We start from the raw sequence: 914,144 nt of genomic DNA, 5'->3' as shown, positions 1-914,144 counted from the left end.
CACGCCTCGTCGTTGAGATGGCAGGCCGAGAACCGGCCCGGCGCGATCTCCTTGAGCAGCGGCTGCTCCGCCTTGCAGCGCGCATGGGCATGCGGGCAGCGCGGATGGAAGTGGCAGCCCGGCGGCGGGTTCAGCGGCGACGGGATCTCGCCCTTCACCGGCACGAACTTGCGCTTGCGGGTGTCGAGCCGCGGCACCTCGGCCAACAGGGCCTGGGTGTAGGGATGGTTGGCGTCGGCGAAGATGTCTTCGGTCCGCGCCGTCTCCACCACCCGGCCGAGATACATGATCACGACCCGGTCCGACAGGTGCTCCACCACGCCGAGATCGTGGCTGATGAACAGGTAGGTGAGGTGGAACTCCTCGCGCAGGCGCATGAACAGGTTCAGCACCTGGGCCTGGATCGACACGTCGAGCGCGGCGACCGACTCGTCGCAGACCAAGAAGTCCGGGTTCACCGCCAGGGCGCGGGCGATGCCGATGCGCTGACGCTGGCCGCCGGAGAACTGGTGCGGATAGCGCCGGGCGTAGCTCGGGTCGAGACCGACCCGCAGCAGCATCTCGGCGACGTACTCCTCGCTCCCCTTGGCGTCGACCAGGCCATGCACCTTCGGCGCCTCGCCGATGATGTCCTGGACCCGCATGCGCGGGTTCAGCGAGCTCATCGGATCCTGGAAGATCATCTGGACCTTCAGGGCGGTATCGCGGGCCTCAGCCGAGGTCTGGGTCGACAGCTCGCGGCCGCGGAACAGCACGTCGCCCTCGGTCGCGGGATGCACGCCGGCAACCACGCGGCCCAGGGTGGACTTCCCGCACCCGGACTCGCCGACCAGGCCGACCACCTCGCCGTCGGCGATGGTCAGGGAAACATCGTCGACCGCATGGACGATCTCGTCCTTCAGGCCGGCGCCGAACAGGTTGGCGATCTTGGCGGCGGCATCCAGCGACTTTACGAAGCGCTTGGAGACGTGGCGCAGTTCGACGATGGGCTTGTCGGCCGCCGGTACTGCGGCGACGTCGTGTTCGGTTGCGGCGCTCATGCGGTCACCTCGGGCGTCGAAACGGCGGCGGCCTCTCCCGCCGCGACCGGATAATGGCAGCGCACGTCGCGGCCGGGCACCGGATGGGTGATCTCCGGCTCGATGTCGCAGTCCGGGCCCACGCGCGGGCAGCGCGTCTTGAACGGGCAGCCCTTGGGCAGGTTGAGCAGCGACGGCGTCATGCCGGGGATCTGCGCCAGCGGCTGGCCGCGCTTGTTGCGGCTCGGCACCGAGCTGATCAGGCCGTGGGTATAGGGATGCGACGGGTGGTCCAGCACGTCGTTGACGGTGCCGTGCTCGACCACGCGGCCGGCATACATCACGCAGATCTCGTCGGCGAGGCCGGCCACCACGGAGAGGTCGTGGGTGATCCAGATCATCGCCGTGCCGGTCTCCTCGCAGAGCTTCTGCACCTCGTAGAGGATCTGGCCCTGGATGGTGACGTCGAGGGCGGTGGTCGGCTCGTCGGCGACGATCAGGTCCGGCTTGTTCAGCAGGGCGATGGCGATGGCCACGCGCTGGCGCATGCCGCCGGAGAACTGGTGCGGATAGGAGCGCAGCCGCTCCTCCGCCGCCGGGATGCCGACCTGTTCCAGGGCGGCGCGCGAGCGCTCCCAGGCCTCGGCCCGACTCACGTTCTCATGCGCCTGGATCGCCTCGATCATCTGCGTGTCGACACGCAGGACCGGGTTCAGGGTCATCATCGGGTCCTGGAAGATCATCGCGATGTTGTTGCCCCGCAGACGGCGCATGCGCTCGTCGGAGGCGTTCGCGATGTTCTCGCCCTTGTACAGGATCTCGCCGCCCACGATGCGGCCCGGCTCGTCCACCAGGCCCATGATGGAGAAGCCGGTCACGGTCTTGCCCGAGCCGGACTCGCCCACCAGCCCCAGGACCTGACCCGGACGCACGGTGAAGGACACGTCGTTGACCGCCTTCACCTCGCCAGCGCGGGTGAAGAAATGGGTCTGCAGGTTCCGGACCTCGAGCGTCGGAACGTCGGAATTCGCCACCGGATCCCCTCTTACTTCTGCAGTCGCGGATTGAGCACGTCACGCAGCCGGTCGCCGACCAGGTTGATGCTCACGATCATGAACAGCAGCGCCAGCCCCGGAAACACGGTGATCCAGTACTTGCCGCTCATCACATAGTCGAACCCGTTGGAGATCAGCTTGCCCAGGGACGGCTCGGTCTGCGGCAGGCCGAGGCCGAGGAACGACAGCGTCGCCTCCAGGGAGATCGCGTGCGCCGTCTGCATGGTGCCGACCACGATGATCGGCGCGATGCAGTTCGGCAGCAGGTGGCGGAACACCACCCGCGAATTGCTCAGCGCCAGGCAGTTCGCCGCCTCGACATATTCCTTGCGCCGCTCGACCAGGGCCGAGCCGCGGATGGTGCGGGCGTAGTAGGCCCATTGCACCACCACCAGGGCGGCGATGATCTTGAACACCGCGAAATAGCCGGGCTCGTTCGGCCCGCCCTTGACCACGGCGAGCAGGATCAGCGCCACCAGGATCGCCGGGAAGGAGAGCTGCATGTCGACGACGCGCATGATGATCATGTCGGTGCGGCCGCCGAAATACGCGGCGATCATGCCCATGGTGCAGCCGATGATCAGGGCGATCACGCCGGACCCGACGCCGACCCCCAGGCTGATCCGCAACCCGTAGATCATGGCGCTGACCAGATCGCGGCCCGCACCGTCGGTGCCGAGCCAGGCGACCTTGCCGTTGGCCATTGTCTCGCCCGGGGCGAGCAGATTGTCCATGAAGCTGACCGACGCCAGATCGTAAGGATCGGTCGGCGCGATGAACGGCCCGATCACGGCGATGAAGATCACCAGAAGCACCCCGATGGCGCCGATCACGGCGACCGGGCTCTCCATATAGTCGGAGAGGATCCGCTTCCACGGGCTTTCGACGCCCGCGTCCTTCGACTTGCCGACAGTCGCCTCGACCGCGGTTTCTTCTTGGATCGCCGTCATGACTTGATGTCCTGCAAGCGGACCCGCGGATCGAGCAGCGAATAGCAGATGTCGACCGCCAGGTTCAGGAAGACGAAGAGCAGCACGATGATCATCAGGTAGGCGACGATCACCGGCCGGTCGAGAAGACCAATCGAGTCGATCAGCAGCTTGCCGATGCCGGGCCACGCGAAGATCGTCTCGGTCACCACCGAGAAGGCGACCAGGCCGCCGAACTCGAGGCCGAGCACGGTGACGACCGGGATCAGGATGTTCTTGAGCACATGCACGAAGATCACCCGGCGGTCGGTCAGACCCTTGGCGCGGGCGAACTTGACGTAGTCCTGGTGCACCACCTCGCGGGTACCGGCGCGGGCCAGGCGGGTGACCGCCGACAGCTTGAACAGCGCCAGGTTGACCGCCGGCAGCAGCACGTGGCTCCAGCCGTCCAGGGTGAGCAGCGAGGTGGGGAAGCCGAGCACGTAGTGGATCTCGTCGCCGCGTCCGGTGGACGGCAGCCAGCCGAGCTGCACCGAGAACAGCAGGATCATCATGATGCCGACCCAGAATGTCGGCAGGCTGAAGCCCAGGATCGATCCGGTCATGATGACCTTGGAATAAGCCGCCTCCGGCCGCAGTCCAGAGATCACACCCAGCGGAATGCCGAGGACGACGGAGATCAGCAGGGCGGCGACGGCCAGTTCCATGGTCGCCGGCAGCCGGTCCAGGATGAGCTGCAGCGCCGGCTCGTTGAAGACGAAGCTTTCGCCCATATTGCCCTGGGCGGCGTTCTGAAGGAATCGCAGGTACTGGATATGGAACGGCTTATCGAGGCCGAGGCTCTCGATGATGGCCGCCCGCTCCGCCTGATCGGCGTCCTCGGCGACCAGGATCTCGGTCGGATCCCCCACCAGGAAGACGCCCGAAAACACCAGAAATGACATAACCAGAACGACCAGGGCCGCCTGCATCAACCGTCTGATGATGAAAACCGTCATCACCGCCCTCTCATAATGGCTCTCCCGCGGCTGGTCGCACAGGACCCCGCGGGAAGCAAGGCGAAACGGAAAAAAGAAAGGGCACGGCCAGCGTCAACCGGCCGCGCCCCGCGGTTTACTCGGCCTTGACCAGGTCGTAGGCGGTCGTCCGCTCGTCCGTCCGCGGCGTGTACTTCAGGCCGGTACGGGTACCCCAGGTGTTGACCTGGTAGTGCAGCGGGATGATGCCCTGATTCTGACCGATGGCGATGTCGGTCGCCTCGGCCAGGAGCTTGCCGCGCTTCTCGTCGTCGACCGTGGTCAGCGCCTGGCTGATCAGGGCGTCGACCTTCGGGTCGGAGTGACGGCCGCGGTTGGACGCACCCCAGCCCTTGGACTGATCGTAGGTGGCCAGCAGCGACTTCAGCGGCGAGGAGGCCTCACCGGTGCCCGAGCCCCAGCCGACGAGGACGAAGCTGAACTCCGGCTCGCCGTCCGCACCCTTGGAGGCACGCGAGAAGAACACGTTCTTCGGCATGGTCACGACCTTGGTCGGGATGCCGGCCGCCGACAGCAACTGGCCGATCGCTTCGCAGATCTTGGCGTCGTTGATGTAGCGGTCGTTCGGACCGTGGATCGTCAGGCCGAAGCCGTCCGGATAGCCCGCTTCCGCCAGCAGCTTCTTGGCGGCGGCGACGTCGTACTTCTCCGGCTTCAGGTTCGGCGAGCGGCCGAAGAAACCGTCCGGCAGAAGCTGGCCGGCCGGCAGGGCGACGCCCTCCATGACGCGCTCGACGATGGCCGGGCGGTTGATCATCATGGAAATGGCCTTACGCACCCGCGGGTCGAGCAGCGGGTTCTTGTCCAGCGGGTTGCCGTCCTTGTCGGTGACGAAGGGCGACTTCTCGCGCCACTGGTCCAGGTGCAGGTAGATGATGCGGTTCGACACGCCGGCGCTCAGGGAGACGTCCTTGTTCTTCTCGAGCGTCGTGATGTCGGAGGTCGGGACGTTGTCGATCATGTCCACGTCGCCGGCCAGCAGGGCGGCCACGCGCGCCGGCTCGGACGGGATGAACTTGAAGGTCACCTTGTCCCAGGTCTGGTTGAGCGGACCGACATAGCCGTCGAACTTCTCCAGGACGATGCGGTCGCCCTTCTTCCACTCGACGAACTTGTACGGGCCGCTGCCGATGGTGGCGGTGCCGTCGTTAAAGTCGCTGGCATCGATGCCCATGTTGACGTCGGCCGGGGCGGTGCCCTTCGCCTCGGAAGACATGATCATGACGCTGGTCAGGTCGTTCGGCATCAGCGGGTAGGGACCCTCGGTGCTGATGTGCAGCGTGTAGTCGTCCACCTTGGTGACGGTCTTGCCCTTGGTGTAGATCCGGAACGAGGAGTTGCCGCCCGTGTAGCCGTCGGCCCGCGCGAACGAGTAGATCACGTCGTCCGCCGTCAGGTCGGTGCCGTCGTGGAACTTCGCACCGGGGCGGAGCTTGAACTCCCAGGTGGTGTCGTTGATCGCCCGGTACGACTCGGCGGCACTCGGGAACAGCTGCTGATTCGCGTCGAAATCGACGAGACGCACGAAAACATGCCCGATCAGGCTGTTGTTCGGGGTGAGGTTGTGGAAATACGGATCCATGGACGACGGCTCACTTCGGATACCGATCGTAATGTCCTCGGCCATCGCCGGGCCGGCCAAGGCCGCCATGGCGACCGCCGTAATACCCAGCCGACGAATAAAACTCATCCCTGCCTCCATCATTGCAATAGGATTGGTTGGCACGCACCGTCGTGTCGTTGCACGCGCGAAGGCCAGAGCATGGCGGAAACGACACGCGCAGACAATCCCGACCGACCGGAATTAACCAGCCGCCACGGGATCGCCGCGGCGGATCAATCGGTTGTCCTATGGTGTTCGCCTCGGCCTTGGCATAGCCTGAATCCGACGCCGTCCCGCGCTCCGCCCCAGCCTGTCGCCCCCGCCTGTCGCCCCCGCCTGCCGCGCCTGCCTGCCGACCCTGCCAACCACCGATCACAGCCCGACCGCCTCGATGTCCCCTCCCCCCGCTCCCGCACTGCACGGTCCCGGCCCAGCCCGCCCGGTGACGGCGTGACCGCCAGCGGTCCCTCCGGATCCTGGCCGGTCGAACTGCAGGCTCCGGATATCGAGCGCTGGCGGGCCGGCAATACCCGGATCCCGTTCTTCACCACCCTCGACTCGGGCACGGACGGCCCGCATGTGATGGTGACCGCGATCACCCATGGCAACGAGCTGTGCGGCGCCATCGTGCTCGACGCGTTCCTGGCCTCCGGCAAGCGGCCGCGGGCCGGCCGGCTGACCCTCGGCTTCTGCAACGTCGCCGCCTATCGATCCTTCGATCCCGCCTATCCGACCCTGTCGCGCTTCGTCGACGAGGACATGAACCGGGTCTGGGACCGCTCCACCCTGGACGGCCGGCGCTCCTCGGTGGAGCTCGCCCGCGCCCGGGCCATCCGCCCGCTGCTCGACACGGTCGACATGCTGCTGGACATCCACTCCATGGCGAACCCGGTGCCGCCGCTGATGCTGGCCGGGTCCTGCGACAAGGGCGTGGCCCTGGCCCGCAAGGTCGGCACCCCGGCCAGCATCGTCACCGATGCCGGCCACGCCGCCGGGGCGCGGATGCGCGACTACGGCGTCTTCAACGATCCGTCCGACCCGCGCGCCGCCCTGCTGCTGGAGGCCGGCCAACACTGGGCCGCCGGGACCCTGCCGGTGGCGCGAGAGGCGTTCGACCGGTTCCTGGTGGCGACCGGCATGCTGGATCCGCAGGACGTCCCGGCCGCCCACCGCGCCGCGCCGCCGCCCCAGGAGGTCATCCAGGTCACCGAGGCGATCACCGCGCGGGGCCGGAACTTCGCCTTCGTGGCCGACTATCTCGGCGCCGAGAAGATCGAGCGGGCCGGCACCGTGATCGCCCATGACGACGGCGAGCCGGTGGTCACCCCCTATGACAATTGCATTCTGATCATGCCGTCGCGCGCGCCCGCCCCGGGCCAGACGGCAGTCCGCCTGGGACGGATCGTCGATGGTTGAGAGCGACAAGAAACCCGCCGGCCCGCAGAACGGCGGCCCGGACCCGGACGACGACCTGATTCCGGAGGAGACGCCCGGCAAGCCCGGCGGCGACAAGATGACCGCCGGCAAGCGCAGCGGCTCCATGGTTCTGGCGCTGGCGATCGGGACGGCCGGCGGCTTCCTCTTCGCCTGGCTCAAGCTGCCGCTGCCCTGGATGATGGGCGCCATGGTCGCCACCACCATCGCCTCGGTCGCCGGCGCCGATATCCGCATCGACTACCGGCTGCGCACGGCGATGATCGCCGTCTTGGGCGTCATGCTGGGCAGCGCCTTCCGGCCCGAGCTGATCGACCGCGCCGGGGAATGGGCGATCACGATCAGCGGCCTGCTGGTCTACGCGATCACCGCCGGGTCGCTGGTCACCTGGTATTTCCGCAAGGTCGGCGGCTACGACGCGGTGACGTCCTACTTCTCGGCCTCGCCGGGCGGCCTGAACGAGATGGTGCTGGTCGGCCGCGCCATGGGCGGCGACGACCGGATCATCGCCCTCACCCACTCCGCGCGCATTCTGCTCGTCGTCATGACGATCCCGTTCGTGTTCCGGATCTTCGCCGACTACACGCCCTCGGCGACCCTGCTGCCGCCGGGGGGCGGGCTCGACATGGCGGTGGAGGACTGGGCGATCCTCGCCGGCTGCGCAGTAATCGGCGCGGTGGTCGGCAAGCTGCTGCGCATTCCGGCCGCCTTCCTGGTCGGGCCGATGGCGATGTCGGGGATCATCCACCTCGCCGGCGTCACCGAGGCGAGCCCGCCGAGCCTGCTCGTCGCCTGCGCCCAGGTGGTGATGGGCACCGGCATCGGCTGCCGCTTCGCCGGCACACCGCTGAAGACGATCATGCGGGTGGTCACGATTTCCATCGGCTCGACCATAATCCTGATGGTGTCGGGCGTGCTGTTCGGGCTCGCGCTGGAGCGGATCACCGGCGTGCCGTGGTTCATTCTGGTGCTGGCCTATGCCCCGGGCGGGCTGGCGGAGATGAGCCTGATCGCCCTGGCGCTCGGCCGCGACGTCGCCTTCGTGGCCACCCACCACATCTTCCGCATCGGCTTCATCGTGATCCTGGCGCCGATGGCCTTCCGGCTGATGCGGCGGGGCGGGAAGACCTAGGCGCCGGCTCTCATCGTGGGAGGGTCGGTCCGCCCCTCAGCCGCGGGCAGACACGAGGTCCCTGCTGACGGGCGCCGATCGGGCCGCGACACCTGTTGCGCCACCGCGACCGTCGCTCCCCGGAGGTCGGGTCGGGCCAACTCTCCTTGACCTTAGGGCCGTCCGCCGGTTCTAACGGAGTCGCCGTTCCGCTATTCTGTCCGTCAGACACCGGAAACTCCTGGGTATTATCGGTGACATCCTTTCAGTCGGACGCAGTTCAGACCTTCCTGTTTCTCTCGATCGCATTCCTGCTGGTCTGGATCTCGCGCACTCACGCGCCCGGCGTCCGCCCCGGTCTGCGCTGGATGGCCGCCGGCTTCGTCGGGTTCGCCGCGTCCGAGGCGGGCCACGCCCTGATCGCGGACCGCTATGGGCTCGCCGAGCTGCTCCCGGTCGCCGCCGGCATGGCGCTTTTCGCCATCGGTCTGCTGCGGTTCACCCGCACCCTGAACACCAGCACCACGACGTCCGAGATGCTGCGCTCCGCCCTCGACACCTCGTCGGACGGCGTCTGGCTCTATGACTCCAACGAGCGGGTGGTGTTCACCAACAACCGGTACCACGAGCTGAATCCCGAGGTGCCGCCGCAGGACCAGATCACGACCTACACGATGGAGGAGCTGCTCCGGCTCAACCAGCGGACCAAGGACGTGAAGGCCGAGATCGCCCCGGAGTCCCGGATCCAGGAGATCCTGGCCGAACGGCGCAGCGGCCGGGAGATCGTGAAGGAGGTGACCCGCCCCAACGGCACCACCTATCTGATCCGGGCCAAGCCGACCCGCGACGGCGGGCTGCTGGTCCTGCAGACCGACATCACCGCGCTCAAGCACGCCCAGCACGACCTGCTCGAGGCGAAGAGCGCGCTGGAGGCCGCCAACCGCGACTTGGAACGCAATGTCCGCGACCGCACCCAGGAACTTCGCCGCGCGCTGCTTCAAGCCGAGATGGCCAACCGCTCCAAGACCGACTTCCTGGCCAATATGAGCCATGAACTGCGCACGCCCCTGAACTCGATCATCGGCTTTGCCGGGATGATCAGCCAGCGGGTCTACGGCCCCGTCGGCGACGACCGGTATCTGGAATGCGCCCGCTACGTCCACGAGTCCGGCATGCATCTGCTCGAACTGATCAACGAGGTCCTGGACGTGGCGCGGATCGAGGCGGGCCAGCTCACCATCGCCCCGCAATATGTCGGCGTCGGCGACGTGTTCCGGGAATGCGCGGCGATGCTGACGCCGCGGGCCAGCTCGAAGGACATCGCCCTGACCTTCGAGGCCGCACCCGACACCCCGCCCGCCTTCGCGGACAGCCTGCGCATCAAACAGATCGTCCTGAACCTCGCCGAGAACGCGATCAAGTTCACGCCGAACGGCGGCTCGGTCGCCGTCTCCTCCGAGGCGACCAACGAGGGCGGCGTGCGGATCACGATCCGCGACACCGGCATCGGCATGACCGCGCCGGAGGTCGAACGCGCGCTGGAACGGTTCGGCCAGGTCGGCAGCGGACACATGGTCTCGCGCGAAGGTGTCGGGCTGGGGCTGGCCATCTGCAAGTCGCTGATGGAGCTGCACGGCGGCACCCTCGGTATCGACAGCGCGCCGGACGCGGGCACCACGGTCACCATCGTCTTCCCGCCGCGCCCGGCATAGATCGGCCCTCTCGACGCCCCCGTGCCGCCGCTGTAGTGTCCCGCCGCCGCACCGGTGGTGCGGCGCGTTATCGGGGCGGGGTGGAAGTCCCCACCGGCGGTGATGCTCCGGACCGTGTCCGGGGCTCAGCCCGCGAGCGCCCTCGGCGTAACATCCGAGGGGTCAGCAGATCCGGTGCGATCCCGGAGCCGACGGTCACAGTCCGGATGAAAGATAACGAAGGAGAGAGCGCGACCGGGACAGCCGGGCCGCGCCCGCGAGTTCGTACGTCCTGATTCACCGCTTTTGTCCAAGGAGGACAGCCATGAATCAGAGCACCGAAACCACCACCACCCCCTCCCCCCGGACCGGCCGGATCGCCTTCATTCAGGCGCGCTGGCATGCCGAGATCGTCGATGCCTGCCGGGTCTCGTTCCTGGAGAGCCTCGGCCGCGACCGGCCCGGCGGCTTCGCGGTCGACGTCTACGACGTGCCCGGCGCCTTCGAGATCCCGCTGCTGGCCCGGCGGCTGGCGCGGTCGGGGACGTACCAGGCGGTCGTCGCCGCCGCCTTCGTAGTCGACGGCGGCATCTACCGCCACGACTTCGTCGCCCAGAGCGTGATCTCCGGGCTGATGCAGGCGCAGATGGAGGCCGACGTGCCGGTCCTGTCGGCCGTGCTCACCCCGCACCGGTTCCACGAGAGCGCCGAGCACAAGGCCTTCTTCCTCGACCACTTCCGCCTGAAGGGCCGCGAGGTGGCCGCCGCCTGCCTCGCCGTCACTTCAGAGCCGGCGCCGGTGGAGATCGCCGCCTAGTGATACGAACCGCCGCAGCCGCCTTCGGCGCATTCCATGGGCCCGGCGGCTGCGGCATACTCCGGGCAACAGATTTGGGAGGATACCAATGTTCGATCTCGATCGGTTCATCGAGGAGTGTTACGCGGCCCTGGACGAGAAGACGCCGGAGCGCGCGGCCCAGGAGGTCGTCGCCCGCGCGGTGGAAGACCCGAGCGCGCTGATGAAGGCGCTGGGCGAGCCGCAGCAGGCCGGGGTCAACACCCTGCACCGCTCCGACCGGCTGACCGTGCTGAACCTGGTCTGGGGACCGGAGATGCACCTGATGCCGCACAACCACAACATGTGGGCGTCGATCGGCATCTATACCGGGGCTGAGCTGAACACCTTCTGGCGGCGCACGCCGGAGGGGCTGCAGCAGCTCGGCGGCAAGGAGATGGGCGAGAAGGAAGCGGTCTGGCTCGGCGAGACGGCGATCCACTCGGTCACCAATCCGCTGTCGAAGCTGACCGGCGCGCTGCATGTCTATGGCGGCGATTTCTTCGCGCCGGGCCGCAGCGAGTGGGACGACGAGACCCTGAAGGAGGCGCCCTACGACAGCGAGAAGCTGGTGCGCCTGTTCGAGGAGAGCAACACCCGCCTCGACGAGCTGAAGGCGGCCGGCGCACTCTGAGCGCCAGCCGTCGCCCGGCAGCCCGCCCCGGTCAGGGGCGGGTCCGCCGGCCGATCACTGGCCGCGGTCGACCTTGTCGATGCCGCCCTCGACCGAGATCCGGCCGCCGCTCTGTTCGCGCTCGGGGGCTGGAGCGGGCGCCACCTGACCGTCGGCGGTGCTCGGGCCCAGGCCGCCGTCGCGCGGGGTGCAGGTGTTGGAGAAGACCTGGGTGAACAGGCTCTCCTTGCACTCCGCCCAGGGCCGGTCGAGCTTGCCGCTCTCGGCCATATAGATCTGACTGATGGCCAGCACGGCGAGAATCGCCGCCAGTATCCACATGCCTCGGCTCATCGGGTCCTCATTCTCATACGCTGTTCAGGTGGTCGGGATATGGGGATCGCGCGGGCCCGGTGCCAGTCCTGCGACGGTCACCTTCTCCCCCCAACCGACGTCCTGGAAGGGCCGAAGGTCCTATCCAGGACCGTGTCCCCGGCGTCGATCACAGGGTCCTGGATCACTCCTTCGGAGCGTCCAGGAAGTCGGTAAAAGAAAAGTTCCCCCTCACGCCGGCCAGTCGACGATGTGCTCGAGCAGCTCCTCGTCGTCCACCACCGTCTCCGAGATCGCCCGGCCGCGCACGGAGATCCCGGCCTCGTGCACGGTGTTGGCGTCGCCGCTGACCAGCGGGTGCCACCAGTAGAGCGGCCTGCCCTCGTTCAGCAGGCGGTAGGCGCAGGTCGAAGGCATCCACTTGAGCTGGCTCACCAGCTTGACGCTGAGCACCACGCAGTCCGGCACGATCTTCTTGCGGTTGGGATAGTCCGAGCAGCGGCAGCTATCGCAGTCCAGCAGCTTGCAGGCGACGTCCGTATAGGAGATCTCGTCGGTATCGGCGTCCTGCAGCTTGACCAGGCAACACTTGCCGCAGCCGTCGCACAGGCTCTCCCACTCGGCCGGGGTCATCGCCGAGAGCGGTTTGCGCTCCCAGAACCGTTCGTCGGTCTCGTCCGCCTGCATGATTCCCGTCTGTGCCGGTTGCGCCCCCTACCGGCCCCGCCCCGTCCCGGCTCAAGGCCGGGATTGGCCGGGGTCAGTCGCGGAAGCTGGGGTCGATCCTGTCCATCTTGCGCATCAGGGCGGCGAATTCCAGTGCGCCGTATTCGGCGGCGGATTCCGCGAAGCCGTTGACGTCGGCGCCGGACTTCTTGGCGACGTTGTCGGTGATGATGTTCAGGGTCCCGGCCGAGCCGGCATCGATCTGCACCTGGGCCGCGCGCTCCAGCCGGTACAGCCACAGGAAGGCCTCGGCCACGGTGCGGCCGGTGGTCAGCAGCCCGTGGTTCTTCAGCACCATGGCGTGGTTGTCGCCCAGGCTCTCCACGATGCGGTCTCGCTCGTCGAGATACAGGCTGACGCCCTCGTAGTCGTGGTAGCTGATCCGGTCGACGAAGGCGGTGGAGCCCATGGAGATCGGCAGCACGCCCTCCTTGACCGCGGCGATCGCCATGCCCGAGCGCGAATGGGTGTGCATCACCACCTGGTGCAGCTCGCTATGGGCCATGTGGACGGCGGAATGGATGACGAAGCCGGCCTGGTTCACCCCGTATGGGTTGTCCGTGTCGATCTTGTTCCCCTCGACGTCGATCTTCACCAGGTTGGAGGCGGTGACCTCGTCGTAGTTCAGGCCGTAGGGGTTGATGAGGAAATGCAGGTCGGGGCCCGGCACCTTGGCGGTGAGGTGGCCGTAGATCAGCTCGCACCAGCCGAAATAATCGACCATGCGGTAGGCGGCGGCGAGCTCGACCCGGAGCTGCCACTCGGCGTCGCTGATACCGGCGGGGCGGGCGACCTTCACGGGGGTCATGTCGTTCATGGCGGTTTCCTCCGGTGGAATCTGGTGCCGATCCTTGGCGGTCGTGTCAGGAGTGACAGTCCAGCGGGAATCTTGCTGCGGCCGCTTTTGGCGCGGCCTGCCCCTATTTGAGCGCCCCGGGGGGCGGGAATGCAAGGGAGGGAGTTTCCTAAAATCCAATACTGCTGAACATGCTCTAACCAGCACAAACTATCACGCGGCCTCGACTAATCGCTTATACGCAGCAGTAGATGCTTCTCTATCAATGACATTTGCCGACTGCGAAAGCAGTTCGAGATAAGTTCCCATTTCCGACTTGTTACGGACAACTGCAACGCGCTCAGGAGGTGTCTCCAAACGAGCTATGTCGCTGAATTTCATAGAAGCGTGGGCTATCGAATTATGATGGTTCGCCACAAAATCAAAAACAGAGCCACGCCTTGAGGCAGTAACAAGCGTACTCACATGATGCTTAGTATTTGATGCACCAATTACTTCTGCATCCTTTTGCACGTTATCCTTTTTAAAAACGCCCACCAGAGTATTGTATAGCCTCTCAACTTCATCTTTAGTTTTTCTCTCCGCCATGCGAAGCGCAGAGACGTGTACTGCTTCTTGGCTACAATTTGAAACAGCTATGATCGCTCCTGGTAATTGTGCACGTACCACATGCACCACGAAAAACGCATGATGGTCGAAACCGACTCCAGCGGCCTCTGCGATCAATCGAGCATGGCGGGCAAACATATGCGTTCCACCCATCAACTCAGCTTCATTGTATCCAGTACCGAAGTCTGAAATCGTAAATCTCTCCGGCCCCCCATCGACGCGCACGACCACATTGGCGCCACTCGGGTATAGGAGTGGCGTCTGTATGTATGAGCTGTCAGGTCTATGCTGGGTGCTGACGAGCTTGCTTGCCGCATCCTCGACAATTTTCCTGAACTGCTCGATATCCCGTTGAGCAACAACGGTATTCACAGCAGCGTCGCCTCCCACGGCGGTGGAACCACAACATGTATATTGTTGATTCTAAATTTTTCCCCCACCAAAGCAAGCACCTCCTCAAAGGAGGCTGGATCAGGATCTACCGGGATCGAAATTGGCAGTTCCCCCCGGCGAACTCTCTTCGCCTGCGCTCTCCAATTGACATCGAATAGATGGTGGTGAGTGCCCTGCTGCTGAAAATGCTGCAATTCTGGAGGCCCTATCCCTTTGTTATTATGGCCTTTTAAGGGACGCCATTCCAGCCGCTCAAACGCGCCACCTTTGACGTTGCTGCGCGGAGGTAGATACTCCAGCTGGAAGGTCACACACTCCTGAGGCAACCGCACAAACGCTGTAGATCGAAATCTCAGCCCTTCAATTGTAATTCCGTCTATATCTAAAGCACTCACTAACGTAAGACGCTCAGCGTCACGGAACTCCCATTTCGGTGTTCCGGGTATGACTTTGTAAGCTGCTGCGATTTCGGGCAGTTCCACCGGCATGCGGCAATCAAACCACAACCAAGAATTTTAGGCGATCAAATCTCCACTAGATCAAAACGGGAACATCTGCGCTTTACTGATTGAGGGCCGCTCGGCTCATATTCAATAGCTCTTCAAATATCCGCCGACACACAGGTGTAGCCCTCACCCCTCCACAAACCCCTTCAGCCGCTCGATCGCCTCGTCCCATTGCCGCGAGGCGGTGTCCAGGTAGCGGCGGGCGTCGGCCAGGCTTTCCTGGCGCACGGAAAAGCGGCTTTCGCGGCCGACGCGGCTGCGGGCGACCACGCCCGCCTGTTCCAGCACGCCCAGATGCTTGGCCACCCCCTGGCGGGTCAGGCCGGTGCCCTCGGTCAGTTCCACCAGCGACCGGGGGCTGCCCTCGCAGAGGCGGGACAGCAGGGCCAGCCGGGTCCCGTCGCCCAAGGCCGCGAAGACCCGCGCGGCCCGGTCCCGGTCCGGCTGGGACGGGCGCCGCGGTGCCGGATCAGGTGCCGACGGCATCGACATAGGCCTTCAGGTTCTCCGCCTGCATCTCCCAGCCCCTGGTGTTGCCGCGCAGGATCTCCAGTCGGCGCGGGTCGGGGATCGCCTCGAAGCCGCTCTCGGTGATGGTCAGCCGCGTGCCCTCCCCGGCACCACCCGGCAGCGGCTCCAACCGGAATTCGACCAGGGTGGCGGGCTCGTCGGTCAGCGTGCTGCCGTCGTCCCCGTCGGCGTGATGCCAGCGGAAGGAGAACAGGCGCTGCGGCTCCATCCGCTCCACAGTGGCGAACCAGGGCATGTGCTCGTAGCCGGGATAGGTCATCTGCCCGGTGGAGTCCGCCCCCGGCACGAAGGGCTGGTCGAGCCGAACCCGGAACCATTCCCCGAACTTCACGTGATCGGTCAGTGCCTCCCACACTCGGGAGACGGGGGCCTTCAGATCCACCTGCTTGACGATGCGATCGGTCATATCGGCAACCTCCTGGTTGCCTTTAAGATATACATCCGGCGCCAATACGCAACCGTTCAGTTGCGTATTGGCGCTCGTCAGGCGCGCCCTCACCCGGCGGCGCGGATCTTCTCCAGCACCGGCAGGATGTAGTCGCGGAACACGGCCGGGTTCTCGCTCATGGGGAAGTGGCCGCATTCCTTCATGATCACCGCCTCGGCCCCGTCGATGGCGGCGGCCGTGCGCTCGGTATCCTCCGGGGTGCAGGAATAGTCGTACTCGCCGGTCAGCAGGTAGAGCGGACAGCGGCCGGTGTCGATCAAGTGGGTACGGTCGCGGTAGTCGCTGTCCTCGCGGTAGAAGTAGAGGTCGCCTTTGAAGATCCCCGGCCCGCTCTGCATGTAGCCCCACAGGGTCTCCCAGCGGTACTCGTCCGGCGATTGCGGTGCGACCAGGCCGGAGACCATGGCGGCGCAGACCTCGCCGCCATGGACGTCGCCGCGGTGCAGCCAGTTGGTGTCGTACCAGGAGGTCTGGTGGTCGGCGCATTCGACCCCGATCAGGGCGCGGAACTTGTCGGCGTGATGGGCGCCCAGGTTCAGCACGATGCGCCCGCCCATGGAGCAGCCGATGACGGCGGGGCGGTCGAGCTCCATGGCGTCGGCCACGGCGAGGATGGCGTCGGTATAGAGGTCGGAGGTCAGCCGGTACTCCTCCTCGTGGAAGCCGACCGGCGGGTTCGACTTGCCGTGCCACGGCAGGTCGAAGGCGATGACGCGGAATGTCGACGTGATCTCCGGGTCGGTCATCATGTGGCGGTACTGGCGGCCGTCGGACCCGGCGGTGTGCAGGCAGAGCAGCGGGATACCCTGACCGGCCTCCTCGATATAGACGCGGCAGGCGCGGCCGCCGATCTCGATGGTCGCATAGCGGCCGACGATCGGTTCGTACTGAATCGCCATGCTCAGGCCCTCCCGGCCGCCGGTTCGGCGGGTTTTGCGTTACGTCTGGGTAACGCCAATACCTCCTTCACATAACGTAGATGTGCCATGAGCGGCTGCAGGTCGCCCTCCAGACGGGCGACGCCGAGCCGGGTCATGGCGATCACGTCGTGGTATCCGGGGGCCGGCATCGGCTCCCAGTGGCGGGCCCAGGCAGAGGCCTCGGCCTTGATGGCGAAGCGCCAGGCGCGCATGCGGAACGGCCCGGTCTCGACCGCTTCGACCCGGCCCTCGTGCACCCGGATATGCACCGGCACGTCGTCGGCCTGGACCAGGAACTCGCCGCTCAGGGTCCGGCCGCGGCGGATCAGGTTGCTGTTTTCATTGGCCATTTGTGGCAGGCGCTCGAGGATGCGCGCGATCTCTTCGCCGGTCATTTCCGTCCCTTCGCGTTCTTGGTCGTTGTTGGCGGCAGCATAGCCATCCGCCCGTCCGGCCGGAAGCCGCCGAGAGTGTTGGGTGCCGAGCGGTGATGAAAAATTAACCAGACCCGGTATTCAATCGGCTCCCCGCGTCGCACCCGGACGGGATCGTCTTTCCAGCCACCATGGGGCATTCTGGCAGGCCAACCGATGCAGAACGCCTTGATCATGACCGACGATGCGGGACCCGGCCGGACCGACCGAGCGCGACTGCTGCGCTACGCGATCCGTCGGGTGGCGGTGGCCGCCGTGCTGGGACTGGCCTGCGCCCTGCTGGTCGAGTTCGTCCTCGCCGATATGGCCCGCCGCAACGCCGAGAACCGGGCCCGCGAGGACCTGAACCTGCTGCGCGCCTCGCTGCAGCAGATCCTCAGCCGCGACGTCCAGCTCATCCGCGGCATGGTCGGCTATGTCCGCGCCCGACCCAACATGACGCCTGAGGAATTCGACCTGATCGCCCAGGATATCCTGGAGGGCGCGCCGAAGCACATCCGCAACCTGGCGCTGGCCAAGGACCTCGTCGTCTCCCACATGTACCCGTTCGCCGGGAACGAGCAGGCGGTCGGCCTCGACTACCGACGCAACGAGAGCCAGTGGCCGGAAGTGAAAAAGGTGATCGACGAGCAGCGGATCGTCGTGGCCGGCCCGCTCGCCCTCGTCCAGGGCGGCATCGGCCTGATCGCCCGCTTCCCGATCTTCCTGCGGGCGGACGCGAACGGGTCCCGTAAGCTCTGGGGCATCGCCTCCACCGTCATCGACTTCACCGGGCTGCTGGAGCATGCCGGCTACGACCGCTTCGCCGAGACCTATCACCTGGCATTGTCCGGGCGAAACGGCGAGCTGGAGAACGCGGAGATCATCTGGGGCGAACCGGGGATCCGGGCGCTGGAGCCGATCAGCCTGGACGTGGTGATCCCGACCGGATCGTGGCGGATCCTGGCGACCCCGCGGGAAGGCTGGCCGAATTTCACCAGCTACCTCTACATCACCGTGCCGGTCCTGATCCTCCTGATCGCCGCCTACGCGGCGCTGTGCGTAGCCCGGTTCCGGCGCGACGAGGAGCTGAACAAGGCCAGCCAGGACGTCCTGGTGGCCCTGCGGCGGGCCGAGGAAGCCAGTGCTGCGAAGTCCACCTTCCTGGCGGTGATGAGCCACGAATTGCGCACGCCGCTGAACGCCATCATCGGCTTCAGCGAACTGCTGGAAAACAGCCCGCGCAACAGCCGGGTGTGGGACCGGGCGGTCGAGTATGTGGGCGACATCCGGCAGAGCGGCCGGTTCCTGCTGTCGATCATCGACGACATCCTGGACCTGTCGCGGATCGAGAGCGGCAGCCGACCGGCGTCGATCGAGCATGTGGACGTCGTGCCGCTGATGCTGGAGACCGCGAACCGGCTGCGGGTCGAGTTCGAGAATAGCGGCGTGGCCCTGTCGGTGATGGCCGAAAAGGAGGAGATGGTCGCGCTGGCAGACCGTCGCGCGGTGATCCAGATCCTCGCCAACCTGCTGAACAACGCCCTGAAATACGCCGGCACGGCCGCCAACGTGCAGGTCTCGGCGACGCTCACCGGGGACGGCCGGCTGGCCCTCTCGGTGTCCGACGACGGCATGGGGATCCCCTCCGAGAAGCTGGAGGAGATCATGAAACCGTTCGTCCAGCTTTCGTCGTCCTACGCCCGCGCGGCCGGCGGCGTCGGGCTCGGCCTCACCATCTGCCAGTCGCTTGCCCGGACCATGAACGGCACGCTGTCGGTCGAAAGCCGGGTGAACGAGGGGACGACCGTCCGCCTCACCCTGCCGCTCAGCCCCGCCGCCTGACCGGAGCGGTCAGGCCAGGTCCAAGGTCTCGCCGGTTTCCAGGGCGAGCAGTTCTTCCATCGTCTGCCGCCGCCGGGCCAGGCGGACCTGCGCGCCGTCGATCACGATCTCGGGGATCAGCGGCCGGGAATTGTAGTTCGACGACATCGCCGCACCGTAAGCGCCGGCATCGGCGAAGACGCAGAAATCCCCCACCGCCGGCAGGGGCAGGCCGCGGAACTCCACGACCCCGCCATCGCCCTGGGTGAAGACGTCCCCGGACTCGCAGAGCGGGCCGGCGACAGCGACCGGATGGGCCACCCCCGTCACCGGAACCCCTGCGGCATCCACGAAGCCGATGCGGTGATAGCTGCCGTACATCGCCGGCCGGGCCAGATCGTTGAAACCGGCGTCCACGACCACGAAAAAGCGGTCCGCCACCTTCTTGACCGCGCGCACCTCGGCCACGAGACAGCCGGCCGCCGCAACCAGGAAGCGGCCCGGCTCGATCTCCATCTCCACCGGCGAGCCCTGGTGCTGCTGGATCGCCAGCCGGGCGGAGTCCCACTGCCTGACGTAATGCTCGGTGTCGATCTCGCTGCCGCCGTCATGATACGGCACGGAGAGCCCGCCGCCGGCGGAGACCGCCTTCACCGGCATGCCGAGCGCGCGGTAGGCCTCGATCATGGCGTCGCCCACCCGTTCCAGATGGCCGTAATCGACGCCCGAGCCGATATGCATGTGCAGGCCGACCAGGTCGAGCCCGGCCGCCTCGATCCGCGGGCCGAGAGCGGGAAGCTCCTCGTGCCAGATGCCGTGCTTGGAGAACGGGCCGCCGGTATTGGTCTTGTTGCTGTGACCATGGCCGAAGCCGGGATTGATCCGCAGCCAGATCTTGTGGCCGGGGCTGACCGTGGCGATCTGGTCGATCATGTCGGGCGAGCCGCAATTGACCGGGATGCCGAGCTCGGCCACCCGCTCCAGGGTCGGCCGGTCGAAGATGTCGGCGGTGAAGACCAACTCGTCCCCGCCCGCCTGATAGCCCGCCGCCAGCGCCCGGGCGATCTCGCCGTTGGAGACCGCGTCGATCTTCACACCATTGCGGCGCATCACGCGCAGCAGGTCGAGATTGCTGCTGGCCTTCTGGGCGTAACGGATGGTGTCGAAGCCGCGCAGACGGGCGATCTGGCTCTCGATCCGGGCGGCGTCATACAGCCAGAACGGGGTCCCGACCTTCGCGGCCAGCGCGGTGATGAGGGCGCCGTCGCGCTCGCCGGTTCCCAGGCGGGTCGAAATGTCGGAAGCAGCGGCCATGGATCCCCCAAAAAAAACGCCGCCGTCCAGGGTCCGGACGGCGGCGTATCACATGCCGGGAAATCCCTGAAACATCAAGCCCGCCTGGGCTCCTCCGTCTCCTGCGGCGCGTCCGGCGTCGGCGTCCTCCGCACCATGCCGGCACCGGCAACCTGACGGAGCGTCGTCGCGCCCCGCCCCCGCCAGCGCCGCTCGAAATCGGCGATGTAGTCGCGGGTCTGGGGCACGGCATAGAGGTTCTTGGCGAGCTGGATCTGGAAGACCATCAACGAGCCGTGCCGGAACGCGGTCTCGCAGGCGGTCAGATAGAACTCCCACATTCGGTAGAAGCGCTCGTCGTACATCGCGACGATCCGTTCCTTCTCCTCGGCGCAACTCAGCCGCCAGCGGTTCAGCGTTTCCGCATAATGCTGGCGCAGGATCTCCACGTCCGTGGTGTACAGCCGGGTCTGCTCGATGGCGGTGAACTGCTGGCGCAGGGAGGGCGTGTAGGCGCCGGGGAAGATGTATTTCTCCATCCACTGGTTCTGCGGCTCCGGCCGGTTGAAGACGCCGACCGAGTGGACCACGGCGATGCCGTCGGGGCGCAGCAGTCGGTTCACCTGACCGTAGAACTCGTCATAGTGCCGCGGCCCCACATGCTCCAGCATGCCGACCGACACGATGCGGTCGAACTGATCCTCGACCTCGCGGTAGTCCTTCAGATGGAACCGGACCCGGTCCGCCACGCCGGCCTCCTCGGCTCGGCGGTTGGAGACCGCGTGCTGTTCGCGGGACAGGGTGACGCCGTCGACCTGCAGGTCGTCGACGAGACTGGCCAGGAACAGGCCGAGACCGCCCCAGCCCGACCCGATATCGAGCACCCGCTGACCCGACTTGAGGTTCAGCTTGGCGGCCAGGTGCAGCTTCTTGTTCCACTGGGCCGTTTCCAGGTCGTCGTCCGGGTTCAGGAAATAGGCGCAGCTGTACTGGCGATCGCTGTCGAGGAAGAGGTCGAACAGCTCGTCGCTCAGGTCGTAGTGATGGGCAACCTTGCCCTGGGCCAGATGTACCGGGTTCCAGTTCCGGATCGCCGCCCGGATGCCGCGGATCCCGGCCAACAGCTTGCGCATGGTGCCTTCGCGCACGCTGCCGATATTGACCATACAGAGATCGAGAAAATCGTAGAGCGTGCTGTCCTCTTCGAGGACGAGGCCACCATTCATGTAGCCCTCGCCGATCGCCAGCTCGGGATTGAGCATCAACCGGCGGTCGAGACTTCGGTCGAGGATCCTGACCGTGGCCCGCGGGCCATCGGCGGATCCGTAGCATTCGTGACGGTTACCATCGGGATCGATCAACGTAAGATGACCGATGGATATCAACTGGCGGAACGCGAGTGCAGAGAGCATGGTCGCCACCCCCTGTTCGTTTCGTCTGTGACCGCACGAATGCGATCACCCTTAACCATATTAAGGATAATACAGTAAGGATTTCCAGGGAGAGAAGCAGATGAACACGCGTCAGTTGGGTAAAACACACCTCCAGATATCGGAGATGGTATTCGGCGGCGGTTGGGTCGGCGGCATTCTGATCCATCAGGACGACGAGATAAAAAGGGCGGCGATCCGCCGGGCGATCGACGCCGGGATCAACTGGATCGACACCGCCGGCGACTACGGCCAGGGACAATCTGAGATCGCGCTGGGCTGGCTGCTGGCCGAACTTGACCAGGCGGAACGGCCCCACGTGTCGACCAAGGTCCGCCTCGACCTGGAAAGCGGCGAGGACCACAAGAGCCAGATCCGGCGCGGTATCGAGCAGAGCCTCGACCGCCTGCGCCTGGACAAGGTCAGCCTGTTCCAGCTCCACAACCCGGTCGAACCCCAGGCCACCGGCCAGCATGTGGGCGTGGAGGACGTGATCGGCGACGGCGGGATCGCCGACATCCTGGACGACCTGCGCAGCGAGGGGCTCACCGACCACGTCGGTTTCACCGCACTGGGCGACCCGGCCTCCTGCATCAGGGTGGTGGAAAGCGGCAAGGTCGCCACCGCCCAAGTCTATTACAACATGCTGAACCCGACGGCGGCCGCCGCCGAACCGATCGAGGGCCTGGATGCCCAGGACTTCTCGGGCCTGATGGCGGCCTGTCGGCGGCACGAGGTCGGCATCATGAACATCCGCGTCTTCGCCGCCGGCGTGCTGGCGACCGACGTCCGCCACGGCCGCGAGGTGGCGATCACGCCGGAGAACCGGGATCTGGTGGCGGAAGCCAAACGGGCCCGCGCCGCCATGGAGGCCGCGGGGTCGCCGGGCGAGAGCCGGGCCGAGACGGCGATCCGCTTCTCGCTGGCCAACGAGGACCTGTCCTGCGTCGTCGTCGGATTGGCGGAACTCGAGCATCTGGAGCTGGCGATCAAGGCCGCCGAGGCGGGTCCGCTCGCGGCCGGCAAGCTGTCCAACCTGCGCGACGTCTGGAGCCGGAACTTCGACCTGTAGTGCCGTCGGGGCGACTTGCGGTCAGTCGCCCTGCGGCTTCAGGGTGAATTCGCCCTCGCGGATCCGGTGCGGCCATTCGGCCACCATCTCGGCGACGGTTTCCTCGCCGTAGATGTCGATCATGTCGGTGAGGGCGGCGAAAATCGCCGAGGAGGCGACGATCTCCGACGATGCGCCCTGGGCGACCGCGTCGTCCCAGGCTTCGAGCATGACCCGCAGGGCCAGGCGCTTCTGTTCGTCCTCGGGCAGGATCGGCGGTTGTTGTTCGTCGCTCATGGGTGCCTCCGCTGGCATCGAGGTCCGGGTTTCCGGAGGCTTAGCGCGGCTGCCCCGCCCTGTCACCCGGAACGTGGCGGCGGCGCGTCGGCCGTGGCAGTGTCCCGGCCATGACCGACCCCGCTTCCCCCGCCCCGCTGGCCGCCACCGATCCCGGACTGGAACTGCGCGACGGCGTGCCGGTCTCCAGCCGGTTCGACGACGTGTATTTCTCCCGCGAGGACGGGCTGGCGGAAACAGCCCATGTGTTCCTGGACGGCTGCGGCCTGCCCGGCCTGTGGCGCGACGTGCCGGCCGGCGGGCGGCGGCATGTCACCATCGCCGAGACCGGGTTCGGAACCGGCCTGAACTTCCTGGCGGCCTGGAGCCTCTGGCGCGAGTCGCGGCCGGCGGGCGGCGTACTGCACTATGTGGCGGTCGAGGGCTTTCCGCTCTCCCACCCCCAGCTTTCCGAGGCGCTGTCCGCCTTCCCCCGGCTGGCCGACCTGGCCGGCCGCCTGGCCGAACGATACCCCGACCCGGCAACCGTGGGGCATCACCGGATCTGGTTCGAGGAGGATCGCGTCTGCCTGACCCTGGTGATCGGCGAAGCGGCCGAGGCCCTCGCCGGTCTGGAGGCACGGGCCGATGCCTGGTTCCTCGACGGGTTCGCTCCGGCCAAGAATCCCTCCATGTGGCGGCCGGCCGTGCTGGCCCAGGTGGCGCGGCTGTCCCAGCCCGGCACCAGGCTCGCCAGCTTCACCGCCGCCGGCGCCGTCCGGCGCGGTTTGGCGGAGGTGGGATTCGCGGTGCAGAAACGCCGCGGATTCGGCCGCAAGCGGGATTGCATCATCGGGACATTCGAGGCGCCGGCCGCCGGGTTCGCCGGAGAGCCGTGGTATGCACCGCCTCCCCCTTCGCCGATTGCCCGTGTCGCCGTCATCGGCGCCGGGATCGCCGGCGCCTCGACGGTGCGGGCCCTGGCCCGGCGGGGGATCGAAACGCTCTGGCTCGACCGTCACGGCCGGCTCGCGGCCGAAGCTTCGGGCAACCCGGCCGGGCTGGCGATGGCGCGGCCGACGGCCGACGGCGACATACAGGGCGCCCTGAGCGGTGCCGCCTTCCGCTACGCCGTCGCCCAGGCACGGGCGCTCGACGTGCCGATCGGCGGCGCCGGCGTCCTGGAACTTGCCCCGGACGCCGGTACGCTCAAGCGGTTCGAGACTATGGCAGCGGCCGACCTTCTGGCCCCCATATCCACCTCCCTGGTCGACGCGGCCGAGGCGAGCGAGATCGCTGGGGTCGCCCTCGATAGCCCGGCGCTCTGGCACCGGCGCGGCGGCTGGATCGATCCGGCCGTCTGGACCGCCGCCCTCGCCGGGTCATGGACTCCGGGTCTGGGGGCGGTGGCCCGACTGGAGCCTGTGGCCGACGGCTGGGCGCTGCTGGACCGCGACGGCGTGACCTTGGGTCGTGCGGATGCGGTCGTCCTCGCGGCGGCGAACCTGTCGCCAGGGCTCGCTCCCGCCGCTCCGCTGCCTCTGGAGGCGATCCGCGGCCAGATCACCCGCCTTGCCCCCACACCCGCCAGCGGCCGCCTGCAGAGCTGCATCGCCTTCGGGGGCTATCTCTCGCCGGCGATCGCGGGCGGGCATGTCGCAGGGGCCACCTATACACGGGGCGGGTTCGACCCGTCCGGCTGGCCGGTCCCCGAACAGGACGCGGACGACCGGCGCACGCTCGGCCTGTTTCCCGCAGCATTGACCGCCCTGTTCGAGCCTGCGCCGAGTGTACTGGGAGCCCGCGCCGCAATCCGTGCGGTGACGCCGGACCGCCAGCCCATCGCCGGCCCGCTCTGCGACGCGGCGGCCCTGGTGGCGGCCTACGGCCATCTGCGCTTCGACGCCAGGCGCCTGGAGGGCGGCCCGCCGCCCTTCCTGCCGGGCCTGTTCGCCGTGACCGGTCTCGGATCGCGGGGGCTGGTAACCGCTCCGCTGATGGCCGAACTTGCGGTGGCACAGATGCTGGGGGAACCCTGGCCGGTCGCCCGCGACACGGCCGCGGCCGTCCATCCGAACCGTTTCACCATCCGCGACCTCAAGCGCCGGCGGATATAACCGGGCACGCAGCCGCCGCACCAACGACATAGGAGCCCCGAATGTCCCCGTTCATCATCCAGCAGCAGGTCACGTTCCTGTACACCAGCGACCTCGCCTCGGGATCGGCCTTCCTGCGCGACAAGGTCGGCCTGAAACTGGCACTGAACCAGTTCGACCTCTGCCACATCTACGAGGCGGCGCCGAACGCCTTCCTGGGCGTGTGCACGAACCGGCCGCCGGCCGAGAACCCGGCCGTGACCTATTCCTTTGTGGTGAGCGATGCGGACGCGGCCTACGAGACCCTGAAGAGCCGGGGCGTCGAGTTCGAGGCCCCTCCGGAACTCAGCGAGCGGTTCAATGTCTACTCCGCCTTCTTCCGGGGTCTGGAGAGCTACCGCTTCGAGATCCAGGAGTTCCGCGACCCGAGCTGGCCCAAGCCGATCGGCTGACGGGCGCCGTCAGGCGGCAACGCTCTCTTCGGCGCGATCCGCCTCGGTGGCCCGCTTGCGGATCGAGATGCGCGGATAGATCGCGACCATGGCCCCGGCCACACGATCCGTGGCCGGGTCGCAGAACGGCAGCATCAGCCGTTCGAAGATAACCATCCAGCTGTCGCCGGCGACCTCGAACTCGGCATATTGCGGCGCGCGTTCGGCCATCATGGTCCGGTAGGATTCCTCGACATGGCCGCGCAGGGCGAGGGGCATCTGGTCGAGATAGCGGCCGACCATGTCCTCGCCGAAGACCGGCGTCAGCTCCCGACCCATCTGCAGGAAGCGGATCCGATCGGTACGCTCTTCCACCTCGACGATGACGATATGGCCGAGGAACGGCGCCACATCGACCGGGCACAGCCCGCCGACGGCAGGAATATCGCGGCCATGCCGGCCGTTGCGCCAGAGGGTCAGCAACTGCCAGAGCTCGGTCCGGGTCAGTTGGGAGGTGTCGATGGCCATTGTGATCGCATCCATGAGGGCTGTTCCTGCTCGACACGCTAGCACCGAGATTCATAAGGTTTGGTTGACGCCGCGATGAAGCCTTCGAGCCGAGGAAACGTTCCGATGACCAGCACCGATCTTGCCCTTCTCTCCGCCACCGACCTGCTGCACGGCTTTGCCCGAAAGACGATTTCCCCGGTGGAGGCGACGAAGGCCGCGCTCGACCGGATCGACTCGCTGAACGGCAAGCTGAACGCCTACCGCCTCGTCGATCACGAGTCGGCCCTGGCGAGCGCGAAGGAATCGGAGGCGCGCTGGGCAAAGGGCGAGCCGGTCGGCCTGGTCGACGGCGTGCCGACCTCGATCAAGGACCTGTCGCTGACCGAAGGATGGTCGACCCTGCGCGGCTCCAAGACGGTCAAGGAGGACGGGCCCTGGAACGTGGACGCGCCGTTCGTCGCCCGGCTGAAGGAGCATGGCGCCGTCCTGCTCGGCAAGACGACCACCCCGGAATTCGGGTGGAAGGGCGTCACCGACAGCCCGCTGACCGGCATCACCCGCAATCCCTGGGACCCCACCAAGACGCCGGGCGGCAGCTCCGGCGGAGCGGCGGTGGCGGCGGCGACCGGCATGGGCGCCCTGCACCAGGGCTCCGATGGCGGCGGCTCCATCCGCATGCCGGCGGGCTATACCGGCATTTACGGCATCAAGCCGACCTTCGGCCGCGTCCCGGCCTATCCGGCCTCGCCCTTCGGCTCGGTCGCCCATATCGGCCCGATGACCCGCACGGTCGCCGATTCCGCCCTGATGCTGACGGTGATGAGCGAGCCGGACGCCCGCGACTGGTATGCCGTGCCCTATGAAGGGGCGGACTACCGCAACGCCCTGCGTCCGTCGGTGGCCGGCTGGCGGATCGCCTACAGCCCGGACCTCGGCGGCGCCACCGTGCAGCCGGAAGTCGCCGCCCTGGTGGCCAAGGCCGTGGACGTCTTCCGCGAGCTCGGCGCGATCGTGGAGGAAGTGGAGAGCCCGCTTCCCAACAGCCACGAGATCTTCGCCGCCCACTGGTTCACCGGTGCCGCCAACCTGTTCACCGCCTTCAGCGAGGAGCAGAAGGCCCTGATCGACCCGGGCCTGGTGGAAGTGGCGGAAGCCGGGGCGAAATACTCCCTGCTCGACTATTTCGCCGCGGTGAAGCAGCGCGAGGCCATGGGCACGGCCATGAACGAGTTCCACGAGACCTACGACCTGCTGCTGACCCCGACCCTGCCGCAGCCCGCCTTCGAGGCCGGCCACGAGGTGCCGCCGGGCTCCAACATGAAGCGCTGGACCGAGTGGACGCCGTTCTCCTACCCGTTCAACCTCACCCAGCAGCCGGCCGCCACGATCCCCTGCGGCCGGGTCGGCGGCCTGCCGGTCGGCCTGCAGATCGTCGGTCCGAAATGGGGGGAGGACATGGTCCTCACCGCGTCGGCCGCGTTCGAAGGCGTGATGCCGATCGAGCTGCCGAAACTCTAGACGGGGTCACCGGGCCGCCACCGCGGCCCGCACCCGCTGCGTCACCGTGCTGGCACGGCTGAGATCGGTGTCGATGTCGAGGCCGGCCGCGGCGAACGCGTGTGCCACCCAGGTGTTGCAGGTGTTGGACAGGCTAAACGTCCCCAGCGCGTCATAGAACCAGCTCTGCCGGTACAGTCCGTGCCCCAGTGGCGGGAGCCGCTCGCCCTGGGCCCGCGCGAAGCTGGCCGAGATATGGGCGAGCAGCTTCTGAAAGCTGCCGCCGTCGAGGGGCACGGTGACGATTTCCGCTTTCGGAAAATACCGCTGCGGCGGTGCCGGCAGACCCGCCAGGTGCATCACCGCCGGTGTCTCGATGAAAGCGGCGCTGAAATAGGCGGCGACTGCCGGGTCCGGATCTCGATAGAAGGCGGCGTCGCCCCAGCCGAACTCGATCCACTCGGCATCGGGCAGGTCGGCGATTTCCGGGATGAGATCGGGATCGATATCGGCCCGGCGCATCGCGATGCCGGTGTGCCACCCGATGTTGACGAGATGGACCGTGTGCTCGCCGGCAAAGCCCGGCCGTGCAAACGCAAGAAGACCGACCACCGCGATCAGAAGTATCGTCACCCGGACCATTCGCCCGTCCTACCGCCTGAGCTCCAATGGCCAGAGTGGAGGCGCATCATGACCATCCAGAGGCAGGATATGACCGCCACCGTCATCCTCCTGAACGGCGTCGGCAGCGCCGGGAAATCCTCCCTCTCGCGGGCGTTCCAGGCGATCGCCCGCGAGCCGTTCCTGCATGTGCAGATGGACGCGTTCTTCGACATGCTGCCGTCCGGGCTGATCGGCCATCCGGACGGCGTCCAGTTCATCCCGCTCGAGAGCGACGGACCGCCCGAGGTGGCCGTACGCAGCGGACCGGTCGCCGCAAAGCTGTTCGACGCCATCCCGGTCGCCGTGGCGGCGCTGGCGGCGGCGGGCAACAACGTGATCGTCGACGACGTGATCCTGCGCGACGGCATGGCGGAATACCGTCGGGCGCTCGCCCCCTTCCGCTTCCTGACCGTGGGCGTACATGCACCGCTGGAGGTTCTGGAAGCCCGCGAGGCGGCCCGCGGCGACCGGCGCCTCGGCCTCGCCCGCTGGCAATATCCGCGCGTCCATGCGGGCAGGAGCTACGATCTGGAGATCTACACAGGGTCGCTCTCGCCAGAGGCGGCTGCGGCGACCATCCGCGACGCCTTTGACCTCTGACAGCTCTGCCGCCTTTTCCCCTACCATCCCTTGCGGAACACGCTGGACGGTAGCGACTCCCAGAGCCATGATTTCTTTGGGATCAAGGAGGGGAAGAATGAGCCGGACATCTAAACGTGTGGTAGCCGCGGCCCTGTGCCTGTCGCTCGGCCTATCGGCCTGCCAGTCGACACGCGGCAACAGCGAGACCAGCGGTGCGCTTTTGGGCGCCGGAGCGGGCGCGCTGGCCGGTGCGCAGTTCGGCAGCGGCGAGGGCCGGATCGCCGCCATCCTGATCGGTGCCCTGGTGGGAGCGGTCGCCGGTGCCGCCGTCGGCCGGGAACTGGACGAGGCCGATAGGCTGAAGGCTACGCTCGCCGCCCGCGAAGCGGCAAATTCGGATGATGGCGGCCATATCCCGTGGAAAAGCGACAGCAATGTCGGTGTGCGCGGCTATGCGGAACCGATTTCCCCCGCGAGTGTCGAGGATGGCGATCTCTGCAAGCACGTTCAAAGCGTCTACTACCTCGCCGGCGAAGAGAAGACGGAGACTCAGAAATTCTGTCTGAAGGGCGGCCGATGGGTCGAAGCCTGAGGCGGAGCGCGGCGGCTCTCGCCCTTCTGTCGGCCCTTTTCGCAGAACCAGGCCACGCTGCTGATTTTGACATCACCGAGACTGCCCACGGCACTGTCCTCGCGCTCAACGGTAAGATCGAATCTGGCGATTCGGCGCGGCTGGAACGTCTGCTGAGCCGCACCGTGCTGCTTGAGGCGATCTTGGAATCGCCAGGCGGCGTGATGGTCGAAGGGCTTGAAATCGGTCAGATCCTCCGCAAGGCCAAGGTCGCGACGCGGGTGCGGCGCGGCAGGGAATGCGCCAGCGCCTGCTTCTTTGCCTTTCTCGGCGGTCCCTTACGGGTGGTGGAACCTACCGGCCGGCTCGGCGTCCATATGCACAGCGCGGCGATGAGCCCGGATTATATCGGAAAGCTGAAGCGGATCCTGGTCAGCCGCGACCTGTCGGTCGATGACAGGATCCGGCTGATCGTTCTGCTCAACGAACAGCAATCGGCCATAGCCGCGGGCATGATCGCCCACTATGTGGTGCGTATGGGGGTGTCGATCGAGGTCTTCGACCCGCTCTTCACCACCCATTCGCTAACCATGCATTGGCTGAGCGCCGAAGAAATGCGGCGCTTCAACGTCGTCAATATCGTCGAGTAACCCCGCCCCGGATCACGCCCGGCCCTGCCGCAGCGCCCGGCCGGAGCGTTCGCCGGTGGAGCGGCCCTCGGACCAGACCACGCGGCCATTGACAATCACCGTGTCGATGCCGGCGGCGGGCGTCATCGGGTCCTCGAACGTGGCGCTGTCGATGATGTCGCGGGCGTCGAACACGCAGATGTCGGCGAATTTGCCCTTGGTCACCTCGCCCCGGTCGACCAGGCCGAACTCAGCCGCCGAGAGCGACGTCATGCGGCGGACCGCCTCCTCCAGCGGGAACAGACCCAGGTCTCGGGAGTAGTGGCCGAGAATGCGCGGGAAGGTCCCCCATAGGCGGGGGTGCGGGAATTCATCGTGCGGCAGCCCGTCGGAGCCGAACATCGCCTGCGGATAGGACAGGATGCGCTGCACGTCGTCCTCGTCCATGGAGAAGTAGATCGCGCCGGCCGGCTGCAGCCGCTCCGCCGCCTCGTAGACGTCCACGCCCCATTCGTCGGCGATGTCCTTCAGATCGCGGCCCTTGTGCTCGGGATGCGGCACGGACCAGGTGACCAGTACCCGGTTCGAGAAGGCGATGCTGTCCGGTTTCAGGACGGTGGAGGACGCGTGATAGGGATAGACGTCGAGGCCGATCTTCTGGCTGTGGCGATAGCGCTCGAACAGTTCCAGCGTCTCCTTTGAGCGGCCGAAGTTCTTCTTACCGTGCACCTTGTGGTGGGACACGATCACCGGCACCCCGGCCTCGCGGCCGATGAGGAAGGTCTCCCCCAGGCTCTTCAGGACGTCGTCGCCCTCGTTGCGCATATGGGTGACGTAGCGACCGCCATGGGTCTTCAGCGCCCGGGCAATCTCGATCACCTCCTCGGTCGGCGCCTGCTCGGACGGCGCGTAGAACAGGCCGGTAGACAAGCCGCAGGCGCCGGCATCCAACGACTCCTCCAGCTTGGCCCGCATGGTCTTGATCTCGTCGGCCCGGGCGGCGCGGTAGACGTCCTCCATCGCGCCGACGCGCAGGGTCGAATGGCCGACCAGGAAGGCGGCGTTCACGCTGGCCGGGGCATCGTCGACCGCGCCGAGAAACGCCTCGAACGTCGCGTATTTCCACCACTCCTCGGTGCCGAGCAGGTCGAGCGGCGGCGGCGGGCGGCGGTCCATCACCAGCGGCGCCAGCGAGATGCCGCAATTGCCGACGACGACACTGGTGACGCCCTGGCTGACCTTCATGTCCATGGTCGGCTTGGACAGCAAGGCGCGGTCGTCATGGGTGTGCACGTCGACGAATCCGGGTGCCACGATCCGGCCGGTGACGTCGATCTCCTTGCCGGCCTGGACCTGGGACAGGTCGCCCACGGCCACGATCCGGTCGTCCACGATCGCCACGTCGGCGCGCACCCGCGCGGCGCCGGTCCCGTCGATCACCTCTCCACCGCTGAGCTTCAGGTCGCAGCGTTCCAATCCGGCCATCGTCGTCTCCTCAATCTCGCAAGCTCCGATCGCAGCCCGCCGCCGACGGTAAGTCAAGGCAGGTTCACCGGATGGCGTCGGAGATCGGCCACGGAGCTCCGGCCCAGATCGCGTGATAATTGTATCACATGCGGCGTGGCAAACTTCGGCGCCGGTCTGGGGGCCATCAGGTATTCAGTTGGTTCCTGCCCCAGGTCTGGAGGATCGGCACATGGCGAACTTCGAACTCAGCGTGGACCCGGAATCCCCCGATAACCTTTATGGCGTGCGCAACGTCTCCGCCCAGTTCGTGGGCGAGGTCCGCATCTTTCTCGGCGAGGTCCTGAACGAATTTTCCGACCTGCTTGTAGAGACGCTGATCCGCCCGCTTTCCGACCTGTATGAGGCCAGCGGACCGGCCTTCACCTCCTGCCAGAACTGGTGTCACGACATGCCGGTGGCGCATATCGATGGCCACGATCTTCGACCCCGGAGCCTGAACCGGAAGCTGAAGGTCGTGAATTACTGGTACCAACGCTTAATCGGCGCAGTGCGGCAGCCGGCAAACGTGCTCATGCCCTCGCGTCGCACCGTTCTCGGCCCGATCCTTCGGCGGTTGTTTGAGGTCCTGAACTCACTGCTGAAGAGCCTGCTGAGCGCGGTACCCGCCGGCGGGGCGGTTGTGGAACTCAAGGAAATGTTCGAAGGGGCGGTCGATGATCTGACCGACATGAGCTAGCAGGCGTTGACCGGGGGCAGTGGCCCCCCACCTCTCCTTCAGACCCGTTGTCTGGCCGAGAGGACCCATCATGCTCCCGACCCGTTCGCTGTTGCTCGCCCTTCCCCTTCTGGCGGCCCTTCCCGGTCTGGCCGACGCCCAGGAGACCGAACGGGCCCAGGCCTGCGCCCTGACGGCGGAGACCCGGGTGTCCGATCTCGCCCACCCCTGGGGCGTCACCTTCCTGCCGGACGGCATGACGGTCATCACCGAGCGGGACGGCGTCCTGTGGTTGGCCGATCCGTCGACCGGGTCGAAATCGGAAATCGCGGGCGCGCCGCGGGTGAGGGCGGCCGGCCAGGGCGGGCTGCTCGACGTCGTGGCCCATCCCGATTTCGCCCAGAACCGCCGGCTCTATTTCTCCTATTCGGAACCGCGCAGCGACGGGTTGACCGGAACCGCGATCGCCCACGGCACCCTCTCCTCCGACGGCAGCCGGCTATCTGAGGTCACCCAGATCTTCTCCATGGCACCGGCGACGAACACGACCCGGCATTTCGGATCCCGCATCGTGTTCAAGGGCGACGGCACCCTTTGGTTCACCATCGGCGATCGCGGCGACAGGCCGCGGGCGCAGAATCCCGACGACCATGCCGGCTCGGTGCTGCGGATCGCCGAAGACGGCAGCATCCCGACCGACAATCCGTTCGCCGACGGACGGGGTGGCGCCCGCGAGCTCTGGTCCTTCGGCCACCGCAACGCGCAGGGAGCCGCCCGCCATCCCGAGACCGGCGCGCTTTGGATCGTCGAGCACGGCGCGCGGGGCGGCGACGAGATCAACCGGCCGGAAGCGGGAAAGAACTACGGCTGGCCGACGATCTCCTACGGCCGGCACTATCACGGCGGCCAGATCGGGGTCGGCACGTCGGCGGACGGTATGGAGCAGCCTGTCTATTACTGGGATCCGTCGATCGCCCCGTCCGGTCTCGCCTTCGTGCAGGGCGATCTGTTCCCGGCCTGGCGCGGCGACCTGCTGGTCGGCGCGCTGAAGGACCGGATGCTGGTGCGCCTGGACATGGAGAACGGCGACGTGGCCGCAGAGGAGCGGCTGTTCAAGGGCCGCTTCGGGCGGGTGCGCGACGTCCGCATGGGACCGGATGGCGCAATTTGGTTGCTGACCGACGAAAGCGACGGCGCGCTCATCCGCATCGCCCCTGCTGACGGGGTGTGCGGCTGACGCGCCGCGCTTCCTGATCGGCTCCCGCCGCGCAGGTTGTTACTGCGCGGCGATGACGGCGACCTGATTCAGGAACGAGTTGTCCGCCAATCGCGCGGCGTCCAGCGTCTCGCCGATATGGCTGACGGCGATCATGTTCCCGGAGGCGTGCGGGAAGAACGTCAGGACTTCGTAGGCGGCCGTGCCGTTACCGACATCGGAGCAGGAAAGCTCCACATGGGGCAGCACCGTCTGGGTTCCGGGCAACAGCCGCAGATCCGCCTCCGAGGTGAGCTGAGCCTTGCAGCTCGGCGCCTTCAGCTTGACCAGTTCGGCGCGCAGCTCCTCCTCGCTGTGATTCCCGCCGACGGACTGAACCAGCCCCAGGCCACGGTCGATGCGCCACACCAGGGCGGCGTTCCAACGCTTCATCGCCTGGTCGACATCCTTGGGAATCGCGAACTGGTCCTGGGGAAGATCCTTCAGAACCCGCCAGGCGAAGGGCTGGGGCGCCAGCTTGAACAGGTCCTGACCGCGAACCTTGGCCACCTTTTCGCGGGCCTCCGCGACCTTCTTGCCATCCTGCATGCCGGACTTCACCTGCCGGACGCAATCCTCCATGACCGCGAACGCCTTCGAGGTGCCCTTCAGGGGAAACTTGAGGGTCCCGAAGAAGCCGGAGATTGTGGCGACACTGCCGGCCTTGAACGCCTGAACCAACTCAGGACGGTCCTGCAGGACCGTGCCGAGGGTGTCCTTGCTGACCACCTGGAAGGCGCCGCTGACCTCGGGCAGGTTGTCGATCTTGATGGAGACCTTGGCGGCCTGACCCGGCTCCAACGTCCAGGTCTTGTTGATCAGGTAGACTTCGTACGCGCCGTTCGCAGCCAGCCCGAAGCCCAGATCCGTATCGCCTTCATACTCTCCGACGATGGCACATCGTTGGAACTGGCCCTCCTTGGAAATGTAGGCGTCGCCTGTCCAGATCCCGCTCTTGAAAGCGGCCGATGCGTCCTGGACGGCAGAGAAGGTCAGTGCAGCAGCGACAGCAGCAGCCGTCGCAAAGGTACGAATAGCGGTCATTCATCGGCTCCCGGCCGGTGGCGATGCCCCTGCCCTAGCGCGTAACGGGGCCCGGGCTCAAGGGTTGCCCGACAGAACCGCAAAATCGTGACGGATCTAGGGCAGCGCAAGGGGTCGCGGCAACGACGCCCCGCACATGCGGCGAGATCTCGCCGGTTACTGCTGCTGCTGCGCCTCCACGGCGGCAACGGTCTGGACGAGCACGTCCTGCAAGGCGGCGGTCACGTCACCGCCGGCGCGCTGCCGCAATGCCAGTTCCGCTTCCCGCCAGTGCGGCCGCGCCGCCTCCAGCATCTCCCGGCCGCTCGGCGTCAGTTCCACCGAGCGTGTGCGCTTGTCCGGCCCGGGAGCCAGCCGGACCCAGCCGACGTCCCGCAGGAGCGAGAGATTCCGCGTCAGCGTCGTCCGGTCCAGTTCCAGCCGGTCGGACAGGTCCGTCACCGAGGACTGACCGGCCCTGGCAATGCAGGACAGCAGACTGTATTGCGTGACCTTGAGCCCCGTATCCTTCAGGGCGTCGTCGTAATACTGGGTCAGACGCCGCGCCACCCGGCGCACCATGGAACAGGTACAGGCCAAACCGGCATCGTCTCGAGGGTCCATCGATGCACCTGCGTTGACAATTACGTGCAACTACACGAGTGTAACTGCACGGATCATATCACACCCCTCGTTTCCGGCCAACCACCCTCCCGGAGTCAGCCATGTCGTCCCTCGCCTCCCCCTCCTCTTCGAGCTGGCGCACGCCGATCGTGGTGATCGTCGCCGGCTGTCTGATCGCGATGATCGGGTTCGGCATCCGCTCGGCCTTCGGTCTGTTTCTGGAGCCCATGACCCTGGCCAAGGGATGGGACCGCGAGACGTTCGGCCTGGCGATGGCGATCCAGAACCTGCTCTGGGGCATCGGCGTGCCGGTGGCCGGGATGATCGCCGACAAGTTCGGCCCCTCGCGGGTGCTGGCGGTCGGCGCGGTGGTCTACACGGTCGGCGTCTGGGGCATGGCGACGGCCGACAGTTCGTTCGAGCTTTACCTGTTCGGCGGCGTGCTGACCGGCCTGGGTGTCGCCTTCACCGCCTTCTCGCTGGCGATGGCGGCGATGGCCAAGGTGGTCGGCCCGGAGCGGCGCTCGCTGGCGCTGGGCCTGGGAACCGCGGCCGGCTCGTTCGGACAGGTGGTGTTCTCGCCCCTGGGGCAGAGCTTCATCACGGTCTACGGCTGGGAGAGCGCCCTGCTGATGCTGGCGGCCTCGGCGCTGTTCATCATTCCGCTCGCCTTCATCCTGCCGTCGAACACCGCCGCCAAGGGCGAGGTGCCGAGCAACCAGACCTTCCGCCAGGCGATGGCGGAGGCCGGCGCCCATCGCGGCTATATCCTGCTGACGATCGGCTTCTTCGTCTGCGGCTTCCACGTGGCCTTCATCACCGTGCACTTCCCCTCCTACGTGCGCGATCTCGGCCTCGACCCGGCCGTCGGCGCCTATGCGCTCGCCCTGGTCGGGCTGTGCAACATCGTCGGCTCCTTCGCTTCCGGCATCGCCGGCCAGCGCTGGAGCAAGAAGTACGGCCTGTGCACGATCTACTTCGCCCGGGCCCTGGTCATCACCGCGCTGCTACTGGCACCGAAGACCGAGCTGACGATCTACCTGTTCGCCGGCGCGATGGGCGTGCTGTGGCTGTCGACCGTCCCGCTGACCACCGGCATCGTCGCCCAGGTCTTCGGCGTCCGCTACATGGCGACCCTGTTCGGCTTCGTCTTCCTCAGCCACCAGCTCGGCTCCTTCGCCGGCATCTGGCTGGGCGGCTATCTGTACGACACGACCGGGTCCTATGACGGGGTGTGGTGGGCCGGCGTCGCCCTTGGCCTCGCCGCGGCGGTCATCCACCTGCCGATCAACGAGAAGCCGCTCGCCCGTCTCGCGCCGGTCACCGCGTAAGGCCCGATTGGGCTAAGGCTCGTCTGGGCTAAGGCTCATACGGGGCTGGACAAATCCGACATGGACGGTGGATACCACCGTCCATGTCCAACCCGCGCAAGATCCCCCTGACCAAACGCCTGTCCTGGGTCCTGGAGGCGGTCGGCGCGCTCGCCGCATACGGCATCCTGCGCATCCTGCCGATCGACGCGGCGTCGGCCCTCGGTGCTGCGATCCTGTCGCGGATCGGCCCGATGCTGCGGCTCCACAAGGTCGCCCGCACCAACCTGGAACGGGCCTTCCCGGAGAAGAGCGCCGAGGAGATCGCCCGCATCCTGCACGGCATGTGGCGCAATCTCGGCCGCACCGCCGGCGAGTTCGCCCATATCCGCACCTTGCAGCGGGAGATGGACCGGCGGGTCGAGATCGTCGGCGCCGAGCACGCCCTGGCGGCGATGCGGGCCGGCGGGCCGGCGATCTACGTCTCCGGCCATATCGCCAACTGGGAGCTGATGCTGCTGGCCGCCGCCCATGTGGGGCTGGTGATGGACGGCGTCTACCGCGCCCCGGACAATCCGCTGATCGCCTCGCTCTACGACAAGCGGAAGTCGCATCCCGACGCCGCCCTCTTCCCGAAGGGCAGCGCCGGCGCCCGCGGGGTGATGGACGCCCTGAAGCGTGGCCGGCCGCTCGGCCTGCTGATCGATCAGAAGATGAATGACGGGATCGAGGCCCGGTTCTTCGGCCGCCGGGCGATGACCACCCCGGCCTTCGCCCAGCTCGCCCGCCGCTTCGACTGCCCGATCGTCGCGGTGCGGGTCGAGCGGCTAGAGGGCGCGCGCTTCCGGGTGACCGCCTTCGAGGGTGTGAAGGTCCCGCGCGACGGCAAGCCGTCCGACGACGTCGCCGCCACGGTGCAGCGCTTCAACGATCTGCTGGAAAGCTGGATCCGCGAGCGGCCGGAGCAATGGCTCTGGGTGCACAGGCGTTGGCCGAAGGGGGAGTAAAGCCCCGGCCTGCCCTCACGCCGCGCTCTGGGGCTCCCGGAACTGCAGGGCGTGCAGGCGGGCGTAGGTCCCGCCGCGCTCGACCAGCGCGTGGTGGTCACCGCTTTCCACCACCCGCCCGGCCTCGAAGGCATGGATCAGGTCGGCGCCCTGCACCGTCGACAGGCGGTGGGCGATGACCAGGGTCGTGCGTCCCTTCATCAGCCGGGCGAGCGCCGCCTGGATCTGCCGTTCGGACTCGGTGTCCAAAGCGCTGGTCGCCTCGTCCAGCAGCAGGATCGGCGCGTCCTTCAGGATCGCCCGAGCGATGGCGATGCGCTGGCGCTGGCCGCCGGACAGCTTGGTGCCGTGCTCGCCGACCCGGGTCGCGTAGCCGTCCGGCAAGGCGGAGATGAAGTCATGGGCCGCCGCCGCCTCGGCCGCCGCGCGAAGCTCCTCGTCGTTGGCGTCCGGCCGGCCGAAGCGGATGTTCTCCGCCACCGTGTCGTCGAACAGCACGATCTCCTGGCTGACCAGCGCCACGGCATCGCGCAGGCTCGCCAGGGTGAGCCCGCGCACGTCGGTGCCGGCGATGGTCACCGACCCGCTCTCCACGTCGAAGAACCGGGGAATGAGGTTGAGCACCGTGCTCTTGCCCGCCCCGCTGGGACCGACCAGGGCCGTGACCTTGCCGGCGGGCGCCACCAGATCGATCCCGGCCAGCGCCTCGGTGCCGTCGGCATAACGGAACCGCACGTCGTGCAGCGCCACTTCCGCCGGCTCCCGCGGCAGGGCTTTGGCGTCCGGCGCCTCGGCGATCTCGGACTTGCGGTCGAGCAGCACGAACAGCCGTTCGGCCGCCGCCAGCCCTTCCTGCAGCGTGGTGCTCACCTTCCCCAGGCCGCGCAGCGGCTGGTAGGCCATCAGCACGGCGGCGATGAAGGAGAAGAAGGCGCCGGGCGTCGTCGCCCCCTCGATCACCCGATAACCGCCATAGACGATGACCGCCGCCACGGCGATCCCGCCGAACACGTCGACGATGGGCTGCACCGCCGCGCGGACCCGTCCCTGGCGATAGGTGAGCGCGTAGATCTCCTCGACGATCGCGCCGATGCGCTTCGTCTCCGCCCGCTCCATGGCATAGGCCTTGATGACCCGGATGCCCTGGAACGCCTGCCCGAGCAGGGTGGTCAGCTCGCCCATCCGCGCCTGGGCGTCGCCGGAAACCCGGCGCATGCGCTTGCCCAACTTCTGGATCGGCACCACGGTCAGCGGCGCCACCAGCAGCGCGATCAGCGACAGCAGCCAGTCCTGATAGACCATCACGCCGACCAGGAAGATCACCGACAATCCGTCGCGCACCAGGCCGACGATGGCGTTGGAAACCGCCTGGCGCAGCGCCTGGACGTCATAGGTGAAATGGGAAATCAGCCCGCCCGTCGCCCGGCTCTGGAACAGGGCCACGTCCTGGTCGAGCAGATGGCCGAACAGGCGAAGCTGGACGTCGGCGACGATCCGCTGGCCGACCCGGGCCAGGAGGGAGTCCTGGAAATACGCCGCTGCCGATTTCAGGACGAAGGTGACGATCACCGCACCGCCGACCAGCCACAGGGTGGAGCGGTCCTGTTCCACGAAGACCTTGTTTACCACCGGATCCATCAGCCAGGCGGTCGCCGCCGTGGTGGCGGCGACGATGGCCATGGCAATGGAGGCCACGGCAAGCCAGCCGGCATGAGGTCGCACGAACGCATCCCACAGCCGGCGCAACAACGGTCGGGTACGGGCATCGTTGAGCGGAATTCGGGTCTTCTCGGGTTTCGGCTCTGCCATCGGCCTCCTGATACACGATCCGGCGACGGCGTGCATCCACCCAGGGGGACGGCTTTCGGATCAAGCGGACGCCACGCGGGACGTTCCGAGCTCGCGCGCCCATTGGTGCATCAGATCGGCATCGGAAGATCCGGGCGATCCGACCGACGGTCTCGTCGACCCGCCATCGGCCAGACGGCTTCGGGCGGCCTCGCGGACTTCGCTGGGTGACATGCCGAAATACTGGCGGAACAACGCCGTCAGATGACTTGGGTTTTCGAGCGCGAAGTCCAGGGCGACCTCGTAGATCCGACGGTGCATCTGATGCGGCAAACTCAGCGCGCGGAAACAGGCCATCAGCCGGCGGCGCTGGATATAGGCGACCACGCCGCCCTCGCCCTGGAACAGCCGGTAGAGGGTCGGCCGGGAAATCTTAAACGCCTGGCAGAGCTTCGGCGTGCCAAGTGTGGGGTCGCCGAGATGCGCGTCGATGTATCGTCGCAGCACCGCCCGCGTCCCCTCGCGCGCCACCGACGAGCCCATATCGTCGCTGCTCAACAGGCTCTCCAGCAGGCCGAACATGGCGTCTGTCAGTAACGGCGCATCCTTCATGGTGGCGTGGGGCAGCGCTTTGTGTAGCGACGCCAGGAAATCGCCGACGATCCGGTGCGCCGCGCTCGCCGGCGCGAAGATCGGCCCCACAGCCGACAGCAGGGCGGGAAGCCGGTCTGTCAGCACCTCCCGCGGCAGGACCAGGGAAACAACCTCGGCCGCACCGGATACCGCGTCCACCTGGTACCCCAGATTGACCGCCGTGATCGTTCCCGGCCGCTGCTCGAACTGGCGGCCGCCATTGGTGACGTGATTGCGGCCGCTCAGATAGGTCTGCAGCACCACATGGTCAGCATCGTCATGCCGGCGCGCCCAGTCCGCGTCGCGCAGATATCGCTGCTGGGACGCCTTCGTGCTCAGGAGCAGAAAACTGCCGACATGGTGTTGGATCACTTCCGGAAGCACCGGAGGAGAGCGCGGGTCAACCAGGGGAATCGTGTCGAAATACCCCTCGATTCCCCGACGCCAATACTGAAACAGCTCCTCGTTGGGGAGCGAGCCGGCCCGCAGTTGGAGCGAAGGCACCTTGGCGGTCATTTTCCGGACGTTGTATGTGGATTAAGGACTTGGGGGATCCTTTCCATCCGAGCGCAGAGCGTCAACCCGTCATCGCTGATTTGCAGCAGGGCCACCGGAGCCTCATCGTCCGGCCCTTAACCGCGACAGCGGACGCTTCCCGCTTCGGCGTGCCTGTGCTAGCCAGCGGCCATGGTCGACCTGCCGAAGATTGCCGACATGCCGGATGCCCTCGACGCCGCTGCCCGTCGTGCGGCGTGGTGGAACCTCATGCTGGTCGATCACGGCTTCCTGCGCGCCGTCTTTCTGAACAAGCGCAAGGTGGACGACGATCTCTGGCGCGCCGCCCAGCCGAGCCCGGTGCATCTGCGCAAGGCGAAGGCGGACGGGTTCAAAACCATCCTGAACCTGCGGGGCCCGCGCAACGACGGCCCCTATACCCTGGAGCGCGAGGCCTGCGCCGAGCTCGGCCTCACCCTGGTCGACTTCCCGATCCGCTCGCGCTCCGCCCTCGACAAGCCCACCCTGCTCGCCGCCATCGACATCTGGAAGACGCTCGAATATCCGGTGCTGATGCACTGCAAGTCCGGCGCCGACCGCACCGGCTTCATGGCGACCCTGTATCTCTGGCAGCACAAGGGCGTGCCGCTGCGTCAGGCGATGAATCACCTGTCCCTGCGCTACGGCCATATCCGCCAGGCGAAGACCGGGGTCATCGACTTCTTCTACGAGCAGTACCTGAAGGCGGAAGCGGAGACCGGCATCGGTTTCCGCACGTGGGTGGAGACGGTCTACGACCGCGATGTCCTGAACGCCGCGTTCAAGGAGAACTGGGCGGCGAAGATCCTGGTCGACAGGATCCTGCGGCGGGAGTGACACTGGCGTCATGACCCTCACAAAGGCGCCGGACTTCCTGGCCTATGACCGCGACGACGTCCTCGGCGTCGACGTGTTGCAGGCCGCGTTCTCCGGTCCCGCCTTCGAGCGCCACGCCCATGGGACCTACGCCATCGGCCTGACCATGCGCGGGCTGCAGCGGTTCAATCACCGCGGCCGCCGCCATACCAGCACGCCGGGGCGGATCATCGCCTTCAACCCGGGCGACCCCCATGACGGCGAGGCGGCCGACGAGAGCGGCTTCGCCTACTGGATGCTGTACCCCGACGCCGGGGTCTGGGAACGCGTTCTGGAAGACGCCACCGGCCGGGCCGACGCGCCGTTCTTCACCGATACGCTGCTGAACGACCCCACCATCGCCCGGATCTTCGCCGCCACCATGCCGGCATTGCAGGCACGGGCCACCGGCGGCGGCGCGGGGCTGCGGGACAGCCTGTCGGCGCAGAGCCGGCTGGAGATGCTGCTGCTGGCCCTGGCGGTCCGCCATGGACGGGCCCGGCTGCCGCAGCACGCCCATCGCGACGGGGACGGCACGACGGTCGCGCGCATCCGGGAGATCCTGCACGCCGAATTCGACCGCGACATCCGCCTGGACGACCTCGCCCGCGAGACCGGACGCAGCCGCTTCCAGGTCAATCGGGTGTTCCAGGCGGCGACCGGCATGCCGCCGCACCGCTACCTCACCAACATCCGCCTGGAGCAGGCCCGTTCCCTGCTGGCAGCGGGGGAAAGCCCGGCCGAGGTGGCGGTCGCCGTGGGCTTCGCCGACCAGAGCCACCTGTCGCGCCGCTTCAAGGCCGCCTACGGGGTGACGCCCGGCCGGTTCCAGGCGGTCTACCTGCCCTGACGGTCGCGGCCCGGCGACGGCGCGGCGCACAAACGTTCAATCGCCGCCTGTCCGGCTTCGGCAAGCTGCGCAAATCATTCACCGGAGCCGCAGCCGCACCATGCACGACACCAAGATCTCCATCGCCGTCCGCGAGGACCTGGCCACCTGGCAGAAACTGAACGTTGTCGCCTTCCTGGCGAGCGCCATCGCCGCCCGCTACCCGGATGCCATCGGCGAGACCTATCGGGACGCCGACGGCCAGACCTACCTGCCGATCCTGGGGCAACCGGTTCTCATCCTGGCCGGTGCCGCCGATGCCCTCGCCAAGGCCCACCGCCGCGGCCTGGAGCGGGGTCTGGACCTCGCCGTGTATTCGGAAGGGATGTTCAAAACCGGCAACGATACCGACAACCGGGCCGTGGTCGCCGACCTGCCCACCGACGGCCTCGCCCTTGTCGGGGTGGCGACGCGCGGAGACCGCAAAGATGTCGATAAAGCCTTTAAGGGTCTGAAATTACACGAATAACGGAGGTTTCATCCGCGATGTGGGCACAAAAATCGAAAGGTTTTATGCCGAAGGACGGAACCGCTTCCCAGGCGTGACGTTTACCCCACGAGCGGCCGGCCAGCCCCCCGAGTTCCCCCGAACCGGTCGGCCGCGACACTCTCACACGACGCCTCGCTAGAGGTTAACTGGAGGTAAGTTATGAAACGCAACGCCCTAACCCTGAGCCTGATCGCTGGCGCTTCCCTGATGGCGCTCGCCAGCAGCCCGGCGATCGCCGGGTCGACGTCTGTGGAAACCAATGCCAACGGTACCGTCAAGACCGACCACATCAAGGCGGACGGCCAGACCGGCACTGAGATCAAGAAGGACATGAACAAGGCCGGCGAGGTCGTCAAGGACACCGCCACTGCCGTGGGCACCGCCGCGACCACTGCCGCTACGGCCACCGAGACCAAGATCCGCGAGCTTTTCGCCGGCAGCAAGATCGACGAGATCGAAGGCACCGCGGTGCGTGATGCCAACGGCGAGTCCGTTGGTGAGATCGACGAGGTCGTCCGCGGCAAGACCGACGGCGTCCTGTACTTCGTGACCGATGTCGGCGGTTTCCTGGGTCTGGGCGAGCGTGAGGTTGCCATCCCGGCCAGCCAGTTCACCCGCGCCGACGACCACCTGATCCTGAACAACGCCACCAAGGCCGAGCTCGAGTCCCGTGAGCAGTTCAGCGAAGACCGCTACATCGAGGTCGAGGTCAACGCCGACGGCACGATCGTCGCCGACTAACCAAAACCGACCGGCTCAAAAGAGGCGGCCGCCCGAAAGGGCGGCCGTTTTCTTTTGTCCCGACACCTCCGACTCACGCGTCGGCCGGGATCTCCATGCCGCGCTGCACCGCAGGGCGCGCCATCAGCGCGTCGAACCAGCGCTTAACGTTCGGATAGTCGGACAGGTCGACTTTCTGCCACTCGTTGCGGGCGATCCACGGCAGCAGGGCGATATCGGCGATCGAGTACTCGTTGTTGGCGACGTAATCGACGCCCTCCAGCCGGGCGTTCAGCACGCCGTAGAGCCGGCGGCATTCCTTGCCGTAGCGCTCCTTGCCGTAGGGCACGTCGACCTTCGCGGCCCGCTCGAAATGGTGCACCTGGCCGAAGATCGGTCCGACGCCGCCCATCTGCCACATCAGCCACTGGATGACCTCGTACCGCTTGGCGGTGTCCTGGGGCATCAGCTTGCCCGACTTCTCCGCCAGATACATCAGGATCGCCCCGGACTCGATGACCGTGTACGGCTTGCCGTCCGGCCCGTCGGTATCGACGATCGCCGGGATCTTCGAGTTCGGGTTGACGGCGATGTATTCCGGCGTGAACTGGACGTCCTGGCCGATCGGGATCGGATGCACGTTATACGGCATCCCGATCTCCTCGAGCATGATGGACGCCTTGCGCCCGTTCGAGGTCTTCCAGGTGTAGAGTTCGATCATTTCGCTTCCCCCTTTGAGCTCGGTGGTGTTCGGAAACTGTCGAGCTGGACCCTAATCGAGTTGGGGCGGAGTGCAAATCCGCGAAAGCCGCCCCGGTGGCCTGCCCGTCCGCCATTGGCTACAAGGTGTGGGCATCGCCCCGGCCGCTGCGCGTCTCCCTGGAGGTCCCGTGATCAAGATCTACCTGCTGCTGCTGTTGTCCATCGTCGCCGAAGTGATCGGGACGACGGCGCTAGCCCGGTCCGAAGGGTTCACCCGCCTGGTCCCGAGCGTGATAACGGTGGTCGGCTATGCGATCGCCTTCTATTGCCTGTCCTTCCCTCTCAAGGTGATGCCGACCGGCGTGGTCTACGCGATCTGGTCGGGGCTGGGGATCGTGCTGATCAGCCTCGTAGCCTGGCTCTGGTTCAAGCAGTCGCTCGACTTCGCCGCCCTGCTCGGCCTCGGCTTCATCATCGCCGGGGTGATCATCGTCAACGTCTTCTCCAAGACGGTGAGCCACTGACCGCAGTCAAATCTCGAAATTGAAGCCCTGGAGGATCATTGCGACGGTGCCCTCCACTCCGATAAGGGGCATGTCGATCGACTCCGCTGCGACATAGGGCTTATGCGAGTGAGCCATGTGACCGAACATCCGCAGCGGACGCCGGCCGTCAACGACTTGCTGGAAATGCTGACACAGGCGTGCCCAGTAGATCGTGTCGTAGACCTCGTCGAGATAGCGGCCGGTCGCATCGCGTCCAACGGCTTCGGTCACGTGGACGCCCAGCAGCCGGAATCGCAGGCGGAAGGGGGCCGGCTCTACGTCGAGCAGCACCACGCGTCCGCCGAACCCCATGAGCTCCTCGGCCGAGAAGTCGTCCCGCTTCGGCACCCCGAGGGCGCCGCCTCGGCTCTCCCAGAGCTGCAGAAGCCGTTGCAGCTCCGGTGACTGCAACGTGTTGGTGTGGTCGACCTGCCACCAGCCATCGATCGGTGTCGGCATCCCCTGCCCCCCTTTGGCGTATCACACGCCAACGCCCCAGCATGGATCACAAGCCAGGAGGCAAAAAGATACAAGCAGTCTAAAAGTCTACGTGAATTTTCCTGTCCCGGCCGCTGCGCGTTACTGCCGCTCCACCGTGATCGTGTCCGCCGCCGCGTCCCAGCCGACCCGGAGCCGGTCGCAGAGCGCGTCGTCGATCGCCAGGGTGGCCGTGCCCTCGAATTCCAGCGTGGCAGCCGGTTGGCACAGGGCGACCTGGCTGTCGTCGGCCACCGGCAGATCCGACGACCGCAGCGTACCGCCCTGCTCCCGCACCAGGTGATAGCTGGTCCGTTCGGTGTCCCAGTTCCGGCTGTAGCCGCCGATCCACTGCTCTTCCACCCCGTCGGCGTCGAGATCGCCCCGGACGATGGCGTGGCCCATCCAGTCGACCCGCGGCCAGCGAAGCATGGCGGCACTCAGGAGCGCGGCCGCCCTGCCGTCGGTGACGGCCGGAGCATAATCGTCCAGCACCTGCTGAGGGACCAACGGCCAGGCGGCCGGCTCGACCCACTCGCCGTCGCAGGCGAATTTCGCGCGGTATTCCTCGATCCGCACCATGGCGCCGGTGAGATCGTAGGTGACCTGCTCGCCGCAATCGCCGACGCCCCGGCCCTTGTAGAACAGGGAGATCCGGCCGTCGGTGACGTCGCCGGCGACGCCGATGAGCCAGGGCTGGTAGGCGATATAGGCCCAGGGCGTCTCCTCGCCCTCCCGCCACGAGGGAAAGGCCAGCAGAGTGGAGGTCAGCGCCCCGTCCCGCTCCTCGATCCGCAGCGCCACCTCTGTCGACTGGTAGGCGTGATGCTCGCACAGCGCGATGGCGAGCCAGGTTCCCTCCCCCAGCGGCGAGACCCAGACATTCTCGTCGGGGGCGCCTTGCAGCAGATCCTGGCGGGAGACGGTGCAGGGCTCCGGCAGGGTCAGCAGGCCGGCGGCGTGAAGCGACTGGGGCGTCGGGCCGTCGGCATGGGCGGAAGCGGCGGCGGACAGGGCCGCGGCCGCAAAAGCAAGACGGCGGCCCCACAGGGAGGCCGCCGCCACAATGTCAAGCGTGCGCAAGTGCTTACGCCGCTTTCCGCTTCGCCGAGTGGATCAGGTTCCAGATCACCAGCGGCGTCGCCGGCATGTCGATATGGGTGATGCCGGTGGTCTCGTGCAGGGCGTCCACCAGGGCGCTGATCACCGCCGGCGGGGCGCCGATGGCACCCGCCTCACCCGACCCCTTGATGCCGAGGGGGTTGGTGGTGCAGCGGACGTTGTGCAGGTTGAAGTCGAACATCGGCACCAGATCGGCGCGCGGCATGCCGTAATCCATGAACGAGCCGGTCACGAGCTGGCCGGAGCCCTCCTCGTAGACGGTGTGCTCGGTCAGGGCCTGGCCGACGCCCTGGACGATGCCGCCATGGACCTGACCGGCGAGCATCAGCGGATTGATGGTCTCGCCGAAGTCGTCGACGATCGTATAGCGCTCGATCTCGACGGTGCCTGTGTCCGGATCGACCTCAAGCTCGACGATGTGGCAGCCGTTCGGATAGGTGGCCGCCTCCGGGGTGCGCTTGTGGCTGTCGTCCAGGCCGGGGGTCATGCCCTCGTCGAGGTTGGCCGCGTCCTTGGCTGCCTTGGCGACGTCCATGATGGTCATGGACTTGTCGGTGCCGGCCACGGTGAAGACGCCGTCGGAGAACTCGATGTCCGCGGCCGCCGCCTCCATGGCGTTGGCGGCGATCTTCTTGCCCTTCTCGACGATCTGACGGCCCGCCAGCAGCACCGCGGCACCGCCGACCGGCACCGAGCGCGACCCGCCGGTCATGCCCGGCGGCACGGTGTCGGTGTCGCCCTGGATGACCTTGATGGCATCGCCTTCCACACCAATCGTGTCGGACAGGATCTGGGCATAGGCGGTCTCGTGGCCCTGGCCGTTCGACTGGGTGCCGATGCGGATCTCGACCTTGCCCTCGTCGGTGAAGCGGACGTCCGCCGTCTCCGGGCTGCCGCCGCCGCACTTCTCGATGTAGTAGCCCATGCCGATGCCGCGCAGCTTGCCGCGGGAAGCAGCCTCCTTGCGGCGCTCCTCGAACGAGGCCCAGTCGGACTTCGCCATGCACTCTTCCATGAGCGTCTGGAACTCGCCGCTGTCATACACGTTGCCGAGCGGCGTGGTGTAGGGCATCGCCTCGGACGGAATGAAGTTGCGGCGGCGCACCTCGTCGGGGGTGAGGCCCATCTCCTGGCCGACCACGTCGACCACGCGCTCGATCAGATAGGCGGCCTCCGGACGGCCGGCGCCGCGATAGGCGTCGGTCGGCGTCGTGTTGTTCAGCACGCCCAGCACGTTCACGTAGACATGCGGGATCTTGTAGACGCCCGACAGCATGTGGGTGCCGGCGTTAGTCGGGATGAACGCGCCCATGTGGTGCAGGTAGCCGCCCAGCGCCGCGAAGGTCTTCACGCGCAGCGCCTGGATCACACCGTCGGCATCGACCGCCGCCTCGGCATAGGAGATGTTGTCGCGGCCCTGGGCGTCGGTCATGAACGCCTCGGAGCGGTCCGGCAGGTTGCGCACGGCCCGCTTCAGCTTGCGCGAGGCCCAGGTGCAGAGCGCCTGCTCCGGATACAGGAAGATCTTCATGCCGAAGCCGCCGCCGACATCGGTGGTGCGGCAGCGCAGCTTGGTCGGATCCAGGTTCAGGACCTTCTCCGCCAGCAAGGTCTGGAAGACGTGCGGGCCCTGGGAGGAGGACCACAGGGTGGAGCGGTCGGTCTCCGGATCGTACTCGGCGACGACCGGCCGGACCTCCATGGAGTTCACGACGATGCGGTTGTTGACGATCCGCACCTGAACGTTCTTGTGGGCCTTGTCGAAGGCGGAATCGACCGCCGCCTTATCGCCGCTCTCCCAGTCGAAGGCGATGTTGTTCGGGATGTGGTCGAAGAGCTGCGGCGCGCCGTCCGCGGTGGCGCCCTCGGTGTCGACCGTGGCGTCCAGCTCCTCGAAGTCGAACTCGATCAGCTCGGCGGCGTCGCGGGCCTGGATGGCGGTCTCGGCGATGACGAAGGCCACCGGCTCGCCCACATGGCGGACCTTGCCGACCGCCAGGATCGGGCGCGGCGTGTCGGCCCGCGGGGTGCCGTCGCGGTTGGTCACCGGCGGAACGCAGGGCAGATCGCCCAGGCCGTCAGCCTTCACGTCCTCGCCGGTATAGACGGCGACGACGCCGGGCGCGTCCTTGGCGGCCGAAGTATCGATGGACTTGATCACCGCATGGGCAACGGGCGAGCGCAGAACGTAGGACGACAGCACGCCCTCGACCTGGATGTCGTCGGTATACAAGCCGGTGCCCTTGAGCAGCCGGTTGTCCTCCACGCGCTTCACGCCTTGTCCGATTGCGAACTTCACCATGTCGCCTGTCTCCGCTGCACATTGGTTTGAAGGGCCGGCCCGGCGGGGCAACCCAAGTTGTCTGTTGGATCGATGACCCCTGGTGGCCCGTCGATACGTGCGCGCATCCTAGAAACCCTGCCCGCTCGCACTCAAGGCCGAATTCAGCTAGCAATGAGTTAGATACACTTCACCGGATGACCATCCCCGTGTCCAGTTCCTCCCCGAACGAGGCGCCGATCGATCCGGCGCCGCCGAGCCTGTCGGCACCGCAGCCCCCCGCCCCCGGCTCCTCCACGCCGCTGGCCGTGGCGCTGCTGGCCATGCTGGCCGTGCTGTGGGGCTTCAACTGGCCGATCATGAAGGTGGGGCTGGCCGAGGTACCGCCCTGGGTGTTCCGCGGGTCGGCCAGCGTGGTGTCCGGCTTCGGGCTGTTCGCGGTGGCCCTGATCGGCGGCCATTCGCTGAAGATCCCGCGCGACAAATGGCGCCCCCTGTTCCTGTCGGGGATGCTGAACATGGCGCTGTGGAACATCCTGGTCTTGTATGGAATCGACCTGATGGATGCCGGCCGCGCCGGGATCCTCGCCTATACCATGCCGCTCTGGGCGACCCTGGTCGGCGCCTTCGTCCTGAAGGACCGGCTCGGCATCCGGGCGATCTGCGGTCTGGCGCTCGGGCTCGCCGGCATGGCGCTGCTGTTTTCGGTCGACGCCAAGTCCCTGGCCGGCCCGCCGCTCGGCCCGATCCTGGTCGTCGTCGCAGCGTTCTGCTGGGGGGCCGGCACGGTGGTGGTGAAGCATGCCGGCTTCACCCAGCCGGTGACCGTGGTCTGCGGCTGGCAGCACCTGATCGGCGTGGTTCCGGTGCTGGTGATCGCGGTGTTCTGGGATCTCGACAACATGGGCGAGGTCACGCTCTGGCCGGCCATGTCGGTGCTCTACAACATGACGATCACTGGCATCCTCTGCTACTGGGCCTATTTCAAGGTGGTGTCGCTGCTGCCGGTGGTGGCCTCGACGGTGGGTACGCTGATGGTCCCGGTGGTCGGAGTCTTCGCCAACGCGCTGATCTTCGGCGTGCGGCCGCAATGGGTGGACTACGCCGCCCTACTCTGCGTCGCGGCGGCGGTGTTCCTGGTCATGACCCGGCGCACGCGCTAGCCGGTCATCACCGCATTCAGCAGCGTCAACACCGTCATGGTGAAGACGAAGAACACCCCGACGTAGATCAGGTTCGGCCCGAGCGCGAGCGTGATCGGCCGGACGCCGAACAGCCGTCCCGCCGTCACCACGGTCAGTGAGCTGATCGAGCTCATCGCCCCCATGCCCCAGCCGAACAGCATCGCCGTCATCAACGGCAGATGAGCCACCGGCAAGTCGCTGCTGGTCACCGCCACCATCATCACCGTGCCGGTGATCATCGGGTGCACGCCCAGGATGGCGAACAGCACCATCGACCCCGCCACCGCCGAGAACACCGCCCAGGTCGGCAGGTGCGAGCCGATCCACGGCGCCACCACGTCGAGGATCGGCGGTGCGGTCTCCGCCAGCGTGCCCAGCACCAGCGAGGTGGAGACGATCAGCAGATCGTCGCCCATGGTCGACATCGCCCCCTTGGTATCCTCGTAGACCTCGGAGATGCGGTGCGGCTGCTGGATCAGGTGGATGGCGCAGAGCACCGGCATCACCATCAGGACCGCCCCCAGGGTGGTGATCGGGAAGATCTGGGAGCCGGCGATCACCAGCCCGCCGACCACGACCATCAGCAGCCCGATCGGGGCGAGGCAGGCGAGCCCCTGTCGCACCGCGTCGAAGCTCAGCGGCCGGGCGAAGATCAGCAGCGAGATGACCAGCCCGCAGATCGCCATCGATCCGCCGAGCAGGAAGGCCTGCCAGACCGGAACTTCCGGGACATAGGTGTAGACGACGGCGAACCCGACCAGGAATGGCGAGTACAGCGCCACCGTGTTCATCCCCCGCAGGGACGCCAGCGCCGAGAACCAGCGCTGCTTCTCGTCGGCGCCGTCGGGAATGACCGACGCCATGAAGGCGAAGGACCCGGTGTTCAGCACCGCGCCGAAGGCATGGGCGCCGAACAGCAGGCCGATCCCCGACAGCCGCTCCGGCAGCGAGGCGATGCGGTGCTGGGCGGTGCGGACCGCCGGCAGGCCGCGGGCCACGGTCCGGGTCATCGCCAGCGTCGGCAGCATGCCGGCGAAGATCAGCGTGCGGTCGAGACCACGCAGCATCTCGCCCGCATCGGCCCCGGCCCAGATCAGCAGCACGCCGAGGCTCGCGATCAGCGCGAACACGGCAAGCGTCTCCCGGCGCGCGTCCAGCAGGGACAGCACGACGACTGCGCCGAGGCTGCTCGCCGCGACGGTATGGAGCCAGTCGATATCGACCCAGAGCAGGACCAGAGCGGCCAGCCAGATCGCCAGAAGGACGGGCGGGCGCCAGCGCCGGTTCAAAGCGGAGATTGTCATCGCAGAGACGGTCGCTCAAAGTTTTGTGCAATGCAACGGACCAACAAGCCGCAGTCAGGCGGCGGTACCGCACATGGGGAGGACGGCAATGGCCGGTAGGCTGACAGGTAAACGCGCCCTGGTGATGGGGGCCGGATCTTCGGGTCCCGGCTGGGGCAACGGCAAGGCGACGGCGGTCCTGTTCGCCCGCGAGGGGGCGAGGGTGGTCTGCGCCGATGTAAACGGGGACGCGGCCGAGGAAACTGTCGCCATCATCCGCGACGAGGGCGGGGACGCCGTGGCCGAGACCTGCGACGTCACCGTCTCCGATCAGGTCGCAGGAGTCGTCGCCCGGATTATGGAGCGCTGGGGCGGGATCGACATCCTCCACAACAATGTGGGCATCGCCAAGATGGGCGGGCCGGTGGAATTGTCGCAGGAGGACTGGCACCGGGTGATGGACGTGAACCTCACCGGCGTGTTCCTCGCCTGCAAGCACGTGCTGCCGCATATGCTCGCGGCCGGCCGGGGCGCGATCGTCAACGTCTCCTCGATCGCCGGCGTCCGCTATGTGGGCTATCCCTATGCCAGCTATTACGCGTCCAAGGGCGGGCTGAACCAGCTCACGGTCGGGCTGGCCCTGCAATACGCCGCTCAGGGAATCCGCGCGAATGTGATCATGCCGGGCCTGATGGACACGCCGCTGATCCGTACCCAGATCGCCGGGCAGTATGCCGACATCGACGCCATGATCCGCGAGCGGGATGCGAAATCGCCGACGGGCAAGATGGGCGACGCCTGGGACGTGGCCCACGCCGCCCTGTTCCTCGCCAGCGACGAGGCGAAATACATCAACGGGGTCTGCCTGCCCGTGGATGGCGGGCATCACATGAAGCTGGGGTAATCCTCCGCCCCCTTCTTCCCCCGTCATCCTGACGCACGTCAGCGACTGTGATCTTGGTCAAGCGACTTGCCATGGCTTTTGATCTCTGACGATGGCGTTGAGGATGGTAAGCAGCTTTCTGGCGACGGCGATGAGGGCGACCATCTTGGGCTTTCCTGCAGCGATCAGTCTGGCGTGGAAGGCCTTGAGGGTAGGGTTGTAGCGCGCGCCGACCATGGCTGCGACGAACAGGGCGGTGCGTACGCTCGCGCGTCCGCCGCCGATGAAGGCTTTGCCGCGCCAAGTTCCCGATTGGCGCGTCCACGGTGCCAGCCCCGCCAGGGAGGCGATCTGGCGCCGGTCCAGTCGGCCGAGTTCGGGCAGATCGGCGAGCAGGGTGCGGGCGGTGGCCGGACCGATGCCGGGCACGCTGCGCAGCAGATCCTCCTGTGCCTGCCAGACCGGCGAGCCGCGGACCTGGTCGTCGATCTCGCGGTCGACCTCGTTCAGTTCCTTCTCCAGGGCCGTGATCAGACGCAGGATCGAGCGCCGCACCCGCGGTTCCGTGAGGCGGCTCTGACGCTGGCGCTCGGCGGCGATCATCGACACGATCTGCCGTCGCCGGGCCACCAGATCGGCCAGCAGGCGGCCGGACGCATCGGGCAATGCGCGCGGCTCAGGCCGGGTCGCCGCCAGGAACCGGGCGATCATCTCCGCATCGATCGGATCGGTCTTCGCCCGACGTCCCAGCGCCTGGGCGAAGGCCCGGATCTGGCGCGGATTGACCACGACGACCGGCAAGCCCGCCCCGGCCAGACCCGCCGCCACCACCGTCTCGAAGCCGCCCGTCGCCTCGACCCCCACCAGCGTTGCTCCCAGCGCTCCAAGACGCTCGGCCAACGCTGCAATCCCAGCGCCGTCACGCGGCACCGCCTCACATTCGCCCGGCCCTTGCGCGCCGAGCAGGATATGAACATCCAGACGGCTCTTGGAGACGTCGATACCCACGATCACCTGGTCCATCGCTACCCTGCCTTGCCTAAACGGGCTCGCCATATGGCGGCCCCGGCGACTGTTCGGGTTCGAGGGATGAACGGTGGATGGGCAACCTTGCTGACGTTCGGGCTCGCACGCTCCAGGACGACTCGGCGTCCCATCCACCACCGCTTCCGAAACTCTACCAGAAGCGGAAGACGATAAGTTACAAGGATGACGGGGGAAATCGGGATCTTATTTGTATATACATAATAGCCGAACGACCGTATTCTCCCCTCACGACGCACCTGTGAGCGCTGGAGGCAGGCATGACGATCACGCTGGTTCCCGGTGAGGCCACCCTCGATACGCTGGAGCGGATCTGGCGCAGCGACGCGCCCATCGTCCTCGACCCCGCCGCCCGCCCCGGTGTGGAGGCAGCCGCCGCGCTGGTCCGCAAGGCGGCATCGGAGGACGCGGCGGTCTACGGCGTCAATACCGGCTTCGGCAAGCTGGCCACGGTGAAGATCAAGCCGGCCGACACCGCCACCCTGCAGCGCAACCTGATCCTCAGCCATTGCTGCGGCGTCGGCGACACGCTCGATCCCGCCACCACCCGGCTGATGATGGCGCTGAAGTTGCTGTCGCTCGGCCGCGGTGCGTCCGGCGTGCCGTGGAGCACCGTCCGGCTCATCCAGGACATGCTCGGCGCCGGCGTCCTGCCCGTCGTGCCCGACCAGGGCTCCGTCGGCGCGTCCGGCGACCTCGCCCCGCTGGCGCATATGGCCGCCGCGATGATCGGCGAAGGCACTGCCACCTACGACGGCGAGGTCCTGCCCGCCGCCGAGGCGATGAAGCGGGCCGGGCTCGCGCCCATCGTGCTCGGGCCGAAGGAAGGGCTGGCGCTGATCAACGGCACCCAGTTCTCCACGGCCCTCGCCCTCACCGGCCTGTTCCGCGCCTGGCGCAACGCCCGCGCGGCGGTGGTCTCTTCCTCGCTCTCGACGGACGCGATCATGGGCTCCACCGCCCCGCTGGTCGACGCGATCCACACCCTGCGCGGCCATCGCGGCCAGATCGACGTCGCCCGCGCCCAGGCCTTCCTGATGGCCGGCAGCGAGATCCGGGAGAGCCACCGCGAGGGCGACACCCGAGTCCAGGATCCCTACTGCATCCGCTGCCAGGCCCAGGTGACCGGTGCGGCGGTCGACCTGCTGCGCTTCGCCGGGCGCACCCTGGAGATCGAGGCCAATGCCGTCACCGACAACCCGCTGGTGCTGGTCGAGGAAGGGATGATCGTCTCCGGCGGCAACTTCCACGCCGAGCCGGTGGGCTTCGCCGCCGACCAGATCGCACTCGCCGTCGCCGAGATCGGCGCCATCGCCCAGCGCCGGGTGGCCCTGATGGTCGACCCGACCCTCAGCTTCGACCTGCCACCCTTCCTGACCCCCGATCCGGGGCTCAATTCGGGGCTGATGATCGCCGAGGTCACGACCGCGGCGCTGATGAGCGAGAACAAGCACATGGCCAATCCGTGCACCACGGATTCCACGCCGACCTCCGCCAATCAGGAGGACCATGTGAGCATGGCCGCCCATGGCGCGCGGCGGCTGGCCAAGATGAACGCCAACCTGAACGTCATCCTCGGCGTCGAGCTGATGTGCGCCGCCCAGGGCATCGAGTTCCGCGCGCCGCTGACCACCAGTCCGGCGCTGGCCGAGACCATGCGGCGGGTCCGCGCCAGGATTCCGGCGATCGTCGAGGATCGGCTGCTGGCCCCCGATATTGACGCCGCCGCCGCCCTGGTCGCCGACGGCGTCCTCACCGACGCCGTCGACCTTCCCGTCACCTGACCCGCCCTCACCCGACCTCGGAGGTGCTGCCATGACCAACGCCCGCCACAACATCCGCGACGTCTTCCCCGCCACAGGCACCGAGATCACCGCCAAGTCCTGGCTGACCGAGGCGCCGATGCGGATGCTGATGAACAACCTGCATCCCGACGTGGCCGAGAACCCGCACGAGCTGGTGGTCTATGGCGGCATCGGCCGGGCGGCGCGCACCTGGGAGGATTTCGACCGGATCGTCGCCAGCCTGAAGAGCCTGGAAGAGGACGAGACCCTGCTGGTGCAGTCGGGCAAGCCGGTCGGGATCTTCCGCACCCATGCCGACGCGCCGCGCGTGCTGATCGCCAACTCGAACATCGTGCCCCATTGGGCGACCTGGGATCACTTCAACGATCTCGATCGCAAGGGACTGATGATGTACGGCCAGATGACGGCCGGATCCTGGATCTACATCGGCTCCCAGGGGATCGTGCAGGGCACCTACGAGACTTTCGCCGAGGCCGGCCGTCAACACTACGGCGGCGACCTCACCGGCCGCTGGATCCTGACCGCCGGGCTCGGCGGCATGGGCGGCGCGCAGCCGCTGGCCGCCGTCTTCGCCGGGGCCTGCTGTCTGGCGGTCGAATGCGACGAGACCCGCGCCGATTTCCGGCTGCGCACCCGCTACGTGGACGAGAAGACCCACTCGTTGGACGAGGCGCTGGCGATGATCGAGCGCTGGACCAAGGCCGGCGAGGCCAAGTCCGTCGCCCTGATCGGCAACGCCGGCGACGTGTTTCCGGAACTGGTCCGGCGCGGCGTGAAGCCGGACATCGTCACCGACCAGACCAGCGCCCACGATCCGATCAACGGCTACCTGCCCAAAGGATGGTCCGTCGCCGAGTGGCGCTCCAAGCGCGAAACCGCGCCCAAGGAAGTGGAAAAGGCTGCCCGCGCCTCCATGAAGGAGCATGTCGCGGCGATGGTCGACTTCTGGAACGCCGGGGTACCGACCCTCGACTACGGCAACAACATCCGCCAGGTGGCGCTGGAGGAAGGGTTGGAGAACGCCTTCGCCTTCCCCGGCTTCGTGCCGGCCTATATCCGCCCGCTGTTCTGCCGCGGCATCGGCCCGTTCCGCTGGTGCGCCCTGTCCGGCGATCCGGAGGACATCTACAAGACCGACGCCAAGGTGAAGGAGTTGACCGACGATCCGCACCTGCACCAGTGGCTCGACATGGCCCGCGAGCGGATCAGCTTTCAGGGTCTGCCCGCCCGGATCTGCTGGGTCGGGCTGGGCGTGCGCCACAAGCTCGGCCTCGCCTTCAACGAGATGGTGCGCAGCGGCGAGCTGAAGGCACCGGTGGTGATCGGCCGCGATCACCTGGACAGCGGCTCCGTCGCCAGCCCGAACCGGGAGACCGAGTCGATGAAGGACGGCAGCGACGCGGTCTCCGACTGGCCGCTGCTGAACGCCCTGCTGAACACCGCGTCGGGAGCGACCTGGGTCAGCCTGCACCATGGCGGCGGCGTCGGGATCGGCTTCAGCCAGCACGCCGGCATGGTGATCTGCTGCGACGGCACCGAGGCGGCCGACCGGCGGCTGGAGCGCGTGCTCTGGAACGATCCGGCCAGCGGCGTCATGCGCCACGCCGATGCGGGCTACGAGATTGCGGTCGAGTGCGCGCGGGAGCACCAGCTCAAGCTGCCCGGGATTCTTGGCGACTAGCCGGGACAGCGCCGGAACGTGTTCGGGGAAGGTTAGGAGGGCGTTGGAATTTCACCCGACCCCTCCCCGTCATCCTTTTGAGAAAACGACAAATAAATCGATATGCAATTGGTAACCCCAGAAATATTCAGCTAGTTTCCGTCCCGACCGCGCTTCCGGGAGAGGGCGCCAAGGAGACATGAATTGAAATCTGCCGCTGCCCTTCTCGCCGTCATCTGCCTGTTTCAGGCCGGACCCGCCCAGGCCCTGGACATCGTTGTCCAGTACTGCTCGAACAACGAACGAGCCGACCTCAAGGTCAATATCTTCAACGGCTCCGACAGTATTCGCTTCGCGCCTGCCTCTTCGGGTCTGCTGCGGCCGGGCGAAAGCCGAGTTTACTCCTGCAAGGGGGAGAGCTGCGGGTACAGCCTCATCTACCCGATCAGTCTTCCGCGCCCGTCGGCAGGCAACATGTCCAACCTCGCCAACGGTTCCACGTTGGACAAGATGGACGACGGGGGCACCCCGACGGACAGCCCAAGGCTCTGCTTCAGCACCCGCTACAGCGATGACGGCATCCGTTTGCTCAACTCGACCCTCAACCTGAACAAGAACTGCTCCTGCTGACCTGGCGTTCGCCCTAGCGACGCTCCGATTTCAGCGAGAACAGCGCCCCCGGATGAAGCATCGTGGCGTGGGTGATCGGTCGCTCGCCCAGCTTCGACACGCGGTCGATCCGCAACAGCGCCGTGCCCGTCGGAACCTCCAGCGCCTCGGCTGCCCGACCATCGGCGGCCAAGGCGGAGATCTCGTGATCAACGCCGGTATAGGGCACGTTCTCAAGCAGCCAGTGGTTGGCACTGACGGTTGAGAAATCCACGTCCAAGGCCGCCGGCACCTGGTCCAGATTGATCCAGCGGGTGTCGTGCTGGAACACCCGACCGTCGGCCCAGTGACGGCCGACCACATTCAGATGCCGTTCGCCCGCCGCTGCGCCCAGCGCCTCGGCCGCCTCGCTGCCCGGTGCTGCATGGCGGCGGGACAGCAGCTCGTAGCGATAGGCGAAGCCGCGACCTTCGATCTCCTCGCGCACCGAGGGAATGCGGATCAGCACGCCGCCGCTGTCGCGGGCAGCGACCTGGGTCCCGGCCCGGCGCCGGCGGACCACCAGCCCCTCGTCCGCCAGCTCGCGCAGGGCGCGGTGGGCGGTCAGGCGCGAGCAGTTGAAATCGGCGGCGAGCTGCTCCTCGCCGGGGATCATGTCGCCGGCCAGCAGCGCCCCGGACTCGATCTTCGCCCGCAGCGCGTCCTTCACAAGCTGATAGATCGGCGTATCCGCCACGGCATTTGTCTTTACAAATTTATCCCGACACCCGGTATAGGCGCTTCAGCACTACGGGGCCAGCACCAGCTTGATGATCAGCCCGACGGCCCCGACCGCCGCCACGCCGGCCAGCCACAGGCCGACGAACCAGGCGAGACGCTGCAGCTTGCTCCCGTCGCGCGGACCGTACTTGCCGCCGCTCAATGGTAGCCGTCTCCCGCCCGGACCTTCCCGCGGAACACGCTGTAGGCGTAGATCGTGTAGCCGAGGATGATGGGCAGCAGGACAGCGGTGCCGACCAGTAGGAAGCCAAGGCTCTCGTCCGGGGCGGCGGCGTCCCAGATCGAGATCGAGGGCGGCACGATGTTCGGATAGAAGCTGATCCCCAGGCCCACGAAGCACAGCACGAACAGGATCTGGGCGGAGATGAAGGGCTGGTAGTCGTGCCGGCGCAGCAGACCCCAGAACAGGCTCAGAACCGTCAGGCCGGTCAGGATCGGCACCGGCGAGGCCCAGAGCAGCCAGGGCATCGCGAACCACCGCTCCATGTAGACCGGGTCGAGGAACGGCGTCCACAGGCTCACCGCATCGACCATCGCGACCGTTCCGATGGCCGCAGGCCAGGCGAGCCGGTAGCCGTGGTCGCGCACCCCCGCCTCGGTCTTCATCACCAGCCAGGTCGCGCCCAGCAGCCCGTAACCGATCGCCACGGCCACGCCGCAGAGCAGGCTGAACGGCGTCAGCCAGTCCCACCAGCCGCCGGCATAGGCGCGGTTCTCCACATGGATCCCCTGCACCAGGGCGCCGAGGATGATCCCCTGGGACAGGGCGGCGACCAGGGAGCCGAGGGTGAAGGACCAGTCCCACACCCGTTTCCAGCGCACCGTCTTCCAGCGGAACTCGAAGGCCACGCCGCGGAACACCAGGCCGAGCAGCATGGCGGTGACCGGCGCGTACACCGCCGGCATCACCACCGCATAGGCCAGGGGGAAGACGGCGAACAGCCCGCCGCCGCCGAGCACCAGCCAGGTCTCGTTGCCGTCCCAGACCGGGGCGACGGTGTTCATCGCCACGTCGCGCTCCCCCTCGTCGCTGAGGAAGGGGAAGACCAGACCGATGCCCAGGTCGAAGCCGTCGAGTACCACATACAGCAGGACGGCGGTGGCGATCAGCAGAGCCCAGATCAGGGCGAGATCCATCTCCATGACGCTCACTCCTCGCCCGGCGCGCCGGCCTGTGCCATGCCGGCGGCCCGGACCGGTTGATCCTTGTCGAGCCCCGGCTCGTTGTCATGCGGCGCGGCGTTCATCGACCGCAGCACGTAGTAGACGCCGGCACCGAACACCACGAAGTACACCACGATGAAGGCGACCAGCGACGTCGCCACCGCCGGCGCGTCCATCGGCGAGGCGGAGTCGACCGTGCGCAGCAAGCCGTAGACCGTCCAGGGCTGCCGACCCATCTCGGTCGTGATCCAGCCGGCGAGCACGGCGACGAAACCGGACGGACCCATGACGATCGCCAGCCGGTGCAGCAGATCGGGCTCGTACAGCGTTCCCCGCCAGCGCCGCCACAGGGCCCAAAGACCGATGCCGACCATGGCGAAGCCGATCGCCACCATTACCCGGAAGGTCCAGAACAGCACCGTGGCGTTGGGCCTGTCCTCACGCGGCCAGTCGGTCAGCCCCTGCACCGCCCCGTCCAGATCGTGGGTCAGAATCAGGCTGCCCAACTTGGGGATGCCGATGGCGTAGCGCAGTTCCTCGGCCTCCATGTCCGGCCAGCCGAACAGATAGAGCGGCGCGCCGGTCTGGGACTCGAAATGCCCTTCCATGGCGGCGATCTTGGCCGGCTGATGCTCCAGGGTATTCAGCCCATGCAGGTCGCCGGCGACGATCTGGAGCGGCGCCACGACCGCGGCCATCCACATGGCCATGGAGAACATCAGCTTGGCCGGGCGGTTGTCCCGGTTCCGCAGCAGGTGCAACGCCCCCACCGCGCCGACCACGAAGGCCGTCGTCAGATAGGCGGCGAGCACCATGTGGACCAGCCGGTACGGGAAGGACGGGTTGAAGATCACCGCCCACCAGTCCGCCGGCACGAACTGGCCGACCTCGTTGATGGCGTAGCCGGCCGGGGTGTGCATCCAGCTGTTCACGCTGAGGATCCAGAAGGCGGAGATGAAGGTGCCGATCGCCACCATCAGCGTGGCCGCGAAGTGCAGGCCCTTGCCCACCCGTTTCAGCCCGAACAGCATGATCCCGAGGAACCCCGCCTCCAGGAAGAAGGCGGACAGCACCTCGTAGCCCATCAGGGGCCCGAGCACCGGTCCGGTCTTGTCGGAGAACACGCTCCAGTTCGTGCCGAACTGGTAGCTCATGACGATGCCGGAGACGACGCCCATGCCGAACGCCACGGCGAAGATCTTCAGCCAGTAGCGGAAGGTGTCGATATAGACCTGCCGTCCGGTCGCCAGCCACAGCCCTTCCAGAACCGCCAGATAGGAGGCGAGGCCGATGGAGAAGGCCGGGAAGATGATGTGGAAGGACACCGTGAAGGCGAACTGAAACCGGGCCAGGTCGATGGCGAGCGGCAGGTCCATGCCCCGCACTCCTCGATGGTTGTCGCCGGCCCTAGGGCCCGCTGTGATCCCCCTCGTCGCCCCCGTGAACTAGTGCCCACGCCCGGAACGGTCCATGCGGCGTTTCATCACCGCGACAGTTTTGCCACCCTATCACGGCATGCACGGAGGGTGCCTTGCCATCACACGTGCAGATACGTCTCGATCACCGCCCCGTCGGCGCGGAAAGCGGCCGTATCGCCTTCCCAAACCACCTGTCCCTTCTCCACCACCGTGTGGCGGTCGGCCAGGGCCAGTAGGGCGGAAACGTTCTTGTCGATCACCAGGATCGCCTGGCCCTCGCTCTTCAGGGTCGCCAGCACCCGCCAGATCTCCTCGCGGATCAACGGCGCCAAGCCCTCGGTGGCCTCGTCCAGGATCAGCAGGCGCGGGTTGGTCATCAGCGCCCGGCCCACCGCCAGCATCTGCTGCTCGCCGCCGGACAGGCTGCCGCCCATCTGCCGGCGCCGCTCGCCCAGGCGCGGGAACAGGTGCAGCACCTCGGCCAGGCCCCAGCGCGGCGCGCCGCTGCCCAGCCGGTTGGCGGCGGTGGCGATCAGGTTCTCCTCCACCGTCAGTGTCGGGAAGATCTGCCGGCCCTCCGGCACCAGACCGAGGCCGCGGCGGGCGATCTCATGGGCCGGGCGGCCGCGCATGTCCTCGCCGGCGATCAGCACTCGGCCCCCGGTCGGCGGCAGCAGACCCATCACCGCGCGGATGGTGGTGGTCTTGCCCATACCGTTGCGGCCCATCAGCGTGACCACCTCGCCCGCGTGCACGGTCAGCGTCATGCCGAACAGCACAGGGGCGGCCCCATAGCCGGCGGTCAGGTCCGCCACTTCGAGCAGGGGCGCGGTCATAGGATCTCCTCCTCGCCCAGATAGGCGGCGCGGACCTCCGGATCGGCGCGGATCGCGTCGGGCGTGCCCTCGGCGATGACACGGCCGTAGACCAGCACCGAGATCGTGTCGGCCAGCGCGAAGACCGCCGCCATGTCGTGCTCGACCAGCAGGATGGTGAAGCGGCCGCGCAGCCCTTCCAGCGTCTCGGTCAGGCGGGCCGTTTCCTCATGGGTGGTGCCGGCCATCGGCTCGTCCAGCAGCAGGACCTTCGGATCGGTCGCCAGCGCCATGGCGATCTCCAGCGCCCGCTTCTCGCCGTGGCTCAGCGCGCCGGCCCGGATCGGCGCCCGGTCGGCCAGGCCCACGGTCTCCAGACAGGCCATGGCCCGCTCGGTCAGCGCCGTCTCGCGCGCGACGGGCCGGAAGAAGCGGAAGCTGTGGCCGGCATGGGCCTGGGCGGCGACGGCGACGTTGTCCAGGGTGGTGAAGCCTGGCAGCACGTTGGTGATCTGGAACGAGCGCGCCAGACCCAGATGCGAGCGGGCATCGATCGGCAGGTCGGTGATGTTGCGACCGTCAAGTATGACGGTGCCGGCATCGGGGACGACCTGACCGCCGATCTGGTTGATCAGCGTCGTCTTCCCCGCGCCGTTCGGACCTATCACCGCATGAATGGCTCCGGCCTTCACCGCCAGGTTCACGCCATCGGTGACGGTCAGCGCACCGTAACTTTTCCTGAGGCCGGCAAGCTCGAGGATCGGGTCAGCCATCGCGCCCCTCCCGCCGGAAGGCGCGGGCGATGCCGCCGCGGGCATAGAGCACGATCAGGATCAGCATCGGCCCGAAGATCACCCGCCAGTGCTCGGTGAACCCCGCCAGTACGTCTTCCAGGGCCAGATACGCCACCGCGCCCAGCACCGCGCCGTAGAGCGAGCCCATGCCGCCGAGCACGACCATGATGATCAGGTCGCCGGAGCGCTGCCAGGACATGTAGGCGGGGCTGACGAACTCGGCGTGGTTGGCCAGCAGCGCGCCGGCGAGCCCGGCCATCATCCCGGCGATCACATAGGCGACGAGCTGGTGGCGGTACGGATCGAAACCGACGGCAGCCATCCGCGCCCGGTTCTCGCGCACCCCGGCGATGACCCGGCCGAACCGGCTGTCGACCACGCGGCTGGCGAACCACCAGCACAGGGCGAGGCAGGCCAGCACGAAGAAATACAGGGCGGTGTCGTCCTCCAGTACGGGATTGCCGAGGAACTCGCTGCGACCCCAGATGGTCAGCCCGTCGTCGCCGCCATAGGCCGACAGGCTGGACGCCGTGTAGTAGGCCATCTGCCCGAAGGCGAGCGTGATCATGATGAAATAGACGCCGCGGGTGCGCAGGCTGATCGCCCCGGTGACCAGTGCGAACAGACCGGCTGCGAGCATCGCCATCGGGATCGTCAGGGTGCCTTCCCACAGGTTGTGCTCGGCCGAGATGCCGACCGCATAGGCGCCGATGCCGATGAAGGCGGCATGGCCGAAGCTGACCATCGCGCCGTAGCCCAGGATCAGGTCGAGGCTGAGCGCGGCGATGGCGTAGATCATCACCCGGCTGGCGATGTTGGTCAGGTAGCCCTGGCCCGTCGCCTCGGCCACCAGCGGCAGCACCGCGAAGGCGATCAGCAGGATGGCGGAAATCGCCCGCCCGCGCGTGATCCCACCCGGCATCAGGCGCGCCCCGGTGCCGGGAACAGGCCGGTCGGCCGGAAGAACAGCACGCCGGCCATCAGCACGTAGATCAGCATGGAGGCGATGGCCGGGCCGACCTGATTGGCGGCCGAGGGCTCCAGGAACAGCTTGAAGATATCGGTCATGAAGGAGCGGCCGAGGGTATCGACCAAGCCGACGATCAGGGCGGCCAGGAAAGCGCCGCGGATCGAGCCGATTCCGCCGATCACGATGACGACGAAGGCGAGGATCAGCACCCCGTCGCCCATCCCCGGCTCCACCGAGAAGATCGGCCCAGCCATCACCCCGGCGAACCCGGCCAGCATTGCGCCGAAGCCGAAAACCACCATGAAAAGCTGACGCACGTTGACGCCGAGGGCCGAGAGCATCGCCGGATTGGCCGCCCCGGCCCGGATCAGCATGCCGACTTTCGTGCGCGCCACCACAAGCCACAAGCCGACGGCGCAGATCAGCCCGGCGACGATCAGGGCGATGCGGTAGACCGGATACCCGAAGCCGTCCATCACCGGGATCGCGCCCTGCAGAATCTCCGGGGCCGGGTAGCTGAGCGGGGCCGAGCCCCACACGATCCGCACACCCTCATTGAGAAACAGGATCACGCCGAAGGTCGCCAGCACCTGGTCCAGGTGGTCGCGGTCGTAGAAATGCCGGAACACCAGCACCTCCAGCACCAACCCCAGAACCAGGGCGGCGGCCATGGCCAGGATCACCGTGGCGAAGAAGTTCCCGGTCAGCCCGTAGAAGGTGACGGCGAGATAGGCGCCGAGCATGTACTGGACGCCATGGGCCAGGTTGATGAAGTCCATGACCCCGAACACCAGGGTCAGCCCGGCCGCCACCAGGAACAGCAGCACGCCGAGCTGCAGCCCGTTCAGCACCTGCACCGCGAACAGCGTCGCCGTCATCGCACCCCTACCCCGGACGTCTCTCCGGGACCCCTAATAACAGAAACGGGCGGAACCCGAAGGCTCCGCCCGTCCAATCCGGCCGAAGCCGATCACTTCATGCGGCAGTCCTTGGCATGGACGTCGCCGTAATCGTCGAACACCTTCTCCACCACGGTGGTGTGATAGGCGCCGTCATCCCGCTTCACCGCCTTGACCAGGTAGAAGTCCTGGATCGGGAAGTGGTTGTTGTTGAACTTGAAATCGCCACGCACCGAGGCGAAGTCCGCCTTCTTCAGAGCCGCGATCACCGCGTCCTTGTCGCTGAGGTCGCCGCCGACCGCCTTCACCGCGCTGTCGATCAGCTGGGCCGCGTCGTAGCCCTGGCTGGAATACAGCGACGGCACCGAGCCGTACTTCGCCTCATAGGCGGTGACGAACTTCTTGTTGGCCGCGTTGTCCATGTCCGGCGTCCACTGGGAGGACGAGAACAGGCCCAGCGCCGCGTCCTTGGTCGCCGGCAGGGTCGTGCCGTCCACGGTGAAGGCCGACAGGAAGGTCACGCTGTCGGCGAGGCCGGCCTGATTGAACTGGCGCACCAGGTTCACGCCCATGCCGCCCGGCATGAAGGTGAAGAGCGCGTCCGGCTTGGCCGCGGCAATCTTCGCCAGCTCGGCGGAGAAATCGAGGTTGCCGAGCTTGGTGTAGACCTCGTCCACCACTTCGCCGGTGTAGTAGCGCTTGAAGCCGTTGAGGCTGTCCTTGCCGGCCTGGTAGTTCGGGGCCATCAGGAAGACCTTCTTGAACCCCTTGTCCTGGGCGTACTTGCCCATGACCTCGTGGATCTGGTCGTTCTGCCAGGAGGTGGAGAAGAAGTACTCGTTGCAGCCCTTGCCGGCGAAGGTGGACGTGCCGGCATTGGCGCCGATCAGGAAGGTCTCGCTCTCGGTCACCGGGCGGAACACCGCCTGCAGGATGTTCGAGAAGACGATGCCGGCCACGAAGTCGACCTTGTCGCGCTCCAGCAGCTCCTTGACCTTGGTCAGGGCGACATCGGGCTTCAGCTCGTCGTCGACGATGATCATCTCCACGTCGCGGCCGCCGAGCTTGCCGCCGTTCTCGTCGACGAAAAGCTGGAAGCCGTCGCGGATATGATTGCCGAGCACCGCAGGCGGCCCGGACAGCGTCACCATCATGCCGATCTTCAGCGGCTCGGCCGCCTGCGCGGCGCCGAGCGCCCCCGCGACCGTCATGCCGGCGGCCAGCGCCAATGCCTTGAATCCCCTACCCATCATGCCTCTCCCTGGAAGGTCCCTGTTCATGTCCGTCTTGCGCGTCCCATGGTCGCGCCGCCCCGCAGCCGGCCGGCGTCGCGGTGCAGCATGCCCGGCTCTGACGCGGTTTCCAAGTCCGGGGCGCAGCACGCCGCGCCCGGACGATGAAATCGACGGACTCTCAGGGAGGCAATGTCCGGATTAGACCGGGCCGGAGAAGGCCGGGCTGTGGGAGCGAGGGAGTCCGACCGTCACACCGCGACGCTGTGCCGTCCGGCCGACGGGGCCAGTTCCGGGTCGAAGCAGGCCGCGATCGAGCGCCAGTAGCGCCGACCGGCCATCGTGGCGGCGACCTGCCACCCGTCGACCGTCGCAAGCCCGTCCTGCACCAGCGGAACCAGCCGCTCGAACGCATCGATCAGGTCGGCCGGGTCGCGCCCGTGCCGGGCCGCGACGGGACCGAGATCCACCCGGCCGTCGCACAGCACGCGCTCGATCACCGAGCGACGGAGTTTGTCCTCCGCGGTCACCCCAAGGCCGCGCTGGGCGGAGAGCTTGCCTGCTTCCACCGCCTCGCTCCACTGCTTCAGGTGGGGGGCGTTCTGGGCATAGCCGCCCGGAAGCGCCGAGATCGAGGACGGACCGAAGCCGATCAGGGTCTGGGCCGGATCGTCGGTATAGCCCTGGAAGTTCCGGCGCAGGCGCCCCTCCGCGGCAGCCATCGCAAGACTGTCCTGCGGCCGGGCGAAATGGTCGATGCCGATGGCGGTGTAGCCGTCCGCCACGAGCTGCGCCTCCGCCGCCTCGGCCTGCTCGAAGCGCTCCTCCGCTCCGGGGAGCTGGGCGGCGTCGATGGCACCCTGGTTCTTCTTGAACCACGGCACATGGGCGTAGCCGAAGACCGCCACCCGGTCGACGCCGAGCGCGGTCACCGTATCGGACGACCGGCGCACGTGAGCGACAGTCTGGCCGGGAAGACCGTACATCAGATCGGCATTGATGCTGCGGATACCGGCGGCGCGGAGAGCGCCTATCCGGTCGGCGAGGAGCTCGGTGGGCTGAATGCGGTTGATGGCGCACTGCACCTCCGGATCGACGTCCTGCACCCCGAGACTCGCCCGGGTCACGCCGGCAGCGGCCATCGCCTCCACATGGGCGTCGTCGAGGGTCCGGGGATCGATCTCGACCGCGATCTCGGCATCTGGGCGCACCGGGAAAGCGGCGCGCAGGGCCGCCATCACCCGCCCCATCGCCTCCGGCGACATCATGGTCGGGGTGCCGCCGCCGAAGTGAATCGAGCAGACCTCTCCCGGATCCGAGATGCGGCTCGAGACGTGAAGGATTTCCTGGATCAACCGGCCGACGAACCGGTCGACGCGCGAACTGTCGTTCGCGACCGATGTATGGCAACCGCAATACCAGCAGAGCTGCGCGCAGAACGGGACGTGCAGATAGAGCGACAGCGGCTCCGAGGAGGTGAGCTGCTCGAGCCACCAGGGATACAGAGCGCCGCCCGCTCCATCCTCGAAGCGGTTGGCAGGCGGATAGCTGGTATAGCGCGGCAGCGCGGCAGTGGCGTGACGGTGAAGAAACATGGCTCGGTCCCGGTCGCTCGTGTCCGCCAAGAGTGGGCGCCCGCGCGGGCGCAGACATTGATCCAGGTCAATTGGCCGGCGCGGACGACGACGGCGGCACTATTTTGGCTGGTCCCAGGACGCGCCGCTTCGCCTAGGCTGCGGGAAAACCAAAACCGCCCAGGGAGGCCACCTATGCCCGATACCCCCGCCACCGCCGTGATCTCCGGCGCCGGCCAGAACATCGGCCGCGCCATCGCGGTCGCCCTGGCCCGCGACGGCTTCGACATCGTGGTCAACGGACGCGCGAACCGCGACGCCTGCGAGGCTGTCGCAAAGGACGTGGGCGCGCTCGGGCGCAAGGCCCTGGTTGTGATGGCCGATGTCGGCGACTCCGCCGCCGTCGCCAAGCTGAAGGCACAGGTCGAGGCCGAGATGGCGCCGGTAGCGATCGTCGTGAACAATGCCGCCATCCGCCCAGAGAAGCCGTTCCTGGAGATGACGGACGAGGGCTGGCATCGGGTGATGAACACCGACCTGACCAGCGCCTTCTATCTCTGCCGGGCGTTCTGCGGCGCCATGGTCGAGCGCGGCTGGGGCCGGGTGGTGAACCTGACCGGCATGAACGCGATCCACGGCTATGCCGGCCGGGCGCCGGTCTCCGCCGCCAAGCACGGCCTGTGGGGGCTGACCAAGGCGCTGGCAAAGGAATTCGGGCCGAGCGGCGTGACGGTGAACGCGATCTCGCCGGGCCCGATCGACACCCAGCATGCGGATGCCTCCATGACCCATCACATCAAGAGCCAGCTCGACCGGATCCCTGTCGGCCGCCTGGGTCAGCCGGAGGACATCGCCGCCCTCGCCGCCTTCCTGTGTTCCGATAGCGGGGGCTTCATCAACGGCCAGATGATCGCCAGCAACGGCGGCACGCAGACGTAAGAGGGAAGCGGGGCTTCCCTCTTACGTCCCCGCGAAGGCGGGGACCGAGCGCATCGGGTCCCGATCGACCCCCGGATCATGTTCGGGGTCCACCGGGATGACGATCGGAGAAAGCGATCAAAAGGCCCATTCCCGTCATCCCGGCGAGGTCCGTCCCGGATTTAATCCGGGATTGATCCGGCCCTCGGCCGGGACCCAGCCCAAATTGCCGGATTTCCTTGCACCGCCGCGCGCCTCGTGGCATGCGGCCTCATGCCTGATCGTAGCGAAACCATCGACACTTACGATTTCGTCATCGTCGGCGCCGGCTCGGCGGGGTGCGTGCTCGCCAACCGGCTGAGCGAGGATCCGAAGACCAGTGTCCTTCTGCTGGAAGGCGGCGGCAGCGACCGGTCGATCTTCGTCTCCATGCCGTCGGCCCTCTCGATCCCGATGAACATGAAGCGGTTCAACTGGTTCTATGAGAGCGAGGCGGAACCCGGGCTCGACGGGCGCCGCCTGCACTGCCCGCGCGGGAAGGGGCTGGGCGGGTCGTCCTCGATCAACGGCATGGTCTATGTGCGCGGCCATGCCCGCGACTACGACCAGTGGGTCGAACACGGCGCGGCCGGGTGGGGCTATGCCGACGTGCTGCCCTACTTCAAACGGGCCGAGAGCTGGGAAGGCGGGGCCGACGCCTATCGCGGCGGCGACGGGCCGCTGGCGACCTCAAACGGCAACCGCATGAAGAACCCGCTCTACAGGGCCTTCATCGAGGCCGGCGTGCAGGCGGGATACGGCGCCACCGACGACTATAACGGCCGCCGCCAGGAAGGCTTCGGCGCCATGCACATGACGGTGCGCGACGGCCTGCGCTGGTCGACGGCGCGCGGCTATCTGCGTCCTACCAAGGGGCGGGCCAATCTCCGGGTGGTCAAGCACGCGCTGGCCGACCGGGTCATCATCGAGGACGGTCGCGCCACCGGCATCGCCTACTCGTCCCGCGGCATCTCCCGCGAAGCCCGGGCCCGGCGCGAAGTGATCCTCGCTGCGGGCTCCGTCGGCTCGCCGACCATCCTCCAGCGCTCGGGCATCGGTCCGGCGGGTGAACTCAAGCACCACGGCATCCCCATCGTCGCCGACCGGCCGGGGGTGGGCGGCAACCTGCAGGACCATCTGGAGGTCTATTTCCAGTTCCGCTGCACTCAGCCGCTCAGCTTGAACCGGCACCTGTCGCTCTGGCGCAAGGGAATGATCGGTGCCCAGTGGCTGCTGTTCCGCAACGGGCTCGGCGCCACGAACCATTTCGAATCCTGCGCCTTCATCCGCTCGCGCGCCGGGCTGGAATGGCCGGACATCCAGTATCACTTCCTTCCGGGCGCCATGCGCTACGACGGCAATGCCGCCTTCGCCGGCGACGGCTTCCAGGTGCATGTCGGCCCTAACAAGCCGAAGAGCCGCGGCCGGATCGACATTGCCGACAGCGACCCGGAGACCAAGCCTACGATCCTGTTCAACTACCTGCAGGACCCGCAGGACGTGGAGGACTGGCGCCGGGTCGTGCGGCTGACCCGCGAGATCATCGCCCAGCCGGCCATGGATCCCTATCGCGGCGAGGAGATCCAGCCGGGCGCCGAGGTGACCTCCGACGCGGCGATCGACGCCTGGGTGCGATCCAATGTGGAAAGCGCCTATCACCCCTCCTGCACCTGCAAGATGGGCCATCCCGACGATCCCGAGACGGTGCTGCGGCCGGACCTGACGGTCATCGGCGTGGACGGCCTGCGGGTGGCGGACAGTTCCATTTTCCCGACGATCCCGAACGGCAACCTGAACGCGCCGACCATCATGGTGGCCGAGAAGGCCGCCGATCTGATCCTCGGCCGACCGGCTCCGGCGCGCGACAATGCCGAGGTCTGGATCGCCCCGGACTGGCGCACCGCCCAGCGCGAGGCGCAGGCGGGGTAGGATTCTCACCACTCTCTCTTCACTCACTCCCCGGACCTATTCCGGGGAGTGAGAAAGTGAAAGGTGGAAGGAGATTTCCGCACCTTCACCGCCCTCCGCCCGCGCCCTACACTCGCGCGCAAAACGCGTGAGGAAACACCATGACCGCCCCCACCCCGTCCTGGGACTACATCATCGTCGGCGCTGGTTCCGCCGGATGCGTGCTCGCCAACCGGCTGAGCGCCGACCCGGCCAACCGGGTGCTGCTGCTGGAAGCCGGCCCGAAGGACGACAGCCCGTATATCGGCGTGCCCGTCGGCTTCTACAAACTGCTGACCAGCAAGGAGTACAACTGGGGCTTCTGGACCGAGCCGGAGGAAGGAACCGGCAACCGGGCCATCGCCACCCCGCGCGGCAAGACCCTGGGCGGCTCGTCGTCCATCAACGGCCTGCTCTACGTGCGCGGCCAGCCGCTCGACTACGACACCTGGGCGCAGTTCGGCAATCGCGGCTGGAGCTATGAGTCCGTGCTGCCCTATTTCCGCAAGTCGGAGACCTTCGTCGATGGCGGCGACGACAGCCGCGGCACCGACGGTCCGCTGGCGGTGACCACCACCACCGAGAAGCACCCGCTGCTCGACGCCTGGATCGAGGCCGGCGAGCAGTCCGGGTTCCCGCGCAACCCGGACTATAACGACGGAGACCAGGAAGGCTTCGGCTACTACCAGCTCACCATGCGCCGCGGCAAACGGGCCAGCACCGCCCGCGCCTTCCTGCATCCGGTGATGAGCCGGCCCAACCTGACGGTGGAGACCCGCGCCTTCGCCACCGGCCTGATCCTGGAGGGCAGGCGCGCCGTCGGCATCCGCTACACGGTCGACGGCCAGCCGCGCGAGGCCCGGGCCTCCGGCGAGGTCGTCCTGTCGGCCGGCGCGGTCCAGTCGCCCCAGCTTCTGGAGCTCTCCGGCATCGGCCAGGGCGCCCTGCTGACACAGCACGGGATCGACGTGGTCCACGACCTGCCCGGCGTCGGCGAGAACTACCGCGACCATTACGGCACCCGCATGCGCTGGCGGGTCACCCAGCCGATCACCCTGAACCAGCTCACCCGCGGCCTGCCCTTCGTGCGGGAACTGGCGCGATATGCCCTGTTCGGCGAAGGGATCCTGACCTACGGCGCCGGCGCGGTGCATGGCTTCGTGAAGAGCCGTCCGGACATGGACAGTCCTGACGTCCAATTCCACCTGGCCCATGCGAGTTATGCCGACGCGGCCACCCGCAAGCTGGAGAAGGAGCCGGGCATGACGCTCGCGGTCTGCCAGTTGCGCCCGGAAAGCCAGGGCATGATCCACATCAAGTCGCCCGACCCAGCCACCCCGCCGGCTATCACCGGCCGCTTCCTGAGCAATCCGATCGACGTGGACGCGATCGTCGAGGGCATGAAGATCGGCCGCCGGATCGCCGGGGCCGCGGCCCTGGATCCCTATCGCGGCGCGGAAATGACGCCCGGCCCCGACTACACCGAGGATGCGGATTTCGAGCGCTATGCCCGCGAGACCGGCCAGACCCTCTATCACATCGCCGGCACCGCCAAGATGGGACCGGCCAGCGACCGCATGGCGGTGGTGGACGACCGTCTGCGGGTCCATGGAATCGACGGGCTGCGGGTGATCGATGCCTCGATCATGCCGACCCTGGTCTCCGGCAACACCAACGCCGCGACGATCATGATCGCCGAAAAGGGCGCCGAAATGATGTTGCAGGACGCGAAAGCCCACAACGCAGCCTAATCGACGCCATTCTCGGAAGACTCTGAGTCTTTACCAATCGACACCGCTGGTGCCTACTTCCTCCACTACCAAAAATCGACAGCGCTCCGTCCGAAGAGCGCATCGGCAAACAAAATGAAGACAGTGGAGGAAACACGGATGAAGAAGACTCTTTCGGCGCTCGGTGGCGCCTTGATTTCGCTTGGGCTGATGGCGTCGCCGGCCTCGGCGGAACTCGATCAGATGAACCTCAAAGTCGTGGGAACCTGGGGTAACCTCTCCAACTGGAAGGTGAACGAAAGTCCCTTCTGGAACGACACCATGCCGTCGGCCTCCGGCGGCAAGATCACCGCGAACGCCGTGGCCCAGACCGATGTGGGCATCAAGGGCTTCGAGGTGGTCCGCATGCTGAAGATCGGCGTGTTCGACGTGGCCCACGGCGTGGTCGGCTACATCGCCGGCGAGGACCCGATCGTGGAAGGCGTCGACCTGGCGGGCGTGATCCAGAACTGGGCCGACGCCAAGGCCTCGATGGACGCCTACCGGCCGATCATCGCCCGGCAGTTCGAGGAGACCTACGGCGCCAAGCTCATGGCCCTGTATCCGTTTCCCAGCCAGATGCTGTGGTGCAATGCCGACGTGAACAGCGCCGAGGACCTCGCCGGCAAGAAGGTCCGCGTCTACACCACCTCGATGGGCGACCTGATCGAGGGGCTGAACGCCACCTCCGTGACCATCGCGTTCGCCGAGGTCGTTCCGGCCCTGGAGAAGAAGGTGGTGGATTGCGGCATCACCGGCACCATGCCGGCCTATCAGGCCAAGTGGTGGCAGATCGCGACCCATGCTTATCTGATGAAGGTCGGCTACACCGCCACCTTCGCCGCCATCAACCTCACGACCTGGAACCGGATGAACGACGAGACCAAGGCGTTCTTCGAAAAGCAGTTCGCCGAGTTCGAGAAGACCGCCTGGGACAACACGATGGCGGAAGACGAGATGGGGATCATCTGCAACACCGGCGTCGGCGGCAAATGCACCGAGGGCGAGGCCGGCGGCATGAAGAAGGTCGAGCCGAGCGCTGCCGACGATGCCAAGCGCAAGCAGATCCTGGAGACCATCGTGCTGAAGCGCTGGGCCGAGCGTTGCGTGGAGAAGTTCGGCGCCAAATGCATCGACGACTGGAACGCGACCATCGGCAAGGTCGCCGGCGTCCAGGCGCCGAAGCCGTAACCACCTCCCTTACGGGCCCGTCATCCCGCGCGACACGCGGGATGACGGCTTTCCCGGTTACTCCGCCGCCGGCGGCAAGCTTTCCTTGCTGACGCCGCTGGACAGCATGTCGGTCATCGCCCCCTCCTCGACGCCGATCTGAAGCACGTCGTTGAAGCGGTTGAAAAAGCCGCACAGGGCAATCCGCAGGGTGAGCTCGACGATCTGCTCCTCGGTGAAATGCCGGCGCAGCGCATCGAAGGTGGCATCGCGCACCCGGTTGAAGTCGTTGGTCACCTTGACCGCGTAGTCCCGCACCAGATGATCCACCTCGTCGAAGCCGGGGACTTCCTCGTCCAGGATCCGTTCCACGGCTTCCGTCGACACGCCCTGCTCCACAAGGCGGGGAGCGTGGTGGATGACGCAGTACTCGCAGGCGTTCAGCTTGGAGACCACGACCAGCGCGATCTCCAGATAGCGCTTCGGCAGGATGGCCTCGTCGGCGAAGTCCAGCAGCAGCCCCATGATGTGCTTCAGCGCCGGCGGACGGTGGGCGAAAATCTTCACCTGGTTAAGGAACGGCCCATAGTCGCGGGCGAACCGCTCATAGACGGGGCGGACGTCTTCCGGAACCTCATGAACCTCCACGTCGCGAACTCGTGCCATGGCGCTTCTCCCTGTCTGGCAACTGGATGGATCAGTGTGTATACAATATCCCCGGGAGTTGGCCACAGGGCGGTAAGATCATCAATTGCAAGAACAGGTTCGGGTAAAATCCCTCTTAAAATTTGGGGATAATTCCCCCCTTTGACCTGCCTCTGGCGTTGGTGTTGACTGCCGCCCAGTCACGCTGTGGCCAACAATACACAGACGCGCGAACACCACGCGTTCACAAATGGTGAGGAGGCATATGCATGGGTAAAACCCGAATCGCGTTCGGCGCAGCTCTTATCTCGGTCGGTCTGATGGCCGGCCCGGCGGCGGCTGAACTGGACAACCTGAATCTGAAGGTTGTCGGCACCTGGGGCAATCTTTCGAACTGGAAAGTGAACGAAGGTCCGTTCTGGAACGAGACCATGCCCGAGATCTCCGGGGGCAAGATCAAGGCCGATGCGGTGCCGCAGACCGATGTGGGCATCAAAGGCTTCGAGATGATGCGCATGCTCAAGATCGGCGTGTTCGATGTCGCCCACGGCGTCGTCGGCTACATCGCCGGTGAGGACCCGGTGGTCGAGGGCATCGACATCGCCGGTGTCGCGCAGAACTGGGAAGAGATCCGCGGTGCGATGGAGGCCTATCGCCCCATCATGGAGAAGCAGTTCGAAGAGACCTACGGCGCGAAGCTGCTGGCGACCTACCCGTTCCCCAGCCAGATGCTGTGGTGCAACGCCGAGGTCAACAGCGTCGAGGACCTGAAGGGCAAGAAGGTCCGCGTCTACACCACCTCCATGGGTGACCTCGTCGAGGGTCTGGGCGGCACGTCCGTGACCATCGCCTTCGCCGAAGTCGTCCCGGCGCTGGAGAAGAAGGTCGTCGATTGCGGCATCACCGGCACCATGCCCGCCTATCAGGCGAAGTGGTACCAGGTCTCCACCCACGCGTTCCCGCTGAAGGTGGGTTATTCGGCGTCCTTCGCCGCCGTCAACCTCGGCACCTGGAACCGGATGAACGACGAAACCAAGGCCTTCCTGCAGAAGTCGATGGCCGAATGGGAAAACTCGGCCTGGGAAAAGATCATCGCTGAAGACGAGATGGGCGTGATCTGCAACACTGGCGAAGGTGGCACCTGCACCGAGGGCGAGCCCGGCAACATGAAGCTGGTCAAGCTGTCGGACGCCGACACCGCCGCCCGTAAGAAGGCGCTGGAGGACGTCGTCCTGAAGCGCTGGGCCGAGCGTTGCGTTGCCAAGGCCGGCGTGAAGTGCATCGACGACTGGAATGCGACGGTTGGCAAGGTCACCGGTGTGACCGCGCCGAAGCCGTAAGACTTTCCATCCGTGAAGTCGGACCCGGGCGCCGGTCGGTGCCCGGGTCGTCTTCGTATCCCGCAATTGAGCGGAAGGTGCCCACGGTGCTGGACAAACTCCTCGCAGCGAATTTCAAACTCTCCAGCGTCCTCGTCTGGATCGGCGGCGCGGCCCTGATCGGCGCGGCGCTGATGGTGACAGTGGACGTGATCCTGCGCGATCTCTTCCTGGTCACCCTCGGGGGTGCGGACGAGATGTCCGGATATGTCTTCGCCATCTCGACGGCCTTTGCCTTTCCCTATGCCGTCCTGCATCGCGCGAACGTCCGGATCGACGCCCTCTACATCCCCCTGCCCGCCGGGATCCGGTCGATCCTCGACATCGTGGCCCTGCTCGGCATGGCGGTCTTCTTCTTCCCGCTGACCTGGCGCGTCTGGCTGATGCTGCAGGAAAGCTACAAGTTCTGGACCAAGTCGATCACGCCGCTGCAGACGCCGCTGGCGATCCCGCAGACCCTGTGGTTCGCCGGCATGCTGATCTTCTGCGCGACGCTGCTGCTCGTCTTCGTGATCGCCGTGGTCCGACTGATCCGCGGCGACATCACCGGCGTCCACGATATCGCCGGCGTTCCGACCCTCGATGAAGAAATGCAAAGCGGCGACGGCGGCCACGCCGGCTAATCGCCCCACTCCTTGGAGATTGAGACGCCATGCTCGGCACTACGCTGATCATCCTTATCGTGCTGATCGCCCTCAGCATCCCGATCGCGGCGGCGTTGGGGACCTTGGGGCTGGCGCTCGATCAGATCTATTCGGGCGGTTTCCTGTGGCGCGGTCTGGCCCTGAACGCCTGGGAAACCTCGATCGAGTTCCTGCTTGTCGCCATTCCCATGTTCGTGCTGCTGGGCGAGATCCTGCTGCGCGCCGGAATCGCCCAGCGGATGTACGCGGCCCTGGTGCAGTGGATGTCCTGGCTGCCCGGCGGCCTGATGCACTCCAATATCGGCGCCTGCGCCATGTTCGCGGCGACCTCCGGCTCCAGCGTCGCGACCGCCGCGACGGTCGGCACGGTCGCCCTGCCGGAGGTGGAGAAACGCGGCTATAACGAGCGCCTGTTCCTCGGCACCCTGGCCGCCGGCGGTACGCTCGGCATCCTGATCCCGCCGTCGATCAACCTGATCGTCTACGGCCTGCTGACCGACACCTCGGTGCCGGAGCTGTATCTGGCCGGCTTCCTGCCGGGCCTGATCCTGGCGCTGCTGTTCATGGTGGCGGTGGTGATCTTCTGCACCGTCTGGCCGCGTCTCGACGGCGACAAGGTCCAGACCTCCTGGTCGGAGCGGATCCGCGTCCTGCCGGATCTGCTGCCGCCGCTGGCGATCTTCCTGGTGGTGGTCGGCTCGATCTATGCCGGCCTTGCCACGCCGACCGAAGCCGCGTCCCTGGGCGTGGTGGCGGCCCTGATCCTGGCCGCCTGCTACAGGACCCTCTCCCTCTCCATGCTCCGTCAGGCGATCGAGGGAACGATGAAGACCACCGCGATGGTGATGCTGATCATCATGGCGGCGATCTTTCTCAACTTCGTCCTCGGCATGATCGGCCTGACCCAGGCGCTGGCCGGCTTCATCACCTCGCTCGGCCTGACGCCGTTTCAGACGCTGATGGTCGTGATCCTGTTCTACCTGGTGCTCGGGTGCTTCATGGAGACGCTGTCCATGCTGATCACCACGGCGCCGATCATCACCCCGATCATCGTCGGCCTCGGCTACGATCCGGTCTGGTTCGGCATTCTGCTGATGGTGATGCTGGAAACAGCCCTCATCACACCGCCGATCGGCGTGAACCTCTATGTGGTTCAAGGTGTGCGCGGCAGCGGGCCGATGACCGACGTCATGATCGGCGTGGTGCCGTTCCTGCTGGCCATGTTCGCCATGGTCGCCCTGCTGGTCGGCTTCCCCGACCTCGCCCTGTGGCTGCCGTCGCTGTTCTACTGAGCGGCGACCCGGCACGTCCAAACGAAAGCCCCCTTCCTGGCGCCAGGAAGGGGGCTTTTCTATGCCTGGACGGAAACGAAGGAAGTTACTGACCGCCGGCCTCGTAGCCCGGAATGTCGGTGACCAGCATGTGGCCCGGCGTATGGGTGATGACCAGGGGCAGCTTGGCCTCCAGCACCGTGCGCTGCGGGGTGACGCCGCAGGCCCAGAACACCGGGACCTCGCCCTCTTCCATCCGGGTCGGGTCGCCGAAATCCGGCTTCGACAGGTCGGAGATGCCGATCTGAGCCGGGTCGCCGATATGCACCGGCGCGCCGTGGGCGTGGGGGAACCGGGCGGTGATCGCCGCCGCTTTGATGGCGTCGGCCATGGTCATCGGCCGCATGGAGACGACCATCTCGCCGCGGAACGGGCCCGCCGGGGTGGTCTGGATGTTGGTGCGGTACATCGAGACGGTGGTGTCGTCGTCCCAGTGGCGCAGACGGATGCCGTCGGTCACCAGGGCCTGCTCGAAGGTGAAGGAGCAGCCGATGACGAAGGCGACGGAATCCTCTCCCCAGAGCCCGGTGATCTCGGGCACGGACTCGGTCAGCACGCCGTCGCGGAAGACGTTGTAGGACGGCACGTCGGTTCGGATATCCACGTCGGTGCCCAGCGTGAACAGATCCGGGTTGCCGGTATCGGACACGCCGACCAGCGGGCACGGCTTCGGATTGCGCTGGCAGAACCGGAAGAAGTCGAGGGCGTGCGCGGCCGGCAGGATCACCAGATTGCCCTGCAGATAGCCCGGGGCCAGGCCGGCGGTATGGCCGGTATGCGCCCCCTCGCGGATCAGCCGCCGGGCCTCGCGCGGATCGGCGGCGCGGGCCGGGGTGGACAGGGGCGATTGCACATTCATGGAAATCTCCTGGGTTAACAGCCTCCGTGGCCGTCTCAGCGTCCGAGCGCGATGACGATTACGGAGCCCACGACGATAAAGGTCGCGATCACGACCTTACCCGTCAACCTCTCGCGGCGGAACACCAGCGCCGAGAGCAGCATGGTGAAGATCGGCGAGGTCGCGACGATCGGCGCGATGACGACGAGGTCGCCGCGGAGCAGGCCGGTATTCAGGCAGATGATCGCGGCCGAGGTCGTCGCTCCGCCCAGGGCGAACCACTTCACGCCCGGCGCATGCCAGTTCACCACCACCGGCTCGCGTCGCACGCCGCGCACCGACCAGGTGAGGATCGCCGAGACCGTGAAGCCGACAATGCTGGCGAAGTAGGGGTCGGGGATGCCCGCCTCCATGCCGATCTTCGACAGAACATGCCCGAGTGCGCGCAGGAAGGCGGCGCCGATCGGCAGAAACAGGGCCCAGAACGGCCAGTCCACAGAGAGCTTGCCCCGCTTGGAGAGCAGCAGGACCGCCGCCATGATGCCGCCCGTGCCGAACGCCAGGGGCCAGGTGAACATCTCCCCCAGGATCAGCACCCCCATCACCGTGCCGAACAGCGGCGACGTGCAGGCGAGCGTGCTGACCAGGGTGGGGCCCAGATACTTCATGCCCGCAACCGCCAGATTGGCGGACACCGCCGGCCGGAACAGGCCGATGGAGGCAAAGATCAGCACCGCCGGCTCCAGCCAGTAGTGCCACTCCATGAAGAACGGCGCGAACACCCACAAGGTGGCCGCCGCGGCGGTGATCGACACCATTGCCCCGGTGCGCCCGTCGATCGTCGACAGGCCGATATTCTGCCATTGAGCACCAATGGCGAACATCAGCGACGCGGTCGTCGCCAGTATCAGCGGCACATAGTCGAACGGGACGCCCGCCACTTCCGTCATGACCGGCACCACTGGCCGGCGTCACCAGTTCCCACGCACAACTCCCAACCGATGCGGACCGCTCAGACCACGGGGCACATGCCGCCATCGATGTTGATCGCCGTGCCGGTCACGTAGCCGCCCTCCTTGGAGGCCAGCAGCGTGGCGACGGCAGCGAACTCCTCGGCGGTGCCGACGCGGCCCATGGGGATGGTTTCCCCCATCTCGCTATAATAGTCCTCCAGCGAACGATTACCATTCTCGGCTGCGTGGCGCTTCACCCATTGATCGCTTTCGATCCGCCCGACCAGCAACGCGTTCACCAGCACGTTGTAGGGGGCGTATTCGTTCGCCATGGCCTTGGTCAGGGCCATGCCCGCCGCCCGGGTGACCGCGGTCGGCGCGCCTTCCGCCGGCGGCGCCTTCGCACCCGTGTTCAGGATGTTGATCACCCGCCCCCAGCGGCGCTGCTGCATCTCCGGCATCAGTCGGCGGCACAGGCGGATCGCGGCGAACAGTTTCAGATCCAGATCGGCCTGCCACACGGCATCGTCATGGCTGGCGAACGGCCCGCGCTTGGAAGAGCCGGCATTGTTCACCAGGATATCGACCGCGCCGAGCTGGGCCTGGGCGATGTCGCAGGCGATCTCGCAGCCCTGGGCCGTGGAGATGTCGGCGGCGATGGTGACGATGTCGACACCCGTGGCCTCCTTGATCGCTGCCGCCGCCTCGTCCAGCGTCTCCTGGCGCCGGGCCACGATGGCCACGCGCCCACCGCTCTCCGCATACCGCAGGGCGATCGCCCGGCCGATGCCGAGACTGCCTCCGGTGATCAGCGCCGAGCGCCCGTCGAGCCGCACATCCATGTCCTCACCTCCTATGGTCTTGTTCTCGCCGCAGAATGGCACGGCGGCAGACAATTGGGAGAGGCGATTTGCCGACACGCAGAAGTTCCGCAGGCGCACCGCACGCGGCCCGCAGAGACGATCAGGGGAGGGAATCGGATTGGCAGACGTTCGGTGGCGCGAGGCGCTTCAGACGGCGCTGGCGGCCATTGCCGGGGCGCACGGGGAGTCCTGGCTTGTCGTAGACGAGCCGGTGCGCCGGTCAGGCGTCGCGGGTGCCCCGCATATACCGCTTCTCGGGGTGATAGGCGCGCTTGCCCCACCAGGAAAAGAGGTCGTGACGCAGACGCGAGATGAGGGAGCGAACGATCATCGGAAACGATCCGAGGGTTGGGGTTGCGGGACGGGGACCGATTTTCTTAATCCCCTGAAGGATACTCCATGCCCGTTAACAAGCAATAAACGGGCCAAGGTTATTTCGCATCGCACCATTTCCGATACGGAACCGATGCATGCGCGGCAATATTCGTTCAAATTCAACGGGTCGCACCGCTAGCGGTCGCGACTCGGTCGAACCGGTCGGATCCCTGAGGCTCTGGAGCGTTTCCCCTCTTGAGAGTCCCTGCCAAAGTCGGCGAGACTTTTTGTGCGCTGCACCACATCGGCAACGGGAGTCGCCGGAACGGAGCCGCAGGGTAGGGAACGCGGCCCGATGGTGTGCGCTGTTATCGCGGTTCGCCTGGGCAACGTTCGCACCGCCCGACGGTTCCCGCCCGATGTCGCTCGTCAGCCCTCACCTGTCGCCATCGGAGGCCCGAGATGCTTGAGATCAACGCCGACCGCCTGCTCGCAGACCTCTACGACCTGCGCAAGATCGGGGCCTTCAAGACCGGCGTGCACCGCCCGACCCTGTCCGCAGACGACATCACCTCGCGGCACTGGCTGGTCGACAAGCTGAAGGCCATGGGCCACGAGGCGGAGATCGACGGCATCGCCAACGTCATCGGCCGTGCGCCCGGCAAGGGCCCGCACATCCTCTCCGGCTCCCATATCGAGACCCAGAACGAGGCCGGCTGGCTGGACGGCGCGCTGGGTGTGCTCTACGCGCTGGAGGCGGCACGCGCCGTCGCGGAGAGCGGGGCCTACGGGGAAAGCGGCGTCGACGTGATCGCCTTCGCCGACGAGGAAGGCCATTTCAGCGACATGCCGGGCAGCAATTCCTGGGTCGGCCAGCTCACCGAGGAGACCATCGACAACGCAGTGGACCGCACCCACGGTCTGCCCCTGCGCGAGGCCCTGGCCAAGGCGGGTCTGGCCGGCAAACCGCGCCGGCAGATGGAGCGCGACCGCTATCTCTGCTTCCTGGAGGCCCATATCGAGCAGGGCGGCTGGCTGGAGGCCAACGACCTGACCATCGGCGTCGTCACTTCCATCGTCGGTTCCTGGCAGTACAAGATCGTCATCGAGGGCCAGCAGAACCATGCCGGCACCACGATGATGAAGATGCGCCGCGATGCCGGCGTGGCAGCGACCCGCCTGCTCCAGGCGATCGAGACCGAGTTCCAGAAGATCGCCGCCGAGCTGAGCGTGTGGACCGTCGGCCGCATCACCCTCGACCCGGGCGCGCCGGCCATCGTGCCGGGCCGGGCCGAGATCCTGTTCCAGTTCCGCGATGCCGACCAGGCGGTGCTCGACCGGATGCACGCCAAGCTGGAGGAGTTGATCGCGGCGGAGGATGCCAACGGTCCCTGCGACGTCCGCCTGGAGATCGTCAGCATCACCAAGCCGGCGCTGATGGACGAGCAGCTGAAGGCCGCCTTCTCCGCCTCCGCCGAGCGGATCTGCCCCGGCAAGCACACCCTGATGCCGAGCGGCGCGGGCCACGACGCCCGCACACTGGCCCCCTACATCCCGTGCGCCATGCTGTTCGTGCCCAGCATCAACGGCGTGTCGCATCACTGGAGCGAGAACACCTCCGACGCTGATATCGTCGCCGGCGCCCGGGTCTTCGCCGGCGCGGTGGGCGACCTGCTCGACGCCGCCCGAGGATAGCGCGCCGGCCACACGTCCAATCCGTCGCTTGGCCCGTATAAGCCGCATGTGCCGATGGATTGGACTCTTCGTGTTCTCGTTCCTTGCCGCCTGCTCGCCGCTGCAGATCGTCGATCATCTCACGCCGAAGACCGGCTACGAGCGGGTGCAGGGCATTCCCTACGCAGAGGGGCCGCGCCAGACATATGACCTCTACGAGCCGAGCGCTCCCCGGCGCGATGCTCCGGCGATCGTCTATTTCTACGGCGGCGGTTGGAAGAGCGGCGACAAGGACAAGTACCGCTTCGTCGCACAGTCCCTGACCAAGGCGGGCTACACGGTCGCGATTCCGGATTACCGGCTGTATCCCCAGGTGACATTTCCCGACTTCGTGCAGGACGGGGCAGCGGCGGTGGCGGCCGTGGCGGCGCGATTGGACCGGCCGATCGTCCTCATGGGCCATTCCGCCGGCGCGCATATCGCGATGATGCTGACGCTGGATCCGCGCTGGCTGTCCGCCGCCGGCCTCGACGTGGACTCCACGGTGAAGGCGACCGTGGGCCTGTCCGGCCCGTACGACTTCCTACCCCTGTCGGACGACCTGCAGCCGATCCTCGCACCCCAGGGCGATCCCGAGGCCAGCCAACCGATCACCTATGCAAGGGGCGATGCGCCGCCGCTGCTGCTTCTCCACGGCACCGCCGACACCACCGTCCTGCCGAAGAACACGAAGAACCTCGCCGCCGCGATCGCCGGTCTGGGGGGCGACGTCACGGTGAAGACCTATCCGAAGGTCGGCCACGCCCCGATGATTGGCGCCTTCGCCCCCGCCCTCGACTTTCTGGCGCCCAGCCGCGCCGATGTCCTGGCCTGGCTGCGCGACCGGGGCCTTTAGCGCAGAGGCATCCGGCGCATGGGCTGTCCTGGGGGTTGCCATCGCCGCCCGAAGGGCTCAAATCTCCCCCACCGAACAACAGTCCCCGCACGAACGGAGAGCCTCCATGCAATACCTCCACACGATGGTCCGCATCAAAGACGTCGACGAAAGCCTGAACTTCTACTGCGGTCTGCTCGGACTGGAGGAGATCCGGCGCTATGACAGCGAGAAGGGTCGCTTCACCAACATCTTCCTGGCCGCCCCGGAAGACAAGGAAAGCGCCGCCTCCGACAAGAAGGCGCCGATGCTGGAGCTGACCTACAACTGGGATACCGAGGACTACAAGGTCGAGGGCCGCGCCTGGGGCCACCTCGCCTTCCGCGTCGACGACGTCTACGCCACCTGCCAGAAGCTGATGGACAACGGCGTAACCATCAACCGCCCGCCGCGCGACGGCTACATGGCCTTCGTGAAGTCGCCGGACGGCATCTCCATCGAGCTGCTGAACGCCGACGGCCCCAAGGACCCGGCCGAGCCCTGGGCCTCCATGGAGAACACCGGGAGCTGGTAGGCCCCTTCAGGCAGGACCGGCGGAGGACATGCCCAGCTCGCTGAGCACCTCCTCGGTATGCTCCCCGAGACCCGGCGGCGGACGGTCGAATTTCGGCCCGTCCGCCGCACTCCTATAAGGCGCCATTGCCAACCGCACCGGCTGGTCGAATCCCCGTGGCGCCGGCACCTCCGCCAGGCTGCCCCGATGGGCGAGTTGCGGTTCCTCCATCGCCTCCGGAATCGAGTTCACCCGACTGATCGGCACGCCGCGTGCCCCCAAACGCCTCGACCAGTTCGCCGCCGTATCCGCCAGGAACGCCTTGCGTAGCGTGCTGTCCACCAGCTCACGGTGGGCGATGCGCGCCTTGCTGTCGGCGAAACGCGGATCGCTGAGCAGATCGGCGATCCCCAGTTCCTCGAACACCGCCTGCACATGGGTCTGCATGGTCGCCGACATCAGCACCGTGCCATCTGAGCAGTCGAAGCTGTTCGCCGTCGGCAGATGGGTGGCGGAGCTGTTGCCGATCAATCCGCCGGGATTGCCGTCCACCGTCCATTGGGCAATGGACGGCGCCTGGATGTTCAGGGCGGCGTCCAGCATGGCGATGTCGAGATACTGCCCCTCCCCTGTGCGCTCCCGCCGGAAGAGGGCGGCGGCGACCGCATAGGCGGCCGAAGCGCCGGTGAACAGGTCGACCGGGAAATAACCGGTGCGCATCGGCCCGGTCTCGGGCGAGCCATTGGTCGACATCATACCGGAAGCCGCCTGGATGGCGCCGTCATAGGCCCCTTCCTTGCAGCGCGGGCCGGTGGCGCCATAGCCGGTGATCTGGCAGTAGACCACGTCCGGCTTGATCGCCTTCACATCCTCCCAGCCGAGGCCGAGCCGTTCGGCCACCCCCCCGCGGAAATTCTGGGCGACCACGTCCGCGGTCTCGATCAGCCGGTGGGCGATCCGCCGCCCCTCCTCCGATTTCAGGTCGAGGGCGACGCTGCGCTTGCCCGGGTTCAGCGCCAGGAAGGCGGAGCCCATGTCGATATCGGTGTATTTGCTCGGGATCATGCGGTTGCGCATCTGATCGCCGCCGCCCGGCCCGGGCGCCTCGATCTTGATGACGTCCGCCCCTTCCTGGGCCAGCAGGGACGTCATGTACGGCCCCGACAGCACCTGGGTGAAGTCGACGACACGGATTCCCTCGAACGCTCTCGCCACGCGTTTCCTCCCGTTCTTCGCCGGGTCTTGCCGCCCGGACCTGCAACCAGCACGCTACAGCGGAAACCCGTGCCGGGGCACCTCCCATGGCCGCTCCGGGGCAGGGACAACGAGAAAAAGATCACTTCGGGAGACCGCCATGACCGACACCGCCGCCCAATCCGTCGACGCGCCGGCCGCCATCACCGGCGAGACCGTCAAACAGGCCGCCGCCGAGCTGTCCGACCTGCTGAAACTGCGCACCTATCCCTTCGGCATGAAGCTGTTCGAGGATGTGGAGGAGATGAAGGCGGTGCCGGGCGTCCGCACGCCCATGGACGGAATCCCCTTCACCACCTGCCAGCTCGTCACCCAGGTCCGCACCGCGGGCTTCACCCTGGGAATCGTCAAGGACAACCTGCGGCCGAACGCGAGCTGCGGCGCCAATATCGGCCTGGAGGAGGTACCGGAACGCCTCGCCTCGGGCGAGCAGATGACCGGGGTCTGGTTCGACAACCAGGAAGCCGCACGCAAGCACCAGACGGAGATGCCGCGGGTCGCCCCCGGCCGCTATTCCGGCCTCTGCGCCTCGCCGCTGCGCACCGGCCGGCTGGATCCGCCGGACGTGTGCCTGTTCTACGCCTCGCCCGGGCAGATGATCCTGTTCATCAACGGACTGCAGTTCAAGAACTACCGCCGCTACGACTTCACCATCACCGGCGAGAGCGCCTGCGCCGACAGTTGGGGCCGGGCGCTGAGCACGAAACAGACCAGCCTCTCCATCCCCTGCTACGCCGAGCGGCGCTATGGCGGGGTGGCCGACGACGAGCTGCTGATGGCCTGCCCGCCGGACGAGTTCCTGCGCGGGGTGGAGGGTCTGAAAGGCCTGGCGAAGAACGGCCTGCGCTATCCCTACCCCCCGTTCGGCGCCTTCGCCGATCCGGCGATCGGGATGTCGAAGAGCTACGGGTGATCGCTGCCGGCCCTTCGACACGCCCCCTGGCTCAATCCCGGATTAAATCCGGGACAGGGGGCTGCTCAGGGCGAGGTCAAAAATGAACATCCCGACCTCGCCTTGAGCAATCCCAACGGGGCATGTCGAAGGGTCGCGTCACACGCGCCTCCCGTCCTCCCGAAACAAGTTCGGGATGACGGGAACGGCAATTACCTCAGCTCTGCAGCGCCTTCAGCCGCAGCGTGCCGAGCAGCAGGAACGCGGCCACACCCGCCAGGATCCACAGGGACAGATCGAAGCTGTGGGTGGCGTCATAGACCAGCCCAAGCAGGATCGGGCCACCCGCTCCGCCGACTTCGGCGGCGGAGAAGAACAGCCCGCTCGCCGTGCCGGCGCGCTCCTCTCCCACGCCCTTGGTTTCCACCAGGGTCAGGATCGCCACCGTCATCAGGGAGGACCGGGCGATCCCCTGCAGCGCCAGGCCGATGGTCAGCGCCGGCTGGCCCGCGACCCAAAGCAGCAGGCAGGCGAGCACTGCCCCCGCCGCCAGCAGACCGAGCACCAGATGACGGCGCTCCGGCGTGGCGAGCCGCGGGATGGTCAGGGAGGCGAATATCCCGATGAGGGTCGGCACCGTCGCCCAGTACCCCGCCTCCACCGGCGTCATGCCCCCCACCCGCAGGATCTCGGGCAGCCAATTGTTGAGTCCGTGGTTCAGCGCGAAGATCGCCACGCTCATGGCCAGCAGCAGCCGCACCGCCGGCAGGCGCACCAGTTCGCCGATGACTTCCTTCTGCGGCCGCGGCTTGGCGGTGGAGACCGGCGGGTCGTGGCGGCGGGCGGCGGGCAGGCTGGCGATCGCGAACCAGACGCAGGCGCCGAGAGCGGCGACCGCCGACCACAGCAGGAGCACCGAGCGCCAGTCACCCTCGAAATACGGCATCAGCACCGAATTGGTCAGCGACAACGCGACGATGGAGCCGATGGCCGGGCCGGTGATGTAGATGCCCATGGCGAAGCCGCGGTCGCTGCCCTTGAACCAGCGGGCGATCTCCTTCGGCGCGCCGGCGGAGACGATCGGACCGCCGATGCCGAAGATGGCCACGGCGACGAACAGCAGCGCAGCACTGTCGGCGATGCCCCGCAGCAGACCGGACAGGGCCACGATCATCGCCCCGAGGAAAATCGCCCGGCGGGCGCCGACCCGGTCGAGAAAACTGCCGCCGGGAACCGCCGCCACGATATAGGTGAGCTGCCAGATACCCAGGACCCCACCCATGGCGGTGTGGCTGATCTCCAGGTCGCGGGTGATCGGGCCGATGATGGGGGCCAGGCCGGCGATGGTCAGCCCGAAGCAGAAATACACCGTCCACACGCCGAACAGGATCGCCCAGCGGATCGGCGGCGCCGGGGGTTCGGCGCTCACTGCCGCGTCTTCACTCATCTGTCGGTCCCATATGGCCTATGCCGGAAGGCCGAGACCGCCTTACTCCGCGGCCGTCGGCAGGACGTGATCCTTGAACCGCTCGCGCAGCGTCAGCTTCGACAGCTTGCCGGTCGCGGTATGGGGAAGATCGTCAACGAAAACCACGTCGTCCGGCAACCACCACTTTGCGACCTTGTCGGACAGGTAGGCGCGGATATCGTCCGGCGTCGCCGTCCTCCCCTGCTCCAGCCGGGCGACCAGCAGCGGCCGCTCGCCCCATTTCGGGTGGGCTGCGGCAATGACCGCGCATTCGGCGATCGCCGGATGCCCGAGCGCGGCCCCCTCCAGGTCGAGGGAGCTGATCCATTCGCCGCCGGACTTGATGACGTCCTTGGTGCGGTCGACGATGTAGAGGAATCCGTGCTCGTCGATCTTCGCCACGTCGCCGGTCCGCATCCAGCCCTCGTCGTCGAAGGTCCGCGCACTGGTGTCGTCGTCTCCGAAATAGGCGCTCATGACACCGTGGCCGCGCACCAGGAGCTCGCCGAACGCCTCGCCGTCATGGGGCAGCCGGTTGCCCGCCTCGTCGACGATCTTCAGCTCGCAGCCGAACAGCCGGCGGCCCTGGCTGGTCTTGAAGGCCCGCTTCTCCGATTCTGGCAAGGCGTTCAGGGTGGGGCCCATGGTGGTCAGGGTGCCGACCGGGCTCATTTCCGTCATGCCCCAGCCGTGGACGACCCGGACGCCGAAATCGACCTCGAACTCGCAGATCATCGGTGCGGGCGCGGCCGAGCCGCCGATGATCACCACGTCGAACCCGTCCGGCCTGCGGCCCTGCTTGCGCATCTCGCCGAGCAGACCGAGCCACACCGTCGGCACGCCCCAGGCCGAGGTGACCTTCTCCTCGTCCATCAAGGCGAACAGGCTGGCACCGTCCAGCTTCGGGCCCGGCATGACGATGCGGGTGCCGGTCAGCGGCATGGCGTAGGGCAGACCCCAGGCATTGACGTGGAACAGAGGCACGACCGGCAGGATGCTGTCGGTCGGGGTCAGTCCGACCTCAGTGGCGATCGTCATCAGCCCATAGGAATGCAGCAGGGTGGAGCGGTGGGTGTAGAGGACGCCCTTGGGATGGCCGGTGGTTCCCGATGTGTAGCAGATGCCGCTGGCCGCCCGCTCGTCGAAGACCGGCCAGTCGATCTCGGTCGGTTGCTCCGCAAGCAGGTCCTCATAGGCCAGCGCCCCTTCCAGGCCGTGGACTTCCTCGCCCAGGACGACGTAGCGCAGACCTTTCGGCAGCTTGTCGCGCAAGCCCTGCACCAGCGGCACGAAGGTGGCGTCGAGGAACAGGACCTTGTCCTCGGCATGGCCGACGACATAGACGATCTGCTCGGCGAAAAGCCGAGGATTGATGGTGTGGCAGACGGCGCCGATCCCGGAGATCCCGTAATAGAGTTCCAGATGCCGGTAGCCGTTCCAGGCCAGCGTCGCCACCCGATCGCCCGGCCCGATCCCGAGCTTGCGCAGCGTGTGGGCGAGCTGGGCCGCCCGGCCGGCGAGATCCCTGTAGGTGTATCGGTGGCGGTCGCCCTCGACCCGGGCCGACACGATCTCCTGGTCACCGCGGATCTCCGCCGCATAGGTGACGATGTCGGAGATCATCAGCGGCCGGTCCATCATCTGGCCCTGCAGCATCCCCAGTCCTCCCAAAGCTTTTTTATCTCTTATGCTTACTTGCTAATTACGCCAGTGCCCGGCGGCTGTCGAGACACACTCCGCCGGCCGCCGGCGCGCAGGCCAGGGTTGAGGATAGGCGTGGAAATCTGACGGAAAGGAGGCAGGTCGAAGGGGGTATCAGTCCTCGGTGCCGCAGGCCCGGAACGGGAGGACCAGACCGCGCGGCTCATCCGGCTCGGGCGGCGTCAGCGCCCGGGTGATGTCCTCCAGCGCGTCTTCCAGATGCGGCGGCAGACCGATCCCGGCGCCGCGCAGATTGCGGGCCAGCCGCTCGGCCCCTTCGGCCAGGCCGTCGTCGAGTGGAACGCCCGCTTCCTTGGCCAGGGTGGCGAGCTGGGCGATGGTCTGCACGAGCAGGACCGAGCGCCGGTCGGCCGGCACCTCGATGCCCATGGTCAGACGCGTCGGCGCCGGCTCGGCCTCCGGTCGGGAGGTCGCTTCCGCCGCCGATTTCCTGGTCTTGTTCCCGGCCTTACGCGCTGGGTGCAAGAGAACTACGCGGTCATCCGTCACGTCGCGTCCCCTCCCCGCTGGCTGCCGTGTCCGACCCGAATCGGCCCGATTCTACGGAGTCGCGCCCGATCTGTCGACCTGTCGGGAGAGAATATGCTCGGGCCTCCTGCCGGCAGCCCCGATGGTCACCCCTTCATCCGCCCATCACATTGGCGTGAGAGTATGTCCCTGCTCGGGTTTCGACCAACGACGCCCGTCATCCCGGCCCCCGATCCGGGTTACGCTGCCTGCGCCGGCACAACGACCGGGCCGACTAGAGGAGACAAAAGAATGAAGATGTTTTCGACGCTCGCCATGGCCGCCGTTCTCGGTCTGACCATGGTCGCCGGTACGGCATTCGCCGATGTCGCCGACCAGCGCGAGAAGGGTTTCAAGGCGCATGCGGCCAACATGAAGGCGGTAAAGGCCGCCGTCGAATCCGGCACCGCCTCCGCCGCCGTGGAGCCGACCAAGGCGATGGTGGCCTGGGCGAAGCAGATCCCCGAGATGTTCCCCGAAGGCTCCGGCGAGGGAACGGACGCGCTGCCGGCGATCTGGTCCGACTGGGCGGGCTTCGAGAAAGCCGCCGCCAACCATCTCGCCGCCGTCGAGAAGCTGGCCGCGGTGGCCGAGGCCGGCGATGCCGCCGCACTCGGCGATCAGCTGAAGGCCACCGGCGCTACCTGCGGCGCGTGCCACAAGGCCTATCGCAAGGACTGACCGGCGATCCGGCGGACACGATCGGGCCGGCCCTCGGGCCGGCCTCTTCGTTCAAGCGAGCAGGGTGAGCCCATAGGCCCCGGCGGCGCAGACCGCCAGAATGGCGAGCGCCACCCACCAGGGCGTTCGGCGGATCCGGCCGGGCGCATCCTGCGGCGCCATGCGCTTCACGCCGGTGATCATCGGCAGGATGAGATCGTCGCGCAGGAAGACCATGTACACGATCACCGCCGCCACGTGGACAATCACCGCGATCAGCAGGATGTCGAAGGTCCAGTGATGCCAGCCGGTCAGGGTGCCCGACAGGCTCGAACCGACAAGATGGTATAGCGGGCCCTCGTAGAGAATGTCGTCATTGGCGAAGAGCCCGAGCCCCGCCTGGACGCCCACCAGAAGCAGCAGGGCCAGGACGGCGAGCGCCCCCAACGGATTGTGACCGGCATATTCCGGATGCCGTCCGGCGAGGGTCTCCCGCAGATAGGTCACGACTGCGCCCGGGCCGCGCACGAAGCTGGAGAAGCGGGCGAACTCGCCGCCCACCACACCCCAGATCAGCCGGAACACCACCAGCGCCAGGGCGGTCAGGCCGAAGCGCTCGTGCCAGTCCATCATCCCCTGCTCTGCGGTGATCCAGGACCCGGCGAGACAAAGGACCAGCGCCCAGTGAAACAGCCGCAGCGGCCGATCCCAGACCCGGACCGTGACCGCGTCTGCCGGCTTGCCGTCGTATTCGCCCATCTGTCGCTCCCGCTTACGCCTCCGCCATGAAGGAGCGGTAGTCCTCGACCACCCCCGCCGCACTGGCCTCCACCAATCTGGCACCGGCTTCCGGCGTGGCAAGGAAGCTGTCGGCGCCGATCCGGCCGTCGGGATGGATCAGGCGGTAATCCTCGGCGTCGTAGAACGGGCGCGGACGCGGCGGGGCCGGGTCCATGTCCACCTTCTTGATGTGCTCCGGATAGGCGTATTGGGTGACGGAGATCTCCGAGGCGGTGGCATGGCTGCCGTCCCGGTCGCCATAGAGTTCCTGACTGATCTCTTTGACGGCCGGGAAGGCGAACCAGTTGGCCAGCTTGCAGCGGACATGGGGCTGATTGGGGCCGACGGCGAGGCTCTTCTCGGCGTAGATCTCGCTGAACGCGGCCGAAACGGTGGCGATGTTGCCGCCGTGGCCGTTCAGGAAATAGAACCGCTCGAACCCGTTGCGGGCCAGCGACAGCACGCTGTCGCGGATCACCGCCATCAGGGTGGACGGCCGCAGGGCGATAGAGCCCGGGAAGGCCAGATGGTGCTGCGCCATGCCGATCGAGATCGTCGGCCCAACGATGCAGCCGAGCGTCTCCGCCGCCCGGTCGGCGATCACTTCCGGGCAGATGGCGTCCGTGCCGAACAAGCCGTTCGGTCCGTGCTGCTCGGTCGAGCCGATGGGGATGATGATCCCCCGGTTTCCGTTCAGGTAGGCTTCCACCTCCATCCACGTCATCAACTGCAATCGCATTCCACTCTCCTCGTCAAAGCCGCCCGTTACCTGGTCTTGCTTACTGATCCGCCTGCAGCGCGCGCTCGATCCAGTCGGCCACGGCCAATGCCTTCGCGTCTTCGCCATAGCCGGTCACGATCTGCACACCCAACGGCAGACCCTGGTCGCCCGTGCCGGCCGGAATGGTCACGCAGGGCCAGCGCAGCAGCGTCCAGATCTTGTTGAACAGCGGATCGCCGGTGAAGGACAGACCCTCCGGCGCCTCGCCCGAGGCCGGCACGGTCAGGATCGCGTCGATGCCGTCGAGCCGGGCCGCAGCGTCGTTGCGGAAGGCGTCGGCATCCGCCTGAAGCTGGTACAGCTCGGTATCGTCGATCTTGCGGCCGGTCGCGATGGCCTCGCGGTAGAAGTCGCTGAGCTTGTCGGGGTGGGTGTCGTATTCCCACGCCAGCGCGCGCGCCGCCTCGGCGGTCATCAGGCGAAGGTGGATGTCGTCCATCTTCTCGAAGGCCGTCCAGTCCACCAGACCGACCACCGACGCGCCGGCGGTCTGCACCGCGATCCGCACCCGCTCCATCACATCGACCGCATCTTCCTCGATCTTGTCGGCGAAGGGCACGTGGAAGGCGAGACGCGGGGCGGCTCCGTCGAAGCCGTCGAGACGGGGCGCCGGCTCGCCGCGCAGGGCATAGTCGAAATGCGCGATGTCGGCGACCGACCGAGCGAAGGTCCCCACCGTGTCGAGGTAGCGCGACAGTTCCTTCACCCCACGCCGATCGTGGGTGCCGAAGGTCGGCTTGAAGCCGACCACGCCGCAATAGGCGGCCGGGCGGATGACGGAGCCCGCCGTCTGGGTGCCGAAGGCCAGCGGCACCATGAAATCGCCGACCGCCGCGGCCGAACCGCTGGACGAGCCGCCCGGCGTGTGGCTCAGCCCGCGCGGGTTGCGGGTCTTGCCGGGATTGCGCCAGGCGAATTCGGTGGACACCGTCTTGCCCATCACCACGCCGCCGGCCGACCGGGTCCGCGCGACCACGGCCGCGTCCTCGTCGGGCTGGTGTCCGATATAGATCGACGAGCCGTATCCCGTCGGCATGTCGGCGGTCTCGATGATGTCCTTCACCGCCACGGGCAGACCGCCGAGCGGACCGGACGCGCTGGAGGCCCGGGCGGCATCCCGGGCCTGCTCCGGATCGAGATGGATGAAGGCGCCGACCTCGCCCTCGCGCTCCGCGACCCGCTCCAGGCACGACTCCATCAGCGCCTCAGGCGTGAGGCTCCCCCCTTCGATGGCCCGCAGGGCTTCCAGGGCACCGAGGCGGTGCGGCGCTTTCGTCATGGCGGTCAGGCTCCCATCAGGTGGAGAACGATGTGGCGGCGATGCGGATGCTCGCGATGTTCGTACAGATAGATCCCCTGCCAGGTACCGAGCACCGGGCGGCCGCCGGCGACGGGGACCGTCAGGGTCGTCTGGGTCAGGGCGCTGCGGATATGGGCCGGCATGTCGTCCGGCCCTTCCGTGGAATGGCGGTAGAGGGTCGGATCCCAGGGCGCGATCCTGGCGAAGAACCGATCCAGGTCCACCCGGACGTCCGGATCGGCATTCTCCTGAATGAGCAGGGAGGCCGAGGTGTGGCGCACGAAGACGGTCAGCAGCCCGTCCGCCAGACCAGATTCGGCGACGAAGCCACGGACCTGATCGGTGATGTCCATCAGCCCGACCCCTGGCGTGGCGACGGTAATCTCGCTCAGTGCCTGCCGGGTCACCTCCGAGGTGGTGATCGCGCGTTCCCTCAACACCCGTGCCGTTCCTGCTCCAACTATCTCGATGCGGCCCGCCCCTTGCGTCTTGTCGGCGGTCCGGGGCCTCTCTAGCCTCGCGTCACCGTATCCCGCCGGAGTACCGGATGCCACGCCACATCGCATGCATGACTTTCGATTTCGACGCGCTGTCGTTGCCGATCGCCAAGGGAACGCTCACGCCGACGCCGCTGTCGCGCGGCGAGTTCGGGCTGGTCGGGGTCGAGCGCATCCGTCGGCTGCTCAAGGTACACAGGATCGCCGCGACCTTCTTCGTGCCGGGACACACGATCGAGAGTTTCCCCGACGCCGTCCGCGCCCTGGTGGATGACGGCCACGAGATCGCCTGCCACGGCTGGACCCACCGCCGACCCTCCGCCCTGTCGCGGGAGGAGGAACGCGACGAGCTGGTGCGCGCCGGTGCCGCCATCGAACGGATATCCGGCCGCGCGCCCTCGGGCTACCGCTCCCCCTCCTGGGACCTGTCGGAGCATACCCTCGACCTGCTTCTGGAGCTGGGATACGCCTACGATTCCAGCCTGATGGGCCATGACCACCTGCCCTACCGCCCGCGCCGGGGAGACGCGGTGCCGCTGCTGAAGCCGGCGACCTTCGGCGCGCCGGTCGACCTGATCGAGATCCCGGTGAGCTGGAGCCTGGACGACTATCCCCATTTCGAATGGAGCGTGACCTCCGGCGGTGCGCTGAACCAGGGGCTGGCGTCCTGGCGGGCCGTACTCGACAACTGGACCGCCGATTTCGACTACATGGCCGCGACCCACGATTGGGGCGTCATCACCTATACCTTCCATCCCTTCGTCTCCGGGCGGGGCCATCGGATGATGGCGATGGAAGCGCTGATCCGGCATCTGCGCGACGGCGGGGCCGGCTTCGCCACCATGGACGAGGTCGCGGCGGAAGCCGCCGACCGTCTCGGCACGGCGCCCGCATGACCCGCCAGAAGGCGCTGGACGACGGATTGCGGGCCTTGGCCGACCGGGACCCGGATGTCGCCGCGGCGCTGGCCGAGGCGGGGGCTCCGGAACCGCGCGTTCTGGAGCCGGGCTTCGCGGCGCTGATCCGCATCATCGTCGGCCAGCAGGTTTCGACCGCCTCTGCCGCCGCCATCCTGGCCCGGCTGGCCGCCGCCGGCGGTCTCGACGCGGAGACGTTTGCCGCGTTCGACGATGCCCAACTCGGCGCGATCGGCTTTTCCCGGGCGAAGATGCGTTACGGCCGCGCGCTGGCCGAGCGGGTGCTGGACGGCCGGCTTCCCCTCGAGCGCCTGAGCGGCGAGGCCTCGGAGGCCGCCCATGCCGCCCTGGTCGCCGTGCCGGGTATCGGGCGGTGGACGGCGGAGATCTACCGGATGTTCGCGCTGGGCGACCCGGACGTCTTCCCCTCCGGCGACGTCGCCCTGCGCGAGGGCATCCGGATGCTTCGCGGATCGGAGACCCGGCCGGACATCGCCGGCTCCGATGCTGTATCGGCGGATTGGGCGCCTCATCGAAGTGCTGCCGCCCATTTATTGTGGCGGCTGTACCGCGTGCGACGCGGGGTTGCGGTGCTCGGTGCGGATCGGTGAGATGCAGCCGCTGGCTGCTGGTCGCGCGCCGGGGGCTCTGATAGTGTTGAATTTCAAGCAAAGACATTACGAATGCATTTGGAAACCGGTGACGTGGACAAAGCGGGGGATATGCTGATCGGGGCCATCCGCCACCATGTCGGACAGCCAGCCGGTTCCGTCCGCCGCCGGAAGAGCGGTCGCGCATGAGTATGGCCAACAAACCGACCCTGGACCGGACAGGGCTTCCCGTCTGTACGCTGGACGAGATCGAAGACGGTTTCCTGTTGCTCGACCCGCAGGATCGGGTGGTCTGGTTCACGCGTCCCGTCCTGGGCTTCTTTCCCTACCTGACCGATCTCCTGGAACCGGGCGCACGCTTCACCAGCCTGGTCCAGCAGGAGGTCGCCACCAAACTCGGCTCGGTCTTCGCCGACGACGCTCAGGATTGGCTCGAGCGGCGGATGGAGGCCCACACCCGTCCCCACGGCCTGGTCGACGAGCGCCTGCCGGACGGCCGTTGGGTCCGGATCCTCGACCGGGAGACGGCGGACGGCGGACGGCTAATCCAGTACCGCGACGTGACCGACGACCGACGCAACACCGACACGGCGGCCCACTTCACCTTGCTCCTGCAGAGCACGCTGGAGACGATCACCCAGGGCATCTGTGCCTTCGACGCCGACTGGCGGCTGCTGACCTGGAACTCGCGCTTCTTCGATCTGCTGCGCCTGCCGACGGCGTTTGCCAGTGTCGGAACGCCTCTGTCTGACATCGTCCATCATCTGGCGGCGCAGGGAGAATACGGCGAAGGCAATCCGGCCCACCGCGCCGCCGAGGTCCTGGACATGATCCGGACCACCCAAGGCAGGGTCTACGAGCGGCCCAACCGGGACGGCCGCCAGATGGAAATCCGGATCCGGCCGATCCCGAACGGCGGTGCTGTGATCGTCTATGACGACATCTCGGCCCGCCAAGACGCTCAGCGCGCGCTGAGGCAGAGCGAGGAGCGCTACGCCCTGGCGGCGGCCGGCTCCAACGACGGTCTTTGGGACTGGGATCTCGCGTCGAACTCGATCTACCTGTCGACGCGCTGGAAGCAGATGCTCGGCCATACTGAGCAGGACGTCGGCGACGGGGCGGAGGAGTGGTTCAGCAGGATCCACCCCGAGGACGTCCAGCGGGTCACCGCCCAGCTCGACGCGCATCTCAGCGGCGCCGTCGGCAATTTCGAGAGCGAGCACCGGGTTCGCCATCGCGACGGCACCTACCGCTGGATGCTCGTGCGCGGCCTCGCGGTCCGCGACACCTCCGGGCATGCCTACCGCATCGCCGGCTCGATGACCGACATCACCGACCGCAAGCGTGTCGAGGAACAGTCGATCCACGATGCGCTGCACGACAATCTGACGGGTCTGCCGAACCGGACGCTATTCCTGGAGCGGGTGCGCCAGGCCCTGGCGCGGTTCCGCCGAAACGCCTCCGCCAGCTTCGGCGTCGTGTATCTCGACCTCGACCGCTTCAAGGTGGTCAACGAGAGCCTCGGCCACATTCACGGCGACGACCTCATCATCGCCGCCGCGCGCCGGCTGGAACACAATCTGAAATTCGGCGACACCGTCGCCCGGCTGGGCGGCGACGAGTTCGCCATGCTTCTGGAAGACGTGTCGAACAAGGGCGATGCCGTCGCCGTCTGCGACATGCTGCAGAAGGCGCTCGCCTCCCCCTTCACTCTGAGCGGCAAGGAGATCTTCACCACCGCGTCCATGGGGGCGGCCCATGCCAGCGAGGGCTACGGCCGGCCGGAGGACATCCTGCGCGACGCCGAACTCGCCATGTACAAGGCCAAGGAACTGGGCAAGGCGCAGGCCGTCGCCTTCGATCCGAACATGCGGGGCAATACGGTCACGCCGCTGGACATGGAGACCGACTTGCGCCGGGCGATCGAGCGCGGGGAGCTGACCCTGCGGTTCCAACCGATCATCTCGCTCGCGACCGGCCGCATCCAGGGGTTCGAGGCGCTCACCCGCTGGACCCATTCCAAGCGCGGCGAAGTGCAGCCTGCCGACTTCATCCCGCTGGCCGAGGAAACCGGGATGATCGTCGAGATCGGCCAATGGGTGCTGCGGACCGCCTGCGAACAGAGCGTGCGCTGGCATGAGAAATACCCGCGGGCCGACGCGCTGGAGATCAGCGTCAATCTCTCCAGCCGGCAATTCAATCAGTACGACCTGGTGCGCATGGTGACCAACAGCCTCGACGGGACCGGCATGGACCCCAGCACCTTGAAGCTGGAGATCACCGAGAGCGCGCTGATGGAGAACGCGCATCTGTCGGCGCAGATGCTGAACGATCTCAAGTCTCTGAAAATTCAGGTTTGTGTCGACGATTTTGGAACCAGATACAGCTCGCTTAGCTACCTGCACACCTTCCCGATCGACACCCTGAAGATCGACAAATCCTTCGTGCAGGATATGGGGCGGAACCGGCACAACCTGGAGATCGTGCGGACGATCTGCCTGCTCGCGCAGAACCTGAGACTGGACGTGATCGCCGAAGGCGTTGAGACTCCCGAGCAGCTTGCCCAGTTGCGGGCCATCGGTTGCGGCTATGCCCAGGGTTTTCTGTTCTCCCCGCCCCTGGACGTGAACGCAGTCGAGCGGTTACTGGACGAGAACAGAAGCTGGTAGGGGCTCGACGCGATGCGCCGGTTCGATGTGTATTTTCTGCAGAAGCGTGACGCCGCCGGATGGGAAACCGTCGAGCGGGCACAAAGCGCTTCCGTTCTCGTCTCCTCCATGATCCGCGAGTTCGACGGAGAGGAAGACGCGGAACTGCGCGTCGTCGGCGGCGACTGGAACGCCACCGTCGGCGAATGGGAATTCAGCCAGATCTTCTTCGTCGATCGCGGCTCCATCGATCTGTCCCTGGCCGAACCGTCGTCCGGAGAGGAAGAGGAGTCGGGCGACGGCGCGCCGTCCGCCACCGGGGGCTCCTTCGCCGAAGCGATCCATGCGGCGCGGCGCGAAGCCGATGCGCGGGAGGGAAGCGACAGCTATCTGGATCCGGCGCTGACCGCCAGCGAGGCGCCGCCGACCCGGCGCCGGTCCTCCTACGACGACACCGCCGGCGAGAACGAAGACCTCAGATCGCTTCGATTCCGTCACGACCATGCGGAAGAGGATGAACCCGTCGGCCCGCCGCCGGACTTCCGCCCGGAACCCCGGCGCAGCGGCCGCGCCTATTTTATGATCGGCACCGTTGTGATCGCCCTTATCCTGATCCTCGGGGCGGCCGCGGCGCTGATGGTCGCCTTCAAGGTCGACCCGGCCCCGCGCTATATCGAGATGCTGCGGCACTGGAAGGACTCAACAATCGGCGGCGCGCACGACGCACCGGCCGACTCCCAAGGGGTGATGCCGCAGACCGCCGGCGAGACCGAACGTCATGCGGGGGTCGCGCCCGATCTGCAGGGCCGCTGGTCCTCGGGCAACTGCGACGGTGAGTACATCGAATTCGGCCCCGACTCCTTCGTCGTGAAGGCCGACGGCCGGGATCCGTCCGTCGCCGTTCCGGTGGTCGAAACCCTGGAGGACGAGTACACGTGGTACATCCGCCGGTCCGAGACCCTGGTCGAACATTTCCAGAAGCTCGGGGCCGACGACATCCAGATGATCGGCGACACGACCCCCGTCGGTTTCACCCAGCGCACGTCAGAGGTCTACACCCGTTGCCCGTCCTGACGGCCGGACCGAGCGCCCCGCCGGAGGCGCACCCGTGACCGTTCTCGACTGGCATGCCGACCGCGGAACCCATCCGGATCTCGCCCTGCTCGACCGCGCCCCGGAGAGCGACGGCATCGATCTGCGCGCCGTCCGTCTGTACCGCCAGGACCGGGTTCGGGCCGAGATGGCCCGGCGCAGGATCGCCGCCCTAATCCTGAGCGACGCGATCAACATCCGCTACGCCACCGGCACGCGGAACATGCAGGTCTTCACCGGCCGCAACCAGCCCTCGCGCTACCTGCTCCTGACCGCGGACCGCTCGATCCTGTACGAATTCACCGGCGCTATGCATCTCGGCGCGGGCTACGAGACGGTCGACGAGGTGCGCCCGAGCTCGACCGCCAGCTTTGTCGCCGCCGGTGCCGCCATCGTCGACAAGGAGCGGTCCTGGGCCCGGGAGATGGCATCGACGCTGCGCGAGATGTGCGGCCGCGACCCGGTGGTCGGTGTGGAGAGGCTGAACGCCGGGGTCGCCATCGCGCTGGCCGACGAAGGACTGCGCCTGGTCGACGCGCAAGAGCCCGTGGAAATGGCACGCTGCATCAAGTCCGCCGAGGAAATGAAATGCGTGCGCGCCTCGCTGCGGGCGACCGAAGCCGGGGTGGCCGAAATGCGCGCGGCCATCTGGCCCGGGCAGACCGAGGCGGAGCTGTGGTCGGTCCTCCAGCAATCGGTGATCGCCGCCAACGCGGATTATTGCGAGACAAGGCTGCTGAACTCCGGCGCACGGACCAATCCCTGGTTCCAGGAGACCTCCTCCAAGGTCATCGCGCCGAACGAACTGATCGCGCTGGACACCGATGTGGTCGGCTGCCACGGCTATTACAGCGACTTCTCCCGCACCTTCCATGCCGGCCCGGACCGGCCGAGCGAGCATCAGCGCACGCTCTACCGGACCGCCTACGAACAGGTGCAGCACAACATGAGCATCATCGAGCCGGGCCTGACCTTCCGGGAGTATTCCGAGCGCGCCTGGGACATCCCCGAGCAATATGCCGATCACCGGTACTATCTCTCGGCCCATGGCTGCGGCATGTCCGGGGAGTATCCGTATCTCTATCACCGGGCCGATTTCGCGGAGTCCGGCTATGACGGGGTGATCGAGCCGGGCATGACCCTCTGCGTGGAGAGCTTCATCGGCCACAATGACGGCGGCGAAGGGGTGAAGCTGGAACAGCAGATCCTGGTGACCGAGACGGGGATCGAGCTTCTCAGCGACTTCCCGTTCGAGGACGCGTTGCTGCAAGAGTCTTGAGCGTTAACGGCCGACCGGAAAGACCTACATGGCACTCGTGCAGATCCTGGAACTCCTGGCCATCGCCGCGGCACTGCTTGCCGCCTGGTACTGGTATCGAGCCGGCGACAGGCCGCCGCGCCGGATCTCCGGCGACGAGGAATTGGACGCGGCCGACCTCAACCGGATCGTCGTCGCGCTCCATCGCGCCGCCATCCTCAACCGCCGCGCTGCCCTGGCGTCTGCCGCCTCGGCCTCGATGATCGCCCTCAGCATGATCACGTCCTGGGCGCTCTAAGACAGCGGGATCAGAACAACGATCCCTGCACCGGCTTGGGCGCAGCTTGCACCGGCTCCTGAACCGCTGCCGGCTCCACCAGCCCCGCATCGTCGTTGCGCACATTGCCCACGCGCCGATCGACCGGATAGGCTTCCACCAGTCCCGGATCGCAGGGCAACATCAATTGCCCCGCCGCATCCTTGTCCGGCCCCATCCAGGTGGCGAAGGCGGCCTTGTCGAACAGCATCACCGGCATGCGGTGATGGATATGGGCGATGCTCTCCGTCGCCTCGGTGGTCACGATGGTGAAGGTCTCCAGGGCACTCCCCTCGCCCGTCCCCTCCCACAACTCCCACAACCCGGCGAAGCCGAACGGCGCGCGGTCCTTTCGGACGACCCGGTAGGGCTGCTTGACCTTGCCCTCGCTACGCCATTCGTAGAAGCCGTCGGCGGGGATGACGCAGCGGCGATACCGGTAGGCGCCGCGGAAGGCCGGCTTCTCGTCCACCGTTTCGGCCCGCGCGTTGATCATCTTCACCCCGATATCGATGTCCTTGGCCCAGGCCGGCACCAGCCCCCAGCGCATCATCGCCAGCACCCGGTGCCCCTTGGCCGGCCCTTCGGTCATCAGCTTGATCACCGGGGCCGCCTGGGTCGGCGCCATGTTCCAGCGCGGCTCCAGGTTCAGCGCCGTATCCACATCGAACAGCCGGCGCATGGCGTCCGGTGCCGTGGTGATGCTGTAGCGGCCACACATCGATCCAATACCCTTTCTTCCTGCCGCTCGTTGCTTGGCGGCAACGGGGAGCGGCAGTACGATCTTCCCAACCCAACCGCGAACCGGCGAGGCAGGCAATGGCGAAGTTCGGGATCGGACAGACAATGAAGCGGCTGGAGGACCAGCGCTTCCTCACCGGCACCGGTCAGTATACCGACGATGTGCCGATCGACGGCGTGCTGACCGCCTACGTGCTGCGCAGCCCGATCGCCCATGGCGACATCACCGCCCTCGACGTCTCCGCCGCCAGATCCGCGCCGGGGGTGAAGCTCGTGCTGACCGGCGCCGACGTGGCCGGCGACGGGCTGAAGCCGATGCCCTGCGGCGCCCTGCTGAAGGGAATCGGCGGCAAGAAGGCGGTCGGGCCGGACTATCCCCTGCTGGTGACCGACCGGGTCCGGCATGTGGGCGATGCGGTGGCGCTGATCGTGGCCGAAACCATGGACCAGGCCCGCGACGCCGCCGAGCTGATCGAGATCGACTACGCCGAACTGCCGGCGGTGCCGGGCCTCGCCGCCGTCGACAACGGCACCACGATCTGGGACGCGGCTCCGGGCAACCTGTGCCTGGACTGGGAAACCGGCGATGCCGAAGCGGTGGAAAAGGGCTTCGCCAAGGCCGCCAAGGTCGCCGAACTGAAGCTGGTCAACAACCGCATCATCGTGAACTCCATCGAGCCGCGGGGTGCCGCCGCCGTGGTCGACCCTGCGACCGGCGAGAGCACGCTCTACGTCTCCACCCAGGGCCCGCACGGGGTGCGCGACGTGATCGCCGACGTGCTGAACATGGATGCCGCCAAACTCCGCTGCGTCTCGCCCGATGTGGGCGGCGGCTTCGGGATGAAGATCTTCCCCTACCGCGAACACGCCCTGGTGCTCTGGGCAGCGACCAAGCTCGGGCAGCCGGTGAAGTGGATCTCCGACCGCAGCGAGGCCTTCGTCTCCGACACCCAGGGTCGCGATCATGTCTCCCACGCCAGGCTGGCGATGGACGAGAACGGCAAGTTCCTTGCTCTGTCGGTCGATACCAAGGCCGATCTCGGCGCCTATCTGTCGCTCTACGGCCCGGCGATCCCGACGATTGCCGGTTCCGGCATGCTGGCCGGCCTCTACACCACCCCGGCGATCCATGTGCGGGTGCGCAACTATTTCACCAACACCCTTCCGGTGGACGCCTATCGCGGTGCCGGGCGCCCGGAGGCGGCTTACCTGGTGGAGCGCCTGGTGGATGTCGCGGCCAAGGTCGCCGGCCTGCCGCGCGACGAGATCCGCCGGCGCAACTTCATCCCCACCTCCTCCATGCCGTTCACCACGGCGCTGGGCGAGACCTATGACAGCGGCGATTTCGGCGCCCATCTGAACAAGGCGCTGGTTAAGGCCGACTGGGCCGGGATCGACGCCCGCAAGGCGGAGAGTGCCAAGGCCGGCAAGCTGCGCGGCATCGGTATCTCCACCTATGTGGAAGCCTGCGGCGGCGGCGGGCCCGAGTGGTCCGACATGCGGATCGAGCCGGACGGCACCATCGTCGTGCCGATCGGCACCCGCTCCACCGGCCAGGGCCACGAGACCGCCTATACCCAGCTCGTCTCCGAGGCGTTCGGCGTCGACAACGAGATGGTGAAGGTGATCCAGGGCGACACTGCCGCCATCGAGAACGGCTCCGGCACCGACGGCTCGCGCTCCCTGCCGGCGGGCGGCTCGGCCCTGCACATGGCCATCCAGAGCGTCTCCGCGAAGGCGCGGATGCTGGCGAGCTATTTGCTGGAGGCGGCCGATTCGGATCTGGAGCTGGCCGACGGCAAGTTCACCGTGGTCGGCACCGACCGGTCGATCACCCTGGGCGAAGTCGCCGCTGCCGCCAACGATCCGTCCAGACTGCCGGAGGGCATCGAGCCGGGGCTGGAGGCGAAGGAAATGTACAAGCCGACGGCGTCGACCTACCCGAACGGCACCCATGTCTGCGAGGTCGAGGTCGATCCGGATACCGGCAAGGTCAAGCTGATCCAGTTCACCGTGGTCGACGATTTCGGCGAGGTGGTGAACCCGACCCTGCTGGAAGGCCAGGTCCATGGCGGCGTGGCCCAGGGGGTGGGACAGGCGCTGTACGAACGCACCGTCTATGACGATACTGGGCAGCTCGTGACCGGGTCGCTGGTGGACTACTGCATTCCGCGCTCGGTCGATGTCCCGCCGGTGAGTTTCTCGATGAGCCCGACGCGCTGCGCCACCAACCCGCTGGGGGTGAAGGGCTGCGGCGAGGCCGGTGCCATCGGCGCACCGCCGGCGGTGATCAACGCAATCCTCGATGCCCTGGCCCCGGCCGGCGTCACCGATATCGACATGCCGGCCACGCCCGACCGCATCTGGGCGGCGCTTCAGGCGGCACGGCCGGCGGCAGCAGCGGAGTAGACTTTATGCCTTCAGTTACAGCGGTCGATCCGGCCAACCGGATCGCCCTGCTCGACGCCATCGCCGTCCTCGCCCGCGAGGCGGGAAAGATCATCCTGCCCTATTACCGCTCCGACACCGCGGTGATCGACAAGATGGACGGCAGCCCGGTGACCGCCGCCGACCGGGCGGCCGACGCCCATATCGTGCCGGTGCTGAAGGCGCTCACCCCCGGCATCCCAGTTGTGGCCGAGGAGAGCGTGGAGGCCGGCGACATCCCCGACGTCTCCGGCGGCCGGTTCTGGCTGGTGGACCCGCTGGACGGCACCAAGGAGTTCATCAACAAGAGCACCGACTTCACCGTAAATATCGGCCTGATCTGGGACGGCGTGCCGGTCCTGGGCGCCCTGCACACGCCGGTCGACGGCATGGTCTGGGGCGGAATCCTGGGCGAAGGGGCCTGGGAGGAGAGCGCCGACGGCACCCGCACGCCGATCTCGGTGCGCAAGCCCGGGCCCGACGGCCTGACCATCGTCGCCAGCCGCAGCCATCGCAATCCAGAGTTGGAAGCCTATATCGAAACTATGGATGTTAAGGAAAGCGTATCGCGCGGCTCCGCCCTGAAGTTCTGTCTCGTCGCAAGGGGCGATGCCGATCTCTATCCGCGGACCGGTCCGACGATGGAGTGGGACACGGCCGCCGGCCATGCGGTTCTGCTGGCCGCCGGCGGGTCGATGACCAAATTCGACGGCACCCCCTTCGACTACGGCAAACCGGATTTCCGCAACGGGCATTTCATTGCCCGCGGTGGGTGAAGCATGAGGAAGACCCTGCTTTGGGGCGCGGCCCTGCTCGCGTTGGCCGCGTCCGGCGCGCAGGCGGCCGAGGTGAAGCCAGCGCCGCAGGCCCCGCGCCATCCGATCTCCGAGGGCAAGCCGGTGAGCGAGATCGTACCGCCGGCCCCTGCGGCGCAGCAACCTGAGCCCACGCGCCCGATCGCGCCCACCGAGCCGGTTCAGCGGCCGTCCCGGCAGCCGACGCAGCCGCCCAGGATCGAACCCAACCCGACGCCCAGGCCGTCGAAGCCGATCCAGACGGAGCCGCCGAAAATTCGCCAGGTGGAACCCCCGGCGCCGGCCGGAACGATCGACACGCGCCCCGGCACGATCCGAACCTCGCCCGGCACCATCGACGTCAACTAGCTGGATGGGTTAAGACTTTCTGACCCCGCCACTCGGCGACCCACCAGCGATCAGGCCTGTCTCCGTGACCCAGCCCGTTCCACCCCAGCCAGGCCCTGTCGCAACGCCCGCGATGCCGACGGCCTATCTGGAGGGGTACGCCCGGGCGGCCGGCGTCGATCGGGCGCTCGCCGATCGGTACGTGGCCGCGACCCGCATCGGCGACCCGGAAGCCGACGCGTTGATGGCCGAGCTGCAGCGGCACAATCCGGTCGACGCGCAATCCTGGATCGCCCGGGGGATCGAAGGCGACCCATCCGCCCTGGACGATGCGCCGGAGAGCGTGAGGGCGTTCTTCGCCGATATCGACGCCACGCCCCCCTGGGTCGACCGGGCCGGCTTCCTGCCCGGATGCCGCGCCTTTCACCGCAATTCCGAGATGTTCGTCGGCGCCTTCGTCGCCGCCGTGCTGATCGAGGGTTTCTCCACGCTGATCAGCCAGTCGTTCAGCATCACCGGCCGGATCGTCGACCAGGGGGTCCGCCGCCTGAAGCAGAACAACCGGCAGCTCGTGGAGATCTTCCTGCCCGGCGGGCTCGACCGCACCGGCGACGGCTGGAAGCTGTCAGTCCGCGTCCGCCTGGTCCATGCCCGCATCCGACAGCTTCTGGCGCAGGACCCGGAGTGGGACGAGAGCGCCTGGGGCACACCGTTGAGTGCAGCGCATATGGCCTATGCCACCGCCTCGTTCTCCGGTCTGCTGCTGAAGCGCGCGGCGATGCTGGGCGTGACCCTGTCCGACGAGGAGCGGACGTCCTTCATGCAGGTATGGCGCTATTCCGCCCACCTGATGGGCGTGCCCCACGACCTGCTGTTCACCTCGGAGGACGAGGCCCTGTGGCTGCACCGGATCGGGTCGACCTGCGAGCCGCCGCCGACCATGGAATCCATCATCCTGGCCAACGGCCTGATCAACTCCGCCCCGCTCGTAGCCGGCTTCACCGAGCCGAAATCGCGGCGGGCGCTCGCCCGCAAGATCTACCGGATCTCGCGGGCCATGATCGGAGACGATCTTGCCGATCAACTCAATTATCCGCCGATGAACACCCGGGGGACATTGGCACTGCTGCGGCTCAAGAACGGCGCGGAGCAGGTGCTGTATCGCATCGCTCCCAGCCTGGGTGCGCGCCGCCGCGCGAGCCAGTTCCAGACCATGCTGACCGTATCGCTGTATGGGGAGCAGGGCGCGAGCTATCGTCTGCCCCAGCATGCCCATGCGGAGAAGGACGGATTGCTGTGAGCGACACTGCCCCGAGCGGCCTGACGATTCCTCCGGTTCTGATCCTCAGCACGGGCCGATGCGGATCGACCATGGTATCCGACCTGCTGAACCGGCATCCGCAGATCCTCAGCCTCTCGGAATTCTTCGTCACGCTCGGCGCCGACGCCTTCTCCCTGCGCCGGCCGGACGGCGACCGCATGTGGCGGCTGCTGACGACCCAGAGCGCCGGCCTGCACGCCATGCTCAAGGACGGCCACGTGGTCGAGGAGACACTGTATCCCTACGACGACCCTGCGTCGCGCTACGGGGCGGCCGACATGCCGCCGATCATCGCCGTCACCCTGCCGCACCTGACCGATACGCCGGAAGCGCTGCTGGACGCGCTGGAGCCCCGGGTCCGCGCCCGGCCCCGCATGCCGATTGCCGAGCAGTACCGGGCCCTGTTCGGCGATCTGGCCGAGATGCTGGACCGCAGGGTCTGGATCGAGCGCTCCGGCGGCACCCTGATGCACGCCGCCAAGCTGCTTCGGATGTTCCCGGACGCCCGGGTCGTCCATGTCTACCGGGACGGGCGCGACACGGCGATGTCGATGAGCCAGCATCACAATTTCCGGGTGCTGGTCGGCGCCATCCTGCGCTGCCGGCGCTTGGGCATCGATCCGCAACAGGGCTTCAGCGCCGACCGGGGAAGCCGGTTGAATCCGCTGATCGAACGGATCGTGTTCACGGTTCTGGACATCGAGAAGACCGCCGCCCTGCCGACACTCGAGGATTTCGGCCGGTTCTGGAGCGACCTGATCCTGATCGGCCTGGAGTGTTTCGCCGGGTTGCCGTCCGAGCGTCTGCTGAATCTCCGCTTCGAGGATGTTCAATCCGACCCGAGGAGGAAGTTGGACGAGTTGATCCGCTTCATCGACCCGTCGCTGGCGGACGACGCCTGGCTCGACGAGGTCGCGGCGATCCCGCGGCCGGCCCGCTCCAAGTTCCAGACCCTGCCCGAGGAGGTGCAAACCACCCTGACCAGCGCCTGTGCGCCGGGGCTCGAACGGCTCGGATACCCGCTATGAGTAGACCGGTCTCCTGTCCGGTCGACCCGGCACAACGCGACGAGTTGCTGGCGATCTGCGCCCGGACCTTCCAACAACCGGAACCCGACGGACGGCTTCCGCGGCAATTCCACCGCAAGACCCACGCCTGCCTGCGGGCAACCCTGACGGTCGATCCCCCGGAGGATCCGGGGGTCCGCCATGGCCTGTTTGCCCGGCCCGGCCGCTATGACGCTCTGGTGCGGTTCTCAAACTCCTTCTTCGCCGAGGATAATCATCCGGACCTGCGTGGTCTGGCCGTCAAGGTGATGGGCGTCGAGGGCCCGGTTTGCGATGGCGCACCGCCGGGCCAGCAGGACTTCGTGCTGATGAATGCCGAGACCGGTCCAGCCCGGGACGCGAGCGAGGCGCTGGCGCTGTTCCGCGCCCTGGACGGCATCCGCCGCGCCACGCCCTTCGCCGTCGCAGCGCCCCGCTATATGTTTCCCAGCCTTCTGCCCTGGCGCGCACGCTGGCGGTATTTCGCTTTCCTTAGCGCTTCCAGCCTGCGGCATCTGCGCGGTCGCGATCTGGCGCAGCTTTCCTACGGCAGCGTGACACCCTACCGGTTGGGCGACGGGGCCATGAAGTTCGCGCTGGTGCCCGACATCGACGCCAGGAACAGGCGTCCGGCCAAAGGCAAGGATCTCGCCGGCAAGCTACAGGCCACCCTCGACAAGGGTCCGATCCGCTTCGACTTCCGGCTCCAGCCGCGCGTCCTCGAAAGCGACCCGATGGAAGACGTTCGGCGGGCCTGGCACAGCCCGAGCGTGACGGTGGGCCGCCTCGAAATCCCGCCCCAGGACGTGGCGGCGACCGTCGCTCTCGGCGACCGCCTCACCTTCGCCCCCTGGAACTGCCTTTCCGCCCATGAGCCGTTGGGCTCGATCAACGCGTTGCGCCGCGCCGCCTATGCCGCCTCGGCCGCCAACCGCGGCGCAGAGGCAACGGCGCCACCGGGGTGCCCGGGATGATCGGCCGGACGCCGACGCGCACCGCTTCAGGCGAGAACTTCCCGGTCGGCTCCCTGCTGATCGCGGCGCGCCTGCGCCCTTCTGTCCTGCGGTTCTACGACGCCGCCCGGGCGTCCGACGATATCGCCGACGATCCCGCCCTGAGCGGTACCGAAAAACTGAGGCAGCTCGACCGCTTCGAGGCGGTGCTGATCGGCGACATGGAGGCGGCCGATCTGGCGCCGGCACACCACGCCCGCGACACTCTGTCGGAGCCTGCCATCGGTCGGCTGCGGCAGCTCCTTCGGGCGTTTCGCCGCGACGCGATCCAACCGCGCTGCGCCGACTGGGAGGCGCTGATGGCCTATTGCGCCGACTCCGCCAATCCCGTGGGCCGCTTCCTGCTCGATCTGCATGGCGAGGATGCCGCCGGCTATCCGGCCTCCGACGCCCTGTGCACGGCGCTGCAGGTGCTGAACCATCTGCAGGATTGCGGCGAAGACTACCGGCTGCTGGACCGGATCTACCTGCCCGCCGACTGGCTTCAGGCAGAGGGTGTCGCCGAAAGCGCGCTGTCCGGCGCCCAGACGACGCCCGGCCTGCGCGAGGTGCTGGATCGGTGCCTGGACGAGGTCGAGCATCTGCTGGACAGGGCGGCCCCGCTGCCCCTGCAGATGCGCTCCACCCGTCTCGCTCTGGAATCGGCGGCGGTCCTGGCGCTCGCCGTCGCCCTCGCCGCGCGGTTGAAGCGCGAGGACCCTTTGGCCCGTCGGGTCCGACTGTCGCGGCCGGCCATGCTGGCTGTCGGCGCCTGGGCGGCCCTGCGATGCCTGTGGCGGCGCACGCTGTCCGCCGGCAGGCCCGCCCGCCGGTCGCCGGCATGAGCGCCGTCGATTTCGAGGATCCGCAGGCTCAGGCGGAAGCCAGAGCCGTGGTCGAGGCGTCCGGAACCTCGTTCCGCTGGGGCATGCGTATCCTGCCCCCGGACCGGCGGCGCGCCATGTACGCGGTCTACGCCTTCTGCCGGATCATCGACGACATCGCCGACGAGCCGGGGGATCTCGCCGTGCGGCAGGCGCGTCTGGACGGATGGCGCGACGAGATTGCCCGCCTTTATGCTGCGGAGGTGCCGCGCGAACCGATCGGCCGTGCCCTGGCCCCCGCGATCCAGCGCTATCGCCTGCCCAGGGCGGAGTTCGACGCCCTGATCGACGGGATGGAGACCGACCTGCAAGGGCGAAACGTGGCCCCGGGCATGGCGGAACTCCGGCTCTACTGCCGCCGGGTCGCGGGCGCGGTGGGGCTGCTGTCCATGCGCTGCTTCGGCGCCGAGCAGCCGGAGGCCGATGCCGCCGCCGTCGCGCTCGGCGAGGCGATGCAGCTCACCAACATCCTGCGCGACCTGGGCGAGGATGCGGCCGACGGCCGGCTCTATCTGCCCGAGGAGCTGCTGCAGAAGCACGGGATCGCCAGCCGCGCCCCGCAGGCGGTGGTCGACCATCCCAACCTCCCGGCCCTGTGCCGCGAGCTCGCCGCCCAGGCACGCAGCCGCTACGCCGAGGCGAAAGCGCTCATCGCCCGCTGCGACCGCCGGGCCATGCGCTCCGCCGTGATGATGATGGTCGGCTACGAGGCGCTGCTGGACCGAATGGAGGAGGGCGACTGGCGAGAGCCGCGGCGCCGGGTATCGCTCTCCGGCTGGCGCCGGCTGGTGCTGTTGCGCCACCTCTTCCGGTGAGCGCCGGGCGGTGAGCGGCGGAACCGTGCATGTCGTCGGCGCCGGACTGGCCGGACTGGCGGCCGCGCTGTCGCTCAGCGGCAGCGGCCGGTCGGTCGTTCTGCACGAAGCGGCGGGCCATGCCGGCGGACGGTGCCGGTCCTATCTCGACAGCACGATCGGGTGCCGGATCGACAACGGCAACCACCTGCTGCTCTCGGCCAACCACGCCGCTCTGGCCTATCTCTCCGAGATCGGGGCGAGCGGGTCGCTGACCGCCTCCGCGCCAACCTTCCCGTTCCAGGACCTTCCTAGCGGCCTCCAATGGACCGTGCGGCCCGGCGAGGGCGGTCTCTGGCGGCGCCTGACCGCACCGATGCGCCAGGTTCCGGGAGCGCGCGCGCCCGATGCGCTGGGCATGGTCCGGCTGGCGATGGCCGGTCGGGAAACCACCGTGATGCAGGCGCTCGGTCCAGGCGTCCTGATGGAGCGGTTCTGGCGCCCGATGACCGTCGCGATCCTGAATGCCGAACCCGAGATCGCCGCCGCACGGCTGCTGCGCGATGTGATGCGCGAGGTGATCGTAACGGGCGAGGCGACGCCGCTGACGGCCCGCGACGGTCTGAGCGAGAGCTTCGTCGATCCCGCCCTGGCGGTGCTGGCGGTGCGCGGCGTGAGGGTCGGATTCGGCCGCCGCCTCAGGTCGATCGAGCTGGGAGCCGACCGGGCCGTCGCCCTGCATTTTCCCACAGACACGGTCGATCTGTCGTCCGAGGACTGGCTGGTGCTTGCCGTACCGCCTCAGGTGGCGGCCGGACTGCTGCCGGACCTGCCTGTGCCGGAGGCCGCCTCGGCGATCGTGAACGCCCATTTCCGTCTCGACGCCCCCGCCCGTCTGTCCGGCGGCGGCCATCTGATGGGCCTGACCGGCGGTACGGCCCAGTGGATTTTCCTGCGCGGACCCGTCGCCAGCGTGACGGTGAGCGCCGCCGAGACCCTTCTCGACCGGTCCGGCGAGGAGCTCGCCTCGACCCTGTGGTCGGAGATCGCGCCGGTGCTGGGACTGCTGGCGGCACCGCAGCCGCCGGGCCGGATCGTCAAGGAGAAGCGCGCCACCTTCCGCCAGGACCCGCGCTCCCTGTCCCGAAGGCCGCCGGCCCGGACCTCCTGGCGCAACCTCGTCCTGGCGGGCGACTGGACCGATACCGGTCTGCCCGCGACCATCGAAGGCGCCATCCGTTCGGGCAGACAGGCCGCCGACGCCCTGAGCGGTCGCGCCGGCTGAACCCGCGACGCGGGGCATTCTTCAACTCCGCCCGAACGCATTCGAGGACTGCCCTTGACGGCGCTTCACATCTGAAACGATCCGTCACGCCGCCGGCCTTGGCCCGGCACAAGGCCGGGCAGTGTGAAATGGGGGACGAGCGAAACGGATGCGGAAATCCGGCGCAGTGTCCCCACGCCGACCTCCCTCTCCTCTCACACTCCCCGGATTTATTCCGGGGTAATCCCTACCGCCGCGTCATACCTGGAAAGCAATCCACAGCGCCGACGGCCCACTGCCCCGCACTAAACGGACGCTCTCACCCTCAGGCCTCCGCCGCCACGGCGCGGATGGCGGCGATGGCGAATTCGATGTCCGGGTCCTCGATGCCGAGATAGGTCACCGCCCGCAGCACCGTCGGCTGCACCGCGCTGATCTTCACTTCGTGCTCGGTCATCAGCCGGCGGGAGAATTCCGGCGCGTTGATCCCCGTGCCCCCGATGTCGAAGAACACCATGTTGGTCTCCACCGAGGCCGGATCGACGACGATCCCCTCCACATCCTCGATGCCCTCGGCCAGACGCCGGGCGCGGGCGTGGTCGTCGGCCAGCCGCTCCACATGGTGATCAAGCGCGTAGACGCCCGCCGCCGCGACGATGCCCGACTGGCGCAGGGCCCCGCCGAACTGGTGCTTGAAGCGCCAGCACTCCTCGATGAAGTCCCGGCTCCCGGCCAGCACGCCGCCGATCGGACAGCCCAGCCCCTTGGACAGGTCGATCCAGGCGCTGTCGCAGGGATCGGCGAACTGGGCGAAGGAGACGCCCGAGGCGACCACCGCGTTCGGCAGCCGCGCTCCGTCCATATGAACCCGCATGCCATGCTTGCGGGCGGCTCCGGCGACGTCCTTCAAGGTCTCGAGCGGCCAGATCATGCCGCCGGCCATGTTGGCGGTGTTCTCCACTGAGACCAGCTTCTGGCGCGGCATGTGGCGGGATTTCGGGCGGATCAGCGCTTCGACCTGATCGGCGGTAAACCAGCCCTTGGTGCCCTTGATCGTGCGGGTCATCACGCCGGCCAGCGCGCCGGGGCCGCCGACCTCGTAATGCAGGGCGTGGCTGTTCTCCTCCAGGATGATCTCATCGCCGTGGTCGCACCACACCCGGTAGGAGATCTCGTTGCACATGGTCCCGCTCGGCAGGAAAACGGCCGCCTCCTTGCCCAGCAGCTCGGCCACCTTCTCCTGGAGCCGGATGGCGGTGGGATCCTCGCCCGCCTGCTCGTCGCCAACCTCCGCCTCGTAGATCGCCTTGCGCATGCCGTCGGTCGGGCGCGTGGCGGTGTCGCTGTGCAGATTGACGCGGGGCTGGGCGGTCGGGTTGGACGAGACCATGGGGAGACTCCGGATGTTGACGGCTGGACGTTGCGAAACGCCGAGTGCGTCCACACTTTAAAGCGGTGATCGAGCGAGGAGAAAGACCGGATGTCCGACACCCAGACCATGCAGCGCCGCAATCTGCCGTTCAAGCTCTCCGCCCCGGAGAACGACCGGCTGGCGGTGCATGTGATCTACGCGCTCTACGCGGCCAACCTGATCTTCCAGATCCCCATCCTCCTCGCGGTGATCATCGCCTATCTGAAGCGCGGCGACGTCGAAGGAACCTTCCTGGAAACCCATGTGCGCTGGCAGATCCGCACCTTCTGGCTCTGGCTGCTGATGACGGTGGTCGGCGGCCTGACCTGGTGGGTCTTCGGCCTCGGCTTCCTGCTGATCGGCTTCGCCTATCTCTGGCTGATCTACCGGGTGGTTAAGGGTTGGCTGAAACTGTCCAACGACGAGCCGATCGTCGGCGCGGGCGATTTCCTCTGATCGCGGGCGACCGGCACCATCTGCGGGGAGGGAGATCCGAAACCACCGACAGGAGGCATCCATGCCCGTCGAGATCCACCGCGACATGGCCGGCCTGAAGGCCGATTTCACGATCGACCAGCACTGGGACGCCTATACCGACGAGGAGCACGCCACCTGGCGGGTGTTGGCCGAGCGCCAGGTCCCGCTGCTGAAGGACCGGGTGGTGCCGGAATTCCTCGCCCATGTGGACGCGCTCAGCATGGGCGGTGGGGGCGTACCGGACTTCCGACGCCTGAACGAGGTGCTGGAGGCGGAGACCGGCTGGAACGTGGTCGCGGTGCCGGGCCTCGTGCCCGACGCGGTGTTCTTCGACCATCTGGCCAACCGCCGGTTCCCGGCCACCTGCTTCATCCGCTCCATGGACGAGTTGGACTATCTGGAGGAGCCGGACGTCTTCCATGACGTGTTCGGCCATGTGCCGCTGCTGCTCGACCCTGTCTATGCCGACTACATGCAGGAATACGGCAAGGGCGGGCTGAAGGCCGACGGCCAGGGGGCGCTGCGGCGGCTGTCCCGGCTCTACTGGTACACCGTGGAGTTCGGGCTGACCAAGTCGGAGGACGGGCTGCGGATCTTCGGCGCCGGCATCGCCTCGTCCAAGGGCGAGACGGTCTTCGCCCTGGACGACCCCTCGCCCAACCGCATCGGCTTCGACCTGGACCGGGTGATGCGCACCGACTACCGGATCGACGACTTCCAGGAGACCTATTTCGTCATCGACGGTTTCGAGGCCCTGCGCCGCGCCACCGAGGTCGATTTCACCCCGATCTACGCCCGGCTGGACTCAGAGCCGGACCTGGCCCCCGACGACGTTCTCGACACCGACACGGTCCTGCACCGGGGCACCGGCCGCTACCACGCGGGCAAGGGCCGGGCCACCGCCTGAGCCACAGACGTTCGAGCCTCAGACGTTGCTGTCGGGGAAGCTCGCCTTCTTCTTCGCCATGAATTCGATCAGCGCGTCGTCCACCGCCGGATCCAGCGCCGGGGCCTCGTACTCCGCCAGGGTCTTCTTCACCAGCTCGGCGGAGCGCTGATAGGTATCCCGGCTCCCTTCCGCTTCCCATTGCTCGAAGGTTGCATTGTCGGCGATGGAGGAGCGGTAGAACGCCTTCTCGAAATTCGCCTGGGTGTGGGAGCAGCCGAGGAAGTGGGCTCCCGGCCCGACCTCGCGGATCGCGTCCATCGCCTGCCCGTTCTCGGTCAGGTCCACGCCTTCCAGCATGGTGCGCATCATGGCGCACTGGTCGGCGTCCATCATGAACTTCTCGTAGGAGCTGACCAGCCCGCCCTCCAGCCAGCCTGCGGCGTGCAGAACGAAGTTCACCCCGCCCATCACCGTCGGCAGCAGGGTGTTGGCGCTCTCGAACGCCGCCTGGGCGTCCGGCACCTTGGAGCCGCAGAGCGAGCCGCCGGACCGGAACGGCACATTCAGCCGCCGGGCGAGCTGGGCGCAGCCGTACAGCACCAGCGCCGGCTCCGGCGTGCCGAAGGTCGGGGCGCCCGACTGCATGGAAATGGACGACGCGAAGCTGCCGAAGATAACCGGCGCACCGGGGCGGCAGAGCTGGGCGAATGCCATGCCGGCCATCGCCTCGGCCAGGGTCTGGGCCAGCGTGCCGGCCACCGTGACCGGCGACATCGCACCGGCCAGGATGAACGGCGTCGTGATCACCGCCTGATTGGCCCGCGCGTAATTCTTGAGCGCGCCGAGCATGGTGGCGTCCCAGGTCATCGGCGAGTTGGCGTTGATCAGCGAGACCAGCACCGTGTTGGCGTCGAGGAAATCGGCGCCGAAGACGATCTTCGCCATCTCCAGCGTGTCCAGCGCGCGATCCGGGTGAGTGACCGAGCCCATGAAGGGTTTGTCGGAATACTTGATATGGGCATAGACCATATCGAAATGCCGCTTGTTCACCGGCAGGTCGACCGGCTCGCACACGGTGCCGCCCGAATGGTGCATGCCCGGATGGGCATAGGCGAGCTTCACGAAATTGTTGAAGTCCTCGATGGTCGCGTAGCGACGGCCGCCGTCGATGTCGCTGACGAAGGGCGGCCCGTAGACCGGGGCGAAGACGGTGTTGCCGCCGCCGATCTCCACCGAGCGCTCCGGATTGCGGGCGTGCTGGGTGAAGCTGGAGGGCGCGGTCTTGATCAGGTCGCGGGCCATGCCGCGGGGAATGTGCACCCGCTCGCCGTCCACGTCGGCGCCAGCGTCCCGCCACATCTGCAGGGACTCGGCGTCGTCGCGGAACTCGATGCCGATCTCCTCCAGGATGATCTCGGCATTGTTCTCGATGATCTCCAGCCCTTCCTGCGACAGCACGTCGAAGGTCCCGATATTGCGGGTGATGAAGGGGGTATAGAGGGTCGAGGGACGGCCCCGCGCGGCCCGGCGCGCATCGCGCCCGCCGCCGCCCGAGCGGCCCCGCCTCTCGCGGCGACCACCGGCGTCCGAACCAGCGTCCCCTGCCCCGTCCATCCCCAAAGTTTCGGTCAGATCGTCGCTCATGGTCCGTCTCCAACACCGCGCCAGGGTCCGATCATGCGCGCCCGCGACAATCGTTCTTCGCCGCGCGCGACAGAAATCCGTCGCCCTTGGACAACGCGCGTCCCGAAGCTCCGGGTTTCGTGACTTGCCGGGTGTGTCGGCCGGATCCATACTTTTCCCATAACGACAGCCAGGGCGGCAGGCGTCCCGTCGGATCCGCCCGAGGGAGGTCCCATGGGCATGCAACGCCCGATGCTTCTCGCCGCAGCCGCCCTGACGGGCATCGCCGCCGCGTTCTCCGTTCCCGCCTCCGCCCGCGCTTCCGCGGAAATCGCGCAGCCACCCCAGGTCCTGGGCCTCGTCGCCCACGCGACACCCGTGCCGCTGACATGCGAAGGGGGGATCTGCCAGGCGCTGGTCTCCTCATTCTGTCTGCAGGAACACCGACCACCGCCCGGCGACGGACAGGTGTACGAGACGGCGGGGGCCGGCGACGTGACCCTGCTGGTGCGCAAGTCCGACGGCAGCACGCGGGAATTCTCCGGAGCGGGCCTGCTCGGCTATGTCAGCGACGGACATTTCACCCGCACCCGGATCACGATGGACAGCGCCCGTCTCGCCTCGCTCGACGCGACCGAGGTGTCCGTGCGCATCGCGCCGATGGTCTCGCTCGTGCCGGTCACGGATGCCCCGCTGCCGACCGAGATCGCCCAGCGGGACGCCGAGACGGCCTATGGCGAGCCGCGGTTCACCGCATCGGACTTCTTCCATCCGGGCAAGACACGGCCCGATGCGGCAGTGACCCTGACGCGGATGATCAACGCCCTGCCGACCGCCATGTCGGGCGGCGTCGATCCGCGGGCCGTCGATCCGTTCAAGCGCGCGGCGCTATGGAGCAGCGTGGCGGAGTCCGGCGCTCTGGCGGGCCTGTCCTCCGACGGCATCGCCCGCGCCAAGGGAGAGCTCGACCGCTGCGGCCAATACGCCGAGATGGGCTTCAAGCTGACCCTGCGCGGCTGCCTGGAAAGCGCCCACGACCGCACCATGCGCGAGGTGAACGACGAGCTGTGGAAGGCGGAGGTCGGGTATTAAATATTCGTAGAGTCTCCCTGCCCCATCCCTATCCTCCACGCCCTGATCGTCACTGAAGCACGGCTGGAGGAACGATGCGGATCCTGGTGACCGGGAGCAGCGGCCATCTCGGCGAGGCCCTGATGCGGGTGCTGGCGGGCGGCCCGCACGAGGCGGTCGGCATCGACATCAAGCCCGGCCCCTTTACCCAGATCGTGGGTTCCGTCGCCGATCCGGACGTGGTGGCGGGCACCACGCAGAGTGTGGACGCCGTCCTGCACACGGCCACCCTGCACAAGCCACATGTCGGGACGCACCGCCGGCAGGCTTTCGTCGATGCCAACATCACCGGCACCCTCACCCTGCTGGAGGAGGCGGTGCGTTGCGGCGTCTCCGCCTTCGTGTTCACCAGCACCACCAGCGCCTTCGGCGGCGCCCTTACGCCAGAGCCCGGACAGCCGGCGGCTTGGATCGACGAGAGCGTGCGCGGGACGCCGAAGAACATCTACGGCGTGACCAAGACGGCCGCCGAGGACCTGTGCGAGCTGTTCCATCGGCGCCACGGCCTGCCCTGCCTGATCCTGCGCACCTCCCGCTTCTTCCCGGAGGAGGACGACAACCGGAAGCGCCGTACGCTCTATGCCGACGCCAATGCCAAGGCCAACGAGTTCCTGTTCCGACGGGTCGACCTGGCGGACGCGGCCGAGGCGCATCTGTGTGCGTTGGACCGGGCGGCGGAGATCGGGTTCGGGCGATACATCGTCAGCGCCACCACAGCCTTCACCCGCGCCGACCTTCCGGCCCTGCGCCGGGACCCGGGCGCCGTCGTCGGCCGGCTGTTCCCAAATTTCGAGGAGATCTACGGCCGCCTCGGCTACCGGATGTTCGACGAGATCGACCGGGTCTACGACAATGCCAAGGCACGCCGGGAGCTCGGCTGGCGACCCGAATACGATTTCGCCCGGGTGCTCGACCAACTCTCCCGCGGCGAGCCCATCGGCAGTCCACTGGCCCGGGCGGTCGGCAGCAAGGGCTATCACGACACGGTCTTCGCGGACGGCCCCTACCCGGTCGAATAGTTTATTGAACACGCAATGCGCGCATGCATTGACATGTCACGCGACCTATCGTTAAACTTCTCCAACGACTGAGGTCCACCCTGGGCTTCCTCCGTCCCTTGCGGACATGTCGCAAGAGCCGCGGTCCCCCTACCGCGGCTCTTTTTTTCGCCTTGCCCTACGGCTTCTCGAACAGCCCCAGCGTCACGCCCACATGGGCGCCGTCGAAGTTGAACGCCATGTTGCGCATCTTCTCGCCGGCGGTGGCGCCCATCAGGATGTCGCCGGCCTGCAGTGGTGCCGGCGCGCCCGTCTCCGCCCGGCGCTTCGCCTCCTCGCGCCGCTTCACCGAGCCCGCCTTGGCCTCGTCGGTGTAGTCGCGCAGCTCCAGGGTACGGAATCCGGCGGCCTCGCACAGGGCCTGCATCTCCTGCGGCGGGACCAGGTGGCTGAGCGCCGGCCGCTCGGCCCAGGGGGTCGGGTAGCGGGGATCGCCGCCCGGCCCGAGAACGATGTCGTAGAAGCAGAACCGCCCGCCCGGCTTCAGCAGACGGAACGCCTCGCCGTACACCCCGGCCTTGTCCGGAATGTTCATGCAGGCATGCAGGGTGGTCACCACGTCGAACGTCTCCGCCGGCAGGCCGGTCGCGGTGGCATCACCCTGCACCACGGTGATCCGGTCGGACAGGCCAACCATCGCATTGATCGCCTCGGCAGCTGCACAGAAGCTCGGCGTGAGGTCCACCGCCGTCACCCGGGCGCCGACCGTGTCGGCGAAGATCCGGGCAGAGCCGCCCAGGCCGGAGCCCAAATCGGCCACCGCCATCCCGGCCGCCATTCCCGTGGCGGCGATCACGTCCTCGGTGCCGGTCTCGCCGCGCATGTGCATCTGGTCGAGGACGGAGAAGTCGGCCCGCGTCGGTTCGGTGATCCCATGCTCGGCCAGCCGGGCGACCAGCTGCTCGACCAGCCCGCTGCGCTCGTAATGCTCGGCGACGCCGCTCATCGCCTCAGCCCCACAGGGCGGCGTCGGGCGGCATCACCGTGCTGCCGTTGTAGGTCATGCAGGGGTCGCGGTCCTTGGCCAGCAGCAGCGGCGCGTCCAGGTCGACCAGTTCGGCCCCCTGGGACACGATCATGCCGGGCGCCATGGCGAGCGAGGTGCCGATCATGCAGCCGACCATCACCCGGAAGCCGCGCTTCTCCGCCTCGGCCTTCAGCCGCAGCGCCTCTGTCAGGCCACCGGTCTTGTCGAGCTTGATGTTGATCATGTCGTACTTGCCCTCGAGCCCGTCGAGGGTCGCGGTGTCGTGACAGCTCTCATCGGCACAGACCGCCGTCGCCCGCGGCACGCCGATCAGGGCGGCATCGTCGCCGGCCGGCAGCGGCTGCTCGATCATCGACACGCCGAGCTCGGCCAGCTTCGGCGCGATCTCCAGATAGCTGTCGATGGTCCAGGCCTCGTTGGCGTCCACCACCAGGTCCACGCCCGGCGCGTTCTCGCGGATCTTCGTCACCCGCGCCAGATCCTCGCCGTCGCCGGTCATCTTCAGCTTCAGGCGCGGCCGGTGGGCGTTCTCGGCGGCGGCCGCGCCCATGGCGTCCGGCGTGTCGACCGACAGGGTATAGACCGTTGTCACCGGCTCCGGCGCGTTCGCCAGACCGGCCAGTTTCCAGGCGGGCACTCCCTTGCTCTTGGCCTCCAGATCCCACAGGGCGCAGTCGACCGCGTTGCGGGCGGCACCGGCCGGCAGGGCATCCAGCAGCGCCAGCCGATCCATGCCGCCGGCGATTGCCTCGGCCACGCTCTGGATCTGTTCGATCACGCTGTCGATGGATTCACCGTAGCGGGTATAAGGGACGCATTCGCCGCGTCCCACCGTGTCGCCCTCGCTGATGGTCACCGTGACCACCTCCGCCTCGGTGCGCGCACCGCGCGAAATGCGGAACACTCCGCGGATCGGCCAGCTTTCGCGGGCGACGGCGAGCATGCGGGACATCGGATTCTCCTTGGATCGTAAGAGCGTTTGGGGCGGACGCCACCGGGGCGATCTCCCGCGCGGCCGGCTTACTTGACGGTGAGCTTGGCGACCTGAACGTTCACGATCAACGACGGATCGACCTGCTCGCGCAACATCCTCCAGGCATTGTCGCGTACCTTCTGGATGCCGTCATAGCCGTTCAATTGCTGTGGGGTCAGGTTCGACAGGTAGACGATCAGGGCGTCGCGGATCTGCGGCTCGCGCGCGGTGATGGCCGCCACCGCCTGATCGTTCGACAGCTCGATGGTCAGGCTGAGCAGCAGGAAGACCGGATACCCGCTGTTGGACCGCAAATTCACGACGAATTCGTCGAGGGTATGGAACACCGCGCCGACCGGACTGGGCTTGGCGGCGGAGGGGGCGATATTGGCCAGGCGCTCCATCTCCGCCTTCTGCTCTGCGGTGAGTTCCGCCGGCGGCTGGGGGCCGAAGCCGGGAATCAGCCCGGCCACGAAGGCGCCCGCGCCGGCCCCGATGAGCAGCAACAGGGGCAGCAGAACGAACAGTAGAAGCTTCTTCATGGCGACTCGGCTCTCGCCCTCGTCCGGTTCCGCAGGAAATAGCAGTCAAACACTTTCAAATTCTATATAATCACGGATTGCGAGCCGACACGAGGATGATCATTCCCAAGCGCCATGGTGAAGCCGGCTGAAAGTGACTGGACGAAATTCGCGCGCGCGCAGCCCAGCGTGGCGGAGCGCGAGCGCGCGCCCGGCGTGGCGGCGCGGGCGGAGTCCTTCATCATCGAGCTGTCGGGCGAGAACCTGATCCTCAAGATCAAGCGCGAGGACGGCCGGGTGGCGCTGGTGGAACTGACCCCCGACACCGCCTTCTATCTGCGCGAATACCTGTCGAACGCCCTGGCCACGATCGGGATGCCGGAAGAGCCCTAGGCGGGTGCGTCGGTGCCCGTCAGGCACCAGCTTTCCGCCTCCGCACGGGCGGTGAACACCCGCTGGCAGGTGCCGGGATCCTCCGAGAGGTCGAGGAACAGCTTCATCAGCGAGCTCTCGATCTCGCCGGAGGCGATCACCGCCACCCGCTCCTGCACCCGCCGCGGCGTGAAAGCCGCCCGCACCTGGCTGGTCTGCCGCAGGACGTGAAGATCGATCCGCGAGAAATCCAGGGCCGTCACGTCCCAGATCGCATGGGTCGGCCCGACGGTCTGCCGGATGTGGACCACCTCGCCCATCGCCTGCCCGAAATCGTCCACAGAGAACGATCCGGAGAGGGTGACACGGACCACCCCCTCCGTTTCGCTGTACAGAATGCTGTCGATCAACGGCCGACCGCATAACCCTGCATGCCACGCGGATTGGCTCCGGCCTTGAGCATGCGGCCGTCCTTCGCCGCGGCGCTGAGACGGCCTTCCGACCAGTCCTCGCCAACCTGGACGTCATGGCCCCGGCGCTGAAGCTCCTTCACCGTCGCTTCCGGGAACCGCCCCTCCAGCACCAGCTTGCCGGGCTTGCGGCCGCGCGGCCAGAACGAGCTCGGGAAATGCTCGCTGTGGAAGGCCGGGCAGTCGATCGACTCCTGCAGGTTCATGCCCTGGGCGGCATGGTGCAGGAACATCAGGGTCTGCCACTGGTCCTGCTGGTCGCCACCCGGGGTGCCGAACGCCATGTAGGGCTCGCCGTCGCGCAGGGCGAAGCTCGGCGACAGGGTGGTGCGCGGCCGGCGCTTCGGACCGAGCGCGGACGGCGAGCGCTCGTCCAGCCAGAACATCTGCGCCCGGTTGCCCATGCAGAAGCCGAGCTCCGGGATGATCGGGGAGGACTGCAGCCAGCCGCCGCTCGGCGTGGCGGAGAACATGTTGCCGTCCTTGTCGATGATGTCGATATGGACGGTGTCGCCCTTCATCGCCCCGCTCTTCGACACGGTCGGCTCGCCGATGCCCATGCGCTCCATCTCGCGCGGATCGAGTTCCACATCGACACCCATTGCCGCATCGATCGAGCCCAGATAGCCCTCGATGGTGCCCGGACGCAGGTCCATGGAGGCGGTCTCGCCGATCAGCTTGCGCCGTTCGGCATTGTATTCCGGCGACAGCAGGGTCTGCATCGGCACGTCGGTGAAGTCCGGATCGCCGTAGAACGCCTCGCGGTCGGCCATGGCGAGCTTGATCGCCTCGACCACGCTGTGCACGAAGTCCGGGCCGGTCGGATCCATGTCCGCCACCCCCATGCCGTCGAGCAGGGCGAGCTGCTGCAGCATGGACGGGCCCTGGCTCCAGGGTCCGCACTTGGCGACGGTGTAGCGGCCCCATTCGTAGGTGGTCGGCTCCTCGTAATGGGACTCCCAGCCCGCCAGGTCGTCGGCGGTCAGCAGGCCCAGATGGCGGCGGCCGGAGACGTCCATCATCGGTGCCGCGTGGAAATAGGCGTCGATCGCTTCGGCCACCCAGCCGCGGTACCAGATGTCGCGCGCCCGATCGATCACCGCCTCGCGCGAGCCGCCGCCGGCTTCCGCCTCCTTGACGATGCGGATATAGGTCTCGCCCATCGTCGGGTTGGCGAACAGGCTGCCTGGCGCGGGCGGCTGGCCGTTCTTCAGGTAGATAGCCGCCGAGGTCGGCCATTCGGTTTCGAACAGCTCCTTCACGGTGTTGATGGTCGCGGCGATGCGGCCGACCGCCGGGTAGCCGTTGATCGCGTAGTCGATCGCCGGCTCCAGCACCTCGGCCAGGGTCATAGTGCCGTGGTCGCGCAGCAGCCGCAGCCAGCCGTCGAAGGCGCCGGGGACGACGGCGGGCAGGAATCCGCTGCCGGGTACGAGGTCCAGACCGAGGCCGCGGATCGCCTCCATGGTCATCGCCGCCGGGCTCGGTCCCTGGGCGCAGAGCGCTTCGAGCTTGCCGGTCTTCTTGCTGTAGAACAGGGCTGGAAGGTCGCCGCCCGGGCCGTTCAGATGCGGCTCGACCACCTGCAGGGTGAAACCGCTGGCGACCGCGGCGTCGAAGGCGTTGCCGCCCCGCTCCAGGGCCCGCATGCCGACGGCGGACGCAAGCCAGTGGGTGGAAGCAACAACTCCGAATGTGCCGCGGATTTCCGGGCGCGTCGTGAACATGGCGCAGACTCTTGGAACAGTTTTCGCATGGGATCGGTCGACACTATAGAAGCGGGGGCATTCGCCCGGCAAGAACTGCCCGGCGACGGCTCCCACCGCAGACCGCCGAGTGAAGAAAAGTGAATCCCGTTGTGGAAATGCAGCGGGAGCCCTATAGTAGAAGGTGGTCGAGAACCGACCGGTTTGGGGGTGTTTCTCCCAAATCTACGGCAAAAACAGGAGTTTTCCGCCGTGTCGAATTTTGCAGCCGCATCGGCCATTCTGGGAGGCGCCTCCGGAGGAGGTGGCGGACTTCTCGGTGCCGCCTATGGCGGCGGCGGGTCTTCCATGTCGGCAATCGCTGCCTGGCGCAGCTACGAGCGCGATCAGGTTGCCGCCCGTCAGGCCTTCCTCGACAGAAACGACGTCCAGGCCGCAATCTCCGACTTCAAGTCTGGGGCGTCCAAGCTTGAAACCGTCGACGATCTGCTCGACGACCGCGACACGCTGCAATATGTGCTGACCTCCTTCGGTCTCGATGCCGACATCAACAATATCGGCAAGATCCGCAAGGTCATCGAGAGCGACCCGGACGATCTCAACTCCTTCGCCAACCGCCTGGCCGACACCCGCTACGGCGAACTGGCGAAGTTCCTGGATACCGCCGAATTCGGCGTCAAGAACGTCCAGCTCAACTCCAAGCAGTCCGAACTCACCGACAAGTACCTGACGGTCCAGTTCGAGCGCAGCCTCGGCTCGCAGAACTCCGCCGCCCGCGACGCACTGTTCTTCCTGCGCCGGATCAATTCGGTTGAGAATACCTTCCAGATTCTCGGTGACTCGGCCCTGCGCGCGATCGTTACCGACGCGCTCAACCTGCCGGCCCAGATTGCCAACCAGTCGGTGGAGAAGCAGGCCTCCCTCGTGGAGAGAGGCCTCAACCTCGACGCCCTCAAGCTGAATTCCAATTCGGCCTCCGATCTGAGCCGATTGGAAGTCCTCTCCGGCGACCTCACGAAGATCGGCGATGGCTCCAAGGCCATCAGCGCCGCCGTTGCCACGCTGACCAGCATCGTCAGCAAATTGGAGGCCGTGCGGACGAAGTACGAGGATATCGGCGCCATCACCGATCCGGCGGGCGTCAACGCCGCCGAAATTCCGATCCAGGAAGCCGCGATCCCCGACCTTCTGCGCCAACGCGGCCTGGTCGCCGCCGCCGACGAGGCGACCAAGAGTACCCGGAGCGCGCTGAACGACCTGGACTCGCTGGCCGCCAAGCTGCGCAACGCGGAGGATACCGACGAATTCGCCGAGCTGCAGGCCCAGTATCTCGATCTCGCGGACAAGATCCTCGGCGACGACGGGTTCATCAACAGCGCCACGTTCTACGACCCCGCCACCGGGCAGACCCAGAATCTGCTGCGCAACGGCACCGCCGGTGCCCTGCCGCCCGGCACCGACGCGACGGCCGCGCAGATCTCCACCCAGGTCGCCAGCGACGGCACCCGGGCGATCACCCGGTCGACCGATCTGGCCGGGTTCCTGACCGATCTCCAGGCCGCTCGCGATGCCGTGAGCGGGGCGACCTTCGCCACCCGCTCGGCCGATATCGACGCGGTCGACGCCAGCTACGACACCGCCAACGCGGCGTTCAAGACCTCCGAGAGCCAGACCTCGATCAACGTCGTCAGCATCTCGAACGCGCTGAGCAATCTCGATTTCGCGGTGGAACTGGACACCCAGTCGCTGAGCACCGGTCTGCTTTCCATCGACGACAGCCTGGACCGCGCCACGACCATCGAGCGCGTGCTGTCCGACATCCGGCAGCTCGGAAAGGACGCTCAGAAGGACGGCGCGGATCTGACCGAGATCAACGCCTACTACACCGCCCGGCTGGGGGAACTGGATCAGCTCATCAACACGCCCGGCAGCGTCAGCGATGGCACCAATTCCATCGACCTCGACAACCTGCTGGCCGACGGCACCTTCAACTACACCGTGGTGGGCGGAGCCCAGGCCCGCGCCGAAGGCGGCGATCTGGCGGCGTCGATCTACAGCCTGCTGCCGGCGACTATCGGCGACGCGGCCGCCGGAGAGGCCCTGGTCACCCAGCTCGACAGCGACCTGAAGCCGGCGCTGGAAGACCTCACCTCCCAGCTCGAACGGGACCGCACCGTCATCGCCTTTGCCCTGGAGCAGGCCGATCCCCGCGGCCGCCTGGACAGTGAGGTGCGCGCGCTGCGGGTCGAACTCGACGACGTGATCGCCAAGTCCGGCAAGGACGGCCAGAACCTGCTCGGCGAGTTCTCGCGCGACATCAAGGTGGCGCTCGACTCCCTGGGCTCGACGATCACCATCGACGCCCAGACCTCCTTCGAGAGCAACTTCCGCACCGCGCTGGAAGGCTTCGACTACGTGGCGGCGAGCGCCGGCGACGATACCGCCCGGGTGAGCGCGCTGAACGACGCGCTGTTCGTCGCCCAGGGCACGCTGGGGCGTCTGAAGGCGGAAACCTACGCGCTGAACATCCAGAAGCAGATCATCGGCGAAGAGAAAACCGCGATCGAAGGCGAAGGCGGGACCGCCGGCGACTTCCTGAAGCCGATCGAATTCACCGATGCGGCACGGAAGTTCATCGAGCGCTATCTGATCCAGAAAGACCTGGAATCCCAGGGCTTCAGCGTGAACTCGACCTACAATGCCGACGCCGCCCTGGCCAGCCAGATCGGCTCGATCCTGCCCCAGGGCAACGGCCTGCTGAACTTCGTGGTCTAATCCGAGACGTCTTCGGAAAGCCCGGCCCGCCGGGCGCATTCGCGCAGCACCCAGACGCGGATGGCGCTCGACAGGTTGGCCGTGCGCGTCCGGTCGATGTCGGTCACCAGGGCGTTGAGCGAGACGCCCTGGTCCTCGGCGAAAGCGGTCAGCAGATCCCAGAACGCCTGCTCCATGGAGACGCTGGTCGCATGACCGGCGATCATCACCGAGCGTTTGCGCGGCGCCGCCGGATCGGCTGCGCCCTCCGCCGAGGGCATCACCCCTCGGGCCCCAGCATCGCCTCCGGGCGCACCCAGCGATCGAAATCGGCGTCGGAGACCAGGTCCAGTGCGAGGGCGGCCTCCTTCAGGGTGGTGCCGTCCTCATGCGCCTTCTTGGCGATCTTGGCGGCCGCGTCGTAGCCGATATGCGGCGCCAGGGCCGTCACCAGCATCAGGCTCCGGCCCACCAGGTCGGCGATGCGGGCGCGGTCGGCCTCCATGCCCTCTACGCAGCGCTCGGCGAAACTGGCCGACGCGTCGCCCAGCAGGCGGATCGACTGCAGCAGGGCGTCGGCCATCACCGGCTTGAACACGTTGAGCTCGAAATGCCCCGTCGCCCCGGCGACGGTGATGGTCGTGTGGTTGCCCATCACCCGGGCGCAGACCTGGGTCAGCGCCTCGGCCTGGGTCGGGTTCACCTTGCCGGGCATGATCGAGGAGCCGGGCTCATTCGCCGGCAGCATCAGCTCGCCGATGCCGCAGCGCGGCCCGGAGCCGAGCATCCGCACATCGTTCGCCACCTTCATCAGCGAGGCCGCCACGGTGTTCAGAGCGCCGGACATCTCGACCATGGCGTCGTGGGCGGCGAGCGCTTCGAACTTGTTCGGGGCTGAGGTGAAGGGCAGGTCGGTGAGCGCCCGCAGCTCCTCCACGAACGCCTCGGCGAAGCCCGGCTCGGTGTTCACGCCGGTGCCGACCGCCGTGCCCCCCTGGGCCAGGGCCGACAGGCGCGGCATGGCCGCCTCCACCCGGGCGATGCCGGTCTCGACCTGAAAGGCCCAGGCGCCCACCGCGTCGCCCAGGCGCAGCGGCGTGGCGTCCTGCAGATGGGTACGGCCGATCTTGACGATGTCGTGGAACGCCTCGGCCTTGGCGGCCAGGGCCTTGTGCAGCCGGCGCAGGCCGGGAAGCAACCGGCCGTGGATCTCGCGCACCGCCGCGATATGCATGGCGGTCGGGAAGCTGTCGTTCGAGGACTGGCCGCGGTTCACGTGATCGTTCGGATGGACCGGGCTCTTGGTGCCCCGCGCGCTGCCCAAAATCTCGTTCGCCAGGTTCGAGATCACCTCGTTGAGGTTCATGTTGGTCTGGGTGCCCGAGCCGGTCTGCCAGACCACCAGCGGGAACTCGGCGTCATGCTTCCCGGCGGCGATCGCGGCGGCCGCCGTCTCGATCGCCTCGGCCAGATCCGCCTCAAGGGTGCCGAGCCGGCGATTGGCGCGGGCGGATGCCTGCTTCTGCAGGGCGAAGGCGTGAATGAGGGAGACCGGCATCCGATCGCCGCCGATCGGGAAGTTCTCCAGGCTGCGCTGGGTCTGCGCGCCCCAGTACCGCTCGGCCGGGACGGCGATGGCCCCCAGGCTGTCGGTTTCGTCACGGGTGGCGGCCATGGGGTCTCCTTGGATCGGTGAAGTGTCAGCGCCGGAACACGGCGACCAACTCGATGTGGGGAGACCACAGAAACTGGTCAATCGGCACGAGCCGTTCGAGGGCGTATCCGCCCTCGACCAGGGCCGCCGCATCGCGGGCGAAGGTGGCCGGGTTGCAGGACACCGAGACGATGGTCGGGATCTTGCTGGCGGCGAGGGCGGCGGCCTGAGCCTTCGCCCCGGCGCGCGGCGGATCGAACACCGCGAGGTCGAAGCCGTCCAGCTCCGCCCCTTCCAGTGGCAGGTTGAACAGGTCGCGGGTCTCGGTCTTCAGCCGGGCGGTCCCCAGTCCGGCAGCATCGGCCGCCGAGCGCAGCGCCCGGATCGCGGCCGCATCGCCATCGACCGCCAGCACCGGACCGTCGGCGGCCAGCGGCAGCGACAGGGTGCCGATGCCGCTGAACAGGTCGAGCCGGCGCTTGGTCTTGCGCGCCGCGGCCATCATCGCCTCCCGGATCGCGGTCTCGCCGGCGGCTGTGGCCTGCAGGAAGGCCCCCGGCGGCGGCGCGACGTCGACCGAGCCCAGGCGGATCGTCGCCGCGTGACGGGCCGCCAGCGGCTCCGGCATCGGGTCGGGATCGCCGGCGACCCGCATCGACAGCCGGGCCAGCCCCTCGGTATCGGCAAACTCGGCCCAGGCCTCGCGCTGTGCGAGATCGGGGCTGTGCGGCAGCACCACCAGCGCGTCGATGCCGGTGTGCAGGTGGTTGAGGATGACGTCCGCCCCCTCCCCCGGCTCCAGAACACGATGCATCTGGTCGCTGAACGGGTGCAGGAGTGCCTGCAGCGGCGAGGTCAACACCGGGCAGGTGTCGAGCGGGACGATCTTGTTCCCACCACGCTCATGGAAGCCGAGGACGGTGCGGTCGGAGAGCCGGCGCACGGCGAAGTCGGCGCGGCGGCGCGTGCCGGGCTCGGCCGCCACCAGCGGTGCCATGTGGAAGGTTTCCAGCCCGACCCGTGACAGATGCTGGCGGATCTGGGCGACCTTCCAATCCTGATAGGCCTCGTCGCGCCAATGCTGCAGGGCGCAGCCGCCGCAGGTCATGAAATGGGGACAGGCGGCGTCGACCCGGTCTTCGACGGTGGACAGCAGCTCCATGGGCTCGGCCGCCACCCCCTCGCCCCGGTCTGCCACCGGACGGGCGCGCACCCGCTCGCCCGGCAGGGTGAAGGGCACGAAGACCAGCCGTTCGCGCTCGTCATAGCCGATCTTGACGGTGGCCCGGCCCACCCCGTCGCCGCGGCCGCCGACGGACTCGATCTCAATATCGACCGGCCCGGCATTGGCGGGAATGCGGCCTTTCTTGATCGGGGTCGGCGCAGGGCGACGGCGGCGCGGTGGCATGGCAGACCAGACTTTCTCTCAGCCCCGGGAGGCACAATGGCCCAACGGTTTAGCCGAAGAGAGGGCCCGGAGCCAGCCTGTCAGCTCGGATCGGCGATGCGCCCCGGTCGGGTGACGATCCAGCCGGCCACAGCGAGCATGATCGCGATGCCGATGCCGGGGATCCACGCATTCGTCGGGAAGGCGGCGATCAGCATGGCGGCGGCCAGCGTCATCGCGGCGACGGCGGCGATCTTCGCCCGGGTCGGGATCACCCGGTGTCGGTGCCAGGCCCGTAATCCGGCGCCGAACCGCGGATGGCTGTAGAGCCAGAGATGGACCCGGTGGGAGGAGCGCGAGAACGCCCAGAGCGCCACGATCAGGAACACCGTCCCCGGCAGCCCGGGCAGGATCACCCCGGCGATGCCGATGGCCAGACAGACGAACCCAAGCACTTGCAACCCGAGTTTCGCGGCACCGCATAGCTCGGCCGGCAGCTCGATCTCGGTGTCTTCGGGGGGCCTGGGATCCTGGGTCATGGCGATAAAGTGTCGCTGAAACCCCTCAATACAAGGTTAACGGCGACACCGCGGTCAAGGGCCGCCCGCCTACTCCGCCGCACAGCCGATCGACGGCTGCACGTCGATGGCGTCCTCGGTCAGGAAATCGATGAGCAGCCGGGCGCCGTCCAGGTTGCTGGCATAGATCACGTGCCGGCCGCTGCGGGTGGAGGTCACCAGATGGGCATGCTCCAGCAGACTGAGGTGGTGCGACAGGGTCGAGGCCACCACGCCGAGCTCCTTGGCGATCGCGCCTGCGGACATGCCGTCGGGGCCGGCCTTCATCAGCAATCGGAAGATTCCGAGACGGGTTTCCTGCGCCAACGCCGAAAGCACGGCGACAACCTTCGTCGAATCCATGACGCCACTCTCGGGAGCTTGTCTGACGGGTCAGATGAAAATCAGATACATCTTTGTGAAAAAGATTGCATCTAAATCCCCACGACGTCTAGTGGCAATTGACTGCCGTCAGTTACTCACCGGCGTGAGTCGCTCACCGATCCGGCCGGAGCAGCACCTTCCCACCGCGGCCATAGGTGCCGGCGTGGCGCATCGCCTCCTCGATCCGCTCCAGCGGGTAGCGCGCCTCGACCGGCACCGCGAGGGTCCTGTCCTGGATGCGCTCGGCCAGGGCCTGATACATCTCGGCCACCTCCTCGTAACTCATGCCCGAGGCGACCTTGGCGAGCCAGAAGCCGGTCAGGCTCAGCCCCTTGAACACCAGATGGTCGGCGGTGATCTCGCAGGGATCGCCGGACAGCAGGCCGTAGTTGACGATCACCCCGCCCGGCGCCAGGCAGTCGGCCATGCGGCGCACCATGCTGCCGGCCACCGCGTCGATGCCGAGCCGGATCTCCGCCCCGCCGGTGGCGTCGTGCACGTGCTGCACCAGGTCCGGGCCGTCGACCACCACCACATCGGCGCCCTGGTCCATCAGCGGCTCGATCAGCTCGGGACGGCGCACCACGTTGACCGTACGGATGCCGGCCGCCGCCGCCAGCCGGATCAGGTTCACCCCGACCCCGGAATTGGCCGCGTCCTGGATCACCCAGTCGCCGGGGGCGAGGTCCACGTAATCCTTCAGCATCCGATAGGCGGTGGCGCCGTTGACCTTCAGCATGGCGGCCTGCTCGACATCGATATCGGCCGGCAGCTTGACCGCCTGGGTGCCCTTCAGCACCACCTTGTGCGCCCAGTTGGTGCGCCCCAGGCTGAGCACCACGTCGCCCGGCGCCAGGTGGTCGATATCGGCCCCCACCGCCTCGACCGTCCCCACCCCCTCGATCCCGAGGCGCGAGGGCACCGGCGGCAGGCTGGCGTATTTGCCCTCGATCAGCAGCAGGTCGGCCGGGTTGATCGAACAGGCGGACAGGGAGACGACGATCTCGTCGGCGGCGGGGGCGCCGGGCGCTGCCACCTCGATGGCCTTCACCACCTCATGCGCCGGGCCGATGGCCGTGAGTTCCGCTGCCAGCATCGCCGTCTCCTCCGTCAGGTCGTGTCTTGTCGCGTCAGTCCAGCTCGGGCTGGGCATCGCCCTCCAGTGGGACGTTGAACGCGTTCAGGGTCATGGAAATCAGGGTGTAGTAGCCGAGGATACCGACCAGATCGACCACGCCCCGCTCGCCCAGCACCCGCACCGCCTCGGCGTACAACTCGTCGGTCACCTTGCGGTCGCGGTGCAGGGCCTGGGCGAAGTCGTGCACCACCCGCTCGTCCTCCGTCTCGAAGGGCGGGGTCTGGCGGGTGCGGACGGCTTCCACCACCGCCTCCGACAGGCCGGCCTTGAGCGCGATCGGCTTGTGCACGGTCCATTCGAACTGCGCGCCCCAATAGCGGCCGGTCACCAGGATCGCCAGCTCCGACAGCCGCGGCTCCAGCGACGAGCCATAGCGGCAGAAGGCGCCGAGCTGCTGCGCCTTGTCGGCCAGATCCGGCGAGGTCAGCCAGATCGCCAGCGGCCCCTGCACCTTGCCGCGCGGGCCGGCGGCGATCTCGTCGTGGATGCGCCGCTGCTCGGGCGACAGCTTGTCGGGCTCGGGCAGCGTCAGGCGCGGCGGCGGCAGGACGGGGGGCATGCGGTTTCCTCCGGTTATTCTTGTTGGCTGTTCTTGTCGGTTCTTCTTGGGCGCTTCAGGCGGCCGTCGCGGCGATCGGTTCCTCGCGGGCGATGCCGCCATTGCTGTCGAGCACGCGCTCGAACCAAGCATGGATCGGATCGTCGCCCTCCACCAGTTGGAAGGTCGAGGTCAGCCGCGCCCACTGCATGGAGTCGAACAGGATGTAGTCGGCATAGGTCGGGGCCGAGCCGCCGATGAACCGCTGGTCCTTCACCACCATCCGGATCGGCTCCAGGGCGGTGCGGAAGGCGGCCACTTTCTCGTCCCGCTTCGACTGGAACTCCTGCAGCGTCATGCCGAAGCGCTGCTCGCGCGAGCTGCGGAAGTACTCCTTGCAGCTCTCGTCCACGCAGTCCAACACGTCGGCGACGATCAGCGGCGCGATCAGCGGCTGCACCATGCGGTCGACGAAGCCGTTGATCGTCTTGGCCATGCCGCGCCCGGCCTCTCCGCTGAACAGGGACGGCTTGTCCGGGAAGGCGTCCTCCAGGAAGCAGGCGATGGCGAAGCTGTCGTTCACCACGGTCTCGCCGTACTGGATCACCGGCACCAGCTTCTGGCCGGTGAAGGCGAGCTTCTCCTTCTCGGTGAACTTCACCAGCTCCAGCGTGTAGTCCAGCCCCTTATGGGCCAGCGCCATGCGGGTGCGCCAGCCGTAGGGGCTGAACCGCGCTCCATCCTTGCCGCACAGATCGTAGAAGGTAATGGCCATGACGCGCTCCCTGCGAGGACCGTTCTGAAAGGACAGGGACGCTAGCAGACGGCTCGCGCCGACGACAATGCAGGGAAAATACAGGGAATCGATCGGCTGGGTCGCCCGCCGCCGCCCGAGATCGCTGGCGGTCGGCGGGGATCGGCGGCGATCAGCGCTTGCGCACGAACTCGGTGCGCAGGACCAGGCCCTTGATGCTCTCGTGGCGGCAGTCGATCTCCTCGGGATCGGCGGTCAGGCGGATCAACTTGATGACCGTGCCCTGCTTCAGGGTCTGGTTCGCGCCCTTCACCTTGAGGTCCTTGATCAGCGTCACCGAATCTCCGTCCGCCAGGACCGTCCCGGCGGCATCCTTGACCACCACCGCCTCGGCGCCGGATGCGGCCGTGGCCGCCTCGGAGGCCGGCAGCCATTCGCCGGTGGCCTCGTCGTAGACGTATTCTTCATTTTCATCGGGCAAGATCTTGATCTTTCGGCTGGATCGGAAGGCGCGGACGCCGGTCTGCCGATCCAGGACCGGTCGGGGCGGCACGTCGCCGGCGCAGACCTACTCCCCGGGGTCGGGCAGCGCAATCGGCATGCACGCCGCCGGAAGATTTCCGGTCCCCCTGGTCAATCGGCGCCGCCGGTATAGGTTTGGTCGGCAATGAGCGATGATAGAAATTATGCCTCGGAAGTCGCGGCACTGAGCGCCGTGCAGCATCCGGACCACCGGGCGCTGCTGGATTTCTGGCAGGCGGCCCGCCCCGAGGGCGGATTGCCGTCGCGCGATAGCTTCGAGCCGGCGGCGTTCCGCGCCATGCTGCCGCGCATCGCGGTGATCGAGCCCTGCCATGTGCTGAACGGCGAGCGGGTCGACCCGGCAGCCCTCGCCGCCGGGATCCCGGCCGACGCGCCGGTGACCCGGTCTTTCCGCTACCGTCTGGCCGGCACCGAGATCGTCTCCCGCGCCGGCCGCGACCCGACCGGCAAGACCTTCGACGCGCTGTACCAGGGCGCCTATCTGGAGACGGCGAAGCAGACCTACAAGGAGATCCTGGTCTCCCGCGCCCCGCATTTCTCCCAACGCGTCTTCCCCATCGGCGACGGCACCAGCGAGCTGCGCTACGACCGCCTGATCCTGCCGTTTGCCAGGGACGGCCAGACGATCGACAGTTTCGTCCTTTGCATCGTCGTGGTGTCGCAGACCGGGACGGTCAAGGTGGAGGGGAGTTTCAGGCGGTATACGTGAGCAGACAACGACGCAACTTGACACTTTGATTTTCATTCCGCGATAATTCTACCTTATATTGATTCAAAATTCGCAGGACAAGAAAATGAAAATATCTAATATCAGCGTTAGAGGCTACAGAACAATAAAAGAAGAATTAAATTTTGATTTAGATCAGGCAATAACTCTAGTAGGCCCAAATAATTCTGGAAAAACAAACACCCTAAAAGCAATTCATTACTTTTCTACAGGATATGTGCAAAGGAGAAAGATCTTTAAGAACAAATATACAAGTTAAAATAAAAATTGAAGAAGATTTACATGACGAAGAATTACGAGGAATTGTTGACCAAGCAAGAACATCCCTTGGAGCTCCAACACATAGCGAAGATGAAATCACTTTATATTTGACATTTTCCGAAAATTCGAATCCAGTATACCGCATCTTTCCAAATTTAAAGCGTCCAAAAGGCGCTGACGGTGCATCTTACTCTAGATTAGAAAGACGACTATTTGATTACATACTGTCTAAACTTTCTATTCACTATATTCCTTCTGAGAAAAGCATATCGGATCTCTACAATAATCTGGTTATGCCAGTTCTTTTTGAAAGAATGCATAAAGTTATCGCACCTCATTTGGAGGCGCTGAACGCCGCACTTAATGAAGCATCCGATGAAATCAACAGATTCCTAAAATCTTCCAACTTAAACAACCTAGACGCCTCTTTTCGACTCCCAAACAATCCAGAAGATTTTTTCCGAAAAATCGAATTTAATCTAAAGGATAACAATACAACAAGCGTTTTTCAAAAAGGAATGGGAATTCAATCTGCAGTTCTTCTTAGTAGTTTTTGCTGGATCGCTCAGAAAGAAAAAAATGAAGGAAAATTATCGCTTTGGTTATTAGAGGAACCCGAATCTTACCTTCATCCAGAATTAGCCACGCAATGCATAGCATTACTGGACGTCTTATCTCAGTACTCTCAAATAATCGTAACCACTCATTCCTTAGGATTTGTACCTCAAGACCCAACCAAAGCTGTTGGTGTTACCCTGGAAAAAGGGTGGACCAAAACAAACCGATTTAAAACATATTTCGAGGCCACAAGTCATATTAGGCAATCTCTAGGCGTTCGCTTCTCTGACTTTTACAATTTTTCAAAATACAACATTCTTGTGGAGGGATCAACAGATAGAATGTATCTTGATTTAGTGATAAATAGCTTGAAAAAACATGAACGCTTTCGAAAGCAGTACCCTATATTATTTTCTCAAAATACTTATATTCATGATTTTGGCGGAGTAAAAGGGATAGAGGGGTTCCTAAAGGCCACCCATGAATTTATCAGAAAAGAACGAGCGTCAATTTGTATTTTAGATGGGGACGATGCCGGCGACAGTGTAAGAAGATCTCTACAGAACTATTTCTCGAATAAAAATATCCCATTTGCACCAAATGTAGATTTTGTAGTTGTTAGAGACCGTTTTGCGATAGAAGGATTGCTTCCAGACAAATGGGTTAAAGAAGCAGCTCAAGCTCACCCCGGATGGTTCGACAGCTACTCGGAAGACGCCCAGGGCACCATTATGCCCTTCAAAATTAAAGATGGAAGTAAAAATTCTTATCTAAAATTCTTTTCAGAAAAAATTATGAACTCAAAACCTGAAGAATGGACTACATATTGGAAGTCAGTACTCGATATTTGTGAAAAATCACTAAGCAAGCAATCCCGTGAACTGATGTAGTCAATTCAAGTCATATCGTCCTCCCACTCCCGCACCAGGGCGATCATCAGCATGTCCACCCGCTCCCCGCGCACCGAGAGCGGCAGGCCCAGGCGGTGGAAGGTGCCGATCCGTTCGTTGCTGATGTCCTCGTACGGTCCGGTCACGTAGTGCGGTCGGCGGGTCTCCACCGTGGCGAGGTTCCAGGGGCGGGTGGTCTCGCCGATGCTGGTGGGCGCGCCCTCGTACAGATAGCGCCCGGTCAGGTCGCGGCCCCGCAGGTCGGCGACCTCGGTGCCGTAGAGCCGCACCCGGAAGCGCAGCGGGTCGTGGGTCACGTCGAGCAGGATCAGGTGGCTGAGGACCTGGGGGATATCCAGCGGATCGAGATCCGCGCGCGCCGGCATCAGGCGGTCGCCGCGCTTGGCGTCCCAATAGGCGTATAGGCCGCTCAGCAGCGGATGGCCGACCCCATCCCACGCCACGTCCGCCCGGACGGTCGTCCGCGCGCCCGATGTATTCCGTTCCCCCGTCACGACCTCTCCCCGCTACTCCGCCACCCGCCACTCTTCGATCCAGTTGGTGGTGGTGTATTTGTGCCCCGTCGGCCGCACGCCTTCCAGCCATTTGGGCAGAATGTAGCTGTCGGCCCGGAAATACAGCGGCAGGACGGGCAGGTCGGTGGCGTAGAGCCGCTGGAACTCCGCCCAGAGCGCGCCCCGCTTGTCCCGGTCCAGCTCGATCTGGATCGCGTCGATCAGCCGGTCCATCTCCGGGCTGGCATAGCCGGTGTAGTTCTGGCCACCCCAGTTGTTCGCCTCGGTCGGGATCGACTCCGAATGCAGGGTGGTGCGCGGCAGGTGCTCGGGCGCCGACAGCCAGGCGAACATGGCGAGCCCGGTGAAGCGGCGCTTGGAGACGGTCTCGCCGAAGAACACCCGCGGCGGCTCGTTGCGGATCACGGTCTCGACCCCGACCCGCTTCCAGTAATCGGCCAGCACCTGCTGCACCAACTCGCGGGTGCGGTTGCCGGCGGTGGTCATCAGCGAGACGGAGAGCTTCTGGCCCTCGGCATTGACCCGGATGCCGCCCGGCCCCGGTGTCCAGCCGGCCGCCTCCAGCAGCGCCTCGGCCGCCGCCGGATCGTAGGGATACGTCGGCACGCCCTCGGTCGTGTAGGTCCAGTCCAGCGGATTGACCGAGCCGGTCGCCACCGGCTGCTTGCCGGCGAACAGGCGGTTGTTGATCGCCTCCCGGTCGACCGCGTGCAGCAGCGCCTGGCGCACCTTCAGGTCGCCCAGGATCGGGTTGGACAGCATGACGTCCAGGTGCTCGTAGATCAGACCCGGCTGATAGATCACGGTGTAGGCGTCGCCGTGGCGCTTCTCGAAGGCGATGGCCTGGTCGATGGCGAGGCCGCTCTCGCCGGCGATCATGTCGATGGATCCCGAGAGCAGGTTGGCCTCCAGGGCGGAGGTGTTCTCGATGGCGCGGATCACCACCCGGTCGAAGGCCGGCGGCGTGCCCTTCCAGTGCTCGTTGCGGGCCAGGACGATCTGGCTGCCGACCTGCACCTCGGCGACCCGGTACGGCCCATTCCACAGGCCCGGATTGGTCGGGTCGGTCTGGTACAGGGTGCGGTTGCGGTATTCCTTCGGCTCGGCGAAGGCCGGGCGGTCGAGATGGGCCGGCATGACCGCGAAATCGCCCATGGAGCGGTAGCGGTAGTCCAGCTTGCGGCTGACGATGGTGAAGCGCTTGGGTCCGTCCACCTCGATGTCGAGCACGTCCTGATAGGCCTTCAGGGTGTCGACCCCGGTCTCCGGATTGCGGCCCATCTCCCAGGCGAACAGCACGTCGTCGGTGGTGACGGGTGTGCCGTCGGCCCAGAACGCGTCGTCGCGGATCGCGTAGGTCTTGCGCACGCCGGTGACCGGCTCGCCCTCCTCGGTCTTGGACGGGAAGGTCTCGGCATCGCCCTCCTCCAGGCTCGGCAGCTTGACGCAGAGCTGGCAGACCGTCTCCCAGTCATGGCCCTCGATGGTTAGCTGGCGCTGGGTGGCGGCCAGCACGTAGGACTTGGCCAGCATCGCGTCGATCATCGGGTTCAGGGTCGAGGGATACTGGCTCACGCCGATGGTCAGCGTATCCCGCGCGGCGGCGAGCCCCGGCAGCAGGAGAAGGAAGGCGGACAGGGCGAGCAGGAAGCGGCGGCGCATGGTCGGACCTCGTGTTGCCAGAGCTGGAGGATAGGGCTGCGGCCCGGCGGGTCAATTATCGAGGCGCCGCCGGATGCGGGAAAACGCCTCTGGCCCGTCCATGCAAGGGTCGGGGGAGACGGGCACGGGGCAGACCGGGTTCCTCGCGCCGCCGTTTCCCTGCCGGGGTCCGCGCCGGCCCGCGCTCCGACGGCCATCGCCCCCAAGCCGCCGCCGGACGCCGCGACCGCCCGGACCCCGGCGCTCCCGTTTCCGACGCTTCCGGGAAGGAATGCGGCGAGTGCGTTGAGGAGGAGCCGGCAGGTGCAGGCGGCTCGGTAACGGATGAACTCCCCTCCCCCACACAAAAGAACACTCCCCGGATTCATTCCGGGGCGATCCCGTCAGCTTGAGCGGGCGCCGGGGGTCTCCTTCCGACGACCACGCCTGAGCCCACCGATTGCCCCGGAATAAATCCGGGGAGTGCGTTTAGGAGGTTTCGGGAGCAGACGGCACGGAAACGGATAAACCACCCTCACCCCCCAAAAGGACACTCCCCGGATTCATTCCGGGGCCATCCCGTCAGCTTGGGCGGGCGCTACAGATCTCCTCCCGGCGGCCACGCCCGCTCCCACCGATCACCCCGGAATAAATCCGGGGAGTGCGTTGAATTAGGAGCTAGCAGGTGCAGACGACGCGGAAACGGATGAACCAGCCTCACCCCCCAAAGAACACTCCCCGGATTCATTCCGGGGCAATCCCGTCAGCCTGGGCAGCCGCCGCAGATCGCCTCTCCACGGCCACGCCCGCTCCCACCGATCACCCCGGAATAAATCCGGGGAGTGCGTTGAATTAGGAGCTAGCAGGTGCAGACGACGCGGAAACGGATGAACCAGCCTCACCCCCCAAAGAACACTCCCCGGATTCATTCCGGGGCGATCCCGTCAGCTTGGGCGGGCGCCGCAGATCTCCTCCCGACGACCACGCCCGCTCCCACCGATCACCCCGGAATAAATCCGGGGAGTGACCTACAGCGGAAGAGGGTCGTCCGCGCCCCCTACTCCCCCGCCGCCCGGTGTTCCGGGAACAGCGAGAGCAGCCCCGTGGGGGTCGCCTCGCACACGCCGCGCTCGGTGATCAGCCCCGTCACCAGCCGCGCGGGCGTCACGTCGAAGGCCGGATTGCCCGCCGGCGAGCCCTTCGGCGTGATCGTCACCGACGCCAGCGTCCCGTCGTCCAACCGGCCGGGGATTTTCGTGACCTCCTCGCCGGAGCGCTCCTCGATCTCGATCTTCATGCCGTCATCCAGCGTCCAGTCGATCGTCGGACTGGGCAGCGCCACGTAGAACGGCACGCCGTTGTCATAGGCGGCGAGCGCCTTCAAATACGTCCCGATCTTGTTGGCCACGTCGCCATTTGCCGTCACCCGGTCGGTGCCGGTGATGACCATGTCGACCTGGCCGTGCTGCATCAGGTGGCCGCCGGCATTGTCGACGATCACCGTGTGCGGCACCCCGTGATTGTTCAGCTCCCAGGCGGTGAGGAAGGCGCCCTGGTTGCGCGGCCGGGTCTCGTCGACCCAGACATGTACCGGAATCCCCTCGTCATGCGCCTGGTAGATCGGCGAGGTCGCCGTCCCCCAATCCACCGTCGCCAGCCAGCCGGCGTTGCAGTGGGTCAGGATGTTGACGGTCTTGTCCGGCTTCTTCGCCGCGATGGCGCGGATGATCTCCAGCCCGTGACGGCCGATCTCATGGTTCAGCTCGGCATCCTCGTCGCAGACCTGCTCGGCAAAGGCCTTGGCCGCCGCCACCCGCGCGTCGGGGGCCAGCGGTGCCAGCTTTGCCCGGCCGGCATCCAGCGCCCAGCGCAGGTTCACCGCCGTAGGTCGCGTCGCCATCAGCGTGGTGTACGCCTTCTCCAGATTGCCGTCCGACGCATCCTCGCGCATCGCCAGCCACAGGCCCCAGGCGGCCGTCGCGCCGATCAGCGGCGCCCCGCGCACCAGCATCGCCTTGATGGCATGGGCCGCGTCGGCCATGGACGACAGCCGAAGCGTCTCGAAGGCGTGCGGCAGCTTCGTCTGGTCGATGATCTCGACCGCCGTGCCGTCCTTGGCCTGCCAGATCGGGCGGTAGTGGATTCCGTTGACCTTCATCGTCTCATTTCCTCCGCATGCCGGCAGCGGCTGGCGCTTCGTTCGGGTGACTCCGGCGGGGGCGGATGATATGACCCTGTCTTCATATTCGCCACCGGAGTCCTACCCGCATGATCCCGCGTTATTCCCGCGAGAAAATGGCGTCCATCTGGTCGCCGGAATCGAAGTTCCGGATCTGGTTCGAGATCGAGGCGCATGCCTGCGACGCCCAGGCGGAACTCGGCGTGATCCCGAAGGAGGCCGCCAAGGCCGTGTGGGAGCGCGGCGCCTTCGAAGTCGACCGCATCGACGCCATCGAGGCCGAGGTCAAGCACGACGTCATCGCCTTCCTGACCAACCTCGCCGAACATGTGGGGCCGGAAGCGCGCTTCGTCCACCAGGGCATGACCAGCTCCGACGTGCTGGACACCTGCCTCGCCGTTCAGCTCACCCGCGCCGCCGACATCCTGATCGAGGATGTGGACGCCCTGCTGGCCGCCCTCGAGCGCCGCGCCTTCGAGCACAAGAACACGGTCAAGGTCGGCCGCAGCCACGGCATCCATGCCGAGCCGACCACCTTCGGCGTGACGCTCGCCTCCCACCATGTGGAGTTCCAGCGCTGCCGAGAGCGGCTGGTGATCGCCCGCAAGGAGATCGCCACCTGCGCCATCTCCGGCGCGGTCGGCACCTTCGCCAATATCGACCCGTTCGTCGAAGAGCATGTGGCCGAGGCGCTTGGCCTGGTGGCCGAGCCGGTCTCCACCCAGGTCATTCCGCGCGACCGCCACGCCATGTTCTTCGCCGTGCTCGGCGTCGTCGCCTCGTCGGTCGAGCGTCTGGCCACCGAGATCCGTCACCTCCAGCGCACCGAAGTCCGCGAGGCCGAGGAGTTCTTCAGCGAGAAGCAGAAGGGCTCGTCCGCCATGCCGCACAAGCGCAATCCGGTGCTGACCGAGAACCTGACGGGTCTCGCCCGGCTGGTGCGCATGACCGTCGTGCCGGCGATGGAGAACGTGGCCCTGTGGCACGAGCGCGACATCTCCCACTCCTCGGTGGAGCGGATGATCGGGCCGGACGCCACGGTGACCCTGGACTTCGCGCTGGCCCGTCTGACCGGGGTGATCGACAAGCTGATCGTCTATCCGGAGACCATGCAGGCCAATCTCGACAAGCTCGGCGGCCTGATCCACAGCCAGCGGGTGATGCTGGCGCTGACCCAGGCCGGGGTGAGCCGCGAGGACGCCTACCGCCTGGTCCAGCGCAACGCCATGCCGGTCTGGCTGGAGGGCAAGGATTTCCGCACCCTGCTGGGCGCCGACAAGGAAGTGACCGACGCGCTCAGCGCCGAGCAGCTCGACGGGCTGTTCGACCTCGGCTACCACACCAAGCATGTGGACACGATCTTCAAGCGCGTGTTCGGCCGCACCGAGTAAACCGAAAGGGATGCGAGGGCAGGCATGATCGACTACCGGCCCGCCCTCGCCTCCGACGCCCCGGCCATCGCCCGCATCCTGCGCCGCTCCATGCGGACGGCGATGCCCTGGCTGCCCGACCTTCACACCCCCGAAGAAGACCTCTGGTTCGTGGAGAACCGGCTGCTCCCCGACGGCCGGGTGACGGTCGCGACGGACTCCGGCGACAGCGTTGGTTACATGGCGCTCAGTGCGGGCGGGGACTGGATCGAGCACCTGTATCTGCTGCCCACCCACTGGCGCCGCGGCATCGGCACCGAGCTGCTGCGCCGTGCCCAGGGGGAGTCCGCGCAGCTTCAGCTCTGGGCCTTCCAGCGGAACATGCCGGCCCGCCGATTCTACGAACGCCACGGCTTCCGGGCCGTGGAGGTCACCGACGGCGCCGGCAACGAGGAGAAGACGCCGGACGTGCGCTATCTCTGGCGCGCCGACGGCAGCCAGTTCGCCGCGCCGGCGCTGACGTTTCGCGAGATGGAAGTCGCGGATATCGCCCCGGCGCTGGAGATGCGGTTCACCACCAACGAGAATGCGATCACGCCGGAACGGTTGGAGCGAGACTACGGCGTGACGGTCGAGAGCCTGATCCCGCGACTCTCGGCCGAGTTGAAGGGCTGGCTCTGCGAGTCGGATGGCCAGGTGGTGGGGTTCAGCATGGCCGACCGCAGCGACGGCGAGGTGGAGGTGCTGGCGGTGCGTCCGGGCTACGAGGGGTTCGGCATCGGCCGCCGTCTGCTGGAGCTGGCGGTGGCGTGGCTGCGTGAAGAGGGCTGCTCGCCGATCTGGCTCTGCGCCACGCCGGATCCGAACCTGCGGGCCTCGGCCGTCTACCGGCACCTGGGCTGGCACCAGACCGGCCGCCGGGTCGGCGAGGACGAGGTGCTGGAGCTGACGGGGAGCTAGGGCCGGCGGGGGTTCTGCCGCTTCCTGTGTTCGCTCCTACCACCAATCACACTCCCGGGATGTATTCCGGGACCTACCCGTGAGCACGCGTCAACGTTGGAGGTCTCCATCCAGCGGCAGGTCGCTCTGAACCGTGGGCCCCGGAATAAATCCGGGGAGTGGGGGTGTGGGAGTGGTGGAGAATGGTTGCCGAGGAGAACGGTCACCAGGGACCGAACGGACGCTGAACCTCGGACGCTGAACCGACGCGGGCCCAAAGGCGAGAGCCGTTGTCTCGGCGCCCCACCCTCCAGCTCACTGCCGAACCACCATTCACACTCCCCGGATTTATTCCGGGGCCTACCCGTCAGCCCGCGTCAACGTTGGAGGTCTCCATCCAACGGCGGGTCACGCTGAACCGCGGGCCCCGGAATAGATCCGGGGAGTGTGGTTTGGGGGAGGCGGAGTCAGATCCCGGATGGGTCCGGGATGACGGCGCACGGCGCCGTCACTTAGGATCGATCAGGAAGGTCGTCAGCACCCAGCGCTGGCCCTTGGTCACCGGCTTGGCCTCGTGCAGAACCTCGCAGCCGAAGACCGCGCCGGCCCCTTTCGGCGGGGCGTAGAGATGCGGACCGTATTCCGGAAAGGTCAGTTACCCGCCCTCGTAACCCTCGTTCAGGTTAAGCGAGACCGCGAACCGGCGGCGCTGCTCGGAGCGCAGGCTGTCGCGGTGGGGGGCGAAGAAATCCTTGCGGTCCTCGCCATAGCCCAGAACCGTCAGCATCTCGAAGCGGAGGGCCGACCGGAAGTTGAAGACCTTCTGGATCTCGGTCATCACCCGCGGACCGATCTGCTGGGCGATGGTGCGCTGCATCTCCGGGTCGCGGACGACGTGCTCGCGGTTGCGCTTCACCGCGTCGTCGGTGACGTTCTTGAAGCCGTCGTTGACCGTGCCCTCGACGTTGTCCGCTTTCCACGCCTCGATCAGCGCGTCGCAGAGCGGATTCGGCAGCAGCTTGTCCAGGATCATGGCCGGGGCCGAGCGCACCAGCCGCTGGGCGCCGGCGCGGGCCGCCTTGGCCTCGACTTCCAGGACCTTGATCGCGTCGCCGACGGGGTCGCGGCTGTCGGCCGTGGTGAAGAGGGCGATCACCCGTTGGTTGGCGTCCAGCGCCGCGACAGCCGCCGCCGGCCGGTCCGCATCATTGTCGGAGCCCTCCGGCAGCGGCCGGAACAGCCGCATGCCGTCCCCATAGGGATCGATCATCGCGATCGCGCCCGAGTCGATCTCGCCATCGGGTTCCCGACGCATGAGCACGAACCGGTGCGCGCCGATCTTGTCCAACGCTCCCGCCCGCCGGGTCAATGCGGAGAGCACGCTGCGCCCCTCGCCCTCGTTCGGGCTTGGCACGGCCGCGACAAGAATGGGACCGCCGCGAACCTCGAGGTAGAGCTGCCGCGAGCGGCCCTTCAGATCCGGGAAGATCAGGTTGGGCGTCCGGTCGCCCGGACGCAGGGCGGGAATGCTCATGTCAGCCTATCTGTCGGACACGCTTGAAGGCGACGGCCTCGGGACCGGCGTCTCAGGAATCGGCGCTGATCTGCGCGGTGGCCACGACCAGCAGCTCGTTCATCTTGTGGCGCAGACGGGCTTCCGACAGCTCGCCACCGGCGGCGCTGACCTTGGCCTGCACGAACTCCACCACGTCGCTGTCGCCCGGCCGGTCGAAATCGGCGGCGACCACTTCCTTGGCGAACTCGGTGCGCGCGTCGCCGGTCAGCCCCAGAAACTCCTCGGCGACCCACTCGCCCAGCATCCGGTTGCGGCGCGCGGTCGCCTTGAACAGCAGCTCCGCATCATGCGCGGACTTGTTCTCTTGGGCCTTCTCACGATCGTCGAACCCGCTCATCACACGCCTCCCAGGCTAGGCGGAAACTCTCAATATGGTGCGTCGCCCGCAGCACTGTAGGGACGAAACGGGCGGACCATACACAACACCCTCTGCGATGTGAACGCGGGAGTTCGCCGCGCCCCGCCGTGCCGCATTCGGGCTTGCCCAGACCGCGGCGACGGGCCACTTATGGCCTCCCATGTGCAGCGTGATCATTCTGCGCCGGCCGGGCCACACATGGCCCGTGCTCATCGGCGCCAACCGAGACGAGATGGCCGACCGGCCGTGGAAAGCGCCGGGTCGGCACTGGCCGGACCGCCCCGAGGTGGTCGCCGGACTCGACGTCCTGGCCGGCGGGAGCTGGTTCGGCATCAACGATTTCGGCGTCGTCGCCTGTATCCTGAACCGGCACGGCACCCTGGGCCCCGCCAGCGGCAAGCGCTCGCGCGGCGAGCTCGTGCTGGAGGCGCTGGAGCATGCGGACGCGGCCGACGCCGCCCGGGCACTGGCGACCGTCGAGCCGTCGAGCTATCGGGGGTTCAACCTTCTGATCGCCGACAGCCGCGACGCCTATTGGATCGCGAACCGCGAGGATGACGGGGGAGACTCGTCGATCACTTTGGAAAAGGTGCCGGAGGGCGTGTCCATGCTGACCGCCCACGACCTGAACGACCGCAAGGCCTCGGCCCGGGTCGCGCGCTATCTGGATCGGTTCCGGGCGGCTCCCGCCCCCGATCCGGCCGGCGGTGCAGAGGGCGAGGGCGACTGGGACGTCTGGGCCATGCTACTCGGGTCCCGGGACTTCGCCGCCGATGCCGGCCCGGCCGGCGCGATGACGGTGGTCAGCGATACCGGGTTCGGCACCAGCAGCTCCAGCCTGGTGGCCCTCCCCGCCCCCGGCGGAGGCCGGCCGGTCCTCCGCTTCGCCGCCGGACGCCCGGACCGGACGCCCTACGAGACGATCGACGCCTGGCCGGAAACGCCGGACGAACGGACAGCCGGCTGAGCCGCGTGATTGAGTTGCCCGGGTCCTGCTGATATAGGGTCCGAATTCTCGCGCAGAGAGCCTGGCCAAGCTGGCACCTCGCGACGCATGCGAACCGACGTTCGATCCGCCTATTTGGAGATCATCCGATGGCCAGACGCCGCAAGCTCTACGAGGGCAAGGCGAAGATCATGTACGAGGGTCCCGAGCCCGGTACGATCATCCAGTACTTCAAGGACGACGCGACCGCATTCAACAACAAGAAACACGGCCTGATCACCGGCAAGGGCGTGCTGAACAACCGCATCAGCGAATACCTGATGACGAAGCTGACCGAGATCGGCATCCCCAATCACTTCATCCGCCGCGTGAACATGCGCGAGCAGCTGGTCCACGAGGTCGAGATCCTGCCGGTCGAGGTGGTGGTCCGCAACGTGGTCGCCGGCTCTCTGGCGACCCGCTTCGGCATGGAGGAAGGCGCGCAGCTCCCACGCTCGATCATCGAGTACTATTACAAGTCCGACGAGCTGGGCGACCCGATGATCTCGGAGGAGCACATCACCTGCTTCGGCTGGGCGACCACCCAGGACCTGGACGACATGGTCACCCTCTCGCTGCGGGTGAACGACTTCCTGGTCGGCCTTTTCCTCGGCGTCGGCCTGCGGCTCGTCGACTTCAAGCTGGAGTTCGGCCGCTGGTACAACGAGCATGACGAGGTGCAGATCGTGCTCGCGGACGAGATCAGCCCGGACAATTGCCGGCTCTGGGACATCGCCACGAACGAAAAGATGGACAAGGACCGCTTTCGCCGCGATCTGGGCGGCGTGAAGGAAGCCTATCAGGAAGTGGCCCGGCGCCTCGGCGTCCTGCCGGAAGCCGGACCGATGGACCTCAAGGGTCCGATTGCCGTTCAATAACGGGCGCAGAGAAACCGGCGCTGAGACGGGCGCCGAGCATAAGACGGGATTAGACGATGAAAGCCACCGTTCATGTGACGCTGAAGTCCGGCGTCCTCGACCCCCAGGGCAAGGCCATCGGCCACGCGCTGTCCACCCTCGGCTTCCAGGGCGTGGGCGACGTGCGTCAGGGCAAGGTCATCGAGATCAGCCTGGACGAGACCGATGCCGCCAAGGCGGAGGCCGACGTGAAGGCCATGTGCGAGCGTCTGCTGGCCAATACGGTCATCGAGAACTACAGCATCCGGATCGACGGCTGAGCCGCCGCTCCGGCATGCCGACCGGCGGCACACCAATGACGGTAATTTTCGCGCGGCTATTCCAGACGATTCTGCGATAAGATCTGTTCGCCTGGAGCAATTGAGCCGAGCCCGTGCCGACGCCGAATACCAACGCCCCGACTGACGGCCGCCTCGACCATGACGCCACGGTATTGCTGGAGGCAGTCGCCCACGCCAGTGTCGGGGTCGTCGTTCTCGACCCCGACCTGAAGCTCGTCGCCAGCAATTCCAGCTTCGCCCGCCTCGCCGAAGTCGATCCGGCCGAGCTGGTTCCTGGCTGGCCGTACGAGCGGCTGGTGCGCCGGAACGCCGAGCGCGGCGATTACGGCGGCGGCGACGTCGAGGCGCGGACCCGCGAGCGCCTGAACTTTACCAAGAACGCCCTGCCCTATCAGCTCGAGCGGCTGCGCGACAACGGTTCGGTGCTGCTGATTTCCGGATCCCGCCTGCCCTCGGGAAACATCGCCATCACCTACGACATGCGCGGGCCCACCGCCATCGAGGAGATCGGCGATGCCATGCTGAGCTACGGGCTGCTGCGCCGCGGCCTGGAGCATAGCCGGCAGGGCATCGAAATCTGGGACTCCGCCGACCGCCTTCTCTACGTCAATTCCTCGATGCAGGAGATCGCGCGGGAGACAGGGGTGCCGATGCGGATCGGCATGACCTTCGAGGAGCTCATCCGCGAACGCACGCGGGTCAATCCGCCGCCGGACGCGGAAGACGATCTGGAGGCCTATATCCTGCGCCGGGTCGCACAGCATCAGCGCGGCGGCGAGGATCACCTGATACCCTGGTCCGAAGACCGCTGGTATCTGATCCGGGACTCCCGTCTACCGGACGGCGGGACGATCACGACCGTCAGCGACATCACGGAACTGAAGCGGGCCGAACAGGCGCTGCGGGAAAGCGATGTCCGCCTGCGCGACTTCGTGCGGGCGAGCTCGGACCGGTTCTGGGAGCTGGACGCCAAACTGCGCTTCACCCTGCTGATGGACCTGCGGTCGAGCAGCGGGTTCGCGCCGCCGAGCCAGTTCCTCGGACGGACCCGGTGGGAGGCCGCCCGGATCAATCCCGACTTGTCCCCCGTCTGGCGCGAGCACAAGGCAACGCTCGAACGGCACGAGCCGTTTCGCGACTTCCGCTACGCCACCATGGACGAGACCGGCGCGATGCGGCATTGGCGGGTGTCCGGCGTGCCGGTCTACGACGAAACCGGCGCCTTCGCCGGCTATCGGGGGACCTCGGTCGATGAAACCGACTATCGTCAGGAGTTGCAGCAGGCCCAGCAGGCCCTGCAGCGGGCGCTGCACGACGCCGAGACGGCGAACCGAGCCAAATCCATGTTCCTGGCCACGGTCAGCCACGAGTTGCGCACGCCGCTGAACGCCATCATCGGCTTCTCGGACCTTCTCGTCAGCGAAGTGTTCGGCCCCCTCGGCGATCCGCACTACGTGGCCTATGCCCGCGACGTCCAGGCGAGCGGCCACAGCCTGTTGTCGCTGATCGAGGACATGCTCGACCTGACCCGGGCCGAGATCGGCCAGATCATGCTGCGCGAGAGCCGGGTCGACATCGCCACCGAAGTCGCCGCCTCGGTCGGCATGGTGCGCAGTCGGCAGACCGGCGCCATGGCTCCGATCGCCATGGAAATTCCGGCCGACCTGCCGCCGATCTGGGCCGATGGACGGCTGATCCGGCAGATCCTGTTCAACCTGATCTCCAACGCCGCGAAGTTCACCATGGCCGACGGGCGGGTGACGATTGAGGCGGAAATCGACGGCGACGGCCTGCAGATACGGGTCTGCGATACGGGAATCGGAATCCATCCGCGCGACATCGACATCGTGCTGCGCCCCTTCGAGCAGGTGGACAGTGCGCTGAGCCGGAAATACGAGGGAATCGGTCTGGGGCTCCCCCTGTCCAAGTCCTTCGTGGAACTGCACGGCGGAAGTCTTGAGATTCAAAGCGAACTGGGCATCGGCACCACCGCCATCGTGCGCCTGCCGACGGTCCGGATCGGCGCCGACGGGACGCCGCCGAAGGCCCCCTGACGACCGGCCTGCTTGCCGCGCTTGCACACGAACGCGCTCGGCCCTAGTTTCCCGCCAAACAGGTCCTCCCCGCCTCCGAAGCGTCGAGCTGCCGGGGCAACCGCCGTTGGAGCGCCCATGAAATCGGCCATCATCGTCTTCCCCGGATCTAACCGCGACCGCGACATGGTCATGGCCCTGCGCCAGGCCTCCGGCAGCGACCCCGCCATGATCTGGCACAAGGAAACCGAGATCCCCGACGTCGACCTGATCGTCGTGCCCGGCGGGTTCTCCTACGGCGACTATCTGCGCGCCGGCGCGATGGGCGCCCTGTCCCCCGCCATGCGCACGGTCAAGGAACGCTCCGACAAGGGCGTGCCGGTGCTGGGTGTGTGCAACGGCTTCCAGATCCTGACCGAGGCCGGAATGCTGCCCGGAGCCCTGATGCGGAATGCCGGGCTGAAATTCGTGTGCAAGACCGTTCATCTGAAGGTCGAGACCTCGCAGAGCCTGTTCACCAGCGGCTACAGCGACGGCCAGGTGATCTCGGTGCCGGTCGCCCATAACGACGGCAACTACTTCGCCGATCCGGACACCCTCGACCGGCTGGAGGATCGCGGCCAGGTCGCGTTCCGCTACGTCTCGGCCGACGGCGCCGCCGGCGGCAATCCGAACGGCTCCCAGCGCGACATTGCCGGCATCTACAACGACACCAAAACGGTGCTCGGCCTGATGCCGCATCCCGAGAACGCGATCGAAGCCCTCCATGGCGGCACCGACGGGCGCGGCCTGTTCGACGGCCTGGTCAAAGCGCTGCACTGAACACCGGATAGACAATGACCCTTTCCAACGCCGCCATCACCGACGAGGTCGTGGCCGAGCACGGCCTGACCCCAGACGAGTATCAGGTCGTCCTGCGCATCCTCGGCCGCGAGCCGAACCTGACCGAGCTGGGCATCTTCTCGGTTATGTGGTCGGAGCACTGCTCCTACAAGTCGTCCAAGCGCTGGCTGAAGACGCTGCCGACCGAGGCACCGCACGTGATCCAGGGCCCGGGCGAGAATGCCGGCGTCATCGATATCGGCGAGGGTCTGGCCGCGGTCTTCAAGATCGAGAGCCACAACCACCCGTCCTTCATCGAGCCCTATCAGGGGGCGGCGACCGGTGTGGGCGGCATCCTGCGCGACGTGTTCACCATGGGCGCGCGCCCCGTCGCCAACCTGAACGCCCTGCGCTTCGGCGACCCGGACCATCCCAAGACCCGGCACCTGATCTCCGGCGTGGTCGCCGGCATCGGCGGCTACGGCAACTGCATCGGCGTGCCGACCGTCGCCGGCGAGGTGAACTTCCACCCGGCCTATAACGGCAACATCCTGGTCAACGCCATGACCGTGGGTCTGGCCCAGGCCGACCGGATCTTCTATTCGGCCGCCGCCGGTCCGGGCAATTCCGTGGTCTATGTCGGGGCCAAGACCGGCCGCGACGGCATCCATGGCGCCACCATGGCGTCCAAGGAGTTCGACGAGGACAGCGAGGAGAAGCGGCCCACCGTCCAGGTCGGCGACCCGTTCACCGAGAAGCTGCTGCTCGAAGCCTGCCTGGAGCTGATGGAGCGCGACTGCATCGTCGCCATCCAGGACATGGGGGCGGCCGGCCTCACCTCCTCCAGCGTCGAGATGGCCGACAAGGGCGGTCTCGGCATCGAGCTCGATCTCGACCGCGTGCCGGTGCGCGAAGAGGGCATGACCGCCTACGAGATCATGCTGTCGGAGAGCCAGGAGCGCATGCTCATGATCATCCGCCCGGAAAGCGCCGACGAGGCGCGGGCGGTGTTCGAGAAGTGGGACCTGGACTTCGCCGTGATCGGCACGGTCACCGAGACCGGCCATATCGTCCTGAAGAAGGATGGCGTCGTGCAGTGCGACATCCCCGTCGAGCCGCTGGTCGGCGAGGCGCCGGAATACGACCGCCCGCATACGCCGACCGCGCCGCAGCCGGTCATCGCCGCCGCCGACGTCGCCGCACCGAAAGCGTCCCTGGGCGAGGTGCTGGCGACCCTGATGTCCTGTCCGGACATGGCCAGCCGCCGCTGGATCTGGGAGCAGTACGACCACCTGGTCATGGGCGACACGATGATCCGCCCGGGTGCCGACAGCGGCGTGGTCCGGATCCGCGACACCGACCGCGGCCTCGCCGTCACCGTGGACTGCACCCCGCGCTACTGCCTCGCCGATCCGAAGACTGGCGGTGCGCAGGCGGTGGTGGAGACCTGGCGCAACATCACAGCGACCGGGGCGACGCCGCTGGCCGCGACCAACAACCTCAACTTCGGCAACCCGCAGAAGCCGGTCATCATGGGCCAGATCGTGGGCTGCGTGACCGGCATGGGCGATGCCTGCCGGGCGCTGGACTACCCGATCGTGTCGGGCAACGTCTCGCTCTACAACGAGACCGAGGGGACCGCGATCCTGCCGACCCCCGTCATCGGCGGCGTCGGCGTCATCGAAGACGTGAACAAGCTCACCACCCCGGCCCTCAAAGCCGCCGGCGAGACCCTGGTCGTTCTCGGCCAGCCCGCCGACCGCAAGGACGGGTGGATGGGCTGCTCGCTGTACCTGCGCGAGATCGACGGCCGGGAGGAAGGCGCGCCGCCGCCGATCGACCTCGCGGCGGAAAAGCGGACCGGCGATCTGGTGCGCGCGCTGATCAACGAGGGGGCCGTGAGCGCCTGTCACGACGTCTCCGACGGCGGCCTGCTGGTCGCGGTGGCGGAGATGGCGCTGGCCTCCAAGCGCTTCGGCGCCGATGTGGCAGCACCCGAGGGCGCCGTCGCCCACGCCTGGGCCTTCGGCGAGGATCAGGGCCGCTATGTGGTCACCACTAAGGACGCCGCCGGTCTGATCGCCCGCGCCGAGTCGGCGGGCGTTCCGGCCGCTGCGGTCGGCACCGTGACGGATGGCGGTCAATTGACACTCAATGGTATGCCCCTCATATCGGGTGAGGAACTGAGCCGCCGCCACGAGGCCTGGCTGCCGACTTACATGGCCGCCGAGAGCTGAAACGGCGGCAGAGGGAGAGACGACGATGGCCATGGAAGCGAACGAAATCGAGCGCCTGATCAAGGAAGCGCTCCCGGACGCCCATGTGACGATCGAGGATCTGCGCGGCGACGGCGACCACTATGCATGCCATGTCGTGTCGTCTGCCTTCACGGGAAAGAACCGCGTGCAGCAGCATCAGCTGGTGTACAAAGCTCTTCAGGGACGCATGGGGACCGAGTTGCATGCGCTCGCCCTGCAAACCGCCGCCCCGGAATGACCGGCGCGGCCAGAGACTGAAAGGAGCGTGACGATGCTCGACGAGGCTCTCAAGACCCGGATCGACGACGAAGTCGCCAGCAGCGACGTCGTGCTGTTCATGAAGGGCACCCCGGTCTTTCCGCAATGCGGATTCTCCGCCGTCGTGGTCCAGGTGCTCAGCCATCTCGGCACCAAGTTCAAGGGCATCAACGTGCTCGACGATCCGTCCCTGCGCGAAGGGATCAAGGAGTACTCGAGCTGGCCGACGATCCCGCAGCTCTATGTGAAGGGCGAGTTCGTGGGCGGCTGCGACATCGTGCGCGAGATGTTCGAGACGGGCGAGCTGATGGAGCTCCTGAACAGCCGGGGCGTCGAGGTCCGGCCGAGTGAAGGTGTCGCGTGATCCCCGTCCGGAGTCCCCGGATACCCAGCCTGAAGAAACGCCGCCCAGGCGCTTTCGGTCGCCCTTCGCGATCCGGCCGCGCACCCTGGTGATCGTCGGGTTGCTGGCGATTGCCGGCGGCGTCTTCGGTCTGCGCGAGCACATCACCTTCCTGGTCTCCGCCGAACAGGCGGAGGCGCAGGTGGTGTCCGTGGAGACCTTCGATCCGACCGAGGGCTTCACCCTCTACCGGCCGACGGTCCGCTACCTCACCGCCAATGGCGGCATGACCGCCACCGCCGCCGACACCTACCGGCCGACCCAGGCCGGGGAAATGCTGTCGGTGGCCTACGATCCGGCCAATCCCGAAGACGCACGGCTGATGGATCCACGCGACCGCTGGATCCTGCCCCTGTGGATGGTGGTGTTCGGGATGATCACCGTGGTGATCGGCATCCGCCGCGCCCGGCGCGGACCGTCCGCCGACTGACTCGAGCGATGGTGCACGCTGCCCTCATGGCCGCCGGCATTCGCGGCATCGTGTTCGACAAGGACGGCACCCTGATCCGCTTCGAGGAAACCTGGACGCCGGCCTTCTGGGCCAGCGCGGAGCGGTTGGCGGCGGATCTGGGGCGCCCGGCACTGGCCGAGGAGATGATGGTCGCCGGCGGCTGGTGCCCCCAGCGCCGGCGCATCCTGCCCGGCACGGAACTCGCGTCCGGTACCACCGACGTGGTCGCCCGGCTCTGGCGCGCTGTGGCTCCGGATCTGCCGGAGGACGCGCGGCTGATCCCCTGGCTCGACACGATCTGGCACGAACAGGCGATGGCGCATCTGACCCCGATCGACCCGCTGCCGGCGCTGTTCGCCGGCCTGTGCGGCGACGGGATGGCCTGCGGCCTCGCCACCAACGACAGCGAGACCGGCGCGCGGGAGACCGCCGACCGTCTGGGTATCGCCCCGCATCTGAGCTTCACCGTCGGTTATGACAGCGGCCACGGGGCGAAGCCGGCTCCGGGTATGATTCGCGCCGCCCAGGCCGCCTGGGGGCTGGCGCCCGCGCAGACGGCGATGGTGGGCGATTCCCCGGCCGATCTGGCGTCGGGCCGGGCGGCGGGATGCGGATTGGTGATCGGCGTTCTCTCCGGCGCCAGCGGCCGCGACGTGCTGGAACCGCTGGCCGACCTGGTGCTCGAGGACGTCCACGGGCTGCGGGTTTAGCGCGCTCCGCTTTCCCCTCCCCCTTCTGCACATTCCCCGGATTTATTCCGGGGTAAGACCTCAGCCTGCGCGCATGCCGGAAGACTTGCCCCGGAATAAATCCGGGGAGCGCGGAGAGGTTAGAGTTTCAGCGAAAACGCGGCGAGAACCCGTACGCCCCCTACCGGTAGATCAGCGCCGGAATCAGGCAGTTGCGGATCGTCTCCTCGGTGGTCGAGCCCAGGAACAGGTGGCGGAAGCGCGAATGGCTGTAGGCGCCCATGACCAGCAGGTCGATGCCCACATCCTCCACGTATTTCGCGATCACCTGGTCCGGTTGGCCCGGAATCACGTCGAGCGAGACCTGGATGTTGCCGCCCTTGAGCAGCGCCCTGGCATTGTCCAGGTTGCGCTCGATCTCGGCCGAGCGCTCGCCCACCGTCAGCAGGTGGCACTCCAGGCCGGAGAACAGCGCCGTGCGCGCCACGTAGTCCACCGCCTTCAGCGCCGTCCGTCCGCCGTCGAAGGCGATGAGGAACCGCCGGATCGGCTTGAATGCCCGCGAGGTGATCAGTACCGGCACGTGCGACGACCGCACCACCCGCTCCAGGTTGGAGCCGAGATGCATCTTGGCGAAATCGGCCGCCGATCCGCGCTTACCGATCACCACCATGTCGGCGCGGGTCTCCACCGCCGCCAGGGTCTCGATCAGGTCGCCGTGGCGCAGCCGGGGAGCGATGGTGGTGATCCCCTTGGCCTTCAGCGAGGCCTGGGCCTCCTCCAGGATCAGCCGGCCCCGCTTCTGCGCCGCCTTGGCGTTCAGCTCGTCCAGATCTGCCAGTTCCTTCAGCAGTTCCTCGCGCATGCCGGCAGAGAAGCTGCCGCTCAGGTCGGCGGGCGCGCTCGGCCCCTCGCGGCGGCCCAGCACGTGCACCAGCTCGATCTCCGTGGCGCCCAGCCGCTCGGCCGCCCAGGCCGTGTGGTCGCTGACGCTCTGCGAATAGATCGAGCCGTCGATCATCGCGACGATCTTGCTCATCCCGCCCTCCCTTGTTGCCCGTGCCCGGTTCGGCCGCTCAATGCTCGAGCAGCCGGTCCATGGCCCCGGGCTTGTCGTGTACCGCCAGCTTGTCGACGATCGTCTCGCTGGCCTTGTTCAGCCCCACGATCTCGACGTTGGCGCCCTCGCGGCGAAACTTCAAGACGACGGTGTCCAAGGCGGCGACGCTGGAAATGTCCCAGATATGGGCGCGCGAGACGTCGATGGTGACGTTCTCCAGCGCCTCGCGGAAATCGAAGGAGGCCAGGAAGCTGTCGGCCGAGGCGAAGAACACCTGGCCCTCCACCACATAAGTCCGGGCCGATCCGTCCGGAGACAGGGTCGAGGTGACCCGGAAGATCTGAGCGATCTTCCAGGCGAAGAAGATGCCGGACAGCAGCACGCCCACGATCACGCCGATGGCAAGATTATGGGTGGCGACTACCACCACGACCGTGGCCAGCATGACCACCGACGAACTGCGCGGATGGACCCGCAGGTCCTTGATCGACTGCCAGCTGAACGTGCCGATGGAGACCATGATCATGATCGCCACCAGGGCGGCCATCGGGATCTGCTTCACCCAGTCGCCGAGCACCACGCAGGCGATCAGCAGGAAGATGCCGGCCAGGAAACAGGACAGCCGTCCCCGCCCGCCCGACTTCACGTTGATCACCGACTGGCCGATCATCGCGCAGCCGGCCATGCCGCCGATGAAGGCGGTGCCGAAATTGGCGATGCCCTGGCCGACGCATTCGCGGTGTTTGTTGGACGAGGTGTCCGTGAGATCGTCGACGATGGTCGCCGTCATCAGCGATTCCAGCAGGCCGACCACGGCGATGCCGGCGGAATACGGCAGGATGATCTGCAGCGTCTCCAGGGTCAGCGGGACGTCCGGCAGCAGGAAGATCGGCAGGGTGTCCGGCAGCTCGCCCATATCGCCGACCGTGCGCAGATCCAGGCCGAAGCCGAGCGACACCGCCGTCAGGATGACGATGCAGACCAGTGGCGACGGCACGGCGGTCGTCAGGCGCGGCAGCAGGTAGATTACCGCCAGCCCGGCCGCCACCATCACATAGGTCAGGCCCGGCACGTCGATCAGCTCGGGAAGCTGGGCCATGAAGATCAGGATGGCGAGCGCGTTGACGAACCCGGTCATCACACTTTTGGACACGAACCGCATCACGGTCGCCAGCCGCAGGAACCCGCAGGCAATCTGCAGCAGGCCGGCCAAGGCGGTCGCCGCCAGCAGGTACTCCAGCCCGTAGTCCCGCACCAGGGTCACCATCAGCACCGCCGTCGCCGCCGTCGCCGCCGAGATCATGCCCGGGCGGCCGCCGCAGATCGCGGTCAGCACGGCGATGGAGAACGAGGCGTAGAGGCCGACCTTGGGGTCGACGCCGGCGATGATCGAGAAGGCGATCGCTTCGGGGATCAGGGCGAGCGCCACCACCATGGCTGCCAGCACGTCGTTGCGGACATTGCCGAGCCATTCATTCTTGAGCGTATCGAGCGAGGTACCCTCCTGGGTGCCGGGGTGGGCGGACCTGTCAGGCCAGGAAGACAGGGAGTACCCAAAACGCGATCATATTGCAATGCAGCATCGGCTTTTTCGAGGAATGGCAGTGCTTTGGCGGACCCTTCCCACAGCCTTTCGGAGGGTTCCGTCGTTGGAACCTGCCCTCCCGTTCCCACATAGCGGGTTCTTATCCGGCAACCGGGCGCCGCCCGCGCCGTTGTCCCTGCGAAGACTGCCACAAGCAAGGATGCCCCATGGTCGAGCTTATCAATGACTGGATCGCGACCTGGGGGGCGCCCGCCATCGGGTTCCTGATGTTCGTGGAGAATGTCTTCCCGCCCATCCCCTCCGAAGTGGTGATGCCGGTGGCCGGACTGGCCGCGGCGCGGGGCGAGCTGTCCGTCGTCGCGGTGATCATCGCCGGCACGGTCGGCTCGGTCGCCGGGGCAACCCTGTGGTACGTCGCCGGTCTGGCCCTGGGTGCCGACCGCATCCGCCGCTTCTGCGCCCGCCACGGCCATTGGCTGACGATCCAGCCGGACGATGTGGACGGCGCGCAGAAATGGTTCCAGCGCTGGGGCCATCTGGCGGTGCTGTTCGGGCGGATGGTCCCGGGGGTCCGGACCCTGATCTCGGTTCCGGCCGGGGTCGCTGGAATGGGCTGGGTCCCTTTCCTGCTCTACACGACCATCGGCTCTCTGATCTGGGTCAGCGGCCTGACCATGGCGGGACATTGGCTGGGCGAGCGCCGGGACGTCCTGACCAACTCGCTCTCGCTGGTCGGCAACGTCGTCATCGCGGTGCTTGTCGCCTGGTATCTGTGGCGGGTTTTCACCCTGCGCCGACGACGCGACGCAGGGGGGAACTGAGAGGGCTGGAGCAGTCGTCGGCGGTCGGCGCTAGACGACCGCCGCCTTGGCGAAGTGATCGCGCAGGAGCGCCACATTGCGTCGGTTCGCCCGGAATCCGACATCGATCAGGTCGCCGATCAGCGGAACGGCGCCGATGGCGAAATCGATGCCGACATTGATGGCCATGCGCACCAGCAGGCTCTTCGGGACGCCCATACGGTGCGCCCGGGCGAGGATGTAGAAGGCCGGCAGCGTCACCAGCCCGTCGCCGATCCCGGGGAGCAAACCGACGATCGCGTCCAGTCCGAAGCGGATATTCGTTCCCGGTAGGCGGAACCGGCTGTCCATCAGGTCCGCGAGACCGTCGAGACGATCGAGTTCGCGGGCCAGGTCCGACGCAGGCCGCGCCCGCCGGGCACGCGACATCGTCGCCGGAGCTTCAGCTGCGGTCATTCGGGTTTCCAGCCATTCCAGCCGCCCGGAGGATCGCGATGGACTGCTCGGTCGTGATCTTCGAGCGCCAGGCCAGCTTGTCCACGCTGTAGGTGCAAATGAAAGACGATGCGTGCACGTTCAGGCGAACGCCGTTTGCATCGAGGTCGATTGCCGTCCGGTCCGTCTCTTCCATTGTTGTCTCCGCAGGTCGGGATCGGCGCCCATGCGCCCGATAGCACAACGACCCGGAGAAGCCGTCGGTTCCAAGCTATCGCGAATATTGCGCGACGGCCGACCGCCAGTTCTAAGGCACCCTTTTCTGGGCGACGAAGACCGCGCGTCGATGCGCATGATACGGTGTGGCATATGGCAGGGCCGCGAACAGGCTCGGGGCCGGGACGACCTCGGTTACGGCCTCGAAGCCAACCTGGTAGAGGCTGTCGATCAGCCCCCGATAGGTCGGCTGCAATTCGATCGCCATCCGACCGCGCGGGCCTGAGGCGGGTGCCGGAGCGTCCGAGAGGGTCTGGATCCAGCCGGAAAACGGAAAATCGTGGAGCATGGTGTCCAGGACCAGGAGGCGGGCCGTGGCCCCGTAGAGGCGCCGGGTCAGACGGATCGGATCGGCTGTGCCGCGATACGGATCGAGGGCGAGGACGCAGTCCGCGGCGTTCGGCCAGGGCATATCCAGGTCGATCCCGACCTGCGGAGATCGATCCAGGGTTCGGACTCCGCCCCCGATCCGGTCCGAAAGCCTGGCCGAAAGCCGGCTGTCTCCGGCGGCGATCTCCAGCAGGTCGCCCACCGGAGCGAACTCGACGAGCGCTTTGTCGACAAGCGACAGCCGAATGGCGGATTCGGCCGCCGCTGCGCCGCCACCCCCTCCCGGATCCGGATCGAGGCGCTCCGCCGCCGATACCATGATTTCATCGATCAGACTTTCGCGGACCTCGCCGATCCGGTGGCGGATTTCGGCGATCGATCGCTCTGCCGATCGCGCCTCGCGGCTATCCTCAGTAAAACACACGGCCGTCCCTCGCCGACGGGACAGGAACCTGAACTTTTATCGATAACAAAAGTTCATCATACATAATCGCCCGACGACCATTCTTTCGAGAAATACCTTCTGAATACTTCATGATTCCAATCAATTATTTATTTATTCTCTTCATTATATTAAACCCACCACCCCATCACCAATGAGCATCCTACGATAAACCATTATAAACCACCACAAAAATACGCGTAAAGCATTGTCAGGCTCTCCGTCTCCAGAAATCCTTTAATAGAAAATTTTCAATCTGCGGCTTGCGGTTGTTTCAGAAAATCGAAAATTTACTTCTTGTACTTCATGTTTAAATATGACTTCAAATTGTAGAAAGCAATATTATCCGACTGAAACACAAAATACTTAAGCCTATATACAGACAATAATTCTCATATTTTATATTTTTCTTTTGATGCATTATTTGATTTTGAATTTATTTCGACGAATTAATACTTATTTTACTTTTATAAACGTCAAATAATATTGATATATAGGTAGTTCACTCCAACTTTTCCCTTGCCCACCCTCGCCTTCGTCATAGCGCTTCGCCCGGGCCGTCGATCGCGACCAGACAGGCACACAACCGACTCCCAGGCCTTCAATGAACGAACGACGGTTCTCTCAGGTTCTCGACCATGGCTGATGCTCCCGTTGATCTGTCCTCCATCTTCGAACTGGATCTGGATCAGCTGACGATTCCGAGATCCCTGTTCCAGGTGGAACTCGACCTGTTTCGACTGACAGAGATGGCACGGGTCTGGCTCGAAGAGAATCACATAGCGCCGTACAAGCTGGCGCTCCTGGCCGGCGTCTCGACCAGCCAGACCCATCGAACGCTGCATGACGACTGGCGGCCGTCCCACCGGCTGCTGGAGCGCTTGGCTCGGGCCCTACCGGAAGAGTGGGTGGCCGACTTCGAGCGCGACTGCGATCAGGTTCTCCCCGGCGCGATCCATCATCTGCCGGACAGCCGTATGCTCGACCGCCTCACCGATGCCCGGTCCAAGGCCGCCACCTCGGACTCGCCGGAAGCGTTTCAGAGCTATCTGAAGCACAACGGATATTCCTTCACCACCATGGACCGCAGGGACGGCCGGCTGAGATTCCGGACGCTGCATACGGCCGACCCGCGCCTGACCAAGATGGCCGGCGATCGCGGCTACATCACTCCGTTCTTCCGGCCGTTGATCCGACAGTACCAGGCCCCCGAGCTCATCAATCTGGCGATCCTGCGCCATCCCCTGATTCTCGGCGACCAGTGCGTCACCAGCACCTATTGGCAGCTTCAGCTCCAGGCCTTCGGCATGGGCTACTGCATCACCGACCGGATCGCCGTCGTCCCGGTCGCCTCAGCCCGCCAGGCCCGCCTCGTCAGGCGGTTCTATGACATCCTGATCCCGTCGCTGATCGGCAAGGACACCGACTGACCCCGTCACCGCACCGCCGCAGCCGACATCTGGCCGACGGCGGGGACCACGTCCCAGCCGCCGCCCAGCGCCACGAACAGATCCGCCGCCGACAGGAAGGTCGAAAGCTGCGCCTGCACCAGGGTGTCGTCGGCCGACAGCTTGGTGCGCTGGGCGTCCAGGACCGTCAGGAAGTCCGCCGCCCCGGCTTCGTAGCGGATGCGCGACAGCTCATAGGCATAGCCCGCCTGCTCCGCCGCCATGGCCAGATCCTCGACCCGGCGGTTTCCGGTATCCACACCCGCCATGGCGTCCTCGGTCTCGCGAAAGGCGGTCAGAACGGCACCGCGATAGGTCTCCAGGAGTTCAAGCCGCCGTGCATCCGCCGCGTCGAACTGGCCCTGGAGCCGGCCGCCGTCGAAGATCGGCGCTGCCAACCCCGACGCCAGACTGGCCAGGGTGGACACGCCCCCGTCGAAGGCGCCGGAGACCGCGGCCCCGACCGAGATCGTCGCGGTCGGATAGAAGGCCGCCCGTGCCGCCGCCACATCGGCATCGGACGCGCGCAACGTCGCCTCCGCCCGGCGGAGATCCGGCCGCCGCAGCAGCAGGTCCGACGGCTGGCCGGTCGCCACGCGCGGCAGGGTCAGGGATCGCAGGCCTGTTTCGCGGACCTCGACAGCGCCTGGCGGGCGGCCGATCAGGACCGCGAGGCCGTTCATCGCCACCCGCTGCTGCTGCTCCAGCGCCGCGAGCTGCGCCCGGAAACCGGCCACGGCCGAGCGCTGCTGCGCCAGATCGAGTTCGGTGGCGGCACCGGCCCGCACCCGCGCCTCCACCAGGTCCAGCACCTGCACGGCCGCCGCGAGATTGTCCTGGGCAATCGCGGTGCGCTGTCGGGTCGAGAGCACGGTGAAATACAGGGCGGCGAGATCGGATTCCATCACCAGCCGGGTCGCCTCGCGCCCGTACTGCTCGGCCAGAACGGCATATTCCGCGCTGTCCACCTGGGCGTCGATCCCGCCGAACGGATCGACGTCGTAGGACAGGGTCAGGCCGCCGGTCCAGCGGCTGTCCGAACCGCCGCCGTCCAGGTTCTGGTCGCGCGACACGTTTCCGGAGGCATCCAGCGACGGCACCCGGTTCGCCGCGACCGATCGCAGGGCCGCACGGGCCTGCTGGATCCGATAGCGGGCGGTGGCGAGGTCCACATTCTCGTCCATCGCCAGGGCCATCAGGCGATCCAGCTCGGCGCTACCGAAGCGGCGCCACCAGTCGGCGCTGGGAGCCACGGCCTCCACAGCCGGCAGGGCGGCCGGCGCCGCACGGGAGGGTGCCGTTTCCTGCGACCAGGATCCGGGCACCGGGGCCGAGGGCCTGGTCCAGTCCGGCGCGATGGCGCAGCCGGAGGCCAGAAGGCAGAGGCCGAGGGCGGCGACTGTTCGTTGGACGGACATTCCTTCACTCCACAGTCAGGGCGACCGCCGGTTCCAGCCGGGCGGCCTTGCGCGCCGGGAACCAGCCGAAGACGAGGCCCGTGGTCACCGCGCAGACGAAGGCGAGGACGGCCGGACCGGTCGAGAACACGACGGAGATGCCGAAGCTGGAGGCGGCCATCCCGGCAGCGATACCGAGGGCGACCCCGGCCAGCCCGCCGATGCCGCAGACGATCAGCGCCTCGACGTTGAACTGGATCATGATGTCCCGCATGCGCGCGCCGGTGGCCATGCGCACGCCGATCTCGCGGGTTCGCTCGGTGACGCTGACCAGCATGATGTTCATAACCCCGATGCCGCCGACCAGCAGCGAGATCGCCGCCACCGAGCCGAGCAAGATCGTCAGCGTGTCCTGGGTCTGCTCGACGGTCTCGATCAGTGAGGCGGTGTTGCGCACCCGGAAATCCTCGGCACGGTGGCGGGCGAACAGCAGGTCCTTCACCGCCTGCTCCGTCGCGTCCATGGTGTCAAGGTCCGCGACCTTGACGGTGATCGTATCCAGGTGCGGCTGGCCGAAGATCCGCATGGCCCCGGTGGTCAGTGGGACCAGCACCGTGTCGTCCTGGTCGGAGCCGAAGGGTGTCGCGCCCTTCGCCGACAGCACGCCGACCACCTCGAACGGAATGTTGCCGATCAGGATGTAGGTGCCGATCGGCTCGTCGCCGTTGGGAAACAGGTTGTCGACCACCGTGCGGCCGAGAACGGCGACCGGTGCGTAGCTGTCGACATCGGCGGCGGTGATGAAGCCGCCGCTCTCCATGCTCCAGTCTCGGGCTGAGGCGTAGTCGGGCCAGACGCCCTGAACCGACGCGCGGTAGTCGACATTGCCGAAGCGCATGGTCGAGGATCCGCGCTTCTCCGGGCTGACCGCCGCCACACCCGCGACACCCCTCAACGCTTCGGCATCGGCGGTGACCAATGTCGCGGTATCGCCGTCGCCGCGCACGCCAGGCGCACCCGGGCGGATCAGCAGAAGGTTTGTACCCATCGACTGAATCCGGCCCAGCACGTCGGCGCGGCTACCCTCGCCCACCGCCAGCATGGTGACCACGGCGGCGACGCCGATCACCACGCCGAGCAGGGTGAGCGCACTGCGGAACAGGTTGGCCCGCAGGGACCGCAGGGACATCCGCACCGCTTCGGGCAAGGTCGCCAGGCTGGAGCCGGCGGGTCTCCAGCCTGCGGCATCCGCGGCAGCGCCGGGTCGGTCCGGATCGACCCGGCCGGTATCCTCGACGATGCGGCCGTCCAGCAGCCGGATCACCCGGTGGGCGCGGGCCGCCACCGAGGGGTCGTGGGTGATCATCACCACCGTGCGACCTTCGCCGTTCAGCCGCTCCAGCATGTCCAGCACTTCGGCACCCGAACGGCTGTCCAGGGCGCCGGTCGGCTCGTCGGCCAGGATCACCGCGGGGTCGTTCATCAAAGCGCGGGCGATGGACGCCCGCTGCTGCTGGCCGCCGGAAAGCTGGCTCGGCCGGTGATGGCCCCGGTCGCCGAGGCCGAGCCGGCCGAGCAGGTCGTCCGCCCGCTCCTCCCGGTTGTCCCGGGACCGGCCGGCATAGATCGCCGGAAGCTCCACATTCTCCGCCGCACTCAGCGTCGAGATCAGGTTGTAGCGCTGGAAGACGAAACCGAAGACGTCCCGGCGCAGGCTGGCCAGCTCGTCCGCGTCGAGATCGTCCACCTCGATGCCGCGCACGGCGTAGGTACCGCGCGACGGCCGGTCGAGGCAGCCGAGGATGTGCATCAGCGTCGACTTGCCCGAGCCGGACTGGCCGATGATGGCGACGAATTCGCCGTCGTGGATGTCCAGGTCGATGGCGTCGAGGGCGACCACCTCCCCCGCGCCGGAGGGATAGCGCTTGCCGACCCCGCGGAAGCTGAGCAGCGGTACATCGGTCACAGCCGGGCTCCGAACCCGCCCGGCCGTCCGCCGGCTCGCGGTCCCGCGCCGGAGACCGGCAGGACGACCTGCTCGCCGCCCTCCAGGCCGGAAGAGACCGCGGCCGTGGTCCGGTTGCTGAGCCGGACCTCCACGGGACGACGCTCCTGGGTACCGTCGGGCTTCATGACGGTGACCGTCTGCGTCTTGCCTTCCCGGCCTGCGCTCAGCGCGGCCAGCGGCACCAGCGGCAGGTTCTCCGCCCGGTCGAGGACGAAGAACACCTGGGCGGTCATCTCCGACATCAGGGCCCGGTCGGTGTTGTCGATATCGATCAGCGCGTTGTACAGGACCACATCGTTGACCACCTCGGGCGTCGGCAGCACCTGGCGGACGATCCAGTACCACTCGCGGTCGGGCATCCCCAGCGTGGTGAAGTACAGCGCCGTGCCGGGTTTCAGCAGCACCACATCGGCCTCCGCCACCTCGGCCCAGACCGTCATCGTGTCCAGATCGGCGATCTGCAGGATGATCGGGGCGGTCTGGTTGGCGTTCAGGGTCTGGCCCTCCACCGCGTCGAGGGAGACCACCGTGCCGGACATGGGTGCACGGATCTCGGTATAGCCGAGATTGGTCACGTCGGCGTCCAGGGTCGCCTGGGCCTGGTCGATCTGCGCCTTCAGGGATTCGATCGACGCCTCGGCGACGGCAAGGCTGGCAGCGCCGATCTGCAGCTCGTCCTCGCTGATCGCCTTGGCGGAAAAGAGCCGCTGGTTGCGCTGATGCTGCTGGCGGGCGAGCTGACGCTCGGCCTCGCGTTGGCGCAGCTGCGCGCTGAGATCGGCAAGCTTGGCCCGGTTCGCCACCACCTTGGATTCCTGAACCCGGGCGTCGAGTTCCGCCAGCAGGTCGCCCTGTTGCACCTGATCGCCGATCTGGACATAGAGCTTGCTGATCTGGCCGGAGATCTGGGCGCCCACATCGACGTAGTCACGCGGTTTGATGGTGCCCAGCGACGTCACCGTGCGCTCCAGCGTGCCACGCTCTACCGTGGCCGTACGCGGTGCGACGGGGGCCGGGTCGAACAGCAGGTCCCGGCCATAGACGGCCGCGCCGGCCCCGACCAGAACGATGGCCAGCAGAAGAAGGAGCCAGCGTCGGCCGCTGCGCGAGCGCCGCCGGGGCTTCGCCGGCGCCTTGAGAGTGTCACTGTCGGTCACGGAATCCACCGGGTTCGAACGGATCCGAGGCCGAGAACCGGCCGTCGGTCCCGTTACAACGGAGCCTGGTGGGATTTCCGTCGCCGGACGGACGCCGTCAAGACCATAGGAAAATTATTGGTATGTTTCCCATTCAGCGCCACTCCCCGTCATCCTGGACTTGATCCAGGATCAGGCTGCTGACCCGTCCGCGGCATGATCCTGCAACGAGTTCAGGATGACGTGGGGGAGCGGATGGACTGTGTTCCCTCAATCGAAGGTCAGCAGCGAGTCCGCGGTTTCCCGGTCATAGCCGAGCGACGCGTTGAGAAGCTGGCGGGTGTAGTTGTGCTGCGGCTGCGCGCGGCGGAGCTGGTCGACATCCATCTCCTCCACCACCCGGCCGGCATTCATCACCGCCAGCCGGTCGCACATATGGGCGATCACCGCCAGGTCGTGGCTGACCAGGATGTAGGTCAGCCCGTGCTCCTGCTTGAGGCGCTGCAGCAGGTTCAGGATCTCCGCCTGCACCGACACGTCGAGGGCCGACGTCGGTTCGTCCAGCAGCAGGATCCGCGGCTCCAGCATCAGGGCCCGGGCGATCGCCACCCGCTGACGCTGGCCGCCGGAAAGCTGGTGCGGATAGCGGAACCGGAACTCCCGCCCCAGCCCGACATCGCGCAGCAATGCCTCGACCCGCGCGCCGACATTGCCGATGCCGTGGATCTTCGCCGGCTCGCTGAGGGTGCGGTCGACCGTGTGGCGCGGGTGCAGGGATCCGTAGGGGTCCTGGAACACCATCTGGACGGTCTCGTAGAACGTCTTCGACCGCTTCGGGCCGAGATCGGTGCCGTCCACCGCGATCCGCCCGGTCCAGTCCGTCGCCAGCCCGGCGATGGCGCGCAGCACCGTCGACTTGCCGGAGCCGGACTCGCCGACCAGTCCGAAGCTCTCGCCCCGGCGCACGGTCAGCGACACGTCGCGCACCGCATGGACGGCCCCCTCGCCCTTGCCGAAACGGACGTCCAGATGGCTGATCAGCAGCGCCACGTCTGCGCCGGACGTATCAGACAAGTCGGGCATCGACACCGGGCTCCGTCTTCCAGGATTCCTGGCGGACCAGCGTCGACAGACGCTCGACCGGCTGATCGACCCGCGGCAGCGAGGCCAGCAGGCCGCGGGTGTAGGGATGGGTGGCGTTGTGCAGTTCCGACGCCCGGCAGGTCTCCACCACCTGCCCGGCATACATGATCACCACCCGGTCGCAGAACGAGGCGACCAGATTGAGGTCGTGGGAAATGAACATCAGCCCCATGCCGCGCTGGCTGACCAGGTCGTCGACGATGGCCAGCACCTGCATCTGCACCGTCACGTCGAGGGCCGAGGTCGGCTCGTCGGCGATCAGCAGGTCGGGCTCGGCGATCAGCATCATGGCGATCATGATGCGCTGGCCCATGCCGCCCGACACCTCGTGCGGATAGGCCTTGTAGACCCGCTCCGGATCGCGGATCCGCACCGCCTCCAGCATTTCCATCGTGCGGCGGCGGGCGGCACCGGCGGCGGCGCCGGCGGCGACCCGATAGGCCTCGTCGATCTGTCGGCCGATGGTCATCACCGGGTTGAGGGAGAATTTCGGGTCCTGCATCACCATGGCGATGCGGTTGCCGCGGATCCGGCGGTACTCCCGCTCCGACAGCTTCGTGAGGTCGATGCCGTCGAAATCCATCTTGCGGGCGGTGACGATCCCCGGGGGCCGGATCAGGCCGAGCACGGCGCGGCCGGTCATGGTCTTGCCGGAGCCGGACTCGCCGACGATGCCGACCTTCTCGCGGCCGACCGAGAGGCTGATGTCGCGCACCGCATGGACCGTTCGGGTCCGGGTGGGGAAGTCGATGCTGAGCCCCTCCACCTCCAGCAAGGGCCCACTCATCGGCTCGACCTCGGGTCGAGGGCGTCGCGCAGGCCGTCGCCCAGCAGGTTGAAGCCCAGGCTGACGGTGAAGATGGCGAGGCCCGGCATGGTGGCGACCCACCACTGGTCCAGGATGTAGAGCCGGCCGGTGGAGATCATCGCTCCCCATTCCGGCAGCGGCGGCTGGGCGCCGAGGCCGAGGAAGCCGAGACCGGCGGCGGTCAGGATGATGCCGGCCATGTCCAGGGTGACCCGAACGATCACGCTGGACAGGCACAGCGGCACCACATGGCCGGTGACGATCCGCAGCGGCGAGGCGCCCTGCAGGCGGATGGCGGAGATGAAGTCGGAATTGCGGATGGTCAGGGTCTCTGCCCGGGCGATACGGGCGTAGGGCGGCCAGGAGGTCAGCGCGATGGCCAGCACCGCGTTGCCGATGCCGGGGCCGAGGGCCGCGACGAAGGCCAGGGCCAGCACCAGACGCGGAAACGCCAGGAAGATGTCGGTCAGACGCATCAGCACGGTGTCGACCCAGCCGCCGGCATAGCCCGCCACCGTGCCGATCAGCAGGCCGAAGACCGGCGCCGTCACCACGACCAGGGCGACGACATATAGGGTGATCCGGGCGCCGTAGAGCAGACGGCTGAGAATGTCCCGGCCGAGCTCGTCGGTCCCCAGCAGGTTGCCCGGCGTGCCCGGCGGCAGCAGGCGGCGCTGCAGGTCCTGGGCGATCGGGTCGTGAGGGGCGAGCAGCGGCGCGAAGATCGCCGCCAGGACCAGGGCGACGACGATCGCCAGCCCCAGCATGGCCAGGGGATTGCGGGCCAGGCCGAGCCATCCGAGATAGGCCTGGATGCAGCGGGCCTGGAACGGGCTCGACGGCGTCTCGCTGGTCAGCCAGGCGCGCAGGCCGGGGGCGTTGGCGGAGGAGGCGGTCATCGCTCTCCCCTCACCGGGCGCGCGGGTCGAAGACCCGGTACAGAATGTCGGACAGCAGGTTCAACCCCACGAAGACGATGCCCACCATGACCGTGCCGCCGAGCACGGCGTTCATGTCGGCCGACAGCAGGGCATTGGTGATGTAGAAGCCGATCCCGGGCCAGGCGAAGACGATCTCCGTCAGCACCGATCCCTCCAGAAGATTGGCGTAGCTGAGTGCGATCACCGTGATCAGCGGCACCATCACGTTGCCCAGCGCGTGGCCCCAGATCACCCGCGCCTCCGACACGCCCTTCACCCGGGCGGTGGTGATGTATTCCTGGGCCAGCTGTTCCAGCATGAAGCTGCGGGTCATACGGCTGATATAGGCGAGCGAGTAGTAGCCGAGCACCGAGGCCGGCAGGATGATGTGCGACAGGGCGTTGGCGAACACCTCCAGATCCCCGGCCAGCAGGCTGTCGATCAGGATGACGCCGGTGACCTGGGGGACGATGTCCTCGAAGAACACGTCGAGCCGTCCAGGTCCGGCCACCCAGTCGAGCTTGCCGTAGAAGATCAGCAGGCCGACCAGGCCGAGCCAGAAGATCGGCATGGAATAGCCGAACAGGCCGAGCAGGCGGACCACATGGTCCGGCCAGCGGCCCTGATGGACCGCGGCCATGACGCCTGCCGGAATGCCGAAGGCGACGCCGAGCAGGGTGGCGACGGTCGCCAGCTCCAGGGTCGCCGGGAATACCCGGGCGATATCCTCGATCACCGGGCGCGAGGTCAGCAGCGAGGTGCCGAAATCGCCGCGCACCACTTCGCCGATATAGGTGAAGAACTGGATGATGATCGGCTGGTCCAGGCCCATCGCCGTGCGGGTGGCCTCGTAGACCTCGTTCGTCGCCCGCTCGCCGACAACGGCGAGGACAGGATCGATCGGCATCACCCGGCCGATCAGGAAGGTGATGAGAAGCAGGCCGAGCAGGGTGACCGCGAGGGACACCACCACCCGACCGCTCTTCAGCAGCCCGTTACGGGAGGGAAACCAGGGCCCCCTCCCGCCGGGACGCGAACCAGCGAGGCTCATTGCGTCCGCTTACTTCGTGACGGTCCAGTAGTAGACCGCCGAGATCGCGCTACCCGTCACCAGGTTCTCGACGTTCTTGCGCAGACCGGTCTGCTCGATCTTCTGGAACATGACGACGAACGGGCTCGTCTCCTGATGCTCCTTCTGGATCGACCGGTACATCTCGGCGCGCTTCTCGCGGTCGCCTTCCTGCACCGCGGCCTCGGTCTCCTTGGTCATCTCCGGGATGTCCCAGGAGTTGCGCCAGGCCAGCTTGCCGGTCAGCTTCGCCTCGTCCGCATTGTTCGGGTTATGGGCGAAGGTATCGGCGTTGGTGTGCGGATCCGGATAGTCCGGGCCCCAGGCGCCGAGATAGACATCGTGCTCGCGCGCCCGGTACTCGCCCAGCGACTGCTTGCCGGTCATCGGGGTCAGCTCGACCTTGATGCCCGCCTCGGTCAGGGAGCCCTGGATGGCCTGGGCCATCGCCATGTAGGACGGCTCGTTGCGGACGTTGATCTTCACCGCGACGTCGTCGGCATGGCCGGCCTCGGCCAGCAGCGCCTTCGCCTTGGCGATGTCGAGGGTGTAGGGCTGATCCTTCAACTCGCCCAGATAGGTCAGCGGCAGGAAGGCCTGATGCACCCTGTACTGGCCGCGCAGGATGGTTTCGGTCATGCCCTTGTAGTCGACCGCCCACTTGAAGGCCTCGATCACCTTGGGATCGTTCAGCGGCGCCTTCTTCTGGTTCAGCGACATGTACACGATGCGGCCGCGCAGATCCTCGTCCACCTTCAGGTCGCCATTGGCGGCCACGGCGGCGACGTCTTCCGGCGTCAGGTTACGGGCGATGTCGATGTCGCCCTTCTCCAGCAGCAGACGCTGGCTGGCCGACTCGGCGATGTGGCGCACGAAGACCCGCTTCATCGCCGGCGTGGCACGCCAGTAGTCCGGGTTGACGTCGAGCACATAGGACTCGTTCGCCTTCCAGGACCGCAGCGAATAGGCGCCGGAGCCGGCGGTGTTGGTCTTCAGCCACTCATAGCCGAAATCGCCGTCCTTCTCGTTCTCCATCGCGACCTTCTTGTCGATGATCGAGCCGATGGTGGCGGTCAGGCAGTTCAGGACGAAGGACTGGGCGTAGACCTTGTCGGTGGTGATCACCAGGGTCGAGGCGTCGGTCGCCTTGATCGTGTCCTCGATGTTCTCCTTGGTGAAGCCGAACTGGGTCAGGATGAAGGACGGGGTCTTCTCCAGCAGCACCGCGCGGCGCAGGGAGAACTCCGCGTCCTCCGCCGTCACCGGGTTGCCGGACTGGAACTTGATGCCGTCGCGGATCTTGAAGGTGAAGGTCTTGCCGTCCTCGCTGACCGTCCAGGACTCCGCGAGCCCGGGCTGGTAACCGGCGGCAAGGTCGAGCGGGTTGAACTCGACCAGATGATCGTACGTGTTCCGGAGCAGGTCGCCCCCGGAGAACTCGAACGCCTCGGCCGGATCGAGCGACACGATGTCGTCGATGGTTGCGGCGATGACGAGCGTGTCTTTGGGCGTGTCGGCGAAAGACGCCGGCGCTGTCAGGGCGACTGCCGCGAACATGCCGAACGCCCAGGCGGACGTGAATTTGGACATTGGTGAAGCCTCCAATTGATGGCCCGTATCGGCTCTCTGGCCGGCTGCGGCACCGTTGGACGGTCACTTAAGCAGGATTTCGCGTCTGCAAAAACTAGTTTCACATAGGCCGCCGACTCTGCGGATCGACGGCTGGCCGGCGCCGCTCCACCTGTTATGCTGACGCTATGACCAGACCCGCCATCAAGCTCTTCGAGAACCTGCGCACCATCGGCTACGTCCCCTTCTATCTCGCCGTCGACCGGGGCGAATGGGCGCGCGAGGGCGTGGACGTCGCCGTCACCCTGTCGCCCTCGACCGACTATACGGCCCAAGGCCTGCTGGACGGCGCGACCGACGTGTCCTGGGGCGGACCGATGCGGGTGATGATGCACCACGACTCGGCCCGCAAACGCGGCGAGGATTGCCCGCTGGTCTGTTTCGGCCAGGTGGTCGCCCGCGATCCCTTCGCCCTGGTCGGCCGGGAGCCCAACGAGCGTTTCCGCTACACCGACCTGAAGGGCCTGCGCGTCGCCGTGGCGACAGAGGTGCCCACGCCCTGGATGACCTTTCAGGACGATCTCGACCGGGCGGGCGTGGCGCTGTCGGACTGGACCCGCGCGCCCGACCGGACCATGGCCGAGAATGTCGAGGCGCTGGGCCGCGGCGAGGTCGACGTGATTCTGGTCTTCGAGCCCTATGCCGACCGGGCGGTGACCGAGCATGGCGGCCATGTCTGGCACCGGTTCGCCACCCGGGGCGATGTGGGCTTCACCAGCTTCTACACCACCCGCGGCTTCGCCGAGCGCGAGCGCGAGACCTGCCGCGCCCTGGTCCGGGGAATCGGCCGCAGCCTGCGCTATCTGCACGCGGCCGATCCGGCCGAGATGGCGGCGACAGTGCAGCCCTATTTCCCCGAACTGTCGGCGCAAGCGCTGACGCGGATCATCGGCACCCTGCGGGGCGCCGGGCTCTGGGCGCGGACCCCGCAGTTCCCGCCGACCGCCTTCGTGCGGCTGAAATCAGCCCTGCTCACCGGCGGGCTGATCTCCCACGACATTCCCTACGACCTGGCGGTCGATGCCGACCTGTCGGACACGCCGATCCCGACCGACTGACGCAGGTCGGCCTATGCCGCCTTGTGGCTGGCGTCGATCTTGCGGCGGATGTGCTCGCCGGCGGTGATCGTCGGATAGCGCGCGCCCTCGCCGTCCCGCAGGCAGGTCGGCACGCAGCGGATCTCGGCGTCGAAATTCGGGTGCACGAAGTAGCCGATCGACATGCGCCGGCTCTGGGCGTCGCCGGTATCCGGCACCACCACCCGGTGCAGGGTGGAGACCCACCGGTCGTTGGTCCAGCGCTGCATCATGTCGCCCAGATTGACCACGAGCTCGCCCGCTTTCGGCAGCACCGGCACCCAGCGCCCGTCGGCCATCTGCACCTCGAGACCTCCCCGGCCCTCGGTCGTGGCCAGCAGGGTCATCGCGCCGAAATCCGTATGGGCGCCGGCCCGGAGCTGTCCCGGCTCCGGCGGGGTGGCGAGCATCGGATAGTGATGCATGCCGAACACGGAAAAGTGCCGGTCCAGCAGGGCGGCGAATCCGTCCTCGTCCTGATCCAGCGCCCGGGCGGTGATCCGCATCATGTCCCGCGACAGCCGCTCGAACGCCCGGTAGAGGTCGACCAGCGCCGCGTCGAAGCCGGCCGGAACATCGGGAATGGTATTGCCGGCATAGGCGGTCTCGGCATCGGCCAGGGCGGCATAATGGGCGCTGTGGTCGTCCACCGGGCCGAGGAAGATGGATTCCCGCAGGTCCGGCGGGGTCTTCGCCCCCAGGGTGGCGCCGAGGTTGCGCGTCGCCACCCGGTGATAGCCGCGCTGCCGCGCCGCACCGGTGGGATGGAAGCGGTCCTTCTCCGCCTGGGGCAGGTCGAAGAAGTCCATGCCCAGCGAAATCGCCCGGGACAGGGTCTCCTGGGGCAGGCCGTGACCGGAGATCACCAGGAAGCCGACCGTCTTGCACGCCTCGGCCACCGCGCGAGCGACCGCGTCGCGGCCGGCAGGGTCGCCGGACAGGAACGGTCCGATATCGATGGTCGGGATCTCCATGCCACTCGTCTGCGCCACGATGGTGTCTCCTTCATTGCTGGTGCCGGTCGGCCTGTCCCGGAGCTGCGCGCTGCCGCCAAGCCGAGGCAGGATCGCGACAAAGGGGGGGGAGCGGCGGAGGGTCCGCCGGGTCGCGATCACCCATCGACGGTAGCCGAGTACTCTTTCGCCCCGCAAGACGGCTTCTGAGCGCATCATGCGCCTTCCGACGGTCGAAATCCGCGGTCCGGGTCACATATCCGGTACGGGTTCACAGACCGGAGCAGGTATGCCGATGAGGCTCAGCCGACGCCGTTTCACCACCGCCACCTCCCTGCTGCTCGCCGCCCCCTTCGTGGTGCCGGGCCTGGCGGCCGCCCAGACGCAGGCCACGGAAATCGCGGAGGCCGCCCGGGCATTCCCGAGGCTGCATTCGGTGCTCGTGCAGCGCGGCGGCGAGGTCGTCCTTGCCAAATCCTATCGCGGCCCCGGCCTGGATCGGCCGGCGAACATCAAGTCCTGCTCCAAGAGCATCGTCGCCCTGCTGCTCGGCATCGCCATCGATCGGGGCGAGATCCCGGGCGTTCATGCGCCCCTGTCGGAGATCGCCCCCGATCTGGTCCCGCGCGACGCCACCCCCGGCGCGGGATCGATCACGGTGCAGGATCTGGTGACGATGCGGGCGGGCCTCGGCGCCACCTCCGGGCCGGAATACGGCGCCTGGGTCGCGTCGGAGAACTGGGTCGCCTATGCCCTGCGCCGGCCGATGGTCGGCGCGCCCGGCGGCCGGATGATCTACTCCACCGGATCGAGCCACGTGCTCGGCGCCGCATTGGCGAAGGCGGTGGGCGACAGCCTGCTGACCCAGGCGCGCCACCGTCTGGGCGATCCGCTGGGCATCGACATCCCGGCCTGGACCCGCGACCCGCAGGGCTACTATCTCGGCGGCAACCAGATGGCCCTCACGCCCCGGGCGATGCTGCGCCTGGCCCTGCTGATGCGCGACGGGGGACGGGTCGACGGCACCCAGGTGGTGTCGCAGGACTGGGTAGAAGCCTCGGCCCAGCCCCGCACCGTGTCGCCCTGGTCCGGGCTCGGCTACGGCTATGGGTGGTTCCTGTCGGACAGCGGCTACCGGATCGCCCGGGGCTATGGCGGGCAGGTCATCGCCGCCAATCCGGCCCGCGACCTGGCGGTGGCGATCACCTCGGACCCTGGCGAACCGGCCCGCTCCCAGGGCTATTTCGGCGAGTTGATGGAGTTCCTCGACGGCCCGGTCCTCCAGGCCTAGCTGTTTCAGCCGGCCAAGGCGGACCGGCGAACCTCAGGCGCCTGGGTCGCCTCGCCGGCCGTCACTACTTTGTCGGCATGGTGGCAGGCGACGGTGTGGCCGGCGCCGAAGGATCGCAGGGTCGGCACCGTACGGGCGCATTCCGCCGTCGCCATCGGGCAGCGGGTGTGGAAGACGCAGCCGGACGGCGGGTTCAGCGGGCTGGGCGGATCGCCCTCCAGCGGGGCGCCGCGCTTGCGGAGCCGGGGGTCGGGCTGGGGCGCGGCGGCGATCAGCGCGCGGGTATAGGGGTGCCGGGGCGAGGAGAACACCTCGGCGGTCGGCCCGGTCTCGACCATGCGGCCGAGATACATGACCACGACCCGGTCGCAGATATGCCGCACGATGCCGAGATCGTGGGAGATGAACAGGTAGGTGAGGCCGAGCCGCTCCTGCAGGTCGAGCAGCAGGTTGACCACCTGGGCCTGGATCGAGACGTCGAGGGCGGCGACGGCCTCGTCGCAGACGATGAAGCTGGGCGAAACCGCGAGCGCCCGGGCGATCACCGCGCGCTGCAACTGGCCGCCGGACATCTGGTGCGGGTAGCGCTCCAGCATATGGGTCTCCAGCCCCACCGACTGCAGCAGTTCGGCCATCCGCTGGGGACGGTCGGCCGGATCGCCGATCTCATGGGTCGTCAGAATCTCCGCGATCTGGGTTCCGATGGTCAGGCGTGGATTCAAAGCGCCGAACGGGTTCTGGAACACCATCTGCATCTGCCGGCGCATCTGGCGCCATTCGGCACTGCCCCGCCGGGCGGAGACCTCGCTGCCGCGGTACCGCACCGATCCGCCGCTCGGCGGCAGCAGCCCGAGAACGAGCTTGCCGATCGTCGATTTGCCGCAGCCGCTCTCGCCGACCAGGCCCAGGGTCTCGCCCTCGTGGATCTGGAACGACACGTCATGTGCGGCGGTCACCACGCGGCGGGTCCCGACGATCGGCACCGTCCGGCCGACGGTGAAGCGGCGGGTCAGGTTCTGGACATCGACCAGGACTGTCATGAGGCCTCTCCGGTGAGCGGATGATGGCAGGCCACGCCGCCGGCGGCCCCCTCGGTGGCGGCGAGCGGCGGCGAGATGGATCGGCAGCGGTCGCTCGCCCGCGGGCAGCGCGGCGCAAATCGGCAGCCGTTCGGATAGTCTCGGGGTGCCGGCACCGAGCCTTCGATCAGCGGCAACCGGCGGCTGACGCCGGCCCGGCCCGGCAGCGAGCGCAGAAGGCCCCAGGTATAGGGGTGACGGGGCGCTTCGAAGATCTGCTCGACCGGACCGGTCTCCACCACCCGCCCGGCATACATCACCGCCACGTCGTCGGCGGTCTCCGCGACCACGGCCAGGTCATGGGTGACGAGGATCACGGCGGTTCCGGTCTCGCTCGCCAGGCGGCGCACCAGATCCAGGATCTGCGCCTGGATGGTGACGTCCAGGGCGGTGGTCGGCTCGTCTGCGATGAGCAGGCGCGGCTTGCAGGCCAGCGCCATGGCGATCATCACCCGCTGGCACATGCCGCCGGAAAGCTGGTGGGGAAAGCTGCGGGCGCGCGACGCCGGATCGGGAATGGCCACGAGGCGCAGCATTTCGATTGCCCGCTCATGGGCGGCCTGCATGGAGAGGCCCTCATGCAGGTGGAGCGCCTCGGCGATCTGCCAACCGACCCGTTTGACCGGGTTGAGGGACGACATTGGGTCCTGGAAGATCATCGCCACGTCGCCGCCGCGCAGGTCCTGCATCTCGCGCTGGCTGAGATCCGTCAGGTCGCGGCCGTCGAAGCGGATGCGCCCGGACAGGATCCGCCCGCGTTCCGGCAGCAGGCGCAGGATGGACAGGCAGGAGACCGACTTGCCGGACCCGCTCTCCCCGACCAGACCGAGGGTGCGGCCCGCACCCACCTCTAGGTCGACGCCGTCGACGGCCACCGTGGTCTCGCTGCCGTCGGCGGCGGTGAACCCGACACGCAGGCCGGAAACCCGGAGCAGCGGCGGAACCGCCCGGCGCTCGGCATGGATCGTCGGGACGGCGGGGGGGTCCAGGGGGGCGAGGTCGCTCATCTCAGGCTCGGGTCCAGATGGTCGCGCAGCCAGTCGCCGAGAATCGAGACCGACAGGGTGATGAAGAAGATCGTCATGCCCGGGATCACCGCGATCCACGGCGCCTGCAGCAGGTAGTCGCGGCCGTAGCCGAGCATCTGGCCGAGGCTGGTCATCGGCGGCTGGACGCCGAGGCCGAGGAAGCTGAGCGAGGTCTCCAGCAGGATCGTCCCCGGCAGGTTGATGGTGAACTGGATCATCAGCGCCGGCAGGATGTTGGGCAGCAGGTGGCGGGCGTAGAGCTTCCAGGTCGACACGCCGAGCGAACTGACCGCCTCGATATAGGTCGCCTGGCCGCTGGACAGGGCCATGCCGCGGGCGAGGCGCGCGTAGCGCTCCCACCCGTCGATGCCGACGACGATGACGAGCACGGCGAAATTCCCGGAGAAGAACGCCAACACGGCGAGCGCGAAGATGATGAAGGGCAGCGACGACTGGGCGTCCACGAGCATCATGATGATCTCGTCCGCCCAGCCGCGGAAATGGGCGGCGACGATGCCGAGGAAGGAGCCGAGCACCGCGCCGATGCCGGTGCCGATCACCGCGATCGCCACCGAGATCTTGGTGCCGTAGATCACCCGGCTGAGCACGTCGCGACCGAGATCGTCGGTGCCCAGGATGTAGCGCCAGTCGCCGCCCATGAAGACCGGCGGATTGCGGATCTCGAACAGGTCCTGCTGCGCGTGATCGTAGGGCTGCAGCAGCGGGGCGAATATGGCGACCAGCACCACGAATGCCAGATAGGCGCCGGCGACGATGACGATCCAGGGCCTGTCCAACCCCATCCTTCGCCGCCAGCCGGGCGGATGCTGGATCACCGCGCCCCGCTGGGACGCCGCCTGTTGCGGCAATGCCGACATCTCGGATTGAGCCTGCGCCATGGGATCCTTCAGAGCTTTTCGGGAGCGATGCGGACGCGCGGGTCGAGCACCGCGTAGAGGAGATCGACCGCCAGATTGACCAGGATGATGCTCGCGGCGATGAGCAGGATGATGGTCTGCACCACCGCGTAGTCCCGGGCGCCGACCGCCTGGTAGAACAGGCGGCCCATGCCGGGCCAGGCGAAGACGGTCTCGATGACGACCGTGCCGCCGATCATCAGGCCGAACTGGAAGCCGAGCACGGTGACGGTCGGGATCGCCGCGTTGGGCAGCGCGTGCCAGCGGATGCGGCGACCGTAGGAGGCGCCCTTGGCCCGGGCCGTGCGGATATAGGACTGGCGGATCACTTCCAGGATGGAGGATCGGGTGAACCGGGCGATCTGGGCGGCGGCAGCGAGACCGAGGGTCACCGCCGGCATCACCATATGGGCCCAGGTATCCGACCCGGAGGGCGGCAGCCATCTGAGCTGCAGCGACAGGAAGATGATCAGCAGCAGCCCGAAGAAGAAGTTCGGCATCGAATAGCCGAACACGGCCGTCACCATCACCAGCCGGTCGACGATCGTGTTCCGGTTCAGCGCGGCGATCACCCCGAGGGTGACGCCGAAGACGACGGCGCCGGTATAGGCGACCAGTCCGAGCTGCAGCGTCTTGGGCAGGCGCTCGAGCACCAGATCGATCGCCGGCTTGAAGTCGAAGAAGCTGACCCCGAAATCGCCCTGAAGCAGCGAGCCGATATAGGTCACGTACTGTTCGTAGACCGGCCGGTCGATGCCCCAGCGCTCCTTATAGATTTCGACGATGTGTTGCGGGGTGTCGTCCGGCAGCAGGACGTAGGTCGGGTCTCCCGAGGCGCGCAGGATGAAGAACACCGCGGTGACGACGAGCAGAAGCGTCGCGACTGCGCGCAGCGCCTTCGCGGATATCAGCATGAACATTCGGGAACTCCGCTGCAGGACGCGCAGACCGTATCGGCCCATCGGTTGCAGCGGTATTTCCGAAATAAAAACTTACCGAGACGATTGTTTCAAAGACATGAAATTTATATTCACCTTTTAAATTCTGTCGAAACATAAAAACAGAACTTACTGAATCAAATCGAATAATAATTTTGACTTCATTACACCGCACAAACTTCACCGAGGCGTCACGCTACCGGCGCGCAACTGCGGAAGACTTGCGTGTGCGGCCTGTCGGTCGCTGCTTCCGACCGGTCCCGGTCCGGAAGCCTGCACCCATTCGACCCCGTGCCCGAGGCGTGCCGCCGCGCCTCCGCCGGAGGGTCCTGCAGAGAGAAGGTGAGATGAGAAAGCAACTATTCGCAGGATTGCTGGCGGGCGCCGTCGCGCTCACGGCAATGCCCATGGCCACCCGTGCCGACGACCGCCCGGAGCTCGTCATCGCCATGGCGGCGATGCAGCGCGCCCACCCGGCGATCGCGGAATCGAACTTCGACAGCCGGGTCATCAAGTCCGTGATGGACGGCCTGCTGAACCGCGACTGGCTCAACGGCCCGAACGGCAATGACGGCACGGAGATCGTTGCCGGCCTCCTCACTAAGTGGGATCGGATCTCCGACACCGAGTGGGAGTTCAAGGTCCGCCAGGGCGTGAAGTTCCACAATGGCCGTCCGATGACCGCCGAGGACGTGGCCTTCACCATCTCCGAGGAGCGCCTGTGGGGCGAGAAGGCCCTGGAGCCGCACTCCCTGGGTTCCAGCATCGCCGGTGTCGAGATCGTCGATCCCGAGACGATCCGGGTGAAGACCAAATATCCCGACCCGGTCTTCCTGCACCGACTGGCCCATGTGATCGGCCATGTGATCCCGGCCAAGGAATACCGCGAGCTCGGCCCGGAAGGATTCGCCGCCGCGCCGATCGGCACCGGCCCCTACAAGTGGGTCCGCATGGCCGCCGACGAGGAGATCGTCCTGGAGGCGTTCGACGACTACTGGGGCGACAAGCCGCCGCTGAAGCGCATCACCTTCAAGGCGGTGCCGGAGACCTCCGCCCGCATCGCCGGTCTGGTCACCGGCGAGTACGACATCATCACCTCGGTGCCGCCGGACCAGGCCGAGCTGATCGACCGGGAGGCGAATTACGAGACCCGGACGATCGAGGTGGAGAACATGCACCACCTCACCTTCATGACTGGCTGCGGCCAGGAGAACCAGGCCTGTGACCGGAAGTCCGCGGTGCATGATCCGCGCGTGCGCAAGGCGATGATCCTGGCGGTCGACCGGCAGAAGATCGCCGACCGGCTGTGGAACGGCATGGCCAAGGTGCCGGCCGGTCCGAACTGGGAGATGTACGGCAAGCTGTTCGACGCCGGTCGCAAGCCCCTGCCCTACGACCCGGAGCAGGCCAAGGCGCTGCTGAAGGAGGCCGGCTACGACGGCAAGGAGATCGTCGTCGCCGTCACCGCCGGCTACTACGTGAACGGCGACCGCGCCGTGCAGGTCATGATGCAGATGTGGCAGCAGGTCGGCCTGAACGTCCGCCTGCAATTCGTGGAGAACTGGTCCCAGATGCGGCCCTATGGCTGGCAGGATCTGTGGCTGAACTCCTCCAACATCCGCATTCCGGACCCGCTGACCCCGTTCTGGTGGCGCTTCGGCGAGCCGTCGGCCACCTACGCCAGCAACAAGCTGGTCGCCGTCAGCGACGACTACAAGCGGGTCGGCAACACCCTGGAGCACACCCTCGACGAGGACACCCGGATCGCCGCCTTCAAAGAAGGCCTCGACATCTGGCAGCGCGATAACCCGGCCATCATCATGTACCGCCCGCTGGAGATCTACGGCGTGCGCAAGGACATCAAGTGGACGCCCTACAGCTTCTACTGGATGGATTTCCGGGCGAACAACTTCTCGGTCAAAAGCGGTAGCTGATCCGCCGCCATCCCCTGGCTGCGCCCCTCGCGGGCGCAGCCTTTTCTTTTGCCCCTGCGGAGCACCGACCCATGAGATTCCCCAAGATCCGGCTGCCGAAACCGGCGCTGCGCCTGGCCGTAGCCCTGGCGGCCGTACTTGCCCCCGCCCCGCTCGTCGCCGCCTCGGACGCGCTGGCCGACGACCGGCCGTCGCTCACCATCGCCATGCCGAACATCAACCGCGGCAGCTACGGCGCCTATGACGCGTCCAACTACGCCTCGCGGATCGTCCACAACCTCTACGACAACGTGATCAAGCGCGACTGGCTGTCCAAGCCGGACGGCACCGGGACCGACCTGGTCCCCGGGCTGGCGGTGTCCTGGACGCGCACGGCGCCGACCCTGTGGGAGATCAAGATCCGCCACGGGGTGAAGTTCCACGACGGCTCGGAGATGACGGCCGAGGACGTCGCCTTCACCCTGTCGCCGGAACGCCGCAAGATCCGGCCGTTCGGGCTCGGCGAGCCGATCATCCGCGCCGAAGCCGTCGATGCCGACACGGTGGTGGTGGAGACCGACGGCCCAGACGCGGCCTTCGAGCACCGGCTGGCCACCCGTATCGGCAAGGTCGTGCCCAAGGCCGTCTACACCAAGCTGGGCCACCCGGCCTTCGCCGCCGATCCGATCGGCACCGGCCCGTACTACATCGCCGAGAAGTCCGAGGACACCATTGTCCTCAAGGCGTTCGACGCCTACTGGGGCGGCCGTCCGCCGCTGTCGACCATAACCTACAAGGCGGTGCCGGAGATCTCGGCCCGGATCGCCGGACTGATCACCGGGGAGTTCGACATCGTCACCTCGATCCCGCCGCAGCAGGCCGAACTGGTCGACCGCGAAGACGGCTTCCACACCCAGGCCTCGCTGCTGGAGAACGTCCAGCTCATCATGTTCACGACCGACAAGCGCAAGGATCCGGCGACGGCGCAGACCACCAACAAGCTGATCCGTCAGGCGATCGTCCACGCAACCGACCGGGCGCTGATCGCCAAGCGGCTGTGGAACGGACTGACCTACGTGCCCGAGGGCTTCAGCTTCCCGGAATACGGCCAGTACCATGTCCCTCAGAACCCGAGGCCCTACGACGTCGCCAAGGCCCGGGATCTGCTGAAGCAGGCCGGCTACGACGGCAGCCCGATCAAGCTGGCCATGGTAGGCGGCTACTACGTCAACATGGATCAGGCGGTCCAGGTGATGCAGCAGATGTGGACCGAGGCTGGTCTGAACGTCGAGCTGTCGATCCAGGAGAACTGGGCGCAGATGAACCCGCGCACCCAGTGGGACGCCTTCCCGATCTCCGCCAACTTCAACTTCCCGGACCCGGCAGCACCCATGTGGGCCTATTGGGGCGCCGAGCAGGGACCGCACCGCCGCCAGCAGATGTGGGCGCCGCCCCAGCGCTTCCTCGACCTGGGCAAGGTGCTGGAATCCAGCCTCGTGCCCGAGGAACGCAAGGCCGCCTTCGCCGAGATGGTCGAGATCTGGGAGGAGGAAGTGCCCGCCATGCTGCTCTACCGCCCGGTCGAGATCTACGGCGTCCGCGACGACCTCAAGTGGCAGAACTACGGCATGTATTGGATGGATTTCCGCGACTACAACGTGTCCTTCCCCGGCCACTGACCGACCCCTCGACGCGGTCCGGCCCTGCCGCCGGACCGCGCCCCCCTGACATCCCCCTCCCCTTCTCCGATCAAGGTCAAAGCCATGTCGAGCTTTCGTCTCGTGATGCTGTCCGACACCCATGTCAGCCGGACGCACCCGTTCTTCTTTCACAACTGGGAGGTCGCCCTGGAGGCGGCCAACGCGCTCAGCCCGGATATCGCGCTGATCTGCGGCGACGTCACGTTCAACGGCCCCGACGTGGCCGACGACCTGACCTTCGGTGCCGAGCAGATCGCCCGCTTGTCGGCCCCGGTGATCCGCACGGTGCCGGGCAACCACGATGTCGGCTACTCGCCGGCCACCGTGTCCATGCGCCAGCTCATGACCCCCGGTCGGCGCGACGCCTGGATCGACAGCTTCGGCGCCGATTTCTGGTCCTTGGACCATGGCGACTGGCGCTTCGTCGGCCTGAATCCCTTCCTCTTCGAAAGCGGCCAGGACGCCGAGGCGGAGCAGGAGGCGATGCTGACCGACGCCCTGACCGGACACGACCGGCCGGTCGGCGTCTTCCTGCATGTTCCTCCCTTCGCCCACGACCCGGCGGAAACCGACGAGGCCACGACCGGCACCCTGCGCCCGGCCGCCCGCAAGCGTCTGCTCGACATCTGCACCGGGGCGGGCTCGGTGCGGTTCATGGCGAGCGGGCACCTGCACCGCGACAAGCGGATGCGGTTCCACGACATCGAGTTCATCTGGGCGCCGGGCACCGCCTTCATGTCGAGCGGGCCGCGCTCGGCGGCCTGGGGCGGCGAGCCCTGGGTCGGCTTCCTGGATTTCCGCTTCGACGGCGACCGCTACACCGTCGAGAAGGTCGAGCCCCAGGACATGCTGAACATCGACCTGCGCAACTGGGCCCGCGGCGAGGCCCACCGCTATTTCGATATCGCCGGCCAGCCGTTCCGCACCGCCCGGTGACGGTCCCGTCCGCGTCGATTCGGGTTACGAGGCCTGGATCGACGCGGCGCCGGACCCTACCGGCGGCGATGAACTCGGTGCACGGCCTGCCGCATGTCTTCCGGCAGCCGGTCGACGGCGTCGAGCAGCAGCTTGAGCTCGCGCCGGGTGCCATAGAGCTGATCCATCAGGGACAGCACCAAGGGCAGCGCGTCGTCGCTCAACCCGCAATCGTCCTTGAGCTGGCACAGCAGGGTCACCCGGGCCACGTCGAGCGCGTCGAAGACCGGCCCCTCCGATCCCATCGACGGCGCCACCCAGCCCCGGCGCACCCATAGCCGCAGCCGCCGCACGCTGATCCGGCCGACCTGGGCCACGACATCATGTTCGCTCAGGCTCATGCCGCCCTCCCCTTGCCGGACCGCGGGTCATAGGCATGGCGCGTGCGCCAGTCCCGCATGAACGCCTCCAGTTCCGGATCGATCTGCTTCGGCAGCACGACCGTCAGCCGGACGAGCTGGTCGCCGGGCGGCGTCCCCGGCGCCGCCACGCCCTTGCCCTTCAGGCGCAGGATATGCCCGGAACTCGTCCCTTTCGGGACCGTCATGTTGACCCGACCGGTGGGGGTCGGCACCTTGACCTTGCCGCCCAGCACCGCCTCGTCGAGGGTGATCGCCAGGTCCATGTGGATGTCCGCACCGTGGCGCTCGAACACCGGGTGCGGCGCCACCGCGACCTCGACCAGCGCATCGCCGGACGGGCCGCCGCCGAAGCCGGGGCCGCCCTTGCCCCTAAGACGCAGGAGGGCGCCGTCCTTGGTGCCGGCCGGGATCGTCAGGTCGAGGGCGTTGCCGTCCGGCATGGTGATCCGGCGCTTGGCGCCGCGCACGGCGTCGAGAAAATCGACGGTCAGATGGTAGCGGACGTCGTGCCCCCGCCCGTGCCCGCCGCAGCGCCGCCGCTCCTGCTCGAACAGGTCGCGGAACAGGTCGGACATATCGGCGAAATCCTCGTAGCCGGCGGTGTTGTGGTACCGGCCGGAGGGATCGCTGTCGGCGTAGTGGCGATAGGACGGCTGCTCGGGGCGTTCCATGCCCGACGCGTCGATCTCGCCGCGGTCGAACCGTGCCCGCTTCTCCGCATCGCCGAGCAGGCTGTAGGCGGCCGACACCCGCTTGAAGCGCTCCTCGGCGCCGGCATCGCCGGGATTGAGGTCGGGGTGCAGTTCCTTGGCCAGCTTGCGGTAGGCCTTGCGGATCTCCGCGTCGCTCGCCGTCTTCGGCACCCCGAGGACCGCATAGGGATCGTCGCTCATCGCACCTGTTCCCAGATCCGGCGCTCGCGCTCCATCTCATCCTCCTCTTCGGCGAGAAAGTCTCGGCGGGAAACGATGCCGATCACCGCGTCTCCCTCCACGACCGGCAGATGCCGGAAGCCCGACGCGTGCATCAGCCGCAGCGCCTCGATCGCCAGATCTCCCGGCGCCACGGTCTGGGGCGACGGTGTCATCACGGTGCGCAGCATCGTCCTGGCGGGGCTGCGGCCCTTCGCCACCACCCGGCCGATCAGGTCGGTTCCGGTGAAGATGCCGACCAGCGCCGGGCCGTGCATGACGAGGACCGAGCCGACCCGGCGGTCGGCCATGGCGCGGGCCGCGTGGACTACGCGCTCCCGGTCCTGCAGAGCCAGGATCGACTGGGCGCAGACGACATCGGGAACGATACGACGCAGCATGGCAGCCTCCTTCGAACGGGCGCGCGGCACCGGAAACCGGTATCGCAGTGTCCTCCCATTGCGCCGCCGAAGAATTGATTTTCGTCAAAAAACTGCAACTCGGCCTTAATATGCGGCCGCCGGGCTCCCGCGCGCCCTGGTTCCAGACTGCCGACCGCCCCCTCGGCGGGGCCCGAGACACCGCGGCCGCGGCCACGCCGATGGCAAAAATGTGGCAGGGCCGGTTGACACCGCGTCGATGAGCCTAAAGTTTAGACAGTGACGGCGGTCGGGCGTCGTCATGCCTTTGGGGCTCATCCGTGACCCCGCAGGCTGCTCGGGCCTCTGCACATACGGTGCGGCGGCCATCCCCGCGCCACCGGTCCGACAGCGGCCGGGTCCGGCGCCCCGACGATTCCAACGGTCTCTGCTTGGATGCTTGAGATGTCGGCGCGACACGCGCCTCGGACAGCATCGGGCATTTAGGCGGCCGGAACAGAGTGCAGGAGAATTTATATGAGGAAGTTGGCTATCGGTCTCGCAGCAGGCGCATTCATGGTGCCCGCCGCGGCGAACGCCGACTGCGGCGAGGTGTCGATCACCGAGATGAACTGGGCTTCGGCCTCGGTTGTCACCAATGTGGCGAAGTTCATCATGGAGCAGGGCTATGGCTGCGACGTCACCGTCGTGCCGTCCGACACCGTCCCGTCGGTGACCTCGGTCGCCGAGAACGGCGAGCCGGACATCGTCACCGAGCTTTGGCTCAACTCGACCGGCGACGCCTATGCCCGTCTCGAGAACGAGGGCAAGATCGAGCGTGCCGCCAAGGTCCTGAAGCCGGGCGGTGTCGAAGGCTGGTGGATCCCGACCTACCTCGCCGAGAAGCACCCCGAGCTGAAGACCATCGAGGGGATCATGCAGCACCCGGAATGGGTCGGCGGCCAGTTCAACAACTGCCCGGACGGCTGGGGCTGCCGCGTGGTGAGCGACAACCTGGTGCGCGCGCTGGACCTGGAGTCCTCCGGCATCGAGGTGTTCAACCACGGTTCCGGCGAGACGCTGGCGACCTCCATGGCCGCGGCCTACGAGAACGAGGAACCCTGGTTCGGCTACTACTGGGGTCCGACTGTCCCGCTCGGTAAGTACGACATGACCCGTGTCGACCTGGGCGAGTACGACAAGGAAGTGCACGCCGCCAACCAGAACCAGGATACCGCCAATCCGGGCGTGTCCGACTTCCCGGCGGCGCCGGTCCTGACGTCGGTGACCACCAGCTTCAAGGAGAAGGAGCCGGAGATCGCCGAGCTGATGAGCAAGATCAGCTTCAAGACCGACACCATGAGCGCGCTCCTGGCCTGGATGGACGAGAACAACGCCTCCGCCGAAGAGGCTGCCGTCCATTACCTGACGACCAATAAGGACACCTGGTCGTCCTGGCTGAACGACGATGCCCGCGAGAAGCTTGCCTCGGTTCTGAAGGCTGGCTGATCTGCCGATCTTTGCAGCGGGGTCGCGCATGGCGCGGCCCCGCTTTTCTTTTGGTTATCGAGAACGAACGCCGTGTGAGCGGCGGGAAAGGCTTACGTCGTGGCCACCTATGACGGCATATTTGAAGCCCTGGGGCTTGAGGACTGGTGCGGCTCCTCGGCCAGCTCCGCCCCGATGTCCATGTCCGACCTGGTCGCGCAGAGTTCCGGCGGCGACGGGGGCGAACAGCAGGTCTCCCTGTGGGACACGCCCTTCCCCTCCCTGGACGCCCTGAACGATGCCTGCGCCGCGATGCCCCAGTCGCGCGACGTGACCAAGGGCCTGGAACAGGGGTTCCTGAACATCAAGGACAGCCTGCAGGTCGTCCTCGACCCGATCACGCAGCCGTTGAGCTGGATGCTCGACGGCGCGCTCTACGGCATGCTGGCGACCCCGTGGTGGATCGTCATTCCGGCGCTTCTGCTCGTCGTCTGGCTGGTTTCCCGGTCCGCGAGCCTGGTGGTCTTCGTCGGCGTCAGCCTCGCCGGCCTCGCCTTCATCGACCAGTACGATTACGCGATGCAGACCCTGTCGATCATCTTCGTCTGCGCCTTCCTGTGCGTCCTGCTCGGGGTTCCCATCGGCATCCTGATGTCGCGCAGCGACACCATGCGGCGCATGACGACGCCGGTGCTGGACATGCTCCAGACCCTGCCGCCCTTCGTCTACCTGATCCCGCTGATCTTCCTGTTCAGCGTCACCGAATCCAAGCTGTTCGGCATCGCCATCATCCTTTACGCGATCGTGCCGGTGATCCGGCTGACCGATCTCGGCATCCGTCTGGTCGACAAGGACGTGATCGAGGCGGCCGACGCCTTCGGCATGACCAAGCACCAGAAGCTGTTCGGCGTGCAGATCCCGCTCGCCCTGCCGACCATCATGGCCGGTGTGAACCAGACGATCATGATGTCGCTGGCGATGGTGGTGATCGCCTCGCTGGTCTCCGCTCCCGGCCTCGGCGTCCTCGTGCTGCGCGGTATCCGCAATCTCGAACTGGGCGTCGGTCTCGTCGCCGGCCTCGGGATCGTGCTGCTGGCGGTGATCCTCGACCGGGTCACCAAGTCGGCGCTCCAGCGCATCAACTCCGTCCAGCAGCATTGAGGAGATCCGTCATGACCGACACGCAATCCGCCGAAACCCGGGTCTCGCTGCAGCATCTCTACAAGATCTTCGGAGACGATCCCGACGGAGCGATGGAACACGTCACCCAGGGCCTCTCCAAGCCGGACCTGCTGGAACAGCACAACCACGTGCTGGGCCTGAGCGACATCAACATCGACATTCCCGACGGCAAGATCACCGTGATCATGGGTCTGTCGGGCTCGGGCAAGTCGACCCTGATCCGCCACCTCAACCTGCTGATCCGGCCGACCGCCGGGTCGATCGAGGTCGACGGCGAGGACATCCTGAGCTTCGGCGAGGACAGGCTGCGCACCCTGCGCCAGGAAACCATGTCCATGGTGTTTCAGAAATTCGCCCTGCTGCCGCACCGCACCGTGCTGGAGAACGCCGGCATGCCGCTCGCGGTCCGGGGGGTCTCCCAGGAGGACTGGACCGACGAGGCGAACAAGTGGCTGGACCGGGTCGGCCTCCAGGGCCAGGCAAATCAGCACCCGAACCAGCTCTCCGGCGGCATGCAGCAACGTGTCGGCCTGGCCCGGGCGCTGACCTCCAACGCGCCGATCATGCTCATGGACGAGGCATTCTCCGCCCTCGACCCGCTGATCCGCACCGACATGCAGAACCTGCTCCTGGAGCTCCAGGAGGAGCTGCACAAGACGGTGGTGTTCATCACCCATGACCTGGACGAGGCGCTCAAGCTCGCCGACAAGCTGGTGATCCTGAAGGACGGCTTCATCGTCCAGCAGGGCGAGCCACAGAAGATCCTGATGAATCCGGCCGATGCCTACGTCAAAAAGTTCATCACCGACATCAACAGGGCGCGGGTGCTGCGCGTCCGCTCGGTCATGCGCAGCGCCGCCGATCTGGAGGGGGTGAAGGACACGGTCGATGCCGAAGCCACCCTGGAGGACGTGATCGCCCAGGCCCAGGGCGACAGTTCCGCCTGCTTCAAGGTCATCCGGAACGACGAGGTCGTCGGCCGTCTCGACATGACCGACCTCGTCCGGGCCCTGGTACCGGCGATCCCTGTGGGCGAGGAAGACGCCTGTCGATCGGCGGCCTGAACCGCCGCATGCGCTCAGGCGGCCGTCCTCACGGCCCCGCGACGATCCTCCGCGTTCCCGGCGGCGCGGGGGATCTTTGCGTTCGGCGGCGGGTCTCGCGAGCAGAAGCAGATTGAGAATCGTTCGCAATTACACTAGCGTCGGCCCGCTCGAGACCAGCGCGCTGGATCTGCGGCGTCAGGCCCAGATGCTCGCCTTCCTGCAACGGCTCGCACGGGGCAGCGGTCTGCTGATCCTGATCGCGATCCACGACCTCGACCAGGTGCTGCGCTTCGCCGACATGACGATGGTCCTGAGCGACGGCGGCCTGTGGGCCAGCGGGCCGACTGAGGAGGTGATCACAGTGGAGATGCTGGAGCGGGTCTATCGGGTGCATGCCCGTGTCGAACCCTGTTCGAGGGGGTTCCCCCACATCTCGGTGGACGGCGCCGCCTGACAGCCGGGTCGCGTGGGGAACATGGACTGAAGCAGGAGGGCGGCGCTACGCCTTCGTCCGGATTCAGACCATCGCCCCTGTAAAATGCCGGACTTATTTACGGTCTTTTAATCAAGCTGTCGGTATATCGCCCCAAGCTGTTTCTGCTATCCAACCACCCCAAACTGCCCCAAACACCGGCACTCAGCGACTGAGAGAACATGAAGCGTTCGACACTCTGCCTGACCCCAGGCGGAAGATCTGACGATGTGTCGTCGTAAAAGCCATGGGCGTATTCGAGTCCAGAAGAGAGCGAAACCGGAGGGCTGTTACGTGCCAACCGAACTAGCGATTTAGATTTAGGTCCGTCCTTTCAGGATAATGTCATGAACTTCAAGAACCTGCCTCTCACCCAAAAGATGGTGGTTTTCGTGGCCGCCATCACCATTCTGAACGTGAGTTGGGGAGCGTGGACTCTCTACTCGCAGAAGGAGATGCTGACGACCGGCAAGCAACGCCAAATCACCGCCGTTGTCGACGCGGCCTACTCCATCGCGGCCGGATACGAAGCCCGCGCCAAGGCCGGCGCACTGCCGGTGGACGAGGCGAAATCCGCTGCCATGGATGCGATCCGTGAGCTGCGCTACGCCGACGGCGACTACGTGTGGATCAATGATATGAACCACGTGGTCGTGATGCATCCGATCAAACCGGCCCTCGATGGCCAGGATGTCTCCGGTCTGAAGGATCCGGCAGGCACTTTCGTGTTCCGCGAGTTCGTCAACGCCGTAAAGGCCAACGGTTCTGGTTTCGTCAACTACCAGTGGCCGAAGCCCGGCTTCGAGCAGCCCGTTGAGAAGACCTCGTTCGTCAAGCTGCTGCCTGGATGGAACTGGGTGCTCGGCAGCGGCCTGTATCTCGACGATGTCCAGGCCGAATTTCGCTCAGTCGCGCTGCAGGTCGGTCTTTCGGTGCTTGCCGTGACCGCCGCAATGCTGGGCTTCACCTGGCTGTTCGCGCGCAATGTCGCTCGCCCGCTGACGTCCTCCGTGTCGGCAGTTCAGCGCCTCGCCGACGAAGATCTGAGCGTCGAGGATGGCGACGACCAGCGAAAGGACGAGATCGGCGACCTTTCGCGGGCCATTGCCAGCTTCAAGTCGAAGCTTCGCGAGCGTCAGGAGCTCGCCCGTCAGCAGGCGGCGGAGCAGCTCGAAAAGGAGCGTCGCCGCGACGCCAGCGAGCGTCTGATCCGCGACTTTTCCGCCACCATGGCCGGCGTCCTGGAACGCCTCTCCGAAGCCTCCGATGAGATGTCCAGCACCGCCGAAACGGTTCACCGCAGCGCTTCGACGACGACGGATCAGGCGGTTACGGTCAGTGCCGCCGCCGAGCAGGCGAGCGTGAACGTGCAGACCGTCTCGTCTGCCGCCCAGGAGATGGCCGCCTCCATCGCCGAGGTCACCCGTCAGGTCGGTGCCGCGAATTCGGTTACCGGCGAGGCCCAGGTGCAAGCCAAAGATATCGTCAACACGGTCAGCCGGCTTCAGGCCGCGACGGGTCAGATCACGGAGGTGGTTGATCTGATCAGTTCGATCGCCGCCCAAACCAACCTGCTCGCCCTCAACGCAACGATCGAGGCTGCTCGTGCCGGCGATGCCGGCAAGGGTTTCGCCGTGGTCGCCGGCGAAGTGAAAGGCCTGGCCACTCAGACCGCAAGTGCCACCGCGGACATCTCGCGCCAGATTCAGGAGATGCAGGAGGTCTCCGGCGAGGCGACCGGCGCCATCGCGGAAATTGCCGACGTCATCGAGCGGATCGGATCGATCAGCGCGTCCGTGGCGGCCGCGATGGATCAGCAGAACGCCGCGACCCAGGAAATCGTGCGGTCAGTGGAGGAAGTCGCAAGCGGCACCTCAATGGTCGCGGAAAGCATCACCTCGGTTCGGACGGCGGCGTCCGATTCCCGCGGGGCTGCCGAAAGTGTCGCCGGCACGGCCTCCCACCTAGCCGAACAGACCGCCACGCTACGTTCGGAGATCAAGAGCTTCCTGGCGGAGATCACCCGGGCCGGCGAGCGTCGGAACTTCGACCGTAAGACGTGCGATCTTCCTGCAACCGTCGAAACAGCATCCGGCCCGGTGACAGGACGTCTGGTGGATATCGGGCTGGGCGGTGCGCATTTCGGCAGCCGGATCAGCGGCCGCGTCGGCGACGGAGTTTCTCTGATCGTCGAAGGCCAGCGCATTTCGGCGCAGATCGTTGAAATCGGCGACTCCACCCGGTTGAGGTTCTCGCTCGACACCTCGAACCAGCACGCCGTCGAAGCCATCACGGCCCGGATCGCTGCCTGACGGGTGGGTTCGGAACCGTTGGCAATCGATTTATAGCCACGATGGGCATAGCGCCGCAGCGCTATCCCTGAGAATGGAGTGTTCTCGCGGTGGACCCGATCGTCATCGGCTCCTGGGGGCGGGCGTCGGCAAAGGCCTGGCGTTCGCCCCGTCCACCTGCTGCGTATGGCGACGGCGTGAGTGAGGCTGTAGCGCCCGACGGGCCCGGGTCCACACCGCTGTTGCCCTTAACGTTCCTTAAAACAGAACGTTTAATTCCAATCATTGAATTTTCTTCATACCAACGACTCCGATAGATACGCCGGCATCCTTTCTTCGACCGGAGTCGGACATGCTGTCTTTCGCCCTGCTCGCCGCCATGGCGCCCCCCGTGTGCTTCGCCGTCGCTGCCGTGATCGCCGGGCGCGACCCGGGCGCCCGTCCGCGTCTGGCGCTGAGGGCGGCGTCCGTCGGGACGGGGGCGGCCCTTGTGCTCGCCGTGGCGGCGGCCGGCCTGTTCGCAGTCGCCGGTCCCCTATCGGGGCCGACTCCGTTCGGCGACCGGATCGGGGCGCTGGTCCGCCTGGACCTGCTCAGTACGGTGATGCTGCTGCTGGTGACCTTCCTCGGGGCGGTCATCGTGCGGTTCAGCCGCAACTACCTGGACGGGGACCCGCGCCAGGGCGCGTTCGTCTCCGGGCTCTGCCTCACCCTGGCCGCGGTCTGCGCCCTGGTAATCGCGGGCAGTCTCGCCGTGCTGGTCCCGGCCTGGATTGCCACCAGCCTGGCACTGCATCGGCTCCTGACCTTCTATCCGGCCCGGCGGCAGGCGATCGCCGCCGCCCGCAAGAAGTTCATGACGGCCCGGATTGGCGATGTTTGCCTGGCCGCAGCGGCGGGCCTGTTGATCGCCGCCTTCGGCACGGCGGACATCGCCGCCATCCTCGACGCCGCGCGGACCGCCGGCGCTCCCGGTTCCGGGGCGACGGTGACGCTCGCCGGGTATCTCATCGTCCTGGCGGCCGTGCTGAAATCCGCCCAGTTTCCCACCCATGGCTGGCTGCTCGAGGTGATGGAGACGCCGACGCCGGTCTCCGCGCTGCTGCATGCCGGCATCATCAACGCGGGCGGCTTCCTGGTGCTGCGCTTCGCCGATGTGATGGTGCTGGCGGCCGGCGCCCTGCCGGTCCTGGCACTGCTCGGTGCCGCCACGGCGCTGATCGGCACCGCGGTGCTCACCACCCAGTCCAGCGTCAAGGTCTCGCTGGGCTGGTCGACCGTCGCGCAGATGGGGTTCATGCTCCTGCAATGCGGCCTGGGCGCGTTCCCGCTGGCGCTTCTGCATATCGTCGCCCACTCCCTGTACAAGGCGCACGCCTTCCTGTCCTCCGGCAGCGCCGTCGATCTGGCGCGCAGCCGCGGCAGGCAGATGCCACAGCCGGCGGTCCGGCCCGCGGTTTTCGTGCCGTCCCTGCTGCTCGCCCTCGGGCTGACCTACGCCGGCGCTGCGGCCGCCGGCCTCACGACCGGCATCGGATCCGGGGAACTGGCGCTGGCCGCCATTCTGGTCATGGCCGTGGCGACCTTCCTGATCCGGCCGGCGGGCATGGCGATGGCGGGCAAGGCGACGGCGGGCCGCGTCTTCGCCGGCATGCTGCTGATCGCCGCGGCCGGGCTGACGCTCTATCTCGGCCTGCACACGGCCATGATGGCCCTGACCGACTCGGCCTTCCCGGCATCCGCCATCCCCGGTCCCGGCGACTGGGCGCTTGCCGCCGCCGTCGTGCTGAGCTTCGGGGCCGTGACCGTGCTGCAGATCTGCGGCCTGCCGACGGGAGACACGCCGTCCCTGCGCCGGCTGCGGATCCATCTCGCCAACGGGTTCTATGCAAACGCCTGGTTCGACCGGCTGGTCGGCAGCTACCGGCTGCCCGGCGCGGCACGCTGAAGGAGGATCGTCCGATGAACGTTCAAGCCAACCCCGCCGACCTTGCCCATCTGGAGTCCCGGCCGGCGACCGCCGACCCTGACCCGGTCGCCGCGGCACGGGCCGCACTGCGCCGCATCGCCCCGCTCTGGCCGCTCGACAGGTTCGTCGCGGTCAATCCCTTCCTCGGCCTGGACAGCCATCCCTTCGCCCAGGCGGCCGGACGGATGGCCCAGGTAGCGGGCGCGCGGATGTTCATGGACCGGCCGTTCTTCGCCGCAGCGGTGGAGAGCGGGCGGATCACCGACCCGGACCTCGCCGATGCCCTAGCTGCGACCCACGGCACCGGTTTGCCGGCATCGGTCGCCGAGATCAAGAAAGCGCTGGCGGAGGGCCACGGCACTTCCGAGATCCGCCCGATCGCGACGGTGGCGGAGATTGCCGCCGGTGCGACCGGGACCGACTGGCCGCGGATCGTGGTACAGCAACTCTCGACCTGTGCCGCCGCCCATTTCGCTGAGGACGAGCCCAGCGGCAGCTTCTATGCAGTCTGGCGCGAGGTCGCCTCGGCGGACAGGACGGCGGAGATCCATGGTCTGACATCGGCCCGGCGGCACGCGGCCCATCTGCCGCAGGCGCCGGAGGACCTGGTCCGGGAGGCCGTCCTGCTCCTCGGGATCGAGCCGGCCGGCGTCGAGCTCTACTGTCATCGGCTGCTGATGACCGTCTCGGGCTGGGCCGGATACGCCCGGCACCTGCTCTGGGAAGCCGAGCTGAAGGGTCGGCACAGCGATCACCTGTTCGAGCTGCTGGCCGCCCGGCTCGGCTGGGAGGTCATCCTGCGCGGCGCGCTGTTCGCCAATGTCGACGTGACCGCGCAATGGGCCGAGACGCGCAGGAGCTACGCCGACGGCCCGTCCATCGGCGAGCCCGCGGCCCTGGACCTGGTGCTGCTGTCGGCGTACGAGCGCGCCTGGCAGCGGCGGTTCGCCCGCACCCTGGCGGCAGCCCCCAGGACAGAGAGCCCCGCCGCCGGTCGCCGGCCGGCCGTGCAGGCCGCCTTCTGCATCGACGTGCGCTCGGAAGTGTTCCGGCGGGCGCTCGAGACAGTCTCGCCGGATATCGACACTCTGGGCTTCGCCGGTTTCTTCGGCCTCCCGCTCGAACATGTGCCGCTCGGCAGCGACGAGGGCCTGCCGCGTTGCCCGGTGCTGCTGGCGCCGACCACCGTCATCCGCGAGGCCAGCCCGACGCCGGCAGAGAGCGCGGCCGTCGGCCGGGCACGGCAGGTCCGGCGCGGCGTCGCCCAGGCGATCGCCCGGGTCCGGCGGACCGCGGCCGGAAGCTTTCCCTTTGTCGAGCTCTCCGGGCTGGGTTTCGCGGCGAAGCTGGTGACCGACAGCCTCGGTCTGACCCGGCCGGTTGCCGATCCTGTAGGCGCCGGCCTCCTCGGACCGGTGCGCGGCCGGACCCGGCCGGAGATCGATCCGCCGGTCGCGGGCGGGCGGCATACCGGCATCGCCGGGGCGGACCGGGTCGCGATAGCGCAGGCCATCCTGACGGGCATGTCGCTGACCGGGGGCTTCGCCCGCGTCGTTCTCCTGGTCGGCCACGGCGCGTCGACCGTGAACAATCCGCATGCCCGGGGCCTGGACTGCGGGGCGTGCGGCGGCCAGAGCGGCGACGTGAACGCCCGGGTGGCGGCGGCCCTGCTGAACGACGCCGACGTCCGGAAGGGGCTGGCACAGCGCGGCATCCGCGTGCCGCAGGACACGGTCTTCGTCGCCGGCCTGCACGACACGACCACCGACGCGGTCACCCTGTTCGACGCCGACAGGCAGGCGCCGGAACATCTGGACGACCTCGCGCGTCTGAAGGAGCAGCTCGCCTCGGCCGGCCGGATCGCCCGGCTGGAACGCGCGCCCTCGCTCAAGCTGCAGGACGGCGGCGATGTCGATCGCAGCCTTCGGGCCCGCGCCCGGGACTGGAGCCAGGTGCGTCCGGAATGGGGGCTCGCCGGCTGCACCGCGTTCGTGGCGGCCCCGCGCACCCGCACCGCCGGCATGGATCTCAAGGGCCAGGTCTTTCTGCACAGCTACGACTGGCAGTCGGATACGGACTTCCGGATCCTGGAGCTGATCATGACGGCACCGATGATCGTCGCGAGCTGGATCAACCTTCAGTACTACGGCTCCAGCGTCGACAACCGGGTGTTCGGAAGCGGCAACAAGACGCTGCACAACGTGGTCGGCACGATCGGCGTGATGGAGGGCAACGGCGGCGATCTTCGGGTCGGTCTGCCCCTGCAATCGGTCCATGACGGCGACCGACTGGTCCACGACCCGATGCGGCTTTCGGTCTATCTGGAGGCGCCGCAACAGGCCATCGACCGGATCGTCGCCCGGCACGAAACGGTGCGCCGTCTCGTGGACAACGGCTGGATCTTCCTGTTCTCCATCGACCCCGAGGGACGGGTCGCCCGCCGATCGACCGGACAGCCCCGGTGGGAGCCTGTCGCGGTGTAAACCGCTCCTTCCAAACACGTGCCAAGCCGGGCGTCTACACGGCCCGGCATGGTCCCGACACGGGCTCAGACGGCCGGTTCGAGCGCGAAATTGCGACCGGGAGACGCGCAAAATTTTGATAAAGGTCAACGCAATTTAACGGGCCGTTAAGCACATCAATTTAGCATATTCGAACCACCCACAGAGGAATGGTCGCGATGCTAGCGTGGTTACCGCAGTTTGCCGGAGGACTGGGCCTTCTTGTGATGCTGTCGGTCTGCGTGGCGTATATCGATTCGCGCGCGACCGTCGGATCCAAGCGGCACATCCACGACATGATCATCGGAACGCTGTTCGGGATGATCATCATCGTGGTCATGCTCAAGCCGATTGAGTTGCCGGTTGGTGCGACCTTCGACCCGCGCGCCGGACCGGCCATCCTCGCCGCCGTCTTCGGTGGACCGGTGGGAGCGATCGTCGCCGCCGCAATGGGCGCGTTCGGTCGCTACTATCTGATCGGCGGGCCGGTGGCGCTGGGCGGAGCCGTCGGCTTTCTCCTCTATGGCATCTTCGGCCTGCTGGTCCTTGCCGTCGTCCGGCGCAAGAACCTGTCGATGAGCCCGAGCATGCTCGCGATCGTCGGCGCGCTCGGCACTCTTGCCGTCCTGCCGGCCTTCTTCGTCAGCGTCGATGCGCCGACAGCCATGCAGATCATCCGAAAAGCGGGGCTGATCCTGCTCGGCAACAACATTGCCAGCACGGTGATCGTCGGGCTGGCCGTGGATTTTGCCCGAAAGCACGTGCAACTGCGCGCAAGCCTCGTCAAGCAGCAGGAGGAAGACGCGAAACTGTCGCTGGTGGTCCGCCACACGACGAACGCGGTGGTCATCACCGACGGCGACGGCCGGATCGAATGGGTCAACGAAGGCTTCACCCGCACCACCGGCTATACCCTGGAGGAAGCGCTCGGAAGAACGCCCGGGGCTCTGCTGCAGGGCCCTGAGACCGACCCGGCAACCGTCCAGAAGATGCACGACGCCATAGGGCGCGGTGAGGCCTTCGACGTCGAGATCCTCAACTATCACAAGGACGGATCGCCCTATTGGGTGGAGATCAGCTGCCAGGCGATCCAGGACCCCGGCAAGCCGAAGAAGTTCATCGCGATCGAGAACGACATCACCTTGCGGAAAAAGGAAACCGAGCGGGCGGAGCAGGCGGAGAAGATGCTGCGCATGGCGATCGACTCGATCGACGACGGGTTCGTGCTGTTCGACAAGGACGACCGGCTGGTCCTCGCCAACCGGAAGTACAAGGAATTCTTCCCGCGCGGCTTCGAGGTGATCCAGCCCGGCGTGGCGTTCGAGACGATCCTGCGGGCGTCGGCCGAAGGCGGCGCCTACGTAGTGCCCGAGCAGCCCGACGCCGATTTCGAAACCTTCATCCAGTCCCGTCTGAGCACCCATCGGGCGGGTGGGGAAATGAACCAGAAGCTTCGCGACGGCCGCTGGCTGAAGCTGCGGGAGCGCCCGACCCCGGAGGGTGGCGTGGTCGGCCTCAGGATCGACGTCACCGAGCTGAAGACGGCGCAGGAGGCCGCCGAGGCGGCGAATGTCGCGAAGTCGGAATTCCTGGCGGCAATGAGCCATGAGATCCGGACCCCGATGACGGGCATCATGGGCATGGCGGACCTGCTGCTGGACGAGGATCTGCGGCCCGAATGGGCGGAAAAGGTGCGCCGGATCAAGGGCGCTTCGGCCGGGCTGCTGACGATTCTCAACGACATCCTGGATCTATCCAAGCTCGAAGCCGGCAAGATGCTGGTCGAGGACATCGCCTTCGAGGTGCATCCGCTGATCGACGACGTCATTGTCCTGACCAAGCAGATCTGCCCGGTTCAGAAGATCGATCAGATCGCCATTTCGGCCGAGATCGACAAGGATGTGCCCCGATGGGTCAAGGGCGACCCGACACGGCTGCGCCAGATCCTGCTCAATCTTCTCGGCAACGCGGTCAAGTTCACCGAGCAGGGGTCGGTCACCCTTCGCTGCGCCGTCGATCCGGCCGGCGGCGGCCTGACCTTCCAGATCGCCGACACCGGCATCGGCATCAAGCCGGAGGTGCTTCCCCAGCTGTTCAACGCCTTCACCCAGGCCGACGCGTCGATCAGCCGGACCTATCAGGGCACCGGACTGGGTCTCGCCATCTGCCAGAGGCTCGTTCACCTGATGAAGGGATCGATCAGCGCCGAAAGTCGGTTCGGAGAAGGCAGCACCTTCTCCGTCCGATTGCCGGCCAAGGCGGTCGAAGACGCCCAGGCGGACGCCGCCGACCCGGCCGGCACCGCGCCTTGCCCGACCCGCCGCCTCCGGATCCTGGTCGCCGAAGACGTGGAGATCAACCGGATCATCGTCGAGGCGATGCTGAGCAAGAGCGGCCATCGGATCGTCATGGTCAACAACGGCCTCGAAGCCGTCCAGGCGGTCGAAGCCGAAGACTTCGACGTCGTGATCCTGGATATCAGAATGCCCGTCATGTCCGGGATCGAGGCCGCTCGCCGGATCCGGATGCTGCCCGGCGAGAAGGCCCGCACGCCGATCATCGCCCTTACCGCCGATGTCATGGAACAGAACCGCGAAGCCTGCCTGGCCATCGGCATAAACGCGTTCATCGCCAAACCGATCGAAGTCGATGCCATCAACAGTGCGGTCCAGGAGGTCGCCGGCGTCTCCCAGCAGAGATCCGTCGCCTAGAACGCGACCGGTTCAGCTCGAAGCGACCTGAACCGTGAAGTGCCCTCTAAGGCCTCAGCGTTCCTGAGCCCCATACAGATGCGCACCCTGCGCGGAGACTGCCTTCGCAAGCCGCTGCGCGGCCAGCACATAGGCGGCCGTGCGGAAATCCACGTCGAATTCCTGTGCCGCCTCGATCACCGCCTTCGACCGGTCCTCGAGCCGCTTCTTCAAACGGTTGTCGACGTCGTGGTCTGAAAACGGGATCTGCGTCCGCCCCTGAACCCATTCCAGCCAGCTGACAAAGACACCGCCTGCGTTCGCCAGGACATCCGGCGCGATCCGGATGCCGCGCTCGCGCAGGATATCGTCCGCGTCGGCACTGACGGGACCGTTGGCAATCTCCAGGACCGCGCCGGCTTTGATCCTCTCGGCGTTCCCGGCGGTGATCTGTCCGCCGAGCGCCGCGGGGACGAGGAGGTCGCAGTCGGTGAAAAGGACGGCGCCGGACTCGTCGGTCTCCCCGCCATCCAGCTCGGTCACACTGCCTTTCTGGTCCTTGGCCTTTTCGAGCGCATCGAGATCCAGACCCTTTTCGCTGCGGACGCTGCCGCTGCTGTCGGCGACGGCGACGAGGGTCCAGCCGTCTTCGACCGCGCGGCGGGCGAAGCGGCGCCCACCGGACCCGAAGCCTTGCAGCGCGATCCGCCTCTTCGTCCCCGCGAGACCCAGCGCCTCCTCCATGGCCTTGAGCACGATGAAGGCGCCGTCGCCGGTGGCGTTCGCGCGCCCAGCCAGCCCGCCGAGGACGGGCGGCTTGCCCGTCACGACATGGCGGGTGTGTCCGGTGCGGTGCTTTCCGTACGTGTCGGCGATCCAGGCCATCTCTGTCGGACCGGTGCCGACGTCCGGGGCGGGAATATCGCGATCCGGGCCGATCACATGGGCGAAGCCTGCGGCGAACTCCCGCGTGAAGCGTTCGCGTTCCTGCGGGCTCAGCCCCCGGAAATCGATCTGCGCCCCGCCCTTTCCGCCGCCGAACGGAAGGTCGATCAGGGCGCATTTGACCGTCATCCAGAACGCCAGAGACTGCACCTCGTCGGCCGAGACCGACGGGTGGAAGCGGATGCCCCCCTTCGTCGGGCCGAGATGGTCGTCATACCGGCAGCGCCAGGCCTTGATCAGTTCGAGGGAGCCGTCGTCCCGTCGCAGCGGGAGGGAAACCGCGATGGTTTCCTTCGGGTACGACAGCGGCTTCAGGGTCTTCTCGCTAATCCCTGCCGCCTTCGCCGCCTCGAAAAGGCGCACGCGTGCGCTCGACAATAATTCGCCCATCAAGTCTCCCTTGGATCAGAGTTTCCGAGTCCGGCGGACAGGAGCGGGTTCCGTTACCGGATCGCGCTGTCCGTCTGGGCAATCGATGCGGCGTCTATTCTTACGCGCGGCCGGAGATGTTCATGGCGGAAAGCCAATACGGTCGATTTCCCTTCGGACCCGGTGACGTGGACACACAGATGGATCGGTGCGCCCATCGGTCAACCGAGCCGGGGAGTCCGAGACTGGACGCATCCGGCACTCCGCCCATCCGTCCGTCCGGCACTGTCCTCAGGAGGTTGCGGTCGGCTTCTTCCACTCGACGGTGAGGTCCTCCTTCCAGGCGAAGCGCAGGAGGTGGTCGGCGACCACGGTCTCGACCACGGCGAGATCCTCGGAGGTGGCACTCTCGCAGGCGAGAAGCAGCGTGTCGTCGCCCGCCGTCATCCGGCAGGTCCCCGGCTCGAACCGGACCACTCCGTCGGTCTCGCTCCATTCCGCCGGCACCCGGTGGCCGAAATGCTTGCACAGTTGGACCAGATACCGGTCCGCTTTGCCGGTCCGCACCCGGGCGGTCGATGTTTCCAAGGGTCCTGTCTCCTCAGTCTTGAGCCGGCCTGGCAGGGTGGCGGCAAGGGATCCATGCCACAGAGAGAACACTATTGCGACTAACTCGCAATAGCTTTTAGGGTGCGCCGTTCTCCGACGCGCCGGATCCATCGCCATGACGTTGACGTTTCCTTGCCCCCGCATTCCGGTCGAGCCGTGCGCGGTGCCGCGCGGCCGGACGCCCGGGTAGGGACGCGATGGTCAGCCGACATGGATCCTGGCCGTCCGGCGGCGGCGTCGCCGTCCTGTATGCCGATCACCGCGGTGCGTTGGTCGGCTATGCCGGCCGGTTGCTGGGCGACCTCGCCCGGGCCGAGGAGATCGTGCAGGAGGCCTTCATCCGGTTCTCCGCCTCGGCGGAAACCACCGTCATCGACGAGCCGGTCGCCTACCTGTACCGCACCGTCCGCAATCTCTGCCTCGACAGCCGGCGCAGCGGGGTCCGCGACCGGCAACGCGATCAGCTCCTGGCCGAGGCGCTGGGGGATCTGGAGGGTCTGCGCGAGACCGGACCAACGCCCGAATCCGCCGCCGCCTCCCGTCAGGAGTTGCGGGTCCTGCAGGCCGCGATGGCGGAACTGCCCGATCGGATGCGCCGGGCGCTGGAACTGCATCGCTTCGCCGACCTCCCGGTCAAGCAGGTGGCGGCGGAACTCGGCGTCTCGGTCGGAACCGCCCACGGCCTGATCGTCCAGGCCCTCGAGCACTGCCGGCAACGGCTGGACCGCCCATGAACCCGACCGGAAAAGACGGGTCGAATTTGAACGTCGGCCATCGCGGAACGTCTAAGGACAGGGACGGAGCGCTCCGGCTCGACAGGGACCGCGCGGATGACGGCTTTGATCTTGAGGATTTCGTGACGGCCGACCGACATGACCACTGGATCGCCGCCGACTGGCTGGTTGCCCTGCGCGACCGGCCGGACGATCCCGTGCTGCAGGATCGGTTCGCCGACTGGCTCAGTGCCGATCCGGCCCATCGAGATCAGTGGAAGGCGGTCGTGCGCACCTACCGGAGTCTCGGTGCGGTCGAGCGATCCGGGACGGCGACCGTCGTGCCCCTCCCCAATCGGCGCAGGCGCTGGCTTCTCGGCGGGGCGGCAGCGGCGCTGGTGGCCTGCCTGATGCTCATGCTGGCGCCGTCGCTCGTGCGCACCATGCGCGCCGATTTCGTCTCCGGGACGGCCGAGGTGACGCGGATCGTGCTGCCAGACGGCAGTGTGGTGCAGCTCGCGCCCAACTCCGCCCTCTCCGTCGACTACGATACTGCCAGCCGCCGGATCGACCTGCTGGACGGCATCGCCCTGTTCGAGGTGACGCCGGACCCTGCCCGCCCCTTCTCGGTCTCGGCGGGACCGGCGACCGCTACGGCCGTCGGCACCGCCTTCGAGGTCCGGCGGCTCGACGGGCTCGAAGCGGTCGCGGTCCGCGAGGGCGTGGTCAGTGTCGAAGCGGCGCCCGGAGCGGGCGGCAGACGGCTGAAAGCGGGCCAGTCGATCCGGATCTCCGGCTCCGGCACCGCCCAACTCGGCGCGGTCCTGCCCGCGCAGATCGGGATCTGGACCGAAAACCTCGTCACCGCCCGCGAACGGCCGGTCGCCGACCTGGTCGCGGAGATCCGGCGCTATTATCCCGGCCTGATCGTCCTGCGCGGCGAGCGCCTGGCCGCCCAGCCGGTGACCGGCATCTTCGACATGTCCGACCCTGCCCGTGCCCTGGGCCTGATCGCCGCCTCCCAGGGGGCTGACTTGCACCGGTTCTCGCCCTGGCTCCTGATCCTGGACGGCGGCTGAACTTTTCTCCGGGAAAAATTTGAACGTCCGAGCGTCCCGATCGTCATCAGTCAAAATCTGCGAATAAGTCGCAGTTGCAAATGATCTGCTATCGCCGGTCGGACGGCGTGACGGGGGAAGTTATGACGAAGACGGTATCGGCAACGCGCGGGCGGTGGGTCCGCGGTGGGGCGCTCGTACTGGCGACCTGCGCGGTCATGGCGGACGGTCCGGCACGGGCGCAGGATGCGCGGCCGGTGACGGTGGCCCAGGCGGCCGAGGCCCGGCGTTTCGACATTCCGGCACAGAACCTCGCCGACGCCCTGGCCCTGTTCGGCCAGCAGGCGGGCATGCAGATCTCCGCCCATGGCGATACGGTGCGCGGCAAGACATCGACCGCGCTGGCCGGCACCATGGCGCCGGAAGCCGCCCTGCGCACGCTGCTGGCCGGTACCGGTCTGATCTCCGAGGTCGGCGATGGCGGGGCGGTCATCACCGCGCCGGCGGCCAGCTCGTCCGCCGTCACCCTGGATCCGATCGTGGTGGCCGGCCGTGGCGGAGTGGCCGACTATGCGGGTCCGTCCACCGTGTCGCTCGACACCGAAACCCTGGAACGGCTCGATCCCCAGGACCTGCAGGACGTCTTCAAGAGCACCCCGGGCGTCCAGGTGGGCAGTTCCCTGCCGATCTCCCAGAAGGTCTATGTGAACGGCGTGGAGGAGACCAACCTCTCCGTCACGATCGACGGCTCCCGTCAGAAGAACAAGCTGTTCCACCACAACGCCACGACCCTGATCGACCCGGATCTGCTGAAGGCGGTGCGGGTCAATCCGGGCGTCGCCCCTGCCGATGCCGGACCGGGCGCGCTGGGCGGATCCATCGCTTACGAGACCAAGGACGTGGCCGACCTGCTGGCGCCAGGCGATAATTTCGGCGGTATGGCCGGCACCGAGTTCAACACCAACGGCAATACCCTTTCAAACGACCTGACCCTGTTCGGCCGGAACTCCGGCTTCGAGGCTTTGGGCTACTTCAAGCTCGCCCGAGGCGACGAGTTCGAGGACGGCGACGGCAACCGGGTTCTCGGTTCGGAGACCGACTTCGTGAGCGGTCTGGGCAAGCTCGCCTACCAGCACGACACCGGCTACCGGTTCGAACTGTCCTACGAGAACGTGGAGGATGACGGCGACCGGCCCTATCGCGCGAACTTCATCTCGACGGACGCCGGACGCCCCACCGCCGCCACCCGCAACTACCGGCTGGAGCGCGAGAACCTGGTCGTCTCCTTCGAGAACGCCACGCCGACCGGCCTGCTGAACCCCTATGGCCGGTTGGCCCTGGCGACGACCCATCTCGACGCCCTGGAAACCGGCAACGACAATTTCGGGACCTACGAGAGCCTGAACGGGATGCTGGCCAACACGTCGGAGATCGCGCTCGGCACGGTGGATGTCGGCGTCGATTTCTACTCGGACACCAGCGAAGGCTCGTTCCCCGATTACGGCGCGGAATGGATGGGCCTCGAGGAGAAGGCGCAGAACTACGGCCTGTTCGCCCAGGCGCGGCTGGAGCCGACCGACCGGATGCGGATCTCCTTCGGCGGCCGCGGCGACCTGCACCGCTTCGAGGGGCTGGACGGCTCGGACTCCGAGAACGCCGGACTGTCCGGCAACATTTCCGGCGAATACGACCTGCTGCCCTTCCTGACGGCCAGCGCCGGTGCGTCCCACGTCTTCGGCGGGGTCGACCTGGCCGAACCCTTCATCGTCAACCCGGACTGGGCCTATCCGAGCGGCGGCATGGAGCCCTCGACCGCCGACAACGTCTTTGCCGGCCTGGAATTCAGGGGCGAGGGCATCAGCCCCCGCCTCGCCGGCTTCAGCCTTTACGGCAAGGTGTTCAAGACCACCATCGACGACATCCGCGACGAGGAATATCGCGGCGGGCCGAACGTCTACAGCGACCTGGAATCGGTCGGCTTCGAGATCGGCGCCGGGTACGAATGGGCGGACGGTTTCGTGAAGATCGGCTATGCCGATATCGACACCGAGATCAACGGCAACTCCGGCACTTCGGAGTACCAGTATATCGGCACCGCGATCGGACAGGTCGTGACGGCGGAGGCGGCCTACACCGTCCCCGCCACCGGCGTCACCATCGGAGCGGATGCGCAGTTCTTCTTCGAGGAGGACAGCACCGACATCTACACCTCCTCCCCCGGCGTGCCCTTCCCGGCCTATGAGGTCGCGAACGCCTTCGTCTCCTACACACCGGAGACCCATCCCTTCCTGACGGTGCGGGCGACGGTGAAGAACATCTTCGACGAGACCTATGCCGACCGGGCCTCCTACGGCCAGGAATACCCCGGCGTGGAGGTTCTGAACGAGCCGGGACGCTCCTTCCTGCTGAGCGCAAAGGTCCGGTTCTGAGCCCCCATCGACGGAGCGCCCCGTGCGAATGAAACGGCTACGGCTGCTGGCCGCCACCTTCTGCCTGGCGGCCTTCCCCGCCCTGGCGGAGCCGCTAGAGATCACCGATATCGCCGGCCGTCGGGTGACGGTCGAGCGGCCGGTGGAGAGGTTCGTGATCAGCGAGGGGCGGTACATACCGCTCCTCGCGCTTTTGCGTCCGGACCATCCGGTGGAGGGTCTCGTCGGCATGATGACGACCCTGGGCTGGACCCAGCCGGAGCTGGAACAGCAGCTTTATGTCCGCTTCCCCGAAGCCCGCGACATTCCGCTTTTCGGCCACCGCAACGCCGACAGCGTGTCGGTCGAGCGGATCATCGACCTGGATCCGCAGGTGGCGATCTTCGGGCTCGGCGACCACGGACCCGGGGCCGAGAACGCCGAGCTGATCGCCCAACTGGAGGCGGCCGGCATCGCCGTGTTGTTCATCGACTTCCGGCTGGACCCGCTGAACAACACCCTGCCGTCGGTCGAGCTGATCGGCCGCGTCCTCGGCGAGGAGACGCGGGCCGCCGCCTATACCGATTTCTATCGCGCGCGCCGCCAGGCGGTGCTCGACAAGGTGGCCACGGCGCCGAGCCGGCCGTCCGTCTTCCTGCAGGTCCATCCCGGCCGCAGAGAATGCTGCTGGGGCATGGCCGACGGCATGCTCGGCCCCTTCGTGGAGCTGGCCGGCGGTCGCAACATCGCCGACGGCACGGCCCCCGGCCCCACCACCCAGCACACGGCCGAATTCCTGATCGTCGAGGATCCGGATGTCTGGATCGGCACCGCGTCGGGAACACGGGAAGAGTACGAGCGCGGGGATCCGCCGGTCGCGGTCGGGCCCGGCATGACCGCGGAGACCGGTCGGGACAGCCTGCGGCGTTATCTGTCCCAACCGGAATTCGCCAGCCTTGGAGCGGTCCGAAACGGGCGCGCCCATGTCGTCTGGCACAATTTCTACAACTCGCCCTTCAACATCGTCGTGCTGGAAGCGTTCGCCGCGTGGCTGCATCCGGAGCTGATGGCTGACACCGATCCGCAAGCCACGCTGGAGCGGATCTTCGAGGCGTTCCTGCCGTTCGAGGTCGACGGTACTTATTTCGCCACGGCGCACCGGGACTGACCGCATGACCTCGACCCTGGACGCCTATGCCGGGCTGACCCGGAAACGGACCGCCGTTCTCGCCGCTCTCTCCACGGCCCTGATGCTGAGCCTGCTGCTCGACCTTTCCGCCGGACCGGCCGGCCTGGGCCTCTGGGACATCGTGGTCGGGATCCTCGACCCGGACAGTCTCGATCCGCGCCACCGGGTGATTCTGTGGCAGGTGCGGATGCCGGACGCGCTGATCGCGGTCGTCGTCGGCGCCTGTCTCGGCCTCGCCGGGGTCGAATCCCAGACCATCCTGGACAATCCGCTGGCCAGCCCCTTCACCCTGGGGGTATCGGCGGCGGCTGTGCTGGGTGCCAGCGTCGCCATCATCCTGGCGCCGTCCATGCCGCTGATCCCGCAGACCGCCGCCCTCCCCGTGCTGGCGCTGCTTTTCGCGCTGGGAGCCGGCATGGTGATCCTGGCCGTGGTGCGGTTCGGCAATGGCGCGCGGGAGACCGTGGTCCTGTTCGGCATCGCCCTGGTCTTCCTGTGCAACGCCCTGACCTCGGCCCTGCACTACGTCGCCGATGCCGACGCGATCCAGCAGATCGTTTTCTGGACCATCGGCAATCTCACCAAGGCCGGCTGGTGGGAGGTGGCGATCGTGACCGCCTGTTTCCTGACCGTCCTGCCGTTCAGCCTGCGCCATGTGTGGTGGATGACTATGCTGCGCGGCGGTGAGGCTTATGCCCGCAGTGCCGGGCTCGACGTGGCGAAGCTGCGGGTCCAGGTCATCTTTCGCACCTCCGTGCTCGCCGCCTTCGCGGTCTGTTTCGTCGGCTCCATCGGCTTCGTGGGGCTGGTCGGGCCGCATATCGCCCGGCTGCTCCTGGGCGAGGATCACCGCGCCTTGGTGCCGGGGGCGGTTCTGTGCGGCGCGCTGATGCTGTCCGTCGCGTCCTTCCTGTCCAAATCCGTGCTGCCCGGCGCCATCGTGCCGGTCGGCATCCTCACAGCGGTGATCGGCGTGCCGGTCTTTCTCGGCCTGCTCGCTCTGCAGCGGAGGATGCGATGACCCGTCTCAGCCTTTCCGCCGTGTCGGTCGCCTACGGCCGCCAGCGGGTGGTCCACGACATCTCCATCCCGCCGGTCGAAGACGGCCAGCTCCTCGGCCTGCTCGGTCCGAACGCCAGCGGAAAATCGACTTTGCTGCGCGCACTGTCGCGAGAACATCCGGCGGAGGGCCGCATCCTGCTCGACGACCGGCCGATCCAGTCCTTCAGCCATGCCGACTGGTACCGGTCGGTCGCCGCCATGCCCCAGGCGCCGCCGGCGGGCAGCGCGCTGCGGCCGGTGGAACTGGTCTGGAGCACCGCACGGACACTCGACCTGGGCCTGTCCGACCGGGCTCTGGGCGACCGGATCGACGGGCTGTTCCACGCCCTGGGGCTGGAGGCGATCGCCATGGCGCCGCTGTCGACCCTGTCGGGCGGAAAACGACAGCTTGTCGGTTTCGCGCTGGCGATGATCCGCGATCCCGACGTGCTGCTGCTGGACGAGCCGACCTCGGCCCTGGACCTGTACTGGCGCCTCAGCCTGATGGACATCGTGCGCAACCGGCTGGCGACTCGCGGCGGCGTCGGGGTGATCGCGGTCCACGACCTGGATCTGGCCGCCCGCTACTGCGACCGGCTGGCGCTGATCCAGCACGGCCGCCTGGTCGCCGCCGGAACCGCCGCCGACGTCCTCACCGAAGCCAATCTCGCCGCCGTCTACGGGGTGGAGGCCGAGGTGACGCGCGATCCGTCCGGGCGTCCGGACGTCCGCGTCCTGCGGGTTGCCGGAAATCCCGGCTGATCGGCGACATCGGACACGGACACGTCGGCACAGGTCGGGATCGAGTTGCGGTTGCGGGCCGGTGTCGCCAATGCGCAGAATGATCGGGCTTGGCGAAACCCACCGGGACCTCCGCGATGACAACCGTCGATTTCCAGCCTGGGGGCTACAGGTTCGTCCCCGGGGTCTTCCAGTATTCCGCCGGCGTTGCGGCCCTGTCCGGCTTCGGGATGCGGCGCGTCCAGTTTCGGCGGCCGGTCCCGCTGGATGAGGGCTTCGCGCGGATCGAGGGGATCATAAAGGCGGAGGAACGGCCGCTCACGGCGTTCTGCGCCTGCGAGCTGCGGTCTCCCGGCCAGTTCTCCGAGGAGGGTTTCCGGCACTTCAACGAGCGCTATGTGGACACGCTGGCGCGCTGGGGCATCTTCGACGGATCGACCAATCCGGTGGCGCGCAGCAATGTCTGCCCTGAAGTCGGCGGCCCCGCCGAACCATCGTTCCACGCCTTCACCTTCACCGTCGCGCGGGAGGAGCCCCGCCCGTCCTTCGTGGTGGCCGGCAGCGGCGAATGCCCCGAAGGGCTCGGGAACTACCGCGACCACATCGTACGGCGCGGCGACCTCAGCGCGGAGGCGATCGCCGAGAAGGCGCGCTTCGTGCTGGGCGAGATGGAACGGCGGCTCGGCGCCCTCGGCGCCGGCTGGACGGACGTGACGGCCACCCAGGTCTATACGGTACACGATATCCACCCGTTCCTCGCCGGCGAGATCGTCGCCCGCGGCGCCGCCCCTGGGGGCGTCACCTGGCATTTCGACCGGCCGCCCGTCGTCGACCTGGAGTACGAGATGGATTGCCGCGGCGTGCTTGAGGAGTTGGTCGTCTGACCACCCGGCTCAGGATCGCGGTCGGCGCCTACGACCGCACCCTGCCGCTGATGGCGGGGCTGGTCGGGATCGACGGCGTTGCCGCCGACTTCGTCACGGCGCCGCTGGAGGAAATCTTCGCCCGGGCCTTCGACGCGCAGGCCTACGACGTCACCGAACTGTCCTTCAGCAACTACCTGTATCTGACATCGACTGGCGACTGCCCCTATGTCGGCCTGCCGGTCTTCCCGTCGCGGTCGTTCCGGCACTCGGCGATCTATATCCGCACCGATCGCGGGATCCGGGGACCGCGGGACCTTGCCGGCCGCCTGGTCGGGGTCCGCGAGTACTCGATGACGGCGGCGCTGGTGGCGCGCGGCGTGCTGGAGGACGATTTCGGACTACGCGCGTCCGACATCCGCTGGCGATACGGCCCCGCCTATGCCGGGGACGGCGCGCCGATCGTGCGGGTGAGGCCCCGCGGCGTCGAGTTGGAGCCGCTGGCCGGCGCGTCCAACCTGTCGGACGCCTTGCGCGACGGCGTGCTCGACGCGCTGGTGGCCTACAAGCCGCCCCCGGCGTTCCTGGACGGGGCGGCGGGCGTCGACCGCCTGTTCGTGGACTATGCCGGCGTGGAGGCCGACTACGCCCGGCGGACCGGCATCTTTCCGATCATGCACCTGCTCGGCATCCGCCGCGAGATCGCCGAACGCGACCCCGGGCTCTGTCTGCGGGTGTGCGAGGCGTTCGAAGCCTCCCGCCGCTATGCCGTCGAGCGCACCGACGAGAGCCAGGCCCCGTTCACCAGCCTGCCCTGGGCCCCCGACGAGGCCGCGCGGTCCCGACGGGTCCTGGGCGAAAATTTCTGGTCCTACGGGATCCGCGCCAACCGCCCGGCCCTGGAGGCCCTGTGCCGATACTCCCACGTCCAGGGCATTTCCGCCCGGCCGGTCACGGTCGATGAGCTGTTCGTTCCGGCGACGTTGACGTGGGGTGACCCGTCCGCCAGTCCGGCGGCAGACCGGTAACGCCCACGTCGCGCCGGCCACGACGCGCTGACGCCGCGAGTTAACCGGTTCTTATTAATTCGTCCCTAATTGTTGGAAAATACAACAATTCTTCGATGAAGCCCCATGCCCAAACGCGCGAGAAAAACTCTCAGCTGGCGGATAGCCGGTGTTCTGATCACGACACTGGTCGTCTGTGTCGTCATCGGCATATACGGGCAGCGGATCGCCGATCTGCAGGACCGAGAGCACGTGATTCTCGATTCCCTGATCGACCTGAACGATAGTGCCCCCAGCCCGCTGAACGCACTCCACCGCGAACTCGGCTATGGCGGGCTGATCCACAACATGAAGAACTACGTCCTGCGGGGCGACCGTGCCTATGCCGATGCCGCGAAGGCCAACAGCGAGACCGCGCTCGCCCTGCTCACCGATCTCGAGCGCATCCTGGTAGTACCGGACGCCGAGCAGGCTATCGACAAGGTGAGGCGTGGAGTCGCCGAATATCGCGACAAACTCGACCTGGCGATCAGCATGCACGCCGATGGCCACAGCATCGTCGCGATCGACACGGCCATTCGCGTGGACGATCGCACAGTCCTGGAAGGGCTGCGCACCATCGCAACGCTGATCCGAAACCAGAGTCGGGCGTATGGAGCGGAGGCGAAGGACCTGAGCCATCGTCTAGAAGCTCTGATGAACGCCGGCGTCGGGGTGTTCCTGGTCCTGCTGGCCGGCGCCTCCCTGCTTTGCCTGATGCTCATCCGACAGTACCAGCTTGCGGTGAATCTGGCGGAGGCCCATCAGGAGGTGAATGCCCTGATCTCCGCCGTACCGGATGTCCTGATCTACGTGAATTCGGACGGCAGCATCCGGTTCGCCAACGACCGGGTGTCGGATCTCCTCGGCTACGACTCGTCGGAGCTGATCGGCAAGTCGATCGAAATCCTGGTGCCGGTAACCGCCCGCGCGGAGCATGTGGGCCACCGCAAGGATTTCATGCGCTCGCCCCGAAGCGGGCCGATGACGGAAGCGCGCGACCTGATCGCCCGGGCCAAAGACGGCTCGAGCGTGCCCGTCTCCATCGGCCTGAGCACGCACTTCCACAAGGGCGAGCGGATCGTCATCGCGGCGATCCGGGACGTCTCGGTGGAACGGGCCGTGACAGCCGCCCGCGAGACCGAGTTGCAGAGCCAGCTCCACCAGTCGGACAAGCTGCGCACAGTTGGGACCCTGGCCGGCGGAATTGCCCATGACTTCAACAACATCCTGACACCGATCGTCGGATACAGTGACCTGCTGCTGACGACCCTGCCGGCAGGATCGCCTGAGCACGAGGACATCAAGGTCATCAAACGAGCGGCCGGTCGTGCACGCGAGATCGTCGCCCAGCTCTTGGCCTTCTCCCGACCCGGCGACGACCAGCGATCGATCGTGTCGGTGTCCGAGAGCATCGCGGAGGCATCGGCGCTGATCCGGCCGACGATCCCGCCCAATGTGACGCTCACCACCGTGGTGCAGCCCGACGGCCCCATGGTAGAGGCGAATGCGGGCCGGCTTCAGCAGGTTCTTGTCAACCTTATCCACAATGCGGTCGACGCGATCGGCTCCCGCGGCGGGTCGATCTCCGTGCGCTGTTTGGTCAACGAGGATCCAGATCCCGACTGGGTCGGCGGCCCGTCGCAGCAGGTCCGCATCGAGGTGGAGGACGACGGCCCCGGCATGACTGCCGACGTCATGGGCCGGGTCTTCGATCCGTTTTTCACGACCAAGCCGGTCGGCCAGGGCAGCGGCCTCGGCCTGTCGGTGGCCTACGGCATCGTCACCAGCTGGAAGGGCCGCCTGACCGTCCAGAGCCAGCCGGGAGCGGGGACCGTGTTCAGGATCCAGCTGCCCATCTCCATTGCGAAACCCAAGGATGCCGAGCCGGAGACCGCCCTTACCGGCGGAGGCCGGGTGCTCGTGGTCGATGACGATCCGGACGTCTTGTCGGTGACGGGCCGGATGCTCTCGCAGCTCGGCTACGATCCGGTCCTGACGGGACGCATTGACGAGGCGCTGGGATATCTCGAAACCGTCAGCGACGCGCCGATCGCGGTCTTGAGCGACCATACAATGCCGGGTCGGCCGGCATCCGATCTGCAGACCGCCGTTGCCGACCGCTGGCCTCACGTCCCGTTCATCACGATCAGCGGTTTCGACCTGACCGGACTGCAGGGGACGGCGCCGAGCGCCACGGTCCTGCGCAAGCCGATCACCATGGTCGAGCTCTCCTCCGCGATCGCCAAGGCCCGAATGCGTCAGGCTGAAACAAACTGACATATTCTGAAAACCCCCGCACATCGTGGCGTTGCATAGCTCCTTCATTCTCCCAGCATCGACCATGTCGCATTCGATCGTGGGAGTTGCGCGGTGTTGGCGAATGTAAGAACGGGCATACCGTCTGACTCTTCGGACGATCGCGAGCGCGCCGCCGGCAGCGCACTAAAAGAGGCTCGCAGCCTCCACGTCATCCTTGTCGTCGATGACGAGCCGGCCATCCGCCAACTGCTGCGGCGCATTCTCACGGCTGCCGGCTATCGGGCCGAAACCGCAGCCTCCGGCCTCGACTGCCTCACCGCGATCGAAGCGTCCAATGCGGCGATCACCGCAGTCATCACCGATGTCTCCATGCCTGGACTGGATGGCCACGGCCTGATCGCCGCGGCGGCGGCGCGGAATCTCGAGCGCGGCATCCGGTTCTACCTGATGAGCGGCGTCCCCCAGAACCTGTCCACGACCCGGACCGTCGGGCTGCCGATCAGCGCCACCTTCGAGAAGCCCCTAGACATGGGCGCACTGATCGCCCGCCTGGATGCCGATCTCCTCGCCCCGGTCAGGGAGCACGATGAGATCGCGATAGACGGGATCGGCTGGCTGGCCAGGGCGCTCGCGTACCACGACAGGATAACGAGCACCCATTCGGATCTTGTCGCCCGCTATACGGACATTCTGTGCGGCGCCATGGGCCTGCCGGCGGCGCTTGCCCAAGACATCACCAGCACGTCCGTGCTGCACGACATTGGCAAGATCGGCATCTCCGAGACCATCCTGAACAAACCCGGCCCCCTGACCGAGCAGGAATTCGAGGCGATGCGGCGTCATGGAGAGATCGGACACTCGATCCTGACCGCGGAGAACCACCGGCTCTCCGGCATGGCGTCGCAGATCGCGCGCTACCACCACGAGAGATTCGACGGGACCGGCTATAACCGGCTTGCCGGATACGACATCCCGCTTCCGGCGCGGATTGTCGCGCTGACCGACGTCTATGATGCGCTTCGGTCGCCGAGACCCTATAAACCGGGGCTCACCCACCAAGAAGCGTCCGCCTGCATCCTGCAGGGCGACGGGCGCACCCTACCCGATCATTTCGACCCCGCTGTTCTCACGGCCTTCCATGCCGTGAAGGACGCTTTCGCGTGCGTGGATCGGCATCACTGAAACCTGGAAACCGTGCGGATTTGGCAGAAAGGAACATCGCGATGGCCAAGCAGAAGATAACGCCAACGAACCGTGAGGTGTTCTTCGGGGACGACGAGATCATCGTCTCGAAGACGGACACCACCGGCCGGATCACGTACGCCAACGATGTGTTCCTTCGGATCGCCGGGTACACCGTGGAAGAAACTCTCGGCCAGCCGCACAGCTTCATCCGTCATCCGGACATGCCCCGCAACGTCTTCAAGCTGCTGTGGGACGCGATCCAGGCGAAAGGCGAGATCTTCGCCTACGTCATGAACTGACGAAGTCCGGCGACCATTACTGGGTGCTCGCCCATGTGACCGCCAGCCTCGACCGGAACGGGTCGATCCTGGGCTACCACTCGAATCGACGGAAGCCCGACCCGGCGAAAATAAAGATCGTCAGCGAGATGTATCGCGAACTGAAGCGCATCGAAGACACGCCGAGCAACCGCAAGGACGGCATGGCCGAAGCGCACAAGTTCCTGTCCGGAGTTCTTAGCCAGAAGGGGGTATCCTATGATGAATACGTGCTCACTCTCTAAGTCGATTGCGCTGGCCACGACCAGTGCGGCGCTCGGTGCGGTCGCAGCGGCCATGCCCTGGATTCCCCTCCCCGGCCAGTCGATCGTGACCACCCTGGCCGGTGCGGGCGCCGCCGGTGCGGCGGTGCTGGCCGTGATCTGCGCCAGGCGTTCCTTCCGCTCCATCACCGACACGCGGAAGGTCTGCGAGGCGGTCGCCGCCGGCGATTTCGAGCAGCGGCTGTTCCGCATCACCGAAGCCGGCGAATTCGGCCGCATGCTGCATTCGGTCAACCACATGGTCGACGTCACCGACGCCTTCGTCCGCGAGGCCGGGGCGGCGATGGAAGCCGTCTCCAAGGGACGCTACTACCGCACCATCCGTCCCGAAGGTCTGAAGGGTCACTATCTCAACAGCTCGACCCGGATCAACGCCGCTACCGAAGGCATGAAGGCCAAAGTCGAGCACTTCCGGACCATGACCGACGCGTTTGAGGACAAGGTCCGCGGGGCGGTCGAGATCGTCGCTTCGGCCTCGACGGAGCTTCAGGCGACTGCGTCCAGTCTCTCCAGTCTGGCGGACTCGACCCGCAGTCAGACCACAACGGCTGCCGCGGCAACCGAGCAGGCATCGGCCAACGTGCAGACCGTGGCGTCGGCGGCGGAGGAACTCAGTGCCTCGATCGCCGAGATCTCCCGCCAAGTAGCCTCCGCCAGCACAAAGACCACCGAGGCGAGCCAGAAGGCTGAGACGGCCAACGACCTCGTTCGGGCGCTCAGCCAGGCCGCCGACGAGATCGGCAGCGTCGTCACCCTGATCTCCGACATCGCGGAGCAGACCAACCTGCTGGCGCTCAACGCCACCATCGAGGCGGCCCGGGCCGGTGAAGCCGGCAAGGGGTTCGCCGTGGTCGCAGCCGAGGTCAAGGGCTTGGCGACTCAGACCGGTCAGGCCATCGGCCGGATCCAGGACCAGGTTCTCGGCATCCGCAGCGCCACCGACCAGGCCGTGGACGCGATCGGCGTGATCGTCGGCGCGATCAGCGAGGTGTCCAGCATGTCGGCCGGCGTCGCTTCCGCGGTCGAGGAGCAGTCGGCCGCCACCGACGAGATCTCCAAGAACGTCCAAGAGGCTTCTCAGGGCACTGCGGAGGTTGCGCGCAACACCGCCCTCGTCACCCAGTCCGCGAGCGAGACGACGACCGCGGCCGGCAATGTGCATTCGGCATCGGGTGAACTGGCCGCCCAGGCCGAACTGCTCCGCGCGGAAGTCGGCCGCTACCTGGAGAACGCGCGCGCCGCATAAGGCCATCGGGAGGGACCGCCCCCGGTCCCTCCCCCACAGACCGACTCTTGAAAGGAGATGGACGTGCTGATCCCCTTCATTTCCAATATCGGTCTTCTCTGCGCCGCCGCTGCCCTGATCTTCGCGATCTCCTGGCGCCTCAACGCCAGGCTCGGCCGGCCGGCCCGGAGTCTCCTGATCGGTGGCGCGATGGGTCTCATCGCGGTCCTGGTGATCCTCTCCCCGATCTATGTCCTGGACGGATCGACCTTCGACACCCGGGCCGGGCCGATGATGGCCGCCGGACTCTTCGCCGGACCGCTGGGCGCCATCGTCGCAGCCCTGATCGGCGGAGCCGCCAGGATCCATGTCGGCGGGTCGGCCGCGACCGGCGGCCTGATCGGACTGGCCGTGTTCGCCGCCATCGGCTGTGTCGCCCGCGTCTACCTGATCCGAAGCGGCGTGCACGCGCTCGGCCCCGGCCGGTTCACGCTGCTGGGCCTGGCCGCGTCCGCGGCCGTGGTGCCGGCATTCTTCGTCGGCCATTCCCTGCACGAAGGGATCGCGATCCTGGAGGCCACCTGGCCGGTGTTCCTGGGCGGCAATCTCGCGGGGATCCTGGTGGTCGGCCTGGCGACCGAAGAACTGTTCCGGAACAAACACCACGAGATCGAGTTGCAGATCAAGAGCCATGCCCTCGACTGCGCGAGCGTCGGTGTCGCAATTTCCGAGGCGTCAGACGAAGCATCCGCAGTCTATGTGAACCGGAAGTACGAGGAACTGACAGGCCGACGCGCCGAGGATCTGCTTGGCACGCCCCTGGATCCCACCACGGCCCGGCCCTTCACGGACATTCGTGCGGGGAACAGCGTCGAGGTGCTCGAGCCGAACGGCCCGATCCAGACCTTGCACATCCGCCGTACGGGCGATACCGATCTCTGGTGCACGCTGATCCGGTCTCCGGTCCACGACCCGGACGGGCAGCTCACCCATTTTGTCTGGATCCTCGAGGACATCACCGAACGGGTCGCGTTCCAGCACGAGATCGCCACCGCCCGCGACCGGCTCGAGGTCGTCCTGCACTCCGCGCCGGACGCCATCATCACGCTCGATGCGCGGCAACGTATCAGAACCTTCAACGACGCCGCCGAGCGCCTGTTCGGCTGGCCCGCAGCGGAGATCATCGGCAAACCTCTGGCGATGCTGCTGCCGGAGAACCTGCGCCACCGACACGAGAGCCTTGCCGCCGGCTACCTCTCGGAATCCGTCGACCGGCCAGGCCCGATGACCGGCATGCGGATCGTCGACGCGCTGAGACGCGACGGGACAACCTTCCCCGCCCATGTGACCCTGGCCCAGTTCGTCGAGGACGGAAGCCCGTCCGTCGCTGCGATCGCCCGCGACATGTCGGAGTTCGTGGCGGTGAACCGGTCCCTTGAAAAGGTGACCAAGGAACTCGGGGAGCAACTGCGGATCGCTCATGCGGCGAACAACGCCAAGTCCCGGTTCTTGGCGAACATGAGCCATGAACTGCGGACGCCATTGAATGCCGTGATCGGCTTCTCGGACATCATGCGCCGCAAGATGCTCGACGCCGGCGACGTCCAGAAATACATCGATTATGCGGAAGACATTCATACCAGCGGATTGCACCTGCTCGATCTGATCAACGACGTCTTGGACATGGCCAGGATCGAGCACGGCGCCTATCCGATCAGCCCGAGCGCCGTCGAAATCGACACGGTGATCGACTCAGTCCTGGCGTCAGCATCGGTGCTGGCGGCGGCCCGACAGCAGAATCTCGTCCGGCCGGCCCCGTCCCGCGGCATCGCCTGGATCGACGAGCGGGCAATGCGTCAGTGCATTCTCAATCTGCTGTCGAACGCCATCAAATTCTCGCCGGTCGGCGCCTCGATCACGGTTGCCGCCAAGTGCGACGGCGAATCGGTTTCCGTCAGTGTCGCCGACCGGGGGCCCGGCATTCCCTCGGACATGATCTCCCGGATCGGAGAACCGTTCCTCGCCAGCGGGCGGGATCGGGCGGACTGCACCGGCGGGACGGGACTGGGGCTCGCCATTGTCAAAACCCTGGCCGAACAGATGAACGGCAACCTTCGGATCGAATGCCCCCTGTCCGGCGGGACCGTCGCTACCCTCACTTTCCCGTCCGTGGAGATCGCCGCGGAGCGCCCTGCCCAGGTCGTCGCGGTGCCGCAGCCGGCGACCGGAGAGCTTGTAGGGGGAGCCAGGTCGTCGCGATACCGTTGAGCGTGGAGCGACGTCGCTCCAGTCAGTGCCGGCGTACCGGAACCGCCAGCATATAACCGCCGTTGCGGACCGTCTTGATGATCTGCGGTTGTCCCCGGTCGGATTCGATCTTGGTTCGGATCCGGCCGATCTGCACGTCGACGCTGCGGTCGAAGGCTGGAGTCTGGCTGCCATGGGTGAGGTCGAGCAGCTGGTCCCGGCTCAGGACCCGGCCGGCGCGCTCCAGCAGCACTACGAGCATCTGAAATTCGCCGGTGGTCAGCGGCACGTCCGTGCCGCCCTCGTCGCATAGCGTCCTCGAGCCGGTGTCCAGCTTCCATCCCTGAAACTCATAGACCGCCGCGGCCTCGCTCGCGCAAGTCGTCGGAGCGGTCCCGACCGCCTGCTGCTGCGGCGCCATCGTCCGGCGCAGAACGCTGCGGACCCGGGCGACCAGTTCGCGGGGCTCGAACGGTTTGGTGACGTAGTCGTCGGCACCGATCTCCAGGCCGACGATCCGCTCGACAGGTTCCCCCCTACCGCTGACGATGATGATCCCGCAAGCGTGTCGCGCCTTGAAGTCGCGCACGAGGGAGAGGCCATCGGTATCCGGCAGCATCAGATCGACGATGGCGATATCCGGACGGCTCTTTCGCGCATGTTCTTCCGCGCCAGCGCCCGTCGTCGAGACGGTCACGCCGAAGCCGGCCTCGCCCAATATTCTGGCGATCAGCCTGCCGATATCCGGATCATCTTCTACGACTAGAATATTTGAGGGCATCGATTCCGCGCCGTCCTTAAGAACCTTGAGCCACCAGCGATTGCCGCCGTTAGATGGCGTATCGGAATTAAATTAAAATAAATATCCTTAACAATTTGTTGCGGCTCGACCGCCCGGCCCTGGCCCGACGATGGCGGCCTCTGCGCCGAGACCGCAGGTGCCGACATCCGGGGCGTAGGCTATGCTCGCCCCTGCCTAGACCGGCATTCGCCCGGGATGACTGAAACAACGATAAGAAACGCGGTGGAGGAGATCGATTTGGGTCAGTCCGCGGGGGACCGGCGCGGTTGGCTGCTGGCAGTGCCCGACTATCGGCGCCTGTGGCTGGTCGGACTGATGGTGTTCGTCGTCCGCTGGCTGGAACTGCTGGCCGTCGGAGTGTTCGCCTATCAGGCGACCGAATCAGCGTTCCTGGTCGTCATGCTGACCATGCTGCGGCTGCTGCCGATGGGACTGTTCGGTGCCGTCCTTGGCGCCGTCGCCGAGCGGCTCGAACGGCGCAGCGCATTGATCTTCGTGGTCCTGACCATGATGGCGAGTTCCCTTGCCATCGCGGTCCTCGGCTCGCTCGGCATGCTGGAGGTCTGGCACCTGGCCGTCGCCAGTTTCGTGAACGGGCTGGGCTGGGCGACGGACAATCCGGTGCGGCGCATGATGATCGGCGACACGGTCGGCCCCGAGCGGATGGGCCCGGCGATGTCGCTCGACGTCGGCACCAACAATGCCAGCCGCATGCTGGGCCCGACCGTGGGCGGGCTGATCCTGGCGACCGCCGGGATCGCCGGGGTGTTCTGGCTGGGGGCCGCGCTGTACGCGGTTGCGCTGGTGGCCGCCCTGCGCATCCGCATCCGGAGCCGGACCGGCGTCACGGACACCGCACCGGTGCTGCAGCGGGTCCGGGAAGGTTTCGCCTGGGTGCGCGGCGATCGCCGGATGACCGGCGTGCTGATGATGACCGTGATCTACAACGTCTTCGGCTGGCCTGGCCTCAGCATGATCCCGGTGCTCGGCAAGGACCACCTGAACCTGGGGCCGGAGGGCGTCGGACTGTTGGCAGGGATCGACGGTGTCGGTGCCTTCCTCGGTGCCCTGACGATCGCCGCGCTCTCCCGCCCGCATTGGTACAGACGGATCTATGTCGGCGGTATCGCCCTCTTCATGGCCACCCTGATCGCGTTCGCCACGATCCCGTCGGTAGCGCTGGCCGGCGGGGCGCTGCTGCTGGTCGGCATCGGCGGCGCCGGGTTCAGCGTCATGCAGGCCACCCTCGTCTACCTCCACGCCCCGGTGGAGATGCGCGCCCGCCTGCTCGGCCTGCTGTCCGTCTGCATCGGGATCGGACCGGTCGGCTTCTTCTATCTCGGCTTCCTCGCCGAGGTCCTCGGGGCGCAGGCGGCGACCGTGGCGCTCGCCGCGCAGGGCCTTCTGGCGATCCTGCTGACGCGCCGCTGGTGGGGGGCAATCGCGTAAGCCCGGCCCTTCACGCCGGCGCCGCTTCACCCGCCGCGTTCAGAACGTCTGCGTTACCGGCGAAGCGTCGAGGCGCACCGCGATGCCGTCCAGGGCGGGACTGGCAGCCGGATAGCGCGTCATCACCAGAGGATCGTGACCCGGAACGATGTGGTCCGGGGTCGGGGCGACCGATCGCAGCAGCCCGAACCCTTCGAGCATCTCGCCAATATGGAAGGAGGTCACGAAGGGCCGCTCGGTCTCCATGTTTTCGTAGAAATGGGTCACGTCCGAGGCCAGCACGACCCAGCCGCGCCGGGTATTGACGCTGACGAACTGCAGTCCGGCCGAATGCCCGCCCGCGCGGTGCACCCGGATGCCCGGCGCGATGGTGGCGTCGCCGTCGTAGAACGCCACCCGGCGGGCGAAGTTGAGCCGGACGATGCCGCAGACATCCTCGACCTCGAAGGAATGGGCGAGGCGCGGATAGCGCATGTACTTCCCCGTCGCGTAGTGCATCTCCGTTTCCTGAAGATGGAACGAGGCGTTCGGGAACAGATCGAAATTGCCGACATGGTCGTAATGCAGGTGAGTCAGCACGACGTCGGAGACGCGCGCCGGGTCCACGCCGAGCTGTCCCAGCGTTTCCACCGGGCAGCGCAGGAAGGTGCGCTTGCGCTGGCGCGCCACCTCTTCCTTGAAACCGGTATCGATGACGATGGCGGTGCCGTCGGCGATGGCGACCCACATGTAATAGTCGATCGGCATCGGCCCGTCATGGGGATCGCCGCCGATGAAGTGGTCGCGCCGTTGGGCATCCCTTGTGGCATAGCGGATGGCGAAGAGGTCGTATTCCGGGAGGGCGTCGTTGGGCATGGGGTGACCTTTTCGGACTTTGCGTCGGGATGCGCCGCTATCGGGGAGGAGGGAGGGCCGTAACCGTCAGCCGGCCTCGTCCGTGGAGAGGAGTTTCAAGGCCGCCTCGGCAGCCATGCGGACATGATGCTGGCCGAGCTCGCAGGCGCGGGTGCCGTCGCGGGCCATCAGGGCCTCCATCAGGGACGACAGCTCGGCGATGCTCTTCTTGATCCGACCGGGCGCGGTCATCGAGGTCGCGCGCAGCAGACTGACGCGGGAATTCAGGATGTGCAGGCAACTCCCCAGCGCCTCGTTCTGCGCGCCTTCGAGCAGGCAGGCATAGAACTGGTTCTTCGCGCGCAGGCGGTTCTGCGGATCGGAGCGGCGGGCCGCCGCCTGCAGATCCTTGAAGGCGTCCTTGAGCGCCTGGCGCTGGGCCTCGGTGGCGTTCTCGGCGAACAGGCGGCAGGCCAGCCCCTCCAGCTCGATCCGCACCTGATAGACCCCTTCCGCCTGGGTGCGGGAGAGCCGGGCGACGAACGGGCCGCGATGCGGCTCCACCGTGATGACGCCCTCGGACTCGAGCTGCCGCATGGCCTCGCGGACCAGCGTGCGGCTGACGCCGGTCAGTTCGCACAGCTCGCGCTCGGGGAGACGGTCGCCGGCCTTGAATCGCCCGGCGGAGATCGCGCTGCGGATGCTTTCGGTCACGCTGTAGCGCAGGGGGGCCGCAATCTTTTCGACGCGGAACGCGGCATCGGAATCGGTCATTTTGGCATCTGCCGTTCATTGCCTCTTCTAGAAGTCCGCCGACATAAGCCGCTGCGGACCCATCGTGCAGATGTCGCCCGGTTTTGAGCACCGGGCCAATCGTTCGAGATCATACAATACGACGGAAATACGGACCAGCGGGACGCAGCCCGCGGCGCCGATCCGCTGGTCAATCGGCGGCCATCGTTCGACAATACTCTCGTCATACAATATGTTGACCGCTCCAAATGTCCAGTCTAGCTGTTCACCACAACCGGCCGAGACTGGCCGCGATCCCCACCCGACGAGAGGAGCCCCGATGAGCGCGAGGCCGGAATTTCAGACCGAACTGTTCGAGAAGGGCGTAGCGATGCGCCGCGAAGTGCTGGGCGACGCGCATGTGGACCGCTCCCTGGCGGGCGTCACCGACCTGACGGCGACGCTCCAGAAGATGGTGACCGAGTGGGCCTGGGGCGACATCTGGCAACGGCCGGCCCTGTCGAAGCCGGAGCGCAGCATGCTGAACATCGGCATGCTGACGGCCCTGAACCGGTCGCACGAGCTGCGGGCCCATGTCCGCGGCGCGCTGCGCAACGGTGTCAGCGAGGAGAAGGTCGTCGAGGTGATTCTGCAGACCGCCATCTATTGCGGCTTTCCGGCAGCGCTGGACAGCATGCGGACGGTCGCCGAGACCATCGAGGCCTACCGCAAGGAAGTCGCCGACGGCGCCGACTGAAGCCGCCGGCCGGAGGATCGGGGCGCCTGCCGCACGGCTGCAGGTGACGCGGAAGGCGCCCCGCCCGCGATCGCGGAATCGCGGTTTTTCGCCGTTCCCGGCCACTTTCACTTCCTCAGATTGTAGTATTGGCTGATTGACATACCCTATGCGCCTCTTACTATGACGCTGAGCCGGTGCAGCGACCGGGACCAGCCAAAATCAAATCCGCCGCGATAAAAAACAAACAGCGGCGGTCGGGAGGAATACAGAGTCGTGGAGAAGGCTGATCTGGTCGGCGGCGTGATGCTTGCGCTTGTCGGCCTCCTGTTGATTTTCGTGATCATCCCCCTCGACACCGAGGAGGGAATGTATTTCGGCCTGCCGCCGACGTTCTTTCCGACTCTTCTTTCCATCGGCCTGACGCTGCTTGCGGCGGCGCTGGCGCTGAAGGCCTGGAACCGGATTCGGGCCGGCGGCGCGCTGCAGCCGGCGCCGCTGCGGCTGCGCAACCTGGCAATGTTCCTCATCTCTGCGGCGCTGGTGGTGTCCGGGGCGGTGATCATCGATTTCTTCGGCATGATCGCCGGCGGCCCGCTGCTGATCGCCGCCTTCATGCTTTTCCTGGGCGAGCGCAGCGTGATCCGGGTCCTGGCGACCTCCACGCTGCCGGTCGCGGCGGTCTATCTGCTCGCGACCTACGTCCTCCGAGCCCCGCTCCCTTGAGGCGACCATGATCGACTATCTGGCCATCGCTGCGGGAGAGATCCTTACGCCGACCGTGATCGGCTACATCATCTTCGGGGTGCTGATCGGCTATATCGTCGGCGCGCTACCGGGCATGAACCGGACGACGGCGATCGCCCTGGCGATCCCGTTCACCTTCACCATGCCGCCGGCCGCCGCCCTCTCCTTTCTGATCGGAATCAACAAGGGCGGGGCCGCCGGAGCGGCCGTCTCGGCCATCCTGCTCAACGTGCCGGGCGAACCGTCGGCGGTGGTCACCACCTACGACGGCTACCCGATGACCAAGCAGGGCAAGGCACAGAAGGCGCTCGTGGTCGCGCTGGTCGCCTCGGTCGTCGGCGATCTGCTGGCCACCGTCGTGCTGATCCTGCTGGCCCAGCCGGTGGCCCGCTTCGCCATCGGCCTGGGGCCGATCGAGCTGGCCTCGATCCTGATCTTCTCGATCACCTTCATCGCCGCCGTTTCCGGCGACTCGTTCTTCAAGGCGCTGATCGCCGGCATTCTCGGGCTGCTGCTCTCCGCACCCGGCATCGACATCGAGACCGGGCTGCCGCGGATGACCTTCGGGCTGCTCGAGCTCTACGACGGCATTCCGCTGCTGGCGGTGGCGATCGGGACGCTGGCGCTGTCCGAGATCCTGGTGCAGATCGACGAGGGCTGGCGGGGCGACCACCGCTATCCGCAGGTCGCCGAGGAAAAGAGCCCGGATGCGGAGCCCGTCTTCGGGTTGAAGGACGCGGCCCAGATCACGCCGTCGGTCCTGCGCGGCTCGCTGGTCGGCACTCTGGTCGGCATTCTGCCGGGCTTCGGCGCCACCCTAGCCTCGTTCCTCGCCTATACCTGGGTGCGTCAGAGCTCGAAGACGCCGGAAGCGTTCGGCAAGGGCGCTCCGGAAGGGGTCGCCGCCTCGGAATCCGCGGACAACGCCACGGTGCCCGCGGCGCTGATCCCGGTCTTCGCCATCGGCGTGCCCGGCAGCCTGTCCACGGCGCTGCTGATGGGCGCGTTCATGATGCACGGACTGACGCCGGGGCCGTTCCTGTTCAAGGAAAGCGGCTCGGTCGTCTACGGCATCTACCTCGGAATGCTGCTCGCCTCAGCCGCCCTGCTGCTGGTCGGTCTGTTCGGCCAGCGGATCTTCAGCGCGGTCATCCAGATCCGCAAAAGCGTGCTGCTGCCGGTCATCGTGTTTCTGTGCATCGTCGGCGCCTACATGGAAGCCGGCGGCATGTTCGGCGTCTACCTGATGCTGATCTTCGGGTTCGTCGGCTATTTCATGAAGAAGTTCGACTACTCCTTCGTGACCTTCGTCGTGGGCTACGTGCTCGGCCCGATGGCGGAGCTGACGATCCGACAATCCCTGATCATCTCCGACGCCAATCCGGCGGTGCTGATCGACCATCCGATCGCGATCCTGTTCCTGCTGCTGGCCGTGTTCTCGATCTGGCGGTTCGCGATCGCGGGGGCGCGCTCGATGCAGATCGACCGGCCGGGCGGGCCGACGTGAGGGACATACCAATCAAGAAAACGAACCAGATGGAGGAAGACATGAAACACTACTTCGACAAGGCATCCCGGCGGCTGACCCGCCGCGTGGCGATGGCAGCGCTGGCCGGCTCCGCCGTGGTCCTGGCGGCCGGGGCGACCACCACCGCATCGGCGGCGGAATGGCCGACCGACGCCGTCACCATCGTGGTGGCCTATCCCGCCGGCGGCGGCACCGACATCTCGATCCGCGCGCTGACCGATACCCTGAGCGAGAAGCTCGGCCAGCCCGTGCTCGTCCAGAACGTGGCCGGTGCCGGCGGCGGCGTTGCGGCGACCAAGGTCGCCAAGGCGGCTCCGGACGGCTACACGCTGCTGGCCACCAACTCCACCTCGATCACCCTGGCCCCGCTCGTGCAGAAGGCGCTGTACGACATGGACAGCTTCGAGCACGTGGCGATCATCGGCGAGTTCCAGAACGCCTTCTTCACCGGGACCAAGCAGCCCTATGACTCGCTAGACGGGCTGATCGAGACGGTGAAATCCGAAAACCGGGCGATCAAGGGCGCCAGCCAGCTCGCGATCGACCGGCTGGTGATGCAGTACATCGCCAAGGAGCGCGGCGTCGAATTCGTGCCGGTGCCGGTCAGCGGCGGCAGCGGGTCGGTGCAGGCGGTGATGGCAGGCGACGTCGACGTGGCCTTCTCCGGCGGCTCCTGGGCGCCGATCGTCAAGGCGGGCGACGCCAAGGCCCTGTTCGCCGCGTCCTACGAGCGCCTGAAGCTGGCGCCGGACCTGATCTCCATGAAGGATCTCGGTTTCCCGTTCGGCGTGACCTCGCACATCTCCCTGCACGCTCCGGCGGGCACCCCGAAGGAGATCGTCGACAAGATCGCCGCCGCGCTGGAACCGGCGGTGCAGAGCCAGCCGGTCCAGAATATCGGCGAGAAGCGCTTCATGGACATGACCTACCGGGGCGGCGACGCCGCGGCTGCGGTGATGAATAAGGAGCGCGAGACCTACCAGGAACTGGTCAAGACGGTCGGCCCGACCAACTGACCGCCCTTCACGAGATCAGACAGGCGGGGCCGGTCCTTCGGGGCCGGCCCCATTTTTTTGGCCGGACTGGATCCCGATAGGCCGGCACCGCAGCCGAGACCGTCGCGCCTCGATTTAATTCGGAACCGGGCGACGACGATAGAGTTGTCCGCTCAGAGCGTTTGATGCGGAAGCGCCGGACCGTGCGTCTGGCGACGTCGTATCGAGCGCCGAATGCCAGGGCGCGCTTCCAGGAGCGAGCCTGCATTCGCGGACGAAAGGATACCACGCCGGTATCCCGATCTTGCGCGTTTCCCGTCAGAAGACGGGCCGCGCGAGACGTTGAACATCACGAAACATGGGGGCGGTCTCGAGGACGGTACCTGCCGTGAGCACACGGCGGAGCCGGTTCCTCAACTCATGTCCGTGGCCGGATTTTCCGGACGCGGATGTGAGACATGAAGGAGAACGCAATGCTTCGCAGCCCCATCACCGTGGCCGTCACCCTCGCCCTGGCCCTCACGGCAGTGCCTCTAACCGCAAAGGCGGAAACCGGCCGCCATGCGGTCGAGACCGGCACCGCCCTTGACCGCCCCGTCCCCCTGCCGCGTCCGTCTCGGGATATGCCGGCCGAACAGGACCTTGTCGGCGCGAAAGTCATCAGCAACGACAACAAGATCTCCGGCAAGATCGAGAAGATCGTCGTCCGGGATGGCATCCCGCAGGCGGTCATCGCCTATGGCGGATTGCTCGGTCTCGGAAACGCCTGGGTGACCCTGCCGCTGGCCGATCTCGACCTGGTCGGCGACGGCATCGCGCGGGTCCGGATCAGCGACGCCCAGGTCCGACAACTGCCCCGCTACGAGGGCTGATATCCACTGACGTCACTTCTGACGCATACGTCACAAACACAGGTAAAAGTCCCGGCGGCACTCGGAACGACCCCCACCTTCAAAGCGTCTGCCTACCAACAACAAGACAAACGGAGCAGCTGTGCAGCGTTGTGCTGCCACGGATTGCTGCATCCTCATTCAGCCGCCACCGACCCAGCGGAGGACCGCGATGGACAGCCTATTACCGGACATTCTTGTCGCGGGACTCCCCGGGCAGGCCGGACCTCCCGCCGCCGCCGACAGCATCCGCTCCCGGCGCGGCCGTTGGTCGATGATCGGGTGCATCCCGTTCGCCGGCTCCTGCGGCTATCCGTCCGCCGCACCGTAGCGTGTCCAGAACCAGCCAAGGGGTCGATCCCATGACCGACACCAATGCCACCGACTTCGCCGTCGGCGAGACACGATGGCAGCCGACCACCGCCTCCGGCGGCGAGCGGCTGATGATCACGGTGGTCCTGATCGCGGTGCTGACCAGCCTCGCCGTCACCGTTCCGAGTTCCGTCTTCGATCCGCTCAGCGATACCTTCCTGCTCAGCATCGGGATCATTGGCGTGTGGCGGTATTCCTGGTGGATCTTCCACGCCCTGCGGGCCTGCTACTACCTGCGGTTCCGGTTTCCCCGCATCCGACGCCACGCCGAAGCCGCGGGCAACGCGCCCGTCGACCACGTCTACTGCCTGGTCACGTCGTATTCGATCGATCCTCAGGTGAGCTGGCCGGTCTACGAGTCGCTGTTCCATGAGGTGGCGTCCTACGGGCGGCCCGCGACCATCGTCGCCGCCGTCAGCCATCAGAGCGACGTCGACCTTCTGGAGCGGATCGCCGAGACCGTCGGCCTGCCGGACCGGGTGGAACTGGTCACCATGTTCCAGGACGGGACCGGCAAGCGGCCGGCCATGGCCGAGGCGCTGCGCGCGATCTCCCGCCGCATGCCGACCGAGAACGCCATCTGCATCTTCATGGATGGCGATGTGGTGGTCCGGCCGGGCGCACTGTCCAAGGTCGTGCCGGTGCTTCAGGCGAACCCGCAGATCGGTGCGGCGACCGCCGACAACCGCGGCATGACCGAAGGCGGCGGCTGGACCCGCGAATGGTACGACCTGCGCTTCGCCCAGCGGCACCTGCTGATGTCGTCCATGAGCCTGTCCGGCAGGCTCCTGGTGCTCACCGGCCGCTTCAGCGTCATCCGGGCGCATCTGGCGACCGACCCGTCCTTTATCCAGCAGATCGAGAACGACGCCATCGAGCACTGGCGCCTCGGCCGGATCAACTTCCTGAGCGGCGACGACAAGTCGACCTGGTTCTGGCTGCTGAAGCGCGGCTGGGGAATGATCTATCTGCCGGACGTTCGGGCCGACAGTTTCGAGGAGCTGCCCGCCTCCAATCTGGTGGTCGGCGCCGTCTCCCTGCTCAAGCGCTGGTACGGCAACATGCTGCGGACCAGCGACCGGGCGATCGCGCTGGGTCCCCACCGCATGGGCCTGTTCCCCTGGTGGTGCCTGGTCGATCAGCGGCTGTCCATGTGGACGTCCCTCGTGGGCCCGGTGGTCGCGATCATCCTGGCCATCACCTACGACCCGGCCTTCCTGCTGGTCTACGGATTGTGGATCCTCGGCACGCGGACCGTGGTCGGCTCCATCCTGTGCCTGCTGGTGCGCGGCCGATGGGCGCCGCACTGGCCCTGGATGCTGTTCATGAACCAGATCCTCGGCGGCGTGGTGAAGAGCTTCGTGTTCTTCCGCATGGACCGTCAGAAATGGACGCGCCAGGAGATCACGACCTCGGGATCGGGCAGTGCCGGCAGCGGCAGCGCGGTTCTGCATGGCCTCGCCCTCGCCTGTTTCGCCTCCCTGCTGGTGATGTATTCCGGCACCGTCGAGTGGCCCAATGCCGCGACCGTCCGGGTCTCCTTCCCGGAGAGCCGCGGCGGGCCCGGCCAGGAGGACTCGTCCTGGCTGGACATCGCCCTGGAGCGGCTGCCGACCGACCGTGCCCTGCCCCTGACCGACGGGACCTACCGGCTGACCCGCCTGGTGCGCTCCGAGCGTCCCGGCCGCGTGCTGGTCGGGGCCGGGTCCGACACCCGGTTGGAGGTGCATTCGGGCATGCTCGTGACCGGCGGAGGGGTGAGCGACGGCGCCACCTTCTGTCCGCCGGCCGGCACCCTGCCGGTGGCATGTCTGCTCGGCGGGCCGAAGCCCCTGGAACTGAGAAATCTGGTCGTCCGGACCCATGCCGAACCGGCACGGGACGCGACGGCGGCGGCGATCCTGCCATAGCGGCGCGGGAGGCGAGACCTCTCCCATCTTCCGCCAACGTGAGAAGGAACTAACCATGGATCTAGGAAATTCGACGCCGCGGCCGGGCGGCCGCGGCGAGGGGAAAGCCACCTCCGAAACCGGGGTTTCCCAGCGCCGACCCGTCCATCCCTCCGGCACCCGCCGTGAGACGCCGAGCAGTGCGGCGAGCCAGAGCCGGACCGGCGGCATCACCAGCGAACGCCGCGACGAGCGGCGCCATGTGCGGGTCCATCTGCCTTTCGAGGTGAAGACCGAGCACGGCACCTTCGACGGCCGCGACCTGTCGGTGACCGGCTGCGCCGTCGCCGGGCTGATCCCGGACGGTGTGAGTGAGCCGCTCGCCGTGGAAGCGACGGTGCCCTTCAGGGGGTTCCTGCTCCAGCTTCCCTTCACCGCCACGGTCAGCCACCGCTCGACGGTGGACGGTGCGCCGGTCACGGGCCTGGAGATCGTCTCCATGGACGACCAGGAACGCACCCTGCTGAGCCGGCTGATCACCGCCCAGCTCTCCGGTCGGCTGATTTCCTTCGACGGGCTGCTCAGCCCGAGCGACGGCCAGGTCGCCCGGCGCAGCAAGGCCGCCCCGGGCGGTGCCGCCGACGGCAACGGGAAGAGCGGCAGGAGAACCGGCCGGGTGGTCGGCATCGCCGCGTTGATGCTCTGCGCCACGGCCGTCGCGGTCGCCGCGATCTACGACTCGGTCTTCGTGATCGAGTCCCCCTTCGCCGCCACCACCGCGGCCCGGCTCGACGTGAACGCCCCGGGCAAGGGGCGCTTCACCGGTGTCGAGCTGCGGCCGGGCGACGTGGTCGAACGCGATCAGGAGATCGGCCGGGTCAGCAGTGCCGACCTGAAGGCCGAGCTGTCCCTGGCCCAGGCGACCCTGCGCTACAACGAGCAGCTTCTGTCGACCCTGAACGAGGCCGTGGAAGCCGGCCGGGTCGATGCCGGCAGCACCATCGACGCCGCGCTGTCGCGGACCGACGACGACACCGGAATGAGCGTGGTCGACCTGCTCAGCATCGAGAAGCGGCTGGAGCAGCTCGACGCCCAGACCAACCTGCAGCGCGCCAAGGTCTCCGCCCTGGAGACCCGGCAGAGCGAGAACGTGCTCTACAGCCCGTGCGACTGCATCGTGCACTGGGCCCATGGCGGCGCCGGCGAAGCCTGGGTCGAACCGGGCGACAAGGTCTATTCCCTCGTGCCGCGCGGCGCCGACGAGATGCTGGTCGAGGCGCAGATCCCGATGGATGCCGTTCCCCGGCTGACCCGCAGCCAGCGCGCCAACATCTATTCGCCCAATACCGGGCAGAACGTCTGGGGCCGCATCGTCGACCTCAGCGTCGAGGGCAGCCGCCGCCCCCGGGCCGGCTTCCCGCGCTGGGTCCGTCAGGACCTGTCGAAGGCGACCCTGCTGATCGCGCCGGAAGAACCGCTGCGCGGGATCGGCGTGGGCACCCCGGTGGAGGTCTCCTTCTCCGACATCTCGTCGAAGTTCGACACCTGGGAGGCCCAGGCAGCCGACTTCTGGGACGAGAGCGTCGCCACCCTGTCCGACGTCTCCGGCGTCGACATCCACGCCCTGTTGCCCTGGACGGACAAACCGTCCGGCGACCCGACCATCACCCTCGGGACGGGGGAGGACGACGCGCTCTCCCTCGCCCGGCCAACCGAGACACCGGCAGGTTCCTGAGCCAGGGCCTGCACCGCTGGGGGGCGGAATCCAAGGATTTTCAGGAGAACGACCCATGAAAGTAACCGTTATCGGAACCGGCTATGTCGGACTCGTCGCCGGCGCCTGCATCGCGGACTTCGGCTTCGACGTGACCTGCATCGACAAGGACGAGAGCAAGGTGGCGGCGCTGCGGGCCGGCAGCGTGCCGATCTACGAGCCGGGCCTGACGGAGATCGTCACCCGGACACAGGCCAATGGCAGTCTGCGCTTCGCCTCCGCCTATCAGGACGCGATTCCGCAGTCCGACGTGATCTTCATCGCCGTCGGCACCCCGACCAACGATGAGGACGGCAGCGCCGACATCTCTGCGGTGATCGCCGCGGCGGAGGAACTGGCGCCGCTGCTGCGCGGCCGCACGGTGATCGCGACCAAGTCGACCGTGCCGATCGGCACCGGCCAGCGCCTGGAAGCGCTGTTCGCCACCGTGGCACCGGAGGCCGACGTCGCCATCGTCTCCAATCCGGAGTTTCTGCGCGAAGGCAGCGCGGTGCGCGACTTCGTCGAGCCGGACCGGGTGGTCATCGGCGCCGAGACGGACTGGGCGGCCGCCGCCATGCGCGAACTCTACGGTCCGATCGAGGAGCGCGGCATCCCAGTACTCGTGGTCGACCGGTCGACGGCGGAGATCTCGAAATACGCGGCGAACAGCTTCCTCGCCACCAAGATCGCCTTCATCAACGAGGTGGCCGACCTGTGCGAGCAGGCGGGGGGCGACGTGCGCTCCGTGGCCGACGCGATCGGTCTCGACAGCCGCATCGGCAGCCAGTTCCTGAAGGCCGGCCCCGGCTTCGGCGGGTCCTGCTTCCCGAAGGACACCCGGGCCTTCGTGACCTCCTCCGAACGGCTTGGCATCCGCCAGCGCGTGGTGTCCGCCGCCGTTCATGCCAACGAGGCGCGCAAGCTGCATCTGGTGCAGCGGGTTGCCGACGCCTGCGACGGCGACCTGTCGAACGCGCGGGTGGCGGTGCTCGGCCTCGCCTTCAAGGCGGGAACCGACGATCTGCGGGAATCCCCCAGTCTGTTCGTGGTGCCGGAGCTCGTGCGTCGCGCCGCCGAGGTGCGGGCCCACGATCCGGTGGCGATGCCGGCGGCGCGGGAAACCTTCTCCGGCATCACCTACGGCGAGACCGTGGCCGAAACCCTCGATGGCGCCGATGTGGCGGTCATCCTCACCGACTGGCCGGAATACCGCGATCTCGACCCGGAGACGATGGCCCGCGCGATGCGGACCAACATTGTGGTCGACCTGCGCAACACGATGGACGCCGGCAAGTTGGAAGAGCACGGCGTGGCCGTGGTCGGTATCGGACGCCGGGATAGCCTGGACGATCTCGCCCAGGTGCCGCAGCCGAGCTTCGGTCAGGCAGCGGAGTGAGCCCCATGGGACAGCGAAACGAGAGACTGCGCTCGATCCTGAGCCGGAGGGGGCCGAAATCGGCCCTCCCCGTGCTCGCCAGCCTCGGGGTGACCGCCCTCGTGGCCACGATCCTGGTCGCCGGCCCAACCGGCACGGCCAGTTCGGGCGGCCTGCCGAAGATCGACAAGAAGGCGTCCGAGCCCACGGCGCCGATCGCCGCCTGCGCCGGCCGCTACGACCGGGTTTGGTCGCTGGACCTGCCCGCCGACCTGCCCGGTACCGGCGGCGTGGAGGACGCGCTGGCCAAGCGCGCCCTGACGATGGACCGGGTCTGGGGACTCGACGAGAACGTGACGGTCTCCAGCGGGGAGAACGGCGGCCGGCTGACGGTCCGCTACCCGAAGGATTCCATCAATCCGTCGAGCAAGGACAAGCGTCCCCTCGGCGGGGCCGGTTTCGTCGCTCGGCTGCTCCCGGACGACACCGAGCGCGCCTGTCTGCGTTACCGGGTGCGTTTCGAGGACGGGTTCGCGTTCGTGCGCGGCGGCAAGTTGCCGGGCCTCTACGGCGGCGAAGCCCCCTCCGGCGGCGAAAAGGTCGACGGCACCAAGGGCTTCAGCATGCGCCTCATGTGGCGGCGCGACGGCGAAGGCGAGGTCTACGCCTATGTCGCCAACAAGCAAACCGACTACGGCGCGAGCATCGGCCGCGGCAACTGGAGTTTCGAACCCGGCCGGTGGATGGAGATCCAGCAGGAGGTCGTGCTGAACGACCCCGACCGGGCCGACGGCATCGTGCGCGTCTGGATCGACGGCAAGCAGGTCATCGAGCAGACCGACCTCGTCTACCGCACGGTGGCCGATGCCGGCATCGACGGCCTGATGTTCAGCACCTTCTTCGGCGGCAGCAGCCGGAAATGGGCGAGCCCGAAGGATCAGACCGTCGATTTCGACAGCATCGAGCTGTTCGCGGGAGGCGCACCATGACGGAGCTGTTGCCGAGAACCATGCTCGGGATTGCCCGCGCCGCGGTGGCGGCCGTCTGCCTGACGGCCGCTCCGGCGGGGGCGGCGGACGAGTCCGCTCTGAAGGATGCCAACCTGGTGACGCCGGAGGACCGCAAGTCCTTCGACCTGTCCGGCTATACGGTCACCGACCCCTCGGCCGGATACTTCGACGTTGAGGCCCGCCGGCGCTGGCTGAAACAGCAGGATTCCGCCCTCATCAAACAGGAGATCGAGAAGCTCAGGCTTGGCAGCAGCTGCCGGAACCTGAAGGACCTGCCGGTGCTGAACGACCGCTTCGCCCTTCCCGGCTTTTACCCGCAACCGGATTCCTGGCGCCTCGCGGCCGAGCCGTTCTTCAAGTTCGAGGACGCGGTCTCCAAGCTCGCCGGCCGCTATGTGGTCACCGGCGATCCGTACTACGCTGAGTGCGTCGCCGACTTCCTGGGCCGCTGGGCCGACGGCGACGGCTTCCTGCATTTCGAATACAAGCCGACCACGCCCCAGGCTTGGTTCGCGGTGGAGTCCTCGCTGTTCGCCGCCGGCTTCAGCTATTCCATCTTGCGCGACGAGATCCGGGCGACCCGGCCCGAGGCGGCCGACAAGATCGAGGCGTGGCTGAAGGCCGCCTCCAGGCGCCATGCCGGCTTCCACACCATCGCCTTGTCCTGCTGCAACAACCACTTCTACCGACGCGGCCTGCACGCCTCCGTTATCGGCATCGCCACCGACGACGACGACCTGCTGCGGTTCGGCGTCAGCGCGATCTACTCGGCGCTGCGGGAGATGAATGCCGACGGGAGCCTGCCGCGCGAGATGCTGCGCGGCTCCCGCCGCCTCCACTATCAGAACTACGCCACGCTCTACCTGGTCTTCATCGCCGAGATGCTCGAGCGGCAGGGCTACGACATCTACGAGATGGAGGTCGACGGCCGCTCGCTGCACACGCTGGTCAACTACTCGCTCGACGCTCTGGAGGACCCGGACGCCTTCGCCGAACAGGTGGGCGAGCGTCAGGACCTCTGGTTCATGGACGACCCGCAGTATTTCGCCTGGATGGAGGTCTACGGCGCCCGCTTCCCCTCCGACCGGGTCGACCGCATCGTGCGGAGCCGGCGGCCGATCTACAACCGCAGCGCCGGCGGCTTCGTCACCCTCTACTTCTACCGCCCCAGCGAAACGGAACAGGAAACCGAGATCGCCACCCTGGCCGATCGCTCCTTCCGGCTGCGCGACGACTACTGCGCCAAGCACCCGCAATGGCGCGACGCGCGGGACACCGCCTGGCGCGTGGAATGCGAGGAGCGCCTGCACGCGCTGCAGGAAGGCGAGGATGCGGACCTGGGCGTCCCCGATCCCAAACTCATCGACAAGGGAGGCTGACCATGGCCCGAAAGATTCCGATACGCGCGTCCCGCCACGCCCTGATGGCCGCGGCCCTGGTGACGCTTACCGCCTGCGCCGGCGCCACCGGCGGATACTGGAAACTTCCCGGCGGGATGAAGGACGACTACCGCGAAGCCGAGGCGATGGCCGGCCGCGGCCAGTACGAGGCGGCCCTGCCGACTTTCCGGCGGCTGGCCGATGACGGCTATCCCCAGGGCAATTACGAGCTCGGCCGGGCCTATCTCAACGGCTGGGGCGTCGAACGGGACAAGGCGAAGGCCGCCGAATACCTGGAGCTGGCTACACAGAAACTGTCCCGTCGCCGCGGCCACGCGGCCTTCCAGCTCGGCACCCTCTATGCCGAGGGCGACGGAGTGCCGCGCGATCCGGCGCGGGCGGCCGAGCTGTTCCGGCTCGCGCTGGACACGAACAAGACGGTCGTGCCCTACGACCGGGCCGCCTATCCGCTCGCCGAGCTCTACGAGGCCGGAGAGGGCGTGCCCCGGGACATGGAGAAGGCCCGGGAGCTGTACGCGCGGGCCGCCCGGACCGGCGATCCGGACGCCCATCTCCGCCTCGCCCGAATGGACGCCGGCCCGGAGCATGCGTCGGAAGCGATCCGACTGCTGGAGATGCGGGCCGCCCAGGGAGAGACCTGGGCCATGACCAAACTGGCCCGACTCTACGAGGAGGGCGACATCGTCCCGGCCTCGCAATCAGATGCCCTCGCCTGGCGCCAGAAGGCCGCCGAAGCCGGCCATCTGCAGTCGCGCACCGATTACGGCCGCCGGCTGGTCGAGGGCGACGGTCTGGAGACCGATCCAGACCGCGGTCTGGCGATGATCCGCCGGAGCGCCGAGGACGGCCACGCCTACGCCCAGTCCCTGCTCGGCCGCTACTATGCCAAGGGCACGGGGATTCCCCGCGATCCCGTCCAGGCCTTCACCTGGCACGAGCGGGCCGCCGCCCAGGGTCAGGTCGGCTCCACCCTCTACCTCGCCCGCGCCTATCGCGACGGCGAGGGTGTGGCGCGCGATCCGGCAAAGGCCCGTCGGCTGTTCGAGACGGCGCGCGACATGGGGCACGACTCCGCCGATGTCGATCTCGGCAGGATGATGATCGCCCAGCCGACCGGCCCTGCCGATCTGCGCCAGGGCATCGACATCCTTGCCGCCGCCGCCGAGCAGGGCGACGCCAGCAGCGCCGCCACGCTCGGCCGGCTCTACGACAAGGGCGAGGCCCTGCCCCGCGACGACCGCAAGGCGCTGCGCTACTACAAGATCGCCGCCGAGGCCGGCGACGAGAAGGTCTATGGCGAGATCGGCCGGCTCTACATGGACGGGATCGGCGGTCAGCCGCCCCGCCCGGCCGAAGGGATGCGCTGGCTGGACAAGGCGATCGCCGCCGGCGACACCAGCGCCCGCACCGAGGTCGGCCGCGCCTATCTGGAAGGCCGCGGCGTCGACCCGGCGCCGGCGAAGGCCGAGCGCCTGCTGGGCCAGGCCGCCGCGGACGGCGACGCCTATGCCATGGTCCTGCTCGGCGATGCCCACCGCGAGGGTATGTTGCCAACGGCCGATCCCCGCTCGGCGGTCCGCTGGTACCGCAAGGCGGCGGATGCCGGCCGGGCCGATGCGATGCGCCGGCTGGCGGATCTCTACCTGGACGGCGAGGGCGTCAGCCCCGACGCCGACCGGGCGGTCGATCTGCTGGAGCGGGCCTCGGCCCAGGGCGACATGGCCGCCAAGGCGGATCTCGGACGCCTCTACATGGCGGGAGAGCGTGTCGCGGCCCGGCCGGAACGGGGTGCACGCCTGCTCCGCGAGGCGGCCCGTACCGGAAACCCGATCGCTATGCGCGTGCTCGGCCAGGCGCTGCTGAACGGAAGCGGCATCGCCGCCGATCTGCCGGCGGCCGAACGCTGGCTGGAGCAAGCCGTCGACAACGGCGACGTGCCCGCCATGGTCACGCTGGCCAGCGAACGGATCTCCGGCAAGCGGCTGGCGAAGGATGAGGCCGAAGGCGTCGATCTGCTGCGGCGGGCCGCCGATCGCGGCCATATCTACGCGCGCACCGCCCTGGCCAACGCCTATCTCGAAGGCGTCGGCGGCGAGAAGTGGCCGGACCGGGCGCTGGCGCTGCTGCGCGAGAGCGCGGAGCAGAACCACGCCTATGCCAAGGTGGTTCTCGGCCGCCTCTATCTCGACGGTAGGGTGGTCGAGCAGGATTACCAGAAGGGTGCGGAATACCTGCTGGAGGCGGCCCGCAGCGGCCATAGCGGCGCCCTGCTGACCATCGCCAAGGCCTATCTCGAGGTGCAGGGGGTGGCGTCGAACGAGGACGCCGCGATCCTGTGGCTCGACCGGGTCCTGCGCACGGACAACGTCGACACGATCAACAGCCTGGGCAACGCCCTGGCGGAGGCGGTGGAGCAGCGGCGTGTGCGGCGCGACAGCGCGCTCGGTGCGGCGCCCGGATAACCCAAAGTTCGAGAATTCGCCACCCTTTCGGCGGCGAATTCTCGATACATTGCTTCATGTTAAAGACCGGATCGTAAGTCTATGCAATCTATTACCGGTCAATCGGAATGTAAATCAGCGGAATACTCATAGATTATCTTTAATCATGATTATTTTTGGCCATACCTAGACTTCTATTATCGACAAGATGGGAGAGACAAATGAGATACGAACTTCTTACTGCCGCCGCGATCATAGGACTGTCGGGGTGCGTGGACACGTCGTCCACCAACTATCCGGCATTGGACGTCCTGTCCCCGGAGAACGTGCCGGTGACGGATTCGGCGCCCGTGCAGCGCCCGACCCGGCCCGAGCTGTCCTACGCGGTGAAATGGAGTTGCGTGTGGGACACCTTGCCGACGGAATGGGAACTGCCCGGCATCCAGATCGAACAGGGCCAAGCCTACGCGATCAACGAGTGGACGCGTCTGGGCGGTCCCGTTCGGACGACCGCCCAGGAAGGCGACATCGTCAACCTCACCGGCGAACGGCTGAGCAACGACGGCCACTGGTACCCGATGGCGATGGAAGGTCCGATCTACCGTGACCGCGAGTCGACACTGTTCGGCTACTGGAAAGGCGCCTCCTGCGAGGCCGACGTCACGCCGGTCCGCGCCGAAGCGCCCTCGCAAGATGCCACCGAGCCGTCCTAGCGGCGCTCGGGGGCGTCCATCGGCAGGCCGGCCTCCACGCAATCTTGATCGTGATGCATCTCGAAGACGGCGCGGCTCGGGACTATGTTCAGGGTCGCGACCTGTTCGAGAACAAGGAAAGGGCTGAGCCATGGCAGACAAGACCCAACGCGCCGTTCTGGCCGGCGGCTGTTTCTGGGGCATGCAGGATCTGATCCGCAAGCAGCCTGGGATCGTCGCCACACGCGTCGGCTATTCGGGCGGCGATGTGCCCAACGCGACGTACCGCAACCACGGCACCCATGCGGAGGCGATCGAGATCATGTTCGATCCCGCCCAGACCAGCTATCGCCAGATTCTGGAGTTCTTCTTCCAGATTCACGACCCGACCACGCCGAACCGGCAGGGCAACGATGTCGGCCCCAGCTACCGCTCAGCGATCTTCTATGCCGACGCCGCGCAAAAGGCGGAGGCGGAAGACACCATCGCCGATGTGGACGCGTCCGGCCTCTGGCCCGGCAAGGTGGTCACCGAAGTGGCGCCGCTGGGCGATTTCTGGGAGGCCGAGCCCGAGCACCAGGACTATCTGGAGCGGATTCCGAACGGCTATACCTGCCACTTCATCCGGCCGGGCTGGAAGCTTCCGCGCCGCGTCGACGCGGCCTGAGATCCGGATCCGCCGACGGACCCGCCCCGTCACCGGAACATCCGGTGACGGCGGCAATCCGGTGCTGTCGGCCGAGCGGCGTTACCCGCGCAGACAGACTGGCTCAGCGATACCAGCCATCGGCGATCGCCGCGCCGACGACCGCCCCCGTGACGCGTCCCGCATACTGGACAAAGGCGACCATCGCATGGTTCGCCGCCGTCGCGGTGGCCATCGCCGCTCCGGCCGCGCCGGCACCCATCTGCGACCCGGCGGCGCCGGCGAGTTGGGCCCCTCCGACGGCCGCACGCGGGGCCATCGCCGCGACATAGGCCGGGATAATCAGACCGTCCGTCAGAATCCCGGCCGCCACCCATCCGCCGACCGTGCCGGCCCCGACGGCGAGCATCCAATAGGGGTCGAACGAGGAGGAACTTGCCGCCGGCGCCGGCGGCACCTGCTGGGCGAGGGCGTCGGCGGGTGTCTGCATCAGAACAAACAATGCGACGAGCAGTGCGGCGGCCGTCTTCTTCACGGTGGTCATCTCATCCTCCCAGATCGATCAGAATTTCGCCTGTCCGGCGGCCTCCGCCGGCTCCCGTGCTCCGTTCGCGCCGGGATTCTCGGCCTGTCATGGAGACAGAAGAGGCTGGGCCGGGACAGTCGCAGAGTCCTTCGGTGCACAACCATCCCACGTTATCGGCGAAATGGGAATCCGTCCTGGAGGCCCTGTGTGCGGGCGTGGTTATCGGCGCGGCCGGAGAACCCAATGCCGCAGGTCGTAGGCCAGCTTGACCGTGGCCAGGATCGCCAATCCGCACAGCACCGCTTTCGACAGCGTCTCCATGGTGCCTTCGATGAGAAGGGCATGGATGACGCTGGACAGGACTGTGGCGGCCGCCAACCCGGTATGGGCAAGGCGCCACGCCCGGGGCCACCGGGCGACCGCGCCGCGCAGGGCAGCGACCAGGGCGGCGGCGAAGACGGCCCACATGGCGATCGCGCCCCAGAGCGAGAACGGGGTCGGCGAGCGGAACAGCAGGACGTCGATCACATCCGGCGGGCTGGTGACCCAGAGACCCGCGACATGCGCCACCACGGCCATGACCAGAGTGACACCGACCGTGCGGTGGAACCGCCGGGCTACGCGGACCGACAGACCGGGCATATAGCCGCCGATCAGCAGGGGCTGAACCAGCAGGAGGGCCAGGGCGACGATCCCGGCAAAGCCCGCCGCGATATAAACCGGCTGGCGCCAGGCAAGCAGCGGACTGAACGCGGCCGCCACCAGCGGCACGATGACAACGGCCGCCAGAACCGACCACGCAAGGACGGTCCTGGGTTCGGGCCTCCCCCTCAACGCCGTCGCCCTCAGGCCGGCTTCAGCACGAAATGCGCCTCCAGGCTGGTATCGCTCGAGCTGGCCATGACCGGCCGCAGGAACACGGTCTCGAAATCGCCGCTGTCATAGGCCAGATGCCCGTGCGGCTGGCCGAACGCCGGCACGATCTGCGGCATCTCCAGGCGGAAAACCCCGTTCTCGTCGGTGAGGGTCGCGCCGTGGCTGTGCGGGTCGCGTTCGTTCCCCTCGGTCGTGTGGGCCCAGATCTGGATGCGCTGTCCGGCGAGCGGGGCACCGTCGCCCGCGCGGCGGACGGTTCCCGACATCCAGAAGCCGCCGCCGCCGATCCGTTCCACGAGAGGCGCGTTGGGAAGATAGTTGTTAGAGCCGCCCCGCATGGACGGTGTGGCCGCGAGTTCCTGCGCCCGGACCTGGGTAACGAGCCCGGGGACGCCGGACGCCGCGATCGCGCCGACAGCGCCCAGGATCGTGCGGCGGGTTAGCGGATGAACTGCCATGAACGTCTCTCCTGCCATGCATTCTGTATAGCCGTCTCCGGCAGCCGTGACACATAGCTGGGCGCGGAAAACGGATTCCTTCCCGCAAGAGGTGGTGGATCCGGGGACGGCGATAAGCGCTCCTCACAGTCTCGTGACCGTCGCGTGCGCGCCGCCCCTGTCTGCCGGTCCTCTCGACAGCTTCGATCATCGTCAAGAGTCACGGGATCCATGGGTTCGCTGCGTCTTCCCGTTGCCCCTCCGCAACGGGCGACGGTCGTTGCCGGGCGTGTCCGAGCCGGCCGTCCCTGCGCCCCGGATCGCCCCTTCAAACGCGCGCCTGCGGTTGCCGCCGGAGACCTGCCGCGTACATATCTCCAACAAGGCTCCGGCGCAGGCCGCCCGGAATGCTGTTGCCCGAACGCTGTTGCCCCCCGCCGCCCCAGCCCGACCGAGGATCATGGATCTCACCGCCTCCCCTGTCGTCACCCTCTCCCGCGCCCGTCTGTCCTATCCGACCCCCGAAGGCGATCTGGAGGTCCTGAAAGGGATCGACCTTCAAATTGCCCCCGGCGAGATCGTCGCCGTCACCGGCCCCTCCGGATCAGGGAAATCCTCGCTGATCGCGGTGATCGGCGGGCTCGAGCCGGTGTCCGACGGCGAGGTCCGGGTGCTCGGCACCGACATGCTTGTGGAGAGTGAGCGCGGCCGCACCCTGCTGCGGCGCCGCGACATCGGCATCGTCTTCCAGGCCTACCACCTGGTCCCCTCGATGACGGCCCAACAGAACGCCGCCCTGCCGCTGACCCTGGCGGGTGCGGAGAACGCCCAGGCCCGGGCGACGGCCATGCTGGAGCGGGTGGGGCTCGGCCATCGGCTGACCCACCGTCCATCGGCCCTGTCCGGCGGCGAGCAGCAGCGCGTCGCCATCGCCCGCGCCTTCGTCGCCGCACCGCGCCTCGTGCTGGCGGATGAGCCGACGGGCAATCTCGACCAGCGCACCGGCGAGGTGGTGATCGAGACCATGTTCGAGCTGGCCCGTAGCTCCGGCGCCGCCCTGCTCCTGGTCACCCACGATCCTGCCCTGGCGGCCCGCTGCGACCGTACCCTGGTCATCGAAGGCGGCCGGGTGGTGTCCTGAGATGGACGGACGCGCCACCCTGACGGCCCGCGCCTCGGTGCTGCTCGCCCTGCTGCGTGCCGAAATCGGCTTCGGTATCCTCGGCCTGCGGCTGTTCATGGCCTGCGTGGTGATCGCCAGCGCCATGCTCGGCCTGATCTGGCTGCTCAGCGCCGGCCTCGCCGGTGCGATGGACGACAATGCCAAGCGCATTCTCGGCGGCGACGTGGCCGTAACGGTGGTGAACGCCCCCCTGGACGACGGCACGGCCGCCAGCCTGGAACGGATCGGCCGCACGTCCCGCGTGGTCGAACTCCGCTCCACCGCGGCTGCCGCGACTGCCGATGCCGAGGCCGCCCGGCGGATGACGGTTGAACTGAAGGCCGTCGACCGGGCCTACCCCCTGGTCGGGACGGTCGAGCTTTCCGGCGGCCGGGATCTGCAGGCCGCCCTCGACGGCGAGGACGGCCTGCCTGGCGCGGTGGTCGAGCCCGGACTGCTCGCCCGCCTCGGCCTCGCGGTCGGCGACAGCCTGCGCATTGGCGACCTCACCTTTCGGATCCGCGACACGCTGATCCGCGAACCGGACCGGCTGTCGGCCGGCAGCTTCCTGGTCGGCCCCCGGGTGCTGATCGCCCTGGACCGGCTCGAGGCCACGGGGTTGACCGGACGCGGCTCGCTGACCGAGTTCCGCACCAGGATCAGCTTCCCGGCGGACGCAGCGACCCCTGACCGGCTGCAGGCCGTGCAGGCCGCCGAACCGGACCGCGGCTGGGAGTTCCAGACGCCCGACGACGCGGCGGAACGGGTGCGCGAGGTGACGAACCGGACCATGACCTTCCTCGGCATTGCCGGTCTCGCGGCCTTCGCCGTCGGTCTCACCGGCGCCTGGGCGGCCGTCGCCCTGTGGATCGGCCGGCGGCACCGCACCATCGCCCAGTACCGACTGTCCGGCGCCACCGGCACGACGGTCGTCGCCCTGCATGCCGCGCTCGTGGCCATTGCCGCAGCGATCGCCCTGGCGGTCGGCCTGACGGTGGCGGCGATCGGGGCGGTCCTGCTGCTGGAGATGCTGACGGCGCGTCTGCATCTGCTGTGGACGCCGGGCGATCTGGGCGGTCAGATCGGGCTGGTGGCGCTGACCTTGAGCCTGGGGCTCGCCGGTGCGCTGGTGGCCGGGCTTTCGGCCATAACCCGGATCGCACCCTTACGGGCGATGCGCGGCGACACCGCCGCCACCGGCCTGCGCCATCGGGACGGGATCGTCGCCGTGGGCCTGCTGGCGCTCTCCGTCTCCCTCGCGATCGCCGGTCTGCCGAACCCGGCCATGGCGGTCGCGGCGGCGGGCGGTCTGGCCGCCGTCGCCGTCCTCCTCGCCCTGCTCGGCGCGGCGATCGCCGGCGCGGCGGGCCGGATCCCTGCGAACGGTTTCCTCGCCCTGGCGGTCCGGCAAGGCTTCGACTCCCGGCGTGCGGTGATGCTGCGGACCGTGGCTCTGGGCATCGGGATCGCCGGCATCACGGGGGTGGTGGCGGTCCAGCATTCGCTGCAGGCCGCCTTCGAGACCCAAATCCCCGAGAAGGCCCCCGCCCTGGTGCTGCTGGACGTCCAGGCCCCGCAGGTCGAGCTGATAAGCACGCGCGTGGCCGACGATCCGGCCCTCGGCGGGCTCCAGGCCACACCGTTCATGCGCACCCGGCTGCTGAAAGTGAACGGCCGACCGGTCGAGGAGGCCCTGGTCGATCCCGACAAGGACTGGGTGATCGACGGAGACCGCAGCTTCTCCTGGTCGGCGGCGCCCACCGGCGCGGAGCTGCTCGCCGGAGAGTGGTGGCCGGCGGACTACGACGGCCCGCCCCTGATCTCGGCCGAAGAGGACGTCATGCAGGCGTTCGATCTGAAGCCTGGGGACCGGGTGACCTACAGCGTTCTCGGCCGGGTCTTCACCTCGGACGTGGCGAATATCCGCAAGGAATACCACCGCACCATGCGCCCGGAGTTCCTGGTGATCGCCAGCCCCGAGCCGTTCCGGAATGCGCCCCATGGCTGGATCGTCTCGCTCCAGGGCAGCGACTCAGCGGCGTTGAACACCTTCACCTCGGAGCTGGCCCGGGATGCGCCGAACGTGACGGTGATCGACGTCCGGCGCCTGGTCAGCGATGCGACGGAGGTGGTGGAGGGCGCCATTCTGGGAACCCTGATGATCGCCGCGATCCTCCTGCTGGCGGGCGCCCTCTCCCTCGCCGCGACGGTGTCCGCCGATATCGATGCCCGCAGGAGCGAAGCCGTCGCCCTGTCGATCGTCGGCGCGACCCGCCGGGAGATCTCCCTGGCGCGGCTCTGCGAGACCGCCGCCACCGGCCTCGCCGCCGCCCTGGTCGGCGGATCTGCCGGACTGATCGGCAGCTGGTGGATCGCCGACGGCGCCTTGCGGGTGGATTGGATACCCGGCCTCGCCGCGGTCCTGCTTCCGGCGATCCTGGGCGTGCTGACCTCGATCGCCGCCGGTCTTGCCGGCGGTCTCAGCGCGCTTCCCCGCGGCCGCGGTCAGCTCGCCCGCATGTTGTCCGGATGAGAAAATTGCGTCCGGGCAGGTGCGAGGAGCCGCCAGCTTAGGGCGAGTGGTCGCCCGAGCCGGCCCCCAAGACCGAGATATCGATATTGGCCTTCGATTTGCTTTCGGATACCTTCGTTATCCCGGTGGTTGTCTGGCAGATATGATGGTGTTCCTCAGCGAGCGGCAGGCTGAGATTGTCGAACTGGCCAAACTGGACGGCCGGGTGCTCGTCGATGCGCTGTCGGAGCGTTTCGGCGTCACGCCTCAGACCATCCGCAAGGACCTCAACGATCTCTGCGATGCGAAGATCCTGCGGCGGATCCATGGCGGCGCCATCAATCCATCGGGAACGGAGAACGTCGAATACGAGCAGCGCCGCCGGATCGCGGCCGACGAGAAGGCGGCGATCGGCCGCCGCGCCGCAGGCCTCGTGCCCGACGGTGCGTCGCTCTTCATCAACATCGGGACGACGACCGAGGCCGTCTCCGAAGCCCTGGTCAATCATCGAAACCTGATGGTGATCACGAATAATCTCAACGTCGCCAACAGACTACGCCTGTCCCCGACGATCGACGTCGTGATTTCCGGCGGACTCGTCCGGCATGCGGATGGCGGCATCGTCGGCGAGGCCGCCGTGGATTTCATCCGCCAGTTCAAGGTCGACTACGCGATCATCGGGGCCTCGGCCATCGACAATGACGGGGCGCTCTTGGACTACGACTTTCGCGAAGTGAAAGTGGCGCAGGCGATCATTCAGAACGCCCGCAACGTGATCCTGGTCGCCGACTCCACGAAGTTCAAGAATTCGGCGCCGGTCCGGATCGCCCATGTTTCCCAGGTGAACAGCGTGGTCACGGACGCACGGGTGCCGCGGGATTTCCAGCTGCTTTGCCGCGAGAACGACGTGGACGTGATCCAGGTCACTCTGTGAGAGCAGGGCCGAACGCCGCGCGTCGCGTTTTCGGTTGTCGTTCGAATAATTTTCAAATAGCGTAAAACGTGAAAATAGCGAGGGCTCGACACCAGGGCCCCGAGTTCACGGGTGGAGACGCGTTTGGCAGATCGGCCTGTCGATATTGCCATCATCGGTGGCGGCGTTAACGGCTGCGGGATCGCACGCGACGCCGCCGGCCGCGGCCTGAGCGTCTTCCTCTGCGAGATGGGCGATCTCGCGCAGGGCACTTCCTCTGCCTCCACGAAGCTCTATCACGGCGGTCTCCGGTATCTGGAGTATCTCGAGTTCCGTCTCGTGCGCGAGGCCTTGGAGGAACGCGAGGTTCTGCTGAAGGCCATGCCGCACATCGCCTGGCCGATGCGGTTCGTCCTGCCGCACCACCGCGGACTTCGGCCCGCCTGGGTCCTGCGGCTCGGCCTGTTCATCTACGATCATCTCGGCCGACGCCGGAGCCTGCCCGGCACGCGGCGACTGGATCTCCGGACGAGCCCGATCGGTGCCGCCCTCAAGGAGTCCTTCACCGTCGGCTTCGAGTATTCCGACGGCTGGGTGCAGGATTCCCGGCTCGTCGTCCTGAACGCCCGCGCTGCGGCGCTGCAGGGTGCCTCGATCAATGTCCGCACCCGATGCGTTTCCGCAGAGCAGTCCGACGGACTGTGGCACCTGGAGGTCCGGGACTTCGATACCGGCGCAACGCGGACGATCCAGGCGCGAGCGCTGGTGAATGCCGGCGGACCCTGGGTGGGCGAGATCATCGGCACCTGCGTGCGGCTCAACACCAAGGACCGCATCCGCCTCGTCCGCGGCAGCCACATCGTCGTGCGCAAACGGTTCGAGCACGACCGGGCCTACATCTTCCAGAACGCCGACGGCCGCGTGATCTTCGCGATCCCCTACGAGGACGAGTTCACGCTGATCGGAACGACCGACCGGGACCATGAGGGCGCTCCCTCGGACGCGGTCTGCACGCCGGAGGAGACGGAATACCTGTGCTCCGCCGTCTCCGAGTATCTCCGCGACCCGGTGAGCCCGGAGGACGTGGTCTGGACCTATTCAGGCGTGCGGCCGCTCTACGACGACGGGGCCAAGTCGGCGACGGCGGCGACCCGCGACTACGTCCTGAAGGTCGAGCGGCCGTCCGGTGCGGCCCCCCTGCTCAATGTCTTCGGCGGCAAGATCACCACCTACCGGCGTCTGGCCGAGGCCGCAATGGAGAAGCTGCGCCCCTTCTTCCCGGATATGGGCGGCTCCTGGACAGCGTCTGCGGCATTACCGGGCGGCGACTTCCCCCTCGGCGGCGCCGGCGACCTGAGCGCGCGCCTGCGCGACCGATACCCCTTTGTCGACGAGGCCTGGGCGAACCGGCTGGTTCGGACCTACGGCACGGATGTCTTCAGCCTGCTCGGCGATGCATCGAGTGCCGCCGATCTCGGCCGCGACTTCGGCGCGACGCTCCGCGAGGCGGAAGTCCGCTGGCTGATGGAGCAGGAATGGGCGCGCCGTGCCGACGACATCGTGTGGCGGCGCACGAAGCTCGGTCTGCGGATGACGCCGGACCAGGTCCGGGCGTTGGACGACTGGATGCGGGCCTCGCCTGCGGCGGGAAGCCGGCAGGTGCGGGGATCGGGGTGACGAAAAGGACGGGAAGGCCGATCGCATGTCACTGAAGCTGGAAGCGGTCTCGAAATCGGTGGGGCTGGACACCCATATCCATCCGACCACGCTCGACTTCGCGTCCGGGTCGATGAACGTCCTTCTGGGCCCCACACTCTCCGGCAAGACCACCTTGATGCGCCTGATGGCTGGCCTCGATCAGCCGACGGAGGGACGGGTGTTCTGGCAGGGACGCGACGTGACGGGAATGCGCGTCCAGGACCGCCAGGTCGCGATGGTCTATCAGCAGTTCATCAACTATCCGTCCATGACGGTCTACGAGAACATCGCCTCGCCGCTGCGGATTCGGGGCCTGAGCTCGGGCGAAATCGACGCCAAGGTCCGCGCCGCCGCCGAGATGATGAAGCTGAACGCGCAGCTGCTCGACCGGCGGCCGCTGGAACTGTCCGGCGGCCAGCAGCAGCGCTGCGCCCTGGCACGGGCCCTGGTCAAGGATGCGGGCCTGGTCCTGCTGGACGAACCGCTGGCCAATCTCGATTACAAGCTGCGCGAGGAGCTGCGGGCCGAGATCCCCCGGATATTCGAGGAGTCGGGAGCGATCTTCGTCTACGCGACGACCGAGCCCCACGAGGCGCTGCTGCTCGGCGGCAACACCGCCTGCCTGTGGGAAGGCCGGGTCACCCAGTTCGGCCTCACGCCGTCGGTCTATCGCCGGCCGACGGACGCGACCACCGCGCGCGTCTTCTCCGACCCGCCGATGAACTTCGTCTCCGTGTCCAAGAGCGGCGGAGAGCTGATGATCGAGGACCGACGCCTGTCCTCCCAGTTCCCGTCCTTCCAGGGGCTGGCCGACGGTCCGTATCTGGCCGGCTTCCGCGCCAATCACCTCAAGATCGCCAAGACCTCGGACCGGGAACTCGCCTTCGACTGCCGGGTCGCCGGTACCGAGATCGCCGGCTCGGAGAGCTTCGTCCATGTCGATCATGGCGGAGAGCGCTGGGTCGCGCTGGTTCACGGCGTGCACGACCTGGCGCATCACACGGATCGCACGGTCTATGTCGATCCGGCCCATGTCTACGTCTTCGCTCCCGACGGAAGCCTCGCCGCCGCGGCGGCCTATGCAGAGGCGGGGTGACGGCGCGCCATGGCCAGGATCACCCTCTCAAATCTCGCCCATTCCTACGGCGGCAGTCCGAAAAGCCGGGACGAGTATCAGCTCAAGCCGACGATCGACCACGTGTGGCAGGACGGCGAGGCCTATGCCCTGCTGGGGCCGTCCGGCTGCGGCAAGACCACGCTGCTCAACATCATCTCGGGTCTCCTCGTTCCCTCCCAGGGCCGGATCCTGTTCGACGACACGGACGTCACCGGCCTGTCCACCGCGGCGCGCAACGTGGCGCAGGTGTTCCAGTTCCCGGTCGTCTACGACACCATGACGGTCTACGAAAACCTCGCCTTCCCGCTGCGCAACCGCGGCGGAAAACCGGATTACGTCGACCGCCGGGTCAAGACGATCGCCGAGATGATCGGTCTGACCGCGGATCTGGACCGCCGGGCCCAGGGGCTCACCGCAGACGCCAAGCAGAAGATCTCGCTCGGCCGCGGCATGGTCCGCGAAGACGTCTCCGCGATCCTGTTCGACGAGCCGCTCACGGTGATCGACCCGCACATGAAGTGGGAGCTGCGCACCGAGCTGAAGAACCTGCATCGCGAGTTCGGGCACACGATGATCTACGTGACCCACGATCAGACGGAGGCGCTGACCTTCGCCGACAAGGTCGTGGTCATGCTCGACGGCGAAGTGGTGCAGCTGGGAACGCCCGTCGACCTGTTCGAACGGCCCGAACACACCTTCGTCGGCTTCTTCATCGGCTCGCCCGGGATGAACGTCCTGCCGGCCGATGTCGATGGCGACACGGCCTTCGTCGGCGGGCACAGCGTGCCGCTCGGCCGGGATGTCGGCCGCCCCGGCACCAATGGTGTGGAGATCGGAATCCGCCCGGAATTCGTGCGTCTCTCCGACGGCGAGGACGGCCTGCCGGTGCGCGTGACCAGGGTGGAGGATGTGGGCCGGCATCTGGTGGTGCGGACCGACTTCAACGGCACGGAAGTCAACGTGATCGCGCCGGAGGGCACCAGCATCTCGGACCGGCACAACCGGATCCTGTTCGAGCCCGGCGCAGTGCACGTCTATTCGAACGGCTGGATCGTCGGCAGCGGCGAGCAATCCGCGAACCGGGGAGGCCGGGGATGAACAAGACGCTCAACCAGCGTGCCTGGTGGATGGTCCTGCCGGTCCTGATCCTGGTGGCAATGAACGCGGTCATCCCGCTGATGACGGTGGTGAACTTCTCGGTTCAGGAGGAGTTCTACGGCGAGTTCTCCTTCATCGGCGTCCAGTGGTTCGCCGACACGCTGACCGACGAGCGGTTCCAGAACGCCCTGCTGCGCCAGCTCGGCTTCACCTTCACCATCCTGGCGATCGAGATCCCGCTCGGCATCGCCATCGCCCTCACCATCCCGCGGTCGGGCGTCTGGGCCTCCGTCTGCCTCGTGCTGATGGCCCTGCCGCTGCTGATCCCCTGGAACGTTGTCGGCGCCATGTGGAACATCTACGCGCTGCCGGATATCGGGTTCCTCGGTTACATGCTGAACGCCGGCGCCGGGCTGTTCGGCCACGACCCGGCGAGCGGTCCCTGGTTCGACTACACCCAGGAACCGGTGGCCGCCTGGTTCACCGTCATCCTGATGGACGTCTGGCACTGGACGTCGCTGGTGGTGCTGCTGGCCTATGCCGGACTGCAGTCGATCGACAACGCCTACTATCAGGCCGCGCGGATCGACGGCGCCTCGTCCTGGGCGGTGTTCCGCTACATCCAGCTGCCGAAGATGAAGCACACGCTCACGATCGCGGTGCTGCTGCGCTTCATGGACAGCTTCATGATCTACACCGAGCCATCGGTTCTGACCGGCGGCGGTCCGGGCAACTCGACCACCTTCCTGTCCATCGATCTGGTGAAGATCGCCCTCGGCCAGCAGGACCTCGGCAATGCCGCGGCGATGAGCATCATCTACTTCCTGATGATCCTCCTGGTGAGCTGGCTGTTCTACACGCTGACCATGCAGGGAGGAAAACGATGAGCAAACGCTGGATCGTCCCGACGCTCTACATCCTCTTCCTCATGCTGCCGATCTACTGGCTGCTGAACATGTCGTTCAAGACGACGAACGAGATCCTCGGCGGCTTCTCGATGTTTCCGCAGGAGTTCACGGTCGAGAGCTACGTCAAGATATTCACCGATCCGACCTGGTATTCCGGCTACATCAACTCGATCATCTACGTCGTCATCAACATGGTGATCTCGGTCGCCGTGGCGCTGCCGGCGGCCTACGCCTTCTCGCGCTACCGCTTCCTCGGCGACAAGCATCTGTTCTTCTGGCTGCTGACCAACCGCATGGCGCCGCCGGCGGTGTTCGCCCTGCCGTTCCTGCAGCTCTATTCGACCATGGGACTGCTGGACACGACCCTGGCCGTCGCGCTCGCCCACTGCCTGTTCAACATCCCGCTGGCGGTCTGGATCCTCGAAGGGTTCATGTCGGGCGTGCCGAAGGAGATCGACGAGACCGCCTATATCGACGGCTACTCCTTCCCGAAGTTCTTCGTGAAGATCTTCATGCCGCTGATCGCGTCGGGGATCGGCGTGACCGCCTTCTTCTGCTTCATGTTCTCCTGGGTGGAGATGCTGCTGGCGAAGACGCTCACCACCGTCCAGGCCAAGCCCATCGCCGCGGTGATGACCAAGACGGCGTCGACCTCCGGATACGAGCTCGGCCTGCTGGCGGCGGCCGGCGTGCTGACCATCATCCCGGGCGCCATCGTCATCTATTTCGTGCGCAACTACATCGCGAAGGGCTTCGCGATGGGGAGGGTCTGACCATGCGATGGATCCTTCCGACCGTCCTGGCGACGCTGGTTCCGACGCTTGCACTCGCCCAGAACACGGACCCCACGGGCGTCTCGTTTCTCGGCTGGATGGCCTGGACCTGGCAGACGGCCCTGTTCTTCGCCTGCATCGCCGCCGCCCTGCTGACCATGACGATCTGGGAGATCGCGCGGCCGGGCGGCGATCCGCGGGAACCCGGAATCCTGGGCATCAACACGACCCGGGGCGACCGGCTGTTCATCTCGCTTCTGAGCGCCGCCTACATCCATCTGGCCTGGCTCGCCCTGTTCACCGGCCCGCTCTGGTGGGCCTCGATCATCGCCCTGTTCTGGGCGGCGGCGGTGGCGAAATGGGTCTGACGAAATCGGCTTCGCACGGGGGTCTCCGGACGAAGACGTAAAGGCACGCGGAAAGCGTGCGGATCACCCCGGCCCCGGCCGGGACAAGGAACCTCATAGGAGGAAACCAATGAGAAAGTCTCTGATAGCAGGTTTGGCTGCCAGCGGACTTCTTTGGGGAGGCCAGGCATTCGCAGACATGGCCGCCGCGGAGAAGTGGATCGACGACGAATTCCAGCAATCCGTCCTGAGCCGGGCGGATCAGCTGAAGGAAATGGAGTGGTTCATCAAGGCCGCGGAGCCGTTCCGGGGCATGGAGATCAACGTCCTCTCCGAAACGATCCCGACCCATACCTATGAGTCGGAAGTCCTGACCAAGGCGTTCGAGGAGATCACCGGCATCAAGGTGAACCACCAGCTGCTCGGCGAGGGCGAGGTGGTGCAGGCGGTCCAGACCCAGATGCAGACCCGCCGCAATCTCTACGACGGCTACATCAACGACTCCGACCTGATCGGAACGCATTCGCGTCTGCAGCTCGCCTACAATCTTTCCGACCAGATGGCCGGCGACTGGAAGGCGGCCACCAACCCGATGCTCGATCTCGACGATTTCATGGGGATCAGCTTCACCACCGGACCGGACGGCAAGCTCTACCAGCTGCCGGACCAGCAGTTCGCCAACCTCTACTGGTTCCGCAAGGACTGGTTCGACCGCAAGGACCTCCAGGATCAGTTCAAGGAGCGCTACGGCTACGATCTCGGCGTGCCGGTGAACTGGTCGGCCTATGAGGACATCGCCGAGTTCTTCAGCGTGCACGTCAAGGAGATCGACGGCGTCCGGATCTACGGCCACATGGACTACGGCAAGCGCGCGCCGGATCTCGGCTGGCGCATGACCGACGCCTGGCTGTCCATGGCCGGCGCCGGCTCGCCGGGCGAACCGAACGGCGTCCCGATCGACGAGTGGGGTATCCGCATGGAGTCCGGGTCCTGCAACCCGGCGGGTGCCAGCGTCAGCCGCGGCGGCGCCACCAACGGCCCAGCCGCCGTCTACGCGATCCGCAAGTGGGACGAGTGGCTGCGCGCCTACGCCCCTCCGGGTGCGGCCAGCTACGACTTCTACCAGTCGCTCCCGGCCTTGAGCCAGGGCAACGTCGCCCAGCAGATCTTCTGGTACACCGCCTTCACCGCGTCGATGGTGGCCCCGAAATCCGAGGGCAACAACACCGTGGACGACAGCGGCAAGCCGCTCTGGCGGATGGCGCCGTCGCCGCACGGCCCGTACTGGCAGGAAGGGCAGAAGGTCGGATACCAGGACGCCGGGTCCTGGACGTTCCTGAAGTCGACTCCGAGCGACCGTGCCCAGGCCGCCTGGCTCTACGCCCAGTTCGCGGTGTCGAAGACCGTGGATGTCCGAAAGAGCCATGTGGGACTGACCTTCATCCGCGACAGCACGGTGCGGCATGAGAGCTTCACGGAGCGCGCGCCGAATCTGGGCGGTCTGATCGAGTTCTACCGCTCGCCGGACCGGGTCCGCTGGTCGCCGACCGGGATCAACGTGCCGGACTATCCGAAGCTGGCCCAGCTCTGGTGGCAGCAGATCGGTGACGTCAACTCCGGCGCCTTCACCCCGCAGGAGGCCATGGACCGTCTCGCCGGCGAGATGGACACGATCATGGCCCGCATGCAGCGGGCGGACGAGTCGAGCAACGTCTATGGCGGCTGCGGTCCGCGGCTGAACGAGGCGAAGGATCCCTCGGAATGGCTGGGCAAGCCGGACGGCCCGAAGGCCAAGCTCGACAATGAGAAGCCGAAGGGCGAGACGATCCCGTACGAAGAGATCGTCAAGCGCTGGCAGTAAGAGTATCTACAGCAGCAAGACAGGCGCCGGGGCCCTAGGGTTCCGGCGCTTTCTTTTTGAAAGCGGCCTCATCGATTGCGGCGCCGCGCGCGAAAAGTTCCTATCATGACTTTGCGCTAAACTGATCTGCCTGGAGGTGCCGATGCTGCGTAGAACCGTTCTCCGTCTCCTTGGATCGACCGGCCTGTCGGCGCTCTGGCCGGCGTCTGTCGGCTTCGCTGCGAGCGGGGGCGCTGCCCGGGTCCGGCCGAGCGACGTGAACTGGCCCACGGTGCGGGAGTGGCAGGCGTTGGCCGACCGTCTCGACGGCGCGCTGGAGGACTCCCGCTCCGCTTTCGACGCCCTGCTCGAAGAGAACGGCGGCAAGGTCACCGACACGGTCCTGCAGAAGCTGGTGAACCCGTTCTATCTCCAGGACTTCTCCGGCTCCACCCAGTCCCAGGGATGGCTCGACGGCTGGAAGAGCGCGCAGTCGGCAAAGGTCGGCATCCCGAAGAATGCGCAGGACGTCGCCGAACTGGTCAAATTCGCCCGCGAACACAATCTGCGCCTGGTGATCAAGGGCGGCGGGCACTCCTACTACGGTCAGTCCAACGCGCCGGACAGCCTGCTGGTCTGGACCCGGGACCTGACGGGGATCGAGTTGCACGACAGCTTCGTCCCCCAGGGCGGCACCGGTGCCGGCGTGCCGGCGGTGAGCGTCGCGTCGGGCGAGAAGTTCATCTCGCTCTACGGCGAGGTGGTGGTGAAGGGCGGCCGCTACGTTCAGGGCGGCGGGTGCACGTCCGTCGGGGTCGGAGGCCATGCCCAGAGCGGCGGGTTCGGCCATTTCTCGAAATTCGGCGGCATGACGGCGGCGAACCTGCTGGAAGCCGAGATCGTGGTGGCCAGCGGCGAGGTCCTCATCGCCAACGCCTACCAGAACAGCGACCTGTATTGGGCCCTGAAAGGCGGCGGTGCCGGCTGGGGCATCACCACGCGCCTGACCCTGGCGACCCGCGACCTGCCCGACCGCTTCGGCTTCATCGGCTTCGGCGTCCAGGCCCGGGACGAAAAGGCGTTCCGTACTCTGGTCGAGGCGTTCATCGCCGTCGCCCGGGACAATCTGGTGAGCCCGGCATGGGGCGAGCAGGTGCATTTCGCCCCCGACCATCGCATGTTCGTCAAGATGACCTTCATCGACCTGCCGCTGGACGAGGTGAGACGGATCTGGGCGCCGGTGCTCGATCTCGCCGCCTCCGACGGCTACGGCCTCACCGACGACCTCGTCCTTTTCGACGCGCCGGCGCGGCACTGGTGGGACCTCGACTACTGGGTCAAGGAACGGCCCGGGGTGATCGAGATCGATCGGGCATCCAGCAACGCCGGCACCCGCTATTTCTGGAACGGCGACAATGGCGAGACCAACGTGTTCTGGGCCGGCTACGAGTCGGCCTGGCTGTCACAGAGCCTGCTGGACGCCCCGAAATCCACCACACTGGCCGACACCATCATTGATGCGGCCAAGCTGATCCGCTTCGCGCTCCACTTCCAGAAGGGATTGGCCGGCGCCGGCGAGGATCGCCTGGCGGACGCGCGCGACACGCCGGTCCATCCCTCGGTACTGGACGCCTTCGCGCTGCTGCTGGTGGCTGGGGCCGAACAGCACGTCTTTGACGGCGTCGAGGGACACGAGCTGGACGAGGCAGCCATGCGGATCAAGTCCGGCCGGATCAAGGGTGTCTACGACCGGTTCCGCGCCATTGAACCTGAAACCGGGTCCTATTCCGCCGAGATGAACTTCCACGAGACCGACTGGCAGTCGGCGGCCTGGGGCGACAATTATCCCCGGCTGCTGGCGATCAAGAACCGCTACGACCCCGAAGGTCTCTTCACGGGCCACCACCAGGTCGGCAGCGAGTATTGGAGCAAGGACGGTTTCGTGCGTCTGCGGGGAGATGACGGCTGACCTGACGCCCGCCGCGGTTTCAACCGCCCAGGCCGAGCCGATCCGAAACCGGGATCTTCGCCAGATCGACCCAGCCGCCGGTCTCCATGCTGGCGTACAGGGCGTGCATGAGCCGCAGGGACATCATCGCCGAGTCCACGGTCACCGGCGGCGGGCTCCCCGCCTCGATGGCATCGAGCACATCGGCCAGGAGCGGTCCGTGGCCCAGGCCGTAGCTGCTCGGCACTTCCTGGCTGTGGCGCAGTTCCACATCCGTCTCCAAAGGATCCCGATCGACGCAGAACCAGTTCTCCAGCCGATTCAGGGCGGAACCGCCGACCTTCGCCCGGGCCCGTTCGCCGACGAGTTGGACCGACGCCTCGAAATCACGGTCGCGGGCAGCCGTGGTCGCCACGATGGTGCCGACGGCACCCGACTCGAACTCCACCACTGCGGCGGCGGTGTCCTCGGCCTCCAGCCGGTTTACCAGAGCCTTGCCGACGGCGCAGACCCGGGCGATCGGCCCGCCCAGCCATTGCAGCGCGTCGAGATGGTGGATCGCCTGCTGGGCCAGCACGCCGCCATCCATCTTCCAGGTGCCGTGCCACCCGTCCTCGTAATAGTCCTGGTACCGACACCAATGGACCCGGACCTCGGCGGCGATCAGCCGGCCGAAGGCGCCGGAATCGACCTTCCCGCGAACGAAGCGCATGGCGGGATTGTAGCGGTTCTGCTTCACCACGGCCGCCATGAGACCGGCCGCCGCCGCGGTGTCGCGGATCTTCTCCGCCTCGTCGAGCCGTAGTGCCACCGGCTTCTCGATCAGGACGTTGCAGCCGCGCTCCAACAGGGTCAGCGCGTCGCGGGCATGGTTACCCGACTCGGTGAGAATGCAGACCAAGTCGGGCTTCAGCGCGACCAGGGCATCCATGTCGCCGACCGCGGCGCCGCCGGTGACGGCCACGAAACTCTCGGCGCGGTCCCGTTGCCGGTCGCAGGCGCCGACCACCTCGACGCGATCCGCCAGTTCCTCAGCCAGGACATCCCTGTAGCGGCTCGACACGCGGCCACACCCCAGCACCGCCACCTTGAAGCGCCTGCTCATGATCTTGCCCTCTCACCCGCCGGTTCGACTTCCGAGTCGCAGAGGATTCGGTGATTCGGCCGTTCTGTCGACTTTTGCCTGGCAGGAGAGCGAAACCAGCCCGAACCCTTGGCGGCGGTTTTCAAATGATGGGACGGGCCATCACAGCGGAAACGGCGCTGCCGGCCGCCCTGCTTCAGCCGAGGAATTCCACGGCCGCATCGAAGGCGTCCATGATGTTGTCCAGGGTATCCGGCTTCCAGATGAACCGGCGCGCCGGTGTGGCACCGGGAAAGCTCTCATAGGGCGCCACCCCCAGCAGTTCCGCCATCCGGTCCAGACCGCGTCCGTGGAAGGTCACCGCCTCCGGGAGCTTCTCGACCGGCAGGAAGCAGACGGCACTGGAATCCGCCATGAAATAGTTGATGAAGGCCGGCCCGCCGTTGTCCGCCAGGTTGATCAGACAGCGGCTATAGAGTGCTGCGCGAAGTTCCAAGTCGATCGCGCCCAGCGGATAGGACGGAATATCGCCGAAGGCGCCGAGATCCAGGCCGGCGGTGACAAGATCGGTATCCGGCAGGACAATCGGATCGAACCCACGCGCCCGGATCCGGGCGGCAGCTTCCAGCCAGTCCGGCGTATTCGAATTGCGCCGGGTCTCGATGGTCGAGCTCCGCAGCGTCAGGGACACCGGCCGCCCCCGGGGCGCGTAGCGCTCAAGCCAGGCATCCACCTTGCGCGTGGCCGACGGGTGCGGCGCGAAGGTGTCCAGCTCCTCCGCGGTGGGGTTCTGAGCGAACAGGTCCGCCAGCATGAACGGAATCTTCGGATCGCTCTGGGTATAGCCGGGCGGGAAGAGCTGACTGGGATGGATCGCCCGCAGCATCTGCCCGAAATCGTCCCGCCGGTCGTAGAGGGAGACGCCCAGGCATCGCTTGGCGATGTGGGCATGGGTGGCCATGATGTGGCGCAGGCGCCAGATCTTCTCGTCGGTATCCAGGCTCTTGTCCTTGGGGGTCAGGTCGCGGAACTGGCCCCCCGGCCCTGCGGTGAAGATCACATGGTACCCGGCCGCCCCGGCCCGCATCGCCCACAGGTTCGCGAGGACGAAGAAGTTCATCACGTCGAAGGTCACCGGGCTGACCGAGAGATCGTAGATCGCGAACAGCGCCGGGGTGAAGGCGGGCGGGGTGGCGGTATCGCTGCTCATCCGGGAGTCATCCAGTCGCTCTCGCGCACCGCGTTGCTCTCCATGGGTTCTCCAAGCGGTGGGGAGTGTCGTCAATGAAAATTCACGGCGCCCGCGATTGGCCTCGCCTCTCAGTCGTCGGCCGGCATCCTGTTATGCTACGGATTGGAAAAGCATATCGCGAGGCGGTCGAAACCCGCATGCTCGCCGCCAAAGAAGAACGTCAAGCAACGAGGAAAACGCCATGACCGGCTCCAATCAGGGCGTCGATAACAAGTTCCCCGGCAAGGATCTGAGCCGGGACGACATCGAGAACAAGATCCCGCTGGTCGCCAAGAAGAGCCCGGATCACCGAACCAGATTCACCGTCGCCGGGATCGAGTTCGGCGGCGACCTGGTGCCGGTCCTGGCCGGGCCGAACACGGTGGAGAACGAGGAGCTGATCGTGAAGACCGCGATCGGCGTGAAGAAGGCCGGCGCCCACATGCTGCGCGGCGGCGCGTTCAAGCCGCTGACCTTCCCCTACCGCTCGCCGAAATTCTTCGAGCCGCGCGAGGACGGGCTGAAATGGCTGCAGGTCGCCAAGCAGGAGACCGGCCTGCCGATCGTCACCGAGGTGATGGAGATCTCCAAGATCGAGGTGGTCGCCGCCCATTGCGACATGCTGCAGATCGGCACCCGCAACATGCAGAACTATCCGCTGCTGACCGAGGTCGGGAAGACCGGCATGCCGGTGATGCTGAAGCGCGGCTACGGATCCAGCCTGCGCGACTGGCTGATGGCGGCGGAATACATCGCGCTGGAACATGACCGGCTCGGGCAGGACCCGAAGATCGTGCTGTGCGAGCGCGGGGTGGTGTCGAACCACACCCACCGCGACACCTCGCGTTTCCTGCTCGACCTGCAGGTCATCCCGGCCTGCCAGGAGGTCTGCCACCTGCCGATCATGAGCGACCCGTCACACGCGACGTTCTGGCAGCCCTGGGTGAAGTCGATGATGCTGGCCTCCATCGCCGCCGGCGCCGACGGGCTAATGCTGGAGGTGCATCCCGACCCGAAGAACGCCGCCGTCGATCCGTTGCAATGCTCCAGCCTGGAGCAGTTCGACGACATCATGAAGGCCTGCCGCCCGGTGGCCCAGGCGATCGGCCGCACCGTCGACGCGTAGGATCCCGCCATGACCTTCGCCGGCCCGATCGACAACCGGATCGAGATCACCACCGCGCAGTACGCCGCCATCCTCGGCGCCACCCCGTCCAAGGGCGCGCGCTCGCCGCTGCTGTGGAACGCGGCGTTCAAGGTGGCGGGGATCGACGCCATGATGTATCCGATGGACACGACACCGGACCATCTCGGCGCCGTCGTCGCCGCCCTGAAGGCCGACCCGCGCTTCGTCGGCGGGGCGGTCGCCGTGCCGCACAAGCAGGCCGTGGGAGCCTTCCTCGACCGCCTGGAACCGGAAGCGGCGCGGATCGGCGCGGTCAACGCGATCTACCGGGACGGCGATGCCCTGGTCGGCGCCAATACCGACGGGGCCGGTGCCCTGTCGCAGATCGAGATCCTGGTGGGCGGCGCCGACGTGCTGAAGACCAAGCGGGCGACGCTGATCGGCCTCGGTGGGGCAGGTTTGGCGGTGGCCGCCTATCTCGCAGGCCGGACCGCCTCCCTCACCGTCGCCAACCGGACCCGGGCGACGGCGGACGCCGCGTCCCAGAAGCTCGGCGCCGTCGCCGTCGACTATCCGCTGTCGCCGGAAGTGCTGGAGGCGACTGACCTTCTGGTCAATGCCACGACAGTCGGCCATCCCGACGGCCCCGAGGGCTCGCCGGTGCCGGAGAACCTGCTGGCGGCACTGCCGGAAGGTGCGGCCGTCTACGATGTGATCTACCAGCCGAGCCCGACCCCGCTGCTGGCGGCGGCCCAGGCGCTGGGCCACGCCACAGACGACGGGCTGGGCATGAACCTGGACCAGGCGGTGATCGCCTTCGGCAAGGCCCTGCCCGGCGCGCTGCCGGTCGAGCGGATCCGCGAGGCGATGCGGGCAGCGTGATCGGGCGGGCCGAGATGAAGCGCATTCTCCTCAACGCCGACGCGCCGGATCTGTCGCTGGAGACGGTGGACGAGACCACCGGCGACCCGCTGGAGGCCGTCGCCGCGCGCTACGACGCCGTCATCCCGGCTGACCATCTGGGCCCGTTGCCCATGCTGGCCGAGGGACTCCGGGTCGCCTTTCTGACCACCGATTATGCGAGCTTCGAGCGGCTGCGACGGTCCGCGTTGCCCGGCGACCTGCTGTTCAGACCCTCCGCGGTGGCGCGCCTCGACCTGCTGCGCGCGGGCCGGCGCACCCTGGTCACCACCCGCGCCCTTAAGGAAGGTGAGTCACTGGCCGAGAGCGATATCGCCGAAACTGTCGGCGGCTCCGGCGTGGGGGCGGAGATGCGCGACCGGATGATCGGCCGCACCGCCCTCTATGACATGGCCGAGGGAGCGGCCGTCGATTTCGGCACTCTGTCGGAGGACCGGACCGAAACCGGACGCAGGGGGAACGTACTGTGATCAGCGTCGTGTTGCGGGCGAAGAACGAGCGGCATTGGATCGGGCGCTGCCTCACCGCCCTGCGGCATCAACGGCTGCCCGATATCGACGTCGTCCTGGTGGACAACGATTCCACCGACGGGACGGTGGAATGCGCCGAGGCCCATGGCTGCACCCTGCGCAGTATCGCCCGCGAGGAGTTCTCCTATGGCCGGGCGCTGAACATCGGCATCGACGCGGCGAGGCATGAGACCGTGTGCCTGCTCTCCTCCCATTGCGTGCCGGTGGACGAGCTCTGGGCCGATTATGCCTATGCCCATCTGGGGCCTGAAGGAAACGCCAGTACCTGCGGCATCTACGGCCGGCAGGAACCGCTGCCCGAGACCAGTGCCATCGACCGGCGCGATCTGTGGACCACCTTCCGCGACGAACGGGTGACCCAGCGGATCGACTACTTCTTCCACAATGCCAATTCCGCGATCCGCAAGTCGATCTGGCACGACGAACCGTTCGACGAGAAGATCCGCGGCGTCGAGGATCGGGAATGGGGCAAGCGGATGATCGCCGCCGGACACGACATCGTCTATGAGCCGGGCATGCGCGCCTATCACCACCATGGCATCCACCAGGGCCGCGACGAGGGCCGCGCCAAGCGGGTGGCCGAGGTCATCGAGGTGATCCGGACCGGGAGGCCGATCCCGTGACCGCGTCCGCGCAACCTACCCCTCTGGTCGTCATTCCCGTGCTGTCGGCGGCGCCCAGCACGCCGCGCCTGCTCACGCCGATCCGCGGCCGCTCCAGCCTCTGGCGCACCCTGGACAGCGCCGCGGCCGACCTACCCGCCTCCCCCATCGTCGTCACCACCGACGACGACGCCATCCGCAACTCGGTCGGGCAGTATGGTGGCCGGATAACCGCCCATGCCCGAACCGCCCGGGGCTATACCCAGGCGGTGGCGGATGTGGTGGAAGAATATGGGGCGGAGATCGTGGTGATCGTTGAGCCGACCCATCCGTTTCGGCCGCGCGGCCTGATCCGGCGCACCGCGGAAAATCTCTGTGCCCGGGACCATCTCGACAGCGTGGTCTGCGTGCGCCGCTTCACCGCCAACCTCTGGCGACGGACATCCGATGGCGAGATCCTGGCCCTGGACGAGGGGCGCGACGGCCAGGACGCCGAGTATTTCCAGGAGATGGTCGGCCTGGCCCTCGCCGTCCGGGCGAGCCTGATCCGCAAGAATCGGCGGCTCGGCGATGCCGTCGGATTCGAGGTGCTGGAACACGCCTGGGCACTGGCCGATGTGCGCGATGACCAGAGTTTCGCCGCCGCCGAGGCCCTGGCCGACACGCTGATCAGGATGGAGGAGATCGCCCGATGACCACCGACCTGCGCCCGGACACCACCGGCGACAACGACCGGGTCATCGCGCTGATCCCGGCGCGCGGCGGCTCCAAGGGCCTGCCGAGCAAGAACATCAGGCCGCTCGCCGGCAGGCCGCTGATCGCCCATTCGGTCCGCCACGCCATCGAGAGCGGGGTCTGCGACCGGGTGCTGGTGACCACCGACGACGAGGCGATCCGGGCCGCCGCCGAAGAGGCCGGGGCCTGGACGCCGTTCCTGCGTGACGGCGCGCTGGCCCAGGACCTCACGCCGACGGAGCCGGTGCTGACCGACGCCCTGACCCGGGCGGAGGCGTTGGACGGTCCGTTCGGCATCGTGGTGTTCCTGCAGCCGACCGACATTTTCCGCAAGCCGGCGTGGATCGCCCAGGCGGTGGAGACGGTGAAGCGCAACCGCGCCCTGGATTCCTGTTTCGTCGCCAACAAGACCCACAAGAACTTCTGGACCCAGCAGCCCGACGGCTCCTGGAAACGGGTCTACGACTGGATGGGGGTCTACGGCCCGCGCCAGACCCGGACGCCGCTGTACCGGGAGGATACCGGCCTCGCCTCGGCCCTGCGCGCGGCCCTGATCCGTGCCGGGCGACGGACCGGCGACCATGCAGAGATCATTCCGATCGACAGCACCGCCGCCGGGATCGACATCCACGATCCGTTCGACTTCTACCTGGCGGAAAAGGCGCTGGAGTGGTTCGAGACCCACGAGATGGATTAAGACACGCGACGGCGGCCGTCAGGTGTCTTGCCGCCGCCAGCTTTCCAGCTCGCTGGCGACCCGCTGCATGACAGGCGACCAGTCGTCGTCCCTCTCCTGCCGGTAAACCGCGGTGTGCGGATACCAGAGCGAATCAGACCGGGTGAGGCCCCAGCGCCAGTCCGGTCGGGTCGGCAGCAGGGTCCAGCACGGCTTTGCCAGGGCGCCGGCGAAATGCACGGTGTTGTTGGCCGGACAGACCACCAGATCCATCGCGGCAACCAGGGCCGCCAGCCCGTCGAGATCCTGCATCGGGTCGATACCGTGACTGCCGTCGATCGGGGCACCGGCCTCGGCCTCGAACGCCACCATGTCCTCCGGACCGGCGCCGTATTGCAGAGACACCACCGCCACCCCCGGCACGGCCAGGACATCACGCCACAAGGAGGGCGCGATCGTGCGACGGCCGCCGGTCTTCGGCGCGATCGACCGCCAGGTGATCCCAACCAGCCGCTTGCCGGGGTGCCGGGACTGCAGGTGCGACCGCAACGCGGCGGCCCGGTCGGCATCGGGGACGATCCAGGGCTCCGGCGCCGCCTCGCCGCCGCAGAACAGGTTCAGACGCTCCGGCAGATCGCCCATGGCCAGGTGCAGGTCGGCCCCGTGGTGGTCCTCCGTCCGGCCGGTCGGCGGGCCGACATCCGGCACCGCCGCGTCCGGGAAGCTGCGCCGGGCGATCGGGCGCAGCCGCTCTTCGGTCAGGATCGTCAGCCGGGCGCCAAGCCGCTGCAGATGCGGGGCCAGGGTCAGGAACTGAACCTCGTCGCCGATGCCCTGTTCGCCCCACACCAGCAGGTGCCGGCCGGCGATGGCCTCGCCGTTCCATTCCGGAATGCCGAAGAACCGCCGGAGGGCGGCACCTTCCGACGTTTCCAGGCGACGGGTGTGCGCCCGCCACCCTTCCTGGAACCGCTCGAGGGCCAGCAGGGCCAGGGCGGTATTGAGATGGGCTCGAGCATGGGCGTCGCTGACCCGGATCGCGTAGGTGCCGTAGGTGACCGCCCCTGCCGGATCGCCGGCGCGGCTGAGTTCGACGCCAATGTTGTACCAGGCATCCGGATCGTTCGGCCTGGCCACGGCGCCGCGACGCAACCACGTCAGGACGCCGGCACGCCCCTCGTTCTTCGTCGAGAGCAGTGCCATCCGGTTGTACGGCTTGGGCGAGACCGGATCGAGCGCCATGGCGCGCCTGGCCCAGCGCTCGACCTCCAGCAACCCCGCGATCTCGCAATAGGCCGAGAGGTCGGTCGGATCGATCAACAGGCCACGCTTGTAGGGCTGGATCGCATCGGCGTCCCGCTCCAGCTTCTGCAACGCACGCGCCCGGTTGGACCACCCGGCCGCCAATCGGGGATCGCCGCGACTGGCGGACCGGAACCACGCTTCGGCGGCAGCCCAGTCGCCCTGTACATAGGCCAGGAGCCCCAAGTTGTTCTGCACGTTGCCGCTGCCGGGCACGAGACACAGAGTGCGCCGATACAGCCGCTCCGCGTCGACGGTACGCTTCAGGTCACGCAGCGCATTGCCCAGACTGAACCACGTCGCGGCTGCCTCCGGATGTGCCGCGAGGAGCCGGCGGAACCACTCGATCGCCGCGGAGAAATTCTCACGCGCGACCATTTCCTCGCCGATTTCCCGGTTCGCAGTCGCGTCGAGCGGTGACACCGCCAGAGCCCGTCTGAGCAGGACCTGTCGGGTGGAGTCGGACGCAAGTCTGGCCAAGCCGATGACGCTGTCGGTCTGCTCCGGCGACAGGACGATCGACCGACGGTGACAGGCGATGGCGGTCCCGGTTTTTCCTAAACGACCCGCGACGACCCCAAGGTTGCTCCAGGGCGCGGCGGTTTCGGGATTGGCGCGGATCGAGCGTTCAAAGAGATCCTCCGCCTCCTGTGTGCGGCCTTCCTCGAGGCTCAGCGTGCACAACAGGCTGAGTGCCTCGGGGTAGTGCGGATCGTCGGGCGGGATGCGGCGGTAAAGCCGGGCCGCACGGCCGGGAAATCCGGCGCGCTGGCGCGAAATTCCTTCCTGCAGAAGGGATAGCGAGGCCTGACTCAAGACAGATGACCCACGATAAGAATGCCTGAATGAGCCGAGGAGCGTCACGGACGTCTCGACGGCTGAATCCTGAAGGTGACTCGATACACCTTCGTCATTGTCCTGTCGTCTTTCGATGCCTCCGGCATGCCGACGGCGCACGCGAGTATTGAACAAACGGCCGGCATGACGTCGGCGTCAACCTTCGCTGCAGCCCCCTGCAACCTAACGTGTGATTTGGACGCAACGCGAATACCCCTGGAGGTTGGTAGGCCTTTCCGCGCGGGAGATATAAATTAGAGCAGCACCTTAAGGGCATCTTAAGGGTTACCCTGTATAAATATCCGCAAGTTAAGAAAAATTTAACGCTGATTTTGTCCATTCGGCGAGAGACCGTGTTTGGGGTCCCTTGCAGGGCATTAAGGCCGGGTCCGGCCGGGCGCTTTTGAGTAGCCCTCAAGTCGTGAAGAAGGAGTGTATGATGACGACCACGACCCTGAGCAGCCGGTCGAGCGCCACTGCCAGCGAAACGTCGGAAATTCTTTTCGTCGACTACGGCATCGACAGCGTTTCCACGCTAGTCGCCGGGCTGCGCCCGCATGTCGAGGTCGTGCATCTTCCCGAGCAGGGCGACCCGATCGCCACGATCGCCCTGACCCTGGCAGGCCTGCGCAACGTCGCGGCCCTTCACATTCTGTCACACGGAGCTCCTGGCGCCCTGTACCTGTCCGGCGAACGGATCGACGCTGCGGTCCTGGCTGCGCGCCCGGCGCTGACCGACGCGATCCGCGCTTCCTTGTCCGATGACGCCGAGATCGTGCTGTACGGCTGCTCGGTGGCCGAGGGCGCGATCGGCGCGCGTTTTGTCGCCGCCCTGTCGACGGCGCTGGACCGGCCCGTCGCTGCTTCCGACGGCCTTGTGGGCGCGGCGTCCCTGGGCGGCGGCTGGAGCATCCCCGCACGAGGCGCTCTCGCCTTTAGCGCGGATGCTCAAGCCGCCTACCCGGCGGTTCTGGCAATAGCGACATTCGGCATCGTCACGACGATCAACACCGTCAACACGCTGACGACGAACGAGTCCGGAACCACCATCGATGTCGTCAGGAGTGACGGTATCTCGTTGAACGTCAGCTCCGGTTTCCTGACTCCCGGCACCATCGGCAACACGGCCACCTACACGCTCACCTTCGGCAGCGCGGTGAACATCACGCAGTTCCAGATCGGGGAGTTCACTAATCTCTCCGCTGGAGCCAACTATGTCTTCACGCCGAATACCGGAACCGCCTTGGTACTCGCCGACAACAGCGCATCCATCGTCGGTGCGATCGCCACCCTTACTCCCGTCGATTGGACCGGTATCACCAGCTTTACCGTCTCGTATGCCGGCGCCACCGACTGGCGGGTCGGGATCGACAACATCAACTTCACGCCCGCCGTTACAAGTATTTCGGCCAGCACGACCGCCACGGGATTCAACACCACCAACGGCACCAACCTCAACCCGGCCTCCACCTTCGCCGGTGCGGACGATACGCTCACCATCGCCGATGCCAGCCACATCACCAGCACATCCGTGGCGAATGGCGGGGCGGGCACCGACACGATCGTGCTGGCCAACGGCAGCGATCTGACGACGGCCGGTTTCACGCTGACCAGCTTCGAGACCCTGACCCTGGCGGCGAATGCCACCGTCACGATGTCGGAGGCTCAGCACGACGCCTTCACCACGATCAACGGCAACACCGGCACCGAGACCATCACGCTGACGACCGTCGATGGCGACGGTCAGGTTCTCGCCAGCGCCAACATCGAGACCTATGCGCTGAACGGGGCCTATACCCTCACCCTTCAGGCCGCCGGCCAGAACGTCACCGGCAGCGACGGCGCCAACCAGACGGTGAAGTCGGATGCTGCGGTCGACACTCTGTCCGGCATCCTGAACGGCGGTACCGGCGGCTCCGACACGCTGATCCTGGACACCGGCGACAATATCGCCAGCGCCACGGTCTCGAATTTCGAGAACCTGACCCTGGAGAGCGGTGCGGCGGTCACCATGACGGTGGCCCAGCACGATGGGTTCACCGGTACAGTGACGGCGGCCGGTACGGAAAGCATCACCCTCTCGGCAACCGGCGGCGACACCGCCACGACCGGTAACGCGGTTGTGGAGAGCTACACGCTCGGCGCCGGCGGAATCGACTTTACCCTGGGCGCGGCCGCCCAGAACCTCGCCGGCAGCAGCGGGGCGGACACGGTCAATGTCGGGACCTTGACCGCGACGGGAACGCTGAACGGCCAAGGCGATACCGACACCCTGACGATCGGCAATGGCGGCAGCATCGCCGGCGCCACCGTCAGCAATTTCGAGAACCTGACGCTCGCCAGCGGCGCCACCGTGACCATGGCGACGTCGCAGCTGGCGCAATTCTCCGGCACGGTCACCGCCGCCGGATCCGAGACCCTCACCATCACGGGCGACGGCGCCGTCACCACCCTGGCGAATATCGAGAGCTTCTCCGTCGGCGACGACAGCACGAACGCCCGGCTCATCACCATTGGCCAGGCCGGCGCCAGCGTCACCGCAACCTCGACGACCGACGCGATCAATTTCAGCCTCGGCGGCGTGACCTACACCGGCACCCTGACCGGCGAGGCGACCACCGGCGATACGCTGACACTCGCCAACAACGCCAACGTCGCCGGCGGCACGATCGCCGCCATCGGCACGCTGGATGTCGCCAGCGGGGCCACGGTCACCATGACCGAGGCCCAACACGACGCCTTCACGGCCATCACCGGCTCCGGCACCAACAAGATCATCATCACCACGGCGACCGATGGGCTGACCGCAGACGCGGATATCGAGCAGTACCAGCTCGATGCCGCCAACAGCCTGTCACTAAGCGCGGCCGGACAGACGGTGAGCGGATCGACCGGCAACGATACGATCAATGTCGGCAGCCTGACGGCGACCGGGACGATCGACGGACAGGGCGGCACGGATACGCTGACCATCGCGGCGGGCGGCAACATCTCCGGTGCCACGGTCTCGAATTTCGAGAACCTGACCCTGACCGGTACCGGCGACGTCACCATGACGGCGGCCCAGCGGGCGGCCTTTACCGGCACCCTGACGGCACCTGGTACGGCCAATCTGGTGGTCACCGGCTCGGCCGGGAACCAGGTGCTGGTCGGCGGTGCTGGGTCAGACACCCTGAATGGCGGTGCCGGCGCCGACACGATGAGCGGCGGTGCCGGGGCCGACAACCTCACCGGCGGCTCGGAAACCGATGTCTTCACCGGCAGCGCAGCCGAACTGGCCGGCGATACGATCACCGATCTTGCCGTCGGCGAGAGCATCGTCGTGACCGGTGCCGACCTGACGGCGCTGAACGGCCAGTCGGCGGCGGCGACCATCGCAACCGGGGCCGGCACCCTGAATCTGACCGGCATCACCGGTGCCAGCGGCGTCTTCTCGGCGGTTCTCTCGGGCGGCAACACCACCATCACGCTGACCGCGCCGCCGGTCTCCTTCACCCTGACCACCGGCGCCGACAACCCGACGCTGGACACCGGCAACGACGTTCTGACGGCCAACGCGGCCAACGTCCTGAACGCGGGCGATACCATCGACGGTCTTGCCGGAACGGACACCCTGAACATCTCGGCGGCGCAGACCGTCACGCTCGGCGCGACGACGCTGACCAATGTCGAAACCGTCAACATCACCGCCGGCGCGCAGTCGATCACGACCAACGATGGGACGGTGGCGTCGGGACAGACCATGACGGTCAACGGCTCGACCAACACGTCCGCCATCAACTGGGACGGGTCGGCCGAGACCAACGGCACTTTCTCCATGACCGGCGGTAGCGGCGACGACACCCTGAAAGGCGGTAGCGGCGCCGACATGGTCCTGGGCGGTGCCGGTAATGACGAGCTATCCGGTGGCGCCGGCGTGGATACGCTCTCGGGCGGTGCCGGCAACGACACCTTCATCGCCGGCAACGGTGCCGACCATCTCAGTGGCGGAACCGGCGATGACGTTCTGCGGGCCGGGGCCGACAACGACGTTCTGCGTGGCGGCGACGGGAACGACGTGCTTTCCGGCGGGACCGGCTCGGACTCACTTTCCGGCGGTGCCGGCAACGACGTTCTCAACGGCGGGGGCGAGTTCGACACGCTGGCTGGCGGCGCCGGGGCCGACACCTTCACCGGCAGTGCGGCAGACTTCAACGGCGACACGATCTCGGACTTCGCGGTGGGCGACAGCATCGTCGTCACCGGCAAGGACCTGTCGGCCTTGAACGGTACGGCCGCCACCGGCACGATCGACATCAGCGGCAGCGTCGCTACCACGCTCACGGGCATCACCTCGGCGAGCGGGACGTTCAGCGCGACGGTCACGGGGGGCAACACGACACTCACCCTCGTCGCACCGGCGACAGGCGGGGGCGATGGCGGCGGCGGCGGATCCTCCGGCGGAAGCGGAGGAACCGTGGTGGTGACCGACAGCACGCCGGCGGATTTGACCGGTGGCAGCCGAACGATCACCAACAACGGATCCACCTCCGGCAGTGCCGCGATCGTCCAGAACACCGGCAACAACAGCAACGTCGTCACGGCGACCCTGCCGGCGTCGGTTTCCATCACCTCGTCGGGTCCGGCGACGGCGACTGCCGGTTCGACGTCGCAGCAGACCCTGACCGAGGCCATCAGTGCGCGGAACTCCGGGTCCACCACCCAGCTGACGACCGAGGCCAACACCTTCCTCAACAGGCTGTCGACGACAACCACGTTGGACATCCGCACGATCGTTCCGACGACGACGTCAAGCTCGTTGAGCAGTCCGATCGTCATCACCGGCAGCACGGCAACGGACGGCTCCACCCAGTCCGAGGCCTTCGTGATCGACCTGCGCTCCCTGCCTTCCGGCAGCACCCTGCAGCTCGACAACATCGAGTTCGCCTCGATCATGGGGTCGAGCACGGTGACCGGCGGCAATGGCGACAACTTCGTCACCGGCGACGAGAACAGCCAGTTCATCTCGCTCGGTGTCGGCAACGACACTCTGTATGGCGGCGCTGGGGCGGACACGATCGGCTCCGGCAGCGGCAAGGACATCCTCTACGGCAACCAGGACAACGACCGGGTGTTCGGCGGCACCGAGGAAGACACGGTCTATGGCGGCGCCGACCAGGACGTCGTCTACGGCAACCAGGCGGCCGACGTGGTCTACGGCAACATGGGCAACGACACGCTCTATGGCGGCCAGGACAACGACACCGTGTATGGCGGCCAGCATCAGGATATTGTGTACGGCAATGACGGCAACGACGCCCTCTGGGGCGGCAATGGCGCCGACACGCTGAAGGGCGGCGACGGGGACGATACCCTGTATGGCGGGCGCTCCAGCGAGGACGGCGCCAATGACGGGTCGTTCGACGTGCTGGAGGGCGGCGCCGGGAACGACGCGTTCTACGGCGGCGAGGGCATCGACTGGATCTATACCGGTGCCGGAGCCGACCTGATCTATATCGAGGACCTCAACGGCTTCGACGTGGTCGCCGACTTCAATCTGGCCGAGGGCGACCGGCTGATGATCGCGCTCAATGTCAACGGCCAGGCCATCACCAGTGCGGCCGACGTCATCGCCCGGGCCAGCGACAATGCGGATGGGGACGTCGAAATCGACCTGGGCGGCCAATACGTCCGCCTGATCGGTGTCCACACCTCCGACCTGACGGAGAGCCATTTCGGCTTCTTCTGACCCCGACGAAGAGACGAGCGAGGACAGTTTTCAAGGGCGATGGCGGCCTCGTTAAAGCGGAGCCGCCGACCAGGAGTGCGGTGGGGGCGATCGGGTGGGTCAGGACACCGAAGGCGAACGGTGTCTCGACCGCCATCGGTCGTTCTGCCGGCGGCGGCTCTCGTGCAGACCGGATGTCCGCTATTAGGCCCGTGGGACGGCGGTTGATGCAATCGGCCGCTGTAACCCATTCCAACCGGTGGCGCAGACCGTAGCCGATCCAGGCCGGCTGTTCAGAGACCGCGCGCGGATAGCGGCCGAGGTCGCGGTGCGGCCAATTGCATGCCCGGTCCGGCCGGAACGCGATTTTCGGACAGCGCTTATTTGGACCGCAAAGGCGCTTGGGGGTGGTCGGGTAAGGCCGGACGGAGCTCAGTTCCGTCCTCGCTCCGCGCCCGATCCGCATGAAAAACCCAACAAAAGAGCGGCTCTAGATTTGCCGCTCGGAGGGGTTCGTCGCCTTAACAATTTATTGAATGAAAACCTACCACTTAAGTGGTGGGCGCGGCTGGGATTGAACCAGCGACCCCTACGATGTCAACGTAGTGCTCTCCCGCTGAGCTACGCGCCCACTGTGCCGAGTTCGGAGGCCCCCGCAAGGGGCCGGTCGGCGGCGGCACTGACGGGAATTCCGTGTGCGGCTGGTCTGAAACTCTCTGAAAACCATTACTTTCAGCAAGTTAGCAGGACACCCCTCTTTCGCCAATCCCTCATTTCGTGACCGCCCGTCCTCCTCGCGCTGAGCCGACGCGCCGGCCAGCGGCGCTCACCGTGAGCAGCAATTTTCGCGTTTCCCCGCCCCGAAACCACCCAACTGTGACAGTAACTGTGACAGGATTTCCCGGTTGATTGCCCCCTAAAGCCGCCAATCCAGCGGCGTCCCGGTAGCCCCTGGGCGCCCATCAATCAGCGCCATCAAGGCCATCGCGAGCTTCGACAGCTCCACATCCGAGACATCGGCATCTGGGCTTGTGCTGGGGTTGTCTGCGATGGACCCGTCAGCACCGCTGGCCGCCTCGTGACCATCGCCGGGCGCGTTGTCACCACCCGTTGCGCCGGCATCCTTCCCGACTTCGGAACCCATGATGCTGGAGATCGCCCCCATCACATCCGCCGAGATCTCACCGAGGTTCAGGCCCACCTCCCCGACGTCGATGCCGAGATCAGCGGCCAGCCCACTCAGGCTCCCCACATCGACGCCCAGGCCTGCAGCCAGCCCCGAGAAGCCCACGGTCGGCTGTCCCACGGCGGCGTTGACCATGTTGCACACTGCGCTGACCATGCTGACGCCAGGGACCGCCATGCCCATGACGCCCATGGCCGCATTCATGCCCGACACCACGCCGGGGTTCTGCCCGGCAAATCCCTTCTGGGTGGTCCTGTTGAGGTCTCGCTGCTCCTTGGTCGGGTTGTGAGCGTGCCGAGCCTCGGTTGTCATCCCGACGTCAGCGGCGATGCCGGTCATATTCGGGTTGGTCCCCGTCCTGTTCCGGTCCACCAGATCAGCGATGTCCACGCCGTATGACTGGGCGCGAGCCATCAGGCCGGGGTTCTGACTTCTCGCCTTGTCGATGGCCGCACCGAGATCCGCCGCCCCGATGGGGTCGGCGTTCGGGTTATTGGTCTGGGCCGGGTTGTTGTTGATGCCGTTGACCTCCTCGCCATAGAAGTCAGGGTCTTCCGTGACAGCAGCCCCCATGCTGGTGCCGGAGCCTCCGGTATTCTCACCGCCAGGGGTATTCCCGCCCCCGTACGCGCCGCCATCGTCGCCACCGATGCCATCACCTGATGCTGAGGCATCACCAGTGTCCCCGCTCTCCCCGCCGCCGTAGGCACCTCCCGTGTCGCCGCCCATGCCATCGGCAGCCGCTTCGCCACTGTCGGAATAGAACTCACGCAGCCCGGTGGTCGGATTGGTGGTCCCGGCGCCACCCTGTCGCAGCAGGTGGTGGACCATGCCCGGAGTGACGAACGCGAGATCGGTATCCCCGTTGCGGCCGTGCTCCGCAACGGGGTCATCCACATCGAGCACGCCCGACACCGGATTGGTGCTGACCTTGAACCCGGCCGACTGAAGGTCGGCTACCTCCTCTGGCATAATGTGGACGGCCTCCTTCCCCTCGAAGGCTGCAACGGCGTCAAGGACGCGCGCCATTGCAGCGTCCCGGATCTCGCCTTCCGCCTCGTCCTTGGTGACTGTGTGGCGGCCGCTTCGCATGTAGCGGCGGTGCATCGTCAGCTCGCGCCGGTAGGAGGCACCAAGGTCGGCCATGAGCTGCTGAAACTGGTTCATGCTGGAGCACCGCACGCGTCCAGGACGGTCGGCTGAGGCTCGCCCTCTGCCGTCAGGTGGTCCAGCAGGATCGCACCTGCCCAGTTGGCCATCGATCTATGTGCCCGGCTGGCATCTGCCCGGAGCCGTTCGGCGGCGTCATCCGGGATGCCAACTTTAATGTACGTGGTCATGGCGAGATCCTCTGCTGTGTCGCTCAAGTCCCGAACACCTTGGTCGATCCGACCAGAAGTTTCGTCCCTGCCCGACACCAGCGGGGAGCTGATCACGCCCCGCCAAGTCCCTCGCCAGAAGAGATGCCCACCAGTGACTCCCTCAGGCCCGCTGAGTGGCCTGAGGGCGGGTTCGAGTAGGTGGGTGGCGGGAACGTCAAGGAGCTGCTCCACGGACTCCACAGCGCCTCGCAGGACATCGTCGCCAGGGCCGGGGGATTATCGGGCGCGAGCATCAGATCGAATATTGCGGCAGGGACTCCACGCTGAAATCATCCGGCGCGTCAGAACACTTTATCACTGCACCGACAGGGGGATGATTCGCGTGTTTCGATTGGTTGGCATTACGGTAGGAGCCGCCTGCTTGGCGGGTTGCGTCACGGACGGGGGCCTGCCGGAGTATGTTTGCAAGGGTGAGTTCTGCACCTGTGGTCCGATCACATGGTCCGGGGGTGCGCCGAACATCCCGAAGGAGCGCCCCGTGCAGTATCCGGACGGCTCCTGGTACTGCAAATCGGGCGCGAACATCTATGGCCCGGGCTCCTACAGCAACGACTAGCAGGGAGGCCCGCACATGGATTGGCTCCTCCCCCTTCTGAAGCTCCTGGCTGACCTCCTATGACCAGCGTCCAGCTTGTCCCGCTGGTGCCGAACGCCATGGAGCGAGTCGACGCCATGGTCGGATTGTACGAGTCCGGCTCCGTCAGCTTCTCCCTGGTCTGCGAGACCGCCATTGAGGGGTTCGGCACCAACGGTGCGGCAACCGCCCTGACGCTCCGCATGGCGGATGTGCGGGTTTGGCAGGTCGGTGACGGAGACCTGAAGCGTGCGCTGGAGAACGGTGCCGATGACCTGACCCGCATGCCTGGATTTGAAGTTGGGCTGTACCGGGCCATCTGCCGTCGGCTTGGTGCGCCAGACGACCTGGACGTTGACTGACTTCCGGCACCAGCAGAGAGATCAATCGAGACCCCGCTCCCGCCGCCGTCAAGGCGGGCGGGTGCGCCCTGCGCTTGGTGTCGAAGCCGCCATACCCCCATCTCACCCAAACATGTCCTTGATGAGTTCGCGCCGTTCTTCGTCGGAAACCAAGCTGTCCCGAGAGGGGGCGTGTGCTGACGCACGCCCCCTCTCAACTGACTTACTCTGATTAACCCCTTCGTCTATTTCCTGGCCGCTTTCCGACCCTAGACTAAGGCCGGAATCCGGCTCTTGGCTTGACGCTCCAAGGGTCGGTTTCCGGCCCTTGGCTATGTCCTGAAGGACCGAGATCAGCGGTCTCAAGTCGTACTGGTCACTGGTGCGGTTGCCGTTGCTCTTCAGATATCGGCGCTCGCGTCGGACGAGGCCCAGGCTCTCCAGGCGAGCCATCGCCTCCTTCACCGCCGTCTTCCCGGCGCCTATGTCTGCGGCGACGGTCGCCTGACCTGGAAACGGATCTCGACCTTCGTAGAACCAGTACCCGAGCAGATCGGTGAGGATCGCGAAATGGATCGGCTTCAACTTAGCTGCACGGACAAGCTCGCGCAGCAGGGCGATAGGTATTTGCGTGAAGCCCGCCATTGCGACTTGCGGGCCGAACCGATCGACAAACTCACCATCGCGCTCAACGGCTGACGGCCTGCTCCTGCTGGCTGCTAGGCGGATGTCCGAAGTGGCCTCTTTGCCTGCTGGCGCCAATGAAAGGTCGGGCAATTCCCCACCTTGACGGCGGGGAATGCCATTCGGGTCGGGCTCCGTCACGCTGTCCTCTTGTACCCGACTTGTTCGTGAAGGTGCCTCCAGGCCCGTCCATAGCTGACATTGTGGACGGTATTGACTGCAACCTTGAGTCGCTCGGCGAACTCTCTAGCGTCGGCGGCGTTCAATGGGCCACCGTTCCGGACTACGGCTCCCAGGATCTGCAGGGCTCCGGCCTCCGTGAGCTTCGACATTGGATGGCGCGCGCCTTGCATGGAACGCCCATGCGCAATCATGTCTCGACCATTGTCCTTGTGGTCCCCCCAGTACAAGTTCGCGTAGCTGTCATTGGTCGGGTCGCCGTCGATATGGCAGACACTGCGCTTACCGTCTGGCGGTGAGCAAAGAAACGTGGCTGCGACGATCTGGTAGCGGTACAACCATCGCCGCACCCCATCTATCCGCCGAACCACACGAAACCGACCGCTGGCAGCATTCAGAAAGCCCGGCTTTCGGCCGAAGCCATCGCGATGGCGATTGTCACAAACGACCATATCGCCGTCACGGCACACATAAAGTGGAGCGAGAGATACTATCCGCCCCTCGTACTCGACTTGAGCCGGCCGCCACAGTGGCGGCAAGGCACGCCGCTGTGCTCGCTCACGGAGCAGGCGCTCGTCCCGCTGATCATTAGTCTCGCCGAAGTTCGCCGGGATATTCCGGTTCGCTGGCAGGTCAGGATCACGGTAGCCGGGATCGTCCTGTCTCTGGCGCAGTTCCCGAAGAACGTCCAGCTTGAGCCGGCACTCCTCCGGTGTCACGGGACGATGTGCCCGCCCGAACCATGCGATAACATCGAAGTCCGTTGACGACGGATCGAGAACGCTAATGTCCGAAGGGGGCGTCGCAAGCGCCCCCTTCTTCATATCGGTGGTACCAGTCATGATGACGCCACCTCTTCCAGGCGATCCACAGCCAATGCCCGTCGGGCTTCGAAGTGGTCGGTGAGGATCTTTCCGGCCATATTGGCGAGCGACCGGCGCTCCTGGTTTGCAGCGGCCTTGAGTAGCTCCAGGACCCATTGCTCAATTCCGGCGCGAACGTGAAATGTCATGACGTCTCCTTTTTCGTTTGTTCATAGGAGCCGTCATGATGGGCAAGGGTCTGGCGTTTTTCGTCCCTGTTGACCAACAAAATGTGTATCGCGAATGCCGATGATCACCTGAGAGCGCGAGCCGTACTTGGGACACAATAATAGGCGGATTATTCCTACACAACGATCGACCCTTAGCGCCACTTTTCACAATAAATTCAAAGGATTGAGCGCAGAGCTGACGAGGTAGCCGACCGTGCCACCCCTCCGTTTCTAGCCACACCAATGCTTGCTAGCCGAAGATCAACGTATCGATCTCGGCCACTCGCGCTCGGATACCTGGGGCTCTCGTCCCCTGGTACGCCGTGATCTCGGCAATAGCGTCGGCGTCGCCACGAAGTGCATGATCCAGGCGGCTGAGGAGAAGTCGGGCATCGCCGCCAAATGCTGGCCGCATTGCTTCAACCTGATCGGCAAGAGCTAGCAGCACGGCCCTGATATCTGTCTCCATGTCCAGCCCCCCGCATGTGATGGCTTCCGATGAGAGGCTAAGTTGCTGCTTTCATTGAGTCTAGTGACGTAAATAGTTGTCCACGCAACCTCTCCGAAGTTCGCCTGACCCGTCGATGGTTGGGCCGAACACTGCAGATTTTGCGAAAAATATAGCAGGGGCCGGGTAAAGGATTGCGCAGGAGTCCCGGCGGCGAAGGTGAGGGGCTACCCCCTCATGTCTGGGCCGATGCTAACAACGTAAACTACAAAAAGTCCCACTCATGTCGGACCCGGGCTTCGAGTTCCTCGCGCCGCCCTCCGAACGAAAACGGCATCTGTTCATTCAATAGGCCGTATATCTGCTCAACCGTATCGCGCAACTGAAGCGCATTTACGCCATAGTTGATCAGGTTGTACTCACTGATGACACCGAGTACATTTCCGCCAGAAACGTTTTTTTCAAGAGTTTTTTTGACCCCTCTCAGGCGTGCATCGAGTACCTGATACTGAAGAAGGGCTTTTTGAAAATATGCTTTTTCATGAGAATTTACGACAGTTGCAGCTTCTGACAGTGCAGATATATGTCGTTCGTGGATTTGCTCGGGCAGAACCTCTGAGTTCATCGCATCATCGTTATTTGAATTTTCATTCAAGCACTTTGTGTATCTGAGAGAATCTTCGCAGTAATCTAAAAAAGCTGAGAGGGAAAACCTTATATCAGCACGAATCCTATCTTTTCGATCACTGAATTCCCGAAAGTCTTTAAAAACAATAATAATCACGGTCAGAAGTGCGCCGAGGAGCGCCAGAAGGCCAGCTGAAATAGTTTGGTTCTCAGAAATCCATGATCCATCAACCGTTATGTCAAGAAGCGCCATTATGAGTGCCCCGGCAATGAATCCTGCGGAAAATATTGGAATAAAAAACCGGTCCATCTATCTATCCTTCGAATCACAATACGGTTTTATACATATCATCATTCAACTATCCACAGAAACGCAACGATCAAAAAGTTCGCCATTTCCAATCAGCATTGACATGCTCATCTCGGACTCCGTCCACAATACGTAAAACGATTGCGAATTGGCGAAGTGGCTGCGTTCCTGCCGAGCATAGCACGCCCTCCTCGTCTCATTAGCTCCTGCCCGTGTGAGTCGCTGGCATGGTGGGCTCAGCGCGTCTCACAAAAGTCATATTGATTTTTGAGACAATCAATCTCACCATGTTCTAGGGTTCAATGAGACGGCGAGAGCGAGACATGCTGATCGGATACGCACGGACATCCACCATCGACCAGGAGGCGGGCCTGGACGCCCAGGAGCGCGATCTGCGCGCCCTGGGGTGTGAGAAGGTCTTCTCCGAAAAGGTCTCGTCAGTGGCGCCCAGAGCGGCTCTGGCGGCCGCTCTGGACTTCATGCGGGAAGGTGACACGCTGGTGGTCACCAAGCTCGACCGGCTGGCGCGCTCGACCGTCCATCTGGGCGAGATCATCGACACCATCAGGCGCAAGCGGGCCCACCTGCGGATCGAGGGACTCGGCATCGACACCTCCACGGCGACGGGCACGCTTGTCCTGAATGTCCTGGGCAGCATCGCTCAGTTCGAGCGGGAGATGATGCTTGAGCGTCAGCGCGAGGGGATCGCCAAGGCGAAAGCTGAGGGGAAGTACAAAGGACGCAAGCCTACCGCACGGGCAATGGCGAGTGAGGTGTTGGCGCTACGCGACCAAGGAATGGGGGCAACCGAGATAGCCACAAGGCTCGGGATCGGTCGTGCAAGCGTCTATAGAATCATGTCCGATCCGCAGTAGCGGCGTATGGCCTATGCCAAGCCGCTATCGTCCAGGTCACCGTCAACCTGCGTCATAAGCAAGGCCTCGTCACCAATGACTGAATGGTTCTCAAGGTGCTGCCGAGCCTCTTCTGCAATTTGATCAGCGGTTTCCTCGCGTGCTTCACAGCGGTCCGCCCAAGGACGGCCGGGATGCAACACATCCCACCGTGGCCTCATGCCTTTTTCGCGTCCGCTGCCGGGCGCGTTGTTACCAAAGCCTTCAACCACTATGTTCCAGACGGGGCTGAAGGAAGCAATCATTAGGCTTTCTCCAAGTGGAATCCAAATGTCCTCAACAACCAAGTATCTGCACCAAAAGTCCTCTGGCTTCAGGTTCTTGATCGGTGGTCTTTGGTCCTGACTATACTTGAAGACCTTCTTTATACTGTTCCTATGAGCAGTCAAACGGCGATAAAGATATGGGCCGACAGGTTGCACAATACCCGCACCGCCGCCTTTCCTGCCGCCTTCTGGGATTGCCTTGCCTACATAGATAGGTTGCTGGAACTTGCCATCAGCATTCCTGGCGGCCACCGTCTCGTAAGGAGCGAAATCACCAGTGTAATAAAGGGCATAAACCCCCGCCCCGACGAATGTCTTTAACGCAACCAGTGGCACAACCTCCTGGCGGAGGAGTGCCCCCGCCACACTTGCGCCAAGGTTCGTTCGGTCAAGCGGATTATATGGCTTCTGCGGGGGCATGGTCCCTCATCGCTCCAAACTTGCCTGGAATTGCTGCTTCAGGTCGCGCTCCTTCCACTCGATCAACCGTCGTGCCACCGACGCTCCGACCGTGCGCCCCAGGGACACTGGCACCGCATTCCCGAGTTGACGCATCGCTTCTCCCCACGCTCCGTGAAACGCATAGCCGTCAGGGAACGTTTGGAGACGCGCACTCTCTCGCACCGTGAAATATCGCACGCTGCCATCGTCTTTGACGAACATGTTCTCGCCACCAGGAACTCCGTGATCGCCCGCCTTCAATGTCTTTGCTGGCAGGTCCAAGTCACTGCCTGTGTGGCCGGTGTAGGTCCTTGCACCAGGTTGGAACCGATGGTCCCGAAAGATCCCCGCACCAGCCTCCGGGTCAGGCATGCTGCCAATCGCATCACGGACCGTCCGCCACGGCGCATGGTCAAGCAGCAAGTTTGATTGTCTCAGTCGATCAACACGCTGGCCGAAGCGTCCCAGAGGCTGGTTACGTACAGTCCGCTTGATCTGATGACGGTCCCAGTATTCGCCGGTGATGTGCTGCTGGGCGAGCAGCGCGTCCAAGCTGTGGGTCTCTCTTGGAAAGCTCCAGCGAGCGTCGATGTCACTTCGGAAGCCAACAATAAAGACCCGCTCACGGCGCTGCGGGACGCCGAAGTTCGCCGCATTCAGAACTTCGTGCACGACATTATATGTGAGGCCATGACGAGGGCTCGAAGTGTCCAACGTCTGGAGCCGGGCAAGATGATCCGTCCATTCCTCGTCGGGCTTTGGCGCCAGCTCGGGATGCGTCAATTGCAATAATATATAGGTCAGATAACTCGAGAAGCTGGGCCTCGTCAGGCCCTTGACGTTCTCGATAATGAAGGCCTTCGGGCGAACCTTCCTGACGAACTCGACCATGACGGGGAGCATGTCGCGTGTGTCGGAGAACCCTCTGTGTTTACCGCCCTGAGAGAACGGCTGGCAGGGCGGTCCCCCTGCAATTAGGTCGATGCCCTCGGGAACGACCGACATGTCGAATTCTCGCACATCGCACTCGAACAGGGGCCAGTCCCTGACCAGCGGGAAGTCTCGGGCTTGGTTCTCTCGGATGGTGTCGCAAGCCCACCGATCGCGCTCCACCACGGCCACAGGCTTAAACCCCGCCATGGAAAGCCCCAGGGCCAGACCGCCCGCACCAGTGAATAGTTCAAGTGATTGTAACATCGCCTTTTTCACCTTCTTCCAAGAAGTGGCGGACCCGCTCCCGGAGCACGTTCGAATCTCGGGTCTCGCATTCCCAGATCACCAGCGACCTCCAACCCATTTCAACCAACCTTAGCTGATTCGCCCTGTCGCGAAGACGGTTGCCTTCCAACTTTTCGACCCAAAATTCTCGACGCGATTTCGGCAGTCGAGCGAGCCGGCAGTCCTCATGGCGATGCCAGAAGCAGCCATGAACGAAGATCACCTTTCTTCGACCCGGAAAGACCAGATCCGGAGCCCCGGGTAGATCTTTTCGATGGAGCCGAAACCTATAGCCAAGAGCGTGAACGAGCCGCCGCACCAGCATCTCTGGTTTGGTGTCCTTCGCCCGGACGCGAGACATGCGCTCGCTCCGTTGTTCCGGGGTTAGGGTGTCCATGTCGTCAAATGCTCCACTCTGTTCTATCGGTGACCGAGGGCTCTTTCTCAGCCACAGGTGAGATCCTCGCGTGCAAGCAGAAGCTCGGTGCGGTGGTCACTGTGTCAGTAGGCGCCCCCGTCACCAGCTATGAACTCCCGTCGCCAAGCATCGAGGCGATCCGCTCCACGTCGGCATGTGCATACCGCATCAGCATGGCTGGTGTGCGGTGCCCTGACACCAGAGCAACCTCAGGCATGCTGAGGCCCATCTCGAACATCCTGCTGATCGCTTCATGCCGAAGGTCGTGGAAATGCAGGTCTTCGAGGTCTGCGCGCTTCAGGGCGCGCCGCCAAGCGAGCTTGACCGACATTGCCGTCAGCGGGAACACCCGCTCCTCACCGGAGCGGCTGGTGGCGTCCCTGGCGGCCGATAGGGCCGTCTCACTCAACGGCACCAAGCGGCTTCGCCCGTTCTTCGAGTAGCGCACCAGCGCCAGCCGGCGCCCCATATCAATGTCTCGCTTCTGCAATGCCAGGATCTCACCCTGGCGCATCGCCGTCTCCAGGGCGAACCTCACCACCAGCGGGACAAACTCATTCCTACATTTCGCGCAGGCCGCTTCGAGGCGGGCCTGCTCCTCCACTGAGAGGCGACGTGAGCGCCCAGGCGCTGGGCTGGGCCTCCGCACCAGCCGGAAGGGGTTATCGAGCCCCACCAGCCCCCAGGAGCGATGCGCGACATCCCAGACATGCTGCAGCGTGCCGAGATCGCGCCTGACAGTATCGACGGACACCTCAGCCATCCTGCGATCACGATAGTCCGACACCACCGAGGGGGAGAGCTTTGACAGCGCCAGACCTGAGATCGCGTCCCTTCGCATCTTTCCCAGGCGCAGCGCCTCAACCTCCGAACTGCGCTTGGCTGGTGTGATCTCCCGCTGGTACCGGTCGATCAGGTCACCCAGGGTCGTCTGCGCGACACGAATGCCGGTGTCATTCGCGAGCGACCGGCGGACGTTCTTCTCCGTCTCGGCTGCCCAGGCGACGGCGTCCTGGTAACGGTCGAAGGTCTTGGTGATGGGGGCCTTGTTGGCGACACGCACCTGGGCCTGCCAGCGGCGGTTCCGCTTGCGGATGGTGGGCATGGGTGGACCTCACTGTGACACGAAGTGTGACAGCAACGGTCTTCATCGAATTTTGGACCTAGCCTGACCCCGGAAATGTCAATGACATCAACCGGATGCGTGGTGGGCGCGGCTGGGATTGAACCAGCGACCCCTACGATGTCAACGTAGTGCTCTCCCGCTGAGCTACGCGCCCACTGTGCCGGTGCTTGCGACCCCGAGAGGCCCCTTCGGCGGCGGCACTGACGGGAAACTCCGTGCCGCGAACGGCTGGTCTTAATGCCCTCCTCGGAGCTTGGCAACCCTATTTTCGCATCCGTCTTCAACACTCCCGCCCCTCCCCCGCCACGGCCCCGCTTCCGAGCGCCGGACACCGCGGGTTCCGGCCCGCCGACGGGGCCAGCGCCGGCCTGCGTCACGGTGCCGTCGACGCGCTCAGACCGGTGACAGCGGCGCCGTGTTGCTCTATCTGAAGAGACATGGACGAGCGCGCCGACAGCCTGCCCGACTCCGCTGACCTCGGCATGCCGACGGCCGCGGCGTCCTGCGATCCAGCGACCGGACCCGCCCTGCCGGCTCCGGCCCCATCTGTCGCGGCCGCCGCCCTTCCCGCCGCCATGCCTGCCGCCCCCGGCGCCGCCCTCGCCGGCTCCCACCCCGGCGCCGCCGATCCAGCGCCGCCGCCGGTCAAGGTGCTGCGGCCGGTGCGCCAGACCCTGCCGATCGTCGTCTCCTCGCCCCATTCCGGCCGGCATTACCCGGACGACCTGCTGACCCGCACCGGGCTCGACGAGCGCACCCTGCGCTCCAGCGAGGACAGTTTCGTGGACGAGCTGTTCGCCGCCGCCCCGGAGCTCGGCGCGCCGCTGGTCGCCGCCACCTTCCCGCGGGTCTATGTGGACGCCAACCGCGCGCCCTACGAACTCGATCCGGCCATGTTCTCCGACCCGCTGCCGGACTACGTGACCACCCGGAACGCCCGAATCGCCGCCGGGCTGGGGACCATCGCCCGGGTCGTCTCCAACGCGGTGCCGGTCTATGCCGACAAGCTCGCCTTCCGCGACGCGGAGCATCGGATCGAGGGCTACTGGCGGCCCTATCACGCCGCCCTGACCGAGGCGATCGAGGAGACCCGCAACCGCTTCGGCTTCTGCATCCTGGTCGACGCCCATTCCATGCCGTCCAACGTGCAGACCATCGGCGCCGACGGGCGCAGCTATCCGGTCGGCGACATCGTGCTGGGCGACTGCCACGGCACGAGCTGCTCGCCGGTGATGACCAGCCGGGTGGAGCGGCTGCTCGGCCACCAGGGCTACCGGGTGCGCCGCAACAGCCCCTATGCCGGCGGCTACGTCACCCGGCATTACGGACGCCCGGACCTGGGCGTGCACGCGCTGCAGATCGAGGTGAAGCGCGGCCTGTACATGAACGAGAAGCGGCTGGAGCGCACCGCCGGGCTGCAGCGGCTCGCCGCCGACATGCGCCGGGCGATCGCCGGCCTGGCGAGCTTCGATCCGCGGCGCCCGCTGGGCGACGCCGACTGAGGCGCCTCTTCACTAAGATCTGGCACGGCGCTTGCTTTACCTCCGGCACAGGAGGTCCGCCATGCCGTTTGCCCACGCCTTTTCCGTTCTGACGCTGCTCGCAGCCCTGCTCGCCGCGTCCCTTCCCGCCCCCGTCCGGGCCGCCCCGGCGGCCCCGGCAACGCCGGAGGCCCACGGCCTGTGCGTGGCCGCGACCCGGCAGGCGGAGATCGACAATCACCTGCCGCCCTACCTGCTCGCCGCCATCTCGCTGGCCGAGACCGGCCGCTGGAGCAGCGACTACAAGGCAAGCTTTTCCTGGCCCTGGACGGTGATGGCTGAGGGGATCGGGCGATATCTGCCGAGCAAGGAGGCGGCAATTGCCGAGGTGCGGCGGCTGCAGGCCCGGGGCATCACCAACATCGATGTCGGCTGCATGCAGATCAACCTGTACTACCACGGCGACGCGTTCCGGAACCTGGAGCACGCGTTCGACCCGGAAGCGAATGCCGAGTACGCGGCCGCCTTCCTGGCCGACCTGAACGACAGCGCCCGCTCCTGGCCGACGGCGGTGGCGCAGTACCACTCGCGGGACAAGGATCGCGGCGCCGGCTACCAGCAGAAGGTCTACGACCTGTGGTACGGCCAGCGCGAGCACCTGGTGGCCAGCGCCGCCGGCCGGACGGTGGTGCGCACGGAGATCGCCCGCCAGCGCGAGGAAGAGCGCCAGGCGCTCATGAAGGACCGCGAGCGTCAGGCCGAACTGCAGCGGGTGCGCACGGCGGCGCGGGCGGCGAACGTGGCCTTCCTGCAGCGCCAGGCGGCGCTGACCGAGGCGCGGATGATGTCGGAGTTCGAGGCCCGCAAGGAAGCGGCCCTGGCGGCCTTCCGCGAGCGCAAGGCCAAGCGCGAGGCGCAGCGCCAGGGGGGATGAGTCGGCGGCACATAGTGCCGCGGGTAATACCCACACTCCCCTTCACCACACGTCCCTCCCCTTCACTCCCCGGGTTTATTCCGGGGTGATCCCATCGGATCGCATGAGGTGTTGATACCGGAGTGAATCTCCCCAGAACCGCCGTTTGAAAATTCCCCAGTTGGCGTGTCGCCGGTCATCCGGGGCGCGCCCCGGATGACCGGCGGCGGCGAGTTGCCGATGCTCCTCTCGGTCGGCGAGAGGAGTTCGGCGGTGATCAAACTGGGAGAGATGCTCATGATCTTGGAACTGCATCGGCAGGGGCTGTCTATATCGGCGATCGCACGGGAGAGCGGGTTCGACCGCAAGACCGTTCGTCGCTACATCGAGCGCGGCCTGGAGCCACCGAGCTATGGCCCACGCAGGCCACGGTCACGTCTGCTGGATCCGTACACCCCCTATCTGCGCGAACGCGTGATGACGTGGCCTGGCCTGACCGGCGCCCGGCTGCTGCGAGAATTGCGGGACCTCGGCTATAGCGGCGGCTATACGGCGGTGACGGATTATCTGCGTGATATCCGTCCCGCGCCGACACCGGGTTATGAGATCCGCTTCGAGACACCTCCCGGTCAGCAAGGACAGGTCGACTTTGCTCAGTTCCAGGTGGTGTTCACCGATGAGCCGGAACAGCCGCGGATCGTGTGGCTGTTCTCGCTGGTCCTGGGGCATAGCCGCCTGATCTGGGCACGGTTCGTCGCCCATCAGGACCTAGCGACAGTGCTGCGCTGCCACGTCGCCGCCTTCGACGCGATCGGCGGCGTGCCACGCGAGCTTCTCTACGACCGCATGAAGACGGCGGTGATCGGCGAAGCTGCTGACGGGGAGCCGCGCGGCATCGTCTACAACAGGGCCCTTGTGGATCTGGCCCGCCACTATGGCTTCCACCCGCGCGCGTGCCAGCCCTACCGGGCCAAGACCAAGGGCAAGGTCGAGCGGCCGTTCCGATACATCCGCGAGGACTTCTTCTTGGCCCGTTCGTTCCGCAACCTGGACGATCTGAACGAGCAGCTGCGGCGCTGGCTGGACAGTGTCGCCAATCCCAGGGTGCATGCCACAACCCGGCGGGTCGTGAACGAGGCGTTCGCCGAGGAGAAGCCGCACCTGCTGGTTCTGCCTCTGGCGCCGTTCCGCTCCGTACTACGTCTGGAGCGACGGATCTCCCGGGAAGGGATGGTAAGCGTCGGTGGCAACTTCTACAGCGTTCCGGATGCCACCCGGCGGCGCACGGTCGAGGTGCACACGCTCGCCCAGGAGATCAGGATCTTCGAGGACGGCACGTTGATCGCGACCCATCCGGTCCTGGAAGGCCGCCACCAGCGCCGGGTGGCTCCTGGACACCGAAAAGGAGGGGGCTCCACAGGACGAAGACGTGGAGCCGACGGAGATGTGGTCGTCAGCCGAACCGGCGACGTGGTCGCTCAGCGCTCCCTGGAGTTCTACGACGCTGTCGCTCGCCGTCTTGCCCGGGAGTGCCGGTCATGAGCGCTCCAGGTGATCTGACCCCGTCGACCCTGGAGCGGATCCGCCACGATCTGGTCGGTCTGAAAATGCCACGCGCCCTGGAAGCCCTCGATCAGGTCGTGCGCCGCCTCGAGCACGGGGAGATCGGTGCTCTGGAGGCCATCGACATGCTGCTCGCCGAGGAACTGACCCTGCGCGAGAACAGCCGCATCAAGACGGCCCTGCGCATGGGCCGACTGGCGACCATCAAGACGCTCTCAGGGTTCGACTTCTCCTTCCAGCCGTCGCTCGACCGCGATCGTATCCTCACCCTCGCACAACTCGGCTTTATCGGTCGCTGCGAGGTCGTCCACTTCCTCGGCCCGCCCGGCACCGGCAAGAGCCATCTGGCCATCGCCCTCGGCGTCGAGGCGGTGAAGGCAGGGCGCAGTGTCTACTTTTGCACACTCGCCGACCTGCTCGGGCAACTCGCCCGCGCCGAGCGCGAGGGACGGCTGACGGAACGCATACGCTTCTTCTGTCGACCGGCTCTGCTGATCGTTGACGAGATCGGCTACCTGCCCGTCGTTCCTGGGGGTGGCAACCTGTTCTTCCAGCTGGTCAACGCCCGATACGAGCGTGGTGCGATGGTCCTGACCTCCAACCGCGGCTTTGCCGAATGGGGCGAGGTGTTCGGAGACCCGGTCGTCGCCACCGCACTCCTCGACCGCCTGCTGCATCATGCTCTGGTCATCCAGATCGAAGGCTCCAGCTACCGGTTGCGCCAGCACGCCGACCTCATGCCCGAGCACGTCCGCTCCAAGGCTACCATCACACCGCCGACCCCAGCACCGCTACGACGGCCAAGGGGACGGCCGCCCAAAAACGACCACATCACCGCGACAACCTGACCGGCGAAACTGGGGAAATTTACTTCGGCGCTTCTGGGGAAATTACGGGCGGCATTGACATGAGCGTCGGGATTCGGTGTGACCTGGGCGTTGCCCCGGAATAAATCCGGGGAGTGTATTTGGGGGGAGAGAGAGTTGCCCGGCTGGCGGCGGTCACTGGCGACCTCTGGGCGGCCGACAATTGCCTCCTCACTTCCCCCTTCTCTCATTCCCCGGATTTATTCCGGGGCGGTCCCATCGGAGCGCATGAGCGTCGGGGGGTTCGGTGTGACCTAAGCGTTGCCCCGGAATGAATCCGGGGAGTGTATTGGGGAGAGAGAGTTGCCCGGCTGGCGGCGGTCACTGGCGACCTCTGGGCGGCCGACAATTGCCTCCTCACTTCCCCCTTCTCTCATTCCCCGGATTTATTCCGGGGCGGTCCCATCGGAGCGCATGAGCGTCGGGGGGTTCGGTGTGACCTAAGCGTTGCCCCGGAATAAATCCGGGGAGTGCGTTGGGTGAGAGAGAGTTGCCCGGCTGGCGGCGTTTACGGGCGACGTCCGGGCGGCCGACAATTGCCACCTCACCTTCCACCTGCTCCCACTCCCCGGATTTATTCCGGGGCGATCCCATCAGATCGCATGAGCGTTAGGGATTCGGTGTGGCCTGGGCGTTGCCCCGGCATAAATCCGGGGAGTGGGCGAAGAGGGTGGTCCTCAGCGCCGCCACGAGAAAGGGCGGCAGCCAATCCGGCCGCCGCCCCTCGGGTCCGTTCGCGATCTCGTCCCGCGGCTATGCCCGCAGCATCTCGTTGTCCGGGTCGTAGGGGCTCTCCGGGACGATGCGGGCCGGGCGGAGCTCGCCCATGACGCGGACCTGGCATTCGCGGCCGATTTCGGCGAACTCGGTCTTCACATAGCCCAGCATCAGCGACTTCTTCACGTGGTGGCCGTAGCCGCCCGCGGTGCCGCGGCCGACCACCTCGCCGTCCATGAACACCGGCTCGTTGCCGAAGCTGTCGGCATCCTCCGCGTCGATCTCCAGCGTGCAGTAGGTGTTCGGCACCCCGGCCTCCTGCTGCCGGGTGAGCGCGTCGCGGCCGACGAAATCGCCCTTGTTCAGCCGCACGAAACGGTTCAGCCCCGCCTCCAGCGCCGAGTTCTCGGCGTTCAGGTCGGTGCCCCAGAGCCGGTAGCTCTTCTCCAGGCGCATGCTGTCCATGGCGCGCATGCCGACCAGGCCGATATCGAACTCGCGGCCCGCCTCCATGATCGCGTCGTAGAGATGCGCCTGGTACTCGATCGGGTGGTGCAGCTCCCAGCCCAGCGAGCCGACGAAATTGACCCGCAGGGCGCGCACGGTCGGGCACCAGCCGACCGGGATGTCCTGCACCGTCAGCCAGGGGAAGGCCTCGTTCGACACGTCGGCATCGGCCAGCTTCTCCAGCACCTTGCGGGCCATCGGTCCGGCCAGCACCAGCACGCCGTACTGGGTGGTCAGGTCGGAGAGGAAGACCGAGCCGTCGCGCGGCAGCTGCTTGGTGAGGAAGTCCCAGTCGTAGTCGTGGCCCGCACCCGGACCGACCAGGTAGAAGCGCTCGCCGTACAGCCCGTCGGGCAGGCGCGAGATGGTGAATTCCGAGCGGATCGAGCCCGACGGGTTCAGCGCATGGCTGAGGCTCATGCGGCCGATCTTCTTCGGGATGATGTTGGCAACCATGCGGTCGAGCCAGGCCCGCGCGCCCGGTCCCTCGACCATGTACTTGGCGAAGGACGACAGCTCCAGCAGGCCGACCCGCTCGCGCATCGCCGCCACCTCGTTGCCCACATGGGGGAACCAGTTGGAGCGGCGGAACGAGTATTCGTCCTTGCGGGCGACTCCCTCCGGCGCGAACCAGTTCGGCCGCTCCCAGCCGAAGCGCGCGCCCCAGACCGCGCCTGCGGCATCGAGCCGGCCGTGGATCGGCACGGTCTTGGCCGGGCGGCCGGCCTCGCGCTCTTCCATGGGGAAGTGGTTGACGAAGACGTGCTCGTACGCCTCCTCGTTCTTGATCTTGGCGAAGTTCTTGGAGACCACGCCGAAGCGCCGGGGATCGACGCCGATCATGTCGACCGAGGGCTCGCCGTCGACGATCCAGTTGGCGAGCTGCCAGCCGGCACCGCCGGCGGCGGTGACGCCGAAGCTGTGGCCCTCGGACAGCCAGAAATTCGGCAGGCCGAAGGCCGGGCCGACCATCGGGTTGCCGTCCGGCGTGTAGGAGATCGGGCCGTTGACGATGTCCTTGATGCCGGCGGTCTCGAAGGACGGTACCCGGTTCAGGCAGGCCTCCACATGGGGCATCAGCCGCTCCAGGTCGCCCGGGAACAGGTCCTTCTCGAAGGTCGACGGCACGCCGTCGACGAAGCAGGCCGGGGCGAATCGCTCGTAGGGGCCGAGGATCCAGCCCATGCGCTCCTCGCGGAAATAGTACTGGCTGTCGGACTCGCGCAGCACCGGCAGCTCCGGATTCCCGGCCTCGCGATAGGCCTTCAGGGTCGGGTCCACGTCGGTGACGATGTACTGGTGCTCGACGGGAATCGCCGGGATCTGCAGGCCGACCATCAGCGCGGTCTGGCGGGCGTAGTTGCCGGTGGCCGAGACCACATGCTCGCAGCGGATCGAGACCGCCTGCCCGCCCTGCATCGTGTGGACAATCCACTCGTTGTTGTCGCGCTCGATCCCCGTCACCTCGGTGTGCTGGTGGATCGTGCCGCCGTGCATCCGCGCGCCCTTGGCCAGGGCCATGGTCACGTCGACCGGCGCGATATGGCCGTCGGTCGGGTGCCACAGGGCGCCGATCAGCCCCTCGGCGTTGATCAGCGGCCACAGCTTCTTGATCTCGTCGACGCCGACCAGATGGCAGTCGACGCCGATGGTCTCGGCCGTGCACTGGTAATTGCGGTACTCGTCCATGCGGTCGCGGTTGGTGGCGAGCCGCAGGTTGCCCACGCCGTGGAAGCTGACGTCCTGGCCGGTCTCCGCCTCCAGGGTCTTGTACAGCTCGACCGAGTACTGGTGCAGCTGGCCGACCGAATAGCTCATGTTGAACAGCGGCAGCAGGCCGGCGGCGTGCCAGGTGGAGCCGGCGGTCAGCTCGGTGCGCTCCAGCAGCACGCAGTCCGACCAGCCCTTCTTGGCGAGGTGGTACAGCGTGCTCACCCCGACCACGCCCCCGCCGATAACGACGACCCGAGCCGTATCCTTCATATCCGTCTCCCGCAACCGCATCAGGGACTCGCCCCGCCACCGACATCGGACCCCTCGGCCCGCCATGGGCGCAGAGTGACGCCGTTCGCAAACCGCTCTCGACCCGTAGGCGACGGTCGGGTGTCGGATTTGTGGCAATGGCGCAGGTTGCCGCGCTTCAGGGCGAGGTTCGCGTGGGCGTTGCACGCCACGCTTTACAGCCCGCGCGCCGTTGTCTTAGGGTTTCGTCAAACAAAGGGCACGCAATGCCGTGCCGAACAGGGCGTGTCGTTACAGGGAGAGCGGCACGGCTCGAGTCTAGGGTGGCAAGGGGGACATGGCGGAAAAAAAGACGCCGTTCGTCCAATTCGTAGAGGTCCAGAAGACCTATGACGGGGAGATCCTCGTCGTTAAAGACCTCAATCTCGATATTCAGGCTGGCGAGTTCGTGACCATGCTTGGACCTTCCGGGTCCGGCAAAACGACTTGTCTCATGATGCTGGCCGGTTTCGAGACGCCTACGGAAGGGACGATCATGCTCGGCGGCCGTGAGCTTAATCACGTGCCGCCGCACAAGCGCGGGATCGGGATGGTTTTTCAGAACTATGCCCTGTTTCCGCATATGACCGTCGCCGAGAACCTGGCGTTCCCGCTGCAGGTCCGGAAAATGTCCAAGGCGGATACCGAGGCCAAGGTTCAGCGGGCGCTGGACATGGTCGAACTCGGCGCCTTCGGCGGCCGGCGTCCCGGCCAGCTCTCCGGCGGCCAGCAGCAGCGCGTGGCCCTGGCCCGCGCGCTGGTCTTCGAGCCCGATCTGGTGCTGATGGACGAGCCGCTCGGCGCGCTCGACAAGAACCTGCGCGAGCAGATGCAGTACGAGATCAAGCACATCCACGAACAGCTCGGCATGACGGTCGTCTATGTGACCCACGACCAGTCCGAGGCGCTGACCATGTCGGACCGGATCGCCGTGTTCAACGACGGCAAGATCCAGCAGCTCGCCCCGCCGCCCGACCTGTACGAACGGCCGGACAACGCCTTCGTCGCCCAGTTCATCGGCGAGAACAACCGACTGAACGGGACGGTGAAGGAGGTCAGCGGCACGAGCTGCACGGTCGATGTGGACGGCCACATCATCCAGGCCCTGAGCGTCAATCACGACGGCGTCGGCTCGAAGACGACCCTGTCGCTGCGCCCGGAGCGGGTGGCACTCGACCCGGCCCCCGGATCCATGCCCAACGTGTTCGATGCCACCGTCGAGGAGCTCATCTACCTCGGCGACCACATCCGCACGCGCGTCAGCACCTGCGGCGATGACGAGTTCATCGTCAAGGTGCCGAATTCCCATGCCCACGCGTCATTGAGCCGAGGACAGAAGGTTCAGGTCGGCTGGGCCCTGGACGATTGTCGGGCGCTCGACGCCTGACCGTCGCCATCTGGGAGTACGGGCCGGTCGCGACCCCCGTCCGGCCCTCGAACACAAAGACTTCAGGGGCAGTCGCCGGAAACTTCCGGCACAACACAGGGAGACTTGTTCAATGAACCATCTATTGAAGTCGGCGGGAGTCGCGGCGCTGGCGTTTGCCACGCTCGGCTACGCTGGGACGTCCTCCGCCGCGGAGACCCTGACCATCGTGTCCTGGGGCGGCGCCTACACCAAGAGCCAGGTCGAGGCCTACCACAAGCCGTGGATCGAGAAGACCGGCGATACGATCAACTCCGAGGACTACAACGGCGGTCTCGCCGAAATCCGCGCCCAGGTCGAGGCCGGCAACGTGACCTGGAACCTGGTCGACGTTGAGCTGTCCGACGCGGTTCGCGGCTGCGACGAGGGCATCCTCGAAGTGCTGCCGACCGAAGATCTGCCGGCCGGTGACGACGGAACCCCTGCGGCCGAGGACTTCATCGCCGGCACGGTGCATGAGTGCGCGGTCGGAACCATCGTCTGGTCGACGGTCTACGCCTACGACACGACCAAGTTCAAGGACGGCCCGACCACCATCGCCGACTTCTTCGACCTGGAGAAGTTCCCGGGCAAGCGCGGCATGCGCAAGGCTCCGAAGGCCAACCTCGAGTTCGCCCTGATGGCCGACGGCGTGCCGTCCGGCGAGGTCTACGACGTGCTGGCGACCCCGGAGGGTGTGGAGCGCGCCTTCAAGAAGCTCGACACCATCAAGAACGACACGATCTGGTGGGAAGCCGGCGCCCAGCCGCCGCAGCTTCTGGCCGACGGCGAGGTCGTGATGACCACCGCCTATAACGGCCGCCTGTTCAACGCGATCGCGAACGAGAAGAAGCCGTTCGAGATCGTCTGGGACGGCCAAGTGTGGGACATCGACCTCTGGGTCATCCCGAAGGGCGCCCCGAAGATGGAGCAGTCCTGGGAGTTCATCAAGTTCTCCACCGACACCCAGCGCCTCGCCGACCAGGCGAAGTGGATCTCCTACGGCCCGGTCCGTAAGTCGTCCTTCGACAAGGTTCTGCCGGACATGCAGCCGCACATGCCGACCGCGCCGGCCAACTTCAAGAACCCGCTGCAGAACGACTTCGAGTTCTGGGCGGATTACGGCGACGAGCTGAACGAGCGTTTCAACGCCTGGCTCGCCAGCTAAGACCTTATCGGGGGGAGCGGTCCGCCGCTCTCCCCTCCCCATTCATTCGTTTTGACCTTTCTCGCACCGCTCGTCAGAGCGGCCGACAACCTGATCGCGGGAGATCCGGATGGCGCATGCTATTGAAGAGGCAGGCCCGGCACGGCCCTTGACCATGGCCGACGGCACGCCGCTGAAGGTGGCTCTGGCCCGCGCCACCCGACGCAGCAAGATCCGCGCCTTCCTGCTGGTCGCACCGCTGCTGCTGTTCATTCTGATCACCTTCATCTTCCCGATCGTCGACATGCTGATGCGCAGCATCGACAACCCGGAAGTCAACGACGCCATCCCCCTCACCGTTGCCGAACTGGAGAAGTGGGACGGCGAAGGCATGCCGCCGGACGCCGTCTTCGCCGCCTTCATCAAGGAGATGGGCGACCGCGGCGAGGGGCAGCGGCGCAATGTCGGCCGCATGGGCGCCCGCCTGAACTACGAGGACGGCGGCTTCCGCTCGCTGATCAACAAGTCGCAGCGGGCCGCCGCCAAGATCGAAGAAGACCCGATGCAGTTCGCCCTGGTCGGCTTCGACAAGGGCTGGGAGGACAAGAAGACCTGGCCGACCCTGGACGAACTGGCGGAAACCCCGGAATTCGCCGAGGTTCTGCCGGAGACCGCCGCCCTGCTGCGCAAGTGGGAGACCGGCAATTCGCCCTTCGCGGAGAAGACGCCGAAGCCGGAAACCTACCCGACGATCCTGTCGGAGCTGGAGAAGGCGAAGGCCGACGGCTCGCTCGCCCGCCTACTGCCCCTGGTGCAGGCGGAGAACAGGAAGCTGGCCACGACGCTGGAGAAGACCGCCGCCTCGGCCGGCGATATCCGCGACAACCCGCTGCGCTATGCGCTGGTCGGCGTCGACAAGGACTGGGGCGAGCAGAAGACCTGGAAGATCATCAAGCAGGTCTCCTCGCCGGTCACCTTCAGCTACTACCTGAACGCGGTCGACCGGACGTACGACATCGACGGCAACATCGTCATGCAGCCGGAATGGAAGCAGATCTACGTCCAGCTCTTCATGAAGACGATCTACGTCTCCCTCGGCGTGACGCTCGCCTGCCTGATCCTGGCCTATCCGATCTCCTACCTGCTGGCGACGCTGCCGCCGTCCAAGGGAAACCTGCTGCTGATCCTGGTGCTGCTGCCGTTCTGGACCTCGCTGCTGGTGCGCACGACCTCCTGGATCGTGCTGCTGCAGACCCAGGGCGTGATCAACGACACGCTCGTGTTCCTGGGGATCATCTCCGACGATAACCGGATCGAGATGATCTACAACATGACCGGCACGATCATCGCCATGACGCATATCCTGCTGCCGTTCATGGTGCTGCCGATGTACTCGGTGATGAAGACGATCTCGCCGAGCTACATGCGGGCGGCCCGATCGCTGGGCGCCAATCCGCTGATCGCCTTCGTGCGGGTCTACATGCCGCAGACAGTGCCCGGCATCGGCGCCGGCTCGATCCTCGTCTTCATTCTGGCCATCGGCTACTACATCACCCCGGCCCTGGTCGGCGGCCAGGACGGCCAGCTCATCTCCAACTTCATCGCCTATCACATGCAGAAGTCGCTGAACTGGGGCCTTGCGGCCGCGCTCGGCACGATCCTGCTCGGCGGGGTTCTGATCATGTACTGGCTCTACGACCGGCTGGTCGGCATCGACAACATGAAGCTCGGCTGAGCGGAGGGACGGCGACATGGCAATTCCCAGCTACGCGGGTCCCCTGGAGCGGGTCTGGTATTACGTGTACCGGCTCATCTGTGCGGCGATCTTCTTCTTCCTGATCATCCCGATCCTCGTGATCATTCCGCTGTCCTTCAACGCGGAGCCATATTTCACGTTCACGCCGGAAATGCTGCGGTTCGAGGCGGAGGCCTTCTCGCTGCGCTGGTACGCCGACATCGTGAACAACGAGCAGTGGCTGCACTCGATCAAGAACAGCTTCATCATCGGCATCGCCTCGACCCTGGTCGCCACCTCCCTCGGCACCCTGGCCGCTCTCGGCCTGTCGCGGGCGGAGCTGCCGGCCAAGAGCCTGCTGATGGGCATCCTGATCTCGCCGATGATCGTGCCGCTGATCATCACCGCGGCGGCCATGTTCTTCTTCTACTCGGCCCCGTTCGGCTCCGATTTCGCCCTGGCCCAGACCTATACCGGCGTCATCCTCGCCCACGCCGCGCTCGGCACGCCCTTCGTGGTCATCACCGTGACCGCCACCCTGGTCGGGTTCGACAAGAACCTGATCCGGGCGTCCAACAGCATGGGCGCGGACATGCCGACCACCTTCTTCAAGGTGATCATGCCGCTGATCCTGCCGGGGGTGATCTCCGGCGCCCTGTTCGCCTTCGTCACCTCGTTCGACGAGGTGGTCGTGGTGCTGTTCATGGCCGGGTTCGAGCAGCGCACCATCCCACGGCAGATGTGGGCCGGTATCCGCGAACAGATCAGCCCGACGATTCTCGCCGTGGCGACCCTGCTGATCATCATCTCCACCATGCTGCTGGCGACCATCGAGCTGCTGCGCCGGCGCAACGAGAGGATGCGGGGCGTCACCTACTGAAGGCGTTTTCGCGAATCATTCGCAACAAGCCACTGGACTTTTCCACGCGGACGCATCATATCAGTGACGAACCGCCACGCCTGGAGGCAGGGGCATGTACCGCGACAATTCTCTCGTTCCCAAGGAAGCCATCCGTCTCGCCGCGCTCGGCCTGCTGGCGGAGGGCGACAAGGTCTATAGCGACCTGTCCGCCGAGGTTCGCGAGTTCGCGGCCCGCATCGTCGGCCCGTCCCTCGACCTGCTCGGCACCTCGATCGAGCTGCTGAAATTCGAGGGCCTGATCGAGGCGGTGCCCGGCAAGGGATCCGGCGACAGCGCCCTGCTCCGTCTCAGCGACGAGGGCCGCGAGGCGCTGACCGGCTACCTGACGTCACCGCTGCGCCCGGGCGTGTCCGACCTGAACAAGCTGGTCCTCGCCCTCAAGCTGCGGTTCATCGATCAACTCGACACCGAGGGCCGCGACGAGCAGCTCCATTCGCTCGAGGTCATGTACCAGGGCGAGCGGGCGCGTCTGGCCGATCTGGCCGCCCATGAGGAATGGGGCGGCGGCCTGCTGGACGACTGGCTGGGCCACGAGATCGACCAGATCGACCGCCGCATCGAATGGGTGCGCGGGCTGCGCGGCTGACCCGCGCTACCGCCCGCTGAAGAGCAGGCGCAGGCCCAGCAGGCCGAAGGCGCCGGCAAACCCGTATCTCAGCACCTTCATCACCGACGGCTGCGCCAGGACATAGGTCCTGGCCGCCGACGCGCACAGCCCGTAGACGGCGAACACCGCGAAGGTCATCGCCATGAACACCGATCCCAGGGCGAGGATCGACAGCGCCGGCATCGCCGCGTCCGCCGGCAGGAACAGCGGCAGGAACGCCAGGAAGAACAGGGTCAGCTTCGGGTTCAACAGGTTGAGCAGGATGCCGCTCAGGACAATGCGATGGGCCGGCCTCCCCTCCTGCTCCGACGTCACCTCCAGCGCCCCGCCGTCCCGCAGAATCCCCCAGGCCATGTAGAACAGATAGGCCACACCCAGCAGCTTCACCGCCTGGAACGCCAGCGCGCTGGAATGCAGCAGGGCGGCGAGCCCCACCGCGCAGGCGATCAGGTGCGGCACGATCCCCAACGTGCAGCCGAAGGCGGCGATCAGGCTCGCCCGGCTGCCGCGCCCGAGCCCGTGGGCCAGGGTATAGATCACCCCGGTGCCCGGCATCACGCACACCGCCAGAGAGGTCAGCAGATATTCCGGCGCGAGGGCCGGGGCCAAGGCGGCAGTGACTGTCTCGTCGATCACGCGGTCTCTCCTTTCGGCAGTATCGAATGCCGTCAGAAGAGCGGAGCGTGGCCCATGGGGTCTTGAACGAAGTTGCAGGCGCGGCGTTCAGGCCGCCGCGTAGGCGCCCGGCGGATAGCCGAAGCTGCGGGTGAACAGCCGCGTCATGTGGCTCTGGTCGGCGAAGCCGCTCGCCGCCGCCGCCTCGGCCAGCGGCAGGCCGTCGCGGATATGCCGGCGGGCCAGCTCGATCCGCCGCCGCAGGAGATAGGCATGGGGCGTCAACCCGGTTGCCCGCGCGACGCCGCGCACGATCTGGAACCGGCTGAGCCCCGCCACGGCGGCAAGGTCCCCCAGGCAGAGAGGTGCGGCCGGATCGTCGTCCATCAGCTCCAGCACCCGGCGGAGCCCACCATCCGGTGCCGGCTCGCGGACCCGGACACCGAGCAGCGGCGCCAGCACCAGGAGGCTGCGCTCCTCGCTCTCCAGGGTCTCGCCCCGGAACGCCGCCCGGTGGAGCGCGGCGATCATGGCCTTGACCCGAGCGGCGACCCGCGGGTCGGTCACCACCGGTGCAGTGAATTCGCAGACGGTTCCAGCGCCGTCGTCCAGTCCCTCGGCCAGGGCGGCCATGCGGCGCGGGTCGACATACAGCATCGACCAGCGGCGCCCGCCGCCGACCGGCGCCCCGTCATGCACCTCGCCCGGATTCACGGTGATCACGTCGCCCGCCTCGGCCTCCACCTGACCGCGGCCGCTGGCGGAGATCTGCGCGCCGTCGAGGATCACGCCGACGCCGAACTGATCGTGGCAGTGTTTGGGAAAGCTGCGGTCGCTATCGGCCAGGACCGCGTCGACCCCGTCGATCACGCCGCGGCGGATGGTGACGGTGCCGCGTCCCATCGCCTGCCCTACTCCGCCGCCTCGGTCTTGCCGGCCGATGCGTTCAGCGCCTGGCGGATGAACCCGGCGATCCAGGCGCCCATGGCGTCGTGGTCGAGCGGCTTCTCCAGTGATTTCTTGCCGGCGGCGAAGACCTCCGCCCCGACCCGCTGCTCGCGCAAGTCGAGCAGGCGGTTCACGATGGGAACGGTCATCTCCGGGTGGCCCTGGAAGGTCAGGATCCGGTCGCCTATCCGCAGCATGGCGTTCGGGCAGAACTCAGTTCCGGCCAGCACCACCGCGCCCTCCGGCGCCTCGACCACCTGGTCCTGGTGGCTGACCACCACGTTGGGCCGGTCCGGTCCGCCCTCCATCCAGGCTTCGCGCTTCAGCAGCGGATGGGTGTGCACGCCCATGCCCCAGCCCTTCTCCGACTTCACCACCTTGCCGCCCAGCGCCTGGGCGATGAGCTGGTGGCCGAAGCAGCCGCCGATCAGCACCTTGCCGGCGGCCGCGGCCTCGCGCACGAACCGCTCGGCCTGGCGGATCCAGTCGAGATCCTCGTAGACACCATGCGGGCTGCCGGTGAAGAGGTAGACGTCGTGATCCTCCGGCGAGGCGGGAAACGTCCCCTCGATGATCATCGAGCCGGTGATCTCCGCCTCCGGGAGATGCGGGGCGAGAAGGCGGCGGAACATTTCCAGATACGGGTCCAGCACATCGGCCAGGTCCGGCCCGACATGGGCGCATACCATCACGCAGATCCGCATCTCGGCTCTCCTCAGAGGATGTGCTGGCCGCCGGTCACGAAGATCTCGGTGCCGGAGACATACTCGCTGTCGTCGCTGCACAGGTAGTAGATGGCACCGGCCACGTCCTTGGGCTGGCCCAGCCGCTGCAGCGGGATGCGCGGGATCAGCACCTCGGTTTCCGGCGACAGCATGGCGGTCTCGATCTCGCCCGGCGCCACCGCGTTCACCCGCACGCCCAACTCGGCGAACTCGTTCGCCATCTCCCGGGTCAGCGCCGACAGGGCCGCCTTGGAGGTGGAATAGGCCGATCCGGCGAAGGGATGGATCTCGTGGCCGGCGATGGAGGTGATGTTGACGATCGCCCCCTTTCCCTTGTGCAGGGAGCCGGCGAAGCCGCGCGCCAGCTTCAGCGGCGCGAAGAAGTTGACCTCGAACACCCGGTGCCAGGCCTCTAGATCGCCGTTCAGAACCCCGAGACGTTCCTTGAACGAGGATTTCGGCGACCAGCCGGCATTGTTCACCAGCGCGTGCAGCGGCCGGTCGCCCAGCCACTCGTTCGCCTCGTCGATGAAGGCGTCCAGGCTCTTGGGATCGGACAGGTCGGCGGAGATGTGCCAGGCCCGGTCGGGGTCGCGCAGGCACTCGGCCGGCGGCGCGTCGCGCGAGCAGGTGAGAAGCCGCCAACCGCGGCGCACGAAGATCTGGACGGTGGCGTGGCCGATACCCCGGCTCGCCCCGGTGAGCAGCATGAGCTTTGAGTCGTCTGACATGGGCGGGAGCCTAGACCCAACGGTGGAAGGCGTCACGTCCCTAGAGGGGGTGCAAAGCCAATTCGCACGGGTTCAGGAACCGCGACGGGGAGCGGGCCGTTCCCCGACGATGCGCCACCCGCCGCGAAAGGACACCCCTTGCAGGATCTCTTGCCGACCCTAGACCAACTCGCCGGCAGCGACACCGCCATGTACGCCGAACGGCTGGGCCTCGCCCTGCTGCTGGGCATGGTCATCGGGGTGGACCGGGAGCTGCGCCGCAAGCCCGCCGGCCTGCGCTCCCACATGCTGGTCTCGCTCGCGTCGGCGGCGTTCGCGCTGATCGCGCTGGAACTCGTGGATTCCGTCAGTGCCTGGGACGACCATGTGCGGATCGACCCGACCCGTGTGCTGGAGGCCGTGGTGACCGGCATCGCCTTCCTCGGCGCCGGCGCCATCATCCGCAACAAGGGCGAGGTGGAAGGCATCACCACCGGCGCCAGCCTGTGGCTCACCGGCGCTTTGGGCGTGGCCTGCGGCGTCGGCGAACTCTATCTGGCCGGCATGACCGCCATCCTCGGCGTGATCGTGCTGGTCGTCATCGGTTTCATGGAGCGGCGCGCCGAGCGGCGCAGGGAGTCGGCGGACGGCGGCTGAACCTCGCAGCCGCCGCGGCGCCGCGGGGGTCAGCGGACGCTGACCACCCGGAAGGTGTGCTGCTCGCCGTCGTGCTCGGTGATCGAGACGTACTCGCCCTCGACGAAGTGGTGACGGTCGAACTTGAAGATCATGTCGTCCTCCTCGTCCTCCTCATGGGTCACGCCGTCGTAGTGGAACAGCCACCGGTTGCCACGGGCATGGACCAGATGGCCGGTCTCGTCAGCCGCGCCGTCCCAGAACCGCCTGAACGTGCAGTCGCCCCGCACCTTCGACCAGGCCTTCTGATCGAGCGAACCGTCCGCCGTTAGCGGTGCCTTGAACTCGTAGCCACGGGAGGCGCTGCCCTCTGGAAACTCGGGTCCGCGCGCCAATTCCAGGCGAATGGTTCGCACACTCATTCCGGTCGTTCCTCCACAATTTTCGTTGTTATCGGGCCAGCATCATGGGCACCGAACCGTCGGTCAAGGCGTCGTCGGTCACGCCGCCCATCACGAATTCCCGCACCCGGCTGTGGCTGTATGCCCCGATCAGGATCAGGTCGGCCTTCTGTTTGCCGGCCTCGACCTCCAGGGTCGCGGCCACGCCGGCCTTGTCCATCTCGGCCTTCACCGCCTCGGCCTTCACGCCGTTCGCCCGCAGGGTATCGGCCAGGGCCTCGGGATCGGCACTCACATCGCCGTCATCGACGGTGACGACCACGACCTTGTCGGCCCTGGTCAGCAGCGGCATGGACATGGACACCGCCCGCGCCGCCTCGGCCGAGCCGTTCCAGGCCACCAGGATCACGGTGGCGATGCTCTCCAGCTCCGCGTCGGGGACGACGATCACAGGCCGGCCGGCCTCCATCACCGCCACTTCCAGCAGGGCCGAGCGGTCGGGGCTGACGTCCCGCGGCGCTCGGCCGCAGACCACCACGTCGCTCACCCGCTCGGCGGCGACTTCGACGCCCGGCACCGGTCCGACCAGCTCGCCGAAGGCGGCGCTCAGCCCGGTCGCGCCCGGTGCCGCGCCCACATTGGCGCCGGCTGCGGTCGCCCACTCGTCGAAGGTCTTCTTCGCCTTGGCCGCCAGTTCCTTGGAGCCCTTCTCGGCGGCGCTCATGACCTCGTCGATCATCGCCGCACCGAAGCCCTCGCCGACGATCGGCAGCACGTCGCGCGGATCCCGGCGCAGCACGCGCGCATCGACAAATCCGCCGGACGATCCGAGCAGCTTTCCCGCCGCGTCCAGGGCGGCGCGGTCGCCGAGTTCACCAAGCAGCGGAACGAAGATCCGTTTCATATCTTGCCTCCATGGCCGGAAGTCGATCGGGCGGTCGCCCTCTCGTATGTGGAGGCTAGGTCAGGCTATGCAAACGAACCTTGATGCAGATCAACCGACAGCACCGCCGTTTCGGGTGTCACGGGAACAGGCGCTGAAGGCTCCAGGGCTGGCCTTCCGCCTGGCGGGTGAAGACGAACCGGTCGTGCAGCCGGAACGCCCCGTCGTGCCAGAACTCGATGCGCAGCGGCGAGAGACGGTAGCCCGACCAGTACGGCGGACGGGGCACGGACTCGCCCGGATACTCGCCGCTGAAACGCTCCACCGACTGCATCAGGGTCGCGCGGTCGGCGAGCGGGCGCGACTGCTGCGAGGCCCAGGCGCCGATCCGGCTGTTGCGCGGACGGCTGTCGTAATAGGCGTCGGCCTCGGCCGCGGTCACCGGCGTGACGGCCCCTTCGAACCGCACCTGGCGGCGCAGGGACTTCCAGTGGAACAGCAGGGCGGCGAACGGGTTCACCGCGAGCTGCAGGCCCTTCTGGCTCTCGGTGTTGGTGTAGAAGACGACGCCGGACTCGTCGTAGTCCTTCATCAGCACGATCCGGGCGGAGGGACGCCCGTCGGACCCGGCGGTCGCCAGGGTCATCGCGTTGGCGTCGTTGACCTCGCTGGCCTCCGCGTCGGCGAACCACAGCCGGAACTGCTCGAACGGATCGTCCGTCTGCGGTTCGAAAATGGCCTTGTCGTCAGTCATCGTCGGATCCCCTCGGTACCGGTGCCTGGGCTTTCAATATGGCGAGACCGGCGCCATATCCAGCGCCGAATACTCCAAACCGTTTCCATCGCGGTGGAATATTGCCGTTCAAAAATCAGTTGAGGGAACCGACGGATTATCGCGGCCGTTACGTTCGTAGCTGCGAGTTTCGCGATCTCCGCTGCCGGTGGGCCTCCTGCCCCGGCGGCGGATGGGGTATTCAGGGGAATCAAGTCCGCGCCCTCGGGCCGGGCTCATGTGAAAGGTAAGAAGATCATGTTCCGCAAGACCGCTATCGTCTCCGCCGTCGCCCTCAGCCTCGGCCTCGCCGCCTGCGCGGATACCGGCGCCAAGCAGACCGGCGGTGCCGTCCTCGGCGGCCTCGGCGGCGCCGTGGCCGGTTCCCAGTTCGGCCAGGGCAAGGGCCAGCTCGCCGCCGTCGCCGCCGGCACCCTGCTCGGCGCGCTGCTCGGCAGCGAGGTCGGCAAGTCGCTGGATCGCGCCGACAAGGCAGCGCTGGCCTCGACCACCCAGAACACCCTGGAGAACCAGCCGAGCGGCAGCAGCTCGACCTGGAGCAACCCCGATTCGGGCAATTACGGCACGGTCACCCCGACCCGCACCTACCAGACCAACAGCGGTCAGTACTGCCGCGAGTACTCGCAGACGATCAATGTCGGCGGGCGCACGGAAGAAGCCTTCGGCACCGCCTGCCGCCAGCCGGACGGCTCCTGGAAGGTGATGAACTGAGGACGGTCTTCCGACCCTCTTTACAAAGTCTTGATCCGGGACGACCTCTGATCGGACACTCACGCTTCCAGTGTCCCGATGAGGTATCCACTGCAATGGAACGGCGAGCCGCCGCGTTCCCTATCAAGTCGCTCTCTCATCCGCCGGCCGGAGCCGGCGGATGAGCGATCCGTATAAGGTACTGGGCGTCAGCCAGACGGCCACCCAGGACGAGGTGAAGGCCGCCTATCGCAAGCTGGCGAAGAAATACCATCCGGACCTGAACCAGGGCGACGAAGCCGTCGCCCGCAAGTTCCAGGAAGTCAGCTCCGCCTACGACCTCCTGGGCGATCCCACCAAGCGCAAGAAATACGACCGCGGCGAGATCGACCCCGAGGGCCGCGAGCGGCGGGGACGCGGCAGTTTCTGGTCCAAGGGCTGGAAGGCGCGCAGCGGCCATCCCGGCGCCGGGAGTTCAGGGCGCAGCAGCACCTTCGATTTCGACGACACCTTCGACGACGCCAACGGCGACCCGATCGAGGAGATCCTGAAGCAGTGGCGCGCCGGACGCGGCGGTGCGGCGGGCGGCCCGTCGCCCGGCGACACCGGCAGCCGCAGCGCGCCGCGGCGCAACTCCCAGGACCTGCGCTACCGGCTGAAGGTGCCGTTCATCGAGGCCGTGGCCGGTATCAAGAAGCGGGTGACGCTGAGCGACGGTAAGGTGGTGAACCTGACGATCCCGCCGGCGACCGAGGACGGCACCGTGCTGCGGCTGAAGGGCCAGGGCAAGCCGGGCAGCGGGGCCCTGCCCGCCGGCGACGCGTATCTGGAACTCAATGTCGAGCCGCACGCCCATTTCACGCGCGACGGCGACGATATCCTGCTGGACCTGCCGATCACCCTGCAGGAGGCCATCCTGGGCGGCAGCGTGACGGTGCCGACGGTGCACGGTTCGGTGTCGCTGAAGATCCCGAAGGGATCGAACGGCGGCAAGCGGATGCGGCTGCGCGGCAAGGGGGTACCGGCCAAGGGCGACGGCGAACCCGGCGACCAGTACGTCACCCTGCGCATCGTCCTGCCGGACAATCCCGACGGCGACCTGATCCAGTTCATCGAGAAGTGGGGTGCCACCCACGCCTACAACCCGCGCAAGTCGCTGGGCTGAGGTCCGACGGTCACGCCCTGACGGTCACTCCGCCGAGGCGGCTCCCCCATTGCGCGGCGCTTCAGTACCCGGCAGGACGGTGATCACCCCCTTGGCCTTCCATTCGGGCGCCCGCTCGCGGATCGATTGGTCGATGACCTCCGACAACGGCACGCTGAGCAGGCGGTCTTCGGCATCGGCGAGATCGCGCAGCAGCGACGGCACCGGCCCGAGCCGGCCGTCGAGCACCCGGGTCATCATCTTGTTCTGCTCGCGCTCGCGCACCAGGCCGAGGGTGACGCCCAGGTCGCGGGCGAGATCCGCCACCGTCGCGTGGCGGAGATCCCGGGTCAGGCTGTAATTGTCCTCGTCGGTGGCGGCGACATAGCCGGCCGCGCGCAGGGATTCGATCACCGCGTCGCGCGCATCCAGCGGCAGGGCGTCGGCGAGGGTTTCGGAATCCACCGTCCCGCCGGTCCGGGCCTTGGCCGAGATCACCGCGATCAGCGCCACCGCCGCCTCGAGCCGCAGGGCGGGCGACAGGGTCGCCGTCACCCCCGGCACCCGCGAGCGCCACCATTCCGGAAACGAGGCGGCGAAGACCGCGCCGAACAGCACGATGGTCCAGGCCATGTAGAGCCAGATCAGGAAGATCGGCACCACCGCCACCGCGCCGTAGATCGTCTGGTAGGTCGGGAACGAGGTCAGGTACCAGCGGAAGCCCCATTTCAGCAGTTCCAGCGCGATCCCACTCACCGCGCCGCCGATCAGGGCGTCGCGCAGCCGCACATGGCGCGCCGGCACCAGCATGAACATGACCGTGAAGGCGGCGGTCTGGATCAGCGCCGCGAACAGCCGTTTAAAGATGCCGAGATTGCTCGTCAGGTCGATCGGCACGACGTCGGCGCCGTGCCAGGCCAAGCGCTGGATGGCGACGAAGGCGTCCGAGGTCATCGAGAAGCTGGCGGCGAGCAGCAGCGGCCCCAGGGTCAGCATGGTCCAGAAGATCAGCAGCCGGGAGACGAGCGGCCGGTTGCGCTGCACCCGCCAGATCCGGTTGAACGTCGCCTCGATCATCGCCAGCAACAGCACCGCCGACACGCCCAGCGCCACCACGCCGACCGCGGTCAGGTTGGTGGTGTTCTGGGTGAAATCGGCGATGTACCTGCGGACCTCGTAGCCCACTTCCGGCACCAGGTTCTCGAACAGCATCGCCTCGAACCGGTCCTGGATCGTCTCGAAGGCCGGGAAGGCCGAGAAGATGGCGAAGGCGATGGCCAGCAGCGGCACCAGGGCCAGCAGCGACGTGTAGGTCAGCGCCCCGGCGGACTGGGCGCCCTGATCGGCGTAGAACCGGCGCACCGCGTAATACACGTAGTTGCCGATATCGATCGCGATTCGCTTGGCACGGTGGACCTTCCAGTAGTCCATCCGGCTGGAGGAGGTCTTCTTGTCCGGTGATTCCATGGGGTCATCCTAGCACGAGACCGGCCTCGGCGCGCTTGCTTGCGGGTGAGGATCGTTGGTGTAGGATGCGTCACCGCATGCTGATTGGCGATATCGAGGACTTAATGACTAAAGATCCCCGCATTATGGCGGGCAAGCGCGGCCTGATCATGGGCGTGGCCAACGACCGTTCGATCGCCTGGGGCATTGCAAAGGCGGCCGCCGACCAAGGTGCCGAGCTTGCCTTCACCTATATGGGCGAAGCGTTGGAAAAGCGGGTGCGTCCGCTGGCCGATCAGGTCGGCAGCACCCTGGTGGAGGCGTGCGACGTCAACGACGACGCCAGCGTCGACCGGGTGTTCAGCCGCATCTCCGAGACCTGGGGCAGCCTGGACTTTCTCGTGCACGCGATCGCGTATTCCGACAAGGACGAGCTCAAGGGCAAGTACCTGGACACCTCGCGCGACAATTTCCGGCGCACGATGGATATCTCCTGCTACTCGTTCACCTCGGTCGCCAAGCGCGCCGCGCCGCTGATGAAGGCGGGCGGCAGCCTGCTGACCCTGACCTACTACGGCGCCGAGCGGGTGATGCCGCACTACAACGTCATGGGCGTGGCCAAGGCGGCGCTGGAGGCCAGCATCCGCTACCTCGCCGTCGACATGGGCGATCAGGGCGTGCGGGTGAACGGCCTGTCCGCCGGGCCGATGAAGACGCTGGCCGCCTCGGGCATCGGCGATTTCCGCTATATCCTGAAGTGGAACCAGTACAACTCGCCGCTGCGCCGCAACGTGACGCTGGAGGATGTCGGCGGCGCCGGCGTCTACCTGCTGTCCGACCTGTCGACCGGCGTGACCGGCGAGGTGCACCACGTGGATTGCGGCTACAACATCGTCGGCATGAAGGCGGTGGACGCGCCCGACATCTCCGTCGTCTGACCGGGATCGGGGGCATAGACCATGGCCAGCAATAGTTTCGGCCAGATCTTCCGGGTCACCACCTGGGGCGAGAGCCACGGGCCCGCGATCGGCTGCGTGATCGACGGGGTGCCGCCGCGCATCCCGCTGACCGAGGCTGACATCCAACACGACCTGGACCGCCGCAAGCCCGGCCAGTCGCGCCACACCACCCAGCGCCGCGAGCCGGACGAGGTGGAGATCCTGTCCGGCGTGTTCGAGGGCCAGACCACCGGCACGCCGCTGTCGCTGGTGATCCACAACCAGGACCAGCGCTCCAAGGATTACGGCGAGATCAAGGACCGGTATCGGCCAGGCCACGCCGACTACACCTACGACGCCAAGTACGGCATCCGCGACTATCGCGGCGGCGGGCGCTCCTCGGCGCGCGAGACCGCCATGCGGGTGGCCGCCGGTGCGGTCGCCAAGAAGATCCTGGCCCGCCGGCTGGGCAATGCCTTTTCCGTGCGCGGCGCCCTGGTGCAGATCGGCCCGCATGGCATCGACCGGTCGCGCTGGGACTGGGCCGAGGTGAACAACAACCCTCTGTTCTGCCCCGACCCGGTCGCCGCCGGCGAGTGGGAGACGTTCCTCGACGGCGTGCGCAAGGCCGGATCCTCCGCCGGTGCCGTGATCGAGACCGTGGCCACCGGCATTCCGGCCGGCCTGGGCGAACCGGTCTACGGCAAGCTCGACACCGACCTGGCGGCGGCGATGATGAGCATCAACGCGGTCAAGGGCGTGGAAATAGGCGACGGCTTCGCCGCCGCGTCGATCCCGGGACACGAGGCGTCCGACGAAATGCGGATGCAGGACGGCAAGCCGGTCTTCACCTCCAACCATGCCGGCGGCATCCTGGGCGGCATCTCCAGCGGCCAGGACGTGGTGGTGCGCTTCGTGGTGAAGCCGACCTCCTCCATCCTGAGCCCCCGCGCCTCCATCGACCGCTTCGGCAAGGAAGTGGAGGTGGTGACCAAGGGCCGTCACGACCCCTGCGTCGGCATCCGCGCGGTGCCGGTTGGCGAGGCGATGATGGCCTGCGTCCTGCTCGACCACCTGATGCGCCACGAAGCCCAGGTCGGGCCGATCGGGTGAGCCGGCCGCCGCCGCGCGCCGCATTCGACAGGCCCGGCCCACCGACCTAGACTTCCGCCCTTGCTTCCGTCACCGGTCGAGACCCCATGCGTCGTTTCTTCGTCGGATTTTTCGCCACAATCGGCGTCCTCTGCCTTGTCCTGCTGATCGGCGCGGTGGCGGCCGGGTTCTGGGTCGCCGACGGGTTCCGCACGCCGGACCCGCTGCCCAAGCGGATGGTCCTGCAGCTCGATTTCGGCGGGCCGATCGACGAGTCGCCGCTGCTGCCGGAGCTGGCCGGGCTGCTGAACGAGGACGCGCCGCTGTCGATGATCGACTATGTCGACGCGCTCGACCGGGCGGCGGCCGACGATCGGGTGACCGGGCTGTTCGCCGACCTCTCCAACCTTTCCCTCGGGCTCGCCCAGGCGCAGGAGCTGCGGGCCGCCGTGTTCCGCTTCCGCAGCGCCGGCAAGACCGCCATCGCCTTCGCCGACAGTTTCGAGAGCGGGGAGAACGGCCCCTACTACCTCGCCAGCGCTTTCGACCGGATCTGGCTGCAACCGTCGGGCCTGCTGGGGCTGACCGGGCTGCAGCTCGAGTTTCCCTATGCCGCCGGGCTGCTGGACAAGCTCGGCCTGCGCGCAGAGTTCGAGCAGCGCTACGAGTACAAGGGCGCTGCCGGCGCGGTCACCGAGGACCATATGCCCCGCCCGGTGCGCGAGAACATGACCCGGGTGGCGGAATCCCTGTTCGGCCAGGTGATCAGCGGCATCGCCACCGCCCGTCGCCTGGGCGGCGGCTCGGTGCAGGCGGTGATCGACCGCGGCCCGCTGCTGGCGGCGGAGTCCGTGACCAACGGCCTGGTCGACAGCCTCGGCTACCGCGAGCAGGCACGCGCCATGCTGGAGGGTGAGAGCGTCGGCGTCGGCCGCTATCTCGACGGCGCCGGCCGACCCTACGAGAGCGGCACCCGCATCGCGCTGGTGCATCTGGACGGCGCCATCGTGCGCGGCGACAGCCAGGGTCTGCTGGACCGGGACAACGCGGCCTCCGGCCCGATCGTCGCCGCCCTGGACGACGTCCGCACCGACCCAGACGTCAAGGCACTGATCCTGCGGGTCTCCTCCCCCGGCGGCAGCTACGTCGCCTCCGACACCATCCGCCACGCCGTGGAGCGGGTGCGCGAGAGCGGCCGGCCGGTGATCGTCAGCTTCGCCGATGTCGCCGCCTCGGGCGGCTATTTCGCCGCCCTGTCGGCCGACCACATCATCGCACATCCGGGCACCCTGACCGGGTCCATCGGCACCCTCGGCGGCAAGATCAGCGCCGAACAGCTGCTGCGCGAGTGGGACGTGAACATCGGCCGCATCAGCATCGGCGCGAATGCCGGCATGTTCTCGCCGACCGAGCCGTTCACCGACGGTCAGCGCGACCGGCTGCGCCGGCTGCTGGACGCGGTCTATGCCGACTTCACCGCCCGGGTGGCCGCCGCCCGCCGGCTGTCCAGCGACGAGATCGACGCCCTGGCCCGCGGCCGAGTCTGGACCGGCGAGGACGCGAGACGCGTCGGCCTGGTCGACGCGGTCGGCGGCTATGCCGAGGCCATGCAGCTCGCCCGCAACGCCGCCGGCATCGCCCCGGACGCGCCGGTGGAGCGGATCCGGTTCCCGCAGGAGGAGGAGCCCTGGGAGCGGCTGATCGAGCTGGTGCGCGACCGCGACATCATGGCGTCGATCCATCTCATTGCCGGCCTCGCCCGCCATGCCCATATCCTGGGAGAGCGGCTCGATGCCGCCGGCGTGTACCTAAGCGGCGCCGGCGGACGTATCCAGACCCGCGCGCCCGGTCTCGTGATACAATAGCGATCGGGGACGATACGGACCGGCCGATGCCGGTCCATGGAGAGAGACCGACATGACCCGCACTTCCTTCGCTGCAGCCCTGCTCGCGCTTGCGATCGCCGGGGCGCCCGTGCTCTCGGCCCCGGCCTCCGCGGAGACCAGTTCCACCACGGAACGCAAGGAAGAGCAGAAGCAGCGCGACAAGGAACACAAGCAGTTCAACCGCGAGATCCAGTACCGCCGGGTCGTCGGCCCCAACGTGCTGCCGATCGGCCCGTTCTCGATCTCGGTCTTCGTAAAGGGCCAGCCGCTTGAGGCGCGTCTGCGGGTGGCCATCGAGGCCAAGGACGTGCAGGCCAAGACCGCCCTGGATGCCCAGAAATGGGCGGTGAACGGCATCGTCTACCCGCTGGCGGTCAAGCTCTACGAACAGGGCCGGCCGAACCGCGAGCAGATCGAACTGTTCAAGATGGAAGCCCAGACCCAGCTCTCCGAGCGCTATCCCGACGTGATCCAGGGCGTCTATATCGAGTCGCTGTTCTAGAGCGCGATCGGTTCGGCTCGATCAGAACCGTGAATCGCCCGCTAACCTATTCAAGATAGAGCCCATCACCGGCCCAGCGCGACGATGTCGCAGAACGGGGAATGGCGGGAGACGACCTGTTCGTCAGCCCGCTCCAGGATATCCGCCTGGGCGGTCTGGAAGCCCTGGCGTTGGAGCAGACGGACCACTTCGACGATGTAGTCGGTGTCCGAGCGCAGCTCCCCCTCCTCCAGCAGCGCCCGGCACAGGGTGGTGCCGAACTCGGTCAGGCGGATGCAGGACAGCACGAGCTGCTTGCCCGGCTGGGCATGGGTGATGCGCAGCGCCTTGTCGGCATAGAGCAGGTTGGTGGAGAACCGGTCCTCGCGCTGACTCTGGAACACCCGGTTCAGGTCCCGGTTGGTGCGGATCAGCCCATACTCCTCCAGCAGCAGCATGTCGTCGGAGGTCACGTCCTTGCCCTCGAAGAAGGACGGCTCCAGGCGGACCACGAAATTGTTCACCGCGAAGGCGGAAAGCCGGCGGAAGATCGCCAGGATCGTCTTGGACAGCCCGGGAAGGCGGACCAGCACGCCGCAGGGAACGGCACCCGGCCGACGGACTTCCTGAACCAACAGGCGCGCCCACAGGCGGGCGAATTCCGGATCCGCCGTGTCGGCAGCATGGGTGAAGAAGGCAGCGGCCCAGTCCTGGTCGGGGATCCCCTCGGCCACGTCCTCGGGCAGCAGACGCAGGGCGCGCTGCAGGATCGCCTCGATGTTGCGCTGCCGCCGGCACTCCACGTGATCCAGCCGCTCTGAGATCCGGCTGGCGAGACTGCCGTCGCCGGCCGCCTCGCTGCGGTGGAGCTGAAGGCCGCGCACCCAGTCGCGCTGCGCGGCCCCCAGGGCGGCGACCACCATCTCGTTGAGCCGGGCGAGCGCCGGTGCCGTGGACGGACCCGCCGGTTTCGGCAGGCCGAGCGGCCGCGCCGCACCCTCGGGTTCGGGAGCGCTGGGGCCGGCCTGGGTACCGACAAACGGGCCGGCCGGAGGCTGGTCGCCACCGCGTGTGCTCATGGTCACCTCTCCCGCCTTGGGGCCGCCGATCCCCCTATCCGGGAAATGCTATCACAGACGGCGTGCGGAAATCAGGAACTCGATATTGCCTTCCGGCCCGGTGATCGGCGACTGCACGATGCCGTCGATCGACCATCCACCGATCCCGTCGAGCCAGGCCCGGATGTCGTCGCAGACCGCCGCATGCACCTCCGGGTCGCGCACCACGCCCCCCTTGCCGACCTGCCCGCGACCGGCCTCGAACTGCGGCTTGATCAGCGCCACCAGCCGTCCGCCTGTCTTGACCATCGCGATCGCCGCCGGCAGCACCGTCTTCAGCGAGATGAAGCTGGCATCGCAGACCACCATATCCGCCGGCTCGGGCACGTGCTCGCCGCTGAGGTGCCGCGCGTTGGTCTTCTCCAGCACGATCACCCGGTCGTCGTTGCGCAGCCTCCAGGCGAGCTGGCCGTGGCCGACATCGACCGCATAGACCTTGGCCGCCCCGCCCTGGATCAGCACGTCGGTGAAACCGCCGGTGGACGCACCCACGTCGATGGCGACCGCGCCGGCCGGGTCGATGGCGAAATGCTCCAGCGCATGGGCGAGCTTCAGGCCGCCGCGCGAGACCCAGGGGTGATCCTGGCCGCGCACCTCCAGGGCGATATCCTCGGCCACCTGCTGGCCGGCCTTCTCCATCTTGCGCTCGCCGGAGAACACCTTGCCGGCCATCACCAGGGCCTGGGCGCGGGTCCGGGACTCCACCAGGCCCCGGTCCACGAGAAGCTGATCGAGGCGCCGTTTCATCGAAGGCTTACCGCTGTATCTGTCATGCGCCTCACCTTACAGATCCGAGGCGCCGGAGCCAGTCCGTCGATGCTGCAAGGCGCCGCCTGCCCCAAGTCATCCAGAACCGGTCACGGCTCCGCCGCGTTGCCTCCGTAACTGTATCGAGCAACGCGCGCGGGAGGATCTGGGCGATCGCCGATCGGAAGGACACATCCAGGCCCGGCCGGTTCGGCGGGTTCGTAGCCGGAGCGGCGCTGCCGCTGCTCGGCCTTGCTCTGCTGGCGGCGGCGCTCTACGGCATCCTCCAGCGCTTTCCGCTGCCCGGCGAGCACCTGCCGTTCAAACCCCTCGACCTGGAACGCCCGATCGGCCTGGCGACGGGGATGCAGCTCGCCGACCTGAAGAGCGACCCCGACCAGTGCCTGGCGATCCTCAACGCCTCGGCCCTGGAAGTCCGGGCGATCCCGGAGCGCAAGACAGGCGAGTTCTGCGGTTTCAGCAATGCCGTGCAGATCCTGCAATCGACCGTGCCCTATTCCGGCCCGGTGCGGCTGACCTGCCCGATGGCCGCCGGCCTGTATCTCTGGGAACGCGAGGTCGTCGCTCCGGCGGCGGAGAAACACCTGGGCAGCCCGGTGGTGCGGCTCGATCATCTGGGCACCTATTCCTGCCGGCGCATCGGCGGCGGCCCCACCGGCAGGCCGAGCGAGCACGCCACCGCCAATGCTATCGACATCGCCGGATTCCGGCTCGAGGACGGACGGCGGGTGACGGTGCTCGCCGACTGGTCCGGCGGCAGCGCGGCGGAGAAGGCCTTTCTGCGCGACGTGCGCGACGGCGCCTGCGACCTGTTCCGGGTGGTGCTGGGACCGGAGTACAACGCGGCGCACCGGGATCACTTCCATTTCGACATGGGCCGATTCGGGGTCTGCCGCTGACCGGGGCTGGAGCCGCGGGCGGCTTTCGGCGCGGCGTCCAGACCCGACGCCCCGGCATCGGCATTCTTATCTAGACTGCAGACCGAACGCTGGCGCGCGGACCCTCTTTCGAAAAATCCATCGCCCGAAGGGAGCAGGACCATCGACGACCCGACGGAACCGGGCATATCCGCGGCAGTCTCAGGAGCGCTGGCACGCGCCGCGGTCCCGGCCCTGGCGCTCGTCCTGCTGGTCCTCGCCGGCTGCGGGACCGTGGAGCGGCTCCCGTCACCGAGCCCGCAAGCCGCCGTCGGAGCGCTGGACCTGGAGCGGCCCGTCGGCCCGGCCACCGGGCGCCAGCTGCTCGCCCTCAAACGCGATCCCACCCAGTGTCTGGCCACCCTGACCGCCTCCCGGCTTCAGGTGCGCACCCTGCCGGACCGCCGCAACGGCGCGTATTGCGGCTATTCCGACGTGGTGCAGATCCTGCGCTCGACAGTCCCCTATTCCGGCCCCGTGCATCTGACCTGCCCGATGGCGGCCACCCTCTACCTGTGGGAGCGCGAGATCGTCGGCCCCGCGGCGGTGAAATACCTCGGCAGCCGTCTGGTGCGGATCGACCATATGGGGACCTATTCCTGCCGGCGCAGGCGAGGCGGTTCCAGCAACCGTCCCAGCGAACATGCCACCGCGAACGCCATCGACATCGGAGGTTTCCGGCTCGAGGACGGGCGGCGGATCACGGTGCTGGGGGACTGGAGCCAGGGCACGACCGCCGAACGGGCCTTCCTGCGCGATATCCGGGACGCCGCCTGCGGCCTGTTCCAGGTCGTGCTCAGCCCCGACTACAACGCCGCCCATCGCGACCACTTCCATCTCGACATGGGGGATTGGGGTGTCTGCCGATGAGCCAACCGATCCACCGACGCCAGCGACTGTGATCCTCCGTGCGCGTTAACCGTTTGAAGTCCCGCCCCGCAGCGCCGACAATCGGGCAACCGTCACCATAAGGCGAGACCCATGCTGCAGGACCGATACGGCAATAGCCTCTCCACCAGTTCCACCGCCGCGCGCGACGCCTATGTCGACGGCATCGACCGCTTCCTGGCGGCCCAGTCCGGGGCCGAGGACGCGTTCGAGGCCGCCGTCGCGGCCGATCCCGATTTCGCGCTCGGCCAGATCGGCCTCGCCCGCCTGCGCCAGGGCATGGGCCAGGGCCACGACATCGCCGGTCCCGCCGGCCGGGCGAAGGAGCTCGCCGCCGGGCTCAGCAGGCGCGAGGCGTCCCACGTGAACGCGCTCGGCCTGCTGGTCTCCGGCCAGGGACCCGCCGCCTACAAGGCGATCCGCGCCCATCTGCTCGACCACCCGCGCGACGCCCTGGTCGCCCAGACCTGCACCGGCGTGTTCGGGCTGATCGGCTTCAGCGGCCAGCCGGGGCGGGAGGCGGAACAGCTCGCCTTCACCGCCAGCCTGGCGCCGCATTACGGGGACGACTGGTGGTTCCTGTGCCAGCACGCCTTCTCCCAGGTGGAGGCCGGCCAGACCGGCCCGGCGACGGCGACCATCGAGCGCTCCATGAGCCTCAACCCGAATAACGCCCACGGCGCCCATATCCGCTCCCACGTCTATTACGAGGCCGGCGAGACCGAGGCCGGCTACGGCTACATCACCGACTGGGCGAAGGATTACGACAAGTCGGGGCAGCTCCACTGCCACATCTCCTGGCACATCGCGCTCTGGGCGCTGGAGCAGGGCGACGTGGAGACCATGTGGCGGGTCTACGACGCCGACGTCGCGCCGGCGAGCGGCGGGAGCGCGGGGGCCTGGGGCCCGCCGGTCAACGTGCTGACCGACGCCGCCGCCCTGCTCTACCGCGCCGAGCTGGCGGGCGTGGAGGTGCCGGCGGCGCGCTGGCGGGCGGTCAGCGACTATGCCGGCCGCGTGTTCGCCAATCCGGCCATCGCCTTCGCCGACGTGCATGCGGCGCTGGCCCATGCCATGGCCGGCAACGGCGAGGCGGTGGCGAAGATCGCCGCGGAGGCCAAGGGGCCGGCCGCCGACATCGTGCGCGAGCTGGCCGAGGCCTTCGCCGCGATGACCGCCGGAAACTGGGCCGAGGCCGAGGCGCATCTCGCCCGCACCATGTCGAGCCACGAGCGCATCGGCGGCAGCCGCGCCCAGCGCGACCTGCTGGAATACGCGCTGCTGAACGTGCTGCTGAAGCAGGGCAAGGCGGAGGAGGCCCGGCTCCTGCTCTCCACCCGGCGCCCGCTCAAGGTGGCGAGTGCCGCGGTGAAGGGGTTGAACTGAGCGGGCGGCACCCGCTCTCCTTCCCCGTCATCCCGAAACGAGCTCGGGATGACGGGGGGTGGAAATGAAAAAGGGCGCGCTCCGGTGAGAGCGCGCCCTTCGTTCATCTGAACCCGAAGGCTTTAGACCGTCACTCCGCCGCCTCGTCCATCGGCGGCTCGATGACGCCGGTCTGCGAGGTGATGATGCCGTAATGCTCGATCCGGCGGTGCTTGGCGTAGTTGAACACCGTCTCCTTGCCCATCTTCGCCAGGTCGAGGTCGCAGGCATAGGTGATCAGCTCGTCGCCCAGGGACGACGCGAGCGCCACCATCTCGCCCGAGGGCTGCACGATGCAGGAGCCGCCGATCAGCATGCAGCCGTCCTCGATGCCCGCTTTGGCGGTGCCGATGACGAAGCAGGAGTTCTGATAGGCGCTGGCCTGCATGACGATGTGGTTGTGGAACATCCGCAGGTGGTTCGGCTCCGGCGCCGACGTGTTCACGTCCGGGGTGTTGTAGCCGAGCATGATGACCTCGGCCCCCTTCAGGGACATCACCCGGTAGGTCTCCGGCCAGCGGCGGTCGTTGCAGATCGCCATGCCCATGATGCCGCCCATGGTGCGCCAGACCGGGAAGCCGAGATCGCCCGGCTCGAAATAGCGCTTCTCCAGGTGCTGCCAGGGGCGCTTGCCGTCGTATTCGGAATGGCCCGGCAGGTGCACCTTGCGGTACTTGCCGACGATCTTGCCGGTGTCGTCCACCAGGATCGCGGTGTTGAAGCGGTGGCCGTCCTCGGTCAGCTCGGCATAGCCGAGATAGAAGCCGATGCCGAACTCCTTGGCCTTCTCGAACAGCGGCTTGCACTCCGGCGTCGGCATCTCGCCGCGCTCGTAGTGCATGTCCATCTTGGAGATGTCTTCCTCGTAGTAGCGCGGGAAGAAGGTGGTCAGCGCCAGCTCGGGGAAGACCACGAGATTGACGCCCCGGGACTTCGCCTGCTTCAGCAGCTCGATCATCCGGTTCACCGCGCTCACCCGGCTCTCGTCAGGGGCGATCGGGCCCATCTGGGCGGCTCCGATATTAATGATCCGGCTCATTGCGCTTCGGTCCTCGAAAAATGATATGGTCTGCCCCGCATACTACGGCCGCGGTGGGCTGCGGAAAAGGGGCTCAAACCGCTCTTGGCCGGGACAACCGACCGGGATTCCAGGAGCATGGCTGCGTCAAATCTGCTTACGGCCTTCGGCAATGCCGCGGCCAACCCGAACCATCCCGTGGCGTTGGCGGCACTTCTGGGTCTGGCCCGCTCGCGGCATGACGTCCGGCGGTCGCTGCGCATCCTGCGGTGGCTGCGGGTGCTGGGTGTTCCGGCGGACTCGGTCGCCCGACAGTCCAGCATGCTGGCCCGGGTGGATCAGACGTTCCGGCACCGGGACAAGGTCGCCGAGCAGACCGGTCCCTTCGAGACCCGCACCATCCCCGGCCTCGGCCCGCTCAGGTTCAGCACGGCGACAAACGCCGCCCGGGCCTTTCTGGCGCTGCTCGACCGGGAGGGTGACGGGTATGAGCCGGGCGTGCTGCGCTACCTTATCGCCGCCGGCCGGCGGGGCGAGGTGGTGGCCGATATCGGGGCCCATGTGGGCTACTACACGACGATTCTTGGGGCGGCCGGCGCCAAGGTCATCGCCTGCGAGATGCATCCGGACCTCCTGCTGGAGGTCAAACGGAACCTGTGGGCCAACCAGCTGGACAGGGCGCATGTGATCAACGCCGCCGTCGGCAATTACGACGGGCTGATCTTCAATGTGCGCTTCAATCCGACGCCGGGCCTGCGGGTGGAGGATTCCATCGCCGCTCCACCACCGGACGCGCTGGAGAAGGCGGTCTACGACCCGGTGCCCTGCATGCGCCTGGATACCCTCTTCGCCCGCGAGGGAGCGATCCCCAGCCTGATCAAGATCGATATCGAGGGGTATGAATTCGAGGCGCTCAAGGGCGCCTCGGCGATGATCGCCCGCGGCCGGACCCGGTTCCTGATCGAGTTTCATCCCCATGCGGTCGTGAATTTCGGTCACCAGCCCGCAGAGATCCTGACCATGGTGCCGGACACCTGGCGCCGGGAGATCCTGAACGACGACGGCACGCGCCGCCCGATCGATCCGGGGGGCCATGACTTCGTGCACGACCCGGACGTGGAAAACGTCAAACTGCTCTTCTCGCCACCCGGCTACGTGGAGCCGTCTGAATAGCGGCGGTCCAGGAACCAGTCCGGGATCTGCGGCCGGTTGGGCAATAGGGAATGCGCGCGGCTGAAGTTGCCCTCTGGAAAGCCGATCTTCCCGGTCGCGAGATCCAGATGCTCGACCATCATCAGGGTCGCGTCGGCGAGGTCCCGGGGATCGTTATCCTGGAACTTAACGTCATGCAGGACGGCGTCATAGGCTTCCAGAATGTCTCCGTGGTCCCGGCAGAAGCTCTCGAACGGGATCGTGGTTCCGTCCTCGGTCAGCAGCACCTTCGGCAGGGACACCACGGAAGGCGCACACACCAGATGGGAAAGCGTCGGAAAGTTGGTGAACAGCACCGGGTGCCCGAACAGCATCGGAACAAACGACATGCCGGACGATGTTCCGATGTGGAAGGCGCACCGACCCGCCAGGTAGATATCCATCCAGTCCGACTTGGCGTCGGTGAAGGGGTAGTCGATCAGACCCTCCATGGCCGGAGCGGGGGTCATCGTGCGGTCGCCAAGACGGACCACGGTGAAGCCCCGCCGAACCAGCTCCCCGATCGCCTGACCATAGGTTTCGAAGCGGCCGTCTCTCTGGTGCATGAACCGTGAAAGACCGGCATTGTAGCCTTCCTCGCGCACATGAACCGTGACGATCGGCGCATCCGGCGACACCCCGAACCCTGCCAGCACCGCCGCCCCTCTCTCTTCCAGCGCCGAGTCCATCGTCAGGAAGGGACGGCGGTCGTGCCAAAGGCGTGCCGCCCTGGAGACGAGCTCGCTCATCGGCGCGGAGCCACCCTTTGCCAAGGACTGTCGTTTGCGGGCGCTGATCAGTTCGGCATAGAGGACTCCCTCCGGCAGCCGGTCGACCATGTAGCGCTCGAACATCGAGCGCAGATAGGAGTTCTGGGTCTCCCCCCGCAGCATGACGATCGGAGGCCCCTTCAACTCGCCGGCGTCGCGGAGCGTCAGAAACGTCGCGGCGTAGGTGAAATGGCCGATATGACTGCTGAAAGCGGTCGACAGGGCCCAATACTTGCCGTGATCGCGCCAGACCTCGTCGACCATCCGGCGCAGTTCCGACACCCTGAGCGCCTCCTCTTTCGCCCTGAGACTGAGCAGGATCGCCTCCGCACCGTCCAGAACGGTGCCGACGAAGGCCATCCCCGAACTTTCGTTAACAGGGGGAAGCGAGAGGCGCTTATCGACCAGGCACTGCTTCAGCCAGGCCGAGAACGGTCCGTAGAGTGCGGCGACCCGTGGTGAATTCGGGAGGGCTTCCCGGACGCCGTGAAGATCCCCGTTGGTGGCGATCATGAAGACGGCGAGATTCTGGAAGACGGCGACGAAGTTGACACAGCGAAGGCCGAACCGCAGCAGATCGGCAATCTCGTCCGGCCTCACCTCTCCCCGATACAACGCCAAAAGCAGCCGCCGGATGATCAATCTGTCGTCACCGGCATATCGGACGATGAACACTCGGAGCGCATCGTAATTCGTCATCCACTTAAGCCCCTGAGGAGACTGAGTTCGGCGCCAGCCGTGTGATAGAATGCAGATCGGAGTTGATGTTCCTGCCCGGGTCCGACCATGAACGATTTCAAGACAAGAAGCGAGGCGCGGCGGATCTCGGTTGAGAATCCGCACAGTGTGAACGCCTTCGCCGGCGGCTACTGGCCGCCCTATTCCCGTGCCGAAATGATGAAGATCCCCGCTGTTCTGCGCAGGATCGTAGCCCTCGGCTCGAGCGCCAGAACCATGCCTGACTATGTGCTCTCGCCCCGGGTCATGCTGTGGCGGCTGCAAGAACTTGCGAAAGTCATCAGCGAGCGCACCCGTCGTCACGCCAGCCGGACGACCTGGAGTCTGACGCTGTCGAACGGGAAGACGGTGCGCTTTCCCCTGGATGACCCGTCGGCTGTCGCCTTCAAGGACATGGCGGCCGAATTCGAGCCCTATTACGAGAAGGCTCTGGCCGACTTTCTCATTGAGACCCTGAAACCGGGGGACATCTTCGTCGATGGCGGCGCCAATGTCGGTTATGTCAGCGGGGTCGCCGCGACCACGGGTGCCGTGGTCTTCGCCATCGAGATCCAGCGTGAGCTGATCTCACAGATCGAAGCGATGGCGACCCTGAACGAATTCGACCTGATCAGACCCCTCCACCTGGGGCTCTCCTCCGGGGCCGGTCTGACCTCCATGTGGCGGACAGGAATCAATTTCGGCGCCGGGCTGGAGGGCGAAACGAGCCGGGCCCGCCATGACGAGCCGTGCTCTATTGCGGACGATTTCGTGCCCGTCATGCCGCTCGACGACCTGTTCGCCGCCCCAGGCATGACTCCGGCCGTCGTGAAGATCGATGTCGAAGGTCATGAGATCAGTGTCCTTCAGGGGGCCAGACAGCTGATCGAAAAACGGCGGACCATCTTCGTTGTCGAATACCACGCCCATATGCTCCAGCTTTACGGCCACGGCCCGAACGACCTGATGACCATGTTCGCGAACGGCGGGTGGGAAATTCACCAGCTCACGGATGACGGGCTCGTTCCGCTCGCGACACTGGACGACCTGAAGCCGGATCCCCGCGATCCCAATCCGAAAATCATCTTCACGCCGAAACCCTAGAGGACGTCGGCTCGACCTGATCAGTCGAGGCCGCGCAGTCGCTCCGCGATCGCCGACAGAAGGTCGCTGCGGGTTATAGCGGCGCCGGTTTCACGTCCGTAGCCGAAGATGCCCCGGGTCAGCGGGTCCTCCGCATCGAAGATCGGCAGCTTCTGCTCGCCGTTCGATGCGCGCTCGTACAGGGGATGGCCCGGCGGCACGAAAACAAGATTTGCGGTGACCAGCTGCTTGCCCTCCGGCAGGGCCGCCGGGTGTTTCGGGTTCCGGCCGATGTAACGCGCCGCCAGCACCAGCGGCCTGAGACCCACGTCGAGCAGCGCACGGATCGCCGTATCGCCGCTGGTCTTCCCACCCCCCGGACACTGCGCCAGGAACACGCCGGTCGGCTTCAGCACCGTGACGAACAGCGCCGCGTAGTAGCGCAGGGCGGTCTCGTTGAACTCGGTCAGGTTCGCGTTGGAAGTCACCACGTCGTAGCGGCGCGCGGCCACGTCCTCCAGGCGCCACCAGGGGAAATGCTCCGCCCGTGGGCTGCGTTCGACGCCGAGCGACACCGGGGTTTCGTAGTTCGGCAGGATCTCCTTGTGGCGCGTCCGCATCGTATCGAAGTCGATGCCGCCGAGGCCGGCCGACCGGGTGTCGAACTGGGCATGGTCGATGAAGCGGTGGCCGTAGACATGCCGGTTCACCAGGCTCTGCAGCAGGTAGAAGCTCTCAGTCGCCTCCACCTGGTCGTAGCGCTCGATGCCCGGATCCTTGGACAGGAAGAAGGACAGCAGCCCGCTGCCCGGCCCGATCTCCAGCACCGACTTGCGCTCGGGGATACCGCGCAGCTTCAGGCCGATCGCGTATTGCGACAGCATGCCCGACAGCGGGATCGGGATCTCCGCCGACGGGAACTGGGTCAGGAAGAAGCGGGCATACTCGGCGAAGGCGTCCAGCAGCGCCGCCATGTCGGCATCGGTCAGCCCGCCCAGCTCGGCGACGAAATCGTCGAAGCGGTTGTTGTGCATGACGTCGAGGAGGACCACCAGGTCCTCCATCGATTCCACCCGGGTGAGAAACCCGGACGTCTCGAAGTATTCCGGCGCATGGATGCCGGTCTGGCGGAGCGAGCGCATGGCCCGCTTCGCCAGGGTCTCCGACAGCCGATAGGACGCCGCGTCCAAACTCAGCCCTCGATCTTGCCGGTGATCGGGTTGAACGGGGTCGGGAACTTGCCCGACGGCTTGATGTAGTCGTACGGCTCGCGCGCCAGGAACTGGCCCCAGCCGGCCTCGCAGCCGACCTCGCCGTCGTTCCAGACCACCTTGCCGCGCGACAGGGTCACCGCCGGCCAGCCGATCACCTCCATGCCCTCGTAGGGGGTGTAGTCGGTGTCGTGGTGCAGCATGTCCTGGGTGACGGTCTGCTTCTTCTCGGCATCCCAGATGACGATGTCGGCATCGGCGCCGATGCCGATCCGGCCCTTCTTCGGATACAGGCCGAACAGCTTGGCCGAGTTGGTGGAGGTCAGGGCGACGAAGGTCTGCAGGTCGATCCGGCCCTTCACCACGCCTTCGGAGAAGGTGATCGGCATCCGCGTCTCCAGCCCCGGCACGCCGTTGGCGATCTGGCTGAACGGCGCATTGTCGCCGGCCCAGAACTTTCCGTCGGGCGCGTCGATGTTGTACGGCGCATGGTCGGAGGTGACGTTGCCGATCGTGCCCATGCGCACGTGATTCCACAGCGCCTGCTGGTCGGCCACCGAGCGCGGGGCGGGCGAGCACAGGACGCGGGCACCGTGGCGCTGGTCGCCGTCGAGATCGTCGGCGGTCAGCACGAAATACTGCGGGCAGGTCTCGGCGAAGACCTTCACGCCGCGCGCCTGGGCCCGGCGGATCTCTTCGGCCGCCTCCTCGCAGGTGACGTGGAAGATCTGGATCGGCAGGTCCATCAGCTCGGACAGCATGATGATCCGCTGGCAGGCCTCGCGCTCGACCAGCGGCGGCTTGCACCAGGCGTGGTACTTAGTATTGCCGAAGCCGTTCCCGACCAGCTTCTCGGTCATGTACATGATCGCGTCGTGGTTCTCGGCATGGACGCAGACCAGCGCCTGATGCTTCCGCGCGGTCTCGAAGATCTTCAGGATCTGCTTATCGTCCACCCGGTTCTTCGGGTAGGTCATGAACAGCTTGAGCGAGCGGTGGCCGGCCTCGATCAGCTCCGGGATCTCGTTGTCCATCACCGCGTCGGACGGGTCGTTGAGGATGATGTGGAAGCTGTAGTCGATGCAGGCCTGCTTCGCCTTCTCGTGATAGTCCGCCACCATGTGCTTGACGCCCTTGCCCTTCTCCTGAGCGGCGAAGGCGATGACGGTGGTGGTGCCGCCGCAGGCCGCGGAGCGGGTGCCGCTCTCCCAGGTTTCGGCGTTCTGGCCGCCGCCCGACGACGGCTGCTGGATGTGGCAGTGGCTGTCGATGCCGCCCGGCAGGACGTAGCGGCCGGCGGCATCGATGGTGCGCGCGGCGGAGCCGGAGAGTTTCTCGGCAAGGGCAACGATCCGGCCGTCCTTGATGCCGATATCGGCCTTCTGCGTGTCGGCCGCGTTGACCACGGTCCCGCCCGTGATGATGACGTCGTACTCGCTCACCTGTGTGCTCCCGAAATGTCGGTTGATCCTTTCGGCAAGTTAAGCACGGCTGGCCGCGGCGGCCCATAGGGGCATTGGTTCGCCGGCTGCTCAGCCGGCCGCCTTGGCGAGCAAGTCGGACGACTCTTTGAGAAGCTCGGCCTTGGCTTCGGCAAAGCGGCCGCGCTCGGCTTCCGAGGGAATGGAACCGAGATTGGCGTCGACGTTCAGCAGGATCGACCGGCACGACGCCTCCAGCAGGTTGGCGCCGGCGTAGACGTCGCTGAGGATCGTCGGTCGGCAGATCGCCCGGGCTTCCACGGCGATCTTCAGCCCCTCCACGCAGTGGGCTGCGGCGGCCACCGGCACGGCGGTGGAGATGACGGCCGCCCGGCCCATGGCGGCCTTGCGGGCGGCGATCTCCGCCTCGGTGCCCTTCGGCAACTTCAGGGTCGCCATGTAGGTGGAGAAGCAGTCGATATCCGCCACCAGGCTGGTCTTCAGTTCGGCGATGACGCTGCGGCCGCGCTCGATCAGCGCGGTGAAGGGGGCGGCGTCCTCCGCCTTCTTGATGGAGACCTCCAGCGCCATGACGACCAGCGCCATGCCGGCGGCGGCGGTGTAGGAACTGACGGACCCGCCGCCCGGCACCGGGGCGTCGCTGGCGATGGCGTCCAGGAAGGCGCCGATGGACTGCTCGAAGGCGGCGTCGGTCATCGCGGGTGCCCCTGAAGGTCCATGCATTTCAGAAGATTGGCGAAGATGATGGCCGAGGTGACCCGGCCGACCCCGCCCGGCACCGGCGTGTAGGCGGCCACACCCTCGGCCGCATCGGCGTCGAAATCGCCGACCAGCTTGTCGTCCTTATAGGCGATGCCGGCATCCAGGATCACGTGTTCGGCCGTTACGTTGCCGGCGTTCAGCAGGCCGGGCCGGCCGGTGGCGGCGAAGACGAAGCGGCAGGGCGCGATGGTCGCCGCCAGATCCTTCGTGCGGCTATGGGCGACGGTGACGGTGGCGCTGCGGTTGATCAGCATGGCGGCCAGCGGCTTGCCGACGGTGGGGCCGCGACCGACCACGGCGACCCGCTCGCCGGAGAGACCGCCGACCGTCTCGGCCAGACGGATGCAGGCCTGCGGCGTGGCCGGGCAGATCGCCTCGTCCTCGCGGCCCTGCTGGATCAGCCCCTGGTTCAGGGTGGTCAGCCCGTCCACGTCCTTCTTCGGGTCGAGGATCGACAGCACCCGGTCGTGGTCCAGCCCGTCGCGTACCGGCAGCTCGACCATGACCCCATGGATCGACGGATCGTCGTTCGAGGCGCGGATCAGGTCCTCGAACGCCGCCTGATCCTTCTCCGGGCCGAACTCGACCACCTCCATGGCGATGCCGAGTGTGCCGGCCTGCTTCACCTTGGAGCGGACATAGGACAGCACGGCCGCGTCGTCGGTGGCGACGATTACCCGGATCGTCGGCTCAACGCCCCGGGACTTGTGCGCCTCGACCCCGGCCGTCACCTCGGCCTTGATCCCGTCGACGATGTCCTTGGCTTCGATCTTCATCGTTCACCCCATGCCTGCTCCGCGATCACGCCGACCGCATAGCGCGCCTTTTAACGCGGGCATGGTGCGGGCGCGACCCCCGGTGTCGGGGATGGGGTGAACGATGGGGTTTGTCAGCGGCGGCCGGCGACGTGCAGGACCAGCACCAGCACGATGCCGTAGAGCATATGGCCGACCAGGGCGACCCAGGTGATGCCGGTGAAGTTCAGGAAGAACGGCAGGCCGGCGATCGCGGTGATGCCGCCGATGGCGAAGACCCAGAGGCCGAAGCCGTAGACCGCCGCCGGCAGGAACCAGCCGCCGACGCCGCCCAGCACCTTCTCCCAGACCGGCTTGAAGATGAACAGCCAGCCGACCGGGTAGCCGAGCAGGCCGACCAGATAGAAATGCACGAAGTAGCCGGCGAAATCGCCGTTCGGCAGGCCGAAGGTGCCGAGCAGGCTTTTCGCCAGGCCGTGCGGCGACAGGTTGGCGAACCCCAGCGCCGGACTGACGAGCTGGCCCCACAGGTCGAAGGCCATGGTCGCCGCCGCCCCGGCGAGGAACATGAGACCCAGGGTGGCGGCGTTCAGCGGCGGGACGGTCGGGCTGTGATGCATGTCGTTGGCGGCCATGGCGAAGCGGGCTCCTCGGTTGCGGGCGTCGACCGGATCGACGTCCCGCCCCTAATGAGCCCCCCGGACGATCGGTTACAATCGCCTCGCAGGGTCTTCAACCGCTTGTGACGGGCGGTGATCGGCGGGTGTTTCCCTCTACTGCCCCAAAAACCTAGCCGACTTCCTGGAAGCGGCAGCGCCGCTATCCAAGACCGTATCCCGGCGTCGATCGCAGGATCCTGGATCGGTCTCCGGGTCGGGCCCGGAGTCCGTCCAGGAAGTCGGGGATAATATTCTGGGGAAAATTTTCGGGATTAATTTGGGGTTGTGGGTTGGAAGCCTACTTCCGCCTACTCCCACTCAAACCTAACCGACTTCCTGGAAGCGGCAGCGCCGCTATCCAGGACCGTGTCCCGACGTCGATCGCAGGGTCCTGGATCGGTCTCCGGGTCGGGCCCGGAGTCCGTCCAGGAAGTCGGGTTGTTGTGGGTTGGAAGCCTACTCCCGTCTTCTCCCCCCAATCCTGACCGACTTCCTGGAAGCGGCAGCGCCGCTGTCCAGGACCGTGTCCCGGCGTCGATCGCAGGATCCTGGATCGGTCTCCGGGTCGGGCCCGGAGTCCGTCCAGGAAGTCGGGATTAATTTGGGGTGTGTGGGGGCGGCCCTACTCCCGCGTCTCGAAGACCATCGGGGTCATCGTGTCGATGTCGCGGCCCGCCCAGTCGCGCTGGCGCACGCCGGAGATGGTGATTTCCTGGAAGGCGTTCAGCTTCGCCGACACGTCGGCCACGTCGATGCTGTCCACTTCGCCCTTCGACACGACCTTTTTGCCGTGCACCCAGACATCCTCCACCGCGCGGTCGCCGGCGGAGTAGATCAGGCTGCGGATCGGGTCGCGCAGCGGCTGCATGTAGGGATGGCCGCAATCCACCACCGTGAAGTCGGCCTTGCAGCCCACCTCCAGGCGGCCGATGTCGTCGCGGCCGATCAGCCGGGCGGCGCCGGCCGTGGCGGCGTAGAAGATCTGCTCGGTGGTGGCGTTGGTGAAGTCGCCGGCCATCAGACGCCCGGCGATCATCGCCACCTCCATCTCGTGGATGAAGTTGTGCGGGAAGGTGTCGGTGCCGAGGCCGAGCGGAATGCCCGCGTCCATATAGCGGCCCACATGGTTCAGCGCGATGCCGCGCCGCCAGAACACGTTCGGGCAATGCGCCACGCCGGCGCCCGAGGCGACCAGGCGGCCGAAATCGTTGGCCTGGGGCCAGTGCAGCCACGGATGGTCGTTCAGGAAGATGCCGTGGGCGACGATGGTGCCGTCGGTCAGCACGCCGAGATCGTCCAGCCATTCGATCGGCGTCATGCCGTGGCGGCGGGTCATCTCGTTGAACTCGACCACGCTTTGCGCCGCGTGGATGTGCATGGTGATGCCCCGGTCCATCGCCTCCTTGTGAGAGGCCTGGATCAGCTCGGCGGTGCAGGTGTCGATCTGCGACGGGCCCATCATGCCGGACATGCGGCCCGACGGGTGGGCGTCGGCCTCGTCGATGGTGGCGATGGCGCGCTCCATCGCCCGCTCGCCGGCCCCCTCGTCCCAGTCGTAGACGACGGAATGGCCGTCCTTGGTGGTCCAGGCGGCCGAGCGGTACATCGGGCACAGCACGCCGCGGATGCCGGTCGACGCCACGTCCTCGACCCAGCCGTCGCGGGCCATGGACAGGTCGCAATAGGTGGTCACCCCGCTCTTCAGCATCTCGTGGATGGCGAAGCGCATGGCCGGGCTGGCGCCCTCCGGCAGCATGCGGAAGACCGGCATATATTCGTAGAGCGAGGACTGGCCGAGCTTGGGCGAGCCCAGCTCCTCGTTCAGCCCCTTGTTGCCCGGCTCCGAGGCCGGATGGGAATGCACGTCGATGAAGCCCGGCATCACCATCTTGCCGGCGCCGTCGAGGGTGACGTCGGCCTCGCCCTGGAAGCCCTTGCCCACATGGATCAGTTCGTGGTCGCGAAAGGCGATGTCGGCGCCCTTCAGGTAGACATGGCCGCCGGTGCCTTCGGAACCGCCCTCCGGATCCCAGCCGATCACCCAGTCGCAGTTTTTGATCACCGTTGTGCGGCTCATCGTCTTCCTCGTTCTTGATAGCAGAGTCGGTTGGCGGGGCGTCCCGCGGCGGCCTGGAGTTTGCGGGCGGCAGCCGGCGGCGTCAAACCGGAGAAATCACCACAGGTGACGTGGGGTCACCGTTGACAGGCCGCCGCCGTCTTCCGACCGTTCCCGCTTCGACAACCCACCAACGGACATGGGACATGACCGCTTACCCCACCCTTCTCGACACCGCCCTGCCGGTCGACGGCCGCTCGCGCCGGCTGCTGCGCGATGCCGGCCTGGCGCTCGCCGGCTCGGTGCTGCTGACGCTCTCCGCGAAGATGCAGATCCCGTTCTATCCCGTGCCGATGACCATGCAGACCTTCGTCATCATGGTCCTCGGCATGGCGCTCGGCCCGCGTCTGGGAGCCGCCACCGTGATGCTGTACCTGGCGCAGGGCGCGCTGGGACTGCCGGTGTTCGCCGGCACGCCGGAAAAGGGCCTCGGGCTCGCCTATATGGCCGGGCCGACCGGCGGCTATCTGATGGGCTTCGTCGCCGGTGCGTGGCTCTGCGGCGCCCTGGCCGAGCGGGGCTGGGACCGGTCCTGGCTGAAGACGCTGGCGGCGGCCGGCCTCGGCCATGCGGCGGTGTTCGTGTTCGGCTTCGCTTGGCTGGCGGTGCTGATCGGCGCGCAGACGGCGTTTGCGGTCGGCGTGGCGCCGTTCTGGGCGGCGACCCTGCTGAAGACAGCGCTGGCGGTGGCGATCCTGCCGCCGGCCTGGGCGGCGCTGCGCCGGCTGCGGGGGTGACTCACCCGTATCAAATTTAAATCCGACTTCCTGGACGCTCCCGGCAACTGCCGGGAGTGATCCAGGACCCTGCCCCCGGCAGTTCGGTTCAAGGTCCTGGATCAAGTCCAGGAAGTCGGGTTTTAGTTAAGCCGCCTCGCCCTGGCGGTCGTAGGCCAGATCGCCGCCCAGCACCGTCAGGTCGCACTGCGCGTCGATCCAGGCTTCCGGCTCGGTGGCGAAGAGGTCGGTGTCGAACACCGCCACGTCGCCCAGCATGCCGACCTCCAGCGTGCCCTTGATGCCTTCCTCGAACGAGCCGTAGGCGCCGTTCACGGTATAGGCGCCGATCGCGTCCTCCAGCGTGATCCGCTCCTCCGGGCCGATGACCGTGCCCTTGGAGGTCTTGCGGGTGACCATGTTGTACATCCCGCGGAACGGATTGGTCTGGGACACCGGCCCGTCGGAGCTGCCCGAGGGATACAGGCCGGCGTCGATCCAGCTGCGCATCGGATAGCTCGCCGCCGGCCGCTCCGGGCCGAGCGCGTCGAGATACAGGTCGCCGAACTCGTACAGGAAGATCGACTGCGGCGCCGGCAGCACCCCGGCCTTGGCCATGCGGGCGATCTGCTCCTTCGACAGGAAGCCGCAATGCTCGATCCGGTGGCGGCGGTCGGAATGGACCTGGTTGCCGATCGCCTTCTCGTAGCCGCTCAGCACCTGCTCGATCGCCGCATCGCCGATGGCGTGCGTGGCGATCTGGAAGCCGCGGGCGTGGTAGTCGGCGATGTAGCCGTGGATCTCCTCGTCGCCGTAGATGAAGATGCCGAAATTCTCGGAATCATCGGCATAGGGCGAGGACATGGCCGCGGTCTTGCCGCCGGCCGAGCCGTCGGCGAACAGCTTCATCGGGCCGGTGCGCACCCACTCGTCGCCGTCGCCGGTCATGAAGTCCATGTCGAGGATGCGGTCGGGCCAGCCGGTCGCGCCCGCCAGCGGCATCAGGTACATGCGCTGCGGCAGGCGGCCCTGGCGGCGGGCGAAGAGATAGGCCTGCCAGTCGCGGTAGCCCTCGCGCAGGCCGACCCCCGGATCGGTGCAAGAGGTGAAGCCGTAGGACAGGTTGAGCTTCGCGCCGGCCTCGATGCCGTTGACGAAATCGTCCATGCCGGCCTTCGGGAAGGCCCGGGCCACGAGCTTCTGGGCGTTCTCCTGCATCAGGCCGGTCAGCTTGCCGTTCTGCGCCTCGACGTGACCGCCCGCCGGCTGGGCGATGCCCTCGCGGACTTGGGCCAGTTCCAGCGCCTTGGAGTTGGCCACGCCCATATGGCCGCAGGTGCGCTTGATGTAGACCGGATTGTCCGGCGCCACCATGTCCAACTCTTCGCGCAGCGGATGGCGCTTCTCGGCCAGATTGAAGTGGTCGTAGCCGCGGCCCATGACCCACTCGCCCGGCGCCAGCGTGTCGACCCGCGCCTTGATCGCGGACAGGATGTCGCCGATGGAGGTGATCTCCTCGCCCTTGAGGTTGACCTCCAGGGTGCCCATGCCGACGGCCATCATGTGCTGGTGCGCGTCGTTCAGCCCCGGCACGGCCAGGCGGCCAGCGAGGTCGATCTTCTTCGTGTTCGGACCGATCAGATCGGCGATCTCCGACGCCGTGCCGGTGGCGAGGACCCGTCCCCGCCAGATCGCCACCGCCTCGGCGAAACCGAGTCCGGGGCCAAGAAAGACCTTTCCGCCCGTCAGGACGGTATCAGCGGCCACCCGAGCCATACGTGCATCTCCTAGAGTGGGGTGTGTCTGTCAGCCGTGCGCCATGACGGCCTGAAAGGATCGGCCCCGCCGCTGGGACGGGGCCGGTGCCGGAACTGGCGTCTTGGTGTCAGGCATCGTAGCCCGGGCTGTAGCGGTCCATCATGCGGCGCATGGCCGGCCAGGCGCGCTCGCCGAAGGGCTTGCTGCCGTCGCCCCAGAACTGGTCGGCGGTGTGCTGGCAGACCTCTTCGGACGGCATGATCAGCTCCTTACCGGTCTGGGCGGCGAGCTGGGCGACGCAGGCGTGCTCCAGGTTCTGCAGGATCTCGAACGCCTCGCCGATGGTGCGCCCGCAGGCCAGCAGGCCGTGGTTGCGCAGGATCATGGCATAACGGTTACCGAGATCGGCCTGCAGCCGCTCGCGCTCGTCCAGGTCCAGGGCGATGCCCTCGTAGGTGTGGTAGGCGAGATGATCGCCGTAGAACATCATCGCGTTCTGGGTGATCGGCAGCAGCCCTTCCTTCTGGGCCGAGACCGCCATGCCGGCGCGGGTGTGGGTATGGGCGACGCACATCACTTCCGGCCGCGCCATGTGGACGGCGGAGTGGATGGTGAAGCCGGCCTCGTTCACCTCGAACGGCGAATCCATGACGATCTCGCCCTCGGTGTCGATCTTCACGAGCGACGACGCGGTCACCTCCTCGAACATCAGGCCGTAGGGGTTCAGCAGGAAGTGATGATCGTCCCCGGGAAGGCGGGCGGACAGGTGGGTGTAGATCGAATCGGTCCAGCGGTAGAACGCGACGAGCCGGTAGAGGCAGGCCAGATCGACGCGGATCTGCCACTCCTCCTCGCTCACCTGATCGCGCACTGACGGTACTTCTGCCTCGTAAGCAAGGGCCATGGCGGCCTCCTCGACTGAGGGAACGGGAATGTCGGGTTTGATCGGAGAGTGGCGGCAGCCGCCGGGACGGTCAATCCACCAAGTTTTGGCCATGGCGCCAACGATTTGCGGGGTGCCAGTCTTGCGGTTTCCTTGACACGAACCGCAAAATCTTGATGATTCGAGACGAATCCATGCTTCCAAGTGGCGAGAGGCCGATCCGAATGGCGCAGCGTCGCCCGCTCCTTCTCCTGGCCATCGCGACCGTTCTGCTCTCCGGCTGCTCGTCGGTCGGCGGCATCGGCGACAGCCTCACCGGAACCCCGCCCGCGGACCAGCTGCCGCCTGCCCCGGCGCCGATCTACGCCGCCGGCGACACGTTCGTGTACACCGAGAACGGCCAGCCGACCCGCGAACAGGTGGTCTCCGTCGCCCCGGACCGGGTGGTCTGGACCAACGACAGCGGCCTGATCTGGACCAAGGACACCGCCCTGGTCACCCCGCAGCTGCGCTGGTCGTCCCATCCCGAGCTCGGCCGCGGCCAGCAGACCATCATCGGCTCGCCGGAACAGCTCTTCCCGCTGCAGGAAGGCAACGTCATCGCCTACTCCGTGCGCGGCTCGGCCGAGAACGCGCCGGCCGGCTGGCAGGAGGAGCACCGCTGCGTCGTCTCCGGCCAGGAGGACGTCCAGGTCCCCGCCGGCACCTACACGACCTTCCGCATCGACTGCCAGCGCAAGGACTTCCTCGACAGCTACTTCTACTCGCCGGTGGTGCAGAACTACGTCCTGAGGGTGCGCGATTTCGGCACCGGGCAGTCACGCAAGGAACTGCTGTCGGTCACCCTGGCCAACGACCGGACCCGCGACCTGCCGGCCACCATCGCCGGGACTCCGAATCCGGTGGAAGGCCCGACCGTGCAGCAGCCGGTCACCCCGCCGGTCGCCGTCATGGGGCCCACGCCGGTGCCCGTTATGGCGGGCGATTCCGCCGCCAAGGAACCGGTCGGCACCGAGGCCCAGCGGGCGGACGCCCTGATCTCGCGGCTGGAGGACGTGGTTGCCCGGCTGGAGAAGGTCGCCGGCATGGATGCCGCCCAGGGTGCGGCGCCGGCTGCCGTGGCGGCCGGGCGCAGCGCGCCGAGGGCGGCCGCGTCGACCGGCGGCGGATCCTCCGGTCCGTGGGCGGTGCATCTCGCCTCCTACCGCTCCCAGCGCTCGGCGCAGGACGGCTGGAAGGTGCTGCAGCGCAAGTTCCCGGCGCTGAAGGACAAGAAGCTGGTCACCAGCGAGTTCGATCCGGGCAACGGCCGCGGCACCTATGTCCGGCTGATGGCCCAGGGTTTCCCGAACCGGGATGCGGCGGTGCAGTTCTGCGCCCCGCTCAAGGCCAGCGGCCAGTTCTGCGACGCCCGCGGCCCGCTGCCCTGATCGGTCCACCGTTCTCTTGGAAGACCCGGAGGCGACAATGGCTGGCCGAACGATCTTCGACTCGGTGATAGAATACGGATCTTCCGCAATTAGATCGGCAATTCTACTTAACGGTGGAGGCGCAGTCGCTCTCTTAGCGTTTGTGGGGCACCTTTATACCAGCGAGCAGGCTGCACTATTAAATCTCGCCAGTCAGACAAGTCTGCCCGTCATAGCGATGGGAATTGGGGCGTTTCTCGGTGGATGCGCGGCGGCCTGCGCTTACATTGCGCAGCATGAGTATGCAAGAAGTGAGTATGCTAATATCCCCAACGCATTCTCGAACGCATCGAAATCTATCTCAAGCGCCGAACCAGCGGCAGTTGTATTCCATTTGCGAGGAGTATTATTCCATAGAATTGGTGTATTTTTGGTAATATTGAGTCTATTTACCTTTGTATTAGCGATCATTGGGGCGGGCTTCCTTACTTGGAATTTTTCACCCGCCCGCTCTGTAAGTTTTCCAATGCATTGGGGGCCGTCATAATGACGGTCGATGAGATCGATTGATATCAATATGATCCAGAATAATCTGCTCAGACGACCGGCACGTAGTCGTATTCGCCCACGCCCTGCATGATCAGGAAGCTGACCGAGGTGTCCCCCGCGTTGGTCACCAGATGCGGCCGGCCAGCGACCACCTCGTAGCTCTTGCCGGGCGCCAGCTCGACGGATTCCTTCGGGTTCATCAGGTAGATGCGGAGCGTCCCCTTCAGAACATAGAAGGTATCGCCCACGTTGGTGTGGGTGTGCCACGGCACTTTCTGGGTCGGCGAAAGCTGAATTTCCTGGATGCGGAAGCCGGGGCGCTCCAGATGCCGGGCCCGGTGCTCGACCTCGTAGAGGTGGTCGGCGTTCTTGAGCGGTTCCATGGCGGGTCTCCCTTGGGTTTTTCGGGTTTCCCCTACCCTACCGCGCCGCTGGCCCGCATCCAGCCCCGGATCAGCGACACCAGCACGAACCCGGCGGCGATGCAGGCCATATAGAGCATCAGCCCGGTCGGGACCCACGCCTCGATCGCCCAGCCGGAGATCGGCGGGCCGAGCAGGTTCGCCAGCTCGAATGTCATCACGAAGGCGGCGTTGGCCGCCACCAGCTCGCCGCCGCGATAGCGCTCGCCCAGCATGGTCACGCCGACGGTGTAGAGGCCGAAACTGCACCCGCCCCACACGAACAGGATCGGATAGGCGGCCAGCGAATCCGCCCGCAGCAGCCAGCCGGCCAGGCCGGGGCAGACGACGCAGATCGTGCCCAGCACCAGCAGCATGCCGCGCCGGTTGACCCGGTCGGCGATCCAGCCCAGCGGGACCTGCAGCGCCACATTGCCGGCGAAGACCGCCGTCAGCAGGGTGATCGCCGTCTCCGAGGGCATGCCGATGCGCAGCCCGTAGATCGGCAGGAAGGTGAAGAACGCGGCATCGACCAGCCCCACGGTCAGCACCGCGGCGAAGATCGTCGGCGCCTCGCGGGCCAGGCGGACGACGCTGCCCTTGGTCTCCAGTGCCAGCGCCGGTGCGAACCTATGGATCAGGGCCATGGGCAGCGCCGTCAGCGCGGTTATCGCGGCCACGGTGACGAACGGTGTCGCCCCCGCCGTCCCCACAACGGTCAGGATGATCGGCCCCAGCGCGAAACCCGACGCGATGGAGGTGATGTAGATCGACATGACGAGGCCCCGCCGGCGCTCGCTGACGATCGCGTTCATCCAGGTCTCGCTGACCACCCAGTGGATCGAGATGCCGGCGCCGATCAGGAAGCGCAGGACCATCCAGGCCCAGAGATTGTCGATGAAGGCCATGGCCAGGGCCGAGGCGGCGGTCAGCAGCAGCCCGGCGACCATGGCCGGGCTGGCCCCGAACCGGCGCACCAGCACCGTGGCGTAAGGCGCCATCGCCAGCACGCCGAGCGAGGTCATGGCCGAGTTGATCCCGATCATGACCGTGTCGACCTGCCGGGCCTCCAGCGTCACCGCGATCAGCGGCACGAAGCCGCCGACCGCCAGGCCGATCGCCATGGAGGAGAGGTAGTGCGCGAGCAGGCTCCAGAGCACCTGACGGGGGGACAGCGTGCCGGCCGCCCCGGTGGTCGCGGTGCTCATGGCGGGCTCACGGATAGGTGCAGCGCTCGGCCGCCACCTGCGCGAAGCCGCGCGCGCCCGGCTTCACCAGGAAATGATGCTCGACCCCGTCATGCACGACGGATTGCTGCAACGGCAGGGTGCCGGAGACCTCGGTCTTCTGCCCGTCGATGCGGGTGAAGACCAGGGTGACCGGCTTGTGCGGATCGTACCAGGATTGCGGCAGGCCGGCTCCGGTCACCTCGGACTCGCCGCTGCCGGTCACCGCGACCGCGTCGTTGGCGAAGGTGATCGACGTGTTGGCACCGTTGTACAGCGGCGTGCGTACGAGGAACCGCTTGGTCTCCACCTCCTCGCAGTCGCGCTTTTCCTCGGCCGACTGGATCAGGAAGGCGATGCGCTGCGGATCGACCCCGGCCTCCAGCCGCTCGGAGACCAGGTCCAGCAGCTCGCGCCGGGGGCCGGTCGGAACGTCGGCGTTGTAGCGCCGCTCCCATTCGTCGACCGCAAGCTTGGCCCGCTCGACCTCGACCCGCAGGTTCGCCGCTTCCTGCTCGCTGGCGGCGCGGGCCTGCTCGAACTCCATGAGCTGTTCCTGATGCATGCGGCGCTGGCCTTCGATGTCCTCCGCCCCGAATTCATAGGACACCGTCGCGGCCGCCAGAACGACGCCGATATAGATGACGAAGCGGATAACGCCGCCCCACACCCGACGCCGGTAGCGCCGCTCGCTGTCGTAAAGGCTCATATGCTGCTTCCTTGCCGAGGGATTGCCGGTTCTCAAAATCCCCCGCCCGCGCCGGTGTTCTAGCCGGTCAAGCCGCCGGGGTGAAGGGGGCGGGACGAAGGGCCTGCGATCCTGCTTTCCCAATGGGGCAGCCGTATGTCACTTTCCGCCCCATGTCGACCATGCCCCAGCCTCCCACCTCGGCGCCGGACCGCGCGCCCGCCGCCACCACCCGGCCTGCCGACGTGTCGGAGAACGCGGTGCGGGGAATCGGGCTGCTGGTGACGGCCGAACTGCTGTTCGCCACCATGGACACCCTGGCCAAGCATCTGGGCCAGGAGATGCCCGTGCCGATGGTCGCCTGGGGCCGCTACGCCTTTCACCTGGGCTTCATGCTGATGTTCTTCCCGGGCCGCCGGCTGGTGCCGCTGCTCCGGGTTCGGCAGGTGAAGCTGACGCTGCTGCGCGGCGTCCTGCTGCTGACCGCGACCATGAGTTTCTTCACCGCCATCCGCTACATCCCGCTGGCGGACGCGGTGGCGATCGGGTTCGTCGCCCCGCTGTTCGTGGTCGCCCTGTCGATCCCGATCCTGGGCGAGACGGTCGGCCCCCGGCGCTGGGCGGCGGTGGTGGTCGGACTGATCGGGGTGATGGTGATCGTGCGGCCCGGCTTTACGGACGTGCACTGGGCCTACGGGCTGATGGTCTTCATGGCGTTCATCTTCGCCGTCTTCGTCATCGTCACCCGAATGCTGACCCGCACCGAGGAGACCCTCTCGATTCTGTTCTACGCGGCCCTGATGGGGACGGTGGGGACATCGCTCATGCTGCCGTTCTTCTGGCAGACCCCGACCTGGGAGCAGCTCGGCTGGATGGCGGCGATGGGAGCCATCGGCGGGGTGTCCCAATGGCTGATGATCAACGCCTACAAGGTCGCCACCGCCTCGTCCCTGGCGCCGTTCCAGTACGTGCAGATCACCTTCGCGGCGTTCTGGGGCTATGTGGTCTTCGGCGACATCCCGGACATCTGGGTGATCCTGGGCGGCACCATCGTGATCGCGAGCGGCCTCTACGTCATCCACCGCGAGACCGCCCTGGCGAAGAAGGGGTAGGTTTCTTCCTTCCGAACCAGTCTTCGCGGCCTCCGCGCCGGGAAGATCCGAAATCAGGAAGTCGCCGGAAAACCGCCCTCGCCCTTCCATAGCGCTCGGCATGAGAGCCTGGGTCTACATCCTCGCCAGTCGGCGGAACGGGACGCTGTATGTCGGCCAGACCACCGACCTCGCCCGCCGCATCCATCAGCATCGCGCCAAGCTGCTGGACGGTTTCACTGCGACATATGACGTCACCAGGCTGGTCTATCTGGAGGAGCTCGAGACCCTGGATCAGGCCCTGCTGCGCGAGCGTCGGCTGAAGCGCTGGCGGCGGGACTGGAAGCTCGACCTCATCGAGAAGGAGAACCCCGAATGGCGGGACCTCTCCTACGACCTCATCGGGCCGCCGCCGACATAACCGGACGGGAGGCGAGGACACCGCTTCCCACTTCTCCCCCTTTCTCCCCACGTCTTCCCGGCCCTGCGCCGGGACCGAGGATGGGGGCCGCTGGGGCTCTGGAGATTGGCGTTCTGCGCTCCATCGCGCGGAAGTCTAGGTCCCGGCGCAGGGCCGGGAAGATCGGAAAGACGGAAAGACGTGACTAGACGGAGAAGAGTACAGGTGCCTCCCCTCCGATGGCGCCCCTACGCCGCCGCGTCCTTCTTGCCGCCGACGGTGAACACCGTCAGCAGCGACACCACCATGAATCCGGCGATCACGTAGAACACCAGGGCCGGCTCGCCGCGGTCGAGTAGGAAGCCGAACAGCAGCGGCGCCACGATCCCGCCCAGGCTGAACCCGGTGGACACGAAGCCGAACACCTTGCCCATCGACCCCGCCGGCGTGACCGAGCGCACGATCATGTCGCGGCTCGGCATGATGATGCCGTGGGTCAGGCCCTGCAGCGCCATCAGCGTTACCAGCGCCCAGATCGGCAGGGTCACCAGGCCGACGATCAGCACCGCCACCGCCGTCGCCAGGAAGCAGCAGGCCGCCACCTGGTTGTGCTTGGTCGTCCGGTCGGCGATCACCCCGCCCAGAAGAATGCCGAGCGACGAGCCCACCAGATAGAAGGTCAGCCCGAGATTGGCGGAATCCACCGGCGTGCCGTGCACCCGGTTCAGGGCGGAGACCAGAAAGTTGTTGATGCCGCCCGAGCTCAGCGCCAGCAGCAGGAAGAACATCAGGCACATCAGGATGGCCGGGTTCATCATGATCGACGTGCCGCCGGCCGCCGCCTTGCTGTCGTCGCCCTTCTTCTTGCGCTTGTCGGAGCCAGGCGCGTGCTTCAGCGCGCGGCCGAACACCACCAGCGCCAGGGCCGCCACCATGCCGGCGACGCCGCAGGCGGTCACGCCGGTCCGCCAGCCGAATTCCTGGGCCAGCCACACGATGGTCATCGGCACGGCGGCGAAACCGGCGAAGCCGGTGAAGGTGTGCAGCGAGAAGCCGCGCCCCATCCGTTTCTCCGACACCGAGGCCGACAGGATCGCGTAGTCGGCCGGGTGATAGACCCCGTTCGCCGCGCCGGCCAGAACCATGCAGGCCAGCATCGCCCAGTAGGTGCCGGTGATGCCGATCAGCACGAAGGCCAGACCGTGCGCCGCCAGACCGCCGATCAGAATCCATTTCGCCCCGACCTTGTCGACCAGGTAGCCGAACGGGATCTGGCTCACCCCCGTCGCCGCATTGGCCACCGTCAGGATCAGCCCGAGCTGCACATAGCTCACGCCGAACGCGTCCTTCAGGATCGGGAACAGCGGGGCGAGCAGTAGGATGTAGAAGTGGCTGAAGAAATGGGCGGTGCCGATCAGCGAGATGACCTTCATGTCATCGCGGAACGATCCGGCGGTATCCTCGACGGTCTGCGTGGCGGCGGTCATGGAAAGATCGACGAATAGTTGGCTGGGCAACGAAAGTGCGCCCGGATCGCGCGGCCGGTCAAGGGGGCGGGAGCGCAGGGGCGGGCAAGACCCTTGCCCCCTTTCCCCTCCCCCGGTAGGGGAAAGCGATGAACCGGACCGTCGTCGTGTTGGGATTTGCCGTGCTGCTGTCCGCCGCCCTGCTCTGGGCGGGCGGGGTGGCGCTGGTGTCCTGGCGCGACTGGCCGGACACCCGCCAGGCCGTTGAGCGCAGCCGCGACGCCGGAAAGGCCGACTGCGCCGCCACCTACAGCGACCCCGAGGCGAAGGAGCGCTGCACGGCCCTGCACGACGTCAAGTTCGTCGCCGACCTCAACATCGCCAGGGCCACCCGCGGGCTGATCGGCGGCGGCCCGTTGATCGTCCTGCTGCTGGCGGCCCTCGCCGTCCGCCGCTCCGCCCGCTCCATTCCACCTGCACCGAGTCGATCCTGACATGAGCCGAACCCGTGCCGACGAGCCGCCCCGCGCCTGGCAGCGCATGCTGAGCGGCCGCCGCCTCGACCTGCTCGACCCCTCCCCCTTCGACGTGGAGATCGAGGACATCGCCCACGGCCTGTCCCGGGTGGCGCGCTGGAACGGCCAGACCTCCGGTGCCTGGGCCTATTCGGTGGCCCAGCACTCGGTCCTGGTCGAACGCATCGCCACCGGCATCGACGACACCCTGGCGCGCAAGTGGCGCCTCGCCGCCCTGCTGCACGACGGACCGGAATACGTGATCGGCGACATGATCACCCCGTTCAAGGCGATCATCGGCCCCGACTACAAGGCGGTGGACAAGCGGCTGTCGGCCGCCATTCACATCCGCTTCGGCCTGCCGGCGGAGCTTCCCGCGACGGTCGAGAAACTGATCAAGCGGGCGGATCGGATCGCCGCCTATTTCGAGGCGACCCAGATTGCCGGCTTCGATCCGGCCGAGGCGCGCAAGATTTTCGGCACGCCACGGGTTAAGACGTCGATAACCATCGATCCGGTTGGCCCGGAAGATGCAAAGGAACTTTACCTGAAGCGATTTCGCCTGTTGGCGGGGGTTCCGGCCTCCAAGAACGGCGCGATGCATGATACTTAATGCAAGTTCGTTCTTTTTCGGCGACGTTCGGAGGAACCGCAGCCGATCCTAGAACAGGATCAAGGACCCGATGAGCCAATTGCAGCACTCAGCTACGCGCGATGGGGAAGCCGCCGGACACTTGAACACCAAGTACTGGCCGGCCACGTTCGAAGAGCGCGGCGTCGTCGTCCCGTTCACCACGCCGATGCTGGCCTTCGCGCGGGCGCGGTCGGACGGCAACGGGGGCCTGGAGATCATCGTCCCGGGGCTCTCCGGCGGCAGCGGCGTGTACATCATCGGCTGGTCCGGCGTGCGCGAGGTGTTCCGCATGTCGGTCCACGACCGCGCCTTCCACGACATGATCGAGACCCGCAAGGCAGCGACGCCCCGCGACATGCGGCGCTGCGCCCATGAGATCGCGATGACCGGCCTGTCGGGTCCGGACGCCATCGACGCCGCGGAGAAGGCGATCGAGCAGGAAGAGAACGAACGGCTGCTGACCAACTACTATCTGGTCAACTCGGTGGTGAAGACCCTGGCCAAGGCGGATGTGAAGCTGTCCGTGGTCGAGCTGTCCTCCGCCGCCGGCCAGAAGAAGGTCCGCGGCATCATGGCCGGCATCGCCAGCGACCTGCGCGTCTCCTCCGAACAGCTCTACGCCGATATCGAGAAATGGTCGGACCTGATCGCCCCGGTCGGCATCGCCTCCATGCCGCACGAATGCCGGCTGCGCCGGCTGATGAGCCGACTCAAGGCGTTCCGCATGAACGTCACCGCCTGGGGCAAGAACTCCAACGCCGACCCGGACGGCCTCGCCTTTCTCGTCGCCGACGTCGCCCTGCTGACCCTGGATGTGGGCCGGACGCTGATCGGTGAGATCGACGACCACGCCAACGACCTGACGGCGGCCCTGGCCAATTGGGGCACCGTGGGCAAGGAGATCTCCGACGGCATGACCCGGATCTCCTGGCTGCTCGACGGATGGGACCACGTGATCGAATTGTGGGAAGATGTCCTAGATGGGGCGATGCACGAGCAGCGCGATGCGCTGGAAGAGATCGTGCGGATGCTCCCCCTCGTGCCGACCAAAGAACTCGAGACCAACAACGGCAAGGCCTGGGGCGATCTCGAGAATGCCATGCGCAAGTTCGTGAAACCGCTGCAGAACTGGCAGTCCGGCCACACCGATATCGAGCTGCAGCTGCGCATCGAGCGGCGTCGTGCCGAAGCGATGCGCGAACAGGCCTGAAGCCGCCACGAGGCACCGACATCATGAACGACAAACCGCTCGACAACATGGCGAGTAAGGTCTTCGAGATCCCGGAAGCCGAGTTCGAGAAGCTGGTCACCGCCCTGGAGCTGCGGCGCCTGAAACCGGCGCAGCAGGCCGCCTCCGTGGCCATGCTGACGCAGATCCGCCCACGGCTGCGCCTGATCCGGCCGGAGCGCAGGTTCACGCCGATGCGCCTGTTCTGCCGGCCGTTCGAGGACCTGCTCTACAATCCCAACACCCCGCGCAAGGCGCTCGGCCGCATTCCCCGAAGCGCGCTGAAACCGATCTGGAGCGAGACCGAGGCCCTGCTCGGCGCCGACGGCCTCGCTCCGGTTCTGGAAACCCTCAAGACCCTCGACCCGGCCGACGCCGAGGCGGTCGATGCCGCCGGTCGGCCGTTCTGGTCCGCCGCCCATAAGGTCTTGAAAGGCCTGCGGGACGAGAGCGGCAAGATCAAGGGCGGGCCGGCCAAGCTGCAGGAACAGCTGGGCGGGCCGGAGGTGCTGGCCTCCCTCGACGACATCATCACCGCCCTGTCCGTGGCCGCCCCGCTGACCGAGATGCGGCGCAAGCTGCCGCCGCCGCCGATCGCCGACGTGAACAAGGCCGATCTGATGCTGATCGTCGACGGGTTGACCCGCACGGCGGCGCTCAACCGCGACGGCCTGCCGATGCTGGTGCTGTCGCTGATGACCCGGCTGCAGTCCCCGGCGATGCTGCCGTCGCTGATCGAGCGGCTGATCGACGAGGGGGCGGGCGACCTGATCCAGTCCATGGGTGGACAGGTCGGCGAGGCGGTCGCCAGCCAGCAGGAAGACCGGATCATCGACGTGCGCGCCGCGGCGGAGACCAAGAAGGACGACCCGGTCGCGGTCGCCCGGGCGCTCGGCAACGAGCTGAAGACCCTGCAGCGTGAGGCCCAGGCCGCGGGCGGCGGCGGCCGCGGGGTCGCCCGGCAGATCGAGCGGGTGAAGGCCGAGCTCGGCCGGGTGGCGCGCGAGACCATCGTGTCCGGCGCCGCGCCCAAGGCGATGGCGGCGATCGAGTCCCTGGACACACCGCCGGAGAGCGCGACCGGCAACCGCGACCGGTTCCGCGCCATCGAGGACCAGATCGTTTCCCTGCGCCTGTGCAAGCAGTACGCCGGCGATGTCGGGCTGGAGGCGGAGATCGCCACCGCGATGAAACAGATCAGCGCCAAGCTCGACACCCGTTCCGACGACCTGCTGAAGCGGCTTCAGGCCGACGACGTCACGGTCTCCACCGTCGACCTGTTCTGCACGGTGCGTCTGGTGGAACTCACCGAGGGGCCGGAAAAAGCCGACAAGCTGCGCGAGAAGGGGATGGCCGCGCTGCGCGGAGAATAGGCACCGCTGCCTTTTCCAGGTGCAGGACCCGTCTTGCCGCCGGTCCGACACGGGCATAAATTGGCGTTTCCCTTATCGACCCTTTTGCCGGAACCGGGTTTCCCTGGGATCGCCCCATACCTACTCGGCCGCATCCAGCCTCGAAGGACCTCAGATCATGGCGACCCCCAAATACTGCTTCATGGATGACAAGATCGTTCCCTGGGACGAGGGCAAGGTCCATGTGGACAGCGCCGCCTTCAAGTTCGGCTCCGCCGTGTTCGAGGGCGTGCGCGGCTACTGGAACGCCGACGAGCAGGAGATGTACCTGTTCCGCATGGAAGAGCACATGCACCGCCTGGTCTTCTCCCAGCGCTTCATGCGCTATGCCGAGATCATCACGCCGGACTACGTGACCGAGAAGACCATCGAGCTGATCCGCGCCAACGGGATCCAGGGCGAGAACGTCCACATCATGACCACGGCCTATGTCGCCGGCCATGGCGGCCAGAACGTCACCGGCCCGATCAAGCTGTCGATCACCGCACAGGAGCGTCCGCGCACCGCCAAGATCACCGAGGGTATCTCCGCCCAGGTCAGCTCCTGGATGCGGGTGCCTGACAACGCCATGCCGATGCGCGCCAAGGTCAACGCCAACTACCAGAACGGCCGCCTCGCCACCCTGCAGGCGATCGCCGACGACTACGACACCGCCATCCTGCTGAACAGCCGCGGCAAGGTCGCCGAGGGTCCGGGCATGTGCTTCTTCATGGTCCGCGACGGCGTGCCGATCACCCCGCATACCTCCAGCGACATCCTGGAGAGCATCACCCGCACCACCGTGCTGCAGCTCCTGGAGGAGATGGGCACCCCGGCGGTCGAGCGCGACGTGGACCGCTCCGAGCTGGTCGCCGCCGACGAGGCGTTCTTCTGCGGCACCGCCTGGGAAGTCACGCCGATCACCTCGATCGACAAGCTGGCGGTCGGCACCGGCAAGGTCGGCCCGATCACCAAGAAGCTGCAGGACATGTATTTCGACGTCTGCCACGGCAAGTCCGGCGCCCATCCGGAATGGCGCATGCCGGTCTACAGCGCCGCCAAGGCCAACGCGGCCGAGTGATCGCCGCCGACCTCCGGAACAGCAAGAACGCGGCATCCTCGGGTGCCGCGTTTTCGTTTGGACGTTTTGCCGAAACCCCTCCCTCCATAGCCGGCGCGGACCGGGGAGCATCCAGATGAGCCAGCCCCAAGTCACCGTGGAGATGCTGGGACCCGCCCGTCTCCACTCCGCCCTGCCCGCCGAGCCTGACGGACGACCGCCGGTGCTGCTGGTGCATGGCGCCTATCACGGGGCGTGGTGCTGGGAGCACTGGGTCGACCGGCTGACGGCCGACGGGCGCAGCGTCCACGCCCTCGACCTGCGCGGCCATGGGGGGCTGGAGCCGGACGACGCCTTCCGCACATCCGGCGCCGAGGAGATGGTGGAGGATGTGATCGCCGCCATCGACGCCATCGGCACGCCGCCGCTGGTGGCCGGACATTCCATGGGCGGCCTGATCGTGGTGCTGGCCGCGCTGCGCCGCGCGACGGCCGGCCTGTTGCTGCTCTGCCCCTCCCCGCCCGGCAATCTCCCCGGCGCGGCGAAGGTGCCGCTGGTGGACGAGAGCCGGCTCTGCCCGCCGCTCAGCCCCGCCCAGGCCGGCGCGCGCTACGCCCCGCATCTGGCGCCGGACGACCTCGACCGCATGGCCGCCCGCCTGAGCGCGGAGAGCCCGCGCCTGCTGAACCAGCGCTACGACCTGAAGATCCCGGTGGACCCCACCGCCCTGCCCGCCGGCCTGCCGATTCTGGTGGTGGAGGGCGGCCGCGACGACCCGGCCCGACACCCGCCGGGTCAGGATCGGGCCATCGCCGATTTCTACGGCGGCCGCCATCTGCGCCTGGACGACGCCCCCCACAACCTGATGCTCGGCCCGGGTTGGGAGGATTGGTTCACTGCGATCTGGAACAGCGCGGCGGAACTGGGGTAGACAGTCAACCGATCCGACGCGACCACACGGCCCCGTGGCGGAACTGGTAGACGCACGCGACTTAAAATCGCGAGCCTTCGGGCGTGAGGGTTCGAGTCCCTCCGGGGCCACCATTCCTCACCTAACCCTTTGAATGGACGAAACGTCCTGAAAACGCTATGATTTTCTCCTAATTACGCGCCTAGTCCGCGCCTAGTCCGGAGTCAATCCATGCCGAAGCTCAGAGACGTTCGCTACCTCAAGTCCCGCGCTCACGGCTGGTACTATGAGCGCTTCGTCCCGAAGGACCTCCAGCCTGTCGTCGGGAAGAAGCACTGGACGATTCCTCTCAAGGTCGGCTCCAAGGCCGAGGCGACAAAGGCGGTGCGACGCCTCGCCAGCCTTCACGATGAAAAGATCGAACAGCTTCGCGGAGTCGATGCGGATTCGTCGAGCCGAGTCGAGATTCTCCTCGACGACTACGGAAATCCGGTCGAGGCCAGGAAGCGTGTCGCGGATCGACCGGCGGAGGTCACGATTTTCTACGACCGCGCTCGTCAGGCGATGGAGGCGGAAGCGGAGGAGTCCGGTACGCCGTTCAGGGTCGCTCTCGACAGCCTCAAACTATTGGACGCCGTCGGAGGCAAGGCAACCGATGTGGCAACCGCAGAGATGGAGAAGGACCTCGCCGCCCTTGAGGCGGTCGATGGACGCAAGACCACTCCCTCGGCGGGCGACGGGCTCGGATACATTTTCGCTGTCTGGTGCAAGCGCGCCAATCCGACCGATCTCTCAGTAGGTGAAGCTGACCTCGCCATGCGGCGGTTTATTGCGGTCAACGGAGACCTGCCCCTTGGGAAAATCACGAAAGACCACGTCCGGAAATTCCGTGGGGTCCTCGAAAAGCTGCCGAAGCGCATCCCGAACACGCAGCGCGAACTCTCGGTCGACAAGATCGCTGAGAAGACCCCACAGGACGGGACGGTCGCGCTTCTTTCCTCAGCGACGGTCAGGAAACAAATTGGCTTCGTGCGGACGCTCCTCGGGGTCGCTGAGAATGACGGCCTGATTGACAGCAATCCAGCGGGGGGCATTCGGATCGTAGACGACCGGGACGAGAAGGCCCGCTATCCATTCGACGAAGCCCACCTACGGGCAATCTTCGGCGCGCTTCCTACCAACGACCTCACGTTCTACTGGATGACGACGCTGGCCTACATGACAGGAGCCCGTATGTCTGAGATCGCTGGGCTATCGGCAGCGAACGTGAGGACCGAGGACGGCGTAACCTTCCTCGACGTTGTCGACGGAAAGACCGTCAACGCCCGGCGCCGTATCCCGGTCCACCCCGATCTCGTTAACCTTGGCTTCCTCGACTACGTCGCTACGAGACCAGGTGCCTTAACGGATCATAGGCCCGACACAAAGGGGCGGCTGACGGGTTATTTCCAGAAGCGGTTCGGGCGGTTCCTTCGGAAGAAGGCGAAAGTCACCGACCCGAGGGTTACATTCCACTCGTTCCGGCACGGTTTTCGCGATCTTGCCCTGTCTTCCGGGGTCGACGAGGTCTTGATCGAACGGCTTCAGGGCTGGGCGCCTGCGACCGCAGGACGAGGATACGGGCGCGGCGCATCACTTCCCCGCCTTGCGGAAGCGGTCGCGTCGATTAGATTCTCGCTTGTTCCGCCGCCCTGGTCAAAATAGGTCGCCCCCCCCCCCAATCCCGTCAGGAACAGCGTCAAATCAGGTAAGCGATTGGCACTCTATCGGTCGTTTCTTCGCTTGCGAACAGAACCACAATACGCGCTGAAGCATTGAAATAAATCAGAAAAGTTTTGAGCATTAGGGCATTAAATGCAGCTGATGTAAGATTTTACAAATATCGGAACAAATCAAGTGGATGAATAATGATCCTTTTCTAGCTGAACTCCGGCTTCTTCGGCCTTCATGCGAACAAAACCGCGCACTACATTATCTGTAAATTTATACCAACCAGATCCATTTGAAGACAGTATACGATCATGACGATCTTTAACTAGCATAGAAACTCTACTCCTAAAACGATCAAGTGAGAGTTTCTCTTTTTTTCTCGTCTTCATAACATAATCATATGAAGAGCCATATACTTCTTGTATTTGCCTTTCCAAAACCGGTGTATCGGCAAAAGCCCAGAGAACCTCTTGATAGTCGTCCATATACTTCTTTGTTGCCCGATCATATGTCAGACGGGATGACGTTTCAGCATTCCTGACCGAATCATAAATACCCTTTTTAAAATGGTCACTTGTGCAAAAAGATACTGTCTCGCTATCGTCAAACATTGCCCAAAGGATATATTCAGTCGCGAGGTGAATGTAATGAGGATAGCCATCAGAAATGATGCCCAACCTAATTACAAACTCCCGATCTATCTCAAGCCCAGCCGCAGCAAATGCAGTCTGAATAATTTCATGCCTGGCAGAATGATTTATTTTCTCTAGTCGAATTGTTTTGAGATATCTTTCAGCAGATTTATGCGTTCCAATCAAATCATCTAAAGACTGCCCAATACCACAAAAAACAAATTTAACCCCAACGCCTTGAACAGAAGTCTGTTGAATAATATTAGCCATATTTAACTTTACAGCATCATCGGCAATTTGATTAAATTCATCAAATACTATTACCGGCTCTCGAACAATTTGTTTTTCAATAAGATATTTAAACGCCGACAACGCATCATTAACAGAAACAACACCTAATTCTAAATTGTTATCAGAAACTCTCTGAACAGTGTACTTTAAAAAACTTGGTCCAACAGAAAGAGTTTCTTGGTCTCTTTTACTTCCATTAAATACGGTGTGTTGCACGCAGCGCTGTAGAGCAGTGGCCATAAGATCAGAGAACGAGGCTTCCTTATAGCAAGCCACCAATGGAGGTTCGATCTCGCTGGACTGATGTTGAAAAGCTGCGGTTTGTGCGAGGGAAGTTTTCCCAATTCCCCTATCTCCGTAAATGAAAATGTGCCTACCGCCAGCACCAAACGCCCGGTCAATTTCTCTAAGGTTTACTGATCTACCTCGGAGATGCTCGGCATCTTTAATTGTGTCGGATGCACTGAGGTGTGTCTTAATGAGTGCTTTTAAGCGGTCATCATCAAATCCTGGAATGGCCATCCGTTACTCCAAAATGAAAGATCCAACATCAGCGGTGACACGAAATCACGTGCGCCAACCAGGGAGATCTCTCTATATAATGCCATCCATTCCCTATCGACGCACCATATATATGCATTACCGCTGCTAACGCGGTGATGGATCGGCAAATGAACTGCGAAGCAGTCACCACTTGCTGTGTGCGGGTGGGTCTTCGCTCAGCTGGCCATCGCCCGCTCCCCACCGTAGCCTGGGCCGATGGAACTAAAAATGAACATACCCGACGAACTTGTAGCCGCCGCGACAGCAATCGCCGACCGCGACTGCCGGTCAATCGAAAACCTCGCCGTCTTCGCCCTCTGCCGGCTGCTAGACGCTGAACGGACACCGATTGGGCCGAAGGTAGCCGACGCCTTCAACGCCTTCCTTACCGCCCCGGAGAAGGGCGAGCGAGGTCGCCAGACGGTCCTGAACTACCGCAAGGCACTCGCCGCCTCCGGCGTGGATCCAGACCGCCCGCTCTCGTCTATCGACCGGACCGAAGCCCGTGCGCTCCTCGACCGCTTCGCCCATGGACGCAAGGCAAGTACGGCGAACCTCTACGTCGCCGCTTGGTCTACTGTCTTCAGGTTCCAAATCGCGGAGGGCGCGGTCGCCGGGTCCAATCCGTTCGCCGGGCTCCGGATACGGGAAAAGCGCGACCCAATGGACCGGCGCCTTCCCTTCCCGGACGACGTCCTCGCAGACGTTATGCGCCGGTTGAAGGCGACGGACCATCGTCGGTTTGTCGCCGCCGTCGCGCAGCTTCACCTTGGCGCTCGGTCGCAGGAGATCCACGGCCTCGCACCGGAGGACGTCTATCAGGACGAGGCGTCCGACCTTTGGCTTGTCGCGATCCGCCCGAACCGATATCGGCGCCTCAAGAACGCGGCGTCGACGCGGACGCTGCCGATCCCTGAGGCACTCCTAGCGAACGGCTTCGCCGAGATCGACCGGACGACTTGGGACCGCAGGGCCGGGAAGTCGATCAACCGAACGATCAGAGCCGTGACCGACGACGCTCGCCTCGTACAGCACAGCTTCCGGCATTGCGCGGCTGCGCACCATCAGCGGGAGGCGACCCCGATCCCGGTCGTGAACCGGATCTTCGGATGGACCCGGTCGGATCAAGACGCGGCGATGTTCCAGCGGGTATACGGAGCGCCGCTCGGTCCGGGGATCTTGAAGGAGCACCTCGACCGCGTTCGGTTCAGCGCGCTCGACGGGATTATTTAGGCTGCACATCGACGCCGTCGAGGTCAGCTTCTAATCCAAGCACCAACAAAAACACAACCTGTGCGTGTTTTTTTCTGTCGTTACCGAAGGCTCGCCAATAAAAGTGTCTTCAACGACACGCGCCGACCGACCGCAAGACACGGAGACAGAAGATGCCGACGATCAACGACCTAACGACCGGCGAACTCGTCACTGGCTACAACGTCCTGACCGGCTCCGGCGTCAAGCGCTTTACTTCCCGCGCCGTCGGTATCGAGCGAATTATCAAGGCCGCTACCGCGCAAGGGAAGACGGAGGCGAATATCGTCGCCCTCGTCCGCCCGGCTCCGGCGGAAGTCTTCGACCTGACGGAAAATGAACTCCACGCCCTCTACTTCCTGACCCTCGACGCATTGGCGGGATGCGGCGGCGAACGCCCGTCCTTCTTCGAGATGGACGAGTACACCTGGTGCGATACCGGCTCCCTGGTCGACCGGGGATGGTCGAAGGAGAGCGCTAACGGGACGTTCGGCTCGCTGGTCGAGAAGCGTTGCATCGACGAGATCGAAAAGGGCGAGTGGGCGATCAACCGCAAGGCTTGGTGCTGGCTCGACACAAAGTGGGACGCGCTTCACAGCAGCGTCCCGAACTGGACCGAGATCGAAGCCGTCGAGCCGTCGGTCGTTCCCGCGCCGAAAAAGGCGAAGGTGGAAGACGGCCCAGCCTACTCCAAGGTCGCGACGGGCTCCGAGATCAAGCTCCCCCGTGCCAGCTCGAAGAGGGCGAAGCTCCTCGACGCCCTACGCCGGAAAGGCGGGGTTACCCTCGGAGAGTTGAAGGAAATCACCGGCTGGCGGGCGATCCCGCGCGTCACGGCGACCCGGACCGCCGCGCAGGCTGGCTACCGGATCGCGAAGACCGGCGAAGGTCTCGCGCAAGTCTGGCGCGCGGTCTAACCGCACGTCTCCCCTACCCCTAGCAAACCGAAAGGACTCAGATCATGTTCAACCCCATCACCGTCGGCGGCATCCAGGAAGACTACCTCCGTCTCCTCGAAGAGCATCGCTCGGACGTCGGCGCCGAAACCGCTGCCGAAGCCGCCGGGGTTGCCGCGTTCGCCGCGTTCCGCGCCTGCATGGAGACCCGGAACATCGAGGTCGACGACGACGTCGAAGATCGCTTCATCGCTTTGGCGAAGGAGGTCGCGCAGTAACCACTTCCGCTTGGCTCCCAAGACTCGCCCCGGCCCCGCGCCGGGGCTTTCTTTCCTCGCCCGGTCTTCCTTCCGGTCCGGTTTCTACTTTCAATATGGCGCCCGGTATCATCCGGGTCATGCCCCAGGTTCAAGCGTCCCTCTTCCCGGATATCATCCCCGAGAGCGCCATAGTTCCGCTCGACGACGCGCGGATCGGTCGTCGCGTCCACGGGCGCGGTGGCTTCCGGTCCCTTCCCCGGTTCGTTGACGTCATGGCGTGCGCGACCAAACTCGGAGAGGCGTTTACGTCCGACACCGTCGACGGAGCCCTGATTAAGAATTACCGCGCAGCGAGCATCGATTTCGCCGAGACCGAAGCCGACGTCGCCCGGATTCTCTGGGGCAATCGCGACGTCGCCGCCCTTGGTGAAGGTTGCGCGACCGACGCGACAGGCGCTGTCCGGAAAGCCGTGAAGCGAGTCCGCGCGGCGATCAAGCGGGCTCAGGACGCGGGGGAACTCCTCCCGACCGGGGTCAAGGTCACGGAGAGCAGCCAGACCCGGCGAGCGGTCGTCTTGGTCCAGAGTGTCCTCGTCCGCATCCCCGATCAGAAGCGCGCACTGTTGCAGATCGCCGAAGACGCGGTCTGTGGGGTTTGCGATCCGGACGCGATCCGGGTCGTCCTCCCCGCCCTGATCCGCCCGGACGAGTGGGAAGCGGCGGTCCAGATATTCGGCCAGGTGGACGCCCTCCGCTGGGCGATGATCGAGTCCGACAAGAGACTGACCGCCGCGATCAAGCGAGCGACGCGAAAGGTCACGGAGCCGACCCCAGCACAAGACGTCGACGAAACCCCGGTTCCGCATACCGGCAAGCTGGGAAGGAAGGCGCGGTTAAAAGCCCGACGGAAGAACCGGACTTAGAACCCGCGCCAATGACGCAGAAGCAGGCGCTAGGCCAGCAGAATGGGAGCTTCGGCTACCTCGCTACCCGATCAGGCCGTTAGCTGATCAGCGAGGCTTATAGGGCAATCTTTGTTTTCCGTGGCGCAGTGCTACGAGAGAGCTTCGCGTTCGCGAGCCGCACGCGTTTGAGCGAGCCAGGCTATAGGAATTTTTTTCCGCGATAGGAACGTTTTATTTCCAATCGCGATTAATTCTTGTTTTTCAGTTACTTGAAAAAGGTCAAGGTCTTCATAAAGGCTTATAATATATTCTTTTTTAAGCCTTTCATACGAGCTTGACCCTTTTTGATACGGAACTAATACCAGAGCGACCAATTCCAAAGCAGAACAGATGGTCCATTCACGCGAAGATGTCGCCGAACTCATCGTCGATCTCGCGTTTCGCGTCTTGCGCCTTGTCCCATGCCGCCTGCAACCCGGCTATCAAGTCGCGCTTCCTCGCCCGGAGCGTTGCCCGAAGCTGGAACATCGTGCTCGCCGCGCCGGGGCGGATGGTCAGCCGCTCGAATGCCTTGTCTGCGATCTCGAAGGCTGCCTCGATTGAGGTCCGGAAGGCGGTGAAGCTGCCGCTATAGCCGCCGGTCTCCCAGCGGGAGCGTTCGGCGGCGAGACACGCGTCGAGGTCCTGGGCGGCTCGCTGAGCCTCAAGCTGCCAGTGCATCGATGCCTCCGAAGGCTTCGATCTCTTCTTGGCGTGCGCCTGCGCGGTCGACGGTCGTCAGGTGGAGCCTGCCGCCGATGCAGAGGTTCCATCTGCGCTCACGAGCGACCCGCTCGACGACCTGAGCGACCTTGACGAGTTGCTTCTCGGAGATCTGCGCGGGGAGCGGGCGACCAAGATCAGGGAAGCAGTACGCGCCCGGTCCCATCGGGAGGTCGACACCTGCGAGCGAGAAGCGGCGGCAGCGAGGCTTGAAGTCGACGAGCCCAGCGATAGTCAACTCGACTGCAACGTCCTGATCGAACTTCGAGTGCGACCGGACGGCGGCGAACGCCTCGTCGACCGAAGCGACGGCAGACCGGAAGTCAGGCTTCCCGACCAAAAAGTCGATGGCAGTTTCGATAGCGCCGACGTTGCCTCGGGTCGCGATGGCGAAACCGGAGCCGATGAAGGTCTTCGTTGGGACCATGCCGGACGGCGTCCGGTCGCGGTAACGGAGGGTGTCGGTGGCGAACACGACGCGCTCGCTACCGACGACAGCAATCAGGAGGGACATCAGGCGGCCTTGCGTTGGGGATTGACTTCGACCGTGACCCTATCTTCGGCGGCGAGAGCATCCCCAATTGCGTCGGCGAGGACCTGGACGCCCTCCGGATCGTCGTCCGCCGGGACGGATGGGACGGCGTCAATCGAGTTGCCCCAGGCGGCTTCGACGGCGTCCGCCGCCTCCTTGTTCCGCCTCTCAAACTCTTCAAGTTCGACCGCCCTCAGAGCCCGGTCGATGGCCTCGATTTCCTTCGGCGTATCCGCGAACGGGCGCAGCTTTTCGATCTCCGCGAGCTTGGCGCGGTACTTCTCCGCAGGGGTCAGCGTGTCGTCGATCAAGCGGCTCAGTTCAGACTGCGCGTCGGCCTGCTTTTTGATCGCATCGCGGGCGTCGTCATTCGCCCGGTTCTGTTCGTTGATCGCGACCGTCAGGCGGATGATCTCCTTCGCCGCTTCGCTATCAGTATCAATCCCGAGACGCTGGATGGTGTTGAAAGCGTCACGGGCGTCGGTCCAATCCTCGACCGCTCCCTCCCCCTGGCCGATGGCGACTTCTAGCGCCCGGACCTGGGTAAGCTCGGACTCAAGACCGCCGATGGTGTCGTCGATCCTCTCCTGGAGCTTCTTCTGCTCGTCGGTGAGATCCTTGGTCCCGCCGCCCGCCTTGCTGGCCGCACCGCCGAGCTTGCCGAAGCGCTTCTCAGCAGCCGCCATCGCTTCGTCGACCGATGTCATCTCTTCGTCGAGTTCGCGGATCGTTGCGACGACGCCCTTCAGGGCTTGAAGCTCGCGGTTGTTGAATTGGATGCGACCGATCTGCGCCCGACCTCGCTGGTTCACGCGAGCGTTGTCGATCTCTTCGAGGGACGTGCCTGCAGGAAGACCGGCTTCTTCGAGAAGCGACTTCTGCCGCTGTCGAGCCTGTTCGATCTCCGCCTTAATCTGCTCACGGGTCGCGTTCGCCTCTTCGTAACGCGCTGCGGCGTTACTTCGGGTCGCGGCCTCTAGCTGCTCGGTGACCGACTTGCTCGTGCCCTGAAGATCGTTAAGCCGCTTGGTCGCATCGGCGGAGTCGTCGGTAGCGGTCGCCATCCAGGCTAGACCGCCAGCAGCCAGACCGATGGCGGTCGCAAGCAGACCGAGAGGGTTCGCTCGGACGGCAACGTTCAGAGCGGCCATCGCGCCGGTCGCGCCACGGAGAGCGGTCGTCACGGTCCCGATAGCACCTACGACAACCGGGCCGAAGGCGTTCACCGCGATTGCGGTCCCGACGCCAATGGCTGCGGAGGCGAGGAGATCCATGTTCTCGGCGAGAGTCGTAATGACCGACGCGAGCCCGGACGACGCCCCGGTCGATCCGGAGAGGTTCCCGACAAACTTCCCGAACGCGTTGTCGAGTTGGGTCAGTGACTGGCCGACCGTGATCGACATAGAGCCGAACTCGGCGCCGATCTCTTCGGCGGAGTCGGTCAGAGCGGCGAGGAGGATCTGGGAGGTTAGCTGGCCATCGGCAGCCATCTCGCGGATTTCGCCGCGCGTGACACCGATAGACTTCGCGACCGCATCCATGATGCGCGGAGCGGCTTCGTTCACGGAGTTGAACTCGTCCCCGCGAAGGGTGCCGGACGCGAATGCTTGCGAAAGCTGCCGGATCGCGCCGGAAGCCGCCTGGGCGTCGGCGCCGGAGATGACCATCGCCTGGCTAACGGCGTTAGTCACCGTCATCAACTGGCCCTGCATGACACCGAGTTCCTTCGTGCTGCGCGCTAGGCCAGCATAGAGGTCGGCGGTCGCGCCGAACGACGAACGGTTCGCCTGAGCCGACGCGAAAAGCTGTTTCTGAACAGAGTCAAGCTCGCGGCTCGACGAGGTCACCAGACGGAGCTTGCTCTCCGTCTCCGTCCAGGCGTCCGCGTAGCCAACAATGGACCGGATGCCGAGACCGCCGACGAGACCGACGGCAGCGGCCTTCGCTGCGCTCATAGCCGAACCCACACCGCGCGATGCGCGTTCAGCCTGTCCTGCGCCAGCAACGAAACGCCCCAGCTCGTCGCGCGCACGTCCTGTAGCTCCCGCATAGTCGTTCGCAGCTACCTTCGCCTGCTCCATAGCGGATGAACTGCGATTGATCCCGCCAGCAGCATTGCCACTAGCAGCCCGGATCGACTCAAGTGATTTGACGGTTTGCTGCGCGCCGGATTTTGCGCCAGTTGGATCGATGTTGATCCGGATTGTACGGTCGGTCATAGGTGGCCTACGGCTGCTGGATTGGTCTCGATAGCGTCAAAAGCTAATTAGCCAAGTCAGCAGACAACCAATTGCTCGCAGGCAATACAGGCGACCAAGTGTCTAGTCCTTCGAAAATTGGAGCGCCGGCTGACGAGATCAAAGAGAGACGGCGTTACCGAGGTATGCGTGAAAGAACGCATGGCGAACTTATTCGCGAACCAAATACAAGGCGCCAAGAAACACGCAAGATCATGAACTGCAATTCACTGGAGAAAAGTTCTGCTCGCGAGGTAAGGACAGAGGCACGGAGACGGGACGTAATTCCGCTCCGTGCCTTAATCTGGAAAAATCAGTCGAGGCCGAACACCTTACGGAGAGACGTGACGGTCATGTCGGAAAGCCGCCCCCGGTAAGAGCCTTCTTCCGTTAAGTCTGAATCCCACCAAATGAGATTGGCGTCCGGATCGCCGGTGACATTTCGAGTGCGGCGCGTCAGAGCAGCGTACACCCCACGCAGTCCCCCTGCTTCATCCAGACCAACATATGACTCCAGATCGGACGTCAGCACTTCAGTACTTCCCCGCTCGGAGATTAGCCGAAGCGCCTTCCGGGGGCGCTCAGAGCAACCGTTCACCAACTTGCGGGCCTGCGCAACCGTTAGGTCGCTAGGCCCTTCTTCCCCCTCGCCCTCTCCCCCAACCGCATATGTGGATGAAGCCTCTGAGACCTTGCGCTTGGATGAGGACGAACCCTGCACCGCAGATAGCACCTCTTCGAGCGCGACATCAGAGAGCAGCGTCAAGGCTGTGGACGACAGAAATACACCTGATTGCATCGTTCATACTCCTATATGCAACACCGCAGATCGCGGAGACACACAGATACGATTCCTGATGAACCATGTCAATTCATAACTATTCATATAGAACCAATAAACATTTTCTCACGCAAGTTCGTCGCCCTTCGCTCGACACGGCTAGCTTGGGCGGACGAACCGTCGATACTCCGTCCACCAGGAGATTCGACTGCACATATCAGTTAATGCGTACACAACTGCGCTCGGTGAAGCGCGCCCTCAGGCTACTCAAAGGCTTTCCGCCAAGCCTCGGGCTCCCGTTGCCGAAGCTCGTCGAGCGTGAAGTCAGACGTCATCCGAATGTCCCTAAACTTCTCAATCGGCAGACCGCCATCGCGGAAGAGTTTGGCCTTCGTCGGACCGAGAACCTCGTCCTGAAAGCTGGCTGGCTGCTTCCGGAGCCAGTCGCCGTAATTGAGGTCGCCCGGCACGGTCCCACGTAGCGCGTCGCGGTCGGGCTTGGGGACGTCCTTCAGGCGCCGTTTTGACCGGAGGAACGGACGAACCGGACCCGGCGGCTCGTCCCGGTCGAAACCAAGTTCCCGCCACGACTTGATGATCGGGACGACCGTACTACGGCATTTGAAATGGCTCGGGGGTCGTGGGCCATCGTCGATTCCGAACTCCTTCCCGTCGAGGCTCTGGCAGATCGACGACGTCCGGCCATCAAGGGTCGAGACCCATCGAACGCCCTTTATCAGGGGCTCGTTTGCGCGATAGACACGATCCCGCGCCTCAGTCGCCGCAGCCTGGATCGACGTCCGGACCAGGGCCTCGGCCTGGCGCTTGGTCAACGCCCGCTCGCCGTCGCGGAACCGGAGGGTCGAGGTCCCCCGTACCCGGCGGACGATGCTGTCGATCCCCTGCCCTTCAACGAAGCCGAGACGGACCGCCTGCGCGATCCGGTTCGAGTCGCCCGTAACGAGATCGTCGAGCCAAGCCTGGATAGTCTTGCCCCGGACCAGCGTGTTCTTGAACTCGCCGTCGGCTGAAGTGAACAGGACCGCCTCGGACGGAACCGCGAACTGGACCGCGCCGGAAATCGAGTCCGGCAACGCCCGCTGCAACGTCGCCGCCGTCCGCGCGACTTCCTCCTGGGCGAACGCCTCAAGTTCGTCGACGAGCTGCTCTTCGAGGGCGCCCTTCAGGTCAGCATTGAGGGTCCGAAGCTCGCGGAGCATGGTTTCGAGCCGCGTCCGGGACTGCGAGCCTTCAAGCGACCGGCAGATGCGGTCGACGAGATCCTCGGTCGTATCGTCGATCACGGCGATCAGGGAGCGGACAAAGCCGCTCTTGAACCGCTCGATACGCGTCGCGCGTTGAACGGTGGCGTCATAGAGACGCGTCGGGACGTTGTCTGCCATCGGTCAGCTACTCGCCGAAGCCAGCGCCGAGACCGGCACCGTCGGTTTCGATCCGCTCGCGCTCGTCGTCCGCGCTGACGTCCTGATCGACGATCTCTCCCGCCTTCAGGTTCGCGATGAACGTCTCGTAGGAGATCGATCCCGCGATCAGCATGTCGTGGAGGGCCTTGACCTCGTTCGCACCGAGGCGGCTGGAGACGAAATCACGGTTCATCTTGAACGAGACCGAGCCCGGCGCGAGTTCGTAGAACTGCTCGACGATCCGCAGGACTTGCTTGATAACCCGCTCTACGTCCTGAACAGCATCGGTCAGAGACGCGTTCTCCGAAGCCGCGCGGATCGACAAGGCGATACCGCTCTCCGGAGCCAGATCGCTCGCCGGGGCGAGGATGCGGGCGCCAAGGGACGAGAGCTGCTTCTCGATACGGTCGAGGCTCTTGTGGACGACACCGATCCCGGTGCCGTCGCTTTCGAGGAAGCCGACCTTCGCACTTTCGTTTGTGCTCGACCAGCGCGTTCCCGGACCGATCTCGTCAAGCTCTTCAAGCTCGCTCTCCGAGAAGCCGATGGCGTAGGGTGTTGGCAGCATGACGAGGTGTTCGGCGTGATTGATCTCGCACGACTTGCGGAAGTAGTCCCGCGCCTTCCGGGCAAGATCGAGCATCGGCGACTTGGCGACGTCCGGATAGCCACCCTCGGTCGCGAAGTAGATCGGAATATAGTCGAGCGGCTCGCCATTCAGGGTCGGGACGATCTCCGTCTTCAGGGCGTAGCCCGCCGCGCCGCTTATCGAGGTGCCGTTGAATTTCCGATTGTGCTTTCCGCCGAGTTGCGTGTCCCTCTCCGCACCTTCAGCAACCCAGATTTGCTGGATGTAGACGCCCTGAGCGTCGAGCTTCAAGACGCGGATATGCTCCTCGACCTCTTCGTCCATCGTCAGGTGATCGAACCCGGTCACCCGCTCGTGGATCGCGACGTAGACGAGGCGCCCGGACTTCTCCACCCAGTTGACGATGCTCTCGGTCGGAACGACGGACAGGAGCGGCGCGAAGCCCTTCTCCATCGCCTCGGCGACGGACAGGTCGTCGTCTTCGTCGATCTCATCTGCGGTAGGGAAGTCGAGGAAGAGAGCCGACCGGCCCATCAGGAGCCGTTCGGTCAGGAGCTTGCGAGCCAAGTCGACGACAGTCTGCCGATCGCCATCGACGCGCTTCAGCCATTCGGCAATCGCGGAGTCGTCGGGCGCCGAGATAACCGGCTGCTTTCGGAACGCGAGACCGCGCAGGGCCTCGACCGTCTGAGAGACGACCAGGAGGTACTCGCCGCGCTCGACGTAGGCCGCGAAAGCGTTCGCGTCGTTCGTCTGGCTATCCAGGGCGATGATGTAGGAGGAGGCGCGCTCCTTCATAGCACGCTCGCCCTCGAAGGCGTCGCGAAGAAGGATGTAGTCCTCGCGGGCGTAGTCGAGGTCTATGTGTACTTTGGCGACGCCGTCGTTCGGCTGACGCGTAGAGGTGGTCATTTCAAAGGTTCCCGGTTCACTGAACTTGGCGTCGTCGGCACTGCCTCGGACAAGTTCAATTTGCCGGGATTGGTCCGCCGGGAAGTAATCGGCGGGTTGGCCTAAGGTACGTTAGCGATGTGAGACGAGCCGCCCTTTTGAGTGCCGTCTAGAGAGGGAAGCGTCAAATGAGCTTGGCACCATGCGACGAGGAGATCCGCACTGAAGCTGCTGGGATCAGGAAGGGCTTGGAAACCGCAGTTAGTAAGGGTCTTCTCTCCTCACATCTCCGCACAGTGCTCGCAGATTTCCCAAGGGGGTGTTGCGGCAACGTCGCATGCGCACTGGCACAGCATCTAAGCGGTAAATTAGGTGTCGATGCTCAGGTCATAACGGTTTAGACAAACCAAGGTCCGCGAGACTCCCGCTCCCACTCTTGGGTCGTCGCAAATGGCCTGTTTGTCGATATAACCGGCGATCAAAACGGCGGCGCCCCCGTCATCGTCAGCCGTCAACCACTCTGGACGTCTGAATTTCCCAAACAGGACCCGCCCGCACCACCTGCAGATGACATAATGCACTCGAACAGGGCTATTCTGAGTGCGGCGGAAAGTGCATTGGAGCTTGGTACGTGAGCCGAGCCTCCCTACTTTCCGCCGCCCACCAACCTGCCCTACAAGACGCCCGCCGCGCGCTTCAACTGCGCCGCAAGGCTCGGGTTCGACTTCGTGATCTGGCCCTGGCGCGTCAGGTTGCGCGTCTCGCGCTTCCACGGGTTGTCGGCGAACGCCCCACGCTGACTAGAGGTCGAACTTGGCTTCGAAATGCCCCCTCCTCCGGTCGAGAGCTTGGCGCGGACGAAGTGCCGCCCCTCGGACGACTGAGCCCACACGGAGACGTACTCGGCCACCGGCTGGCCCTCGATGGTCGCGTTCAGGTCGTCGTCGACCGAGACCTTCGCGGCCAGGATCGCCTTCGCGGCACCGAACAGGTCGGCCTTTACGCCGACGCCGGAGAGCGCGGACAGAAGGGCATTTTCGGACGCGAGACCGATAAGCCGCTGCGTCGCCCGGTCGTTCCGCTCACGCGCGGCCTGCTCGATAGAGGAGACGGCGGCTTCCTTATCGGCGGTTGCGCGTTCAAGGGCGTCGAGAGCCGCCGCTCGCGCCTTCTCGTCGCCATCAGCCTGGGCCTTGGCAAGATCGGCCTTTGCCTTCGTGATCGCCGCCTCGCGGGCTTCCTTGGCGTCCGCAAGCTGACCGGACAGGGTCGCCTTGTCGGCTTCCAGGGCGTCGATCCGTTGCCGCAGTTCGGCGAGAGCCGTTTCGGCATCCCTTTTGGCGGTCCGCTCTGCCTTCACCTCGGCGAGAAGCTCGTCACGCTTGCCCAGAAGCTTACCGTGGGTTTCCTCGACCGCCGCAGCGATAGCCTCCTGCACGCCCGGATGAGCGAGGAGCTTCGCGAGATCGTCGGACAAGTCATCGCCGCCCGCATCTTCCGCCGGGGCGTTGTCCTGGCCCTGATTGTCGGGGGTATCGTTCGTTTCAGTCGCGGCGGCGCCTCTCACGTCCTCGTTCGCCGCCTCTTCGGCGGTCTTCGGATCGTCGGTCATTGTAGCTCCTGTCACAGACGAGGGAGGGGCCGGCACTGCCGGCGGATGACCGAAATATATCGACCGTATTGTATCGACTGGTAACCAACGACAGGTCTACTAATCTAGCAGGTGTTAGGCGCTCCACTGAGATCGACTAGATTTTTCGGCACGGTCCTTTGGTAGAGCTGATAAATAACATTTTACAGACGGATGCGCCGGTTATGTCCATGAAATTCTATACGGCAGACTATCCAGACGGTATTCGCGCAGAGCACCTTTCTGAGGCTGTCTCAGATACTGATTTGGATTTGCTTAAAGAAATTTTCTTCCAGTTTTATGAAGATCCTCAAAATCAATTACCTTACGACAAAGAAAATGAATGGGGATATTTGTGGATATATGGAGGCCCATACTACACCAGCGAAGCTGTCGATGATTTATTTGGTTCATATCTGCCAGAAGAAACGCTTGATCGGCTCATATCAGAGCTTGAAAGCGTTTGCGCCGTCTGGTCACCAACTCCAGACGATCATCCGGACGGCAGCGAGTCATTTGACGAGGAACCGACTTCGACGGATGACGCACGCGAATTTGTTCGATCTGCCGCGCAACAAGTCCGCGCTAGGGTCGAAGCCTTACGAAACCATCCACCAGGCATTGGACATAACCACCCCCCAGAGGAAACGGAGCAAACTGAAGCGCCTCTTACAAATGCAGACCTCGATGAAGTCAGTGCCGCTGCCGGTGCGTTAGAATACGCTGCAGCCGACGCGCCAGCAGATGCAAGCACAGCAAGCCGAGCTCTGTCAGTGCTTCGAGCCGCCTCAGCAAAAATCCGGGGCTATGCAGACAAATTTATAGTGGCCGCCGTTACAGCTGCGGGCGCGCGGTTTGGGCTCGGGGAGGGTGAATTATGGATTGCCCTAAAAACCAGCATCGACGATTTGGTTTCGGCAACATCCAAATGGATGGAGTTGTTGAATCTCCCATTCTGAGCACACAAGGGTCCTGTTTAGCCCATCTTGATTTTCTTCGACCCGCCCTTCCCTCGCGCTCCGGCGAGGACCCGGTAGCGCAGAGCGTCGTATGCGTGATCGTTCGCCGTCGTATCGACGTCGTCGAGATCCTTCGGGTTGCGCGGCAGGCTTGGAACCGTAGCCAGCACCGCCTCGCAGGTCGAGAAGACGAACAACCCCGGCCCATCCATGTACCCACCCTCGTATCCGCGCAGGCTCTCCTTGAGCCTCTGGCGGACCAGAGAGAGGCCATTCCGGCGCGAGCCGGGCGACTTGTCCGACCGATCCCAATGGACACCGATTTTTGCCATCTGCTTCGCGATTGAGTCGGAGTTCCCGGACCCCGCGTCGAAGATGCTGTTATCCGCCGGGCCGGGCGCGACCCGGTGTCTAAATAGGCGCGGGTTGACGCGCTCATACTCTTTGATGTTTGTCGCGACCTCTTTCGCCGGTAGCCGCAGCCCCTGGTCAAACGTCCCTTGCTTCGCCGTGAAATACTCGACGATCACGAAGAGCGTACCGGCGGGGAAGCTCCGCTTTGTCCCATCGGCCATCGTCGCGTCGTCGCCGTTGCTCTCGGCGATCCAGAGACAGGCACCGGGCGAGGACTCGCCGTGGTCATAAGACCGCGAGACCCGCCACGTCGCCGGGACATCAAACGGAGTCAGGACGTGCGCCTCGCGCTTCCAGAGATCGTCTAGGGCTCCGCCAGCCGTCACGTTCCAGTCGCCATAGAGCCAAGCCCGGCGCCGGTTCGGCTCCTCAATCGCCCGGAGGGTCGGTAGGTAGCTGTTCGCGATGAACACGTTCTCGATGACGTTGGAGAAAACGTGCGACCGGGTCAGCCCGGTCTCAGGATCGGCAAAGACCTCGCCCGGCTCGACCTTGTCGATGAACCGGCGCATCACCCAGTTGTGGCCCGGTCCGCTCGGGTTCGTCGTCGCCCGGATCTTCAACGGGATGCCGGAGACCGGCGACCTGACCGTCGTCTGAAGCTCAAGATACGCCTTCGAGTCCACCCAGGACGTAAGCTCGTCGAACCCGAGGAACGTCACCTCGTGGCCGTGATAGCGAAGGTAATCGGTGGGGCGGTCGAGGTAGCCGAAGACCAACTGTTCGCCGCCAGGGAAGCGCCAGACATGATCGGACGCGTTGTACCGGGCGCCGGGATAGAGGACGGGGAAGAGCTTCGACGACTTGTCGATCAGGTCCTTCAACTCGGGGAACGTCCGCCGGACGATCAATCCCTTCAGGTGCGCGCCCCAGCCTCGCCCTACGTCTTGCGCGAAGTCCATCAATAGGGTGTCAGACTTCCCGGTCCCTCGCGATCCGTGGAAGAGCACCTCCCGGACGGGCGATGCCAGGAACAGCATCTGAGATCCCGAGAACGGCGACCACAGGACCGGGTTGTAGTTGAAGGGGTCGAAGTCTTCGGCGATGGGCTTCCGGACAGAGAGCCGCTCTTCGAGGCTGGCTGCGAGATCGCGCTCGTATGGAACAGCAAGGGCTGACCAGTCGTTATCGTTCGCGACCTTCTCAGGGATCAGGGCGACGGAACGGTGCGGCGCGTCCGGACGACCTTGCAGCGCGAGCTTGCCGCGCAGGCTTGGGGACGAAACATCCCAAAGGGTCGAGAACGGCACTTCGAAGACCGTCGGCTCGGTCGAGACGATCTCCTCGACCCTACGCTTCAGCACGTCGAGTTGCTTCCGCTTGGCTCCGTAACGCCCCATCGTCTTATCCCGCGTTCACCGGACGCAGAGGGACGACGGTCGCCCTTCCGACTCCTTCAACGCCGATAGCTTCGAGCTTAGCGGTCAGGGCTTCGAGTTCGGCTTCAAGCTTCCCGCCGTCGATTGAGTGTTCCAGCGAAGAGAGACCTTCGAGGACCTGACGCTGCTTCTCCGGAGGAATGCCGTCCTCCGCGCCGAGGGCCACGACATACTTCTTCGCTTCGAGGATGCCGCGCAGCGTTCCGAGGTCGAACGCAGAAAGGTCGACAGGCGAGATCGGGGCGGTCGGCAGGATCACCGGGGCGACGAGCTTCAGCGCGTCCCTATCTCCCGCCATCGCGAGGGCGACGGTGTTCTTGATGACCACTTCAAGGTCGGCCTTCGGGATGCGACTGAAATACGTGAGAGTCGACGAGCGTCGGACCGACGTCCTCGTTCCCTTCGGACGCCCGCCCTTCTTTCCGGCTTCGCGCGACTGCGCGGCCTGCTCTTCAGGTGACCTACCTTTTCGGGGCGATGGCACGGCTTGCCTCTCAAACAGGAAGCGAAGCCGGGGATCGAATTATCGTCCCAGGCTCCGTCATCGTCAAAACTGGTGGCGGTTAGCGGTTCTTCGTGAACCAGACGCGCCAGATCGGAGACAGCTTGTCGCCCGCCTTGCCCATCAAGGTCTTCGCGGCCTGCGGGTCCTGCTTGAACGCCGCGCGAGCCTTGGCAGCGTCACCGCCGATAGCGAAGGGGTTGTTCTCGTGGACCTCGTTCCGGATCTGGCCGAACGGGTCTTTCGAGGTGGTTACCTCAACGTTGGTCCGCATCGGGGCGATAGCCGGGTCGGAAAGTAGGGCCTTGAAGGTGTCGTCGAACGTCGCGACCTGACCGGCTTCGTCGTACCCGTGGGTCTTGCCGGTCTTCGGTTCGACAGAGAACCGGGTCCGCATCACATTCAGGGCGGTGTCGGCGAACTTGGCGTCAATATCGGACGCGGCGATGGCGTCGCGCAGGGCCTTGTCCACCGAGCCGGAGTTCAGGGTGGTGGTAGCGGTCTGCAGTTGTGCTTCGAGTTCCCGGACGCGGGCGTTGGCTTCGGCCAAGGCGACGGAACCCTGCTTGTGCTCGGAGAGGATAGCGTCTCGATTGGCGCGGAGGCCGTCGACGTTCGTCTCGATAGCTTTGGAAACAGCGGTGTTGATCAGGGTGTCCAAGTCAGCTTTGGACATAGTGATGGCGTCGGTGGTCATGGTTTCAAGCTCCTGCTTCTTCGCGCCGGACCATCCTGCGCGGGGTAGGAGCCATCATCGGGTGCCGCGATGCCCAAGGGGTAACGGGGCAGGGTCAGCTATCGGGACAAACAGACAGCGCGACCGAAGCCGCTCTTAGAACCATGCGCGTTTTCGAAAGACGTGATCGTGTCCCCGGTCAACATCGATCTTCATTGATGCCAGCACCTGAAAAGACTGCGAGTAGAGGCGAGAAACCGCGTCTTTGAGTTCTAATCGACGTGGAAACCACGACGGCGCATAGCGTTCTTTGTTTCCAAACGGTTCATCTAACCAATTCGCCACCGCGCTGAACAAGACCAGTGAAGACCCAAGTGTCTTGACCTGCGTTTCGCCAATGAAGCCTCCATGGTCGAGCGCAGCCGCCCCCCAATCAAAAGATCTCCCCATCAAAGCAGCATACTGCTCCGCTGACCTTTCAACAGCGGCAAGCGCCAATACGACGCCCTCTGTTTGAATTAGAGCTTCCCGACTGAAATCATGGGACAGTTCTGATTCTTGATCTTCGATTCCCATAAATCTGATGACAGCCTCCCTGGCAGCTTCAGGGTCGCGCTCAAGCTCCTTCACAAGCTCACCAAGAGCCTTAATCAAGCTGTCACTACCTTCTACTATGGCAAACGCGAAGATTTGCTCAGCTGATATCCTCGCCTTCGCCGTAGCGCCTACCTTCTTGAAGAAACCGAACATGTGGCCCCTGCTTGATGGTTGAAATGGCAGGGCCGAAATTAGTGATTCCCATGGTCAGAATCTAGGCCACCGAAGCCGCCCCTCCCCTATCGCAAAATCTCCGGCTGACCGTTCCGCCGAGCCCACTCGTTCGCCCGCGCACGCCGCCGGTCGTCGAGATCCCATCCCTCGGAGATCGCGAAGCAATAGTCAGACGCGGCCTCGCTATCGCGGATCTCCTGCTCCCGACGGGCGACGGCCTCGACCTTACGGCGGAGGCCCTTCGCTGCCCGGAGAAGCGCCGAGGAACGCGCCATTAGACGCGCTGGCCCAGGTCGGTCGCTTTGTCGAAGCGCTTGGTCGTCGCCTCAATCGAGCGGGTGAGCCTCTGGCCTAGAGGTTCAGCGGTCGTCGAGTAGCCCTTCACGGCCTCCAGGAGGTCGAGCCCCTCTTCGAGCGGCAAGCCGTCGTCGGTCGCCGGAAGGGCAGCGGCGAGCTTGTTCAGAGCTTTCAGGTGGGCCTCGACGTACTCCCGGACAGAAGCGGAGAACGGGCGGTCAGCGGCAGTCTTAGCGGCGGCGAATGGGTTGTTCGCGGTCATGGGACACGTTCCTTTTCAAATGGAGGGGTTAGGCGCCTTTGAGGCGGTTCGGCCTCCACACGCGACCTGGCTCGCAGGGAGCTGATAGGTTGCCGGTCGCGATGGCCCGGAGATCGGCGCGAAGGAGGTCGATGGTTCGGTGAGCTTCGGCAAGAGCGGCCTCGGCAGCGCGGCGCGCGTTCTTGGCCTCCTTTGCTTCGGCGAGGAGCTTCCGGCTTTTTGAGACGAGACCGGCGACGTCTTGCGCGTCGGTCATGACGCCCCCGGCGTTGCGCGGCGGGCGAGGAAGGCGATGCTTTCGATCTGGTCGGCGGCGTTTTCGAGGATGGTCCGGTATGCCTCGACAAGTTCGCGATACCGGTCGGTGTCCCCGGCATGAAGAGCGCGGGTAGCGGTGTCGGCGAGGGCGTCGAGACGGTCTACGTCCTGCTGGAGCGTCTTGGTCTGGCGTTCGATGATGTTGATGATCGTCATTGGTATTAATCCTCTAGATTAGGGCCTCTGGCCCTTGGTTTTTTGAATTGGCGATTGCGGCAGCGCGGTGCTCCCGCGACGTCGCTACGGTTGTGCTATTCGCTCTCGCAACCTTCCGTCTTCAAGCGCTCGTGGAGGCGTGCGAGCGACTGCTCGACAAGCTCAACCCGGTGCTCGACCGAGAGGTCTTCGTCCTGGGCGATAGCCCGCCGCAGGGCGTCCGTGATGAACTGCGTAAGGGTGACGCCACGACTCGTCGCAATATCCCTCGCAGCGTCGATGTACTCCGCTGGGAGGCGGACGTTTAGCTGCTGCTTTGCCATTTCGATGTCTTCTCTCGCTCGCGTTGAAGCTCTACCTATACGCAAGCTATACGCTGACCAGTCACGGCTGACCCAATCTCCGTGAGTGCGAGTTGTCGAACCGTCACATGCAAGAAAAAGCCCCGCTTTTGCGGGGCTCTCTACATGACCTATTGGGGATGGTTCTTACGCGGCGCGGCGAACCTCTTCGATCCGTTGGGCGCGGATCTCGTTCGCGCGAGCGAGCGCATCGGCGACGGTCGGGTTGCGACGGCGGGCGGACCGCTCGCGCTGGGCGATGATGAGGTCGGCGATCTCGCGAGCTTTCTCGATGGACACTGGGCGTCTCCTGGGTCGTTCCTAGCTGGGACGGAGAATATACTCGACCACCTGTTCTGATTGAACTTCTACTAGAGTGCGGAAGCGGTTTTTCTGGTCAGCTTGACGCTCAAACAGGCCGGGCGACCCCTCCGCCTGGGGTGGCGGGCGAACGTCGGGACGGGAGCACGGCTCCGTGGCGCTAGGAGGGGTGCTACGGCAGCCAGTCGGGGTGGTGGGCTAGACCCGTAGCCGGGGAGGCTGATGGCGCTATATTGGCCTCAGAGGAGGTTATGTCGGCCGAACCGGTTGTGTGCGGGAGATCGACGCAGGACAGGGGCGGTGTTCCCGTCCGCGCTTGCTCCAATTCAGAAGAGTGATGGTCGTATACGCGCCCGCCGAGTCGCGTCGGTCTTGGGGTCACTGCCATTCTGGCCTATGGCGACACTATCCCGCCGGGCGGGCGGGGCGGGTTAGCGGTTCGGCTAGTTCCGGAACGCTGGGGTGAGGTCGAAGAGCTTGTCGAGTTTGGCCTGAAGGGCGCGGTCTTGACGGACGTCGGCCTCATACTCATCGATGGCGTTTTCTTCCCCCTGCTGCGCCTCGAAACGCTCGGCAGCTTCCATGTCGACGAGGATTGGGGAGTTGCCGAAGTAGCCCTTGGCAAGTGCCGCGCTCTCGTCGTGGGTGGCGCCGGAGAAATCCTGCCCGGCGACGAGGCGACGGGCGATCTCGCTACGCCGCTCTTCGGAGGACTCAAGGATCGCGGTCTCGGTCAGGCAATAGCTTCCCACCCCGTAGATCGCGTCGAGATCGGCCCGGAGCCGAAACTCGCTCACGAAGGAGATCAAGGGGGCGCCTTTTTTGTAGCGTCCTTGCGAGCCCATCTCTTCAAAGGCCCACGTCTTCAAAAATTGCACGGCAATGTCCGGATCTCTCTTAATATACCTAGAGAGAATGGGACAGAGCTGGTAAAAAATTGAAGAATCTGCCTTTGAGATTTTATCAAGGTGTCTGCGTGACTTAGCGATTCCGTTCGGATCGTTCGCCTTGATCCAGGGTTTCGAGAGGATGACGAACGGGGCCTCCCGGTCGATGGCGTCTTTCGCGAAAGTCAGGAGCGGATGCTCGTCGTTGTCGTTCGCGGGGTCAGTTAGCTCTGCACCGTAAGCCGCGACGTAATCGTCCTGGGTAGGGTCTCCCTTGATGGCGAGCCGGATGACCCGTCCGTTCTTCGGGTTGATCTTCTGGACGAGTTGAAAGCCCTCCTTGTCAGCGAACCGCTCGACAGAGCCGACGACTAGGGAGAAGAACGCCGCGCGCCGGGTCACGCCAAGGCGTTTCTCGACGGCTGTCCTGGTCAAGGGGATGACGTTCTCTCCGCTTCTCAGGAGAGATAGCGCGAGTTCGTTCGACTCTAGGCACCTGGCTGCCTTGGAGAAATCGCCGACGTGGTCGATAGTAAGGTCGTAGACGTTGTTCGACAGGAGGAAGACGGTCCGCTCGTTGTGATAGCCGCGAACGCGCCCGATGGCCTGTACGACCTCGTCTTCGACCTTGGCCTGCCGGAACTCTTCAAGGACCGGGTCAGGGAAGACGTTGCAGGTTTGGATAAGCTCCGGCCCTTCTTCGTGCCCCTCGACGGTCCGGATGCGGTAGTCGGCGGCCTGGTATCTTTGAGGGGCGACTTCTCCGTCGTCGGTGGTCGCCCAGGCTCGGAGGTCGCGAACGACCGCTTCCGGCGGGACGTCCGGGTTCGTGACGATAACGGCGGTCTCGCAGTTCTCGAAGGTGTTGAGGCCACGGAGCGCGCGGAAGTGGGCGAGCTGGAAGTCGGTGGGTAGGTGCTTACTGAGTTCAACCTCGACCTTCTCCGGTGCGGCGACGAACGGCTTAGATAGCCGTTTGATGAAAGAGACTACGGCCTCGACCTTGCCCTTGCTGCCTTCTTCCGAGAGAGATCGGGCGGACCAGCCCTGGTCGAGGGTAAGCTGGATGTATGTCGTCAGATCCGGCGCCCTGAACTCCTCGAAGTCGAACGACCCGAGGCGGGCGAATGTCCGCTTGATGACCTCCGGTCGTGCGGTTGCGTCGAGGAGAAGGACGGGGGCGGACTTCGCGACCCGCTCCGGGGCGAGTCCTCGCCGGTACTCGATGCTCTGAACGCCATTGTCCTCGTCGATGATCCGGACGAAGTTCGACTGCGACCGCTTGGCCTCGAACTCGTCGGCAAACGCGATGAGGATCTTCTCGACGTGCGAGAGCGTGTCGAGTTTCGCGGCTTTGACCTGGCGGGTGATCGACGACGGTGCGACCTTCCCAAGGTTGTCCGGTGTCCGCTGCCGGATGACGGCTTTGACGGCGAATGCGGCGCGGCGGAAGTCGCGCGGTTCGATCTTGCGCATCCGACTGTTGAGGTAAATCTCTCGGATGCCCGAGAGGATCTCGTTCGGTCGCTCGGTGAACACCTTCGAGAGTGCGTTCAGGATTTCGTTGATGAGTTCGATCTCGACCGCGTCCTCCTCCTCCTCCGGCTGGACGAAGTCGGAGAAGTCGAAGGTGTAAAAGACGATGTCAGACGCGGGGATCGCGAACTCTTCGACCGGGGAGTAGGTCTCGTCGACGATGACCACGTCGAAGCTCCCGGCGGCGGAATTGAGCGCGAGATATTGGTGCGGGATGACCCGGATCTGAGCCCTGCCCTCTTCCTCGCTCGACTTCTGAATGTCGGCGATCTGGAAGCGGTACTTGCAGACAAAGCGGGCTGGGCAAGTGCCGCAAACGGTCGACGGGCTGATACCCGCCTTCTGAGCAGCCTCGATAGCCTTCGGCTTTTGGCAGAAGCCCTCGGAAACCGGACCAAAAACGGTGTCGACGCTCACGTTTTCGCTCTCGTCTGCGATGTCTTCCCTTGCCTCAGACGCCTTTTTCTTCAAGAGGTGCGCGTAGGCAATCGTGATGCTGACCGACGTCCCGAACTGTTCGTTCAAGCTATCGAGGATCGCCTGGGCTCGCTCCGCAAGGTTGCCGTTGACGGTTTTGGTCTTGCCGAAGCCGACGAGTGCCTTCGCGACCTTGCGCGGGTTGTAATCCGCCGGGACGCCCACGCCTTCAAGCGTGATGTCTTCGCGGTCCTCGGGGCGGTTGTTGACGAACGCGATCCGGACGGCGTGATCGAACCAGTCGTCGATGTAGGCGCCGAACGCGCGGCGGGCCTCCTCTCGGTCGAGTAACTTCGGGGCGGGATAGCGAGGGACCGACGTATCGGTCTCGATAGTCGCGTTTCGGTCACCGATTGGAGTAAAGCCTTCCGCCCACTTTTTCCGTGCGAAGTCGCGTCCGGTCTCGAACGCGCGGTCGATATCGCCTCCCGGACCGGCTCTCTGTAGGAGTTCCGTCTTCCGGTCGGAGTTCGCCCAGCATCGGATGGCATCGATGATCTCCGCCTTTGCCTGGGTATAGTCCGCGTCCGGTTCTACGTGTAGGAGGTATGATGCCGCTGCGCTGCGGTAGAGTTCATGCGCGCCATCTCCGCCGTCGAGGTTGCGAAGGCGATAGACGTAGTTTCGGAAACCGTGGATGCGCTTTCCGTCGACGACCGTACTCCCAGAAACCTTGCTCGCGTTGTGCTGTATTTCCGACGGGATTTGAAGGGTTGCCTCTTCCTTCCCGAGATCGACGATCCCCACGCGGCGGACGACCGACGTAGAGACGCCTTCGAGGCGAGGGTCGGCGGTATAGAGGATGCCGACGGGCTGAAGCGGGTTCGTGTCGATGACCTTGGCCTTCTTATCCTCCTTATCGGCGAACGACTTTGTCCGAGCATTTACCGCTTGTGCCCAGCGCTTGATCTCGGCGCAGGTATAGGCGCGGTTGAGCCAGAACCAGAGGTGGACCTTAACGATATTATGCTTCTTTCCCTCCTGCGCGATCCCGGCACCGGTCGAGAACTGGTAGACGACGGTGACGTCTTCGAGGTCCGGCGAAATCTGCCGGCACATGTGCTCGAAGAACTCCTCCGGCTCGCGGTATGGGTCGAACTCGGCCGTGTCGTATGAGAAGCCGTCAATATCAATGCCCATCCAGCAACGCCCAACGTCTTGGTAGACACCATTCTTCTTATTGGCTCCCCGCCGGTAGTGGGGCTGATTGGTGTCGAAGTCGGTACCCGCTGCGCCCCTTATGACGCACTCGGTCGGGCTATTGCGAAGGGACTCTAGAACATCCTTGAGGCCATAAATGCCGTCGACTTGAACCTCTCTGGACGTCCAATTGAACGACTTCGAGCCGGAGTAGATCAGCTTCTTCAGCTGACCGTCCGGCCCGCGCGAGACGTGCTTACCGACGAGCTTCCCGTCGTAAGTCTTCAGGATCGTTACTGCGTTGGGATTACCCTGTTCCACCGTCTATTCTTTCGCCTTGCGCCGCGTCACGGCTCGTTCGACACCATGTTCAGTTTGGCGTCTCAGGGCGAGATTTGGTAGAACTCGTCTCGCTAGGACGGTTGCTCTATCGCTTGCTCGCGCTGAGAGACCCGAGATGAAGAGCCTCGACGGTTAGCGCCGTCGGGGTTCTCTCTTTTTGCAGTGTGGTTTCGGGTGACCGACCTACTCCGCGATGCCGTATACCAGTTCCGGCTATCCGAGCCCGCCGGGATGAGACCGGCCTCTCGGGGAGCCTCACCGGCTCCGAAAGGAGGTAATCGAACGAGACGCGGGGGTCGGACCCGGAACTCGTCGCTTTACCTCGTCTACCCTCCTTCGTTCCCTGGGTAGTAATATCCGTGAGTGCAGAATTTGGCGTCCGCCTATGGGGTGGTCGCGGCGTCATCTAGACGTTGCGGAGCTGCACGTAGTCATCGAACAAACGACCGCCAGCTATTCTTTAGTGAAGATTTCAATTTTCTGCCCTTTCGGATTGGCCCCTCCACGCCCGTTCCTTTCAGTGGGGTCGGATTGGCTACAATCCCGCCTATGAAGCTCGACCCCAGAACCGCTGAGACTGTCATTCGCGAGGTCTATGGACAGGGCAATACTCGCCGATCTGCGAGCGCAGGTGTCGAGTGGGCAATCCGCGCAGAGCGTTGCGACAACGGTGCCGTCCGGATTGTTGGACGAAACGAAATGCGTCTCCCCGGCGGCGAACTGATCCGGTTGAACGTGCCGCCGTCCTTCCTCCCAGCGACGATGCGGTTCAGTAGAACGCCCGGAGGGGTCGAAGGCTTTGCCATCCCAGAAGGTGGGCGGAACGTCGTTCAGGTCTTGACGATCCGGATGGGCGATCATGTTGAGACAGCGATGACCGACGGGATACAATGGGTGGCGCGTATCGCGGGCCTCCCGAAGACCCGAGTTATCCGGCTCGTCGACTTGATCGAAGCTGCGATTCTTCGCGCGGCAGAGCTTGGTCTCCCGGCTCCTACATTCCAGCTGAACGATACGAAGACGAAGTTCGACGGCTACAGGCCGGACCATCTACTCGCGGGAATCACTGAGTGGGAAGCGTCGGGACGGGAGATCCGGACGTCGCGCAAGATCCCGTCTGGAAAACGATACGCCCACCCCTGGCGCAACCCCGTCGTCAAGGGCGGGCGAAAGCCGGTCGTCGTGCTCGCGGACTAGGCGTCAATGTCATCGCGCCGACGTCGGCACCGCTGTTCGATTTCGAGACGACCTGGTAGACGACGATCCGGATAGAAAACTGCCTAGTCTCTGCCTAGTCCGACCTCTAATATCTTAAATAACCAATTGAATTATTTACGATATTGGATTCTGGTAACGACTCCCTCCGGGGCCACCAAATTATAATTAATTCAATAACTTATTGGATGACGAAAGCCGTCGTCGGCCAGCACTTTTCCCTCGCCGATCGACGATGGGCGCGCGGCGCAGACGCAGGGCCTTGCTCCCGGCATTCGGCGGACGGGCGGGAACCTCCGGCCCGGCAGGCTGTTTCCGTCATAGTAGGGCTTGATGCCCCTCTTTACCGGAGAACCGACGATGACGGGAAATTCACAGGACCAGGAGCAGGCCGCGGCGATGGCCCTCGCCGCAAAGCGGGGCGAGATCGCGAAGGACCAGCTCAACGACGCGGCCCGCGAACTGTACGACACCCTGAGCGAGGCCCAACTCAAGGGCCTTTCCGAGACCGATCCGAAGCTGAAGCCGGAGAACAGGTCCTGATCCTGGGCCGGGAGGTCGAGTTTCGGGATCTAGCCACAAGCGCTCAATGGCCTTCGCAGCCGGCGCCTCCGTTCGCATGGAATGCCGGCAGGCTCCGGCAAACCTCTGCGCGCGACGGGTGCCGGTTCCGATCGGTATTCGACTGAGAAAGAATGCCGATATCGGCAAGCGCCTCAGTCCGCTTCAGGACCGAGAGGGTTCGATGCTTCGTATATCTATGTCGGGCGATCCTAATCTTCCGAAGATTGGAAGCGTCCCCCTCCAAATAGCGACACATACAGGACCATGACTAAATTCTGATTTTCCTACTCTCGAAAATGTGGCCCAATATCCGAAGTCAATTCCTTTTCAAGACCGATCCGCAATGCTTCGCGTATTGCGGCCGCCATCGTCGGAATCCGGTTTCCGAATTGCCAGTCCTTCAGTATCTCAATTTCACTGTCTGACAGCATGATTTGCTGACGATTGAGTCGCTTTTCCTCTCGGTGACCATCCATTTGGCGTCTCCGGTACTATTAGTCGACTAGTCGTTCCCCGCCCAAGTGGCACGCAACTATATCATCAATCTCTGATTTTATGATTTATTAATTCTCGCTTAGATTGATTGTGCGCTTGAATTCCCCTCAAACAAGGCGGTGATGGGCAAGCCTGGCGCCAGGAGCGGAATCCCCTTCAGAAAGCGGATCCCGCCGCTCGGTCGGCGATCCCTCTCGAGGGCAACGTGAGGATCCGCTTTCGGTTGCATCGAAGGATCGCGAGTTTCCGATTCCGCTGGAACCGACCTCCGCCCCCGCCGTTTCCCAGGAACGAAGACCGGGAGACAGGCTCATGCACATGTTGCGCCGATCGTTTCTTGTCGGGGTCTCCGCCCTGGCCCTTGCCGCAGGGGCCCAGGCGCGTGAGTTCCGGGGAGGGATCCCTTGGACATCGGGCAAGGCCCAGCCGCCAAATGACTTCGACGCGTCCAGGCGGTTCCTCACGGACGAGGAACGGACGTTCGTCACCGCCGCCGTCGATCGCCTCATCCCCGCCGACGACACACCGTCGGCCTCCGAACTCGGCGTGGTGGACTACATCGATGCCCAGCTCGCCGGCGCCTATGGCCGCGGCGATATCTACTATCTGCAACCGCCCTTCCAGGCCGGTCTCGCCACCCAGGGATATCAGGCCGAGGCTCCGGCCCTGCTGTACCGCCAGGCGATCGCGGATATCGAGGCGTTCCTCGCCGCCGCGAACAACGGTCCCTTCGCCGATCTCGACGACGACGCCCAGGACGACGTGCTGACCCGCCTGTCGGAGGGGGAGATCGAGCTGGAGCATGTCCACGCCAAGACGTTCTTCGACACGCTCTGGCAGAACACCCTGGAAGGATTCTTCGGCGACCCGGTCTATGGCGGCAACCGGGACATGCAGGGCTGGCGGATGATCGGCTTCCCCGGTGCCCGCTACGACTACCGCCCCTGGATCGATCACGGCGGCAAGCCCGTGATCCTGGATCCCGTGTCCGTCGCCAGAAGGACAACCCCATGACCACCAAACTCCCCCGCAAGGACGTCGTCATCGTCGGGTTCGGCTGGACCGGCGCGATCATGGCCGAACAGCTCACCCTGGAGGGTCTGGACGTCCTGGCCCTGGAGCGCGGGCTCTGGCGCAACACCTCGACCGACTACGCGGTCACCAACGCCCAGGACGAGGTCCGGTACCGCTACCGCGACGAGCTGTTCGAGAGCCTCTCGCGAGAGACCCTGACCTTCCGCAACACGCAAGACCAGACCGCGCTGCCGATGCGCATGCTGGGCTCGTTCCTGCCCGGGACGGGCGTCGGCGGCTCAGGCGTGCACTGGAACGGCCAGACCTGGCGCTTCCTGCCGTCGGACTTCCAGGCGCGCAGCCACAACGAGGAGCGGTACGGCGGGGATGCGATCCCCGAGGATATGACGATCCAGGACTGGGGCGTCACCTATGACGAGCTCGAGCCGCATTACGACACGTTCGAGAAGATCTGCGGCATCGCCGGCAAGGCCGGCAACCTGAACGGCCGGATCCAGGAGGGCGGCAACCCGTTCGAAGGGCCGCGATCCAGCGAGTATCCGACGCCGCCGATGCAGATGGTGAAGGCGCCAATGGTTTTCGCCGATGCCGCGCGCGAGCTCGGCTACGCACCGTTCCCGGGGCCGTCGGCCAATATGAGCCAAGCCTATACCAACCCGCTCGGCGTGCAGCTCGCACCCTGCACCTATTGCGGCTTCTGCGAGAAGTTCGCCTGCGGCAACTACTCGAAGGCGACCGCCTCGACCACGATCCTGCCGGCCCTGGCACGGCGCGACAATTTCAGCCTGCGCACCGGGGCGATGGTGCTGCGGGTGCTGCATGACGGCAAACAGGCCACCGGCGTGGAGTACGTCAACGAGGAAGGCCAGGTCTTCCACCAGCCCGCCGACATGGTGATTCTGGCCGCCTACATCACTCACAACGTCCACCTGATGCTGCATTCCGGCATCGGGCAGCCCTACGACCCGGCAACCGGACAGGGCGTGGTCGGCAAGAACTACGCCTATCAGATCGTCTCGGGCGTCAGCGTCTTCTACGACGACCTGGCGGTGAACCCGTTCATCGGCGCCGGCGCGCTGGGACAGGTCATCGACGAGTTCAACGGCGACAATTTCGACCACAGCGGCCTGGGCTTCATCGGCGGCGGCTACATCGCCCAATGGCAGACCAACGGCCGGCCGATCGAGAGCCACCCGGTGCCGGACGGCACGCCGAAGTTCGGGCTCGGCTGGAAGCAGGCGGTCCGCGACAGCTACAACCACACGATCAAGGTCGGCACCCATGGTGCCGTCATGAGCTACCGCTCGAACTATCTCGACCTCGACCCGACCTACAAGGACGTCTACGGCCGCCCGCTGATGCGGATGACCTTCGACTGCAAGCCCAACGATATCGCCATGTCGCGCTACATCACCGAGCGCGCCACCGAGATCGCCCGGGCAATGGGCGGACGCGAGATCAAGGTGAGCCAGGCCAAGGTCCCGTACGACATCGCGCCCTACCAGACCACCCACAACACCGGCGGCACCATGATGGGCGCCACCCCGCAGGGCAGCGTGATCAACCGCTATCTGCAGAGCTGGGACCTGCCGAACCTGTTCCTGATGGGGGCCGGCGCCTTCCCGCAGAACCCGGGCTACAACCCGACCGGCACCGTCGCCGCGCTCGCCTATCATTCGGCCAAGGCGATCCGCGAGCAGTATCTGCGCAATCCCGGCCCCTTGGTGCAGGCATGACCCGGACAGGCACTCTTGTCATCGCGCTGATCGGCCTGCTGGCCGCGGGACCGGTCGCCGCCCAGGACGCCAACACCTGGTCGACCGTGAAGCGCGGCCTCTATCTCACCCGCGTCGGCGACTGCGAGGCCTGCCACACGGTCGCAGGACAGCCGTCCTATGCGGGCAACCGCGCCCTGCCGACCCCGTTCGGCACGATCTATTCGGCCAACCTGACCCCCGACCCGGACACCGGCATCGGCGACTGGAACGCCGACACCTTCTTCCGCGCCCTGGACGAGGGCGTGGGCGAGGACGGCGAGCGCCTCTATCCGGCCTTCCCCTACACCCATTTCACCTATGTCACGCGGGAGGATTCCGACGCGATCTTCGCCTATCTCCAGAGCCTCGACCCGGTCCGCAACGAGATCCGCAAGCCGGAGCTGCCGCCGCTGATCGGGATGCGGGCCTCCATGCGCGCCTGGAACCTGCTGAACTTCGAGGAGAAGGATTTCGTGCCGGATCCCGAGAAATCGGCCGACTGGAACCGCGGGCGCTATCTGGTCGAAGGGCTGGGCCACTGCTCGGCCTGCCACAGCCCGCGCAATCTCATCGGGGCGGAGAAGCAGGGCAGCGCCCGCTATACCGGCGGGATGGCCGAGGGCTGGTTCGCCCCGTCCCTGCGGGCCGAGGGGCGCGACGGGATCGGCGACTGGCCCGAGACCGAGTTGAAGGCCTTCCTGAAGCACGGCCGCAACGACCGGACGGCCGCGTTCGGGCCGATGGCGGAAGTGATCGACAAGTCGACCCGCTGGATGACCGATGCGGATATCTCCGCGGTGGTCGCCTACCTGCGCGACCTGCCGGTGGACGCCGAAGAGGAAAACGACCGCGACGAGACCGCGCGTCCGGAGGACACGGTCATGACTCTCGGTGCCGAGATCTACGCCACCCAATGCGCCGCCTGTCACGGGCCGAAGGGCGAAGGCGTGAAAGGCATGTTCGCGACCCTGGCCGGATCGTCCCTGGTCCATTCGCGCAATCCGACGACCCTCATCCGGGCGGTCCTGGACGGGGCCAAGGCGGTGCCGACCGATCGCTATCCGACCCCGTTCGCCATGCCGCCCTTCCACTGGAAGCTCAGCGACGCCGAGGTGGCCGCCACTCTTACCTACGTGCGGAACGCCTTCGGCAATTCCGCGAGCGCGGTGACCGAAGAGGCCGTCGCGGACCTCCGCGGCGCCCACTGAGAGACTTTGCCGGATCAAGGACCGGACACTCCGCAGCCAGGTCGCGCAAGCGACCGGTGACCGTCGCCCATGCCGGAGGGCTGCGGATGAAGGTGAGCCGCGCGCGATCGCCGGTTTCGCCACAGACCGCGTCTGTCCGCCGCCGAGGTCCCGAAGTCGGCCGACGCGCCGTCGCCCGCCCTTATCCCTTCAAAAATCAGGGGAACTGATCGACCGACGCGGCGTTCATCGGTAACGGGCCAAGCCCGGCACTCTTCAGCGTCTCCCGTCGACCGCGCTTCCATGCGGCCGCAGCCCGGATCGCAACCGAGATTTGGAGTTGCCAATGTCTGACGTCACTGAGCAGGACTCCACCCCGCGGGCTGACCGCGACAAGCCCAAGTTGAAGCGCGCCATCGGACCGGGTCTGCTGCTGCTCTTCATTGTCGGCGACGTTCTCGGAACCGGCATCTACGCCCTCACCGGCAAGGTGGCCGAGGAGGTCGGCGGCATCGTCTGGCTGCCCTTCCTCGTGGCCTTCGTCGTCGCCGCGCTGACCGCCTGCAGCTATCTCGAACTGGTTACCAAATACCCCAAGGCCGCGGGCGCGGCGCTGTACACCGAGAAGGCGTTCGGCATCCATTTCGTGACCTTCCTCGTCGCCTTCGCGGTCATGTCCTCGGGCCTGACCTCCTCCTCCACCGCCGCGCGGGCCTTCGCCGAGAACTTCTCCAACGGGTTCGGCCTCGAACTCGGCGGCTGGATGATCACCCTGATCGGCCTCGGCTTCGTCGCCGCCATCGCGCTGATCAATATGCGCGGGGTTGGCGAGAGCGTCCTGGTCAACGCCGTCTTCACCTGTATCGAGCTGACCGGGCTGATCATCATCCTGGTCATTGGCATGCTGGTCTTCGGGGCGGGGGACGTCGATATCGGCAAGGCGTTCGACTTCGACACCGGCGAGGACGGCGTCTTCTGGCCGGTGATCGCCGGGACCACCCTGGCCTTCTTCGCCATGGTCGGGTTCGAGGACTCGGTCAACATGGCGGAGGAGACCAAGGATCCGGGCCGGAACTTCCCCAAGATGCTGTTCGCCGGCCTGATCATCGCGGCGATCCTCTATGTCCTGGTCTCAGTGGTCGCGGTCTCCATCGTCCCGCTGGACCAGCTGTCGGAGGGCGACACGCCGCTGCTGAAAGTGGTGGAGGCCGGCGCCCCCGGCTTTCCGCCGTGGATCTTCGGCCTGATCACCATGATCGCGGTCGGCAACTCCGCCCTGATCAACCTGCTGATGGCCAGCCGCCTGATCTACGGGATGAGCGAGGAGGGCGTGCTGCCCGGCGTGCTCGGCAAGGTGAACCGCAAACGCCGGACCCCGGTGACCGCCATCCTGTTCACCACCGTGCTGGCGGCCGGCCTGATCACCTTCGTCGGCGCGGTGCCGCAGCTCGGCGGCACCACGGCCCTGCTGCTGCTCGGCGTGTTCACGGTGGTCAACATCGCCGTGCTGGTCCTGCGCAAGGACAAGGTGGAGCACGACCATTTCCGCACGCCGACCTGGGTCGCGATTGCCGGAGCGGTGACCTGCGCGTTTCTCGTGGGGCCGTGGACCGGCCGGGACCCCGCCCAGTACGGCATCGCCGCGGTCCTCATCGGCATCGGCATCGTTCTGTGGGTCGTCACCCGGCTCTGGATGCGCCGGGAATAGCGGGTCTCCGATCGGGGAGCCGGTCAAGACGGCCGGCGGCGCCACAACGCGAAACCGTCGTCCGGCGCTTGACGGCGGGCGGGCGGCCCCCATCTCCGTCGCCGCATGACACAGCTTTCCTCCTTCCCCGCCTCGGGGACGGCCGTGGTCGTCGGCGCGTCCGGCGGCATCGGCGCCGCCCTTCTGTCCGCGATCGATGCCAGCGGCCGCTTCGAGCGCACGATCGGCCTGTCCCGGCGCGGCGACCCACCGCTCGACCTGCTGGACGAGGCGTCGATCGCCGCCGCCGCCGACCGCCTGCGGGACGCCGACGCCGCGCCCCGGCTGATCGTCGACGCCACCGGGTTCCTGCACGACGACCGGTTCCAGCCGGAGAAATCCTGGCGCCAGCTCGACCCCGAACACCTCGCCCGCGCCTTCGCCCTGAACGCCACCGGCCCGGCCCTGCTGATGAAGCATTTCCTGCCGCTGCTGCCGCGCGCGGGCAAGGCGGTGTTCGCCACCCTGTCGGCCCGGGTCGGCTCGATCTCGGACAACCGGATCGGCGGCTGGTACGCCTACCGCGCGTCGAAGGCGGCGCTGAACCAGCTCGTGCGCTGTGCGGCGATCGAACTGGGGCGGACGCACCGGGAGGCGGTCTGCGTCGCCCTGCATCCCGGCACGGTCGACACCGGCCTGTCGGCCCCCTTCGCCAAGGCCGGGCTGGAGGTCCGCCCGCCGGAAACCGCAGCGGCCGAACTGCTGGCGGTTGTCGACGGGCTCACCCCTGCGCGCAGCGGGGAACTGGTGGACCAGAAGGGCGAGACGGTGGGGTTCTGAAGCTCGCTTTAACCCACACGACTTCCTGGACGGTCCCGCAGGGCCGATCCAGGACCGTGCCCGGGCGTTCATCACAGGATCCTGGATCGCCCCGGCAGAGGGCCGGGACGTCCAGGAAGTCGGGTTTGGGGTGGGGGTTGGGGGAGCGCCCTATCCCACGATCACCGGATCGAGGGTGCCGCTGATCCAGCGTGCCAGGCCAGTCATGCGGGCGTCGTCGCCCTCCTGGCCCATCACCTGGACGCCCACCGGCAACCCGTTCACCGCCAGCATCGGCATGGTCACCGCCGGCGCGCCGGCGAGCGAGCTCGGCGTGTTGAACACCGCATCGCCGGTCGGCTGCTTGGCGAGCGGCTGACCCGGGATGTCGCCCGGCCACAGCGGCGCCGGACCCGGGCAGGAGAAGGTCAGGAACGCGTCGGCGACCGGACCGAGCGCCCGCCAGGCGGCGCGCAGTCCCTCGCGGCGCCACAGGAGCTGGCGGTAGTCGTCCGGGCTCAACGCCTCCACCGCGCCGATGCGCGCCTTGATCCGCTCGCTCACCCCCTCGCCCTTGTTGTCGATCAGGTTGCGCAGGGTCCAGCGGTTCTCCCAGGCGGTGATGGTGTTGGCGAGGTCGCCGGCCCCCACCAGGGACTGCTCCAGGCTCTCGATCAGCGGATGATCGCCGCGCTGCAGGATCTCCACCCCGGCCGCCTGCAGCCGGTCCAGCAGGCCCGCCATCGCCTTGTGGCTGTCCGCATCGGTGCGCGCCCAGCCGTCGGTCTCCAGCAGGATCAGCCGGCTCGGCCTGATCGCCTGCGGAGTGGTCTTCGGCCCCTGGAGGCCGGCGCGGCCCGGATCGCCGCCGCAGCGGCTCGCCACCTCGATGGCGACCTGCCACATGTCCTCGATCGAGCCGGCATGGGGGCCGTGGGTGCTCATGGAGGTGGCCTGGCGCTCGCCGCGATGGATGCCGCCCTGGCTCGGCTTCAGGGCGAAGTTGCCGCAGAACGCCGCCGGCCGGATGATCGAGCCGCCGACCTGGGAGCCGATGGCCGCCGGCATGAAGCCCGCGCCCACCGCCGCCGCCGAGCCGGAGGACGATCCGCCCGGCGTACGCGCCGGATCGAACGGGTTGGTGGTCGGCCCCGGATGGTTGCCGCCCAGCTCCGCCGTCACGGTCTTGCCGAAAATCACCGCGCCGGCCTGGCGCAGCGCCCAGACGGCCGCGTTGTCGTTCTTGGGAAAGTTCCCGGTCATCGCCTCGCAGCCGAGCTGCGTGGGCATGTCCTTGGTTTCCAGCAGGTCCTTGATGCCGACCGGCATGCCGTCGATGGGAGACAGCGGCTTGCCGTCCTTCCAGCGCGCGGTGCTGGCGTCGGCGGCCTCGCGCGCGCTCTCCCGGTTCAGCGCGGCGAAGGCCTTCACCACCGGCTCGCGGGCGTCGACCGTCTCCAGGCAGCGCTCCAGATAGTCGCGCGGCGTGTCGCTGCCCTTGGCGAAGGCGTCGGTCGCGTCGAACCAGGTCAGGGCCTTGAACTGACGGGGGTCATAGCGCGTGGCGCCGGTCATGACGGTCTCCAATGCTGGCGGGGGAGTGGTCGAGAGGTGGGTCCCCGCCAGCTTGGCAAGCCGTCAGCCGAAGATCAATGTACGGAGTGCCGGGCCACGCCCTGGCCCGCCGTCAGAGAACCTTGAACACCCGGTAGACCGGCCCTTCCGGCTTGCGGTCGCCGGTGGACACGAACACCGCCCTGTTCATCCAGGCATAGGGGCCGTCGGCGGCGGTCTCGAAGAACGGCGCGGTGCGGAAATACAGCTCCGAGGGATCCACCGGCTGGCCGGCGGCGATCCGGTCCATGACCTCCTTGGGGCCGTGGCGCAGGCCCTTGTAGGTCATGTAGATCGGCGTGCCGTCCTCGGTGTCGAGGATCAGCCGCACGTCGAGCTGGGTGACCCCGTCGGTCCGGTTGAGGATCCAGTCGCCGCCGCCGTCGCGCACGGTGCCCTTGAGGTTCGGCCCCTCGAAGGTGCCGCCCTTGACCCGCGCGATGCGCCGGTCGCCGTACTGGGTATTGCCGATCGCCGCCAGCGGCAGGTCGACGCTGAGCTTCAGCTCCATCACGAATTCGGTCTGGATCTCGGACATGCGTATATCTCCCTCGGGATCGTTTCTTGTCAGTCCTTCCAGACCAGGAAGTCGAAATCGACGCCCTGATCGGCCTGGGTGACCGTGTTCATGTATAGGTTCCGATAGCCGCGCTTGTGGGTCGGCTGCACCGTCTCCGGCTTGATCTCCTCCAGGCGCTTCGCGATCTCCGCGTCGTCCACCAGCAGGTCGATGGAGCGGTTCTCCACCGAGATCCGGATGCGGTCCCCGGTGCGCACCACGCCGAGCGGGCCGCCATCGGCGGCTTCCGGGGTGACGTGCAGGACGATGGTGCCGAAGGCCGTGCCGCTCATGCGGGCGTCGGAGATGCGGACCATGTCCTTCACCCCGGCGCGGGCCAGCTTCTTCGGGATCGGCAGGTAGCCCGCCTCCGGCATCGCCGCCGGGCTCTTCGGGCCGGCATTCTGCAGCACCAGGAAGTCGTCGGGATTGACGTCCAGGTCGGGATCGTCGATCCGCGCCGCCAGGTCCGCCAGGCTGGAGAACACCACCGCCCGGCCTTCCTTCTCGAACAGGGTCGGATCGGCCGCCGAGCGCTTGAGGATCGCGCCGCGCGGGGCGAGCGAGCCGAACAGGGCGACCAGGCCGCCCTTGTCCTGGAACGGCTCCTCGAAGGTGCGCACGATGTTGTGGTCGATCCAGGTCTTGTCCGCATCCAGCCGGTCGCCCAGGGTCTCGCCGGTGACGCTCACCGTGTCCAGATGCAGCAGCGGCCGCAGGGCGTGGAGCACGCCGACCAGCCCGCCGGCGGCGAACAGGTCCTCCATGTAATGCGCACCCGTCGGCTTCAGGTCGACCAGCACCGGGGTCTCGTCCGACATCACGTTCAGCCGGTTGAGATCGACGGGGATGCCGAGACGGCCGGCGATGGCGGTCAGGTGGACGATGGCGTTGGTCGACCCGCCGATGGCGAGCAGAACGCGCAGGGCATTCTCCACCGACTTCTCGGTGATGATGTCGCGCGGCAGCAGCCGGTCGTCGCCCTTGGCGAGCGCCAGTTCCATGGCGCGCACGCCCGATGCCTCGGCGGCGCGCAGGCGGTCGGCATGGACCCCCGGGATGGAAGCGGTGCCCGGCAGGGTCATGCCCAGGGCCTCGGCGATGCAGGCCATGGTGCTGGCCGTGCCCATGACGGCGCAGGTGCCGGCGGTGGTGGCGAGGCTGCCCTCGATCCGCTTGATGCCCTCGTCCGACACCTCGCCGGCGCGGTACTTGCCCCAGAACCGGCGGCAGTCGGTGCACGCGCCCAGGCGCTCGCCGTCATAGGGCGAGGTCAGCATCGGGCCGACGGCGCAGTAGACCACCGGGACTTCCGCGTTGGCCGCCCCCATGAGCTGGGCCGGCAGGGTCTTGTCGCAGCCGCCGATCACCACGACCGCGTCCATCGGCTGGGCGCGGATCATCTCCTCCACGTCCATGCTCATCAGGTTGCGGTACATCAGGGAGGTCGGGTTCAGGAAGGTCTCGCCCAGGGAGATCGTCGGGAACTCGATCGGCAGGCCGCCGGCGGCGAGCACCCCGCGCTTGGTGGCCTCGACCAGTTCCGGCATCAGCCGGTGGCAGTTGTTGAAGCCGCTCCCCGAGGAGCAGATCCCGACCACGGGCTTGTCCAGCATCTCGCGGCTGTAGCCCATGGACGAGGCCATGGAGCGCCGCAGGTAGAGGCTGAACTCGTTGTCGCCGTAGTTGGTCAGGCCGCGTCCGAGGCCCTTGGGCGTTTCGTCATTGGTCATTATTTGGTTCCTCCCGCGCGCACCATAGTCGCGGGCGGTGCGGATTGGGAAGGCGCGCAAATCGAAGGGACACGCCTCTCCCGGCGATCCTTCAATCTTTTCCCTCACAGCGCCTTCCTGGACGCCTCCGGCCGCAAGGTCGGATGAGATCCAGGATCGTGGCACTGGCAGCGACGTGCCACGATCCTGGATCGCCCCACCCGGACGGAGTCCGGGCAGGACGTCCAGGAAGTCGGGAAAATGCAGGAATGCAGGAGAGCCGACAGCATGCGCCGAGACCGGCGTAGCCGCCTCGCCCCATTTCCCAACGCGACTTCTCCCAACGCGACTGCCTGGACGGACCTTCCGGACCCCGTCCGGGAGGGGAGATCCAGGACCGTGGCACCCGGTAGACGGAGCACGGTCCTTGATCTCCTCCGGCGAAGGGCCGGAGGGGTCCAGGAAGTCGGTTATTGGGCGATCGGAGCTCTCGGGACCGCGGCGTCCGCCCGGTCTCAGCTCGTGCGGCGCAGGACGAAGCGTAGGACCTCGCCCTCCTCCGCCGCGACCAGTTCGTGGCCGGATTGGCGGGCGTAGTGGCGGAAATCCAGCACCGCCGCCGGATCGGTGACCAGCACCTCCAGCAGCGCCCCGATCTCGACCTGTCCGATCGTCTTGCGCGCCTTCAGCACCGGCAGCGGACATTTCAGGCCGCGCACGTCGAGGGATTTGGCAATCGGTTCGTCAGCGCTCATCCGGCGTGTCCTGGGCAAATTGCGTCGCCGCACCCGTCGGCCGGGCGTCGGCGATCTCCCGCACCATCTTCGCCAGCACGGTCTGGGTAAAGCCCCTCTCTTCGGTCGCCACCACGACGAAGGCGCCGAGTCCGCCGATCACGTCCATCTCGTAATGCTCCTCCAGCGGCTCGCCGCTCGGCCCGGTGCGCACATTGCGGTTGGCGACGACCAGCCCGTTGATGGTGATGCCGTCGGCGACGGCCATCGAGCGGATCAGGGCGAGCGGCCGGCCGCCGATCTGCGGGCCGTCGCCGGACAGGTCGATCACCTTGCGGGCACCCTGAATGTCGTTGGTGCGGATCAGGTCGGCGGAATAGGCGATGGCCTCGCTGATCGAGTTGTAGCCATAGGCCGCCCGAGGGGCCGCCAGCAGCTTCGCGCCCCAAGCCAGGGCGTCGTCGCGGCCGGCGATGACGGTCCAGTCGACGATGGTGTGCTGGCTCTCCGGCGCGCCCCATTCCACGAAGGCCACCGCGATCCGGCCGAGCGGACCGGCGGCGATCACGTCCTGCACCCGCTGGTCGGCAAGGGCCGCGGCATAGCCCTGACGCTGGAAACGGAGCTCCTCGTCGTCGATCGATCCCGACCCGTCCGAGGCGAAAACCAGTTCCAGATCGACCTCGATCGGGGACCCGGTCTGGACCTGCACCTGGGCCTGCGCGACGGGGGTTAAGACCAGCGCCGCCAACAGAAAAAACCCGGTCCAGCCTGTGGATATGTGCCGAAGCGCCGAAAGGCCACCAAGGGGAGAAACCCGCCGCTTTTCGCTCAACCGACGATCCGGCGAATTTTTAACTTTAAAATCCAAGTCGGTTTCGGCGGATCGCCTATGATTCCGAAGGCCAAAAATTGTCCACATCACATCCACAGCCCCATCGCTCGAAGGTGTCTGTCACATGTGCGAGTAGCAGCACTTCAGGAATTCAAAGTGGCAGGGTGGCAGCGATCAACTCGCAATGCCGTGAGGAATGCCACGAGCGGCCGGTAATCGCTCCGACCCGGGGTCAGGATCGGGGCGCGGTCCTGCCGGCGATCCGGTCGGCCTCGGCCTGGGCGCGCTCGTGGATGAAGTCCAGCACCGCGCGGATCCGCGCTAGCTTCGACAGGTCGCGGTGGACCAGCAGCCAGAGGTCCACGCCGGGGATCTCGGTGCCGGGCAGCACCCGGACGACATCGCGGGCTTCGTCGCCCACCATGCAGGGCACCAGGGCGATGCCGATCCCCGCCCGGGCGGCGGCGAGGCGGGCGCTGGCCGGATTGGTGGCGAAGGCCGGCGGCCGCCCGCCCATCTGCTGACGCAGCCAGCTCACCGGCGCGTTCTCCGGAAACCCGTCCAGCCAGTCGATCACCGCGTGTCCGGCCAGATCGCCGGGCGCGGCCGGCATTCCATGGGTCTCCAGATAGGCGGACGACGCGTACAGGCCGAAGCCGAGCGTGCCGATGCGGCGGATCACCAGGTCGCCCTGCTCCGGCCGGGCCATGCGGATGGCGACGTCCGCCTCGCGGCGCGACAGGTTGAGGAAGCGGTACTCGTTGACGACCTGCAGCCGGATGCCCGGGTGGCGATCCTGCAGCAGCGGCAGGTTACGGATGAGAAACGGGACGATGAGGGACTCGGTGGAGGTCACGGCCACCGTGCCGGTCAGCCCCCGGTCCTCGGCGTCGAAGGCGCGGGCGAGGCCGAACATCTCGGTCTCGATGGCACGGGCGCGACCCGCCAGCTTCTCGCCCGCCTCGGTGAGGCCGTAGCCGTCCTGGCGCCGGTCGAACAGCCGAACCTCGAACCGGGCCTCCAGCGCGTCGATGTGACGGCTAACCGTGGCCGGGTTGACCCGCAGGGTCCGCGCCGCCGCCGACAGGCTGCCCTCCGCCGCCACCGCCAGGAAGTAGCGCAGGTCGTCCCAGTTCATGCTGCCAGAGCCCATGTGGCCAGACGCGCCGCCGGACATGCCCGTCACCTCGGTCGAAATTTGCAAAGCCGTCGGCCATGATCCGCCCCCGGCTTTGCGGAATCAAGGGATTGGACCGGGCGGCGGCGGGACCGGCGGCGGGGAGTGCGGGTGACCGCGCATGTCCGGCAGATCGCGCAGCACCGCCCGCAGCCCGTCGTCCAGGACCGAGGCCAGCAGGTCCCGGTCGGCGACGAAAAGCCCGGCCTGCCCCAGGGCCAGCGCGAGACCGACAGGCGAGGCCGGCACGCCGCCCGCGCCGCGGCTCGCCCGATGCCGGGACCGCCACAGGGTGACGCCGTGGCGCAGGTCCACGAGTCGCAGCGCCAGATCGACCTGCGCCACGCTCCAGACGACCGCGAAGGTGCGGGTCGCGTGCACCGACAGCTCGGCACCATGGCCGCATCCGACCCGCTCGGCGAAACGTTTTCGTTCCACCGACTGGCGTTCGGTGACACGAAAATCGTCGTATGGAACGCCGGAATCGAGGGATGCGTCTTGCGAAAATTCAGGAAAAGCGGCGGGCGCCAGATCGAGGGCCAGCCGGCGGGTCAGACGGTCGCGCGCCTCGGGCCCGATGACGGTATCGACCCGGCCGGACAGGTGCCGGGTCAAGGCGTGCTCGGCGACCCGGGCCGCGATCTCTCCCGACGCGGCGGCCGGCAGGATCGCCACGCAGGACGGGGGGCGCGCCAGAAGTCCGGAGTCGGCCCCTCCCCGCCCGGATCCGGCGCGGGAACCGCGATGCAGGCCGACACGCCCAGGAGCAGGGCGAGGCCGAGACCCCGCCCTATCGGCGCCGCCCGGATCAGTCGCATTGCCCGAGCCTCCCCAGCGCGACCCGGTCGCCGGACGATGAGCCGGCCGGCCGGCCGTCGATGCGGATATCGGCAAGCACGAGCAGGTCCCCGTCCACCGCATAGGCGGCGGACAGGGCCGTCGCGCCGGGGCCGGCCAGCCGGGCGAGACCGCCGAGCAGACGGGCATCGAAGTCCCGCGCCAGCAAGGCCACCGGCGTGCCGTCCCGCCTCCCGTGATGGGTCCGGATCCGCTGCGCCAGCCGTCCCGAGCCGGCGGCGGCGAGAGCGTCCGCCCGGCGGAGCAGCGGGGAATAGCCGTCGCGACCGGTCCAAGGCCGGCCCGGCGGATCCTCCAGCCGCCAAAGCCGTCCCGCCGCCATCAGCGCCACGACCAGGCCGCCGCAGCGGGCGAGATGGTCGGCGATCCGCCGCCGGTCCGCCGGCGACGGCGGCCAGAGCAGGGTCAGGGTCGGGCCCGTCCCGGACGACAAGGCCCGGAGCAGCGCCGCCCCGGCAGCGGTCCCGGCCTCCCGGCTGGGGCTCTCGGGCGATCCGGAAGCGGCCGGCTCCGCGGGCGGGCGGGCGGGTGCAGGCGCCGACGCGGCCGCGCCCGCCGGGATCGGAGGCGGCGGCAGGCCGATCCCGGTCAAAGCCATCGCCCGCGGCATCGGATGGACCGAGGCGACCGGCGGCGGACTGGATCGAGGGGGCGGCCCGGCCGGGTTCCGGGCGAGAAAGACCAGAGCGCCAAGAACCAGGGCCAGCAGGACCGGGGCCCACAGGCCGGAGGCGTGTTGCAAGACGGCCGGTGCGTCGGGCGCCGTCACTTTCGGCGCCTTCTCCTCGGGCGCCGTATCCTCGGCGGCCGCCATTCACTTCATGCCGGCGAGGAACCGGCTCTCCATGGTCCGGGCGAGGTCGCGCAGGCGGTCCGGCAAATCCCGCGCCGGCAGGTCATGGAGCAATGCCTGCACCGGGTCGGACCTCGGCCCGTCAGGCGGGGGACCTGCCGACGGAGGAGGGTCCGGTCGGGGTTCACCCGGACGTCCCGCCGGCGCGCCCGGCCCCTGCGAGACCGAGTCCGGTGCCGGGGCCGCAGGTTCGCCCGATGGAGACCGATCCGGCTGCGGCGCGGGACCGACCGCAACCGGGAGATCGGCCCCAGAGGACGCCGGAGCCACCGCTTCCGCCACGCGCTGCCGGGGATCCGGCACCCAGTCGGCAGGGGTCTGGCCGCGCTCCGCCAGGATCAGATAGGCCAGGGCCGCGCCCACCACGGCGTTGAACAGGACGAACTTCACGGTGTGTCCCCCCGCTCCTGCGCCCCGGGCCGGCGGGAGGCCAGCACCAGCAGCACGGCGCGCAGCGAGGCGGCCAGGGGCAGCCCGACCACGGTGGTGGCGAAGGCCAGGGCGAACCGGCCGGTCAGGGTGGCGATCACCCCCGCGACCGTGTCCGGCCCGATCGGCGCGCTGGACAGGCTGGAGATGCCGAGACCGATGCCCAGCAGGGTGAAGGTCAGGGCCAGGGTGGCGATCCCCGAGGCGGCCTGCAGTCCCAGCGCGCGCCAGGTCCGGTCGCCGGGATTGCGATGCAGCCGGACGGCCGCCACCAGGGCGATCAGCGTCAGGAGCAGGACACCGGCGATGAACACCGGCCCGGTCACCCGCTCCGCCTGCAGAGCGAGCGCCGAGGGCCGGTCGCCGGTCGTCCAGACCGCAAGGGCGAGACCGATACTCACCGCCGCCAGCAGGATCGCCAGCGCCCGCGACACCTCCCCCGGCCCGGGCCGGGCCGGAACCGCGCCCGGCCGCATCACCGCCGTCCCACCCGGGCGGCCATGATCCGCGCGGTCGACAGGCCGACCCGCTCGAGCCAGAGGTCGAGCACCGCCATGTCCCGCTCGAGCGAGGCGTGGGCGAGGAACGTCAGGTCGTAATCGGCGAAGGCCCGCCGGGCGATCGGCCGGGTGTCGGCCGCCGTCTTCGGGTCGCGCAGGGCGATCCGCTCCAGGTCGATCAACCGGCGCCGGGCGACCTCCACCGCGCTCTGCCGGGCCGCCGCCTCCCGGTCCGGGTCGAGCAGGGTGACGAGCAGCCTGGCCCGCTCCCGCTCCAGGCTTTCCAGCGCATCGGCCGAGGCGGCCCCGCCCGGGATCAGGAACAACAACACGGCGAGAACGAACGGGATCATCGGCACCATGGCTTCCTCCTTATGTCGACAGGACCTCCGGACAGCGAAGACCTGGAGCGGGCCCAACCTGGACCTGAGCAAGTCGGGACCTGGGCAAGCCGAGCTCACTGCGGGGCGGTGAAGAAACCGACCGCCGCGCTCGGGTCGCGCAGATCGGGCGGTCGGCCAGCACCCGTCGCACCGCCCTGGGGCCGGGTCTCCACCTCGTCGGCCAGAGCCATCGCGTCCAGCGCCACCAGCTTCGCCATATAGGCCAGCACCAGATCCTTCTGATCGAGCAGGGCCAGTCCGCTCTCCGCCTCGGCGATGAGGTGCGCCAGATACTCGGCCTTGCCGAGGTCGCGGCCGTCCACGACGGGCGCGGCGTTCATCGGATGGGCGTCGATCGCCGCCAGCAGACCGTCGATGGCGGCCGCCTGGATGCGGTACTCGCGCCCGTATCGGCTCTCCGGTGCCGCGGACGCGGCGAATAGCTTCATGTCGACGGCCTCGGCACTCGCCTCGAGCCGCCGCTGCGCCGCCTGGCGCCGGTCCGCAAGATCCGCCAGCGCCGGATCGCCGGCCGGCGATCCGGCACGGGTCACCCGCTCCAGAAGCCGCCTGTAGAGGCCGAGTTCGGTCTCGATCCGCCGGCGCTCCAGATCCTGACGCGCGCCCATCAGGGCCACGTAATCCTGCTTGGCGACCAGGAAGCGATGGCGCGCCGCGTCACGCTCCGGCCCCGACGTGGCCTCGGCCGCCGCCTGAAGAGCAGCCAGGGACCCGGCGGCGCCGTCCGCGGCCGCCGCCGTGTCGCGCAGGGCATCGGCCAGGGAGGAGTCGCGGAAATCCCGCTCCACCGCCTTTTCCAGAGAGAAAGTCGGCAAGCGCACAAGCGTCTCGCTCGCCACCGGGGCCCAGCTCGGCGGTTCCTGGGCCGATCCCGGCCGCATCCCCGCGGCGGCGCAGACCAGGGCCGCCAGCACAGCAAGCCGCACGCTCCGGAGCGCCCTCATCGGTGCCACCGTTCGATCCGGGCCAGTTCCTCGGCCAGCGGGCGCGGCACGCTGCCCCGCCCGCTTTCCGCCGCGACCACCGCCCGCAGGCTGTCGAGGAAGGACGCCCCGTCCTCGAAGTACAGGTCGCGGGCCGGAAACGCCTCCGCGAACCGATCCAGACCGGCGCGCGCGCCCGCCACGTCGCCGCCTTTCAGTCGGCTCTGCACCGCCACCGCGTAGGCGCGCATGCGCTCTTCCAGATCGAGCTGGGCGGCCGCGGCACCGAGATCCGCCTCGCAGCCCTCCAGCAGTCGGGCGACCGCGAGGTAGCGGACGGCATCGCCGGACGCGCGCGCCTGCCGGTCCAGAGCCAGTCCCTCGTCGCGGCAGGACCGGTAGGCCCGCATGGCCTCCACCTCGGCGAACCGCGCCTCGCGATAGCCGATCCCCTCCGCCGCCGGCGGAGGCGGCACGGCGCAGGCGGCCAAGGCCGCAGCCAGGGTCACGGCCAGGGTGACGGCTGGCGCGACGGCGGAAACGGAACGGAGCCCGGCTTTGCCCATGGCTGCCTCCTGCGGCGAGCGGGGTGATCTCCATCGCCATGGACAGCCCAGGGCCGGTTTTCAGCGTGCCGGCGTCACCCGATGAAAAATTTCTCGCACCTCCACGTCCAGATCGCGCAGTCCGGCGACCAGCGTGTCGACCTCGCCGGCCGACAGCAGGTCGATACCGGCAAGCGCACCGTCGACCTGTGGCCGGTCGCCCTCGGCCAGAACCAGCAAGCCGCGCACCACGATCGGGCGCCGCGCCCAGTCCGGCGGCTGCACCCGGACTGTGCCGCTCGCGCCGGGATCGAGGGTCCCGACCGCCAGTTCGGTGTGGCGCCGGCGCGAGGCGTATTCGCGCACGCCCCCCTGGACGGCCCCATACAGCCACAGCCGCACGGGCCCGCCCCCGGTATTGGTCGCGCGGAACGCCACCGCACAGACCCCGGCAACGGAGACCACCGCCGGATCGACGGGATGCCCGGTGCCGCAACCGTCGCCGGCCATCCGCGCCTCCAGCACCTCGAAGGCCACGGCCCCGGCATCGAAGGCCGGCGGCCCGGCGGGCATCGGCGATGCGGATGCCTCCGCCGACGGGACGGCGTCGGGCGGGCTGCGCGCTGCCTCACCGTCCGGCCGGAGGGCCCAGAAGCCGCCGCCGACAGCCAGGAGCAGCGCCACGGCGGCCCCGGCGCGCCGCCTCGGATCGCCACGCCGGACCTTGGGCGCCGCCAGGCCGAGATGGGCCAGAACCTCCTCCACCCGCGCCGCCGCGAGCGGCTCCGCCAGGTCGGGTAGGGCGTCGGCATGGACCGGGGCGGCGACGGCGAGCACGGGCACCCCCACCGCCATCAAGTCGGCCGAGCGGCGCGCCTTCTCCGCCACCCGCTCCACCGGTCCGATCGCCAGGTCGGCGGAGACGGTGCCGGTGGCCCAGACGATGCCGGCCGCCGGCTCATCGTCCTCGGCGAGCCGGCCCGCGGCCTTCAGACGATGGGCGATGTAGAGGCCGAGCTGCCAGCTCCGCCCGTCGTCGATGGGGCGGTCGACATCGACCCGGAAGACCCGGTGGCCGACGTCCCGCTCGACCACCCCGGTGGGCCGGCGCACGAACGCGTCGTAATCGTCGGAGATCGCCAGGGCGGTCGCAGTGCCCCGGAGGCAGACCACCGAGCGCAGCTCCGGATCCTCCGGCGTGATCCGGCGCACCACGCTGGGCCCGGCCGTGGTGGCGATGGCGACCCGCAGCCGGTCGCCGGCCGCCGCCGGCCGATCGGTGCGCTCGGCCGTCACGCCTTACACGAGGTAGAGACGGGCATCCGCATCCCTCAGGGCCCCCAGGAGCGGATCGGCATCGTCGACGAGAAGCTGGATCGCGCCGGCGCGCGGGGCCGGCAGGGCGACCTCCACCGGTGCCCGCGCATCCAGCACGACGATCAGGCGGGTCACCGGAACCGCGGTTTCCTCCAGGGCGACCGTGACATAGCTCTGCCCCGGCGCGCCGCGGGAGGCGACGACCCGGATCCGCGCCCCTTCCGCCCGGCGGTCGATCGACGCCGGCAGGGACGCCGCCTGGGGGGTCGCCGCCGCGGCCGGACGGGGGAACGCGACGGCGGCGGCATCCGCCAGCAGGGCGTCGAGATCCGCGTCGGCCTCGATGCCGGCCGGCAGGGGACGGCCGGTCGCCAGGGCAGACCAGATGGCGGAGGGCGACGGTCGGGCGGCGGAGGAAACGCTCCGGGCCGCCCCGTCGCTCAGCGCCCGCGCGGCATCCAGGGCAACGAAGACCGTCGCCGCAATCTCCTGGCCGTCGCGGTCCAGCGCGTTCCAGCCCGCCGTCATGCGGCGGCGCCGTACAGAGCCCGGAAGCCGTCGCGGAAGCGGTCCGCGTCCCGAGCGAAACCGCCGTCGCCGATCCGCTTCTCGGCCGTGGCGCGCACGGTCTGAAGCCGCACCAGCAGGCGCCGCACCAACGGCGCGCCCGCCGCCATGCCGTCGACCGCCGCGCCCGACCGCCGGTCCTCCGGGGCGAAGCCGGACCGGGCGAGACCGCGCAGGGCCCGCCGGGCGTCGGCGATCAGTCCGGCGACGTCGGGTCCGACGACGGTCGGATCGGCCAGGGCGGCGACCATGCCGGCGACCCCGCCCGGCCGCAAGGCGACGACATTGGGGCCGTCCTCGGCACTCGGCAGCCGATCCCGCAGGCCGCTCAGATCGGCCGCCGGCACCCAGGCCAGGACCTCCAACGCCGCCTCGGCCCGGTCGGCGTCGACCAGCACCGCGAGCGCCGCCAGGGCCATGCGGTCGAGCCGGCGCTCCAGGCGCCGCCACTGCTCGAGCCGCTGACCGTAGGTTTCGCACGCGCTGAGACCGATCAACGCCGCGACCTCCGCCTCGGGCGCCCGGCGGCGCATGGCCTGGCTCAACCGGGCCTGGACCGCGCCGAAGGTGGAGGCGCGCAGGACGGAAAGCGCGAGGGTGCCGGCATGGGAGCCGAGCCGGGCGATCAGGTCGAGCTCGCCGACCTCCTTGCCGGTGAGGAACTTCACCGCGGCGGCCGGGTCGCCCTGCAACGCCCGCAGCTCGTCGGCCTCCCCGTCATGCGCCTCCACCAGGGCGAGGATCGTGCCGGGATCGACCTCCCCCGCATCCCGGTCGGGGCCGACCGGCGCGGCGGTGTCGACGGCATGGCGCTCGAATGCCGCCTGCAGGGCCGTGCGCAGCATGCCGAAGCGCTCGGTGACGGCCCGGAATCCGCGCAGCTCCGCCGCGTCCTCGTCGCCGGCGGTGACGCCCCGGTGCCAGTAGTCCAGCACGGCGCGGTCGTCGAGATCGTCCAGGGTGAAGCCCCCGCCGCGGTCGGCCTCCAGGAAGCCGACGATCCGGGCGAAGATCCGCAGGCTCTGGGCGGTCGACAGATGCTCCCGCAGGTGGTCGTAGAACAGGCGGGACAGGGCATTGGCATGGGCCGTGGCCCGGCGGCCGTCGAACGGGGCGTCCAGCCAGGCGCGGATCTCCGCATCGACCGCCCGGTAGCCCAGGGCCGTGACCATCAGCTCCAGCAGGGCGGCGAGAAAGCCCATGCGCCCGTAGCTCACGGTGAACGGCCCGTCGGGATAGGCGATCGTCACCCCGTCCGCCTCCAGCCGGAAATCCTGGCCGAAGGCCGGGCAGCGGCGGGCCCCGTCCTGGACATGGGCGCGGAAGGCCGGGCCGCGGGCGACCTGAACCCCGAAGATCAGGGCGGGCCAGCCGTGGCGCCCGCCGACCGCATCGGCGACCCGCAGCAGGTGGCAAAGCTCGAGCATCGGCTTGCCGTAGGCCCGGGCGGCGACGGTGCGGGACAGGGCGCGCATGATCGCCGGCGCATATTTTCGCCCGCCGCCGAGATCCGCATCCGCCACCGTGCGGAATGCCGCCTCCAGCTCCGGACTGATCGCCCCGGAGAGCAGCGCGCGTTCGGTGGAGATGCCGTCCATGGCGGTATCCTGATCGGGTCGCGGGGCGAAGCTCCTGCACGCATTGGAGTTTATGATCGCGTATTTTTCAACCGGAAACGAGAAGCGCGCGGAACCGGGCCTTGCGCCGGGCGATGCGGTCCAGCAGCCCGGCCGAGCCGGACCGGTCGTCGTCCAGGGCCCCGTGCCGGACCGGCGGCCACTCCCGGTGCGGGTCGCCGTGCCGGCTTTCGCGCTCGGCAGCGGCACGGTCGGCTGGGCGGTCGGGCGCGACGTCGGCCAGGGCCAGTACGCGCCCCTGCCGGTCGAGCCCGGCGGCGGCGTCGGCGACGCTGTCGGTCAGGGCGCGGATCGCGGCGTCGCGGGCGTGGCGGCGCTCGCCGGTCAGCACCTTGTCCACATAGGCGCGGGTCGCCGGGATGACGCGCGCGTCGCGTCCGCGCCCGACCGCGGAGCCGCCGTTGTAATGCGACAGGGCCAGATCCCAGCGGCCGTCGTACCGGTCGATCAGGTGCTCGAGGAAGGCGATCCCGAGCTGGATGTTGAGGCGGGGGTTCCAGAGCTCGTCCGCCGCCACGCCGAACTCGCCCCGCGCGGTCGCCGGCATGATCTGCATGACCCCGCGTGCGCCGGCCGGGCTGACCGCGTCGGCGTCGAACCCGGATTCCGCTTCGGCGACCGCAAGGGCCAGGGACGGCGGCACCAGATCGCTGCGCAGCGCCTCCTGCACCACCATGCGCCGCACCTCCTCCCGCGAAGCCCCCTCCTCCCGCGCCCCGGCGGGAGAAGCGAGCAACAGAGCGGCGACCAACGCCAGAACGCCCCCTCTCATGGCACGACGCCCCGGGGCAGCTGGTCGAGCCAGGCCGGGTCGAGGGCGGCGACCAGGACGTCGCCCGCCACCCGGCCCTGGGCCGCCAGCACTTCGGTCAGCGGCAGGGCCGGATCGACGGCCAGCAGCACCCGTCCCGACAAGGCTTGCGGGTCGACCGTCCGCCCTTGCCGATCCCGGAACCCTCCCGCGTGAAACAGCACGACGGTCCGCTCCGCCTCGGCGGCGGGCGGCGCCGCGCTTCCGCCGGCGGTCCGCACCGCCGGCACTCCGTCCTGCGCGGTGGTGGTCGGGGCGCCCATGGACATCAGGGCCAGCACCAGGATGCAGAAGAAGGCCATGGCCAGGGCCAGAGCGATTTCGGTCAGTCCGCCGGCGATCGCGTCGTCTTCCATGAAACCCTCCTCGGCCGCAGCTTTCCGATCGTTCACCTAGCCATGGAAGAGCCAGGGCGAGTTTCGCGCAGCCCCCTCGCCGGCGGTCACTGGGGGGTGGTCGCGGTCGCCGGCAGCACCCGTTCGATCCGGATGTCCCGGTCGCGCACGGCAAGAACGATCTCGCGCTCCGGATCGAGCCCCATATCGAGCAGCAGCAACGTCAGCCAGCGTTCGATCTTCGCCGCGCTGGCGGTGGTCACGTATTCGTAGCGCCGCACCGCGCCGCCGCCGCGCAGCAGGTCATGGCTGCGGTAGCCGGGGAACCCGTCGGTCATGACGTCGATGACCGACAGCGCCTCCTCGGTGGTGAGGTGGCGGAACGTCACCGTATAGACCGCCTCCAGCACCGGCGCGCCTGCCTCCACCGGCGCCGCCGTAGCCGAGTCCCGCGGGGCCAGGGCCGCCAGCTTGCGCGCCAGCACCGTACCGAGCTCGCTCGCCAGATCCCGCGCCCGCGCGGACACGGCGTGGGAGCCGCAGGCGGCGGTCAGGCACCGCCCCGGCACGGTCACCCTCTCCGTCGGCAGATCGACCGCGCCGAGAAACCGGTTGCTGCGCACATCATAGAGGTCGCCGGACAGGTGGAGATCGATCCGGGTGGCGTAGCGCAGGTCGCGATAGGTGCCTTCGATGCGGAACAGCAGCGCCGCCTGCACCCGGGACGCGGCCCGCTCGCTCGCATTCGCCAGCTTGGCCGCCTCCAGAACCTCGGTCTTGTCGCGATAGTCCCGCGCCGGCCAGCCGAGATCGGCGGCCACCGCCTCCTCGTCCACCACCCGGAAGCCCCGGCGATCCATGATCTCCTGCAGTTCGGTGACGACGCGGCGGAAAGCCGGATCGCCGCGCGGGATCAGGGCGTCATGGCCGTCCTCGCCGAGGACCAGCACCTTGAGCGGCCCGGTCCCGGACCCGCCCGCCCCCTCGCCGGCCCGGCCCAGATCCTGGGCGTTCCCGCGGGTCGCCGCCGAAGCGCAGGAAATCAACAATCCGCTGGCGATCGTCAACAGCAAGACCCGGCAGGCCATCTCCCTCACCTTCCTCATTTCCCGCCCTCCGCGCCGCGCCCCGCCCGCAGACCGGTGGGGACCTTCCCGGAGCCATGGACAGGCCAGGGCCATTTCCCGGCGCAGGGCCGGATCGTTCGCTTCCGCGCCGCCCGGTCGCCGTCCTTCTCAGTCGGCGGCGCGGATGCGGTAAGGCAGCACCGCCAGGCTCACCCGGGCCAGATCGAGACCGGCCAGGGCGTCGAGAAACGCGCTCATCTGCGCCGCGCCGGCGAGACTGGCATCGGCGCTTCCGGCCACGGCCGGCGCCAGCGTCTCGGCGGAAAACGGCACCGCGCTGGCGACGACCAGGATCGCCTCCACGCTCTCATCGGAGCCGGCGAGCGGTGCGACGGTGACCTGGGCATCGCCCGGGCCGGGGAGGTCGACCCGCCGGTCGGGCTCCATCGCCCGGGCAGCCGCGTCGGTCGGGGCGATCCGCACCACCGTGTCGTCGGCCTGCCAGGCATAGGCGGCGACATAGGCGCGCCCGCCCCGCAGCAGGATCCGCGCGCTGAGCGGCTCGCCGGGCCGGTACAACATCCGCGCCACCGCCGCCTCCAGGCGGGGCGCATCGGCGCCGCCCAGCCGCGCCAGCCGGGCGGCCAGGGTAGCGGTCCCGTCGCCGGCCGATGCCGCGCCCCAGATCTCCTCATGGGGCAGGACCCGGGCGAGGCTCCGCATGGCCTCGGCGATGTCGCGAGGGTCCCGACCAACCCGATGTCCGCCGCCGCCCTGCCCGTCGGCGACCAGGGCGGCGCGCGCCAGAATCCGGGCGGCGAAACGGATCTCGCGGGGATCGGTGCGGCCTGCAGGCCGGTAGGCTCCCGACGCCCGATACAGCCCCTCCCCGACCCGCCCGCCGGACCGGGTCAGCGGCAGAAATCCGTCGGGGATCGAGGCCAGCGCGATCCGCGCGGTGCCCTGCGTCTCGACCCGCTGCCGTCCCGTCCGCTCGAGAACCGCCCGGGCCTGCACATCCAGCCGCGCGCCCTGGTCCCAAAGGTCGAGGCTCAGGCGCACCACCCCCGAGGGCGCCGGCTTGCCCAGGTCGCGCAGCGGACGGGAGAGATACGGCGGCGGCTCGGCCAGACGGCGGATGAGATGCTCGCCGACCATCCCGGCCAGCCAGTCGGCGGCCGGACTGCGGATGCCGCGCTGATCGACCTGGACGACGATAGCTTCGGCGGGATCCGCCGCCAGCCGCAGCCCCTCGGCCAGCGCCACCCCGAGCCGGCGGGCGCCGGACTCCGCCCGGGCAAGGTCGGACCGTTCCAGGTCGGCCGGCAACGCCGTCGCCGGCAGCACCGCGAGCACCGCGCCGAGCTGCGGCCCGCGCAGGCCGATCAGGACCGCCGACAGGGACACCCCGCCGCGCCGTTCCGCCAGGGCCGGCACCACCACCGCATCGACCGCCGCCTCGGCCAGCTGACCTTTCGCGTCGGTGCCGGTGAAGCTCTCCCGCTCCTCCCAGACGGCGGGCAACTCGCTGCGGGTCAGCACGACGCCGCCGGTCGGCGCGCTCGCCACCAGGGCGGCGACGAGCGACCGCTCCGCCACGCCGAGCAGCGCGGCGGGCAGACCGCTGGCGTCGGGGTCGAGGGGACGCACGGCGATCCGGGCGTCGGGCGGCAGCGGGCTCCACAGACGCGCCGCCGGTTCGCTCAGCGCCGGCGCCCACCCATCCTCGGCACCGACGGCGGCCGGGAGCAGGAGCAAAGCCGCAAGCAGTGGCAGAATCCGGGCGGCGGGGGTCATCGCCACATCTTCTCCACCGACAGGCCTTGCGGCGCCACGGCGATCCGCATCATCGCCTCCGCCGTGTCCGAGACGCCGCCGCCCTGCCAGCGGTAGCGGATCGCCAGATCGAAAGTGTCGCCCGCGACCTGGACCACCCGGCGCTCGCTGATCTCCTTCATATGCTCGGCGAATTCGACCTGTGGCGGGTTGCCCCGCTGGTCCCAGACCGACCCCTGACGGGCGTAGAACTCCTGGATGGTCTGCCGGACGTCCTCCCAATGGGCGAGGACGAAGGCCTGCGCCTCGGCGACGGAGAGGCCCGGCGGCGGGTACTTGCCGTCCTGCATCCCCGGCAAGGGGGCGGGTAGTGGCGGGGCGGGCATCGGCGGGGCGGGTAGCGGCGCGGGGGCCCAGACGGATGGAGCCGGGGACGGCGGGCGGCGGAGATCAGGGACGATCACCGTCCTGGGATCGCCCTGCACGCTCGCCTTCTGCACCCGGCGATAGAGCCGGCGCGCGGCATAGGTCAGCGCATCGTCCAGATAGGCCTCCAGCTCGCCCAGGGTGACGGCCCCGTCGCCATTGCCGCCGGGCCCCGTGTCGGCGGCACCGCCGGCCAGGGCGTCCATCATGTGCCGGGTGAACAGACCGAGACGCCGCTCCTCGTCCCAGCTCGCGACCTGATCGCCCTGGGCGGCCGAGATCACCGCCATGCCCATCGGCTCGGCCGGTGCCTCGGTGCGGATATAGACCGGCGAGGCCGAGCGCAGCAGCCAGCCCGCGGCGGAATTGCCGGAGAAGCAGGCGTCCAGCATGACCAGGGTGGAGCGGATCTCCAGCCGGGACAGGTTGGCCAGGAGCAGGTCCAGGGAATAGCCGTTGATCTCCGGCGTGGCCGGATCGGCGTCGACCGGCAGCAGATAGCCGCGCTTGTCCCGCAGGCCCGGCACGCCGTGGCCGGAATAATAGACGAAGACGTCGGATACGCCGGGCTTCACCCAGGCCCAGAGCTTGCCTTTGTGATCCGTCCCGCTGCCAAAGACCGACAGCATCTCGGCCTGGGACGCGTTGCGCAGGTCGATAACGTTGCCCGGCCGGTACCCCAGCACCCCCACCGCCAGACGCCGAGCGGCCTGGGCATCGTTCTCGGCGTAACGGACCTCGGGCAGGCCATGGGCGTAGCGCCGGTTGCCGACGATGACGGCGATGGCGTCCCGGTTCTCGGCGACGCCGCCCGGCCGGATCTCCCGTATGGACGGGGCTGGGTTCGGAATGGCATGCACAGCCGCTGGATCGACCCGGCGCGCGTCCAAGGCCTGGACCGGAGCGGCCAGAACCACGGCCGCGACCAGGGCGGCGAACCATCCGACAATCGACCTGGGCGGCTGTTTCATGCGAGCTCCGGCGCCGCTGCACAACCATGACGTCAGGTCAGTGTAGCGAAACCAGAGCGGAACGGCACGCCCAGAGTGCGCTATTCCGTTCTTTTCTCAACCATCAGCACTATGCCGCCTTACGCCTGGCGAAAGCCTCGGCCAGCAGGCAGAGCTGCTCGAACAGGATGGTGGCGCCGAGCAGGGCGGTGTTGCCGCTCGGATCGAAGGGCGGGGAGACCTCCACCATGTCGCCGCCGATGAAATCGACGGCGGACAGGCCACGCAGCAGGTGCAGCGCCTCCGCCGCGGTGAAGCCGCCGAACTCGGGCGTGCCGGTGCCGGGGGCGTAGGCCGGGTCGCAGGCGTCGATATCGAAGCTGAGATAGGTCGGCCCGTCGCCCGCCACCTTCAGCGCCTCGGCAATCACCGCGTCGAGTCCCATGCCCGGAATCTCGTGCATGTAGATCACCCGCATGCCGCTCTCGTGGCTGAACGACCACTGGTCGCGGTCGTTGATGCCGCCGCGGATGCCGATCTGGATGGTGCGCTTGGGGTCGAGCACGCCCTCCTCCGCCGCCCGGCGGAAGGGTGCTCCGTGGTGGAAGCGCGAGCCGAAATAGTCGTCGCCGGTATCGGCATGGGCGTCGATATGGATCATGCCGACCGGCCGGTCCTTGCCGATCTGCCGCAGGATCGGCAGCGAGATCGAATGGTCGCCGCCGACCGACAGCGGCACCAAGCCGGCCGCAATGACCTGCTCGTAGAAGCGGTCGATCTCGCCATGCGCCCCTTCCAACTGGAACGGCCGCTCGATCACGCAGTCGCCGATATCCGCGATCCGGGCCAAGTCGTAGGGGCAGCAGCCGGTCGCCTGGTTGATCAGCCGCATCATGCTGGAGGAGTTGCGCACCTCGCGCGGACCGTGGCGCGCGCCCGGACGATTCGTGACCCCGCCGTCATACGGCACGCCGATCATCGCGATATCGACCGCGCTCCAGTCCTCGGCGAAGGGCACGCGCATGAAGGTCGGGATACCGGTATAGCGGGGCTTCTTGATCGGGTTGTCGCTCTGGGCCATCGGGGTTCTCCACACAGAAAATCGGGAAGAGTGTGGCCAGGGTGCGGGCCGGAGGCAATGCCGGCTCGGCGCTGCGCCCTTGCGGGTCTTGCCGCCGCGCCTTACCTGTAGACCCGCATCGGAGGAACCCATGGCCAACGCGTATTTCCACATCTTCGACGACCGCGGCGTCATCCGCATTGCCGGAGAGGATCGGGCGACCTTCCTCCAGGGCCTGGTGTCCAACGATGTCCTCAAGATCACGCCCGAGAAGGCCGGCTACGGGGCTTTCCTGACTGCCCAGGGCAAGTTCCTGTACGACTTCTTCCTGATCGACACCGGCGACGCCCTGCTGCTGGAAACCGCCGCCGACCGCATCCAGGAATTCTTCGGCAAGCTGCGGATGTACAAGCTGCGTTCCAAGGTCGAGCTGTCGGTCGAGTCCGCCGACTGGATCGTCGCAGCCGTCTTCGGCGCCGATAGCTTCGACGCGCTGTCGCTCCCGGCCGAACGCGGTGCGGCGAGCGGCTTCGCCGAGGGTCTGGCCTTCGTCGATCCGCGCCATGCCGATGCCGGCGCGCGGGTCCTGCTGCCGGAGATCACCGGGGGCGCCGCCCTGGAGGCCGCCGGCCTGAAGCCGACCGACCGCGCCGCCTACGACCGCCGTCGGGTCTCGATTGGCCTGCCGGACGGTGCCAAGGACATGGCGGTGGAGAAGACCGTGCTGCTGGAGGCCGGCTTCGAGGAACTGGGCGGCGTCGATTTCGACAAGGGCTGCTACATGGGCCAGGAACTCACCGCCCGCACCAAATACCGCGGCCTGGTGAAGCGCCGGCTGATGCCGATCATCATCAACGGCCCCCTGCCCGCGCCGGGCACCGAGATCACCCTGGACGGCCGCGAGGCCGGCGAAGTGCGCAGCGTCGTCGCCAATAACGGCGGCGGCAGCGAGGGCGGCGGCATGGGACTGGCGATGATCCGCCTCAACCGCCTGGACGAGGCCCTGCGCTCCGGCGACCCGCTGACCGCAGGCGAGGCGACCGTCATCCCGCACAAGCCGGACTGGGCACGGTTCTGAGCGCCGCGGGTATCTTTTCCCGCCGTTTCTAAACCGCCGCGTTCTTGACGCGATGCCACATCCCCCCGAAACCGACGCCGCCCGTCGCACCCGGCAAAACCGTGCTGCACGTGCGATATACTCTGCGCACTGACGCCGGCCCACGCGGCGTGTATGAGAGCGCTTCAATTCGGGGGTTGATCCAATGGACGCCAGCGCCGGTCGGCACGGACCGACCACCAAGCAACGCTATTCCCTCTTCGCCCTGGCGAAGAACGCGCTGAGCTATCACGAGGGATGGCAGCAGGCCTGGCGTTCGCCCGAGCCGAAGAAGGCGTATGACGTCATCATCGTCGGCGGCGGCGGTCACGGCCTGACCACCGCCTATTACCTCGCCAAGCTCCACGGTGTGCGCAACGTGGCGGTGCTGGAGAAGGGCTGGATCGGCGGCGGCAATACCGGCCGCAACACCACGATCATCCGCTCCGGCTATCTCTGGGACGAGTCGATCAAGCTCTACGAGCATGCCCTGAAGCTCTGGGAAGGCATGAGCCAGGAGCTGAACTTCAACGTCATGTTCAGCCAGCGCGGCGTCATCAACCTGGCCCATAGCGAGCACGAGTGGCGCGAGATGCGCCGCCGCTACGAGGCGATCCGGCTGAACGGCGTCGATATCGAGCTGGTGCTGCCGGACGATATCAAGAAGATGGTCCCGATCATCAACATCGATCCGGACATCCGTTATCCGGTGAAGGGCGGCATCCTGCAGAAGCGCGGCGGCACCGCCCGCCACGACGCGGTCGCCTGGGGCTATGCCCGCGCCGCCGACGAACTCGGTGTCGACATCATCCAGAACTGCGAGGTCACCGGCTTCGAGCGCGCGCCGGAGGGCCACATCATCGGCGTGCAGACGACCAAAGGCTTCATCGCCGCCAACAAGGTCGGCTGCGTGCCGGCCGGCCATTCCGGCGTGCTGGCCGAAATGGCGGGCTTCATGCTGCCGATCCAGGCCCGCCCGCTGCAGGCGCTGGTGTCGGAGCCGATCAAGCCGGTGATCGACAAGGTCGTCATGTCGAACGCCGTGCACATGTATATCAGCCAGTCCGACAAGGGAGAGCTGGTGCTCGGCGCCGGTACCGACGCCTACAATTCCTACGCCCAGCGCGGCTCGCCGAACCATCCCGAGCACCTGCTGGCGGCGACCGTCGAGCTGTACCCGATCACCTCGCGGCTGCGCATGCTGCGCCAGTGGGGCGGCATCGTCGACACCTGCCCGGACGCCTCGCCGATCATCTCCAAGACGCCGATCCCGGGCCTGTACTTCAACTGCGGCTGGGGCACCGGCGGGTTCAAGGCGACGCCGGGCTCCGGCCATGTCTTCGCCGACCTGATCGCCCATGACCGCCCCAATGCGCTTGCAGCACCCTTCTCGCTCGACCGGTTCCGCACGGGATACCTGGTCGACGAGCACGGCGCCGCCGGCGTGGCCCACTGAGCGGGAGGACCGAGAGATGCAACTGATCCCCTGCCCCTGGTGCGGCCCGCGCGACGACGCCGAGTTCCATTACGGCGCGGAGGCCCATGTGGCCCGTCCCGCCGACCCGACCGAGTGCAGCGATTCCGAGTGGGAGGCGTATCTCTACCTGCGCCGCAACACCAAGGGTCCGTTCGCCGAGCGCTGGATGCACACCAACGGCTGCCGGCGCTGGTTCAACGTGATCCGCGACACCTACACCCACGAGATCTTCGCCAGCTACAAGCCGGGCGAGCAGATGCCGGACATCGCTCAGCTCACCGCCAAGAAGGACACCTGACGTGAGCCGCCAGCCCAATCGTATTGCCTCCGGCGGCCGCATCGACCGGTCCCGGCCGCTCGGCTTCCGCTTCGACGGCAGGAGCTACACCGGCTATGCCGGCGACACGCTCGCCTCCGCCCTGCTGGCCAACGACGTCCATCTGGTCGGCCGCAGCTTCAAGTATCACCGGCCGCGCGGCATCCTCGGCATCGGTGCCGAGGAGCCCAATGCCCTCATCCAGCTCGCCCGCGGCAATCGCAGCGAGCCGAACCTGCGCGCCACCCAGATCGAACTATTCGACGGGCTCGACGCCGACAGCCAGAACCGCTGGCCGTCGCTGAAATACGACGTCGGCGCGGTGAACTCCGCCCTGCACCGGCTTTTCCCGGCCGGCTTCTACTACAAGACCTTCATGTGGCCGGCCTCCCTGTGGATGACCTACGAGGAGGTGATCCGCAATGCCGCCGGCCTCGGCAAGGCACCGGAAGGCCCGGACCCGGACCGCTACGAGCATATGCACGCCCATCCGGACGTGCTGATCGTCGGCGCCGGCCCGGCCGGTCTCGCCGCCGCTCTGGCGGCCGGACGCACCGGCGCGCGGGTGATCCTGGCCGACGAGCAGGCCGAATTCGGCGGCTCGCTGCTGGCCGAGGACGACGTGTTCATCGACGGCAAGCCGGGTCCCGACTGGGTCGCCGAGGTCGTCGCCGAACTGGCCTCCATGCCCGAGGTGACCTTGCTGCCGCGCACCTGCGTGCATGCCTATTTCGACCACAACTACCTGCTCGCCGCCGAGCGGGTGACCGACCATATCGGCGCGGTCGTCCCCAACACGCCCCGCCAGCGCCTGTGGAAGATCCGCGCCAAGCAGGTGGTGCTCGCCACCGGCACGCTGGAGCGGCCGCTGGTGTTCCGCGACAACGACCGGCCGGGCGTCATGCTGTCGACCGCCGCCCGCGGCTACGCGGTGCGCTACGGCGTGACCGCCGGGCGCAAGCCGCTGATCGTGACCGGCCATGACGACGGCTACCGCACCGCGCTGGCCTATGCGGCCCGCGGCGCACGGGTGGCCGCCATCGTCGATCTGCGCGCTGAACCCAAGGGCCCGCTGGTCGACGCCGCCCGCGAGAAGGGCATCGACATCCTGGCCGGCCATTCCGTCACCGGCACCTACGGCCATCATCGGGTCGAGGGGGTGGACGTCGCCGAGATGACCGCCGACGGCTCCGGTCTCGCCAAGGTCACCCGGCGGATCGGCTGCGACCTCGTCGCTATGTGCGGCGGCTTCAACCCGACGGTCCACCTGTTCAGCCAGAGCCGAGGCAAGCTGCACTGGGACGAGGAGATGGACGCGTTCGTTCCGGCCGCCGTGCACGACCCGAAGATGGCGCCGCAGGCCTCGGTCGGCGGATGTGCCGGCACCCTGACCGTCGCCCAGGCGGTCAAGGACGGCATCAAGGCCGGGCTCGACGCCGCCCGCGCCACCGGCAGCACAACCCGCCAGCCCGCCGCCCCGACGGTCGAGGAGCCCGGCACCACCGACCATCGCACGATCTGGGTCCTGCCCTCGGACCAGCCGGTCGGGCACAAGGGCAAGCATTTCGTCGACTTCCAGAACGACGTCACCGCCGCCGATCTGAACTTGGCGGCGCGCGAGGGCTACCGCTCCATCGAGCATGTGAAGCGCTACACCACCACCGGCATGGGCACCGACCAGGGCAAGACGTCCAACGTCAACGCCCTGGCCATCGTCGCAGCCACGCTCGGCACCGACATCCCAGCGGTCGGCACCACCACCTTCCGCCCGCCCTACACGCCGACGACCATCGGCGCCTATGGCGGCCGCGATATCGGCAAGCTGTTCGACCCGGTGCGCACCACCGCCGTCGATCCCTGGCACAAAGCCCATGGCGCCAAGTTCGAACATGTCGGCCAGTGGATGCGACCCTGGTACTATCCCAAGGCGGGCGAGACCATGCGCCAGGCGGTCGACCGCGAATGCATGGCGGCGCGCAACGCCGTCGGCATCCTGGACGCGTCCACCCTCGGCAAGATCGACGTACGCGGCAAGGATTCGGCCGAGTTCCTGAACCGGGTCTACACCAATGCCTGGCTGAAGCTCGGGGTCGGCAAGTGCCGCTACGGGCTGATGCTGAACGATGCCGGCTTCGTCATCGACGACGGGGTCACCACCCGGCTCGCCGACGACCATTTCCACATGACCACCACCACCGGCGGCGCGCCGCGGGTGCTCGCCCATCTGGAGGAGCATCTGCAGACCGAGTGGCCCGACCTGGAGGTCTATCTCACCTCGGTCACCGAGCAGTGGTCGGTCGCGTCCATCTGCGGTGCGAAGTGCCGCGAGCTGCTGGCCGAGCTGTGCGACGACATCGACCTGTCGAACGACGCCTTCCCGTTCATGGCGATGAAAGAGGGCACGGTGGCCGGCATCCCGGCCCGGGTCTACCGGATCTCCTTCACCGGCGAGCTCTCCTTCGAGATCAACGTGCCCCGGCGCTACGGCATGGCGCTGTGGGAGGCGCTGATGGCGGCGGGCGAGAAGCACAGCATCACGCCCTACGGCACCGAGGCGATGCACGTGCTGCGGGCCGAGCGCGGCTTCATCATCGTCGGCCAGGAGACCGACGGCTCGGTCACCCCGAGCGACCTCGCCATGGATTGGATCGTGTCGAAGACCAAGACCGACTTCATCGGCAAGCGCGGCCTGTTCCGCCCCGACCTGATGCTGCCCGACCGCAAGCAGCTCGTCGGCCTGCTGACCGAAAACCCGAACGAGGTGCTGCCGGAAGGGGCGCAGATCGTGGAGGATGTGAAGCCGCAGCCGCCCATGGTCATGCTCGGCCACGTCACCTCGTCCTACTATTCCGCCAATTGCGGCCGCTCGATCGCCATGGCCCTGGTCAAGGGCGGGCATGGCCGCAAGGGTGAGACCCTGTCGGTGCCGCTGGCCGGCAAGACCGTGAAGGTGACCGTGACCGATCCCGTGTTCTTCGACATCGAGGGGAGCCGCCGAGATGGCTGATACCGCACCCCAGGCTAACAGCCCGCTTTCCGGTCATATCGGCCCCGTCGGCGGCCCGCACCACGCGGGCGTGGTCTTGCGCGAGGTGGTCGGCCTGAGCCTGATCAATCTGCGCGGCGATGCCGACAAGGCCTTCGCCGGCCATGTGGAGACGGTGCTGGGTGCCGCCCTGCCGGTCACGCCCAACACCACGGCGCGCACCGAGGGCGTGTCGCTGATCTGGCTCGGCCCGGACGAGTGGCTGGCGGTCGCCGAGGACGGCGACAGCACCGCCCTGTGCGGCAAACTGGAAGCCGCCATGTCCCGGGTCCACCACGCGGTGGTCGACCTGTCCGACAACTACGCGGTGATCGAGCTCTCCGGGCATGCCGCCCGCTGGGTCTTGTCCAAGGGCTGGCCGCAGGACCTGCATCCCTCGGTCTTCAAGTCCGGCCAGTGCTCCCAGGGGCTGCTGGGCCGCGCCCAGATCGCCCTGGAGCAGACGGAGGAGGACGCCTACCGGCTGTTCGTCCGCCCGTCCTTCGCCGCCTATCTCTGGGACTGGCTGGTCGACGCTGGGGCCGATGTCGGAGTCCGCATCGCCCCCAGCTGACACTCTTCGCCTGAGACGGGGCTACCCGGTTGCGAGAAGCCGGGTCGCCCGCTGCTTGGCGCGTTCCCAGGCGTCGGGATTGCGGATGTTGGCCGGCTGCTCGGCGTTGAACACCGTCAGCATGGTGCGCGCCACCGTCATCGCGCTCTCCTTCATGAAGCCGCGGGTCAGGCCGCCCACATGCGGGGAGAGGATGATGTTGTCGAGCTGGCACAGCGGATTGTCCGCCCCCACCGGCTCGACCTCGAACACGTCCAGCGCCGCCGCCCGGATCCGGCGGGCGCTCAGCGCCTTGTGCAGGGCGTCCTGGCTGACGATCTTGCCGCGCGCGGTGTTGATCAGGCAGGCATGCGGCTGCATCGCCTCGAAGGCCGCGTCGTTGAACATGTGGTGGGTCTCGTCGTTCAACTCGGCATGCACCGACACGTAGTCGGCGCGGGCCAGCAGATCGGTCAGGTCGGACACCATCTCGATGCCGAGATCGTTGGCGGCACCCGCATCGACGTAGGGGTCGTAGGCGATCACGTCCATATCGAAGGCGCCCATGCATTTGCGCGCCATCTCGGTACCGATCTGGCCGAGGCCGACGATGCCCAGCACCGACTGGTCCAGGTCCTTGATCGTGTTGGTCTCGCTCAGCCGGTCGGACCAGCCCTTGCCTGAGCGCACCATGGAATCGTGCTCGAAGCCGTGCCGCGACAGGCTCATCATCATGAACAGCGCGTGCTCGGAGACCGGAATCTTGCCGAAGCCCGGGTTGTTCACGACGATCACCCCGGCCTCGGTCGCGGCCGCGATGTCGATCGCATCGGTGCCGCGGCCGGACGAGCAGACCACCAGCAGGTCTTCCGCCGCCGCAATGACCTCCGCATCCACCTTGTTGGGATAGCGGCCGCAGATGCCATGGGCACCCTTGGCCGCCGCCAGCACCGCGTCCCGGTCGGGGCGGATCAGCAGTTCGACATCCACATGGGCACGCAGATGCTCCTCCCCGCCCGGGTGGTAGAGCGGATCGATCAGTAAGGCCTTGTGACGCACGGAAATTCCCTTCAGTCGAGTGTTCCCTCCAGGGCGTTCCGCAGGACCGTCGCCATGTCCGCCGCACTCATCGGCTTCGGATTGCTGCCCGTTGACGGGTCTTTTTCGGCGGCCGCCGCGATTTCATCGACCCGGTCCGGATCGACGCCCAGTTCCCTTGCAGTATGAGGGATATCGAACTGCTTGCGCAGGTCCAGAATCCACTCCATCACCCCGTCGATCCCGGATTTCTTCAGCCCGAGATAGGCCGACAGCCGCTCGCACTTGTCGGCGATCGCATCGCGGTTGAAGGCGATCACATAGGGGAAGAACACGCCGTTGGTCAGGCCGTGATGGGTGTCGAACCGCGCACCCACGGGATGGCTGAGCGAGTGGATGGCGCCGAGGCCCTTCTGGAACGCGGTGGAGCCCATGGAAGCCGCCGCCAGCATCATGCCGCGCGCCTCCAGGTCGCGTCCGTCCTCGACCGCCCGCGGCAGGTATTCCTTGATCAGCCGCATGCCCTCCACCGCCACGCCGTCGGAGAACGGGTGAAGCTCCGGCGAGCAGAAGCCCTCGAAGCAATGGGCCAGCGCATCGATTCCCGTCCAGGCGGTCAGGTTGGCCGGCAGGCCGACCGTGAGCTGCGGATCCTCGATCACGATGGTCGGCATCATTCGGGCATGCAGGAAGATGCGCTTCTCGTGCACCTCCTCCTCGGTGATCAGCGAGGCACGGCCGGTCTCGGACCCGGTGCCGGCGGTCGTCGGCACGGCGATGATCGGGGCGATCTTCGAACCGTCGATGGCGGCCGGTCCGCCGGCTTTGACATGCAGGTCGAACAGCGGACGGTCCTGATAGGCGGCCATGGCGATGGCCTTGGCGGCATCCAGGGCCGAGCCGCCGCCGAAGCCGATCACACCGTCGAAATCGCCGTCCCGGAACATCTCGCAGCCCTCGGTCACGTTCGCGCCGATCGGGTTGCCACGCACGCGCGAAAAAACCTCCGCCGCCATGCCCGCATCCTGCAGGTCGTCGCGCGCGCCGGTGATCATCGAATTCCGGACCAGGCCGGCATCGGTCACGATCAGCGGGCGTCGGATTCCCGCGTCCGCGCAAGCATCCGCCAGCCGGTCGATCTCGCCCACACCGAAGCGGATCTCAGTCGGATAGCGCCACACGCCGCTCGGGAAATTGGCCATCACGGCTCCTCCGTCCCTCAGTGTTTGAATCCTGTCGTTTGACAGTGACCGTACCGCCCGCCCGCGACGGCCACAAGCAGCTACAAGACAGCCGAATTTTCGACAGATCGATTGCCGAATCCGAGCTATGCGGTTTGCGCTTAACTGCATTGCAGGCGTCAGCCGGATTTCCGCGCAAATCCCGCTTGATGTTCTCTGCGCGTACGTTAAATGGCGTTTCTTGACGATAGGCGCCCAAGCAGGCGTGAGATCGTCCGTTTCATAGGCACCCCATGGGGGGGTTCCGTGATCCTCAAAGGAGGCGACCATGACGAAGGACGAAATGATCCGGGCTTACAATCGAAATGCCGCCTCCTGGCCGGCGCTGGTCTTCGTGTACGGCATTCTGCTCGGCACGATGTTCCTGTCGGCGGCGGCCATTTCCTGAGCTGACGGGTCGGGGCACTGCCGCCGGCCATCTCTCACAGAGCGGAAATTCCAGCCCGCGACCGGCAACGGTCGGGGGCTTTCGCTATTGGTGGTCCGCCTTGCCGCCGACGCCGATCCGGCCGATCCCGGGCAGGCGCAGGGCCGGCTGCGCGACGTCCACGCCGATGCCGAGACCGAGCAGGTTGAGCTCGATCCCCTCGGCCGGCGCCACGATCAGCCCGGCCAGCCCCAGCAGACTCACCTGAAACCCGCGCCCGCTCGGCGCGTGGCCGATGGGATCGCTGAGCGGCCGGAAGTCCTTGCCGATCGCCGTGGGCGGCAGGTCCAGGCCGAGATCCGGCACCCGGCGCGCGACGAAGGCGACGAAGGTGTTGCTGTTGGGACCGGGGAAGGTCCGATAGGTCTCGGGCCAGGGATAGGCGGCGACCGCCTCGCGGATCTGCGGGATCAGCGCCGCCGCCTTGTCGCCCCGGATATCCGCCAGGACCTGCGGCTCGCGGCCGAACCACCGGTGGTCCGGGCCGTCGTAATTGTGCCGAACCACCCGGCCGCTGCCCCAGCCCATGACGTCCCAGCGGTCATAGCGCGCCGCGTCGGCGTCCTTGACCGCGATCCAGGCATGCACGGCGAAGATGCCGCGCCAGCCATAGGTGGGGGCGGCATAGACCTGCACGACCGCTTCCGGGGTGGTGCGCGGATCCGGGGCGAGGCCGGCGGAACTCCGGTCGGCCCGGTGCCAGGGTTCGGTGGCCCAGGAATGGCTGGCGCCCTTCAGCAGAAGCGGGCCGACCATGGCCATGGCCGCGACCGCCAGGGCGAACTTGGCGACCGCGCTCATCCGGTCGCGGAATCCAGTCCCGCCGCCGCGATCCCGGCGACCGCGCAGGCTTCATCCCGATCGGATGTATCGCCGGAAATGCCCACGGCCGCGATCACGTTCCCGGCCTTGTCCTTCACCAGCACGCCGCCGGGGGCCGGTATCAACCGCCCGCCGATCATGCCGTTCACCGCATCGAGAAACACAGCACCCTTGTCCTTCACCCGATTGGCCAGCTCCCGGCTGCCGAACCCCATGGCGAGAGCCCCGTAGGCCTTGCCGATGGCGATTTCCGGCCGGTGCATGCTGGCGCCGTCCTGCCGTTCGATCGCACGGATATGGCCCCCGGCATCGAGCACGGCAACCGCCAGCGGCTTCAATCCCAGCTCGGCGGCCTTGGCGAAGGCCCCGGCGATGATCGCCCGGGCCTCGTCTAGGGAGAGTTCGGAAGTGGGGATGGGCAAAACAGACCTCTCCGGTCAGGGTTCCAGAACGGAAATCAGCTCCTCTACAACGCGCAGGATGCTCAGAACCGTCGCGGTTTCTCTCAAAACCTCAGGGGCGAAGACAACATCGCCGTTCGGCGCTCCGAACCGGCTGCGGCCAGGCGCGCAAGCCAATAGGCGTTCCGCCCAGTGCGCACGGACAGCCGCGTCGGTCAGAGCATCGTTCCGCATCAGGTAGGAAAGGGAAATGGTGATCGAGCCAGTCCATTTCACAAACAGCGGATAGGGCGCGCGGCTGACATTCGGCAGTTTCAATCCAAGGGAGGGGCTCTGCGCCGCCGTCGCGAAGATCTCTCCGCGCTCCCTCATGAAAGAAATGATCGCATCAATCCCGGCAGCGACCTCGGATCCGTGATGTCCCAGAAAATGGTCGCGCCACACTTCGGGAGTGGGACGCTCTCGTCTGACTGAAGCCGGGCTTCGGCGCCGCGAGGCCGTCTCGCCCTTTCGCTGCACCTCCAGGACGTTGCCTGACGAACCACTATGGCGCCTAATCTCGACCGCCATGACGTCGACCGAGATCATTTGCCGGTTGAGGAACTCGACGATGCGCTGGAGGGACGGCGGCACGATGTCCATCACGAACACCAGCCGGAGTCTCCCTTCCCGCAGATTGGTTTCCACCAGATCCCAGAAGGCCTCCGGGTCGGCATCTTCGACCCCGAGGAAGTCCGACAAGGCGGCGCCCGGTTCCTGGCCTTCAGCCACCAGAGGTGCCTCAAACGCCTGACGCAAAAGACCCCCGCTCCAATGCAATGGGGCATTCGCGGCGTAATCGAGGATCTGACCGGCGACCTGGCGGCGCGCCTCTGTATTGGTCGCCCGCTTTACCTCGACAATGGTCGGAACGCCGTCCTGATCGACGAACAGATGATCGATATAGCCAGTGGCGTCGCCGCCGGCGATGTCAGAGCCCTGGATGGGGACCGACATCTCCCGGCGGATCAGCAGCCAACGCTTACCCCCGTCGTCATCCGCCGAGAGAAGGTCTGGGTGCTGGGCAAGCAACGCCTGAAGCTCAGCCTCCGTGCCGTAAGGTTCTACCTGCATGGGCGACAGCCGACCGTCTCCGTCGATCTGCATCAGCGTCGCCATGCCGGAGTCCCCTCAGTTCATCCGGAACAGCTTGCCCGGGTTCATGATGTTGTCCGGGTCGAGGGCCTGCTTGACCGCGCGCATCACCGGGATCGCTTCCGGCAGTTCGGCGGCCAGGAACTCCATCTTGCCGTAGCCGACGCCGTGCTCGCCGGTGCAGGTGCCGTCCATGGACAGGGCGCGCAGGACCATGCGGTCACTATGCGCCTTGGCCAGATCCAGCTCGGCCTGGCTCTCCGGGTCGATGACGTAGACCAGATGGAAGTTGCCGTCGCCCACATGGCCGACCAGCGGGGCCAGCAGGCCGGTCTCGGCCAGGTCCTTCTTGGTCTCCGTGATGCACTCCGCCAGGCGCGAGATCGGCACGCAGACATCGGTCGGCCAGCCCTTGGCGCCCGGCCGCAGGGACAGGGCGGCGTAGAACGCGTTGTGCCTGGCCTCCCACAGCTTGTTGCGGTCTTCCGGCTTGGTCGCCCATTTGAAATCGGTCCCGCCGAAATCGGCGGCGATGGCCTGGACGGTCTCCGCCTGCTCGACCACGCCGTTCTCCGAGCCGTGGAACTCGAAGAACAGCGTCGGGCGGGCGGTGTAGCCCTCCAGCTTGGAGTAGGAGATACAGGCGCCCATCTGGGTGTCGTCCAGCAGTTCCATGCGGGCCACCGGCACGCCGGACTGGATCGTCAGCACGCAGGTGTTCACCGCGCTCTCCAGGTCGTCGAACTGGACGACGGCGGACGAGATCGCCTCGGGAATGCCGTAGACCTTGAGCTGGACCTCGGTGATGACGCCCAGGGTGCCCTCGGAGCCGACGAACAGTCGGGTCAGGTCGTAGCCGGCGGCCGACTTCTTGGCCCGGCGCGCGGTCTTCACGATGCGGCCGTCGGCCATGACGACCGTCAGGCTCATGACGTTGTCGCGCATGGTGCCGTAGCGCACCGCGTTGGTGCCGGACGCCCGGGTGGCGCACATGCCGCCGATGGAGGCGTCGGCGCCGGGATCGATCGGAAACATCAGGCCGGTGTCGCGCAGATGTTCGTTGAGCTGCTTGCGGGTCACGCCGGCCTGCACGCGCACGTCCAGGTCCTCGGCGTTCACCTGCAGGATCTTGTTCATCTCGGAGACGTCGACCGAGAGCCCGCCGCGCATCGCCGCGATGCCGCCCTCGAGCGAGGTGCCGACGCCGAAGGGAATGACCGGCCACTTATGCTTGGCGCAGATCGTCACCACCTGCGACACCTCCTCGGTGCTGCGGGCGAAGAACACCGCGTCCGGCGCCATGGTCGGGTGGTAGCTCTCGTCGGTGCCGTGGCGGTTGCGGATGTCCCGGCCGGTGACGATCCGCTCGGCCCCGAAGGCGGCGATCAGGTCGGCCATGGCGGCATCGCGGGCGGTGGCGTTGGACGGCTGGGCATCGACCTGCATGGTCTTCTACTCCTTCTGCGGACCGGGGCGATCCGACTGACTCTCGGCACGGACCGCAGACGCTAACGACAGCGGCACCGGGGGACAAGGCGGCGGCTCCTTCATACTGCTCCGGCGACCAGCGACCAAGCATCGCATTCAAACCGGCTCGGCCATGGCCTAGTGACCGCGCGCGCCGGTCGATACCGGGACGAAAGCGGCCGGTCACCCTTGTTCTGGTCAATGCACGTTTACCAAATCTTCAAGGGCTATCCCGCAGGATGGCCTGGAAACCGACCGTGGCGAAAGGCTCAGAGGCAGTTGCCCGAGCCCCACGGCTACTTGGGATGAGAGACATGTGGTCCGCCATCAAATCTGCGTTCACCGGCGACAGCGAACGCCGCGTCGCCCCGCGGGTGGCTGCGATCGGCACCGTGACCATCGACAGCACCCAATTCACGCTGGAGAATTGGAGCCTGTCGGGCATCCTCATCTCCGGCCATGACGGCCGGCTGATCAAAGGTCAGAAGTTCAAGATGACCGTCGACGTCCGCGACGAGGGCCGCGCCATCATCTTCACCGCCGAGGCGGTCGTGGTGCGCGTGGCCGGCGACAAGCTGGCGGCGCAATTCTACCATATCGACAAGCTCAAGAAGAAGGCGATCGCCGAGTACTTCGCCCTCAAGACCGGGCACCGCTGACCGCTTCGACCGTGGAACCGACGCCGCACAGCGAGCGTTGACCGGGGGCCCTGCGGACGCCAAACTCCGGCCGCTCTACCGCAGGCAATTTTACGGGTCGGGGACGGCGTGAGCATCTGGGGAAAGATCATCGGGGGTGCCGCGGGTTTCGCCATCGGCGGCCCGATCGGCGCGCTGCTGGGCGTGGTCGGCGGCCATGCCATCGACCGCTATGCCGAAGAGCAGACGATCGACGAGGAGTCGGCGACCAAGAAGATCGCCTTCACCATCGGCGTGATCGCGCTCGGCGCCAAGATGGCCAAGGCGGACGGCGTGGTCACCCGGGACGAGATCTCCGCCTTCCGCGACGTGTTCCGCGTCCCCCCGGAAGAGATGAAGAATGTCGGCCGCGTCTGGGACATGGCGCGCCAGACCAGCGACGGGTTCGAAGCCTACGCCCACCAGATCGCCCGGCTGTTCAATCCCGGCTCCCCCGTCCTGGAGGAGCTGATCGGCAGCCTGTTCCACATCGCCCGGGCCGACGGCGTCATTCACGACAGCGAGGTGGTCTATCTGCGGCGGGTGGCCGAGATCTTCGGCTTCAACGATGTGGATTTCGACCGGCTCCGGGCCATCTATGTGGGCGACAAGGGCGACGACCCCTACTCGGTCCTCGGCATCCGCCACGACGTCTCGGACGAGGAGGCCCGTGCCGCCTATCGCCGGCTGATCCGCGAGCACCACCCGGACCGGCTGATCGCCCAGGGTCTGCCGGACGAGCTGGTCTCGGCGGCCACCGAGCGCATGGCGTCCTTGAACGCGGCGTGGGATAGGATCAAGAAGGCGCGGGACATGTCCTGACCTGACGCCACCTGACCAGAAGAAAGCCCGATTCATGGCTACAGCAACAGACCGAGCGGCCCCTCCGGCCGTGGCCCTGCGTGGGGCGGGCCTCGGTTTCGGCGGCAATCCGCTGTTCTCAGGAATCGACCTCCCGGTGGCGAAGGGCGACCGAATCTGCCTGGTCGGCCGCAACGGGTCGGGCAAGTCGACGCTGATGAAGGCGCTGGCGGCGGAGATCGACGTGGACAGCGGCGACCGGTTCGTGAAGCCGGGCGCCCGCGTCGTCTATCTGCCTCAGGATCCGCGCCCGCCGCGCGACATGACCGTGTTCGCGTACGTCGAGGGCGGCCTGCCGCCGGCGACCGACAACGCCCCGCGCGACCATCTGGTGGATGCCGCCATCGCCGGCCTGTCGCTCGACGGCGGGCGGACCATGGGCGGCCTGTCCGGCGGCGAGGCGCGCCGCGGCGCCCTGGCCCGCGCCCTGGTCTCCGAGCCCGACGTGCTGCTGCTGGACGAGCCGACCAACCACCTGGACCTGCCGACCATCGAGTGGCTCGAGGACATGCTGGAGGGCCTGGACGCCGGGCTGCTGATCATCAGCCACGACCGCGCCTTCCTGCGCCGGCTGGCCAACCGCACCCTGTGGCTGGAGCGCGGCCAGCTCCACCGCCTCAACGACGGCATCGACGCCTTCCCCGACTGGGCGGAGAAGCTGATCGCCGACGAAGAGGTGCAGGCCCACAAACTGAACCGGCAGATCGCGGAAGAGACCCGCTGGCTGCGCGAGGGCCTGACCGCCCGGCGCAAACGGAACATGGGCCGGGTACGCGGTCTGCTCGACCTGCGCCAGGAGCGGGCGGAGCGGATCAAGCGCCCGGAAGGCATGAAGATCGACGCCGGCGAGGCAAGCCGCAGCGGCAGCCTGGTCATGGAGGCGATCAACCTCTCCAAGCGCTACACCGACGAGCGGGGCAAGGAGAAGGTGGTCGCCGACGACATCTCCTTCACCGTGCGGCGCAAGGACCGGATCGGCATCATCGGGCCGAACGGCGCCGGCAAGACCACACTGCTGCGGATGCTGCTGGGTCAGGAGGAGCCGGACAGCGGCCGGGTGAAGATCGGCTTCGGCGTCGATTCGATCTATTTCGACCAGAAGCGCGAACAGCTCAATCCTGTCGATACCCTGTGGTCCACCCTCTGCCCCGGCGGCGGCGACAGCGTGGAAGTGCACGGCAAGAAGAAGCACGTGGTGTCCTACCTGCGCGAGTTCCTGTTCTCCGACCGGCAGGCCACCGCCAAGGTCGCCACCCTGTCGGGCGGTGAGCGCAACCGTCTGCTGCTGGCCAAACTGTTCGCCCAGCCGCACAACCTGATGATCCTGGACGAGCCGACCAACGACCTGGACGTGGAGACCCTCGACCTCCTGCAGGAGGAGGTCTCCGACTACGACGGCACCGTGCTGCTGGTCAGCCACGACCGCGACTTCCTCGACCGCACCGTCACCTCGATCATCGCGGTCGAGGGCGAGGGCCGGATCCGGGAATATGTCGGCGGCTATCAGGACTATCTGGCGGAACGGCGCCGCACCGAGAAGCCGGCCGAGACCGCCGCCGCCAAGAGCGCGAAGGCCAAGCCGGCGGCCGAAAAGCCTCGGACCCGAAGCACCAAGATGTCCTACAAGGACGGCCGCGAACTGGAACTGCTGCCGGAGCGCATCGCCAAGCTGGAGGCGGAGATCGCCAGGCTCGGCGAGGAACTGGCCGATGCCGACCTGTTCAGCCGCGACCCGAAGACCTTCCAGGCCAAGAGCGCCCGCCTCGTCGCTGCCCAGGACGAACTGGCCGCCGCAGAGGACCGCTGGCTGGACCTGGAGGCGTTGAAGGAAGAGCTGGAAGGCGCCCGGTAGCCGACTAACCTAGGCCGGCAGGAGACCCGTCGTTCGGTAGGTGTCGATCAGGTCGTCATAGAGCGCGATATCCGAGCGGCTTCGCGCCATGAGCTGGGCGCCCGCCACGGCGGCGAAGATGGCTCGGGCCCGGTTTTCGCTATCCTCCGGGCTCAGCCTCCGCGTTGCGGATAAGGCTTTCGCCAGCCACGCCACATTGACGTCGGCAAAGGTCCGGACCTCGGCCTTCACGGCCTCCGGCAGGTCGTCGGATTCCGCCGCCATGAAGCTGCACAGGCACATGCGGTTCTCGCTCTCCAGCGCTTTGCGGAATATCGCCGGATAGGCGCGCAGGCAATCGAGCGGCGCCGCATCGCCCGCCGACAGGGCGTCGAGGTGCGCCGCCGTGTCCTCCCAATAGCGCCGCGCGACCGCGGCACCCAGATCCGCCTTGGACGGGAAGTAGTAGTGAATACTTGCCGCCTTGATCCCGACCTCCTCGGCCAGATCGCGGAAGTTCAGGCCGCCATACCCACGCGCCTGCGCCGTCCTCCTGGCCGCTGCCAGGATGGCCTCCCGAGCATTTGACTTCATGTCCCCACCTCGGCGCGCTTCCGTCACCTATCTATCAAGTGACAGATAGACGTTGACCGGAGAAATAGGAAGCCTTAGCTGTTTATCTATCAAGTGACAGGTAGACAGAGGCGGCACCCATGAAGATCCACGACTGGCATACCGGCCCCTACCCGGCCCGAGTCCGCATTGCCGTCGCCGAGAAAGGCCTGCACTCCCAGGTGACGTTCGTGTCGGTCAATCTCCGCAAAGGCGAGCATAAGCGGCCCGAGTTCCTGGCAAAGAACTACTCGGGCACCCTGCCCGTCCTGGAACTCGAGGACGGCACCTTCATCGCCGAGTGCACGGCGATCACCGAATATCTCGACTCGCTGGTGGGCAGTCCGACGCTGACCGGCACCACCCCGCGCGAGAAGGGCGTGATCCACATGATGAGCCGGCGTGCCGAGCTGGAAGTGCTCGACGCCATCAGCGTCTATTTCCACCACGCCACACCGGGTCTCGGCCCCGATGTCGAACTCTACCAGAACCCCGACTGGGGGCTGCGGCAGCGCGACAGGGCGCTTCGGGGCATGCGCTATTTCGACGAGGTTCTGCGGCGGCAGCCGTTCGTTGCGGGTGAAGCATTCTCGATGGCCGATATCAGCCTGATCGGCGGTCTGATCTTCGCCGAGCTGGTCAAACTGCCGGTGCCGGCGGAATGCGACGCTCTTGAGGCCTGGTATGCCCGGATGCAGGAGCGCCCCAGCGTCAGAAACCGGCTGACCCTGTCGGACCCCGCCGAGGCGCCGGTTTGAGAGCGGCCCTCAGTCCGATTTGAAATCCTGGTGGCAGGCCTTGCAGGTCTTTGCGAGCCGGCCGAAGGCGACCCGAGACTCCGTCTCGCCCGTGTCCGCCACCGCTGCCAGCACCGATGCCCGGGTCCCGAGGTCATCGGCCTTGGCCTCGAATTCCGGCCAGTGGCGCCAGATATCCGCCTTCGCCTCGCTCGGATGGTCAGTCGAGCCTTCCGGGAACAGGCGCAGCATATGGCCGCCGGAGTGGGCCTCGATGCGACTCGCCGCGGCCGCGATCTCGGCGGGATCGAAGGGCGTCTCGCCGTTGAACATGGCGGCCAGCTTCTTCATCTCGCCGCCGAGCGCCTTCATGAGGTCCATCCGCTCCTTCACCACCCCGGTGGCCCCGGAATGGGCCTGGACGACGGACACCGGCAGCAGACCGAAAACGAGCAGCGCGCACAGGCCGGCAGAAACGGTGGGGATCAGATATCGGCGCCTGGGGTCGCTCCTCGGCTGAGCTGCACCCGGCCGGCGCCGGTTACCCTCCGGCGGCGCGGGCGTTAAGGGCATTGTGGCGCGCCCGGATCTCCGGCGGCCACGTGCTCTTGATATAGGACAGCACCGCCAGGATGTCGCGATCGCTCAGGACCTCGGCGAAACCCGGCATGTCGGACAGATAGGCGGGGTCGTTCACCAGCGCGGCCGGCCCGTATTTGGTCAGGGCGAACAGGACATCGTCGGGATGATGCCAGGTATGGCCGCTCGGATCGTGCGGCGGCGCCGGCAGGCGGCCGTCGGCGCGGCGCTGCTGCCAGTCGGGCTGGCCTTCCAGGGCGACACCATGGCAGCTCGCGCAGGCATCGCGGTAGATCCGCTCCCCGTCCGCGACCAGCGCGGCGTCGTCCGGATCGAGCCGCAGGCCGTCCGCATCGCTCCCCCGCTCGCCCCCGGCCGTCAGCAGAAGCACGCCGACCGCCACAAGAAGGATTGCCGTCCCCGCCGCCAGCGTCAGAACGCGCCCCGTCATCCACCCCAAACACCCCTCCTCCGCCCGTTGGCCGCCTGTCGTCATCGACCGCCGGATGCTGCGGCTTCCAGCAACGGGAAGGTCAAGCGCCACCCCCAAACGTCCCGCGAATTTCCCGAATTCCACTAAACCGCCACATTTAGCGCGGCATAAACACGGCGCTCCTGGGAAAAACCTGCTGGCCGGCGACGGAATCCGACGCTGCCGCACGTTCTGAGCCGAACCCTCTAACCCAAGGAATCGCCATGCTATCGACTGCAGCCCTGTCGCCTTTCCTGGCCATGTTCCTCATGGCCGCGCAGGGCAACCTCCCCGATCCCGCCCCCGATGCGCGCCGCGAGTTCGCGCCGGCGGTGATCGTCTCCGCACCGATCGAGGCGCCGGCCGCCCGTCGCGCCCCGGTTCCCTCCGAACTGACCGAGAGGCCGGAGCCAAGCAAGCAGATCGAGAACTGATCCGCTTCCATAACCGCGCTGGACGGCGCCGGGTGTTCGCCCTATCACTCGCGCCATGTTCCTTCTCATTGCTGCAGCGCAAACGTCGTGAGGCCGGTCGACATCCTCCTGGCGGTCGCGGTGAACGTCGCCTGGGGCCTCAACTTCGCAGTGACCAAGCTCGGGCTCGGCGAAATGCCCCCCATGCTTCTGGTTGCCCTGCGGTATGGATTGACCGCCCTGCTGCTGAGCCCCTGGCTCAAGTGGCCGCACGGCCAGTTCGGGCAGGTCGCGGCGATCTCCTTCACCCTGGGGTTCCTGCATTTCGCCCTGATGTTCACCGGCTTGAGCGGCATCGACGCGTCCGTCGCGGCCATCGCCGTGCAGATCCAGGTGCCGTTCTCCGCCCTGCTCGCCTTCCTAATCTTCCGCGACAAGCTCGGCTGGCGGAAGGCGCTGGGCGGCGGCCTCGCCATCGGCGGGATCGTGCTGATCGCCGGTGCGCCCAATGAGGCGCCGGATCCGTTCTATCTCTCGCTGACCATCCTGGCGGCCCTGTGCTGGGCCGTGTCGGCGATCCAGGTGAAGCGGCTGGGCCAGATCGACACCATGACCCTGAACGCCTGGATCGCCGTGCTGGCGGTTCCGCAACTCCTGCTCGGCTCGGCCCTGATCGAGGGCGACCGCTGGGGCGAGGCGCTCGATGCCGGGTTCTGGGGCTGGGCCTCCGTCGTCTACATGGCGGTGGCGGTGACGGTGTTCGGCTACGGCCTGTGGTATCGTCTGATCCAGCGCTACCCGGTGACGACGATCATGCCGCTTTCATTGCTCGCCCCGACCTTCGGCGTCGCCGCCGGGATCTTCATCCTCGGCGAGCCGGCGACCCTTGAGAAATTCATCGGCGGCGCCCTGACGCTGGTCGGCGTGGCGATCGTGATCCTGACACCGCCCGAAAAGCCGGCCCCCGTCGTGGCGGAGGACAAGCCGGACTCGGCCCAGGGATGAATGAGGGCTCAGGATGATCGAGCGGCCCTCCCCCAACCACGGCGAGCGGCGCGGTCCCCTGGACATGCTGCTGCTGCACTATACGGACATGGTCCGGGCCGAGGATGCGGTCGACCTGCTCTGCGACCCCGCCGCCCAGGTCAGCGCCCATTACGTGGTCGGCGAGGACGGCCGGGTCTGGCGGTTGGTCGACGAGGAGCGCCGCGCCTGGCACGCTGGCGTGGCGTGGTGGGCCGGGGAAACCGACGTCAATTCCCGCTCCATCGGCATCGAGATCTCCAACCCGGGCCACAGCCACGGCTATCGGCGTTTCCCCGAGGCGCAGATGCTGGCCGTCATGGCCCTGTGCCGGGACATCGTCGCCCGCCACCGGATTCCCGCCCATCGGGTGCTCGGCCACAGCGACGTGGCGCCGGGGCGCAAGATCGATCCCGGACACCTGTTCGACTGGATCGGCCTCGCCCGCGGCGGCATCGGTCTGTACCCGGACACGCTCTCCCCGGCCGAAATGGACGAAGCCGCGGCGGTCGCCGCTCTGGCCTGGATCGGCTATCGCACGGGCGCCGCGTCCTTCGACGATCCGGTGTCGCGGATGGCGCTGGACGGGTTCCGCCGCCACTGGGAGCCGCTGTCCCTGGGCAAGCCATACGATCCACGCGGGGCGGCCATGCTGCAACAGGTGGCAGAAATGTGCCTACCGCCTGAAAAACCGTTTGCATAACAGATCGTTCGTTCATACGTTCCGCTCACCGACGCAAACGCACGTGCCACTGGCCCCATAGCGGTTAAGCAACGACGAGAGGCGTCTCTTTTCACAACCCCGTCCCTTAGGTGGGCGGTTGCGAAGGGGGAACCCCACGATGCTGCAACCCGAAGCGGGCGTGCGCGCCCGTCTCCGTACCTCAACCGATACCCGTCGTCCGATTCCGGCGTCAAAGCCGCTGCTGAGCCTCGTGCCGGCCGCGACCCCGCCGCGCGGCGAAGTCACGGACGCGATCCGCGAGTATTTCGCGGCGACCGCCCATGAACACCCGGTCCTCGCCGTCGACCTGTCGGTCGTCGAGTGGAACTACCGGGCGCTGGCCCGGGCCCTGCCGGAGACCGCGATCTACTACGCGGTGAAGGCGAACCCGGCCAATGGCGTGGTCGACCGGCTGGCCGCGCTCGGCTGCCGCTTCGACGTGGCCAGCCGCGGCGAGATCGAGCTGTGCCTGGCGCGCGGCGTCGATGCCTCGCGGCTGTCCTTCGGCAACACCATCAAGAAAGAGCGCGACATCGCCTTCGCCCATTCGGTCGGCGTGCCGCTGTTCGCCTTCGACGCCGAGGAAGAGCTGGAGAAGCTCGCCCGCAGCGCGCCGGGTGCCGAGGTGTTCTGCCGCATCCTGACCTCCGGCGAAGGGGCCGACTGGCCGCTGTCGCGGAAGTTCGGCTGCACCCCGGCCATGGCCGCGATCCTGCTGCGCAAGGCCGCCGAACTGGGCCTGACCCCGCGCGGCGTGTCCTTCCATGTGGGCTCGCAGCAGAGCGATCTGGCCCAGTGGGACGGCGCACTCGCCGAAACCGCCGCCCTGTTCACCGAGCTGGCGCAGGATGGAATCGAGCTCGACCTGGTCAATATCGGCGGCGGCTTTCCGGCCCGCTACCGTGACGACGTCGCCGAGGCGGAAGCCTATGGCAACGCCATCATGGCCGCGCTGGAGAAGCACTTCGCCGGCATGGGCATCACCACCATCGCCGAGCCGGGCCGCGGCCTTGTCGGCGACGCGGGCGTGATCCGCTCCGAAGTCGTTCTGGTGTCGAAGAAGGACGCCGGCGAGGACGAGCGCTGGATCTATCTCGACATCGGCAAGTTCTCCGGTCTCGCCGAGACCATGGACGAGGCGATCAAGTACCGGCTGACCGCGACCCGCGAGGGTTCGGAGCTGACCGGTGCCACCGGTCCGGTGATCCTGGCCGGCCCGAGCTGCGACAGCGCCGACATCCTGTATGAGAAGGCCGGCTACGCCATGCCGATGTCCCTGCGGGCGGGCGACGAGGTGCTGATCCTGGCGACCGGCGCCTATACCTCGACCTACTCGTCGGTCGGCTTCAACGGCTTCCCGCCGCTGGAGACCGTCTGCGTCTGACGCACCGACCCTGCATCCCGTTCAGGAGACGCCCGCCCTCACCGGCGGGCGTTTTCGTTACTGGGACCGGTCGGGCGCCGCCTTTGCTTGACGGGCCGGGACCGGAGGCTTACCTCTCGCCGCGTTCAGACGGTCGGGCGGCCGCCGGTGCCTGCAAGGGCATGGGAGGAAAGTCCGGGCTCCACGGGAACACGGTGCCGGGTAACACCCGGCGGGGGCGACCCCAGGGACAGTGCCACAGAAAGCAAACCGCCCATGCCCCCGGATCTCGGTCCGGGGCCTTGGGTAAGGGTGAAAGGGTGCGGTAAGAGCGCACCGCGAGACCGGTAACGGGATCGGCACGGTAAACCCCACCGGGAGCAAGACCGAATAGGGATGACCGGCTGACTCGCAAGAGGGCAGCGGACGCGTTCCCGCGTCGTCGTCCGGGTAGGTCGCGCGAGGCGGTCGGCAACGACCGTCCCAGATGAATGGCCGTCGCCCCGGATCTCGGTCCGGGGGACAGAACCCGGCTTACAGACCGTCTGAACCTTCCGCTTTTTCCGGAACCGTCCCATGCCATCCCATGGCCGGGTCCCATGCCATCCCATCTCGGGATCCCACGCGGCCCGTTCCAGGCCGGGCATGCCAAACCGGAACATTTCATGAACAGTATTCGCGAAACGTCCTCTTACCGGGCCGAACGGCTCTGCTTTCTCGCCTAACGGTTTTTCTTCGTTTCACAGAACGAACCCCCGGCCTGGCGCGGAAAACGCCTGTAAAACCCAAGCAATTGAGGTGAGTTCCCATTGACCCCCATAATGTCCCATGATATCCCATCATATCCCATGAAAGACGGTGGGCGCTCCACGCCCGCTGGATTTCACCGGCCCGATCCGTATCGGGGGACACGCTCGAAGCCGGTCACGGGAACAAGGAGGTCGAGGCCGCAAGGTCGTAGGGGAATAACGCCGGGCAACCGGCACGCGAGGGCACGGGTGGCGGTTTTTCTGTCCACATTCGCGAACAGGATCGACAAGAAGGGCCGGGTCTCGGTTCCTGCGACGTTTCGTGCCGCCCTCGAACAGGAGCGCTCCGGAAGCGTCATCCTGTATCCATCTTTCAAGCACCCCTGCCTCGAAGGCTGCGGGGACGAGAGGATCGAGCAGATCGCCGAATCCATCGACGCGCTCGACGCGTTCTCCGAGGAAGCCGAGAATCTTCAGACCATTCTGGCCGACAGCGTGCGCCTGACCATCGACGGCGACGGCCGCATCATGCTGCCCAAGGATCTGGCCGACTTCGCCGGCATGGGCGAGACCGCGATGTTCGTCGGCCTCGGCAAGAGCTTCCAGGTGTGGGAGCCGGCCGCGTTCGAGGCACACCGCAACGCCGCCCGCCAGCGTGCCCGCGACAAGGGTGCCACCCTGCGCATCGTGAAGCCGCAGGACGGAGGCGGGCGATGACCGGCCCCCTCCACATCTCCGTTCTGCTGGCCGAGGTCGTGACCGCCCTCGCTCCCAAGGCCGGCGAATGCCATCTCGACGGCACCTTCGGCGTCGGCGGCTACACCCGCGCCATTCTCGACAGCGCGCCCTGCACCGTTCTCGCCGTGGACCGCGACCCCGACGCGATCGCCCGCGCCCGGATCCTGGCGGGCGAGATCGACGGTACGACCGGCGCCCGGCTGATCCCCCTGCACGGCCGGTTCAGCGAGATGGATCTCCTGGCCAAGGGCGCCGGCTTCCCCACCGTCGACGGCATCGCTCTCGATCTCGGCGTCTCCTCCCCGCAGATCGACGAGGCCGAGCGCGGCTTCTCCTTCCGCTTCGACGGCCCGCTGGACATGCGCATGGAGCGCGACGGTCCGACGGCGGCCGACGTGGTCAACGAGGCGAGCGAGAAGGAACTGGCCGACATCATCTTCCATCTCGGCGAAGAGCGGTATGCCCGCCGCGTCGCCAAAGCGATCGTCACGGCACGGACGACGACGCCCATCCGGCGGACCGGCGAGCTTGCCGAGCTTGTCCGCCGGGTGGTGCCGTCCGCCCCGGATCGCAACATCGACTCCGCCACCCGCACCTTCCAGGCCCTGCGCATCCACGTGAACCGGGAACTGGAAGAGCTCGACCAGGGGCTGGAAGCCGCCGAGCGGTTGCTGGCGCCGGGCGGGCGGCTCGCCATCGTGAGCTTCCATTCGCTGGAGGACCGGCGGGTGAAGACCTTCCTGCGCCAGCGCTCCGGCCGCACCGCGAACCCCTCGCGCCACACCCCCGACGCCATCGCCGGCAAGCGCGCCGAGCGGGAGCCGACCTTCACCCTTACCAGCACCCGCCCGATCGCCCCGACGGACGAGGAGATCGCGCGCAACCCCCGTGCCCGCTCCGCCCGTCTTCGGGTCGGTCACCGCACGGATGCCCCGGCCTGGACCGGGCAGGAGGCAGCGTGATGCGTCGCGTAACGATCCTTTGGTTCCTCGTCTCCACCTGCCTCGGGGTTGCCCTCTTCCTGGTCAAGTACGAGGTGCAGGACCGCGAGGAGCGGCTCGCCGCCCTCCACCGCGAGATCCTGGCCAACCAGGAGGCGGTGCACGTGCTGGAGGCCGAGTGGTCCTATCTGAACCGCCCGGCCAACCTGGAGGCGATGGTCCGCCGCCACCTGGATCTGGTGCCGCTGGACACCAGCCGCCTGGGACAGATCGAGCAGCTTCCGATCCGCCTGCCCGGTCTCGACGGCACCGACACCATGAACGTGGGGATCAGCGACCCGTCCGCCGCCGGCGTGGCGACCGCCGCCCTGCCGGCCTTCGCGCCGCCGGCGCCGCTGCCGCGTCCGATCGCCATCTCCGCGAAGGTGCGGCGATGAGCGAGATGTCGCAGATCCGGGCCGGCAAGTCGGTTCGGCTGGAGGGCGTCGCCAAGCAGGCGCTCGAGATCGGCCGCAACCGGCTGATCCTGGCCGGCTGCCTGCTGACCCTGGCCTTCACCGCGGTCGGCGGCCGGGTGATCGAGCTGTCCGCCCTGCGCGACCACAACGAGCCGACGGTGCCGACCGCCGCCGCCGATGCCGCCCTGCAGACCGGCCGGGCCGACATCGTCGACCGCAACGGCCTGCTGGTGGCAACCTCCCTGCGCACCCCCTCGCTCTACGCCGACCCGACGGAGGTCCTGGACCCGGCCCGCGCCGCGCGCCGGCTGACCACCGTGCTGACCGACCTCGCCGTGCCGGAGGTCGAGGCCAAGCTGCGGGCCAACCGCCGATTCGTCTGGCTGAAGCGCAGCCTGACCCCGCACGAGCAGTACCGGGTCAACGCGCTCGGCATTCCGGGCCTGCATTTCATGGACGAGTGGAAGCGGATCTATCCGCAGAGCTCGCTGATGGCCCATGTGGTCGGCTTCACCGACATCGACGATCGCGGCATTTCCGGCATCGAGCGGTCGTTCGACGAGGTCCTGCGCGGCGGCCGCGAGCCGCTGCACCTGTCCGTCGACCTGCGGATCCAGCACATCGTGCGCCAGGAACTGGCCCACCAGATCACCAGCTTCGAGGCGATCGGCGGCACCGGCATCGTGCTCGACGTGCGCACCGGCGAGACCGTCGCCATGGTGTCGCTGCCCGATTTCGACCCGAACATGGCCGCCGACATGAGCGACGACCAGCGCTTCAACCGCGCGACGCTCGGCGTTTACGAGATGGGCTCAACCTTCAAGATCTTTAACACCGCCATGGCGCTCGACGCCGGCACCGTGACCCTGCGCGACGGCTACGACACCAGCAAGCCGATCAAGATCGCCCGCTTCACCATCAACGACTTCCATGGCGAGAACCGCTGGCTGTCGGTGGCGGAGATCTTCAAGTACTCCTCCAATATCGGCTCGGTGAAGATGGCGATGGATGTCGGCACCGAGCGGCAGCAGGACTTCATGGGCCGCCTGGGCATGCTGCAGCCGATGTCCGTCGAACTGCCGGAGCGCGGCTACCCGCTGGTCCCGTCGCCCTGGCGTCCGATCAACACCATGACGATCTCCTTCGGCCACGGCATGTCGGTCAGCCCGATGCACCTGGCGGCAGGCGTGGCGACGGTCATGAACGGCGGCATCAAGCGGCCGACAACCCTGCTGAAGACCACCGGCCGGGTGATCGGCGAGCAGGTGATGAAGCAGTCCACCTCGGAGGCCATGCGCAAGCTGATGCGTCTGGTGGTGGTCGACGGCACCGGCCGCAACGCCGACGCGCCGGGCTACCTGGTCGGCGGCAAGACGGGCACGGCGGAAAAGGCCGGCGGAGGCCGCGGCTATGCCCGCAAGTCGCTGATCTCCTCCTTCGTCGCCGCCTTCCCGGTGAACGATCCGAAATACGTCGTTCTGATCATGGTGGACGAGCCGAAGGGCCAGAAGTTCAGCCATGGCTACGCCACCGGCGGCTGGGTTGCCGCCCCCGCCGTCAAGCGCATCGTCGAACGGGCCGCCCCCCTCCTCGGTGTGGCGCCGGTGGACATGGATGCGCCCGAGATTCGCCGCGATCTGCTGGTCGATTTACCCGATGCTGGAGGTAAACGACTTGCGTCTTTCTGATCTCATCAACGCCCAGAGCGCAGCCCCGAACACCACCCCTGCGGCCCTGGTCGCCGGCGATCCGGAAATCGTCGGGCTGACCGCCGACAGCCGCGAGGTGCAGCCGGGCTACCTGTTCGCCGCCCTGCCGGGCTCCAGGCTCGACGGCCGCACCTATATCGCCGTTGCCGTGGCCAAGGGTGCCGCCGCCGTGCTGACCACCCCGGACGTCGCCGAGTGCGCGGTCGGGTTGGTGCGCGACGCCGATCCGCGCCGCCGCCTCGCCCGGATGGCCGCCCGATTCTACAGCCCGCAGCCCGAGACCGTGGTTGCGGTGACCGGCACCAACGGCAAGACGTCGGTGGCCGAGTTCACCCGCCAGATCTGGAACGGCGCCGGGTATTCCGCCGCCTCCATCGGCACCCTCGGCCTGACCGTGGACGGCGAGACCACCGGGCCGAGCCTGACCACGCCGGATCCGGTGCGCCTGCATCAGGTACTGCACGAGCTCGCCCATGTGAGCGTCGATCACGCAGCCCTGGAAGCCTCCAGCCACGGGCTGGATCAGGCCCGCCTGGACGGGGTCGAGATCGCCGCCGCCGCCTTCACCAACCTGACCCGCGACCATCTCGACTACCACGGCGACATGGACGCCTACCGCACCGCCAAGCTCGGCCTGTTCGACCGGGTCATGGCGCCGGGCGGGACGGCCGTGCTGAACATGGATTCCCCGGAATTCGACAAGTTCCGCGAGGCGGCCGAACGCCGCCGCCACCGGGTGATGAGCTACGGCATGCGGCCGGGCGCCGAGCTGCGCCTGGTCGAACGGCGCGCCCTGCCGACCGGCCAGGCGCTGGAGATCGCCGTCGGCGGCCGCTCGCATCTGGTGGAACTCGGACTGATCGGCGACTTCCAGGCCTGGAACGTGCTCGCCGCCCTGGGCCTGACCCTCGGCAGCGGAACGCCGATGGAACTAGCCCTGGAGGCGCTGCCGGCCCTGACCGGCGTGCGCGGCCGCATGGAGCGGGTCGCGGTGCTGGACAACGGGGCCGCGGTCTATGTCGATTTCGCCCATACCTCCGACGCGCTGGAAACGGTGCTGAAGGCGGTCCGGCCGCATACGAACGGCGAACTCTGGTGCGTGTTCGGCTGCGGCGGCGACCGCGATCCGGGCAAGCGTCCGATGATGGGGGCGGCGGTCGCGAAATACGCCGACCGACCGATCGTTACCGACGACAACCCGCGCTCCGAGAACCCGGCCCTGATCCGCGCCGCAACGCTCGCCGCCTGCAGGGGCGGCGTGGAGATCGGCGACCGCCGCACCGCGATCCACGAGACCGTCGCCCGGCTCGGATCGGGCGACGTGCTGGTGATCGCCGGCAAGGGCCACGAGCAGGGGCAGGAGATCCAGGGGGTCAAGCACCCCTTCGACGACGCCACCGTGGCGCGCGAGGCGATTGCCCAAATCTCTGGCGCCGCCGGGGCAGGTGCCGCATGACCGTGCTGTGGACCCGCGACGCCGCCGTCGAGGCGACCCAGGGCAAGCCGATCGGCCCGGACTGGTCGGCGACCGGCGTGACCATCGACAGCCGCAAGATCGCGGCCGGCGACCTGTTCGTCGCTCTGCCGGGCGAGCGGGTGGACGGCCATGACTACGTCGCCGCCGCCCTGAAGGCCGGTGCCGCCGCCGCCCTCGTCTCCCGGATCCCGGAAGGTCTGGACGACGCGCCGCTGCTGGTGGTCGAGGACGTGCTGGCTGGGCTGGAGGATCTGGCCCGCGCCGCCCGCGCCCGCTCCCGCGCCCGGATCGTCGCGGTGACCGGCAGCGTCGGCAAGACCGGCACGAAGGAAATGCTGGCCGCCTGCCTGGCGGTGTACGGCAAGACCGTGGCCAGCGTCGGCAACCTGAACAACCACATCGGCGCCCCGCTCTCCCTGGCCCGCCTGCCGCAGGACTGCGACTTCGCGGTCTTCGAGCTGGGCATGAACCACGCCGACGAGATCCGGCCGCTGACCCGGCTCGTGGCCCCCCACGCCACGATCATCACCAATGTCGAGCCGGTGCATATCGAGTTCTTCGACGGCATCGACGGCATCGCCGACGCCAAGGCGGAGATCCTCGAAGGGCTCCAACCCGGCGGCGTCGCGGTGCTGAACGCCGACAACGGCAGTTTCGAGCGCATCCGGGCACGGGCCCGCGTCCTCGGCGTCGACCGCATCGCCACCTTCGGCCAGGGCGCCACCTGCGACGTGCGCGGGATCGCCATCGAACCGGGCTCCGACGGCACCCGGGTGACCGCCGCCGTGGCCGGAACCGACATGACCTGGACCGTCGGCGGCATCGGTGAGCACTGGGGCTTCAACAGTCTCGGCGTGGTGGCCGTGCTGCACGCCCTGAAGCTCGACCTCGCCGCCTGCCTCGACCGGCTGGCGACCGTCTCCGCCATGCGCGGCCGCGGCGGCCAGATCACCCTCGGCACCGCCGATGGCGGCTCCGCCCTGCTGATCGACGAAAGCTACAACGCCAGCCCGCCCGCCGTACGCGCCGCCCTGTCCGTCTTCGCCAACACCCCGGCGAGCCGTCGGATCCTCGTGCTCGGCGACATGCGAGAACTGGGTGCCACCGCCCCCGCCGCCCATGCCGGGCTCAAGGACGCCGTCGAGGCGGCGCGGCCGGACGCGATCTACCTCTGCGGCGATGCCATGGCCCACCTGCGCGACGCGCTGGGCCGGGATCGCGTGACCGAATGGACCGAGACCGCCGACGCGCTGGCCGCAGCGGTCGCGGCCAATGTGAAGGATGGCGACGTGGTGCTCATCAAAGGATCCCTCGCCATGGGCATGAAGGCGATCGTCTCCGCCGTGGAAGCCGCCGGCTCCCCCGCCCCGCGCCTTCAGGCCGGGGGGCGCTGAGCCATGCTGTACAACCTTCTCGCTCCCTTCGCCGACCAGTTCCAGGCCTTCAACCTGTTCCGCTATCTGACATTCCGCACCGGCGGGGCGACGATGACGGCGCTGTTCATCGCCTTCGTGATGGGGCCGGCCGTCATCCGCTGGCTCAAGAGCCGGCAGGCCGACGGGCAGCCGATCCGCGAGGACGGTCCGGAAAGCCACCTGCTGACCAAGAAGGGCACGCCGACCATGGGCGGCCTGCTGATCCTGATCGCGCTGGTGGTGTCCACCCTGCTCTGGGCGAACCTGTCGAACCTGTATGTCTGGGCGACCCTGATGGTGACCCTGGGCTTCGGCGCGATCGGCTTCTGCGACGACTGGCTGAAGCTGACCAAGAAGAACACCAAGGGCCTGCCGGGCAAGCTGAAGCTCGCCTTCCAGATCGCCATCTCCACGGCGGCGGCGCTGGCCATCACCTCGACCTTCGAGGAGCCGCTGACCTTCAGCCTGGCGGTGCCGTTCTTCAAGGACCTGCTGCTGAACCTGAGCTGGTTCTTCATCCCCTTCGCGGTGTTCGTGATGATCGGCGCGTCGAACGCGGTGAACCTGACCGACGGGCTCGACGGGCTGGCGATCGTGCCGGTGATGATCGCCGGCGGGGTGTTCGCGCTGATCTCCTACCTGGTCGGCAACGCGGTCTTCGCCAACTACCTGCAGATCCACCACGTGCCGGGCACCGGCGAGCTGGCCGTCGTCTGCGGCGCGCTGATCGGCGCCGGTCTCGGCTTCCTGTGGTTCAACGCCCCGCCGGCCATGGTGTTCATGGGCGACACCGGCTCCCTGTCCCTGGGCGGCGCGCTCGGCGCCATCAGCGTGATCACCAAGCACGAGCTGGTGCTGGCCATCGTCGGCGGCCTGTTCGTGCTGGAGACGGTCTCGGTGATCGTCCAGGTCGCCTCGTTCAAACTGACCGGCAAGCGCGTCTTCCGCATGGCGCCGCTGCACCACCACTTCGAAAAGAAGGGCTGGCAGGAGCCCACCATCGTCATCCGGTTCTGGATCATCGCCATCATCCTGGCGCTGGTCGGCCTGTCCACGCTGAAGCTGAGGTAGCGCCATGGTGAGCCTCGACTTCGCGAAAGACAGGACCTACGCCGTCATGGGCCTCGGCAAATCCGGGGCGGTGGCGGCGCGTGCGCTGGCGCAGGCCGGCGCCAAGGTGCTCGCCTGGGACGATACCGAGGCCGGCCGCAACCACGTCGCCGGCATGGCGGGCGTGGAACTGGTCGATCTCGCCGCCCGCGGTCTGGGCGAGGTCGATGCCCTGATCCTGTCGCCGGGCATTCCGCACACCTATCCGGAGCCGCATCCGGTCGCCGCCGATGCCAAGGCGCGCGATCTGTCGATCATCGGCGATGTCGAGCTGCTGCTGCGCGCCCTGCCGGACCGCCGGGTCGTCGCCATCACCGGCACCAACGGCAAGTCCACCACCACCGCCCTGATCGGCCATATCCTCGCCGAGGCCGGCCTGAAGGTTGAGGTCGGCGGCAATCTCGGCCGGCCGGCGCTCGAGTTCGAGGATCCGGGCCGCGACGGCGTGCTGGTGCTCGAACTTAGCTCCTACCAGCTCGAACTCACCCCCTCCCTGGCCCCGACGGTCGCGGTCTGGCTGAACATCACGCCCGACCATATCGAGCGGCACGGCACCCTGGCCGGCTATATCGCCGCCAAACGCCGGATCTTCGCCCACCAGCCTCCAGGCTCGGTCACCGTCGTCGGCGTCGACGACGAGCCGTCCCACGAGATGGCCGAGATGCTGCGCCGCGACGGCGCCCGGCTGGTCGAGATCTCCGGCCACGAGCAGGTCGTCGGCGGCGTCTATGCCGATCACGGGGTCCTGATCGACGCCCGCACCGGCCAGCCGCGCCGGATGCTGGAGCTCGACCGCGCCCCGGCCTTGCCCGGCGTGCACAACGCCCAGAACGCCGCCGCCGCCAGCGCCGCCTGCCTGGCGCTCGGCCTCAGCCGCGACGCCGTCGCGACCGCCATCACCACCTTCCCCGGCCTGGCCCACCGACAGGAGCGGGTCGCGGTTTGCGGCGGGGTGACCTATGTGAACGACAGCAAGGCGACCAATGCCGATGCCACCGCCCGGGCGCTGGCCTGCTACGACCCGATCTACTGGATCGCCGGCGGCCGGGCCAAGGAAGGCGGCGTGGAGCCGCTGGCGCCGCTGTTCAGCCGAGTCAAGCGGGCCTACCTGATCGGCGAGAGTGCCGGCACCTTCGTGCGCCAGATCGGCGACGCCTGCCCGACCGTTCTGTGCCGCACCCTCGACAGTGCCGTGCGCCAGGCCCATGCTGACGCCCAGGCGGACGGCATCCGCGGCGCCACGGTCCTGCTCTCCCCGGCCGCCGCCAGCTTCGACCAGTTCCCCAACTTCGAGGTCCGCGGCCAGCAGTTCAGCGATCTGGTCCGCGACCTGACCGGCGACGACGGCGACGGCGCCGCGGCGGAACGGAGGGCCTCATGAGCGCCATCGCCCGCACCGACCGCTCCATTCTCGGCCGCTGGTGGTGGACCGTCGACCGCTGGACCGTGGGCGCCGTCCTGTTCATCGTGCTGATCGGTTCCCTGCTGATCCTGGCCGCCAGCCCGGCCGTCGCCGAGCGCATCGGCGTCGACAGCTTCTATTTCGTGCGCCGCCAGTTCGTGATCCTGCCGGTCGCCGTCGCGGTGATGATCGGCGTGTCCATGCTGTCGCCGCAGCAGGTGCGCCGGCTGGCCACGGTCGGCCTCGCCGGGACCATCGTGCTGCTCTTCCTGGTGCCGTTCGTCGGCACCGAGATCAAGGGAGCCGTGCGCTGGATCAGCATCGGCGGCTTCTCCCTGCAGCCCAGCGAGTTCGCCAAGCCGTTCATGGCTGTGGTGACCGCCTGGATGTTCGCCGAGTGGCGCCGCGATCCGGCGTTCCCCGGCCACCTCATCGCCATCGGCCTGTACGCCCTGCTGGTCGCCCTGCTGCTGTCCCAGCCGGATTTCGGCATGACGGTGATGATCAGCGCCATCTGGTTCGGCCAGTTCTTCCTCGCCGGCCTGCCGATGATCTTCGTCGGTGGCCTCGCCGGCCTGGGCGCTGCCGGTGCGGTCGGCGCCTATCTGGTGTTCCCGCACGTGGCCAGCCGCGTCCACCGCTTCCTCGACCCGGCCTCGGGCGACACCTATCAGGTCGACCGCTCCCTGGAGGCCTTCGTGAACGGCGGCCTGCTCGGCACCGGCCCGGGCGAAGGCACGGTGAAGGCGTACCTGCCGGACGCCCATGCCGACTTTATCTTCTCGGTCGCCGGCGAGGAGTTCGGCGGGCTCGCCTGCCTGCTCATCATCACGCTCTATGCCTTCGTGGTCCTGCGCGGCTACGCCAAGCTGCTGTCGGAGACCAGCCTGTTCGTGCTGATCGCCGCCGCCGGCCTGCTGACCCAGATCGCCCTTCAAGCGCTGATCCACATGGCCTCGGCGGTCAGCCTGATGCCGGCCAAGGGCATGACCCTGCCGTTCATCAGCTACGGCGGCTCGTCGCTGATCGCGCTGGCCTTCGCCATGGGCATGGCGCTGGCCCTGACCCGTCGCCGCGGCACCGACCGGGAGGTGCTGGCATGACCCAGGCCACCCAACAGCGCCCCATCGTCCTCGCCTCCGGCGGCACCGGCGGCCACGTCTTCCCGGCCAAGGCCCTGGCCGAGTTGCTGGCCGCACGCGGCCACCGCGTGGCCCTGGTGACCGACACCCGCGGCGGCGCCTTCGACGATGCGTCCGCAGGCATCGAGGTCCACAAGATCCGCGCCGGCGGCATCGCCGGGCGCGGCTTCGTGCCGAAGCTCAAGGGTGCCGCCCAGCTGCTGCTCGGCTGGTTCGACGCCCGCCGCCTCATGGGCAAGCTGCAGCCCGCCGTCGTCGTCGGCTTCGGCGGCTATGCCAGCGTGCCGACGGTGCTCGCCGCCGGCGGCCGCGGCATCCCGGTCGTCCTGCACGAGCAGAACGCGGTGATCGGCCGGGCCAATCGGCTGCTGGCCACGCAGGCGTCTGCCATCGCCACCTGCTTCGAGACGGTCGAGAAGATCCCGGCCTCCGACCGCCGCAAGGTCGTCCTGGTCGGCAATCCGGTGCGCGAGGCGGTGAAGGCCGTACGCGACATGGATCCGGTGCCGCTGACGGAGAACGGTCCGCGCGAGATCCTGGTGACCGGCGGCAGCCAGGGCGCCAGCGTCTTCGCCGAGTTGATCCCGGCCGCGATCGCCCTGCTGCCCGAGCCGATTCGCGCCCGTCTGCGCATCGCCCAGCAGGCCCGGCCGGCGGAAGTCGATCAGGTCGTCGCCGCCTATGCCGCCATCGGCGTGACCGCCGACGTGCGCCGCTTCTTCGACGACATGCCGGAGCGGCTGCGCGCCGCACACCTGCTGATCTGCCGCTCCGGCGCCTCCACCGTGGCCGAGAACACGGTCGCCGGACGCCCGGCCCTGCTGGTCCCCTACCCCAGCGCCATCGACGATCACCAGACCGCCAACGCCCGTGCCATCGAGGCGGCGGACGGTGCCCTAGTTTTGCCGCAAGCCGACCTTAGGCCCGCGGACATCGCTGAGTTGCTCTCCGACCTGCTCGACGACACCGACCGGCTGTCCGCCATGACCGCTGCCGCCCGTGCCTATGGCCGGCCGAACGCGGTCGAGGATCTGGCGGCCCTGGTGCTGTCGACCGCCGGGCTGGTCGGGACGGCCGCAACCGGCGCTGCCGCCACACAAGCCCCCGCGACCCGGAGTGCCGCCGCATGAGAACGATCCCCCTCTCGATCGGGACCCTGCATTTCGTCGGCATCGGCGGCATCGGCATGAGCGGCATCGCCGAGATCCTGCACAATCTGGGCTATCAGGTGCAGGGCAGCGACATTGCCGAGAACCCGAACGTCAAGCGCCTGAAGCAGCTCGGCATTCCCGTGTTCATCGGCCAGACCGCCGAGAACGTGGCCGAGGCGGCCATCGTCGTCATCTCCACCGCGATCAAGCCGGACAACCCGGAACTGGTCGCAGCGCGCGAGCGGATGATCCCGGTCGTCCACCGGGCCGAGATGCTGGGCGAGCTGATGCGGCTGAAATGGTCGATCGCGGTCGCCGGCACCCACGGCAAGACCACGACCACCTCCCTGGTCGCCGCGGTGCTCGACGGCGGCGGGCTCGATCCGACCGTGATCAACGGCGGCATCATCAACGCCTACGGCACCAACGCCCGCCTCGGCGAGAGCGAGTGGATGGTGGTGGAGAGCGACGAGAGCGATGGCAGCTTCGTGAAGCTGCCGGCGACCATCGCCGTCGTCACCAACATCGACCCGGAACACCTGGACTTCCACGGCTCCTTCGAGAACCTGCAGCGGGCGTTCGAAAGCTTCGTGCAGAACATCCCGTTCTACGGCTTCGCCGCCATGTGCCTCGACCATCCGACGGTGCAGGCGCTGATCCCGCGGGTGTCCGACCGCCGCATCGTGACCTACGGCTTCGGCCCGCAATCGGACGTGCGCGGCGTCGACGTGGACATCACCCCCGCCGGCTCGCGCTTCACCGCGATCATCACCGACCGGGCCCATGGCGAGGACCGGCGGATCGAGAACCTGCTGCTGCCGATGTACGGCCGGCACAACGTGCAGAATGCGCTGGCCGCGATCGCCGTGGCCGCCGAGATGGGCATCCCCGACGCCCAGATGCGCACCGCGCTGGAAGGCTTCTCCGGCGTGAAGCGCCGCTTCACCAAGACCGGCGAGGCCGGCGGCATCACCGTGATCGACGATTACGGCCACCACCCGGTGGAGATCGCGGCCGTGCTGTCCGCCGCCCGGGCCGCCGCCGGCGACGGCCGGGTCGTCGCCGTGGTGCAGCCGCACCGCTACACCCGCCTGCGCGACCTGTTCGAGGATTTCTGCTCCTGCTTCAACGACGCCGACGCGGTGATCGTGGCCGACGTCTATGCCGCCGGCGAGGTGCCGATCGACGGCATCGGCCGCGACGCCCTGGTCGCCGGCCTGCGGTCGCGCGGCCATCGCCGGGTGATGGCGCTGACCGATCCGGTCGAGCTCGCCGCGATGGCGGTCGATCTCTGCGGCAAGGGCGACATGGTCGTGTGCCTGGGTGCGGGCAGCATCACCAACTGGGCCCAGGCGCTGCCGGGTCAGATCGCCCACATCGTCGGCCCCGAAGACGGGGGTGCGGCGTGATCACCCTGGCGAAACCACCGCGGCGAGCCGCCATGAGCAAACTCATCGACCGACTGCCCGAGCTGCGCGGCGAGTACCGCGAGGACGCGCCGCTGGCTCCGCTGACCTGGTTCAAGGTCGGCGGCCCGGCCGAGGTGCTGTACCGGCCGGCGGACGAGGCCGACCTGATGGACTTCCTCGCCGGCAAGCCGGGCGACGTCCCGGTCACGGTGATCGGCGTCGGCTCGAACCTGCTGGTGCGGTCCGGCGGACTCGACGGCGTGGTCGTGCGCCTGGGCAAGCCTTTCGCGCAGATCGCCATCGACGGCGAGCGGGTCACCGCCGGCGCCGCCGCTCTGGACGTGACCGTCGCCGCCACCGCGCAGAAGGCCGGGCTGACCGGTCTGGAGTTCCTGTCGGGCATCCCCGGCTCCATCGGCGGCGCGATCCGCATGAATGCCGGCGCCTATGGCAGCGAGGTCCGCGATGCGCTGATCTCCGCCCGCGCCCTGGACCCGCTCGGCCATGCCCATACCCTCACCGCCGACGACCTGGGCCTTGCCTACCGGCACAGCGAGCTGCCGGAGGACTGGATCGTCACCAGCGCCACGTTCCGGGCCCGCCCGGGCGATCCGGAGACCATCGCCCAGACCATGCGCGACATCCGCGACGCCCGCGAGGACACCCAGCCGCGCCGGGTGCGCACCGGTGGGTCGACCTTCGCCAATCCGGACGGCGGCAAGGCCTGGAAACTGATCGACGAAGCCGGCTGCCGCGGACTGCGGATCGGCGATGCCATGGTGTCGGAGCTGCACTGCAACTTCCTGCTCAACATGGGCGACGCCACCGCCGAGGAGATCGAGACCCTGGGCGAGGAAGTCCGTCGCCGGGTCCAGGAGACCAGCGGCGTCGAGCTGCGTTGGGAGATCCGCCGCATCGGCAAGCCGACCAACACGGGAGAGCAGGCATGAGCCGGGCCGAGACCCATGTGGCCGTCCTGAAGGGCGGCTGGTCGCCGGAGCGCGAAGTGTCGCTCTCCTCCGGCCGGGAATGCGCCAAGGCCCTGCGCCAGGCGGGGTTCAAGGTGACCGAGATCGACGTGGACCGCGCCATCGCCGGCAAGCTGGAGGCGATGCACCCGGACGTGTGCTTCAACGCCCTGCACGGCCCCGTCGGCGAGGACGGCACGATCCAGGGCGTGCTGAACGTGCTCGGCATCCCCTATACCCATTCCGGCGTGCGGGCCTCGGCCGTCGCCATGGACAAGCCGACGGCGAAGGACGTGTTCTCGCGCCTCGGCCTGCGCTGCCCGGGCGGCATGGTGGTCAGTCTCGACGCCTTCGAGAACGGCCATCCGATGGACCCGCCCTACGTCATCAAGCCGATCGACCAGGGTTCCAGCGTCGGCGTCCACATCGTGAAGGACGGCGATAACTACCGACCGACCGGCAGCGACTGGACCTTCGGCGACCGGGTGCTGGTGGAACCGTTCATCGACGGCCGCGAGCTGACCGTCGCCGTGCTCGACGGCGAGCCGCTGGAAGTGACCGAGATCACTTCCGACCGCGGCTTCTACGATTACGAGGCCAAGTACGCCGAGGGCGGCTCGATCCACCTGCTGCCGGCGCCGATCCCCGCCGCGATCCGCGAGGAAGCGCTGGAGACGGCCCGCCGCGCCCATGAGGCGCTGGGCTGCCGCGGGGTGAGCCGCTGCGACTTCCGATACGACGACACCAAGTCCGATCCGGGCACGCTGTACCTGCTGGAGATCAACACGCAGCCGGGTATGACCCCGACCTCGCTCGTGCCGGAGCAGGCCGCCTTCCGCGGCATCTCCTTCCCGGAGCTGGTCGCCCGCATGGTGGAGGGGGCCCGATGCGACTACTGACCCCCTTCTCCGCGGCGAAGAAGCAGCCGGCCAAGGGCAAGCGCGGCAAGGCGACCCCCGCCCGCCGTCATCGTCCGGTCCCGGCCTGGCGCGGCCCGCTGCTGCGCTTCGGCGCGGCCGCCGTGGTGATCGTCGGCGCCGGCACCGCCATCGGCTGGACCGTTCAGTCCGGCAGCTTCGCCCGCGCCTGGGCGAACGTGACCGACGGCGCGCTGCAGCTCACCGCCGACGCCGGCCTCGCCATCGACGACGTGCTGGTCTCCGGCCGCGAGAACACCAAGCCCGGCGCCCTGCTGGAGCAGGTCGGCGTCCAGCGCGGCACGCCGATCCTCAGCGTCGACCTGGAGGCCACCCGCGAGCGGGTCCTGGCCCTGCCCTGGGTCAAGGACGCCCGGGTCGAGCGCCGCCTGCCGGACACCCTGCATGTGACCCTGGTGGAGCGACGGCCGATCGCCCTGTGGCAGCGCGGCCGCGACTTCACCCTGGTGGATCAGGACGGCGTGGCGATCGCGGGACAGGACGTCCGCAAGTTCCACGACCTGCCGATCGTCATCGGCGAGGAGGCCCCGAAGCGGGCCGCCGGCGCGCTGGCCATGCTGTCGAGCGAGCCGGAACTGCTGCAGCGCGTGCGCGCCCTGACCTGGGTCAGCGGCCGGCGCTGGACCGTCCGGCTGAACAACGGGATGGACGTGGAACTGCCGGAGGTCGATCCGGCCGGCGCCTGGACCCACCTGGCCAGCCTGGCGCGCGAGCACGGCGTGCTGGAGCGCGACGTGGTGACCATCGACCTGCGCATTCCCGACCAGCTGATCATGCGGGTGACCCCGGCCGCGCGCGAGCGCGCCGCGTCCCCCGGCGCCAACACCTGACGAACGGAAGAAGGACACACCGGTGAGAAAGCCCCTGGGCAAAACACGAAGCGGATTGGTCGCCGCCCTCGACATCGGGTCGAGCAAGGTGTGCTGTTTCGTTGCCAAGATCGGCGACCCACCGTCGAACCCGCTCCTGGCGGGGGCTGGGCTGCCGTCGGGCTCGATCCGCGTGGCCGGCATCGGCCACCAGGTCAGCCGCGGCGTGAAGGCCGGCCGCATCACCGATGTCGACCAGCTCGAGGCCTCGATCCTGAACGCCGTGCACGCGGCCGAGAAGATGGCCGGCGCCGAACTGCGCTCCGTAATGGTGAACATCTCCGGCGGCTGGCCCGCCTCGCAGACGGTGGGGGTGGAAGTCTCCGTCGCCGGTCACGAGGTCGGCGACAGCGACCTGCGCCGGGTGCTCGACCAGTGGCGCCATCTGGAGAACCTCGACGGCCAGGACCTGATCCACTCGATCCCGGTGGGCTTCACCATCGACGGCACCAACGGCATCCGCGATCCGCGCGGCATGTTCGGCGAGACCCTGGGTGCGCACATGCACGTGGTCACCGCCAACAGCGGCGCCGTGCGGACCCTCTCCACGGTGCTGGAGCGCTGCCACCTGGACATGGACGCGCTGGTCGTCTCGCCCTACGCCTCGGGCCTGTCCTGCCTGGTCGACGACGAGATGGATCTGGGCGTCACCGTGATCGACATGGGCGGCGGCACCACCAGCTTCGCCGTCTTCTTCGACGGCAACGTGGTCTATACCGACTGCATCCCGGTCGGCGGCCACCACGTGACCAACGACATCGCCCGCGGGTTCTCCACCCCGATCCTCGCCGCCGAGCGGATCAAGACGCTGTACGGCAGCGCCCTGCCCTCGCCGCTCGACGATCAGGAGACCATCGACGTCCCGCCGATCGGCGAGGAGGACCACGTCCAACCCAATCACGTCTCCAAGTCGCTGCTGGTCGGGATCATCCGTCCGCGGCTGGAGGAGACCTTCGAACTTGTCCGTTCTCGGCTGGAAGCCAGCGGGTTCGACAAGATCGCCGGCCGGCGCGTCGTGCTGACCGGCGGTGCAAGCCAGCTGCCGGGCGCGCGTGAGCTCGCCCAGCTCATCCTCGACAAGCAGGTTCGCATGGGCCGGCCGATCCGCGTCCAGGGCCTCGCCGAGGCTGCGGGCGGGCCAGCCTTCTCGACCTGCGCCGGGCTGCTGGTCTACGCCGCCAATCCCCACCTCGACGCCCCCCGTCTGGCGCCTGCCCCGCAAACCGAGTCCGCCGGCCTCTTCGGCCGGGTCGGCTCGTGGCTGAAGGAGCATTTCTGATGCGCGAACGATCCTCGCATTCCCCCGCACACCCCCGCTCCATCACCGTCCAGCCCTCGGTCGGTGCTCACGGCTCCTGCTGGCGCCGTCAGGCGAGAAACGTCGTTTCGCGCGACCCGCAACCTTCCTCCGCCGCCGACCCCACCGGCGACGGACACTCGACCATCGACGACTCCCGCGGCGACGGCCGCTCCCCCCACCCCGCCAAGATTTGACGCTACCCCGGAGGCACGCATGACCATCAACATCACTGTCCCCAACGAAGACAACGAGCTGGCCCCGAACATCACCGTCGTCGGTGTCGGCGGCGCCGGTTGCAATGCCGTCAACAACATGATCAGCGCCAATCTCGGCGGTGTGAACTTCATCTCGACCAACACCGACGCCCAGGCGCTGAAGCAGTCCATGGCCGAGCGGCGCATCCAGCTCGGGGCCGAGGTCACCCAGGGTCTCGGCGCTGGCTCCCGTCCGGATGTCGGCCGGGCCGCCGCCGAGGAGTCGATCGAGGAGATCCTCGACGCCCTGAACGGCGCCAACATGTGCTTCATCACCGCCGGCATGGGCGGCGGCACCGGCACCGGTGCGGCCCCGGTCATCGCCCGGGCGGCGCGCGAGCGCGGCATCCTGACCGTCGGCGTGGTCACCAAGCCGTTCCACTTCGAAGGCCATCACCGCATGCGCCTGGCCGAGGGCGGCATCGAGGAGCTGACCAGCTACGTCGACACGCTGATCATTATCCCGAACCAGAACCTGTTCCGGATCGCCAACGAGAAGACGACCTTCGCGGACGCCTTCAACATGGCGGACGACGTGCTGCACTCCGGTGTGCGCGGCGTCACCGACCTGATGGTCATGCCGGGCCTGATCAACCTCGACTTCGCGGATATCCGCACGGTCATGAGCGAGATGGGCAAGGCGATGATGGGCACCGGCGAGGCCAGCGGCGAGAAGCGCGCCATCGACGCCGCCGAGGCCGCGATCAACAACCCGCTCCTGGAAGACGCCTCCATGAAGGGTGCGAAGGGCGTGCTGATCAACATCACCGGCGGCTTCGACATGACCCTGTTCGAGGTCGACGAGGCGGCCAACCGCATCCGCGAGGAAGTGGACAGCGACGCCAACATCATCTTCGGCTCCACCTTCGACGAGAAGATGGAAGGGGTGATGCGGGTCTCCGTGGTCGCCACCGGAATCGCCGCCGAAGGCCAGGTCGCCAAGCCGCGTCCGCAGCTCTCGGTCGTCACCCCGCGCCCGGTCAAGCAGCCGGAGCCGGAGCCCATGCCGGAGACCGCGATCCGCGCCGAGGCCGCCCCGATGGCCCCGGCCCCGAAGCCGGCCGCGTCCATGTCCACCCTGGACATCACCCGTCAGGCCGAGAGCGGCATCGGCGAGCTGTCCTTCCCGGATGCCGACGACTTCGCCGAGGTGGCGTCTCTGGACTCCGCCGAGGACGATCAGGAGGAGACCGGGATCGAGAAGGTCGAGATCGTCGACGCGGCGGCCCCGGCCGTGGCGAAGGTCGCTCCCGACGCCTTCCGGCCGACCGCCTCGACGGTGCCGCAGCGTCGTCCGGACATGACCCCGAAGGCGGCGGACCCGTTCCGCGGCAGCGACATGGTCAACGCCACCCGGGCCGAAGCCGCCGACGCGGCTCCGAAGTCCCGCAGCGCCGGTCTGTTCCGGCAGATCACCGGGCTCGGCCTGAAGAACGACAAGCCGGCGGAGGCCCCGGCCCCGCAGCCGCAGCAGGCCCAGCGTCCGGCGCCGGCTCAGGCCGCCCAGCCGCGTCTCGGCGCGCTCAACCCCGGCGATCGGGTGCGGGCCAGCCAGAACGAAGACGAGATGCTCGACATTCCGGCCTTCCTGCGTCGTCAGGCCAATTGAGCATCGCCCTATAACTCTTTGATACAGCGCTGTAATTTCGGTAACAGTCTGTAACAAAGAGTGACTTCCGCGACCCCGGTCGGATTGCTAAATCTACCGGGGTCGCTTTTTGTCCGCTTGGGATACGGAAGTAGACCTAGAACATGGAATGATTGAGGCTCGACAGTGATCATGGCGACACGATTTCCAGGATACGCCGCAGCGTCCCGTCAGAAGACGCTCAAGCGGGCCATCCCGTGTCGCGGGGTCGGGCTCCACTCGGGCACGCAGATCACCATGCGTCTCTGCCCTGCGCCGATCAATCACGGCATCGTCTTCCACCGCACCGACATCCAGGACCGCAACCCGTTCATCGCGGCACGCTACGACAACGTGGTCGATACCCGCCTGTGCACCGTCATCGCCAATGAGGACGATGTGCGCGTCGGCACGGTCGAGCACCTGATGGCTGCCTTCGCCGGCTGCGAGATCGACAACGCGCTGGTGGAGATCGACGGCTCGGAAGTCGCGATCATGGACGGGTCGTCTGAGCCCTTCGTCTTCCTGATCGACTGCGCCGGCATCGCCGAACAGGACGCGCCGCGCCGCGCCATCGAGATCCGTAAGCCGGTGACGGTGGACATGGACGGCAAGCGGGTCACGCTGAGCCCGGCCGACAGCTACGCTATCGACTTCGAGATCGACTTCGACAGCAAGGCGATCGGCCATGCCTCGCTCGGCGTGGAGATGGTCAACGGCACCTTCCGCCACGAGATCGCCCAGGCCCGCACCTTCGGCTTTCTGCACGAGGTCGAGTATTTGCAGGCCAACGGCCTCGCCCGCGGCGGCAGCCTGGACAACGCGGTCGTCATCGACGGCGACACGGTGCTGAACGAAGGCGGCCTGCGCTTCAAGGACGAGTTCGTGCGCCACAAGGTGCTGGACTGCGTCGGCGACCTGTATCTGGCCGGTGCGCCGCTGATCGGCCATGTGGATGCGGTGAAGGCCGGCCACCAGATCAACAACGCCGCCCTGCGCGCGCTGTTCGCCGATCCGAGCGCCTATGCCATCGTCGACGTGGACGACGTCTACGCGGACGACCTGCTGCCGGCCACGGCGTGAACCAACGCCCCGAGTTGGTTTACGGGAATTAATTAAAACTAAATCTAAATCGCTGTATTCTTCCTACGCCCCCGCAGACCGGGTCGGCCATGGCGAGGAGGATTTGGTGACAGATTTCCGTATGAGGCATGGCGGGCTCGGCGCACTCGCCTCTCTGGTGCTGATTCTGGCAGCCTCCGCCTTCCAGTCAGCCCGAGCTGAATCCACCATCCGTATCGGCGGCACCGGCATGGGGCTGGCACTCGCCCGAGATCTCGGGCGCGCTTACACCGCCCAGACACCGGGCGTGGGGGTGGAGGTCCTGCCCAGCATGGGTTCGACCGGCGGCATGCAGGCCCTGGCCGACGGCGCCATCGATATCGGTCTTGCCGGTCGCCCGCTGACGAGCCGGGAAACTGCCGGAGGCCTGGACGTTACCCTGTGTCTGATCACTGCCCTGGTCTTCGCCACCTCCCACCCTGCCCCCAACAGCATCGCGGTCAGAGATCTGCCGGCAATCTACAGGGATCCCGCACCCACTTGGGCGGATGGAACGCCGTTGAAGGTCATTCTGAGGCCCCATAGCGGATCCGAGCATCCCTATCTCGCCTCCCGGGTGCCTGACCTGCAGCAGGCCTTCGACCGGGCCTTCACGCGCCGGGGGATCGCCATCGGCAAGACGGACCAGGAGAACGCCGCCCTGGCGGCCAGGATTGCCGGCTCGTTCGCGATCACGACCCTGCTGCAGATCCGCAGCGAGCAACTGGATCTCAACGTCGTCCCGATCGACGGCCGGGCGCCGACCGCCGCCGACGCCGCGACGGGCGCGTATCCCTTCCCGCTTCAGGTGTGTTTCGTCAAACTCCGGGGCCCGTCGCCGGCAGCGACCGGCTTCCTGGATTTTCTGCGATCCGGGGATGGGCTGAGGATCATGGCGGATCGAGAAGCCGTGCCGGTGAAGTAACCGGGTTCGGTCCGAAGAAGTCCCTCCGGATGGAAACCACACACTCATACAGGCGGGTTCGCAGGATTGTCCGAATCCTGTCTCTGGCGGTCGGGACGGCGACCGCCGTCGCCTTCCCGACGGTTTTCGGGATCACAGCCTACCTCGGCCAAGACAGGATGCTGGAGCGGCAGGCCCATATCGCTGCCGAGAGCCTCGCAAAGTTCGCCTACATCCAGGGACCGTCGTGGCGCTACAACGGTCATCGCCTCCTCGGTCCCCTGGCCCCGGATTCCGACACCCAGCAGATCGTGCGCGTCGCCGACGGAGAGGAGATCGCGCGCATCGGCGATGGGCAAGGCACGGTTACCCAATCGGCGACGCACCCCATCGTCATGGCCGACCAGGCCCTGGGGACCGTCACGGTGACCAGGAGCTTGTTCCCGTTTCTGAAACTGCTGGCTGTCATGAGCCTGATCGGCGCGGGACTCGGCATGGCCGTGTTCTTCTGCGTCGACATCTTTCCGCTGCGGGCGTTGCGAACGGCGCTGGCGAAGCTGGTCCTCACGGAGCGCAACCTGCGAACCCAGATCGCCAAGACCTCCGAAGCGCTCGAGATGACCCAACGCGAGCGCAACCGAGCCGAGGCGGCCAATCAGATGAAGTCCGAGTTCGTCGCCAATATGAGCCACGAACTGCGGACGCCCCTGAACGCGATCATCGGCTTCTCCGATGTCATCGGCAGCGAGGTGTTCGGACCGGTGAACCCGCGCTACAAATCCTACGCAGCCGACATCAACTCCAGCGGCCGGCACCTGCTGTCGATCGTCAACGAGATCCTCGACGTGGCGAAGCTGGAGAGCGGACATTTCGACCTGTCTATCGAGCCTGTCGATCTGCGCGCCGAGATCGCCGAATGCATCGCCGTCGCCGCGGCCTCGGCCAGCCGCCGCGACGTCAGGATCCGGTCCAGCGTGTCCGCCGACGTTCCCTCGGTCGTGGAGATCGACCCGGTGAAGTTCCGCCAGATCATCCTCAATCTGCTGTCCAATGCCGTGAAATTCTCCGCCCCCAACACAGAGGCCCGCGTCGACGCGGCCATGATCTCGCCTACGACCGTGGAAATCCGGGTGTCGGACAAGGGGATCGGCATGGCGCCGGACGAGATCGAACTGGCCTTGCAGCCGTTCGGGCAGGTGGCGACGGCCTATACGCGCAAACACGAGGGAACCGGCCTGGGCCTGTCCATCACCAAGCTGCTGGTGGAGGCCTTCGGTGGCAATCTGTCGATCCAGAGCACGCCGGGCGAAGGCACCATCGTGGTGATCTGCCTGCCCCTGGCGTCACCGCAATCCGCGCCGGACCTTGCAGACGCGGTCTGACACCGCTGCCGGCCGTCAGGCGGCCCCGACGATACGTTCGATTTCATCCACCGGCAGGGAGGTCAGGTCCTTGTCGATCTCCCCGATGAGCCGGCGCGAGACCTCGCTGTGATACTTCGGACGGATCGTTCCGAGAGTCCTCGGATCGGCACAGACGAGCAGCTCTTTGAACCGGTTCTTCAGGGCCCAGTTCTTCAGCCGATCGGCCACGTCGCCGGCGAAATTGGCCTTTTCCAGCGCGTGCCAGTCGGTCTGCTCGACCGCACTGCGCCCCAGCCCGGCATCGGCCTTGCGGCCCGGCTGCTCGGTTCCCTGATCGTGGGTCGGCGGATTATCGATCTCTTCGTGCTCGACCACGCGCAGGTCGAGAATGTCCGCGTCGCCGCGGTTGCGCAGCAGCAGGTACTTCTCGCCGTCCAGCACCATCACCCAGGTTCCATGTGACAGTTTCATAGCCGTCTCGCTCCCGTTGCAGGTTCGGCCGGGCTGCGGGCCGCCGCCCGACATTTGCAGGGCAACGCATCACCCCCGCCCCCCGTTCCGTCCCGGAACCGGGCCCCTAGAGCTTCACGAGACAAGAGAAACGAAAACGGCCGCCCGAAGGCGGCCGTCTCCTGGTTCGGTCAGCGGGTGCTGCTTACTCGGCGGCGACCGCGGCGGAAGCCGGCCGGCGGACCAGGGCGTCGTAGTCCTCGACCATCTGGCGGGTCAGCGCGCCCGGGGTGAAGGTGTAGTCGGCGACAGAGCCGACCGGGGTCACCTCGGCGGCCGTGCCGGTCAGGAAGCACTCTTCGGCGTCGGCCATCTCTTCCGGCATGATGTGCCGCTCGACCACCTCGACGCCGCGCGCCTTCAGCAGGTCGATCACGGTGCGCCGGGTGATGCCGTTGAGGAAGCAGTCCGGGGTCGGGGTGTGGACCCGGCCGTCCTTCATCACGAAGAACACGTTGGCGCCGGTCGCCTCGGCCACGTAGCCGCGGTAGTCCAGCATCATGGCGTCGTGGAACCCGTCCTTCTCGGCACGGTGCTTGGACAGCGTGCAGATCATGTACAGGCCGGCGGCCTTGGCATGGACCGGAGCGGTCTCAGGGGCCGGGCGGCGCCACTTGGACAGGGCCAGACGGATGCCCTTCATCTTGGCTTCCGGATCGAAGTAGGACGGCCATTCCCAGGCAGCGACCGCCAGATGAATGGTGTTCTGCTGGGCAGACACACCCATCATCTCGCTGCCGCGCCAGGCGACCGGACGGATGTAACCGTCGACGATCCCCATGGAATCGAGGACCGCGCGCTTGGCCGTCTCGATCTCGGCGGCCGAGAACGGGATCTCGAAGTCCAGGGTGTCCGCCGACTTGATCAGACGGGCGGTATGCTCCTGGGATTTGAAGATGTTGCCGGCATAAACGCGTTCGCCCTCGAAGACGGAACTGGCATAATGCAGCCCGTGAGTAAGAACGTGCACAGAGGCTTCGCGCCACGGAACGAGCTGGCCGTCGAACCAGATCGAGCCATCGCGATCATCGAATGGAATCAAGGACATGGTATCGTTTCCTACCTGAAGCCGAAGGGTTTCCGCCGTCACAAACCATCGCGAATCCCAACAGTCGTGTACTATTGTTACCCTTATCAAGCCGAACGACTAACATTCGGAAGAAAGTAAGTCAACATGGTTGACGTAAAAAGCGTCGCGAATCCGTTGTTCCTGCGCGAGGAGGAGCTCCGCCAGGCGATTGAGATGCTGTTCTTCGCCTATCGCGACTTCACCGGCGGACCGGACGAGATGCTGGCGGAGATCGGGCTCGGACGGGCGCACCACCGGGTGATCTATTTCGTCGGCCGCAATCCGGGCATCACCGTCTCGGAGCTGCTGAAGATCCTGCGCATCACCAAGCAGAGCCTGAGCCGTGTGCTCAGCCACCTGGTGGAGGAGGAGTTCATCACCCAGACCCCGGGCGAGCGCGACCGGAGGCAGCGGCTGCTGACCCTGACCCAGAAGGGCGTGGACCTGGAGCGCCGGCTCACCGCCGACCAGCGCGAGCGCATCGCCGACGCCTTCCGCAAGGCGGGGGCCGACGCGGTCCAGGGCTTCAAGCTGGTGCTGCACGGGATCATCGACGCGCCGGATCGCGAACGGTTCGACGTCTCCGGGAGCTCGACCCATGTGCCGGTGGCGCGGGTCGGCAACAAGATGTCCGGGGCCAACGTGGCCGGCGGCAAGCGCTAGGCCGGTGCGCGAGGAAGCCCCTCATATCCTGGCCGTCGACGACGACGCCCGTCTGCGCAACCTGCTGCGCCGCTTCCTCATGGAGAACGGCTTCCGGGTCTCCGTCGCCGCCGATGCGGCGGCCGCCCGCGCCCAGCTCCAGAGCCTGGTCTTCGACCTGATCGTCCTCGACGTCATGATGCCGGGCGAGAATGGCGTCGACCTGACCCGGGCGCTGCGGGAGGAATCCCAGGTGCCGATCCTGCTGCTCACCGCCATGGGGGAGAGCTCGGACCGGATCGCCGGACTGGAAAGCGGCGCCGACGACTATCTGACCAAACCGTTCGAGCCGCGCGAACTGGTGCTGCGGATCCGAACCATCCTGCGCCGGGTCTCGCGGCCCGCTCTCCTGCCTGTACCGGCCGAACCGGTCGGCGAGATCACCTTCGGCGAGTTCCGCTTCGACCCGGTCCGCAACATGCTGTGGCGGGGCGAGGAGCCGGTGCGGCTGACCGAGTCCGAAGGCGCGCTGCTGGCGGTCTTCGCCGCGGCGCCCGGCACGGTGTTCAGCCGGGAGGACCTGGCCGAGGGCGAAGGCGAGGCGCCGGACGGCGGCGGGAACGTGCGCACCGTCGACGTGCAGATCACCCGCCTGCGCCGGAAGATCGAACCGGACCCGAAATTCCCCCGCTTCCTGCAGACCGTGCGCGGCCGCGGCTACGTGCTGCGGCCCGATAGCTGAGCCGTACCTCGCCCCATCATTTAACCGACTTCCTGGACGGCCCTGGCCTGACGCCGGGGCTGATCCAGGAAGTCGGTTGGGGAGAAGGGGATTGGAGAAAGGAGCACTCGGACCGCGCCCCTCGTCCCCCCTCTTCCGTCCGATCCAGCCGCGACCGAAGGTCCCGCGGGACGGAGCGGCCATTGCGGCGGAGGGGCCGGCTTGTCAGACTGAGCGCTCCCACCTCTCTCAGGATCGGTCGGTCCGATGACCGCAGGCACCCACGACGTTCCGAGGCCAGCCGCCCCGAGCACCCTCGAGCTCTTCACCCCCAAACTGCTAACCGTTTTCCGCGAGGGCTACGGCGCCGGCCAGCTCAGGCGCGACGCCATCGCCGGGCTGACGGTCGCCATCGTCGCCCTGCCCCTGTCCATGGCCATCGCCATCGCCTCGGGCGCCTCCCCGGCCCAGGGACTCTACACCGCGATAATCGGCGGCTTTCTGGTCTCCGCCTTCGGCGGCAGCCGGTTCCAGATCGGCGGGCCGGCCGGCGCCTTCATCGTCCTGGTCGCCGCCACCGTCCAGGCCCACGGCATGGACGGCACGATCCTGGCGACCCTGATGGCCGGCGTGATCCTCGCCCTGATCGGCGTGCTGCGGCTCGGCACCTTCATCAAGTTCATCCCCTACCCAGTCACCGTCGGCTTCACCGCCGGGATTGCGGTGATCATCTTCGCCAGCCAGATCCGTCCGCTTCTGGGCCTCAGCCTCGACGGCGGCGAGCCGGGACCGCTGGTGGAGAAGCTGCCCGTTCTCGCCCAGGCGCTCGGCACCGCCGACGCCGCGGCGATCGCCCTGTCGCTGGGCACCATCGCCGTGATCGTCGGCCTGAAGCGGCTGCGGCCGGACTGGCCGGGGATGCTGATCGCCGTGGCCGGATCGGCGGCGGCTACTGCAGTTTTTGGCCTACCGGTGGAAACCATCGGCAGCGTGTTCGGCGGGATTCCGCAGAGCTTCCCGCTGCCCTCCCTGCCGGAGATCTCCCTGGAGAAGATGCAGGCCGTGCTGCCGGCCGCCATCGCCTTCGCCCTGCTCGGTTCCATCGAGTCCCTGCTCTCCGCCGTGGTCGCCGACGGCATGACGGGCCGGCGCCATCGCTCCAACTGCGAGCTGGTGGCCCAGGGCGTGGCCAATGTCGGATCGGCCATGTTCGGCGGGATCTGCGTCACCGGCACCATCGCCCGCACGGCCACCAACGTGCGCGCCGGCGCCCACGGCCCGGTATCGGGCATGCTCCATGCGGTGTTCCTGCTCGCCTTCGTGCTGATCGCCGCGCCGCTGGCCAGCGACATCCCGCTGGCGGCCCTGGCGGGCGTGCTCGCCTTCGTCGCCTGGAACATGGTGGAGAAACACGCGTTCTACACCCTGCTGCGGGCCTCGCGGGGCGACGCGGCGGTGCTGCTGGCGACCTTCGGGCTGACGGTCTTCCGCGACCTGACCGAAGCCATCGTCGTCGGTTTCGCGCTCGGCTCGGTGCTGTTCATCCACCGCATGTCCAAGGTGACGGCGGTGGAGAGTGCCGTGCCCTTCGTCGCCGAGGACGAGCGGGACGACCGGGCCGACTACGATGACGCGGCCGCCGCCGACCGCGACACCGTCGTCTACCGGATCAGCGGCGCCTTTTTCTTCGGGGCCGCCGCCTCCATCGGCTCGGTACTGGACCGGATCGCCGACAGCCACCGCCGGCTGATCGTCGACCTCGCCGCCGTGCCCTTCATCGACAGTACCGCCGCCAACACCATCGAGAGCCTGGTCGCCCGCGCCAAACGCAACGGGGTGGAGATCGTGCTGACCGGCGCCTCGGCCGAGATCCGCCGCTCGCTCGCCGTCCACGGGATCGCCGAGCCGGCGGTGACCATGGCGCCGACCATCGAGGCGGCCCTGGCCCGCCCGCTGACCGCAAAGGACGTCCCATGACCGACGACGACCTGCCGATCATCGACGCCCACCACCACTTCTGGAAGCTGGGCAGCGGCCATCATCCCTGGCTGGAGGGCGCGCACGACATCCCGTTCCGCTACGGCGACTACAGCGCGATCCAGCGCGACTATCTGGTCGACGATTTCCGACGCGACCACGGCCGCCACACCGTCGTGAAGTCGGTGCACATGGAAGCAGAATGGGATCCGGCCGACCCGGTCGGCGAAACCCGCTGGCTGCACGAGCTCCACGACCGCACCGGCTGGCCCCATGCGGTGATCGGCCAGGCCTGGTTCGCCCGCGACGACATCGCCGAGGTGCTGGCCGGCCATGCCGCCTTCCCGCTGGTGCGGTCGATCCGTCAGAAGCCGGCGGCCGCGCCGTCCCCCGCCGCCTTCGTGGCCGGGGCCCCGGGCTCGATGGCGGACCCGGCCTTCCGGCGCGGCTATGCCCTGATGGCGACGCACGGGCTGCACTACGACCTGCAGACCCCCTGGTGGCATCTGGGCGAGGCGGCGGATCTGGCTCGGGACTTCCCGGACACGCTGATCATCCTCAACCACACCGGCCTGCCGTCCGACCGCTCGCCAGAGGGGATCGCAGGCTGGCGCGAGGGGATGGAGCGTTTCGCCGCCGAGCCGAACACGGCGGTCAAGATCTCCGGCATCGGCGTGCCCGGAAAGCCCTGGACGCCGGAACTGCAGGGCGAGGTCGTGCGGGAGACGCTGCGGATCTTCGGGCCCGGCCGTTGCATGGCGGCGAGCAACTTCCCGGTCGATGGGCTCTGCGCCAGCTACGACGAGATCTTTACCGGGTTGAAGGCGATCACCGCCGGAATGGCGGAGGCCGACCGCAGGGCGTTCTTCCACGACAACGCCCTGCGGATCTACCGGCCGGTCTGAGCCGCCCTCAGTTCAGCAGGGTCTGCGGCAGCCAGGTGATCAGCTCCGGCCAGATCATGAACACCGCGACGGTGATGAAATCGGCGACCACGAACGGACCCACGCCCCGGAAGACGCTGGAGATCGGGATGTCCGGCCGGACCGCCGACACCACGAAGCAGTTCAGGCCGATCGGTGGCGTCACTAGGCAAACCTCCGCCATCTTCACCACGATGATGCCAAACCAGATCGAGTCGTAACCCAGGGCCATGACCGCCGGGTAGACCACCGGAAGGGTCAGCAGCAGCATCCCGATGGCGTCCATGAACATGCCCAGGACCGCATAGGCCAGCAGGATGCAGACCATCACCACCCAGGGCTCGAACGGCAGCGAGACGATGAAGTTGGTGAAATGCTCCGGCAGGCCGGCGAAGCCGAGGAACCGCACGAAGATCAGCACGCCCCAGATCAGACTGAAGATCATGACGGTGAGCTTGGCGGTATCGAGCAGCGACTCGCGGAGGGCCGGCCAGCGCATGCCCTTCGCCAGCGCCATCAGGAACACCACGAAGGCGCCGAGCGCCCCGGCCTCGGTCGGGGTCGCCCACCCGAGATACATCGCGCTGAAGATGATGACGACGACGGCGATCACCGGGAAGGTCCCGGGGACCGACTTGATCCGGTCGTTCCAGGTATAGCCCTTGATCGCCGGGCCCACGGTGGGGTCGACCTTGGCCCAGATCAGGATGATGCCGACATAGATCAGCGCCGAGACGATGCCGGGAATGAAACCGGCGAGCAGCAGCTGGCCGACCGATTCCTCGACGATGATCGCATAGATCACCAGGATGGCGCTCGGCGGGATCAGCGTCGCCAGGGTGCCGCCGGCGGCCACGACCCCGGCCGCTAGCCGCTTGGAATAACCGGCGGCCAGCATCTCCGGGATCGCCACCCGGGAGAACACCGCCGCCGTCGCGGTCGAGGCGCCGGACACCGCCGCGAACCCCGCCGTCGCCATCACCGATGCCACCGCCAGGCCGCCCGGCATCCAGCCCAGCCACTTGCGCGACGCATCGAAAAGCGACTGGGTGATGCCCGCATGGAAGGCCAGATAGCCGATCAGGATGAACATCGGCAGCACGGACAGGGTGTAGGTCACCGATTTGGAGTGCGGGATGGTGCCGATCATACCGGCCCCGGCATCCCAGCCGATCATCGCAACCAGCCCGACCAGGCCCACGATCGACGCGGCGATGTAGACCCGTACCCCGATCAGCACCAGGACAAGCAGGGCGGCGACGCCGATGAAACCGATCGTGTCGTTACTGAGTTCGGTCATTCGCCGATCCTCCGGTTGTCGGGGCCTCGGGACGTGTCGGAGGGCGTCGACTCAAGGGCGCCGGCCTCCGACGCCTCCCCTTTTGCGAGTTCGCGCACGTCGGAGATCATCGGCACCGCCACGGGCTCGGCGGTACCGTCGGCGGCAAGCCGGATGTAGCCGACCAGGTTCACCAGCAATCGCACGAAGAGCAGGGCGAAGGCGAAGGGGATCAGCAGTTTCGACGGCCACCAGGGGATCTGCGCGTCGATCGTCGAGTCGCCGTACTCGTAGGCGCGCATCGCGTGATCCCAGCCGTACCAGATCAGCACGGCGATCACGAACAGGCCCACGATCTGTCCTGCGGCCTCGGCGATCCACAGCGGCCGCCCGCGCAGCCGGCCGACGAACAGCTCCATGCGGACATGGCCGTTCATCCGCTCGCAATAGGCGATGGCCAGGAACGCGAAGACCGCGATCGACATCTCGATGGCGTCGATGTAGCCGAAAATCGGCAAGTTGAAGACGGTGCGGCCGACGATCTGCGCGACACCGACCAGCATCAATCCGAAGATGAACAGGCCGGAAGCGATTGCGGTCACCCGCTCGACGGCATGAAGCAGCCGGTCCACGCGACTGATGGCGCGTCCGCCCGACGCTTCCTGTCCGGGCGTCAGAGTCATGGGTTGGGTCATGTCCTGGTACCCCGCGGTTGCGAAGGGAGAGACGCTTCCGGGCCGGAAGACACGGCTGGCGGCTTCGGACCCAAGCGTCGAGGGCCGCGGGTGTGACGCGGCCCTCTCCTGGTTTTTAAGACGGCTGTACCGGCTACTTGGCGGCGGAGGCTTTCTTGGCCTCGGACATGATCATGTCGATCAGGCCCTGGGCGTCGAACTTGTCCTTGTTCTCGGCCACCCACATGTCCCAGACCGGCTTGCCGGCGATCTGACGGAACTCCTCGAGCTGCGCGTCGGTGTAGACGATCTTCTCGAGCTTGGACTCGAACATCGGCAGGTTCTTCTTGTCGATGTCGTGATAGGCCTTGATCTGAACCTCGTACGCCTCGGGCTTCAGGTCCATCAGCAGCTTCTGATACTGCTCAGGCAGCTTGGCGTAGGCGTCCTTGTTGAGAACCGTCGCGCACTCGGACGTCCCCGGGGACATGTTCGAGGTGAACCAGTCGCTGACTTCCTGGATCTGATAGGCGGCGTGGGAATAGGTGTACGGGAACGAGGCGGCATCCATCGTGCCGCGCTCCATGCCGGTATAGACCTCGGTCGCCGGAACCGTGGTCAGCGTCGCGCCGAGCTGCTCCATCGCGGTGCCGACACCGCCACCGGCCCGCACGCGCAGACCCTTCCAGCCCTCCAGCGTCTTCGGTGCCGGACCCTTGCCGAGGAATTCATATTGCGGCAGAAGCGCCGAGAAGTACGGCATGGCGTTCCAGTTCGCCATGTCGGCCATGAACGGTTCGCTGGCCATCATCGCCTCGCGCACATGCATCGAGACCTTGAGGTCGCCGAGCGGCAGGAACGGCATGGTCAGGACCATCCAGGCCGGGTTCTTGCCGGGATGATAGAAGTTGCAGAACTGGGCGGCCTGGAAGGCGCCGAGCTTGATGCCATCGAGGTTCTCGCGCGCCTTCGACAGCGCCTCGCCGTAGTGGATCTTCAGGGTGAAGTTGCCGCCGGTCTTCGCCGCGAGCTGTTCGGCGATGTACTCCGGGCCGACGGTGAACGCGCGGGCCTTGCCCCAGGTCGACAGATTCCACGAGACCTTCGGGCCGTCGACCTCGGCCGCCTGTGCCGAGCCCAGACCGAGCGCCAGGGCTCCGGCCAGGACCGAGACGCGCATGAGCGTATTGACTTTCATCACTTCCTCCACTGTTTAAGCCGCTTTTTCGCCGGTTGACCGGCTTGTTCGCGACGTTCTTGCACACCGTTGCTCGGCGCTTATCGGCTTTTGTGCGGATCGGTCGGTCGGAAAATCCACCGAACCCATCCACATCTGTTGAATACAAAACCCACCCCACTTTGCATACAATTTTCCGACGACCCGGACCGGTCGCGCGATCGTCTAGACCGGCTCCCCCGTGAACAGCTTCAGCACGGCTATGCCGTCCTCCTGCTCGTGACCACGCGCCGCCATCAGGCGGAACAGCTCGGCCGCCTGGGTCGACATGGGGATCGCCGCCTGCAGGTCGTGGGCGAGGTCGTGGACCATGTCGAGATCCTTCAGCACCTGCCGCAGATACCCCGCCGGCGCATAGTCCCGCGCCATCATCCGCGGCCACATGGCAGCCATCAGGTTGGAGCCCGCGTATCCCGTCTCCAGCGCCGCCTGCAACCGGCTGGTGTCGACCCCGCCCCGCTCCGCCAGGTTCAGCGCCTCGGCCAGCACGACGAAATTGGTCAGCACGCAGACCTGGTTCACCATCTTGGTCACCTGCCCGGCGCCGACCGGACCCAGATGCACCAGACTCGCCGCGAGCCCGGACAGGACCGGCTCGGCGCGGGCCGCGTCCGCGTCGTCGCCGCCCATCATGATCGCCAGCTTGCCGGCCTGGGCCGCCGGCGGCCCGCCGGAAACCGGTGCGTCGAGCCATCCGGCCCCGCGCTCCCGCTTCAGCCGCTCGGCCATCGCCTTGGTGCGGGCGACCACCGTGGTGGAGAAGTCCACCAGGATCGCCCCCTCGGACATCGCCCCAGCCGCCCCGTCCTTGGCGAACAGGGCCCGCTCCAGGTCGTCGGTGGTGGTGACACAGGTCATGACCAGCTCGGCGCCCTCGGCCGCCGCGGCCGGAGTCTCGGCCGGCGCCACGCCCCAGGCCGCGGAGGCCAGACGCCGCTCCGCCACCGGGTCGAAGCCGGTCACGTCATGCCCCAATGCCACGAGACGGCGGGTGAAGCCCTCCCCCATCAGACCGAGACCAAGGAAGGCGATGCGCATCGGGCGTTCTCCGTCGAAATCGGGGATGAAGGGGTCGGGTCGTCGGACGGTCAGTGCAGCTGCGGTCCCTTCAGCAGGTTGCCGCGCGACACCGAGGCGATGGTGAGGTCGAGCCGTTCGCCTTCGCGGACCACGGTGATCGGGATATCGGCCCCGGCCGGGCCGACCGCCCAGACCCGGCGGAACATCTCCGCCAGGGTGGACACCGGCTTGCCGTTGATCTTCTCCACGATGTCCCCGACCTGCACGTCGGCGGCCTCGGACGGGCCGTCGTCGGCGAGACCGGCGACCACCAGCCGCTCCTCCACCTCGGTGCAGTACATGCCGAGCCAGGGCCGCGGGATCCGTCCGGCGGCGCCGCTGGTCAGCATGGTCTCGTAGATCGGCTTCAGCAGGTCGATCGGGACGATCATGTTGCCGTCGATCGGCGTGTCGTCCCCATGGCTCTGCTGGATGAACAGCGAGCCGATGCCGACCAGCCTGCCCTGCTGGTCGAACAGGCCCGTGCCGCCCCAGTTCGGGTGGGCCGGCGACGTGAAGATCGCCTCGTCCAGCAGGTATTCCCAGTAGCCCGCGAACTCGCGCACGGCGATGACCCGGGCGTTGATCGCCGAGCGACGGCCGCCATGGCCGACCACGATGACCGAATCGCCCTCGACCACATCGGAGGACACGCCCATCTCCACCGCCGGCAGATCGACACGGCCCAGCGCCTGGACCAGGCCGAGGCCGGTCTCCTGGTCATAGGCCAGGACGGTGCCGGGAAAGGCCCGGCCCTGGTTGTCGGTGATCCAGATCGTCTCCGCCTCGGTGACCAGATAGCCGATGGTCAGGACCAGACCGTCGCCGCGGATCACCACGCCGTTGCCCGACCGCTCGGTCCCCAGGACGGACGCGGTAAAGGCGTCCTCCGGGACGTGGCAGCGAACGCCGACCACGGCGGACAGGATGTGGTTCAGGTCGAATCCCAAGTGTTCCTGGCGGGGATGTTCGGGATTGGGCGCGTCCTCGGCCATGTTCCATCCGTTTTCGGGTGATGCGATTGAAGGTCAATCTAACACGCATTGCTGACATTTCAGCCCGGGCGTGGCGTTGTCTATCTCGACGGCGCCAACCGATTTAGTCTGGCGTCGAGCGCAACCGGCGGGAACCGGAAACCGAGATGGCGATGAACAGCGTTTTGATTACCGGCGGCAGCGGACGGCTGGGACATTTCGTGGTGGAGGCCATGATGTCGGATCACCGGGTCGAGGTGCTGGACGTCCGCGCACCAGCCCAGGACGTGGTCTATCGCGAAGTCGATATCCGCGACATCGCGGCGGTGCGCAGCGCCGTGCGCGGCCACGATCGGATCATCCACCTCGCAGGAATCGACGACGGCGTCGACGTGCCCGACCACACCTATTTCGAGGTCAACGTCCAGGGGACCTGGAACCTGCTGCGCGCCGCCGAGGAAGAGGGCGTGAAGAAGGTCGTGGTCGCCTCCTCGGCCGCCTCCTACGGCTTCAACACAGGTCTCGCCCCGGACTACCTGCCGGTCGACGAGGCCCATGCCCAGAGGCCCCGGCGGACCTACGACCTGACCAAGCAGCTCATGGAGCGAACGGCGGAGAGCTTCGCGCGGCGCCACGCGGCCGGGGGCGACGGGATCGCCTCGATCGTCTGCCTGCGTCCGACCCTGGTCGCCCGGCCGGTGAAGGTGCCGCAGATGCTGGCGGAACTGGCCACCCTGGCGCCGGAGGACGGCAACCCCGGCATGACGGTGGACGCCCCGATCTATGGCGGGCTGCCGGTGCTGCGGACCTATGTGACGTCGCGCGATGCCGCGGCGGCGTTCCGGGCCGCCCTGCTCGCCGACACCGCTCCCTACTCGGTCTATCTGATCGCCGCCCGCGATACCCTGGGCAATGTCGAGACCCTGGAATTCCTCGGCCGCCGGCACGGCATGTATCCGCCGCTCTACGACGAGGGATGGTTCAACCGGGAAGACGCCAGTCCCTTCGACACCCGGGCCGCCGAACGCGATCTCGGCTGGGTGGCGACGGACGATTGGTCGGCGGTGATCCGCTCGGTGACGGGAGACGCTCAGTGACCGGGGATGTCGATCCGGAGCGGTATACCGCCACCATGCGAGAGGCGTTCAGCAATAAGGAGAACCTGGCGAAGCTGTTCGGTCTCATCGCTCCCTATTTCGATCCGACCGACCCGCCGCTGGTCTATATCCTCACCCAGTCGAACCGGATCGGCCATTTCATGCTCGAGCCGCAGGTTCTCAAGACGCTGTACGGCCCGCGCTATTCGAGGATCGTCGTCATTACCCAGCCGATGAGGCTTCCCGGCACGAATACCGCCGTTCGCGACTGTTTCGGCGATCAGTTCGCCTGGATCGAGACCGACGATCAGGTTCTGACATCGCTGGGCTTTGTCGATGGCGGGCTGGCCGATTTCGGCCAACTCCACCTCCTGTTTTCGTCGCCGCGCACGCTATTCCGCGATTTCTGGCGGCATGTGGTGGCCGGCACCCGCCCCACCCTGCTCAGCCTGCCGGACGCGGTCCGCGATCGCGGACACGAGCAGCTTCGCGGCATCGGCATCGACCCCGAGGCTCCGTTCGCGTTCTTCCATGTGCGTACCGACCGGTACAAGGCCGGCAAGGAGAAACACCTCCACCGCACGACCAGTATCGAGCACTACCAATCCTCCATACGACGGCTGCTGGACAGCGGCTATCAGGTCGTCCGCATCGGCGAAGCCGGGCTGGAACCTCCGGACTGGAATTGGGATGGATATGCCAGCCTGCCCGATGCCCTGCCTGGGCTGGCGCCGGACGACCGGGCGGTCGACCTGGCCGTCCTGGCCGACGCGGCCTTCGGGACGGCGCAGAATTCAGGACCGATCTGGGTCGCCGCCGCCTTCGGCGTGTCGACCTTGCGCACCAATACGCCGTACGAGCACCTGAACCTGCCGTATAACCGGGACCTGACCCTGTTCAAGCACTGCGTCGACCGGACGACGGGCAACCGTCTGGGCTATCGGGAGATCCTCGATCGGCGCATTCCGGCGATCATTCGCGATCGGGAATTCGACGTGGCCGGCATCGACATGGTCGCCAACGATCCGGACGAGATCGACGCCGCGACCCAGGACTTCCTGGATCTGCTGAAGGGTGGACCGGCCGGGCTTGCGGCCGAGGACGCGGCCCGGTTCCTGGCGCTCGGCCAGGACTACGAGCGATCGATTTCCGCCGACCCGGCGATCAAGGCGGAAATGCTGGATTTCTACGGCTACGCCCATCCGTTCGGCACGATCGCCCGGGTCACGCCACAGGCGCAACCCGGGTTTCTCGACTGACCGACGCCGCCCGGGTCAGGACGACCGGCGGGCGACGGTCAGGAACTCCTGCACTTCGTCACGCAGGGTCTTCGCCTGGTCGGCCAGATCGGTGGAGGCCGTACTGAGTTCGGCGGCGGCGCCGTCGGTCTCGCGCGCCGACTGGGCCACGGTCTCGGTGCTGCGCGCCACCTCGCGGGTGCCGGCCGAGGCCTCCTGCACGTTGCGGGAGATCTCGTTCGTCGCCGAGGACTGCTGCTCCACCGCCGCGGCGATCGAGCCGGTGACCGTCGACACCTCGGCGATCGAGGAGACGATCGTCTGGATCGCCCGGACCACATTGGCCGTGGCATCGCGGATCGCACCCACCTGCTCCTGAATCCGCTGGGTGGCGCTGGAGGTCTCGTTGGCGAGCGACTTCACCTCCGACGCGACGACCGCGAAGCCCTTGCCGGCCTCGCCGGCCCGGGCCGCCTCGATGGTGGCGTTCAGGGCGAGCAGGTTGGTCTGCTCGGCGATGTCGGTGATCAGGGTGCCGACGGCGCCGATCTCCTCCGCCGCCTGGGACAGGGTGGCGACCAGCTTGTCGGCGGCCTCGGCCTCCTTGCTGGCGGCGATGGTGACCCGGCTGCCTTCCTGGACCTGCCGGGTGATCTCCATGATCGACGCGGAGAGCTCCTCCGCCGCCGACGCCACCGTCTCAACATTGGAGGAGGCTTCCTCGGTGGCGGCCGACACGCCGGCGACCTGCCGCGTGGTCTCGCTCGCCTGGGTCTTCAGCGCGCCGGAGGTGGCCTGAAGCTTCGTGGCGGCGTCGGTCACGCCGTCGACGACGGACCAAACCTTGCCCTCGAACCGTTCGGTCAGCTCGGTGAACGCCTCCAGCCGCGCCCCCATGCTGGAGGTGGCGTCGTTGATCTGGTTGGCGTTGCGAAGATACATCCCGTTCAGTCCCTCCGGCCGGATCGTCCGGAAGAACTTGCCCTGCTCGACCGCCTCCATGGCGGCACCGGCCTCGCGCACGAAGGCGTCGGCCATGTCGATCATGTCGTTCACCGCCCAGAGCATCCGGCCGACCGGACCGGTCTCGTCGATCCGCACCAGACGCTGCTCGAAATCGCCCTTGGCGATGCCCGTGGCCACCACGGCCGTGCGGTCGATCCAGCGCAGAAGGCGCGCCTGGAACACGAAGCACAGAAGCACCGCGACGGCCGCTACGGCGGCGCAGGCGGCTCCGGCGATCTGGGCATAGGGGATCGGCAGGAACGGGAGGACGGCGCCGGCGACGGAAGCGACGGCCGCCACGCCCAGGGCCACCCGGGTCCTAGAGAGAGAGCACGAACCGGTCATAGCCGATCTCCTTTTTCGCAAGGATGCTGAGGACTTCTTCGTAGGCGGCCTGCATGCCGTCCTTGCGGTTGGAGGGAGCGTCCTCGATGGATTTGAGGTGCTTGTAGAGCCCGGCCGCCGCCGTCACCGCCTCGGCGCGGGGTTTGCGCCGGTTGGAATGGTAGCTGACGATCTTGCCGGCGCTGTCGAAACTCGGCGTCACATGGGCGAAGACCCAGTAGTGGTCGCCGTTCTTGGCCATGTTGATCACGTAGGCGAAGATCTCGTTGCCGGCGGAGATGGTGTCCCAGAGCAGCTTGAAGACCGCGCGCGGCATGTCCGGATGCCGGATGATGCTGTGCGGGGCGCCCAGGAGCTCGTTCTCCTCGAAGCCGGCGACGCGCAGGAACACGTCGTTGCAGTAGGTAATCCGCCCTTTCAGATCGGTCTTCGACACGATCAGCTCGCCATCGCGGAACGGTGCCTCCCGTCCGGTGGGTTTCACCATCACTTTGGCCATGGTCAGTTCCTTCCCCCTTATTCCAGCACGACGCGGCCAGACTATCAGCCTTCAGGTAAACAGAAACTGAACAAATCCGGTTTTGATCTGGATCAAAACATTCAATTTCAAATACTTACAATATTATCCTGGGAAGGTTCGCGTTTCTCTCCCAAGTCTGGATGCAGGCGGTGCCACCCGGCATGATGGGCAGCCGGCACCCGACGCGCGGGCCCGAACGGCGGAGGCGGAGCGATGATCGACCACGTGTCCATCCCGGTCAGCGACCTGGCAAGGGCGGCCGAGTTCTGGGAACGGGTTCTCGCCCCGCTCGGGCTGAGCCGGCTGGTGGAGCGGGAGCGGACGGTGGGATTCGGGAAGCGCTATCCGGAGTTCTGGCTGAACCTGCGCGAGGATCTGGTCCCCGCCAGTGCCGATACGGGCGCGCATGTCTGCCTGCGGGCGCCGCACAGGGCGGCCGTGGAGGCCTTTCACGCCGCCGCCATCGTCCAGGGCGGACGCAGCGACGGCGAACCGGGACCGCGGCAGGCGTCGGTGACGACCTACTACGGCGCGTTCGTCCGCGATCCCGACGGCAACAAGGTCGAAGCGGTCACTTTTCCCCGAGACTAGCCGCTGGGCAGACTACCGCGGGACTCAGCCCCCCTGGGCCGCGTCGATGCCCAGGCGCTCGACCCGCCAGGTCGACCGGACCAGCCTGGCGGTCAGCACGGCCATGCCAAGCGCGGCAATGCCCGCCGCACTCTGGATCACGATCACCGGCAGATCGGCCCAGGCGAGCGCGGCCCAGACGATGGCCACCCCGTCGACGCCGATCGTCCCGGCGAACAGCAGCCCCACCAGGGCCGCCGTCGCCGCGGATGTCACGATGGAAGCCAAGGTCACGCCCCCAGCGGATGGGCACCGCCCACGGTCGAGCCGCGGCGGGCGTCCGGACCGAGGACACGCCAGAGAATACGGCCGGCGACCAGCATGCCGATGAAATAGACGGGGATCAGGATCCAGGAGGCCGTCTTGCCGAGATCGGCGATCCAGATGATCGCGCTGATGGCACCGCCACCGAAAGCCGCGGTGATGAGAAGAGCCATGATGGTGGTCGAGAAATACCCGGCGTCGGGGTCTTTCATCCGATGGGTAACCCGGGCGGCGAGCGGCGTGGCGATCAGGGCCACCGCGGACAGGCAGACGCCCACCAGCAGGGTAATCAGGGACATGGTCATGGAGTGCGAACCAGGGCTCAGAGCATGGGCCGGCCACCGAGCACGAGCCGGCCGGCGCTCATAGGTATCGCGCCGTTTCGAGGCCGCGATTAGCGCAGAAATCGCATGACGCGTCCCGCGAATTTCGCATGGCTCGGGGGCTTACAAGGCCAGGGCCGGCGCACCACGGCAGCCGGAATGCGGCTCAGCGCAGCCCGACCAGGGTCATCGGCGCCTGGGCGACATAGCGGTTCACGACCGTCAGGTCGGGCATCGGCACGGTCCAGTCGATCAACTCCCGCCCGGCCGCCAAGTCGGCCTCGGTGATCGTGTAAGCGTAACGCTTGCCCGGCCGCTCCCACTCGCAGCAGGTGCCCGCCGGCAGGTCCGGGTCGGTCAGCATCGCCACGGTCGGCACCGGCGGCGAACCGGTGGCATAGAGGGTCAGTGCGTCGTAATCGTCGTCGACCAGCGCCAGCTTCGCGCCGCGGGCCTTGGCCTGCTCCAGGCGCAGCCGATGGGAGATATGGTCGTCGAAGACGCAGAGGGTGCCGTCCGGCAGCGTCTCCAGATCGGCCGCGTCGCTCCAGTCGCCGAGCCGGTATTCGACCCGCTTGTCGCGCAGCCGTCCGTCCTCGCGCATCACGTCGAAGGTGATGATCCGCGCCTCGGGAGCCGCCTCGGCCATCAGCCAGGAGGAATGGCCCTTGAACGTCCCGCACTCCACGATGGTCGACGGCCGCAGCAGGGCGGCCACGGCGAAGATCCAGGTGGAGGAGTTGCGCATCGTGCCGCCGGCATTGTCGCGCAGCGGGCGCCGAGCATAGCTGGCCTCGAAGGCCGCCACCACGGACGCGGCGTCGGGGGCATCGTCCGGCAGGACGCCCCGGGCCGCCAGGGTCTCGCGCAGCCGCTCGACCCGGCCGGCGACGGCGGCGCTGGTTCGACGGACCAGCGCCTCGGTGATCACGCGGCGGCCGACTTCCCGGGCTGCCTTGCCGCCCTCTCGGGGTTCGGAATCGACGCCTTGGACGGTATAGATCTGACGGGCCTTGGGCATGGCGTTCACGCATCTCCAGATCGTTCGGCGCCGCACAGCCGGTCGGACTCGGCACTGATGGTCTCCACCAGCGCCTCCATGTCCTTGCGGCCGAACCGCTCCACATCGTTGATCGCCGGCATGAACCGGATGGTCACCTCGCCCGGATACCGGAGCAGCGATTTCCGCGGCCAGTAGAGACCGGAATCGAGGGCCACGGGAACCACCGGAAGCTTCAGATTGCGCACCAGGGCGATCAGGCCGGCATGGGCCACGCCGCGCTCGCCGACCGCGACCCGGGTGCCTTCCGGGAAGATCAGCACGCATCGGCCCTTCTCCGCCTCGGCCTTCGCCTGGTCCAGCATGCCGCGTAGGGCGGAGGCGCCGCCGCCCCGCTCGACCGACACCATGCGCGAGCGCCGCAGGAACCAGCCGAACAGCGGGATCGCGTCGAGCTCGCGCTTGTAGATGATGCAGAGGTCCGGGACGACCGCGTTCATCACGAAGGTCTCGAAGGCCGACTGGTGCTTGCAGGCCAGGAAGGACGGACCCTCCGGCAGGTGCTCGCGCCCCTCCACCCGGTAGCTCAACCCGCAGATCGCCGACAGCAGCCAGGCGGTCCCCCGCGACCAGACGCGGCTGACCTTGCGCACGTACCGCCCGTCATCTCCGCGGTGGAAAATGGCGTTCACCGGAATCGTCGCGGCCATCAGCAGCGACCAGACCATCCAGACCACGTTAAACAGGGAGGACCGTATATAGATCACGCAGGCACCGTTCGAATATGCTTGGTTCGTCTTAAGCAGTTCGCGGGGGATTGAAAACACCCCAGCGTCCGAAGGCGCCGGGACGGAACGGGTTTCGGGACAAGGATACTTGGGGTGCCGCCGCACCGCACGCTATAGGTGGTGCCCCACTGACCGGCAGGACCCGCCGCCATGACCCGAACCCTCGCCGCCCTTGCCGCCCTGTCCCTGAGCCTCGCCATCGCCCTCGGCGCGGTCGGCGCCCATGCGATCGGGGGCGACCCGGCCGCCCGGGAGCTGTGGCGCACCGCCTCGTTCTGGCATACCGCCAACAGCCTGGGGCTGCTCGCGCTGGCGGTGCTCTGGCCCCATCTGGGCCGCCGCCTGGGCCTGGCCGGGGTGCTCGCCGTCGGTCTCGGGACGCTGGCGTTCTGCGGCTCGATCTACATCCAGGCACTTCAGGGCAGCGCCCCGGTCCCGATGCTGGCCCCCATCGGCGGATCGCTGCAGATCCTGGGCTGGCTGGCCGTCGCCCTGGCCGCCGTCACCGGCCGTACCCGCTCCGCAGAGGGCTAGGCCGCGGCGATAGCACCTCGCCCTATCGGCCGGTGATTGGGTATGAGTCGTGGTTCACGACAACAAACAAACACGAGGAAACGGCATGGTCGATCGGATGAAGGACAAGGTGGTGGTGGTCGCCGGCGCGGGCTCCATCGCTCCGGGATGGGGCAACGGCAAGGCCTGCGCGGTGCTGTACGCCCGCGAAGGCGCCACGCTCTACCTGATCGACCGGGACAAGGCGGCGGTGGAGGAGACCGCCCGGCTGGTGGCCGAGGAAGGCGCAAAGGTCCATGCCGAGGCGGGCGACCTGACCAACGACGACACGGTCGGCCGGCTGCTGCAGGACTGCGTCGACCGGTTCGGACGGATCGACGTGATGCACAACAACGTCGGCGGTTCCCATCCGGGCACGGTGGAGGAGATGGACGTCACCACCTGGGATGCCCAGATGGATCACAATCTGAAGACCGTCTATCTCGGCTGCCACCACGCCATCCCGCATATGCGCAAGGGCGGCGGCGGGGCGATCATCAACGTCGCCTCGGTCGCCGGCTACCGCCATATCGGCACCCCGATCCATGCCTATGCGGCGGCCAAGGCCGGGGTCGTGCAGCTCTCCCGCGCCATCGGCGTGACCTATGCGAAGGAGAAGATCCGCTGCAACACGGTGGTGCCCGGCCTGATGCACACCCCGCTGGTCGAGGCGCGGCTGGTCAGCCAGCGCGGCAACAACGACGCCGAGGCGCTGATCGCCAAGCGCCACGCCCAGGTCCCGATGGGCCATATGGGCGACGCCTGGGACATCGCCTACGCCGCCCTGTACCTGGCGAGCGACGAGGCGAAATACGTGACGGCGACGGAGATCGTTGTCGATGGTGGCCTGGTGATGAGCGCGCCGGTTTAAACTGAATACGTCACCCTTCCCGCACTCCCCGGACCTGTTCCGGGGCCCACTCACCCATTTCCACGGTCGTGCGGGATGAGGCGTAGGCCCCGGAACCGGTCCGGGGAGTGATTGGAGGTGGAGTGCGGGAGAGCGCCTCACCGCCGATCACGTTCGCCTGAGAGGCGCGCGAGGTCGTTTCCGGCCGATCGGTGCAGGCCTACCTTAAGGTCGTCAGCGTCCTCAGGAGGCCGGAATGGGTGAGATCGTCGCGTTCCAACACCGACCGCGCGCCCGCGCCTGGAGCGCGGCCGATCTTCGCGCCCTGGATCTTCTGGTCGCCCGCCTGCCGGCAGCGACCGGCTGGGAGCTGGAGCCCTGCACCGGTCGCGCCTTCATCACCGGCGCCGAGGACGAGACCCTTCTCATCGTCGGCCGGACCGCTGCCGGCCTCGCCGTCGCCAGCGGCTGGGAGCGAACGCCCCATTGGCACGGCCCGTCGCTGGAACGCTACGGCTGAGCTTGACGCCGGGCCGCCGCCGCGTACGGTGGACACCGGATCCGCACAGGATCGGCCGGCACGCGGGAGGATCCCATGGCGTTCGACATCTTCGGTGGGCAGCGAGACGAGGATAGCGACTCCGCGCCCCGCTATCAGGCGATTTCCCGGCTCGACAAGGTGGCGATCCTGGTCGGCCTGCTCGACGCCACCATCGACCACGAGCGCAACCGAGACACGCCGTTCCAGGCCACGGAATGGCTGGTGAAGCACTATCCTCACGTCCATCCCAACGACCTGGACCACGTGCTCGACGCCGGGCGGCACGCCCTGACGCGGCTGGTCGGCTAACCCGCCGGCGCTCAGGCCGGCGTGAGCTGACCCAGGAACTTGCCGAAGGTCATCAGCCCTTCCGGCCACGGTCCGTGCCCGCTGTCCGGGTCCACGTTGCCGCTTTCCCGCAGATCGACCAGCCGCGATCCCCAGGCGCCGGCCAGATCCTCCGCCACCTCGAAGGCACAGTGCGGGTCGTTCCGGCTGGCCAGGACCAGCGACGGGAACGGCAGCGGCTCGCGCGGCACTGGCCTGTACGCTTCCGCCACCTTGTGGGTCGCGGTCGCCTCCTGGACATCCGGCACCGCCGTCAGAAAGGCGCCGCGCACCTTGCCGTCGGACAGTTTGGGTGCGGCATGAACGACCGCCAGCGATCCATACCCATGGCCGACGAGCACTACCGGCCGCTCCGACTTGGCCACCGCCGCGACAATCGCGGCGACATACGTATCGCGATCCGGGTGGGACCAGTCATCGACATCGACCCGTTCCGCCGTGCGCAGACCGGACGTCCACCGCTCATACCAATGCCCGTCCGTCCCGCCGCCGAGGCCCGGCAGGACCAGGATCGTCGCCTCAGAAGATTTCATGCCATTCCGTCCAGTTTCCTGCGGCCCGGCGGCCGAGGGTCATCCGGCGCCGAGAGCCGATTTCGGGAGCACCACGTGGATGCCCTTCTCCTGGTTCACCAATTGGGTCACCCGGACGTCCGCCGCAAGGCTCATCAGCATGAAGGCCTGGCTGCGCGACAGGTTGGTGGTGTCCACGATCCAGTCGATCATCTGGCGCAGCGCATGGCTGGCCGCGTTGTCCAGATCGGCGTTCATGCCCATGGTGATCCGCGCGTCCGGGGTCTCGGCCCGGGGGTAGTCGAGCGACAGGTCCTTGCGCAGATGCACCTCGATCTCGCCTTCCAGCGCGGTCTCGATGGCAGTAACGCAGACCTCGCCGTCGCCCTGCACGCCGTGCCCGTCGCCGAGCGACAGCTTGCCGCCCTCGGTCCAGACCGGCAGGTACAGGGTGGTACCGGCGATCAGTTCCTTGTTGTCCAGGTTGCCGCCGTTCTTGCGCGGCTGGATCGTGGAGATCGCGCCCCAGCCGGCCGGCGGGGCGACGCCGATCACGCCGAAGAACGGGCGCAGCGGCAGTTCCGTGCCCCAGGGCAGGCGGCCGACATTGCGCTCGGCGTCCAGGTCCACGGTCATCCGGTCCGGCTCGTCGAAATCCTCCGGCAGCGCGCCGGCCAGCGGCCGCACCTTGGTATAGCCCCAGTCCTGGCGCAGCTTGATGTCCAGCAGCCGGATCTCCAGCACGTCGCCCGGCATGGCGCCTTCCACGGCGATCGGCCCGGTCAGCAGGTGGCCCGGCATGCGCCGCTCGGAGCGCTTGTGGATGTCCAGCAGTTCCGGCGGGATGTGATAGCCCTCGCCCGGCAGGTCCTCCGGCGCGCCGGACACGGTCTCCACCGTCACCCGGTCGCCGCTGGCGATGGTCATGGCGGGCTTCATCGCCGCGTCGAACCAGCCCCAGTGACAGGTCTCCGGCGAAGCCTTCAGATGATGATGGGCCATTCAGTCCCCCGTCCCTCGAGATTGCGCATCGTTCCCCGATGATGCGACGGACGATGCTGCACTGCAATGGATGCCGCGCGCACGGGACCGGTGGGAGAATTGAAGGTTGTAAGACCCGTGGCCGGGCGGGGCGTCGGACGGCCTCAGAAGCGGCCGCTGCGCAGGCTCCACGGGGTGGCGGTCGGACGGATCATGCCCTGCACGGCGGCCGCGCTGTCATCCACGCCGATCCGACGGCAGATCTCCGGCCAGACGGTCTGCGGGTCCTGGCGCAGATCCTCCTCGTCGACGGTGTGGATGCGCTCCGCCCCGACGCCGAAACCCGCGATGCGGCGGTCGAAGGAGTCCAGCGCCCGGCGCGCCGCCTCGATCACCCGTCCGATGGCACCGGCGCCGACGGCAACCGCCGCCGACTCCGCCCGGCGCGTCAGGACGAGCAGCTCGACTCCCGGCGGATCCAGGAATGGGAAGAGCGGCCCGCTCGGATCGTGGAGCACGATCGCCTGCTTACCGGTGCAGGCCCGCGCGGTCTCGAAATAGAACGCAAGGGCCGCTCCCCCCTCCTCCCGCGCCAGGGTCAGCAGGGCATCGCCCGAGCGATCGCCGGTCGACGCTGCCGACACGGCTCGACGGGCGACGGCGTGCAGGGAGTTTCCGAGGGTCACCGGCGGAAGCGCCGCGATGTCGGGATGGCCGCCGAGTTCGGACATGAAGCGATGCGGATCGGTGACCGGTCCGGCAATCAAAAGCATGTTGCACATCGGCAAATCCCAAAGAACTCCGCGAAAACAACGGGCTGAAAACCCGGCGCGGACGGCCTCGTCGTTTGTCGCGGGAGAGTTTCAACCGTTTCGCGTCTGACTGCAAGCCTTGGTGGAAAGTCATTTGCGACTCGGCGGTTTGCCTAATTCTTCGGCACTCCGGTCTTGACCGACACTGCATACGGGAGATCATATGGCCGGATGTAAGTCAGGGTTGGGACAATGTTCAGCAACGGCCATGGAACCGGCTTGATCGGCATCACCACGCGTTGGATCGACGACAGTGGGAACGGCGCCGACCTTGCCGCGAAGCTCGGCCGTCTCGGCGAAGACGTCAGCGATTTCGCGATCCATACGATGGGGTGGATCCGCTGCACCGCCATCGGCGCGTTCGAGGAATATTCCTTCGATGCCCGCTCGGTTCACGTGAAGGGACTGACGGCCCTGCTGCACCGGCTGGTCGATGCCCAGGCGGCGGAGGCGACGCGGCTGCGCTGCATCGAGGTCACCACGTCCCGCGGCACCACCAAGATTTCCGACGACCGGCCCGACCGGATGATCAGCCTCGTCCTGAAATGCATGGAGATCGCCAATCCACGCGCGCCGAGGGACTCGATCCGCCGGGGCCGCATGGATAGCGCGGCGCTCCTGTCGCTCCAGGACCCTGTGGTGGCCCGGCTGATCGCCGCCTGGCAGGCCTCCGGCGCCGCCCTGCGGTCGCCGATCCTGGAGCTGATGACCGATGCCGGCATAAACCGGGGCATCAAGGTCATGGTGCCCCAGGGCGAGACCTTCCAGCTCATGCGCTATCACGGCTCCCCGAACGCGCCGTGGGATCCGGCCACCTGGCGGGGCTTCGAGGGGGGAACCCTCGATCAGGTGATCCCCGACCGCGGGATGATCGAGTCCGTACAGGCCTCCACCCGCACGGCGTTGAGCCTGAATGAGCCGCTGGTCGAGTTCTGCGAGGGCGTGATCCTCGCCAGCGACGGGCTCAAGGAATACCAGTGGTATCGGATCTCCCTCCCGGTCGACCTGCCCGCCGAACGGCGCTCCAGGTTCGGCGACGGCGGCCGCGGCGTGCTGGCCCTGCTGTCGCCGATCCCCCGGAGCCGGGAAGCGGCCTAGCGCTGCCGGGCCGGTCAGGCGATCTGCCGGCTCTCCCCCGTGCGATAGACCAAAGGCACGTCGCCGGCACTGTGGATCAGCGTCTGCCGCGCCACGTAGTCCGCGTCCTTCGCCAGCAGCGCCCATTCCCGCTTTTCCGGCCGGGCCGGGTGGGTCCAGATGATGCTGTCGAGCACGTGCTGAATGTCGTAGCTCTTCGCCACCAGCCCCGCCTGCACCATGACCTTCTCGGTCACCGTGACCATGCCGACCCGGCCCCATCGGGCATGGGCCATGGAGCCGGCGGCGATGCCGAGGATCTTCGGGAAGTTGGTCTGGCGGCCGCGCAGATCCGGCCGGACCCACAGCCCGCCCGTCCAATAGACCTTGTCGGTGATGCGCGAGGCATAGGCATCCGCATCGCCCTGGATGCTCAGGCGCTCACCCGGCACCATCTGCTCGGCCGGATTGCTGTAGAACAGGCTCAGGGTCTCGAGCTGGTCGGCCAGGGAGGTGACGGCGAAGCGGTACAGCCGCACGCCGATGACCGCCGCGATGCCGTCGTCGTCGCGCACCGTAAGGCCGATGCAATCGCCCACCCGGGCCGGCTTGAACTGGCTGTCGAAGGCGCTGGGCACGTATTTGCCGACCTCCTTCAACCGTGCCTTGAACGTATCGATGTCGTCGCAGGCCTTCAGGTCGAGGCCGTATCGGTGAAAGTCCCGATCGATCCGGATCAGGGATTCCTGGATTTCGCTTCGTCTGGACTCGCATTCGGCGTGTATCGGGCCGATTCCAGCGAGAAATGGTCTCTCAGTCATCGTGATGTCCCCCACTGATGCTGATACCGGGAGATCAACCCTAAGGAGACAATCGTATGCAGACGATGGGCAGGCCGCGACTCGCGGCACGCGTTGATTTCCCGACGATGGAAAAATCAATACGCGAACCGCGACTCGAACAGGGGCACGGCCCGCAGCGTCACCGTCGGCGGTTTGGGCTATAGTCGCAGGAGACAGGGAGGATCCGATGACAGACGCAGCAGCAGCCGGCCCCGAGGCCATCGAGAGCTGGCACGCCCATGTGTATTTCGACGCCGAGACCGCCGCAACGGCGCGGGCGCTGTACGACCGGGTGAAAGCCGCCTTCCCGGCGGCGGAGATGGGGCGCTTCCACGAGCGCCCGGTAGGGCCGCATCCGATGGGGAGCTATCAGATCGCCTTCACGCCCGACCTGCTGGCGCCGGTGCTGTCCTGGCTCGCCTTGAACCGGGGCGGCCTCGACGTGTTCGTCCACCCCAACACCGGCGACGGCCTGGCCGACCATCGCGACCACGTCGTCTTCCTGGGGAAGTCCTACCCGCTGAACCTGTCGATCTTCGACAGCTAGCCGGCGCCGTGTTCAGGCGGTCTGACGGGTGTCGGCCGGGGCCGCGTGGCGGTTGCGGTGGGTCACCATCCGGCCGTGCAACTCGGTGACGATCTTGCTGCCGGTCTTGGTGAACAGGAACGGCAGCACGCCGTGCACCAGGCAGGCCAAGCCGCCCAGGATCATGCGGATGCCGAAGCCGCTCGCCATCCCGAAATGCTCGCCATAGGTCTCGCCCACGCTGGCGGGGTGGTCGGTGAACATGCGCATATCGGCCTCCATATCGATCAGGTAAAGCAATTGTGGCCCCGTTCGACGCGAAAGAGTTTGCTTTGATTGTGTTTCGAAGCCCGATCTGTAGAATTATTTTCCATGGATCATATAGATCGTAAAATCCTCGACCTTCTACAGCGCGATGCCGGCATGGCCTTGGCCGATATCGCCCAGACGGTCGGTCTGTCGACCACCCCGTGCTGGCGGCGCATCCAGCGCATGGAGAAGGACGGCGTCATCCGCCGCCGGGTCGCCCTGCTGGACCGCGAGAAGATCGCGCTGGGGGTGACCGTGATCGTGCGGGTGCGGACCAACCGGCACGACATGGACTGGCTTGAGCAGTTCGCCCGAACGGTCGACGACATCGACGAGATCGTCGAGGTCTACCGGATGAGCGGCGACATCGACTACATCCTGAAGGTCGTCGTGCCGGACATCGCCACCTACGACCTGATCTACAAGCGGCTGATCACCGCAGTGCCGCTGATGGACGTCAGTTCCAACTTCGCCATGGAGGAGATCAAGTTCTCCACCCGTCTGCCGCTCAGCTACGCGCCGTAACCGGCTCCACCAGGGGCGCCAGCCGGACCACCGTGCCCGGTGTCGGGACGTCCCGCCCGTGCATGTCCGCCAGATCGGAATAGGCGCAGACGGCGTTCCGGCCGGCCTTCTTGGCGGCATAGAGCGCGGTGTCGGCCATGGCGATCAAGGTCGCCTCCTCCTCGTCGGCGCTCTCGCCGACCCGGACCAGCCCGGCGCTCAGCGTATGGCCGATGGCGGCGCCGCCGAACCGGGTCGGGGTATCGGCGAACCGGCGCCGGACGCGATCGGCGACCGAGCGGGCGGCGGCCTCGGTCTCGGCCTCGAACAGCAGCATGAACTCCTCGCCGCCGAACCGAGCCGTCACGTCGGTGGCCCGGAATTCGCGCCGCAGCATGGACGCGAAATGGGTCAGCACCGCATCGCCCGCCGCATGGCTGTAGGTGTCGTTGATGTCCTTGAACCGGTCCAGATCGATGAGCGCCAGCCAGAGAGTGCCGGGCCATTTCCCGTCCTGCTTCAGGTCTGCGACCTTGGCGTCGAACCCGCGACGGTTCAGCAGGCCGGTCAGCGCGTCCCGGCTGGCCGCCGTCTCCGCCGCGATCCGCCTGACCTCCTGACCGCGCAGCCATTGGCCGAGGGAGGCGCTGAGCAGCAGGCTCTCGAGCACGATGCCGATGAAGACCAGCCGCACGAGGATGATGTGCGAGATCGCAAGGAAGGGCACGAAGGACGCGGTCACGCAGGCGGTCAGCAGGGTGGAGACAGAGACCAGCCCCCAGCCGAGCGCCATCCAGGAGGCATATTTGAGCCCGTCCCGCCGCCAGGCGACCCAGCTCAGCCAAGTCATGTGGAACGGCATCGTCATCAGCGCGATGAAGGTCAACGGGGTCTCGATGACCGGGACCTGGGCCGGCAGCGCCAGCAGCGTCGCCGTCCCGTAGAACCCCACCGCCACCCGCAGCACGACGTTGTGCCTCGGATGCAGGTGCGCCAGGTCCAGGTGCCGCCGGGCGAATTCGTAGGCCGCCGCGGTCAGCAGGAAGACGGACCAGTCGAAGCCGATATGCTGAAGCCAGGCATTGGACGGGAACAGAAGCTGCAACCCGACGCCGGAGAAGATCACATAGGTGGACGCGACGGCGGACATGTAGACGGCGTAGACGATCATGCGGGCCTGGCGCATGAAGATGCCGTAGAGCAGCCAGAACGACGCCGCCGTCGCCAGGCAGCCAATCCAGAACACGAAGAACGCGGTGTTGGTCACCGAGTGGTGCTCGAACCCCCGCTCGCTCCACAGCATCAGATCGAGATGGATCGGGATCGGATGGTCGTTGCCGAAGCGCACCGCCACCTCACGCCCTTCGCCCGCCGGAACCGTGATCGCCAGCGCCGGCCCCGCGTAGGCCAGAGGGCGTTCGTCATAGGGCTGCATCTGATCGTAGTCGCCCCGTTGGACCCGACCGTCCGGGGCGATCGCATAGACCGTGAAGGTCGTCAGACGCATGACGTCGTGGGTGACGACGACCTCCTGCTGCCTGCCGGTGTCGTTCACGATCGCGAACCGCATCCAGGTCGTGGCGCTGGTCAGCCCGCGCTTGCGGGTCCGTTCGGTCGCCATCTGCCAGCCGGCGGAGCGCAAGGCCTCCTCGACGGAAAGCGGGCCGTCCGGCTCGATCAGGAACAGCGCCCGGCCAAGGAGGCTTACATCCCCGTCGAGGGACGAAAGCTCGATGGCAGACGGCATCGCGGGCTCGGCCGCGCCGGCCGGGGGTACGACGAGAGCAATCAAGGCGATCAGCGCCAGAACTGCCAGGCGAACAGGCATGCCGTTACCTTCGGGTCCCAAGCGATCCGCGGCCCGATCCGAGCGCCTAGCCGGTGATCGAGCGCATTATCATCAAAACCGAATGATCGGAAAGGCCCGTGGCAAAGCGGACGGTCAGCGTTGGGCCGTCGCCGTCTCGGTCAGGGACGACAGGCCGACCACCTTGCCCGGGTGCGAGCGGTCCGGATCGTGGCCTTCCGCCAGGTCCGAGGCGGCCCGAACGGTGTTCCGGCCGGCCTTCTTGGCGGCATAGAGCGCGGCGTCCGCCAGAGCGATCAGGGTCGCCTCCTGCTGGTCCTCGCCGTCGGCGATCCGCACCAGGCCCGCGCTCAGGGTATGGCCGATCATCGATCCCTCGTAGCGGGTCGGCGTGTCGGCGAAGCGCCGGCGGACCCGGTCCACCACGGCCCGGGCGACCTCCTCGCTCTCGGCCTCGAACAGCAGGATGAACTCCTCGCCGCCGAACCTTGCGGTCAGGTCGTTGGCGCGGAACTCGTGGCGCAGCATGGTCGCGAAATGGGTCAGGACCGCATCGCCCGCCGCATGGCTGAAGGTGTCGTTGATGTCCTTGAACTGGTCGAGATCGATGAGGGCCAGCCAGAGCCGGCCCGGCCACAGGCCCATCTGCTTCAGGTGCAGAACGTTGGCATCGAATCCCCGCCGGTTCAGCAGGCCGGTCAGGGCATCCCGGCTGGCCGCCGTCTCCGCGGCGATCCGCCGGACCTCCTGCCCGCGCAGCCACTGGCCGAGCGAGGCGCTGAGCAACAGGCTCTCCACCACCGTGCTGGCCAGGACAACGCGCAAGAAATCCGCCTGGGAGAACGTCACGAACGACAGGTCGATGACGCTGCCGAACACCCCCATCACGGAGGACACCGTCACGCCGCCCCAACCGACCACCATCCAGCCGGCGTAGGATATCCCGTCCCGGCGCCAGGCGATCCAGCTCCGCCAGGTGACGTAGAGCGGGAAGCCGCTCATCGCGACGAATGTCAGGGGCGCCTCGATCTCCGGATAGCGGCTCGGGAACGCCACCACGGCCATGCAGAGGCTGAACGCCGCGGCCAGGCGCATGAAGCGGTCGTGGCCCGGGTGCAGCCGGGCGACATCGAGGTGGCGGCGGGCGAATTCCAGACAGGCGGCGCCCACACAGAACATGACCCAGTGGAAACCAAGCGCCCGCAGCCACAGGGTCGACGGGAAGAGGATCTGCTCGCCGACGCCGGTGAAGGTCAGGAACAGCGCGACCAGTCCCGTCATGTAAAGCGCATAGACGACCATGCGTCCCTGGCGCATGAACGCCCCGTACAGCAGCCAGAAAGCCGCCGCCGTCCCCAGGCAGCCGACCAGGAAGACGATGAAGGTGGTCGTCAGCAGGGTGTGACGCGCGAAGCCGGCGGCGGTCCACAGGTCCAGATCCGTGTTCATCGGGACCGGGAACGCGTTGCCGAAGGCCACCGTCACGTCCCGCTCCCCGCCCGGCGGCACCAGGATCGACACGGCCGGCAGGGGCGACGCGAGGGCCCGCTGGTCGTACGGCATTGCGGGATCCAGGTCGGTGCGCGTCACGCTGCCGTCCGGCGCCCGCACATAGGCGGTGAAATCCATCAGGTTGGCGATATCGTAACTCGCGACCATCTCGCGGGCGATCCCGGTGTCGTTGCGCAGCCGGAAGCGCACCCAGAACCGGTCGTCGGTAATTCCTGCATTGCGTTTGTCGGCGTCCAGCCACTGCCAGTCCGGCGAGGCCAGGGCCCGGTCGAGGTCGAGCGCCCCGCCGGGATCCCGCAATATCAGGGCATGGTCGATCAGTTCGATCCCGTCGCCGATCGAGGACTGGTCGATGATTGGGACGGTATGCGGCGAGCCGCTCTGGCTCAGGGCCGTCCGCGGCAGGATGCCAAGGGCGCCGCACAGGCAGATCAGCATCAGGAACGCGCGGACGGGCATGCCATTTCCATAAGATCCGGAACCTTCGGCGCCCATCTGCTCTACCGGCCGGCCACCTATTCCTGCGCCATTTTACGAAATCCGCGCCAGAAACCCAACGACCTGAACGCCCGCAGCGGATTAACCCGCATAGGCCGCCGGCTTGAGCGCCCCCTTCACCTGGGTCCGGCGCATGAGGCGGCGGGCGGAGGCATCGAACGGGTCGCGGCGGTGCATGGTCGCCCGGTTGTCCCACATCAGCACGTCGCCGACCCGCCAGTTGTGGCGGTAGGCGTTCTCGTCGCGGGTCGCATGGGCCCACAGCTCGTCCAGCAGCGCCTCGGACTCCGCGAGGTCCAGTCCCTCGATATGGGCCATGCGGCGGCGGCCGAGATAGAGCAGCGGCTGGCCGGTGTTCGGATGGGCGATGACCACCGGGTGGTAGGTGCCCGGGCTCTCCCGCGGGTCCTCCGTCGGGGTCACGCCCTGGCGCACATAGCCGCCGGAATTGTAGGTGCCGTCATGCTTGATCCGCAGCCCCCGTGCCCGGCGCTTCAGGTCGTCCGGCAGGGCGTTGTAGGCCGCGTTCATGCCGCACAGCCAGGTATCACCCCCGGCCGGCGGCACCTCGATCGCGTGCAGCATGGAGATGTCCGGCGGGGCCGGCAGATAGGACATGTCCGTATGCCAGACCGCCTCGCCCGCCCCCAGGCTGCCGATCTCCTTGCCGTCGGCTCCCTTGATGTTGGACACCAGATAGACCTCGGGCAGGCCCGGCACCGCGGTCTGGCCGTTCTCCATGATCGGCGCGTGATCGAGATCGCCGAATCGCCGGCTGAAGGCCACCAGTTGCTCGGGCGACAGATCCTGGCCGCGGAACAGCAGGCCGGCATAGCGGTCGAAGGCGTCCTGGATGAAAGCGAACTGGCTGTCGCTCACCGCGCCGAGATCGACACCGAGGATCTCGGCGCCGACGACGGGGGTCAGCGGGCGGGCGTGCAGGGCACCCTGCGAGGCCTGTGCTGCATCACTCATAAGTTCCTCCCGTATTCCCTGTTTTTTAGGAGGGTACACCCGACCATGCCTCGCCTGCTAGCGTTGCTGGCACAACAAGAAATCGGGAGAGACGCATGGAACAGCGCACCCTCGGGTCCTTCGGCCCGGTCAGCGCCCTGACACTCGGCGGCGGCGGGATCGGCCATCTGTGGGGCAAGACGACGCGCGAGGAATGCGTCGCCACGGTCAAGGCCGCGGTGGACGGCGGCATCACCCTGCTCGACATGGCCCCGCGCTACGGCGACGGCGAGGCGGAGTCGGTGATCGGCGAGGCCTTCGGCGGCAAGCTTCCGGCCGGTGTGCGGGTGACCACCAAGTGCCTGCTCGGCGGCACGCCTCCGGCCGAGATCGAGACCCGGCTGCGCAGCTCCATCGCCACCAGCCTGGAGCTGATGAAGGTGGAGAAGATCGACCTGTTCTTCCTGCACTCCAACGTCGCGCCCGATGACCATCCCATGCGCGGCCATCCGGACGCGGCCCTGCGGGTCACCCCGTACTCGGTGTTCTGCGAGCATGTGCGGCCGCTTTTCGAGAAATTCATGGCCGAGGGGCTGATCGGCGCCTGGGGCCTGACCGGCATCGGCCAGCCGGACGCGATCATCAAGCTGCTGGGCGAGAGCCCGGCCCCCGCCGCCGTGCAGGCCATCAGCAACTCGATCGACAGCCCCGGCGCACTGAAATTCTACGACGGCCCGACCAAACAGCGCGAGGTGATCGCCACCGCCAAGGCCAACGGCGTCGGCGTGCTCGGCATCAAGGCGGTGCAGGCGGGCGCGCTGTCCGCCGAGATCGACCGTCCCCTGCCCGACGATCACCCGGAAATGCTGGACTACAAACGGGCCGCAGGCTGGCGCAAACTGGCGACCGAGATCGGCGAGGATCCGGCCGACCTCGCCCACCGCTACGCGCTGACCATGGACGGCGTCGACACCGTTGTCCTGGGGGTGAAGAACCGCCGGGAACTGGAGATGGCGCTGGTGGCGGAAGCCAGGGGGCCGCTGGATGCCGACCTGGTCCGACGGATCGACGCGAGCTTCGACTGAGGAGAACGAAAAGCATGGCCCGCAATTCCATCGCCATCGACGGCGCGCGGTTCTGGTCCACCATCGAGGCGTCGGCGGAGATCGGCAAGGGACCGCGGGGCGGCCTCGCCCGGCTGACCCTGAGCCCGGCCGACGGCGAGGTGCGCGACCTGTTCGCCGGGTGGTGCACCGATGCGGGTTACGCCCTCAACGTCGACAAGCTCGGCAACATGTTCGCGCGCCGGCGCGGCACCCACGACAACCTTCCGCCGGTGGTGATCGGCAGCCATCTCGACACCCAGGCCGCCGGCGGCCGGTTCGACGGCATCGTCGGCGTGCTGGCGGGGCTGGAAATCCTGCGGGCGCTCGACGACCAGGGGATCGAGACCCGGCGGCCGATCGAGGTGGTGAACTGGACCAACGAGGAAGGCGGCCGCTTCCCGCCGCCGATGCTCTGCTCCGGCGTCTTCGCCGGCCTGTACGAGCTCGACTGGGCCCTGGGCCGCACCGACGAGGACGGCACCACCGTCGCCGACGCGCTGAACGCGATCGGCTACGCCGGGGACGCGCCGGTCGGCGGCCGGGAGTTCGACAGCTATTTCGAGATCCATATCGAGCAGGGTCCGGCGCTGTACGAGGCCGGGATCAAGCTCGGACTGGTCACCGGAACCTATTTTGCCCGCGGCATGCGGATCGAGGTCGAGGGGGTGAACGCCCATAGCGGCCCGACCCCGATGGACCGCCGCCGCAACGCCATCGTCGGCGCCGCTTCCGTCGCCCTGGAGGTGGACCGGATCGGCCTGAAATACGCCGACAGGGAGGCGAAATCGACCGTCGCCCGCCTGGAGGCCTGGCCGAACAAGCCGGGCATCATCTCCGACCGGGCCACCCTCTTCGTCGATTTCCGCTCACCGGAGAAGGACCTCACCGAGACCATGGAGGCGGAAATCCGCCACGCCCTGGTCGACTGCGCCCAGCGCTCGCGCACCGATGTCGCCGTCGGCGATGCCTGGAGCTTCAACACCCCGGTCTTCGACGCCGGACTGCAGGACCTGATCCGCGAGGCCGCCGCCGGCCAGGGCGTGGAACTGATGGAACTGCGCAGCCAGGCCGGCCACGACGCCTACAACATCGCCAAGATCGCGCCCTCGGTGCTAATCTTCACCCCCTGCGACGAGGGCATCAGCCATAACGAGGCGGAGAACACCTCGCTGGAGGACCAGCTTCCCGGCATCCAGGTGCTGGCAGAAGCGGTGGTGGCCCGGGCGAACCGGTAGGCCGCGCCCCCAAAGAAAATCCCCCTCCCGGAGACCGGAAGGGGGATCGATGTCATGGTGTCAGACGGTCAGGTCGAGCTGTCAGGCGGCCTTGCGGTCGTGACGGCCTTCCTGGACCTCCTCGATGATCTTCTCGCAGAACGCCTTGAGGTCGTCCGGCTTGCGCGAGGTGATCAGGCCCTGGTCGACCACGACCTCGGAATCCTCCCAAAGGCCGCCGGCGTTCTTCACGTCGGTCTGGATCGAGCCGTAGGACGTGACGTTCCGGCCCTTGACCACGCCGGCCTCGACCAGCAGCCACGGACCGTGGCAGATCGCGGCCACGGTCTTGCCGGCATCGTAGAACGCTTTCACCAAAGCGACGGCCGTGGGGTTGGCGCGCAGGATGTCCGGGTTGATCTGACCGCCCGGCAGAACCAGCGCGTCGAAATCGCCCGCCTTGGCGTCGGCGAGATCCATGTCGACATCGACCGTCTCGCCCCAGTCCTTCTCGTCCCAGCTCTTGATCGCGCCGGATTCCGGCGACACGACGGTGACCGTCGCACCGGCCTCCTCCAGACGCCGCTTCGGCTCGAACAGTTCCGATTTCTCGAACCCGTGCGTGGCGAGGATCGCGATCTTGGCGTCAGCGATGTTGGGCATCGTTTTCTCCATCATATCTCGGTGGGGTCCGCCCCCGCCGGCAACCGCCGGACGACGCGCCCCGAAAGGCGCGGCCGCGGCTGCGGCATTCACCGGGGGTAACGGTCGAGGCCCCCCGGTCGTTCCGAGAAATCTTATGGAGTGTGGACGCGGTCCGCCGGAGCGGACCGGCGTTAGGCCTCGACGATCGACTTGATCTTCGCCCGACGCCGATTGGAGCGCTGGGCGATCTCGTTGTCCTGATCCTGGATGGCCGTGCGCGCCAGATCCAGCAGGGAGTCGCCGAACGTCTGGTTCAGCAGCTCGTTCTCGACCCGGCGGTTCGAGGTGATCGACCCGTCCTCATAGGTGACGTTGAACATCGTGAACGTCGCCGGCTTGGTCTTGGATTTGTTGCGTGCCATGGGCCGTCCTCTGGGTTCATCGCTGCGGGTCGGGGAAAAGGCGTATCAGGCCACCCGGATGGCGGCGGCGTTGCCGAACGTGCCGGACAGCAGCGTCTCGGCGTGTCGGATCATCTTCTGGCCCGCCGGCGCGCCGATGGTGAAGACACTCTGGCCGCCGACCCGCTTGTGGGTGACGTAGGAGTGCAGGCCATAGGTGATGAGAAAATTGTCTGCGTTCTTCATGGGAAGTCCTTTGGGTTGGCCAGCGTCGTCGACAGGCGCTGCCAGGCAATGCCGAGCGCGTCGTTCGCTGGAAAGTCGGTATAGGGAGCGGGTCGCCGCCTGCGCGGACGCCCGGGTATGCGGCGCCATGGGGGAAGGACGGGCTTATGCCGCCGATCGTCGCCTCCGGTGCGCCGGATCGAATTCTGGTGTCAGGTCGAGGATTGCTCGTCGGTCGACGGCGTTTCGGCCTGGTCGTTGGAGTCTTCGGAGGCGCCCTCGGGCTCGCCTTCCACCGCGCGCTTCTTGTCGGCCAGACGTTTGGCCTTCTTTTCCGCCTTCAGGCGTTCGCGCTCGCGGCGTTCGAAATTGTAGTTCGGCTTTGCGGCCATGATGTCTTCATCCTATGGACCTGCCGAAGCGGTTCCCGGCACACGGCGCGAACGCCGGAGGTGGGATGGACCGTCAAAGGGAACAGGGCCTCAGTTTTCCGACATTCATCGGATCCGCGCGAACGTAGAGCCGTTCGCCAGCGTCTCCAGAGCCGGAGCGTAGCGTGAACCGCCCCGGACAGGTCCGGGACGGTTCGACACTATCGATAGATCGGTGTCAGTCGATCAGCTGCAGGTTCTCGGCGGCGGGCTTGCCGTCGCGACCAGCCTGAAGCTCGAAGGAGACCTTCTGACCTTCATTCAGGGTGTGCAGGCCGGCGCGCTCGACGGCGGAGATGTGAACGAACGCGTCGTTGCCACCATTCTCCGGCTCGATGAAGCCAAAACCCTTGGTCGAATTAAACCACTTAACGGTACCATTAGCCATGAAAGGATCCTCTAACAGGCGTTTCGTTACGCGCTCACGGCAGAGCCGGCGCGGGACTAGATAGCGATAACATTGTCAGGGGATATCTAAGCTTAACGGTGTACCGTCGGTCCAGGCAGCACCAAACGAATGTATCAACTACGGCCTATAGCTAATCCTTCTGAAAAAAAAGTCAATGAACATTACAGACGGTGGCGCCCTTTTTTCTGGCGATCGGCGGTTTCATTTTTTTGTAATCCGCCGTGCGAGCCCGGTTTTTACTAACGAAATCAGCGTCCCCGACCTGTTCGTCCACTGAAATGCGGCCGAATCCAGGGTCCGAGCCGGCCCAGGGTCCATCTATTGAGAACGCTACTAAGAATCGTTTGCAATAAAAATTCCATACCGACATACTCCGCGCGCCTCGGGTGGGAGCGGGGCGAACACGCAACACTGACCGGGGGGTCACCGGAGCATGTCCGCACGTACGCTCGCTGGCGCATTTGGCGCGCTGAGCTTTTCACTGATGTCGACGACCGCAATGGCGGAAGTCTTCGATCTCAAGCCGGTGGTCGTCACCGGTTCCACCGTCCATGAATCCCAGCAGATCCGCTCCAAAGTGGACGGCGCGTATAACAGCAGCCGCTCCGCCTCCGAGGTCGACGGGAGCGTCATCCAGAACCTGAACCCGATCAACAAGGGCGACGCCCTGCGCTACAACGCGACCGGGCTGATCAACCAGCCCGGCGCCGGCGACCGGTTCGGCAGCGGCACCAAGATCCGCACCTTCGGCGACTGGGGTGCTTCTGAATCGATCGACGGTCTGCCCGCCATCAAGTTCCAGGGCGGTGACGGCGGCGGCTACGGCAATACCGCCATCCCGTCCATCGCCGTCGACAGGATGACGGTCCAGAAGGGCGGCCGCGGCGTCAGCTACGGCGACGGCACCGACGGCGGCGTGGTCGAGACCCGGATCAAGTCGGGCCGCGACTACACCGACCACCAGGCGATCAGCCTGGACGCCAGCACCGCCCGGGAAGGCCTGGCCCAGGGCGAGATCGCCGACCATGACGGCAACTGGGACTACTACGCCGCGGCAAACGGCTTCTTCGGCGACTATGACGGCGATCCCGAGAACCTGGACGCGCAGTCGGTGCTCGGCGGCCTCGGCAAGTTCGGCTACAATTTCAGCACGGACACCCGTCTGGAGGTCCTGGCGATCGGCGACCGCAACCAGCCGGACATCATCCGCAACGGGAATGTGGAGCAGATCGAGAACCACACCCTGTTCGGCTCGGCCACCCTCGACCACCGGCTGACCCAGGCGCAGGCGCTGCAGGTCGGCGTGCTGGCCTCCGATGCCCAGACCAAATGGGACGCCCGCTCGCGCGACCGCAGCGTGGCCAACCAGATCGTCTTCGCCAATCACTTCCTGAGCACTTCCCTAGCGGACGGCGTCGACTATGACGGCTCGGTCGGAGCCGAGGTGAAGCGCACCAACATGGAGCGCGACGGCGTGTGGGACAACACCTTCACCGACTATGCGGTGAAGTCGACCAACGCCTTGACCTTCAACGATAATCTGACCCTCACCGGCGGGTTGCGGCACACCTGGTTCAACAACGACGTCGAATATCAGGGTGTGGAACAGGACAACCTGGCCACCGACGGCCTGTTCTCCTACCAGCTCGGCGCCTCCTACAACGTGCTGGAGAAGACCCGGGTGCGGGTGTCCTACGCCTCGGGCTACAATCGCTTCTTCGAGAAGTACGGCAATTTCGGCACCGACGTGCTCGACACCGCCGGCGCCGGCGACGAGGTGGTGGAGTCCACCACCATGGAAGTCGGCGTCAACCAGGGCTGGACCGGCGGCTATATCGACCTCGCCCTGTACAACATCGTGCAGGAGAACGTGCCGCGGCGGAACAACGGCGCGATCGAAAGCGTCGAGGTCGACCAGTCCGGCTTCGAGGCCGAGATCTTCGCCACGATCACCGACCGGCTGACGGCGTCGGCCGGCTATATGCGGGTGATCGATGTGGAGGCGACCCGGGCCGACGGGACCGAGGTCAATTCCAACATCTTCTGGGACGGCCAGGCCGCCTCGGTGCCGGACAACCAGTTCAGCCTGCGCCTCGACTACCGGGCGACCGACACGGTCGGGCTGTGGACGGCCGCCTACCACTCCACCGGCTATGACGCGGTCAATGCTGACGGGGTCACCACCAAGCGGGACGGCTTTACCCGCTGGGACATGGGGGCGAGCTGGTGGGCGACCGACAACTGGGCCCTGCGGGCCCGGGTCGAGAACATCCTGGACGAGCGCGACTTCGGCAGCACCGCGCAGGGCGTCAGCGTCGACGACGACGGCAAGCTCGGCCGGGTATTCTGGATCGGCACGGACATCACCTTCTAAGCGGCACGAAAACCCATGCGGTACCGAACCCTAAGACGACTGCACCTCTGGGTGTCCCTCCTGGTGGCGGTACCGCTGCTTGTTCTGAGCCTGTCCGGCGCGCTGTTGGTGTACGCACCCGAGTTGCAGCGGGCCCTAGACGGCCAGGCTCGGAACACAGGCCCGGTCGGCGCATCGCTGTCTCCCACCGCGATCGTCGATCGGGTCGCCTCACAGCGGCCGGATCTGAACATCTGGTCGATCTCCGTCGCCTCTCGGGACGTCTGGACCGCCTGGCTGGCCGACGGCGCGGGCGTGCTGCGGATCGACCCGGCCACCGGCGACATCATCGAGCATTTCCATCCGAAGGACCGGTTCGAGGGCTGGCTGACCGCCCTGCACCGGCGCTATCTGGTCGACGGCCCGGCGGCACCGTGGGTGCGGCACGGCGTCTCGGCGGTCGCCCTGCTGTTCGTCCTTCAGCTCGTCCTCGGCCTCTGGATCTGGCTCAAGCCGCCCCTGCCCTTCCGCCGGCTCCCGGTGAGTTTCCGCCAGGGCACCCGCTTCGGTATCCTGCGCCTGCATCAGGCGACCGGGATCGCCAGCTTTCTAATTCTGACCGCCGTGGCGCTGACCGGCATGGCGATGTACTGGCACGACCCGATGCAGGTGGCGCTGGAATGGATCACCGCCTCCAAGGTCGAGGAGGCACATCCGCCGAAAGAGGACGGCCATGCGCCGCTGCGAAATATAGACGAGGCGCTGAGAGTGGCCCAGGCCGCGGCGCCGGATGCGACCCTCAGCTATTTCCGTCTGCCGCGCCGGCCGGGGGATTCCCTGGTGGCCGGACTGATGCCCGAGGGCGGTGCCGAAGGACAGGCGACGCGGGTCTGGGTCGCCGGCGATCCGACGCGGGTGCTCTATGTCTACGCACCCAGCGAGGCCAACCTGGCCACCACGATCTGGCACATGCGCTACATCATCCATGTCGGCAAATTCGGCGGACCGATCATCCGCGCGCTCTGGGTGATCGTCGCCCTGGTGCCGGCCGCCTTCATGATTTCCGGTCTCTGGCTCTATCTCGGCCGTCGGCGCCGGGAGAGCCGTGCGCGCAAACCGATACCCGCGTATCTGCTACGACTGAGCAGCACTAAAGACTGAACCGTCATATCGACACAGAAAAAGCATAATTTCTTACCAAGCCCCAGAAATAGGCACGAAATTAAAATGATTTCCTAAGGCTAAATATACTCTATCAACGGCCACTATGACATCGTTGATTTCATTTTTTAGCTTCCTATCGAATAGTGAAATATCCAGCTCGCCAGAATGAACAATAAAATTTCGATTTTCCACGAGATATTCTATTGAGTCGTATAAATTTATTTTCCTCCCTCGAAATGGTTTCCGCAACACCCCGGCTAAATTTAATTTCGGATCGATCATTTTAAAGTTTTCCGATATATTGGAAGGCCTTTGGAAAGAAAAACAATCTGCAATAGCATCTTCCAAAGGTCGCCGTTCTGAAGCAATTTGCTCTAGTTGACTGTGGCTCAATCGTGCCTTTTTTAGCACAATCTCCCGTTTGTCAGCATATCGAAGCACAGCAGAAAATGTAGCCCGGAAATACTCTTCCCAAACACCGATTACAAAAGGTATTATTAAATTATTTGATATTATTCTGGGATTAATTTCATCAAAAAGATAAAATCCAGAAGAGCGATCCAGAGAAATCCCCCCTTTCAAATGCCTGTTCATCAAATAAATATTTGACTTCATTATTGAATTATTAAATCTCCACCGAGCGAGATAACAACCCGACGACATAGGTGACGGTGGAGGCTCATCAGGGCGCCAATACCTATTTTTACCAGCATCTGTTCTAAAATATCCGCCGAATAAGTCTCTAAGGGTTTTTATTGTATTGTTTTGATGCGCCAAATCCCAATAGCTTCGACTGGCACTCGATCTAGTATTAACTATAATTTTTCCATCCACTTGATACACATGAAGCTCAACCCCGACCCATGACTTATAATCATCATTATCAATCCAAACGTATGAACGCCTACGGCCAGATTTTTTCAAATCAAATCGAATTGACTTATAGTTCAGCAATTTAATAACGCTCAAGACATGAATAAGCCTTGCATTTTTATCTAGTATATTTTCTGACTCATAACTCAAGGTCGACTCCCACCTCCAAAGATTGGAAAGCACGAAATCGTATTAAGAACCCAACGCAGAATCAACTTGCGGCAATACCAGCTTGCCGAACTTCACAAAGTTCAAGAAACAGGAGATGCAGAATGCCAGGTGATCCGAGATTTCAGCCAGTGGACGCGGCGGTGGTGCCGCGCTTCGCCGATGTCGCCACCTTCCTGCGCACCAAGCGCCACGAGGTGCATCCGGACGTCGATATCGGCCTGGTCGGCGTGCCTTTCGATCTCGGCGTGAACTACCGCACCGGCGCCCGCCAGGGCCCCTCCGGCGTGCGCGAGGCCTCGCGCCTGATCCGCAAGGTGCACCCGACCCTCGGCACCAAGCCGTTCGAGGTCTGCAACGTGGCCGATCTGGGCGACGCGCCGGTCAATCCGCTCGACAAGGTCGCTTCCATCGACCTGATCCAGAAATTCTTCGAGGAGCTGCGGGAGAACGGCATCACCCCGATCTCCATCGGCGGCGACCACACGATCCCGACACCGATCCTGCGCGGGCTGGTCAAGGACGGGCCGGTCGGCATCCTGCAGATCGACAGCCACCCGGACACCCTGCCCGAGCTGTGCGGCGACACCCTCAACCACGCCACCTTCATGCGGCTCGGCATCGACGAGGGCTGGATCGACCCCAAGCGGGTGGTGCAGCTCGGCCTGCGCGGCAGCCGGTTCGGCGACGATATTCAATACGGCCTGGATCAGGGCTTCACCGTCATCACCATCGACGATTACGAGGAGATCGGCCGGGCGGAGACGATCAATCGCATCCATGCCGCCCTGGGCGACCAGCCGTTCTATCTGACCCTGGATATCGACGGGGTGGACCCGGCCTACTGCCCCGGCACGGCGGTCCCGGAGATCGGCGGCCTGATCCCGCGCGACCTGCAGGTCATCATCCGCAGCCTCGCCGGCAAGCCGATCATCGGCGCCGATATCAGCGAGATCGCCCCGTGCTTCGATCCGACCGGGATCACCTGCGTGACGGCGGCCAACCTGATGTTCGAGATGCTCTGCGCGATCGCGGAGGGGGGGAAGTAGCGAATAAGCCGGCCCTTCGACACGCCCTAGCCTGACGGCCGGCGCTGCTCAGGGCGAGGTCAAGACTTATGAAACTAGAAACCTCACCCTGAGCAGGAGCGCAGCGACGTGTCGAAGGGCGCACTCTGCCGTGCCAGATCGGCGGCCAGGGCGGCGGCGATCTCCTGCAGCGGCGGCACCAGGGCCGCCGCCGCGTCCTCCGCACTCAGCGCCGAGCGCAGATACAGCACGTTGATGCAGGCGAAGATCGTCGCCCCGTCGCGGATCGGCACGCCGACGCTGGAGATCCTGTTGTCGTATCCCCGCGCCATATAGGCCGGGTTCATGGTCGCGTAGCCCGCCGCGCGGATCCCGGCGAACAGGGCTTCGGCCCGCAGCCGGTCGCGGGCGACGTCGTTCCAGGGCGACGGGTCCCGGGCCGCCGCCTCCAGGATTTCCGCCCGCTCCGCAGCGGCGCAGAATGCCGTGTAGGCCAGCCCCAGGCTGGCGGCCAGCATCGGCGCCCGGTAGCCCGGCCCGCGGTTGACGAAGATCGGCCCGGCCTCGCGCGAGGTCTCCACCACGATCATCGCGTCGCCGTCGCGGATCGCCACGTCCGACGGCCAGCCGATCCGTCGGCGGAAATCGCCCAGGCGGCGTGAAACCACCGCGCCGACCGCGTTATGCGCCCGATAGCCGGCGCTGAGCTGCAACGTCTTGCCGGCGGCGTGATACAGCCGGGTGTCGTCGTCGCGCACCACGTAGCCCGCATGGGCCAGCGTCTCCAGCATCCGCAGGATCGTCGCCTTGTCCAGATCCACCACCCGGTGGATCTCCGCCAGACTGGCGCGGCCGGACAGGCTGTTCACCGCGGCCAGGACGTCCAGGCACCGCAGCACCGATGTCACCGGGCGATATGACGCCACCCTCTTCTCCCCGCTGGCTTCAAAGAAATTTCAACTGATGAAATTCTATTTCATTTACAGCCTAACAGCCGGACGCCCAAAGTGCCAACCGACTTCTAGGACCCAAAAAAATAGCGGAGGATTCACCGGTGGATTTCAGACTGACCGAGGAACAGCAGGCCCTGCGCGATACCGCGCGCCAGTTCGCCCAGACCGAGATGCCCGCCGTGGCCAAGGAGCTGGAGGAGAAGGACGAGGCGATCTCCAAGGAATGGCTGAAGCGCTATGCCGAGATGGGCTTCCTCGGCATCAACGTCTCGCCGGAGCTCGGCGGCCTCGGTCTCGGCAACCTGGAGGCGCTGATCGTTCTGGAAGAGTTCGCCAAGGTCTCCCCCGCCGTCGCCTTTCCGATCTTCGAGAGCTCCGTCGGCCCGATCCGGGCCGTCGAGCATTTCGCCGGCTCCGAGCTCGCCAAATCGGTCGTCCCCAAGGTCTGCGCCGGCGAGATCGTCTGTGCCGTCGCCATGTCGGAGCCCGATGCCGGCACCGCGCTGACCGACCTGAAGACCCGCGCCGTGCTCGACGGCGACCACTACATACTCAACGGCCAGAAGCGCTGGTGCTCCGGTGGCGGCCACTCCGACAGCTACGTGGTCTACACCAAGCTCTCCGACGAGCCGGGGGCCAAGGGTATCGGAGCGCTCTATGTGGAGAAGGACCGCGACGGCGTCTCCTTCGGCCCGCGCGAGCGGCTGATGGGCTTCCGCGGCATTCCGTCGGCCGACATCTTCTTCGAGGATGTCCGGGTCCCGAAGGAGAACCTGATCGTCCCCGCCGGCGGCTTCCGCAAGCTGATGGAGGCCTTCGACCTGGAGCGCTGCGGCAACTCCACCATGTGCCTCGGGATCGCCCAGGCGGCGCTCGACCAGGCCTTGGACTACGTCCAGGAGCGCAAGGCGTTCGGCAAGGAACTGGTGGAGTTCCAGGCCGTGCAGCTCAAGCTCGCCGAGATGGCCCTGAAGGTCGAGGCCTCCCGCCTGCTGATCTGGCGCGCCGCCCAGAATGCCGAAGACGGACTGCCCAGCATTCTCGACAGTTCGCTCGCCAAGTGCTTCTCCAACGAGATGGTGCGCGAGGTCACCGGCGCCGCCTTGCAGGTCATGGGCGGATATGGGTACGCCAAGGAATATGGTATGGAACAGCGCATGCGCGACGGCTGGGGTTGGGGTATTGCCGGCGGTGCGATCGATATTCAGAAGATCAACATCGCCAGCGCCCTGGTAGGCAGGCGGTTCAACCAACGCGCATAAGGCGCCGGCGAAAGGGCCGGATCGGATGGACAGACGCGGCCTGCTTCGCCATCACATCGACCTCGCAACGGCGCGGGTGCTGGAGATCGGCGCCCTCGCCTCCCCGCTCGTCGCGCCGGACGAGGGCCGGGTGGAATATGTGGACCACCTGGACACCGAGGGGCTGCGCCAGGAGTACCGCGGCCATGCCGGCGTCGATATCGACAAGCTGGTACCGGTCACCCATGTCTGGAACTCCGGCACCTTCGCCGAGGCCGTCGGCGCCACCGGCACCGTCGATGCCATCGTCTCCAGCCACGTCTTCGAGCATTTCCCGAACCCGATCCAGTGGCTGATGGACGCCTACGGGATCCTCGCCCCCGGCGGCCAGATCTACATGGTCGTCCCCGACAAGCGCTTCACCTTCGACCGCGAGCGGGCGAACACCCGCGCCGCCGAATGGATCGAGTGGTATCTGCAGAAGCCCTCTCGCCCGACCGTCGGTCAGGTCTACGACTACCATTCCAGGGTGGTGCACGTCCCCACGGGCCATGGCTGGAACCCGGCGCCGGGCGGGGGCTTCGCCCGGATCTACGATTCCGGGACCTCGCTGGACCAGGCGCGCAGGGCGGCCGACACGGACGACCATATCGATGCCCATTGCAGCGTCTTCACCCCCTACAGCCTGATCGAGCTGTTCAAGGAGATCGACCGGCTCGGTCTATTCCCGTTCGACGTCGTCGCGCTTTACCCGACGCCGGCGAACGACCTGGAATTCGCCCTGGTCCTGCGCCGCAGCGACGTCCCGCCGGTCACCGCGATCACCCGCGAGGTCGACCGGAAACTCGCCCGGGAGGCCGGCTATACCGGCGAATTCGGCAAGGGCGGCTTCGCCGAGGCCCTGGCGGCGGATCCGGCGCTGCAGCAACGGCATGCCGCGGCGCGGCGGAAGTGGATCGACGAGGCGACCCGCACCCGCAACCGACCGCCGTTCCCCGAGCTGGACCCGGCGCTTCACGACCGTCAGCCGGACCGCGACGATCCAAGGCTCAGGCAGGCCACGACCTGGTTCCAGCGGCTGCTGCGATAGGCCGACCGGCGGCTCACCCTCTATCGGTTGGAGAATTCCATGTCGGCGCCCCCCGGGCGGGAGCCCCCGGCGTCGGCGTCCGAGCCATCCCGGTCGCCGTCGGAGACGGAGTATCCGAGACTCTCCGCCCAGGCCGAGGCCATTTTGGTCTCCACCGCCTGCATGGCGTCGAACTTGGCCAGTTCGCGCTGCCACTGTTCGGCCGACACCAGGCTGGAATCCAGCGGATAGATCGCCAGCAGGATCCGCCTGACGTCGGACCCCTGGAGGCGCATCGGCAGGATCAGCCGGTCGTAGCCGAAGGACTTCTTGATGATCTGAAACTCGCGCCGGTAATACAGCGGCTGCCGGGTGTCCATCGACTTCCGCAGCGCGCCGCAGACCTCCAGGGCCACGTTCTTGGCATAGACCTGGTTGATCAGCCGCCCGGTCGGGTTGACGCCGAGCAGCTTGATCAGCGCCTCGCCCACCAGCAGATAGCGGGCGCGGACCGGAAAGCCCGCGGGCAGGTCCGGTTCGCCGGCCGTGGCCGGCGCGATGTCGATCAGCGCGATATTCCCGAGACAGTCCCCCATCTCCTGGATCGACAGATCCTTCTGTCGGGGCAGGTCGCCGCTGCCGGCCTGGTTGCGCCAGTATCGGTACAGCTCCGCCAAGGCCGGTCGCTCTATTGCGGACAGCGACAGGTATTCGGCGGTATTGGACCAGATCCGGAATCGTGACATGTCATACAGTCCTAGTGACCGGCTGCGCACCCGGCGCAACGAATCTCAGTTTTCATACGCAACACGGCCCGGATCCGACCACTTTCTCCGCAGTCGGCGTGGAAAAGTCGCACTAGGATTTACCCCATTCGTGGATTAAGTGTTCCAGGACAGCCACTATGTTGCGAGACCGCGTGCTTCCTTCGGAGGTTTGCTCCGTCGCGCCCGCAGCCGTGCCAGAGGCCGACGCTACCCGAATTGAACCGCAGGCTCGGCAGGAACCAGATTGTGCCATCGATTGATTTAAGCGACCTGACCCTAACGCTGCTTGATGGAGATTTCCTTAAAATCAACGCGGTGTTTAGGGCCGCCGGCGCCGACGATCCGGACATCCGGCTCGATCCGTCCCCGGAGGATGTGGACAGCATACGGCTGAGATCGCTGTTCCGGTACTGGGACGCCCTGCCCCGCGGCACCCGACTTCCGCTGACACGGGCGATCGACGCGGTCGAGATCGGCCCGGCCCTGGGCATCGTCATGCTCCTGGAGACCGGGCCGGATCCCTACGAGTTCCGCTATCGGCTCTACGGCAGCGAAATCGCGCTCGTCTCCAACCTGGAGATGACCGGCAAAACGACCGGCGAGATCCCCGCCCCGGAAATTCGGCCGTTCTTCCAGGCGACCTATGCTGCCGCGGTCCGATCGGGCGCCCCGATCCTGTGCCACCACCGGCCGCCGCCCGCCTACGGCATGACGTGCTGGTCCCGGCTGATCCTGCCCTGCGAGGACGGGAGCGGGCGGATCGACCGGCTGCTCGTCGGCAACGAGCCCGCCTTCCCGAAGCTGGTCGGCCGGACCCCCTGGCCCTATGCCTGAGCGCGGTCAGGCCGAAGCTTCGGCCTGGGAGGCACTCCGCACGACCAGCCAGGCCCGCCAGTAGTTCAGCAGGCCGCCCGCCAGGAACAGCACGCTGCCGGACAGGAACAGCCAGGCGAGATAACCGTCCAACAGCAGCCGGTCCGCCTCGCTGCGCAGGTCCCACAGGAACGGGATCGAGGCCACGCAGAACAGGGTGGAGCCGACGATGAAGCTGATGGCCGTCAGGTTGAGCAGCTGCAAGGTCTTCATGGTGGCGGCGAAGACGATCTGCAGCACGTTGACCACCGCGCCGAACAGGAACAGCGCCGACCCGACGAGGAACGACCAGGCACCGGGGCCGGCCCAGCCGATCTCGGGAAAGAAGCAGACGCTGCCCCCGACGAACAGCAGCGTACCGACCAGATAGGAGACCGCCGCCCAGAACTCCAGCACGCTCCACACCGAGCGCTTCCAGCCGCGCTGCCGGTGGCAGGCGACGACCTCGACCATGTCGTGGCCGGTGACCAGGAGGTACAGCAGCGAGCCGGCGAGGAACGCCCCCGCACCCAGATCCTGCCAGGCCGACAGGCTGGGAAAGAAGCAGACGCTGCCGGCGATGAAGATCACTCCACCGGCCGTGTAGACCATCGCATTGGCGGTCTCCCAGCGGAAATGCAGCCCCCGGTTCCCGGCGCGCGGCACCAGGGCATGGGATCGCTGGCGGTTGGAGAAGAAATGCGGCATCGCGCACCTCGCGGGTCGCGGAGATCGACGCCGGAAACCACCACCGATGGCCCGTCGCGTCAACCGTCCGGGGCGGCGGGGACGGCTCGGAAAGGGACTGGGCAAAGAAGGGAAGCGAAGGCGCAGGAGGGATTTGAACTCCCGATACGCGGATTATGATTTGAACTTCTCAACCAGTTTTTTCACGTCCGTCCAGAACGAGACCGATCAATCAAATTTAAGTCCGCTTCCCTCTCCGGACCGACAGGTCGTGTCGCGGCCTGCATCCGTGCCCTGGCCAATGCCGATAAGCCTGTCGTTTCGCCACTCACCGGCACAGCGATTGCCATTCGCGAATATATACGTACCCCGGCCGTTGTAATCGCCGTGCCTGAAGTCGCCTTCATACCGATCGCCGTTGGGCGAGGTTAGAACGCCGCGGCCGTTGAAATCGTCATCTCGCCAGTCGCCCTCATAGCGATATCCATTGGCAAAGGTGGCAACGCCCTGGCCCGATTGTTTGCCATCCTTGAAGTCGCCCTCGTAACGGTAGCCTGCGCCATCCGTGAAAACGCCCCGGCCGTTGAAGTCGCTGTCCCGCCAGTCACCCTCATAGCGGCTGCCGTCGGCAAAGCTGAAGACGCCCCGGCCCGTTGCCATGCCATCGCTGAAGCCGCCCTCATAGCGGTCGCCGCTGACCCAGGTATAGACGCCCTGGCCGTGCAACCTGCCAGCCTGGAAGCCTCCCTCGTAGCTGTCCTGCTGCCATGCGCCATTGAGAACATAGCGCCAAGTCAGTTGACCCTGGCCGTCGGCCTTGCCGTTTCGGCAAGCGCCGCTCCAACGGTAGGTTTCTCGCGCTCCGGGTCCGGCATTCCATATCTCGCAGCCAGTCCGATCCGTTTCTGACCACTGCGCCCGTGTCGCAGGATGCTCGCCGGTCAGTCGCAGGACCATGTCAGCGGTCAACTGACCGGTGACCGGCAATTGCCAGTCGCGCTGATAAGCCGACAATGCCGCCTTGCTGTCGTCCTCCCAGACCCCCGCGGGAAGATCGATGGCATAGTCGATCAACCCCTGCTGCGCCGCCTTGATGTCCTCCACCGATTGCGCAGCCGCCACCTGGGGTGCAACCAGCATCAGAGCCAGACCGACCCCCGCCAATGTCCGCATCGTCTGATCTCCCGAGGCCGCTGCCTTTGCCCGGCCGGCCATGGCTCAATGGACGGTATGAATGTGAGGGCACAGGCTGATAGATCGCCAAGCTAGCCGTTTGAACGGCGAGCGCAATCATCACGCATTTAAACCTGAAGGGAAGTGGTAGCGGAGGAGGGACTTGAACCCCCGACACGCGGATTATGATTCCGCTGCTCTAACCAGCTGAGCTACTCCGCCACGGAGACCGGCGATATACGGGGGGTCGGTGCCGGTGTCAAGCGCGGGGACGTTGTCTTTTCCACCACACCACCCGTTCCGCTCCCCGTCCCCAGGATCCAGCCGCCGCCGAGCACGCGGGAGCCCGCCTCGGCCCCCGTCTGCCCCTCCGGCTCGACGCCGTAGAAAACCGCCGCCTGACCGGCCGAAATGCCAAACTGTGGGTCGTCGAGGATCAGCCGCGCGCCCTGCCCGTCGCGGTACAGCGTGCCCACAGCCGGCGCCTGGGCGGAGCGCAGCTTCGCCGCGACCCGGATGCCGGTCTCGGCCGCTCCCGAGTCCAGCGACCCATCTCCCAGCCAGTTGAGCCGCCCGACCCGCACCTCGTCGGCGCCGAGAGCGGCACGCGGGCCGACCACGACACGGCGGGTCTCCGGTTCCAGGCGGACCACATAGAGCGGGTCGGTGTCCGGCAAACCGTCCTCGCCCTTGCGGCCGCCGATGCCGAGGCCGCGGCGCTGGCCGATCGTGTAGTGGAGGATGCCCTCGTGGCGCCCAACGACGGTGCCGTCCAGATGCACGATCTCGCCCGGATCGGCCGCACCGGGACGCAGCTTCTTGACGATCTCGGCGTAGTTGCCGTTCGGCACGAAGCAGATGTCCTGGCTATCCGGCTTGTCCTGCACCTCCAGGCCGAGGCGGCGGGCCTGATCGCGGGTCTGCTCCTTGGTCAGGGCGCCCAGCGGGAAGCGCAGGAAGTCGAGCTGCTCGCGGGTGGTGGCGAACAGGAAATAGCTCTGGTCCTTGCCCGGATCGACGGCCCGGTGCAGTTCGGTGCCGGCCGGCCCGACGACGCGGCGCACATAATGTCCGGTCGCCAACGCGTCGGCGCCCAGGTCGCGGGCGGTGGCCAGCAGGTCGCGGAACTTGACCGTCTGATTGCAGCGCACGCAGGGGATCGGCGTCTCGCCGCGCAGGTAGCTGTCGGCGAAATCGTCGATCACGCTCTCGCGGAAGCGGCTTTCGTAGTCGAGGACGTAATGCGGGATGCCGGCCCGCTCGGCGACCTGGCTGGCGTCGTAGATGTCCTGGCCGGCGCAGCACGCGCCCTTGCGGCCGACGGTCATGCCGTGGTCGTAAAGCTGCAGGGTGATGCCGACCACGTCGTAACCGGCCTCCTTCAGCAGGACGGCCGTGACCGAACTGTCGACGCCGCCGGACATGGCAACGACCACGCGCCGCGCGCTGCGCGGGCCGGGCAGGCCGAGATCCAGATCGGGGAACGGGTCGCTCTTCGGGCTCATGGGGCAGAGATATGCAGGTGCGGGCCCCGGATCGCAAGCCCGGCGGCCCCGCGCCCCCTTCAGACCGCGTTCAGTCCCATCTGCCAGAAATCGACCTCCAGCTCGGTGGCGGCGGTGAAGGTCTTCGACAGGGAGGCGAAGCGGGCATCGCCGCCGCGCTTGTCGGCCAGCCGGTCGAACTGGGCGACGGCACCACGGACGATGTCGAGATAATCGGCGCCGGAATACATGGCGATCCAGGCCTCATACGGATTGCTGTCGCCGCGCACGGTCGCCGGATCGGCGGCGATCCGGGCGCCGATGACGCCGTAGCCGACCACGCAGGGCGCCAGCGCCGCCTGCAGATCCAGCAGATCGCCCGCCATGCCCCGGTCCAGCACGTAGCGGGTATAGGCGACGCAGGCCGGGTCCTCGGGGATCGCGGCCATCTCCGGTTCGGTCAGCCCCCATCCGGCGCAATATTTCACGTGCAGGCTCATCTCGGTGTCGAGCAGGCCGTTCACCGTGGCCGCGGCCGCGCGCATCTCGGCGAGGTCGTCGGCCTTGTAGACCGCCAGCGCGTAGGCCCGGGCGAAATGGATCAGGAAGAGATAGTCCTGGGCCAGATAGTGCCGGAAAGCCGCCTGCGGCAGGGTGCCGTCGGCCAGGCCGCGCACGAAGGCATGATCGGTGTAGCGCGCCCAGGCATCGGGGCAGGCGGCGATCAGACGGCCAAGGAAACTTCCGGCGGGCACGATCTCGGTCATCGGACAGGTCTTTCGTTTCGACGTCAGGGTTGGGATGCGGCGGGGGACAGACGGTCGCGCATCGCGCCCCAGGCGTGCAAGAAGCGATCGGCATCCTCCGTCGTGCTGGCCCAGCCGAGGCTGACGCGGATGGCCTGGCCGGCGATCGGATCCCCCGGATGCATGGCGTCGAGCACGTGGGAGCGCTTCACCTTGCCCGACGAGCAGGCCGAACCGGCGCTGACGGCGATGCCGGCGAGGTCGAGGGCCATCACCTGGGTTTCCGCGGCCACGCCCGGCAGGGCGATGGAGAGCGTGTTGCACAGCCGCTCCGCTCCCGCCCCCATGATCCGGGCTTCCTGAGCGGCGGCGGTCACGCCGGCCGCGATCCGGTCGCGCAGGTCGATGAGCCGGCGGGTTTCCGGCTCCCGCGTCTCGGCCGCCTCGCGGGCGGCGACGGCGAACCCTGCGATGCCCACGTCATTCTCTGTACCGGAACGGCGGCCCCGCTCCTGTCCGCCGCCGCAGATCAGCGCGGTCACGGCGAGCCCGTCGCGCAGCACCAGGGCGCCAATGCCGGGCGGGCCGCCGATCTTATGGGCGGACAGGGCCAGGGAATCGACCTCCCCCACCGCGGCGGGATCGAGCCGTCCGGCACCCTGGACCGCGTCCACGTGCAGCAGCCACCCCGCGGCATGGGCGAGACGGGCGATCTCGGCAATCGGCTGCACCACGCCGGTCTCGTTGTTGGCCCACATCACGCAGACCAGACCGGGGGTCTGCGGCGTCAGCCGGGCCTCGAGCTCGGCCAGGTCGATCACCCCGTCGCCGGTCACCGCGATGCGCGGCGCATCGGGAGCCGCGGCCAGGACCGCGTCGTGCTCGATGGCGGAGACCAGGATGGGGGTGCGGCCCAGGCCGCGCACGGCCAGGGCATCGGCCTCGGTGCCGCCAGAGGTGAAGACGACATCGGCGCCCTCCCGGCCGACCAGGGCGGCCACGGCCCGCCGCGCGGCCTCGATGCGGTGCCGGGCGGCCCGCCCCTGGGCATGGACCGAGGACGGATTGCCGTGGGTCCGCGCCGCCTCCGTCATGGCGTCGATCACCGACGGACGGATCGGCGCGGTCGCATTGTAATCGAGATAGGTCGTCATCCCGCCATCGCCGTTCAGGGCAAGACGAGAGGCTTAGGCGTCCCGGCCCGCGGGGTCAACGCCGGCCGGACTCGCGCTCGGTCGCACCGGTCAGGGATCGGATCAGCCGGCGATCCGATCGACCGGCCGACCGCATCAATCGGCCGCAGCCTGGGCCTTGGGATCCTTCGCGGTGGTCGCACCCGGAACGTTCCCGGTCAGCACCTGCTCGACGGTGACCCGGTTCAGATACCAGAGCATCTGGTTGCCGAGCTGCTCCCACAGGTCGTGGGTCTGGCAGGTGGCGTTCTTCTCGGAACAGCAATGGGGCGCACCGGGCGTGCAACTTCCGCGCGGACTGTCGATATCGACGGCCTGGACGATCTCGGCGATCCGCATGTCGCCCAGCGCCTTGCCCGGCAGATAGCCGCCGCCGGGTCCGCGCACACTGCGGACCAGTCCGGCGCGGCGGAGCCGGGCGAACAGCTGTTCGAGATAAGACAGGGAAATATCCTGCCGTTGGGCGATTTCGGCGAGCGAAATGGGCCGGCCCTGGGCACTGGACGCCAAATCACACATCGCCATGACGGCGTACCGGCTCTTCGTGCTGAGTTTCACGATCAGACCTCTCCACTTGGCAGCAGCGACCAAACGCGGCTGACACCCCAAGATTGTTCTGGCGAGAGGAGGTCCCGTTCCCATCGCCCGACCGAGCCAAGGAAAAAACTAATTCGGTTTGTACGGGTATTCAAGGCGAAATGCAGCATGTCTTACGATTTCACAATGATTTTGTGTGAAATCGCAAATATCCCGCTTCCCGCCGCCGTACTCATGCGGAGCCGTCGGGAATGGGCGGGGTTGACGGGCGGACGGGCCGTTCCGATCTCCGCCATGCGTGCCGCAAATGACCCTGCCGCAAGCGTCGGATTAGACAAGGGGCGCCGGCCGCGCTATGTGGTCTGGTTCAATGCCGATCCGGAGGACTCCACCAGAATGCCCGAGGTCATGATCAACGGCCCCGAAGGCCGCATCGAAGCGCGTTACCTACACGCCCAGGACCCCGGCGCGCCGATCGCCCTGATGCTGCACCCCCATCCGCAGCACGGCGGCACCATGAATAACAAGGTGGTGTACTCGCTGTATCAGACGTTCGTCGCCCGAGGCTTCTCGACACTGCGGTTCAATTTCCGCGGCGTCGGACGCTCCCAGGGCGTCTATTCCGGCGGCGAGGGCGAGCTGTCCGATGCCGCCTCGGCCCTGGACTGGCTGCAAACCTACAACCCGAACGCCCGGTACTGCTGGATCGCCGGCTTCTCCTTCGGCGCCTGGATCGGCATGCAGCTGCTCATGCGCCGCCCGGAGATCAGCGGGTTCGTGTCCATCGCCCCGCCGGCCAACCTGTTCGACTTCACCTTCCTCGCCCCCTGCCCGGCCTCCGGCCTGGTGATCAACGGCGACAAGGACGAGATCGTCCCGGCCGATTCGGTGAAGAAGCTGGTCGATAAGCTGTCCACCCAGAAGGGCATCACGATCACCCACAACGTGATCAAGGGCGCCAACCACTTCTTCGGCCCGCAGATCGACGATCTGAGCCGGATGGTCGGCGGCTATCTCGACGCCAACGTCCCGGCGGCCGAGACCGAAGAGAAGTAGCGCTTTCCACCGGTCCGGGGTGCGGCCACGCCGGTCGTCCCCGGAAAGGTGATATCCAGCTCCAGGATCGAGCGGACCGCCAGATAGGCGAAGGCTTCCGCCTCCAGCGCATCGCCGTCCCATCCCAGATCGTCGGCATCGACGACCTCTCCCTCCACCGCATCGGCGATCGCCGCCATGAGGGCCGGGTTGTGCCGGCCGCCGCCGGTGGCGATCCAGCGGGTCGGGGGTGCCGGGAACCAGCGGGCCGAGCGGGCGATGGTCGTGGCGCTGAACGCCACCAGCGTGGCCGCTCCATCCTCCGGCGACAGCCCCTCCACCGCCTCGGCGACCCGTGCATGGAAGGCGTCCCGGTCCAGCGACTTCGGCGGTTTGCGGTCGAAATACGGATCTTCCAGCATCCGCGCCAGCCGCGCCGGGTCCACCGTCCCGGCCTTGGCCAGCGCACCGTCGGCGTCGTACATCCGACCGACGGTCCGCCAGCACCAGTCGTCGATGGGCGCGTTGCCGGGGCCGGTGTCGAAACCGATCAGGTCGGTCTCCCCGGCACCGAGCCAGGTGACGTTGGCGACGCCGCCCATGTTCAGCACCACCACCGGCCGCGCCTCGGGACCGGCCAGCGCGCGATGATAGACCGGGGCGACCGGCGCCCCCTGTCCGCCGGCGGCCATGTCGGCCAGGCGCAGATCGCCGACCACGTCGATGCCCAGATGATCCGCCAACCGCTGGCTCAGCCCGATCTGCCGGGTGCGCCCCACCTCCGGCTCGTGCAGGACCGTGTGGCCGTGGAAACCGACGATATCGACCGCCTCCGCCGACAACCCCGCCCGCTCCATCAGCGCGCGGACCGCATCGCGGTGCAGGTCGGTGATCTCCACCTCGACGGCGTCCATGTCGCCGGTTCCCTGGATCGCGGCGCGCAGACGGGCGCGGAAGCCGTCGTCATAGGGGATCGTCAGCGCCGGGCCGCGGTCCAGCCGGTCGCGCCCATCGGTAACCACCACGGCGGCGTCGACGCCGTCCATGGAGGTGCCGCTCATCAGGCCGATGGCGGTGTATGTGTCTTTCGTGTCCATGGGGGGCAGTTTTGAGTGAGTCGGGCGCGCTTGTCACCCGGCCCTTCGACACGCGCCCCGTCGGGGCGCTGCTCAGGGCGAGGTCGAATAAAAAGATCCGTCGTCCCGGACGGTTTTGTTCCTTGACCTCGCCCTGAGCAGCTCCGAAAGGAGCGTGTCGAAGGGCCGGCCCCATCCCCACACCCTTCATCCCTCCCCCTGGCTGTGCTACATCGCCTCGCCCGCAACGCAAGCAACCGGCGGATCCAGCCATGTCCACGCCCAAGTCGGATTTCCTCAACGCGCTCATGGGGCGCGGCTTCTTCCACCAGTGCACCGATCTGGAAGCGCTGGACCGCGATCTGACCGAGGGCATGGTCACCGCCTATATCGGCTTCGACTGCACCGCCGACAGCCTGCACGTGGGCTCGCTGCTGCAGATCATGATGCTGCGCTGGCTGCAGAAGACCGGCCACAAGCCGATCGTGCTGATGGGCGGCGGCACCTCGAAGGTCGGCGATCCCTCGTTCAAGGACGAGGCGCGCAAGCTCCTGAGCGAAGAGGACATCGCCCGCAACAAGGCCGGCATCCAGACCATCTTCGACAAGTACCTGAGCTTCGGCGACGGCCCACACGACGCGGTGATGGTCGACAACGCCGACTGGCTCGACAAGCTCGAGTACATCAAGTTCCTGCGCGACTACGGCGCCCATTTCTCCGTCAACCGGATGCTCAGCTTCGACTCGGTCAAGCTGCGCCTGGAGCGCGAGCAGTCGCTGAGCTTCCTCGAGTTCAACTACATGATCCTGCAGGCCTACGACTTCCTGGAGCTGCGCCGGCGCTACGGCTGCGTGCTGCAGATGGGCGGCTCCGACCAGTGGGGCAACATCGTCAACGGCGTGGAGCTCACCCGCCGGGTCGACCAGCAGACGATCTACGGCCTGACCTCGCCGCTGATCACCACGGCGTCCGGCGCCAAGATGGGCAAAACCGCCCAGGGCGCGATATGGCTGAACGCCGACCGCCTGAGCGTCTATGACTTCTGGCAGTACTGGCGCAACACCGAGGACGGCGATGTCGGCCGCTTCCTGAAGCTGTTCACCGAGCTGCCGCTGGACGAGATCGCCCGGCTGGAGGCCCTGGGCGGGGCGGAGATCAACGAGGCCAAGAAGATCCTGGCCACCGAGATTACCAAGCTCTGCCACGGCGCCGAGGCGGCCGAGACGGCAGCGCAGACGGCGCAGCAGACCTTCGAGGCGGGTGCGGCCAGCGAGGGCCTGCCGACGGTGGAACTGGCCCGCGCAGAGATCGAGGCCGGCCTTCCCATGATCGACGCTCTGGTCCAGGCCGGGCTGGCCGCCTCCAAGGGCGAGGCCCGACGGCTGATCCGTGGCGGCGGCGCGCGGGTGAACGACACCGCGGTCTCCGACGAGGCGGCCACGATCGGCGCCGATGCGATCAGCGGCGACGGGGTGATCAAGCTCTCCGCCGGCAAGAAGCGCCACGCCCTGCTGCGGGCGGTCTGACCGGATATCCACGCGATCGGATGACCTCATCTGATCGCGATTTGCTCTAGCGGGTCCGGCTCTCGTCCTGCTCGCTGCCGGGCGGCGGCGTCCAGGTCGCCGGCCCGTCCGAGGGGTGTTCCGCGGAGTCCAGGATGTCGCGCAGGAAGCCTGGCGCCAGAGCGGTCAGCGGATTGACCGTGATCGTCGGCTTGTCGAGGCTACCGGACACGGCGAAGGACGTGGCCAGCAGCCCCTCCCCCTCGCCGCCGGTCAGCAACTCGCCGATCACCGGCACCACGTCGATCAGCCGCGACAGGGAATAGGCCGGCGCGATCAGCCCCTCCACGTCTATGGTTTCCGATTTTCTTCCCAGCGTGCCGTTGATCTTCAGGCCCAGCCCCGGCCCATAGGCCACGCCGTTATCGATGCGGATGGTGTCGCGCGCCAGGCCGATATGCGCGGTCGCCCGGGCAAACCGGATGCCGTCGCCCGACAGGGTGTCGAACAGGCCGGTGAAGGACGCGACCGACAGAAGCTGCGCGAAGACCGGCGCGTCGACGATGTGGAAGTCGTCGATCCGCACCGCCAGGTCCATGGTGTCGTCGAGCCCGTCGCCGATCAGTTCGCCGTCCACCCGCAACCGGCCGCCCTTCAGGGAGTCGGCGATGCCGAAGGCGCGAAGGAAGCTGCCGGCATTGTTGGTGGCGACCGTCACCAGACGGCGGCCGTGGGCCGGCTGGACCATCAGGCGCATGGGATCGCCGTTCAGACTGCCGGTGACGCTGAGGTCCTCGATCCGCGAGCCGATCTGGCGCACCGCCAGGGTGCCGTTGGCCAGGCTGATATCCTCGAGCAGGTGCAGCTCGCGGGCGACGAACCGGGCTTCCACCCTCTGTACGTCAGCCGTAGGCGAATCCGACCCGCCTTCATCGTTGCCATCCAGGATCGGCACCAGATCGATGACCGGTCCCTCCATGGCGATCCGCAGGCTGCCGTCGGCTTCGCTCTCGACCCGGCCGGCGGCCTCCGTGCGGCCCAGCCGGAAGGTGGAGAACGAGGCGATGGTCCCGCCATCCACCGGAAAGTCGACCGCGCCGGCGGCGTAGAGGGTCCCGGCGCGGATCTCGAAGCCCGGTATCGCCAGGACGTCCTCGTCGCTGCGGGTAACCTCCAGGCGCATGATGCCGGTGGTGTCGGCCGGCTTGTCCCAGGCGATCTCCGGCACCGTCAGCGAGGTCGCCTGCAGGTCGCCGTCGATCGTGGCGGTCAGGTTCCCTTCAACGTCCGTGGTGACCGAAGCTTCCAGCGCCACGGGTCCGGCGGCATAGGGGCTGAGGTCGAGGCCGAACTCGTTGAATTTCGACACGTCGGCCGTCGCCGAGAGCTTCGAGCGGGACCGGAACGGACCGTTGGACTGGAACCGCTCCTCATGGGTGATCCGGGCCGGCACCCCGCCGATCTTCGCCGTGCCGGCCAGGGACATGCCGGCGGCGGTCAGGTCGAGGGCCAGATCGCCGTCGGTCAGCGGCTTGCCGCGCAGCACGTCGGGGATCACCGCCTTCTTCAGCTTAGCCGACACGGCGATGCCGATATCCTCCACGTCCAGCGTGCGGATCAGCGGGATCTCCAGCTTGAGCCGGGCGCCGAAGGTACCGGCGGTCTTCTTGGCGTTCAGGCCGATTTCCGTCGGATAACCCAGCGGTTCGCGGTCGATCAGCTCAAGCGCCTCGCGCGCCGGACCCCGCACGACGACCTCCACATAGGCGGTCTCGCCGGTGTCCTGGTCGAGGTTCACCAGGGAAATATCGGACGTCTCGACCGTCAGGTTGCCGAGATGGCCGCCCTGCACGGTGATGGCCATGCTCTTCGCGTCGAAGGTGGCGGAGCCGTGGGTGTTCAGGACCGGCGGCAGCGGGCGAAAGTAGTGGGTCTCCACCCCCTGGAAGTCGATGGTGCCGGTCAGCGTGTCGAGCTCGTGGATGCTCGGGTCGGTGCCGTCGACCCAGCCTTCCGCCCGAAGCGTGGCGCTGGTGACCTGCCCGCTGACCAGGTTCTCGGTCACCCATTCCCGCGCCCCGTCGGACACCTCCGGGGGCCAGAAGTCCTTGATGGAGTCGACTGCGAAGTTCGAGACCGCGGCATCCACGATGACCGCGTAGCCGGCCCGGTCCCGGCTCGCGCGGGCCTTGAGCGCCAGCAGCGCGCCTTCGATATCCAGCGAGCCGTTCAGCGCCATCCACTCCGCGTCCGGCGCGACGGTGACGCTCAGGTTGCCGCCGGCGACCGTCAGCGGCTCGGGATTGATCTCGGGAACCAGCACGGTGCCGCCGCCCAGGGTGAGCTTACCGGCCCCGGTCAGCCCGCTGCCGTCGATGGCGCCATCGACTTCGACGACGCCGGACAGCGGCAGGTCGAGCGCGGCCAGTCGGCCGAGCTTCGGCTCGATCGCCGCCACCGCAGCCGGCTGCAGACCCTCGAACCGCATCTCGGCGTTGATATGGTTGGTCTCGGGCCGATATTCGCCGGCGACGGAGATCGGCGTCGGGTCGGCATCGGGCCATTCGGCCCGCCCGCTCAACCGAAAGCTCATGCCGGTGGAGACCAGTTCGATGCCGCCGGAGACGTTGGTCAGCACCTGGGTGCGGGCCCGGGCGTCGTCGACCAGCCGCACCCGCGCACCCCGGAGTTCCGCCGCCCGCAGATACCGCAATGTGCCGCTGCTCGACCGGTCGTCGACCAGGGCGCGGAGCACCTCGCCCAGATCCAGCGGCGCCCGCTCCTCGCCCGTTTCCGGGTCGTTCGGGGTCAGGGTCCAGTTGCCGTCCGCTCCCTTTACAACGGTCACCACCGGGTTGAGCACGTCGATACGCCTGGGCGCGAGCCGCCCGGCGAGCAGGGCCTCCGGGCTCAGGGCGACGGAAATCGCACCGATCCGGGCCCGCACCGCGCCCTCGCGACCGAGCACGACGACATTCTCGGCGACCACGTCGAACGCCCGGTCCCAGGCGCTCATCTGCAGGCTGGCGCTGCCGATCTGGGTGGTCAGCCCGGAATCCGGGTCGCTCAGCGCGGCGGAGAGATGCGGACGGGCCCAGTCGATCTCGATCGGGCCCTCGGACAGACGCCAGGCGACCGCACCGATACCGATGACCGCCACGACCACGAGGGCGATAAGAACCTCAAGAAAAAGAACCGTCGTACGTCTTATCACCAGCGGATCGTCCGGATCGCTTGAACCAATGGTTTTCCTAACATGATCGCCGAAAGTGTACGACCGGGTGACTTGACCGCAGGCGTCTGATCTCCGCACTCTCACAATCTTTCCATGGTATGACCAGAGTTCGGCGTGTCGTATTCCCTTGTTCCCCGGATCGTTCCGATCGCCCTCGATTCCGACGCCGCTGCAGTCGGCCTGGAACGCTGCCGGGAACGTCTCGCCGACCTGACCGACAGCACCGAGGCGGACCGCGCGGCGGGAATGCTGGACGATGCCAGCTGCCGGTCGCTGATCGAGGGGATCGCCGCCCACTCGCCCTATCTGACCCGGGAGATCGTGCGGGAACTCGCCTTCACCGGCGCGATCTTCGCCGACGGCGTCGATGCCGCCATGCAGCGGATCTGGACCGATCTGGAGGCCGTCGATCCGCGCGGCGACACCGCCCAGACGATGAAGTCGCTGCGGATCGCCAAGCGGCGCGCGGCCCTGACCATCGCGCTCGCCGACATCGCCGGGCTGTGGAACCTGATCGAGGTGACCGGCGCGATCTCGGAGATCGCCGAGCGCACGCTCGCCGTCTCCTGGCGTCACGCCCTGTCGGAGGCGATCCGGCGCAAGAAGCTCCCGCTCGACCCGGAAGGCGACCTGATCGACGGCTCCGGGCTGGTCTGCCTCGCCATGGGCAAGCTCGGCGCCCGGGAACTGAACTACTCCAGCGACATCGACCTGATCGTCCTGTTCGACGACACCCTGCCGGTCTACGCCGACCACTGGGAGCTGCGCCACGCCTTCGTCCAGGCGACCCAGACCATGGTCAAACTGATGGAGGAGCGCACCGCCGACGGCTACGTCTTCCGCACCGACCTGCGCCTGCGCCCCGACCCGTCATCGACCCCGCCGGCGATCTCGCTGACGGCGGCGGAGACCTATTACGAGAGCATGGGCCAGAACTGGGAACGCGCCGCCATGATCAAGGCGCGGGCGGTGGCCTCGGACGGGCCGTCGGCGGCGGCGTTCGCTTCGGCCATGACCCCGTTCATCTGGCGCCGTCATCTGGATTTCGCGGCGATCCAGGACGTGCACTCGATCAAGCGACAGATCGCCGTGCACCGCAAGGCGGCGGTGGTGAAGGCCGAAGGCCAGAACGTGAAGCTCGGCCGCGGCGGCATCCGCGAGATCGAGTTCTTCGCCCAGACCCAGCAGCTCATCTGGGGCGGTCGCGACGCCCGTCTGCGGGTCCGCGGCACCGAGGACGCGCTGAAGGCCCTGGTCGAGGCCGGCCGGGTCCGCGAGGAGGTCGCCAGCGACCTGAAGCTGTCCTACCGCTTCCTGCGCAAGGTCGAGCACCGGCTGCAGATGATCGAGGACAAGCAGACCCAGGAACTGCCGCAGGACCCGGCCGCCCTCGACCGGTTCGCCGCCTTCCTGGGCTACGAGGACCCCAAGGGCTTCCGCGGCGACCTCGCCCACCATCTCCACACCGTGGCCTACCATTACGGCCGCCTGTTCGAGGAGGCCCCGGCCTTGTCCGTTCCGACCCGCGAGGCGGGCAGCCTCGTCTTCACCGGGAGCGAGGACGATCCCGACACCCTGAAGACCCTGAAACAGCTCGGCTTCACCGACCCGTCCGCCGTCGCCGAGACGGTGCGCAACTGGCACCGGGGCCGCACCCGCGCCACCCGCAGCGAGCGCGCCCGCCAGATCCTGACCGAAATCACCCCGGCCCTGCTGGAAGCGGTCGGCCGGATGCCGCAGCCGGACCAGGCGTTCCGCCGGCTCGACCGGTTCCTCGACGCCCTGCCCTCCGGCGTGCAGATCTTCAGCCTGTTCCACGCCAATCCGAATCTGATCCAGGTCGTCGCCGAGATCCTCGGCATGGCGCCATCGCTCGCCGGCCAGCTCGGGCGCGAGCCGGCCCTGTTCGAGGGCATCCTGACCCATGACGTGATGCAGCCGCTGCCGGATGCGGAGACGCTGACCCAGGAGCTGGAACGCCATCTGGACGCGACCGACGATTACGAGCTGGCGCTCGACGTGACCCGGCGCTGGACCGGCGACCGGCGGTTCCAGATCGGCGTGCAGATCATCCGCTCGCACCTGGACGCCGACCGGGCAGGCACGACCTATTCCGACGTGGCCGACGCCACCATCAACGCCCTGCTGCCCTGGGTCGAGCGCGACTTCGCCCGCCGCCACGGGCGCCTGCCGGATGTCGAGCAGCCGGCGCTGGCCGTCATCGCGCTCGGCAAATACGGGGGCCGGGAACTGAGCTACGGCTCGGACCTGGACCTGGTGTTCCTGTACGACGCGCCGCTGGACCTGGAATCCGACGGCGACAAGCCGCTGTACACGTCGGCCTATATGATCCGGCTGGGCCAGCGGCTGATCTCGGCACTGAGCGCCAAGACAGCGGAGGGCGCGCTCTACGAGGTCGACATGCGGCTGCGGCCGACCGGCAACAAGGGTCCGGTCGCCATCAGCATGGAAGCCTTCCAGAAGTACCATGACGAGGATGCCTGGACCTGGGAGCGCATGGCGCTGACCCGCGCCCGGGTCGTCGCGGCGCCGGCCGGCTTCAAAGCGCGGATCGAGGAGAGCATCCGGGGGATCCTGACCCAGGAACGCGACGCCAAGACGCTGGCCGGCGAAGTCGCCGACATGCGCGAGCGAACCGCCAAGGAGCACAAGGCCGACAGCCCGTGGACGGTGAAGCACTGGCGCGGCGGTCTGCTGGACCTGGAGTTCATCGCCCAGTTCCTGCAGCTTCGCCATGGCCACGAGCATCCCGACGTGCTCGACGGCAACACCGCCAACGCCTTTCTGAAACTCGGCGCCGCCGGAATCCTGCCGGAGGACGAGGCCGCCTTCCTGTCCAACTCGGTGCATATCTGGCGCAACATCCAGGGCCTGCTGCGCCTGACGGTGGGCAACGAGTTCGACCCGGAAACGGCACCGGAAGCGCTGAAGGGCCGCCTGGCGAAGACCAGCCGAGCGATCGACTTCAACACGCTGGAACGGGTGATCGAGAAGATGAGCGCGGTGGTGATGCGGACCTACGACCGCTACGTGGTGGGCGCGCGCTGAGGGTCAGGCGTCCGTGTGCGTCCGCTTGGCGTCCAGATTCTTGCGGGTCAGCTTCGTCGCGTAATCCTCGTCGGCGCCGGCCGCCCCACCCGCCCCGTCCTTGGTCGAGCCGCCGGAGAACATGCCGGAGATGCCCCAGGAGAACAGCCCGGCCGCGGCGACGGCCAGAGTTACGATGATGAAGGCGACGGCAATCTGAAGGTCGGACACGGTGGCTCCACGGTTTCGGCGCCCGACCCGTCTCGCGCGGCCGATCGGTGCATACTGGCTGATGTGGCCGGCAGTATCCGTTATGACCATTAAGAAAAGGTCTGCCGATTTAGTGAAGATCTGCTAAGGCTGTTTCGGCGGGTTGAGCGCCAAGATCACCCGATGACCTCTGCGATCGATGGGCCTAGAGTTTCCCGACGATCAAAGGAGGACATCATGCAGGCTGAACCGATCCAGGGTCGCTGCGTCTGGACCGGCGCCGACCTCGAGGCTGCCGGCGACTGGCTGCGCACGTGGCCGCAGGACGCCTTTCCCGCCATCGACGCCGCGCTCGCCCGCGCCAAGGCCAGCGGCAAGCCGCTGACCGAGGTCACGGCCGCCGACTTCCCGCTGCCGGGGCTGACGGAGTTCTTCGCCGACGTGCTCGACGAGTTGGAGGATGGGCGCGGTGCGGTGCGGATCACCGGCTTTCCGGTGGAGCGCTACGAGGCCGACGAACTGCGGCTGATCTTCTGGGGCATCGGCCAGCATCTGGGCACGCCGCTAAACCAGACGGCTTTCGGCGAGATTCTGGGTGAGGTGCGCGACGAATCCCACGAGGACGGGCGCGTCACCCAGCAGCTTGCCGAGCACCGCTGCGGCTCCGACAAAGTGCTGGCCTCCCGTGCCCGTGCCCGCTCCACGGGGCCGCTGCGCTTCCACACCGACCGGTGCGACGTGATCACCCTGTTCTGCGTCGCCAACGGCATCGACGGCGGGGTCAGCAAGCTGGCCAGCATCCCGCACATCCACAACACGATCCTGGCGCGCCGCCCGGACCTGCATGCCCTGCTGATGCAGGACTATTGGCGTTCCCGCCCGGCCGACGAGGACGGCGAGACGACGGACAAGGTCTTCGCCCTGCCGGTCTTCGGCGTGCGCGACGGCAAGATCACCAGCCAATATTCCCGCACCTATGTGGAGCAGGCCCAGGAGACCCCGTCGGTGCCGCGGCTGACCGCCGCCCAGAACGAGGCGCTCGACATGCTCGCCGAGGTGGCGGAGGAGAGCTGCCTGCATTCGGCCTTCGCGCCGGGCGACATCCAGCTGCTGAACAACCACGTGGTCTATCACGGCCGCACTGCCTATGCGGACGACCGGACATCCGGCCAGGTACGCTGCCTGCTGCGGCTGTGGCTCAGCGTGGCCAACAGCCGGGCCCTGCCGGAGGGGTACGAAGTGCTATGGGGCTCGACCCGGCCGGGCGCTTTGCGCGGAGGTGTCGGGCAGGCGGCGGGGTAGCCCCCTGCCCCTCCCCCTTTTCCCCGACTCCCCGGCCTTGTGCCGGGGCCTACGCAGGGGAGCGCCTTAAGGTCTAAGGACTTTACGCAGCGCGCTCGTGCACTCGTCGGCGTGGGTCCCGGCACAAGGCCGGAAAGTGCGGGAGTGGAATGGGAGGAGAAGAGCTCCCTCACACCTCCCGCACCTCGACCTTGTCGCCATAGAACGCCACGTGCTTCGCCAGCGCCGCGCATTCGTCGTAGGGCAAATCGTAAGACCAGGCCGCGTTCTCCGCCTTGGTCCCGCCTGCGGCGATCGACCAGTAGCTCGCCTTGCCCTTGTACGGGCAGTAGCTCGACCGCGCCGTCGGGGTGAAGGCGTCGGCGCGCGTATCCACCATCGGCACGTAGTAGACCGGGTCGTGGCCGGTCTCCTCGCACAGGATGGCGGCGAGGCTGTCGGCGACCGTCTCGCCGCCCAGGTTCACCACGACGCGCTTGGCCGCCGGGGTCAGGTGGACCCGGTGCTCGGGCTTCTTGGCGAAACCCGGGGCGGGGTTGGTTCCGGTATCCGGCATGGGGTCCTCCTCGGCTGATCCCAGCAAGGTTGGACGGCGCGGTCGTTCCCGCAAGAGCCAAGAGCGCCCATTGCCAGCCGCTCACACAGCCGTGCATCCTTTCCGACAAGGCGCCCGGGAAACCGAAGAGCGCCGCCCCGCACGGTTTCAGGAGGACGCTCCCATGGCCGACCCGCAGCCGCAGGGCCCGTTCCGCGGCATCTATCCCATGCTCTACGCCCTGTTCGCCACCGATGGCGCGCTCGACCGGGGCGCCAACGACGCCCAGGTGGAGGCCTGCATCGCCGGCGGCGTCCACGGCCTCGCGGTCGGCGGTCTCGCCAGCGAATGCAACAAGCTGACCGTGGAGGAGCGGCGCGACCACGCCCGCTGGACCCTGGAGGCGGCGGCCGGCCGGGTGCCGGTCAGCATCACGATCTCCGACAACACGGTCGGCGGCCAGATCGACAGCGTGAAGCGCGCCGCCGATGCCGGGGCGGCCTGGGCGGTGCTGCAGCCGCCGCCGGTGAAATCGGCCAGCGAGGAGGAACTGATCCGCTTCTTCGGGGCGGTGGCCGACGCCTCCCCGATCCCCATCGGCATCCAGAACGCGCCGGAGTATATCGGCATCGGCCTGTCCAATGCCGGGCTGATCGCGTTGAACCGGCGTCATCCCACCGTCTCCATCCTGAAGGCCGAGGGCACCGGCCTCTATATCGGCCGGCTGGCGGAGGAGTCCGGCGGCGGCTTCACACTGTTCAACGGCCGCGACGGGATCGAGATGCTGGACAGCCTGCGCCACGGCTGCGCCGGCCTGATCCCCGGCGTGGAGGCCTGCGACGTGGAGAGCCGGATCTACGACCTGCACATGGCCGGCCGCGCCGCCGAGGCCGACCGGGCGTTCCGCCAGATTCTGCCGCTGCTGCATTTCCTGATGCATACGATCGACCATCTGCTGTGCTACGGAAAGCGCCTGGCCGCGCGGCGCATCGGGCTCTCCGAGGTGCATGATCGCGGCCCGGCCCTGGCCCCGCACACGGTGGGGATGGCCATTCTGGATCACTGGTCCCGCGACCTCGGGAGGCTTGGACAATGACCACCTACGTTCTCGTTCACGGCGCATGGCATGGCGGCTGGTGCTGGGTCCGCGTGGCCGAGCAGCTCCGCGCGGCAGGACACACCGTGTTCACCCCGACCCTGACCGGCCTCGCCGACCGCTCCCACCTGATGAGCCCGACGATCAGCCTGATGACCCACATCAAGGACGTGGTCGGCCTGCTGGAATGGGAGGAGCTGAGCGACGTGGTGCTGGTCGGCCATTCCTATGGCGGCGTGGTCATCACCGGCGCCGCCGACCGCGCCGTCGGCCGGGTGAAGTCGCTGATCTATCTCGACGCCCTGGTTCCGGCCCACGGCCAGTCGGCGATGGACGTGCGCCGCCCGGAGCAGGTGGAGGCCGCCTATGCCGCCGCCAAGGCCAAGGGCAACGGCTGGCGCATCCCGCCGACCACGGCGGCGACCTTCATGGTGAACGAGGCCGACCAGGCCTGGGTCGACAGCAAGTGCACCGACCTGCCGCTGGCCTGCTTCACCGAGCCGCTCTACCTGTCCGGCGCGATCGACGCGATCAAGACCCGCGTCTACATCCGCGCCGCCGGCTACCCGGCGCCGCAGTTCGACGCCACCCTGGAGAAGTTCCGCGACGACGACTACGACACCTACGCGGTCGATTGCGGCCACGACGTGATGGTCGACGCGCCGGAAGAACTGACCGAGATCCTGGTCAAATACGCGTAACGTGAGGGTGGAGCGCCCCGCACACCCCTCCCCGTCATCCCGGACGGCCCCGGACCCGGTCCGGGGGCGGGCCGGGACCTAGCGACACCGGCAGGTCTGGGTCCCGGCCGAGCTCCGGGTCGAGCCCGGACCTCGCTGGGATGACGTTCGTTAAAATAACACCGTCATCCCGAACTTGTTTCGGGATGACGGATGTGGGGAGATGGGTGGCTACAGCTGCTTCGCCGCCGCCAGCACCTCGTCCACATGGCCCTTCACCTTGACCTTGCGCCAGACGCCGCGGATCACGCCGTCGCCGTCGATCAGGAAGGTGGCGCGCTCGATACCCATGGATTTCTTGCCGTACATGTTCTTTTCGACCCAGACCCCATAGGCCTCGGTCACCGCGCCGGTCTCGTCGGCGCCCAGGGTGAAGGGCAGGTCGTACTTGGCCTTGAACTTGTCGTGCTTGGCCACCGTGTCGCGGCTGACGCCGATGATCTCGACCCCGCCGGCACCGGAGAAATCCGGCAGCGCGTCGCGGAAGCCGCAGGCCTCGGTCGTGCAGCCCGGCGTGTCGTCGCGCGGATAGAAATACAGCACCACCGGCTTGCCCTTCAGCTTGGCCAGCGACACCTCGCCGCCGCCATCGGTGGGCATTGTGAAGTCCGGGGCCTTGTCGCCGACATCGAGGCTCATGATCGGGGTCTCCTACGGGTTATGTGCGGCCACAGATGTCGGTCGGTGGGGGCATCGTGTCAATTGGCGACGGGGTGACTACGCGCGCTGCGGCGCAACAGAACCGGAGCACATTCAGCCGCCCCTTCCCACACACGACTTCCCGGACGATCCAGCAAGGATCGATCCGGGACCCAGGCGTAAGCGCGGCTCTATCCCTCCTCGTTCGATTTCTCTTCGGCACGAACCTTTGGTTTCCTACTTTGTCGTTTGGCGATGAGGGCAAGCAATGCCGGCACGAAAGTCAATTCCATCGGCAACTTCAGAACGAGATTACTCACCGAGGCCAATCCGAGAAACGTCGCCACATATGTGAGATCCAGTGCGGCCTCCCGACCTTCACTTGTCGCATCCTTCAAGAACTCTGCAGTAGGTGCGGATGCTCCGAAGGTCACGTTGAGGATGCTGTCGACCAAGCTACTCTCGACGATTGGCGGCAACCGGTCTTCACTGTTCGCGACGATGTCCCTTATCGGCATTGCCTGCCGTTCCGCCGCTTCGACGACGTCATCACCAAAGAGTCCCGGAAAATCTTTGAGCGATCCTGCTGTCTCGACTGCAGCCTGCACGACCTCCGGGTCCGGCGGTGGACGATTGCGATCGAGATAGCGCCGCCATCTGGGAAATTGGCGGATGAAGACAGCATGTGCGGTGAACAGAGACGTCAGGTCGGCGGCTGCACCTTCCATCAGTTCGATATCGGCACGCAGGACAAATTGACCAAGACGTTCGCCATGGACCCCCGTTGCGATAACGTTCATCACGTCAAAGGAAGCTCCCAAAGCGTCGGCGTAGTCCGCCAGCGCCAGTTTCAGATCCGGCCAATTCCGTCCGGGGTCACTCCGGGTAAGCGCGTTCAGGATCGCCCGATGCGCCTCGTAGGCATCCCTTAAATCAGCTTCCGCATCAGCATCATCGGCTTCCGGCGGCGAAGGTAATTTGCGGTGAATCCGTCGGTCCCTGCCTACCTCTACCTCTACAACGGCGGGTCGTTGCGCGGGTACTTCAGCAACTTCAAGGGCCTCTTCTGGATCGGCATCGTCGATCTCGTCCCCGAGGTCGAACATCGCTTCAGCGATGTCGCCTTCCTCGTCGTCTTCGGCCTGTCGGTACTGATCCTCCAACCTCTGGATCAGTGCATTGACGTGCTCTGGACCTTTCTTCCAATCCTCGTCGGGGATCAGGATACGGGCGATTTCCAGCTCTTCGATGACCGCGCGGCCACTGCCGCTGCCAAGCCCTCGATCATGGTACCAATCGATCCAAACGTTCCAATGCTGGTGCCTGCTGCTAGGCAGCACGTCTAGGAACTGTTCCCAGCGCTCATGAATCTCGTGCGGGAAAGTTTCTTGCCAGAGAGGCTCCAGGCCTAGGCCATGAGCACCGCCTCCGCGCCTTATAAAATCCACGTCGTGATTTATCTGCCGGAACGTAGCGGCGGCGTTGGCAGCGTATGCGACGGTTCTGGCGGTGTAGCCAGCGGCATTTGCGGCGTAAGCGGCGGCGTCCGCGGCATCGGCAGCAAGAGAATTTGCGTCAGTGGGAGATCTGGTCGCCGCGGAGCAAGCGGAGCCAGAAGCGGCGGAGGCGGCGGCGGACGCGGACGCGTCAGCAACGGCATCGAAGAATCTGACAGCGGCGGCGACGGATCTAAGTCCTGTCGCCCGGGCTGGCCATGTTCCCGCAGCCCAGGCGATAGCCGCAGCTCGGAAACAGGGCAGGAGCATGTCGGCTCCTGGCGCCTCACGGTCTAAGTCGGTGTGTGAAATCGCGAGCGGCAAGACACGCAGGGCGGCGCGTGCCGCGATGATCACGGCAACCTCCCTTGGCTGTTTCTTCAGCCAATTCTCCAAACTCCTGCGAGTACGAAGACGCGCCACACCCTCCCCCTCACCTACCCGGCGCAACTTAGACGATATGCAGGCATAGCATCACTCGCGGCGTGCCGATGTGTGCGGAGCCACAATTCCGGTCGCGCCCTGCTATGATTCCTGTTGAGGTTGGATCGGAGCACCCCGGTGTGGATTGCGAATCAAGTTTAGGATGGCGACGGAGGCGAGAAGCTACGTCTGGGCTCTTATCGTGTCCGACGTCCCCGCCAATTGCCCCCTCGCCACCCCGCCCCACATACTCCCGCCATGAACCACACCCCGCCCCTGCCCGCCCTGCCGCCCGCCTTTCAGGCGTGGTTCGCGGCCAAGGGATGGGCCGCCCATCCGCACCAGCTTGAGATGCTCGCCGCCGCCCGGGCCGGGCGGTCGGCGTTGCTGATCGCGCCGACCGGCGGGGGCAAGACGCTGGCCGGGTTTCTCGCCTCGCTGGTCGAACTGGCCGAAGACCCGAAGGCGGGGCTGCACACGCTGTACATCTCGCCGCTGAAGGCGCTGGCGGTCGATATCCACCGCAACCTCACCGCCCCGATCGAGGAGATTGGCCTCGCCGTCACCGCGGAGACCCGCACCGGCGACACCCCCGCCTCCAAACGCCAGCGCCAACGCCGCAAGCCGCCGCATATCCTGCTGACCACGCCGGAAAGCCTCGCCCTGCTGCTGTCCTATCCGGATGCGGGCGAGATCTTCGCCGGGCTGCGCTGCGTGGTGGTGGACGAGCTGCACGCGCTGGCCGGCACCAAGCGGGGTGAGCTGCTGGCCCTGGCGCTGGCCCGGCTCGGCACCCTGGCGCCCGAGGCCCGGCGGGTCGGGCTGTCGGCCACCGTCGCCCATCCGGCCGCCTTGGAGGCCTATCTGTCGAAGACCGGCCAGGCACCGGCCGAAGACGTCACCGTCGTGCGCGGTGGCGAGGCGGCGCAGGCGGAGGTGAAGATCCTGCTCCCTGGGGGCGAAAAGGACGAAGACCGCCTGCCCTGGGCCGGGCATATGGGGCTCTACGCCATCGACCGGATCTACGCCGCGATCCAGGCGCACCGAACCACTCTGGTCTTCGTGAACACCCGCGCCCAGGCTGAGCTGATCTTCCAGGCCCTGTGGCATGCCAACGAGGACCACCTGCCCATCGCCCTGCACCACGGCTCGCTGGCGGCAGAGCAGCGGCGCAAGGTGGAGGCGGTGATGGCCAAGGGGGGGCTGCGCGCCGTGGTCGCCACCTCCTCCCTCGATCTCGGCATCGACTGGGCCGCCGTCGACCTGGTGCTGCAGGTGGGCGCGCCGAAGGGCACCTCGCGGCTGCTGCAGCGCATCGGCCGGGCCAACCACCGGCTGGACACCCCGTCCCGCGCCCTGCTGGTCCCCGCCAACCGGTTCGAGGTGCTGGAATGCAAGGCCGCGCTCGACGCCATGCGGGCGGGCGAGCTGGACGGCGATCCGCCGCGCCCCGGCGGGCTCGACGTGCTGGCCCAGCACGTGCTCGGCACCGCCTGCGCCGCTCCGTTCGATCCGTCAGAGCTTTATGCCGAGGTGATCACCGCCTCGCCCTATGCCGAGCTCGACCGCGAGACCTTCGACGCGGTGGTGGAGTTCGTGCGCACCGGCGGCTATGCGCTGAAGGTCTACGACCGGTTCCAGCGCATCCGCCCCAATGCCGACGGAAGGCTGGAGGTGGCGGACAAGCGGGTGGCCCAATCCTACCGCATGAATGTCGGCACCATCGTCGAGGCGGTGACCGTGAAGGTGCGGATGGGGCGCGGCCGCATCCTGGGCGAGATCGAGGAGTATTTCGTCCAGTGGCTCCGCCCGGGCGACACCTTCCTGTTCGCCGGCCGGCTGCTGACCTTCCAGGGCATGCGCGAGAATTTCGTCGACTGCACCCCCGGCGGCGAGGGCGAGCCCGCCGTGCCGGCCTATATGGGCGGCAAGCTGCCGCTGACCACCCAGCTCGCCCACCGGGTGCGGGGCATGCTGGAGGACAGCGCGTCCTGGCCCACCCTGCCGGGACCGGTGGAGGAATGGCTGGAGCTGCAGCGCTGGCGCTCGGTCCTGCCCAAGGCCGACAGCCTGCTGGTGGAGACCTTCCCGCGGGCCGACCGGGAATACCTGGTCGCCTATACCTTCGCCGGGCGCAACGCCCACCAGACCCTGGGCATGCTGCTGACCCGGCGGATGGAGCGCATGGGGCTGGGACCGCTCGGATTCGTCGCCACCGACTACGTCATCGCGGTGTGGTCGGTGAAGGCTTGCGCGGACGTGGACACCCTGTTCGATCAGGACATGCTGGGCGACGACCTGGAGGAATGGATGGCGGAATCCTCCCTGCTCAAGCGCACCTTCCGCAACGTCGCCGTCATCGCCGGGCTGATCGAGCGCAAGCTGCCGGGCCATGAGAAGACCGGCCGTCAGGTGACCTTCAACGCCGACCTGATCTACGATGTTCTGCGCAAGCATCAACCCGATCACATCCTGCTGCAGGCGACCCGGGAGGATGCGGCGCGGGGGCTGACCGACATCCGCCGGCTGTCCGACCTGCTGGTCAGCGTGCAGGGCCGGATCGTCCACCGCCGGCTCGACCGGGTGTCGCCGCTGGCGGTGCCGATCCTGCTGGAGGTCGGTAAGGAACAGGTCGCCGGAGGCGCGATCGAAGCGCTGATGGACGACTTCGCCGAAAGCCTCATCGAGGAGGCGATCGGCGGCGACATGCAGGCCAGCCTGCAGCTCTAGTCCGCGACGGCGGGGAACCTGGACGATGGGGAGCGTGGAGTGTCCGTTCTGATGCTGCGGCCGGCCCGCGAAGACGACATACGGACCCTCGCGGTCCTGAACCGCCAGCTTCTCGACGATGAAGGCCACCCGACGGATATCGCCATTCCCGAGCTGATCGAGCGCCATCGGGTGTGGCTGAGCACCAAGGAGTGGCACCAGGACATCCTGGAGATCGAGGGACACGTGGTCGGCTATATCGTCCACGCCCTCAATCCCTACCCGCTGGACCCGGCGATCCCGGAGCGCTTCGTCCGCCAATTCTTCATCGACCGCGCCTACCGCCGCCAGGGGTTGGGGCGCGATGCGTTCGATCTGTTCATGGAGACCCGCGTGGCACCCGGCGGCCGGGTGACCCTGGACGTGCTGGAGAGCAATCCAGGCGGCCAGGCGTTCTGGGCCTCGGTCGGCTGCCGGCCGTTCTTCCACCGCATGGAGCTGACCCGCCCCGCCGACTGAGGGGGCGCCGGAAATTGACCCGGCCGGGCGGCACCCTACCTTTGACCGAGACCGATCCGTTATTCAGGCGATCCAGATGACCCTGCCCGACCGAATGTTCGGCGTCGTCCTCACCGGGCATGGCGGTCCGGAAATGCTGCAATGGCGCGACGACTTGCCCGTGCCCCGACCGGCGCGCGGCGAGGTGGTCGTCGAGGTCGCCGCCGCCGGGGTCAACAACACCGACATCAACACCCGGGTCGGCTGGTACTCCAAGAGTGGGTCGCCTGAAGAGGATGCGGGCTGGAGCGGATCGGCCATCGATTTTCCGTTGATCCAGGGGATCGATGTGTGCGGGCGGATCGCCGCGGTCGGCGAGGGCGTCGACCCGGCGCGGATCGGCGAGCGCGTCCTGATCGAACCCTGCCTGCGGGAGGCCGGCGGCCGTACCCTGGACACGCCGAAGTTTCTCGGCTCCGACTGCCCCGGCGGGTTCGCGCAATATACCTGCGTCGCGGCGCGCCATGCTTCCTCGGTCCGCAGCGCCCTGAGCGATAGCGAGCTGGCGTCCTTCCCCTGCTCCTATTCCACGGCCGAGAACATGCTGACCCGTGCCGGTGTGACCGGCGGCGACACCGTGCTGGTCACCGGCGCCTCGGGCGGGGTGGGGTCGGCCGCCGTGCAGCTTGCCCGGGCGCGGGGGGCCCGTGTCGTGGCGGTCACCAGCGCCGGCAAGGCGGACGCTCTCAGGGAACTCGGCGCGGACCGGACCCTGGGCCGAGAAGACGACTTCGTGGCGGAGCTCGGCCGCGGCGGCGTCGATGCGGTGATCGACCTGGTGGCCGGCCCGACATGGCCGACCCTGCTCGAGGTGCTGCGGCCGGGCGGGCGCTATGCGGTCTCCGGGGCGGTCGCCGGGCCGCTGGTCGAACTCGACGTGCGCACGCTGTATCTGAAGGATCTGAGCTTCTTCGGCTGCACCGCGCTGGAACCCGAGGTGTTCGGCAACCTGGTCGGCCGGATCGAGCGCGGCGAGGTCCGCCCCCTGGTGGCCGAGACCTATCCGCTGGCGGAGATCCGGGCGGCGCAGCAGGCGTTCAGCGACAAGGGCTATATCGGCAAGATCGTGCTGACGGTCGCCTGAAGAGGCGACGCCGTTCTAGCTGGGGCTCGACAGCTTCATCAGCACGAGACCCGAGACGATCAGAAGTGCCGCGACCAGACGCAGCGGGCTGACCGCCTCGCCGAGGAACACGATGCCGACGATGAAGGCCCCGACCGCGCCGATGCCCGTCCACACCATATAGGCGGTGCCCAGCGGCAGCGACCGCATCGCCCAGGCCAGCAGGCCGAAGCTCGCCAGCATGGCGGCCAGGGTAACGATGGACGGGCCGAGCCGGGTGAACCCGACCGACTGCTTCATGGAGTAGGCCCAGACGATTTCGAACAGGCCGGCGACGGTGAGAACGATCCACGGCATGGCAGCCTCCTTTCGGTGGACTGCCGGGCCGTCCCGGACTTCTACCCTTGGCGGGGGAGGACGTGGCCTCGCGGAACCGGATATACCGCCCTCGACGCGGCGTTCAAGAGGATTGGCGGCGGGGAGCGTGGCGAAGGGCGCGCCGTCGGAAGCTCTCCCCTCTCCTCATTTCCTATCGCCACTCCCCGGCCTCGGGCCGGGGCGAGGCACAGGATCGCGCGAACCCGAGAAGCACCACGCCTGCGGACGGGATCGCCCCGGCACAAGGCCGGGGAGTGAGCTTTATTTGGATTGGGGAAGTAACCCTGAGGGGGTGGAAGCTTGCGGCGACTCCTGTTCTTCGCTCGCACGCTACCTCATCCACAATTCCCGGCTTCGGGCCGGGGTCCACGCTGGGGCTCGCGCGTTCCCCTATGCCATCGCGCCAACGGACGAGCACGCCCGGCACGAGGCCGGGGGTGCGGAGAGAGCTTTCGCCTACCCCGCCGCCACCTCCACGCTCACGGAGCCGACACCGGGCACGGTGACGGTCGCCGTCTCGCCCGGCTGCACCGGGATCACGCCGACCCAGGACCCGGTGATGATCACGTCGCCCTTCTTCAGGCCGCGCGCCGCCATCTCGGGCCCCCAGCCGGCCATGTTGTTCGCCAGCCAGGTCGGCAGACGGTTCATGTCCTGCCCCGGATACTTCGTGCCCGGCACCTCCATATGCACCGAGCCCATCTCGAAGATCACCGTCAGGTCCTCGACCTTCGCCCCGGTCGCCGCGCGGCCGACGGCGGAAACCACCGTGCCGCCATTCGCCTGGAAATCCGCCATGGCGGCGAGCTTGGGGACGTCCGGCCAGTCGGCGAGCCGCGTCTCGACGATCTCGATGGCGGCGGCCAGTCCCTCCATCGCGTCCAGCACCTCCGCCTCGGTCAGCCCGTCCCGGCAGGCCAGGTCCCGCCCGACGACCATGGCCACCTCCGCCTCCAGCCAGAGCGGCAGTGCGGCAGTCGGCACGATCCGCGTGTGGTCGCGGAACACGGTGCCGGTGGCCAGCGGCGCCGCAGACGGCTCGCCGGTACGGCCGTCGGCGCCGACCTTGAACCCGGCCACGCCGAGGCCGAGCCCGTCCAGCGTCTCCACCTGAGCGGCGAAGGCGGCGGCACGGTCGGCCGGCAGGGCGTCGGGCAGCGCGGTGCGCGCCCGGGCCTTGCGGGCGTCGATCATCGCGGCGGCGAACGGACTGGTCATTCTGTTATCCTCCCTGTGACGCCAGACGGCGCAATTCAGACCGGCAGGCCTCCGCATCGGCGGCGAAGTCCCCGGCGATCCACCACGCCTCCACCCGGCGCAGCAACTCCCCGACACGCGGCCCGGGCGGAATGCCGAGACCGGTCACGTCGCCGCCCCCCAGCGGGAAGACGGGTCGGGTCCAGGTCCGGGCCGTGTCGAGATCCGCAGTAAGATCCTCGGCCACATCCTCGCCGGTTTCGGCCGCGCGCAGCAATCGGGCATCGGTGAAGGCCTCGGTCCCCAGGCGATAGACCGCCGACCGGCGCCCCGGCGCATCCGACGGCGCATCGCCCGGCGTGGACAGGGCGGCGGTGAGCCGCCGACCTTCCGCATTCGACAATTTCAGGCGGTCCGCCACCGGTTCGGCGGCCTCCGGTCCGGCCACCAGGGCCGCCAGCCGGCGCAGCGGGTCCGGCGTAAGCCCAAGGCGTCCCTCCAGCCCGATCAGCGCCACCGCCCGGCCGGCATCGACCGGCCCGTCCCACAGGTGTCGGGCCACCCCCGCCTCGGCCATGGTGACGAGCACGTCGCAGGCCCCGGGGGCGATCAGCAGGCGGGACAGTTCCTTCCAGATCCGCTCGCCCGACAGCCGCGCCATGCGCGGCGCCAGGGCCGTGCAGGCGGCGAGACCGTCGGCATCCAGCCCGTCGCGGCCATAGGCGGCATGGAAGCGGAAGAAGCGCAGGATCCGCAGCACGTCTTCGCGGATCCGGGTCTCCGGCTCGCCGACGAAGCGGATCCGCCGCGCCCGGGCGTCGGCGATGCCGCAGCCGGTCGGGTCGTACAGCGTGCCGTCGCTGTCCAGATAGAGGGCGTTCAGGGTGAAGTCGCGTCGGGCCGCGTCCTGCGCCCAGTCGTCGGTAAAAGCGACCACCGCCCGACGGCCGTCGGTCTCCACGTCCCGGCGCAGCGTGGTGACCTCCACCGGCTCGCGCTCGACCACCACGGTGACCGTGCCGTGCTCGATGCCCGTGGGGATCCCCTTCAGGCCGGCGTCGGCACAGAGGTCGAGGGTGCGCTGGGGCAGCGCGTCGGTGGCGATGTCGAAATCGGTGACCGGCAGCCCCAGCACGTGGTTGCGCACCGCCCCGCCGACGAAGCGCCCGCGATGCCCCCCGGCCGCGAGCACGGACAGCACGGCGGTGGCCGCCGGATGACGCATCCACTCGGCGACGGCGATGGTCTCGGCCGGTTTCATGGGCCCGGTCTCATAAATTTGCGCTCAGCGCTCCAGGGCGGCGTGCATGACGTCGGAGAGGTTCACCAGCATGCCGGCCGTGGCCCCCCAGATGTAGTAATGCTCATAGGGCAGCACGAAGAAATGCCGGGTGGTCCCCTGCCAGGTCCGGCTGTGCCGCTCCTGGTTGGCGCGGTCGAGCAGGAAGGACAGCGGCACCTCGAAGATCTCCGCCACCTCGACCGGACAGGCGGTCAGCTCCAGCGGCGGCTTCAGGAACCCGATGATCGGGGTCACCGAGTAGCCGGTCCGGGTCACGTAGGTGTCCAGCCGGCCGACGATCTCGACCTGGCGGCGGTCGAGGCCGATCTCCTCCTCGCTTTCGCGCAGGGCGGTATCGATATGGCTCGCATCGCCGTCGTCGACCCGGCCGCCGGGAAAACTGATCTGCCCCTTATGCACGGGCAGGTCGTCGGAGCGGCGGGTGAGCAGGATCGTCAGATGGCCGTCGCGCTGCACCACCGGCACCAGGACCGCCGCCTCGCGCGGATCGGCCGGCACTTCCATGCCGGGATTGAGATCGTGGTCGCCGCGGTAATGGACAACGGGCGACACGGCGTGGGGCAGGCCACCGGTCAGCCGGCCCTTCGTCGCGCCGAGGAACCGCTGTCGGAAATCCTCGTGACTGTCCGGTATCTGCAATTGCGCTGCGTCGCTCACTCGGCCCTGCCCAGAGGAAAGAACGTCCCGCCACTCCATACACCCAGAACACCGGTGCCGTCCGGGCTCTCGACCGCCATCTCCGCCAGCCGGTAGAAGGTCGCCCGGTTGATCAGTGCTTCGAGCCGGTCGCGCACCGTCACGTAGGGGGCGGGCTCGCCGGTTTCCCGGTCGATATCGATGCGAATCGGATGATCGGGTCCGGCGACCACGGTTTCGTCAAGATTGGTGCGGAAAGTCAGGGTCGCGTCGGGTCCGGCGCTGTCGTCCGGGGCTTCCAGGTCGACATCGACGGCGACGAACGGGGCGTCGTCCACATGGATGATCCCGCGTTCGACCGGCGTGACGAGCCAGAACCGGCCCTCGTCGTCCCGGCGCAGGACCGTGGAGAACAGTTTGACGAGAGGCAGGCGGTGAATCGGCGACTCCAGATAGTACCAAGTGCCGTCACGGCCGATGCGCAGCCCGAACTCGCGTGGTGTGTCGGCGACCGTGTCCTCGGCGCTACACGTTTCGTTGTATTGCTCGGTTGGCCCCTTGTGCGCAGCCTCTGTCACGCTACGCTCAATATCATGGATGGACCGAACGCTGTCTTGCCCCATGTCTCTCATGTCCGCTTCTGGCGTGCATCGACCCGGCCGCGTTCGTCGACGATCTTCCTGACGGTGCAACCCGGGTCTGGTCGGACGCGATCGGAAGCCGCGCCCCTGTAAAGGAAATATAGCCGCGATGAGCGATACCACCACCCTTGACCCCCGAACGGCCGGTATTCCGAAGGACGGCGATGCCTTCATCCGGGAGATCGAAACCCTGGCCGAGACGCTCACCACCGTGCGCAGCGGGGTGGCGAAAGTCATCTTCGGCCAGCAGGAGGTGGTCGATCAGACCCTGGTCACCGTGCTGGCCGGCGGCCACGCGCTGCTGATCGGCGTGCCCGGCCTGGCCAAGACCCGCCTGGTGGAAACCCTCGGCACCATTCTCGGCCTCGACGACAAGCGCATTCAGTGTACGCCGGACCTGATGCCTGCCGACATTCTCGGCTCGGAGATCCTGGACGAGGATTCCGACGGCAGGCGCAGCTTCCGCTTTGTCCAGGGCCCGGTCTTCGCCCAGTTGCTCATGGCCGACGAGATCAACCGCGCCAGCCCGCGCACCCAGTCGGCGCTGTTGCAGGCCATGCAGGAGCACAGCATCTCCGTGGCCGGCCACACCCATGCGCTGCCGGCACCGTTCCACGTGCTGGCCACCCAGAACCCGCTGGAGCAGGAAGGCACATACCCCCTGCCGGAAGCCCAACTCGACCGGTTTCTGCTGCAGGTCAGCGTCGGCTACCCCGACGTCGATGCGGAGCGGGCCATGCTGCTGGCGACCACCGGCGCCGACGAGGAGAAGGCGAAGAAAGTGCTGAGCGCGGACGATCTGCTGCGCGCGCAGAAGCTGCTGCGCTACCTCCCGGTCGGCGAGACGCTGGTCGAGGCGATCCTCGGGATCGTGCGCTCCGGCCGGCCGGAAAGCAGCGAGATCGACGCGGTCCGCCGCCACGTCTCTTGGGGTCCCGGCCCCCGCGCCAGCCAGGCGCTGATGCTGGCGATCCGGGCGCGGGCGGTGCTGGACGGCCGGCTCGCTCCGTCGATCGACGACGTGCTGGAGCTCGCCTATCCGGTGCTGCGCCACCGCATGGCGCTGAACTTCGCCGCCCGGGCCGAGGGCGTATCGCTGGACTCGGTGATCGACAGTCTCTGCGCCCCGTACCGGTGATGGAGCCCTGATGCGCCAACAGGCCCAGGACCTCGCCGCGACCCTGCCCCCGCTTCTGGTGGCGGCGCAGCGCGTGGCCCATACCGTGGCACCGGGTGCCCATGGCCGCCGCCGGGCCGGGCTCGGCGACGATTTCTGGCAGTTCAGGCCGTATCAGGCCTTCGACGCGGTGCGCAGCATCGACTGGCGCCGCTCGGCCATGGGGCAGACCACCTTCGTGCGCGAACGCGAGCAGGCCACGGCGCAGACCGTGCATCTGTGGCGCGACGCCTCCCCCTCCATGCGCTGGCGCTCCGGCCGCAACCTGCCGGAGAAGCGCGAGCGGGCGGAACTGCTCACCATGGCGCTGGGCGTCCTGCTGATCGAGGCGGGCGAGCGGGTCGGGCTGCTGGGCGAGCAAGTGCCGCCGCGCACCGGCCGGCCGGCGCTGGAGCCGCTTGCCGCCCTGCTGTCGATGACCTCCGACGCGGCCGGATCCCTGCCGATCTACGAGCCGCTGCCGCGCCACGGCACCGCCGTCCTGATCGGCGACCTGTTCGATCCGCTGAGCGAGGTCGACGCGCTGGTCCGGCGCTGGTCCTCCGAAGGGGTTCGCGGCCATCTGCTGCAGGTCACCGATCCGGCGGAGGAGAGCTTTCCGTTTCGGGGACGGGTCCGCTTCGAGGGCCTGGAACAGGAACTGCCGCTGCTGCTCGGGCGCGCCGAACGGGTGGCCGACGACTATGCCGGCCGCTTCGCCGCCCACCGCGCAGGCCTGGCCGAGATCGCCCGACGGGCCGGCTGGAGCTTCGCCCATCACACGACCGACCGACCGGCGGAGGCGGCGCTGCTCGCCCTCTACGCCGTGATCTCCCAACGGCCGGATTGAGGGGCGCACCGCCATGCTGACCCTCGGCCCCCTCGCCTTCGCCGTTCCCTGGGCGCTCGCCGCCCTGGCGGCGCTGCCCGTGCTGTGGTGGCTGCTGCGGGTCATTCCGCCGGCACCCAAGCGCATCAGCTTTCCGGCGATCCGCCTGCTCGACGGGCTGAAGCCGGAAGAGGACACACCGCATTCAACGCCGTGGTGGCTGCTGCTGCTGCGCCTGCTGATCGCTGCCCTGGTGATCCTGGCGATCGCCCGACCGCTGATCCCGTCCGGGACGGCGGTGCCGGCCGGCGGGCCAATCCTGCTGGTGTTCGACGACGGCTGGTCCTCCGCCCGCGACTTCGAGGCGCGGCGCGACCGGGCCCTGCGCATCCTCGATCAGGCAGAGCGGGAGAACCGCGCCGTCGCTCTAGTGACCACCGCCGACCCGCTGCCGGGCCAGCGGCGCGAGCTGGACCTGTCGCCGCCCGCCGCCCTGCGGTCCAGCCTGGGCGCGCTGCAGCCCAAGCCCTGGGGCCGCAACCTCGCCGCCGTCGGCGAGATCATCGGAGCCGCGCGCCTCGCCGACGATACCACCGTCGTCTGGCTGCGCGAGCCGATCGACACGGCCGGATCCGAGACATTCGGCGACCGGCTGGCCGCGATCGGTCCGGTCGTGGTCATCGACAGCGCCGATAACGGGCCGGTCTGGCTCGACGATCCGGACCCGGCCGCGCTCGACCTCACCGCCGAGCTGCGGCGCGGCACCGGCATCGGCGATCGCGCGGTGGGCGTGCGGGCCATCGCCGAGGACGGCCGCGTGCTGACGCGGCAGGTCGCCACCTTCGAGCCCGACGCGGACCGGCTCACGGTCACCGTGGAACTGCCCACCGAACTGCGCAACGACGTCGCCCGCCTGGAAGTGGAGGACGAGAACACCGCGGCATCCGTCTTCCTGATGGACGAGCGCTACAAGCGCCGCCCGGTCGGGCTCGTCTCGGCCCGGGACTTCGAAGGCTCCCAGCCGCTGCTCGACGATCTGTACTATCTCGACCGCGCTCTCGACCCCTTCACCGAGGTCCGGCGCGGCGACATCAACACGCTGCTGGAACGCGACCTCGCCGTGCTGGTTCTGGCCGATGCCGGCGGGCTGACCTTCGAGCAGCGCCAAAAACTGGAAGGCTTCATCGAGGACGGCGGCGTGGTGCTGCGCTTCGCCGGCGAACGACTGGCGGCGTCCGGCGCCGACGAGGGCGGCGACACGCTGCTGCCGGTGCGGGTACGCCGGGGCGACCGGACCCTCGGCGGCGCGCTGTCCTGGTCGCGGCCGGAGCCCCTCGCCCCGTTCGACGCCGACAGCCCCTTCGCCGGCCTGGACGTGCCGGACGACGTCACGGTTTCGCGCCAGGTGCTGGCCGAGCCGTCGATCGACCTGGGGGAGAAGACCTGGGCGCGGCTGCTGGACGGCACGCCGCTGGTGACGGCGGAGCGCCGGGGCGGCGGCTGGCTGATCCTCATGCACACCACCGCCAACGCGGATTGGAGCAACCTGCCCCTGTCCGGCCTGTTCGTGACCATGCTGCGGCGGATCGTGGCGCTGAGCCAGGGTGTCGGCGGGTCGAGCGAGCGGCCGATGCCGCCCTACGCCCTGCTCGACGGGTTCGGCACCTTGGGCGGCCCGGTCTCCGGGACCGAGCCCCTGCCCGCCACGGCATCGCGCGCGGAACTCGGCATGCCGGCCGTCGGTCCGCGCCATCCGCCGGGCTTCTACGGCGACGACAGCGCCCGCGAGGCCCTGAACCTGGGCCCGTCCCTCGACGGCGCGCTGCTTGCCTCCGGCGTTCCCGACGGCGCGGCGCGCCAGCCGCTGGAAGCCGGTCGCGATACCGAACTCCAGGGCTGGGCCTTCGCGCTGGCCCTGCTGCTGGCGATCCTCGACACGCTGATCGGGCTGGCGCTGCGCGGCCTGCTGACCGGCCGGCTGACCGGCGCCGGCGGACGCGGTGCCGCGGCGCTCCTGCTCGCCGCCCTTCTCCTGACGCCCACCGGCGGCAACGCCCAGCAGGCGCAGCAGCAGCCGGCGGATCCCGAGGCCTTCGCCCTGCAGGCCGCGTCCGAGATGCGGCTCGCCTATGTGCTGACCGGCGACACCTGGATCGACGGCATCAGCTATGACGGGCTGGCCGGCCTCAGCGACGAGCTGACGCGCCGCACGGCGGTGGAGCCGGCCGCCCCCTTCGGCGTCGACGTGGAGCGTGACGAGCTCGCCTTCTTCCCGCTGCTCTATTGGCCGATCTCCAAGGAACAGCCCGAACTCTCCGGCGCGGCGGTGGCGCGGGTGAACGACTACATGCGCAACGGCGGCATCATCATCTTCGACACCCGCGACCAGTACGAGGTGACGCTCCCGGGCGCCGCCGGCGGATCGGGCCTGCGCCGGCTCGCCCAGCTCAGCCAGAGTCTCGACATTCCGCCGCTGGCCCCCTCCTCCCCGGATCACGTGCTGACGCGGGCCTTCTACCTGCTGGAGGAGTTTCCCGGACGCTATACCGGCGGGACGGTCTGGCTGGAGGACGAGCGGGTGCGGTCCTCCGACACCGAGGTCTCCCCGGTGATGGTCGGCAGCCACGACTGGGCCGGCGCCTGGGCCCGCGATCAGCAGGGGCGCCCGCGCTTCCCCGTCGTCCCCGGCGGCGAGCTGCAGCGCGAGATGGCCACCCGCTTCGGCATCAACCTCGTGATGTACGCCCTGACCGGCAACTACAAGGCCGACCAGGTGCACGTGCCGTCCATTCTCGAACGGCTGGGACAGTGAGGCACATGCGATGATCGCCGACTCGCTCTCCGTCAGTTTCGCGCCGCTGGTGCCCTGGGCGCTGGTGATCGCCCTCGGCGTCCTGGCCCTGCTGGTGCTGGCCGTGGGCTGGTTGCGCGCGGCGACCGGGATCGCGTGGCGGACGCTGGCGCTGGCCGCGCTGACCCTGGCCCTGGCGAACCCGACCCTGATCGCCGAACGGCGCGAGCCGCGCGAGGACGTGGTCGTCGTCGCCGTCGACCGCACCACGAGCCAGTCGATCGGCGAGCGAACCGACCGCACCGACGAGGCCGTCCGCGCCCTGGAGGAACGGCTCGCCCGGCTGCCGGGGCTGCGGGTCAAGCAGGTCACCGTGCGCGACGGCGGGATCGGCGAGGCGTCGGAGGGCACCCGCCTCGGCACCGCCGTGCGCGAGGCCCTGAGCGACGTGCCCGACGGACGGGTCGCCGGCGTCATCGCCGTCACCGACGGTCAGGTACACGACGCGGACCGGCTGTCCGGCCTGACCGATGCGCCGCTGCATGTGCTGCTGACGGGCGACCAGGGTGAGCAGGACCGGCGCCTCCGGGTGGTCCAGGCCCCGAGCTTCGGCATGGTCGGCAAGTCGGTCACCCTGACCGTCGAGGTGGTCGACCCGGCCACGCCCCAGGGCGAACCGGTGGCGGTCCAGGTGTCGATCGACGGCGAGCCGGGTCCGGCCGTGCCGATTCCGGCCAATACCCGTCACGAGATCGAGCTGCCGATCGACCATGCCGGCCAGACGGTGGTGGAACTGTCCGTCGAACCCGGCCCGGCCGAGCTCACCCTGGAGAACAACCGAGCCGTGGTCGGCGTCGGCGGCGTGCGCGACCGGCTGCGGGTTCTGCTGGTCTCCGGCGCGCCCCATGCGGGCGAGCGGACCTGGCGCGACATCCTGAAATCCGACCCCTCGGTCGACCTCGTCCACTTCACCATCCTGCGGCCGCCGGAGAAGCAGGACGGCACGCCGATCCGCGAGCTGTCGCTGATCGCCTTCCCGTTCCGCGAGCTGTTCGAGCTGAAGCTGAACGAATTCGACCTGATCATCTTCGACCGGTACCGCCGCCGGGGCGTGCTGCCGCGGCTGTACCTGAAGAACATCGCCGATTATGTGCGCGACGGCGGGGCGCTGCTGGAAGCGTCGGGACCGACCTTCGCCGGCCGCCTGAGCCTGGCCCGCACGCCGCTCGGCGAGGTGCTGCCGGTGAACCCGACCGGCGGGGTGATCGAGCAGGGCTTCAAACCGCGGGTCACCGATATCGGGCAGCGCCACCCGGTCACCAGCGCCCTCGCCGGGGCCAATTCCGGAGCGACGACCGAGCCGCTCTGGGGCCGCTGGTTCCGGCAGATCGACGGCCAGGGGACCAACGGCAACGCCGTCATGAGCGGCGTCGACGGGCGGCCGCTGCTGGTGCTCGACCGGGTCGGAGAGGGCCGGGTGGCCCATCTGCTGTCCGACCAGATCTGGCTGTGGAGCCGCGGCTTCGAGGGCGGCGGCCCCCAGGCGGAGGTCCTGCGCCGCACCGCCCATTGGCTGATGGAAGAGCCCGATCTCGAGGAGGACGACCTGCGGGCGACGGCCCGAGGCCGGGTCATCGAGATCGAGCGCCGCACCCTCAGCGATACGGTGCCCCCGGTCCGGGTGACCGGTCCGGACGGCACCGACATTCAGGTCGAGCTGGAGATGACCCAGCCGGGCCGGGCCCGTGGCACGCTTGAGGTCGAGCGGCCAGGTCTCTACCGGCTGGTCGACGGCGAGCAGGATGCCCTGGTCGCGGTCGGCGCCCTCAATCCCATCGAGTTCGCCGACGTCGCCACCACCGAGACCCGCCTCGGCCCGATGGCCGAAGCCTCGGGCGGGTCGGTGACCTGGATCTCCGAGACCGGCACCCCGTCCCTGCGGCGGATCGGGCCTGACCGCACTGCCGCCGGACGCGGCTGGATCGGGCTGCGCGAGAACGGGGACTACGTCGTGGCCGGCGTCACCCTGCTTCCCGCCCTGCCGGCCGGCCTGGCGCTCGCCCTGGTTCTCGGTACGCTGATCCTGGCCTGGCGCCGCGAGGGAGACTGAGGCCGAGCGCCGGGAAAGCAAATTCACTCAAATTCAAATAAGTTAATACTCAATCACCACAATTCGTACAATTTCGATCAGAATTTGAACGTGACGTCTGCATACCGACGTTGCGATAGTCCCGCATGGTCTCAGGGAGGGAGCATGCAATGGACGAGATCTTTGATCATTGGATCGATCAGTCTGGCAGAACACTGTCGTTGAGCAACATCATACGCGATAAGACTGGGGAACAAGCGGTCTGGTATGCCCTGAAAGACTTGGGCTACGCGGCGGTCGCCTGGGACGAGGGGGGCGTGCGGGTGCGGTTGGCCGCAGACGGCGTGGATCCACGGACGATCGACGGGCTGATGATGACGCTCAAGGCGGTCCGGCGCCCGATCGTGCTGGAAGTCTGGAACGGCACCGTCTGGCAGCGGACCGACTATGCCCACGGAGCGGCGTTCGCGAACGACATCTTCACCGCCATCGACCTGCCGGAGTGAGATCACCCGGCGGACGCTACCCCTTCCCCGAATGCGGTCACAGCCAGGTCGATGAAGGCGCGCACCTTCGCCGCCAGCGGCCGGCCTGCCGGATAGATCGCGTAGATCCCGACATCGGGTTTGCGATGCGCCGACAGGATTTCCTCCAGCCGGCCGTCGCGCACCGGGGCGCCGATGATGAACTCCGGCATCTGCACCACCCCGAGCCCCTGTTCGGCGGCGGCCGCCAGGGCCGTGCCGTTGTTGGACAGCAGGCGCGGCTTGAACTTGTGCCACACCGATCCGGACGACCCGTCGAACCGCCACCGCACACCGCCGTCCAGATAGCTGTATCCCAGACAGTCATGGGTCGAGAGATCGGCCGGCGCTGCCGGGCGGCCGCGTCTGTCCAGATAGGACGGCGCCGCGGCGGTGATGCTGCGGACCGAGCCGAGACGGCGGGCCATCATGCTGGAATCCTCAAGCTCGCCGATCCGCACGGCCACGTCGTATCCCTCTTCGACCAGATCCACCCGGCGGTCGTTGAGCACCAGGTCGATGGACAGGTCCGGGCAGCCCGCCAGGAAACCGGCAAGCCGGGGCGCCAGCTCGCTCTGCCCGAAGGAGACGCCGGCGCTGACCCGCAGCAGCCCTGAGGGCGTGTCCCGATGGGCGCCGACCTCGGCCTCGGCGGCCTCGAATTCGGCGACCGCCCGCCGGCTGTGTTCCAGCACCCGCTCACCGGCTTCGGTCAGGCTGATCCGGCGGGTCGTGCGGTTCAGCAAGCGGGTACCGAAGCGGTCCTCCAGCCGGGAGACCTGCTTCGACACCGCCGATTTCGACATGCCCAGACTCTCCGCCGCCCTGGAGAATCCGCCGGTCTCCGCCACCCGGGCGAAGATCGCCATGGCGGTCAGGTGATCGATCATCGCTCCCTCTCATTGTCCACGTCAGGAAACAATACGTTGCCACATAGCCTATTTTATATTGGCGAGGAGAACACCAACTATAGCGCCAACGGATCATCAACCGCAGACCGCCGGCACCAAGTCGGGCGGCGCGAAGGAGAGAGCGAATGACCAAGGTTCTGGTGCTGTATTATTCGAGCTACGGCCATATCGAGACCATGGCCGGTGCCGTGGCCAAGGGCGCGGGCAGCGTGCCCGGCGTCGAGGTGACCGTGAAGCGCGTGCCGGAACTGATGCCCGAGGACGTGGCGAAGAAGGCCGGCGTCAAGCTCGACCAGGATGCGCCGATCGCCAAGCCGGAAGAGCTGGCCGACTACGACGCCATCATCTTCGGCACGCCGACCCGCTTCGGCAACATGGCCGCACAGATGCGCAACTTCCTCGATCAGACCGGCGGCCTGTGGGCCAACGGCAAGCTGATCGGCAAGGTCGGCAGCGTGTTCGTATCCACCGCCACCGGCGGCGGCAACGAGACCACCGCCACCACCTTCCACACCACCCTGCTGCACCACGGCATGGTGATCGTCGGCCTGCCCTACTCCGCCAAGGAGCTGCTGAACATCGAGGAGTTCCGGGGCGGATCGCCCTACGGCGCCGGCACCATCGCCGGGTCGGACGGCAGCCGCCAGCCCTCGGCCAACGAGTTGGCCTTGGCGGAATTCCAGGGCGCCCATGTCGCGAAGATCGCGAAGGGCGTCAGCGCCGAGCTGAAGAGCGAGGCGTAATCCCGCGCCGTGCTGGTGACAGGCGGCGCATCACCCGCGCCGTGCTGTCTCAGGCGGCGTGACGTCAGGAGGTTACGATGATCGAAGTGCGTCCTTTTGATTCCCTCGGCAAGTTCCGGATCGACTGGCTGAACGCCAGCCATCACTTCAGCTTCGGGCACTACATGAACCCCAAGCGCATGGGCTTCGGCGCCCTGCGGGTCTGGAACGACGACACGATCGAGCCGGGAACCGGGTTCGACCCGCACCCGCACCGCGACATGGAGATCATCACCTATGTCCGAAAAGGGGCGATCACCCACCAGGACCGGCTCGGCAACCAGGGCCGGACCGAGGCCGGGGACGTCCAGGTGATGTCGGCCGGAACCGGCATCGTCCACGCCGAGTACAACCAGGAACCCGATCAGACCCAGATCTTCCAGATCTGGATCGAGCCCTCGGGCCGCGGGTTCGAGCCGCGCTGGGATGCCCGGCAGTTCCCGAAGGGCGACCGCTCGGGCGACCTGGTGGTGCTCGCCTCCGGACGGGCGCAGGACGCCGGTAACGGCGCCCTGAGCATCAACCAGGATGCCGCCGTGCTCGGCGCCACCGTCAAGGCCGGGCAGAGCGTGACCCATATCCTGGGCGCCGGCCGCAAGGCCTACCTGGTGGCCGCGGCGGGTGCGGTCGAAGTGAACGGCGTCGCCGCCAAGGCGCGCGACGGCGTGGCGATCGCCGACGAGGAGACGGTGACCATCACCGCCACCGAGGACGCCGAAATCGTTCTGGTCGACGTACCCTGAGCGATTGGCGGGCGCCATGACATGACGGCAACGGGGCGGCTCGACCGCCCCGTTTCGATTCTTACGTCCCGTCGACGCGCGCGGCGCTCTCGGACTCGCCGGCCATGCGCATCCAGGTCGAGACGATGATCCCCGCATCCTCCGATGCGAAGCGCACCCGCGAGCCGCCGCCCTCGTGTCCCAGCACCTCTCCGTGCAGGCTCATGCCGGTCGCCGGGTCGCGCACGGTCACGACGGTCCCCACCGGCACCTCGACCGTCGGCACCACCCGAACGCCGCCCGCCGACACGTTGTCGACACGACAGGCGGAGGTGCGGCCATCGGCGATCACTTCAAGTCCTGAAGTCACCGGATAACGCTCGCTGCGACGGCGCTCGGCCCCGGAAGAAGTCGGCCCGAGAAGTTTCTCCCGCAGCCACGTGACAAACGACATCTACACCTCCAACACCGCATGGTACCGTCGCCGGAGATTTCGCGCGATGCGTGATCCACCGATTACGTGATGCAGCATTCTTGTTCGCCCACTGACGATTCTGATAAGTGTGCGAATGATAAGCCGGTTTTATATCAATTATCCGGCATTTTAGGGGGCTCGATGTCGGCGGTTGCGATCGACACGGAGGGATACACGGCTGAGGAGAAGGATGCGCTGCACATCCTGCCCCTGGCCATCGTCCCGCTTCAGACCCCCGGCATGCGCCGCATCCGCCTGATAAAGAACGCCCGGGTCGAGACCGTGGTGGAGCTGTTCAAGGACAATCGCGCCGGATCCGGGCAGATCGATATCCGCGCCATCGGCGACTACTTCGACAAATCCGCGCCCACCTTCGAGGAGGACCGGACCATCGTCGAGGCGCTGGCGATGGAGCTCAGCTTCGACGTCTATTCGCTCCGGCTCGCCCTGCGCTCGCACAACATCAAGGTCGACGAGGCCGAGCATCTTCGCCTGTCGCCGCAGATGCAGGAGAAGCTCACGGAGTACATGCGGGTGTTCACCCGGCCGCTGATCCAGAAGGTCTTCGGCAACGAGACCCGCGACGTCTCCAGCGCCTCTGAGATCTTCGAGATGTTCCGCGGGGTCGACCGCGACGTGGCCCTGAAGCGCATCAAATCGATCTCCGACGCGTTGGGGATCGAGATGGACCAGATCCCCGGATTTCTGGAGGATTACGGCGACATCTTCCTGTCGCTCTCCTATTTCAAGCGCGCCCTGGAGGACATCCGCCCGACCTTCGAGCGCTTCAAGGCCTGGACCCACGAGGGCATCCGCAACTCGCACCTGCGCCATAACCGGGACGCGATGCGCTACACCGACATCGTCGACACCCAGCTGGAGGAGGCCATCGCCTTCACCATGCTGCGCTTCAAGGCGTTCGACGAGGCCAGCCAGGACTTCTGGAAGGACCTGTCGGAGTACCGCTACGCCCATCTGCGCCGGCTGGTCACCAGCAACCACCGCACCATCGGCGGCATCCTCTGCGCCCTGTCGGTCAAGATGATCCGCTGGCAGGAGGATTTCCCCGGCGAAAGCGGCAGTCCCAACAAGCGCGCCGACTGGCTGCTGGCCGAAATGGTCCCCGGCCTTGACAAAATCCGCCATATCCAACGCAGTGCGCCCTCTCTGAACTCCCTCTGACCGACCCTCCCTCCGGAGCCCCGACCATGCGCATTCTCGGCGACACCGCCTCGGGCAACTGCCTGAAGGTCAAGTACGCGGCCGACTTCCTCGGCCTGCCCTACGAATGGACCGATATCGACATCCTGAAGGGCGAGAGCCGGACGCCGGAGTTCCTGGCCCTCAACCCCATGGGCCAGGTGCCGGTGATCGTGCTGGACGACGGCCGGGCGCTCGGCCAGTCCAACGCCATCCTGCAGTATCTCGCCGAAGGCACCGCGCTGGTGCCGGCCGATCCGTTCGACCGGGCCAAGGTCGCGGAATGGCTGTTCTGGGAGCAGTACAGCCACGAACCCTATATCGCCGTCTGCCGGTACCACATGGTCTACAAGGGCGAGCCCAAGGAGACCCGAGAGGCCTGGCGGGTCCAGCGCGGCGAGGCGGCACTCGATGCCATGGAGACCGCGCTGGCCGGCCGCGACTTCCTGGTCGGCCCGACCCTGACCATCGCCGACATCGCCCTGCTGGCCTATACGCGGCTGGCCGAGGAAGGCGGTTTCGACTTCGGCACCAGACCGGCGGTTGGAAAGTGGATCGCACGGTGCGAGGCTGTCCTGAAGCTCGACTGATCGGACATGCCCCAATGCCTGCCTCCAGCACCGCCGCCGTCGCCCTTTCCGGCGTCAGCCACAGTTTCGGCCCTCTCGGCGTTCTCGGTCCGCTCGACCTGACGGTCGGCGATGGCGAGTTCGTCGCCCTGGTCGGCCCGTCGGGCTGCGGTAAGTCGACCCTGCTGCGTCTCGTGGCCGGCCTGGTCACCCCGACCGGCGGCCGCATCACGGTCGAGGGGGTGCCCGTCACCGGACCCGACCCGAGGCGCGGCATGGTGTTCCAGCAGCCGGCGCTGTTCCCCTGGCTGAGCGTGGCCGCCAATGTCCGCTTCGGCCTGGACGAGCAGCGGGTGCCGCGCCACGAAGGCGACCGACGGGCGGCCGACTGGCTCGCCGCCGTCGATATCGCCGAGTTCGGCACCGCACTGCCCGCGACCCTGTCCGGCGGCATGGCGCAGCGGGCAGCCCTGGCCCGCGCGCTGGCGCCGGAGCCGGATCTCCTGCTGCTGGACGAGCCGTTCGGCGCCCTCGACAGCCTAACCCGCCGCGACATGCAGGCACTGCTGGAGCGGGTGCGCCAGCGCACCTCGGCCACCGTGATCCTGGTGACCCACGACGTGGAGGAGGCGCTGTTCCTGGCCGACCGGGTCGTCGTACTCTCGCCCCGGCCGGGCCGGGTGGTGGCGGAGGTGCCGGTCCCGTTCGACCACCCCCGCGACGACGCGCTGCGCCTGTCGTCGGAGTTCATGAAAGCCCGCGGCGAGGTCGAGGCGGCGCTGGCAGCCAGCCGTCCGACCTCGGAGCCGGTCAGGCAACCAGCGTCGGAACTCCAGCCCGGATGACGTCGACGCAGGGATTGAACCCGATCCGGTAGGCCAGCTCCGCCGGTTCCTCGATGTCCCAGATCACGAAGTCGGCGGCCTTGCCGACTTCCAGCGTGCCGCGCCGGTCGCCGATCCCCAACGCCCTGGCCGCGTTCCGCGTCACCCCGGCCAGCGCCTCCTGCGGGGTCAGGCCGAACAGCACGCAGCCCATGTTCATCGCCGTCAGCAGAGAGGTCACCGGCGAGGAGCCGGGATTGCTGTCGGTGGCGAGCGCGATCGGAACGCCGGCCTCGCGCAGGCGATCGACCGGCGGGCGGCGGGTCTCGTTCAGGGTGAAGAACGCGCCCGGCAGCAGTACGGCGACCGTTCCCGCCCGCGCCATCGCCCGGACGCCGACCGGCGACAGGTATTCCAGATGGTCGGCCGAGAGCGCACCCGCCTCCGCCGCCAGTTCCGCCCCGCCATAGTCGCTGAGCTGTTCGGCATGCAGCTTGACCGGCAGGTTGAACAGCCTGGCCGCCTCGAACACCCGTGCCACCTGCTCCGGGGAGAAGGCGATGGTCTCGCAGAAGGCGTCGACCTGGTCGACCAGCCCCTGCTCTACAGCCCCCGGCAGCACCTCGTCGCAGACGAAGTCGATATAGTCGTCCGCATCGCCGTCGAATTCGGGCGGCACCGCATGGGCGCCGAGGAAGGTGGTGATGACCTCCACCGGGGCCTCGCGCTCGATCGCCCGCGCGACTCGCAGCATTTTTAGCTCGGTATCCAGGTCGAGACCGTATCCGGACTTGATCTCGATGACGGTGACCCCTTCGGCCACCAGCGGCGCCAGCCGCCGCAAGGCCGACCGCAGCAGGTCCGCCTCGCTCGCCGCCCTGGTCGCCGCCACCGTGGCCCGGATGCCGCCGCCAGCGCGGGAGATCTCGGCGTAGCTGGCACCCGCCAGCCGCTTCTCGAATTCTCCGGCGCGCTGTCCGCCATAGACCAGATGCGTGTGGCAATCGATCAGCGCGGGGGTGACCCAGTTCCGCTCGCCGCTATACCGGACGGCGGCCAGCCCCTCTTCGGGACCCGGCAGGGCCGAGCGCGGTCCGATCCAGGCGATCTGCCCGTCCTTCACGGCGATCGCGCCGTCGTCGATCCGCCCGTAACCGTCCGCCGTGGCACAGGTCGCGATGTCGATATCGGTCCACAATGCGTCCCACATGGCGCAGCTCCCCACAGCCGGTCCCGTGAACCCTAAGGGGACCGGCCCTCGACTGCCAAGACTTGTGATGGCCGCGCGGCGGCGCCAGGATGGGGCCGACCGCGCCCCCAACGAGGAATGCCCCATGGCAACGCCCGAATTCATCGATGCCGACACCCTGGCCGACTGGCTCGCCGACGGATCGGTCGAGCTGATCGACGTACGCGAGGAGCCGGAATTCGCCCAGGCGCGCATCCCCGGCTCCCGGCTGATTCCGCTGTCCGGCTTCGACCCGGCCGCGGTCGAGCTGCCGGCCGACAAGAAGGTCGTCTTCCACTGCAAGAGCGGCGTGCGCTGCGGCCATGCCGCCGACCGCATGATCGCCAGCGGCAGCGACCGCCAGTTCTACCGGCTGCAGGGCGGCATCATGGCCTGGATGCAGTCCGGCCATGCGGTCGAGCCCGGCGAGTGAGGAAAAACGTCTCGACTGAATACAACCGAGCTAAGACCCTCAAATAAATAAACCTTTCAAGATCCGCCGTATGGGTGTAGGGATATTTCGTCGCCCCCCGTTATTCACGGTGGGGCGCGATCCCATTCATGCCGGCGGACAGACCTAACAGACATGGCCCGCCGGCCAGTCGGACTTCGGACCTTCACGGATCGGGCGCCTGATGCATCTTACCCTGCCCCTCGCCGCGCCGTCGGCGACAGAGCTCCCCGATCCGGGGACGGGCAGGTTGGCGGCGTCCAGGACGAACCTGCCCGGCGCGGGCGGAAGATCCTGATGATGGCGGGGCGGTTCCTCCTTCTGCTCGCGATGGCGGTCGGCCTGATCGGCGACATGCCGGCCCGGGCGCAGCAGGACCTCGTCGCCGATCTCAGCGAGCATCTGATCGCCATCACCACCGGGTTCACCGGCGCCGACGTGCTGCTGTTCGGCGCGGTCGAAGGCGAAGGCGAGATCGTGGTGACCGTCACCGGTCCGCGCAGCGACGTCACCGTCCGGCGCAAGGAACGGGTGGCGGGGATCTGGGCCAACGTGGAGTCGGTCACCTTCGACAACGCGCCGTCCTTCTATGCGGTGGCGTCCACTGAACCGCTGGAGAACGTGGCGAGCGCCGACATCCGCCAGCGCCAGGAGATCGGGATCGAGAACCTGTACCTGCGTCCGGACGATTCCGCCGTGGATCCCGGCACCGAAGCGATCTTCCGCGCCGGGCTGATCCGCAATAAGCAAGCCGCCGGCCTGTATTCGGAGTCGGTGCTTCCGATCACGGTGCTGTCGAACCGGCTGTTCCGCACCCGCATCCACCTGCCGGCCAACGTGGCGACCGGCACCTATACGGTCGCCGTCTATTTCCTGCGCGACGGCTCGGCGGTGCATGCCCAGACCACGCCGCTGGTCGTGTCGAAGACCGGCATCGGCGCCGATATTTTCCTGTTCGCACACGGCAACTCCGCCGCCTATGGTGTGCTGGCGATCATCATCGCCATCGCTGCGGGCTGGTTCGCGGCGTGGATCGGTCGTAAGGTCGGATGAGCGATCAGGCTGGCAGGGTCAAGGTCGAGCGGACATGACGGAAGACAGTCAACGCGTATTCCTCGTGGTGGTCGACGACAGCGAGGAACTCAATGTCGCGCTGCGTTTCGCGTGCCAGCGCGCCCGCCATACCGGCGGTCGTGTGGCACTGTTCCGCACCGTGGAGCCGGTCGAATTCCAGCATTGGATGGGCGTCGGCGAACTGATGCGCGAAGAGGCGCGGCAGGAGGCCGAACACCTCCTCGAACGGGTCAGCCAGCAGGTGCTCGACCTCTCGGGATCGATTCCGGTGGTCTATATCCGCGAGGGGACGGCCCGCGACGAGCTGCTGAAGCTGATCGAGGAGGAGCCGACGATCTCCATCCTCGTGCTGGCGGCCGCCCCGAAATCCGACAATCCCGGCCCCCTGGTCAGCCACCTGATGACCAAGGCGGCCGCCCGGCTGCGCATCCCGATCACCATCGTTCCCGGCTCGCTGACCGACGCGGAGATCGACGCGCTGACCTGACCGCGCGTCCGCCGCCTTCCACCGGGCATCGCCCGGCATGGCTCACCCGATCCTGGCGCGGGAGTCTTCCGCATCAACGTCTTGGTAAGGGCCACAGCTTGACCGGTCGTATCGCGGACTGCGATGCTCCGAGAACCATGCTCGTCTTAGCCCGGAAGAGGCAATGATCTCAAATCCCCTGGAGACCGTGCGCGAGGTCGTAGAAACCTCGCCCGTCGTCTCGGATTCCGTCTCCTATACGACCTGCTACATGTGCGCCTGCCGATGCGGCATCAAGGTTCACCTGAAGGACGGGCGGATCCGATACATCGAAGGCAACAAGAACCATCCCGTGAACAAGGGGGTGCTCTGCGCCAAGGGATCCGCCGGGATCATGCAGCACTACTCGCCGGCGCGGCTGTCCAAGCCGCTGAAGCGGGTCGGCCCGCGCGGCTCGGGCGAGTTCAAGGAGATCGAGTGGGAGGAGGCGCTGTCGACCGCGGCCGAATGGCTGGGCGACGTGCGCAAGACAGATCCCCGCAAGCTGGCCTTCTTCACCGGGCGCGACCAGTCGCAGTCGCTGACCGGATGGTGGGCGAGCCAGTTCGGCACCCCGAACCACGCCGCCCACGGCGGATTCTGTTCGGTGAACATGGCGGCGGCCGGCCTATATACGATCGGCGGCTCGTTCTGGGAGTTCGGCGAGCCGGACTGGGAGCATACCGAATACTTCATGATGTTCGGCGTCGCCGAGGATCACGACAGCAACCCGATCAAAGCCGGGCTGGGCAAGATCAAGACCCGGGGTGCGAAGTTCGTCTCGGTCAATCCGGTGAAGACCGGCTATTCCGCGATCGCCGACGAGTGGGTCGGCATCCGCCCGGGCACCGACGGCCTGTTCGTCATGGCGCTGATGCACGAGCTGCTGAAGGCACGCCGCGTCGATCTCGACTACCTGGTGCGCTACACCAACGCGCCCTGGCTGGTGATCCAGGATCCGGGCGCGGCCGACCACGGCCTGTTCGCCCGCGACGCCGACGGCGCGCCGCTGTGCTTCGACAAGAAGGCCACTGCGCTCGCCAACGCCATGCTGGCCGACGTCGCCCCGGCCCTGGTCGGCGAGCACACGCTGGCCGACGGCCGCAAGGCGGTGCCGGCCTTCCAACTGCTCTACGACCGCTACACCGCCGACGAATACGCGCCCGACGCGGTGGCCGAGCGCTGCGGCCTTGATGCCGACCGCATCCGCCGCCTCGCCGCCGAGCTGGCCCATGCCGCCTTCGAGAAGGAGGTGGTGATCGACCAGCCCTGGACCGACTGGGCCGGGCGGCGCCACGAGAAGATGATCGGCCGGCCGGTCGCCATGCATGCCATGCGCGGCATCTCCGCCCATTCCAATGGGTTCCACACCTGCCGGGCGCTGCACCTGCTGCAGCTTCTGCTGGGGTCGATCGACGCGCCCGGCGGCTTCCGTTACAAGCCGCCCTTCCCGCGCCCGGTGCCGCCGCCCCTGAAGCCGGCGGGCAAGGCCGGACAGGTCGAGCCGGGCAAGCCGATGGCCGGCCCGCCGCTGGGCTTCCCGACCTCGCCGGAAGACCTGCTGGTCGAGGCCGACGGCACCCCGCGGCGCATCGACAAGGCCTATTCCTGGGACGCGCCGGTGGCCGCCCACGGCCTGATGCACATGGTGATCCAGAACGCCTGGGCCGGCGATCCGTACCCGATCGACGTGCTGTTCATGTACATGGCGAACATGAGCTGGAACTCGACGATGAACTCGTCGGGCACCATGAAGATGCTGACGGACAAGGATCCGCAGACCGGCGAGTACAAGATCCCGAAGATCATCTACTCCGACGCCTACGCCTCGGAGATGGTGGCCTATGCCGACCTGATCCTGCCCGACACCACGTATCTCGAGCGCTGGGACTGCATCTCCCTCCTCGACCGACCGATCTGCGACGCCGACGGGGCGGCGGACTCGATCCGCCAGCCGGTTGTGAAGCCGGATCGCGACGTGCGCCCGTTCCAGGACGCGCTGATCGAGATCGGCGTTCGCCTCGGCCTGCCCGGCCTGACCAAGGAGGACGGCTCCGCCAAGTTCCCCGGCGGCTATCCCGACTATCTGGCCAATCACGAGCGCGCACCGGGCGTCGGCCCGCTGGCCGGCTTCCGCGGTGTCGACGGCACCAAGGAGGGCAAGGGCGAGCCGAACCCGGACCAGCTCCAGCGCTACGTCGACAACCAGTGCTTCTGGCGTCACGAGTTCGCGCCGTCGGAACGCTACTTCAAGCACGCCAACAAGGAGTATCTGGAGAAGGCGGTCTCGCTCGGCCTGATCGGGGCGGCGAACCCGATCATCCACCAGATCTACTCCGAGCCACTGCAGACCTTCCGCCTCGCCGCCGAGGGCCATGGCAACGTGGTGCCGCCGGAACATCACCGCGAGCGGGTGAAGACCTATTTCGACCCCCTGCCCTTCTGGTACGCGCCGTTCGAAGGCGAGGTCCTGGGCGAGGAGCTGGACCAGTTCCCTATGCACGCCATCACCCAGCGCCCGGCCGCCATGTATCACTCCTGGGGCTCGATGAACGCCTGGCTGCGGCAGATCCACGGGCTCAACAAGCTCTACATGAGCCGCCAGCGCGCCGAACAGCTCGGCATCGGCGAGGACGACTGGGTCCATGTCACCTCCCACCACGGCTGCATCAAGGCCCAGGTCCAACTCATGGAAGGGGTGAACCCGGACACGGTATGGACCTGGAACGCCATCGGCAAGCGCAAGGGGGCCTGGGGCCTCGACCCCAAGGCGCCGGAGGCGACCAAGGGCTTCCTGCTGAACCACCTGATCTCCGAACTGCTGCCGCCGAAGGGCGGCGGCTATCGCTATGCCAATGCCGACCCGGTCACCGGCCAGGCCGCCTGGTACGACCTGCGGGTCCGCATCGAGCGGGCCGAGGCCGACGCGCCCGGCACCGAGGCCGAACCGCGCTTCGCCCCGCTGCCCAAGCCGCCGGGCGGCAAGACCGGCCCCAGGACCCTGCGCTATGGGGCCAAGATCGACGGGGAGGCTGCGGAATGACCTCGCTTCCCACCAAGGCGCCGACCAAGAAGCTCGGCCTCGTCATCGACCTGGACATCTGCGTGGGCTGCCATGCCTGTGCGGTGAACTGCAAGGAATGGAACTCGGGCGGTCACTCCGCGCCGATGACCGACTGGAACGCCTATTCCGGCACCGAGAGCACCGACGGCGACGATGCCGGCGCCTGGGGCGTGTGGTTCAACCGGGTCCACACCTACGAGGTCGGCGACGCGCCGGAGAGCCGCACCGTCCACTTCCCGCGCTCCTGCCTGCATTGCGAGGAGCCGGCCTGCGTCACCGTCTGCCCGACCGGCGCCAGCTACAAGCGCGAGGAGGACGGCATCGTCCTGGTCAATCCGGACACCTGCATCGGCTGCAAGCTGTGCTCCTGGGCCTGTCCGTACGGCGCGCGCGAATACGACTACACCGACGGGGTGATGAAGAAGTGCACCCTGTGCATCGACAAGATCTACAACGAGAATCTGGAAGAGGTGGACCGGGTGCCGGCCTGCGTCTCGACCTGCCCCGCCAGCGCGCGGCATTTCGGCGATCTCGGCGATCCCGGCAGCGCGGTCTCCAAGATGGTGTCGGAGCGCGGCGGCTACGACCTGATGCCGGAGATGGGCTACAAGCCGACCAACAAGTACCTGCCGCCGCGCCCGCGCAAGAACACTGCCGGCGATACCGGCGCGCCGACGAAGCTGGAAGCGCTGGCAGCCGAGGCCGCCGATGCGGTGCCGTCCAACGCCGGAGGCAACGGCTTCCTGGCGTGGGTCGACGCCATGCTGTCGCGCTGAGGGAGGAGACCGAGATGCATCCCGCCTCCTCCGTCATCTTCTTCACCACCGCGTCGGGCGCCGGCTACGGGCTGCTGTTCCTCATGGGGCTGGCCGGGGCCGCCGGGCTGATGCCCGCCGGACTGTGGTCCGGCCTGATCGGCTTCGCCCTGGCGCTGGGACTGATCACGGCCGGCCTGCTCGCCTCCACCTTCCATCTCGGCCATCCCGAGCGGGCCTGGCGGGCGATGTCCCAGTGGCGCTCGTCCTGGCTGTCGCGCGAGGGCATGGCCGCGGTCGTCACCTACCTGCCGGCGCTGATCTTCGCGCTCGGCTGGATCGTGTTCGAGGATGCCCGCGGATTCTGGGGCGTGTTCGGCATCCTGGCCAGCGCCGGGGCCGCCGTGACGGTGGTCTGCACCGGCATGATCTACGCCTCGCTGCGGACCATCCGCCAGTGGCACCACCCGCTGGTGCTCCCCGGCTACCTGCTGTTCGCGCTCTATACCGGGGGCCTGTGGATGGCGGTATTGGTCTGCGGCTTCGGCGGCGATGCAGGGCTCCTGATCTGGGCCACCATCATCGCCGGCTCGGCCGCCGCCGCGGTGAAATGGACCTACTGGTCGCGGATCGACACCGACGCCCCGGTCACCACGGCGGGCACGGCCACCGGGCTCGGCCATCTGGGCAAGGTGCGGATGCTGGACGCGCCGTCCACCTCGAAGAACTTCGTGATGCGCGAGATGGGGTACCGGGTCGCCCGCAAGCACGTGCACAAGCTGCGGATGATCGCCGCCGTGGCCGGTGTGGTGGTGCCCTTCGCCCTGCTGATGGTGGCGGGCATCATGGCGACCGCCGGCGGCTGGATCCCGGCCCTGCTGGCTGCCGTGATCGGCACCCTGGGCGTGGCGGTCGAGCGCTGGCTGTTCTTCGCCCAGGCGACCCATGTGGTCACGACGTATTACGGGGCCGAAGCGGCGTAGCCTCGCCCCGAATACCCCTCCTCCGGATGGCGGAATTGGCAAGGGATTTGCTTCCCTCCCGCCGACCATCTGGAGGAGTTGTTCATGACATCGGTCACTTCCTCGACCGCTTTCACGCCCCCGTGGAAGACGGTTACCGCGTCCGAATACGCCCATATCACCCGCGACCGGTACGCGGATGCCGAACGCCTGACCCTCGACAGCGGCGCCCAGGTCGCCGTCTCGGGGCACGCCTACGACAATACCGGCAACATGATGCGGCTGGACGGCGACGCCGCCCAAAGCCTGATGAGCATGGTCTCCAAGCTGCGCGCCGGCTCGTCCCAGGATTTCGTCGCCAACCAGAGCATGATGCAGAACGCCTCCGCCGAACCGCTGGCGACCATGACCCTGCCAGAAGACGGTTTCTACCGCGTGGAACCCGACGCTTTCGGCGAGCAGCCTATCCATTCCATGGCCCACTGGCGCTTCGTCGATCTGGCCGAAGCGCCGGATCTGGGCGGCGGGCTGAGGTCCCTCACCACCTCCGATCAGACCGCGATGGACCGCATGGAGCAGATGCTCTCCGCCGAGAAAGAGCTGAAGGAGATCTATGGCGACGACATCAAGGTCGCCTATGACAGCGTCGCCGACGAGATGGTCATGCTGACGCCGGACGATCCCGCCTATGACAAGGTCAAGACCGGCAAGCAGGCCCTGGACGACCTACGCCTCGACCTGTTCAACGGCAACTCTCAGCTGGACCGGACCTGGGCGAAGGAATTCCTCAAGCAGTTCTGGTAATTTTTGCCCAGTTAATCAGGCAATAAGTGCCGACCGCCTTACCCCGCAGCCGGATTCGGCTGCGGATTTTCTTCGCCCGTCTCCTCTTCCGGCTCCCAGCGCGGATCGAGTTCGGCGGCGACCGGCGTGGTGCGGGAGACCGACACCCACGGCCCCTGTTCCTCGACCGGCAGGGCCGGACGCTGCTTCATGCGCCACAGGGTGAACAGGGCGATCGACCCGGCGGTCAGCGCGCCGAAGCCGTAATAGCCCCAGTTGCCGACCCACTCCATCGCCGAGGTGGCGGCGATCGGCCCGGCCACGGCGCCGATCCCGAAGGCGAGCAGCAGCCCGGCGCTGGCCGCTACCAGATCGGTCGACTCCACGTAGTCGTTGGTATGGGCGATGGCGAGCGAATACACGGTCATGCAGAGCCCGCCATACAGCCCCGCCATGGTCACGTAGACCCAGAAGCCGGGGAACGGCAGAAAGGCCAGCAGCAGCCCCAGCGCGGTGGCGAGCACCAGCGTGACGGCGATCACCGTGCGCCGGTCCATCAGGTCGGAGAGCTTGCCCACCGGCCACTGCATGACCAGGCCGCCGCCCAGGACGGCGGAGACGAAGATCGCCACCTCCGGCACGGTGAAGCCGATGGCGGTGGCGAAGACCGACGACGCGCCGAACAGCGCGCCGCTCAGGATGCCGCTGCCGAAACTGGCGACCATGCCGAGCGGCGAGACCCGATACAGTTGCCGGAAGCTGAGGGCCGAGCGGGCGACGCTGGAGGCCGGGGCCGACCGGGACAGGGTCAGCGGCACCAGGGCCAGGCTGAACAGGATCGAGACCAGGGCGTAGAGGATGAAACTGGACGGCGGCGCCAGGTTCAGCAGGAACTGGGCGCCGGTCATCGCCAGGTACTGGCAGACCATGTAGACCGAGAGCAGCGAGCCGCGCTGCTCGTTGCTGGTCGCCCCGTTCAGCCAGGATTCCGCCACCATGTAGGCGCCGGCCACGCAGACCCCGTAGATCACCCGCAGGGCGAACCAATAGACCGGATCGACATAGAAGGCGTGGGAGATCGACGCCGCCGACATGATCGACACCAGGGCGGCGAAGGTTCGGACATGGCCGACCTGCTCGATGATCCGCGGCACGGCGAGGCAGCCCAGCACCATCCCGACGAAATAGCCGGACATCACGAAGCCGGCGACCTGGGAGGAGATCTCCGGCTCCATGCCCAGCCGCACGCCCAGCAGCGACGAGAACATGCCGTTCGCCACCTGCAGCAGGATCACGCTCAGCAGCAGGGCGACGACGGCGGGGGACAGGGCGGGCATGGGCGTGGCCTTTCCGGGTGGGCCGCGTCGGTGGGCGGGTCGGGAGCGGGCGGAACGGCCGATCCTCGACCGGAACTGGGCCGCCCGTGTACCAGCAGGCGGTGTCTGTCCTTATGGCGGGTAGCATGGACCGGTGACAGCCGCTCTCTCAGGAGCGACAGATCCGGCGGAATCGGACGGGTTTGCCGGGGCGGCGCTTGCCCTCGCCCGTGCGGCGCGCTATGTGCCCGGGATGCGCTGGAGATCCCCCCTTGCCGGCCTGGTGATCATCGCCGGGCTCGTGCTGTACGTCATCGCCGTGGTGAGCCTCGCCGATTTCGTGCCGGACCATATTCTGGCCGAGACGGTCTATTACTTAGTGGCCGGGATCGTCTGGATCTGGCCGGCGGTTTCCGTCATCGGCTGGGCCCGGCGCGATGAGGGCTCGGACGTCGGCTAAGGGTTTCGGCTTCACTTCCCCTCACCACCCATTCCCCGGATTTATTCCGGGGCAAGCGTCGATGGCGTGCGTGTTTGTCGGGTAATGAAGCGAGTTGCTGTCTCGCCCCGGAATAAATCCGGGGAGTGGCGAAAGGTGGCGAGATTGGTGAAACGCCCCTAAAGCGCCTCCACCATCCCTTCCAGATCGGCCGCGCTCAGCCATTCGTCGTTGCTGTCGCTGGCGTAGCGGAACTCGGGGTCGACCGGTTTCGCCCCGGCCTTGGTCCAGATCGCCCGCGGCCCGTCGGTGAAGGCCGGCAGAATGATGTAGCGGTCGTCGATCTCCACCGTGGTGCGGGCGTCGTCCTCCGGCACCATGACCTCGTGCAGCTTCTCGCCCGGGCGGATGCCGACCACCTTGTGCGGGAGGCCGGGGCCCAGGCACGACGCCACATCGACGATCTTCATGGACGCGATCTTCGGCACGAAGATCTCCCCGCCCTTCATCATCTCCAGGCTGCTGAGCACGAAATTCACGCCCTGCTGCAGGGTGATCCAGAACCGGGTCATCCGGTCGTCGGTGATCGGCAGATGGTCCTTCCTGTCAGCGATGAGCTGCTTGAAGAACGGGATCACGCTGCCGCGCGAGCCGATCACATTGCCGTAGCGCACGACCGAGAAGATGCAGCCGCCGGCCCCCGACAGGTTGTTGGCGGCGATGAAGATCTTGTCCGAGGCAAGCTTGGTCGCGCCGTACAGGTTGATCGGGTTGGCCGCCTTGTCGGTGGACAGCGCGATCACCCGCTTCACCTTGCTGCGGATCGCCGCTTTGACGATGTTCTCCGCACCGTGGATGTTGGTCATCACGCATTCGAACGGGTTGTACTCGGCCGTCGGCACATGCTTGATCGCGGCGGCGTGGATCACGTAGTCCACGTCGCGCATGGCCATTTCCAGCCGGTCCACATCGCGCACATCGCCGAGGAAGTAGCGCATCTCGGGATACTTCTCGACGGGGATCTCCAGCCCCATCTCGTACTGCTTCTGCTCGTCGCGGGAGAAGACGATGCAGCGCTTCGTCTTGAAGTTGGCCAGCACCGTCCGGATGAACTGCTTGCCGAAAGACCCGGTCCCGCCGGTGACCAGCACCGTCTTGCCGTTCAGGTCGATGAAGTTCTGATCGAACTGCCGCATGCGGCCCTCCCGCCTCGATCCCGCGCCTATCCCCTTATCAGGAAGCGCGAATCACCCCGTATTGTCCCGCTCAGCGGCGCCCGCGGCAAGCTGGGCATCACCCGGCAGCACCACCGTTGCCGAGGGACCGGCTCAGGGCTGCCACCACGCGCCCCACATCCTCGTCCGCCATGGCCGGAAACAGCGGCAGCGACAGGCAGCGTTCGTAGTAGCGGTCGGCCCCGGCGAGCGCGGGGGTCGGGGCGGTCTCGCGGAAATAGGGCTGGCGGTGGACCGGGAAGTAGTGGACCTGGGTCCCGATCCCCTCGTCCCGCAGCCGCCGCATCACCGTGCCCCGGTCGGTGTCGAGGGCGGCGAAATCGATCAGCGCCACCGACAGGTGCCAGGCCGGATCGCAGCCGGGGGCGGTCGGCAGGGCCCGCACATGCGGCCCGCAGCGGCCCAGCGCCGTCTCGTACAGCCCGCGCAGGTGGCGGCGGCGGTCGACGAAGCCGGACAGCCGGCCGATCTGCGAGAGGCCCAGTGCGGCGTGGATGTCGGAAAGGCGGTAGTTATACCCCGGCTCCGGCATCTCGTAGTACCAGGGGTTCGGCTCGCCCGCCGCGTCGAAAGCGGCCTCGCGGTCAGTGAAGCGGGCCGGGTCGCGGACCATCCCGTGGTTGCGGTGGCGGCGCATCCGTTCGTCCAGCACCGGATCTCGGGTGCACAGCACCCCGCCCTCGCCGCTCGCCACCGTCTTCACCGGGTGGGTCGAGAACATGGCGATGGCCGAATGGGTGCAGGCGCCGACCGTCTCGCCGCCGTTCGCGGCGCCCAGCGCGTGGCAGGCATCCTCGACGATCGGGATCTCCGGAAAGGCCTGCGCCAGGGCGGCCACGTCCACGCAATGTCCGTTCAGATGGACCGCGACGATGGCCTTGACCCGATCCCGGCCCGCCCGCTCCACGGCTTCCGAGATCGCCGCCAGGGTGGTCAGGCCGGTATCCGGATCGACATCGGCAAAGACCGGCTCCGCCCCCACATAGACCGCGCAGTTGGCGCTGGCGAGGAAGGTCACCGTCGGCACGATCACCACGTCCCCCGGCCCGACCCCCAGCGCCATCATCGCCAGATGCAGCCCCGCCGTCCCGCTGGAACAGGCGACCGCATAGAGCGCGTTCACGGCGGCGGCAAAGGCCGCTTCGAAGGCATCGACCGTCGGACCCGTGGTCAGGAAGTCGCCGCGCAGCACCTCCGCCACCGCCGCGATATCGGCTTCGTCGATGCATTGACGGCCATAGGGCAGGAACGGGGGCGGAACGCTCATCCGGTCATTGCTCGCGCTGGTTATTGTTCCCGCAGGGCGGTCTCCAGGGACCGGGTCAGCGGGGAAATCAGGTAGTCGAGCAGAGTCTGGTCGCCGGTGGAAATGATCACCATCGCCGGCATGCCGGGGACGAGTTCCACATCGTTCTGCCGCATCATCTCCTCGCTCAACCGGACGCGGGCCTCGTAGTAGGGCTGGGTGCCTTCCGCCGACTGCATCACGTCGGGGGAGATGTCGATCACCCGGCCGTCGATCGGCTTGGCGGTGCGCTGGCTGTACGAGGTCAGCCGCACGGTCGCCGGAGCACCGATCTGGACCACGTCGATATCCGTCGGCTGAAGCTGGGCGCGGACGATCAGTTCGTCATCGTCCGGCGCGATGTTCAGCAGCGGCTCGGCCGGACCGATCACCCCGCCCACCGTGTGGAAGCGCAGTCCGTAGACCTTGCCGCCGATCGGCGCGCGCACGGTGTTGCGGGCGATGGAATCGTCGGCGGAGACGAGCTGCTCGCGCAGGTCCCGAAGCTGGGTCTGGGTCTCGCGCAGGTCGGTCTCGATCTCGGCGCGGTTCTGTTCCTGGACGGTGAGGCGCTGGTATTCGGTCTCCGCGATCGTCTGCTCGGCCCGGGCCATCAGCGCCTCGCGGTTGTCGATGGAGCCCTGCAGGGCGGCCTGCTCCCGCTCCAGGGCCAGCAGGCGCGGCTTGCGCTCCAGCCCTTTGTTGAAGAGCTCGCGCACACCCTTGATCTCTTCCTCGATGATCTGGAGCTGGCGCGCGTCGGACCGCTGCTGGGCGCGCAGGGCGACGATCTCCTCTCGGCTCTTCGCGACCCGCTTGTCGAGCAGGCCCTGCTGGCCCTGGTAGGCCGCGCGGCGGCCGTCGAACAGACGGCTTTCGCCGTCCATGATCGACTGCACATAGGGGTCGTCGGCCAGGCGCTTCAGATCGTCGGGATAGCTCACCACGGCCGTCTCGTCGCGCTCGGCGATCAGCCGCGCCTCCTGCCCCTTGAGCGCCAGGACGCGCTGGAAGAGCCGGCCCTGATCGACCGAGGCCCGCGTACCTTCCAGCACCATCAGGACGTCGCCTTCCTTGACGGTGTCGCCTTCCTGGACCCGGATCTCCTTGATGATGCCGCCTTCCAGGTGCTGGACGACCTTCTGGCTGCCCGCGACCTGAACCTGGCCCATCGCGATCGCCCCGGACCCGAGCGGTGCGAAGCCGGCCCAGACGCCGAACACCCCGAAGAACAGGAACAGGATGGCGTAGCCGATCCACAGGACCTTGCGCCAGGCCATCGGATTGCGGTCGGGTTCGTGGGCCAGCGGGTCTTGCCACCGGGTCAGGTCCCTCGATTCCTCGCTACGCACCATCGCCATGACGTCGCTCCTCGCTCAGTCCTTGGTCGGATCGGCCGAAATGGCTCGAACGCTCTGCACCTGCAGGGAGGTCGCCCGCGCCTTGTAGGGCGACGGCGGCCGGACCACCGCCCCACGGCCGCGCGGTCCCTTCGGGGCGTCCGGATCGGCGTCCTCCGGAGTCGGCGGCTCCAGGATCTCGCCCGGCCCCCGGGCATTCTGGCTCGCCGCCCTCGGCGTTTCCTGCGGGCGCTCGATCTCCGGTCCGGCGGAGGCGTCCACCGTCGGCTCCATCGCACGGCGGTCGGGCTCGGCCGGTCGGGCGCGCTGATCCCGGTTGTCGGCGATCTGCGGCGCCGGCCCCTCGATGCCGGGACGCCGGGCCTGCTGCAGGAAGGACAGGGTCTCGTCGCGCGGACCGAAGCGCTGCACCGTGCCGCCGTTGAGCACCAGGATCTTGTCCATCAGCGCCAGGGTGGAGGGCCGGTGGGTGATCAGGATCACCGTGACGTTCGCCGCCTTCAGCGCCTTGAGCGCCTGCACCAGCGCATCGTCGCCCTGGCTGTCCAGGTTGGCGTTGGGCTCGTCCAGCACGACGACCCGGGGATCGCCGTAAAGCGCCCGGGCCAGGGCCACCCGCTGGCGCTGGCCGCCGGACAGGAGCTGTCCGCCCCACCCGATCTCGGTGTCGTAGCCGTCCGGCAGGCGCAGGATCAGATCGTGCAGCCCGGCCATCTTGGCCGCCCGGACCACCGCTTCCGGATCCGGATTCTCCTGCAGCCGGCCGATATTCTGCGCCACGGTGCCGGAGAACAGCTCCACGTCCTGCGGCATGTAGCCCATATGCTGGCCGAGCGCCTCGTTGTCCCAGGAATAGATGTCGGCGCCATCCAGGCGGACCGAACCGACCGTCGGCCGCTGTACCCCGACCAGCAGCCGCGCCAGCGTCGACTTGCCGGCGGCCGACGGGCCGACGATGCCCAGCGTCTCGCCCGGTTCGACCTCGAACTGGATGCGCTGCAGGATCGGCTTGGCCAGCCCCGGGGGCTGGTAGAACAGGTTTTCCGCCGTGATCTGGCCTTCCGGATCCGGCAGCCGCATCCGCTCGGGCTGGGCTTGGGCGTTCAGCAGCGTCTCCTCGATCTGCTTGTAGGCGCCGAACGCCTCGACCATGCCGCGGGCCTGGGCCACGCCCTGCTCGATCGGCTGCAGCGCCCGGCCGAGGATCAGCACGCTGGCGATCATCATGCCGCCGGTCATCGGCGTGTGCGGATCGATGATCTGGGTCGCGGCCACCGTCATGATCAGCATCTGGATCAGCATACGGGCCGATTTGGACACGGCCAGGAACATGGCCGCCCGGTCGCTCGCCTTGCTCTGCAGGGCCAGCACGGTCTCGTTCTCGGTCAGATAGCGGCGGATCACCGACTGACGCATGCCCATGCTCTCCACCACAGAGGCATTGCGCACGGCGGCGTCGGCGGCGGCATAGGCCCGGTTGGAATAGGCCTGCGCCTCGTTCAGGGCGGGACGGGTCAGGTGGTCGTTGGTCAGCCCCAGCGCCAGCATCACCAGCGCGCCCCCCACGGCGGCGAAGCCCATCGGCGCGTTCAGATACAGGATCAGCAGCAGGAAGATCGGAACCCACGGTATGTCGAGCACGGTCAGCATCGCCGGGCCGGTCAGGAAGTTCCGCAGGACCGACAACTGGCGCAGCGCATTGCTGTTCGCCGTCTTCGACCGATCCAGGGCCTCGGCGACCGCAGCCGACAGCAGCAGCGGTGCGATCCGCCGGTCGATCCAGCGCGAGATGCGCACGAAGGCGAAGGACCGGACACTGTCCAGCGCGGCCTGCACGCCCAGCGCGATGGCGGCGATCATCAGCAGCAGGAACAGCGTGGATTCGCTGCGGCTCGCCAGAACGCGGTCGAACACCTGGAACATGAACAGCGGCATCGTCAACATCAGCAGGTTGACGAAGAAACTGAACACGCCGCAGGCCACGAAGGCCGTGTAGCAGGCCTTCAGCAGATTATGGACCGAAACGGGTTCTGGCTTGTTCATCGCGGCACCGATCTATCCGGCCTCAAAGAGGCGGGGGCATAACCGCCCAACAGAGTACCGCCGGTCGCCCCAGGGTAGTAGGGGCACGAATTCACTTAATCTTCGGTAAACTTCGCAAGATCGATGTCGCCGTGGCGGAACGGGATCCAGTACTTCGTCTCGCTATTGTACTGAATGCCGTAGATGTTCGTGCAGAAGACCTTCAGCGGCGGGGTGGTGGCGCCGGCCTCGGTCTCGGTGCGGGACGCATCGACCAGAGCGGAAGCCTTGAACTTCTCCCACGCGGCAGCAACGTCGCTTCGATCCGCCTCGGGAAGGTCGTTGATCTCCATGGCGAGATCCCAGGTCTTCTCCAGGTCGTTCCAAAGATCGTCGAGATACTTACCCATCGTGTCGTCCGCTATCGCTATGGTGCCCGCATCGGCATACGAACCGATTTGACTATTCCGGCTTATAGCCAAACCGGCGCATTCATTAAAAGGGAATTGTCATCCCCACGGGCGTCCCGGAGTGTGTTACGAAACGGGAATTGTTGCAAATCCTCAGTCTCCCGACGGAGACGGGAAGCCTAGTGTCCGGATAGCCGATGCCCACGACGACAGACGCCCCCCTCGATGACAAGGACAGCGGGGCAACCTCCGCACCGGACGCGCGACCGCAGACCGCCCTGCTCGTCCTGGGCATGCACCGCAGCGGCACCTCCGCCCTGACCCGCGTGGTCAACCTGCTGGGCGTCGAGCTCGGCACCGACCTGATGGAAGCGGCCGAGGGCAACAACGACCGTGGATTCTGGGAGCATCAGGGCGTCGTCACCCGTCACGACCGGCTGCTGGCCGATCTGGGCATGCGCTGGGACGATCCGCGCGCCATGCCGGAGGGCTGGCTGGATCATCCGGTAACGCGCGCGGCGCGCAAGGATCTGGAGGCCATCCTCGACGCCGAGTTCTCCGACGCCGCCCTGTGGGGGGTGAAGGACCCCCGCATGTGCCGCCTGCTGCCGCTGTGGCGCCAGATGCTGGCGGACCGGGGCGTCCAGGTGACGGTCCTGCACATGCTCCGCCATCCGCTGGAGATCGCCCGCTCCCTGGAGCGCCGCGACGCCATGCCCCGGGGCCGGGCCCTGATGCTGTGGCTGCGCCATCAGATCGAGGCGCTGACCTGCAGCGAGGGTATCCCGCAATCCTGGGCCAGCTTCGATCGGCTCATGGCCGGTTGGCGGGGGGAGATGGAGCGGGTCGACGGCGACCTGCATCTCGGATTTGCGAACCGCATAGGGGATGCCGCGTCCGAGATCGACGGATTCCTCGATGTCGGTCTGCGCCACCACGCCCTGGACGACGACATCCTGAAGACCGAGCCGGCCCTGGCGGCCTGGGTCGGCCGCATCTACGACGCCGTCCGGATGGCCGATACCGGCGACCGCGATACGGCGCTTGCACTGGTTAGGGAGGTTCAGGTCGAGATCGACCGGGCATCCTACTATTTCGACGACACCTTCGCCGACTGGGCCGGAATCGAACTGCGCCTGCGCGAAGAGATCGACCAGCGCGACAACCGGATCCGCCTCCTGGACGACAGCGTGCGCGAACGCGACGGCCGGGTGGCGGAGCGGGACCTGCGGGTCGCCGAGCGCGAGCGGGTCATCGACGACCGCGACCGCACGATCGGCGCCCTGGAAGAGACCATCGAGTCCCTGCGCGGCACCATCGACGACCTCCGCGACGACGTCTCGGACCTGCAGAGCGAGGTGAAGACCCGGGACGGCCATATCCACAACCTGGCCATGGCCCGCGCCGATCTGCAGAACCATATCGGCGCGCTGGAGGCTTCCACGTCGTGGCGCGTCACCGCGCCGCTGCGCAAGGCGGGCAACCTCGCCCGCCGTGCCCGCCGGGTGACCCACACGCTGAGACCGGGCGAGCTGTTCCGGGCGAAGCATATCGACGGCGACGTCTGGGAAGCCACCGACACCTTCTGCGTCATGGTCCTGCAGTCCGATCGGGTTCGGATGCCGACCGGTTGGGTCGAGCTGACCTATGCCATCAAGGCCGATCGGATGGCGGCGCCGTCGCTGTTCGCCGATACCGGCGCCGGAACGGCGGAGATCGACCGCAAGCGGCTGCCGGTCACCAGCGGCGAGACCGTCACCTGCTTCGTGCGCCTGCCCGACGACGTAAAGGGTCTTCGGCTCGACCCGATCAGCTGGAAGGGCCGGTTCGAGATGGGGCCGATCCGGGCACGGGAGATCACCCGGGCGGAACTGCTTCGGGTCCTGGCGACCAATGCCTATGCCCAGGAAGGCGTGCGCCCCATCGTCGGCAACCTGCGCCGAGGCGGTGTGCAGGGGCTGAAGGAATACCTGATCAAGAAGCTGCCGAAGCCGATCGAGACCTACGACGACTGGCGCGACCTGTTCTATGCGCTGACGGATAGCGACCGGGCCGCCATCCGCGCCCATGTTGCGCGCATGGAGACGAAACCTGTCTTCTCCATCGTCATGCCGACCTACGAGACGCCGCCCGCCCTGCTGGAAAAGGCGGTGGAGAGCGTGAAGGCCCAGCTCTACGACGCGTGGGAACTGTGCATCGCCGATGACGGCTCGAAAAGCCCGGAAACCCGGAAGATGCTGGAGCGCTACGCCGCCGAGGATCCGCGCATCAAGGTCGTCTTCCGCGAGACCAACGGGCACATCTCAGCTGCCAGCAACTCGGCGCTGGAGGTGGCGACCGGCGAGTGGATGGCCCTGCTCGACCATGACGACGAGCTGACGGAGGATGCCCTGTACTGGATGGCGGCCAGCCTGGAGGCCGATCCGGACGCCGACATCCTGTATTCCGACGAGGACAAGATCGACGAGGAGGGGCGGATCTCCGACCCCTACTTCAAGCCGGACTGGTCGCCGGAGCTGTTCCTGTCGCAGAACATGATCAACCACCTGGGCGTCTACCGCCGGTCGCTGGTCGAGAAGGCCGGCCGGTTCCGCGAGGGCTTCGAGGGCAGCCAGGACTACGACATGGCCCTGCGCGTGCTGGAGCAGACCAGCGTCGAGCGGGTCCGCCACATCCCCGCCGTGCTGTACCATTGGCGTATGGTCGCCGGCAGCGTGGCGCTGGGCACCGGCGAGAAGACCTACCCCTACGAGCGGGCGCGCAAGGCGATCGCCGAGCACCTGGAGCGCAGCGGCGTGAAGGCCGAGGTGGTCGCCGGCCGCGACGGACTGAGCCACCGGGTCGTCCCGGCCCTGCCCGCCCGCAAGCCGCATGTCACCATCCTCGTGCCCACCCGCGACCGGGTCGACATGATGCGCATGGTGGTCACCGGGCTGCTGGAGAAGACCGGTTATCCGAACTGGGACCTGATCGTCGTCGACAACGGCTCGCAGAAGGCGGAGACGCTGGAATACTTCGCCGAGATCCAGAAGGACGAGCGGATCGCGGTCCTGCGAGACGACGAGCCGTTCAACTTCTCCCGTCTGAACAACCGGGCCGCCGAGCTGGCCAAGGGTCCGCTGCTGCTCCTGTTGAACAACGACATCGAGCCGATCGATGACGGCTGGCTGGAAGAGATGGTGCGGCAGCTCCAGCGGCCGGGCGTCGGCGCCGTCGGGGCAAAGCTCTACTACCCGAACGACACCGTGCAGCATGTCGGCGTGACTACCGGCATCGGCGGCGTGGCCGGGCATTTCGACAAGCACCTGCCGCGCGAGGCGCCCGGATACTTCAACCGCGCCCAGCTGATTCACAACGTCAGCGCCACCACCGCCGCCTGCCTGCTGACCACTAAGAAGATCTACGAGCAGATCGGCGGCATGAATGAGAAGGAACTCAAAGTGGCGTTCAACGACGTGGATTTCTGCCTGAAGATCCGCGCCGCCGGCCATCGCATCGTGCTGACGCCCTATGCCGAGCTGTATCACCACGAGTCGGTGTCGCGCGGCCATGAGGACACCGACGAGAAGCGCGACCGCTTCCGTGGCGAGATGATGTGGATGCGCGACAAGTGGGGCGATGCGCTGGACGCCGACCCCTATTTCAACCCTAACCTGAGCCTGGATCAGGAAACGCCGACCTATGCCATCCCGCCGCGGGTGCCCAAGCCCTGGGAGTCGACGGAGCAGGACAAAGGAGAGTCCTGACCGCACGACGATCGGGACTTTCCGGGCACGCTGGTCGGTTCCCCCTATGCGTGGCTTCCGATAGACTCCTATCCAACCTATCATTCTGCGGTCGGGGCGGTTCCGGTCGCGCTCGAACGGGAGGATCGCATGGCGAGTCTCATCGAACCCGCCAGCCGGATCCTGGACGTGCACGATCAAGAGCTCGGATCGGGCGTCCGCTCCGTCGGCCTCCTGCTCATCAAGCCCTCCCACTATGACGACGACGGGTTCGTCATCCAGTGGTGGCGCTCGTTCATGATTTCGAACGTCCTGATCGTCGTCGACGGCCTGTTCGCCGAGGCGGCGGATCGATGGGCTCTCGGCCCGGACATTCGGATCGAAACCCGGCGCATCGACGAGATGAGCAACCGGCTGCGGCCCGACGAGCTGATGCGCTGGCTCGACGGTTTCGACCGCTGCGCCGTGATGATGGTGGGCGTGCAGACCAATCAGTTCCCCCGGGCCGTTGATATCGCCCGGCCGTTCCGAGAAGCCGGATATCCGGTGATCATCGGCGGCTTCCATGTCAGTGGCGTGCTGGCCATGGTGCCGGAATGGGAGGGCGCCTTTCCGGGTGTCAAGGAACTGGGCATCAGCCTCTTCGCCGGTGAGCTGGAAGCGGGGGTGGACGCCCTGCTGCGCGACATCCGGGACGGCGCCGTCAAGCCGCTCTACAACAATCTCACCCAGGTAGCGGATCTCAGCAAAGCGCCGGCCCTGATCGCCGCGCCGGATGTGGCGGCCAGAACCCTGGACAATTTCCACGGCATGGAAGTCGGCCGCGGCTGCCCCTTCATCTGCAGCTTCTGCACGATCATCAACGTCCATGGCCATGCGATGCGCTGCCGGTCGCCGGAAGCGATCGAGACGTATCTGCGGGGCGTCGCCGCCGTCGGCGGCCATTCCATCCTGATCAGCGACGACAATTTCGCCCGCAGCCCGATCTGGCGGGAGGTCACCGAGATCCTCATCCGCCTCTCGCGGGAGCTGGACTGGGAGTGGGACGTGCTCGTGCAGGTCGACACTCTGGCGAGCCGAATCCCGGGCTTCGTGGAGGCCTGCCGCGAGGCGGGGGTGAAGCGGATCTTCCTCGGTATGGAGTCCGTGCGCGAGGACAACCTGAAGGCCGCGGCCAAGGGCCAGAACAAGCTCCATCTGATGCGCGACATGGTGCTGACGTGGAAGCGCGCCGGGATCATGATCTACGCTGGCGTGATCATCGGCTTTCCCAACGACACGCCGGAGCGGGTCCGCGAGGACATCCGTTTTCTGCAGGACGAGATCCCCGTCGACATCGTCACCTTCTTCGCCCTCTCTCCCCTGCCGGGATCGAAGGACCATCAGCTCATGCTGCGCGGGGGCGTGCCGATCGACGAGGATCTCAACGCCTTCGACACCATTCACGTCATCACCGATCACCCGCTGATGACGCGCACGGAATGGCAGGCGCTGTTCCAGGAGAGCTGGCGGCAATACTACACGTTAAGGCACATGTGGACGGTGGTCGGACGGGGCCTCTACTACGGGCTGTCCATGAAGAACCTGTGCAGCACCTTCGCCGCGGGCTACGGCTCCGCCGTCATCGAAGGGGTTCACCCGCTCGATTACGGCGCCATCCGCCAATACGACGCCCCGTCACGGCGCCCCGGATATCCGGCATTGCCGAGACCTGTCCACGAGGTGCGCTACACGGCCAAGTCCCTGCTCGGCGCGGCGAGCGCGCTGATGCTGGTCTATATCGCCTTCGCCATGGCCGGCATTCTGTCGCTTGCCCGGCCGTTCGGGCTGCTGAAGCGCTTCTCCCTCGATGACCGGGTGGCCGCACCGGTTCCGGGCGCGGCCGTCGAACCCGCCCAGCAGACCGCGGCGGAATAGCCGCCGCGGACCTGCAACTGCGCGTCAGCGTCGGTCGGCGCTGCGGGTGTAGAGCACACCCATGCTGTCCGACAGGGTGATCGGTCCGCCGATATAGTCGCCGCCGATCGGCGGCGTGCGCAGGGCGACGTTCCAGCCGTCCCCTTCCAGCCCCTTGATCGGCAAGGTCAGCGGATCGAAGTTCTCCATCGCCCCGCCTTCCAGATGGGCGATGGCGTAGACCTGCTCGCCGTCCGGACCGTGGCGCAGGGTGCCGAACAGGACCCGGCCGTCGACCGGCTCGCGATACTCGTAGACGTCCTCCGGTCGCAGGTTGTCCCGCAGCCACGGCCGGGCGTGGCGGAACGCGCGGAGCCCCAGGTTGAATGCGGTCTGGCTCTCGCTCAGCGCCGCCTCGTAGCCCGACACGTTGCAGTAGTCGTGCATGTCGTCCATCCAGGCTCGGGCGATCTGCTTCAGGATCGGCACGGTGAACGGCGCCGGTCCGGCCAGCGGCGGATCGACCTCGTTCAGCAGCTTGGCGATCACGTCCAGGTCGTAGCCGGTGACCTCGACCAGGGCCGGCAGGAACTCCATGAACCGAACCAGGCTGTCCCGGTCCTCGAAGCCCATGGCCTTGAGCCGGCGGAACGCCATCGGCACCGAGTAGGAATAGTTGTCGACCTGCCATTTCAGCGAGATCGCCTCCTCGGCCACCACCTTCACGCCGTACTGGTCGTCCTGGTTGCGGATGAAGCCCCAGCTCGCCCGCGCCGAGGCATTCAGGAAGTCCATCGGCACGCCGGGAAACACGCCGTAGGTGATCAGCGAAACGGCCGGGTTGTCGTAGGCCTTGTCCAGGATCTCCATCCGCGTGTCGCCCAGGCGGGTGTTCACGTTGAGCTTGGGATTGATCTGGGTGCCCCGGCGCAGGGTGTCGTGGTTGGCGCAGCCCGAGATCCAGTGCGCCCCATGTTCCATGATCTCGCGGATCCGCCACCACTTGGACAGCCAGAACGTATAGAGGAACGGCGTGTTGTGGGCGAAGGTGAGCGGACCCCACTGGAACACGTCGTCGTCGCGCTGGGCGTCGATCACCGCGCGGTAGGTGGACGACAGCTCCCAGTCCTCCTGCGGCCAGGGCCGGCCGTCCTCGAACACGAACCACGGCCGGTAGCGGCGCCCCGCCACCTCCTGCACCACGTCGGACATGGACTGCAGGTACTCGTCGTCGTGCTCCACCCGCTCGGTGTTGCTGTCCCAGAAGGTGAAGTCCTGAGCGCCGTCGACGCGGATGCCGTCGGCGCCGAAATCGGCCTTGCGGCGCTGCATCTCCAGCAGCACGGCCCGGACGATGCCGTTCCGGTAGTTTATGTTCTGCCCGTACATGTTCGGGCCGGCGAAGTAGTGGTGGTTCAACGCCCGCAGGCCCTGATTGTCGCTGTGGCCGAAGACCACGTCGAACACCAGCTTCTTCGGCCCGCTCGGAAAGGTGTGGAGCACGGCGGCAAGGTCGACCAGCTCATCCGGGCGGCCGGTCTCCAGGATCGCCGGGTTGACGGCGCCCATGCCGGCGATCACCACGTCGTAGCCCCAGTTCGTGGTATTGGGGCGGTGCAGCTCGACGGTCACGCTCTCGTCGTCGGCATCGTCGTCGGACAGTTCTTCCCAGAAGTCCGGTCCGGTCTCGAACACCGTCGTCGGCTCCACGGGGAGCAGTTGGACGCCGTCATACCCCAGGAAAATGCGGTCGGCCGGCTCGACCGGCAGCTTCATGCGCACCCGCTCGGCCAGATGCTCGTAGCGCCGGGTAAGGCTGGCCAACGTGCCGCCGGCGGTCGCCGTGGCCACGTGGATCTGCAGGATGTTCACCGGCGGGCCCAGCTTGACCGGATCCCCCTCGGGGAGGTTGGCGAAATACTCCTTGTCCCGGCGCTCCGCCTGCATCGCCGCCACGTCGTAGTATTCGGCCGGCGCGAAGGCGCCGAACGGCAGGGAGGCGGCCAGGGGGTCCAGAATGCGGTGCCAGCCCTCGTCGTCGCGCCAGGCGAGCGCATAGAACGAGCCGATCTCGTCGCGGGTCCCGGCGCGCATGCCCTCGACGGCGGCGAAACAGAACGCCTCGCAGCGGCCGATCGGCACGAGCTGGCGGCTCATGCGCAGCGTCTGGCGCGAGACCGTCAGGTCGACCGGCTCTTCCGGCTCCAGCACTTCCAGAAAGATGTCGCCGTCCGGCACACGGCGGTCGAGCAGTTCCGGCGCCCAGAACCCGACTTCGCAGAGACCGTCGCGTTTATGCGCTCCCAGACCGCGGGCAATCTGAAGACCGGCGTCGAAATGGGTGGCCGAGGTGTCGAGCGCATTTCGGCACCAATCCACCAGTTCCTTTGTCCGTTCTTCGTTCTGAGTGACCGCGGTCGTCATCGCGTTTCCTTCCTATTCAAAGTGGTAAGGATGCCCCGCTGGACCCGCATAGTGCTAACCGGGACGGCGGTCCGGGATCAACCCGAGCCGTGCTGCACCGCAACAACTATGGGCCCAATCGGCGGGGTCAACCCTTGATCATTCGGCGCTGCAATGCATTTTAAAGAGGCCCCATTCAATCTTTGGAGTTCCCCCCATAGTCGATATGACAACGCTCTCCCCCGACATAAGTGACGCTCCGGCGATAAAAAAATTCGCCGTTATCGGTGCCGGCGCCTGGGGTACCGCCCTTGCCATCACCGCCGCCCGCGCCGGCGGAGAGGTCACCCTCTGGGCCCGCGACCCGGCCCTGTCCTCCGCGATCAACCGCGAGCGAACCAACGAACAGTTGTTGTCGGGATACGAGATTCCCGACGGCGTGACCGCGACCTCCGACATGGCGCAGGCCGTGGCCGGGGTGGACGCGATCCTGCTCGTGGTGCCGTCGCAGGCCATCCGCGATATCGGCGAGCGGGTGCATGCGGTCGCGGCGCCGGGCGTGCCCGTGGTCCTCGCCAGCAAGGGCGTGGAGCGGGAGAGCGGCAAGCTCATGACCACCGTCGTCGCCGAGGCCATGCCCGGACGGCCGATCGCCGTGCTCTCCGGACCGAGCTTCGCCGCGGAGGTCGCCGGCGGCCATCCGACGGCCGTGACCATCGCCTCGGCCGATGCGGCGGACAACCCGCACGGGTCGCTCGCCACCCGCCTGTCCCTGGCGCTCGCCACCCCGTCCTTCCGGCCCTACATCTCCGACGACCTGATCGGGGTCGAGGTCGGCGGCGCGGTGAAGAACGTGATCGCCATCGCCTGCGGCATCGCCAGCGGCTCCGGCTTCGGCACCAACACCTGGGCCGCCCTGATCACCCGCGGCCTGGACGAGATGAAGACCCTGGCCCAGGCCCTCGGCGGCCGCCGCGAGACGGTCACCGGCCTGTCCGGGATGGGCGACCTGGCGCTGACCTGCTCGAGCGAGCAGTCGCGCAACATGTCCTTCGGCAAGGCGCTCGGCCAGCGCAAACGCCAGGAGGACCTGCTGAGCAACCGCCGTTCGGTGGTGGAGGGCGTGGTCAACGCCGTCTCCGTCACCGATCTCGCCCGCAAGCTCGGCGTCGAGATGCCGATCTGCGAGGCTGTGCGCTCCATCGTCGCCGACGGCGTCGAGATCTCGGAGGCCATCGGCCGGCTGATGGAACGCCCGCTCAAGGCCGAGCCGGCGGCGATGAACATTCGGATCCCGCACGGAAACGAAGACGACGTAGGCGACTATGTATCGGAGATGCTGCCATGACCCGCACCGACCCCAGCAAGGCGGACGTCGTCCTGGCGACCGATCTGGACGGAACCTTCCTCGGCGGAACCGACGAAGAGCGCTCGACGCTCTATTCCGCCATCGACGCCAACCGTGACCGGATATCCCTGGTCTTCGTCACCGGCCGCGACATCCCCTTCATCCGCGAGCTGACCGGCGACGGCTGGGTTCCGAAGCCCGATTTCGTCATCGGCGACGTGGGCACCACCATCGTCCAGGGGGCCGAGTTCGAGACGGTGCCGGAACTGGAGGCCGATATCGCCCGGCGCTGGGGCGATGCGGGCGACCGGGTCCGCGAGATGCTCGCCGATGTCGACTGGCTGGAGCTGCAGCCCACCCCGTTCCGCTACCGGGTCAGCTACTACTACGATCCTGACCGCTACGATGCGGCGGTGGCCGAGCGGATCGAGGCGGCCGGGTTCGACTGTCTCACCTCCGCCAGCACCTATCTGGACGTCCTGCCCAAGGGCGTGAGCAAGGGGCCGACCCTGCTGCGGCTGGTCGATCATCTGAAGATCGATCCCGACCGGGTGCTCGTTGCCGGCGACACGATGAACGACCTGTCCCTGTTCGAGACCGGCCTGCGCGGCGTCGCGGTCGCGAACAGCGAACCGGACCTCGTCTCGCGCGTTAAGAGCCTGGAGAACACCACAATCAGCCGCGGCAACGGCGCCGCCGGTATTCATGAGGTGATTCGAACACTTACGAGCCTTCGGGGGGCAGCGGCATGAAATCGGATCTGGTCATCGTCTACCATCGTCAGCCTTATGAGGAGGTCGAGGTCGATGGGAAGATCGAACTCAGACCGAACAAGAGCCCGAACGGTATCGTCCCCACGCTGAAGAGTTTCTTCGGTCAGGTCTCCCACGGATCCTGGATCGCCTGGAAACTGCGCGAATACGGCGAGATGCCGGACTGGGAGCGGGTCGTCACCATCAGCGACGATTTCGGCGACTACTCCGTCTCCCGCCTGGCGTTGACCGAAGACCAGGTGAACAGCTTCTATGCGGTGACCTCCAAGGAGGCGCTCTGGCCGATCCTCCATTCCTTCGTCGACGCCTACGACTACGGACCGGTCGACTGGCCGACCTTCCAGGAGGTGAACTTCCTGTTCGCCCAGGCCGCCGCCGAACAGGCCGCCGACGACGCCATCATCTGGATCCACGACTACAATCTGTGGCTCGTGCCTGTCTATCTGCGGCAGATGAAGCCGAACGCACGGATCTCCTTCTTCCACCACACGCCGTTCCCGTCGCCCGACGTGTTCAACGTGCTGCCCTGGCGCAACGAGATCATGGACAGCCTGCTCCATTGCGATCAGGTCGGATTCCACATCCCGCGCTACGCCATGAACTTCGCCAACACCGCCCGCACCCTGTTCGATGTCAGCGTCGAGGAGGAGATCGACGTGGAGGACGGGATGTCGCCGCGCGGCATGGCACTGTCCGAGCCGACGATCATCACCCGGCTGAAGTATCACGATCAGATCGTCAACATCGACGCCTTCCCGGTCGGCACCAACGTCAACTACATCGAAGAGCTCGCCCGCTCCGAGGAGACCGAGACCAAGCTCCAGGAGATCAAGGAAGAACTCGGCGGCAAGCGGCTGATCGTCTCCGTGGCCCGCACCGACTACACCAAGGGCACCAAGGAGATGCTGGAGTCCTTCGAACGGCTGCTGGAGCGCCGCCCGGAGTTGCACGGCGAAATCCGCCTGATGTGCGTCTCGGTGCTGGCCAACCAGAACATGGCCGTCTACCGGCGGGTGCAGGAGGAGATCGAGGGGCTGGTCGGCCGCATCAACGGCCGCTTCGGCACCTTCGAATGGACGCCGATCATGCTGTTCACCGGCGCCATCCCGCTGCAGGACCTGATCGCCTATTTCCGCGCCGCCGACGTGTGCTGGCTGACGCCGCTGCGCGACGGCCTGAACCTGGTGTGCAAGGAATACTGCGCCGCCCGGATAGACGAGCTCGGGACCGTGGTGATCTCAGAGTTCATGGGGGCCGCGGTGCAGCTTCCCTATGCGGTGCTGACCAACCCCTATTCCGAACGCTTCATGGATTCGGCCATCGACCAGGCCTTGGACATGAAGCCGGAGGAGCAGCGCGCCCGCATGCAGATGATGCGCAAGAACGTGAGCCACTACGACATCGTCCAGTGGTCGCAGCACACGATGGAGCGCTTCGAGGAACTGGCCGAAAGCCGCGCCGGCCGCCCGGTCAGCCATAAGAAGCCGGTCGCAGCCGAGTAATCGGCGCGACCGGGTCTCCTCTCCCCGTCAGGCTTTAGCGCTCAGGCGCGTTCCTTGACCGTGTGAACGTGGTTGAGCGGCCCGTGGCCCTTCCCGTAGCCGGGGGCGGTCTCGATGGCCGTGATCACGTATTTCCGCGCCCGCTCGACCGCCTTCTCCAGGGCCAGCCCCTGGGCCAGACCGGTGGCAATGGCGGAGGCGAGGGTGCAGCCCGTGCCATGGGTGCTGGTGCTGTCGACACGCCGGCTCCGGAATTCCCGAATGCCGGATTCCGTCGCCAGAAGGTCGACCACGGTGTCGGAGGACAGGTGACCGCCCTTCAGCAGCACCGCCGGCGGACCGAGCGACAGCAGCATCTCGGCGGCGTGGTGCATGTCGTCCACGTCCTTGATCGTCATGCCGGTCAGCAATTCCGCCTCGGGCAGATTGGGCGTCAGCAGATGGGCGCGCAGGATCAGCCGCGCCTTCAGCACCTGCATGGCGTCCGGATTGAGCAACGGATGGCCGCCCTTGGCGATCATCACCGGATCGACCACCAGCGGCACATGCATCGCCTTTTCCTCGATCACATCGACGATGGTATCGATGACCGGGCCGGAATGCAGCATGCCGGTCTTGATCACATCGACGCCGATATCGTCGACCAGCAGGTCGAGCTGCTGGCGCAGGAACGGGATCGGCACTTCGTGGACGCCGAAAACACCCTTGGTGTTCTGCGCGGTCAAGGCCGTGACGGCCGTCATGGCATATCCGCCAAGTGCCGTTACCGCCTTGATATCCGCCTGGATCCCCGCACCGCCGCCGGAATCGGATCCGGCAGCGATCAGAACACGCCCTTCAGTCGACCTTGGCATGACCGCCGTTACTCCGCAGCTTTTGTTCCTACGAGTTCGATTGCGTCCACGACCCTGTCGACCGCGGCCACGACTTGACCTTCATCGTCCCCCTGGGCCATCACCCGGATCAGAGGTTCGGTACCCGACTTGCGAATGACCAGGCGCCCACCGGTGCCCAGCGCATCCTGGCTCGCCGCAATGGCTGCCTTGACCGTGTCGCTGGCCAGGGGATCGCCGCCGGCGAACCGGATATTGCGCAGGATCTGCGGCATCGGCTCGAACACGCGGGCGACCTGGGACAGGGGCTTGTCCGCCCGCTTCATCGCCGCCAGCACCTGCAGCGCGGCCGCAAGGCCGTCGCCGGTGGTGCCGTGGTCCGACAGGATCATGTGGCCCGACTGCTCGCCGCCGACATTGTAGCCGCCCTCGCGCATCGCCTCGAGGACGTAGCGGTCGCCGACCTTGGCGCGCACCAGCTCGAGGCCGATGCCGTTCAGGTAGCGCTCCAACCCGAGATTGGACATCACCGTGGCGACCACGCCGCCGCCGCTCAGCCGGTCGTCCTTCTGCCAGGAACCGCCGATCAGGCCGAGGATCTGGTCGCCGTCCAGCTTGTGGCCGGTCTCGTCCGCCAGGATCAGCCGGTCGGCGTCGCCGTCCAGGGCGATGCCAACATCGGCCTTCTCCTTCTGGACGCGGGCCATCATCGCCTCCGGCGCGGTGGCACCGCAGCCGTCGTTGATGTTGAACCCGTCCGGGGAGACGCCCATGGGAATGACTTCCGCGCCGAGTTCGAACAGTACCCGCGGGGCGGCCCGGTAGGCGGCACCATGGGCGCAGTCGATCACCACCTTGACGCCGTCCAGACGCAGGTCGCGGGGGAAGGTGGACTTCACCACCTCGATATAGCGGCCCTGCTCGTCCTCCAGCCGCCGGGCGCGTCCCAGCGCCTCCGGACCGGCCAGCGGCAGGCTATCCACCCGCGCCACCATCTCCTCGATCTCGGCCTCGACCGCGTCCGAGAGCTTGTAGCCGTCCGGGCCGAACAGCTTGATGCCGTTGTCGTGGTAGGGATTGTGGGAGGCGGAGATCATCACGCCCAGATCCGCGCGCATGGACTGGACCAGCATCGCCACCGCCGGGGTCGGCATCGGGCCGACCAGGACCACGTCCATGCCGATGGAGGTGAAGCCGGCGACCATCGCCGGTTCCAGCATATAGCCGGACAGCCGGGTGTCCTTGCCGATCAGCACCAGGTTGCGCCGGCCATGGTTGGTATGGAACCGCGCCCCGGCGGCCATCGCGACCGCCATGGCGGTCGCCGGGGTCATCGGCTCCGCGTTTGCGAGGCCGCGGATGCCATCTGTTCCGAAAAGGGAGCGGGCCATGGGCGTGTCAAAGTCTCTCAACTGTTTCGACATTTATAGCGTATTGCATCTTTAAAGGTGATTAACGCCGCGGGCTCAAGAAGCCGCCAGAATGGCACGGCGCAGAGCCAAGGCCTGCGCCGTCTCCGACACGTCGTGCACCCGCACCGTCTGCGCCCCCAGATCCATCGCCGCGCCGGCCAGGGCGAGCGAGCCCGGCAGGCGCGCATCGGCGGCCTCGCCGCGGGACAGAACCCCGATGGAGCTCTTGCGCGATGCGCCGAAGAGCACGGGCCTCCCCATCCCGTGGAGCACGGTGAGCCAGGCGGTAACCTGAATGTTGTGGGCGGCGGTCTTGGCGAAGCCGAAGCCCGGATCGACCACCAGACGGTCGCGGGATATGCCAGCGGCCTCCGCCGCCGTCAGCCGGGCCTCCAACTCGTCGTAGACATCCAGCGGCGCACAATCGTAACGCGGATCCGCCTGCATCGTTCCGGGCTCGCCGCGCATATGCATCAGGACCACCGGGCACGCCTGCCCGGCGAGGAAGGCCGGCGCCTCCGGATCGTGGGTCAGGCCGGAGACGTCGTTGACGATCGTCGCCCCCGCCTCCAGCGCCGCCCGCATCACCGGCGCCTTGCGGGTGTCCACGGAGATCCGGTGCCCCTCGCCCGCCAGCGCCTCGATCACCGGGACCACCCGGTCGATCTCCTGGGCGATGGACACATCCGCAGCGCCGGGCCGGGTCGACTCGCCGCCGATGTCGAGGATGTCGGCGCCCTCCTCTGCCAGCCGCCTGCCCTGGGCGATGGCGGCATCGCGGGAGGCGAAGCGCCCGCCGTCGGAGAAGCTGTCCGGGGTGACGTTGACGATGCCCATGATGGCCGGCGCGAGAGCGTCGGCGCCCCACAGGGGGCCTCGCGGCGCGGTCAGCCGGGCGATCGTGCCGGACGGCAGGGCTGCAGGGTCCAAGGCGTCGACAGGGACCGTGAGGACCCGCACGACCCCTGCCTCGCGGCGGATCAGGTCGAGGGAGCGGAAGGCGATGGGACCGCCGGCCAGGGGCAGCGCTTCGCCGGCCGCGACGGCCGCCTGGGCGGCCGCGCCATAGACCAGGCCGACCGGCCGGGCATAGTCGGACTGCGGGAGGGCAGATGCGGAGAGCCCGCGCCTGGGCGCGGGCTCGTAAACGATGGGTAGTGTCATGGGAGAGACCCTCTCCGGTGGGACGTCACCCGAACCGGGCAGGTCAGTCGCCGGGTTGCGGATCGGGCTCCAGACCGCCGCCGGGGGCGGTGCCGCCGGTGGGCACGGAAGCGCGTCGGCCGGGGCCGGTCGGCTTGGTCGGCTCGTCTCGGCCGCCGCGATCCACGGACCCGCTCGCGAGCAGCTCCTTGATCTCCTCGCCCGACAGGCTCTCGTACTCCAGCAGGCCCTTCGCCAGGGTGTGCAGATCGTCCATGTTCTCTTCGAGGATCCGGCGGGCGTCGTCATAAGCCTCGTCGGTGATCCGGCGGATCTCCTCGTCGATCACGTTGGCGGTCGCGTCGGAGACGTTCTTCTGCTGGGTCACCGAGTGGCCCAGGAACACCTCCTGCTGATCGGCGGAATAGGCCAGGAAGCCAAGCTTGTCGCTCATGCCCCATTCCGTGATCATCCGGCGCGACATCTCCGAGACCATACGGATGTCGGAAGAAGCACCGGTGGTGATCCGCTCCGCGCCGAAGATCAGGTCCTCGGCGATCCGGCCACCGCAGGCGACGCGCAGGTCGGCTTCGAGCTTGGCCTTGGAGAGCGAGATCCGGTCGCCTTCCGGCAGGCGCATGACCATACCCAGCGCACGGCCGCGCGGGATGATGGTCGCCTTGTGGATCGGATCGCTGTCCGGGCAGTGCAGGGCGACGATGGCGTGACCGGCCTCGTGATAGGCGGTCAGCCTCTTCTCCTCGTCGGTCATGACCATGGAGCGGCGCTCCGAGCCCATCATGACCTTGTCCTTGGCTTCCTCGAACTCGGTCATGCCGACCACGCGCTTGCCCTTGCGGGCGGCGAGCAGCGCGGCCTCGTTGACCAGGTTGGCGAGGTCGGCGCCGGAAAAGCCCGGGGTGCCGCGGCCGATGGTGCGCGCATCCACGTCGGGACCGAGCGGCACCTTGCGCATATGCACCTTGAGGATCTTCTCGCGGCCCAGGATATCCGGGTTCGGCACCACGATCTGGCGGTCGAAACGGCCCGGACGCAGCAGGGCCGGGTCGAGCACGTCCGGACGGTTGGTCGCGGCGATGAGGATCACGCCCTCGTTGGCCTCGAACCCGTCCATTTCCACCAGGAGCTGGTTCAGGGTCTGCTCGCGCTCGTCGTTGCCGCCGCCGAGGCCGGCGCCGCGATGGCGACCGACCGCGTCGATTTCGTCGATGAAGATGATGCAGGGGGCGTTCTTCTTGCCCTGCTCGAACATGTCGCGGACACGGCTGGCGCCGACGCCGACGAACATCTCCACGAAGTCGGAACCGGAAATGGTGAAGAACGGCACGTTGGCTTCGCCGGCGATGGCGCGGGCCAGCAGCGTCTTACCGGTGCCCGGAGGGCCCACCAGCAGACAGCCCTTGGGGATCTTGCCGCCCAGACGCTGGAAGCGCTGCGGGTCCTTCAGGAACTCGACGATCTCCTCAAGTTCGGACTTCGCCTCGTCGATGCCGGCGACGTCGTCGAAGGTCACCCGCCCGGTCTTCTCGGTCAGCAGCCGGGCGCGGCTCTTGCCGAAGCCCATGGCCTTGCCGCCGCCGCCCTGCATCTGGCGCATGAAGAAGATCCAGACCGCGATGAACAGCAGCATCGGGAACCAGCTGAGCAGGATCTGGAACAGCCCGGACGTGCCCTCTTCCGGCGGCGCGGCGGAGATCCGCACGCCCGACTTGGTGAGCTGCGGGACCAGTTCGGCGTCGCGCGGCGCATAGGTCTGGAACGTGCTGCCGTCGGAGAACCGCCCGGAGATCTGCTGACCCTGGATGGTCACCTGGTTCACGCGCCCGCTATCGACTTCGGACAGGAAGTCCGAGTAGGCGAGGCTGCGCTGGCCGGTACGGGGGGAGGAACCCTGGAACAGGTTGAACAGCGCCACGAGCAGGACGCCGATGATGATCCAGAGGGCGAGATTCTTGCCGAAATTATTCACGTGTCAGCCTTCCATTGGCCATCGGGCCATCGATCCGTCGCTCACGCGTCGCCAGCAGGTGGATTATCACCCCTAAGTCCTCCGGCCCGAAATCATCCGGGTTGGGCGCCCTTCGCTCGCCAAGCACAAGGTGGGGGAGCGCGACGACCCCGTCAAGGTCAGTGACAATCGGCCAGGCGAGCCGCGCGGGGTGCGGCAGCGCGCGGGCACTCTCGGGAAGCGCGGCATCCAGCCCTAAACGCTTGATCCGCCGCCAGCCTTCTGTGCCGCAGGCCTGAATCCCGATCGGACCGCCAGTTGCATTATGCACGAGAAAACGACCGTCCCAGCAGGCTGTGCGCCCGCTCGGTATCGACAGGGGCTGCGCGCAGGCCGCTTCCTCGCGCATCACGGTCACGCTGTCCCCATCGGCCTGCAGCAGGCATCCCCTCAGGGTGCGCCGCCGACCGCCCGCCGCGTCGCCCAGCCAGGCGAGGAGCCCGTCCATCGCCGCCGTCCGGGGCGGATAGCCGGTATCCCCCGCAATGTTCAGGACGCCGCGCAGCACGGCCGCGGCGAAGATCGGCGGTGCGGCCGCCAGCAGCGCCCGGTCGAGCCGGCAGGTGCCGCAGGGATGGATCCGGGCATGGCGGGCGAGCCAGTCCCTCACCTCCGCCTCCATGGCCCGGCGGGCGGCACCCATCGCGTCGGCGAGGCGGGCCATCCGGTCGGCGGTCAGCCCCGCGACGTCGAGCGCCGGGCGCAGCCGCCGCAGCTCGGCGCGGGTGAACCGCGGGTCGGCGTTGGAGGGATCCTCCACATAGTCCCATCCAGCCGCCCGGCAGGACGCCTCCAGCCGCTCCTTCGGGACGCCCAACAGCGGCCGGGCCAGCCGCACGCCGCACCGCCAGGCGACGGGCGCCATACCGGCCAGACCTTCGGGCCCGGTGTCCCGCTCTATGCGGTGCAACACCGTTTCCGCCTGGTCGTCGCGGTGATGCGCCAGCAGAAGGGTCGAAGCGCCGGCGTCGTGGCAGGCATCGGTCAGCAGTGTCAGCCGCGCTTCGCGGGCCGCGGCCTGAATGCCGGAGGTCGGCTTGTGGCCGTGCCAGGGGAGTATTCTGTGGGAATGGCCGAGTGCCGCGGCCCGGCGGGCAACATCGGCCGCTTCGGCCGCCGCCTCGGCGCGCAGGCCGTGATCGACGGTTAGGACCAGGAGCGGTCGGCGCCGGAGGATGGACCAGCGGTCGGCGAAATGCAGAAGGGCTGTGCTGTCGGGTCCGCCCGACACGGCGAGGGCGACCGGTCCGGTGGGATCGCCCTCTTCGGCCAAGACCGCCTCTATCAGGGCGATCCCATCCCGCTCGTCGAGCGGGGTCGGCGTCCGGGCAACGTCCGCGTTGGGGGGCGGGCTCACCCGCCGCAGTTCAGCGCCTTGGTCTCGTTGATCATGCGGCGCTTGATGTTCGTCGGCGCCTTGGGGAAGTCCTCGTTCAGCTTGGCGAAGGTCGTGCACGCCTCCTCCTTACGATCGATCCGCGCCAGGGCCATGCCGAGCTTCAACAGATTGTCGGCCGCCTTGGGGCTTTTGGGATAACTCTGATAGCCCCCCAGAAAGGCGACGGCCGCCTCCTCGTAGCGCTCCCGCGCGTAGTAGGTCTCGCCCAGCCAGTACTGGGCGTTGCCGGCGAGCGGGTCGTCCGGATGCGCCGCCAGAAACGCCTTGAAGGCCGCTTCGGCGGTCGGCAGGTCGTGCTTCACCAGATGATCGAAGGCCGCCTTGTACTGCTCCTCCACCGACCCCTGGGCCGGGAGCAGTGCCGTCTGGCCCTGGGCTGCGCTGGCCGGGGGCGGCGTTGTCGCCTTCAGGGCGGAGAGCTCGCTGCCCGACAGGGAGCCGAGATCCTTCGGCTTCGCGCCGGTGGTCGGCCCGGCATCCGAACCGGAGGCGGACGGCGTGGCGTCGACCGGCGGGGCCAGCTCGGTTCGCGGCTGCGTCCCGCTGTCCTGGAGTGCGGGACCGGCGGCGTCGCCGCTCAGCTCGCGGAAGCGGATGTCGGTATCGGTCTGAAGCTTGTCCATCCGGTCGGACACGTTCTGCACCTTGTAGCCCAACTCCTCTATGCGGCCGGTGATCCGGCGCAGATCGGCCTCGATCTGCTGGAGGCGGACTTCCACCCGGGCCAGCGGCGATCCGCCGACACCGTCGGGCTGGGAAAGCTGGGTGGCCTGGCTGGAGGTGACCGAGGCCGGCGGCTGACCGCCGGCATAAACCGTGCGCTGAAGGTCGGCCAGTTCCCGCTCGAGCCGCGCCATGCGGTTCAGCAGGGCGTTCACGTCCTGCGCCGAAGCGACGGACGGAGCGGCGGCGGACAACAGAAGGATGATCACGAGGAAGCGCATCATGGTCCCAGTCTCCAGGATGCTCGCGGCGGAATTATGGCGCGGAAGGCAGATTGCCGCCGCATCCGGTCCGCCCAAACGAAGCGGTCAAAAAAAGAACGGCGGCGCCCGGTGGGCACCGCCGTCCAATACGCGATCGCGAACCGTTAGTTGAGAACGGTAACGCCGCGACGGTTCTCGGCCCAGGCCTGCTCGGTCGACGCCGGGTTCACCGGGCGCTCCTTGCCGTAGGAGATGGTCGACAGACGGCTCGGATCGATGCCGAGGGAGACGAGATAGTCCTTCACCGCGCTGGCGCGACGCTCGCCGAGCGCCAGGTTGTACTCGCGGGTGCCACGCTCGTCGCAATGGCCCTCGACGGTGACCGAGGTGCTCGGATACTTGCGCAGGAAGAACGCCTGACGCTCGAGCGTCGTGCGGGCCTCGCTGTCAAGCGCGGAGCTGTCGAACGCGAAGAAGACGCGGTCGCCGACATTGACGACGAAGTCTTCCGCGCTGCCCGGGGTCGGGCCGGTGGGGGCCGTCGCCGTGCTGGAAGTGGTCGGCTGAACGTTGCCGCCCGAACCCGCATTCGCCGACTCGTCGGGAGCGGTCTCGCAAGCAGCGAGCAGCGCGACGGCGGCAAATACGCTGAGAAACTTGATGCGCATGGTAGGTGTGTCCCTCTGGAGAATTCTGTGGTGCCGGGCGCCCCGCCCCCCTCGTGGTCCAAAAGACCCGGCCTGCCGGGCCCGGACTCGTCGAGCCGGACTGCACAGTTTCCCGACAGCCGACCACGAGCGTGTTTCCTTATAACTTCTAATCCATTAGCGAAGCAAGGGGCTCCACGCTGGATCCGACGCATCCAGCGGGGTAATGACCTCGCGCTCGTTGTAGCCCGTAAGATCGATCGTGTACAACTTCGACGTTCCGCCGCGTCCGCTCCGGTCGGACGGCGTCTGCTTGAAGTAAACGAGAACGCGACCATTCGGCGACCAGCTCGGCGCTTCCACCAGGAATCCTTGACTGAGGAGACGCTCGCCGGAACCGTCGGGACGCATCACGCCAATGTGAAAGGTGCCGCCGGTGATCTTGGTGAAGGCGACCAGGTCGCCGCGGGGCGACCAGACCGGCGTGGCGTAGCGCCCGTCACCGAAGCTGATCCGCTTCACGTTCGAGCCGTCGGCGCCCATCGTGTAGAGCTGCTGGGTGCCGCCGCGGTCGGAGTTGAAGACCACCTGGCTGCCGTCCGGGGCATAGGTCGGCGAGGTGTCGATCGACCGGGTGTTGGTGAGCTGGGCCACCCGGCGGGTGCGCAGGTCCATGGTGTGGATGTCGGTCACGCCGTCCTTGGCCAGGCTCATGATCACCCGGTTGCCGTCCGGCGAGAAGCGCGGCGCGAAGGTCATGCCCGGGAAGTCGCCCAGGACCTCCTGCTGACCGGAATCCAGGTTGAAGATGTAGACCCGCGGCCGGTTCTGATAGTAGGCGAGGTAAGTGATCTCCTGCACCGTCGGCGAGAAGCGCGGGGTGAGCACCAGGGTGTTGCCGTCGGTCAGGAACTTATGGTTCGCCCCATCCTGATCCATGATGGCGAGCTGCTTCTTGCGCCGGTTCTGCGGGCCGCTCTCCGCGATATAGACGAACCGGGTGTCGAAGTAGCCGTCCTCGCCGGTGATCCGCTTGTAGATCATGTCCGAGACGATATGGGCTGCCCGGCGCAGCGATTCCTCGATGGCGGTCAGCGAGGTACCGGTCATGTACTGCTCGGCGAACACGTCCCACAGACGGAACTCGATGCGGTACTGACCCGGCGACGGGATGGTCACCCGGCCGTGCACCAGCGCCTGGGCGGCGATCTGACGCCAGTCGCCGAACCGCGGCGGCGTGTCGAAATCCAGGTCCGACTGGATGAAGGCCTTCGGGTTGATCGGCTTGAACAGCCCCGACCGCTCCAGGTTGGAGGAGATGATCTCGGTCATCGTTCGGCCGACCCGCGTCGCCTCCACGCCCTCGCCCTTGAAGTCGGCGATGGCAACCGGCAGCGGATCCACCCGGCCCCGGGTGATGTCGATGCGCAACTCGCTGCGCGCCGGGGCGGCGAAACCGCCGACCCCCGCCGCGCCGACCAGACCGGCCAGCGACAGGCGGGCGAGGTCGCGTCGCGACATCGACATGTCGACGGTGGGACGCGGCGGGCGGGGCGCCGTCACCGGGCCGCTCGAAACGGCGCTGTCGGTCATGACAGCATGTCCTTCGGATCGAAGGTGATCGTGAAGTTTTTCCATGTGTCGTACTTCTCCGGCGGAAGTTGCAGCGGGGAACAGTTCGGCGATTTCAGCGCCCGCATGGCGGACTCGGCGGCGGAGCGGAAGAACGGATCGCTTTGCATCCGTGCGGAATCCACCACCTTGTAGGACCGCACCGTGCGGTCGGGATTCATCGTGACCTCGATCTCGACCACGAGATCGGCGGCGTTCTTCGCGCCGGCCGGCACCAGCCAGCAGCTGCTGATCTGCTGGCGGATCGCGTCCATCTCCGACACCGAGAGCTTCTGGCTCGGATCGAAACTGGAGTTGCGCGCCGTGGTGTCGGCGTCGGGCACCGGCGACGGCTTCGATTCGGCCGCCGGCTTGGGCGCGTCCTTCTTCAGCTTCTGAACCGTCTTCAGGACGTTCATGAAGTCGTCCTTCTTCTCCGGCTCCTTCTTCTCGGGCGTCTTCGGCGCCTCCTTCTCGGCGACCTGCTTGGGACGCTCGGGCGGCTTCGGCCGGGCCACGGGCACCGGGGCGGGCGCTTCGTCCTCGACGCGCTCGACCTTGGCCGCCTCGGGCGCCTCCGGCTTCGGCGTCTCCGGCTTCGGAATTTCCGGTTTGACGACGTCCGGCTTCGGCTTCTCCACCGGCACCGGCTCCGGCTTCTCCGGCTCGGGCTTCGGCGGCTCCGGCTTCTTGGCCGGCACGGGCACGGGCTCCGCCTTGACGGGCGGGGCCGGCTCGGGCGGCGGGGACGCCTCGGCGACCTTGGCCGGCGGCGGCGGAGTCGGCTTGGCGGCCTCCTTCTGGGCAGGCGGCGGCGGTGCCGGCCTGGCTGCGGGAGGCGGAGGGGGTGGCGGCGGCGTGCGGTCTGGCTGGGCCGCGGCCGTGGGCGGCGGCGGCGGGGTGTTGTCCGGCTTGGTGGTTTCGGCCGGCGGCGGCGCGTTCGTGACTTCCGCGACGGTGACCACGTCAACGACCACCAGGCGGTTTTCGATCGGCTCGTCGCGGGCAAGCATCGGCAGACCGAAAACGGCCAGCGCCAGCACCCCGGCGTGCATCAGAATCGAAATGACCAGAGCCACGTTCATTGTTCGCTCGTCACGCTCCTCATTGGGCCATCACCACCGCGGCTCTCCGGGTCCCTGCACGGGATCCAGAGGCACCCTCAGTTGGTGCCCGCCGACTCCTCCGGAAGCTCCGCCAGGAGCGCCACCCGGGTGAACCCGGCCGAGCTGATCTGGCCCATGACCTCCATGACCGACCCGTAGGCGATAGACTTGTCGCCCCGGACGAAAATTCTGAGTTCGGGATTGGCACCCGCCACCGCGAGCAGTTTCGGGACCAGTTCGTCCCGCCCGATGGCGCTTTCCTGCAGGAACAGGCTGCCGTCCGCCCGCACGGTAACCACCAGCGGCTCCACCTCGTCGGTGAGCTGGGCCGCCTTGGTCTTCGGCAGGTCGACCGGCACGCCCACGGTCAGCAGCGGTGCGGTGACCATGAAGACGATCAGCAGCACGAGCATCACGTCGACGAACGGCGTGACGTTGATCTCGCTCAGCGGCGGGTTCCGACGACGCCCTCTGCCGTGACCGGTTCCCCGTTTGATGAGTCCGCCGGCCACGTCTCAGCGTCCCTCGTCCAGCTGTCGCGACAGGATCGACCCGAACTCGGTGGCGAACCCTTCCAGCCGGCCGGAGTAGCGGCCGAGGTCGCTGGACAGCTTGTTGTAGGCGACGACCGCCGGAATGGCGGCGACCAGACCCAGCGCGGTGGCGAACAGCGCCTCCGCGATGCCCGGCGCCACGACGGCGAGGCTAGTGTTCTTCGAGGCGGCAATGGCCTGGAAGCTATTCATGATACCCCACACGGTGCCGAACAGACCGACGAAGGGGGCCGTGGAGCCGACCGAGGCCAGGAAGGTCATGCGCTTCTCCAGCGCCTCCATCTCCCGGTTTATGGTCAGGGTCATGATCTGGTCGAGCCGCTCGCGCAGGCTGGCCCGCAGCTCGTTGGAGCGCTGGGTCAGGCCCTTGGCGGCCGAGCGGCGCCATTCCCGCATGGCCGAGGAGAAGATCGACGACATCGGGTCGGCCGGATGGCTGCCCATACGGTCGTACAGATCCTCCAGCGACCCGCCGGACCAGAATGCATCCTCGAATTCGTCCGCCCGGCGCCGCATCCGACGCATCTTCATGATCTTTTCGAAGATGATCGCCCAGCTCCAGACCGAAGCCAGGATGAGGAGCAGCATCACGATCTTGACCACGGTGTCGGCCTGCATGAACAGGCCCCACATGCTGAGCTCGTGGGACATCGCCACGGCGGGCGCCGCCAGTCCCGGCGAAGCCAGACCCGGGGCCGCACTCTGGGTCGTATCGACCACCGCTTGTGCAAGTTGCTGCATCGACTTCCTCTTCCTCGTAGCCGCCCGGGCGCGTTGCCGCCGGCCTGTCGTCCAAACACTCAGGCCGGGGCGGAGCCGCCGACCAGATCCCGTATCTTCTGAGGCAGCCGTACCGGCCGACCCCGCCCATTCACCCCGGCAATCACCAGATCCATCACCACCAGCGGATCGGACTCGCCCTGGCGGACGACCTCCTGCACCGCTTCGAGCGCGGCGCCGCGGACCCCGGTTATGCGGGTGATCACCTCCAGCGCATCGTCGAGAACCGCCGGCGCCCGGTAATCCACCGTGCAGCGCCGGACCACGAAGGCGAAGTCCTCCGCCTCCCGCATCTCCCGCTGTTCGACCCCCCGCGCCCGCAGAAATTCCGTGCGCGCCCGTTCGGCGTACCGCAGGTAATTGGCGTGGTAGACCACCCCGCCCGCATCCGTGTCCTCGTAGTAGACACGCACGGGGAAGCGAAAGGGTTCAGACATCGTCCTCCCCTTGGCCGAGCAGATCGAGCTGGGTGTCGACGGATTTCGGCGGCGTCAGGCCGAGATAGCGCCAGCCCGCCGCCGACAGGATACGACCGCGCGGGGTGCGCTGGATCAGGCCCTGCTGCATCAGATAGGGCTCGATGACCTCTTCGATGACGTCGCGCTGTTCGCCGAGCGCGGCCCCGAGGGTCTCCGCCCCGACAGGCCCGCCGCCGTAGTTCTCGGCGATGCAGCCCATGTAGCGCCGGTCCATGGCGTCCAGCCCGCGCTTGTCGATGTCGAGCCGGGTCAGGGCGGCATCGGCGAGGATCGCGTCCACCACCTGTTTACCGGCAACCGTGGCGAAGTCGCGGACCCGGCGCAGCAGCCGGCCGGCCACGCGCGGGGTCCCGCGGGCGCGCCGCGCGATCTCGCCGGCCCCGTCCTCGGTCAGGCCGAAGGACAGCAGGTCGGCGCCGCGCTTGACGATCCGGGTCAGTTCCTCCGGCTCGTAGAACTGCAGGCGCAGGGGGATTCCGAAGCGCTCGCGCAGCGGCGTGGTGATCAGCCCCGACCGGGTCGTCGCGGCGACAAGCGTGAACGGTGCCAGATCGATCCTGATCGATCGCGCCGCCGGGCCTTCGCCAATAATGAGGTCAAGCTGAAAGTCCTCCATAGCGGGATACAGCACTTCCTCTACGGCAGGATTAAGGCGGTGTATTTCGTCAATAAACAAGACATCGCGCGGCTGAAGGTTGGTCAGCAGCGCCGCCAGATCTCCCGCCCTGGCGATCACCGGGCCGGAGGTCGCGCGGAAGTTCACGCCGAGCTCGCGCGCCACGATCTGCGCCAGCGTGGTCTTGCCCAGGCCCGGGGGACCGAACAGCAGCACATGGTCCAGCGCCTCGCCCCGGCCGCGGGCGGCGTCGATGAAGACCTTCAGGTTCTCGCGGACCTTCTTCTGGCCGGTGAAGTCGTCCAGGGTCTGCGGGCGCAGGGTGGTCTCGCCCATATCCTCGGGCCGGCGCTCACCGTCGATGAGACGGTCACCCTCCGCCGTCTCGTCGTCCCACTCCCCGCTCACCCGGCCAGCTCCTTCAGCCCGCCGGTGATCAGCCGGTCGAGGGCCGCGTCAGGGCCGAGTGCGGACTGGGCGGCCTGCACAGCGCCATAGGCCTCGGCCCGGCCGTAGCCGAGATTGACCAGGGCGGAGACCGCGTCGGCGAGCGTATCGCCCCCGGCCGCCTTGACCGCAGCCGTCCGCGCCGCCGCCGGCGCGTCGGCGGCGATTCCCAGCGCCACGTTGACGGTCTTGTCCTTCAGCTCGTTGACGATCCGGGTCCCCAGCTTCGGGCCGACGCCGTCGGCCCGGGTCAGCAGCGTGCGGTCCTGGGCGGCGATGGCGGTGAACAGCTCGTCAGGCGACAGCACGGTCAGGATCGACAGGGCGTGCTTGGCGCCCACCCCCTGCACCGTCTGCAGCATCCGGAACGCCGCCTTCTCCGAGCCGCTGGAGAAGCCGTACAGGTGTATGTGGTCTTCGCGGACATGGGTCTCGATCTCGACCTTCACGGCGTCGCCGATCGCCCCCAACGCGCTCAGCGTGCGACCGGAGCAGAAGATCAGGTAGCCGACGCCGTTGACGTCGATCACCGCCTGACCGTCGCCGATACCGTCGAGAATGCCCTTCAGGCGCGAGATCATCGTCGTCCTCCTCCGGCGGCCGCTTCCTTGGCGAGCGCGGCGGCGATCGCCTTCTCCAGCCCCGGGGCCATGTCGGTGACGGATCCGGTCTTGCGCGCCGCCACCCCGGCCGTCTGGCCGAATGAGGCGCGGGACTGGACGTAATGGGCGTGGCAGACCGCCACGGCGAGGGCGTCGGCCGCGTCCGGGCTCTTGATGACTGCCCCCGGCAGCAGCGTGGCGATCATCGCCTGCACCTGCTCCTTGGCCGCGTTGCCGGTCCCGACCACCGCCTTCTTGACCCGTTTGGGCGCGTATTCGGCGACCCGCAGCCCCGCCTTGGCCGGCGCCAGCAGAACGACGCCTCGGGCGAGGCCGAGCTTCAGGGTGCTTTCCGGGTTGCGGTTGACGAAGGTCTCCTCCACCGCCGCCTCGTCCGGTTTGAAGCGGTCGATGAGGTCCAGGATTGCGTCGTAGAGCTGCACGAGGCGGGTGGCGATGTCGGCCTGGCCGTCCGAATGGACGGTGCCGTCGGCGACGTGACGCAGGCGCACGCCGTCGGTCTCGATCACCCCCCATCCTGTATTCCTGAGGCCGGGGTCGAGCCCGATCAGCCGCATGCGCGTCTCCGTGATGCCGCCTCCCTCCCCCGACTTCCGGCGCCCGTCCCGGAGGCGATCCGGAACGGGACGCGGACCCGATGGGGGATCAGGCGGACAGTTTCGCCATGACGTCGTCGGCGATGTCGAAATTGGCCGACACCTGCTGCACGTCGTCATTGTCTTCCAGGGTGTCGAACAGCTTGATCAGCGTGCCCGCCTGGTCCTCGTCCACCGCCACGGTATTCAGCGGCTTCCAGGTCAGCCCGGCCGATTGCGGCTCGCCCAGCTTGGCTTCCAGCGCCTCGCGCACGGTGTTGAAGTCCTCCACCGGGCAGGTGATCTCGTGCTCCGCCTCGGTGCTCTCGGCGTTCTCGGCCCCGGCCTCGATCGCCGCCTCCAGCACGTCGTCGGCGCTGCCGACCTGCGCCGGATAGATGATCTGGCCGACCCGGTTGAACATGAAGGACACCGAGTTGGTTTCCCCCAGGTTGCCGCCGAACTTGGAGAAGGCGGCGCGGACTTCGGAAGCCGTGCGGTTGCGGTTGTCGGTCAGCGCGTCGACGATCATGGCCACGCCGCCGGGACCGTAGCCCTCGTAGCGCACCTCTTCCCAGTTGGAGTCGTCGCCGCCGCCGGAGCCCTTCTTGATGGCGCGGTCGATATTGTCCTTGGGCATGTTCTCCTTGCGCGCGGCGGCGATGGCGCTGCGCAGCGCGGGATTCGAGCCCGGATCCTCGCCGCCGGTCTTCGCCGCGACCTGAATCTCGCGGGTCAGGCGGGTGAAGATCTTGGCGCGCTTCTTATCCTGCGCGCCCTTGCGGTACATGATGTTCTTGAACTGGGAATGACCGGCCATTTCCAAACGCTCCCGTCCGCGACCGTTCGTGGCGCGAATCGTCTCTCTATACCAGATGTGGGGTTTCGACGCACGGCTTCAGCCGTACCGCCCCGGCACCGACGCGGCGCCGCGCGGGGGTGTAGCACAGGCGGGGGCCTTCCCTCTACTCCCCGTCATCCCGGCGGACCCCGGACCCGATCCGGGGACCGGCCGGGACCCAGTCGGGCAGCACAGCCCGGTCCCGGTCTTGCCCCGGACCAGGTCCGGGCCAAACCGGGATGACGGTGTTGAGGGGATTGCGGGAGCTCCCGAAGCGAGATCGGGATCACGGGGGCGGAGTGTGAGGGCCCCCTCACCCCACCGGCATCGTCTCAGCCAACAGCCCGCCGACGCGCACCGGTTCGGCGCTGATCGCCAGGCCCGTGCGGTCGTCGGTCACCACGAAGACGCCGCAGACCGTCGCCTCGCCGTCGGCCGCTTCCAGGCGCGGGGTCGGCAGCTTGGTGGTGAAGCGTTTGACCGGGTATTCCTTTTTCATCCCGATCACGCTGTCGTAGTCGCCGCACATGCCGGCATCGCTCTGGTAGGCCGTGCCGTTGGCCAGCACCATGACGTCGGCCGTCGGCACATGGGTGTGGGTGCCGACCACCAGGGACACGCGGCCGTCGAAGGCGTGGCCGAAGGCCATCTTCTCGCTGGTCGCTTCGCCGTGGATGTCGATCAGGATGAAGTCCACGTCGCCGCCGAGCGCGATGCCGTCGATCGCCTTCTCCACCGCGGCGAAGGGGTCGTCCAGCGGGTCCATGAACAGCCGGCACATGGCGTTGATCACCAGCACCCGGCGGCCGTCGCGGGTCTCGTGCACCACCGCACCCTTGCCCGGCGTGCCCGGCGGGAAGTTGATCGGGCGCACCAGACGGCTGTCGTCGGTGATGGCGTCGAGGATCTCGCGCTGGTCCCAGACATGGTTGCCGGTGGTGATCACGTCGACACCGACGTCGTAGAGCTCGCCGCAGATCTTCGCGGTGATGCCGAAGCCATGGGCCGAGTTCTCGCCGTTGACCACCACGAAGTCGGTCTTCAGGTCCCGCATCAGGGCGGGGAGATGATGAATGACCGCCTCGCGGCCGGACCGTCCGACGATGTCGCCGAGAAACAACAGGCGCACGCTCTACTCCGAGATTTCGATGAAGCCGTTTTCCGTGACCACCCCGTTCAGCAGGGCGTCATGCGCACCGGCGGGGACGGCCTCGACCTCCTGGCCGGCATAGGCGACGCCGATGGCCTGGACGGTCTGCCATTCGCGCAGGGCGACGAGGGTGCGGTCGTAATAGCCGCCGCCATAGCCGAGCCGCCGGCCGCGCCGGTCGAAGGCGAGCAGCGGCACCAGCAGCAGGGTTGGGAACACCACCTCCGCCTCCGGCCCGGGCTCCGAGGTGCCGTAGGGGCCGGGGACCAGATCCTCGTCCGGCTCCCATTCGCGGAAGATCAGCGCCTGCTTGTCGTCGGGCACCACCGGCAGGGCGATGCGGCAGCCGGCGGACCACAGGGCGGTCAGGCAGGGACGCGGGTCGATCTCGTCGCGCATCGGCCAGTAGCCCGACACGATGGTGCCGGAGGACGGCGCGATGGCCGCCGACAGGTTCATCGCCAGCCGATGGGCCGCATCCGCCGCGTCCGCCGCCAGCACCTGACGCTGCCGGGCCATGCGCTCGCGCAGGTCGGCCTTGGCCCGGCTCAGCGCCTCCGGATCCAGGATCGGCGTATCGAGGGCGGGGGCATCGGGGGACAGGTCGGTCATCGGCGCTCTAGGGTCAGGTGAACAAGGACTCCGCAGCGTGCCGCGCCTCGCGGAGGCAGAGCGGCCGGCCGGGCACATGCCCTAGGAAAATTCAGCGCGACGGAGCCGCCTCGGCCGTTGGCATATGCATACCCTCTGTGGCCTGCATAGCAGGTGGGCGCCGCGATTCCGAGACCACGGTCCCGGAAGAGGCAGCTCCCTCAGAGAGATTATAGCCCCAGGGGTAAAGTGCGGCCTGACAAACCGCGCCGCCCCGTCGCTGACACCAACGTAACCCCGGGCCGGCTAAATTCAAGCGAAGATGTAGGAGTGAGAGCCGGCGTCGCTGCGCGGGCCCGGCAGGCCGCGGGTCAGGCCCCTTCGATGCGGGCGGCGATCCGCTCGATCCGCTCGGCCAGGCTCTCCATGGCGAGCGACATGTCCTCGATCTCGTTGGGCGAGAATTCCTCGTCGCCCTCGTCGACCTCGTTGGCGGCATCGCGCAGGTCCATGAGCTCGTCGGCCACCAGCAGGCTGGCCATCACCAACAGGCGGGTGTCGCCGACCTGGCCGACCTGCTCCACCATGTCGGCCACATGGGCGTCGACCATCTGGGCCAGCTCGCCCAGCCGCTTCTCCTGCCCGTCCTCGCAGGCGATGCGGTACGACTTGCCGTTGATGCTGATATCGACCTGGGCCACGGATCAGGGCTCCAACACGAGTTTGAGCTGGCCGATCGCCTTGTCGAGCCGCTGCTCGACCTGGTCCGCCGCCTTGGAGAGTTTGGCGTAGTCGCGACGCACCGCGGACAGTTCCCCGGTCACCGCCGACGCATCGCCGCCGCCGGAATCGTCGAGTCCTTCCAGCGCCTTTTCAAGACGGGAGACCGCCTTGTCCAGCCGTTCGCGTGCCGTATTCAGCCGAGACATACCCGCCGTCCTGGTCCGTCAATCCCGCCCATCGCCTACGATTCGGTATCCGAAACCGGCGATGTACCCCCTGAAACGAAGGAGTTAAGCCCCGTCGTTGAGGTGCCGCATGATATCCGTCGGTCGCGCCCACCGTCAATCGAACCGGCATGTGAGGTTCCGCACCGCCCTATATTGCGTGTCGGAACCACCGGGCCGGCTTGACGGAAGGACGCTCCCTGGGCATGTTCCGCGCCACCGAGGCGCCGGCGGTCGCTGGACGCCCGCCAAAAGCCCGCGAACCGTACCATGACCGCTTCCGCACCGATTTCCGGCGCCGCCCTCTCGGACGGTGACCACGCCAGCCTCGCCAGCGCCATCCGCGCGCTTTCCATGGATGCCGTCGAACAGGCGAAATCGGGACACCCGGGCATGCCCATGGGCATGGCCGATGCCGCCGTCGTCCTGTTCTCGCAGTTTCTGCGCTTCGACCCGCGCCACCCGGACTGGGCCGACCGCGACCGGTTCATCCTGTCCGCCGGCCACGGGTCGATGCTGCTGTACTCGCTGCTGCACCTGACCGGCTACCAGGACATGCCGCTGGAGGAGCTGAAGAAGTTCCGCCAGCTCGGCTCCAAGACCGCCGGCCATCCGGAATACGGCGCCGCCGCCGGGATCGAGACGACCACCGGTCCGCTCGGCCAGGGCTTCGCCAACGCCGTCGGCATGGCGGTCGCCGAGCGCCACCTGAACGCCCGCTTCGGCGACGACCTGGTCGACCACCGGGTCTGGGTGATCGCCGGCGACGGCTGCCTGATGGAGGGCGTCAGCCACGAGGCCGCGTCCCTGGCCGGCCATCTCGGTCTCGGCCGGATGAACGTGCTGTGGGACGACAACAAGATCTCCATCGACGGCCCGACCGACCTTACCCTGTCGGACGACGTGCCGGCGCGGTTCGTGTCCTACGGCTGGCACGTGGTGTCCTGCGACGGTCACGACCCCAAGGCGCTCGCCGCCGCCATGGCCGAGGCTGCCGCCGATCCGCGCCCGTCGCTGATCGCCTGCCGCACCACCATCGGCTTCGGCGCGCCGACCAAGGCCGGCAAGTCATCCTCCCACGGCTCGCCGCTGGGGGCCGAGGAGATCGCCGGCACCCGCGCCGCGATCAACTGGCCGCACGGCCCGTTCGTGATCCCCGAGGAGGTCGCCAAACTCGGCCTGTCGCTCGGCGACCGCGGTGCCGAGGCCTATGATTCCTGGACCGCCAACCTGTCCAAGTCGGGCAAGAAGGATGCCTTCGAGCGCGCCCTGTCCGGCGCCCTGCCGAAGGAACTGGCCGACGCCATCGACGCCCACAAGAAGTCGCTGAGCGCCGAGCAGCCGAAGCTCGCGACCCGCGTCTCCTCGCAGAAGGCGCTGGAAGTGATCGCCCCGGTGCTGCCGGAACTGCTGGGCGGCTCGGCCGACCTGTCGGGCTCCAACAACACCAAGGTCGGCGCCCAGGAGATCCTGGACAAGTCGAACTACGGCGGCCGCTACCTGCATTACGGCGTGCGCGAGCATGCCATGGCCGCGGCGATGAACGGCATGGCGCTGCATGGCGGCGTCATCCCCTATGGCGGGACCTTCCTGGTCTTCACCGACTACTGCCGCCCGTCGATCCGGCTGGCCGCCCTGATGGGCATCCGCTGCATCTTCGTCATGACCCATGACAGCATCGGTCTCGGCGAGGACGGCCCGACCCACCAGCCGGTGGAGCATCTGGCCGCCCTGCGCGCGATCCCGAACCTGGCGGTGTTCCGTCCGGCCGACGCGGTGGAGACGACGGAAGCCTGGCAGCTCGCCCTGCAGCGGGTCTCCGGCCCGAGCGTCCTGGCGCTGACCCGCCAGAACGTGCCGACGGTGCGCACCGAGCATTCGCAGGCCAACCTGTCGGCCAAGGGCGGCTACGTCCTGGCCGAGGCCAGCGGCGCACGCAAGGCGACCCTGATCGCCACCGGCAGCGAGATCGAGATCGCCATGGACGCCAAGGCCAAGCTGGAGGCCGACGGCGTGCCGACCGCGGTGGTTTCGATGCCGTCGCTTGAACTTTTTGCCGCCCAGGATCCGTCCTACACCAAGGAGGTGCTCGGCTCCGGCGTGCGCGTGGTCATCGAGGCCGGCGTGCGGCAGTGCTGGGACCGGCTGCTCGGCGAGAACGGCGTCTTCATCGGCATGTCCGGTTTCGGCGAGTCCGGCCCCTATCAGGAGCTGTACGCGCACTTCCGGATCACCGCCGGCGACGTCGCCGGTGCGGTAAAGGCACGGATCTAGTGGTGTTAATGGCGTCGATCTGACCCATATCCCCACCTGACAATCAGTTATGTGACGACACTCGGAGGAGAGAAACGATGGCCACGAAGGTTGCGATCAACGGGTTTGGACGGATCGGCCGCCTCGTGTTGCGCGCACTGTACGAATCGAAGCGCGACGATATCGAGGTTGTTCTGGTGAACGATCTGGGCCCGGTGGAGAGCAACGCCCACCTGTTCCGCTACGACACCGTGCACGGCCGCTTCCCCGGCAAGGTGACCACCGGCGAGGACTGGATGGACATCGGCCTCGGCAAGATCAAGGTCACCGCCGAGCGCGACCCGGCCAACCTGCCGCACAAGGAAATGGGCGTCGACATCGCCCTCGACTGCACCGGCATCTTCACCAAGCGCGAGCAGGCCGCCAAGCACATCGAGGCGGGCGCCAAGAAGGTCATCATCTCCGCGCCGGCGACCGGCGCCGACCTGACCGTCGTTTACGGCGTGAACCACGACCAGCTCACCGCCGAGCACGAGGTCATCTCCAACGCCTCCTGCACGACCAACTGCCTGGCCCCGGTGGCCTTCGTGCTGAACAACGCCATCGGCATCGAGCGTGGCTACATGACCACGATCCACGCCTATACCGGCGACCAGCCGACCCTGGACACGCTGCACAAGGACCTGCACCGCGCCCGCGCCGCGGCCCAGTCGATGATCCCGACCTCCACCGGTGCGGCCAAGGCCGTCGGCCTGGTGCTGCCGGAGCTCGCGGGCAAGCTGGACGGCACCTCGGTGCGTGTCCCGACCGCCAATGTCAGCCTGATCGACTTCAAGTTCGTGCCGAAGCGCGACACCAGCATCGAAGAGGTCAACAAGGCGATCACCGACGCGGCCAACGGTCCGCTGAAGGGCATCCTCGGCATCAATGACGAGCCGCTGGTGTCGACCGACTTCAACCACGACAGCCACTCCTCCACCTTCGATCTGGGCCAGACCCAGGTGATCGAGGGCAAGATGGTCCGCGTGCTGTCCTGGTACGACAACGAGTGGGGCTTCTCCAACCGCATGCTGGACACCACCGCTGCGCTGGCGAAAACCCTCTAAGACACGAGCGATCCGAGGAGAGCACCCATGAAGATCACGCAGAAGGTCAAGAAGATCCTGGATTGCTACGAGAGCGACAATCCCGGGACCAAGACCAACCTCGCCCGCATCCTGATGCAGGGTAAGCTCGGCGGGACCGGCAAGCTCGTCATCCTGCCGGTCGACCAGGGCTTCGAGCACGGCCCGGCGCGCAGCTTCGCGCCGAACCCGGAAGGCTACGACCCGCACTACCACTACAAGCTGGCGATCGACGCGGGCCTGAACGCCTATGCGGCTCCGCTCGGCATGCTGGAGGCCGGTGCCGACAGCTTCGCCGGCGCGATCCCGACCATCCTCAAGGTCAACTCCTCCAACAGCCTCGCCCGCGACAAGGAGGGCCCGTCCCAGGCCATCACCGGCTCGGTCGGCGACGCCCTGCGGCTCGGCTGCTCGGCCATCGGCTTCACGATCTACCCGGGCTCGGACTCCCAGTTCGAGATGATGGGCCAGATCCGCGAGATGGCCGAGGAGGCCAAGGCGTTCGGCCTCGCCGTTGTCATGTGGTCCTATCCGCGCGGCGGCGACCTCTCGAAGGAAGCCGAGACCTCGGTCGATGTCTGCGCCTATGCCGCCCACATGGCGGCGCTGATGGGCGCGCACATCATCAAGGTCAAGCCGCCGAAGGATGGCATCGGCCTGGAGGCCGCCCGCAAGGCCTATGAGAGCAACGGCATCCCGACCTCGACCCTGGCCGAGCGGATCAAGCACGTCATGCAGGCGAGCTTCAACGGCCGTCGCATCGTGGTGTTCTCCGGCGGCGACGCCAAGGGCCTGGACGGCCTGATGGAGGAGATCCGCGGCCTGTACGAAGGCGGCGCCAACGGCTCGATCATCGGCCGCAACACCTTCCAGCGCCCGCGCGACGAGGCCCTGGCGATGCTCGACCAGATCATCGACATCTACAAAGGCAAGTGAGCCAAGCCTCAATGGCATCCGAACTGTACCTGATCACGCCGCCGCGTCTCCCCGACGTGGCGGCGTTTTGCGACGACCTGGCGGCGGCACTCGACGCCGGCCCGGTCGCCTGCCTGCAGCTCCGGCTGAAGGACGTGGACGACGACGCCATCCTGCGCGCCGCCGATGCGATCCTGCCGGTCTGCCACCAGCGCGGCGTGCCGCTGCTGATGAACGACCGCCCGGACCTGGCGGTGACCTCCGGCTGCGACGGCGTCCATGTGGGCCAGAGCGACACGCCCTATGCCCAGGCGCGCAAGCTTATGGGCCCCGGCGCGCAGATCGGCGTGACCTGCAAGAACAGCCGCCACCTGGCGATGGAAGCCGGCGAGGCCGGCGCGGATTACGTCGCCTTCGGCGCCTTCTTCCGCAGTTCCACCAAGGACGAGACCACCATGGCCTCGCTCGAGATCCTGGAGTGGTGGGCGGAAATGATGACCGTGCCCTGCGTCGCCATCGGCGGCATCACCCAGCAGAACTGCGGCCCGCTCGTCGAAGCGGGGGCGGATTTCCTGGCGGTGATCAATGCGGTCTGGGGGTATCCCGACGGCCCAGCCGCCGGCGTGAAGGCGTTCGAGGACGTGCTGAAGGGCTGAGCCCCTACTTGTCCCCGTCCAGACCTTCGGACAGCTTCGGGAAGCTCGTCATCATCTGCTTCGCCCAGTCGAGCTGTTCGGGTTCCTCCGGCGGCGGTGCCGCCGGCTTGGCGTCGTGCCCGTCCAGATGCTCGAGCGCCTGGGACCGGATCCGGACCCGGTCGCCAAGGTCCATGTGGTCGAACTTGTCGCGGGCCGTCTCGTAGTCGTTGCCCTCGCCGTCCTCGGCGACCTTGACGATCGCCTTGTACACGTCGCCCCGGCCGACCACCTCGGCGGTCGCGTCGGCCAGCACGTTGAGACTGCGGCGGGTGGTGTTGTCGAGCTTTTCGGGCTTGCCGCGCGGACGAGCCATGGGCGGACGTCTCCCAGATTTCACAAACCGTTTGAATTAAATAGTACACCTACATTCAATTTCGCGCAGCAACCATCTGGGACTCCACACTTTGTCGGCCTGACACGCATTCGTGATCAACCGCCGGCCGTCGCGTTCGCGTGAGCGCCGGTCGCCCGGCGGCGGCACGGGCAGCGCCGGGCGGGGGCAAAGCGTGGACACCGCGCGCCCCGCCTGATAAAAGCCGCCGCGATTTCCGGCACTTCTTTTCGCGGACGGGACTTCGATGAAGATCAACGGCAACGCGGTGCGTATCGGCAATGTCGTCGAGCACCAGAACCGGCTCTGGGTCGTCACCAAGACGCAGGCGGTCAAGCCCGGCAAGGGCGGCGCCTTCAACCAGGTCGAGATGAAGGACATTCGCAGCGGAACCAAGCTGAACGAGCGCTTCCGCGCCGACGAGCAGGTCGAGCGCGTCCGGCTCGAGCAGCGCAACGCCACCTATCTCTACGAGGACGGCGACCTGCTGTACTTCATGGATGGCGAGACCTACGAACAGGTCGCGGTCAATTCCGAGATGGTCGGCGAGCAGAAGGCCTTCCTGCAGGACGGCATGGCGGTGACCATCGAGTCCTACGAGGAAGAGCCGCTGTCGGTCACCCTGCCGGACACCGTCGTGATGACCATCGTCGAGGCCGATGCCGTGGTGAAGGGGCAGACCGCCTCCTCCTCCTACAAGCCGGCGGTTCTTGAGAACGGCGTGAAGGTTCTGGTCCCGCCGCATATCGAGGCCGGCACCCGCATCGTCGTGAAGCCGGAAGACTGCAGCTACGTCGAGCGCGCCAAGGACTGATCACCGGCGCCCCGCCTGTCGCGGGGCCCCGCATCCAACCATCGAGGAATTTGCCCATGGCCGTCCGATCGGCCCTGTACAACGTCGTCTTCAAGGCCTGCCAGAAGGCGGCCCGCAGCCTGCGCCGCGACTTCGGCGAGGTCGAAAACCTGCAGGTCTCCAAGAAGGGTCCCGCCGACTTCGTGTCGACGGCCGACAAGCAGGCCGAGAAGGTACTGTACGAGGAGCTGAAGCACGCCCGGCCGAAATACGGCTTCCTCATGGAGGAGTCCGGCACGGTCGAGGGCACGGATCCGAACAAACAGCGCTGGATCATCGATCCGCTGGACGGGACCCTCAACTTCCTGCACGGGATCCCGCACTTCGCGATTTCCGTCGCCCTAGAGGAAAAGGGCGAGATCATCGCCGGCGCGGTCTACCAGCCGCTGACCGACGAGTTCTACTGGGCCGAGAAGGGTGCGGGCGCCTATCTGAACGACCGGCGCCTTCGGGTGTCGGGCCGGCGCAACATGCAAGAATCCGTGATGGCCACCGGCATTCCGGTCACCGGTCTCGGCGGCAATCACGACACGTTCCTCGCCCAGCAGCGCGCGGTGATGGAAGCGACGGCCGGCGTGCGGCGTTTCGGCGCGGCCGCCCTGGACCTCGCCTGGGTCGCCTCCGGCCGCTTCGACGGCTACTGGGAGCACAAGCTGAACCCGTGGGACATCGCCGCCGGCATCCTGCTGGTCAAGGAAGCGGGCGGGTATGTCAGCGACTTCGCCGGACGCACCGAGGTGCTCGAATCGGGCGATGTGGTCGCCGCGAACGACGCGCTGCACGTGCCGCTGCTGAAACTTCTGCGCGTCGGCAAGTCCGCCTAAAGCGCGATTCCAAGCCATTCCAAGTGATTTAGCCGCCGGGGAGACTCGGCGGCGCTGTTGTCGGACTCCCCACCTCTGGTATAACCGGCAGGAATTCGCTGGTTCGGGAGGAACGATGCGGGGACATCGCGCGCACGTCGCACTGACGCTTATCGCCGCCGCCATCGCTGCCGCGGGCGGCACCGCTCCGTTGCGGGCGCAGACGGTCACGAGCCCATACATAGAGACCAATCCGAACGTTACGGTCGATCTGAGCGTGCTGAACGGACTTGGCGGCAGCGCCGGCACGATGCCGGGCTACGCGCCGCCGATGCCGTCGCCGGGCGCCTATCCGACACCGGATGTAACGCCCGGCGCGCCGACCGATATTCCCGCTTTCCTGGTCCGGCCCGACGCGCCGCGCTACGCGGCACCCCCGCCGGCCGTGCAGGCGCTGATCCAAGGCCGCAGCGGCGGTGCGCCGTCGACCTCCGGCGCCGCCGTGCCGCGCGCAACCTCGCCCACGCCGGCGCCGACCCTGCGCGCGCCCGCGCCGCAACGGGCGACCCCGCAGCGTGCGGCCCCGCCGCCTGCGTCCACCGGCAGCACGGCCTCCGCGCCGAAACCGATGACGCCGAAGCCGCAGCCGGAGCAGACCGCATCCGCCGCGCCGACCCCGCCTCCGCCGCCGCCGGCCCCGTCGGCCAACACCGCCGCCAGGGCGGCTCCCGCGGCCCCGCCGCCGCCTGCCCCGCCGCAGCCGACCAGGACCGCGTCGGTGGCCCCGCCTCCTCCGCCGCCGCCCGCGCCGACGCAGGAAGCGGCGAAGCCCGTCTCCGCCCCGGCCGCTCCGGCCGCGGCTCCGGCGCCGAAGCCCTCGGCCCAGAGTGCCGGCGGCGACACCACGCGGATCGCCTTCCCTGACGGTCAGTCCCAGCTGCCCGGCGATGCCGCCGCCAAACTCGATCCGGTGATCGCCAAGCTGAAGCAGGATAGCGGGCTGCGCCTGCAGCTCATGGCCTATGCCAACGGCGACCAGGACGGGGCCAACAAGGCGCGCCGCCTCTCGCTGTCCCGGGCCCTGGCCGTCCGCGCCTATCTGATCGACAACGAGATCGCGAGCACCCGCATGGATGTCCGCGCCCTCGGCAACCGGCCGGACGACGGGCCGGCCGACCGGGTCGATCTCGTCGTGATCAACCGCTGACCGCTGGCCCGAGGGCCATCGGCTCCGTCCATGGGGGCCGAGGAAGAAAAGGACGTACCGTCTCGTGACCGATCCGCGTCGCTATCTCGTCCGCATGATCATTTTCCTCGTCGCGGTGCTGGTCGTGGCGGGCGTGCTGTTCAGTGCGCTGATCGACGCCTTCATGGCCAACCCCGCCCTGAACGGCGTCATTCTCGGCGTGGCGGTCATCGGCATCCTGTTCGTCTTCCAGCAGGTCTTCCTGCTCGCCCCGGAAGCGGCCTGGATCGACAGTTTCCGCAACAGCATGTCGATGCAGCGCGACCCGGTGCTGCTGGCGCCGGTGGCGACGCTGCTGAACGAGCGGGCTTCGAGCGGGCGGCAGGGCACCCTGTCGGCCATGTCCCTGCGCTCCCTGCTGGACAGCATCAGCGTGCGGCTGGAGGAATCGCGGGACATCTCGCGCTATCTGATCGGCCTGCTGATCTTCCTCGGCCTGCTGGGCACCTTCTGGGGCCTGCTGCGCACCGTCGGCGCGGTCAGCCAGGTGATCGATGGCCTGTCGATCGAGAGCGGCGACCTGGGCGCCGTCTTCTCCGACATGAAGGCCGGGCTTCAGTCCCCGCTGGCGGGCATGGGCACCGCCTTCGCCTCCTCGCTGTTCGGACTGGCCGGCTCCCTCGTGCTCGGCTTTCTCGACCTGCAGCTCGGCAAGGCGCAGAACCGGTTCTACAACGAGCTTGAGGAATGGCTGTCGAGCTTCACCCGCCTGGGCGGCTCCTCCCTTCTCGGCGACGGCGAGCATTCGGCGACCGCCTATCAGCAGGCGCTGATGGAGCAGACCGCCGAATCCCTCGACAAGCTCCAGCGCATCATGTCCCGCGGCGAGGACGACCGGCGCAGCAATAACGCCATCATGGTCGCGCTGGTGGAACAGCTCCGCGAGCTGACCGACAAGCTCGACACCGACCGGGATCTGCTGCACCGGATGGTGGCCGCCCATGACGACCTGCGGCCGGTGCTGACCCGCCTGGCGGATTCCAGCGGCGGCGGCCGGGACGAGATCGTGCGCAGCCACCTGCGCAACATCGAGGCCTACATGGCGCGGATGCTGGAGGACAGCGGCAACGGCCGGGCCCAGATGACCGAGGAGCTGCGGGGAGAGATCCGGCTCGTGGCGCGCACGATCGCGGCACTGGCCGAGGAAGAACGGCGGGACTGATCCATGTCCGCGCTCGCCCGCCGACGCAATCGCGACACCAACACGTGGCCGGGCTTCGTCGACGCGCTGGCCTCGCTGCTGATGGTGATCATCTTCGTCCTGATGATCTTCATCGTGGCGCAGTTCTACCTGACCCAGATCCTGTCCGGTAAGGACGAGACCCTGGCGCGGTTGAACCAGCAGATCTCCGAACTGTCGGACCTGCTGTCCCTGGAGCGCGAGGCCAACGCGGAACTTCGGGTCACCGTCGCCCAGCTCTCGGCTGAACTTCAGACCTCCCTGTCCACCCGCGACAAGCTCAGCGCCCAGGTCGACCGGCTGACCGCCGCCCAGTCGACCCTGGAGTCCAGGCTGGCGGAACTGACCCGCGAGCGGGCCGTCCTGCAGGGCCGGATCGACAGCCTGGAGGCGGGCCGCACCGGCGTCGACGCCAGACTGCTGGAAGTGCTGAAGGAGCGCGACGCGCTGCTCGGCAAGCTGGCCGAGACCGAGCAGAAGGAGCGCATCGCCACCTCGGAGCGCGATGCGATCTCGGCCGATCTCGACAAGGCGCTGGAGGTGGTCCAGGCCAACCGCGAAACGATAGAACTGCAGCTCAGGGACCTGGAACGTCTGCGCCGGGACCTCGCCGCCCTGCGCACGACCCGCGACGATCTGGAAAGGCAGGTCGCGAGCCTGGCCGCCCTGCGGGAGCGGCTGGAGGCCGACCTGACCGCCGAGCAGAAGAAGGTCGAGGACCTGGAGGTCGACCGCGACGCCTTGGAGGCGGCGCGCGCGGCCTTGCGCAAGGAGCTGGCCGAGGCGGCGGGCAAGATCGCCCAGCTCGACCAGACCCTCGGCGCCGAGCGCGACAAGACCAAGGCCCTGGAGGCGGAGCTCGCCGACCAGACCGAGCGTACCCAGCTCGCCCAGAAGGAGGTCGAGCAGCGCAACATCCGTCTGGAGGAACTGTTCAGCGAACTGAATTCGACCCGGGAGACCCTGACCCAGGCCCGCGAGGCGCTGAGCGAGGAGGAGAGGATCTCCGCCGAGGCCCGGCAGCAGGTCGAACTGCTGAACGCCCAGATCGCCGCGCTGCGCGAGCAGCTCGCCCGGATCGAGAGGGCCCTGGAGATCTCGGAGCAGGAGAACAGGGACAAGCGGGCGCAGATCGTCGATCTGGGCCAGCGTCTGAACGCCGCCCTGGCCACCAAGGTTCAGGAACTGGCGCGGTTCCGCAGTGAGTTCTTCGGCCGTCTGCGCGAGGTGCTGTCCGGCCGTCAGGACATCCGCATCGTCGGCGACCGGTTCGTCTTCCAGTCCGAGGTGCTGTTCGGCTCCGGCTCCGCCGATATCGGCGACAACGGACGCGAATCCCTGGCCCAGCTCGCCACCGCCCTGAAGGATATCGCCGCCCGGATCCCCGACGACATCAACTGGATCCTGCAGATCGAAGGGCACACGGACTCGGTCCCGATCTATAACGAGCAGTTCGCCAATAACTGGGAGCTGTCCGCCGCCCGGGCGATCTCGGTGGTGGAATTCCTGATCGACCAGGGCATCCCGGCAAGCCGCCTGTCGGCCACCGGATACGGCGAATTCCAGCCGATAGAGTCCGGCGATATCAGCCGCAACCGGCGCATCGAACTGAAACTGACCCAGCGCTAGCAGATTTTCCGCCGCTGCCCCTTGCGCTCTGTCCCCCTCTCGGGTAATTACCCGCGTTCTGAAATGCACCGGCGACCGTTGGGGCGCCTCGACGATGTGACGGGAGAGACCCGATGAAGGCCGACATCCATCCGGACTACCACGAGATCAAGATCGTCATGACCGACGGTACCGAGTACATGACCCGCTCCACCTACGGGAAGCCGGGCGATGTGCTGAAGCTGGAAATCGACTCCAAGTCGCATCCGGCCTGGACCGGCCAGCACCGCATCGTCGACAGCGGCGGTCAGGTCGCGCGCTTCAACAAGCGTTTCGCCGGTCTCGGCATCTGATCCTTTCGGATCGACGGAATACAAGCGGCGGCCTTCGGGTCGCCGTTTTCGTTTTCGGGGATGGCGCGCGCCGGCGGTGACCGTCAGGCCCCGCCGATCCGATCGTCCAGCCGGGACACCCGCTCGAACAGCCGGCGGCTGCGGGTCAGCAGGCTGCGCAGCTCGTCGGAGATCTCCGGGTCCTGCTCCGCGTCCGTGACGGTGCACACGTCGTGACCGTCCAGCCGCTTGTCCGGATCCAGCGCCGCTTCCGGCGGCAGCTCGCCGGCGTGGATCGCCTTCTGCACCATCAGCCAGGCCAGACAGTGGGACAGCCGCGTGGTGACCCGCAGCGCCTCGCAGCTCGCCCGCGTGCGGCTGCGCGAGGGCGGCATGCGGCGGGAGTAGCTGGTTCTGCGGGTACGCTCCGCATGGCTGCGGGCCTGCTCCAAAAGGTCCATGACCTCCCGATACGGGCCATCCAGGACCACGACCGCGGGGGGCGCGGTCCTTTGGTTAATTTGTTGCGTCATCAAAACAAGTATGGCGCAGACGATTAGAATGGCAACCCGCGAAGCCCCTCTTGAACCGAAATTAAGCCGTTCCCATCTGGAAGATCACCGGGGCGCCGATGATCGGGCTCCGGTGATGAACCGCCCGGCCACCATGGCGGGCAAGGCAGTAACACCACTTCGCTTCCGAGGAGGATGTGGCATGCGTACGATCGATTTCACCCCTGTTTTCCGGTCCACCGTCGGCTTCGACCGTATGGCGCGGCTGATGGACGACATGATGCGGGCCGGCGACTCCGCCAACGCCCCGGCCTACCCGCCCTACAACATCGAGAAGCTCGGCGAGGACGACTACCGCATCACCATGGCGGTCGCTGGCTTCGGTGAGGGCGACCTCGACATCACCGTCGAGGGCAGCACCCTCGTGATCTCCGGCAAGGTGGAGAAGACCGAGGAGGAGGCCAACCGCAGCTTCCTGCACCGCGGTATCGCCACCCGGGCGTTCGAGCGCCGGTTCCAGCTCGCCGAGACCATCAAGGTGGTCGGCGCCAGCGTGGAGAACGGCCTCCTGCACGTGGATCTCGTCCACGAGGTGCCGGAGGAGAAGAAGCCGCGCAAGATCGAGATCGCCGGCGGCGTGGCGACCAAGCGGCTGGAGGGCACGCAGGCCGCCTGACCGGCGCCCAGCCCTCTCTAACGAACGAGGCCGGCTCCTCACGGAGCCGGCCTTTTTCATGCCTGGATGTGGGATCGGCCTCAGGAGACGTAGGCCGCGAGCTCCCGCTTGATCGCCCGCTCCATGGAGCCCGCGAAGTCCCGCGCGGTCGCTTCCACCAGTTCGTACCAAAGCCGCTCCCGGTCGTTGAGCGAGGCGTTCTCGGCGATCGTCTTGGAACGCTCCGCCTCGGCCAGCGCCTGACCGAGCCGGATGCCGGCGCCGTCGAACAGGTCGAGCTGGCCGGCCATGGACACGATGTAGCGTTCGGACTGATCGGTGGTGAAGGCGCCCTTGATCCCGCCGGTGGTCTTCAGCCGCTCTTCGACGATCTTGCCCTGGCGGACGGCCATCACGGCGCGCCCGGAGGTTCCGGTAGCCTGCAGGACGTCCCGGGCCCAGCGTTCCATGGCGGCGGCGGGCGTCACCGGCGCCAGATGCTCGACATTCGGCGCCGTCATCGGCGGGACGACCTCATCGATGATCTGGAGGGTGCCGACGTTCAGGCGGATCGGTGGCCGGTTCACGAAGGTCAGGTCCGGATAGACCGGCGTAGGGTTCGGCGTGGTGCAGGCGGCAAGCGACCCGACACCGGCGGCGGCAAGGGCCGACAGCATCAGGGTACGGCGGTCGAGGCGCATGGGGACGTGTCCTCTTCTCGGTCGGTGTGACATCAGAAACCCGGCGACTCCGCGGAGTTCCGCAGAGCCTCCAGGGCGGCATCATCATAACGCCATTCGCGCTTGCAGAACTCACAGTTAACCACGAGCGCGCCGTCGACCTTCATGTCTTCGACGTCGGCCGGGTCCAGGGAGAGCAGCACCCGCTCCACCCGCTCCTTGGAACAGCGGCAGGTATCCGTCATCGGCTGGGCTTCGTAGGCCCGCACCCCCGCCTCGTGGAACAGCCGGTACAGCAGCTGGTCGGGCGACAGGTCGGCGGCCAGCAGTTCCTGGGCCCGCGTGCTGCTCATCAGCGTCACGGCGGTCCGCCACAGGTCCTCGTACTCGTCCTCGCTCGGCCGGCCCGGCAGGTCGCGGGAATACGGCAGGCGCTGCACCATGATCCCGCCCGCGCGCCAGCCGTCCTCGCGCCGGCCGGCGGCGATCAGGACGCCGGCGTCGAGCTGCTCCGACTGCTGGAAATAGGCGTGGGTGCATTCCGACAGGGTCCGGCCGGAGAGCTCGACGATGCCCTGGTAGCGGTCGGTATTCGCCCCCTGGTCGACGGTGAAGGCGATGTAGCCGCCGCCCAGCAGCCGCGGCACCGAGCGGGCGGCCGCGTCGGCGGGGTCGATCTGCGCCACCCGGTCGGCGTCGTAGGTCGCATAGGCGCGCACCGCGCCGGCCGTGGTCACGTCGGCCATCAGCACGCCGATAGGACCGTCGCCCTTGGTCTGCAGGGTGAACACGCCCTCGTATTTCAGCGAGCCGGCGAGACAGGCGGCCAGCGCCGCCGTCTCCCCCAGCATCACCGACACCACGTCCGGATAGGCATGACGACTCAGAATGCCGTCGATGACCGACCCCAGCCGCACGACACGGCCGCGCAGTCCGTAGGGGTCGATCTGGAAGGGCAGGATGATGTCGTCGCGACCGGTGTTCTCGAACAGCGTTTCGCGTTCTCTCATCTCGTCTCCGCCAGGCACCAATGCAGGATGGCCATTTGACTGTGCATCCGGTTCTCGGCCTCGTCGAAGACGATCGACTGCGGACCGTCGATGACCTCGGCCGTCACTTCCTCGCCGCGATGGGCCGGCAGGCAGTGCATGAACACCGCATCCGGCTTGGCCTTGGCCATGAGGGCGTTGTCCACACGGTACGGGGCCAGGAGGTTGTGGCGGTTGGAATCCGCATCGCCCATGGACACCCAGGTATCGGTGACCACCGCATCGGCGTCGGTCGCGGCGGCCTGCGGGTCGGCGGTGATCTCGATCCGTCCGCCCTGCGCCTTGGCCCAGTCGATGACGTCCTGCGGCGGCATGAGCTCCGGCGGACAGGCGATGCGCAGCACGAAATCGAACTGCACGGCCGCCTGGATCCAGGAGGCCGCCATGTTGTTGCCGTCGCCGGACCAGGCGATCACCTTGTCCTTGATCGGCCCGCGATGCTCTTCGAAGGCCATCACGTCGGCCATGAGCTGGCACGGGTGGGTGCGGTCGGTCAGACCGTTGATCACCGGCACCGTGGCGTTCTCCGCCAGCTCGGTCAGCGTGGATTCCGCAAAGGTGCGGATCATGATGCAGTCGACGTAGCGCGACAGGACCTTGGCGGTGTCGGACACGGATTCACCGCGTCCGAGCTGCAGATCCGCACTGTTCAGCATGATCACTTCGCCGCCGAGACGCTTCATGCCGGCCTCGAAGGAGACGCGCGTCCGAGTCGAGGGCTTCTCGAAGATCAGCGCCAGGATCTTGCCGTCCAGCGGACGCGCGGCAAGACCCTCGCCGCGCTTGAAGTCCTTCGCCAGCTCGATCATGCCGCGCAGGGTGGCGGGGTCGATCTGGTCCAGATCGAGGAAATGCTTCACGCTCCCAGGCGCCGAATTGCCGGGCATCGGCTCGCCCGCCCGATCAAGCGGCATGACGGGCCAGCCCGGCGCAGGCCGCGTCGATCAGGGAGACCGCCTCCGACACATGGCTCTCGTCGATGGTGAGCGGCGGCAGAACGCGCAGCACGTTCTCGCCGGCACCCACGGTCAGCAGCCCCTTCTCGCGCAGGGCGGTCTGCAGGTCGCCGGCCGGCATCACGCATTTCAGGCCCATCAGGAAGCCCGCACCGCGAACCTCCTCGACCACGCCCGGATGCTTGGCCACGACCTTCTTGAGCTGCTCGCGCAGGGATTCCGACGTCTTCACGACGTGCTCCAGGAATGCCGAGTCCGAGATGATGTCGAGCACCGTCTTCGCCGCGACCATGGCCAGCGGGTTGCCGCCGTAGGTCGAACCGTGCAGCCCCGGCTTCATACCGGAGGCAGCCTTCTCGGACGCCATCACCGCGCCGACCGGGAAGCCACCGCCAAGACCTTTGGCCGAGGCCATGATGTCCGGAACGATGCCCGACCACTCGTGGGCCCACAGCTTGCCGGTCCGGCCCATGCCGCACTGGACCTCGTCGAAGACGAGCATCAGGCCGAACTCGTCGGCGATCTCGCGCAGCGCCTGCAGGTATTCCGGCGGCGCGACGAAGATACCGCCCTCGCCCTGCACCGGCTCCACCAGAATGGCGGCGGCATCGTCGGCCGCGGCGGCGTCGCGCATCTCGTTCAGATTGCCGAAGGCCACATGGGTAAAGCCCTGCACGCGCGGGCCGAAGCCCTCGCGGTAGGCTTCCTTGTCGGTGGCCGACAGGGTGCCCAGCGTCCGGCCATGGAAGGCGTGGTTGCAGCAGATCACCTTGGTCCGGTGCGGCTGACCCACATGGAACTGATAGCGGCGCGCCACCTTGATCGAGCCTTCCAGGGACTCCGCCCCGGAATTGCAGAAGAACACCGTGTCGGCGAAGGACGTGGCGACGAGCTTGTCGGCCAGCGCCTCCTGCTCCGGAATCCGGTACAGGTTCGAGACGTGCATCAGCTTGGCGGCCTGATCGGCAATCGCCTTCACCAGCTTGGGATGGGCATGGCCCAGGGAGTTGGTGGCGATACCGGTCGCGAAATCGAGGAATCGTCGGCCGTCGGTGCTATACAAGTAGGGTCCCTCGCCCCGCTCGAAGGCGATGTCGATCCGGCCATAGGTCGGCATCACGCTAGTCACCACGACATTTACTCCTCGGTTGTTGCCGCCGGGTATACGCGAATCGTCCCCGGACCGGCGAAAACCGCGATACTCAGGATGCCTTCCGCCCTTGTCAACGTGAACTGCGTGATCCTTCGATTAATATTTACAGGGATATTCGCCCCACCCTTCGACAGGCCGCCGACCGTGCTACCCTCAAGGCATGAGTAATCCTTCCCGAACCAAGAAACGCGGCCCGCTGACCAAGACCTATCTGGAACGCGCCGCCCTGCATTACCTGGAACGCTACGCCAGTTCGGTGGAAGGGCTGCGGCGGGTTCTCATGCGCCGGGTCGACAAGGCGGCGCGCGAGGACCGGTGCGATCCGCAGGAGGCCGCCCCCTGGGTCGATGAGGTCGTCGCCCGCTATGCCGCGTCCGGCATCGTCGACGACCGGACCTTCGCCGAGGGCAAGGCCGCCAGCCTGCGGCGCCGGGGCGAGTCCGCCCGCCGCATCGCCCTCAAGCTGCGCGAGAAGGGTGTGGACGGCGACCTGATCGACACCGTGCTGGAGGAACAGGACGGCGACGACTCCGAGGCGGCGGAAATCGCCGCCGCCTGCCGGTTCGCCCGCCGCCGGCGGCTCGGCCCCATGCGGGCGCCCGAAGAACGCGAGGAGCGCCGCGACCGGGACATGGCGGCGCTGGCCCGCGCCGGCTTCTCCCTGGGCATCGCCCGCCGCGTGCTCGACCTGGACGACGCCGACGCCCTGGAAGACGCGATGCGGGGCGAGGTCCTGTAAACCCGGTTGTAAATCTTTTGACTGAACCACTGCCAAGCTCACGCGTTCCTTGACAGAATCCAGCCCGAACCCGGGAAAGTTCGGACCCGCATCTTGTTAACCACGCGCCCGATGCAGATACTGCGGTCTGAAAACCTCCCCGGTCAGGGGTAGAAAAACAGAGGGCAGAGGGAGCGATCGCATGTCCACAGACATCCTTGACGTACCAGCGGAGTTCGCCGCCAACGCCCTGGTCGACGCCGCCAAGTACCAGGAGATGTACAAGCGCTCGATCGAGGACCCGGAAGGCTTCTGGGGCGAGCACGGCCAGCGCATCGACTGGATCAAGCCGTATTCCAAGGTGAAGGACGTCTCCTACGACGCCAAGGACCTGCATATCCGCTGGTACGAGGACGGCACGCTGAACGTCTCTGCGAACTGCATCGACCGTCACCTGGCCGACAAGGCCGATCAGCCCGCGATCATCTGGGAAGGCGACGAGCCCGATGTCAGCAAGGTCATCACCTATCGCGAGCTGCACGATCAGGTCTGCCGCCTCGCCAACGCGATGAAGAGCCTGGGCGTCAAGAAGGGCGACCGGATCACCATCTACATGCCGATGATCCCCGAGGCCACCTACGCGATGCTGGCCTGCGCGCGGATCGGCGCCATCCACTCCGTGGTGTTCGGCGGCTTCTCGCCGGAAAGCCTGCACGGCCGCATCGAGGATTGCGACAGCACCCTGCTGATCACCTCCGATGCCGGCATGCGCGGCGGCCGCCACATCCCGCTGAAGAAGAACGCCGACGAGGCGCTGGAGCACTGCCCGAACTGCAAGACCGTGATCGTCGTCCAGCATACCGGCGACGAGGTCACCATGGTGGACGGGCGCGACCACTGGTACCACGAGGTCACCGAGGCGGCCTCGCCGGACTGCCCGCCGGAGGAGATCGGCGCCGAGGATCCGCTGTTCATCCTCTACACCTCCGGGTCGACCGGGAAGCCCAAGGGCGTGCTGCACACCTCGGGCGGCTACCTGGTCTACGCGTCGATGACCCACGAATACGTCTTCGACTACAAGCCGGGCGAGATCTACTGGTGCACTGCCGATGTCGGCTGGGTGACCGGGCACAGCTATATTGTCTACGGCCCGCTGGCCAACGGGGCCACCACCCTGATGTTCGAGGGCGTGCCGAACTACCCCGACACCAGCCGGTTCTGGCGGGTGGTCGACAAGCACAAGGTGAACATCTTCTACACCGCCCCCACCGCCATCCGCGCCCTGATGCGCGAGGGCGAGGGGCCGGTGAAGAAGACCGACCGGTCGTCCCTGCGCCTGCTCGGCTCGGTGGGCGAGCCGATCAACCCGGAAGCCTGGCTCTGGTATCATCGCGTCGTCGGCGACGAGCGCTGCCCGGTGGTCGACACCTGGTGGCAGACGGAGACCGGCGGCATCCTGATCAGCCCGCTGCCGGGCGCCACAAAGCTCAAGCCCGGCTCCGCCACCCTGCCCTTCTTCGGCATCAAGCCGGTGGTGGTCGACAACGAACACAACGACCTGGAAGGCGCCACCGAGGGCAACCTCTGCATCGAGGACAGCTGGCCGGGCCAGATGCGCACGGTCTATGGCGACCACGAGCGCTTCATCCAGACCTATTTCACCACCTTCCCGGGCCGCTACTTCTCCGGCGACGGCTGCCGGCGCGATGCCGACGGCTATTACTGGATCACCGGACGTGTCGACGACGTGATCAATGTGTCCGGCCACCGGATGGGCACCGCCGAAGTCGAGAGCGCTCTGGTCGCCCATTCCAAGGTCGCGGAATCCGCCGTTGTCGGTTATCCGCACGACCTCAAGGGTCAGGGCATCTATGCCTACGTGACGCTCAATGTCGGCGAGGAGCCGAGCGAGGAGCTGCGCAAGGAACTGGTCCAATGGGTGCGCAAGGAGATCGGGCCGATCGCCTCGCCGGACCTCATCCAATGGGCCCCGGGCTTGCCAAAGACCCGATCGGGCAAGATCATGCGACGGATTCTTCGGAAAATCGCCGCAAACGAGCATGATCAGCTCGGCGACACCTCCACCCTGGCGGATCCCGCCGTGGTCGACGACCTGGTCGAGAATCGGATGAACCGGGGGTAGGCGTCAGGCTCATGATCCGCCCCAAAGCCGGGAGCGGGCATGACGCGAGACGACCTGGTCATGACGGGTTTGGAGAACGCGACGGCATTGTCCGTCGCGTTCGCCCGACACTGGCTCTCCCTGCCGACCGTCGACCTGATCCCGAGCCGGCGGGATTTCGAGCCGGAACGGATCCCCGGCCTGCTTGCCAATCTGGTCATTCACGAACTGATCTCGCCGGAACACTTGAAGCTCCGGTTGGTCGGAACGGCCGTGGTGGACGATTACGGGCGGGAAATAACCGGCCAGAATTACCTCGACTTCGTAGAACCGGCGCGCCGCCAGAAGGCGTCGCGGGCGATCTTCCTCATCTGCGAGCAGCCGGCCGGGATGCTGGTCCACCTCCGGTCGGTGGCGGAGAACGGAACGGTGCTGACCCGGGAGTCGGTCGCCTTCCCCATGCGCGACGACAACGGCGTTGCTCGGCTGGTCTATTACTGCTCGAATCCCGCCACGGAGCGCAAAACCTTCTTCGACGACCGCCACGAGCTGAGGGTGATGAACGTGCTCGACCGGCGCTATATCGATATCGGCGCGGGGCTTCCGGACTTCAGCGATTGAGCGAGGCGCCGGGGCCCGCCGGCCCCTCTCTCACGACCGGCGCCTTCCGATGACAGACCTCGCGTCCAATCCGACGCTGCAGGTGTTCCAGCGTCATTGGATGGAGCTGCCGAAGACTGGCCTGGTTCCGCATCGGCGCGACTTCCGGCCGGAGGCACTCGGCCGGGCCCTCGCCCATATGGTGGTTCACGAACTCGTATCGCCCGACGATATCCGGCTGCGTCTGGTCGGCTCGATGGTCGCGCGGGCTTACGATGAGGAGATCACCGGCCGGAACTACCTCGAGATGGTGCCCGAGGACCGCCGCCAGGAAGCCTCGCGGCCGTTCTTCCTCGCCTGCGCGCAGCCTTGCGGCATGTATACCCGGATGCGCTCTGTCGCCTGGCGCGGGCTGACGATGCAGCGGGTCTCGCTGAGCTACCCCCTGCGCGACGACGCGGGCGTGCGCTGGTTCTACTCGTGCTCGACCACTGAACCGACGGGCGAGCCGGATTTCGACTTCGCCAATGACGGGATCGCCACCGTGACCGAGGTCCTCGACCGCCGGTACCTGGATATCGGGGCCGGCGTGCCGAACTGAGACGAATTCGTCGCATCCGCGCGAAAACGCACGTCAGATTCACGGTGTTCGACGTCGGGTGATTGACAGGGACCACGGGAAAGGGCGCATAAGATGTGATCCGCTTCTCAAACCGGACAGCGCGCCATGCACGTGTACCTGCCGATCGCCGAGGTTTCCGTGAACCTGCTGGTGATCCTTGGGCTGGGTGGCGCGATCGGCGTGCTGTCGGGGCTGTTCGGGGTCGGCGGCGGCTTCCTGATGACCCCGCTGCTGATCTTTATCGGCATCCCGCCTGCGGTCGCCGTGGCGACCAGCGCCAACCAGATCGTCGGCGCGTCGGTTTCCGGCGTGCTTGCCCATTGGCGCCGCGGCAATGTCGACCTGCGCATGGGCACCGTCCTGCTGCTGGGCGGCATCCTGGGCTCGTCCATCGGCGTTGTGCTGTTCAACCTGCTGCGGTCCGTGGGCCAGATCGACCTGGTGATCCGGCTGAGCTACGTGATCCTGCTGGGCAGCATCGGCGGGCTGATGCTGAACGAGAGCATCCGCTCGATCCGCCGGACCCGCTCCGCCACCCCGCGCCGGCGCAAGATTCACCAGCACACCTGGCTGCACGGCCTGCCGTTCAAGATGCGGTTCCGCAAGTCGAAGCTCTATATCAGCGTGCTGCTGCCGCTGGGCGTCGGCGTCGTGATCGGCACCCTGACCGCGATGATGGGCGTGGGCGGCGGCTTCGTGCTGGTGCCGGCGATGATCTATCTCCTCGGCATGCCGACCAGCGTGGTCGTCGGTACGTCGCTGTTCCAGATCATCTTCGTCACCGCCAACGTGACGTTCCTGCAGGCGATAAACACCCAGACCGTCGACGTCGTGCTGGCCATCGTGCTGCTGATCGGCGGCGTGGTCGGGGCGCAGATCGGAACCCGGCTGGGCGCCAACCTGCGCGGCGAACAGCTCCGCGGCCTGCTGGCGCTAATGGTGCTGGCGGTAAGCCTGAAGCTGGCGGTGGACCTCACCGTCACGCCGACCGAGACCTTCAGCGTCGAATTCACGCATCCCGAGGCCGCGGACGGTCACTGACGGCCGCCGACCCGGTGACGGCGCGTCAGACATCCTGAGACTTCCGCCACTTCTCCGCCGGCGGCATCAGGTATTCCACCCCGCCGCTGTCCTTCAGGGTGATCACCACGTCGATGGCGATGGAGATCCGGGTACCCGGCGTGTTGTTGGGCTCGGTGCCGTGATAGGTCTTCGACGGAAACACGACGATGTCGTCCTCCTCCACCGGCAGATCGACCAGCTCCGAATTCAGGATGTTGCTCTCGGTGATCAGCCCCATGTCGCGCGAATGTTGCTCGAACAAACCGGGGGAGAACTCGTTGAGCGGGTCCGGCAGGTGGAACACCAGGTTGCCCGTGCCCGCATCCTTCACCGGATAATACACCACCGAGATATGGCTCTGGTTGTGGCGGTGGCGCCGGATCGACTGTCCCGGCTCGCTCACCGTGCCCCAGGAGCGGGTGTAGTGCAGGTCCAGCTTGGAGGGATCGATCTTCAGCGCCCGCAGATAGTCGACCATCCGGCTGTGAACCGCCTTGAACATCGGCGCCATCGCCGGATCCAGGTGCAGAAACTCCCGGCCGTTACGGTCGCCCGTCCAGGCGCTGGTCTTGCTGACCCCCGCCTTCGGGCCGGTCCGGTAGGCGTCGATCACCGCCTCGCCGATCTGCCGTCGGTAGGCCGGATCGAGGCCCAGGCGGTCCTTGTAAACGGTCAACGGGAAGCAGTTCAGGATGGTCGCCATCACGCCCTCGGCAGCGGGTCACTCGGTGCCACAGCAATGCTATCGCCCCGCCGCCGCGTCAACCGCCCCGTCACCCAACGGCGCGACGATTGCGGCTGCATTCGCCCCGGCGATGGCCTAATTAGGCTGCATGAGCTGGTCGAGAGACGGATCCGGAGGGCCGAGGCGCGGCTACCATCACGGCAACCTGCGGGAAGCCCTGATCGAGGCTGCGCTGAACCTGATCGCGGAGAAGGGCGCCGGCGGCTTCAGCTTTGCCGACGCGGCCCGCTCCGCCGGGGTCAGTGCGGCTGCACCCTACCGGCATTTCCGGGACCGGGACGCCCTGCTGGCCGATGTGGCGGAGCGCGGCTTCACACTTTTCGCCGGCCGGTTGGAGGCGGCCTGGGACGACGGCAAGCCCGATCCCTTCAGCGCCTTCGAGCGCACGGGGCAGGCCTATCTCGCCTTCGCCCGGGATGAACCCTCGCATTATTCCGCCATGTTCGAGGCCGGGATCGACCGCAACGCCACGCCGGAGCTCCGCAAGGCGTCCGACCAGGCCTTCTCGGTCTTGCGCCGTGCCGCCGACACCCTATGTGCTCTGGCTCCGGAAGGCGAAAGACCGCCGGCCCTGATGGTCGCCCTGCATGTCTGGAGCTTGGCCCACGGAGTCGCCGCGCTGTTCACCCGCAATGCGGGGGGCTCGCGGGCGCTGCCGATGACGCCGGAAGAACTGCTGGAGGCCGGGGTCCTGGTCTATCTGCAGGGTCTGGGATTGCCGGTTCACCAGCGCTGACGCCCACCGCAAATCGCTGCGGCATTTACCACACGAATTTTTCCCCATGCCCTTCTTGATACGCGCTCCGCGGCCGCTTATGTAAATGTTATAAACATTAACATTGGAGGTTCTATGGAGCTGGTTCACAAGCTCGACGAATTTGGCAAGCCAGCCTGGATCGGGCTGATGGTCGCCGGCTTCGTCGTTTTCTGGCCGGTTGGCCTCGCGATCCTTGGTTACATGATGTGGAGTGGACGGATGGGTTGTTTCAAGAGCCGCCGCGGTCAGTGGTGGAAGTCGGAATCCCGCGCCAGCGGTTCGAGCGGCAACGCCGCCTTCGACGACTACAAGGCGGAGACCCTGCGTCGCCTCGAGGAGGAGCAGCAGGAGTTCCAGGACTTCCTGGAGCAGCTTCGCCGGGCGAAGGACAAGGCCGAGTTCGACCAGTTCATGTCGCAGCGCCGGTCCCGCCCCGAGGGCCCGACGCCGGACGCGAACCCGGCCTGAAACGCTGCACCGACGGCGCGATAGCCGGCGACGACCGGACACGCGAAGGCCCGCTCAAAGCGGGCCTTTGTCGTTTTCGGATGGCGGTCCCAGCGACAGGAAATGTCGGGGTGCTTGGATGCCTACCGACGACGGTCAAGCCGAACCAATGGCATCACCCTTCCCACCAAACTGCTGTTTCGTCAGAAAAATTCACACACATGATGGGCGAAGTGCGGGTTGTCTTCTCCAACCGCACCTCGCCAAATACCTAAGGCCCGAACGGTTACTCAGCCGCCTGGGCGTTGACCGAGGCCTGCTCCATCAGATCGTAGGTGAACACCTTGGAGATGATCTTCCACTCGCCGTCGATCCGGATGCAGTTCAGGTAGTCCGTGAACAGCTTCTGGCCGATGGCGATCTGCACCTTGGCCAGCGCCAGCTCAGGATTGGCGAGGTCGATCGACAGGATCCGGTCCCGGTTGGTCTCGCCATTGACGGCCGGCGCCGTACGGCCGGCGACACGCTTGTAGACCGCCTCCATGTCGTCATCCGTCAGCGCGCCATCGCGGGCGGACAACAGATGGCAGCTCGGATGAAACACGGTCTTCAGCAGCTCCACGTCCCCATTGTAGAAGCCGTCGAAATAGCGCTGCATCAGATCGGTGATCTCGGCATAGGCCTTGGTCATGGTGTCCTCCTCTGTCGATGGGATGTCCGGGCGTCGGGTTGTCCGGACTCTTGGTTGTCCAGGCGATCACATGGGCCGGTTTTCGTCAGAGTACAGGGGGGTCCGCCCACGCCCAAGCCGCAAAGATCGGCAGCGCATCGCAAATGGGCGATCGCGAATAATCGGCACGCAGTAGACGATCCGTCATCCGGATCGGCTATTGTTCCGACGTCCCGTCCCCTTTTGCGCGATCCGTCCCGTCATGATCGACACCACCACCCTGTTCGACAGCACCGTCGACCACTACGTCCGCTACCGGCTGCCCTACCCGCCGGAAATGATCGCCGACATCGTCGGGCGCTTCGCCCTGGAGGACGGAGTCGGGCGGGTGCTCGATATCGGCTGCGGACCCGGACCGCTCACCTTCGGCCTTCACGCGCTCGGCGTGGCCGTGACCGGGATCGAGCCGAACGAGCCCATGCTCGCCGCCGCGCGGCGGCGGGCCTTGGAGATCGGCGCCGACATTCCCTTCGTGCACAAGATTGCGGAAGCGGTGGCACCGGAGGACGGTCCCGCCCGGGTCGCCCTGTTCGGCCGGTCGTTCCACTGGACAGACCGCGCCCTGGTTCTGCACCGGTTGGACTCGGTGCTGGAACCCGGAGGCGGCGTGGTCGTGGTCCACGAGGACGGCCGCACCCGGTCGGAGACCAAGATCGGACGGACCATCGAGGCGCTGAAGGAGGACTGGTGCCCCGAGGGTGTTCCACATGCCGCCAACCGGGGTCAGCACGAGGATTTCCTGCGCGCGTCCGCCTTCTGCGAGGTTGAGCGAGTGCTGTATCCGGTCACCCGGCGCTGGACCGTCGACGACGCCATCGGCCACATGTTCTCCACGTCCTATTTCAATCCCAAACGTCTCGGAAGCCGGGTCGACAGCTTCGAGATCGATGCCCGCTCGCGGCTGCTGGCGCTCGAACCCACGGGTCTCTTCGAGGAACGGCTCGCCTTCTCCGCCCTCTACGCGCGGCGACCCAGACGTAAGGCCCATTGAGGCGCTGGCTGCTTGCCCTGTTCCGTCTGCGGTGGTTCTCTTTGCCCGTCACCCATGCCCGGCAGGAGCGGCCCCATGTATCTTTCATCCGACGATCAACGCGCCGCCGCGCAAGCCTGGTTCGAGGAGCTGCGCGACAGGATCTGCGCCGCCTTCGAAGCGCTGGAGGACAGCTACGACGGTCCGCTCAAGGACCGCGATCCCAGCCGCTTCGAGCGCAAGGCCTGGGAGCGCGACGGCGGCGGCGGGGGCGTCATGTCGGTGATGAAGGGCCGCGTCTTCGAGAAGGTCGGGGTCAACGTCTCCACGGTCCATGGCGAATTCTCCGAGGAGTTTCGCAAGCAGATCCCCGGCGCCGACGAGGACCCGCGATTCTTCGCCACCGGCATTTCCCTGGTCGCCCATATGCAGTCACCCAAGGTGCCGGCGGTGCACATGAACACCCGGCACATCGCCACCACCAAGAGCTGGTTCGGCGGCGGTGCCGATCTGACGCCCATGGTCCCGGAACAGGTCGATACCGACGCCTTCCACGCGGGCCTGAAGGCGGCCTGCGACAAGCACGATCCGGAGTACTATCCGAAGTTCAAGAAATGGTGTGACGAGTACTTCCACCTGAAACACCGCGACGAGCCGCGCGGCATCGGCGGCATCTTCTACGACTATCTCGACCAGGATTTCGACAGCGCCTTCGCCTTCACCAAGGATGTCGGCCTCGCCTTCCTGGAGACCTATCCCAGAATCGCGGCCCGGCGCATGGACGAGGACTGGACCGCGGCCGAACGCGAGCACCAGCTCGTGCGCCGCGGCCGCTACGTGGAGTTCAACCTGCTCTACGACCGAGGCACGATCTTCGGGCTGAAGACCGGCGGCAATGTGGAGGCGATTCTGATGAGCCTGCCGCCGGAAGTGCGCTGGCCCTGAGCCTGCCGCCTATGGCCGGCCACGGGACGCTTGACCGGGCGCCGCCCACCGGTACCGTCAGCGGATGAACCGACCCGTCCCCCTGATCCTGAACGGTGCCGAGCTGCTCGCCGATGCGGCCGGCGTGCTGATCTGGCCGACCCGCGAGACGCTGATCGTCGCCGACCTGCACCTGGAAAAGGGCTCCAGCCTGGCGCGCAAGGGCACGCTGCTGCCGCCCTACGACACAAGGGCAACGCTTGCGCGGCTGGCGACGGCGATCCGGACCCACGCGCCAAAACGGGTGATCTGCGTCGGCGACAGCTTCCACGACGCGGCGGCCTCATCCCGCCTGGACGAAGCGGACCGCTCCGGCCTCGCAGCCCTGGTAGACGCGGTCGACTGGATCTGGATCACCGGCAACCACGACCCCGGTCCGCCAAGCGGCCTGGGCGGCAGCGTCATCGACGGCCTCGTCGACGGCCCCCTCAGCTTCCGCCACGAGGCGGAGGAAGCCGGCCGGCCGGGCGAGATCTCCGGCCATTACCATCCGGTCGCCCGGCTGCGGGTGAAGGGGCGCACGGTCTCCGGCCGCTGCTTCGTCAATGACGGCACCCGGCTGATCCTGCCGGCCTTCGGCGCCTATACCGGAGGGCTGGACGTCCGCGCGCCGGATCTTCGGCGGCTGTTCGCCCGCCGTTTCGAAGTCGCCCTGATGCAGTCGGGCCGGGTCTGGCGCATCCCTTCCTCCGAGCTGCTCGCCCCGCCGCCGGCCCAGCACGGCCCGGTGGGTGAGCGTCGGGAGAGCATGCGATGAGAACGCGCGAGGCCGACCTGCTTGCCCTGGCCATGAAGGCGGCCGAGGAGCATCCCGATCTGACCGCGCTAGTCGTCGATCTGTCCCAGGTCCCGCATATCGACGACCCGGCCTTCTTCCGTGTGCTGTCCGGACGGTTGCAGGAACGCGCGCGGCAGCTCGACGCCCAGCGCTTCGACCTGGCGGATCATCGGATCTGCTTCGTCGTCCGCTCATCCGCCGCCACCGCCCTGACAAGCGCGGTGAAGTCGCTGTCAGCCCTGCTGGTCGCCCATGGCAAGCCGCCGATCGGCGAGACCCATTTCTCCCTGCAGTCCCGACCCGAGCCGTTCCTGACGGTCTGCCGGGAGATGGCCCGGGCGGTCGAGGCCCGCCCCGATTTCCGCGCCGAGGATGACGAGGACAAGGCGCTGGCCGCCTTCCTGTCGATCGAACGCAATCTTGCCTCGGCCGATATCTCGAACCTGCTGCGCGAACAGGCGATCGTGGATCTGTCAGACCCGGCGGCGCCGTCGGTCCTGGCCATCGAGATCTCCACCTCCATCCAGGCGATCCAGAAGCTCTACGGTATCCCGCTGAGCCGAAACCCGTGGCTGTTCGACCGGATTACCGAAATTCTCGACCGGCGCATGCTGCACCATCTGTCCCGGGACCGGGCTCGGACGGACCGGCGGCTGTCGATCAACATCCACCTCTCCACGATTCTGTCCGACATCTTCGAGACCTTTCTGCTCGACCAGCGCTTCGACTGGCGCCGGCATCTGATCTTCGAGCTGTCCCATATCGAGATGATCGACGCGCCGGACCGTTTCGCCGCGGCGGTGCGACGGCTCGCCGAGCAGGAGGCGACGGTTGCCGTCGACGCGGTGCCATGGACCTCCCTGCAACACTTCGTCGAGGCGTCCCCCGAGATCCGCTTCATCAAGGTCGAATGGACCCCGGCGCTGGCGAACCTGTCGGCTGGGGACCGCGCGATGCTGTCGCAGACCCTCGATAAGATCGGCCGTCACCGGGTGATCGCATATCACTGCCCCGATGAGGCGGCCGTCACTGCCGCCCTCGAGCTCGGCCTCCATCTGGTGCAGGGGTGGGGTGTGGACGCCCGTCTCAGCGCACCGCCGCCAACGGACGCGACGACGCAGCCTTCCGCCGGAAAACGCAGACCCAATCGGCGCCGAGCCTGATCCGGTGCGGGCAAGGACGCGTACCTCTCGTTACCGCCCGTAACCCGCCGAAGCTCTCCATGCCCGATACCGCGCCCACGATCCTCTGGTTCCGCCGCGACCTGCGCCTGGACGACAATCCCGCCCTTGCCGCCGCCGTGGAGCGGGGCGGGCCGGTGGTGCCTGTGTTCATCCTGGACGACGAGGATGCCGGCGACTGGCGGCCGGGCGGGGCGTCGCGCTGGTGGCTGCACGGCTCGCTGGCCCGGCTTGCCGAGACGCTGGACAAAGCCGGTAGCCCCCTCGTACTGCGCCGGGGCAAGGCAGCGGACGTGCTGGACCGGATGGTGGAGGAGACCGGCGCCGGTGCCGTGTTCTGGAACCGGCGCTACGAGCCCTGGGCGACCGAGCGCGACGGGAAGATAAAGGACGCCCTCAAGAAGCGCGACCTGGAAGTGCGCAGCTTCAACGGCAGCCTGCTCTACGAGCCGTGGGAGATCGTCTCCAAGCAGGGCACGCCGCTGAAGGTGTTCTCCCCGTTCTGGCGCGCCGTCCAGGCGAAGGGCGACCCCGCCGAGCCGCTGGCGGCGCCGAAGACACTGGCCGCGCCGAAGACGGCGCCGGACAGCGACGATCTGGACACCTGGGGCCTGCTGCCGACCGAGCCGGACTGGGCCGGCGGGCTACGTGAGACCTGGACGCCCGGCGAAGCCGGCGCCGCCGAGCGGCTGGAACGCTTCCTCGACGAGGCGGTGCCCGACTACAAGGCCAAGCGCGACATCCCCAGCACCAACGGCACCTCCGCCCTCTCGCCGCACCTGCATTTCGGCGATATCTCGCCCCGGCGGATCTGGCACGCCGCCCGCCTGGCAAGCGAGGCCCGCAGCAACGAGGCGATGGATCGCGGCACGGCGAGCTTCCTGTCGGAGATCTGCTGGCGGGAGTTCTCCTACAACCTGCTGTTCAACAATCCCGACCTGCCCGAAATCTCCCTGCGGCGCGAGTTCGAGGACTTTCCCTGGCGCGACGACCCCGACGGCCTCAAGGCCTGGCGCCGCGGCCGCACCGGCTACCCCATCGTGGACGCCGGGATGCGGGAACTGTGGCACACCGGCTGGATGCACAACCGGGTGCGGATGATCGTCGCCTCCTTCCTGATCAAGGACCTGCTGATCCACTGGCGCGAGGGAGAAGCCTGGTTCTGGGACACGCTGGTCGACGCCGACCTCGCCAACAACGCCGCCAGTTGGCAGTGGGTGGCCGGCTGCGGTGCCGACGCCGCCCCGTATTTCCGGATCTTCAACCCGGTGCTGCAGGGCGAGAAATTCGACGGTGACGGTCGCTACGTGCGGCGCTGGATTCCGGAACTGGCCAAACTGCCCGACGCCGTCATTCACAAGCCCTGGGAGGCCAAGCCGATGGAGCTGTCGCAAGCCGGCGTGACCCTGGGCAAGACCTATCCCAAGCCCATCGTCGACCACGCCGGAGCCCGCCAGCGGGCGCTGGAGGCCCTGGCGACGATCAAGAAGGAGTGATCGCGTCCCGTCGCCTGATCCGAGATCGCCCCCTGCTCGTAAGATGAGAGCCATTATGGGAGAGAGACAGCCTATGCGCATCGCCGTCATCGGGTCCGGAATCTCGGGTCTGTCCACCGCCTGGTTGCTCGACCGCGATCACGACGTCACCGTGTTCGAAGCGGCTGACCGGCTCGGCGGGCACAGCAACACCGTGGATGTCGATTACGACGGCGTCACCATCCCGGTCGATACCGGCTTCATCGTTTATAACGAGCGCACGTATCCCAACCTGATCGCGCTGTTCGCCGAACTGGGCGTGGCGACCGAGAAGAGCGACATGTCCTTCGCCGTGTCGGTCGATGGCGGCCGTCTCGAATACGAGGGCTCCTTTGCCGGCTTCACCGCCCAGCCGAGCAATCTGGTCAGCGCCCGGTACTGGCGGATGATCCGGGATCTGGTGCGGTTCTACCGCACGGCGCCGTCGCTGCTGGCCATGCCGGCCAATGACGAGACGATCACCCTCGGCGGCTACCTGACCCGCGAAGGATACGGCCCCGGCTTCATCGAGGATCACCTGCTGCCGATGGCGGCGGCGATCTGGTCCTGCCCCGCGGAAACCATGATGGCCTTCCCGGCGCGGTCGTTCGTCCAGTTCTTCTGTAATCACGGTCTGCTCGACTTCGCCGCGCGGCCGCAGTGGCACACGGTGACCGGCGGCTCGCGCGAATACGTTCAGCGGATCTCAGCCCCCTTCGCCGACCGCATCCGGCTGTCCACGCCAGTCCGCAGCATCCGGCGCGACGCGTTCGGCGTGGACGTGATCACCGACAGCGGAAGCGAGCGGTTCGACGAGGTGGTGATCGCCACCCATGGCGATACCGCCCTGTCGCTGCTCGCCGAGCCGGACGCCATGGAGCGCCGCCTCCTGGGCTGCTTCTCCTACCAGAAGAACGTCGCGATCCTGCACCGCGACCCGGCGCTGATGCCGCGCCGGCGGCGCACCTGGGCGTCCTGGAACTACCTGTCGACCGGCAGCGGGGCCGACCACGACGTGGCGGTCACTTACTGGATGAACCGGCTGCAGAACATCGACCGTCGCTATCCGCTGTTCGTCAGCCTGAACCCGCTCGACGAGCCCGATCCGGCCAAGGTCTTTGCCCGGTTCGAGTACGACCACCCGGTCTTCGACACCGCCGCGATCGCCGCCCAGGGCCTGATGTCCGACATTCAGGGACGTCGGCGCACCTGGTTCTGCGGCAGCTATTGCGGCTGGGGGTTCCACGAGGACGGACTGCGATCGGGTATCGCTGTGGCCAAGGCTCTCGGTACCGTGCCACCCTGGAGCGAGACCGTCGAGCCGGCGGACGGGCAACCCTTCCGAGCCGGCGCCCTGCGCTCCGTGGAAGCGGCTGACTGAGGCCCCCGATGACCGACCGCCGCTCGGCCCTGTATCTCGGCAAGGTGATGCATTGTCGCTTTGCCCCGATGCGCCACCGGTTTCGCTACCGGGTCGCGTCGCTCCTGCTCGACCTGGACGAACTGCCCGCGCTCGACAGCGCCATGCGGCTGTTCTCCGTCGACCGGGGCAACCTGTTCTCCTTCCACCAACGCGACCACGGCCCGGGCGACGGCGCGCCGCTGAAGCCCTGGGTCGAAGCCGTCTTCGCCGAGCAGGGCTGCGCCATTCCGGGCGGCCGGGTGCTGTGCTTCTGCATTCCGCGAACCCTCGGCTACGCGTTCAATCCGCTGACGGTGTACTGGGGCTACCGCGCCGACGGGTCGCTGGCGGGCGTGCTGTACGAGGTCAAGAACACCTTCGGCGACCAGCATTGCTATTTCATTCCCGCGGCGCCGGACCACGTGCCGGGCGAACCGCTGGTGCAGGAAGCGCGGAAGGTCTTCCACGTCTCGCCATTCTTTGATCTGGCCGGGAGCTACCGGTTCCGGACCGACGAGCCGTCGGAGACGCTGCGCCTGCTGATCCGTCTGGTCGGTCCGGATGGTGCCGACCGGATGATCGCGACCCATGCCGCCGAGCGTCGGACACTGACCGACCGCACGCTCACCGCGACCCTGTTCTCCCACCCTCTCAACACCTTCAAGGTGATCGCCGCGATCCTCTGGGAGGCCGGGAGGCTGCGTCTGAAAAAGGCAAAATTCCATCCGCGCCCCGAGCCGCCCCAGGCACCGGTCTCGCGCGGACAAAGCCACGACTCCCCTACCCATCCGGCCAAGGCGGCCTAGTTTCAACGGCGCCAGACAAGAGGGAAGCCCCCGATGTCAGACACCACTCTCTCCTCCCCGCTGTCCCAGTTCGATTTCAGCGGATTGGATGCCTGGACCCGACGCGGCATGTCGCTGCTCACCCGGCTGGCCGTGGGCCAGTTGACGGTACAGTTCCCCGACGGCCGGCAATTGACCTTCGAGGGCCGCGAACCGGGCCCCTCCGCCACCGTGCGGATCAAGGATCCCGGCGTGGTCCGCCGCTTCATGATGGGCGGCGACCTGGGCTTCGCCGAAGCCTTCATCGAGGACGAGGCCGAGAGCCCGGACCTGACCGCCCTGGTCGAGCTGTTCTGCCGCAACAAGGCAGCGCTCGAACACCACACCCGCGCCCACCCGCTGGCCAAGCTGGTGCGCCGGGCGATCCATATTCTGAACCGGAATTCCCGCAGCGGCGCCCGACGGAACATCAGCTACCACTACGACCTGGGCAATGCGTTCTACGAGCGCTGGCTCGACCCGACGATGACCTACTCCGCCGCGCTGTTCGACGGCACCCAGCAGGATCTGGAGGCGGCCCAGCTCGCCAAATACCATCGGCTCGCCCAGGATCTGGAGCTGAAGCCGGGCCAGACGGTGCTTGAGATCGGATGCGGCTGGGGCGGGTTCGCCGAAGTGGCCGCCCGGGACTACGGCGCCTCGGTGCACGGGATCACCCTGTCCACCGAGCAGCTCGCCTATGCCCGTGCGCGCGCTGAAGCGGTCGGCATGGCGGACCGGATGACGTTCGAGCTGTGCGACTACCGCGACGTGGCCGGCCGATACGACGCCGTGGCCTCGATCGAAATGTTCGAAGCGGTGGGCGTGAAGTACTGGCCGGCCTTCTTCAACACCGTGAAAGAACGGCTGAAGGACGGCGGCAAGGCGGCCCTGCAGATCATCACCATCGAGCCCGACTCCTTCGACGACTATCGCCGAAATCCGGACTTCATCCAGCGCTACATCTTCCCCGGCGGCATGCTACCGACCCGGGACCATGTGATCGACCACGCCGCGCAGGTCGGGCTGAAGCCACAGGACGAGCGCGGCTTCGGCGTGGACTATGCCCGCACCCTGGCCGAATGGCGCGACCGGTTCCTGGCCTCCTGGCCGGAGATCGCCGCGCTCGGGTTCGACGACCGGTTCAAGCGGATGTGGCTGTATTATCTCGCCTATTGCGAGGGCGGCTTCCTGTCCGGAAATATCGACGTGCGCCATTTCGCCTTCCAGCGTGGCTGAGCCCAAATCCCCTTCCGCCTCCGGCGGGAGGCTGTCGGTCGCCCGGCTGATCGCCTACGGCCTGCCGGGACTCCCCATCGGCGCACTCGGCGTGCCGCTGTTCATCTTCCTGCCCACCTTCTACTCGCAGGAGGTGGGGCTGCCGCTGGCGACGGTCGGCGCGATCCTGCTGGTGGCCCGGCTATGGGACGTGGTCACCGACCCGGTGATCGGCGCCCTGTCGGACCGCAGCCGCAGCCGGTTCGGGCGGCGGCGTCCCTGGATGCTGGCCGCCGTCCCGCTGCTCATGCTGTCCGTCTGGATGATCTTCCGGCCGCCAGAGGATGCCGGCGCCTGGCATCTGCTGGGCTGGAGCCTGCTGCTCTATCTCGGCTGGACGATGATCCAGCTTCCCCACGGCGCCTGGGGCGCCGAGCTCTCCGACGACTATGATGAACGCAGTCGCATCGCCGGCGCCCGGGAGTCCTGCGTGGTCATCGGCACGCTGCTCGCCGCCGGAACGCCGGTCTTTCTCGGGATCGAGGGAGACGTGCGGCCCGGAGCGGCGCTGGGAGCGCTGGCGCTGGCGCTGATGGTCGTGCTGCCGCTGACCGTCGGCACCGCCGCGGCGGCCGTACGGGACCACCGCACAGCCGCCCCGAACCCGCTGCCCTGGACGGAGTCCCGGCGCCTTCTGCTGCGCAACAAGCCGTTTCTGCGCCTCATCCTCGCCTATCTGATCAACGGTTTGGCCAATGGCCTGCCGGCGACCCTGTTCCTGCTCTTCGTGGAGCATGTTCTGGTCGCCCCGGAGCGGCAGGGGCTGCTGCTGTTCGTCTATTTCCTGTGCGGTATCCTCGGCGTGCCGCTTTGGCTGCTGGTGGCGCGCCGCCTCGGCAAGCACCGGACCTGGTGCACCGCGATGATCCTGAACGCCGCCATCTTCGCCATCGTGCCGCTGCTGGGGGCCGGCGACGCGGACGTCTTCCTCGTGATCTGCATCGCCACGGGCCTGTGCCTCGGTGCCGACCTGACCCTGCCGAGCGCGATCCAGGCGGATGTGGTCGATGTCGACACCGCGCAGGGCGGCGGCCGGCGCACGGGGCTGTATTTCGCGTTCTGGGGGATGGCGACCAAGATGGCGCTGGCCCTGGCGGTCGGCATCGCCTTCGGACTGCTCGACGTCGCCGGGTTCGACGCGGCCGGCACAAACGGCGACGGCGCGTTGCTGGCGCTCGCCCTGCTCTATGCCGGGCTGCCGGTCCTGCTGAAGGCGGTGGCGATCGGCCTGATGTGGCGTTTTCCACTCGATCGCGACGCCCAGGGACATCTGCGGGCGGAAATTCTGCGTAAAGATGGGGAAGTCAACCAGGAGACTGATCCATGCTCTACCGATTCGCGTATGTAGTGACAGTTCTCCTACTTTTGGGGGGTTGCCAGTCCATGCAGATCGACGATTTCAAGGGGACCACGCCCAAGCTCGTGCTCGAGGACTATTTCGAGGGCAAGACCAAGGCCTGGGGCATCTTCGAGGACCGGTTCGGGAACCTGCGGCGGCAGTTCGTCGTCGACATCACCGGCACCTGGGACGGAACCACCCTGACCCTCGACGAGCAGTTCGACTATGCCGACGGGGAGAAGGACCAGCGGATCTGGCGGATCGAGAAGGTTGGCGAGAATTCCTATGTCGGCCGGGCCAGCGACGTGATCGGCACGGCGCAGGGTCAGACCGAGGGCTCCGCCTTCAGTTGGACCTACGAGATGGAGCTGAACATCCAGGGCCACGACGTGAAGGTGCGGTTCGACGACTGGATGTTCCTGCAGTCGGACGGGGTCATGGTCAACCGCGCCTATGTCACCAAGTTCGGCATCGAGCTCGGCACGGTGACCCTGTTCTTCCAGAAGGCCAGCGCGGAGCGGGCCGAGACCGGCGAGGGCCGCGAGGCGGCATAAACCAACTCTCTGTCATCCTGGCCATGGCCCTGCAGGCCAGACCGGGATGACAGCCGATATCCAGTCGGATCCTTACAGCGCGATCCGCCTTCGGACCAATCCGATCGCCGCGCCCAGGACGGGGATCCGGGCATAGACCTGGGACCCGGAATCCCAGTGGTCCACATGGGCGACCACCCGGCCGTCCGGCCCGAAAGCGACCTCCGACATGCCGTCGATCGACATCTCGCGGCCGCGCAGGGCGAAATCGAACTGCCAGCGGATATAGCCCGCCTTCTCCCCGACCGCGCTGTCATGGATGGTGAAACGCGGATTATCGAGGGTGTCGTACATCTCGCGATAGACGTCCTTCAACCGCTCCACCCCGCGCAGGTCGTTGAACGGATCCACGAACCGCACATCGGGATCGCAGACCGTGTCGAACACGTCGAGGTTGTCCGGCCCCATGACCTCGTAGGCCTTCAGATAGGCGTCCAGATTGCGGCGACCGTCGATCATTGCCGTGTCTCCCTCATCCTCTGGTCCCCTTGGCGACCAGCGCAAAGTACAGCCGGTAGGGCAGGCTCGAGACGATCTTCACCAGGGTCGTGAACCGCTTGGGGAAGGTGATCTCGAACCCGCCGCCCTTCATGCCCGACACCATCGCCTTGGCGGCATCCTCCACTTCCATCAGGAACGGCATGGGAAACGGATTCTTGTCGGTCAGCGGCGTCTTCACGAAGCCGGGACAGACGAGCTGGGTCTTCACGCCGAAATCGTCCAGGTCGAACTTCATCGCTTCCGTGAAGTTGATCAGCGCCGCCTTGGTCGCCCCGTAGCCGGCCGCGGTCGGCAGGCCGCCATAGCCGGCGACGCTGGCCACAACGACCAGATGGCCGGACCGGCGCGCCTTGAAGCCGGGCAGGACCGCCGCGGTCGCATGGACCACGCCCATGACGTTGACCTCGACCAGCTTGCGGAAATCCTCCGGCCTGAAGTCCTCGGCCGAGGTCGGGATGTGCGTGCCCGCCGCCAGGACGGCACAGTCGATCGGCCCGATCTCCGCCTCGATCCGGGCGGCGGCGGCCTTGGTCGCCTCCAGGTCGGTCACGTCGACGGCGACTCCGGTGATCCGGCCGGCCGGGCCTTCCGCCGCCAGCTCGTCGAGTTCCTCCTGGCGCCGGGCCGAGCCGACGACCCGCCAGCCGTCCCGCGCCATCTCCAGCGCCACCGCGCGGCCGATGCCGGAACTGGCGCCGGTGATCCAGACAATCCGCTCTGCCATCGTCTCCGCCTCTCAGTCCAAGGTCTCAAGGAATCTGTCGGCCCGCGCCAGGATCGCCGCGCGCCGGTCGTCGTCGAACCGGTCCCAGGTTCGGTAGATCATCGCCATCCGCCGGTTGTCCCGCAGGTGCCCTGCGTTGCGATCGAGGAACCGCCAGTACAACGCGTTAAAGGGACAAGCGGTTTCCCCCGCGGTCTGCTTCACGTCGTAGCGGCACGTCCCGCAATAGTCCGACATCCGGTCGATATACTTGCCCGAGGCCGCGTAGGGCTTGGAGCCGAGCATGCCGCCATCGGCGTGCAGCACCATCCCGTGGGTATTGGGAAGCTGCACCCACTCGAAGGCGTCGGCGTAGACCGCCAGGTACCACGCGTTGACCTCGTCCGGATCGGCGCCGATCAGCAGGGCGAAGCACCCGGTCACCATCAGCCGCTGGATGTGGTGGGCATAGGCCTCGCGCCGGGTCTGGCCGACCACTTCGGCGAGGCAGCGCATGTCGGTCTCGCCGGTCCAGTACAGCGCCGGCAGCGGCCTGTCCGCGCCGAAGGCATTGGTCTCGGCGTACTCCGGCATGGCGTGCCAGTAGATCCCGCGCACGTATTCGCGCCAGCCCAGGATCTGCCGGATGAACCCCTCCGCCGCGTTCAGGGGGGCCACACCGGCGCGATAGGCCGCCTCCACCCGCTCGATCACCTCGCGCGGCCGCAGCAGGCCGATATTCAGCGCCGGCGAAATCAGCGAGTGGAACAGGAACGGCTCGCCCAGCGCCATGGCATCCTGGTAGTCGCCGAAATCCTTCAGCCCGCGCGCGATGAACCGGTCCAGCAGACCGAGGGCCTGATCGCGGGTGACCGGAAAGCGGAAGCCGTCGAGGTCGCCGAAATTGTCAGCAAAACGCTCGGCGACCAGCGCCAGGACCGGTTCGGTGATCTCGTCGGGGGCCACGCCCGCGAAATTCGGCGCCCGGATCCCCTTGGGCAGCGGCTTGCGGTTCTCCTTGTCGAAATTCCACTCCCCGCCCACGGGATCGTCGCCGTCCATGAGGATGCCGGTGCGCTTGCGCATCTCGCGATAGAAATGCTCCATGCGGAACATTTTGCGGCCCTTGGCCCAATCGGCGAATTCGGCGCGGGAGCACAGGAACCGGTCGTCGGCCCGGATCTCCACCGGCAGACCGAAAGCCTGCTCCCAGGCTTTCACGTCCTGCTCGACCCGCCATTCTCCCGGCTCGGTCACGACGATCCGCTTGGGCTTGTGTCGCTTCACCGCCCGATCGACTTCGCCGGTGAAGCTGCCCGTATTCTGCGAGGCATCCAGGCGGACATAGTCCACCGTCGCCCCCTCCGCCTCCAGCGCCGCCGAGAAATGGCGCATGGCGGAGAGGATGAGGGCGATCTTCTTGGGATGATGGGGGACATAGGTCGTCTCGTCCGTCACCTCCATCATCAGGACCACGTCCGCGTCGCGGTCGAGGTCGGTGAGGCTGGAGATCTGCCGATCGAGTTGATCGCCCAGGACGACGCGCAGAACCGTCACGCGGTCCCCGGCGGCGGCAGCGCGGTTCCGGTGGACAGGGGAGAGCCGAACAGCCCCTCGTCCTCGGCGGTCGGGGCGACCCGGTCGTACTCCATGAAGCCGCCCTTGATGGTGAAGGCCATCTTCTGCCAGACCCGATCCGCGTCGTACCAGAAGTCCAGATCCACATCCCCGCGCATCGCGAACCGGTCCGCCTCCACCGGCTGGCCGAGCACGTCGATCCGTTCGGTGCCGATCTTCGCGATGTCGAATTCCAGGATCCGGCCGAGCTGGCTGTCCAGCATGCTGGAGGACTCGGTGAACCGCGGGTGCCAGTAGCTGGACGGCAGAATGTCGGCCGGCGCGGTCAGCGCGCCTTCGGTGCCGGTAACCGCGAACCCGTCCGACCCGGCCCGACCCGTCACCGATTGGGGCTCGCCATTGTCGTTGGTCACCGTATCGAGCCGCACCAGACGGCCCTCGCGCCAGATTTCGCGGGCCCGGTGCTCGTAGCGATAGAGGGGAATGAAGGCCAGGGAGACCACGAAGCCGATAAAGACGTCGACCTGCAGTTCCTGGCCGACCGGCCGGTAGCGTTCCATCACATGGCCGATGAAGCCGCCGTCGCGCTGGACCCGGAATTTCAGGATGCTCGGATAGGCCGAGGCCAATGACGGGGCGGCCTGTGCGGCCGACATTCCCAATGGCGCTCCCAGGATCGACGCCGCCCCGGTCGCGGCCATCGCACCGAGCACGGTGCGCCGGGAGAAAGAGCGTGACTGTATGCCGGTCATGGTCGTTCTCGCTGCCAGACTGTTCCCCCGAACATTACGCCTGTCTACGGGGGAGGGCCTGCATCGGATCACCCGCACCGCGTTCGCCGTCTCGACCGGACCGGGTGGCAGCGGAAGGGTTGGTGGTCTATATCTGAAGCCCAAGCCAACGAACGGATCCGAGGCCCGTGACCAGCTTTCCCACCACCGACCACGATCACGACCGCTGCGTCGCCGATGCCCTGGCGTCGGCCGAGATCGTGTGCACGCAGCGCGGGGCGCGGTTGACCGACCTGCGCCGCCGGGTGCTGGAGCTGATCTGGGACAGCCACGCGCCGATCGGCGCCTACGACCTGATCGACAAGCTGAGCCGCGCCCGCGCCGATGACGGCGACGACTCCCGCGTGGCCCCGCCCACCGTCTACCGTGCCCTGGAGTTTCTGATCGAACAGGGCCTTGTCCACCGGATCGAGAGCCTGAACGCCTTCGTCGGCTGTGCCGAGCCGGAGCGGCCGCATCGCGGCTATTTCCTGATCTGCCAGAGCTGCGGCGCCGCCCATGAGCTGGCCGGCGGCGCGCTCGACCGTGAACTGCGGAACTACGCCGACGGCCTGAATTTCCAGGTCAAGCGCATCACCATCGAAGTGGCCGGGCTCTGCGCGGATTGCCGCGAGCCGGCCCCCATCTGACCAGGCCGGCCCGACCGAGCCGACGCCCGACACCAAAGAAGCCTCTCACGGGAGCCCCCCATGCCCGACGACACAGCCCCTCCCTCCCCGCTGGACCGGATGCCCGTCTCCATCCTCACCGGCTTTCTCGGCAGCGGTAAGACCACCCTGCTGAAGGCGCTGCTCGCGCATCCGGGGATGAACCGGGTGGCGGTGATCATCAACGAGTTCGGCGAGATCGGCCTCGACCACACGCTGATCGAGAGCGTGGACGAGGACGCCATCCTGCTGAATTCCGGCTGCCTGTGCTGCACGGTGCGCGGCGACCTGCTGGACACGATGAAGTCGCTTTACAAGCGCCGGGCCAAGGGCGAGATCGCCGATTTCGACCGGATCGTGATCGAGACCACCGGCCTCGCCGATCCCGCACCGATCCTGCACACCATGATGTCCGACGGTTTCCTGGTCACCCGCTTCACCCTGGACGGGGTGATCACCGTGGTCGACGCGGTCAACGCCATGACCCAGTTCGACCGGCAATTCGAGAGCGTGAAGCAGGCCGCCGTAGCCGACCGGGTGGTGCTGACCAAGACCGACCTGATCTCCGAGGAGGCCGCCAAGGCGGTCGAGCAGCGGATCGCGTCGATCAACCCGGCGGCCCCGATCCTGCGGGTGATCAGCGGCGACATCGACCCGGCCGAGCTGTTCAATGCCGGCCTCTATAACCCGATGACCAAGTCCTCAGACGTCCAGCGCTGGCTGAAGGAGGAGGCCTATCGGGATACCGAAGGCCACGTCTATCACCGTGAGGGTGAGGACGGGCACCACCATCATGGCCACGGGCACGGGGATCATGGTCATAGCCACGATCATGACCACGGCCATCACCACCACGACGTGAACCGGCACGACGACCACATCCGGGCGTTCTGCCTGACCTTCGACGAGCCGTTCCCCTGGAACAAGATCGCCCCGGCCCTGGACATGCTGGTGCAGACCCACGGCGCCAACCTGCTGCGGATGAAGGGCATTCTGAACGTGGTGGAGATCGACCAGCCGGTCGTGGTGCACGCGGTCCAGCACCTGTTCCACCCGCCGGCCAAGCTCGAGGCCTGGCCCGACGACGACCGCCGCTCCAAGCTGGTGATCATCGCCCGCGACATGGAGCAGGATCAGATGACCCGGATCTTCAACAGCTATCTGGCGCTGGAATTCGCCTAAGGCGGGCCCTGGGGCCGCCGGATCACTTCCCCGGCACGAAGCCGGCGGTGCCCATGATGGCGATGCCGCCGCTGTCCGGCACCGGCCGGGCCTGGATGATGATGCGGCGGCGCCAGCCGTCGCCCTGGTCGAGCGAATAGGACGCGCGGAACTCCCCGCTCTGCTTGGTCTCGAAGGCGTCCTGGGTGAAGCCCAGGGCGTCCTTGGAAAACCAGAAAGACACCTGATCGCGCAGGTTCTCGATGTCGGTGTATTTCGACACCACGAAGCAGTGGTCGGGCCGGTCGGAGGCCACGAGCACGTCCTGCTGGGTGTTGTATTTCCACACCCGTCCAGGCTGACCCTGGAGCCACTGCTGCGCCAGCTCGTCCGGCAGCTCGATCATCCCGTCCGGCACGATCGGCGTCTGGTTGTGGGCCGCGGGCATGCAGCGCGTGAGAAACGCCTCCAGGAAGGTCCGGTTATGGTTCATCCCCCGCTCATCGGCGGAGGCGGACGATCCCCAGGCGACGAGGCCGAGGCAGAGAAACAGGGTACGGAGCAGCATATCGATCTCGTCAGGTTCCGGGCATCACGAGGTACAGGACCAGCGGCAGGGACACGAAGCTGAACAGGGTGGACAGCACCACGGCACCGGCCAGGGTCTCCGGCGAACGACCGTAGCGCAGGGCGAACAGGTAGGTGAAGACCGCCACCGGCAGGGACGACTGGATGATCAGCACCCCGGCCATCACCGGCGGCAGCGCGAAGGCCCAGGCGGTCGCCGTGCCGATGCCGAAGCCCAGCACCATCCGGGTCACCGCCACCGCCAGGCTCTCCCCCAGCGAGGAGATGCGGAGCTGGGCGATGGAGACCCCCAGCGCGATCAGCATGACCGGGATGGTGATGCCGGACAGCAGTTGGGTGGTTTTGCTGATCGGCTCCGGCACCTGGATGTCGAAGGTCATCACCAGCAGCGCCAGGACCAGCGCATAGGCGACCGGCGAGGTCAGCAGCAGGCGGAACGACGCCTTGCCGGCGGCGATCGCCACGCCGACGGTGAACTGCAGCACGATCATCACCGCGAAGAACGACACCGCCGAAGCAAGCCCCGCCTCGCCGAACGCGAAGAGGCAGACCGGCAGGCCGATATTGCCGCAATTGGGGAACATCAGCGCCGGCAGGAACGCCGCCTTGGAAAACCCGGCGATCATGAGCCAGAGCAGCCCGACCACGGCGAAGCCGAAGATCGCCGTCAGCGACGCCGCGGCCATCAGCCCGAAATCGCCGAGCGACACGTCCAGCCGGGTCAGCACGTCGAAGACGATGCACGGGGTGCCGATATTGACCGTCAGGCCGGTCACCGTCTCGGCATCGAACGGCCGGTCCATCCGCCGCCATACCCAGCCGATCGCCGCACACGCGAAGACGGGAGAGACGAGGGCGACCAGGTCCAGAAGGATCAAGCGGATGAACTCCGATGGCTGAGGGCTCGGGCTGCCCGGCGAGTGCTGCCGATATGTAACCGAGCTCGGGCTCCCCGTCACGCCACCGCCTTCGCACCTGCAAGAGGACCCGGCGCACGACTGCCGTTCCCCGCGGCCTCTTGTCAAACGACGCCCGCTGCGTCACCAGTTCTGCAACGAAAAGAGAGACCAGGAGAGGCGCATGATCTTCTACGAGCCGGGACAGCATAAAGAGCACGGGTTCAGCCACGATCCGTTCAAGGCCTTCTGCAGCCCGCGCCCCATCGGCTGGATCGGGTCGATCGACGATCAGGGCCGCACCAACCTCGCCCCCTACAGCTTCTTCAACGCCATGGCATCGAACCCGCCCCAGGTGGTGTTCGGTACCGGCAGCCGGCCCGACGGCAGCAAGAAGGACAGCCAGCTCAACATCGAGCAGACCGGCGAGTTCACCCTCAGCATCGTCGCCCATGCGCTGAAGGACGACATGAACCAGAGTTCCGCCGCCCTGCCCCATGGCGAGAGCGAGTTCGAGGCGGCCGGCATCGAGGGTGCGGCCTCGCGCCTGGTCAAGCCGCTGCGGGTCGCCAAGGCGCCGATTTCCTTCGAATGCGTCTACAAGCAGACCATCGAGATGGAATCCTGGGACCCGAAGCATCGGAACTTCATGCTGATCGGCAAGGTCGTCGGAATCCACGTGTCCGAGGACGTCATCGTCGGCGGCAAGGCGGACGTCACCAAGTGGAAGCCGGTCTCGCGGCTGGGGTACTACGACTACGCCACGGTGACCGAAGTCTTCGAGATGTTCCGCCCCGAAGGCGCGCCGGGCCCGACCTGAGGCGGGGGCGCCCGCCCCTCCCCTCATCTCTCACTCCCCGGATTCATTCCGGGGCAATCACATCCGATGCGCGAAGCCTGACGCGCCCGCCCTTGGCCCACCCGCTAACCCCGGAATAAATCCGGGGAGTGTCTGGAGGTAAGAGTGCAGGCGGGAGAGGCGAGGCGACGGCAGAGAATGTCCTATTCCCTCTACTCCGCACTCCCCGGATTCATTCCGGGGCAACCCCGTCCGACGCGCGAAATCTGACGCGCCCGCCCTTGGCCCACCCGCTAACCCCGGAAAAAATCCGGGGAGTGTCTGGAGGTAAGGGTGCAGGCGGGAGAGGCGAGGCGACGGCAGAAGCTGGCCTATTCTCTCTACTCCGCACTCCCCGGATTTATTCCGGGGCAATCCCGTCCGACGCCCGAAATCTGACGCGCCCGCCCCCGGCCCACCCGCTCGCCCCGGAATAAATCCGGGGAGTGAGCAGCGAGTAAGAAGCGGGGCGGGCTCCCTAAACCGTCAGCACCAGCTTGCCCGTCACCGACCGGGCCGAGAGCGCCGCCAGGGCATCGCGCGCCTTTTCCAGCGGGTAGGTCTCGCTCACCAGCGGCTTGATCTTGCCCGACGCGTGTAGGTCGAACAGCGCCTTGAAGTTGACCGCGTCCACCTCCGGCTCGTTGCGGCGGAACTGGCCCCAGAACACGCCGACAACCGAACAGCCCTTCAGCAAGGTCAGGTTCGCCGGCACCTGGGGGATCTCGCCGCTGGCGAAACCCACCACCAGATACCGACCGTTCCAGGCCATCGAGCGCAGGCTCGGCTGCAGCAGATCGCCACCGACCGGGTCGTAGACCACATCGACACCGCGCCCGCCGGTGATCTCCTTCAGTCGGTCGCGGAAGCCCTCCTCGGCATAGTTCACCCCCTCGTCGGCCCCCTGCGCCTTGGCGACGGCGAGCTTCTCCGCCGTGCTGGCCGCGGCGATCACCTTTGCGCCCAGCGCCTTGGCGATCTGGATCGCCGCCACGCCGACGCCGCCCGACGCGCCCAACACCAACAGCGTCTCGCCCGGCTTGATCGCCGCGCGCTGTACCAGGGCGTGATAGGACGTGCCGTAGGTGATGGCGAAACCGGCCGCCGTGACCTCGTCCATCGTGTCGGGACGCCGCATCAGGCGGTCCGGGGTGGTGACGATCTCCTCGGCGAAGCCGCCCCAGGTGGTCGTCGCGATCACCGGGTCGCCCACCGCGAAGCCGGTAACGTCCGGGGCCACCTCGGCCACCGTGCCGGCGACCTCGCCGCCCGGCGAGAATGGCGGCTCCGGCTTGAACTGGTACTTGCCCTGGGTGATCAGCACGTCGGGGAAGTTCACCCCGCAGGCCGCCACCTTGAGGCGGACCTGGCCCGCCTCCAGCGGCGCGGAGGCCACCTCCTCGACCACCAGATCGTCGATAGAGCCGTAGGCCTTGCACAGCACGGCGCGCATGTTTCTCTCCCTGAAAATCGGTCTTTTGGGTTGGAAGGCAGTGTGGCTCAGGCCGCCGTCACCCGATAGGCGCAACGTCGCCCGCCGGCCAACACATGATCGACCCGCTCCACCGTGGCGTCGCTGCCGAGCGCTTCGCGGAAGACGGTCAACTCGGACCGGCACAGGTTCTGGCAGGACGCGGCGGCGGCGCAGATCGGGCAATGGTTCTCGATCAGCAGCAGCGCACCGTCCTCCTCGCGCCACCATTCGGCCATGTAGCCTTCGCGATGGCGCAGGTCGGCCAGACGGGCCACCCGTTCCTCCAGACTGCCGGCTCCGTCGGTGGCCCGAAGATACGCCTGGCGCTGCTCCGCCTCGCGCCGGGCGATCAGCCGGTCGAGCCCGGCCTCGCCGAACTCCGCCCGAACCGCGTCGAGCAAGGAGAGCGACAGATCCGCATGCCGATCCGGGAACCGCGCATGGCCGGTCTCGGTCAGCCGCCACAGCCGCTTCGGGCGCCCCCGTCCGGCGCGTTGGTCCTCGAAGGCGACCAGCCCTTCGGCCTCCAGCTTCACCAGAAGCTGGCGCACCGCCTCGCTGGTCACGCCGAACGCCGCGCTCAGATCGGCGATGCTCTCCGGTCCCCGGGTCTTCAGGCGGAACAGGATGCGATCAACCGTCGTCTCGGACATATCAATCACTCTTTTAGCCAAGTCACGCCTTGTAAATAGTGGATTTATTCGCGGATTTCCAGACGCGGGAAATTATCTGTCCATACAACCAGAAATTAACGTCTTCTTATCCATCTGGTGAGATCCTCCATTAACCTTAGTACGCCCAGCGAGGGGACGGCGATGAACTGGAATTTCGGCAGTTCGGCCAAAGGTCACGCATCGACATCGGACCTCAAGGCCATCTACCAAGCTTTGAACATGTCCCAGGCGGTGATTCAGTTCGCCCCGGATGGGACGATCCTGGACGCCAACGACAAATTCTGCGCGGCGATGGGCTATTCCATCGGCGAGATCCGCGGCAAGCATCATCGCATCTTCATCGATAAGACCGAGGCGGAGAGCCTGGCCTACGGGCAGTTCTGGGATCGTCTCCGCAAGGGCCAGTATCAGCAGGCGGAATTCCGGCGTTTCGGCAAATCCGGCAACGAAGTCTGGATCCAGGCGACCTATAACCCGCTGCTCGATTCCTCGGGCAAGGTCTATCGGGTGGTCAAGTTCGCCACCGACGTCACCGACCGCAAGCTGCGGGATGCCGATGTCGCCGGTCAGCTCGCCGCGATCGGCAAGGCCCAGGCGGTGATCGAATTCGACATGGACGGCACCATCCTGTCCGACAACGACCTTTTCCTCACGGCGATGGGGTACCGGCTGGAGGAGATCGTCGGCAAGCACCATCGCCTGTTCGTCGAGGACAGCTATGCGGCCAGCCCCGCCTACCGGTCGTTCTGGTCGGCCCTGCGGCTGGGCGAGTTCCAGCAGGCCGAGTTCAAGCGCTTCGCCAAGGGCGGCCGGGAGATCTGGATCCAGGCCACCTACAACCCGATCCTCGACATGAACGGCAAGCCGTTCAAGGTTGTGAAGTTCGCGGTGGACATCACCGAGGCCGTGAAGGCCCGCCAGCGCGACGAGCGCCTGGCCGCCCTGGTGGTGGAGAACATGGAGCATATCGGCGACGCGGTTCAGGTCGCCAACGCCAAGTTCGCCGCGACGGCGGAGGCCTCCCACGAGGTCTCGGCGACGGTTCAGCAGGTGGCCGCCGGCGCGGAGGAACTGGACAGCTCGGTGCAGGAGATCGCCCGCAGCACCGCCATGTCCACCGAGCAGGTCGCGCGGGCCATCGCGCAGACCAGTTCGGCCGACACCGCCGTCGCCGACCTCACCAAGTCGGCTGAGGCCATGGGCGGCATCATCGAACTGATCCAGGACATCGCCGCGCAGATCAACCTGCTGGCACTCAACGCCACCATCGAATCCGCCCGGGCCGGGGAAGCCGGCAAGGGCTTCGCCGTGGTCGCCGGCGAGGTGAAGTCGCTCGCCAACCAGGTCGCCAAGGCCACCGACAGGATCTCCACCGAGATCGATACCATGCAGTCGGTGTCGGACGCGGTGGTCTCGGCGCTGTCGGTGATCAAGACCTCCATCACCGAGATCCAGACCAGCGTCACCGGGGTCGGCGGCGCGGTCGAGGAACAGGCGGCGGTGACCCGGGAAATCTCCCAGAACATGCAGGTCACCTCCGAAGCGGTGAGCCAGATCGACAGCGGAATCAACGATATCCGCTCCTCGATCGAGATCGCCGACACCGCCTCCACCACGGTCCGCCAGGAGATCCAGGTGCTCAAGACCAGCAAGGCGGCCTGACCAGTCGGCCGGCCTGCGCCCATAAAAACGCTTTCCGCCGTCCCACCCTCGAATTAGAACAAGAAAAAAGTTGTTATAATTCGAGGGTGGGACGCATGACCGACGACCAGGACGACCGTCTGCTGCGCTGGGGCGAGTTGCTGGGCCCGCACTACCGCGTCGCCACAGTGATGATCGGCCTCGGCATCCTGCTCAATGCGGTCAACTTCTTCGTTTTCTCCTCACTTGCGCCGAGCGTCGTGCGGGATATCGGCGGGCTGGAGTTGCTGCCCTGGGCCACCACGCTGTACGTGGTGAGCTCGATCGTCTCCACCGCCGCCGGCGGGCTGGTGCGCTCGCGCATCGGCGCCCGCAAGGCGCTTACCATCGCGATCTTCGGCTTCGCCGCCGGATCGGCTGCGGTCGGCTTCGCGCCGACCATGCCCTGGCTGCTCGCCGCGCGGGTGCTGCAGGGGCTCGGCTCGGGCCTGCTGATCGCGAATTCCCACGGGCTGATCCGCGATTTCTATCCGCCGAAGAGCTGGGCCCGGCTCTTCGCCGCCGTCTCCGGCGCCTGGGGCATCGCCGCCCTGTCCGGCCCCCTGATCGGCGGCATCTTCGCCGAGCTGGAGGACTGGCGCTGGGGCTTCTTTGCCATGGTGCCGGTGTGCGCCGTCTTTCTGGTCCTTGTCGTGCGGACGGTCAGGGACGGCGAGCACGAGACGAAGGGCGGCCTCACACCGGTCTTCCGCCTAGCCCTGATCGGCCTCGCCGCCCTGCTCGTCGGCGCCACCGGCAAGGGCGCGCATGCCCAGGAGGAAATCGGCCTGACGGTGGCGGCCGTCATCGCCCTGGCCGCAGCGGTGATCTGGGAACGGCGCTCGTCCACCCCGATCTTCCCGCGCGACATGTTCCGGCCGACCACGCCGCTGGGCGCCGGCGCCTGCTTTTTCTTCTTCGTCTCCATGGGGACCGTCGCGACCGGGGTCTACGGCCCCTATTTCCTCCAGCTCCTGCACGACGTGCCGCCGCTCGTTGCGGGCTATACCGTCACCGTGCAGTCCCTGAGCTGGACCGCGGCGGCCATCCTGTTCTCCGGCCTGGCCGCCGGTCGGGCCCGGACCGCCATCTGCATTGGACCGATGCTCACCGCCGCCGGATGCCTCGGCACCGCGCTGTTCCTGCCCCAGGGCCCGCTGCCCCTCGCCATCGCGTCCATCGCCGTGCTCGGCTTCGGCATCGGCACCGCCTGGGGGCATGTGGCCAAGCGGGTGTTCGACGCCGCCGGCGACGCCGACCGCGACCGGGTCGGCTCCACCCTGCCGACCATGCAGTCGCTCGGCCTCGCCTTCGGTGCTGCGGCGGTCGGAGTGGTCGGCGACCGGGTCGGCCTGAGCGGCACGCCGGACACGGCGGTGATCGAGGCGGCGGCCCGCTGGACCTATCTCGCCTTGCTGCCGGCGGTGGGATTGGCCATTCTCGGAGCGCTCGTCAACGCGCTGCGGTCGATCCCGGAGCATCGCTGAGGCGCCTTGGACCAAAAGCCGTCGCGACCCGATGGTCCCACCCGCCCCCTCATTCTTGATACAATGACCACGCCAAAAGCTTGGAGCCTTCCCCGGAGCCCCGCATGATCGCGCTCAGCGTCAATCTCAACAAGGTCGCCACCCTCCGCAACACCCGCCCCCACGACGACCCGTCGGTGGTCCGCGCGGCGCGCACGGTGCTGGATGCCGGGGCGGCCGGCGTGACCGTGCACCCCCGGCCCGACGCCCGCCACATCCGCGAGCAGGACGTGCTGGACCTGGCCGAGGTGATGAAGGAGCCGGCCTATGCCGGCCGCGAGTTCAACATCGAGGGCTATCCGGACGACCGCTTCCTCGAGCTGATCCGCCGGGTCAAGCCGGACCAGGTCACCCTGGTGCCCGACGCGCCCGACCAGGCCACCTCCGACCATGGCTGGGACCTGCCGGCCCAGCACAATTTCCTCGCCCCGCTCGTGGCCGAGCTGAAGGAGATGGGCTGCCGCGTCTCGCTCTTCGCCGATGCCGATCCGAAGATCGCCGACGCGATGGCCAAGACCGGCGCCGACCGGATCGAGATCTATACCGGCCCCTATTTCGAGACCTTCGGCACGTCGGAGAACGCGGCGATCCTGCAGGCGGTGCACGACACCGCCGCCGCCGCCCGGGATCTCGGCCTCGGCGTCAATGCCGGCCACGACCTCACCCTGGAGAACCTGCCGACTTTGGCCAAGGCGGTGCCTTGGATCGACGAGGTCTCCATAGGCCATCACCTGATCGGCGAGGCCCTGTGGATGGGTCTGGACGGGGTGGTGCGGGCCTACAAGGAGTGCCTCGCCGTCGCCGAATAGACCGCGGCCGACCCTGGCTGCCGGGTCCAGGCGGCCTATCTCAGGGCGATGATCGAGGTCGTCTGGTTCAAACGGGATCTGAGGGTGATGGACCACCGTCCGCTGGCCGCCGCGGCGGCGACGGGTCGTCCTGTCCTGCCGCTCTATGTGGTCGAACCCGAATGGTGGCGCCAGCCCGACATGGCACGACGCCATTGGGACTTCATCGCCGAGTCCCTGGAAGAGCTGCGCGGCGCGCTGGCGGACCGCGCAGCGCCGCTCGTCGTCCGCGAAGGCGAGGTCGTGCCGGTGCTGGACGATCTGCACCGGCGCTACGGCATCTCGGGTCTGTGGAGCCATGAGGAGACGGGCGGCGCCTGGACCTTCGCCCGCGACCGGGCGGTGGGCGCCTGGGCGCGCGCCGCCGGTATCCGCTGGACAGAACTGCCCCAGCACGGGGTCCTCCGGCGCCTGCGCGACCGGGACGGCTGGGCCGCCCGCTGGGACCGCTTCATGCAGGAGCCCGTCACCCCGGCGCCCCGGACCCTCCTCCCCGTCGATGGCATCGAGCCCGGGTCGATCAGGCCGCCGACTGGAATCCATTTCCGCGACCCGCCCTGTCCGGACCGGCAGCCGGGCGGGACCCGAGCCGCCACGGCGCTTCTGGACAGTTTCCTGGCCTGCCGGGGCGAGAGCTATCAGCGCGGCATGTCCAGCCCGCTGACGGCCGAGGAGGCCTGTTCCCGGCTCAGCCCCCATCTTGCCTGGGGCACCCTGTCGATGCGCGAGGCGATCCAGGCGACCTGGGGTCGGATGGCCAGTCTGCGCGGTCTTCCCCGGGACGAGGTCGGCCGGTGGCCGGGCGCGCTGCGCTCTTTTGCCGGCCGGCTCCACTGGCACTGCCACTTCATCCAAAAGCTGGAAAGCGAGCCGGAGATCGAGCACCGCGATCTGCATCCGGCCTATACCGGCCTGCGCGGGTTCGACGAGCGGCGCCACGAGGCCTGGGCCCGGGGATACACCGGCCTGCCCTTCGTCGACGCCTGCATGCGGTCCCTGGCGGCGACGGGCTGGATCAACTTCCGCATGCGAGCGATGCTGGTCAGCGTCTCCAGCTATCACCTGTGGAACGACTGGCGGGAGCCGGGGCTGCACCTGGCGCGCCTGTTCACCGATTACGAGCCAGGCATCCACTGGAGCCAGACCCAGATGCAGTCGGGCACGACCGGCATCAACACCGCGCGGATCTACAACCCGGTCAAACAGGGCCTCGACCACGATCCCGCCGGCACGTTCGTGCGACGCTGGGTGCCGGAACTGGCCCAGGTGCCGACGCCGTTCATCCACGCACCCTGGAAGCTCTCACCGCTGGAGCGTCGGGATCTTGCCCTCGCCTATCCCGACCCGGTGGTCGAGCCGGTCACCGCCGCCCGCGAGGCGCGCGCCCGGATCTGGGGCGTGCGGGGGGACACGGCCTTCCGGGAGGCGGCGGACGCGATTCAGGATCGCCATGGCAGCCGAAAAAGCGGCCTGCCCTTCACCGGATCCGGTCGGCGGCGCGCGACGGCGGACGACCGCCAGACGCGCCTCGACCTCTGACCGCCCTGCGCTGGAGACGTCCCGTGGCCCATCGCAAACCAACGCTCCCCACCAAGATCTGCGCCGCGTGCGGCCGGCCGTTCGCTTGGCGCCGGAAATGGGCACGGGACTGGGAGAGCGTGCGCTACTGCTCGGACCGCTGCCGGCAGGCGCGTGGCCGGTTGCCTGCCGTACCGGCCAAGAGCTAGCGTAGACCCATGACCGATCATACCGCCGCCCAGAGCCCCGCCGCCGCGCTGCCGAAGCTGTTCCAGCCGATCACCCTGCGCGGCATCACCGCCCGCAACAGGGTGATGGTGTCGCCGATGTGCCAGTACCACTCGGTGGATGGTGCGCCGACCGACTGGCACATGATGCATCTGGGCCGCCTGGCCGTCGGCGGGGCCGGGATCCTGTTCGGCGAGGAGACGGCGGTGGAGGCGCGCGGGCGCAAGACCCACGAATGCGCCGGTCTCTGGGATAATGCGCAGATCCCGCACTACGCTCGACTGACGGAGTTCATCCGCGAACAGGGCGCGGTGCCGGCGATCCAGATCGGCCATTGCGGCCGCAAAGCCGGCTGCCACGGGGCGGTGAAGGACTGGGCGCCGCTGACCGAGGCTGACGCCGCCGAGGGCCGCCCGCCGTGGCAGGGTCTGGCGCCGAGCCCTATCCCCTACGGACCGGGCTTCATGGCACCGAAGGAGATGGATGCCGACGACATCCGCGCGGTGATCGACGCCTTCGGCGAGGCAGCGCGCCGGGCGGTGGATGCCGGCTACGACATCATCGACGTGCACGGCGCCCACGGCTATCTGCTGCACCAGTTCCTGTCGCCGATCACCAACAAGCGCACCGACGGCTATGGCGGCGACCGCGAGGGGCGGATGCGGCTGCTGCTCGAAGTCACCGAGCAGGTCCGCGCCGTCTGGCCGAAAGACCGACCGGTCTTCGTGCGGTTCTCGGTGGTCGACGGCAAAGGCGGGGTCTGGGGCCTCGAGGACAGCCTGGCGCTGGCCCGGGCGCTGAAGGACCGCGACGTCGATGTGCTCGACATCTCCTCGGGCGGCATCGGCGGCGAGACCGACATGCCGGCCCTGCCCCGCACGCCGGGCTACCACGTGCCCTTCGCCGAGCGCATCCGCGCCGCCACCGGCCTGCCGGTGGTCGCCGTCGGCATGATCACCGATCCGCGCCACGCCGAGGACATCCTGCAGCGGGACCGGGCCGACATCGTCGCCATCGCGCGCGAGTTCATCTGGAATGCCGACTGGGCGGCCCATGCGGCGAAGGCCCTGGGCGTGCCGGGGGCGAACCGGCTGATGCCCGAGGAATACGCCTACCGCCTCGACCTGCGCGACCGGCAACAGGCGATGAGTTTCAACCGGCCCGGAGCCGAGAGCGCGGCGGCCTTCGCCGCCCTGCTCGGCGACACGGAGGCCACGGCGGCGCAATGAGCCGGTTTCTGGCCGGCCGTCTGCTGCAGACGCTTTTCGTCCTGCTTCTGCTGTCGGCCGCCACCTATGCTCTGCTGGGGCTGATGCCGGGCGATCCGGTGGACCTGATGGCCGGCGCCAACCCGGACATCACGCCGGCGGACATCGCCCGGCTGAAGGCCCTGTACGGGCTCGACCGTCCGATCTGGGAACGCTACCTGACCTGGCTGTCGTCGGCGCTGCAGGGCGATTTCGGCTATTCGCGCCTCTATGCCCGGCCGGTGCTGGACATCGTCGCCGACCGGCTGCCGACCACGATCCTGCTGATCGGCCTGTCCCTGGCTCTGGCCCTGGCGGTCGCCCTGCCGGCGGCCATCGTTGCGGCACGCAACCCTGGCGGCCTGGTCGACCGGACGATCAACCTGCTGTGCTTCGCCGGTGTGTCGGTGCCCCCGTTCTGGCTCGCCCTGCTGCTGATCATCCTCTTCGCGGTGACGCTGGGATGGCTGCCGGCGGGCGGCATGTCCTCGGCGTCCGGAGACGGCGGCGTCCTCGACCGCGCCCGGCATCTGGTCCTGCCGGTGCTCACCCTGTCGGCGGCGACGGTGGCCGCCTATACACGGCATCTGCGCTCGGCCCTGATCGAGGTGCTGGGGGAGGATTTCATCCGCACCGCCCGCGCCAAGGGAGTACCGGAGCGCCGGGTGATGACCCGCCACGCCCTGCGCAACGCCCTGCTGCCGGTGGTCACGCTGATCGGTCTCGATCTCGGCTCCCTGGTGTCCGGCGCGCTGATCACCGAGACCATGTTTTCCCAGCTCGGAATGGGGAAGACGATCTACGACGCGGTGATGGGCAACGACTACAACCTCGCCCTGGTCGGGCTGCTGACGGCGGCGGCGGCCACGCTGATCGGCAATCTCGGCGCCGACATCGCCTATGCGAAGCTCGACCCGCGCATCGTCTATCGCGAGGAGCCGGGGGCATGAGGCGGACGGTGCGCGACCCGCTGGCCCTGCTCGCGCTGCTGGTGCTGGCCGCCCTGGCCCTTGCCGCGCTGTTCGCGCCGATGATCGAAGCCGCCATGGGGCTGGATTCCGAGGCGGTCGACCTGTTCAACCGGCTGACCCCGCCCTCGGCGGAACATCCCCTCGGCACCGACGAGCTGGGGCGCGACCTGCTGCTGCGGCTGTTGGAGGGCGGACGGGTGTCGCTCTCCGTCGGCCTTTCGGCGGCCCTGGTCGCCTCGGGGATCGGGACCCTGATCGGCCTGGCGTCGGGCTTTCTCGGCGGACGGCTGGACACGGTGCTCATGCGGATCGCCGACGGGGTGATCGCCCTGCCGCTGCTTCCGCTGCTGATCGTGCTGGCGGCGGTCGATCTGTCCAAGCTCGGCGTGCCGCCGGACATGGCGCAGTCGCAGACCGCCTCTCTGGTCCGGCTGGTGGTGCTGGTCTCCCTGGTCGGCTGGCCGGTGACCGCCCGGCTGGTGCGCGCCTCGACCCTCAGCCTGCGCAAGCGGGAGTTCGTGTCGGCGGCCCGCGCGCTCGGCTATTCGCCCTGGCGGATCGCGCTGCGCCATGTTCTGCCCAACGCGCTGGGCCCGATCCTGGTGGCCGCCACCCTCTCGGTCGGCAATGTGGTGCTGTTCGAGAGCGTGCTGTCGTTTCTCGGCCTCGGGGTGCGCCCGCCGACCCCGAGCTGGGGCAACATGCTGACCGGCGCGCAGGAGCTGATCTGGGAGGCGCCGCGGCTGGCCATCTGGCCAGGCGTGCTGATCTTCGCCACGGTCGTGAGCGTCAATCTGCTCGGCGATGCGCTCCGCGACCGGCTCGATCCCCGGACGGCGCGGAGATGATCGGCGCGGAGAAGAACGGCGCGGCGCTGAAGCCTGCGACGTTCAGTCCCTCCCGCGCCTGTGCGTTGACGCGGGCCGGCCGGCTGACCACTCTGCGGACATGATACGTGCCCTCGCCCTGCTCGCCGTCTTCGTCATGACCCTCGGCCTCGCCGCCTGCGAGGAGGAGCCGGCTGCGCCGCCGCCGCAGAATCAGCGGGCCGGCCTGCCGCCGAACGGCCCGGAATATACCGGCGACCTCTGCGCGGTGATCCGCAACCGCGCGCCCTTCACGGTGACCGGCCGCATCGAACTGAAGGATCACAAGCGCGCCACGTTCCGGCTGGCCCGGAACCAGACGACAAAGCTGTGCCTGACGGGAACGACCTACGGCAACTACACGGTGACGCTGGTGGTCACCAACTTCGTCACGATGCCGATCTTCAGCTGCTACACCACGGTGAACGAGGCGATCGAGATCTTCGCGCGGCCGAACGGCGACGGTTTCACCTACTCGGCGACGTGCCGGTAGCCAATCACCAAGACTGTAATCGTCATCCCGGCGGACCCCGGACCTGATCCGGGGGCCGGCCGGGACCTATCGCGTCCGACGAAACTCGGTCCCGGTCGCCCTCCGGATCAAGTCCGGAGGCCACCGGGATGACGGATCGGGGATTAGCGGGGAGGCTCTTACGCCGCCTTGTCGCCGAGCACGTTTTCGACCAGTTCGGTCCAGTAGCTCGCCCCCCAGGTCAGAACCTCGTCGTTGAAGTCGTAACCCGGATTGTGCAGGCCCTCGCCCGGACCGGCAGGACCGTTGCCGATCCACACATAGGCGCCCGGCTTCTCCTGCAGCATGTAGGCGAAGTCCTCGCCGCCCATGCTGGGCAGAAGGTCGCCGACCACGTTGTCCTTGCCCATCAGGCCGGCCGCGATCTCCGCCGCGACCCCGGCCTCGGCGTCGCTGTTCACGGTCGCCGGATAGCCGTAGCGGAAGTTCAGTTCGCCGCTGCCGCCATTGGCCGCCGGGATGCCTTCGATGATGGCCCGCATCCGCTCCTCGGCCATCTTCATGACCTCCTCGGAATAGGTGCGCACCGTGCCGCGCAGCACGACCGACGGCGGAATGACGTTATAGGCGTCGCCCGCGTGGATCTGCGTCACCGAAACGACGAGGCTGTCGACCGGATGGGTGTTGCGACTGGCGATGGACTGCAGCGCGCCGACCACCTGGGAGGCCACGACGATCGGATCGACCGTCTGGTGCGGCATCGCGGCGTGGCCGCCCTTGCCGTGGATGACCGCGTCGAACACCCCGGTGCCGGCCATCATCGGTCCCGGCATCACGGCGAGCTTGCCGACCTCGAGGCCCGGCCAATTGTGCATGCCCCACACGCTCTCCACCGGGAAGTCCTTGAACAGGCCCTCCTCGATCATCACCCGGCCGCCGCCGCCGCCCTCTTCGGCCGGCTGGAAGATGAAATAGACCGTGCCCTCGAAGTTCCGGGTCTCGGCCAGATACTTCGCCGCGCCCAGCAGCATGGTGGTGTGCCCGTCATGACCGCAGGCGTGCATCTTGCCCTCGGTCTTCGACTTGTAGGGAACGTCGTTGATCTCGTAGACCGGCAGCGCGTCCATGTCGGCGCGCAGGCCGATCGCCCGACCGTTGTCCGTCTTGCCCACCAGCTTGCCGACCACGCCGGTCTTCGCCAGGCCCCGATGCACCTCGACGCCGAACTCCTCGAGCTTCTTGGCGACGAAGTCGGAGGTCAGCACCTCCTCGAAGCAGAGCTCCGGGTTCTCGTGCAGGTACCGGCGCCACTCGGTCATTTCGGCATGGAAATCGGCGATGCGGTTGATGATGGGCATGGAATGGCACTCCCGTTTCGATCGGAGCAGATTAGGGCCGTCCGACGGCGGTGTCACCGTGCTGCAAAGCAACAAAGTGATGCGCGCCGCGAACGGTTGGTCGGGGGCTCTTCAGTCCCCCAGGAACACCCCCGGCGACGGGTATCCGCTGTACCGGTCGCTCTCCAGTCGGCCGAGCGGGCTGCGCCCCTCGGCATAGTCGATGGCCTTCAGTCCCGCCGCGTCGCGGGCGGCCTTGTCCGACCCGGCCGTCAGGAGCTGGACGACCAGCTCTCCGTCCTCCGTGGCCGCCGCCCGCATCAGCGCGGTCTGTCTCTCCCGCGTCCGGTCCGTCGCCGGCAGACCGGCCGACAGGCGGTCGATCTCCGCCGCGTTCAGACGCGGATTGGGCCCGGAGGGTCCCCGACCCTGAAGATAGTCGAGAACGCCGAAACCCTGGGAGTCCAGCACAGCGGGATCGGCGCCGGCGGCCAGGAGCATCTCGATCACCGGCGCCGAGGCCTTGGCCGCCGCATACATCAGCGCCGTGCGATCCGAATGCCAGAGGGAGGAGTGGCTCAGGACCGCGTTCGGGTCCGCCCCGTGCTCCAGAAGCAGGCGGACGGAGTCCGGCCGGTCGAGTTCCGCCGCCGTCATCAGCGGCGTCTTGCCGATCCAGTTGCGGGCGTTCGGATCGACCGTCTGGTCGCCCCGGGCCAGGCCGGCGGTCACGGGCGGCGCCAACGGCCCCTTCTCCAGCAACAGCGTCAGCACGTCGGGCCGGCGCACGGCGACGGAGACGAGGGGGTCCGGCATCCCGCCGACGAAGTCCCAGGCGGCCTCGTCGTCGACCACGCGCAGCATGGTCATCGGCACCGAGGCCCGATCCGGCGCGCCGTCGATCAGCGCCGCGATGTCGGCGAGAGGCGCGCCCTCCAGGATCATGTAGCGCAGGCCGGAGCGATCCGGCGCCGCCCAATATCCCTCGTAGGCCGGGAGCAGCAGGGCGGCATGCGCCGCCTGCACGGCCTGCGCCTCGGCCAACCCGTTCGTGCGCCGATAGCGCTCGGCCAGGACCGGCAGGGCCGCGTCGAACAGCACGGCCACGGGCGCGAAGCGGGTGCGGTTGGAGAGATTGAGCATCGACCAGGTTTCCAGCGGCCGATGCGTCGCCTGGGGTTCGCCCCGCTCCGCGTCGGCCAGCAGGGTCTCCGGAATCACCCGGATTGCCAGATCGTCTGCGGTTCTGCTTCGATAATAGGCATAGCGGATGGTGCCCAGGCTGGGGACGTCCAGCGCCTCCTCGAACCGGCCGGAAAGCGCCTCGAAATAACGCTCGGCCTCCGGCGGCAGCGCCCATTCCGCATCGTCGCACTCGAAGACCGGCAGGAAGTTGTCCCGCGTGCTGCCGAAATACGGCTCCGCCAGCTCCAGATAGGCCGGCCGACGCTTCAGGACCTTGCAGTCGAGGGCGAAGGTGTCGGTCTTCTCGGCGCCGGATTCATGGGCGACGTAGCGCAGCACCTCCAGTACCGCGTCCTGTTCCAGCGGGTCCTTCTCCTGGATGCCCTGCTCGCTCATCCAGTCCGGCCAGTACGGCCAGGCATAGTCGTCCGGCGGGCCCGCCTGGATCTTCGCCACGGCCCGGGCCATGACCGCCCGTTTCTCAGCCTCAGTCGACGGCGTCTGCGGGAGCCAGACATCCAGGGCGACGATCAGGTGAAAGGCGGCCAGCAGATCGGTCGGTGCCGCCGCCCGCAGCATGTCGACCGCACGCGGCGGATCCTGCGGCAGAGCCCGGATCGCGTCCTCGAGCGACCCGGCACGCGCCGCGCCGCCCAGACTTCCCAGAACCAGCGCCAGAACCGCGATCGCGGGCCAGCCCGGTCGAACCATCGACATTCCATCCTCCCGACAGGGTCGTCGGGCGGATGGAACATCGACTTGGGGCAGAAAGTATAGAGTCGTCTGTGACGCGCCCCGTCTTTCGCCCCGCCCGGTGCCGGGCCTTACGGCGTCATGGTCGGGCCGAGGGCCCGGCGCTCGGTGATCGTACCGGTCACCGCCACGCCGTTCTTCACCACCATGCGGTGGTTGGCCCGGCGGGCGACCTTGGTGATGTCGGCCAGCGGGTCGCCGTCGACGACCAGCATGTCGGCGGCCTTGCCCTCGGCGATGGTGCCGCGGTCCTCGAGACGCATGAGATCGCAGCCGTTGCGGGTGGAGAAGGTGATCGCGTCCATCGGGCTGATCCCGGTCTCCTCGACCATGTATTCCAGCTCCAACGCATTCTCGCCGTGCTTGTTGTACGGCGTGCCCGCGTCGGTCCCCATGGCGATCTTGCCGCCGGCCTCGTAGAACTTCTTGATCGAGGCGACGTGGTGGACGACCACCCGCTCGCACTTCTCGACCGCATAGGCGGGGACGCCGTGGTCCTTGTTGGCCAGGATGTTCTTCACCGCCGCCAGGGTCGGGACGAGATAGGTGCCGTGGGACAGCATCTCCTCCACGCACTCGTCGGTCATGAAGATGCCGTGCTCGATAGAGTCCACCCCGCCGCGGACCGCGTTGAGGATGCCTTCGGAGCCCTGGGCATGGCTGGCGCAGGTGCGGTGGAAGCGATGACCCTCGGAGATGCCGGCCTTCATTTCCTCCGCCGTGTAGTGAGCGTCCTCCGGGTTCACGCCCGGGGTCATCACGCCGCCGGTGGCCATGATCTTGATCAGGTCGGAGCCGGCATGGATCTGCTCGCGCACGGCCTTGATCACCTCGTCGACACCATCGGCGATGCGACCGTTGCGGTGGCCGTGCCCGCCGGTCATGCAGACCACCTTGCCCGAGGCGCGGATGGTCGGGCCGAGCTGGCGGCCGGTGTTGCAGGCGTCGCGCACGGCGAACTCAAGATAATCCTTGCCGCCGCAGTCGCGCACCGCGGTGATGCCGCCGCGCAGGGAGGTCTGGGCGTTGTCCAGCGCCTTCATGGTGAGCTGGCTTTCGCGCAGGGCGATCATCGACGCCCAAGGGTTCCCCTCGGCGCCGTAGCACAGATGGACGTGGCAATCGACGAGACCGGGCAGCAGCGTGCCGCCGGAGGTGTCGACCCGCTCGCCCGCAAAGCCGGCGAACTCGGCGAGCGGAGCGACGCGCTGGATGACCGCTCCCTCGACCAGCACGCCATGATCTTCGAGGACATTGCCGGCGCCGTCGATGACGCGGCCGCCGGAGTACAAGGTGGCCATTAAGGGCTCTCCCATTGGTGAGGTTCTACCCCCGCTTATCCGATCGGCCTAAGCCCCTACAAGCCCACACGTTCCACTCAATTGCAGGCTGCAGACAAGCACGTGGCTCTGGCGGTGATATTCCTCTACCGTCTATACACAGTGAGCGGGCGATTTTCCGCCCTCCTCAATCTGCACCCGTGCGGGGAGCCTCACTGTGAGCAATGACACCTCAGCGTCGTCCAGGGTGGGCTTGAAGCCGGTAGACTGGATGGTGGCGGCCGTTGCCGCGATCGCCTGTTTTGTCCTGATGTTGAAGCTGGGGAGTTTCCACGTTACGCCGCCCAGGTCACTCGACGGCGGATGGCAGGCGGCGCTGCAGGTCGCCTGGCTTCACGATCTCCAGTTCGGCCGCGACATCGTCTTTCCCCACGGCCCCTACGGCGCTTTCTACGCCCAACTCTACAGGCCGGACCTTGTCGGCCTCTGGTACCTGGTCAACCTCTCCCTCACCGGTGCGCTGGCGGTCGCCCTGGTCTGGTCGCTACGGATCATCGCCGGTCCGGGATCGGGATGGCAGGTCCTGGGCAGCCTGCTCGCGGTCGTCGCCGCAGCTGCCCTGGCTCCAGGACCGGACGGGGTCTGGATGCTGCCCTCCTTTCTGCTGCTCAGCCTCGCCCTGGACGACCGGAACGCACCGCTGCCGCTGATCATCCTGCTGGTCCTCGTGCTGGCGTTGGCGACCCTGGTGAAGTTCTCCTTCCTGGTCATGGGCGTCACCGCCGTGGTGGCCTGGAGCGTGGCCGCGGCCTATCGGCGCGATGCTCTGGCGCTGGTCGCGCTCCCCTTGTACGCCGCGGCGGTCGTCCTGCTCTGGCTGGCTGCGGGGCAGGAACTGTCCGGGATGCTCGACTGGATGCGCGCCTCCTTCGAGGTCGGGCGGGGCTACGGGGCCGCCATGTCCCTCACCAGCAACCCGTTCGATCTCGCCGTGTTCGGGACGCTCGTAATCCTTCTGCTGCTCGGCGTCTGGTCCGGCTCCCAGGACAATGCCGCACGCTTCGTCAGGGCGGTCGTGGTCCTCGGCTGGCTGGGACTGTTCCTCCTGGTCGCCAAGGCGGGGTTCGTGCGGCACGACGGTCATGCGACCTTCCCCTTCGAGATGGTCGTGGTCACGGCGGTCATCCTGGTCGCCCAGGGGCTGTCGCCCCGACGCAAGATGGGTGGGAACCTGGCGTTTCAGATCCTGTTGCTGGTCGCTGCGGCGGGGTGGCTGGAAGTCGCCCATACCCGTCTCACGCCGAGCGGATACCGCATCGAGGAGCAGATCGCCGACCGGGTACGCCACGCGCCGGCGCTCCTTCTGGAAATCGCCAACGATCTGCTCTCCGACGAGGGCAAGGCGGCCGAGTACCGGGTGGCGGCGGACGAGTCCCGCGCCTTGCTCGGCGGCCCGCATCCGCGGATCGCGTCCGCCGCATCGATCGACGTCTTTCCGTTCCTGAGCGCCCCGCCGATCCTGGCCGGCCTCCCGTACCACCCCCGGCCGGTGGTCCAGTCCTATCAGGCGTATCTCCCCTCCCTTGCCGAGCGCGACGTCGAGCAGGTCCGCCGGGACGGGGCGGAGGTCTATGTGCTGCATCTCCGCAGCATCGACACCCGTCCGGCCATGGCCGATGGCGGCTATCTGTGGCCGGAATTCCTGTCGCTCTACGATCCGGTGGATCAGGTTCCTCTGGGCCTGCTGATCGAGCGGCGCCAGGAGCAGTTGACGCTCGACAGCCGAACCGTGATCGACGCGAAGGCCGTCTACAACACCTGGATCGATCTGCCGGAAACCGCCGCCGGCGCGATCCTGCAGGTGCACGGAGACATCCGGCCGACCCCGCTGGGGCGGCTCTTCGCCCTAGGCTTCAAGCCGCCGCGGATCACGATCACCCTGCGCGACGCGCAGGGACAGGAGAAGACCCGCCGGCTGGTGCCCGGCCAGTTCGGTTCCGGCTTCCCCGTCTCGCCGGTCCTGGGCTCGGCGGAGGACATTCGTGCGCTGTTCGACGGCGAGGCCGCCGGCGCTCCGGTCACCGCTTTCCGGATCAATGCCGCCTGGCTGCAGCAGGCGTTCTGGGGCGAGGGTTTCGCCCTAACCGTGACCGAGATCCGTCGCCCCGGCCAGGGCTGAGAGCGCGCCGTCGATCTCCGCCGCGTCCGGCAGAGCGGCGGCCGCGCCCGGACGCGTGCAGGTAAGTCCGGCCGCCACGGACGCCCGCCGCAGCGCATCCGGGAGGACGCGCCCGGCATCGAGAGCGGCCGCCAGCATGCCGACGAAAGCGTCGCCCGCGCCGACCGTGTCGACCGCCTGCACCGGCAGCGTGGCGACCCTGTAACCGCGGCCGTCCGGCATCGCCGCAATCGCCCCCTCGCCGCCCAGGGTGATGACGCAGGTCAGGCCGTGAGTCGCCGCAAGGCCGCGTGCGGTCTGAGCCGCCGGTGCCGAACCGCCTGCCAGCACCGCCGCCTCGCCCTGGTTCAGAACCAGCAGATCGACGGTGCGCAGCACCTCCGGCGACAGGGGCCGGGCCGGCGCGAGATTGAGGACGGTACGCGCACCCGCCCGCTTTGCCGCCGCCAGGGCTTCCTCGGTCGCCGCTTGCGGGATTTCCATCTGGCAGACGAGCGTGTCGCCCGACCCGAGTCCGATGCCGTCCAGCAGGGCGGCGGTCACCGCCATGTTGGCGCCGCTGCCGACGACGATCTGATTCTCTCCCGAGCGCTCCACCATCACCACGGCCGTGCCGGTGGCCCCGGGAACCGCCCGCACGCCCGAGACGTCGCAGCCGGCGGCCGACAGCGAGTCCAGCACGGGCGCCCCGAGCCCGTCCTCGCCGACGCAGCCGACGAACCGGGTCCGTGCACCCGCCCTGGCGGCGGCGGTCGCCTGGTTCGCCCCCTTGCCGCCGGGAAGCTGCACGATCTCGCGGGTCAGCACGGTCTCGCCGGGTGCCGGCAGCCGGTCGAGATTGAACAGAAGATCGACGTTGAGTGAGCCGAAGACGGTGATCATGACATGCCCTCGATCCGAAACCATCGGGTGGTCAGCGCCGACGACGGTGGCAAACCGTCCGGCCGTCCGCAAAAGAAAACGGCGCCCGAAGGCGCCGTTGTCGTCAGGCCAGGCCCTCCGGCCGCGCCGGCGGCGCCAGGATCGGGCTGTCCGGGATGCGGCCTTCCTCGATGCCGTGGCAGGCCACGATGGCGCCGTCGCCCAGCGCGCGCGGCTTCGGGATCTCCGCCCGGCAGCGGTCGTTGGCGAAGGGGCAGCGCGGATGGAACGTGCAGCCCGACGGCGGATTGATCGGGTTCGGCACTTCGCCGGCCACCGGCATCCGCTCGCGGCCGGTCATGTCCAGATCCGGGATCGTGTCCAGCAGCAGTCGCGTGTAGGGATGGCGCGGCGTCGCGAACAGCGTCTTGGCCGGCGCCACCTCGACCAGCTTGCCCAGGTACATGACACCGACCCGGTCGCTGATGTGATAGACGACCGCCAGGTTGTGGCTGATGAACAGATAGGTCAGCCCGAACTCGCGCTGCAGATCCTTCATCAGGTTCAGGATCTGCGCCTGCACCGACACGTCCAGCGCCGAGGTCGGCTCGTCGCAGACCAGGAACTCCGGCTCCGACGCCAGAGCACGCGCGATCGAGATGCGCTGGCGCTGACCGCCGGAGAACTCGTGCGGGTACTTCTCGCCGTCGCGCGGGTTCAGCTTCACCGTCTCCAGCAGGTGACCGACGCGGGCGTCGATCGCCGCCGGACCCTCGGCCAGGCCGAAGGCACGGATCGGCTCGGCGATGATGTCGCGCACCCGCCAGCGCGGGTTCAGGCTGGCATAGGGATCCTGGAAGATCATCTGCAGCCGGCGGCGCATCGGCGCCATCTGCTGGCGCGACAGGCCGGCAATGTCCCGGCCCTCCAACTCGATCGATCCTTCCGTCGGGCCGTACAGCCCGACGATCAGCCGCGCAACCGTGGACTTGCCGCAGCCGGACTCACCGACCAGTCCGAAGGTCTCGCCCTGGCCGATCTCGAAGTCGATGCCGTCGACCGCCCGCAGGGTCTGCTTGGGCTGGCGCTCGATCATCCGGTTCAGCCAGGGAGCCGACACGTCGAAATGACGCTTCAGCCCCTGGACCTTGAGCATGGCGACCTCATGGCCGCCCGCATCGCGGATCTTCGCCCGGGCCTCGCGCTTCTTCGCCACCGCCTCAGCCATTGTTCTTCTCCAGCACAGCATCGGCCTTGGTGTTCGCCACCAGCGTCTTCGACGCATCCTTGCTCCGCCCGTCCTGGCCATCGTACAGCCAGCAGGCGGTCCAGCTGTCCTCCACGGGCAGCAGGTCCGGGCGCACGGTGCGGCACTTGTCGAAGGCGTGCGGGCAGCGCGGATTGAAGGCGCAGCCGGTCGGGATGTCGGTCAGCCGCGGCATCGAGCCGGGGATCTGCTCCAGCCGCTCGCTGTCATGGCCGATCGACGGGATCGAGCCCATCAGGCCGTGGGTATAGGGATGCTTGGCGTTCTTGATCACCTCGCGCACCGGACCGATCTCGGCGATCCGGCCGGCATACATCACCGCAACCCGGTCGGCGGTCTCGGCGATGACGCCCATGTCGTGGGTCACCAGCATGACAGCGGTGCCGTGCTCGCGGCACAGCCGCTTCAGCAGGGCGATGATCTGCGCCTGGATCGACACGTCGAGTGCGGTGGTCGGCTCGTCGGCGATGATCAGCCGCGGGTTCACGCAGAGCGCGAGCGCGATCACCACGCGCTGGCGCATGCCGCCGGAGAACTGGTGCGGGAACTGGTCGACCCGCCTCTCCGGCGCCGGAATCCCGACTTCGGTCAGCAGCTCGATAGCCCGGGCCCGCGCCTGGGTCGGCGTCATGTCGGTATGGGTCTGGATCGTCTCCACCAGCTGACGGCCGACCGAGTAGAGCGGGTTCAGGCTGGTCAGCGGATCCTGGAAGATCGCGCCGATCCGCTTGCCGCGGATCCGCCGCATCTTCTCGTAGGGCAGATTGTCGATCCGCTCGCCCTCGAGCAGGATCTTGCCGCTGGCGACCCGGCCCGGCGGTTCCAGCAGGCCGATGATGGCGGCCCCGGTCATGGACTTGCCGGCGCCGGACTCGCCGACCACGCCCAGCACCTCGCCCTCATCGATATGCAGCGAGATGTCGTTGACGGCGGTCAGCGTGCCCCGGCGGGTGGGGAACTCTACGACGAGGTTTTCGACTTCAAGCAGGGGCATCGGATCAGCGCAGCTTCGGGTTCAGGGCGTCACGCAGCCAGTCGCCCAGGAGGTTGACGGCGAGCACCAGAATGGCCAGGGCGGCGCCGGGGAAGATCGTGATCCACCATTCGCCGGAGAACAGGTAGTCGTTGCCGACGCGGATCAGCGTGCCGAGCGACGGCTCGGTCGGCGGCAGGCCGACACCGAGGAACGACAGGGTCGCCTCCGCGATGATCGCCAGCGCGAGCTGAATGGTGGCGATGACCAGCACCGGGCCGAGCACGTTCGGCAGGATGTGGCGCCACATGATCAGCGACGGCCGGATGCCGATGACGCGGGCCGCCTGGACGTATTCCTTGTTGCGCTCGACCATGGTGGAGCCGCGCACCGTACGGGCGTACTGCACCCAGTTCGACAGGCCGATGGACAGGATCAGCACCGCATAGGCCAAGTCGGCCTGGTTCTGCAGCTCGATCACGCCGCGCAGCACGCCGTTGATCAGCAGGGCGATCAGGATCGAGGGGAAGGAGAGCTGGATCTCGGCGACGCGCATGATGAAGGCGTCGATCGCGCCACCGACGAAGCCGGAGATCAGGCCGAGGCCGACCCCCAGGATCAGCGACAGGATCACGCTGGCAAAGCCGATCAGCAGCGAGACGCGGCTGCCGTAGATGATCGCCGACAGCACGTCGCGGCCCTGGATGTCGGTGCCCAGCAGGAAGCGCGGATCGCCGTCTTCCATCCAGGCCGGCGGCAGCGAGGCGTCGAGCAGCGAGATCGACGCCAGATCGAACGGATTGTGCGGCGCCACCAGCGGCCCGAAGGCCGCCATGAAGAAGTACAGGAAGGTCACCGCCGCGGCGAGCATGGTCACCGGCGACCGGGTGAAGCTGTACCAGATGTCGCCGTCGAAGAACCGGCGCACGCCGTCGAACATCCCAGACCCCTTGGTCATGTTGGTATCAGCCATGGCCGCTGGCCTTTCCGGTATCCACGCGCAGGCGCGGGTCGACCACGTAGTAGAGCATGTCCACGATCAGGTTGATCACGACGAAGAAGAAGGCGATCAGCATCAGATACGCCGCCATGATCGGGATATCGACGTTGGTCACCGCCTGCAGGAACATCTGCCCCATGCCCGGCCACTGGAACACGGTCTCGGTGATGATCGCGAAGGCGATGATCGAGCCGAGCTGCAGGCCGGTGATGGTGATCACCGGGACCAGCGTGTTCTTCAGCGCGTGGCCGAAATGGACGGCGCGGTTGGACAGCCCCCGGGCCCTGGCGAACTTGATGTAGTCGGTGCGCAGCACTTCGAGCATCTCGGAGCGCACCAGACGCATGATCAGGGTGAGCTGGAACAGACCCAGGGTGATCGACGGCATGATCAGCGACTTCCAGCCGTCCAGGGTCAGGAACCCGGTCTTCCACAGCCCGATATCCACCAGCCCGCCGCGCCCGAACGAGGGCAGCCAGTTGAGCTGAACGGAGAAGAAGAAGATCAGCAGAATACCGATCAGGAAGGTCGGCAGGCTGATGCCCACCAGGGATACGGACAACAATACTTTGGACAGGAAACCGTCGCGGTTCAGGCCTGCATAGACGCCCATGGGCACGCCGACCAGAAGCGAGAACACCGCCGAGACCAGCGCCAGTTCCAGCGTCGCGGGCATCCGCTCCACCAGCATCTCGGCCACCGGGCGCTTGTGCTGATAGGAGACCCCGAACTCGCCGGTGGCGGCCTTGGAGATGTACCGGCCGAACTGGACCAGGAACGGATCGTTAAGGCCGAGACGCTCGCGCAGGGCTTCGCGTTCCGCGATGCTGGTCTCGATGCCGACCATCTGGTTCACCGGGTCGCCGACGAACCGGAACATCGAGAACGATACCAGCGCCACGAAGAACATGACGAATAGCGATTGTATCAACCGTCTTAGAATGAAAGCGACCATAGGGCGCGCAACCTGAAACCGAAAAAGGTCAAAAATCGGTGGTCCTGGCCCACCCTCAGGCGGACCAGGACCGGTTTAGTATCCGAATGCTTCAGTCCACTTTGACGTAGTCAAGCATGAACTGGTTATCGGCGCGCTGCACCAGCGAAATGTTGCTGCGCTTGCCCCAGGCCAGAGCCTGCTGGTGGAGCGGGATGTAGCCGCGCTCGTCGTGCAGGATCGTGTAGGCCTCGCGGATGTAGTCGTTCCGCTTCTCCTCGTCGGTCTCGGAGAGGACCAGGTCGGTCAGCTCGTCGAACCGGGCGTTGGAGTAGCCGCCGTTGTTGAACTTGCCGCGGCCGCTTTCCAGGTCCGGGGTGCCGATGATGTTGAACATCACGTTCCAGCTATCCAGCGAGCTCGGCGTCCAGCCCAGCAGGTAGAAGCTGGTGTCCCGCTTCGGGGCCAGGATCTTGGCGAAATACTGGGCCTTCGGCTGAGCGAGCAGATTCACCTTCACGTCGATGCGGGCCAGCATTGCCACGACCGCCTGACAGATCGCCTCGTCGTTGACGTAGCGGTTGTTCGGGCAGTCCAGGGTGATCTCGAAACCGTCCGGATAGCCGGCTTCGGTCAGCAGCTTCTTGGCCAGCTTGGCATCCGGCTCCAGGCGCTTGAACTCGTCGGAATACTTGTACAGCAGCGGCGAGATCATGAGGGCCGACGGGGTCGACAGGCCGCGCATCACCTTCTTCTGGATCAGCTCGACGTCGATCGCGCGGTAGAACGCCTCACGGACGCGGACGTCCTTGAACGGGTTCTTGCCCTTGACGCTGGAATGCAGCAGCTCGTCGCGCTCCTGATCCATGCCCAGGAAGATCGTGCGCAGCTCCGGGCCGCCCAGGACTTCCGTGTTCGGGTCGCTCTCCAGGCGGTTCATGTCCTGAACCGGCACCGGGTACATCATGTCGATCTCGCCCGACAGCAGCGCGGCCACGCGGGTGGAGTCGGAGCCGATCGGGGTGAAGATCACCTCGGTCAGGTTGTGGTTCTTGTTCGCGTCATCCCACCAATTCGGGTTCGGGACCAGGACCGTCTTCACGTCGGTCTCGCGCGACTTGATCATGAACGGACCCGTGCCGTTCGCGTTCCGGGTGGAGTAGTTCTCCTTGCCGGCGGTCACGTCGGTCGGATCCTCGGCGCCGTTGGCCTCGGACCACTCCTTGTCCATGATGTACCAGGTGCCCCACTCGTTCGCGAGGGTCGGGACCGGCACTTCGGTGACGAAGTCGACCGTGTAGTCGTCGACCTTCACAACGTCGACGACGCCTGCGAGGCGGCCCTTGAGGTCGGAGCCTTCCTTGCGCACGCGCTCGGCGGAGAACAGCACGTCATCGGCATTGAAGTCGTTGCCGTTCTGGAACTTCACGCCCTTGCGGAGGTTGAAGCGCCAGCGGGTCGGCTCGACGATTTCCCAGCTCTCGGCCAGGGCCGGCTCGATCTGCAGGTCCGGACCGCGGCGGATCAGACCCTCGTAGATGTTGCCCTGCAGGCTGAGGGTGAAGGTCTCGCTCAGCGAGTACGGATCGAGCGACTGTGCATCGCCCTGGAAGGCCCACTTGAAGGTCTTGGCATCCGCCGAGGTGGCGCCAAAAGCTCCAAGGACTGCGGCTGCCGTAGCGGCGGCCAGCAAAAGATTTACGCATTACAACTAGCTCCCACGTGTGTGCCAATGGACGACGGTCCAACACGTAGCCGATCCGAGAAAACGCCAGAATCGGAACGGCAGAGGCCGACGTTCGCATTGTTGGCGCCGAGCCCCAGGCCCGGCACGTCGGGGGGACTTAACCGGGGGATACCAACCGCGTCAATGTGCACATGCAGCACAGCCGCGTCAGAGCGGATTTTCTAGCAGCGGTTCACAGGAGCCCCACCACCGCCCCGGTGGACAGGGTGGAGAGCGTCCCCGCAACAAGGGATTTCGGCGCCAGCCCGGCGATTTCTCCGCGCCGATCCGGCATCATCGTGGCCAGCCCGCCGATCATGATCCCCAGGCTGCCGAAATTCGCGAAGCCGCAGAGCGCATAGAGCATGATCAGTTCGGAGCGTTCGCTCAGGGTGCCCTCCGGAAGCCTGGCGAACTCCAGATAAGCCAGCAGCTCGTTCAGCGCCGTCTTGGTTCCCATCAGACGGCCGGCCTCCCCCGCCTCCTCCCAGGGAATGCCGATCATCCAGACCAGGGGGCCGAACAGCCAGCCGAAGAGCATGCCCAGGGTCACCGGCCTGCCCTGGATCTCCGGCAGCAGCCCGAGCACCGTGTCGACCAGGCTGACCAGGGCGACCATGACCAGCAGCATGGCGAGAATCGACAGGAACAGCTTCAGCCCCTGCTCGGTCCCCTGGGTGATCGCGTCCATCAGGTTGGCGGCGGGCGAGACGATCTCCAGATGGCCGGGGGTGGGCGGGCCGTGGCGCGGCACCATGATCGCGGCGATGGCGATGGCCGCCGGCGCGCTGATGATCGAGGCGGTGATCAGATGGCCGATGCCGTTCTCCACCACCGGCGCCACGAAACTGCCGTAGAGCGCCAGCACGGTCCCGGCGATGGTCGCCATGCCGGCGGTCATGACCATGAACAGCTCGCCCCGGTCGAGCCGGTGCAGGTAGTTGCGAGCGAACAGCGGCGCCTCGATCATCCCGAAGAACACGTTGGCGGCACAGCACAGCCCGACCGGACCGCCGATCCCGAAGGCCCGCTCCAGCGCCGCCGCGAAGCCGCGCACGATCCACGGCAGGATCCGCAGATGGATCAGCGCCGCGGTCAGCGCGCTGACGACCAGAACCAGCGGCAGCGCCTGGAACGCCAGCACGAAGGCGGCGCCCGGATAGGTCTCCTGGAACGGCAGCGCTGCCCCGCCGAGATAGCCGAAGACCAGGGAGGTCCCGGCCTTGGTCGCCGCCTGCAGGGCCAGGAAGGCGTCGTTCAGCGCGGCCACCCCGTCGCGCAGGACGGCGACCTTCAGCATCGCCAATGCCAGGACAACCTGCAGGACGATGCCGACCGCCGGCACCCGCCAGCCGACGGCGCGACGATCCTCGCTCAGCGCCCAGGCGATCGCGAAGATCGCCAGGAGTCCGATCCCGGAATGAAGCTGCGCCATGTCACCCCCGCGTTCAGCGCACTGCCGGCCCGCCGCTCTTGATGGGCTGACGGACCTGCTCAGGATTTCTACGTTGCCAGGAGGGGTGCGTCGACTCCAGGGTTGGCGCGTCACAGACCCAGGGAGACGCCCGGATGTCCACGCCCCGCGATATCGACCACACCGTGGTCATGACCCGCGACCTCGCCGCCGCACAGGCTGCCTGGAGCGCCTGCGGCTTCACCTGCACGCCGCGCGCGGTGCATCCGTTCGGCACGGCGAATTCGCTGATCCAGCTCCAGGGCAATTTCGTCGAGCTGCTGGAGATCGACGACGCGAGCCGGATCGAGGAGGCCGAGGGCGACCGGTTCTCCTTCGCCGGCCACAACCGGGACTTCCTGGCCCGGCATGGCGAGGGCATGTCGATGCTGGTCCTGGCCAGCGACGACCGCGACGGCGACCTCGCCGACTGGCGATCCAAGGGCTTGCGGGTCTACGAGCCCTTCGACTTCGAGCGCCAGGCCAAGCAGCCGGACGGGTCGAGCCAGCGGGTCGCGTTTTCCCTGGCCTTCGCCTCGGAACCGTCGCTGCCGGGTCTCGGCTTCTTCACCTGCCAGCAGCACACCCCGGAGGTGTTCTGGAAGCCGGCCTATCAGGTCCATGCCAACGGTGCCCAGCGGATCGCCTCGGTCCAGGTGACCGGCCCCGACCCGGAAGCGGCGGACGCCTTCCTGCGCGGCTTCTCCGGCGGCCGGCGCACCACCCATATCGCGCTCGACCGCGACGCCCTGACCCTGGAAGAGGGCGCGCCGGCCTTCCCGGAAATCACGATCCGCGTGGCCGACCTGGAAGCCGCGGCCGCCCATCTGCCGAACGCCCGGCGCGACGCCGACACCCTGGTGGTCCCGGCAGCGCAGCTCACCGGGGTGCAGGTCCGGTTCATGCGGTAGATCGGCGTCGCCCTCTCTATCCTTTCTCGTCATCCCGGCGGTCCTCGGGCCCGACCCGGGGACCGGCCGGGACCTTCTTCCACCGCGCCGGCCCGCCCGGTCCCGGCCTTGCTCCGGGTCGAGCCCGGGACAAGCCGGGATGACGAACGAAGGGTTCGGGGCGACGGGAGGGGCGTTTGCAGCGCCTCGACACCCCGCAACCGTCCATGGTCTAAGGTGCGGCTAAACAAGAGGCCGCCAATGACCCACACGACCGCCCCCGCCCATCCGACAGTCGCCCGCCTGCTGCTCGTCGTGTTCATGCCCTTCGCCGGCGGGTATTTCCTGTCCTACCTGTTCCGCTCGACCAATGCGGTGATCGCGCCGCAGCTGATCGCCGAGATCGGGCTCGACGCCGGCGATCTGGGACTGCTCACCAGCACCTATTTCCTCGCCTTCGCCGGTTTCCAGCTTCCGCTCGGGCTGCTGCTCGACCGCTACGGGCCGCGCCGGGTGCAGTCGGTGCTGCTGCTGTCGGCCGCCCTCGGCGCAACCCTGTTCGCGCTCGGCGACTCCCTGGTGGCGCTGGCCGTGGCGCGCGGCTTCATCGGCCTCGGCGTGGCCGGCGGGCTGATGGCGTCGTTCAAGGCGATCACCCTGTGGTTCCCCAAGCAGCGCTGGCCGCTGATCAACGGCTGTTTCATGGCGATCGGCGGGCTGGGCGCGGTCGCCGCCACACGGCCGCTGGAGATGGCGCTGCACGTTACCGACTGGCGCGGTGTGTTCCTCGGTCTGGCAGCGGTCACCGTATTGGTCGCGCTGACCATCCGCCTCGCCGTGCCGGAGCGCGAGATCCACGGCGCCGGCGACACCCTGGGCGAGCAGCTCGCCGGGCTGAAGCGGGTCTTCGCCGACCGGCTGTTCTGGCGGGTCGCGCCGCTGACCGTCACCACCATGGCCGCCAATCTGGCGATCCAGGGCCTATGGGCCGGACCGTGGCTGCGCGACGTCGGCGGCATGGATATCCAGGGCGCGGCCGACACCCTGCTCTGGCTGGCTGCCGCCATGACGGTCGGCTTCGTGGTGACCGGCATGATCGCCGACCGCTGCACCCGGCGCGGCATCCCGCTGTCGCGGGTGATCCTGGTGCTGACCACCCTGTTTATGGCGAGCCAGGCGGTCATCGTCTTCGAACTCGCCCCGGCCAGCATCCTGCCCTGGATGGCGTTCGGCCTGCTGGCGAACGGTGCGGCCCTGGTCTACCCGCTGCTGAACGGCCATTTCCCGCTGGCCCTGTCCGGCCGGGCGTCGACCGGCCTCAACACCCTGGCGTTCTTCGGCGCCTTCGCCGGCCAGTACCTCATGGGCGCGGCCATCGACCTGTGGGAGCCGCTCGCCACGGGCGGCTACCAGCCCGAAGCCTATCAGGCGGTGTTCGGCGGCATCCTGGCGCTGCAGGTCCTAAGCCTTCTGTGGTACGGCTTGGCCGGGGCCGGTCGGCCGGGCGACCATCGGGAGGAAACGGGCGTTTGATCAAGCGCAACATCAAGACGGAGGCCTTCGCCATGGCCTCCTTCATCCTGCAGGTGAACACCATGCGCGCCCTGGTCTCCAAGGGCGTGCTGCACCGGGACGAGGCGGTGGAACTGGTCGACGAGGCCCGCCGCCAGCTCGACCATCTGATCGCCGGCAACGCGAGCGACCGCGAGGCGATGCTCGACCGCGAACTGCTGGATTACGAGGCGATCTTCCGCGACATCGACGACCGCGCCGCCGAGGACTTGCTGCGCACCCTGCGCGACGCCTTGAACCGGATCCTGGACGAGGACGAGTCGGTGGCGGCGCTGGCGGAGGAGATCCTGGAGGCCGAAGAGCCGGACGCCTTCGACCTGGACGGCCGCTGAAGACCGATGGTCAGCGGGGGATTCGCCCCCTTTCGCCATCGGATTAGCGTGGTATGCTGCCGCCAAGTCATTTCCGACGATATCCCAGATCCTTTTGGAGGACGCCATGAGCTTCCAGCCGAACTCGCCGGCCGCGCGAGACGTCGCGTACGTCTTGCACCCCTACACCAACGCCCGGGCCCATGAAGAAAACGGTCCGATGATCATCACCAAGGGTGACGGCGTCTACGTGTACGACGACGGCGGCAAGCAGTACCTGGAAGCGATGGCCGGCCTGTGGTGCGCGTCCCTCGGCTTCAATGAGGACCGTCTGGTCAAGGCCGCTACCAAGCAGATGGAGACGCTGCCGTACTACCACACCTTCGCCCACAAGGCGCACCTGCCCGGCATCGATCTGGCCGAGAAGCTGATCAACCTCGCTCCGGTGCCGATGTCCAAGGTGTTCTTCGCCGGCTCCGGCTCCGAGGCGAACGACACCGCGATGAAGCTGGTGTGGTACTACAACAACGCCCGCGGCCGTCATGCCAAGAAGAAGATGATCAGCCGCGTTAAGGGCTATCACGGCGTGACCATCGCCTCGGCCTCGCTGACCGGCACCCCGGTGAACCACCCGGGCTTCGACCTGCCGATCGCCGGCGTGAAGCACACCTCCAACCCGCATTACTACCGTTTCGGCCAGTCCGGTGAGAGCGAAGAGGATTTCGCCACCCGGATGGCGCAGGATCTGGAGAACATGATCCTGGAGGAGGGTCCGGAGACAGTCGCCGCCTTCATCGCCGAGCCGATCATGGGCGCCGGCGGCGTGATCGTGCCGCCGAAGACCTATTTCGCGAAGATCCAGGCCGTGCTGAAGAAGTACGACGTCCTGCTGATCGCCGACGAAGTCATCTGCGGCTTCGGCCGGACCGGTGAGTTCTGGGGCAGCCAGACCATGGGCATGAAGCCGGACATCCTGACCTGCGCCAAGGCGCTGTCGTCGGCCTACCTGCCGATCTCGGCCGTCATGATCAGCGAGGACGTGTATCAGCCGATCGCCGACCAGAGCAAAGACCTGGGCGTGCTCGGCCACGGCTACACCTACACCGCCCATCCGGTCTGCGCCGCCGTCGCGCTGGAGACCCTGCGGATCTACGAGGAAGACAACATCGTCGACCACGTGAAGTCGGTCGCTCCGCTGTTCGAGGAGCGTCTGGCGGCGATGGCCGACCACGAGCTCGTCGGCGAGGCCCGCGGTCGCGGCCTGATGGGTGCGGTCGAACTCGTGGCCGACAAGGAGACCCGCGAGTCCTTCGATCCGAAGATCGGTGCCGGCGCGAAGACGAACGCCGCCGCCAATGCCCATGGCCTGATCATCCGGGCCATCGGCGACAGCATCGCGATGACCCCGCCGCTGATCATCACCGAGTCTCAGATCAACGAGATGTTCGACAAGCTGACCCTGGCGCTGAACGACGCCGCGGCCGAGATCCACAAGGCGAAGGCGGCCTGAGCCGTCCGCGCCCGATACGGAAGACGGGAGGGGCCCTGCGGGGCCCCTTTCTTTTTGAGTGGTAGGCCCAATCGCATTGTGGAATTATGCGGCCGCTCGGCGTTGAACCCCGCCGAACCCGACGGAGATACAGATGAACCGCTCGATGCGACTTTCCGCACCCCTCTTCGGCTGACGCCCGGCGCGTCATCGATCGAGCCTTAGGACCCGGTTCTCCCGTCCCTCCCCTCGCTCTCCCCCGCGCCCGGCGTTGTCGCCCGTTCCGACAACCCTCCCGCCCGTGGAGAGCTTCATGTTCCGCCGTTTCAACTCCCTGATCGATCCGTTCGCCTCGGACCGGCTGGACCAGCCGCCGACCGGGCTGTTCGCGTTCTATTGGCACTACGTGCGCCAGGTCTGGCCCTGGTTCGCCGCCCTCACCGTCACCTGCGGCCTGCTGTCGATGATCGGGGCGTCGCTGTTCGCCTATGTGGGCGAGATCATCGACCTGATCGGTCGGGCGGAGACGCCGGCCTCGTTCCTGCAGGACAATCTGGGCCTGCTGATCTGGGTCGGCTTCCTGGTGCTGATCGCCGAGCCGCTGCTCGCGATCGTCCATATGGCGATCGGCAACCAGGCCCTGGCCCCGCCGTTTTCCGGCCTGATCCGCTGGCAGACCCACCGCTACCTGCTGCGGCAGAGCGTGGCGTTCTTCCATAACGACTTCGCCGGGCGGATCGCCCAGAAGGTCATGCAGACCTCGCTGGCGCTGCGGCGCTCGGTCGGCGAGCTGATCGACGCGATCTGGTACGTCGCCATGTTCTGGATCTCCGCCCTGGTGATCCTGCTGACCTTCGACCCGCTCACCGCCATCCCGCTGGCGCTGTGGCTGGCGGTCTATGTCGGCGCGCTGGTCTATTTCGTGCCGCGGGTGCAGCGCCGGGCGACCGTGTCCTCGGAATCCTCGTCGCGGCTGACCGGCCGCCTGGTCGACAGCTACACAAACATCCAGACGGTGAAGCTGTTCGGCCATGCGCGGCGGGAAGACGAGTACGCCCGCGTCGGCATCGCCGATCAGCGCGACAAGTTCGCCGAGCTGATGATCGAGATCTCCTGGTTCCGCACCTCGATCAGCGTGCTCAACGGCGTGCTGCTGGTCGGTCACGGCGCCCTGGTGCTGTGGCTGTGGAGCCGGGGCGACCTAAGCGTCGGCTCGGTCGCCGGGTCGCTCGGCCTGATCATGCGGGTCACCACCATGTCGCACTGGATCATGTTTGTGGCGGCCGAGATCGCCGAGAACGTGGGGGTAGTCCGCGAAGGGGCCGACACCATCGCCCGACCGCGCACGGTCACCGATCCGGCCGGCGCCCCGCCGCTGCGGGTGAGCGAAGCGGAGATCCGCTTCGAGACCGTGTCCTTCGGCTACGGTTCGGCCCTGCCGGTCCTGCACGACCTGACGCTGACCGTGCGGCCCGGCGAGAAGGTCGGGCTGGTCGGCCGCTCAGGGGCCGGCAAGTCGACGATGATGCATCTGCTGCTGCGGTTCTACGACCTGCAGGGCGGGCGCATCCTGATCGACGGCCAGGACATCACGCAGGTCGAGCAGGAAAGCCTGCGCGCGGCCATCGGCGTGGTCAGTCAGGACACTTCCCTGCTGCACCGGTCGATCCGCGACAACATCCGCTACGGCCGACCGGAGGCGGGCGAGGCCGAGGTGGTGGAAGCGGCCCGGCGCGCCCATGCCCACGACTTCATCCAGGAGCTTGAGGACAATGCCGGACGCCGGGCCTACGACGCCCAGGTCGGCGAGCGGGGGGTGAAACTCTCCGGCGGCCAGCGCCAGCGCATCGCCATCGCCCGCGCCCTGCTGAAACGCGCGCCGATTCTGGTCCTGGACGAAGCGACCTCGGCCCTGGACAGCGAAGTGGAAGCGGCGATCCAGGAGCAGCTCTTCGACCTGATGGCCGGCCGCACGGTGATCGCCATCGCCCACCGCCTGTCGACCATCGCGGCCATGGATCGGCTGGTGATCATGGACGGAGGCCGGATCGTCGAGCAGGGCACCCACCGGGAACTGCTGGAGAAGGGCGGGCTCTATGCCGATCTCTGGGCGCGCCAATCCTCGGGCTTCATCGCCGATTGATCGCAGCCGGCTCCGGGTATGCCATACTCTGCGATAACAATCGAAGCGTAGGAGGACCCGCCCATGCCCCATCCCGCGATCGCCCGAGACAAGGCCGCCGTCATCACGGGAGCCGCCAGCGGCATCGGCAAGGCAACGGCGGTCCGGCTCGCCGGGTTCGGCATGCGGGTCTACATGGTGGATCTTCCGGGCCCGGCGCTCCAGTCGGCGCTAGCGGAGGTGGCCGGTCAGGCGGCGGAGCCGGATCACGTGGTCGCCCTGCCCTGCGACGTCTCCGACGAGGCGGAGATGCGGCGCGCGGCCCAGCGGGTGATCTCGGTCTGCACCGCGCCGTCGATCCTGATGAACAACGCGGTCACCCGCACCGGCGGCGGCGTGTGGAACCCGTGGGCCGACTGGAAGAAGGCGGTGGACGTGAACCTGTGGGGCGTGATCAACGGCGTGCGCTGCTTCGTGCCCGCCATGATCTCCGCCGGCGCCCGCGCCCATGTGATCAATGTCGGCTCCAAGCAGGGCATCACCAACCCACCGGGCAACACCGCCTACAACGTTACCAAGGCGGCGGTGAAAGCCTATAGCGAAGGGCTGCAGCACGATTTGCGCAACACGCCGGGCTGTCGGGTCAGCGCCCATCTGCTGATCCCGGGCTGGACCACCACCGGCGACCGCGAGCACAAGCCCGGCGCCTGGCTGCCGGATCAGGTGGTCGACCACATGCTGACAGGGCTGGAGGCGGACGATTTCTACATCCTCTGCCCGGACGACGAGACCACGCCGGAGATGGACCGCAAGCGCATCCTGTGGGCGGCCGGCGACATCACCGAAAACAGGTCGCCCCTGTCCCGCTGGGATCCGGCCTACAAGGCGGCGTTCGAGGCGTTCGAGCCCTGAATTCCTACTGGAACAGCCCCAGGGCGATCTGCGGGGCGTTGTTGGCGATGCCGAGGGTCTGGACGGAGAGCTGCTGACGGACCTGGGCGGCAGTGAATTCCGCGGAGGCGCGCGCCATGTCGGCATCGACGATGTTGCCGAGCCCCTCCTCGGTCGCGTCCAGGGTTGCCTGGAGCTGGTTCACCTGCAGCTCGAGGGCACGCAGGTTGGCGCCGAGACTGCCCAGAGCGGTGGCGACCCGCTCCTCCTCCTGCTCGAAAGCCGTCAGCGCGGCCAGGGCGTTGGCCGGCGTGGAAATATCCTCATTGATCAGCACGGCGTAGGAGAGATCCAGCCGCTGTCCGTCGAGCCGCAGCGTCCCTCCCTCCAGGTTGGAGAGCACATCCACATCGCGCACCGTGCCGACCGCCAGGTTGAAGGGCACCGCCACCTCGATAAGGATGTTCACGTCGTTGAACGTGCTGTTCTCCAAAATCTGCCGCATCTGGCCCAGCATCTCGACATAGTCGTTCTGCAGGATCTGCTGCTGTTGGGCGGTGTTGCCCTCGTTCGCGCCCTCTGTGATCTTCTTGCGGATATCCGTCATCAGATCGGACACCGCCGTCGCGCCGGCGAGAGCGACCTTGTTGATCCCCTTGGCGTTGTTCAGTCCCTGGATCACCGAGTTGATTGCACGCACGTCCAAGCGCAGCCCCTGGGCGATCGCGAAGTTGGAGGCGTCGTCCTTGGCACCGCGCACCTTCAGGCCGGTGGAGACCTCTGCCCCGATCTGAGCCACACGGGCGCCGGCGGCGTTCAGATTCCTGAGCGCGGCAAGAGCTTCCGGGTTCGTGCGAATCGACAGGGTCATACGGCTCTGCTAGCAAGATGCGTGCCGATAACCCCTTTTCATAAACGGTTATGCCCAAATCACCGCTGATCCTACCCTCCGATCCGTCCTTCTACGAGCTGCCGCCGCCGCCCGGCAGCGCCCCGTCGCCGAGCCTTGAGGAGCGGCTGTCCTCCCTGCGCGACGAGGACGAGGAGGAGGAAGACCGGCAGGAGGAGGAGGCCGCCCCGCCCCGTGCGGGAACCTGCGACAGCCACGTCCAGATCTTCCCCGATCCCGAGCGGTTCCCCCTGGCCAAGGACGCGGCCTTCACGCCAGGCGAGCACCCGGTGCGGGACTACGCGCGGCTGCGCGACCGGCTGCGGCTCGACCGGGCGGTCGTGGTGCAGTCCTGCGTGCACGGCACCAACCATCACGCCCTGCTCGATGCGCTGGAGCATCTCGGCGCCGAGCGCAGCCGGGGCGTGGCGGCGGTCGGACCGGATGTCAGCGACGCCGAGCTGCGCGACCTGAATGCCGGCGGCTGCGTGGCCACCCACTTCCAGATGCGCGAACCCTGGCGCCGGATCGACTGGAACGACACCGGCCGCATCGCCTCGCGGGTCCACGACCTGCTGAACTGGCATATCGGGCTGCAGATGGACGGCCGCTTCCTGATGGAGGTGGAGGAGCGGATCCTCGCCTGGCCCGGTCGGGTGGTGCTCGACCATATCGGCTGCTTCCTCGGGCCGGTCAGCGACCGCGATCCCGGCTTCCGCGCCCTGCTGCGCCTGATCGACGCCGACAAGGTCTGGGTCAGCCTGTCCGGGCCGGAGGTCAGCGACCCGCAGCATCCGCGCTATCCCCATGCCGAGCGGCTGGCCCGCATGCTGATCCGCTTCGCGCCGGAGCGCGTTGTCTGGGGCAGCAACTGGCCGCGCCTGGAGGCCGCCGATCCGGTGAGGGACCGGCTGCGCCCGGACGAGCGTCACCTCCTGCGGCTGCTGGACGAATGGTGCGAGGACGAGACATTGCGCGACCGCATCCTGATCACCAACGCGGCCGAGCTGTGGCGTTTCCCCGCGCTGTCGGGGGAGACGCCGGCGGGCGAGACGTCAGTCGCCGGCTGAGTCCGGCACCACCCACTGTCGCGTCCGCACGTCCGGCAAGGCGGAAAGCGCCGTCGCCACGATGGCCGAGGCATCCAGCCCCGCCTGGGCGTATTGCAGTTCCGGCTTGTCGTGATCGATGAACCGATCGGGCAGGGTCATCGGCCGCACCGCCAGCCCCTTGTCGAGCAGGCCGCTCAGGGCGAGTTCGTGCAGGACCTGACTGGCGAAGCCGCCGGACGATCCCTCCTCCACCGTGATCAGCACCGCATGCTCCCGGGCCAGGCGGCGCACCAGATCGCTGTCGATCGGCTTGGCGAACCGGGCGTCGGCCACGGTGGTGGACAGGCCGCGCGCCGCCAGCGCGTCGGCCGCCTTCAGGCAGTCCTGCATCCGGCCGCCGAGGGACAGCAAGGCGATCGTCGTTCCCTCCCGCACGATCCGGCCACGGCCGATCTCCAGCGGCTCGCCGTGGGCCGGCAGTTCGATGCCCACGCCGTCGCCGCGCGGGAAGCGCACGGCCGAGGGCCCGTCGTCGATCGCCGCCGCCGTCGCCACCATGTGCCGCAGCTCCGCCTCGTCGGACGGCGCCATGATCACCATGCCCGGCAGGCAGCCGAGATAGGCGAGGTCGAAGGATCCGGCATGGGTGGCGCCGTCGGCCCCGACCAGCCCGGCGCGATCCAGGGCGAAGCGCACCGGTAGGCTCTGCAGGGCGACATCGTGCACCACCTGGTCGTAGGCGCGCTGCAGGAAGGTCGAGTAGATGGCGACGAACGGCTTCAGCCCCTCCGTCGCCATGCCGGCGGCAAAGGTGACCGCGTGCTGCTCGGCGATGCCCACATCGAAGCAGCGCTCCGGGAAGCGCTTGGCGAAGATGTCGAGGCCGGTGCCCGACGGCATCGCCGCGGTGACCGCCACGATGCTGTCATCCGCCTCCGCCTCGGCGACTAAGCTGTCGGCGAAGACGCGGGTATAGGTCGGCGCGTTGGACGGGGGCTTCGACTGCTGGCCGGTGACCACGTCGAACTTGGCGACGGCGTGGTACTTCTCCGCATGGGCCTGCGGGAAGGGGTGGCCCCTTCCCTTCTCGGTGATGACATGGAGCAGGACCGGCCCGTGGCGCCGGCCGCGCAGCTTGCGCAGGATCGGCAGCAGGTGGTCGAGATTGTGCCCGTCCACCGGCCCCACATAGAAGAAGCCCAACTCCTCGAACAGCGTGCCGCCGGTCACCAGGCCGCGGGCGAATTCCTCGGCCCGGGCGGCCGTCTTCTCCAGCGCCCGGGGGAAGCGCTTGGCCATCTGCTTGGCCAGTTCCCGCAGGGTGCAGTAGGAGCGCGAGGCGACGATCTGGGAGAGATAGGCGCTCATCGCCCCCACCGGCGGGGCGATGGACATCTCGTTGTCGTTCAGGATCACCAGCATACGGCTGTCGGACGCCCCGGCGTTGTTCATCGCCTCGTAGGCCATGCCGGCGCTCATGGAGCCGTCGCCGATCACCGCCACCACATCGAAATCGTCCCCCTTCAGGTCCCGTGCCGTCGCCATCCCAAGGCCGGCGGAGATCGAGGTCGAGCAGTGGGCGGCGCCGAACGGGTCGTAAGCACTCTCCGAGCGCTTGGTGAAACCGGAGAGCCCTCCCCCCTGGCGCAGGGTGCGGATGCGGTCGCGCCGGCCGGTGAGGATCTTGTGCGGATAGGCCTGGTGGCCGACATCCCAGATGATCTTGTCGTTGGGCGTGTCGAACACGTGGTGCAGGGCGACGGTCAGCTCGACCACGCCGAGTCCGGCGCCCAGGTGCCCCCCGGTGACGGAGACGGCGTCCACGGTCTCCTGCCGGAGCTCGTCGGCGAGCTGCTTCAGGTCCGATGGGCTGAAGGTCCGCAGATCCTCAGGAAAGGTGACCCGGTCCAGAAGCGGTGTTCGCGTATCGGCCATGTCACTCTCCTTGGTTGGGCGGCGTCAGACTAGGTCTGCACCCGCAGGCGGTCTCGAAGTTCCATCGCATGGGCGGCAAAGGCGCAGGCGAGAAAGGCGGCGATCCAGGGCCAGGGCGCGTCCAGAGAGCCGGCCCGGAAGGCCGCCACCAATGCGGCGCCCGACAGCAGGAAGGGCAGCAGCCGCGACGGCGGCGGACCGTGTCCGGTCAGCCGCCAGCGGCCCCAGAGAAATCCGCCTTCCAGCGCCAGGACGACCAGGATCACGTCGTAGATCCGCCCCTCGGTGAACAGCGCTTCGACCATCGCTCACCGCACCCGGGCCAGACCCAGAAGATGGGCCGAGTCCTTCAGGAAGATCCGCAGATGGGCCAGCGGGTCGGAGCGGACGAGCTCCTTGTTCATGTAGGACTGCCAGGTCAGGCGCTGGACGTCCGGGTCGGCGCAGATGCTGACGAAGCGTTCGCGCCGGCGGTCGGTCGTGTACCAGAAGGCCTGCAGGATCCCGAGGATCCAGAACACCCGGCCATGCGCCTTCATGAAGGTCTTGCGCGCGCCGGCCAGGGCCCGGGCATCGCCGGTCTCCAGGTAGGCCAGCGCCGCTTCGGCCGCGATCTGGCCGCCGACCATGGCGTAGTAGATCCCCTCGCCAGAGGCCGGTGCCACGGTCCCGGCGGCATCGCCCGCCAGCACCACGTCGCGGCCGTTGTCCCAGCGCTTCAGCGGCTTCAGCGGGATCGGCGCGCCCTCGCAGCGGATCGTCGTCGCCCCGGCGAGGCCGGCGCGGTCGCGCAGCACCGCCGTCGCCTGGCGCAGCGGGAAACCCTTCTGCATGCTGCCGGTACCGACGCTGGCGGTGCGGCCATGGGGGAAGATCCAGGCATAGAAATCCGGCGACAGGTCGCGCTGGTAGTAGACGTCGCAGCGGTCCTCGTCGATGCCGTCCGGCGTGTCGATGATCTCGTGATAGGCGAAGACGCATTTCACCATCCCGCCGCCCGGCACTTCCTGGCGGGCGACCTGGGAGCGCGCGCCGTCGGCGCCGACGACCACCCTTGTATCGATCGCATGAAGCGTGCCGCCCACCTTATCCCGGTAATGGACGGTGACGGTGCCGTCGCCGCGGCGGGTGATGTGGTCGAAGGTGCCGGTGACCCGCTCGGCCCCATTGCGGGCCGCGCGGACGCGCAGGGCCTCGTCGAAATGCTCCCGGTCGACCATGCCCACATAGCCGCCGTCGATCGGCATATCGACCGTGCGGGCCGACGGTGCCACGATCCGGGCCCCGCGGGCGCGGGCGACGATCAGGGCCTCGGGAATGTCGAAGTCTCGGACCAGACGCGGCGGGATGGCGCCGCCGCAGGGCTTGATCCGGCCATCCCGATCCAGCAGCACGACCGTGCGACCCTCGCGGGCCAGGGTCTGCGCCGCCGTCGCCCCGGACGGCCCGCCGCCGACCACCACCGCATCGTAAACCGGTCCTGCTTCGGCCATGGCAGCTCTCCTATCGGACCACGCCGGCGATCACGCCGCGTCCCAGGGTTAGACGGTCGATCGTTCGGGCCGGCGCCTCGCCGCCGCGTCCCAGCCGCAGCGCCAGAAGCCCGGACAGCACGAACAGCCCCGCCTCCACGGCGAAGACGGTGCCGTAGGCCGCCGGAATCGAGTCGAGGGCGAGCCGGGCCAGGTCCACCGAGACCGCGCCCAGAAAGCCGCCGAGCCCGAAGGCGACGGCCTGGGCCGCGCCGAACACGCCCATGCGCGTCCCTTCCCGACGGGACTGACCGCCGGCGGCGATGGACATCATCATGGCAATGGCCGCCACGGCGAAGGCGCCGTTGGACACGCCCAGCACGAAGACGTTGAGACGCAGCGGCCAGACCGTCGGCGCAGTCCCGGCCAGGGCGAGGCCCAGCATCGCGACTCCGGAGCACAGGCATCCGCCGACGACCCAGGCGCCGAGCGTGCCGATCCGCCGTCGCCCCAGAAAGGTGCAGACCGCACCGACCGCGATCATGCCCAACAGAACGCCGCCATGATGGACGCCGGACAGGGCGGTGGATTGGCCCGGGGTGAAGCCGAAGACCAGCCCGGCATAGGGCTCGAGGATCAGGTCCTGGGCGCTGTAGGCGAGCATGGAGAGGAACACGAAGACGGAGAACCGCCGCACGGTCGCGTCGCGCCAGGCTTCGGCCAGGGCGGCGCGGAACGGCGGCGGCGCTTCGGCGCTCGGTGTCTGGCGCCGGCCGCGCTCGACGCCCCAGACCGCCAGGGTGGCGACGGCGAAGGCGATGGCGGTCGCCACGGCGACGATCGCCACGAGCCGCTGCGGCGAATACGGATCGATCACCGCGCCCAGCGTGCCGGCGGTGACGGCGAAACCGGCGATCATCATCAGCCACACCACGGTCGCGGCCGCCGGGCGGCGCTCGGGCGCGACTTCGGTCGCGAGCAGGACAAGCAGCGAGGTTCCGGCCGCCCCGACGCCGATCCCGATCATCAGGAAGGCGACGGCGGCGGCCACCAGCCCGAGGACCGGATCGACCGACATCCAGGCCGTGGCAGCGGCGGCACCGGCGCCGCCCAGGCTGAGCAGCGCCATGCCGCCGACGATCCAGGGGGTCCGCCGGCCGCCCGCATCGGAGCCGTAGCCCCAGCGCGGCCGCAGAACCTGCACGGCGTAATGGGCGGCGACCAGGAGACCGGGAACCATCGCCGGCAGGGCAAGCTCGACCACCATCACCCGGTTCAGGGTCGACGTGGATATCACCACGACCGCGCCGAGGGCGGTCTGGACCAGCCCCAGCCGCAGAATGCCGAGCCATCCGAGGGTCGGGCCGGGGACGGGGACCATGGCCGCGCTCCCCTAGAGCCCGCGCAGCGCGATTGCGCTGGCCAGCATGCCGAGGACGTAGAGCGTCGTGCCGGTGGCGTTGTACCAGGCGGCATAGGCCCGCGGATTCTCCAGCAGGCGCACCATCAGCACCACCTGGACGGCCAGCAAAGCGGCGACCATCGCGCCGGCCAGGGCCGCTCCCCAGGAGAACAGCAGCGCGCTCACCGCGACCTGCGGCACGGCCATGACGACGCAGGCGAGCCAGGCGGCCCCGCGCACGCCGAGTTGGACCGGCAGCGAGCGCAGGCCGAGCGCCTGATCGCCTTCGACCGCCTTGAAATCGTTGAGCGTCATGATCCCGAAGGCGCCCAGGCTGTAGAGCCCGGCCATCCACAGGACCGGTGTGTCCGGCAGGCCGCCGACCATGGCGGCCGTGCCGGTGAACCAGGGCAGGCCCTCATAACAGAGACCGACCGCCAGGCAGCCGTACCAGCCGTTGCCCTTCAGGCGGACCGGCGGCGCGCTGTACAGCCAGGCGAGGACGAGGCCGACGCAGACCGCGGCGACCACCCAGATGCCGAGAAACGCCGCGACGGCGAGCGATACGGCCGACCAGACGATCCCGACATAGAGGCCCCAGCGCCCGGGCACGCGGCCCGAGGGGATCGGCCGGTTCGGCTCGTTGATGGCGTCCACATGGCGGTCGAACCAGTCGTTGACCGCCTGGCTGGTGCCGCAGACCAGCGGACCGGCGAGCAAGGCGCCGAGCACCAGCATCGGCCAGGCTTCCAGGATCGGTACCCCGGAGGACACCACGCCGCACATGAAGGCCCACATCGGGGCGAACCAGGTGATCGGCTTGAGCAGTTCCACCAGCGCACCCGGCGCCGGATGGCGGGACTGCGTAGCCCGAACTGAAAGGGTATCGACCATGGGGAAACGGTAAAATTGACACAGCAGTATGTCAATTTAACTTTACACTTCCGGCACGAGAAAGTTCGCCCGTCGCGTGTCGGCGAAATCGGAGGGATCAGTCTTCGGGAGAATCGAGGTCCGAGAACCCGTAGCGCCGCAGCTTGGAATACAGACTCTGACGGCTCATCCCCAGCATTTCGGCGGCCGAGGCCCGGTTGTCGCCGGTCAGCTTCAGGGCCGTCTCGATGCACAGCCGTTCGATCACGTCGGTCGTCTCGCGCACGAGATCCTTCAGGGTGACCCGGCCAACCAGGGCCGTAAGCTGGGAGGCGTCGCGCGGCAACGCGGCGGGATCGCCGCCGATCACGTCGATCCGACGCCGCACCGGACGCATCGCGAAGCCGAGACAGGCATCGTCGGCCCCCGATACGGAGACCGCCGACAGCTCGATCGGCTCGCGGGCGCCGAACTCGCCGTTGATGACGGTGGCGAACTGGCGCAGGGAACCCTGCTTGCGCAGATTGGCCGAGATCACGTTGACGTCGACCGAACGGCCGAGCCAGCGGCTCAGCGGCTCGCCGATAGCCTGCTCCTCGGTCGCAAGCTGGGCCAGGTCGAGGAAGGCGGAGTTGGCCGCCATGATCCGCTGGTCCAGGTCGGTCACGACGAAACCGTCCGGGATCTCCGAGATCGCCCGCAGCATCGAACTGCGCACCGGATCGCCGGACTCCGCCGACGCGAGAGAGTCGGGACGGCCGAGACGCAGCAGGAAATGGGCGTCGTTGCCCTGGCGGAAGATCGAGGCGCCCATGTCCAGGGCCACATCCTTGCCGTCCACCTTGACCGAGGTCTCTGCCGCCCGGCCGGTCGCCGCGACGGAGACCAGCAAGGCATTCATCTCTTCATGACTCTCCGGCGCGATCACGTCCTTCAGCGCCCGGCCGCCCAGAGTCTTGGCATCCTGGTCGAGCAGGCGGGCGGCGGCCGGATTCACCTCGACGATCTTGCGGCTGGCCACATGGACGATGACCACCGCCTCGGAGGCGACCTGGAACAACAGGCGATAGCGAGTCTCGGCATGGCGGAGCTTGGCGTATTCGCGCTCCATGGTGTTCTGCGCATCGATCAGCCGCTGCTGCAGATCGGCCATGGCGCTGAGATCGCGGCCGAGGACCAGAATGCGCTCGTCATTCATGCGCAGGGCGATGTAGCGGACCGGCATGTCGATGCCGGTGGGTGAGGGATGGTTCACCTGGCGCCAGCGCGAGGCGGTCCCGTCGGCCGCCTCCGACAGCAGGTCGGTAACCTTGTCGCGGCTTTCCTTGGTGACCGTATCGACCCAGGGACGGCCGATCCACTGATCGAACTTGCGACCTTCCAAGTCGGAATTGCTGAAGGCGATGTCGCAGATCACCCCGTCGTAGTCGACGATCAACGCAATATCCGCCGCCATTCCGATCGCCATGGCAGCAATATCGGCGTCGAGGTCGCCGATAGATTTTCGCGGCGATTTGAAAGGGTTCAACACGTCGGCTAGCGTTGGCAGGTTGATGACCACTCGCGACTCGCTCAATTTTCACAATGACAAGCCGCGGGCCGGCGGCCTGAACCCTAAAACTCTGAATCCAGAGGCTTCCAACCTCTGCGCTAGACAACACCTACGCCGGCATCACGCCTTCAGCAGCTGCGACAGGCTTTGCGATTGGACAACGGCCTCAAGGCCGTCGTTCGCAGACGCATCCGCTCCAACAAGGCTTACCCATTCGGGATGCTCCTGGAAAGCGGCGCCCCCGACAATGACCCCAACATTCTTATTACGCGAAAACTTTCTTACGCTTTTGATAACCGAGGCCAATCTGTCTCGCAATAACTCACCGCTGAGCGAGAATCCGACCACCGTGAAGGATTGCTGACGCACCCGTCGGACGACGTCTTCCTCGGTTTCGGCCAATTCGTCCACGACCGACCATCCGGCGCGCCGGAAAAACTCGCTCACCAGGGACAGACCGAAGGTGTGCTGTTCCCCGGGGGTGACCGACAGCAGCACGGCCGGACCCGACGGCATCCATTCCTCGGTCGACTCGAAGCGCGCGGTCATCTTCCGCAGCACCCGCTGCAGCCGGGCCAGGGCGATCGTCACATCGGTGAAATCGCACAAGTCCTGTTCCCACATGACCCCGAGCAGCCGGGCGCTCGGCGCCAGCAGATCCAGCAACAGGGTTTCCAGGTCGATCCCGCGCGCCTCGATATCGATCACGAACTCATCGACGAAATCGTCGGACCGGGCCAGCAGGTGGGAGGCGAGAAGTTCCACATCGGCGTCGGTGACCCCGGAGCGCGCCCGCGGCGCGGTGGGACTGACGCCATGGATGAGGAGCAGGCGTGGAATGACCTCGCTCTCGATCGTTCGCATCAACCGGCTGGCCGAGGGCGGCGCCCGCGGGTCTCGCCGGGGCAGCTCCCGGTTAGCTGTCAGCAGAGCATGGTCTATTGCACGGTACAGGCCATCTACAGCTGCTCGAATCTCCGGCATGGCACGCAACCCCCCGTAGTTTTTATCGAGCTCTTTTTTTAAACGCTACACCCCTTTGACATGGCTGTAAGTCCAAATTTTCGGACACCTGCCGGTCCGCGCTCTCATCCGCCTCCCGCGTGAGGTGGGTCAACACAGCTCAGCGTCAAGCTTACGCCAGATCCGGGATCGAATGTACAAATTATTTGACGTCAAGTTTGTTTGACACTTCTCGTAAATCGCTCTTACAGTGTTTTGACAAGGAGACCGGAAACCAATTCCGGCAGGCCTAGAAGGGAGATGGACGATGCCTGAACCCAGGACGCCAAACCGGCCCGTCCCACCGATCTACACCGCGGAACAGCGGCGTCGGAGGGACGAGACCCGATGGACCCTCGTCCAGGGCGTCCTAGCCCCCGCGCAGTTCTTGGTCTTTCTGGTGAGCCTCGCCCTGGTCCTGCGGTTTCTCGCGACGGGCGAAGGCGCGGATCTGGCCGCCGCCTCCATCGTCGTTAAGACCCTTTTCCTCTACGCGATCATGGTCACCGGCTCCTTCTGGGAGAAAGCGGTGTTCGGGCATTACCTCTTCGTGCCGGCCTTCTTCTGGGAGGATGCGGTGAGCATGGTGGTGATCGCCCTGCACACCGCCTATGTGGTCGCGCTGCTGGCGGGCTGGGGTTCCACGACCACGCAGATGACGATCGCCCTGGCCGCCTATGCAACCTACGTGATCAATGCCGGCCAGTTCCTGCTGAAGCTCCGCGCCGCCCGGCGCCAGGCGCCGGCCCGTCCGGCCGCCGCCCTCGACGCCCCCGCTGCGACGATGGAGATGGCGCGATGAATGTCGTCCTGAAGCCCGATCCCGCCGCCTCCACCGGCTGTCTCGACGCTCCCGTACTGCGGGAACGGGGCCAGCGCGAGGTGTTCTGCGGCCTGACCGGAATCATCTGGCTGCACCGCAAGATCCAGGACGCCTTTTTCCTGATCGTCGGCTCGCGCACCTGCGCCCACCTGATGCAGTCGGCCGCCGGCGTGATGATCTTCGCCGAGCCGCGTTTCGCCACCGCGATCATCGAGGATCGCGACCTGGCGGGCCTGTCCGACGCCAATGACGAGCTGGACCGGGTGGTCGAGCGCCTCCTGGCCCGCCGGCCCGACATCAAGCTGCTGTTCCTGGTCGGCTCCTGCCCGTCGGAGGTGATCAAGCTCGACCTGTCGCGCGCCGCCGGGCGGCTGTCGCAGCGCTACACGCCGGACGTCCGGATCCTGAACTACTCCGGCAGCGGCATCGAGACGACCTTTACCCAGGGCGAGGACAACTGCCTGGCCTCCCTGGTCCCAGAGCTTCCGGCGGTCGCGGATGGCTCCGACTCGCTTCTGGTCGTCGGCACCCTCGCCGACGTGGTCGAAGACCAGTTCTGCCGTCTGTTCGAAGAGATGGGCATGCCGGCTCCCGCGTTCCTCCCGGCGCGGCGGGCCGGCTGCCAGCCGGCGGTGGGACCCGGTACCCGATTCCTTCTGGCTCAGCCCTACCTGCCGGAAACCGCCCGCCTGCTCGAGGCCCGGGGCGCCACCCGTCTGGCCGCACCCTTCCCACTCGGCGCCGACGGCACCACCCGCTGGCTACAGGCCGCGGCCGAGTCCTTCGGCGTGCCGCAGGACCGCTTCCGCGCCGTGACCGAACGCCCCAGGGCGCGGGCCCTGGAAGCGATCGCCGCCCACCGGTCGCGACTCGAGGGACGCCGGATCTCCTTCTTCCCGGACAGCCAGCTCGAGATCCCGCTGGCCCGGTTCCTGGCCCGAGAACTCGGCATGGAGCCGGTGGAAGTCGGTACGCCCTACCTGCATCGCGGCATCATGGATCCCGAGCTGGCCCTGCTGCCCGCCGGCACCCGGCTGTCCGAAGGCCAGGACGTCGACCGCCAGCTCGACCGCTGCCGTGCCGATGCGCCCGACCTGGTGGTCTGCGGCCTCGGCCTCGCCAATCCGCTGGAGGCCGAGGGCATGGCCACCAAGTGGTCGATCGAACTCGTCTTCACCCCGGTCCAGGGCTACGAGCAGGCGGGCGATCTCGCCGGCCTGTTCTCGCGCCCCTTCGACCGGCGCACCCGGCTGGAGGTCTGACCATGAAGCTCGCGGTCTGGACCTACGAGGGACCGCCCCATGTGGGCGCCATGCGGGTCGCGACGGCGATGCGCGACATCCACTACGTGCTGCATGCGCCCCAGGGCGACACCTATGCCGACCTGCTGTTCACGATGATCGAACGGCTGCCGACGCGACCGCCGGTCACCTACACCACCTTCCAGGCCCGCGACCTCGGCACCGACACCGCCGAGCTGTTCAAACGCACCCTGGGCGAGGCCTATGAGCGGTTCAAGCCGCAGGCCGTCATGGTCGGCGCCTCCTGCACCGCCGAGCTGATCCAGGACGACCCGGGCGGCCTGGGCCGCACCCTGGGCCTGCCGGTCCCGGTCGTGCCGCTGGAGCTGCCGTCCTATCAGCGCAAGGAGAACTGGGGCGCGTCGGAGACCCTGTACCAGCTCGTTCGCGCCTTCGCCGGCCCGAACGCGCCGGAGGCCGGCACCGAGCGCGCGCCCCGCGATCCCGCCGCGCGCGCGTCCTGCAACATCCTCGGCCCGACCGCCCTCGGCTTCCGCCACCGCGACGACGTGGACGAGATCGTCGGTCTGCTGGGCCGTCTCGGCGTCGAGGTCCGGGTCATCGCCCCGCAGGGCGCGACGCCGGCCGACCTTGCCCGGCTGGGCGAGGCCGATTTCAACGTGGTGCTGTATCCGGAGACCGGCGAGGCCGCGGCGCGGTGGCTGGAGAAGACCTTCGGACAACCGCGCACCCGCACCGTCCCGATCGGAATCGGCGCCACCCGCGCCTTCATCCAGGAGGTCGCCGATCTCGCCGGGATCGACGCCTCGGCCGTCCTGGACCGCGAGCAGTCGCGCCTGCCCTGGTACTCGCGCTCGATCGACAGCACCTACCTGACCGGCAAGCGGGTCTTCATTTTCGCCGACGCGACCCACGCGGTCGCCGCCGCCCGGGTCGCCGCCCACGAGTTCGGCTTCGAGGTGGTGGGCGTCGGGACCTACGACCGGACCTTCGCCCGCGACGTCCGCGCGGTCGCCGAGGAGCTGGGGACCGAGGCGCTGATCACCGACGACTATCTGGAAGTGGAAGACAGGATCACCGAGCTGCGGCCGGAGCTGGTCCTCGGCACCCAAATGGAGCGGCACATCGCCAAGCGGCTCGGCATCGGCTGCGCCGTCATCTCCGCGCCGGTGCATGTGCAGGACTTCCCGGCCCGCCGGTCCCCGCAGATGGGGTTCGAGGGCGCGAACGTGCTCTGGGACACCTGGGTCCATCCGCTGATGATGGGCCTGGAGGAACACCTGCTCGGCATGTTCCGCGGCGATTTCGAGTTCCACGACGACGCCGGCGCCTCCCATCACGGTGCGGCCCCCACGCCGCGCGCCGAGGAGCCGGATCCCGATCCGACTTCGCCGGCCGAGCCGGCCAACGACACCGACGGCCCGCACTGGAGCCAGGACGCCGACCGCGAGCTGCGCAAGGTGCCCTTCTTCGTGCGCGGCAAGGCGCGCCGGAACACCGAAACCTTCGCCCGCGACCGCGGGCTCGACACCATCACCATCGAGACGCTGTACGATGCGAAAGCCCATTACGCGCGATAGGGCCACCCCGCCCGTGCGGGTGGTGGTGGTCACGATGGACAGCCATCTGGCCAATGTCGTCCTGCGGGCCGGCAGCGAGCTGCGGCGCGAGATCCCGGGGCTGCGCATCGACTATCACGCCGCGTCCGACTGGAGCGACAATCCGGGGGCGCTGGAGCGCTGCAAGGCCGATATCGCCCAGGGCGACATCGTCATCGTGACGATGCTGTTCATCGAGGAACACATCCGGCCGGTCCTGGAAGACCTGCGTGCCCGCCGCGACCACTGCGATGCGCTGGTCTGCTGCCTGTCCGAGGGGGCGGTGGTCCGGCTCACCAAGCTCGGCGGCTTCAAGATGGACGGCAGCCAGAAGGGACCGCTGTCCCTGCTGAAGAAGCTGCGCGGCTCGAAGAACGGCAAGTCGAGCAGCGGCGCCGGCCAGATGGCCATGCTGCGCCGCCTGCCGCGGATCCTGCGCTTCATCCCGGGCACCGCCCAGGACATGCGGGCTTATTTCCTCAGTCTGCAGTTCTGGCTTGCCGGCTCCGACGTCAACGTCGCCAACATGATCCGCCTGCTGATCGACCGTTACGCCGACGGCGAGCGGCGGGTCCTGCGCGGCAGCCTCACGGTCGGCGACCCGGTCGAGTACCCCGATGTCGGCCTCTACCACCCGCGCCTTGAGCCGCGGATCACCGATCGGCTGGACCGTCTGCCCCGGCGCAAAGGCGCCAAGGGCCGGGTCGGCGTGCTGATCCTGCGCTCCTACGCCCTGGCCGGCGATACCGGCCATTACGACGCCATGCTGCAGACCCTGGAGGCACGCGGCCTGGAGGTGGTGCCGGCCTTCGCCAGCGGCCTGGACTGCCGTCCGGCGGTGCAAGCCTTCTTCATGAAGGACGGCAAGGCCACGGTCGACGCCGTCCTGTCGCTCACCAGTTTCTCCCTGGTCGGCGGGCCGGCCTACAACGATGCCGCCGCCGCCGAGGACATGCTGGCCCAGCTCGACGTGCCCTACCTGATCGCCCAGGCGGTGGAATTCCAGACCCTGGAACAGTGGCGGGCCGATGCGCGCGGGCTGCTGCCGGTGGAGAGCACCATCATGGTGGCGATCCCCGAACTGGACGGGGCGATCGCGCCGACCGTGTTCGGCGGCCGCACCGGCGAGGCCACGCGCTGCGCCGACTGCGATCCGAGCTTCTGCGCCAACCGCGACGGCGCCCGGGCCATGTGCCCGGACATGGAGCGGGTGAACGCCCTGGCCGCCCGCGTGGAGAAGCTGGTGGCCCTGCGTCACACGCCGGTCGAAGACCGCAAGGTGGCGGTCGTCCTGTTCAACTTCCCGCCCAACAGCGGCGCGACGGGCACGGCGGCCTACCTCTCGGTCTTCGAATCCCTGTTCCGGGTCCTCAAGGGCATGGCGGCGGCCGGATATCGGGTGGACGTGCCGGCGGATGTCGACGACCTGCGCGGCCGCATCCTCGCCGGCAACGCCGCCCGCTTCGGCGCCGACGCCAACGTGCTGACCCGCATCACCGCCGACGACCACGTGCGCAGCGAGCGCCACCTGACGGAGATCGAGGCGGTCTGGGGCCGCGCGCCGGGACGTCATCAGAGCGACGGTCGGTCGATCTTCGTGCTGGGCGCGGAGTTCGGCAACGTCATCGTCGGCATCCAGCCGGCCTTCGGCTACGAGGGCGACCCGATGCGGATGCTGTTCGAGAAGGGCCTGGCCCCGACCCACGCCTTCTCCGCCTTCTACCGCTGGCTGCGCGAGGACTTCGCCGCCGACGCGGTGCTGCATTTCGGAACCCACGGCGCGCTGGAATTCATGCCCGGCAAGCAGACCGGCGTGTCCGGCGCCTGCTGGCCCGAGCGGCTGATCGGCTCCCTGCCGAACATCTATCTCTACGCTGCCAACAACCCGTCGGAAGGCACCATCGCCAAGCGCCGGGCCGGCGCCACCCTGGTCAGCTACCTGACCCCGCCGGTGACCAATGCCGGCCTGTACAAGGGCCTGATCGACCTGAAGGAAGCGCTGACCACCTGGCGGCAACTGGCGCCGGACGCGGAGACCGAACGCGCCCGCCTCGCCCCGGTGATCCAGGCCCAGGCCGCTGCCTTCGACATGACCGACGCCGAGCCCGCCTGGCCGGCGAGCGATGCCGATGCCCATGCCCGCCGCCTGACCGACCAGGTGGCCGAACTGGAACAGACGCTGATCCCCCACGGGCTCCACGTGGTCGGCCAGCCGACCGGATCGGCCGAGCGGTTCGACCTGCTGATGGCGGTCAGTGAGGCCCGCACCGGCACCGCGCCGGCGGCCGACGCGATCCGCGCCCTGGTGGCGGGAGCGCCCCCCCGATCCGCCGCAGGACCCTCGGCGTCCGCCGACCTGGTGGCCGAACTGACCCTGCTGGCCGACATGGATGCGAAGCTGCAGAAATGCGTCGAGATCGACGCCCTGCTGCACGCGCTGGACGGCCGCTACATCCGGCCGGTGGCCGGCGGCGACCTGCTGCGCACCCCGGCGATCCTGCCGACCGGCCGCAACATCCACGGCTTCGACCCCTACCGCCTGCCCAGCGCCTTCGCGGTAGCCGACGGGGCGGCCCAGGCCGACCGGCTGATCGAGCGCCACCGCGCCGACGGCAATGGCCTGCCGGAAACCGTCGCCATCGTGCTGTGGGGCACCGACAACCTGAAATCCGCCGGCGGTCCGATCGGTCAGGCGCTCGCGCTGATGGGCACGACACCCCGCTTCGACAGCTACGGCCGGCTCTGTGGCGCCGAACTGATCCCGCTGGAGGTTTTGGGCCGGCCGCGCATCGACGTGATGATGACCCTGTCCGGCATCTTCCGCGACCTCCTGCCGCTGCAGACCAAGCTGCTGGCCGAGGCCGCCTATATCGCCGCGGCGGCCGAGGACGAGCCGGAAGAGATGAACTTCGTGCGCAAGCACGCGCTGGCCTATCAGGCGGCCCAGGGCTGCGACTTCGAGACGGCCTCCCTGCGGGTCTTCAGCAATGCCGACGGCGCCTACGGCTCCAACGTCAACCTGATGGTGGACAACGGCGCCTGGCAGGACGGGGACGAGTTGGCGGAGACCTATACCAACCGCAAGTGCTACGCCTACGGTCGCTCCGGCCGGCAGCAGCGCCAGCACGATCTGCTGCAACGGGTGCTGGGCGACGTCCAGCTGGCCTACCAGAACCTGGAATCGGTCGAGCTCGGCGTCACCACCGTCGACCACTATTTCGACACGCTGGGCGGGATCGGCCGGGCGGTGCGCCGGGCGCGTGGCGCCGAGGTGCCGGTCTATATCGGCGATCAGACCCGGGGCGCCGGCCTGGTGCGCAGCCTGGGCGAGCAGGTCGCCCTGGAGAGCCGCACCCGCGTCCTGAACCCGAAATGGTACGAGGGCATGCTCGAGCACGGCTACGAGGGTGTCCGCAACATCGAGGCCCAGGTCACCAACACCATGGGCTGGTCCGCCACCACCGGACAGGTCGCCCCCTGGGTCTACGAGCAGATCACCGAGACCTTCGTCCTCGACCCCGCGATGCGCGAACGGCTGGCCGCGCTGAACCCGAAGGCCTCGGCCCGGGTCGCCAACCGCCTGCTCGAAGCCCACGAACGTCACTACTGGTCGCCGGATCCCGAAACCCTGTCCGCCTTGCGCGAGGCAGGAGACGAGCTGGAAGACCGGCTCGAGGGAATCACCACCGGGACGGCCGCAGCATGAAGCTGGGAAAGGACATCACTATGGCACCCCCCGACGGCATCACCGGCACCCGCCAGGACGGCGAGGGCAGCGTTCAGGTCCAAATGGACCCGTCGCTGTCCATCGGGAAGGCCAAGGTCTTCGCGGTCTACGGCAAGGGCGGGATCGGCAAGAGCACGACCTCTTCCAACCTCTCCGTCGCCTTCTCCAAACTCGGCAAGCGGGTCCTGCAGATCGGCTGCGATCCAAAACACGACAGCACCTTCACCCTGACCAAGCGGCTGGTGCCGACGGTCATCGACGTGCTGGAGAGCGTGGACTTCCACCCGGAGGAACTGCGGGTCGAGGACTTCGTCTACGAGGGCTACAACGGCGTCATGTGCGTCGAGGCGGGCGGCCCACCGGCCGGCACCGACTGCGGCGGCTACGTGGTCGGCCAGACGGTGAAGCTGCTCAAGGAGCATCACCTGCTCGACGACACCGACGTGGTGATCTTCGACGTGCTGGGCGACGTGGTCTGCGGCGGGTTCGCCGCGCCGCTCCAGCACGCGGACCGGGCGCTGATCGTCACCGCCAACGACTTCGACTCGATCTACGCCATGAACCGCATCGTGGCGGCGATCAGCGCCAAGGCGCGGAACTACGACGTGCGCCTGGGCGGGGTGATCTGCAACCGCAGCAACGCCACCGATCAGGTCGACAAGTTCAACGCCGTCGCCGGCCTGCAGACCATGGCCCACTTCCCCGACCTGGACGCCATCCGGCGCAGCCGCCTGAAGAAGGCGACGATCTTCGAGATGGAGGACGTCCCGGAACTGGACGCGGTGCGGGCCGAGTACCTGAAGCTCGCCGCCGCCCTGTGGGCCGGGGTCGAGCCGATGGTCGGCACACCGATGCGCGACCGCGACCTCTTCGAGCTGCTGGGGTTCGACTGATGCTAAGCGCGACCTACACCGACCGCCGCCAACAGGTGGAAGCCTATTTCGACCGGACCGCCGTGGACGCCTGGGCGCGGCTGACCTCCGACGCGCCGGTCAGCGGCATCCGGGCCACGGTGCGCGCCGGACGGGACCGGATGCGCCGCCTCCTGCTGGGGTGGCTCCCTGAGGATCTCGCGGGCCGGCGAGTCCTCGATGCCGGCTGCGGCACGGGTTCCCTGGCGGTCGAGGCGGCGCGCCGCGGTGCCCATGTGGTGGCGGTCGACGTCTCGCCGACCCTGATCTCCCTGGCCCGCGACCGCATGCCCAGCGACCTCGGCAGCGGCCGGATCGACTTCCTGGTCGGCGACATGCTGGACCCGGAGCTCGGCGCCTTCGACCACGTGGTGGCGATGGACAGCCTGATCCACTACCGCACCGACGACGCGGTCCGCGCCCTCGCCAGACTGGCGCCGCGGACCAGCAGTTCCATCGTCTTCACCTTCGCCCCGCGCACCGCACTGCTGACGGTCATGCACACCGCCGGTCGCCTGTTCCCGCGCGGCGACCGCGCCCCCTCGATCCAGCCGACCGCCCATGCCCGCCTGCGGGCCTCCCTGGACCGCGAGGGCTGGGTCTCCGGCATGCGCCCCAGCCGCAGCGAGCGGGTGGATAGCGGCTTCTACATTTCCCAGGGGATGGAGCTGGTCCGGTCATGACCATGCAGCGTCGCAAGCTCTCGGCCTTATGGATGGAGGTGGGTCCCCGCTTCCTGCCCTTCGCCGATGCCGCGACGCCCGACCTGCCGCTCGGCCGGCTGCTCCGCCTGTCCCTGTTCCAGGTCTCCGTCGGCATGGCCGTCGTGCTGCTGAACGGCACCTTGAACCGGGTGATGATCGTCGAGATGGGCGTGCCCACGTGGCTGGTGGCGCTGATGGTCTCGCTGCCGCTGCTGTTCGCGCCGTTCCGTGTGCTCGTCGGTCATCGCAGCGACACCTACCGCTCCCTGCTCGGCTGGCGCCGGGTTCCGTTCCTGTGGATGGGATCGCTGCTGCAGTTCGGCGGGCTGGCGATCATGCCCTTCGCCCTGATCATTCTATCGGGCGACATCACCACCGGCCCGCAATGGGTCGGCTATGTCGCCTCGGCCCTTGCCTTCCTGCTGGTCGGCATCGGCCTGCACACAACGCAGACCGCCGGGCTCGCGCTCGCCTCCGATCTGGCGACCGAGGAGTCCCGGCCGCGGGTGGTGGCGATGCTCTACGTCATGCTGCTGGTCGGCATGGGGGTATCGGCCCTGGTGGTCGGCGAGCTGCTCCAGGACTTCAGCCAGCTGCGGTTGATCAAGGTCATCCAGGGCACCGCGGTCGCCACCATCGTTCTGAACCTGATCGCCCTGTGGAAGCAGGAGGCGCGGGATCCCTCGCGCACCCGCCCGGACCGGGAACGGCCGAGCTTCGGGGAATCCTGGACCGACTTCATCCGCGGCGGGCGCGCCGGGCGGCTCCTACTCACCGTGTTCCTCGGCACCGCCGCGTTCAGCATGCAGGACATCCTGCTGGAACCGTATGGCGGCGAGATTCTGGCCATGACGGTCGGCGAGACCACCCGGCTGACCGCCCTGTTCGCGGCGGGCACGCTGGTCGGCTTCACCCTGGCCGCCCGCGACCTGTCCCAGGGCGGCGACCCGTGCAAGCTGGCCGCCTTCGGCTGCGTCATCGGCGTCTTCGCCTTCTCCGCGCTGGTCTTCGCCTCACCGTTGCAATCGGCCGCCGTGTTCCAGTGCGGCACGGTGCTGATCGGTCTCGGCGGCGGCATGTTCGCCATCGGCACGCTGATCGCCGCGATGGCGCTGGCGGAAACCGGCGGCGGCGGCCTGGCGCTCGGCGCCTGGGGCGCAGTCCAGGCGACCGCCGCGGGCGGCGGGATCATGCTCGGCGGCGCGATCCGCGATCTCGTTTCGCAGGTCGCCACGCGCGGCCTCCTGGGCGAGGCCCTGAACCACCCCGCCACCGGATACGGCGCGGTCTACCACCTCGAAATCGTTCTGTTGTTCGCGACGCTCGCCGTCGTCGGTCCCCTCGTCCGCTACACCGGCGGACGGCGCGGCCCGGCACCGGAGAAATTCGGGCTCGCGGAATTTCCCGGATAAGGGAGGGAGGAAGCCATGGAAATCGGCTCTGTGATTGGAAATATCGATGTGGCGCAGATCGTTCTCTACGCCTTTTGGATCTTTTTCGCGGGGCTGATCTACTACCTGCGCCGCGAGGATCGCCGTGAGGGGTATCCGCTGGAGGATGCGGTCACCGGCAAGCTCTGGCCCGTGGGCGCCCTGACGATGGCTCCGGTCAAGCGCTTCGCCCTGCCGGAAGGCGGATACGCCGAGGCGCCGAACATGCTGCGCGAGACCCGCCCCCTGAACGCCGAGCCGGTGGCCCGGTTCCCCGGCGCGCCGATCCGGCCGGTCGGCGATGCGATGCTGGCCGGCGTCGGCCCCGGCGCCTGGGCCGAGCGCAAGAACATCCCCGACCTGACCGCCGAGGGCGCCCCCCGTATCGTGCCGATGCGCACGGCGGAGGATTACGGCGTGGTCGAGGGCGATCCCGATCCGCGCGGCATGCCGGTGGTGGCCGGTGACGGCAAGGTCGCCGGCACCGTCACCGAGCTCTGGGTCGATACCGCCGAGGTCCTGATCCGCTTCCTGGAGGTCCAGGTCGGCATCGGCGAAGGTGCCACGAAAGTGCTGGTGCCCGCCGGCTTCGCCGAGGTCAGCCGCGGACGGGTCGCCGTCCCGTCGATCCTGTCCACCCAGTTCGCCGCCGTTCCCGGCATCGCCGGTCCGGACCGCATCACCCGGCTGGAGGAAGAGCGGATCATGGCCTATTTCGGCGCCGGCCTGCTCTACGCCGACGTCCGCCGGCAGGAGCCGCTGCTATGAGCGGTGCGACGGTGATGTTCGGGGAGTTCGACGACTCCCGCCCCGTGACCGATGCCCCGGCCGCCATGGCCGGGGACGAGCGGATCGTCTGGCAAGGCACGCCCAACTGGCAGCGCTTCGCGGTGTCGGCGATGAAGATCCGCACGATCGCCCTGTACTTCGCGGTCATCATGGCCGCCCGCTTCGCCGCCGAACTGGTGGCGGGCGGGGGAGTGGCCGACGGCCTGGTCTCCGCCGCCTGGACCCTGTGCCTGGCCGTGCCGGTGCTGGCCTTCCTGGCGGTCTACGCCAAGCTGGTCGCCCGCAGCACCCGCTACACGGTGACGACCAAGCGCATCGTCCTGCGGATCGGCGTCGCCATGCCGATGACCGTCACCATCCCGGTCGGGCTGGTCGAGTCGATCGACCTGCGCCGCAATGCCGACGGCAGCGGCGACATCCTGATCGGCGTGCTGCCGCAACAGCGGCTGTCCTACACCGTTCTCTGGCCGCACGCCCGGCCCTGGTGCTTCAGCCGGCCCCAGGCCGCCCTGCGCGCCGTGCCCGACGCCGAAGCCGTGGCGGAGACCATCGGCCGGATGCTCGCCCGCCAGACCGCACCCGCCGCCGGTCCCGCAACCGCCGTTCCCGCCGCCACCGGCCCGATCGCCGCGGCCGCCGCCGGCTGACCACAGAGGAGGATGACGATGGCCACCAACACCCAGCCCGCCGACACCGTCGTCCCCCACAACGACGTGCCGCACAACCAGCTCCCCAGGGGCGCGCTGATCGCCGCCGGCATTCTGGTGGCGGTGTCCATCGCCCTCGCCGGCGCGACCCGGCTCGAGGGCGGCTACATCATCGCCCCGCCCGCCGCCGAACAGGCCGAGAGCCGGGCGCTGATCTTCCGTGACCTCCCCGACCGGGGCATCGCCGTCATCGACGGCACCACGGGCGCACCGATTGCCGACCTCGCCCCCGGCACCCACGGTTTCATCCGCGGCATGCTGCGCGGCCTGTCCCGGGACCGTTTCGTCCACGGGATCGGCGCCGACGTACCCTTCACCCTCACCCGCTGGTCCGACGGCCGCTATTCGCTCAGCGACCCGGCGACCGGCAGCATTTTGCACCTGGCGGCCTATGGCTTCGCGAACGTCCACGAGTTCGCCGCCTTTCTGCCCGGCCCGGCAGAAAAGGCCGTCCAACAGAAGGAGGCACGCCCATGATCGGGATGTTCCTGGTCGACCGACAGGTATTCGACGTCGACTGTACGATCGACGTGGAATGCTCCATCGAGAGCTTCCACGCCCATGTCGAGTTCGAGGGCGATACGTCGCTCAAGCCCGGCGATCAGGTGCTCGTCCATGGCGAGCCGATCACCGTGCCCTATGGCGAGAAGCGGCAGATCACCCGCCGGGCCACCGTGACCCGCGCGGGCTGGCTACAGCAGCAATGGACCCGGCTGGCCGCCCATCTGGAATTCACCGAGCTCTACGACCTCAGCTTTACCGATCGGAGGGACCTATGAACGCCGCCGTTGCCGACGCGCTGGACGCGCGCTACGACACCACGGACATGGCGCGGCAGGACACCGTGCTGAGCCCGCATTTCTACACCACCGATTTCGACGCCCTGGACCGCATCGACGTGGAGCCGGTGCGCGCCGACTGGGACCGCCTGATGCAGGAGTTCCAGGACGACGCCAACCGCGGGCACTTCAAGCGGACGTCGGAATGGGAGGATGTCGATCTGGCGTCTTATCCGCCGGAGCTGCAGCGCGAGCTGGTCGATTTCTTCGTCAGCTCGGTGACCTCTGAATTCTCCGGCTGCGTGCTCTATGCCGAGACCAAGAAGCGGGTCGCCAACCCGGAGATCAAGCGGCTGTTCCGCTTCATGGCCCGGGACGAGTCCCGCCATGCCGGGTTCATCAACGACACGCTGAAGGATTTCGGCATCGGCGTGAACCTGGGCTTCCTCACGAAGTCCAAGAAATACAAATACTTCAGCCCGAAGTTCATCTTCTACGCGGTCTATCTGTCGGAGAAGATCGGCTACGCCCGCTACATCACCATCTACCGCCAGCTCGAGCGCCATCCGGAGATGCGGATCCATCCGATCTTCAAGTGGTTCAAGGAGTGGTGCAACGACGAGTTCCGCCACGGCGAGGCTTTCGCCCTGCTGATGCGGGCCAACCCGCACCTGCTGACCGGCCGCAACAAGCTGTGGATCCGCTTCTTCCTGCTGGCGGTCTACGCCACGATGTATGTGCGCGACCACAACCGCCCGCATTTCCACGCCGCCCTCGGCCTGGATCCGACCGAATACGACCTGCAGGTGTTCCGGGTGACCTCGGAGATCTCCAAGCAGGTCTTCCCGTTCACGCTGCAGACCGACGCCCCGGCGTTCCGCGAGGGGCTGGAGCGGCTGCGCGGCATCGCCGCCCGCATCGCCGACGCCAAGGCCCAGGGCGGGCTGATCGGCGGCCTGCGCCGGCTAGGCCTGACCGCGGCGGCGGGGGCGACCCTGCTGCGGCTTTACCTGCATCCGGTGCGCAATCACGAGGTCCCGGCCTCGATCCGTCTGGCTCCGAGCTGGTAAGCGGCCGGTGCCGGACCTCGCCACATACGCCCTGCCCCTGCTCTTCGCGCTGGGGCTGTGGTGGTTCAGCACCGGGCTGATCCTGTGGCTGGTCCGGCTGCCGCGAACCCATCGGCCTGTGGTTTTGACCGGGGCGACCCTGCTGCTGGCGATCGCGCTCATCGCGATCATCCGCACCGCCGATGACGTCGCCATGGCCGCGGGATACCACGCCTTCGCCGCGGCCCTGGCGATCTGGGGCTGGCATGAGCTGACCTTCCTGCTCGGCCTGGTGACCGGCCCACGCAAGGCGCCCCTCGCGCCCGGCGCGTCGGCCGGCCAGCGGTTCCGCCAGGCGACGGCCGCCATCGCCTATCACGAGGCGGCACTGGCGGCGACCGCCGCCTTGCTGGTCCTGCTGACCTGGGGAGCGGAGAACCAGGTGGCCGCCTGGACCTTCGGCGCCCTGTGGATCACCCGGCTGAGCGCCAAGCTGAACCTGTTCCTCGGCGTGCCGCATTTCGGCGACGAGCTGATGCCCGACCAGCTCCGCCACCTGCGCAGCTATTTCGCCGTGCGCGCCATCAACCCGCTGTTTCCCCTGTCGGTGACGGCCATCACCGCGGCCGCGGCCCTGTTCCTGGCGCAGGCCTGGGCTCCCGGCACCACCCCGGCGGAGGTCGCCGGCCTGATCTGCCTCGCCGGCATGCTGCTGCTGGGCGCGGTCGAGCACTGGTTCATGGTGCTGCCGATCCGCGACGCCGCCCTGTGGCGCTGGGCCGCCGGCAGGGCCGGCGCGGATATGTCCGTGCCGCTGGATACCGACACGACCCGTTTCGAACCACGCCCGACCCCGGCGGCCGGCTCTGGATGAGCCCGGCACCGCGACGACACAGGAGGTGAGCATGAACTACGAATCCTTCTTCCAAGGCCAGCTGGAGGCCTTGCGGGACGAGGGCCGGTACCGGGTCTTCACCGATATCGAGCGTCATCGCGGGGCCTTTCCCAAGGCACGGCGCCATTCCCAGGACGGATCGCAGACCAGCGACGTGACGGTCTGGTGCTCCAACGACTATCTGGGCATGGGTCAGTTCCCGCCGGTGCTGGAGGCCATGCACGCCGCCCTCGACCAGTGCGGCGCGGGGGCCGGCGGCACCCGGAACATCTCCGGCACCAACCATCACCACGTGCTGTTGGAGCGCGAGCTGGCCGATCTCCACGGCAAGGAGGCGGCCCTGCTGTTCACCTCGGGCTATGTGTCCAACTGGGCCGCGCTCAGCACGCTTGCCGCCCGCATTCCGAACTGCGCCGTGCTGTCCGACGCCTCCAACCACGCTTCCATGATCGAGGGCATCCGCCACAGCCGGGCGGAGAAGATCCTCTTCGCCCACAACGATCCGGAAGACCTGAACCGCAAGCTCGCCGCCCTGCCGGCGGACCGGCCCAAGCTGGTGGCGTTCGAGTCCGTCTATTCCATGGACGGCGACATCGCCCCGATCGCCGAATTCTGCGACGTGGCCGAGGCCCATGGTGCGATGACCTATCTGGACGAGGTCCATGCGGTCGGCCTGTACGGGCCGCGCGGCGGCGGCATCTCCGAACGCGAGGGCCTGGCCGACCGGCTCACCGTGATCGAGGGGACGCTGGGCAAGGCCTTCGGCGTCATGGGCGGCTACATCGCCGCCTCGACCGCACTGTGCGACTTCGTGCGCAGCTTCGCCTCGGGCTTCATCTTCACCACCGCCCTGCCGCCGGCAGTGGCCGCCGGTGCGGCGACCAGCATCCGCCACCTGAAGACGAGCCAGATCGAGCGGGAACGCCAGCGCGACCGGGTGGCGAAGGTGCGCGCCGGCCTCGACGCCGCCGGCATCCCCCATCTCGCCAACCCGAGCCATATCGTGCCGGTGATGGTGGGCGATCCGGTGCACTGCAAGCAGATCAGCGACACCCTGCTCGACGAGTTCGGCATCTACGTGCAGCCGATCAACTATCCGACCGTGCCCCGAGGCACCGAGCGGCTGCGGATCACGCCGTCGCCGATCCACTCCGACGCCGACATCGCCCATCTGCTCAAGTCCCTGGGCAAGGTCTGGGCACGCTGCGGCCGGAGCCGGATGGTGGCCTGACCGCCATGGCCCTTGGAGAGCCGCGCATCCCGGCGATCGCAGCCGACGGGAGTCTCTATCCCGTCGGTAAGATGGAGGCACACCGGAACGGCCTGCTGCATGTGGCCGTGTCGGTGTTCCTGGTCTCCAACGGCCGGCTGCTGATCCAGCGGCGGGCCGATGCCAAGTACCATTGCGGCGGGCTCTGGGCGAACACCTGCTGCAGCCACCCCCATTGGGACGAGCCCGCGGCCGAGGCCGCCGCGCGCCGGCTGACCGAGGAGCTCGGTACCGGCCGCGTCCCCCTGACGGCGGTGGGTGATCTGACCTATCGCGCCGATGTCGGTGGCGGTCTGGTCGAGCACGAGCATGTTCACCTGTTCTACGGCAAAGTGCCGGTGGAGCTGGCCCTCGCGCCCGATCCGGACGAGGTCGCCGCCACCCGCTGGATCGGCATTGGCGAGCTCCGCCGCGAGATGGCGGCCGATGCCGGTCGCTTCGCGCCGTGGTTCCGGATCTACGCCGACCGGCGCCCCGACCTGATGGGCTGACGGCCCACCTTCCCTCCCTCCCTCCCTAATTCATGCACTCCCCGGAGTCATTCCGGGGTCCACGCCTGCTTGCCGCAGCGACCGAACAGAACCACTGCCGGTGCTTGAAGCGGGAAAGTGGACCCCGGAATGACTCCGGGGAGTGAGCGAAGGGTGAGGAATGGCGGAGGAGCGGTAAAAAAATGGGCCGGTCAGCCATGCGCTGTTCCGGCCCAAGGAGAGGGATGAGAAGGGCGCCGGCTTGGGTCGGCGCTCTTCCCGGACGCCGTCACTTCATAGGGGCGAGTGACGGGTACTTGTCGAGCATCGTCGCACCGTAGAACGGCTTGAAGACACCCTGGTGGCAGGTCGCGCAGTTCGCCTTGGCCACGTCGCCGGTCGGCCCCAGGCGGTTCTCGGGGAACGTACCCTGCAGCGGGGCCAGATAGTCGGCGTTGATGCCCCGGACCATCTGGATGCCGTGCCAGGCGGTCGTCCGGGTCGGCGGGCTCATGTCCCAGCTCCCGATCGCCTGGGTGTTGTGACAGTAGGTACACCCGACCCCAAGGCTGCTGGACATGTGCATCATCAGCCCGTAGGTCTCCTCGGTCTGCTTGATCGAGGCGCCGCCGGCATCGGTCGGCAGGGCCGCGGTGGCCTGGACCCGGATATTGCCGTCACCCGCCAGATAGCTGGCCAGCGACGTCGCCGGCAGCGAGGTGTAGCCGTTCTGCGCCGAGGGCCGGTTCTGATCGTGGTTCCAGCCGAGCATACCCTTGCCGGCATACCGCTGCGGCTTCTCGTCGAACCAGATATTCTCCGGCACCGGATTGCCGCGGTGGCAGGTGTAGCAGGTCACGCCGGTCTCCTTGACGTGGTCCTGCCAGTTCGCGTTCACGTCCCGGGTCATCTGGATCATGCGGCGGGCGACGACCTTGGTGTAGACCGAGTCATCCGCCAGATTGTCCGGATTGTGGCAGTAGTTGCATCCCTGTTCCGGCGACACCCACTCGGTCATCGCCGTCATCAGCCGGATGAACTGCGGTTCCGGCAGATCGCCCAGAACCTGGACGTTCTCGTAGACCTCTCCCGCCTTCTGCGCCTGGGCCAGGTCGGCCGGGCTGTCGAGCGGGTAGATCTCCTCGGGAATGACGTTCAGGGCGGCCAGCTTGGTCTGCTCGCGGGGATTGTTCGGTTCCTGCATGCCGGTTCCGCGATACCCGGTCTGCTCGTAGGCGATCGGCGGCCGTTCCCAGCCCACGGTGAAGACGGAGGCGATCACCAGGAGTCCGACGAACGGAAGGATGGCCGCTAAGATGCCGAAGTTTTTCATGACACAGGCCCTCCTTTACTGGGTCGGATCCGGGGTGGGCGCCCACATTTCAGGATAGGCCGGCGCGAAGTCGTGCTTCACCGCCCACAGGTACCAGTTATCGACCACCGTCCCGGTGAGCAGGATGCCGATGCCGCCGGTCAGCGGACACAGGACCGCGAACCACCAGGCCCAGCGGTGGATGGATTCCATCGAGGCGTTGAAGCCCATGGTCCAGCGCCAGAACAGGGCGGCGCGCTCCGATGCCGTGCCGCGGTCGACGATCTGCTCGATCTCCCGCTCGCCGCCGTACTTGCCGACCGCCAGGATGGTCGCGCCGTGCATGGCGAACAGCAGGGCCGAGCCGTAGAGGAAGACGATCGAGAGGGCGTGGAACGGGTTGTAGAAGAGGTTGCCGTAGCGGATCGAGAAGGCAGCCGTCCAATCCAGGTGCGGGAAGATCCCGAAGGGTACGGCCTCCGACCAGCTCCCCATCAGCAGCGGCCGGATGAAGCCGAGCACCAGGTACAGCCAGATCGCCGCGGCGAAGGCCCAGGCCACATGGGTGCCCATGCCGAGCGCCCTGGCCCGGGAGTACATGCGCAGCCACCACAGCAGAACCGAGGTTGTGAGCATGAAGCCGGTGAACAGCCACCATCCGCCCTCGTTCATCGGCGGGATCTTGAGCCCGTATTCCGGCGACGGCGGCTCCAACGCCAGCCAGGGAAGCTGGCGCACGAACTCGATCGGATTCCAGTCCACCGACGCCCACATGTTGAGGCCGATGGTGACGAAGGCGGTCAGTCCGAAAGCCAGCGAGGCGAGGCCGAGCCACCCGAGATAGATCGGGCCGATCTGGGCGTTGCCGATCCAGCCTAAGGCCTGGACGGTCGTCGGCGTGCCGATCCTCGGCTCGTCGCCGGCGGGCAGCGGGACACCGTAGTGCGGATGACCCTCAACCCGGACGCGTGTGAAGATATTCTGATAGTGAGCCATTTTTCCCTCCTCACCCGGCTAGCCCCAGACCGGCAGGTCGAGCCACCAGTTCCACCATTCGGGCCAGCCGCGGGTCCAGAAGGGCCCGCTGATTACGATGCACACGGCACTCCAGAACCCGGCGTTCAACGCCACGAAGAGGCCGAGCCGATGAATTCCCAGCGTGCCGACCGAGTAGCCGATCGTGTCGCGGATATAGGTGTCCTCGTGCTCCGGCGTCTTGATGGTCTCGCCCGGTTGCGGGTTGACCGACGACAGGACCACGGCCCCGTGCAGCGACAGCAGCAGGCAGGTGGTGAAGAAGAACGTCACCGCCAGCATGTGCGCCGGGTTGTAGTGGAAGTGCAGGAACTGGTAGCCGACGTTCGACACCCAATCGAGGTGGCTGAAGATGCCGTAGGGGAACCCGTGTCCCCAGGCACCCAGCAGGAACGGCCGGATCACCACCAGCGTCACATAGGCGAAGATCGCGACCCCGAAGGCGATCGGCACGTGGTAGCCGATGCCGAGCTTGCGACAGATCTCGACCTCGCGCAGGGCCCAGGACACGAAGGCCCCGATGGCGCACATGGTGATGATCTGCCAGAGCCCGCCCTCGGCGAGAGGCGCCAGCGCCAGGCCGTAACTGATGTCCGGCGGCGCAATCGAGATAAGCCAGGGGTTCCAGGTCGGTCCCAGCGCCGCACCCCAGAAGATCAGGGCGGTGCCGAGCACCGAGAAGAAGATCGTCAGGACGCCGAAGAAGCCGACATAGAACGGGCCGAACCAGAAATCGAAAAGGTCTCCGCCGATCAGCGTACCGCCTCGGACCCGGTATTTGCGTTCGAAACTGAGCAAAGCCATTGTCGCGCTCCTCCGATGGCCGCTTTGTTGTCCATCCGCCGGGAAATGTGTCGGTCAGCGGCCGAAAAGGTCCCGCGGTTTTGGGGACGGACGGGGTTTAGGAAACACACCGTCCGTTCCCGAAGTGGGTGCCGGGCGTCCGGATCGGCAGGGTCATTGTCTGAGCCTCCGATCACGGTCGTCCCGGCATGGCCGTCGTCAGCCACCCAGCCAGTTGAAGCGCTCTGTGCTCAACAGGATGAAATGGATCAGGAAGGCCAGGATCCCCAGAAAGACGAACTGCCCAACGAGCACCCGTCTCGGATCCATGATTAGCCAAAGTCTCCACATTGCTCGTCCCTCCCTAGACCAGGTTGACCAAAGAGGTCGCGGCGACCTTGACGCCGTCGATCATCGACTGCGCGTAGCCGTCAGGACCCGGGATCCAGGGACGCCACATCCAGACCAGGATGTGAGCGACCACCGCGATCGCCGTGAAGATCAGGAATCCCTGCATGTAGAAGCGGTGGAACTCCTGCGCCTCACCTTCGGTGAGTCCCGAAAGAGAGTCGGCCCGATTGGAATCTACCATTTTGTTTCCCTTCGGATTCTTCCTCGTATGCGTTACCGCGCTTCTCCCGCGCGGCAGAGAATCCGTCGATGCCGGGCTAGGCCCGAACATTCTCGGCGGATGCCCGCCCGGCCGAGGCCGGACGAACCTCGGAACCCGCTAACCCATCATCGCGTAGGGCAAATACGCGCCGGCGGCGGCCCGCGCGTCTGCGAAGATGGAGCGGGTGGACTGGTCTGACGGGGGCCATGGGCGCCAGCGCGCCGGCAGAACCCGGGCGACGATGGCGGCCGACAGAAACAGTGGCAGCGTCACAATGAAGAGCAGCCGGTAGTCCCGGTGGTCCGTGCCGTGGCCGTGGCGCCGCGGAGGCGTGTGCGTTTGCATCTGTAGTCCTCCCGTCTGGTCTTCCGTGGTCAGGCCGCCCGTCCCCCCTTCATTGCGAACAGCGCCTGAGTGACTCTTTGCAGCGTGATCCGCTCCTCGCCGGCTGCCTGCGCGTCGCGTTCGACGCGGTCGCGCAGTTGCTTGGCGGCGGAGATCCGGACCAGGAAGGGAACGGCATCGACATGCCGGTCGAGCAGCCCCTGGGCGTCGGCGTCCCAGGGACGCGCCGTGGCGGCGACGGCCTTGACCGGCGTGGCCTCGACCCGGTCCATGTCGACCGACAGGGGCAGGATGTTGAACAGGGCGTCGAACAGCGCGTTGCAGTATTCCTGCACCACGTAGGTCGCTCCGGCGTAGCCCATGAACGGCGTGCCGGTGGAGCGGCGGATGATCGCGCCCGGGAACGAAGCCGGGATGTACTGCGCCCGGCAACCCAACTCGGCGGCGTAGAGCCGTTCGTTGTAGGAGCCGAACAGCACCAGCGGCGGGGTCTTGGCCAGCGCGTCCTTCACCGCGGCGTTGTCCGACTTCGTGCCGGCCGTGCGCGATACCGAGAAGGCGCAGGGGATGCCGAGCTCCTCGGTGAGGAACTGGGTCAGTCCGCGGGTATAGGTGTCGGTGGCCACCACCGCGTAGGACGCGGTCGGGAAGAAGTCCTGGGTGACGCTGCGCCACAGGTCCCAGATCGGCTTCAGGGTGGTCTGCTTCTCCCGGGCGATGAACGGCTCCGGATCGAGGCCGGTCAGTTCGCCGAGCTTGCGCAGGAAGTTGGTGGTGGCGTGCATCCCGATGGGCGCCTGCAGGTAGGGCCGGTCCATCTCCTCGCAGAGATTGCGGCCGAACTCCCGGTACAGGCAGATGTTCACATCCGCGTCGGGCAGCTTCTTGATGTCCTTCAGGTGGCTGCCCAGCGGGAAGGTCATGTTGATTTCGCAGCCGATGCCTTCCACCAGCCGGCTGATCTCGGCCAGATCGGAGGGCATGTTGAAGGTGCCGTAGATCGCGCCGATGATGTTCACCCGCGGCTTCGCACCTTCCCTCTTCTTCATCTCCGCACGGGCCGGCACCTTCTTCGGGCCGAACTCGGTCCACAGCCAGTACAGGGCGCGGTCGGCGCTCTGCCACTGGTCCTCGTCGATGGTGCGCGGCAGGAACCGGCGGATGTTGGAGCCCTCCGGCGTCACCCCGCCGCCGATCATCTCGGCGATGCTGCCGGTGACCACCACGGCCGGGATGCTCTCGTCCTGGGTGGCACTGGCCCGGCGCAGGGCCTGCTCGGTGCCGTTCATCGACAGCTCGTCCTCGGACAGGCCGGTGACGGTGACCGGAAGCTCATGCGGCGGCAGGCCGTCGGTGTAGTGCAGGACGGCGGTGACCGGGAGGTTCTCGCAGCCGACCGGACCGTCGATGACGCAGCGCAGCCCCTTGATGGCGGTGAAGGCATAGACCGCCCCCCAGTAGCCGCCGGCGCGATCGTGATCGAGGACCAGCATGGCTCAGTCCCCCGCCGACATCGGATGGGCGGCCGCGCGCGGCGGCACCGTGTAGCCGGCCGTCTCGCCGGAGCCGACGCCATCGAAGAAATCGACCATGTCGGCGAAGCGGGCCCGTCCCCGGGTCTGCGCGGCGACGATGCCGGCCATGGAGGCCGCACCGGCGGGGCCGAACAGGGGACGGGCGGAGACCATGTTCGTGAAGTAGACCGCCGGCGTTCCTTGCTCCTTGGCAGCCTGCACCAGTGGCGTGGTCCCCAATGCCAGGTCGGGTTTGACGTCCTTCATGGCCGCCAGATCCTGCTCCAGCGAGGCGCGGTACTGCACGTGGCAGCCTTTGGCCTCCAGCCACTCGCGGTCGTCTTTGCTCCATTCGGTCTTCGGGCAGGCGGTGCCGACATAGGGCACCCGCGCGCCCGCCTCGATCAGCAGCCGGGCCACCAGCAGTTCGGAGCCCTCGTAGCCGGAGACCGTGACCGTCGCCTTGATCGGATTGTCGGCCAGCGCGCCGCGGATCGCCGGCAGGGCGGCCGATTTGGCGGCGTCGATCTGCTTCTCGGAGATGCCGGCGGCGGCGCCGATCTTCTCCAGCCAGGCGGCCGTGCCGTCGAGACCGACCGGGCCGGAGCCGACCACCGGGCGACCGGCGGTCGCGAACTCGCGCACGCTGGCGGTATAGAAGGGATGCACGGCAGCCGCCACGCGGCTGTCCAGGCAGGCATACAGGTCGCGCCACTCGCGCGAGGGAAGCTGCGGCGCCACCGACAGGCCCATGGGATCGAGCAGGGCGCCGATGCCGACCGGATCGGCCGGGAACAGCTCGCCGATCAGCGTGACCGTCGGACGGTCGTCCTTCAGCGAGCGGGGACGCGCCACCGGACCGGCTTCGGCCTCCAGGCGGGCATAGCGCAGCATGGCGCCGGCCAGCACGTCCTTGGCCTCGGCATGGGTCGGGACGCCGAAGCCGGGCACGTCGATGCCGATCACCCGAACGCCGTCGATCTCGCGCGGCAGGCGGTCGAGCGGCACGCCGGAGGCGGTCGGCACACACAGGTTGATGACCACGACGGCGTCGTATTTCTCCGGGTCCGCCATCTCTTTGGTGGCGTCGCGGATATCCTCGTAGAGCTGACCGGTGACCAGGGTCTCCGAGTTGAACGGCACGTAGCCGACCGTGCGGCGGGCGCCGTAGAAATGCGAGGTGAAGGTCAGGCCGTACACGCAGCAGGCCGAGCCCGACAGGATCGTCGCGGTGCGGCGCATCCGCAGGCCGACGCGCAGGGCGCCGAAGGCAGGGCACATGGATTGCGGCTGGTCGTGCGGTCCCTTCGGATAGTCGGCGGCGAGCTGGTCGAGGGTCTCGCTCTTGCCGGCCGAACGGGCCGCCTCTTCCATCACGCCGGGACCGGCGTGGCAGCCGAGCAGGGCCGCCTCCGCCTTCTTCTTCGCGGGCGACGGCGCGGCGGCTTTTCTGGGATCGGGGCCGATGTCCTGCATGATGCCGCCCTCACACGCCTTCGTAGACGACTTCGAGGGACGGCCGCGGCGCGTAGGCGGCACCGCACATGTCGGCCAGGGAGGCCGGCTGCAGGGTCACGCCACGACCGACCGCGTCGCCCTTGAACAGGCCGAGCAGATCGTCATGGCTGAGCGGGGTCGGGCGCACCGGCGGTGCTTCGGCGGCACGGGCGGCCAAGCCCTCGAACAGGGAGGCCCATTCGGTACCGGGGCGGCCGATGATCTCGTAATTCGCGCTCTTGCGGCGGATGTCCTCGTGCGCCGGGATCTCGGCCAGGACCGGGATGCCGACCGCTTTGGCGAAGGCCTGGGCCTCGCCGGTGCCGTCGTCCTTGTTGATCATCAGGCCGGCGACACCGACATTGCCGCCGAGATTGCGGAAGTAGTCGACCGCCGAGCAGACGTTGTTCGCCACATAGAGCGACTGCAGGTCGTTCGAGCCGACGACGATGACCTTCTGGCACATGTCGCGGGCGATCGGCAGGCCGAAGCCGCCGCAGACCACGTCGCCCAGGAAGTCGAGCAGGACGTAGTCGAAGTCCCAGTCGTGGAAGCCGAGCTTCTCGAGCAGTTCGAAGCCGTGGATGATGCCGCGTCCGCCGCAGCCGCGCCCGACCTCCGGGCCGCCGAGCTCCATGGCGAAGACGCCGTCGCGCATGAAGCAGACGTCGCCGATCTCGACACTCTCGCCGGCCGCCTTCTTCTTGGACGAGGTTTCGATGATCGTCGGGCAGCTTCGGCCGCCGAACAGGAGGGACGTGGTGTCGCTCTTGGGGTCGCAGCCGATCAGCAGCACCCGCTTGCCCTGCTGCGCCATCATGTAGGACAGGTTGGCGAGCGTGAAGCTCTTGCCGATCCCGCCCTTGCCGTAGATCGCGATGACCTCGGTCTTTTTGGCCGGGGCGCGCTCGGTCGCGGGATCGACGGCGAGCGTGGCTTGGGCGGTCAGGGTCGGCGTCATGAGAACGCTCTCCAATCCATGATCATCTTGAGGCAGTCGGCATCCTCGAAGGCGGTGCGGTAGGCAACCTCCGCCTGAGAGGCGTCGGCACGGTGGGTGATCAGGCCCTCCAGGGAGAGCCGGCCATCGGCGATGAGGGCCGCCGCAGCGGTGAGGTCGGCCGGCTTCCATTCCGCGGCGATGCGGATGCGCGCTTCGCGCATGAAGGCCGGCGGGAAGGCGAAGCCGAGCGGCTTGCGGTAGAAGCCCGCCAGCACGATCTCCCCGCCCGGGGCGAGACAGGCGATGACGGTGTCCAGGATCTCGGAGTCGCCGCTGACGTCGCAGATCACGCGATAGTCGCGGCGGTCGTCGTCGACCGGATGGAGAACCTCGTAGCCGTCCGCGCCGGAGCGGCGGGCGGCGTTGGTCTCCCACACCACCGGGGCGGCAGTGCCGCGCTCCTTGGCGAGGGCGGTCGCGATGCGGGCGATCAACCGTCCGAGCACCCCGTGGCCGACGATCAGGTCCGGCAGCGCGCCGGTCCCCGAGGCAATGGCATGGTAGGCGGTGGCGGCCAGGGCCATCAGCGCGCCGCGCTCGCCCAGGTCGTCGTCGATCCGCACCGCGCGGGAGGACGGCACCACCAGGCGCGATGCCGAGCCGCCGAACAGGCCGCGGATCTCACCGAAACACTGGGCGCCGGGGACGAACACCCGTTCGCCCGCCCGCGCCCCGCCGGAGATCCGGCCGACCGTCTCGTAACCCGGAACGAGCGGATATCCCATCCCGGGAAAAGCCGGCATCTGACCGGTGAACAGCAGTCGTTCCGTCCCGGTGCTGACGCCCGTCCACTCGATGTCGACGACCACATCGTCCGGACGGGGCTCGGTCAGCGTGATCGCACGAAGCGACAGACGTTCCGGCTGGTCGAGGACGATGGCGTTGGCGGAGAGCATCAGGCGTTTCCTCCGGGTCGGCGGGTTGGGTCCGCTCTATCTAGGATTGTCAGTCTAACTTTACATTTTAGAGTGTCAAATCTTTTTGACATCTTTTCTTAACCAGTCGCTTTACACCTCGGCGACCAGCAGCCGGGCCAGCATGGGCCGGCGCGTCGCCACCTCACGGACGCTGCGGAAGCCGGCCGTGCGCAGCATGCCGCTCAGCGTCTCGACGCTGCGGCAACGCCCGCGGCCCATGGCCAGGAGGTAGAATCCGAAATAGGCGTCGCCGATCGGCTCGGGCCGGTCCGCGTCGGTCATCGCCTCGGCGAGCAGGAGCTTGCCGCCCGGCGCCATCCCGTCGCGAATGCGTCTGAGCAGGCGGGCGACCCGCGCGTTGTCATGGTCGAAGCATACCCGGATCAGGGTCGCCAGATCGGCGCCGACCGGCAGCGGATCGCTGTGGAAGTTCAGTCCCGCGACCTCCGCCCGTCCGGACAGGCCGTCTTCGGCGAGTCGGCGCCCGGCCATCTCGGTAACCGCCGGCAGGTCGACGACCAGGCCGCGCAGATCCGGCGTGCGCTGGAGCGACGCGGCCACGAACCGCCCGGTCCCGCCGCCCACGTCCATGAGCAGCCGGTGTCCGTCCATCGGATAGGCGTCGAGTACGTCCTCGGCGATCATCGGCACCGAGGCGGCCATCAGCTCGCTATAGGCAGCGACCCGCTCGCTTCCCAGCGCCTGCGCCTTCGGTGCCGTGGCATAGCCCCAATACCGTTCCAGCGACGCCTCCCCCGTCCGACCGCGCAACAGGGCGGCTGGATCGGCGAGGTCGGCGTAGAGGGCGGCGTGATGCTCGACCATCTCCGCCACGCCCGCATTCCCGAGCAGCGCGGCGCCGAGATCGTCGAGCCCGTAGGCGCCCTCCCCGCGAAGCCGGGTCAGGCCGAGGGCCGAACTTGCCCGCAACAGCCGCTCGACCGCGTCGGGGTCGAGCGCGAGGTCGCCGGCCAGGTCGGCCACGGTGCGGGGACCGTCGGCCAGCCGCTCGGCAATGCGGAAGCGCACGAAGACGACGAGGATCTGGGAATAGACGAAGCCGGCGCAGAGGTCGAAGAGGGCCTGGCCCTTGCGCCGGGCGATCCACCGTGTCGGCGGAAAGCCGTTGGCGAACCGCTGGAACCTCGGATCGGCAATCAGCCGGACCCGCAGGTCGAGCCAGCGGTCCCACCAGGACCGGGCGGGCGGTGGGACCCGATTGGCGACGTGATCGGCCATGACGGCACCCGCCCTCAGGCGGCGTGCCGCACGGCTCCCTTGGGCAGGATCTTGCCGCCTTCGGCCATGACCATCTCGCAGAGGCCGTCGCGGCCGGGGCAGTCGGGGATCGAGTCGATGGCCCGGCGCATCAGCGTGCCCAGCCATTTCTTCGCGCCGTCGATACCCAGTTCCCGGGCGGCGTTGGGCCGGGCGTTGGCCTGGTCCTGGCCGACCGGCTTGCCGATGACCTCGGGGTCCGCGATCAGGTCGCAGATGTCGTCGGCCACCTGATAGGCCTCGCCCAACCCGTTGCCGAAGGCCATCCAGGGATCGCCGGCCCGTCCGGCGGCAACGGCCCCAGCGGCGGCGGCCCCGGCGAACAGCGCACCGGTCTTGGCCCGCTGATAGGCGGACAGGTCCACCTTGGCCTCGCATTCCCAGGCCTGCCCGGCGCAGATACCGCCCGGCGAGCCGACCGCGCGGCCGACGGCACCGATCAGGGGCGCCAGCCGCTCGGGCCGGTCGCCCGCCTGGCGGGCAAGGGTTTCGAAGGCCATCACGATCAGCGCGTCGCCCGCGAGCACCGCCAGCGGTTCTCCGTAGGCGCGATGTACGGACGGTTTCCCGCGGCGGGTCGAGGCCCCGTCGAAGGCTGGAAGATCGTCATGCACCAGGGAGGCGCAGTGCAGCAGTTCGATGGCTGCCGCCGCCGCGGCGCTCACCTTCGGGGCGTCGTCGCCGCAGGCCGCCGCGACACCCAGAAGGATGCGCGGTCGGATCCGGTGGCCGGCCGGGAAAACGGCATAGCGGATCGCCGCGGCCAGGCCCGGCGGCGCTTCGGAGGTCTCGCCGACCGAGACGGCGGCCTCCAGGGCCTGTTCGATCCTGAGCCTGATGTCCATGTCCGCCTCCCGTGCGAGATCGAGTGTAATTATTATTGAACATTATTAACTGTCATATATTCTATACACATCGTGTTTTCCCCGGCAACGAACGATTGCGGCCGCCGATGATCCGCTCAGACCGGAAGCGCGACACCCCCGCCAGACCGCCGGCCCGCGACCGCGCGATCGTCGTCGGCGCGGGGATGGCCGGGCTGTCGTCCGCCCTGCTGCTCGCCTCCCGTGGCCTCGCGGTGACGGTGGTCGAGGCGGCGGAAGCGCCAGGCGGGAAGATCCGGCACATCACCGTGGAGGATCGCCCGGTCGATTCCGGTCCGACCGTCGTGACCATGCGCTGGGTCTTCGAGGAGCTGTTCCGGGATGCCGGTACCAGCCTCGACGCCCACCTCACGCTGCGGCCCGCCGAGATCCTGGCCCGTCATGCCTGGAGCCAGGACGAGCGCCTGGACCTGTATGCCGATCCGGAACGCTCGGCGGCCGCGATCGGGGCGTTCGCCGGGCCGGCCGAGGCGGACCGGTACCGCGCCTTCTGCGAGCACGCGGCACGGGTGTACCGCACGATGGAGGCGCCGTTCATCCGTGGCCCGCGTCCGACTCCGGTCGGGCTGTCCCTGGCCGGCGGCCTGACCGGCGCGCGCGATCTGGCCGCCGCCCAGCCCTTCGCCACACTCTGGGACGGGCTCGGCCGCCGCTTCCACGACCCGCGCCTGCGTCAGCTCTACGCCCGCTACGCGACCTATTGCGGCGCGTCCCCGTTCCAGGCCCCGGCCACGCTGATGCTGATCGCCCATGTGGAACAGTCGGGGGTCTGGACTATCGACGGTGGGATGGGTCGGCTACCCGAAGAGATAATGCAGGTGGCGCGGGCGCAGGGGGTCGACTTCCGGTTCGGCACCGCCGTCGACAGGATCCTCACCGCCGGCGGTGGCGCATCGGGCGTCCGACTCGCCGACGGCGAGACGCTGGCGGCCAATGCCGTCGTGTTCTGCGGCGATGTGAGCGCGCTGGGGACCGGATTGCTCGGCGATGCCGTGCGGCGCGCGGCCCCGGCCACGCCCGCCGACAGGCGCTCGCTCTCGGCGCTGACCCTGTCGATGGTCGCCGTTCCGCAGGGCTTTCCGCTGGTCCGGCACAACGTCTTCTTCGGCGACGACTACCGCGGCGAGTTCGACGACCTGTTTCATCGGAGGCGACTGCCGCGGCGGCCGACCGTCTACCTCTGCGCCCAGGATAGAGATGCCGGGGAGTCGGCTGGGGACGGCGGATCCGAGCGGCTGTTCGCCATCATCAACGCGCCGGCCACCGGCGACACCCACAGCTTCCAGGACGAGGAGACCGAACGATGCCAGGAAAGCGCGATGGACCTGATGGCGCGGTGCGGGCTCTCCCTCGATCCGGCGACGACACGGACCGCGGTCACCACGCCGGCGGATTTCGCCCAGCGGTTTCCGGGAACGGGCGGGGCGATCTACGGTCCGGCGGGCCATGGCTGGAAGGCGGCGTTCGAGCGCAGCGGGGCGGCCAGCCGGATCCCGGGCCTCTATCTGGCGGGAGGCAGCGTCCATCCGGGACCGGGGATCGCGATGGCGGCCCTGTCCGGACGACAGGCGGCCGAGCGGATCCTGGCGGACCTGACTTCGCGCAGCCGGTCCCGCCGGGTGGCTATGCCTGGTGGTATGTCGATGCGCTCAGCGACGACGGAACCTGCGGACTGACGATCATCGCCTTCGTCGGCAGCGTGTTCTCGCCCTACTACGCCTGGGCCGGCCGCCGCGATCCGGAGAATCACTGCGCCGTGAACGTGGCGCTGTACGGCCGGGACGCCGACCGCTGGGCGATGACCGAGCGTGGGCGCGGCGCCCTCGACCGGACTCAGGACCGGTTCACCCTGGGCCGGTCGTCGCTGCACTGGTCCGGATCGGCCCTGACCATCACGCTGGACGAACGGGCCACCCCGCATCTCACCCCGATCCGGGGGACCGTGACCCTGAGCCCGGAGGCGATGCCCGGTCGGCAGTTCCCGCTGGACCCCGAGGGCCGTCACCAGTGGCGACCGATCGCACCGCTGGCGCGGATCGAGGTCGATCTGGACAGCCCCGAGACCCGGTGGAGCGGGCATGGATACCTGGACGCCAACCACGGTAGCGACCCGCTGGAGGCGGGGTTCCGGCGGTGGGACTGGTCGCGGCTGCGCCAGGACGGGACGGCGACGGTGCTGTACGACGCCGAGCGCCGGGACGGCGGAGACCTGCGCCTCGCCCTCCGGTTCGGGGCCGACGGAACGGTCGAGCCCTTCACCCCACCGCCGCAGATCTGCCTGTCGGACGGGTTCTGGGGCGTGCGGCGGAACACGCGGGCCGATACCAGCAACGGCGCCGCGATTCTGCGCGTGCTGGAGGACAGCCCGTTCTACACCCGCGAGGTGCTAGAGACCCGGCTGGGCGGCGAGCGGTTGGCGGCGATCCATGAGAGCCTGGATCTGGACCGCTTCGCCCATCCCGTCGTCAAACTGATGCTGCCGTTCCGGATGCCGCGCTGGACGGGCCGTTCCAACTGACCGTCAGCACGGCTCCGAGCCGTCCTCGCGCGCCTGTTCGCGTTCCCGCCGCTCGCGCTCCCGTTTGAGCTGCTTCAGCTCACGCAGCTGCCAGAACCCGATACCGAACGCCACGACCACGATGAACAGCGGCTCGATCAGCGACAGCATCTGCGAGGACATCGCCTACCCCCTCGCCAGATCCGGGTTGCGCAGCACGATGCTGCGGTTCAGCGCCCCGGCGAAGGTCACCCAGCACAGATAGGGCACCAGCAGCAGGGCGGCGAATTGCGAGATCTGCAGGAAAGTGAGGGTCGTCGCCAGGATCGAGGCCCAGAGCAGCAGAAGCTCGTAGAAGGCCAGGTCCGGGCGGCGCAGCCCGAAGAACAGCGGCGTCCAGCCGGCGTTCAGCAGGAGCTGAACCCCATAGATCGCCATCGCCGGCGCCACCGCGGGCCAGGACGAGGCCTTCCAGACCATCCATCCGGAAATCGCGATCATCGCGTACAGGATCGTCCAGGCCGGGCCGAACAGCCAGTTCGGCGGCCGCCACGGCGGCTTGGCCAAGTTCTCGTACCATTGGCCGGGCTTGAAGAAGACGCCGGTCAGCGCCGCCGCAGTACAGGCCGCGATGAACACGAGCAGGGCAGGATCGAACAAAAAAGTCTCCCTCAGGCTTGGCCGAGCGGCGTCCCCGCCGAAACGGATCTAGGGCGTCGGTCGCCCTTTTCCAAGCGCATGACGAGATCGGTGGTCCACACGGCGCGCTCCCCGAAGGTGCGCCCGGGCTGCGGACGCGGCGCCGGGCTCGCCGCCACCGCCTCCACCAGGAAGCGGGTTTCCGGTAACGGTTCGAAGCGAAGGCCGGGCGTCACCCGCTGCCCGGTGAGCATGGCCCAGGCGAGTAGCGTCAGCTTGCGACGGCGGCCGACGACCGCCCGGCGGTCCACGCCGTTATAGCCGCGGCGTGCCACCTCCCGGCCGATCTCCGCATAGAGCAGTTGCGCCGCCCGCACCCCCGTGCGGCAGGCAACCGGCAACTGGCCGATGCCGGCATGGGATCGGACATACAGCCGCTCCGCCTCCATAAGCAGGCGGTGGACGACCTCGGCCAGGGCGGGGTCGTGACGCGGCCGGGCAAGCCAGGCGTCGGGATCGATCCCGGCCTCCCGCATCCACAGCTTCGGCAGATACAGTCGGCCGAGTCGGGCGTCGGCGCCGATATCGCGGGCGATGTTGGTGAGCTGCATCGCCACACCCAGATCGGCCGCACGGGCGATCACCGGCGCGGACCGGGCCTCCATCAGCACCGTCATCATCGCGCCCACGCTGCCGGCCACCCGGGCCGCATAGGCGCGCAACTCGTCGATGGTCTCGTACTCACGCCCGCGGGCATCCCAGGAGAATCCCTCCACCAGCGCGTCGGGCAGCGCGCGTGGCAGGGCGAAACGCGCCACCACCCGGGCGAACTCCCGATCCACCGGGTCGTCGGCGGGCCGGCCCGCGTAGATCCCGTCCAGCCGATCTCGCACCGTCTCGACGGCGGCGTCGACCCGATCGGCGCCGGCCTCGTCCACCGCGTCGTCGGCGGTCCGGCAGAAGGCGTAGAGCGCCAGGGCCGGCTCCGCGACCGAGGCGGGCAGAAGGCGGGAGGCGGCGTGAAAGCTGCGCGACCCCTGGGCGATCATCGCCCGGCAGGCCAACCGGTCGGCCGCTTCCAGGGCGGCCTCAGCGGAGCGTTTCGGCATGGGGCACCACGGTGTCGAGAATCTTTGCGGAACACAGGACACCCGGCACGCCGGCGCCCGGATGGGTGCCCGCCCCGACCAGATATAGGCCCTCGACCTCTTCGGAGCGGTTATGCGGCCGGAACCAGGCGCTCTGGGTGAGCAGGGGCTGCAACGAGAAGCCGGCACCCAGGGGCGTGTTCAGGCGGTCCCGGAAGTACGGCGGCGTGACAACATGGGACGACACGACCGACTGCGCCAATCCCGGAAGAACGGTGTCGGACAGGTGGCGCTCGATCCGGCGACGATAGGGCTCCGCCGCACTCTCCCAGTCGATATCCGCCGACAGGTTGGGCACCGGGGACAGAACGTAGAAAGCGTCGTGCCCCGGCGGCGCCAGCGACGGATCGGTCGCGGTCGGCCGGTGCAGATAGAGGCTGAAATCGTCGGCGAGGGTCTTGCGCCGGAAGATGTCGTCCAGCAGACCGCGATAGCGCGGACCCAGCAGGATGCTGTGATGCGGCACGTCCTCGTAGCGCTTGTCGGTGCCGAAATACCAGACGAACAGGCTCATGGAGTAGCGGGCGCGGGCGACCTTGCGCTCAGTCCAGCGCCGCCGGGCCGTCCGTCGCAGCAGATGGCCGTAGGTCCAGCCCGGATCGGCGTTGGAGACGACAAGGTCCGCCGCCAGTGTCTCGCCGGAGCCGAGCCGCACGCCGGTCGCCCGGCCGCCCTCGACCAGGATCTCGTCGACCTCCTCGGCACAGCGGATCTCGCTCCCCTGCCCGGCGATCAGCCGTGCCAGGCCCTGCACCAGAGCGCCGGTGCCGCCCATGGCGAAATGCACGCCCCAGCGCCGCTCCAGTTCGGGAATCAGGGCATAGACCGCCGTCGTCTTGAACGGATCGCCGCCGATCAGCAGCGGGTGAAAGCTGAGGATCGCCCGCAGGTCCGGGTCGCGCACGTATTTCGCCGCCAATCCATGGACCGAGCGCAGCGCGCCATGGGTCAGCAGGTCGGGAGCGAGCTTCGCCATGCCGACCAGATCGTGCATCGGCCGGTCGCTCTGGCCGAGAAAGGCCAGATCGCACAGCCGCCGGCATTCGGCCTGGAACCGGAGAAACCCCGCCCCCTCGCCCGGAAACAGGACATCGACTCGCCGGCGCATCTCCGCCTCGTCGCGGCAGACGTCGATGAAGCGGCCGTCGGCCAGCGAAATCCGGTAGAACGGGTCGAGCTCCCGCAGATCGATATCGTCGGCGAACCGGCGGCCGGCGAGGGTCCACAGCTCCTCGAAGACAAAGGGCACGGTGATGATCGTGGGCCCGGCGTCGAAGGTGAAACCGTCCTGCCGGAAAACGAAAGCCCGGCCGCCGGGGGCGTCGAGCTTTTCCAGGACCGTCACCCGATAGCCGCGCGCGCCGAGCCGGATCGCTGCGGCCAGACCGCCGAACCCGGCGCCGATGACCACGGCATGGGGCCGCCGATCTTCCGACCGCCCGTCGGGCGGGGGGTGGGAGCGTCCTGCGACGCGTCTCCCAATCGGCAGATCGAGTGTATCCATTAATTTACACTACGTGTGTCCAATTCATTTTCCAAGCCTGAAGCGGCGGATGCGCCGCAGCCAGGCAGGATGCCGAACTCGGCGGCCAGTCGACGGACCAGGGCGACGATTTCCTCCGGCCGTTCCTCATGGGCGAGATGCCCGCCCCAGGGCAGCCGCTCGAGGCGCGCCGTGGGGATGCGGGCCGCCAGATCCGACGCCTGGCCCGGCGGAACCGTCCGGTCTCCCGACGCCGCGACCAGGACCAGCGGAAGAGTCAGATCCGGCAGGTCGCGCGCCAGACGGCGCAGATCCCAGTTCGCCATCATGCCCAGCGTTCCCGCAACATGCCGGGGACTGGCGGCGAGCCGGCGGTAGATTGCCGAGCTCTGCGCATCCACGCTCGACCCGGTGCTCGCGATCAGCCGGTCGAAGGCGGCCGGCCGGGACAGCCGCCGGGCGAGGAATCCGGGCGTGACAGGGTTGATCGCCAGCAGCTTGGCCAGCGGCGAGAACAGCCGTCCCGCCACCCCGTCGAACGGGACCAGCGCCCCGTTCAGACTGATCAGCGCCTGCAGGGGCGGCCGGCCGTCGAGAGCGCAGCGGGCCAGGATCGCCGCGCCGGCGGAATGGCCGACACCCAGGACCGGCCGGATGTCCAGGGCGTCGAGAAGCGCGCCGATGCCATGGGCCATGCCCGGCAGCGACAGGCCGTAGGGCGAGGCCGAGCCGGTGAAGCCGTGGCCCGGCAGGTCGGGCGCGACGACCGTGAAGTCCCGCGCCAGCCCCGCCACCATTCCGGCCCAGCTATGGCTCGATGCGCCCGTTCCATGAAGCAGCAGCAGTGCCGGACCCGCCCCGGCGATCTGGACATGCCAGCGGAGGCGTCCGGCGCGCAGGAACCGGCTGTAGGGGGCATTGGGCCAGTCGGCCCTGTCCCGGTCCCAGTCGAGATCGCGGGCGGATGGCACGGCCGGGGCCTAGCCGCCGCGCGCGGCGATCACCGCGCGGGACACCGCCGCCGCGTCGGCCTGGGGAAGCGGCAGGTAGAGCGCTCGCATGGTTCCCGCCAGCGCCGACGCTTCCGGCCTGGGCCGGGGGCTGGTGTCGACCACCAGGGCGGGGAGGTTCTCGACGGCGATCCGGCGCGCCGCGTCGATGGCATCCTGGGTCGCCGACTCGCGGCCGGGCGCGCCGTCGCGGGCAATATTGGCCCGGCCGTCGGTAAGCACGACCAGGGACGGAGATCTGCCCTCGCGTCTTACCGACCGGGCCAGACCGGCGGCCATATCGAGGCCCGAGGCGAGTGGCGTTCCCCCGCCGCCGGGCAATCCGGCCAGCATCCGTTTCGCACGGACCAGCGACCGGGTCGGCGGCAGGAGCAGATCCGCCGCCGGTCCGCGAAACGCCAGAAGCGCCACCTGATCGCGGCGCACATAGCATTCCGCCAGCAGCAGTTCGACGGCCCCCTTGGCCTCGGCCAGCCGGTGCAGGGCCGACGATCCAGAGGCATCGACGACGAAGATGGTCACGCTCTCGCTGCGGTGCTTGTAGCGGGTGACGCGGAAATCCTGCGGCTGGACCAACACGGTCGCACCCTGGCGTCCGCGCAGCCTCTGCCAGGGCGCCGCCGCCCGCAGGGTGTCCGCCAGATTCAGCCGGTCGCCCCGCCGCGGATCGCCGGGAACGGTGCCGAGCGGACGGCCGCGCCGCCGCGAGGCCGCTCCCTCCCCCCGGCGTCCGGCCGCAGTCCCCTGACGCTTGGGCATCAGGCCGCCGGCGAGCCGGGCCAACAGGTCCGGCGGCAGCACGGCCCGCGCCACCTCCACCAGCCGGTCGCCGCTCGCGTCGGCGGTGGCATTGTCGTCCGTGCGCTCCGACTCGTCGGCCGGCGGCGGTGGCGAAGACGTCTGTTCCTCCGCGGCCGGCTCTTCGGCGGGTGCCGGAAGTCGGGTTGCGCGCCGGGCGAAGACGAGACGGACCGCCGCCTCCACGTCCGACCGGGCGACCGCGTCGCGTCCGTTCCAGGCGGCGTGCACCCGGGCGACCTGCAGGGCCGCGAGCGCCAGACGCAACGACTCCACACCGAGCGCCGGGCCGATCGAACAGAGAGCCTCGCACTCCGGACCGTCGATCCGCACGTCGCCGAGACAGGCGCGCGCCCGCGCGATCCCGCCGGACAGGTCCGTCTCCCGATGGTCGAGGGGAGCGTCAAGATCGATCGCCAGCGCCAGCCGGTCGAGCAGAGCGGCCGGCACCGGATCGTCGTCGTCCCGGCCTTCATCGATGGCGACCACGCCGAGACGGGCGGGCCAGACGGCGCTGATCCCCTCGCGCTCGGCCACAACCGCCCCCCGGTCCAGGGTGGCGGCGAGCCGCGATGCCGTCGCGCCGGTCATGCGCTCCGCCATGGGGACGACAAGGATGCCGCCGTCGGTCTCGGCCAGCAGGCCGCGTTCGTGAACGGTGCGCCCACCCCTCAGGGAGGCGGCGAGGTCGATGCCGCCGATCAACCGGTCGTCGGCCACGTGCACCGGCAGACGGCGGACCGGCATTGCCGGCGGCAGACAGGCGCGGAACAGGGCGGTCCATTGATCCAGGGTCGGCCCGACCCGCGCCCGTACCCAGATCCCGCCCAGTCCGAGCGGATCGATCGCCAGCATCACGGCCGCCAACGCGGCATCGGAAAGGGCTGGGGCCGCCGGCGCCGTCACGCCGCGAAACACTCGTCGAGCACCCGCTCGACCCGCACGCTCGCGCCGACATCGTCCAGCGGATCGCGGCGCAGGCGGTGCCGCAAGGTCATCGGAGCGACGCGGCGCAAATGTTCGACGGTGGCGGTCTTCTTGCCGTCGAGGGCGGCGAGCGCCCGGGCGGCCCGCATCAGGATCAACTCGCCGCGCAACCCGTCGGTGCCGAGTGCCAGACAGATCTCCGCGGCCCGTTCGACCACGGCGTCCGGCACCTCGACCGCGCCGAGAAGTTTGCGGGCGCGGACGATCTTGCGGCGGATCGCTTCCTCCTTGCCGGTCCAAGCGGCGACGAAGCCGGCCTTGTCCCGTTCGAAGGCGTCGCGGCGGCGTACCACCTCCACCCGGTCCTTCAGATCCTTCGGCGTGGTGACTTCCACCGACAGACCGAAGCGGTCGAGGAGCTGCGGTCGCAGTTCCCCCTCCTCCGGGTTGCCGCTGCCGACCAGGACGAAGCGCGCCGGGTGTCGGATGCTCAATCCCTCGCGCTCGACCACGTTCTCGCCGGACGCCGCGACATCCAGCAGCAGATCGACCAGGTGGTCCTCCAGCAGGTTCACTTCGTCGATATAGAGGAAGCCGCGATGGGCGCGTGCCAGCAGGCCGGGCTCGAACCGCTTCTCGCCCCGGCTGAGCGCGACCTCCAGGTCCAGCGCGCCCACAACCCGGTCCTCGGTCGCCCCCAGGGGCAGATCGACCACGGGGATCGGCACATCCGCCGACTTCCGCCGCCCGCCCTGTTTGGCGCAGGCGTGCCCGCACAGGTCGGCGGGGGCGGAGGGATCGCAATTGTACCGGCACCCGTCGACGACCTTCATGGTCGGCAGAAGGTGGGCCAGCGCCCTGATCGCGGTGGATTTTCCGGTGCCGCGTTCGCCGAAGATCAGAACGCCGCCAACGCTCGGATCGACAGATGCGACTGTCAAGCCGAGCAGCATCTCCGACTGTCCAACGATCGCACTGAAGGGATACAAAGCCGCCATAAATTCCATGATGTCGCGTGACCGACGGCAAAACAAGGACGGAAACAGCGGGATTCTCCGGCACCGCACTGACGGGAGTTACGTACCCGAGCAGGGTTGCTCCCCGACCGAAGTGTCGCTTAGGGTTGACACCCAACGTCTGCGAAACAAATCGCTGGACGGGACAATACGACCTTAGGGAGTAGAATCGTGCTAGTTCGTCTATCGACTGCCGCCGCCCTCCTGATCAGTCTGGCCCTGCCGGGTGCCGCCCACGCGGCGGGCGATGCAGCCGCCGGCAAGAAGCTGTTCGTCAAATGCCAGGCCTGCCACTCGCTTGCGGACGGCAAGCGCAAGGTGGGTCCGTCGCTCTACAATCTGTTCCAGCGCAAGGCTGGCAGTTTCCCGGGCTTCAGCCACTCCGACGACATGGTCGCCGCCGGCGCGACGATCGACCCTTGGAACGCCGAGCATTTCGAGAAGTACATCGTCGATCCGAACGGCTATATCGGCTCCGTCATCGGCAAGGACAAGGCGCGTACCAAGATGACGTTCCCCGGCCTGAAGAACAAAGAAGAGGCCGACGATATCCTGGCCTATCTGCAGCCGTTCTTCGAAGGCAAGGAAGAAGGCAAATAGCCTGACTGTCGCAGGCTTCAGACCGAATCACGCTTCGGAACGCTGGGATCCGGCCCGATCCTGCCCTAACGGGTCATCGGGTTCAGCGGCCGGTCGGGACAGCGTCTGTAGGTGAGCCGGGGTGCCGGCTCCACGCGCAGAAGGACGTCCCCCACCGGGTCCCAGTGCAGGACCTGCCGCGGCTCCGGCCGGGCAAAGGACAGTGTCGGCGCGATCTCGATCCGATCCCCGGTAAGGGTATAGGTCGAGGTCCCGGCTATGCTGTCCCTTTTGCCCTGGGTGGTGCCCAGATCGAGCAGCACCTTCGCATAGGTGCCGTCGCGCAGCACCATGACCAGGGTGCAGTCCGCCGCGCCGTCCCGGTCCACGCCCCAGATACCGTCCAGCGAGGCCGCCGCCGCCGGCGACGCCCCGATCGTCAGGACGAGGAGCGCGGCGGCCGGTTTCATTTCCTGCCGGCCAGGATCGCGGCGATCCGCGTTGCGGGTGCGTCCGTGCGATAACTGTCGGCGAACTCGCGCACGCTGGCTTCCACCGCCTGGTCGATGCTCATGTCGTCCCAGGCGCGGATCAGCCGTTTCTGGGCGCGAATGGCGAGCGGGTCCGCCTCGGCCACCTCGGCCGCGAGCGCTCCGGCCCGGAACATCAGGTCGTCGCCGGAGACCAGTTCCTCCACCAGGCCCCAGTTCAATGCGGTCTCCGCGTCGATGGTCTCGCCGGTGAGCACGAACCGCGCGGCCTTGCCCCGGCCCATCAGCCGCGGCAGCAGGGCCGCCTCGATCGCCGACGGGACGCCGATCTTCACCTCGGGCATGGAGAACCGGGAGTCGTGGCTGGCCAGCCGCATGTCGCAGCCGGCCACCAGTTCCAGACCGGCACCGATACAGGCGCCCCGGATCGCGGCGATCACCGGCACCGGGCAGACCATGACCGAGGCGATGGCGGCGTGCAGCCCCCGGATGAACCCCTCCGCGGTCTCCGGGGTCAGCGCGCCAAGCTCCGTCACGTCCGCCCCGCCGCAGAAGCTCGGCCCCTCGCCGGACAGGACCACCGCCCGCAGGCCGTCCTCGCCGGCCAGGGACAGGAAGGCGGCGGTCAGTTCGGCTGCGACGTCGCTGCTCATCGCGTTGCGTTTGGTCGGACGGTTCAGGGTGACGCGGGCGACGTGGTCGTAACGTTCGATGCTGACGGTACTCACGACGCGGCCTCCTGGGTCCCGGTCTCCGACCCGTCGTCGATATCGATCGGCTCGCCGCCCAGCGACCGGACCAGCTTGCGCACCTCCTCGGTGGCCGCCTCCAGCCGTGTCTCGTCGGTTCCGCGCAGGACCAGACTGGTGCCGAACGCGCCGGCGCGGAAATACGGATAGCTGCCGATCTCGACATCCGGGAACTGCGTCTGGATATCGCCCAGACCGCCGGCCACGGTGCCCTCGCCGACCGTGCAGGCCACGGTCCGCGACAGCATCTGAGCGCCACCGGTCAGCGCCGGCTTCAGGCCTTCGAACATCGCCTGAAGGATGCGCGGCACGCCGGCCATCACATGCACGTTCTTCAGGATGAACCCCGGCGCGGCCGAGACCGGGTTGTCGATCAGGTCGGCGCCGACCGGGATCTCGGCCATCTTCTGGCGGGCGGCGTTGAACTCGACGCCGCTGTTGGCGTAGTGCGCGGTCAGCCGCCGCATCGCCTCGGCATTGCGCTCGACCGGGACGCCGAAGGCCTTGGCGATGCAGGCCGTGGTGATGTCGTCGTGGGTCGGACCGATGCCGCCGGAGGTGAAGACGTAGGTGTAGCGCTCGGACAGCACGGTCACCGCTTCGATGATCGCCGCCTCGTCGTCGCGCACCACCCGGACCTCGGACAGCCGGATGCCCATCGCCGTCAGTTCCTCGGCGATATAGCCGACATTCTTGTCCTTGGTGCGGCCCGAGAGGATCTCGTTGCCGATGATCAGCATGGCGGCGGTGACGGTCGAAGATGGGGAATCGGTCATTGCGGGCTCCGGGCGGACGTGAGGGCGACAGAGGATGGTGCAGCGGCCCGCCGACAGCAAGGGAGCAGCGCGCCGATCCTATCCGGTCAGTTGCCGCGTCTCAGCGTCGGCAGGCCGATCCCGGCCGCGTCGAACCCGCCGTCGACCGCAAGGGTCTGGCCGGTGATGTAACTGGCCTGGTCGCTGCACAGGAAGAACACGCCGTTGGCGATCTCCTCCTCCAGCCCGTAGCGGTTCAGCGGGATCGCGTCGTGATAATCGGCGCGGATCACCGGCGTATGGACCTCCTTGGCCATGGCGGTGTCCACCGGGCCGGGGGCGATCAGGTTGACCCGCACGCCGATCTCGCCGAGTTCGGTCGCCTGCTGCTTGGTGAGGTGCACGAGGGCCGCCTTGGAGGTCCCATAGGCGACCCGCAGGGTGCTCGCGCGCAGGCCGGAGATCGAGCCGATATTGACCACCGCCCCGCCGCCGGTCTCGGCCATCAGCCGGGCGGTCTCCTGTACCATCAGGAACGGCCCGTTGAGGTTGACCGCCAGCACCCGTGACCATTCCTCGTAGCTGGTGTCGAGCAGCGGCTTGAAGACGGCGATGCCGGCGTTGTTCACCACGGCGTCGATCCGCCCGAACCGTTCCATGGCGACCGCGGCGACCCGGCGTACCTGTACGGGATCGGAGACGTCGCAGACCTGGGCAACCGCGTCGTCGGTACCCAGGCCGTCCTGGGCGGCCAGCAATGCCTCCGCCTCGATATCGACCATCAGGACCTGCCATCCTTCGGATAGGAACCGCCTGCTGACCGCAAGCCCGATACCCCGCGCCGCGCCGGTCACGATTGCCACTTTCTGCGTCATGCTCTCGATCCTTTCGCTGGGTCCAGGGCCGCCAGCAGCGTCACGTCCAGCACCCCGTCATCGCGCATCGGCGACGCCTGGGGGGCCTGCGACAGGGCGATCCCGAAGCGGTGATGGTACAGGCTGAGCCAGGCCGGGTTCCGCAGCAGCGCTTGGTAGGCCCAGCTGTAGAGCTCTTCGCGCCGCTCGGTGTCGGTCTCCCGCCGCGCCGTATCCAGCAGGTCCTCGATGGCCGGATCGCGATAGCCTTCCCACCAGGAGCCCGCAACCCGGCTGTCGATCTTCTCGTACAGCACCCGGAAGGTACTCATCGGGCTGGAGTCGAAGACGCAGAGGTCGTGGATCCGCTTGTCGCGCACCTGCTCGGCATAGGCGACCCGGTCCTCGGTCACATGCGGCACCAGGGTCACGCCGAGGCCGGCGAGCTGCTCGGCAACCTCGGCCACGAGCGCCTGCGCCTCGTCGGGCAGGCGGGTGGGGGTGTCGACATGAAGGGTGAGCCCGGCGCCATGCCCCGCCTCGGCCAGCAGGCCGCGGGCGCGCTCGAGGTCGAGGCCGTCCCCCGGCACCAGATCGGCGCCGAGATGGGCGGCACTCACATACCCGGTCAGCGGCACCCCGTCGCCGTCCAGCACACGGTCGACGGCCCGCTGCCGATCCACGGCCAGGGACAGGGCCAGCCGGACGCGCGGATCGGCACAGGGCCCCTTGGCGGCGTTCAGGATCAGGATGATCGAGGTCGGGTCGGTGAAGTCCACCCAGGCCCGCCCCGCCTCCTCGACCCGCCGCTTCTGCCGCGAGGCGCGCAGCCGGGTGGCGACGCCCGCCCGTCCCTGCGCCACGGCGGCGGCCCGTGCATCCGCATCCGGTTCGCAGCGGAACTCCAGCACAGGATTGGCGGGCGGCGTGTCCCACCAGTCCGGGTTGGCGGACAGCCGCACCGACCGCCCGGGCTCCACCGCGTCGACGCGATACGCGCCGCTGCCGACCGGGGCGGACAGGAAGCCGGCATCGTCGACCTCCGGGGGAACCGCATAGGCCGAGACCAGAATGTCGAGCAGGTCCGCCAGCGGCTCCCGCGTGGCGATCGTGACCGTCCGGGCATCCGGCGCCGCGATGATCGCCCCGCCGAGATACTGGCCCCACACGGCCGGCGCACCCAGGGTGGCGCCGACATCCGGGCGCTGCATCCGCGCGATCGACCGGGCCATCGCCGCCGCGTCCAGGGGACGGCCGTCGTGGAAGCTCAATCCGTCGCGCAGATGCAGCGTCCAGGTCCGGGCATCGACGCTGACCTCCCACCGCTCGGCCAGGGCCGGGGCGTACCCGCCGTCCGGGCGCCTGCGGACCGGCGCGTCGAATATCGCGTCCAGCAGGGCGAGCGCATCGCCGCTGTCTGTACAGTCATGCGGATCGCGCAGGTCGACCGCCTTCTGAAGGATCAGGACCGGATCTGTCATAGTCTCCGTCTAAGCATGTTCCACGGGCGGGCGGAAGGGATGACATCGCCCAGAGCCCCGGCTAGCTTCGGCCCATGGACCTGCCCAAACCCCTCTATGAAGGCCGCCTGATCAAGCGCTACAAGCGCTTCCTCGCCGATATCGATCTCGGCGGCGAGGTGGTGACCGCCCATTGCCCGAACCCGGGTGCGATGACCGGCCTGAAGGATCCCGGTTTGCGGGTCTGGCTGTCGCGCTCGCCCGATCCCAAGCGCAAGCTGCCTTACACCCTGGAGCTGGTGGAGACCGAAGGCGGGCTGGTCGGCATCCATACCGGCCGACCGAATGCCATCGTCGCCGAAGCCATTGCCGCGGGGCGGATTCCCGACCTTGCCGGCTACGAGACCCTGCGCCGGGAGGTGAAATACGGGGTGAACAGCCGCATCGACATGCTGCTGGAGAGCCCCGGCCGCCCGCCCTGCTATGTGGAGGTCAAGAACGTCCATCTGGTGCGCCCCGACGGCCCGAATCCCGGCGCCCACGAGTTCCCGGACAGCGTGACCGCCCGCGGGTCGAAGCATCTGGACGAACTGGCGGCCATGGTCGCGGCGGGGCACCGCGCCGTCATGCTGTTCTGCATCCAGCGCATGGACGGCGACCGGCTGACGCTGGCCCGCGACATCGATCCGAGATACGGCCTCGCCTTCGACCGCGCCCGTGCCGCCGGGGTGGAGGCGCTGGCCTGGGAATGCGCCGTGACGCTGGAGCGCGTGGTGCTCAATCGGCCGGTTCCGGTCGCGGAGTAACCCCCGAACCTTGACCTTCCCGGCCCGCGGCAGCAGATTGCAGCCACGTTACGGAGCAAGGAAGATCGCGATGCAACAGCTCGCCGAAGCGCGCCAGATCGTGCGCCATGGGCCTGGGGATTTCGAGGGCATGCGCAAGGCGGGACGCCTCGCCGCCGAAATCCTCGACATGATCACCGACCATGTCGCCCCCGGCGTGACCACCGACGAGCTGGACCGGCTCTGCCACGAGATGACCCTGGCGAACGGCGCCACGCCCGCGCCGCTCGGCTACAAGGGCTTCCCGAAGTCGATCTGCACCTCGATCAACCACGTGGTCTGCCACGGCATTCCGGGCGACCGGAAGCTGGAGGAAGGCGAGATCGTCAATATCGACGTGACCGTCATCCTCGACGGCTGGCACGGCGACAGCAGCCGCATGTACCTGGTCGGCGACAAGATCTCGGTGAAGGCCAAGCGTCTGGTGGAGGTCACCTATGACGCGATGATGCTGGGCATCGAGGTGATCCGGCCGGGCGTGCATCTGGGCGCCATCGGCCACCGCATCCAGACCTTCGCCGAGGCGCAGCGCTTCTCCGTGGTGCGCGACTTCTGCGGCCATGGCCTGGGACGCACCTTCCACGCGCCGCCCAGCGTGCTGCATTACGGCCACCCGACCGACGGGCCGATGCTGGAGCCGGGCATGTTCTTCACCGTCGAGCCGATGATCAATGCCGGCAAGTTCGCGGTGAAGATCCTGGAGGACGGCTGGACCGCCGTGACCCGCGACCGCTCGCTCTCGGCCCAGTTCGAGCATTCCATCGGCGTGACCGAGACCGGGTTCGAGATCTTCACCCTGTCGCCCAAGGGCTACACCAAGCCGCCGTATATCTGATCGTCATCCTGACGAAAGTCAGGACCATGCCCCGCTGGCCGTCGAGCACCCTCCCGTCGTCCTGAACTCGTTTCAGGACCAAGCTGCCGGCGTCTGAGTCTTGGTCCTGAAACGAGTCCAGGACGACGGCATTGGCTGGGGAATTGTTGCGTCACGCCGCCCATTCCGCCCCTGCCCCTTCCATAGCCTCCCCTAGACCACGGGCCAGGGAGGAAGGGTGTGTATGACGGGTTGGCGGATGCGCAGGATCCGGGGCCGGAGGGGCATCGCCAGCGGCTGCGCAGGCGGTTCCTCGCGGCGGGTGCCGATGCCCTCGCGGACTACGAACTCATCGAACTGCTGCTGTTCCTGGCCAAGCCGCGCGGCGACGTCAAACCTCTGGCTAAAAGGTTGATCGCCCGCTTCGGGTCCTTCGCCGAGACCATCAGCGCCGAGCCGGCCGAACTGGCGAAGCTCGACGGCATGGGCGAGGCCTCGGTCGCCGCGCTGAAGACCGCAAAGGCCGCTGCCGACCGGCTGCTAGGGGAGCCGTTGCTGAAGCGGCCCGTGCTGTCGGGCTGGAAACAGCTCCTGGATTACTGCCATGCCGCCATGGCGCACGAGCCGGTGGAGGTCGTGCGCGTCCTCTATCTCGACAAGAAGAACCGGCTGATCCAGGACGAGCTGCAGGGCCGCGGCACCATCGACCACACGCCGCTCTATCCCCGAGAGGTGGTGAAGCGGGCGCTGGACCTGGGCGCCTCAGCCCTGATCGTCGTGCACAACCACCCGACCGGCGATCCGACCCCGTCCCAGGCCGATATTTCCACCACCGCCCAGCTCAAGGAGGCGGCGGCGACCCTGGGCATCGTGCTGCACGACCACCTGATCGTCGCCCGGCACGGCCATGTCAGCTTCCGCTCGAAGGGGCTGCTTTGAGGAAATCGGAGGACGCTTCACGCTTCGGGCCGGACTGGCCTGAAACTCACATCTAGCTCTCGACCGACTTGCCATGGGTCTCGCGGATCGCCAGGGCGACCAGCAGGCCGAACACGCCGATCACCGGCAGGACCAGGAACGCCCGCTCGTAGGCGGCGGCGGTGTACACCCGCGCGCCCTCTAGCAGCGTGCCGTCCCAGGCGAGATCGAGCACCCAGCCGAGGAGCGGCTGCAGCACCGCGCCGGAGCCGACCACGCAGCCGTTGATGATCCCGATCGTGGCCCCGGCCGCCCAGAGCGGCGTGTTCTCGCGGCCGACCGAGAAGGACAGCACCATGGACGACGCGCCCAGGCCCTGGATCATCAGCGACAGAACCAGGGTCGCATCGCCGCTATGGGGCAGATAGACGGCGGCGGCGATGCCGCTGGTCGACAGGATCGCGCCCAGGATCATGAAGGGCTTGCGCCGGCGGTAGCGGTCGGCGAGCCAGCCGAACAGCGGCGCGCCGACGCCCCAACCGACGAACAGGCAGCTCACCAGCAGGGCGGCCTCCGCCTTGGGATGGTCGTAGGCCTGCATGACATAGGGCACGCCCCACAACCCACCGAAGGCCAGCATGGCGCTGGTCATGGCCAGCCCGAACATGGCCGCCAGCCATACCTGGCCGCTGGCGGCGGCTCGCTTCAGCCCGGCCAGCAGACGCGGGCGGGGCGTCGCACCGTCCGGCCGGGGCCGGTCGCGCAGAATGAAGCCGCAGGCGATCGCCAGGACGGCACCGAACACCGCGATCACCAGCATCATCGGCCGCCAGCCGAACGCCTCCACCGCCGCCCCCAGGGGCGCCTGGCCGGTGATGCCGCCGATCACGCCGAGCATCTGGGCGCCGCCGCTCAGCGTGGCGAAGCGGTGGGCCGGCATCCAGATCGCGGCGTAGTTCAGCGCGCCGGCAAAGCTGAAGGCGCAGCCGAAGCCGATCAGCATCCGCCCGAGATAGGCCATCCACAGGGTCTCCGCCCCGGCGAAGACGAAGCTGCCGATGGCGACCAGACCGACGGCGACGGTGATCAGACGGCGCGGCCCGAACCGATCGAGCATCACCCCGACCGGGATCTGCGAGCCGGCATAGGCGTAGTAGTAGAAGGCCGACAGGTTCCCCACCAGCGCCCCGCCGACCGCGAAGTCGCGCATCAGCTCGTCGACCATGACCGACGGCGCCACCCGCTGGACGAAGGCATAGAAGAAGAACATCGCGCACAGGAACCAGCCGATTCCGAGCAGGGTGTGGGTCGGCATGGCGGTCGAGGGCGCGGCGGGCTGGGCGGGGGTCATCGGATCCGTGGGGTGATCGATTGGTGCGGGAGGTCCTGACGGAGGTCAGGATGACGGCGGAACGGAACGGCCAACCCTATCCGTCCTCCTGACGAAAGTCAGGATCAAGACGCAGCCCTAAATCATCCGTCCGGACACAGGTCCTGATTTGCATCAGGACGACGCAAACGGGTAGCGGCCACGCCCTGCCAAACCGTCATCCTGACGCAAGTCAGGATCCAGCCGCCCTCTCATGCCGAACAACGGCCTACGCCCCAGCTCGACCATCCATGCGTTGGTCCTGACTTTCGTCAGCGACTGTGATCTTGGTCAAGCGACTTGCCATGGCTTTTGATCTCTGACGATGGCGTTGAGGATGGTAAGCAGCTTTCTGGCGACGGCGATGAGGGCGACCATCTTGGGCTTTCCTGCAGCGATCAGTCTGGCGTGGAAGGCCTTGAGGGTAGGGTTGTAGCGCGCGCCGACCATGGCTGCGACGAACAGGGCGGTGCGTACGCTCGCGCGTCCGCCGCCGATGAAGGCTTTGCCGCGCCAAGTTCCCGATTGGCGCGTCCACGGTGCCAGCCCCGCCAGGGAGGCGATCTGGCGCCGGTCCAGTCGGCCGAGTTCGGGCAGATCGGCGAGCAGGGTGCGGGCGGTGGCCGGACCGATGCCGGGCACGCTGCGCAGCAGATCCTCCTGTGCCTGCCAGACCGGCGAGCCGCGGACCTGGTCGTCGATCTCGCGGTCGACCTCGTTCAGTTCCTTCTCCAGGGCCGTGATCAGACGCAGGATCGAGCGCCGCACCCGCGGTTCCGTGAGGCGGCTCTGACGCTGGCGCTCGGCGGCGATCATCGACACGATCTGCCGTCGCCGGGCCACCAGATCGGCCAGCAGGCGGCCGGACGCATCGGGCAATGCGCGCGGCTCAGGCCGGGTCGCCGCCAGGAACCGGGCGATCATCTCCGCATCGATCGGATCGGTCTTCGCCCGACGTCCCAGCGCCTGGGCGAAGGCCCGGATCTGGCGCGGATTGACCACGACGACCGGCAAGCCCGCCCCGGCCAGACCCGCCGCCACCACCGTCTCGAAGCCGCCCGTCGCCTCGACCCCCACCAGCGTTGCTCCCAGCGCTCCAAGACGCTCGGCCAACGCTGCAATCCCAGCGCCGTCACGCGGCACCGCCTCACATTCGCCCGGCCCTTGCGCGCCGAGCAGGATATGAACATCCAGACGGCTCTTGGAGACGTCGATACCCACGATCACCTGGTCCATCGCTACCCTGCCTTGCCTAAACGGGCTCGCCATATGGCGGCCCCGGCGACTGTTCGGGTTCGAGGGATGAACGGTGGATGGGCAACCTTGCTGACGTTCGGGCTCGCACGCTCCAGGACGACTCGGCGTCCCATCCACCACCGCTTCCGAAACTCTACCAGAAGCGGAAGACGATAAGTTACAAGGACGACGGGAGGAGCCGGCGGCGGGGCCTGCGCCGGCTCCTCCCCCAGCCTCCCGGCGTCAGTGGCTCTCGCGCATCAGCGGGGTGCCGGAATTGCCGACCAGGAAGTCCAGATCAGCACCCTTGTCCGCCTGGTTGACGGTCTCGACATAGAGCTTGGAATAGCCGCGGTCGTAGGGGCTCTGGAACGGCGCCCGAGCGGCCCGACGCTTCTCCAGTTCGGCGTCCGACACGTCCAGGTGCAGGCGCCGGTTCGGCACGTCGACCTCGATCATGTCGCCGCTCTCCACCAGGGACAGCGGGCCGCCGGCCGCCGCCTCGGGAGCACCGTGCAGGATCACCGTCCCGTAGGCGGTGCCGGACATGCGGGCGTCGGAGATGCGGATCATGTCGGTGATGCCCTTGCGCAGCACCTTGGGCGGCAGGCCCATATTGCCGACCTCCGCCATGCCCGGATAGCCGATCGGGCCGCAGTTCTTCAGCACCATGATGCAGGTCTCGTCGATGTCGAGAGCCTCGTCGTCGATCCGCGCCTTGTAGTCGTCGATATCCTCGAACACCACGGCCCGGCCGGTATGCACCATCAGCTCCGGCGTGGCGGCCGAGGGCTTCAGGATGGCGCCGTCCGGGGTCATGTTGCCGCGCAGGACGGCGATGCCGCCATTCGGCTTGAACGGCTCCTTCAGCGGGAAGATGACGTCGCGGTTATAGCATTCCGCGTCCTTGACGTTCTCCCAGATGGTCTTGCCGTTGGCGGTGACCGCGTCCTTGTGCAGGAAGTCGCCGATCTCCCGCAGCACGGCAGGCAGGCCGCCGGCGTAGTAGAAGTCCTCCATCAGGTGCTCGCCCGACGGCATCAGGTTGACCAGGCAGGGCATGTCCTTGCCGAGCCGGTCCCAGTCGTCGAGGCCGATATCGACCCCGAGACGGCCGGCGATCGCCTGCAGGTGGATGACCGCGTTGGTCGAGCCGCCGATGGCGCCGTTGGTCACCATGGCGTTCTCGAAGGCGTCCTTGGTCAGGATCTTCGACAGGCGCAGGTCCTCGATCACCATGTCGACGATCCGCTTGCCGGACATATGCGCCAGCACGTAGCGGCGGCTGTCGACGGCCGGGATCGCCGCATTGGCCGGCAGGGATACGCCCAGGCTCTCGACCATCGACGCCATGGTCGAGGCGGTGCCCATGGTCATGCAGTGACCGGCGGAACGGTGGTTGTCCTGCTCGGCGCTCATGAAGGCTTCGATCGACATCTCGCCGGCGCGCACGGCCTCGGAGAACTTCCAGACATGGGTCCCGGAGCCGATCTTCTCGCCCTTGTAGTAGCCGTTCAGCATCGGGCCGCCAGACACGCAGATGGTCGGCAGGTTACAGCTCGACGCGCCCATCAGCAGGGCCGGCGTGGTCTTGTCGCAGCCGACCAGCAGCACGACGCCGTCCATCGGCAGGCCGCGGATCGCCTCCTCCACGTCCATGGACGCGAGGTTGCGGTACAGCATGGAGGTCGGGCGGAGCTGGCTCTCGGAATTGGAGAAGACCGGGAACTCGAGCGGGAAGCCCCCCGCCTCCCAGACGCCGCGCTTCACATGCTCGCAGATCTTGCGGAAGTGGGCGTGGCAGGGATTGAACTCGCTGAAGGTATTGGCGATGCCGATGATCGGGCGACCGTCGAAGACCTCGGCGGGAAAGCCCTGGTTCTTCATCCAGGACCGGTGGGCGTACCCGTCCTTGTCGATCTTGCCGTACCACTGGGCGGAGCGGCGTTTCCCCTTCATGGGGTCGGAACGGTCGGTCATCGCGCATTTCCTCCGGTCGAGCGACTGCGCCGACACTTTTTGGATGGAATTCTTAAGCGCGTCGGCGAGGCGCAGGGTGCGCTGTGTCGCCCCGTCCGGTCAAGACACGCAGACGCCGGCGCGAGGGACCCGCGCCGGCGTCGGAAATGCGATGCGGATGCGACTTAGGAGAGCGAGCCGCAGAACCGCTGGATGCGCTCGCAGGCCTCCTCAAGCACCTTGGTCGAGGTGGCGTAGGAGATCCGGAAATGCGGGCTCAGGCCGAAGGCCTCGCCCTGCACGGCGGCCACGCCCTCGCTTTCCAGCAGCGCCGTGACGAAGTCGCTGTCGCTCTCGATCACCTTGCCGTCCGGCGTCTTCTTGCCAATGCAGCCCTTGACCGACGGATAGACGTAGAACGCGCCGTCCGGGGTCGGACAGGTGATGCCGGCCGCCTGGTTCAGCATGGAGACCACCAGGTCGCGGCGCTCCTTGAAGACCTTGTTGTTCTCGGCGATGAAGCTGTGGTCGCCGGTCAGCGCCGCCACGGACGCCGCCTGGCTGACCGAGCACGGGTTCGAGGTCGACTGCGACTGGATGTCGGTCATCGCCTTGATCAGGTTCGCCGGGCCGCCGGCGAAGCCGATGCGCCAGCCGGTCATGCAATAGGCCTTGGACACGCCGTTGACCGTCAGGGTGCGGTCGTACAGGCCGGGCTCGATCTCTGCCGGGGTGCAGAACTCGAAATCGTCGTAGACGAGGTGCTCGTACATGTCGTCGGTCATCACCCAGACATGCGGATGCTTCATCAGCACGTCGGTGATCTTCTTCATGTCCGCGCGGGTGTAGCCGGCGCCCGTCGGGTTCGACGGGGAGTTCAAAACCACCCACTTGGTCTTCGGGGTGATCGCCTTGTCCAGATCTTCCGGCTGCAGCTTGAAGCCCTGCTCCTGCGGGCAGTCGATGAAGACCGGCTTGCCCTCGGCCAGGATCGCCATGTCCGGATAGCTGACCCAGTACGGCGCGGGGATGATCACCTCGTCGCCCGGATCCAGGGTCGCCATGAAGGCGTTGTACAGAACCTGCTTGCCGCCGGTGCCGACGACGATCTGGTTGCGGGCGTATTCCAGATTGTTGTCGCGCTTGAACTTGAACGCGATGGCGTCCTTCAGCTCCGGCGTGCCGCCCACGGCGGTGTACTTGGTGTTGTTATTGTCGATGGCCGCCTTGCCGGCGTCCTTGATGTGCTGAGGCGTGGGGAAGTCGGGCTCGCCGGCGCCCAGGCCGATCACATCGTGACCCGCCGCTTTCAGTTCCATGGCCTTGGTGCTGACGGCGATCGTCGGCGACGGCTTCACGCGGCTCAGCCGCTCGGCAAGGATGCCCATCTCTCGAAAACTCCCAGGAATTCGCGGTTCGCGGAATGCCCGGCACGCTACGCCCGACCCTTTCGCAAAGCAAGGCAGCGGGGCGTCGCGGAGACAAAAAAATGACCCTGTCCGGCCGGGCGGATCGAAGTCCGGAATCCGGGCAAAAAAACGGGCCGGCTCTGGGGAGAACCGGCCCGAGGGGGCACCCGGGAGGGATCGGGGAGATGCCTCTCCCCGTCGGGCATGCATCGCTGCGATCAGTTCAGCTTCTCGACGTTGATGCCGATGGTGATGGCGCCGATAGCCTGGCCGTTCGCCGGATCGACGACAGTGGCGTTGACCTGGCTCTGGAACTGGCCGCTGGAATCGTCGAACTCGACGTCGTCGATGAACACCGCGTCCGGGCCGACCGGATAGGTCTTCTGCCACTTGTCCTCATCGCCCTGCATGTAGTCGGAGGTGATGTCGCTCTGGCCGACGTTCAGGCCCTTGGCGTCCATGATGAAGACTTCGGCGAACAGACCGTCGGAGGAGGCTTTCTTCTCCTTCAGGAAGGCGGACAGCTTGTTGCCCAGCACCTTGTCGATCAGCGGGCCGCTGCCGGTCTTCGCTTCCGCGCGCCACTGCTTGTCCAGGGCGTCGATGTCGCCTTCGGACAGGCTGGCGGTCTCCGCGTTCTGCGCCTTCACGGCCTCGACGACCACCGGATCGCTCAGCCACGGGCGGATCTGCTTGTTCAGCGCATCGGTGAGCTGGGCAGCAAAATCGTTGGCGGACGCAACACCGGAGCTGAAGGCCACGACCGTCGCCACCAGACCGATCTGTTTCAGATATCGACCAAATGTCATCTAGGTTTCTCCCTTGAGTTTACTTGCACCGACTACGGGCTCTGCTCGACAGGAACGAGTCCGACCTGATACCGGAGAGTGTTAATCAATTGTTACCGTGACCAACGCATTCGGTGCCTGAAATTGCGCAGGGAGAAATTAACAAAAGCTAAAAATAATGAAATATCGCCGCATAAGTGCTGCTTAATTTAATAAACGTCTTCTTAATATTGTGGCGAATAAGCTGTCTGGCGGATTGCAAAAAGGCCAGGGGGCATCAGATGCGTATTGGTTTTCGGATTGGAGCAGGATTCGCTGGGGTCGTTACGCTCACCCTCGTCCTCGGCGCAACCGGTTGGCTCGCTCTCGAACGCTATTCCGATCAGGTCTCCCACGCGGATCGCGTCGCCGAGATCGAGCGTCTGATCCGCGATGCCCAGATCGCCGCCGGCTCCTTTCGGATCTCCGGCGACGCGACCGATCGCGACGACGCGTTCGGTCATCTGGACGAGGCGGCGGCTCGGGCCGACGCGGTCGATCAGCCGGCAACCGCCGCGACCATCGTGGAATATCGCCGCCAGTTCGACACGCTGGTCGCCGCCAGAACCAATGCCGACCGCCTGATCGCCGAGATCCAGTCCAATACCGTCGAGTTCGAACGCTTGGCCGGCAACATCCGGCGCAGCCAGGACGAGCGGCGCGCCGAACTCAATCGCCAACGCGATGCGGCGCAGGCCGATCAGTCGGAGAAGCTGCAGATCGAGGAACTGACCCGGGCGCTGATCCTGGCGACCCTGAGTGCCCGGCGCGATGAGGCCGTCTACCTGAGGACCCGCGATCCGGCCGACGCGAGCGCGGCGCGCGAGGCCACAAAGGCCATGTTCCTGACGGCCATCAAGCTCAAGAAACTGACCACAGGCAGCGATGCGGAGAAGCCGGTGGCCCTGCTGGCTGCCGCTGTCGGCGGATACCGCAAAGCTCTGGAATCCCTCGTGTCCACCGTCGAGGCGAACCAGGACGTGACTGCCGCGGTCACCGAGTTGGAGACCGTGTCGAAGCGGATCAACGCCTTCGCCGCCGCGCTCGCCCGGAAGGAGACGGCCGCCTACGAAAAGGCGCGGGCCATGGCGGACGCCGCCACGGCCGACGCGGAAGCGGCATCCGACATCACCACGCTGGCGGCCGACCTGGTGACGGCGGTGAAGCAGGTGGACGTCAACATCCGCGAGGTGGTCGCCGCCAATGGCGAGGGCCCTGCGGTCACCGGCCAGGTCTTCGCCTTCGGCACTCTCGAGAGACTGGTCAGGCAACTGGCCGAACGCCTGCCCGACAGCGACTCCATCGGCCAGTTCAGCTCGATGGTGGAAGACGGCAAGGCAAGATTCGACCAGTTGGTCGAGGCGCTTCGCACCCGGACGACGGCCGCCGAGGAGATGACCGTCGCCGCCGAGGCCGTGGCCGATCAGGTCGGGGCCAGCGTCGCCGCCTCCATCGCCGCGCGCACCGACGACAAGACACTCTCGACCCTGCTGATCCTGGCCGGGACGGCCGCAGCCGCCCTCCTCGCCGTCGTGCTGGCGGTCTTCCTTGGCCGGGGGATCACCCACCCGCTGCGGTCGATCACCGGCGCGATGGAACGGCTGGCCGACAACGACCTTCAGGTCGACATCCCCGGCGTGAACCGCAAGGACGAGATCGCCGATATCGCGCGCTGCGTCCAGGTGTTCAAGGACAACGCCCAGCGGGTCCGCCGCCTGGAAAAGGAACAGGAGGAGGCCGACGCCCGGGCCGAGGCCGAGAAGCGCCGGTCGCTCGATGCCCTGGCCGCCAGCTTCGAGGAGTCGGTGGGCAAACTGGTGGAGGGCCTGACCTCGCAGGTCGCCGACGTGCGGGCGCGGGCGGAGGCCATGGCCAACTCGTCGACCGCCTCCCTGTCCCGCGCCGACGCCGTGGCGATCTCGTCGGAACAGTCCACCGCCAATGTGAAAGCGGTGTCCGAAGCGGCGGAGGAACTGGCCTCGGCGTCGGCGGAGATCGGCTCCCAGGTTGCCCGGGCGGCGGAAATGGCGCGCGGCGCCAGCACCCAGGCGGGCATCGGCAACGAACGGATCGTGGCCCTGGCCGACACGGCGACCCGGATCGGCGCGGTGATCGCGCTTATCCAGGAGATTGCCGAACAGACCAACCTGCTGGCCCTGAACGCCACCATCGAGGCCGCCCGCGCGGGCGATGCCGGCAAAGGCTTCGCGGTGGTGGCCTCGGAGGTCAAGAACCTGGCGACCCAGACGGCCAAGGCCACCGACGATATCCGCCAGCAGATCGAGCAGATGCAGGGTGCGAGCGGCGAGGCGGTCAAGGCGATCGAGACGATCGCCCACGCCGTCGCAGGACTGGACGAGATGAATGCCGCCGTCGCCGCCGCGGTCGACGAACAGGCGGCCACGACCTCGACCATCGCCGGCAACAGCCAGGATGCCGCGGCCCAGACCCTGAAGGTGTCGTCCGAGATCGCCGAGGTGAGCGATGCCTCCCGCGAGACCGGCCGCAGCGCCGAGGAAGTGCTGAGCACCTGCAACGTGCTGGAGGCCGAGATGCGCAGCCTCGAGCGCGAAGTGGGCGGCTTCGTTCAACGGATCCGGGCAGGGTAAGCATGCTCTGCCTCCGGCGCCCGCTTGACGGCACGCTTCGATCGACGTGAAAGTGGGTATGTTCCTCCAATCTTGGTGAAGAGCGTGTCGCAAACCGACGGTCCACCCTCTCCCCAAAGTGCTTCGGCGGCGGTCGGCCGGCTGGTCGGCCTGCCGTCGCTGTCGACCGTCTGGACCGTCACGAGGTCGGCGCAGGGGGAAACCGCTGCGCCCGACGCGGCGTCCCGGCAGCGCGACGTCACCTACGACAGTCTCGAGATCCAGGACCATCCGCGCCACCCCGGGGTGGCCGCCTTCGCCGCGCTCTGGGATGCCAAGCGGCAGGGGGCGTGCCTGCCGGCGCGCGAGGACTTCCCGGTGGAGGATCTGCAACCCTGGTTCGGCCATGTGCTGATCATGGATGTCGCCTCCGGCGCGACCGACTTCCGCTATCGGATGATCGGCACCGAGATCACCGCCTTCCGCGACCGCGACTACACCGGCAAATGGATCTCCGAATGCAGCTTCGGCGAATCCCGGGAGTCGATGATCGCCACCTTCCGCAATCCCGTGGTCCAGCGCCGCCCGGTCTTTCGCTCTGGCTGGGTCCAGTGGCCGGTCGACGGCACCTGGCGCAGCTTCGACAGCGTGCACTGCCCCCTCGCGACGGACGGTCGCACCGCGGACATGACGATCGGCGTGCTCTACTTCGACGCTTTTCCCCCGCCTGGAACGGATGAATGACCGATATTGAATCGCTGGTCGCGGGCTTCCGCGACATCGCCACCCCGACCATCGCCAACGCCCTGGACGAACTCGACCTGAACGGCGTGGTCGTCGGGCTTAACCCCATCGTGCCCGGCACCAAGGCCGTCGGCCCCGCCGTGACCGTGCGCCAGCAGACCGGCGCGAAGGGCACCTTTCCGGTGGAGGATTTCAAGGTCGGCCACATGATCGAGGCGGCCGGCGCCGGCGACGTGATCGTCGTGGACAACGGCGGCAACCCGGTCTCGACCTGGGGCGGCATGGCAAGCTACGCGGCCAAGATCCAGGGCATCGAGGGCCTGCTGGTCGAGGGCGGCGTGCGCGACTGGGAGGAACAGCAGGAGTTCCGCTTCCCGATTTTCGCCCGCCACATGGTGCCCACGCCCGGCAAGACCCGGCTGAAGGTGGAAGCCATCGGCGAGCCGATCACCATCGCCGGCGTGCTGATCCGGCCGGGCGACCTGATCGTGGCGGACGGATCCGGCATCTGCGTGATCCCGATCGAGCGGGCGGCCGAGATCCTGGAGATGACCCGGCGCTACGCGGCGGACGACGCCCAGGCGATGAAGGAAATGGATAAGGGCCTCACCTTCCGCGAGGCCCTGGCCAAGTTCGCCAAGATCTGAGGCGGCCTACTCCTCAAATTTCTCACACTCCCCGGTCCTGGGCCGGGGTCCACGTGTCAGCCCGCATGACCTCGGACGGGTCCGTGCACGTTTAGGCGTAGACCCCGGCACAAGGCCGGGGAGTGACGGAAATGGTAGGGTTTGCGCAGCTCCGCCCCAGCTCAGTGCAGGCGGCCGCCGTTCGGAACTTTCGTCGACGGGGAAACCAGCACCGTCTGGCCGTTTTCGTCCATGAAGCCCAGGGTCAGGACCTCGCTCATGAACGGGCCGATCTGGCGCGGGGGGAAGTTCACCACCGCCGCGACCTGGCGGCCGACCATGTTTTCTGGCGTGTAGTGCACGGTGATCTGGGCCGAGGTCTTCTTCACTCCGATCTCCTCGCCGAAATCGATCCACAGCTTGATCGCCGGCTTGCGCGCCTCCGGAAAAGGCTGCGCCTCGATCACCGTGCCGACCCGGATATCGACCGTCAGGAAATCGTCATAGGTGATTTCCGCCGCGCGTTTTTCCGCCATGTCCATTCCCCAGTTTCTGGCTGCCACCTGCCTTTGCCGGTAGCACGCAGCGGCGGATGGCTGCAACCGGTCGGAGTGCCCGCCCCCTCAGCCGGATACGAAAAGGGGCCGTCCGATCGCTCGGACGGCCCCCACACCTCGCGCCCCTCGGGACAGGGCTTGAGTATCGTGGATTACTTCTTGGACTTCTCGATCGCGGTCTTGACCTCGTCGAGGGATTCCATGATGCGCTTGTTGATGATGCCCGACGCCTCGGCGTTGGACTTCGCGACCATCTCCTGAAGTTCCTTCAGGTTGGCCAGCGCCTGCTCGAGGGTCGACTTGGCGATCGCGGCCTGCTGCGCCAGCTTCTCTTCCGGCGCGCCCTGGGTGGCGATGGCCTGCAGGTTCGACTGGACCTCGGCGATCGCGGCCTGAGCGATCTCGCTCTGGCGGCGCATGATCGCCTGCATGCCCTCGGCGGCGATCTGGTTCGCCTGCGCGATGGCGTCGAAATTCCGCTTGTGGGCGGCGACGATGCCGTCGACATCCACGTTGGGGATCTTGAACTCGCCCATCATCTTCTGAACGTCGAAGTCCAGGAACGGGTTTTTGAACTCGGCCATTTCCACTCTCCTCGTTTTGGCGGCTGAAGAAACCGGGAGGAATTTCAGCCGGCGCAGTCGTTGCTGCACTGCACAATCACCACAGATAAATGGGGTCGGCGCGAATAAGAGTCAACCGAAATTTGTGCACTGCAACATAAACAGCGGCAGGGTGCTCCGACAGCCGATCAAGGCCATGTAATAATTGTGGTTTTAGCCGCCGGCGGCAACCTCGAGATGGCGCTCGATCAGAGTCACGATGCCGGGAACGGCTTCCTTGGCGATCGGCGAGGCGACCGGCCCCCAATCCTTGTCGAGATAGCCCGACGGTACCGTGTTCGACTGATCGATCACCCCCACTTCGCGGCCCCGGCCATCCAGCACGCTCCAGGATACGGCCACCAGATCGCCGCCGAGCTCCTTCGGCGTGATGGTCACCGTCCCCTGCACCACGAACCCGTCCGGCGGCGGGAAGTCGGCGACCTCGACCTCGGCCCGCTTCAGAGCGAAGGCCATGGCCCGACGCAGCAGGTCGTTGCCGTTTCCCGGCGCGCCGGCGACCTCATAGACGGTGACCGAGAAGGGCGGCTCGTCGATGTCGGTCCGACGGGCGTTGGGGACGATCCAGCGGGCGACCTGGGTCACCGCCTGCTCGAAGCGGGCATCGCTGGCGATCGAGTCCTCGCGGGTGCCCACGACCTCCCCGCTCGGCCGGCTCAGCCGCCAGGTGATCTTCAGGGCCCCGTCCGGCTGCCGATCGCCCGACGTCGTCAGCATCAGGCTCTGGCGGTTCGACGCATCGGAGCTGGCGGCCACGCCGCGCTTCTGCAGCGCGTCCACGGTCATCTCGGTGATCAGGTCGGCGATGTCGTCCGGCACGCCGACCATCGGCCAGACCAGCACGCCCTCGGTCGCCGGCGGAATCAGGAAGGGCGCCTTCGCCAGGTTCGCCTCGTCCTTGGCGAACGGCTGCGGAAGCTGCCCGCACCCGGCCAGAGCCAGGAGCAGCAGGACGGAGACCAGGCGGTGGATCATACGATCACGCAGCTGGCCATCAGGCCCAGGAACAGGAAACCGAGAAAGATCCAGAGGTGCGGCATGGCGGAGATATGCCGCGCCGCACCCGGTCTTGCCAAGACCTACTTGGCCTGTGCGCTATCTGGTCACGAGTTCGAGCGGCATGGCGGACAGCCGCTCCGGCGCACCGTCGGTGACGATGACCGTCTCGCCCAGGGTCATGGCGAGCTGGGCCTCGCTGTCCATCAGGATCATGTGCAGGAAGAACACCATGCCCGGCGCCGCCTCCACCGGGTTGCCGTGATAGAACATGGGGAAGTCCATCCAGATCGGCGCGAAGACCGCGCCCAGGGAATAGCCGCAGGCGTTCAGACGGGCGTGGCGCAGGCCGTTGGCGTCCATCACCCGCGCATGGGCGTCGAACACCTCGCCGATCGGCCGGCCGGGGCGCAGCGCCGCCTTGCACGCTTCGAGCGCCTCGGCGCAGGCGTTGAACATATGCACCTGGTGGTCCGGCACCGGTCCTACCGGGATCGTGCGCATCAGGCAGGCATGGTAGTGCCGGTATGCCCCGGCAAACTCCAAAGTGAGTTGGTCCTGCGCCGCCAAGGTCTTACGGCCGGTGAAGTAGCGGCACAGCAGCGCGTCGCCGCCGCTGCCGATGATGAACTCGTTTCCGGGGTAGTCCCCGCCGCCCTTGAACACCGCTCCCTGCATGGCGGCCAGGATCTCGCCCTCGTCCACGCCGGGACCGGTCAGCCGGTGCGCCTCCTTCAGCGCGTCGTCGGCCAGCACGCCGGCGCGGCGGACATACTCCAGCTCGGCCGGCGACTTCACCAGCCGCAGCAGCGAGACCAGCTCGGAGGCGTCCTCCAGGGTGGCGAAGCCGTCCAGCGCCGCGTCCAGGCGCTTGCCGTTGCGGGCGTTCAGCCCGTAGGCGTCATACTCCACCCCCAACCGCTTGCCGCGCCCACCGACCGACTCAAGCACGTCGCGCAGGTCGTCGGCCGGTGTCGCCCCGTCCCGGTCGACCCAGATACGGATATCCTCGATGGTCGAGGTGTTCTGGGCCTGGCGCAGGTCGGGCGCGCGGGTCAGCAGCACGACCCGGCCATCACTACCGAGATACAGGCACTGGAAGAAGCAGAAGCCGAAGGTGTCGTACCCGGTCAGCCAGAACATGCTCTCCTGGCGGAACATCAGCAGCCCGTCGAGGCCCGCCGCCTCCATCGCCGCCAAGGTCTGTGTCTTGCGCGCCTCGAACTCGGCGCGGGTGAAGTGCAGTGCCATGGTGTCCCCCGAGTTAGGCGATCAGGCGCCCAGTGTGATGGCGGCGAGCTGCCGGCCGTAATCCGGTTCGTTGCGGTGCCGGGATCGGCGGTAGCTGAAGAAGTTGGCTTCGTCCCGGCAGGTATCGGCACTCATCCGCACGACCTCCCCGAGCCCGAGCCGCGACAGCCGGTGCACCAGATAGCCGGACAGGTCGAACAGGAAATGCCCGTCCCGCTCCGCCTTTTCGAAAAAGCGGCCATTGGCCGAGTCCTGATCGAGGAAGGGGGCCGGAAACTCCGGGCCCACCTCATACGATTCCACGCCGATGCAGGGACCGACCGCCGCCTTGATGCCGTCGGCGCGCACTCCGAGATCGATCATGGCGTCCACCGTCGCGTCGCAGACACCGTCGAGCGCCCCGCGCCATCCGGCATGGGCGGCACCGATCACGCCGTCGCCGGGAGCCGCGAACAGCACCGGCGCGCAGTCGGCGGCCAGCGCCCCGATGACGATGCCCCGCCGGTTGGTGACCAGGGCATCGGCCTCGCGCTTGGCGTCCGGCTCGCCGGTCTCGTCGATCACCACGACCTTGTTGGAGTGGATCTGGTGATTGGTGAACAGGGTGCCGGGCGGCATGTCGAGGGCGGCCGCCGCGCGCGCGCGGTTGGCCTCCACCGCCTTGGGATCGTCGCGCGATCCGCGTCCGCAGTTGAGAGACGTGTATATGCCCCGACTCACACCGCCGCGGCGGGAGAAGAAGGCGTGGGCGATGCCGTTTTCGTCGAAACCGTCGATCTGGAACAAGAACCGTGTCTCGCTGTCGTCCGATCTTCGTTTCGGGCCAGGGCCTAAGCCTCGAACCCGGGCGGGGGGGCGTCCATCGGGCCGGTCCAGGCCGCGACCTTGAACAGGGTGCCCATTTCGTCGGGACCGATCAAGCGGACCGTCGCCGCCTCGATATCGCGCGCCTGCTCCGGCGTCGCCTTCGCCATCAGCGCCTGAGCCCGCTGGACGATGCCGAGCGCGCTCAGGAAGGCGCCCTGGGTGGTCGGCCCATGGGCGGCGCCGCCGGCCTGCTTCACAACCTGGGCAAGCGCGGCGAAATCCACATGGGCGGTCAGGTCCGCTTCTCCAAGGGTGGCCAGTACGTCGACGGGCCTGTGCGCCTGGACGGCCTGCAGGGTGTCGCCGACGCCGCTGCGGGCGTGGCCGTAATCGATGACCAGCGCCGCCCCGCCCTGGCCGACGATCCGCTTCGCCAGCACGTCGGCGACGGACAGGGAGGCTGGCGACACCTCGGCGATGTCTCCCGGACGCGCCGTGGCCAGGATCCGCGGATTCACAAGGGCCGCCAGCGGAGACATGCCCGGGGTCAGCGTCCAGATTGGCGCCCCCGACTCGGGATCGAAGGCCAGCCGCCTTTCGTGCCAGCCCGCGCCGGTGCGCTGCAATTGCGCGATCGGCAGGGCGTCGAAGAACTCGTTGGCGATGACGATGGCGGGACCGTCGGGCAGGTGCGATACGTCGTCATGCCAGGTCGGAGAATAGTCCGACAACACACGGCCCTGGATCTCGCGCAGGGTCCGGCTCGCCTCCACCAGATGGATCTCCAGCGCGGTATGGAAGCCAGGGACCGGGCGGGTGGCCCGCAGCGCATCGGCCATCAGCGTGCCGCGGCCGGGGCCGAGCTCGACCAAGTGCACCCAGCCGGGCGAGCCCATCTGCTGCCAGACCACCGCCGCCCACAGGCCGATCAGCTCGCCGAACATCTGGCTGACTTCGGGCGCGGTGACGAAATCGCCCCCGGCGCCGAACGGATCGCGGGTTGCGTAATAGCCGAAGCGCGGATGGGTCAGGGTATCGGCCATCACCTCGGGCAGCGACAGCGGTCCTTCGGCCGCCACCCGCCGACGCAGATGGTCGAGCAGCGACACGGCGCTCACTTCGTCGCGACGGGTTCCCGCCGCGCCGCCCAAACGATGATCGCAGTGCCGACCGCGACCATCGGCAGGCTGAGAATCTGGCCCATGGTCACATGCGGCAGGATGAAGCCGAGCTGGACGTCGGGCTCGCGGAAGAACTCGCAGACGATGCGCGCGATCCCGTAGCCGGCAAAGAAGGCACCGATCACGATGCCCGGTCGCCGCCGGATGCTCTCCCGCCGCGCCAGAACCAGCAGCACGACGAAAAGCACCAGCCCTTCAAGAGCGGCCTCGTAGAGCTGGGAGGGATGACGCGGGATCGGCCCGCCATGGGGAAAGGCCATGGCCCAAGGCACATCGGGCGCCGGCCGGCCGAACAGCTCGCCGTTGATGAAATTGGCGAGCCGTCCGAAGAAGATCCCGATCGGTGCGGCGGCGGCGACCAGGTCACCGATCGCCAGCACCGGTGCGCCGACCCTGCGGGCGAACAGCGCTGTGGCGACCACCACGCCGAGGAAGCCGCCATGGAACGACATGCCGCCCTGCCAGACCATGAAGATCTCCAGAGGATGGGCGGCGTAATAGGAGAAATTGTAGAACAGCACGTAGCCGAGCCGCCCGCCGAGGACGATGCCGATGGTGGCGTAGAACACCAGGTCGTCGATCAGCTTAGCCTCGAAGAACACCGGCTGCCGCCGGGCCAGCCAGACGGCGTATTTCCAGCCCAGCAGGATCCCGGCGATATACGCGAGCGCGTACCATCGGATCGCGAAGGGTCCGATGGCGACCGCGACCGGGTCTATCACCGGGAACGGAATGGCGGGCAGGATCATGTCTCGGCCTCGGCGGCGTTACTTGGGCTGGTGTCAGTGCGCGCTCGCCCCGCTCTCGGCCGGGTAGATCGCACCGGTGATCTTTCGCGCTTCGTCGCTGGCGAGATACAGGGCCAGGTAGGCGATGTCATCCGGATCCATCGGCCCCATCAGCGATTTGATGGCGATCGGGTTGGTCTTGGGGTCGAGCATCGCCGCCACCCGCTCGGTCAGGACCATGCCCGGCCCGATGGCGTTCACTCGGATGCCGGCGGTGTGCCACTGCATGGCCAGCGCCTTGGTCAGGGCGATGACGCCGCCCTTGGCCGAGGAATAGGCGTCCGCCCCGGCGGTGCCGGTCAGCGCGCGGATCGAGGTGGTGTTGATGATCGAGCCGCCGCCGTTGCGCTCCATATGCGGAATGGCGAAGCGGCAGCCGAGGAACGGGCCGAACAGGTCGACCGAGATCGTGCGCCAGAACTCGTCCAGCGGCATCTCGGTGACCTTGCCGTCCTTGGGCGTGGCACCGCCGGCATTGTTGTAGAGCACGTCCAGGCGGCCGTGACGTTCCACGGTGCCGTCGACCAGCGCGCGAACGTCGTCCTCCTTGGAGACGTCGGCGGTCACGAACTCGACATTGCCTCCGGCATCCCGGATCGCGGCGGCCGCCGCCTCGCCCAGCTCCGATTTCACGTCGGCCATCACCACTGTCGCACCCTCGCGGGCGAACAGGGCCGCCGAGGCCTTGCCGATCCCGGCCGCCGCCCCGGTGATGATCGCGATCTTTCCGTCGAGCCTGCCCATGCCGTTTTCCTCCCGGTTATCTGACATCGGAGCCCCGCATACGACAAGGCCGGCACCGCTTGGCGGTCCCGGCCCTCTCGGTTCAGCGCGCCCCGTTGCCGGGCAGGATCACATATACAGGCTCTCGCCCTCCAGCCCCTTGTACAGATCGCCCACGAACTCTTCGTAGCCGTTGTACAGCAGGGTCGGCACCATATCGCCGGTCCCCAGCACCCGCTCCGACGCCTGGCTCCAGCGGGGATGCGATACCTCCGGGTTCACATTGGCCCAAAAGCCGTACTCGCTGGCCTGGAGTTCTTCCCAGAACGACACCGGACGCTTGTCGGTGAAGGTAAAGCGGACGATCGACTTGACCGACTTGAAGCCGTATTTCCACGGCACCGCGAGCCGCAAGGGGGCACCGTTCTGACGGGGAATCGGCTTGCCATAGAGGCCGGTGGCGATGAAGGCGAGCTCGTTGGTCGCCTCCTCGATGGTCAGCCCCTCCACGTACGGCCAGGGGTACCAGACCTGCTTCTGGCCCGGCGCGATGTCGGAATTCTGGAAGGTCTGCATCACCAGGTACTTGGCCGAGGACAGCGGCTTGGCGTACTCCACCAGCGACTTCAGCGCGAAGCCGGACCACGGCACCGTCATCGACCAGGCTTCGACGCAGCGGTGGCGGTAGACCCGCTCCTCCAGCGGCATCGCCGCCAGCAGGTCGTCGATGGCGACCGTGCGTTCCTGCTCGACCATGCCGTCGAAGGTCACGGTCCAGGGCCGGATCGGCAGATCCTGCGCCTCCCGCCAGATGTTCTTGGACGACCCGAACTCGTAGAAATTGTTGTAGGTGGTGGCCATCTTCTCTTCGGTGATCGGCCGGTCGACCGTGTAGCGCTCGTTGCGTTTCACGGGATAGAGTCCGGCCGACGGGTCCGGCGGCAGGTCGGCGAGCTGGACCGTCTCGTTATCCGCCGAGGCCTCGTCGCCGCACGCCGCCAGCGCACCGCTTCCGGCGAGCACCGTTCCGATGCCGAGCCCGCGCAGCAGTGCGCGCCGGTTCAGGTAGACGCTCTCCGGCGTGACGAGCCGTTCCGGCAGTTCCCAGCCCTTCGGCCGCTTGATCAGCATGGTGAGAGACTCCCTTGTCGCGTTCCTCATTAGAGAGGTAGCGCGCGGCATCGCACACGCCAAATCAACTCGGGGTGAGAGGATTTGGCAGGTCACAGGAGCTTTGCCTTTTCACACAAGCGATCCATGTTTCACGGAATGACGACCGAGACCCCCGCGCCCGCCGCCCCGAAACTCATCCATCTGCTCGCCGGAGACGCCGCCGGAGAGCTCGCCGAGCAGCCCAAGGCCACCCGCGCCTACCTGCTGAACGTGGCCAACGGCGCCTGCACCAAGCTGGCGGAGAAACTCGCGGGGCCGGACCTTGTACTGCCCTGGCTGCTGGGTGCCATCGCCGCCCCTTCGGGGATCGCCGCCATGCTGATGCCGGCCAAGCAGGCAGGCTCGCTCCTGCCGCAACTCATGATCTCCGGCTGGATCCGGACCCGGGCACGACGCAAATGGGTCTGGGTCGCCGCCGGCCTGCTCCAGGCCCTGTGCCTGCTGACGATGGTGGCGGCGGCTCTGTGGTTCCCCGCGGCTGCGGCCGGGTGGAGCATTGTCGGCCTCCTGCTCGCCTTCAGCATCGCCAGCGGCTGCGGCTCGGTTGCGTTCCAGGACGTGACGCCGAAGACCGTGCCGTCGGGCGCGCGCGGCCGGATGCTGGCGAACCGGTCGGCCATCGGCGGCGCCTTCGCGCTGGCGACCGGCGTCTGGTTGTCCACCGGCGTGACGGGCACCGACGCCCTGTCGCCGCTGCTGATCCTGATCGGGGCCGCGGCGGTACTGTGGGCCGCCGCAGCCCTTCTCTTCGCCGGCATTCCGGAGGACAAGAGCGAGCCCGGCGAGGGGCGCGATCCGTTGGAGGAGATACGACACGGGGTGAAGCTGATGCGCGAGGTCAAGGGGTTCCGCCGCTTCCTCGCCGCCCGCTCCGCCCTGCTGTCCGTCGAGATGGCGACACCGATCTTCGTGCTTTTCGCCCAGAACCATGCCGGAGCGACCCTTGACGATCTCGGCATCTATATGGTGGCGAGCGGTCTGGCGGCGGTCCTGTCCAGCCCGATCTGGGGCGCGTTCTCCGACGATTCCGCCCGCAAGGTGATGACGGTCAGCGCCGTTCTGGGCGTGGTCGCGGCGGCATCCGCCCTCGCCCTCCCTGCTGTGGTGCCGGAGGAGAGCCGCCACTGGGCCTTCGCCGGGGTGTTCCTGATCCTCGGCGTGGCGGTCGCCGGGGTCCGGCTCGGCCGCAAGACCTATCTCGCCGACGGCGCGCCGGAGGAGGAGCGGCCGCTCTATGTCGCCTTCTCCAACACCGCCGCCGGGATCGTCGCCATCGGCTTCATGGGGCTTGGGGTCGTTGCCGAAGTCACGAACGTCTCGACCACCGTCATCGTCCTCGGCGCCCTGTCCGCCCTCGGCGTCGTGCTGTCGCGCACCATGCCGAAGGCCAGCCGGATGGCGGAGGCCGATTGACTGGCGAAACAACCGTAATCTGCTGCCTTCAGGTATCGTCAGCGGCCGGTGTCTCATGACCCCTCGAGCTGAGACGTCTATAAAAGGCTGATACTTCCGGCTTGCCCCGGGTCGGCAGAAAACGATATGCGCACACAGGTTGACGATGCCGTTCGTTCAGGAGCGGGATCTGGATCCTTTTGAGGCTGGTGCCAACCATGGACGACCGAATTTATCTCAGCAAAAAGAAAGGTTCGGGGGATATTCAGTATTATTTAAAAAAAATTAGCGAACTATCTGGATGCAACCTTAGCATTTCAGTTGCACCAGGAGAAAATAGCCGACTTTATGTACAGAATAGCGATGGCATTTCCGCTCCTTTATTTCTTCCCTTCGGGGGAGCTATCAGCGGCGAATTCCTAGTCGATGGGGAATATGAAGTCGTGTCGATGGAATTGCTTTCACGGATTGTCAGAAATGTCCTTGGCCAATTTGTTTTTGTTGATATTGGAGCAAACATTGGACTGATATCCCGTCAGGTAGCAAAACTCAACCCGGCCGAGATATATTGTTATGAAGCAAACCCATCGGTATTTTCATACCTTAAGAGAAATATGGATTTATCTACTCCAGTAATACACCTGAATAATGAGGCAGTTTGGAAATCCTCCGAAGAAAAGGAATTCATCGACACAGTTGATATCGACGGATATGGGTCTCTCAATCACGAATACTTTCAAAAATCTCTTAGACTAAAGAAAGATCTCATCCATTTCACCAAAACGACCCTAGATATTTCCGAAGAATGCTCTAAATGGAAACAAAAAAACTTACCTATCGTATACAAGAGCGACATCCAGGGCGCCGACCTAGATCTTCTTTTGCACATTAAGAACGAGAAACTATTTCATATAAGCTGCGGACTCATTGAGATATCTAACAATGAATTTGGACTCTTGTTTGGCGAACTAATGGAGTTTTTTACGAAGACTCACAGGTCTGTGGTAATTGCTCCAGATGGCATAATATATAAAATGACGGAACATTCTAAAATAGAAAATATAATAGAAAAAAATTACAACTATGTAGATATTTTCTTCATACGCGATTTTGAAAATTCTGGTTGGTACCATAGCCGACCAATTCTTTAGTTCATAAAAAATTTTGAACCGCGACTTGAGTACACATTGCGTAGCGCAGGATGTTTGATTTTCTCATGCCCCGCTTCATCCTGATCCGATTGGCACGTTTGACCCGGGATTCAGCCCGAATCGCCTTGCGCCCTCGCCGTCGGAGTCCTTCAATACGCGGACATAGACGCCGGTCGTCCCGGCGCTCGCCATCGGGCCCTCGGGGCGGCCTCGGGCACATGACCCGGGACACCCCCGTTTAACGCCTTTCCCAGGCTCCTTCCGGGGATCTCCACCCGGGCGAGCGACGGGAGAGACAGCATGGCCTCCAATCCCAATGGCAACGCCGGAGCGACAGACAGCGGCAGACACGGCGGCGGCGCGCCCCGCTGCGCCGCGATCCTCGGTCCCTACCAATCCGGCAAGACCAGCCTCTTCGAAGCCCTGCTCCATGCCACCGGAACGGTGGACCGCAAGGGCACCGTCAAGGACGGCAACACCGTCGGCGATACCGCCCCCGAAGCGCGGGAGCGCGGGGCGAGCACCGAGCTGTCGATCGGGCACGGCACCTATCTCGGCGACACCTGGAGCTTCATCGACACGCCCGGCGGCATCGAGTTCACTCTGGACTCCCGCCACGCCTGCATGATCGCCGATGTCGCCATCGTGGTGGTGGAGCCTGAAACGGCCAAGGCCGCCGCCGCCGGCCCGATCCTCAAGTTCCTCGACGATCACGGCATCCCCCATGTGGTGCTGGTCAACAAGATGGATCAGGCCTCCGAGAGCGTGCGCGACATCCTCGCCGCCCTGCAGGGCTTCTCGGCCCGTCCCCTGGCCCTGCGCCAGGTGCCGATCCGAGACGGCGACAAAGTGACCGGCTATGTCGATCTGGTGAGCGAACGCGCCTACCGCTATCGCGAGGGAGAGCCGTCGGCCCTGATCGAGCTGCCAGGCTCGGTGGCCGACCGCGAGGCGGAAGCCCGCAACGCGTTGCTGGAGACGCTGGCGGACTTCGACGACCATCTGCTGGAGCAGCTTCTGGAGGAGATGGATCCGGACCGGCAGGAGGTCTACGCCCATCTGGCAGAGACCCTCAGCGCCGACCAGCTGGTACCGGTTCTGCTGGCGGCCGGCGAACACGATCACGGCGTGCAGCGCCTGCTGAAGCTGCTGCGCCACGAGACGCCGGACCACACATCCACGGTCGCCAGACGCGGCCTGGGCGAGGGCGAAGCGCCCATGGCTCAGGTGTTCAAGACGGTCCACGCCCCGCATATGGGTAAGCTGTCCCATGTCCGGGTCTGGCGCGGCACGGTGAAGGACGGGGACACCCTGAACGGGGTCAAGGTATCGGGCATCTACGCCGCCACCGGCGGCAAGCTGGACAAGCGCCCGTCGGCCGATCCGGGCGACGTCGTCGCGCTCGGCCGCATGGATCCGATCCAGACGGGGGACGTCCTGACACCGGGCGGCGGCATCCCGGATGGCGGCCTCGGCTGGCCGGAAGTGCCGCAGCCGGTCTTTGCCCGCGCCATGACCGTGTCGGAACGAAATGACGAGGTGAAGCTGTCCGGCGCCCTGGCCAAGCTGTCGGAGGAAGATCCCTCCCTGCTGGTGCGCCAGGACCAGGAACTGGGCGAACTCACGCTCTGGGGTCAGGGAGACACCCATCTGCGGGTGACCGCCGACCGGCTGAAGTCGCGCTTCAAGCTCGACGTCACCCTGAGCGAGCCGTCAGTCGCCTATCGCGAGAGCATCCGCAGCCGGGTGGAGGAACACGCTCGTCACAAGAAGCAGTCGGGCGGCCACGGCCAGTTCGCCGATATCCGCATCACCGTGGAGCCCACCGCCCGCGGGACGGGCTTCGCCTTCGCCGAAAAGGTGGTCGGCGGATCGGTGCCGAAGAACTACATCCCGGCCGTGGAGGAAGGCTGCCGCGAGGGTTGCCGGCGGGGGCCGCTGGGCTTCCCGGTGGTCGACGTGAAGGTGACCCTGACCGACGGCCAGCACCATTCGGTCGACAGCTCCGACATGGCCTTCAAGATCGCCGCCCGGTCGGGTCTGCAGGATGCGCTGGCCAAGGCCGGACCCGTGCTGCTGGAGCCGATCCATCAGGTCACCATCTCCGTGCCGTCGGAGGCGACCAGCAAGGTCCACGGCATCCTGTCGTCGCGGCGCGGCCAGATTCTCGGCTTCGACACCAAGGAGGGCTGGCCCGGCTGGGATGCGGTGACGGCCTACCTGCCGGAGGCGGAGATGCACGACCTGATCCTGGACCTGCGCGCGCAGAGCCAGGGGCTCGCCTTCTTCGCCTGGAGCTTCGACCACCTGCAGGAACTGACCGGGCGGCTCGCCGACCGGGTGGTGGAGCATCACGACGCGGCGGTGGGATAGCGTGTCTGGCCGCCGGAGGAGGTGCGCTACTTCCCCCCGGTATTCGACGCCGCCGTGTCCATGTACTTCGCCAGCTCGATGTCGAGATCCGTGACCCCGCCGGCGTCATGGGTGCTCAGGGACACCTCCACCGTGCTGTAGGCGTTGGACCAGTCCGGGTGGTGGTCCAGCGTCTGGGCCTTGATCGCCACGCGGGTCATGAAGCCCCAGGCGGCCTCGAAGCCGTCGAATTTGAAGGTCTTGCGAATGGATTTGCCGTCGTCTCCCTCTGCCCAGCCGCTCATGGAGGCGAGGTGGGCGCTGCGGTCGTCGGCGCTGAGTTTGTCGGCCATGGGGGTGTCGTCTCCCGTCAGGTTTCTCGGTGGGCCCGCATGCGGACCCGACCCGTTCAACGTTGGGGCGCGGCCGATCGTTGCAAGGCGGGGGCATCGGACACCGGTTTCAGGCCGGTTACAGGAACGTCTCCCGGACATCGATCGACGACTGTTCGCCGACGCAGCCGAAGCTCTCCTCCAACCAGGTCTGCGCCACCGTTCGGCCGATGTCGCGCAGGTGATGGAGGAACGCCCGCTCGGCATTGAGCTTCGAGGAGGCATGCATGTCCTGCATCTCCTCCGTCGCCTCGATCATGTGGATGCGGGTCACCCGGTAGGCCTCCGGGTCCAGCTTGCCGGCGGCGATCAGACGGTTCACGAAGTGGATGGCCCGCATCTCGCGCATCAGCGTCGAGTTGAAGGAAATCTCGTTCACCCGATCCATGATCTCCCGCGCGTCGGTCGGCACGGAGTCGCGGTACAGCGGGTTGATCTGCACGATGACGATGTCGCGGCAGGCGGAGTTGTAAATCAGCGGATAGAGAGCCGGGTTGCCCATATAGCCGCCGTCGTAATAGGCCTCGCCGTCGATCTCCACGGCCTTGTACATGGTCGGCAGGCAGGCCGAGGCCATGACCGCGTCGATCGACAGTTCCGTGTTGTCGAATACCCGGATCTTTCCCGAGCGCACATTGGTCGCGCTGAGGTACAGGTTCAGCCCGCTGCGGGCGACGATGCCATCGATATCGACCAGGTCCTCCAGCACGTCGCGCAGCGGATTGAGGCCCATCGGGTTCGTCTGATAGGGCGACAGATAGCGGCTGAGGAAATCCAGCGCGACGAAGCCGGGCGAGCTGTCCACCCGCCAGTTGCCCATCACCCGGTCCATCCAGGTGCGCTGGATCGGGCTGAAGCGTCCGGCCTTGGCGATGGCGTTCCAGAAGGCGTCGAGCTTGTCGCGGGCGCCCTGAGCCCCGTTCTCCGCCATGCCGGCGGCCATCACCACCGCGTTCATCGCCCCGGCGCTGGTCCCGGAAATCGAATCGAACGCGACCCGGGGATCGGCCAGCAACCCGTCCAGCACGCCCCAGGTGAAGGCCCCGTGGGAGCCGCCGCCCTGGAGCGCGAGGTTGATCCGCTTGATCTCCGGGCCCGCCTTCGACCGCGCGTGTTTGGGCTCGACCGCCGCCTCGGCCTCCTTGCGGACATGCTCGGGAACCTCGGCCCGTTTGCGGACCGGATCGTTGGCCACGTCCGATCCGTGCTTCGGTCCCTGGCGGCGGCCGGCCATCAGCGAGCGACCCAGCCGCCGTCGACCTGGAGGGCGGCGCCGGTGATCGAGCCGGCATTGTCGCCGGCCAGGAACACCGCCAAGGCGCCGAGATCGTCGACCTCGACGAACTTCTTGGTCGGCTGACTGGCCAGGATGACGTTCCGCACGACCTCTTCCTCGGTCATGTGATTGGCCTTGGCCTGCTCGCCGATCTGGCCTTCGACCAGCGGGGTCTTCACAAATCCCGGGCAGATGGCGTTGCAGGTGATGCCCTGCTCGGCCGTCTCCAGCGCCACAACCTTGGTGAAGCCGACGACGCCGTGCTTGGCCGCGACGTAGGCGGCCTTGTACGGCGAGGCCACCAGCCCGTGGGCCGAGGCGATGTTGATGATCCGGCCCCAGCCGCGCTTCTTCATGCCCGGCAGTGCTGCCTTGGTGGTGTAGAAGTTGGAGGACAGGTTGAGCGAGACGATCAGTTCCCAGCGGTCTTCCGGGAACTCGTCGACCGGCGCCACCGTCTGGATCCCGGCGTTGTTGACCAGGATGTCCACCTTGCCGAACGCCTTTTCCGCCTCGGCGACGAGGTTCTTGGCCTGATCGCCCTTGGTCAGATCGGCGCCGTCGAAGGCGGCCTTGATCCCGAACTCCGTCTCGAGGCCGGCCCGGATCTCCTCGATCTCCTGCGCGTCGCCGAAGCCGTTGAGCATGATGTCGGCCCCCTCGGCCGCCAGCGCCCTGGCGATGCCGAGACCGATGCCGCTGGTCGAACCGGTGACGACGGCGGATTTGCCTTTGAGGCTCATGTCGATTTTCCTTTGGTTCGCAGACCGGCGGATCGGGCCGGCCGAATATTCGTTGCACTGCACAATTTGAGCCGCGGCCGCGCAGGCGCAACCTTTTCTGTGCGGCCGGGCGGTGCGGCAAACTTTCCCTGTGCCGCGGAAGCGGTTATAGCTGCGCTCATGTGCGCACAGAAAGCCCGTCCCGGAATCCTCGCCCCCACCATCGACCAGATGGCGGCACTGGCGGAGGACGCCCTGTCGAACGTTCCCCAGGAGCTGTTGAAGCCGCTCTCGGGTCTCGCGATCCTGGTCGAGGATTTCCCCGACGACGAGATCTGCGAGGCCATGGACCTGGAGACGCCGTTCGACCTGCTCGGCCTGTACCAGGGAGTGCCGCTGAACCACCGGTCGACCGGCGAGACGCCGGCGGATCTGGACCGGGTGTTCCTGTATCGGCGGTCCATCCTCGACTACTGGATCGAGAGCGGCGACGACCTCTATTCCGTGGTCCGTCACGTGCTGATCCACGAGATCGGGCACCACTACGGCTACAGCGACAGCGAGATGGAAGAGCTGGAACGGCTGGCCGACGAGGAAGAGACGAACGCGCCGGCGGGCCGGGCTTAGTCACCCGCTGCCCCTTCCCCGTCGTCCTGAACTCGCTTCAGGACCAAGCCACCGGCGCCTGTTCACCGCAGATCCTGACGTGCGTCAGGACGACGGCTTCGGTTGGCTTGGCGTGCAGTGCCCCCTACTTCGCACCCATGCGGATGGCACCGTCGAGCCGGATGGTCTCGCCGTTGAGCATCGGGTTGTCGACGATGCTCTCCACCAGCCGGGCGAATTCCTCCGGCTTGCCGAGGCGCGAGGGGAAAGGGATCTGGGCGGCGAGGCTGTCCTGGACCTCCTGGGGCATGCCGAGCACCATCGGGGTGCCGAAGATCCCCGGCGCGATGGCGCAGACCCGGATGCCGGTCCGGGCGAACTCGCGGGCCGCCACCAGGGTCAGGGAATGCACCCCGCCCTTGGACGCCGCATAGGCCGACTGGCCGATCTGACCCTCGAAAGCGGCCACGCTGGCGGTCGAAACGATGACGCCGCGCTGGCCGTCGCCATCCGGCTCGTTCCCGGCCATGGCGGCACCGGCGAGGCGGATCAGGTTGAAGCTGCCGACCAGGTTGACGTCGATCACCTTTTTGAAATCGGCCAAAGCCATCGGCCCGTCGCGGCCGACGATGCGCTTGGCAGGGGCGATGCCCGCGCAGTTCACCAGCAACACCGGCGCGCCATGGGCCTCGCCCGCCCGGGCCACCGCCGCTTCGGCCGAGGCCGCGTCGGAGACGTCGCAGGACAGCGCCAGGCCGCCGATCTCGTCGGCCAGCGCCTTGGCCGCGTCGAGGTTCACGTCGAGCAGCGCCACCTTCGCCCCGCGCGCCGCCAGCGCCCGTGCGGTCGCCGCTCCCAGCCCGCTGCCGCTGCCCGTCACCAACGCGCCCTTGCCCTTGAGATCCATCGTCTTGCTCCCGTCGCGGTCTATCTGTTCTCGCGGCCCCGGTGATATCAGATCGCCCGGGCCAGGACGAGACCGGCTAGGACGAGACCGGCCAGAACGAGCCACGCTGCATGCATTGGAGACCGAGACCGCCATGGCGACCCTCACAGACATCCCCGTTCCCGCCCGCCTGCTCGGCTTCGGCGGCGCGATCCCCTTCGTCGCCGGCGCCGTCGGCGTGTGGGTGCTGGACACCCCCTGGGACTGGGTGGTGCTGAACGCGCAGGTCTATTACGGCTGCGCGATCCTGGCCTTCCTCGGCGCGGTGCATTGGGGCCGGGCGCTCGGCAGCGGACTTGACGGCGAGGCGCTGTGGCGGCCGTTGGCCTGGAGCGTCACGCCCGCCCTGCTGGCCTGGGTCGCCGCCCTCGCCAAGCCGGACCTGGCGATCGTGCTGCTGGTGGGCGGTCTGGTGGCGGCCTATCTGATCGACCGCTCCGCCACCGCCCAGGGCTGGTTTCCCGGCTGGTACGGGATCCTGCGGAAATATCTGTCGGCCATCGCCGTGGCGAGCCTGGGGGCCAGTCTGGTGAAGGTGATGGCCTAGCCCTTCGACACGTCGCTCCGCTCATGCTCAGGACGAGGTCGATCACCTTGAAACGACCTTGTCCTGAGCAGCCCCGCAGGGGCGTGTCGAAGGGGCGGGAAGACAATGTGGGGAGAGGGCGAGCGGCCCCCTCAATACCCCCGGTTCCGATCCACCTGATGCAGCAGCGGCCGGCCATCCAGGTAGCGGGCGGTGTTCTCCACCACCAGTTCGGCGACGATGGCGTCGCGGTCCGGGTGCAGCCCGCCCACATGCGGCCAGACGCTGATCCCCGGCGTCGTCCAGAACGGATCGTCTGCCGGCAGCGGCTCCTGCCGGAAGACGTCCAGCACCGCCCCGGCGATGGTCCCGCCGGTCACCGCGGCGATCAGATCGGCGTCGACCACCGTCGCCCCGCGCCCGAAATTCAGGAACCAGGCGCCCGGCCGCATAGCCGCAAAACGCTCGGCGTTCATGAAGGACAGGGTATCGGGGGTCACCGGCAGCAGGTTCAGGACGAAATCGGCCTCCGCCAGCATCCGGTCGGTGTCCTGCGGCGCATAGACCGTCTCCACATGGGCGACCTCGCCCGGCGTCCGGCGCACGCCGACCACCCGCAGCTCCAGCGCGGCGGCCTTGCGGGCGAGCTCGGCGCCGATCGTGCCCAGGCCGAGAATCCCCAGCGTCTTGCCGGCCAACGGCACAGCGACCCGGCGGGTCCACTTGGACGCCTGCTGGTCGAGGGCGGCGGCGGCGATCGGCTTGGTGGCGTGGAACAGGGCGGCCAGGATGTTCTCCGGCATCTGCACCCGGTGCACGCCCTTGGCCGCGGTCAGCAGCAGACCGTCGGACAGGTCCGGCCGCGACAGCCAGGCTTCCACACCCGCCGTGGTGGTCTGCACCCAGCGCAGCTTCGGCATCTCGGCCAGCAGCCCCGCCGGCGCACCCCAGGCGAGCACCATCTCGGCCTCAGCCTTCTGCGCCTCGCTCGGCGCGTCCGCCCGGTCGATCCCTTCCAGCCGCAGCCGGTCGCCCAGTCCCGCGGCGGCGAGCGCCTCCACATAGATCGGCGCGCCATCGGTCCACAGCAGCATCAGCGGCTTATCCGCCATCTTCTTCCTCTTTCGTCACTCGGTCATAGGAGAGCCGGACGACATCGACCGGCTCGCTCAGGCCCCGGACCAGCGCCCGCTCACGGCGACCTTGCGTCACCAGCAGCATCACGGAGGGATCGGCGGCGAGCTGGCCGCTCACCACCACGTCGCCGCCGGCGGCCAAGCCCTGGATTCGGGCTGCCAGATTGACCATGGAGCCGAAATAGTCCAGCCGGTCATTCAGCGTGACAGCAATGCTCGGCCCGGCATGAACGCCGATCTTGATGGAGATCGGCGCCGCGGCACCGGTCCGCTCGCTCAGCGCCGCGTTGAACGCCGCCGTGCCTTCCTGCACCGCGAGGGCGGCGCGCACCGCGTCCGCCGGCTCGGCGAAGGCGGCCATCACAGCGTCGCCGATGGTCTTCACGATCGCCCCGCGATGGCCGCGCACGATCCGGCCGAGATAGGCGAAATGCTCGCGCACGAGCTGGTAGGCGTTGGCGTCGCCGATCCTCTCGTAGAGGGCCGTGGAGCCCTGCAGGTCGGTGAACATGAGCGCGATCTGGGCGATGGAGACCTGGTCGCCCGGATGCAGGACCGCGTTGGAGAACAGGTCGCGGAACGCCTGCAGGGTGGTGACCTCGTGCGCCGTCAACGCATCGGCGACCCAGGCGCGCGACTCCACCACCAGCGTCCGTCGGACGTCGCCCTCGTTCCGCAGCACCAGCATCCCCGCCGGCGACGGCGCTTGGGCCGTCACCTGGGCGCCGTCCACGACCAATGTCGGTGCCGGCCCGTCGATCTCGACGTCGCACTGGCCGCCGGTCTCCAGGGTGCGGTAGCGGTAGGCGCCCGGCGCCAGCCCCGCCGGCACCGTCCGGCTCTCACCCGGATCCAGCGCGACCTGCAGGATCACATGCGGCATCGACATCGGGCCGAACAGGCAGAACTCTCCGTCCTGCACCGGCCGGATGGCAGGGGCCGGCTGGAAGCTCAGTTCCACGTTCCGGGAGAAGTCGCGGTCGTAGCTGATGTTGCAGGAGTCGCAATGGGCGCTCGCCGGCACCCGGTCTAGCGAGGAAACCGACAGCTGGGCGCCGCGGCAGCGCGGGCACAGCAGGTCCCAGCGCGATTCCAGTAGGCCGTCTCGCACCGCCTCCAGGCAGAGTTCGGTTACCGCCAGGGGATCGGCCCGCCACTGCCGGGCGAGACGCCGGGGCCGGATGCGCATCAGGTCCATTTCCTGTGCGTCGAGAATGAAATCCGCCAGCCGGGTCCCCAGGCCATGGCCGTTCGGGCTGGCGTTGATGTCGGCGACGATACGCTCGAGGCGCTGGCTGCGCTCGGCGTCCAGCACCACCCGCTTCGACATGAAGACCTGATCGCCCTTGCCCGCCGCGAACCGGCGGACCTCGTCCACCAGCCGGTTGAAGGTCTTTTCGGATGCCGAGAAGAACCGGGTCGCCAACATCACCCGTCCGATCAGGTTCGCCGGCTCCACCTCCATGCGGTAGAGGCAGCGGCATCCGCCGTTGGTCTTCTCCAGCTCGGCGGTGGCAACCAGCACGGCCAGGGGGCCGCGGGAGAACCGCCGTTCGTGCCGGAACCAGCGGTCGGTGACCCATTCGACCGGGATCTCCTCCCAGGCCAGGGCGAACGGACCGACATTGGCCTCGGCGAAGAACCGGACGGAACCGTCGGGTTGTTCGACCTGGCGGATCTGATGTTTCGGCAGTCCCGCCGCCTCGTTGAATCGGCCGGTGTCGGCAAGCAGCGGCCAGATCACCTCGGGCGGGTGATCGAACTCCCACACGATGGTGTGGCTCTTCACGGCCGCCGCCTCATTCCGCCGCCTCGTTGCGACCCTGGCGTTGCCCGGCGAGATATTCTTCGCCGAGCGGGCCGTAGAACGCCGCGTCGAACCCCGCCGCCTCGCGGGAAGGGATGTTGAAGGGCGGCTTCACCCCGCCCCGGAACCGGGCGCGCACGATCGTCTGCCAGGTCGAGACCGGCTCCAGTCCGCGGGCGTCACAGAGATGGTCGAACCAGCGCTTGCCCACCGCCACATGGCCGATCTCGTCGTCGTGGATGATCTGGAGGATGTCGGCGGAGGCATCGTCGCCGACCTCGCGCAGCTTGGCGATCATCGGCGGGGTGACATCGAGGCCGCGCGCCTCCAGCACCAGCGGCACCACCGCCTGGCGGGCCAGCGGATCGTCCGCCGTCTCCACCGCGGCCTGCCACAACCCGTCATGGGCCGGCAGCGCACCGTAGCGCGAGCCGAGCTCCTCCAGCCGGTCGGCGATCAGCAGGAAATGCTTGGATTCCTCGTCCCCTACCCGCACCCAGTCGTCCACATAGGCGCGTGGGAACCCGGCATCGGGGAAGCGCACCACCGCGTCCCACGCCAGGTCGACGGCGTTCAGCTCGATATGCGCCAGGGCGTGCAGCAGGGCGATGCGGCCGCGCGTCTCGGAGGTGATCTTGCGCTTCTTCACCCGCCGGGGCGGCAGCAGCGGCGGCTCAGGTGGGCGGCCGGGCCGGTCCGGCGGGGACACCGAATGGGCAAGAGGAAGCGCACCCGATCGCCATGCCGCGGCGGCCCGTCGGCCCAGCGCCGCCTTGGCCCGGGCATCGGCCGTTTCGAGCACGGCGACGGCGGCCTGACTGAGATCGGTGAACTCCATGCCGCACTGATGTAGCGCGACTGAGTATTCCGTGCACCCGCCTGCCCGCTTATGGTCGTCCCAATCCACGAAAAAAATGCGTGTTCCAGATACAGAGGTGACTAGATGACTACGCGCGAAGCAGCGATCGATGCGGTGCGGGAGTATTTCGATTCGGGCGGATTCCGTGCCGAACTGGCGGAACGGGTGGCCGTTCAGACCTCCAGCCGCGAGGAAGAGCATCGGGCCGACCTGCTGGACTACCTCGACCGGATGATGCGCCAACGCTTCGAGGCCATGGGTTTCAGCGTCGAGATTTTTCCGAACACCCTGCTCGACCGCGCGCCGTTCCTGGTCGCCAAGCGGGTCGAGGACCCGAGCCTGCCGACCCTGTTCTGCTACGGCCACGGCGACACGGTCCCGGGCGAGGAAGGCCGCTGGGCCGAGAACCGCGAGCCCTGGACGCTAGAGGTCGCGCAGACCCCGTCGGGCGAGCGCTGGTACGGCCGGGGCACCGCCGACAACAAGGGCCAGCACGCCATCAACATGGAGGCGATGCGCCACGTCATCGAGACCCGTGGCAAGCTCGGCTACAACGTCACCTTCCTGATCGAGATGGCCGAGGAGATGGGCTCGCCGGGTCTGGCCGAGTTCTGCCGGGACAACAAGGACATGCTTGCCGCAGACCTGCTGATCGCGTCGGACGGGCCGCGCTTCTCCACCGACGGGCCGGACATCAAGCTGGGCACTCGCGGCGGGCTGAACATCCGCTTCCGCCTGGAATACCGCGAGGGCGGCCACCATTCCGGCAACTGGGGCGGGCTGCTGGCCAACCCGGCGATCGTGCTGATGCACGCGCTGACCGGCATCGTCGGCCGCGAGGGCAAGATCCTGCTGCCGGAACTGAAGCCGGCGCAGATCAAGAACTCGGTCCGCGACGCACTGGGCCACGTGAAGGTCGAGTCCGGCCCCGACGATCCCGAGATCGATCCGTGGTGGGGCGAGCCGGGGCTGACCCTGGCGGAGAAGGTCTTCGGCTGGAACACCTTCGAGGTGCTGTCGTTCATCACCGGCGATCCGGAGAAGCCGCAGAACGCCGTGCCGCCCTTCGCCGAGGCGATCTGTCAGATCCGCTTCGTCGTCGATACCGACCCGGACGTGTTCCTGCCGACGATCCGCGAGCACCTGGCGGCGAACGGGTACGGCGACGTCACGGTGGAGCCGGCCCGCATGTCGATGCTGCGCGCCTCGCGGCTCGATCCGGATCATCCGGCGGTGCCGTGGGCGGTGAAGTCCATGGAGAAGACCACCGGCAAGAAGGTGACGGTGATCCCCAATGCCGGCGGCTCCCTGCCGAACGACATCTTCCTGAACGGCATCGGCATGCCGACGATCTGGGTGCCGCACAGCTATACCGGCTGCTCCCAGCACGCCCCGAACGAGCACGTGCTGCCGGGCCTCATGCGAGAAGGGCTGGAGATGATGACCGGCCTGTTCTGGGACCTGGGCGACGGGTTCCCGGGGAAGTGACCTGACATTGGCGGCCGGGACCCGATGCCGGGCCCCGGTCCGCCCACCCTTTCACTCCAAACACTTCCCGGCCCAAACACTTCCCGGTCTCGTGCCGGGACCCACAGACGGGCCGCACGGGCGTCCGGGCAATTTCTCAAACGGTCGGGAAGGCTTTCAGCGTAGACCCCTGCACGAGGCCGGGGAGCACGCAACGAGGGGCAGGGTGTTGGCTCTACCCCGGCCAGCCGCCGGTCTGGCGCAGGCCTTCGCTGAGCAGGATACCGGCGCTCACCGCCACGTTCAGCGAGCGCGCACCCGCCACCATCGGCACCTTCACCGCCAGATCGGCGGCCGCGTGGACTTCGTCCGGCACACCGGCGCTTTCGCGGCCGAGGATCAGATGGTCGTCCGGCTCGAACCGCGCGTCGGGCAGCGTCACCGCGCCCTTCGTAGTCGCCAGAACCAGCCGTCCCGGGGCCCGGCCGGAGAGAAACGCCTCCCACGAGCTGTGCCGCCGGACCGCCGCGAATTCCAGGTAATCCATGCCCGCGCGCCGCATCCTCTGGTCGGACCACACGAAGCCGCAGGGCTCGATCACATCGACCTCAACCCCAAGGCAGGCGGCGAGCCGGAGGATGGTTCCGGCGTTCTGGGGAATGTCGGGCTGGTACAGAACGAGGCGCATAGCCGCATCTAAACGCCTCGCGATGCTTTGCAAAAGGCAGATTGCTGCGCTATACGCATGCCGGATCGGGGCGGAGGTATTTGCGACAGCGGGTCGCGTTGCGTTCCTGCGCCATTGGTCGATAGTGCCTGACGATCCGGCACGCGGGCCGGAAACCCGTCGAGCGCCACCTAGGACGAGTGGAGAACCATGGCCGAAACCCACGAAGGCGACTCCCGCCGCGACTTCCTGATTATCACGACTACCGCCGTAGGTGCGGTGGGCGCGGCTTGCGTCGCCTGGCCGTTCATCGACCAGATGAACCCGGCCGCCGACACCCTGGCGCTCGCCAGCATCGAATTCGACGTCTCGACGGTGGCCGAAGGCCAGTCGGTGACGCTGACCTGGCGCGGCAAGCCCGTCTTCGTGCGGCACCGGACGCCGGCCGAGATCGAGGAGGCCCGCGAGGTTCCCCTCGACGAGCTGCGCGATCCGCAGACCGACGACGAGCGCGTCGAGAAGCCAGAATATCTGGTGATGGTCGGCGTCTGTACGCATCTCGGGTGCGTGCCGCTCGGCCAGAGCGTGTCCGATCCGAAGGGCGACTACGGCGGTTGGTTCTGCCCCTGCCACGGCTCGCACTACGACACGTCAGGCCGCATTCGCCGCGGTCCGGCGCCTCTGAACCTCGCCGTGCCGGAATATCAGTACATTTCCGACACCGTCATCCGTATCGGTTAAGAGGGAGCGCCGGAGCATGGCTGCTAATTTCTCGAATCCGGTGGTGCGGTGGATCGACCATCGCCTCCCCGTCTTCACCTTCATGCACCATGAGATGCATGAGTACCCCACCCCGAAGAACCTGAGCTATTGGTGGAACTTCGGGTCGCTGGCCGGTATCGCGCTGGTGATCATGATCGTCACCGGCATCACGCTGGCGATGCACTACACGCCGCATGTGGACCATGCCTTCGCCAGCGTCGAGCGCATCATGCGCGACGTCAACTACGGCTGGCTGATCCGTTACATCCACATGAACGGCGCCAGCTTCTTCTTCATCGTCGTCTACATCCACATCTTCCGCGGGCTGTACTACGGCTCGTACAAGGCGCCGCGCGAGATCCTGTGGATGCTCGGCGTGGTCATCATGCTGCTGATGATGGCGACGGCGTTCATGGGCTACGTGCTGCCGTGGGGCCAGATGAGCTTCTGGGGCGCCACCGTGATCACCAACCTGTTCTCGGCCATCCCGCTGGTCGGCGAGTCGATCGTCACCTGGCTGTGGGGCGGCTTCTCGGTCGATAACGCGACCCTGAACCGGTTCTTCTCGCTGCACTTCCTGCTGCCGTTCGTGATCGTCGGCGTGGTGGTGCTGCACATCGTCGCGCTGCACCGTTTCGGGTCGAACAACCCGCTGGGCATCGACGTGAAGGGTCCGAAGGATCAGATCCCGTTCCATCCGTACTACACGATCAAGGATGCGTTCGGACTGGGCGTCTTCCTGATCTTCTTCTCGGCCTTCATCTTCTTCGCGCCGAACTTCCTGGGCCACCCGGACAACTACATCCCGGCCAATCCCCTGGTGACGCCGGCGCATATCGTGCCTGAGTGGTACTTCCTGCCGTTCTACGCGATCCTGCGTGCGATCCCGGACAAGCTCGGCGGCGTCCTGTTCATGTTCGGTGCCATCGCGGTGCTGTTCGTGTTGCCGTGGCTCGACCGCTCGCCGGTCCGCAGCGGCCAGTTCCGCCCGATCTTCAAGATCTTCTTCTGGATCCTGGTGGTCGACGTGGTGGCGCTGACCTATCTCGGCGGCAAGCCGGCGGAGGGCATCTACGTCGTCCTCTCCCGTATCGCCACCGCCTACTACTTCATCCACTTCCTGATCATTCTGCCGGCCCTGAGCATCTTCGAGACGCCCAAGCCGCTGCCGAAGTCGATCAGCGAGCCGGTGCTTGGCGCCGGGGGCGGTTTCGCCGGAGCCACCGCCGCACCGAGGGAGAAAGTCTGATGATCGCGCGTCTTTCCACCACCATCGCGGCCGTCGCGATCGCGGCCGGCGCCTGGTCCTTCGCTCTCTCCACCCCGGCTTCGGCCGCGGGTGAGGCGATCGAACTGCCGCAGCACGAGTGGTCGTTCAGCGGCCCGTTCGGCACCTATGACCGCGGCGCTCTGCAGCGTGGTTTCCAGGTGTACAAGAACGTCTGCGCCGGCTGTCACGCCCTGAGCTACGTCGCCTACCGCAACCTCGAGGACCTCGGCTACAACGAGGACGAGGTCAAGGCGATCGCCGCCGAGGCCACCGTGATGGACGGCCCGAACGACGACGGCGAGATGTTCGAGCGTCCGGGCAAGCCGTCCGACCGCTTCGTGTCTCCGTTCCCGAACGAGCAGGCGGCCCGCGCGGCCAACGGCGGCGCCTATCCGCCGGACCTGTCGCTGATCGTGAAGGCACGGCCGGACGGCGCCAACTACGTCCGCGCCCTGCTGACCGGCTATGTGGAACCGCCTGCCGACTTCAACCTGATGCCCGGCATGAACTACAACGCCTACTTCCCGGGCCATCAGATCGCCATGGCGCAGCCGCTCTACGGCGACGACGTGACCTTCGCCGACGGCACCGCCAGCACGATCGAGCAGGAGGCCGAGGATCTGGCCACCTTCCTCGCCTGGGCGTCGGAGCCGGAGATGGAGGAGCGGAAGCGCGCGGGTGTCATGACCCTCATCTTCCTGCTGGTGTTCACCGGCCTGCTCTACGCCACCAAGCGCAAGATCTGGGCCGACGTCCACTAAGCGGCGTCCCCTCATCGACGATTGCAAAGGCCGCGGCTCGTCCGCGGCCTTTCGCGTTCCGGGTCCGGCGCGCTATACCTGTCGGACAGACAGACGAGACGGGACAGAGATGAGCAGTCAAACACGCAAGGCCCTGGTCGCGGTCATCGGCGGCAGCGGCGTCTACAACATCGACGGCCTTGAGAATGCCCGTTGGCAGACCGTGACCTCCTCCTTCGGAGAGCCGTCCGACCAGCTTCTGTTCGGCGAGCTCGGCGGCCAGCCGCTGGTCTTCCTGCCCCGGCACGGGCGCGGCCACCGGTTCAGCCCGACGACAATCAACTACCGCGCCAATATCGACGCCCTGAAGCGGGCCGGCGTGACCGACATCATCTCGGTCTCCGCCGTCGGCTCGCTCAAGGAGGAGTACGCGCCCGGCCACTTCGTGCTGATCGACCAGTTCATCGACCGCACCTTCGCCCGCGAGAAGACCTTCTACGGCACCGGCTGCGTCGCCCATGTCTCCATGGCCCATCCGGTCTCCACCCGGCTGATGGACGCCCTGGACGCCTCCTGCAAGGAGCTCGGGCTGCCCTACAGCCGCGGCGGCACCTACGTGACCATGGAGGGCCCGCAATTCTCCACCCAGGCCGAGTCGTTCCTGTACCGGTCCTGGGGCGCCGACGTGATCGGCATGACCAACATGCCGGAGGCCAAGCTCGCCCGCGAGGCGGAGATCCCCTACGCCACCGTCGCCATGGTCACTGACTACGACTGCTGGCACCCGGACCACGACCATGTGACGGTCGACGCCGTGGTGAAGGTGCTGACGGCCAATGCCGACAACGCCCGCGCCCTGGTGAAGACCGTGGCGCCGAAGCTGTACGACCGACCGATGGTCGACGATCAGGGCGGCGATCACGCGCTGGAATTCGCGCTGATCACCCATCCCGAGGCGCGCGACCCCGACATGGTCGCCAAGTTGGACGCGGTCGCCGGACGCGTGCTGAAGGGCTGACCGGTCATGGCGGGACGCGGCGACGGAATCGGGCGGCTGGAGGGGCTCTACAACCGGGTCACCGCCTCCACGCCCGACGACGCGCGCACGCTGAACGTCAAATCCGTGATGGCGCTGGACAATGACCGCCCGAACGAGGCGGCGGAGCTGATCGGCCGCGCTCTGGTCATCGAGCCGTCCGAATACGCCTATCTCTTCCACCTGGCCAAGGTCTGCGCCAAGGCCGGGTGGTGGAGCCACAGCGTCGATGCCCTGCGCCGGGCGATCTATGTCGACCCGGTGAACCCGGAGGCCTGGTACGGCCTGGGACGGGCCTTCGAGGAGCTGGACAGCATCGGCGAGGCGGAAGTCTGCTGGCGCCAGTGCCTGGCCCTCGACCCGAAGCATATCGGCGCCCGCGAGGCCATCGTCGCCCACGCCCGGCGGTAGCCGCTCCCCTGCCCTGTATTCTTCAAACTGTCATCCCGGACGGGCCCGGATCCGGGTCCGGGATCTCCCAGGATGACGAAGAAATGCGGCCGGAAACGAGTCGGGGCCCCTTGGTTTCCCAAGGAGCCCCGGTTGGTGGAGCCAAGGAGGATCGAACTCCTGACCTCTACAATGCCATTGTATTGTTGGCCAACATTCCGATTTGTTGGCCAACAAAGACTTAGCGGATCGTCTAGACCCCGCAGGGCGTCATACGCTGCCGTTGGCCGACAGATCATACACCCGATTGGGCGTTAACGCCCGGCTTGGTGCACAACTTCTCCCAGATCCGTGACCCGGTGCCAGTGCTTGTCCGCCATCGTGTAGGCAGCGTCCTCCGCGCAGAATTTGGCCGAGATTGTTTCCGTGTCCTCGAACACCCGTTCAACCTCCTTGTACTGCTCGTCCGTCGGGTCGAAGTATTCCAGCTTGAACCGATATGCAGCCATCACGTCCTCCCTACTGTTGCAGACACCATGCCCAGCAGCCCGTCCTCACGCATCTCCGCAAGGGTGAGCCAGCTCGGGCCTCGATCGTCGAGCCGGTCCTGCTCCTTGAAGTCGGAGGCATACCGGCAGATCAGCTTGTGGGCCTCGCGGCCATCACCGGGGCGGTCGTACCGCCACAGCATGAGCAGATCGTAAATCTTCTGGCCGCGCGCCTGGCGGCGGTTGTGAAAGCTCTTGCGGCAGCCGCCCGAGCAGAACCTATGCTGGACGCGCTGAGCGACGAACGGGCCGTCGCACTCCTTGCACTGTCTCTCCTGACCGATCATGCGTTGACCTCCAATCTGTCGCTGTTGGCCAACATATAGGACAAGCGTCTAGGCGCTTCAAGGAGATTGTGGGTTCCAGTGGTTGACCGCCCCGCGCAGATGCTCCGGGCAGTGGTGCAGATAGGTGTTGGTGACGGTCTTCACGCTGTCGCCCAGCACGCCCGCGATGTCGAGCAGCGGCACGCCCGCCTGCGCGGCCCGTGTAGCCCATGTGTGGCGCAGGACGTGGGGCGACACGCCCTCCAGCCCCGACCGCTCCACGGCGCTCTCGAACGCGGCGCGGATCGAGCCTGGATGGTCCAGCAGATAGTCGCCCTCGATCTCCTTCAGCGTCCGCTCCAGGATCGGGCGGAGCCAGTCGGCGATGGGGACCTGCGGACGGCGCTTGTTGGTCTGCCGTCGGCCCTTGGGGTTGAGCCGGATGATGCCGTGCTTCAGGTCGACCTGCTCCCTGGTCAGCGTCTCGATCGCTGCCCGGCGGGATGCCGTGCCCAGCGCCAGGGCCACGAAGCGGTAGGCCCGCGTCAGCCGCTCACCGTCGCCGCTGGCGGCTTCCAGGAGCTTCCGACACTCGGCGTCCGTCAGCCACCTGTCGCGGGGCTCCGGCTCCTCTGGGATGGCGTCGGTGGGGAACACGAAGGGAGGGATACGCCCCTTGCGCGCGGCGCGGGTGAGAGCGGCACTGAGCACGGCCAGATCCCGGCGGATGCCGCCGTTGGTGGCCTTGCGGCCGATCCTGCCCTGCCGGCGCGCCTTGACGAACCGCTCCACCAGATCCTCGGTGATCTCGCTGGGCTTGTAGCCGCCGGGGTGCAGCGCCAGTGCCTCGAAGTACTCGGGGGCCTGGGAGACCGGGAACTCCGAGCCGTCGAACTCGGCGAAGAACGCCGCCGCATTGCGCAGATTGTAGAACGCCGTGTCCTTGCCTCTGGCCTTGGGGGTGATGTGCTCCTCCCAATAGCGCGCGATGCACGCGGCGACGTTGACCTCGCCCATGGCCGGCTTGGTGGCACCCTTAAATCCGACGAGGAAAGCGTGATAGACGCCTACAGCGTCCGCAGCATTCGCGCAGCCCGTCGAGCGGCGGCGGCTGCGTCCATCTTCCGACCATCTGATCTCGTAGAAACCCGCGGAGTTTGGCTTGTCGGAGAGCTGCGGCCCCCGGTTTGGTTTCGACATACGGTCCCCTCCACATAGCGGTTCACGTCGCTCTCCAGGAACGTAACGGGGCGTCCTGGGCGAAATGGCAGCGCGCCCGACGACTGAAGTCGCTGGACGGTCCTAACGTTAACCCTGAGTCTGTCCGCAACCTCACGTTGCGTCAGAAGCCGGCTCATTATGCGACTTCCGGCTTGACCATCTCCACAATCTGCCCGGCCAAAGTGATAGGAATGGAGCGGTTGACGGTGAGGAACACACGCATCGGGTCATCCGGGTCTTGCCGGATCGAGATGGCGTGCCCCTTGGCCGGGTCGGTGGAAACGGTCGGGTAAATGTCCTTGATTTCCTTCCCCAGCGCCGTCGCGATTGCCTTCAGCGATCTCGGCTCGGGAAACGAGCGTGCGTTGACGTAAGTGCTGATCGCGTCCCGCCCGAGCCCGGATCGGTTGGCCAGGTCAGACTGTGTCCAGTTGTGCTCCAGTAGTTCGTTTTGGAGTATCCTGGCAAACGCTTGTTTCAGGCGCCTTTTCCCCTCCCGAGACGCCCCTGAGAACTCTGAGATATCCAGGTCGCTATTCATACGGCCCTCCTATTCGTTGCACGGCTACCGTCGGTTGTGACCGTGTTGCCCTACATTTTGTCGGTCCTGGGCATTTTTTCAAGCAGTATCGCAAACAATTTGATCTATCAGCGATTGGTGGCCAATCTGTCTCATTCCATGGTTGACGTTCCGACGTTCTGTCGGTAGTGTCTCCCAACATTGGCCAACAACGGTAGCCCCCCTCATGCCCCGACTCGATGTACCGGCCCTCATAAAAACCCTTGGCGGGCCAACTCAGGTCGTCACCGACATCGCTTCTACGCTTAACGATGCGGAGGCGATCACTGTCAAGGGCGTCGAGAAGTGGATCAGCCGCGGCCAGATGAAGAGCTGCTGGCTCATCGTCCTCCTGCATCTGCCGGTGGGGCGTGGCAAGCAGCCCTTGGACCTCCGCAAGTTCATCGTCGACTAGGAGACACCGATGGAAGACGCACCTCCTCGTGCATACACGCTCGACAACTACTCCCTGGCCGATCTCGACGGCGAGCTGAAGCTGATCGAGGCCGGCGAAAAGCTCAACAAGACCCGCAAGGCCGAAATCCAGGACGAGCTGGAGCGCCGGCTGGGCGCGCAGCTCGACGCCGCGCTGGCGGCCGACAATAAGGACACTGGCACGGCCACGGTCATCCTGCCGGGTGGCGGCACCGCCAAACGCACGATCAAGAAGGACGTGAAGTACGACGGCGCTGCGCTGATCAGCATCGCGTCCACCATGCCCTGGGAGACCGCCAGTCTGCTGTTCAAGATCACGGCGACGCTGCCCGAGGCGAACTACGCCGGGCTGGTCTCCAACCCCGATCTGAAGGCGAAGATCGACGCCGCGCGCACGGTCACGCCGAAGGCGGAGGCCATCAAGCTCGACCTGCCCGCGACGGCCCCTTGAACCGGGCCAACATCAAGCGGCTGAACGGCCGTCTTGCCCAGGTCATGTTGGCCCTGGCGGACGGCGGTTCCTACAAGTCGATCGCCAAAGACCTCGGCATCTCCCCGGCGACCGTGAACGTCTACGTCACGGAGATTTACCGGCTGCTGGCGATCAAGACCCAAGCCCAGATCGGCGTGGCCGTCGAAATGTACCGCCCGCAGATCACCGCGCGCGCCATCGACGGGAAGCCCGCCATCAACCGCAAGGAGGCACCGAATGGCACACAAGCCCGACAGTGAGGCGATCCAGGACGCGCTGGACGCCGTCGGCCGAGACGACGGGCTCCGCAAGGTCGCTCTCGCCGAGGCCGTGAAGCTCGCGAACAAGAAGGGTCGCTGGAACATCGGCGCGACCGTCGAGTGCGCTAACGCCTTCCTGCGCTTCCTGCGCGGCACGGCCCAGACCAACGACCTGCACAGCAAGGAGGCGTGACCATGTCGAGATACCTCCCCGTCTATGAACTGCACGATTACGACCTGCGCCATGTCGTCGAGCGCATACCGCGCGACCTGCGGGACCTGCTCTCGGCATATCCGAAAACGCTAATGGTCGGGGGCGGGTTCATTCGCTCCGTCATCGGCCGCGAGCCGGTCAACGACATCGACCTGTTCTGCGATAACGCCGAGTGGGGCGAGGCCATCATCCGCGAGTTCGCGAAGAGGCGCGAGGCCCGTGTCTACAAGAGCGGCAACGCGCTGACGGTACTGACGCCCAACCGCACCAACATCCAACTTATCACACGCTGGACCTTCGACAACATGCCGGACCTGGTCGACAGCTTCGACTTCACCGTCTGTCAGGCGGCCATCTGCCGCAGCGGCAGGGTGTCGAATGATCCCTGGATCAGCCGGGTCGGCCCGCGGTTCTACAGCGACCTCGCGGCCAAGCGGCTGCACTACACCGCGCCGAAGCGCGAGGAAGAAGCCGGCGGCTCCATGCTGCGCGTCATCAAGTACGTGCAGCGCGGCTATTCGATCCAGGTCGGATCTCTGGGCGCGGTGATCGCCCGCCTCACCGCCGGTGTGCCCGAAGAGGCCGGGCCGAACCAGGAGCTTTACCGCGGCGGTCACATCGCCACGCGCCTCCGCGAGGTCGACCCCGCGCTTCAGGTGGACGGTCTGGAGATCACATTCGATCACGAGGCCGACGAGCCCATTCCCACACTCGACGAGGCCGCATCATGACCCTCCAGATCCGCACCGCCGACCAGCGCATGCAGGAGCGCGGCAAGCTCAACATCATGATCACGGCCCCCCATGGTGTGGGAAAAACCACACTCGCCAGAACACTCCCGTATGCGGGAAAGTCTACCCTCTTCATCGACCTGGAGAGTGGCATGGAGGCCGTGAAGGGCGACGTGGTGTTGCCCGACGGCACGCCGCTTGGCGGCTTCGCCGGTGGCGACATCAACGTCCGACGGGAGGCCGCCAAGCTGGGCGTCCACCCGTGGGCCTACACCAAGGCCCTGGCCTGCCTGCTCGGTGGCCCGGACCCGGCGGCCAAAGCCGGCGTGAACCAGGAGACCGGCGACTTCCACTCGCCCTACAGCGCCGACGCCTACAACGCCTATGCGTCGGCCATCGGCGATCCGGCCATGTTCTCCGGGTTCGACACGATCTTCGTGGACAGCGGCTCGGTCGCGTCCCGCAGCGCGTGGTCCTGGTCGCTCGTGCAGCCCCGCGCCTACAACAAGCAGGGCAAGCAGGACACCCTCGGGGCCTATGGGCTGGTCGGTGACGAGATGATCGAATGGGCGACCCAGCTCCAGCACATTACAGACAAGTCGGTCATCGTCCTGTTTGCCCTCGACGTGATCAAGGACAAGGACATCCCCGGTCGCGTCAGCTACGCCATCCAGGCCATCGGCGGGCGCACCGAGCGCGAGCTGCCCGGCATCTTCGACAACGTCATGACGCTGGGCACGTTCAAGCTCGACCAGAGCGGCAACGCCTCGCTCGACTACGAGAAGGGCCAGCACCGCGGTCTGATCTGCACGTCGGCCAACGGCTATGGCGTGCCCGCCAAGGACCGCACGGGCCGGGCAGCCCCGATCGAGCCCCCCAACATCGCCGCCCTCATGACGAAGCTGGCCGGCGCGAAGCGTGCCGACCAGGTCACCGTCACCACCGACATTCCCCCGCACGCCGCCGCGGCTGCGGAGCCCACCGCCGCCACCGCGGCATAACGACAGGAGACGCCATCATGGCAATGGACTTTTCGGGCGGGGCCGGTGCCGGCTCCCCTATGGACCTGATCCCCAATGGTCAGCTCGCTTGGGTGATCATCACCTACCGCGACCAGAAGGTCGGCGCGGGCAAGGGCACGGTCTACCACGACCTGGAGTTGACACTGGACGCGGAGCAGCCGTTCAAGGGGCGCAAGCTCTGGCACAACCTGATGGACCCGTCGGCCGAGGCCAACAGCGCGACGGTCAAGCAGATGGGGCTGGCCGACATCACCCGGATCCTGGAAGCGGGCCGGTGGGCGCTCAACCCCAACTTCGACCAGGGCCTCTTCGCCAGCCAGGGCGGCTACACCATCAACGCCTTCCCCGAGATCGACGGCCTGCGCGTGGCGGTGAAGATCAAGGTCGAGAAGGGCACCGAGGGCTACGCCGACAAGAACGTCGTCGCCGAGTTCCTGTCGCCCAACCCGGCCAGCTCCGGCCACAAGGGCTGGAAGGACCTGATCGCGGGCAAGTACAACTCCACGGCCGCTGCCGCCGGACCGCCCGCGCAGGGCACCTTCGGTGGGTTCGGCGCCGGGGCCACGGCCCAGCCCGCTCAGACGGCCCCGGCCTTCGGCAACACCGCCGCTGGCGCGACCACCTCCGCCCCCGTCTTCGGCAACGCCGCCCTCGCCCAGCCCGCCGCCGGAGGTGCGGCTGCGCCGGCAAACCCTACCCTTGCGACCGGACAACCGGCTGCGCCGACGCCCGCTCCTGCCGGCACGCCGGCTGCTGCCTCGGTGACATCCCCTTCTAACCAGCCGGCGGCTGCCCCCGCCCCGACCAGCCCGAATAGCTGGCTGGCTCAGGCCAACAGCTAAGGGGCCACGCACTCCCCGCGGCCCTCCGGGGCCGCGGTCTGCCACTAGACACAGGGAGACGAACCAATGACCAAAGAGAGCGTGACTGAAGAGAGACAGCTTTTCCTTTCCATGTGTGCCCACCGGCACGCCTCCGACCTGACTGCCCGGGGCGTCGCCACCGGGGCCATCATCGGCCTCGCCATGAATGCCGAGAAGGACTGCGTCCGTGCCGCGGCCAGTCGCTGGCTGTGGCGCCAGCACCAGATCACCATCTCCCCGCTGGGAGCGCCGGCCCCGAAGGTCGAGGCCCTCTGACCATGAAGCTGCGCGACCGTCAGGTGGTCTTTTCCGACCGGTGCAATGCCGCTCTCGACGAGCGGGGGAACACGCTGGGCGTGGCTCCCACCGGGGCGGGAAAGACGGTGATGCTTTCCCACATCACGGGCCGGAGGCCGGGGCAAACCCTCGTGCTCCAGCACCGCGACGAGCTGGTGACGCAGAACCGGAACACCTATGGGCTGGTCAACCCCCGCAAGTCCACCGGGCTCTACACGGCCAGCCGAAAGGAGTGGGGGTACGACGCGACGTTTGCGATGGTGCAGACGCTCGCGCGGAACATCGACGATATGCCGGCAGTCGACACGCTGGCGATCGATGAGGGGCACCATGCGGCGGCCGACAGCTACCGCAAGATCATCCACGCAGCCATGGAGCGGAACCCGAACACCAAGCTCCTGCTGGTCACCGCGACGCCGAACCGGGGCGACAAGAAAGCCCTGCGGGGCGTGGTGGACAACTGCGCCGATCAGATCACGCTCAAGGAGCTGATCGACAGCGGTCACCTTGTCCCGCCCCGGACGATGGTCGTGGACATCGGTGTTCGCGATGCTCTGGCGGGCGTGCGACGCACGATCAGCGACTTCGACATGGATGCGGTCGCCGCGATCATGGACAAGTCCGTGCTGAACGATCAGGTCGTCAAGACCTGGAGGCAGCACGCAGCCGACCGCCAGACCGTGGCCTTCTGCGCGAACCTGGAGCACATGCAGCATGTGGCCGAGGCGTTCACGGCGGCAGGCATCGTCGCGACCACCATCGAAGGCACGCTGAGCAAGGATGAGCGCGCCAAGCGCCTGGGCGCATACGACCGGGGCGAGGTCCAGGTCATCGTCAATGTGGCCGTGCTCACGGAAGGGTGGGACCACCAGCCGACGAGCTGCGTGCTCCTGCTGCGCCCCAGCTCCTACAAGTCGACCATGATCCAGATGATGGGTCGCGGGCTGCGCAAGGTCGACCCCGAGCGGTATCCAGGGCGGCGCAAGGACGACTGCATCATTATCGATTACGGCACGTCGCTGCTCATGCACGGCGGCATCGAGCAGGACACCAACATCGACCAGGAAGGGTCGATGCAATGCCCGGAGTGCGACGCCACGGTCCCGCGCCAGACGCGCGAGTGTCCCATCTGCGCCCACGAGTTTCCCGTCCGGGGCGAGGCCCCGCAGAAGGTCTGCCAGGCGTGCGGCAAGGACAACCACACGGCCGTTCGCGCCTGCGTCCACTGCGGCGATCTGTTCCCCGAGAAGGAGCAGGGCGCGCTCGGCGACTTCGAGTTGACAGAGGTCGGCCTGTTCGACGCCAGCCCATTTAAGTGGGAGGCGATCGGCGAGTTCGCCGGGATAGACGACCACCTCGTGATGTGCGCCGCCGCCTTCGACACATGGTCGATGGTGCTGTCCTACTACGGCCGATGGCACGTCTTCGGCGGGGTCAAGGGGCAGGGTATCCGTCACCTTGCGGATCTGGCCGACAGGCTGCCCGCCCTGGCCACGGCCGACGATTTCCTGCGCGAGCACGGCGACCAGGACCAGGGGTCGAAGACCCGCGCCTGGCTGCACATGCCGGCGACGGAGAAGCAGGCACAGATGCTCGGCACCACGCCGTTCCATCTGTTCGGCGTCAGCCGCTACCGCGCGAGCTGCATGCTGACCTGGAAGTTCAACGCCCGCCATCTGCGGGCCAAGCTGGAGCACACGCGCATGGTGGCGGCATGAGTGACCGATGGGATCGTCACTTTCTTCAACTCTGTCTCGATCACGCGCGGATGTCGAAAGACCCATCTACGCGCGTCGGTGCCGTCATCGTCGGCCCTGATCGCGAGATCCGCTCTGCCGGCTACAACGGCCTGCCACGCGGGATCGCTGACACCCCCGAGCGGCTGAACGACCGCGACACCAAGCTGGCGCTGATCGTTCACGGCGAGATGAATGCTGTGCTGGCCGCTGTGCGCATGGGCACTCCCTTGAAGGGCTGCACCCTATACCTCGCCGCGACCGATGACAGCGGTAACGTCTGGGGCGGAGCGCCGTGCACCCGCTGCACCGTCGAGATCATCCAGACCGGCATCGCAGAGGTCGTGTCGTGGCCGTTCAAGAACACGCCGTCTCGCTGGCTCGCGGACACCGAACGGGCCAAGGCGCTACTTGCTGAGGCGGGCGTGATGTTTCGAGAGGTCGGATCCCAGGTGAACCCCAACGACGGAGAGTAGCATGGCTGAGTCCCTCAAGGCCTACATCGTCACCGAGCACGTGAGTGGTGAGGACCAGGCTGTCGTCCGGTTCGCTGCCTCCAATGTGATCGCCAGACGCGAAGGCGCCAACGGTCTCGATGTCGAGTTCCCGGACGTGAGCTGCAAGCGTGCGGAACATTTCGACGGGTTCGCCCCCGGCCCTGTCCCGGATCACGCCCTCTTCAAAGCCGGGTGGTGGTTCTTTTGCACGCACTGCCAAGCGCGCGCCTCCGATGGTTCGGGCGCGCTAATCGACGGGGTCGCCTACTGCTCCGATCACGAGAACGCCGCCACCGTCGCAGCGCGTGTCGTCCAGGACGTGGCCGAACTTCCGGATCGGACAAGCCCCGACGACTGGCCTGACGCAATGCTGGTCACTGCCAAAGAGCTTCGGCGGATCGTCGAAGACGCTGTCTATGCCGCCGGACCCCAGGTGGATGGAGGCTACGGTGAGTGACGACCTCATGCCGATCATGGCGGGCGAGTTCTTGAAGGCCACACCGATGGCCCTGCTCAACGAGGATCAGGCCCGGAAGAACCACGGCCAATCGCTCGAGAGGCTTCGATCGCGCGGCGGGCTCGACCCGAACGAAGCGTGGGCGATCGTTAACAACAGAAGCCAGTTCTATTTTCGGGGAAAGAACTGCGAGCCCGCTCTCATGGCGCGGATCGTGAACACCCGTGCGCGTCTACGGTCCGAAGTCGGACCCCAGGCGAACCCCAAATGACCATCGACTAGTTCGCGCTGATGCAGGCCAAACAAGACCCGGTGGTGGCCGCTGTGCTGGAGCTGTTCCCCGGCGCGTACATCACCGAGATCATCCCTCACGCAGAGGAGACCGCCCCAATGGACTTCACACCTACCAATGTTTCCCCGACGTCTTTCTCTGACGCCTTTCAGGCCCTCCTGGATGAAGCGCACCAGATCCACAATATGGAGCAGGAACCGCGTGATTATCTCGGCGGCTCACGCCTTGGCGTGGAATGCGACCGCGCCCTCGCCTACGAGTATTTCCAGGTCGCCAAGGACCCGGACAGGAACTTTAAGGGCAAGATCCTGCGGATCTTCGACATGGGACATGACGGCGAGGACCGCATGGCCGAGTACATCCGCCGAGCCGGCTTCACGCTGCTTACACACCGCTCGGACGGGCAACAGTTCGGCTTCGGCGTCGCCCCCGACCCCGTGACCGGCAAAAGCAGGATCGCCGGGCACATCGACGGAATACTGACAGACGGGCCAGAGTACGTTGGGTGCACCAAAATGACGTATCCCTGTCTTTGGGAGAACAAAGGACTCAACGACAAAGGGTCCAAGGGATGCGTAAAGAAGGGTGTGAAAGAAGAGAAGCCAATCTATTACGCCCAGATGCAGATTTACATGGCGTATCTTGGTCTCGGCGACAATCCAGGCCTGTTTACTGCGCTTAACAGGAACACCGGAGACATTCACTCGGAGCTGGTTCCCTTTGACGCACAGGCAGCGCAACAGGCCAGCGACCGAGGGGTCCGGGTGATCCGGGCCGACAGTCCCGAGGACCTGCCCAGGATCGCGCGAGAGAGCACGGACTTTCGGTGCAAGTTCTGCGACTACGCCGCGCGGTGCTGGGGTGCTGCGGAGCCGCAGGCAGCCGCGCCGGTCCCCGCTCCGCTATTCGGGGCGCAGCCCGCTGCGCCTGTGACCGCCCCCGCCGCACCCGGCACCAATTGGCTGAAGAACGCCAACTCTTAGCATATTCCGCTTGTCTGATTTGACGACAGATTGTAGGCTGTTCGTCTTCCAGATACGACCCTGAGACCACCAACCCCCACCAAGGAGACACCCCAAATGAAGATGTTCAAAGCCACGCTCACCACCGAGTTCCCCTACGACGGCATTTCCTCCCCGCTCGCGCTGGCGGCTCAGATCGAGGCCGCGCTGGCCAGCGGCAAGAAGATGATCGAGGACGAAATCGTCGCGCTGCACCCCGACGCTGCGAAGATCGTCACCACGCTCGACACCGGCATCGTCAACGTGCGCCCGAAGAAGGCGGAGACCCAGCCGCCCGTCGAGCCGCTGCACGATCCGAGCCAGACCGACCTAAAGGACGCCGTGAATGCGGCGGCGGCCGGCGAGGCTCAGGAAGTGCCCGCTGCCGAGTAACCCCGCGCTCTGTCGCCTACCGGAGCCCGGCTCGCACTGCGGGCCGGGCTTTTTCATGGAGTGAGGGATGAAGTTGCACGCTGGAGAGGCGCACGCCGAGGCACGGCTATGGGAGCGGTACGGACTGCCGTTCACCGCCGAGCTGAAGGCCGAGATCGTGCGAGAGATAAAGCGGGCCAATCGCGCGCATAGAAATCAGAACGACCGCAAGAGCGAGCGCCGCGCGAGCAAGTTGCCGCGGCCCCCGCGGGCGATCCTGTTGAATGCCCGCCGAGAACGTCACCAGAAATGGAAGGTGGATACATCCCGCGGGGTGCTGCTCGTCATCTATGATCGGGTCGACTGCCTCATTGTTACTTTCCTCCCGCGCAACGGTGACCATAAGTGACCGACTCCATCTATCCGATCCTGGAGAACGCAGCACTGGTCGACCGCCGGCAGGTCGACGCCTACCTGGAGGTGCTGTTCGGCTACGTGGATTGGAGCGACCGCGTGTTCGCCCTGCGCGGGCTGGGCGAGAAAGGCACCGAGAAGGAAGGCGTGTTTCGTGAGCCGCTGCGACTGCCGGCCGGGCTGTGCTCGATCGAGGAGCAGACCGAGACCGCCGCGCGCCGGTGGGGGCAGTACCATGTCGCGACGTTCGTGGTACCGGCTGTGGTGTCGGCCGATGCGATCGAGCTGCGCAACGTCGACCACGAGCAGATCGCCGAGTTCACGACGATCCTGGTGGACATCGACAGCGGCGACACCGACGAGAAGCTGGTGTGGCTGGCCGAGATAATCGGCCGGCCAACTCTGGTCGTGCAGTCGGGCGGTGTCACCGACGCCGGCAAGCCGAAGCGGCACGTCTACTGGCGGTTGACGGAGCCCAGCACCGAGATCGACCGCATCGCGGCCCTGCGGGAGACCCTGGCGCTCAAGGTCGGGGGCGATCCCTCTTTCAAGCGGGCCACCCAGGTCATCCGCGTCCCGGGCACCGTCCACGGCAAGAACGGCGTGATCACGCTGTGCCGGATCGAGGCGCTACACGACATCGGCGACTATGACCTGGATGATCTGGCGGAGCGGATCGAGCAGGCCCAACCGATGCCGGGGCTCCCGCCCGTGCCGGCGAAGACCGCTGTGCTCGACTTCAGCCCGACCCAGGGTGGGGCGATGGACTTCTCCGCCGCGGCGGGCGGCAACCGACCCAACGCGGTCAAAGCTCTCACGTCCGATGTGCATGAGGGCGGGACCGGGCGAGAGACCCGCTGGGACAACTTCAATCAGGTGGCGGGCTACCACCTGCGGCTGGTGCGTTGGGGGACCATCCCGCTCGATCAGGCCGCACAGGCGACATACGACTGGATGCAGGCACACATGGTGCCGCCCTGGAGCGAGCAGCGGTTCAAGGCCGAGTTCCAGGGCCAGATCGACAACGACCGCCGGAACAACGGCGCGCTGCCCGACACCACGACACCGCCGCCCGAGCCTTATGCCGGGGCGCTGAAGTTCGACATGAAGCTGGGGGCGCTGCGCGGCTTCGACATCGGCAATTGGGCCATGGGCACGCCGCCGAAGCGCCGGCACCTGGTGCAGGGGCTTATCATGGCCGGGCAGACGCACGTCCTGGCCGCCGAGGGCGGGGCGGGCAAGACGTTCCTGTGCCTGGACCTGTGTCTGCGGCTGGCGGCTGCCGGGAACAGGACCGACCCCGCGGCGGACAATCAGGTGCTCTGGATGGGCCAGCCGGTGACCGACGAGGCGGCGGGCGGCACCGTGATCATGATCACCTCGGAGGACGCCCACGACGAGCTCCATATCCGGCTCGACGACATCGATCCCGACGGCAGTATGCGCGCGGCCGCTACCGGACATCTGCGGATTATCCCACTGCTGGACGTGGGCGGCGCGTTTCCCTTCGTGGCGCACGACCAGGCCCGCCAGCCTCACCAGTCGCCGCGGTGGGCAGCACTCTATGCGGCGATCGCGGAGATCGTCGGCGAGGGCGGCAAGGTGTCGGCCGTGGTGGTGGACACGATGGCCGCCACGCTGCACGGCGAGGACACCAGCGGCTCCGTGGTCACCGAGTACATGGCGGAGCTGTCCCGGCTGTGCGGGGCGCTGGGGGCGGCCGTGGTCATCACGCACCACATCCGCAAAGGCAACGACCAGACACCGATCAAGAACCTGGAGGACATGAAGGCGGCCGTGCGTGGATCCACCGCCATCATCGGATCCACCCGCGTAGCACTCGGTTTCTGGCACGCCTCGGACTTCCGTCGAAAGATGGAGGCTATGGGTCACGCTCCATCAAGAGGCAAGGTCTATTACGCCGGGGTGCTCAAGGCCAACAATCCGGAGATGTTCGACGGCGTGAAGACGCTGATGCGGCAGCTCTCGGGGTTGCTGGTGGACGTGACCGACAGGGTCCCGGCCGCCGACAAGATCCGCACTGAGCGTCTGGCGTGGCTGGTCGTGGCCGTGCAGCGCGCGGCGTTCGACCACTACCCCCTCACCAAGACCAACGCCAACGGGCTGTTCCAGCGCCGCTCGCAGCTCCCGCCTGCCCTCCAGCAGCTCCCGCGGGCCGAGTACGAGCGGCTGGTGGACATGGCGCTGGAGGCGGGCTTGATTGTCCGCGGCGCACTCGCCAACAAGCCCGCCAATACCGGCCATCTGGATGTGCCGGGCGGTCCCATCGACCGCAAGCAGGGCTTCCAGGACGACGGCGTGTGGAAGCCAGAATGGACCCGGTTCGAGTACGACCCGACCATCGAAATGGTGGTCATGGCGGATGAGTGAGGCCCGACACATTGGCGGGGAAGCCCCGGTCCCGTCGAAAAACGGGACCGGGCGGGACCGGCGGGACCGAGTATGCTAAGTCACTGGAGCCTCAAGGGCCCCGACGCTTTTGGCGAGGTCTCTATAAAATTTATAAAATACGGTCCCGCCAACTGCTCTTCATTAGATCAACTACTTAGTTCGTGTTTTCCCCGACAAATTGGGTTGGTCCCGCGGGTCCCTATTATATACTCTTAGGTAGGGAGGGGCGGTACTCGCTCCGCTCCGCCACTCCCCAAGAACGAGTAAGCAGGCCCAGCAGGATCACAACACCATGGAGGCAGGCATGAATGACTTCGCGGCGGACACCGATGAGGGCGACGAGCGGGTGCTGATGTTCGTGGTGCCGGGTACGCCAATCCCGAAGCCGAGCGCTCGGGGGAAGAACTTCAGCGTGCGGACCAAGCGCGAAGTGGTGGCCCATCGGGAGTTCGTGGCGCGGATCGCAAAAAACGCGGCGGACACGATGCTGCGGGCGGGGGTGGATCTGACGTGGCTGCACGGCCCGGTGCGGATCGATGTCGACTTCCGGTTCCGCCCCCCGCACCGGGCAATGCATCGCGTCGGGCTTCCGCACGACATCAAGCCGGATCGGGACAATTTGTTGAAGCAGCTACAGGACGCGATGGAGGATGCAGGGGTGCTGATCCGGGGGGACCAGAAAGCCAGCGCGGGGGAGCTTCGTAAGACGTGGGCCAGGGAGGCGCGGTCGTTGGTGGTCGTAAGGCCCGACATTCGGCACGCGGTGAGCGGTGAGGGGCCGAGCGGGCCTTCCATGGTGGGGTGGTAGCCGAAGGGGCGACTTGCCCGTCAGCGGGGCTTACAGAGCGAAAAGGGCCAGTTGTGACGCTGGCCCTTTTGTTGTTCTCGGTGGCGGATTATCCGCGCGGTGGCTTTTTCGGGCTCAAGTGGCGCGGTGTGGTGTGCTTGGGTTTCTTGGGTGCTGGGATCGTCTCTGGCTTGGGTGGGAGTTTTCGTTTGGCCCGCGCCTTCCCAACGTTGCATTCCCTGCACATCAGGCCGGGGGTTTTTGCTGTGCAGTGGAGGTGATCCGGACATTCTGGGTGGTAGAGCGCAGCCTTCAGCCCTGCGTCTATGGTGTGAGCCATGTGCTCAGCCTGGAACCGAGTAACCTGCTCCCCCTGAATAATAGAGTTCAACAAAGGAAGAACCTTCTGGTTTAAATGGGTCAGCTTTTTCACTGTAGCCAATAGATGCTCGTTCGAGTTCATAACCTGTTTCCTCTCTTGCTGTGCATCGTCCAACAAGCACTTGAAAATGTCCCGCTCCTGCGTGAGGCTGATGATTTTACCTTCCAGGTAGGCTTCACGTCTGGTCATCGCCCGCCCTCCTTCCGGTTGATCGCGTTTTCCAATGCGGTTTCGATATCGTCGCGCCAGTCGGCGGGTACCCACCATTCTAGACGGATGAAGCCAGGCTCGCGGGCATGGTCGGGACGGGGGCGGTAGTCGGACAGGCAAACCACGTTGCCGGTATCGGGTGCGCGCATGGTGCGGGCTCCTACGCTAACGGTTGCCAGAACCGGTGCTTTCCACGGCACGGACTCCGGGGGTTGGAAACTCGGCGTAGGTCGAGCGCATGCGGCTTTAGGCTTGCGCCCTGGACATTCCCGCATGCCCCCCGGATGTATCTGGCTGGTCGCGTGTCGTGCGAGGTCGCCTACGTCGTATGGAGTTTCCACGCTCCAAGGCGACGGTATGCAGAAAGCGGTTAGCCTGTCAACTTTTGAAAAATGCCGTAGAGCAAGAAAATGGCGAAACCAATCATGTTGAAGGCGAATAGTGCAAGCGTTGCGTAGCCAATGAATATGCCGAACTTCTCCACAAATATCAGTGATTTCGGCTTCTTCTCCCAAGGCTTCTGTCCCATGGTGCGCCCTCCGACGTGGAAAGGCGCACCATAGCGTGTGTGAGGCGGGCTGTCTCAAAGGCCGAGGTGCACCAGGGCGTAGGCAGTGGCCAGGACGATCGCCGGGCCGGTCAGGTGGAACAGGGCGCGGATCATTGCCCGGGGTACTCCTCTCTGAAGGCTATGGCGGGATAGCGTAGCCCGCCCAGGGTGGAGCCGCAGCACTGGCACGGCAACCAGGTGAAGCCGGGGCCGGCCATGCCGTTCGAGGCGATGATGTCCCAGCCGTCCGCCTTGGGCCAGATCCGATCGATGTCGGCGGGGAGCGTGGGCCGGTCGTGCGGCAGGATGTCCGCCTCAATCCAGCCGTTGCAGTCCTCGCAGACTTCCAGGGGATGGTGCGCGAAGCGAGACCGGTGGTTCTGCACGGGCGTCGGGGGCTTCTTGGCGTAGGGGATCATAGTCAAACCGCCGTGACTACGCGGTAACCGCGCGCCTTGAGCCGATCCAGGCCGGGCAGGATGTACCAGTCGGAATAATCACGCGTTTCCAGGTTGTAGTTCGCTCCGAAAACGTCCTTGGCGCCCTTGCGGCCCTTGGTGCAATGGTCGGTCATGGTCGCGCCATCGATCACCAGACCGGACAACGCGGCCGTGAACTTGTCATAGCCTCCGCCGCTGGCGGACCCGGTCTGCACCGTGTCCGGTCCCTTGCCGAAGTTGCAAACCTCGACGAAGCACGTCCCGCCGTGGTGCACGCGAACAGTGGCGACGTGCCGGGCGCCCTTCATGACGACATAGACGGAAATGTTTTTGGTCGCGGCGAAGTCGTGAAAGCGTCTCATCTGTCGATCCTCAATCTGTCGTGGTTTCAGACAATGCGGGCAAGCGAAAGGCGGGTCGCCTCTTTGGCGGCCTCCCTCGCGTCGAAGCCAGCGCGTCGGAGAATGGCGCGGATGCGCCGGGGTGGAGTGCGGCCGGTCGCGGCGCGGCGGTGGTCGGACTGAGTCATGACGTGGCGTCCTCGTCCTCAGACTCGATGCTTGGGCTGACGCACCTGATGATTTCCAGGATGTCATCTCCTACGTCTGGCGAGAGCGGCCCGAAAAACACAAGTTTCGGATTGTCCCATTCGCCGCGAATGCGTGCTCTTATCGCGGTCAGGGCGTTGTATGGGGTCATGCTCGGCCTATCCATCGTCTCATCCTCCCCCGTAGCGAGCGGGTGTTGCCTCATCAGCGCCGGAGCTACCGGCGGACGCGCCTTGGCGCGTCGGTGGTCGGACTGGGTCATGACGTGGCCTCTAGTCCAAGCGCTTCGAAAATCTCACCCATGACGCTGTCAAGGTCGCGGTGCGGGGCGGACCGTTCGGAAACGAAGGCGTCAAAAATCACCGTCGGACAGTCGTCTACTTGCTTCGCAAGAAAGGCGCCCAGTCGATCCGCCTCCGCAACGGTCAGCGTCGCGCTGGTCAGAAACCCGGACGGGCCGTCACAGTATGTCCAGCCAATTAAATATTCATTCATCGTCTCATCCTCCCCCGTAGCGAGCGGGTGTTGCCTCATCAGCGCCGGAGCTACCGGCGGACGCGCCTTGGCGCGTTTCGGCTATCGCTTGCGTTGGTGGGGGAGCTTGCCCTGCATGGCCATTTCGACCCGGTGTTCCGCGAGAATGCGGTGGATATCTTCGCGGCATTCTTCGTTGGTCAGGTCCCGATCGAGCTTGGCGACGAGGTTTTCCCATATGGTGGGTTTGCGGGTCATCGTGTTCCCCGCCGCTTGATCACGCGGACGCGATAGCCATAGGGCGCGCTCTCCATGGAGCGCTTGAGCGGCGCGTATTCCTCCGGAGTGGCAGGGCGAGACCCACGGATGCATGCCTGATAATTCCCGCCGCAATGGCACCCGTCGAAGACGGTGACGCTTCCGCGCCTGTCCCATTCCTCGGAGGGGATGATTGCAAAAATCTCGTGTTGCTTATTCCGCCAGCGACGAAACATCACCGAGGTTTCATCGTCGTCTTGCTTGAAGGTATCGGCCATCGTTCTGTCCTCAGATCATACAAGCGGGTCAACGGTAAGCACGGCTGCCACGATGTGGAGACCGAGCAGGAACGCGGCCAGGAGTAGGATGCAGGCGATTTCGTGGAGCCAGTACAGGAGGCGGGTCATGCGGGGCCTCCGTCTTCGGTGAACTCGTATTCGTTGAGGCGGATGCTTTCATCGACGTTTTCGTCGCTCATGCGGTACTCGTATTCCGCCTCAAGCTGGGAATAAATCCAGTCCGCGAAGGCGCGCAGCGCGTCGCGGATGTCCTCTTCCGCCTCGCAGGTCGGGTCGATGTAGTGCTCGCTTTCCAGGTCAACCGACACCGACATACAGCCGGAGTGGTAATAGCGGCCGCTGTGAGAACAGGACGCCGTCAGGCAGTAAAACGCCTTGCGCTGCGCGTCCTGTAGATCCTTAGCGATTTGGTGCAGTTTGGTATCGGTTGGCGCGTGAGCTTTCACGGCCGCGAGTGCTCCCTTGCGGTAGCGATAGGTGCCCTCGAAGCACGCGCCGTCGCCTTGAGAGGAAAAGCCGGAATACCAGATGCACGGGTCGAAGCGGGTGCTCCCGTTCATCAGCTTCACAGGACGGGTGCGCAGATCAATGCCAAGCAGATCCGCGATGGTCGCAGCGTCCTCATAGGTGCAGCTTGTGTCGGTGTCCTGATTTTCGCACTCGCGCCACCAGTCGCGGGCTTTCTCCTTTGCCTCGTCACTCAATTCATCGAAGTGGCAGAGGGTGCGAACGATTGTCTGTGTGCGGGCCATGATGGTCACCTTTCTGTCGCGGTTTCAGACACTCATGCCAGCAGGCAGCGCGGGGACCGCCTGCTAAGTGAGGGCCCGATTACTCGGCAGCCTCGGATTTCGGCAGGGCGTGCGGGTTGTCGTTGAGCCAGCCCGGGCGGATATCGGGAGTCTTTTCCGGGTCGGCTGCGCGCATCGGCATCAGCACGGCGAGGAAGTCCGGGAACGCGGTGTTGCGGACCACCGCGGGGTCGCGGTGGTCGCCCTGTTCGATGGTAAGAGCGGGAGTTGCACCGCTGAACGGCTTGAAGTTGAACGCTGCCAGATAGGCCGGATTGTAGGACTTGTGCGCGTGGATGGTCTGTGGCTTGAAGGGGACAACCCGGCGCCAGTCGGGAAAGGTGCCGTCGATCACGGAACCGCAGTTGATTGCCAGAGGGGACGGCGCCGAAGCGGCCGCGTCGCCGGCGGTGCGGTCGTGAATGGCGACGGTGGAGCCTTCGACCACGACCATGCGGCCGTCCATGTCATGGCGCCCCGGCTTGCACGCGGCAAGGCCGGTCTTGTTCAGCGACACGATAATGCCGGACTGGTCGGTGTGCGCAGTGGCGTCATAGAACACGCCCATGCGGTGACCGTCGGTGGCGACAAGATAGCAGCCGGGGCGGGTTTGCGCTTTCTCGACGCAAACGCCTTGGAGGTAATAGCGCGTCTGTTCTGTGGAGACGAAGCCGGCTTTGTGGAGGTGGTAGGCGTATTCGGCGGAGAAATAAGTGGTCATGGTCTGCACTCCGTTCTGTGGGGTTGTTGGTCTCTGTCTGTCCCCAATCCCTACACTAGTGATTTGTAGGGTGTCAATGGCAATAATCTGGCGACAGTCTGTCGGGATGGCGGATTGTAGGGAGAGGTGACGGGTTGCTTGGCGATTGATAGGATATTTCTATGGGAAAGAAGGCAATCGTAGCGTCTACCGAAAAGCGGACGGTGTTCGTCCGAAAGCTCTCGGATGGAATGAAGCCAATCGACGCGGCACGCGCGGCCAAGTTCGCCAATCCGGCAACGGAAGCGTACCGGCTGATGCGGGATCCGGAGATTGTGGAGGCAGTCCGCGAAGCGGGGGACGCGCGGAGCGCAGGGCTCATTGGAGCGGCGCTTTCGACGTGCGCGCGCCTGATGGACGAGAAATATCCTCCAGTAACTCAACTAGGGGCTGCAAAGACCATATTGGAGCACGACCGCCAGCTCCGAAAGACCAATGATGACAATGGCTTAGACGGCAAGAACCCTACTCAGATGACGGACGACGAGCTTATGGCAAGCCTCATTCGGGTGCGGGAAAGGATGCGGGAAGTAGAGGGTAGCGCCCCGCAAGACGCCCCATCACAACCTCAACTCACTGAACACAAAGAGTAATTCACTACACTGACAACGTAGCGCGGGCGCATTGATGCAGCCCGCCGGGGCCATGAGGCCAGGCAGAGACTTTGACCCCTGGGTGGGGGGTCTCGATCCGCGCGCAATTACCTATTCCCCTGTCCCGACAAATTTTTCGCCCCTCCAGCTTTTGCACCCCTCCGATTTGTCTGTTGACATTGCAGACAACAACCGACAGTCTGTCGCAAACAACGAGGAGGCATCAACATGACTTCAACTGGAGCAAGTCCCCGCGGAAGCGCAGAGTTCAGCCCGTGTGGCGAGCACCGTCTCCGCCTCGATCGCTGGTGGGCGGACGGCCCCCGCGCTCTGATCGGCCTGGCCAATCCGAGCAAGGCCGGCGGCGACGTGAACGACCCGACCGTTCACCGGGGCATGGCTCTGACCAGGGAGCGGGCCGCCGGCATGACCTATGTCAACCGGGACAGCTACATCGCGACCGATCCGGACGACCTGACGCGGTGGCGCCTCCGCATGCGGCGGGAGAGCCCCGCTGATCTGGATCGGATCGAACGCACGAACCTCGATTTAATCCGCGAACTGTCGGCAGGCGCCGCGATCCGGATCATCGCCTGCGGGAACCTTGTGCAGATGCCACGGCTACCGCCGTTCCTGGCCGCGTTGTCGCTCGACGGAAAGTATCCGGTCTACTGCTTTGGCCTCACGCAACACGGAGCGCCGAAGCATCCACTGGCCCGGGGCAAGTCGTTCATCAAGGCGTCCGACCCGCTGGTGGACCGCATCCATACGGCCCTGACCCACATCAACCGCCGCGCCAACACGATCATTCACCTGACCGAGCTGCTGGCCGAGCAGACCGCGCGGCTGGAGCGCCGCATCGGTCAACGAGACGGCTGAGCCCGGCAGGGCTCAGCGCATAGGGCCCGTCCCGTTTCACATCCTGCCGGATTGGCGGGGCGGGTCCGATGAAACAGGAGAGAGAGCATGCCGAAGTTCCGAAAGAAGCCAGTGGTTATCGAAGCCGTGCGAATGCCAACCGAGGCGTTCGACTTTGCCCCCATAGCTCGCGCGGAAGTCATGGAGCAGATCGAGCAATTTATGGTCGGCGCCAAGGCTCGCTGGCGGGGTGGAAGCATCGACATCACCACGCTCGAAGGTGTCATGACCGCCAGTCCGGGCGACTGGATCATCAAGGGTGTGAAGGGCGAGTTCTATCCGTGCAAGCCGGACATTTTCGAGGCGACTTACGAGCCCGCCTAACCCCGATCAGCGTCAACGGCTCTCTCCTCGGCCCGGATGGAGCGTAACGGGCTAGGTGCGAGTTAGGGGAGAAGCAAGCGCCTCCACGGCCGTTGGCGCTGAGCAGTGAATGAAGGAGGTCGGTTTAGCGGTGGGTTGGCCCATCGCTTGGTGGAACGGGTGCTTAACACCAACACCCCCGGCTCACCGCTAAGCCGACCACACAGCCCGCATAGGGCGGAAAGGAGAATGAGGATGAGCGAAGAACGCATCAAGGTCGTCCGCGTCCTGACCTACGAAGGGACGCGCGCGCAGATCGAGCACAATTTCAGCCTGCGCGGGGTGCGGGAGGGCGTCGAGACCCCTGGCCCGCTGAAAATCCACGAGAGTTTCCCTGATGGGGCAAACGGCGTGGATGTGACCATCGACCGCCGCAGCCAATACCCCGAGTGCCCGTGCCCAGGCGCGCGCATGAAGATGGGGGTGGGCGCATGACCAAGCCCCTGTGCATCTACCACGCCAACTGCGCCGACGGCTTCGCCGCGGCATACGTGGTCTGGCGGTACTATGACGAGGTCGTGGATCTGCACCCCGCGAGCTACGGCAACACGCCGCCCTGCTGCGATGATCGCGACGTGATCATGGTCGATTTCAGCTACAAGCGCCCCGTGCTCGGCGTCATCGCGCAGGAGGCACACTCTCTGCTGGTGATCGATCACCACAAGACGGCCGCCGAGGACCTGGCGGACTTCGATGTCGGGAACACCCGCATCGTGTTCGACATGGAGCACAGTGGCGCGATGCTGGCGTGGAGGGAGTTCTTCCCGAAAGACCTGCCGCCCTTGCTGATCGAGCATATCGAAGATCGCGATCTCTGGCGGTTCAAGATCGACGGTTCGCGCGAAGTCCATCTCGGGCTGATGTCCCGCCCGATGTCGATGGCCCACTGGCACGCGCTCATGTGCGGAGGGTCGAAGTCCAGGGGCGAGCTGTGGCGCGACGGCACGGCCATCAAGTCCCACCAGGACAGGTGCATCGCTGACGCGATCCGCGATGGCGTCCATGATCTGGTCATCGGTCAAGTCACTGTCCCCGCCCTCACCTGCTCCTATCAGTGGGCCAGCGAGGCAGGCAACGCCATGGCGGTCGATCATCCGTTCGCGGCCTGTTACGGCCGGTCGGCCAACGGGGAGTGGGTCTTCTCCCTGCGCTCCAATGACGAGGGCATGGACGTATCGGCCATCGCGCAGCAGTACGGTGGCGGAGGCCACCGCCACGCGGCGGGCTTCCGCATCAGGTCCTTGGATAACCTGTAGTCTAAATCATCCCTCTGGCATTGCTGGCCGACTGTCTGTAGTATGTTGGCCAGCATTGACCACACCAGGGATGCCAATCTGTGGCTCAGCCTCCGGCATACGAGAGACAGGCGGACTTCTCCGCCTTCGCCGCGGCCAACCCGGCGACCCCTCACTCCGGCGTCAACCTGGATGCGGAGTTTAATCGCATCAAGGCTACGTCGGATGCCGTTCGCACCAACCTGGCGCTGATCCAGCGCGACGACGGCCAGATCGCAAGCCAGGCCGTCGGCATCGACCAGCTCTCCCCCGAGATCGATTTCGGCCTGCGCACGGTCGCCGACTGGGTGACCGCGACGGCGTATCGCCTGCGCGACGGCGTCTATGAGTCGTCCAAGCTCTATCGCTGTGTGGTGGCTCACACGTCCGGCACGTTCGCGACCGATCTGACGGCGGAGTATTGGGTCGAGGTCGTTGACCTGGATGGTGGTGCCGCCGACGCCGCTGCTGCCGCTGAAGCCAGCGCCACCGCGGCAGCGAGCAGTGCCGGCACAGCCTCCTCCTCGTCGGCCACGGCTGTCGCAGCGGCCAGCGCCGCCTCTGACAGCGCCGACGCCGCCGCTGCTTCCGCTGTCGAGGCGGCCGCTGCCACGGGCGGGCTGCGGGTGTCGAGCAACGACACGACCCCCGCTGACCTAGAGGCAAAGCTCCTCCCCGGCCCCGGCATCAGCCTGACCACGCAGAACGGCGGCGGGAACGAAACCCGGACAATCTCCTATAGCGGCCACGGCGAGAACATCCGTGCGGCCCTTGGTCTGTGAGGTGAGGAATGGCTAACCCTTTGATTACAGGAAGCATGCCGCTGAAGCAGTGGGCGGGCTCATACGAGTTCTCCACCACCAGCGCCATCAACGTGATCAGCAACAGCTCCGGGTCGGACGCGGTCGTCGATGTCGACCACATGTCGCTCAGCAACGTGGACGGCACGAACGCGGCGACCGTGACCATTGCTCGCTACAATCAGGACGGCACGGCGCTGTTCAGCGAGGCCGGGACCGAGACGACCGCCGGGGCCAACGTCATCGACGGAACGGGCGTCGACATCATCGTCGGGTTGACGGTGCCGGCCGGCGGGAAAGTCGTGTTCTACGACAAGCAGGCACCCGGTCGGCTGCTGGAGAACCAGAGCTACGTCATTACGCCCAGCGCGGGTGCGGACGTCACGGTTGACCTGGCCTGGACCACGAAGGGCGGGTCCTGATGCCCCGGGAGATGTACATCGGCGGTAGCCCCTCCGACCGTGTCGTTCGTCGGGTCAGCGACTTTACCGGCGCCGCGGGCGGTGCGGTCGGCCCCCAGGGAACTTGGATCGTCAGCGAAGGCGACGCAATGTTGGCCGGAACAGATCTCGGTCCGCTGGCGACGGCGATCGACAATGCGCCGTACAACCATGTCCTTTCGACGGGGGTTGCGCCAGCATCCGGCAAATATTACGGCGAAATTCTGGTGATCGTCGGCACAAACATCGTGATCGAGGTCGGAGTAACGGAACTCGATACGAGATTCGGTGCGGGGGTGCCGGCGGGGAACTCAGGGTCGAGTGCTCTGGGGTACAACTTCGCAAATGGCACGAGGCGAACCGATCTTGGTGGCTCGACAGCGAGTCCTGGCCTCGGCACTTGGCCGGGCGATGAAAAGGGTGTGATCCTTCAAGTCGCCTATGACGGTCCGGGCGCCAAGCTATCGGTCGGTTTTAATGGTTCCTTCGGCACGCAGGATCCATCTGCAGGGACTGGCACGGCGTTCTCGGGGTTCACGGTGTCTGGCGACGTCCGGCTCTGCGTCGCGCTCTATTCGAAATACGACACGGCCATCTTGCCGGCGACGCTGACCTATACCCCGCCCTCCGGTTTCACCACGTGGGGGTCGTGAGATGAGCGACCTTTACAGCCACCAGGGTTCGGGCCCGGCGCCTCTGCCGATGCTTCCGGGTACGGCGACCCCTCATATTCGGATCGGGCGGCGCGTCTACACTGGCGAAGCGATCACCGCCTCCCGGTTAGCTGCCGCGGGCTATACCGGGTCGCATCCGGTGCCGACGTACGACCCCGCGACCGAGTGGCCGGCCAACTGGAATGGCACCGCCTGGATCGTGTCGGACATGCCGGTCGCCGCCCGCAAGGGGCGCATGAAGGCCGCCGCGACGCAGCACAGGTGGGAGGTGGAGACCGGCGGCATCACGGTGTCGGGCGTCCCGGTGGCAACCGACGCCCTGACGCAAGCCAAGCTCAGCGGAGCGCGCCAGCTCGCCCAGGACGACGACCAGATCACGATCAAATGGAAGAGTGCGGACGGAACGTGGGTGACGTTAGACGCCACGGCCGTAACCGCCATCGCCCGCGCGGTGGGGCTCCACGTCCAGGCGTGCTTCGCCCAGGAAGAAGCCCTCCACGCGGCGATCGATGATGCCGCTGACCACGACGACCTGGATCTGATCAACACCACCACCGGCACGATTACCACGATCGTCGAGGGCGAGCCGGTCGAGAGCGACGGGTGGCCTTCCTGATGGACGTAGACGTTGTGACCCTGGGCACGCTCCAGCTTGTCGGCACCGTGATCGCCTTGCTGTTCACGGGTTCCGGAATGCTGATCGCCGGCCTCATGTGGGTCGAGAAGCGAAGCACGCACCGGTCGGAGGTCTTGCACCAAAGGATCGAACGGGTGCGCGAGGAGTGCATGCGGCGCGACGAGATGGAGCGCATTCTGCGCGGCGTCCAGGGCGACTTTGACAAGATATCCACGGGGATGCGGGAGGGGTTCTCCGGCCTCACCACGCGGATCGACGCCATGATGATCCGCACCTCCTCCCATGTTAGCGAGCGTCCGCGCGATGGCTGACGCCACCATCGACTTCTCCCGCGAGGCGGAGCTTGCGGCGCTGCGCAGCGAGGAGCTGGCGGCTGTCCGGCTGCTGAAGATCCGCGCCGCGCGAGAGAACCTGCTGGACTTCATCGAGCTGATGATGCCGGACCCGGAGTTCTCCGAGGACGCCTCCAAGACATCGTATACCGCGAAGCCTCACCACAAGCTGATGATCGGCGCGGTCGAGCAGGTCGAGCAGCGCAAGATGATGCGCTCCGCCTACAGCCTGCCGCCGCAGCACGGTAAGACCACGATCCTGTCGCTCATGGGCATGGCCTGGATCATCGGTCGCCGGCCTCGCTGGGACATCATCGTCGGCACCTACTCCGAGGACCGCGCACAGAAGGTGGGCTCCGAGCTGCGCGACATTCTCCAGTCTGCCGCCTTCCGCCAGGTGTTTCCGAAGTGCGTCATGAAGAAGGGCTCCAAGGCGAAGGACGACATGGAGTTTGTGCTGGGCGGCTCGATCACTCTACGTGGGCGCGGCAACGGCACCACCGGCTATTCCTGCGACCTGTTCGTCATCGACGACCCGATCAAGGACCACGTCGAGGCGGCGTCGGCCGCCGTGCTCCAGCAGTGCAAGGACTGGTATTCGTCAGTCGCCTTCTCCCGCGTGCGCGCTACCACGCCGATCATGATCGTGCACACGCGCTGGAATGAAGACGACCTGATCGGGTGGCTGTGCGACCCGGAGCACCCGGAGAACATCGCCAAGCCCGACCGCTGCGCCAAGTGGAAGTACCTCAACATCCCGGCCATCGTGGACGACCCCGAGCTTGCCGAGCTGCTGGGCATTGAGCCGGGGGGCGCGCTGTGGCCCGAGGAGTTCCCGCTGGAGCTTCTGGACGAGGCCAACGACAACGACCCCAGGATCTTCTCCGCCCTGTACCTGGGGCGGCCGAGCCCGGCCGATGGCGACTTCTTCAAGGCCACGCATATCGTCCCCTATCAGGCCCACAACCGGCCGCCTGTCGGGCGCATGCGGATCTACGCCTCCAGCGACCACGCGGTGGGTCTGAAGCAGCGCAACGACCGGACGTGCCTGCTGATCGTCGGCGTCGACCAGGACAACGCGATCTGGCTGCTGGACTCGGTGTGGGGGCGGATCGACAGCGCCAAGACCGTCGAGGAGATGCTGCGGCTCATGAAGGAGTGGCGGCCCCTCGTCTGGTGGGCGGAGAGCGGTCATATCTCCAAGTCGATCGGGCCGTTCCTGCGCAAGCGCATGCAGGAGGAGCGGGTCTACATCAACATCGTCGAGCAGGTGCCGTCGGCCGACAAGGTGACGCGCGCCCAGGCCATCCAGGCCCGCGGCTCCATGGGTATGGTGCGGTGGCCGGTGGCAGCGCCCTGGTACGAGCGAGCCCGCGCCGAGACCCTGAAGTTCCCGAACGGCAAGCATGACGATTTCGTGGATGCCCTGGCCCACATCGGCCTCGGGCTGAACCTTCAGTCGAAGCCCAAGCGGGACGGAGTGGCGACCACGGACAGCGGATACGCGCCTGTCGGGTCGCTGAACTGGATCAAGCAGGCCGCCAATGATGAACGCCGGGAGCGCGCGCGCACTCTGGCCATGGGAGACAGGTAATGGGCATGCGTCAACGCGAGCCGGCGTCGCCGTACCTGGTGCAGAGCGGCATGGACGATCAGCCCGACCCGATGCGGGTGCCGGAGGACGAGAAGCGCAAGCTCCGCCGCGAGGAGGACAACGCCGGTATTCCCGAGCAGCGCAAGCGCCTGGTCAACTCCCTGCTGGACAATATCCGGCACGATGAAAAGCACCACGCCCCCGCCTTCAAGCGCATGAAGGAGGACATGGCCTTCGTGTCCGGCAAGCAGTGGAACGGCCAGACCGACGCCGACAACCGGTACGTCCTGAACATCTGCCTCCAGCACATCCTCAACCGCACCTCCGCGCTCTACGCACGCGACCCGAAGGCCATCGCCAAGCGTCGCCCCCGGCTGGACTTCGCGGTGTGGGACGAGCGCCCCGAGAGCATCATCGCCGCCAAGCAGACGGTGATGATGTACGAGCAGCAGGTGGAGGCGCTGGCGCAGGGCGGTGCTCCTGGCGAGGCCGCGGCGATCGAGCCGCCCGAGACGGCCATGGCCATTCTGGACGACTTCGCCCAGGGCATGGACGCGCGCGAGCAGATGAACCGCTACGCCAAGACGCTCCAGATGCTCTACGAAAACCAGCAGGGGCAGGTCGAGCCGACCTTCAAGGAGTGCATCAAGCAGCTTGTCCGGCGGGTCGAGTCCACGGGCGTCGGCTATGTCGGCGTCGGCTTCCAACGGATCACCTCCCGCCAGCCCGACGTGGTGGCAAAGATCGCGGACGCTACGGCGACCTTGCGCAAGATCGAGCGGCTGTCGGCCGAGCTGGACGACGGGGAGACGGAGGTCGATAGCGCCGAGGCCGAGGAGCTGCGCCTGATGCTCCAGCAGCTCCAGGCTGAACCGGAGAACGTGGTCGTCAGCGAGGGTCTGACCTGGGACTTCCCGAAGTCCACGAGCGTCATCCCCGACTGCATGACCCGGCACCTGAAGGGGTTCGTCGGCGCGCGCTGGGTGACGCGGAAGCACTTCATGACGGTCGACGCCGTCAAGGAGACCTACGGCGTCGACCTCAGCGAGAAGAACTTCACGCGCTATCACAGCATGCACATGAAGTCCGCGCACGTCTGGGCGTCGAGCAAGCCCGGCCCCAAAGAGGATATGTGCTGCGTCTACGTCATGGAGTGCAGGGCCGATAACCTGATCTACACGATGGTCGACGGCTATAGCGACTTCCTGGAGGAGCCGCGCCCGCCGTTCGTCGCGATCGAGGGGTTCTGGTCGCTCCAGGCACTCACCTTCAACGACATCGAGGAAGAAGACGCTCTGTTCCCGCCGTCGGACGCGCGCCTGCTGCGGCACCCGCAGAAAGAGTACAACCGCACGATGGAGGCCCGCCGGCAGCACCGGATCGCCAATCGCCCCCTGTATGCGGCGGCGCAGGGGTCCATCCCCGAGGACGACGTTCGCGTTCTGGCCAACGCCCAGGACCACGATGTGCTGTTCCTGACCGGCCTACAGCCCAACGGCAAGGCAGGGGACCTGATCTCCGAGGTTCCGCGCACCGCGATCGACCCGAACCTGTACGAGACGGAGACTGTCTTCCAGGACTTCACCCGCGCGAGCGGCAGCCAGGAGGCCACATTCGGCAGTCTGTCCAGCGGCTCGGCCACCGAAGCGTCCATCGCGGAAGGCAGCCGGGTGTCGTCGCTTCAGTCCAACGCGGACGACCTGGACGAGCTGCTGTCGATGATCGCCCGCAAGAGCAGCCAGATCCTTCTGCTGGAGTTCTCGGCGGAGAAGGTCAAGGAGATCGTGGGGCGCGGGGCCATGTGGCCGACGCTGACGCGCGCGGATGTCGCCAAGGAGCTGTATCTGGAGATCGAGGCGGGCAGCACCGGCCGGCCGAACAAGGCCCAGGACATCGCGAACCTGGAGCGCCTGTCGCCGCTGCTGCTGCAAGTCCCCGGCGTTACGCCCGCGTGGCTGGCGCGCAAGGCTGTCGAGACCCTGGACGACCGGGTGGATATCGGCGAGGCGGTCAACGAAACCCTCAAGCAGTCCATCACCGGCATCAACGCAATGGCCAAGCCCGGCACGGGCGACCCGTCCAGCGACCCCGCCCAGCAGGGCGGCCAGGGCGGCGACAACGCGAGTAAAGCGGCACCCGCCAGGGCAGGCCCACAGCCCGACTACACCCCCGCGAGCGGTCGCACTAGCGGCGGAGAGGTCGCGGGCCGGGCCTGAGTCCTGACGCAGAAGCGTCTAGGCGGTGGCCACATGTTGATCGTTTGTTGGTTTTGCCGACAGAATGTAGTAAGTTGGGACCGACACAAACCAGGAGGACGCTAAATGCCCCCGATTGAGGAGGGTGCCGGTTCGTCTCCGGCCGAAGATATCGTTACGGCCCCCGTCGAGGGACAGGTCGATACAGACGCTAATCCTGCGGGCTCGTCTGCCGCGGACAAGACTGAACCGGACGCTAAATCCGAACGGGCCGCCGGCCTCGACCTGACGCTTAAAGCGTTGGAGAAGGCCCCCAAGGCGGAGACCGGCGGCGAGGCCGCGTCTACCTCGAAGGGAGAGGACGGGAAAGCGAAGGCGGACGCGGAGGCGAAGCCGGGAGAGAAGGCCGAGGAGGCCGAGGACCCCGATGCCAAGCTGCCGTTCCACAAGCACCCGCGCTGGCAGGAAGTCACCAAGGAAAACGCCACGCTGAAGGAGGAAGTCTCCTCCATGAAGGCGGACGTTGAGCAGTTCCGTGCGATCGAGGAGTTCCGGCAGGGCCACGGCCTTGAGGTCACCGAAGTTTCGGATGGCTACAAGATCATGGCCCTGATCAAGAACAGCCCGGCGCAAGCCCTTCCGTACCTGAAGGGGCTGGTCAAGGACATCGAGGGCATCACCGGGCACACGCTGCCCGAGGATCTTCAGGCGGAAGTCGACGCCGGCGGCATCACGGAGGAACGGGCGCGGGAGCTTTCCATCGCCCGCGCCACCACGGCCACCATGACGACCAGGCAGAAGGAAGCCCACGAGCGTCAGACCACGGAGCGGCGCGCAGCCCTTGGCGAAGAACTTGCCGGTGCAGGCCAGCAGTGGGCGGAAGAAGCCCGCAAGAGCGACCCCGAATACTCCCGCAAAGAGAAGCTGGTGGTGAAGGAGATCAGGGCGATCCTGCATGGCGATCCGAGCCGAACCCCGAAGACCGTCGCGGATGTCCGCGCGCTTTCGGACGAGGCGCTGAAGAACGTCAATGCGGAGCTTTCGGAGATCATGCCGAGACGCCCCACACCTCCCTCTCCGGCCGGCATGTCCGCGACCGCCGTTACTGCCGCCAAGAGCGGCCCGGCGACGCCTCTGGACGTTACCAGGCGCGCGCTGGGGCTGTAACGGCCTGACCAATGGGAGCTTCGGCCATGGCCGATTTTACCGCGCAGGAAGTGGCGAACATCTTCAACGCGCATCTCGACGAGTACATGAAGGGGGACGCCACCCCTCAGAACCTCCAGGACCGCCCGACCATGGGCGAGTTCCGCAAGAACCAGGACACCTTCTCCGGTGGCCGGGGCTCGATCCGCGGCAACGTCGTGGGCGACTACACCACCACGTTCATGGGCTATGTCGGCTCGGACACGGTGACCTACGCCAACCCGGCGAACCTCAAGCAGTTCTCCTGGGAATGGTTCGAGCTGCATGCCGGTATCAGCCTGACGCACTCCGAGCTGAAGCGCGACGGCATCTCCGTCACCGACAGCACGACCGGCGAGAGCACGTCCGAACACAGCAACCGGGCGCTGCACACGATCACCGGGCTGATGAAGAACAAGGTCAGCGACATGAAGGAGGGCTCCGAGCGCTCTTTCAACGAGATCATGTGGCTTGACGGGACGCAGTCCGCGAAGGTGTTCCCCGGCATCCAGGCGATCGTCCGCGATGACCCGACCACCGGCATCGTCGGCGGCATCGACGCCTCCACCAACCCGTGGTGGCGCAACCGCTCTCTGGTGGGGTCGAGCAAGATCGTCTCGTCCACCTCCAGCCAGACGCTGACCAAGAAGCTGCGGAGCGAGTATCGCCAGCTTCGCCGCTACGGCGGCCGTCCGACCATCTGGCGTGCAGGATCGACCGCCATCGAGAAGATGGAGGCCGAGATCCACGAGAAGGGCACGTATACCGACTCCGGCTTCATGAAGTCGGGGGCGACCGAGCTTGGCATGCCGTCGGTGACGATGAAGGGCGTCGGCCAGTGCGTCTACGACCCGACGCTCGACGACCTGGGCCGCGCGGACTTCATGTACTTCATGGACCCGCGGCACATCAAGCTCTGCACCATGGAAGGGGAGGATTGGAAGTCCCACGCCCCTGCCCGCCCGGCCGACAAGTACACCCTCTATCGGGCGGTGACCTACACCGGCTGCATGAAGGCCGACAAGCTCAACTGCCACGCCGTCTATCAGGTCTCCTGATCGGCACCATTCACACCCCTGGTCGCTGACGCGATCAGGGGAACGGAGGAACGAACCATGTCACACTCTGTTGTTGAACTGGTGCTCGCGTCGGCAGTAGCGACCGACGGCACCTTTACGGTGGGATACCCCGCGGGCAAGTCCAAGGGTGATTTCATCAACGGCTCCGACCATCGCATGGTCGCCCTTCAGGCGGATCATCGCGTCGGCAAGGGCTTCACCATCGCCTTCGGCGACACGGCGGCCACCGTGACCTGGAAGGGGACCACGACCATCCCCGCCAGCTCGCGCGTGTGGGTGCAGCTCGACGAGAGCGGCAGGGACTACCGGGACGAACATCTGATCAACAAGGCGGTCTCCGCGACCCCGATGCTGATCTCGCTGGGCTCCCCGGACACGGCCGACCCGAACGGTGCTGTCGAAACCCAGGCGTGTACCGCGGCCGGCGGTCTCGCCACGGGCTTCAATGGCGTCTACGGCACCGATGGCAGCGATCGCGCCATCTTCGACGTGCCCCGTGCCCCGGTGGCCGCGTGGACCACTGAGGCCGTTCTGACCCTGACCTGCAAGGACGAGTACGGCAACCTTGTCGTCATGTCCTCTGGCTCGGGGACGGCACTGACCGGCACCAAGGCGGTCAAGGAGATTATCTCCGTGTCGTCCAGCGTGGATATTACCGGGCTTACGGTCGGCACATCCGATGTCCTGGGCCTGCCGTTCTTCCTCCGCGATCCGAACATGATCACGGCGGAGTTCCAGAACGACAGCCTGATCTCGGGCGGCGGGCAGAAGGTGTTTCTGCCGTGGCAGTACAACGCCACGCAGATCAACGCCGGCACGCCCTGGTATCTGGTCTGCCCGGTCTACGGGAACATCACCGGCATCCGTAGCGCGGTCGAGATCGCGTTCACGACTGGCGGCGACATCACCGTCGAGGTGACCGGGACGCCGGTTGACGGCCTGTCCATGGCTGTCGACACCGGGGCCGCCGGCACGCTGGACTCCGACACCCCGACCCTGGGGCACGCCACCACGGCGGTCGCTCCGGGCGTCAGCATTGAGGTTATCGGGTCCGCCGGCTTCGACAGTGCCGGGGCGCTCAATGGCGTCCTGGAGATCACGCAGTCGGGCGGTCAGCTCGGCGTCTACGTTGCCGGCTCTCAGGCCGTCGGCACCGCCACCTCGGGCGATGTCCGGGGCACGCTGGACCCGCTCACCGCCTGCGACGGCGTCACCTCCTTTGCGATCGTGGCCCTGGTCGACGACCCGAACTACCTGGGCGCTCCGCAGTACGCGGGCTGACCCCCAGCCAACCAACAGACCGGGGCGACAGCGCCCCGGTCCTTCCCCTCACCCTGGAGGACCCAATGGAACTGTACAACGCGACCGTGCTGCACGGCGGCCGTCTGGAGATGGCCATCCCGAAGAACAACCTGACTGTTCCCGAGATCGCCATTCTGCGCCACCTCCACGGCAGCGACGCGGTCAAGGAGATCCACCCCTGCGGCTCCACCAAGCGCCAGCACACCATGGAGCTGGACCGACTGCGGCACCTCTACCAGAAGCGCCTCGCGGACGGCCCGCACCCGATCGAGGAGCTGTGGCCGGGCACGCAGCAGCAGAACCTTCCGACGACGCTCTCGGATATCGGCATCGGCCGCGACAGCCCGTACCTGGGCTCCCGTCCGAAGTCGGCTCCGCCGGAGGATGCGATCAACTACTACCGCATGGACGACGTGGACGACACGCCGTACTCCGATGACGAGGAGGCCGACCTGGACGCCGCTGCTGCCGAGGAGGTCGCGAAGTCCGAGGCCACCGCCAAGGCCGCCGCTGCGAAGCCCGCTGCGCCCGCGAAGCCGGCTGCTGCCGCCTCCCCCCAGCCGGCGGCCTGATCCATGCCGGTCGGCGTCGCTCTCGAACAGCTTGTCGCCGAACTTCGGGCGGAGACCCTGCGCGCCACCGACCCCGCGCAGGGTCTCTCCGAACGTGAAGGGCTCGTGCACGCGCTCCGGCGCACGCAGCGGGTGCTCTATGACAGCCACGAGTGGCGGTTCCTCAATGCCGACTGGCGGCTCCCGCTCCGGGCGGGGCAGCGGTTCTATGATGTCCCGTCGGGGCTGAGCATCGAGAAGATGAACTCGGTGGTCGTCAAGTGGGGAGAGAACCTTGTTCACCCGTTCGAGCGCGGTGTCGGGTTCGAGGAGTACAACGTCCATGAGAGCGAAGGCGTCCCCGCCACCGCGACGTTCACGATCACCTACGGTGAGCAGGCCGCGGCCGTGGGTGGGTTCACCGTCAACGCCGGCACGGCGGGAAGCTCCAACAAGATCACGTCGATCACGGTGGACGGCACAGAGCTGCTGGGCTCCGAGGTACTGTGGCTGACCAGCCATACGGCCTTCGCTGCCGCGCTCGCCGTCGGCGTCAACAACTACACCGCCACCTCCGGCTATACCGCGACCAGCGTGGGGCCGGCGCTGAGCGTATACGCGAGCCCCGATGACGGCGACAGCGCCAACGGGCGAACCGTGGCCGCCACGGTCGGTGGGGACGTGACCGTCACCTCTGTCGCGAACATGGCCTCGGGCGTGGACAACCGCATTGCCTCCGTCCTGGTGGACGGGCTGGACATCCTGGATGCGCCGGTCGGATGGCGCACCTCGAACGTCGCCACCGCCACCGCCGTAGCGGCGCAGATCACCGCCGCCAGCACTGTGCCGGCCTATACGGCAACGGCTCAGGGCAACCAGGTCACGATCGCCGCCGGGGTTACGTCGGCCTCCACCTCCAACGGCCTCACGGCGACCGTGAGCGTCGAGGGCGCGGTGACGGCAGGCACCCCGACCGCCTTCTCCGGCGGAACCTCCCAGGAGCGCGCAGACCCGCCGCAGCGCTGGGACATCAAGGACGCGGGGTCCGGGCCGCAGATCGAGATATGGCCGGTGCCCGCCTCGAACGGCAGCGTTCTTCAGATTTCCGGGGAGCGCGCCCTGCGCCCTCTGGTGGCCGACACCGATATCTGCACGCTGGACAGCGATCTGATCGTGCTCCACGCGGCCGTCGGGCTCACCAAGGACAAGGACCGCAAGGCAGAGCTGACCACCGCCGCCGTCGCCAAGCTCAACTATCTGAGGGCCAATCAGTCCAAGGGGTCCAAAGGGTTCAACTTTGCTACGGGCGGGCAGCAGAGCACGCGCCTGCCGCAAGATCGCATCCTTACCGCCACCCGCGTCGAGATCAACTCGTAGGAGCCGGCGTTGGCGTATCTGGTCATTGAGGACTTCAAGCGCGGGCAGGACGACCGGAAGTCCAAGCTCACCCTCCCGTCGGGCGCGCTGGTGTCGCTGGTCAACGGCTACATCAACCGCGGCGGCGAGGTTAAGAAGCGCAAGGCGTTCGTTTCCACCTACACGCTCCCCGAGGACGCGACGACCGGCATGGCGAGCGCCGGCAACGCGCTTTATGTCTTCGGCTCCAGCGGAGCCTACGCCACCACCTCATTCGAGGTTACGGCGGGCACGCTGAACGCCGGCACCAACCGGGTGACGGGCATCACCGTCGACTCCATCGAGATCCTGGGCGTGGCCGTCGATTGGGTTGAGAGCCACGCTGCCACCGCGACCGCGCTTGCCGCGCAGATCACCGCCTACGTGTCGACGCCCAACTACACCGCGACCGCCGACGGCGCAGTCGTCACCCTGACGGCGTCCGCCATCGGCACGGCCGCGAACACGCTGGCCGTCGTGGTGGGGGTGGCAGGCAATGTCACGACATCCACGCCGGATGCTATGTCCGGGGGCATCGCCGCTCCGGTGACCCCCTCGGGGGTGGATTACATCCGCATGCAGCACCCGACCCCGGCAACCGCTCTGTCGGCAGTGCTGTTCACCGACATCTTCGACGGTAAGGTCTACTCGGTCGGGGAGTTTGCCGACGCCTCAATCCATCACTTCTATGACGGCGTGCGGGTGGCCGACTGGTTCGACGGCCGCGCGCGCGGCAGCTTCACGGTGGCATCCGGCGGAGCTGGTGCCGGCACCAAATCCACCACGCAGTTCGAGATCACCGCCGGCACCAGCTCCGCCGGCACCAACAAGGTTACGTCCGTCGCGGTCAACGGTGTCGAGATCCTGGGGTCAGCCGTGGATTGGGTGACATCGCACTCGGCGACCGCCACGGCCGTTGCTGCGGCGATCACCAGCTACAGCTCGACGCCCAACTACACCGCCGCTGCCGTCGGCACCATCGTCACGGTCTCGTATCCGACCGTCGGCAGCCTGCCGAACGGCTACACCGCGACCGTCGGCGTGGCCGGCGACGTCACGACCACGGCTCCTCCGGCGATGGCGGGCGGTGTCGATGCGAGCCAGATCACCGAGATCACCGTCAACGGCGAGGACGTGCTGGGCACCGCGATCAGCTACGGCGCGACCGCCGCTGCGACCGCCGCCGATATCGCGGCGCAGATCGACACCTATTCATCGACCCCCGAGTATACCGCCTCCGCCCAAGGGGCGACGGTGTTCATTCTCGCCGCGGTGGACAGCGGGGTTGCCCCGAACGGATACGAGATTGCCGTCACGACCACCGGCGACGTCGCTGTGTCCGGCGTATCGGCCTTCTCTGGCGGTGAAAGCTCCGAGGAGACCTTCACTCCCGGCGAGAGCGTCCGGACGGTGGGCACGAAGATGTACTCGACCAGCGGGTCGCTGATGCACTTCTCCGGCGTGAACCAGCCGACCAAGTACACTGGCGATGCTATCGGATCCGGCTTTGTCAACATGTCCAGCCAGGCATCCGGTTCGGAGACGCTGGTCGCGATCGAGGAGTTCTTTTCCTACATTGCGATCTTCGCGTCGAAGGCGATCCAAATTTGGTCGGTGTTCGCCGACGACGAGCAGAACCGTAAGGTCCAGGTGCTCAAGAACCAGGGCTGTGTCGCACGTCGATCGATCGTGCCCTACAACGACGGCGAGGTGGTCTATCTGGCGGAGAGTGGGGTCAAGTCGCTCCGCGCTCGCGACAGCACCAACGTCGCCAGGGTGACGGACATCGGTGACGCCATCGACGAGACGGTGATCGCGCAGATGGCGGCCGTGACGGCGACGCAGAAGGAGCGCGCCTTCGCCGTGGTGGAGCCCTCCGACAACCAGCTCTGGATGGTCATCGGCACTCAGATCCACGTCCTGTCCTTCTACAAGGAAAGCACCATCGCGGCGTGGTCAGTTTTCTCCCCCGGCCTGGAGTTCACGGACGCAACGGTCATCGGCACCAAGCTGTATCTCCGCGCTGGCGACGCAATCTACGTCTACGGCGGCGCGGACGGGTCCGACTTCGGCTCCGACTATATGGTCACGGTCGAGCTTCCGTTCGTGAACGCCCGGCGCATCGCGACCTGGAAAAGCTGGGAGGCGATCGATCTCGCGGCCGAGGGGACGTGGGACGTGGACATGGCGCTCGATGTGCGCAACCCGGACACCTACACCGACCTCGCGAATATCAACGGCCCGACTTATTCCGACCTTGCGTCGGGCGTGGCCGCGAACGCCACCAACATCGGCCTTCGCCTCCAGCACCAGGCCGCCGGCGACGCCACGCTTTCCAACATCGCGCTGCACTACGAAGCCAATGAAGCTGGTTGAGTTCAGCCCCGATCGGGTTCGGCACATCGCCCGCAACATGCGGGCCGATGACCGTGCAGAGGTGCACGCGACCCGATGGGATGACGATGACGACCGGCTGGCCGCGGAGGTGTGCGCCTACCCGACGAAGTTGCGGTGGGTGGCCTGCCATGGCGACGAGCCCGTGGCCGTGATCGGGGCGGTCAATATGTGGCCAGGGAACTTTTCCGTCTTCATGTTCGCGACAGACAATATCCAACATATCGGATTATCTCTGACAAGGTTCGCGAAATACCGTATGATCCCAACGCTACTTGACATGGGCGGGTGGCGTGGTGAGGCCCGATCCGCGGCCTTCCACACTGAGGCCCATCGGTGGCTTGAGGCCCTGGGGGCACGACGTGAGAGCACGTTGGCCAACTACGGCAAGAACGGAGAAGACTTCTACAACTACGTCTGGACCCGCCCCGATGTGTCTTAGCGCCCCCTCTCCGCCGGATACATCTGCTGCCGACGCCGAAGCCAATCGCCAGGAGCAGGAGAACCGCGAGCGCGAGCGCCAGGAGCGTAACGAGCGCGAGGAGCGCGAGCAGGCCCGTCTGGCCCAGGAGCGCGCGGACCGCCTCGCCTGGGAAGAGGAGCAGCGCCGACTGCAAGCTGACCAGCTCCGTCGGGAAGAAGAAGCTGGTCAGCGCATCCGCGAGCAGCAAGACGCGGACATCGCAGCCGCCGAGGCTCAGGCCGACCGGGTATCGCAGTACCAGACCGCGCGCGGCAGTCGCGAGGCGGAGCTTCAGGCGCAGATCAACAACGCATTCTCCGGCTATGACGATGCCTATTTCCAGGGGTTCGAGAGCGACTATCTCGCCTACTACAATCCGGTCATTGCGCAAAACGCGAACGAAGCGAAGCGCTCCGCCACCCTGGCGCTCGCGCAGAACGGCAACCTGCAAAGCTCCGCCGCGACCCGGCGCTTCGGCCTGCTGGACGAAAAGCTAGCCAGCGAGCAGGCGCGCATCGCCCAGGAGGCGTCCGACGCCGCCGCGAGCTACCGCAGCAACATTCTGGACCGCCGCCGGGCGCTGCTCGATCAGGCGCTCAGCTCCACGATCCTGGGCGACCCGGACCTGATCCCGACCGACATCGGGCAAACGCTCTCCGACCTGGATCGTCGCGTGACGGCCTTCACCCCGCAGATCGAGGCCGGGGCCGCCGTGGATCGGCCGACCTTCGGAGAGGTCGGCAACGCCTTCCTGGACGTGGCGACCACCGCGAACACGGCCGACCCCGCGGGAGCTGAGGCTGATGCCCAGGCGTCCAACTTCTCCAGCGCCCTCAAGGCCCCGGTGTCCGAGGGCAGCCTGTCGGTTGTCGGTGCCCAGCCGGAGGCGCAGAAGAAGAAGGCGGCAGCGAAGCCGGCTGCCTCCCTTTACGGCGTCACGGCCGCGTGAGGTAGCGCCCCATGTGCACCCCCATGGCAGCAGTCAGCGCCGCGGCTACCGGAGCCTCCGCCATCGCTCAGAGCCGGCAGGCGAACGCCAACGCGGCAGCGACGCAGGCGGAGGTGGACCGGCAGACCAACTACAGCCGCGAGCTGTTCGACGACCGCAACAACCGCCTGATCGAAGCCAATGACGAAATGTTCGGCGTCTCGGGCGAGCAGTACGACATTCGCCGCACGGAGCGTCGGGACACCGAGAGCGAGATCGCGCGCATCCTGGGCGATGCTGTGCGGACGCAGGGCGACATCGAAGCCCGCGTGGCCGGCGAGAAGAACGAAGCGGCCGGGGGTTACAACGCCCTTCTGGCGGGAGCGCGGGAGCGCGCCGCAGGCTTTGCCCGTGAGGGCGATGCGGCGGTGGACAATACCGTCAAGATGGCCGACTTCAGCACCAGCGAGGCCGCTCGGCTGGAGAGTGCCGCGCGCCGCGCTGGCGTGATCGAGGGCAACATCAACACCGGCCCCTCCTACATCGACGTGATGGGAGACGTGCCCGCTGCGGTCGCGAAGCGGCTCCAGGCGGACCGGAAGACCGGCGTGGACCGTGCACGCGCCGTCGGCACCGCCGGGGCTAACGTTGCGAGCTATGCCGACAACCTGCGCCGCACCGACGAAGTTCTCCAGGACGGCAGCGAGGATCTTGCCGCCATCGGCAGCAAGGCCAACCGCGACCTGAAGAAGCTGGGGGCCGGGCTCACGCCGTTCCAGGTGTCCTACGAGGGGGCCGAGAAGGTTGGCGAGTTCGACATCGCGAACGTCCTGGCCGCGTCCGAGCGTCAAGCCGGGTTCGAGGCCGAGCGCGGTGGGCGTGTCATCCAGGCAAGCAGCGATTACGAGACATCGCGGGGCGCGATCATTGACGACTACGTGACCAGCCTCAACTCGTCGTCGACCGCCTACGAGGACGCGCTGCGCCGCAACGGCCAGATCCGGCTCAGCGGCCTCAGCAATTCCAGCCCGATGGCGGGCCTGTTCGGAGCGATCGGCAGTGCTGCGGGCGGTGCCGCCAGCGGCGGGCGCGGTCCTTCCTGGGGCAAGGTCGGCAGCTATCTGAGTGGTCTGGGCGCGCGGCCCGCGCTTGCTGGCGGGAGCAACTACCTCCCGCCGTCGTTCTAGGAGGGCGCGATGCAGAACGCATATTACGCACGCATAAACAGCAACATCTCCAGCCCCGGCCTCTCGGTCGGCGGCGGTGGTGGGCGTGGGGGCGGTCAGCCTTGGGGGCAGATCGCGAACCTGTTCAGCAACGTGATCGGTGCCGCGACCTATGACGAGGACAAGGACCCTCGCGCGCAGGCGGCCCGGAAGTATGGCCTTGAGGCGGACAACCTGGCGGCGGAAGCCACCGGGCGTGGTGCGATCGCCGATCTGTTCGGCGGGCTGGACCTGTCCAACCCGGACAGCGTGGCCCAGGCGGTCAAGGGCATCACTACCGAAGTCGCGCGTAGCGGCGGCAACCCCGACAGCGTGTCCGACCTGATGCGCTTCCTGACGGCGAACACGCCCGGCACGAGCGAAGATCAGGTGGGCCGGGCTGCCGTCGGTGCCGGTGGCTCCGCGCGCACGGCTGACACCGCTTACACGCTGGCGGGCCAGACGGCGATCCGGGGCGACAACGAGCGCGTCGCGGACGAACAGCTCGATACCAAAGAAACCGGGCTGGGCAATCGGAACCGGGACACCATCGCCGGCTCGATGCGCGAGGCCGTTCTGCAAGAGGGTGGACGTAACACCCGCGCCGACGCTGATCGAGCCAGCAAGGAGACGCTGGAGCGCGAGAAGCCCGTCGTGGCCTCCGGTGGCTCCACGGTGCTCACGGTGCCCGGCGACCAGCGCACGACGCAGACGACGGTTCCGGGTGGGTCAGCGGACAAGCCGATCAATGTTTCCCCGCAGGACTCGAAGGTCATGGAGGAGATGGTTTTGCGGTCGCTCCCCGAGGGGGCGGAGGTGGAGGACGGCGTCATCAATTCAGTCGTCAACCGGGCGAGCGAGCTTTACCAGGAGACCCGGAACGCGGGAACCGCTGTACAGCAAGCAATCAAGGAGCGCGCGGAGGTCGGTTCGACCGGAGGATGGTGGACGCTTGGGGCTACGCCGACTGTTACCGGGAAGAAGGACGCCTCTCCAGCGGCTCCGGCTGAGGCCGGAACCCAGGCCCGTCCCACCGCGACCAATCCGCAGACTGGCGAGAAGATCGAGTGGGATGGCACCAAGTGGGTTCCGGTAACCTGATGGCCGGCATGATCCCCGCCCCACCGCCGGGCTTCCTTCTTGACGGGGACCCGAAGCAGCCGGCGACCCTGCCCCCGCCCCCGACCGGGTTCGTGCTCGACCAGGCGGACGCGCCGGGGCGGGGGCCGTCCCTGCTGGATCGCGCCCGCATCAACGCGGAGCAGTCGTTCGCGGAGGGGACGCTTGCGGGACAGGTGGTGTCGGACGCGCAGTCGCGCGGCGGCACCCGAGAGCTTGCGGATGCTGCCGACTATGAGCTTGCCCGGCGCAGGGGCGCGGACCCTCGCGCGACCGGCATGGCCGACCTGCCACCAGATCCGGCCGCCATGCGGGCGATCGCCAGCGGGTCACAGGCTACGATCCGGGGTATGAGCGACGCCGATCTGGAGCGCTATGCCGTCGAACAACGTGGCGTCGCCGATGCGGCGCGCGCTGATTTCCAGGAGAAGGACGCCGCGCGCCGTGCGGAGTTCGATGCGCTGCCGGAGTGGTCCGGCCCGGCCGAGGGGGCTGCCGCGCTGCTCGGGCAGATCGCCGGCGGCATCCCGACCCCCGAGAACCTGATCCCGGTGGGGCGGGCCTCGACCGTGCCGCGCACACTCGCCAAGGGTGCTGCGGCAAACGCTGGGGTGAGCGCTGCCGTCGAGCCCGTCATCCAGGTCGGCAACATCCAGGCCGGCCGGCAGGAAGCGCCGGACGTTGCTGGCGGAGCCGCGGGGGTGGCGATATCGGCACTGATCGGTGGCGTGCTGAACGTAACGCCCGAGATGTCCCGTGCCATCGGCGGCCGTGTCGCGAGGCTTTTCGGCAAACCCGAGGCCGAGGTTTCGGCCGAGGAGGTGGCGCGTGCCGTGCAGACCGATCCGGAGACAAGAGACCTTCTTCGCTCCGCCGGAGCGACGGACGAGCAGATCAGCGCCATGTCCGACCCGGCGAAGATGGCTGAGCGCGTGCAGGCTCGCCGCGCCAACGAGGCGGTTCGAGCACAGGAAGGGGCGCAGCCGCTCACCACGACGACCGAGGCGACGGCGCAGGCGAAGGCAGATGCAGAGGCGACCCGCAAGGCCGAGCTTGCCGCCCGGAAGGCCCCGGCGGAACTGACCCCGGAGCAGCTTGCGGAAGCGCGGGCTGCCGGAGAGCAGCCGCCTCCGCCGCGCGCACCCGATACGATCGAGGCCGGGCCGCCCGTCCGCACAGGCGCCGGAGCGCCGGAGGCCACCACGGCACGCCCGGCGGGCACGGTCGACCCCGGCCTGGATGCGGGCATCGCCCGTGCCCGTGGCGACGACATCGGCGCACGGATCGACGAGGACCCGGAGGTCCTGGTGCAGACCCAGCTCGGCATTCCGGCGGAGACCTACCGCACGCTGCCGGCGGAGGCCCGCGAGCGGGTCGTTGCCGCTGCCCAGCGACAGCGGACGGCGGAAGCTCCTGCCCCGGCGCGCGCTACGTCCGATGCTGCCATCGGGGATGGCCAGTACAGCCCCGCCACGCGGCCCCAGCAGGGCGCGGGAGAGGCCGGTCGGGGGCGACAGCCCACCACCACGGAGATCGACGCTGGCGGGCAGCCCTACGCCCGCACGGCGACGGGCACCGCTGACCGACCGACCCGGCTGGACAGCGACAGCTCGGGCATGGACTTCGCCACCCGCGACCCCGAGACCGGTCGGCCGCGCGACGAGCGCGCTGCCCGCTTCGAGGACCGGGCCTATGTCCGCGCTTCGGCCGAGCGGATGTCGAGCGTGGCTGACCTGTTGCGAGAGTGGGAGCAGCGTTCCCGATCCCGCCGTGCCGACAGCGAGCGCGGATACTCGACCGGCGACGCCCGCTCCAAGTACGAGGGCGCGAAAGCCTCCGGCTTCTCCCCGAAGACGGGCGAGCCCGGTACGGACGGGCGCTATGCGACCGACGAGTTCGGCTTCGTGGCGTCCGACAAGGGCGGCCCGGTCAAGTTCAAGGACCAGAAGCAGGCCGCGCGCTGGGTGCTGAGCCAGGGCCACAAGCGCAGTCCGGATCAGATTTTCGAGATCGACAACCACCCGTCGGGCAACGGCTTCACCGTGCGCGAACGTGGGCGGAGTGAGACCAACACCAACGCAGGAGGACAGGATGGAAACGGAGCGCGAGACACAGGCACGACGGCTGGAAGAGATGGCCGCGCCGTCATCGGAGAGCGGGTCGATCGACCGGACCCCGCTGCCGTGGTGGAAGACAGGGGACGTGGTGACGGTGCCGCTGCTGACCGACGCGAGCAGGGAGATGATGCGCGAGGTATGGGGCGCGGTGACGGCAACGCGCCTGGACGAGACGATCGAGTTCGGGGTCCAGACCCCCGCGGAGAGGATGCCCCCGGCGGTCGCGTTCCACAACGGCCGGCCCGATCTGCCCCTGCCCCTGACCGAGAGCCCGGCGTTTCAGCGCGCGTTGAGGGCGGCACAGGAGAAGTTCGCGGAGACGATGGCCGCGATGCCGCCGGAGGCTCGCGAGATGCGCCGGAGGCTGATGCGGGGAACGGCGATCGTGCCCCCCGGAAGGAGCGCTCCGTAACGCTCAATTCCGGCGTCGATCCGGCCGAAGTGGGGCGGCTGATCGGTAAGCCGTTCGCCGCCACCATCGGCAAGGAGGCCGCTGCCGCCACGAAGGACGCGATTGCCGTCCGCCGGCTGCTGAAGGCGTCGACCGCCAACTCCTCCCCGATCCGGGCGCTGACCAACGTTGCCGGCTACGTCGCGAACAGCAACCGCGGGCAGATGTTCATGCTGCGCGACCGCTACTCCGGCGAGGCCAAGAAGATCATGGGCGAGGTGATCGACAAGATCGCCACCGACCCCGGATCCGGCCGGAAGGTCGGACAGGTCTACGAGGAAGCCGTCAACCAGAAGACCTTCAACCTCATGAACCGCATGGGGAACATCGTCGGCAAGGACAAGCTGGGCGACCTGGCGTTCGCCACGGAGGTCGGGGACATTCTGGCCGGGCGCGCGAAGCGCGGCTCCGAGGCGGCGCAGACCGTGGCCAAGCGGCTGCGGGGCATTCTCGACGAGGTCCATGCGTATGCCCAGGACGCCGGGCTGGAGCTTGGCTATGCCAAGGACTACTTCCCGCGCATGCTCGACAGCGACGCCGTCCGCAAGGACGGGGCCGAGTTCGAGGCCGACGCCATCAAGGTCTATCGCAAGATCGGCCTGTCCGAGAAGGACGCGAAGCAGGCGGCCCTCGACTGGCGGGAGCGCGAGCTGGGCGTGGGCGCGATGCGCTTCGGCCAACAGGGACCGCTCTCCGACTTCACCAAGGGCCGCAAGCTGCCGCCCGAGGCGGACGAGATGATGGCGAAGTGGTACAACCGCGACGCCTTCGAGACGCTTTCTTCCTATTATCGGAACGTTACGCGCAAGGTCGAATTCACCCGCCGGTTCGGCAAGAACGGGGCCGACCTGGACAAGGCGTTCGACGGCATGATCCGGGCGGGCGTCGACCCCGCTGATCTGGCCTACCTGCGCACGGCGATCGACAGCTCCCTGGGCCTGCTCAACGGCAACGGCCTATCCCCCGTCGGCTCCGCCGTCGCCTGGGTGCAGACCGTCGGCATCCTGCGCATGCTGCCGCGCGCCGTGTGGTCCTCGATCGCCGAGCCCTTCGCCTATGGAGTGCGCACCGGCAACGCGCTGGACGGCCTGAAGGCATTCGCCGGCACCTGGGAGGAAATCTTCCGGGGCAAGTCGCTCGACGACCACCGTGACGCGGCCGAGTTCATGGGCGTGGTGGGCGACGCCATGACCCACATGGTGCTGGCCGGCCAGTTCGGCGGCGGGCAGGCGAGCCGCCTGAACAACGCGCTGCTGGCCCGGTTCTTCACCCGCTCCGGCCTCCAGCCGCTTACCGAGGCCCAGCGCCTCGCGGGCGTGAAGATCGGGCACGACTTCCTGGCCCGGCTGGTTCGCGACGCCGGCGGCGAAGGCAAGCGCACGGCATCGGCCAAGCTGCTGCTGGCCGACCTGGGCGTCGCAGATGGCGATGTCGCGGCCATGGCGAAGTTCCTGGGCAAAGCCGAAGGCCGCGCGCCGAAGGTGGCAGACCTGATGGGCGACAGCCCCGCCGCGCGGCAGTACATGGCCGCGATCCTGCGGTTCGTGGACGAGAGCATTCAGAACCCGAAGGCCGTCGACCGCCCGGCCGCCGCCAACCACCCCGTTGGCCGTCTCGCCTACGGCATCATGTCCTTCATGTACACCTACACCCGGAACGTCACCTATCGGGTGGGCAAACAGGCGTACCGCGCGGCCACCGACAAGGACCTGACTCTCGCCGACCGCGCCACCCTGGCGCTGGGGCCGGGCATGGCCTTGGCAGTCCTGGGTGGCATGCAGATGGGCGTGGCGAGCCTGCGGGACCGGCTGACCAACTCCGACGAGGCGGAGGAGCGTCCAAAAGAGCTAAGTATTGTCCAGTACGCCAGCCGCGCGGGGGCGCTCGGCAATTTGGACCCGCTGGTGAACGGTGTGCTCGGCGCGAAGTACGAACGGGATCTGACCGCGCTGATCGCCGGGCCGTATGTCGGGCAATATCTCCAGGACGGACAGAAACTCGTGGGCCTGATCCCCGAGCCGATCGGCAAGAACAGCCCCAACACCAACTCGGCCGAGTGGAATGCGTGGCGCGCGGTCTACAACGCCGTGGTCGTGCCCTCCGTCGCCGCTGGGCTCGCGCTCGCCCCCGGCGGCCCCGTGCTCAACAAGGCATACGGCGCGCTGATCGCCTCACCCTTCGGCCCCATCGGCGGCCCGGCGACGGCTCCCCTCTCACCGCAGGCAGCCAGCGACTTCGCGACCTTCCTGACCGGCGAGCGCGTGCGGCGCTGGAGCAAGGGCAAGGACCCGGAGGGCAGGACCACCGGGCGCGGCAGCGGCGGGCGCACGACCGGCCGGGATTGATTTGTCGACCGACAATCTGTAGACTGCGGCTCTCAACTTCGGAGAGCGTCATGCTTAACCCCTACCAGTTCCGCACCGACGTGGTCGCCCCGGCCATCAAGGCTCTTGGCCCCCGCTTCCACACCCCCGCGGCGGAGGGGCTGGTGTTCTGCACGGCGCTGGCCGAAAGCAACCTGACCTATCTCCGCCAGCATGGCGACGGCCCGGCCCTCGGCCTGTTCCAGGTCGAGGTGGCGACGTTCAATGACATCTATCGGCGCTATCTTGGCACCCGGCCAGACATCACGCGGAACCTTCAGCCGCTCATGACGGGCGAAGCCCCGCACCTCCAGCTCATCACCAACCTGTCCTTCGCGGCTGCGATCTGCCGGCTGCGCTACTGGATGGACCCCTCCCCCCTCCCGGCCTACGAGGACGCGGACGGCATGGGGGCGACGTGGAAGCGCGTCTATAACACCGAGCTTGGGGCAGGCGTCCCGGCGCACTTCGCGGACCTCTATCGCAAATACGTCCTCTGAGGAGATGAACATTGACGCAGGTTGACAGCGCCAGCGACGACCGCACCGCCAACAACGCCGTGCGCCACACATACCGCGTTCTCTCGGACGCGGAGAAGGCACAGATGGTCGCCATCAAGGACAAGGGTGCAGAGCTGCTGACCTTGATCGACAGCATCGGTGGAAGCCGCGAGCTTTCGATCGCCAAAACCAAGACCGAAGAAGCGGTGATGTGGGCCGTTAAGCACGTCACGGCCTGACCGGCCCCCAGACACAGGAGACCCAACCCCATGAACCTCCGCCCGTACCGCAAGCTGATCGTCGCCCTGGTCGGGGCCGCGCTCGTGATCATCCAGCAGGTCTACCCGCTGGACCTCCTCGTCGGCGTCACCGCCGATCAGGCCCTTGAGGCCGTCGTGCCGCTGCTGACCGCCTTCGGCGTGTGGGCCGTGCCGAACGAGACCTGACCATGTTGACCTGGGCGCAGCTCGTGCTCGTGCTGGCGAGGTTCGCTGACAGGATCGCGGGCTGGCTCAGGGACAACCAGCTCCTCAAGGCAGGAGCGGATCGGCAGAGAGCGGAGGACGCGGATGAAACGGCTGATCGACAGAGCGCAGCGCACGATGCCGTTGATCGGGCTCGCGCTGATCCTGACCGGGTGCTTCGGTACCGCGACTAGCGGCGACGCGGGGTGCCTGACGTGGCGGAGCTACGTGCTCTGGCCGTCCCGGCAGGACACGCCGGCGACGGCCGTGGGGTTGAACGACCTGAACGATGCGATGGGGGCGGCTTGTGGCCAGCGGTAACGGAGTGGCCGGAGCCAGGAAGGTCCTGGCGTCCGCCGAGATGGAGGCCCTGGACGAGCTGCCGCCATCGTTGCGGCAAGCGATCTACAATTCCCCGTTACAGATCGGCACCCAGGGCGTCCTGGACGAGGTGTTCTGGGGCGAGAACGAGGAGAGCATCATCCGGCAGATCCGCATGGCCAACGCCAAGGCCGGCGTTCCTACGAAGGTGCTGGAGGAGACCCTGCCACTGAGGAAAGGAAAGCTGCCGTGAGCGACCCAAGGAAGGCAAGGGCGCTCGAAGAGGCAGCGGCCAACCCGGACGGCACATGGAATGGGCCTAGAGCCCTCTCTTGGCTCAGCGAGGCTATGTGGCCCGGCCGCGGAATGCCGGAAGACGAGGTTAGGCGTATCTGGGACAGCGCCAAGGCCAAGGCGAAGGGCCCGCTTTAACGCCCGGTTAATGCCCCGATCGCCTGTATGACGCACAAGAAAAGGGCCGCCCAACAGCGGCCCTTTTGCTTTGTATTCAACGTCTTGGAAGTGGTGGAGCCAAGGAGGATCGAACTCCTGACCTCTACAATGCCATTGTAGCGCTCTCCCAGCTGAGCTATGGCCCCGTGTCTCGCAGGCGGCTCTGGGTGCCGCCGGAGGCCGCTTATCTATCCCCTCGTTTTACGAAGATCAAGAGGTTAGCGGCACAAAAAATCATTTAGTTTCGTCGTCCTCGTCGTCGTCGAGCGGCAGCTCGTCGTCCTCGTCATCGTCCGGGAGGAGCTCGTCGTCATCGTCGTCATCGGCCGCGAGCGGATCGACGACGGTACGCTTCTTCACGACGTCGCTTTCTTCCTCGTCCTCGTCATCGACGGGCACATCGTCGTCGAGAAGGTCTTCCTCCTCCTCTTCTTCGATGTCCTCGTCGTCCTCCGTCTCCTGATCCTCCGCCTCGTCGTCCACGGGACGCTTCTTCGGCTTCTCTTCAGGCGGAAGGGCACGGGTCCGACGGCTCTTCAGAACCGCTTCCGGATCGTATGGCGTATCGCAGGCCGGACAGACGATCGGCAGACGCTCAAGGTCATAGTACCGAGCGCCGCAGGACTGACAGACCCGCTTGATTCCCCATTCAGGCTTCGCCACGGTCAACTCCGCGTCGCTTCATCAGAAACCTACCTTTACGGTGTGGCGCGGGAATATCCACGATAGCCAAACCATGTCAAAGGCAAATTTGCCGACCCCTCGCCGGGTCGCTCCAAATATGCCATCCCGCAGCCGGAAAAATGCGTCTCGGGATCGTAAGTAATGCCGAGACCGTCCCCCGTTTAATGCATAACCGCCGGCCTGTGCACCCCGCACGGCCGGGCCGGATGATATTTATATCGTGTCGGCCGCGCGACGCGTCCGTGATCTAGACGCGACCGGCACGGCTCGCGGCAGACAAACGGGCATGATATGACCGCCCGGACCGAACCGTTCCGCTTCAACTGCCCGCCGGAGACCCGTCCCATGCCGCAGCCGCTGATCTCGTCGCGTGCCCGTCCGCTGACGGGGACTCTGCGCATTCCCGGCGACAAGTCGATCTCGCACCGCTCGCTGATTCTCGGCGGCCTGGCGGTCGGCGAGACCACCATCGAAGGGCTGCTGGAAGGCGAGGACGTCCTGGCCACCGCCGCCGCCATGCGGGCGTTCGGCGCCACCGTCGAGCATCTCGGTCCGGGAAGCTGGCGCGTGGTCGGACGCGGGGTCGGCGGCCTGGACGAACCGGCGGACGTCATCGACTGCGGCAATGCCGGGACCGGCATGCGCCTGCTGATGGGCACGGCGGCGGGCCAGCCGATCACCACCTTCTTCACCGGCGACGGCTCCCTGCGCCGCCGGCCCATGGGCCGGGTCGGTGCGCCGCTGGCCCAGATGGGGGTGAAGATCGTCTCGCGCGACGGCGGCCGGCCGCCGCTGGCGGTCACCGGTCCGGAAACGCTGACCCCGATCACCTACACCCTGCCGGTCGCCTCCGCCCAGGTGAAGTCGGCGATCCTGCTGGCCGGTCTGGCCGCGCCGGGCGAGACCACCGTGATCGAGCCGAAATGGACCCGCGACCACACCGAGACCATGCTGCGCCATTTCGGCGCCGAGGTCCGGGTGGAGGACACCGCCGAGGGCCGCCGCATCACCGTGGTGGGCGAACCGGAGCTGACCGGCCGGCCGGTGATCGTACCCGCCGACCCCTCATCCGCCGCCTTCCCCGCCGTCGCCGCCCTGCTGGTCGAGGGCTCCGAGCTGCTGCTGCCGGGGGTGGGCACCAACCCGCTGCGCTTCGGCCTGTTCGAGACGCTGCTGGAGATGGGCGCCGATATCGAGCTGACCAACAAGCGGATCGAGGCCGGCGAGCCGGTGGCCGACCTGGTCGTGCGCCATTCCCTCCTGAAGGGGATCGACGTGCCGGCCGAGCGGGCGCCGTCGATGATCGACGAGTACCCGATCCTGGCCGTCGCCGCCGCCCATGCCGAGGGCACCACGATCATGCGCGGCCTGGACGAGCTGCGGGTGAAGGAGAGCGACCGGCTCGCCGCCACCGCCACCGGCCTGACCGCCTGCGGCGCCCGGGTGGAGGTGGACGGCGACGACCTCACCGTGCACGGCGCGAGCAACGGCGTGGCGGGCGGGGCGACCATCGCGGTCGATCTCGACCACCGCATCGCCATGGCCTTCCTGGTTCTCGGCATGGTCTCCGGCGAGGCTGTCGCCATCGACGACGAGGCCGCCATCGCCACCTCCTTCCCCGGCTTCAAGGATCTGATGAACGGCGCCGGGGCCGCGATCGGGACCGGGGCATGATCGTCGCCATCGACGGTCCGGCCGGGGCCGGCAAGGGCACCCTGTCCAAGGCGCTGGCCGCCCATCTGGGCTACCCGCACCTGGACACCGGCGCGCTGTACCGCGCCACCGCCCTGGCGGTCCTGCGGGCCGGCGGCGATCCGGAGGACCCGGCCGCGGCCGAGCGGGCCGCCCGGTCGCTCGACACCGCGATCCTGGACAGCCCCGACCTGCGCTCGGCCGAGGTCGGCTCCGCCTCCTCCAAGGTCGCCGCGATCCCCGCCGTGCGGGCCGCCCTGCTGGATTTCCAGCGCGATTTCGCCCACCGCCCGCCGGGCGCGGTGCTTGACGGACGGGACGTCGGGACGGTCGTCGTGCCCGAGGCCGAGGTGAAGCTGTTCGTGACCGCCTCGGCGGCCGTGCGGGCGACCCGCAGACATCAGGAGTTGCTAGAGCGGGGCGAGGCCAGTATATATGCGCGCGTTCTCGCCGATATTGAGGCGCGGGACGCACGTGATGCGGGTCGAGCCGATGCTCCGATGCGCAAGGCCGACGATGCCGTCGAGATCGATACCTCGGATCTCTCGCCGTCGGACGTTTTGAAGCGTGCGCTCGCCGTTATCGAGGCGGCAGGAACGAAGTAAGGCGCCGGTCGCCTCCAGGAGGGAGGACCGGCATATGTCAACCAACCCGGCGGCCGCGGAATTCGGTCGATGCCCGACACAGGAGAGTCGGGCCGCCCGCGAAGGATCGGGCACATGATCTTCCCGACGGCCGATATGGCCGCAGATGAAGATTCGATCCAGACATCGCAAGCCGCCGCTAACCGGACATGACGCCCGACCCGTTGGGCCATGGTCCGTATACGTGTTTCTGAGGAGAACTAATGGCTGAAGCCGCTTACGCCGACGAATTCGAATCCATGCTGGAGGAGTCGTTCGGCCAGGTCACCTCGATCGAAGGCAGTGTCGTCAAAGGCATCGTCGTCGAGGTGGAGAACGACTACGCACTGATCGATGTCGGCCTCAAGTCCGAGGGCCGCGTCGCGCTTAAGGAATTTGCCGCCCCGGGCCAGAAGGCCGAGCTGAAGCCGGGCGACGAAGTCGAGGTCTATGTCGAGCGCCTCGAGGACCGCAACGGCGAAGCGATGCTGAGCCGCGACAAGGCTCGCCGCGAAGAGGCCTGGGCCGCGCTGGAGCGGGCGTTCAACGACAACGAGCGGGTCACCGGCGTGATCTTCTCGCGCGTCAAGGGCGGCTTCACCGTCGACCTGTCGGGCGCCGTGGCGTTCCTGCCGGGCTCCCAGGTGGACATCCGTCCGGTGCGCGACATCGGTCCGCTCATGGGCACCCCGCAGCCGTTCCAGATCCTCAAGATGGATCGCCGCCGCGGCAACATCGTGGTTTCGCGCCGTGCCGTTCTCGAAGAGAGCCGCGCCGAAGCCCGCAGCGAGCTGGTCGCTTCGCTCAAGGAGGGCATGGTCCTCCAGGGCGTGGTCAAGAACATCACCGACTACGGTGCGTTCGTTGACCTGGGCGGCGTCGACGGCCTGCTGCACGTCACCGACATCGCGTGGCGCCGCATCAACCACCCGACCGAGGCCCTGCAGATCGGCCAGACCGTGAAGGTCCAGGTGATCCGCTTCAACCCGGAAACCCAGCGTATCTCCCTCGGCATGAAGCAGCTCGAGGCGGATCCGTGGGAAGGCGTGGAGCTGCGCTACCCGGTCGGCACGAAGTTCACCGGTCGCGTCACCAACATCACCGACTACGGCGCCTTCGTGGAGCTGCAGCCGGGGATCGAGGGCCTGGTCCACGTCTCCGAGATGAGCTGGACCAAGAAGAACGTCCATCCGGGCAAGATCGTCTCCACCTCCCAGGAGGTCGAGGTGATGATCCTGGACGTCGATCCGAACAAGCGCCGCATCTCGCTTGGCCTCAAGCAGTGCCTGGGCAACCCGTGGGAAGACTTCGTCGAGAAGTACCCGGCGGGCACCGAGCTCGAGGGCGAGGTCAAGAACATCACCGAGTTCGGCCTGTTCATCGGCCTGCCTGGCGAGATCGACGGCATGGTGCACCTCTCCGACATCGACTGGGACACCCCGGGCGAAGAGGCGATCCAGACCTACAAGAAGGGCGACATGGTTCGCGCCAAGGTCCTGGACGTCGACGTCGAGAAGGAGCGCATCTCGCTCGGCATCAAGCAGCTGACCACCGATCCGTTCGAAGCCGGTTCCGCCGGCGTCCGCAAGGGCGCGGTCGTGACCTGCACGGTAACCCAGATCACCGATGGCGGCATCGAAGTCAGCGTCGGCGAAGGCATGACCGGGTTTATCCGGAAGGCCGAGCTGTCGCGTGATCGTTCCGAGCAGCGCCCCGAGCGTTTCGCCGTGGACGAGAAGGTCGACGCCAAGGTCACCAACATCGACAACAAGACCCGCAAGCTGACCCTCTCCATCAAGGCCCGTGAGGTCGAGGAGGAGAAGAAGGCGATGCAGGAATTCGGTTCGTCCGATAGCGGTGCCAGCCTGGGCGACATCCTGGGTGCGGCGCTCAAGCAGCGCGAAGAGGCGGCAAAGGGCGACGAATAAGCCCGCTTCCGTTCGAAAACGTATCAAATTGGGGCCGTCCGCATCGCGGGCGGCCCTGTTTTTTTGCCCCACTCAATATGAGTAGGCGAAAATGGTTCTATTAGAGATACTTAGACTTGACGCTACCCGGTAGCACTGGCACATTTTCGATGGGGCGGAAGGGTGCGCCGACTTGGTACGTGCCAGCCGCTTCGCGATTTGACCTCGCGGAGGCTCGGAATCATGACCAAGTCCGAACTGATTGCGCGCCTGGCTGAGGCGAACCCGCATCTCTTCCAGCGCGACATCGAACGGATCGTCTCCACGGTGTTCGAGGAGATTGCCGAAGCGCTGGCCCGGGGCGACCGGGTCGAATTGCGCGGTTTCGGCGCCTTCTCCGTCAAACAGCGCGAGGCCCGGGTGGGGCGCAACCCCCGCACCGGCGAATCCGTGAAGGTGGACAGCAAGGCGGTGCCGTTCTTCAAGACCGGCAAACTGCTCCGCGAGAAGCTGAATACCGACTGACCCTGCTCCCGGATCCGATCCGGGATTTTTCTTCCGACACTCCTCCGAAGCCGTCCCCCGGACCATGCCCGGCCAGGCCGCCTATCGTGCGGTGGCGTCGATGGCCGCCTTCACGCATCCGGCCGCCCAGCGGGCGCGCGCCCGTGGCAGCGAGGCGAAGCCGACCAGCAGGCCGTTGCGCCGTGTCGGATCGCGGAAATACGCGGAGATCGGCGCCGGCCGCACGCCGAGCGCCATCGCCTTCTCGCAGACGACCCGGTCCTGCGGCCCGCCCTCCAGCGACACCACCAGATTGATCCCGGTTTCCGGCCGCTCCACGGTGAAGCGGCTGTCCAGCACCGCCTCCAGCGCGTCGGCCAGGGCGTCGCGGCGCTCGCGATAGAGGGTCCGCATCCGGCGCAGGTGGCCGGCCATGTGCCCTTCGTCCAGGAACCGGGCCAGCACCGCCTGGGTGTCCAGGGCCGGCTGCCGGTCGAAATGTCCGCGCAGCCGCACCAGCGGATCGACCAGGCGCTGCGGGGCGGCGATGAAGCCGATCCGCAGGGAGGGCGCCAGGGCCTTCGACACGGTGCCGACATAGAGCACGCGGTCGGCGCCATCGAGCGCCTTCAGCGGCGGCACCGGCTTGCCGGCGTAGCGGAACTCCCCGTCGTAGTCGTCCTCCAAGACGAACGGTCCGCCGCCGGTCGCGAGATCACCCATCGCCCAATCGACCAGCGCGCGGCGGCGCGACAGGGACAGGGTGACGCCGAGCGGGAACTGGTGGGTCGGGGTGACCGTGACCAGACGGGCGTCCGGAGCGGCCGCTCGAGCGCGGGCGACGTCGAGCCCGTCGGCATCCACCGGCACCGTCACCAGCCGCGCGCCGGTGGCCACCATCGGGCCGCGCAGGCCGGGATAGCAGGGTTCCTCGATCACCGCAGTATCGTCCGGGTCGAGCAGGGCGCGGGAGATCAGGTCGATGGCCTGCTGGGCGCCGGAGGTCACGATCAGCGCGTCCGGATCGACGATCAGCCCGCGGAAGGCGCCGAGATAGCGCGAGATCGCGAGGCGCAGGTCGATGAACCCGGCCGGATCGCCATAGCCGAAGGCGGTAGCCGGCGTCTCGCGCCAGAACCGCCCCGCCAGCCGCGCCCAGACCCGCCCCGGGAAGGCGTCCAGGCCCGGGCGTCCCGGCTGCAGCGGACCGTCGACCGCGCCGATCCCGACCCGCTCGGCCATCATCTTCTGCGCCGCCTGCGACAGCCGCACCGGCGCCTGCGGCACGGCCGGGGCCGGCTGGGCCGGAACCTGCGGCTTCAGATCGGGCAGGTCGTGCGCCACCCGCGTGCCGCCGCCGCGCCGGCCAACCACGTAGCCCTCCGCGGTCAGCCGCTCATAGGCGAGGCTGACCGTGTTGCGGGCGACCACGAGCTGGTCGGCAAGCTGGCGGCTCGACGGCAGCCGGGCGCCCGGCGGCAGCCGTCCCTCGGCGATCGAGCGCCGGAAGAACCCGGCGATCTGCTCCTGCAGCGGCGTCGGATCGCCCCGGTCGGGCTGGAAAACACCCCAGACGGGCAAGGCATCGGCCATCTCTTGGACCCATATCGAAACGGACTTTGGTGCATATCATACGACCAAAAGAGCGGTAGACAACCCGACCAACGGTACGGAGCCGCGCCATGTACATCCCTCCCGCCTTCCGCCTCGAGGACCGCGACGCCATCCTCGCGGTCATGCGCGAGAACGCGTTCGCCGTGCTGATCGCCCATGCGGGGGATGGCATCGAGATCACCCACCTGCCGCTGATGGTGGAGTCGCGCGGCGACGAGCTGGCGATCCGCGGCCATGTCGCCCGGGCCAATCCGATCGTCGCGCTGATCGAGTCGGGGGCGGCGGCCACCGCCGTCTTCACCGGCCCGCACGCCTATATCTCCCCCGACTGGTACGCCAGCGCGGACCAGGTGCCGACCTGGAACTACATTGCCGTTCATGCCTCCGGCCGGCTGAAGGCGGTGACGGAGGCGGAGCATACGACCGATCTTCTGGCCGACCTGTCGGCCGAGCACGAGGCTCCGCTGGCGCCGAAGAAGCCCTGGACCCACCACAAGATGCGCGACGGGCTGATGGCCCGGATGATCAAGGGCGTGCTGGCCTTCGAGCTTCCGGTGGAACGGCTGGAAGCCAAGTCGAAGATGGCCCAGAACAAGAAGCCGGAGGATATCGGCGCCGCGGCCGCCGGCCTGCGCGGCCGCGGCGATGCGGGGAATGTCGCTGTCGCGGAGATCATGGAGGGGTGACGGCCTGCGCCTGTGGGAGATGAGGTCCCGAAACGAGTTCGGGATGACGACAGTGTCATGACCAGTGTCATCCCGAACTCGTTTCGGGACCTCCCCCGTGCGCCGCCCGCCCGGTTTCGAAACCCACAGTGCCCTGTAGCGTTGTCCAAACGACGCCGCATCGCTAGATTGTGGCCACCGTAACCGTCGAGGTTCGCCATGGGGCATCGCAACTGGGCAACTGCCCTGATCTCCTTCTGCATCAAACTTCCCATCACCATCGTGGTGGTGCTGTTCGCCGTGTCGAACTGGAAGCCGGTGTCGATGGAGCTCTGGCCGCTGCCGGGAGCGCTGGACGCGCCGCTGTCGCTGATCTTCCTGCTGGCGGTCGTCGCCGGCTTCATCCTGGGCGCGGTGATTGCCTGGACGGGAGAACTCGGCCACAAGATGCGGGCGAACCGCGCAGAGAAGCGCGCAGAGGACCTGGAGCGCGAACTGGCGGTGATGCGCATCCGCGAAGAGGAGATCCGGGCGCAGGTACCGGCTTCCCCGAAGCGCCCTGCACTGGTCGATAAACGAGCAAGCTGATGCAGCCCCACGAAAGAATACTGGTCGCCATCGATACCCCGGACATGGCGACGGCCCGGACGCTCGCCTCCAAGGTGCGCGAGCATGTGGGGGGCATCAAGCTTGGCATGGAGTTCCACAACGCCAACGGCCCGGGCGGCGTGAGGGAGATCGCGGGCGAGACACCGCTGTTCCTCGATCTCAAATATCACGACATCCCGAACACGGTGGCCGGCGCGGTGCGCTCCGCCGTCACGACGTGCCGGCCGAAAATCATCAACGTCCACGCCTCGGGCGGACCGGCGATGATGCGGGCCGCGGTCGCCGCCAACAGGGAAGCGGCGGAGAAGATCGGGATCGCGCCGCCGCTGCTGATCGCCGTGACCGTGCTGACCAGCATCGACGACAGCGACCTCGCCGCGGTCGGTCAGGCCACCCCCTCCGGCGACCAGGTCAAGCGCCTCGCCCTGCTGGCCCGAGAGGCCGGCTGCGACGGCGTGGTCTGCTCGCCGCACGAGATCGCCTCGCTCCATGCGGCCTGCGGCGGCGACTTCGTCCTGGTGGTTCCGGGCATTCGCCCGGCCGATGCCGCCGAGGACGACCAGAAGCGCAAAATGACCCCGGCCGACGCCGTCGCCGCCGGGGCGGACTACATCGTTATCGGCCGACCGATTACCCAGGCCGCCGATCCCGCCGCCGCCGCCAGAACGATCGCCGAGAGCCTGCTGTGACCAGACCCCCGAAAAAAACCGCGCCGCTGGTGAAGATCTGCGGGTTGAACACGCTCACCGTCGTGGATGCGGCGGTGGACGCGGGGGCCGACATGATCGGCTTCATGTTCTATCCGCGCAGCCGCCGCGCCGTGACCCCAGATCTGGCCCAGGCCCTGGGCGAGGATGTGACCGGCGTCACGCGGGTCGCCATTGTCGTCGACGCGACCGACGCGGAGATCGACGCCATCACCGCGACCGGCGTCATCGACATGCTGCAGGTCCACGGCCGGGAGGATCCGGCGCGGGTGGCCGAACTGAAGGCCCGGACGGGCCTGCCGGTGATGAAGGCCCTGCGGATCGCCACCCGGGAGGATATGCTGGAGGCGGACGCCTTTGTGGACGTCGCCGACCATTTGCTGTTCGACGCCAAGGCGCCGAAGGACATGAAGGGCGCCCTGCCCGGCGGCAACGGCCTGACCTTCGACTGGAGCCTGCTGGACGGCCTCCGGTTCGACATTCCCTGGATGCTGTCCGGCGGCCTGACCGCCGACAACGTCGCCGAGGCGATCCGGCTGACCGGCGCGCCGGGGGTCGACACCTCCTCCGGCGTCGAGGACAAGCCCGGCGTGAAGAGCCCCGAAAGGATCCGCGCCTTCCTGGCCGCGGCCAAGCAATCCCATCTGGAGACCGCACAATGACCGCCCTGCCGACCGCCAAGGTTCTGGAGCATGTGGATGCCAACCTGGACGCGTCGGTCGAGCGGCTGTTCGACATCCTGCGCATCCCCAGCGTCTCGACCGACCCGGCCTTCGCCGGCGAGGTGAAGCGCGGCGCCCAGTGGATGGCCGACACCCTGGCCGAGCTCGACTTCGACGCCTCCGTGCGCGAGACCAAGGGCCATCCCATGGTGGTCGCCCACCATGCCGGGCCGGGCGGTGACGCGCCGCATATCCTGTACTACGGCCATTACGATGTGCAGCCCGCCGACCCGCTGGAGCTCTGGGACTCCGGCCCGTTCGAGCCGGTTCTGGTCGATGCGGAGCGCGGCAAGCGGATCGTCGCTCGCGGGGCGGTGGACGACAAGGGCCAGGTCATGACCTGGATCGAAGCGTTTCGCGCCTGGATCGCCGTGCACGGCACCCTGCCCTGCCGGATCACCGTCCTGCTCGAGGGCGAGGAGGAGACCGGCAGCCCGTCGCTCGACGCCTTCATCGCGGCCAATGCCGACGAGCTGAAGGCCGATGCCTGCATCGTCTGCGACACCGGCATGTGGGATGTCAGCCAGCCGGCGATCACCTACAGCCTGCGCGGCCTCGCCTATCTGCAGGCGACGATCAAGGGGCCGGACCGCGACCTGCATTCGGGCCTGTTCGGCGGCACCATGATCAACCCGTTGAACCTGATCGGCCGGATCGTCGGCGAGCTGCACGACGAGAAGGGCCGCATCCAGATCCCGCATTTCTACGACGACGTCATCCCGGTCGGGGAGAACGAGCGCGCCCAGTGGGACGCGCTGGGCTTCGACGAGGCGGAATTCCTCGGCGAGGTGGGGCTGAAGACCGCCGGCGGCGAAGCCGGGATCGGCGCGCTGGAACGCCAGTGGGGCCGGCCGACCTGCGACGTGAACGGTATTCTCGGCGGCTATGTGGGCGACGGGGCGAAGACCGTGATCGCCCGCGAAGCCATGGTGAAGATCTCCTGCCGCCTGGTCCCGGACCAAAATCCGCGCGCGGTGCTGGATAACCTGAAGAAGTTCATCACCGACCGCCTGCCGGAAGAATACACAGCTTCGTTCGTGGAACTCGGCGAGGCGCCGGCGATCCGGGTGCCGACCGACTCCCCGTATCTCCAGGCGGCCCAGGCCGGACTGAAGGACGTGTTCGAGCGCGACGCCCACCTGATCGGCTCCGGCGGCTCGATCCCGGCGGTCGGCTCGATCAAGCGGTACCTGGGGATCGAGTCGATCCTGCTCGGCTTCGGGCTGGCCGACGACCGGGTGCACTCCCCCAACGAGAAGTTCGAGCTGGTCTGCTTCCACAACGGCATCCGCTCGAACGCCGCAGTGCTCGCCCGGATCGCGGCGCTGTAAAGCGCCTCAGGAATCCCGCAGGCAAAGTTCGTTGAGGACGCCGTCCTTCAGGCTGTAGACCACGCCGTGGACCTGCAGCTTGCTGCCCTGCTCCCACGCCTTGCGGACGATGGTCGTGCGACAGACGTTGTCCACCTGCTCGATCACGTTCAGCTCGCAGAGCCGGTCCAGCGCCTCTTCCTGGAGCATGTCCTCGGGCAGGTCGCGGGCGTGCAGCCGATGAACCAGACGGATGTGGTTCAGCCAGTTGTCGATCAGGCCGTTGTCGGTATCGGCCATCGCCGCACGCACGCCGCCGCAGCCGTAATGGCCGCAGACCAGGATGTGGCTCACGCCCAGAACCTCGACGGCGAACTGCAGGACGGACAGGCAGTTCAGGTCGGAGGGGACCACCACGTTGGCGATGTTGCGGTGGACGAAGACTTCGCCCGGCGGCAGATCCAGGATCTGATTCGCCGGCACGCGGCTGTCGGCGCAGCCGATCCACAGGATGTCCGGCGCCTGCTGAAGCGAGAGCTTGGCGAAATAGTCCGGATTGGCCGCCTTGATGCGATCCGCCCACTGGCGGTTGCGGTCCAGGATCTTTTCGAATGCGTCCATCGGTAACCCGTACGGTGACTCGTTTCGGTGCCTATATCACGCCGGCACCGAAAAGTTCACGTCCGGCGAGACATCCGACGCCGCCGGGTCAGTCGGACAGACGGGCAGCGGCGGCCGCCAGCGCCCCACCCTCGTCGGCATTGCGGCCGAGATCGGTCATCGCCTGGGAGATCTGGTGGATGTCGGTCAGGATATCGCCGTCGGTGACGTATCCCATGGTGCCGATGCGCACCAGCCGGTCCTTCAGATCCTCGAACCGGGTCCCGGCGATGACGGCGTTGTAGCCGTCGGCGAGCCGGTCGATCAGCGCCGGCGCCGACAGACCTTCGGGTGTCTTCGCCACCACCAGGGTCGGGCTCGGCGTGCCGGTCGGGAAAACCGAGAAGCCGAGCGCCTCCAGCCCGGCGGTGAGCGCCGCGTTCAGACGGAGGTGACGGGCGATGGCCGCCTCGATCCCCTCCTCGCCGATCATCGTCAGCGCCTCGTCCAGGGCGTTCAGCATGGCTATAGGGGCGGTATAGGTCGGCTCCCCCTTCTCGGCCATGGGGCGGAAGCGGCGGTAGTCGAAATAGCTGCGCGGGCCGCGGTCGTCCCGGTTGATGAGATCCCAGGCCTTCTCGCTGATGCTGGCGATGCCGAGGCCCGGTGGGCACATCAGCGCCTTCTGCGAGGCCGAGACGACAACGTCCACGCCCCACTCGTCCGCCCGCATCTCCGCGCCGCCCAATCCGCTGACGCTGTCGCAGGCCAGCACCGCATCGGTCTCGCCGACGATCGACCCCAGCGCCTTCAGATCGGTCAGCGCGCCGGTGGAGCTCTCGCTGTGGACCGTGAACACCGCGTCGTAGCGCTTGTCCTTCAGCGCCTGGCGCACGCCGTCCAGATCGATCGGCGCGCCCCTGTCGGAAACCACCTCGTCCACCTCGGCCCCGATCGCCTCGGCGAGACGCCGGAACACCGGGCCCCATTGGCCGTTGGTGGTGATCAGGATCTTCGCGCCCGGACCGGCGACGTTGACCATGGCGGATTCCATGGCGCCGATGCCGGTGGAGGCGAACAGGAAGGGCGGCACGCCGCTGCGTCCGAGGATCGGTTGCAGCCGGCGCTGGATGGCCTGGAACCGGTCGAGGAACTCGGGACCGCGATGGGCGACCATCGGCCGGCCGGCGGCCTTGAGCACCCGTTCCGGCACGGCGGTCGGCCCCGGCAGGCGCAGTCGATAAGGCAGCGCCACCCCGGCAGGTGTGCCTTGGTCGGCAGAGCGGGTCTCGGTCATGATCGGATCTCGGAAAGCGGTGGGAACGCTATCGAAGCAGGGGCGGCGCGTTTCGGCAAGACCGGCTCTTTTCGGCTCCCGACCCCCGACGCGGTGCCGTCGGTGTCTTGGCGCTGCACCGCAGCACGCCTAAAGTCAGCGCTCATCAATTCAGGAGACGAAGATGGATCTCGGACTTTCGGGCAAGGGCGTGATCGTGACCGGCGGCACGCGGGGCATCGGCCTGGCCATCGCCAAGGCCTGCCTGGCGGAAGGGGCCAAGGTCTCGATCTGCGGCCGCACCCAGGAGTCGCTGGATGCCGCCCTGGCCGAGCTCGGCGGCGATGCGCCGGCGGAGAACGTCCACGGCGCGATCTGCGATGTCGGGGACGCCGAGGCGCTGGCCGCCTATGTGCAGACCGCGACCGACGCCCTGGGCGGTCTGTTCGCGCTGGTCAACAACCCGTCCGGCTTCGGCGCCACCGACGACGAGGAGGGCTGGAAGAAGGGCATCGACGTCGATCTGATGGGGGTGGTGCGCGCCACCTGGGCCGCGGCCCCGCATCTGGAGAAGACCGGCGGCAGCGTGCTGAACATCTCGTCCATTTCCGGCATCGGTCCCAGCGGCTCCATCCCCTACGGGGCGGTGAAGGCGGCGGTGATCCAGCTCACCCAGTCCCATGCGGTCCGCTACGCGCCGCAGCGCATCCGGGTGAACTGCATCGCGCCGGGCTCCATCGAGTTTCCCGGCGGAAGCTGGGAATGGCGCCGTTACAACGATCCGGACAAGTACTTCGCCACCCGCGACAAGATCCCATTCGGCCGGATGGGCACCCCGGAGGAGATCGCGCGTGTCGCGGCCTTCCTGGTCTCCGACGCGGCCAACTGGGTGACCGGGCAGACGATCGCGGTGGACGGCGGCCAGAACTACGGCTGATCGGCTGGGCCGCCAGGGACCGGACTCCGGGCCGGCGATCGGCCGCACCCGTCGGGGGCGCGACACCGGTGCAGACCTGCTATTGTCGTGCCGAGTGACAACGCCCAGGCCCGGAGCATCTGTCCCATGGCGGAGATCACCCGAGACGGTCCTTCCCTCGCCGGCGCGCGTACCGACGAAGCGTCGCTCAGCCGGCCGCGCGTGGCGGATATGCCGGGCCCGGCGAAGAAGCGGCTGAAGCGGTACCTGCCCAAGACCCTGTTCGGCCGCGCCCTGCTGATCATCGTCACGCCCGTCGTGCTGATGCAGCTGATCTCGGCCTACGTCTTCTACGAACGGCACTGGGAGATCATGACCCGGCGCCTGGTGCACAGCCTGGCGGGCGACATCGCCTTCCTGATCGAGGAGCTCCGCCCGCCGGTCAGCCAGGACTGGGTGGCCGAGCTGTCCGAGCGGGCGAGCCGGCATTTCGACATCGAGCTGCGCTGGCAGCCCGAGGGCATCCTGCCGAACCAGCCGATCTATTCGGTCTTCGACCAGACGCAGGAGGCGATGAAGGACGCGATGGAGACCAAGGTCCATCGCCCCTACATCATGAACACCGAAACCATCGACCGCCGGATCGAGATCCTGGTGCAGCTTCCCTCCGGCGTGCTGCAGGTCCTCGCCCACAAGAAGCGGCTCTTCACCTCGACCACCTACGTCTTCCTGCTCTGGATGTTCGGCTCGTCGCTGGTGCTGTTCGCCATCGCCATTGTGTTCATGCGCAACCAGATCCGGCCGATCCGCCGGCTCGCCATCGCCGCACGCGCTTTCGGCCTCGGCCGCGAGGTGACCGGGTTCAAACCGGAAGGCGCGACGGAGGTACGCCAGGCCTCGGCCGCCTTCCTGCAGATGCGCGACCGCATCAACCGCCAGCTTTCCCAGCGCACCGAGATGCTCGCCGGAGTCAGCCACGACCTGCGCACGCCGCTGACCCGGATGAAGCTCGAACTGGCCATGCTCGGCGATAACGACGACACCGCCGAACTCAAGGCCGACGTGAACGAGATGGAGCGCATGGTGGAGGGCTACCTCGCCTTCGCCCGGGGCGAAGGGGCCGAGGTGCCGGTGGAGATCGACATCGGCACCCTGGTGAACGACCTCATCGCCAACGAACGCCGCGGCGGCACCCGCATCGTCTACGAGCAGCCCGACGACGGCCAGGCGGTGCTGCCGGCCCGCCCCGACGCCCTGCGCCGGGCGGTGGCGAATCTGGTCCAGAACGCGGCGCGATATGGAACCCGCGTGAACGTGGCGGTGGTGCGGACCGGCGATATGATCGAGATCACTGTCGACGACGACGGCACCGGCATCCCGGAGGACCGCCGGGAGGAAGCGTTCCAGCCGTTCAAGCGTCTGGAGCCCTCGCGCAATCTGGAGACCGGCGGCACCGGCCTCGGCCTCACCATCAGCCGCGACATCGTGCGCAGCCACGGCGGCGACCTGACCCTGGAGGACTCGCCGCTCGGCGGCCTGCGGGCGGTAATTCGGCTGCCGATTTAGGGCACACCTCAAAGCTGTTCCCTTTTCGTACCCCCGACCTTATGTTCTCAGCATGAGCACAGACCTCATCGAAGCCCAGCTTGAGCATCTCCGCGGCCTGCGGCAGGAGGTGAACGCCACCAACCGGGCGATCACCGCCGAGATCAAGGCCGACGTCGCCGCCCAGGATGCGAGCGTCCCGTTCCAGGTCGTGTCCGAGTTCCAGCCGGCCGGCGACCAGCCCCAGGCGATTCAGGAACTGATCAAGGGGATCCACGCGAACGAACTGGATCAGGTGCTGCTCGGCGTGACCGGGTCGGGCAAGACCTTCACCATGGCCCACGTCATCCAGGAGGTGAAGCGGCCCGCCCTGATCCTGGCGCCGAACAAGACGCTCGCCGCCCAGCTCTATGGCGAGATGAAGAGCTTCTTCCCGCATAATGCGGTGGAGTATTTCGTCTCGTATTACGACTACTACCAGCCGGAAGCCTATGTGCCGCGCACCGACACCTTCGTGGAGAAGGAATCCTCGGTGAACGAGCAGATCGACCGGATGCGCCACTCCGCCACCCGCGCCCTGCTGGAACGCGAGGACGTCATCATCGTCGCCTCGGTGTCCTGCATCTACGGTATCGGCGCGGTCGAGACCTACGGCAACATGATCCTGAAGCTGAAGGTCGGCGAGCGGGTCGACCGGACGGCGACCATGCGCCGGCTGGTGGAGCTGCAGTACAAGCGCAACGACGCCAGCTTCCACCGCGGCACCTTCCGGGTGCGCGGCGACAGCCTGGAGATCTTTCCGGCCCACTTGGAGGACCGCGCCTGGCGCCTGTCCCTGTTCGGCGACGAGCTGGAGGCGATCCAGGAATTCGACCCGCTGACCGGCGAGAAGACCTCCAGCCTCGACCAGATCCGGGTCTTCGCCAACTCGCACTATGTCACCCCGAAGCCGACGTTGCAGCAGGCGGTCCGCCTCATCAAGGAAGAGCTGAAGGTCCGGCTGAACGAACTGAACCTCGCCGGCAAGCTGCTGGAGGCGCAGCGGCTGGAGCAGCGCACCACCTTCGACATGGAGATGATCGAGGCGACCGGATCCTGCGCCGGGATCGAGAACTACTCGCGCTATCTCTCGGGCCGCAATCCGGGCGAACCGCCGCCGACCCTGTTCGAATACCTGCCGGAGAACGCCCTGCTGATCGTCGACGAGAGCCATGTGACGGTTCCGCAGATCGGCGGCATGTTCAAGGGCGACTACGCCCGCAAGTACACCCTGTCGGAATACGGCTTCCGCCTGCCGTCCTGCATGGACAACCGCCCGCTCAAGTTCGAGGAGTGGGAGGACATGCGGCCGCAGACGGTGTTCGTCTCGGCCACCCCCGGCCCCTGGGAGCTGGAGCGGACCGGCGGCGTGTTCACCGAGCAGCTCGTCCGGCCGACCGGCCTGATCGACCCGGTCTGCGAGATCCGGCCGACCAAGAGCCAGGTGGACGACTGCATCGCCGAATGCCAGGACGCCGCCGCCCGCGGCCACCGGGTGCTGATCACCGTCCTCACCAAGAAGATGGCCGAGGCGCTGACCGAGTACATGAACGAGGCCGGAATCAAGGTCCGCTACATCCACTCCGACGTGGACACGCTGGAGCGCATCGAGATCATCCGCGACCTGCGGCTCGGCGTGTTTGACGTGCTGATCGGCATCAACCTGCTACGCGAGGGCCTGGACATTCCCGAATGCGCCCTGGTCTGCATCCTCGACGCCGACAAGGAAGGCTATCTGCGCTCCAAGACCTCGCTGGTGCAGACCATCGGCCGCGCGGCGCGAAACGTCGAGGGCCGGGTGCTGCTCTATGCCGACCGGATCACCGACAGCCTGGAATACGCGCTGGGCGAGACCGAGCGCCGCCGCCAGCGCCAGATGGAATACAACACCGCCCACGGCATCACGCCGGAGAGCGTGAAGAAGAACATCGGCGACATCCTGCAGAGCGTCTACGAGCGCGGCGACCACGTCTCGGTGGATACCGGAAGCGGCGAGGGCGAACTGGTCGACAAGCCGATCCGCCAGATCATCGAGGAGCTGGAAGTCCGGATGAAGGCGGCCGCCGCCGATCTGGAATTCGAGGAGGCGGCCCGCATCCGCGACGAGCTGAAGCGCCTGGAAGCGGCCGAACTGGGCGTCACCACCGACGGCAAGCCGCTGCCGAGAGGCGGCGTGGTGCGCCTGAAGGTCGCCATCCAACCGCCCAGCGGCCGCCCACCCGAGAAGGGCAGCGGCAGCAAGGGCAAGGCCCGGAAGCGGCGCGGCCGCTGAAGCCCGGTCGCTGTTTCAGAGCAGCGGCAGAAGTCTGGTGGACAGGATCGCCAGCGTGACCAGCAGCAGGATCGACAGCACCCCGGCCGCCAGCACCCGCCCGCCCGAGGCCAGCACCGAGCGGAGGTTCACCGACAGGCCGAGTGCGGCCATCGCCACCAGCGTCAGGTTGGCCGAGGCGGCCTGCATCGGACCGGCCGCCGCATCGGGCAGCAGGCCGAAGGACCGGCACAGCATCAGGGCGATGAAGCCGAGGATGAACCACGGCACGAGAACCGACAGGGGCAGCCGTCCCCCGCCCCGCCGGCCGTAGCGCAGCCCGGCGGCCAGCACGACCGGCCCCAGCATCAGCACCCGCACCAGCTTCACCAGCGTGCCGATCTGTGCGCTCACCGCGCTGACGGGCGCGGTCGCCGCCAGGACCTGCGGCACCGCATAGACACTGAGCCCCGCAACCACGCCGTAGTGCCAGTCGTCCAGCCCCAGGGCCAGCGCAGCAAGCGGCAGCAGCAGGACCACCGCGATGCCAAGCACGGCGGTGAAGCCGATCGAGGCGGCCACATCCTCCGAGCGGGCGTCGATCGCCGGCGCCGCCGCCATAATGGCGGAGTTGCCGCAGATCGAATTCCCGCACGACACCAGGGTCGCCAGCTTGTCGTCCAGGCCGAGCGACCGGCCGATCAGGTAGCTCGCGACCAGCGTCACCGTCACCACCGCCACGGTGGTGGCGATCAGCGGCAGACCGGAGGAGGCGATGGCGGCGGCACTGATCGTCCCGCCCAGCAGGACGATGGCGACCTCCAGGACGATCTTGGCGGAGAATGACACCCCCGGCCGGAACCTGTCGGGCAGGCCGAAGAACGTGTGAACCAGCGTCCCGGCCAGGATGGCGACGACGAGTCCGTCCAGATAGACGTGGCCGAAGATCTGGTGCTCGGCCTGCTCGAACCCGTATGCCAGAAACCCGATGGCCCCCGAGAGCATGAGCCCGGGAAGAATCTCCGCCATGAATCGGGGTGTGCGCATTCCATCCTCCTGATTGGGAGGTGGAAACTAGGCATTCCTCTAATCCATAAACATCGAATAATATAAGATGTTTCATTCAATTGGATCGAACGATTGACCCTCGAACAGCTCGCCATCTTCATCGCCGTCGCCGAGCGCGAACATTTGAGCCGGGGCGCGGAATCCCTCGGCCTGACCCCCTCGGCCGCCAGTGCGGCGATCAAGACGCTGGAGACCACCTACGATGTCCACCTGTTCGACCGGGTGGGCCGCCGCATCGAGCTGACGCGCGCCGGACGGGTGTTTCTGGAGGAGGCCCGCCACACCCTCGCCGCCGTCAACGAGGCCAAGGGGCTGCTGAGCGAGTTGGGCGGATTACGGACCGGGCATCTGGACATCGAAGCGAGCCAGACCATCGCCAATTACTGGCTGCCGAACCGGCTGATGCGCTTCTGCGAGCGCCATCCCGGCATCACCCTGGGATTCCGGGACGGCAACACCGCCAATGTCGTGCAGGCGGTGATCTCTGGCCGGGCCGAGCTGGGATTCATCGAGGGAACGGTGGACGAGCCGGCGCTGGCGGCACAGCCGTTCCTGGCGGACGAGTTGGTCATCGTGATGGCGCAACGGGCCGCCGCGATCGCCGCGCGGACCACGCTGGAAACGCTCCATCACCTGACCTGGGTCATGCGCGAGCGGGGATCGGGCACGCGGGCGGAGTTCGAGGCGGCGCTGGACCGCCATGGCATCGACTGCGCCACCCTGCCGACCGCCGCCACCCTGCCGACCAACGAGGCGGTCCTGGGTGCGGTGCGCGGCAGCTCCTGTGCCGCGGCCCTGTCGAAGCTGGTGGTATCGCCGTTCATCGCCGCCGGCGAGCTGGTGGTTCTGGATATTCCCCTGGCGCCGCGGCAGTTCACCCTGCTCCGCCACAAGGAGCGGCGGCTGTCGGCGGCGGCGCTGGAATTCGAGCGGATCTGCCGGGAACCGGCCTGAACGGCCGGCGGGGCGTCAGTCGCCCTTCATCACCTGCTGGCGAAGCGCCCCGCAATCCACGTCCTCGGCCTCGCCCATCTCGAAGAACGGGATGTCCGGCTTGTCCGGCGAGATGCTGGTCTCGGGATCGCCCAGGGGGCCCCTCACCCGGACCGGGGCTTCCATGTCGATCAGGCTGAAATCCTTGGCGTCGGCGGTGATGAAGAGATCCACCGTCTGGTCCAGCAGATTGACCCCGCCGCGGGCATAGAGAACCGAGTCGGCAGTATCGACCACGACGCGGTCGAACTGGGCCACCCCGTCCTTCACCACCGCCCGGCCGGCGCCGCAGCGGATCGGCACGCGGGCGTCGTCGCCGATGAAGAGGATCAGTGATTCGACCAGATCGACGCCAGCCGCCTCGATCAGCAGGCCGCTGAAGGCGCCCTTGGAGATCTCGATCACCCCGTCGCCGTTGGCCGCGGCCATGATATCGGCCAGGGAGTTTCCCCTGCCCAGGATGTACAGGCTTCCGGACAGGGTCCCGCCCATGGTCTCGAAGTATTTGCTGTCCTTGAAGAACGCGGCGAGGGCCAGGTCGTCGAACGTCACGTCCGCATCGGCCGAGGGGACCTCGTCCCGCGCGTTCAGGGCCAACTCGCCGGACACCACGCCATCTGCAACCCCCATCTTGAACGGCTTGGCAACGGCGCGGCCGTTCTCCAGCGTGACCGTGGCTTCCAGCGAGGTCACCGCCAGTTCGGTGCGCGACAGCACGTTCGGTGCCTTGAAGGTCACTTTCATGTCCATCAGCCGCAGCCGTCCGGCGGCGATGGGAATGTCGGGGAACAGCTTGCCCTGATCGACGAGCTGGCGGCCGATCCGTTCCTGCTCTTCCGACGCGGTCTCACCCTCGCCATAGGCGGGCGTGGCGCCCACCAGGGGCCCGAGATCGTCGAAATCGAGCTTCTGCGAGACCAGATCGGCGGTCAGCATCGGGCGCTCAGGGCCGTAGTCCAGGGTCGCGCTGCCGGCGATGTCGCTGTCGCCGATCCGGCCGTCCAGGCCCTCCACCGTCCAGACCTTGCCCTCCCGGGTCACGCGTCCGGTGAGCTTGTAGGGCGGGGTCGGCGGCGTGGGGACACCGAATAGCGGGAAAATATCGGCGAGGTTCGGACCGCTGAAATCGATCTCCACGTCCGCCCCCTCCAGGGCGATCGGGTCGGCGAAGGTACCTTTCAGGGTGAAATCGGTCTTACCGGCGGCGATCGTCAGGTCGACCGGGTACGGGTCGTCGCCGTCGCGCAGCTCCAGGATCGAGCCGCCGACGAAGTCGATGCTGAGCGGCTGGTCCTGCAGCGTCCCTTTCAAGCCGAGGGACAGCGGTTCGGGCGCGTCCATTTCTCCGCTGCCCGTCGAAACCGTGCCTTCAACGTCGATCCCGCGTTCCGGATCGCGATAGGCGAGCGTGCCCTCGCGGATCTCCAGGCGGCCGATCCGCGGCGCGTCGTCCCGGTCCTCCGGGGACACGCCCTCGACCGCGGCGGCGGAAGCCGGGTTTTCCCCGAAGCTCCAGTTCGCGTCACCCTCCGCGTTGCGTTCCAGATCGACCTTCAGCCCCTGCAGGATGAGGTAGTCCAGCTCGATATCGCCGCGGAGCAACGGCCAGGGGTGGATCTTGAAGGCCACCCGGTCGGCCGTCAGCAGGTGGTCGGCCCGCGCCCAGACGGCATTGGCAAGTTTGAGGCCGGTCACGTCCACCTCGGGCCGCCAGCCCCAGTCGACGCTCATGTCCTCGACGATGATGTCGCGGCCGACGCGTTCGCTGACCTGGCCGACCGCCCAATCCCGGCCGCTGCCGGTGGTCAGCCACCACATGCCGGCGACCACCGCGATCAGAGCGACGGCAACCAGGCCACCCAGTATGCCGAACAGGATGCGCATGCGCCCAAGGTATCCGTTTTGTGAGATCGCCTTGGGGAACGCATGGCGGGCCGGCGGGTTCCCGGGAGGGCTCTACCCGGCCTTGAGCATCGAGAAGATCTGATCCTTCAGCGCCAGACGCTTTTTCTTGCACTCCTCGGCATAGGCGTCGGAGGCCGGTTCCACCTCGGCCTCGATGCGGGCGACCTCCCGGTCGACCTCGTGATAGGCGTCGAACAGCTTCGCGAAGTGAGCGTTCTCCGTCTTCAGGACATGGATCTTGTCCTTCAGCTCCGGGAACTCGCTGCCGATGTCGTGGTGCAGGTCGGTGGTCATGGGGGTTTCCTCCTGGCGATGTGATGACATGACGCTAGGAGGAGGAGAGGGGCAGATCCTTGACCGAGATCAATCCCTCGTGCGGCCACCTGTGTCGTCGTCCTGCAGCTTCGACGGAAGGGCCGGCACCGTCTCCGCGTCGGAGCGGGTGCGCTCGGCGAAGACCTCGTCCTCTTCGGACGTGGCGTTGCGGTCATCATCGTCCCGCGGGCCGGCGGCCGGCGCCGGCTGGTCTGACTTGGCCCCGTCCCGGTTGCGGGCCTTCTCCTCTTCCTCCTCCGCCCACAGGGCCGCCACCAGGACCGGGTCCTCCGGTGGGGCGACGGGGCCGGCCTCGCCGTCCGGGCGCTCGCCGATCTTCCGGCCGATGCCGTCGACCATTCTCAGGCTGCTGATCAGTTCTTCGATGTCGCCCCAGGGCGTTCCCGTCTGGCGCAGCACGGCACCGCCCAGCTGCAGGCTGGCCTCCATCGTCTCGACCACGGTGCCGGCCGCTCCCAGCTCCTCCAATCGGCGGGCATGGAGCGGATCGCGGGCGCGCGCGAAGATCGGCAGATCCGGCAGCCGGCCGGCGAGGTGCTGAACCGTCCGCTCGACCGCATGGCCGCCGGTCGACATGGTCAGCACCACGGCCCGGGCGCGCTCGCCGCCGAGCTTGTGCAGCACCTCCGGCCGGCTGGCGTCCCCATAGAAGACGGTGTGGCCGTCGCGGCGCCCGTCGCGCACGTTCTGGGCGTCGGTATCCACCGCCACATAGGGGACCATCTTGGCGTCGAGCAGCCGGGCGATGGTGTGGCCGACCCGGCCGAAGCCGGCGATGACCACGTGATCGTGCATCTCGTGCCCCAGGTTGACATCGGCCGAGAGCTCGGAATTCTCTTTGTTCTCCAGCAGGATGGCGACCTTACCCACCGCCCAGACCACCACCGGCGTGACCGCCATCGATACGGCGACCACCAGGAACAGCAGGTCGACGGCGAAATCGGAGACAACCGAAGACGCGGCGGCGATGCCGAGGATGACGAAGGCGAACTCGCCTCCCTGGGCCAGCAGAGCCGCACTGCGCAGGCTCACCGCGATGGGCATCTTGAAGGCGAGCGCCAGCCCGAGCACGACGGCGAACTTCAGCAGGATCAGCCCACCCAGGTAGCCGAGCACCGTTGCGATCTCACGGAAGGCGAGGCCCAGGTCGATGGACATGCCGATGGTCATGAAGAACAGGCCGAGCAGGATCCCCCGGAACGGCTCGATATCGGCCTCCACCTGATGGCGGAACTCGCTTTCCGACAGCAGCAGGCCGGCGAGGAAGGCGCCCAGGGCCATGGATAGCCCAACCTGCTGGGTGGCCCAGCCGATGCCGAGCACCACCAGCAGCGTCATCGCGGTGAACAGTTCCGGCGCGCCGGCCGAGGCGATGACATGGTAGAGCGGCCGCAGGAGCTGGCGTCCGGCGATGACGATGATCGCCAGGGCGAGAATCGCCGTGCCGGTGACCTTGAGCAGCTCCAGCAGGATCGTCAGGCCGTCCAGGTCGCGGCCCAGGAGCGGGACGACGATGACAATGGGGACCACCGCCAGGTCCTGGAACAGCAAGGCGGAGAATGCCGCGCGGCCGTGACGGGTCGCCAGTTCACCGCGCTCGTTCATCAATTGCAGGACGAAGGCGGTGGAGGACAGGGCGAGGGCCGCACCGATGGTGACCGCCGCGCCGTAGGTCTGCCCGAGATACAGAGAGATCCCGGCGACCAGAATGCCGGTCAGCACCACTTGGGCGGTACCGAATCCGAAGACCAGCCGGCGCATCACCTTCAGGCGGGCGAAGGACAGTTCCAACCCGATGGTGAAGAGCAGGAAGACGACTCCGATTTCGGCCAGTTCGCGGGTTTCGGCGACGTCGTCGATGATCGACAGGCCATGCGGGCCGATCATGGCCCCGGCCGCGAGATACCCGAGAACCAGGCTGAATTTCAGCCGCCGCAGCAAGGGGGCGAACAGAACCGCCGCCGCCAGGAAGATCAACGCATCGCCGATCGGGCTCCCGTGGCCGCTCGACTGCATGATGTCGAATGCGTCCAGCAGGCTTTCCACCGATTTTTCTCCAACCAGTCTCGGCAAATCGCCGGTCCCGCCAACCGGCAAATCGATCCTAAAGAGTCAGCGCGGGCGATGCTACGGGAGCCATGAAATCTCTTCGTATACAATCATTGAAATTTCGTCGCCGCTCCCCATTCCTATGGGTCACGCGCGCCACATTCCGCCACCAACCCTCAGATTTACATGACCCGATCGCAAGCCCGCCAGACCGCCCCGTCGCGCCCCGGCACAGATAGCCGCACGCACTCGACCGGCGATTATTTCTGGAGGGCCTCATGATCTCTGCAGGGTTGATCTTCGCCGGTCTGGTCCTTCTTCTGGTCGGCGCCGAGACGATGATTCGGGGCGCGGTGGCCATTGCCCGGCGCCTGAACATCAGTCCCCATGTCATCGGGCTCACCGTCATTGCCTTCGGCACCTCGGCGCCTGAACTGTTCGTCAGCCTCAAAGCGGCGATGAACGGGTCTCCCGGCATCGCCATCGGCAATGTCATCGGCTCGAATATCGCCAACATCCTGCTGATGATCGGAACGGTCGGCGTCATTTCGCCCTTCGTGTGCGGCGGCGCGCCGCTGCGCCGGGACGGGCTGGCGCTGATTCTGGGCACCATCCTGTTCGTCGGCGTGGGGCTGCACGGCATCATCGAACGCTGGCACGGGGCGGTCATGCTCGCCCTCCTCGTCGCCTACCTGCTCTATTGCTATTACGAGGAGCGCCGCCGCCCCGACAGCGTGCACGCCAAGGAGGTCGAGGAGTTCGACGCTCTGCCGACCAGCACCCTGCGCAGCGTGCTGTATACCGTGGGCGGCCTGATCGCCGTCCTGGTAGGCGCCCGGCTGCTGGTCGACGGCGCGGTGGACGTCGCTAACCGGGCCGGCATCTCCGAGACCGTTATCGGCATCACCGTCGTCGCCGTCGGCACGTCGCTTCCGGAACTGGCCACGACGCTGGTCGCGGCGCTGCGCCGTCACAGCGACGTGGCGTTGGGCAATATCATCGGGTCCAACATTTTTAATACGCTGGGCATTCTAGGGACGGTTGCATTGGTCAGCCCGCTGCCGATCCCCCCCGAAGTGATGTCCCTGGACCTCTGGTTCATGCTGGGTGTGACCATCGTCTTCGTGGCAATGGCGATCAAGCTGCCGGCCTTCAGCCGGCCCTGGGCCCTGGTCTTCTTCGCCGCCTATGTGGCGTTCATCGCCAACCAGTTCGTGCCGATGCACACGATCAACTTCGCGTCCTACTGAGCCGCATGCCGCAGCGTACGCCCAACCCCCTACCCAAGACCGCGCTGGTGACGGGCGCGGCGCGCCGGGTCGGTCGCGCCATCGCCCTTGCCCTGGCCGGGGCCGGCTGGGACGTCGCGGTGCATTACGGCCGCTCTGAGGAGGCGGCGCGGGACACGGCCGAGGATCTGCGCGCGCTCGGCGTCCGCGCCGAAGCCGTCGGCGCCGACCTCGCCGACGAGGCGGAGGTGCACAGCCTGATCGAGCGGACGGAGGCGGTACTCGGCCCGGTCGGCCTGCTGGTCAACAACGCCTCCACCTTCGAGCGCGACACCCTCGCCACGGCAACCCGCCAGAGTTGGGACCGGCACATCGAGCCGAACCTGCGGGCGCCCCTTGTGCTGATGCAGCAGTTCGCCGCCCGGCTGCCCGCGGAGAATGACGGCGTCGTCGTGAACATCATCGACCAGCGGGTCTGGAACCTCACCGACGACTTTCTATCCTACACCCTGTCGAAGGTCGGTCTCTGGGGGCTGACGCGCACGCTGGCCCTGGAACTGGCACCCCGGATCCGGGTGAACGGCGTCGGTCCCGGCCCGATCCTGCCCAGCACCCATCAGGACCAGGAGCGGTTCGATGCCCAGGCGCGGTCCATGCCGCTCCAGCATGGCGCCGACCCGGCAGAGGTGGCCGAGGCGGTCCTGTTCCTGGCAAACGCCCGATCGGTCACCGGTCAGATGATCGCGGTCGATGGCGGCCAGCACCTCTGGTGGGCCCCGCCGGGGCCGGACACGCCGCGGGACTGAGATCGCGCGGCGGCGCCAGGCGCCAGGCCCGCTATCCGGCGGAAATCGTGGTCTCCGACTTGCCCATGTAGCCCAGCAGCCAGATCAGCCGCTCGGCGTGGTTGGAGAGCGCCAGCAGGCGCAGCCGCTCGTCCGCCTCAAGCCCGCGCTCCTCGGCCAGATAGGCCTTGCGGACGGCCTTCATCCCGTTGCCGTCGTCGGACGTTATGGCGGACAGCAGGTCGCGGTCGTCCTGGTCGTGCTCGCGCAGGACGTCGCCAAGTGTCAGGACGATGGTGTCGATGCCTTCGACGATCGCACCGGTGAAGCGCCGGCCGGCATCGCTGGTTGCCAGAAGCCGCTGCTCGCGCGCGATCCCGGCCATCGTCTCGGCGGCGGCGTCCAGGGCGTGTTGAAAGCTCAGCAGGGCGTTCAGGCGGTCGTACGACCGTTCCGTCAGCCGGCGGCCCGAGCCCAGGTCGTCGATGGTCTCGCGGATGGTCGTCCCGAGGATCGCGGACGCCTCCAGGATCTGCTCGAACGCGCCCTGGGGCCGGTCCTCGCGCAGGGCGTCGAACATCCGGGACAGATAGCCGACCAGTCGGGCCTGTTCCAGCGCGACCAGGTCCATGGCCGTGTCCGGGTCGTCGGCGGCGTGCTCGTGAAGGTATTTCGGACGCGACGCGATTTCGACCTCGGTGTCCGGCCAGATCCGTTGCAGAAGCCTGACCGAGGGACCGACCGTCGGCATCAGGGCGAAGGCCGGCACGAGGTTGAACAACACGAAGGCGATCGCGATCCGGGTGTCCGGGTCGTCGGACATCACCTCGAGCAGAGCCAGCATCAGCGGCGTTCCGGTCCAGACCTCGATGTAGAGCAGCGGCACCAACACCGCCGCACCGGCGAGGTTGTAGAACGTCTGGTACATGGCGATCTGCTTCGACTGGCCCTTGAGGTGGATCGAGAGCGCCAGGGTCAGCAACGACGAACCGGCATTGGCGCCGTAGATCAGCATCAGCGACTCGCCGGGGCCGAACATACCGGCGTGCTGGAATGCCAGCACCACCGCGGTAACGGCGATCGAAGACTGCACCACGAAGCTCAGGACGCAGCCGATCAGGAAGCCGACCATGTAGGAGCCGCGCGTCCAGGTCAGAAGGTCGGAGAACCACGCCGCGCCCGCCAACGGCGACACGCTCTCGTTCATCAGGTCGAGGCCGAAGAACAGCATGCCGATGCCGAGGAGCGCGCCGATCAGCGAACCGCGCAGGGTCCGGGCGTCGGCGCTGTAGAACACGCCGGCGAATCCGAGCAGGAACAGCACCGCGAGCCTGATGTCGATCACCAGGATCAGCACCACGAGCGCGCCGAACACGTTCAGCCCGATGATCATCGGCATCGCTTGACGAATCGACATAAGACCCGAGCGCAGCATGCTCACGATGATGAACATGGTCGCCGCACCGCTCTGGGTGACGACCGCGAACGCCCCGCCGCACAGGGCGCCGAGCAACGGATTGCGGGTGTAGCGTTCGACCAGCGTGCGCAGCCGGCGTCCGCTCAGGCGCTTGAGATGTTCGGTGAGAATCTGAAGGCCGGCAAAGAACAGGCCCAGGCCGGCGAGCAAAGTTCCGATGATCGAGACCACAAAACCCCCAATTCAGACGCCGCACCGCCACAGGCCGCGCGCCGTGTCGTTCGGCACCATGATACTATCGGCCTTCTCCCCTATGAGCGGCCGAACCACCCCGTTCCGTTGCAGGCTAACCCACGCGCGGCCCTGCAAAAAGTCGGATGGCCTCTGCGGCGCCCCCGGCGACGCCGTCTCGAGCCGTCAAATCCCGGCCTCAGACGGGGTCGAACTCAAACCGAAGAGACCCGGTTTTGGCTCACCCGATCCGTCAGGTTATCGAGACTCCGCCCCGGTCGCCGCAACACCATGATCTGCCGTCGCGAATCGGCTCACGCGCCCCGCATCCGCAGTCCCGTCCGGGAAAATTGGATAATCCTGCAATCGATATTGTGAAATAACCGACAAGATTTACGAGCGTTAACACCTTGTTGGCGTTACGAATGCGCCCAGGTCCACTACTGACTTGTTCACACTGACAAGCTTGGGGAGGGGTCGTAATCTGGTCGTAACAGAAGTTTCGTAGAGCGATGGAACAGAGCCAGGAACGACAAATAATATTGTTTAAAATCAGTGACTTATTTTGCTGCCCAAATTTTGGGCATTCGGCTCCGGGGCCCCGGACTCTGCGGTCTCCAGATGCCTCCTCAACGGTTTTCCACCTAGTTTTCCACAGGAATCGTGGATTAAGAAGCCGCACGTGGTGCGTGTTTAATCGCACCCCGAACTCACTTTGAAGGGCGCCCTGAAGAGTCCATGACCAAGTCCTTGGAACAGAGCGATATTAGCGATCCCCCCTCCGGCACCGAACGGGCCCGGCGCGGGCGGAAGACCGTTCCGGATATCGAACGCGGCGTCGCCGTGATCCGGACTCAGGTCAAGACGCTGCCCAATGCTCCGGGCGTGTATCGCATGCTCGACGAGAACGGCGACGTGCTCTACGTCGGCAAGGCGCGCAGCCTGAAGAAACGGGTGGTGAACTACACCCACGCCGCCAAGCTGGAGCACCGGATCTTCCGCATGGTCAGCGAGACCGCGTCCATGGAGATCGTGCGCACCCATACCGAGGTGGAGGCGCTGCTGCTCGAGAGCAACATGATCAAGCGCCTGAAACCGCGCTTCAACGTGCTGCTCCGTGACGACAAGTCGTTCCCGCACATCCTGCTGACCGGCGACCACCCCTACCCGCAGATCACCAAGCACCGCGGCGCGCGGAAGCGGAAGGGCCAGTATTTCGGCCCCTTCGCCTCTGCCGGGTCGGTCAACCGGACGATCACCGCCCTGCAGCGCGGCTTCCTGCTGCGCAACTGCACCGACAGCATGTTCTCCAACCGCCAGCGGCCGTGTCTGCAATATCAGATCAAGCGCTGCTCGGCCCCGTGCGTCGGCTATGTGACCGAGGCCGAGTATGCCGGTCAGGTGGAGGACGCGACCCGGTTCCTCACCGGCCAGAGCAACCAGATCCAGCGTGAGTTCGCCGCCCGCATGCAGGAGGCGGCGGAAGCCCTGGAGTTCGAGACCGCCGCCATCTACCGCAACCGTATCCGCGCGCTGACGGCGGTGCAGGCAAACCAGGACATCAATGTGGAGGGCCTGGAGGAAGCCGACGTCATCGCGATGTACTACGAAGGCGGCAATACCTGCATCCAGGTCTTCTTCTTCCGCGCCGGCAGCAACTTCGGCAACCGCGCCTACTTCCCGGCCCATGACAAGCAGACCGAGCCGGAAGACGTGCTCGCCGCCTTCATCGGCCAGTTCTACGACGACAAGGTGCCGCCCCGGCTGGTGCTGATCAGCCAGGACATTCCGGAGCAGGACCTGATCGCCGAGGCGCTGTCGACCCGGGCCGACCGCAAGGTAGAACTGTCCCGCCCGCAGCGCGGCGGCCGGCGCAAGCTGATGGACCACGCGCTGACCAACGCCCGCGAAGCGCTCGGCCGCCGCATGGCCGAGAGCGCCTCCCAGCGCAAGCTGCTGGAAGGTGTCGCCGCCGCCTTCGGCCTCGACACCACGCCTGAGCGGATCGAGGTCTATGACAACTCGCACATCCAGGGGACCAACGCGGTCGGCGCGATGATCGTCGCCGGGCCGGACGGGCTGATGAAGAACGCCTATCGCAAGTTCAACATCCGCAACGTCACCGACCGGGAAAGCATGCGGCAGGAGGGGCTGGACGATGTGGAAGCCGGCGACGACTACGCGATGATGCGCCAGGTCCTGACCCGCCGGTTCGGCCGCGCCCTGAAAGAGGATCCCGACCGCACGACCGGGGTCTGGCCCGACCTGATCCTGGTCGATGGCGGCCAGGGCCAGCTCTCCGTGGCCAAGGAGGTCTTCGCCGAACTCGGCATCGACGACGTGGCGGTGGTCGGCGTGGCCAAGGGTCCAGACCGCGACGCCGGCCGCGAGCGCTTCTTCATGCCCGGCCGCGAGCCGTTCCTGCTGGAGCGGCGCGATCCGGTGCTCTATTTCCTGCAGCGGCTGCGCGACGAGGCCCACCGCTTCGCCATCGAGACCCACCGGGCCAAGCGCACCAAGCAGATCAGCGCCAATCCGCTGGACGAGATCGCCGGTATCGGCGCCAAGCGCAAGAAGGCGCTGATGCACCATTTCGGCTCCGCCCGCAGCGTCTCGCGCGCCGGGCTCGGCGATCTGGAAGCGGTGGAAGGGATCAGCAAGGCGGTGGCGCGGAAGGTCTACGACCATTTCCACGAGGATGGGTGATCAGGGGGAGTTGCCCCCGCCCCTACTCTCCCGGCGTGCGGTCGGCTTCGCTTGAGACGTGGCGCAGGCCGGCGTTCAGGTAGTCCCAGCCGGTGTAGAGGGTCAGCACCGCGCCGATCCACAGCCCGACCTCCCCAACCAACCGGGAATCGATCCAATCGGGGGAATCGTCGCCGATGATCAGGAAACCGATCGCCAGAAGCTGAACGGTGGTCTTCCACTTGGCCAGTTGGCTGACCGGCATGCTGACCCGCAGTTCGGCCAGGAACTCCCGCAATCCAGAGACCAGGATCTCGCGCAGCAGGATCACCAGGGCCGCCAGCACGGTCAGCCCGGAGATGTGGTCGAGGGCGACGAGAACCAGCAGCGACGATCCGACGAGCAGCTTGTCGGCGATCGGGTCCAGCAGGCGTCCCAGCCCCGACTGCACCTTCATCACGCGGGCCAGGTAGCCGTCGAAATAGTCGGTGATGCTGGCATACGAATAGAAGCCAAGCGCCACCCACCGCAGCGTCTCGCCGCCGAACCACAGACACACCACGACCGGCACGACCGCGAAGATGCGGGAGATCGTCAGCAGATTGGGGAGTTGGGCTAGCATTTCGATCCAATCTGCCGTCTCCGGCGGGGAAATCGTTCGGGCATTGGCAGCTGCATTACGCCATAGGGCCGCGGCAAAGAAAATGGCCGAGATTTAACGACTTACGTGCGGCTACGCACATCAACGCACACATCTTCCGCATATGGTGTCGCCGCATCCGACGCGGTAGGCCGTCCCCGCATCTCCCGCCCTCGGCCGCCTGCCGCGGCCCCCGCCTCAGTTTCGAAGGAGCCACGCCATGAGCCTGTCGCTGACGAGACGGGTTGTGTACCACGCCCTGGCCGGTGCGGTCGCCCTCCTCCTGCCGAGCTCCGGTGCGGCCGAAAGCCGTCGCACGGATGAGGCGATCGTCGCCGCCCGCCGGTAGGACGGTTCAGGCGAACAGGTCGAACAGGGTGTCGGCGAAGGCACGGGGGCCGACGGCGGTCGATTCCCGCAGGTACAGCAGCAGATCCAGCTCGGGCAGCTCCGGCAATCCAGCCACTTTGCCCACGTTCCGAAGGTTCGGCCCCACGGCGCTCGCCGGCATGATGGTCACCGCGATCCCGGCCGTCACCGCCGCGCTGAGCCCGAGAGAATTGGCGCTGCTGTAGACCAGACGGTAGTCCCGCCCGGCAGCCTCCAACAGCCGAAGCACCGCATCGCGATAGACGCAGCCCGGGGCGAAGAGAGCCAGGGGCAGCGGCTCGCGGGCCTCGGCCTCCGCGTCGGCGGCGGCGACCCAGACCAGCGGTTCGCGCCACAGCAGCCGCCCGCCCTCATGGCCGCAGGGCTGGGTGACCAGGGCGAGGTCGATCTTGCCGTCCTCCAGATCCGCCAGCGCCTCCCAGCTCCGCCCGCAGGTCATCTCCACCTGGACCAGAGGGCAGCGTTCGGCGAAGGCGCGCAGGATCCGGCTGACATAGATCATCGAGGTGTCGGTCACGCCGACGCGGACCTTGCCGGTGCGCGCGCCACGGTCGAGCGATCCCAGCGCCTCGTCGTTCAGCCGCAGCAAGCGGCGGGCATAGGAGAGCAGATGCGCCCCGTCGGGGGTCAGCTCGACCCGCCGGCGCGTGCGCGACAGGATGTGGCAGCCCGTGAGCTCCTCCAGCCGCTTCATCTGCATGCTGACGGCGGACTGGCCCCGGTTCAGCCGCTCCGCCGCCCGGGTGAAGCTGCGGGTCTCGGCGACCAGCACGAAAGCCCGCAAGACATCCAGGTCCAGGCTGCGCAGGGACTCGCCCAGGGTGGCGGGCGCCATCGGGGTTTTAACATCATTTTTCATGATAAATTCATCAGTTTAATTCGTTTCCAGAATGTTAGGCCCCTGGCTACCGTCGCGCCATCGCAAACCGAGCGGAGTGACCCGCGATGGCCCTCAGGCTTCTGATTCTCGTTCTGTGCACCGGCGCCATCATGGGCATCGCCGTCGGCTTCCGGCAGGGGCTGGGCCTCTATCTGCCCTTCGTCAGCGAAGGCCTCGGCGGGCGGGAGACCTTCGCCCTGGCCATGGGACTCATGAACCTGTTCTGGGGGCTGGGCGCGCCGGTGGCCGGCGCCATCGCCGACCGCTTCGGGCCCGGTCGGGTCGCCGCGGTCGGCGGTCTGACCTATGCCCTCGGTCTGTGGCTGATGATGCTGGGCGATGCCGACACCTTGCTGGCAAGCGGCGTGATGATCGGCCTGGGGCTGAGCGGCACCGGCTTCACCGTCCTGCTCGGCGCCGTCGGACGGGCGGCACCCCCGGAGCAGCGCGGCAAGGCGCTGGGCCTGGCCTCAATGGGCGGCTCGCTCGGCCAGTTCCTCGCCCTGCCCTATGTGCATTTCCTGATCGAGGGCACCGGCTGGCAGACCAGCCTGCTGATCCTGGCGGCGTCGGCCCTGCTGATCGTCCCGCTGGCCTCGGGCACCGCCGGCCGTCCGGTCGACACCCCGGGCGGGCAGAGCATGAGCGCCGCCTTCTCCCAAGCCCTGAGGTCGCGCGACTTCTGGCTGCTGAATGCCGGGTTCTTCGTCTGCGGCTTCCATCTGGCCTTCGTCGCGGTGCACCTACCGGCCTATCTGTCCGACCGCGGCTTCGAGCCGTGGCTGGGCGCGGCGGCGCTGACGGTGATCGGCTTCGCCAATATCCTGGGCAGCTACGCCTTCGGCGCCCTGGGCGACCGGTACCGCAAGAAGAACGTCCTGGGCGTGCTGTACCTGATCCGGGCGGCGGTCTTTGCCGGCTTCCTGGTCCTGCCGATCACGCCGCCTCTGGTTCTGGTGCTATCCGGCCTGCTCGGTCTCACGTGGCTCGGTACATTGCCGCTGACCAGCGGGCTCGTCGGCGCGATCTTCGGCATCCGCTACATGTCGATGATGTTCGGGCTGGTCTTCGTCGGCCACCAGATCGGCGGCTTTCTCGGCGCCTGGATGGGGGGCATCGCCTTCGACGCCTTCCAGTCCTACGACGTCATGTGGGGATTGAGCGTCACCCTTGGCGTGCTGTCGGCCGCCCTGCACTGGCCGATCCGCGAGGCCCGACCGTCGGCGGCATAGGCCGCCGGAGCCGAGCCCTACTGGGCCGACTGCGCCGCCCGGATTTCCTGCTCGCGCCGCCGGCGGGCGACCTCGAGCAGACGGACTCGGCGACGCTGGGCGCGGGCCTCCAGCAGGCGCTCAATCACCCGGCCGAGAAAGTAGCCGACCGGAAGACCGACGATCATGAACGGGATCGATCCGACGAAGATCGCCACCGTTCCGTCGCCGAGGGCGTAGACGAAATCCTTGATGTGATCGGCGTCCTTGAACTCGACCAGGCTGGCGCAGGTCATCGCCTGACAGCCGATCCAGTAATAGAACGTGTAGGTCGGCACCATCGTCAGCGGGTTGACCACCAACGACCCGACCAGGGCGATCACCCAGTCGAACATGGCCGGGCGCCAGAACCGGTTGCAGAGGAAGGCGATGAGGAAGCACATCACCGCCTGCAGACCGACGGTCGGGGAGAATCCGACCGCCATGCCCATGCACATGGAACGGGAGATCACGCCGGGCGACATGCTGGTCCGGCGCCACTGACGCAGGATCTTCCCCACCATTTTCACCTGCAATCGACGCACGCGCTTTCCCCGGACTTCACATCGCTGGCGAACCTATATTTGCGGTCCGCCCGAAACAACCTTATCCAAGCATTTATGTCGAACTCGTAAATCCGGTACGATGAAGCGCGTGTTTGGGATCGCCGGCTGGTCCGGCAGTGGGAAGACCACGCTCCTTCGGGCACTGATTCCGGTGCTTTGCGAACGTGGGGCTACCGTGTCGACAATCAAGCATGCTCATCACGATTTCGATATCGACCGTCCAGGCAAGGACAGCTACCTGCACCGCACCGCCGGCGCGCACGAAGTTATGATCGGGTCGGCCCACCGTTTCGCCCTGATGCACGAGCTGCGGGGCGGGCCGGAGCCCACGCTGAACGACCTGGTCGAGCGGTTGGCTCCCGTCGACATCGTGCTGGTGGAGGGGTTCAAGTTCGATCCGATCCCCAAGCTGGAAGTGCATCGCCCCGCCCTCGGCAAGTCACCGATCTGGCCGGACGATCCCCATATCGTCGCCGTCGCCACCGATGTCCCGCTGGCCGAATGCCCGCTTCCGGCCTTCGACCTCAAGGACACCGCCTCGATCGCCTCCATGGTGATGGAAGCCGCGGCAGGACTGGAGGTGGCGCGATGACGCGGCTGGCCGACGACTGCTTCGCCGCCGATCCCACCCCGCTCACCGTGGAAGCGGCCCTGGAGCGGATCCGGGACCGGTTGCGGCCGATGACCGGCACCGAAACCGTCGCCCTGGATGCGGCACTGGACCGGGTTCTGGCCGAGGATGTCGTGTCTCCGCTGGATGTCCCGCCCCACGACAATGCCGCCGTCGACGGCTACGCGGTGCGATCGGTCGACCTGCCCTCCGCGGGCGGCGAACTGCCCCTGGCGGGCCGTGTGGCCGCGGGCCATCCGCTGTCGGCTGAGCCTCCGCCGGGCACGGCGGTCCGCATCTTCACCGGCGCTCCGGTACCCGACGGGTTCGACACGGTGGTCATGCAGGAGGACTGCATCGCCGGCGGGGATCGCGTCCGGCTCCCCGCCGGTGCGCGCGCCGGTGCGAATGTCCGCCGCCAGGGCGAGGACGTGACGCGCGGCGCGGTGACGCTCGCCGCCGGTCGGCGCCTCGGCCCCGGCGATCTCGGCCTCGCCGCCTCGATCGGCCGCACCGCGCTGACGGTTCGCGCCCGGCTGCGGGTGGCGCTCGCCTCCACCGGCGACGAGGTGACCGAACCGGGGGAAGAGCTGCGCCCCGGCGCGGTGTTCGACGCCAACCGGCACACGGTGAAGGCCCTGCTCGCCCGGCTCGGCTGTACGGTGACCGATCTGGGTATCCTGGAAGACGACGCCGGCACCATCGCCCGATCCCTGTCGGAGGCGGCCGACGATCACGACGTGATCATGACCTCCGGCGGCGTGTCGGCCGGGGAGGAAGACCACGTCCGGGCCGCCGTCGCCGCCCATGGGCGGATCGATGCCTGGCGGCTGTCGGTCAAGCCGGGGCGGCCGGTCGCCCTGGGGGTCGTCGGCGGGCGCGCCTTCATCGGTCTGCCCGGCAACCCGGTCGCCGCTGTCGTCGCCTTCGTCACCTTGGCCCGGCCGGTCCTGCTGGCCCTGTCGGGGGCGGACGTATCCGCCCCGCCCCGCTACCCCGTGACGGCGGGCTTCGACCATGCGAAAAAGCCCGGGCGGCGCGAATTCCTGCGGGTGCGCCTGGAGCCGGGCCAGGGATCGGATCGGGCGCCGGTGGCCGTGAAGGCGGGGCCCGACGGCTCCGGCATCCTGTCGGCGCTTGCCGCCGCCGACGGCCTGATCGACCTGGCCGAGGGCTCCCCGGGGCTGGCGGTCGGGGACATGGCCGCCTATCTGCCGTTCAACGAGGTGATGCGATGAAACTGATGTATTTCGCCTGGGTGCGCCAGCGCATCGGCAGCGCCAGCGAGACCGTGGAGGCCCCGGCCGAGGCGGCCACCGTCGGGCAGCTCGTCGACTGGCTGAAGACCCGCGGCCCCGGTTACGCGGAGGCCTTCAAGGACACCCGGGCCATCCGCTATGCGGTGAACCAGGAATATGTCGAGCCCGACCACCCGGTGGCGGCCGGCGACGAGGTGGCGTTCTTCCCGCCGGTGACCGGGGGCTGACCATGGCCGTCCGCGTCCAGGAAGAGGATTTCGACATTGGCCGGGAACTGGCCGCGCTCACCGCCGGCAACCACGCCATCGGCGGGCTCGGCGTCTTCGTCGGCCTGGTCCGCGACATCGCCGGCGGCCAGTCCGTCAGCGCCATGTCGCTGGAGCACTATCCCGGCATGACCGAGCGGCAGTTGGAGGAGATCGAGCGCGAGGCCCGGGCCCGCTGGCCGCTGGATGCCACCCTGATCATCCACCGGGTCGGCGACCTCGCGCCGGGGGACAACATCGTGCTGGTCGCCTGCGCCTCCGCCCACCGGCAGGCCGCGCTGGACGCGACCGGCTTCCTCATCGACTGGCTGAAGACCAAGGCGCCGTTCTGGAAGCGCGAGGACACCCCGGACGGCGCGCGCTGGGTCGATGCGCGCGAGGCCGACGACGAGGCCGCAGCCCGCTGGGGGTGACCCACCGGATGGCCGATTGCCAGCCCGCTTCTCTCCACCGATGATCGGTCGACAGAACCGACGGTTGAGGAGAGACGCATGCGCATTGCGGCAATCGCGGATATTCACGGAAACCACCTGGCGCTGGAGGCGGTGCTGGCGGATATCGCCCGGATCGGGGTCGATCTGACCGTCAACCTGGGCGACCACCTGAGCTCGCCCCTGGAGGCGGGGAAGACGGCCGACCTGCTGCTGGCCAACGAGATGATCTCCATCCGTGGCAACCACGACCGCTGGATCCTGGAGAAGACGCCGGAGGAGATGGGAAAGTCGGATCGCTGGGCCCACAGCCAGCTCACCGAGGCCCATTTGGACTGGCTGTCCGCCCTGCCCGCGACCCGCCTCGTGGAGGACCGGATCTTCCTGTGTCACGGCACGCCGAGCGACGACAACACCTACTGGCTGGAGCGGGTTCTGGACGGCGGCATGGCCATGAACCGGCTGCAGGCCATCGAGGCGGAGGCGGCCGGGATCGACTGTCCGCTGCTGCTCTGCGCCCACAGCCACATCCCACGGGCGGTGCGCCTGTCGGACGGGCGCATGGTGGTGAACCCGGGCAGTGTGGGCTGCCCCGGCTACGAGGATCCGACGCCGCCGACTCCGCACACCATGCAGGCGGGCACGCCGGACGCCGCCTACGCGATCCTGGAGGAGGCGGGCGGCCGCTGGACCGTCAGCTTCCGGCAGGTGCCCTACGACAACATGGCCATGTCCCGCCTCGCCGCCGAACGCGGCAACAAGGCCTGGGCCAGCGCGCTGGAAAGCGGCTGGGTTCGGTAGAGCCGTCATCCTGACGCAAGTCAGGACCTGCGGTGCACAGTCGACGGAGCTTGATCCTGATTTGCATCAGGATGACGGGATAGGGTGACTGAATCGAAACGGCCCCCTCCCGATCGGGAGAGGGCCGCGGTCTCGTACGATGGAGGCCGGGTCTAGTCGACCAGTTCCTCCACCTTGCCGGTGTCCTTGCCGCCGCCGCCCTTGCGGCCCTTGGCCTTGGTCGGCTTGCCGGGTTTCTCCGGGGTCGGCTCGTCGTCGAAGTCGAAGGCGAGCTTGCCGTCGACCAGACCGATGCGCACCACCCCGCCCTTGACCAGACGGCCGAACAGCAGTTCCTCGGCCAGCGGCTTCTTGATGTGCTCCTGGATGATCCGGGAGAGCGGCCGCGCGCCGTAGAGCCGGTCGTAGCCCTTCTCGCCGAGCCAGGCACGCGCCTGGGCGCTCGCCTCGATGGTCACGCCGCGATCCGCGAGCTGGGCCTCGAGCTGGATCAGGAACTTGTCCACGACCCGGCTGATGATCTCCTGACCCAGCGGCTTGAAGCCGACGATGGCGTCGAGACGGTTGCGGAACTCCGGCGTGAACATCCGGTTGATCGCCTCGGTGTCGTCGCCCTCGCGCTGCGACCGCGCGAAGCCGACGGCCTCCTTGGCGAGATCGGCGGCGCCCGCGTTCGTGGTCATGATCAGGATCACGTTGCGGAAGTCGACGTTCTTGCCGTTGTGATCGGTCAGCTTGCCGTGGTCCATGACCTGCAGCAGGACGTTGAACAGGTCCGGATGGGCCTTCTCGATCTCGTCGAGCAGCAGGACGCAGTGCGGATGCTGGTCGATCTGGTCGGTCAGCAGACCGCCCTGGTCGAAGCCGACATAGCCCGGCGGCGCGCCGATCAGACGGCTCACCGAATGCCGTTCCATGTACTCGGACATGTCGAAGCGGATCAGATCCACGCCCATGATCAGGGCGAGTTGCCGGGCCACCTCGGTCTTGCCGACGCCGGTCGGGCCGGAGAACAGGTAGTTGCCGATCGGCTTGTCGGCGTCGCGCAGGCCGGCACGGGCCAGCTTGATCGCCGTCGACAGGGAGGAGATCGCCTCGTCCTGACCGAACACCACCGTCTTCAGATCGCGCTCCAGATTGGCGAGCACGGTCTTGTCGTCGGTCGACACGCTTTTCGGCGGGATGCGGGCGATCTTGGCGACGATGTCCTCGACCTCCTTCACGCCGATGGTCTTACGGCGCTTGGACGGCGAGACCAGCATCTGGGCCGCCCCAACCTCGTCGATCACGTCGATCGCCTTATCCGGCAGCTTGCGGTCGCCGATGTACTTCGCCGACAGCTCCACCGCCGTCTTCAGCGCCTCGTTGGTGTAGCGGACCTTGTGATGCTCCTCGTAGTAGGGCTTCAGGCCCTTGAGGATCTTGATCGAATCCGCGATCGACGGCTCGTTGACGTCGATCTTCTGGAACCGGCGCACCAGGGCGCGGTCCTTCTCGAAGTAGCTGCGGTATTCCTTGTAGGTGGTCGAGCCGATGCAACGCAGGCCGCCCGACTGCAGTGCCGGCTTCAGCAGGTTGGAGGCGTCCATCGCCCCGCCGCTGGTCGCCCCGGCGCCGATCACCGTGTGGATCTCGTCGATGAACAGGACCGCGTGCGGGTTCTGCTCCAGCTCGTTGACCACCGCCTTCAGCCGCTCCTCGAAATCGCCGCGGTAGCGCGTACCGGCAAGCAGCGCGCCCATATCGAGGGAGAAGATCTGGGCGTCGATGAGCACTTCCGGCACGTCGCCGTCGACGATGCGCTTGGCCAGACCCTCGGCGATGGCGGTCTTGCCCACGCCCGGGTCGCCCACATAGAGCGGGTTGTTCTTGGTCCGGCGGCACAGGATCTGGATCGTCCGCTCGACCTCGTGCTCGCGGCCGATCAGCGGGTCGATCTTGCCCGAGGCAGCCTTCTTGTTCAGGTCCACGCAATAGGCGTCGAGCGCCTCATGGCCCTGCTTGTTGACCTGCTCACCCTTCGACTCCTCCTCGGCCCCGTCGACCGAGCGCTTCGGCTCGGCCTGCTGCTGGCCGTGGACCTTGGCGATGCCGTGGCTGATGTAGCTCACCGCGTCGAAGCGGGTCATCTCCTGCTCCTGCAGGAAGAACACCGCATGGCTCTCCCGCTCGGACAGCAGGGCGACCAGCACGTTGGCGCCGGTGACCTCTTCGCGGCCGGAAGACTGCACATGAATCACGGCGCGCTGAACCACGCGCTGGAATCCGGCGGTCGGCTTGGCTTCCTCGAGCGCACTGCCGACCAGGCCGTTGAGCTCGGTGTCGATATAGGTGATCAGATCGTCACGCAGTTTGGTGACGTCCACACCGCAGGCCTTGAGAACGGCGAGCGCATCCTGATCGTCCGTCAGCGAGAGCAGCAGGTGCTCCAGCGTGGCGTACTCATGGCGCTTCTCGTTCGCGAGACCGAGGGCGCGGTGCAGGCTCTCTTCGAGGTTCTTCGACAGCATGTCGTCAATCTTTCTCCAAGGTGCACTGCAAAGGATGGTGATGCTGACGCGCGAAGTCCATGACCTGAGTGACCTTGGTCTCGGCCACCTCGTATGTGAAGACTCCGCACACCCCCACCCCGCGCTGGTGTACGTGCAGCATGATGCGGGTCGCTTCTTCTCGATTCTTGTTAAAGAATCTCTCCAACACGTGAACGACGAACTCCATCGGCGTGTAGTCGTCGTTCAGCATGATGACCTTGTACATCGACGGTTTTTTGGTCTTAGGACGCGTCTTTACGACCACGCCGGTGTTGGTGCCGTTCCCGTTTCCGCGATCGTCGTCACTCATTCTGAACCCGTGGGCGTCTGGTGATATCCCCGGCGATCGGCGACCGCCGGCCACCGAGATATGGGCGACCGTCGAACCGCGCAGGCGCCGCCGCTCTCTGGAGAATATGAGATTCATCCGGCCGGGGGGAAGGGGGTGCCGTGGGAACCGGACCAATTCGCTTCAGACCGGACCGAAAACCCCGCTGCAAGGGTGGCCCGGAACGCGCGGAGGCCCGGTCGATTGCCGACCGGGCCTCCCATGCGAAACAGATATCGGCGAGCGCGGTCATCGCGCTCGGGCAGCCGTCAGGCGGCGACCTTCGAGATGCTGACGACGGTCTCGTCGACGCGGGCCTTGATCGGCTCGATCGCCTCGTTGGCGGTCTTCACGGACATCTCGGAGAGCTTGGTGCTCTCGGCGACGAAGCTGTCGAAGGAGGACTTGGCGAAGTCGTTCTGGAGATCGACGATCTCGTTCACGCTCTTCGCGCCCATAACCTTCTTGGAGAAGTCGACGCCGGCATCGACCGAGCTTTGGGTGTAGGAGAACCAGGCCTTGGACACGTCCTCGAAACCCTTGGTCATGATGCCGAAGGACTTGTTGAAGGCGTCGTAGTTGGCCTGCGAGTAGGTGGCGAACTCGTCGTAGCCCTTGAACGCGGCGGCCGAAGCCTTCTCCATGTTCTCCTTGGCGACGGTAACGGCCTGCTCGAAATTCTTCTGGCCGGTTTCGTGCGTCAGCTTGGTCATCTTTTCCATGGTCTCCTTACCAGCGGCGACGGCTGCGTCGACCGGCGTGGCACTGCTTGCAGTGGTTTTCTTGGTGGTCATTTCTCTCTCCATTCGGTCGAATGCGCGTCGCGACCCGGATACGGGGATCCGGAATTGTGCATCGCAACATGACGGATATGTAGGGAGTACGATGGACGGGTCAAGGGATTTTTTGTGCACTGCACAATAATCTTCCGCGTTGCACCAAAACCATTGGCCGAACACAGAGAGCCCTCAGCAAAGTCGTAAACCTGAATCAATCGGTTATGGACAGAAGCTAATCCAGCGTCTAGGGTAGGGTTCGTTGATTAGGTGGTCGCAGCGTCGACCCCAGTTCCGTTCGAGCCCCAGCCCAAACGGCAATGGAGTGCACGCATGCGGCGGATCGGTCAGGTATTGGCAATACCGTTCCTTGTCCTCGGTCTTCTGGCCGGGTTGACCACCATGCCGGCCATGGCAGCCACCAAGTACGCGGCCCTCGTCCTCGACGTGGAGAGCGGCAAGGTCCTGTTCGCCCGTCATCCGGACGAGCAGCGCCATCCGGCCTCGCTCACCAAGATCATGACCCTCTACATGGTGTTCGACGCGCTGGAGAAGGGCAAGCTCTCCCTGAACCAGCGCCTGACCGCCTCCGCCCGCGCCGCCGGCCAGGCCTGTTCCTGCCTCGGCCTGCGCGACGGCGACACCATCCAGGTCCGCGACGCCATCAAGGCGCTCGTCACCAAGTCGGCGAACGACGTCGCCGTCACCGTGGCCGAGGCGCTCGGCGGTACCGAATACCGCTTCGCCGTGTCCATGACGGAGCGGGCCCGCGATCTGGGCATGACCTCCACCCGTTTCATGAACGCGTCCGGCCTGCACGACAGCCGCCAGGTGACGACGGCGCGCGACATGGCCCGGCTGGCCATCGCCATCCGGCGCGACTTCCCGGGTTACTATGGTGAGTTCTCGACCCGCAGCTTCAGCTACAAGGGCCGGACCTACACCAACCACAACAAGCTGCTCGGCCACTACGAGGGCACGGACGGAATCAAGACCGGCTACATCAACGCGTCGGGCTTCAACCTGGTCGCCTCGGTGGTGCGCGACGGATCGCGGCTGATCGGCGTCGTGTTCGGCGGCGAGTCCGGCAGCAAGCGCAACGCGCATATGCGCAACATCCTCACTGACGGGTTCAAACAGGCGGAGAAGATCCGCATCGCCTCGTTCAAGCCGCCCCTCCCGGTCGCCCGGCCGACCATCATGGCGGCCGCCGTGGCCCCGGCGCCCGCGCCGGCTCCGCAGATCATCGCCGCCCTCACCTCGATCCCGGAGGATGTGCCCAGCCGTGGCGACAATCCCGAGGAAGAGGTCGGGTCGCGCGACGATTCCGGTGCCTGGGGCGTGCAGGTCGGCGCCTATTCGACGGAAGTCCGGGCCCAGCGCTCCATCGCCACCGCCCGCGGCCTGCTGCCGGGCCTGCTGAACGAGACCGAGGGCAAGGTCGAGCCGCTGACCAACCGCGACGTGCCGATCTACCGCGCCCGGCTGATCGGCCTGCTGGAGAAGGACGCCCGCTCGGTCTGCCTCGACCTGAAGCGCCGCAAACTGCCCTGCGTTCCGGTGCCCGCCGGCGGCTGAGCCGCCCGGCCGGGTAATCTCGCCGGATCTCTCTCTCAGAAGTCGGGAACGTCGAGTCCGACGGCACGGACCGCGCCGCGCACCTGCTCCTTGAGCCGGTCGAGAGCTTCCGGGCTCTGCGCCTCGCAGCGGGCCACAAGCACATCCTGGGTGTTCGAGGCGCGCAGCAGCCACCAACCGTCGTCCGAGCTCACGCGGACGCCGTCGATGTCGTTGACCGACACGTCGCGTCGGCCGGCGAGCGCGGCCTTCACCTCGGCCACCGCCCCGAACTTGCGCTCTTCGGCACAGGGGAAGCGGATCTCCGGCGTGTTCAGCACGGTCGGCAGATCGTCCCGCCAGGCCGATACCGGCCGGTCCGATCCGGCCACCAGCGCCAACAGCCGCACCGCCGCGTAGAGTGCGTCGTCGAACCCGTAGTAGCGGTCCTTGAAGAACAGGTGACCGCTCATCTCGCCCGCCAGGGGCGCGCCGGTCTCGGCCATCTTGGTCTTGATCAGCGAATGGCCGGTGCGCCACATCAGCGGCACCCCGCCCAGCTCGGCGACCCGGTCGAACAGCACCTGGCTTGCCTTCACGTCGGCGATCACCGTGGCACCGGGGGCGTCGGCCAGGATCTCCGTGGCGTAGATCGCCAGGAGCTGGTCGCCCCAGATTACCCGTCCGGTCTCATCGATCACCCCGATGCGGTCCCCATCGCCGTCGAAGGCGATGCCGAGATCGGCGCCGGCCGCCTCCACCGCCGCCCGCAACCCCTCCAGCGTCTCCGGGACCGTGGGATCGGGATGATGGTTCGGGAAGGTCCCGTCCACTTCGGGATACAGCACCGTGTGGGTCCCCGGCAGAACCTCGGTCAGCGCGGTCACCACGGGGCCGGTCGCCCCGTTGCCGCAATCCCAGACCACCGACAGATCCCGTCCGGCGCGATGGTCCTGCAACAGGCGGGCGACATAGGCCTCCAGCACAGGCGCGGCCTCGACCGACCCCTGCCCCGCGGCAAAGCCGCCGGTGCCGGCGATCTCGCCCAGCCGCTGGATATCGGCCCCGAAGAACGGAGCCGTTCCCAGCATCATCTTGAAGCCGTTGTAATCCGGGGGGTTGTGCGAGCCGGTGATCATGATCCCGCCATCCGTCCCCAGATGGTGAACCGCGAAATACAGGGCCGGGGTGGGGCAGCCGCCCACATCGAGCACGTCGATCCCGGCGGCCCGCAGGCCGGCGATCGTGGCGGCGGCGATCTCCGGCGAGGAGATCCGTCCATCGCGTCCCACGGCGACCCGGCGACCGCCCTTCTCGGCGACGATGGTGCCGAAGGCGCGGCCGAGCGCCTGGGCGTCGGCCGCATGCAGGGTGCTGCCGATCACGCCGCGGACGTCGTATTCGCGCAGGATGGTCGGGTCGAACCGGTGGGAGGCCGTCGCCTGTTCCGCCATGACGCCGGGCCTTAATGCGCGGCTTGACTGGCGGCGGTGCCGGCACGCTCGGTGCCGCGGCCGATGCAGGTATAGGCGAAGCCGGCGGCGCGCATCTCCTGCGGATCGTAGACATTGCGCAGATCGACCATCACCGGTGCCTTCAGCAGCGTCTTGATCCGGTTGATGTCGAGGGCGCGGAACTCGTTCCACTCGGTGACGATGGCGACGGCGTCGGCCCCGTCCATCGCCTCGTAGGCGCTCTGACAGTACTTGATGTCGGGCAGCAGCTTGGCCGCCTCGTTCATGCCTTCGGGGTCGTAGCCGCGCACGGTGGCGCCCGCCTTGATCAGCTCCGGGACGATGTCGAGCGACGGGCTGTCGCGCATGTCGTCGGTGTTCGGCTTGAAGGTCAGGCCGAGCAGGGCGACCGTCTTGCCGGCGACCGACCCGCCGCAGGCGGCGACGATGCGCTCGGCCATCGCCCGCTTGCGCTTGTCGTTCACGTCGACGACGGTCTCGATGATCCGCAGAGGCGAGCCGTAATCCTGGGCCGTCTTGACCAGCGCCAGGGTGTCCTTCGGGAAGCACGAGCCGCCGTAGCCGGGACCCGGGTGCAGGAACTTGCGGCCGATGCGGCCGTCGAGGCCGATGCCCTTGGCCACGTCGTGCACGTCCGCCCCCACCCGCTCGCACAGGTCGGCGATCTCGTTGATGAAGGTGATCTTCGTCGCCAGGAAGGTGTTGGCGGCGTACTTGATCATCTCGCTCGTCTCCAGCTCGGTGAAGACGATCGGGGTCTCGATCAGGAACAGCGGCCGGTAGAGCTGGCGCATCACCTCGCGGGAGCGGTCGCTGCCGGCGCCGATCACCACCCGGTCCGGGCGCATGAAGTCGTTGATCGCAGCACCCTCGCGCAGGAATTCCGGATTGGAGCAGACGTCGAAATCGCCGTCGGGCCGGCGCTCGCGGATGATCCGCTCGACCTCGCGTCCGGTGCCGACCGGGACCGTGGACTTGGTCACGATCACGGTGTAGCCGTCCAGATTGTCGGCGATCTCCGCCGCGGCGGCGTAGACGTAGCTGAGATCGGCATGGCCGTCGCCGCGCCGGCTGGGCGTGCCGACGGCGATGAAGACGGCGTCGCAGCCCTTCATCCCTTCGGCCAGGTTCGTGGTGAAGGAGAGACGGCCCGCCCGGACGTTGTTGGCGACCAGGTCGTCCAGGCCGGGCTCGAAGATCGGGATCTCCCCGGCCTTCAGCCGGCGGATCTTGTCCTCATCCTTGTCGACGCAGACCACGTCCACGCCGAACTCGGAAAAGCATGCGCCGGTGACGAGGCCCACATAGCCCGTGCCGATCATCGCAATGCGCATCGATGTCTCCCCATGCCCCGGGCCCGACGCGGGACGCCGGGCCCACCGCAGATATCAGACGTAGTCTTTCAGGAACGACTTGATGTCGTCGCGCATATCGTCGCGTGCCAGCGCGAACGCGAGGTTCGCCTCCAGGAAGCCGACCTTGTTGCCGCAGTCGAAGCGCTTGCCCTCGAACAGCACGCCGTTGAAGGGCTGCAGGCCGAGCTGGCGGGCCATGGCGTCGGTGAGCTGGATCTCGCCGCCGGCCCCCTTCTCCATGCGGCCCAGATCCTCGAAGACCTTCGGCTGCAGGATGTAGCGGCCGATGACGGCGTAATTGGACGGCGCCTCTTCCGGCTTCGGCTTCTCGACCAGACCGCGGACCTCGACCAGATTGCCGTTCACCTCGCCCGGCGTGACCACGCCATAGGCGGAGATCGCATCGCGCTCGACTTCCATCAGGGCGACCATGTTGCCGCCGACCTGATTATAGGCCTCGATCATCTGCTTCAGGCAGCCCGGTTCGGACAGAATGAGGTCATCGGCGAGCAGGACGGCCACCGGCTCGGAGCCGACGAAGTTGCGGCCGCACCAGACCGCGTGGCCGAGGCCGAGCGGCTCCTGCTGGCGGGTGAAGGCGGTGCTGCCCGGTGCCGGGATGGTGGCGCTGAGCAGCTTCAGCGCATCGTTCTTCTGACGCGAGGTCAGCATATCCTCGAGCTCGTAGGCGACATCGAAGTGGTCCTCGATGGCACTCTTGCCGCGGCCCGTGACGAAGATCAGTTCCTCGATGCCGGCCTCGCGCGCTTCCTCGACCGCGTATTGGATCAGCGGCTTGTCGACAACGGTGAGCATTTCCTTCGGCATCGACTTGGTGGCCGGCAGGAAGCGGGTTCCAAGGCCACCAACAGGGAAAATGGCCTTGCGGACGGGTACAGGCATCGTCTCCTCACAATCGGGATATCAGTTAGACGGGGGTGTGCCTATGAGTTGGGGGGTTATCGCGCAATGCCAAGGTCCGACGCAAGCAAACCCCGCTCACCCCTGCCCGAGCAGCACGTCCTTCGCCAGGTTGATCTGGGTCGCCAGCCAAGAGGATCCGCCCCGGTCCGGGTGATTGGCCCGCATCAGCCGCCGATGGGCCTCGCGGATATCCGCCTCGTTCGCGTCCTCGGCGACGCCCAGGATTTCGCGCGCCCGGGCGGCGGTCATCGCCGACTCGTCGCCTCCTCCCGGCGGCGGCTCGCCGCCGGCCTGCTCCCACATCTCTGGACCCATCCGGTTGAGCCATGCATCGAACACCTGACGGGACTCGGTGTCGCCGTCCAGTTCGTCGGCCAGCGCCGACAGCTCCTGGGGCGACAGCTCCGACAGGTATCGGCCGGCGAAAGGACCCTGCAGCACCTCCCCGTCCATGGCACCGGTGTCGTGGTCGAGAGTCATGGCGAGCCAGCGGGTCCGCACGCCCGTGCTCTGACCCGGCGTGGGGCCCCGCGCCGTCTTGGCGGCATTGCGCATCGCCTGCCAGATGCGCCGGCCGCGGAACAGGAACAGCAGCAGGGGCGGCACCGCCGCCGCGAGCCCCTGCAGACCGCCCCGGAACAGCAGGACCATCGCCAGCGCCCCGGCCAGGACGATGCCCAGCCACTTCGCCGCCTTCAGGATCTTGCGGGGCTCGGCGTTGAGCAGCCAGCGGCCCATCAGCGCGAGGCCGACGATCAGGCACAGCCCGAGAACGACATATTGCACCGATCAGCCCCTGACCTGGCTGGTGAGCAGCCTGACGGCCTCTCCCCGGCCGGCGCCGTAGTTCAGCAGCGCCTGCCGCCCCCCGGCCGCATAGACCGCCACGGCCGCCAGCAGTTCCTTCAGGCGATCGGCGCTGGACAGATCGAACGGGCAATAGGCGCCGCGGGTCAGCGTCGCGATCTGCTTGAACGCCCGGGCGACCACCGGATTGCCGCCCTCGTGGAACGCGAAGACCGGCACCCCGAGCACCCCGAGTTCGCCCGCCGCGTGACAGACCGCGTCGATATCCTCCTCGAACGCGTCGCCGACGAAGATCAGGGCGCCGATCTTCTCGCGCTTGGTCTCCTTAATGGCGTGCTTGAGGATCTTGGCGATCTGGGTCTGGCCGCCGAGGCAGCGCACGCCGGTCATCACCTTGCCGAGCGCCTTGGGGTCAGAATGCCATTTCGACGCCTTGCACTCGCCGTAGCCGCGATAGAACACGAGCTGCACGTCGAGCCCGCCTAGCGCGGCGGTCTGGTGAAACATCTCCGCCTGAATGTGACAGGCCCGGTCCCAGGTCGGCTCCCGGCTGGCGGTAGCGTCGAGGGCGAAGACGAGCCGTCCGCGCCGGCCGGTTCCCGGCTGCGCCGGCATCGACCGGACGGTGGACAGGAAGGCGTCGATCTCGGATCGCGTCGAGATCTCGCCGCCCACCGGGTCCGGTGTCGTCGGCAGTTTGCGGTCTCGGTCTTCCCTGGTACCCATCACTCGCCCGCTTTCCGATGCCCGTTCGGGCCCGTCCGTTCCCCTGTCCGGGTCTCTGCCACTAAGATCGGTTCTCCGGCGCCGGATTCCAACATTTTAGCGCCATCGACTTACAGGCCGGGGAGGAAACGATGCAGGACCAGCCCGACCGTCCGGATTTCCGCATCCGGCCCATGCAGGAGGCCGATGCGGACCGGGTCATCGCCATGATCGCCGCGCTGTCGGCCCATGAGGGCGCACCGCCGCCGCCGATGGACGCAGCCGAACTCATCCGCTGGAGCCTGGGAGACGACGCCCGCTTCTCCGCGCTGGTTGCCGAACGGCGCGGCCGGGTGGTGGGCTATGCGCTGTTCCACGAGAGTTTTCATATCGGCCGGGGCCGCCCGGGAAGCGCGCTCATGGACCTGTTCGTGGACCGCGGCCACCGGCGGCGGGGGATCGCCCGGGCGCTGCTCGCCGCCGTCGCCCGGACCACCCTGGCGCGGCAGGGCGACTGGATGACCTGGCAGGCGCATCCGCGCAACGTGGAGGCGCTGACCTTCTACGAGGCGATCGGCGCCCGGCGCTTCGCCGCCGCGGATTTCGAGATGGCGGACAAGGCCCTGGAACGTCTTATTCACGAATAACGGGAAAAATCACGGACTGAATACTCTTTTATGATATATGCTGCCGCTTCCATCGATGGTGTCGGAGGAAGATCCCATGGCATCCGAGCGCAGCGCAGGCGCCGTCCTTTGGCAGTGCATCCGCTACACCCGCTTCAACCTGCTGGTCATCGCGGTCGGGGTCTTTTTCCTGATCGGCGCCGGCCAGGGCGCGGACATCGTCCTCGGTCTCTCCCGCGGCATCGCGCAGGAGGTCGCCCTGTTCTATTTCGGGGTGAGCCTGTGGGCCTGGCAAAGCTGGTTCTGGGCGCGCTACATCCTGGTCACACGGGGGATCGACCGACGCCGGGCCGTCGCGTTCACCGACCCGGTGGAGCATCCGGCACAGGCGGGGGCCGGTTATGTCCCCCCGGTGCTGCCGGCGGGAGAGCGGCGGATCGTCTCCTGGTATCCGCGCATTCTCGGCCTCGTCGCCTATCTCAGCGCCATTTCGATTCTGGCCACCACCCATGGCGTCGATAACTGGCTGACCCAGATCGCGGTCGCGCTCGCGGCGGTCTATCTGCTGGCGGTCTGGAAACGCACCGCGCTCGGCAGGCCCCGGCCGCAGACCGGCATCAACTGGAAAGGCCAGGGCAGTCTCGGCCTGATCGTGCCGATCACCGTCGCGGTCTCCCTGGCGACCGCCATGATCAGCGGGGTCTTCGCCCTGGCCGATCCGGTGGCCTACGGCTTCACGGTGGGGGCGGCGCCGGTGCTGTTCCTGGCCCTGGCCTCGATCCTGCCGATCGGGTCGCTGCTGGTGCACGTCACCCAGGCGCACGGCTTTCCCATCATCACGATCCTGGCGGTTCTCGCGGTCGTCAGCGCGTTCTGGGTGGAGAACCATCAGGTCCGCAGCGTGGGGGTCGAGCGTCTCGACCGCCCGAAGATCTGGCAGGTCATGACCGACTTCGAGGACCGGTTCGACACCGATCCCGACACCGTGGTCCCGGCCGTCTTCGTCGCCACGGCCGGCGGCGGCATCCGGGCCGCCTACTGGACCGCGCGCGTCCTGAGCGAGGCGGAGCGGGCCCTGAAGGAGAGCGGCCATCCGCGTCCGCTGTCGGACCATGTGGTGGCGATCAGCGGCGTGTCCGGCGGCAGCGTGGGCAGCGCGTTCTACACCGCGGCGCTCGCGGATCTGGGACCGACGGCGGACAAGTGGCCGGCCCTCGACGCGGCGATGACCCACGACTTCCTGGGCCCGGCCCTCACCGGCCTCATGGTGCAGGACCTGATGCAGTCTGTGGTGCCCTGGCCGATGTTCGAGGGGCGCGGTGCGATCCTGGAACAGTCCTTCGAGAGGGCCTGGGCCGCCCAGGCGCCGGACGGCATCGGCAGCCTCGCCAGGCCGTTGCGGGAGGTTGCCACGACGGTGCCCCGGTGGTTTCCCCGCCTGCTGCTGAACGGCACGAATACCGTCACCGGCCAGCGGATGATCGCCGGCACCCTCGACCTGATCGACGACGCCGACCAGCAGGTGATCGTCAACGCGCTGGATCAGCACGCCTTCCTGTTTCCGGCCGGGGACGGCAAGCCGGCAGCCGACATGCGCCTCAGCACGGCGGCGCATAACAGCGCCCGGTTTCCGGTCATCAGCCCGGGCGGGATGCTGAACAACGGCGGCAGCGCGGTGGTGGACGGCGGCTATTTCGAGAATTTCGGGGCGGCGACCCTGGTCGACCTGCTGACCTACATCAAGATGCGCCGACGCATCGGGGACCGCTCTCAACGCATTCTCAGGCCGATCCTGATCCAGATCTCCAGCGATCCGCAGCTCGGTCGCCAGCTGTCGGAGAACGCGCCGCCGAAAGAGGTGGACGGCGCGCTGTTCACCCTGTTCGGCCATCCGTTCCGGAACCGGCTGTGGAACCTGATCGGCGCGCCGGTCGGCGGGATCGTCTCGCCCCGCGGCGCCCGCGGCGTTCTGGCGGGCCAGCATCTGCGGCTGTGGGATCTCGATATCGGTTTCGGCGACGACCGGGCCCGCATCGTCGATCCGGTCTGGCTGCACTTCCGCATGGACGTTCCGGACCGGCAGATCGCCGGCTGCGAGGACTCCATCGATATCGAGCCGCCGCTGGGCTGGGTGCTCTCGGCGGATGCACGGGCGTCCGTCCAGGAAATGATCCGCTGCGTCGAGCACAATACGGAGACGATGGCGAAGCTGGTGGAGGCGATCCGCGACGCCGGCGGACAGCTCAGCCGGACTGGCGGGCCCGGGGACGGCGTTCGGGAAGCTGCAGCGCATTGATCAGCGCGCGCACTTCCTGACGGGCGGCGACATGGGACATCCGGGGCCGGTTCGCGTCCGTCCGGGCCCGGTCGTCGAACATGTCCAGCATGGTCAGCCCCTGCAGGAACAGCTCGCGGAAGATCACGCGCTCGCTGAAACCCGGCGCGATCCGGAAGCCGATGCGGCGCGCCAGGCGCTGCAGCACGTCGGCCATTTCCTTCTTGTTGTTCGCCTCCAGGGTGGAGAGGCGGTTCCGCATGACGATCCAGTCGATCGAGCCGCCGTCGCGCTGGGCCCGGGCCTTGCGCTGGTCCCAGACCATCTCGGCATAGACGCTGGGCCGCGCCATCTCGCCGGTCTGGCCGTCCACATGGGCGACCACGTCCAGGTCAATGAAGCTGTCGTTCACCGGCGTGACCAGGGTATCCGCGTAGGAATGGGCCACGCGGGCCAGGTAGCTGTCGGTACCGGCGCAGTCGATGACCACGTAATCGACCAGCCCGCGCAGCTTCTCCAGGATCGCCTCAAACCGCTGGCGGTCCTCGGCCCGGGCCTCGTCGCGCACGGGCTTCTCGGAGGGAGCCAGGAAGAAGTGACGGGGCATCGGCAGCTTGCGCTGCTCGCGCTGGATCGTCGTCGCCCGGTTGGACAGGTAGCGGGTCAGCGTCCACTGGCGCGCGTCGAGATCGATGGTGCCGACGGCGAAGCCGAGCCGCAGCAAGGCAACCGTCAGGTGCATGGAGGTGGTCGACTTGCCGGAGCCGCCCTTCTCGCAGCCGACGACAATGACATGCGCCGGCTCGCCCGGCAGGGCGTCGTTGGCGGGGGTCGAGTCTACGGCTGTATCGGCCACGGCGATTTTATTCCATGCGATTTCGACACCATGACTCGTTACAGGCGGAACGGGTTCCGCGCAAGCACGCGGTGCGCGGAGTGGGGGAACAGCGACGGCCCTTCGACACGCCCCCTGGATCAATCCCGGATTAAATCCGGACAGGGGGCTGCTCAGGGCGAGGCGCTATCGAAAAGGTCTCGCTTTGTTGAGGACCTCGCCCTGAGCAGCCCCGGCTGTTAGGCCGGGGCGTGTCGAAGGGTCAGGCCCCGCGCACCCACACGGCCGTGTCGTGGAACACCGCGCCGCCCATGGGCGGTGGGCTGTCGGCGGAGGTCAGCAGGTTGATGCCCACGCCCTCCTCGAAGGCCGCGTTCGGCCAGACGGATTCGACGATGACCGTCCCCTTCTGCACCCCGTCGAACAGCCTGGCATGCAGCACCACCGACCCCTGTTCGTTGCCGAGCCGCACCCGACCGCCGTCCTCCACGCCGAGCTCGGCCGCCGCGTCGGGATGCAGCATCACCGTCGGCCGCCCCTCGCGCTTCTTGCTGGTCGCCGTCTCGGTGAACGAGGTGTTCAGGTAGTTGCGGGCCGGGGCCGTCACCATGCGGAACGGCTTCTCCTCGGTCGCCCGGTCGACGATGTCCACATGGTCCGGCAACCCTTCCAATCCCGCCCCGCTCGGGCCCAGGGCCGACCAGTCGGCGCGGAACCGGAACTTGCCGGACGGGGTCGGGAAGCCGTTGGCGAAGCGCCTGTCGGCCTCCTCCTTCGGCCCGACATCGAGCCAGCGCCGCTCCACCATCTCGGCGAAGCCCGGATAGCCGGATTTCTTCAGGGTCGCGTCGAGCAGTTCGGCCTCGGTCATGTGGCAGGACGGGTGGTCGCCGCCGAGCTTCAGGATCAGGTCGTTCAGCAGGCGGTGGTTGCTGCGGCAGTCGCCCGGCGCGTCGATGACGGCGTCATGCACCTCCAGATGCGGATGCCCGCCGGCGGTGTACAGATCGGCATGTTCCAAGAAGGTGGTCGCCGGCAGAACCACATCGGCATGCCGGGCGGTCTCGGTGAGGAACTGCTCGTGCACCGCCACGAACAGGTCCTCGCGGTTGAAGCCCTTCAGCACCCGACCACTGTCCGGGGCCACAGCCGCCGGATTGGTGTTCTGGATCAGCATGGCGGTGACCGGCGGTCCCCGGCGCACCACCGCATCCTCCCCGGTCAGCACCGGACCGATCCGCGACATGTCGAGCACCCGGGTCGCCGGGTCCAGCCGGTCCGTCGCCTCGATCAGCGACTTGTCGACCTTGTAGTAACCGTCGACCTTCCACAGGGCCCCGCCGCCCTCGTACTGCCATTTGCCACCCACGGTCGGCAGGCAGGCGACCGCATGGACCTGCATCGGCCCGTTGCGGGAGCGCGCGAAGCCGTAGCCGACCCGGATATAGGCCCGCTGGGTCTCGCCGTAGCGTTTGGCCAACGCCTCGATCTGGGCGGCCGGCACACCGCTGATCGCCTCGGCCCATTGCGGCGTGCGGCTCTTCAGGTGGTCTTCCAGCTCGGCCACGTTCTCGGCGAAGCGGGCCATGTAGTCCCGGTCGGCATATCCATCGCGGAACAGCACATGCATCATCGCCGCCGCCACCGCGCCGTCGGTGCCCGGGCGGACCATCACATGCTCGTCGGCCGCCTCCGCGCTGGGGGTGCGGTAGGGGTCGACGACGACGAAATGCGCGCCGCGCTCCTTGCGGGCCCGGGCGACGTGGGTCATCACATTGACCTGGGTGGAGACCGGATTGCCGCCCCACATGATGATCAGGTCGGACTGCGCCATCTCCCGCGGGTCGGTGCCCTTCACGTCGCCCATCCCGGCGATCCAGCCAGCCCGCACGACGGTGGTGCAGATGTTCGCATCCTGGCGCGAATAACCCATGACGTTGCGCAGACGGTTGATCCCGTCGCGGTTCACCAGGCCCATCGTTCCGGCGAAATAATACGGCCAGACCGTCTCGGCGCCGTGTTTAGCGGTGGCCTCGGCGAAAGCGCCGGCGACCCGGTCCAGCGCCTCCTCCCAGGAGATCTCGCGGAACTGGGTGGAGCCCTTCGGTCCGGTGCGCAACAGCGGCTTCATCAGCCGTTCGGGATGGTGCACCCGCTCGGCGTAGCGCGCGACCTTGGCGCAGATCACCCCGGCCGTGTAGTCGTTCGCCGCCGCGCCGCGGATGCGGCCGATGGTCGAACGGTCGATCCGCTCCACCTCCAGGGCGCAGGCGCTGGGGCAGTCGTGCGGGCAGACGGAGGCGACGGTGTCGAGCGGCATGACGAAAGCCTAGAGGGGTCCGACGGCCGAGTCACTGGCACATTCCGAAATCGTCGGGCAAACGCCTGAGTTGCATTGACCAACCGAAAAGCCCTTCTTATGATACTGGAATTCTGAAAATTCCCTCATAGGGTCAAATAGTTATGCTGCGTCAGTCTGACTACAGGGGTTTCTATTTCTTCTCGGAACGTCCGATCACTTACACGTTCAGTGTTGGCGGCGTATCCGACAATTTCTCTGAGCTCGATCAGTCTTACCAAGACCGGTTCCGCTCAGCGCTGGATGCTTGGTCTTCTCAATCAGACCTTACTTTCGAAGAGGTTCTTGATCCGTATGCCGCTCAGGTCCTTATCTCCTGGGCACTAACTAGTAACGGCTCAGATGGGGATGGCCGAGGCGGTAACATTGTATATACGCAGATGTTCACCACTGATGACGACTTAATAGTCGGAAACAGCGCACTAGAAGGCGTACATATTCTTCTCGACAGATCAGATATAGATTACTTCGATCGAGCATCACTTATAGGTATCGGTCAAATTTTAGGCATCGAAATTATTACTCATACATCATCTGTTATGAACACATTCGAAAAAAATCACACGTCTTTGACAGACTACGACGTCTCGATCATTCAGTCTCTGTACGGCGCACCTGGTAGCGGTAATACGGGCGAATGGAAGGGAACGGCCGCGGCCGAAAGCATGGCCGGCGCGCCCAACTCAGATATATTTTATGGCGCCGGCGGTGACGACACGATCTTCGGATATGGCGGCGATGACCTCGTATATGGGAATCAAGGGGAAGACTTGCTGTTTGGCTCTTCCGGCAACGACACACTTTATGGCGGCCAGAACGGCGGGGTGCCATCCGGCACTCCATCCGCCCTGCGGGATGGACATGACCTCATCAATGGAGGCATCGGAGACGATCTCGTGTATGGAAATCATGGCGGAGACTACCTGTCGGGAGGCTCAGGCAATGACACCATCTATGGCGGTCAGGACAGTGACACGATCGAAGGGGGACCCGGCAATGATGTGCTGTTCGGTAACCTGGGTTCCGATATCTTCAGCGCCGGATATTACCTCTCAAACTTCGGGCAGGACACGATCTACGGATTTGAACTTGGTGTCGATTTTATCTACAAGACCAATGATACCGTTCCTTCGTATGGCTATGTCGATGATGCTTTTCTGGTCGATTTCGGTCGGTACGGATCGTTCCTGCTCGTAGGCGTCAATCCCGAAGACCCGAATACGATATATCTGTGATGAAGAATATCTTTGCTCGACCTCCCTATTCGACCGCCGGAAGTGGCACGTCGCCGAGATAGATTCCCAGCCCCAGCGCCGTGCGCACGACGATGTCGTCGGCGGAGACCGGGCGCTTGTTGGACACCACGTCCTCGATGGACACGTCGCCCACGCCCCGGTTGCGCCAGACCGCTACCCGACCCGTCTTGCCCTTGGCCATCAGGTCGACCGCATGGACGCCGAGGGCGCTGGCCAGCACCCGGTCGGCCGCGTTCGGCTCGGCGCCGCGCTGGACATGGCCGAGCGTGGTGACGCGCACGTCGGCGCCGATCCGCTTCTCCAGTTCGTCGCCGATCCACTCGCCGATGCCGCCATAGCGCTCGCCGCCGCCGGGGCGCGGGCGCATGGCCTGGGTCCCGTCGGATTTCGGCGTCGCCTCGGCCACCACGATCAACGAGAACCGGCGGCCGTGATGACCCACGCTCTGGATCGTCTCGACCACCCCTTCCATGGAATAGCGGAACTCCGGGATCAGACAGACATCGGCGCCGCCGGCGACGGCGGCATGGGTGGCGATATGGCCGGCATCGCGGCCCATGACCTCCAGGATCATCACACGATTATGGCTCTGCGCCGTGGGGTGCAGCCGGTCCAGCGCCTCCACCGCCACCGTCACCGCCGTGTCGAAGCCGATGGTGGTGTCGGTGCCGAAGACGTCGTTGTCGATGGTCTTGGGAATGCCGATGAAGGGCAGGTCGGCGCGCTGCATGATCTTGTCCAGGATCTGCATGCTGCCGTCGCCGCCGATGCCGATCAGGCCGTCGATGCCGAGGTCCTTCAGGCCGGTGACGATCTCCTCCGACCGGTCCACCGGTCCGTGCGGCGAGGGAAAGGCGAAGGGGTCGCCGGTGCTCACGCTGCCCAGCATGGTCCCGGCGCGGCGCAGCATGTGGCCGTCGAAGCCGGACGGGTCCAGGGGATGGACCCGCATCGGGCGCTCCATGACGCCGCGGGTGCCGTCCTCGATCCCGATCACCTCCCAGCCGTAGATCGTGTTCGCGTGGAGTACGACCGCGCGGATCGCGGCGTTCAGGCCGGCGCAGTCGCCGCCGCTCGTCAGTACCGCAATCCGTTTGGTCATTCTTTTCCCTCGTTCAATCCGTCGGTGCATCTCTTGGCCCGCGGCGCCGGGCCGTGCCATGCTCCCCGGGACACGAGTAAGCCGGACCGCGCCGCATGACCGATCTGAAGATCGTCGACTCTCATCACCATCTCTGGGACCTGGAGGCGAACTATTACCCCTGGCTCATTGACCGCCCGGAACCGCATTTCTTCCTCGGCGACTACACTGCGTTGAAACGCACCTATCTTCCAGAGGACTACAAGCGAGATGCGGTCGGTTTCGACATCGTCAAGACCGTGCACTGCGAAGCCGAGTGGGACCGGGACAACCAGGTCGCCGAAACCGAGTGGCTGACCGCGCTCGCCGCCGAGGCCGGAATGCCCGATGCCATCGTCGGTCATGTCTGGCTGGACGATCCCGAGGTCGAGGCGAAGCTGGAGGGCCATTGCCGCTCGCCGCTGATGCGCGGCATCCGCTCCAAGCCGGTGACCTCGGCCGCCATCGACGCGCCGCGGCCGGACGGCGCGCGCAGCCTGTCCGATCCGGCCTGGCGCCGCGGCTATGCCGCGCTGGGGCGGTTCGGGCTCAGCTACGATCTGCGGGTGCCGTTCTGGCATCTGGGCGAGGCGGCCGAGCTGATCGAGAAACACCCGGAGATCCCGGTGGTGGTGAACCATACCGGCTTCCCCTGGGACCGCTCGCCCGAGGGCCTCGCCGCCTGGCGGGCCGAGATGAAGCGCATCGCCCGGATCCCCTGGGTGCACCTGAAACTCTCCGAACTCGGGCTCAAGGACGCGCCCTGGAGCGTGGAGAGCAACCGGGGCGTGGTGCTGGAGGCGCTGGAGATCTTCGGGCCCGAGCGCTGCATGTGGGCCTCCAACTTCCCGCCGGCCAGCCTGCGCGTCGGCTTCCGCGACCAGTTGGAAGGCTTCCTCGAGATCCTGTCCGGCCTGACCGGGCCCGAGCTGGAAGCGGTCTTCCACGACACCGCCACCCGCTTCTATCGTCTGTGACCGACCGATGCCTTCAGGGGGACTGACCGCGTGACCGATTTCCACGAGACCTTCCGATCCGCCGTGCCGCCCTGGGAATGCGACATCGTCGAGCATTTCACGGTGGCCTATTACTACGAGAAGTTCCGTGCGGCCGGCGACCGGGCGCTGCTCGGCCTGGGCGTGCTGGCGAAGGAGGCGCGCACCACCGCCTGCTACACCCGCTACAAGAAGGAACTCCGGGCCGGCGACAGTTACCGCATCGTCTCCGCGCCGATCCGGGCGACCGGCGACGGTGTTTCCGGCGGCGGGCTGACCATCGGCCACAAGCTCATCGACATGGAGGCGGATGCCGTCGCCGCGACCACCGAGCAGACCTTCGCCCTGGACAGCCCGATCTCCCTCGACGGCTATGCCGAGTGGGACGGCGACCCCCGCGAGGCGCGCCCGGCCGTCGGCGCCGACGCCGAATGGGTGCCGGCGGCAACCGACGTGGTCTTTCCCAAGGACGTGGACGCCTATGGCCGGCTGACGCTGGACGCCATGGTCCACCGCTTCACCGCCGCCGGCGGGCAACTGCTGAACGCCATCGGCTGGACGCCGTCGCATATGCGCGACAACCGGGTCGGCTACTCGACCTTCGAGTTCCAGATGACGCTCGGCGCCCTGCCCTGGGTCGGCGTGCCGCTGGACACCGAATCCACCATCGGCGGCATCGGCCGGTCGTCCATGCGCATGGTGCACCGGATGATCCGGGCCGATACCGGCGACCTGGTAGCCGAGCTGTCCCAGTTCGGCGTGCATCTGGATATGAACGCCCGGCGCCCCTCCTCGATCCCGACGGAGATCGCCGAGGCCGCGCGTGCCCTGGCCGGAGAGTGACGATGACGGCGATGCCCGAGATCCGCGAAGGCGGGCTGGACCTGGCCGAGGTGCACGCGCTGCTGCAGACCCATCTCGACACCATGGCCCTGCACTCGCCGGCCGAGAGCCGCCATGCGCTGGACCTGAGCGGGCTGCGGGTGGCGGAGGTGACGTTCTGGAGCGTGTGGGAAGGCGATGCCCTGATCGGCTGCGGCGCCCTAAAGGAGCTGTCGCCGGACCACGGCGAGATCAAGTCGATGCACACCGCCGCCGCCCATCGCGGCAAGGGGGTGGCCGGCCGGATCGTCGAGCATGCGATCGCCAGGGCCAGGGCACGGGGCTACACGCGGCTCAGCCTGGAGACCGGCTCCCCCGACGGCTTCGCCGCCGCCCGGGCGCTGTATGCGCGCTACGGCTTCACCGAGTGCGGGCCGTTCGGGGACTACCGGGAGGATCCCTACAGCGTGTTCATGACGCTGGAGCTGGGGTAACCGCTCCCTTTCTCCTACACACACTCCCCGGATTTATTCCGGGGTGAGACCGCAGCTCACGCGAACATTGGACCCAATCCGCATGCGGTTCGCCTCGCCCCGGAATAAATCCGGGGAGTGTTCAAAATTACGTTTCCTCCACCACCCGGTTCACCCGCTCGCGCCAGACCAGCACGATGGCGCCGGTGACGATCAGCGCGGCGCCCACGATCGACAGCGGCATGGGTATCACCCCGAACACTGCCGCATCGTACAGCGCCGCGAAGACCAGCGTGGCGTAGAAGAACGGGATCACGTAGCTGGCATCCGCCCGTTTCATCGCCTGGATGAACAGGCTCTGGGCGGTCACCATGGTGAAGCCGATGGCGGCGAGCACCATCCACTGCTGCTGCGTCGGCCATTGCCAGACCGTCAGCGCCACGCAGAGCGCCACGGTCGCGCCGATGGAATTGTTCACGAACAGGATGCGGACCGGCGGCTCGCCGCCACCCTCGGCCTTGCCGGCGAGCTGCTTGACGAAGATCACCTCGAACGCCCCGAACACCGCCGCCCCCAGCGCGATCAGCGCCGCCGGTTGGAACGCCGCCATGCCCGGCCGGATCAGCACCAGCGCCCCCAGCACCGCCGCCGCCGCCGCTCCCCAGCGCCACGGCCCGACCCGCTCGCCCAGCAGCGGGATCGCCAGCACCATGGCGATCAGCGGATTGAGGAAGGAGATCGCCGTCGCATCCCCCAGCGGCATCAGTGCCGCCGCGGTAAAGATGCAGGTCACCGTCGCCCACCCGGAGACCGAGCGGTAGACGTGCAGCCGCCACTTCGTCCCCGCGAAGCCCGGCCGCATGATCAGGATCACCGGCACGAGCGCCATCCAGGCGAACAGGAACCGCCCCGCACTGACCATGAAGCCCGGCAGCGGCGGCCCCAAGAGGTCCTGGCCCAGTACCTTGGCCATCAGTGTGGTGGCCGCCACCAGCGAGGCTGCCCCGGTCATGAACAGGGCGGCGACCGTCAGCCGGCGGCGATCGATCGCCTGCTCCACGGACAGGTCAGACGGCACCCTTGTCCCTTTCGGCGGCGATCTCCTCGGCGGACAGGCCGAGAATCTCCGCCAGCACCTCGTCGGTATGCTGGCCCAGGGTGGGCGGGGCGTAGCGGTAGCGCACCGGCGTGCCGGACAGCTTCACGGGGTTGGCGATCAGCGGCACCGTCCCCTCGCCTGCCAGCGGGTGGGGCAGGTCGATGCGCATCCCGCGCGCCTGCACCTGCGGGTCGGCGAAGGCGCGGTCGATGGTGTTCACCGGCCCGCACGGCACCTTGGCCGCCTCCAGCGCCGCCACCCACTCGTCGGTGGTCTTGGTCATCATGTAGTCGGGCATCGCCGCGTAGAGCGCGACCCGGTTCTTCAGGCGCAGCGGGTTGGTGGCGTAATCCGGATTGTTCTTCAGCTCGTGCGCCCCGGCCACGTCGCACCAGCCCTGGAACTGCCGGTCGTTGCCGCAGGCCAGGATGACGTGGCCGTCTGCCGTGGGGAACACCTTGTAGGGCACGATGTTCGGGTGCTCGTTGCCCATGGGCTTCGGCACCTCGCCGGAGACCAGGTAGTTGGTCCCCTCGTTCACCAGCCAGGCCACCTGGGTGTCGAGCAGACAGACGTCGATATGCTGACCCTCGCCCGTCCGGTCGCGGTGGCGCAGGGCGGCGAGAATGTTGGTGGCGGCGTACATGCCGGTCATCACGTCGGCGATGCCGACCCCGACCTTCACCGGTTCCACCCCCGGCGTGCCGGTGACAGACATGATCCCGCCCATCCCCTGAGCCAGGAAGTCGTAGCCCGCCCGTTCCGCATAGGGGCCGGTCTGCCCAAAGCCGGTGACCGAGCAGTAGACCAGGCCCGGGAACTCCTCCTTGAGCTGGTCGTAGCCGAGACCGAGCTTGGCGAGCGAGCCGACCTTGAAGTTCTCCACCAGCACGTCGCATTCGGCCAGGAGCCGCTTGGCCAGGGCGATGCCGTCGGCGCTGGCAAGGTCGATGGTGATCGAGCGCTTGGAGCGGTTGGCGCAGAGGTAATAGGCGCTCTCGGTCGTGTCCTCGCCGTCCGGCCCCTTCACATAGGGCGGCCCCCATTTGCGCGTGTCGTCGCCCTGGCCCGGCCGTTCGATCTTGATCACATCGGCACCGAGATCGCCGAGAAGCTGGGTGGCGGTGGGGCCGGCAAGGATGCGCGTCAGGTCGAAGATGCGCACGCCGTCGAGCGGAAGGGCGGACATGGGGGCCTCGTATGCGGGTCTTGGGGGTTCGTTATCGTGTGAGCGGACGCAGGGCGTCAGCGCGTGAGAGGACGCAGAGCGTCCTGGCTGGGTTTGCTGGTGGCGATCGACTCCACCGTGTCGTAGGCGTCGGACCAGGCGGCGAGGGTCGGGTAGGTCTTCCGCCAGTCCGGCACCAGCTCGTAGAACTCCATCATGCCGATGCCGGCAACGATGCAGAGCGTGTCGAAGCTGATCGGCGGCGCCCCCGCCGGCACGCTCAGGGTCTTGTTCAGATGGGCGAGGCCGCGGCGGACCTGGATGTCGGCCACGTCGAGCATGAACTTGGAGCGGTCCTCCTCCTGGCGGCGCGTCTCGCGCGACCAGACGGTGGCCACGTCGAGGAAGGCGAGCGACTGGGCCTCCGAGGCCACCGCCGGCCAGTCGCCGTACGGGGCAACGGTCTGTTTGCCCGACTTCTCGTCGAGATAGGCGCAGATGTGCCGGGCTTCGGACAGGACGAGGTCGCCATCCTCCAGCAGCGGCACCCGACCGAGCGGCGAGATCGGGATGACCGGGCTGTCGGGGGTGCGCAGGCCGACCCAGTCGAGCTCCAGTTGCTCGCCGAGGCCGCTCTCGATCGCGGTGACCCGGCAGATCCGGGCATAGGGCGAGTTCGGGGTGTAATAGAGCTTCATGGCGGCGGCCTCCCGTCGGTTCTTCTGGCGGCCGACACCCTACAGCAGGCAGCGCGCGGAAGGAGGAGACAGATTTGAACAGCGTGGGAACGTCTTCAGATCCATTTCCAACCGACTTCCTGGACGGACGCCGGACACCGTCCGGCGGCCGATCCAGGATCCTGTACCCGGCGCCAGAATCACGGTCCTGGATCGGCCCCCGGATCAAGTCCAGGCGCCGTCCAGGAAGCCGGAAAAATTTGGAGTGCGTCCCTTACGCCACCCGGTCGCCCTTCTTCACCTGCACGGTGCGGTTATCCACCGCCGGCAGCATCTTCGCCGGGTCGCGGGTCACCACCACGTCGAGCACCGTCGGCCGACCCGTCTCCGCCAGCGCCTTGGCCAGCGCCGGGGCGATCTCGTCGGGGGTCTCCACCCGGATGCCCTGGCAGCCGAAGGCGCTCACCACCTCGGCATAGTTGGTCTCCGCCAGGTCGGAGGACTGGTAGTTCCCCTCCCCGTACATCAGGTGCTGCAGCGCCTTCACGTAGCCGGACGCGGCATTGTTCACGACGATCACCGTGAAGGCCAGGCCCAGGCGCCGCGCCGTCTCCAGCTCGCCCAGCACCATGTTAAAGCCGCCATCCCCGGTCAGCGCCACCACCGGGCCGAGCCCGTCATGCTGTGCGCCCAGCGCGGCCCCGATCCCGCCCGGCACGCCGTAGCCGATGGAGGCGAACCCGCGGTCCGGCACGAAGCCTCGGCCCGCCTGCTTGGTGTCGTAGACCAGCCCGCCCCAATGGGCCGCGAAGCCGCCATCGGCCACCAGGGTCGCGTCGGCGGGCAGCGCCTTGTTCAGCTCGTTCAGCAGCCGGGCCATGTTGATCGGCGAGGCATCGTCGTTCAGCCGGCCGTCCACGTCCTGGCGCCAGGCGGCCATGCGCTTGGGCACATCCGCCGCCCAGTCGGCCAGCTTCTCCTTCAGCCCGCGCCCGGCCAGTGCATTGCGCAGCTCGTCCAGAGTCGCCTTGGCGTCTCCCCACAGGCTGAGCGCCGGCATCAGGGTGCGGCCCATCTCCTCGGCGACGATATCCAGATGGATGACGGTCTTGCCCTTGGGCGGCACGGTGTAGCGCTTGGTCGCGATCTCGCCGAGCTTGCAGCCGACCACGAACAGGACGTCGGCCTCATCGATCAGTGTGTTGGCGATCCGGTCGTAGCGCCCGAACAAGCCGGCCGACAGCGGATGGGTGCAGGCGATGGCGCCCTTGCCGGACATGGTGTGGGCGACCGGCATGTTAGTCGCCTCGGCGAAGGCGGTGACGCTGTCGGCCGCCCGGCTGATATGCACGCCGCCACCGCAGAGCATCAGCGGCCGCTCGGCCGAGGCCAGCATGTCGACGGCGGTGTCGAGCGCGGTGGCGTCCGGCCGGCTGCGCAGGGCCGGGGCGGCGCGGTGGATCGGGTCGACGACAAACTCCTCCTCGTCGAAGCCGTAGGTGCCGTGGCAAATGTCCTCCGGCACGTCGAGCACAACCGGGCCGGGCCGCCCGGAGGTGGCGACGGCGAAGGCGCGGCGCACCAGCTCGGGGATGCGCTCGATATACTCGACCCGCAGCACCTCCTTCACCGCCGGGCGCAGGATGTCGAGCTGTCGGGATTCCTGCGTCATGTTCTTCCAGGAATGCAGCCGGTGGCTGTCGCCGACGATGGCGACGATGGGGATGCCGGCGTTCAGGCTCTCCACCAGGGCGGTGACCAGGTTGGTCGCCCCCGGGCCGAGGGTGGCGTCGACCACGCCGACCCGGCCGGTGACCTTGGCATAGGCATCCGCGGCGAAGGCGCCGCAGCGCTCGTCGTTGATCAGGTAATGCTTGAGCCCGAGGCGGCGGGCGGCGTCGTAGAACGGCAGGAGCTGGAAGCCGCCCATGCCGAACATCGGGCCGGTCTCGAAGGCCTGCAGCATTCGCGCCAGCGCTTCGCCGCCGGTCATCTCGTTGGTGGTCATGCCAATACGCTCCCAAACATTAAGCCGTCATCCTGACGCATGTCAGGGTCTGCATTCCGTCGCTCCCCGGCCCTTCGACACGCCCCCGCGAAGGCGGGGGCTGCTCAGGACGAGGTCGAAAAAAACATAAAGGCCTCGCCCTGAGCAGCCCCGGCTGAAGGCAGGGGCGTGTCGAAGGGCAAGCTCGTCACATCTTCATCAGCTTCCGCGCCGTCTCCGCGATCATCGCCGCCGTGACCCGCACGGTGTCCTCCAGCGGTGGGGCGTAGGCGATGGGTACGCGCGGCGCGCCCAGGCGCTTCACCGGTGCCCTGAGGTCGCGGAAACAGACATCGGACACGGTCGCCGCGATCTCCGCGCCGAAGCCGCCGGCCTGCACGCTCTCATGGGCCACGATCAGCCGGCCGGTCTTCTTCACGCTGTCGAACACCCGCTCCTTGTCCCAGGGCCAGAGCGTGCGCAGGTCGATCACCTCCACCGAGGCGCCCGCATCGTTCAGAGTCTTCGCCGCCGCCATGGTCTCGTGCACCGTGGCAGACCAGGACACCAGGGTGATGTCCGTTCCCTTGCGCAGGAACCGGCAGCGGCCCAGCGGCAGCGGGTCGTTGTTGTCGACCTCGCCCTCCAGCGCCCAGAGGTTCTTGTGCTCCATGTAGACGACCGGGTCGTCGCAGCGGATGGCGGATTTCAGCAGGCCGTAATTGTCCACCGGGCTCGAGGGGCAGACCACCACGAGGCCGGGGATATGGGTGTACCAGCTCTCCAGGCTCTGGGAGTGCTGGGCGGCCGAGGAGCGCCACATGCCCATGGGCTCGCGTACGACGATGGGCACCTTGGCCTGGCCGCCGAACATGTACCGGGCCTTGGCCGCCTGGTTCACCAGCTCGTCGACGGCGCAGAGGGCGAAGTCGGCGAAGCGCATCTCCACCACCGGCCTTGTGCCGGACAGGGCGGCGCCCACCGCCACGCCCATGATCGCCGCCTCGGAAATCGGCGCGTCGGAGATCCGGTCGGGGCCGTAGATCTCCGGAAGGCCCTTGTACTGGCCGAACACCCCGCCCCGGCGCAGGTCCTCGCCCAGGGCCCAGACGGTCGGATCGCGCTGCATTTCCTCGTGCAGCGCGTTCTTGGCGGCCTCGCCATAGGTCATCGTCACCATGTGCGGGGCCTCCTCAATACGCGCCGTTGCGCGGATCGCCGACGTCCTGGACATCGGCAAAGGCGCGGGAGAGCGGCGGCCAGGGCGCGGCCTTGGCGTCGTCATAGACCGCGTCCATCTCCTCGATGGCATCGCGCTCATGGGCCGCGAGCTGGTCGCCGCGCACCCCGGCATCGGCCAGGGTCTGCGCCAGCCGGGTGATCGGGCAGCGCTTCCAGGCGGCGGCCACGTCGTCGCGGGCGCGGTAGCCGTCCGGATCGGCGGCGGTATGTCCCGTCAGCCGGTAGGTCTTGGCGTTGATGAAGCGCGGCCCGCCGCCGGCGCGTATCGCGGCGACCGCGTCGCGCACCGCCTCGTCCAGGGCGACAACATCGTTGCCGTCCACCTCCACCGCCGGCAGGCCGATCGCCTGCGCCCTTGCGGCGGGGCCAGGACCGGCGGTCATGTCGGCGGTGCGGGTGGTCGAGGCGTAGCCGTTGTCCTCGCACACGAACAGAGCCGGCAGCTCGAACACCTTGGCCCAGTTCAGCCCTTCCAGGAATGGGCCCCGGTTGATCGCGCCGTCGCCGAAGATCGAGCAGGCGACCCGGTCCTCGCCGCGCAGCTTGATCGCATGGGCGGCACCGGCGGTGATGTGGATGTTGGCGGCGACCACGCCGTTGGCGCCCAGCATGCCGACCGAGAAGTCGGCGATGTGCATGGAGCCGCCCTTGCCGTGGCTGGTCCCGCCCTCGCGCCCCAGCAGCTCGCGCATCATGGCGGTCGGGTTCGCGCCCTTGGCCAGGGTGTGGCCGTGGCCGCGATGGGTGGAGGCGAGAATGTCGTCGGTGCGCAGGTTGGAGCAGACGCCGACGGCGATGCCTTCCTGGCCGATGGAGGGGTGGATGGCGCCGAGCACCAGTTTCTCGGTATTGGCGCGAAGGGCCGCTTCCTCGAAGGCGCGGATCCGCCACATCAGCTTGTGATGGGCCAGCAGCCGGTCGAGATCGAGGTTACGCGCCGCCCCTGGCGTGCGTGGGTCTGCCGTCACGACTGTCCTCCCCCGAGTGGACACCGGTCTTGTCGCCGGATGGCAAAACCTTAGAGAGCGGGGGGATAGGGGGTCAAGTCGAGGATGGTTAACCGCGGTCAGGCATGGTCGAGGCCGAACGCTTCCAATATCCGCGTCGCCGCCACCGCCGGGGTCGTGTCGCCGTCGACCACGGCGGCCTCCAGCTCGGGCACCAGGGCCTTGACCTCCGGGTGGCCCTCCAGCGCGCCGATCAGCCGGTCGCGGACCATGGCCCACATCCAGCGCACCTGCTGGCCGGCGCGCTTGCGCTCGAAGCTCCCGGCCGCCTCCAGTGCCTGGCGGTGCTCCTTCACCGTGCCCCAGACATCGTCGATCCCCTGCTTGACCAGCGCCGAGCAGGTCAGCACCCGGGGCGACCAGTCGGGATCGGCCTGCTGCAGGATGTGCAGCGCGCCCTTGTACTCGCGCGCCGCCCGCTGGGCGCGGTCCTTGTTGTCGCCGTCGGCCTTGTTGATCACCAGCATGTCGGCGATTTCCAGGATGCCCTTCTTGATGCCCTGGAGCTCGTCGCCCGCCCCCGGCAGCATCAGGACCATGAACATGTCGACCATGTCGGCGACCGTGACCTCGCTCTGGCCGACGCCGACGGTCTCCACCAACACCACGTCGAAGCCGGCGGCCTCCACCACCACCATGGACTCGCGGGTGGCGCGGGCGACGCCGCCGAGGGTCCCGGCCGAGGGCGAGGGGCGGATGAAGGCGTTCTCGTCCTGGCCGAGATCGGTCATCCGCGTCTTGTCGCCCAGAATGGACCCGCCGGAACGGCCGCTAGTCGGATCGACGGCGAGGACGGCGACCTTGTGGCCGCTGCCGGTGAGGTGCTTGCCGAGCGCCTCGATGAAGGTGGACTTGCCCACGCCCGGCACGCCGGTGATGCCGACCCGGTGGGCCGCGCCGGCATGGGGCAGCAGGCGGACCAGCATTTCCTGCGCCAGCTCCCGGTGGGCCGGCTTGCGGCTTTCCACCAGGGTGATGGCGCGGGCGATCACCGCCCGGTTCCCCTCCCGCACGCCGGCCACATAATCGTCGACCGACAGCGTACGGCGGCGGGGCTGGGTGGCCGGGGCGTCTGTCATGGGATCCTTACTGGAGCACTTTAATCTTGATCACTCCCCGGATTTATTCCGGGGTACTCCCGTCCGCTCGCGATACCGCAGACGGCGAAGCGGCCCAACCGATCGCCCCGGAATAAATCCGGGGAGTGAGTATGGTTGGGAAGGTTGGGGAAACTCTCCCAAGCGCCTCCCTCAGGCCGCCCGGGTTTCGTCGCCGAAGGTGTCGAGCAGCTTCTTCAGCAGGTCGATGGCCGCCTCGGCGATCACCGTGCCCGGCGGGAAGATCGCCGCCGCACCGGCCTTGTAGAGCGCGTCGTAATCCTGCGGCGGCACCACGCCGCCGACCACGACCATGATGTCCTCGCGCCCCAGCTTGGCCAGTTCCTCGCGCAGTTCCGGCACCAGCGTCAGATGCCCGGCCGCCAGCGACGAGGCGCCGACCACATGGACGTCGTTCTCCACCGCCTGACGCGCGGCCTCGGCCGGGGTCTGGAACAGCGGGCCGATATCCACGTCGAAACCGAGATCGGCGAAGGCCGTGGCGATCACCTTCTGGCCGCGGTCGTGGCCGTCCTGGCCCATCTTGGCGATCAGGATGCGGGGGCGTCGGCCCTCCTGCTCCTCGAATTCGGCGACGAGCTGCTTGACCTGGTTCACCACAGCGCTCTCCCCTACTTCCTTGGAATAGACGCCTGAGATCGCCTTCACCTCGGCCACGTGACGGCCCCAAACCTTCTCCAGCGCCATGGAGATCTCGCCCACGGTCGCCCGGGCCCGCGCCGCGTCGACGGCGAGCGCCAGCAGGTTGCCCTCCCCGGTCTCCGCCGACTTGGTCAGCGCGTCGAGGGTGGCATCGACCTTGGACTGGTCGCGCTCCGCCCGCAGCCGCGCGAGCTGTTCGAGCTGACCCTTGCGGACCTTGGCGTTGTCGACCTTCAGGATCTCGATGTTCTCGGGATCGTCGGTCCGGTACTTGTTCACGCCGACGATGGTCTGGCGGCGGCTATCGATGCGCGCCTGGGTGCGGGCGGCCGCCTCCTCGATCCGCATCTTCGGAATGCCGGCCTCGATCGCTTTGGCCATGCCGCCGTAGCTTTCCACTTCCTGGATATGCGCCCAGGCCTTCTCCGCCAGATCGCGGGTCAGCCGCTCCACGTAGTAGGAGCCGCCCCAGGGGTCGATCACGCGGGTGGTCCCGGTCTCCTGGGCGATCATGAGCTGGGTGTTGCGGGCGATCCGGGCCGAGAAGTCGGTCGGCAGCGCCAGCGCCTCGTCCAGGGCATTGGTGTGCAGCGACTGGGTATGGCCGTGGGTGGCGGCGAGCGCCTCAACGCAGGTGCGCGTCACGTTGTTGAACACGTCTTGAGCCGTCAGCGACCAGCCGGAGGTCTGGCAATGGGTGCGCAGGGACAGGGACTTGTCCGACTTCGCCCCGAATTCCTTCACCAGCTTGGCCCAGAGCAGGCGCGCGGCCCGCATCTTGGCGACCTCCATGAAGAAGTTCATGCCGATCGCCCAGAAGAACGACAGGCGCGGCGCAAAGCGGTCGACGTCGAGACCGGCATCCATGCCGGCGCGGATGTACTGCACGCCGTCGGCCAGGGTGTAGGCCAGTTCCAGGTCGGCCGTCGCCCCGGCCTCCTGCATGTGATAGCCGGAGATCGAGATCGAGTTGAACTTCGGCATCTTCTCCGAGGTGAAGGCGAAGATGTCGGAGATGATCCGCATGGAGGGGATCGGCGGGTAGATATAGGTGTTGCGGACCATGAACTCCTTGAGGATGTCGTTCTGGATGGTCCCGCTGAGCTTCTCCGGCGCCACGCCCTGTTCCTCGGCGGCGAGGATGTAGAGCGCCATCACCGGCAGCACCGCACCGTTCATGGTCATCGACACGCTCATCTCGTCCAGCGGAATGCCGCTGAACAGGGTCTGCATATCCATGATGCTGTCGATCGCCACGCCGGCCATGCCGACATCGCCGGCGACGCGCGGATGGTCGCTGTCATAGCCGCGGTGGGTGGCGAGGTCGAAGGCGATGGAGAGACCCTTCTGCCCGGCCGCCAGGTTGCGGCGGTAGAAGGCGTTGCTCTCCTCCGCCGTGGAGAAGCCGGCATATTGGCGGATCGTCCACGGCTTGGTGACGTACATGGTCGGGTACGGGCCGCGCAGGAACGGCGGGATACCAGGCCACGTGTTCAGGTGATCGAGGCCTTCCAGATCCTCCGCCGTGTAGAACGGCTTCACCGCGATGCCTTCCGGCGTCAGCCAGGGCTCGGCGTCGGGGGCAGAGGCGGCGGTGCCGCGGCCCAGGTCGAGGCTGGCGAAATCGGGTATCCGGCTCATCACTGGCCTCCCTCGTTCAGAACGCCGAGACGGCTGAGCACGCCGCGCACCGTGGCGAGCGTGTCGTCGCCAGCATAGATGTAGCCGTCGATCCCGGCCTGCCCCCAGGCGGCTTCGTGCTCGCCCGGCCGGCCGGCCAGCAGCACCTCGCGGGCGCCGGCGGCCTTCAGGGCCTTGGCGGTCTCCGCCGCCCGGTCGGCATAGATGCTATCACTGGAGCAGATCACGGCCAAATCGGTCCCGGCCTCGGTCAGGGCAGCCTTAACGTCGCCGGTGTCGGCGTCCACATCCACACAGGCAACGCCGCCGGTGCCGAGATGGTTGCGCGCGAAGGTCGCCCGCGCCGTCGACATGGCGGGCCCGCCGAGCAGCACCAGCAGCGCCGTGGGGCGCTTTGCCGCAGCGTCGGAGGCATCGCGCAGGATCTCGAACGCCTCGCCCAGGCGGTGAACGGTCGGGGCCTGAATGGTTTCGGCGGGGCCGTGGGTTTCCAGCAGCTTGTCGAGGGTCTGATCGCCCGACAGCCCCTTGGCAGCGCCGGCCACCAAGGCGTCGCGATCGACTTCTCCGACGTCCACCGGCGGCTCGTCCACCTTCGGGAAGGCGTTCACGCCGGTCAGTTCCTCGCGGCGGCCGGCGATGCGCCGCTCGCGCTCGGCCCAGGCCTCCGCACAGTCCTTGGCGGCAGCGCCGGAGGTCAGGTGCCTGGCCATGCCGCCGGCCGCCTCGATGACGCGGAACCGCTCCCAGGCCTTGGCCGCCAGCTGGTCCGTCAGGCTCTCCACGTACCAGCTCCCGCCGGAGGGATCGCCGACCTTCGCCAGGTTGCTTTCCTCGGCCAGGATGACCTGGGTGTTGCGGGCGATGCGCCGGGCGAAGCCGTCTGGCAGGCCGCAGGCATGGCTGTAGGGCAGCACGGTGATGCTGTCGGCCCCGCCGACCGCACCGGCAAAGGTGGCCACCGTCGCGCGCAGCATGTTCACCCAGGGATCGCGCCCGGCCCAGGCATTCGGCGCAGTGATCACATGCAGCCGCATGGAGCGGGCGTCCTCGGCCACGCCGCAGGCGCCCAGGATCTCGGCCCAGAGCCGGCGGGCGGCCCGCAGCTTGGCGATGCCGAGGAATACGTCCACGCCGACCGGCAGGGAGAACTCGATCTGTTTGGCGGCATCCTCAACCGACAGGCCCGCCGCCTCCATCGCCCGCAGATAGGCGACGCCGGTGGCCAGCGCGTAGGCGAGATCCATCGCCTCGTTCGCCCCCGCACCGTGATAGGCGGAAGTATCGACCGAGACCGTCGTGACGTTGGGATAGGTCTTCGCCGTCTCGGCCGCCAGCCTGGCCATCCGGGACATCGACGCGTCCAGGCTCTCCGGCAGCATGCCCTCGCCGGCCAGCGACCCAAGCGGGTCGGCGCCGAGATGGCCCAGCACGTCGGTCTCGGCGATGCCGCGCTGCTTCCAGACCGCCTGCATCATCGCCGCGGTCGCGCCGAACGCGCCGCCCGGCTGCAGCGAGACGGTGGCCGCCTCCAGAAACACGTCCTTCAGCGCCGCATCGACCGCCTCGACCGAATGCAGCAGGACGCCGTCGACCCCGGCATTCTCCGCATCGCTCGCCGCGGTACCGCCACGCCGGCCGGCCTTGTCCAGGCGCAGGATCACGGAATTGGCGCCGCGCTCCAGGTCGGTCAGCACCGCCTTGTTCACCGCCACCGGATCCGGATGGGCATGGAGCTGACGGATGTCCCAGCCATGGGCGACCCGCTCCAGCGCCCCGGCATTGCGGGTCGCGGCGTCGGCCGGCGTCTGCTCGGCATCGGCTGCATAGATCGGATCGGTGACGATCCCTTCGGCCAGGCGCCGGGTCAGCGCCTTGTCGAAGGGAGCGCCCTTCAGCGCCGCTTCCGCCAGCTTGCGCCACGCATCGCGGTCGGCCGCCGGGAAATCGGCGGCAAGGGTCAGACCCTCGGTATCGGCGGCAGTGGTCTCGGCGTCGGTCATCGCACTCCCCGTGCCCGTCTCAGCATGAACCGTCGTTCATCAGATACGATCTGATCGCCGATCAGGCAACTGGCCGTAATCTATACGCACCAAACGGAGACCGTCGCTCCGCCCGTGACCTCGGGGTCGGAAGGTGGCAAAAGAGGCGCCATGACGCCGTCCGACCATACCCGCCCGAACTGGCTGGCGCCGGCCATCGCCACCGTCATCCTGCTGATCCTGGTGGCGACATCGGCGGGCGGGGCGAACTGGCACCTGTCGGCCATGGTCCTGGCGACCGTGGCCGTGGTCGTCGCCCTGCTGCACCGCCTGCTGCCGGGCAGCCGGTTCTTCTCCATCACCTTCGCCAACGCGATCAGCGTCTATGCCTGCATCTACGTCTCCTTCCTGGAGGCGCGGTTCGAGCCCGCGACCCGGCTGGTCGAGGTGGTGGCCTTCCTGCTGCCGATCCTGGGCTTCGCGCTCGCCGTCGTCGTCCGCCGCAAGGGCATCCGGGCGGTCATCCTCTCGGAGCATCCGCGTATCGAGACCCGGTTCGACCGGGTGTTTCTGTGGCTGCTGCCGGTGGTGCTGATCGGCGTGGCGAACTTCCTGGTACCGATGCAGGACTGGGAGCCGGCGGCTCGAAGCGCCTGGCTGTTCGCCAGCATGTCGGTGATCGCCGCGATCATCTTTCTGGCCGGCCACAGCGTGGCGGTGTTCCTGGTCGATACCGGGCTGCTGTTCGAGGATTTCTATCTGACGGCGGCCCGGCTGGTGAAACCGGCCTTCGCCTTCCTGACCTTCTATTCGCTGATCACCGTGATCTTCGCCGCGATCTACCGCCTGATCGACCGGTTCGACGGGGTGCCGACGTTCACCTTCTCGGGTGTTTCGCGGGATATCGGGTTCTCGGAAAGCCTCTACTTCTCCATCGTCACGCTGTCCACGGTGGGGTATGGAGACATCGTTCCGCTGACCCATGCGGTGCGCGCCGTCGTGGCGGTGCAGATCGTGCTGGGCATCATTCTGCTGCTGTTCGGCTTCCAGGCGGTGCTGCGGTCCACCCGGGATACCTGACGCCAATGACCTCTCTCTCCATGACGACATCCGACGAGACGACGCATCTGCGCATCGCGCTGGCCTGGGTGATCGGGCTGACCGTGCTGCGGCTGTTCGCCAACGCGCTGACCGGACTGGAGCTCTACGGCGACGAGGCGCAGTACTGGACCTGGGCTCAGACCCTCGATTTCGGCTATTTCACCAAGCCGCCCCTGATCGCCTGGATCATCGCCGCCACCACCTCGGTCTGCGGCGACGGCGAGGCCTGCGTACGGCTGTCCTCGCCGCTGCTGCATGCCGGCACGGCGCTGGCGCTGTACGGCCTCGGCCGCAGCGTGGCGGACAGCCGGGTCGCCATGTGGTCGGCGCTGATCTGGATCACCCTGCCGTCGATCGCCTTTTCCAGCCTGATCGTTTCCACGGACGTCCCGCTGCTGTTCAGCTGGGCGGTGGCGGCGGCCGCCTATCGCCGCCTGCTGGATACACGGGCGTGGCGCTGGGCGGCGGTCGCCGGTATCGCCATCGGCCTGGGAATGCTGGCGAAATACGCCATGGCCTATGCCTTTCTCGGCATCGCCCTGCATCTGGTGCTGAGCCCGCGCGACCGCTGGATCCTGCGCGACCTGCGGGGCCTGCTGATCCTGGCCCTGGCGCTGCTGGTCCTATCGCCGAACCTGTACTGGAACGCCGCCAACCATTTCGCCACGGTGGCCCATCTCGGCGACAACACCAATCTGGGCGCCGACTCCTCGCAGAAATTCCGCATCTCCAAGGCGCTGCAGTTCCTCGGCGAACAGGCCGGCGTGTTCGGCCCCGTCCCCTTCGCCATCCTGGCCTGGCGCATCGTCGCCTTGATCCGCGGCCGGGCAAGCGAGGCGGAGAAGTTCCTGCTGGCCATGGCCCTGCCGCCGCTGGCGATCATCACCTTCCAGGCCTTCCTGTCCCGGGCCAACGCCAACTGGGCGGCAACCGCCTATCCGACGGCGACGGTGCTGGTTGCCCTGTGGCTGGTGGCCCAGGCGCCGCGCTGGATGCGGTACGTGACCGTGGTCCCGCATCTGGTCGCCTGCCTGGCCTTCGCGGTGATCGTCGCGGTCTGGCCGACCGTGCGGATTCCGCAGGCCGACCGCGGCTTCTCGCGATTGACCGGCTGGGAACAGGTCGCCGATGCCGCCCGCGGCGACGTGCTGACCAATCCGGACCTGCCGATCCTGATGACCGACCGGATCGCCATGGCGTCGATGCTGTACTACATGCGCGACCAGCTCGGCGTCGGCACGCTGCAGCCGGGCAAGCGGCCGGTCTATGTGTGGGACTGGAATCACCGGCCCGAGCACCATTACGAACTGGCGGTGCCCTACGATCCGGAGACGACGGACAAGGCGCTGATGATCACCGACTGGGAGGATCCCGGCCCGATCCTCGCCCATTTCGAGACCACCGAGCAGATCCGCGTGATCTCCATCACCAGCTACGGCCGCACCAAGCGGCTGGAGATCTGGCGGGTCGCCGGCTTCAAGGGCTGGGAGTAGGGAGCGGGGTCAGGAAACCAGCCGCCCGCCCTCGATCCGCACCACCCGCTGCATCGCCCGGGCCACCGCCGGGCGGTGGGTGATCATCACCACGGTCTTGCCGGCCATCGCCTCCTCCAGCGCCGCCAGCACGGACCGCTCGGTTTCCGCGTCGAGACCCTCGGTCGGCTCGTCCAGCAGCAGGATCGGGGCGTCGCGCAGGACCACCCGGGCAAGCGCCACCCGCCTGCCCTCGCCGCCGGACACCGCCACCCCGGCCTCGCCGAGCCAGGTGTCGAGCCCCTGCGGCAGCTCGTCGACCATCCGCTCCAGCCCGCCGATGCGCAGCGCGCGGGCCAGCGCCGCCGCGTCGGCATCGGGCGAGCCGAGCAGCAGGTTGTCGCGCAGGGTCCCGGCCAGGATCGGCGTGCCCTGGGACAGCACCCCGAGCCGCGCGTGCAGCTCCGCCTGGGCAAGATCGCGCAGATCCGTCCCGCCGAGACGCACCGTCCCCGCATCGGGGTCGTGGAACCGCATCAGCAGCCCGAATAGGGTAGATTTCCCTGATCCGGACGGCCCGACGATCGCCAGCCGCTCGCCGGTCGCGATCTCCAGGTCGATATCGACCACCGCCGGCCGGTCGGCCCCCGGATAGGCGAACCGCACGCCCTCGATCCGGATGTCGGTGCCGTCGGGAACCGCCGCGGGGCGGACCGGGTCGGTCACCGCCGGCAGCAGCTCCGCGATCTCCCGCAGGCGCTGGCTCGCCGAGCGGGTGCGGCCGAGCATCTGATAGGCGAGCGGCAGCGGCGCCACCGCCTCGAAAGCGGCCAGGGTGACGAAGGCGGCGATCGCGAGCAGCGGGCCGACACCCTCCCCCGCCGCATCGGCCGCCACCACGCCGACCAGCAGCACCGCGACCAGGGCCGACTGGGTCAGCATCTGGGTGGCCGCCGCCCCGGCCGCGGCGATGACCGCCTGATGGCGGACCACCGCGCCGTGGCGGGCCGACGCCTGGGCAACCTCGCTCAGAGCGCGCTCGACGGCGCCGTGGGCGATCAGGTCGGTGAGCCCCTGGGAAACGTCGATCGCCTGCTGGTGCAGCTCGGCCGCGCGCCACAACTGCTCCCGTCCGGCGGCCCGGCCGACGCGCTCTGTCAGCGCTGGCACGCCGATGCCCGCCAGCAGCAGGATCAGCAAGACGGCCACCGCTACCGCCGGCGCCACGGCCGACAGGATCGCCGCCAGGGCCAGCGCGGCCAGCAGCGCCACGATACTGGGCGTCACGAGCTGGATGTAGAGTCCGTCCAGCGCATCCACGTCGCCGACCAGCCGCGATAGCAGATCGCCCGCCCGCAGCCCGCCGATCCGGCCGGGCACAAGCGGCGCCAGCCGGTCGAAGAACCACAGGCGGATATCGGCGAGGATTCGGAAGGTGGCCTCGTGGGTCGTCAGCTTCTCCAGATACCGCGCCGCCGAGCGGGCCAGAGCAACCGGCCGCAACAGCCAGGCACCGGCCGCGACCGCCCCCACCGCCACCGCACCAGCCAGACCGAGGAGGGCGAGCCCGAGCCCCACCACCAGCACCGACAGCACCGCGCCGAGCAGCATCCAGCCCGCCCGCGCCCGGGTCAGGCGCAGGAAATACAGGAGGTCAGCCATTCGGGCTCTCCTCCGACGCGCCGGTAGCCCGATCCTCGACCACCCGGCCGCGCTCCAGCCGCACCACCCGGTCGGCCATGGCGACCACCGCCGGGGAATGGGTGGCGACGAGCACCGTCCGGCCCTTGGCCAGGGTCCGGAGCGCCGACAGCACCGCCGCCTCGCTGTCACGGTCCAGGTTCGCCGTCGGTTCGTCCAGCAGGACGAGTGGCGCATCGCGGACCAGGGCGCGGGCCAGGACAAGGCGGCGCGCCTCGCCGGCCGACAGCATCCGCCCGCCTTCCCCGACCCGGGTGTCGAGCCCGTCCGGCAGCCGGCCGATCGCGGGGCCGAGGGACGCGGCACTCACCGCATCGACGAGTTGGCCGTCGCTCGCGCCGGGCCGGCCGAGGGTGAGGTTGTCCCGCAGCGAGGCCGACAGGATCCGCGCCCGCTGACCGGCCCAGGCGATGGCCGGCACCAGCGCGCGTCCCTCAACCGGCACACCGTCGACCAGCACCCGGCCGGAACTCGGCTGGCGCAGCCCGAGCAGGATGGACAGCAGGGTGGACTTGCCGGATCCGCTCTCGCCGACCAGGGCCACGACTTCGCCGGGCGCCACGGTGAAACTGACGTCGTCCAGCGCGACCCGGCGGCCGCCGGGATAGGCCAGGGAGAGATGCTCGAAGACCAGTTGCGGCGCCGCGTGGATCGACACGGACTCCGCCGGCGCCGGCAAGCCGTCCGCGGCGTCGAGGATCTCGAGGATCGCCTCGGCCGCGCCGAACGCCGCGGCCTTGTCGTGATAGTGGATGCCGAGACGGCGCAGCGGCTGGAAGATCTCCGGCACCAGGATCAGGACGAACAGGCCTTCGCTCAGGGCCAGGCCGTCGCCCGATAGCAGAGAGCCGGCCAGATGCACCGCCACCAGGGCCAGCGCCAGGGAAGAGAGCAGCTCCAGGGCGGTGGAGGACAGGAAGGCCAGCCGCAGCACGCCCATGGTCCGCCGCCGCAGGTCGTCGGACACCGCCCGCATCCGGTCGCGCTCACGGCCGATCTCGCCGAACAGCTTGAGGGTGGGGAGGCCCTGGAGGCGGTCGAGGAAATAGCCGTTGGCCCGCTTCATCGCGGTGACCTGAGACCGCGCATGGACCCCCGTCCGCCAGCCGATCAGCCCCATGATCACCGGCGTCAGCGCACCGGCCGCCAGCAGCATCCCGCCGGACGGCAGGTCGATCAGGAAGACCGGAACCAGCAGGCCCAGCGGTACCGCCGCAGCAAGGATCTGGGCCGGATAGAACCGGGCGACGAAGCCGTCTAGGGCCTCCACCTGATCGACGGCGGTCGCGGTCACCGCGCCGCTGGCCCGGTTGTCGAGCCAGGCCGGACCGAGAGCCGCCAGGGCGGCGAGGACGCGGCCGCGCACCGCCTGCTTGATGCGGAACGCGGTGGACGCACCGATGGCGTCGGCCGCCACGGACAGCCCGCCCCGCAGGACGATCAGGGCGAGGGCGAGGATCGCGGGCGGCCAGAGCACATCGATCCCGGCGCCACCGATCGCATCGGCGATCAGGCCGGCGATCACCCAGGCCTGGGCGACCGCCACGCCGGCGCCCAGGAACCCGGCGGCGACCATCATCGAAAGGGCCATGCTCTGGCCGGCGAAGAGACGCTTGAGCCAGGCCATGCGCCGACGCTCCGCGATCCGGTCGCCGGAGGCGGAGGAAGACGGTGCGACGTCGGTCGGCACGGGGGCGGAAGCGGATATCTCGACCATCGGCGTTGCGGTAGCGCGGGGGCCGGAGACTGTCAAACCCGCCGGTCGTCGCGCCGCCGGTTGACATGACACCGGGAGACCATATTTTCCCGCTCTATGTCCGCCTCCCCTCCTTCAGCGCTCGGCCGGAGCGCCGGCCGCAAGGTCGGCGTCGAAATCGAGTTCGGGGGCATCGGCACTCTGGAGACCGCCCGGATCATCGCCGACGAGTTGGGCGGGACCGTCGAGCACTCCAGCCCCTATGCCGCCGTCATCCGCGACACGTCCATCGGCGATCTGTCGGTGGAGCTCGACTGGTCGTGGATCCAGAAGGCTGGCGACGACGGGGGCATTCTCGACCAGACTAAGGAACTGCTGGCGGAACTCGGCCGCGACGTGGTCCCGACCGAGATCGTGGCGCCGCCCCTCGCGGGCGACCGGGTCGGGGAGCTGGACCTGCTCGTGCGCGCCCTGGCGGAAAACGGGGCGAAGGGAACGCGGGCCGGCCTCCTGAACGGCTTCGGCATGCATCTCAACCCGGAGCTCTGGGAGACCGACCTCAACGCCACCACCCTGCGCAAGGTGCTGCAGGCCTATCTTCTGATGTCCGCCGATCTGCGCGAGGCGATCCAGGTGGACTTCACCCGCTCCCTGCTGCCCTTTGTCGCCGCCTTCGGCGACGATTACATGCGGCACGTGCTGCATCCGGAGTACGATCCGGACATGGCGACCCTGATCGACGACTACATCGCCTTCAATCCGACCCGGAACCGCGAACTCGACATGCTGCCGGTCTTCGCCCATATCGACGCGCCGCGCGTCCGCGGCCGGCTGACCGACCAGAAGATCTCGAGCCGGCCGACCTTCCACTGGCGCCTGCCGAACGCGGATCTGGAAAGCCCGTTCTGGTCGATCACCCACGAATGGGAGCGCTGGCTTTCGGTGGAGGAACTCGCCATCGACGAGGTCGAGCTGTCGCGGCGGGTCCGGGGCTGGGCACGCGACCGGGCCCGCTCCTGGCTGGAACGCATCTGATGCGCCCGCGGATCGGCATCACCACCGGCAGGCGGAAGGGCCGGGCGATGCGCCTGGCCAATGCCTTCAACGTGCTGCTGGCGGGCGGCTGGCCGGTCACCATCGGCCCGGGAATCCGGGAGGATTTCGAGGGGCTGGACGGGCTGATCATCGGCGGCGGGGTCGATATCGAGGCGCGGCTCTACGGCGTCGATACCAGCGACGAGTGGCCCTACGACCCGGACCGCGACGCGCTGGAACTGGCGGGGATCGCCTGGGCCGACGCGGTGGGCGCACCGATTCTGGGCATCTGCCGGGGCATGCAGCTTCTGAACGTGCATCGCGGCGGCACCCTGCTGCGCGACATCGTGATCGCCAAACCGGGCTACCGGAACAGACGCTCGCTGTTCCCCTGCAAGACCGTCGAGATCAAGGAACGGACCCTGCTCTCGCGGATCGCCGGCACGGATCCGCTGAAGATCAACGCGCTGCACCATCAGGCGGTCGACGTGGTCGGCGAGGGCCTGGTGGTGGCGGCGCGGGAGGCGGCCGGGTTCATCCAGTCGGTGGAAGCCACGGAAGGCCCGATGCGCCTGGGCGTGCAGTGGCACCCGGAGCTGCTGCCCTGGAGCAGCCGGCATCGCGCGGTGTTCTCTAGCCTGATCGGTGCGGCGCGGCGGCGCGACTACCGGCAGCCGCCCATCCCCTCGACGATCAACGCGTAGCCGAGCACCGGCCCCGGCCTCCCGGTCAGGGGCAGGTCCGCGCTCAGATGTCCGACCACCGCATTCTCCGGCAGCGGGCCGCCGAGTTGCTCGACGGGCCCGGCGCGCAGGGTGGCGAGCGTCTCCGGATACCGGGTCTCGTTCCAGATCACGACGCAGCTCCCCGGCTGCTCCAGCGGCGGCGGTACGGAGAACGGACGCTTGTTGCTCCACACCCGAACCCCTTGGAGATGCCGGCGCAGGTTCGCTCCGGCATCGGTGGAGGGGGAATCCAGGCTGACGATGGTCCCGCCCTCGAAACCGGCGGCACGGAGCTGGCCGGCATATTCAGACCAGGGCATCACCAGGCGGCACTTGGTGCAGTCGAAAGGTTGCGTGACCGCCTGCGCCGCCAGCCCGCCCAGGGCCGCCAAGGCGAGACCGCAAAGAATACCGAGATAGCCGCCCATGAGCCGGCGGCCCGTCGCCACCGGCGGCACCAGGGCGAACAGCATGATCGGCAGCGGGACGAGGACGAACAGGTAGTGCTGGCGCAGCTTGTCCACGCCGGCGACGGCCATCGCCACGCCAAGGGCCAGCAGGACCAGCACCACCCATAGCCCCAACCACTGCACGACCGCGTGCTGCCCCTGCGGCAGCGACGTTTTGCGCAGAGCCCAGAGCGGTCGACCGAACAAGAGCAGGAACAGTGGAAGCAGGGGCAGCGAGAAGTCGAACGCCGCTTTCAGGGCGAGCAGGCCGCGCTCCACCGGCCCGTCGGGCGGCACGTCGGCGATGGCGCCCTCGAGGATCCGCGCCTCGGCGACGGCGAGCCAGGTGTCCATCTGCGCGATCACGTAGACATAGGCGGGGGCGGCCAAAACCACGCCACCGACCACCGCCAGCCAGAACCGGCGGTCGAGCACGACGGCGCGCATCGTCGGAACCGCGAGGCCGGCCAGGATCAGCAGCAGCAAGGCGGGTCCGTAGCTGAACTTGCCCAGCAGGCCGGCGGCAACGACCGGGACCAGACCGACGAAGCCGGCGGTGGTCGGCAGCCGGACCAGACGCAGCATCAGCCAGACCGTTGCGGCCAGGGCGGCGATCAGGGCCAGGCTGTCCATGTACACCGTCAGCGAGGCCCAGCCGAGGAACCAGAACGCCACCGGCGAGAGGGCGGCGGCGGCGGCCAGACGGCGGTCGGCGATTGCCTCGCGCGCGGCGGCCAGCATGGCGGCGAAGAACAGGGCCAGCAGGCCGTAGCGGATCGCCACGGTGGCACCGAGGGTCGGTCCGACCAGCCTCTCGGCCAGGGCCGACAGCCAGCCGGCGATCGGCGGATTCCCGAAATCGTAGCCCAGCGCGAAGCTCTGGCCGTACAGCATGAGCTGCGCCTCGTCGCCGGACGACCCGGAGAGCAGCACCATCCGGATCAGCCATGCGAGGCAGTAATACACCGCGACCACGGCGAGAAAGACCCGCACGCGGCTGAGCGACAAGGCGGCGTTGCCGAGACGGTCGAGATACGGAAGGAAGCGCTGCATCGGGCCGGCAAGAACCTGAACGGATAATGCGCAGGTTCAACCACGCCGACAGGTCGGGAGCAAGACGAAGGACAATCGTCCCTTGCGGCAGTGGCTGTTTTTCGGAGGCGCTCGTCGGTCGCGGTTTCCGGAAAGCGCGATTCCCGATCCCCGGCGTTCGTTCCCGGCTCACCCCCCAACCCATCCCACACTCCCCGGCCTTGTGCCGGGGCAATCCGGGCAGCCGGGTCGGGCGTTCGGGATTAGGTCACCAGCACAGACGCGTCGGACGGGATTGCCCCGGAACAAGTCCGGGGAGTGATGATGTTTGACTGGATGAGTAATGTGGCCCAGACGGGCACCAGGTCCCGGACGACGCTCTCGCGTGTCCGATCGAGGGAGAGGTGAGGCCATTCCCTCGTCCGACCGGATCCCCCCGAAGGGAGCATCCGGGACCCAGATCTCGGCGGCGAAACCTCAGGCGGCTTCGCGCTTGTTGCGTTCCTCTTCCGGATCGTAGGCGAGCGACGGCGCCATCCAGCGCTCCACCTCCTCGACGGACATGCCCTTGCGGCGGGCATAGTCCTCGACCTGATCCCGCTCGATCCGGCCGAGACCGAAATACCGGGCTTCCGGATGGGAGAAATACCAGCCGGAGACCGACGCCGCCGGCCACATGGCAAAGGACTCGGTCAGCTCGACGCCGGCCTGCTTCTCCGCGTCCAGCAGCTCGAACAGCGTGCCCTTCTCGGTGTGGTCAGGGCAGGCCGGATAGCCGGGGGCCGGGCGGATCCCCTGATAGTCCTCGGCGATCAGCTGCTCGTTCGTCAGCGTCTCGTCGGCGGCATACCCCCAGAATTCGCGACGCACCCGCTCGTGCATCCGCTCGGCGAAGGCTTCGGCGATCCGGTCGGCCAGGGCTTTGACGAGGATCGAGTTGTACATGTCACCCGCCTCCTCGTACTCCTTGGCCTTGTGCTCGATCTCGATGCCGGCGGTCACCGTGAAGCCGCCGAGCCAGTCGCCGCCCCCGGGCGCGATATAGTCGGACAGGGCCAGGTTGGCCTTGTCCTCGCCGCGCGGCATCTGCTGTCGCAGGGTGTGGACGACGGTCTCGCCCTGCTCGGTCTTCAGGCGGATGTCGTCGCCGTCGGCCTTGGCCGGCCAGAAGCCGATCACCGCGCGCGGCTTCGCCCACTCGCCCTCGACGATCTGCTTCAGCATCTCCTGGGCATCGTCCCAGAGCGGCCGCGCCGCCTCGCCGACGACGGGATCGTCCAGGATGTCCGGGAAGCGCCCCCTCAACTCCCAAGTGGAGAAGAACGGCTGCCAGTCGATCCGGTCGACCAGTTCCTGCAGCGGATAGTTCTCGAACGTCTTGATGCCTTCGAAGGCCGGCTTCGGCGGCTGGTAGCCGGCCCAGTCGATCTTCGCCTTGTTGGCGCGGGCATCGGCGATCGAGATCCGTTCGCGGTCGACGCGACCGGTGCGGCGCTTCTCGGCCATCTTCTGATAGTCGGCGCGGATCTTCTCCGCATAGGCCGTCTTGCGGTCGCGGGACAGCAGTTCCTGGACCACGCCGACCGCGCGGCTGGCGTCGATCACATGGACCACCGGACCCTTGTAGGCCGGGTCGATCTTGACCGCGGTGTGCATCTTCGAAGTGGTCGCCCCGCCGATCAGCAGCGGCAGGTCGAGCCCCTCGCGCTGCATCTCGGAGGCGACATAAACCATTTCGTCCAGGCTGGGGGTGATCAGGCCCGACAGGCCGATCGCGTCCACCTTCTCCTCGGCGGCGACCTCCAGGATCCGTGCGCAGGGCACCATCACGCCGAGGTCGATGACCTCGTAGTTGTTACACTGCAGAACCACGCCGACGATGTTCTTGCCGATGTCGTGGACGTCGCCCTTCACCGTCGCCATCAGGATCTTGCCCTTGGCGCTCTGGTTCTCGTCCTTTTCCGCCTCGATATGCGGCAGCAGGACGGCGACGGCCTTCTTCATCACGCGGGCCGACTTCACCACCTGCGGCAGGAACATCTTGCCAGCACCGAACAGGTCGCCGACCACGTTCATGCCGTCCATCAGCGGCCCCTCGATCACATGGATCGGCCGGTCCGCCTTCAGGCGCGCCTCTTCCACATCGGCCTCGACGAAATCGCCGATGCCGTGGACCAGCGCGTGCTCCAGGCGCTTCTCGACCGGCGCCTCGCGCCACTTGTCGTCGACCACCTTGGCCGCCCCGCCGGATCCCCGATACTGCTCGGCGATCTCCAGCATCCGGTCGGTCGCGTCCGCACGGCGGTTCAGCAGCACGTCCTCGATCCGCTCGCGCAGGTCGTCGGGAATGTCCTGGTAGACGGGCAGCGCGCCCGCATTGACGATGGCCATGTCGAGGCCCGCGTCGATGGCGTGGTACAGGAAGCAGGCGTGCATCGCCTCGCGCACCGCGTTGTTGCCGCGGAACGAGAAGGACACGTTCGACACGCCGCCCGACACATGGACGTGGGGCAGGTGCTTCTTGATCAGCCGGGTACCCTCGAAGAAGGCGCGGGCATAGTCGTTATGCTCGTCGATGCCGGTAGCCACCGCGAAAATGTTCGGGTCGAAGATGATGTCCTCGGGCGGGAAATCGACCTTCTCCAGCAGCAGGTCGTAGGCCCGCTTGCAGATCTCGAACTTGCGCTCGGCGGTCTCGGCCTGGCCCTGCTCGTCGAAGGCCATGACCACGACCGCGGCGCCGTAGCGGCGCACGAGACGCGCCTGCTGCAGGAACGGCTCCTCGCCCTCCTTGAGGCTGATCGAATTCACGATGCCCTTGCCCTGAAGGCACTTCAGGCCCGCCTCGATCACGGTCCATTTGGAGCTGTCCACCATGATCGGTACACGGCTGATGTCCGGCTCGCTGGCGATCAGGTTGAGGTAGGTGGTCATCGCCGCTTCGCTGTCGAGCAGGCCCTCGTCCATGTTGACGTCGAGGATCTGGGCGCCGCTCTCCACCTGCTGGCGGGCGACCTCAAGGGCCGTCTCATACTGATTCTCGGCGATCAGCTTGCGGAAGCGGGCGGAGCCGGTGACGTTGGTCCGCTCGCCGATGTTGATGAAGGTGCCTCGGCTTTCGGTCAAAACGCACTCCTGAGATCAAAGGGTTCGAGGCCGGACAGACGCAGGCGGCGCGACAGTTGCGGCACGACGCGCGGCGCGGCGGCCTTCACCTGTCGGGCGATCGCGGCGATATGGGCCGGCGTGGTGCCGCAGCAGCCGCCGACCACATTGACCAGCCCGTCCTGCGCCCAATGGCCCAGATGCTCGGCGGTCTGTTCCGGCTTCTCGTCATAGCCGCCGAATTCGTTCGGCAGGCCGGCATTCGGATAGGCGGAGACGCGGACGTCGGCCACCCGCGACAGCTCGGCCACGTGCGGGCGCAGGTCCTTGGCGCCGAGCGCGCAGTTGAAGCCGACGCTGAACGGGTTGGCGTGGCGCACCGAGTTCCAGAACGCCTCCGGCGTCTGCCCGGACAGGGTGCGGCCGGAGCGGTCGGTGATGGTGCCGCTGATCATGATCGGCAGCTTGGTCCCAGCCTCGTCGAACGCCTGCTCGACGGCGAACAGCGCCGCCTTGGCGTTCAGGGTGTCGAAGATGGTCTCCACCAGAATGATGTCCGCGCCCCCCTCGATCAGACCGAGCGTGGCTTCCAGGTAGGCGGCACGCAGTTCGTCGAAACTGGTGTTGCGCGCCCCCGGATCGGACACGTCCGGCGAGATCGACGCGGTGCGGTTGGTCGGACCGAGAGCGCCGGCCACGAAGGTCGGGCGGCCCTCCTCATCGCGCACCTTGTCGGCGGCGCGGCGGGCGATCCGCGCGCCCTCCACATTGATCTCCCTGGCCAGATGCGACAGGCCGTAATCCGCCTGGCTGATCGACGTGGCGTTGAACGTGTTGGTCTGGGCGATATCGGCACCCGCCTCGAAATACTGGCGGTGGATATCCTCGATCATCTCCGGCTGAGAGAGATTGAGGATGTCGTTGTCGCCCCGAAGGTCGTGATTGGACTCGGTGAAGCGATCCCCGCGGAAATCCTCCTCGGACAGGCTCAGGTTCTGGATCATCGTGCCCATGGCACCGTCCAGGATCACGACCCTCTGTTCCGCGAGGCGCGAGAGTTCTCGTGCCGCTTCAGTCATCGGACTCTCCAATTCGGTCAGTAGCTGCGGGCGACCGGTCTCGGTCCCGCATCGTTCGCGGGCGCCGGACGAACCGGGCCCTCGATGGTCTCGCATGGCTCGACACGCCGGCCCGCGGTGAACGCGATCCGCTGCCTCAGCCCGGTCCTGTCGTCCAGTCCCGCCCAATGGGGGGAGGTCGGAGCCAGATCGACGAACAGCGGCCCCCGATAGGCCTCGGCGGTCGCCCACAGGGTTTCCGCGAAGGGCCGGTCCAGATTGTCCGGCGCCAGGGCGAGGCCGTGGGCGCCGATCCCGGCAACGGCGGCCGCCGCACGGGCCAGACTGTCGGTGATGGCGTCGCGGGCCAGCGCGCCCAGCCGCGTCTCGTAGCGCAGCTTCACCAGCACCGGCACCGACCGGCCGGCATCGGCCATGCCGCGCCGCGTGCCGTCCAGGGCGGCGACGATCCGCGCCGGGCACTGCGCCGTCTCCAGCAGCAGCATGTCGGCCCCACCGCCGACCAGCCCGGAGGCCATGGTACGCGCCGCCGCCTCGACCCGGTCGAGCGGCAGGAAGCCGATCAGCGGGGCCAGGGCTTCCACCCGGGCCACGCCCATCACCCGCCGGCCGCCGCCATGCTCCCGCGCCGCCTTGGAGGCGTGCTCGGCCGCCATGTAGGAGACGATGAACGCCTCGTCATGCATGCGATAGCGGTCCAGCCGCTCCGGCGAAGCGCCGCCGGTATTGGTGCGCAGGATGTCCGCGCCCTCGTCCAGATGCCAGCGGTGCAGCTCGATCACCGCCTTGGGGTCGGTGATGTTCAGCTCCTCCAGGCAGGAGGCGCCGGCACGCGCCGACAGCTTCCCGAACCCGCCGGAGACCAGCGCGGGGCCGGTCCTGGAGCCAGCCATCGGTTCGGTGAAGCCAGTGGTCACGCCGCGGCCTCCATTTCCGGCCGCAGGCCGAGGCGGCGGCAGATCGCGCCGGTGAGCTGGGGGCGGTTGAGGGTGTAGAAGTGGAAGTCCTCCACCCCCTCTTCCATCAGCTTCATGCACAGGTCGCTGGCGGTAGTGGCGGCGACGAGCTGGCGGGTCTCCGGATCCTCGTCCAGGCCGTCGAACAGCTCGGCCATCCAGGCCGGAACCACGGCGCCGCAGGCCTTGGAGAAACGCACCACCGTCTTGAAATTGGTCACCGGCAGGATACCCGGCACCACCGGCACGGTGATCCCCGCCTTGTCGCAGATATCGCGGAACCGCAGGAAGGTGTCGGCCTCGAAGAAGTACTGGGTGATCGCCCGGGTGGCGCCGGCGTCGATCTTACGCTTCAGATTGTCCAGGTCGGCCGCCGGCGTCGCGCTGTCCGGATGAACGTCCGGATAGGCGCCCACGGAAATTTCGAAATCGCCGATCCGGCGCAGGCCTTCGGTGAGCTCCGCCGCGTTGGCGTAGCCGCCCGGATGCGGCTCGTAGCGCTCGGCATCGGCCGGGGCGTCGCCGCGCAGGGCGACGATGTGCTTGATCCCCGCCGCCTGCCAATCGCGGACGATCTCGTCGATCTCCTCGCGGGTGGCGCCGACGCAGGTCAGGTGCGCCGCCGGGGTCAGGCTGCTCTCGCGGGCCAGACGCTTCACGATGCGGCTGGTGCGCTCGCGGGTGCTGCCGCCGGCGCCGTAGGTCACCGAGACGAAGGACGGCCGGTACGGCTCAAGCCGGGACACGGTGTGCCAGAGCTTGGCCTCGCCCTCCTCGTCCTTGGGCGGGAAGAATTCGAAGCTAACGTTTGGAGTGTCGGACATGACGCTCATCCCCTCAAGACGCCGCCCGCAGTTCTGCGGCGCCGGTGTTTCCGGTTGTCAGTTCAGTGCTGCCGGCCTTGCGGGCGCTCCACAGGCAGACCGTCAGCGGGTCGCCGGCGAGACTCACCGCCGGCTCCAGGCCGAGTCCGGCGCTCTTCGCCATGCGGCCGATTTCCTCGCCGGAGAAGCCGAGCCAGCGATGGGTATGCTGCTCGCGCAGTTCCTCGAGCTCATGCGGCGCGAAGTCGACCAGGATCACCCGGCCGCCCGGCTTCAGCACCCGGGCCGCCTCGCGCAGTACCTCGGCCGGCATCTCGGCGTGATGCAGGACCATGTTCAGGGTCACCGCATCGAACCGGTCGGCCGGGAACGGCAGGTGGTACATGTCGGCCAGACGGACCTGGCAGTTGCTCACCCCGGCCCGGTCGAGCTTGTCGCGGGCGATCTCCAGCATCGGCTTGGCGTTGTCGATGCCGACGGCGCTGGTCACGTGATCGGCCAGCTGCTCCAGCACCCGGCCCGTCCCCGTGCCGATATCCAGCAGGCTCTCCACCGGCTCGGCCCGCACCGCCTCCATCAGGCTGGCATCGACCAGCTCGTCATCGACATACAGGCCGCGCAGGTCTTCCCAATGGACCGCGTTCTCCTGGAAATAGGAGATCGCGCGCTCCGAACGACGGGTCCGGATCGTCTCCAGCCGGGCCAGATCCGTCTCCAGCATCGAGTCGTCCACCGGCACCAGCGGCGTCAGGGCCCGGGCGACATCGCCGCCGGCCGTCCGCTCCGCCACCCGGTAATAGGCGCGGGCGCCTTCCCGGTTCCGTTCCAGCACACCGGCCTCGACCATCAGCTTCAGATGGCGGGACACCCGTGGCTGGCTCTGGCCGAGGATATCGACCAGGTCGGTGACCGACAGTTCCGAGCGCGCGCACAGGACGAGAATCCGCAACCGCGTCGGCTCGGCAATCGCCCTCAATCCTGCAAGCATGTCTTCCATGCGGTCACCTCCAATAACGACATAAGGATATCTTTATGTGTTTATCGAAGCAAGACCGAATTCGGTTCTCAATCGACCAAATGTGTTCTGCTCACGACACCGGGGTGTCCGCCGCGATGGCCGTCAGCCCCTCCCGATAGGTCGGATAGGTGAGGTGCACGCCCAGTTCGTCGGACAGCCGCGTGGTGTCGAGCCGCTTGCACTCGCTGTAGAAGCTGCGCGCCATCTCCGACATCTCGGCGCTGTCGAAGGGGATGGCCGGCGGCGGATCGATGCCCAGCAGGCCGGCGGCGAAGACGATGGGATCGCCCGGCGGACAGGCCTCATTGTCGGCCACGTTATAGATCCCGCCGTCGCGCGGCCTGGCCATGGAGGCGAGCAGGATCGAGCCGATATCGTCCACATGGATGCGGTTGAAGACCTGTCCCGGCTTGTCGATGATCCGGGCCTTGCCGGCCTGAAGCTGCTCGATGGCGTTGCGCCCCTCCCCAGGCCCGTAGATGCCGGCGATGCGGAAGACCTGCACCGCCACATCCCGGTCGGGAAAGGCGTCGAGCCAGGCCCGCTCCGCCGCTGCCCGCAATTCGCCGCGCCGGCTGCCGGGGGTCGGTGCCTCGTCCTCCGTCACCACCCCGCCCTGCCGGTCGCCGTAGACCGCGGGAGTGGAGAGAAAACCGATCCAGCGCAGGGTGTCGCAGGCCCGCAGATCGTCGCCATGCCGATCCAGCGCCGGTACCAGGATCTCGCGCGGCGGGACGGTGTCGACCAGATGGGTCACGCCGGCGAAGGGGTCGGCGACGGCGATCGGGGCGGTGCCGTCGAAGGCGTGGACGGTCATGCCCTCTGTCCTGGAGAGCGAGTCGGCCTTCTCCGGCGAGCGGACGGTGCCGGACACGGTCCACCCGGCATCGCGCATCCGGCGGGCGAGGCGCAGGGCGGTATAGCCGAGGCCGAAGAAGAAGACATGGCCGGGAGCGATGGCCGGAGCGGGAAGGTCTGGCATGGCGGCGCCTCTGACGGAAACGGGACGCCTTCAAGATGTCATGCGTTCTGCATATTGCCACCCGCCGCGACCCGGTTATCGTCGGTGCCATGGGACCGACAGGACGGAAACAGGCAGCACCGCCGGTGGCGGCGCGTTCGCGACGCGGCGTGCCCGAGGACATCCCGCGCCTTTACCAGATCGTCGCCGCCGTGCGGGAAAACCGGCAGTTCGAGACGTCCGCCAGCTTCAATGCGGCGGTCTATCCGTTCCTGCAGTCGGGGTTGTGCTGGGTGCTGTCGATCGGGCCGGCCATCGTCGGCTTCGTCGCCGTGGATGCGCGGGCCGGATCGGTGGAGATGCTGTACGTGCATCCCGCCCATGAGGGACGGACCATCGGCCGCGCCCTGATGCGCCGGGCCCTGTCCGATCTGGTCCGCCTCGGCCACCGTATCGCCTGGCTGGTCACCGCCCGGGAAACGCGGGCGGAGCGCTTCTACCGCGCCCAGGGCTGGGTCGAGATGGAAGTGACGGGACGAGGCTCGGTCAAGCTGGCGAGAAAGCTGAGCGGGATGTAGGTGGGCCCTACCCGCCCCACCTTGCCCCGTCATCCCGAACTTGTTTCGGGACCTTGTCCACGCTTGTGCCAAGTGGGGTCCCGAAACAAGTTCGGGATGACGATAGAGGGTGGGGTAGGGCAGACCCAAACCATACTCACTCCCCGGCCTTGTGCCGGAGCCTACCCCGAAGCAGCTCCTTCGCTTGGAAGCTCTTGACCAGACAGACGCGTGGGCCCCGGCACAAGGCCGGGGAGTGCGGTGTGGGCTGGTTGGGAGGCGCCCAACCTACCCCGCCCGTCTGCGCCGCCGCCGGCCGCTCTCGCCGCCGGCCTCGCTCGGATCCGGCCGTGCGGGCAGGGTCACTTCCGCCGACAGGTTCGGGAACGGCGCCGTCCTGTGCGGCAGGGCCATGGCGTCCACGAAATGCTCCTGGAAGCGCGGCTCGACCGCCGTCTCCACCTTCTCCACCCGGCGCACCACCCGCTCGATCTCGCGCCGCGCCTCGGCGTTGAGCAGCGCCATGCGGGCACCGGTGCCGGCCGCGTTGCCGACCGACCAGACCTTGTCCAGCCGGCAGTCCGGGATCATGCCCAGGACCATCGCGTACTTCGTGTCGATATGGCTGCCGAAGGCGCCGGCCAGGATGATCCGGTCGACGCTCTCCACTCCGAGCTTGTCCATCAGCAGCGCCGCGCCGGCATAGAGTGCGGCCTTGGCGAGCTGGATCGCCCGCACGTCGGTCTGGGTGACCACCACCTCCGGCGACAGCCGGTAGGAGAAGGTGCGGCCGTCGCTTTCAATCCGCGGCGTGCGGGCAGCCATGGCGCCATCGATCGTGCCGTCGGTTTTCAGCAGCCCGGTCAGCACCATCTCGGCCAGCACCTCGATGATGCCGGAGCCGCAGATGCCGGTCACGCCGGTGCGTCGGGTCTCGTCCTCGAAGCCCTCCTCGTCGGACCAGAGATCGACGCCGATCACCTTGAACTTCGGCTCCAGGGTCTCCGGATCGATCCGCACCCGCTCGATGGCCCCCTGCGCCGCCCGCTGTCCGCAGGTGATCTGCGCACCTTCGAAGGCCGGGCCGGTGGGCGAGGACGCGGCAAGCAGCCGCTGCCGGTTGCCCAGCACGATCTCGGCATTGGTGCCGACATCGACGATCAGGGTCATCTCGTCTTGCTGGTGCGGTCCTTCCGACAGGATGACGGCGGCGGTATCCGCCCCCACATGGCCGGCGATGCAGGGCAGGCCGTAGGCACGGGCGTCCGGGTGCAGGGTGATGCCGAGCTCGCTGGCATGCACGTTCACCGCCGTGTCGATGGCCAGCGCGAAGGGCGCCCCACCCAGCTCGGTCGGGTCGATGCCCAGCATCAGGTGGTGCATGATCGGGTTGCCGACGAAGACCAGGTCGACGATGTCCTCCACGTCGATCGCGGCCTCCTGGGCGACCTGGGAGGACAGGTGGTTCACCGCCTCGCGCACGACCTTGGTCAGCTCGACCTCGCCGCCCGGGTTCATCATGACGTAGGAGACCCGGCTCATCAGGTCCTCGCCGAAGCGGATCTGCGGGTTCATCACCCCGCTGGAGGCCGCAACCTCGCCGGTCGCCAGATCGCAGAGATGGGCCGACATGGTCGTGGAGCCGATATCGACGGCGAGGCCGTAGATCTTCTCCTTGAAGCCGGGCCACACACCCGTTACCCGCCGCCCCTCGCGCAGGCAGACGGTCACCTTCCAGTCGCCGTCGCGCAACGCCTTCTGCAGGTAGCTCAGCACCGGCAGGTCGCATGTCACGTCGTCGGCGATGCCCCAGTCCGGCCACTGCTCGCGCAGGCTCTCGCAGAGCCGGCGGAAATCGCCGGACGGCTCGTGCATGTCGGGCTGGCGCACCTCCACGTAGTGCAGCTTGTGGATCGGGTTGATCTCGATCGCCCGCACCTCGGCGCGCTTGCGCACGATCTGGCGGTGGACCTGGCTGGTCTCCGGCACGTCGATGACGACATTGCCGAGAAGCTGGGCCGAGCAGGACAGGCGGCGTCCCGGTTCCAGCCCGCGCTTCTCGCGGTAGCGCAGCTCGTTGCGGGCCGGGTCGGACAGGTTGGCGGCACGGCTGTCGACCTGGAACTTGGTGAAGCTGCCTTCGCTCAGGGTTACCTGGCAGCGGCCGCAGATGCCGCGCCCGCCGCAGACGGAGTCGATGTCCACGCCGAGGGCGCGGGCGGCCTGCAGCACGGGGGTGCCGACCGGGAACGTGCCGCGGCGGCCGGACGGCGTGAAGACGACGAAAGCCTCCCCCGCATCGTCGTTCGATGCGGGCCCGATCGGCCCGTCGGTGCTTCCTACGTCATCCATATCCGGTGCGGCGGCTCCTGTGGTCCAGTGCTGGTGTCCGGGATCAGGCCCGGCGTCGGCGGCGCTCCCGCCCGCCGCGCGCGCCCGCAGCCTCCTGGCCCTCGGCCGCCGGCTCGCGGAAGCGCTTGATCCAGCGGCGGCATTCCGGGTCGTGGCCCATCATCACATCCGCGCCCATCACGCCGGCCATCTCTTCGGCATGCAGCGGGTTCATGATCGCCGAGGTCATGCCCGAGCCGATCGCCATGGACAGGAAGGCGGCGTTCAGCGCGTGGCGGTTCGGCAAGCCGAAGGAAATGTTGGAGGCGCCGCAGGTGGTGTTCACGCCCAGCTCGTCGCGCAGCCGGCGGATCAGCCGCATGGCGGAATGCCCGGCCAGGTTCAGTGCGCCCACCGGCATCACCAGCGGATCGACCACCACATCGGCGCGGGGAATGCCGTAATCCGCGGCCCGCTCAACGATCTTCTTCGCCACCTCGTAGCGCACGTCGGGGTCTTCGGAGATGCCGGTCTCGTCGTTGGAGATCGCGACCACGGCGGCGCCGTATTTCTTGATCAGCGGCAGGACGACCTCCAGCCGCTCCTCCTCACCGGTGACCGAGTTGACCAGCGCCTTGCCCTGGTAGACCGCGAGCCCGGCTTCCAACGCCTCGACGATGGAGCTGTCGATGGAGAGCGGCACGTCGGTGATCGACTGCACCAGCTTGATCGACTGCGCCAGGATCGCCGGCTCGTCGGCCAGCGGGATGCCGGCATTGACATCCAGCATGGTGGCCCCGGCCTCGACCTGGGCGCGGGCGTCGGACTCGACCCGGCTGAAGTCGCCGGCGGCCATCTCGGCGGCCAGCAGCTTGCGGCCGGTCGGGTTGATCCGCTCACCGATCACGCAGAACGGCCGCTCGAAGCCGATGGCGATTTCCTTGGTGGCGGAACTGACGATGGTGTCGACCATGGGGCGGGTCTCCGGATGCGGGGTGGCGGGGTCAGGAGGCCGCGCGGGCCGGATCGGAGGCGCCGAGCAGGATCGCCTGCTTGCGCGCATCCACGGTGAAGTCGCCGGCAGCGACCGCGTTGGCCCACTCCGCCGTCTTGGCGAGGCCGCCGAACGGGTAGAAATGCAGCTTCTCGATGCCGCAATCCGGATCGGCAGCCTTATAGGCGGCGAGATCGAGCAGCAGCCGGTCCGGCGCCTGCACCAGCATCAGCTTGGCGAGGTTGCGGGCCTGGCGGGTCAGCACGCGGATGGACGGGCCGATGCCGGACATCTGGGCGAATTTCAGCAGGGTCTTCAGGGTGGCAAGTCCCGGCACGCCGAGATGGATCGGCAGGGTGTTGCCCCAGCTTCGGATCCGCTTGTCCCAGGCGACGATGGCGGCGGCGTCGAAGCAGAACTGGGTCTCGATATACATCTCCAGCCCGCGCTCGGCGGCGAAGCGGTTCTTCCAGAGCAGCGCATCCTTCAGCGCCGTCTCGTCGATGTCCGGGCTGCCCTCGGGATGGCCGGCGACGCCGATCTTGCGAATGCCGTGGGCCTCGAACAGGCCGGTCGCCAGCAGGTCCATGGTGGACGCGAAGGCGCCCAGCGGCCGGTCGAGCCCGCCGGCGACGACCAGCGTCTGGGTCACTCCGGCCTCGTCCTTAAGACGGCCCAGGATGCGGTCCAGCATCGCGATGTCGGTAATCGAGCGGGCGGCGATATGCGGCACCGGCTCGAAGCCCTCGCGGCGCAGGCGAGCGGCGACGGCGATGGTGTCCTCGACCGCACTGCCGGGCAGGAAGGTGACGTTGACCGTGGTGCCGAGGACCAGATGCTCGGCGAAGTCGGCGACCTTGGCCGAGGATGCCGGGGTGGTCTCGACGGAGAAGCCGTCGATCAGGCTGATCACATCACGCGCGGTCGCAAGTGCCATCCCAATCCCCTTTTGCCTGCCGGCCTTTATCCAAGGATCGCGCCGGTCTCCCGCCTTATATGAGGCCAGCCGGACGGGACCGATTGCCGCATCACGCCATCCTCAATCCCAAATCCGACAAACAGCCATGACGAGGATTGGATTGCGCGCCTGCAACGGCTGGGGCAGAGGAGTCGTCGGCGACCTTCAACCTTGCGAGACGAGCCCCCGATGACCGAGCGCAGCCGTACCTATACCTGGGCCGACCCCGCCCCGCTGACCGAGGCCACCCGTGCGCTGGACGGCCTGACCCTGCTGAGCCGGATCAAGGACGGCGACCTTCCTGCGCCGAGCATCGCCGCCACCATGGGCTTCCGCCTCGCCGAGGTGGCCGAGGGCCGAGCGGTGTTCGAGGGCGAATGGCAGGAGTTCCTGTCGAACCCGGCCGGCACGCTGCATGGCGGCTGGTACGGCGCGATCCTGGACAGCGCCATGGGCTGCGCGGTGCATTCGACCCTGGCGGCCGGCACCGGCTACACGACCCTGGAATACAAGGTCCACATCACACGCGGGGCCGGCCCGGAGGCTGGTGTCCTGCGCGCGGAAGGCGTGGTGGTGCACCGCGGACGACGCACTGCAACGGCGGAGGCGAAGCTGGTCGACGCCAAGGGCAAGGTCTACGCCCATGCGACGACGACGTGCCTGATGCTGTAGGGGCGGCATCTCCCGCCGCATTCCCCTCTATCGGTATCCGAGGTTGGATGGGCCCGAGGATATGCCCTTGACCCAAGACATAGAAATTGTCTCATAATCGGGAAAGATTCCTATATATGAGAAATACATGCCCTTCGACGACCTCACGCCCCGCCTTGCCGACCGGCTGAAACGGCTGCGCCAGGAGGCCGGGTGGTCGCTGGAGACGCTGGCGAAACGCAGCGGCCTCAGCCGGGCCACCCTGTCGCGCATGGAAAACGCCGAGGTCAGTCCCTCGGCCGAGGCGCTGGGCAAGCTCTGCGCCGCCTACCGGATGCCCATGTCGCGGCTGATCCAGATGGTGGAGCAGGACTTCGCCGCCCTGGTGCCGGCCGAGGTCCAGACGGTCTGGCGCGACCCGGCCACCGGCTACGCCCGGTGCTCGGTCTCGCCCCCCGCCGAAGCCCTGCGCGGTGAAGTCGTAGCCGGCACCCTGCCCGCCGGGACGCGGATCGCCTACGACACCCCGCCGGTGGAGGGGCTGGAGCACCACCTGGTCATGCAGTCGGGTCGACTGATCCTGACGGTGGAGGGCACCGAGCACGCGCTCGGCCCCGGCGACTGCCTGCGCTACCGGCTCCACGGCCCGACCGTCTTCCAGGCCGGTGAGGACGCACCGGCCCACTACCTGCTGTTCCTGGTGTAGCTCGATGGCCGGATCCGCGATCCTCATCCTGCTGGCCGTGATCGGCGGCGCGCTGATCGCGGCCCAGGGGCCGATCTTCGCCCGGCTGGCCGGCAGCGTCGGCGGCACCCTGCCGGCGGCCCTGCTGTCCTTCACCATCGGCACCTGCGCGCTGATCAGCCTGATCCTGGTCACCGGCGCGCCGTTCCCGAAGCTGGCCGATATGCGCGCCGCGCCGCCCTGGGTCTGGGCCGGTGGGCTGATCGGCGCCTATCAGGTGATGCTGTCGATCACCGCCGTGCCGAAGATCGGGGTGCTGGCGTTCCTTACGGCCGTCATCGCCGGCCAGCTCATGGCCGCCATCGCCTATGACCAACTCGGCGCCTTCGGGCTGGCGGTGCGGGCGCTGACCCTGACGAAGATGGTCGGCATCGCTCTGCTAATCGGTGGGCTGGCGCTGATCGTGTGGGAGCGGTGAGCCGCGTTCTCTCTCCGCACTCCTCGGAATAAATCCGGGAAGTGTGAGGAGTATTCGGCGCTAAGCCAGCACCAGATCCCGCAGCAGACCGCTCAGCACTTCGGGAGCGCCGTCCGTCACCACCACCGTCTCGCCGAGGCCCATGGCGAGGCCGGTGCGGGTGTCGCCCAGCATGACGTGGGGGAAGAACACCATGCCCGGCCGCAGCTCCAGCGGGTTGCCCGCATAGATCATCGGCGGCACGTCCATCCAGCTCGGCCGGTAGGTCGCCCCCAGCGAATAGCCGCAGGCGGCGTAGCGCACATCGGCATAGCCGGCGGCGTCGAGCCGGGCGCGGTGGATCTCGTCGATCCGGCCCAGCGGCTCGCCCGGCCGGAAGGCCTCCAGCATCTCCTCCAGCGTGTCGCGCACCAGCGCGTGCATCGACGCCTGGGCATCCGACACGGCCCCCACGACGACGCAGCGTTCGATGCAGGCGTTGTAGCGGCGGTAGGTGCCGGCCAGTTCCACCATCACCAGGTCGCTGTCGCTCAGCCCCCGCGCGCCGCCGACGCCGCGGCCGTAGACGGCACGGGAGCCGGAATTGACCAGCGGTCCCGCCGGCGGCATGTCGCCGCCGCCTTCCAGCATCGCCGTCATGGCCGCCGCCGTCAGCGTGCTGTCGAGCACCCCCGGCCGGGCCGTCCGGGCGATGGCCGTCACCGCCGCATCGGCCAGCTCCGCCGCCCGGCGCATCAGGTTAAGCTCCGCCGGCGACTTCACCACCCGCAGGCCCCGCACGATCCCGCTGGCCTCCACCAGATCGACCACGCCCTCGGCGGCTTCGTAGACCGCGCGGCAGTTGAACCCGGTCAGGCTGTAGCTGTCGGTCTCGATGCCGACCCGGCTGCCTTCCAGTCCCTCATCCTTCAGGATCGCCAGCAGGTCGCGTGCCGGATTGGCACCCTCGGCGTTGAGCCAGACCCTCACCTCGTCGATCCGGGAAATATCCCGCGCCTGGGCGACATCGGGGCGGCGGCACAGCAGGGTGGTGGGGCGATCCTCGGCATGCAGCACGGCGCATTGGAAGAAGACGTAACCGCCGCCGTCATAGCCGAACAGGTAGTAGAGGCTCTCCTGGGCGAAGACGATCAGGGCGTCGAGCCCGCGCGCCGCCATATCGTGCCGGGCGGCGGCGAGGCGCCGGTCGTATTCGGGATCCTCGAACGGCCGCACGGAAGAGGCGGCAGGCCCGGTGGCGGACACCGCGTTCAGGTCCGTTCGTCGCGCCGGTCCGGAGTGACGTATTCGCCCGTCCGCTCGTCGCGCACCAGGTCGACCACGTCGTCGCGGCCATGGGTTCCCGTGGGCCGGCCGCGGTCGGCGCGGCCGCCGCCGGCTTCAGGGGCGGCCTTGGCCTTGCGCGCGGCATCGAGCCGCCCGATCAGTCGGAAGCCGAACCAGATGACGCCGATGATGACCGCAAGGGCTACGAGTTTGGAGATACTGAACATGAACCTAGAATTGACCCACCGGGATGCGCGGCGCAAGGGCCATGCTTAGGGAATCGAAGGCGGCAGCGCCTCGTAGTGCACCACCGAATAGCCCTCTTTCGGCCGCTCCCACAGAAGGGTGAAGCCGAGGGACTCGAGCAGGGTGCGCGAGATGACGTTGTCGCCGCGGGCGAAGGCCACCAGGCGTTTCTGACCCAGCGGCCCGAATCCGTGGCGCAGGGTCGCCGTCGCTGCCTCCCGCGCATAGCCCTTGCCGCGCGCCGCCGGCAGCAGGCCGTAGCTGATCTCCGGGACGGTCCCGTCCTCCAGGTAGCGCAGCCCGCATTCGCCGAGAAAGGTGCCGGTCGCGCGTTCGATCACGGCGTACATGCCGAAGCCGTACTCCCGCCAATGGTCGATCATGTCGTCCACCACGGCCGAGGCCGCCTGCGGATCGAGCACGCCGAGCTTGCGCACGCTCATCACCGCCGGCTCGCCGAGAAAGGCGACGAGATCGGCACGCCAGGCTTCGCTCACCGGCTCGAGGATCAGCCGATCGGTGACGACCGCGCCGCTCAAAGGCCGAACCGGGACCACATCGCCCGCTCTCCGAGCGCCGACATCGCGCCTTCGCCGATCGCGACCGGATCCATCGAGGCGCCGACGCGCAGGCGCTCCAGCAGGGACCGGCGGCGTTCGATCTGGCGGAACCGGGTCTTGTCGCCGTGCCGCGCCCGCATGACGCTGCGCAACTCGCCCTCGCCGTCGGCCAGCCCGATGGCGATGCCGCGCTGCCCGGTCCAGAACTTGCCCTCGAAGAGCTCCGGCTCCTCCTCGGTCTTCAGCTTCTCGCCGCGCCGCGTGCGGACCCAGTCGATGAAGAGCTGGTGCAGCTCGACCTGGACGGCCTTCAGATAGCTCACGTCCTCCTCGCGCTCCGGGCTGAACGGATCGAGCAGCGCCTTGCGGGAGCCGGCGGTGTGGATGCGGCGCTCCACCCCCAGCTTGTCGATCGCCTCCACGAAGCCGAAGCCGGCGCTGACCACGCCGATGGAGCCGACCAGGGAGGCTGGATTCACCAGGATCTCGTCGGCGGCGCAGGCGATCCAGTAGCCGCCGGAGGCCGCGACATCCTCCACGAAGGCGGTCACCGGCTTCTCGTGCTCGGCCGCCAGATCCCGAATGCGCCGGGCGATAAGATCGGACTGCACCGGCGATCCGCCGGGCGAGTTGATCACCAGCGCGACGGCGGTCGTGTGCTTGTCCTTGAACGCCGCCTCCAGAACCGGGGCGACGGCGTCCAGGGACAGGCCGCGCCGGGTCGGGCCGGAGCCGCCGATGACGCCGCGCAGGGTGACGACGGACACGGTCGGCGGACGCTTGCGGAACCGGTCGAGAACGGGATCATAAAATGCCATGGCGGATAGATAAGGCGGCGGTGGTCAAAGATCGAGAGGCGCGCCGCGCAGGATCGTCTCGGTCACCGCCGTATAGGCGCCGTCGGCTCCGTGCAGGACCAGCCCGGAGGCCAGCCTCAACGGCGCGCGCCCGCCGCGCACGGCGCGCACCAGAACCCGTCCGGCGTCGCGGCCGGCCTTGGGGAAGAGCGGGAAGACGACGACCGACCCGAAGCCTCGCACTAGTGCCGCCAGAATGTCGTCCAGCCGATCCGCCCGGTGCACCAGGGTCAGCGTCCCCTTGTGCCGCAGACAGCGGCGCGCCACCGCCACCCAGTCGGCAAGATCGCCGCCCGTCTCCACCCCCGCCGCCGCGCGGCCGGGATTCGGGGAGGGCCGGCCGCGTTCGGACGGCAGGTAGGGCGGATTGGCGGAGACATGATCGATCAGCCCCGCTTCCCAGGTCGCCGGCAGGGCGGTCAGGTCCGCCGTCTCGATCCGCCCGTCAAATCCGTTTACCGCAAGCGTCCGGCGGGCAAGGCCGGCCATCTCCGGATCGCGCTCGACGCCGATCAGCTCGACCCCCGGCACGCGGGCGCCGATACAGGCGAAGACCGCCCCGGCGCCGCAGCCCAGATCGACCACCCGCTCCCCCGCCCGGGCCGCCACCGAGGCCGCGAGCAGCACCGGATCGATCGCCGCCCGGTAACCGTCCTTCGGCTGGATCAGCCGCACCCGACCGTCGAGCAGCAGGTCCTCGGTGGTTTCCATTGTCTGCAAATCAATCACCTAGAACGACACCTTCCCGCACTCCCCGGCCCTGTGCCGGGGCGAGCCATCAGCAGGCGTAATCTTGAGAAAAATCGGCGGACGCCCGTCCAATCCCCGGCCTTGCCCCGGCCTTGCCCCGGCACAAGGCCGGGGAGTGATAAGAGGGCGTGGGTTGACAGAGACCGAACGGAACTCCCCCCTATTTCGGGTCCAGGGTTTCGCCGGCCTCTTCCAGCAGCGCCTTGGCGGCGGCGAAATCGTCGCCGGCGACCATCAGCCGGCGCGGAATCGCCCCGGCGCTCCCTTCCAACACGCTCATCCCGCCATCCAGGACCAGCGGTTCGATCCCCTCCGAGGCGAGCAGGGCTTGAAGATATGAAAGCCGCACCAGATCGTTGGTGCGCAGAAGTTCCCGCATACGGCACTGGCCTCCAGAACATCGGACGGACGGTCGCGGTGCATGACCGGGGCGAGACGCGGTTGACTTCGCCTCGCGACCGCTCTTTCTATGCTGGCACAGCACACAGAGGCGTCAAGCAACGCCGCAGGAGCGAACCCGTGTCCGTCACCGCATCGGCCTCACAGACCAGCCAAGACAGCGCCGACCGTCGGCCGAGCTTCGACGCCCTGCGCGCCCTGGTCGCCGACGACATGGCCAGGGTCAACGAAACCATCGTCCGCGAGATGCACAGCCCGGTGGCGCTGATCCCGCAGCTCGCCGGCCATATCGTCGCTTCCGGCGGCAAGCGGCTGCGGCCGATGCTGACCTTGGCCGCCGCCGGTCTGGTCGGCTACGAGGGCACCCGGCACATCGACCTGGCCGCCTGCGTGGAGTTCATCCACACCGCCACGCTGCTGCATGACGACGTGGTCGACGAAAGCAACCTGCGCCGGGGCAAGGACACCGCCAACGCGGTCTGGGGCAACCAGGCCAGCGTGCTGGTGGGCGACTTCCTGTTCAGCCGCGCCTTCCAGCTCATGGTCGCCGACGGCTCGCTGAAGGTGCTGAAAATCCTGTCCGACGCCTCCGCCGTCATCGCCGAGGGCGAGGTGCACCAGCTCGTCACCACCAACGACATCGACACCACCGAGGCCGCCTATCTCCAGGTGATCGAGAGCAAGACCGCGGTGCTGTTCGCCGCCGCCTCGCAGATCGGCGCCGTGGTGGCCGAGCGCCCGGAGAGCGAGGAGAAGGCGCTGGAATCGTTCGGGCGCAATCTCGGCGTAGCGTTCCAGCTCGTCGACGACGTGCTCGACTATTCGGCCGAGCAGGAAGCGCTCGGCAAGACCGTCGGCGACGATTTCCGCGAGGGCAAGATGACCCTGCCGGTGATCCTGGCCTATGCCGCCGGCGATTCCGAAGAGCGGGCATTCTGGAGCCGGACGGTCGGCGAGCTGGATCAGAACGAGGGCGACCTTGCCCATGCCCAGGCGCTGATGGCCAAGCACAAGACCCTGGCCAAGACCCTGGCCCGCGCCCGCGACTACGCCGAGGCGGCCCATCGCGACCTCGACCTCTTCGCCCCCACCGCCCACCGCCGGGCGATGGAGGAGGTCATCGATTTCTGCGTCGATCGGGCGTACTAAGGATCCTGTCTTCGACCCCGGCCCTTCGACACGCCCCCCGGATCAAGCCCGGTGGGCTGCTCAGGGCGAGGTCAAATTTACTGCCCAACATTGACCTCACCCTGAGCAGGAGCGGAGCGACGTGTCGAAGGGCCGGAGCGCAAGCACCGTGCACCTCCGGCATGGACCTCATGCGCTGAAGCGCCCTTGTGCCGGCGCCGGATACGGCAGGAGCATGGCCCCGCAACAGAGAGGGGCAAACCCCATGACCATCCGCATTCTCGGACGCGCCAATTCCTTCAACGTGCGCAAGGTGCTCTGGGCCAGCGACGAACTCGGCGTGGCCTATACCCGCGAGGACTGGGGCTGCGGCTTCCGGCCGACCACCGATCCCGAGTTCCAGGCGATCAACCCGATCGGCCTGGTGCCCGCCGTCGTGCTGGAGGACGGCACCGTGCTGCGCGAGAGCAACACGATCATCCGCTACCTCGCCACCGTATCCGGCGACACCGCCCTCTACCCCGCCGACCCGGTCGCCCGCGCCGGGGTCGAGCAGTGGATGGACTGGGCGAATTACGAGACCTCCATCTCCCTGCGCGGCGCCTTCCTCGGCGGCCAGCTCAACGAGCCGCCGTGGAACCACCCCTGGTTCGTCGAACAGGGCCGGGCACATATCACCAAGGAGGTCGGCCAGCTCGACGCCCATCTGGCGGCGACCGGGACGTACATGACCGGGGAGCGCTTCACCCTGGCCGACATCCCGATTGGGCTGGTGGTGAATCGCTGGTTCAACCTGAAGTTCGACGGGAAGCCCGAGTATCCGGGCGTGGCCCGCTACTACGAGACCCTGAGCGAGCGGCCGGCCTACCTGAAGCATGGTCGGAACGGGCTACCGTAAGGGAGCGTCTGGCGCCGTCGCTGGGTCCCGGCCCGTCCCCGGATCAAGTCCGGGGCCGCCCGGGATGACGATCAGAGTTGGATTCCAGAGATACCGTCATCCCGGCGAGCTCCGGGCTTGACCCGGAGGTCGGCCGGGACCGGGCTCCCCTGGGAAGCTCAGATGCCCCACCAAATCCGACTTCCCGGACTTGATCCGGGACCGTAAATCCGACCGTCGAGCCTGGGTCCCGGATCAAGTCCGGGAAGTCGGATTTTGATAGGGATCGTAGCTTTTCTCTACTTACACAACCCCACGATCTCCGCATGCAGCGCCGCCGGGATCGCAGCGCCCTCGGTCGCCGTCTTCGCCCGGTTGGCGTGGCGGCGCCCGGCAGGAAGACGGGTGCCCTCCTCGGCCAGGATCCGGTCGAACAGCAGCTCCGCATGGGCCGCCCAGCCGTTGGTGTCGCCGAGATGCCCCGGATCGATCGCCAGCATGAACTCGCCCCCGTTCGGCGGGCCGCCGTCCTTGGCGTCGCTCTCCCAGGCCTCGAAGCTGAACTTGTCGCCGATCAGCGCGCCGGCCAGCAGCTCCACCATCATCGCGATGGACGCGCCCTTGTAGCCGCCGAAGGGAAGCTGCGCGCCGCCGTCCAGGATCGCGTTCGGATCGGTGGTCTCGTGGCCGTCCTTGTCGATGCCGGTGCCCGGCGGCACGTCGTGGCCATCGCGGGCGGCGATCATAATCTCGCCCCGGGCCAGCGCCGAGGAGGCCTGGTCGAACACCATCGGCGGCTTGCCCGGGCGCGGCCAGCCAAAGGACATGGGGTTGGTGCCGTAGATCGGCGTGCGGCCGCCCGGATGGACCACGTAGGGGAAGGCGGCGGTGAAGGCGAAGGCGCAGAGCCCCGCCTCGGCCAGGGGCTCGACCTCGTACCAGAGCGCCTGGAAGTGATGGATGTCGGTGATCGCCAGCGCCGCGACACCCTGGGAGCGGGCGCGCTCGATCAACGGGTCGCGGCCGAGCTGCTGGGCCAGCGGGGCGAAGCCGCCGTCGCCCTTCACCCGCAGCACCGCCGGGGCGAGGTCCTCCAGCACCGGCACCGCCTGGCCGTTCGCCTTGCCGCTCTTCAGCGACTTGATATAGCCCGGCACCCGGAACAGCCCGTGGCTCTTCGCCCCGTCGCGCTCGGCGTTGTGGATGACGTCGGCGACCGCCTCGGCATTGGCCGCGTCGCAGCCGTTGGCGAGGAAGCAGCGGATGGTGAGGTCGCGCACCTCGTCCAGGGAGAGGGTGACGGTCGCGCTGTCGCCGGCGGACATGGGCGGGCCTCCGTATTGCCGTTGGGACGGGCCGGCACCCTGCCGACCGGCCGCCAGCAAAGCAGAGCCGGCCGGCCGGCGGAACCCCGGAGTTTGGGGCGTCGACGGCGATGCGGAATGCGGCTGCGCAGGAAGTTCGTTTTCAGACGAGTTCCTTCTTGATGCGCCGCATCCGGTCCGCTATATCACGCCCTCGCCTCCCGGCGGGCCATCCTTCGGCCCGTCTCAAGGTCCGGTCGGGGAGTAGCTCAGCCTGGTAGAGCACTGTCTTCGGGAGGCAGGGGCCGGAGGTTCGAATCCTCTCTCCCCGACCATCTAACCTGCGTTTTCACGCCGATCTCACCACAGCGGCTCCAGCCGCGCCTGCAGCCAGATCAGCGACGGGTAGGCGGCGAGCCAGACCCAGACGAAGCGGTTGAAGCCGAACAGCACGAAATTCGCGCCGTGGAAGGCGAACATCGCCGCCAGGGCAGCGATCAGTACCGGCTGGGCGATCAGCGCCAACGGGAACAGCAGCTCCAGCAGAACCACCGCCCAGGACATCGCGCAAAGCAATCGCGGCCGCTCGGCCCAGCGGCGGGTCGCTTCGCTGACCGGATAGACCGAGAACAGGAAGACGTCCCGCAGCGCGCGGCCGCTGCGCCAATCCGCGTGAACGACCTTCGACAGGCCGGACTTGAAGTAGGAAAAGATCACCTGCAGGGCCAGATAGCCGAAGACGTATTCCTGATACCGGGCGCTCGGCATCAAATGCACGGCGAACAGGGCCGTGATCAGCAGCAGGCTCAGCAGGTCGCTGCCGCCGTTATACGGCCCCTGGAACCGCCGCAGGATGACCAGCGCGTTGACGAACAGCGCGGCGCAGATCCAGGGCGGCGAGACGCCCACCATCAGCAGCACGGCAAGGACGAGGCGGATCGCGTAGTGCGGCCGCTCGTCCGGCAGGCCGACCAGATGCTCCAGGCTCTGCTGAATCAGCGCGACGGCGAGCAGGATCTCGGTCAGCCGGATGGCGTCGTCGAGGCTCATCGGTCCGCTGCCTCGGCGGTGGGAAGGGGCGGCGAGACATAGGCCACGTCGCGGCGCAGGCGGTCCCCCTCCCGGCTGACGAAGACCAGGCGGAAGCGGAAGAAGGGCGCCTGAGAGCGCTCCCACGCCAGGTCGCGCCGCAGCCGGCGGACGATCTCCCGCGCGCTGTGCTCGCTCGGCTCCTGCATCAGCCGCTCGGCGCAGGTGGCGAGAAACAGGATCTCGTTCCAGCGCGGGTTCCAGAAGAACGACACGACCCGGTCGCTCGGCCCGATCCGGTCCCGCTTCGGCCGGAGGTCGCGCCAGCCGGCGCCGCCCTCCTCCGGAACCGGTGCGTCGGGATCCGCCACGGCGGCGACCTCGATCCGCGGCGACGGCGCGATCACGTCGAAGAACCGCCAGGACGGGAACAGGGCCGGCAGCAGCAGCTTCAGGACATGCAGCATCGCCGCTCCCCGACCGGTCGTCAGACGGTCCGATAGGACGGGAACGTCACCGTCATCGTGGTGCCCCGCCCGGGTTCGCTGGACACGGACAGCTCGGCGTCATGCGCCTCCACATGGCCGCTGACGATGGCGAGGCCCAGCCCGACCCCGTCGTGGGAGCTCGTCATCGCGTTGGGGTGCTGCCAGAACGGCTGGGTGATCTGGCCGATCAGGTTGGCGGGGATGCCGATGCCCTGATCCGCCACCGTCAGGACGATCCGGCGCTTGTCGTCCAGCGCCGCCGAGATCCGGACTTCCTTGCCCTCGCCCGAGAACTTCACCGCATTGGCCAGCAGATTCTGAATGATCTGGTAGAGCATCTGCGGGTCGGCGCGCAGGGCGGGCAGCGACGGCTGCACCGCGGGAACGATATGCACCCCTCGCTCGCCCGCCGAAAGCGTCAGGTCGGTCACCGCGGCAAGCACGGCGGCGGTCACGTCGATGCCGCTCTCGTCGATGTTGGACTGCAGGCGCTCCAGCCGGGCGAATTCCAGGATCTGCTCGATCATCTTCAGCAGCCGCGATCCGCTGCCGGAGATGTCGTTTGCATAGCCGACATACCGGTCGTTGCCGAGCGGGCCGAACGGTTCGCTGCGCAGCATGTCGGCAAAGCCGATGATCGCGTTCAGCGGGGTGCGCAGCTCGTGGCTCATATTCGCCAGAAACTGGGATTTCGCCTGACTGGCGAGCTCGGCCCGCTCCATCGCCGCCCGCAGCTCGACCTCGCGGCCCTTGATCTCGGTGATGTTGGAATAGACGCAGACCATCCCGCCCTCGACCGTGCGCCGCTCGTCGACCTGGTACCAGCGGCCGTCGACGGTCTCCATCTCGTAGCGCTGGCTGCGGGCGGCGAAGACCGAGAGGCGGGCCTCGATCCACTCTTCCTCCCGACCGGCCGCCTCGGCCGGAGCGTGGCATCCGGATACGAAATCCCGCAGCAAGCCCCCATAGAGAGGGGCATCGGACTGCTCGATCTCGGCGTCCAGCATCTCTTCGTAGGCGGCGTTGCAGCGCAGCAGCCGGCCGTCGGGTGCGAACAGGGCGAAACCGTCAGAGATGGCGTCGACCGCATCGTGCAACCGCTGGGTGGAGCGCGCGGCGGATTCCTCCGCCGACTTGCGGGCGCTGATATCCCGCAGCACCAGGATGAAGACCCGACGCGACCCTGCCATGGATTCGGCCAGGGTGATCTCGGTCGGCACGGAAAGGGTGTTGCCGGCGCTCCCGGCTTCCGCTTCGATGGTCTGCGACCGTGCCACCGCACTGGCCAGCGTACCGGCCGGCTCGGCCGCAAGTTCCTGGGCCCAGGCACCGGAGATCCGATGAAAGATCGGCTGACCGATCAGGTCGCCGCCGCCGCTGTCGAGGAGGTCGCAGGCGGCCCGGTTCGCGGTTCGGATCCTCCCGTCGCCGTCGATGGTGACGATGGCGTCGAAGCTGGCGTCTACCACCTCCCGGATATAGGCGTCGTGGCGCTTCAGGGCGGATTCGTTGCGCCGTCTCAGCACACTCTCCGCCCGGTAGTCGCCGATGGCGAAGCTGCCCACGAGCAGGATCGAGGTCAACGAGAAGAAGGTCGGATCGACCAGCGTGCCGAAGCCGATCTGGGCATAGGCGCAGACGCCCACGGCCGCAGCCATCAGACCGATGCCGACCACCGGCTTCAGATGCGGGGCGATGCGGGGCAGAACGGCGATCAGCACGATGCCGGTGAGAGCGGCAGCCAGGATCTCGATCCAGTCGAGGCCGACGTCCCGGCGGGGTGCCCGGCCGGTGAGAATGGTGTCGGTCGCCAGCGCCTGGAACTGCAGACCGGAGACCGAGCCGCCGAAGCCGATGCGGACCCGTTCTCCGACCCCGGCGGCGGAGGAGCCTATCACCACGATGCGGCCGGCGAGGGCAGCGGGCGGAACCCGTCCCGCCATCACATCGACCGCCGAGACCGTGGGCACCCGTTCCGGGTCCGTCGTGTCGATCCAGATCAGCCCGCGGGCGTCCGTCGGCACGAAAACCTGCCCGACCGAGACTCCTGCCATGCCCAGCGGAGACGGTACTTCCACCAGCATGTTGGGCTGGCGCAGCGCCACCCGGACGATGTCGAGCGCCATGCCCGGCTGCATGGTGCCGTCGACCCGGAACACCGCCGGAACCCGGCGGGCGGTGCCGTCCGGTTCGGGCAGCAGGCTGACGATGCCCTGCCCCGCGCTGGCCAGCCGGATCGGCGGAACGCTGTCGGTCACCGCGCCGATCGCGGGCAGGATGTCGATGTCGCCATGCCCGCGCACCGCGATCCGGCTCGGCGCTCCGGAACCGGTGGCGGCGCCATCGGACGGAAGGATGGCCGCCATGGCGGTGACCGTCCGGATCCGTTGCATGGCCTGGGCGAGCGCCTCGTCGTACCCGCCCAGAGCCTGCAAGGCCTGGCGCAGATCGCCGTCCAGGTCCGGCAAGGACCTCGCCAGAACGTCCGGCGACATCCGGTCGGGCTCGGCGAACAGGATGTTGAAGGCGATGGTATCGACCCCGGCATCGGCCAGCCGGTCGACCAGATCGACCAGATACCGTCGAGGCCAGGGCCATTGTCCGACCGCAGCAAGGCTGCGGTCGTCCACGTCGATGGTCACCACCGAGGAGGGTGCGGTGGACTCGGGGCGCATCTGAAGCTGCAGGTCGAAGCCCCACAACCTCAGCACCTGGAGCGGGGCCACATCGAGGATGCGGAGGGCCAGCAGAACACACAGCAGGCCGGCCGCGATCAACCGCCCATGCCTGACCAGCCGGGACAGCCGCCCATCCTCGGGCCCGTCGAGCCAGTGAAGCTCGCTCGTCACCCCAGTCTGCTGGATGCCGGCATTGCCCGGTGTCCTGCTCTCCATCGCTCCCTCAGCCGTTCGACACGATACGCGTTATCCTTATCCCCGGGGTCTCGACCGCCGTCCTACCGGACCACGATCTCGACCCGGCGATTCTGCGCCTCGGAGACGCCGTCGGCCGTCGGCACGACGGGCGCCCGCTCGCCATACGAGACCACCGACACCACCCGCTCCGGCACGCCCAGGCCCAGGATCTCCTGCGCCACGAGCTCCGCCCGGTCGAGCGCGAGCTGATCGTTATAGGCGGCGGAGCCGCTGCGGTCGGTATGGCCGGACACCTCCACCTGCGGCAACTCGCGTTGCCGGACGGCCTCCAGCACCTCGGTCAGTTTCCTGGCGGAGTCCGGGGTGAGCCGGTCGGTGCCCTGCTCGAAATACAGCAGGAAAGCCTGCGGCGGGACCGGACCGGCGGCAAGCGCCCTGCCGAACACCGCCTCCACGTCCGCCACCAGGAAGGTGCCGGTCGATTGCGGCGCCGCCTGCGCATCGGCGGTAACGGCGGTCTCCCGCTCGGTGTCGAGAACGACCGACCCGCGGGCATTGTCGACCTGGATTACCCCGACGACACCGTCGGTATCCGGCAGCAGGACAATCAGCGCCCCGTCGACTGCCGACTCGATCTTCGCCACCGCGGCCAGGAACATCTCCCGGCACTGGGCGATGTCGTCGGGCTGATGTCCCTCCTCCTGCTCCTGCATCCAGCAGTCGAAGCCGGACTGGGCCTGAGCGCTGTCGGGACCGACGATAGACCGTGCGCCGGCGCCGAACAGACCGATCAGGCGGGCCCGGGCGGCGCCGAGTTCCTCGGTGGCTTCCTCTGAGAGCGCGCGGGCGGCGAGCGGTTCCGGCGCCAGGACCTCGCCCTTGGCCGCGCGGATCGCCCGGTCGTAAAAGCGGGCGGTATCGGCCCAGTCGTATTCCGCCCGTTCCATGTCGCCGAGCGCCACATATTCGCGGCTCAGATCCCGCAGGAATTCGGAGTCCTGCTCCGGCAGACCGGAGAGCTCGGTGGTGTCGTACGGGCCGGTCGCGCAGGCGGCGAGACCGAGGAGGATTCCGGCGGCGGCCACGGCGCGGCAGCGTGCGCCAAGGTCGGCCCATTTCCCAAAGCTGGCGGTCATGGCGTCAGTTCCCCCCTTGCGTCGGCACACGGACGGCGAACCGGGTGCCCCGGACGGCGACGACGGTCAGCGGCGTCTTTATCTGGATATTCTCGGGCGCGATTTTGCCGATGCGGCCGGACTGGTAGACCATCGTCCCTTCGAGGATCTGCCCGATGAAGCCGAACGCTTCGCGCTGCGGCGCGAATTCGAAGGACGACAGCTCGAACCGGGAGCTGGGGCCGAGGGAAATCAGCGTCCCGTCGTTCAGCGTCACGCCGACGGCACCTGCCGTGCCGGTCCTCAGCGTGTCGGACCGATGGACGTCCAGTCCCTCGACCGCCGGAATGAGGGCACCGCCGCGTTCCACCGCGACCTCACCGTCGACCACTTTGACCATACCGATAGCCGGCCCTTGATCCTGCGCACCTGTCGGCGTAGCCACCAACAGCGCGAGGAGAAGCCCCAGGAGCAACCCGCGCATTTGACTGTCTCTTGTCTGTTTCTGAGTGCCCCCACCCCCGTGCGGGCAGTACGGGAACTCTACCTTCCACATCCCGCGCGGTCGACAGTCGCTCGAGCATCGATTGTGGCGGGACCCTAATGTCTCCGGGACGAGAGCCGTTACCGGCCAATCGCAAATCTGTCGAAGGCGAAGGGCGCCAGAAGCTCCGGACGCCTGCCCTCCAGCGCCCAGTCGGCCAGAAGCTCCGCGACGGCCGGGGCAATGGCCCAGCCATGGCCGGTCCATCCGGCGGCATAGACCACATGCGGGTTGCCGGGAAGATGGTCGACCATCGGAATGGAGTCGATGGACTCCGCCTCCAGATGGCCGGTGTCGGCCGTCTCGATCTCGATACCCTCCAGCGACGGGTAGACAGCGACGGCATCGGCCACGTTCGCGGCGATCTCCTCGGGGATCGGCGTGCCGCGCCCGGTCGCGTAGTCCCAATGGCCGAGACGACCGCCGGAGATCATCAGCCGCCCGTCCGGCTCCCGCTTCAGCGAGAGCGTCCGGCTGGCATGGCCGACGAGATGCCGCACCGGGTTCTCGGCAAGCGGCTTGGAGACCAGGACCTGCAGCGCGAGGTTCCAGGTCGGCAGGTCGAGCCAGGGGGCGATCAGGGACCGCACGCCGCTGTTGGCGAGCACGAACAGCCGGCCCGGCACCGGGATTTCGTCGCCGTCGGTCGTCGCCACCGCGACCACCTTGCCGTCGCGCGTGACCAGCCGGTCGACCGTCACGCCCTCGCGGATCGTGGCTCCCGCCATCACCGCGTTGTCCGCATAGGCGCGTGTCGTAGCGGCGTGGAACGCCACCCCGTCATCGGGGCAATGCAGCGCCGCCTTCACGAAGGAGGCGACATCGGGTTCCAGCTCCCGCATCGCGCCTTCCGACAGGTACGACGTCGCGATGCCGAAGCGGGACTGCAGAGCGGCCCGGGTTTCCGCGCGCGGCATATCGACCGGCCGCTCGATCAGTTGCAGATGTCCGGTCCGCTCGAACAGCGGATCGGTGCCGAGCTGTTCGTGAAGGGTGGGCCACAGCGCTCGGGCCCGCGCCATCAGCGGCAATTCGCGGTGATCGCGGCAGTTCGCACGCACGCCCCGACGCCCCGGGCCGCCGGACGCGCCGGACGCCACGGTCTTCGCCTCCAGCAGTTCTACGGCCTCGCCCCGCCGGGCAAGATGCCACGCCACGGCAGCGCCATAGACGCCACCACCGATGATCAGGGTCATGCGACCTCCCGCGAACCGAGCCTGTGCGATGGCGACATCTTCAGAGATGCGGGAGGTGGACGCCAGGGGGCGAATGCGCCCGCTGCCCCGCTTTTCTTAAGCCAGCGAGTGGGTGTGACCGTCGACCGAGAAGGACTGGCCGGAGATCTTCGCCCCGGCCGGCGACGCCAGGAACAGGGCGGCTTCGGCGACGTCGTCGGCGCTGACCCAACTGCGCAGGGACACCCCGGCGACATAGCGCGCCCGCAGTTCCGCCTCGGTCAGTCCGGTCGCCTTCGCCTCCTTGGCCAGGACCCGGTCCATGCGGTCGCCCTCGACCGAACCGGGGCAGATCGCGTTGACCCGGACGCCGTGCGGGCCGAGTTCCATGGCCAGGGTCTTCATCAGCCCGATGATCCCCCATTTGGACGTCGCATAGGGACTGCGGTTCGGATAGCCGTGCAACCCGGCCGACGACGACATCAGGATCAGCGAGCCGCCGCCCTGCTTCAGCACCCGGGCCGCCCAGCGGCAGGTCAGGAACGCGCCGTCCAGGTTGACCGCGAGACACGAGCGCCATCCGTCGAGGGTCAGATCCTCGATGAGACCGGCCGGCCCGCCGGTCCCGGCATTGGCGATCACCACGTCGGCCCCGCCCCAGCGCTCCTCGACCTCCAGAAAGAAGCCCGCCATCTGCGCTTCGTCGGTGACGTCGGCCCGGTGCGCGATCGCCCCCTCGAATACTCTGCCGGCGGCGTCCACGGCGGCGGCGTCGACGTCGCAGAGCGCCACTCGAGCGCCGGCGGCCGCGAAGCGGCGGGCGAAGACCAGACCTATTCCGGAGGCGCCGGCGGTGACGACTACGCGGGCGTCGCGAAACGACTCTTGAGCTTGCATCGGGGCCTCGGGGGAAAGGGTGTCTGTCGCGTCCTAATCCACCAGCCTCGGCACTTCAACCGGTGCCGGCACCCGACCGCTCCGCTATCAGCGGGTCCGCCCCTCCAGGCCATCCACAGCCGCGCCGCTCGCCCCGGGGATCCGCATCTCGAACACCTCGGTGACGCTGGTGTAGTCGTAGTAGCCTAGGCGAGCGAGCGGACGGATCCTCGCGATGTCCATCTTGCCGTCCGGCATCACGACCGCATCGTCCACATGAATGCGCATCACCTCCCCATAGACGACATCGACCCAGCCGTGGCTGGAGCGGCCCTGAAGCCGGTGGGTGGAGAGGTACCGGCATTCGAAATGGGCCGGGCTTTCGGCCACCCGCGGCCCCGGCGCGTCGATGCACGGCGCTTTCGTGACCCCGGCGCGCTCGAATTCGTCGACCTCCGAGGGAAGCTCCATCGCGGTGATATTCACCGCCTCGCGCAGGTCGTAGGTCGCCATGTTCCAAACGAACCAACCGGTCTGCTCGGCATTGATCACCGTGTCCTTGCGCCGACCGTCGCTGAGCTGGTTGGCGGCGAACATGACCATCGGCGGATCGAAGGTCAGGTTCTGCCACTGGCTGTAGGGCGCCAGGTTCGGCACACCCTCGGTGGACACCGTCGACAGCCATCCGATCGGACGCGGGACGGTGCAGCTTTTGAACGGAGAGAACGGCAGCGGACAGGGCTCGGTCGCGGGTGCGTAGTGCATGGGGCATCTCCTGATCGCGTACGCCCCACCCTAGACCGCATCGTCGGCGGCCGGAATATTACCGACGCAACCTCCGGGCCGCCGCGATGTCGACACCCCGTATTTGATTGAAAATTCTATTCAATTTCCGTTTAAGAATTTTTATGCTCGAAATGATCCAATGCCTGACAGAAGCCGTAGTCGAAAAGCCGAGTGACAGGCGACGGACCGCGGCCGAGAGAAACGGCTACGCGGTTTCTCCGGAGCCTGGTCTCCACCGCCCTATGTTCAAGATCGACGGATACCCGTAAGGCTCCGCCGCACAGGAGAATAGAATGTTCGACTTGCTTGCCGGCACCCTCGGTTTTGGCGCCAGCTCCGCTACCTTGAAGGCCCTTCAGAAGTCCCAGGCCATCATCGAGTTTTCTCCTACAGGACGGATCCTGCGGGCGAACGACACGTTCCTGAAGGTGATGGGTTACCGGCGGGACGAAGTCGTCGGCCGGCACCATTCCATCTTCGTCTCGAAGGACTATGCGGCCTCGGCCGAATACCGGGAATTCTGGACGGGGCTGGGCCGGGGCGCCTTCGGCCGCGCCGAATACCAGCGGTTCCGCAAGGACGGCTCCGAGATCTGGCTGCAGGCGTCGTACAATCCGGTGATCGGACTCGGCGGGCGGGTCGTGAAGGTCGTGAAACTGGCCACGGACATCACGGCGGAGAAGCTGCGCTCGGTGGAGGTACAGGGAGAGGTCGATGCGATCCGCCGCTCCCAGGCGGTGATCCAGTTCGCCCTGGACGGAACGATCCTGGAAGCGAACGAGACCTTCCTGAAAGCCATGGGCTACACGGCGTCGGAAATCGTCGGCAAGCACCATTCGATGTTCGTCGAGGACAGCGAGAAGCATTCCAAACAGTACACGCAGTTCTGGGCGTCCCTCGGACGCGGCGAGTTCCAGAGCGGACAGTTCCGCCGCCTGGCCAAGGGCGGGCGCGAGATCTGGATCCGCGCCACCTATAACCCGATCCTCGACGCCGCCGGCCGACCGTACAAGGTGGTCAAGTTCGCGTCGGACATCACCGACGTGAAGCTGCGGTTCGCCGATTTCGAGGGGCAGATCGCGGCCATTCACAAGTCGCAGGCCGTGATCGAATTCAAACTCGACGGCACGATCCTGAGCGCGAACGAGAACTTCCTAAAGGCCATGGGCTATTCGGCCGAGGACGTGACCGGGCGCCATCACCGGATGTTCGTCTCCCCCGACGAAGCCCAATCGAACGCCTATCAGCGTTTCTGGGCCGATCTCGCCATGGGCCGTTACCAGTCGGGCCAGTTCAGGCGGATCGGAAAGGGCGGCCGGGAAGTCTGGATCGAAGCGTCCTACAACCCGATCCTCGACATGAGCGGGCGCCCCTTCAAGGTGGTGAAATACGCCACCGACATAACCGAGGACATCCGCCAGAAGGAGCATTTCAACATTCTGTCCCTGGTCGCCAACGAGACCGACAACAGCGTCATCATCACCGACGCGGAGGGGCGGATCGAATACGTCAATGCCGGCTTCACCCGGATGACGGGCTACAGCGCCGAGGAGGCGATGGGGAAGATCCCCGGCCGGCTGCTCCAGGGCGAAAACACCGATCCGGACACGGTGCAGCGGATCCGCCAGAACCTGGCCCGCCACCAACCTTTCGTCGAAGAGATCCTGAACTACGCGAAAAGCGGGGAGCCGCACTGGATCTCCCTGTCGATCAACCCGGTCACCGACCGGATCGGCAAGATCGAGCGCTACGTCTCCGTCCAGGTGAACATCACCGAAACCAAGCTGCGCGCCCTGGAAGCCGGGGCGCGGATCACCGCAATCGAACAATCGAACCTGGTCCTGGAATGGGACAGCGAGGGACGTCTTTCGGCCGCCAACGACCTGGCGCTGAATGCGCTGGGGGTGCGCTCGGTCGACGAGGCCCGGGGAATCTCCGGGGTGGCCTTCGACGCCCTGTTCGAGGCGGAAGTCCGCGACAAGCTCCGTGCCGGCGAGGCCGTGGTCCGCGAGCTTTCGGTGAATGTGGACAATTCCACGCGGCTGTATCTCGCCGCCACCGTCCAGCCCCTGCGCGACGTGCACGGCGCCCTGCAGCGCGTGGTCGTCTATGCCACCGACACCACCGCCAGCCGGACATCCATCGAGAAGACCCGGGAGATCATGGACGAGGTCCTGAACCGGATCCATGTCACGGCCGGCAACATCTCGGACGTGTCGGAACAGACCAACCTGCTGGCGCTCAACGCGACCATCGAGGCGTCGAGGGCCGGAGAGGCTGGCCGCGGGTTCGCCGTGGTGGCGTCGGAGGTCAAGACGCTGGCCTCGCGCTCGGCCGAACTCTCGACCGAGATCGCCAAGCTGATCTCGGAGACCCAGCAGCAGATCGAACAGTTCCGCTCGGGAACGGCCGCCTGATCGGGACGGCCGCCCGCAGAGGCTCAGAGATCGTCGAGAAAGGCCTGGAGCGCCGAGTTATACGCGGCGGTATCCTCCAGATAGGGCGCGTGACCGACGCCCGGGAGTTCCTTGGTCTTCACCTGCGCCGGTCCACCCGCCAACGCGGCCAGCAAGTCGCCGCTGACCTCCTTGGTGACCGTCCGGTCCTCCTGGCCGGTCAGCACGAGAACCGGCAGGATGAGGGAGGCAAGCGCGGCCGAATTGTCCGCCACGGCGATCAGGCGCATCGCCGACTCGAGACCCTCGCGCCGGGTCTCGGCGGCGATGCCCGTCAGGCGTTCCAGGATTTCCGGCGCGCAGCCCGGTGCCGCCATGCTCTTGGCCCGGTTGGCGCCGTATTCGCGCGCCGGCAGCGTCTCGAGTTCCCTCAGCCGCGCCAGATAGGGCTCGCTCAGCGGTGTGCCCGGGGCCTGACGCCGTCCGAGCAGCGTGCAGGACAGGGCCAGCGCGCGCAGCCGCTCGGGATAGGTGCCGGCGAAACGGCCGGCGACCACGCCGCCCATGGAATGGCCGAGCAGGACGAACCGCGGAAGCTCCAATGCGTCGACCAGCGCCGCCAGGGCCGCGGCGTAAGCATCGACCGTCGGCTCGACCGTGTCGCTCTCGCCATATCCCGGCGCATCCCAGGCGGTCACCCGCCAGCGTCCGGAGAACGCGGCGAACTGTTCCTCCCAGGTCCGCGAATTGCCCGCCAGACCATGCAGCAGGACCAGATCGGGGCCCGATCCGGCCTGTCGGTAGGAGACGCGCCCATGGTGGAGATCAAGGGTCTGCCGGTCGGGAAATGCCATGGACGGGTACTCCGAAACTGATCCACCCGATACGCCGGGCGCGCGCAGGGCCTCCGATCATCCCTAGTCCCGAATGCTCCCGCCATCAATGGCTTAACGGCTGGAGGCACGGCCGCAGACCCGCAGACCGGCTCCTCTCGACTACCCAAGGACCGGGCCGGATAGATAGCAATTTAAATTAATTAGTTATTATGATTTCGACCTTAAGCTTCTGCGTGATCAGAACGCAAAGGACGCAAGAGACCATGACTGCTGGGACCAATGCTTTGGAGTGTGCGGATGTTTGTGCCGGCCGCACGCCGAGTCTCGGCGCCTACGAAGCCCCATGTGTCTGCGATCGCGGCGGACAGCCGGCGGCGTATCCGAACTTCGGGGATCAGGATCTGCATGCCCTGCTGCGCTACTGGCTGTCCCTGAAAACGGGTGACCGGATTCCGGAGCGACGCGACTTCGACCCGATCCGGGTTTCGGCGTTGCTCAGCCGGTTCTGGATCATCCGCCGCGAAGCCGATACCGGCCGCTACAAGTTCCTTCTGGCGGGCGAACAGATCCGGTCGCTGTTCGGCCGTCGGGTCGCTGATATCTACGTCGACGACCTGTTCGGGGAGCACGAGACGACGCTCCACGACGCCCTGAGCGAGGTGATCGATACTCCGGCCATCCACTACGCCTCAGGCCCGCTCTACCGCGCGGGCATGTACCCGCTGCACACCGAGCGTCTGGCGCTTCCGATGGCAGAGGACGGGGTGGTGAACACGGTCTACGGGGTGACCCTGTACCGGCGCCCGACGGCCGCGCCGAGCACGTCCGCCGAATACATCGGCATCGCGGATCCCGTCGTCCTGCCGGTCCGCGATCTGCCCTGTCAGGGCTGTCTGCTGTTCTGATCCGACCTCCGGGCGGCCGGGCACCAGGAAAATGGTGGGCCCGGCAGGATTCGAACCTGCGACAACACCGTTATGAGCGGCGCGTTCTGACCGCTGAACTACGGGCCCCCGGCCGCGGCGCGAAGCCGCGACCTCCGTCACCACTTATCGTCGCGCGTTCGTCCAATTGTCAACGCGCGTGACCTGAACCGCCGCAATTCCGGCATTCCTAAGGCGACCTTTCGGTCACACGGCAGGATAGAGCCGCTGCTCGGGGCAGCGGCCGAAGCGGACCGGTTTTCCCCTTCCAAAGCCACCGTCGGAACCTATGGTACGGCCTTCTGGGCGGTTCCGCCGTCGCCGCCTCCCACCAACGCCCCGGACTTCCATGAGCGATCCCGTTGTCGACCACCTCCTCGCCCGCCAGGACGACATCCTGCGCGACCTGAAGACCCTGCTGCGCATGCCCAGCGTCAGCGCCGATCCGGCCTTCGCCCAGGGCATGGCCGACGCACGGGAGTTCCTGGCGGATCGGCTGACGGCGATCGGCATGGAGAACGTGCAGATGCTGGACGGCGGCGGCCAACCGGCCGTCTATGGCGACTGGCTGCACGCGCCGGGCAAGCCGACCCTGCTGGTCTACGGCCATTACGACGTGCAGCCGGCCGACCCGCTCGACCAGTGGACCACCCCACCCTTCGAGCCGACCGAGCGCGACGGCAAGCTCTATGCCCGCGGCGCCTCCGACGTGAAGGGCTCGACCCTGATCGCCATCGAGTCGGCCGCCTCCCTGCTCTCGGTCGAGGGCAAATGCCCGCTCAACGTGAAGTTCTTCCTGGAAGGCGAGGAGGAGACCGGGAGCCCGAGCCTGCGGACCCTGATCGAGCGCTACCGAGACCTGCTTGATGCCGACGCCGTGCTGTCCGCCGATGGCGGCCGGGCGAGCCGGGAGGTGGAGACCATCAACACCGGCGCGCGCGGCACCAACAAGCTGGAATTCACCCTGCGTACCGCCGCCGGCGACCTGCATTCCGGGCGCTATGGCGGGGCCGTGCGCAACGCCCTGCACGAGATGGCCGCGCTGATCGCCACCCTGCATGACAGTCAGGGCCGGGTCGCGGTGGCCGGCTTTGACAGCGATGCCACCCCTCTCACCAACCAGCAGCGGGCCGACACCGCCGCCTTCCCGTTCGATGAGGCGGCCTTCCTGGCCGAGGTCGGCGCGCTGGGACACGGCGACCCGCAGTTCAGCATGCGCGAGCGGATCACCCTGCGGCCATGTCTGGATGTGAACGGCATGTGGGGCGGCTATATCGGTGCCGGCTCCAAGACCGTCATCCCGGCCGAGGCCCATGCCAAGATCAGCATCCGCGTTGCCGCCGGACAGGATCCCAAGCGGGTGCTCGACGCGGTGATCGCCCATTTGAAGAGCCACTGCCCGGACGGCGTCGAACTGACCATCGACCGGGCGGGCGGCGACTCGCCGGCCTCCACCCTCGCCCCGGACCATCCGCTGGTACAGGCGGCCGAGCGGGTGCTGAAGGGCGAGACCGGCCAGCGGCCGATCCACGTGCGGCTCGGCGCCAGCGTGCCGATCACCTCGATCTTCAAGGAGACGATGGGCATGGACACGCTGATGTTCGGCTTCAACCTGCCGGACGAGCCGGTGCATGCGCCCAACGAGTTCTTCCGGCTGGAATCGATCCCCAAGGGCCTGACCGCCTGGCCCAAGATCCTGCGCGAGCTGGCGACCTTCGAGCCGGCAGCGTTCAAGGCCTGATCGCAGACGGGGCGGCCTTACGAAGCCGCCCCTCTTCCTCGCCACTCACCCCGCCATCAGCCGGTCGAAGATCGGATCGGGATCCTCCACCTCCACCAGTTTTCCGCCCTCGATCACCCAGATCCGGGTCGCCACCGCCCGCACGAAGGCACGGTCGTGGCTGACCAGAAGGCAGGCGGCTTCATGACGGATCAACTCCTCCTCCAGCATCTCCTGCCCTTCGATATCGAGATGGTTGGTCGGCTCGTCCAGCAGGAAGAAGTTCGGCTGAACCAGCCGCAGCAGCAGCATGGCCAGCCTCGCCCGCTGCCCACCGGACAACCGGCCGATCGGATGGTGCTGGGCATCGACGCCGATCCCGGCCCCGGCGAGTTGCGAGCGTGCGACGTGATCGTTCAATCCGCTGGACTGCTTCACCGCCTCCCAGGGCGAGGCGAAGCCGTCGAGCTGCGACAGCGCCTGATTGGAATAGCCGAGACGGAGGCTGGCCGCCCCGCGGACCTGCGGGTCGCCACCCGACAAGGCCGCCCGCAGCCGTTCCACCATCCGTGTCTTGCCCGTGCCGTTTGCACCCAGAAGCGCCACTCTGTCCCCGTTCTTGATCAGCGCCTTGGCGATCCTGAACAGCACGCGTCCGTCGGGCGTGGCGATCTGCGCCCCCTCCATCGTCACCAGCGCCTTGGCGTGGGTGTCGCTGCTGGACAGCCGAATATTCCCGGCGGAGCGCTCGGCATGGGCCGGGCGCGCCTGTTCCTCCAGCTTGTCGGCCCGCTCCGACAGCTGCTTGGTCTTCACCACCAGCAGGTCGGAGCCGGAATTGATTCCGATATTCTTCAGCTTCGCCGCCTGCTGGCGCAGGGTCTTCACCTTGCGCATGTCGTTCTCGAACTGGCGGTCGCGGGCGGCATCCCGCTCGGCCAGTGCGGCGAGCGCACGGGTGTAGGGCAGCGCGAACTCCGCACTCTCCTGCGGGCGCAGGAACAGGGTGCGGGTGCTGACGTCGTCGAGGAACGCCCGGTCGTGGCTCGCCGCCACCACCGCGCAGTCCTTCGGCAGGGCGTCGAGAAACCGTTCCAGGACCCCGATGCGGCCGATATCCAGATGGTTGGTCGGCTCGTCCATCAGCAGCAGGTCGGGCTCCACAACGGCGGCGCGCGCCAGCAGCATGGTGCGCTGCCAGCCGCCGGACAGCCGCCCGACCGCCACGTCGCGCAGGTCGGCATCCACCGCCAGATCCTCCAGCAGGATGTCGACCCGCCAGCTCTCGGTTTCCGCCGCCTCGGGGTCGAGCGCATCTCGTATCGCCTCGTAGAGGCTCAGGGACAGCAGCCGCTCGGGCGGATCCTGCGGGGCGAAGGCGACGACCAACCCGCGCGACCGGGTCACGGTTCCGGTCGTCGGCTCGTCCTCCCCGGCCAGGATGCGCAGCAGGGAGGACTTGCCGCGCCCGTTGGCGGCGACGATGCCGAGGCGGTCGCCCTTGGCGAGGGAGAGATCAAGCCCTTCGAACAGGGTCTCGGCACGAATCAGGGAGAGGTCTTTGACGGCGATCAGGGACATAACGGTCTCATCGGAAGTCAGGATGGCGCAGAACGCGCGCCAAGAGAGGCTGACGGATGAGACGGCGATGCGTTCCCGGTCAGCCCCGCGAGATCAGACGCGGGGCGGAGACAGGTCCTCGGGTGCGGTCGTGGAAGCGCTGGTAAAGCACCGGCTTCCCCCTTCTTCTTCGAGATCGCGGACACCGATTGATAGCCATGGCGGCGCGCCATGACAAGCCGGACGTGCGGCCGACACAAAACTGCAAAGTAGGTCTGCAATGTTGACCTTTGCTGCGATGCACAATTGCTCTTGTGCATCGCAGCAAACTGACTATCTTCTGGGTCAGGACGTAAACGCGTGAGCCATCGAGAAACGATGGTCGGGGAGCAATAAGAAGCCTAGGTCCGGGAGGCGGACGTCTGCCAACACACCAAGGTGATCCACATGCATCCCTATACCGCGCAGGAAAACGAGTGGCTGTCCGGCCGCAATGCCAGCGAAGCCTCTGTCCCCCCTCTCACCAAGCCGGTCGCCGTGATCGACGACGCCGTGATCCGCATGCACATGCGGCGCGGCGAACGCATGCGCGCCGAGGAAGTCCGGCGCTGTGTCGCAGCCCTGTTCCGGCTGCCCGTCACCGCGCTTCGCGCCGTCGGCGCCTATCTGAAGCCGGCCGCCGCCAAGCCGCACCACTGAGCGGCCTCACCCGATCGCATCCGCCCCGGCCCGTTGTCGGGGCGGTATGCGGATCGGCGCATGCGGTCATGCGCAGTCGGACACTGTTCGCCCGCCGACCGGTTTGATAGACCGGCGCCATGATCCAGTCCCCCGCCCCCGGGGCCGCCTCCCGCTCGCCGAAGGATGAGCCGGTCGTCGCCCGCACAATTGCCGATCTCCGCTCCCTCGTCGCCGGCTGGCGTCGGGAGGGCCTGTCCGTCGGCCTCGTCCCCACCATGGGTGCCCTGCATGCCGGGCATCTGAGCCTGGTCGCCGCCTCCCAGGCCGCCTGCGACCGCACCATCGTGTCGATCTTCGTCAACCCGAAGCAGTTCGCGCCGGGCGAGGATCTGGATGCCTATCCCCGAACCTGGGACGCCGATCTGGCCGCCCTGCGCGCGGTCGGCGGCCATGCCGTCTTCGCGCCGATTCCGTCCGAGATGTATCCGGCCGGCCATGCCACGACCGTCTCCGTCGCCAACCTGACCGACTGCCTCGACGGCATCGCCCGCCCCGGCTTCTTCGACGGGGTGGCGACCGTGGTCGCCAAGCTGTTCCTGCAGGCGGGCGCCGACATGGCGTTCTTCGGCGAGAAGGACTTCCAGCAGTTCCTGGTGGTGCGCCGCATGGCCGCCGATCTCGACATCCCCACCGCCGTCATCGGCTGCCCGACCGTGCGCGAGGCTGACGGGCTCGCCCTGTCGTCGCGCAACACCTACCTCTCCGCCGCCGAACGCGCCACCGCACCGCGGCTGCATGAGGAGATGGCGAAGGCGGCCCATCGCATCCGCTCAGGCGACGGGGACATCTCCGCCGCCTGCGCCGATGCGATCGCCGCCCTAGCCGCCGAGGGCTTCGGGCCGATCGACTATATCGAGCTGCGCGATGCCGAGACCCTGGCCGCCCTCACCGGCACCGATCCCGTCACCCGCCCGGCCCGGCTCTTCGCCGCCGCCCGGCTCGGCGAAACCCGGCTGATCGACAATATCGGGGTGTGAGTCGCCCCCTTCCGCCATTCCCGCCTGCCCTCTATAACCGCGGACAAGATTCTAAGAGAGCCAATCGACACGCGGGAGGACAGGCGGCATGGCCGAGAAGTTGAAGATCGCGGTGATTCCGGGCGACGGCATCGGCTGGGAAGTCGTGCCCGAGGGCATCAAGGTGCTGGAAGCCGTCGGCGCCAAGCACCGCCTGGAATACGAGTTCACCGAGTTCGACTGGAGCTGCGAGCGCTTCCACAAGACCGGCAAGTTCATGCCGGATGACGGGCTGAAGCAGCTCAAGACCCACGACTCGATCTTCCTCGGCGCCGTCGGCTTCCCCGGCGTGCCGGACCACATCTCGCTGTGGTCCCTGCTGATCCCGATCCGCCGGTCGATGAACCAGTACATCAACCTGCGCCCGGTGCGGATGATGAAGGGCATGAAGTGCCCGCTGGCCGGCCGCGGTCCGGAGGACATCGACTTCTGGGTCGTGCGCGAGAACAACGAGGGCGAATACTCCGAGATCGGCGGCCGCCTGTTCCAGGGCACCGAGAACGAGATGGCGATGCAGGAGACGGTCATGACCCGCAAGGGCTGCGACCGGGTCATGCGCTACGCCTTCGACCTGTGCCAGCGCGTCGGCAAGAAGAAGGTCACCTCGGCCACCAAGTCGAACGGCATCATCCACACCATGCCGTTCTGGGACGAGCGCTTCGAGGCGATCGCCAAGGAATACCCGGACATCGCCACCGACAAGTTCCACATCGACATCCTGACCGCGCAGTTCGTGCTGCATCCGGACTGGTTCGACGTGGTGGTCGGCTCCAACCTGTTCGGCGACATCCTGTCCGATCTCGGCCCGGCGGTGGCCGGCTCCATCGGCATCGCGCCCTCGGCCAACATCAACCCTGAAGGCGACTACCCCTCCATGTTCGAGCCGGTGCACGGGTCCGCCCCGGACATCGCCGGCAAGGGCATCGCCAACCCGATCGGCCAGATCTGGTCCGGCGCCATGATGCTGGAGCATATGGGCCACCAGGCGGCGGCCGACGACATCGTCAAGGCGATCGAGACCGTGCTGTCGGAAGGCGGACCGAAGACCCCGGATCTCGGCGGCCAGGCGGCCACCACCGATCTGGGCGACGCCATCGCGGCGGTGTTGAAGTAAATTGGCCTGAAGTAACCCGGCAGGAGAGAGCCTTGGGCGTGAGCGAGTACGTCACCCGCGACGGCGGGCACCGCTATCCGGTCGACACCCCGATCTGGCGGTGCCCCGAGACCGGGGCGCCGGTCAACCTCACCGAGGGCGAGGGCCTGAGCCGGGGCGATATCGACACGGGAGAACGCTCGCTGTGGCGCTACGCCAAGGCGATCCGGGTCGACAAGAGTGCCCGGGTGCCCCTGGGCGAAGGCTGCACGCCGCTGATCCCGATGGCACTGGACGGCGGCAATGTCCGCCTGAAACTGGAATCCCTGATGCCCAGCGGGTCGTTCAAGGACCGGGGCATGGCGGTGCTGGTCGCCTATCTGAAGGCGCACGGCATCACCGAGGTGATGCTCGACAGTTCCGGCAACGCCGCCGGCTCGCTGGCCTGCTACGCCGGCGCCTCGGGCATCAAATGCACGGTGCTGGTGCCGGCGAAAACCTCCCCCGCCAAGGTGGCGCAGATGCGGGCCTATGGGGCGGTGGTCGACCTGGTGGAAGGGACGCGCCAGGACGTGGCCGCCAAGGCGCTGCACCTTGCCGAGCAGGGCGTGTTCTACGCCTCCCACAACTGGCAGCCCTTCTTCATCGAGGGCACCAAGACCCTGGCCTACGAGATCTGGGAACAGTCGGGCTTCACCGTGCCCGACAACATCGTGATCCCGGTCGGTTACGGCTCCAACCTGCTGGGCTGCCGCATCGGCTTCGACGAGCTGAAGCGGCGCGGCGAGATCGACCGGGTGCCGCGCCTGTTCGCCGCCCAGCCGGCCAATGTCGGCGCGCTGGTCCGCGCCTTCGAAGCGAATGCAGACACGCCGGTGGACTTCACCCCGCAGCCGACCATCGCCGAGGGCGTGGCCGCCGCCAAGCTGGTGCGCACGGCCGAGTGCGTGGCCTCCCTGCGGGAGACCGGTGGCGGGGCGGTCGCGGTCGCCGAGGAGAAGATCCTGCCGGCGGTCCGCATGCTCGCCTCCAAGGGCGCGCTGGTGGAGCCGTCCTGCGCGCTGGCCGCCACCGGGTACGAGCAGCTCGTCGCCGACGGCACGATCTCGGCGGACGACGACACGGTGGTGGTGATGACCGGCAACGGGCTGAAAAGCCTCGATGCCCTGATGGAGTAGGCCGCGTGCGCGAGAAGAAGTATTTCGAGGATTTCCGGGTCGGCGACGTGCTGACCGGCCAGCGGGTGACGGTCACCGAAAGCCAGATCGTCGACTTCGCCTTCAAATGGGACCCGCAGCCGTTCCACGTCTCCAAGCCAGATGCCGAAGAGACGATGTTCGGCGGGCTGATCGCCAGCGGCTTCCACACCCTGGCCCTGACCTTCCGCCTGATCTGGCAGGCCGGCCCGCATCAGGAGACCAATGTCGGCGGCACCGGCATGGACAACCTGCGCTGGCCCCGTCCGGTGCGTCCGGGCGACACCCTGTCGGCGACGGCCGAAGTGATGGAACTGATCCCCTCCT

General features: G+C 67.2%; 868 protein-coding genes, 8 tRNA genes, 3 other RNA genes, 2 pseudogenes and 1 riboswitch (2 of these 882 cut by a window edge). Of the genes and pseudogenes, 448 read left to right on the top strand and 433 right to left on the bottom strand.

From position 1 onward, the window contains the following. The 5 genes from T8K17_RS15000 to T8K17_RS14980 all read right to left on the bottom strand — a co-directional run. Positions 1-1,040: the 5' portion of an oligopeptide/dipeptide ABC transporter ATP-binding protein gene (locus T8K17_RS15000; protein WP_322330545.1), read on the bottom strand. It extends 1 nt beyond the left edge of the window; 1,040 of the gene's 1,041 nt are visible here — the first part of the coding sequence; its start codon is at positions 1,038-1,040; the stop codon is cut by the window's left edge — 2 of its three bases fall inside, at positions 1-2. After that, a complete protein-coding gene (locus tag T8K17_RS14995) occupies positions 1,037-2,053 on the bottom strand; it encodes an ABC transporter ATP-binding protein (RefSeq protein ID WP_322330544.1) in 1,017 nt (338 codons plus the stop codon). Before T8K17_RS14995 ends, T8K17_RS15000 begins: the two co-directional genes overlap by 4 nt. An 11-nt stretch (positions 2,054-2,064) precedes the next feature. After that, entirely contained in the window at positions 2,065-3,024 is a 960-nt protein-coding gene (locus T8K17_RS14990) for an ABC transporter permease (RefSeq protein WP_322330543.1), read from the bottom strand. Beyond that, positions 3,021-4,001 (bottom strand): ABC transporter permease, encoded by a 981-nt coding sequence (locus tag T8K17_RS14985; protein ID WP_322330542.1) that lies wholly within the window; start codon positions 3,999-4,001, stop codon positions 3,021-3,023. Before T8K17_RS14985 ends, T8K17_RS14990 begins: the two co-directional genes overlap by 4 nt. 115 nt (positions 4,002-4,116) lie before the next feature. Beyond that, the gene (locus tag T8K17_RS14980) at positions 4,117-5,730 is read right to left on the bottom strand and encodes an ABC transporter substrate-binding protein (protein WP_322330541.1); all 1,614 of its coding nucleotides are present in this window, start codon (positions 5,728-5,730) and stop codon (positions 4,117-4,119) included. A gap of 363 nt (positions 5,731-6,093) precedes the next feature. On the opposite strand from T8K17_RS14980, the gene T8K17_RS14975 reads away from it, so the two are divergent. From T8K17_RS14975 to T8K17_RS14955, 5 genes are all read left to right on the top strand, one after another. Further along, positions 6,094-7,059, top strand: coding sequence for a succinylglutamate desuccinylase/aspartoacylase domain-containing protein (locus tag T8K17_RS14975; RefSeq protein WP_322330540.1), 966 nt, complete (start codon positions 6,094-6,096; stop codon positions 7,057-7,059). Then, the gene (locus T8K17_RS14970; protein WP_322330539.1) at positions 7,052-8,209 is read left to right on the top strand and encodes an AbrB family transcriptional regulator; all 1,158 of its coding nucleotides are present in this window, start codon (positions 7,052-7,054) and stop codon (positions 8,207-8,209) included. Before T8K17_RS14975 ends, T8K17_RS14970 begins: the two co-directional genes overlap by 8 nt. Before the next feature lie 233 nt (positions 8,210-8,442). Then, positions 8,443-9,900, top strand: coding sequence for an ATP-binding protein (locus tag T8K17_RS14965; protein WP_322330538.1), 1,458 nt, complete (start codon positions 8,443-8,445; stop codon positions 9,898-9,900). A gap of 62 nt (positions 9,901-9,962) precedes the next feature. Continuing rightward, a riboswitch (FMN riboswitch) is annotated at positions 9,963-10,122 on the top strand. Between the two features lie 82 nt (positions 10,123-10,204). Next, positions 10,205-10,696, top strand: coding sequence for a 6,7-dimethyl-8-ribityllumazine synthase (locus T8K17_RS14960; protein WP_322330537.1), 492 nt, complete (start codon positions 10,205-10,207; stop codon positions 10,694-10,696). Positions 10,697-10,784: 88 nt separating this feature from the next. Beyond that, the gene (locus T8K17_RS14955) at positions 10,785-11,348 is read left to right on the top strand and encodes a hypothetical protein (RefSeq protein ID WP_322330536.1); all 564 of its coding nucleotides are present in this window, start codon (positions 10,785-10,787) and stop codon (positions 11,346-11,348) included. A 54-nt stretch (positions 11,349-11,402) separates the two neighbouring features. Here T8K17_RS14955 and T8K17_RS14950 read toward each other — a convergent pair whose 3' ends face one another. The 9 genes from T8K17_RS14950 to T8K17_RS14910 form a co-directional block, all read right to left on the bottom strand. Next, positions 11,403-11,681 carry a hypothetical protein gene (locus tag T8K17_RS14950; protein WP_322330535.1) on the bottom strand — a complete coding sequence of 93 codons (279 nt, stop codon included), beginning with the start codon at positions 11,679-11,681 and terminating at the stop codon, positions 11,403-11,405. 210 nt (positions 11,682-11,891) lie between these two features. After that, positions 11,892-12,347 (bottom strand): YcgN family cysteine cluster protein, encoded by a 456-nt coding sequence (locus T8K17_RS14945; protein WP_322330534.1) that lies wholly within the window; start codon positions 12,345-12,347, stop codon positions 11,892-11,894. Positions 12,348-12,420: 73 nt separating this feature from the next. Further along, entirely contained in the window at positions 12,421-13,203 is a 783-nt protein-coding gene (locus T8K17_RS14940; RefSeq protein WP_322330533.1) for a class II aldolase/adducin family protein, read from the bottom strand. 192 nt (positions 13,204-13,395) lie between these two features. After that, a complete protein-coding gene (locus T8K17_RS14935) occupies positions 13,396-14,163 on the bottom strand; it encodes a hypothetical protein (protein WP_322330532.1) in 768 nt (255 codons plus the stop codon). After that, positions 14,160-14,672: a hypothetical protein gene (locus T8K17_RS14930; RefSeq protein ID WP_322330531.1), complete on the bottom strand. Its 513-nt coding sequence runs from the start codon at positions 14,670-14,672 to the stop codon at positions 14,160-14,162. The genes T8K17_RS14935 and T8K17_RS14930 overlap by 4 nt, the downstream gene beginning before the upstream one ends. Before the next feature lie 144 nt (positions 14,673-14,816). Continuing rightward, positions 14,817-15,176 carry a metalloregulator ArsR/SmtB family transcription factor gene (locus tag T8K17_RS14925; protein WP_322330530.1) on the bottom strand — a complete coding sequence of 120 codons (360 nt, stop codon included), beginning with the start codon at positions 15,174-15,176 and terminating at the stop codon, positions 14,817-14,819. Then, positions 15,160-15,627 (bottom strand): SRPBCC family protein, encoded by a 468-nt coding sequence (locus T8K17_RS14920; RefSeq protein WP_322330529.1) that lies wholly within the window; start codon positions 15,625-15,627, stop codon positions 15,160-15,162. Before T8K17_RS14920 ends, T8K17_RS14925 begins: the two co-directional genes overlap by 17 nt. 89 nt (positions 15,628-15,716) lie before the next feature. Continuing rightward, entirely contained in the window at positions 15,717-16,568 is an 852-nt protein-coding gene (locus T8K17_RS14915; RefSeq protein WP_322330528.1) for an alpha/beta hydrolase, read from the bottom strand. A 2-nt stretch (positions 16,569-16,570) separates the two neighbouring features. Continuing rightward, the gene (locus tag T8K17_RS14910) at positions 16,571-16,984 is read right to left on the bottom strand and encodes a hypothetical protein (RefSeq protein WP_322330527.1); all 414 of its coding nucleotides are present in this window, start codon (positions 16,982-16,984) and stop codon (positions 16,571-16,573) included. A gap of 195 nt (positions 16,985-17,179) precedes the next feature. Here T8K17_RS14910 and T8K17_RS14905 point away from each other — a divergent pair, with 195 nt between their 5' ends. After that, positions 17,180-18,847 (top strand): ATP-binding protein, encoded by a 1,668-nt coding sequence (locus tag T8K17_RS14905; RefSeq protein ID WP_322330526.1) that lies wholly within the window; start codon positions 17,180-17,182, stop codon positions 18,845-18,847. Positions 18,848-18,856: 9 nt separating this feature from the next. On the opposite strand, the gene lysA is transcribed toward T8K17_RS14905, so the two are convergent. Next, a complete protein-coding gene (gene lysA / locus T8K17_RS14900) occupies positions 18,857-20,140 on the bottom strand; it encodes a diaminopimelate decarboxylase (RefSeq protein ID WP_322330525.1) in 1,284 nt (427 codons plus the stop codon). A 74-nt stretch (positions 20,141-20,214) separates the two neighbouring features. Next, positions 20,215-21,531, bottom strand: coding sequence for a cyclopropane-fatty-acyl-phospholipid synthase family protein (locus T8K17_RS14895; RefSeq protein WP_322330524.1), 1,317 nt, complete (start codon positions 21,529-21,531; stop codon positions 20,215-20,217). Between the two features lie 100 nt (positions 21,532-21,631). Between T8K17_RS14895 and T8K17_RS14890 the strand changes: the two genes are divergently transcribed. Beyond that, the gene (locus tag T8K17_RS14890) at positions 21,632-22,621 is read left to right on the top strand and encodes an aldo/keto reductase (RefSeq protein WP_322330523.1); all 990 of its coding nucleotides are present in this window, start codon (positions 21,632-21,634) and stop codon (positions 22,619-22,621) included. Positions 22,622-22,642: 21 nt separating this feature from the next. On the opposite strand, the gene T8K17_RS14885 is transcribed toward T8K17_RS14890, so the two are convergent. Continuing rightward, the gene (locus tag T8K17_RS14885) at positions 22,643-22,897 is read right to left on the bottom strand and encodes a hypothetical protein (RefSeq protein WP_322330522.1); all 255 of its coding nucleotides are present in this window, start codon (positions 22,895-22,897) and stop codon (positions 22,643-22,645) included. Between the two features lie 110 nt (positions 22,898-23,007). On the opposite strand from T8K17_RS14885, the gene mnmC reads away from it, so the two are divergent. Next, positions 23,008-24,993: a bifunctional tRNA (5-methylaminomethyl-2-thiouridine)(34)-methyltransferase MnmD/FAD-dependent 5-carboxymethylaminomethyl-2-thiouridine(34) oxidoreductase MnmC gene (gene mnmC / locus T8K17_RS14880; RefSeq protein WP_322330521.1), complete on the top strand. Its 1,986-nt coding sequence runs from the start codon at positions 23,008-23,010 to the stop codon at positions 24,991-24,993. A gap of 41 nt (positions 24,994-25,034) precedes the next feature. Beyond that, positions 25,035-25,424, top strand: a complete 390-nt coding sequence (locus T8K17_RS14875; RefSeq protein WP_322330520.1) for a VOC family protein — start codon at positions 25,035-25,037, stop codon at positions 25,422-25,424. Between the two features lie 9 nt (positions 25,425-25,433). Here the strand turns inward: T8K17_RS14875 and T8K17_RS14870 are convergent, their stop codons facing one another. Beyond that, positions 25,434-25,946 carry a PAS domain-containing protein gene (locus T8K17_RS14870; RefSeq protein WP_322330519.1) on the bottom strand — a complete coding sequence of 171 codons (513 nt, stop codon included), beginning with the start codon at positions 25,944-25,946 and terminating at the stop codon, positions 25,434-25,436. Positions 25,947-26,036: 90 nt separating this feature from the next. On the opposite strand from T8K17_RS14870, the gene T8K17_RS14865 reads away from it, so the two are divergent. After that, positions 26,037-27,431, top strand: coding sequence for an amidase (locus T8K17_RS14865; protein WP_322330518.1), 1,395 nt, complete (start codon positions 26,037-26,039; stop codon positions 27,429-27,431). Between the two features lie 6 nt (positions 27,432-27,437). Here the strand turns inward: T8K17_RS14865 and T8K17_RS14860 are convergent, their stop codons facing one another. Then, positions 27,438-28,052: a DUF2459 domain-containing protein gene (locus T8K17_RS14860; RefSeq protein ID WP_322330517.1), complete on the bottom strand. Its 615-nt coding sequence runs from the start codon at positions 28,050-28,052 to the stop codon at positions 27,438-27,440. A gap of 48 nt (positions 28,053-28,100) precedes the next feature. On the opposite strand from T8K17_RS14860, the gene T8K17_RS14855 reads away from it, so the two are divergent. The 3 genes from T8K17_RS14855 (at position 28,101) to T8K17_RS14845 (ending at position 29,876) form a co-directional block, all read left to right on the top strand. Next, positions 28,101-28,673 carry a chloramphenicol phosphotransferase CPT family protein gene (locus tag T8K17_RS14855; RefSeq protein WP_322330516.1) on the top strand — a complete coding sequence of 191 codons (573 nt, stop codon included), beginning with the start codon at positions 28,101-28,103 and terminating at the stop codon, positions 28,671-28,673. 97 nt (positions 28,674-28,770) lie between these two features. Then, positions 28,771-29,247, top strand: a complete 477-nt coding sequence (locus T8K17_RS14850) for a glycine zipper 2TM domain-containing protein (protein ID WP_322330515.1) — start codon at positions 28,771-28,773, stop codon at positions 29,245-29,247. Then, positions 29,232-29,876: a hypothetical protein gene (locus tag T8K17_RS14845; protein ID WP_322330514.1), complete on the top strand. Its 645-nt coding sequence runs from the start codon at positions 29,232-29,234 to the stop codon at positions 29,874-29,876. Before T8K17_RS14850 ends, T8K17_RS14845 begins: the two co-directional genes overlap by 16 nt. Positions 29,877-29,888: 12 nt before the next feature. Here T8K17_RS14845 and T8K17_RS14840 read toward each other — a convergent pair whose 3' ends face one another. Continuing rightward, positions 29,889-31,340: a D-aminoacylase gene (locus T8K17_RS14840; RefSeq protein WP_322330513.1), complete on the bottom strand. Its 1,452-nt coding sequence runs from the start codon at positions 31,338-31,340 to the stop codon at positions 29,889-29,891. Between the two features lie 211 nt (positions 31,341-31,551). Here T8K17_RS14840 and T8K17_RS14835 point away from each other — a divergent pair, with 211 nt between their 5' ends. Next, positions 31,552-32,058: a hypothetical protein gene (locus tag T8K17_RS14835; RefSeq protein ID WP_322330512.1), complete on the top strand. Its 507-nt coding sequence runs from the start codon at positions 31,552-31,554 to the stop codon at positions 32,056-32,058. 70 nt (positions 32,059-32,128) lie between these two features. Next, entirely contained in the window at positions 32,129-33,274 is a 1,146-nt protein-coding gene (locus T8K17_RS14830; protein ID WP_322330511.1) for a PQQ-dependent sugar dehydrogenase, read from the top strand. Between the two features lie 39 nt (positions 33,275-33,313). Here T8K17_RS14830 and T8K17_RS14825 read toward each other — a convergent pair whose 3' ends face one another. After that, positions 33,314-34,336 (bottom strand): hypothetical protein, encoded by a 1,023-nt coding sequence (locus T8K17_RS14825; RefSeq protein ID WP_322330510.1) that lies wholly within the window; start codon positions 34,334-34,336, stop codon positions 33,314-33,316. 156 nt (positions 34,337-34,492) lie between these two features. After that, entirely contained in the window at positions 34,493-34,939 is a 447-nt protein-coding gene (locus T8K17_RS14820; RefSeq protein WP_322330509.1) for a MarR family winged helix-turn-helix transcriptional regulator, read from the bottom strand. 101 nt (positions 34,940-35,040) lie between these two features. Here T8K17_RS14820 and T8K17_RS14815 point away from each other — a divergent pair, with 101 nt between their 5' ends. Continuing rightward, entirely contained in the window at positions 35,041-36,270 is a 1,230-nt protein-coding gene (locus T8K17_RS14815; protein ID WP_322330508.1) for an MFS transporter, read from the top strand. An 83-nt stretch (positions 36,271-36,353) separates the two neighbouring features. Continuing rightward, positions 36,354-37,256 (top strand): lauroyl acyltransferase, encoded by a 903-nt coding sequence (locus T8K17_RS14810; RefSeq protein WP_322330507.1) that lies wholly within the window; start codon positions 36,354-36,356, stop codon positions 37,254-37,256. Between the two features lie 15 nt (positions 37,257-37,271). Here T8K17_RS14810 and T8K17_RS14805 read toward each other — a convergent pair whose 3' ends face one another. Both T8K17_RS14805 and T8K17_RS14800 read right to left on the bottom strand, forming a co-directional pair. Beyond that, positions 37,272-38,978 (bottom strand): ABC transporter ATP-binding protein, encoded by a 1,707-nt coding sequence (locus tag T8K17_RS14805; protein ID WP_322330506.1) that lies wholly within the window; start codon positions 38,976-38,978, stop codon positions 37,272-37,274. Between the two features lie 147 nt (positions 38,979-39,125). Beyond that, entirely contained in the window at positions 39,126-40,193 is a 1,068-nt protein-coding gene (locus T8K17_RS14800) for a helix-turn-helix domain-containing protein (RefSeq protein ID WP_322330505.1), read from the bottom strand. A gap of 171 nt (positions 40,194-40,364) precedes the next feature. On the opposite strand from T8K17_RS14800, the gene T8K17_RS14795 reads away from it, so the two are divergent. The 4 genes from T8K17_RS14795 (at position 40,365) to T8K17_RS14780 (ending at position 43,186) form a co-directional block, all read left to right on the top strand. Then, positions 40,365-41,048, top strand: a complete 684-nt coding sequence (locus tag T8K17_RS14795) for a fused DSP-PTPase phosphatase/NAD kinase-like protein (RefSeq protein WP_322330504.1) — start codon at positions 40,365-40,367, stop codon at positions 41,046-41,048. 10 nt (positions 41,049-41,058) lie between these two features. Further along, positions 41,059-41,916 carry an AraC family transcriptional regulator gene (locus T8K17_RS14790; protein ID WP_322330503.1) on the top strand — a complete coding sequence of 286 codons (858 nt, stop codon included), beginning with the start codon at positions 41,059-41,061 and terminating at the stop codon, positions 41,914-41,916. 100 nt (positions 41,917-42,016) lie between these two features. Next, a complete protein-coding gene (locus tag T8K17_RS14785; RefSeq protein ID WP_322330502.1) occupies positions 42,017-42,424 on the top strand; it encodes a DUF2000 family protein in 408 nt (135 codons plus the stop codon). Positions 42,425-42,604: 180 nt separating this feature from the next. Further along, positions 42,605-43,186 carry a PRC-barrel domain-containing protein gene (locus T8K17_RS14780; RefSeq protein WP_322330501.1) on the top strand — a complete coding sequence of 194 codons (582 nt, stop codon included), beginning with the start codon at positions 42,605-42,607 and terminating at the stop codon, positions 43,184-43,186. Positions 43,187-43,259: 73 nt separating this feature from the next. On the opposite strand, the gene T8K17_RS14775 is transcribed toward T8K17_RS14780, so the two are convergent. Then, a complete protein-coding gene (locus T8K17_RS14775; protein WP_322330500.1) occupies positions 43,260-43,886 on the bottom strand; it encodes a glutathione S-transferase family protein in 627 nt (208 codons plus the stop codon). A 172-nt stretch (positions 43,887-44,058) separates the two neighbouring features. Between T8K17_RS14775 and T8K17_RS14770 the strand changes: the two genes are divergently transcribed. After that, a complete protein-coding gene (locus tag T8K17_RS14770; RefSeq protein WP_322334965.1) occupies positions 44,059-44,391 on the top strand; it encodes a DMT family transporter in 333 nt (110 codons plus the stop codon). A gap of 6 nt (positions 44,392-44,397) precedes the next feature. On the opposite strand, the gene T8K17_RS14765 is transcribed toward T8K17_RS14770, so the two are convergent. The 3 genes from T8K17_RS14765 to T8K17_RS14755 form a co-directional block, all read right to left on the bottom strand. Continuing rightward, on the bottom strand, positions 44,398-44,871 hold the full coding sequence (locus T8K17_RS14765) for a PAS domain-containing protein (protein WP_322330499.1): 474 nt from the start codon (positions 44,869-44,871) through the stop codon (positions 44,398-44,400). Positions 44,872-44,991: 120 nt separating this feature from the next. After that, a complete protein-coding gene (locus T8K17_RS14760; protein WP_322330498.1) occupies positions 44,992-45,972 on the bottom strand; it encodes a DUF1176 domain-containing protein in 981 nt (326 codons plus the stop codon). 4 nt (positions 45,973-45,976) lie between these two features. Beyond that, positions 45,977-48,313, bottom strand: coding sequence for a xanthine dehydrogenase family protein molybdopterin-binding subunit (locus tag T8K17_RS14755; protein ID WP_322330497.1), 2,337 nt, complete (start codon positions 48,311-48,313; stop codon positions 45,977-45,979). Between the two features lie 188 nt (positions 48,314-48,501). Between T8K17_RS14755 and T8K17_RS14750 the strand changes: the two genes are divergently transcribed. Beyond that, positions 48,502-49,455: a DMT family transporter gene (locus tag T8K17_RS14750; RefSeq protein WP_322330496.1), complete on the top strand. Its 954-nt coding sequence runs from the start codon at positions 48,502-48,504 to the stop codon at positions 49,453-49,455. Here T8K17_RS14750 and T8K17_RS14745 read toward each other — a convergent pair. Beyond that, positions 49,452-50,780, bottom strand: coding sequence for a hypothetical protein (locus T8K17_RS14745; RefSeq protein WP_322330495.1), 1,329 nt, complete (start codon positions 50,778-50,780; stop codon positions 49,452-49,454). The genes T8K17_RS14750 and T8K17_RS14745 overlap by 4 nt on opposite strands. An 88-nt stretch (positions 50,781-50,868) precedes the next feature. Here T8K17_RS14745 and T8K17_RS14740 point away from each other — a divergent pair, with 88 nt between their 5' ends. Beyond that, positions 50,869-51,663 (top strand): SDR family NAD(P)-dependent oxidoreductase, encoded by a 795-nt coding sequence (locus T8K17_RS14740; protein ID WP_322330494.1) that lies wholly within the window; start codon positions 50,869-50,871, stop codon positions 51,661-51,663. Positions 51,664-51,720: 57 nt separating this feature from the next. On the opposite strand, the gene T8K17_RS14735 is transcribed toward T8K17_RS14740, so the two are convergent. Further along, positions 51,721-52,665: an IS110 family transposase gene (locus T8K17_RS14735; protein ID WP_322330493.1), complete on the bottom strand. Its 945-nt coding sequence runs from the start codon at positions 52,663-52,665 to the stop codon at positions 51,721-51,723. 281 nt (positions 52,666-52,946) lie between these two features. On the opposite strand from T8K17_RS14735, the gene hutH reads away from it, so the two are divergent. The 3 genes from hutH to T8K17_RS14720 all read left to right on the top strand — a co-directional run bounded on the left by hutH (position 52,947) and on the right by T8K17_RS14720 (position 56,781). Then, positions 52,947-54,470 carry a histidine ammonia-lyase gene (gene hutH / locus T8K17_RS14730; protein ID WP_322330492.1) on the top strand — a complete coding sequence of 508 codons (1,524 nt, stop codon included), beginning with the start codon at positions 52,947-52,949 and terminating at the stop codon, positions 54,468-54,470. Positions 54,471-54,501: 31 nt separating this feature from the next. Continuing rightward, a complete protein-coding gene (hutU, locus tag T8K17_RS14725; RefSeq protein ID WP_322330491.1) occupies positions 54,502-56,172 on the top strand; it encodes a urocanate hydratase in 1,671 nt (556 codons plus the stop codon). A 183-nt stretch (positions 56,173-56,355) separates the two neighbouring features. Beyond that, a complete protein-coding gene (locus tag T8K17_RS14720; protein ID WP_322330490.1) occupies positions 56,356-56,781 on the top strand; it encodes a hypothetical protein in 426 nt (141 codons plus the stop codon). 13 nt (positions 56,782-56,794) lie between these two features. Here the strand turns inward: T8K17_RS14720 and T8K17_RS14715 are convergent, their stop codons facing one another. The 10 genes from T8K17_RS14715 to hemN form a co-directional block, all read right to left on the bottom strand. Beyond that, positions 56,795-57,496, bottom strand: coding sequence for a GntR family transcriptional regulator (locus tag T8K17_RS14715; RefSeq protein WP_322330489.1), 702 nt, complete (start codon positions 57,494-57,496; stop codon positions 56,795-56,797). Positions 57,497-57,547: 51 nt separating this feature from the next. Beyond that, positions 57,548-57,682, bottom strand: a complete 135-nt coding sequence (locus tag T8K17_RS14710; RefSeq protein ID WP_322330488.1) for a DUF2474 family protein — start codon at positions 57,680-57,682, stop codon at positions 57,548-57,550. After that, entirely contained in the window at positions 57,679-58,683 is a 1,005-nt protein-coding gene (gene cydB / locus T8K17_RS14705; RefSeq protein ID WP_322330487.1) for a cytochrome d ubiquinol oxidase subunit II, read from the bottom strand. Before cydB ends, T8K17_RS14710 begins: the two co-directional genes overlap by 4 nt. A 5-nt stretch (positions 58,684-58,688) precedes the next feature. Continuing rightward, positions 58,689-60,080 (bottom strand): cytochrome ubiquinol oxidase subunit I, encoded by a 1,392-nt coding sequence (locus T8K17_RS14700; RefSeq protein WP_322330486.1) that lies wholly within the window; start codon positions 60,078-60,080, stop codon positions 58,689-58,691. 161 nt (positions 60,081-60,241) lie between these two features. Beyond that, on the bottom strand, positions 60,242-60,958 hold the full coding sequence (locus tag T8K17_RS14695; protein WP_322330485.1) for an ABC transporter ATP-binding protein: 717 nt from the start codon (positions 60,956-60,958) through the stop codon (positions 60,242-60,244). Further along, on the bottom strand, positions 60,955-61,710 hold the full coding sequence (locus T8K17_RS14690; RefSeq protein ID WP_322330484.1) for an ABC transporter ATP-binding protein: 756 nt from the start codon (positions 61,708-61,710) through the stop codon (positions 60,955-60,957). The genes T8K17_RS14695 and T8K17_RS14690 overlap by 4 nt, the downstream gene beginning before the upstream one ends. Further along, entirely contained in the window at positions 61,703-62,653 is a 951-nt protein-coding gene (locus T8K17_RS14685; RefSeq protein ID WP_322330483.1) for a branched-chain amino acid ABC transporter permease, read from the bottom strand. The genes T8K17_RS14690 and T8K17_RS14685 overlap by 8 nt, the downstream gene beginning before the upstream one ends. Then, positions 62,653-63,579 carry a branched-chain amino acid ABC transporter permease gene (locus tag T8K17_RS14680; RefSeq protein ID WP_322330482.1) on the bottom strand — a complete coding sequence of 309 codons (927 nt, stop codon included), beginning with the start codon at positions 63,577-63,579 and terminating at the stop codon, positions 62,653-62,655. The genes T8K17_RS14685 and T8K17_RS14680 overlap by 1 nt, the downstream gene beginning before the upstream one ends. A gap of 92 nt (positions 63,580-63,671) precedes the next feature. After that, positions 63,672-64,850, bottom strand: coding sequence for an ABC transporter substrate-binding protein (locus tag T8K17_RS14675; protein ID WP_322330481.1), 1,179 nt, complete (start codon positions 64,848-64,850; stop codon positions 63,672-63,674). Positions 64,851-65,083: 233 nt separating this feature from the next. Then, positions 65,084-66,427 carry an oxygen-independent coproporphyrinogen III oxidase gene (gene hemN, locus T8K17_RS14670; protein WP_322330480.1) on the bottom strand — a complete coding sequence of 448 codons (1,344 nt, stop codon included), beginning with the start codon at positions 66,425-66,427 and terminating at the stop codon, positions 65,084-65,086. Between the two features lie 174 nt (positions 66,428-66,601). Here hemN and T8K17_RS14665 point away from each other — a divergent pair, with 174 nt between their 5' ends. The 4 genes from T8K17_RS14665 to T8K17_RS14650 all read left to right on the top strand — a co-directional run bounded on the left by T8K17_RS14665 (position 66,602) and on the right by T8K17_RS14650 (position 72,270). Continuing rightward, complete coding sequence (locus T8K17_RS14665; protein ID WP_322330479.1) at positions 66,602-67,345, top strand: 3-oxoacyl-ACP reductase FabG; 744 nt, start codon at positions 66,602-66,604, stop codon at positions 67,343-67,345. A 252-nt stretch (positions 67,346-67,597) separates the two neighbouring features. Further along, the gene (gene betA / locus T8K17_RS14660; RefSeq protein WP_322330478.1) at positions 67,598-69,292 is read left to right on the top strand and encodes a choline dehydrogenase; all 1,695 of its coding nucleotides are present in this window, start codon (positions 67,598-67,600) and stop codon (positions 69,290-69,292) included. A 140-nt stretch (positions 69,293-69,432) separates the two neighbouring features. Then, the gene (locus tag T8K17_RS14655) at positions 69,433-71,061 is read left to right on the top strand and encodes a choline dehydrogenase (RefSeq protein ID WP_322330477.1); all 1,629 of its coding nucleotides are present in this window, start codon (positions 69,433-69,435) and stop codon (positions 71,059-71,061) included. A 138-nt stretch (positions 71,062-71,199) separates the two neighbouring features. Continuing rightward, positions 71,200-72,270, top strand: a complete 1,071-nt coding sequence (locus tag T8K17_RS14650; RefSeq protein ID WP_322330476.1) for a TRAP transporter substrate-binding protein — start codon at positions 71,200-71,202, stop codon at positions 72,268-72,270. A gap of 57 nt (positions 72,271-72,327) precedes the next feature. On the opposite strand, the gene T8K17_RS14645 is transcribed toward T8K17_RS14650, so the two are convergent. Continuing rightward, positions 72,328-72,915, bottom strand: coding sequence for a carboxymuconolactone decarboxylase family protein (locus T8K17_RS14645; RefSeq protein WP_322330475.1), 588 nt, complete (start codon positions 72,913-72,915; stop codon positions 72,328-72,330). A 248-nt stretch (positions 72,916-73,163) separates the two neighbouring features. On the opposite strand from T8K17_RS14645, the gene T8K17_RS14640 reads away from it, so the two are divergent. The 3 genes from T8K17_RS14640 (at position 73,164) to T8K17_RS14630 (ending at position 76,209) form a co-directional block, all read left to right on the top strand. Beyond that, positions 73,164-74,234, top strand: a complete 1,071-nt coding sequence (locus T8K17_RS14640) for a TRAP transporter substrate-binding protein (protein ID WP_322330474.1) — start codon at positions 73,164-73,166, stop codon at positions 74,232-74,234. Between the two features lie 86 nt (positions 74,235-74,320). Next, positions 74,321-74,896, top strand: coding sequence for a TRAP transporter small permease (locus T8K17_RS14635; RefSeq protein WP_322330473.1), 576 nt, complete (start codon positions 74,321-74,323; stop codon positions 74,894-74,896). Positions 74,897-74,925: 29 nt separating this feature from the next. Beyond that, positions 74,926-76,209 carry a TRAP transporter large permease gene (locus T8K17_RS14630; RefSeq protein ID WP_322330472.1) on the top strand — a complete coding sequence of 428 codons (1,284 nt, stop codon included), beginning with the start codon at positions 74,926-74,928 and terminating at the stop codon, positions 76,207-76,209. 85 nt (positions 76,210-76,294) lie between these two features. Here the strand turns inward: T8K17_RS14630 and T8K17_RS14625 are convergent, their stop codons facing one another. From T8K17_RS14625 to T8K17_RS14615, 3 genes are all read right to left on the bottom strand, one after another. After that, a complete protein-coding gene (locus tag T8K17_RS14625) occupies positions 76,295-77,107 on the bottom strand; it encodes a putative hydro-lyase (RefSeq protein ID WP_322330471.1) in 813 nt (270 codons plus the stop codon). Positions 77,108-77,142: 35 nt separating this feature from the next. Further along, positions 77,143-78,036, bottom strand: coding sequence for a DMT family transporter (locus T8K17_RS14620; protein ID WP_322330470.1), 894 nt, complete (start codon positions 78,034-78,036; stop codon positions 77,143-77,145). A 62-nt stretch (positions 78,037-78,098) separates the two neighbouring features. Beyond that, a complete protein-coding gene (locus T8K17_RS14615; RefSeq protein WP_322330469.1) occupies positions 78,099-78,881 on the bottom strand; it encodes an SDR family NAD(P)-dependent oxidoreductase in 783 nt (260 codons plus the stop codon). 798 nt (positions 78,882-79,679) lie between these two features. Between T8K17_RS14615 and T8K17_RS14610 the strand changes: the two genes are divergently transcribed. The 3 genes from T8K17_RS14610 to gloA all read left to right on the top strand — a co-directional run bounded on the left by T8K17_RS14610 (position 79,680) and on the right by gloA (position 82,339). Beyond that, complete coding sequence (locus T8K17_RS14610) at positions 79,680-80,912, top strand: hydantoinase/carbamoylase family amidase (RefSeq protein ID WP_322330468.1); 1,233 nt, start codon at positions 79,680-79,682, stop codon at positions 80,910-80,912. 70 nt (positions 80,913-80,982) lie between these two features. After that, positions 80,983-81,786 carry an alpha/beta hydrolase gene (locus tag T8K17_RS14605; RefSeq protein ID WP_322330467.1) on the top strand — a complete coding sequence of 268 codons (804 nt, stop codon included), beginning with the start codon at positions 80,983-80,985 and terminating at the stop codon, positions 81,784-81,786. Between the two features lie 106 nt (positions 81,787-81,892). After that, positions 81,893-82,339, top strand: a complete 447-nt coding sequence (gloA, locus tag T8K17_RS14600; protein WP_322330466.1) for a lactoylglutathione lyase — start codon at positions 81,893-81,895, stop codon at positions 82,337-82,339. 6 nt (positions 82,340-82,345) lie between these two features. Here the strand turns inward: gloA and T8K17_RS14595 are convergent, their stop codons facing one another. Continuing rightward, entirely contained in the window at positions 82,346-83,533 is a 1,188-nt protein-coding gene (locus tag T8K17_RS14595; RefSeq protein WP_322330465.1) for a CoA transferase, read from the bottom strand. Positions 83,534-83,672: 139 nt separating this feature from the next. Between T8K17_RS14595 and T8K17_RS14590 the strand changes: the two genes are divergently transcribed. Continuing rightward, positions 83,673-84,485 carry a DUF169 domain-containing protein gene (locus tag T8K17_RS14590; protein WP_322330464.1) on the top strand — a complete coding sequence of 271 codons (813 nt, stop codon included), beginning with the start codon at positions 83,673-83,675 and terminating at the stop codon, positions 84,483-84,485. A gap of 196 nt (positions 84,486-84,681) precedes the next feature. On the opposite strand, the gene T8K17_RS14585 is transcribed toward T8K17_RS14590, so the two are convergent. From T8K17_RS14585 to T8K17_RS14575, 3 genes are all read right to left on the bottom strand, one after another. Next, positions 84,682-85,893 (bottom strand): CynX/NimT family MFS transporter, encoded by a 1,212-nt coding sequence (locus T8K17_RS14585; protein WP_322330463.1) that lies wholly within the window; start codon positions 85,891-85,893, stop codon positions 84,682-84,684. Between the two features lie 60 nt (positions 85,894-85,953). Beyond that, complete coding sequence (locus tag T8K17_RS14580; protein ID WP_322330462.1) at positions 85,954-87,588, bottom strand: long-chain-fatty-acid--CoA ligase; 1,635 nt, start codon at positions 87,586-87,588, stop codon at positions 85,954-85,956. 159 nt (positions 87,589-87,747) lie between these two features. Further along, entirely contained in the window at positions 87,748-88,119 is a 372-nt protein-coding gene (locus T8K17_RS14575) for a hypothetical protein (RefSeq protein ID WP_322330461.1), read from the bottom strand. 294 nt (positions 88,120-88,413) lie between these two features. Between T8K17_RS14575 and T8K17_RS14570 the strand changes: the two genes are divergently transcribed. Next, positions 88,414-88,842 carry a cytochrome c gene (locus tag T8K17_RS14570; RefSeq protein WP_322330460.1) on the top strand — a complete coding sequence of 143 codons (429 nt, stop codon included), beginning with the start codon at positions 88,414-88,416 and terminating at the stop codon, positions 88,840-88,842. A 51-nt stretch (positions 88,843-88,893) separates the two neighbouring features. On the opposite strand, the gene T8K17_RS14565 is transcribed toward T8K17_RS14570, so the two are convergent. The 4 genes from T8K17_RS14565 to T8K17_RS14550 are packed head-to-tail and all read right to left on the bottom strand — an operon-like array spanning position 88,894 to position 92,122. After that, entirely contained in the window at positions 88,894-89,580 is a 687-nt protein-coding gene (locus T8K17_RS14565) for a cytochrome b/b6 domain-containing protein (protein ID WP_322330459.1), read from the bottom strand. Positions 89,581-89,593: 13 nt separating this feature from the next. Beyond that, positions 89,594-90,340 (bottom strand): creatininase family protein, encoded by a 747-nt coding sequence (locus tag T8K17_RS14560; RefSeq protein WP_322330458.1) that lies wholly within the window; start codon positions 90,338-90,340, stop codon positions 89,594-89,596. 40 nt (positions 90,341-90,380) lie between these two features. Then, the gene (locus T8K17_RS14555; protein ID WP_322330457.1) at positions 90,381-91,661 is read right to left on the bottom strand and encodes an amidase; all 1,281 of its coding nucleotides are present in this window, start codon (positions 91,659-91,661) and stop codon (positions 90,381-90,383) included. Between the two features lie 5 nt (positions 91,662-91,666). Further along, complete coding sequence (locus T8K17_RS14550) at positions 91,667-92,122, bottom strand: secondary thiamine-phosphate synthase enzyme YjbQ (protein WP_416153113.1); 456 nt, start codon at positions 92,120-92,122, stop codon at positions 91,667-91,669. 107 nt (positions 92,123-92,229) lie between these two features. On the opposite strand from T8K17_RS14550, the gene T8K17_RS14545 reads away from it, so the two are divergent. From T8K17_RS14545 to T8K17_RS14520, 6 genes are all read left to right on the top strand, one after another. After that, positions 92,230-93,075, top strand: a complete 846-nt coding sequence (locus tag T8K17_RS14545; protein ID WP_322330456.1) for a polysaccharide deacetylase — start codon at positions 92,230-92,232, stop codon at positions 93,073-93,075. Then, positions 93,072-93,707, top strand: a complete 636-nt coding sequence (locus tag T8K17_RS14540) for a DNA-3-methyladenine glycosylase 2 family protein (RefSeq protein WP_322330455.1) — start codon at positions 93,072-93,074, stop codon at positions 93,705-93,707. The genes T8K17_RS14545 and T8K17_RS14540 overlap by 4 nt, the downstream gene beginning before the upstream one ends. 185 nt (positions 93,708-93,892) lie before the next feature. Further along, positions 93,893-96,376 carry an EAL domain-containing protein gene (locus T8K17_RS14535; RefSeq protein WP_322330454.1) on the top strand — a complete coding sequence of 828 codons (2,484 nt, stop codon included), beginning with the start codon at positions 93,893-93,895 and terminating at the stop codon, positions 96,374-96,376. A gap of 12 nt (positions 96,377-96,388) precedes the next feature. Next, entirely contained in the window at positions 96,389-97,429 is a 1,041-nt protein-coding gene (locus tag T8K17_RS14530; protein ID WP_322330453.1) for a hypothetical protein, read from the top strand. A 34-nt stretch (positions 97,430-97,463) separates the two neighbouring features. Continuing rightward, positions 97,464-98,726, top strand: coding sequence for a Xaa-Pro peptidase family protein (locus T8K17_RS14525; RefSeq protein ID WP_322330452.1), 1,263 nt, complete (start codon positions 97,464-97,466; stop codon positions 98,724-98,726). Positions 98,727-98,754: 28 nt separating this feature from the next. Further along, positions 98,755-99,003: a hypothetical protein gene (locus tag T8K17_RS14520; protein ID WP_322330451.1), complete on the top strand. Its 249-nt coding sequence runs from the start codon at positions 98,755-98,757 to the stop codon at positions 99,001-99,003. 10 nt (positions 99,004-99,013) lie between these two features. Here T8K17_RS14520 and T8K17_RS14515 read toward each other — a convergent pair whose 3' ends face one another. Further along, the gene (locus T8K17_RS14515; protein WP_322330450.1) at positions 99,014-99,742 is read right to left on the bottom strand and encodes an SOS response-associated peptidase; all 729 of its coding nucleotides are present in this window, start codon (positions 99,740-99,742) and stop codon (positions 99,014-99,016) included. A gap of 98 nt (positions 99,743-99,840) precedes the next feature. On the opposite strand from T8K17_RS14515, the gene T8K17_RS14510 reads away from it, so the two are divergent. The 9 genes from T8K17_RS14510 (at position 99,841) to hpnE (ending at position 109,653) form a co-directional block, all read left to right on the top strand. Next, positions 99,841-102,171 (top strand): xanthine dehydrogenase family protein molybdopterin-binding subunit, encoded by a 2,331-nt coding sequence (locus tag T8K17_RS14510; protein WP_322330449.1) that lies wholly within the window; start codon positions 99,841-99,843, stop codon positions 102,169-102,171. Positions 102,172-102,176: 5 nt separating this feature from the next. Next, positions 102,177-102,965, top strand: a complete 789-nt coding sequence (gene cysQ / locus T8K17_RS14505) for a 3'(2'),5'-bisphosphate nucleotidase CysQ (protein WP_322330448.1) — start codon at positions 102,177-102,179, stop codon at positions 102,963-102,965. 3 nt (positions 102,966-102,968) lie between these two features. After that, positions 102,969-103,352, top strand: a complete 384-nt coding sequence (locus tag T8K17_RS14500) for a hypothetical protein (RefSeq protein WP_322330447.1) — start codon at positions 102,969-102,971, stop codon at positions 103,350-103,352. Between the two features lie 112 nt (positions 103,353-103,464). Beyond that, positions 103,465-104,631, top strand: a complete 1,167-nt coding sequence (locus tag T8K17_RS14495) for an oxygenase MpaB family protein (protein ID WP_322330446.1) — start codon at positions 103,465-103,467, stop codon at positions 104,629-104,631. Continuing rightward, positions 104,628-105,680 carry a sulfotransferase gene (locus tag T8K17_RS14490; RefSeq protein WP_322330445.1) on the top strand — a complete coding sequence of 351 codons (1,053 nt, stop codon included), beginning with the start codon at positions 104,628-104,630 and terminating at the stop codon, positions 105,678-105,680. Before T8K17_RS14495 ends, T8K17_RS14490 begins: the two co-directional genes overlap by 4 nt. Further along, positions 105,677-106,672, top strand: a complete 996-nt coding sequence (locus T8K17_RS14485) for a hypothetical protein (protein WP_322330444.1) — start codon at positions 105,677-105,679, stop codon at positions 106,670-106,672. The genes T8K17_RS14490 and T8K17_RS14485 overlap by 4 nt, the downstream gene beginning before the upstream one ends. Further along, positions 106,669-107,535: a squalene/phytoene synthase family protein gene (locus tag T8K17_RS14480; protein WP_322330443.1), complete on the top strand. Its 867-nt coding sequence runs from the start codon at positions 106,669-106,671 to the stop codon at positions 107,533-107,535. Before T8K17_RS14485 ends, T8K17_RS14480 begins: the two co-directional genes overlap by 4 nt. Then, positions 107,532-108,389 carry a presqualene diphosphate synthase HpnD gene (hpnD, locus tag T8K17_RS14475; protein ID WP_322330442.1) on the top strand — a complete coding sequence of 286 codons (858 nt, stop codon included), beginning with the start codon at positions 107,532-107,534 and terminating at the stop codon, positions 108,387-108,389. Before T8K17_RS14480 ends, hpnD begins: the two co-directional genes overlap by 4 nt. A 10-nt stretch (positions 108,390-108,399) precedes the next feature. Then, entirely contained in the window at positions 108,400-109,653 is a 1,254-nt protein-coding gene (hpnE, locus tag T8K17_RS14470) for a hydroxysqualene dehydroxylase HpnE (protein WP_322330441.1), read from the top strand. 304 nt (positions 109,654-109,957) lie between these two features. On the opposite strand, the gene T8K17_RS14465 is transcribed toward hpnE, so the two are convergent. Beyond that, complete coding sequence (locus tag T8K17_RS14465; protein WP_322330440.1) at positions 109,958-111,022, bottom strand: GntG family PLP-dependent aldolase; 1,065 nt, start codon at positions 111,020-111,022, stop codon at positions 109,958-109,960. Between the two features lie 90 nt (positions 111,023-111,112). On the opposite strand from T8K17_RS14465, the gene T8K17_RS14460 reads away from it, so the two are divergent. Both T8K17_RS14460 and phhA read left to right on the top strand, forming a co-directional pair. Beyond that, a complete protein-coding gene (locus tag T8K17_RS14460; protein WP_322330439.1) occupies positions 111,113-111,499 on the top strand; it encodes a hypothetical protein in 387 nt (128 codons plus the stop codon). A 61-nt stretch (positions 111,500-111,560) separates the two neighbouring features. Further along, a complete protein-coding gene (gene phhA, locus T8K17_RS14455) occupies positions 111,561-112,427 on the top strand; it encodes a phenylalanine 4-monooxygenase (RefSeq protein WP_322330438.1) in 867 nt (288 codons plus the stop codon). Positions 112,428-112,445: 18 nt separating this feature from the next. Here phhA and T8K17_RS14450 read toward each other — a convergent pair whose 3' ends face one another. Then, entirely contained in the window at positions 112,446-114,053 is a 1,608-nt protein-coding gene (locus T8K17_RS14450; RefSeq protein WP_322330437.1) for a trimethylamine methyltransferase family protein, read from the bottom strand. A 219-nt stretch (positions 114,054-114,272) separates the two neighbouring features. Here T8K17_RS14450 and T8K17_RS14445 point away from each other — a divergent pair, with 219 nt between their 5' ends. Both T8K17_RS14445 and T8K17_RS14440 read left to right on the top strand, forming a co-directional pair. After that, positions 114,273-115,124 (top strand): hypothetical protein, encoded by an 852-nt coding sequence (locus tag T8K17_RS14445; RefSeq protein ID WP_322330436.1) that lies wholly within the window; start codon positions 114,273-114,275, stop codon positions 115,122-115,124. Positions 115,125-115,198: 74 nt separating this feature from the next. Continuing rightward, positions 115,199-116,182: an NAD(P)-dependent oxidoreductase gene (locus T8K17_RS14440; protein WP_322330435.1), complete on the top strand. Its 984-nt coding sequence runs from the start codon at positions 115,199-115,201 to the stop codon at positions 116,180-116,182. 157 nt (positions 116,183-116,339) lie between these two features. On the opposite strand, the gene T8K17_RS14435 is transcribed toward T8K17_RS14440, so the two are convergent. From T8K17_RS14435 to T8K17_RS14425, 3 genes are all read right to left on the bottom strand, one after another. After that, a complete protein-coding gene (locus T8K17_RS14435) occupies positions 116,340-117,167 on the bottom strand; it encodes a class I SAM-dependent methyltransferase (protein WP_322330434.1) in 828 nt (275 codons plus the stop codon). A gap of 4 nt (positions 117,168-117,171) precedes the next feature. Beyond that, a complete protein-coding gene (dgcA, locus tag T8K17_RS14430) occupies positions 117,172-118,161 on the bottom strand; it encodes an N-acetyl-D-Glu racemase DgcA (RefSeq protein ID WP_322330433.1) in 990 nt (329 codons plus the stop codon). 68 nt (positions 118,162-118,229) lie between these two features. Beyond that, a complete protein-coding gene (locus T8K17_RS14425; RefSeq protein WP_322330432.1) occupies positions 118,230-118,724 on the bottom strand; it encodes a flagellar basal body-associated FliL family protein in 495 nt (164 codons plus the stop codon). Between the two features lie 168 nt (positions 118,725-118,892). On the opposite strand from T8K17_RS14425, the gene T8K17_RS14420 reads away from it, so the two are divergent. Further along, a complete protein-coding gene (locus tag T8K17_RS14420) occupies positions 118,893-119,096 on the top strand; it encodes a hypothetical protein (RefSeq protein ID WP_322330431.1) in 204 nt (67 codons plus the stop codon). Here T8K17_RS14420 and T8K17_RS14415 read toward each other — a convergent pair. After that, complete coding sequence (locus T8K17_RS14415; RefSeq protein WP_322330430.1) at positions 119,093-119,485, bottom strand: hypothetical protein; 393 nt, start codon at positions 119,483-119,485, stop codon at positions 119,093-119,095. The genes T8K17_RS14420 and T8K17_RS14415 overlap by 4 nt on opposite strands. Then, a complete protein-coding gene (locus T8K17_RS14410) occupies positions 119,482-121,272 on the bottom strand; it encodes a gamma-glutamyltransferase family protein (RefSeq protein WP_322330429.1) in 1,791 nt (596 codons plus the stop codon). Before T8K17_RS14410 ends, T8K17_RS14415 begins: the two co-directional genes overlap by 4 nt. A 231-nt stretch (positions 121,273-121,503) precedes the next feature. On the opposite strand from T8K17_RS14410, the gene T8K17_RS14405 reads away from it, so the two are divergent. Continuing rightward, on the top strand, positions 121,504-124,026 hold the full coding sequence (locus T8K17_RS14405; protein ID WP_322330428.1) for a DUF1217 domain-containing protein: 2,523 nt from the start codon (positions 121,504-121,506) through the stop codon (positions 124,024-124,026). Here T8K17_RS14405 and T8K17_RS14400 read toward each other — a convergent pair. From T8K17_RS14400 to T8K17_RS14360, 9 genes are all read right to left on the bottom strand, one after another. Then, complete coding sequence (locus tag T8K17_RS14400) at positions 124,023-124,286, bottom strand: ribbon-helix-helix domain-containing protein (protein ID WP_322330427.1); 264 nt, start codon at positions 124,284-124,286, stop codon at positions 124,023-124,025. The two genes, T8K17_RS14405 and T8K17_RS14400, sit on opposite strands and share 4 nt — an antisense overlap. Next, positions 124,286-125,680 (bottom strand): class II fumarate hydratase, encoded by a 1,395-nt coding sequence (fumC, locus tag T8K17_RS14395; protein ID WP_322330426.1) that lies wholly within the window; start codon positions 125,678-125,680, stop codon positions 124,286-124,288. The genes T8K17_RS14400 and fumC overlap by 1 nt, the downstream gene beginning before the upstream one ends. Before the next feature lie 25 nt (positions 125,681-125,705). After that, positions 125,706-127,067 carry a class I SAM-dependent RNA methyltransferase gene (locus T8K17_RS14390; RefSeq protein ID WP_322330425.1) on the bottom strand — a complete coding sequence of 454 codons (1,362 nt, stop codon included), beginning with the start codon at positions 127,065-127,067 and terminating at the stop codon, positions 125,706-125,708. Positions 127,068-127,147: 80 nt separating this feature from the next. Further along, positions 127,148-127,585, bottom strand: a complete 438-nt coding sequence (locus T8K17_RS14385; protein WP_322330424.1) for a YbaN family protein — start codon at positions 127,583-127,585, stop codon at positions 127,148-127,150. 69 nt (positions 127,586-127,654) lie between these two features. After that, entirely contained in the window at positions 127,655-127,966 is a 312-nt protein-coding gene (locus tag T8K17_RS14380) for a winged helix-turn-helix domain-containing protein (protein ID WP_322330423.1), read from the bottom strand. A 133-nt stretch (positions 127,967-128,099) separates the two neighbouring features. After that, entirely contained in the window at positions 128,100-129,083 is a 984-nt protein-coding gene (locus T8K17_RS14375) for a zinc-dependent alcohol dehydrogenase family protein (protein WP_322330422.1), read from the bottom strand. 34 nt (positions 129,084-129,117) lie between these two features. After that, a complete protein-coding gene (locus T8K17_RS14370; protein ID WP_322330421.1) occupies positions 129,118-129,684 on the bottom strand; it encodes a carboxymuconolactone decarboxylase family protein in 567 nt (188 codons plus the stop codon). 55 nt (positions 129,685-129,739) lie between these two features. After that, positions 129,740-130,438 carry a glutathione S-transferase family protein gene (locus T8K17_RS14365; protein WP_322330420.1) on the bottom strand — a complete coding sequence of 233 codons (699 nt, stop codon included), beginning with the start codon at positions 130,436-130,438 and terminating at the stop codon, positions 129,740-129,742. A gap of 151 nt (positions 130,439-130,589) precedes the next feature. After that, positions 130,590-130,898 carry an alkylphosphonate utilization protein gene (locus tag T8K17_RS14360; protein ID WP_322330419.1) on the bottom strand — a complete coding sequence of 103 codons (309 nt, stop codon included), beginning with the start codon at positions 130,896-130,898 and terminating at the stop codon, positions 130,590-130,592. 186 nt (positions 130,899-131,084) lie between these two features. Between T8K17_RS14360 and T8K17_RS14355 the strand changes: the two genes are divergently transcribed. The 3 genes from T8K17_RS14355 to T8K17_RS14350 all read left to right on the top strand — a co-directional run bounded on the left by T8K17_RS14355 (position 131,085) and on the right by T8K17_RS14350 (position 133,396). Next, entirely contained in the window at positions 131,085-131,669 is a 585-nt protein-coding gene (locus T8K17_RS14355; protein ID WP_322330418.1) for a PAS domain-containing protein, read from the top strand. A gap of 85 nt (positions 131,670-131,754) precedes the next feature. After that, complete coding sequence (locus tag T8K17_RS26290; RefSeq protein ID WP_416153112.1) at positions 131,755-131,946, top strand: AAA family ATPase; 192 nt, start codon at positions 131,755-131,757, stop codon at positions 131,944-131,946. Beyond that, on the top strand, positions 131,903-133,396 hold the full coding sequence (locus T8K17_RS14350) for an ATP-dependent nuclease (RefSeq protein ID WP_322330417.1): 1,494 nt from the start codon (positions 131,903-131,905) through the stop codon (positions 133,394-133,396). Before T8K17_RS26290 ends, T8K17_RS14350 begins: the two co-directional genes overlap by 44 nt. Before the next feature lie 5 nt (positions 133,397-133,401). On the opposite strand, the gene T8K17_RS14345 is transcribed toward T8K17_RS14350, so the two are convergent. The 3 genes from T8K17_RS14345 to mtnA form a co-directional block, all read right to left on the bottom strand. Beyond that, positions 133,402-133,911: a PAS domain-containing protein gene (locus T8K17_RS14345; protein WP_322330416.1), complete on the bottom strand. Its 510-nt coding sequence runs from the start codon at positions 133,909-133,911 to the stop codon at positions 133,402-133,404. Positions 133,912-133,923: 12 nt separating this feature from the next. After that, the gene (locus tag T8K17_RS14340) at positions 133,924-135,594 is read right to left on the bottom strand and encodes a peptide ABC transporter substrate-binding protein (RefSeq protein ID WP_322330415.1); all 1,671 of its coding nucleotides are present in this window, start codon (positions 135,592-135,594) and stop codon (positions 133,924-133,926) included. A 1,036-nt stretch (positions 135,595-136,630) separates the two neighbouring features. Further along, complete coding sequence (mtnA, locus tag T8K17_RS14335; protein ID WP_322330414.1) at positions 136,631-137,731, bottom strand: S-methyl-5-thioribose-1-phosphate isomerase; 1,101 nt, start codon at positions 137,729-137,731, stop codon at positions 136,631-136,633. Between the two features lie 110 nt (positions 137,732-137,841). Here mtnA and purB point away from each other — a divergent pair, with 110 nt between their 5' ends. Together purB and T8K17_RS14325 are read left to right on the top strand one after the other, a co-directional pair. After that, positions 137,842-139,143 carry an adenylosuccinate lyase gene (purB, locus tag T8K17_RS14330; protein WP_322330413.1) on the top strand — a complete coding sequence of 434 codons (1,302 nt, stop codon included), beginning with the start codon at positions 137,842-137,844 and terminating at the stop codon, positions 139,141-139,143. A gap of 24 nt (positions 139,144-139,167) precedes the next feature. Further along, positions 139,168-140,082: a GNAT family N-acetyltransferase gene (locus T8K17_RS14325; RefSeq protein WP_322330412.1), complete on the top strand. Its 915-nt coding sequence runs from the start codon at positions 139,168-139,170 to the stop codon at positions 140,080-140,082. Between the two features lie 634 nt (positions 140,083-140,716). Here the strand turns inward: T8K17_RS14325 and T8K17_RS14320 are convergent. Continuing rightward, on the bottom strand, positions 140,717-141,595 hold the full coding sequence (locus T8K17_RS14320) for a hypothetical protein (protein ID WP_322330411.1): 879 nt from the start codon (positions 141,593-141,595) through the stop codon (positions 140,717-140,719). A gap of 52 nt (positions 141,596-141,647) precedes the next feature. After that, positions 141,648-141,974: a DUF1476 domain-containing protein gene (locus T8K17_RS14315; RefSeq protein WP_322330410.1), complete on the bottom strand. Its 327-nt coding sequence runs from the start codon at positions 141,972-141,974 to the stop codon at positions 141,648-141,650. A 181-nt stretch (positions 141,975-142,155) separates the two neighbouring features. Here T8K17_RS14315 and T8K17_RS14310 point away from each other — a divergent pair, with 181 nt between their 5' ends. From T8K17_RS14310 to T8K17_RS14265, 10 genes are all read left to right on the top strand, one after another. Next, positions 142,156-142,962, top strand: a complete 807-nt coding sequence (locus T8K17_RS14310; protein WP_322330409.1) for an NRDE family protein — start codon at positions 142,156-142,158, stop codon at positions 142,960-142,962. A gap of 128 nt (positions 142,963-143,090) precedes the next feature. Beyond that, positions 143,091-143,858 carry a phosphoribosylaminoimidazolesuccinocarboxamide synthase gene (gene purC / locus T8K17_RS14305; RefSeq protein ID WP_322330408.1) on the top strand — a complete coding sequence of 256 codons (768 nt, stop codon included), beginning with the start codon at positions 143,091-143,093 and terminating at the stop codon, positions 143,856-143,858. 56 nt (positions 143,859-143,914) lie between these two features. Continuing rightward, positions 143,915-144,157 (top strand): phosphoribosylformylglycinamidine synthase subunit PurS, encoded by a 243-nt coding sequence (purS, locus tag T8K17_RS14300; protein WP_322330407.1) that lies wholly within the window; start codon positions 143,915-143,917, stop codon positions 144,155-144,157. Positions 144,158-144,270: 113 nt separating this feature from the next. Then, positions 144,271-146,232: a PAS-domain containing protein gene (locus T8K17_RS14295; protein ID WP_322330406.1), complete on the top strand. Its 1,962-nt coding sequence runs from the start codon at positions 144,271-144,273 to the stop codon at positions 146,230-146,232. Positions 146,233-146,349: 117 nt separating this feature from the next. After that, positions 146,350-147,033, top strand: a complete 684-nt coding sequence (gene purQ / locus T8K17_RS14290) for a phosphoribosylformylglycinamidine synthase subunit PurQ (RefSeq protein ID WP_322330405.1) — start codon at positions 146,350-146,352, stop codon at positions 147,031-147,033. 14 nt (positions 147,034-147,047) lie between these two features. Further along, entirely contained in the window at positions 147,048-149,270 is a 2,223-nt protein-coding gene (purL, locus tag T8K17_RS14285; RefSeq protein WP_322330404.1) for a phosphoribosylformylglycinamidine synthase subunit PurL, read from the top strand. A 25-nt stretch (positions 149,271-149,295) separates the two neighbouring features. Then, entirely contained in the window at positions 149,296-149,529 is a 234-nt protein-coding gene (locus T8K17_RS14280; protein ID WP_322330403.1) for a BolA family transcriptional regulator, read from the top strand. A gap of 33 nt (positions 149,530-149,562) precedes the next feature. Further along, a complete protein-coding gene (gene grxD / locus T8K17_RS14275) occupies positions 149,563-149,913 on the top strand; it encodes a Grx4 family monothiol glutaredoxin (RefSeq protein WP_322330402.1) in 351 nt (116 codons plus the stop codon). Next, positions 149,903-150,382, top strand: a complete 480-nt coding sequence (locus tag T8K17_RS14270) for a DUF3592 domain-containing protein (protein ID WP_322330401.1) — start codon at positions 149,903-149,905, stop codon at positions 150,380-150,382. Before grxD ends, T8K17_RS14270 begins: the two co-directional genes overlap by 11 nt. 8 nt (positions 150,383-150,390) lie before the next feature. Next, complete coding sequence (locus T8K17_RS14265; RefSeq protein ID WP_322330400.1) at positions 150,391-151,113, top strand: HAD family hydrolase; 723 nt, start codon at positions 150,391-150,393, stop codon at positions 151,111-151,113. A gap of 160 nt (positions 151,114-151,273) precedes the next feature. Here the strand turns inward: T8K17_RS14265 and T8K17_RS14260 are convergent, their stop codons facing one another. Then, entirely contained in the window at positions 151,274-152,131 is an 858-nt protein-coding gene (locus T8K17_RS14260; RefSeq protein WP_322330399.1) for a universal stress protein, read from the bottom strand. A gap of 37 nt (positions 152,132-152,168) precedes the next feature. After that, positions 152,169-153,599, bottom strand: coding sequence for a SulP family inorganic anion transporter (locus tag T8K17_RS14255; protein ID WP_416153111.1), 1,431 nt, complete (start codon positions 153,597-153,599; stop codon positions 152,169-152,171). A gap of 305 nt (positions 153,600-153,904) precedes the next feature. Between T8K17_RS14255 and T8K17_RS14250 the strand changes: the two genes are divergently transcribed. Beyond that, positions 153,905-154,519, top strand: coding sequence for a DedA family protein (locus tag T8K17_RS14250; protein ID WP_322330398.1), 615 nt, complete (start codon positions 153,905-153,907; stop codon positions 154,517-154,519). 30 nt (positions 154,520-154,549) lie between these two features. Here the strand turns inward: T8K17_RS14250 and T8K17_RS14245 are convergent, their stop codons facing one another. From T8K17_RS14245 to T8K17_RS14235, 3 genes are all read right to left on the bottom strand, one after another. Beyond that, positions 154,550-154,954: a DUF4112 domain-containing protein gene (locus T8K17_RS14245; protein ID WP_322330397.1), complete on the bottom strand. Its 405-nt coding sequence runs from the start codon at positions 154,952-154,954 to the stop codon at positions 154,550-154,552. Then, entirely contained in the window at positions 154,941-155,129 is a 189-nt protein-coding gene (locus T8K17_RS14240; RefSeq protein WP_322330396.1) for a hypothetical protein, read from the bottom strand. Before T8K17_RS14240 ends, T8K17_RS14245 begins: the two co-directional genes overlap by 14 nt. A 111-nt stretch (positions 155,130-155,240) precedes the next feature. Further along, positions 155,241-155,963 carry a hypothetical protein gene (locus T8K17_RS14235; protein WP_322330395.1) on the bottom strand — a complete coding sequence of 241 codons (723 nt, stop codon included), beginning with the start codon at positions 155,961-155,963 and terminating at the stop codon, positions 155,241-155,243. A 656-nt stretch (positions 155,964-156,619) separates the two neighbouring features. Between T8K17_RS14235 and T8K17_RS14230 the strand changes: the two genes are divergently transcribed. Then, complete coding sequence (locus T8K17_RS14230) at positions 156,620-157,411, top strand: hypothetical protein (RefSeq protein WP_322330394.1); 792 nt, start codon at positions 156,620-156,622, stop codon at positions 157,409-157,411. 5 nt (positions 157,412-157,416) lie between these two features. Here the strand turns inward: T8K17_RS14230 and T8K17_RS14225 are convergent, their stop codons facing one another. The 8 genes from T8K17_RS14225 to T8K17_RS14190 all read right to left on the bottom strand — a co-directional run bounded on the left by T8K17_RS14225 (position 157,417) and on the right by T8K17_RS14190 (position 167,500). Then, positions 157,417-158,847 carry an efflux transporter outer membrane subunit gene (locus T8K17_RS14225; RefSeq protein WP_322330393.1) on the bottom strand — a complete coding sequence of 477 codons (1,431 nt, stop codon included), beginning with the start codon at positions 158,845-158,847 and terminating at the stop codon, positions 157,417-157,419. A gap of 4 nt (positions 158,848-158,851) precedes the next feature. Further along, on the bottom strand, positions 158,852-160,792 hold the full coding sequence (locus T8K17_RS14220; protein WP_416153110.1) for a MacB family efflux pump subunit: 1,941 nt from the start codon (positions 160,790-160,792) through the stop codon (positions 158,852-158,854). Then, entirely contained in the window at positions 160,789-161,991 is a 1,203-nt protein-coding gene (locus tag T8K17_RS14215; RefSeq protein WP_322330392.1) for an efflux RND transporter periplasmic adaptor subunit, read from the bottom strand. Before T8K17_RS14215 ends, T8K17_RS14220 begins: the two co-directional genes overlap by 4 nt. 249 nt (positions 161,992-162,240) lie before the next feature. Continuing rightward, positions 162,241-163,053, bottom strand: a complete 813-nt coding sequence (locus tag T8K17_RS14210; RefSeq protein WP_322330391.1) for an ABC transporter ATP-binding protein — start codon at positions 163,051-163,053, stop codon at positions 162,241-162,243. After that, a complete protein-coding gene (locus T8K17_RS14205; protein WP_322330390.1) occupies positions 163,037-163,900 on the bottom strand; it encodes an ABC transporter ATP-binding protein in 864 nt (287 codons plus the stop codon). Before T8K17_RS14205 ends, T8K17_RS14210 begins: the two co-directional genes overlap by 17 nt. After that, the gene (locus T8K17_RS14200) at positions 163,897-164,820 is read right to left on the bottom strand and encodes an ABC transporter permease (protein WP_322330389.1); all 924 of its coding nucleotides are present in this window, start codon (positions 164,818-164,820) and stop codon (positions 163,897-163,899) included. Before T8K17_RS14200 ends, T8K17_RS14205 begins: the two co-directional genes overlap by 4 nt. Positions 164,821-164,830: 10 nt before the next feature. Next, positions 164,831-165,892 (bottom strand): ABC transporter permease, encoded by a 1,062-nt coding sequence (locus T8K17_RS14195; protein ID WP_322330388.1) that lies wholly within the window; start codon positions 165,890-165,892, stop codon positions 164,831-164,833. Positions 165,893-165,901: 9 nt separating this feature from the next. Then, the gene (locus tag T8K17_RS14190; protein ID WP_322330387.1) at positions 165,902-167,500 is read right to left on the bottom strand and encodes an ABC transporter substrate-binding protein; all 1,599 of its coding nucleotides are present in this window, start codon (positions 167,498-167,500) and stop codon (positions 165,902-165,904) included. A gap of 167 nt (positions 167,501-167,667) precedes the next feature. On the opposite strand from T8K17_RS14190, the gene T8K17_RS14185 reads away from it, so the two are divergent. Further along, positions 167,668-168,597, top strand: a complete 930-nt coding sequence (locus tag T8K17_RS14185) for an ABC transporter substrate-binding protein (protein WP_322330386.1) — start codon at positions 167,668-167,670, stop codon at positions 168,595-168,597. An 11-nt stretch (positions 168,598-168,608) separates the two neighbouring features. Here the strand turns inward: T8K17_RS14185 and T8K17_RS14180 are convergent, their stop codons facing one another. Continuing rightward, the gene (locus T8K17_RS14180; protein WP_322330385.1) at positions 168,609-169,607 is read right to left on the bottom strand and encodes an isopenicillin N synthase family dioxygenase; all 999 of its coding nucleotides are present in this window, start codon (positions 169,605-169,607) and stop codon (positions 168,609-168,611) included. A 256-nt stretch (positions 169,608-169,863) separates the two neighbouring features. Between T8K17_RS14180 and T8K17_RS14175 the strand changes: the two genes are divergently transcribed. After that, positions 169,864-170,859 (top strand): serine hydrolase, encoded by a 996-nt coding sequence (locus tag T8K17_RS14175; protein WP_322330384.1) that lies wholly within the window; start codon positions 169,864-169,866, stop codon positions 170,857-170,859. A 5-nt stretch (positions 170,860-170,864) separates the two neighbouring features. On the opposite strand, the gene T8K17_RS14170 is transcribed toward T8K17_RS14175, so the two are convergent. The 4 genes from T8K17_RS14170 to T8K17_RS14155 are packed head-to-tail and all read right to left on the bottom strand — an operon-like array spanning position 170,865 to position 174,803. Further along, complete coding sequence (locus tag T8K17_RS14170; protein WP_322330383.1) at positions 170,865-171,899, bottom strand: ABC transporter ATP-binding protein; 1,035 nt, start codon at positions 171,897-171,899, stop codon at positions 170,865-170,867. Beyond that, positions 171,896-172,945, bottom strand: a complete 1,050-nt coding sequence (locus tag T8K17_RS14165; RefSeq protein WP_322330382.1) for an ABC transporter ATP-binding protein — start codon at positions 172,943-172,945, stop codon at positions 171,896-171,898. The genes T8K17_RS14170 and T8K17_RS14165 overlap by 4 nt, the downstream gene beginning before the upstream one ends. Beyond that, on the bottom strand, positions 172,942-173,865 hold the full coding sequence (locus tag T8K17_RS14160) for an ABC transporter permease (RefSeq protein WP_322330381.1): 924 nt from the start codon (positions 173,863-173,865) through the stop codon (positions 172,942-172,944). Before T8K17_RS14160 ends, T8K17_RS14165 begins: the two co-directional genes overlap by 4 nt. Before the next feature lie 8 nt (positions 173,866-173,873). Beyond that, positions 173,874-174,803, bottom strand: coding sequence for an ABC transporter permease (locus T8K17_RS14155; protein WP_322330380.1), 930 nt, complete (start codon positions 174,801-174,803; stop codon positions 173,874-173,876). 365 nt (positions 174,804-175,168) lie between these two features. Here T8K17_RS14155 and T8K17_RS14150 point away from each other — a divergent pair, with 365 nt between their 5' ends. From T8K17_RS14150 to T8K17_RS14140, 3 genes are all read left to right on the top strand, one after another. Beyond that, positions 175,169-176,755 carry an ABC transporter substrate-binding protein gene (locus tag T8K17_RS14150; RefSeq protein WP_322330379.1) on the top strand — a complete coding sequence of 529 codons (1,587 nt, stop codon included), beginning with the start codon at positions 175,169-175,171 and terminating at the stop codon, positions 176,753-176,755. A gap of 71 nt (positions 176,756-176,826) precedes the next feature. After that, on the top strand, positions 176,827-178,413 hold the full coding sequence (locus tag T8K17_RS14145) for an ABC transporter substrate-binding protein (RefSeq protein ID WP_322330378.1): 1,587 nt from the start codon (positions 176,827-176,829) through the stop codon (positions 178,411-178,413). Between the two features lie 84 nt (positions 178,414-178,497). Continuing rightward, positions 178,498-179,370, top strand: a complete 873-nt coding sequence (locus tag T8K17_RS14140; protein ID WP_322330377.1) for a metallophosphoesterase family protein — start codon at positions 178,498-178,500, stop codon at positions 179,368-179,370. A 56-nt stretch (positions 179,371-179,426) separates the two neighbouring features. Here T8K17_RS14140 and T8K17_RS14135 read toward each other — a convergent pair whose 3' ends face one another. Genes T8K17_RS14135 through T8K17_RS14125 form a run of 3 tightly spaced genes read right to left on the bottom strand, consistent with a single transcriptional unit; the run spans position 179,427 to position 181,083 of the window. Beyond that, entirely contained in the window at positions 179,427-179,750 is a 324-nt protein-coding gene (locus T8K17_RS14135) for a chaperone modulator CbpM (RefSeq protein WP_322330376.1), read from the bottom strand. After that, complete coding sequence (locus T8K17_RS14130; RefSeq protein ID WP_322330375.1) at positions 179,747-180,664, bottom strand: DnaJ C-terminal domain-containing protein; 918 nt, start codon at positions 180,662-180,664, stop codon at positions 179,747-179,749. Before T8K17_RS14130 ends, T8K17_RS14135 begins: the two co-directional genes overlap by 4 nt. After that, positions 180,661-181,083, bottom strand: a complete 423-nt coding sequence (locus T8K17_RS14125) for a cyclic nucleotide-binding/CBS domain-containing protein (RefSeq protein ID WP_322330374.1) — start codon at positions 181,081-181,083, stop codon at positions 180,661-180,663. Before T8K17_RS14125 ends, T8K17_RS14130 begins: the two co-directional genes overlap by 4 nt. 495 nt (positions 181,084-181,578) lie before the next feature. Between T8K17_RS14125 and T8K17_RS14120 the strand changes: the two genes are divergently transcribed. The 8 genes from T8K17_RS14120 to T8K17_RS14085 all read left to right on the top strand — a co-directional run bounded on the left by T8K17_RS14120 (position 181,579) and on the right by T8K17_RS14085 (position 194,701). Next, complete coding sequence (locus T8K17_RS14120; RefSeq protein WP_322330373.1) at positions 181,579-182,550, top strand: ABC transporter substrate-binding protein; 972 nt, start codon at positions 181,579-181,581, stop codon at positions 182,548-182,550. Between the two features lie 99 nt (positions 182,551-182,649). Then, positions 182,650-183,690 carry an ABC transporter permease gene (locus T8K17_RS14115; protein ID WP_322330372.1) on the top strand — a complete coding sequence of 347 codons (1,041 nt, stop codon included), beginning with the start codon at positions 182,650-182,652 and terminating at the stop codon, positions 183,688-183,690. 11 nt (positions 183,691-183,701) lie between these two features. Continuing rightward, positions 183,702-184,775 carry an ATP-binding cassette domain-containing protein gene (locus T8K17_RS14110; RefSeq protein WP_322330371.1) on the top strand — a complete coding sequence of 358 codons (1,074 nt, stop codon included), beginning with the start codon at positions 183,702-183,704 and terminating at the stop codon, positions 184,773-184,775. A 112-nt stretch (positions 184,776-184,887) separates the two neighbouring features. After that, the gene (locus T8K17_RS14105; protein WP_322330370.1) at positions 184,888-185,211 is read left to right on the top strand and encodes an ABC transporter ATP-binding protein; all 324 of its coding nucleotides are present in this window, start codon (positions 184,888-184,890) and stop codon (positions 185,209-185,211) included. 365 nt (positions 185,212-185,576) lie between these two features. Continuing rightward, positions 185,577-187,541, top strand: coding sequence for a cache domain-containing protein (locus tag T8K17_RS14100; RefSeq protein WP_322330369.1), 1,965 nt, complete (start codon positions 185,577-185,579; stop codon positions 187,539-187,541). Between the two features lie 331 nt (positions 187,542-187,872). Further along, positions 187,873-189,468: an NADH-quinone oxidoreductase subunit L gene (locus T8K17_RS14095; protein WP_322330368.1), complete on the top strand. Its 1,596-nt coding sequence runs from the start codon at positions 187,873-187,875 to the stop codon at positions 189,466-189,468. A 14-nt stretch (positions 189,469-189,482) separates the two neighbouring features. Beyond that, a complete protein-coding gene (locus tag T8K17_RS14090; protein ID WP_322330367.1) occupies positions 189,483-191,972 on the top strand; it encodes a DUF2309 domain-containing protein in 2,490 nt (829 codons plus the stop codon). Between the two features lie 197 nt (positions 191,973-192,169). Further along, on the top strand, positions 192,170-194,701 hold the full coding sequence (locus T8K17_RS14085) for an ATP-binding protein (RefSeq protein ID WP_322330366.1): 2,532 nt from the start codon (positions 192,170-192,172) through the stop codon (positions 194,699-194,701). Positions 194,702-194,755: 54 nt separating this feature from the next. On the opposite strand, the gene T8K17_RS14080 is transcribed toward T8K17_RS14085, so the two are convergent. Continuing rightward, positions 194,756-196,015 (bottom strand): Glu/Leu/Phe/Val dehydrogenase, encoded by a 1,260-nt coding sequence (locus tag T8K17_RS14080; RefSeq protein ID WP_322330365.1) that lies wholly within the window; start codon positions 196,013-196,015, stop codon positions 194,756-194,758. 270 nt (positions 196,016-196,285) lie between these two features. Next, positions 196,286-196,582, bottom strand: a complete 297-nt coding sequence (locus tag T8K17_RS14075) for a DUF2218 domain-containing protein (RefSeq protein WP_322330364.1) — start codon at positions 196,580-196,582, stop codon at positions 196,286-196,288. Between the two features lie 218 nt (positions 196,583-196,800). On the opposite strand from T8K17_RS14075, the gene T8K17_RS14070 reads away from it, so the two are divergent. The 14 genes from T8K17_RS14070 to T8K17_RS14005 all read left to right on the top strand — a co-directional run bounded on the left by T8K17_RS14070 (position 196,801) and on the right by T8K17_RS14005 (position 213,203). Next, positions 196,801-197,337 carry an RNA polymerase sigma factor gene (locus tag T8K17_RS14070; protein ID WP_322330363.1) on the top strand — a complete coding sequence of 179 codons (537 nt, stop codon included), beginning with the start codon at positions 196,801-196,803 and terminating at the stop codon, positions 197,335-197,337. A gap of 122 nt (positions 197,338-197,459) precedes the next feature. Next, complete coding sequence (locus T8K17_RS14065; protein WP_322330362.1) at positions 197,460-198,395, top strand: FecR family protein; 936 nt, start codon at positions 197,460-197,462, stop codon at positions 198,393-198,395. 122 nt (positions 198,396-198,517) lie between these two features. After that, positions 198,518-200,803, top strand: coding sequence for a TonB-dependent receptor (locus tag T8K17_RS14060; RefSeq protein WP_322330361.1), 2,286 nt, complete (start codon positions 198,518-198,520; stop codon positions 200,801-200,803). Between the two features lie 28 nt (positions 200,804-200,831). Continuing rightward, a complete protein-coding gene (locus tag T8K17_RS14055; protein ID WP_322330360.1) occupies positions 200,832-201,950 on the top strand; it encodes an ABC transporter substrate-binding protein in 1,119 nt (372 codons plus the stop codon). A 4-nt stretch (positions 201,951-201,954) separates the two neighbouring features. Further along, a complete protein-coding gene (locus T8K17_RS14050) occupies positions 201,955-202,992 on the top strand; it encodes an iron ABC transporter permease (RefSeq protein WP_322330359.1) in 1,038 nt (345 codons plus the stop codon). Then, positions 202,989-203,774 (top strand): ABC transporter ATP-binding protein, encoded by a 786-nt coding sequence (locus T8K17_RS14045; RefSeq protein ID WP_322330358.1) that lies wholly within the window; start codon positions 202,989-202,991, stop codon positions 203,772-203,774. Before T8K17_RS14050 ends, T8K17_RS14045 begins: the two co-directional genes overlap by 4 nt. A 116-nt stretch (positions 203,775-203,890) precedes the next feature. Then, positions 203,891-204,637: a hypothetical protein gene (locus T8K17_RS14040; protein WP_322330357.1), complete on the top strand. Its 747-nt coding sequence runs from the start codon at positions 203,891-203,893 to the stop codon at positions 204,635-204,637. 50 nt (positions 204,638-204,687) lie between these two features. Further along, positions 204,688-205,644, top strand: coding sequence for an ABC transporter substrate-binding protein (locus T8K17_RS14035; protein WP_322330356.1), 957 nt, complete (start codon positions 204,688-204,690; stop codon positions 205,642-205,644). A gap of 231 nt (positions 205,645-205,875) precedes the next feature. Continuing rightward, positions 205,876-207,942: an ATP-binding protein gene (locus T8K17_RS14030; RefSeq protein WP_322330355.1), complete on the top strand. Its 2,067-nt coding sequence runs from the start codon at positions 205,876-205,878 to the stop codon at positions 207,940-207,942. Positions 207,943-208,038: 96 nt separating this feature from the next. Next, positions 208,039-209,106 (top strand): HD domain-containing phosphohydrolase, encoded by a 1,068-nt coding sequence (locus T8K17_RS14025; RefSeq protein WP_322330354.1) that lies wholly within the window; start codon positions 208,039-208,041, stop codon positions 209,104-209,106. Positions 209,107-209,147: 41 nt separating this feature from the next. Further along, entirely contained in the window at positions 209,148-209,408 is a 261-nt protein-coding gene (locus tag T8K17_RS14020; protein WP_322330353.1) for a PAS domain-containing protein, read from the top strand. Positions 209,409-209,443: 35 nt separating this feature from the next. Then, positions 209,444-209,671: a hypothetical protein gene (locus T8K17_RS14015; RefSeq protein ID WP_322330352.1), complete on the top strand. Its 228-nt coding sequence runs from the start codon at positions 209,444-209,446 to the stop codon at positions 209,669-209,671. Then, the gene (locus T8K17_RS14010; RefSeq protein WP_322330351.1) at positions 209,649-210,956 is read left to right on the top strand and encodes a HAMP domain-containing methyl-accepting chemotaxis protein; all 1,308 of its coding nucleotides are present in this window, start codon (positions 209,649-209,651) and stop codon (positions 210,954-210,956) included. Before T8K17_RS14015 ends, T8K17_RS14010 begins: the two co-directional genes overlap by 23 nt. A 63-nt stretch (positions 210,957-211,019) precedes the next feature. Beyond that, a complete protein-coding gene (locus T8K17_RS14005; RefSeq protein WP_322330350.1) occupies positions 211,020-213,203 on the top strand; it encodes a PAS domain S-box protein in 2,184 nt (727 codons plus the stop codon). A 22-nt stretch (positions 213,204-213,225) separates the two neighbouring features. On the opposite strand, the gene T8K17_RS14000 is transcribed toward T8K17_RS14005, so the two are convergent. Beyond that, positions 213,226-213,963, bottom strand: coding sequence for a response regulator transcription factor (locus tag T8K17_RS14000; protein ID WP_322330349.1), 738 nt, complete (start codon positions 213,961-213,963; stop codon positions 213,226-213,228). 258 nt (positions 213,964-214,221) lie between these two features. On the opposite strand from T8K17_RS14000, the gene T8K17_RS13995 reads away from it, so the two are divergent. Then, positions 214,222-215,433: an MFS transporter gene (locus T8K17_RS13995; RefSeq protein ID WP_322330348.1), complete on the top strand. Its 1,212-nt coding sequence runs from the start codon at positions 214,222-214,224 to the stop codon at positions 215,431-215,433. 39 nt (positions 215,434-215,472) lie between these two features. Here the strand turns inward: T8K17_RS13995 and T8K17_RS13990 are convergent, their stop codons facing one another. Together T8K17_RS13990 and T8K17_RS13985 are read right to left on the bottom strand one after the other, a co-directional pair. Next, positions 215,473-216,288 carry an N-acyl homoserine lactonase family protein gene (locus tag T8K17_RS13990; RefSeq protein WP_322330347.1) on the bottom strand — a complete coding sequence of 272 codons (816 nt, stop codon included), beginning with the start codon at positions 216,286-216,288 and terminating at the stop codon, positions 215,473-215,475. A gap of 66 nt (positions 216,289-216,354) precedes the next feature. Then, the gene (locus T8K17_RS13985; protein WP_322330346.1) at positions 216,355-217,041 is read right to left on the bottom strand and encodes a GntR family transcriptional regulator; all 687 of its coding nucleotides are present in this window, start codon (positions 217,039-217,041) and stop codon (positions 216,355-216,357) included. Positions 217,042-217,339: 298 nt separating this feature from the next. Here T8K17_RS13985 and T8K17_RS13980 point away from each other — a divergent pair, with 298 nt between their 5' ends. The 13 genes from T8K17_RS13980 to msrA all read left to right on the top strand — a co-directional run bounded on the left by T8K17_RS13980 (position 217,340) and on the right by msrA (position 233,497). After that, entirely contained in the window at positions 217,340-217,756 is a 417-nt protein-coding gene (locus T8K17_RS13980; protein WP_322330345.1) for a carboxymuconolactone decarboxylase family protein, read from the top strand. A gap of 255 nt (positions 217,757-218,011) precedes the next feature. After that, positions 218,012-218,461, top strand: coding sequence for a tripartite tricarboxylate transporter TctB family protein (locus T8K17_RS13975; protein WP_322330344.1), 450 nt, complete (start codon positions 218,012-218,014; stop codon positions 218,459-218,461). Between the two features lie 7 nt (positions 218,462-218,468). Further along, positions 218,469-219,989, top strand: a complete 1,521-nt coding sequence (locus T8K17_RS13970) for a tripartite tricarboxylate transporter permease (protein ID WP_322330343.1) — start codon at positions 218,469-218,471, stop codon at positions 219,987-219,989. A gap of 41 nt (positions 219,990-220,030) precedes the next feature. Continuing rightward, positions 220,031-221,026 carry a tripartite tricarboxylate transporter substrate binding protein gene (locus tag T8K17_RS13965; RefSeq protein ID WP_322330342.1) on the top strand — a complete coding sequence of 332 codons (996 nt, stop codon included), beginning with the start codon at positions 220,031-220,033 and terminating at the stop codon, positions 221,024-221,026. 452 nt (positions 221,027-221,478) lie between these two features. Beyond that, positions 221,479-221,877: a hypothetical protein gene (locus tag T8K17_RS13960; protein ID WP_322330341.1), complete on the top strand. Its 399-nt coding sequence runs from the start codon at positions 221,479-221,481 to the stop codon at positions 221,875-221,877. Between the two features lie 380 nt (positions 221,878-222,257). After that, positions 222,258-224,177 (top strand): glycosyltransferase, encoded by a 1,920-nt coding sequence (locus tag T8K17_RS13955; protein WP_322330340.1) that lies wholly within the window; start codon positions 222,258-222,260, stop codon positions 224,175-224,177. A gap of 55 nt (positions 224,178-224,232) precedes the next feature. Further along, positions 224,233-225,891, top strand: coding sequence for an alginate biosynthesis protein Alg44 (locus T8K17_RS13950; RefSeq protein WP_322330339.1), 1,659 nt, complete (start codon positions 224,233-224,235; stop codon positions 225,889-225,891). A gap of 55 nt (positions 225,892-225,946) precedes the next feature. Continuing rightward, a complete protein-coding gene (locus T8K17_RS13945) occupies positions 225,947-227,308 on the top strand; it encodes a UDP-glucose/GDP-mannose dehydrogenase family protein (RefSeq protein WP_322330338.1) in 1,362 nt (453 codons plus the stop codon). Between the two features lie 5 nt (positions 227,309-227,313). Continuing rightward, the gene (locus tag T8K17_RS13940) at positions 227,314-228,276 is read left to right on the top strand and encodes a polysaccharide lyase (protein ID WP_322330337.1); all 963 of its coding nucleotides are present in this window, start codon (positions 227,314-227,316) and stop codon (positions 228,274-228,276) included. Beyond that, positions 228,273-229,676 (top strand): alginate lyase family protein, encoded by a 1,404-nt coding sequence (locus tag T8K17_RS13935; protein ID WP_322330336.1) that lies wholly within the window; start codon positions 228,273-228,275, stop codon positions 229,674-229,676. Before T8K17_RS13940 ends, T8K17_RS13935 begins: the two co-directional genes overlap by 4 nt. Before the next feature lie 2 nt (positions 229,677-229,678). Beyond that, positions 229,679-232,159 (top strand): hypothetical protein, encoded by a 2,481-nt coding sequence (locus tag T8K17_RS13930; RefSeq protein ID WP_322330335.1) that lies wholly within the window; start codon positions 229,679-229,681, stop codon positions 232,157-232,159. 200 nt (positions 232,160-232,359) lie between these two features. Next, positions 232,360-232,851, top strand: a complete 492-nt coding sequence (locus T8K17_RS13925) for a hypothetical protein (protein ID WP_322330334.1) — start codon at positions 232,360-232,362, stop codon at positions 232,849-232,851. Positions 232,852-232,981: 130 nt separating this feature from the next. Further along, a complete protein-coding gene (gene msrA / locus T8K17_RS13920; RefSeq protein ID WP_322330333.1) occupies positions 232,982-233,497 on the top strand; it encodes a peptide-methionine (S)-S-oxide reductase MsrA in 516 nt (171 codons plus the stop codon). A gap of 103 nt (positions 233,498-233,600) precedes the next feature. Here msrA and T8K17_RS13915 read toward each other — a convergent pair whose 3' ends face one another. The 3 genes from T8K17_RS13915 to T8K17_RS13905 all read right to left on the bottom strand — a co-directional run bounded on the left by T8K17_RS13915 (position 233,601) and on the right by T8K17_RS13905 (position 235,336). Continuing rightward, the gene (locus T8K17_RS13915) at positions 233,601-234,020 is read right to left on the bottom strand and encodes a hypothetical protein (protein ID WP_322330332.1); all 420 of its coding nucleotides are present in this window, start codon (positions 234,018-234,020) and stop codon (positions 233,601-233,603) included. Positions 234,021-234,221: 201 nt separating this feature from the next. Then, complete coding sequence (locus tag T8K17_RS13910) at positions 234,222-234,773, bottom strand: ferric reductase-like transmembrane domain-containing protein (RefSeq protein ID WP_322330331.1); 552 nt, start codon at positions 234,771-234,773, stop codon at positions 234,222-234,224. Positions 234,774-234,847: 74 nt separating this feature from the next. Next, positions 234,848-235,336, bottom strand: a complete 489-nt coding sequence (locus T8K17_RS13905) for a hypothetical protein (RefSeq protein WP_322330330.1) — start codon at positions 235,334-235,336, stop codon at positions 234,848-234,850. A gap of 439 nt (positions 235,337-235,775) precedes the next feature. On the opposite strand from T8K17_RS13905, the gene T8K17_RS13900 reads away from it, so the two are divergent. The 11 genes from T8K17_RS13900 (at position 235,776) to T8K17_RS13850 (ending at position 249,652) form a co-directional block, all read left to right on the top strand. Then, positions 235,776-236,456, top strand: coding sequence for an ABC transporter ATP-binding protein (locus tag T8K17_RS13900; protein WP_322330329.1), 681 nt, complete (start codon positions 235,776-235,778; stop codon positions 236,454-236,456). 1 nt (position 236,457) lies between these two features. Beyond that, positions 236,458-239,010, top strand: coding sequence for an ABC transporter permease (locus tag T8K17_RS13895; RefSeq protein WP_322330328.1), 2,553 nt, complete (start codon positions 236,458-236,460; stop codon positions 239,008-239,010). A gap of 145 nt (positions 239,011-239,155) precedes the next feature. Further along, on the top strand, positions 239,156-239,923 hold the full coding sequence (locus T8K17_RS13890) for a DeoR/GlpR family DNA-binding transcription regulator (protein ID WP_416153199.1): 768 nt from the start codon (positions 239,156-239,158) through the stop codon (positions 239,921-239,923). Between the two features lie 123 nt (positions 239,924-240,046). After that, entirely contained in the window at positions 240,047-241,579 is a 1,533-nt protein-coding gene (glpD, locus tag T8K17_RS13885; RefSeq protein WP_322330326.1) for a glycerol-3-phosphate dehydrogenase, read from the top strand. 25 nt (positions 241,580-241,604) lie between these two features. After that, positions 241,605-242,696 carry an ABC transporter ATP-binding protein gene (locus tag T8K17_RS13880; RefSeq protein WP_322330325.1) on the top strand — a complete coding sequence of 364 codons (1,092 nt, stop codon included), beginning with the start codon at positions 241,605-241,607 and terminating at the stop codon, positions 242,694-242,696. Between the two features lie 9 nt (positions 242,697-242,705). After that, on the top strand, positions 242,706-243,815 hold the full coding sequence (locus tag T8K17_RS13875) for an ABC transporter ATP-binding protein (RefSeq protein WP_322330324.1): 1,110 nt from the start codon (positions 242,706-242,708) through the stop codon (positions 243,813-243,815). After that, a complete protein-coding gene (locus T8K17_RS13870) occupies positions 243,812-244,702 on the top strand; it encodes a sugar ABC transporter permease (protein WP_322330323.1) in 891 nt (296 codons plus the stop codon). Before T8K17_RS13875 ends, T8K17_RS13870 begins: the two co-directional genes overlap by 4 nt. Further along, a complete protein-coding gene (locus tag T8K17_RS13865) occupies positions 244,699-245,496 on the top strand; it encodes a carbohydrate ABC transporter permease (RefSeq protein ID WP_322330322.1) in 798 nt (265 codons plus the stop codon). The genes T8K17_RS13870 and T8K17_RS13865 overlap by 4 nt, the downstream gene beginning before the upstream one ends. 2 nt (positions 245,497-245,498) lie before the next feature. Beyond that, a complete protein-coding gene (locus tag T8K17_RS13860) occupies positions 245,499-245,864 on the top strand; it encodes a DUF2160 domain-containing protein (protein WP_322330321.1) in 366 nt (121 codons plus the stop codon). 178 nt (positions 245,865-246,042) lie between these two features. Next, positions 246,043-247,704 carry an ABC transporter substrate-binding protein gene (locus T8K17_RS13855; RefSeq protein WP_322330320.1) on the top strand — a complete coding sequence of 554 codons (1,662 nt, stop codon included), beginning with the start codon at positions 246,043-246,045 and terminating at the stop codon, positions 247,702-247,704. A 142-nt stretch (positions 247,705-247,846) separates the two neighbouring features. After that, positions 247,847-249,652 (top strand): FAD-binding oxidoreductase, encoded by a 1,806-nt coding sequence (locus T8K17_RS13850; protein WP_322330319.1) that lies wholly within the window; start codon positions 247,847-247,849, stop codon positions 249,650-249,652. A 19-nt stretch (positions 249,653-249,671) separates the two neighbouring features. On the opposite strand, the gene T8K17_RS13845 is transcribed toward T8K17_RS13850, so the two are convergent. Together T8K17_RS13845 and T8K17_RS13840 are read right to left on the bottom strand one after the other, a co-directional pair. Beyond that, positions 249,672-250,736, bottom strand: coding sequence for a Gfo/Idh/MocA family oxidoreductase (locus T8K17_RS13845; RefSeq protein ID WP_322330318.1), 1,065 nt, complete (start codon positions 250,734-250,736; stop codon positions 249,672-249,674). Between the two features lie 175 nt (positions 250,737-250,911). Continuing rightward, complete coding sequence (locus T8K17_RS13840; RefSeq protein ID WP_322330317.1) at positions 250,912-251,925, bottom strand: hypothetical protein; 1,014 nt, start codon at positions 251,923-251,925, stop codon at positions 250,912-250,914. Positions 251,926-252,148: 223 nt separating this feature from the next. Here T8K17_RS13840 and T8K17_RS13835 point away from each other — a divergent pair, with 223 nt between their 5' ends. The 6 genes from T8K17_RS13835 to T8K17_RS13810 are packed head-to-tail and all read left to right on the top strand — an operon-like array spanning position 252,149 to position 256,557. Next, positions 252,149-253,072 (top strand): hypothetical protein, encoded by a 924-nt coding sequence (locus tag T8K17_RS13835; protein ID WP_322330316.1) that lies wholly within the window; start codon positions 252,149-252,151, stop codon positions 253,070-253,072. A gap of 9 nt (positions 253,073-253,081) precedes the next feature. Continuing rightward, positions 253,082-253,954 (top strand): shikimate dehydrogenase, encoded by an 873-nt coding sequence (locus T8K17_RS13830; RefSeq protein WP_322330315.1) that lies wholly within the window; start codon positions 253,082-253,084, stop codon positions 253,952-253,954. Between the two features lie 14 nt (positions 253,955-253,968). Next, the gene (locus T8K17_RS13825) at positions 253,969-254,463 is read left to right on the top strand and encodes a hypothetical protein (protein WP_322330314.1); all 495 of its coding nucleotides are present in this window, start codon (positions 253,969-253,971) and stop codon (positions 254,461-254,463) included. Continuing rightward, positions 254,460-255,146 carry a glycosyltransferase family A protein gene (locus T8K17_RS13820; protein WP_322330313.1) on the top strand — a complete coding sequence of 229 codons (687 nt, stop codon included), beginning with the start codon at positions 254,460-254,462 and terminating at the stop codon, positions 255,144-255,146. The genes T8K17_RS13825 and T8K17_RS13820 overlap by 4 nt, the downstream gene beginning before the upstream one ends. Continuing rightward, positions 255,143-255,820 carry an NTP transferase domain-containing protein gene (locus tag T8K17_RS13815; RefSeq protein WP_322330312.1) on the top strand — a complete coding sequence of 226 codons (678 nt, stop codon included), beginning with the start codon at positions 255,143-255,145 and terminating at the stop codon, positions 255,818-255,820. Before T8K17_RS13820 ends, T8K17_RS13815 begins: the two co-directional genes overlap by 4 nt. After that, positions 255,817-256,557 (top strand): acylneuraminate cytidylyltransferase family protein, encoded by a 741-nt coding sequence (locus tag T8K17_RS13810; RefSeq protein ID WP_322330311.1) that lies wholly within the window; start codon positions 255,817-255,819, stop codon positions 256,555-256,557. Before T8K17_RS13815 ends, T8K17_RS13810 begins: the two co-directional genes overlap by 4 nt. 18 nt (positions 256,558-256,575) lie before the next feature. On the opposite strand, the gene T8K17_RS13805 is transcribed toward T8K17_RS13810, so the two are convergent. Further along, complete coding sequence (locus tag T8K17_RS13805) at positions 256,576-258,654, bottom strand: tetratricopeptide repeat-containing glycosyltransferase family protein (RefSeq protein WP_322330310.1); 2,079 nt, start codon at positions 258,652-258,654, stop codon at positions 256,576-256,578. 460 nt (positions 258,655-259,114) lie between these two features. On the opposite strand from T8K17_RS13805, the gene T8K17_RS13800 reads away from it, so the two are divergent. Then, positions 259,115-264,403, top strand: coding sequence for a DUF4347 domain-containing protein (locus T8K17_RS13800; protein WP_322330309.1), 5,289 nt, complete (start codon positions 259,115-259,117; stop codon positions 264,401-264,403). 535 nt (positions 264,404-264,938) lie between these two features. Here the strand turns inward: T8K17_RS13800 and T8K17_RS13795 are convergent. From T8K17_RS13795 to T8K17_RS13785, 3 genes are all read right to left on the bottom strand, one after another. Then, positions 264,939-265,013, bottom strand: a tRNA-Val gene (locus T8K17_RS13795). 285 nt (positions 265,014-265,298) lie between these two features. After that, positions 265,299-266,735 carry a hypothetical protein gene (locus tag T8K17_RS13790; RefSeq protein WP_322330308.1) on the bottom strand — a complete coding sequence of 479 codons (1,437 nt, stop codon included), beginning with the start codon at positions 266,733-266,735 and terminating at the stop codon, positions 265,299-265,301. Further along, the gene (locus T8K17_RS13785; RefSeq protein WP_322330307.1) at positions 266,732-266,908 is read right to left on the bottom strand and encodes a hypothetical protein; all 177 of its coding nucleotides are present in this window, start codon (positions 266,906-266,908) and stop codon (positions 266,732-266,734) included. Before T8K17_RS13785 ends, T8K17_RS13790 begins: the two co-directional genes overlap by 4 nt. 657 nt (positions 266,909-267,565) lie before the next feature. On the opposite strand from T8K17_RS13785, the gene T8K17_RS13780 reads away from it, so the two are divergent. Next, on the top strand, positions 267,566-267,886 hold the full coding sequence (locus T8K17_RS13780) for a hypothetical protein (protein WP_322330306.1): 321 nt from the start codon (positions 267,566-267,568) through the stop codon (positions 267,884-267,886). 102 nt (positions 267,887-267,988) lie between these two features. Here the strand turns inward: T8K17_RS13780 and T8K17_RS13775 are convergent, their stop codons facing one another. The 5 genes from T8K17_RS13775 to T8K17_RS13755 all read right to left on the bottom strand — a co-directional run bounded on the left by T8K17_RS13775 (position 267,989) and on the right by T8K17_RS13755 (position 271,147). Then, positions 267,989-268,690: a hypothetical protein gene (locus T8K17_RS13775; RefSeq protein WP_322330305.1), complete on the bottom strand. Its 702-nt coding sequence runs from the start codon at positions 268,688-268,690 to the stop codon at positions 267,989-267,991. After that, positions 268,687-269,571, bottom strand: a complete 885-nt coding sequence (locus T8K17_RS13770; RefSeq protein WP_322330304.1) for a hypothetical protein — start codon at positions 269,569-269,571, stop codon at positions 268,687-268,689. Before T8K17_RS13770 ends, T8K17_RS13775 begins: the two co-directional genes overlap by 4 nt. Next, on the bottom strand, positions 269,568-269,741 hold the full coding sequence (locus tag T8K17_RS13765; RefSeq protein ID WP_322330303.1) for a hypothetical protein: 174 nt from the start codon (positions 269,739-269,741) through the stop codon (positions 269,568-269,570). The genes T8K17_RS13770 and T8K17_RS13765 overlap by 4 nt, the downstream gene beginning before the upstream one ends. A 271-nt stretch (positions 269,742-270,012) precedes the next feature. Continuing rightward, entirely contained in the window at positions 270,013-270,231 is a 219-nt protein-coding gene (locus tag T8K17_RS13760) for a hypothetical protein (protein WP_322330302.1), read from the bottom strand. Positions 270,232-270,475: 244 nt separating this feature from the next. Continuing rightward, a complete protein-coding gene (locus tag T8K17_RS13755; protein WP_322330301.1) occupies positions 270,476-271,147 on the bottom strand; it encodes a hypothetical protein in 672 nt (223 codons plus the stop codon). Positions 271,148-271,470: 323 nt separating this feature from the next. Between T8K17_RS13755 and T8K17_RS13750 the strand changes: the two genes are divergently transcribed. Next, positions 271,471-272,022 carry a recombinase family protein gene (locus tag T8K17_RS13750; RefSeq protein ID WP_322330300.1) on the top strand — a complete coding sequence of 184 codons (552 nt, stop codon included), beginning with the start codon at positions 271,471-271,473 and terminating at the stop codon, positions 272,020-272,022. A gap of 11 nt (positions 272,023-272,033) precedes the next feature. Here the strand turns inward: T8K17_RS13750 and T8K17_RS13745 are convergent, their stop codons facing one another. From T8K17_RS13745 to T8K17_RS13725, 5 genes are all read right to left on the bottom strand, one after another. Beyond that, a complete protein-coding gene (locus tag T8K17_RS13745; RefSeq protein WP_322330299.1) occupies positions 272,034-272,747 on the bottom strand; it encodes an Eco29kI family restriction endonuclease in 714 nt (237 codons plus the stop codon). 6 nt (positions 272,748-272,753) lie between these two features. Beyond that, on the bottom strand, positions 272,754-273,977 hold the full coding sequence (locus tag T8K17_RS13740) for a DNA cytosine methyltransferase (protein ID WP_322330298.1): 1,224 nt from the start codon (positions 273,975-273,977) through the stop codon (positions 272,754-272,756). Next, on the bottom strand, positions 273,949-274,383 hold the full coding sequence (locus T8K17_RS13735) for a very short patch repair endonuclease (RefSeq protein WP_416153109.1): 435 nt from the start codon (positions 274,381-274,383) through the stop codon (positions 273,949-273,951). Before T8K17_RS13735 ends, T8K17_RS13740 begins: the two co-directional genes overlap by 29 nt. 127 nt (positions 274,384-274,510) lie before the next feature. Further along, positions 274,511-275,509, bottom strand: coding sequence for a site-specific integrase (locus T8K17_RS13730; RefSeq protein ID WP_322330297.1), 999 nt, complete (start codon positions 275,507-275,509; stop codon positions 274,511-274,513). Between the two features lie 100 nt (positions 275,510-275,609). Then, positions 275,610-275,684 (bottom strand) — tRNA-Val (locus tag T8K17_RS13725). A gap of 283 nt (positions 275,685-275,967) precedes the next feature. On the opposite strand from T8K17_RS13725, the gene T8K17_RS13720 reads away from it, so the two are divergent. The 4 genes from T8K17_RS13720 to istB all read left to right on the top strand — a co-directional run bounded on the left by T8K17_RS13720 (position 275,968) and on the right by istB (position 280,335). Beyond that, the gene (locus T8K17_RS13720; protein ID WP_322330296.1) at positions 275,968-277,032 is read left to right on the top strand and encodes an N-formylglutamate amidohydrolase; all 1,065 of its coding nucleotides are present in this window, start codon (positions 275,968-275,970) and stop codon (positions 277,030-277,032) included. A gap of 61 nt (positions 277,033-277,093) precedes the next feature. Then, on the top strand, positions 277,094-277,945 hold the full coding sequence (locus tag T8K17_RS13715) for a transglycosylase SLT domain-containing protein (protein ID WP_322330295.1): 852 nt from the start codon (positions 277,094-277,096) through the stop codon (positions 277,943-277,945). A 252-nt stretch (positions 277,946-278,197) separates the two neighbouring features. Then, positions 278,198-279,466: an IS21 family transposase gene (gene istA / locus T8K17_RS13710; RefSeq protein ID WP_028793183.1), complete on the top strand. Its 1,269-nt coding sequence runs from the start codon at positions 278,198-278,200 to the stop codon at positions 279,464-279,466. After that, entirely contained in the window at positions 279,463-280,335 is an 873-nt protein-coding gene (gene istB / locus T8K17_RS13705; protein ID WP_028793182.1) for an IS21-like element helper ATPase IstB, read from the top strand. The genes istA and istB overlap by 4 nt, the downstream gene beginning before the upstream one ends. 771 nt (positions 280,336-281,106) lie before the next feature. Here istB and T8K17_RS13700 read toward each other — a convergent pair. Then, positions 281,107-283,560: an FAD-dependent oxidoreductase gene (locus tag T8K17_RS13700; protein WP_322330294.1), complete on the bottom strand. Its 2,454-nt coding sequence runs from the start codon at positions 283,558-283,560 to the stop codon at positions 281,107-281,109. A gap of 316 nt (positions 283,561-283,876) precedes the next feature. Here T8K17_RS13700 and T8K17_RS13695 point away from each other — a divergent pair, with 316 nt between their 5' ends. The 5 genes from T8K17_RS13695 to T8K17_RS13675 all read left to right on the top strand — a co-directional run bounded on the left by T8K17_RS13695 (position 283,877) and on the right by T8K17_RS13675 (position 289,373). Next, complete coding sequence (locus T8K17_RS13695; protein WP_322330293.1) at positions 283,877-284,965, top strand: ABC transporter ATP-binding protein; 1,089 nt, start codon at positions 283,877-283,879, stop codon at positions 284,963-284,965. 112 nt (positions 284,966-285,077) lie between these two features. Next, complete coding sequence (locus T8K17_RS13690) at positions 285,078-286,151, top strand: ABC transporter substrate-binding protein (protein ID WP_322330292.1); 1,074 nt, start codon at positions 285,078-285,080, stop codon at positions 286,149-286,151. A gap of 109 nt (positions 286,152-286,260) precedes the next feature. Beyond that, entirely contained in the window at positions 286,261-287,865 is a 1,605-nt protein-coding gene (locus tag T8K17_RS13685) for an ABC transporter permease (RefSeq protein WP_322330291.1), read from the top strand. A gap of 16 nt (positions 287,866-287,881) precedes the next feature. Then, complete coding sequence (locus T8K17_RS13680; RefSeq protein WP_322330290.1) at positions 287,882-288,745, top strand: ABC transporter permease; 864 nt, start codon at positions 287,882-287,884, stop codon at positions 288,743-288,745. Between the two features lie 94 nt (positions 288,746-288,839). Then, a complete protein-coding gene (locus tag T8K17_RS13675) occupies positions 288,840-289,373 on the top strand; it encodes a hypothetical protein (RefSeq protein WP_322330289.1) in 534 nt (177 codons plus the stop codon). Positions 289,374-289,379: 6 nt separating this feature from the next. Here T8K17_RS13675 and T8K17_RS13670 read toward each other — a convergent pair whose 3' ends face one another. The 4 genes from T8K17_RS13670 to T8K17_RS13655 form a co-directional block, all read right to left on the bottom strand. Next, entirely contained in the window at positions 289,380-290,030 is a 651-nt protein-coding gene (locus T8K17_RS13670; RefSeq protein ID WP_322330288.1) for a LysE family translocator, read from the bottom strand. Positions 290,031-290,117: 87 nt separating this feature from the next. After that, the gene (locus T8K17_RS13665) at positions 290,118-290,912 is read right to left on the bottom strand and encodes an AraC family transcriptional regulator (protein WP_322330287.1); all 795 of its coding nucleotides are present in this window, start codon (positions 290,910-290,912) and stop codon (positions 290,118-290,120) included. 8 nt (positions 290,913-290,920) lie between these two features. Beyond that, complete coding sequence (locus T8K17_RS13660; RefSeq protein WP_322330286.1) at positions 290,921-291,661, bottom strand: glutamine amidotransferase-related protein; 741 nt, start codon at positions 291,659-291,661, stop codon at positions 290,921-290,923. An 11-nt stretch (positions 291,662-291,672) separates the two neighbouring features. Next, complete coding sequence (locus tag T8K17_RS13655) at positions 291,673-292,413, bottom strand: SDR family oxidoreductase (RefSeq protein WP_322330285.1); 741 nt, start codon at positions 292,411-292,413, stop codon at positions 291,673-291,675. 138 nt (positions 292,414-292,551) lie between these two features. Between T8K17_RS13655 and T8K17_RS13650 the strand changes: the two genes are divergently transcribed. Then, positions 292,552-293,049: an MgtC/SapB family protein gene (locus T8K17_RS13650; RefSeq protein ID WP_322330284.1), complete on the top strand. Its 498-nt coding sequence runs from the start codon at positions 292,552-292,554 to the stop codon at positions 293,047-293,049. Positions 293,050-293,078: 29 nt separating this feature from the next. Here T8K17_RS13650 and T8K17_RS13645 read toward each other — a convergent pair whose 3' ends face one another. From T8K17_RS13645 to pdxH, 3 genes are all read right to left on the bottom strand, one after another. After that, entirely contained in the window at positions 293,079-293,450 is a 372-nt protein-coding gene (locus tag T8K17_RS13645; RefSeq protein ID WP_322330283.1) for a hypothetical protein, read from the bottom strand. 28 nt (positions 293,451-293,478) lie between these two features. Continuing rightward, entirely contained in the window at positions 293,479-294,333 is an 855-nt protein-coding gene (locus T8K17_RS13640; protein ID WP_322330282.1) for a universal stress protein, read from the bottom strand. Positions 294,334-294,451: 118 nt separating this feature from the next. Next, positions 294,452-295,066, bottom strand: coding sequence for a pyridoxamine 5'-phosphate oxidase (gene pdxH / locus T8K17_RS13635; protein WP_322330281.1), 615 nt, complete (start codon positions 295,064-295,066; stop codon positions 294,452-294,454). A gap of 276 nt (positions 295,067-295,342) precedes the next feature. Here pdxH and T8K17_RS13630 point away from each other — a divergent pair, with 276 nt between their 5' ends. Both T8K17_RS13630 and T8K17_RS13625 read left to right on the top strand, forming a co-directional pair. Next, positions 295,343-295,816 carry an RT0821/Lpp0805 family surface protein gene (locus T8K17_RS13630; protein ID WP_322330280.1) on the top strand — a complete coding sequence of 158 codons (474 nt, stop codon included), beginning with the start codon at positions 295,343-295,345 and terminating at the stop codon, positions 295,814-295,816. 160 nt (positions 295,817-295,976) lie between these two features. Further along, a complete protein-coding gene (locus T8K17_RS13625; RefSeq protein ID WP_322330279.1) occupies positions 295,977-296,960 on the top strand; it encodes a J domain-containing protein in 984 nt (327 codons plus the stop codon). Positions 296,961-296,984: 24 nt separating this feature from the next. On the opposite strand, the gene T8K17_RS13620 is transcribed toward T8K17_RS13625, so the two are convergent. Beyond that, on the bottom strand, positions 296,985-298,406 hold the full coding sequence (locus T8K17_RS13620) for a YihY family inner membrane protein (RefSeq protein ID WP_322330278.1): 1,422 nt from the start codon (positions 298,404-298,406) through the stop codon (positions 296,985-296,987). 104 nt (positions 298,407-298,510) lie between these two features. Here T8K17_RS13620 and fabI point away from each other — a divergent pair, with 104 nt between their 5' ends. The 4 genes from fabI to T8K17_RS13600 all read left to right on the top strand — a co-directional run bounded on the left by fabI (position 298,511) and on the right by T8K17_RS13600 (position 302,803). Then, a complete protein-coding gene (fabI, locus tag T8K17_RS13615) occupies positions 298,511-299,323 on the top strand; it encodes an enoyl-ACP reductase FabI (protein WP_322330277.1) in 813 nt (270 codons plus the stop codon). 21 nt (positions 299,324-299,344) lie between these two features. Then, positions 299,345-300,436 (top strand): chorismate synthase, encoded by a 1,092-nt coding sequence (gene aroC, locus T8K17_RS13610; RefSeq protein ID WP_322330276.1) that lies wholly within the window; start codon positions 299,345-299,347, stop codon positions 300,434-300,436. Positions 300,437-300,522: 86 nt separating this feature from the next. After that, a complete protein-coding gene (gene sppA / locus T8K17_RS13605) occupies positions 300,523-302,280 on the top strand; it encodes a signal peptide peptidase SppA (protein WP_322330275.1) in 1,758 nt (585 codons plus the stop codon). Positions 302,281-302,332: 52 nt separating this feature from the next. Then, the gene (locus T8K17_RS13600; RefSeq protein ID WP_322330274.1) at positions 302,333-302,803 is read left to right on the top strand and encodes a hypothetical protein; all 471 of its coding nucleotides are present in this window, start codon (positions 302,333-302,335) and stop codon (positions 302,801-302,803) included. Positions 302,804-302,868: 65 nt separating this feature from the next. On the opposite strand, the gene T8K17_RS13595 is transcribed toward T8K17_RS13600, so the two are convergent. Together T8K17_RS13595 and T8K17_RS13590 are read right to left on the bottom strand one after the other, a co-directional pair. Next, entirely contained in the window at positions 302,869-303,861 is a 993-nt protein-coding gene (locus T8K17_RS13595) for a DUF2806 domain-containing protein (protein ID WP_322330273.1), read from the bottom strand. Positions 303,862-303,912: 51 nt separating this feature from the next. Continuing rightward, the gene (locus T8K17_RS13590) at positions 303,913-304,647 is read right to left on the bottom strand and encodes a TlyA family RNA methyltransferase (protein WP_322330272.1); all 735 of its coding nucleotides are present in this window, start codon (positions 304,645-304,647) and stop codon (positions 303,913-303,915) included. Positions 304,648-305,012: 365 nt separating this feature from the next. Between T8K17_RS13590 and T8K17_RS13585 the strand changes: the two genes are divergently transcribed. From T8K17_RS13585 to T8K17_RS13575, 3 genes are all read left to right on the top strand, one after another. Beyond that, positions 305,013-305,567, top strand: a complete 555-nt coding sequence (locus T8K17_RS13585) for an extensin family protein (RefSeq protein WP_322330271.1) — start codon at positions 305,013-305,015, stop codon at positions 305,565-305,567. 252 nt (positions 305,568-305,819) lie between these two features. Further along, positions 305,820-306,455 (top strand): extensin family protein, encoded by a 636-nt coding sequence (locus T8K17_RS13580; RefSeq protein WP_322330270.1) that lies wholly within the window; start codon positions 305,820-305,822, stop codon positions 306,453-306,455. 111 nt (positions 306,456-306,566) lie between these two features. After that, a complete protein-coding gene (locus T8K17_RS13575; protein WP_322330269.1) occupies positions 306,567-307,859 on the top strand; it encodes a tetratricopeptide repeat protein in 1,293 nt (430 codons plus the stop codon). Positions 307,860-307,989: 130 nt separating this feature from the next. Here T8K17_RS13575 and T8K17_RS13570 read toward each other — a convergent pair whose 3' ends face one another. Beyond that, entirely contained in the window at positions 307,990-308,937 is a 948-nt protein-coding gene (locus T8K17_RS13570; protein ID WP_322330268.1) for an N-carbamoyl-D-amino-acid hydrolase, read from the bottom strand. 117 nt (positions 308,938-309,054) lie between these two features. On the opposite strand from T8K17_RS13570, the gene T8K17_RS13565 reads away from it, so the two are divergent. Beyond that, positions 309,055-310,089: an FkbM family methyltransferase gene (locus T8K17_RS13565; protein ID WP_322330267.1), complete on the top strand. Its 1,035-nt coding sequence runs from the start codon at positions 309,055-309,057 to the stop codon at positions 310,087-310,089. Here the strand turns inward: T8K17_RS13565 and T8K17_RS13560 are convergent. Next, positions 310,068-311,720: a TIGR04372 family glycosyltransferase gene (locus T8K17_RS13560; RefSeq protein WP_322330266.1), complete on the bottom strand. Its 1,653-nt coding sequence runs from the start codon at positions 311,718-311,720 to the stop codon at positions 310,068-310,070. The two genes, T8K17_RS13565 and T8K17_RS13560, sit on opposite strands and share 22 nt — an antisense overlap. On the opposite strand from T8K17_RS13560, the gene T8K17_RS13555 reads away from it, so the two are divergent. Then, positions 311,664-312,698, top strand: coding sequence for an FkbM family methyltransferase (locus T8K17_RS13555; RefSeq protein WP_322330265.1), 1,035 nt, complete (start codon positions 311,664-311,666; stop codon positions 312,696-312,698). The genes T8K17_RS13560 and T8K17_RS13555 overlap by 57 nt on opposite strands. 20 nt (positions 312,699-312,718) lie before the next feature. Here the strand turns inward: T8K17_RS13555 and T8K17_RS13550 are convergent, their stop codons facing one another. The 6 genes from T8K17_RS13550 to T8K17_RS13525 form a co-directional block, all read right to left on the bottom strand. After that, positions 312,719-313,867, bottom strand: coding sequence for a hypothetical protein (locus T8K17_RS13550; protein ID WP_322330264.1), 1,149 nt, complete (start codon positions 313,865-313,867; stop codon positions 312,719-312,721). Positions 313,868-313,869: 2 nt separating this feature from the next. Continuing rightward, positions 313,870-315,330 (bottom strand): dihydropyrimidinase, encoded by a 1,461-nt coding sequence (gene hydA, locus T8K17_RS13545; protein ID WP_322330263.1) that lies wholly within the window; start codon positions 315,328-315,330, stop codon positions 313,870-313,872. A gap of 90 nt (positions 315,331-315,420) precedes the next feature. After that, positions 315,421-316,026, bottom strand: a complete 606-nt coding sequence (locus T8K17_RS13540; RefSeq protein WP_322330262.1) for a cyclodeaminase/cyclohydrolase family protein — start codon at positions 316,024-316,026, stop codon at positions 315,421-315,423. Then, positions 316,023-316,868: a bifunctional 5,10-methylenetetrahydrofolate dehydrogenase/5,10-methenyltetrahydrofolate cyclohydrolase gene (locus T8K17_RS13535; protein ID WP_322330261.1), complete on the bottom strand. Its 846-nt coding sequence runs from the start codon at positions 316,866-316,868 to the stop codon at positions 316,023-316,025. Before T8K17_RS13535 ends, T8K17_RS13540 begins: the two co-directional genes overlap by 4 nt. A 113-nt stretch (positions 316,869-316,981) precedes the next feature. Then, positions 316,982-317,482: a hypothetical protein gene (locus T8K17_RS13530; protein WP_322330260.1), complete on the bottom strand. Its 501-nt coding sequence runs from the start codon at positions 317,480-317,482 to the stop codon at positions 316,982-316,984. 646 nt (positions 317,483-318,128) lie between these two features. After that, positions 318,129-319,583: an amidohydrolase family protein gene (locus T8K17_RS13525; RefSeq protein ID WP_322330259.1), complete on the bottom strand. Its 1,455-nt coding sequence runs from the start codon at positions 319,581-319,583 to the stop codon at positions 318,129-318,131. A 185-nt stretch (positions 319,584-319,768) separates the two neighbouring features. Here T8K17_RS13525 and T8K17_RS13520 point away from each other — a divergent pair, with 185 nt between their 5' ends. Beyond that, complete coding sequence (locus T8K17_RS13520; protein ID WP_322330258.1) at positions 319,769-320,359, top strand: biotin transporter BioY; 591 nt, start codon at positions 319,769-319,771, stop codon at positions 320,357-320,359. A gap of 126 nt (positions 320,360-320,485) precedes the next feature. Here the strand turns inward: T8K17_RS13520 and T8K17_RS13515 are convergent, their stop codons facing one another. Together T8K17_RS13515 and T8K17_RS13510 are read right to left on the bottom strand one after the other, a co-directional pair. Further along, positions 320,486-322,114 (bottom strand): amidohydrolase, encoded by a 1,629-nt coding sequence (locus tag T8K17_RS13515; RefSeq protein WP_322330257.1) that lies wholly within the window; start codon positions 322,112-322,114, stop codon positions 320,486-320,488. 109 nt (positions 322,115-322,223) lie between these two features. Further along, positions 322,224-323,000: a class II aldolase/adducin family protein gene (locus T8K17_RS13510; protein WP_322330256.1), complete on the bottom strand. Its 777-nt coding sequence runs from the start codon at positions 322,998-323,000 to the stop codon at positions 322,224-322,226. A gap of 203 nt (positions 323,001-323,203) precedes the next feature. Between T8K17_RS13510 and T8K17_RS13505 the strand changes: the two genes are divergently transcribed. Continuing rightward, positions 323,204-324,409: an SPOR domain-containing protein gene (locus T8K17_RS13505; RefSeq protein ID WP_322330255.1), complete on the top strand. Its 1,206-nt coding sequence runs from the start codon at positions 323,204-323,206 to the stop codon at positions 324,407-324,409. 37 nt (positions 324,410-324,446) lie between these two features. Further along, complete coding sequence (locus T8K17_RS13500; RefSeq protein ID WP_322330254.1) at positions 324,447-324,935, top strand: hypothetical protein; 489 nt, start codon at positions 324,447-324,449, stop codon at positions 324,933-324,935. A gap of 49 nt (positions 324,936-324,984) precedes the next feature. On the opposite strand, the gene T8K17_RS13495 is transcribed toward T8K17_RS13500, so the two are convergent. From T8K17_RS13495 to T8K17_RS13485, 3 genes are read right to left on the bottom strand one after another with little or no spacing between them, the layout of a single operon-like run. Continuing rightward, positions 324,985-325,320 (bottom strand): cupin domain-containing protein, encoded by a 336-nt coding sequence (locus T8K17_RS13495; protein WP_322330253.1) that lies wholly within the window; start codon positions 325,318-325,320, stop codon positions 324,985-324,987. A gap of 32 nt (positions 325,321-325,352) precedes the next feature. Beyond that, on the bottom strand, positions 325,353-326,546 hold the full coding sequence (locus T8K17_RS13490) for an MFS transporter (protein WP_322330252.1): 1,194 nt from the start codon (positions 326,544-326,546) through the stop codon (positions 325,353-325,355). A 7-nt stretch (positions 326,547-326,553) separates the two neighbouring features. Then, complete coding sequence (locus tag T8K17_RS13485) at positions 326,554-327,273, bottom strand: hypothetical protein (protein WP_322330251.1); 720 nt, start codon at positions 327,271-327,273, stop codon at positions 326,554-326,556. 161 nt (positions 327,274-327,434) lie between these two features. Between T8K17_RS13485 and T8K17_RS13480 the strand changes: the two genes are divergently transcribed. Continuing rightward, positions 327,435-328,364, top strand: coding sequence for a DMT family transporter (locus T8K17_RS13480; RefSeq protein ID WP_322330250.1), 930 nt, complete (start codon positions 327,435-327,437; stop codon positions 328,362-328,364). 100 nt (positions 328,365-328,464) lie between these two features. Beyond that, positions 328,465-328,764, top strand: a complete 300-nt coding sequence (locus T8K17_RS13475) for a GIY-YIG nuclease family protein (RefSeq protein ID WP_322330249.1) — start codon at positions 328,465-328,467, stop codon at positions 328,762-328,764. 227 nt (positions 328,765-328,991) lie between these two features. Here the strand turns inward: T8K17_RS13475 and T8K17_RS13470 are convergent, their stop codons facing one another. After that, on the bottom strand, positions 328,992-330,230 hold the full coding sequence (locus T8K17_RS13470; RefSeq protein WP_322330248.1) for an MFS transporter: 1,239 nt from the start codon (positions 330,228-330,230) through the stop codon (positions 328,992-328,994). 128 nt (positions 330,231-330,358) lie between these two features. On the opposite strand from T8K17_RS13470, the gene T8K17_RS13465 reads away from it, so the two are divergent. From T8K17_RS13465 to T8K17_RS13430, 8 genes are all read left to right on the top strand, one after another. Next, the gene (locus T8K17_RS13465) at positions 330,359-330,703 is read left to right on the top strand and encodes a hypothetical protein (RefSeq protein ID WP_322330247.1); all 345 of its coding nucleotides are present in this window, start codon (positions 330,359-330,361) and stop codon (positions 330,701-330,703) included. A gap of 1 nt (position 330,704) precedes the next feature. Next, positions 330,705-331,337, top strand: coding sequence for an HD family hydrolase (locus T8K17_RS13460; RefSeq protein WP_322330246.1), 633 nt, complete (start codon positions 330,705-330,707; stop codon positions 331,335-331,337). Positions 331,338-331,458: 121 nt separating this feature from the next. Further along, positions 331,459-332,568 (top strand): hypothetical protein, encoded by a 1,110-nt coding sequence (locus tag T8K17_RS13455; protein ID WP_322330245.1) that lies wholly within the window; start codon positions 331,459-331,461, stop codon positions 332,566-332,568. Positions 332,569-332,591: 23 nt separating this feature from the next. Further along, positions 332,592-333,959 (top strand): hypothetical protein, encoded by a 1,368-nt coding sequence (locus T8K17_RS13450; RefSeq protein ID WP_322330244.1) that lies wholly within the window; start codon positions 332,592-332,594, stop codon positions 333,957-333,959. Between the two features lie 157 nt (positions 333,960-334,116). Then, entirely contained in the window at positions 334,117-335,058 is a 942-nt protein-coding gene (locus tag T8K17_RS13445) for a branched-chain amino acid transaminase (RefSeq protein ID WP_322330243.1), read from the top strand. 115 nt (positions 335,059-335,173) lie between these two features. Continuing rightward, complete coding sequence (locus T8K17_RS13440; RefSeq protein ID WP_322330242.1) at positions 335,174-335,968, top strand: alpha/beta hydrolase; 795 nt, start codon at positions 335,174-335,176, stop codon at positions 335,966-335,968. A gap of 28 nt (positions 335,969-335,996) precedes the next feature. Further along, positions 335,997-336,081 (top strand) — tRNA-Leu (locus tag T8K17_RS13435). A 97-nt stretch (positions 336,082-336,178) separates the two neighbouring features. Next, positions 336,179-337,651 (top strand): tyrosine-type recombinase/integrase, encoded by a 1,473-nt coding sequence (locus tag T8K17_RS13430; protein ID WP_322330241.1) that lies wholly within the window; start codon positions 336,179-336,181, stop codon positions 337,649-337,651. A gap of 188 nt (positions 337,652-337,839) precedes the next feature. Here the strand turns inward: T8K17_RS13430 and T8K17_RS13425 are convergent, their stop codons facing one another. Next, entirely contained in the window at positions 337,840-339,102 is a 1,263-nt protein-coding gene (locus tag T8K17_RS13425) for an ATP-binding protein (protein ID WP_322330240.1), read from the bottom strand. Positions 339,103-339,351: 249 nt separating this feature from the next. Between T8K17_RS13425 and T8K17_RS13420 the strand changes: the two genes are divergently transcribed. The 4 genes from T8K17_RS13420 to T8K17_RS13405 all read left to right on the top strand — a co-directional run bounded on the left by T8K17_RS13420 (position 339,352) and on the right by T8K17_RS13405 (position 342,453). Beyond that, positions 339,352-340,356, top strand: a complete 1,005-nt coding sequence (locus tag T8K17_RS13420) for a hypothetical protein (RefSeq protein WP_322330239.1) — start codon at positions 339,352-339,354, stop codon at positions 340,354-340,356. A gap of 152 nt (positions 340,357-340,508) precedes the next feature. Continuing rightward, entirely contained in the window at positions 340,509-341,291 is a 783-nt protein-coding gene (locus T8K17_RS13415; RefSeq protein ID WP_322330238.1) for a hypothetical protein, read from the top strand. A 44-nt stretch (positions 341,292-341,335) separates the two neighbouring features. Continuing rightward, positions 341,336-341,548: a hypothetical protein gene (locus tag T8K17_RS13410; protein ID WP_322330237.1), complete on the top strand. Its 213-nt coding sequence runs from the start codon at positions 341,336-341,338 to the stop codon at positions 341,546-341,548. Between the two features lie 95 nt (positions 341,549-341,643). Next, positions 341,644-342,453, top strand: coding sequence for a hypothetical protein (locus T8K17_RS13405; RefSeq protein ID WP_322330236.1), 810 nt, complete (start codon positions 341,644-341,646; stop codon positions 342,451-342,453). Between the two features lie 131 nt (positions 342,454-342,584). On the opposite strand, the gene T8K17_RS13400 is transcribed toward T8K17_RS13405, so the two are convergent. The 8 genes from T8K17_RS13400 to T8K17_RS13365 form a co-directional block, all read right to left on the bottom strand. Further along, positions 342,585-342,860 (bottom strand): hypothetical protein, encoded by a 276-nt coding sequence (locus T8K17_RS13400; RefSeq protein WP_322330235.1) that lies wholly within the window; start codon positions 342,858-342,860, stop codon positions 342,585-342,587. Continuing rightward, a complete protein-coding gene (locus T8K17_RS13395; RefSeq protein ID WP_322330234.1) occupies positions 342,835-343,155 on the bottom strand; it encodes a hypothetical protein in 321 nt (106 codons plus the stop codon). Before T8K17_RS13395 ends, T8K17_RS13400 begins: the two co-directional genes overlap by 26 nt. After that, positions 343,139-343,711: a hypothetical protein gene (locus tag T8K17_RS13390; RefSeq protein WP_322330233.1), complete on the bottom strand. Its 573-nt coding sequence runs from the start codon at positions 343,709-343,711 to the stop codon at positions 343,139-343,141. Before T8K17_RS13390 ends, T8K17_RS13395 begins: the two co-directional genes overlap by 17 nt. Beyond that, complete coding sequence (locus tag T8K17_RS13385) at positions 343,711-345,948, bottom strand: tape measure protein (RefSeq protein WP_322330232.1); 2,238 nt, start codon at positions 345,946-345,948, stop codon at positions 343,711-343,713. The genes T8K17_RS13390 and T8K17_RS13385 overlap by 1 nt, the downstream gene beginning before the upstream one ends. Before the next feature lie 331 nt (positions 345,949-346,279). Then, positions 346,280-346,765, bottom strand: a complete 486-nt coding sequence (locus T8K17_RS13380; protein WP_322330231.1) for a hypothetical protein — start codon at positions 346,763-346,765, stop codon at positions 346,280-346,282. A 245-nt stretch (positions 346,766-347,010) separates the two neighbouring features. Continuing rightward, positions 347,011-348,150: a minor capsid protein gene (locus T8K17_RS13375; RefSeq protein ID WP_322330230.1), complete on the bottom strand. Its 1,140-nt coding sequence runs from the start codon at positions 348,148-348,150 to the stop codon at positions 347,011-347,013. A gap of 7 nt (positions 348,151-348,157) precedes the next feature. Further along, a complete protein-coding gene (locus T8K17_RS13370; protein WP_322330229.1) occupies positions 348,158-349,672 on the bottom strand; it encodes a DUF4055 domain-containing protein in 1,515 nt (504 codons plus the stop codon). A 652-nt stretch (positions 349,673-350,324) separates the two neighbouring features. Next, positions 350,325-351,263, bottom strand: coding sequence for a hypothetical protein (locus T8K17_RS13365; protein WP_322330228.1), 939 nt, complete (start codon positions 351,261-351,263; stop codon positions 350,325-350,327). 209 nt (positions 351,264-351,472) lie between these two features. Between T8K17_RS13365 and T8K17_RS13360 the strand changes: the two genes are divergently transcribed. Continuing rightward, entirely contained in the window at positions 351,473-352,240 is a 768-nt protein-coding gene (locus T8K17_RS13360; RefSeq protein ID WP_322330227.1) for a hypothetical protein, read from the top strand. A gap of 17 nt (positions 352,241-352,257) precedes the next feature. On the opposite strand, the gene T8K17_RS13355 is transcribed toward T8K17_RS13360, so the two are convergent. From T8K17_RS13355 to T8K17_RS13310, 10 genes are all read right to left on the bottom strand, one after another. After that, positions 352,258-353,994 (bottom strand): terminase large subunit domain-containing protein, encoded by a 1,737-nt coding sequence (locus tag T8K17_RS13355; protein WP_322330226.1) that lies wholly within the window; start codon positions 353,992-353,994, stop codon positions 352,258-352,260. A gap of 4 nt (positions 353,995-353,998) precedes the next feature. Then, positions 353,999-354,361 carry a hypothetical protein gene (locus T8K17_RS13350; protein ID WP_322330225.1) on the bottom strand — a complete coding sequence of 121 codons (363 nt, stop codon included), beginning with the start codon at positions 354,359-354,361 and terminating at the stop codon, positions 353,999-354,001. Positions 354,362-354,596: 235 nt separating this feature from the next. Continuing rightward, positions 354,597-355,232 (bottom strand): hypothetical protein, encoded by a 636-nt coding sequence (locus T8K17_RS13345; protein WP_322330224.1) that lies wholly within the window; start codon positions 355,230-355,232, stop codon positions 354,597-354,599. A 135-nt stretch (positions 355,233-355,367) separates the two neighbouring features. Next, complete coding sequence (locus T8K17_RS13340; RefSeq protein WP_322330223.1) at positions 355,368-355,961, bottom strand: hypothetical protein; 594 nt, start codon at positions 355,959-355,961, stop codon at positions 355,368-355,370. Between the two features lie 295 nt (positions 355,962-356,256). Then, complete coding sequence (locus T8K17_RS13335; protein ID WP_322330222.1) at positions 356,257-356,541, bottom strand: hypothetical protein; 285 nt, start codon at positions 356,539-356,541, stop codon at positions 356,257-356,259. A 28-nt stretch (positions 356,542-356,569) separates the two neighbouring features. Beyond that, positions 356,570-356,797, bottom strand: coding sequence for a hypothetical protein (locus tag T8K17_RS13330; RefSeq protein ID WP_322330221.1), 228 nt, complete (start codon positions 356,795-356,797; stop codon positions 356,570-356,572). Beyond that, complete coding sequence (locus T8K17_RS13325) at positions 356,794-357,015, bottom strand: hypothetical protein (RefSeq protein ID WP_322330220.1); 222 nt, start codon at positions 357,013-357,015, stop codon at positions 356,794-356,796. The genes T8K17_RS13330 and T8K17_RS13325 overlap by 4 nt, the downstream gene beginning before the upstream one ends. Before the next feature lie 95 nt (positions 357,016-357,110). Beyond that, positions 357,111-357,338, bottom strand: a complete 228-nt coding sequence (locus T8K17_RS13320) for a hypothetical protein (protein ID WP_322330219.1) — start codon at positions 357,336-357,338, stop codon at positions 357,111-357,113. Between the two features lie 165 nt (positions 357,339-357,503). Beyond that, positions 357,504-357,656 carry a hypothetical protein gene (locus T8K17_RS13315; RefSeq protein WP_322330218.1) on the bottom strand — a complete coding sequence of 51 codons (153 nt, stop codon included), beginning with the start codon at positions 357,654-357,656 and terminating at the stop codon, positions 357,504-357,506. A 464-nt stretch (positions 357,657-358,120) separates the two neighbouring features. Beyond that, a complete protein-coding gene (locus T8K17_RS13310; protein WP_322330217.1) occupies positions 358,121-362,038 on the bottom strand; it encodes a hypothetical protein in 3,918 nt (1,305 codons plus the stop codon). Positions 362,039-362,758: 720 nt separating this feature from the next. Between T8K17_RS13310 and T8K17_RS13305 the strand changes: the two genes are divergently transcribed. Continuing rightward, positions 362,759-363,256, top strand: coding sequence for a hypothetical protein (locus T8K17_RS13305; protein WP_322330216.1), 498 nt, complete (start codon positions 362,759-362,761; stop codon positions 363,254-363,256). A gap of 378 nt (positions 363,257-363,634) precedes the next feature. Next, the gene (locus T8K17_RS13300; protein ID WP_322330215.1) at positions 363,635-363,817 is read left to right on the top strand and encodes a DUF3008 family protein; all 183 of its coding nucleotides are present in this window, start codon (positions 363,635-363,637) and stop codon (positions 363,815-363,817) included. A 305-nt stretch (positions 363,818-364,122) separates the two neighbouring features. Here T8K17_RS13300 and T8K17_RS13295 read toward each other — a convergent pair whose 3' ends face one another. After that, a complete protein-coding gene (locus T8K17_RS13295; protein WP_322330214.1) occupies positions 364,123-364,314 on the bottom strand; it encodes a hypothetical protein in 192 nt (63 codons plus the stop codon). Positions 364,315-364,645: 331 nt separating this feature from the next. On the opposite strand from T8K17_RS13295, the gene T8K17_RS13290 reads away from it, so the two are divergent. From T8K17_RS13290 to T8K17_RS13270, 5 genes are all read left to right on the top strand, one after another. Next, positions 364,646-365,347: a gluconate 2-dehydrogenase subunit 3 family protein gene (locus T8K17_RS13290; RefSeq protein WP_322330213.1), complete on the top strand. Its 702-nt coding sequence runs from the start codon at positions 364,646-364,648 to the stop codon at positions 365,345-365,347. Continuing rightward, positions 365,344-367,104, top strand: a complete 1,761-nt coding sequence (locus T8K17_RS13285) for a GMC family oxidoreductase (RefSeq protein WP_322330212.1) — start codon at positions 365,344-365,346, stop codon at positions 367,102-367,104. Before T8K17_RS13290 ends, T8K17_RS13285 begins: the two co-directional genes overlap by 4 nt. Continuing rightward, positions 367,101-368,333, top strand: coding sequence for a cytochrome c (locus tag T8K17_RS13280; protein ID WP_322330211.1), 1,233 nt, complete (start codon positions 367,101-367,103; stop codon positions 368,331-368,333). The genes T8K17_RS13285 and T8K17_RS13280 overlap by 4 nt, the downstream gene beginning before the upstream one ends. A 325-nt stretch (positions 368,334-368,658) precedes the next feature. Continuing rightward, entirely contained in the window at positions 368,659-370,020 is a 1,362-nt protein-coding gene (locus T8K17_RS13275) for an APC family permease (RefSeq protein WP_322330210.1), read from the top strand. Between the two features lie 105 nt (positions 370,021-370,125). Further along, positions 370,126-370,839, top strand: a complete 714-nt coding sequence (locus T8K17_RS13270) for an SDR family oxidoreductase (protein ID WP_322330209.1) — start codon at positions 370,126-370,128, stop codon at positions 370,837-370,839. Between the two features lie 150 nt (positions 370,840-370,989). Here T8K17_RS13270 and T8K17_RS13265 read toward each other — a convergent pair whose 3' ends face one another. The 21 genes from T8K17_RS13265 to speB (T8K17_RS13165) form a co-directional block, all read right to left on the bottom strand. Next, on the bottom strand, positions 370,990-372,393 hold the full coding sequence (locus tag T8K17_RS13265) for an amidase (RefSeq protein WP_322330208.1): 1,404 nt from the start codon (positions 372,391-372,393) through the stop codon (positions 370,990-370,992). Positions 372,394-372,505: 112 nt separating this feature from the next. After that, positions 372,506-372,970 (bottom strand): DUF3237 domain-containing protein, encoded by a 465-nt coding sequence (locus tag T8K17_RS13260; protein WP_322330207.1) that lies wholly within the window; start codon positions 372,968-372,970, stop codon positions 372,506-372,508. Positions 372,971-372,999: 29 nt separating this feature from the next. Continuing rightward, a complete protein-coding gene (locus T8K17_RS13255; RefSeq protein ID WP_322330206.1) occupies positions 373,000-374,724 on the bottom strand; it encodes a dihydroxy-acid dehydratase in 1,725 nt (574 codons plus the stop codon). A gap of 494 nt (positions 374,725-375,218) precedes the next feature. Further along, entirely contained in the window at positions 375,219-375,458 is a 240-nt protein-coding gene (locus tag T8K17_RS13250; RefSeq protein ID WP_322330205.1) for a sulfurtransferase TusA family protein, read from the bottom strand. Beyond that, positions 375,448-376,149, bottom strand: a complete 702-nt coding sequence (locus T8K17_RS13245) for a DUF1194 domain-containing protein (protein WP_322330204.1) — start codon at positions 376,147-376,149, stop codon at positions 375,448-375,450. The genes T8K17_RS13250 and T8K17_RS13245 overlap by 11 nt, the downstream gene beginning before the upstream one ends. Positions 376,150-376,504: 355 nt before the next feature. Then, positions 376,505-377,449, bottom strand: a complete 945-nt coding sequence (locus T8K17_RS13240) for a LysR family transcriptional regulator (protein ID WP_322330203.1) — start codon at positions 377,447-377,449, stop codon at positions 376,505-376,507. Positions 377,450-377,512: 63 nt separating this feature from the next. Beyond that, positions 377,513-378,124, bottom strand: a complete 612-nt coding sequence (locus T8K17_RS13235; protein WP_322330202.1) for a hypothetical protein — start codon at positions 378,122-378,124, stop codon at positions 377,513-377,515. A 133-nt stretch (positions 378,125-378,257) separates the two neighbouring features. Beyond that, complete coding sequence (locus tag T8K17_RS13230) at positions 378,258-379,121, bottom strand: hypothetical protein (protein WP_322330201.1); 864 nt, start codon at positions 379,119-379,121, stop codon at positions 378,258-378,260. 425 nt (positions 379,122-379,546) lie between these two features. Then, the gene (locus T8K17_RS13225; RefSeq protein WP_322330200.1) at positions 379,547-380,065 is read right to left on the bottom strand and encodes a hypothetical protein; all 519 of its coding nucleotides are present in this window, start codon (positions 380,063-380,065) and stop codon (positions 379,547-379,549) included. Beyond that, positions 380,065-380,451 (bottom strand): hypothetical protein, encoded by a 387-nt coding sequence (locus tag T8K17_RS13220; protein WP_322330199.1) that lies wholly within the window; start codon positions 380,449-380,451, stop codon positions 380,065-380,067. The genes T8K17_RS13225 and T8K17_RS13220 overlap by 1 nt, the downstream gene beginning before the upstream one ends. Positions 380,452-380,546: 95 nt before the next feature. Then, on the bottom strand, positions 380,547-381,437 hold the full coding sequence (locus tag T8K17_RS13215; protein ID WP_322330198.1) for a hypothetical protein: 891 nt from the start codon (positions 381,435-381,437) through the stop codon (positions 380,547-380,549). Beyond that, positions 381,434-381,982 carry a hypothetical protein gene (locus T8K17_RS13210; RefSeq protein ID WP_322330197.1) on the bottom strand — a complete coding sequence of 183 codons (549 nt, stop codon included), beginning with the start codon at positions 381,980-381,982 and terminating at the stop codon, positions 381,434-381,436. Before T8K17_RS13210 ends, T8K17_RS13215 begins: the two co-directional genes overlap by 4 nt. 60 nt (positions 381,983-382,042) lie before the next feature. Continuing rightward, positions 382,043-383,257 carry a hypothetical protein gene (locus T8K17_RS13205; protein WP_322330196.1) on the bottom strand — a complete coding sequence of 405 codons (1,215 nt, stop codon included), beginning with the start codon at positions 383,255-383,257 and terminating at the stop codon, positions 382,043-382,045. Between the two features lie 3 nt (positions 383,258-383,260). Beyond that, positions 383,261-383,806 carry a hypothetical protein gene (locus T8K17_RS13200; RefSeq protein WP_322330195.1) on the bottom strand — a complete coding sequence of 182 codons (546 nt, stop codon included), beginning with the start codon at positions 383,804-383,806 and terminating at the stop codon, positions 383,261-383,263. Then, positions 383,803-385,443: a hypothetical protein gene (locus T8K17_RS13195; RefSeq protein ID WP_322330194.1), complete on the bottom strand. Its 1,641-nt coding sequence runs from the start codon at positions 385,441-385,443 to the stop codon at positions 383,803-383,805. The genes T8K17_RS13200 and T8K17_RS13195 overlap by 4 nt, the downstream gene beginning before the upstream one ends. 67 nt (positions 385,444-385,510) lie before the next feature. Then, positions 385,511-386,254: a lytic transglycosylase domain-containing protein gene (locus T8K17_RS13190; RefSeq protein ID WP_322330193.1), complete on the bottom strand. Its 744-nt coding sequence runs from the start codon at positions 386,252-386,254 to the stop codon at positions 385,511-385,513. Next, positions 386,251-386,649, bottom strand: coding sequence for a hypothetical protein (locus tag T8K17_RS13185; RefSeq protein ID WP_322330192.1), 399 nt, complete (start codon positions 386,647-386,649; stop codon positions 386,251-386,253). Before T8K17_RS13185 ends, T8K17_RS13190 begins: the two co-directional genes overlap by 4 nt. 86 nt (positions 386,650-386,735) lie before the next feature. Beyond that, the gene (locus T8K17_RS13180; protein WP_322330191.1) at positions 386,736-387,734 is read right to left on the bottom strand and encodes a hypothetical protein; all 999 of its coding nucleotides are present in this window, start codon (positions 387,732-387,734) and stop codon (positions 386,736-386,738) included. A gap of 129 nt (positions 387,735-387,863) precedes the next feature. Next, the gene (locus tag T8K17_RS13175) at positions 387,864-389,492 is read right to left on the bottom strand and encodes a hypothetical protein (protein ID WP_322330190.1); all 1,629 of its coding nucleotides are present in this window, start codon (positions 389,490-389,492) and stop codon (positions 387,864-387,866) included. Further along, positions 389,489-390,868 carry a caspase family protein gene (locus T8K17_RS13170; RefSeq protein WP_322330189.1) on the bottom strand — a complete coding sequence of 460 codons (1,380 nt, stop codon included), beginning with the start codon at positions 390,866-390,868 and terminating at the stop codon, positions 389,489-389,491. The genes T8K17_RS13175 and T8K17_RS13170 overlap by 4 nt, the downstream gene beginning before the upstream one ends. Positions 390,869-390,977: 109 nt before the next feature. Beyond that, positions 390,978-391,928 (bottom strand): agmatinase, encoded by a 951-nt coding sequence (gene speB / locus T8K17_RS13165; protein WP_322330188.1) that lies wholly within the window; start codon positions 391,926-391,928, stop codon positions 390,978-390,980. A 130-nt stretch (positions 391,929-392,058) separates the two neighbouring features. Here speB (T8K17_RS13165) and T8K17_RS13160 point away from each other — a divergent pair, with 130 nt between their 5' ends. From T8K17_RS13160 to T8K17_RS13140, 5 genes are all read left to right on the top strand, one after another. After that, on the top strand, positions 392,059-392,985 hold the full coding sequence (locus tag T8K17_RS13160; protein WP_322330187.1) for a folate-binding protein: 927 nt from the start codon (positions 392,059-392,061) through the stop codon (positions 392,983-392,985). 184 nt (positions 392,986-393,169) lie between these two features. Then, positions 393,170-394,459 carry a sarcosine oxidase subunit beta family protein gene (locus T8K17_RS13155; RefSeq protein WP_322330186.1) on the top strand — a complete coding sequence of 430 codons (1,290 nt, stop codon included), beginning with the start codon at positions 393,170-393,172 and terminating at the stop codon, positions 394,457-394,459. Positions 394,460-394,475: 16 nt separating this feature from the next. After that, positions 394,476-394,778: a sarcosine oxidase subunit delta gene (locus T8K17_RS13150; protein ID WP_322330185.1), complete on the top strand. Its 303-nt coding sequence runs from the start codon at positions 394,476-394,478 to the stop codon at positions 394,776-394,778. 1 nt (position 394,779) lies between these two features. Beyond that, positions 394,780-397,803 carry a sarcosine oxidase subunit alpha family protein gene (locus T8K17_RS13145; protein WP_322330184.1) on the top strand — a complete coding sequence of 1,008 codons (3,024 nt, stop codon included), beginning with the start codon at positions 394,780-394,782 and terminating at the stop codon, positions 397,801-397,803. Then, positions 397,796-398,395: a sarcosine oxidase subunit gamma gene (locus T8K17_RS13140; RefSeq protein ID WP_322330183.1), complete on the top strand. Its 600-nt coding sequence runs from the start codon at positions 397,796-397,798 to the stop codon at positions 398,393-398,395. Before T8K17_RS13145 ends, T8K17_RS13140 begins: the two co-directional genes overlap by 8 nt. Before the next feature lie 21 nt (positions 398,396-398,416). Here T8K17_RS13140 and T8K17_RS13135 read toward each other — a convergent pair whose 3' ends face one another. The 6 genes from T8K17_RS13135 to T8K17_RS13110 form a co-directional block, all read right to left on the bottom strand. Beyond that, a complete protein-coding gene (locus tag T8K17_RS13135; RefSeq protein ID WP_322330182.1) occupies positions 398,417-399,433 on the bottom strand; it encodes a hydroxyacid dehydrogenase in 1,017 nt (338 codons plus the stop codon). Positions 399,434-399,444: 11 nt separating this feature from the next. Next, the gene (locus T8K17_RS13130; protein ID WP_322330181.1) at positions 399,445-400,614 is read right to left on the bottom strand and encodes an iron-containing alcohol dehydrogenase; all 1,170 of its coding nucleotides are present in this window, start codon (positions 400,612-400,614) and stop codon (positions 399,445-399,447) included. 511 nt (positions 400,615-401,125) lie between these two features. Further along, the gene (locus T8K17_RS13125; protein WP_322330180.1) at positions 401,126-401,881 is read right to left on the bottom strand and encodes a DUF3750 domain-containing protein; all 756 of its coding nucleotides are present in this window, start codon (positions 401,879-401,881) and stop codon (positions 401,126-401,128) included. After that, the gene (locus tag T8K17_RS13120; RefSeq protein ID WP_322330179.1) at positions 401,878-402,324 is read right to left on the bottom strand and encodes a heme-binding protein; all 447 of its coding nucleotides are present in this window, start codon (positions 402,322-402,324) and stop codon (positions 401,878-401,880) included. The genes T8K17_RS13125 and T8K17_RS13120 overlap by 4 nt, the downstream gene beginning before the upstream one ends. 15 nt (positions 402,325-402,339) lie before the next feature. Continuing rightward, positions 402,340-403,461: a hypothetical protein gene (locus T8K17_RS13115; RefSeq protein WP_322330178.1), complete on the bottom strand. Its 1,122-nt coding sequence runs from the start codon at positions 403,459-403,461 to the stop codon at positions 402,340-402,342. Positions 403,462-403,473: 12 nt separating this feature from the next. Next, the gene (locus tag T8K17_RS13110) at positions 403,474-404,883 is read right to left on the bottom strand and encodes an FAD-binding oxidoreductase (protein ID WP_322330177.1); all 1,410 of its coding nucleotides are present in this window, start codon (positions 404,881-404,883) and stop codon (positions 403,474-403,476) included. A gap of 335 nt (positions 404,884-405,218) precedes the next feature. Here T8K17_RS13110 and T8K17_RS13105 point away from each other — a divergent pair, with 335 nt between their 5' ends. From T8K17_RS13105 to T8K17_RS13095, 3 genes are all read left to right on the top strand, one after another. Next, a complete protein-coding gene (locus tag T8K17_RS13105; RefSeq protein ID WP_322330176.1) occupies positions 405,219-405,563 on the top strand; it encodes a PilZ domain-containing protein in 345 nt (114 codons plus the stop codon). 108 nt (positions 405,564-405,671) lie between these two features. Then, positions 405,672-406,403, top strand: coding sequence for a TerB family tellurite resistance protein (locus T8K17_RS13100; RefSeq protein ID WP_322330175.1), 732 nt, complete (start codon positions 405,672-405,674; stop codon positions 406,401-406,403). Between the two features lie 34 nt (positions 406,404-406,437). After that, positions 406,438-408,294, top strand: a complete 1,857-nt coding sequence (locus T8K17_RS13095; protein WP_322330174.1) for an ATP-binding cassette domain-containing protein — start codon at positions 406,438-406,440, stop codon at positions 408,292-408,294. Between the two features lie 9 nt (positions 408,295-408,303). Here T8K17_RS13095 and T8K17_RS13090 read toward each other — a convergent pair whose 3' ends face one another. Further along, the gene (locus tag T8K17_RS13090) at positions 408,304-408,867 is read right to left on the bottom strand and encodes a TetR/AcrR family transcriptional regulator (RefSeq protein ID WP_322330173.1); all 564 of its coding nucleotides are present in this window, start codon (positions 408,865-408,867) and stop codon (positions 408,304-408,306) included. A gap of 119 nt (positions 408,868-408,986) precedes the next feature. On the opposite strand from T8K17_RS13090, the gene T8K17_RS13085 reads away from it, so the two are divergent. Beyond that, a complete protein-coding gene (locus tag T8K17_RS13085) occupies positions 408,987-409,643 on the top strand; it encodes a glutathione S-transferase (RefSeq protein ID WP_322330172.1) in 657 nt (218 codons plus the stop codon). A gap of 9 nt (positions 409,644-409,652) precedes the next feature. Here T8K17_RS13085 and T8K17_RS13080 read toward each other — a convergent pair whose 3' ends face one another. Both T8K17_RS13080 and T8K17_RS13075 read right to left on the bottom strand, forming a co-directional pair. After that, positions 409,653-410,195, bottom strand: coding sequence for a cytochrome c (locus T8K17_RS13080; protein WP_322330171.1), 543 nt, complete (start codon positions 410,193-410,195; stop codon positions 409,653-409,655). Beyond that, on the bottom strand, positions 410,164-410,652 hold the full coding sequence (locus T8K17_RS13075) for a cytochrome c (protein ID WP_322330170.1): 489 nt from the start codon (positions 410,650-410,652) through the stop codon (positions 410,164-410,166). Before T8K17_RS13075 ends, T8K17_RS13080 begins: the two co-directional genes overlap by 32 nt. A gap of 245 nt (positions 410,653-410,897) precedes the next feature. Between T8K17_RS13075 and T8K17_RS13070 the strand changes: the two genes are divergently transcribed. The 24 genes from T8K17_RS13070 to T8K17_RS12955 all read left to right on the top strand — a co-directional run bounded on the left by T8K17_RS13070 (position 410,898) and on the right by T8K17_RS12955 (position 437,240). Beyond that, positions 410,898-411,107, top strand: coding sequence for a hypothetical protein (locus T8K17_RS13070; RefSeq protein ID WP_322330169.1), 210 nt, complete (start codon positions 410,898-410,900; stop codon positions 411,105-411,107). An 87-nt stretch (positions 411,108-411,194) separates the two neighbouring features. Next, positions 411,195-412,091: a DMT family transporter gene (locus tag T8K17_RS13065; protein ID WP_322330168.1), complete on the top strand. Its 897-nt coding sequence runs from the start codon at positions 411,195-411,197 to the stop codon at positions 412,089-412,091. 13 nt (positions 412,092-412,104) lie between these two features. Continuing rightward, entirely contained in the window at positions 412,105-412,812 is a 708-nt protein-coding gene (locus T8K17_RS13060; protein ID WP_322330167.1) for an N-acetylmuramoyl-L-alanine amidase, read from the top strand. A 139-nt stretch (positions 412,813-412,951) separates the two neighbouring features. After that, positions 412,952-414,217: a type III PLP-dependent enzyme gene (locus T8K17_RS13055; protein WP_322330166.1), complete on the top strand. Its 1,266-nt coding sequence runs from the start codon at positions 412,952-412,954 to the stop codon at positions 414,215-414,217. A 125-nt stretch (positions 414,218-414,342) separates the two neighbouring features. Continuing rightward, an RNA gene (gene rnpB, locus T8K17_RS13050) (RNase P RNA component class A) lies at positions 414,343-414,749 on the top strand. Between the two features lie 445 nt (positions 414,750-415,194). Continuing rightward, positions 415,195-415,662: a division/cell wall cluster transcriptional repressor MraZ gene (gene mraZ / locus T8K17_RS13045; RefSeq protein WP_322330165.1), complete on the top strand. Its 468-nt coding sequence runs from the start codon at positions 415,195-415,197 to the stop codon at positions 415,660-415,662. Continuing rightward, positions 415,659-416,645 (top strand): 16S rRNA (cytosine(1402)-N(4))-methyltransferase RsmH, encoded by a 987-nt coding sequence (gene rsmH, locus T8K17_RS13040; protein WP_322330164.1) that lies wholly within the window; start codon positions 415,659-415,661, stop codon positions 416,643-416,645. The genes mraZ and rsmH overlap by 4 nt, the downstream gene beginning before the upstream one ends. Further along, positions 416,645-417,061 carry a cell division protein FtsL gene (gene ftsL, locus T8K17_RS13035; RefSeq protein ID WP_322330163.1) on the top strand — a complete coding sequence of 139 codons (417 nt, stop codon included), beginning with the start codon at positions 416,645-416,647 and terminating at the stop codon, positions 417,059-417,061. Before rsmH ends, ftsL begins: the two co-directional genes overlap by 1 nt. Next, the gene (locus T8K17_RS13030) at positions 417,058-418,770 is read left to right on the top strand and encodes a penicillin-binding protein 2 (RefSeq protein WP_322330162.1); all 1,713 of its coding nucleotides are present in this window, start codon (positions 417,058-417,060) and stop codon (positions 418,768-418,770) included. The genes ftsL and T8K17_RS13030 overlap by 4 nt, the downstream gene beginning before the upstream one ends. Next, positions 418,757-420,247 (top strand): UDP-N-acetylmuramoyl-L-alanyl-D-glutamate--2,6-diaminopimelate ligase, encoded by a 1,491-nt coding sequence (locus tag T8K17_RS13025; RefSeq protein ID WP_322330161.1) that lies wholly within the window; start codon positions 418,757-418,759, stop codon positions 420,245-420,247. Before T8K17_RS13030 ends, T8K17_RS13025 begins: the two co-directional genes overlap by 14 nt. Continuing rightward, positions 420,244-421,662 carry a UDP-N-acetylmuramoyl-tripeptide--D-alanyl-D-alanine ligase gene (locus tag T8K17_RS13020; RefSeq protein WP_322330160.1) on the top strand — a complete coding sequence of 473 codons (1,419 nt, stop codon included), beginning with the start codon at positions 420,244-420,246 and terminating at the stop codon, positions 421,660-421,662. Before T8K17_RS13025 ends, T8K17_RS13020 begins: the two co-directional genes overlap by 4 nt. Positions 421,663-421,665: 3 nt before the next feature. Then, on the top strand, positions 421,666-422,754 hold the full coding sequence (gene mraY / locus T8K17_RS13015; RefSeq protein ID WP_322330159.1) for a phospho-N-acetylmuramoyl-pentapeptide-transferase: 1,089 nt from the start codon (positions 421,666-421,668) through the stop codon (positions 422,752-422,754). Positions 422,755-422,758: 4 nt separating this feature from the next. Beyond that, entirely contained in the window at positions 422,759-424,174 is a 1,416-nt protein-coding gene (gene murD / locus T8K17_RS13010) for a UDP-N-acetylmuramoyl-L-alanine--D-glutamate ligase (RefSeq protein WP_322330158.1), read from the top strand. Further along, on the top strand, positions 424,171-425,298 hold the full coding sequence (locus T8K17_RS13005) for a putative peptidoglycan glycosyltransferase FtsW (RefSeq protein WP_322330157.1): 1,128 nt from the start codon (positions 424,171-424,173) through the stop codon (positions 425,296-425,298). The genes murD and T8K17_RS13005 overlap by 4 nt, the downstream gene beginning before the upstream one ends. Continuing rightward, the gene (gene murG / locus T8K17_RS13000) at positions 425,295-426,467 is read left to right on the top strand and encodes an undecaprenyldiphospho-muramoylpentapeptide beta-N-acetylglucosaminyltransferase (protein WP_322330156.1); all 1,173 of its coding nucleotides are present in this window, start codon (positions 425,295-425,297) and stop codon (positions 426,465-426,467) included. The genes T8K17_RS13005 and murG overlap by 4 nt, the downstream gene beginning before the upstream one ends. Then, positions 426,464-427,897 (top strand): UDP-N-acetylmuramate--L-alanine ligase, encoded by a 1,434-nt coding sequence (gene murC / locus T8K17_RS12995; RefSeq protein ID WP_322330155.1) that lies wholly within the window; start codon positions 426,464-426,466, stop codon positions 427,895-427,897. The genes murG and murC overlap by 4 nt, the downstream gene beginning before the upstream one ends. Positions 427,898-427,929: 32 nt before the next feature. Further along, entirely contained in the window at positions 427,930-428,847 is a 918-nt protein-coding gene (gene murB, locus T8K17_RS12990; protein ID WP_322330154.1) for a UDP-N-acetylmuramate dehydrogenase, read from the top strand. After that, positions 428,844-429,764 carry a D-alanine--D-alanine ligase gene (locus T8K17_RS12985; RefSeq protein ID WP_322330153.1) on the top strand — a complete coding sequence of 307 codons (921 nt, stop codon included), beginning with the start codon at positions 428,844-428,846 and terminating at the stop codon, positions 429,762-429,764. Before murB ends, T8K17_RS12985 begins: the two co-directional genes overlap by 4 nt. After that, on the top strand, positions 429,752-430,633 hold the full coding sequence (locus tag T8K17_RS12980; protein ID WP_322330152.1) for a cell division protein FtsQ/DivIB: 882 nt from the start codon (positions 429,752-429,754) through the stop codon (positions 430,631-430,633). Before T8K17_RS12985 ends, T8K17_RS12980 begins: the two co-directional genes overlap by 13 nt. Positions 430,634-430,655: 22 nt before the next feature. Beyond that, positions 430,656-431,951, top strand: coding sequence for a cell division protein FtsA (ftsA, locus tag T8K17_RS12975; RefSeq protein ID WP_322330151.1), 1,296 nt, complete (start codon positions 430,656-430,658; stop codon positions 431,949-431,951). A gap of 234 nt (positions 431,952-432,185) precedes the next feature. After that, entirely contained in the window at positions 432,186-433,835 is a 1,650-nt protein-coding gene (gene ftsZ / locus T8K17_RS12970) for a cell division protein FtsZ (protein WP_322330150.1), read from the top strand. Positions 433,836-434,006: 171 nt separating this feature from the next. After that, the gene (gene lpxC, locus T8K17_RS12965; RefSeq protein WP_322330149.1) at positions 434,007-434,936 is read left to right on the top strand and encodes a UDP-3-O-acyl-N-acetylglucosamine deacetylase; all 930 of its coding nucleotides are present in this window, start codon (positions 434,007-434,009) and stop codon (positions 434,934-434,936) included. Between the two features lie 106 nt (positions 434,937-435,042). Beyond that, positions 435,043-435,879, top strand: a complete 837-nt coding sequence (locus tag T8K17_RS12960; protein ID WP_322334960.1) for a substrate-binding domain-containing protein — start codon at positions 435,043-435,045, stop codon at positions 435,877-435,879. Positions 435,880-436,037: 158 nt separating this feature from the next. Further along, on the top strand, positions 436,038-437,240 hold the full coding sequence (locus tag T8K17_RS12955) for a sensor histidine kinase (RefSeq protein WP_322330148.1): 1,203 nt from the start codon (positions 436,038-436,040) through the stop codon (positions 437,238-437,240). 15 nt (positions 437,241-437,255) lie between these two features. On the opposite strand, the gene T8K17_RS12950 is transcribed toward T8K17_RS12955, so the two are convergent. Then, on the bottom strand, positions 437,256-437,693 hold the full coding sequence (locus tag T8K17_RS12950) for a host attachment family protein (protein ID WP_322330147.1): 438 nt from the start codon (positions 437,691-437,693) through the stop codon (positions 437,256-437,258). A 184-nt stretch (positions 437,694-437,877) separates the two neighbouring features. Next, on the bottom strand, positions 437,878-438,780 hold the full coding sequence (locus T8K17_RS12945) for a branched-chain amino acid aminotransferase (protein WP_322330146.1): 903 nt from the start codon (positions 438,778-438,780) through the stop codon (positions 437,878-437,880). A gap of 126 nt (positions 438,781-438,906) precedes the next feature. On the opposite strand from T8K17_RS12945, the gene T8K17_RS12940 reads away from it, so the two are divergent. From T8K17_RS12940 to T8K17_RS12925, 4 genes are all read left to right on the top strand, one after another. Next, complete coding sequence (locus T8K17_RS12940) at positions 438,907-439,464, top strand: MarR family transcriptional regulator (RefSeq protein WP_322330145.1); 558 nt, start codon at positions 438,907-438,909, stop codon at positions 439,462-439,464. Between the two features lie 4 nt (positions 439,465-439,468). Beyond that, positions 439,469-440,185, top strand: coding sequence for a response regulator (locus T8K17_RS12935; RefSeq protein WP_322330144.1), 717 nt, complete (start codon positions 439,469-439,471; stop codon positions 440,183-440,185). Positions 440,186-440,431: 246 nt separating this feature from the next. After that, the gene (locus tag T8K17_RS12930) at positions 440,432-442,141 is read left to right on the top strand and encodes a SulP family inorganic anion transporter (RefSeq protein WP_322330143.1); all 1,710 of its coding nucleotides are present in this window, start codon (positions 440,432-440,434) and stop codon (positions 442,139-442,141) included. Beyond that, complete coding sequence (locus T8K17_RS12925; RefSeq protein ID WP_322330142.1) at positions 442,138-443,046, top strand: amidohydrolase family protein; 909 nt, start codon at positions 442,138-442,140, stop codon at positions 443,044-443,046. Before T8K17_RS12930 ends, T8K17_RS12925 begins: the two co-directional genes overlap by 4 nt. Before the next feature lie 7 nt (positions 443,047-443,053). Here T8K17_RS12925 and T8K17_RS12920 read toward each other — a convergent pair whose 3' ends face one another. The 5 genes from T8K17_RS12920 to T8K17_RS12900 form a co-directional block, all read right to left on the bottom strand. Then, positions 443,054-444,364, bottom strand: a complete 1,311-nt coding sequence (locus tag T8K17_RS12920) for a TRAP transporter large permease (protein ID WP_322330141.1) — start codon at positions 444,362-444,364, stop codon at positions 443,054-443,056. Continuing rightward, positions 444,361-445,038, bottom strand: coding sequence for a TRAP transporter small permease (locus T8K17_RS12915; RefSeq protein WP_322330140.1), 678 nt, complete (start codon positions 445,036-445,038; stop codon positions 444,361-444,363). The genes T8K17_RS12920 and T8K17_RS12915 overlap by 4 nt, the downstream gene beginning before the upstream one ends. A gap of 133 nt (positions 445,039-445,171) precedes the next feature. Continuing rightward, a complete protein-coding gene (locus tag T8K17_RS12910) occupies positions 445,172-446,215 on the bottom strand; it encodes a C4-dicarboxylate TRAP transporter substrate-binding protein (RefSeq protein ID WP_322330139.1) in 1,044 nt (347 codons plus the stop codon). 204 nt (positions 446,216-446,419) lie between these two features. Next, positions 446,420-447,292, bottom strand: a complete 873-nt coding sequence (locus T8K17_RS12905) for an NAD(P)-dependent oxidoreductase (RefSeq protein ID WP_322330138.1) — start codon at positions 447,290-447,292, stop codon at positions 446,420-446,422. Positions 447,293-447,342: 50 nt separating this feature from the next. Further along, positions 447,343-448,308, bottom strand: a complete 966-nt coding sequence (locus T8K17_RS12900) for a S1C family serine protease (protein WP_322330137.1) — start codon at positions 448,306-448,308, stop codon at positions 447,343-447,345. A gap of 152 nt (positions 448,309-448,460) precedes the next feature. On the opposite strand from T8K17_RS12900, the gene T8K17_RS12895 reads away from it, so the two are divergent. Next, positions 448,461-449,384, top strand: coding sequence for an NAD-dependent epimerase/dehydratase family protein (locus T8K17_RS12895; protein WP_322334912.1), 924 nt, complete (start codon positions 448,461-448,463; stop codon positions 449,382-449,384). Continuing rightward, entirely contained in the window at positions 449,381-450,643 is a 1,263-nt protein-coding gene (locus T8K17_RS12890; RefSeq protein WP_322334911.1) for a TIGR04372 family glycosyltransferase, read from the top strand. The genes T8K17_RS12895 and T8K17_RS12890 overlap by 4 nt, the downstream gene beginning before the upstream one ends. A gap of 15 nt (positions 450,644-450,658) precedes the next feature. Here the strand turns inward: T8K17_RS12890 and T8K17_RS12885 are convergent, their stop codons facing one another. Further along, a complete protein-coding gene (locus T8K17_RS12885) occupies positions 450,659-451,927 on the bottom strand; it encodes a methyl-accepting chemotaxis protein (RefSeq protein WP_322334910.1) in 1,269 nt (422 codons plus the stop codon). Positions 451,928-451,946: 19 nt separating this feature from the next. Beyond that, positions 451,947-452,471, bottom strand: coding sequence for a PAS domain-containing protein (locus T8K17_RS12880; protein WP_322334909.1), 525 nt, complete (start codon positions 452,469-452,471; stop codon positions 451,947-451,949). Between the two features lie 234 nt (positions 452,472-452,705). Between T8K17_RS12880 and T8K17_RS12875 the strand changes: the two genes are divergently transcribed. Continuing rightward, complete coding sequence (locus T8K17_RS12875; protein ID WP_322334908.1) at positions 452,706-453,083, top strand: VOC family protein; 378 nt, start codon at positions 452,706-452,708, stop codon at positions 453,081-453,083. Between the two features lie 24 nt (positions 453,084-453,107). Here the strand turns inward: T8K17_RS12875 and T8K17_RS12870 are convergent, their stop codons facing one another. From T8K17_RS12870 to T8K17_RS12855, 4 genes are all read right to left on the bottom strand, one after another. Then, positions 453,108-453,350, bottom strand: a complete 243-nt coding sequence (locus T8K17_RS12870; protein WP_322334907.1) for a hypothetical protein — start codon at positions 453,348-453,350, stop codon at positions 453,108-453,110. A 2-nt stretch (positions 453,351-453,352) separates the two neighbouring features. Beyond that, complete coding sequence (locus T8K17_RS12865) at positions 453,353-453,691, bottom strand: hypothetical protein (RefSeq protein ID WP_322334906.1); 339 nt, start codon at positions 453,689-453,691, stop codon at positions 453,353-453,355. Positions 453,692-453,875: 184 nt separating this feature from the next. Continuing rightward, entirely contained in the window at positions 453,876-454,730 is an 855-nt protein-coding gene (locus T8K17_RS12860) for a hypothetical protein (RefSeq protein ID WP_322334905.1), read from the bottom strand. A gap of 5 nt (positions 454,731-454,735) precedes the next feature. Then, the gene (locus T8K17_RS12855; protein WP_322334904.1) at positions 454,736-455,476 is read right to left on the bottom strand and encodes a lysophospholipid acyltransferase family protein; all 741 of its coding nucleotides are present in this window, start codon (positions 455,474-455,476) and stop codon (positions 454,736-454,738) included. 171 nt (positions 455,477-455,647) lie between these two features. Between T8K17_RS12855 and T8K17_RS12850 the strand changes: the two genes are divergently transcribed. The 4 genes from T8K17_RS12850 to T8K17_RS12835 all read left to right on the top strand — a co-directional run bounded on the left by T8K17_RS12850 (position 455,648) and on the right by T8K17_RS12835 (position 457,749). After that, a complete protein-coding gene (locus T8K17_RS12850; protein ID WP_322334903.1) occupies positions 455,648-456,031 on the top strand; it encodes a DUF423 domain-containing protein in 384 nt (127 codons plus the stop codon). An 85-nt stretch (positions 456,032-456,116) separates the two neighbouring features. Further along, entirely contained in the window at positions 456,117-456,920 is an 804-nt protein-coding gene (locus T8K17_RS12845) for an SDR family NAD(P)-dependent oxidoreductase (RefSeq protein WP_322334902.1), read from the top strand. Between the two features lie 235 nt (positions 456,921-457,155). Continuing rightward, a complete protein-coding gene (locus tag T8K17_RS12840; RefSeq protein WP_322334901.1) occupies positions 457,156-457,419 on the top strand; it encodes a hypothetical protein in 264 nt (87 codons plus the stop codon). Positions 457,420-457,494: 75 nt separating this feature from the next. Continuing rightward, a complete protein-coding gene (locus T8K17_RS12835; RefSeq protein WP_322334900.1) occupies positions 457,495-457,749 on the top strand; it encodes a hypothetical protein in 255 nt (84 codons plus the stop codon). An 11-nt stretch (positions 457,750-457,760) separates the two neighbouring features. On the opposite strand, the gene T8K17_RS12830 is transcribed toward T8K17_RS12835, so the two are convergent. From T8K17_RS12830 to T8K17_RS12820, 3 genes are all read right to left on the bottom strand, one after another. After that, entirely contained in the window at positions 457,761-458,321 is a 561-nt protein-coding gene (locus T8K17_RS12830) for an RBBP9/YdeN family alpha/beta hydrolase (RefSeq protein ID WP_322334899.1), read from the bottom strand. 39 nt (positions 458,322-458,360) lie between these two features. Further along, positions 458,361-459,302 (bottom strand): acetamidase/formamidase family protein, encoded by a 942-nt coding sequence (locus T8K17_RS12825; RefSeq protein WP_322334898.1) that lies wholly within the window; start codon positions 459,300-459,302, stop codon positions 458,361-458,363. Positions 459,303-459,445: 143 nt separating this feature from the next. Further along, complete coding sequence (locus tag T8K17_RS12820; RefSeq protein ID WP_322334897.1) at positions 459,446-460,063, bottom strand: hypothetical protein; 618 nt, start codon at positions 460,061-460,063, stop codon at positions 459,446-459,448. 222 nt (positions 460,064-460,285) lie between these two features. Here T8K17_RS12820 and T8K17_RS12815 point away from each other — a divergent pair, with 222 nt between their 5' ends. Further along, positions 460,286-461,191, top strand: coding sequence for a hypothetical protein (locus T8K17_RS12815; protein WP_322334896.1), 906 nt, complete (start codon positions 460,286-460,288; stop codon positions 461,189-461,191). Between the two features lie 14 nt (positions 461,192-461,205). On the opposite strand, the gene T8K17_RS12810 is transcribed toward T8K17_RS12815, so the two are convergent. Continuing rightward, positions 461,206-461,991: a hypothetical protein gene (locus T8K17_RS12810; protein ID WP_322334895.1), complete on the bottom strand. Its 786-nt coding sequence runs from the start codon at positions 461,989-461,991 to the stop codon at positions 461,206-461,208. Positions 461,992-462,199: 208 nt separating this feature from the next. Here T8K17_RS12810 and T8K17_RS12805 point away from each other — a divergent pair, with 208 nt between their 5' ends. After that, complete coding sequence (locus tag T8K17_RS12805) at positions 462,200-462,559, top strand: DOPA 4,5-dioxygenase family protein (protein WP_322334894.1); 360 nt, start codon at positions 462,200-462,202, stop codon at positions 462,557-462,559. Positions 462,560-462,571: 12 nt separating this feature from the next. On the opposite strand, the gene T8K17_RS12800 is transcribed toward T8K17_RS12805, so the two are convergent. Then, positions 462,572-462,808 (bottom strand): DUF6356 family protein, encoded by a 237-nt coding sequence (locus T8K17_RS12800; RefSeq protein ID WP_322334893.1) that lies wholly within the window; start codon positions 462,806-462,808, stop codon positions 462,572-462,574. Between the two features lie 102 nt (positions 462,809-462,910). Between T8K17_RS12800 and T8K17_RS12795 the strand changes: the two genes are divergently transcribed. Then, on the top strand, positions 462,911-463,372 hold the full coding sequence (locus T8K17_RS12795; protein ID WP_416153186.1) for an Lrp/AsnC family transcriptional regulator: 462 nt from the start codon (positions 462,911-462,913) through the stop codon (positions 463,370-463,372). Here the strand turns inward: T8K17_RS12795 and T8K17_RS12790 are convergent. The 3 genes from T8K17_RS12790 to T8K17_RS12780 form a co-directional block, all read right to left on the bottom strand. Further along, positions 463,356-465,179 carry a diguanylate cyclase gene (locus tag T8K17_RS12790; RefSeq protein WP_322334891.1) on the bottom strand — a complete coding sequence of 608 codons (1,824 nt, stop codon included), beginning with the start codon at positions 465,177-465,179 and terminating at the stop codon, positions 463,356-463,358. The genes T8K17_RS12795 and T8K17_RS12790 overlap by 17 nt on opposite strands. Positions 465,180-465,293: 114 nt before the next feature. Further along, complete coding sequence (locus T8K17_RS12785; RefSeq protein WP_322334890.1) at positions 465,294-467,129, bottom strand: diguanylate cyclase; 1,836 nt, start codon at positions 467,127-467,129, stop codon at positions 465,294-465,296. Positions 467,130-467,249: 120 nt separating this feature from the next. Then, positions 467,250-468,143, bottom strand: coding sequence for a TauD/TfdA family dioxygenase (locus T8K17_RS12780; protein WP_322334889.1), 894 nt, complete (start codon positions 468,141-468,143; stop codon positions 467,250-467,252). Positions 468,144-468,238: 95 nt separating this feature from the next. On the opposite strand from T8K17_RS12780, the gene T8K17_RS12775 reads away from it, so the two are divergent. Both T8K17_RS12775 and T8K17_RS12770 read left to right on the top strand, forming a co-directional pair. After that, on the top strand, positions 468,239-469,207 hold the full coding sequence (locus T8K17_RS12775) for an aldo/keto reductase (protein ID WP_322334888.1): 969 nt from the start codon (positions 468,239-468,241) through the stop codon (positions 469,205-469,207). Between the two features lie 14 nt (positions 469,208-469,221). Then, on the top strand, positions 469,222-470,463 hold the full coding sequence (locus tag T8K17_RS12770; protein WP_322334887.1) for a Zn-dependent hydrolase: 1,242 nt from the start codon (positions 469,222-469,224) through the stop codon (positions 470,461-470,463). A gap of 81 nt (positions 470,464-470,544) precedes the next feature. Here the strand turns inward: T8K17_RS12770 and T8K17_RS12765 are convergent, their stop codons facing one another. The 5 genes from T8K17_RS12765 to T8K17_RS12745 all read right to left on the bottom strand — a co-directional run bounded on the left by T8K17_RS12765 (position 470,545) and on the right by T8K17_RS12745 (position 472,532). Then, on the bottom strand, positions 470,545-471,105 hold the full coding sequence (locus tag T8K17_RS12765) for a type 1 glutamine amidotransferase domain-containing protein (RefSeq protein WP_322334886.1): 561 nt from the start codon (positions 471,103-471,105) through the stop codon (positions 470,545-470,547). A gap of 173 nt (positions 471,106-471,278) precedes the next feature. Then, on the bottom strand, positions 471,279-471,509 hold the full coding sequence (locus T8K17_RS12760; protein WP_322334885.1) for a hypothetical protein: 231 nt from the start codon (positions 471,507-471,509) through the stop codon (positions 471,279-471,281). Between the two features lie 45 nt (positions 471,510-471,554). Then, complete coding sequence (locus T8K17_RS12755) at positions 471,555-471,734, bottom strand: hypothetical protein (RefSeq protein ID WP_322334884.1); 180 nt, start codon at positions 471,732-471,734, stop codon at positions 471,555-471,557. 191 nt (positions 471,735-471,925) lie between these two features. After that, positions 471,926-472,105, bottom strand: a complete 180-nt coding sequence (locus T8K17_RS12750; RefSeq protein WP_322334883.1) for a hypothetical protein — start codon at positions 472,103-472,105, stop codon at positions 471,926-471,928. A gap of 217 nt (positions 472,106-472,322) precedes the next feature. Then, entirely contained in the window at positions 472,323-472,532 is a 210-nt protein-coding gene (locus T8K17_RS12745) for a cold-shock protein (RefSeq protein WP_322334882.1), read from the bottom strand. A 505-nt stretch (positions 472,533-473,037) separates the two neighbouring features. Between T8K17_RS12745 and T8K17_RS12740 the strand changes: the two genes are divergently transcribed. Both T8K17_RS12740 and T8K17_RS12735 read left to right on the top strand, forming a co-directional pair. Then, positions 473,038-474,927, top strand: a complete 1,890-nt coding sequence (locus T8K17_RS12740; RefSeq protein ID WP_322334881.1) for a TonB-dependent receptor — start codon at positions 473,038-473,040, stop codon at positions 474,925-474,927. A gap of 15 nt (positions 474,928-474,942) precedes the next feature. Beyond that, positions 474,943-476,067: a PepSY-associated TM helix domain-containing protein gene (locus T8K17_RS12735; RefSeq protein WP_416153185.1), complete on the top strand. Its 1,125-nt coding sequence runs from the start codon at positions 474,943-474,945 to the stop codon at positions 476,065-476,067. A gap of 33 nt (positions 476,068-476,100) precedes the next feature. On the opposite strand, the gene T8K17_RS12730 is transcribed toward T8K17_RS12735, so the two are convergent. Continuing rightward, entirely contained in the window at positions 476,101-477,093 is a 993-nt protein-coding gene (locus tag T8K17_RS12730) for a hypothetical protein (protein ID WP_322334879.1), read from the bottom strand. A gap of 122 nt (positions 477,094-477,215) precedes the next feature. On the opposite strand from T8K17_RS12730, the gene speB (T8K17_RS12725) reads away from it, so the two are divergent. Continuing rightward, entirely contained in the window at positions 477,216-478,160 is a 945-nt protein-coding gene (gene speB / locus T8K17_RS12725; protein WP_322334878.1) for an agmatinase, read from the top strand. A gap of 83 nt (positions 478,161-478,243) precedes the next feature. Here the strand turns inward: speB (T8K17_RS12725) and T8K17_RS12720 are convergent, their stop codons facing one another. Then, positions 478,244-479,065: a helix-turn-helix domain-containing protein gene (locus tag T8K17_RS12720; RefSeq protein WP_322334877.1), complete on the bottom strand. Its 822-nt coding sequence runs from the start codon at positions 479,063-479,065 to the stop codon at positions 478,244-478,246. Between the two features lie 128 nt (positions 479,066-479,193). Here T8K17_RS12720 and T8K17_RS12715 point away from each other — a divergent pair, with 128 nt between their 5' ends. Then, positions 479,194-480,354: an acyl-CoA dehydrogenase family protein gene (locus T8K17_RS12715; RefSeq protein WP_322334876.1), complete on the top strand. Its 1,161-nt coding sequence runs from the start codon at positions 479,194-479,196 to the stop codon at positions 480,352-480,354. A gap of 25 nt (positions 480,355-480,379) precedes the next feature. Further along, positions 480,380-481,423 carry a methyltransferase domain-containing protein gene (locus T8K17_RS12710; RefSeq protein ID WP_322334875.1) on the top strand — a complete coding sequence of 348 codons (1,044 nt, stop codon included), beginning with the start codon at positions 480,380-480,382 and terminating at the stop codon, positions 481,421-481,423. A 20-nt stretch (positions 481,424-481,443) separates the two neighbouring features. Here T8K17_RS12710 and T8K17_RS12705 read toward each other — a convergent pair whose 3' ends face one another. Further along, entirely contained in the window at positions 481,444-482,148 is a 705-nt protein-coding gene (locus T8K17_RS12705; protein ID WP_322334874.1) for a hypothetical protein, read from the bottom strand. Positions 482,149-482,484: 336 nt separating this feature from the next. Between T8K17_RS12705 and T8K17_RS12700 the strand changes: the two genes are divergently transcribed. Continuing rightward, complete coding sequence (locus tag T8K17_RS12700) at positions 482,485-483,003, top strand: PAS domain-containing protein (RefSeq protein ID WP_322334873.1); 519 nt, start codon at positions 482,485-482,487, stop codon at positions 483,001-483,003. A 6-nt stretch (positions 483,004-483,009) separates the two neighbouring features. On the opposite strand, the gene T8K17_RS12695 is transcribed toward T8K17_RS12700, so the two are convergent. From T8K17_RS12695 to T8K17_RS12665, 7 genes are all read right to left on the bottom strand, one after another. Next, positions 483,010-483,729 carry a YrhK family protein gene (locus T8K17_RS12695; RefSeq protein WP_322334872.1) on the bottom strand — a complete coding sequence of 240 codons (720 nt, stop codon included), beginning with the start codon at positions 483,727-483,729 and terminating at the stop codon, positions 483,010-483,012. 207 nt (positions 483,730-483,936) lie between these two features. Continuing rightward, positions 483,937-484,881, bottom strand: a complete 945-nt coding sequence (locus tag T8K17_RS12690) for an MORN repeat-containing protein (protein WP_322334871.1) — start codon at positions 484,879-484,881, stop codon at positions 483,937-483,939. Positions 484,882-485,026: 145 nt separating this feature from the next. Beyond that, positions 485,027-485,103 (bottom strand) — tRNA-Met (locus T8K17_RS12685). Beyond that, positions 485,094-486,386, bottom strand: a complete 1,293-nt coding sequence (mnmA, locus tag T8K17_RS12680; RefSeq protein ID WP_416153184.1) for a tRNA 2-thiouridine(34) synthase MnmA — start codon at positions 486,384-486,386, stop codon at positions 485,094-485,096. Before mnmA ends, T8K17_RS12685 begins: the two co-directional genes overlap by 10 nt. A gap of 59 nt (positions 486,387-486,445) precedes the next feature. Beyond that, positions 486,446-487,132: a thiaminase II gene (gene tenA, locus T8K17_RS12675; RefSeq protein ID WP_322334870.1), complete on the bottom strand. Its 687-nt coding sequence runs from the start codon at positions 487,130-487,132 to the stop codon at positions 486,446-486,448. Positions 487,133-487,155: 23 nt separating this feature from the next. Then, positions 487,156-488,265 carry a cysteine desulfurase family protein gene (locus tag T8K17_RS12670; protein ID WP_322334869.1) on the bottom strand — a complete coding sequence of 370 codons (1,110 nt, stop codon included), beginning with the start codon at positions 488,263-488,265 and terminating at the stop codon, positions 487,156-487,158. 135 nt (positions 488,266-488,400) lie between these two features. Continuing rightward, the gene (locus T8K17_RS12665) at positions 488,401-488,862 is read right to left on the bottom strand and encodes an Rrf2 family transcriptional regulator (protein ID WP_322334868.1); all 462 of its coding nucleotides are present in this window, start codon (positions 488,860-488,862) and stop codon (positions 488,401-488,403) included. Between the two features lie 375 nt (positions 488,863-489,237). Here T8K17_RS12665 and T8K17_RS12660 point away from each other — a divergent pair, with 375 nt between their 5' ends. Next, positions 489,238-489,897, top strand: coding sequence for an alpha/beta hydrolase (locus T8K17_RS12660; RefSeq protein ID WP_322334958.1), 660 nt, complete (start codon positions 489,238-489,240; stop codon positions 489,895-489,897). Here the strand turns inward: T8K17_RS12660 and T8K17_RS12655 are convergent. Beyond that, a complete protein-coding gene (locus T8K17_RS12655; protein ID WP_322334867.1) occupies positions 489,852-490,973 on the bottom strand; it encodes an anhydro-N-acetylmuramic acid kinase in 1,122 nt (373 codons plus the stop codon). The genes T8K17_RS12660 and T8K17_RS12655 overlap by 46 nt on opposite strands. A gap of 251 nt (positions 490,974-491,224) precedes the next feature. Between T8K17_RS12655 and tyrS the strand changes: the two genes are divergently transcribed. After that, positions 491,225-492,478, top strand: a complete 1,254-nt coding sequence (tyrS, locus tag T8K17_RS12650) for a tyrosine--tRNA ligase (protein WP_322334866.1) — start codon at positions 491,225-491,227, stop codon at positions 492,476-492,478. 46 nt (positions 492,479-492,524) lie between these two features. Here the strand turns inward: tyrS and T8K17_RS12645 are convergent, their stop codons facing one another. Beyond that, a complete protein-coding gene (locus T8K17_RS12645; protein WP_322334865.1) occupies positions 492,525-495,671 on the bottom strand; it encodes an AsmA-like C-terminal domain-containing protein in 3,147 nt (1,048 codons plus the stop codon). Between the two features lie 135 nt (positions 495,672-495,806). Between T8K17_RS12645 and T8K17_RS12640 the strand changes: the two genes are divergently transcribed. Beyond that, positions 495,807-498,761, top strand: coding sequence for a bifunctional [glutamine synthetase] adenylyltransferase/[glutamine synthetase]-adenylyl-L-tyrosine phosphorylase (locus tag T8K17_RS12640; RefSeq protein WP_322334864.1), 2,955 nt, complete (start codon positions 495,807-495,809; stop codon positions 498,759-498,761). A gap of 3 nt (positions 498,762-498,764) precedes the next feature. On the opposite strand, the gene T8K17_RS12635 is transcribed toward T8K17_RS12640, so the two are convergent. Next, on the bottom strand, positions 498,765-498,971 hold the full coding sequence (locus T8K17_RS12635) for a hypothetical protein (RefSeq protein ID WP_322334863.1): 207 nt from the start codon (positions 498,969-498,971) through the stop codon (positions 498,765-498,767). Positions 498,972-499,187: 216 nt separating this feature from the next. Between T8K17_RS12635 and T8K17_RS12630 the strand changes: the two genes are divergently transcribed. Further along, a complete protein-coding gene (locus T8K17_RS12630) occupies positions 499,188-500,252 on the top strand; it encodes a TauD/TfdA family dioxygenase (RefSeq protein ID WP_322334862.1) in 1,065 nt (354 codons plus the stop codon). A 169-nt stretch (positions 500,253-500,421) separates the two neighbouring features. Here the strand turns inward: T8K17_RS12630 and T8K17_RS12625 are convergent, their stop codons facing one another. Beyond that, positions 500,422-500,808, bottom strand: a complete 387-nt coding sequence (locus tag T8K17_RS12625) for a DUF427 domain-containing protein (protein ID WP_322334861.1) — start codon at positions 500,806-500,808, stop codon at positions 500,422-500,424. 163 nt (positions 500,809-500,971) lie between these two features. On the opposite strand from T8K17_RS12625, the gene T8K17_RS12620 reads away from it, so the two are divergent. Further along, positions 500,972-501,883, top strand: a complete 912-nt coding sequence (locus tag T8K17_RS12620; RefSeq protein ID WP_322334860.1) for a dihydrodipicolinate synthase family protein — start codon at positions 500,972-500,974, stop codon at positions 501,881-501,883. Beyond that, a complete protein-coding gene (locus T8K17_RS12615; RefSeq protein ID WP_322334859.1) occupies positions 501,880-502,584 on the top strand; it encodes an alpha/beta fold hydrolase in 705 nt (234 codons plus the stop codon). The genes T8K17_RS12620 and T8K17_RS12615 overlap by 4 nt, the downstream gene beginning before the upstream one ends. A gap of 210 nt (positions 502,585-502,794) precedes the next feature. Here the strand turns inward: T8K17_RS12615 and bcp are convergent, their stop codons facing one another. Both bcp and T8K17_RS12605 read right to left on the bottom strand, forming a co-directional pair. Beyond that, on the bottom strand, positions 502,795-503,262 hold the full coding sequence (gene bcp, locus T8K17_RS12610) for a thioredoxin-dependent thiol peroxidase (RefSeq protein WP_322334858.1): 468 nt from the start codon (positions 503,260-503,262) through the stop codon (positions 502,795-502,797). 191 nt (positions 503,263-503,453) lie between these two features. Further along, complete coding sequence (locus T8K17_RS12605; protein ID WP_322334857.1) at positions 503,454-505,115, bottom strand: hypothetical protein; 1,662 nt, start codon at positions 505,113-505,115, stop codon at positions 503,454-503,456. 324 nt (positions 505,116-505,439) lie between these two features. Between T8K17_RS12605 and T8K17_RS12600 the strand changes: the two genes are divergently transcribed. The 3 genes from T8K17_RS12600 (at position 505,440) to T8K17_RS12590 (ending at position 509,532) form a co-directional block, all read left to right on the top strand. After that, entirely contained in the window at positions 505,440-507,911 is a 2,472-nt protein-coding gene (locus tag T8K17_RS12600; protein WP_322334856.1) for a ligase-associated DNA damage response DEXH box helicase, read from the top strand. Positions 507,912-507,950: 39 nt separating this feature from the next. Continuing rightward, on the top strand, positions 507,951-508,409 hold the full coding sequence (locus tag T8K17_RS12595) for a GNAT family N-acetyltransferase (RefSeq protein ID WP_322334855.1): 459 nt from the start codon (positions 507,951-507,953) through the stop codon (positions 508,407-508,409). A gap of 76 nt (positions 508,410-508,485) precedes the next feature. Then, a complete protein-coding gene (locus tag T8K17_RS12590; RefSeq protein ID WP_322334854.1) occupies positions 508,486-509,532 on the top strand; it encodes an alcohol dehydrogenase family protein in 1,047 nt (348 codons plus the stop codon). 15 nt (positions 509,533-509,547) lie between these two features. Here the strand turns inward: T8K17_RS12590 and sugE are convergent, their stop codons facing one another. The 5 genes from sugE to T8K17_RS12565 all read right to left on the bottom strand — a co-directional run bounded on the left by sugE (position 509,548) and on the right by T8K17_RS12565 (position 513,603). Then, complete coding sequence (gene sugE, locus T8K17_RS12585; RefSeq protein ID WP_322334853.1) at positions 509,548-509,868, bottom strand: quaternary ammonium compound efflux SMR transporter SugE; 321 nt, start codon at positions 509,866-509,868, stop codon at positions 509,548-509,550. A gap of 477 nt (positions 509,869-510,345) precedes the next feature. Further along, entirely contained in the window at positions 510,346-511,107 is a 762-nt protein-coding gene (locus tag T8K17_RS12580; protein WP_322334852.1) for a fumarylacetoacetate hydrolase family protein, read from the bottom strand. Positions 511,108-511,111: 4 nt separating this feature from the next. Next, positions 511,112-512,347: a CCA tRNA nucleotidyltransferase gene (locus tag T8K17_RS12575; protein ID WP_322334851.1), complete on the bottom strand. Its 1,236-nt coding sequence runs from the start codon at positions 512,345-512,347 to the stop codon at positions 511,112-511,114. A 24-nt stretch (positions 512,348-512,371) separates the two neighbouring features. After that, complete coding sequence (locus T8K17_RS12570) at positions 512,372-513,046, bottom strand: CoA pyrophosphatase (RefSeq protein ID WP_322334850.1); 675 nt, start codon at positions 513,044-513,046, stop codon at positions 512,372-512,374. Continuing rightward, entirely contained in the window at positions 513,043-513,603 is a 561-nt protein-coding gene (locus T8K17_RS12565) for a DUF1285 domain-containing protein (protein WP_322334849.1), read from the bottom strand. Before T8K17_RS12565 ends, T8K17_RS12570 begins: the two co-directional genes overlap by 4 nt. Before the next feature lie 172 nt (positions 513,604-513,775). Here T8K17_RS12565 and T8K17_RS12560 point away from each other — a divergent pair, with 172 nt between their 5' ends. From T8K17_RS12560 to T8K17_RS12540, 5 genes are all read left to right on the top strand, one after another. Further along, positions 513,776-514,804 (top strand): MoxR family ATPase, encoded by a 1,029-nt coding sequence (locus tag T8K17_RS12560; protein WP_322334848.1) that lies wholly within the window; start codon positions 513,776-513,778, stop codon positions 514,802-514,804. Between the two features lie 10 nt (positions 514,805-514,814). Then, positions 514,815-515,672: a DUF58 domain-containing protein gene (locus tag T8K17_RS12555; protein WP_322334847.1), complete on the top strand. Its 858-nt coding sequence runs from the start codon at positions 514,815-514,817 to the stop codon at positions 515,670-515,672. Positions 515,673-515,685: 13 nt separating this feature from the next. Continuing rightward, on the top strand, positions 515,686-518,463 hold the full coding sequence (locus tag T8K17_RS12550) for a DUF4159 domain-containing protein (protein ID WP_322334846.1): 2,778 nt from the start codon (positions 515,686-515,688) through the stop codon (positions 518,461-518,463). A 10-nt stretch (positions 518,464-518,473) separates the two neighbouring features. Beyond that, the gene (locus T8K17_RS12545) at positions 518,474-520,552 is read left to right on the top strand and encodes a hypothetical protein (RefSeq protein ID WP_322334845.1); all 2,079 of its coding nucleotides are present in this window, start codon (positions 518,474-518,476) and stop codon (positions 520,550-520,552) included. 149 nt (positions 520,553-520,701) lie between these two features. Next, positions 520,702-521,037 (top strand): hypothetical protein, encoded by a 336-nt coding sequence (locus tag T8K17_RS12540; RefSeq protein ID WP_322334844.1) that lies wholly within the window; start codon positions 520,702-520,704, stop codon positions 521,035-521,037. A gap of 2 nt (positions 521,038-521,039) precedes the next feature. Here T8K17_RS12540 and T8K17_RS12535 read toward each other — a convergent pair whose 3' ends face one another. After that, complete coding sequence (locus T8K17_RS12535; protein ID WP_322334843.1) at positions 521,040-521,945, bottom strand: LysR family transcriptional regulator; 906 nt, start codon at positions 521,943-521,945, stop codon at positions 521,040-521,042. A gap of 146 nt (positions 521,946-522,091) precedes the next feature. Between T8K17_RS12535 and wrbA the strand changes: the two genes are divergently transcribed. Both wrbA and T8K17_RS12525 read left to right on the top strand, forming a co-directional pair. Continuing rightward, positions 522,092-522,709 (top strand): NAD(P)H:quinone oxidoreductase, encoded by a 618-nt coding sequence (gene wrbA / locus T8K17_RS12530; protein ID WP_322334842.1) that lies wholly within the window; start codon positions 522,092-522,094, stop codon positions 522,707-522,709. 77 nt (positions 522,710-522,786) lie between these two features. Continuing rightward, positions 522,787-523,491 carry a pirin family protein gene (locus T8K17_RS12525; RefSeq protein WP_322334841.1) on the top strand — a complete coding sequence of 235 codons (705 nt, stop codon included), beginning with the start codon at positions 522,787-522,789 and terminating at the stop codon, positions 523,489-523,491. A gap of 61 nt (positions 523,492-523,552) precedes the next feature. Here the strand turns inward: T8K17_RS12525 and T8K17_RS12520 are convergent, their stop codons facing one another. Then, positions 523,553-523,924, bottom strand: coding sequence for a PilZ domain-containing protein (locus tag T8K17_RS12520; protein ID WP_322334840.1), 372 nt, complete (start codon positions 523,922-523,924; stop codon positions 523,553-523,555). A 162-nt stretch (positions 523,925-524,086) separates the two neighbouring features. On the opposite strand from T8K17_RS12520, the gene T8K17_RS12515 reads away from it, so the two are divergent. From T8K17_RS12515 to T8K17_RS12505, 3 genes are read left to right on the top strand one after another with little or no spacing between them, the layout of a single operon-like run. After that, on the top strand, positions 524,087-525,127 hold the full coding sequence (locus T8K17_RS12515; RefSeq protein WP_322334839.1) for a hypothetical protein: 1,041 nt from the start codon (positions 524,087-524,089) through the stop codon (positions 525,125-525,127). A gap of 26 nt (positions 525,128-525,153) precedes the next feature. Continuing rightward, positions 525,154-525,735, top strand: coding sequence for a glutathione S-transferase family protein (locus tag T8K17_RS12510; protein WP_322334838.1), 582 nt, complete (start codon positions 525,154-525,156; stop codon positions 525,733-525,735). A 14-nt stretch (positions 525,736-525,749) separates the two neighbouring features. Further along, on the top strand, positions 525,750-526,559 hold the full coding sequence (locus T8K17_RS12505; RefSeq protein WP_322334837.1) for an ABC transporter ATP-binding protein: 810 nt from the start codon (positions 525,750-525,752) through the stop codon (positions 526,557-526,559). Here T8K17_RS12505 and hutI read toward each other — a convergent pair. Next, a complete protein-coding gene (gene hutI / locus T8K17_RS12500; protein WP_322334836.1) occupies positions 526,525-527,748 on the bottom strand; it encodes an imidazolonepropionase in 1,224 nt (407 codons plus the stop codon). The genes T8K17_RS12505 and hutI overlap by 35 nt on opposite strands. Before the next feature lie 124 nt (positions 527,749-527,872). On the opposite strand from hutI, the gene T8K17_RS12495 reads away from it, so the two are divergent. The 7 genes from T8K17_RS12495 (at position 527,873) to T8K17_RS12465 (ending at position 535,381) form a co-directional block, all read left to right on the top strand. Continuing rightward, entirely contained in the window at positions 527,873-528,199 is a 327-nt protein-coding gene (locus T8K17_RS12495) for a rhodanese-like domain-containing protein (RefSeq protein WP_322334835.1), read from the top strand. A gap of 318 nt (positions 528,200-528,517) precedes the next feature. Then, on the top strand, positions 528,518-529,270 hold the full coding sequence (locus tag T8K17_RS12490; RefSeq protein ID WP_322334834.1) for a TIGR02186 family protein: 753 nt from the start codon (positions 528,518-528,520) through the stop codon (positions 529,268-529,270). Positions 529,271-529,304: 34 nt separating this feature from the next. After that, entirely contained in the window at positions 529,305-529,778 is a 474-nt protein-coding gene (locus T8K17_RS12485; protein ID WP_322334833.1) for a universal stress protein, read from the top strand. Between the two features lie 163 nt (positions 529,779-529,941). Then, positions 529,942-532,839: a molybdopterin oxidoreductase family protein gene (locus tag T8K17_RS12480; protein ID WP_322334832.1), complete on the top strand. Its 2,898-nt coding sequence runs from the start codon at positions 529,942-529,944 to the stop codon at positions 532,837-532,839. Further along, the gene (locus tag T8K17_RS12475) at positions 532,836-533,636 is read left to right on the top strand and encodes a 4Fe-4S dicluster domain-containing protein (protein WP_322334831.1); all 801 of its coding nucleotides are present in this window, start codon (positions 532,836-532,838) and stop codon (positions 533,634-533,636) included. The genes T8K17_RS12480 and T8K17_RS12475 overlap by 4 nt, the downstream gene beginning before the upstream one ends. Before the next feature lie 14 nt (positions 533,637-533,650). Next, positions 533,651-534,598, top strand: a complete 948-nt coding sequence (locus T8K17_RS12470; RefSeq protein WP_322334830.1) for a dimethyl sulfoxide reductase anchor subunit family protein — start codon at positions 533,651-533,653, stop codon at positions 534,596-534,598. A gap of 84 nt (positions 534,599-534,682) precedes the next feature. Continuing rightward, on the top strand, positions 534,683-535,381 hold the full coding sequence (locus T8K17_RS12465) for a hypothetical protein (protein WP_322334829.1): 699 nt from the start codon (positions 534,683-534,685) through the stop codon (positions 535,379-535,381). A gap of 38 nt (positions 535,382-535,419) precedes the next feature. On the opposite strand, the gene T8K17_RS12460 is transcribed toward T8K17_RS12465, so the two are convergent. Further along, complete coding sequence (locus T8K17_RS12460) at positions 535,420-536,697, bottom strand: MFS transporter (protein WP_322334828.1); 1,278 nt, start codon at positions 536,695-536,697, stop codon at positions 535,420-535,422. 232 nt (positions 536,698-536,929) lie between these two features. On the opposite strand from T8K17_RS12460, the gene T8K17_RS12455 reads away from it, so the two are divergent. Beyond that, complete coding sequence (locus T8K17_RS12455) at positions 536,930-537,136, top strand: DUF2842 domain-containing protein (protein ID WP_322334827.1); 207 nt, start codon at positions 536,930-536,932, stop codon at positions 537,134-537,136. Between the two features lie 158 nt (positions 537,137-537,294). Here T8K17_RS12455 and pseB read toward each other — a convergent pair whose 3' ends face one another. The 5 genes from pseB to T8K17_RS12430 all read right to left on the bottom strand — a co-directional run bounded on the left by pseB (position 537,295) and on the right by T8K17_RS12430 (position 543,428). Beyond that, positions 537,295-538,311, bottom strand: a complete 1,017-nt coding sequence (gene pseB / locus T8K17_RS12450; RefSeq protein WP_322334826.1) for a UDP-N-acetylglucosamine 4,6-dehydratase (inverting) — start codon at positions 538,309-538,311, stop codon at positions 537,295-537,297. 97 nt (positions 538,312-538,408) lie between these two features. Next, complete coding sequence (gene pseC / locus T8K17_RS12445) at positions 538,409-539,617, bottom strand: UDP-4-amino-4,6-dideoxy-N-acetyl-beta-L-altrosamine transaminase (RefSeq protein WP_322334825.1); 1,209 nt, start codon at positions 539,615-539,617, stop codon at positions 538,409-538,411. A 20-nt stretch (positions 539,618-539,637) separates the two neighbouring features. Beyond that, positions 539,638-540,996 (bottom strand): HlyD family type I secretion periplasmic adaptor subunit, encoded by a 1,359-nt coding sequence (locus T8K17_RS12440; RefSeq protein WP_322334824.1) that lies wholly within the window; start codon positions 540,994-540,996, stop codon positions 539,638-539,640. Between the two features lie 15 nt (positions 540,997-541,011). Beyond that, the gene (locus T8K17_RS12435; RefSeq protein WP_322334823.1) at positions 541,012-543,039 is read right to left on the bottom strand and encodes a type I secretion system permease/ATPase; all 2,028 of its coding nucleotides are present in this window, start codon (positions 543,037-543,039) and stop codon (positions 541,012-541,014) included. A 95-nt stretch (positions 543,040-543,134) separates the two neighbouring features. Then, entirely contained in the window at positions 543,135-543,428 is a 294-nt protein-coding gene (locus tag T8K17_RS12430; protein WP_322334822.1) for a hypothetical protein, read from the bottom strand. A gap of 197 nt (positions 543,429-543,625) precedes the next feature. Between T8K17_RS12430 and T8K17_RS12425 the strand changes: the two genes are divergently transcribed. Next, complete coding sequence (locus tag T8K17_RS12425) at positions 543,626-547,174, top strand: glycosyltransferase (RefSeq protein ID WP_322334821.1); 3,549 nt, start codon at positions 543,626-543,628, stop codon at positions 547,172-547,174. Between the two features lie 129 nt (positions 547,175-547,303). Continuing rightward, complete coding sequence (locus tag T8K17_RS12420) at positions 547,304-549,070, top strand: radical SAM protein (protein WP_322334820.1); 1,767 nt, start codon at positions 547,304-547,306, stop codon at positions 549,068-549,070. A 24-nt stretch (positions 549,071-549,094) separates the two neighbouring features. Here T8K17_RS12420 and gghA read toward each other — a convergent pair whose 3' ends face one another. Further along, entirely contained in the window at positions 549,095-551,473 is a 2,379-nt protein-coding gene (gene gghA / locus T8K17_RS12415) for a glucosylglycerol hydrolase (RefSeq protein WP_322334819.1), read from the bottom strand. Between the two features lie 205 nt (positions 551,474-551,678). Here gghA and T8K17_RS12410 point away from each other — a divergent pair, with 205 nt between their 5' ends. From T8K17_RS12410 to ggpS, 3 genes are read left to right on the top strand one after another with little or no spacing between them, the layout of a single operon-like run. Beyond that, on the top strand, positions 551,679-552,800 hold the full coding sequence (locus tag T8K17_RS12410) for an NAD(P)H-dependent glycerol-3-phosphate dehydrogenase (protein ID WP_322334818.1): 1,122 nt from the start codon (positions 551,679-551,681) through the stop codon (positions 552,798-552,800). Further along, positions 552,797-553,552, top strand: a complete 756-nt coding sequence (locus T8K17_RS12405) for an HAD-IIB family hydrolase (RefSeq protein ID WP_322334817.1) — start codon at positions 552,797-552,799, stop codon at positions 553,550-553,552. The genes T8K17_RS12410 and T8K17_RS12405 overlap by 4 nt, the downstream gene beginning before the upstream one ends. Further along, positions 553,549-555,075, top strand: a complete 1,527-nt coding sequence (gene ggpS / locus T8K17_RS12400) for a glucosylglycerol-phosphate synthase (protein WP_322334816.1) — start codon at positions 553,549-553,551, stop codon at positions 555,073-555,075. Before T8K17_RS12405 ends, ggpS begins: the two co-directional genes overlap by 4 nt. Before the next feature lie 41 nt (positions 555,076-555,116). Here the strand turns inward: ggpS and thiD are convergent, their stop codons facing one another. The 21 genes and pseudogenes from thiD to T8K17_RS12295 form a co-directional block, all read right to left on the bottom strand. Then, on the bottom strand, positions 555,117-555,929 hold the full coding sequence (gene thiD, locus T8K17_RS12395) for a bifunctional hydroxymethylpyrimidine kinase/phosphomethylpyrimidine kinase (RefSeq protein ID WP_322334815.1): 813 nt from the start codon (positions 555,927-555,929) through the stop codon (positions 555,117-555,119). Positions 555,930-555,937: 8 nt separating this feature from the next. After that, on the bottom strand, positions 555,938-557,299 hold the full coding sequence (gene glmM / locus T8K17_RS12390) for a phosphoglucosamine mutase (RefSeq protein WP_322334814.1): 1,362 nt from the start codon (positions 557,297-557,299) through the stop codon (positions 555,938-555,940). A gap of 75 nt (positions 557,300-557,374) precedes the next feature. Beyond that, positions 557,375-558,484, bottom strand: a complete 1,110-nt coding sequence (gene folP / locus T8K17_RS12385; protein WP_322334813.1) for a dihydropteroate synthase — start codon at positions 558,482-558,484, stop codon at positions 557,375-557,377. Positions 558,485-558,527: 43 nt separating this feature from the next. After that, positions 558,528-560,453, bottom strand: a complete 1,926-nt coding sequence (gene ftsH, locus T8K17_RS12380) for an ATP-dependent zinc metalloprotease FtsH (RefSeq protein ID WP_322334812.1) — start codon at positions 560,451-560,453, stop codon at positions 558,528-558,530. Continuing rightward, entirely contained in the window at positions 560,446-561,849 is a 1,404-nt protein-coding gene (gene tilS / locus T8K17_RS12375) for a tRNA lysidine(34) synthetase TilS (protein WP_322334811.1), read from the bottom strand. The genes ftsH and tilS overlap by 8 nt, the downstream gene beginning before the upstream one ends. Continuing rightward, positions 561,846-562,838: a tol-pal system protein YbgF gene (ybgF, locus tag T8K17_RS12370; RefSeq protein ID WP_322334810.1), complete on the bottom strand. Its 993-nt coding sequence runs from the start codon at positions 562,836-562,838 to the stop codon at positions 561,846-561,848. The genes tilS and ybgF overlap by 4 nt, the downstream gene beginning before the upstream one ends. Before the next feature lie 143 nt (positions 562,839-562,981). After that, positions 562,982-563,485, bottom strand: coding sequence for a peptidoglycan-associated lipoprotein Pal (gene pal / locus T8K17_RS12365; RefSeq protein WP_322334809.1), 504 nt, complete (start codon positions 563,483-563,485; stop codon positions 562,982-562,984). 156 nt (positions 563,486-563,641) lie between these two features. Beyond that, positions 563,642-564,985 (bottom strand): Tol-Pal system beta propeller repeat protein TolB, encoded by a 1,344-nt coding sequence (gene tolB, locus T8K17_RS12360; RefSeq protein ID WP_322334957.1) that lies wholly within the window; start codon positions 564,983-564,985, stop codon positions 563,642-563,644. A 68-nt stretch (positions 564,986-565,053) separates the two neighbouring features. Then, a complete protein-coding gene (locus tag T8K17_RS12355) occupies positions 565,054-566,160 on the bottom strand; it encodes an energy transducer TonB (RefSeq protein WP_322334808.1) in 1,107 nt (368 codons plus the stop codon). 77 nt (positions 566,161-566,237) lie between these two features. After that, complete coding sequence (gene tolR, locus T8K17_RS12350) at positions 566,238-566,693, bottom strand: protein TolR (RefSeq protein ID WP_322334807.1); 456 nt, start codon at positions 566,691-566,693, stop codon at positions 566,238-566,240. A gap of 3 nt (positions 566,694-566,696) precedes the next feature. Next, positions 566,697-567,368, bottom strand: coding sequence for a protein TolQ (tolQ, locus tag T8K17_RS12345; protein ID WP_322334956.1), 672 nt, complete (start codon positions 567,366-567,368; stop codon positions 566,697-566,699). 167 nt (positions 567,369-567,535) lie between these two features. Then, on the bottom strand, positions 567,536-567,952 hold the full coding sequence (gene ybgC, locus T8K17_RS12340; RefSeq protein ID WP_322334806.1) for a tol-pal system-associated acyl-CoA thioesterase: 417 nt from the start codon (positions 567,950-567,952) through the stop codon (positions 567,536-567,538). Then, a complete protein-coding gene (gene ruvB / locus T8K17_RS12335; protein ID WP_322334955.1) occupies positions 567,945-568,946 on the bottom strand; it encodes a Holliday junction branch migration DNA helicase RuvB in 1,002 nt (333 codons plus the stop codon). Before ruvB ends, ybgC begins: the two co-directional genes overlap by 8 nt. 68 nt (positions 568,947-569,014) lie before the next feature. Beyond that, positions 569,015-569,638: a Holliday junction branch migration protein RuvA gene (ruvA, locus tag T8K17_RS12330; protein WP_322334805.1), complete on the bottom strand. Its 624-nt coding sequence runs from the start codon at positions 569,636-569,638 to the stop codon at positions 569,015-569,017. Between the two features lie 140 nt (positions 569,639-569,778). Continuing rightward, positions 569,779-570,237 (bottom strand): annotated as a pseudogene (gene ruvC / locus T8K17_RS12325) (crossover junction endodeoxyribonuclease RuvC); the annotation flags it as partial. An 88-nt stretch (positions 570,238-570,325) separates the two neighbouring features. Next, positions 570,326-571,075, bottom strand: coding sequence for a YebC/PmpR family DNA-binding transcriptional regulator (locus tag T8K17_RS12320; RefSeq protein ID WP_322334804.1), 750 nt, complete (start codon positions 571,073-571,075; stop codon positions 570,326-570,328). Between the two features lie 334 nt (positions 571,076-571,409). Continuing rightward, complete coding sequence (locus tag T8K17_RS12315) at positions 571,410-572,225, bottom strand: TIGR00282 family metallophosphoesterase (protein WP_322334803.1); 816 nt, start codon at positions 572,223-572,225, stop codon at positions 571,410-571,412. 3 nt (positions 572,226-572,228) lie between these two features. Beyond that, positions 572,229-572,858: a 5-formyltetrahydrofolate cyclo-ligase gene (locus T8K17_RS12310; protein ID WP_322334802.1), complete on the bottom strand. Its 630-nt coding sequence runs from the start codon at positions 572,856-572,858 to the stop codon at positions 572,229-572,231. A gap of 98 nt (positions 572,859-572,956) precedes the next feature. Continuing rightward, positions 572,957-573,115, bottom strand: a non-coding RNA gene (ssrS, locus tag T8K17_RS12305) — 6S RNA. A 93-nt stretch (positions 573,116-573,208) separates the two neighbouring features. After that, the gene (locus T8K17_RS12300; protein WP_322334801.1) at positions 573,209-573,538 is read right to left on the bottom strand and encodes a cell division protein ZapA; all 330 of its coding nucleotides are present in this window, start codon (positions 573,536-573,538) and stop codon (positions 573,209-573,211) included. A 3-nt stretch (positions 573,539-573,541) separates the two neighbouring features. Next, the gene (locus T8K17_RS12295; RefSeq protein WP_322334800.1) at positions 573,542-573,766 is read right to left on the bottom strand and encodes a hypothetical protein; all 225 of its coding nucleotides are present in this window, start codon (positions 573,764-573,766) and stop codon (positions 573,542-573,544) included. 288 nt (positions 573,767-574,054) lie between these two features. Here T8K17_RS12295 and tkt point away from each other — a divergent pair, with 288 nt between their 5' ends. The 4 genes from tkt (at position 574,055) to thiE (ending at position 578,732) form a co-directional block, all read left to right on the top strand. Further along, the gene (tkt, locus tag T8K17_RS12290; RefSeq protein ID WP_322334799.1) at positions 574,055-576,058 is read left to right on the top strand and encodes a transketolase; all 2,004 of its coding nucleotides are present in this window, start codon (positions 574,055-574,057) and stop codon (positions 576,056-576,058) included. Positions 576,059-576,135: 77 nt separating this feature from the next. Then, entirely contained in the window at positions 576,136-577,143 is a 1,008-nt protein-coding gene (gene gap / locus T8K17_RS12285) for a type I glyceraldehyde-3-phosphate dehydrogenase (protein ID WP_322334798.1), read from the top strand. 27 nt (positions 577,144-577,170) lie between these two features. After that, entirely contained in the window at positions 577,171-578,097 is a 927-nt protein-coding gene (locus T8K17_RS12280) for a class I fructose-bisphosphate aldolase (protein ID WP_322334797.1), read from the top strand. An 11-nt stretch (positions 578,098-578,108) separates the two neighbouring features. Then, the gene (gene thiE, locus T8K17_RS12275; RefSeq protein WP_322334796.1) at positions 578,109-578,732 is read left to right on the top strand and encodes a thiamine phosphate synthase; all 624 of its coding nucleotides are present in this window, start codon (positions 578,109-578,111) and stop codon (positions 578,730-578,732) included. A gap of 4 nt (positions 578,733-578,736) precedes the next feature. Here the strand turns inward: thiE and T8K17_RS12270 are convergent, their stop codons facing one another. After that, complete coding sequence (locus tag T8K17_RS12270; RefSeq protein ID WP_322334795.1) at positions 578,737-579,087, bottom strand: hypothetical protein; 351 nt, start codon at positions 579,085-579,087, stop codon at positions 578,737-578,739. Positions 579,088-579,352: 265 nt separating this feature from the next. Between T8K17_RS12270 and efp the strand changes: the two genes are divergently transcribed. The 6 genes from efp (at position 579,353) to rpmE (ending at position 585,148) form a co-directional block, all read left to right on the top strand. After that, positions 579,353-579,919, top strand: a complete 567-nt coding sequence (efp, locus tag T8K17_RS12265; protein WP_322334794.1) for an elongation factor P — start codon at positions 579,353-579,355, stop codon at positions 579,917-579,919. Positions 579,920-579,975: 56 nt separating this feature from the next. Continuing rightward, positions 579,976-580,782, top strand: a complete 807-nt coding sequence (locus T8K17_RS12260; RefSeq protein ID WP_322334793.1) for an inositol monophosphatase family protein — start codon at positions 579,976-579,978, stop codon at positions 580,780-580,782. Positions 580,783-580,897: 115 nt separating this feature from the next. Further along, a complete protein-coding gene (locus T8K17_RS12255) occupies positions 580,898-581,968 on the top strand; it encodes an OmpA family protein (protein WP_322334792.1) in 1,071 nt (356 codons plus the stop codon). A gap of 64 nt (positions 581,969-582,032) precedes the next feature. After that, complete coding sequence (locus T8K17_RS12250; RefSeq protein ID WP_322334791.1) at positions 582,033-583,169, top strand: flagellar motor protein MotA; 1,137 nt, start codon at positions 582,033-582,035, stop codon at positions 583,167-583,169. A gap of 3 nt (positions 583,170-583,172) precedes the next feature. Beyond that, positions 583,173-584,816 (top strand): peptidoglycan -binding protein, encoded by a 1,644-nt coding sequence (locus T8K17_RS12245; protein WP_322334790.1) that lies wholly within the window; start codon positions 583,173-583,175, stop codon positions 584,814-584,816. 113 nt (positions 584,817-584,929) lie between these two features. Further along, a complete protein-coding gene (rpmE, locus tag T8K17_RS12240; protein ID WP_322334789.1) occupies positions 584,930-585,148 on the top strand; it encodes a 50S ribosomal protein L31 in 219 nt (72 codons plus the stop codon). Between the two features lie 83 nt (positions 585,149-585,231). Here the strand turns inward: rpmE and T8K17_RS12235 are convergent, their stop codons facing one another. Further along, a complete protein-coding gene (locus tag T8K17_RS12235) occupies positions 585,232-585,660 on the bottom strand; it encodes a DUF1465 family protein (protein WP_416153183.1) in 429 nt (142 codons plus the stop codon). 181 nt (positions 585,661-585,841) lie between these two features. On the opposite strand from T8K17_RS12235, the gene T8K17_RS12230 reads away from it, so the two are divergent. After that, entirely contained in the window at positions 585,842-586,315 is a 474-nt protein-coding gene (locus tag T8K17_RS12230) for an Hsp20 family protein (protein ID WP_322334787.1), read from the top strand. Positions 586,316-586,395: 80 nt separating this feature from the next. Here the strand turns inward: T8K17_RS12230 and T8K17_RS12225 are convergent, their stop codons facing one another. Genes T8K17_RS12225 through T8K17_RS12210 form a run of 4 tightly spaced genes read right to left on the bottom strand, consistent with a single transcriptional unit; the run spans position 586,396 to position 590,096 of the window. Next, a complete protein-coding gene (locus T8K17_RS12225) occupies positions 586,396-586,995 on the bottom strand; it encodes a hypothetical protein (RefSeq protein ID WP_322334786.1) in 600 nt (199 codons plus the stop codon). 32 nt (positions 586,996-587,027) lie between these two features. Then, the gene (locus T8K17_RS12220; protein ID WP_322334785.1) at positions 587,028-587,984 is read right to left on the bottom strand and encodes an Hsp33 family molecular chaperone HslO; all 957 of its coding nucleotides are present in this window, start codon (positions 587,982-587,984) and stop codon (positions 587,028-587,030) included. Continuing rightward, positions 587,981-588,937: an ornithine carbamoyltransferase gene (gene argF, locus T8K17_RS12215; RefSeq protein ID WP_322334784.1), complete on the bottom strand. Its 957-nt coding sequence runs from the start codon at positions 588,935-588,937 to the stop codon at positions 587,981-587,983. Before argF ends, T8K17_RS12220 begins: the two co-directional genes overlap by 4 nt. Continuing rightward, positions 588,927-590,096 (bottom strand): aspartate aminotransferase family protein, encoded by a 1,170-nt coding sequence (locus T8K17_RS12210; RefSeq protein WP_322334954.1) that lies wholly within the window; start codon positions 590,094-590,096, stop codon positions 588,927-588,929. Before T8K17_RS12210 ends, argF begins: the two co-directional genes overlap by 11 nt. Positions 590,097-590,292: 196 nt before the next feature. Between T8K17_RS12210 and T8K17_RS12205 the strand changes: the two genes are divergently transcribed. From T8K17_RS12205 to T8K17_RS12185, 5 genes are all read left to right on the top strand, one after another. Then, positions 590,293-590,871, top strand: a complete 579-nt coding sequence (locus tag T8K17_RS12205) for a regulatory protein RecX (RefSeq protein WP_322334783.1) — start codon at positions 590,293-590,295, stop codon at positions 590,869-590,871. A gap of 181 nt (positions 590,872-591,052) precedes the next feature. Next, the gene (gene acs / locus T8K17_RS12200; protein ID WP_322334782.1) at positions 591,053-592,993 is read left to right on the top strand and encodes an acetate--CoA ligase; all 1,941 of its coding nucleotides are present in this window, start codon (positions 591,053-591,055) and stop codon (positions 592,991-592,993) included. A gap of 39 nt (positions 592,994-593,032) precedes the next feature. Continuing rightward, on the top strand, positions 593,033-593,593 hold the full coding sequence (locus T8K17_RS12195; RefSeq protein WP_322334781.1) for a PAS domain-containing protein: 561 nt from the start codon (positions 593,033-593,035) through the stop codon (positions 593,591-593,593). A gap of 49 nt (positions 593,594-593,642) precedes the next feature. Further along, entirely contained in the window at positions 593,643-594,173 is a 531-nt protein-coding gene (locus T8K17_RS12190; RefSeq protein ID WP_322334780.1) for a PAS domain-containing protein, read from the top strand. Between the two features lie 126 nt (positions 594,174-594,299). Next, entirely contained in the window at positions 594,300-595,235 is a 936-nt protein-coding gene (locus T8K17_RS12185) for a sulfite exporter TauE/SafE family protein (RefSeq protein WP_322334779.1), read from the top strand. Positions 595,236-595,260: 25 nt separating this feature from the next. Here the strand turns inward: T8K17_RS12185 and T8K17_RS12180 are convergent, their stop codons facing one another. Continuing rightward, positions 595,261-595,959, bottom strand: a complete 699-nt coding sequence (locus T8K17_RS12180; RefSeq protein ID WP_322334778.1) for a putative 2OG-Fe(II) oxygenase — start codon at positions 595,957-595,959, stop codon at positions 595,261-595,263. Between the two features lie 130 nt (positions 595,960-596,089). Between T8K17_RS12180 and T8K17_RS12175 the strand changes: the two genes are divergently transcribed. Together T8K17_RS12175 and T8K17_RS12170 are read left to right on the top strand one after the other, a co-directional pair. Beyond that, entirely contained in the window at positions 596,090-596,737 is a 648-nt protein-coding gene (locus T8K17_RS12175; RefSeq protein WP_322334777.1) for a TetR/AcrR family transcriptional regulator, read from the top strand. Positions 596,738-596,851: 114 nt separating this feature from the next. Beyond that, the gene (locus T8K17_RS12170; protein ID WP_322334776.1) at positions 596,852-597,226 is read left to right on the top strand and encodes a DUF2852 domain-containing protein; all 375 of its coding nucleotides are present in this window, start codon (positions 596,852-596,854) and stop codon (positions 597,224-597,226) included. 265 nt (positions 597,227-597,491) lie between these two features. Here the strand turns inward: T8K17_RS12170 and T8K17_RS12165 are convergent, their stop codons facing one another. Next, on the bottom strand, positions 597,492-597,896 hold the full coding sequence (locus T8K17_RS12165) for a nuclear transport factor 2 family protein (RefSeq protein ID WP_322334775.1): 405 nt from the start codon (positions 597,894-597,896) through the stop codon (positions 597,492-597,494). A 241-nt stretch (positions 597,897-598,137) separates the two neighbouring features. Between T8K17_RS12165 and T8K17_RS12160 the strand changes: the two genes are divergently transcribed. The 10 genes from T8K17_RS12160 (at position 598,138) to T8K17_RS12115 (ending at position 608,759) form a co-directional block, all read left to right on the top strand. Beyond that, positions 598,138-598,926 (top strand): class I SAM-dependent methyltransferase, encoded by a 789-nt coding sequence (locus tag T8K17_RS12160; RefSeq protein ID WP_322334774.1) that lies wholly within the window; start codon positions 598,138-598,140, stop codon positions 598,924-598,926. 75 nt (positions 598,927-599,001) lie between these two features. Continuing rightward, positions 599,002-599,850 carry an oxygen-dependent coproporphyrinogen oxidase gene (gene hemF / locus T8K17_RS12155; RefSeq protein WP_322334773.1) on the top strand — a complete coding sequence of 283 codons (849 nt, stop codon included), beginning with the start codon at positions 599,002-599,004 and terminating at the stop codon, positions 599,848-599,850. A 64-nt stretch (positions 599,851-599,914) separates the two neighbouring features. Continuing rightward, positions 599,915-600,646, top strand: a complete 732-nt coding sequence (gene pdeM, locus T8K17_RS12150; protein ID WP_322334772.1) for a ligase-associated DNA damage response endonuclease PdeM — start codon at positions 599,915-599,917, stop codon at positions 600,644-600,646. Then, a complete protein-coding gene (locus T8K17_RS12145; protein ID WP_322334771.1) occupies positions 600,643-601,830 on the top strand; it encodes a hypothetical protein in 1,188 nt (395 codons plus the stop codon). The genes pdeM and T8K17_RS12145 overlap by 4 nt, the downstream gene beginning before the upstream one ends. A 59-nt stretch (positions 601,831-601,889) precedes the next feature. Further along, a complete protein-coding gene (locus tag T8K17_RS12140; RefSeq protein WP_322334770.1) occupies positions 601,890-603,344 on the top strand; it encodes a deoxyribodipyrimidine photo-lyase in 1,455 nt (484 codons plus the stop codon). 73 nt (positions 603,345-603,417) lie between these two features. After that, a complete protein-coding gene (locus tag T8K17_RS12135) occupies positions 603,418-604,743 on the top strand; it encodes an NAD(P)/FAD-dependent oxidoreductase (RefSeq protein ID WP_322334769.1) in 1,326 nt (441 codons plus the stop codon). Positions 604,744-604,751: 8 nt separating this feature from the next. After that, on the top strand, positions 604,752-605,570 hold the full coding sequence (locus T8K17_RS12130; protein WP_322334768.1) for a DUF1365 domain-containing protein: 819 nt from the start codon (positions 604,752-604,754) through the stop codon (positions 605,568-605,570). Positions 605,571-605,603: 33 nt separating this feature from the next. Continuing rightward, positions 605,604-606,827, top strand: a complete 1,224-nt coding sequence (locus T8K17_RS12125; protein ID WP_322334767.1) for a cyclopropane-fatty-acyl-phospholipid synthase family protein — start codon at positions 605,604-605,606, stop codon at positions 606,825-606,827. Beyond that, positions 606,820-608,214 carry an MFS transporter gene (locus tag T8K17_RS12120; protein WP_322334766.1) on the top strand — a complete coding sequence of 465 codons (1,395 nt, stop codon included), beginning with the start codon at positions 606,820-606,822 and terminating at the stop codon, positions 608,212-608,214. The genes T8K17_RS12125 and T8K17_RS12120 overlap by 8 nt, the downstream gene beginning before the upstream one ends. After that, a complete protein-coding gene (locus T8K17_RS12115; protein ID WP_416153182.1) occupies positions 608,190-608,759 on the top strand; it encodes a DUF3833 domain-containing protein in 570 nt (189 codons plus the stop codon). The genes T8K17_RS12120 and T8K17_RS12115 overlap by 25 nt, the downstream gene beginning before the upstream one ends. Before the next feature lie 72 nt (positions 608,760-608,831). Here the strand turns inward: T8K17_RS12115 and T8K17_RS12110 are convergent, their stop codons facing one another. From T8K17_RS12110 to T8K17_RS12095, 4 genes are read right to left on the bottom strand one after another with little or no spacing between them, the layout of a single operon-like run. After that, positions 608,832-609,257, bottom strand: coding sequence for a nuclear transport factor 2 family protein (locus tag T8K17_RS12110; RefSeq protein ID WP_322334764.1), 426 nt, complete (start codon positions 609,255-609,257; stop codon positions 608,832-608,834). A 13-nt stretch (positions 609,258-609,270) separates the two neighbouring features. After that, positions 609,271-610,023, bottom strand: coding sequence for an SDR family NAD(P)-dependent oxidoreductase (locus tag T8K17_RS12105; protein WP_322334763.1), 753 nt, complete (start codon positions 610,021-610,023; stop codon positions 609,271-609,273). A 12-nt stretch (positions 610,024-610,035) separates the two neighbouring features. Beyond that, positions 610,036-611,559, bottom strand: a complete 1,524-nt coding sequence (locus tag T8K17_RS12100) for a cryptochrome/photolyase family protein (protein WP_322334762.1) — start codon at positions 611,557-611,559, stop codon at positions 610,036-610,038. Beyond that, positions 611,556-612,332, bottom strand: a complete 777-nt coding sequence (locus tag T8K17_RS12095) for a DUF6134 family protein (protein WP_322334761.1) — start codon at positions 612,330-612,332, stop codon at positions 611,556-611,558. The genes T8K17_RS12100 and T8K17_RS12095 overlap by 4 nt, the downstream gene beginning before the upstream one ends. Before the next feature lie 167 nt (positions 612,333-612,499). On the opposite strand from T8K17_RS12095, the gene T8K17_RS12090 reads away from it, so the two are divergent. Together T8K17_RS12090 and T8K17_RS12085 are read left to right on the top strand one after the other, a co-directional pair. Then, positions 612,500-613,000 (top strand): transcriptional repressor, encoded by a 501-nt coding sequence (locus tag T8K17_RS12090; protein ID WP_322334760.1) that lies wholly within the window; start codon positions 612,500-612,502, stop codon positions 612,998-613,000. A 60-nt stretch (positions 613,001-613,060) separates the two neighbouring features. After that, positions 613,061-614,200: a GTP-binding protein gene (locus T8K17_RS12085; protein WP_322334759.1), complete on the top strand. Its 1,140-nt coding sequence runs from the start codon at positions 613,061-613,063 to the stop codon at positions 614,198-614,200. Positions 614,201-614,222: 22 nt separating this feature from the next. Here T8K17_RS12085 and T8K17_RS12080 read toward each other — a convergent pair whose 3' ends face one another. Then, positions 614,223-614,747 carry a hypothetical protein gene (locus T8K17_RS12080; RefSeq protein WP_322334758.1) on the bottom strand — a complete coding sequence of 175 codons (525 nt, stop codon included), beginning with the start codon at positions 614,745-614,747 and terminating at the stop codon, positions 614,223-614,225. Between the two features lie 10 nt (positions 614,748-614,757). Then, positions 614,758-615,645 carry an AEC family transporter gene (locus tag T8K17_RS12075; RefSeq protein ID WP_322334757.1) on the bottom strand — a complete coding sequence of 296 codons (888 nt, stop codon included), beginning with the start codon at positions 615,643-615,645 and terminating at the stop codon, positions 614,758-614,760. 202 nt (positions 615,646-615,847) lie between these two features. On the opposite strand from T8K17_RS12075, the gene T8K17_RS12070 reads away from it, so the two are divergent. Then, positions 615,848-616,483, top strand: coding sequence for a flavin reductase family protein (locus T8K17_RS12070; RefSeq protein ID WP_322334756.1), 636 nt, complete (start codon positions 615,848-615,850; stop codon positions 616,481-616,483). Positions 616,484-616,979: 496 nt separating this feature from the next. On the opposite strand, the gene T8K17_RS12065 is transcribed toward T8K17_RS12070, so the two are convergent. Beyond that, positions 616,980-617,954 carry an NADPH:quinone oxidoreductase family protein gene (locus tag T8K17_RS12065; protein ID WP_322334755.1) on the bottom strand — a complete coding sequence of 325 codons (975 nt, stop codon included), beginning with the start codon at positions 617,952-617,954 and terminating at the stop codon, positions 616,980-616,982. Positions 617,955-618,001: 47 nt separating this feature from the next. Beyond that, positions 618,002-618,628, bottom strand: a complete 627-nt coding sequence (locus T8K17_RS12060; protein WP_322334754.1) for a metalloregulator ArsR/SmtB family transcription factor — start codon at positions 618,626-618,628, stop codon at positions 618,002-618,004. A 162-nt stretch (positions 618,629-618,790) separates the two neighbouring features. On the opposite strand from T8K17_RS12060, the gene T8K17_RS12055 reads away from it, so the two are divergent. The 9 genes from T8K17_RS12055 to T8K17_RS12015 all read left to right on the top strand — a co-directional run bounded on the left by T8K17_RS12055 (position 618,791) and on the right by T8K17_RS12015 (position 628,026). Beyond that, positions 618,791-620,311: a PAS domain-containing methyl-accepting chemotaxis protein gene (locus tag T8K17_RS12055; RefSeq protein WP_322334753.1), complete on the top strand. Its 1,521-nt coding sequence runs from the start codon at positions 618,791-618,793 to the stop codon at positions 620,309-620,311. 95 nt (positions 620,312-620,406) lie between these two features. Further along, on the top strand, positions 620,407-621,816 hold the full coding sequence (locus tag T8K17_RS12050) for an MFS transporter (protein WP_322334752.1): 1,410 nt from the start codon (positions 620,407-620,409) through the stop codon (positions 621,814-621,816). A gap of 104 nt (positions 621,817-621,920) precedes the next feature. Next, positions 621,921-622,664: a pyridoxine 5'-phosphate synthase gene (locus T8K17_RS12045; protein WP_322334751.1), complete on the top strand. Its 744-nt coding sequence runs from the start codon at positions 621,921-621,923 to the stop codon at positions 622,662-622,664. 48 nt (positions 622,665-622,712) lie between these two features. Further along, the gene (locus T8K17_RS12040; protein ID WP_322334750.1) at positions 622,713-624,242 is read left to right on the top strand and encodes an FAD-binding domain-containing protein; all 1,530 of its coding nucleotides are present in this window, start codon (positions 622,713-622,715) and stop codon (positions 624,240-624,242) included. 23 nt (positions 624,243-624,265) lie between these two features. After that, positions 624,266-624,430: a DUF2256 domain-containing protein gene (locus T8K17_RS12035; protein WP_322334749.1), complete on the top strand. Its 165-nt coding sequence runs from the start codon at positions 624,266-624,268 to the stop codon at positions 624,428-624,430. Positions 624,431-624,439: 9 nt separating this feature from the next. After that, positions 624,440-625,678, top strand: a complete 1,239-nt coding sequence (locus T8K17_RS12030; RefSeq protein WP_322334748.1) for an NADH:flavin oxidoreductase/NADH oxidase — start codon at positions 624,440-624,442, stop codon at positions 625,676-625,678. After that, positions 625,675-626,646, top strand: coding sequence for an ABC transporter permease (locus tag T8K17_RS12025; protein WP_322334747.1), 972 nt, complete (start codon positions 625,675-625,677; stop codon positions 626,644-626,646). Before T8K17_RS12030 ends, T8K17_RS12025 begins: the two co-directional genes overlap by 4 nt. Next, entirely contained in the window at positions 626,643-627,515 is an 873-nt protein-coding gene (locus tag T8K17_RS12020) for an ABC transporter permease (protein ID WP_322334746.1), read from the top strand. Before T8K17_RS12025 ends, T8K17_RS12020 begins: the two co-directional genes overlap by 4 nt. 100 nt (positions 627,516-627,615) lie before the next feature. After that, entirely contained in the window at positions 627,616-628,026 is a 411-nt protein-coding gene (locus T8K17_RS12015; protein WP_322334745.1) for a hypothetical protein, read from the top strand. A 158-nt stretch (positions 628,027-628,184) separates the two neighbouring features. On the opposite strand, the gene T8K17_RS12010 is transcribed toward T8K17_RS12015, so the two are convergent. The 3 genes from T8K17_RS12010 to T8K17_RS12000 all read right to left on the bottom strand — a co-directional run bounded on the left by T8K17_RS12010 (position 628,185) and on the right by T8K17_RS12000 (position 632,581). Beyond that, entirely contained in the window at positions 628,185-629,363 is a 1,179-nt protein-coding gene (locus tag T8K17_RS12010) for a M20 aminoacylase family protein (protein WP_322334744.1), read from the bottom strand. A 111-nt stretch (positions 629,364-629,474) separates the two neighbouring features. Further along, on the bottom strand, positions 629,475-631,244 hold the full coding sequence (locus T8K17_RS12005) for an ankyrin repeat domain-containing protein (protein ID WP_322334743.1): 1,770 nt from the start codon (positions 631,242-631,244) through the stop codon (positions 629,475-629,477). Between the two features lie 107 nt (positions 631,245-631,351). Next, entirely contained in the window at positions 631,352-632,581 is a 1,230-nt protein-coding gene (locus T8K17_RS12000; protein ID WP_322334742.1) for an amidohydrolase family protein, read from the bottom strand. A 196-nt stretch (positions 632,582-632,777) separates the two neighbouring features. On the opposite strand from T8K17_RS12000, the gene T8K17_RS11995 reads away from it, so the two are divergent. Beyond that, a complete protein-coding gene (locus T8K17_RS11995) occupies positions 632,778-634,739 on the top strand; it encodes a hypothetical protein (RefSeq protein ID WP_322334741.1) in 1,962 nt (653 codons plus the stop codon). Here T8K17_RS11995 and T8K17_RS11990 read toward each other — a convergent pair. The 7 genes from T8K17_RS11990 to T8K17_RS11960 all read right to left on the bottom strand — a co-directional run bounded on the left by T8K17_RS11990 (position 634,701) and on the right by T8K17_RS11960 (position 642,935). Further along, entirely contained in the window at positions 634,701-635,621 is a 921-nt protein-coding gene (locus T8K17_RS11990; RefSeq protein ID WP_322334740.1) for a ribokinase, read from the bottom strand. The genes T8K17_RS11995 and T8K17_RS11990 overlap by 39 nt on opposite strands. Positions 635,622-635,724: 103 nt before the next feature. Beyond that, positions 635,725-636,828, bottom strand: a complete 1,104-nt coding sequence (locus T8K17_RS11985; protein WP_322334739.1) for an oligopeptide/dipeptide ABC transporter ATP-binding protein — start codon at positions 636,826-636,828, stop codon at positions 635,725-635,727. Beyond that, positions 636,821-637,861 carry an ABC transporter ATP-binding protein gene (locus T8K17_RS11980; protein WP_322334738.1) on the bottom strand — a complete coding sequence of 347 codons (1,041 nt, stop codon included), beginning with the start codon at positions 637,859-637,861 and terminating at the stop codon, positions 636,821-636,823. Before T8K17_RS11980 ends, T8K17_RS11985 begins: the two co-directional genes overlap by 8 nt. Positions 637,862-637,865: 4 nt before the next feature. Continuing rightward, the gene (locus tag T8K17_RS11975) at positions 637,866-638,813 is read right to left on the bottom strand and encodes an ABC transporter permease (protein ID WP_322334737.1); all 948 of its coding nucleotides are present in this window, start codon (positions 638,811-638,813) and stop codon (positions 637,866-637,868) included. Further along, positions 638,806-639,795: an ABC transporter permease gene (locus T8K17_RS11970; RefSeq protein ID WP_322334736.1), complete on the bottom strand. Its 990-nt coding sequence runs from the start codon at positions 639,793-639,795 to the stop codon at positions 638,806-638,808. Before T8K17_RS11970 ends, T8K17_RS11975 begins: the two co-directional genes overlap by 8 nt. A 91-nt stretch (positions 639,796-639,886) precedes the next feature. Further along, on the bottom strand, positions 639,887-641,467 hold the full coding sequence (locus tag T8K17_RS11965; RefSeq protein WP_322334735.1) for an ABC transporter substrate-binding protein: 1,581 nt from the start codon (positions 641,465-641,467) through the stop codon (positions 639,887-639,889). A gap of 226 nt (positions 641,468-641,693) precedes the next feature. After that, positions 641,694-642,935, bottom strand: coding sequence for a NupC/NupG family nucleoside CNT transporter (locus T8K17_RS11960; protein WP_322334734.1), 1,242 nt, complete (start codon positions 642,933-642,935; stop codon positions 641,694-641,696). A gap of 134 nt (positions 642,936-643,069) precedes the next feature. On the opposite strand from T8K17_RS11960, the gene T8K17_RS11955 reads away from it, so the two are divergent. From T8K17_RS11955 to T8K17_RS11930, 6 genes are all read left to right on the top strand, one after another. Then, positions 643,070-643,864: a VOC family protein gene (locus T8K17_RS11955; protein WP_322334733.1), complete on the top strand. Its 795-nt coding sequence runs from the start codon at positions 643,070-643,072 to the stop codon at positions 643,862-643,864. Positions 643,865-644,104: 240 nt separating this feature from the next. After that, entirely contained in the window at positions 644,105-645,376 is a 1,272-nt protein-coding gene (locus T8K17_RS11950) for an MFS transporter (protein WP_322334732.1), read from the top strand. Beyond that, the gene (locus T8K17_RS11945) at positions 645,373-645,747 is read left to right on the top strand and encodes a hypothetical protein (RefSeq protein WP_322334731.1); all 375 of its coding nucleotides are present in this window, start codon (positions 645,373-645,375) and stop codon (positions 645,745-645,747) included. Before T8K17_RS11950 ends, T8K17_RS11945 begins: the two co-directional genes overlap by 4 nt. A 106-nt stretch (positions 645,748-645,853) precedes the next feature. Then, positions 645,854-647,236, top strand: a complete 1,383-nt coding sequence (locus tag T8K17_RS11940) for an aspartate aminotransferase family protein (protein ID WP_322334730.1) — start codon at positions 645,854-645,856, stop codon at positions 647,234-647,236. A gap of 292 nt (positions 647,237-647,528) precedes the next feature. Continuing rightward, complete coding sequence (locus tag T8K17_RS11935) at positions 647,529-649,358, top strand: ABC transporter ATP-binding protein (protein ID WP_322334729.1); 1,830 nt, start codon at positions 647,529-647,531, stop codon at positions 649,356-649,358. 63 nt (positions 649,359-649,421) lie between these two features. Beyond that, complete coding sequence (locus tag T8K17_RS11930) at positions 649,422-650,249, top strand: SDR family NAD(P)-dependent oxidoreductase (protein WP_322334728.1); 828 nt, start codon at positions 649,422-649,424, stop codon at positions 650,247-650,249. Positions 650,250-650,253: 4 nt separating this feature from the next. Here T8K17_RS11930 and T8K17_RS11925 read toward each other — a convergent pair whose 3' ends face one another. Continuing rightward, positions 650,254-651,099 carry a flagellin gene (locus T8K17_RS11925; RefSeq protein ID WP_322334727.1) on the bottom strand — a complete coding sequence of 282 codons (846 nt, stop codon included), beginning with the start codon at positions 651,097-651,099 and terminating at the stop codon, positions 650,254-650,256. 50 nt (positions 651,100-651,149) lie between these two features. On the opposite strand from T8K17_RS11925, the gene T8K17_RS11920 reads away from it, so the two are divergent. After that, positions 651,150-652,187, top strand: coding sequence for an amidohydrolase family protein (locus tag T8K17_RS11920; RefSeq protein ID WP_322334726.1), 1,038 nt, complete (start codon positions 651,150-651,152; stop codon positions 652,185-652,187). Here T8K17_RS11920 and dxs read toward each other — a convergent pair. From dxs to T8K17_RS11885, 7 genes are all read right to left on the bottom strand, one after another. Further along, positions 652,173-654,104 (bottom strand): 1-deoxy-D-xylulose-5-phosphate synthase, encoded by a 1,932-nt coding sequence (dxs, locus tag T8K17_RS11915; protein ID WP_322334725.1) that lies wholly within the window; start codon positions 654,102-654,104, stop codon positions 652,173-652,175. The genes T8K17_RS11920 and dxs overlap by 15 nt on opposite strands. Before the next feature lie 29 nt (positions 654,105-654,133). Then, positions 654,134-654,409 (bottom strand): hypothetical protein, encoded by a 276-nt coding sequence (locus T8K17_RS11910; RefSeq protein WP_322334724.1) that lies wholly within the window; start codon positions 654,407-654,409, stop codon positions 654,134-654,136. Positions 654,410-654,412: 3 nt separating this feature from the next. Then, positions 654,413-655,597, bottom strand: coding sequence for a geranylgeranyl diphosphate reductase (locus T8K17_RS11905; protein ID WP_322334723.1), 1,185 nt, complete (start codon positions 655,595-655,597; stop codon positions 654,413-654,415). A 10-nt stretch (positions 655,598-655,607) separates the two neighbouring features. Beyond that, a complete protein-coding gene (locus T8K17_RS11900) occupies positions 655,608-656,957 on the bottom strand; it encodes a BCD family MFS transporter (protein ID WP_322334722.1) in 1,350 nt (449 codons plus the stop codon). A 12-nt stretch (positions 656,958-656,969) separates the two neighbouring features. Continuing rightward, positions 656,970-657,872, bottom strand: coding sequence for a chlorophyll synthase ChlG (chlG, locus tag T8K17_RS11895; RefSeq protein WP_322334721.1), 903 nt, complete (start codon positions 657,870-657,872; stop codon positions 656,970-656,972). Positions 657,873-657,969: 97 nt separating this feature from the next. Continuing rightward, complete coding sequence (ppsR, locus tag T8K17_RS11890; protein ID WP_322334720.1) at positions 657,970-659,319, bottom strand: transcriptional regulator PpsR; 1,350 nt, start codon at positions 659,317-659,319, stop codon at positions 657,970-657,972. 204 nt (positions 659,320-659,523) lie between these two features. Further along, entirely contained in the window at positions 659,524-660,267 is a 744-nt protein-coding gene (locus T8K17_RS11885) for a cobalamin B12-binding domain-containing protein (protein WP_322334719.1), read from the bottom strand. A gap of 406 nt (positions 660,268-660,673) precedes the next feature. On the opposite strand from T8K17_RS11885, the gene bchF reads away from it, so the two are divergent. The 15 genes from bchF to idi are packed head-to-tail and all read left to right on the top strand — an operon-like array spanning position 660,674 to position 676,840. After that, positions 660,674-661,207 carry a 2-vinyl bacteriochlorophyllide hydratase gene (gene bchF / locus T8K17_RS11880; RefSeq protein WP_322334718.1) on the top strand — a complete coding sequence of 178 codons (534 nt, stop codon included), beginning with the start codon at positions 660,674-660,676 and terminating at the stop codon, positions 661,205-661,207. Continuing rightward, a complete protein-coding gene (locus tag T8K17_RS11875; RefSeq protein WP_322334717.1) occupies positions 661,204-662,490 on the top strand; it encodes a ferredoxin:protochlorophyllide reductase (ATP-dependent) subunit N in 1,287 nt (428 codons plus the stop codon). Before bchF ends, T8K17_RS11875 begins: the two co-directional genes overlap by 4 nt. Before the next feature lie 2 nt (positions 662,491-662,492). Next, positions 662,493-664,070, top strand: coding sequence for a ferredoxin:protochlorophyllide reductase (ATP-dependent) subunit B (bchB, locus tag T8K17_RS11870; RefSeq protein ID WP_322334716.1), 1,578 nt, complete (start codon positions 662,493-662,495; stop codon positions 664,068-664,070). Then, a complete protein-coding gene (locus T8K17_RS11865) occupies positions 664,045-667,794 on the top strand; it encodes a magnesium chelatase subunit H (protein WP_322334715.1) in 3,750 nt (1,249 codons plus the stop codon). Before bchB ends, T8K17_RS11865 begins: the two co-directional genes overlap by 26 nt. A 20-nt stretch (positions 667,795-667,814) precedes the next feature. Next, on the top strand, positions 667,815-668,708 hold the full coding sequence (gene bchL, locus T8K17_RS11860) for a ferredoxin:protochlorophyllide reductase (ATP-dependent) iron-sulfur ATP-binding protein (protein WP_322334953.1): 894 nt from the start codon (positions 667,815-667,817) through the stop codon (positions 668,706-668,708). Further along, on the top strand, positions 668,708-669,409 hold the full coding sequence (bchM, locus tag T8K17_RS11855) for a magnesium protoporphyrin IX methyltransferase (RefSeq protein ID WP_322334714.1): 702 nt from the start codon (positions 668,708-668,710) through the stop codon (positions 669,407-669,409). Before bchL ends, bchM begins: the two co-directional genes overlap by 1 nt. After that, the gene (locus tag T8K17_RS11850; protein WP_322334713.1) at positions 669,406-670,842 is read left to right on the top strand and encodes a BCD family MFS transporter; all 1,437 of its coding nucleotides are present in this window, start codon (positions 669,406-669,408) and stop codon (positions 670,840-670,842) included. Before bchM ends, T8K17_RS11850 begins: the two co-directional genes overlap by 4 nt. 15 nt (positions 670,843-670,857) lie before the next feature. After that, positions 670,858-671,628, top strand: coding sequence for a photosynthetic reaction center subunit H (puhA, locus tag T8K17_RS11845; RefSeq protein WP_322334712.1), 771 nt, complete (start codon positions 670,858-670,860; stop codon positions 671,626-671,628). Then, positions 671,625-672,296: a photosynthetic complex putative assembly protein PuhB gene (puhB, locus tag T8K17_RS11840; protein WP_322334711.1), complete on the top strand. Its 672-nt coding sequence runs from the start codon at positions 671,625-671,627 to the stop codon at positions 672,294-672,296. Before puhA ends, puhB begins: the two co-directional genes overlap by 4 nt. Before the next feature lie 18 nt (positions 672,297-672,314). Next, positions 672,315-672,833, top strand: coding sequence for a photosynthetic complex assembly protein PuhC (gene puhC, locus T8K17_RS11835; protein WP_322334710.1), 519 nt, complete (start codon positions 672,315-672,317; stop codon positions 672,831-672,833). Beyond that, positions 672,830-673,135: a hypothetical protein gene (locus T8K17_RS11830; RefSeq protein ID WP_322334709.1), complete on the top strand. Its 306-nt coding sequence runs from the start codon at positions 672,830-672,832 to the stop codon at positions 673,133-673,135. The genes puhC and T8K17_RS11830 overlap by 4 nt, the downstream gene beginning before the upstream one ends. Beyond that, positions 673,132-674,205: a magnesium-protoporphyrin IX monomethyl ester (oxidative) cyclase gene (acsF, locus tag T8K17_RS11825; RefSeq protein ID WP_322334708.1), complete on the top strand. Its 1,074-nt coding sequence runs from the start codon at positions 673,132-673,134 to the stop codon at positions 674,203-674,205. The genes T8K17_RS11830 and acsF overlap by 4 nt, the downstream gene beginning before the upstream one ends. 7 nt (positions 674,206-674,212) lie before the next feature. Continuing rightward, the gene (gene puhE, locus T8K17_RS11820) at positions 674,213-675,058 is read left to right on the top strand and encodes a putative photosynthetic complex assembly protein PuhE (RefSeq protein WP_322334707.1); all 846 of its coding nucleotides are present in this window, start codon (positions 674,213-674,215) and stop codon (positions 675,056-675,058) included. Between the two features lie 31 nt (positions 675,059-675,089). Beyond that, entirely contained in the window at positions 675,090-676,310 is a 1,221-nt protein-coding gene (gene hemA / locus T8K17_RS11815) for a 5-aminolevulinate synthase (RefSeq protein WP_322334706.1), read from the top strand. Positions 676,311-676,315: 5 nt separating this feature from the next. Beyond that, positions 676,316-676,840: an isopentenyl-diphosphate Delta-isomerase gene (gene idi / locus T8K17_RS11810; RefSeq protein ID WP_322334705.1), complete on the top strand. Its 525-nt coding sequence runs from the start codon at positions 676,316-676,318 to the stop codon at positions 676,838-676,840. Between the two features lie 268 nt (positions 676,841-677,108). Here idi and pufC read toward each other — a convergent pair whose 3' ends face one another. The 12 genes from pufC to T8K17_RS11750 form a co-directional block, all read right to left on the bottom strand. After that, positions 677,109-678,152, bottom strand: coding sequence for a photosynthetic reaction center cytochrome PufC (gene pufC, locus T8K17_RS11805; RefSeq protein WP_322334704.1), 1,044 nt, complete (start codon positions 678,150-678,152; stop codon positions 677,109-677,111). 15 nt (positions 678,153-678,167) lie between these two features. Beyond that, complete coding sequence (gene pufM / locus T8K17_RS11800; RefSeq protein WP_322334703.1) at positions 678,168-679,127, bottom strand: photosynthetic reaction center subunit M; 960 nt, start codon at positions 679,125-679,127, stop codon at positions 678,168-678,170. Between the two features lie 18 nt (positions 679,128-679,145). After that, positions 679,146-679,970 (bottom strand): photosynthetic reaction center subunit L, encoded by an 825-nt coding sequence (pufL, locus tag T8K17_RS11795; protein ID WP_322334702.1) that lies wholly within the window; start codon positions 679,968-679,970, stop codon positions 679,146-679,148. A 198-nt stretch (positions 679,971-680,168) separates the two neighbouring features. Then, a complete protein-coding gene (pufA, locus tag T8K17_RS11790; RefSeq protein WP_322334701.1) occupies positions 680,169-680,300 on the bottom strand; it encodes a light-harvesting antenna LH1, alpha subunit in 132 nt (43 codons plus the stop codon). Positions 680,301-680,313: 13 nt separating this feature from the next. After that, positions 680,314-680,541 (bottom strand): light-harvesting antenna LH1, beta subunit, encoded by a 228-nt coding sequence (pufB, locus tag T8K17_RS11785; RefSeq protein ID WP_028793872.1) that lies wholly within the window; start codon positions 680,539-680,541, stop codon positions 680,314-680,316. A gap of 138 nt (positions 680,542-680,679) precedes the next feature. Further along, the gene (locus T8K17_RS11780; RefSeq protein ID WP_322334700.1) at positions 680,680-680,907 is read right to left on the bottom strand and encodes a hypothetical protein; all 228 of its coding nucleotides are present in this window, start codon (positions 680,905-680,907) and stop codon (positions 680,680-680,682) included. 29 nt (positions 680,908-680,936) lie between these two features. Beyond that, a complete protein-coding gene (gene bchZ, locus T8K17_RS11775; RefSeq protein ID WP_322334699.1) occupies positions 680,937-682,400 on the bottom strand; it encodes a chlorophyllide a reductase subunit Z in 1,464 nt (487 codons plus the stop codon). 3 nt (positions 682,401-682,403) lie between these two features. Next, on the bottom strand, positions 682,404-683,897 hold the full coding sequence (bchY, locus tag T8K17_RS11770) for a chlorophyllide a reductase subunit Y (RefSeq protein WP_416153181.1): 1,494 nt from the start codon (positions 683,895-683,897) through the stop codon (positions 682,404-682,406). Positions 683,898-683,907: 10 nt separating this feature from the next. Then, positions 683,908-684,879, bottom strand: a complete 972-nt coding sequence (locus T8K17_RS11765) for a chlorophyllide a reductase iron protein subunit X (RefSeq protein ID WP_322334698.1) — start codon at positions 684,877-684,879, stop codon at positions 683,908-683,910. Then, complete coding sequence (bchC, locus tag T8K17_RS11760) at positions 684,876-685,817, bottom strand: chlorophyll synthesis pathway protein BchC (RefSeq protein ID WP_322334697.1); 942 nt, start codon at positions 685,815-685,817, stop codon at positions 684,876-684,878. Before bchC ends, T8K17_RS11765 begins: the two co-directional genes overlap by 4 nt. 111 nt (positions 685,818-685,928) lie before the next feature. Next, complete coding sequence (locus tag T8K17_RS11755; RefSeq protein WP_322334696.1) at positions 685,929-687,077, bottom strand: methyltransferase; 1,149 nt, start codon at positions 687,075-687,077, stop codon at positions 685,929-685,931. A 14-nt stretch (positions 687,078-687,091) separates the two neighbouring features. Then, entirely contained in the window at positions 687,092-687,961 is an 870-nt protein-coding gene (locus T8K17_RS11750; RefSeq protein ID WP_322334695.1) for a polyprenyl synthetase family protein, read from the bottom strand. Positions 687,962-688,068: 107 nt separating this feature from the next. Here T8K17_RS11750 and crtD point away from each other — a divergent pair, with 107 nt between their 5' ends. After that, entirely contained in the window at positions 688,069-689,676 is a 1,608-nt protein-coding gene (gene crtD, locus T8K17_RS11745; protein WP_322334694.1) for a 1-hydroxycarotenoid 3,4-desaturase CrtD, read from the top strand. Between the two features lie 23 nt (positions 689,677-689,699). Next, the gene (locus T8K17_RS11740) at positions 689,700-690,518 is read left to right on the top strand and encodes a carotenoid 1,2-hydratase (protein ID WP_322334693.1); all 819 of its coding nucleotides are present in this window, start codon (positions 689,700-689,702) and stop codon (positions 690,516-690,518) included. A 3-nt stretch (positions 690,519-690,521) separates the two neighbouring features. Here the strand turns inward: T8K17_RS11740 and T8K17_RS11735 are convergent, their stop codons facing one another. From T8K17_RS11735 to bchI, 7 genes are all read right to left on the bottom strand, one after another. Next, entirely contained in the window at positions 690,522-690,680 is a 159-nt protein-coding gene (locus T8K17_RS11735; protein WP_322334692.1) for a hypothetical protein, read from the bottom strand. A 3-nt stretch (positions 690,681-690,683) separates the two neighbouring features. Next, positions 690,684-691,157 carry a TspO/MBR family protein gene (locus T8K17_RS11730; RefSeq protein ID WP_322334691.1) on the bottom strand — a complete coding sequence of 158 codons (474 nt, stop codon included), beginning with the start codon at positions 691,155-691,157 and terminating at the stop codon, positions 690,684-690,686. Positions 691,158-691,168: 11 nt separating this feature from the next. Then, complete coding sequence (locus T8K17_RS11725; RefSeq protein ID WP_322334690.1) at positions 691,169-692,245, bottom strand: phytoene/squalene synthase family protein; 1,077 nt, start codon at positions 692,243-692,245, stop codon at positions 691,169-691,171. Beyond that, a complete protein-coding gene (gene crtI, locus T8K17_RS11720; protein ID WP_322334689.1) occupies positions 692,226-693,695 on the bottom strand; it encodes a phytoene desaturase family protein in 1,470 nt (489 codons plus the stop codon). Before crtI ends, T8K17_RS11725 begins: the two co-directional genes overlap by 20 nt. A 92-nt stretch (positions 693,696-693,787) precedes the next feature. Next, a complete protein-coding gene (gene bchO, locus T8K17_RS11715) occupies positions 693,788-694,738 on the bottom strand; it encodes an alpha/beta fold hydrolase BchO (protein WP_322334688.1) in 951 nt (316 codons plus the stop codon). A 9-nt stretch (positions 694,739-694,747) separates the two neighbouring features. Next, positions 694,748-696,481, bottom strand: coding sequence for a magnesium chelatase subunit D (locus T8K17_RS11710; protein WP_416153180.1), 1,734 nt, complete (start codon positions 696,479-696,481; stop codon positions 694,748-694,750). Next, a complete protein-coding gene (gene bchI / locus T8K17_RS11705) occupies positions 696,478-697,500 on the bottom strand; it encodes a magnesium chelatase ATPase subunit I (RefSeq protein ID WP_322334687.1) in 1,023 nt (340 codons plus the stop codon). Before bchI ends, T8K17_RS11710 begins: the two co-directional genes overlap by 4 nt. Positions 697,501-697,689: 189 nt before the next feature. On the opposite strand from bchI, the gene T8K17_RS11700 reads away from it, so the two are divergent. After that, entirely contained in the window at positions 697,690-698,118 is a 429-nt protein-coding gene (locus tag T8K17_RS11700; RefSeq protein WP_322334686.1) for a c-type cytochrome, read from the top strand. Between the two features lie 65 nt (positions 698,119-698,183). Here the strand turns inward: T8K17_RS11700 and T8K17_RS11695 are convergent, their stop codons facing one another. The 5 genes from T8K17_RS11695 to T8K17_RS11675 all read right to left on the bottom strand — a co-directional run bounded on the left by T8K17_RS11695 (position 698,184) and on the right by T8K17_RS11675 (position 702,427). Beyond that, a complete protein-coding gene (locus T8K17_RS11695) occupies positions 698,184-698,567 on the bottom strand; it encodes a hypothetical protein (RefSeq protein ID WP_322334685.1) in 384 nt (127 codons plus the stop codon). Then, positions 698,564-699,316: an enoyl-CoA hydratase-related protein gene (locus T8K17_RS11690; protein ID WP_322334684.1), complete on the bottom strand. Its 753-nt coding sequence runs from the start codon at positions 699,314-699,316 to the stop codon at positions 698,564-698,566. The genes T8K17_RS11695 and T8K17_RS11690 overlap by 4 nt, the downstream gene beginning before the upstream one ends. Further along, entirely contained in the window at positions 699,313-700,113 is an 801-nt protein-coding gene (locus T8K17_RS11685) for a competence/damage-inducible protein A (protein WP_322334683.1), read from the bottom strand. The genes T8K17_RS11690 and T8K17_RS11685 overlap by 4 nt, the downstream gene beginning before the upstream one ends. 86 nt (positions 700,114-700,199) lie before the next feature. Beyond that, on the bottom strand, positions 700,200-700,967 hold the full coding sequence (locus T8K17_RS11680; protein WP_322334682.1) for an SDR family oxidoreductase: 768 nt from the start codon (positions 700,965-700,967) through the stop codon (positions 700,200-700,202). Then, the gene (locus T8K17_RS11675) at positions 700,964-702,427 is read right to left on the bottom strand and encodes an ABC transporter substrate-binding protein (RefSeq protein ID WP_322334681.1); all 1,464 of its coding nucleotides are present in this window, start codon (positions 702,425-702,427) and stop codon (positions 700,964-700,966) included. Before T8K17_RS11675 ends, T8K17_RS11680 begins: the two co-directional genes overlap by 4 nt. Positions 702,428-702,501: 74 nt before the next feature. On the opposite strand from T8K17_RS11675, the gene sfsA reads away from it, so the two are divergent. The 3 genes from sfsA (at position 702,502) to radC (ending at position 705,004) form a co-directional block, all read left to right on the top strand. Beyond that, positions 702,502-703,212 carry a DNA/RNA nuclease SfsA gene (gene sfsA / locus T8K17_RS11670; RefSeq protein ID WP_322334680.1) on the top strand — a complete coding sequence of 237 codons (711 nt, stop codon included), beginning with the start codon at positions 702,502-702,504 and terminating at the stop codon, positions 703,210-703,212. 70 nt (positions 703,213-703,282) lie between these two features. Beyond that, positions 703,283-704,086 carry a type I methionyl aminopeptidase gene (gene map, locus T8K17_RS11665; protein WP_322334679.1) on the top strand — a complete coding sequence of 268 codons (804 nt, stop codon included), beginning with the start codon at positions 703,283-703,285 and terminating at the stop codon, positions 704,084-704,086. A 219-nt stretch (positions 704,087-704,305) separates the two neighbouring features. Further along, entirely contained in the window at positions 704,306-705,004 is a 699-nt protein-coding gene (radC, locus tag T8K17_RS11660) for a RadC family protein (protein WP_322334678.1), read from the top strand. 52 nt (positions 705,005-705,056) lie between these two features. On the opposite strand, the gene T8K17_RS11655 is transcribed toward radC, so the two are convergent. From T8K17_RS11655 to T8K17_RS11635, 5 genes are all read right to left on the bottom strand, one after another. Continuing rightward, entirely contained in the window at positions 705,057-706,334 is a 1,278-nt protein-coding gene (locus tag T8K17_RS11655) for an MFS transporter (protein WP_322334677.1), read from the bottom strand. A 309-nt stretch (positions 706,335-706,643) separates the two neighbouring features. Continuing rightward, positions 706,644-707,588, bottom strand: a complete 945-nt coding sequence (locus T8K17_RS11650) for an IS110 family transposase (RefSeq protein WP_322330493.1) — start codon at positions 707,586-707,588, stop codon at positions 706,644-706,646. Between the two features lie 243 nt (positions 707,589-707,831). Then, positions 707,832-709,568 carry an IlvD/Edd family dehydratase gene (locus T8K17_RS11645; RefSeq protein WP_322334676.1) on the bottom strand — a complete coding sequence of 579 codons (1,737 nt, stop codon included), beginning with the start codon at positions 709,566-709,568 and terminating at the stop codon, positions 707,832-707,834. Between the two features lie 164 nt (positions 709,569-709,732). Further along, positions 709,733-710,935 (bottom strand): pyridoxal phosphate-dependent aminotransferase, encoded by a 1,203-nt coding sequence (locus T8K17_RS11640; RefSeq protein ID WP_322334675.1) that lies wholly within the window; start codon positions 710,933-710,935, stop codon positions 709,733-709,735. Positions 710,936-711,174: 239 nt separating this feature from the next. After that, positions 711,175-711,765 carry a hypothetical protein gene (locus T8K17_RS11635; protein ID WP_322334674.1) on the bottom strand — a complete coding sequence of 197 codons (591 nt, stop codon included), beginning with the start codon at positions 711,763-711,765 and terminating at the stop codon, positions 711,175-711,177. Between the two features lie 260 nt (positions 711,766-712,025). Here T8K17_RS11635 and T8K17_RS11630 point away from each other — a divergent pair, with 260 nt between their 5' ends. The 3 genes from T8K17_RS11630 to T8K17_RS11620 all read left to right on the top strand — a co-directional run bounded on the left by T8K17_RS11630 (position 712,026) and on the right by T8K17_RS11620 (position 715,762). Continuing rightward, the gene (locus T8K17_RS11630; RefSeq protein ID WP_322334673.1) at positions 712,026-714,392 is read left to right on the top strand and encodes a methyl-accepting chemotaxis protein; all 2,367 of its coding nucleotides are present in this window, start codon (positions 712,026-712,028) and stop codon (positions 714,390-714,392) included. Positions 714,393-714,467: 75 nt separating this feature from the next. Next, complete coding sequence (locus tag T8K17_RS11625; protein WP_322334950.1) at positions 714,468-715,115, top strand: PAS domain-containing protein; 648 nt, start codon at positions 714,468-714,470, stop codon at positions 715,113-715,115. Further along, on the top strand, positions 715,112-715,762 hold the full coding sequence (locus T8K17_RS11620) for a hypothetical protein (RefSeq protein ID WP_322334672.1): 651 nt from the start codon (positions 715,112-715,114) through the stop codon (positions 715,760-715,762). Before T8K17_RS11625 ends, T8K17_RS11620 begins: the two co-directional genes overlap by 4 nt. Before the next feature lie 161 nt (positions 715,763-715,923). On the opposite strand, the gene T8K17_RS11615 is transcribed toward T8K17_RS11620, so the two are convergent. The 9 genes from T8K17_RS11615 to msrP all read right to left on the bottom strand — a co-directional run bounded on the left by T8K17_RS11615 (position 715,924) and on the right by msrP (position 723,798). Further along, complete coding sequence (locus tag T8K17_RS11615) at positions 715,924-716,277, bottom strand: tRNA-binding protein (protein WP_322334671.1); 354 nt, start codon at positions 716,275-716,277, stop codon at positions 715,924-715,926. A gap of 173 nt (positions 716,278-716,450) precedes the next feature. Then, entirely contained in the window at positions 716,451-716,882 is a 432-nt protein-coding gene (locus tag T8K17_RS11610; RefSeq protein WP_322334670.1) for a TIGR01841 family phasin, read from the bottom strand. 192 nt (positions 716,883-717,074) lie between these two features. Further along, on the bottom strand, positions 717,075-717,896 hold the full coding sequence (locus T8K17_RS11605; RefSeq protein ID WP_322334669.1) for a hypothetical protein: 822 nt from the start codon (positions 717,894-717,896) through the stop codon (positions 717,075-717,077). A 120-nt stretch (positions 717,897-718,016) separates the two neighbouring features. Continuing rightward, positions 718,017-719,168 (bottom strand): Xaa-Pro peptidase family protein, encoded by a 1,152-nt coding sequence (locus tag T8K17_RS11600; RefSeq protein WP_322334668.1) that lies wholly within the window; start codon positions 719,166-719,168, stop codon positions 718,017-718,019. A 21-nt stretch (positions 719,169-719,189) separates the two neighbouring features. Further along, positions 719,190-719,954, bottom strand: coding sequence for a peptidoglycan editing factor PgeF (gene pgeF / locus T8K17_RS11595; protein WP_322334667.1), 765 nt, complete (start codon positions 719,952-719,954; stop codon positions 719,190-719,192). A 44-nt stretch (positions 719,955-719,998) separates the two neighbouring features. After that, entirely contained in the window at positions 719,999-721,093 is a 1,095-nt protein-coding gene (locus T8K17_RS11590; protein ID WP_322334666.1) for a class I SAM-dependent methyltransferase, read from the bottom strand. Then, entirely contained in the window at positions 721,090-721,902 is an 813-nt protein-coding gene (gene lgt / locus T8K17_RS11585; protein WP_322334949.1) for a prolipoprotein diacylglyceryl transferase, read from the bottom strand. Before lgt ends, T8K17_RS11590 begins: the two co-directional genes overlap by 4 nt. Positions 721,903-721,938: 36 nt before the next feature. Then, positions 721,939-722,688, bottom strand: coding sequence for an SDR family NAD(P)-dependent oxidoreductase (locus tag T8K17_RS11580; protein WP_322334665.1), 750 nt, complete (start codon positions 722,686-722,688; stop codon positions 721,939-721,941). Positions 722,689-722,796: 108 nt separating this feature from the next. Beyond that, complete coding sequence (gene msrP, locus T8K17_RS11575; RefSeq protein WP_322334664.1) at positions 722,797-723,798, bottom strand: protein-methionine-sulfoxide reductase catalytic subunit MsrP; 1,002 nt, start codon at positions 723,796-723,798, stop codon at positions 722,797-722,799. Positions 723,799-723,936: 138 nt separating this feature from the next. On the opposite strand from msrP, the gene T8K17_RS11570 reads away from it, so the two are divergent. The 3 genes from T8K17_RS11570 to T8K17_RS11560 all read left to right on the top strand — a co-directional run bounded on the left by T8K17_RS11570 (position 723,937) and on the right by T8K17_RS11560 (position 728,756). Continuing rightward, positions 723,937-725,253 carry an MFS transporter gene (locus tag T8K17_RS11570; RefSeq protein ID WP_322334663.1) on the top strand — a complete coding sequence of 439 codons (1,317 nt, stop codon included), beginning with the start codon at positions 723,937-723,939 and terminating at the stop codon, positions 725,251-725,253. 197 nt (positions 725,254-725,450) lie between these two features. After that, complete coding sequence (locus tag T8K17_RS11565) at positions 725,451-726,383, top strand: FkbM family methyltransferase (protein ID WP_322334662.1); 933 nt, start codon at positions 725,451-725,453, stop codon at positions 726,381-726,383. Positions 726,384-726,683: 300 nt separating this feature from the next. Then, positions 726,684-728,756, top strand: a complete 2,073-nt coding sequence (locus tag T8K17_RS11560; RefSeq protein ID WP_322334661.1) for an elongation factor G — start codon at positions 726,684-726,686, stop codon at positions 728,754-728,756. A gap of 26 nt (positions 728,757-728,782) precedes the next feature. Here the strand turns inward: T8K17_RS11560 and T8K17_RS11555 are convergent, their stop codons facing one another. From T8K17_RS11555 to T8K17_RS11545, 3 genes are all read right to left on the bottom strand, one after another. Beyond that, positions 728,783-729,088, bottom strand: coding sequence for a 4a-hydroxytetrahydrobiopterin dehydratase (locus T8K17_RS11555; protein WP_322334660.1), 306 nt, complete (start codon positions 729,086-729,088; stop codon positions 728,783-728,785). Positions 729,089-729,206: 118 nt separating this feature from the next. Further along, positions 729,207-730,361 (bottom strand): patatin-like phospholipase family protein, encoded by a 1,155-nt coding sequence (locus T8K17_RS11550; protein WP_322334659.1) that lies wholly within the window; start codon positions 730,359-730,361, stop codon positions 729,207-729,209. Continuing rightward, the gene (locus tag T8K17_RS11545; protein ID WP_322334658.1) at positions 730,361-731,146 is read right to left on the bottom strand and encodes a 3-hydroxybutyrate dehydrogenase; all 786 of its coding nucleotides are present in this window, start codon (positions 731,144-731,146) and stop codon (positions 730,361-730,363) included. Before T8K17_RS11545 ends, T8K17_RS11550 begins: the two co-directional genes overlap by 1 nt. Before the next feature lie 159 nt (positions 731,147-731,305). Here T8K17_RS11545 and T8K17_RS11540 point away from each other — a divergent pair, with 159 nt between their 5' ends. Beyond that, entirely contained in the window at positions 731,306-731,752 is a 447-nt protein-coding gene (locus T8K17_RS11540; protein ID WP_322334657.1) for a metallopeptidase family protein, read from the top strand. Between the two features lie 124 nt (positions 731,753-731,876). Here the strand turns inward: T8K17_RS11540 and T8K17_RS11535 are convergent, their stop codons facing one another. Further along, the gene (locus T8K17_RS11535; RefSeq protein WP_322334656.1) at positions 731,877-732,638 is read right to left on the bottom strand and encodes an SDR family NAD(P)-dependent oxidoreductase; all 762 of its coding nucleotides are present in this window, start codon (positions 732,636-732,638) and stop codon (positions 731,877-731,879) included. Between the two features lie 133 nt (positions 732,639-732,771). On the opposite strand from T8K17_RS11535, the gene T8K17_RS11530 reads away from it, so the two are divergent. Continuing rightward, positions 732,772-733,224: a DUF3429 domain-containing protein gene (locus T8K17_RS11530; protein WP_322334655.1), complete on the top strand. Its 453-nt coding sequence runs from the start codon at positions 732,772-732,774 to the stop codon at positions 733,222-733,224. 131 nt (positions 733,225-733,355) lie between these two features. Here T8K17_RS11530 and T8K17_RS11525 read toward each other — a convergent pair whose 3' ends face one another. Genes T8K17_RS11525 through T8K17_RS11515 form a run of 3 tightly spaced genes read right to left on the bottom strand, consistent with a single transcriptional unit; the run spans position 733,356 to position 736,984 of the window. Next, entirely contained in the window at positions 733,356-734,315 is a 960-nt protein-coding gene (locus T8K17_RS11525; RefSeq protein ID WP_322334654.1) for a D-2-hydroxyacid dehydrogenase, read from the bottom strand. Continuing rightward, positions 734,305-736,128, bottom strand: a complete 1,824-nt coding sequence (locus tag T8K17_RS11520; RefSeq protein ID WP_322334653.1) for an adenylate/guanylate cyclase domain-containing protein — start codon at positions 736,126-736,128, stop codon at positions 734,305-734,307. Before T8K17_RS11520 ends, T8K17_RS11525 begins: the two co-directional genes overlap by 11 nt. Before the next feature lie 10 nt (positions 736,129-736,138). Continuing rightward, complete coding sequence (locus T8K17_RS11515; RefSeq protein WP_322334652.1) at positions 736,139-736,984, bottom strand: ferritin-like domain-containing protein; 846 nt, start codon at positions 736,982-736,984, stop codon at positions 736,139-736,141. 105 nt (positions 736,985-737,089) lie between these two features. Between T8K17_RS11515 and T8K17_RS11510 the strand changes: the two genes are divergently transcribed. Next, positions 737,090-738,493 (top strand): M20 family metallopeptidase, encoded by a 1,404-nt coding sequence (locus tag T8K17_RS11510; RefSeq protein ID WP_322334651.1) that lies wholly within the window; start codon positions 737,090-737,092, stop codon positions 738,491-738,493. 214 nt (positions 738,494-738,707) lie between these two features. Here T8K17_RS11510 and T8K17_RS11505 read toward each other — a convergent pair whose 3' ends face one another. Beyond that, a complete protein-coding gene (locus T8K17_RS11505) occupies positions 738,708-739,160 on the bottom strand; it encodes a tRNA (cytidine(34)-2'-O)-methyltransferase (protein ID WP_322334650.1) in 453 nt (150 codons plus the stop codon). A 189-nt stretch (positions 739,161-739,349) separates the two neighbouring features. Between T8K17_RS11505 and petA the strand changes: the two genes are divergently transcribed. The 5 genes from petA to T8K17_RS11480 all read left to right on the top strand — a co-directional run bounded on the left by petA (position 739,350) and on the right by T8K17_RS11480 (position 743,358). Next, entirely contained in the window at positions 739,350-739,880 is a 531-nt protein-coding gene (petA, locus tag T8K17_RS11500) for a ubiquinol-cytochrome c reductase iron-sulfur subunit (protein ID WP_322334649.1), read from the top strand. A gap of 16 nt (positions 739,881-739,896) precedes the next feature. Then, on the top strand, positions 739,897-741,150 hold the full coding sequence (locus tag T8K17_RS11495) for a cytochrome b/b6 (protein ID WP_322334648.1): 1,254 nt from the start codon (positions 739,897-739,899) through the stop codon (positions 741,148-741,150). Further along, positions 741,150-741,932 (top strand): cytochrome c1, encoded by a 783-nt coding sequence (locus tag T8K17_RS11490; RefSeq protein WP_322334647.1) that lies wholly within the window; start codon positions 741,150-741,152, stop codon positions 741,930-741,932. Before T8K17_RS11495 ends, T8K17_RS11490 begins: the two co-directional genes overlap by 1 nt. Positions 741,933-742,041: 109 nt before the next feature. After that, a complete protein-coding gene (locus T8K17_RS11485) occupies positions 742,042-742,929 on the top strand; it encodes an S-methyl-5'-thioadenosine phosphorylase (protein WP_322334646.1) in 888 nt (295 codons plus the stop codon). 6 nt (positions 742,930-742,935) lie between these two features. Then, positions 742,936-743,358, top strand: coding sequence for a tetratricopeptide repeat protein (locus T8K17_RS11480; RefSeq protein WP_322334645.1), 423 nt, complete (start codon positions 742,936-742,938; stop codon positions 743,356-743,358). A 133-nt stretch (positions 743,359-743,491) separates the two neighbouring features. On the opposite strand, the gene T8K17_RS11475 is transcribed toward T8K17_RS11480, so the two are convergent. The 6 genes and pseudogenes from T8K17_RS11475 to T8K17_RS11455 form a co-directional block, all read right to left on the bottom strand. After that, positions 743,492-743,557: transfer RNA gene (locus T8K17_RS11475), tRNA-Ser, on the bottom strand. Positions 743,558-743,651: 94 nt separating this feature from the next. Beyond that, on the bottom strand, positions 743,652-743,846 hold the full coding sequence (locus tag T8K17_RS11470; protein ID WP_322334644.1) for a hypothetical protein: 195 nt from the start codon (positions 743,844-743,846) through the stop codon (positions 743,652-743,654). Next, the gene (locus T8K17_RS11465) at positions 743,846-744,172 is read right to left on the bottom strand and encodes a hypothetical protein (protein WP_322334643.1); all 327 of its coding nucleotides are present in this window, start codon (positions 744,170-744,172) and stop codon (positions 743,846-743,848) included. Before T8K17_RS11465 ends, T8K17_RS11470 begins: the two co-directional genes overlap by 1 nt. Positions 744,173-744,229: 57 nt before the next feature. Beyond that, complete coding sequence (locus T8K17_RS11460) at positions 744,230-745,351, bottom strand: site-specific integrase (protein WP_322334642.1); 1,122 nt, start codon at positions 745,349-745,351, stop codon at positions 744,230-744,232. Positions 745,352-745,368: 17 nt separating this feature from the next. Beyond that, a pseudogene (locus T8K17_RS26285) lies at positions 745,369-745,509 on the bottom strand (helix-turn-helix domain-containing protein); the annotation flags it as partial. After that, the gene (locus T8K17_RS11455) at positions 745,509-745,913 is read right to left on the bottom strand and encodes a helix-turn-helix transcriptional regulator (protein ID WP_322334641.1); all 405 of its coding nucleotides are present in this window, start codon (positions 745,911-745,913) and stop codon (positions 745,509-745,511) included. The pseudogene T8K17_RS26285 and the gene T8K17_RS11455, both read right to left, overlap by 1 nt. A 205-nt stretch (positions 745,914-746,118) precedes the next feature. On the opposite strand from T8K17_RS11455, the gene T8K17_RS11450 reads away from it, so the two are divergent. From T8K17_RS11450 to T8K17_RS11370, 17 genes are all read left to right on the top strand, one after another. Beyond that, the gene (locus T8K17_RS11450) at positions 746,119-746,346 is read left to right on the top strand and encodes a hypothetical protein (RefSeq protein ID WP_322334640.1); all 228 of its coding nucleotides are present in this window, start codon (positions 746,119-746,121) and stop codon (positions 746,344-746,346) included. A 9-nt stretch (positions 746,347-746,355) separates the two neighbouring features. Further along, positions 746,356-746,817, top strand: a complete 462-nt coding sequence (locus T8K17_RS11445) for a hypothetical protein (RefSeq protein WP_322334639.1) — start codon at positions 746,356-746,358, stop codon at positions 746,815-746,817. Beyond that, on the top strand, positions 746,814-747,098 hold the full coding sequence (locus T8K17_RS11440; RefSeq protein WP_322334638.1) for a helix-turn-helix transcriptional regulator: 285 nt from the start codon (positions 746,814-746,816) through the stop codon (positions 747,096-747,098). Before T8K17_RS11445 ends, T8K17_RS11440 begins: the two co-directional genes overlap by 4 nt. Beyond that, positions 747,076-747,291, top strand: a complete 216-nt coding sequence (locus T8K17_RS11435; protein ID WP_322334637.1) for a hypothetical protein — start codon at positions 747,076-747,078, stop codon at positions 747,289-747,291. Before T8K17_RS11440 ends, T8K17_RS11435 begins: the two co-directional genes overlap by 23 nt. A gap of 2 nt (positions 747,292-747,293) precedes the next feature. Then, positions 747,294-748,043, top strand: coding sequence for a hypothetical protein (locus T8K17_RS11430; RefSeq protein WP_322334636.1), 750 nt, complete (start codon positions 747,294-747,296; stop codon positions 748,041-748,043). Continuing rightward, positions 748,040-749,044, top strand: a complete 1,005-nt coding sequence (locus tag T8K17_RS11425) for an AAA family ATPase (RefSeq protein ID WP_322334635.1) — start codon at positions 748,040-748,042, stop codon at positions 749,042-749,044. Before T8K17_RS11430 ends, T8K17_RS11425 begins: the two co-directional genes overlap by 4 nt. Before the next feature lie 17 nt (positions 749,045-749,061). Beyond that, positions 749,062-749,907 carry a hypothetical protein gene (locus T8K17_RS11420; protein ID WP_322334634.1) on the top strand — a complete coding sequence of 282 codons (846 nt, stop codon included), beginning with the start codon at positions 749,062-749,064 and terminating at the stop codon, positions 749,905-749,907. 66 nt (positions 749,908-749,973) lie between these two features. Beyond that, entirely contained in the window at positions 749,974-750,204 is a 231-nt protein-coding gene (locus T8K17_RS11415; RefSeq protein ID WP_322334633.1) for a hypothetical protein, read from the top strand. A gap of 2 nt (positions 750,205-750,206) precedes the next feature. Beyond that, the gene (locus tag T8K17_RS11410; protein ID WP_322334632.1) at positions 750,207-751,943 is read left to right on the top strand and encodes a DEAD/DEAH box helicase family protein; all 1,737 of its coding nucleotides are present in this window, start codon (positions 750,207-750,209) and stop codon (positions 751,941-751,943) included. Beyond that, positions 751,940-752,437: a deaminase gene (locus tag T8K17_RS11405; RefSeq protein ID WP_322334631.1), complete on the top strand. Its 498-nt coding sequence runs from the start codon at positions 751,940-751,942 to the stop codon at positions 752,435-752,437. Before T8K17_RS11410 ends, T8K17_RS11405 begins: the two co-directional genes overlap by 4 nt. 1 nt (position 752,438) lies before the next feature. Then, positions 752,439-752,915 (top strand): hypothetical protein, encoded by a 477-nt coding sequence (locus T8K17_RS11400; protein ID WP_322334630.1) that lies wholly within the window; start codon positions 752,439-752,441, stop codon positions 752,913-752,915. Further along, positions 752,908-753,186 (top strand): hypothetical protein, encoded by a 279-nt coding sequence (locus tag T8K17_RS11395; protein WP_322334629.1) that lies wholly within the window; start codon positions 752,908-752,910, stop codon positions 753,184-753,186. The genes T8K17_RS11400 and T8K17_RS11395 overlap by 8 nt, the downstream gene beginning before the upstream one ends. A gap of 20 nt (positions 753,187-753,206) precedes the next feature. Further along, positions 753,207-754,190, top strand: a complete 984-nt coding sequence (locus tag T8K17_RS11390) for a hypothetical protein (RefSeq protein WP_322334628.1) — start codon at positions 753,207-753,209, stop codon at positions 754,188-754,190. A gap of 96 nt (positions 754,191-754,286) precedes the next feature. Next, complete coding sequence (locus tag T8K17_RS11385) at positions 754,287-754,601, top strand: hypothetical protein (RefSeq protein WP_322334627.1); 315 nt, start codon at positions 754,287-754,289, stop codon at positions 754,599-754,601. 67 nt (positions 754,602-754,668) lie between these two features. Beyond that, positions 754,669-754,989, top strand: a complete 321-nt coding sequence (locus T8K17_RS11380; protein WP_322334626.1) for a hypothetical protein — start codon at positions 754,669-754,671, stop codon at positions 754,987-754,989. Next, complete coding sequence (locus tag T8K17_RS11375) at positions 754,986-757,385, top strand: AAA family ATPase (RefSeq protein ID WP_322334625.1); 2,400 nt, start codon at positions 754,986-754,988, stop codon at positions 757,383-757,385. Before T8K17_RS11380 ends, T8K17_RS11375 begins: the two co-directional genes overlap by 4 nt. 325 nt (positions 757,386-757,710) lie before the next feature. Beyond that, the gene (locus tag T8K17_RS11370; RefSeq protein ID WP_322334624.1) at positions 757,711-758,214 is read left to right on the top strand and encodes a RusA family crossover junction endodeoxyribonuclease; all 504 of its coding nucleotides are present in this window, start codon (positions 757,711-757,713) and stop codon (positions 758,212-758,214) included. 88 nt (positions 758,215-758,302) lie between these two features. On the opposite strand, the gene T8K17_RS11365 is transcribed toward T8K17_RS11370, so the two are convergent. From T8K17_RS11365 to T8K17_RS11310, 12 genes are all read right to left on the bottom strand, one after another. Next, positions 758,303-758,764 (bottom strand): hypothetical protein, encoded by a 462-nt coding sequence (locus T8K17_RS11365; protein ID WP_322334623.1) that lies wholly within the window; start codon positions 758,762-758,764, stop codon positions 758,303-758,305. Beyond that, positions 758,761-758,934, bottom strand: coding sequence for a hypothetical protein (locus T8K17_RS11360; RefSeq protein WP_322334622.1), 174 nt, complete (start codon positions 758,932-758,934; stop codon positions 758,761-758,763). Before T8K17_RS11360 ends, T8K17_RS11365 begins: the two co-directional genes overlap by 4 nt. Positions 758,935-759,155: 221 nt before the next feature. Continuing rightward, positions 759,156-759,314, bottom strand: a complete 159-nt coding sequence (locus tag T8K17_RS11355; RefSeq protein ID WP_322334621.1) for a hypothetical protein — start codon at positions 759,312-759,314, stop codon at positions 759,156-759,158. A gap of 131 nt (positions 759,315-759,445) precedes the next feature. After that, positions 759,446-759,754, bottom strand: coding sequence for a hypothetical protein (locus T8K17_RS11350; protein ID WP_322334620.1), 309 nt, complete (start codon positions 759,752-759,754; stop codon positions 759,446-759,448). Positions 759,755-759,756: 2 nt separating this feature from the next. After that, positions 759,757-760,137, bottom strand: a complete 381-nt coding sequence (locus T8K17_RS11345; protein ID WP_322334619.1) for a hypothetical protein — start codon at positions 760,135-760,137, stop codon at positions 759,757-759,759. 163 nt (positions 760,138-760,300) lie between these two features. Beyond that, positions 760,301-760,585 (bottom strand): hypothetical protein, encoded by a 285-nt coding sequence (locus tag T8K17_RS11340; protein WP_322334618.1) that lies wholly within the window; start codon positions 760,583-760,585, stop codon positions 760,301-760,303. Further along, positions 760,582-760,818, bottom strand: coding sequence for a hypothetical protein (locus T8K17_RS11335; protein WP_322334617.1), 237 nt, complete (start codon positions 760,816-760,818; stop codon positions 760,582-760,584). Before T8K17_RS11335 ends, T8K17_RS11340 begins: the two co-directional genes overlap by 4 nt. A gap of 24 nt (positions 760,819-760,842) precedes the next feature. Further along, an RNA gene (locus tag T8K17_RS11330) (hammerhead ribozyme type II) lies at positions 760,843-760,901 on the bottom strand. Continuing rightward, positions 760,900-761,055 carry a hypothetical protein gene (locus T8K17_RS11325; protein WP_322334616.1) on the bottom strand — a complete coding sequence of 52 codons (156 nt, stop codon included), beginning with the start codon at positions 761,053-761,055 and terminating at the stop codon, positions 760,900-760,902. The genes T8K17_RS11330 and T8K17_RS11325 overlap by 2 nt, the downstream gene beginning before the upstream one ends. After that, a complete protein-coding gene (locus T8K17_RS11320) occupies positions 761,052-761,333 on the bottom strand; it encodes a hypothetical protein (protein ID WP_322334615.1) in 282 nt (93 codons plus the stop codon). Before T8K17_RS11320 ends, T8K17_RS11325 begins: the two co-directional genes overlap by 4 nt. Positions 761,334-761,458: 125 nt before the next feature. Then, entirely contained in the window at positions 761,459-762,106 is a 648-nt protein-coding gene (locus tag T8K17_RS11315; RefSeq protein WP_322334614.1) for an antitoxin of toxin-antitoxin stability system, read from the bottom strand. Between the two features lie 79 nt (positions 762,107-762,185). Then, positions 762,186-762,866 (bottom strand): hypothetical protein, encoded by a 681-nt coding sequence (locus T8K17_RS11310; RefSeq protein WP_322334613.1) that lies wholly within the window; start codon positions 762,864-762,866, stop codon positions 762,186-762,188. A gap of 161 nt (positions 762,867-763,027) precedes the next feature. Between T8K17_RS11310 and T8K17_RS11305 the strand changes: the two genes are divergently transcribed. From T8K17_RS11305 to T8K17_RS11170, 28 genes are all read left to right on the top strand, one after another. Continuing rightward, positions 763,028-763,498 carry a hypothetical protein gene (locus T8K17_RS11305; RefSeq protein ID WP_322334612.1) on the top strand — a complete coding sequence of 157 codons (471 nt, stop codon included), beginning with the start codon at positions 763,028-763,030 and terminating at the stop codon, positions 763,496-763,498. A gap of 228 nt (positions 763,499-763,726) precedes the next feature. Further along, positions 763,727-764,377: a DUF1643 domain-containing protein gene (locus T8K17_RS11300; protein ID WP_322334611.1), complete on the top strand. Its 651-nt coding sequence runs from the start codon at positions 763,727-763,729 to the stop codon at positions 764,375-764,377. An 87-nt stretch (positions 764,378-764,464) separates the two neighbouring features. Then, a complete protein-coding gene (locus T8K17_RS11295; RefSeq protein WP_322334610.1) occupies positions 764,465-764,740 on the top strand; it encodes a hypothetical protein in 276 nt (91 codons plus the stop codon). A gap of 234 nt (positions 764,741-764,974) precedes the next feature. Next, positions 764,975-765,214, top strand: a complete 240-nt coding sequence (locus T8K17_RS11290; RefSeq protein ID WP_322334609.1) for a hypothetical protein — start codon at positions 764,975-764,977, stop codon at positions 765,212-765,214. Further along, a complete protein-coding gene (locus tag T8K17_RS11285) occupies positions 765,211-766,035 on the top strand; it encodes a DHHA1 domain-containing protein (protein WP_322334608.1) in 825 nt (274 codons plus the stop codon). Before T8K17_RS11290 ends, T8K17_RS11285 begins: the two co-directional genes overlap by 4 nt. Positions 766,036-766,115: 80 nt before the next feature. Next, complete coding sequence (locus T8K17_RS11280) at positions 766,116-766,835, top strand: hypothetical protein (protein WP_322334607.1); 720 nt, start codon at positions 766,116-766,118, stop codon at positions 766,833-766,835. An 8-nt stretch (positions 766,836-766,843) separates the two neighbouring features. After that, on the top strand, positions 766,844-767,275 hold the full coding sequence (locus tag T8K17_RS11275) for a hypothetical protein (protein WP_322334606.1): 432 nt from the start codon (positions 766,844-766,846) through the stop codon (positions 767,273-767,275). Continuing rightward, complete coding sequence (locus tag T8K17_RS11270) at positions 767,275-767,946, top strand: hypothetical protein (protein WP_322334605.1); 672 nt, start codon at positions 767,275-767,277, stop codon at positions 767,944-767,946. The genes T8K17_RS11275 and T8K17_RS11270 overlap by 1 nt, the downstream gene beginning before the upstream one ends. A 160-nt stretch (positions 767,947-768,106) precedes the next feature. Further along, the gene (locus T8K17_RS11265; protein ID WP_322334604.1) at positions 768,107-768,583 is read left to right on the top strand and encodes a DUF4376 domain-containing protein; all 477 of its coding nucleotides are present in this window, start codon (positions 768,107-768,109) and stop codon (positions 768,581-768,583) included. Next, positions 768,583-768,915 (top strand): hypothetical protein, encoded by a 333-nt coding sequence (locus tag T8K17_RS11260; RefSeq protein WP_322334603.1) that lies wholly within the window; start codon positions 768,583-768,585, stop codon positions 768,913-768,915. Before T8K17_RS11265 ends, T8K17_RS11260 begins: the two co-directional genes overlap by 1 nt. Next, a complete protein-coding gene (terL, locus tag T8K17_RS11255) occupies positions 768,908-770,530 on the top strand; it encodes a phage terminase large subunit (protein WP_322334602.1) in 1,623 nt (540 codons plus the stop codon). Before T8K17_RS11260 ends, terL begins: the two co-directional genes overlap by 8 nt. Then, a complete protein-coding gene (locus T8K17_RS11250) occupies positions 770,530-772,746 on the top strand; it encodes a hypothetical protein (RefSeq protein WP_322334601.1) in 2,217 nt (738 codons plus the stop codon). Before terL ends, T8K17_RS11250 begins: the two co-directional genes overlap by 1 nt. A gap of 105 nt (positions 772,747-772,851) precedes the next feature. Then, positions 772,852-773,892: a hypothetical protein gene (locus T8K17_RS11245; protein WP_322334600.1), complete on the top strand. Its 1,041-nt coding sequence runs from the start codon at positions 772,852-772,854 to the stop codon at positions 773,890-773,892. A gap of 26 nt (positions 773,893-773,918) precedes the next feature. Then, positions 773,919-774,968, top strand: coding sequence for a phage major capsid protein (locus tag T8K17_RS11240; RefSeq protein ID WP_322334599.1), 1,050 nt, complete (start codon positions 773,919-773,921; stop codon positions 774,966-774,968). A gap of 57 nt (positions 774,969-775,025) precedes the next feature. Beyond that, entirely contained in the window at positions 775,026-776,270 is a 1,245-nt protein-coding gene (locus tag T8K17_RS11235; protein WP_322334598.1) for a hypothetical protein, read from the top strand. 65 nt (positions 776,271-776,335) lie between these two features. Then, positions 776,336-776,863, top strand: a complete 528-nt coding sequence (locus tag T8K17_RS11230) for a hypothetical protein (RefSeq protein WP_322334597.1) — start codon at positions 776,336-776,338, stop codon at positions 776,861-776,863. A 3-nt stretch (positions 776,864-776,866) separates the two neighbouring features. Continuing rightward, a complete protein-coding gene (locus T8K17_RS11225; RefSeq protein ID WP_322334596.1) occupies positions 776,867-778,219 on the top strand; it encodes a hypothetical protein in 1,353 nt (450 codons plus the stop codon). A 9-nt stretch (positions 778,220-778,228) separates the two neighbouring features. After that, positions 778,229-780,613 (top strand): hypothetical protein, encoded by a 2,385-nt coding sequence (locus T8K17_RS11220; RefSeq protein WP_322334595.1) that lies wholly within the window; start codon positions 778,229-778,231, stop codon positions 780,611-780,613. Continuing rightward, positions 780,600-781,073 carry a hypothetical protein gene (locus T8K17_RS11215; RefSeq protein ID WP_322334594.1) on the top strand — a complete coding sequence of 158 codons (474 nt, stop codon included), beginning with the start codon at positions 780,600-780,602 and terminating at the stop codon, positions 781,071-781,073. Before T8K17_RS11220 ends, T8K17_RS11215 begins: the two co-directional genes overlap by 14 nt. Further along, a complete protein-coding gene (locus T8K17_RS11210) occupies positions 781,063-782,043 on the top strand; it encodes a hypothetical protein (RefSeq protein ID WP_322334593.1) in 981 nt (326 codons plus the stop codon). The genes T8K17_RS11215 and T8K17_RS11210 overlap by 11 nt, the downstream gene beginning before the upstream one ends. Before the next feature lie 23 nt (positions 782,044-782,066). Then, entirely contained in the window at positions 782,067-783,209 is a 1,143-nt protein-coding gene (locus tag T8K17_RS11205; RefSeq protein ID WP_322334592.1) for a hypothetical protein, read from the top strand. 9 nt (positions 783,210-783,218) lie between these two features. Then, positions 783,219-784,328, top strand: a complete 1,110-nt coding sequence (locus T8K17_RS11200) for a hypothetical protein (RefSeq protein ID WP_322334591.1) — start codon at positions 783,219-783,221, stop codon at positions 784,326-784,328. Next, entirely contained in the window at positions 784,328-789,259 is a 4,932-nt protein-coding gene (locus T8K17_RS11195; protein WP_322334590.1) for a hypothetical protein, read from the top strand. The genes T8K17_RS11200 and T8K17_RS11195 overlap by 1 nt, the downstream gene beginning before the upstream one ends. Before the next feature lie 50 nt (positions 789,260-789,309). Continuing rightward, positions 789,310-789,777 (top strand): hypothetical protein, encoded by a 468-nt coding sequence (locus T8K17_RS11190; protein ID WP_322334589.1) that lies wholly within the window; start codon positions 789,310-789,312, stop codon positions 789,775-789,777. 11 nt (positions 789,778-789,788) lie between these two features. Further along, on the top strand, positions 789,789-790,016 hold the full coding sequence (locus tag T8K17_RS11185; RefSeq protein WP_322334588.1) for a hypothetical protein: 228 nt from the start codon (positions 789,789-789,791) through the stop codon (positions 790,014-790,016). A gap of 30 nt (positions 790,017-790,046) precedes the next feature. Beyond that, positions 790,047-790,223 (top strand): hypothetical protein, encoded by a 177-nt coding sequence (locus T8K17_RS11180; protein ID WP_322334587.1) that lies wholly within the window; start codon positions 790,047-790,049, stop codon positions 790,221-790,223. Between the two features lie 123 nt (positions 790,224-790,346). After that, positions 790,347-790,562: a hypothetical protein gene (locus T8K17_RS11175; protein WP_322334586.1), complete on the top strand. Its 216-nt coding sequence runs from the start codon at positions 790,347-790,349 to the stop codon at positions 790,560-790,562. Between the two features lie 4 nt (positions 790,563-790,566). Next, the gene (locus tag T8K17_RS11170) at positions 790,567-790,815 is read left to right on the top strand and encodes a hypothetical protein (RefSeq protein ID WP_322334585.1); all 249 of its coding nucleotides are present in this window, start codon (positions 790,567-790,569) and stop codon (positions 790,813-790,815) included. 270 nt (positions 790,816-791,085) lie between these two features. Here T8K17_RS11170 and T8K17_RS11165 read toward each other — a convergent pair. Then, a tRNA-Ala gene (locus tag T8K17_RS11165) sits at positions 791,086-791,161 on the bottom strand. A gap of 88 nt (positions 791,162-791,249) precedes the next feature. Then, a complete protein-coding gene (locus T8K17_RS11160; RefSeq protein ID WP_322334584.1) occupies positions 791,250-791,678 on the bottom strand; it encodes a TIGR02300 family protein in 429 nt (142 codons plus the stop codon). 366 nt (positions 791,679-792,044) lie between these two features. Here T8K17_RS11160 and aroA point away from each other — a divergent pair, with 366 nt between their 5' ends. The 4 genes from aroA (at position 792,045) to ihfB (ending at position 796,446) form a co-directional block, all read left to right on the top strand. Continuing rightward, a complete protein-coding gene (aroA, locus tag T8K17_RS11155) occupies positions 792,045-793,373 on the top strand; it encodes a 3-phosphoshikimate 1-carboxyvinyltransferase (RefSeq protein ID WP_322334948.1) in 1,329 nt (442 codons plus the stop codon). Beyond that, entirely contained in the window at positions 793,370-793,996 is a 627-nt protein-coding gene (gene cmk / locus T8K17_RS11150; RefSeq protein WP_322334583.1) for a (d)CMP kinase, read from the top strand. The genes aroA and cmk overlap by 4 nt, the downstream gene beginning before the upstream one ends. A gap of 242 nt (positions 793,997-794,238) precedes the next feature. Beyond that, positions 794,239-795,942, top strand: coding sequence for a 30S ribosomal protein S1 (gene rpsA, locus T8K17_RS11145; protein ID WP_322334582.1), 1,704 nt, complete (start codon positions 794,239-794,241; stop codon positions 795,940-795,942). 222 nt (positions 795,943-796,164) lie between these two features. Then, the gene (ihfB, locus tag T8K17_RS11140; RefSeq protein ID WP_322334581.1) at positions 796,165-796,446 is read left to right on the top strand and encodes an integration host factor subunit beta; all 282 of its coding nucleotides are present in this window, start codon (positions 796,165-796,167) and stop codon (positions 796,444-796,446) included. Positions 796,447-796,527: 81 nt separating this feature from the next. Here the strand turns inward: ihfB and T8K17_RS11135 are convergent, their stop codons facing one another. After that, the gene (locus T8K17_RS11135; RefSeq protein ID WP_322334580.1) at positions 796,528-798,018 is read right to left on the bottom strand and encodes a PLP-dependent aminotransferase family protein; all 1,491 of its coding nucleotides are present in this window, start codon (positions 798,016-798,018) and stop codon (positions 796,528-796,530) included. 89 nt (positions 798,019-798,107) lie between these two features. Here T8K17_RS11135 and T8K17_RS11130 point away from each other — a divergent pair, with 89 nt between their 5' ends. From T8K17_RS11130 to T8K17_RS11110, 5 genes are all read left to right on the top strand, one after another. After that, positions 798,108-798,725, top strand: a complete 618-nt coding sequence (locus T8K17_RS11130) for an FMN-binding negative transcriptional regulator (RefSeq protein WP_322334579.1) — start codon at positions 798,108-798,110, stop codon at positions 798,723-798,725. Positions 798,726-798,923: 198 nt separating this feature from the next. After that, positions 798,924-799,292, top strand: coding sequence for a LapA family protein (locus tag T8K17_RS11125; protein ID WP_322334578.1), 369 nt, complete (start codon positions 798,924-798,926; stop codon positions 799,290-799,292). Next, positions 799,292-800,002 carry an orotidine-5'-phosphate decarboxylase gene (gene pyrF, locus T8K17_RS11120; protein WP_322334577.1) on the top strand — a complete coding sequence of 237 codons (711 nt, stop codon included), beginning with the start codon at positions 799,292-799,294 and terminating at the stop codon, positions 800,000-800,002. Before T8K17_RS11125 ends, pyrF begins: the two co-directional genes overlap by 1 nt. Beyond that, the gene (locus T8K17_RS11115; protein ID WP_322334576.1) at positions 799,999-800,682 is read left to right on the top strand and encodes a phosphoribosylanthranilate isomerase; all 684 of its coding nucleotides are present in this window, start codon (positions 799,999-800,001) and stop codon (positions 800,680-800,682) included. Before pyrF ends, T8K17_RS11115 begins: the two co-directional genes overlap by 4 nt. Next, a complete protein-coding gene (locus T8K17_RS11110) occupies positions 800,679-802,073 on the top strand; it encodes a dipeptidase (RefSeq protein WP_322334575.1) in 1,395 nt (464 codons plus the stop codon). Before T8K17_RS11115 ends, T8K17_RS11110 begins: the two co-directional genes overlap by 4 nt. Positions 802,074-802,079: 6 nt before the next feature. On the opposite strand, the gene T8K17_RS11105 is transcribed toward T8K17_RS11110, so the two are convergent. Next, a complete protein-coding gene (locus tag T8K17_RS11105; RefSeq protein WP_322334574.1) occupies positions 802,080-802,673 on the bottom strand; it encodes a carbonic anhydrase in 594 nt (197 codons plus the stop codon). 88 nt (positions 802,674-802,761) lie between these two features. Next, positions 802,762-803,949, bottom strand: a complete 1,188-nt coding sequence (locus T8K17_RS11100) for an alanine--glyoxylate aminotransferase family protein (RefSeq protein WP_322334573.1) — start codon at positions 803,947-803,949, stop codon at positions 802,762-802,764. A gap of 163 nt (positions 803,950-804,112) precedes the next feature. Here T8K17_RS11100 and T8K17_RS11095 point away from each other — a divergent pair, with 163 nt between their 5' ends. The 3 genes from T8K17_RS11095 (at position 804,113) to uvrB (ending at position 808,700) form a co-directional block, all read left to right on the top strand. Further along, positions 804,113-804,865, top strand: coding sequence for an SDR family NAD(P)-dependent oxidoreductase (locus T8K17_RS11095; RefSeq protein ID WP_322334572.1), 753 nt, complete (start codon positions 804,113-804,115; stop codon positions 804,863-804,865). Positions 804,866-804,991: 126 nt separating this feature from the next. Beyond that, positions 804,992-806,410 (top strand): ATP-binding protein, encoded by a 1,419-nt coding sequence (locus tag T8K17_RS11090; protein ID WP_322334571.1) that lies wholly within the window; start codon positions 804,992-804,994, stop codon positions 806,408-806,410. 52 nt (positions 806,411-806,462) lie between these two features. Further along, on the top strand, positions 806,463-808,700 hold the full coding sequence (gene uvrB, locus T8K17_RS11085) for an excinuclease ABC subunit UvrB (protein ID WP_322334570.1): 2,238 nt from the start codon (positions 806,463-806,465) through the stop codon (positions 808,698-808,700). Between the two features lie 15 nt (positions 808,701-808,715). On the opposite strand, the gene T8K17_RS11080 is transcribed toward uvrB, so the two are convergent. After that, positions 808,716-809,726: a YeiH family protein gene (locus T8K17_RS11080; protein ID WP_322334569.1), complete on the bottom strand. Its 1,011-nt coding sequence runs from the start codon at positions 809,724-809,726 to the stop codon at positions 808,716-808,718. A gap of 93 nt (positions 809,727-809,819) precedes the next feature. Between T8K17_RS11080 and T8K17_RS11075 the strand changes: the two genes are divergently transcribed. After that, positions 809,820-810,701 (top strand): LysR substrate-binding domain-containing protein, encoded by an 882-nt coding sequence (locus T8K17_RS11075; protein WP_322334568.1) that lies wholly within the window; start codon positions 809,820-809,822, stop codon positions 810,699-810,701. Between the two features lie 15 nt (positions 810,702-810,716). Here the strand turns inward: T8K17_RS11075 and T8K17_RS11070 are convergent, their stop codons facing one another. The 3 genes from T8K17_RS11070 to T8K17_RS11060 form a co-directional block, all read right to left on the bottom strand. Continuing rightward, complete coding sequence (locus T8K17_RS11070; RefSeq protein WP_322334567.1) at positions 810,717-812,624, bottom strand: AsmA family protein; 1,908 nt, start codon at positions 812,622-812,624, stop codon at positions 810,717-810,719. A gap of 72 nt (positions 812,625-812,696) precedes the next feature. Next, positions 812,697-812,939 (bottom strand): YdcH family protein, encoded by a 243-nt coding sequence (locus T8K17_RS11065; RefSeq protein WP_322334566.1) that lies wholly within the window; start codon positions 812,937-812,939, stop codon positions 812,697-812,699. 69 nt (positions 812,940-813,008) lie between these two features. Then, positions 813,009-815,027, bottom strand: a complete 2,019-nt coding sequence (locus tag T8K17_RS11060) for a monovalent cation:proton antiporter-2 (CPA2) family protein (protein WP_322334565.1) — start codon at positions 815,025-815,027, stop codon at positions 813,009-813,011. Between the two features lie 281 nt (positions 815,028-815,308). Between T8K17_RS11060 and T8K17_RS11055 the strand changes: the two genes are divergently transcribed. Beyond that, positions 815,309-816,280: a calcium/sodium antiporter gene (locus T8K17_RS11055; RefSeq protein ID WP_322334564.1), complete on the top strand. Its 972-nt coding sequence runs from the start codon at positions 815,309-815,311 to the stop codon at positions 816,278-816,280. A gap of 5 nt (positions 816,281-816,285) precedes the next feature. Beyond that, positions 816,286-817,065: an SDR family oxidoreductase gene (locus T8K17_RS11050; protein WP_322334563.1), complete on the top strand. Its 780-nt coding sequence runs from the start codon at positions 816,286-816,288 to the stop codon at positions 817,063-817,065. A gap of 31 nt (positions 817,066-817,096) precedes the next feature. On the opposite strand, the gene T8K17_RS11045 is transcribed toward T8K17_RS11050, so the two are convergent. Beyond that, the gene (locus T8K17_RS11045; protein WP_322334562.1) at positions 817,097-818,692 is read right to left on the bottom strand and encodes a Na/Pi symporter; all 1,596 of its coding nucleotides are present in this window, start codon (positions 818,690-818,692) and stop codon (positions 817,097-817,099) included. Between the two features lie 738 nt (positions 818,693-819,430). Here T8K17_RS11045 and uvrC point away from each other — a divergent pair. Then, entirely contained in the window at positions 819,431-821,398 is a 1,968-nt protein-coding gene (gene uvrC / locus T8K17_RS11040) for an excinuclease ABC subunit UvrC (protein WP_322334561.1), read from the top strand. A 22-nt stretch (positions 821,399-821,420) separates the two neighbouring features. Here uvrC and pgsA read toward each other — a convergent pair whose 3' ends face one another. Next, positions 821,421-821,999, bottom strand: a complete 579-nt coding sequence (pgsA, locus tag T8K17_RS11035) for a CDP-diacylglycerol--glycerol-3-phosphate 3-phosphatidyltransferase (protein WP_322334560.1) — start codon at positions 821,997-821,999, stop codon at positions 821,421-821,423. Between the two features lie 238 nt (positions 822,000-822,237). Between pgsA and T8K17_RS11030 the strand changes: the two genes are divergently transcribed. Continuing rightward, on the top strand, positions 822,238-822,366 hold the full coding sequence (locus tag T8K17_RS11030) for a hypothetical protein (RefSeq protein ID WP_322334559.1): 129 nt from the start codon (positions 822,238-822,240) through the stop codon (positions 822,364-822,366). Between the two features lie 6 nt (positions 822,367-822,372). Here T8K17_RS11030 and T8K17_RS11025 read toward each other — a convergent pair whose 3' ends face one another. Continuing rightward, positions 822,373-823,266, bottom strand: coding sequence for a LysR family transcriptional regulator (locus T8K17_RS11025; protein ID WP_322334558.1), 894 nt, complete (start codon positions 823,264-823,266; stop codon positions 822,373-822,375). An 86-nt stretch (positions 823,267-823,352) separates the two neighbouring features. Between T8K17_RS11025 and T8K17_RS11020 the strand changes: the two genes are divergently transcribed. Continuing rightward, a complete protein-coding gene (locus tag T8K17_RS11020; protein ID WP_322334557.1) occupies positions 823,353-824,519 on the top strand; it encodes an MFS transporter in 1,167 nt (388 codons plus the stop codon). 17 nt (positions 824,520-824,536) lie between these two features. On the opposite strand, the gene T8K17_RS11015 is transcribed toward T8K17_RS11020, so the two are convergent. Next, entirely contained in the window at positions 824,537-825,061 is a 525-nt protein-coding gene (locus tag T8K17_RS11015) for a DUF2062 domain-containing protein (protein WP_322334556.1), read from the bottom strand. Positions 825,062-825,182: 121 nt separating this feature from the next. Here T8K17_RS11015 and mobB point away from each other — a divergent pair, with 121 nt between their 5' ends. From mobB to T8K17_RS10990, 5 genes are all read left to right on the top strand, one after another. Continuing rightward, positions 825,183-825,695: a molybdopterin-guanine dinucleotide biosynthesis protein B gene (gene mobB / locus T8K17_RS11010; RefSeq protein WP_322334555.1), complete on the top strand. Its 513-nt coding sequence runs from the start codon at positions 825,183-825,185 to the stop codon at positions 825,693-825,695. Continuing rightward, a complete protein-coding gene (glp, locus tag T8K17_RS11005; protein WP_322334554.1) occupies positions 825,692-826,951 on the top strand; it encodes a gephyrin-like molybdotransferase Glp in 1,260 nt (419 codons plus the stop codon). Before mobB ends, glp begins: the two co-directional genes overlap by 4 nt. Then, positions 826,948-827,199: a molybdopterin converting factor subunit 1 gene (gene moaD / locus T8K17_RS11000; protein WP_322334553.1), complete on the top strand. Its 252-nt coding sequence runs from the start codon at positions 826,948-826,950 to the stop codon at positions 827,197-827,199. The genes glp and moaD overlap by 4 nt, the downstream gene beginning before the upstream one ends. Before the next feature lie 2 nt (positions 827,200-827,201). Continuing rightward, on the top strand, positions 827,202-827,651 hold the full coding sequence (moaE, locus tag T8K17_RS10995; protein ID WP_322334552.1) for a molybdopterin synthase catalytic subunit MoaE: 450 nt from the start codon (positions 827,202-827,204) through the stop codon (positions 827,649-827,651). Positions 827,652-827,729: 78 nt separating this feature from the next. Beyond that, positions 827,730-828,470, top strand: coding sequence for a metallophosphoesterase family protein (locus tag T8K17_RS10990; RefSeq protein ID WP_322334551.1), 741 nt, complete (start codon positions 827,730-827,732; stop codon positions 828,468-828,470). 152 nt (positions 828,471-828,622) lie between these two features. Here T8K17_RS10990 and clpA read toward each other — a convergent pair whose 3' ends face one another. The 3 genes from clpA to T8K17_RS10975 form a co-directional block, all read right to left on the bottom strand. Continuing rightward, a complete protein-coding gene (gene clpA, locus T8K17_RS10985; RefSeq protein ID WP_322334550.1) occupies positions 828,623-830,980 on the bottom strand; it encodes an ATP-dependent Clp protease ATP-binding subunit ClpA in 2,358 nt (785 codons plus the stop codon). Between the two features lie 4 nt (positions 830,981-830,984). Further along, complete coding sequence (gene clpS / locus T8K17_RS10980; protein ID WP_028793793.1) at positions 830,985-831,311, bottom strand: ATP-dependent Clp protease adapter ClpS; 327 nt, start codon at positions 831,309-831,311, stop codon at positions 830,985-830,987. 287 nt (positions 831,312-831,598) lie between these two features. Continuing rightward, a complete protein-coding gene (locus tag T8K17_RS10975) occupies positions 831,599-832,123 on the bottom strand; it encodes a phasin family protein (RefSeq protein ID WP_322334549.1) in 525 nt (174 codons plus the stop codon). A 315-nt stretch (positions 832,124-832,438) separates the two neighbouring features. On the opposite strand from T8K17_RS10975, the gene T8K17_RS10970 reads away from it, so the two are divergent. Further along, entirely contained in the window at positions 832,439-833,683 is a 1,245-nt protein-coding gene (locus T8K17_RS10970) for a D-alanyl-D-alanine carboxypeptidase family protein (RefSeq protein WP_322334548.1), read from the top strand. A gap of 35 nt (positions 833,684-833,718) precedes the next feature. Here T8K17_RS10970 and pgmG read toward each other — a convergent pair whose 3' ends face one another. From pgmG to T8K17_RS10945, 5 genes are all read right to left on the bottom strand, one after another. Beyond that, positions 833,719-835,116 carry a phosphoglucomutase/phosphomannomutase PgmG gene (gene pgmG / locus T8K17_RS10965; RefSeq protein WP_322334547.1) on the bottom strand — a complete coding sequence of 466 codons (1,398 nt, stop codon included), beginning with the start codon at positions 835,114-835,116 and terminating at the stop codon, positions 833,719-833,721. Positions 835,117-835,127: 11 nt separating this feature from the next. Continuing rightward, entirely contained in the window at positions 835,128-836,471 is a 1,344-nt protein-coding gene (locus T8K17_RS10960) for a UDP-glucose/GDP-mannose dehydrogenase family protein (protein WP_322334546.1), read from the bottom strand. A gap of 54 nt (positions 836,472-836,525) precedes the next feature. Further along, complete coding sequence (gene galU / locus T8K17_RS10955) at positions 836,526-837,395, bottom strand: UTP--glucose-1-phosphate uridylyltransferase GalU (protein ID WP_322334545.1); 870 nt, start codon at positions 837,393-837,395, stop codon at positions 836,526-836,528. 96 nt (positions 837,396-837,491) lie between these two features. Then, a complete protein-coding gene (locus T8K17_RS10950) occupies positions 837,492-838,202 on the bottom strand; it encodes a hypothetical protein (protein WP_322334544.1) in 711 nt (236 codons plus the stop codon). A gap of 3 nt (positions 838,203-838,205) precedes the next feature. Then, the gene (locus tag T8K17_RS10945) at positions 838,206-838,949 is read right to left on the bottom strand and encodes a vWA domain-containing protein (RefSeq protein ID WP_322334543.1); all 744 of its coding nucleotides are present in this window, start codon (positions 838,947-838,949) and stop codon (positions 838,206-838,208) included. A 131-nt stretch (positions 838,950-839,080) separates the two neighbouring features. Here T8K17_RS10945 and T8K17_RS10940 point away from each other — a divergent pair, with 131 nt between their 5' ends. Together T8K17_RS10940 and T8K17_RS10935 are read left to right on the top strand one after the other, a co-directional pair. Further along, positions 839,081-839,575 (top strand): GNAT family N-acetyltransferase, encoded by a 495-nt coding sequence (locus T8K17_RS10940; RefSeq protein ID WP_322334542.1) that lies wholly within the window; start codon positions 839,081-839,083, stop codon positions 839,573-839,575. A gap of 76 nt (positions 839,576-839,651) precedes the next feature. Then, positions 839,652-841,850, top strand: coding sequence for a patatin-like phospholipase family protein (locus tag T8K17_RS10935; protein ID WP_322334541.1), 2,199 nt, complete (start codon positions 839,652-839,654; stop codon positions 841,848-841,850). On the opposite strand, the gene T8K17_RS10930 is transcribed toward T8K17_RS10935, so the two are convergent. Then, positions 841,798-842,685, bottom strand: coding sequence for a division plane positioning ATPase MipZ (locus tag T8K17_RS10930; protein ID WP_322334540.1), 888 nt, complete (start codon positions 842,683-842,685; stop codon positions 841,798-841,800). The two genes, T8K17_RS10935 and T8K17_RS10930, sit on opposite strands and share 53 nt — an antisense overlap. Before the next feature lie 241 nt (positions 842,686-842,926). Further along, complete coding sequence (locus T8K17_RS10925; protein WP_322334539.1) at positions 842,927-844,984, bottom strand: molybdopterin oxidoreductase family protein; 2,058 nt, start codon at positions 844,982-844,984, stop codon at positions 842,927-842,929. A 143-nt stretch (positions 844,985-845,127) separates the two neighbouring features. Between T8K17_RS10925 and T8K17_RS10920 the strand changes: the two genes are divergently transcribed. Next, positions 845,128-846,258 carry a calcium-binding protein gene (locus T8K17_RS10920; RefSeq protein WP_322334538.1) on the top strand — a complete coding sequence of 377 codons (1,131 nt, stop codon included), beginning with the start codon at positions 845,128-845,130 and terminating at the stop codon, positions 846,256-846,258. A gap of 25 nt (positions 846,259-846,283) precedes the next feature. On the opposite strand, the gene T8K17_RS10915 is transcribed toward T8K17_RS10920, so the two are convergent. Then, positions 846,284-847,381, bottom strand: coding sequence for an ATP-dependent 6-phosphofructokinase (locus T8K17_RS10915; RefSeq protein WP_322334537.1), 1,098 nt, complete (start codon positions 847,379-847,381; stop codon positions 846,284-846,286). A 95-nt stretch (positions 847,382-847,476) separates the two neighbouring features. Between T8K17_RS10915 and T8K17_RS10910 the strand changes: the two genes are divergently transcribed. From T8K17_RS10910 to T8K17_RS10900, 3 genes are read left to right on the top strand one after another with little or no spacing between them, the layout of a single operon-like run. After that, positions 847,477-848,376, top strand: a complete 900-nt coding sequence (locus T8K17_RS10910) for an amidohydrolase family protein (protein ID WP_322334536.1) — start codon at positions 847,477-847,479, stop codon at positions 848,374-848,376. A 30-nt stretch (positions 848,377-848,406) separates the two neighbouring features. After that, a complete protein-coding gene (locus T8K17_RS10905) occupies positions 848,407-849,237 on the top strand; it encodes a thioesterase family protein (RefSeq protein ID WP_322334535.1) in 831 nt (276 codons plus the stop codon). Positions 849,238-849,239: 2 nt separating this feature from the next. Next, positions 849,240-849,710 carry a GNAT family N-acetyltransferase gene (locus T8K17_RS10900; RefSeq protein ID WP_322334534.1) on the top strand — a complete coding sequence of 157 codons (471 nt, stop codon included), beginning with the start codon at positions 849,240-849,242 and terminating at the stop codon, positions 849,708-849,710. Positions 849,711-849,837: 127 nt separating this feature from the next. Here the strand turns inward: T8K17_RS10900 and T8K17_RS10895 are convergent, their stop codons facing one another. The 9 genes from T8K17_RS10895 to T8K17_RS10855 form a co-directional block, all read right to left on the bottom strand. Next, on the bottom strand, positions 849,838-850,767 hold the full coding sequence (locus tag T8K17_RS10895) for a DMT family transporter (RefSeq protein WP_322334533.1): 930 nt from the start codon (positions 850,765-850,767) through the stop codon (positions 849,838-849,840). Continuing rightward, positions 850,757-851,977, bottom strand: a complete 1,221-nt coding sequence (locus tag T8K17_RS10890) for a CaiB/BaiF CoA-transferase family protein (RefSeq protein WP_322334532.1) — start codon at positions 851,975-851,977, stop codon at positions 850,757-850,759. Before T8K17_RS10890 ends, T8K17_RS10895 begins: the two co-directional genes overlap by 11 nt. Positions 851,978-852,033: 56 nt before the next feature. After that, positions 852,034-852,654, bottom strand: coding sequence for a glutathione S-transferase family protein (locus T8K17_RS10885; protein WP_322334531.1), 621 nt, complete (start codon positions 852,652-852,654; stop codon positions 852,034-852,036). 253 nt (positions 852,655-852,907) lie between these two features. Further along, the gene (locus T8K17_RS10880; RefSeq protein ID WP_322334530.1) at positions 852,908-854,641 is read right to left on the bottom strand and encodes a thiamine pyrophosphate-binding protein; all 1,734 of its coding nucleotides are present in this window, start codon (positions 854,639-854,641) and stop codon (positions 852,908-852,910) included. 187 nt (positions 854,642-854,828) lie between these two features. Then, positions 854,829-855,800 (bottom strand): alpha-ketoacid dehydrogenase subunit beta, encoded by a 972-nt coding sequence (locus T8K17_RS10875; protein WP_322334529.1) that lies wholly within the window; start codon positions 855,798-855,800, stop codon positions 854,829-854,831. A gap of 13 nt (positions 855,801-855,813) precedes the next feature. Further along, positions 855,814-856,830 (bottom strand): thiamine pyrophosphate-dependent dehydrogenase E1 component subunit alpha, encoded by a 1,017-nt coding sequence (locus T8K17_RS10870; protein WP_322334528.1) that lies wholly within the window; start codon positions 856,828-856,830, stop codon positions 855,814-855,816. Positions 856,831-856,928: 98 nt separating this feature from the next. Next, complete coding sequence (gene meaB, locus T8K17_RS10865) at positions 856,929-857,948, bottom strand: methylmalonyl Co-A mutase-associated GTPase MeaB (protein WP_322334527.1); 1,020 nt, start codon at positions 857,946-857,948, stop codon at positions 856,929-856,931. A 171-nt stretch (positions 857,949-858,119) separates the two neighbouring features. Beyond that, on the bottom strand, positions 858,120-860,270 hold the full coding sequence (gene scpA / locus T8K17_RS10860; RefSeq protein ID WP_322334526.1) for a methylmalonyl-CoA mutase: 2,151 nt from the start codon (positions 860,268-860,270) through the stop codon (positions 858,120-858,122). Then, positions 860,270-862,273: a methylmalonyl-CoA mutase family protein gene (locus T8K17_RS10855; RefSeq protein ID WP_322334525.1), complete on the bottom strand. Its 2,004-nt coding sequence runs from the start codon at positions 862,271-862,273 to the stop codon at positions 860,270-860,272. Before T8K17_RS10855 ends, scpA begins: the two co-directional genes overlap by 1 nt. Before the next feature lie 150 nt (positions 862,274-862,423). Here T8K17_RS10855 and T8K17_RS10850 point away from each other — a divergent pair, with 150 nt between their 5' ends. Further along, complete coding sequence (locus T8K17_RS10850) at positions 862,424-863,332, top strand: potassium channel family protein (protein ID WP_322334524.1); 909 nt, start codon at positions 862,424-862,426, stop codon at positions 863,330-863,332. A 5-nt stretch (positions 863,333-863,337) separates the two neighbouring features. Further along, entirely contained in the window at positions 863,338-864,846 is a 1,509-nt protein-coding gene (locus T8K17_RS10845; protein WP_322334523.1) for an ArnT family glycosyltransferase, read from the top strand. A gap of 9 nt (positions 864,847-864,855) precedes the next feature. Here the strand turns inward: T8K17_RS10845 and cydC are convergent, their stop codons facing one another. Together cydC and cydD are read right to left on the bottom strand one after the other, a co-directional pair. Then, a complete protein-coding gene (gene cydC / locus T8K17_RS10840) occupies positions 864,856-866,487 on the bottom strand; it encodes a thiol reductant ABC exporter subunit CydC (RefSeq protein WP_322334522.1) in 1,632 nt (543 codons plus the stop codon). Next, the gene (gene cydD / locus T8K17_RS10835) at positions 866,480-868,153 is read right to left on the bottom strand and encodes a thiol reductant ABC exporter subunit CydD (protein WP_322334521.1); all 1,674 of its coding nucleotides are present in this window, start codon (positions 868,151-868,153) and stop codon (positions 866,480-866,482) included. The genes cydC and cydD overlap by 8 nt, the downstream gene beginning before the upstream one ends. A 186-nt stretch (positions 868,154-868,339) precedes the next feature. On the opposite strand from cydD, the gene T8K17_RS10830 reads away from it, so the two are divergent. After that, entirely contained in the window at positions 868,340-869,257 is a 918-nt protein-coding gene (locus T8K17_RS10830) for an amidoligase family protein (RefSeq protein WP_322334520.1), read from the top strand. Next, positions 869,257-869,961 carry a gamma-glutamyl-gamma-aminobutyrate hydrolase family protein gene (locus T8K17_RS10825; protein ID WP_322334519.1) on the top strand — a complete coding sequence of 235 codons (705 nt, stop codon included), beginning with the start codon at positions 869,257-869,259 and terminating at the stop codon, positions 869,959-869,961. The genes T8K17_RS10830 and T8K17_RS10825 overlap by 1 nt, the downstream gene beginning before the upstream one ends. Here T8K17_RS10825 and T8K17_RS10820 read toward each other — a convergent pair. From T8K17_RS10820 to T8K17_RS10790, 7 genes are all read right to left on the bottom strand, one after another. Continuing rightward, positions 869,922-871,484 carry a hypothetical protein gene (locus T8K17_RS10820; RefSeq protein WP_322334518.1) on the bottom strand — a complete coding sequence of 521 codons (1,563 nt, stop codon included), beginning with the start codon at positions 871,482-871,484 and terminating at the stop codon, positions 869,922-869,924. The two genes, T8K17_RS10825 and T8K17_RS10820, sit on opposite strands and share 40 nt — an antisense overlap. A 456-nt stretch (positions 871,485-871,940) precedes the next feature. After that, positions 871,941-874,589 (bottom strand): methionine synthase, encoded by a 2,649-nt coding sequence (gene metH / locus T8K17_RS10815; RefSeq protein WP_322334517.1) that lies wholly within the window; start codon positions 874,587-874,589, stop codon positions 871,941-871,943. Next, positions 874,586-875,647, bottom strand: a complete 1,062-nt coding sequence (locus T8K17_RS10810) for a homocysteine S-methyltransferase family protein (RefSeq protein WP_322334516.1) — start codon at positions 875,645-875,647, stop codon at positions 874,586-874,588. The genes metH and T8K17_RS10810 overlap by 4 nt, the downstream gene beginning before the upstream one ends. A 17-nt stretch (positions 875,648-875,664) precedes the next feature. Continuing rightward, on the bottom strand, positions 875,665-876,564 hold the full coding sequence (locus tag T8K17_RS10805) for a homocysteine S-methyltransferase family protein (RefSeq protein WP_322334515.1): 900 nt from the start codon (positions 876,562-876,564) through the stop codon (positions 875,665-875,667). Then, positions 876,561-877,427: a methylenetetrahydrofolate reductase [NAD(P)H] gene (gene metF, locus T8K17_RS10800; protein WP_322334514.1), complete on the bottom strand. Its 867-nt coding sequence runs from the start codon at positions 877,425-877,427 to the stop codon at positions 876,561-876,563. The genes T8K17_RS10805 and metF overlap by 4 nt, the downstream gene beginning before the upstream one ends. Before the next feature lie 13 nt (positions 877,428-877,440). Beyond that, positions 877,441-878,424, bottom strand: a complete 984-nt coding sequence (locus T8K17_RS10795) for a metalloregulator ArsR/SmtB family transcription factor (protein ID WP_322334513.1) — start codon at positions 878,422-878,424, stop codon at positions 877,441-877,443. A 91-nt stretch (positions 878,425-878,515) separates the two neighbouring features. Next, positions 878,516-879,427, bottom strand: coding sequence for an SDR family oxidoreductase (locus T8K17_RS10790; RefSeq protein WP_322334512.1), 912 nt, complete (start codon positions 879,425-879,427; stop codon positions 878,516-878,518). A gap of 35 nt (positions 879,428-879,462) precedes the next feature. On the opposite strand from T8K17_RS10790, the gene T8K17_RS10785 reads away from it, so the two are divergent. Further along, positions 879,463-879,984: a GNAT family N-acetyltransferase gene (locus T8K17_RS10785; RefSeq protein ID WP_322334511.1), complete on the top strand. Its 522-nt coding sequence runs from the start codon at positions 879,463-879,465 to the stop codon at positions 879,982-879,984. A gap of 267 nt (positions 879,985-880,251) precedes the next feature. Here the strand turns inward: T8K17_RS10785 and T8K17_RS10780 are convergent, their stop codons facing one another. The 3 genes from T8K17_RS10780 to T8K17_RS10770 are packed head-to-tail and all read right to left on the bottom strand — an operon-like array spanning position 880,252 to position 884,225. Beyond that, on the bottom strand, positions 880,252-882,315 hold the full coding sequence (locus T8K17_RS10780) for an ASKHA domain-containing protein (RefSeq protein ID WP_322334510.1): 2,064 nt from the start codon (positions 882,313-882,315) through the stop codon (positions 880,252-880,254). Positions 882,316-882,358: 43 nt separating this feature from the next. Further along, a complete protein-coding gene (locus tag T8K17_RS10775; RefSeq protein ID WP_322334509.1) occupies positions 882,359-883,267 on the bottom strand; it encodes a methyltetrahydrofolate cobalamin methyltransferase in 909 nt (302 codons plus the stop codon). Positions 883,268-883,298: 31 nt separating this feature from the next. Then, positions 883,299-884,225, bottom strand: coding sequence for a methylenetetrahydrofolate reductase (locus tag T8K17_RS10770; RefSeq protein ID WP_322334508.1), 927 nt, complete (start codon positions 884,223-884,225; stop codon positions 883,299-883,301). 210 nt (positions 884,226-884,435) lie between these two features. Between T8K17_RS10770 and T8K17_RS10765 the strand changes: the two genes are divergently transcribed. The 3 genes from T8K17_RS10765 to T8K17_RS10755 all read left to right on the top strand — a co-directional run bounded on the left by T8K17_RS10765 (position 884,436) and on the right by T8K17_RS10755 (position 886,060). Further along, the gene (locus T8K17_RS10765) at positions 884,436-884,918 is read left to right on the top strand and encodes a PaaI family thioesterase (protein WP_322334507.1); all 483 of its coding nucleotides are present in this window, start codon (positions 884,436-884,438) and stop codon (positions 884,916-884,918) included. A 127-nt stretch (positions 884,919-885,045) separates the two neighbouring features. Then, positions 885,046-885,603 carry an XRE family transcriptional regulator gene (locus T8K17_RS10760; RefSeq protein WP_322334506.1) on the top strand — a complete coding sequence of 186 codons (558 nt, stop codon included), beginning with the start codon at positions 885,046-885,048 and terminating at the stop codon, positions 885,601-885,603. A gap of 4 nt (positions 885,604-885,607) precedes the next feature. Continuing rightward, the gene (locus tag T8K17_RS10755) at positions 885,608-886,060 is read left to right on the top strand and encodes a DMT family transporter (RefSeq protein ID WP_322334505.1); all 453 of its coding nucleotides are present in this window, start codon (positions 885,608-885,610) and stop codon (positions 886,058-886,060) included. Between the two features lie 60 nt (positions 886,061-886,120). Here the strand turns inward: T8K17_RS10755 and T8K17_RS10750 are convergent, their stop codons facing one another. From T8K17_RS10750 to T8K17_RS10725, 6 genes are all read right to left on the bottom strand, one after another. After that, positions 886,121-887,305 carry a Xaa-Pro peptidase family protein gene (locus T8K17_RS10750; RefSeq protein WP_322334504.1) on the bottom strand — a complete coding sequence of 395 codons (1,185 nt, stop codon included), beginning with the start codon at positions 887,303-887,305 and terminating at the stop codon, positions 886,121-886,123. A gap of 5 nt (positions 887,306-887,310) precedes the next feature. Then, positions 887,311-887,553 (bottom strand): hypothetical protein, encoded by a 243-nt coding sequence (locus T8K17_RS10745; protein ID WP_322334503.1) that lies wholly within the window; start codon positions 887,551-887,553, stop codon positions 887,311-887,313. 45 nt (positions 887,554-887,598) lie between these two features. Beyond that, on the bottom strand, positions 887,599-888,129 hold the full coding sequence (locus T8K17_RS10740) for a GNAT family N-acetyltransferase (protein WP_322334502.1): 531 nt from the start codon (positions 888,127-888,129) through the stop codon (positions 887,599-887,601). Beyond that, on the bottom strand, positions 888,108-888,950 hold the full coding sequence (locus T8K17_RS10735; RefSeq protein WP_322334501.1) for a S49 family peptidase: 843 nt from the start codon (positions 888,948-888,950) through the stop codon (positions 888,108-888,110). Before T8K17_RS10735 ends, T8K17_RS10740 begins: the two co-directional genes overlap by 22 nt. 24 nt (positions 888,951-888,974) lie before the next feature. Then, positions 888,975-889,700 (bottom strand): tRNA1(Val) (adenine(37)-N6)-methyltransferase, encoded by a 726-nt coding sequence (locus T8K17_RS10730; protein ID WP_322334500.1) that lies wholly within the window; start codon positions 889,698-889,700, stop codon positions 888,975-888,977. 199 nt (positions 889,701-889,899) lie between these two features. Continuing rightward, entirely contained in the window at positions 889,900-890,118 is a 219-nt protein-coding gene (locus T8K17_RS10725; RefSeq protein WP_322334499.1) for a DUF2007 domain-containing protein, read from the bottom strand. 140 nt (positions 890,119-890,258) lie between these two features. Here T8K17_RS10725 and T8K17_RS10720 point away from each other — a divergent pair, with 140 nt between their 5' ends. Together T8K17_RS10720 and T8K17_RS10715 are read left to right on the top strand one after the other, a co-directional pair. After that, positions 890,259-891,287 carry a polyprenyl synthetase family protein gene (locus T8K17_RS10720; protein ID WP_416153179.1) on the top strand — a complete coding sequence of 343 codons (1,029 nt, stop codon included), beginning with the start codon at positions 890,259-890,261 and terminating at the stop codon, positions 891,285-891,287. 244 nt (positions 891,288-891,531) lie between these two features. Then, a complete protein-coding gene (locus tag T8K17_RS10715) occupies positions 891,532-892,164 on the top strand; it encodes a glutathione S-transferase family protein (protein ID WP_322334498.1) in 633 nt (210 codons plus the stop codon). 278 nt (positions 892,165-892,442) lie between these two features. Here the strand turns inward: T8K17_RS10715 and T8K17_RS10710 are convergent, their stop codons facing one another. Beyond that, entirely contained in the window at positions 892,443-893,468 is a 1,026-nt protein-coding gene (locus T8K17_RS10710) for an Ldh family oxidoreductase (protein ID WP_322334497.1), read from the bottom strand. Positions 893,469-893,705: 237 nt separating this feature from the next. On the opposite strand from T8K17_RS10710, the gene T8K17_RS10705 reads away from it, so the two are divergent. Beyond that, positions 893,706-893,782, top strand: a tRNA-Pro gene (locus T8K17_RS10705). 25 nt (positions 893,783-893,807) lie between these two features. Here T8K17_RS10705 and T8K17_RS10700 read toward each other — a convergent pair. The 8 genes from T8K17_RS10700 to T8K17_RS10665 all read right to left on the bottom strand — a co-directional run bounded on the left by T8K17_RS10700 (position 893,808) and on the right by T8K17_RS10665 (position 902,315). Further along, entirely contained in the window at positions 893,808-894,497 is a 690-nt protein-coding gene (locus tag T8K17_RS10700; RefSeq protein WP_322334496.1) for an HTTM domain-containing protein, read from the bottom strand. After that, entirely contained in the window at positions 894,494-894,943 is a 450-nt protein-coding gene (locus T8K17_RS10695; RefSeq protein WP_322334495.1) for a hypothetical protein, read from the bottom strand. Before T8K17_RS10695 ends, T8K17_RS10700 begins: the two co-directional genes overlap by 4 nt. Positions 894,944-894,963: 20 nt before the next feature. Next, complete coding sequence (locus tag T8K17_RS10690) at positions 894,964-897,858, bottom strand: CHASE2 domain-containing protein (RefSeq protein ID WP_322334494.1); 2,895 nt, start codon at positions 897,856-897,858, stop codon at positions 894,964-894,966. A 62-nt stretch (positions 897,859-897,920) separates the two neighbouring features. Continuing rightward, complete coding sequence (locus T8K17_RS10685; RefSeq protein ID WP_322334493.1) at positions 897,921-898,976, bottom strand: OmpA family protein; 1,056 nt, start codon at positions 898,974-898,976, stop codon at positions 897,921-897,923. 4 nt (positions 898,977-898,980) lie between these two features. Beyond that, entirely contained in the window at positions 898,981-899,439 is a 459-nt protein-coding gene (locus T8K17_RS10680) for a FecR family protein (RefSeq protein WP_322334492.1), read from the bottom strand. Positions 899,440-899,579: 140 nt separating this feature from the next. Beyond that, on the bottom strand, positions 899,580-900,695 hold the full coding sequence (locus T8K17_RS10675) for an FAD-binding oxidoreductase (protein ID WP_322334491.1): 1,116 nt from the start codon (positions 900,693-900,695) through the stop codon (positions 899,580-899,582). Between the two features lie 96 nt (positions 900,696-900,791). Further along, positions 900,792-901,571, bottom strand: a complete 780-nt coding sequence (locus T8K17_RS10670; RefSeq protein WP_322334490.1) for an SDR family oxidoreductase — start codon at positions 901,569-901,571, stop codon at positions 900,792-900,794. An 87-nt stretch (positions 901,572-901,658) separates the two neighbouring features. Then, entirely contained in the window at positions 901,659-902,315 is a 657-nt protein-coding gene (locus tag T8K17_RS10665; protein ID WP_322334489.1) for a flavin reductase family protein, read from the bottom strand. 314 nt (positions 902,316-902,629) lie between these two features. On the opposite strand from T8K17_RS10665, the gene T8K17_RS10660 reads away from it, so the two are divergent. Next, complete coding sequence (locus tag T8K17_RS10660; RefSeq protein WP_322334488.1) at positions 902,630-904,753, top strand: PAS domain S-box protein; 2,124 nt, start codon at positions 902,630-902,632, stop codon at positions 904,751-904,753. Positions 904,754-904,776: 23 nt separating this feature from the next. Here the strand turns inward: T8K17_RS10660 and T8K17_RS10655 are convergent, their stop codons facing one another. Continuing rightward, positions 904,777-905,586 (bottom strand): alpha/beta hydrolase, encoded by an 810-nt coding sequence (locus T8K17_RS10655; protein WP_322334487.1) that lies wholly within the window; start codon positions 905,584-905,586, stop codon positions 904,777-904,779. 245 nt (positions 905,587-905,831) lie between these two features. Between T8K17_RS10655 and T8K17_RS10650 the strand changes: the two genes are divergently transcribed. Continuing rightward, entirely contained in the window at positions 905,832-906,473 is a 642-nt protein-coding gene (locus tag T8K17_RS10650; protein ID WP_322334486.1) for a PAS domain-containing protein, read from the top strand. A 32-nt stretch (positions 906,474-906,505) separates the two neighbouring features. Here T8K17_RS10650 and T8K17_RS10645 read toward each other — a convergent pair. Continuing rightward, a tRNA-Ile gene (locus T8K17_RS10645) sits at positions 906,506-906,581 on the bottom strand. A 259-nt stretch (positions 906,582-906,840) separates the two neighbouring features. Between T8K17_RS10645 and T8K17_RS10640 the strand changes: the two genes are divergently transcribed. Continuing rightward, entirely contained in the window at positions 906,841-908,232 is a 1,392-nt protein-coding gene (locus T8K17_RS10640; protein ID WP_322334485.1) for a dipeptidase, read from the top strand. A 45-nt stretch (positions 908,233-908,277) separates the two neighbouring features. Here the strand turns inward: T8K17_RS10640 and T8K17_RS10635 are convergent, their stop codons facing one another. After that, entirely contained in the window at positions 908,278-909,792 is a 1,515-nt protein-coding gene (locus T8K17_RS10635) for an ABC-F family ATP-binding cassette domain-containing protein (RefSeq protein WP_322334484.1), read from the bottom strand. A 426-nt stretch (positions 909,793-910,218) separates the two neighbouring features. Here T8K17_RS10635 and T8K17_RS10630 point away from each other — a divergent pair, with 426 nt between their 5' ends. The 5 genes from T8K17_RS10630 to T8K17_RS10610 form a co-directional block, all read left to right on the top strand. Further along, positions 910,219-910,470: a hypothetical protein gene (locus tag T8K17_RS10630; protein WP_322334483.1), complete on the top strand. Its 252-nt coding sequence runs from the start codon at positions 910,219-910,221 to the stop codon at positions 910,468-910,470. Between the two features lie 119 nt (positions 910,471-910,589). Then, a complete protein-coding gene (gene panC / locus T8K17_RS10625) occupies positions 910,590-911,489 on the top strand; it encodes a pantoate--beta-alanine ligase (RefSeq protein WP_322334482.1) in 900 nt (299 codons plus the stop codon). Positions 911,490-911,577: 88 nt separating this feature from the next. Beyond that, entirely contained in the window at positions 911,578-912,642 is a 1,065-nt protein-coding gene (locus tag T8K17_RS10620; RefSeq protein ID WP_322334481.1) for a tartrate dehydrogenase, read from the top strand. A 38-nt stretch (positions 912,643-912,680) separates the two neighbouring features. Then, positions 912,681-913,799, top strand: a complete 1,119-nt coding sequence (locus T8K17_RS10615; protein WP_322334480.1) for a threonine synthase — start codon at positions 912,681-912,683, stop codon at positions 913,797-913,799. Between the two features lie 5 nt (positions 913,800-913,804). Beyond that, positions 913,805-914,144: the 5' portion of a MaoC family dehydratase gene (locus T8K17_RS10610; RefSeq protein WP_322334479.1), read on the top strand. Its footprint extends 113 nt past the window's final position; the window shows 340 of its 453 coding nt (coding positions 1-340); its start codon is at positions 913,805-913,807; its stop codon lies off the right edge, out of view.

The organism is Thalassobaculum sp. OXR-137 (assembly GCF_034377285.1).
In the GTDB taxonomy this organism is placed as follows: domain Bacteria; phylum Pseudomonadota; class Alphaproteobacteria; order Thalassobaculales; family Thalassobaculaceae; genus Thalassobaculum.
Note: the sequence above shows the minus strand (reverse complement) of the source record. Positions and strands in the feature narration are given on the sequence as shown.

Coding starts and splice junctions, on each gene's coding strand:
- T8K17_RS14680 (WP_322330482.1), bottom strand. CDS start 63,579: ATGACGGCGACGCTGTTCGCGGTGCAGGTGCTGAACGGGCTGCAGCTC.
- T8K17_RS12510 (WP_322334838.1), top strand. CDS start 525,154: ATGCGCATTCTCGGCGACACCGCCTCGGGCAACTGCCTGAAGGTCAAG.
- T8K17_RS14245 (WP_322330397.1), bottom strand. CDS start 154,954: ATGACCGCAGCTGAAGCTCCGGCGACGATGTCGCGTGCCCGGCGGGCG.
- T8K17_RS12095 (WP_322334761.1), bottom strand. CDS start 612,332: ATGACCGGCATACAGTCACGCTCTTTCTCCCGGCGCACCGTGCTCGGT.
- T8K17_RS11370 (WP_322334624.1), top strand. CDS start 757,711: ATGAATGACTTCGCGGCGGACACCGATGAGGGCGACGAGCGGGTGCTG.
- ftsZ (WP_322330150.1), top strand. CDS start 432,186: ATGACCATCAACATCACTGTCCCCAACGAAGACAACGAGCTGGCCCCG.
- T8K17_RS13275 (WP_322330210.1), top strand. CDS start 368,659: ATGTCTGACGTCACTGAGCAGGACTCCACCCCGCGGGCTGACCGCGAC.
- T8K17_RS13445 (WP_322330243.1), top strand. CDS start 334,117: ATGGCGACCCCCAAATACTGCTTCATGGATGACAAGATCGTTCCCTGG.
- speB (WP_322330188.1), bottom strand. CDS start 391,928: ATGGCCCAGAGCGACAACCCGATCAAGAAGCCCCGCTATACCGGTATC.
- T8K17_RS13450 (WP_322330244.1), top strand. CDS start 332,592: ATGAACGACAAACCGCTCGACAACATGGCGAGTAAGGTCTTCGAGATC.
- T8K17_RS13600 (WP_322330274.1), top strand. CDS start 302,333: ATGACCCGCACTTCCTTCGCTGCAGCCCTGCTCGCGCTTGCGATCGCC.
- T8K17_RS12535 (WP_322334843.1), bottom strand. CDS start 521,945: ATGATCGATCACCTGACCGCCATGGCGATCTTCGCCCGGGTGGCGGAG.
- T8K17_RS11235 (WP_322334598.1), top strand. CDS start 775,026: ATGTCACACTCTGTTGTTGAACTGGTGCTCGCGTCGGCAGTAGCGACC.
- lpxC (WP_322330149.1), top strand. CDS start 434,007: ATGGCGACACGATTTCCAGGATACGCCGCAGCGTCCCGTCAGAAGACG.
- T8K17_RS14100 (WP_322330369.1), top strand. CDS start 185,577: ATGAACTTCAAGAACCTGCCTCTCACCCAAAAGATGGTGGTTTTCGTG.
- T8K17_RS13720 (WP_322330296.1), top strand. CDS start 275,968: ATGGACGAGCGCGCCGACAGCCTGCCCGACTCCGCTGACCTCGGCATG.
- T8K17_RS12145 (WP_322334771.1), top strand. CDS start 600,643: ATGAGAACGCGCGAGGCCGACCTGCTTGCCCTGGCCATGAAGGCGGCC.
- T8K17_RS12880 (WP_322334909.1), bottom strand. CDS start 452,471: ATGGCCAAAGTGATGGTGAAACCCACCGGACGGGAGGCACCGTTCCGC.
- cydB (WP_322330487.1), bottom strand. CDS start 58,683: ATGGAGATGGATCTCGCCCTGATCTGGGCTCTGCTGATCGCCACCGCC.
- T8K17_RS10975 (WP_322334549.1), bottom strand. CDS start 832,123: ATGACCACCAAGAAAACCACTGCAAGCAGTGCCACGCCGGTCGACGCA.
- T8K17_RS12065 (WP_322334755.1), bottom strand. CDS start 617,954: ATGCGCGCCGTGCTGTGCAAGGCCTACGGCTCTATCGACGATCTGGTG.
- chlG (WP_322334721.1), bottom strand. CDS start 657,872: ATGGTCGATACCCTTTCAGTTCGGGCTACGCAGTCCCGCCATCCGGCG.
- T8K17_RS11450 (WP_322334640.1), top strand. CDS start 746,119: ATGCCCCGACTCGATGTACCGGCCCTCATAAAAACCCTTGGCGGGCCA.
- pufA (WP_322334701.1), bottom strand. CDS start 680,300: ATGTGGAGACTTTGGCTAATCATGGATCCGAGACGGGTGCTCGTTGGG.
- T8K17_RS12460 (WP_322334828.1), bottom strand. CDS start 536,697: ATGCCCGCCCTGTCCCCCGCCGTCGTCGCCCTGCTGCTGAGCGTGATC.
- T8K17_RS13510 (WP_322330256.1), bottom strand. CDS start 323,000: ATGGCCCTTGCTTACGAGGCAGAAGTACCGTCAGTGCGCGATCAGGTG.
- T8K17_RS14320 (WP_322330411.1), bottom strand. CDS start 141,595: ATGAGCATTCCCGCCCTGCGTCCGGGCGACCGGACGCCCAACCTGATC.
- ybgF (WP_322334810.1), bottom strand. CDS start 562,838: ATGATGCGCTTCCTCGTGATCATCCTTCTGTTGTCCGCCGCCGCTCCG.
- T8K17_RS11680 (WP_322334682.1), bottom strand. CDS start 700,967: ATGACGCAGAAAGTGGCAATCGTGACCGGCGCGGCGCGGGGTATCGGG.
- T8K17_RS13230 (WP_322330201.1), bottom strand. CDS start 379,121: ATGGCGGCCGCCGAGGATACGGCGCCCGAGGAGAAGGCGCCGAAAGTG.
- T8K17_RS11645 (WP_322334676.1), bottom strand. CDS start 709,568: ATGACCGACCGTTCCGACCCCATGAAGGGGAAACGCCGCTCCGCCCAG.
- T8K17_RS14790 (WP_322330503.1), top strand. CDS start 41,059: ATGACCCTCACAAAGGCGCCGGACTTCCTGGCCTATGACCGCGACGAC.
- argF (WP_322334784.1), bottom strand. CDS start 588,937: ATGCCGCTTGATCGGGCGGGCGAGCCGATGCCCGGCAATTCGGCGCCT.
- T8K17_RS14745 (WP_322330495.1), bottom strand. CDS start 50,780: ATGACAATCTCCGCTTTGAACCGGCGCTGGCGCCCGCCCGTCCTTCTG.
- T8K17_RS12310 (WP_322334802.1), bottom strand. CDS start 572,858: ATGACCGACCTGTCCCCCGATGCCCCCGCCCTCGATACGCCGATCCTG.
- T8K17_RS10790 (WP_322334512.1), bottom strand. CDS start 879,427: ATGCCAGACCTTCCCGCTCCGGCCATCGCTCCCGGCCATGTCTTCTTC.
- T8K17_RS13405 (WP_322330236.1), top strand. CDS start 341,644: ATGGCGCCCGGTATCATCCGGGTCATGCCCCAGGTTCAAGCGTCCCTC.
- T8K17_RS13925 (WP_322330334.1), top strand. CDS start 232,360: ATGAGATACGAACTTCTTACTGCCGCCGCGATCATAGGACTGTCGGGG.
- T8K17_RS12800 (WP_322334893.1), bottom strand. CDS start 462,808: ATGCGCATGTTCACCGACCACCCCGCCAGCGTGGGCGAGACCTATGGC.
- T8K17_RS13325 (WP_322330220.1), bottom strand. CDS start 357,015: ATGACGATCATCAACATCATCGAACGCCAGACCAAGACGCTCCAGCAG.
- T8K17_RS12115 (WP_416153182.1), top strand. CDS start 608,190: ATGCTCTACCGATTCGCGTATGTAGTGACAGTTCTCCTACTTTTGGGG.
- T8K17_RS11425 (WP_322334635.1), top strand. CDS start 748,040: ATGACCCTCCAGATCCGCACCGCCGACCAGCGCATGCAGGAGCGCGGC.
- purQ (WP_322330405.1), top strand. CDS start 146,350: ATGAAATCGGCCATCATCGTCTTCCCCGGATCTAACCGCGACCGCGAC.
- T8K17_RS13415 (WP_322330238.1), top strand. CDS start 340,509: ATGCCGACGATCAACGACCTAACGACCGGCGAACTCGTCACTGGCTAC.
- T8K17_RS13290 (WP_322330213.1), top strand. CDS start 364,646: ATGCACATGTTGCGCCGATCGTTTCTTGTCGGGGTCTCCGCCCTGGCC.
- ruvB (WP_322334955.1), bottom strand. CDS start 568,946: ATGGGCGAGACCACCCTGCGCCCGCAGACCCTGGACGACTTCACCGGC.
- T8K17_RS13125 (WP_322330180.1), bottom strand. CDS start 401,881: ATGAGCGCGGTCGCCAAGTTCGCCCTGGCGGTCGCGGCCATGGCCATG.
- T8K17_RS13160 (WP_322330187.1), top strand. CDS start 392,059: ATGGCCAACGCGTATTTCCACATCTTCGACGACCGCGGCGTCATCCGC.
- T8K17_RS14855 (WP_322330516.1), top strand. CDS start 28,101: ATGACCATCCAGAGGCAGGATATGACCGCCACCGTCATCCTCCTGAAC.
- T8K17_RS11950 (WP_322334732.1), top strand. CDS start 644,105: ATGACCCACACGACCGCCCCCGCCCATCCGACAGTCGCCCGCCTGCTG.
- T8K17_RS13095 (WP_322330174.1), top strand. CDS start 406,438: ATGGCTACAGCAACAGACCGAGCGGCCCCTCCGGCCGTGGCCCTGCGT.
- T8K17_RS12210 (WP_322334954.1), bottom strand. CDS start 590,096: ATGCCGACCTATGGCCGGATCGACATCGCCTTCGAGCGGGGCGAGGGA.
- T8K17_RS12410 (WP_322334818.1), top strand. CDS start 551,679: ATGACAACGCTCTCCCCCGACATAAGTGACGCTCCGGCGATAAAAAAA.
- T8K17_RS14555 (WP_322330457.1), bottom strand. CDS start 91,661: ATGACGAAAGCGCCGCACCGCCTCGGTGCCCTGGAAGCCCTGCGGGCC.
- T8K17_RS11135 (WP_322334580.1), bottom strand. CDS start 798,018: ATGGCCGATGCCTTGCCCGTCTGGGGTGTTTTCCAGCCCGACCGGGGC.
- T8K17_RS13930 (WP_322330335.1), top strand. CDS start 229,679: ATGGCCCGAAAGATTCCGATACGCGCGTCCCGCCACGCCCTGATGGCC.
- T8K17_RS11055 (WP_322334564.1), top strand. CDS start 815,309: ATGATCTCTGCAGGGTTGATCTTCGCCGGTCTGGTCCTTCTTCTGGTC.
- T8K17_RS12110 (WP_322334764.1), bottom strand. CDS start 609,257: ATGATCGACGGTCGCCGCAATCTGGACGCCTATCTGAAGGCCTACGAG.
- T8K17_RS11975 (WP_322334737.1), bottom strand. CDS start 638,813: ATGGCTGATACCAACATGACCAAGGGGTCTGGGATGTTCGACGGCGTG.
- T8K17_RS13800 (WP_322330309.1), top strand. CDS start 259,115: ATGACGACCACGACCCTGAGCAGCCGGTCGAGCGCCACTGCCAGCGAA.
- T8K17_RS14150 (WP_322330379.1), top strand. CDS start 175,169: ATGAGAAAGCAACTATTCGCAGGATTGCTGGCGGGCGCCGTCGCGCTC.
- T8K17_RS10925 (WP_322334539.1), bottom strand. CDS start 844,984: ATGCCGCTCGACACCGTCGCCTCCGTCTGCCCGCACGACTGCCCCAGC.
- T8K17_RS13830 (WP_322330315.1), top strand. CDS start 253,082: ATGACCTTCGCCGGCCCGATCGACAACCGGATCGAGATCACCACCGCG.
- T8K17_RS14960 (WP_322330537.1), top strand. CDS start 10,205: ATGAATCAGAGCACCGAAACCACCACCACCCCCTCCCCCCGGACCGGC.
- T8K17_RS14980 (WP_322330541.1), bottom strand. CDS start 5,730: ATGAGTTTTATTCGTCGGCTGGGTATTACGGCGGTCGCCATGGCGGCC.
- msrA (WP_322330333.1), top strand. CDS start 232,982: ATGGCAGACAAGACCCAACGCGCCGTTCTGGCCGGCGGCTGTTTCTGG.
- galU (WP_322334545.1), bottom strand. CDS start 837,395: ATGCCTGTACCCGTCCGCAAGGCCATTTTCCCTGTTGGTGGCCTTGGA.
- T8K17_RS14435 (WP_322330434.1), bottom strand. CDS start 117,167: ATGAGCGGCGTCGCCGAGCATTACGAGCGCAGCGGGCTGGTCGAGCAG.
- T8K17_RS13980 (WP_322330345.1), top strand. CDS start 217,340: ATGAGCGCGAGGCCGGAATTTCAGACCGAACTGTTCGAGAAGGGCGTA.
- T8K17_RS13905 (WP_322330330.1), bottom strand. CDS start 235,336: ATGGCAGTTCATCCGCTAACCCGCCGCACGATCCTGGGCGCTGTCGGC.
- T8K17_RS12925 (WP_322330142.1), top strand. CDS start 442,138: ATGACCGACGACGACCTGCCGATCATCGACGCCCACCACCACTTCTGG.
- T8K17_RS14425 (WP_322330432.1), bottom strand. CDS start 118,724: ATGAAGAAGCTTCTACTGTTCGTTCTGCTGCCCCTGTTGCTGCTCATC.
- T8K17_RS11600 (WP_322334668.1), bottom strand. CDS start 719,168: ATGGCACTGCACTTCACCCGCGCCGAGTTCGAGGCGCGCAAGACACAG.
- T8K17_RS14125 (WP_322330374.1), bottom strand. CDS start 181,083: ATGCTGCGTCGTATCGTTCCCGATGTCGTCTGCGCCCAGTCGATCCTG.
- T8K17_RS12125 (WP_322334767.1), top strand. CDS start 605,604: ATGTCAGACACCACTCTCTCCTCCCCGCTGTCCCAGTTCGATTTCAGC.
- T8K17_RS11105 (WP_322334574.1), bottom strand. CDS start 802,673: ATGGACGCATTCGAAAAGATCCTGGACCGCAACCGCCAGTGGGCGGAT.
- T8K17_RS14520 (WP_322330451.1), top strand. CDS start 98,755: ATGGCACTCGTGCAGATCCTGGAACTCCTGGCCATCGCCGCGGCACTG.
- T8K17_RS12950 (WP_322330147.1), bottom strand. CDS start 437,693: ATGAAACTGTCACATGGAACCTGGGTGATGGTGCTGGACGGCGAGAAG.
- folP (WP_322334813.1), bottom strand. CDS start 558,484: ATGACACTACCCATCGTTTACGAGCCCGCGCCCAGGCGCGGGCTCTCC.
- T8K17_RS12105 (WP_322334763.1), bottom strand. CDS start 610,023: ATGGCAGAGCGGATTGTCTGGATCACCGGCGCCAGTTCCGGCATCGGC.
- cmk (WP_322334583.1), top strand. CDS start 793,370: ATGATCGTCGCCATCGACGGTCCGGCCGGGGCCGGCAAGGGCACCCTG.
- T8K17_RS11225 (WP_322334596.1), top strand. CDS start 776,867: ATGCCGGTCGGCGTCGCTCTCGAACAGCTTGTCGCCGAACTTCGGGCG.
- T8K17_RS13565 (WP_322330267.1), top strand. CDS start 309,055: ATGGCTGCGTCAAATCTGCTTACGGCCTTCGGCAATGCCGCGGCCAAC.
- T8K17_RS13090 (WP_322330173.1), bottom strand. CDS start 408,867: ATGAAGTCAAATGCTCGGGAGGCCATCCTGGCAGCGGCCAGGAGGACG.
- T8K17_RS14095 (WP_322330368.1), top strand. CDS start 187,873: ATGCTGTCTTTCGCCCTGCTCGCCGCCATGGCGCCCCCCGTGTGCTTC.
- T8K17_RS11215 (WP_322334594.1), top strand. CDS start 780,600: ATGAAGCTGGTTGAGTTCAGCCCCGATCGGGTTCGGCACATCGCCCGC.
- T8K17_RS13505 (WP_322330255.1), top strand. CDS start 323,204: ATGGCGCAGCGTCGCCCGCTCCTTCTCCTGGCCATCGCGACCGTTCTG.
- T8K17_RS13880 (WP_322330325.1), top strand. CDS start 241,605: ATGTCACTGAAGCTGGAAGCGGTCTCGAAATCGGTGGGGCTGGACACC.
- T8K17_RS11295 (WP_322334610.1), top strand. CDS start 764,465: ATGCCGAAGTTCCGAAAGAAGCCAGTGGTTATCGAAGCCGTGCGAATG.
- T8K17_RS11065 (WP_322334566.1), bottom strand. CDS start 812,939: ATGACCACCGACCTGCACCACGACATCGGCAGCGAGTTCCCGGAGCTG.
- T8K17_RS14735 (WP_322330493.1), bottom strand. CDS start 52,665: ATGGACCAGGTGATCGTGGGTATCGACGTCTCCAAGAGCCGTCTGGAT.
- crtD (WP_322334694.1), top strand. CDS start 688,069: ATGATCCGCTCAGACCGGAAGCGCGACACCCCCGCCAGACCGCCGGCC.
- T8K17_RS14630 (WP_322330472.1), top strand. CDS start 74,926: ATGCTCGGCACTACGCTGATCATCCTTATCGTGCTGATCGCCCTCAGC.
- gap (WP_322334798.1), top strand. CDS start 576,136: ATGGCCACGAAGGTTGCGATCAACGGGTTTGGACGGATCGGCCGCCTC.
- rpmE (WP_322334789.1), top strand. CDS start 584,930: ATGAAGGCCGACATCCATCCGGACTACCACGAGATCAAGATCGTCATG.
- T8K17_RS14545 (WP_322330456.1), top strand. CDS start 92,230: ATGCCACGCCACATCGCATGCATGACTTTCGATTTCGACGCGCTGTCG.
- T8K17_RS14440 (WP_322330435.1), top strand. CDS start 115,199: ATGCGGATCCTGGTGACCGGGAGCAGCGGCCATCTCGGCGAGGCCCTG.
- T8K17_RS13300 (WP_322330215.1), top strand. CDS start 363,635: ATGACGGGAAATTCACAGGACCAGGAGCAGGCCGCGGCGATGGCCCTC.
- T8K17_RS11250 (WP_322334601.1), top strand. CDS start 770,530: ATGGGCATGCGTCAACGCGAGCCGGCGTCGCCGTACCTGGTGCAGAGC.
- T8K17_RS10660 (WP_322334488.1), top strand. CDS start 902,630: ATGTTCGACTTGCTTGCCGGCACCCTCGGTTTTGGCGCCAGCTCCGCT.
- T8K17_RS10765 (WP_322334507.1), top strand. CDS start 884,436: ATGACCGAGCGCAGCCGTACCTATACCTGGGCCGACCCCGCCCCGCTG.
- T8K17_RS11270 (WP_322334605.1), top strand. CDS start 767,275: ATGCCCCGGGAGATGTACATCGGCGGTAGCCCCTCCGACCGTGTCGTT.
- T8K17_RS14615 (WP_322330469.1), bottom strand. CDS start 78,881: ATGGATGTGCGGCTCGACGGGCGCTCGGCGCTGATCACCGGAGGCAGT.
- T8K17_RS12015 (WP_322334745.1), top strand. CDS start 627,616: ATGATACGTGCCCTCGCCCTGCTCGCCGTCTTCGTCATGACCCTCGGC.
- T8K17_RS14625 (WP_322330471.1), bottom strand. CDS start 77,107: ATGAATGTGCAATCGCCCCTGTCCACCCCGGCCCGCGCCGCCGATCCG.
- T8K17_RS14845 (WP_322330514.1), top strand. CDS start 29,232: ATGGGTCGAAGCCTGAGGCGGAGCGCGGCGGCTCTCGCCCTTCTGTCG.
- T8K17_RS12295 (WP_322334800.1), bottom strand. CDS start 573,766: ATGTCTCGGCTGAATACGGCACGCGAACGGCTGGACAAGGCGGTCTCC.
- T8K17_RS13320 (WP_322330219.1), bottom strand. CDS start 357,338: ATGGCAAAGCAGCAGCTAAACGTCCGCCTCCCAGCGGAGTACATCGAC.
- T8K17_RS11345 (WP_322334619.1), bottom strand. CDS start 760,137: ATGAGACGCTTTCACGACTTCGCCGCGACCAAAAACATTTCCGTCTAT.
- T8K17_RS11100 (WP_322334573.1), bottom strand. CDS start 803,949: ATGACCGAGACCCGCTCTGCCGACCAAGGCACACCTGCCGGGGTGGCG.
- T8K17_RS11640 (WP_322334675.1), bottom strand. CDS start 710,935: ATGGGCATCCTTGCCGAGCGGCTGAGCCGCGTGAAGCCGTCGCCGACG.
- T8K17_RS12810 (WP_322334895.1), bottom strand. CDS start 461,991: ATGACTGAGAGACCATTTCTCGCTGGAATCGGCCCGATACACGCCGAA.
- T8K17_RS11405 (WP_322334631.1), top strand. CDS start 751,940: ATGAGTGACCGATGGGATCGTCACTTTCTTCAACTCTGTCTCGATCAC.
- istB (WP_028793182.1), top strand. CDS start 279,463: ATGAGCGCTCCAGGTGATCTGACCCCGTCGACCCTGGAGCGGATCCGC.
- T8K17_RS12190 (WP_322334780.1), top strand. CDS start 593,643: ATGACAGACCTCGCGTCCAATCCGACGCTGCAGGTGTTCCAGCGTCAT.
- T8K17_RS12005 (WP_322334743.1), bottom strand. CDS start 631,244: ATGTCGATGGTTCGACCGGGCTGGCCCGCGATCGCGGTTCTGGCGCTG.
- T8K17_RS14875 (WP_322330520.1), top strand. CDS start 25,035: ATGTCCCCGTTCATCATCCAGCAGCAGGTCACGTTCCTGTACACCAGC.
- T8K17_RS10755 (WP_322334505.1), top strand. CDS start 885,608: ATGGCCGGATCCGCGATCCTCATCCTGCTGGCCGTGATCGGCGGCGCG.
- T8K17_RS14375 (WP_322330422.1), bottom strand. CDS start 129,083: ATGCTGGCAGCGGAACTCACGGCCATCGGCCCGGCGCATGAGGTGGTG.
- pgmG (WP_322334547.1), bottom strand. CDS start 835,116: ATGGCGGAACAGGCGACGGCCTCCCACCGGTTCGACCCGACCATCCTG.
- T8K17_RS13955 (WP_322330340.1), top strand. CDS start 222,258: ATGACCGACACCAATGCCACCGACTTCGCCGTCGGCGAGACACGATGG.
- puhC (WP_322334710.1), top strand. CDS start 672,315: ATGGCCACCAACACCCAGCCCGCCGACACCGTCGTCCCCCACAACGAC.
- T8K17_RS14510 (WP_322330449.1), top strand. CDS start 99,841: ATGGCGAAGTTCGGGATCGGACAGACAATGAAGCGGCTGGAGGACCAG.
- T8K17_RS12750 (WP_322334883.1), bottom strand. CDS start 472,105: ATGGCCGCAAAGCCGAACTACAATTTCGAACGCCGCGAGCGCGAACGC.
- T8K17_RS11200 (WP_322334591.1), top strand. CDS start 783,219: ATGCAGAACGCATATTACGCACGCATAAACAGCAACATCTCCAGCCCC.
- T8K17_RS13770 (WP_322330304.1), bottom strand. CDS start 269,571: ATGACTGGTACCACCGATATGAAGAAGGGGGCGCTTGCGACGCCCCCT.
- T8K17_RS11485 (WP_322334646.1), top strand. CDS start 742,042: ATGAGCAGTCAAACACGCAAGGCCCTGGTCGCGGTCATCGGCGGCAGC.
- sfsA (WP_322334680.1), top strand. CDS start 702,502: ATGGACCTGCCCAAACCCCTCTATGAAGGCCGCCTGATCAAGCGCTAC.
- thiE (WP_322334796.1), top strand. CDS start 578,109: ATGGCATCCGAACTGTACCTGATCACGCCGCCGCGTCTCCCCGACGTG.
- T8K17_RS11205 (WP_322334592.1), top strand. CDS start 782,067: ATGGCAGCAGTCAGCGCCGCGGCTACCGGAGCCTCCGCCATCGCTCAG.
- T8K17_RS14560 (WP_322330458.1), bottom strand. CDS start 90,340: ATGCGATTGCAGTTGATGACGTGGATGGAGGTGGAAGCCTACCTGAAC.
- T8K17_RS13525 (WP_322330259.1), bottom strand. CDS start 319,583: ATGAGCCGCACAACGGTGATCAAAAACTGCGACTGGGTGATCGGCTGG.
- acs (WP_322334782.1), top strand. CDS start 591,053: ATGTCCACAGACATCCTTGACGTACCAGCGGAGTTCGCCGCCAACGCC.
- petA (WP_322334649.1), top strand. CDS start 739,350: ATGGCCGAAACCCACGAAGGCGACTCCCGCCGCGACTTCCTGATTATC.
- T8K17_RS12505 (WP_322334837.1), top strand. CDS start 525,750: ATGCCTGCCTCCAGCACCGCCGCCGTCGCCCTTTCCGGCGTCAGCCAC.
- T8K17_RS11430 (WP_322334636.1), top strand. CDS start 747,294: ATGTCGAGATACCTCCCCGTCTATGAACTGCACGATTACGACCTGCGC.
- T8K17_RS13655 (WP_322330285.1), bottom strand. CDS start 292,413: ATGTCAGACGACTCAAAGCTCATGCTGCTCACCGGGGCGAGCCGGGGT.
- ybgC (WP_322334806.1), bottom strand. CDS start 567,952: ATGTCTGAACCCTTTCGCTTCCCCGTGCGTGTCTACTACGAGGACACG.
- T8K17_RS12245 (WP_322334790.1), top strand. CDS start 583,173: ATGTCCGCGCTCGCCCGCCGACGCAATCGCGACACCAACACGTGGCCG.
- T8K17_RS11340 (WP_322334618.1), bottom strand. CDS start 760,585: ATGACCCAGTCCGACCACCGACGCGCCAAGGCGCGTCCGCCGGTAGCT.
- T8K17_RS10890 (WP_322334532.1), bottom strand. CDS start 851,977: ATGTCCGCCCTTCCGCTCGACGGCGTGCGCATCTTCGACCTGACGCGC.
- T8K17_RS12225 (WP_322334786.1), bottom strand. CDS start 586,995: ATGCGCCTCGACCGCCGTACCCTGATGCTGTCGGCCCTTGCCGCCGCC.
- T8K17_RS14225 (WP_322330393.1), bottom strand. CDS start 158,847: ATGTCCGTCCAACGAACAGTCGCCGCCCTCGGCCTCTGCCTTCTGGCC.
- T8K17_RS11195 (WP_322334590.1), top strand. CDS start 784,328: ATGGCCGGCATGATCCCCGCCCCACCGCCGGGCTTCCTTCTTGACGGG.
- T8K17_RS10770 (WP_322334508.1), bottom strand. CDS start 884,225: ATGGCACTTGCGACCGCGCGTGATGTGATCAGCCTGATCGACGGCTTC.
- T8K17_RS14530 (WP_322330453.1), top strand. CDS start 96,389: ATGCGCCGGTTCGATGTGTATTTTCTGCAGAAGCGTGACGCCGCCGGA.
- T8K17_RS13020 (WP_322330160.1), top strand. CDS start 420,244: ATGACCGTGCTGTGGACCCGCGACGCCGCCGTCGAGGCGACCCAGGGC.
- betA (WP_322330478.1), top strand. CDS start 67,598: ATGCCTGATCGTAGCGAAACCATCGACACTTACGATTTCGTCATCGTC.
- T8K17_RS12060 (WP_322334754.1), bottom strand. CDS start 618,628: ATGTCCGAGACGACGGTTGATCGCATCCTGTTCCGCCTGAAGACCCGG.
- T8K17_RS13355 (WP_322330226.1), bottom strand. CDS start 353,994: ATGGGGCGTTACGGAGCCAAGCGGAAGCAACTCGACGTGCTGAAGCGT.
- T8K17_RS10785 (WP_322334511.1), top strand. CDS start 879,463: ATGTCATGCGTTCTGCATATTGCCACCCGCCGCGACCCGGTTATCGTC.
- T8K17_RS11470 (WP_322334644.1), bottom strand. CDS start 743,846: ATGGCTGCATATCGGTTCAAGCTGGAATACTTCGACCCGACGGACGAG.
- T8K17_RS11580 (WP_322334665.1), bottom strand. CDS start 722,688: ATGGGCAGGCTCGACGGAAAGATCGCGATCATCACCGGGGCGGCGGCC.
- T8K17_RS13700 (WP_322330294.1), bottom strand. CDS start 283,560: ATGAAGGATACGGCTCGGGTCGTCGTTATCGGCGGGGGCGTGGTCGGG.
- pufL (WP_322334702.1), bottom strand. CDS start 679,970: ATGGCTTTGCTCAGTTTCGAACGCAAATACCGGGTCCGAGGCGGTACG.
- T8K17_RS13555 (WP_322330265.1), top strand. CDS start 311,664: ATGAACGATTTCAAGACAAGAAGCGAGGCGCGGCGGATCTCGGTTGAG.
- T8K17_RS13625 (WP_322330279.1), top strand. CDS start 295,977: ATGAGCGATCCGTATAAGGTACTGGGCGTCAGCCAGACGGCCACCCAG.
- glp (WP_322334554.1), top strand. CDS start 825,692: ATGACGCGGCTGGCCGACGACTGCTTCGCCGCCGATCCCACCCCGCTC.
- T8K17_RS13750 (WP_322330300.1), top strand. CDS start 271,471: ATGCTGATCGGATACGCACGGACATCCACCATCGACCAGGAGGCGGGC.
- T8K17_RS11560 (WP_322334661.1), top strand. CDS start 726,684: ATGGCCTCCAATCCCAATGGCAACGCCGGAGCGACAGACAGCGGCAGA.
- T8K17_RS14110 (WP_322330371.1), top strand. CDS start 183,702: ATGACCGACACGCAATCCGCCGAAACCCGGGTCTCGCTGCAGCATCTC.
- T8K17_RS10670 (WP_322334490.1), bottom strand. CDS start 901,571: ATGCAAGCTCAAGAGTCGTTTCGCGACGCCCGCGTAGTCGTCACCGCC.
- T8K17_RS11050 (WP_322334563.1), top strand. CDS start 816,286: ATGCCGCAGCGTACGCCCAACCCCCTACCCAAGACCGCGCTGGTGACG.
- T8K17_RS12185 (WP_322334779.1), top strand. CDS start 594,300: ATGCACGTGTACCTGCCGATCGCCGAGGTTTCCGTGAACCTGCTGGTG.
- T8K17_RS12805 (WP_322334894.1), top strand. CDS start 462,200: ATGACAGACGCAGCAGCAGCCGGCCCCGAGGCCATCGAGAGCTGGCAC.
- tolQ (WP_322334956.1), bottom strand. CDS start 567,368: ATGTGGGGCCTGTTCATGCAGGCCGACACCGTGGTCAAGATCGTGATG.
- T8K17_RS12560 (WP_322334848.1), top strand. CDS start 513,776: ATGAGCGATACCACCACCCTTGACCCCCGAACGGCCGGTATTCCGAAG.
- T8K17_RS13665 (WP_322330287.1), bottom strand. CDS start 290,912: ATGGGACGCGGCACCGTCACCATCCGCCGCGGCGTGATCGACGGGGTC.
- T8K17_RS13570 (WP_322330268.1), bottom strand. CDS start 308,937: ATGAGCCGGATCATTAATATCGGAGCCGCCCAGATGGGCCCGATCGCC.
- T8K17_RS12520 (WP_322334840.1), bottom strand. CDS start 523,924: ATGTCGTTTGTCACGTGGCTGCGGGAGAAACTTCTCGGGCCGACTTCT.
- T8K17_RS13495 (WP_322330253.1), bottom strand. CDS start 325,320: ATGGAACCGCTCAAGAACGCCGACCACCTCTACGAGGTCGAGCACCGG.
- T8K17_RS14905 (WP_322330526.1), top strand. CDS start 17,180: ATGCAGAACGCCTTGATCATGACCGACGATGCGGGACCCGGCCGGACC.
- T8K17_RS11025 (WP_322334558.1), bottom strand. CDS start 823,266: ATGAAAAATGATGTTAAAACCCCGATGGCGCCCGCCACCCTGGGCGAG.
- puhA (WP_322334712.1), top strand. CDS start 670,858: ATGGAAATCGGCTCTGTGATTGGAAATATCGATGTGGCGCAGATCGTT.
- T8K17_RS14200 (WP_322330389.1), bottom strand. CDS start 164,820: ATGACCGCCTCCTCCGCCAACGCCCCCGGCCTGCGCGCCTGGCTGACC.
- T8K17_RS10820 (WP_322334518.1), bottom strand. CDS start 871,484: ATGCAGCGCTTCCTTCCGTATCTCGACCGTCTCGGCAACGCCGCCTTG.
- T8K17_RS13265 (WP_322330208.1), bottom strand. CDS start 372,393: ATGACCGGCGCCACGCGCTATGACCCCCGTCAGTTCAAGGCCCTGACC.
- T8K17_RS12495 (WP_322334835.1), top strand. CDS start 527,873: ATGGCAACGCCCGAATTCATCGATGCCGACACCCTGGCCGACTGGCTC.
- T8K17_RS14010 (WP_322330351.1), top strand. CDS start 209,649: ATGAATACGTGCTCACTCTCTAAGTCGATTGCGCTGGCCACGACCAGT.
- T8K17_RS13780 (WP_322330306.1), top strand. CDS start 267,566: ATGACCAGCGTCCAGCTTGTCCCGCTGGTGCCGAACGCCATGGAGCGA.
- T8K17_RS13390 (WP_322330233.1), bottom strand. CDS start 343,711: ATGTCCCTCCTGATTGCTGTCGTCGGTAGCGAGCGCGTCGTGTTCGCC.
- T8K17_RS10640 (WP_322334485.1), top strand. CDS start 906,841: ATGAGCGATCCCGTTGTCGACCACCTCCTCGCCCGCCAGGACGACATC.
- T8K17_RS11830 (WP_322334709.1), top strand. CDS start 672,830: ATGATCGGGATGTTCCTGGTCGACCGACAGGTATTCGACGTCGACTGT.
- T8K17_RS13280 (WP_322330211.1), top strand. CDS start 367,101: ATGACCCGGACAGGCACTCTTGTCATCGCGCTGATCGGCCTGCTGGCC.
- T8K17_RS12710 (WP_322334875.1), top strand. CDS start 480,380: ATGGACAGACGCGGCCTGCTTCGCCATCACATCGACCTCGCAACGGCG.
- T8K17_RS13365 (WP_322330228.1), bottom strand. CDS start 351,263: ATGACCGACGATCCGAAGACCGCCGAAGAGGCGGCGAACGAGGACGTG.
- T8K17_RS10760 (WP_322334506.1), top strand. CDS start 885,046: ATGCCCTTCGACGACCTCACGCCCCGCCTTGCCGACCGGCTGAAACGG.
- T8K17_RS14690 (WP_322330484.1), bottom strand. CDS start 61,710: ATGGCTGACCCGATCCTCGAGCTTGCCGGCCTCAGGAAAAGTTACGGT.
- T8K17_RS11935 (WP_322334729.1), top strand. CDS start 647,529: ATGTTCCGCCGTTTCAACTCCCTGATCGATCCGTTCGCCTCGGACCGG.
- T8K17_RS11535 (WP_322334656.1), bottom strand. CDS start 732,638: ATGGATCTCAAGGGCAAGGGCGCGTTGGTGACGGGCAGCGGCAGCGGG.
- T8K17_RS13115 (WP_322330178.1), bottom strand. CDS start 403,461: ATGGCGACGCTGATGCAGATCGACGGAGACGGTCGGCTGTCGCCCATG.
- T8K17_RS12540 (WP_322334844.1), top strand. CDS start 520,702: ATGGACGAGATCTTTGATCATTGGATCGATCAGTCTGGCAGAACACTG.
- T8K17_RS10685 (WP_322334493.1), bottom strand. CDS start 898,976: ATGACCGCCAGCTTTGGGAAATGGGCCGACCTTGGCGCACGCTGCCGC.
- T8K17_RS11960 (WP_322334734.1), bottom strand. CDS start 642,935: ATGGCGCAGCTTCATTCCGGGATCGGACTCCTGGCGATCTTCGCGATC.
- T8K17_RS12405 (WP_322334817.1), top strand. CDS start 552,797: ATGACCCGCACCGACCCCAGCAAGGCGGACGTCGTCCTGGCGACCGAT.
- T8K17_RS12050 (WP_322334752.1), top strand. CDS start 620,407: ATGACCGACGACCAGGACGACCGTCTGCTGCGCTGGGGCGAGTTGCTG.
- T8K17_RS11510 (WP_322334651.1), top strand. CDS start 737,090: ATGACTACGCGCGAAGCAGCGATCGATGCGGTGCGGGAGTATTTCGAT.
- T8K17_RS12820 (WP_322334897.1), bottom strand. CDS start 460,063: ATGTGCAACATGCTTTTGATTGCCGGACCGGTCACCGATCCGCATCGC.
- T8K17_RS13900 (WP_322330329.1), top strand. CDS start 235,776: ATGGATCTCACCGCCTCCCCTGTCGTCACCCTCTCCCGCGCCCGTCTG.
- T8K17_RS13220 (WP_322330199.1), bottom strand. CDS start 380,451: ATGGTGCCGATGATCCCGTTCGTTCTCGCCGTGTTGTTGTTCCTGATC.
- T8K17_RS14535 (WP_322330454.1), top strand. CDS start 93,893: ATGAGTATGGCCAACAAACCGACCCTGGACCGGACAGGGCTTCCCGTC.
- T8K17_RS13695 (WP_322330293.1), top strand. CDS start 283,877: ATGGCGGAAAAAAAGACGCCGTTCGTCCAATTCGTAGAGGTCCAGAAG.
- T8K17_RS13490 (WP_322330252.1), bottom strand. CDS start 326,546: ATGAGCACCGCGACCACCGGGGCGGCCGGCACGCTGTCCCCCCGTCAG.
- T8K17_RS11125 (WP_322334578.1), top strand. CDS start 798,924: ATGGGGCATCGCAACTGGGCAACTGCCCTGATCTCCTTCTGCATCAAA.
- T8K17_RS13940 (WP_322330337.1), top strand. CDS start 227,314: ATGGGACAGCGAAACGAGAGACTGCGCTCGATCCTGAGCCGGAGGGGG.
- bchB (WP_322334716.1), top strand. CDS start 662,493: ATGAAGCTCGCGGTCTGGACCTACGAGGGACCGCCCCATGTGGGCGCC.
- pal (WP_322334809.1), bottom strand. CDS start 563,485: ATGCGCATCAAGTTTCTCAGCGTATTTGCCGCCGTCGCGCTGCTCGCT.
- T8K17_RS11605 (WP_322334669.1), bottom strand. CDS start 717,896: ATGATCCACCGCCTGGTCTCCGTCCTGCTGCTCCTGGCTCTGGCCGGG.
- T8K17_RS14120 (WP_322330373.1), top strand. CDS start 181,579: ATGAGGAAGTTGGCTATCGGTCTCGCAGCAGGCGCATTCATGGTGCCC.
- T8K17_RS13755 (WP_322330301.1), bottom strand. CDS start 271,147: ATGGACCGGTTTTTTATTCCAATATTTTCCGCAGGATTCATTGCCGGG.
- T8K17_RS10960 (WP_322334546.1), bottom strand. CDS start 836,471: ATGCGCATTGCGATGATCGGCACGGGCTATGTGGGCCTCGTCACCGGC.
- T8K17_RS14155 (WP_322330380.1), bottom strand. CDS start 174,803: ATGTTCATGCTGATATCCGCGAAGGCGCTGCGCGCAGTCGCGACGCTT.
- aroC (WP_322330276.1), top strand. CDS start 299,345: ATGGCCAGCAATAGTTTCGGCCAGATCTTCCGGGTCACCACCTGGGGC.
- T8K17_RS12900 (WP_322330137.1), bottom strand. CDS start 448,308: ATGGCCGAGGACGCGCCCAATCCCGAACATCCCCGCCAGGAACACTTG.
- T8K17_RS11875 (WP_322334717.1), top strand. CDS start 661,204: ATGAATGTCGTCCTGAAGCCCGATCCCGCCGCCTCCACCGGCTGTCTC.
- T8K17_RS14910 (WP_322330527.1), bottom strand. CDS start 16,984: ATGACCGGCGAAGAGATCGCGCGCATCCTCGAGCGCCTGCCACAAATG.
- T8K17_RS12785 (WP_322334890.1), bottom strand. CDS start 467,129: ATGCCCGTCCGCGCGTTCCTGATGCTGATCTGCCTGTGCGGCGCCCTT.
- T8K17_RS14620 (WP_322330470.1), bottom strand. CDS start 78,036: ATGACGGAAGTGGCGGGCGTCCCGTTCGACTATGTGCCGCTGATACTG.
- T8K17_RS11180 (WP_322334587.1), top strand. CDS start 790,047: ATGAACCTCCGCCCGTACCGCAAGCTGATCGTCGCCCTGGTCGGGGCC.
- T8K17_RS13460 (WP_322330246.1), top strand. CDS start 330,705: ATGAGCCGAACCCGTGCCGACGAGCCGCCCCGCGCCTGGCAGCGCATG.
- T8K17_RS14610 (WP_322330468.1), top strand. CDS start 79,680: ATGCTTGAGATCAACGCCGACCGCCTGCTCGCAGACCTCTACGACCTG.
- T8K17_RS13965 (WP_322330342.1), top strand. CDS start 220,031: ATGAAACACTACTTCGACAAGGCATCCCGGCGGCTGACCCGCCGCGTG.
- efp (WP_322334794.1), top strand. CDS start 579,353: ATGAAGATCAACGGCAACGCGGTGCGTATCGGCAATGTCGTCGAGCAC.
- T8K17_RS14700 (WP_322330486.1), bottom strand. CDS start 60,080: ATGGACCTGCCGCTCGCCATCGACCTGGCCCGGTTTCAGTTCGCCTTC.
- T8K17_RS13210 (WP_322330197.1), bottom strand. CDS start 381,982: ATGGGCAAAGCCGGGCTCCGTTCCGTTTCCGCCGTCGCGCCAGCCGTC.
- T8K17_RS10810 (WP_322334516.1), bottom strand. CDS start 875,647: ATGACTGAAGCGGCACGAGAACTCTCGCGCCTCGCGGAACAGAGGGTC.
- T8K17_RS13620 (WP_322330278.1), bottom strand. CDS start 298,406: ATGGAATCACCGGACAAGAAGACCTCCTCCAGCCGGATGGACTACTGG.
- mnmA (WP_416153184.1), bottom strand. CDS start 486,386: ATGAGCCCGAAGAGCGACCCGTTCCCCGATCTGGATCTCGGCCTGCCC.
- T8K17_RS13585 (WP_322330271.1), top strand. CDS start 305,013: ATGCAGCTCGCCGACCTGAAGAGCGACCCCGACCAGTGCCTGGCGATC.
- T8K17_RS14800 (WP_322330505.1), bottom strand. CDS start 40,193: ATGACCGCCAAGGTGCCTTCGCTCCAACTGCGGGCCGGCTCGCTCCCC.
- pdxH (WP_322330281.1), bottom strand. CDS start 295,066: ATGACTGACGACAAGGCCATTTTCGAACCGCAGACGGACGATCCGTTC.
- T8K17_RS11930 (WP_322334728.1), top strand. CDS start 649,422: ATGCCCCATCCCGCGATCGCCCGAGACAAGGCCGCCGTCATCACGGGA.
- T8K17_RS13285 (WP_322330212.1), top strand. CDS start 365,344: ATGACCACCAAACTCCCCCGCAAGGACGTCGTCATCGTCGGGTTCGGC.
- T8K17_RS14785 (WP_322330502.1), top strand. CDS start 42,017: ATGCACGACACCAAGATCTCCATCGCCGTCCGCGAGGACCTGGCCACC.
- T8K17_RS12905 (WP_322330138.1), bottom strand. CDS start 447,292: ATGCGCATCGCCTTCCTTGGTCTCGGTCTGATGGGGGAGGGCTTCACC.
- T8K17_RS14240 (WP_322330396.1), bottom strand. CDS start 155,129: ATGGAAGAGACGGACCGGACGGCAATCGACCTCGATGCAAACGGCGTT.
- T8K17_RS13070 (WP_322330169.1), top strand. CDS start 410,898: ATGCTATCGACTGCAGCCCTGTCGCCTTTCCTGGCCATGTTCCTCATG.
- T8K17_RS13785 (WP_322330307.1), bottom strand. CDS start 266,908: ATGACCACGTACATTAAAGTTGGCATCCCGGATGACGCCGCCGAACGG.
- T8K17_RS14920 (WP_322330529.1), bottom strand. CDS start 15,627: ATGACCGATCGCATCGTCAAGCAGGTGGATCTGAAGGCCCCCGTCTCC.
- T8K17_RS12980 (WP_322330152.1), top strand. CDS start 429,752: ATGCGACTACTGACCCCCTTCTCCGCGGCGAAGAAGCAGCCGGCCAAG.
- T8K17_RS11955 (WP_322334733.1), top strand. CDS start 643,070: ATGTCCACGCCCCGCGATATCGACCACACCGTGGTCATGACCCGCGAC.
- T8K17_RS14090 (WP_322330367.1), top strand. CDS start 189,483: ATGAACGTTCAAGCCAACCCCGCCGACCTTGCCCATCTGGAGTCCCGG.
- T8K17_RS11655 (WP_322334677.1), bottom strand. CDS start 706,334: ATGACCCCCGCCCAGCCCGCCGCGCCCTCGACCGCCATGCCGACCCAC.
- murG (WP_322330156.1), top strand. CDS start 425,295: ATGACCCAGGCCACCCAACAGCGCCCCATCGTCCTCGCCTCCGGCGGC.
- T8K17_RS11610 (WP_322334670.1), bottom strand. CDS start 716,882: ATGGCCGAGTTCAAAAACCCGTTCCTGGACTTCGACGTTCAGAAGATG.
- T8K17_RS11540 (WP_322334657.1), top strand. CDS start 731,306: ATGTGCGCACAGAAAGCCCGTCCCGGAATCCTCGCCCCCACCATCGAC.
- T8K17_RS12780 (WP_322334889.1), bottom strand. CDS start 468,143: ATGAGTGATGCAGCACAGGCCTCGCAGGGTGCCCTGCACGCCCGCCCG.
- T8K17_RS13130 (WP_322330181.1), bottom strand. CDS start 400,614: ATGGCCAATTTCCCGAGCGGCGTGTGGCGCTATCCGACTGAGATCCGC.
- T8K17_RS12260 (WP_322334793.1), top strand. CDS start 579,976: ATGGCCGTCCGATCGGCCCTGTACAACGTCGTCTTCAAGGCCTGCCAG.
- T8K17_RS11910 (WP_322334724.1), bottom strand. CDS start 654,409: ATGGTCGAAGCGCTGTTCACCGAGGGGCGGATCTACGACGTGATCCTG.
- T8K17_RS13935 (WP_322330336.1), top strand. CDS start 228,273: ATGACGGAGCTGTTGCCGAGAACCATGCTCGGGATTGCCCGCGCCGCG.
- puhB (WP_322334711.1), top strand. CDS start 671,625: ATGAGCGGTGCGACGGTGATGTTCGGGGAGTTCGACGACTCCCGCCCC.
- T8K17_RS12280 (WP_322334797.1), top strand. CDS start 577,171: ATGAAGATCACGCAGAAGGTCAAGAAGATCCTGGATTGCTACGAGAGC.
- T8K17_RS13515 (WP_322330257.1), bottom strand. CDS start 322,114: ATGGCTCGGGTGGCCGCTGATACCGTCCTGACGGGCGGAAAGGTCTTT.
- T8K17_RS12915 (WP_322330140.1), bottom strand. CDS start 445,038: ATGACCCAACCCATGACTCTGACGCCCGGACAGGAAGCGTCGGGCGGA.
- T8K17_RS14815 (WP_322330508.1), top strand. CDS start 35,041: ATGTCGTCCCTCGCCTCCCCCTCCTCTTCGAGCTGGCGCACGCCGATC.
- T8K17_RS11480 (WP_322334645.1), top strand. CDS start 742,936: ATGGCGGGACGCGGCGACGGAATCGGGCGGCTGGAGGGGCTCTACAAC.
- T8K17_RS13970 (WP_322330343.1), top strand. CDS start 218,469: ATGATCGACTATCTGGCCATCGCTGCGGGAGAGATCCTTACGCCGACC.
- T8K17_RS12765 (WP_322334886.1), bottom strand. CDS start 471,105: ATGCCCAACATCGCTGACGCCAAGATCGCGATCCTCGCCACGCACGGG.
- murB (WP_322330154.1), top strand. CDS start 427,930: ATGAGCAAACTCATCGACCGACTGCCCGAGCTGCGCGGCGAGTACCGC.
- T8K17_RS11285 (WP_322334608.1), top strand. CDS start 765,211: ATGACCAAGCCCCTGTGCATCTACCACGCCAACTGCGCCGACGGCTTC.
- bcp (WP_322334858.1), bottom strand. CDS start 503,262: ATGAGCCTCGATGTCGGCGACAAGGCCCCGGACTTCACAATGCCCACC.
- T8K17_RS11240 (WP_322334599.1), top strand. CDS start 773,919: ATGGCCGATTTTACCGCGCAGGAAGTGGCGAACATCTTCAACGCGCAT.
- T8K17_RS11080 (WP_322334569.1), bottom strand. CDS start 809,726: ATGCGCACACCCCGATTCATGGCGGAGATTCTTCCCGGGCTCATGCTC.
- T8K17_RS12270 (WP_322334795.1), bottom strand. CDS start 579,087: ATGGCTCGTCCGCGCGGCAAGCCCGAAAAGCTCGACAACACCACCCGC.
- T8K17_RS13685 (WP_322330291.1), top strand. CDS start 286,261: ATGGCGCATGCTATTGAAGAGGCAGGCCCGGCACGGCCCTTGACCATG.
- T8K17_RS11070 (WP_322334567.1), bottom strand. CDS start 812,624: ATGCGCATCCTGTTCGGCATACTGGGTGGCCTGGTTGCCGTCGCTCTG.
- T8K17_RS12135 (WP_322334769.1), top strand. CDS start 603,418: ATGCGCATCGCCGTCATCGGGTCCGGAATCTCGGGTCTGTCCACCGCC.
- T8K17_RS10830 (WP_322334520.1), top strand. CDS start 868,340: ATGTCCGCCTCCCCTCCTTCAGCGCTCGGCCGGAGCGCCGGCCGCAAG.
- T8K17_RS13730 (WP_322330297.1), bottom strand. CDS start 275,509: ATGCCCACCATCCGCAAGCGGAACCGCCGCTGGCAGGCCCAGGTGCGT.
- T8K17_RS11630 (WP_322334673.1), top strand. CDS start 712,026: ATGCGTATTGGTTTTCGGATTGGAGCAGGATTCGCTGGGGTCGTTACG.
- T8K17_RS13250 (WP_322330205.1), bottom strand. CDS start 375,458: ATGAGCGCTGACGAACCGATTGCCAAATCCCTCGACGTGCGCGGCCTG.
- T8K17_RS13960 (WP_322330341.1), top strand. CDS start 221,479: ATGCTTCGCAGCCCCATCACCGTGGCCGTCACCCTCGCCCTGGCCCTC.
- T8K17_RS13425 (WP_322330240.1), bottom strand. CDS start 339,102: ATGGCCATTCCAGGATTTGATGATGACCGCTTAAAAGCACTCATTAAG.
- T8K17_RS14460 (WP_322330439.1), top strand. CDS start 111,113: ATGTCCGACACCCAGACCATGCAGCGCCGCAATCTGCCGTTCAAGCTC.
- T8K17_RS12130 (WP_322334768.1), top strand. CDS start 604,752: ATGACCGACCGCCGCTCGGCCCTGTATCTCGGCAAGGTGATGCATTGT.
- T8K17_RS13535 (WP_322330261.1), bottom strand. CDS start 316,868: ATGAAGATCGAAGCCAAGGACATCGTCGACGGGATCAAGGCCGAGGTG.
- T8K17_RS11695 (WP_322334685.1), bottom strand. CDS start 698,567: ATGAAACCGGCCGCCGCGCTCCTCGTCCTGACGATCGGGGCGTCGCCG.
- metF (WP_322334514.1), bottom strand. CDS start 877,427: ATGTCCGACACTCCAAACGTTAGCTTCGAATTCTTCCCGCCCAAGGAC.
- T8K17_RS10675 (WP_322334491.1), bottom strand. CDS start 900,695: ATGACCCTGATCATCGGTGGTGGCGTCTATGGCGCTGCCGTGGCGTGG.
- T8K17_RS11525 (WP_322334654.1), bottom strand. CDS start 734,315: ATGGCGGATAAGCCGCTGATGCTGCTGTGGACCGATGGCGCGCCGATC.
- T8K17_RS13440 (WP_322330242.1), top strand. CDS start 335,174: ATGAGCCAGCCCCAAGTCACCGTGGAGATGCTGGGACCCGCCCGTCTC.
- T8K17_RS11110 (WP_322334575.1), top strand. CDS start 800,679: ATGACCGCCCTGCCGACCGCCAAGGTTCTGGAGCATGTGGATGCCAAC.
- T8K17_RS11505 (WP_322334650.1), bottom strand. CDS start 739,160: ATGCGCCTCGTTCTGTACCAGCCCGACATTCCCCAGAACGCCGGAACC.
- T8K17_RS14810 (WP_322330507.1), top strand. CDS start 36,354: ATGTCCAACCCGCGCAAGATCCCCCTGACCAAACGCCTGTCCTGGGTC.
- T8K17_RS11900 (WP_322334722.1), bottom strand. CDS start 656,957: ATGGTCCCCGTCCCCGGCCCGACCCTCGGATGGCTCGGCATTCTGCGG.
- pdeM (WP_322334772.1), top strand. CDS start 599,915: ATGAACCGACCCGTCCCCCTGATCCTGAACGGTGCCGAGCTGCTCGCC.
- clpS (WP_028793793.1), bottom strand. CDS start 831,311: ATGAGTGACGACGATCGCGGAAACGGGAACGGCACCAACACCGGCGTG.
- T8K17_RS14450 (WP_322330437.1), bottom strand. CDS start 114,053: ATGAGCGACGATCTGACCGAAACTTTGGGGATGGACGGGGCAGGGGAC.
- T8K17_RS12455 (WP_322334827.1), top strand. CDS start 536,930: ATGCGCTGGAGATCCCCCCTTGCCGGCCTGGTGATCATCGCCGGGCTC.
- T8K17_RS11565 (WP_322334662.1), top strand. CDS start 725,451: ATGGACGACCGAATTTATCTCAGCAAAAAGAAAGGTTCGGGGGATATT.
- speB (WP_322334878.1), top strand. CDS start 477,216: ATGCCAGGTGATCCGAGATTTCAGCCAGTGGACGCGGCGGTGGTGCCG.
- T8K17_RS13715 (WP_322330295.1), top strand. CDS start 277,094: ATGCCGTTTGCCCACGCCTTTTCCGTTCTGACGCTGCTCGCAGCCCTG.
- T8K17_RS14640 (WP_322330474.1), top strand. CDS start 73,164: ATGGGTAAAACCCGAATCGCGTTCGGCGCAGCTCTTATCTCGGTCGGT.
- msrP (WP_322334664.1), bottom strand. CDS start 723,798: ATGCTGATCAAGCGGCCGAAGGGCTGGGAACTGCCGGAACGGCTCGTC.
- T8K17_RS14260 (WP_322330399.1), bottom strand. CDS start 152,131: ATGAGCAAGATCGTCGCGATGATCGACGGCTCGATCTATTCGCAGAGC.
- T8K17_RS14780 (WP_322330501.1), top strand. CDS start 42,605: ATGAAACGCAACGCCCTAACCCTGAGCCTGATCGCTGGCGCTTCCCTG.
- mobB (WP_322334555.1), top strand. CDS start 825,183: ATGAAGCGCGTGTTTGGGATCGCCGGCTGGTCCGGCAGTGGGAAGACC.
- T8K17_RS11620 (WP_322334672.1), top strand. CDS start 715,112: ATGACCGATATTGAATCGCTGGTCGCGGGCTTCCGCGACATCGCCACC.
- T8K17_RS10825 (WP_322334519.1), top strand. CDS start 869,257: ATGCGCCCGCGGATCGGCATCACCACCGGCAGGCGGAAGGGCCGGGCG.
- T8K17_RS13295 (WP_322330214.1), bottom strand. CDS start 364,314: ATGGATGGTCACCGAGAGGAAAAGCGACTCAATCGTCAGCAAATCATG.
- terL (WP_322334602.1), top strand. CDS start 768,908: ATGGCTGACGCCACCATCGACTTCTCCCGCGAGGCGGAGCTTGCGGCG.
- bchC (WP_322334697.1), bottom strand. CDS start 685,817: ATGCTCTCCGCCAACGCCATCGTCCTCGACCAGCCGGAACGTCTGTCG.
- T8K17_RS13195 (WP_322330194.1), bottom strand. CDS start 385,443: ATGGACGGCATCTCCACCGAACGCGCGCTGCTCTCCGGGGCGATCAGT.
- T8K17_RS13140 (WP_322330183.1), top strand. CDS start 397,796: ATGGCTGATACCGCACCCCAGGCTAACAGCCCGCTTTCCGGTCATATC.
- T8K17_RS14795 (WP_322330504.1), top strand. CDS start 40,365: ATGGTCGACCTGCCGAAGATTGCCGACATGCCGGATGCCCTCGACGCC.
- T8K17_RS13260 (WP_322330207.1), bottom strand. CDS start 372,970: ATGTCCGAGATCCAGACCGAATTCGTGATGGAGCTGAAGCTCAGCGTC.
- T8K17_RS14190 (WP_322330387.1), bottom strand. CDS start 167,500: ATGTCCAAATTCACGTCCGCCTGGGCGTTCGGCATGTTCGCGGCAGTC.
- T8K17_RS14645 (WP_322330475.1), bottom strand. CDS start 72,915: ATGGCACGAGTTCGCGACGTGGAGGTTCATGAGGTTCCGGAAGACGTC.
- T8K17_RS13305 (WP_322330216.1), top strand. CDS start 362,759: ATGCGTCTCCCCGGCGGCGAACTGATCCGGTTGAACGTGCCGCCGTCC.
- T8K17_RS13430 (WP_322330241.1), top strand. CDS start 336,179: ATGCCGAAGCTCAGAGACGTTCGCTACCTCAAGTCCCGCGCTCACGGC.
- T8K17_RS13530 (WP_322330260.1), bottom strand. CDS start 317,482: ATGGCCGCCAACGACATGCATCACAGCCCGACCGTCCCGCCGCTGAAC.
- T8K17_RS11385 (WP_322334627.1), top strand. CDS start 754,287: ATGAAGATGTTCAAAGCCACGCTCACCACCGAGTTCCCCTACGACGGC.
- T8K17_RS13645 (WP_322330283.1), bottom strand. CDS start 293,450: ATGAGTGTGCGAACCATTCGCCTGGAATTGGCGCGCGGACCCGAGTTT.
- T8K17_RS11635 (WP_322334674.1), bottom strand. CDS start 711,765: ATGACATTTGGTCGATATCTGAAACAGATCGGTCTGGTGGCGACGGTC.
- T8K17_RS14040 (WP_322330357.1), top strand. CDS start 203,891: ATGACAACCGTCGATTTCCAGCCTGGGGGCTACAGGTTCGTCCCCGGG.
- T8K17_RS13915 (WP_322330332.1), bottom strand. CDS start 234,020: ATGACCACCGTGAAGAAGACGGCCGCCGCACTGCTCGTCGCATTGTTT.
- T8K17_RS12320 (WP_322334804.1), bottom strand. CDS start 571,075: ATGGCCGGTCATTCCCAGTTCAAGAACATCATGTACCGCAAGGGCGCG.
- T8K17_RS12435 (WP_322334823.1), bottom strand. CDS start 543,039: ATGAACAAGCCAGAACCCGTTTCGGTCCATAATCTGCTGAAGGCCTGC.
- T8K17_RS12860 (WP_322334905.1), bottom strand. CDS start 454,730: ATGCCCAAGGCCCGTCAGATCTATACCGTCCAAGGCGTCGATTCCGAA.
- T8K17_RS12740 (WP_322334881.1), top strand. CDS start 473,038: ATGTCGACGACCGCAATGGCGGAAGTCTTCGATCTCAAGCCGGTGGTC.
- T8K17_RS13870 (WP_322330323.1), top strand. CDS start 243,812: ATGAACAAGACGCTCAACCAGCGTGCCTGGTGGATGGTCCTGCCGGTC.
- T8K17_RS12670 (WP_322334869.1), bottom strand. CDS start 488,265: ATGACGACCTATCTCGATTACAATGCGACCGCGCCGATCCGTCCGTCG.
- T8K17_RS10935 (WP_322334541.1), top strand. CDS start 839,652: ATGGCATCCGAGCGCAGCGCAGGCGCCGTCCTTTGGCAGTGCATCCGC.
- pyrF (WP_322334577.1), top strand. CDS start 799,292: ATGCAGCCCCACGAAAGAATACTGGTCGCCATCGATACCCCGGACATG.
- T8K17_RS13380 (WP_322330231.1), bottom strand. CDS start 346,765: ATGCAATCAGGTGTATTTCTGTCGTCCACAGCCTTGACGCTGCTCTCT.
- T8K17_RS12705 (WP_322334874.1), bottom strand. CDS start 482,148: ATGTCACGATTCCGGATCTGGTCCAATACCGCCGAATACCTGTCGCTG.
- T8K17_RS12835 (WP_322334900.1), top strand. CDS start 457,495: ATGGCGTTCGACATCTTCGGTGGGCAGCGAGACGAGGATAGCGACTCC.
- ihfB (WP_322334581.1), top strand. CDS start 796,165: ATGACCAAGTCCGAACTGATTGCGCGCCTGGCTGAGGCGAACCCGCAT.
- T8K17_RS12815 (WP_322334896.1), top strand. CDS start 460,286: ATGTTCAGCAACGGCCATGGAACCGGCTTGATCGGCATCACCACGCGT.
- T8K17_RS14340 (WP_322330415.1), bottom strand. CDS start 135,594: ATGCGCCGCCGCTTCCTGCTCGCCCTGTCCGCCTTCCTTCTCCTGCTG.
- T8K17_RS11130 (WP_322334579.1), top strand. CDS start 798,108: ATGTACATCCCTCCCGCCTTCCGCCTCGAGGACCGCGACGCCATCCTC.
- T8K17_RS12255 (WP_322334792.1), top strand. CDS start 580,898: ATGCGGGGACATCGCGCGCACGTCGCACTGACGCTTATCGCCGCCGCC.
- T8K17_RS12695 (WP_322334872.1), bottom strand. CDS start 483,729: ATGCCGCATTTCTTCTCCAACCGCCAGCGATCCCATGCCCTGGTGCCG.
- pufM (WP_322334703.1), bottom strand. CDS start 679,127: ATGGCTCACTATCAGAATATCTTCACACGCGTCCGGGTTGAGGGTCAT.
- T8K17_RS12625 (WP_322334861.1), bottom strand. CDS start 500,808: ATGCCGGATACCGGAACCAACCCCGCCCCGGGTTTCGCCAAGAAGCCC.
- T8K17_RS13675 (WP_322330289.1), top strand. CDS start 288,840: ATGTACCGCGACAATTCTCTCGTTCCCAAGGAAGCCATCCGTCTCGCC.
- T8K17_RS14885 (WP_322330522.1), bottom strand. CDS start 22,897: ATGAGCGACGAACAACAACCGCCGATCCTGCCCGAGGACGAACAGAAG.
- T8K17_RS14310 (WP_322330409.1), top strand. CDS start 142,156: ATGTGCAGCGTGATCATTCTGCGCCGGCCGGGCCACACATGGCCCGTG.
- T8K17_RS13850 (WP_322330319.1), top strand. CDS start 247,847: ATGCTGCGTAGAACCGTTCTCCGTCTCCTTGGATCGACCGGCCTGTCG.
- T8K17_RS11925 (WP_322334727.1), bottom strand. CDS start 651,099: ATGACCCTGTCGATTCGCACGAACCCGGAAGCTCTTGCCGCGCTCAGG.
- T8K17_RS13155 (WP_322330186.1), top strand. CDS start 393,170: ATGGACGCCAGCGCCGGTCGGCACGGACCGACCACCAAGCAACGCTAT.
- T8K17_RS12195 (WP_322334781.1), top strand. CDS start 593,033: ATGACGCGAGACGACCTGGTCATGACGGGTTTGGAGAACGCGACGGCA.
- T8K17_RS14765 (WP_322330499.1), bottom strand. CDS start 44,871: ATGCCGACACCGATCGATGGCTGGTGGCAGGTCGACCACACCAACACG.
- T8K17_RS14070 (WP_322330363.1), top strand. CDS start 196,801: ATGGTCAGCCGACATGGATCCTGGCCGTCCGGCGGCGGCGTCGCCGTC.
- T8K17_RS14890 (WP_322330523.1), top strand. CDS start 21,632: ATGAACACGCGTCAGTTGGGTAAAACACACCTCCAGATATCGGAGATG.
- T8K17_RS13485 (WP_322330251.1), bottom strand. CDS start 327,273: ATGAGCCTTTACGACAGCGAGCGGCGCTACCGGCGTCGGGTGTGGGGC.
- T8K17_RS11940 (WP_322334730.1), top strand. CDS start 645,854: ATGAGCTTCCAGCCGAACTCGCCGGCCGCGCGAGACGTCGCGTACGTC.
- tenA (WP_322334870.1), bottom strand. CDS start 487,132: ATGACCGAGATCGTGCCCGCCGGAAGTTTCCTTGGCCGTCTGATCGCC.
- T8K17_RS11030 (WP_322334559.1), top strand. CDS start 822,238: ATGAGCCTGTCGCTGACGAGACGGGTTGTGTACCACGCCCTGGCCGGT.
- T8K17_RS11300 (WP_322334611.1), top strand. CDS start 763,727: ATGACTTCAACTGGAGCAAGTCCCCGCGGAAGCGCAGAGTTCAGCCCG.
- fumC (WP_322330426.1), bottom strand. CDS start 125,680: ATGGCCGCCACCCGTGACGAAACCGACAGCCTGGGGGCCATCGCCGTC.
- T8K17_RS14650 (WP_322330476.1), top strand. CDS start 71,200: ATGAAGAAGACTCTTTCGGCGCTCGGTGGCGCCTTGATTTCGCTTGGG.
- T8K17_RS13985 (WP_322330346.1), bottom strand. CDS start 217,041: ATGACCGATTCCGATGCCGCGTTCCGCGTCGAAAAGATTGCGGCCCCC.
- T8K17_RS11290 (WP_322334609.1), top strand. CDS start 764,975: ATGAGCGAAGAACGCATCAAGGTCGTCCGCGTCCTGACCTACGAAGGG.
- T8K17_RS11570 (WP_322334663.1), top strand. CDS start 723,937: ATGACGACCGAGACCCCCGCGCCCGCCGCCCCGAAACTCATCCATCTG.
- T8K17_RS11685 (WP_322334683.1), bottom strand. CDS start 700,113: ATGACCGATTCCCCATCTTCGACCGTCACCGCCGCCATGCTGATCATC.
- T8K17_RS12845 (WP_322334902.1), top strand. CDS start 456,117: ATGGTCGATCGGATGAAGGACAAGGTGGTGGTGGTCGCCGGCGCGGGC.
- T8K17_RS11515 (WP_322334652.1), bottom strand. CDS start 736,984: ATGGAGTTCACCGATCTCAGTCAGGCCGCCGTCGCCGTGCTCGAAACG.
- T8K17_RS12085 (WP_322334759.1), top strand. CDS start 613,061: ATGCCCGACGACACAGCCCCTCCCTCCCCGCTGGACCGGATGCCCGTC.
- pufC (WP_322334704.1), bottom strand. CDS start 678,152: ATGAAAAACTTCGGCATCTTAGCGGCCATCCTTCCGTTCGTCGGACTC.
- T8K17_RS14185 (WP_322330386.1), top strand. CDS start 167,668: ATGACCAGACCCGCCATCAAGCTCTTCGAGAACCTGCGCACCATCGGC.
- T8K17_RS12475 (WP_322334831.1), top strand. CDS start 532,836: ATGACCTCGCTTCCCACCAAGGCGCCGACCAAGAAGCTCGGCCTCGTC.
- fabI (WP_322330277.1), top strand. CDS start 298,511: ATGACTAAAGATCCCCGCATTATGGCGGGCAAGCGCGGCCTGATCATG.
- T8K17_RS13375 (WP_322330230.1), bottom strand. CDS start 348,150: ATGGCAGACAACGTCCCGACGCGTCTCTATGACGCCACCGTTCAACGC.
- T8K17_RS13835 (WP_322330316.1), top strand. CDS start 252,149: ATGACCGGCTCCAATCAGGGCGTCGATAACAAGTTCCCCGGCAAGGAT.
- T8K17_RS12425 (WP_322334821.1), top strand. CDS start 543,626: ATGCCCACGACGACAGACGCCCCCCTCGATGACAAGGACAGCGGGGCA.
- T8K17_RS11380 (WP_322334626.1), top strand. CDS start 754,669: ATGAAGTTGCACGCTGGAGAGGCGCACGCCGAGGCACGGCTATGGGAG.
- hutU (WP_322330491.1), top strand. CDS start 54,502: ATGACCAACGCCCGCCACAACATCCGCGACGTCTTCCCCGCCACAGGC.
- T8K17_RS13110 (WP_322330177.1), bottom strand. CDS start 404,883: ATGCAGGTCGATGCCCAGCCGTCCAACGCCACCGCCCGCGATGCCGCC.
- murD (WP_322330158.1), top strand. CDS start 422,759: ATGGTGAGCCTCGACTTCGCGAAAGACAGGACCTACGCCGTCATGGGC.
- moaE (WP_322334552.1), top strand. CDS start 827,202: ATGGCCGTCCGCGTCCAGGAAGAGGATTTCGACATTGGCCGGGAACTG.
- T8K17_RS13825 (WP_322330314.1), top strand. CDS start 253,969: ATGAAGCGCATTCTCCTCAACGCCGACGCGCCGGATCTGTCGCTGGAG.
- T8K17_RS10875 (WP_322334529.1), bottom strand. CDS start 855,800: ATGGTGACGATGACCTATGGCGAGGCCGCCAAGAACGCGCTGCACGAG.
- T8K17_RS14230 (WP_322330394.1), top strand. CDS start 156,620: ATGGCTGATGCTCCCGTTGATCTGTCCTCCATCTTCGAACTGGATCTG.
- T8K17_RS13060 (WP_322330167.1), top strand. CDS start 412,105: ATGATCGAGCGGCCCTCCCCCAACCACGGCGAGCGGCGCGGTCCCCTG.
- T8K17_RS12760 (WP_322334885.1), bottom strand. CDS start 471,509: ATGGCACGCAACAAATCCAAGACCAAGCCGGCGACGTTCACGATGTTC.
- dxs (WP_322334725.1), bottom strand. CDS start 654,104: ATGGCCGATACGCGAACACCGCTTCTGGACCGGGTCACCTTTCCTGAG.
- T8K17_RS12465 (WP_322334829.1), top strand. CDS start 534,683: ATGACATCGGTCACTTCCTCGACCGCTTTCACGCCCCCGTGGAAGACG.
- phhA (WP_322330438.1), top strand. CDS start 111,561: ATGCCCGTCGAGATCCACCGCGACATGGCCGGCCTGAAGGCCGATTTC.
- T8K17_RS11335 (WP_322334617.1), bottom strand. CDS start 760,818: ATGAATGAATATTTAATTGGCTGGACATACTGTGACGGCCCGTCCGGG.
- T8K17_RS11325 (WP_322334616.1), bottom strand. CDS start 761,055: ATGACCCGCAAACCCACCATATGGGAAAACCTCGTCGCCAAGCTCGAT.
- glmM (WP_322334814.1), bottom strand. CDS start 557,299: ATGGCCCGCTCCCTTTTCGGAACAGATGGCATCCGCGGCCTCGCAAAC.
- T8K17_RS14175 (WP_322330384.1), top strand. CDS start 169,864: ATGAGGCTCAGCCGACGCCGTTTCACCACCGCCACCTCCCTGCTGCTC.
- T8K17_RS13475 (WP_322330249.1), top strand. CDS start 328,465: ATGAGAGCCTGGGTCTACATCCTCGCCAGTCGGCGGAACGGGACGCTG.
- T8K17_RS10655 (WP_322334487.1), bottom strand. CDS start 905,586: ATGGCATTTCCCGACCGGCAGACCCTTGATCTCCACCATGGGCGCGTC.
- T8K17_RS11970 (WP_322334736.1), bottom strand. CDS start 639,795: ATGGTCGCTTTCATTCTAAGACGGTTGATACAATCGCTATTCGTCATG.
- T8K17_RS14865 (WP_322330518.1), top strand. CDS start 26,037: ATGACCAGCACCGATCTTGCCCTTCTCTCCGCCACCGACCTGCTGCAC.
- T8K17_RS12575 (WP_322334851.1), bottom strand. CDS start 512,347: ATGAAACCGGCCGAGACCATCGCCGTCGCCGAGTGGATGCGTCATCCG.
- hemA (WP_322334706.1), top strand. CDS start 675,090: ATGAACTACGAATCCTTCTTCCAAGGCCAGCTGGAGGCCTTGCGGGAC.
- T8K17_RS12745 (WP_322334882.1), bottom strand. CDS start 472,532: ATGGCTAATGGTACCGTTAAGTGGTTTAATTCGACCAAGGGTTTTGGC.
- T8K17_RS14130 (WP_322330375.1), bottom strand. CDS start 180,664: ATGAGCGACGATCCCTATGCGGTCCTCGGGGTGCCGAAGACGGCGAGC.
- T8K17_RS14145 (WP_322330378.1), top strand. CDS start 176,827: ATGAGATTCCCCAAGATCCGGCTGCCGAAACCGGCGCTGCGCCTGGCC.
- moaD (WP_322334553.1), top strand. CDS start 826,948: ATGAAACTGATGTATTTCGCCTGGGTGCGCCAGCGCATCGGCAGCGCC.
- T8K17_RS13330 (WP_322330221.1), bottom strand. CDS start 356,797: ATGACCGACGCGCAAGACGTCGCCGGTCTCGTCTCAAAAAGCCGGAAG.
- T8K17_RS14950 (WP_322330535.1), bottom strand. CDS start 11,681: ATGAGCCGAGGCATGTGGATACTGGCGGCGATTCTCGCCGTGCTGGCC.
- T8K17_RS12620 (WP_322334860.1), top strand. CDS start 500,972: ATGGCCGACCCGCAGCCGCAGGGCCCGTTCCGCGGCATCTATCCCATG.
- T8K17_RS13590 (WP_322330272.1), bottom strand. CDS start 304,647: ATGAAACGGCGCCTCGATCAGCTTCTCGTGGACCGGGGCCTGGTGGAG.
- scpA (WP_322334526.1), bottom strand. CDS start 860,270: ATGAGCCGGATACCCGATTTCGCCAGCCTCGACCTGGGCCGCGGCACC.
- T8K17_RS11780 (WP_322334700.1), bottom strand. CDS start 680,907: ATGCAAACGCACACGCCTCCGCGGCGCCACGGCCACGGCACGGACCAC.
- T8K17_RS13735 (WP_416153109.1), bottom strand. CDS start 274,383: ATGGACACCCTAACCCCGGAACAACGGAGCGAGCGCATGTCTCGCGTC.
- T8K17_RS12420 (WP_322334820.1), top strand. CDS start 547,304: ATGGCGAGTCTCATCGAACCCGCCAGCCGGATCCTGGACGTGCACGAT.
- T8K17_RS13760 (WP_322330302.1), bottom strand. CDS start 270,231: ATGGAGACAGATATCAGGGCCGTGCTGCTAGCTCTTGCCGATCAGGTT.
- T8K17_RS14925 (WP_322330530.1), bottom strand. CDS start 15,176: ATGCCGTCGGCACCTGATCCGGCACCGCGGCGCCCGTCCCAGCCGGAC.
- T8K17_RS11725 (WP_322334690.1), bottom strand. CDS start 692,245: ATGCCGAAACGCTCCGCTGAGGCCGCCCTGGAAGCGGCCGACCGGTTG.
- T8K17_RS12985 (WP_322330153.1), top strand. CDS start 428,844: ATGAGCCGGGCCGAGACCCATGTGGCCGTCCTGAAGGGCGGCTGGTCG.
- T8K17_RS10710 (WP_322334497.1), bottom strand. CDS start 893,468: ATGTCCGCCGGCGACAGCGCGACCGTCACCCTCTCCCTGGACGAGGTG.
- pseC (WP_322334825.1), bottom strand. CDS start 539,617: ATGAGCGTTCCGCCCCCGTTCCTGCCCTATGGCCGTCAATGCATCGAC.
- T8K17_RS13845 (WP_322330318.1), bottom strand. CDS start 250,736: ATGAGCAGGCGCTTCAAGGTGGCGGTGCTGGGGTGTGGCCGCGTGTCG.
- T8K17_RS14485 (WP_322330444.1), top strand. CDS start 105,677: ATGAGTAGACCGGTCTCCTGTCCGGTCGACCCGGCACAACGCGACGAG.
- T8K17_RS11305 (WP_322334612.1), top strand. CDS start 763,028: ATGGGAAAGAAGGCAATCGTAGCGTCTACCGAAAAGCGGACGGTGTTC.
- T8K17_RS10630 (WP_322334483.1), top strand. CDS start 910,219: ATGCATCCCTATACCGCGCAGGAAAACGAGTGGCTGTCCGGCCGCAAT.
- ggpS (WP_322334816.1), top strand. CDS start 553,549: ATGAAATCGGATCTGGTCATCGTCTACCATCGTCAGCCTTATGAGGAG.
- T8K17_RS12490 (WP_322334834.1), top strand. CDS start 528,518: ATGGCGGGGCGGTTCCTCCTTCTGCTCGCGATGGCGGTCGGCCTGATC.
- T8K17_RS12735 (WP_416153185.1), top strand. CDS start 474,943: ATGCGGTACCGAACCCTAAGACGACTGCACCTCTGGGTGTCCCTCCTG.
- T8K17_RS13345 (WP_322330224.1), bottom strand. CDS start 355,232: ATGACCACCGACGCCATCACTATGTCCAAAGCTGACTTGGACACCCTG.
- T8K17_RS13520 (WP_322330258.1), top strand. CDS start 319,769: ATGACCGCTTACCCCACCCTTCTCGACACCGCCCTGCCGGTCGACGGC.
- T8K17_RS14265 (WP_322330400.1), top strand. CDS start 150,391: ATGGTGCACGCTGCCCTCATGGCCGCCGGCATTCGCGGCATCGTGTTC.
- T8K17_RS13500 (WP_322330254.1), top strand. CDS start 324,447: ATGGCTGGCCGAACGATCTTCGACTCGGTGATAGAATACGGATCTTCC.
- T8K17_RS11980 (WP_322334738.1), bottom strand. CDS start 637,861: ATGCCCCTGCTTGAAGTCGAAAACCTCGTCGTAGAGTTCCCCACCCGC.
- T8K17_RS14000 (WP_322330349.1), bottom strand. CDS start 213,963: ATGCCCTCAAATATTCTAGTCGTAGAAGATGATCCGGATATCGGCAGG.
- T8K17_RS11390 (WP_322334628.1), top strand. CDS start 753,207: ATGCAGGCCAAACAAGACCCGGTGGTGGCCGCTGTGCTGGAGCTGTTC.
- pgsA (WP_322334560.1), bottom strand. CDS start 821,999: ATGCTAGCCCAACTCCCCAATCTGCTGACGATCTCCCGCATCTTCGCG.
- T8K17_RS13200 (WP_322330195.1), bottom strand. CDS start 383,806: ATGACGGCGGGCTGGAACGCGCTGGACCGCGACGGCCAGGAGATTGCG.
- T8K17_RS13640 (WP_322330282.1), bottom strand. CDS start 294,333: ATGAAACGGATCTTCGTTCCGCTGCTTGGTGAACTCGGCGACCGCGCC.
- T8K17_RS14655 (WP_322330477.1), top strand. CDS start 69,433: ATGACCGCCCCCACCCCGTCCTGGGACTACATCATCGTCGGCGCTGGT.
- T8K17_RS13335 (WP_322330222.1), bottom strand. CDS start 356,541: ATGACCGCGAACAACCCATTCGCCGCCGCTAAGACTGCCGCTGACCGC.
- bchZ (WP_322334699.1), bottom strand. CDS start 682,400: ATGCTGGTCCTCGATCACGATCGCGCCGGCGGCTACTGGGGGGCGGTC.
- T8K17_RS14850 (WP_322330515.1), top strand. CDS start 28,771: ATGAGCCGGACATCTAAACGTGTGGTAGCCGCGGCCCTGTGCCTGTCG.
- T8K17_RS13895 (WP_322330328.1), top strand. CDS start 236,458: ATGGACGGACGCGCCACCCTGACGGCCCGCGCCTCGGTGCTGCTCGCC.
- T8K17_RS14445 (WP_322330436.1), top strand. CDS start 114,273: ATGCAACGCCCGATGCTTCTCGCCGCAGCCGCCCTGACGGGCATCGCC.
- T8K17_RS14955 (WP_322330536.1), top strand. CDS start 10,785: ATGTTCGATCTCGATCGGTTCATCGAGGAGTGTTACGCGGCCCTGGAC.
- T8K17_RS12850 (WP_322334903.1), top strand. CDS start 455,648: ATGACCCGAACCCTCGCCGCCCTTGCCGCCCTGTCCCTGAGCCTCGCC.
- T8K17_RS14665 (WP_322330479.1), top strand. CDS start 66,602: ATGCCCGATACCCCCGCCACCGCCGTGATCTCCGGCGCCGGCCAGAAC.
- T8K17_RS12940 (WP_322330145.1), top strand. CDS start 438,907: ATGGTTGACGTAAAAAGCGTCGCGAATCCGTTGTTCCTGCGCGAGGAG.
- T8K17_RS10620 (WP_322334481.1), top strand. CDS start 911,578: ATGGCCGAGAAGTTGAAGATCGCGGTGATTCCGGGCGACGGCATCGGC.
- T8K17_RS14540 (WP_322330455.1), top strand. CDS start 93,072: ATGACCCGCCAGAAGGCGCTGGACGACGGATTGCGGGCCTTGGCCGAC.
- grxD (WP_322330402.1), top strand. CDS start 149,563: ATGCTCGACGAGGCTCTCAAGACCCGGATCGACGACGAAGTCGCCAGC.
- T8K17_RS11435 (WP_322334637.1), top strand. CDS start 747,076: ATGGCACACAAGCCCGACAGTGAGGCGATCCAGGACGCGCTGGACGCC.
- T8K17_RS11865 (WP_322334715.1), top strand. CDS start 664,045: ATGCGAAAGCCCATTACGCGCGATAGGGCCACCCCGCCCGTGCGGGTG.
- T8K17_RS14915 (WP_322330528.1), bottom strand. CDS start 16,568: ATGGCGATTCAGTACGAACCGATCGTCGGCCGCTATGCGACCATCGAG.
- T8K17_RS12655 (WP_322334867.1), bottom strand. CDS start 490,973: ATGGACACGAAAGACACATACACCGCCATCGGCCTGATGAGCGGCACC.
- T8K17_RS14365 (WP_322330420.1), bottom strand. CDS start 130,438: ATGGCCATTACCTTCTACGATCTGTGCGGCAAGGATGGAGCGCGGTTC.
- T8K17_RS12615 (WP_322334859.1), top strand. CDS start 501,880: ATGACCACCTACGTTCTCGTTCACGGCGCATGGCATGGCGGCTGGTGC.
- T8K17_RS10900 (WP_322334534.1), top strand. CDS start 849,240: ATGACGGCGATGCCCGAGATCCGCGAAGGCGGGCTGGACCTGGCCGAG.
- T8K17_RS13400 (WP_322330235.1), bottom strand. CDS start 342,860: ATGAGTTCGGCGACATCTTCGCGTGAATGGACCATCTGTTCTGCTTTG.
- pseB (WP_322334826.1), bottom strand. CDS start 538,311: ATGCGGCAGTTCGATCAGAACTTCATCGACCTGAACGGCAAGACGGTG.
- mtnA (WP_322330414.1), bottom strand. CDS start 137,731: ATGAAGGTCAACGGAATCCACTACCGCCCGATCTGGCAGGCCAAGGAC.
- T8K17_RS10730 (WP_322334500.1), bottom strand. CDS start 889,700: ATGGAAACCACCGAGGACCTGCTGCTCGACGGTCGGGTGCGGCTGATC.
- T8K17_RS14480 (WP_322330443.1), top strand. CDS start 106,669: ATGATCGGCCGGACGCCGACGCGCACCGCTTCAGGCGAGAACTTCCCG.
- T8K17_RS12030 (WP_322334748.1), top strand. CDS start 624,440: ATGACCGATCATACCGCCGCCCAGAGCCCCGCCGCCGCGCTGCCGAAG.
- T8K17_RS12000 (WP_322334742.1), bottom strand. CDS start 632,581: ATGGCCACCTTGTACTCCGGCGGCCGCGTCATCGACGGCGCCGGCAAT.
- T8K17_RS13855 (WP_322330320.1), top strand. CDS start 246,043: ATGGCCGCCGCGGAGAAGTGGATCGACGACGAATTCCAGCAATCCGTC.
- cydC (WP_322334522.1), bottom strand. CDS start 866,487: ATGGCTGACCTCCTGTATTTCCTGCGCCTGACCCGGGCGCGGGCGGGC.
- T8K17_RS14385 (WP_322330424.1), bottom strand. CDS start 127,585: ATGACCCAGGATCCCAGGCCCCCCGAAGACACCGAGATCGAGCTGCCG.
- T8K17_RS12840 (WP_322334901.1), top strand. CDS start 457,156: ATGGGTGAGATCGTCGCGTTCCAACACCGACCGCGCGCCCGCGCCTGG.
- T8K17_RS11755 (WP_322334696.1), bottom strand. CDS start 687,077: ATGGCCGATCACGTCGCCAATCGGGTCCCACCGCCCGCCCGGTCCTGG.
- T8K17_RS11455 (WP_322334641.1), bottom strand. CDS start 745,913: ATGAATAGCGACCTGGATATCTCAGAGTTCTCAGGGGCGTCTCGGGAG.
- T8K17_RS12025 (WP_322334747.1), top strand. CDS start 625,675: ATGAGCCGGTTTCTGGCCGGCCGTCTGCTGCAGACGCTTTTCGTCCTG.
- bchI (WP_322334687.1), bottom strand. CDS start 697,500: ATGGCGGCTTTGTATCCCTTCAGTGCGATCGTTGGACAGTCGGAGATG.
- T8K17_RS12055 (WP_322334753.1), top strand. CDS start 618,791: ATGAACTGGAATTTCGGCAGTTCGGCCAAAGGTCACGCATCGACATCG.
- T8K17_RS10945 (WP_322334543.1), bottom strand. CDS start 838,949: ATGGGTACCAGGGAAGACCGAGACCGCAAACTGCCGACGACACCGGAC.
- T8K17_RS10665 (WP_322334489.1), bottom strand. CDS start 902,315: ATGCACTACGCACCCGCGACCGAGCCCTGTCCGCTGCCGTTCTCTCCG.
- T8K17_RS10795 (WP_322334513.1), bottom strand. CDS start 878,424: ATGGAAGACATGCTTGCAGGATTGAGGGCGATTGCCGAGCCGACGCGG.
- T8K17_RS12590 (WP_322334854.1), top strand. CDS start 508,486: ATGACCCTGCCCGACCGAATGTTCGGCGTCGTCCTCACCGGGCATGGC.
- bchF (WP_322334718.1), top strand. CDS start 660,674: ATGCCTGAACCCAGGACGCCAAACCGGCCCGTCCCACCGATCTACACC.
- T8K17_RS14355 (WP_322330418.1), top strand. CDS start 131,085: ATGAGCGATGATAGAAATTATGCCTCGGAAGTCGCGGCACTGAGCGCC.
- T8K17_RS10695 (WP_322334495.1), bottom strand. CDS start 894,943: ATGCTGCATGTCCTGAAGCTGCTGCTGCCGGCCCTGTTCCCGTCCTGG.
- pufB (WP_028793872.1), bottom strand. CDS start 680,541: ATGGTAGATTCCAATCGGGCCGACTCTCTTTCGGGACTCACCGAAGGT.
- T8K17_RS14695 (WP_322330485.1), bottom strand. CDS start 60,958: ATGACCGCGCCCCTGCTCGAAGTGGCGGACCTGACCGCCGGCTATGGG.
- T8K17_RS14945 (WP_322330534.1), bottom strand. CDS start 12,347: ATGCAGGCGGACGAGACCGACGAACGGTTCTGGGAGCGCAAACCGCTC.
- T8K17_RS10855 (WP_322334525.1), bottom strand. CDS start 862,273: ATGACCGACGCCGAGACCACTGCCGCCGATACCGAGGGTCTGACCCTT.
- T8K17_RS10920 (WP_322334538.1), top strand. CDS start 845,128: ATGCTGCGTCAGTCTGACTACAGGGGTTTCTATTTCTTCTCGGAACGT.
- T8K17_RS14895 (WP_322330524.1), bottom strand. CDS start 21,531: ATGCTCTCTGCACTCGCGTTCCGCCAGTTGATATCCATCGGTCATCTT.
- T8K17_RS12020 (WP_322334746.1), top strand. CDS start 626,643: ATGAGGCGGACGGTGCGCGACCCGCTGGCCCTGCTCGCGCTGCTGGTG.
- T8K17_RS12630 (WP_322334862.1), top strand. CDS start 499,188: ATGCAGGCTGAACCGATCCAGGGTCGCTGCGTCTGGACCGGCGCCGAC.
- ruvA (WP_322334805.1), bottom strand. CDS start 569,638: ATGATCTCGCGCCTGAAGGGCATTCTCGACGGTATCGGCGACGGTCAG.
- T8K17_RS12600 (WP_322334856.1), top strand. CDS start 505,440: ATGAACCACACCCCGCCCCTGCCCGCCCTGCCGCCCGCCTTTCAGGCG.
- aroA (WP_322334948.1), top strand. CDS start 792,045: ATGCCGCAGCCGCTGATCTCGTCGCGTGCCCGTCCGCTGACGGGGACT.
- tkt (WP_322334799.1), top strand. CDS start 574,055: ATGACCGCTTCCGCACCGATTTCCGGCGCCGCCCTCTCGGACGGTGAC.
- T8K17_RS11245 (WP_322334600.1), top strand. CDS start 772,852: ATGCCCCCGATTGAGGAGGGTGCCGGTTCGTCTCCGGCCGAAGATATC.
- panC (WP_322334482.1), top strand. CDS start 910,590: ATGATCCAGTCCCCCGCCCCCGGGGCCGCCTCCCGCTCGCCGAAGGAT.
- T8K17_RS11350 (WP_322334620.1), bottom strand. CDS start 759,754: ATGATCCCCTACGCCAAGAAGCCCCCGACGCCCGTGCAGAACCACCGG.
- T8K17_RS12660 (WP_322334958.1), top strand. CDS start 489,238: ATGCCCGAGGTCATGATCAACGGCCCCGAAGGCCGCATCGAAGCGCGT.
- T8K17_RS11550 (WP_322334659.1), bottom strand. CDS start 730,361: ATGGCCGGCCGCCGCCAGGGACCGAAGCACGGATCGGACGTGGCCAAC.
- purC (WP_322330408.1), top strand. CDS start 143,091: ATGGCCAGACGCCGCAAGCTCTACGAGGGCAAGGCGAAGATCATGTAC.
- hutI (WP_322334836.1), bottom strand. CDS start 527,748: ATGTGGGACGCATTGTGGACCGATATCGACATCGCGACCTGTGCCACG.
- gghA (WP_322334819.1), bottom strand. CDS start 551,473: ATGACGACCGCGGTCACTCAGAACGAAGAACGGACAAAGGAACTGGTG.
- T8K17_RS11750 (WP_322334695.1), bottom strand. CDS start 687,961: ATGGACATCAGGCTCAGGATCGAACAGGCCCTGGAGGCCGCCGTCTCG.
- T8K17_RS13180 (WP_322330191.1), bottom strand. CDS start 387,734: ATGAGGAAGGTGAGGGAGATGGCCTGCCGGGTCTTGCTGTTGACGATC.
- T8K17_RS12795 (WP_416153186.1), top strand. CDS start 462,911: ATGGATCATATAGATCGTAAAATCCTCGACCTTCTACAGCGCGATGCC.
- T8K17_RS14370 (WP_322330421.1), bottom strand. CDS start 129,684: ATGCCCCCCGTCCTGCCGCCGCCGCGCCTGACGCTGCCCGAGCCCGAC.
- T8K17_RS13680 (WP_322330290.1), top strand. CDS start 287,882: ATGGCAATTCCCAGCTACGCGGGTCCCCTGGAGCGGGTCTGGTATTAC.
- T8K17_RS12165 (WP_322334775.1), bottom strand. CDS start 597,896: ATGACCAAGGCCTATGCCGAGATCACCGATCTGATGCAGCGCTATTTC.
- T8K17_RS11495 (WP_322334648.1), top strand. CDS start 739,897: ATGGCTGCTAATTTCTCGAATCCGGTGGTGCGGTGGATCGACCATCGC.
- T8K17_RS13080 (WP_322330171.1), bottom strand. CDS start 410,195: ATGCCCTTAACGCCCGCGCCGCCGGAGGGTAACCGGCGCCGGCCGGGT.
- T8K17_RS14315 (WP_322330410.1), bottom strand. CDS start 141,974: ATGAGCGGGTTCGACGATCGTGAGAAGGCCCAAGAGAACAAGTCCGCG.
- T8K17_RS10910 (WP_322334536.1), top strand. CDS start 847,477: ATGACCGATCTGAAGATCGTCGACTCTCATCACCATCTCTGGGACCTG.
- T8K17_RS13420 (WP_322330239.1), top strand. CDS start 339,352: ATGAACATACCCGACGAACTTGTAGCCGCCGCGACAGCAATCGCCGAC.
- T8K17_RS10700 (WP_322334496.1), bottom strand. CDS start 894,497: ATGAGCCTCGACGACGCCATCCGGCTGACCGAGATCCTGCTCGCCGTC.
- T8K17_RS14380 (WP_322330423.1), bottom strand. CDS start 127,966: ATGGATTCGACGAAGGTTGTCGCCGTGCTTTCGGCGTTGGCGCAGGAA.
- T8K17_RS14830 (WP_322330511.1), top strand. CDS start 32,129: ATGCTCCCGACCCGTTCGCTGTTGCTCGCCCTTCCCCTTCTGGCGGCC.
- T8K17_RS13745 (WP_322330299.1), bottom strand. CDS start 272,747: ATGCCCCCGCAGAAGCCATATAATCCGCTTGACCGAACGAACCTTGGC.
- T8K17_RS11090 (WP_322334571.1), top strand. CDS start 804,992: ATGGCGGAGATCACCCGAGACGGTCCTTCCCTCGCCGGCGCGCGTACC.
- T8K17_RS12010 (WP_322334744.1), bottom strand. CDS start 629,363: ATGCCCATCATCAACCGCATCGCCGATTTCCATGCCGAAATGACCGAG.
- cysQ (WP_322330448.1), top strand. CDS start 102,177: ATGCCTTCAGTTACAGCGGTCGATCCGGCCAACCGGATCGCCCTGCTC.
- T8K17_RS10915 (WP_322334537.1), bottom strand. CDS start 847,381: ATGACCAAACGGATTGCGGTACTGACGAGCGGCGGCGACTGCGCCGGC.
- T8K17_RS11015 (WP_322334556.1), bottom strand. CDS start 825,061: ATGGTGGGGAAGATCCTGCGTCAGTGGCGCCGGACCAGCATGTCGCCC.
- T8K17_RS12080 (WP_322334758.1), bottom strand. CDS start 614,747: ATGCTGCTCCGTACCCTGTTTCTCTGCCTCGGCCTCGTCGCCTGGGGA.
- T8K17_RS11765 (WP_322334698.1), bottom strand. CDS start 684,879: ATGACGCCGACCCTGACCGCCCAAGCCACGCTCGCCGTCGATCCCGCG.
- T8K17_RS11990 (WP_322334740.1), bottom strand. CDS start 635,621: ATGATCACCGTCTTCGGCTCACTCAACGTCGATCTTCTGTTCAATCTC.
- sppA (WP_322330275.1), top strand. CDS start 300,523: ATGCGTCGTTTCTTCGTCGGATTTTTCGCCACAATCGGCGTCCTCTGC.
- T8K17_RS14165 (WP_322330382.1), bottom strand. CDS start 172,945: ATGAGCGACCTCGCCCCCCTGGACCCCCCCGCCGTCCCGACGATCCAT.
- T8K17_RS11905 (WP_322334723.1), bottom strand. CDS start 655,597: ATGGCCGAAGCAGGACCGGTTTACGATGCGGTGGTGGTCGGCGGCGGG.
- T8K17_RS14060 (WP_322330361.1), top strand. CDS start 198,518: ATGACGAAGACGGTATCGGCAACGCGCGGGCGGTGGGTCCGCGGTGGG.
- hemN (WP_322330480.1), bottom strand. CDS start 66,427: ATGTTTCTTCACCGTCACGCCACTGCCGCGCTGCCGCGCTATACCAGC.
- T8K17_RS13240 (WP_322330203.1), bottom strand. CDS start 377,449: ATGTCCGGCGGCGCGTCTGGCCACATGGGCTCTGGCAGCATGAACTGG.
- cydD (WP_322334521.1), bottom strand. CDS start 868,153: ATGGCCTGGCTCAAGCGTCTCTTCGCCGGCCAGAGCATGGCCCTTTCG.
- T8K17_RS11615 (WP_322334671.1), bottom strand. CDS start 716,277: ATGGCGGAAAAACGCGCGGCGGAAATCACCTATGACGATTTCCTGACG.
- T8K17_RS10735 (WP_322334501.1), bottom strand. CDS start 888,950: ATGGCATTTTATGATCCCGTTCTCGACCGGTTCCGCAAGCGTCCGCCG.
- uvrC (WP_322334561.1), top strand. CDS start 819,431: ATGACCAAGTCCTTGGAACAGAGCGATATTAGCGATCCCCCCTCCGGC.
- T8K17_RS13470 (WP_322330248.1), bottom strand. CDS start 330,230: ATGACCGCCGCCACGCAGACCGTCGAGGATACCGCCGGATCGTTCCGC.
- T8K17_RS12170 (WP_322334776.1), top strand. CDS start 596,852: ATGGAGCTGGTTCACAAGCTCGACGAATTTGGCAAGCCAGCCTGGATC.
- T8K17_RS13185 (WP_322330192.1), bottom strand. CDS start 386,649: ATGGAAGACGACGCGATCGCCGGCGGACTGACCGAAATCGCTCTGGCC.
- purB (WP_322330413.1), top strand. CDS start 137,842: ATGATCCCGCGTTATTCCCGCGAGAAAATGGCGTCCATCTGGTCGCCG.
- T8K17_RS11310 (WP_322334613.1), bottom strand. CDS start 762,866: ATGACCACTTATTTCTCCGCCGAATACGCCTACCACCTCCACAAAGCC.
- T8K17_RS12235 (WP_416153183.1), bottom strand. CDS start 585,660: ATGACGCAACAAATTAACCAAAGGACCGCGCCCCCCGCGGTCGTGGTC.
- T8K17_RS14080 (WP_322330365.1), bottom strand. CDS start 196,015: ATGGGCGAATTATTGTCGAGCGCACGCGTGCGCCTTTTCGAGGCGGCG.
- T8K17_RS10650 (WP_322334486.1), top strand. CDS start 905,832: ATGACTGCTGGGACCAATGCTTTGGAGTGTGCGGATGTTTGTGCCGGC.
- T8K17_RS13840 (WP_322330317.1), bottom strand. CDS start 251,925: ATGAGCAGCGATACCGCCACCCCGCCCGCCTTCACCCCGGCGCTGTTC.
- T8K17_RS13865 (WP_322330322.1), top strand. CDS start 244,699: ATGAGCAAACGCTGGATCGTCCCGACGCTCTACATCCTCTTCCTCATG.
- T8K17_RS14195 (WP_322330388.1), bottom strand. CDS start 165,892: ATGAGCCTCGCTGGTTCGCGTCCCGGCGGGAGGGGGCCCTGGTTTCCC.
- T8K17_RS12140 (WP_322334770.1), top strand. CDS start 601,890: ATGCCCGATACCGCGCCCACGATCCTCTGGTTCCGCCGCGACCTGCGC.
- hutH (WP_322330492.1), top strand. CDS start 52,947: ATGACGATCACGCTGGTTCCCGGTGAGGCCACCCTCGATACGCTGGAG.
- T8K17_RS11260 (WP_322334603.1), top strand. CDS start 768,583: ATGGACGTAGACGTTGTGACCCTGGGCACGCTCCAGCTTGTCGGCACC.
- T8K17_RS11545 (WP_322334658.1), bottom strand. CDS start 731,146: ATGAGCCTCAAAGGCAAATCCGCCGTCGTCACCGGTTCGACCAGCGGC.
- T8K17_RS11420 (WP_322334634.1), top strand. CDS start 749,062: ATGGCAATGGACTTTTCGGGCGGGGCCGGTGCCGGCTCCCCTATGGAC.
- T8K17_RS12180 (WP_322334778.1), bottom strand. CDS start 595,959: ATGGCGACCATCCTGAACTGCTTCCCGTTGACCGTTTACAAGGACCGC.
- T8K17_RS13370 (WP_322330229.1), bottom strand. CDS start 349,672: ATGACCACCTCTACGCGTCAGCCGAACGACGGCGTCGCCAAAGTACAC.
- T8K17_RS13890 (WP_416153199.1), top strand. CDS start 239,156: ATGGTGTTCCTCAGCGAGCGGCAGGCTGAGATTGTCGAACTGGCCAAA.
- T8K17_RS12205 (WP_322334783.1), top strand. CDS start 590,293: ATGAGTAATCCTTCCCGAACCAAGAAACGCGGCCCGCTGACCAAGACC.
- T8K17_RS14990 (WP_322330543.1), bottom strand. CDS start 3,024: ATGACGGCGATCCAAGAAGAAACCGCGGTCGAGGCGACTGTCGGCAAG.
- T8K17_RS12175 (WP_322334777.1), top strand. CDS start 596,090: ATGAGCTGGTCGAGAGACGGATCCGGAGGGCCGAGGCGCGGCTACCAT.
- T8K17_RS13690 (WP_322330292.1), top strand. CDS start 285,078: ATGAACCATCTATTGAAGTCGGCGGGAGTCGCGGCGCTGGCGTTTGCC.
- T8K17_RS13075 (WP_322330170.1), bottom strand. CDS start 410,652: ATGACGGGGCGCGTTCTGACGCTGGCGGCGGGGACGGCAATCCTTCTT.
- T8K17_RS14940 (WP_322330533.1), bottom strand. CDS start 13,203: ATGAACGACATGACCCCCGTGAAGGTCGCCCGCCCCGCCGGTATCAGC.
- T8K17_RS13270 (WP_322330209.1), top strand. CDS start 370,126: ATGACACAGCTTTCCTCCTTCCCCGCCTCGGGGACGGCCGTGGTCGTC.
- T8K17_RS11555 (WP_322334660.1), bottom strand. CDS start 729,088: ATGGCCGACAAACTCAGCGCCGACGACCGCAGCGCCCACCTCGCCTCC.
- T8K17_RS12470 (WP_322334830.1), top strand. CDS start 533,651: ATGCATCCCGCCTCCTCCGTCATCTTCTTCACCACCGCGTCGGGCGCC.
- T8K17_RS14685 (WP_322330483.1), bottom strand. CDS start 62,653: ATGCCGGGTGGGATCACGCGCGGGCGGGCGATTTCCGCCATCCTGCTG.
- T8K17_RS11650 (WP_322330493.1), bottom strand. CDS start 707,588: ATGGACCAGGTGATCGTGGGTATCGACGTCTCCAAGAGCCGTCTGGAT.
- T8K17_RS14565 (WP_322330459.1), bottom strand. CDS start 89,580: ATGGGCGAATACGACGGCAAGCCGGCAGACGCGGTCACGGTCCGGGTC.
- T8K17_RS10780 (WP_322334510.1), bottom strand. CDS start 882,315: ATGGATGACGTAGGAAGCACCGACGGGCCGATCGGGCCCGCATCGAAC.
- T8K17_RS12070 (WP_322334756.1), top strand. CDS start 615,848: ATGATCTTCTACGAGCCGGGACAGCATAAAGAGCACGGGTTCAGCCAC.
- T8K17_RS13765 (WP_322330303.1), bottom strand. CDS start 269,741: ATGACATTTCACGTTCGCGCCGGAATTGAGCAATGGGTCCTGGAGCTA.
- T8K17_RS12895 (WP_322334912.1), top strand. CDS start 448,461: ATGAACAGCGTTTTGATTACCGGCGGCAGCGGACGGCTGGGACATTTC.
- T8K17_RS14325 (WP_322330412.1), top strand. CDS start 139,168: ATGATCGACTACCGGCCCGCCCTCGCCTCCGACGCCCCGGCCATCGCC.
- hemF (WP_322334773.1), top strand. CDS start 599,002: ATGTATCTTTCATCCGACGATCAACGCGCCGCCGCGCAAGCCTGGTTC.
- meaB (WP_322334527.1), bottom strand. CDS start 857,948: ATGACAGACGCCCCGGCCACCCAGCCCCGCCGCCGTACGCTGTCGGTC.
- T8K17_RS13340 (WP_322330223.1), bottom strand. CDS start 355,961: ATGTTCGGTTTCTTCAAGAAGGTAGGCGCTACGGCGAAGGCGAGGATA.
- T8K17_RS13950 (WP_322330339.1), top strand. CDS start 224,233: ATGGATCTAGGAAATTCGACGCCGCGGCCGGGCGGCCGCGGCGAGGGG.
- T8K17_RS11490 (WP_322334647.1), top strand. CDS start 741,150: ATGATCGCGCGTCTTTCCACCACCATCGCGGCCGTCGCGATCGCGGCC.
- T8K17_RS11530 (WP_322334655.1), top strand. CDS start 732,772: ATGGCGACCCTCACAGACATCCCCGTTCCCGCCCGCCTGCTCGGCTTC.
- sugE (WP_322334853.1), bottom strand. CDS start 509,868: ATGCCGTGGATCGTTCTCACCGTCGCCGGCCTGTTCGAAATCGTCTGG.
- T8K17_RS14515 (WP_322330450.1), bottom strand. CDS start 99,742: ATGTGTGGCCGCTACAGCATCACCACGGCACCGGACGCCATGCGCCGG.
- T8K17_RS12480 (WP_322334832.1), top strand. CDS start 529,942: ATGATCTCAAATCCCCTGGAGACCGTGCGCGAGGTCGTAGAAACCTCG.
- T8K17_RS14775 (WP_322330500.1), bottom strand. CDS start 43,886: ATGATCGAACTCTACACCTGGAAGACCTCGAACGGGCGCAAGGCGTCC.
- T8K17_RS11400 (WP_322334630.1), top strand. CDS start 752,439: ATGGCTGAGTCCCTCAAGGCCTACATCGTCACCGAGCACGTGAGTGGT.
- T8K17_RS12555 (WP_322334847.1), top strand. CDS start 514,815: ATGCGCCAACAGGCCCAGGACCTCGCCGCGACCCTGCCCCCGCTTCTG.
- T8K17_RS14860 (WP_322330517.1), bottom strand. CDS start 28,052: ATGGTCCGGGTGACGATACTTCTGATCGCGGTGGTCGGTCTTCTTGCG.
- T8K17_RS14160 (WP_322330381.1), bottom strand. CDS start 173,865: ATGGCGCAGGCTCAATCCGAGATGTCGGCATTGCCGCAACAGGCGGCG.
- T8K17_RS12430 (WP_322334822.1), bottom strand. CDS start 543,428: ATGGGTAAGTATCTCGACGATCTTTGGAACGACCTGGAGAAGACCTGG.
- T8K17_RS12755 (WP_322334884.1), bottom strand. CDS start 471,734: ATGAAGAACGCAGACAATTTTCTCATCACCTATGGCCTGCACTCCTAC.
- T8K17_RS12690 (WP_322334871.1), bottom strand. CDS start 484,881: ATGCGGACATTGGCGGGGGTCGGTCTGGCTCTGATGCTGGTTGCACCC.
- T8K17_RS14050 (WP_322330359.1), top strand. CDS start 201,955: ATGACCTCGACCCTGGACGCCTATGCCGGGCTGACCCGGAAACGGACC.
- T8K17_RS14870 (WP_322330519.1), bottom strand. CDS start 25,946: ATGGATGCGATCACAATGGCCATCGACACCTCCCAACTGACCCGGACC.
- T8K17_RS10715 (WP_322334498.1), top strand. CDS start 891,532: ATGACCATCCGCATTCTCGGACGCGCCAATTCCTTCAACGTGCGCAAG.
- T8K17_RS13055 (WP_322330166.1), top strand. CDS start 412,952: ATGCTGCAACCCGAAGCGGGCGTGCGCGCCCGTCTCCGTACCTCAACC.
- T8K17_RS11445 (WP_322334639.1), top strand. CDS start 746,356: ATGGAAGACGCACCTCCTCGTGCATACACGCTCGACAACTACTCCCTG.
- T8K17_RS12955 (WP_322330148.1), top strand. CDS start 436,038: ATGCTGGAGCGGCAGGCCCATATCGCTGCCGAGAGCCTCGCAAAGTTC.
- T8K17_RS10845 (WP_322334523.1), top strand. CDS start 863,338: ATGACCTCTCTCTCCATGACGACATCCGACGAGACGACGCATCTGCGC.
- T8K17_RS13215 (WP_322330198.1), bottom strand. CDS start 381,437: ATGAGGGCGCTCCGGAGCGTGCGGCTTGCTGTGCTGGCGGCCCTGGTC.
- T8K17_RS14495 (WP_322330446.1), top strand. CDS start 103,465: ATGCCGACGGCCTATCTGGAGGGGTACGCCCGGGCGGCCGGCGTCGAT.
- wrbA (WP_322334842.1), top strand. CDS start 522,092: ATGACCAAGGTTCTGGTGCTGTATTATTCGAGCTACGGCCATATCGAG.
- clpA (WP_322334550.1), bottom strand. CDS start 830,980: ATGCTGTCGAAGAACCTCGAAGAGAGCCTGCACCGCGCCCTCGGTCTC.
- T8K17_RS12790 (WP_322334891.1), bottom strand. CDS start 465,179: ATGCCTGTTCGCCTGGCAGTTCTGGCGCTGATCGCCTTGATTGCTCTC.
- T8K17_RS14280 (WP_322330403.1), top strand. CDS start 149,296: ATGGCCATGGAAGCGAACGAAATCGAGCGCCTGATCAAGGAAGCGCTC.
- mnmC (WP_322330521.1), top strand. CDS start 23,008: ATGACCGACCCCGCTTCCCCCGCCCCGCTGGCCGCCACCGATCCCGGA.
- T8K17_RS12550 (WP_322334846.1), top strand. CDS start 515,686: ATGCTGACCCTCGGCCCCCTCGCCTTCGCCGTTCCCTGGGCGCTCGCC.
- T8K17_RS11190 (WP_322334589.1), top strand. CDS start 789,310: ATGCTTAACCCCTACCAGTTCCGCACCGACGTGGTCGCCCCGGCCATC.
- T8K17_RS11985 (WP_322334739.1), bottom strand. CDS start 636,828: ATGGCTGAGGCGGTGGCGAAGAAGCGCGAGGCCCGGGCGAAGATCCGC.
- T8K17_RS12355 (WP_322334808.1), bottom strand. CDS start 566,160: ATGAACGTGGCTCTGGTCATTTCGATTCTGATGCACGCCGGGGTGCTG.
- T8K17_RS14465 (WP_322330440.1), bottom strand. CDS start 111,022: ATGGTCTCGTCCAACCCGACCGCCCAGCCCCGCGTCAATCTGCACAGC.
- tolB (WP_322334957.1), bottom strand. CDS start 564,985: ATGTCGCGACGCGACCTCGCCCGCCTGTCGCTGGCCGGTCTGGTCGGC.
- T8K17_RS11230 (WP_322334597.1), top strand. CDS start 776,336: ATGGAACTGTACAACGCGACCGTGCTGCACGGCGGCCGTCTGGAGATG.
- T8K17_RS13255 (WP_322330206.1), bottom strand. CDS start 374,724: ATGACCAATGACGAAACGCCCAAGGGCCTCGGACGCGGCCTGACCAAC.
- T8K17_RS11885 (WP_322334719.1), bottom strand. CDS start 660,267: ATGCGAACGATCGAGAGCGAGGTCATTCCACGCCTGCTCCTCATCCAT.
- murC (WP_322330155.1), top strand. CDS start 426,464: ATGAGAACGATCCCCCTCTCGATCGGGACCCTGCATTTCGTCGGCATC.
- T8K17_RS10690 (WP_322334494.1), bottom strand. CDS start 897,858: ATGGAGAGCAGGACACCGGGCAATGCCGGCATCCAGCAGACTGGGGTG.
- T8K17_RS10990 (WP_322334551.1), top strand. CDS start 827,730: ATGCGCATTGCGGCAATCGCGGATATTCACGGAAACCACCTGGCGCTG.
- T8K17_RS14820 (WP_322330509.1), bottom strand. CDS start 34,939: ATGGACCCTCGAGACGATGCCGGTTTGGCCTGTACCTGTTCCATGGTG.
- T8K17_RS12775 (WP_322334888.1), top strand. CDS start 468,239: ATGGAACAGCGCACCCTCGGGTCCTTCGGCCCGGTCAGCGCCCTGACA.
- T8K17_RS11735 (WP_322334692.1), bottom strand. CDS start 690,680: ATGTCCTCGCAGATGCTGTCGCTGATCGAGCCGCTGTTCATCGTGGTC.
- T8K17_RS14410 (WP_322330429.1), bottom strand. CDS start 121,272: ATGTTCACGACGCGCCCGGAAATCCGCGGCACATTCGGAGTTGTTGCT.
- idi (WP_322334705.1), top strand. CDS start 676,316: ATGGCCCTTGGAGAGCCGCGCATCCCGGCGATCGCAGCCGACGGGAGT.
- T8K17_RS11675 (WP_322334681.1), bottom strand. CDS start 702,427: ATGACAGATCCGGTCCTGATCCTTCAGAAGGCGGTCGACCTGCGCGAT.
- T8K17_RS11175 (WP_322334586.1), top strand. CDS start 790,347: ATGAAACGGCTGATCGACAGAGCGCAGCGCACGATGCCGTTGATCGGG.
- T8K17_RS14930 (WP_322330531.1), bottom strand. CDS start 14,672: ATGCCGGTGGAACTGCCCGAAATCGCAGCAGCTTACAAAGTCATACCC.
- T8K17_RS12440 (WP_322334824.1), bottom strand. CDS start 540,996: ATGGCGATGGTGCGTAGCGAGGAATCGAGGGACCTGACCCGGTGGCAA.
- T8K17_RS14140 (WP_322330377.1), top strand. CDS start 178,498: ATGTCGAGCTTTCGTCTCGTGATGCTGTCCGACACCCATGTCAGCCGG.
- T8K17_RS14020 (WP_322330353.1), top strand. CDS start 209,148: ATGGCCAAGCAGAAGATAACGCCAACGAACCGTGAGGTGTTCTTCGGG.
- T8K17_RS13395 (WP_322330234.1), bottom strand. CDS start 343,155: ATGCACTGGCAGCTTGAGGCTCAGCGAGCCGCCCAGGACCTCGACGCG.
- T8K17_RS13660 (WP_322330286.1), bottom strand. CDS start 291,661: ATGCGGATCTGCGTGATGGTATGCGCCCATGTCGGGCCGGACCTGGCC.
- T8K17_RS13630 (WP_322330280.1), top strand. CDS start 295,343: ATGTTCCGCAAGACCGCTATCGTCTCCGCCGTCGCCCTCAGCCTCGGC.
- T8K17_RS12220 (WP_322334785.1), bottom strand. CDS start 587,984: ATGAGAGAACGCGAAACGCTGTTCGAGAACACCGGTCGCGACGACATC.
- T8K17_RS13410 (WP_322330237.1), top strand. CDS start 341,336: ATGTTCAACCCCATCACCGTCGGCGGCATCCAGGAAGACTACCTCCGT.
- T8K17_RS11460 (WP_322334642.1), bottom strand. CDS start 745,351: ATGTCGAAACCAAACCGGGGGCCGCAGCTCTCCGACAAGCCAAACTCC.
- gloA (WP_322330466.1), top strand. CDS start 81,893: ATGCAATACCTCCACACGATGGTCCGCATCAAAGACGTCGACGAAAGC.
- T8K17_RS10880 (WP_322334530.1), bottom strand. CDS start 854,641: ATGACCACCAACGAGATGACCGGCGGCGAAGCGCTGGCGCGAATGCTG.
- purS (WP_322330407.1), top strand. CDS start 143,915: ATGAAAGCCACCGTTCATGTGACGCTGAAGTCCGGCGTCCTCGACCCC.
- T8K17_RS13030 (WP_322330162.1), top strand. CDS start 417,058: ATGAGCGAGATGTCGCAGATCCGGGCCGGCAAGTCGGTTCGGCTGGAG.
- rpsA (WP_322334582.1), top strand. CDS start 794,239: ATGGCTGAAGCCGCTTACGCCGACGAATTCGAATCCATGCTGGAGGAG.
- T8K17_RS14350 (WP_322330417.1), top strand. CDS start 131,903: ATGTGCAAAGGAGAAAGATCTTTAAGAACAAATATACAAGTTAAAATA.
- T8K17_RS14825 (WP_322330510.1), bottom strand. CDS start 34,336: ATGACCGCTATTCGTACCTTTGCGACGGCTGCTGCTGTCGCTGCTGCA.
- T8K17_RS10635 (WP_322334484.1), bottom strand. CDS start 909,792: ATGTCCCTGATCGCCGTCAAAGACCTCTCCCTGATTCGTGCCGAGACC.
- T8K17_RS13190 (WP_322330193.1), bottom strand. CDS start 386,254: ATGAGAGGGGGCGTTCTGGCGTTGGTCGCCGCTCTGTTGCTCGCTTCT.
- T8K17_RS10745 (WP_322334503.1), bottom strand. CDS start 887,553: ATGTTCAGTATCTCCAAACTCGTAGCCCTTGCGGTCATCATCGGCGTC.
- T8K17_RS13790 (WP_322330308.1), bottom strand. CDS start 266,735: ATGAACCAGTTTCAGCAGCTCATGGCCGACCTTGGTGCCTCCTACCGG.
- T8K17_RS12930 (WP_322330143.1), top strand. CDS start 440,432: ATGACCGCAGGCACCCACGACGTTCCGAGGCCAGCCGCCCCGAGCACC.
- T8K17_RS13465 (WP_322330247.1), top strand. CDS start 330,359: ATGAACCGGACCGTCGTCGTGTTGGGATTTGCCGTGCTGCTGTCCGCC.
- T8K17_RS11920 (WP_322334726.1), top strand. CDS start 651,150: ATGCCCAAATCACCGCTGATCCTACCCTCCGATCCGTCCTTCTACGAG.
- T8K17_RS13875 (WP_322330324.1), top strand. CDS start 242,706: ATGGCCAGGATCACCCTCTCAAATCTCGCCCATTCCTACGGCGGCAGT.
- T8K17_RS13150 (WP_322330185.1), top strand. CDS start 394,476: ATGCAACTGATCCCCTGCCCCTGGTGCGGCCCGCGCGACGACGCCGAG.
- T8K17_RS13480 (WP_322330250.1), top strand. CDS start 327,435: ATGCCCCAGCCTCCCACCTCGGCGCCGGACCGCGCGCCCGCCGCCACC.
- T8K17_RS13540 (WP_322330262.1), bottom strand. CDS start 316,026: ATGACCGACGCCGCCTTCGAGCAGTCCATCGGCGCCTTCCTGGACGCC.
- rsmH (WP_322330164.1), top strand. CDS start 415,659: ATGACCGGCCCCCTCCACATCTCCGTTCTGCTGGCCGAGGTCGTGACC.
- purL (WP_322330404.1), top strand. CDS start 147,048: ATGACCCTTTCCAACGCCGCCATCACCGACGAGGTCGTGGCCGAGCAC.
- T8K17_RS14970 (WP_322330539.1), top strand. CDS start 7,052: ATGGTTGAGAGCGACAAGAAACCCGCCGGCCCGCAGAACGGCGGCCCG.
- ftsL (WP_322330163.1), top strand. CDS start 416,645: ATGCGTCGCGTAACGATCCTTTGGTTCCTCGTCTCCACCTGCCTCGGG.
- T8K17_RS13170 (WP_322330189.1), bottom strand. CDS start 390,868: ATGAAACAGCCGCCCAGGTCGATTGTCGGATGGTTCGCCGCCCTGGTC.
- T8K17_RS12515 (WP_322334839.1), top strand. CDS start 524,087: ATGTCGGCGGTTGCGATCGACACGGAGGGATACACGGCTGAGGAGAAG.
- T8K17_RS11275 (WP_322334606.1), top strand. CDS start 766,844: ATGGCTAACCCTTTGATTACAGGAAGCATGCCGCTGAAGCAGTGGGCG.
- T8K17_RS12580 (WP_322334852.1), bottom strand. CDS start 511,107: ATGACCAGTCCGTTCGCCGCCGCGATGATCGACGCCCGCAAGGCCCGG.
- uvrB (WP_322334570.1), top strand. CDS start 806,463: ATGAGCACAGACCTCATCGAAGCCCAGCTTGAGCATCTCCGCGGCCTG.
- map (WP_322334679.1), top strand. CDS start 703,283: ATGCAACAGCTCGCCGAAGCGCGCCAGATCGTGCGCCATGGGCCTGGG.
- T8K17_RS12875 (WP_322334908.1), top strand. CDS start 452,706: ATGATCGACCACGTGTCCATCCCGGTCAGCGACCTGGCAAGGGCGGCC.
- T8K17_RS12160 (WP_322334774.1), top strand. CDS start 598,138: ATGATCGACACCACCACCCTGTTCGACAGCACCGTCGACCACTACGTC.
- T8K17_RS14055 (WP_322330360.1), top strand. CDS start 200,832: ATGAAACGGCTACGGCTGCTGGCCGCCACCTTCTGCCTGGCGGCCTTC.
- T8K17_RS13005 (WP_322330157.1), top strand. CDS start 424,171: ATGAGCGCCATCGCCCGCACCGACCGCTCCATTCTCGGCCGCTGGTGG.
- T8K17_RS10970 (WP_322334548.1), top strand. CDS start 832,439: ATGCGGCGGATCGGTCAGGTATTGGCAATACCGTTCCTTGTCCTCGGT.
- T8K17_RS11415 (WP_322334633.1), top strand. CDS start 749,974: ATGACCAAAGAGAGCGTGACTGAAGAGAGACAGCTTTTCCTTTCCATG.
- T8K17_RS14400 (WP_322330427.1), bottom strand. CDS start 124,286: ATGCCCTCGGCGGAGGGCGCAGCCGATCCGGCGGCGCCGCGCAAACGC.
- T8K17_RS13810 (WP_322330311.1), top strand. CDS start 255,817: ATGACCACCGACCTGCGCCCGGACACCACCGGCGACAACGACCGGGTC.
- T8K17_RS10775 (WP_322334509.1), bottom strand. CDS start 883,267: ATGGTCGACACCATCGTCAGTTCCGCCACCAAGGAAATCGCCATCGGC.
- T8K17_RS12770 (WP_322334887.1), top strand. CDS start 469,222: ATGGCCCGCAATTCCATCGCCATCGACGGCGCGCGGTTCTGGTCCACC.
- T8K17_RS11315 (WP_322334614.1), bottom strand. CDS start 762,106: ATGGCCCGCACACAGACAATCGTTCGCACCCTCTGCCACTTCGATGAA.
- T8K17_RS14210 (WP_322330391.1), bottom strand. CDS start 163,053: ATGCCCGACTTGTCTGATACGTCCGGCGCAGACGTGGCGCTGCTGATC.
- T8K17_RS11850 (WP_322334713.1), top strand. CDS start 669,406: ATGACCATGCAGCGTCGCAAGCTCTCGGCCTTATGGATGGAGGTGGGT.
- T8K17_RS10885 (WP_322334531.1), bottom strand. CDS start 852,654: ATGAAGCTCTATTACACCCCGAACTCGCCCTATGCCCGGATCTGCCGG.
- T8K17_RS14590 (WP_322330464.1), top strand. CDS start 83,673: ATGACCGACACCGCCGCCCAATCCGTCGACGCGCCGGCCGCCATCACC.
- T8K17_RS14580 (WP_322330462.1), bottom strand. CDS start 87,588: ATGCTGCAGGGCCAGATGATGGACCGGCCGCTGATGATCTCCGACATC.
- T8K17_RS11020 (WP_322334557.1), top strand. CDS start 823,353: ATGGCCCTCAGGCTTCTGATTCTCGTTCTGTGCACCGGCGCCATCATG.
- bchL (WP_322334953.1), top strand. CDS start 667,815: ATGGCACCCCCCGACGGCATCACCGGCACCCGCCAGGACGGCGAGGGC.
- T8K17_RS11095 (WP_322334572.1), top strand. CDS start 804,113: ATGGATCTCGGACTTTCGGGCAAGGGCGTGATCGTGACCGGCGGCACG.
- T8K17_RS12825 (WP_322334898.1), bottom strand. CDS start 459,302: ATGGCCCATCATCATCTGAAGGCTTCGCCGGAGACCTGTCACTGGGGC.
- T8K17_RS13945 (WP_322330338.1), top strand. CDS start 225,947: ATGAAAGTAACCGTTATCGGAACCGGCTATGTCGGACTCGTCGCCGGC.
- T8K17_RS12485 (WP_322334833.1), top strand. CDS start 529,305: ATGACGGAAGACAGTCAACGCGTATTCCTCGTGGTGGTCGACGACAGC.
- T8K17_RS12040 (WP_322334750.1), top strand. CDS start 622,713: ATGATCGAGGTCGTCTGGTTCAAACGGGATCTGAGGGTGATGGACCAC.
- T8K17_RS12545 (WP_322334845.1), top strand. CDS start 518,474: ATGATCGCCGACTCGCTCTCCGTCAGTTTCGCGCCGCTGGTGCCCTGG.
- T8K17_RS13595 (WP_322330273.1), bottom strand. CDS start 303,861: ATGAGCACACGCGGTGGCGACCAGCCTCCGGCCGGCCCGTTTGTCGGT.
- T8K17_RS14205 (WP_322330390.1), bottom strand. CDS start 163,900: ATGAGTGGGCCCTTGCTGGAGGTGGAGGGGCTCAGCATCGACTTCCCC.
- tyrS (WP_322334866.1), top strand. CDS start 491,225: ATGTCCACGCCCAAGTCGGATTTCCTCAACGCGCTCATGGGGCGCGGC.
- T8K17_RS10725 (WP_322334499.1), bottom strand. CDS start 890,118: ATGCGGGAACTTCTGCGCACCAACGATCTGGTGCGGCTTTCATATCTT.
- T8K17_RS12920 (WP_322330141.1), bottom strand. CDS start 444,364: ATGACCGAACTCAGTAACGACACGATCGGTTTCATCGGCGTCGCCGCC.
- T8K17_RS10940 (WP_322334542.1), top strand. CDS start 839,081: ATGCAGGACCAGCCCGACCGTCCGGATTTCCGCATCCGGCCCATGCAG.
- T8K17_RS26290 (WP_416153112.1), top strand. CDS start 131,755: ATGAAAATATCTAATATCAGCGTTAGAGGCTACAGAACAATAAAAGAA.
- T8K17_RS10680 (WP_322334492.1), bottom strand. CDS start 899,439: ATGCGCGGGTTGCTCCTGGGGCTTCTCCTCGCGCTGTTGGTGGCTACG.
- T8K17_RS13990 (WP_322330347.1), bottom strand. CDS start 216,288: ATGCCCAACGACGCCCTCCCGGAATACGACCTCTTCGCCATCCGCTAT.
- dgcA (WP_322330433.1), bottom strand. CDS start 118,161: ATGTCCCGCATGCTCGCCGTCGCCCGCGAAAGCTGGCCGATCCGCGGA.
- T8K17_RS14755 (WP_322330497.1), bottom strand. CDS start 48,313: ATGGTGAAGTTCGCAATCGGACAAGGCGTGAAGCGCGTGGAGGACAAC.
- T8K17_RS14170 (WP_322330383.1), bottom strand. CDS start 171,899: ATGACAGTCCTGGTCGATGTCCAGAACCTGACCCGCCGCTTCACCGTC.
- T8K17_RS11360 (WP_322334622.1), bottom strand. CDS start 758,934: ATGCGCGCACCCGATACCGGCAACGTGGTTTGCCTGTCCGACTACCGC.
- T8K17_RS13575 (WP_322330269.1), top strand. CDS start 306,567: ATGCTGCAGGACCGATACGGCAATAGCCTCTCCACCAGTTCCACCGCC.
- T8K17_RS11210 (WP_322334593.1), top strand. CDS start 781,063: ATGTGTCTTAGCGCCCCCTCTCCGCCGGATACATCTGCTGCCGACGCC.
- T8K17_RS12230 (WP_322334787.1), top strand. CDS start 585,842: ATGCGTACGATCGATTTCACCCCTGTTTTCCGGTCCACCGTCGGCTTC.
- T8K17_RS14500 (WP_322330447.1), top strand. CDS start 102,969: ATGAGGAAGACCCTGCTTTGGGGCGCGGCCCTGCTCGCGTTGGCCGCG.
- T8K17_RS13360 (WP_322330227.1), top strand. CDS start 351,473: ATGAAATTCTATACGGCAGACTATCCAGACGGTATTCGCGCAGAGCAC.
- T8K17_RS11365 (WP_322334623.1), bottom strand. CDS start 758,764: ATGACCAGACGTGAAGCCTACCTGGAAGGTAAAATCATCAGCCTCACG.
- T8K17_RS11320 (WP_322334615.1), bottom strand. CDS start 761,333: ATGGCCGATACCTTCAAGCAAGACGACGATGAAACCTCGGTGATGTTT.
- T8K17_RS14390 (WP_322330425.1), bottom strand. CDS start 127,067: ATGCCACCGCGCCGCCGTCGCCCTGCGCCGACCCCGATCAAGAAAGGC.
- ppsR (WP_322334720.1), bottom strand. CDS start 659,319: ATGGCGATCGGAATGGCGGCGGATATTGCGTTGATCGTCGACTACGAC.
- T8K17_RS13175 (WP_322330190.1), bottom strand. CDS start 389,492: ATGACCCCCGCCGCCCGGATTCTGCCACTGCTTGCGGCTTTGCTCCTG.
- T8K17_RS14740 (WP_322330494.1), top strand. CDS start 50,869: ATGGCCGGTAGGCTGACAGGTAAACGCGCCCTGGTGATGGGGGCCGGA.
- T8K17_RS14250 (WP_322330398.1), top strand. CDS start 153,905: ATGGTCGAGCTTATCAATGACTGGATCGCGACCTGGGGGGCGCCCGCC.
- T8K17_RS12525 (WP_322334841.1), top strand. CDS start 522,787: ATGATCGAAGTGCGTCCTTTTGATTCCCTCGGCAAGTTCCGGATCGAC.
- lysA (WP_322330525.1), bottom strand. CDS start 20,140: ATGGCCGCTGCTTCCGACATTTCGACCCGCCTGGGAACCGGCGAGCGC.
- T8K17_RS13385 (WP_322330232.1), bottom strand. CDS start 345,948: ATGACCGACCGTACAATCCGGATCAACATCGATCCAACTGGCGCAAAA.
- T8K17_RS11465 (WP_322334643.1), bottom strand. CDS start 744,172: ATGATCGGTCAGGAGAGACAGTGCAAGGAGTGCGACGGCCCGTTCGTC.
- thiD (WP_322334815.1), bottom strand. CDS start 555,929: ATGCCAAGGTCGACTGAAGGGCGTGTTCTGATCGCTGCCGGATCCGAT.
- T8K17_RS14035 (WP_322330356.1), top strand. CDS start 204,688: ATGGCGGGGCTGGTCGGGATCGACGGCGTTGCCGCCGACTTCGTCACG.
- acsF (WP_322334708.1), top strand. CDS start 673,132: ATGAACGCCGCCGTTGCCGACGCGCTGGACGCGCGCTACGACACCACG.
- hpnD (WP_322330442.1), top strand. CDS start 107,532: ATGAGCGCCGTCGATTTCGAGGATCCGCAGGCTCAGGCGGAAGCCAGA.
- T8K17_RS10850 (WP_322334524.1), top strand. CDS start 862,424: ATGACGCCGTCCGACCATACCCGCCCGAACTGGCTGGCGCCGGCCATC.
- T8K17_RS13085 (WP_322330172.1), top strand. CDS start 408,987: ATGAAGATCCACGACTGGCATACCGGCCCCTACCCGGCCCGAGTCCGC.
- T8K17_RS11410 (WP_322334632.1), top strand. CDS start 750,207: ATGAAGCTGCGCGACCGTCAGGTGGTCTTTTCCGACCGGTGCAATGCC.
- T8K17_RS12865 (WP_322334906.1), bottom strand. CDS start 453,691: ATGACCATGTCCCTGATTACCCTGCTGGTGGGCGTCTGCCTGTCCGCG.
- T8K17_RS13105 (WP_322330176.1), top strand. CDS start 405,219: ATGTGGTCCGCCATCAAATCTGCGTTCACCGGCGACAGCGAACGCCGC.
- T8K17_RS12830 (WP_322334899.1), bottom strand. CDS start 458,321: ATGAAATCTTCTGAGGCGACGATCCTGGTCCTGCCGGGCCTCGGCGGC.
- T8K17_RS14570 (WP_322330460.1), top strand. CDS start 88,414: ATGAAGATGTTTTCGACGCTCGCCATGGCCGCCGTTCTCGGTCTGACC.
- T8K17_RS14835 (WP_322330512.1), top strand. CDS start 31,552: ATGGCGAACTTCGAACTCAGCGTGGACCCGGAATCCCCCGATAACCTT.
- T8K17_RS14985 (WP_322330542.1), bottom strand. CDS start 4,001: ATGACGGTTTTCATCATCAGACGGTTGATGCAGGCGGCCCTGGTCGTT.
- bchM (WP_322334714.1), top strand. CDS start 668,708: ATGCTAAGCGCGACCTACACCGACCGCCGCCAACAGGTGGAAGCCTAT.
- T8K17_RS14840 (WP_322330513.1), bottom strand. CDS start 31,340: ATGGCCGGATTGGAACGCTGCGACCTGAAGCTCAGCGGTGGAGAGGTG.
- T8K17_RS12945 (WP_322330146.1), bottom strand. CDS start 438,780: ATGTCCTTGATTCCATTCGATGATCGCGATGGCTCGATCTGGTTCGAC.
- T8K17_RS14675 (WP_322330481.1), bottom strand. CDS start 64,850: ATGGGTAGGGGATTCAAGGCATTGGCGCTGGCCGCCGGCATGACGGTC.
- T8K17_RS11355 (WP_322334621.1), bottom strand. CDS start 759,314: ATGGGACAGAAGCCTTGGGAGAAGAAGCCGAAATCACTGATATTTGTG.
- T8K17_RS14085 (WP_322330366.1), top strand. CDS start 192,170: ATGCTAGCGTGGTTACCGCAGTTTGCCGGAGGACTGGGCCTTCTTGTG.
- T8K17_RS13225 (WP_322330200.1), bottom strand. CDS start 380,065: ATGCGGCCGGGCGCGGTTCCGGCCCGGCCCGGGCCGGGGGAGGTGTCG.
- T8K17_RS12910 (WP_322330139.1), bottom strand. CDS start 446,215: ATGAAAGTCAATACGCTCATGCGCGTCTCGGTCCTGGCCGGAGCCCTG.
- mraY (WP_322330159.1), top strand. CDS start 421,666: ATGCTGTACAACCTTCTCGCTCCCTTCGCCGACCAGTTCCAGGCCTTC.
- T8K17_RS14045 (WP_322330358.1), top strand. CDS start 202,989: ATGACCCGTCTCAGCCTTTCCGCCGTGTCGGTCGCCTACGGCCGCCAG.
- T8K17_RS13860 (WP_322330321.1), top strand. CDS start 245,499: ATGCGATGGATCCTTCCGACCGTCCTGGCGACGCTGGTTCCGACGCTT.
- T8K17_RS14135 (WP_322330376.1), bottom strand. CDS start 179,750: ATGAGCCTGAGCGAACATGATGTCGTGGCCCAGGTCGGCCGGATCAGC.
- T8K17_RS12045 (WP_322334751.1), top strand. CDS start 621,921: ATGATCGCGCTCAGCGTCAATCTCAACAAGGTCGCCACCCTCCGCAAC.
- bchY (WP_416153181.1), bottom strand. CDS start 683,897: ATGCAGGACATCGGCCCCGATCCCAGAAAAGCCGCCGCGCCGTCGCCC.